Genomic DNA, 905,814 nt, shown 5'->3' with positions numbered 1-905,814 from the left:
ATCGCCCACTGCCGCACGCTCATCGCCGGCTACAAGAAGCCGAAGCGCGTGCTGTTCGTGGAGCAATTGCCGCGCAACGCGCTCGGCAAGGTGCTGAAGACCGAGCTGCGCCGGCAGGCTGTGGAGCGCTGCGGCGCCCCCGGCACCGGCAAGGCCGCGTCCTGAGGCCGCCATGCTGCGCCCCGAGACCGATGCCGAGCAGGCATTCCGCGCCGAGGTGAGGGCCTTCCTCGCCGCCGCCATCCCCGACCACCTGCGGGATCTCACCTTCCGCGCCCCGCCGGAAGCGTGCATGCCCTGGTACCGGGCGCTGTCGCGCCGCGGCTGGATCGCGCCGCACTGGCCGAAGGCATTCGGCGGCATGGCGGCGAGCCCGGTGGAGCAGGTGATCCTGCTGGAGGAGATGGCGCGCGCCGGCTCCCCGGACATCCCCACCCAGGGCATCAACCATATCGGCCCGCTGCTGATGCATTTCGGCAGCCCGGCGCAGCAGGCGCGGCACCTGCCACCCATCCTCACGGGCGCCGTCATCTGGTGCCAGGGTTATTCGGAGCCGGGCGCCGGCTCCGACCTTGCGGCGCTGCGAACCTCCGCGCGCCGGGACGGCGAGGAGCTGGTGGTGAACGGCCACAAGATATGGACCACCTGGGGCCACCATGCCCACTGGATGTTCGCGCTGGTGCGCACATCGAGCGCAGACAAGCCCCGCGATGGGATCAGCTTCGTCCTGATCGACCTGTCGAGCCCCGGCATCACCCGCCGGCCGATCCGCAACATCGCCAATGACGATGAGTTCTGCGAGGTGTTCCTCGATGAGGTTCGGGTGCCTCTGGAGAATGTCGTGGGCGCCCTCGACGACGGCTGGCGGGTCGCCACCGCTTTGCTTGACCGCGAGCGCATCCAGCTCGGCGCGCCAGCCCAGGCGCTGCGGGCCCTGGAGCGGGTGCGGCGCCTTGCACCTCTCGCGGACGCCGCGCTTGCCGGCCGCATCGCCGAAGCGGAGCTTGCGGTGGAGGTTCTCACCGCCGCCTTCCTCGACGCCGCCGAACGCTTCGCCTCGGGCGAGGATCCGGGCGCGGAAAGCTCCTATCTCAAGATCCTCTCCACGGAGACCACGCAGGCCGTGCTCGATATCGCCCAGGAGATCGCCGGGCCGCTGATGGCGGTGCGCGATCCGGTACGCCTCGGCAACCAGGTGGTGGATGTGAGCGAGATGTTCCTCCAGGCCCGCCGGCTCTCCATTTATGGCGGCTCGAACGAAATCCAGCGCTCGATCCTGGCGGACCGGGTGCTGGGTCTGAGGCGGGAGGCGCGCTGATGCCGTCAGAGACCGAAACGATGCTCGCCGCCGCGGCCGCCGACCTGCTCGACGGCGCGGGCGGCGTGGCCCGCGCCCGCGCCTGGCGCGATGGCGGCGGCGCGCTCGACCGCGACGTGTGGGGCCGCATGGCCGAGATGGGCTGGTTCTCGCTGCTGCTGCCGGAGGCCCATGGCGGGCTCGGCCTGCCGGCCGGCGAGGCGTTGGCCTTCCTGGAGGAGATCGGCGCGCGGATCGCGCCCGAGCCGGTGGTGGCGGGCATCGCCGCCCTGCCGCTGCTCGCCGCCTGCGGCACCGGGGCCGCAGGCGCGCTGCTGGAGCGGGCGGCAGGCGGCGCCGCGATCATCTGCGCCGATTCGGCAGAGGAGGCCGAGGGCGGGCCAGGATCGCAGTCCCAGGTCCTCGCCCTGGCGCCGGCGGACGTGGACGTCGCCATCGCCTTCGACGTCCGGGGCCGGCGGCTCCTCGCCCTCGATCCGGCGGAGGCCCGCGCTGTTGCAACCGTCGACGGCGGCGCTCTCGCCTTCCTCGCGGACGGTCCTGGGGCGGTCGTCATCGCCGAAGGCGCGACGGCGGCGACGGCCTTCTCGCAGGCGAGCGACACCCTGCGGCTCGGCCATGCCGCCGAGCTTTGCGGGCTCATGTCGCGCGCGCTCGACATGACGCTCGACTACATGCGGCTGCGCCGGCAGTTCGGCCAGCCCATCGGCGCGTTCCAGGCGCTCCAGCACCGTGCCGCCACGCATTTCGTGGACGTGACGGCGACCCGCGCCCTGGTGCGCGAGGCCGGGCGGGCCTTCGGCACGCCCAAGCAGGCGGGCGCGGCGGCCGCGGCCAAGGCGGCGGCGGGCACGGCGGCGCTCCGGGTGCTGAAGGACTGCATCCAGCTGCACGGCGCCATCGGCTTCGCCGACGAGCACGACATCGGCCTCTATCTGAGGCGCGCCATGGTGCTGGCAGCTTCCGCCGGCACGCCCGGCGCCTGCCGCGCCCTGTTCGGGACGGCGCGCGCCGCGGAGCTGTCGGCCCCCACACTGCGCCAGGCCGGCTGAGCCTCAAACGCAGGCGGCAACGCCGCCGCCAGGGTTCAACCTGCCACCGGAGCTCGGCATTCCGGCCGCTTCACGCGCGAGCTGATCCGCCCCCTCCCCCCTTCCCCCGATGGGAAGAAGGGGGCGGCCCGGCGCGGGCGAGCCGCGCCGGAGGCTCAGAACTGCAACGTCACCCGCGTGTTGAAGGAGCGGCCCATGCCGGCGACGGGATAGCCCCAGTCCACGGAGCTGCCCATCATGGACGGCGTGCGGTAGTTCACGAGGTTGGCGCCGCCGAGCGGCAGGTCGTAGTTCGTGTCGAAGATGTTCTCGACCGCGAAGTCCACCCGCAGCATGTCCTTCTGGTAGGACGTGCGGAAGTTGAGCAGCGCGTAGGCCTCGGTCTCCAGCTCGTTGCGCACCTGGCTGACCAGGGTCTTCGACGCCACCAGCTGAAGTTCGAGGCTGTTGGTCCAGGTGCCCCAGGTGCGGGCGATGGTCTGGTCCACGGCCATCACGCCGTTGAGCGGCATCATGTGGTAGAGGTTGATGCCGTCGGTGCGCTGGCCCTGGACGAAGTTGAGGCTGCCGCGGAACTGGCCCTGTCCCCAATTGTCGTCGTCCCAGAGCGCCATCTTGCCGTCGATGTTGACACCGTAGAGCCAGGCATCGTGGTTGGCGAACTGCAGGAACACGAAGTTGTCCTGCACGACGGCGTTGTTCGGCTGGCTCGCGAGGCACCCGGGCAGGGTGCAGCGGTTCACGTCGATATAGTCCACCACATAGCTGTAGTAGGGCGAGACCCTGAGCTCCCAGACCTTCTTGGCCGGATCGTTCCAGGTGGCTGTGAAGCTGATGGTGTGCGCCGCCTCGGGGTCGAGGTCGAGATTGCCCACATAGCCGTTGCCGTCGCCGAACCAGCCGATCATGTCCATGGCCATGGCGTTGGTGGACCAGGCGTAGCGCTCGTAGAAGTTCGGCGAGCGCGTCTTCCGGGCGAGGCCCAGCTCGTAGAGGCTGGACTGGTCCGGCTGGTAGCGCAGGATCGCGGTGCCATCCATGTTGAAGTCGGTGCGAGCGCGGTCGGCGGCGTTGAAGGCCGCGGCATCCGCTCCGTACATCATCATGTTGTAGCCCTGGACGTCGCCGGTATTCATCCACACCGTGTCGTTGCGGATGCCGATGAGGCCGGTCCAGGCGCCGTCGAACTTATGCTCCCACTCCGCCCAGGTGCCGAGCCGGGTGCGCTGCCCGTTGTTGATGCTGATAAAGGCGTCCGGGCTCATCATCATGGAGCCGGCCACCGGCGGCCACCAGTCGTCGAGATTGTTGTAATAGAGTTCGTTGCCCACCCGCACGACGTCCCGTGCCGAGAGGCCGACCGTGCCCTTGATGGCATAGCCCATGTCGGTGGCGCGCGTGTCCATGGGCATGTCGCCGGTCTTGTCCGGCTCGATGAAGCCCATGGTGTGGCGCACGCGATTGAAGAACACGTTGCCTTCGAGCTTGCCCCAGTCGAACAGGCCCTCATAGCGGCCGTTGGCGAAGAAGCTCTTGTTTTCCACCATGTCCATGTACTGGTTCACGTAGCCCTGATAAGGAATGAACTGCCCGCCGATCTGCGCCGTGAAGATCTGGTCATTGATCTTCTTCGACAGGCTCAAGGCGTGATTCTGGGTCTCGTACATGGTGGACTTGATGACGGTGCCGTCACCCGCCGTGTAGTCGCTCGCCTTGGCCCAGCCACCGGTATAGGTCAGGCTGGTGTCGGAATTCGACATGCGCACCGTGGTGTCGACGCCGTAGGCATTGCCGTTGGAGCGGTAGAAGCCGGCCACGAAGCCGGAGACGGTGATCCGGTCGCCCGGCGTGAAGACCGCCGGCGCCAGGGTCACGTCCACCTTGGCGCCGGTATAGTCGCCGCCGACGCTCACCGGCGCGGTGCCCATATAGACGGCGATCTTCGAGACCATGGCCGGGTTGAGGAACGACAGCGGCGGGTTCATCTCGTTCGGGCAGGCGACGCCGAACAGCATGCCGTTGATGCCCACTTGGACGCGGTCGGCGCCCATGCCGTTCACCGCCGGCAGGCTGGAGACGCCGCCCGCGCCCCAGGCCGCGCCGCCGGGAACGCCGGCGATCAGCGAACCGGTGTCGCTGGTCAGCAGCGCCGCCGCCGATGCCTCCGCCCCCGAGATGGTGGCGGTGTCGGCGGGCGTGAAATTGCTTGGGAGGCCGCCCACGGCGGTCTCCGCTCTGCCCGACATGGGCTGACGCACCACCAGGGTGGGGAGCGTGGTGTCGGAGACGGTCTGGGCCGAAGCCGGAGCGGGCAGAAGCGCGAGCGCGGCGAACGCGGGAGCCACCAAAGCGGTGGAGCGGCGCAGCGCCCCGCGCTGGCCGAGGAAGGACGACGGGGACATGGGCATTTCCTGATCTGCTGCAGACGTCGCGTGCCCGCGCGGCGGAAGCCGCGCGCGGGGCTGCGAGCCTGGCTTGGGTCGGGCTATGGGAACGGGCCTCGCGCCGCCGCGGGACGGCGACGGAGCACTGAGGCGCGATACGGCAAGCGGGGAAAAGCGGCGACGCGATGCGGCGCAGGCTTTACCGGCTCGTCAGCCGAGAAATGGCGGCGCGCGGGGCTGGGATGGCCGCCGCGGCGGCGGGCGCAGGACCAGCACTGGCGCCGGCGCTGCATGGATGGCGGCGGTGGACTGGCGCTCTGGCGCCGGAACGGGAATCGGCGGCGGCAGGTCGGCGACGTCGACGCGCGCGAGGCAGGCCGGGCAGTGGACATCCGTCCGACTCCCCTTGCCGTCCAGGTCCGCGCCCGCAGCGAGGCTCCCCGCCCCGGCACATATGGGCGCGCCGGTGGCGTCGCGCGGCATGCCGGCGACGAGGGCGCTGGCGAACACCAGCTGGAAGACGAGCGCATAGGCGGCGGCCAATGCGGCCACCCAGCCCGATCCCCCGCTCCGTCCCGCCCGTCTTAGCATTTCGCTACCACCCCTTTCCGGTTAGCATGTCAGCCGCCATATGAAAATACGGCTGATATGCGGCAGAAGGGGCCCGCCCTTTGACCGGGGTCAACGCCCCGTTGCTGCACCGCAGCTACCTGTGCGATCAAGTGGGGCAGTTCCGGCAACGGGAGCGCGCGCGATCAGATCGCGCCGCTGGCGTGGTTGCTTTTTCTGAGGTTCTGTCCATGAAGCGCACGCTGGTGATCCTCGGGCTTCTCCTCGTCCTGGTCGGAGTGGGAGGCGCCGGAGCGTGGTATCTGGCATCCCGCAGCCGCACCCTGCCGCCGGGATTCGCCTCCGGCAACGGCCGCATCGAGGCGACGCAGGTGGACGTCGCCACCAAGGCTGCCGGCCGGGTAGTGGACGTGCTCGCCGAGGAGGGCGACTTCGTCCAGGCCGGGCAGGTGGTGGCCCACATGGACGTCGAGGAGACCGCCGCGGCCCTGCGCACCGCCGAGGCCCAGGCGGCCCAGGCGACGCAGTCGCGCGATACCGCCACCCATGTGGTTGAGCAGCGGAAGGGTGAGCTCGACCTCGCCACCAAGGAGCTGGAGCGCCAGGAAACCCTTGTCGCCAAGGGCTTCGCCACCGAGCAGAAGGTGGACCAGTATCGCACCACCAAGCTCACCGCCGCCGCAGCTCTCGCCGCAGCCCAGTCGAGCCTCGCCGCGAGCGAGAGCGCGATCCGCGCCGCCGAGGCGGAGGTGGACCGCCTGAAGCGCATGGTGGCGGACGGCACCCTCGTCGCGCCCAAGTCCGGCCGCGTCATCTACCGCCTCGCCGAGCCGGGCGAGGTGCTGGGGGCGGGCGGCAAGGTGCTGACCCTGGTCGACCTTTCCGACGTCTACATGACCATCTTCCTGCCCGCCTCCCAGGCCGGCAACCTGGCGCTCGGGGCGCAGGCGCGCCTGATGCTGGAGCCGCTGCCCGACCGCGCGGTGCCCGCCAACGTCTCCTTCGTCTCCGCACGCGGCCAGTTCACGCCCAAGCAGGTGGAGACCCAGAGCGAGCGCGACCGCATGATGTTCCGCGTCAAGCTCAGGGTGCCGCGGGTGCTGGTGGAGAAGTATCTGGAGCACGTGAAGACTGGCGTCACCGGGGTCGGCTACGTGCGGCTCGACCCGAACGCCCAGTGGCCGGCCTGGCTCGATTCCGACCTCGTGCACGAGGCCGCGCGGTGAGCCAGGCGGCGGACGGCGCGGCGGGCCCGCAGGCAAGCCGGCCGCCCTGCGCCCTCCGCCTCGCCGGCATCCGCCACGTCTATGGCGCCACCATTGCGGTGGACGGCATCGATTTCCAGGTGGCCGAGGGCGCCTCGGTGGCACTCGTCGGGCCGGACGGGGTGGGCAAGTCCACGCTGCTCGGCCTGATCGCGGGCGCCAAGCGCATCCAACAAGGCACGGTCGAGGTGCTGGGCGCGGACTTCGCCCACCGCGTGGCGCGCGAGAAGGTCCAGCCGCGCATCGCCTACATGCCCCAGGGGCTCGGCCGGAACCTTTATCCCAACCTCACGGTGGCGGAGAACATCGCCTTCTTCGCCCGCCTGTTCGGCGAGGAAGCCGACGCCAAGGGCGCGCGCGTCGCGCCTTTGCTCGCCGCCACCGGCCTCGACCCGTTCGCGGACCGGCTCATGCGCAAGCTTTCCGGCGGCATGAAGCAGAAGCTCGGCTTGTGCTGCGCGCTGGTGCACGACCCGGACCTGCTGCTGCTCGACGAGCCGACCACCGGCGTCGACCCGCTCTCGCGCCGGCAGTTCTGGGACTTCGTGGGCGATATCCGCGCCGACCGGCCGCATCTGACATTGCTGGTCGCCACCGCCGACATGGAAGAGGCGGCGCGCTTCGAGCGGGTGGTGATGGTGGACGGTGGCCGCATCCTCGCGGACGGCTCGCCGGCCGATCTGCTCAACCGCACCGGCCAGCAGAACCTGGAGCGCGCCTTCATCTCGCTCCTGCCCGAGGGCCGGCGCGGCGACGGGGAGGTGGCCGCGCGCGCCGCGCCCATCGGCGACGACGCGCCCATCGCCATCGAATCGCGCGACCTGACGCGGCGGTTCGGCGACTTCGTCGCCGTGGACCATGTGAGCTTCAAGATCCGCCGCGGCGAGATCTTCGGCTTCCTCGGCTCCAACGGCTGCGGCAAGTCCACCACCATGAAGATGCTCACCGGCCTGCTTCCCGCCTCCTCCGGCGAGGCGCTGCTGTTCGGTGTCCCGGTGGACCCAGCCGACATCGAGACGCGCCGGCGCGTCGGCTATATGAGCCAGGCCTTCTCGCTCTACGGCGAGCTGACCGTGCGCCAGAACCTGGAGCTGCACGCCCGGCTCTTCACCCTGCCGGAGGACGAGGCGAAGGCACGCATCGACGATCTGGTTCGGGCCTTCGACCTTGCCGACCACCTCGACGCGCTCTCCGACGGCCTGCCGCTCGGCGTGCGCCAGCGCCTGTCGCTGACGGTGGCGGTGCTGCACCAGCCCGAGGTGCTGATCCTCGACGAGCCCACCTCCGGCGTCGACCCGGTGGCACGCGACAATTTCTGGGACCACCTCCAGCGCCTGTCGCGCGAGGAGGGCGTGACCATCTTCGTCTCCACCCACTTCATGGGCGAGGCCGAGCGCTGCGACCGCATCTCCTTCATGCATGCGGGCAAGGTGATCGCCACCGGCACGCCGGAGGCGCTGAAGGCGGAGAAGGACGCGCCCACCCTGGAGGAGGCGTTCATCGCCTATATGGAGATGGGCGGACGGGAGGCCCGCACCGAGGCCCGCCTCGCCCCGCCGGCCCCGCGCGCGGAAGGCCCGCCCGCCGCCTTCTCGCCGCGCCGGCTCGGCGCCTATGCCTGGCGCGAGGCGCTGGAGCTCAGGCGCGATCCGGTGCGGCTCGCCTTCGCGCTGCTAGGCACGGCGCTGCTGATGCTGATCTTCGGCTACGGCATCACCCTCGACGTGGACAAGCTGCGCTTTTCGGTGCTCGACCGCGACCAGACGCCGGAGAGCCGCGCCTATATCGACGGCTTCGCCCACTCGACCTACTTCGTCATGGAGCCGGCGCTCGCCAGCCCCGGGGACCTCGACCGGCGGCTGAAGGCCAACGACATCGCCTTCGCCATCGAGATCCCGCCCGAGTTCGGCGCCGACCTGCGCTCCGGCCGGCCAACCGAGATCCTCGTCACCATCGACGGCGCCATGCCGTTCCGGGCCGAGACCATCAAGGGCTATGTCCAGGCGGTCCACCTCCTGTTCCTCGCCGACGCGGCGCAGATGGCGGGGCAGGCCGTGATCAGCTTCGCGACCCTGGAGATGCGATACCGCTACAATCAGGCCTTCAAGAGCGTGGAGGCCATGGTGCCGGCGGTGATCGCGCTGATGCTGATCTTCATCCCCGCCATTCTCACCGCGCTCGGGGTGGTGACGGAGAAGGAGCTGGGCTCCATCACCAACCTCTACGTGACGCCGGTCACCAAGCTGGAGTTCCTGCTGGGCAAGCAGCTGCCTTATGTTGCGGTGGCGTTCTTCAACTTCTGCGTCATGGTGCTGATGGCGCTGTTCCTGTTTGGCGTGCCGCTGAAGGGCTCGGCCCTGGGCCTTGCCCTCGGCGCCTTCGCCTACGTTCTCGCCACCACCGCTATCGGCCTCGTCTCCTCCACCCTGACGAACACGCAGGTCGCGGCTTTGTTCGGCACCGCCATCGGCACCATGATGCCGGCGACCCAGTTCTCCGGCATGCTCCAGCCGGTGGCGACGCTGGAAGGCGGGGCGTGGCTGCTGGGCACCTTCTTCCCCACCACCTACTTCATGCGCATCTCGGTAGGCGCCTTCACCAAGGGCCTCGACTTCGCGGATCTCGCGCCCTTCGTCGGCGCGACGGTGCTGTTCTGGCCGGCGCTGCTCGCCCTCGCCTGGGCCATCCTGCGCAAGCAGGAGACGTGAGGATGGAACCGGACATGGCCGCCCCCGCCCCCTCCGTCCGCAAGGGCCCGCCGCGCTGGCGCGCCTTCGCCGGCAACGTGCGCGAGCTGGTGGTGAAGGAGCTCATCAGCCTGTGGCGCGACCGGGCGCTCCTGGTGCTGGTGCTCTATGCCTTCACCGCCGCCATCGTGCTGCAGGCCAACGGCATCAAGCACGATCTGAACCGCGCCACCGTGGGCGTGGTGGACGAGGACAATTCCGCCCTCTCCAACGCCATCCTCGACGGGCTGCTGCCGCCGCGCTTCCAGGCGCCGGTGCACCTTTCCCCACAGGACGTGGACCGCGCCATGGACGCGGCGCGCTACACGTTCGTCCTCAACGTCCCGCCCGACTTCCAATCGGACGTGCTGGCGGGGCGCGACCCGCAGGTCCAGCTGCTGATCGACGCCACCGCATTGATGCAGGCGGGCCTCGGCGCCAACGACATCTCCGCCATCTTCCAGGAGGAGGTGAACCGCTTCGTGCTGCGCCACTCGGAAGGGGTGGCGACTCCGGTGGAGCTGAAGATCCGCATCGCCTTCAACCAGGGGCTGGAATCCTCCTGGTTCACCGGCACCATGGGCCTCATCACCAACATCACCATGCTCTCTGTGCTGCTCGCCGGGGCGGCGCTGATCCGCGAGCGCGAGCACGGCACGCTGGAGCACCTGCTGGTGCTGCCGGTGCGGCCATCCGAGATCATGCTGGCGAAGATCCTCGCCAACGGCGCGGTGATCCTCGCCGGCTCCGCATTCAGCGTGGTGGTGATCCTCAAATGGGGGCTCTCCATGGGGATCGCCGGCTCGGTGCCGCTGTTCCTGGCGGGTGCCGCGCTCTACCTCTTCTTCACCGCCTCGCTCGGCATCTTCCTCGGCACGCTCGCCGGCTCCATGCCGCAGTTCGGGCTGCTGTTCTTCCTCATCGTCCTGCCCATGAACATGCTTTCCGGCGGCTTCACGCCGCTGGAGAGCATGCCGCAATGGCTGCAGGTGGCGATGCAGGCCTCCCCTTCCACCCAGTTCGTCGCCTTCGCCCAGGCGATCCTCTACCGGGGCGCCGGCCTCGACACCGTGTGGCCGCGTTTCGCCGCCACGTTCGGCATGGGCATGCTGTTCTTCACCTTCGCGCTGACGCGCTTCCGCACCTTCCTCGCCGCGCAGCAGTGAGCGGCCTCAGCCGGCCTCTGCCGGCTTGCCGGAGAGCACCGCCGCCACCGGCCTCGACCGAGGATGGCCGGCGCAGAAGGTCAGAGTCACGATCAGCACCGGCACGCCGATGAAGGCGCCGGGAAGGCCCCAGAGGAAGGCGAAGAAGAACACCGAGAACAGCACCAGGAACGGCGAGACCGCGAGCGTCTTGCCGGCGATGCGCGGCTCGATGTAGCTGCCGGACAGGAACTGGATCACGTTGAGGCAGACGAACACGAACACCGCCATCTGCCAGGATTCGAACTGGGCGAGCGCGAACGCGGTGGGGAGCAGCGTCGCCACGAACGGGCCGATGAAGGGGATGTAGTTGAGCGCGAAGGCGATGGCACCCCAGGCAAGCGCCAGTTCCAGCCCCGAGGCCAGCGTGAAGGCCCAGACGGCGAAGCCGGTGGCGAGGCTCATGAAGGTGCGCACGAGCATGTATTTCTGGAGCTTCTCCGCCGCCGCCGCGCCCGCCGCCACCAGATAGGCGCCGCGCCCGCCGGCCCGGAGCTTGAGCAGCTGCGACTTCAGCGCGTCCGCCTCCAGCATGCCGAGCAGGACATAGAGGAAGGTGAAGACCAGGAACGACGCCAGCGAGTGCAGCCGGCCGGACACGTCCTGGAACACGCGCAGCATCCAGCGCACGTCGAAATGGTCCGCCATCACGCTGGCGAGCACGAAGCCGTGGCCTTCCAGCCAGCCGCCCAGCTGGGCGTAGAGCGCCTGGAAGCGCGCGGCGTTGGCGAACACCCATTGCCCCACATGGCCGAAGCCCCAGACCACCAGCGAGGTCACCGCTCCCACCACGCCGAGCGCCACCACCAGCGTCGCCAGAACGGCGGCGATCTTGGGCAGCACCTTCTCCAGCCGGCGCTGCAGCGGCCAGGCGAGCGCCATCACGAACACGGCGAACACCACCGGCACGATCAGCGTCTGCGCCTCTTTCAGAGCGGCACAGATCACCACCAGGGCCGCAAGCCCGACCAGCACCCTCATGGCGTCTCCCCCATCCGTCCGCACCCGTCGCGGCACCCCTTTATGGGCGAAACGGCAGAGCCGGCGAAAGGGTGATCCGGCCGCACGGCGAAAGAAAAAGCCGCCGCGCGACGGCACCCGATACCGGCGCGGCCCCGCTTGCGCCGCCCGCAGCTTTCCCTTTACCTGCAACGCTCTATAAAGAGGCCAGGAATGATCAGGGGCAGCCGGAGCATGACGCAGCGGCGGACGGGATTGAATGAGGCGGGCGCCTTCGCGCGCACGCTCGCGCCCCTGCTCGGCGCGCTCGGCCTCCTGGCGCTGTCCGCCTGCGCCCGGCCGGAAGGCGTGCTCGTGCCCGTGGCCGTGGGCGACAGTCCCGGCACCCGGGTCGACATGCTCGTCGCCACCACGCGCGCCGCCACCGACGCCTCCGGCGTCGTCTTCACCGGCGAGCGTGGCGACGGCCTCGCCTTCACGGACGTGGCGGTCTCGGTGCCGCCGAACCGGCCGGTGGGCTCCATCCAGTGGCCGTCCGGCCCCAATGGCGACCCGGCGCGCGAGTTCGTCGTCACCCGCCTCGAGCCGCTCCCGCGCACGGACATCGTGTCCTGGTTCAAGGCGCGCCACGGGCAGAAGCGGCGGGCGCTGGTGTTCGTCCACGGCTTCAACACGCGCTTCGACGCCTCGGTGTTCGGCTATGCCCAGTTCATCGCCGACACCGACGCCTCGCTGGTGCCGGTACTGTTCTCCTGGCCCTCGCGCGGGCGGGTGACGGACTATGTCTACGACCGCGAGAGCGCCAATTTCTCGCGCTCGGACCTCGCCTACGTGCTCACCGCCGCGGCCGCGAGCCCGAAGGTGGACGAGGTGGTGGTGATGGCCCACTCCATGGGCGCCTGGCTCGCGGTGGAGGCGCTGCGGCAGATGGCGCTGAAGAACGGGCGCGTGCCGGCGAAGATCACCAACGTGGTGCTCGCCTCTCCCGACCTCGACATCGACGTGTTCGAGCGCCAGGTCCAGGAGCTTGGCCCCAACCGACCGAAAATCACCATCTTCGTCTCGCGCAACGACAAGGCGCTCGGCCTCTCGCGCTTCCTCGCCGGACAGGTGACGCGGGTCGGCGCGGTGGATCTCAACGATCCCCAGTATGCGGCGCGCCTGGAGCGGGCACGCGACATCACCGTGGTCGACCTCACCGCGCTCCAGGGCGGCGACGCGCTCAACCATTCGGTGTTCGCCACCCAGCAGGACATCGTCGGCCTCATCGGCACCCGGCTCGCCGGCGGGCAGGACATGGGCGAGGAGCAGGGCCTCGTCGCCCGGGTCGGCGGCGGCGTCGGCGCGGCGGTCGGCACGGTCGCCGCGGCGCCGATCCTGGTGTTCTCCGGCGGGCGGAACTGACCCGCCCTGCCGCTTCAGCGGATCATGAAGCCGATCGCCAGCGCGTTGGCTATATCGATGAAGAAGGCCGACACCAGAGGCAGGATGATGAAGGCGAGCGGCGCCGGCCCATGGGTGCGCGTCACCGCCGTCATGTTGGCGATGGCGGTGGGCGTCGCACCCAGGCTGATGCCGGTGAAGCCGGCTGCAAGCACCGCCGCCTGGTAGTCGCGCCCCATGGCCGGGAACACCACGAACAGGATGTAGGCCACCGCCACCAGCGTCTGCAGGCCGAGCACCACGGCGAGCGCCGGGCCGAGCCCGCCCAGCGTCCACAGCTGCATGCTCATCAGCGACATGGCGAGGAAGATCTTGAGCGACAGGTCCGAGATCAGCGCCAGGGCCGGGGTCCGCGCCGGCCAGGGCGCGCGCGGCATTAGCCGCGGCAGGGTGTTGGTGGCGACGATGGCCACCAGCAGGCAGACCACGAACAGCGGCAGCTTGATGCCGGTCTTCTCGACCAGGTCCTCCAGCGAATAGGCGATGAGGATCACGAGGTTCAGCACCAGCACCGAGCTCAGGATGTTGTCGTAGGTGACCTTGCCAGCGTCCGGGCCCACGTCGTTCTCGGGCAGGCCGACCATGGGCGGCAGCAATTCCTCGCTGGAGAGCTTGAAGCGGGCGATGAGGATGCCGGCCACCGGCCCGCCCACGAGGCTGGCGATGACGAGGCCGAGCGTGGCGCTGGCGATGCCCACCTCCAGCGCGTTCGGCAGGCCGAACCGCTCCGAGATCAGCGGCGCCCAGGCGATGGTCGTGCCGTGGCCGCCGATGAGCGACACCGAGCCAAGCAGCGGCGCGAGGCCCTTCGGCAGATCGAGCACCGCCGATCCGGCCACCGCGACCAGGTTCTGGATGCCGAGATAGGCCACGGTGAGCACCAGCAGGATGAACAGCGGCCGACCGCCGGTGGCGAGGTCCGAGAGGCGCGCATTGAGGCCGATACCGGTGAAGAAGTAGAGCAGCAGCACGTCGCGCGCCGACAGGTCGAACGAGATGGCGAGGCCGAGCACGCGGTAGGCCACCAATGTCGCGATCGCCGCCAGGAGGCCGCCGGTGACCGCCTCGGGGATGTTCCATTTGCGCAGCGGCGCGATGATCCCGTTGAGCCCCGCGCCAACGAAATAGACGATGATGGCGAGCGTGAAGGCGAGGAAGCCCGAGACCTCGTAGCTGACCGGCATGTGCCCCCCTTCTGGTCCGGGCGCCCTGCGCCTCAGAAGCTCCCCACCATCGAGCCCAGCACGATCACCGCCGCCAGCGCGATCAGCGCGCCGACGATGCCGGCCATGACGATGTCGAGATAGCCCTCCTTGTGCGTCACCCCGCACACCGAAAGCAAGGTCACCACCGCGCCGTTGTGCGGCAGGCTGTCGAGCGTGCCCGAGCCGATCACCGCCACGCGGTGCATCAGCGCCGGGTCCATGCCGATCTCGGCGGCGATCTTCATATAAGTGGGGCCGAGCGCGTCGAGGGCGATGGTGAGGCCGCCGGAGGCGGAGCCCGTGAGCGCGGCGAGGATGTTGGTGGCCACCGCCAGCGACACCAGCGGGCCGCCCTCGATGCCGAGCACGAAGTCCCGCACCACGCCGAACGCCGGCAGCGAGGCGACGATGGCGCCGAAGCCGACGAGGCTCGCCACCGAGAGGATCGGCAGCACCGAGGCGTTGGCGCCCGCCGTCACGGTGGCGCGCAGCACCGGCACGGAGCGGAAATTGATGGCGATGACCGTGAGGATGGCCGCGGTCAGCGCCACCATCACCGACCACACGCCGCCCACCGACGACAGGCTGGTGCCGCCCCATTGCGGCAGCGCGAGGAAGGACGTGTCCATGCGCGGCAGCACCGCGAAGGACATCAGGAGGTTCACCGCGATCACGACGATGATGGGCAGCGCCGCGAGCAGGATCGGCGGGCCCTTCTCCGTCTCGTCGCTGGAATGGATCTCGGACGGGTCGAACGCGCCGGCGGTGGTGGCGCGCTCGCGCACGATCGGGTCGTCCACCGCGCTTTCGGCCGAGGCGTCGGGATCGACGGCGAAGGCGCCGAAGCCCTCGCCGGCGGCCCGCGCCGCAGCCTCGCGGCGCTTCAGCCACCACATGCCGAAGCCGAGCATGATGAGCGAGGCGATGAGGCCAAGCCCCGGCGCCGCGAACGGCGTGGTGCCGAAGAACGGCATGGGGATGGCGTTCTGGATCGAGGGCGTGCCGGGCATGGCCGACATGGTGAAGGTGGAGGTGCCGAGCGCGATCGCCGCCGGCATCAGGCGCCGCGGCACGCCCGCCGCGCGGAACAGCGCGATGCCCATGGGCGCAAGCACGAAGAAGGCGACGAACAGCGAGACACCGCCATAGGTGACGATGGCGCCCGCCAGCACGACGGCGAGGATCGCCCGCTCGGTACCGAGCTTCTTCGTCATGTAGTCGGCGATGGAGCCGACCGAGCCGGAATCCTCCATCAGCTTGCCGAACACCGCCCCGAGCAGGAACAGCGGAAAGAATTGCGCGACGAAGTCCGCCGCGTTGCGCATGAAGGTCTGGGTCCAGCTCGCCAGCAGCGGCTCGCCCGAGAAGGCGGCCGCGATCAGGCCCGCGATGGGCGCGAGGATCAGGATCGAGGAGCCGCGGAAGGCGAGATAGATCAGGACCGAAAGGCCGACCAGGATGCCGATGAGACCCATGGCTCAGAGCTCCGACAGCAGCATGTTGAAGTCGACCGTCGACGCCTTGCCGATGTCGTGGCCGTGCTCGTCGAGGAACACCTGGGCAGCCTTGCGCCCCTCCGCCTTCAGCATGGTCAGGAACTCCCACTCCGCGTTGAGCTTCGAGGAGAAGCCGAGCCCCGCCATGATCGGGTTGCGCACGATGTGCACCCGCATGCGCGCCCAGTTGCAGGCCTCGGTGTCGCCGGAGAGCTCGGCCGCATGGCGCTGGAGCAGCGCCATCATGTAGAGCTCCTTCACCGCCACCGAGTTGAACGACACCTCGTTGAGGCGGTTGAGGATTTCCGCCGGGGTCTTGGGCGTGCCGGGCCGCTCCAGCGGGTTGATGGGGATGAGGATGGTGTCGTCGGACTTCAGCTCGCTCACCAGGGGGGCAAGCGTCGGGTTGCCGGAATAGCCGCCGTCCCAATAGGCCTCGCCGTCGATCTCCACCGCCTGGAACAGGGTCGGCAGGCAGGCCGAGGCCATCAGTGCCTCGGGGCTGATGTCGGCGTTGCGGAACACGCGCGGACGCCCGGTGCGCACGTTGGTGGCGGTGATGAACACCTTGACGGGGGAATTGCGCAGGCGCTCGAAGTCGATCTGCTTGGCGAGGATCGGCGCCAGCGCGTTCCCGCCCAGGGGATTGTACTGGTAGGGCGAGAACATGCGCGTCATGAAGTCCATGAACAGGTAGCCCGGCGCGGCGTCCAGACCCCAGCGGCCGAGCATCTTGTCGAGCGGCGAGCGCTTGAACGGGCTGAAGCGCGCCGCCTCGGAGACGTGGGCCCAATAGCTGTCGAGCGCCTTGCGCGCGCCCTCCCGGCCGCCGGCCGCGTAGCCGTCAGCGAGCACCGCCGCGTTCATGGCGCCGGCCGAGGTGCCCGAGACGCCCTCGATCTCGAGCCAGGTCTCCTCCAGGAGACGGTCGAGGACGCCCCAGGTGAACGCTCCGTGGGAGCCGCCGCCCTGAAGGGCGAAATCCACCAGCACCGGTTCTCTGTCCATCTTAACGCTCCCCTCTGCGCCCAGGCGCATGCCGGCCGCGCCGATGGCGGCGGCCTGCTCCTCCTCAGGGTCTCCCGGTCTTGCGTCTTGGTCTTGTGTTGTTGGCGGACGCGGGGCTGCCGCGTCCGCTGAGTTGGCGCGCCTCAGGCCGGCTGGACGGCATCGCCTGCGGGCGCCACGGCCCGCTCCGGCCCGGTCTCGGGACCGAACCAGGCCACATAGAGCGCCGGCAGGAAGATCAGGGTCAGCAGCGTGCCCACCAGCAGGCCGCCCATGATGGCGAACGCCATCGGCCCCCAGAACACGGTGGGCGCGATGGGGATCATGCCGAGCACGGTGGAGACCGCGGTCAGCATGATCGGCCGGAAGCGCATGGACGAGGCGGCGATCACCGCGTCCCACACCTTCCTGCCGGCGGCGCGGTCGGCCTCGATCTGGCCGATGAGGATGACCGCGTTCTTGGTGATCATGCCGATCAGCGCCAGCACGCCGAGGATGGCGACGAAGCCCAGCGGCCGGCCGGAGGCGAGCAGCGCGCCCACCACGCCGATCAGCCCCAGCGGCGCCACCGAGAGCACGATGATGATGCGCTGGAAGCTCTTCAGCTCGAACATGAGCACGGTGAACATCAAGAGCAGCATCACCGGCACCACCGCTACCACGGAGGCGAGCGAGGCCGTGCTCTCCTCCACCGTGCCGCCCACCGCGATCCGGTAGCCGGGCGGCAGGGTCTTGCGCAGCGCCTCGATCTTCGGCTCCAGCTTCTCCACCACGCTCTCTGGCAGCACGCCCTGGCGCACGTCCGCCTGGACGGTCAGGGTGGGCACCCGGTCGCGCCGCCAGATGGCGGGATAGTCCTGGTCGTAGGCGAAGGTGGCGATCTGCGAGAGCGGCACCGTGCGCCCGCTCGGCAGCGGCACCTGGAGGGTGGCGAGGCTCTCCAGCGAGACGCGCTCCTCGTCGGTGGCGCGGGCCACCACGTTGACGAGATAGATGTCGTCGCGCACCTGCGTCACCGCTTGGCCCGACAGCACGGTGTTGAGCACCCCCGCGAGCTGGGCGGTGGAGAGGCCGAGCAGGCGCGCCTCGTCCTGGTCCACCTCGATGCGCACCTGCCGCGCCGGCTCGATCCAGGCGTAGTTGACCTTCTCGGCCTCGGGGTTCGAGGCCATGACGGCGGCGAGATCGAAGGCGAGCGCGCGCACCTTCTCGATGTCCGGACCGGAGACCCGGTACTGCACCGGCCAGCCCACCGGCGGGCCGAGCTCCAGCGGCGCGATGCGCGCCACCAACTGCGGGAAGTCCTGCGCCAGCGCCTTCTCCAGCTTCGCCCTGAGCCGGTCGCGGGCGGCCACGTCCTGCGCCACGATCACGGTCTGGGCGAAGAAGTCGTTGGGCAGCTGCACGTCGAGCGGCAGGTAGAAGCGTATGGCGCCGCGTCCCACATAGGTGGACCAGCGCTTCACGTCCGGGTCCTTCGCCAGCAGCGCGTCGAATGCCTCGGCCACGCTCTCGGAGGCGTAGATGGAGGCATTCTGAGGCGAGGCGAGGTCCACCAGCAGTTCCGGCCGGTCGGACGAGGGGAAGAACTGGCGCGGGATCAGGGGCAGCGCCAGCACCGAGAGCACGAACAGGGCGATGGTGACGGCGATCGTCGCCCAGCGCAGCTTCAGGCACAGCACCAGGAAGCCGCGATAAATCCCCATCACGCCCTTGGGCGGGGCGTCGGGATCGGGGATGCTCTCCTTGGGCGGCGCCTTCAGGATCAGCACCTGGAGCAGCGGCGCGAACAGCACCGCCACGAACCAGGAGACGATGAGGGCGATCCCCACCACCGCGAACAGCGTGAAGGTGTACTCGCCCGCCGAGGAGGCGGCGAAGCCCACCGGCACGAAGCCGGCCACCGTCACCAGCGTGCCCGCCAGCATCGCCGCCGCATAGGCCTTGAAGGCGTAGGAGGCGGCCGTCACCTTGTCGTCGCCGGCGGCGAGGCGGGTCAGCGTCGCGTCGGTGGTGGTCATGGCGTCGTCCACCATGAGCGCCAGCGCGATGATGAGCGCGCCGAGCGAGATGCGCTGCATGTCGATGCCGGCGATCTGCATCAGCGCGAACACGATGGCGAGTGTCAGTGGGATGGCGAGGGCGACGATGGCGCCCGCGCGCACGCCGAGGGCGATGAACGACACCACGAGGATGATCGCCACCGCCTGCCACAGGCTCTCCATGAACTCGGCGATGGCGCTCGACACCGTCACCGCCTGGTCCGCCACCAGGTGCGCCTCGATGCCGATGGGCAGATCGGCGATCTGCCGGTTCATGGCGGCGTCGATGTTCTTGCCCATGGCGAGGATGTCGCCGCCGTCGCGCATGGCGATGGCAAGGCCGATGGAGGGCTTGCCGTTGGTGCGGAACATGGGCTGCGGCGGGTCCGCGAAGCCGCGACGGATGGTGGCGATGTCGGCGAGCCGGATCAGCCGCCCGTTGGCGACGAAGTTCACGTTGGCGACGTCCGCCTCCGACGTGAAGGCGCCGGAGACGCGGATGGAGATGTTCTCCTTGCCGGTCTGGATCTCGCCCGAGGGCCGCACGATGTTCTGCGCCTGGAGTGCGGCAAGCACGGCGGCGCGGTCGATGCCGAGGCTGGCGAGCTCCTGCATCGAGAACTCGATGAAGATGCGCTCCTCCTGCGCCCCCAGAATCTCGATCTTCGAGACGTCCGGCACATGCAGCAGCTCGGAGCGCACGCCCTCCACATAGTCGCGCAGCTCGCGGTGGGTGAAGCCGTCCGCGGTGAAGCCGTAGATGATGCCGAAGGTGTCGCCGAACTCGTCGTTGAAGAACGGCCCGACGATGCCCTGGGGCAGCGTGTGGCGGATGTCACCGACGCTTTTGCGCACATGGTACCAGATGTCCGGCACCTCGGCGGCGGTGGCCGAGCCCTGTAAATGCACGAAGATCGTGGTCTGGCCCGGCTTGGTGTAGCTCTCCAGATAGTCGAGCTTCGGCGCTTCCTGGAGCTTGCGCTCCAGGCGCTCGGTGACCTGCTTGAAGGTCTCCTCCAGGGTCGCGCCCGGCCAGTTGGCCTGCACCACCATGGTCTTGATGACGAAGGTCGGGTCCTCGGCGCGGCCGAGATTGCGGAACGCCATCACCCCGGCCACCACCGATATGGCCATGAGATAGATGATGATGGAGCGGTGCCGCAGCGCCCAGGCGGAGAGATTGAATCCCGAAGGGGCGCTCACGGCTGCGTCCCCAGCAGGCGCACCTGCTGCCCCGGATGCAGCGCTTGGACGCCCGCCGTCACCACGATCTCGGAGGGCTTCAACCCCTCGGCCACGGTCACCGAGGCAGGCGTGAAGCGCAGCACCTCCACATTGCGCAGAGCGACCGTCTTGGCGGCGGGATCCACCACCCACACCGCAGGCTTGTCATTGAGGCGCGTCAGCGCGCTCGCCGGGATCTCGATCACCGGCCCGCCGTCCACCGTCACGCGGCCGATCACCGTGGTGCCGAGGCGCAGCGCCTCGGGCGGATCGATCAGGCCGACGCGAACGCGGAAGGTGCGTGTGACGGGATCGGCCTGCGGCGCCACCTCGCGCACCCTTCCGGTGGCACGGGCATTGGCGTCGCCCGCCAGCGTCACCTCCACCAGCGGGTCGGCGGGCATGGAAGAGAGCAGTGCCGCCGGCACGTCGAACACCGCGTCGCGCCCGTCCTGGCGCGCCACTTCCACCACCGGCTGGCCGGCCTGGACCACCTCGCCCGGCTCGGCCCGGCGCTGGGTCACGACGCCGGCCGAATCCGCCTTCAGCTCGGTGAAGCCGAGGCGGTCGTGCGCCATCTGCAGGCGTGCCTCCGCGTCCTCCACCTGGGAGCGGGCGTTGAGATAGGCCTGCTCGGCCTGCTCGTACTGGGCGCGCGGGGTGAAGCCGCGGGCCAGCAGCTGGCGCTGGCGCTCATACTGGTTGCGGGTCTGCGAGAGATTGGCCTGCGCCGCCGACAGCGCCGCCTGCGCCGAGCGCAGCGCGTTCTGCTCGTCCTGCGGATCGAGGCGGGCGAGCACCTGGCCGGGCTTCACCCGGTCGCCTACGTTCACGAGCCGCTCGATGACGCGCCCGCCGATACGGAAGCCATAGGAGGCCTCGTTCTGCGCCTCCACCTGGCCGGTCAGCGTCACCGCATCGCTCGCCGTGCGGGTCGAGGCCAGCGCCGTGCGCACCGGGCGCGGCTCGGCCTTCTCCGCCTTGGGCGCCTCGCCGCAGCCGGCGACGAGGAGCACGGCGACCAGGAGGGACGGGCCTGCCGTGCGGCGGGCCGACCACGCGATGGCGTTCTGGATGCGAAACATCGCGTCGGGCAAGGGAATGTCCTTTCCGCAGGTCGGGCCGCTTCCGCTATAGCCGAGCCTGCGATGGGTCGCCAGTTAAGTTGAGGTGCAATGGACAGGCAGATTGTGCGCGTCAAGCCGTGAAAACGGCTAAAGCGTTGCATGAATATCATTCACGAATGATTTCGCCCGTCGCCCGACCGTATGTGTTGACGGAGGTAAATCCCCCGGTCTAGCTATATGGTGACGGTTCCCTTCGGGGATCAAAAGGGAACGCGGTGATCCGCCCGCCCGGAAACGGGGAGATGGAGATGCCGCGGCTGCCCCCGCAACTGTAAGCGGCGAGTCCTGCGTCACGCGCCACTGGGCCTTGAGCCTGGGAAGGCGACGACAGGGCGGCGACCCGCGAGCCAGGAGACCTGCCGTCAGCCGTGGTCACGCGCGAGCACGTCGGGCGGGGTGTCCTGATGGTGGCGAATCCGTTCGGCCGTGGTGCCGGCGGAGGCCTCGTTCGCGGTGACGGACCACTCGTGTCGAGGCCGTCATGCCCTCCCGCCATACCAAGCCCCCTCGCGGCGCCGCGCGCGCCGCCCGCTTCCTCGTTCCCGCCGCCTTGCTCGCCGTGCCGGCGCCCGCGCTGGCCCAGTCGCCGGCGGATGCCGCCGCGCCCGTCATCGATTTGCCCGACCTCATGGTGACGAGCCCGACCGGCATCGCGACGCCGCAGGAGGAGGTTGCCTCCTCGGTCAGCGTGGTGACGGCGCAGGAGATCGAGCGCAAGCAGCTGCGCACCCTGCCCGAGGTGCTGGAGAGCCTGCCCGGCCTCAACGTGGTGCAGACCGGCGGCCCGGGCGGGCAGACCTCGGTGTTCATCCGCGGCACCAATTCCAACCATGTGAAGGTGCTGATCGACGGCATCGACGCCGGCGACCCCTCCACCCCCAACGGCGCCTTCGACTTCGGGCAGATGCTCGCCACCGACCTCGCCCGCGTGGAAGTGCTGCGCGGCCCGCAGAGCGGCCTCTACGGCTCGGACGCCATCGGCGGCGTCATCTCCGTCACCACCAAGAAGGGGGAAGGGCCGGCCAAGGCCTTCGGCTTCGCCGAGCTGGGCTCGTTCGGCACCTTCAACCAGGCAGTGGCACTCAGCGGATCGACGGAGAAGCTGTCCTACTCCTTCAACGTCACCCACTTCTCGTCCACCGACACGCCGGTGACGCCGGCCGACATCGTGCCGCTCGGCTATCCGCGCAATCCCAGCGCCTACGACAACTGGACCTATTCGACCCGCCTCGACTACGAGGTGAGCGATACGTTCGCGGTCAATTTCGTCGCCCGCTACATCGACAGCCAGCTCTCCTTCACCCCGGACATCTACCCGCCGCCCACCTATGCCGGCATCCCGGCGCCGGAGCGCTCCACCAGCTACGCATCCATGTTCTTCACCAAGGGCGAGGGCGTGTGGAAGGCGCTCGACGGCGCGCTCGAGACCACGTTCGGCGTCAGCGCCATGACCTCGAGCCGGCCCACCGACGGCCCCAACGCCTCGGTGAACGGCGATTATAATGGCGACCGGCAGATCTATTACCTGCGCTCGCTCTACAGCTTCGCGCCGGGGCAGAACGTGCTGGCCGGCGTCGAGCGGCGCAACGAGAGCATGACGTCCGAGACCGCCTACACGCAGATGGACGCCGCCACCGGCAACACCGGCGTCTATGCGGAATATCAGGGCCAGTTCTTCGAGCGGCTCTTCCTCGCCGCCAATGTGCGCTACGACAGCGACGACACGTTCGGCGACCACACCACCTTGCGCATCGCGCCGGCGTTTCTCATCCCGGAGACCGGCACCAAGCTGAAGGCGAGCTACGGCACCGGCTTCAAGGCCCCCACCCTCTACCAGCTCTACGCGCCCTATTACGGCAACGCGGACCTCAAGCCCGAGGAGAGCACCGGCTACGACGCCGGCTTCGAGCAGGAATTCTTCAAGGGCCGCCTCGCCTTCGGCGCCACCTACTTCCACAACGACATCACCAATCTCATCAGTTACGACCCCGTGACCTACCAGAACGTCAACATCTCCAACGCCACCACGCAGGGCGCGGAAGTGTTCGTGGCGGTGAAGGTCACGGACACGCTGAAGGTCCGCGCCGACTACACCTATACCGACGTGGTGGGCTATTTCCCGCCCGGCCAGCCGTTCGGCGCCGCCTGCGCGCCGCTCACCGCCACCTCGTGCATTCCCCTGCGGCGGCCCAACGACAAGGTGAGCGTGAGCGTCAACTGGCAAGCGACCGACAAGCTCGACCTCACCGCCACCCTCATCTATGTCTCGTCCTGGTGGGACATCGAGCGCCTGACCTCGAACTATGTGGACCAGCCTGGCTACACGATCGTGAACATCGCGGCGAACTACGCCTTCAACGAGCACGCGACCCTGTTCGGCCGCATCGACAATCTGTTCGACGAGACCTACGAGAACCCCAACGGCTTCCTCGCCCCGGGCTTCGGCGCCTTCGCCGGCCTGAAGCTGACCTATTGAGGCGGCCCATGATGCGGGCGGCGCTCCTGGTCCTCGTCTTCCTCGCCGCCGCCCCCGCGACGGCGGCGGAGGGCAAGCCCGCCCGCATCGTCTCGCTCAACCTGTGCGCCGACGAACTGGTGCTGCGCCTCGCGGGTCCCGGGCGCGTCGCCTCCGTGACCTATCTTGCCCGCGACCCGCGCGGCTCCAACGTCGCCGACCTCGCGGCCAGGGTGCCGGTCAACAGGGGCCTTGCCGAGGAGGTGGTGCCGCTGGCGCCGGACCTCGTCATCGCCGGCGCCTTCACCACCCGAGCCACCACCGCCATGCTGCGGCGGCTCGGCTTCGAGGTGATGGAGCTCGGCGTTCCCGCAACCCTGGAGGAGGCCTACGCCCAGATCGGAGAGGTGGCGGCGCGGCTCGGCGAGGAAGATCGCGGCGCGGCCATGGTCGGCGAGATCAAGGCCGCCATGGCGGCCTTGCCCCCCGCCCCGGCGGATCACCCCACCGCCGTGGTGGTGCGGCCGAACGGCTTCACCGCCGGCCGCGGCTCGGTGCCGGACGAAGTGCTCGCCCGCGCCGGCCTCGACAATCTCGCTGCCCGCCTCTCCACCGACCGCATGGGCCAGCTCGCCCTGGAGGAGATCGTCACCGCCCGGCCCGACCTCCTGGTGGTGAATTCTTCGCCGGACGCGCCGCCCTCGCTCGCCGACGAGCTGCTGCACCATCCGGCACTGGCGCCGTACGCCAAAGGGGGCCGCGCGGTGCCGCTGCCGATCCGCCTTTGGGCCTGCGCCGGGCCAAGCCTCGCCGAGGCGGCGCAGCGCCTCGCCGCCGCCCGCGCCGCGATCGCGCCGGGCGCGGCGCGCCCGCCCGAAGGACACCGGCAATGATCGGATCGCGGGATCACTACCGCCTCCTCGTCGCGGCCCTGGCGCTGCTGGTGGCGGCGCTGGCGGTGGTGTCGACGCTCATCGGCTACGCGCCCCTCTATTTCGGCATCGCCGTCCTCGACCTCATCGCCGGGCGCGAGAGCCTGCCGGCGCTGGTGCTCGCCGAGCTGCGCATTCCCCGCGCCGTGCTGGGCGCGGCGGTCGGCTTCAGTCTCGGTCTCACCGGCGCGGCGCTCCAGGGGCTGATGCGCAACCCCATCGCCGATCCCGGCATCGTCGGCGTCTCGGGCGCGGCGGCGCTCGGGGCTGTGGTGGCGTTCTATTTCGGCTTCTCCGCGACCTTCGCGCTGGCGCTGCCCCTCGGCGGGCTGATCGGCGCCGGCATCGCCACGGCGTTCCTGCTGATGGTCGCCCGCTCGGGCGCCGACACCGCGACGCTGATCCTCGCCGGCGTCGCCATCAACGCGCTGGCCGGCGCGCTCACCGCGCTCGCGCTCAACCTCGCGCCCAGCCCCTATGCGGCGCTGGAGGTGGTGTTCTGGCTCATGGGCTCGCTCGCCGACCGCTCGCTGGTCCACGTGGCGCTGGCGCTGCCCTTCATGGCGCTGGGCTGGGCCCTGGTGCTCGCCTCGGCGCGCGCCATGGACGCGCTGACGCTCGGCGAGGACGCCGCCCAGAGCCTCGGCTTCTCCATCCGCCGCGTGCGCCTGCTGGTGGTGGGCGGCACGGCGGCGGCGGTGGGGGCGAGCGTCGCCGTGGCCGGAGCCATCGGCTTCGTCGGCCTCGTGGTGCCGCATCTTATGCGCCCGCTGGTGGGTCACCGGCCGGGGCGGCTGCTGCTGGTCAGCGGCCTCGCCGGGGCGGCGCTCACGCTCGGCGCCGACATCGCCGTTCGGCTGATCCCCACGCGGCCTGAGCTGAAGCTCGGCGTCGTCACCGCCATCATTGGCGCGCCCTTCTTCCTCGCCATGCTGCGGCGCCTCAGGGTGGAGGGGCCATGATCGTCGCAGCGCAAGCCGTCGAGGTGAGGCGGAACGGGGCCGCCGTGGTGCGCGACCTCTCGCTGGAGGTGCGCGGCGGCGAGCTCGTCGGCCTCATCGGCCCCAACGGCGCCGGCAAGACCAGCCTGCTGCGCGCCCTGTGCGCGCTCGATCCCCTGGCGGCGGGTCGCATCGCCTATGACGGGCGCACGCCGGCTGAGATCGGCCGCGCCGCCTTCGGCCGCACCCTCGCCTATCTGCCGCAGAACGGGCGCATCCACTGGCCGATGAAGGTGGAGGACGTGGTCGCCTTGGGCCGCCTGCCGCACGGGGCCGCCACCCTCGACGCCACGGCGCGCCGCGCCATGGCGGAAGGGGACGTGGCCCACCTTTCGGGTCGCTCCACCGGCACGCTGTCGGGCGGCGAGCGCGCCCGTGTGCTGCTGGCGCGCGCACTGGCGGTGGAGGCTCCGGTGCTGCTGGCGGACGAGCCGGTGGCCGCGCTCGATCCCTACCACCAGCTCCAGGTGATGGAGCTGCTGCGCGAGCGCGCCCGCGCCGGAGCGGCGGTGGTGGCGGTGCTGCACGATCTCACCCTCGCGGCGCGCTTCTGCGACCGCCTCGCCTTGATGGACCGAGGCATCCTCGCCGCCCTCGGCACGCCCGCCGAGGTGCTTGCGCCCGGCCCCGTGGCGGCGGCCTACCGCGTCAGCGTCGAGAGCGGGACGCGCGACGGCGTGCCCTTCGTCATCCCCTGGAGCCGCCTCGACGGCCCCGAGCGCACGGACCCCAGCCCATGAGCGAGACCGCGATCCTGAATGGCCCGGGCGCCTTCGCACTGCTCCGCCGCCATGCCGAGGATCCGCGCACCGGATGGAGCCTCGGCGTGTTCGGCGGCATCGCTGAGTTCATGCGCGATGCCGACGAGCCCGCGCGCCTCCTGGCCACGCCCGAGCAGATCGAGGTCGCCACCGCCCGCGGCGCTCTCCGGGTGACCGCCCATCCCGGCATGGTGGTCCTGCCCTATGAGATGCCCTCGCGCCACGAGGAACGCCGCGTGCCGGCCATCGCCGCCTGCCTCGCCGCGACCGAGGCCGCGCGCGCCGGGCGGCAGGCGATCGTCCAGATCGGCCCCGACGAGGAGGCGATCCGGGAGGAGGACCGCGGCGCCATCCTGTTCGACCTCGGCATCGGCCTTGGCAGCGTCGAAGCGTGCGTGCGGACCCGCGATCCCGCGCTGATCTCCGCCATGCGCCGAGCCGAGGGGCGGCAGATGTTCGACCCTGACGGCCCCATCGCCGCGATCCTCGCCGCCAGCCCACACCGGGTGTTCATCAGCGCGCTGGGACGCGTGGAGGTCTACCAGCCCATCCCGCCCGCCGACGGCCGCAGCCCCGATGGACCCCACACCCACGTGCTGCCGAAGCTGCTCGCCCATCGCCGTACCCACGCAGCCAGCATTCCGATTCCCGAGGGCCTTCTGCCGTGTCTGTCGCTGCATCCGCCCCGCGCGGGCGGGACAGGGCGCGCCTGACACTGACGCTGCGTCAAGCTGACGCTGGGCCGGCAGTCGCTCCTTCTACAAATTCCACCCGGATTTGATTGGGCCCCCTTGCGAACGCGGTTGAGGTCGCGCATTGCTTCGGCCGTTGAACGCGGGATGCTCGCATGGGTGGCGTGCCGGAGTGCGTGTCCAGATGCCGAGTCGCGGCTTTCCCCAGCGGCTGCGGGTTTGTCTGGAAGCACGGTCTTTGATCGGGCCAATGGTCCGCGGCGCCTACGGGTGAGATGACTGCTGCAAGTCTTCGCAGAAGGCGAGGTGGCCTTAAGGTGCAAATGGACAGTGTCCTGAGGCGCTCCGTCCGGGGTCCCGTGCTCCTGCTCACCACAGCGGTGATCCTCGTCATCATTATTGTGATTCAAGCCGGCATGCTGGCCAAGCTGCGCGAGGACCGGCGGGCCGAGGCCTACCGTTCGGCCGAGAACGTGCTACGCACGCTGGCACTCACCATCGACCGCAATCTGAGGCTGATCGAAGTGTCCATTCTCGGTGTGCGCGAAGCCCTCGCGCTGCCCGAGGTCCAGGCGATGCCGGCGTCGTCGCAGAACCTGCTGCTGTTCGATCGCGCGGCGGCGCCGCAGTATCTCGGCTCCATGCTTGTGCTGGACGCGGACGGCAATATTGTCATTGATTCCGGGCAGATGGCCCCGCGCAAAGCCAATTTCGGCGACCGCGACTACTTCGCGGCGCATCGTGAGCGCGACGCCGGCACCTTCCTCAGCCGCCCCTATGCCAGCCGCCTCCGGCAGAACGACCCCAGCATCGGCATGACGGTGCGCCTCTCGCGGCCCGACGGCGCGTTCGACGGCGTGGTGCTGGCGGCGATCCGGCTCGCATTCTTCAAATCGCTGTTCGAAAAGGTCGATCTCGGCCCGGACAGCATCGTCAGCCTGGTGAACACCAGCGGCACGATCATCTATCGCCACCCCTCCACCGACGACGGAGGCAATGTCGGCGAGAACGTCGCGAGCTCCCCCGTGTTCCAGCAGATGCGCGACGCCCCGGGTGCTAGCTTCTCCGGCACCTCCAAGATCGACGGGCTGACGCGCTATTATGTGACCGAGAAGATCGGCGACTTTCCGCTCATCCTCTCGATCGGCATCTCCACCTCCGCCATCTATGCCGAATGGACCCTGCAGGCGATCATGGTCGGGCTGCTCACGCTGGTGGTCTGCGGGCTGCTCGCCGTGATCGTGCTGGTCCTCCGCCGGGCGCTCATTCACAGCTACGAGATGGAGGAGCAGCTCGAGCACATGGCGGTCACCGACGCGCTCACGCAGATCCCCAACCGCCGGGCACTGGAGATGGTCCTCGACACCGAGATGCGGCGCACGGCGCGCGAGAAGAGCGAGCTCTCAGTGCTGGTGATCGACCTCGATTTCTTCAAGCAGATCAACGACACTTACGGCCATGCGGTGGGCGACGCCATGCTGCGCAACGTCGGGCGGCAGGTGACGCGCTCCATCCGCCGGCCGGGCGACTTCGCCGCGCGGCTCGGCGGCGAGGAGTTCGTGGTGATCCTGCCCTCCACCGGAGCCGCGGGCGCAACATTCATGGCGGAGCGCATCCGCAAGGCGATCGCCGCCACCCATGTCGCGACCGAGGACGGACACCGCGTGAACACCACCGCCAGCATCGGCGTCGCCTCCGGCATCGTCCAGCCCTCCGATCCGCCGGACCGGCTGCTGCGAGAGGCCGACGGGGCGCTCTACAAGGCCAAGGGCGGCGGCCGGAACCGCGTAGTCGGCAGCCACCCGGACGGCGGCATCGCGGCGGCGCAATAGGAGCCGACAGGACACCGGCGGCGCGGGACGGGTTCAAGAGCCTGTCATGGAGCTGCGCGAGAACAGGCCGGATGGATCAGACGCTCCGCTCCGCCACACCCTCACCGATCCGCTGCCGCGTCCGCCATCACCTGCCGGGCCGCACGCGCGTCCATCTGGCGAGCGCATGGCCGGCGGACTGGGAGGCGCTCAGGCGCGGCCTCGACGATGCCGGCGTCGTCCTCGTCAAGGCCGACCCCCTGACCGGCTCGGTGCTGCTGCGGCACCCGGCGGCGCTCGGCGCCGAGGTGGTCGCGGCGGCGCTGTCCTCCGTGCTCCGCGGCGGGCCCGTTCCTGCCATCGGGGCGCCCGCGGCGCCATCCGGGATCAGGAGCCGCGCGCAGGCCCATGCGGCGGCGGCCGCCACCGGCCCGAGCATTCGCGCACGAGGCGGCCCCGCAGCCTCCACCGCCATGCCGCCCGACCCGCGTCTCGACGCCATGTTCCTGATGGAGGCGACGCAGGTGCTGGCCCAGCTCGGCGCCGCGGCAACCGGCCTCTCCACGCCCGAGGCCGCGCGCATCCGCGCCGCCCACGGCGCCAACGCCATGCCGGAGCCGCAGGGCCGCTCGGCCGGCGCGATCCTGCGCGACCAGGTCTCGAACCTGCCGGTCGGCCTGCTGGTGGGCTCCGCCACCCTTTCCCTCGCCACCGGCGGCGTGTTCGATGCCGCCGTCACCCTGGCTGTGATCGCGGTGAATGCAGGCATCGGCTTCGCCACGGAGAATTCCACCGAACGGCTCATCCGCCGGCTGTCGCGGCCGGTGGAGCACCCCGCCGCGGTGCTGCGCGACGGCGCGCCGGCGCTGATCCCCGCACGCGAGATCGTGCCCGGCGACATCGTCCTCCTGGCGCCGGGCACGGTGGTGGCCGCCGATGCCCGGCTGATCGCGGCGAACGCCCTCTCGGTGGATGAGAGCGCGCTCACCGGCGAAAGCCTGCCGGTGGACAAGACTGCGGCTCCTTTGCCCGAGGCGCCCGGAGCGGTGGGCGAGCGGCACAATCTGGTCCATGCCGGCACCGTGGTCACGGGCGGCGACGGACGCGCGGTCGTGGTGCGCACGGGCGCGGCGAGCGAGGCGGCGCGCACCCGGGCGCTGATCGGCGATGCCCGGCCACCCCGGCCGGCCACGGAGGAGAAGCTCGCGGCTCTCTCCACCAAGCTCGCCATCGGCTGCCTCGGCGCCTCCGGCCTCCTGCTGGCGGTCAGCCTTGCCCGCGGCGAGCCCCTGGTCGCGGCGCTCCGGAGCGCCATCGCGCTCGCGGTGGCCGCCATCCCGGAAGGGCTGCCGGCAGTGGCCACCACCACCCTCGCCCTCGGCGCGCGCGCCATGGAGAAGGACCGCGCGCTCGTGCGCGCCCTGCCCGCCATCGAGGCCATCGGCGCCATCGACACCATCTGCCTCGACAAGACCGGCACCCTCACCCGGAACGAGATGGCGGTCACCCAAGCGGTGGCGGGCGGCGCGGACGTCGCCCTGGACCGGGACACGGCAGCAAGCCCGTCCAGCGACCTGCTCGCCCTGTGCGAGGCCATGGCCCTGTGCAGCGAGGCCGGGCTCGATCCGCGCCAGGGAACGGCCACCGAGCTCGCTTTGCTCGACTTCTCCGCCGCCATGGGCTGCGACGTGGCGGCGCTGCGCGCCGCGCTCCCCCTGAATGCGTTGCGCAACCGCGACCATCGGCGCCGCTACATGGTGAGCGAGCATTCGGGCGCCGCCGACGGTCCTCGCCTGTTCGTCAAGGGGTCGCCGGAGGAGGTGCTCGCCTTGTGCGACCGGGAGCGGATCGAGGGCAGCGAGCGCCCGCTTGATCCGGATCGCCGCGTCGCCCTCCTGGCGCAGAACGAGCATCTCGCCGGCGCAGGCCTGCGCGTCCTCGCGGCGGCCGCGGGGCACGGAGCCATCTCGGAGCAGGCGCCGTCGGGCCTCGCCTTCCTCGGTCTCGCCGGCCTCGCCGACCCGGTGAAGCGGGATGCCGGGGAAGCCATCGGGCTGTTCCACAAGGCCGGCATCCGCACCATCATGATGACCGGCGACCAGCAGGGCACGGCGCTCGCGGTGGCGCGGTCGCTCTCCTTGTCCCGCACCGGCATCCTGCGCATGGCGAGCGGTCCCGAGATCGCCGCGCTCGATCAGGCGGCGCTGGGCGAACTGGCGCTCGGCACCTCGGTGTTCGCCCGCGTGAGCCCCGCCGACAAGCTGCGCATCGTCGAGGCGCTCCAGGCCAAGGGGCGGCGCGTGGCCATGCTGGGCGACGGCGTGAACGACGGGCCGGCGCTGCGCGCCGCCTCGGTGGGCGTCGCGGTCGGCGAAAAGGCGACATCCGTGGCGCGGGAGGTGGCGGACCTCGTCCTCGCCCACGACGACCTGCGCGAGCTCGCCCGCGCCATCGCCCGCGGCCGCGCCACCCAGGACAACGTCCGCAACGCCATCCGCTTCTTCTTCTCCACCAATCTGTCCGAGATCCTGGTGATGCTGGTGGAGACGATGCACGGCCGCGGCGAGAGCGAGACCCCCATGGAGCTGTTCTGGCTCAACCTCGTCACCGACGTGCTGCCGGCGCTCGGCCTCGCGCTCGCCGAGCCGCGCGGCGACGTGATGGCGCGCCCGCCCAATGACCACACGGCACCTCTCTTCGACCGCGCGGAGCTCACAGGCATGCTGGCGGACGGCGGCGTGATCGCGGCGTCGGCGCTCGCGGGCCATTTCCTCACCCTGTCCCGCGCTGGGGCCGGACCGCGCACGCGCACGGTCACCTTCACCACGCTGGCGCTGGCGCAGATTGCCACGGCCTGGGTGTTGCGGGACCGCTCACCGGGCGCGGGCGAAGCGCTCATCGTGTCCGAGCGGCGGCTCGAGGCCACGCTCGCGGGCGCGCTCGGCCTGCTCGCGGTGCCGTTCCTCGCGCCGGGCCTGAGAAGGCTGCTTGGCGTCGCGCCCGCCACCCTCGGCGACCTCGCTTTGGCGGCGAGCCTCGCCGGCGGCGCCTTCACGGTGGCCGAGGGCCGGCGCATCATCCGGATCGGCGCGACCGACCCGTCGGCGTCAGCGGCAACGTAGGGCTGGCGCGCCTTCATCCTGGCGCCGCGCGGAGCCCGCGTTGACAGGCATCAATGGCAAGCGATCGCCTGCTGTCTATTGTTGGATCAACATTCTCGCGGAGGAGGTCACGGCCATGGCGAACACCATTCTCGAGCAGACAAAGCCCGTTTCCGACCGTCGTTCTCCCGGCAAGCGCATGATGAAGGCGGCGGTCTTTGTCGAGAAGGACCGCATCGTCCTCGACGAGAAGCCGATCCCGGAGGTCGGTCCCCTCGACGCGCTCATCCGCGTCACCACCACCACCATCTGCGGCACCGACATCCACATCCTCAAGGGCGAGTACCCGGTGGCGAAGGGCCTCACCATCGGCCACGAGCCGGTGGGCATCATCGAGAGGCTCGGCTCGGCGGTGGAGGGCTTCGAGGAGGGCCAGCGGGTGATCGCCGGCGCCATCACCCCGTCCGGCTATTCCAACGCCTGCCTGTGCGGCTGCGGCTCCCAGGACGGTCCGCGCGCCAAGCACGGCTTCAAGCCCATGGGCGGCTGGCGCTTCGGCAACACCATCGACGGCGCGCAGGCGGAATACCTGCTGGTGCCCGACGCCATGGCGAACCTTGCGCCGGTCCCCGAGGGCCTCGCCGACGAGCAGGTGCTCATGTGCCCGGACATCATGTCCACCGGCTTCTCCGGCGCCGAGAGCGGCAAGGTCAGGATCGGCGATGTGGTGGCGGTGTTCGCGCAGGGTCCCATCGGCCTGTGCGCCACCGCCGGCGCCCGCCTCATGGGCGCGACGCGCATCATCGTCGTCGACCAGGTGGAGGCGCGCCTCAAGGTCGCCCGCGCCATGGGCGCCGACGAGACGGTCGACTTCTCGAAGGCCGACCCGGTGGAGGAGATTCTGCGCCTGACCGACGGGCGCGGCGTCGACGTCGCCATCGAGGCGCTCGGGCGCCAGTCCACCTTCGAGGCGGCGCTCAGGGTGCTGCGGCCCGGCGGCACGCTGTCCTCGCTCGGCGTCTATTCCAGCGACCTGAAGATCCCGCTGGACGCGTTCCTCGCCGGCCTCGGCGACCAGACCATCGTCACCACGCTCTGCCCTGGCGGCAAGGAGCGCATGCGCCGGCTGATGGACGTGGTGGCCTCCGGCCGCGTGGACGCACGCGCCCTCGTCACCCACCGCTTCAAGCTGGACGACATCGAGAAGGCCTACGACCTGTTCGCCAACCAGCGCGACGGTGTTCTGAAAGTGGCCATCACACCGTAACATACCGTTGGCAGACTGGGCGTTCATGGCTTCAGAACGAAGGTTGCGAAGGGCATGGAACCGGAGAAGGTGGTGCGCGGAGGCTTCCTGCTGGGCCTTGCCGTCGGCATCGGCGCGGCGGTGATCGGTCCGGCCTTGTGGCGGCTGGCGCGTCCGGCGGCGAAGGACGCCATCAAGGCCGGCGTCGCCGGCTACGGCGCCGCGCGTGTCGCGCTGGCCCGCGCAGGCGAGGAGGTGGAGGACCTCGTCGCCGAGGCCGCCCACGAGATGAAGGAGGCCGCGGCAAGCGCGGCCGACGCCATGGACGAGACCGAGGACGCCGCTGGGGCCATCGTCCGTGGGTGAGGCGCACCGCCCCGTCCATGCGCGGCTCGCGCACCGGGCCGGCGGACGCACGCGCCTCGTCATCCTCGGCAAGGTTCCGCACGCGCGCCTCGTCGCGCTGGCCGACGCGCTGGCTGCGGCCGGCATCGCCAAGGTGGAGATCCGGCCGAAGACCGGCAGCATCGTCCTCGTCCACGACACCGCCTGGGAAGACCTTGCGGACACGCTGAAAGGCGCCGGCCTGAAGGTCGCCGACCCCGCCCCGCCGGAGCCGGACCCGGCGCCCATCGAGGATGCCGCCACGCGCCTCGCCAAGGCGGACCTGCTGATGGCGCTGCTCACCAAAGGCCGGCTCGATCTGCAGAACGCCGCCTTCCTCGGGCTGACGCTGGTGGGCCTCGTCCAATTGGCCCGCGGGCGCCTCGCCGGCCCGGCGTTGACGCTGTTCGGACAGGCGATCACCCTTGCCGTATTGAAGGACCGGCGCCCGTCCCTCTGAGGCGCCGCACGGGAGGAGCGATGCCGGACCCACATGCCCCCCGCCAGCCCTCCGGCGGTCCCGGCCAGCATGTGGTGGCCGACCAGAGCGCGGTGTTCGCCGCCCTCGCCGATCCGGAAACCCATGGCTTGCCGCCCGGCGAGAGGGTCACGCGCATCGACACCCACGGCGCGGCGGTGTTCCTCGCCGGCCCGTTCGCCTACAAGGTGAAGCGGGCGGTGCTGTTCCCTTTCATGGACTTCTCGACCCTGGAGAAGCGTCGCGCGGCCTGCGCGGCGGAGGTGGAGGTCAGCGGCGCGGGGGCGCCCGGCCTCTATCTCGGTGTGGTGCCCATCGTGCGACGGAACGGCGCCCTCGCGCTCGGCGGCGACGGCGAGGCGGTGGAGCACGCGGTGAAGATGCGCCGCTTCGACACCGCCCTCACCCTCGACAGGCTGTCCGAGCGCGGCGCGCTGACGCCGGAAATCGCCAGGGCGCTGGCGCAGACCGTCGCCGCCGCCCATGCCGCCGCCCCCGTCCGGCGTGGCTTCGACACTGCGGGGCGGCTCGCTTCCTACCTCGCCGACAACACGGCCGAGTTCGCGGCCCGGCCGGACCTGTTCCCGGCCGATGCGGCGGCGGAGCTGACGAAGCGCTCGAAGGAGGCGCTGGAGCACGTCGCCCCGCTGCTGAGGGCGCGCAGCGCCGTCGGCTTCGCGCGCCGCTGCCATGGCGACATGCACCTGCGCAACATCGTGCTGATCGACGGCGCGCCGACCCTGTTCGACGCCATCGAATTCAACGACGACATCGCCACCTGCGACGTGCTCTACGACCTCGCCTTCCTGCTCATGGACCTGTGGCAGCGCGGCGAGCGGGCGACGGCCAGCACGGTGTTCAACCGCTATCTCTGGACGGCGGACGACGCCATGATCGACGGCCTTTCGGCGCTGCCGCTGTTCCTCAGCCTGCGCGCCGCCATCCGCGCCAAGGTGGAGGCGGCGGGTCTCGGCCACCTGGAGGGCACGGCCCGCGCGGAGGGCGAGGCGCGCGTGCGCCATGCGTTCGCGGCCGCGCTCGGCTTCCTCGCCTCCCCACCGGAATCCATGCCCCGGCTGGTCGCGGTCGGCGGCCTCTCCGGCAGCGGCAAGAGCACCTGGGCCGCGCGCGAGGCTCCCGGCATCGGCCGCGCGCCCGGCGCGGTGATCGTGCGTTCCGACATCGAGCGCAAGCGCCTGTTCGGTGCCGCGGAGAGCGAGAAGCTGCCGCCCGACGCTTACGGTGCCGAAGCCGGAGAGAAGGTCTATGCCCGCCTGCGCGCCCTGGCGGCGCGCGTCATCTCCACAGGGCAGAGCGTGATCGTCGATGCGGTGCATGCGCGCGCCGAAGAGCGCGCGGGCATCGAGGCCGTCGCGCGCGCGGCGGGCGTGCCGTTCGCCGGCTGCTGGCTGGATGCGCCGGCAGCGGAGCTGGTGCGCCGGGTCGAGGCGCGCAAGGGCGATGCCTCGGATGCCGATGCAGCGGTGGTCCGGCACCAGCTCAGCTACGATCTCGGTGAGATCACCTGGACGCGGTGCCACCCGCCCGTCAGCAGCGGCGCTGCGGCTCAGGCTTCGGATCGACGCCCGTGACCACCTCGGGCTGGCGCTCCGGAGATGACGGCGCGCCCGCCTGCGGCGTCAGGCCGGTATAGGTGCCGCCGGTGCCGCCGGTCCAGCCGGTGGAGCCCTCGCTGCCCGGCTTGGTGCCGGAATCGGCGCCGCGCGCGGGCGGAGTCGCGGCAGTGTGGGGCGGCTCTTCGCACGCGCCGTCACGCGATGCCTGCGGGGCCGCCTGGGCGTGCGCGGGGGCCGGCGCGGCGGTGGCGAGCAGGAATATCACGCCGCCGACAAGGCCGGTGGCCATGAGCCGGGCAGCGCCCTCAAGGCGCGGCGTGAGGATCACAGGAGTTGCGCGCGCAGGCGCCGTCGGGTTCGGATACGAGGGCATGGCCGTTCTCCTTTCAGATCAGAGAACGCCCGCCCGGGAATCCTGGTTCCCGCTCTGCCTCGAGCGCCGGCCCTTCAGGCCGCGACCGTCACCCGCGGCTCGCCTTCCTCCACGCGTCCGATGCGGCGGGCGCTGGCAAAGCCCGCGGCCTGGATTTCCGCCAGCAGCCGGTCCGCCTCGGCCTCCGCGCACGAGACCAGCAGGCCGCCGGAGGTCTGCGGATCGGTGAGGAGGTGACGCCAGTAGTCCGGCGTCTCGGCCTCGAGGTCCACCTCGTGACCGTAGCTTGCCCAGTTGCGATGCGAGGCGCCGGTGACGAAACCCTGCCGCACCAGCGCCTCGGCATGGGCGAGCAGCGGCAGCGCCGCACGCGAGATGCGCAAGCGCGCCGAGGAGCCGCGCGCCATCTCCAGCCCGTGGCCGAGAATGCCAAAGCCGGTCACGTCGGTCACCGCATGGACCGCGCCGTCCTTGGCGAGCTCGGCCCCCACCTTGTTGAGGCGGGTGGTGGAGGAGATCATCTCGTCATAGGCGTCGGCCGGCAGCGCCTCCTTCTTGAAGGCGGCGGAATAGACCCCCACCCCCACCGCCTTGGTGAGGATCAGCGCATCGCCCGCCCTGGCGTCGGCATTGCGTCGGATGCGGGCGCGCGGCGCCGTGCCAATCACGGCGAGGCCGTAGACCGGCTCGGGGCAGTCGATGGAATGGCCGCCCGCCACCGGGATCCCGGCCTCGGCGCAGATCGCCTGCCCGCCCTGGAGGATGGCGCGCACCACATCGGTCTCGATCCTGCCCAGCGGCATGCCGAGGATGGCGAGCGCCATGATGGGCGTGCCACCCATGGCATAGACATCCGAGATGGCGTTGGTGGCGGCGATGCGGCCGAAATGGTCCGGGTCGTCCACCATGGGCATGAAGAAATCGGTGGTGGCGATGATGGTGGTCTCGCCGTCGAGATCGTAGACGGCGGCGTCGTCGCCGGTCTCGGTGCCCACCAGCAGGCGCTCGAAGGGGCCGCCCTTCGCCTGGCCGGAAAGCAGCTCCTGGAGCACGGAGGGCGCGAGCTTGCAGCCGCAGCCGCCGCCATGGGCAAGGCTGGTGAGGCGGAATGGGGTGTCGGTCATGAGGTCACCTCTCGGCGGAAACATAGGGCGCCCTCAGCGGGCGGGAAAGCGCTGCGCCTCCACGCCGCCGAACGCCCCGAGGGCGAGGCGGGCGCGGATGCGGCGGGAGACGAGGTCGATGGCGGCGGTGGCGGCGACGGTCACGGCGATCAGCACCAGGGCGCGGTCGAGCCGGATTTCGGCGATGGCGCTGTCGATGAAGAATCCCAGCGTCGCAACGCCGAGGATGCCGACGATGGCGCTCTCGCGCATGACGATCTCCCAGCGGTAGAAGGCATAGGCCAGGAACGGCCCGAACAGGCGCGGCACCAGTTCGTAGCCGTAGAGGTCGAGGCCGCGTGGCGCGTCGGGCCGCAGGTTCCGCGAGAGCCGCTCGCCCTCCCGCCCCAGGAGGTGGGCGATGATGGCGCCGTTGTGGAGGCCGAGCGCGATCACCGCCGGCAGCATGGAGGGGCCGAGCACCTGCAACGCCAGATAGGCCAGCATGTATTCCGGCGTCGAGCGCAGCACCACCAGCACCACGTGCCCGGCCTGCGCGCCGAGGCGGCCCACCACGTTGCGCACCAGCAGCGCGAAGCCGGAGAGCGCGGCGAGGCCCATGACCACGAGGGTCAGCTGGGTGACGACGAAGGTGGCGAACAGGCCCGGCGCCGCCTGGTCCACCAGGACGATCTTGAGCCAGGCGGCGAAGGCGGCCCAGGTGGCGGGCGCCAGCAGCTCCGCGTCCCGGAGCGGGGCCGGAACGATGTCCACCGTGAAGACGCGCGCCACGTTGGTCCAGTCGAGGCTCACCGTGCCGAGGGAGAGCAGCACCGCGAGGGCGCCGGCGAGGTAGAGCGGCAGCAGCTTGGCGCGCATCCACCAGCGGATGGTGCCGATCAGCAGGTAATAGGTGATGAGGATGGCCGCCACCGCGTCGTACTGGCCCTGGCGGAAGAAGCCGTCGAGCTCGAAGCCCAGCGTCGGCAGGCCGACGAAGCCGATCACCGCCGACGAGCGGATGCCGCACTCCACCCGGTACAGGCCGTAGATCTTCATGGGCGCCAGCGCCAGCGGCAGGCGGGCATAGAGGAAGGCGCTCACCGCGCCGGTGTCCTTGGGGAGCACGTCGGCCGGTCGGCGGTCGGCCTCCTCCAGCATCTCGCCATAGACCTTGGCGAAGATGCCGGCATAGGGCAGCGCGATGGCGAGCACGCCGGTGAGCGCGCTCGGGCCGAACGGCTGCATCAGCAGCAGCGCCCAGAACAGTTCATGGATGGAGCGCAGGACGGTCGCGAGGCCGCGCGCCGCGCGGCTGCGGCTCGCGAGCGCGAGGGCGAAGCCCGCCCCGCCGCCCAGCGCCACGCCGGCGACAGCGAAGGCCAGCGTCAGCAGCACCGCCCGGCCGAGATCGGAGACGGCGCCGAAATCGGGCGCGAGGAAGCCGGCCGCGAACTTGGTGAGCACCGCCCAGGGATTGGCGTTGGCGATCTCGAGGTCGGCGAAGGGGATGAGCACAAGGGCGAGCGCGACGAAGAGCAGGCAGACATTGCCGCGCGTGAGCGCGAGCCGGCGGAGTGGGGGCGCGGCGGCGTCAGCCGGCATAGAGGCCATCGAGCTCGCCCCGCGTCAGCGCCCCTGCCGGCGCGTCCACCACCACCCTGCCGGCCTTCAGCCCGATGATCCGGTCGGCCGTTTCCAGCGCCAGATCAACCGCATGGAGCGACAGGACCAGGGTGGGGAAGCGCTCTGCCATCCCCTGCAGGATGCGCCGCGCCTGGGTTTCGTCCACCGCCGAGACCGGCTCGTCGGCGAGCAGGATATCTCCGCCGCGGAAGAAGGCGCGGCCCACCGCCGTCCGCTGCCGCTGGCCGCCGGAGAGGCGCTCCACCGGTCGGAGGATCTCCGGCGCGAGGCCAAGCTCCTCGGCGAAGGGCGCCACCGCCTCCCGCTCGCGCCGGAAAGGCCGCAGCAGGTTCAAGGCGTTGTAGACCGTCCCATGGCGATCGAGCCGGCCCATATAGATGTTGTGGAACACCGAAAGCTGCGGCACCAGCGCGTGGTCCTGGGGCACCAGGGCCACGCGCCGCCCCGCCTCCGAGAGGCGCCGGTAGAGCGCCGAGATGAGGGTGGACTTGCCCGAGCCGCTGCGCCCGAGCAAGGCGATGCGCTCGCCCTGCCGCACGGCGAGCGTGAGGTGCTCGAACACCACGCGCTCTCCATAGCCGAGGCGTTCGCCCTCGAAGGCGGCGAGGACGGGCGCGCTCGCGGGAGCCGGAAACGACGCGTTCTCGTTCAATCCAGTAGCCCGAGCTGCTGGCCCACGGCGACGATGGGGTCGTAGTCGGCATTGCTCGCCGGGATGAACTTCTTGCGCGGGAAGGCCGCCAGAAGCTCCGGATCGGTCATGCCGAGCAGCGCCGCCCGAACCTTGTCGGTGAAGCCAGCGCCGAAAGTCTTGTCAGCGTCGCCACGGATCGACCAGTTGTAGTCCGGATAAGGCGGCGTCTTCCAGACGATGCGGACCACCGCCGGGTCGACCTGCTTCTTGGCCACCATGTCGTCGAACGAGGTGAAGTTCACCGCGCCCACGTCGTAGGCGCCGGAGGCCACCAGCTCCACGGTCTTGGTATGGTCGCCGGAGAAGCCGACGCGGGAAAACACCTCTTCGGGGCCCTTGCCCAGCTCCTTGCGGATGTAGAATTCCGGCATCAGCCGACCGGAGGTGGAGGTCTTGGCGCCGAAGGTGAAGGTCTTGCCGGCGACCGCCTTGGACAGGTCCTTCTGGTCCGCCGGCAGGCCGGTCGCGGCATTGGCGATGAAGTAGCTGACGAAGGCCTTGTCCTCCTCGCCCTGGGCCAGCGCCTGGGAGCCCGGCACGGCGCGCCGCGCCTGGACGCCGGAAAGGCCGCCGAACCAGCCGAGCTGGATCTGGTTGTTCTTGAAGGCAGTGACGGCCGCGCCGTAGCTCTTCACCGGCACGTACTTCACCGGCACGCCGAGGGTCTTGGACAGATAGTCCGCCACCTTGGTGAAGCGCTGGACCAGCTTGGTCTCGTCCTCGTCGGGGATGGCGGAGAAGGTGAGCGTCTGGGCGAAGGCGGCGGAGGCGCCGAGCAGGACGGCAGCCGTCGCGGCCGCGGCAAGAAGCGGGCGGATCATGGGCAGGTCTCCCCAAGCGGGCACGCGGGCGCGCCGCTCGCTACGGTTGAAAATCTAGACATCTTGGAGCAGGACGAGCAGGGAGCATGGCGGTCACGGGAAGTGGCCATGTCGTCGCGCGCAGGCGCGGCTGCTCTCGGGAGGTGCGCCCCGTCACGCGGGAGCCTGACTGCCGTCACCTTCCCAAACTGGAAGTTGGCGCATCTGGCGTCAATAGAGAAAAACACATACGACTTTCGGAGCATGATCCGAAACGCAGAATATTTTACCAGACATCGCCCTCGAACTTTCTGCAGCGTCGACCCGGATTTTTACAGACCCTCCCATTGTGCGCCGCAGCAAATACATGGGATGGCCGAGCCGCCCCCATTTTTTCCACCGGACCGGCCACGGAAACTTGGCATGATCCCGGCGTTTTGAACGATCCCAACCCAGTCTCAGTTTGACATGCTTCCAGTTCCAAAATACCGTCCGCACAAGCCGGAATCCCGGCGTCGGGTGGCGCGAAACCGCCCGCAATCGTCCCCGGTCAGGGGCACGTATCGGAGGCTGCCTTCGATGAATATGGAGCTCTCGCGGCGCCAGTTCTTGCGAACTGCGGGCGCGGGTGTGGCGGGGACAACCCTGGGAGCCATGGGCTTCGGGGGCGTGGAAGAGGCCTTCGCCTCCACCATCAAGCCATTCCGTCTCGTCAACACCACCGAAGCCCGCAACACCTGCACCTATTGCTCGGTGGCGTGCGGCATCATCATCTATTCCAAGGGCAGCATCGCCAAGGGCGAGAAGGCCGACATCACCCATATCGAGGGTGACACCGACCATCCGACCAACCGCGGCACCCTGTGCCCGAAGGGCGCGGCCCTGCTCGACATCGTCAAGTCCGAGACGCGCCTGAAGTATCCGATGATCCGGCGCGCGGGATCCGACACGTTCGAGCGCATCTCCTGGGACGAGGCGCTGAACAAGATCGCCCGGGCGATGAAGGACGACCGCGACAAGAACCTGATCCAAAAGAACAAGGACGGGGTCACGGTCAATCGATGGACCACGGCGGGGTTCCTCGCCGCTTCCGCAACAACCAATGAAACGGCCCTGTGCACCTACAAGGTGGTGCGCTCGACCGGAATGGTGGCTTTCGACAACCAGGCACGCGTCTGACACGGCCCGACGGTGGCGAGTCTCGCCCCAACTTTTGGCCGTGGAGCAATGACGAACTCCTGGACCGACATCAAGAACACGGACCTCGTGGTCATCATGGGCGGCAACGCCGCCGAGGCCCATCCGTGCGGATTCAAGTGGGTCACGGAGGCGAAAGCCAACCGGGGCGCCCGGCTCGTCGTCGTGGACCCGCGCTACACGCGCTCGGCCGCGGTAGCGGACTATTACGCGCCGATCCGCCAGGGCACCGACATCGCCTTCCTGATGGGCGTCATCAACTACTGCATCCAGAACGACAAGGTGCAGTGGGACTACGTGAAGGCGTTCACCAACGCCTCGTTCGTGGTCAAGGAAGGCTTTGCCTACAATGACGGCCTGTTCACGGGCTATGACGAGCAGAAGCGGGACTACAACCGCTCCACGTGGGACTACGACGTCGGTCCCGACGGCTATGCGGTCGTCGACGACACGCTCCAGAACCCGCGCTGCGTGTGGAACCTGCTGAAGCAGCACGTCTCCATCTACACGCCCGAGATGGTCGAGCGCATCACCGGCACGCCGAAGGACAAGTTCCTGAAGGTGGCGTCGATGATCGCCGAGTGCTCCGCGCCCAACAAGACCATGACGTCCATGTACGCGCTCGGCTGGACGCAGCACTCCAAGGGCTCGCAGAACATCCGCGGCATGGCGATGCTCCAGCTCATCCTGGGCAATATCGGCGTGCGCGGCGGCGGCATGAACGCCCTGCGTGGTCACTCCAACATCCAGGGGCTCACCGATCTCGGCCTGATGTCGAACCTGATCCCGGGGTATCTGGCGATCCCGACGGAGCGGGACGTCGACTTCAACGCCTACATGTCGACCCGCGGCTTCAAGCCGCTGCGGCCGAACCAGATGAGCTACTGGCAGAACTACAAGAAGTTCTTCGTCAGCTTCCTCAAGACCATGTGGGGTCCGGCCGCGACGGCGGAGAACAACTTCGCCTTCGACTGGCTGCCCAAGCTCGACGTGCCCTCGTACGACATCCTGCGCGCGTTCGAGCTCATGGACCAGGGGAAGATGAACCTGTACTTCTGCCAGGGCTTCAACCCCCTGCAGGCGTTCCCCAACAAGGCCAAGCTCGCCCGGGCGCTGGGCAAGCTGAAGCTGCTGGTGGTCATGGACCCGCTCCAGACCGAGACGGCGCGCTTCTGGGAGAACCACGGCATCTATAACGAGGCGAACCCCGCCTCGATCCAGACCGAGGTGATCCAGCTGCCCACCACCTGCTTCGCCGAGGACGAGGGCTCCCTCGTCAATTCGGGACGGTGGCTGCAATGGCACTGGCCGGGCGGCACGCCTCCGGGCGAGGCCAGGACCGACACCTTCATCATGGCGCAGATCCACCTGCGGCTGAAGGAGCTGTACAAGAAGGAAGGCGGCACGGTTCCCGAGCCGATCGTCAACCTCACCTGGAACTACAAGGACCCGAACGAGCCGACGGCGGAAGAGCTGGCCAGGGAGATGAACGGCTCGGCCCTGGTCGACGTGTTCGATCCGAACGATCCCACCAAGAAGGTGCTGGAGGCGGGCAAGCAGCTCGCGTCCTTCGGCCTGCTCAGGGACGACGGCACCACCGCGGCGGGCTGCTGGATCTATACCGGCTGCTTCACCGAAGCGGGCAACATGATGGCCCGGCGGGACAATTCCGATCCCGGCGACACCGGCGCCTTCTCCAAGTGGTCGTTCTCCTGGCCCGCCAACCGCCGGATCATCTACAACCGCGCCTCGTGCAATCTCGACGGCCAGCCGTGGGACGACACGCGCAAGCTGATCTGGTGGGACGGGTCCAAGTGGACCGGCTTCGACGTGCCCGACATCGCGCCCACGGCCAAGCCGCGGGACGTGGGGCCGTTCATCATGAATCCCGAGGGCGTCTCGCGCCTGTTCACGCGGGGCATGATGCGCGACGGGCCGTTCCCGGTGCACTACGAGCCGTTCGAGAGCCCGGTCGCCAACCTCATCGCTCCGAAGGTCCGGGGCAATCCGGTGGCGCGCGTGTTCAAGGACGACTTCGCCCAGTTCGCCGACACGGGGTCCAAGGAGTTCCCCTATGCGGCGACCTCCTACCGCCTGACCGAGCACTTCCACTACTGGACGAAGAACAACCACGTGAATTCGGTGCTCCAGCCTGAATTCTTCGTGGAGATATCGCCCGAGCTCGCAAAGGAGAAAGGCATCGCCAATGCCGGCTGGGTGCGCGTGTGGTCGAAGCGCGGCTCGGTGATCGCCAAGGCCTATGTGACCAAGCGCATCCGCCCGCTGATGGTGGACGGCAAGGCGCAGCACATCGTCGGCATCCCCATCCACTGGGGCTTCGTCGGCGCGGCGAAGAAGGGCTTCCCGGCCAACGTGCTTACCCCGTTCGTGGGTGACGCCAACATCGAGACGCCCGAGTACAAGGCGTTCCTGGTCAATATCGAGCCCACGACCGGGCCGGTGGCATAAGGGAGACGAGAACCATGTTTCCTCCGATCCCGAATCCCCCGGTCACAGCGACCCCTGCGAAGTTTGGCGACGCGGACCTCGTCCGCCGCTCGGCTTCCTCGGTGCCGGCGCCAGCGCAGAAGCTGACGCCGGTCGCCAAGCTCATCGACGTCTCGAAGTGCATCGGCTGCAAGGCCTGCCAGGCCGCGTGCCTCGAATGGAACGAGCTCCACGAGGAGATCGGCACCTTCAACGGCACCTACACCAACCCGCCGGATCTCACCCCGGCGTCGTTGACGCTGATGCGGTTCGAGGAATGGGTGAACCCCGAGACGGACAGCCTCGAATGGCTCATCCGCAAGGACGGCTGCATGCACTGCGCCGATCCGGGCTGCCTGAAGGCCTGCCCGGCGCCCGGCGCCATCGTGCAGTATTCCAACGGCATCGTGGACTTCGACCACGACAAGTGCATCGGCTGCGGCTATTGCGTGAAGGGCTGCCCCTTCAACATCCCGCGCATCTCCAAGGTCGACAACAAGGCCTACAAGTGCACGCTCTGCTCCGACCGAGTGGCGGTGGGCCAGGGACCGGCCTGCCAGAAGGCCTGCCCGACCCAGGCCATCGTCTTCGGCACCAAGGAGGAGATGAAGGGCTGGGCGGACGGCCGGATCAAGGACCTGAAGTCCCGCGGCTTCAAGAATGCCGGGCTGTACGACCCGCCAGGCGTCGGCGGCACCCACGTCATGTACGTGCTGCCGCACGCGGACAAGCCCTCGATCTATTCCGGCCTGCCGGACAATCCCCGCATCAGCCCCATCGTCGAGGCCTGGAAGGGCGTGACGAAGTATGTGGGCCTCGGCGTCATGGGCTTCGCGGCCGTCGCCGGCGCCTTCCACTACCTCGTCACCGGCGCCAACAAGGTCACCGCCGAGGATGAGGAGAATGCGGAGAAGCTGACGCAGGGAGGACGCTCATGAGCGCGGCACCCTATGACGTCGAGAGCGGCGACCAGGTCCACAAGGGCCATCCGGTGCAGGTGGACCGCTACACGGTCGCGGCGCGGATCAACCATTGGGTGACGGCCATCAGCCTGATCCTGCTGGCGATCTCCGGCCTCGCTCTGTTCCACCCCAGCCTCTACTTCCTGACCGCCCTGTTCGGGGGCGGTCAGCTGACCCGCGCCATCCACCCCTGGATCGGCGTGGTGCTGTTCTTCTCCTTCTTCGGCCTGTTCTTCCGCTTCTGGAAGGCCAATCTGTGGAAGAGCGAGGACGGCACGTGGCTCAGGCGCATCCGCGACGTGATCGCCGGCAACGAGGAGAAGCTGCCCGAGCTCGGCAAGTACAATGCCGGCCAGAAGTTCGTGTTCTGGGGCATGTCCGTCCTCATCGTCGCGCTGATCGGCTCGGGGCTGGTGATCTGGAACACCTATTTCTCCAGCTACACCTCCATCGAGCAGCAGCGGATCGCGCTCCTGGTGCACGCACTGGCGGCGGTCGCAATCATCTGCGTATGGATCATCCACGTCTACGCGGCCATCTGGGTCAAGGGCACCATCTCCGCCATGACCCGCGGCCAGGTGACCGGTGGATGGGCCTGGCGCCACCACAGGAAGTGGCTGCGCGAACTGGTGGCCGGCAAGCGCACGGGAACCCCGGCCGAATAAGGTCGTTTCCCCAAGATGGCCCCCTCTGGCGACAGAGGGGGCCCGAGGGGGGCCAGGCGTGCCGACGCTCCATTCAGGGCCGCGCGGTCGCCGGGCGTGCCGCTTCGGTCGCCGCATGCGGTCCGGGGCGGTGCGGAGCACGCAGCATCCGTTTCTCAACCACGTGACCCGTGAGGTTCGTGACGCATCATGTCCGCTTCCCCCAACAGCCCGGGCGCCGTCCTGCCCGATCCGTCGGTCATCACCGGCGTCAATGTCCCGCCCTTCGCGATGATGCCGGAGCCGGAACTCCTGTTCGCCCGGCGCGCCGAGCGTTTCGGCGTCCTGGCCCGGAGCCATGAGCTGGCGCCCTACCTCACCTTCCTGCAGGACCTTGCGGCTGCCCAGGCGGCGATCCTGCCCGACCTGCCGCTGCCCGACCTGCCGGAGGCGGAGGACCGCGAGCGCGCGCGCAGCTTCCAGATGCCCCCCCTCGACCGCTCCCGCTCCACCGCGGATCCGGTCCTGGACGATACCTTCACGCGGCTCCAGCGGCTTGCCGCCGACGTCTCCATGCCGCCCGCCGCAGCCGCGGGCCTTGCCCGTCTGTCGGCGTCCGGCGACGGGGTGCGCGAGGAGGTGATGCGCAACGTGCTGGCGGATTCCATCCCCATGGAGCATCTGGCCGAGCACGTCTTTGCCGCCGCCGCGCTCCAGGTGCATTTCGCCCGCCTCGCCGCGCGGCTGGACCCGAAGAGCCTGGTGGACGTGGGCGTCGGCATGTGTCCCACCTGCGGCGGTCCGCCGGTGTCGAGCGTGGTGGTGGACTGGCCGAACGCCCATGGCGCCCGCTATTGCGTCTGCGCCCTGTGCAGCACCTGGTGGAACTTCGTGCGCATCCGCTGCACCTCCTGCGGCACCACGAAGGGCATCGGCTACCAGGAGGTGGAGGGCAGCGACGGCGAGATCAAGGCCGAGACCTGCGACGCCTGCAACACCTACCTGAAGGTGCTCTACCGGCCGAAAAATCCGGACCTCGACCCGGTGGCGGACGACGTGGGCAGCCTCGGCCTCGATTTGCTCATGAGGGACGGCCCCTACCGGCGATCCGGATTCAATCCGCTGCTGCTCGGCTATTGAGGGCCAGGCCATGAGCGAGCCCTCTCCCGCGGGCGTTCGCGCCCACGACGCCGGGGATGCGCCGTCCGGCGCGCCTGAGCCCGCAAGCCGCCGGCTGCCCTCCGTGGACGCCGTGCTCAAGACCGAGGCGGCCCGCGCTGCCCGCGAGCGCCACGGCCGCGCCGCGACCACCGCCGCCGTGCGCACCGTGATCGACGGCGCCCGCGCCACCGCGCGCGGCGCGCCGCCGGCCGCCCCGCTCGCCCCCGAGGCACTCGGCGCTGAGGCGCTGGCGCTGCTCGACGCGGCGGCGGCGCCCTCGCTCAAGCCGGTCCTCAACCTTACCGGCACGGTGCTGCACACCAATCTCGGCCGTGCCATCCTCGCCGAGGAGGCGGTGGCGGCGGCCACCGTGGCCATGCGCCAGGCGGTGGCGTTGGAATTCGACCTGTCCGGCGGCAAGCGCGGCGAGCGCGACGATCATGTGCGCGCCTTGCTGCTGGAGCTGACCGGCGCCGAGGCGGCGACCGTCGTCAACAACAACGCCGCCGCCGTGCTCATCACCCTCAACACCCTGGCGGCGGACCGGGACTCCATCGTCTCGCGCGGCGAGCTGATCGAGATCGGCGGCGCCTTCCGCATGCCGGAGATCATGGCGCGCGCCGGCACCCGCCTGCGCGAGATCGGTACCACCAACCGCACCCATCTGCGGGACTACGAGGGCGCGCTCACCGCCGAGACCGGGCTGATCCTGAAGGTCCACACCTCCAACTACCGCATCGAGGGCTTCACCGCCGAGGTCAGCGCCCGCGACCTCGCCGACCTCGCCCGCGCCCACGGGGTGCCGCTTGTGAACGACCTCGGCTCTGGCACGCTCTGCGACCTCTCCGCCTACGGCCTGGTGCATGAGCCCACCGTGCGCGAGGCGGTGGCGGAAGGTGCGGACATCGTCACCTTCTCCGGCGACAAGCTCCTGGGCGGACCGCAGACCGGCTTCATCGTCGGGCGGGCGGAGCTGATCGCGAGGATCAACAAGAACCCCATGAAGCGCGCGCTCCGGGTCGACAAGATCCGCCTCGCGGCCCTTGAGGCGACCCTCAAGCTCTACCGCGACCCCGACCGCCTCGCCGCCCGCCTGCCGACGCTGCGCTTCCTCACCCGCAAGGCGGCGGACCTCGCCGCCGAGGCCGAGCGCCTCGCCCCCGAAGTCGCCGCGCGGCTGGGCGCGGGCTTTACCGTGTCGGTCGTCGCCTGCCGCAGCCAGATCGGCTCCGGCGCGCTGCCCCTGGAGACGCTGGAAAGCGCCGGCCTCGCCCTGCGCCCGGCCAGCGGCAGCGGGCGCGCGCTCGCCGCCCTGTCCGACGCCCTGCGGCGGCTGCCGGTTCCCGTCATCGGCCGCGTGGACGACCAGGCGCTGGTGCTGGACCTGCGGTGCCTCGACGACGGCGCGGCGCTCCTCGCCGCGCTCGACGCGCTGCCACGGGAGGCGCGCCATGGGCTGGCTTGACCGCCTGAGGAGCAAGTCCGGCCGGCAGGAAGCCACGGCAGCCGACGCCGAGGCCGCCATGTCCGCCGCCCTCGAAGCCGCCAGCCAAGGCGACTATCCCAAGGCCCTGTCGCTCTGGGAGCCGCTCGCGAGCGCGGGCCATCCCCGCGCCCAGAACAATGTGGGCGCGTGCTTCGTGGACGGCCTCGGCGTGGATCGCGACCTCGCCCTCGCCCATCGCTGGCTGGAGCTGTCCGCCGCCGGGGGCGACCCGGTGGGCATGCGCAACCTCGCCGCGCTCCATTTCAAGGGCGAGGGCACGGACCAGGACTACGCCCGCGCCGCCGAGCTCTACCGCGCCGCCGCCGAGAAGGGCGACGGGCCGGCCCAGGACATGCTGAGCTGGATGCTGCTGGAAGGCGAGGTGATCCCCGCCGATCCCGCCGAGGCGAGAAAATGGGCCCAGGCGGCGGCAGCCAAGGGCGTCGCCTCGGCCATGACCCGGCTCGGAATGATCGCGCACAACGCCCTCGGCACGGCGCGCGATCCGGCCGAGGCCGCCCGCTGGTGGCTCAAGGGCGCGGAGGCCGGCGATGCCGATGGCCAGGCGATGCTGGGCGCCGCCTGCCATCTCGGCTCCGGCGTCCCGCGCGACAACCTGGCGGCCTTCGTCTGGCTGCTGCGGGCGCGCGCCGGCGGCAGCCCGCTCGCCGAGCGCTTCTTCGATGTCGTCCGCGGCCAGCTCTTCCCCCAGGAGCAGGTGGAGGCGCGGCGCCGCGCGGCGCTGCCGCTGCCGAAGGCGAAGACGCCATGATCATCGGCACCGCCGGCCATATCGACCACGGCAAGTCGACACTCGTGCGCGCGCTCACCGGCGTCGACACCGACCGGCTGAAGGAGGAGAAGGCGCGCGGCATCTCCATCGACCTCGGCTTCGCCTACCTGCCGCTGGCGGGCGAAGGCGGGGACGGGGCCGACGGCGACATCCTCGGCTTCGTCGACGTGCCGGGCCACGAGAAGTTCGTCCACACCATGCTCGCCGGCGCGAGCGGCATCGATTTCGCGCTGCTGGTGGTGGCGGCCGACGACGGGGTGATGCCGCAGACCCGCGAGCACCTCGCCATCGTCGACCTCCTGGGCATCCGCCACGGCCTCGTCGCCCTGACCAAGGCCGATCTGGTGGACGCGGCGCGGCTGGAGGCCGTGACGGCGGAGATCGCCGCCGCGCTCAAGGGCACGGCACTGGAAGGCGCCGAGATCCTGCCGGTCTCGGCCGTGACCGGCGCCGGCGTGGATGGCCTGCGCGCACGCCTCGCCGAGGCCGCGCGGACCATGGGTCGCCGGGCGGCCGAGGGGCGCTTCCGCCTTGCGGTGGACCGCTCCTTCACCCTCTCCGGCGCCGGCACCGTGGTGACCGGGACCGTGCTGTCGGGCCGCGTGAACGTGGGCGACCGGGTCACGGTCAGCCCCTCCGGCCTCTCGGCGCGCGTGCGTTCCATCCGCGCCCAGGACCGGACGGCGCAGGAAGGGCATGCCGGCGACCGCTGCGGCATCAACCTCGCCGGCGACGGCATCGCCAAGGAGGCGATCGCGCGCGGCGACGTGGTGCTCGATCCCGCGCTGCATGCGCCCGCCGATCACGTGGACGCGGAGCTGAGGGTGCTCGCGAGCGAGCCGAAGCCCATCGGCCAGTGGTTCCCGGTGCGCCTGCACCACGGCGCGCGGGAGGTGGGCGCGCGCGTGGTCCTGCTCGGCGAGCCCATCGCGCCGGGCGGGCGCGGGCGGGTGCAGCTGGTGCTGGAGGCGCCCATCGCCGCGGCGGTGGGCGACCGGTTCGTGATCCGCGACACCTCGGCCCAGCGCACGGTGGGCGGCGGCACCTTCCTCGACCTGCGCGGGCCGGCCCGCAAGCGCCGCACGCCGGAGCGCCTCGCCCAGCTCGACGCCTTGGCCCTGCCCGACCCGCAGGCCGCCCTTGCCGCGCTGCTGGAGATCGCCCCCTTCCAGGTCGACCTCATCGCCTTCGCCCGCGACCACGCGTTGTCGGAGGCGCAGACGGAGGCCATGGCGGCGGCGCTCGATCTGGTCCGCATTCCGGCCGGCGAGAGCGTGACCGCGCTCTCGCCCCACCGCTTCGCCGCGTTCCGCGGCCAGCTGCTCGCCACGCTCGACGCCTTCCACGAAGAGAACCCGGACCTGCCCGGCATCGGCCGCGAGCGGCTGCGCCTCGCGCTGGTGCCGCGCCTGCCGGCGCCGGCCTTCCTCGCGGCGCTGCAATTGCTGCCGCGCGAGGACGTGCGCCTGGAAGGGGCATGGGTGCGCCGCACGGCTTTCGAGGTCCGCCTCTCGCCCCAGGACGAGGCGCTGTGGGCGCGCATCGCTCCCTTCGTCTCGGCCGAGGAGCGCTTCCGCCCGCCGCGGGTGCGCGACATCGCCGGACTGCTGCCGGCGCCGGAGCCGGAGGTGCGGCGGCTTCTCAAGCTGCTTGGCCGCATGGGACGCCTCGACGAGGTGGCCCACGACCATTTCTTCCTGCGCGCCACCGTGGCCGAGATGGTCGCCATCGTGCGCCACCTCTCGGCCACCCAGGCCAAAGGCGAATTCACCGCCGCCCAGTTCCGCGACCAGGTGTCCAACGGCCGCAAGGTGGCGATCCAGATTCTCGAATTCTTCGACCGCCACGGCGTCACCCTGCGCCGCGGCGATCTGCGCCGGGTGAATCCGCACCGTCTGGACCTCTTCGCCGCGCCGGTGGAAGATGCGCCGGCGACGGGCACGGCCGATACGCAATCCGCGACGCCCTGCTCCGCCCCGGCGGAGAGCGGCGCGCCGCGAGGAAGAGAAGCGTCCCTGGTGGGGCGTCCGGACTTCAAATCCGGGAGGGGCCGCGAGCCGGTCCTTGGTGGGTTCGACTCCCACTCTCTTCCGCCACCTCTCCGGAACAAGCGATGAGCCCCCTGGCCACTTTCCTCGCCGAACTCGACGCCGCCAAGTCCGCCGCCGATATCGCCGAGACGCGCTATCGCGCCGAGGCGGCTGCGCGGACGGAGGCGCTCGCCACCGCCCGCGCCCACGCCTATAGGCGCGCCGACCTGATGGCTTCTCTCGGGGAGGCGACGAAGGACCTGGAGAGCGCCGAGCTCGCGATCGCCGCCGGGCAGGCCTTGCTGGCGGCCCGGCTGGGCTGGGACGAGGACAGTCCCGCCCGCTCCGAGGTCCTCGCCCGCTTCGCCCAGGTGGCGCTGGCGCTGTATGCCGCCGGACGCGAGGCGCCGGAAACGGAGCCCGACGCCCCCGCCCCCGCCGCAGCCCTGGCGACGTTCGAGGACTGGTACCTCGCCACGCGGGAGACGCCGTTCTGGTACCTGTTCGACCACTATCTGCCGGAGACGCCCCTTGTCGACTTCTAGGCGCAAGCCCCGTGGCCGCGCCGGCGCGGCCACGGCCAGCGGCGCCCCCTCGCTCACCGACGCCACGCCGCCGGCGGACGACTTCTCGAACTGGCTCGCGCAGACCTATGCGCAGGAGGGCGACTTCACGGCGCTGGTGGTTCTGGTGGCCATCGGCGAGACCAGGGTCACACCGCTTGCCTCCACCTTCCTGACCTTCGTCGGCGACGAGATCGGCTGGGCGCAGATCGCCGGCCTGTTCGCGGGCGCCAAGAAGGCATGGGACGGGGCGAGCTTCTTCCCGGTGCGCGATGCCGGCGGCCCGATCGAGAATGCCGATGCGCGGGCGCGCCTGCGGCGCCTCGAATCGCGGCTGGCCGAGGACCGGCTGGTTCTCAACGAGGGCGCCTTCTTCGATTCCTGGGGCCGCAAGATGAAGGTGGAGGAGATCACGTCTCACTGAGACGGCGCGATGGGCGCCGCGCTCCCTCGCCGCCTCAGCGGATCGGAAAGTCGAAATAGGTGTTCGGGAACGGCTCGTCCTTGAGCGTGAAGTGCCACCACTCCTTGGCGAAAGGCGCGAAGCCGTGGCGCTTCATGAGGTCGGCGAGGCGGATGCGGTTCGCCTTCTGCGACGCTGTCACCGCGTCCGAGTCGGGCCACGAGAGCGGGCTGAACAGATCGAAGGGCGTGCCCATGTCCGCTTCCGCTCCGGTGGCGGCATGGACCAGCGTGAGGTCCAGGGTAGAGCCGCGCGAATGGCCGGAGCGGGAGGCGATGTAGCCCTCCTTGAACAGCTCGGACTTGTCGAGATCGGGATAATAGGTGGCCTTGGTGCGCTCGTCAGCGAGGTCCGCGGCCCAGCGCGCGAAATGCGCCACGGCTCGGGCCGGTCGGTAGCAGTCGAACAGCTTCAGCAGATAGCCCTGGCGGCGGGCGTCCTCAGCCACCTTGGCAAGCGCCTCGGCCGCCGGCCGCGTGAGGAAGCAGCGCGCCGCCTCGTAGCCATCGACGCGGGTGCCGACGAAATTGTCGGCGCCATGATAGCGCACGTCGAGGATAAGCCCCGGCACCAGCTGGGCGACGTCCACGAACGTGGCCGGCCGGTCGGTGCGCGCCTCCGCCGGCGGCACCAGCGTGGAGAGGCCCAGGACCAGGGCCGCAGGTTTCACCACTTGGTCCATGAGGCGGGCGACCACCGGCGGGAGGAAAGCCATGGGCGCAGCGTAGAGCGCGATCCGATCAGCTTGCAATGGGAAGCATCGCCCCCGGACCGCCGGCTCTCGCCCAGGGCCGGGACGCCGCCGAGGTGAACGGCGGTGGACGGCGAGCGCTCCTTCGGGGCGCCGCCGTCCACCGTGATGCGTCAGGAGAAGAAGCTGGTGATGCTCTGCCAGATGCTCTTCTTGGGCGCGTTGGCGGCGTCCGCCGTGACCGGCTTGCCGTCGGTGCCGATGGTCGCCGGGCCGGACTGGGCCTTGGCCACGGCCTCGGCGCTGAACACGCCCGCGAAGGCTGAAATCTTGGACAGGGTGACCGGGCCGGCCATGCCATCGGCCTCAAGGCCGTTCTTCTCCTGGAACGCCTTCACCGCCTTGGCGGTGCCCTGGCCGAACTGGCCGTCGGCGGCGATGCCGAGGGCGGTCTGCAGCTTCTTCACCGCCTCGCCCTTGGTGCCGACGGTGAGCAGGATCAGCTCCGGCAGGCCCATGGCGGAGAAAGTGTCGGGACCGGCGATGCCGTCTGCGGCAAGGCCATGCGCCTTCTGGTAGGCCTTCAGGGCCTCCTCGGTGGCGGGGCCGAACTGGCCGTCCGCAGTGACACCGAGCTTCGCCTGGAGAATCTTGACCGGCTCGCCGGCCAGTCCGCGCTTCAGAATCGCCATCTCTGTTCCCCTGATGAATGGGATGGGAGGTCCGGCCCTGCCCTGGCGGACGGGACCGGGGCACGAGCCCCGCGACGTCCCGCCGCCGCCCGTGACTGGCTGGGTAATACCGCAGCGCACGGGGAGGCGAAACACCCTCGACCTCCGATCACATACTACCAACGCATGACAAAAGCATGCGAATTGAGCCGCCGAAAAGAAAAATGCCGGGCCCGATGAAAGGCCCGGCAAGTATCGCCGCAGAGCGGCGAACCTTCCAGAGGGGAACAGCTGAGGCACCGCACAGGATGCGATCAGCGCGTGATTAAAATGCCTTCCGCATAGGCATTTTGCAACGCCATCTGACCGCATAACAGGCATGTGCTGGACGCTTGGCTGCCCTCGCAATGCGGCATTCCGCTACCTGGACTTGATGTTCCTCAATAATTCCAGCGCTGGGCCTTGGAAATGAGAAAGTCACGAAACACCTGGATTCGCGCCACGGAGCGCATTTCCTGGGCATAGGTGAAATAGGCTTCGAGCTTCGGCGTCTCGCGGTCGGTGAACAGCGGCACAAGCGAGGTCGAATCATCTGAAAGGTAATCAGGTAGAGTTCCGATCCCCACGCCGCGCTCCACGGCGCGCTTGAGGCCCAGCACGTTGTTCACCTCGAAGGCGGGAATGCGCGGCGTCGAGCCGTCCCGGCCGGCGTGCTCGAGCCAGTTCAGCCCCTGGAAATAGGACGGGATCGGGCCGCCGAGCAGCAGGATTCGGTGCTTGTCCAGCTCGTCCACCGTGCGCGGCTGGCCATGGCGCTTGAGATAATCCGCCGAGGCATAAGCGTGGAAATGGACGGTGAAGAGCTTCCGCTGCACCAGGTCCGGCTGCACCGGCTGGCGCATGCGGATGGCGACGTCCGCCTCACGCATGGCAAGGTCCAGCTCCTCGTCGGTGAGGATCAGCTGGATGCGGATGTCGGGGTAGAGCTCCACGAACTCGCCCACCCGCGCCGTGAGCCAGTGGGTGCCGAGGCCCATGGTGGTGGTGACGCGCAGGTCGCCGTTGGGCTTCTCCCGGCTGTCGGTCAGCTGGGCGCGGGCCGATTCGAGCTTCAGGAACACCTCGTGGGCGGTGCGATAGAGCAGCTCGCCCTGCTCGGTCAGGATCAGGCCCCGGGCGTGGCGGTGGAACAACGGCACCTTCAGCTCCGCCTCCAGCGCCGACACCTGCCGGCTCACCGCCGATTGCGAAAGGCCCAGTGTCTCACCCGCATGGGTGAAGGAGCCGGCCTCGGCGGCGACGTGAAAGACCTTGAGCTTGTCCCAATCCATGGGGTCCCGTTCCCTGGCAGCATTGCTCCCCGCTTCGCGGCGGGACACGCGCTCACAGTCTCACCGGCGAGCGATTGGGGCACGGCACGCGGCGCCGCGCCCGATGCGGGCGGTCATTCGGCCGCCCGCGGCACCTGGTGGTGGGCGAGGTAGCGTTCGGTCTCGAGCGCCGCCATGCAGCCGCGACCCGCCGCCGTCACGGCCTGGCGATAGACATCGTCCGCGACGTCGCCGGCCGCGAACACGCCGGCAACCGAGGTGGCGGTCGAATCGGGCGCTGTCCACACATAGCCGTTGGGCTTGAGCTTCAGCTGATCCTTCACCAGATCGGTGGAGGGCGCATGGCCGATGGCGATGAACACGCCATCGGCGGCAAGGCGGGTCAGCTCGCCGGTGCGGGTGTCCCGCAGCATCACGCCGGTCACGCGGGTGGGTTCCTCGGCGCCGACGATCTCGGCCACCTCCGCATGCCAGACCACGCTCACCTTCGGGTGGGCGAACAGGCGCTCCTGGAGGATCCTCTCGGCGCGGAAGCTGTCGCGGCGATGCACCACCGTTACCTTGGCGGCGAAGTTGGTGAGGAACAGCGCCTCCTCCACGGCAGTGTTGCCGCCGCCCACCACGACCACCTCCTTGCCGCGATAGAAGAAGCCGTCGCAGGTGGCGCAGGCGGACACGCCGAAGCCGCGATAGGCCTCCTCCGAGGCAATGCCGAGCCAGCGCGCCTGCGCCCCGGTGGCGAGGATCACCACATCGGCGAGATAGGTCTCGCCGCCCTCGGTGGTCATGCGGAACGGCCGACGCGAAAGGTCGAGGCTCGCCACATGGTCGGCGATGATGCGGGTGCCCATGTGCTCGGCCTGGGCACGCATCTGCTCCATCAGCCACGGACCCTGGATGACATCGGCGAAGCCGGGATAGTTCTCCACGTCGGTGGTGATGGTGAGCTGGCCGCCCGGCTGGATGCCCTCGAACAGCACCGGCTCCAGCATGGCGCGGGCCGCGTAGATGGCCGCGGTGTAGCCCGCCGGGCCAGAGCCGATGATGACGACCTTCTTGTGATGGGTGGTCATGGAAATCCTCGAAACCCAGGCGCACGGGACTGTCCGCGCCTGCGCTGTGAAGCGCCCTTGCCTCTAGGGAAGAGGCCGACGAGCCATGCAAGAATGTAGGGGCACGCGTGCGGCGCCACAAGACGCGGAGCCAAGCCTCTTGACCCGATGGTCACGCCGCCGCCCCGCGAAAGATTATTTCGTTGCGCTGCGGCAAACGCGCACTAAGGTGCCGCCCAGCCATTCACAAGGAGCCCGCCTTGACCGTTCGCCTCGATGCCGTGGACTGGAAGATTCTCGACGAGCTCCAGCGGGACGGGCGCATGACCAACGTCGAGCTCTCGCGCCGGGTCGGCATTTCGGCGCCGCCCTGCCTCAGGCGCGTGCGGGCGCTGGAGGAAGACGGCATCATCGAGGGCTACCGGGCGCTGCTCGACGAGAAGCGCCTCGGCTACGACCTCACCGCCTTCGCCATGGTCCACCTGACGAGCCAGGCGGAAGCGGACCTCGCCGCCTTCGAGGCGCGGATCGGCAGGTGGCCGCTGGTCCGCGCCGCCTGGATGCTCTCCGGCGAGGTGGACTTCCTGATGCTGTGCGTGGCACCGGACCTGCGCACCTTCCAGGCCTTCGTGCTCGAGATCACCGCCGCGCCCAACGTGCGCAACGTGAAGACCGCCCTCACGCTCAAGCGGGCCAAGGATGCGCCCGTGGTGCCGCTGGAGGCCGGGCTGCCCAAGACCTGAGACGGCCCCGGTCCGGGGCCTGCCGGCGGATCACCGGCACTGCTTGCGGACCTTGCGCACGAAGTCTCCCGCACCGCCCGGATTGAGCAGGTAGCAGCGGCGCACGTCGTCTTCCCTCAGACCGGAGAGACCGGCGCACACCTCGCGGAAGGCGGGCAGGTTCCGCGAGAAGCGCGCAGGCAGCGCGTCGTAGGTCGTCCCGACCTCGTGGTAGCGGCCGAGCACGCCCTGGCAGGCAGGCCGCCCATTCCCCGTGTCCCGCAGGACCGCCAGCGCGGTGTCGGCCCGCGCATCGCCACGCTCGGCAGCCCGGCGCAGCCAGTCGAGCCCGCGATCGAAATCGAGCGGCACGCCGCTGCCGGCGGCATAGCGGACGCCGAGCGTGACCATCGCCGCGGGATCGCCCGCCTCGGCGGCCTTGCGCAGCCAGTAGAGGCCTTCCTGCGGGTCCTTCGGCACGCCGGTGCCGTTGAAGTAGCTGAACGAGATGAGACGCATGCTCATCACGTCTCCCGCCTCGATCGCCCGCTTGTACCAGGAGATGGCGGCGCGCGAATCCTTTCCCAGGCCGTTGCCGGTCTCCAGGTTGATGGCGAGCAGCCGCATGCCGCGGCGGTTGCCCGCCGCCGCGGACTTGCGATACCAGTCGTTGGCCTCCTTGAGGTTGCGCGGGGCGCCGTCGCCCAGCTCCAGGAGCAGGCCGAGGCTCGCCATGGCAAAGCTGTCGCCCTTCTCCGCGGCGCGGCGATACCAGCGGGCCCCGGCGCCGGCATCCCGGGCAATGCCGTGTCCGGCCACCAGATTGTCGGCCAGCAGATTCATGGCGACCGGTTCGCCCACCTCGGCCGCCTTCAGGTACCAGGCATTGGCCGCGGCGATGTCGGCGCTGCCTCCGGCGCCGTCCTCCAGCATCACGCCGAGGTCCACCATGGCCGGCGCGAAGCCGGCCGCGGCCGCCCTCTCATAGAGCGTGCGGGCAGCGCCGAGATCCGGCGATCCGTCGTGGCCCGCCTCGTGGCTCTGGCCGAGCGCATGGGTCCCACCCGCATGGCCGAGGGCATCGGCGCGGGCGGCCATGTCGCGGAATTCGTCGAAGCGCCGCGCGGCAAGGTCGGCTCGCGCCATCTGGTACCACAGGCGCGGCACATCGGGCGCCGCCCGCACCGCCGCCATGCAGGCGGGAATGGCGACGGCGGGATCGATTTCGTGGGACGCGACCCCCGCCACGCCCGGCGGGCGCTCCTTGTCGAATGGGCTGGCTGCGGCCGAGTCGCAGCGCGCGAGCGTCTCCGCAAGGTCGGCATCGGCCGCGCCGACGGGCCGCGCCGCCACCGCCTGAAGGCAGGCCAGCGCCACCACCAGCGCCAACGCGTGTCTCATGCCGCTCCCCGACCAACGACCCACTCACATCCACGTTACCCGATCGGAGCGCCGTTGGCAGGTGGCTTCTCGGCGCGCACCGCGGCCGTCGCGGGGACCGAAACTCACGGACCGTCACACGCATGACGCCAGATGGCCCTAACTAGCGGCCTCCTGGCGTTCCGCCTGCAGCAGCGCGCCACCGTCGAAACCCGATCCCATGAGCAGCCGAGCACACAAAGCCGGCGCGAACACGCGCGCCGCCTCCGATCTTCCCAGCCGCGCGCTCGCGCGCTGCCGCGGCGCCTTCGCCGCGGTGGGCGCGTTCTCGGCGGTCGTGAACGTGCTGATGCTGACCGGCTCGCTGTACATGCTCCAGGTCTATGACCGGGTGCTGCCCTCACACAGCCTGCCGACCCTCGTTGCACTGTCGCTCATCGTCATGGCGCTCTACGCGGTGCAGGGCCTGTTCGATGCCCTGCGCCAGCGCATCCTGGGGCGCATCGCCGTGGCGCTGGACCAGGATCTCAGCGGCCCGGTGGTTGCTGCGATCCTGCGCGCGCCGTTGCGGCGCCGCGACGACGGGCGCGGGATGCAGCTCTCCCGCGACCTCGACACCGTGCGCTCCTTCCTTTCAGGGTTGGGCCCGACCGCGCTCTTCGACCTGCCGTGGATGCCGCTCTATCTCTTCGCCTGCTTCCTGCTGCATCCCTATCTCGGCTGGACGCTGGTGGCGGGCGCGCTGCTCCTGGTCGGCTTGACCCTCATCACCGAGTGGCGCACCCGGCGTCCGGTGCGCGAGGCGGCCCAATCCGGGGCCGAGCGGGCTGTGCTGCTCGAAGCGGCCCGGCGCAATGCCGAGGTGGTCGCCGCGCTCGGGATGGAAAAGCCCATGCTGGCCCGCCTGGAGGCGCGGGGCGCCGGGTATCTCGCCGTCCAGCAGCGCGCCGCCGACATCGCCGGTGGCCTCGGCGCGCTCTCGAAGGTGCTGCGCTTCATGCTCCAATCGGCGATGCTGGGCGTCGGCGCATGGCTGGTCATTTCGGGACTGGCCTCGCCCGGGGTGATGATCGCCTCCTCGGTGATCGCGAGCCGGGCACTGGCGCCCATCGAGCTGGCGATCCAGAGCTGGCGCCCGTTCCTCGCCGCGCGCCAATCCTGGAGCCGCCTGCGCCAGGCGCTGACGGACGAGGACCGCGCGCGCCCCGTGGCGCCGGAGCGGGCCCACCGGCGCCTCAGCCTGGAGCAGGTCGCGGTCGCGCCGCCAGGCGCGGCGGCAGTGGTGCAGAATGTCTCGTTCGCCGTGGATGCCGGCCATGCGCTCGGCATCATCGGCCCGTCCGCATCCGGAAAATCGACGCTGGCGCGGGCGCTGGTGGGGGTGTGGCCGGTCCTGCGCGGCGAGCTTCGACTCGACGGCGCGACGCTCGACCAATGGCCCGACGAGGTCCGCGGCGCCATGATCGGCTACCTGCCTCAGGACGTGGAGCTGTTCGACGGCACGGTGGCCGAGAACATCGCCCGCTTCGATCCTGGCGCCGCCGAAGCAGATGTCCTCGCCGCCGCCAAGGCGGCCGGAGCCTACGAGATGATCCTGCGCCTTGCCGATGGCTTCGCCACCCGCATCGGCGAGGGCGGCTCGACCTTGTCGGGTGGGCAGCGCCAGCGCGTGGCGCTCGCCCGCGCGCTCTACGGGGAGCCGTTCCTGGTGGTGCTCGACGAGCCCAATTCGAGCCTCGATGCCGAAGGCGAAGGGGCGCTCAACGCTGCCATCAAGGGCATCCGCGCGCGCGGCGGCATCGCCGTGGTGGTCGCCCACCGGCCGACCGCGCTCGCCGCCTGCGACCTCGTGCTCGCCATGGCCCAGGGCCAGGTCCAGGCCTTCGGCCCCAAGGAGGAGGTGTTGCGCAAGACGCTGGCCGCACGCGAGGCCCGGGCGGAGTCCACCCTGGCGCCGGCCGAGCCCGGCCAGGCGGGCCCCGCGAAGCCCCGTGTCGTCATCGAGCGCGTGGGATAGGAGACGCCGCCATGGCCACGGGCAAGGCCCTCGATCCCTTCCGCGACATCCGGGCGACGACGCTCGCCGGCGGCGCCTTGCTGCTCGTGCTCCTGGGCACGGTGGGCGTGTGGGCCGCCACCGCGCCGCTCGCCGGCGCGGTGATCGCGCAGGGCCAGGTGGTGGTCGAGAGCAACGTGCGGCGCATCCAGCATCCCACCGGAGGCGTGGTGGGCGAAATTTTCGTCAACGACGGCGACCGGGTGAGGACGGGTGACGTCCTGGTGCGGCTCGACGAGACCACCGCGCGCGCGAACCTCGGCATGATCGACAACCAGATCAACCAGCTCGCCACCCGCAAGGCCCGGCTCGAAGCCGAGCGCGACGGCCGGTCCGCCATCGCTGTCCCGGCCGCGCTGAAGGTCCATGCCGCCGAGGAGGCGGTCGCCGCCATCCTCGCGGGGGAGGAGACGCTGTTCGCCTCGCGCAAGGCGGCGCGCGAGGGGCAGATCTCCCAGCTGCGCGAGCGCATCGCCCAGACGCGGGAGGAAATGTCCGGCCTCGCGGCGCAGATCGCCTCCAAGCGCGAGCAGATCCGCCTGATCGAGCTGGAGCTCGAAGGGGTGCGCAAGCTCTATGCCTCCAACCTGGTCTCCATCTCCCGCATGACCAGCCTGGAGCGGGAGGCGGCCCGGCTCTCCGGCGAGGCGGGCCAGCTCGTGGCCGAGACCGCGCGCGCCAAGGGGCGCATCACCGAAACCGAGCTGCAGATCCTCCAGATCGACCAGGAGCAGCGGCGCGAGGTCTCGACCGAGCTGCGCGACGTCGAAACCCGCCTCGCCGATTTCGCCGAGCGCCGCGTGGCCGCCATGGACCAGCTTCAGCGCATCGACCTGCGGGCGCCGCAGGACGGCGTGGTGCATCAGAAGACGGTCCATACCGTGGGCGGCGTGGTGAGCGCGGGCGAGCAGATGATGCTCATCATTCCCGAGCATGACGGGCTCGTGGTCGAGGCGCGCATCGATCCGCAGCTGATCGACCGGCTGAGGGTGGGGCAGAACGTGATCCTGCGCTTCTCCGCCTTCGACAGCGCCGATACGCCGGATCTGGCGGGCGTGCTGACGCGCATCTCCGCCGACCTCACGCGCGACCCGCAGAGCGGGCTGTCGTTCTACGTCACGCGCATCGCGCTCAGGCCGGGCGAGGCGCAGCGTCTCGACGGCAAGGACCTCATGCCCGGAATGCCGGTCGAGGCTTTCATCCAGACCGGCGAGCGCACCGCCCTTGCCTATCTGGTGAAGCCGGTGAGGGACCAGCTGATGCGCGCCTTCCGGCACGACTGACGCCCGCCGCCCTCCCCCTCGATCTTCACCGATGCGCCGGCAAAAGCCCGCGCGCGCTGCGCATTTCATTGCGACCCAGAACGACGCAGTACGCTATATTGCTGCAATATTCGCCGACACATAAACCACTGATGTTAAATATTTTTGCCGGAGAACCAAAATTCTCTGAGCCTAAATATCTATATGGACCAGCCTCCGGACCGAATGTCATCGGATCTGCATCAGGCGTTCATTGTTTTGTTGTGAACGCTTTCTAGGTTTGCCCGTGATTACCGAAGGTTAGGTGGGGAACCGGTGTGCTGGGCGGCGACACCGGCGCCCCTCTTGTCACCCTATTCCTATTTGGCCGCCCCGATCAGCAGCGAGCGCATCCATGGCGACCACTCCTCATGTCCTGTCCACCGGCGATTTCTCCCAGAACTGGAGCAATGCCGATCTGATCACGGCCAATGACGACTGGTCGAACGTCCCGGCCATCGTCGGCTACCTGGGCGACATCGACGCCGGCACCGCCACCAATGTGGACCCGCGGACGCTGACCGGCGCCGCCCTCGGCAGCGTCGACGTGATCGCCAACCAGTCCGCCACCACCATCACCAATGGCGGCGTGGCCGAGTTCGACACGCTCGCCAACCCCACGGTCGCGCTGCAGGGCTCGGGCACCGCCGACGCGCCGAGCCTGGTGCTCTATCTCGACGCCACGGACCGCTCCGACGTGCGCCTCACCTTCGACGCCCGCGACATCGACGGCTCGGGCGACAACGCCGCGCAGCAGATCGCCGTGCAGTATCGCCTGGGCGACACGGGAAGCTGGACCAACGTCACCGGCGGCTATGCCGCCGACGTCACGACGGGCGGCACCGCCACCCAGTCGACCGCCTTCGATCTGACCCTGCCGGCTGCCGTGAACGGACGCGCCGACCTCCAGGTGCGCATTCTCACCACCAATGCCGCCAGCAACGACGAGTGGGTCGGCATCGACAACGTCGCGGTGACGAGCGCGCCCGAGGTCGAAACGCAGCAGTTGGGCTTCGCGGCCGGATCGCTCGCGCTCTCGCTCGTGGAAGGGGACGGCGGCACCAAGCTGTTCACCTTCACCGTGGAACGCACCGGCGGCACCACCGGCGAGGTGAGCTTCTCCGGGTCCTTCTCTGCGGGCGACACCGCAGCCGATGACTTCGCCGGGCTCATCACCGGCTTCGCCGGCATCATCGCCGACGGGCTCGCCTCCACCACGGTGACGATCGAGATCAACGGCGACACCGAGACCGAGCTTGACGAGGCGTTCTCGCTCACCCTCACGGACGTGGAGAATTCCGCCGGCGTGGAAACCTCCATCCTCGCCGAAGGCGCCACCGCCGCCGCCACCATCCTCAACGACGATGCCGCCCCGGCCAACGTGATCGGCGGCATCGAGATCCTCGACATGGCCCAGTCCCTCACCGGCTCGGTCGAGACCCCGGTCGCCACCGGAACGCTCTCGGTCACGCGCCGCGGCTCCTGGGACAGCGGCGACGGCGAAGGCGGCGCTGAGAGCATCACCTTCGACGACACCACCGCCCGCGCCTACGTCACCAACGCGGCCAGCGACCGCATCGACGTGCTCGACCTCTCCGACCCCTTCGCGCCGGTCAAGGTTGACGAGATCGACCTCTCCACCCTGCCCGGCTACGGCGAGGTGAACTCGGTGGCCGCTTCCGACGGCATCGTCGCCGTGGCGGTCCAGAACGCGGACGGCGGCGAAGCCGGCCTGGTCGCGCTCTATGACGGCGAAGGCACCCTCATCAAGACGCTCGCGGTCGGCGTGCTGCCCGACCAGCTCACCTTCTCGCCCGACGGCAAGCTGCTGCTGGTGGCCAATGAGGGCGAGCCCTATCTCGACGAGGGCACCGGCGAGACGGTCAACGCGCCGGGCTCGGTCACGATCATCGACATGAGCGGCGGCGCGGCCGGCGCCACGGTGCGCAACACCATCGGCTTCGGCGCGCTCGACGGTTTCGAGGACCAGCTCTCCGACCTCGGCATCAAGATCTTCGGCGGCAATTCGGACCTTGAGGCCCCCACCGCCTCGCAGGACATCGAGCCGGAATATGTGGCCGTCTCCCCGGACGGCACCAAGGCCTACGTCACGCTCCAGGAGGTGAACGCGATCGCGGTGATCGACCTCACCGACACCGGCGCCGACAAGCCGGTCTCGATCCTGCCCGCGGGCTATGTGGACTTCTCGCTCGCCGGCAACGAGGCCGATTTCTCCGACCGCGACGGCGGGGGCAACGCGAAATCCATCTCGGTGGGCAATGCGCCGGTGAAGGGACTGCTCCAGCCCGACGCCATCGCCTCCTTCGAGATCGATGGCGCCACCTACTTCATCACCGCCAATGAGGGCGATACCCGCATCGTCCAGAACGGCTCGGACGGCCTCAACGAGGCGCGCGCCTCCAGCTTCGGCATCACCGACGCGGACTATGCGCGCTACAATCTCGACACCGTGTGGACCACCTCCGCCGACGACCTCTACGGCTTCGGCGGCCGCGGCGTCTCGATCTTCAAGCAGAATCTCGACGGCACCATCGAGAAGGTCACGGAGACCGGCGGCGACTTCGAGCAGATCCTCGCCGCCCTCCCGAATGCCTCGACCGTTTTCAACGGCGAGAACGGCGGCAGCTTCGACACCCGCTCGGACAACAAGGGCGCCGAGCCCGAAGGCGTCGCCGTCGGCGAGGTGAACGGCAAGACATACGCCTTCGTGGCGCTGGAGCGCATCGGCGGCGTGATGGTGTGGGACGTCTCCACCCCCGAAGACGCCAAGTATGTCGACTACATCGCCGCCACCTCCCAGGACTACGGCCCCGAGGTCATCAAGTTCGTCGCCGCCGAGGACAGCCCGACCGGCCGCGCGCTCCTCATGACCGCGAACGAGGTTTCGGGGACGGTCACGGTCTATGATCTGGAGGACCCGGGCGTCACCAAGATCAGCGCCATCCAGGGCGAGGGCGCCGCGTCGGGCATGGTCGGCCAGACGGTGACGGTGGAGGCCATCGTCATCGGCGACTTCCAGAACGCCGACGCCGACGACAGCCGCAACCTCGGCGGCTTCTACATCCAGGAGGAAAAGTTCGACGAGGACGGCAACCCGCTCACCTCCGAGGGCATCTTCGTCTATGGCGGCACCGGTGACGTGAACATAGGCGACCGCGTGCGCGTCACCGCCACCGTCAGCGAATATTTCGGCATGACCCAGCTCAGCGCCACCACCATCGAGGTGGTGGAGGCCGGCGCCGTGACCGACATCAACTCCATGGCGCAGGTCATTTCGCTGCCTGCCGCCGGCGCGAGCGTAAGCCAGGACGGCGATTTCCAGCCCGATCTGGAAGCCTATGAGGGCATGCTCGTCACCATCGAGCAGGAACTCACCGTCACCGAGCAGTTCAACCTCGACCGCTTCAACGAGATCAAGCTGGTGGCGGGCGAGCGACCGGCGCAGTTCACCCAGGAGAACGCGCCGGACGCGGCCGCCTACGCGGCCTATCTGGAGGCGCTCGGCGCCCGCACCATCACCTATGACGACGGCCTGAACGTCCAGAACGCCGCGATCACCAACCTGGACGGCTTCGATCCCTACACCACGGCGAGCGCGCCGCGCATGGGCGACACCATCACCGGGCTCACCGGCGTGCTCGACTATCAGTGGGCGGGCAATTCCGCCTCGGGGGCCACCTGGCGCGTGCGCGCGGTCGAGGACGGCGCCAACACCTTCGAGGAAGGCGCGGCCCGCGAGGACGCGCCGGAGGACGTGGGCGGGCGCCTCACCGTTGCCTCGCTCAACGTGCTGAACTACTTCACCACCATCGACCTTTCCGGCGTCACCACCGAGGCCGGCTTCGACCCGCGCGGCGCCGACACCGCCGATGAGTTCGCGCGCCAGACCGAGAAGCTGGTGGGTACCATCCTCGCCATCGACCCCGACGTCCTGGCGCTGGTCGAGATCGAGAACGACTTCCTCGCCGGATCGGACGGCAACGCGCTGGAATACCTCGTCGACCAGCTCAATGCCGAGCTGGGCGCGGAGGTCTATGCCTGGGTCGATCCCGGCACCCAGTTCGTGGGCGGCGACGCCATCGCCGTGGGCTTCATCTACAAGCCCTCAGAGGTGAGCATGGCCTTCGGCACCACGATCGAGATCCTCGAGGACGGCGATCTCGCCGGCCTCGGCCTCGGCGGCCTCATCGGCGAGAGCACGGTCGGCGGTGTCTTCACCGGCGAGAACACGAGCCGCGCCGCGCTCGCCGTGACATTCGAGGAGGTCGCGACCGGCGAGACCTTCACCGCCGTCGCCAACCATCTGAAGTCCAAGAGCGGCACCGGAACGGGCGCCGACGCCGACCAGCTCGACGGCCAGGGCAACTGGCAGCAGCAGCGCGAGCTGGCGGCCACGGCGCTGAGCGCCTGGGCTCAGAGCGACCCCACGGGCTCGGACGACGCCGACGTGCTCCTGCTGGGCGACTTCAACGCCTACTTCAAGGAGGACGCCATCGGCATCCTCGAGGACGCGGGATACGAGAATCTCCAGGCGCGCCTGGAAGATCCCTATTCCTACGTGTTCGACGGCCAGACCGGCTCGCTCGACTACATCTTCGCCAATTCCAGCCTCGCCGGGCAGGTCGCAGGCGTGACCCACTGGCACATCAATTCCGATGAGGCGGACGCCCTCGACTACAACACCGACTTCGGCCGCGACCCGGACATCTTCGATGCCGATAGCCCGGTCCGCACCTCCGACCACGATCCCCTCATCATCGGCCTGAACCTCGAAGAGGAACCGCCCGTGTCGACCACCTACACGCTTCAGCTGCTGCATTTCTCGGATGGCGAGGCGGGCATGCTCGCTGCCGAGACCGCGCCGAACCTCGCCGCGCTGGTGGACGCCTATGACGACGACTACGCCAACACCCTGATCCTCGCCGGCGGCGACAACTGGATCCCCGGGCCCTTCCTCGCGGCCGGCACCGATCCCGCGGTGCGCGACGCCATCAACGAGGTGACCGGCTCCACCATGACCGGCACCATCCCGATCGCCGCCGCCGACATCGCCATCCACAACCTGATCGGCGTCGAGGCCTCGGCCCTCGGCAACCACGACTTCGATCTCGGCTCCAACGTGCTCGCGGCCTCGCTGACGCCCGGCTCCGGCTGGGTGGGCGCGCAGTTCGTGTCGGTCTCGGCCAATCTCGTGGTGGGGCCGAGCTCGCCCTACTACACCGACCCGACCGCCACCGATTCGGCGCTCAACGCCATCTATGTGGACACGCTGGACTACAATGTTCAGCCGGGCGTGAATCAGCCGGCCACCACCACCACCATCCCCGAAGCGTCCTCGCTCAAGGGCAAGATCGTTCCCGCCGCGGTGATCACCGAGGGCGGCGAGAAGATCGGCATCGTCGGCGTCACGACGCAGATCCTGGAGACCATCTCCTCGCCCTCGGGCACCGAGATCGCCGGCTTCCCGGGCGGCACCGGCGCCAATGGCGAAGTGGACGACATGGACCTGCTCGCCGCCCAGCTCCAGCCGATCATCGACGAGATGATCGCCGAGGGCGTGGACAAGATCATCCTGCAGTCGCACCTGCAGGTTATCGGCAACGAGATCGAGCTGGCCGGCAAGCTCAAGGGCGTGGACATCATCCTGTCCGCCGGCTCCAACACCCGCATGGGCGATGCCGATGACGTGGCGGTGGAGTTCCCCGGCCACGCCGCGGACTTCGCTCTCGACTACCCCTATCTCGGCACGGACGCCGAGGGGAATCCCATCCTCATCGTCAACACCGACAACGAGTACACCTATCTCGGCCGCCTGGTGGTGGACTTCGACGAGAACGGCCACATCATCACCGACAGCCTGATCGCCAACCAGTCCATCAACGGCGCCATTGCCGCCACCGAGGAGAACGTCGCGGAGGCCTGGGGCACCACGGTCGAGAATCTCGACGCCACCGCCTTCGCCGACGGCACCAAGGGCGGCGGCGTGAAGGCCATCACCGACGCGGTGCAGGGCGTGATCGACGTCAAGGACGGCAACGTCTACGGCTACTCCACCGTCTATCTGGAAGGCGAGCGCGGCCAGGTCCGCAACCAGGAGACCAACCTCGGCAACCTCTCCGCCGACGCCAATGCCGGCAGCTTCACCTCCGCCCTCAAGGATGCGCTCGGCAATGCGGCGGAAGGCGCCTACGTGGTCTCGATCAAGAATGGCGGCGGCATCCGCGCCCAGATCGGCACGCTCTCGGCGCCCGATCCGGTGGACGGCACGGTGGACAAGCTGCCTCCGGAGGGGGGTGTCTCCCAGCTCGACGTGGAGAACTCGCTGCGCTTCGACAACAAGCTCATCACCTTCGACACCACGCCGGAGGGCCTGAAGGCGATCCTGGAGCACGGCGTCGCCTCCTACGGAAATCAGGGCCGCTTCCCGCAGATCGGCGGCGTCGCCTTCTCCTTCGACCCCGACGCCCCGGCGGGCAGCCGCATCCTCGACATGGCGCTGGTGGACGCGGACGGCAACACGCTGGTCCAGCTCTATGACGATGGCGTGCTGCTCGATGACGTGCCGTCCGAGGTCTCGGTCATCACGCTCAACTTCATGGCCGACGGCGGCGACGGCTATCCCATGAAGGCCAACGGCGAGAACTTCCGCTACGTGCTCGCCGACGGCACGCTCGGACCGGTGCTCGACGAGAGCCAGCTCCTGGTGCCTCTCGCTCCCACCGACGCCATGGGCGAGCAGCTCGCCTTCGAGCGCTACATGCGCGAGAACCACGGCACGCAGGAGACCGCCTACGATCTCGCCGACACCGACATGACTGGCGACGAGCGCATCCAGAACCTCAATGCCCGCGCCGAGGACACCGTGCTCATCTCCGAGCAGGTCGTCTTCTCCGGCGATGCCGACGCCGACATCTCCGAGGGCGGCGCCCTCGCCGACGTGCTCTCGGGCAATGCCGGCAATGACATGCTCAAGGGCCATGGCGGCAACGATCTCCTGCGCGGCGGAGCGGGCGACGACCTGCTGTTCGGCGGCACCGGCGACGACATCCTGCTGGGCGGCGCCGGTGCCGACGAGATCTATGGCGGTGACCAGGACGACGAGATCGAGGGCGGCCGCGGCGACGACATGCTGATCGGCGGCAACGGCTCCGACACCTATTCCTACGAGACGGGGGACGGCTCCGACACCATCGCCGAGGGAGAAGGCCTCGAGGGCGACACCGACCGCCTCGTGTTCCAGGACATCGAGAGCGACAAGGTCGCCTTCGCCGCCTCCGGCAACGACGTGGTGATCCGCCTCGAGGACGGCTCCACGATCACGCTGAAGGACCAGGCGCTCGCCGGCGGCGTCGAGGAGATCGTGTTCGCCGACGGCGAGACGCTCGACCGGCTGGCCATCCTCGGCAGCCTGGAGAATGCCGCCCCGGTGGCGGCGGACGACACCCTCGCCCCGGTGGCCGAGGACGCGGCTGCGTTCACCATCGCCTTCGCCGACCTCCTGGCCAACGACATCGACGGGGAAGGCGACGCCCTCACCATCACCGGCGTGAAGAACGTGGTAGGCGGCGTCGCCCAACTCACCGCGGACGGCGTGCGCTTCACGCCGGCGGCCAACTTCAACGGCCAAGCCTCGTTCGAGTACACCGTCTCCGACGGCGAGGATACCGACGACGCGAAGGCGACCTTCACCGTGACCCCGGTGAACGATGCCCCGGCCGCCACCAACGACGCCGGCAGCGTGTCCGAGACCGAGAGCAAGCTCTTCGACCTCCTGGTCAACGACACCGACCCCGATGGCGACACGCTGAGCCTTGCGGGCTTCGAGGTGACCTCGGTGTCCGGCATCGACGTCGATATCGACGACGCCGCGGCCGCCTTCTCCATCGTCGACGGCAAGCTCGCCTTTGCCCCCGGCAGCACCTTCGCCGGCCTGGACACCGGCGAGACCGCGCGCGTGACGGTCGCCTACCAGCTCTCCGACGGACAGGGCGGCACCGACGTGGGCGAGTTCCTCCTCGATGTCGCCGGCGAGAGCAGCCTGAACCGCATCGTCGGCACCAGCCGGGCAAATCAGCTGCGCGGCACCTCGGGGGACGATTTGCTCCTCGGCCTCGGCGGCAACGACAATCTCCACGGCGGCCGCGGCGCGGACGTGATCGACGGCGGCGCCGGCAACGACCAGTTGCGCGGCGGCGCCGGCAGCGACGTGTTCGTCTTCCGCTCCGGCTACGGCCGCGACACCGTGTTCGACTTCCAGCGCGGCTCGGACGTGATCGAGATCGACGCCGACGACTACGCCGACTTCGACGCCATGGTCGATGCCGGCGCCATCAGCACCACCGGTTTCTTCTTCTTCCGCTCGACCACCATCTCGCTCGACGACGGCTCGCAGATGATGCTGTGGGGCGTCAACGGCGCCAGCCTCTCCGCCGACGACTTCCGCTTCGTGTGAGCGCGCCGGCGCCGGGCCCAGTCCCGGCGGAATCAAACGGAAAGGGGCGCCGCACGGCGCCCCTTTTTTCGTGCTCGGAAGACCGGACGAGGCCGGGCGGCCTTCCCCGCAGCCCGGCCTCGCCCGTCGGACCCGCGCCCCTGCCCGCAGCCGTCAGGCCGCGGCCTTGGTGCCGGCGCCGATCACGCCCTTGGCGGCAAGGTCCGCCCGCGCCCGCTCGTCGAGGCCGAGCAGGGTGCCGAACACCTCGCCATTGTGCTGGCCGAGATCGGGCCCGCAGGCGGCGACCTTCCCGGGTGTCTCCGACAGGCGCGGGAAGGTGTTCTGCATGCGCAGGCTGCCGAACATGGGGTGGGCGATCTTCACGATCGCCTCGCGCGCCTTGAAATGCGCGTCCTCCAGCATCTCGGGGGCGCGGTAGATATCGCCGCGCGGCACGCCGTGGGAATCCAGCAGCGCTCCCAGTTCGTCGGCCTCCATGGTGCGCGACCAGTCGGCGATCATTGCGTCCAGCTCCTGCTGGACCTTGCCGCGGGCGGAATGGGTGGCGTAGCGCGGGTCCTGCGCCAGCTCGGGCCGGCCCATTGCGGCGGCGAGGCGCTTGAACACCGTGTCCTGGTTGGCGGCGATCAGCACATAGTGGCCGCTCTTGGTGGGATAGACGTTGGAGGGAGCGACGTTGGGCAGGATCGCGCCGGTGCGCTCGCGCACATATCCGGCCTGGTCGTATTCGGTGACGAGCGATTCCATCATCGCCAGCACCGCCTCGTAGATGGCGCTGTCGACCATCTGGCCGCGTCCGGTGCGCTCGACCGCATGCAGCGCCATCAGCCCGCCGAGGCAGGCGAACACGGCCGCGAGCGTGTCGCCGATGGAGATGCCCATGCGGCTCGGCGGCGTCGAGGGATCGCCCACCACGTAGCGCAGGCCGCCCATGGCCTCGCCGATGGCGCCGTAGCCCGCCTTCTCCGCGTAGGGGCCGGTCTGGCCGTAGCCGGAGACGCGGATCATGACGAGGCGCGGGTTGATCTTGCGCAGATCCTCATAGCCGAGGCCCCATTTCTCCATGGTGCCGGGGCGGAAGTTCTCCAGCACGATGTCGGCGTCGGCCACCAGCTTGCGGATCAGCTCCTGGCCTTCCGGCACCCGGGCGTTGATCTCCACCGATTTCTTGTTGCGGGCGATCACCGGCCACCAGAGCGACTTGCCGTGCTGCTTCTCGCGGCCCCACTCGCGCATGGGATCGCCCACGCCCGGCTGCTCGATCTTGATGACCTCGGCGCCGAAATCGGCCAGCAATTGGCCACAGAAGGGTCCGGCGAGCAGCTGGCCCATCTCGATGACACGGATGTCGGCCAGGGGGCCGAAGCTGTCTTTCGTTCGCGGCGCGCGCATGGCTTTCACCTATTTGTCCGGACAAAATTGTTGAGATACAAACAGAAGGGAAACGGGCTGGCAAGGCTGCGCCGGCCCTCCAAAGGGAGCACGACGCCCATGACTTCCCCCACCGTCGAGATCGTCGAGGTCGCCCCCCGCGACGGACTGCAAAACGAACAGGTTCACGTCTCCACCGCGATCAAGGCGGAGCTGGTGAAGCGCGCCCTCGGGGCCGGCTTGAGGCGCGTCGAGGTGACGAGCTTCGTCAACCCGCAGCGCGTCCCCCAGATGGCCGATGCCGAGGCGCTGATGCAGGATGTCCGGACATATCCGGATCTCACCGCCATCGGCCTCGCCATGAACCGCCGCGGCTTCGACCGCGCGGTGGCGGCGGGCTGCAGCGAGGTGAACATGGTGGTGGTGGCGTCCGAGAGCCTCAGCCGCCGCAACCAGGGCATGTCCACCGCCGACAGCGTCGCCATCATCGGCGAGGTGGCCGCGGCGGCGCGGGAGGCGGGCAAGCCGATCTCCGTCACCATCGCCGCCAGCTTCGGCTGCCCGTTCGAGGGCGAGGTGCCGGAAGGCCGCGTCCTCGCCATCATGGAGCAGGTTCTGCCCTTGGAACCGCTGGAGATCGCCTTCGCCGACACCATCGGCTGCGGCGTGCCGTCCCAGGTCGGCTCGATCCTGCGCCAGGCCAGGGCGCTCGCCCCCGGCAAGCGCCTGCGCTGCCACTTCCACAACACCCGCAACACCGGCCTCGCGAACGTGGCGGCGGCGGTGGAGGCGGGAGCGAACACCATCGATGCCAGCCTCGGCGGCACCGGCGGCTGCCCGTTCGCGCCCGGCGCCACCGGCAACGTCGCCACCGAGGACGTGGCCTGGATGCTCCACCGCATGGGCGTCTCGACCGGCGTCGACCTGGACCAGGCGGTGGAGACGGCCAAATGGCTCTCCGCCGCGCTGGGCAAGCCGATGGCGGGCGGCGTCGCCAAGGCCGGCCTGTTCCCGAAGGAGGCCGCGCTCGGCGGCTGCGTGGCCGTGGCCTGAAATCCGGCCTGAGGCCACATGCCCCGGCCGGGCGCGCGCCGGCCGGCCGCGCTGTCGTGCGACGCTTTCCATCTTACGAGGCACGCCGCTCCAGCGCGCCCGGCCGCGCCGGCAGGGCGATGCCGAAATGGCGCTTCAGGACGTAGGCGATGTCCTCGTAGCAGGAGCCGAAGCGCACCACGTCCAGCGTCTCCACGTTCAAGAGCGTGGAGGACGAGCCGTAGGGGTGGAAGCGCTGCAGCCCGTGGTCCACCACCAGGTCGGCGATGGCGAGGATCTCGCTCTCGATATCCTCCACCTTGAACTTGGTGCCGCCCAGCGTGAGGTTCGCCGAGGAGCCGAACAGCGGGAACTGCGCGTCGAAGGACAGCTCGGTCAGCGCCGCGTGGAACGGGCCGGCATTGAGCAGCATGACGAGCGTGCCTTCCTTGGTGCTCGCCCCCATCACCTCGATATCGAGGCCGGCCATCATCGGGTGGTCGGCCCGGAACGGCGCGATGCAGCCGAGCGGAAGGTCATAGTCGCCGGTGATGGCGGCGACGATCTCCACGCCGCGCGTGCTCGTCACGTGCAGGGCGCGGTGCGCCGCCATGCTCGCCACCATGGCGTTGAGCTTCTGCGGCGCCCGCTTCTTGGTGCGGAAGATGGTGTCGAGCGCCGCCTTGGAACCGCCGAGGATGGAATAGCCGATGGTGTTGGGCACCACGGCGATGCCGCCCTTGCGCAGCACCTCGAAGGCGCGGGCGGCGTCGCCCGCGATGTCGAAGAGGGGAGCGCCCGACATGGCTCGCGCTCCGCTCAGGCCGCGACCGGTGCCGGACGGGCCGGCAGCTCGATCTGGAAGTGGCGGCGGAGGATGTCGGCGATCTGCTCGAAGCAGACGCCGTAGCGGTGCACCTGGAACGTCTTCAGGTCGATGATGGTGGAGGAGATGCCCTGCGGGTTGGCGTAGCGCGACAGGCCGTAATCCACCTCGATGGCGGCGATGTCGCGCACCTCGCGGTCCACGTCTTGGAGGCGGTACTTGGAGCCCGTCAGCGAGCGGTTGGCGGACGAGCCGAGCACCGGCTTCATGCGCTCGCGCGAAAGCTCGGTGATCGCCTTGTGGAGCGGGCCGGCGTTCAGCAGCAGGTCCAGCGTGCCGATCTTGGTGGAGCGCTCCATGGTGAACTCGTCCACCGAGGCGAAGATCGGATGGTCGGGGCGGAACGGCGCCACCACCGAGAGCGGCAGGCCGTAGTCCTCGGTCACCGCGCGCACCAAGGTGCGCTCGCGCTCGCCGACGATGTGCAGCTCGGAGAAGATCTCGTAGTCCGCCATCATGCCGTTGGGCTTGGAGAAGCTGCGGCCCTTGGCGGTGAAGATGTTCTTGATGGCATCGCCGCAGCCGCCGAACACGGCGTAGGCGACATCCAGGGGAACGATGGCGACCCCCCCCTTGTCGAGCACATCGAACACCGCTTCGGCGTCTTTCCTCGGGTCCAGCACGACCATCTTCGTCTCCTCGGGAATTCGGTTGAAAGATCAGCGGCTCCAGGGAGCGATCCAGGAGCGCAGGGTGATGAGCACGGCGCGGAACAGCACCGTGGCGGCGACGATGATGACCAGCAGCGCCACCACCCCTGTGGTGTCGAAGCCCATGGAAGCCGCCGAGATCAGGTGGCCGAGGCCGGATGTGGAGCTGATGAACTCGCAGATGATCACGCCGATCAGGCACAGGCCGATGGCGAGGTCCACGGCGGCCCACATCCAGGTGACGAGGCTCGGCCCGGTCACCATCGCGAAGGTCTGCCAGCGGCCAGCGCCCATGAGCAGGAAGTTCCGCCGCAGCATGGGATCGATCTGGCGCATGCCCTCCAGCACGTTGGTGGTGAACACGAACAGCGCGATCGAGACCGCGAGCGCCACCTTGGCGGTGATGCCGACGCCCAGGAACAGCACGATCAGCGGGCCGAAGGCGACGCGCGGGATGCCGTTGATGGCGACCAGGAGCGGGTTGAGCGTCGCCTCCAGCAGCGGCCAGCGATAGAGCGCCATGCCGAGCGCGAGGCCCATCGCCGCCGAAAGCACGAGCGCGATCAGCGCCGCCCCGAGCGTGTCGACGAGGTGCGGCCAGATCATGCCGCTGGCGAACATCTCGTAGAGCCGCCGCGCCACCAGGACCGGCGACGACATGGCGGCGGGCTCCATCCAGCCCGCCCACACCGCGAGCTGCCAGAGCGCGAGGATGACGGCGACCAGCAGCAGGCGCAAAGCCGACAGGCCGAGACCGAAGCGCATCTTCGCCATGGGAGCCTTCCGCTCGGTGGACACGGACATGACGCTCATCGCGAGGCCTCCCACGGCGAGAGCTTGCCCTGGCCCCAGCGCAGCAGGCCGTCGAGCGCGAGCGCGAGCACGCCGAGCACGATGATGCCGACATAGCACCAGGCCACGTTGAAGGTGCCGAAGCCGTACTGGATGATGAAGCCGACGCCGCCCCGCGCGGCCACGAACTCGCCCACCACCACGGCGGTGAGCGCAAGGCCGAGCGAGATGCGCAGCGCGCCGTAGTGCCAGCGGGCGAGCTGCGGCAGCATCAGCATCTTCAGCATCTGCCAGCGCGAGGCGCCCATGAGCCTGAGGTTCGAGCGCACCACCGGATCGATGCCCTTGAGGCCGGCCACCGTGTTGAACAGGAATACGAACACGACGATGGTCACGGCCAGCGCCGCCTTCGAGGCGATGCCGATGCCGAGCGCGGCCGCGAACGCCGGCGCGAGCGCGATCTTCGGCAGGGCGTTGAGCGCCGACCAGATGGGATCGAACAGCTTCTCCAGCCAGTCCGACAGGCTCATGAGGATGCCGAGCGCGGTGCCGATGGCGGCGCCGATGGCGAGCCCGATCAGCGTCGCGCTCACCGTGAGCCAGATGTGGTTGGCGAGCTGGCCGTTGAGCGCGAGCTTCCAGGCCAGCGTGCCGATGGCGGAGGGGGTCGAGAACCAGAAGGTCGGGCTCTCGATGAAGGCGTTCATCCAGCCGTTGCCGGTGCCGGTCTCCCAGGCGACCAGGAACGCCGCCACCGCGGCGAGCTGGATGTAGCGCGCGGTGCGCCGGGTGCTGGAGGCGGCGAGCGTCGTCATAGGGCGAGCGTCCGGCCGACCTCGGCGCGCAGCGAGGTGGAGAGGGTGCGCAGCGTCGGCTGGAAGCCGTCCGCGAACTTCGCCTCGTCCACGGTGCGCGGGCGCGGCAGCGGCACGTGGAGCACCTCCTTCACGGTGCCGGGATGGGCGGTGAGGATCACCACCCGGTCGCACATGCAGATCGCCTCCTCCAGATCGTGGGTGACGAACAGGACGGTCTTCCTGTTCTCTCCCCACAGCCGGAGGAAGTCGTCCTCGATGATGGTGCGCGTCTGCGCGTCGAGGGCGCCGAACGGCTCGTCCATAAGGATCACGGGCGGGTCGAAGGCGAGCAGCACCGCGAGCTGGACGCGCCGGCGCATGCCGCCGGAGAGCTGGCTCGGATAGCGGTCCGTGAAGCGGCCGAGGCCGACCTTGTGGAGCACCTCGTTCGCCCGCGCCGGCCATTCCGCCTTGGGCACGCCCTTCAGCTCGAGGGCGGCGCAGACGTTGCCGTAGGCGGTGCGCCAGGGCAGCAGGCTGTCCTTCTGGAACAGGTAGCCCACCTCCCCCGGCACCACGCCCTTGACGGCGTGGCCGTTGAAGAGGAGCTCGCCCGACGCCACCGGGATCAGCCCGGCGACGGCATCCAGGAAGGTGGTCTTTCCGCAGCCCGACGGGCCAACGATGCCGACGAACTCCCCCTCCTCGACCTGGAGGGAGAAATCCTCCAGGGCGACGAAGCCGTTGGCGTGGCGGATGGTGATCCGGGACGCGGAAATCAGCTGCCGTGACATGGTGCTCGGAACCCCTCATGCTCGGAACCGCCTGCGTTCAGAAGCCCTTGGCGGGCGGCGCCTTCCAGTTGCGCCACAGGTCCTCGAACCCTGCGGGCACCACCTCGGCCATGGTGAAGGACTTCGTCGTGACGCCGGCGAACTTGCCGTACTCCACCACGTTGGCGAGGCCCTGGGCGGTCATCACCGGAGAGAACGAGGCGAGGTGCTCGTTGAGGCTGCGCCGGAGCACCTCCTTGGCGACGCCGGGGAACATGGCCTGGTAGACGTCCAGCACCCGCGGGTCGCCCTGAAGGATCAGGTCGATGGCCTTGGTGTTGGCGCGGTTGATGTTCTTGGCGGTCTCGAGATTCTTGTCGACCCAGGCCGCCTTGGCGGCGAGGCATTCCATGGCGAAGTCCTGGAAGATGGCGGGCGGGTCGCCGCCGGGGCCGCTCCACACCGGATAGGCGACCTTCTTCTCGTACTTCAGGATCGACTGCGCGGGATCGAACGCCATCAGCACGTCGATCTGGCCTTCGGTGAAGGCCTTCACCTGGGTCGCCGGGCTGCCCACGGCGACGAAGGAGACGTCGGTGTCCGGGTCGAGGCCGGCGGCGCGCAGCACGTAGCGCGAGGACACGTGGCTGCCCGAGCCCATGCCCGAGACGCCGATGGTCATGCCCTTCAAGTCCTTGACCGACTTGACCTTGTCCTTGTGCTTGTTGTTGACGATCAGCTCGGTGATGTAGCGCTGCTCCTGAACCGCGATCACCTTCACGTCGAGTCCGGTCTCGCGCAGCTTCAGCATGTGCTCGACGCCGGCATTGGCGATGTCGGCCGCGCCGGTCAGCAGCAGCTGGGTGATCTCGGAGCCGCCGCGGGCGATCACGAACTCGACGTCGACGCCGAATTCCTTAAAGATGCCAAGGTCCCGCGCCACCCAGGTGGGGAACAGGATGATGCTCGGCAGGGTGGCGATCTTCACCTTCGCGCCCTGGGCGAAGGCGGGGCCGCCGAGGCTCGCCGCGGCGGCGATGCCCGCGGCGCCGGCGAGAAGGTGGCGCCTGTTCAGTCCGATAGCCATGTGGTCCTCCCTCTTGCCCCGGGCCTGCCGCCGGCGGGGACTTTATTGGGGGAGGATGCGCCCTGGACCGCCGCAGCGCGGCCCTGCCTGACGACCTCCCATTGCCACCGCCGGATGAGCGATCATCCGGCGTCCACGAGAAGATGTCCGGTCAAATACCGTGCGCCGGAGAATGCGCCCGCGCATCCGAGGCGCCCACGGCGATTCCGCACCGCAGCAGGCGGGGCGAGGCTTCAACTTTGGGGCAAGCGTCCTGCGTCATGGTCGTTCTCCCGGATTTTTATTTTTATTTGTCCGGACAACATAGACCATGCCCTGCCGGTGTCAACAGGCGTCGGAATCCCTACGAGTCCTGTCCCGGCCAATCGCCCCGGCGGATCGACATGACGTAGGAGAACCGGTCGGCGGGATGCCAGTTGAGAGAGGTCAACATGATGCCTCCGCTGGCATCTAAATACCGTCTCACGAAGCGCATGGCGGGCGCGCCGGGCCGCACGTTGAGCGGCTTGGCGATGGTGGCGGGCAGCGCGCAGGCGGTGATCTCCTGGATCGCCTCGGCGATGGTCTCGCCCGAGCGCGCCTCCACCAGCGCATAGATCGGGCCCTCGGCGCTGCTGACGTCGGCCAGGAGCGGCACGAAGCGCACATGGATATAGACCGTGGTGTAGCTGATGGTCTCGGTGCGGGCCGGGTTCCAGCGCACCCCCTGGATGCGCATCCAGCGGCTGCCCACCGGCGCCTTCAGCACCAGCGCCTCGTCGTCGTCCAGGGCGTAAATCCCTGAATCCATTATCTCCAGGTGGGTATCGCGGGCATATTGGAAGAATTCCGCCAGGGTCCGCATGGTGTGCGAATAGGAGGTGCGCGGCGCCGCCGCGACCACCCGCGAGCCCGCCCCCTGGCGGCGCTCCACCATGCCGAGGTCCACCAGCGTCCTGAGCGCCTCGCGGATGGTGTAGCGGCTCGCGCCGAAGCTGGTGCAGAGCGCGGCCTCGGTGGGCAGCAGCGCGCCCACGGGATAGCGCCCCACCGAAATGGCGGTCTCCAGCTGCTTGGCGATCTGGCGGTAGCGGGCCGGATCGTCCTCCGCCCGCGCCGGGCGCGCGGGCGCGGCGGCCGGCAGCTTCTCGGGCGGGACCGCCTGCGGCGTCCCGGTCAAATCCCGGCGTTTCCTCATCACTGGTCCCGCTTGCCTCGGGTTGATCCGGCACTCTAGCGCGGCCACGGACACAAATCGACACTTGTCCGGTCAATTTCGGATTTGTTCGCCGATAGTGGCACCTGTCCGGAATTGTCGCCGCCGTGGCGCGCGACCCGCCGTCAGGCGCGCGGCGGCGCCGCCGGCGCCTCGGCCTCCACCTCGCCGCGGCGCTGGAGCCACAGCATCACCAGCCAGGAGCCGGAGGCCCAGGCCGCCCCCACCGCCCATCCGCCGAGCACGTCGGTGGGCCAGTGGACGCCGAGATAGATCCGGCTCGCCCCCACCAGCACCGTGACGAGCACCGCGACGCCGAGCAGGAACACCTTCACCCGCACCCGCTCCTGGCTGCGGGCGAGCAGCGCGCCGAGGGTGAGGTAGATGGCGGCCGAGAGCATGGCGTGGCTGGAGGGAAAGCTCTGGCTGTAGACCGCGACGCCGTGGGGCACGAGATCGGGCCGCGGCCGGTCGAAGCCCCATTTGAGCAGGCTCGCCAGAACCGTGGCGCCGAGCACCGAGGCCGCCACCAGCAGCGCCGTGGCGCGCCGGCGCACCAGCAGCAGATAGGCGATCACGGCGAGCGTCACCAGCGTGAGGACCGTGGTGCCGCCGAGCGCCGTGAGGTCGCGCATCACCTCCTCGAGCCAGACCGGACCGAGGGGATCGGCGAGATCGCGCGGATTGCGCAGAGCCAGCAGGATGGTGCGGTCGAGGCGGCCGGTGTCGCCCTCCAGCACCTCGCCCGCCAGGACGGCGAAGGCATAGATGGCGAGCGCCGCGAAGGCGACCACGGCGAGGGTCACGCGCTCCATGCGCGCCACCGGGGCGAGCGCCCGCCCGAGCGGGCTCGCCGCCAGAAGACCGCAGGCGCGCGCCAGCGCGGGTCCGGCAAGGGGGATGGCGCGCAGGCGGGATAGCCGGCTGGGGTCGGAGCTCATGGCCTCATGCTTGGCGAGTTTCTCCCGCAGCGTCAATGCCATGGCCGCAAGCCGGCGCGCCGCCGAAGCGGTCGCCTCAGCCTCTCCTCAGGCCTCCTTCGCCATCTCGCGCAGGCGGAACTTCTGGATCTTGCCCGTGGAGGTCTTGGGGATCTCCTCGAACAGGATGGTGCGCGGGCACTTGTAGCCGGCGAGGTGCAGCTTGCAGTGCGCCATCAGCTCCTCCGCCGTGGCGCTCGCCCCCTCGCGCAGCTCGACGAAGGCGACCGGGGTCTCGCCCCACTTCTCGTCCGGCTTCGCCACCACCGCCGCCGCCGCCACCGCCGGGTGCTTGTAGAGCGCGTCCTCCACCTCGATGGAGGAGATGTTCTCGCCGCCGGAGATGATGATGTCCTTGGAGCGGTCCTTGAGCTGGACGTAGCCGTCGGGGTGCTTCACCCCGAGGTCGCCCGAATGGAACCAGCCGCCGGCGAACGCCTTGTCGGTGGCCGAGGGGTTCTTGAGGTAGCCCTTCATCACCACGTTGCCGCGGAACATCACCTCGCCCAGGGTCTCGCCGTCGGCCGGCACCGGAACCATGGTCTCGGGGTCCATCACGTCGAGCGCCTCGAGCGCGCCGTAGCGCACGCCCTGGCGCGCCTTCTTCACCGCCCGCTCCTTGGCCGGCAGGTCGTCCCACTCGGTGTGCCAGTCGTTCACCACCGCCGGGCCGTAGACCTCGGTCAGGCCGTAGACGTGCACCACGTTGAAGCCGGCGTCCTGCATGGCGGCGAGCACCGCCTCGGGCGGCGGCGCGGCGGCGGTGATGAACTCCACCCGTCCCGGCAGAGCGCGCTTCTCCGCCTCGGGCGCGTTGAGCAGCGTCGACATGACGATGGGGGCGCCGCACATGTGCGTCACGCCATGGTCGGCGATGGCGTCGTACATGGCCTTCGCGCGCACCTGCCTGAGGCACACATGGGTGCCGGCCACCAAGGTGATCGACCAGGGGAAGCACCAGCCGTTGCAGTGGAACATGGGCAGCGTCCACAGATAGACCGGATGCTTGCCGAGCGCGCAGGTCACCACGTTGCCCACCGCCAGCAGGTGCGCGCCGCGATGGTGGTAGACCACGCCCTTGGGGTCGCCCGTGGTGCCGGAGGTATAGTTGAGGGCGATGGCGTCCCACTCGTCGGCCGGGGTCTTCCAGGCGTAGTCCGGATCGCCGGTCTCGAGGAACGCCTCGTATTCCAGGCTGCCGACGCGGTCGCCCTTGCCGGTGAATTCGGGGTCGTCATAGTCGATGACGATGGGCTTCCTCACCGCCATGGCCAGCGCCGCCTTCATCACCGGCGAGAACTCGCGGTCGGTGATCAGCACCTTGGCCTCGCCGTGGTCGATGGTGAAGGCGAGGATGGCGGCGTCGAGGCGGGTGTTGAGCGAGTTCAGCACCGCCCCGGTCATCGGCACGCCGTAGTGCGCCTCCAGCATGGCCGGCACGTTGGGCAGCATCACCGCCACCGTGTCGCCGACGCCGACGCCGAGCTTCTCCAGCGCCGAGGCGAGGCGGCGGGCGCGGGCGTAGAAGTCCCTGTAGGTGCGGCGCAGGCCCCCATGGACGATGGCGGTGCGGTCCGGAAAGACGCTGGCGGCGCGCTCCAGGAAGCCGAGCGGGGTCAGCGGCTGGAAGTTGGCCGGGTTCCGGTCCAGATGGAAGTCGTAGATGCTACCCGACATGGGTTCCCCCTCAGAGGCTAGATTATCTTGGCCCAGCCGACCTCGACATCATCGAGGTCGGGCGTCGCGCTCAGATGGGCCGGCGTGACGACACGGTCGAACGGGCACTCTCTCAATTGACGCCGGGTGATGGCTGCGTGCGCGTCGTGGAACACCCGGCTGCAGATGTTGATGCGTGGGGAGGAGACGACCTTTTCGGCGGACCACAAGCCGCGCAGAAGATCGAGATAGAGCAGGCCGATTCCCAGGTGGCTGTAGCCTTGCCCGAACATGGACAGCGCCCTGAGCGCGATCCGGTAGCGATCCTCCATCGCAAGAGCAGGCGCCCGCCTTATGCGCATCCTGAAGCCTGGGACATATTCGAGGATGTTGCGCTGAATGACCCCGTGCCAGGGCAGCGCCTCGACCACGTACCAGTCGTACAGGTAGACGGCCACATGGCTCCATTGGCAATCCTGTTCGGCGAAGCCTCCGCGTCGTTGCGCATCGACGACGATCCGCCCGTTCCATGTCGGCTTGACCGCGCCGAACAGGACAAGATCGCCCGGCTGCATCGCCGTCACGTCCGGGACATGGCCGAAGTCGCGGCATTTCAGCGGCGCGACCGCGATCGTCAGCCTCTGCCCCGGCGTGCCCATCGTCCCGGGATCGAGCACCCGCTGCATGGACATCGGGCGCGCCAGATCAGTACCCGCCCGCCACCTTCAAGGCCGTGATGGCGGCGAAATCCCTGTCGTCCGCCTCGGCCTCTCCCACCACGTGCACGCCCTTCGCCAAAACGTCATAGGGAATGCGCGCCTCGACCCCGGAGAAGACACCGTGCGTATTGGCATGGGGACCCACCGGCCGGTCGAACATGACGATGCCGAAGCCGCCCTGCTCGATACGCACCACGGTTCCCTCGAATTTCACCGTGTCGGACATGGCCTGCTCCATACCACCTGCCGGTGAGTATCTAGCGTGTCGCAGCACGCTTGCAAGGGCGCAGCGCGCTTACAGCATGTATACTAAGGAAGACTGCGACCAATGTCTTACGCAGTTGTGCGCACTTGCGCGGCGAAAAGACGATGGGCTCTAACCCATCCAACCAAGCGGACCAGGGGAAACGCTCATGTCACAGACCGGCACCAGCCGCTATGCGGAAACCTATGCCCGCTGGCGCACCGACCCTTCGGCCTTCTGGGGCGAGGCGGCGCGCGACATCGACTGGATCAAGCCCGCCGACACCGTGTTCGATCCCGACGCCGGCATCTACGGCCGCTGGTTCTCCGGCGCCTCCGCCAACACCTGCCACAATGCGGTGGACCGCCACGTGGCCGCGGGCCGCGGCGCCCAGGCGGCGCTGATCTATGACAGCCCGGTCACCGGCGCCAAGCGCACCATCACCTATGCCGAGCTGCAGGACGAGACGCGCGTGCTCGGCGCGGTGCTCGCCGGCATGGGGGTGAAGAAGGGCGACCGGGTGGTCATCTACATGCCCATGGTGAGCGAGGCGGTGATCGCCATGCTCGCCTGCGCGCGCATCGGCGCCATCCATTCGGTGGTGTTCGGCGGCTTCGCCGCCAAGGAGCTCGCCACCCGCATCGAGGACGCCGAGCCGAAGGTGATCCTCGCCGCCTCCTGCGGCATCGAGCCCTCGCGCGTCGTCGCCTACAAGCCGCTGCTGGACCTCGCCATCACCATGTCGGCGTTCAAGCCGGACGGCTGCCTGGTGCTCCAGCGCCCCGAGGGCCCCTGCACCCTGGTGGCGGACCGCGACCTCGACTGGGCGCAAGCCTGCGCCGACGCGCGCGCCGCCGGCAGGGGCGCCGACTGCGTGGAGGTGGCCGCCACCGATCCGCTCTACGTGCTCTACACCTCCGGCACCACCGGCAAGCCCAAGGGCGTGGTGCGCGACACCGGCGGCCACATGGTGGCGCTGCGCTGGAGCATGGAGAACCTCTACGGCATCGCGCCCGGCGAGGTGTTCTGGGCGGCCTCCGACATCGGCTGGGTGGTGGGCCATTCCTACATCGTCTACGCGCCGCTGCTCATGGGCTGCACCTCCATCGTCTACGAGGGCAAGCCGGTGGGCACGCCCGATCCCGGCGCCTTCTGGCGCGTGATCGAGGAGCACGGGGTGGTGGCGCTGTTCACCGCCCCCACCGCTTTGCGCGCCATCAAGAAGGAGGACCCGGACTGCACCCTGAAGCAGGGCCGGGACATGTCCCGCTTCCGCACCCTGTTCCTCGCCGGCGAGCGCGCCGACCCGGACACGGTGAAATGGGCCGAGGAGAAGCTCGGCGTGCCGGTGGTGGACCATTGGTGGCAGACCGAGACCGGCTGGGCCATCGCCGCCAACCCGGTGGGCCTCGGCCTGCTGCCGGTGAAGCTCGGCTCGCCCACCGCGCCCATGCCCGGCTACGACGTGCAGATCGTCGACGAGGCGGCAAAGCCGGTGCCGGCCGGCACCATGGGCTCGATCGTCGTCAAGCTGCCTCTGCCGCCCGGCTGCCTGCCGACGCTGTGGCAGCAGGACGAGCGCTTCAGGGAGAGCTACCTCGCCGACTATCCCGGCTACTACAAGACCGCGGATGCCGGCTTCATGGACGACGACGGCTACGTGTTCGTCATGGGCCGCACCGACGACATCATCAACGTCGCCGGCCACCGCCTCTCCACCGGCGGCATGGAGGAGGTCATCGCCTCCCATCCCGACGTCGCGGAATGCGCGGTGATCGGCGTCAAGGACGAGCTGAAGGGCGAGGTGCCGTGCGGCTTCGTGGTGCTGAAGGCGGGCGAGCGCCGGGCGCCGGACGTGATCGAGAAGGAGCTGATCGGCCTGGTGCGCGACCGCATCGGCCCGGTGGCGGCCTTCAAGCTCGCCATCACCGTCAACCGCCTGCCCAAGACGCGCTCGGGCAAGATCCTGCGCGGCACCATGAAGAAGATCGCCGACCACGACGCCTGGTCCATGCCGGCCACCATCGACGACCCGGTGGTGCTGGAGGAGATCGAGGGCGTGCTCAAGGAGCGCGGCATCGCCTGAGCAGGCGCGCGGCAGGCCTGCGGCCACCCGCGCGCGCCCGGCGATGGGACGACGCGGTCTGTCGGCGGCACCGAAGGCTCGGCTCGACCGTTCCGGGGGGCCGCCTTGCGCGTCCGTCAGTCGCGGCCGCCGCCGCGGAACGGCTCGAAGCAGGTGAAGCCCACATAGCACTGCTTCACGTCGCGGGTGGGCACCCATTCGGGCCGCAGCTGCTGGTCGTAGAGGCAGAACCTCTGGTCGCGCACATAGCGGTCGTAGAGCGTGGGCGAGGTCGCCATCACCACCGCGCCCCGCGTCTGCACCAGCTGCGCCGCCTGGGCGCAGGTCAGGCTGGAGCTCTTCGTGATCGCTTCCTCCGCCCCGGCGCCCGCCGCCAGAAGCAATGTCGCGCCCGCGACCCACGCGCTCAATGCCCAAATCCGTCCCGTCATGGGCGCCCTCCTTCTTGGTGGCCGCATGGCCGACGACACCGTCCGCACGGGGCGCCGCGGCGCCCCGTGCGGACTTCATATACGCGGGGCACCGGGCCAGAGACCATCCCGGCGTCCACCTTCAGGTCCCGCGCGCGCATCCGCCCTTCACTGGCCGTCGCCGGAATCGCGGTACTGATCGGCGCAGGTGTAGCCCACGAAGCACCTGGACGTATCCCGGGTGGGCACCCACTCCGGCCTCAGGTCCTGGTCGTAGGCGCAGTAGGCATTGCTGCTGACATAGATGTCGCGGTCCAAGGCCGACGTCGCCAGCCGCACGGCGCCCATCTGCCGCACCGCCTGCGCCGCCTGGGCGCAGTCGAGGCTGCGGGTCATCAGTGCCGCGGGAACCGGACCTCCGGCATGGCTGCCGACGCCGGCGGCGTGAGCCGCCCCGGCGCCTGTCAGCATGAGGGCCGCGCCCAGCATCAGAATGGTCTTTGTCATGGGGTACCTTCCTCGCGCCTCCGGCGCACACTGGCCCCCGAGCCCGAAAGGAACGTGCGGACTCGCGGCTGAACGTTCCGCAAGACCGCGTCTTTCCCGACGCTTAAAGGCGAATCGCCGTCCGGATCGGCGTGATCCGGGTGCCTCGCCCTCGCCTTCGCCCTGATCGCCGGCCGCATCCTGTTCTAGAAGGAACGACCGAACACAACCCGAGCGCAGGCAGGCATGACATGGTGCGGCTCAGGGCCGGCGCAAGAGCGGTGGAGCGAGGAAGCCTGCAAAAGCGTTCCGGCCTATAAGGGACTACCTGCCCGGGATCGCCGACCGGCGAATTTTCGCCCCGAATGCCCCGGCGCGCCCGAGCCGCCCGCAAGTTGTTAACGTAAGGTCAAAGTATTCGCGGCGGCTTTATCAATGTTCCGCCAAAGCGGCGCCTGCGCGGCCCGGCGGGACTGCGCGGCCGGGCGGCAGGGGGCCGCGCCCCTTTCCGGCTCACGGCACCCAGTTGTCCCGCGACGGCACGAAGCAGGTGTAGCCGATGAAGCATTGCGGATTGTCGCGCGTCGGCACCCACTGGTTCTTGAGCACCTCGCCGACCGAGCAGTAGTTGGCCGCGCTCACGTAGCGATCGAAGGTCGTCGGGCTGGTGGACAGGAGCACCGCGCCCCTGGCCCGGACCAGCGCCGCCACCGCGCCGCAGCTCATGGACGGCGTGTACGGGCGGGACTGGGCCACGGCCGAAGCCGGACCCCATGCGCAAAGCACCAGGGCCAATGCCGCCGATGCGCCCATGCGCCTCGTGCCTGACGGCTGTCGTCGCATCTTCTTTCCTCCCGCCGGAACACGGCCACCTGTTCGCTCGACCATAGGCCGGGGCGTATGAACCGAAGCTGAAAACGGCTTGCGCCGCCGGGACCGACACGTCGCCGCCGCCCGTGGGCGGCAGGTCCTGCCGACGAAAGGCGCATGGCGGGACGGGGGCGGCGGACGGGCGCGGGAGCCCGCCGCCGAGCCGGGCCTGCTCGCGGGCCGATTCGAGCCGGCTCCCCACAACCCTTTGGCGAGCATGGGGTCGCCGCCCGCGCTCCCGCAGCCCCTCGACCAATTGCGGCGGTAGCGGCGGAAGCACCTGGAAAAACCTCGCTTAAGTGAGGTATTTTGGTGAGTTTTCAACGGCTGGAGCCGCCGCGTTTTGGTTGCAAGTGTGGCAGGAAAGATACGGCTTTTTCCCCCGCCCCCTGCTAGACAGAGAGCACTGGACGACGCGACTCGTTTGGCGTGCATGGCTGGCGAGTGCAGATCATAAGACAGTTACCCAAGCTTAAGGGGGTTTCTCATGAAGCGGTTCCTTCTCGCCACTGTCGCGCTGGCGGCGCTCTCGGCTCCGGCCGCGGCGGCTGATCTGGCGACGAAGTATCCGGTCAAGGCGGTTGCCGTGCCGGTGTTCTCCTGGACCGGTTTCTACATCGGTGCCAACGTCGGCTACGGCGGTGACTCGGTCACCTATGACGCCTCCTTCGCCGGCGTCATCCCGCCGCTCACCGCCTCTGCCAGCCTGAACACCTCCGGCTTCTTCGTCGGCGGTCAGATCGGCTACAACTACCAGTTCTCGAACAACGTCGTGCTCGGCATCGAGACCGACCTGCAGTGGTCGGACATCTCCGGCAATCTGTCGGCCTCCTTCATGGGTCTGCCGATCGTCAGCGCCGGCTCCTCGGTCGACTACTTCGGCACCATCCGCGCCCGCCTCGGCTACGCGATCGATCGGTTCCTGCCCTACATCACCGGTGGTATCGCCTACGGCAAGAGCGGCACCGACGTGACCTTCATCGGCGTGCCGGTGTTCTCCGACAGCTCCACCAGCTGGGGCTGGACCCTCGGTGCCGGCGGCGAGTTCGCCATCACCAACCACTGGACGTTCAAGGCCGAGTACCTGTACGTCGACCTCGGCGACAACACGCTCGACCTGACCGGCATCGTGCCTCCGGGCTTCCCGCTGGCCATCAGCAACGACACCAAGTTCCACACCTTCAAGGCCGGTGTGAACTACAAGTTCTGATCGAAGCCACGCTTCGTTCGAGACCCGCTGCCGCAAGGCAGCGGGTTTTTCTTTGTCGCGGCGCCCGTCTTGTCCCGGCGCGCGCTTCTTCCGCCTTTCCTTCCGCCCCGATCTGGCCCAGCCTAGGGACTTGAAAGCCGTGGCGACGGGCATGGCCGCCGGCGCCGGCTCTCCTGGCTGCGTGCCCCCTGCCTCAACGCTCTCGTCCGGGATCCCATGAGCGAGGACATCACCTTCGACCGCAGCTTCGACGCCCCCTCAGGCCGGGTCGTCGAGGTCTCGCCCCTGGTCCGCCGCATCGTCGCGCCGAACCCGTCGCCCTTCACCTTCACCGGCACCTGCACCTACATCGTCGGCCGCGGGACGGTGGCGATCCTCGATCCGGGCCCCGACGACCCGGCCCATGTCGCCGCCGTGCTCGATGCGGTGCGCGGCGAGACGGTCTCCCACGTCTTCATCACCCACACGCACCGCGACCACTCCCCCGCCTGCCCGGCGGTCATCGCCGCCACGGGGGCCATTACCGTTGCGGAAGGGCCACACCGGCCCTCGCGCGCCATCGAGGTCGGCGAGGGGGCGCGGCTCGACGCCAGCGCCGACATGGACTTCCGCCCCGACATCGCCATCGGCGACGGCGAGACCCTTTCCGGCGCAGGCTGGACGCTCACCGCCGTCGCCACGCCCGGCCACACCGCGAACCACACCGCCTTCGCGCTGAAGGAGGAGGACCTCGTCTTCTCCGGCGACCACGTGATGGCGTGGGCCACCTCCATCGTCGCGCCGCCGGACGGCTCCATGGGCGACTACATCGCCTCGCTGGAGCGCCTCGCCGCGCGCACCGAGAAGGTCTATCTGCCCGGCCACGGCGGCCCGGTGCGCGACGCGCCGGCCCATGTGCGGGACTTTCTCGATCACCGCCATGCGCGCGAGGCGGCGATCCTGCGGGCGCTCGACCGCGATGCCTCGACCATTCCGGAGCTGGTGCGCGGCATCTATATCGGCCTCGACCCGCGCCTCACGGGCGCCGCCTCGCTCACGGTTCTGGCCCACCTGGAGCATCTGGTGGCCCAGGGACGGGTGGCGACCGATGGCCTCCCTTCCATCAACGGGCGGTTCCGGATCGCGGCGTGAGCGCGTCCGAGCGTCCGGCCTGAGCCGATCCGCGCCATGTGCTCGCGCTTCGTCCAGAACCTCTCGCCGCGCGCCTATGCGGAGCGCTACGGCGTCGGCCTCGACGTGCCGCTGCCCAACGCGCCCGCCCGCTGGACCGTGGCGCCCACGGACGACGCGCTGGTGCTGCGCCGCCATCCCGAGGCCGGCGATCTCCGCCTGTCGCTGCTGCGCTGGGGCCTGGTCCCGGTCTGGTCGCGGGACACGCGCGGCGCCGCGCGGCTCATCAATGCCCGCGCCGAGACGATCGCCGAGAAGCCGTCCTTCCGTGGCGCCTGGCACCGGCGGCGGCGCTGCGTGGTGCCGGCGGAGGGCTTCTATGAATGGACGCCAGGCCCGGGCGGCAAGGTGCCCCACTTCATCTTTCTCCGCGGCGGCGCCGGCATGGCGCTGGCCGGCCTGTGGGAGGGCTGGAAGGACCCGGCCTCCGGCGAATGGCTGCGCACCTTCACGCTTGTCACCTGCGCCGCCAACCCGGTGATGGCCGAGCTGCACGCGCGCATGCCCGTCATCCTCCACAGCGCCGACATTCCCCGCTACCTCGGCGACCCCGACCCGCGCGACCTCCTCGCCCCCTACCCGGCGGACGCCATGGCGCACCGCGCGGTCGACCCGGCCGAGGCGAAGCCGGGCGCCGCAGTGCCTGCGCGCGCAAAGAATTAAAGCGTGATGCGCGCAGCCTAACCTTGGGGCAGGGCTGCGAAACCTTTCCAATGTTTCATGCGACGGCCATCGTGCGGACATGGTCTTGCCGGCAAGGCTTCGGCTCCCGAAGCCGCGACAAGACCCACCGGAGACGGCCCCGTGCGCAAGCTCCTTCACCTCCTCGGCGACGTGCGCCGTCTCGCCTTGCCCTACTTCCGCAGCGAGGAGCGCGCCGTCGCGCTGGGCCTGCTCGGCGCCGTGGTGGCGCTGGAGCTCGCCTGGGTCTACGCCACCGTGCTGCTCAACGAGTGGAACGTCGCCTTCTACAATGCGATCCAGGACAAGGACCTCGCCGCCTTCCGCACCCAGCTTCTGGTGTTCTGCGCCATCGCCGCCGGCGCCATCGTCGTCGCCGTCTACCAGATCTACCTGAAGCAATGGCTGGTGATCCGCTGGCGCCGCTGGCTGACCCAGCGCTATCTCGATGCCTGGCTCTCGGACGACGTGCACTACCGCCTGCGCCTCAAGGGCGACGTCGCCGACAATCCCGACCAGCGCATCGCCGAGGACGTGCAGCTGTTCGTCAGCCGCACCATCTCCGTCGGCGTCGGCCTGCTGGGCGCCACGGTTTCGCTGGTCTCGTTCTCGGTCATCCTGTGGAGCCTGTCCGGCTCGCTGGCGGTCAGCCTGTTCGGGCACGAGGTGAACATTCCCGGCTACCTGTTCTTCGCCGCGCTGCTCTACTCCGCCGCCGGCACCCTCCTCGCCCATGTGATCGGCCGGCCCCTGGTGCGCCTCAATTTCGAGCAGCAGCGCTACGAGGCCGACTTCCGCGTCGATCTGGTGCGGGTGCGCGAGAACGGCGAGCAGATCGCGCTGCTCGACGGCGGGCCGGCGGAGGAGCGGCGCCTGTCGAGCCGCTTCGCCCGGGTCTGGGGCAACTTCTTCGAGATCATGCGGGCGCAGAAGCGGCTCACCTGGTTCACCGCCGGCTACAACCAGATCTCCAACATCTTTCCCTACGTGGTGGTGGCGCCGCGCTACTTCTCCGGCGGCATCCAGCTCGGCCAGCTGATGCAGACCGGCTCCGCCTTCGGATCGGTGCAGGGCGCCTTCTCCTTCTTCGTGTCGAGCTATGTGGAGCTCGCCGAATGGGCCTCGGTGGTCCAGCGCCTCACCGGCTTCGAGCGCGCCATGGCAGTGGCGCGCGCCGCCGAGCCGGCGTTCGCGTCCGCGCCGGGCGCCGACGGCGCGCTCGCCTTGTCGGGGCTCGACGTGCGCCTGCCCTCCGGCGCCCCGCTCATGGAGGTCGACGGCATCAGCCTGGCGCCGGGCGAACGGGTTCTCGTCACCGGCCCTTCCGGCGCCGGCAAGACCACGCTGCTGCGCGCCATCGCCGGCATCTGGCCCCACGGCAGCGGCGAGATCGCGCGCCACGCGCATCACCGGCTGCTGGTGCTGCCGCAGAAGCCGTACATCCCCTCGGGCCGGCTCGACGCCGCCCTGACCTATCCGGCGCCGCCGCAGAGCATCGCCCGCGCCGACCTGGAGCAGGTCCTCGGCGCCGTGGGCCTTCAGGGGCTCGCCATCCGGCTCGGCGAGGAGGCGCAATGGCCGCACGAGCTCTCGCTCGGCGAGCAGCAGCGTCTCGCGGTCGCACGGGCGCTGCTCCAGCAGCCGGACGTGCTGCTTCTGGACGAGGCGACGTCGGGGCTCGACGAGGCCGCCGAAGAGGAGGTGTACGGCCTGCTCAAGGCGCGCCTGCCCGAGGCCACCGTGATCTCCATCGGCCACCGCTCCACGCTGGTGCCCCTGCACGACCGGGTGCTCCACCTGCACGGCCCGGAGGCGCCGCGGGTGCTGCGGCCGGCGGGTCCGCCGGTGCTCCGCTCGGCCTGAGGCCGGCGCCGCGCTTGCGGCGCCGCACCATCCTCCGGTAAGCACGCAGGAACGCGCCGCGCTCCGGCCGGCGCCATCCTGCCCGGAGCGACGGATCATTGGCGGAAGAGACGATCGGCGCGCCCCGCGCCCCGCGCGATTGGGCCTACTACACCCTCGCCGCGCTGGTGGGCGTGATCGCCGGGGTGGTCGGCGCCCTGTTCCACATCGCCGTCGAGGATGCCGCGCGCTGGCACACGCTGCTCGACGGCGTGCTTGCAGGGCCTGCGCGGCTCGCCGCCCTTTCCGCCGGCTCGGCCGTCATGGTGGTGCTCTCCGTCGCGCTGGTGCGCTTCCTCGCGCCGGAGGCCGCGGGGTCGGGCGTGCAGGAGATCGAGGGCGCGCTCGAAGGCCTGCGGCCGGTGCGCTGGAAGCGCATTCTCCCGGTCAAGTTCGTCGGCGGCATCCTCGCCCTCGGCTCGGGCCTGGTGGCGGGGCGCGAGGGCCCCACCATCCATATGGGCGCCTCCGTCGCCAAGGCGGTGTCCGACGCCGCCGGCCTCGGCACGCGCGACATGCGCGGCCTGCTCGCCGCCGGCGGCGCGGCGGGCCTCGCCGCCGCCTTCAACGCCCCGCTCGCCGCCATCCTGTTCGTGATCGAGGAGACGCGCCGGCAGTTCCCCTACGGCTTCCGCACCTACAGCGCCGTCATCCTGTGCGCGGCCGCGAGCGCGGTGGCGACCGAGCTGATCGGCGGCACCGGCCCCGACCTCCGGCTCGACGTGCCGGAGATGCCGCTGGCGCTGCTGCCCGCCTTCATCGCCCTCGGCGCGATTCTCGGCTTTGTCGGGGTGGCCTTCAACCGCTGCCTGATCCTCGCCCTCGACGGCGCGCGCGCGGTGGGCCTCAAGGTCTCGCCCTATCTGGTGCCGCTGGTGGTGGGCGCGGCGGTCGGCCCGCTGCTGCTGCTGCGGCCGGAGGCCACGGGCGGCGGCGAGCAGCTCGCCGTCGCCCTTGCCGGGCAGAACCTGCCCGCGCTCACGCTGGCCGGCATCGTCGCCATCCGCTTCGTCATGACCATGGCGAGCTATTCCACCGGCATTCCCGGCGGCATCTTCGCGCCCATCCTCGCGCTTGCCACCGCCGTCGGGGTCCTGTTCGGCACGCTGCTCGGCATGGCGTTCGCGCTGCCGCCCGAGGCCACCGCCGCCTTCGCGGTCGCGGCGATGGGGGGCCTGTTCTCGGCCACCGTGCGGGCGCCGCTGGTGGGCATGGTGCTGGTGGCGGAGCTCACCGGCGCCTACGCGCTGCTGCTGCCGGTGATCTTCACCTGCCTGTTCGCGAACCTGGTCGCCGAGGCGCTGGGCGGCAAGCCGATCTACGAGCAGCTGCTGGAGCGCACGCTGCGCCTCGCCGGCCAGATTCCGCCGCCGTCCGACGCGCCGGAGGACATCGGCGGCTGGGATCAGCGCGTGCGGCGGGAGTGAGGCCGGTCAGCTCCAGCGGCGCGGCCACGCACCCCGCTGTCCCAGATTGTGCCAGACGAAGGCGAACAGCGCGAGCAGCGCCGCGCCGAGGCCGATCGGCACCAGCAGGAAGGTCGCCGGCAGCTGCTCGATGACGATGATGATCGGGTTGATGGCGGCCGGCGGGTGCATGGTGCCGGTCAGGCGCATGGCCACCATGGCGACCCCCACCGCCGCCGCCGCCACCACCTGCGACGGGCCGAACAGCCACAGCAGGAGGAGCCCGCACGACGCCGACACGAGGTGGCCGCCCACCAGCGCCCGCGGCTGGGCCGGGCTCGCCTCCGGCATGCCCATGACGACGACGATGGAGGTGGCGAACGGCACCAGAGCGAGCGGCGTCTCGCCGAGATCGGCGGCGATCTCCATGCCGCCCACGGCCAGCGCCCCGCCCAGCCCGCGCCAGATCCAGGTGCCGATTTCGCGCCAGTCGAGCCTCACCGCCGCGCCTCCCGCCGACGGGGGCGCGGGCCGCCAGGGAGGCCCGCCGTTCGGCGGGACAGGGGCATCAGGTCAGGCCGCATTCCCTATTCTGGAGCCGAGCCGATGCCGGCTGCAACGGCGAAGTCGCAGCTGACGATGGGGCAGCGGGCGCCTGCGGTCAGAAAAGACGCACGCCGGCGGACGCGAGCAGGCCGGGAAACGCATCCGAGGCGAGCACGGCATATTCGCGCGCGCGCTGGTCGGTGACCGGATCGCGGGCGGCGAGCGTCGCATCCACATGGCCGGGATGGACCATGGCAAGCCCGCCTTCGGGCAGCCCGGCAAGGAAGCGGCGCAGCAATGCTGCGAAGTCGGAGCCGGCGGAGAAGTCATACGCGCCCGCGAAGCGTCCCGACGTGCGCAGGCGAGCGCGCGCGGCGGCGGCGGGGAATCCGGCGCCGAACGCGCCGATGAGGCGCGCCTTGAGCCCCGGCCCGTCGAGCCCGGGCGCGGCCGGCCGGACATCGCGCAGCCAGGCGCCGGGCGCATGCCGCGCCGCAGCCGCGATCACCACGTCGCGCACCCCCGGCAGAACGTGGACGTGCTGGTGTCCGTCCACATGGTCGGGCGGCCGGCCGAAGACGGCCTGGAAGGTGGCGAACTGGGCCTCGACCTCGGCGGCGAGCGCCGCGCGATCGAGCCGTCCGGTCAGGAATTCGATCAGCCGCCCGGATAGGGTCGGAAAGCGCGCCGCCGGTGCGGTGAGCGGCGCAAAGCCTCCGGTCAGGGTCACATGCAGGCCGATGCTGACCGCGCGGCCGGCACAGGCGGCATCGAGCGCAGGCGCCGCCTCCGGCAGGCCCTCGAACACGGTCATGACCGAGGTGGCGTTCAGGCGGCCGAGCGCCACCAGCTCGCGGATGCCGCGGCTGACGCCGGGGGCGATGGCGTAGTCGTCCGCGCACAGGACGACGCGCTTCACCGGTCCTCCCCCGCCGTGGGCGCGGCGGGCGCCGCCGCCGGATGCGGATGGGCGTGGGGATGGCCGCCGGCGCCGTCGTGCCCGGCCTCGCCCTCGCCGCCGTGGCCGTGCGCGCCGGTGCCGTGGCTCAGCATGTGGTCGGCGACGAAATAGACCGGCCGGCCTTTGATCTCGGACAGGATCCGCGCCATGTACTCGCCCATCACGCCCATCACCAGGAGCTGGGCGCCGCCGATCACCATCAGCCCCACCACCACCGACGGATAGCCCGGCACGGGGATGCCCCAGACGAAGCGCTCGACGACGATCGACAGGCCGAAGATCAAGGCGAGGCCGGCGATCGCGGCGCCGAACAGGCCGGCGAGGCGCAGCGGCGCCGGCGAGAACGAGGTCAGGCCCTCCATGGACAGGCCCAGCAGCCGCAGCAGGCTGAACGAGGTCTTGCCGTGGGAGCGCGCGGCCGGCCGGTACGGCACCGCCACCTGGCGGTAGCCGACCCAGCTCGACAGGCCCTTGAAGAAGCGGTTGCGCTCGGGCATCCGCCGCAGCGCGGCGGTGGCCCGGGGCGACAGCAGGCGGAAGTCGGCCGCATCCTCGGGAATGGCCGTGGAGGCGCCGAAATTCAGGAGCCAGTAGAAGCTCCTGACGAACAGCCGCCGGCTCAGGGGCTCGTCGAGGCGGTCCGCCTTCACCGCGTAGGGCACGTCGTAGCCCTCGTCCTTCCACAGGCGCAGGAAGGTCGAGATCATCTCGGGCGGATGCTGGCCGTCCCCGTCCATGAACATGACCGCGTCGGCGCGGGCGTGGTCGAGGCCGGCGGCGAGCGCCGCCTCCTTGCCGAAATTGCGCGACAGCGCGACGACCTGGACATCCAGCATGCCGGCGGGAAGGCCCGCCGCGAGGCGCGCGCTGCCGTCGCGGCTGCCGTCGTCCACGTAGACGATCTCCATCCTCAGCCCGCGGGCGTTCGCCTCGGCCTCCGCCGCGCGCAGCAGCCGGTCGTGGAACGTCTGGAGGCCCTTGGCCTCATTGTAGAGCGGCACAACAATGCTGAGGTCGGGCGTCATGGCACACTCGTTCTGCGGCCCGCCGCCCGGGCTGCACGAAAGACGGATTGCGGTAGCATGGAAGTTCCTCTGGGGCAGCGAGATTTTTTCTCCGGCCGCGGAACCGATGGGCGACCCGGCCGTTATCTGTCTGTCGCGGTCAATGCCCCCCAACTGATCGCACATCCGGCGCGGTCGCCTTCCCCCCAAGGCGACCGCGTCTTCATCTCCAGGCCCTGTTGAGCTACATCAAGCGCGCGGATTTTCGGCGCGAATAGGGTATGGTCGCGGCGCCGAAGCGGCGGAGGGGGATGAAACGCATGATCCGGGACATTCTGGTCAATCTGGCCCAGGGCGTGGAGAAGGACAGCGCGTGCGAGTTCGCGGCGAGCCTCGCCGCCTATTTCGGCGCCCACATGACGGGCCTGTCCATCGCCTACGAGATCGACGTGCCGCCCTTCTACATGGGCGCGCTGCCGACCGACTTCATCGACGCGCAGTTGACCGAGAACCAGGCGGCGGCCGACAAGGCGACGGCGCGGTTCAAGGCCATCGCCGCCGAGGCCGGCGTCACGTTCGAGGCGCGCTCGCTCTCCGCCTCGCTCGGCGTGGCGGCGGGCAGCTTCGCCCACATGGCGCGGCTCTACGACCTCACCGTGGTCGCCCAGCCCAATCCCGATCTTCCGGGGCCGGAGGAGGTGATCGCCGAGACCGTGCTCATGGAGTCCGGCCGCGCGGTGCTGATGGTGCCCTACGTGCAGAAGACTCCGTTCGCCGTGGAGCGCGTGGTGGTGGCGTGGGATGGCGGCCGCGCCTGCGCGCGGGCGCTCGCCGAGGCGCTGCCGCTGCTGCACCGGGCGACGAGCGTCGAGGTGCTGCGCGTGGTCCATGCCAACGGCGACGTCACCGACGAGGAAGGCCCGGAGGTGGTGCGCCACCTGGCCCGGCACAATCTCGCCGCCAAGGTGCGCACGCTGCCGGTCGGCGCGGGCGAATCGGTCTCGTCCGCCATCCTCAACGAGATCTCGGACCGCGGCGCCGACCTGGTGGTGATGGGCGGCTACGGCCATTCGCGCCTGCGCGAGCTGGTGCTCGGCGGCGTGACGCGGGATATCCTCGCCTCCATGACCGCCCCGGTGCTGATGGCCCACTGACCGGTCCGGCACGCCTGGAACTCGGGGAGCCGGCGCGGAATCCGCGCCGGCTCTTTTTTATGGAATGACGCAGGATGGGACGCCGCGGGACGCGCGGCCGGGCGCGGGCGATCCCGCTCCTCAGCCCTTCATCGCCGCGCGCTCTTCCGCCTGGCGCTGGCTCTCGGCCCGCTTGGTGACCACGGAGGCGACGATCACCACCACGGTGACGATGGCGATCAGGATGGTGCAGACCGCGTTGATCTCCGGCGTCACGCCCAGGCGCACCTGGGAATAGATGCGCATCGGCAAGGTGGTGGCGCCCGGGCCGGTGGTGAAGCTCGCGATCACGAGGTCGTCCAGCGACAGCGTGAAGGCCAGCATGAAGCCGGAGATCACCGCCGGCAGGATCAGCGGCAGGGTGATGGTGAAGAAGGTCTTGAGCGGCGGCGAGCCGAGGTCGAGGGCCGCCTCCTCCAGCGTCATGTCGAAGGTGACGAGCCGCGACTGCACCACCACCGCCACGAAGCACATGGTGAAGGTGATGTGGGCGAGCGTCACGGTCCAGAAGCCGCGGTCGAAGTCCACCGCCACGAACAGCAGCAGCAGCGACAGGCCGGTGATGACCTCGGGCATGACGAGGGGGGCGTAGATCATGCCCGAGAACAGGGTCCGCCCCCTAAACCGCCCGTAGCGGGTGAGCGCCAGGGCCGCCATGGTGCCGAGCACGGTGGCGACGAGGGCGGAGACGAAGGCGACGCGCAGCGTCACCCAGGCGGCGTCGAGCAGCTGCTCGTTCTCCAGCAGCGACCAGTACCAGCGCGTGGAGAAGCCGCCCCACACCGTGACCAGGCGCGAATCGTTGAAGGAGTAGATCACCAGCAGCAGGATCGGGATGTAGAGGAAGGCGAACCCCAGCGCGATCGAGCTGACGTTGAACCAGGTGAGCCCGCGCCTCATTTGCCCGCCTCCCGGATCAGTGCCCGCGCCGCCACTGGGCCGGGCGCGGCTTCCCCCCTCTCCCCGGCGGGGAGAGGGATCGGGTGAGAGGCCACCGTCGCCGGTTCGCGATAGACGGCCGGCCCGCTCATTTGCCCGCCTCCAGCTCGCGCTGCTGGATGTTCTGGTAGATGACGATGGGCACCACCAGCACCAGCAGCAGCAGCACCGCCACCGCCGACGACACGGTCCAGGAGCGGTTCACCGTGAACTCGGTCCACAGCGACTTGCCGATCATCAGCGTGTCGGAGCCGCCGAGCAGGTCCGGGATCACGAACTCGCCCACCGCCGGGATGAAGCACAAGAGCGAGCCGGCGGCGACGCCCGGCAGCGAGAGCGGGAAGGTGATGGTCCAGAACGCCTTCCAGGGCGGGCAGCCGAGGTCCTCGGCCGCCTCCAGCAGCGTCATGTCCATCTTCTCCAGCGCCGAATAGAGCGGCAGCACCATGAAGGGCAGGTAGGAGTAGACGATGCCGATATAGACCGCGAGGTCGGTGTTGAGGATCTCCAGCGGGTCCTCGATCAGACCGATGCCCATCAGCGCCTGGTTCAGGAGGCCCTCCGGAGAGAGGATGCCGATCCAGGCGTAGACGCGGATCAGGAACGAGGTCCAGAACGGCAGGATCACCAGCATCAGCAGCGTCGGCTGGAGCGCGCGCGGCGCGCGCGCCATGCCGTAGGCGATCGGGTAGCCGGCGGCGAGCAGCAGCAGCGTCGAGATCGCAGCGATGACGAGGCTGGACCCGTAGGCCTGCAGGAACTCGTTCGAGAAGTCGAGCACATAGAAGTAGTTGTCGAAGGAGAGCTGGGACAGGAAGCTGCGGATGCCCTCCCATCCCGCCGAGAGGTCGAGCAGCGGCGTGTAGGGCGGCTGCGCCACCACGTCCTGCGAGAGCGAGATCTTGAAGACGATGAGGAACGGCGCGAGGAACAGCGCCAGCAGCCACAGATAGGGCAGCGCGACCACGAACGTCCGCCCCCAGCCTTTCTCGCTCGCGAGCGCCATTCCCGCCTCCCCTCAGCGTGTCAGGACGACGCCGGCATGGGGCGCGAACGTCACCCACACCTTGTCTTCCCAGGAGATGGGGCGCTGCACCACGCGCGAGAGGTTGGGCTGGGACACCTTGATGCGCGTGCCGCAGGGCAGCTCCACATGGTAGATGGAGAGGTCGCCGAGATAGCCGATGTCCCAGATGCTGCCCTCGAAGCAGTTCTCGGTGATGTCCGGCGGCTGGTCGAGGGTGATGCGCAGCTTCTCGGGGCGGATCGCCACCCAGGCCTCGTCTCCCGAGGCCGCCTCCACCTGCTGGGTCACGTGGATGGGGGTCGAGGTGATGGGCGTCGTCAGGATCGCCTGGTCGCCCTGGCAGGAGGTGACCTTGCACGCGATCAGGTTCACGTCGCCGATGAAGTCCGCCACGTAGCGCGTGGCCGGCTGCTCGTAGATCTCCGCCGGGGTCGCCACCTGCACCAGCACGCCCTGGTTCATGACCGCGATGCGGTCGGCCACGGTCATGGCCTCCTCCTGGTCGTGGGTGACGATCAGGAAGGTCATGCCGAGCTCCATCTGCAGGTCCATGAGCTCGAACTGGGTCTCCTCGCGCAGCTTCTTGTCGAGCGCGCCGAGCGGCTCGTCGAGCAGCAGCACCTTCGGGCGCTTGGCGAGCGAGCGGGCGAGCGCCACGCGCTGGCGCTGGCCGCCGGAAAGCTGGTGCGGCTTCCTCTTGGCGAACGAGGTGAGCTTGACGAGCTTCAGCATCTCCTCGACGCGGGCGTCGATGTCGGCCTTCGGCATCTTGTCCTGCTTGAGGCCGAAGGCGATGTTGTCGGCGACGCTCATGTGCGGGAACAGGGCGTAGGACTGGAACATCATGTTCACCGGCCGCCGGTAGGGCGGCACGCCGGACAGGTCCTGCCCGGCGAGGGTGACGCGCCCGGTGGTCGGCTCGTCGAAGCCGGCGAGCATGCGCATCAGCGTGGTCTTGCCGCAGCCCGAGGGGCCGAGCAGCGCGAAGAACTCGCGCTCGTAGATGTCCAGGGTGACGTCGTTGACGGCGGTGAAGTCGCCGAAGCGCTTCACCACGTTCTCGAACCGGATCAGCGGCGTCTTGGTGGGATCGCTCCAGGGGGCGAACGAACGCCGCACGGCGCCGATGGTTTCCTTGCGCGTCTTCTCCGAAGCCATGCTGATCCCCGCCCGGCGCCACCGCCTGCGATCAGGCTACTAAGGCGCGCGCCGACGCTCAAGCGTTGTGCACGCGCAAAATTAAAGCGCATCGCGCCCGTTCGCCGGGCACCGCGGCGCGCAGGGCCGGCGCTGCGCGGTCGCGCGAACCGATGCGTCCCGGGGCGCCTGCGCGCGGGGCGCCGGGTTAGGCGGCCGGCCGCGCGCACGCTCCTGTTCATGGCGGGCACAAAGGGGCGCGCGGCCCCACCTGCCCCTTGCGCCCATCACCCGCATGTGGCAGGAGAGGCCGCCTGACGGGACGGCGCGCCGCCCCGCCTTTCGGGCAGGGATGGTTTTCCCTCCCGGACCCCCGGCCCGGCCGGACCGGTTCGCTGCGGTAGCTCAGTGGTAGAGCACTCCCTTGGTAAGGGAGAGGTCGAGAGTTCAATCCTCTCTCGCAGCACCAGCCTGCCGCATCGCGCCGCCCTTCCCATAACCGCCTATTTCCGTGGCGCTTCTCCCGGCTCAAGCGCATGATGCCGGCACGACGGCGGACCGGACCGCCGCGCGAGGCATTAGGGGAACGCTCATGAGATATCTTTTCGCCCTGGCGGTGCTCATCGCCGGGCTCAGCCCGGCTGCGGCGGAGAAGTGGGACCTGTCCACCATGACCTGCCAGCAGTTCGTCAGTAGCGACAAGGACACGATCGCGCTCATCCTCACCTGGCTCGACGCCTACTACCGGGACGAGGACGACCCGCCGGTGATCGACACCGACAAGTTCGTCAAGAATGCCGAGAAGCTCGGCGCCTTCTGCGCCGCCAACCCGCAGCTGGGGCTCATCACCGCGGCCGACAAGGTGTTCGACGACTGACGGGGCCGCGGACGCCGCGCCCCGGCGGGTCCGCCGATCGCCGCGCGGCGGACCCGCCCGGCTGGATCAATGGGAAACGGGCGGCTATCAAGAGACTTCCGGAACGCGCCCTCCGCGAGCGCGCCACCATGAACGCGATATCATGAACGCGACGCCATGAACGCCATCTCCTCGCTCAAGACCTTCTTCATCGACCGGGTGAGGGCCCAGGCAGCCCCGCCCTATGCCGGGGCCGATCGCATCGGCGTGCCGGCGGACGATCCCCACGACGAGCTGCCCGGCGGCCCGGTGGAGCAGAAGCGCGACGCGGCGGACGGCCAGTCCTTCGCCATAGACTATGTGGACCATGCCGGCCATCCGAGCCACCGGCGCATCTCGGTCTGGGCGGTGGAGCGCAATCCCGAGGGCGTGCCGATCCTGATCGCCAAGTGCCACGAGCGGCAGGCCACCCGCGCGTTCCGCGTGGACCGCATCACCGGCGTCACCGACCTCGACGGCGCGCGGCGCGAGCCGCTGGCGCGCTTCTTCTTCGAGACCTTCGGCTTCGTCTGGCCGAAGGAGGCGATCCACGTCACGCTCGGCGATCCCGAGGAGGCGCGGTTCGAGCGCATCCGCACCATCGTGCGCCAGGCCGGCCTGCCGCTGCTCGCGGCGCTCTCCCTCGCCGACAAGGAGATGAACGCCGCCGAGGTCGAGGAGATGAGCTATTTCTGCGACCGCGCCTGCGCCGAGAAGGGCGTCGACCTTTCGGGCGCCGAGCGGGAGCGCCTCAGCGGCTACATCGCCCGCATGCGTCCCACCGAGCAGACCGTCGAGGCCGCCATCGACACCCTCATGGAGAGCGGGCACGACGCCATCTCGGCGCTGCTGCGCGCCGGCCTCAAGGTGGTGAGCGCCGACGGCACGCTGAACGTGGAGGAGGCGGACATGCTTGACGCCTTCTGCTTCGCCCTCACTGGCCGCCACGTGCGCTAGAGCGCGATCCGATCAAACTGAAACGGCGTGATCGGGGAACCGCCCTCTCGCTCCATGAGAGCGCGCGGCGCCGATCACCGGAGCGTCAGGTCGGCGTAGATCGGCAGGTGGTCCGAGCCGAAGGCCGGCGCGGAGCGCTGGCCGTCGGTGCCGACGCCGCCCTTCACCGCCAGCCGGTCCACCGGCGCGCCGAGCCACTGCGGCAGCTCGCGGCCGCGAACGAAGAACACCCGCGTCGCCGCCGGCCAGGGCAGCGCCTCGGCGGCAGCGAGCTTTGCCGCGCCCATGAAGGTCGCGAACTGCGGCGACCAGGGCGGCGTGTTCCAGTCCCCCGCCACGACGATGGGCGTGCCCTCCGGCTCGGACCGGATGTGCCGCGCGATCTCCGCGAAGGTGGCCGCCCGCCGGTGCCAGTAGCGCAGTTGGCGCGGGCTGGGCGGGTGGATGGCGTAGACCACCAGCGGCGGATCGCCGGGCGCGACCTGGATCTCGGCGCGCACCGCCACCGGCCGCCGCCGCCGCGCCTTCATGCCGCCGGGACCGGCGCCGATCAGCGTGACCTTCATGGGCAGGCGGCTCAGCACGTCGATGGCGCCGAGGCGATCGTCGAGGTCCGAGGCCTTGTAGGGGAACCCCTCCAGGCGATCGAGCGCGATCGGCCAGGCGAAGACGTCCTCCTGGACCACCAGGATATCGGGGCGAACCTCCTGCACCGTCTTCCGGAACGCCTCCTTGTGGGGATTCCGGTTCAGCAGGTTGGCCGACATGATGCGCACCGTGGGCGCCCCGGGCGCGGACGGCGGCGCGGACGGCGCGGACGCGACCGCGAGCGGCCAGAGGTTGAACAGCGCCACCGCGACGGCGATGAGGATCGCGCGCCGATGGCGCGTGCAGAGCGCGAGGAGCAGCATCGCGAGGCTCGCCGCAAGCAGATGGGGGCGGAAGAAGGTGAGGAGGTCCGCCTGCCAGACCCAGGGCGCGAGCAGCGTCGCCGCGGATATGAGCGCGAGCAGCGCCTGCGCGGCGAGCAGCATGCCCAGCGCCAGGCGGGCGAGGCCGAGGCGCGCCCCGGCGACGATGGAAGTACTCACGCTCACGCCGCCATCCTCGCCATCCCGGCCCAAGCGGGCCGGATCGCACGCACCGCCGGCCGCCGCGCGGACGCTGCAACGCAACATGCGCCGCCAGTCTGCCGCTAATGCGGGCGAATGCAAGACGCATGGCGCGCGCGGCATGCCGGGACCGGCCGATGCGCCCCGGCCCTGCGGCCGGACGGCATGGACTGCCCTCTCGCGCGCCGAACCGCCGATTGATAAGAACCCGTCGTTCAACGCAATCGCGGCGGCGATTCGATGTGAGCGCACCCGGCTCTGGGGTAATGTGCGCCTTGCGGCAGGAACGGGGCGACGGAGCCGCCCCGGCGGATCGGCGCGATCCCGGCTTTCCGCGCGGAGGATCAGACCCAGACCATGCAGATCATGCTTCTCAACGACACCGGCCTCGTGAGCCACGTGGGATGCCAGGGCGTCTCGGATGCGCATGCGAGAATGCTGGGCCGCGCCGGACATCATGTGACCCAGAGATATTTCATCGGCCAGGTGGGCCGGTTCCGCGACGCCGATGCCAAAAGGGGCCTGCGGCGCGTCCTGGCGGACGACGACTTCATGCGGCGCCTGAACGCCGTCGACGCCGTGGTGGTTAACGGGGAAGGAACCATCCATCACGCGGCCGGTACCGAATACCTCAACGTGCTGGCGGCGGCGCACAAGCTGCGCAAGGCGACCCTTTTGGTCAATTGCGTGCTCGAAGGCACCGAGGGCTTCGACCACGTGTTCCGCGCCATCGACGACATCGTCGTCCGCGACAGCCGTTCCGCCCGCTGGCTCGAGGCCCGCGGCCGGCGGCCGCGCGTCATTCCCGATTCCTTCGTCGAGGCGCAGTTCGATCCGCAGCCGATCCTGGATCTCGCCGGCCAGGTGCCGGTGACCGACTGGCACCATGAGCGCGACGCGGACACCGGCGCGGCGAGCCTGCGCTTCCTGCGGCATCCGCAGCCGCTGCGGGCGTTCTTCCTGCCTTTGATGTGCGGCAACATCGCCCCCCACTGGCGCCATGTCCCGGCGACCATGAAGACCGCGCCGGCGGTGGTCACGGGCCGCCATCACGGCGTCTATTGCGCGGTCCTGGCGGGCGTCCCCTTCGTCGCGCTCTCCAGCAACACGCACAAGGTCGCGGGCCTCCTGGAGGATGTGCCGGAGCTGATGGCCTTTCTCGATCCGCCGTCCATCGCCGACGCCGTCGCCGCGGCGCGCGGGCGCCCGGACGCGTTCCGGCGGCTGGAGGACATGATCCTGGGGCAGCGGCCGCTGGCGACGTTCTCGCTTCTGGGAACGACGCCCGACGGTGCCGGCGAGACGCGCGAGATCGCCCGCCTGTCGCGCGATGTGGAGGCCGCCTCCGGCGGCCTGCCGGCCGATCTCGCCTACCGCATCCAACGGCGCTCGGCCGAAACCGGCCAAGCCTGACAGCGGCCGGGGCCGGTCGCCAGCCAGAAAAGTTAGGCATTCGCCAAACTTTTCTTGACGCCACTCGGCGCGCCTCTATACTTAGGCATATGCTTAACCAAGAGCCCGCCACCCTCGATCGCCTGTTCCACGCGCTGGCCGATGGCACCCGGCGCACCATGGTGGCGCGGCTCTGCCGCGGTCCGGCGACAGTCAGCGAACTGGCAGCGCCGCTCGCCATGTCCCTGCCCTCGGTTCTTCAGCACCTGCAGGTGCTCGAAGCCAGCGGTCTCGTCCGCTCCCGCAAGGCCGGGCGGGTGCGCACCTGCGAAGTGGAGCCGGCCATGCTGGCGCAGGCGGAGCGCTGGATCGGCGAGCGCCGGGCACTGTGGGAGCACCGCCTCGACCGCCTCGGCGGCATCATCGCGGAATTGCCCGAGCCGTCTCTCAAGGATGCCCCCGACCCAGGAGAAAACCCATGACCCAAACCGCGGCCCGCCCCGTCACCCACGCCTCCTTCACACTCCAGCGGACCTATCCGCGCGCGCCGGAGGTGGTGTTCGCCGCCATCGCCTCCCCCTCCGCCAAGCGCCGCTGGCTGGTGGAAGGCGAGGGCTTCGAGGTGGTCTCCTACGAGCCCGGCTTCGGCGCCGGCGCCTTCGAGCGGTCGAGCTTCCGCTTCAAGGGCGGCCCCCTGGTCCGCAACGACACCGTCTATCTCGACGTGAACGAGAACCGGCGCATCATCTTCGCCTATTCCATGAGTCTTGAGGGGACGCCCATGTCCTCGTCGCTGGTGACGATGCTGCTGGAGCCGGCGCCGGGCGGCACCCGCCTCACGCTCACCGAGCAGGGCGCCTATCTGGAAGGCTTCGACGACGTGGCCGGCCGCGAGCAGGGCACGCGCGAGCTGCTGGAACGGCTGCATCAGGACATCGAGCGCACGTCGTCAGCCGCACAGTGAGGCGCGGGCATCGGCAAGGCGGCGGGCGCAGCCGCCGCCTGCTTTGCCCGGCCGCAACCCTACTTCTTGTAGGCGTCGATCACCGCCTTGCCGCTGTCGCCGGCCTTGGCGAGCCAGGCCTCGGTGAGGGTGGCGCCCACCTTCTCGAAGCCGGCCTTCAGCTCCGGGCTCGGCGGGGCGAGCTTCATGCCCTTGGCCGAGAGCTGGTCCATGTACTGCCTGGTCTTGGTCTCGGCGAGCGTCCAGCCGCGCGCCTCGGCGGCGGCCGCCGCCTTCAGCACCGCCTCCTGGGTGGGCTTGTCGAGGGCGTCGAAGGCGGCCTGGTTCACGAACACCACGTTCTTCGGCAGCCAGGCCTGGATGTCGTAGAAATAGGGGATGCTCTCCCAGATCTTCACGTCCGTGCCGGTGGCCGAGGAGGTGATGAGCGCGGTCACGGTGCCGGTGGCGAGCGCCTGGGCGAGCTCGGCCTGCTGCACGGTGACGGCCTGGGCGCCCACCGCCTCGCCGATGCGGGAGGTGCCGGCATTGTAGGCGCGCCATTTCGCGCCCTTCAGGTCCTCCACCTTCTCCACCGCGGTCTTGGAGAACAGCCCCTGCGGCGGCCAGGGCATGGCGTAGAGCACCTTGATGCCCTGGGAGGCGAGCTTCTTCTCCACCGCCGCGCGCGAGGCGGCCCAGAGCTTCCTCGATGCGTCGAAGGAGGTGGCGAGGAACGGCACCACGTCGACGCCGAAGATCGGGTCCTCGTTCTCGTGCAGCGAGATCAGCACCTCGCCCGCCTGGGCCTGACCGGTCTGCACCGCGCGCTTGATCTCCGGCGCCTTGAACAGCGAGGCGTTGGGGTGGAGCGTGATGACCAGCTTGCCGCCGCTCGCCGCCTCCACGTCCTTGGCGAACAAAGCGAGGTTCTCCGAGTGCAGGTTGTCGGCCGGATAGGCGGACGGCAGGTTCCACTTGGTCTGCGCCATGGCGGGCGCGGACAATGCCAGGGCCCCCGCCGCGATGACCGGGCCGAGGGTGCGCATCAATAACGACATCGAACGTCTCCTTCGGGTTGATCCCAAGTTCGGCGGGGTGAGGCGCGCCGCGGCGTCCTCATCGTCCGTAGGCGAGCTCCGGCAGCACCATGACGATCTGCGGGAACACGGTGATGATGGCGACTGCCGCGACGAGAAGGAAGAAGAACGGCAGCGAGGCGATCGCCACCGTGTTGGAATCCCTGCCCGACATGGTCTGCAGCACGAACAGGTTGAAGCCCACGGGCGGGGAGACCTCCGCCATCTCCACCACCAGCACCAGGAAGATGCCGAACCAGACCGGATCGAAGCCGGCGGTCTTGATCATGGGGATCACCACCGAGGTGGTGAGCACGATCATGGAGAGGCCGTCGAGCGCCGCCCCGAGCAGGATGTACATGACGGTGAGCGCGGCGATCAGCGCGTAGGGCGACAGATGCAGGCTGTCCACCCACTGGGCCAGCGCCACCGGGATGCCGGTATAGGCCATGGAGGTGGACATGAAGGAAGCGCCGGCGAGGATCAGCATGATCATGCAGGTGAGCCGCGTCGCCCCCATCACCGAGGCCCAGAAGGCGGGCCAGGAGAGCGCGCCCTGCCACCAGGCGATGGCGAGCGAGCCGGCGACCCCCCAGGCGGCGCACTCGGTGGCGGTGGCCCAGCCCAGCAGCAGCGAGGCGAACACGAAGATGATGAGCAGGCTGACCGGGATGAGGTTCGCCGATTCCTTCAGCTTCTCGCGCCACGGCATCGGCGGGTCGGCGGGCGGCGTGCGCCTCGGGTTGAGCAGCGACCAGACGATGATGTAGCCGGAATAGAGCGCCATCACCAGGAAGCCGGGCAGGAAGCCGGCGAGGAACACCTGGATGATGGAGACGTTCGCCGCCACCGCATAGACCACCATGGTGATCGAGGGCGGGATGAGGATGCCGAGCGTGCCGGCGCCCGCCAGAGATCCGAGGCTCACCATGTCGTCGTAGCCGCGCTTCTTCAGTTCCGGCAGCGCGATCTTGGCCACCGTGGCGCAGGTGGCGGCGGAGGAGCCGGAGACCGAGCCGAACAGGCCGCAGGCGATGACGTTCACATGCATCAGCCGGCCCGGCAGCCAGTTGAGCCAGGGGGCGAGGCCCCGGAACATCTCCTCCGACAGGCGGGTGCGGAACAGGATCTCGCCCATCCACACGAACAGCGGCAAGGCGGCGAGCGTCCAGGAGGCGGAATTGCCCCAGATGGTGGTGGCGAGCACCGCGCCGGCGGGGATGCCGCCGCCGACGAACTGCATGCCCACAAAGCCCACCACCAGCAGCGCGACGGCGATCCACACGCCGCCCGCAAGCAGGACGAACAGGAGCAGCAGGAGCAGCCCGGAGATCTCGATCATCTCCATGGCGCTAGACCCCGCTCTGCATGGCGCGCTCGACCACTTCCTCGGCCGAGGCGGGCGGTGGCTTCTCGTAGCGCGGGGCGCCGCCGCGAAGCGCGTGGACCAGCTCGTCGGCGAAGGCGACGGCGAGGATCACGAGGCCAGCCGAATAGCCGAGCTGCGGCAGCCAGAGCGGCACGGCCACAACCCCTTGGGAGATGTCGTCGAAGCGGTAGCTGTCCCAGTTGAGGATGACCGCGTTCCAGGCGAAATAGCCGACGGTGACGGTGCCGATGACGAGGCAGCCCAGCTCCACCACCCGTTTCGCACGCCCCTTCAGGCGGTCGGTCACAAGGCCGACCCGGATCAGCTCGCCCGAGCGGAAGGTGTGGGCGAGGCCGAGGAAGGCGCTCGCCGCCATGCACCAGGCGACGAAGTCGTCGCCGGAGGGGATGTTGAAGCCGACGATGCGTCCGATGGAGAGCAGCATCATCAGCACGAAGATGGAGACGAGGAACAGGCCGGCGAGCCATCCGGCGACGAGATAGAGGCCATCCAGCAGCCGGCGGATCATGGGCGGCTCCGGCCCGGCTGCCGCGCGCCGGTGCACCGGCGGCAAGAAAATGGGCGGCAGGTAAATGGGCGGCAAGGAAACAGCCCGCATGAGAACAGCCGGCAAGGACCAGGCGGCGCGACGATCACTCCCATAGGTCCCCTCTCCCGCCCAGACCTGCTGCGCCCACCGCCCCGCCGAGCCGATCAGGCTCCGAAGCGCAGACGGCCTGCAATCGCAGACTGTAGCAAATCCCGAGCCAACGCCATTGCCGCCGCCGGGATGCCGGGCGAGGCAGCAACCCGCCCCGGCGCCGCTTCGACGCGGAACGGCCTGGGAGCTTCGGCGGCATATCCCCTATCTAGAGGAGATGCCCCAGGGCGCCTTCGTCCGTAGATTTGCCCGGCTCCGCAACGGTTCGGCGGGCGAATCAACGGCTTGCGCGATGCGAGGGGCAATGGGGCCGCGGAATGCGCCGGGGACCAAGGATCGTGCGGGCCGGGCGTGGCGGGCGCCGGCCGTGGTGCGGGCACCGCGTCGCCCGCGTCATGTGCGTCCGGCGCTCCTCGCTTCGGTCGCCGGCGCCGCATTGCTCCTGCCGGGAGCACCGGCCCGAGCGGCCGATGTGACCATCGACGGCGGCGACGTCGTCACCGTGCCGAGCCTGGCCGTCCCGTCTCCATGGATCATCGACGGCCAGCTCATCGTCGGCGGCACCGGAACCGGCACGCTGAACGTCCAGGACGGCGCGACGGTCCGGGCAGGCGACGCCTTCATCGGCAACGAGGCGGGCTCGATCGGCACGGTGACTGTCGCCGGAGCAGCCTCCCTTTTCGAGGTCCCGGACGGAGCCCTCGCGGTGGGCAACCTGGGAACCGGCACGCTGACGGTCGAGGGCGGCGCCACGGCGAAGAGCGACACAGCCGTCATCGGCGTGGCCGGGGCCTCGGTCGGAACCGTGACCGTCACCGGCGCGGGCTCGTCCTGGCAGATCGGCGACAGCAATTTCTTCCTCATCGGCTTCGACGACACCGCCAAGGGCACGCTGAACATCGAGGCGGGCGGCAAGGTCACGAGCAGCTACGCCATTCTCGGCGCCGGAGCCGGGACGGCAGGCACCGTGACGGTGACCGGCGCGGGATCGAGCTGGGAGGTCGATCAGAGCCTGATCGCCGTCGGCCTCGATGGCACCGGCACGCTCACCGTCGCCGACGGCGCCACGGTGACTGCCGCCGCGATCGGCCTCGGATCCGGAGCTTCCGGCTCCGGGACGCTCAATCTCTCCGGCACCGACGGCGCCCGCGGCGTCCTCGCCGTGCAGGGCGTCGGCGCCGGCACCGGCACGGCGCAGATCAACTTCAACGGCGGCGTGCTGCGCGCGACCGCGGACAATGCCGATCTCTTTCTGGGCTTCACCGCCAGCGAGATCGACATCAAATCCGGCGGCGCCTTCATCGACAGCAACGGCTACAGCGTCGGCATCACCCAGGCGCTGCAGGGGGCCGGCGGCCTCACCAAGCAGGGCGAGGGCACGCTGACGCTGTCGGCCGCCGCCACCTATACCGGCGCGACGGTGATCGAGGCGGGCACGCTCGCCTTGACCGGGGCCGGCGCCATCGCCGCCTCCAGCGCGCTGACGGCGGACGGCACGTTCGACATCTCGGCGAAAGCTGCCGGCGTTTCCCTCAACTCCCTGTCCGGCGCCGCGACCGGCGCCATCAAGCTCGGCGCCAACACCCTGACGGTCACGCAGAATGCCGATGGAGACTTCGCGGGCGTGATCTCGGGCACCGGCGGCCTGTACAAGATCGGCAGCGAAAAGCTCACGCTTTCCGGCATCAACAGCTATTCCGGCGCGACCACGATCTCCAACGGAACGCTTGCCCTGGTGGGCGACGGCTCCATCACCTCGTCGAGCAACGTCACGGTCTTCGCCACGCTGGACATCTCCGGCACCACCTCCGGCGCCACCATCCATACGCTCTCGGGGTCGATCTTCGGCTCCGTCGTGCTGGGCGGGAAGGACCTGACGGTGGTGCAGGACTCGTACGGCAATCTCGGCGGCATCATTTCCGGCACCGGCGGCCTCATCAAGCAGGGCGACGGCTGGCTCTCGCTCCAGGGCGTGAACACCTATACCGGCGACACCGCCATCGACGCCGGCAAGCTCTCCCTGATGGCCGACGGCTCCATCGCCGCCTCGCGCTCGGTGACGGTGGACGGCGCATTCGACATTGCGGCAACCACCTCCGGCACCACGATCCACACCTTGTCCGGCGCCTCCACCGGCTCCATCTTCCTGTGGGTGAAGACGCTCACCGTGGCGCAGGACGCGGACGGCACGTTCGCCGGCGTCATCTCCGACACCGGCGACCTCGGCCGCCTGGTGAAGGAGGGATCGGCGACGCTCACCCTCACCGGCGCGAGCACGTTCGGCGGCGGCACCACCATCTCCGGCGGCACGCTCCAGATCGGCAGCGGCGGCACCACCGGCGCGATCCTCGGCGACATCGAGAACAATGCCGCCCTGGTGTTCAACCGCGCGAACGCCGCGAGCTTCGGCGGCGTCATCTCCGGCACCGGCACGCTCGGCAAGAAGGGCGCGGGCACGCTATCCCTCACGGGGGTGAACACCTTCACCGGCGCGACCTCCATCGCGGCCGGGACGCTCGCTCTGTCGGGCGCCGGCGCCATCGCCGCCTCCAGCGCCGTGACGGTGGATGGGACGCTCGACATCTCCGCCACCGATGCCGGGGCATCGATCAAGACCCTCTCCGGCGCCGCCGCCGGCGCCGTCGCTCTCGGCGCCAAGACGCTCGCCGTGCAGCAGAACGCCGACGGCACCTTCGCCGGCACGATCTCCGGCGACGGCGGGCTGACCAAGCAGGGAACGGGCACGCTCGTGCTCACCGGCGCGAGCACCTTCGGCGGCCTCACCACCATCTCCGCCGGCACGCTCCAGATCGGCGACGGCGGCACCACCGGCGCGCTCGCCGGCGCGATCCAGAATGACGCCGCCCTCGTCTTCGACCGCTCGAACACCTATGCCGTCGCCAGCACCCTCTCCGGCGCCGGCACCACCGCCTTCCGCGGCGGAGGCACCGCGCTCCTGTCCTCGACCGGGTCCTACAGCGGCACGGTCACGGTGGAGGACGCCAGCGTCCTGCTCCAGAACGCGGCCCTGGCCTCCGCCGGCTTCGTCGTCGCAGACGGCGGCCTCGTCGCCGGCGGCGGCAATATCGGCGCGCTTACCGTCGGCAGCGGCGGCATCGTGGCGCCGGGCTTCTCGCCGGGCACGCTGGTCGTCAGCGGTCCGGTCACGTTCCAGGACGGCGCGACCTACCGCGTCGACGTCACGCCGGACGGGCAGCACGACATCATCTCCGCCAGCGGTGCCGTGACGCTTGCCAGCGGCGCGCGGGTGGAGGTGGAGGCCGTGCCCGGCGCCTTCAAGCCCGGCACCGCCTACGCGATCATCACCACCACCGACCAGGTGAGCGGGCAGTTCGGCGGCCTCGACGGCGGGGTGAGCGCCAACTACGCCTTCCTCGATCCCGGCCTCAGCTACGACGCGCAGAACGTCTATCTGACGCTGACCTACAACGGCACCGCCTTCACCACCTTCGCGCCGACCGCGAACACCTTCGCCACCGCGCGGGCCGCCCAGGCGCTCGGGCCGGGCAACCCGGTCCATGACGGCCTGCTCCAGTTGCCCGCGGGGCCGGACGTGGCGAACGCCTTCGCCGCGCTCTCGGGCGAGGCCTATGCCTCGGCAAACACGGTGATCCAGCAGCAGTCGGTCTATGTGCGCGACGCGGTGCTCGCCCGCCTCGCGCAGTCGGTGACCGGGCCGGCGCCGACGCCGCTTTCCTACGCCAAGGCCCCGGTCGAGGCGCGGCTCGCGCCGGACCTCGCGCCGACGCTCTGGATGCAGGGCTATGGCGGCTGGGGCAACACGTTCGCGAACGGCAACGCCGCCGCCGTTTCCAACACCGTCGGCGGCTTCCTCATGGGCGCCGACGTGGCGGTATCCGACCATGCCCGGGCGGGCGTGTTCGGCGGCTATGGCCGCTCGACCTTCGATGTGGACGATCGCGCCTCCTCCGGCACCATCGACAATTACGGCCTCGGCCTTTATGCCGGCACCCGCTTCGGCGCCCTCGCCGCGCGCGGCGCGCTTGCCTATTCCTGGCACGACGTGTCGGTCGACCGCGTCGTCGCCTTCCCCGGCTTCGCGCAGGCGCTGGATGGCGGCGCAACCACGGGCAGCCTCCAGGCCTTCGGCGAGCTCGCCTGGCGCCTGACGCTGGGCGCCACCGACGTGGAGCCGTTCGCGGGGCTTGCCTATCTCGGCCTGTCGGGCGCGCGCCTGCGGGAGAGCGGCGGATCGGCGGCGCTGCGGGCGGACATCGCCGCCATGGACACGCTCTACACCACGCTCGGAGTGCGGGCGGCGACCTCCTGGGAGGTGGCGGGCCGGATGCTGGTGCCGAGCGTCACGGTCGGCTGGCAGCACGCCTTCGGCGACACCACGCCCACCGCCGCCATGCTGTTCACGGGCGGAGCGCTGCCTTTCCAGGTGGCCGGCGCGCCGATCGCCGAGGACACGCTGATGCTGGGCGCCGGCCTCGGCTACGCGCTCTCCACGGCGGCGACCCTGTCGGTGGACTATAGCGGCCAGGTCGCCGCCGGCGCGGCACAGAACGCCGTCACCGGCCGCTTCGCCATGCGCTTCTGAGACCACCTCCGCGGCGGCGCCGCCCCGAGGGGCACGCCGGCGCGATGTCCCCCGACCCCTCATGCGGGAAGGCGGCGCCATTGAAGCGCGCCGACCGGCTGGCGATGCAAGCCGATCGGATAACGCGTTCTCTATCCTTAAATTAGAGGGCGATTCGCCGATCAAATTGATTCAATTTGATCGGATCGCGCTCTAATGGGCGGCGGGCCGGACCGGAATGCGCATGGCCGATGCGAAGGTCTCGAAGGCCTTCCAGGCGCGCCGCTTCAGCTCGGGCGCGTCCGCCGCCTCCATCACCTCGATCAGCATGCCGGCATGGCGCGCCATCGGCAGCGAGCGCAGGAAGTCCGCCGCCTCGCCCATGCTGCGCAGGACGATGACCGAGCCGTCGCGCGTGACCTGGAGCGGCAAGAGGTCGTTGGTGTGCATCCGTCTGTCCTCCATGCTGGTGGCTGCCCCGTTCATGGCGTGCCTACCAGCCGAAGGCGTCCCCATTTTGAGGGAGACGTGGCCATTTCGTGGGGCATGCCCGCCCCAACGGAAAGCGGGCATGCCGGCCGTGGCCCTTGCGCTGACGTGGAAGAGAGCCGGAAGCGCCGCCCGATCAGTGCATCACCGAGCCGCCGTCCACCACCACCGTCTGGCCGGTCATGAAGTCGCTGTCGGCCGAGCACAGGAACAGCAGCGTGCCGATCAGGTCCTCCGGCTCGGCCTCCCGCTTCAGGGCGCGCGAGGCGATGTTGGCGGCGACGATCTCGCCCGCCCAGTCGGCGTTGGCCTTCACGTTGGCGCTCATGGTGAGGCCGGGGGCGATGCAGTTCACGCGGATGCCGAAGCCACCCACCTCGCGGGCAAGCGCGCGGGTGAGCGCCACCACGGCGCCCTTCGACGTCACGTAGTGCAGCATCAGGGGCGAGCCCTTGAACACCGTGCCGGAAGCGACGTTGACAATCTTGCCGTAGCCGCTGGCGCGCATGTGCGGCAGCACCGCCTTGGCGCACTCGAACACGCCGCGCACGTTCACGGCCATCACCTTGTCCCACTCGGCGCCGGACATCTCCCAGAACGGCTTGAGGGTGAGATTGCCGAACAGGGCGGCGTTGTTGACCAGGATGTCGGCGCTGCCGAAGGCATCCACGGTCTCGCGCACCATGGCCTCCACCGAGGCGGGGTCGGTCACGTCGGCGGCCAGCGCCAGGGTGGTGCCGCCCTCGGCCTCGATGGCAGCGCGCGTCGCCTCGGGGGCGGCGATGTCGGAGATCGACACCTTGGCGCCTTCCCGCGCCAGCGCCAGCGCGTAGGTCGCGCCGATGCCCTGGGCCGCGCCGGTCACCAGCGCGACCTTGCCGCTCAAACGTCCCATCCTCGTCTCTCCCTTGCTGGCCCGCCGGCGCGCCTCACTCGAGGCCGAGGAACTTGGAGCCGAAATCGGCATCGCCGATCAGGCTCTCGCGCGTTCCCTCGAGCGCCGTGCGGCCGTTCTCGATCACATAGGCGCGGTCGACGAAGTCGAGCGCGCGGTGGATGTTCTGCTCGATCAGAAGGATCGTCACGCCGGTGGCGGCGACGCGCCGGAGGGCGTTCATCACGTCCTCGATCACCAGCGGCGCGACGCCGAGGAACGGCTCGTCGAGCAGCAGCAGGCGCGGCTCCGACATCAGCGCGCGGCCGATCGCCACCATCTGCTGCTGGCCGCCGGACAACTCGCCCGCGGGCTGCGCGGCCTTTTCCTTCAGGATCGGGAACAGGTCGAACACGAAGCCGAGCCGGGTGTCGAGCCCGCCGCGCAGGGGCCGCAGATAGGCCCCCATCTCCAGGTTCTCGCCCACGGTCATCTCGGGGAACAGCCGCCGGCCCTCGGGCACCAGCGCGATGCCGCGCGCCACGTTCTCGGCCGGCGCCCGCCCGGCGATGGACTGGCCCTCGAAGCGGATCTCGCCCGATTGCGGCGGGAACAGGCCCATGATGGCGCCCACCGTGGTGCTCTTGCCCGCGCCGTTGGCGCCGAGCAGCCCCACCTTCTCGCCGGCCTCGACCGAAAGGCTCACATCCCACAGCGCCCGCATCTTGCCGTGGTCGACCACGAGGTGAGAGACGGCAAGCATCAGTGGCCCTCCTTGGTGGCGGCCGAGCCGAGATAGGCGGCAAGCACGCGCTCGTCACGAACCGCCTCGGCGAGCGGCGCATCGGCGATCACCTGGCCCTGCTCCAGAACCACGAGGCGGTCGACGATCTGGGCCAGGGCGGAGAAGATGTGCTCCACCCAGATCACGGTGACGCCGTAGACCTCGCGGATCTCGCGGATGTGCGACACGAACCGCTTCACCTCGGCCGGCGTGAGGCCGGACGCCACCTCGTCCACCAGCAGGAGCTTGGGATGCAGCGCCAGCGCGCGCGCCAGCTCCAGGCTCTTCTTCTCCTGCAGCGACAAGGCGTCGGCGCGCTGGGTGAAGCGCTCCTCCAGCCCGACGAAGGCGGCGTAGCTCTCCGCCTCCTTCAGCGCCTCGGTCATGGACGGCTTGTCGGCGCGGAAGGTGGCCGCGACCGCGATGTTCTCGGCCACGGTCAGGTCGCCGAACGGGCGCGGGTTCTGGAAGGTGCGGCCGACGCCGATGCCCGCCACCTCGTCGCGCCGCAGACCCTTCATGTCGGCGCCGTCGAACAGCAAGGTGCCCTGCGGCTCGTAGACCTTGGAGATGCAGTTGAACAGCGTGGTCTTGCCGGAGCCGTTGGCGCCGACGAGACCGATGACCTCGCCCTCGCGCACGTCGAGAGTGACGTTGTTCACCGCCACGTTGCCGCCGAACGCCTTGGTGATGCCCTTGAGCGACAGAAGCACCTTGTCCGGATCGGGCGCGCGCACCGGCATGGGCAGGCGCCGCTCGTGCGTCGCCGCCGGCGGGGCGGCCTCGATCTCGTGATGCACCTCGCGCGACAGGGCGCGCAGGCCCGGCGTCGAGCGGGCGAAGGCGGAGCGCAGCAGGCCACCCGGCATGAACCGGCCGATCAGCAGGATGATGAGGCCATACACCGTGGCGTGCAGCATGGTCATGTTGACCAGCAGATACTGCTGGATGGAGAACAGGAGCACCACGCCGACCAGCGGCCCCCACAGCAGTCCCGAGCCGCCGAACAGCGCCATGGCCACCGGCACCAGCGCCACGTTGAGACCGAACACGGTGGGCGGATCGATATAGGACAGCTGCCAGGCGTGCACCGCGCCGGCCAGCGCCGCGAAGGCGCCGGAGAGCACCATCACCGCGCGCTTGGCGGGGAAGATGCGGATGCCCACCACCTCGGCCGCCTGCTCGTCGTTGCGGATGCTCTTGAGCGCATAGCCGAAGCGGCTGCGCGCCAGCAGCACCGAGAGCGCGAAGGTCACGACCGCAAGGCCCACCGCGGTGTAGAAGGCCGGCACCAGCACGTAGTGCGGCGGCAGCACGATGCCGTCGGCGCCGCCGGTGAGCGGCACGAGGTTGAAGGCGAGCAGCTCGGCCAGCGGCAGGATGGCGAGCGTCGCGAACGCGAAATAGTCGCCCTTGAGGCGGAACAGCGGGAACGAGAGCAGCGCCGCGATCCCCGCCACCGCCACCGCGGCGATGAGGAAGCACAGCGGCGTCGGCACGCCGGCCACCAGCGAAGCGGCAAAGGCGTAGGCGCCGATGCCGTAATAGGCGAAATGGCCGAGATTGACGTAGCCCGCGAGCCCGCCGATCCAGTCCCAGCTCTGCGCCAGGATGAAGAAGACCAGGAAGGTGAAGACGAGGTTCGTCACGTAGGGCACGCCGAACTGCGGCACGCCGAGCGCGAGCACGCCCGCCGCCGCGGCGCCGATGACGACGCCGAGGCCACCGAATGCGGGAGGCCGGGAAGAGGTCTGCGGCATGGTCAACTCGTTGTGGGCCATCAGGTCCTCCTCGCGCTGCCAAAGCCCTGCGGGAAGGCGACCAGGATCGCGAGCAGGAGGAAGATCGACAAAGCGGACGCCCATTCGGCGGCCCAGAAGAAGGCCGTGAAGGCCTCGGCCACGCCGAGGAACAGCCCCGCGGCGAGCGCGCCGACGAGGTTGCCCACCCCGCCCAGCACGATGATGGTGAAGGCCTTCACCGTGAGGTTGAAGCCGGCATAGGGATCGATCGGGAACACGGTGGCGTAGAGCACGCCGGCGACCGCGGCGAGGCTCGCCCCGAGCCCGAAGGTGATGCCGTGGATCACGCGCGCCCGCACGCCGCAGAGCGCCGCGCCCACGTGGTCCTGCGTCACCGCGCGCACCGCCCGCCCGTACCAGGAGCGGGTGAGGACGAGGTGCAGCACCACGGTGAGGACCGCGATCGCCGCCAGCATCCAGGCCTGCGAGATCGGGATCAGGACGTCGCCGAACTCCAGCACGTCGGAGCGGATCGGGATGTTGCGCGGCCGCGGCCCGGCGAGGGCGGCGGCGACGTCGCCGATGATGATGAGCGCGCCCACGGTGGTGAGCACGGTGCCCACCGAGGCCTCGAAGTGGCTGCGGCGCTTCAGCGGCGCGAGCAGCGTGTCGTGGAACGCCCAGCCGAAGCCGAAGAACACCACGGCGAGCAGGCCGATGATGGCGACCAGCGCCAGCGGGTTCGCGCCTAGCACGCCGTAGAGGATGCTGCCGAGGACGCCGGCGATCGCGAGCAGCGTGCCGTGCGCGAAATTGAGGATGCGGGCGACGCCGTAGATCAGCGACAGGCCGAAGGCGAAGAGCGCGTAGAGGCCGCCGATCAGGATGCCGCCGATCGCGATCTGGATGAGGATGTCCAGGGACATGGCGTGTTGCTTTCAGGCTCGTCGGAGACGCCCGTGCGGCCGGTGGCGCGCGGGCGGCCCGCTCGATGGATGCGCGGGCCTCCCGGCGGCAGGGCTTGCGCCCGCCCGCCGGGAGGCGGTGCGGCTCACTTCCAGGTGGGCGAGGGCCAGATCACCTTGGCGGCCGTCTGCGGCCAGACCACCGCGACCTTGCCGTTCTGGATCTGGATGGTGAAGGCGCCGTTGGTGGTGGGGAAGCCGTTCTCGTTGAACACCACCGGGCCGGGGGGCGCCTCGAACGTGCCCTTGGTGAGCACCTCGCGCACCTTCTCGCGGTCCACCGCGCCGGCGCGCTCGATCGCCTGCACCATCACCAGATAGGAGGCGATCCGGCCCATGGTGAAGATGCTCTCGAACATGTCCACCTTCGAGCGCTCCAGGACCTTCTTGACGAGCTCGCTGTGCGGGCCGCCCACGTCGGGATACCAGGCGAGCTCGCCGGTCATGCCCTCGATGTCCTGCCCCACCTGCCGGGCGAGCGCGCCGGTGAGCATGGTGTGGTGCACGTCCATCGCCTTGACGCGCTGCTGGCGCATCTGCTGCACCAGCGGCGCGGAGACGTTGTCGAACGAGGCGATGTAGACGATGTCGGGCTTGGCGGCGCGGATCTTCAGGATGATGGCGCTGAAGTCCTTGGCGTCGGCCGGGAACAGCTCGCGGCCGACGATCTTGATGCCCTGCTCCTCGGCCTTCGGCGCCCAGTAGTCGGTGATGCCCTTCATCACCGGGTTGTCGTGGGTGACGAAGAAGATGGTCTTGGGCTTCGGCTCCACCTTGGTGAGCATCTCGAAATAGCGCTGGGACCACAGCGGCACCACCGGGTAGGGCGTGCCCCACATGTACTTCAGGCCGCGCTGATAGGCCGAGGGCGTCGCCACGTTGGCGGTCACGATCGGGATCTGGTGCCGCTCGGCCACCGTCGGCACCGGCAGGCCGAGGGAGGTCCAGTCCGGGCCGACGAAGAAGTCGACATTGTCCACGGAGGCCATCTTCTCGAACAGCGAGGTGGCCGTCGAGGGGCTGCTCTGGTCGTCATAGATGAGGATCTTGACGGGTAGCTTCTTCTTGCATGCCTCGACATAGATGCCGCCGGCGTTGTTGACCTCCTCGAAGAAGATTTCGGTCATCTTCTTCCAGTTGTCGGTGAGGGTGGAGAACGGCCCGGTCTCCGAGATCGTCGTTCCGAGCAGGATCGGCGCGTCGCACGAGCCGATCTTCGCCACCGCCGGGCCAGCGCCCAGCAGGGCGGCAGCCATGGCCAGGGCCGCAGGGGCACCCCATCTCCGCGTCATGTATTCCTCCCTATCCGTCTTTCTTGGCCTGCTCGTCTGCGGAGCAGCAGCCCGTGAACAAATGAAACGCGACCCATCAAAGCGGATAACCTGCATCCGCCATCTGCACGACTTCGAACGATCGGCTTAAGCTTCTCCCACGTTCACGACGATCCGCCCCGCCGGCAGCTCAGACCACGCCGGCGTCCTGGTAGACGTGCTTGATCTCGACGAAGTCGATCAGCGCGTCGTAGCCGTGCAGGCGCCCAAGGCCGGAGCGGCGGTAGCCGCCGGTCTCGGCCTCGGCGAACAGCTTGTTGTGGTCGTTGATCCACACCGTGCCGTTGCGCAGCGCGCGGGCCACCCGGAGCGCGCGGGCGCCGTCCTGGGTCCACACGCTGGCGGACAGGCCGTATTGCGTGTGGTTGGCGCGGCGCACCGCGTCCTTCTCGTCGCAGAAGCGCTCGATCACCACCAGCGGGCCGAAGATCTCCTCCTGGACGAAGAAGGCGGCCGTGTCCTCGTGCGCCACCAGCGTGGGCGAAAGGAAGGTGCCTTTCTCCAGCGCCCCGCCGGGCCGCGCGCCGGCCAGCACCACCTCGTCCGCCGCCGCCATGGTCTCCTCGATGCGCCGGCCCACCCGCGCGAGCGCGTCGGCGTCGATCAGCGGGCCGATCTGCGCCCCGGGGGCGTCCCCGGGCGCGAGCTTGAGCCCGGCGAGCGCGGCCCCGAGCGCCGCCTTCATCGCCTCGAACCGGCTCTCGTGCACCAGCACGCGCCGGGCCGCCGTGCACTGCTGGCCGGAGATGATGGTCGCCGCCGCCGCGAGCTTCGGCGCCACCGCGTCCACGTCCGCATCCTGGAACACCAGGCAGCAGGACTTCCCGCCCAGCTCCAGCGACAGCTTCTTCATGGTAGGCGCGGCGTCCGCCATGATGCGCGTGCCGGTGGCGTTGGAGCCGGTGAAGGAGATCACGTCCACCTCGGGCGAGGTGACGAGCGCGCGCGCCACCTCGTGCCCGGTCTCGCAGACGAGGTTGAGCACGCCGGCGGGCAGGCCCTCCACCTCGTGCAGCGTGCGCAGGACCTCGGCGGTAAGGATGGCGGTCTGCGGCGCCGGCTTCACCACCACGGTGCAGCCCGCCGCGAGCGCCGGGGTGAGCGCGCGGATCAGCAGCACCACCGGTGCGTTCCACGGGATGATGAGCCCGGCGACCCCGGCCGGCTCCTTCATCATGGTCGAGTAGACGCCGGGCTCGACCTCGAAGGCGTGGCCGGGGATGTAGCGCGCGAGGCCCGCATAATAGCGGATTTCGGACACCGAGCCGGCGATCTCGCCGCGCGACTGGGCGAGCGGCTTGCCGTTCTCGGCGGTCAGAAGGCGCGCCAGCGCCTCGCCGTCGCGCTCCATGGCGTCGGCCCAGCGCAGCATGACGAGCTGGCGCAGGCGCGGGTTCTGCGCCCAGCCCGGCTGCTCGAAGGCCCGGCGCGCGGCGGCGATGGCGGCGTGGGCGTCGAGCGCCGTCGAGGCCGGGAAATGGCCGATGACAGCGCCGGTGGCGGGATCGAAGCTCGGGGCGGTGGCGCCCTCGGCCGCGTCCACCCACGCGCCGTCGACGAGGTTCCTGGCGGACAGATCGGTCAACATGCTCATGGACGATGCTCGTTGTTCTGGGACGTTGGCGGGGCGCCGGCGGAACGGCGCCTCAGGGCCTCTCGGCGATGATGCGGGCGAAGGCGTCGCCGGGGTCCTTCACCAGCGCGGTATCGAGATCGACCGCCTCCTCGCCCTTCACGTGGATGCGGCGGAACGCCATCGGGTCGTCGGTGAGCGGGGCGGTGGCGTCGAGGCCGAGCTTGGCGGACACCCCGTCCTCGGACGAGGGGTCGAGCTTGGAGCCCTGCGCGCCGGCCACCAGCACCAGGTCGCGGTCGGCCTGGAAGCGGGTGGCGACGGCCCATTCGATCTCCTCGGCGACGGCGATGTCCACGTCCTTGTCCACCACGATCACCTGCTTGATGTCGTAGTGGCCGCCGAAGGCGCACATGATGATGTTCTTCGGCTCGCCCGCGCTCTGCTTTTCGATCTTGACGGCGAGGTGGTAGCGGCAGGTACCGCCGAGGGTCAGGCGCACGTCGAGCACGTTCGGGAACGAGCGCTTCAGGTGCTGGAGCAGCGTCGCCTCGCGCGGCACCTCGCCCAGCACCAGGTGCTCGAAGCTGCCGCCGACGATGGTGTGGAAGATGGGCTGCCGGCGATGGGTGAGCGCGTCGACCTCGATCACGTCGCGCGGGGCGCGGGGGCCGTAATATTGCGGGAACTCGCCGAACGGCCCCTCGGGCTCCAGCACGCCGGGCAGGATGCGGCCCTCCAGCACGATCTCGGCGTCGGCCGGCACCCGCACCGCGTTGGTCCGGCACTTGACCACCTCGACCGGTCGCCCCAGCAGCGCCCCGGCGATGGCCATCTCGTCCTCGTCGAGCGCGGCGATGGCCTGGGAGGCGAGCAGCAGCGCCGGGTGCACGCCGATGACGATGGCCACCTCCAGCTCCGTGCCGACTTCGGCCGCCAGGCGGCAATAGGCGCGGGTGTGGCGCGGCAGGATCAGGATGCCGATCCGGTTCGGGCCGCTGATCTGGCAGCGGTGGATCGAGACGTTCTGGACCCCGGTCATAGGGTTGCGGGCGATCAACAGGCCGGCGGTGATGTAGGGCCCGCTGTCGAGCTCGTTGTGCTTGGGGATGGGCAGCTGCCTGAGCAGGTCCACCTCGGTGTGGATCACCTCCTGGACGGCGCCGGCCGGAAGCTCGACGCTCGGCACGGGACAGGCGGCGGCGGCGAGGAAGCGTGGCAGCAGGTCCGCCTCGTCGAGCCCGAGGCTGTCCGCGACCCAGGACCGGCGCGTGAACAGGTTGACCGCCACCGGGATGGCATGGCCGCTGGGCCGCGGGAACAGCACCGCCTTGTCGCGCTCGGTGCGCTTGGCGATGGCGGCCAGCTCGTCGATCAGGTCGACGCCCTCGCGCGCGACCGCGAGGTCGCCGCGCCCGGCGAGCGCCTCCAGCCAGGCGCGCAGGTCCGGCGCGGCGTTCCGGGCCCGCGGACGCACCACAGTTTCAATGCGCATCGTAATGGGTTCTCTTCCGTTTGCGGCGTGCGAACTTGTCGTGGATCGAACGGCAACACGCCGGCCAGGAGAGATGCGAGACCTCGCGCGCGGCTTGGCAAGCCGACGTCTGCGAAGCAGCCGACGCAATCATGCTAATCCGGCACTTGAGCCGCATGCTCCTGCCTTCGGGAGTCCTGGCCGCTCCGCGCCGGACAATCCCGCCTCCCTGTAGGGATCGAGGCCGCGCGGCTCGTTGCCTCGCCCGTGCCCCTGCTCCCGGCCTCTCCCTGCGCCGCGTGCGGTGATCCGCATTCTTGGCGCCAGCCGTCCATATCCAGACGGTCGCGGGACCATAAGGAGGCGATTCAATCAAAACAAATAGCGATTGATTATCTCATTGATCATTTTTATTGATGCCGCGCCGGCTGCGGCCGCGGATATGGAGGAGTCCCTATGGACCTCAGGCAGATGCAGTATTTTCTCTGCCTGGCGGAAACGCGCCACATGACGCGCGCCGCTCGCCAGCTCAACATCGTACAGCCAGCACTCTCCATGCAGATCGCCAGGCTGGAGACCGAGTTCGGCCAGAAGCTGTTCGACCGCGGCGCCCATGGCGTCACCCCCACAATGGCCGGGGAAACGCTGGCGCGGCTCGTATCGCCCATCCTGCGCGACTTGGAGCACGCTGTGCAGGAGATGGCGCGCCTCAACGGGCGCATTTCCGGGCGAGTGGTGGTTGGACTGCTGACCTCCGTTGCCCAGAGCACGTTGGCCAGCTCCACCGCCAAGGTCGCCGCGCGCTTCCCGGACGTGCAGCTCTCCGCTTGCGAGGCCTACACTGACACGCTGCTCGAATGGGTTGCTTCCGGACAGCTCGACCTCGCCTTCATCAACGTCCCCCGCAAGAAACCAAGTCTCAACGCTTCACACGTGCTCGACGAAGACATGGTGTTTGCCTGCCGCCGGGGGGCGACCCTGTCGGTGCCACGCGACCTCATGATCGAGCATCTCACGCGATACGACCTGGTCCTGCCCTCGCGTCGGCATGGGCTGCGCAATGTCTTGGAGGAGCATGCGGCCGAGGCGGGCATCACGCTGAATCCCCGGCTGGAGATCGACACGCTGCCCGCCATCTGCGACGTGATCGCGACCACCGAGCTCGTCACCGTGCTGCCCACCATCGCACTCCAGCAGGCGCTGGCGGCGGAGAAGGTGCAGGCGCATCGCTTCCGCGACCGGCCCATGACCCGCTCTATCGCAGTCGTTCATCACCCCCGTCGCGCGATGTCGGCCGCGGCGATGGCGATCGTGGAGATTATCCGCCAAGACGTGATCGCGGCGGCATCCTCCGCAAGCCAATACGTAAATACCCCGGAAGATGTCCCTGATGCGCCACGGTCAAGATCAATGCAAAGCGATATCACCGCTGTTGATGTAGGAGAGGCGCGACGCAGCCGTAAGCGCGCGAAGCCTACGCCCTAGACGTTCCATTGGTCACCATCGCCACCGCACGGCGGAAATCGCGGGGCACGAGGCCGGTGTGTTGCTGGAAGAAGCGGCAGAAATTGCTCGGCGCGCTGAACCCGAGGTCATCCGCCACGGTGGAGATGCTGGTCGAGCGCGTGCCGAGCGCCGCCACCGAAGCCTCGACGCGCAGGGCGTTGCCATAGACCGCCGGCGTCACGCCCGTGGACTCCCTGAACAGCGCGTTGAAGCGCGAGCGCGACAATCCCGCGGAGGCGGCGAGCGTGTCGTAGGCATAAGGCTGGCCGATGCGCTCGTGCATGGTGCGCATGGCGCGCCTGATGCGAAAATCCGGAGCGCGGGCTGGGCGTGGCTCACGGCTCGCAGCGCTCCGCCCGACCGCCCATGACAGCTGGACGATGGCCTCCTCGACGGCGCACGCATCCTCGGCGCCGGCCTCCACCATCTCCATCAGCCGGTCGCGCCAGAACTCCGCCTCCGGGCCGACATGGACGCCCGGCGCCCCGAAGAAGGCGGGGCGCCCGCACAGGCTGAAGAGCCGGTCGGCATCGGCCAGCCAGTCGGTTTCAAGGTAGAGCGCGAGGAACACCGTGCGCTCCCCGCCGGTGGCGTGGGCGTAGGAATGCTCCTGCCAGGAATTCACGGCGACCGCGGTGTCGGCGCGCAGAGGCAGCGCCGCGCCCTCGACCGTGAACAATTGGTCCGGCCCGGACACCTTGAACACGAGATGGCAATGGCCGTGCGCATGGACCGTCAGCGACGTGTCCATGTCGAGCAGCGCAACCCGCCCGAAGCGGCCGCTGAGAATCCCGAGCGCCTGTGTCATCGCGTTCCACGCATCCAGGCCCGGAAGGATAGGGACGGGGCCCGGAGGCGACAAGCGAGGCGGGCGCCGCCGCCCGGCCTCCAGGCTGGCACAGGTCCAAAAATAGTTCCCGATGATAAATTCCGCCCCTGCCTGAGCGGGAGATGCGCGCCTGCCGATGGTTTCCTGGCCTCGCCAACGACAAAGGGAGGCTCCCATGGAAGCCATCGTCCAGGACCCACGGCGCGATCAGCGCGAGAAGGAGCGGCAGGTCAAGTTCCGCAGGAAGTTCGTGGAGGAGACGCCGGCCTGGTATCATGGCGCGTATCATCTCGGCCTGATGCTGCTCATCACCGGCGGCGCCATCGCCTACTGCCTGTCAAAGCTCAACGCCCCCACCTTCTGGGAATGGATGCTGATTCCCGCCATCGCCCTGTTCGGGAACTGGGTGGAATGGGCGGCGCACCGCTACATCCTGCACCGGCCGGTGCCGGGCCTGGAGGCGGTCTACAAGCGCCACTGCACGGTGCACCACCAGTTCTTCACCCACCACGATCTCGACTTCCACGGCCACCGGGAGTGGCGCGCGCTGCTGTTCCCGCCGTTCGCGCCCATCGGCTTCATCCTCGCCTCGCTGCCGTTCGCGCTGCTGGCGGGATGGCTGATGTCGCCGAACGCAGGCTATCTCGTGGTCATCACCATGTCGGGCTATTATCTGCTGTACGAGGGCCTGCACACCCTTTCTCATATTGATGACGACAAGTACCCGATCTTAAAATACATCCCGCTCATCAATACAGTTCGGCGGATGCACTATATCCATCATGTGCTCGGCTTCATGCAGACTCGCAATTTCAACCTCACATTCCCAATCTGCGACTACCTATTTGGCACCTCCGATCTCGATCGAGGCTTTATCGGGACGCTGTTCAACGGCACCACGCATAAATACATGAAGCCAGAGCTGCGTCCTACGGATCCGGACATCCTGGTGCCGGGCCTCGACGACCCGCATCAGCCGGCCTCAGCCGGCAAATCCTGACTTCGGCCCCAGGGAATACGGCAATCGGCCCGGATCCCACCGGGGCCGATTGCCGGCGCCTCCATTATACTTTGAATTTCTGACCCGGTCGGAGCTGGTATTTTCCACTTACGCCCCTCGATGGGGCGGGGAGAGTTCCACGAAGACATCTCCGTTCCCGAAGGCGCAGATTGCCTTCGTTCTGAAGCTGGCGGAGAACCGTACCATCGGCTCTCAGGCCTGCGCGCAAACGAGCGTTGGCGGCCGAAGTGGCGAGTGGAAGGTCTTGGTGCGGCGCGCCCTTGCAACGCTTGGGATCGACCGTTCGCTCTTTGCCTGCACGTCGAAGCGCGGCACGCCGGACATAGAGGGCGACGTGCCGCAAGCCGATTCGTCAGGGCGGGAAAGTCGGCTACCCCCCCAGTTTATATGTCCCAGGGGCGCGCGGTGATCACCTGGCGGAGCCGGGGCCTCGAATGGCATTCCCCAGCAACAGTTGCGGCGGCGGGCCTTCTCGCGCCTCCGATGTGCTTCCGGAAACGGATAACGGAAGCCGATCCCGCGGCGCGGGCAACTTCTCGCCCATCAACTTATTGAATTTTCTGTGTAATTTTTGGTGGAGCCAGGCGGAATCGAACCGCCGACCTCTTGAATGCCATTCAAGCGCTCTCCCAACTGAGCTATGGCCCCACCGGGCCTCGGGCTGCGCGCCACGCCTTGCGGAAACAGGCGTTTCCTTCAGGCGAGATCGCGCCGGGATGTCCCGAGGCGGGGTTGCCGGGGAATCGCGTCCCCGAGCGAGAGCGGCCTTTAAGCACAGGCCGCATCCGGTATCAAGCCTCTTCGTCGTCCTCGAGGCCTTCGCCGATCAGATCGGAGACGTCGTCCCCATCATCTTCGTCTTCCTCGAGGAAGGTGTCGTCGTCACCGGCCTCGATGTCGTCGTCCACATCGTCGCTGGTGGCGGCCGCCGCGCCGCTGGAAGCCTCCTCATCGGCCTCCTCGAGGCTGATGACCTCGGCCTCGGTCTCCTCGCCTTCGGCCTCCTCGGCGACGGCGCGGGGCTCGGCCCGGCCGCGGACGGCGGGCTCGAAATAGGACCGCGGATAGGATTCCCCCGTGAACGGCGACACGATGGGGTCCTTGTTCAGGTCGTAAAACTTGCGCCCCGTGACCGGGCAGGTGCGCTTGGTGCCGAGTTCAGGCTTCGCCACGGCAAAGTTCCTCGGTAGGGCTGTAAAAACGAGGGTGCTCCATTGGCGCCTGCCACAGGCTCTGTCAAGGCCAATCGCAGGGCAAGGCCTCGCGGCCGTCGTGAACGGCGGCTCCGGCCGCCTGCGCGTGGCGGCGCCCGGCGCCCTGTGTTAGACGGGCGGCCGATCTTGCCATGACGCCAACAGGCCCGCTTGCGCGATGCGGCGGGCCCCACGGGAGGCCTTTCATGTCCACCGCTTCGCCCGCGTCCGCCGCCCACGGCGAGGGTGCGCCGGTTCCCGCCACGGCGCTTGCCTCCGGCCCGCTGAACGGCCGGGTGCGCGTGCCCGGCGACAAGTCGGTCTCGCACCGCGCGCTGATCTTCGGCCTGTTCGCGGACGGCGTGACCGAGATCACCGGCCTCCTGGAAGGCGAGGACGTGCTGAACACCGCCAAGGCCTGCGCCGCCCTCGGCGCCAGGGTGGAGCGTCTCGGCGAAGGCCATTGGCGCGTGGCCGGCGTCGGCCCGCGCGGCCTCAGCGCGCCCGACGCGGTGCTCGACTTCGGCAATTCCGGCACCGGCGTGCGCCTGATGATGGGCGCCGTGGCCGGCCAGCCGGTGCGGGCCACCTTCGACGGCGATGCGAGCCTCAGGCGCCGGCCCATGCGGCGGGTGCTCGATCCGCTCCGGCAGATGGGGGTCGAGGTGGTGGCGGAAGCCGAGGGCGGCCGCCTGCCGCTGACGCTGAAGGGCAGCGTCGCGCCCACCGCCCTCACCTACGAAACCCCGGTGCCGTCGGCGCAGGTGAAGTCCGCGGTGCTGCTCGCCGGCATCGGCGCCCCCGGCAGCACCGTGGTGATCGAGCGCGAGGCGACGCGAGACCACACCGAGCGCATGCTGGCCCATTTCGGCGCCCAAGTGAGCGTCGAGCCGCACGGCCCGCATGGGCGGCGCGTGACGCTGGAGGGCGGAGCGAGGCTGAAGGGCGCGCCGGTGGCGGTGCCGGCGGACCCCTCCTCCGCCGCCTTCCCGCTGGTGGCGGCGCTGCTGGTTCCAGGCTCCGATGTGATCCTGACCGACGTGATGATGAACCCGTTCCGGACCGGCCTCATCACCACGCTGAAGGAGATGGGCGCGGATATCGCGACCCTCGCCGAGCGCTCCGAAGGCGGCGAGAGCGTCGCCGACCTCAGGGTGCGGCATTCGCGGCTCAAGGGGGTCGAGGTGCCCGCCCACCGGGCGCCGTCCATGATCGACGAGTATCCCGTGCTCGCGGTCGCCGCCGCCTTCGCCGAGGGCGAGACCGTCATGCGCGGCCTCGCCGAGCTGCGCGTGAAGGAGAGCGACCGTCTCGCCGCGGTGGCGGACGGGCTTGGCGTCTGCGGCATTCCCCACCGGGTCAAGGGCGACGACCTGATCGTCACCGGGAGCGCAAGCGTGCGCGGCGGCGGTCCGGTGAAGACCCACATGGACCACCGCATCGCCATGGCCTTCCTGGTCCTGGGCCTTGCCGCGAAGGAGGGCGTGAGTGTCGACGACGTGTCGTTCATCGCCACCTCCTTTCCGAGCTTCCTGCCCATGATGCGGGCGCTGGGCGCGGAGATTCTCGCGTGATCATCGCCATCGACGGGCCGGCGGCCTCCGGCAAGGGCACGCTCGCCAGGCGCATCGCCGCGCATTACGGCCTGCCGCATCTCGATACCGGGCTGCTCTACCGGGCGGTGGCGGCGCGATGCCTCGCCCTCGGCGGGCTCGACGACGTCGGCGCCTCGGAAGCCGCGGCGCGCACCCTGGACCTGGCAACCATCGACCCCGAGGCGCTGCGCTCGGCCGCCATGGGCGAGGCGGCTTCCGTGGTGGCGGCGCGGCCGGGCGTGCGGGCGGCGCTGCTGGACCTCCAGCACCGCTTCGCCGCCCAGGACAAGGGCGCGGTGCTGGACGGGCGCGACATCGGCACCGTGATCTGCCCGGGCGCGGACGTGAAGCTGTTCGTCACCGCCTCGCCCGAGGTGCGCGCCCAGCGGCGCTTCCGGGAGCTCGCCGCGCGTGGCGCCGCCGTCACCTTCGACGACGTGCTGGTGGACATCCGCAAGCGCGACGAGCGCGATTCGCAGCGCTCCGCCGCCCCCCTGGTGATGGCGGACGATGCGGTTGCCCTCGACACCAGCAACCTGGGCATCGAGGAGGCCTTCGCCGCCGCCATGGCGATCGTGACCGAGCGCACCTCCCGGCTGGGCTGAAGCCGCGGCCGCCGATCACCCCGGCCCCGCCATTTGACAACCCGCCCCGGCCGGCCCTTAAGTGCCCCAGTCGATGGGTCCCGGAGGCGAGCGATCGCGCCGGGCGCAAAAGGGAATGCGGTAGGGCGCCACGCCGGAAGGCGGAAGGCCCGAAGCCGCGGCTGCCCCCGCAACTGTAAGCGGTGAGCTTCCGTCAACGGCCACTGGGCGCGCAAGCGGCCGGGAAGGCGGCGGGGGCGCTGAGATCCGCGAGCCAGGAGACCTGCCCTCGACAAGGTCCGCGCCGGGCGGGGTGCCTCGGTCCTGCGTCCCTTCACGCCCGCGCGCGGGCGGCCCGCACCCATGGAATGTGCCAGGTGGAGCGCGCCGCGCCGTCTTCCCCCGTGACCGACGAAACCACGCCGGACGTGTCCGCGCGCGGCCCGGGCGCCGCCGCGCCGGTGACGCTGCTGGTCTGCGTCACCTGCGGCGCCGAGGGCGACGGCAAGCCGCCCCGGGGCGAGGCGCTGCTGGCCGCAGCGCGCGCGGCAGATGCGGCCGGCGGATCCGGCCCGATCGAGATCGCCCCCGTGCGCTGCCTCGCCAACTGCAAGCGCGCGCTCTCCGCCGCGCTCGGCCGCGCCGACGGCTGGACCTATGTGTTCGGCGACCTCGACGGCGCGAGCGCCGGCGACCTCCTCGAAGGCGCGCGCCTGCTCGCCGCCGCCGAGGACGGCCTCATGCCCTGGCGCGGGCGGCCCGAGCGCCTCAAGCGCGGGCTGGTCGCGCGCATCCCGCCCCTGTTCCCCAGCAAGGACCGTCCATGACCGCCCCCTCCCTCGCCCGCGTGCCCTGCACCATCGTCACCGGCTTCCTCGGTTCGGGAAAGACGACGCTGATCCGCCACGTGCTGGAGAATGCCGGCGGCCGCCGGCTCGCGGTGATCGTCAACGAGTTCGGCGACGTGGGCATCGACGGCGAGATCCTGAAGGGCTGCGGCGCCCCGGCCTGCGCGGAAGAGGACATCGTCGAGCTCGCCAACGGCTGCCTGTGCTGCACCGTGGCGGACGACTTCGTGCCGGCGCTGGACAAGATCCTCGCCCGCGCGCCCGACCACATCCTGATCGAGACCTCCGGCCTCGCGCTGCCCAAGCCCCTGGTGCAGGCGTTCCAGTGGCCGGCGGTGAAGAGCCGGGTGACGGTGGACGGCGTCGTCGCCGTGGTCGACGGCCCCGCGCTCGCGGAAGGCCGCGTCGCCAGCGACCACGACGCGCTCGACGCCCAGCGCGCGGCGGACGAGAGCCTCGACCACGAGGACCCGGTGGAGGAGGTGTTCGACGACCAGATCGCCTGCGCCGACCTGGTCGTCATCTCCAAGGGCGACCTGATCGACGGCGCGGCGGCCGAGGCCGCCGGCGCCCGCGTCGCCGCCCACCTGCCGCGCGCCGTGAAGGTGATCACCGTCACCAACGGCAAGGTGGACCCGGCGGCCCTGCTCGGCCTCGGCCTCGCGGTGGAGGAGGAGATCGACGCCCGCCGCACCCATCACGACGACGAGGAGGACCACGATCACGACGATTTCGACAGCGTCGTCGTGCCGCTGCCCGAGATCGCCGACCCGGCCGACCTCGCCGCCCGCGTGGCGCGCGCCGCCGAGGCCGCAGACGTGCTGCGGGTGAAGGGCTTCGCGGCGGTGGCCGGAAAGCCCATGCGGCTGCTCGTGCAGGGCGTCGGGCCGCGGGTCTCGCACCATTTCGACCGCCCCTGGGGCGCGGGCGAGACGCGGCGCGGCGCGCTGGTGGTGATCGGCCTCAAGGGCTTCGACCGCGCCGCCGCCGAGCGGACGATCCTCGGCTGAAGCCCGGAGCGCGAGCGAAGCGCCATGCATCTCCTGTCCACCACGTCCGCGACCCTGGAGGACCTCGCCGAGCCGGTGGACCTCGCCCAGGCGCCCGCGGACATGGTGGCGCTGTCCTTCGCCGACAGCGACCTGCTCGCGCTCGCCGCCGCCTGGCGGACCGGGCGCGCGCGCCTGCCGGGCCTGCGCCTCGCGCGGCTGAAGGACCTCAGGCACCCCATGTCGGTGGACCTGTGGCTGGAGAAGGTCGCGGCCCATGCCAAGGTGATCGTGGTGCGCCAGCTGGGCGGGCTCGACTGGTGGCGCTACGGCGCCGAGCGGCTCGCGGCGCTGGCGCGTGAGAAGGGCATCGCCTTGGCGCTGCTGCCGGGCGAGGACCAGGACGACGCCCGCCTTGCCGCCCTCTCCACCCTGCCGCCCTTGGAGCTGGCGCGCTGGCTCGCTTATTTCCGCGCCGGCGGCCCGGACAATCTCGCGAGCCTCCTGCGCTGCATGGCCTACGCCGCCGGCGCCGAGGGCGATGCGCCGCCCGCGCCGCGCCCGGTGCCGGCCTTCGGCCTGCTCGCCCGCGGGCCGGACGGCGCCTTCTCGCTCGCAGGAACGCCGGCCGTGCCGGAAGGACCGGCGGCGCTCCTGATCCTCTATCGCTCCATGTGGCTCGCCGGGGACGCCGCGCCCATGGAGCGTCTCGCCGATGCGCTCGCCGCGCGCGGGCTTAAGCCACTGCCGCTGTTCGTGGCGAGCCTCAAGGCCGAGGACTGCCGCGCGGCGGTGCGCGACGCCGTCGCCCGCTTCGATCCAGCATTGGTCATCACGGCCACCGCCTTCGCCGCCGGGGAGGCGGACGGCCTGTTCGCGCCCGGCGGCCCGCCGGTGCTCCAGGCGGTGCCCGCCACCACGGCGCGCGCGGCGTGGGAGGGGAGCCCGCGCGGCCTCTCCGCCGCCGACCTCGCCATGCACGTGGTGCTGCCGGAGCTGGACGGACGGCTGCTGGCGGGCGCCCTCTCCTTCAAGGACTTCCTGGCGGAGGATACGGACCTCGGCTTCTCGGCGGCGGTGAACCGGCCGGAAGAGGCCCTCATCGCCCAGGTGGCGGACCGCGCCGCCGCTCTGGCGCGCCTCGCGGCGACGCCGCGCGCGGAGCGGCGCCTGTGCGTGGTCCTGCCCGATTATCCCGGCGCCGCCGGGCGCGCCGGCCATGCGGTGGGCCTCGACGTGCCGGAGAGCGCGCGCCGGCTGCTGCTCCTGCTGGCGGAGGCCGGATATCGCGTCGGCCCGGTGCCCGAAGATGCCCGCGCGCTGCTGGACGCCCTGAAGCCGGCGCCGGCCCTCCCGCGCGAGGCCTATGAGGCGGCCTTCGCCAGCCTGACGCAGGCCGCGCGCGATGCGGTCCTGGCCGCCTGGGGCGCGCCGGGCGACGATGCCGATCTTCAGGACGGCGCCTTCCAGGTGCGTCACGCCGCCTTCGGCAACGTCACCGTCGCGCTCGCCCCCGATCGCGGCACGAGCCTCGACCGGCGCGCGGACTATCACGACCCGGCGCTGCCGCCGCGCCACGCGCTCATCGCCTTCGGCGCGTGGGTTCGGGATGGGCTCGGCGCCCGTGCCCTGGTGCATCTCGGCGCCCACGGCACGCTCGAATGGCTGCCGGGCAAGGCGGTCGCGCTCACCCGGTCATGCTTTCCGCAGATCGTCACCGGGGGGCTGCCGGTGATCTATCCCTTCATCGTCTCCAATCCGGGAGAGGCGGCGCAGGCGAAGCGCCGGCTCTCGGCGACCACCATCGGCCACCTGCCGGCCCCGCTCGCCGGCGCCGGCCTCTCGGAGGCGGAGGCGCGGCTGGAGCGCCTCGTGGACGAATATGCCCAGGCGGACGGCCTCGACCGGCGCCGCCGCGAGCGGCTCGCCACCCTGATCGTCGCGACCGCGCGCGAGAGCGGCCTCGCCGCCACCGCCGGCATCGGCGGGGAGAGCGATCCGGACGCGGCGCTCCGCCGCATCGACGCCTGGCTGTGCGACCTGAAGGACCTGGCGGTGAAGGACGGCCTCCACGTCTTCGGATCGGTGCCGCAGGACGAGCCCGACCCGCTGCGCCGCGCCAGCGCCGCAGCCGAGCGCGCCGCGCTGCTGACCGCCCTCGACGGGCGCTTCGTCCCCGCCGGCCCCGCCGGCACGCCGGGGCGCGGGCGCGCGGACGTGCTGCCCACCGGGCGCAACCTCTTCACCGCCGACCCGCGCGCCGTGCCCACGCCGACCGCCTGCGACCTCGCGCGGCTCCAGGCCGAGGAGATCGTGCGCGCCTTCCTCCAGGAGCAGGGCGAGTTCCCGCGCACTTTGGTGCTCGATCTGTGGGGCAGCGCGGCGCTGCGCACCGGCGGCGAGGAGATGGCGCAGGGCCTGTGGCTCATGGGCTGCCGGCCGATCTGGGATGCCGCCACCGGCGGCGTCACCGGCATCGAGGTGCTGCCGCCCGCCCTGCTCGGCCGGCCGCGCATCGACGTGACGTTCCGCATCTCCGGCCTGTTCCGCGACGTGTTCCCGGCCCAGTTGGCGCTGCTCGACGCCGCCGTGCGGGCGGTGGCGGCGCGCGCGGAGGAGGACGCCGCCGACAACCCCCTCGCCGCCGACGTCACTGCGGGCGGCGACGGCGCGCGCATCTTCGGCTCGGCGCCCGGCGCCTACGGCTCCGGCGTCGAGGCACGGCTGGCGCGCGGCGCGTTCGAGGATCGCGCCGCGCTCGGCCGGGACTATCTCGCCGCCGCCTCCCACGCCTTTGGCGGCAGCGACGGCGCGGCGCGCCCCGCGCCCGGCGCCTTCGCGGCGCGCATGGCTGAGGCGGACGGCCTCGTGCACGGCTGGGACGATGCCGGCCGCGACCTGCTCGACGGCGGCGCCGACGCGGCCTTCGTCGGCGGCTTCGCCGCGGCGGCCCACGCGCTCGGCCGCAAGGCGCATCTGGTGATGCTCGACACCCGCGATCCTGCCCGCCCGCGCGGGCGCACGCTTTCCGAGGCGCTCGCCTTGCTGGTCCATGGCCGCGTCTCGCCGGTCTTCGTCGCCGGCCAGATGCGCCACGGCCCGCGCGGGGCGGCGGAGCTTCTGGAGACGGTGGATCGCCTCGTCGCCTTCGCCGAGACCACCGAGGCCGTGCCCTCCGCGCTGCTCGACCGGCTGCACGCGGCCTATCTCGGCGACGGCGCGGTGCGCGCCTTCCTCGTCGACCAGAACCCCGAGGCCGCCCGCGCCATGGCGGCGCGCTTTTCCGATGCACGCCGGCGCGGCCTGTGGCATCCGCGCCGCAACGACCTTGACGCCGACCTCGACGCGCTCCGGGCGGAGGCCGCGCGATGACCGCCGCCCGCCCCCTTGCGCCCGAGCGGCGCGGCGCCTGCCCGGCCTTGTCGCGCCCGATGGAGACCGGCGACGGCCTGCTGGTGCGCCTCGTGCCGGCCGAGGGCACGCTCGCGCCGGCCCAGCTGGAAGGGCTCTGCCGGGCGGCCCGCGCCTTCGGCAACGGCCTCTTGGAGGTGAGCGCGCGCGGCAGCCTGCAATTGCGCGGCCTCACGGCGGAAACCATCGGCGGCCTGCGCGCCGCCGTGAACGCGCTCGCCATCGCCCCGCGCGAGAGCCTGCCGCTCGATGTCTCTCCGCTCTCTGGCCTCGACCCGTCCGAGATCGCCGACGCACGCCCGCTCGCCCGGCGCATCGCCGCCGGCATCGCGGCGCGCGGGCTCTCGGCGCGGCTGGGCCCGAAGGTGTCGGTGGTGCTGGACGGCGCCGGCGCCGTCCGCCTCGATGCGCTCTCCGCCGATGTGCGGCTCGTCGCGCGGCCGGACGGCCCGCTCTGGGCCCTGGCTCTCGCAGGCGACGCCGCCATCGCCCGGACGTTCGCGGTGCTGCCGGAGGCGGAAGCTGCCGACGCCGCGCTCGATCTTCTCGGCCGCGTCGCCGATCTTGGCACCGGCGCGCGCATGGCGGATGTTTTGGCTGCGGATGCCGCCCCCTCCCCCGACGCAACGCACCCCCTCCCCCCCTGTGGGGGAGGGTTGGGGCGCGGGGTCGCAGGCGCTAGGGACGCAGAGAGCGAGGATGCCGCAGGCGGAGGGACACCCCCCACCCTGCCCTCCCCCGCAAGGGGGGAGGGAAAGCCCGGAAGGGCGAGGGTGGCGCCAGGCCGTGCTGCACCGCCCATCGGCCGCTTCGCCCTCGCAGACGACACCTGCGCCCAAGGCATCGCCCTCCCCTTCGGGCAGATGGAGGCCGAGGCGCTCGCCGCGCTCGCCGACGCCGCCCGCCGCCTCGGCGCGCGCGACCTTCGCCCGGCGCCGGGACGGGCGCTCCTCGCCGTCGGGCTCGCGCCGGAAGGCGCGGGCGCCTTCGCCGCCGAGGCCGCCCGGCTCGGCTTCCTCACCGCCCCCGACGACCCGCGCATGTCGGTCGCCGCCTGCCCCGGCACGCCGGCCTGCCGCTCGGCCCTGATGCCGGCGCGGTCGGTGGCGGCGGAGGTCGCGGCGACGCTGGCGCCCATTCTCGACGGCTCCGTCACGGTGCATCTTTCCGCCTGCGCCAAGGGCTGCGCCCGTCCGGCGCCGGCCGCGCTCACGCTCACGGGCATGGACGAAGGCATCGCCCTCGTGCGAGAGGGCACGGCGGGCGCGGCCGCGCGGGCGGACTTTCCGGTCGCGGAGCTGCTGCCGCGGCTCGAGGCGCTGGCGCTGGCCGTGGCCGAGGCGCGCCACGCGGGAGAGGACATGCGCGGCGCGCTGGCCAGGACGGGGACGAGGAATACGATGCCGAAGACGAGGACGCGGTGCACCCAGCCATGACGGACCATCCATGAGCACGCCCGCCGCGCCGGCTCCCGCCCTTCCCGCCTATGAGCGCGACAGCACCGCCATCTATGAGCGCTCCTTCGCCATCATCCGCGCCGAGGCCGACCTCTCCCGCTTTTCCGAGGAGGAGGCCGACCTCGCGGTGCGCATGATCCATGCCTGCGGGCTGGTGGAGGCGGCGCGGCACTTCCGCTTCGGCCCCGGTTTCGTCGTTGCCGCCCGCGACGCGCTGAAGGCCGGCGCGCCGATCCTGTGCGACGCGCAGATGGTGGCGCACGGCGTCACCCGCGCCCGCCTGCCGGCCGGCAACGAGGTGGTCTGCACCCTGCGCGATCCCGCCGTGCCCGCGCTGGCCGAGAAGCTCGGCACCACGCGCTCGGCGGCGGCGCTGGAACTGTGGCGCGACAAGCTCGCGGGCGCCGTGGTCGCCATCGGCAACGCGCCGACCGCGCTGTTCCACCTCCTGGAGATGCTGGACCTGGGGGCGCCCCAGCCCGCAGCCATCCTCGGCATGCCGGTGGGCTTCGTGGGCGCCGCCGAATCCAAGGACGAGCTGGCGCGGAACCCGCGCGGCGTGCCGTTCGCCATCGTCGAGGGCCGCCTCGGAGGCAGCGCCATCACCGCCGCCGCCCTCAACGCGCTGGCGAGGGCCGGCCTATGAGGGGCCATCTCTACGGCGTCGGCGTCGGCCCCGGCGATCCCGAGCTTCTCACCCTGAAGGCGGTGCGCGCGCTCGCCGAGGCGGACGTGGTGGCCTATTTCGCCAAGGCCGGGAACGTCAGCCACGCCCGCACCATCGCCGCCGCGCACATCGCCGAGGGCACGGCGGAGCTGCCGCTGCTCTATCCGGTCACCACCGAGATCCACCGCCACGACGCCGCCTACCGCATGGCCATCGGCGCGTTCTACGACGCGTCGGCGGCGGCGGTCGCCGAGCATCTGCTGGCGGGACGGCGGGTGGCGGTGCTGAGCGAGGGCGATCCCCTGTTCTACGGCTCCTACATGCATCTGCATGTGCGCCTCGCGCCGCGCTTTCCCTCGACCGTGATCGCCGGGGTCACCGGCATGTCCGGCTGCTGGTCGCAGGCCGGCGCGCCGATCGCGCAAGGGGACGACGTGCTGATGGTGGTGCCCGGCACCCTCGACGAGGAGGCGCTGACGCGCCGCTTCCGCGAGGCCGACGCCTGCGTGGTCATGAAGGTGGGCCGCAACCTGCCGAAGATCCGCCGCGCGCTCGCCGCCGCCGGGCGGCTGGAGAAGGCGCTCTATGTGGAGCGCGGCACCATGGAGGGCTGCGCCCTGGTGCCGCTCGCGACGCGCGCGGAGACGCGCGCGCCCTACTTCTCCATCGTCCTGGTGCCCGGATGGGAGCGCGCGGCGTGAGCGGCGGCCGCCTCACCGTCGTCGGCCTCGGCCCCGGCGCCGACGCGCAGATGACGCCCGAGGCGCGCGCGGCGGTGGAGGCCGCCGACGCGCTCTTCGGCTATCTGCCCTATCTCGCCCGCCTGCCGGAGCGCGCCGGCCAGAGCCGCCACGCCTCCGACAACCGCGAGGAGCTGCAGCGCGCCGGCACGGCGCTGGACGCGGCGGCGGCGGGGTCCAACGTGGCCATGGTCTCGGGTGGCGATCCCGGCGTGTTCGCCATGGCGGCGGCGGTGTGCGAGGCGATCGAGAAAGGGCCGCCCGCCTGGCGCGCGCTCGATGTCGCCGTGGTGCCGGGGGTGACCGCCATGCTGGCGGTGGCGGCGCGCGCCGGGGCGCCGCTCGGCCACGATTTCTGTGCCATTTCGCTCTCCGACAACCTGAAGCCCTGGGAGCTGGTGGAGAAGCGCCTGCGCCTCGCCGCAGAGGCCGGCTTCGTGATCGCGCTCTACAATCCCGTCAGCCGGGCGCGGCCCTGGCAGCTCGGACGCGCCTTCGACCTGCTGCGGGAGACGCTGCCGGCCGACGTGCCCGTGGTGTTCGGCCGCGCCGCCGGGCGGGCGGACGAACATATCACCGTGACGCCGCTCGCCGAGGCGCGCTCCAACCTCGCCGACATGGCCACCTGCATCATCATCGGCTCAGCCGCGAGCCGGGTGGTGGCACGAGAGGGCCTGCCGCCGCTGGTCTATGCCCCGCGTTCGGCGGAGGCGGCGCGATGAGCGAGCACCTGCGCCAGCCATGCCTCGGCGGCGCCCATATCGGCCACCGCCGCCACGTCCGTCGTCGGCGGGCGGGCGATCAGGATCACCTCGATGCCGAGCGCGCGGGCGGCGGCGATCTTGCCGTAGGTGGCCGCCCCGCCGCTGTTCTTGGCGATGATGGCGTCGATGCGATGGGCGGTGAGCAGCGCCCGGTCGCCCTCTTCGGTGAACGGGCCGCGGCCGAGCAGGTATTGCGCCTCCGGAACCGCCAGCGGCGGGTCGATGGGGTCGACGCTGCGCACGAGAAAGGCATGCTGCGGCGCCGCCTCGGCCGCGCGCACCTCGTTGCGCCCGAGCGCCAGGAACACCCGGCGCGGCGCCGTGCCCAGGGCAGCGACGGCGGCGCGAACGTCCGCCGCCTCGCGCCAGCGGTCGCCCTCCCGGCGCTGCCACGGCGGACGCCCGAGGACGAGCAGCGGCACGCCGGTCCTGGCGCACGCCGCCACCGCATTGGCCGAGATGCGGGTGGCATAGGGATGGGTGGCGTCGACCACCGCCGCGATCCCTTCGGCCTCCAGATAGGCCGCCAGCCCCTCGGCGCCGCCGAAGCCGCCGACGCGCGCCGGCACCGGCTGCGCGGCGGGCGCGAGGGTGCGGCCGGCGAGCGAGAGCGTCACCCGCAGGTCGTCGCGGTCCGCGAGGCGGCCGGCAAGCGCGCGCGCCTCCCCGGTGCCGCCCAGAAGGAGCACGTGCGCCATGGCTAGGTCGCCCGCGAAGGGCCGCAAGGAAGCATCCATCGGCGCGCACCGTGCCGCAGACGGGCGCTGGCTGTCCATCGTCGGCATCGGCGAGGACGGCGCGGACGGTCTCTCGCCCGCCGCGCGGGCGCTCATCGAGGGCGCGGAGATCGTGTTCGGCGGCGCGCGGCACCTCGGGCTGGCGAGCGGCCTGATTCAAGGCGAGGCGATGCCGTGGCCGAGCCCGTTCTCGGTGGAACCGGTGCTCACCGCGCGCGGGCGCGCCGTGTGCGTGCTCGCCTCGGGCGATCCCATGCTCCACGGCGTCGGCGCTGTGCTGGCGCGCCATGTGCCGGCGGACGAGATGCAGGTCGTCCCCGGCCCCAGCGCCTTCGCGCTCGCCGCCGCCCGGCTCGGCTGGCCGCTCCAGGACGTGGATCAGGTCTCGCTGCACGGGCGCGAGATCGGCCGCCTGCGGCCTTTTCTCCAGGCCGGCGCGCATATCCTCGCTCTGACCTCGGACGCGCACGGCCCCGCCGCTGTCGCGGACCTGCTCGCGAATCTCGGCTGCGGCGCCTCGCGCCTCACGGTGCTGGAGGCGCTCGGCGGCCCGCGCGAGCGCATCCGCACGTCCAAGGCGGACGGCTTCGACCTCGACGGCATCCAGCCGCTCAACCTCGTTGCCATCGAGGTGGAGGCGGCCGACGGCGCGCCGCTCCTCTCCCTGGCGAGCGGGCTTGCCGACGAGCTGTTCGAGCATGACGGGCAGATCACCAAGCGCGAGATCCGGGCGCTGACCCTCTCGGCGCTCGCCCCGCGCCGGGGGGAATTGCTGTGGGACATCGGCGGCGGCTCGGGCTCGGTGTCCATCGAGTGGCTGCTGTGCGACCCCTCGCTGTCGGCCATCGCCATCGAGAAGGACGCCACCCGCGCCTCCCGCATGGCGCGCAACGCGGCGCGGCTCGGGGTGCCGCACCTTCAGATCGTCGAGGGCGCGGCGCCTAAGGCCCTTGCCGGACTGCCCCCGCCCGATGTCATCTTCGTCGGCGGCGGCGCGAGCCGCACCCGTCTGCTGGACACGGCGCTGGAGGCGCTGAAGCCGGGCGGGCGGCTGGTGGCGAACGCGGTGACGCTGCAGACCGAGGCGCTGCTGCTCGCCGCCCACGCGCGGCTCGGCGGCGACCTGGTGCGCATCGCATTGTCGCGGGCGGCACCGGTGCAGGGGCTCACCGGCTGGCGGTCGGCCATGCCGGTCACCCAGTGGCGGCATGTGAAGGCCAGGGCCTGAGGGAAGAGCATGATCGTCGCCGGCATCGGCTCGAAACGGGGCGTATCGCAGGACGAGGTGCTGGCCGCCCTGGACGCGGCGCTGGCGCGCGCGGCGCTCGACCGCGCAGACGTGAACCTCATCGCCGCCCCCGCCGTGAAGGGCGGGGAGGCCGGCATCAGCGAGGCGGCGGCGGCGCTCGGCCTGCCGCTGGTCCTGGTGCCGCAGACCCAGCTGGAGGCCGCGTCGAACCGCGCCAGGACCCGTTCCGAGCGGGTGGTGGCGCTGCTGCGCGTGCCCTCGGCGGCCGAAACCGCGGCGCTGGCAGCCGCGGGGGCGCAGGCGCAGTTGCTCGGGCCGCGCCTGGCGCTCGGCCCGGTCACCTGTGCCCTGGCGCGGCGGGGGGCGTCATGACGGTCCATTTCATCGGCGCCGGCCCCGGCGCGGCGGACCTCATCACCGTGCGCGGGCGCGACCTCATCGCCCGCTGCCCGGTCTGCCTTCATGCCGGCTCCACCGTGGCGCCGGAGGTGCTCTCCTGGTGCCCGCCGGGGGTGCGCCTCGTCGACACCGCCCCGCTCGACCTCGACCGCATCGAAGCCGAGTTCGTGCGCGCCCACGCGGCGGGCGAGGACGTGGCCCGGCTCCATTCCGGCGATCTCTCGCTCTACAGCGCGGTGGCCGAGCAGATCCGGCGGCTGGAGCGGCGCGGCATTCCCTATACCCTCACGCCGGGCGTGCCCGCCTTCGCGGCGGCGGCGGCGCTGATCGGGCGCGAGCTGACGGTGCCCGGGATGGCGCAGAGCGTGGTGCTGACCCGCGTCTCGGGACGCGCCTCCGCCATGCCGGAGCGGGAGACGCTCGAAGCCTTCGCCGCCACCGGCGCGACGCTCGCCATCCACCTGGCGGCGCATGTGCTGGGCCAGGTGGTGGCGCAGCTTCTGCCCCATTACGGCGCCGACTGCCCGGTGGCGGTGGTGGAGCGCGCCACCTGGCCGGGCGAGCGGGTGGTCTCAGGCACGCTCGCCGACATCGAGGGCAAGCTCGCCGCCGCGCCCATGACGCGCACGGCGCTGATCCTGGTGGGCCGCGCGCTCGCCGCCGGCGACTTCCGCGAGAGCGCTCTTTATGACCGCGACTATGTGCGCCGCTTCCGCGGAGGCGGCGCGTGAGCCGGGGCGAAGGGCGCGCGGCCCCTCAGCGCGCCGTCGCGGTCGAACACCAAGATCTCCAGCAGCACGTCGCCGCGCCGCAGCGCGCCCGCCGCCGTCTCCCAGGCGCCGCGCGCCACCGCGTCGCCCAGCGCGATGCCGGCCTCCGCAGCGATGGCGAAGGCATGGGCCACCGTGTTGGCCTGCGCGATCGCGGCCGCCACCTCCTCGGTCGCACCCGCGCCGCGCGCCAGATCGGCCAGCGCCGGGAGGTCGGCGCTGCCGCGCTTGGAGTGGAGGTCGAGCCGGCCCTGCGCCAGCTTCGTCATCTTGGCGACGCCGCCCGCCACCGTGACCTTCGCCACCGGATGGGCGGCGATGTATTTCAGCATGCCGCCGGCGAAATCGCCCATGTCGATCAGCGCCACATCGGGCAAACCGTGGAACTCCTGCGCCGCCGCCTCGGAGGCCGATCCGGTGGCCCCGGCCACATGGCCGATCCCCATGGCGCGGGCGACGTCGATGCCGCGATGGATCGAGTGGATCCAGGCCGAGCAGGAGAACGGGATCACCACCCCCGTGGTGCCCAGCACCGAGAGCCCGCCGAGGATGCCGAGGCGCGGGTTGAGCGTCTTCAGCGCCAAGGCGGCGCCGTCGGCGATGGCGATCTCCACCTCGGCGTCGGCGGGAACGCCATGGGCCCGCGCCACCTCGGCGATGCCTTCAGCAATCATGCGGCGCGGCACCGGATTGATGGCCGACTCGCCCGGCGGCAGCGGCAAGCCGGGCCGGGTGACGGTGCCCACCCCTTCCCCGGCGCGGAAGGTGACGCCCGCGCCCGGCGCGCCGCGCCGCACGGTGGCGAGCACGAGCGCGCCGTGGGTCACGTCCGGGTCGTCGCCGGCATCCTTGACGATGCCGGCGGTGGCGCTCGCCCCGCCGAGCTCCTGCCGCGCCAGGGCGAAGGCGGGGCGCTGGCCGCCGGGAAGCGCCACCTCCACCGGGTCCGGGAAGGCGCCCGTCACCAGAGCCGCGAACGCCGCCTTGGCGGCGCCGGCGGCGCAGGTGCCGGTGGTCCAGCCGCGCCGCAGATGCGGGCCGCCGGGTTCCGGATCGCTCGGGCCTTCGGTTTCGGACGGAACGCTCATGGCGTGAGTGATAGGCCCGAAGGCCGCGCCTTTGAAGGGCCGTCCGCCAGCGGAACGCCCTCATGAGCGCGCGCGGCTTCCTCGTCGGCGCGCCGCGCTCGGGCTCGGGCAAGACCACGGTCACACTGGCGCTGCTCTCGGCCTACGCCCGGCGCGGGGTGAAGGTGCGGGCGGTGAAGACCGGTCCCGATTACATCGATCCCGCCTTCCACGCCGCCGCCACCGGCCGGGACGGACTCAACCTCGACAGCTGGGCCATGCCGCCCGCTCTGCTCGACGCGCTGGCGGCCGAGGCGGCGGAGGGAACCGAGCTGCTGGTGGCGGAAGGCGCCATGGGCTTGTTCGACGGCGTGCCGGCCGCGCCCCGCCGCACCGGAGCGGGGGCGGACGTGGCGGCGCGCCTCGGCCTGCCGGCGGTGCTGGTGCTGGACGTGTCCGGCCAGTCGCAGACCGCGGCGGCGGTGGCGCGCGGCTTCGCGCTGTTCGACCCCGAGGTGCCGCTCGCCGGCGTGGTGCTGAACAAGCTCGCCAGCGCCCGGCACGAGACGTTGATCCGCGATGCCATGGCCGCCGCCGGCATCGCGGTGCTCGGCGCCATCCCACGCGAGGCAGGACTGATCCTGCCGGAGCGGCATCTCGGCCTCGTCCAGGCGGAGGAGACGGGCGACCTTGAGGCGCGTCTCGCCGCGCTCGCCGACCTCGCCGAGCGGCATCTGGACCTTGCGGCCATAGAGGCCGCCGCCCGGCCGCTGAAGCCGCTGCCGGCCGCGGACACGCAGGCGCACGCGCTGCCGCCGCCAGGCCGGCGCATCGCGCTGGCGCGGGACGCGGCCTTCTCCTTCGTCTACGGCCACGTGCTGGCGCACTGGCGGCGCAGCGGCGCCGAGATCGTGCCGTTCTCGCCGCTCGCGGACGAGGCGCCGGACGAGTCCTGCGACGCCCTATGGCTGCCCGGCGGCTATCCGGAGCTGCATGCCGCCCGCCTTGCCGCCGCAGCGCGCTTCCGCGACGGCGTGCGCGGGTTCGCGCAGACGCGGCCCGTGCACGGGGAGTGCGGCGGCTACATGGCCCTCGGACGCATGCTCACCGATGCGGACGGCGTCGCCCACCAGATGCTCGGCCTGCTCGACCTTGAGACCAGCTTCGCGCAGCGGCGGATGAATCTCGGCTACCGGGAGGCGCGCCTGCTCGCGCCCGCGCCCCTCGGCCCCGAAGGCACGACGGTGCGCGGCCATGAATTCCACTACGCCACCACGCTCACCCGTGGCGACGACGCACCGCTTGCCCGCCTGAGCGATGCGCAGGGACGCGACCTCGGCCCGGCCGGCAGCCGGCGCGGTCACGTGACGGGAAGCTTCTTCCACGCCATCGCCCGCGCCTGAGCGGGCGAGCGCCTAGCGCGCGGTGGCGGCGAAGATCTGGCGTGCCACCAGCCAGGCGCAGGGAACGGCGACCAGTGCGCCGATGCCCGCGGCGAGCGGGATCAGGTTCATGTCCTGCCCCGACAGCGATGGCGTCGCCAGAACCACCATCACCCCGATCCCCGCGAACGTGGTGCCCATCACGAGCCAGACGAGAATTGCCAGCTTCCACATGTCCCTGCCCTCCTTCGAGAGGTTCCAGGAACGTAAACCCGACAGCGCGGGACAGGGTTGACCTCGATCAACACTCGGCCCATGTGGATTGCGGCGCTCCGCCGCTGCGGCGAAGCGCTGCTCGGGAGGAGAGACCGAAGATGAACAGCTGGGACAAGCGGTTCGCAGGCGAGGAATTCCTGTTCGGCGAAGCGCCGAACGCCTTCCTCTCCCGTCAGGCGCCGCGGCTCGAGAAGGGCCAGCGGGTGCTGGCGGTGGCGGACGGCGAGGCGCGCAACGGCGTATGGCTCGCCGAGCAGGGCCTGAGCGTGCATTCCATGGACTTCTCCTCGGTGGCGCAGGCCAAGGCGCGCCAGCTCGCGGCCCGGCGCGGGGTCGAGCTCGACTTCGAGCTCGCCGACCTCCTGACCTGGGAGTTTCCGTCGGAGGCCTACGATGTGGTCGCGACCATCTTCATCCAGTTCATGCCGCCGCAGGATCGCGCACGGGTGTTCGCCGGCATGAAGCGGACCCTGAAGCCCGGCGGGCTCCTCATCATGGAAGGCTACCGGCCGGAGCAGATCGCATACGGCACCGGCGGTCCGTCCGATCCCACGTGGCATTACACCGAGGAACTGCTGCGCGCCGAATTCTCCGATTTCGAGATCATCGAGCTTTCGAGCTACGACGCCGAGCTGAACGAGGGCGCGCGGCACAAGGGCCCCTCGGCGCTGATCGACATCGTCGCGCGCAAGCCCGGCTGAGGGGGCCGGGTCGCGCGGCATCCCGCCTGTGGCGCGGCGCGCCGCGCCGCTGCGTGACGATTGGGCTCGCCTTTTTGCGCCCCATCAGCGTTAAGATCGCACCGACGGTCGAAGATGCCGCCGCGCGGGCTTCCCGCCCGCCGATGCCGGGAGGACGAGACCCATGAGGTGCCAGCTCAAGGACGACGATTTCCGCCAGGCGGTGCTCGACGTGGTGAGCGCCAAGGACGGGCAGGCCATCATCATCCAGGTGGTGGGCGGCTCGACTATCACCGGCTTCGCGCCCATGAGCGTGGGCAAGGACTATCTGCGCTGCCAGATCGCCGCAGGCAGCGGGCAGAAGGAGCAGATCGTGCCCTTCCACTCCATCACCTGTGTGCGCTGAGCGGCGCTTCCTTCGCTGATCGCCCGAGCCCGTCGCCGCCGGACGCGCGCTGCGCGCATGGCACGCGGCGGCACGCCTGCGCGCGACACGCTCGCGCGTCTGCGCCTTTAGGCCTATATGCGGTAGCCGAACGCCCGCAAAATCGACCGCCAGATCGGCTCTCAGCCTCAGGAGAAAGACCATGGCCGCTCCCCAGCCCGTCGCCCGTACGGGCGCCCCGCGCTTCACCCTCCTGCGCGAGCAGATGCTCATCGGCGGCCAATGGGTCGACGCCGACAGCGGCGAGACCATCACCGTCACCAACCCGGCCACCGGCGAGGTGGTCGGCACCGTGCCCAAGGCCGGCGCCGCCGAGACCCGCCGCGCCATCGAGGCCGCCGGCAAGGCATTCACCACCTGGCGCGCCACCACCGCCGCCGAGCGTGCCGCCAAGCTTCACAAGCTCGCCGACCTGATCCTCGCCAACAATGAGGAGCTGGCGGTGATCCTCACCACCGAGCAGGGCAAGCCGCTGCCGGAGGCGCGCGGCGAGGTGGCTGGCTCGGCTGCCTATGTGCGCTGGTTCGCCGAGGAAGCGCGGCGCCTCTATGGCGACGTGGTCCCCTCCCCCTGGGCCGGCCGGCGCATCCTCGTGACCAAGGAGCCGGTGGGCGTGTGCGCGGCCATCACGCCGTGGAACTTCCCCTCCTCCATGCTGTCGCGCAAGATCGGCGCGGCGCTCGCCGCGGGCTGCACGGTGGTGTGCAAGCCGTCCGAGCTGACGCCCTTCTCCGGCTATGCCTGGGGCGTGCTGGCGGAGATGGCGGGCATCCCGGCCGGCGTGGTCAACATCGTCACCGGCGACGCGCCGGCCATCGGCCTGGAGATGACCACCAACCCGATCGTCAAGAAGGTGACCTTCACCGGCTCGACCCCGGTGGGCAAGCTGCTGGTGAAGCAGTCGGCCGACACCATGAAGAAGGTCTCCATGGAGCTCGGCGGCAACGCGCCGTTCCTGGTGTTCGACGACGCCGACCTCGACCTCGCGGTGGAGCAGGCCATCGCCTCCAAGTATCGCAATGTGGGCCAGACCTGCGTGTGCGCCAACCGCTTCTACGTGCAGGCGGGCGTCTATGACGCCTTTGCCGCCAAGTTCACCGAGGCCTCCAAGAAGCTGAAGGTGGGCAACGGCATGGAGGAAGGCGTCGCCGCCGGCCCGCTGATCGACGAGCGCGCCCTGGCCAAGGTGGAGCGGCTGCTCAAGGACGCGCTCGACAAGGGCGCGCAGGTGGCGACCGGCGGCAGGCAGCCGCCCCAGGGCGGCACCTTCTTCGAGCCCACCGTGCTCACCGGCGCGACCCAGGACATGGCGTTCGCGCGCGACGAGATCTTCGGCCCCATCGCCCCGCTCTTCAAGTTCGAGACCGAGGAGCAGGCCGTCGCCTACGCCAACGCCACCGAGTACGGCCTCGCCTGCTACTTCTTCACCAAGGACCTCGGCCGCGCGTTCCGCGTCTCCGAGGCGCTTCAGTACGGGCAGGTGGGCGTCAATGCCGGCGTCATCACCACCGAGGTGGCCCCGTTCGGCGGCGTGAAGGAGAGCGGCGTCGGCCGCGAGGGCTCCAAGTACGGCTGCGACGACTACCTGAACATCAAGTACGTCTGCCTCGGCGGCGTCTGATCGGGGCGCAAGCACAGGCCGAAGGCCGCGCGGACCGACCGGCGCCAGTCCGGCGCCCGGATCACCGCCCCGTCCGGTGGGCGGATTCGTCATCCCCCGGCTTGTCCGGGGGATCCACCTCTCGGGCAGCCGCGGACTCTCCGGTCTGAAGGACAGCGACGGCGGCCGGCGGATGCCCCCGGACAAGCCGGGGCATGACGTCGGGATTGGTGGCGATCCCCTCACCCCCGCCCTCTCCCTCCGGGAGAGGGAGCCCCCTCGCGCAGCCCCCCTCTCCGACAGGGAGAGAGGGCAGGTCTTGGGAGAGACCCCTCTCCCCGGCGGGGAGAGGGCAGGGTGAGGGGGTGCGGCGCCGGGAGCGCTTTGCCGTCCCCCTTAACCGCGGCGGGCACGAAGCCCGCCCCGAAAACGGGGCAGCGTGTCCCCCAAGGAAACGCCTCGAACGAAAGGGCCGCCACGCCAGTCCGGCGGGCGGCCCTTTCTTCGTTCGTGGCCCCCTGCCAGCCGCCTGTCGGCGGGCAGGGCTGCTCGCCTTTAGTGGCCCATGGCCTTGACGATCTCCTCGGTGACCTTCTTGGCGTCGCCGAAGAGCATCATGGTGTTGTCCTTGAAGAACAGCTCGTTCTCCACGCCGGCATAGCCCGAGCCCATGCCGCGCTTGATGAAGAGCACGGTCTTGGCCCGCTCCACGTCGAGGATCGGCATGCCGAAGATCGGCGACTGCGGATCGGTCTTGGCGGCCGGGTTGGTCACGTCGTTGGCGCCGATGACGAAGGCGACGTCGGCCTGGGCGAACTCGGAGTTGATGTCCTCCAGCTCGAACACCTCGTCGTACGGCACCTGCGCCTCGGCCAGCAGCACGTTCATGTGGCCCGGCATGCGGCCCGCCACCGGGTGGATGGCGTACTTCACCTCGACGCCTTCCTCCTTGAGCATGTCGGCCATCTCGCGCAGCGCGTGCTGCGCCTGCGCCACCGCCATGCCGTAGCCCGGCACGATGATGACCTTGCCGGCATTCTTCATGATGTAGGCCGCGTCGTCCGCCGAACCCTGCTTCACCGGCCGCGCCTCCACCGCCCCGCCGGCCGCGCCGGCGGTCTCGCCGCCGAAGCCGCCGAGGATGACGGAGATGAAGGACCGGTTCATGCCCTTGCACATGATGTAGCTGAGGATGGCGCCCGAGGAGCCCACCAGCGCGCCGGTGATGATCAGCGCGGTGTTGCCCAGCGTGAAGCCGATGCCGGCCGCGGCCCAGCCCGAATAGGAGTTCAGCATCGACACCACGACGGGCATGTCCGCGCCGCCGATGGGGATGATGAGCAGCCCGCCCAGAACCAGGGCCAGCACCGTGATGATCCAGAACAGCGCGATCGAGCCGGTGAGCACGAAGGCGACGACCAGGATGACCAGCAGCAGGGCGAGGCCGCCGTTGATGAAGTGCCGCATCGGCAGCATGATCGGCTTGCCGCTCATGTTGCCGTTGAGCTTGGCGAAGGCGATGATCGAGCCGGTGAAGGTGATGGCGCCGATGGCGACGCCGAGCGACATCTCGATCAGGCTGGCGCCGTGCAGATTGCCCGGAGAGCCGATGCCGAACGCCTCCGGCGCGTAGAGCGCGGCGGCGGCGACCAGCACGGCGGCGAGGCCCACCAGCGAGTGGAAGGCGGCCACCAGCTGCGGCATCGCCGTCATGGCGATGCGCTTGGCCACCACGGCGCCGATGGCGCCGCCGATGGCGATGCCGGCGATCACCAGCACCCAGCCGAACGCGTCGGACGGCGGCTGGAGGGCCAGCGTGGTCAGCACGGCGATGCCCATGCCCACCATGCCGAACAGGTTGCCCTGCCGGGAGGTGGTGGGATGCGAGAGGCCCCGCAGCGCCAGGATGAAGAGGATGCCCGCCACGAGGTAGAGGGCGGCGGCGATGTTCGCGTTCATGGCGCCGGCCTCACTTCTTCTTCGAGTACATGGCGAGCATGCGGCTGGTCACCATGAACCCGCCGAAGATGTTCACCGAGGCGAAGACGAGGGCGATGAAGCCGAAGATGCGCGCCCACCAGGCGTGGCCCGGATCGCCCACCGTCGACACGCCCACCGCGAGCAGCGCGCCCACCACGATCACCGAGGAGATGGCGTTGGTGACGCTCATGAGCGGGGTGTGCAGCGCCGGCGTCACCGACCACACCACGTAGTAGCCCACGAACACCGCGAGCACGAAGATGGAGAGGCGGAACACGAACGGATCGATGGCGCCGCCGGTGGCCGCATGGGCGAGCCCGCCGAGGGCGGCGGCGGCCTGGTCCGCATAGGCCTGGGCGGCTTCCGCCGCCTGGCGCGCCACCTCGGCGGCGATGCGCGCCTGTTCCGCGGCGTCCGCCGCGAGTTGTGGATTGGGGGTCATCAGGCCGCTCCCTCAGTCTTGGGTGCGAAATTCGGGTGCACGACGGCGCCGTCGCGGGTGAGCAACGTCGCCTTGACCAGCTCGTCGTCCCATTTGACGGCAAGGGCCTTGGCCTGCTTGTCCACCATGGTCTCGAGGAAGTTGAACAGGTTCTTGGCGTAGAGCGGCGAGGTGGAGGCCGCCGAACGGCCGGGGACGTTGAGGTGGCCGACGATCTTCACGCCGCCCACTTCCGCCACCTGGCCGGGGATCGCCCCTTCCACGTTGCCGCCGCGCTCGACCGCGAGGTCCACCAGCACCGAGCCCGGCTTCATGGAGGCGACCATGGCCGCGCTCACCAGCTTCGGCGCCGGCCGGCCCGGAATGAGGGCCGTGGTGATGACGATGTCCTGCTTCTTGATGTGGTCGGCGACGAGCGCGGCCTGCTTGGCCTGGTACTCCGCCGACATGGGCTTGGCGTAGCCGGCGGCGGTCTCCGCCTGCTTGAACTCCTCGTCCTCCACGGCGACGAACTTGGCGCCGAGCGAGGCCACCTGCTCCTTCGCCGCGGGGCGGACGTCGGTGGCGGTGACGATGGCGCCGAGGCGGCGCGCGGTGGCGATGGCCTGGAGGCCGGCGACGCCCGCGCCCATGACGAAGACCCGCGCGGCGGGCACGGTGCCGGCGGCGGTCATCATCTGCGGCAGCGCGCGGTTGAACTCGGCGGCGGCGTCGATCACGGCGCGGTAGCCGGCGATATTGGCCTGCGAGGACAGAACGTCCATCACCTGTGCGCGGGTGATGCGGGGCATCAGCTCCATGGCGAAGGCGGCGACCCCGGCATTGGCCATGGCGGTGAGCGCGGCGTCGTTGCCGTAGGGGTCCATGATGGCGAGCACGAGGGCGCCGCGCTTATAGGACGAAAGTTCGGCTTCCGTGGGACGGCGAACCTTCAGTACCACATCGGCACCGGCGACGGCGTCCGCGCCCGAGGGGGCGATGGTGGCGCCGACAGCCTCGTAATCGGCATCGAGGATGCCGGACTTGATGCCCGCGCCAGCCTCGACCGCCACCTGGGCGCCGAGCGCGACAAGGCGCTTGACCGTATCCGGGGTCGCAGCGACCCGCGGCTCGCCGAGATCCACCTCGGCGGGGACAGCGATTTTCATCGAAAATGTCTCCGGTGCTCCGGCCCGCTTGGGCTCAGAGGAGGAAGATCCACATCAGGACGAGAATGACGGCGAGGGTGATGGTGGCCCATTTGGTGAGCTCGGTGAACAGCGCATAGGTGCGCTCGTGCTCGACGTAGTCGTTGCCTTCGGCGGTGCCGTATTCGATCGTGCCGTGATCGGCCATCGTCTCCCCCTAGCTTATGGCTCGCATTGGCGTTTAGCGGAGAAGCGATTTTCTGGCAACTGGTCCGTGGCGTACAGTATACAGAATGTGCGTTGCAACATCAGGGTCCTGCGCCATTCTGGGACGCATGTTCTTGATTTGTTCGCATTCGTGCGCTAGCTTTTGAGCATGGATACGCCGCTCGACTCCCTCATTGCCGATCCGCCGCCGCAGGCCGCCGGGGCCGCGGAGGGAGCCGGTGTGCCCACAGGTCGCAGGCGCGCGCGCTCGGGCGGCGGCGCGAAGCCGGCGGCGCCGCGCAGGGCCCGGCCGGACGCGGTGATGACCGGCGCCGCGCCGCGGGGGGATCAGGCCAAGGCGCGGGGCAAGCGCATTCTCGGCCGGCTCGCCGAGGAGCACGCGGCACCGGCGCCCGGCGTGCCGCCGGCCCTGGATGGCGAGGCGGGAACGGCGGTGGAGGCGGAGCGCCGCCGCGGGCGCGGCGCCGTCTCCAACGCCGCCGGCCGCTTCGAACCCGCCGCCCGCATCCTGTTCGACGACGGCTGGGAGAGCCTGGAGGACCTGCCGCCTCTGCGCACCGAGGTGACGGAGGAGCGCGCGCGCACGGTCATCACCCGCAACCAGTCCCCCGACATCGCCTTCGACCGCTCCATCAATGCCTATCGCGGCTGCGAGCACGGCTGCGTCTACTGCTTCGCCCGGCCGACCCACGCGTTTCACGGCCTGTCGGCGGGGCTCGACTTCGAGACCCGGCTGTTCGTGAAGCCGGACGCGCCGGAGCTGCTGGCGCGCGAGCTGTCGCACCCGTCCTACCAGCCGCGCGTCATCGCCATGGGCACCAACACCGATCCCTACCAGCCGATCGAGCGGCGCTACCAGGTGACGCGCCGCATCCTGGAGGTCCTGGCCGACTTCGGCCACCCCGCCGGCATCGTCACCAAGTCGGCCCTGGTGGCGCGCGACATCGACATCCTCGCGCCCATGGCTGCGCGCGGGCTGGTGAAGGTGGCGGTCTCCATCACCACCCTCGATCCGCATCTCGCCCGGACCATGGAGCCGCGCGCGGCCAGCCCGCACGTGCGCCTCGCCACCATCCGCCGGCTTGCCGACGCGGGCATCCCCACCGCGGTGCTGACGGCCCCCCTCATTCCGGCGCTCAACGACATGGAGATCGAGCGCATCCTCGACGCCGCCAAGGCTGCCGGCGCAAGCGAGGCCGGCTACGTCACCCTGCGCCTGCCGCTGGAGATCGCCGACCTGTTCCGCGAATGGCTGGTGGCCCATTTTCCCGACAAGGCTCGGCACGTGCTGGCGCTGGTGCGGCAGATGAACGGCGGCAAGGATTACGATGCGACTTTCGGCAAGCGCCAGCGCGGCGCCGGCCCCTATGCCTGGACCATCGGCCGTCGCTTCGAGATCGCCGCGCGCCGGCTCGGACTGGACGGGCGGGGACTGAAGCTCACCACCGCCCACTTCCGCCGGCCCGCCGCCAAGGGCGAACAGCTCTCTTTGTTCGATTGAGGACGCACCGGCCGGCAGTCCAGGCCACGCGAGGCGCCTCGGGGTAGGCCTGCGCCAAAGGAAGGGAGGGGCCGGCAGTGCCTCCGCCGGAAGGCCGTCGCCGCAGCGGCCGCCCCTCCCTCCCTTTGACGCACGCGCGGCGGCAAGCCCGGCAAAGGGCGGGCGGCTCGCAGGAAGACGATGGAAGGTCATGGAAGGCTGCCGATGGGCGCCATGTCCGGCGATACCCTTCTGCGGAACCTTTCAGCGGCACCGCCGGGATGCTCCCGGTCGCGGTCCCGCACCGGATATCCCTGGGATCAGCGCGCCGGCGGCGCCGGCTCGGGCGAGGCGGGCGTTGCCAGATCGGGGGCCGCCTCGTTGCCGCCGCACGACGCCGCGGGCCCCTTCGCGCCATAGGCCGCCATGAAGACGCGCACCGCCCCGTTCACCACCTTCGCGGCATGGGCGGGGTCGGGCGGCTCGTTGGAGCCGATGAGGATGGGTGCGGTGACGCCATCCTTGCACAGACCGAGAAACTGGCTCGCGGCCTGCTCCACGTCCTCGATATCGAGCACGCCCTGCTCCACCTTGGCGGCCAGGAACTGGGACAGGCGCTGGATGCCGGCGCACGGGCCGGCCTCGAAGAAGCGCCGGCCGATCTCCGGGAACTTGCCGGCGATGGCGATCACCGTGCGCAGGGTGGCGATGTGCCCCGGCCGCACCATGGCGGCGATGAAGGAGTGGCCGAGCTCCGTCAGGGCGGTCTGCACGTCCGGCGCGGAGGCATCGAGCACGAAAAGGCGCTCTGCGGTCTCGGTGCATTCGCTGGCGACGAGCGCGGCGAAAAGATCTTCCTTGTTCTGGAAATAGACGTAGAGGGTGCCCTTCGAGACGCCGGCGGCGCGGGCGATGTCGCCCATGCTGGCTGCATCGAAGCCGCGCTCCAGAAACACCTCGCGGGCGCCGGCAAGGATCTGCATGCGCTTTTCCGGGTCCTGCCCGGCACCGTGAGTGCCCTCACGCGCTTCGGGGGGCCGCGTCAGAACCGCTCCGCTCTCGCTCGTCGTCACGCTCAAATGTCCTCGTACAGGTCTCAGCACGCTCTCGCGTCCATCCGCTGCCTCGCGCCATATTTCTGCGGGGTCCGGGAGATGAGAGGCAAGCACAGAACCGCTGCGCAATCCGCCCGGACACCATCTGACACCAAAGGGTGGCGCTCCCGCCACAGCTCGGAGCCAACATCGAACCGAACCGTACGGTTCCCTCTTGCTATGCCAGTTGCGATGCGCTAATTCAATCCCACCGACCGAACCGTTCGGTCAATGAGTGGATCCGCAACCCGCTCGCTGATCGGACCTGAGGGAGGAGAGCACCGCCCCCGCTCTCCTCCCTCTCTTCTTTCTTAGGCCGGTCCCCACCCATCGTCGCGACCGACCGGCCGAAAGGCGCCGCCGCCAGCCTCTTTCGGAAATGCTCCCGCAGCCGCATCGCCCGCTCTCACGCGCGGTCGGCCTCCGGCCAGAGAGTCCGGCACGATCGCCCAAGAAGCTTTTTCCATGCGTGGCAAGATCGCCCGCCCGGCGCGCGAAACGGCGCGCAATGGTCGGCGCAGTCAGCCCCGACGTGGAAAGCGGCGCCTGCAGAACGTGTCTGGAGCCTCAAGATACCTCTTGAATAGGCCCTGATGATACCTCCCACTAGCCAGCCGGCTCTGCCATCGAACACGTGCGGCATTCCGCCGCATGACAGATGCGCTTGCCCGGCCACTTCGCCTGCCTAACTGAGCGGGAGGAGATCCGGGCCCCTCTGGCGTCGGCCGAAAGGCCGCGCGATGTCGGATCGACGTCGTGTTCTCGATCGACAGCGAGGCCCTTTGTCAGTGTTCCGCAGGCCCTCTCGGGGCCACCCGAACCCATGAGCCGCTCTCCTCGGCATGCGCTCCTGCTGGTCAACCCTCGCGCCCGCATGGGCCGAGCGCCGCTCGCGCGCGAGCGTGCAGTGCTGGAGGCCGGCGGCATCCGGATCACCGCCGAGGCTTTGCCCGAGAAAGCCTCGCTGGCCGGCATCATCCGCCGCGAGGCGGCCGGTTTCGACCTCGTCGTGATCGGCGGCGGGGATGGAACGCTGAACGCCGTCGCCGGGGCGCTTGCGGAAACCGGCCTGCCGCTCGGCGTGCTGCCGCTCGGCACCGCCAACGACTTCGCCCGGACCCTCGGCATCCCGCAGGACACGGTCGCCGCCGCGCGGCTCATCGCCACCGGAGCCCCGCGCCCGGTCGACCTCGGCGACGTGAACGGCCACCCGTTCTTGAACGTCGCCAGCATCGGCCTCGGCGCCGATCTCGCGCGCGCCCTCACCCACGAGGCGAAGCAGCGCTACGGCGTGCTCGGCTATGCGGTCGTCGCGGCGCAGCTGCTCGCCCAGTCACGTCTCTTCACCGCCCGCATCACCCATGACGGCACCATCGAGAAGGTACGCACGCTCCAGGTCTCGGTGGGCAACGGGCGCTATTATGGTGGCGGCATGGCGGTCGCCGAGGATGCGAGCGCCGAGGACGGCCGGCTCGATTTCTACAGCCTGGAGGTGGGCCGTTGGTGGCACCTGCTGGGACTTCTGCCGGCACTCCGGCGCGGCACCCAGGGGCGCTGGCACGACGTGCGCGCCTTCCGCACCACCGCCGTTACCGTCGAGACGCGCCGGCCCCGCGTGGTGAACACCGACGGGGAGCTGGTGACGCACACGCCCGCCCGCTTCTCCATCCGCCCCGGCGCGCTACGCGTCTACGCCCCCGCGGCGCACGGAACGCCGACCAGGCCCATGCGCGACATCCTTTCCTCCAGCTTCTGAAGGCCCCCAATGGAATACCTCCTCGCACTCGCCCAGGACCCGGCCGCATGGGTGGCGCTCATCACCCTGGTCGTCATGGAGGTGGTGCTCGGCATCGACAACCTGATCTTCATCTCGATCCTGACCAACAAGCTGCCGCCCCAGCACCGCACCAAGGCGCGGCGCATCGGCATCGGCCTCGCGCTCATCATGCGCCTCGCCCTGCTCGGCACCATCGCCATCATCGTGCGCCTGACCGCGCCGGTCATCACCGTGCTCGGCCACAGCTTCTCCTGGCGCGACATGATCCTGATCGCCGGCGGCCTGTTCCTGGTGTGGAAGGCCACCAAGGAGATCCACCACAGCGTCGACCCGCACCCGAACGACGACCTGTTCGAGGCGCCGGCGCGGGGCTCCATCGGCTTCTCCGCGGCGATCGTGCAGATCCTGCTGCTCGACCTCGTGTTCTCGGTGGACAGCATCATCACCGCCGTGGGCATGACCGAGCACATCCCGATCATGGTGATCGCGGTGATCGCCGCGGTGACGGCGATGCTGCTCGCCGCCGACCCGCTGGCGAAGTTCATCGAGCGCAACCCGACCGTGGTCATGCTGGCCCTGGGCTTCCTGATCATGATCGGCATGACGCTGATCGCGGAGGGCTTCGGCGCCCACGTGCCCAAGGGCTACATCTACGCCGCCATGGCCTTCTCGGCCTTCGTGGAGGGCCTCAACATGATGGCGCGCCGGCGCGGGCGGCAGCCGCACTAGAGCACGCGCTGGCTCGGCGGTGACGGGCCGGGAACCACGGGACGGCGGGCGCGAGCACCCGCCTTTCCCTCTTGCGCGGCGGCCGGACGGCGCGATCTATAGGCGGTATCGCGCCGCCTCGGGCGCCGGCCTGTCTCCGGAGGAAACATGTCCCGTTCGTCCGCCTCTTTCGCCACCCGGACCGGTCTCGGCGCGGTCCTCGCTGGCATCGCCCTGCTCGCGGCGCCGGCGCCGGCTTTCGCGGCGAGCTGCCTGGAGCAGATCGTGACGGTGCAGCAGCAGCTGAAGGCCAAGGAGCCGCGCCCGAAGGCGCCGCCCAGCCAGGAGCAGTCGGTCGCCGCGCAGACCGATCGCCAGCCGACCCCGGGCTCGCTCGCCGCGGCCGGCGTCACCGAGCCCGATTCCGGCGCGCTCGGCGCGCTCAACGCGGCCATGAACCTGCAGGCGGCGGGCGACGATGCGGGCTGCCTGAAGGCGGTCGGCGAGGCGCGCAAGCTCGGCGGCCTCGACTGAGCCCGCGCCGGACCCGCGGGGCGGCCGGATCAGAGCCGGTCGCGCAGCGCGTAGTAGGTGAGGCCGGCCACCAGCAGCGGGTAGCGCATCATGGTCCCGCCCGGGAAGGGCGGCACCGGCAGCCGGGAGAGAATGTCGAAGCGCTCGGCCTGCCCGCGCACGGCCTCGGCCAGGATCTTGCCGAACAGCGGCGCGAGCATCACCCCCTGCCCGCTGTAGCCCGAGGCCACCAGCACCTTGTCCGAGAGCTTCCGCACGAACGGCAGCCGCGTCATGGTGATGCCCAGCACCCCGCCCCAGCCATAGTCGATGCCGATCTCCTTCAACTGCGGGAAGACCTTGAGCATATAAGGCCGCACGAAGCCGGGAATGTCCGCCCGGAGCGCCCGGCGATAGCTCTCGCCGCCGCCGAACAGCAGCCGCCCGTCGCGGCTCAGGCGGAAGTAGTTCACCACGAACCGGCTGTCGGCCACCGCCGCGTCATTGACGATGAGCTCGCGGCCCATCTCGTCGAGCGGCGCGGTGGCGACGATGTAGTTGCAGATCGGCATGACGTGGCCGTCCACCCGCCGGTCGAGCCCGTCCTGGAGGCCGTCGCCGCATTCGAGCAGGAAATCGGCCTCCACCACCTCGTTTTGGTCGGTCATGACCTTCACCCGCGGCCCGTCCTCGAACCCGGTGACGCGGGTGCATTCATGGATGCGCACGCCGGCCGACACCGCCGCATGGGCGAGGCCGAGGGCGAAGTTCAGCGGGTGCAGGTGGCCGCCCTTCTTGTCCAGGATGCCGCCATGATAGAGCGGCGAGCGGACCAGGTAGCTGATCTCGTCCCGGTCGAGCTCGCGCACCGCGTCATAGCCGTAGGCTTCCCGCAGATGGCGCGCATACGCATGGCTTTCGGCGACGTAATGGGGCTTGTGGTCGGCGAGGATCAGCCCGTCCTTCAGGTCGCAATTGATGGCGTGGCGCGCCACCAGCACCTTGAGCAGGCTTTTTGCCTCCTCGGCGAGGTCCCAGAGCTTGCGCGCATCGTCCTTGCCCACCTGCGCCTCGAGGAAGAGCTGGTCGCGCCGCTGGCCGGAATGGATCTGCCCGCCGTTGCGGCCCGAGGCGCCGGAACCGACGCGCGCCGCCTCCAGGAGCACCACGTCGAAGCCCGCCTCCGCCAGATGCAGCGCCGCCGAGAGCCCGGTATAGCCGCCGCCGACGACGCAGACATCGGCGCTGGTGGCGCCCTTCAGCGGCGGATGGGCGGGGTGGGAGATCGCCGTTGCCGCGTACCAGGACTTGGCGTGGCCGGACGGGCTCAGGGGGGCGGCGGTGCGGTGCATGGCGCTCCTTGTTCTTATGGCGCGGATGACAGCCGCGAACCGGCGCGCGGACGCCGGCCCTCCCTTCGGCCCTCCGCCCGCCGGCGGCACGCAATCTACACGTTAAGCAACAGATACTCGCGCTCCCACGGCGAGATCACGCGCATGAAGGTCTCGAACTCGGCCTGCTTGACCGCGGCGTAGTTGGCGACGAAGCGCCGGCCGAGCACGTCGGCCATCTCCTCGCATTCCTGGAACGCCGCCACCGCCTCCAGCAGGCCGCGCGGCAGCTCGAAGTCGAGGTCCTTGGCGTCCCGCTCCAGCGGATCGGTGGCGCGCAGGCCCTCCACCAAGCCGAGATAGCCGCAGGCGAGCGAGGCGGCGATCACGAGATAGGGGTTGGCGTCGGAGGACGGCACCCGGTTCTCGACCCGCCGCGCCTCCGGCGAGGAGGGCGGCACGCGCAGGCCGGCGGTGCGGTTGTCGTAGCCCCACTGCACGTTGATGGGCGCCATGGAGTCGCGGGTCAGGCGCCGGTAGGAGTTCACGTAGGGGGCGAGGATGCACATCACCGCCGGCAGGTATTTCTGGTGCCCGGCGATGAAGGAGAAGAATTCCGGCGTCGGGTCGCCGTCCTGGTCGGAGAAGATGTTCTGCCCGGTCGCCACGTCCACCACCGACTGGTGGATGTGCATGGCGCTGCCCGGCTCGTTGGCGATGGGCTTGGCCATGAAGGTGGCGTAGATCTTGTGCACCAGCGCGGCCTCGCGGATGGTGCGCTTGAACAGGAACACCTGGTCGGCGAGCGCCAGCGGCTCGCCGTGGCGCAGGTTGATCTCCATCTGCGCGGCGCCGTCCTCGTGGATCAGCGTGTCGATCTCCAGGCCCTGCGCCTCCGAATAGGCGTAGATGTCCTCGAACAGCGCGTCGAACTCGTTCACCGCCTGGATCGAATAGGACTGGCGACCGATCTCGGGCCGTCCCGAGCGGCCCACCGGGGGCTTCAGCGGATAGTCCGGGTCGGTGTTCGGCTCGACGAGATAGAACTCGATCTCCGGCGCCACCACCGGCTTCCAGCCGCGATTGGCGTAGAGCGAGAGCACGTGCTTCAGCACCTGGCGCGGCGCCACCTCCACCGGCCGGCCGTCGCGATGGAAGGCGTCATGGATCACCTGGGCGGTGGGATCCTGCGCCCAGGGCACCGCCGCGAGGGTGGAGAAGTCCGGCTCCAACACCAGGTCGCTGTCCGCGATCACCGAATCGACGAGGCCTTCATAGTCCGGATACTCGCCGGAAATGGTCTGGAAGAAGACCGACAGCGGCAGGTTCATCACCGGCGAGGAGAAGAACTTCGAGGCCGGCATGATCTTGCCGCGGGCGACCCCGGCGAGGTCCGGCACCTGGCACTCGATCTCCGTGATCCCGCGGGCGGCCATCCAGGCCTTGGCCTCGCTCAGCGACTTGACGCCCCGGTGGGACGAGACGGCTTCCTTCTCCGCAACCTTGGTCCTTTTGGCCATGATGTCCTCTGGCGTGAACCCTCACGCGGACTTCAGGGAACACCTGCGCCCCCACGGGTGTCAACGCAGCGCTTCGGTTCGGCGCGGGACAGCGGTCGGAAGAGCGGGCGAACAGGGACGGAACGAACAGGGACGGAACGAACAGGGGGCGAATCGGTCGCCCCGGATGTTCCGCCTTCACCCCCTACTAGAGCATATCGACATTCATCGCAGCCAGATCATGGCTGCGGCGATGTGGATGAAGCCGGTGAAGTGGATTGTCCTGCGGTCATATCTGGTCGCGAAGCGTCGGAAGTGCTTGAGGCGGTTGAAGCAGCGCTCGATCCGGTTGCGCCGCCTGTAAGCCATGACATCGTGGGCGATGAGCACCTTGCGGGTGCGGTTGGAAGGGATCACCGCCGTCGCGCCGATGCCGGTCACGATCTTGCGGAAGGCATTGCTGTCATAGGCCTTGTCGGCGAGCACGGCGCCACCGACCCGGCCCTCCACCAGGGCTGGAGCGGCGGTGACATCGCCTTTCTGGCCGGCCGTGACGATGAAGCGCAAGGGCCGCCCCAGCGCGTCGGCCAGCATGTGGATCTTGGTGGTCAATCCCCCTCGGGAACGCCCCAGCGCCTGATCCTTGGCCCCCCTTTTCCGCTCGCGGCCTGCTGGTGGGCGCGGACGATGGTTGAGTCGATCATCAGATAGCGGTTGTCGTGATCGGCTGTCAGAGCCTCGAACACGCGCTCCCAGACCCCGGCGTGGCACCAGCGGCTGAAGCGCTTGTGGATGCTCTTCCAGCGGCCATAGCGCTCGGGCAGGTCGCACCAGTGCGCGCCGGACCGTAGAACCCAAAGACACCCGTTGACGAACAAGCGGTTATCCGAGCCCGTCCGCCCGGGATCCGTCGCCTTGCCGGGCAACAGCGGCGCGATCTTCTCCCATTGAGCGTCGCTCAATTCATACCGTTTCGCGGCCATGCCGGGGCTCCGTGCGGAAAACACGGTTCCCTATGAATCAGCATTTCAGCGCGCTGGGAATCCTGAATGTCGATCCCGCCTAGGGCTTGTGGCCGAATCGGACCGCAGCCACAGGCGGGCCAACGGCATCCCGGCCCGGGCGGCCGATGGGAACGCATCCCCGGCCGGCATCGGAGGAAGCGCTCAGGATTTCCGTGATCAGGGCTTGGGCGCGCTCACGGACAAGGTGCCGTCCACGGCCTGCATCTCCATGGCCTCGGCCTCCAGCACCGCGGTGCCGATCATGGTGGCGACCGAGACCCGGAACGGCGCCATGAGGCGGGTGCCGGCGATGGGCACCAGCCAGGCATAGACGTCCTTGTTGTCCTGCATGTACTTGACCGTGTAGCGCGAGGGCCGGTGGCCAGCCACCGGCTTGTAGCGCGCGCCGCACACCACGGCGGGGCCGCTATAGCCCTCCACCTTCACCTGCTCGATGCGCTGGAAGGTGAGCGCGATGTCGTAGCGCTGGCGTCCGTCGAACACCGGGATGACCCGCTGGCAGGCGGCTGCCGAAAGCATGTCGGCGGTGCCGGCCATGTAGACGAACGCGCCGCTCACGGGATCGAGCACGCTCTTCAGCACCGCATCGGTGACGGGGACGCGGTCCGGGTAGAACTTCAGCTCCGGCTCCACGTCCATCTCCTTGACCGCGCCGGCGGCCATGACGATGCGCGCGCTCTCCTCCTTGCCGTCGGCCTCGGCATCCATGGCGTAGACGCGCGGCACCATGCGGCCGCCCGCCAGCGCCCCGCGGGCGGCGGCCCGGCCCTTGCCGTTGGCGACGGCGCGCATGAGCCCGGTGATGCGCGCCGTGCCGGAGATCTCGTAGGCCGAATCGCTTGCCTGCACGACGAAGGTGCCGCGGCCGAACTCGACCCCGGCGACGCTGAGCGAATATTTGGCCACCATGCGGCCGTCCGCCCGCGCGGCATCGACTCCCAGCGCCAGCGCCAGCGGCGCCAGCGCGAGCACGGTCGCCACGAGGCGCGCATGAGACAGAACAGAGGCAGCGTCGATCATTGGCGTTCCCGTAGGACCCTGCGCGCAAGCCGCCCGCTCCCGCCGCGCAATTCGCTCCGCGCGTCAGGAATTGCGCGGCGAAGGCGGCTGAACTGTGGCTGGCGTGACTATGCCGCGTGGGCGGCGCAAGCGTCCAGAGCGCCGCGCGCGCCCTCCCCAATCTGGTGCGCCGCACACCGGCGCCGACCCGCGCGATCCCCGAAGGTCATTGACTTTGGCCCGGTTTATCCCGATCTTGGGGACCTGCCCAAAGATCGGGTCCAAGAACCCCGCGGCCTGCGCCGCGCATCCTGGCCCAGTGCTTCGGGCAGAGTTCAATTGCCTGAGGAGCACACGCCATTCGCCGCCCCATGAGACCCGTCGCGCCGGAGAAGGATGGACCGCGCGTCAATGAGGAAATCCGCATCCGCGAAGTCCAGTTGATCGACCAGGACGGGCAGAACCGCGGAGTGTTGGCCATTCGCGACGCGCTGGCGCTCGCGCAGGAGGCCGGTCTCGACCTCGTGGAAATCTCGCCCAACTCCACCCCGCCGGTCTGCAAGATCCTCGATTTCGGCCGCTTCAAGTATCAGAATCAGAAGAAGGCCAGCGAGGCGCGTAAGAAGCAGAAGGTGGTCGAGGTCAAGGAGATCAAGCTGCGCCCCGGCATCGACACCCACGACTACGAGGTGAAGATGCGCTCGATGCAGCGGTTCTTCGAGGAGGGCGACAAGGTCAAGGTGACCCTGCGCTTCCGCGGCCGCGAGATGGCGCACCAGGACATCGGCTTCAAGCTGCTTCAGAAGCTGAAGGAAGACGTGGCCACCATCGCCAAGGTGGAAAGCGAGCCCATGCTCGAAGGCCGCCAGATGATCATGATCCTGGCGCCGCGCTGAGCGGCGTCACCTGCGGGCCCCGCCCGGGAGCGCCGTTCGGGTCCGCCTCTTGGGATCATCCCCGAGGAGCGTCCCTTGGGTCCGCAACCCGCGGATCGTCCGTCCGAGCCGTCACCGAACCGCAGATCGGCCCGCGCCTGCCCTGGGCCGCCGGCGAAGCCTCTCGCTTCGCCGGCCGAACGGCGCGGCGCGACACAGGCGGCTCAAAGCCGCGGACGCGAGCGATCCTGGCCTGAAGCACCGCGCGCTGCCGCCGGTGGCGCCACCGAAAGGCGCGCGGCGGGTCGCATTCTCGTCAGGACCTCAAGACCCTCCCCCGCCGCAAGTCCGACGCTCCACCTGGGAGCACCGGGCCCGCAGCGCGGCGTCAGGCGTCACGGGCAGGGATGCTGATATCCGTCATAGCCCGTGTAGGTGCCGGTGGCCGGGTTGTAGGAGCGGAAGCGCTGCATGCAGTAGGCCACCGCATCATCCGTCACGACCGCGCTGTTGGCGGCGGCTGCGGCGGCGCCCACTGCGACGGCGCTCGCCACGCCGAGCGCCACCCACGCGCCCGTATTGTTGTAGTAGCCCCAGCCCCAGCCGGGACGGTACCAGCCCCAGCCCGGACGCCAGGGACCCGGACCCCACGCGCCCGGAGGCGGGCGCCAGCCGGGACGGCCCCAGGCGACGCCGGCGGCACCCCACCCGGGACGGTAGCCGGGACGGACCACGCCCGGCCGATAGCCGGGACGGACCACGCCCGGCCGATAGCCCGGACGGACCGTGCCGGGGCGATAGCCGGGACGGAACGCCGCCGCCCGATAGGCGCCGCCGCGATAGGCCGGGCGCGCGCCCACGGCCCGCATGCCGCCGACACGGGCGCCACGATAGCCGCCGCGATAGGCCACCTCGGAAACCGGGGCGGCATGAGCTCCGAGCTTTCCTGCGCCGACGCCGAACGCCTGCGCTCCAGCGGGGACTGGACCCAATCCGCCGACGGCGATGCTCATCGCCACGGCCAGCATTTTTGCTTTGCGAAACATCCAAGCGTCTCCTGACCTTGATGGCCCAAGATCGCAGGCATTTGTGTCAAATTCCCTGCGCCCTTGTCGCCGATCCATGTCAAACAGGCGGCAACTTCTGTGCTGTCTCAATCCGATACTTTCGCGTCCCCGCTGCGAAAGACCGGAACCGCCTGTCACCATCACATGGCAGCAGGCCGCAGCCCGCGGAAGGGCGGGGGGCACCCGTTCACGGTGACGTGAGGTCAACGAACCTCTCGTCCCGTTGGCCGTTACCTCTTCTGGACAAGGCCCAGCAGGCCTTCGGCAAGGAGAGAGTTCATGAGAAAAAACAATGCGCTGGCACTCGTCCTGAGCGCCGCGATGGCGGCCACTCTCGCTGCCCCCGTCTCTGCCCAGCCGCTTCGTGCCGCGCCTGGCGGTCTATCCGCCGCTGCCGTCGGGCCGGATGAAGTCCAGTACAGGCCGAGGCCGCGGCCTGGGGTTCGGCCCGTGCCGCCGCGCCGCTGGGTGGGACCGCGGCCGGGCTATCACCCGCGCTGGGGGCGTCCCTACTGGCGAAATGGCGGCTGGTACTACAACAACAACGGCGCCTGGGTCGCGGCGGCGGCCGCAGGGCTGGCGCTCGGCGCCGCGGCGGCAGCGGCCGCCAACAGCAACAGCGGCTATGGCGACCCTGTCGCCTACTGCATGTCCCGCTTCAAATCCTACAACCCGCGAACCGGCACCTATACCGGCTATGACGGGCGGCAGCATCCCTGCCCCTGAGCGCGGGCGAAAGGGCGAAAGGCAAATGAGCTGAGAGCGAAGGGCGGGCGTCTCGCGCCCGCCCTTCGCCGTTCCGGCGCTCAGTCCGGGAAGTGGTGGCGGAACAGCAGGCCGGCGAGGAAGGCGCCCACCAGCGGCACGACGATGAACAGCCAAAGCTGCGCGATCGCCTGCCCGCCCGCGAACAACGCCGGGCCGATGGAGCGGGCCGGGTTCACCGACACGCCGGTCACGGGGATGAACACGATATGGATCATCACCAGCGACAGGCCGATGGCGAGGCCGGCGGCCTGGGTGATGCCCGCCTTCGAGGTGGAGCCGAGGATCACCACCAGGAACACGAAGGTCCCCACAAGTTCCGCGAGAATGGCGGCGCCGAGGCCATATCCGCCGAGATAGTTCGCGCCCCAGCCGTTCTGGCCGAGGCCGGCGGTGCCGACATCGAAGCCGGCGAGCTTGCCGGAGGCGATCACGTAGAGGATCGCCGCGCCGGCGATGCCGCCCAGCACCTGCGAAATCCAATAGAGCGGCACTTCCGACGTGGGCAGGCGGCCCGCCGCCCACACGCCGATGGTGACCGCAGGATTGATGTGGCAGCCGGACACATGGCCGATGCCGTAGGCCATGGAGGTGACGGCGAGACCGAAGGCGAAGGCGATGGCGAGCATGCCGATGGGCGCGCTGCCATATCCGGTCAGCACGGCCGACCCGCATCCGAACAGGACGAGCACGGCGGTTCCAATGAACTCAGCGACGTACTTCTTCATCTGACGTCCCCCTTTGCTACCCACCCTCGCGCTTAGGCTTGAGCGGCTGCAAGATCAAGGACGATCCGATCCTTTGCCGAAACCTTCGGTGGAGAAGAGGAGACGGAAGGCACGACAGCCGGCCCCCGGGGCCCATCCCGGGGGTACGGATGAACCGCTCATGAACACGGGCGGTCCCCGGCGTTCATGAAGGTGAAGGGCAGCTAAAGGCGCGGTTCAGATTGGGTTCCGTGAGCACCCGCTAGAACCCTCCGCATCCCGGCCGCATTGATCGGCCGCAAATTCCCAGGTGCTCCCATGTCGCAGGTGCTCTCATGTCGAAGTCGGTCGTGATCGGTGTCGCCGCGGCCATCGTGCTCGCGGCCTCTGCGGGCGGCGGCGGCATGGCCGTGGCGCTCCAGGCGGCTTCGGAGCCCGCGCCGCGCACGATGGCGGCGCAGAAGGCCAGCGCGCCCGGCACCAGTGCCGCCCCGGCCTGCGGCCTGCGGAAGATCTGGGTCGCCACCGCCTCCGGCCCGCGCCTGAAATGGCGCCGCCCGTGCACCGAACCCTGAGCAGCTTCCAGAATGGAACCAGACACATCGGGCGCATTTCCCCCCGCAACTTGCACTCCTGTGTCCGGCGCCATAGCCCGGCCCCGAAAGGGGCCGGGTTTTTCTTTGCGTCATCTTTCCGCCGCCGCGATCGCGATTGCGCGGCGGCGCCGCATGCTGACGCCCGATGCGGAACATGGTAGGTCTCCCGCCGGTCCGCCACGCGCGGATTTTGGAGGAACACCATGGTTCGGCTCACGGCTTTGAGCACGGCAACGGTGGTCGCCCTGGCGATGGCGCTGCAGGCGCCCGCGGCGATGGCCCAGCAGACACAGGGACAGGCGCAGGCCCAGCAGGGGCAGGACATCTTCGCAGGGCCGCCCGCCTGGCCGCGCTCCTTCGACCTCTCGGGCGACACCGTGCTCCAGCTCTACCAGCCGCAGGTGGACGACTGGCAGGGCGACGTGATGAGCGGGCGCGCCGCGGTCGCCATCGGCCCCAAGAACGGCGCCCCCACCTACGGCATGCTGCGCTTCACCAGCCGGGTGGCGGTGGACAAGCCGGCGGGGGTGGTTCACGTCGCCTCCTTCTCCATCACCGGCGTCGAGGTGCCGACCGCGCCGGACAAGGCCCCGGTGATTCGCAGCGCGCTCCAGTCGCGCCTGCCGGAGAGCGGCATCGTCGTGCCGCTGGACCAGCTCCAGGCGAGCTACGCGGTCAACAAGGAGCTGGCGTCGCTGAAGAGCCAGCCGGTGGACAACACGCCGCCGAAGATCGTCTTCGCCACCACCGCCACCGTGCTGGTGCCGGTGGCCGGCAATCCGGTCCTGAAGCCGATCCAAGGCGTGGTGGGCTTCCAGCGGGTGGTGAACACCCGGCCGCTACTGCTGCTCGACGAGGCCGGCACCTATCATCTCCAGGCCGCCGGCACCTGGTACGAGGCGACCGGCATCAACGGGCCGTGGGTGGTGACGCCGAAGGTTTCGGACGTGCTGACCGCCGCCGGCGAGATCGCCAACAAGCAGCAGGCCGCGGACCCGCTTCTCTCGCAGGAGGGCAAGCCGATCACGCCGCCTCCGGCGATCCTGGTCTCCACCGTTCCCACCGAGCTGATCCAGTCGGACGGCCAGGCGCAGATGCTGCCGGTGACCGGCGCGCCGAACCTGCTCGCCATGAACAATGCCGACCATGCGGTGTTCATGGAGACCAGCTCCAATTCCTATTACGTCCTGATCTCGGGCCGCTGGTTCAAGTCGACGAGCCTGAACGGCCCGTGGACGTTCGTCGCCGCGAACGCGCTGCCGGCGGACTTCGCCAAGATCAACCCCAACGATCCCAAGGCCAATGTGCTGGTCTCGGTGGCCGGCACCCCGCAGGCCAAGGAGGCGGCGATCGCCGCCACCATCCCGCAGACCGCGACCGTGAAGCGGGACGTCACCATCACGGTGAGCTATGACGGCGGCCCGCCGGTGTTCGAGGCGATCCCGGGCACCAGCCTGTCCTACGCGCAGAACGCCCCGACACCGGTGATCCAGCTGGATTCCCAGCGCTACTACGCGGTGCACAACGGCACCTGGTTCGTCTCCGCCTCGGCCATCGGCCCGTGGAAGGTGGCGACCGTGGTGCCGGACGCGATCTACACCATCCCGGTGTCCTCGCCGATGCACTACGTGACCTATGTGCGGGTCTATGCCGTCACCCCCGACGCCGTGGTGGTGGGCTACACGCCCGGCTACATGGGCGTCGTCGTCGCCCCGGGCGGCACGGTGGTCTACGGCACCGGCTACAATTGCCCGGGCTATGTGGGCACCTACTGGATCGCCTGCCCCGTCACCTACGGTCTCGGCGCCGGCTTCGCCCTCGGCGCGGTGGACGGCTTCGCCTTCGGCTTCGCCGCCGGCTGGGGCTGGGGCGCGGCGGTCGGCCCCTATTGGGGCCCCTACTGGCACTACGGCCCCTACGGACCTTATGGGCCCTACGGCCCGTGGGGCGGCCACTGGGGCTACACCAACGTCAACCAGGCGAACCTCTATGGCCGCTGGGGCGGCGCCGCCACGGTGAACCACGCCTGGGGCACCACCTGGAACGGCACCGAATGGTCGGGCCGCGACTGGGCCGGCCACACCGCCAACGGCACCGCCTTCACCGGCCGCTCGGCCGCCGCCTTCAACCCCTATTCGGGCAACTGGGCGGCCAACCGGGAGAATGCGCGCTACAACCCCGCCACCGGCGCGCGCGGCCAGTCGGCGGCGGCGGCGGACGGCAACGTCTATCGCGGCACCGCGGCGGCGGGCCGCGAATCCACCGGCGCCAATCCCGCCTCGGGCACGTTCCACGCCTCGCAGACCGGCGTCACCGACAACCACGGCAACGTCAATGTCGACAGCCGTGGCGTCGCCGGCAACGTGAAGACCGGCAACGCGGTGGCCTGGGACAACGGCAAGGTGGTCGCCGACCACAACGGCAACGTCTACCAGCATTCGGACAGCGGCTGGAGCCGCGCCACCTCCTCCGGCTGGCAGAACATGGGCCGCGACTTCGACAGCTCGGGCCTCGACAATGAGGACCGTGCCCGTTCCTGGGGCCAACAGCGGGTCGACAGCTATGGCGGTGGCTGGGGCGGCGGCGATCGCTTCGGCGGCGGCGGTGGCTGGGGCGGCGACGACCGCTTCGGCTCCGGCGGCTTCGACCGCGGCTTCGGCGGCTGGGGCGGTGGCGGCGGACGCTTCGGCGGCGGCGGCTTCGGCGGCCGGCGCTGAGGCAAGCCCGCACGCAGGTCATGCAAGGGCGCGCCGGAGCCATCCGGCGCGCCTTCTTTTCTCCAGGGCGCGATCCGATCAAAGTGAACCAACCTGATCGGTAAACCGCCCTCTAACCTGATGATAGAGAACGCGTTATCGACGCGTGCTCCAGCCCGCGCGGAGGCGTCCCATGCGCGACTACCAGAGCCTTGCCGCCTACAACGCCTGGGCCAATGCCCGCCTCTACGACGCGGCGGCAGCCCTTGGGCCGGAGGCGTGCGCGCGGCCCATGGGGGCGTTCTTCGGCTCGCTGATCGGCACCCTGAACCATCTCGTGGTGGCGGACCGCATCTGGCTCGCCCGCTTCGAGGGCATCGATGCGCCGCAGCCGGCGCTCGACGCGATGCTGGAGACCGACCTTGCCGCGCTGCGGACGCTGCGCGCGGCCGAGGACGCGCGCATCGTGCGGCTCGCCGCGGCGCTGACGCCGGAGCGTCTCGACGGCCCCCTCTCTTATGCCAACAGCTCGGGGCGGGTGTTCTCCCAGACGCTCGCGAGCGCCCTCGACCACGTCTTCAACCACCAGACCCACCACCGCGGACAGGCGCACGCGCTGCTCACCCAGCTGGGCGGGCGCGCGGCGGCCCCCTCGCTCGACCTGCTCCAGTTCCAGCGCGAGAGCTAGGGCGGTAGCCGATCAGCTTGCAACGCAGGCTGATCGGCGCGTGCTCTGACGGCGCTCAGGCCGCCGCGTCCAGGGGACCGGGCGCCGCGCCGCGCAGGCGCAGCAGAACCGCGGGCGGATCGCGCTCCTCTGGCGTCGCCGCGAGGCCGCGCGCGGCGAGCCAGGCGCCGAAGCGCGGGTCCGCGGTCGCGATCACGAAGGGAATGGCGAGCAGGTGGCCGGCGAGCACCGGCGCCAGCCAGATCAGCAGCCCGGGCGCGACCGCCGCCACCGCCCCGCTTATGCCGAGCCCGAACAGGGTCGCGCCCCAGAACCGCTGCACCGCGAGCCGCAGCGGCACCGCATGGCCGTCGCGTGCCTGCCCGCTCCAGCGCACCGCGACCCGCCCCAGCGCCAGCCGCACGAGCAGCATCGTCACCGCCAGGGAGGTGAGCGCGGCGAGCAGGAAGGAGAAGACGAGCTCCATCGCCGCCGAGAGGGCGAACCGCGCCGCCCCGCCATAGCGGGCCGCGCCGCCGGGGGTCAGCGCCACGTCGATCCAGCCCGCGAGCTTGGGCGCGATCGACATCACCAGCAGCACGCCGTAGACGGCCGCCGCCAGCGCTGCCGGAAAGTCCTCGCCCGCGGACGCCTCGGCCGCCGCGAACGGTGCCAGCACCAGCGCCAGCGGCAGGGCCGGCACGGTGGCGAACATCAGGATCGCCCACAGAAGCTGGAACCGGCTCATGGGGTGGAGGCCCGGCAGGCCGAGCAGCCTCGCATATTGGAGATTGCCGAGGCACCAGCGCAGGTCGCGGGTGATGAAGTCGGTGGCCGCCGGCGGGTTGTCCTCATAGCTCTCGCTCTCCACCGGCAGCACCCGCACCTCGAAGCCGGCGCGGCGCATCAGCACCGCCTCGACCTGGTCGTGGGAGAGGATCGGCCCGCCGAAGGGCGGCGCGCCGGGCAGCTCCGGCAGGTGGCAGGCGGCGCGGAACGGAGCGACGCGGATTAGCGCGTTGTGCCCCCAATAGGGGCCGCAGTCGCCCGCCCACCAGGTGGCGCCGAGCGTGTAGCAGCGCATGCCGGCGCGCATGCCGAACTGGAACAGGCGGGCGAAGCCGCTGGTCGCCGGCAGCCCCACCGCGAGGCTCTGGAGGATGCCCGTGCGCGGGTGCGCCTGCATGATCCCGAGCATCTTCAGGACGGTCCCGGCGCCCATGAGGCTGTCGGCGTCGAGCGGCAGCATGAACTCGTAGGCAGCGCCCTGGGTGTCGAGGAAATCGCGGATGTTGCCGGCCTTGAAGCCGGTGTTGGAGGCCCGGCGCCGGTAGAAGACGTGGGCGCCGCCCCCTTGCGCCCGCCAGGCGCCCACGAGCGCCTCCTCGGCGGCCGCCACGTCCGCCAGCGACGTGTCGGAGAGGAGGTGGTAGTCGAAGATCGGCGCCAGCGCGGCGGCGTCGAGGTCCGCCTTCACCGCCTTGAGCCGGGCGATGGCGCGGGCCGGGTCCTCGTTGCGCAGCGTCATGAGGATGGCGACGCGCGTGCCCGCATGGGCCGGCGCCGGCATATCGAGGAAGGGCGCGGCCGCGGCTAGGCCGTCGTCCCCGCGCAGCCGCAGCGCGAGGCCGACCGCCGCATTCCAGAACCCGAGCGCGTGCCACGGCGTTATGGCGAGGGCGCAGAGAAGGACAAGGCCGTCGATGAGCGTGAACCCGTCCCGCGTCAGCACATACGCCGTGGCCGCGACGACGGCGGCGAGCGTGGCCCCGTTGGCGGCGAGCATGAAGCGGCGGCGCCAGGCGAGGGTCACCGCCCGGGCCGCCGGAGCGGCCGGCGCCGCAGGAAACGAGATCGGCGATTGCAGATCGGGGCGAAACGACATGGGATGCTCCCGTGCGCCCGGGACCCGAACCGCCCGTGGCAACGTTGCAGCGCACTCCAGCAGTACGGGGACGGCGGCATGACGGCGGACGCTGCGGCAGAATGCCGCAATGAGGGACAGACGCGGGCCCTGTGGTACGTGGCGCCGGGCGCGGCGGAAATCCGCGCCGCGCCGCTTCCCCCGCTTGGGCCGGGCGACCTCGTCGTCGTCACGCGCTGGAGCGCCGTCAGCCGCGGCACCGAGCGCCTCGTCTTCGCCGGCCTGAACGATGACGCGCACCGCGCCGCCATGCGCGCGCCGTTCCAGGAGGGCGACTTCCCCTTCCCCGTGAAGTACGGCTATTGCGCCGTCGGCCGGGTGGAGCAGGGTCCGCCCGGCCTGGTCGGCCGCGACGTGTTCGTCCTCCATCCGCACCAGGACCGCTTCCGCGTTCCGGCGGCCCAGGCGACGCCGGTGCCGGAAGCCGTGCCCATCCGCCGGGCGACCCTCGCCGCCAACATGGAGACCGCCCTCAACGCGCTCTGGGACAGCGGCGCGAGCGCGGGCGACCGCATCGTCGTGGTGGGGGCGGGGCTGGTGGGGCTGCTGGTGGCGTTCCTCGCCGCGCGCCTGCCGGGGACGCAGGTGAGCGCCATCGACCCCGATCCGTCCCGCGCCGGCATCGCCGCCGCCCTCGGCGCGCGCTGGCAGGCGGAGCCGGACGGGCGCGCCGATGCGGACGTGGTGTTCCACACCTCCGCCACCGCCGCCGGGCTCGAGGCCGCCATCGGCTGCTGCGGCCAGGAGGCTCGCCTCGTCGAGATGAGCTGGTACGGCGACCGGAAGGTGAGCGCGGGCCTCGGCGGCGCCTTCCATTCCCGGCGCATCGCCCTCCTCTCCTCGCAGGTGGGATCGCTGCCCGCCGCGCGGCGCCCGCGCTGGGACTTCGCGCGCCGCCGCGCCATGGCGCTGGCGCTGCTGGCGGACGATCGCCTCGATGCGCTCATCACCGACGAGGTGGCGTTCGATGATCTTCCCGCCCGCCTCGGCCGTATTCTCGGCGCGGGCACTCCGGGCATCGCCACGGTGATCCGCTACTGACAGCCGAAGGAGACGTGCCGGATGTATTCGGTCGAGGTGCGGGACCACATCATGATCGCCCACAGCTTCAAGGGCGACCTTTTCGGCCCCGCGCAGAAGCTGCACGGCGCCACCTTCGTGGTGGACGTCGCCTTCTTCCGGCCGGACCTCACCCCCGAGGGCGTGGTGGTCGACATCGGCCGCGCCCACGAGGCGCTGAAGGCCATCCTCGGCCCGCTCAACTACCAGAACCTCGACGAGGTGCCCGACTTCGCCGGCCGCAACACCACCACCGAGGTGCTCTGCCGCCACGTCTTCGACCGCATGGCCGAGGCCGCGCGCTCCGGCGCGCTGGGCGCGGGCGGCGACGGCATCGCCCGCATCAAGGTGACGCTGCACGAATCCCACGTGGCGCGCGCCGCCTACGAGGCCGTGCTTTCGTGAGCCTGCGCGCCGTCCTCGCCTTTCCCGGCGACCTCGACACGCCCACCGGCGGCTATGCCTATGACCGGCGCATGCTGTCGGAGATGCGGGCGCTCGGCCTCGACATCTCGCCCCTGCCGCTGGGCGCGGGCTTCCCCTTTCCGACACCCGATGCGGTTGAGACGGCGCTCGCCCGCCTCCAGGCGACGACGCCCGGCACGGTACTGCTGGTGGACGGCCTCGCGCTCGGCGTGCTGCCGGCCGCGGGCCTCGCGGCGCTGGAACGGCCCATCGTCGGCCTCGTGCACCATCCGCTGGCGCTGGAGAGCGGGCTCGACGCGCCGGCCCGCGCGCGCCTCGAAGCAAGCGAGCGCGCGGCGCTGGCCCGGTGCCGCGCAGTGGTGGTGACGGCGCCCGCCACCGCGCGCACGCTCGCGGCCGATTTCGGCGTGCCCGCCGCCACCATCACCCTCGCCGTGCCGGGAACGCAGGACGCCCCCCGCGCGCCGGGGACCGGCGATCCGCCGCGCCTGCTCGCCATCGGCTCCCTGATCCCCCGCAAGGGCTACCGGGTGCTGCTGGACGCGCTGGAGCGGCTCGGCGATCTCGCCTTCTCCCTGACCGTCGCCGGCTCGCTCACCCTCGACCCCGCCGCAGCGGAAGACATCCGCGCGCGAGCCGAGCGCCTGCCCGCGGGGCGCGTGCGCCTCCTCGGCGCGCTGCCGGAGGCGCAGCTCGACCGGCTCTACCAGGAGGCCGACATCTTCGTTCATCCCTCGCTGTTCGAGGGCTACGGCATGGTGCTGGCGGAGGCGCTGAAGCGCGGCCTGCCGGTGGTCTGCACCACCGGCGGCGCGGCGGCGGAGACGGTGCCAGACGGCGCCGGCCTCAAGGTGCCGCCGGGCGATGCCGCAGCCCTGGCCGAGGCGCTGCGCGCGGTGATCGCGGACCGCGCCCTGCGGCGGCGCCTCGCGGACGCCGCCTTCGCGGCCGGCGCGGCGCTGCCCGGCTGGACCGACGGCGCGCGCGCCATCGCCGTGGCGCTGCGGCGGGTCGCGGGAGAGGAAGCATGAGCGGGTTCTCGCCGGACTGGCTTGCCTTGCGCGAGAGCGCCGACCGGCGCGCCCGCAGCCCGACCATAGACAGCGCCGTGGCGGCGGCGCTGGCGCATCTCGACGCGCCGCGCATCTGCGATCTCGGCGCCGGCACCGGCGCCAGCCTGCGCGCCCTCGCCCCGCGCCTCGGCCCCCGTCAGCACTGGGTGCTGATGGACCACGACCCCGCGCTCGCCGCCGCCGCGCGCCGCGAGCTCTGCGCCCAGGCGAACGCGGCGCAGGCGGACGGGCCGGACCTGCTGCTCGACTGGGGCGGGCGCGCGATCCGCGTTTCCTTCGCCGCCGCCGACCTTGCCGCCGACCCCGCGGCGGCGCTGGCGTTCGCGCCCGACCTCGTCACCGCCTCGGCCTTCTTCGACCTCGCCTCGGCCGGGTGGTGCCGCGCCTTCGCCGCCGCCATGGCGGGCGCGGGCGTCATGGTGCATGCGGCGCTGACCTGCGACGGGGCGGACGCGTGGCTCCCGCCTCACCCCGCCGACGCGGCGGTGCATGCCGCCTTCCAGGCCCACCAGGCGCGCGACAAGGGCTTTGGCCCCGCCGCCGGATCGCTGGCTGGCGCGGCGCTGGCCGGCGCGCTCACAGACGCCGGCCATGCGGTGATGATCGACGACAGCCCCTGGCGCCTCGGCCCGGACGACCGCGCGCTCATCGCCGCCTTGGCGGCAGGCACGGCGGGGGCGGCGCGCGAACAGGGCGGCGTGGCGCCGGACGATCTCGCCGCGTGGGAAGCGGCGCGCCGGCAGGCCGCCTCCTGCCGCATCGGGCATGTGGACCTGTTCGCCCGGCCCGCGCGCTGAGGTCAATCCAGCCCGGCGACGGCTCGGTCTCCTTCGGCCCCGTCGTGGCCGGGCGTGTCCCGGCCATCCACGCCGGGCCGATCCGCCGGCCGCCGCAAGTCCATCCCGGCCGCCACCGGCCCTCAATCCAGCCCGGCGATGGCGCGGGCGAAGTCACGGGCGGCGAAGGGCTGGAGGTCGTCGGCCCCCTCCCCCACCCCGATCAGGTGGACCGGCAACCCGTGCTTGGCCGCGATCGCCACCAGGATGCCGCCGCGCGCGGTGCCGTCGAGCTTGGTCATGACGAGGCCGGTGACGCCCGCCACGCGCGCGAACGCCTCCACCTGGGAGAGCGCGTTCTGGCCCACGGTGGCATCGAGCACCAGCAGCACCGCGTGCGGCGCCGAGGGCTCCAGCTTCTTGATGACGCGCACCACCTTCTCCAGCTCCGCCATCAGCTCGGCGCGGTTCTGGAGCCGGCCGGCGGTGTCGATCAGCAGCACGTCGGCGCCGCTCTCGCGGGCGGTGGTGATGGCGTCGTGGGCGACGCCGGCGGCGTCCGCCCCCGGCTCGCGGGCGATCACCTGCGCGCCGGTGCGCGCGCCCCAGACCTTCAGTTGCTCGATGGCGGCGGCACGGAAGGTGTCGCCGGCCGCCAGAAGCACGGACTTGCCCTCGGCGCGCCACTGGGAGGCGAGCTTGCCGATGGTGGTGGTCTTGCCCGAGCCGTTGACGCCCACCATCAGCACGATGAAGGGCTTGTGGGCGGCGTCCACCACCAGGGGCCTGGCCACCGGGGTGAGGATCGCCTCCACCTCGCGGGCGATCAGGCCCTTCACCTCCTCGGCCGAAATCTCCTTGTCGTGTCGCCCCGCGCCCACGGTCTCGACGATGCGCGCGGCGGTGGAGGTGCCGAGGTCGGCGCGGATCAGGATGTCCTCCAGGTCCTCCAGCGTCGCGGCGTCGAGCTTGCGCTTGGTGACGAGGTCGCCGATGCCCTGGCTCAGGGACGAGGCGGTGCGGGTCAGCCCCTTGGCGAGGCGGCTCCAGAAGCCGCCGGTCTTTTCCTCTCCGCTCATCGGTGTTCCTCGAATGGCTCAGGCGGCGATCAGGCGCGCGCCGTCGTGGCCGGCGACGCGCAGCGCGTGGAGGCTGCCGCGCGGCAGCTCCCGCGCCAGGCGCACCGGCGTGAAATGCTCCGTATGGCCGCGCCCGCCCGCCTCCACCAGCACCGTGCGGCGCGCGCCCACCTCGGCGGACAAATGACGGCGCAGCAGGTCGGCGCCCTTGGCGCGCAGCCGCCGGGCGCGCTCGCCGACCTCGGCCGGGTCCACCTGCGGCATGCGCGCGGCCGGCGTGCCGGGACGGGGCGAGAACGGGAAGGCGTGGAGAAATGCGAGCCCCGCCTCGTCCGCCAGCGAGAGGGTGGCGCGGAACTGGGCCTCGGTCTCGGTGGGAAAGCCGGCGATGAGGTCGGCGCCCAGCACCATGTCGGGGCGTAGGCGCCGCAGCTCGGCGACGAAGGCCAGCGCATCGGCGCGCGAGTGGCGGCGCTTCATGCGCTTCAGCACCAAATCGTCGCCCGCCTGGAGCGAGAGGTGGAGATGCGGCATGAGGCGCGCCTCCTCGGCCAGCGCCGCCTTCAGCTCGTCGTCCGCCTCCACCGCGTCGATGGAGGACAGGCGCAGGCGCCTGAGCTCCGGCACATGGCGCAGGATCGTCCGCACCAGCCGGCCGAGCGTCGGCGCGCCGGGCAGGTCGGCGCCGTAGGAGGTGAGGTCGACGCCGGTCAGCACCACCTCCGCATGGCCCGCTTCCACCAGCCGGCGCACCTGCGCCACCACCGCGCCCATGGGGACGCTGCGGGAATTCCCCCGGCCATAGGGGATGATGCAGAAGGTGCAGCGGTGGTCGCAGCCGTTCTGCACCTCGACGAAGGCGCGGGTGTGGGCCTCGAACCGGTCGGCGAGGTGGGGACTGGTCTCGCGCACCGCCATGATGTCGCCGACGCGCACCTCGGCCTCGCCGGCGAGGCCGAAATCGGGCGCCAGCGCCAGCGTCTCCCAGGCCTGGCGCCGCACCTTCTCGCCATTGCCGATCACGGCGGCGACCTCGGCCATGCGGGCGAACGCCTGCGGATCGGTCTGCGCGGCGCATCCGGTGACGATGACGCGGAGGTCCGGATCGGCGCGCTTGGCGCGGCGGATCGCCTGGCGCGCCTGGCGCACCGCCTCGGCGGTCACCGCGCAGGTGTTGACGACGAGGGTGCGCTTCAGGCCCGCCTCGCCGGCCATGGCGCGCACCGCGTCGCCTTCGAGCGCGTTGAGGCGGCAGCCGAAGCTCAGGACCTCGGGGGCGGCCATCTCAGGCCGCCTCGCCCAGCATGGCGGGGGTGAGGAGGCCCGAGAACTCGCGTTCCACCGGCCCGGTCATGAGCACGTGGCTGTCTTCGCCCGGCAGCCACGCGATGCCCAGAAGGCCGCCGGGAAGGCGCACGCTCACCGTCCGCCCGGTTCGGCCGGTGCGGGCGGCGGCGACCGCGGTGGCGCAGCCGGCGGTGCCGCAGGCGCGGGTGCGCCCGGCGCCGCGCTCCCACACATGGAGCAGGACCGCGTCCGGCCCGGTGAGGGAGGCGAACGAGATGTTGGCCCGCTCGGGAAACAAAGGATGGCGCTCCAGCGCCGCGCCGAGGCCCTCCACGTCCACCGCATCGGCGGCGGGGACGAAGAAGACGGCATGGGGATTGCCCATGCTGACGAGGCTGGCGGGGCCGAGCTGCTCGAAGCCTTCCACCAGCACGGCGGCGGTATCGCCCACGTCGCGCGCCAGCGGGATGTCGCGCCAGGAGAAGCGCGGCGCACCCATGTCCACCGTCACCGTGCCGTCCGCATGGACGCGGCAGTCGAGCAGGCCCGCCTCGCTCTCGAACCGCACATGGCTGGAGCCGGTGGCCGCGGCCTCCAGGACGGCGATGCAGCGCGTGCCGTTCCCGCAGGCGGAAGAGTACGAGCCGTCGGAATTGAGGATGCGCACGAAGGCGGCGGTGTCCGGCCGGCGCGGCGGATAGAGCACCATCGCCTGGTCGAACGGCAGCGCCTCGCGCCGCGCCAGCGCCCGCGCCGCCTCGGGCGCCACCGCGACCGGATCGGCGCGCAGATCCAGCACCAGGATCTCGTTGCCGAGACCGTTCATCTTCACGAAGGGGCGGTGAGCGAGGGAAACCATGAGCAGGCCGGCACGCGAGACGAGGAAAGGGCACGGGGTGCGCCCCGTTCCTTATATGGCGCGAGCCCACCGCGACGCCACCCCCGCCGCCGGCGGGCGGCCGCCCCCGGCCGGAGACCGGGCGCCGGCCGGGCTCCCTCTCCCCGCGGGGGAGAGGGATGGGGTGAGGCGCGGCACCGTGAGGCATGAAGGACCGGCGCCCGAGCCCGGCACCGCATCCCCTCACCCTGCCCTCTCCCCGCCGGGGAGAGGGTGTGCGGCGCGCCGTGCAGGGTGGCCCGGCCGGCGGTCGGGCGGCCTCGGCCGAAGACCGGGAGCCGGCGGGACTCCCTCTCCCCCGCGGGGGAGAGGGATGGGGTGAGGGGCCACACCGTGAGGCATGAAGGGATCGGCGCCCGAGCCCGGCACCGCGCGCCCCTGACCCTGCCCTCTCCCCGCCGGGGAGAGGGCATGCGGCCGCGCCGCGCAGGGCGGCCCGGCCGGCTTGCCGCAGGGCAGCGTGCCATTCGCCCGCGCCTCGTATAGCTTGGCCGCAAAATCGGGAGGATTTTCATGGCCGAGTGGATGGACGCGAGCACCAAGGCCCTGCTGCGACGCTACGGCGCCTTCATCTTCGTGGTGCTCGGCGCGCTTCTCAGCCTCATCCTGTCCTTCGTCACCCACCACGTCTTCCTGTTCGCCTTCTGCGTGTTCTTCACCCTCGCCATGGTGGGGGTGTTCGACATCACCCAGCCCAACCACTCGCTGCTGCGCAACTATCCCCTCATCGGCTCGGTGCGCTGGATCTTCGAGGCGGTGCGGCCCTATCTGCGCCAGTACCTGATGGAGGACGACCTCTCCGAGAAGCCCTACAACCGCGACGACCGCTCGCTGGTCTACGCGCGGGCCAAGAACGAGGAGGATCGCCAGCCCTTCGGCACCGAGCTCGACACCTACGCCGCCGAATACGAGTGGATGACCCACTCGCTGGCCCCCACCCCGGTGAGCGAGGAGCCGTTCCGCGTGAACGTGGGCGGGCCGGCCTGCGCCAAGCCCTATTCCGCCTCGGTGTTCAACATCTCCGCCATGAGCTTCGGCTCGCTCGGCAGCCATGCCATCGAGGCGCTGAACATGGGCGCGAAGGCCGGCGGCTTCTACCACGACACCGGCGAGGGCGGCCTCTCCCCCTACCACCGCAAGCACGGCGGCGACATCGTCTGGGAGCTGGGCTCGGGCTATTTCGGCTGCCGCAACCGCGACGGCTCGTTCTCGCCCGAGCGGTTCCAGGAGCGCGCGCTGCTCGACCAGGTGAAGATGGTGGAGATCAAGCTCTCCCAGGGCGCCAAGCCCGGCCACGGCGGCGTGCTGCCGGGCGCCAAGGTGACGCCGGAAATCTCCGAGACCCGCGGCGTGCCCATGGGCGAGGACTGCATCTCGCCTTCCCGCCATCCGGCCTTCTCCACCCCGGCCCAGATGATGGAGTTCGTGGCGCAGCTGCGCGAGCTGTCCGGCGGCAAGCCGGTGGGGCTGAAGCTGTGCGTCGGCCATCCGAGCGAGGTGTTCGCCCTCGCCAAGGCCATGCTGAAGACCGGCATCCGGCCGGACTTCATCGTCGTCGACGGCTCGGAGGGCGGCACCGGCGCCGCGCCGCACGAGCTCGCCGACCATGTGGGCATGCCGCTGCGCGAGGGGCTGATCCTGGTGCGCAACGCGCTGGTGGGCACGGGGCTTCGGCCCGAGGTGCGCCTCGCCGCCTCGGGCAAGGTGATCTCGGGCTTCTCCATGGCCGCCAACATGGCCATCGGCGCCGACTGGTGCAACGCGGCGCGCGCCTTCATGTTCTCGCTCGGCTGCGTGATGTCCATGCGCTGCCACACCGGCGCCTGCCCCACCGGCGTCACCACCAACGACCCGCACCTCCAGCGCGGCCTCGTGGTCGAGGACAAGGCGGAGCGGGTGACGAGCTTCCACCGCCACACGGTCGAGGCGCTGGCGGACCTGATCGCGGCGGCGGGGCTGGAGCATCCGCGCGATCTGCTGCCGCACCATGTCTGGCACCGGGTCAGCCCGATCGAGGTGAAGCCGCTCGACCGGCTCTATACCTTCCTTGCCGCCGACGCGCTCATCGATGCCCCGGACGAGACGCCCTACGCCGCCGACTGGGCCGCCGCCGACGCCGACAGCTTCGCCCCGCGGCGCGCGGTGGGGCCGCGACGGGCGGCCTGACGCCCGGCGCGCTCGGCGCTGGCAGAATCAGCGCTGGCAAGATCAGCGCTGGCAGGTGGCGCAGAAGAAGGTGGAGCGCGCCCCCTGCACCATGCGCTCGATGTGGCCCTTGCAGTGGAGCGTGGGGCACGGCGCGCCTTCCCGGTCGTAGACGCGGAAGGCGTGCTGGAAATAGCCCAGTTCCCCGTTCACCTGCCGATGGTCGCGCAGCGAGGAGCCGCCGGCCTGGATCGCCGCGCGCAGCACGTCGCGGATGGCGGTGACGAGACGCTCCGCCCGCACCGTCGGCAGGCCCTCCTTGGTGGCGATGGTGTGGGCGGCGCGGCGCGGCGAGAGCCCGGCCCGGTGCAGCGCCTCGCTCACATAGATGTTGCCGAGGCCGGCGACCACCTTCTGGTCCAGCAGCGCCGCCTTCAGCGGCGCGCGCTTCCTGGCGCAGGCGCGCGCCAGGTATTCGGCGTTGAAGCCGTTGCCCAGCGGCTCCGGCCCGAGCCCGCGCAGCAGCGGATGGGTGTCGAGCCGGTCGTAGGGCACCATCAGGATGGCGCCGAAGCGGCGCGGATCGTTGAAGGTGACGGTCGCGCCGCCGGCGAGGTGCAGCACCACATGGTCGTGCGGCCCGGCCGGCGCGCGCGGATAGTGGAAGGCCGGCATGCGGCCGCGCGGCGGCACGTTCTCGATGCGGATCGAGCCCGACATGCCGAGATGCAGGATCAGCACCTCGCCGCCGCACAGATCCGCCAGCAGGTACTTGGCGCGGCGGCCCACCGCCTCGATGCGGCGGCCGGCGAGGCGCTCGGTGAAACGGTCCGGCAGCGGCCAGCGCAGATCCGCCCGGCGCGCTTCGACGCTCTCCACAACGGCGCCCTGCAGGACGGGCAGCAGGCCGCGGCGGACGGTTTCCACCTCGGGCAGTTCGGGCATTTCGTCCTTCGGCTGCGAGGGTTCGCCCCCCGCGATTCGGTGCTTGACTGCCTGATTAGGTAGGGATGGTCCTGCGGCGTGCAAGTCAAGACTGCGCGGGACACCGCGGCTGCGGGCGCGCCGCCCGGCTGGAGCTTCGGATCGGACGCGGGAACGGGGCGCCGGTGTGGTGCGGCGCCCCCACGCCGCCCACAAAGGCACGCTTTCCTGGCCCTTCGGTCGCGAAGGGGCTTTGCTTTCTCGAATTCCGCGTTAATAGCGGCGCATGCCTCCGGGTGCGTGCTGTCCTGCAGCACGGGCCTTCACCATGGCCAGCACGTGGGCGGGATCGAGATCGTCGACCCGCGACGTGCGGCGCCGGACCGTTTCGAGATCTGATCCATGGGCTTCAAATGCGGTATCGTCGGCCTGCCGAACGTCGGCAAGTCGACCTTGTTCAACGCGCTCACCCAGACCGCCGCCGCCCAGGCGGCGAACTACCCCTTCTGCACCATCGAGCCGAACGTGGGCGACGTGGCGGTGCCCGACCCGCGCCTCGACACGCTGGCGCAGATCGCCGGCTCGGGACAGATCATCCCCACCCGCCTCACCTTCGTGGACATTGCCGGCCTCGTGCGCGGCGCCTCCAAGGGCGAGGGGCTCGGCAACCAGTTCCTCGCCAACATCCGCGAGTGCGATGCCATCGCCCATGTGGTGCGCTGCTTCGAGGACGGCGACGTGACCCACGTGGAGGGCAAGATCTCGCCCGTGGACGACATCGAGACCATCGAGACCGAGCTCATGCTCGCCGATCTCGAGAGCCTGGAGAAGCGCGCCGCCGCGCTGGAGAAGAAGGCCAAGGGCGCCGACAAGGAGGCCAAGGAGACCCTGGACCTCATGAACCGCGCCCTCGTCCTGCTGCGCGACGGCAAGCCGGCCCGCCTCGCCGAGGTGAAGCCCGAGGAGGAGAAGCTGTTCTCCCAGCTCGGCCTGATGACGGCCAAGCCAGTGCTCTACGTCTGCAATGTCGAGGAGGCCTCGGCCAAGGAGGGCAATTCGCTCTCCGCCCAGGTGTTCGCACGCGCCAAGGAAGAGGGTGCGAAGGCGGTGGTGGTGTCGGCCAAGATCGAGAGCGAGATCGCGGTGCTGCCCCCGGAGGACCAGAAGGACTATCTGGAGGCCATCGACCTCGAGGAGCCTGGCCTCAACCGCGTGATCCGCGCCGGCTACGACCTGCTCAGCCTCGTCACCTACTTCACCGTGGGGCCGAAGGAGGCGCGCGCCTGGACCATCACCCGCGGCACCAAGGCGCCTCAGGCGGCGGGCGTGATCCATTCCGACTTCGAGAAGGGCTTCATCCGCGCCGAGACGGTGGCCTACGACGACTATGTGAAGTTCAAGGGCGAGGCGGGCGCCCGCGAGGCCGGGCGGTTCCGCCTGGAAGGCAAGGACTACGTGGTTCAAGACGGCGATGTGCTGCACTTCCGCTTCGCCAATTGAGCCCGGCTCCGACCTGGAGCGCGAGCTGACCGGCCTGCCGCGCACGGGCGTGCGGCGGGAGACCGGCCGCTTCGTCTTCACCGAGGCCGAGCTGCTGCGCTTCTCGCGCCAGTACGATCCCCTGCCGTTCCACGTCGACCCGGAGGCGGGGCGCACGTCCCAGTACGGGCAGCTCATCGGCTCCGGCTGGCACACCATGGCGGTGTGGATGAAGCTGTTCGTCGGCGCGCACCATGCGGACGCCTTCCCGCCCGATTCCCCGGAGGCCATCTCGCCGGCCGGCATCGGCTTCGGCTTCAAGGACCTGCGCTGGATCGCGCCGGTGTTTCCGGGCGACGAGATCGTGTTCTCCACCATCCTCGACGAGATGCGCCCGAGCGCCAACCGGCCCGGCTGGGCGGTGTTCCGCCGGCAGGCGCTGGCGGCGCGGCCCGACGACGAGGAGGTGATGCACTTCGTGCTGACCTATCTCGGCCCCATCGCCACCGCCATCGAATGCCGCGCGCGCGAAGCCGCGGACGCGCTCGCCTGACGGCCCGCCCCCATCCTTGACGCAGCGGCGATCCTCCAGTTGGATCGCCGCTCAAGCCAACTGGAGGCCGCCTTGGCCGATCTCTTCTTCGAGGATTTCATCGTCGGCGAGGTGAAGACCTTCGGCTCCTACGAGTTCACGCGCGAGGAGATCCTCGCCTTCGCGCGCGAGTTCGACCCCCAGCCCATGCATCTCGACGACGCGGCCGGCGGCGCCTCGCTGCTGGGCGGCCTCGCCGCCTCCGGCTGGCACACCTGCGCGGTGATGATGCGCCTCGTCTGCGACGGCTTCCTGGAGCGCTCGGCGGGCATGGGCTCGCCGGGCGTCAAGGAGAACAAGTGGAAGGCGCCGGTCTTTCCCGGCGACGTGCTCACCCTGCGCCGCACGGTGCTGGAGAGCCGCACCTCCAAGACCCGGCCGGAGATGGGCCTCATCACCTTCCGCTTCGAGCTCATCAAGGCCGACAAGAGCGTTGCGCTGGAGGCGGTCCTTGTCATCATGATGGGCCGCCGCAATCCGGGAGCGCGCCTCGCATGAAGTTCTTCGAGGACATCGAGATCGGCGAGCGCCGGCTGCTCGGGCACCACACCTTCGCGCAGGACGAGATGATCGCCTTCGCGCGCCAGTTCGACTTCCAGTCCTTCCACGTGGACCCGGAGGCGGCCAAGCGCAGCCTCTACGGCGCGCTGGTGGCGTCCGGCTGGCTCACCTCGGCCACCTGGATGCGCTACTTCGCCGAGCTCAATGCCCGCGAAGCCGAGGCGCAGCGCGCCCGCGGCGAGCGGGTGCCCGCGCTCGGCCCCTCGCCCGGCTTCGAGAACATGCGCTGGCTGAAGCCGGTCTATGCCGGCGACACCGTGACCTACGCCTCGGAGGCGAAGGAGAAGACCGCGAGCCGCTCGCGCCCGCAATGGGGCATCCTGCGCACCTACAACAGCGGCACCAACCAGCACGGCGACCTGGTGCTGGACTTCGAGAGCATCGTCTTCGTCGAGCGCCGCGGCTGAGCGGCGGCTCACGCGGGGGCCGCGGCGCGCGTCGCGAGGCGCAGGAGGTCGAGGCACTCGCGGGTGGAGGCTAGATCGAGGGCGGAGAAGCCGTCGAGCGTCTCCGGCCGCGTGTCGGCGCCATGCCGCAGCAGACGCCCAACCACCTCGGCCTTGCCGGCCGAGGCGGCATACATGAGGCTGGTGGCGCCGTTGTCGTTGCGGCTGTCGATGGCGCAGCCCGCCGCCACCAGGGCGTCGATCACCGGCAGGTGGCCGCCGACGCAGGCGAGCCAGAGCGCCGTGTTGCCGTCGGCATTGCGCGCATCCACCCTCGCGCCGGCGGCGATCAGCGCCGCGACGATGGCCTCCAGCCCCTCCCGGCAGGCGCGCATGAGCGGCGTCATGCCGTTCTCGATGGTGGCGTTCACCCCGTTCTCGGGAAAGCCCTGGATGGCGAGCCAGCGGCCGACCGCCTCGCCGGGCGTCGGCGCGCCCGTGCGCGCCTGCGCCGCCGCCCAGGCCTCGTAGCCGCCATCCATGCTGTGGACCGCCGCGAAGCCGAAGTCGCACAGCACCTGCGCGAACTCCCGGCTGGCGAAGCCGTGATAGCAGTAGATCAGCACCGGTCTGGCGCGGCTGGTGCCGTTGATGACCTGCGAAAGGTCGGAGAAGGCGATGTGGCGCGCGCCCTCCACGTGGCCGGCAAGGAAGCTCGCGCGGTCGCGCACGTCGAGCGTGACCACGCCGCCGGCCTTCAGCAGCGCCTCGGCGGCGGCGACGGAGATGGAGCGGAAGGCGGGGCGCTCGGCCATTGGCTCGTCCTCAGAGGGGCCGGCCGGCATAGGCCGGCTCGGTCAGGATGCGCGGGTCGGCGACGGGCGCGCCGACGGTGAAGTGGTAGAGCGACTGGAGCGCGTCGCCGTCGATCCCCAGCAGCCGGTGCACCTCGTCGTCGAAGAAGCAGCCGATGCCGGTGCCGCGCACGCCCAAAGCCTCGGCCTCCAGGTAGAGCACCTGGCCGATGAGGCCCGCCTCCCAGTGGAGCTGGCGGTAGCGCCAGGGATCGGCGGCGACCAGCGGCGCGAGCTCGGCGAGCAGAGCGATGGTGAAGGCGCCGTCGCTGGCGATCGCCTGGTGGCAGGAGAGCGTCCGGGTGACGCCGCGCGCGTCCGCCTCGGCGAGGCGGTACAGCGGCAGGCCTTCGGGTGCGCCGGGCACCGGGCTCCAGGCGAAGTCGGGGCGCAGGGCCGCCTTCAGCACCTCGGCCATGCCGCGCCGGCGCGGCAGGGCATAGACGCCGCTGGCGAGGCCCTCCACCCGGTGGACGAACAGGACCGGGTGCAGGCGGGGCGTGAAATCCCATGCCTGGAAGGCCGGCGCGCCGGGGTCGAGCGCCGCCAGCATGCGCAGGAAGGCCGGCATCGGCAGCATGGCGCGGGCATCGAGCCGCTGGGCGCTGCGGCGGCCGAGGATGAGGGCGGCGGCGCGCGCCGTGTCCGGCGCCGCGGGCGGCGGCGCGGCGGGGGGCGCGGCGCCTTCGCCCGCCATGGGAGAAGCGCCCTCCGACGCGGTGGCGGCGCTGGCCTCGGCGATCACCGGCCAGCGGTAGAGGGGATGGCGGTCGAGCACGTTGGCGCGGCCGCGAAAATCGGGATCGGCGGCGAGCGCCGGCAGGCCGGGGGGCGGATCGTCGACGCCGATGATCTCGGCGACCAGCTCCGGGTCCTCGCGCTCGGCGCCGGAAAAGTCGGCCACCCGGTCGAGGCCGAGCAGCGCCGCGACGTCCCCGGCGCCCGCCGGCACCAGCTTCACCCGCCAGCCGAGCGTGGCCGCGGCGAAGACGAGCGCGCCCAGCGCGTGGCCGGTGTCGAGCTGGCAGTAGCGGAACGCCCGCTCGCCATATTTCCACGCCTCGCGCCACTGGATCGAGGAGAGCCCGACCAGCAGCCGGGCCGGCGTCCCCGGCTCGGGCGCGAGGCGCGCGCGCCGCTCCAGCGCATGGTCGCGGCTGACATAATGGTGCACGCCGTCGTCGAGCCCGGCGACGCCCCGGGCGATCACATAGGCCTCGGTGGGGTGGAGGTTGCCGCTGGAGGGGTTGGCGCGCACCGCCCAGCGGTCCGGGCCGAGCCGCTTCCAGGCGGCAAGGCCGAACGACAGCTCCAGCAGCGCCGCCACCGTTTCGCGGTCGAAGGGCGCGGGCGGCGGGGCAGCCGGCCCGAACAGGTCGCCGAAGCGCGCTTCGATGGTGTGAGCGACCAGCGGCAGCGCCTCCGCCGTCGCGCCGTCAAAGGTGCGGAAGGGGTCGGGCTGCGCATCCCAGTCCAGGGTCTCGGGGCCGGCGGCATAGGCCTTCAGGCCATGCTTGGTGCGCCGGTGGTAGGCGAGCGCCAGCGCCGCGCGCCGCGCCAGCGCCTCGGGCTCAGCGGACGGGGGCGCGGCGAGGGCGGCGTCGGCCGTGGTCATCGGGCCGGATCCGGACAGCGCGGCGCATCGCCCGGCCGCGAGCAGGCCTCGGGCAGCGCCGTTCCGACGGCGAGGAGGTCGGTGACCGGCGCGCGGTCGAAGCCGGCGCAGCGCACGCCCTCCGCCTCCACCAGCGGGCGGCGGATCAGCAGCGGGTCGGCGAGCATCAGCGCGATCGCCGCCTCCGCCCCCGTGGCCGCGGGGTCCACCGCGCCCGACTTCACCCGCGGCGAGGCCGGATTGAACCAGCTCGCCACCGGCGTGGCGCCGAAGAAGGCGCGCAGCCGCGCGGCCGTCCACGGCTCGGCCAGCAGGCTCCGCACATCGAGCTCATGGCCGGCGGCGGCGAGTATCTGCCTCTGCCGGGCGTTGGTGCCGCAGCCCGGCTTCTCGTAGAAGACGACCTTCGCCACGGCTCACAGGCTGCCGAGCTGGATCAGCGGCTGGGCGCCGCCGCGGCCGAGAATCGTGTCCACCTTCTTGCGCACGCTCTCGATGGTGAGCGGCTTGACGAGCGCGCCGTGGGCGCCGGCCTTCAGGCCCTCCACCGCCACCGCCTCGTCCTCCTTGCCGCACACCACCAGGATGCGCACGCCGGGAAAGCGGCCGTTGATCTCCTTCACCAGCTCCGCGCCCCGGCTCTTGAGGAAGCCGACGCCGAGCAGGACCACGTCCGGCTTCAGCCAGTCGACGCCCTTCTCGTACGCCTCCTCCGGGGTGTTGATCTCGTGGGTCTCGATCTCGTCGTGGAGCATGAACTGGAGCGCGGCGCGGGTGATCTCGTCCTCGTCCACCACGAACACCCGCCGCTGGTCCACCGCCTTGGACGTCTCAACGCCGATCTGCATCTTCTATCCTCGCTTCAGGTCTCGCGCGCCGGACGCGGCTTCCGCTGCCCGCACGCGGGCGGGTGTTTTTCCTCTCAAGCAAGTTCCGTTCCCGGCGCCCGCGGCGCCTGGAAGAGCGCATGGCGCCAACACCTTGGCGCCGAAGGCCGGGGCGACCTTGTTTCAATTGCGACAGGAGCGCGCCGACCTGTCGGGTTCGACACACCTTCGGACCCGGTGGCGGCACCGTGCCCGGCAGCCGAGCGGGAGCCGGCACATTGATATGAATCAAGACTTTGCGCGCGGTTGGAGGCGTCTGGCACGGCGATTGCTCAGTCTTCGCCGCTACAGCGAGTGAGGGCTGAGTGCACGCCTACGTGAAAGCGAGCGATGCGCTCCTTCCCAACAGCCCGCCGTGCGTTTCCGACGAGACAATTCTTCTGAGAACTCTCTCGCGCCACGCGCGCGGTGATCTTTTGTGTCCGGTTAGGAGGAGAGCAAGATGTCGCTGAGACAGATCGCGTTTTACGGGAAGGGGGGCATCGGCAAGTCGACGACGTCCCAGAACACTTTGGCCGCGCTTGCGCAGATGGGTCACAAGATCCTGATCGTGGGCTGCGACCCGAAGGCGGATTCGACCCGCCTGATCCTGCACGCCAAGGCGCAGGACACCATCCTCTCGCTGGCGGCGAACGCCGGCTCGGTGGAGGACCTGGAGATCGAGGATGTCATGAAGGTCGGCTTCATGGACATCAAGTGCGTTGAGTCGGGCGGTCCGGAGCCGGGGGTCGGCTGCGCCGGCCGGGGCGTGATCACCTCGATCAACTTCCTGGAGGAGAACGGCGCCTACGAGGACATCGACTACGTGTCCTACGACGTGCTGGGCGACGTGGTGTGCGGCGGGTTCGCGATGCCGATCCGCGAGAACAAGGCGCAGGAGATCTACATCGTCATGTCCGGCGAGATGATGGCCATGTACGCGGCCAACAACATCTCGAAGGGCATCCTGAAGTATGCGAACTCCGGCGGCGTGCGCCTGGGCGGGCTGGTGTGCAACGAGCGCCAGACCGACAAGGAGCTGGAGCTGGCGGAAGCGCTGGCGGCGAAGCTCGGCACCAAGCTGATCTACTTCGTGCCGCGCGACAACATCGTGCAGCACGCGGAGCTGCGGCGCATGACGGTGATCGAGTATGCGCCGGAGAGCCAGCAGGCGCAGCACTACCGCAACCTTGCGGAGCGGGTCCACAACAACGGCGGCAAGGGCATCATCCCGACGCCGATCACCATGGACGAGCTCGAGGACATGCTGATGGAGCACGGCATCATGAAGGCCGTGGACGAGAGCGAGGTCGGAAAGACCGCCGCTGAGCTCGCCGTCTGAGCCTGAGTCAGGCCATCGCCCGGCCGGTCCCGCAGGGGGCCGGCCGGTATTCGTTTTCGGGGGTCTTGCGGATCTTTCGGGCCTGTCCTGCCGTCCCGCCTTCGCGGACCGTTCCCCACCGCCGCCATTCCTCGCGCCGTCGTGCTCCGGCTTGACCGAAGCACCCATCGCCCCATCCCGGCCGCGCGCTTGGCCGCAAGATGGGCCCTCCGGTCAAGCCGGAGGGCGACGGCGGAGAAAGGAGCGATGGCGGGCAAGCGAGCCACCGCGGGAAGGAAGCGCGGGTGGGGAAGGAAGCGGCGGCGGCTGAAGGCAGCCGGAAAAGCCCACCCGCATCCGCCCAAACCGCCGTCGTGCTCCGGCTTGACCGGAGCACCCACGCCACCTTCCCGCGCCGCGCATGGATCCTCCGGTCAAGCCGGAGGATGACAGCGGTGAGAGGCGATGACGCCGGTGAGTGGCGATGACGCCGGTGAGGGGCGATGACGCCGGTGAGTGGCGATGGCGGCGGTGAGGGGCAATGACGGCGGTGAAGCTGAGGATGACGACGCTGAGGCCGCGAATGACGGCGGTGAAGCCGAAGGATGGCGGTGGCGAAGGGTGAGCATGACGGCCCCTCTCCCCTCCCCGGCCCCCTGTCACCTTCCCGACAAGCCGCTTTTCTTTGTCCGCTCCCGACAAACGCGCCGAACTCCGTAGAATTCCGGAGGCGGCATTCGTAATCGCTTGATCGCCCTTGGCTATTTACATCATCCGATGCTTGGCACGCGCCTTGCTCCACTGGTCCTCGAGCCCCACGAGAAGGCTCGGGGCCCAGGTCGGAGCCCAAGTCGGAGCCCAAGTCGGAGCCAAGGTCATGCATATCGTCGTCTGCATCAAGCAGGTCCCCGACAGCGCGCAGATCCGTGTCCATCCGGTCACGAACACCATCATGCGCCAGGGCGTGCCCACCATCATCAATCCCTATGACCTGTTCGCGCTCGAAGAGGCGCTGCGCCTGCGCGATACCTTCGGCGGCGAGGTGACGGTGCTCACCATGGGGCCGCCCTCGGCCGAGGATTCGCTGCGCAAGGCGCTGACCTTCGGCGCCGACCGCGCGGTGCTGCTCACCGACCGCTTCTTCGCCGGCTCCGACACGCTCGCCACCTCGTTCGCGCTGGCCACCGCCATCACCAAGGTCGGCGAGACCTGGGGCACGCCCGACATCGTCTTCACCGGCAAGCAGACCATCGACGGCGACACCGCCCAGGTCGGCCCCGGCATCGCGAAACGGCTCGGCCTCATCCAGGTGACCTATGTGGCGAAGGTCGCCGCGCTCGATCCCGAAGGCCGCACCATCACGCTGGAGCGCCGCGCCGAGGGCGGCACGCAGGTGCTGCAGTCGAGCCTGCCGTGCCTGATCGCCATGCTGGAGGGCACCAACGAGGTGCGCCGCGGCACCATGGCCGACGCCCTGCGCGCGGCGCGCGCCGAGATCGTCAAGTGGAACGCCAAGGACGCCGGGGTCGAGGACCTGGGCAAGTGCGGCCTGAAGGGCTCGCCCACCATCGTCAAGCGCGTGTTCGCCCCCTCGGCCCGCTCCGAGAAGGCCAAGCTCATCGAGGCCCCCGAGGGCGGCAGCCTCGCCGACGCGCTGATCGCGGAAGTGTTCACGCGCCAGCCCGCCCTCGAAGCCGACCTCGCCGCGCTGGCGCGCGGCTTCTGAACGCCCCGGGACGGATGCCGAGAAGAGAAAGCCGACCATCATGAGCGAGCCGAAGAAGCCCCAAGCCCCCGCCGCCGGCGGGCGCGCCTCCACCAAGAAGGAGCTGCCCGAGCACTTCAAGGCGTACAAGCACGTCTGGGTGTTCATCGAGCAGGAGCGCGGCCAGGTCCACCCCGTCTCGTGGGAGCTGATGGGCGAGGGCCGCAAGCTCGCCGACAAGCTCAAGGTGGAGCTCGCCGCCGTGGTCCTCGGCGCCGAGGGCGAGACGGTGCGGGGCGCGGTCGCCGAAGCGTTCTGCTACGGCGCCGACCTCGTCTATGTGGCGGCCGACCCGGTGCTCGCCGACTACCGCAACGAGGCCTACACGGCGGCGATGACGGAGCTCGTGAACACCTACAAGCCGGAGATCCTGCTGCTCGGCGCGACGACGCTGGGCCGCGACCTCGCCGGCGCGGTGGCGACCACCCTGCTCACCGGCCTCACCGCGGATTCCACCGAGCTGGACGTGGACGCGGACGGCTCGCTCGCCGCCACCCGCCCGACCTTCGGCGGCTCCCTGCTCTGCACCATCTACACGCTCAACTACCGCCCGCAGATGGCGACCGTGCGCCCGCGCGTGATGGCCATGCCCGAGCGGGTGGAGAAGCCCGTGGGCCGGGTGGTGGAGCACAAGCTCTCGCTCCAGGAAGCCGACATCGTCACCAAGATCCTGAGCTTCCTGCCCGACCGGGATTCCAGCAAGTCGAACCTCGCTTATGCCGACGTGGTGGTGGCGGGCGGCATGGGGCTCGGCTCGCCGGAAAATTTCCAGCTGGTGCGCCAGCTCGCGGCCGCCATGGGCGCCGAGTTCGGCTGCTCGCGCCCGCTGGTGCAGAAGGGCTGGGTGACGTCGGACCGCCAGATCGGCCAGACCGGCAAGACCATCCGCCCGCGCCTCTACATCGCCGCCGGCATCTCGGGCGCGATCCAGCACCGGGTGGGGGTCGAGGGCGCTGACCTGATCGTCGCCATCAACACCGACAAGAACGCGCCCATCATGGACTTCGCCCATGTGGGCATCGTCACCGACGCCATCCGCTTCCTGCCCATGCTGACGGAAGCCTTCAAGCGGCGCCTGTCCCCCCATTCCCGCGACAAGCTGGCGAGCTGAGGAGCACTTGAGATGATCGACGAGAAGTTCGACGCGATCGTCGTCGGCGCCGGCATGGCCGGCAACGGGGCCGCCTACACGCTGGCCAAGCGCGGCCTCAAGGTGCTGCAGCTGGAGCGCGGCGAGTATTCGGGCTCCAAGAACGTGCAGGGCGCGATCCTCTATTCCGACATGCTGGAGAAGATCGTCCCCGACTTCCGCGAGGACGCGCCGCTGGAGCGGCACCTGGTGGAGCAGCGCTTCTGGATGATGGACGACAAGTCCCATGTGGGCCTGCACTACCGCTCGGAAGACTTCAACGAGGAGGCTCCGAACCGCTACACCATCATCCGCGCCCAGTTCGACAAGTGGTTCTCCAAGAAGGTCCAGGAGGCCGGCGCCCTGGTGGTGTGCGAGACCACGGTGACCGAGCTGGTGCAGGACGCCTACGGCAAGGTGATCGGGGTCAAGACCGATCGCGGCGGCGGCCAGATCCACGCCGACGTGGTGGTGCTGGCCGAAGGCGTGAGCGGCCTGCTCGGCACCCGCGCCGGCCTGCGCAAGATCCCGAAGCCCACCGACGTCGCCCTGGCGGTGAAGGAGATGCACTTCCTGCCCCAGGAGACCATCGAGGACCGCTTCCTGCTGAAGGGCGACGAAGGCGTCGTCATCGAGGCCGCCGGCACCATCTCCCAGGGGATGACCGGCATGGGCTTCATCTACACCAACAAGGAATGCATCTCTCTCGGCATCGGCTGCCTCGTCTCCGATTTCCAGAAGACAGGGCAATCGCCCTACCAGCTGCTGGAGAAGTTCAAGCAGCACCCCTCCGTGGCGCCGCTCATCGCCGGCTCCGAGGTGAAGGAATACGCCGCCCACCTCATCCCCGAGGGCGGCTACAAGGCGATCCCGCAGCTGTTCGGCGACGGCTGGGTGGTGGTGGGCGACGCGGCCCAGCTCAACAACGCCATCCACCGCGAGGGCTCCAACCTCGCCATGACCTCGGGCCGCATCGCCGCCGAGGCGATCTTCCAGGTCAAGTCCCGCAAGGAGCCGATGACGGCGCAGAACCTCTCGCTCTACAAGAAGATGCTGGAGGAGAGCTTCGTCATCAAGGACCTGAAGAAGTACAAGGATATGCCGCAGCTGCTGCACATCCAGTCCCAGAACTTCTTCCTCACCTATCCCCAGCTCGTGTCGAAGGCGATGCAGAACTTCGTCCGCGTGGACGGCACGCCGAAGGTCGAGAAGGAGAAGATGACCATGAAGTCGTTCACCTCGGCGCGGTCGTGGGCGGGCCTGTTCGGCGACGCCTTCCGTCTCGCCCGGGCGTGGCGCTGAACCTAGAGCACGCGCCGATCAGCTTGCAACGCAAGCTGATCGGATACCGCGTTCTCTATCATTAAGTTAGAGGGCGATTCACCGATCAGATTGATTCAATTTGATCGGATCGCGCTCTAGTCAACCGGAGGACATGGACATGGCCACCGCCGATCTCGCGGTCCGCGTCGAGGACAAGCTGTTCCAGAACCGCTATCTGGTGGATGCGGGGCGCTGCCACATCAAGGTGCGGCCCCACACCACCCCCACCCCGGCGCTGAAGGCGCTGCTCACCGCCTGCCCGGCGCGCTGCTACGAGCTGAACGCCACCGGCCAGGTGGAGATCGCCGCCGACGGCTGCGTGGAATGCGGCACCTGCCGCATCATCGGCGAGCCCTCGGGCGACATCGAGTGGAACTATCCGCGCGGCGGCTACGGGGTGCTGTTCAAGTTCGGCTGAGGATCGCTGGGCTCCCTCGCCCTCCTTCCCCGCCGTCGCCCTCCGGCTCGACCGGAGGGCCCATCCTGCGGCCGGGCGCGATGCGGGAGGGGCATGGATGCTCCGGTCAAGCCGGAGCATGACGGCGGTGAAAGTTCGCCGCGTTCCGTTTCCCGCACCGCCGTCGCCCTCCGGCTCGACCGGAGGGCCCATCCTGCGGCCAGGCGCGATGCGGGAGGCGCATGGATGCTCCGGTCAAGCCGGAGCATGACGGCAGAAGAAGCGCACCTCGCGATGCCGGGAGCTGCCCTCAGCCCTCCGGCGCGAGCGTCGCGGCGATGGCGCGCTCGACCGTGGCCTCGGCGTCGAACGCCACCGGCACGCCCAGCACGCGCGGCCAGAACAGCGGCTCCTTGATGGCGCCCATGAACTGCGCCGCCGCCAGTTCCGGGTCGGCGCCCGGCGCGAGCCGCCCCTCGCGCGCCAGGGTCGAGAAATAGCCGTGCAGCGCCTTGACGATGGGCTCCTTGCCGGCGGCGAAATAGGCCTGCGACAGCTCCGGGAAGCGCGGCGCCTCGGCGATGACGAGCCGCAGCAGCGGGATCACGTCCGGCCGGTCCCAGTGGTCCTTCAGCCCCTCCACATAGGCGCGCAGCACCGCGCGCGGGCAGCCGGCGGTCTCCGCCGGCAAAGGCGGGGCGCGGGTGAGGTGGGACCAGGCCGCGTCGATCACCGCCGCGAACAGGTCCGCCTTGCTCTCGAAATGCTGGTAGAGCGTGCGCTTCGACACCGGCGCGGCGGCCGCCACCGCATCCATAGATGTGGCGCCATAGCCCTTCTCCAGGAACAGCGCCCGCGCCGCAGCGAGGATGCGCGCGGCGGTGCCGCGCGGGTCGCGGCGGCGGGCGGACGGCGGGCTGGCCGCAGCCGGAAGGGATGGAGGAGGGGCGTCGGTCATTGACTCATGTAAACTGTTCGGTGTACTTTATGATTGTCCCGGCCGAATTCCCCTGCCGGGCCTCTCTTCCATTCCATCCTCAGGAGGTCCCCCATGGACCACCGCCCCCTCGGTCGCTCGGGTCTTTCCGTGTCCGCCATCGGCCTCGGCTGCATGGGCATGTCCGAATTCTACGGCCCCAGCGATGACGAGCAGTCGCTGGCAACCCTAGCAGCGGCGCTCGATCTCGGCATAAATTTCTTCGACACCGCCGACATGTACGGCTCCGGCCACAACGAGCGCCTCATCGCCCGCTTCCTGAAGGGGCGGCGCGACAAGGTGGTGCTCGCCACCAAGTTCGGCAACAGGCGCGGGCCCAACGGCGAGCGGCTCGGGGTCTGCGGCACGCCGGACTATGTGCGCGCCGCCTGCGATGCCAGCCTGGAACGGCTCGGGGTCGACACCATCGACCTCTATTACCTGCACCGGGTGGACCCCAAGACCCCCATCGAGGACACGGTCGGCGCCATGAAGGCCCTGGTGGAGGCCGGCAAGGTGCGCTTCCTCGGCCTGTCCGAATGCGCGGCCGACACGCTGCGCCGCGCCAACGCGGTCCATCCCATCACCGCCGTTCAGAGCGAGTACTCGCTGTGGACGCGCGATCCCGAGGGCGGGATGCTGGACGCCTGCCGGGAGATCGGCGCCGCCTTCGTGGCCTACAGCCCGCTGGGCCGCTCGTTCCTCACCGGCGCGGTGTCGAGCGCCGACAGCCTCGCGGAAGGCGACTTCCGCCGCGCCAATCCCCGCTTCCAGGGCGAGGCGCTGACGCAGAACCGGCGCCTGGTGGAGGCGCTCGCGGACTTCGCCGCCGCCAAGGGGGCGACCAGCGCCCAGATCGCCCTCGCCTGGATCCTCAACAAGCAGGACCGCGTGATCCCGATCCCCGGCACGCGGCGCGAGAAGTACCTGAAGGAGAACGCGGCAGCGACCGCGATCCGCCTCTCGGCGCAGGAGATCGCGACGCTCGACGCCCTGTTCGACCCCGGGAAGGTCGCCGGCACGCGCTATCCCGCCGCGGGCATGGCGACGCTGGGGCTCTGAGCCGGGCAGCCGGCCGCTCCTTCCGAAGTTCGACGACCCTTGGCCGCCGGCCGGATCCGCAGCGCGATCCGGCCGGCTTGCGTTTGCGGGTGCGCGCGCCGCATCGCGTCTTGCATTTCAGATATATCTTGCGATATAAAATCAACAGTCATATCTTTCGACATATCTGAGGAGACGAAATCATGTTTGGATGCAGACCCGGCTGGAACCCGGAACGCTTCGCCGGCGGCCCCGGCCGCGGCGACTGGGGCCATCGCGGCGGCGGCGGACGGCATGGGCGTGGCGGCGGCGGCGACATGTTCCGCCTCGGCCGCATGCTGGCCCAGGGCGACCTGAAGCTGCTCGCGCTCTCGCTCATCGCCGAGCAGCCGCGCCACGGCTACGAGATCATCAAGCTGATCGAGGAGAAGACCGCGGGCTGGTATTCGCCGAGCCCCGGGGTGGTCTATCCCACCCTCACCTTCCTGGAGGAGGCGGGCTACGTGACCGCCGAGAGCGAGGGTGCCCGCAAGCGCTACGCCATCACCGAGGAGGGCCGCGCCTACCTCGCCGAGAACCGCGACTTCGCCGACGCCATCACCGGCCGGCTGTCGGAGATCGGCCTCAAGATGGGCCGGGTGCGCAAGTGGATGGGCTGGAGCGAGCAGGGACCGAGCCACGGCGCCGAGCTGCCGCGTCTCGTGGAGGCGGCGCTCGAGAACCTGCGCGACACCGCGCAGCAGCGCCTCGCCGCCAACCGCGGCACGGAAACCCGCATCATCGAGATTCTCGCCCGCGCGGCGAACGACATCCGCGAGGCGTGAGGCAGAAAACCAGGGCGGCGCGCGGGCCACTCCCGCGCGCCGCCGCCCGAAAGCCTGCCGGATCTCTCCCTCGCCGGAGGTGTCTCAGCTTGCACCAGGGCGTCGACGGCCAGGAGAGCCACGCGGAACGCCGGGGTTGCTCCGCCGCGCGCGCCCTCCCTCGCAAGCGGGGGAGGGTTCGTGGTGTTCCCGGACCAACGACGGGATTTCAAGCCGACCCACGCCCCGCCAACTGCCGTTCCCTTGCCCGTTGCTGCGGCGGCTGCTAAGAGCCGCCATCCCGCGCGCCTGCGCGGTTTCCTTCATACGCAACAGACAGGACGGTCCCCTATGGCGATCGAGCGCACCTTCTCGATCATCAAGCCCGACGCCACGCGTCGCAACCTCACCGGCGCCGTGAACGCGGTGATCGAAAAGGCCGGCCTGCGCATCGTTGCGCAGAAGCGCGTGCTGATGACCAAGGCCCAGGCCGAGACCTTCTATGCCGTGCACAAGGAGCGCCCGTTCTTCGGCGACCTCGTCGCCTTCATGACCTCCGGCCCGGTGGTGGTGCAGGTGCTGGAGGGCGAGGACGCGGTCGCCAAGTATCGCGACGTGATGGGCGCCACCAACCCGGCCAACGCCGCCGAGGGCACCATCCGCAAGCTGTTCGCGGAATCCATCGAGGCCAATTCCGCCCACGGCTCCGACAGCGTCGACAATGCCAAGGTGGAGATCGCCCAGTTCTTCGCCGGCAACGAGATCGTCGGCTGAAGCGCAGGCCGGGGACAGCTTCTGGACGCGTGAACGTCCGGTTCTTCTCCGGTATGGTCTGTGCTCCGGGCGCGCGGCCACCGCCTGCGGTCCCGGCTTGTGCGGTGCGCAACAGAATTTGCGCACCGCGAAGTCCAGTTTTGGTTGAGGCAGCTGGTCCCTTTGGGTAACGTCCCAGCGCCGAAATTCAGAATACGGCGCACCAGACGCCAAATACCAGGCTCTGCTTCCGAGCCTCCCAGGGGATGGAAACCATGTCGCTCGACTCGCCGGCCCTGTGGCTCGCGCTGCTGCAGATCATCTGGATCAATATCCTGCTCTCGGGCGACAATGCCGTGGTCATCGCCATGGCGTGCCGCTCGCTGCCCGACAAGGCCCGCAAATGGGGCATCATCCTCGGCGCGGGCGTCGCGGTGACCCTGCGCATCCTGTTCACCGGCATCGTGGCCACGCTGCTCGGCCTGCCCTGGTTGAAGCTCGTGGGCTCGCTCGCCCTGATGTGGATCGCGGTCGATCTGGCGGTGCCGAGCGAGGGCAACGAGGACTCGGTCGAGGCCAGCGAGAGCCTTTGGAAGGCCGTCGGCACGGTCGCCCTCGCCGACATCGTCATGAGCCTCGACAACGTGGTCGCGGTGGCCGCCATCGCCAAGGACAACTGGTACCTGCTGGCCTTCGGCCTCGCCATCTCGATCCCGCTCATCGTCGCCGGCTCGTCCATCGTCATGGCGCTGCTTGACCGCTTCCCGATCCTGGTCTGGGCCGGCGCGGGCCTGCTCGGCTGGGTCGCGGGCGAGATGCTCATCGGCGATAGCGCCATCACCTCCCGCATCAGCCACGAGCTGACGGAGAACCTCCACTTCGTCATGCCGGCGGTCGGCGCGGCTTTCGTGCTGATGACCGCCTTCCTCATGCGGCGATGGAAGGCACGTCACGCCGAGGAGGCCAGCCACTGATCCCGGCCGCCCCGGCGCGCAGGCACGGGGCAGGAAAAGGGGGCCAATCGCCCCCTTTTTTCTTGCCAAACACATTACCTTGCGTAAATTTTACCTTACGAAACTTGACCTTAGGACATCCTGACCTTCCTCGGGGCAAAAAGGTCCGGACCACGCTGCAGGGGTAACCGATGGACTTTGCTTCACCGACCTTCTGGGTCTCGCTGCTTCAGATCATCTGGATCGATCTGCTGCTGTCGGGCGACAACGCGGTCGTCATCGCGCTGGCGTGCCGCTCGCTTCCGCCCAACCAGCGCAAGTGGGGCATCCTGCTCGGCGCCGGCGCGGCGGTCGGCCTGCGCATCCTGTTCGCGCTGGCGGTGTCCTACCTGCTCGGCATCCCGTTCCTGAAGGTGGTGGGCGGCCTGCTGCTGCTGTGGATCGCGGTCAAGCTGATCACCGACAACGAGGGCGACGCCCACGAGGTCGCCGCCTCGGACAATCTGTGGAAGGCGGTGCGCACCATCGCCATCGCCGACGCCGTGATGAGCCTCGACAACGTGGTGGCGATCGCCGCGGCGGCGCGCGGGCACTGGGAGCTGTTCGTGTTCGGCCTGCTGCTCACCATCCCGCTCATCATCTTCGGCTCGCAGCTTGTGCTGGCGCTGCTGACCCGCTTCCCGGCCCTCATCTGGGCCGGCGCGGCGCTGCTCGGCTGGATCGCCGGCGAGATGCTGGTGGGCGACGTGATGTCGCTTCAGTACCTCCAGCATCTCAACCCCGCGCTGGTGGTGCCCGATGCGGACTCGCCGATCGGCATCAAGACCGCCGCGCTGCCTCACTACGTGGCCAGCGTGATCGGCGCGCTGGCGGTGTTGGGCATCGGCTATGTGCTGCGCGTCCGCCGCAGCGACGAGAAGGCGGAGCACCACGCCTGAGGACGCGCCGCCACGGGCCTTGCGAAAAAGGGGGCGACGGCATCCGTCGCCCCCTTTAAGTTCGGGCCCATGAATGTCCACGCCGATGCCCGCCCCGCGCCGTCCCGCGCCGCAGCGACGGTCCGCGCCTCCGCCTGCCCGCACGACTGCCCGTCCACCTGCGCGCTGGAGGTGGAGGTGGGCGCCGACGGCCGCATCGGCCGCGTGCGCGGCGCCAGGGACAACAGCTACACGGCGGGCGTCATCTGCGCGAAGGTGGCGCGCTATGCCGAGCGGGCGCACCATCCCGACCGGCTGACCCGCCCGCTCCTGCGCACCGGCCCCCGGGGCTCCGGCCAGTTCGCCCCCATCTCCTGGGACGAGGCGCTCGACCGGGTGGCGCAGGGCCTCGCCGAGGCCGAGCGGCGCCACGGCGCCGAGGCGGTCTGGCCCTATTACTACGCCGGCACCATGGGCCTCCTGATGCGCGACGGCATCAACCGGCTGACCCACGCCAAGAAGTATTCGCGCTTCTTCTCCTCCATCTGCGTCAACCCGGCCTGGAGCGGCTACCTCGCCGGCGCCGGCCGCCTGTCGGGCGCCGACCCGCGGGAGATGGCGAAGTCCGACCTCGTGACGCTCTGGGGCACCAACGCCGTCTCCACCCAGGTCAACGTCATGACCCACGCGGTCCAGGCGCGGAAGGCGCGGGGCGCGAAGATCGCCGTGGTGGACGTCTACCGCACCCCGACCATGGAGCAGGCGGACATCCCGCTGCTGATCCGCCCCGGCACCGACGGCGCGCTGGCCTGCGCGGTGATGCACGTGCTGTTCCGCGACGACCTCGCCGACCGCGCCTACCTCGCCCGCTTCGCCCGCGACGCCGAGGCGCTGGAGGCGCATCTTTCCACCCGAACGCCGGCATGGGCCGCCGCCATCACCGGGCTCGGCGCGGACGAGATCGAGGCCTATGCCCGGCTCGTCGGCACGGTGCCGCGCGCCTATTTCCGCATCGGCTACGGCTTCACGCGCTCGCGCAACGGGGCGGTCGCCATGCATTCGGTGGCCTCCATCCCCGTGGTCTCGGGCGCCTGGCAGCACGAGGGCGGCGGCGCGGCGCACACGCTCTCGGGCATCTATGGCTGGCACAAGCGGATGATCGAGGGCCTCGACCTGCGCGATCCCAGGACCCGGGCGCTCGACCAGTCGCGCATCGGCCCGATCCTGGTGGGCGAGGAAGACGCGCTCGCGGGCGGGCCGCCGGTGCACGCGCTGTTGATCCAGAACACCAATCCGGTGGCGGTGGCGCCGGAGCAGGACAAGGTGCGCGCGGGCTTCGCCCGCGAGGACCTGTTCGTGTGCGTGCACGAGCATTTCATGACCGACACCGCGCGCATGGCGGACGTGGTGCTGCCGGCCACCATGTTCACCGAGCACGACGACCTCTACCAGGCCGGCGGCCATCCCCACATCCAGCTCGGGCCGAAGCTGGTGGAGCCGCCGGGCGAATGCCGCTCCAACCACGACGTGGTGTGCGCGCTCGCCGCCCGGCTCGGCGCCGCGCATCCCGGCTTTGACATGAGCGCGCGCGAGATCATCGACTGGACGCTGCGCGAGAGCGGCCGCGGCACGCTCGACGCGCTGGAGGCGGCGCGCTTCATCGACATCGCCCCCGCGTTCGAGGAGGCGCACTTCCTCACTGGCTTCGGCCACCGCGACCGGCGCTTCCACTTCGCCCCCGACTGGAGCGCCACCGGCCTGCCGGCGCCCGGCCTGTTCGGCCCCTGGCGGGAGATGCCGGCGCTGCCGGACCACTGGGCGGTGATCGAGGAGGCGAATGCGGACTATCCGTTCCGCCTGGTGACGGCGCCGGCGCGCTCGTTCCTCAACACCACCTTCACCGAGACCGCCTCGTCCGCCGACCGGGAGGGGCCGCCGTCGCTGATGATCCATCCGGACGACGCCGCCGGCCTCGGCCTTGCGGCGGGCGACGACGCGCGGGTGGAAAGCGCGCGCGGCGCGGTGGTCTTGCGGGTGCGGCTGTTCGACGGGCTCAGGCGCGGCGTGGTGGTGTCGGAGCAGATCCAGCCCAACCGCGCCCATGCGGGCGGGCGCGGCATCAACACCCTGACCGGCGCCGACCCGGTCGCCCCGGTGGGCGGGGCGGCGTTCCACGACAACCGGGTGCGCATCGCGCGGGCATGATGGACGGACGACGCCGGCACGGCGCCTCGGAGCCTGTTTGAGGTCTTGGAAGGACATCGCCACAGGCACCGTCGTCATGCCCGGGCGTGACCCGGGCATCCACGTCCAGCCGTCTGCGCCAGCTCGCGAAAGCTAACCCCGGCCGATCCGCATGGATGGCCGGGCCAAGCCCGGCCATGACGGCGACACGGCAATGGAACGGCCGAAAGGCCGATCCGCCCGTTTTCAAGCAGGTTCTCAGACCGAAGGCGCCACCAGCGTCGGCAGGCCGCCGCGCGCGCCGGCGATCGCGACCCGCTCGTCCTCCACGGTGAGCCGGCCGGCGGCGAGCAGCTCCAGCCCCTTGGGATAGATCACGTGCTCCTGGACCAGCACCCGGGCGGCGAGCGTGTCCGGCGTGTCGTCCGCCTCCACCGGCACCGCCGCCTGGAGGATGATCGGCCCCTCGTCCATCTCGGCGCGCACGAAATGCACCGTGCAGCCGTGGAACCGCACCCCCAGCGCCAGCGCGCGGGCGTGGGTGTCGAGGCCCTTGAAGGCCGGCAGCAGCGAGGGGTGGACGTTGATCATCCGGTCGCGCCAGCGCTCCACCAGCCAGGGGGTGAGCAGGCGCATGAAGCCGGCGAGGCAGATGATGTCGATGCCGGTGACGCGCAGTTGCGCGTCGAGCGCGGCGTCGAAGGCGAGGCGGTCGGCATAGTCCCTGTGGCTCAGCACCACGGTCTCGATGCCGCGCTCGGCGGCGAAGGCAAGGCCCGCCGCATCCGCCCGGTTGGAGAGCACGAGGGCGATCTGCGCCGGGAAGTCCGCCCGCTCCGCCGCCTTCACCAGAGCCGCCATGTTGGAGCCGCGCCCGGAGATGAGCACGGCGACGCGCTTCTTCGTCATGCCGTGAACCCGAAGTCGGCGGTGCCGTCATAGGCGACGTGAGGCGCCCCCGCGCCCGGCTCGATGACGCCGAGGCGCACCACGCTCTCGCCTTGGCCGGCGAAGGCGTCGGCCACCTCCTCCGCGCGCGCGGCGTCCACCACCACGGCCATGCCGACGCCGCAGTTGAAGGCGCGCAGCATCTCCTCGCTCGCCACCGCCCCGGTGGCGGCGAGCCAGCGGAACACCGGCGGCACGATCAGGTTCGACAGGTCGATGCGGGCGATGGTGCCCCGCGGCAGCACGCGCGGCAGGTTCTCGGTGATGCCGCCGCCGGTGACGTGGGCGAGCGCCTTCACCGCGCCGGTGGCGCGGATCACGGCAAGGGTGCTCTTCACATAGAGCCGGGTCGGCGTCAGCAGCGCCGCGCCCAGGCGCTGGCCCGGCGCGAACGGCGCCGGGTCGCCCCAGACGAGGCCGGAGCGCTCGACGATGCGCCGCACCAGCGAATAGCCGTTGGAATGCACGCCCGCGGAGGCGAGGCCCAGGATCACGTCGCCCGGCCCCACGTCCGGGCGCGGCAGCAGCCCCGCGCGCTCCACCGCGCCGACCGAGAAGCCGGCGAGGTCGTAGTCGCCGTCCTGGTACATGCCCGGCATCTCGGCGGTCTCGCCGCCCACCAGCGCGCAGCCGGCCTCCCTGCAGGCCCGCGCGATGCCGGCGACGATGTGGGCGCCGACCTCCGGCGCCAGCCGTCCGGTGGCGAAATAGTCGAGGAAGAACAGCGGCTCGGCGCCCTGGACCACGAGGTCGTTCACGCACATGGCGACGAGGTCGATGCCGATGGTGTCGTGCACGCCGGTCTCGATGGCGATCTTCAGCTTGGTGCCCACCCCGTCGGTGGTGGCGACCAGCAGCGGGTCTTCGAACCCCGCCGCCTTGAGGTCGAACACGCCGCCGAAGCCGCCGATGTCCGCGCCGGCGCCGGGCCGGGCGGTGGCCTTCACCAGCGGCTTGATGAGATCGACGAGCCGGTTGCCGGCGTCGATGTCGACACCCGCGTCGCGATAGGAAAGTCCGTCCTCAGCCATGGATACCTCGCGCTCGCCCGGCGCCCGCGCCGGCCGGCCTGCGTCCGAAGACGGCGCTCTAGCCGCGAATGAAGGGCAAGGCAAGGCGGGAGGGGCGTGCGCCGGGCGAACACACTCCCCTGCCTGCTCACTCTCCGGCAACACGTCAACCGCGGAAATGGAGCGCGGCGCCCCTCCCCCTTGTGGGGAGGGGTGGCCCGTCACGAGCCGCCCGCGAGGGGGGCGCCCCCTACCCGCCCGCTTCCTCCAGCTCGGCGCTGGCGGCGAGCCAGTCTTCCTCGGCGCGGCCGAGCGCTGCCACCATCTCCTCGCGCGCCTTGGCGAAGCGGGCGGCGTCGAAGGGCTTCCTGGCATGCAGGCCCGGCTCGGAGAGCTTGAGGTCGATCTCGGCGATCTCCTTCTCCAGCTTCTCCACCTGGCCTTCCAGCTCGCGGATGCGCTTCTTGATCGGACCGGTGGCGACGCGCCGCTTCGGCCCGCCTTCCGCCTGGCGCGCCTCGGCGCGGTCCCTGCGGCCGTCGCCGGTCATGCGGTCGCCGTCGGATTTCGAGAGCACCTCGCGGCGATACTGGTCGAGATCGCCGTCATAGGGCTTCACGGTGCCGCCGGAGACGCGCCACAGCCGCTCGGCGCAGGCCTCCAGCAGATGCCGGTCGTGGGAGATCAGGATCACCGCGCCGGGAAAGTCGTTCAGCGCCTCGATGAGGGCCGAGCGGGCCTCGATGTCGAGATGGTTCGTCGGCTCGTCGAGGATCAGCAGATGCGGGCCGTTGAAGCAGGCGAGGCCGAGCAGCAGGCGCGCCTTCTCGCCGCCCGACAGCGCCGCGACCTTGGTGTCGGCGGCGCTGCCGGAAAAGCCCATCTCGGCGGCGCGCCCGCGCACCCGCGATTCGGGCGCATCCTTCATCAGCCGGCGCACGTGCTGGGCCGGGCTCTCGTCGGCGTGCAGCTCGTCGAGCTGGTGCTGGGCGAGATAGGCCACCTCCAGCTTGTCGGCGCGCACCACGTTGCCGCTGTCCGCCTTCAGGCGGTCGGCGATGAGCTTGGCGAAGGTGGACTTGCCGTTGCCGTTCGGCCCGAGCAGGGCGATGCGGTCGTCCTCGTCGATGCGCAAATCGAGGTCGCGCAGCACCGGCTTGCCGGGCACGTAGCCCACCGCCACGTGATCCAGCACCACGATCGGCGGGGACAGCAGGCGCTCGGGATGGCGGATGGAGATCGAAGCCGCCTCGTCGGACACCTCGGCCGAGAGCGGCTCCATCTTGGCCAGCGCCTTGAGGCGCGACTGGGCCTGCTTGGCCTTGGTCGCCTTGGCGCGGAAGCGGGCGACGAAGGATTCCATGTGCGCGCGCTTGGCTTCCTGCTTCTTGCGCGCCTTCTGGTCGAGCAGGAGGCGCTCGCGCCGCTGGCGGTCGAAGCCGGTGAAGCCGCCCTTGTAGAGGGTGAGCTTCTGGTTCGCGAGGTGGAGGATGTGGTCCACCGAGGTATCGAGCAGGTCGCGGTCGTGGCTGATGAGGATGACCGTGCGCGGATAGTGCGCGAGGTAGTCCTGGAGCCAGAGCGTGCCTTCGAGGTCGAGATAGTTGGTGGGCTCGTCGAGCAGCAGCAGGTCCGGCTCGGTGAACAGGAGCGCGGCGAGCGCGACGCGCATGCGCCAGCCGCCGGAGAATTCCGCGCAGGGCCGCGATTGCGCGCTCTCGTCGAAGCCGAGGCCGGCGAGGATGGTGGCGGCGCGCGCCGGGGCGGAATGGGCATCGATGTCGATGAGGCGGGTCTCGATCTCCGCCATGCGGGTGCCGTCGGTCGAGCTCTCGCGCTCGGCCATCAGCGCCGCGCGCTCGGTGTCGGCGGCGAGCACCCGCTCCAGCAGGCTGTCGGGACCGGCGGGCGCTTCCTGGGCGACGCGGCCGATGCGGGTGCGGCTCGGCAGGCGGATGGAGCCGCTCTCCAGCTCCAGCTCGCCCACCAGCGCCTTGAACAGCGTGGTCTTGCCCGAGCCGTTGCGGCCGACGACGCCCACGCGCGCGCCCTCGGGGATGGCCACCGAGGCGTGGTCGATGAGCAGGCGCCCGGCGAGGCGCAGCGAGATTTCGTCGAGAACGATCATGGGCGCGCCTTTTCGCAGGTGCGCCCGGCCTCCGCAAGGCGGGACGGTGACGCGGCTCAGGCGGCGTCGAGCACCTTGCCCACCTCGGCGACCAGGTCGCGCAGGTGGAACGGCTTGGAAAGCACCTTGGCCTCCGACGGCGCGTCCACGTCCGCGTTCAGCGCCACGGCGGCGAAACCGGTGATGAACATCACCTTGAGGTCGGGATCGAGCTCGGTGGCGCGGCGCGCCAGCTCGATGCCGTCCATCTCCGGCATGACGATGTCGGTGAGCAGAAGCTCGAACGGCTCCTCGCGCATGCGCTCGTAGGCAGACTTGCCGTTGTCGTAGGAGGCCACGGAATAGCCGGCGTTCTGCAGCGCCTTGACCAGAAAGCGGCGCATGTCGTTGTCGTCTTCCGCGAGCAGGATCTTGGCCACGCCCCGTCCCCTCAAATCATTGAACCCAGCCGCCCCGGCCCGGGCGGGGGCGCATGGGCCTTCATCGCGCCAACGGGTAAATTCGAGGTGAAAGCGGCGCCGCGCCAGCTGTCCCCGCCGCGCCGGCTGAACCGGCAACGCTCGCGATGCGCCGGGCCTGACCCTGCGGGAAGCAATATGGCATCTGACCTTTCCAGCCGCGCGGCGCACCGTTAAGGTCTTCTTTCCCAAACATCGAAGGAGCCGCCGGCGCTCGATGACTGCCTGCCTCGCCGACACCATCGATCCTGCCTTCGAGATCCTGGCTCCCGACGAGGCCGGAACGCCGCTCGTCTTCAACTCCCCCCACTCGGGGCGCATCTATCCGCGCGCCTTCGTCGAGCAGGCCAAGCTCGACTTCCAGACCCTGCGGCGCTCCGAGGACAGCTTCGTGGACGAGCTGTTCCTGCCCGCGGTGGTGGCGGGGGCGCCGCTGATGCGGGCGCTGTTCCCGCGCGCCTTCCTGGACCTCAACCGCGAGCCCTACGAGCTCGACCCGCGCATGTTCGAGGGCCGGCTGCCGCCGTTCGCCAACACGCGCTCGATCCGCGTCTCCGGCGGCCTCGGCACCATCGCCCGCGTGGTGGGCGACGCGCAGGAGATCTATCCGCGCCGGCTTTCGGTGGCCGAGGCGCTGGAGCGCATCGAGGCCTTCTACAAGCCCTATCACCAGGCGCTGCGCCGGCTGGTGGCGCGCACCCAGCGGCGGTTCGGCGTCGCGGTGCTGGTGGACTGCCACTCCATGCCCTCGGTCTCCACCCGCGACGACGCCGCGCGGGCCGACTTCGTCATCGGCGACCGCTACGGCACCAGTTGCGCCGAGGCGGTGACCGACGCGCTGGAGCGCGAGCTTTCGGCGCTCGGCTACCGGGTGGTGCGCAACAAGCCCTATGCGGGCGGCTACATCACCGAGCACTACGGCAACCCCTCAGCCGGCCTGCACGCGGTGCAGATCGAGATCAATCGCGGCCTCTACATGGAGGAGGCGGTCTACGAGCGGGGCTCCGGCTTCGCGGCGCTGCGCGGCGACATCGGGGCGCTGGTTCCGCGGCTGATGGCGGCCGTCGCCGATGCGCTGGAGCCGCCCCGCGCCGCCGCCGAATGAGGCTGTCGGAAATTCGTCAAAAAGGTGCCTTGCGTTTTTCGAATGGCAGATATACGAATTTGCCGTGGACCGACGAGGGTAGCTGCTTGCCCCGTGAATGCCGGCAAATGACCGGGTCTCCGCGCCAGGGGAGACGTCCAGAAGGACAGGGCCATCCGCTTCCGTGAAGGCCGTCGTGCGACAACCGCTCCTTGGAGCGGCGAACGGTGTCCTTTGCGTCGGGGGAGGTCCCGCAGGAGAGAGCAGCCTTCGCGCGCGCAGGCTGAACAACAGGCAGAAGCTGAAGAACGGCTCAAGTCTAGGGATTGAACGCAAGGCCGGCAACTCAAGGCCGGACAAACGCAAGGCCGGACGTCGCGACGGGCGGGCCTGTAGTGCGCAGGAGCGCAGGAGCGGATCGGCGAAACCCGCTCGATCAGAAGCGGAACGATCCAGGATCGCAGGGAGCTGGCCGGAGAGCCAGAGTTGCCGGCCCAAAAAGAAAGGGGCCGTCCGCGAGAGCGAACGGCCCAAGTCTAGGGAGGAAACGCCCAAGGAGGGCAGCGACACAGCGACGCCAATCGCCATGTCGCAGTGCAGCAATAGCCCATTGCGCCGCCAGAAAGCAAGTGCTTGGTTGTCGCACGGTAGCGATTTTTTCTAATCACCTGATTTAATGAGAAGAATTTCCGCGCCCTCGGGCAGCGGAAACGGTGCCGTACGGCTCTCGGCGACGGTTTGTGTCCAAATCTGGGCGTGCACCGCGGGATGCCAGCCCGCGCGGGCGACTCGCCCCGACCGGCGGCCCAGATCGTCTGCGCGACCCCCTCCCGACGAAGCCGCCCCGATAAAGGGCCGCCCCGATAAAGGGCCGCCCCGATAAAGGCCCCCTTACGACGCCCCCCCCCTCGACGCAGCCGCCCCGCTGCTCGGCCCCCTCCTCCGTGCCGAAGCTTGGCCAGCGCCCGGACGGGCTGCCGGCCCGTCCATGGCGGCGCGCGCGAGGCGAGGAAGGCGTGCCGCGATGCCAGGGGCCCTGAGCATGCAGGGTGTCGGCGTGGCGGGACGGGACGTAGCGGGATTGCGCGAGGTCCGGCGGGATTTGGGAAGGATTTCGGCGGGATTTCGCGGGGGTCCGGCAGCATCGTCCGGGCTTCCAGGAGCGCCGTCCGCCGCCCGTCCGGAACCGCCGCGCTGGCCCGGAAAAGACCCGGAAAAGAAAGGGGCCGCTCACGAAACCGGAGCGGCCCAAGTCTAGGGAGGAAACGCCCAAGGAGGGCAGCGGCACTGCAACAAGCAATGCCGCGCTGCACTAATATGCGGACTTCCCCCTTTCGTCGCAAGATCACCCGGCGGTGATTGTTTAGGCAGCCTTTCGCGGATATAAATCGTTTTTAGTCAACAGCTTGATGGATTGTGCCCGCGCCGCAGGCGGCGGCCGGCCCCTGCCCTGCCCGCGTTTGAGCCAGCCCGGGCGCCGGCGGCGCGGAAGCGCCACGCGGTCAGCGCCGCCCCTTGCAAACGCTGGACATTCGTCTTTAGTCGTAGCGGCCGCCCGCATCCCTCCCGCAGGTGCGAAGCCGGAACCGCCGGAGGCCGCAGCCGGCCGCTATTCCCCTTGGCTTCGGCCCCCTCTCGCGCTTACTTGCCCCGCCGGCACGCCCGGCGCATCGCGCAATCCGACGACGAGGTGGACCTTCATGACGGCCGTGGCATTCGACTCCTTCGTCCACCAGCTGGCCACCGCGTCGGGAGAGGCGATCCTGCCCTTCTTCCGCACCGCGCTCAGCATCGAGGACAAGAGCCGCGGCCGCGCCTTCGATCCGGTCACCGAGGCCGACCGCGCCGCCGAGCAGGTGATGCGCAGGCTCATCACCTCCACCTTCCCGGACCACGGCATCATCGGCGAGGAGTTCGACAACCTGAACCCCGACGCGCCCTATGTCTGGGCGCTCGATCCCATCGACGGCACCAAGTCGTTCATCGCCGGCCTGCCTGCCTGGGGCACGCTCATCGGCCTCCTGAAGGACGGGGCGGCGGTCTACGGCATGATGCACCAGCCCTTCATCGGCGAGCGCTTCTTCGGCGACGGCAAGGGCGCGCGCTATACCGGCCCGGCGGGCGCGCGCGCCCTGTTCACGCGCGATTGCGAGCGCCTCGAGGACGCGGTGCTTTACACCACCAGCCCGCGCCTCATGGACGACGACGACCGCGCCGCCTTCGAGACCGTTGAGGCAAAGGTGCGCCTCTCGCGCTACGGCGGCGACTGCTATGCCTATTGCATGGTGGCGGCGGGCCTGATCGACCTCGTGATCGAGACCAACCTCCAGGACCACGACGTCATCGCCCTGGTGCCCATCATCGAGGGCGCAGGCGGCGTCGTGACCAATTGGGAGGGCGGCTCGCCGGTGGCCGGCGGGCGCGTGGTCGCGGCCGGCAGCCCGAAGGCCCACGCGGCGGCATTGAAGGCGCTCGGCGCCTGACGCCGGCGGCCCGGCGCCCGCTCAGAGCGGCGTGCCGGGGATGAAGGCGTCGAAGGCGGCCCAGAACTGGGCGCGGAACAGGTCCCGCTCCATCAGGATCTCGTGCCGGCTGGCCGGCACCACCACGTGGGCGCCGGCGATCAGCCGCGCCGAGAGCTTCTCGATGGCATCGTTGGAGACCAGCCGGTCCGCCCCGGCCGCCACCATCAGCAGCGGCTGGCGGATGCCGAGCACGGTCTCGGGATGGGCGAGCCGGCCCATGCTCTCATAGGCCGCGGCGAGCCAGCCGATGGTGGGCGCTCCAAGGCCCAGCTCCGGGTGCGCGCGCACGATCTCGGCGGCGCGGGAGTAGCGCACGGGATCGGAGGTGAGGATGTTGCCCTGGAACGGCATCTCCGTGATCGCGGCGGAGCCGCCGCCCGGCACGTAGGCGCGCGAGAAGCCGACCAGCGACAGGCCGCGCACCAGAGGCCGGGTGAGGCCCTCCATGGGCACCACCTCCAGCCCCAGCATCGGCGCGCACAGCACCATGCGGTCGAACCAGCGCCGCCCGGCCACCACGGCTTCCAAAAGGATGGTGCCGGCCATGGAATGGCCGAGCGCGAAGTGCGGCGCCGGACAGTCCGGCAGCAGCACCTGCTTGGCGAACGCGTCGAGGTCGGCGAGATAGTCGGAGAAGCGCCGCACATGGCCCTTGCGCGGATTCGAGGCGAGGCGCTGCGAGCCGCCCTGCCCGCGCCAGTCGAGCACCGCCACCGCGAAGCCCCGCGCCTGGAGGTCGCGCACCACCTCGAAATACTTCTCGATGAACTCGGTGCGCCCGGTCAGCACCGCCACCGTGCCGCGCAGCGTGTCCCGGGGCGGGAACCGCGCGAACCTGAGGCGCACGCCGTCGGCGGTGGTGATCTCGCCCGTGACGGCGCCGTCCGGGACGGGGTTGCTCGGCGTGGGATAAAGGGTCATGAGGGCTCGACGGCGTGCAGGGCAGGAGCGGGCGCGCGCCCGGCCCCACCGTTACATAAGGAGGGCCGCGCCGACAACGCGGCCGTTCCGGGGCGCCGGGATCGCGGGCGAAGACCCGCGGAGCCGGCCAAGGCCTTGCCTTTCGGCCCCGGCTCCTGTAACGACTGCCGCCTTCGAGCGGGCCGGCCAATAGGGCTGCCGCGCCCGCTCATACCGCTCAACAGCAACAAGAGGCTGGGGGTCGGCGCCGCAAGGCGGCCAATGACCCGTGCCACGGAGAGCCAAATGCCCAAGATGAAGACCAAGTCGGGAGCGAAGAAACGCTTCCGCCTCACGGGTACGGGAAAAGTGATCGCCGGCCAGGCGGGCAAGCGCCACGGCATGATCAAGCGGACCAACAACCAGATCCGCAACCAGCGCGGCACGACCATCCTCGCCGAGTGCGACGGGCGGATCATTCGCAAGTCGTTCCTGCCGAACGGCTGACGCCGCACCGCGATCTGAAGGAGCTTTTCCATGGCCCGCGTGAAACGTGGCGTTACCTCCCACGCCAAGCACAAGAAGGTCTTCAAAGCCGCCAAGGGCTTTTACGGCCGCCGCAAGAACACCATCCGCGCCGCGAAGTCCGCCGTCGAGCGGTCGATGCAGTATGCCTACCGCGACCGCAAGGTGAAGAAGCGGAACTTCCGCGCCCTCTGGATCCAGCGCATCAACGCCGGCGTGCGCGCGCTCGATCTCGACCTGACCTATTCGCGATTTATCGACGGTCTCGGCAAGGCCGGGATCGAGGTCGACCGCAAGGTGCTCTCGGATATCGCCATCCACGAGCCCGACGCGTTCAAGGCCCTGGTGGAGAAGGCCAAGGCAGCGCTCGCCTGAGCGCTGCGCAGGTGCCGAATGCAGCTCTCGCCTGAGCGCTGCGACGGCGAAAGGCCGCGCTCGCCCGAGGGCGGCTCCTTCCCTCCCGTCTTTTCCGAGACCCCATCAGCCCCGACGGCTTGCCGTGCGGGGCTTTTGCCTTTCGGCGACCCGCGTCTATAAGCGGCGCCGAAACACCACCTGCCGTCATGGCCAGGCTTGACCCGGCCATCCACGCGATCCGGGCGCCGCGCGAGCGGTCCGGCGTGGATCCTCGGGTCAAGCCCGAGGATGACGGCTTCTCCCAGCCGGCTGGAATCCGAAGGCTTCGACCATGTCCGACCTCGTCCTGACCGACCACCCCGCCCTCGACGCCTTGGAGCGCGAGATCGCCACCGCCATCCTCGCGAGCGCCGACGAGGCCGCCCTGGAGCAGGTGCGCATCTCCGCGCTCGGCAAGAAGGGCTCCGTCTCCGAGCTACTGAAGTCGCTCGGCGCCATGAGCCCGGACGAGCGCAAGGTGATGGGCCCCGCCATCAACGGCCTGCGCGACCGCGTCCAGGGCCTCATGGCCGCGCGCCGCGAGACGCTGAAGGCCGCGGCGCTGGAGGCCCGCCTCGCCACAGAGAAGGTGGACGTGACGCTCCCCGTGCGCGAGAGCCCGGCGGAGATCGGCCGCGTGCATCCCATCTCCCAGGTGATGGAGGAATTGACCGCCATCTTCGCCGACATGGGATTCTCGGTGGCGGAAGGACCGGACATCGAGGACGACTTCCACAACTTCACGGCGCTGAACTTCCCGGCCGGCCATCCGGCGCGCGAGATGCACGACACCTTCTTCCTGCCGCCCGGTCCGGACGGCGAGCGCAAGGTGCTGCGCACCCACACCTCGCCGGTGCAGGTGCGCACCATGCAGACGAAGCAGCCGCCGATCCGCGTCATCTGCCCCGGCCGCACCTATCGCTGCGATTCGGACCAGACCCACACGCCCATGTTCCACCAGGTGGAAGGGCTGGTGATCGACAAGTCGGCGCACCTCGGCCACCTGAAGTGGATCCTCCAGGAGTTCTGCAAGGCCTTCTTCGAGGTGGAGGGGGTGAAGATGCGCTTCCGCCCGTCCTTCTTCCCCTTCACCGAGCCGTCGATGGAAGTGGACATCCAGTGCGACCGCTCGCGTCCCGGCGAGATCCGCTTCGGCGAGGGCAATGACTGGCTGGAGATCCTCGGTTGCGGGATGGTGCACCCCAACGTGCTGAGGAACTGCGGCATCGACCCGGACGAGTACCAGGGCTTCGCCTGGGGCATGGGGATCGACCGCATCGCCATGCTGAAATACGGCATGAGCGACCTGCGCGCCTTCTTCGAGGCCGACGTGCGCTGGCTCTCCCACTACGGCTTCCGCCCGCTGGATTTCCCGACGCTGGCCGGCGGACTGAGCGCGTAAGTGAAGATGCACCCGGCCGTGCCCCCTCCCCGGCCCTCCCCCGCAAGCGGGAGAGGGAGCCAGGATGGCGCGAGCGGGCAAAGCCCTCTCCCGCTTGCGGGGGAAGGTTGGGAGGGGGAATGGAGCCTTGGAGCAGGGCGCAGGACCATGACCGAAGAGCGCGACGATCCGGCTCCCTCATGGCGCGTTTCCCGTGGCCAACGCGTACGTGCGCGCGCTTTGCGTGGCAACCAGACGGATGCCGAGCAGGCTTTGTGGCGCGCCCTTCGCGGTCATCGCCTCGCGGGCCTGAGCTTTCGCCGCCAGCATCCAATCGGCCCCTTCGTGGTGGATTTTGCCTGTGCGGCCGCCCGTCTCGTCGTCGAAGTGGATGGCGGCCAGCATTTTGATGCCCGAGGGCAGGAAAGAGATGCCCGGCGCGACGCGTTTCTCGCTCACCGCGGCTTTGAGGTGCTGCGCTTCTCCAATCTCGACGTGCTGAACAATCCGAGTGGCGTGCTCGAAACCATAAGCGCCGCCGCGGTCTCCCGCCGGCCCCCTCCCCGGCCCTCCCCCGCAAGCGGGACAGGGAGCCAGGATGGCGCGAGCGGGCAAAGCCCTCTCCCGCTTGCGGGGGAGGGTTGGGAGGGGGAAAGCCCCAGGAAGATTGAGCCGGCGGATCAGGAAAAGGACCAAGACCGATGAAATTCACCTATTCCTGGCTCAAGGATCACCTTCAGCCCACCGCCAGCTTCGAGACAATCGTCGAGCGCCTGTCCCTCATCGGCCTGGAGGTCGAGGGGGTGGAGGACAAGGCGAAGCTGCTCGCCCCCTTCGTGGTGGGCGAGGTGCTCACGGCCGAGAAGCACCCCAACGCCGACAAGCTGAGGGTCTGCACCGTCTCCATCGGCAAGGGCGACCCCATCCAGGTGGTGTGCGGCGCCCCCAACGCGCGCGCCGGCCTCAAGACCGTGTTCGCCGCGCCCGGCACCGTCATCCCTGCCACCGGCACCGAGCTGAAGATCGGCAAGATCCGCGACGTGGAGAGCCGGGGCATGCTGTGCTCGGCGCGCGAGATGGGGCTGTCCGAGGAGCATGAGGGCATCATCGAGCTGCCCGCCGACGCGCCCGTGGGCGCGCCGTTCGCGGAGGTTCTCGGCCTCAACGACCCGGTGGTCGAGATCGCCGTCACCCCCAACCGCGCCGACTGCCTCGGCGTCTCCGGCGTCGCCCGCGACCTCGCCGCCGCCGGCCTCGGCGAGCTGATGGCGCCGCGCGTGAAGCCGGTGGAAGGCGCCTTCCCCGCCCCGCTGAAGGTGACGCTGGCGTTCGGCGACACGCCGTCGCTCTGCCCCGCCTTCGCGCTCCGGGTGGTGAGGGGCGTGAAGAACGGCCCCTCGCCGCAGTGGCTCCAGGACCGCCTGCGCGCCATCGGCCTGCGCCCCATCAACGCGCTGGTGGACGTGACGAACTTCATGACCTTCGACCGCAACCGCCCGCTGCACGTCTTCGACTTGAAGAAGGTCACGGGCGACCTCGTGGTGCGCCGAGCGACGGCGGGCGAGACGCTGCTGGCGCTCGACGGCAAGACCTACACGCTCGACGAGAGCATGTGCGTGATCGCCGACGGCAAGGGTGTCGAGAGCCTCGCCGGCATCATGGGCGGGGAGGAATCGGGCTGCGACGCGGCGACCGTCGACGTGGTGATCGAGAGCGCGCTCTGGGAGCCCATCAACATCGCCCAGACCGGGCGCAGGCTCGGCATCAATTCGGACGCGCGCTTCCACTTCGAGCGCGGCATCGACCCCGAATTCACCCTGCCGGGGCTGGACCTTGCCACGCACCTCATCCTTGAGATGTGCGGCGGCGAGGCGTCCGAGGTGGTGCTCGCCGGCGCGATCCCGGACACGACGCGCACCATCGCCTTCCCGCTCTCCGAGGTGAAGCGCCTGTCCGGGCTCGATGCCTCCGAGGCGGAGATCCGCGACGTGCTGGGCAAGCTCGGCTTCGCCGTCTCCGGCTCAGCGCCGGTGCTCGACGTGGTGCCGCCCTCCTGGCGCGGCGACATCGAAGGCAAGGCGGACCTGGTGGAGGAGGTGGTGCGCATCCTCGGCCTCGAGCGCGTGCCGTCGACCGAGTTCCCGCGCGACGCCGACGCACGCAAGCCCGTTCTCACGACGCTCCAGCTGCGCACCCGCAAGGCGCGGCGCGCGCTGGCCGCGCGCGGCCTCGTGGAGGCGGTGACCTGGTCGTTCGTCTCCAAGGCGGAAGCCGAGGCGTTCGGCGGCGGCAAGCCGGAGCTGGCGCTCTCCAACCCCATCGCCGCCGACCTCTCCGACATGCGCCCGAGCCTGCTGCCGGGCCTGATCCGCGCCGCCCAGGCGAACGCGGACCGGGGCTTCGCCGACGTGGCGCTGTTCGAGGTGGGCCAGGTGTTCCTCGGCGACGGCGCGGGCGACCAGCGCCAGTCCGCCTCCGGCATCCGCCGCGCCACCGCCAAGCCCGACGGCGCCGGCCGCTTCTGGGACGGAGCGGCGGGCCCGGTGGATGTGTTCGACGCCAAGGCCGACGCGGTCGCCGCCCTTGCCGCCTGCGGCGCGCCGGTGGCGAACCTCCAGGTCACGGCGGACGCGCCGGCCTGGTACCATCCCGGCCGCTCGGGCACGCTGCGCCTCGGCTCCAACGCTTTTGCCCATTTCGGCGAGGTGCACCCGGCGGTGCTGGAGGCGCTCGACGTCTCCGGGCCGCTGGTGGCGTTCGAGATCACGCTCGACAAGATCCCCGAGCCCAAGGCCAAGGCGACGCGGGTGAAGCCCCCGCTGGAGCTCTCCGCCTTCCAGCCGGTCAAGCGCGACTTCGCCTTCCTGGTGGGCCGCGAGGTGGCCGCCGCCGACATCCTCAAGGCCGCCCAGGGAGTGGACCGCAAGCTCGTGACCGGGGTGGGCGTGTTCGACCTCTACGAGGGCAAGGGCATCGACCCGGACAAGAAGTCGGTCGCCGTCGAGGTCACGCTCCAGCCGCGCGAGCGCACGCTCACCGACGAGGAGATCGAGGCCGTGGCGGGCAGGATCGTCGCCGAGGTGGCGAAGAAGACCGGGGCGGTGCTGCGCGCCTGAACCGGGCGGGGGCTTTCCGGCGCGGCGATCCCCTCACTCCCGCCTCTCCCACAGGGAGAGGGAGCCCCGCCGTGCCCCGGAGCCGGCTCCCGCCTTGCGGAACGCCGCGCCCTCGAAGGCGCCCGGGAGGCTTGCCTCCTGACTTCTGATGATTTATGAAAATCGTCAGAAATTGAATCAAGGGCACCCCAAGAGTGAACGCGCGCGGCAGGGAGACGGCGGACGAGACCCGCGAACGCATCGCCCAGGTGGCGGAGGAGCTGTTCCGCCGCATGGGCTTCGCCAAGACCGCCGTGGCGGACATCGCCAACGAGCTCGGCATGTCGACCGCCAATGTCTACCGCTTCTTCCCGTCCAAGAACGCCATCGTCGAGACCATCTGCCAGAAGTGCCTCATCGAGAGCGAGGTGGTGGTGGCGCAGGCCGCCGCCGGCCCCGGCACGCCGCAGGACCGGATTGTCGCCGCCTATGCCGCCATCCTCGCCTATCACAAGGCCAATTTCCTCGCCGAGCGGCGGGTGCACGACATGGTGCTGGTCGCCATCGAGCACAATTGGCAGAACATCGAGGCCCACAAGGCGCGCATCGGCGCCATGGTCGCCGGCATCCTGGCCGAGGGCATAGGGAGCGGCACCTTCGTGCCGCACGATCCGGCCCAGGTCTCGGCGATCCTGCTCGGCACCTGCATGCGCTTCTGCCACCCGGTGCTGATCGCCCAGAACATCGACGAGGATCTCGAGGGCCAGCTCGACGCCACCGTGCGCTTCATCCTGCGCAGCGTCGAGAAAGAGCGGGCGCCCCTGGCGCCACCGGCAGGCACGGGGCGCCGCGCAGGCGGCTGACCCGCCTTCGGCGTGTCGGCGGCGCAGACCGTCGCGCGTCCTCGCATCGACATCGGACGCGGCGGCCTGCGGGCCTTTCTCGCCCCGAAATTGACGATCAACGATTTTTGTCAGTTGTGAACCGTAACCCATCACTGGTCAGGACGCTCGCCATGAGAGACCCTCTCGACCTGGACACGCCCCTTGCGGGGCCGGCCGGCCTCGCCCTCGCGGGCCTGCGCCTCGCCGCCGGCACGGCCGTGCTGATCGGCCTCCTGTTCCTCGCCGGATGCGGCGAAAGCGCGCCGGCGCAGACCGAGGGGCCGCGCGCCCGGCCGGTTCAGGTGGTGAACGTCGTCCTCGCCCCGCGCGAGGCGGAGAAGCGCTTCGTCGGCGTGGTGCGGGCGCGGCGCGAGATCGACCTCGCCTTCCGCGTGCCCGGCAAGGTCACCCAGCGCCTGGTCGGCATCGGCGACCGCGTCGCGCCAGGAACGGTGGTGGCGCGGGTCGACCCCGAAGACCTGAAGCTGGAGCTGCAAAGCGCCGAAGCCGAGCTTTCCGCCGCCAAGGCCAATCTCTCCCAGAACGCGGCCGAGGACGAGCGGGCGCGCTCGCTCACCGCTAAGGGCTTCGCCTCCGCCGCCGAGCTCGACCGCAAGGCGCTCGCCAAGGAGGAGGCCGTCGGCCGCCTGGAGCGCGCCCGGCGCGCGCTGGAGCTGGCGCAGAACCGGCTGTCCTATGCCGACCTCGTCTCCGACCAGGCGGGCGTCGTCATCGCCACCGCGGCGGAGCCGGGCCAGGTGGTCGCCACCGGCCAGACCATCGTGCGCGTGGCACGGTTGGACGAGAAGGAGGCGCTCGTCGCCTTGCCCGAGATCGACCTCGCCGACGCGCGCACCGCGCCGGCCTCCATGGAATTGTGGGCCGCGCCCGGCAAGGCCTATCCGGTGAGGCTGCGCGAGCTCTCGCCGCAGGCGGACGCCACCTCGCGCACCTATCCGGCGCGCTTCACCATCCTCGATCCCGACGAGACGGTGGCGCTCGGCATGACCGCCTCCGTCACGCTCCACCCGAAGGACCAAGCGAAGGTGGCGCGGCTGCCGCTGTCCGCCGTCATCGACAAGGGCCACGGCCCGCTGGTGTTCGTGGTGGAGCCCAAGACCTCCATCCTCGCCGCGCGTCCGGTGGAGATCGTCGCCTACACCGACGCGGACGTGATCATCGCCTCCGGCCTGAAGGACGGCGACGAGGTGGTGACGCTGGGCGTCCAGACCCTGGAGCCGGGCCTCGCTGTGCGCACGGTGCCGGCCAAGGCGCAGGTGGCGAATGTCGCGCCGGCCGGCGGTGCGCGGCCATGACCGCGGCCATGAGTGCGCCCGAGCCCGCACCCGACGACGCCGACGGCTTCAACCTCTCGCGCTGGGCCATCACCCACCGCGCCCTGACCCTGTTCGCGATCCTGCTGCTCGCCGCCTCGGGCCTCTATTCCTACCTCAATCTGGGACGCGCCGAGGACCCCTCCTTCACCATCAAGGTGATGGTGATCTCCGCCGCCTGGCCCGGCGCCACCGCCTCGGAGATGCAGGCCCAGGTGGCCGACCCGATCGAGAAGAAGCTCCAGGCCCTGCCCCACCTCGACCGCGTGGAGAGCTATTCGCGACCCGGCGTCTCCTTCGTCCAGGTGTTCCTCGCCGACAGCACCCCGGCGCGCGAGGTGAAGGACCTCTGGTACCAGGTGCGCAAGAAGGTCGGCGACATCAGGGGCGACCTGCCCTCGGGCGTCATCGGCCCCGGCTTCGACGACGAGTATGGCGACGTCTATTCCAACCTCTACATGCTCTCCGGCAAGGGCGCATCGCCGGCCGAGCTGAAGCGGCAGGCGGAGGAGATCCGCCAGCGCCTCCTGCGCGTGCCGGGGGTCGAGAAGGTCGACCTCGTGGGCGAGCGCCCCGAGCGCATCTATATCGAGTTCTCCCACGCCCGCCTCGCCACCCTCGGCGTCACCCCGCAGCAGATCTTCGACAGCGTGGCGCGCCAGAACGCGGTGGTGGCCGGCGGCGCCATCGACACGCGGGCCGACCGCATCAACCTGCGCCTCACCGGCGCCTTCTCGGGCGAGAAGGCGGTGGCCGAGGTGCCGGTGAATGCCGGCGGCGCGCTGCTGCGCCTCGGCGACATCGCCACCGTGAAGCGCGGCTACGAGGACCCGCCCTCCTTCCTGGTGCGCCAGAACGGCAAGGGCGCGCTCGGCATCGGCGTCTCCATGGCGGCGGGGCAGAACATCATCACCTGGGGCAAGGCGGTGAAGGCCGCCATGGACGAGGCGATGAGCGAGCTGCCGGTCGGCATCGACGTGGTCCAGGTGGCGGACCAGCCGCACATCGTCGGCGAATCCGTGGGCGAGTTCCTGAAGACCTTCGGCGAGGCGCTGGTGATCGTGCTGGCGGTGAGCCTGCTCTCGCTCGGCCTGCGCACCGGCATCGTGGTGGCGCTCTCGGTGCCCCTCGTGCTCGCCATCGTGTTCCTGGTGATGTTCGCCTCCGGCATGGACCTGCACCGCATCACGCTGGGCGCGCTCATCATCGCCCTCGGCCTCTTGGTGGACGACGCCATCATCGCCATCGAGATGATGGTGGTGAAGATGGAGGAGGGCTGGGACCGCGCCCGCGCCGCCACCTTCGCCTGGACCTCCACCGCCTTCCCCATGCTCACCGGCACGCTGGTGACGGCGGCGGGCTTCCTGCCGGTGGGGTTCGCGAAGTCCTCCTCCGGCGAATATGCCGGCGGCATCTTCTGGGTGGTGGGCATCGCGCTGGTGGCGTCATGGTTCGTGGCGGTGATCTTCACCCCCTATCTCGGCTACATGCTGCTGCCGAACATGAAGAAGGCGGGCGTCCACGGCGCCCATGACCTCCATGACGGGCGGCTCTACCGCCTGCTGCGGCGGGTGCTGGAAGCCTGCCTGAGGCACCGCTTCCTGGTGATCGGGACCACGTTCGGGATGTTCGCGCTGTCGGTCGCCGGCTTCGGCTTCGTGCAGCAGCAGTTCTTCCCCACCTCGACCCGGCCCGAGCTGTTCCTGGAGATGCGGCTGCCCGAGGGCACCTCCATCACCGCCACCGAGGCCACCGCCCGCAAGGCGGAGGCGCTGATCCAGGGCGATCCCGACATCGCCACCGCCACCACCTATGTGGGCCGTGGCACGCCGCGCTTCTGGCTCGGCCTCAACCCGGTGCTGCCGAACCCGAACTTCGCGCAGATCGTCATCGTCGCCAAGGACGTCGCGGCACGCGAGCGGCTGAAGGCGCGGCTCGATCAGGCGGTGGCCGATGGCGCTTTGCCCGAGGCGCGGGTGCGCGTCGACCGCTTCGTGTTCGGCCCGCCGGTGGGCTTCCCGGTGCAGTTCCGCATCGCCGGACCCGACCCGCTGATGGTCCGCGACATCGCCGAGAAGGTGCGCCAGGTGATGGCGCATGACCCCGCCGTCATCGACCCGCACCTCAATTGGGGCGAGCAGGTCAAGTCCATCACCCTGGCGGTGGACCAGGACCGCGCGCGCGCCATCGGCACCACGCCCCGCGACCTGGCCGAGACCCTCCAGACGCTCCTCTCCGGCTATACCGTCACCCAGCACCGCGAGGGCAACCTGCTCATCGACGTGGTGGCGCGCGCGGTGCCGGAGGAGCGGGTGGACCTGGAACGCATCGCCGCGCTCACGGTGGCGGGCGGCAATGGCACGCCGGTGCCCCTCGCCCAGGTGGCGCGCATCGCCTACGCCCACGAGGAGCCGATCCTGTGGCGGCGCGACCGCGACATCGTGCTCACCGCCCGCGCCGACGTGAAGGACGGCGTGCAGCCGCCCGACGTGACCACCCGCATCCTGCCGCGCCTCGCCCCGCTCAAGGCCGGGCTGCCGGCGGGCTACCGCATCGAGACCGGCGGCTCCATCGAGGAGAGCGCCAAGGCCAATGCCTCGCTCGCCGCGGTGTTCCCGGTGATGATCATCGTCATGCTGACGCTGCTGATGATCCAGCTGCAGAGCTTCTCGCGGCTCGGCCTGGTGCTCGCCACCGCGCCGCTCGGCCTCATCGGCGCCACGGCGGCGCTGCTGATCGCGCACCGCCCGTTCGGCTTCGTGGCGCTGCTCGGCCTGATCGCGCTCGCCGGCATGATCATGCGCAACACGGTGATCCTGGTGGACCAGATCGACCACGACATCGCCGAGGGCCACGCGCCGCACCGCGCCGTCGTCGACGCCACGCTGCGCCGGGCGCGCCCGGTGGTGCTGACGGCGCTCGCGGCGGTGCTGGGCATGATCCCGCTGGCGGGAAGCGTGTTCTGGGGGCCGATGGCGGTCACCATCATGGGCGGCCTCCTGGTGGCGACCGTGCTCACTTTGCTGGTGGTGCCGGCGCTCTATGCCGCCTTCTTCCGCGTGGACGTGCGTGCCCCGGCCGAGGCCGGCGCCGTGCCGGCGCCGGCGGAGTGAGAAGCGAAGCCCTCCCCCGCCTGCGAGACCTCTGCGAAACATCGCGTCACGGCTGGGATTGAGCGTTTGGCGTGTTCCGAGGGTGTTGCGCACCGAAGCGATGGGAGTGCGCGGACGCTTCGGGCGAGCGCCTGTGGCGCTCAGGCGGCCTTGCCGGTCAGGGTCCTGAGGTTGAAGGCGATGAGCATCAGGTCCAGGTGGAAGGCGTTGGCGAGAAGGCCGGTGTAGCGCATCCGCCCCAGGCCGTAGCGCCCCTTGAGCTGGGAGAAGGTGCGCTCGACGCCGGAGCGCACCCGGCCGATCAGCGTGTTGCGCACCGCCTGCCAGCGGGGCAGCCCCTTCTGGTGCTTGTTCCGGCGGTGCTGGATGCGGTCCTTGATGCCCTGCGCCTTCAGGGCCTGCCGCCGCGCCTTCTTCTCGTAGGCCTTGTCGGCATAGACCGCCCGTTCGTCGCCCAGGATCAGGCGATCGGCGACCTCGCTCTCATACACCTTGGCCGGGGTCAGGACCCGGCTTCTCACCAGGCCAGAGGTCTGGTCCACACCGATATGGACCTTGTAGCCGAAGAACAGGGTGCGCGCCGCCCCCCGCCGGGTCCAGTTCGCGTCCGGGTCCTGCGGCGAGCGGCTTTCCTGCTCCCGCGGCGTGGAGCGGGAGGGCGGCGGGCGCACCGCGCTCTGCACCAGGGTGGCGTCGATCAGGGTGCCGGTCTTGAGCACGAAGCCCGCCGCTTCCAGCTGGCGCAGCACCTCGCAGAACAGCGCCTCGCCCAGGCCCGCCTGCTTCAACGCGTTGCGAAACCGGCACAGCGTCGTCTCGTCGGGGGTGGCGGCATCCAAGGCGAGGCCGCAGAAGCGACGGAACGACACCCGGTCCAGCAGGGCTTCCTCCAGACCCGGATCGGACAGGCCGTACCATTGCTGCAGCAGCAGCGCCTTGAACATCGACAGCGGGCTGTACGGCGGACGCCCGGTCTCGCCGGGCCGCACCGCCACCACCAGCGCCTCGATCCGCGTCCAGTCGAGCAGACCGCTGATCCGCTCGAGCCGCGCATTGCGCCCAAACCCCGCAGGCAACAATGCGTCAAGGAAGCTCTGTTGATCCATCACCGCATCCCCCTCACACGCAGTGAATCACAACCCAAAGCTCACGTCATTTCGCAGAGGTCTCGCCTGCGGGGGAGGGGCGCGCGGGGACGGCCTCCGACCTTCGCTCAGGCCTCTGCGTTCAAGCTTTCTTGCCGCGCAGCGCGAGGCCGAACATGGCGGTGGTGACGCCGTTCACGATCAGGTCGATGCCGAGGAACAGGCCGAGGATGTAGAGCGAGTTCACCGGCCAGCGGGCGATGATGATCAGGCCCAGGAGCAGCGTGATGGCGCCGGCGAACACGATCCAGCCCCAGCCGGCGGCCGGGCGGGTGCCGAAGCCGGCGGCGATGCGGAACACGCCCTCCACCGCCAGCGCGACGCCGACCATGAGGGTCAGAACGCCGGCGCCGAGCAGCGGGTTGTACATCATGAGGGCGCCGGCGACGACATAGAGCACGCCGGCCAGAAGCCAGAAGAAGAAGCGGCCCCAGCCCTTCACCCGGAAGGCGTGGATCACCTGCACCACGCCGCCCACCACGATCAGCGCGCCCACATAGAGCACCGTGACGAGGGTGGAGGCGAGCACGTGCCCGAGGGCCACGAAGCCGAGAATCGCGAAGGCGACGCCGAGGGCGACGAACCAGCCCCAGCTGGCGCGGATGGATTGCAGCCCGTCGATCGCGGCAGCGGACGGGGCAGAAGCAGGCATGGTCATGGGCCATCTCCAAGCGCGCCGGGAAAAGTTGCAGCGATTCGCGGCGCGCCCGGCAGACGGGTGGCATCATACAGAAGTCGGGCGCGGGACATAACGCTCCCGTGATCGGGAATCGCAGGACCGAGGAGGCCGTCATGCAGGAGACGAGGCGCCGACCACCCGCATGGGAAAAGGCATTGCGCGCACGGCTGCCGGGCTGGCTGTGGCTGCACCTGCGCCTGATCCTCGCCATCGCCGTCGCCGCGGCGGTGTTCGCGCTGGCGCCGATCCCGCGCGCCAGCATGCGCTACCTGGTCGCCTTCGACGCGGGGGCGGCGGTGTGGCTGGCGCTCGCGGCGGCGCTGGTCCTGAGGTGCGATGCCGCCGAGGTGCGGCGCCGGGCCGAGGGCGACGACGAGGGCGCCTGGATCGCCCTGGTGGTGGCGGTGCTCGCCACCGCGTCGAGCCTGGTGGCGGTGGTGCTGGGCGCTGCGGCGCCGCCCGACGCGACGCGCTCGGCGCACATCGCGCTCGGGGTGAGCACCCTGCTCGCCTCCTGGTTCTTCCTCCATACCCTGTTCGCGTTCCACTACGCGCGGGAATATTACGACCCCGACATTCCCGACGCCGCGCCGCCGCTCGGCTTTCCCGGCGGCAGCCGCCCCGACTACTGGGACTTCCTCTACTTCGCCTTCAATCTCGGCACCTCCGCCCAGACCTCGGACGTGACGGTGAACTCCCAGCGCCTCCGGCGCTTCGTGCTCGGCCACCAGGTGGCGTCCTACCTGTTCAACACCGCGGTGATCGCCCTCGGCGTGAACGTGGCCGCCTCGCTGATGTGAGCCCGCCGCGAGCTGAACGCGAAAAGGGCGCGCCTTGCGGGCGCGCCCTTTCCTCCCAATCGGGGTCTTGCGGCCGACGGCGCCGCGCGTCAGCGCTGAGCGGTCGGGGACGGCGTGGAGCCGGTGGTGATCGGGGCCGGCGCCGCACCCGCCGCATTGGCCTGGGCGCCGCCCGGCTTGGGCAGGATCACCACCTTGGTGCCCACCTTCACCCGGTCGTAGAGATCTTCCACGTCGTTGTTCAGCATGCGGAAGCAGCCGGACGACACGAACTTGCCGATGGTCTGCGGCTCGTTGGTGCCGTGGATGCGATAGATGGTGCCGCCGAGATACATGGTGCGCGCGCCCAGCGGGTTGCCGGGTCCGCCGGCCATGAAGCGCGGCAAATAGGGCTGGCGCTGGATCATCTCGGTCGGCGGGCGCCAGTCGGCCCATTCCGCCTTGCGGGTGACCTTCTCCGTGCCGGACCAGGTGAAGCCGTCGCGGCCGACGCCGATGCCGTAGCGGATCGCCTTGCCGCCGCCCAGCACGTAATAGAGATAGGTGTTGGGGGTATCGATAACGATGGTGCCGGCGGGCTGGGTGGTCACATAGTCCACGGTCTGGCGGCGGAAGCGATCCGGCACCGGCTCGGTCGGGTCGACGTCCTCGATGCGCGGGCCGGAAGGCGCCTCCTGGGTGCCCGGCACCATCGCGGCGTTGGGACCGTAGACGCCGGCCGGCGACGCAGCGACGTTGCCCTGCGGGGACGGCGCGCCATAGGCCTGCTGGGGATAGGCCTGCTGCCCATATCCGGGCTGAGGCGCCTGCGGATAGGCCTGCTGCGGATAACCCTGCTGAGGATAGGCCTGCTGGACGTTGCCCTGCGGCGGATACGGCTGCTGCTGATATCCCTGCTGGGGATAGGCCTGCTGCGGCGTGATCGACATGGGCTGGCCCTGCTCGGCCGGAGCCGGCGCGCCATAGGCCTGCTGCGGCGCCGGAACCGAGGGGGTGTAGACCTGCGGCTGCCCGGCGCCGGACGGCGGGGCAAGGTTGGTGCGCTCCACCGCATCGCTGCTGCGGCCGGGCATGGGGCGCGCATAAGGATCATTGTAGCCGGGCGGCGGGGCGCCGTAGCCGACGCTGCCGGGCGGCACATTGGGCGCGGCCGTCGCCTCTTCCGCCTCGCCCGGCACGGCATAGCCGCCGTAAGCGCCTTGGCCAAAGGCCGGCACGGACACGAGAGACGCCCCGAAGGCAGCGAGAAGGAAGGTCTGACGCAGCATCATGTGAAAGCTGTTAACCTTGAAACGTGACGAAATTGGAAACGGCCGGGGAATTTCTCCGGTTCCGCTCCGAAGGCATTTTCGGCGAACCCGCGACGCACGGACCCGCGACGGATCGCCCGAGACCGCTCGCCGCGCATGGAGCCCGCCCGCGTCCCCGTTCCGGAAGGCGCGGCGTCGCACGACATCGACGAAATCGGCTTTATCGCGCGCGTCATTGCGGTGCAACGCGACATCCCCCTCCGCCGCAAATCGTGATCCGCCATCTTCCCTGGGTCAGATGCGCCGCAGCATGCTTGCGCCGTCGCCGCGAGCGATATAAAGATATCTTTATGTCATTTTTGGATGTTCCGCTTCCCTTCCCGTTCGTGCTCGAGAGCCTGAAGGCCGCGGGCGAGAGCACCCGGCTGCGCCTTCTGGCGGTGCTCGCGGAAGCCGAGCTCACGGTCTCCGACCTCACCGACATCCTCGGCCAGTCCCAGCCTCGAATCTCGCGTCATCTCAAGCTTCTGGCCGATGCCGGCCTGGTCGAGCGGCACCGCGAGGCGAGCTGGATCTTCTATCGCTGCGCCAGCGAGGGGGCGGGCCGCGCTCTAGTGTCGCGCCTGCTGGCGCTGCTCGACCGGGAGGACGGCGTCCTCGCCCGCGACCGCGAGCGCCTCGCCGACGTGCGCGCCGCCCGCGCCACCGCGGCCCAGGCCTACTTCGCGACCCATGCGAAAAGCTGGGACGAGATCCGCAAATTGCACGTGCCCGAGGCGGCGGTGGAAAGCGCGGTGCGGGAGGCGCTCGGCGGCGAGCCGATCCAGAGCCTGCTCGACCTCGGCACCGGCACCGCCCGGATGCTGGAGCTGTTCGCCCCGGACATCGAGCGGGGCGTCGGCCTCGACCTCTCGCCCGACATGCTCGGCGTGGCGCGCGCGAACCTCGAACGCGCCGGCATCCGCCACTGCACGGTGCGCCAGAGCGACATCTATGCCATTCCTGCGCCGCGCGATTCGTTCGACGTGGTGATCCTCCACCAGGTGCTGCACTTCCTCGACGACGCGGCGCGCGCGCTGGCCGAGGCGGCGCGGGTGCTGCGCCCCGGCGGCCGGCTCCTGGTGGTGGACTTCGCGCCCCACGATCTCGAATTCCTGCGCGACGGCCACGCCCACCGCCGGCTCGGCTTCGCGCGCGAGCAGATGGAGGCGTGGCTCTCGCAGGCGGGCCTTCGCCCCATGTCGTTCCGCACCCTCGTGCCCGAGGGCGGCGCCAAGGACGGGCTCGTGGTTTCCATCTGGCTCGCCCGCGACCCGCGCATGCTCATGGCGGGCGCCCACAGGGAGGTTGCGTGATGACTGACGCCGTGCGGGCGAGCCGCCAGACCGACAAGGCGCCGATCTCGGTCTCGTTCGAGTTCTTCCCGCCGAAGAGCGAGGAGATGGAGAAGCAGCTCTGGGCCTCCATCGACCGGCTCGCGCCGCTCGCGCCGCGCTTCGTGTCGGTGACCTACGGCGCCGGCGGCTCGACCCGCGAGCGCACCCACGCCACCGTCTCCCGCATCGTCAAGGACACGGACCTGCACCCGGCCGCCCACCTGACCTGCGTCGCCGCGACCCGGGACGAGATCGACGAGGTGATCCGCGGCTACGGCGCCGCCGGGGTGAAGCACATCGTCGCCCTGCGCGGCGACCCGACCACCGGCGTCGGCACGAAGTACGTGCCGCACGAGAACGGCTACGCCCATGCCTGCGACCTGGTCGCCGGCATCAAGCGCCTGGGCGACTTCGAGGTCTCGGTCTCCGCCTATCCGGAGAAGCACCCCGAGAGCCCCAGCATCGACGCCGACATCGACTACCTGAAGGCCAAGGTGGACGCGGGCGCGACCCGCGCCATCACCCAGTTCTTCTTCGAGAACGACGTCTATTTCCGCTATCTCGACCGGGTGCGCGCCAAGGGCATCGACATCCCCATCGTGCCCGGCATCCTGCCGGTGACGAACTTCAAGCAGGCCTCCAGCTTCGCCACCCGCACCGGGGCGAGCGTTCCGACGTGGCTGCTGAAGCGCTTCGAGGGCCTCGACGACGACGCCGAGACGCGCAAGCTGATCGCCGCGGCGGTCGCGGCCGAGCAGGTGACGGACCTCGTTGATCGCGGTGTCACCGATATCCATTTCTATACCTTGAACCGCGCCGACCTCGTCTACGCCATCTGCCACCTCATCGGCCTGCGGCCGAAGGCGGCCGAGGCGCCGCAGGCCATCGCGGTGTGAGGTGACGCAAAGCCCTCTCCCGCTTGCGGGGGAGGGTTGGGAGGGGGAAGGGACCGGGCCGACTGCGCCGCGGCCAGAGGATTTCGGCGAAGGCGGCGGCCCCCTCCCCGGCCCTCCCCCGCATGCGGGAGAGGGAGCAGGTCGCTTCCGGACAGTCGCGGCGGCCCAGTTCAAGATTGTCTTTCCCAAGGCGGCGTTGCCGCCGGAGCCCGAGACCGAGCCATGAGCGCCCAGAACCTTCGCGCTTCCGACCTTCGCGCAGACGCCGCGCGCGCCGACGACATCCACGCCGCCCTCAAGGCGGCGGCGGCCGAGCGCATCCTGGTGCTCGACGGCGCCATGGGCACCATGATCCAGGGCCTGAAGCTCGACGAGGCGGGCTATCGCGGCGAAAGGTTCAAGGACTGGCCGCGCGACGTGAAGGGCAACAACGACCTGCTCAGCCTCACCCAGCCGGATGCGGTGCGCGCGATCCACCTCAAGTATTTCCTCGCCGGCGCCGACATCGTCGAGACCAACACCTTCTCCTCCACCACCATCGCCCAGGCCGACTACGGCATGGAGGCGCTGGCCTACGAGCTGAACCTCGAGAGCGCGCGCCTCGCCCGCGAGGCGGCGCTGCGGGCGCAGGAGCAGGACGGCCGCCGCCGCTTCGTCGCCGGCGCGCTCGGCCCCACCAACCGCACCGCCTCCATCTCGCCGGACGTGAACGACCCGGGCTTCCGAGCCGTGACCTTCGACGAGCTCGCCACCGCCTATCGCGAGCAGGCCGCCGGCCTGATCGACGGCGGCGCGGACATCCTCCTGATCGAGACCATCTTCGACACCCTCAACGCCAAGGCGGCGGTGTTCGCCATCGAGGGGCTGTTCGACGAGCTGGGCTTCCGCCTGCCGGTGATGATCTCCGGCACCATCACCGACCTGTCCGGCCGCACGCTCTCGGGCCAGACGCCGGCGGCGTTCTGGTATTCGCTCGCCCACGCGCAGCCGTTCTCCATCGGCCTCAATTGCGCGCTGGGGGCGAAGGAGATGCGCGCCCACGTGGCCGAGATCGGCCGGGTCGCCGACACGCTGGTGTGCGCCTATCCCAATGCCGGCCTGCCCAACGAGTTCGGCCTCTATGACGAGAGCCCGGAGGCGATGGCGGCGCTGGTGGGCGAGTTCGCCTCGTCCGGCCTCGTGAATATCGTCGGCGGATGCTGCGGCACCACGCCCGACCACATCCGCGCCATCGCCGAAGCGGTGGCCGGCAAGGCGCCGCGCGCGGTTCCCGAAATCCCCCCGCGCCTGCGGCTGTCGGGCCTGGAGCCGTTCGAGCTGACGCCGGAAATCCCGTTCGTGAACGTGGGCGAGCGCACCAACGTCACCGGCTCGGCGCGCTTCAGGAAGCTCATCACCGCCGGCGATTTCCCCGCCGCCCTCGCCGTCGCCCGCGACCAGGTGGAGAGCGGCGCCCAGGTGATCGACATCAACATGGACGAAGGCCTGCTCGACAGCGAGGCCGCCATGATCACCTTCCTGAACCTCGTCGCCTCCGAGCCCGACATCGCCAAGGTGCCGGTGATGGTGGACAGTTCCAAGTGGACCATCATCGAGCAGGGCCTCAAGCGCATCCAGGGCAAGGGCATCGTCAATTCCATCTCGCTCAAGGAGGGCGAGGAGAATTTCCGCGCCCAGGCGCGCCTCGTGCGCCGCTACGGCGCCGCCGTGGTGGTGATGGCGTTCGACGAGGAGGGCCAGGCCGACACCTTCGAGCGCAAGACCTCCATCTGCGCCCGCGCCTACAAGATCCTCACCGGCATGGGGTTCCCGCCCCAGGACATCATCTTCGACCCGAACATCTTCGCGGTGGCCACCGGCATCGAGGAGCACGCGCCCTACGGCGTCTACTTCATCGAGGCGACGCGCTGGATCCGCCAGAACCTGCCGCACGCCCACATCTCGGGCGGCGTCTCGAACCTGTCCTTCTCGTTCCGCGGCAACGAGCCGGTGCGCGAGGCCATGCACGCCGTGTTCCTCTACCACGCCATCACGGCGGGCATGGACATGGGCATCGTCAATGCCGGCCAGCTCGCGGTCTATGACGAGATCGAGCCGGCGCTGCGCGAGGCGTGCGAGGACGTGGTGCTGAACCGCCGCGCCGACGCCACCGAGCGCCTGCTGGAGCTCGCCGAGGGCTTCAAGGGCGCGGCCGGCAAGGAGAAGAAGGAGGCCGACCTCGCCTGGCGCACCTGGCCGGTGGAGAAGCGCCTGGAGCATGCCCTCGTCAACGGCATCACCGAATATGTCGAGGCCGACACCGAGGAGGCACGGGCACAGGCCGCCCGGCCCCTGCACGTGATCGAGGGGCCGCTGATGGCGGGCATGAACGTGGTCGGCGACCTGTTCGGCGCCGGCAAGATGTTCCTGCCCCAGGTGGTGAAGTCGGCGCGCGTGATGAAGCAGGCGGTGGCCTACCTCATGCCCTTCATGGAGAAGGAGAAGGAGGAGATGGGCCTCACCGAGGCCTCGGCCGCCGGCAAGGTGCTGATGGCGACCGTGAAGGGCGACGTGCACGACATCGGCAAGAACATCGTCGGCGTCGTGCTCCAATGCAACAATTACGAGGTCATCGACCTCGGCGTCATGGTGCCGGCGGCCAAGATCCTCCAGACCGCCAAGGACGAGAAGGTGGACGTGATCGGCCTTTCCGGCCTCATCACGCCTTCGCTGGACGAGATGGTGAACGTCGCCGCCGAGATGGAGCGCGAGGGCTTCCACGTGCCGCTCCTGATCGGCGGCGCGACCACCTCGCGCGTGCACACGGCGGTGAAGATCTCGCCGCAATATGCGCGCGGCCAGGCGGTCTACGTCACCGATGCCAGCCGCGCGGTGGGCGTGGTCTCGAACCTGCTCAATCCGGAGACCAGGCCGGCCTACGTCGCCGACATCCGCGCCGAATACGAGAAGCTCGCCGAGGCCCATGCCCGCGCCGACGCCGCCAAGCAGCGCGTGCCGCTCGCCAAGGCGCGCGAGAACGCGCTGAAGCTCGACTTCACCGCCGAAGCGCCGGCGAAGCCGAGCTTCCTCGGCACGCGGGTGTTCGAGGACCACGACCTTGCCGACCTCGTGCCCTTCATCGACTGGACGCCATTCTTCCAGTCCTGGGAGCTGACCGGACGCTATCCGGCGATCCTCCAGGACCCGGTGGTCGGTGGCCCGGCCCGCGCCTTGTTCGACGACGCGCAGGCGATGCTGAGGAAGATGGTGGACGAGAAGTGGGTGACGGCGCGCGCGGTGATCGGCTTCTGGCCGGCGAACGCGGTGGGCGACGACATCCTCCTGTTCCGCGACGACACCCGCAAGACCCCGCTCGCGACGCTGCACACCCTGCGCCAGCAATTGCCGCGCCGCGAGGGCAAGGCGGCGCTGGCGCTCGCCGACTTCGTCGCCCCCCTCGACGGCGGCGTGCCGGACTATGTGGGCGGCTTCGCCGTCACCACCGGCATCGGCGAGGAGGACCGCGCGGAGGCGTTCAAGGCCGCCAACGACGACTATTCCGCGATCCTGTTCAAGGCCCTGTGCGACCGCCTCGCCGAGGCGTTCGCCGAGCGCATGCACCATCTGGTGCGCACGCGGTTCTGGGGCTACGCGGCGGAGGAGACGCTGTCGAACGAGGATCTGATCGGCGAGAAGTATCGCGGCATCCGACCCGCGCCGGGCTATCCCGCCCAGCCCGACCACACCGAGAAGGCGACGCTGTTCAAGCTGCTCGATGCCACCGCGCTCGCCGGCATCCACCTCACCGAGAGCTTCGCCATGTGGCCGGGCTCCTCGGTGTCGGGGCTCTATTTCGCGCACCCCGAGAGCCTTTATTTCGGCGTCGGCCGGATCGAGCGCGACCAGGTGGAGGACTACGCCGCCCGCAAGGGCTGGACCGTGGAAGAAGCCGAGCGCTGGCTGGCGCCGATCCTCAACTACGACCCGGCGCGCCGGGCGGCGGCGGAATAGGCGCGCGGGGTCGGCCTAGCCAGCGCGGCACCCGCGCGCGGTAGGCCGAAAAATCGGCGCCGAAGCGCGCCGCCAAGTGCGCCTCCTCGCGTCGGGCGGCGAGGCGGTCGGTGGCGCGCGCCGCGCCGAGCGCCGCCGCCATCAGCCACGGATTGGCGAAGGCGGCGCCAAGCCCAAGCACCAGCAGCGTGTTGCCGAGATAGATCGGATTGCGCGTGAGCGCGTAGGGCCCGTGCGTCACCAGGCGCTCCGTCGCCCGGTGGGGCAGGACCGTGGTGCGGGCGCGGTGGAGCGTCGCCAGCGACCAGAGATCGAGCAACAGCCCGACCACTGCGAGCGCCGCCCCGTAGAGCAGCGGCGGCCAGGGGATGCGGTTCGGGCGCGCGGCGGCGTCGTCCATCCCCGCCCCGCCGCTCACGCCAGCCTCCGCCGGCCGGCGAGAAGACCGTAGGCGAAGATGATGCCGCCCCCGGTGCCGGCGGCGAAGATGGCGATCGGCGGCGCCCAGTCGATGGGCCCGCCGATATCGGCCCTGTCGGAATTGGTGACCATGAAGGCGAGCCGGACGCCGAGCGCACCGCCGGCGAGCCCGCGCCCGAGCTCCGCATGAAAGGCGTTATTTTCCATTGGCTCCCCCCTCGCCCCTTGCCGCCGCCCCTTGCCCCCGCCGGCGCCCTGCGGCAGCGGCGCGCGGCCCAAAGCTTGCCATTGCGATAACATTCAGATTATATAATTTAATATATCTGAATGTTTCAAGGGCGCAGGACGCACTTTCTTCCCTTGAGGGAAAGGCGCGGACGCCCGAACCAAGGGAGCAAAGCTCATGGCCGCCTGTTCGTCCGCCGGATGCGTCTTCCGGCACAAGGCCTGGTCGCCTTATGCCGCCGGCATCCTCATCGGCCTGCTTCAGGTCCCCGCCTTCCTGCTGATCGAGACCGCCCTCGGCGCCTCCTCGTCCTACGTGACGGTGGGCGGCCTCGTCGCCGCGACCGTCGACCCGGCGGTGGCGCACATCGACTATGTGGCGAAGCATATCAGCACCTCGGCCAAGAACTGGTGGCAGGTGGCCCTGGTGGTGGGCGTGGCGCTCGGCGCGTTCCTCTCCATGAGCCTCTCGGGCGCGAAGCGCCGGAAGATCTCGCCGATCTGGGCGCGGGCGCTCGGCACGTCGAGCCCGGCCGCGCGCTATGCGCTCGCCTTCGGCGCCGGCTTCCTGATGCTGTTCGGCGCCCGCCTCGCGGACGGCTGCACCTCCGGGCACGGCCTCTCCGGCATGGCGCAGATGGCGGTCTCCTCCACCATCGCCGTCACCTTCATGTTCGTCGGCGGCATCGCCACCGCCTTCCTCCTGCTGCGCCGCATCTGACGCGCTACCCGAAGGAGAGATTCCATGTCCCTCGTCCAAGCCATCGTCATCGGCCTCCTCATGGGCGTCGTGTTCGGCCTCGTGCTGGAGAAGGCCCGGGTCTTCGAGCCCGGCATGATCGTCGGCCAGATGCAGATGCGGAACTTCATCATGCTGAAGGTCTTCCTCACCGCCGTCGCCACCGGCGCGGTGGTGATCGCGGCCCTGCACGGCCTCGGCCTCGCCAAGCTCGCGCCCAAGCCCACCCTCTACGCGGCGGACGTGATCGGCGGCCTGGTCCTGGGCGCCGGCATCGCGCTCGCCGGCGCCTGCCCGGGCACCATCCTGGCGCAGATCGGCGCCGGCTACCGCGACGCCATCTTCACCCTCCTGGGCGGCATCGCCGGCGCCATGGTCTTCTCCTACATGGAGCCGACGCTGAAGCCCATGCTGCTCACCGGCGGACCGGGCAAGATCACCTTCATGGACCTCACCGGCATTCCCTACTGGATGCTGGCGGCGGGCGTTGCGGTGGCGATCGTGATCGGCCTCGTGGCGCTGGAGCGCTGGCGTCCCTGGCGGGCGGACCTCGGCGCCGACGTGGACGGCGATTTCGGCCCGCGCGCGGCCGCCGCCGAGGCCGCCGGCCGGCTCAAGCCCGCGGAGTGAGCGCCGTGGCCGCGAACGCCCGGCGCCCCGCGCGGCGCATCGCCATCCTCGGCTCGGGCTTCGCGGCCCTCACCGCCGTGCGCGAGCTCCGGCGGCGCAAGGTGGAGGCGGAGATCGTGCTGGTCGCGCCATCGGCCCGGCTGACCTATCTGCCGAGCCTGATCTGGGTGCTGGCGGGCCTCCGGCGCGGCAGCGACCTCGAAGTGCCGCTGAAGGGCTTCTTCGCGGCGAACGGCGTCACCCATCTCGAAGCCCGCGTCACCGGCGTCACCGACGCCGGCCGCACGGTCGAGACCACCGCCGGCCCGCTCGCCAACGACCTGCTCCTGATCGCCAGCGGCGGGCGCCACCTGCGCAAGCTGCCGGGTATCGAGCACGCCTTCATCCCGTGCGAGGGCATCGCCGCCGCCGAGGCGGTGCGCGAGCGCCTGGCGGGTCTTGAGACCGGCCGCGTGGCGATGGGCTTCGCCGCCAATCCGCAGGAGCCGGCGGCGGTGCGCGGCGGACCCATGTTCGAGTTCCTGTTCGGGATGGACACGCTGCTGCGCCGGCAGGGCCGCCGCGGCGCTGTCGACCTGGTGTTCTTCAACCCCGCGCGCGAGCCCGGCCAGCGGCTCGGCCCGCGCGCGGTGAAGGGCCTGCTGGCGCAGATGGAGAAGCGCGGCATCGCCACCCATCTCGGCCACAAGCTGGTGCGCTTCGAGCCGGACCGCGTGGTGACCGAGGGCGGCGCGGTGGAGGCCGACCTCATCCTCTTCATGCCGGGCCTCACCGGCCCCGGCTGGCTGGAGGACAGCTGCCTGCCGATCTCGCCCGGCGGCTTCATCGCCGCGGAGGCGACCTGCGCCGTGCACGGGCTGCAGGACGTCTATGTGGCGGGCGACGCCGGCTCCTTCCCCGGCCCCGACTGGATGCCGAAGCAGGCGCACCAGGCCGACCTCCAGGCGAAGGCGGCGGCCTGCAACATCGCGGCGGCGCTTGAGGGGCGCCCGGCGACGGCGACCTTCAGGCCGGAGCTGGCCTGCATCGTCGACACGCTGGACGCGGGCATGCTGGTGTTCCGCAGCCCCCGCTACAATGTCGCCCTGCCGCGACTGCCGGTGTTCCACCTGCTGAAGCGCGCGTTCGAGCGCCATTACCTGTCGGCCTACAGGGCCGCCTGAGCTCAGGGCGCCCCGTCGCCGCCGGCGCGCCGCGCGCGCAGGGCGAGCGCGGTGCCGCGCAGGAGGTCGGTGACCGAGCCTTCCATCAGCAAGGCGATGCCGAGCCGCGCGCCGGCCGCCATGCCGAGCACCGCCAGCGGCCAGGAGAGCGCCATCAGCGAGCCGGCGGTGACGCCCTGGCCGATGGTGCAGCCGCCGCAGAGGATGCCGCCCACCCCCATGAGCACGGCGCCCATGAGGTGGCGCTTCATCTCGCGCGGATCGTCGAACGCCTCCCAGCGGAATTCGTCGGCGCGCAGCGCCGCGAGCGCGGAGCCGAGCGCGACGCCGGCGGCCGAGCCGATGCCGAACTCGGCGAGGCTCTCGGTGACGAACACCAGCCCGAAGAAGCCCCGCGCCACCGGCGAGACGAAGGTCAGGCTCTGGAGCGGGACCGGATGGGCGAACTCGTCCACCAGATAGAGCGTGGCGAGCCAGCCGGCGACCACGGCGAGGCCGAGCAGCGCCCCGGCGGTGACCAGCCGTGGCGCGCGCCTGAGCCGGGCATCGGCGTAGACGAGGCCGATGAGCCCCACGCCCAGCGCCACCGCGAGGACCATCCTCAGATCGACGCCGGTCAGCCGGCCGAGCACCGACGGCAAATCGGACGGGGTGCCGGCCGGCATCGGCACCTGCATGTGCTCGATCACGTCCACCCGGAACGCGGCGAGCGCGCCGCGCAGGGTGGCATAGGCGACGGCGCCGTAGACCATCAGCACCACCAGGCTGCGCAGGTCCCCGGCGCCGAGCCGCACCAGCGAGCCGAACGCGCAGGTGCCCACCAGCGCCATGCCGAGGCCGAACAGCAGCCCGCCGAACAGGATGCCGAACCAGGGCAGCGCCGCGCCCACATAATTGGTGCGCTCGGGGGACAGGATGCCGAGGATGACCAGCAGCTGCGTGCCCATCAGGGCCACGCCGAGCGCGAGGCCGAACACCTTCAGGCGGCGGAAGTCGGCGCCGACCATGGCATCCTCCAGCGCGCCGAAGGTGCACAGGCGCGCCCGGAACACGGCGAAGCCGGCGACGCCGCCGACCAGAAGACCGGCGAGCGCGGTCCACCAGGGGCTCGAAATGTCCATGCGCCGGTCCTCCCGTGACGCCGCCGCCCGTGTCGGGTCGACGGTCGCAGGCGCATTGCTTGAAGGCTCGGACAGACGGGACGCCGCTCAAGGCCCGGGCGGCCGACGGGCATGGCCCGGCCCCCACCCCGTCGCCGACCAGGCGCCGTTGGGAAGCAGTTTCTCGGCCTTTTCCCAATCCCGCAATAGGCAATGTAGATCATGCGCCCCGCACGGGGCGCTGCCGCGGGCGAAGACCCCCTTGCCTCGGTTCATTTTTCGCCGGAGGCGGGCGGCTCGCAATAAATGGAGTAGATCACCGAGATGACGCGCCGCACATCGTCGTTGGCAAGGCTGTAGTAGATCGTCTTGCCGTCGCGGCGGGTGGTCACGAGGTCGTCGAGCCGCAGCCGCGCCAGCTGCTGGGAGACGGTGGGCTGGCGCAAGGAGAGGATGTTCTCCAGTTCGGTCACGGAGCGCTCGCGCTCGGCCAGAAGGCACAGCAGCAGCAGCCGGTTCTCGTGGGACAGGGCCTTCAGGAAGTCGCTCGCCTTGCGGGCGTTGCGCATGAGCTGGTCGAGCTCGGGCGAAATCTCCGGGCCTTCGCGCAGCTCGTCCTCGATCCGCGTGGACAGGATTGGCGGCATCGTCGTTTCCAGACCTCTCAGTCGGCGACCCGCCGGCGCGCGGCGGCGCCAGCGGCTGTGTGTGCGGTGCATCTTAGTGGCGGGAATCGCCGAGGTCGAACCATTGAGGTGAAAAATTCGCCGCAGCCCGCAAACTGTGCACGTCGCCGATGTCGGCCCACTCCCTTCTTGGTCCGCTTCAGTTGCTCGCCGTGGCGGGAAGCGCCCTGGCCGGCAGGTCGCGCGTCATCGCGCCGAGCAGCCCCCAGAACGCGTCCTGCGACATGTATCCGGTGATGCGCCCCACCTCGCGGCCGCCGTCCACCAGCACGAAGGTCGGCGCATAGCGCACCGGCGCCGCCAGCGCGACGCCGCCCGGCTGCCCGCCGAACAGCGCGCCGAGGCCCCCGGGCATGGTGGCGCGCCGCAGCGGCGCCCGCTGGCCTTCCTCGGTGCGGTCGTAGATCGGCGCGACCTCGGCGTCGAACAGCTGGCAATAGGCGCAGCCCGGCCGCTCGAACATCACCAGCTCCGCCGCCCGTCCGGGACCGGACACGGCGAGCGACGCCAGAAGGGCGCCGGCAAGGGCCGTGACGCGCAAGCGCAGGCTGGGCATGGTCGGGCCACTCCGTCGTGTGCCGCTCAGGGCCGGGTTCGGCTTTACATATTATCGCATTCGAATATCTTTTTCCACCGAACGCCGGACCCCGAATTGAGGCGGATCAAATCCGTCCGGGACGAAACGGCGCGGCCGGGTCGTCGCCCGACCGCGGGAGTGGAAAACGCGTGGGCCGACCGGTCCGGACCGTCATCCGGACGGCGCACGAGGGGGAGCGCGATGTCGCTTGATGTGAGCCTGCCCGGCGCGTTCGTCGCCGGGCTCCTGTCCTTCGCCTCGCCCTGCGTGCTGCCGCTGGTGCCGGCCTATCTCGGCTTCCTGGCCGGCGCCGCCGAGGCCGCGCCCGCCGGCGGGAAAGCGCGGCCGGCGAGCCGGCCCGTGGTCGCCGCCGCCTTCGCCTTCGTTCTGGGCTTCTCCACCGTCTTCATCCTGCTCGGCGCCACCGCCTCGACCCTCGGCCAGGCGCTGATGCGCTATGCCGGGCCGCTCACCATCGCCTCGGGGGCGCTGCTGATCGTTTTCGGCCTGCACATGCTGGGCCTCCTGCGCATCCCGTTCCTCTACCGGCAGGCGAAGCTGGAGGTGCGCGAGAAGCCGGCCGGGCTCGTCGGCGCCTATGTCATCGGCCTCGCCTTCGGCTTCGGCTGGTCGCCCTGCGTCGGGCCGGTGCTGGCCGCCATCCTCATCGTCGCCGGCGCCGAGGCCTCGCTCGGGCGCGGGGCGCTGCTGCTCGCGGTCTATGCGGCGGGCATCGGCATCCCGTTCCTGCTCGCCGCCATGTTCGCCGGCCCGTTCCTCGCTTGGGCGGCGGCGGTGAAGAAGCGCATGGGGCTGATCGAGAAGGTTTCGGGCGCCCTCTTGGTGATCACGGGGCTGATCTTCGTCACCGGGCTCATGCCCGACGTGGCGCAGTGGCTGCTCGACCGGGTGCCGGCCTTCGGCGCCATCGGCTGACGGGAACAAGGAGGAGGACGCCATGGGAGCGAAACGTCACGCGATATCCGGACCCTCGCGCCGCGCGCTCGTCGCCGGCGTGCTCGGCGCCGCCGGGCTGGCCGGGGCGGGCCTCGGCGCGCGGCCGGCGCAGGCGGCGACGCGGCTCGGCGACGACGGGCTCTATACCCAGGACTGGTATGTGGAAGGCTTCCTGGACCTCAAGGAGGACCTCGCCGCCGCCGCCGCCAAGGGGCACGGCTTCGCCCTCCAGTGGAGCCAGCGCGGCTGCCCGCTCTGCAAGCGCTTGCACACCGAGTATTTCGCCGACGCCGCCATCGAGGGGCCCATCAAGGCCGCCTTCGACATCGTCCATCTCGACCTGTTCGGCGCCCGCGAGGTGACCTTCTTCGACGGCGCCCGCCTCTCCGAGAAGGCGCTCGGCACCCGCGAGGGCATCCGCGCCACGCCCACCTTCCAGTTCTTCGCCGAGGTGGACGGCAAGGTGAAGGAGGTGGCGCGCATGCCGGGCCTGCTGGCGCCGCCGGAATTTTCCGCCATGTTCCGCTACGTGGCGCAGAAGGGCTATGCCGGCGCCTCCTTCCCCGAGTGGCTGGCGCGCCAAAGCGCGCCGCGCGGCTGACCGGCGAGGCCGCCGCCCGTCATCTACGCATCTACCGCTCCCCCACGAACGCATGGCGGAGCGCCGCCGGCATGCCTTGCGTCCGCCCCGGCGGCGTGTTTTGTGCGTTGCCAACAACACGGCAAGAGGAAAGGCCGACGCCATGAAGCTCTACGATTCGGGACGCGCCCCCAATCCGCGCCGGGTGCGCATCTTCCTGGCGGAGAAGGGCATCGAGGTGGAGCTGGTGCCGGTGGACCTCGGCAAGCTCGAGCAGAAGGGCGCCGACTTCACGCGCATCAATCCGCGCCAGCGGGTGCCGGCCCTGGTGCTCGACGACGGCACGGTGATCTGCGAGACCATGGCCATCTGCCGTTATTTCGAGGCGCTGAAGCCGGAGCCCAACCTGTTCGGCAAGACGCCGGTGGAGCAGGGCCTGGTGGAGATGTGGCAGCGCCGGGTGGAGCTGGAGCTGCTCTACCCGATCATGTTCGTGCTGCGCCACACCAACCCCGGCATGGCCCAGGTGGAGGTGCCGCAGGTGCCCGAATGGGGCGAGGCCAACCGGCCCAAGGTGATGGCCTATCTCGAATTCCTGAATGTCGAGCTGGCGGACCGCGCCTACATCGCCGGCGACCGCTTCACGGTGGCGGACATCACCGCCATGGTGGCGCTCGATTTCATGCGGGTGATCCGCGTCGAGGTGCCGGCCTCCTTCAGCCACCTCCTGCGCTGGAAGAGCGTCGTCTCCGAGCGCCCGAGCGCGAAGGCCTGACTTGCGATGCACCTGAAAGTGGTCGGCTGCGGGGATGCGTTCGGCTCCGGCGGACGCAGCAACTCCTGCTATCTCGTCGAGGCGGCGGGGCTCACGGTGACGCTGGACTTCGGCGCCAGCGCGCCGGTGGCGTTCAACCGGCTCGGGCTCGATCCGGCGGCGATCGACATCGTCTTCCTCAGCCACCTGCACGGCGACCATTTCGGCGGCCTGCCCTTCCTGCTGCTGGACGGGCAGTTCGTGCACCGGCGCACGAAGCCGCTCGCCATCGTCGGCCCGCCGGGCACCCGCGCGCGCCTCGAGACCACCATGGAGGCGCTGTTCCCGCGCATGGGCGCCAATGCCTGGCGCTTCGCCTGGGAGGTGGCGGAAGTTGAGCCGGGCTCGACCACCACGCACGGCCCGTTCACCCTCACCACGACCGAGGTGATCCACCCCTCCGGCGCGCCCTCGACCGCGCTCAGGCTGACCGACGGCACGCGCACGCTGGCCTTCTCCGGCGACACGGAATGGACCGAGGCGCTGCTGCCCATCGCCAGGGACGCCGACCTCTTCATCTGCGAGAGCTACATGTTCGAGGGCTCGCCGGTGGGCCATCTCGCCTACCGCACCATCGCCGGGCGGCGCGCCGATCTCGGCGCCCGGCGCATCCTGCTCACCCACATGGGCGACGCCATGTGGGCGCGGCGCGCGGAGGTGGACGGCGCGCATTTCAGCGTGGCGGAGGATGGCCTCGAACTCGACCTCTGACGCCACCCTCGACGCGCTGGTGGCGCGCATCCGCGCCTGCCGGCTGTGCGTCGAGGCGCCGCGCGGCGCGCCTTTGCCCCATGCGCCGCGGCCGGTGCTGCGGGTGTCGTCCACCGCCCGCATCCTGGTGGCGAGCCAGGCGCCGGGCACCAGGGTGCACCTGTCCGGCCTGCCCTTCACCGATGCCTCGGGCGACCGGCTGCGGGCCTGGATGGGCGTGAGCGGCGACACCTTCTACGACGTCGCCCGCATCGCCATCGCCCCCATGGGCTTCTGCTTTCCGGGACAGGACGCCAAGGGCGCGGACCTGCCGCCCCGGCGTGAATGCGTTGCCGCCTGGCACGATGCGCTGTTTTCCGCCCTGCCGGACTTCGCCCTGGTGCTGGCGGTGGGGCGGCCGGCGCAGGCCTATCACCTCAGGCGGCTCGGCCTCGACCACCTGATCGGCCGGGGCCTGACCGAGACGGTCGCCAACTGGCGCGTGGTGCGCGCGGCCGCGGCCGCCGGCGGGCACACCATGGTCTACCCCCTGCCGCACCCCTCCTGGCGCAACACCGGCTGGCTGAAGCGCAATCCCTTCTTCGAGGCCGAGCTGCTGCCGGCCCTCAAGGCCGACATCGCCCGCCAGCTGCTGAAGGGCTAGGGAACGCGGCCGGATCGACGCCCCGTGCCGGACGGCACGGTCCGGAAAGCGCCGTCATGGCCGGGTTTGACCCGGCCATCCACGCGTTGCGACTGGGACACGCTTTCGTACGTCGGCGCCAGCGGCTGGACGTGGATGCCCGGGTCAAGCCCGGGCATGACGGCAGCCCCGAGGGCGCTGTCCGCCTGACTCCGCAAACGGGTTCTCAGAGCCCGAAGCGGCCCCAGAGCATGCGCTCCTCCAGCGCCGCCAGCGCGCCGTGGGCCGCCGCGGCGCCGAAGCCGCCGGGGCGGCGCCGGAAGAACGGGCCGGGCGGCTGGATCAGCGGCAGGCGCACGTCCTCGCCGTAGCGCGCCTTCAGGATCGCGCGCACGTCGCCGAGCCCGTCCACGAGGCCGAGGCCCGCGGCCTGGGTGGCGAGCCAGAACTCGCCGGAGAACAGCGCCTCGTCGCCCGCGTGGAGCGCCTCGCCGCGGCGCGCGCGCACGAGGTCGGCGAACACCACGTGCAGCTCCTTCAGGAGCGCGTCGAGCCGCTCCACGTCCTCGGGGCGCTCGGGCCGGAAGGGATCGAGCATCACCTTCTTCTCGCCCGCCGTGTAGACGCGCCGCTCGATGCCCAGGCGCGCGATCGCCTCGTTGAAGCCGAAGCCCGCCGTGACCACGCCGATGGAGCCGACGATGGAGCAGGGATCGGCGAAGATCTCGTCCGCCGCGCAGGCGATCATGTAGCCGCCCGAGGCCGCCACGTCCTCGACGAAGGCGAAGACGTGCTTGTCCTTCTCCTCCGCCAGCGCGCGGATGCGCTTGAAGATCAGGTGCGACTGCACCGGCGCCCCGCCGGGCGAGTTGATGAGCAGCGCCACCGCCGGCGCCTTCTTGATCGCGAACGCCTTGTCCAGCGCCTTCGCCACCCCGGCGAGGGTGAGGCTCTGGCTGAACGGGGAGTTCATGCCGATGGCGCCCGAGAGGCGCACCACCGGCACCACCGGCAGGTCGCCCCGCCAGCTGTTCGGGAGCAGATCGCGCGCGCGGCGCAGCAGCGAGGAGGAGGAGTATGCGTCGGCCATGCCTCCCGATTAGCGGGCGAGTGCGTCCGCCTCAAGGCGCCCCGGAGGTTTCCCCCTCCGCCATGATCGCCTAAAGGGAAGGCGCCGACCCCAGCCGAGGCCAGCCATGTTCGTGATCGCCCACCTGTCCGATCCCCATCTCGGCCCGATCCCGGAGGCGCGGCTGTCCGAGCTGCTCGGCAAGCGCTTCTTCGGCATGATGAACTGGATCGGCGCGCGGCGGCGCAATTTCGGCGCGGCGACGCTGCGCCCGCTGATGGACGATCTCCTCGCGCAGGCGCCCGACCATATCTGCGTCACCGGCGACCTCGTGAACGTGAGCCTGCCGGCGGAGTTCGACACCGGCGCCGCCTTCCTCACCGCGCTCGGCCCGGCGGACCAGGTGAGCGTCGTGCCCGGCAACCACGACGCCTATGTGCGCTCGGCCATGCACTACCACCTGGAGCACTGGGCGCCGTTCCTGGCCGGCGACGACACCCACCCGCACACGCCCGTGGACGTGGAGGCCTTCCCCTATGTGCGCCGGCGCGGGCCGGTGGCGATCGTCGGCGTCTCCACGGCGGTTCCCACCGCGATGTTCCTCGCCAGCGGCGAAGTGGGCCGGCGCCAGCGCGCGCGCCTCGAAGCCCTGCTGCGGCGGCTCGGCGAGGAGGGGCTGTTCCGCGCCGTGATGATCCATCATCCGCCGGTGGGCGAGCGGGCGTTCCACCGCGACCTGCGCGACGCCGAGGCGGTGCGGCAGGCGATCGGGGCGGCGGGCGCCGAGCTGGTGATGCACGGCCACGACCACCGCGCCTCGCTCGGCGCCATCGCCTCGGCCGCCGGCCCGATCCCGGTGGTGGGCGTGCCCTCCGCCTCCGCCGGCCCGGACGACGACCGTGGCGCCGGGCGCTACAACCTCTACCGCATCTCCGGCGGCCCCGGCGCCTGGCGCTGCGAGATGGAGGCGCGCGGCTACGCGCCGGGCGAGGCAATCGTGGCCGAGCGGCAGCGCCGGGTGATCCTGGGCTGAGGCCCGGCGCGGCAAGAAGGTGAACGGACATTCAAAGATACGGCGAAGTCGTGACGCCTTTGCGGCCCGCGAATTCTATCGTCACGTTCAGTAACGAATTGTAACCGAGCCTCATTACGGAAGTTTAAGTTGAGGTGACGGCGAGGGCGCGCAATCCTCACCTCATCCCTTAAGGAGGTTGAGACCATGAAGAAAGCCCTCATCGCCGCCACGGCCGCCGCCCTGATCGCCGGCTCCGCCGCCACCTACGCCGCCAACACCGGCCCCGGACCCGGCCGGGGCGAGCGCTGGCAGCCGAGCGCGGCCGACTTCGCCGCCCTCACCGACGCCCGCATCGCCGGCCTGAAGGCGGGCCTCAAGCTCACCCCGGACCAGGAGAAGCTCTGGCCGCAGGTGGAGACCACGCTGCGCGACGTCGCCAAGGACCGCGCCGCCCGCATGGAGCAGGCGCGCGAGGCCCGCAAGGCCGACGACGGCGCGCGGCCGGACCCCATCACCCGCATGCGCAACGCCGCCACCCGCATGGACGCCGCCGCCGCCGACCTGCGCAAGGTCGCCGACGCCTCCCAGCCGCTCTACAACGCCCTGGACGAGGCCCAGAAGCAGCGCCTGAACGTTCTGCTGCGCCAGAACTTCAAGGGCATGGGCATGCACCACGGCGGCCCCTACGGCGGTCCCCGCCGCGGCTGAGCGGCGCCCGCTCCGGAAGGCCCGCGGCCCAGCGGGCCTTCCCTCCCTTTGGACGATCCATGAACATCGATCATGGATCGCTTGATTATTATTGATTTCTATCAAGTGCAGGCCCGCAGTATCGTGGCGGCGAAATGCCCTCCCGCGCCCGCGGCTTCGCGCCCGGAGCGGAGGGCCCCGTCCCGGTCGCGGCGAACCCAGGCTCCTGTCCCCCGTCCGCGGGGTCCGGCGCGGGCGCGGCGCGACGAACGCCCGCCAAGGGCGTCTGCGAGCCCCTCATGTCGTCCCTTCCCGCCTCCCCGGCCGCCCCCTCCCCGCCCCGCCGCAGCCTGGCGCTGCCGGCGTTCGTCATCATCGCCGCCGGCGGCCTGATCGGCATGATCACGTTCGGGCCGCGCTCCGTGTTCGGCCTGTTCCTGCTGCCCATGACGCAGGAGTTCGGCTGGGGCCGCGACGTGTTCGCGGTGTCGGTGGCGATCCAGAACCTCCTGTGGGGCGTCGGCTCGCCCTTCGCCGGCGCCGTGGCCGACCGCTTCGGCACCGTGCGGGTGCTGTGGGCGGGGGCGCTGCTCTACGGCGCCGGCCTCGTGCTCATGGCCTATGCGCAGACGCCGCTGGTGCTGCACCTGAGCGCCGGCGTGCTGGTGGGCTTCGGCCTGTCCGCCTGCTCGTTCAACCTGGTGCTGGCGGCGTTCGGCAAGCTGCTGCCGGACCATCTGAAGTCGCTCGGCTTCGGCCTCGCCACGGCGGCCGGCTCGTTCGGCCAGTTCCTGTTCCCGCCGCTGGCGCGCGGGCTGATGGACACGGTCGGCTGGCAGGAGACGCTGATCCTGTTCGGCTTCTCCATGCTGCTCACCCTGCCGGTGGCGGTGGCGCTCGCCACCCGCGGCAACGCCAAGCCCGCGCCGGCGGCGGTCAGCGCCGCGCCGGCGCCGCAATCCATCTCCGGCGCCCTCGCCGAGGCGTTCCGCCACCCGAGCTACGTGATGCTGGTGCTCGGCTTCTTCACCTGCGGCTTCCAGCTCGCCTTCGTCACGGTGCACATGCCGGCCTACCTGGTGGACCAGGGCATGACGCTCAGCGTCGGCGCCTACACGCTGGCGCTGATCGGCCTGTTCAACATCGTCGGCTCGCTCACGGCCGGCTACCTGTCGGGCCGCTTCTCGCGCAAGTGGCTGCTGGCGGCGATCTACGCCGGCCGGGGCCTGGCCATCATCGTGTTCATGCTGGTGCCCACCACGCCGCTGAGCTGCTACCTGTTCGGCGCCGTGTTCGGACTGCTCTGGCTCTCCACCGTGCCGCCCACCTCCGGGCTGGTGATGCTGATGTTCGGCACCCGCTACATGGCCATGCTCTACGGCTTCGCCTTCTTTTCGCACCAGGTCGGTGGCTTCATCGGCGTGATGCTGGGTGGCGAGCTTTACGAATCGAGCGGCTCGTACGCGGTGGTCTGGTGGCTCTCGGTGGCGCTTTCCTTCGCCTCCGCCGCCATCAACCTGCCGATCCGCGAGGCGCCGGTGCACCGGCCGGCACCGCAGCCGGCCTGAGTCCTTCGGGGCACACCCAGGCACAAATCGACCCCGCGCGGCCCGCGTTTCCGGCTGCGCGGGGCCGCGGCGCTTGACAAGGTGCGCCCTGGCGGGTGCATCGTGTTCCTCAAACGTTCAGGACTTTGCGATCGACATGCGCAGGATCATTCTCGCGATCGTCGCGCTCGCCTGTGCGGGGCCGCTGGCCGCCGTGCCGGCGGGAGCGCAGCAGCTGAGCGCCGACGAAGCGCGCACCTTCGTGGTCGGCCGTGCCTTCTCCTTCACCTGCTTCGAGGGCACGTCCGGCTCCGGGCGCATCTATGCCGACGGATCGGTGGCCGGCACCATCTCGCTCGGCCAGAAGCCGGCGCGCTTCGTGCGCCTGCCGCCCAACACCCTGCGCGTGCGTGGCGAGGCGGTCTGCGGCTTCGTCAAGGGCATGAGCTTCGAGCCCTGCTTCGACGTGGTGCGCACCGGGCCGAGCTCGTTCCGCGGCTCCCTTGCCGGCATCGGCACCATGTGGTGCGAGTTCGTGGGCGCGGGCGGCACGTCGCGCCCGCAGATCGCCTCCCGCCGCAAGTCGAAGGGCAGCGCGGAGGCGTCCGACGACTGAGCGCCCGCGCGCGGATCGCCCGGCCCTTCGGGACAAGCCGGACTTGGCCACAAGCCGGACTTGGCCACAAGCCGGACTTGGCCACAAGCCGGACTTCAGGCCGCCGGATCCGCCGCCTTCGCGCCGCCGCCCTCGCCGTGCCCCTCGATCAGCGGCTTCAGCTTGCCGAGCTCGCGCGCGGCGTGGTCCATGAAGGCGCGCACCCGCGCCGTGGCCTTGATGTCCGGATGGGTCAGCAGCCACAGCCCCGCCTCCAGCTCCGGCTGCGGCGGCAGCACGCGCACGAGGCCCCGCGCGCGCTCGGCGATCATGCACGGCAGCAAGCCGAGGCCGATGCCCGCCGCCACCGCCTCCGCCAGCCCGAGCACGGTGTTGACACGGTAGACGATCTTCTCCTCGCCCACCCGCTCGCGCAGCCACTTGACGGCCTTGATGCCGTTGAGCGGATCGCCGAAGCCGAGCCAGTCGTGGCGCCGGAAGTCCTGCGCCTCGAGTCCGCCCGTGCAGTCGCCCGGACGACCGTAGACCGCCCAGGCGATGGAGGCGATGCGCCGGCCCACCAGCGTGTCCCCCGGCCGGTCGCTGGCGCGGATCGCCACGTCGGCATCGCGCTTCGACAGGTTCAGCGAGGGGTTCGCCACCACGATGTCGAGGCGGATCTCCGGATAGGCCTTGCGGAACGAGGCCAGGATCGGCGTGAGCAGGTGCACCAGCAGGGTGTCGTTGGTGGTGACACGCAGCTCGCCCGAGGGCCGCAGGTCCTGCCCCGTGATGCGGCGCTCGACGGCGTTCACCTCCTCCGCCATGCGCTCGGCGAGCCGCACCATCTCCTCGCCGGTCGGGGTCGGCACGTAGCCCGCGCGCGAGCGCTCGAACAGGCGCGCGCCGAGCTGGCTCTCCAGCGCCCCGAGGCGGCGGAACACGGTGGAATGGTTCACCGAGAGCTGCTCCGCCGCACCGGCGAGCGAGCCGGTCTCGGCGATGGCCTGCACCAGCCGGAAGTCGTCCCAGGGAATCATCGCATTGCATCCATGCAAATCGATTCATTCATTTATACTGATCGAATTGCATGAGGGAAAGCGCTACATCTCCGTCACTTCAACCGGAGATGACCTCCATGATCGACACTCGCACTGCCCCCTACGGCCTCTTCCTCCTGCGCGCCGCGCTCGGCCTGATGTGGGTCTCCCACGCGCTGCTGAAGGTGTTCGTGTTCACCGTCGCCGGCTTCTCCGGCTTCCTCGCCAGCAAGGGCTTCCCGGCCGCGCTGGCGCTGCCGACCATCGGCGCCGAGCTGATCGGCGGGCTGCTGATCCTCGCCGGCATCTATGCCCGTCCGGTGGCGGTGCTGCTGATCCCGGTGATGCTCGGCGCCATGCTGGTCCACATCCCCAACGGCTGGATCTTCTCCGCCGCCGGCGGCGGCTGGGAGTATCCCGCCTTCCTCGTGGTGGCCTCGCTCACCATCGCCCTGTCCGGCGAGGGCGCCTTCGCCCTCAAGCCCTCGGCGCTGATCCCGGGCCTCGGCAAGCGCGCCTACGCCTGATCTCGGCATCGCATCGACCGGCGAACGCCGTCCGCTCCCTCATGGGGCGGGCGGAGGCGCCTTGCGCGCGCCGGCATCGCGGGCGAGCAGGCGCTGGTAGAGCCAGCCCATGGCCACCAGCACCAGGCCGAGGCCGATGAAGGAGAAGGCGCGCAGCGCCCCTTCCAGGTCCGACATGTCGGACAGGAACACCTTCAGCACCGTCACCACCATCACCGCCGCCGAGGCGAGGCGCAGCGTGCGCGACCTGCGCCACAGGCCGAGGGCGAGCAGCAGGATGCCGAAGCCGAGCCAGGCGGCGGAGTAGGCGTACCACTCGGCGGACGAGATGGCGGCCGGATCGAGCACCGGCCCCTGGAACAGCCGGCTCACCTCGAAGGTGACGTAGGCGAGCCCCAGCACCACCGCGAGGCCGCGCGCGATGAGCCGCGTCGGCCGCTCGCTTGCCGGCACCCGCGCCGCGAACAGCAGCGCCAGGATCGCCGGCAGCGCATAGGCGGTCAGCAGGTCGTTGAACACCGGGCCGCCGACGCTCGCCTTGGTCGCGAACGGATTGGGGCCGATCAGGGTGCCCACCGCGAACAGCGCCGCGAGGGCACCGACGAGGCGCGCGAACAGGCCGTAGAGCGGCCGCGCCCGCACCTCGGCGAGCCACAGCAGGCCCACCGCATAGGCGCCGTAGATGCTCGCGAGCAGCCCGGTCTCGAACAGGCCCGAGCGCTCGGCGAGGATCTGATCCGGATGGGCGAGGTGGAACACCTCCAGCGCCGCCAGCAGCACCGCGAACAGGAGCGCGAGCCCCTCGTGCACCCGGCGCGGCCAGTCGTCGGCGGTGCGCCCCAGCAGGTGCGCGCTCGCGGCGAAGGCGGCGGCAGGCACGCCGTAGCCCCACAGCAGCCAGTTGAAGATCGGCGTGGTGCCGAGCTGGTCTCCGGCGATGGTGGGGTCGGCGCCCACGTGCGCCGCCACCAGCAGGCCGAGCCCGGCCGAGAGCTGGCGCAGGCCCGGCAGCGTCCGCTTGGTCGCGACCCAGGCCACCGCGAGCGCGGCGAGGGCGAGGCCGACGGTGAGCCATCCCTTCTCCAGCGCGAAGGCGAGCGCCAGCGCGAGGCTGACCACGCTTCCGGCGGCGAAGGCGGCGGCGGGCGCCCCGCTCGGCCGGGCGCGCTGGGCGCTCTCGGCCCAGAAGGCGAGGACGAGCGCGAGCAGGAGGCCGAGCGCCGCGAACGGCACGCTCTTCTCGAAGTCGGTCAGCCGCTCGTAGGCCGCCACCAGCAGCAGCACCGCGCCGAGGCTCGACGCCCCGGCCCAGCCGATGCTGGCGAAGGCGCGCCCCGCGCGGCGCGCGCCGAGGAGGCCGAGCGCCAGCTGCACGCCCGCGAGCGCGAAGCCGAAGGCGATGAAGTGGCCGAGCGGCAGATGCGACGGGCCGGGCACGGAGCCCGCCACCGGCCCCGCCGGCGCCACCGCCGAGCCGGGGTCGGGCGGGAAATCCCAGACGCCGAGGATCACCGGCGCGGTGAGCGCCACCGCGAGCGCCGCCAGGGTCGCCGCCGGCGCGCGCCAGGCCAGCGCCAGCGCCCCGAGCGCGGCGGCGACGTACGCCGCCAGCGGGCCGAAGGCGACGCCGCCATGGACCGCCGCCGCCAGCGCCACCAGCACCGCGCCCGCCGCGCCGAGGCTCGACACCAGGTCCGGCCGGCGGCCGGGCGGCGGTCCCCACAGGTGGCCGGGCGTGAGCAGCGCGGCGGTCAGCGCCAGCAGCACGAGGCCGATGAGCCCGCTCGCGGGCGTCGCCTGCGGCACCTCGAAGGCGAGCAAGGCGAGGCCCCATCCCGCCATGCCGGCGACGGCGAGCAGCGCCAGCAGGCGCCAGCGCTTCAGGCGCGCCACCGCGAGCGCGCTCGCCCCCACGGCGATGATCAGGATGGCGACGCCATAGGCGTTGGGGTCGCTGGAGGTGACCAGCAGCGGCGTCGCCGCCGCGCCGGCAAAGCCGAGCACCGCCAGCGCCGGCCCGTGCAGCAGCGCCGCGAACACCGTGGCGATGCCGGTGAGCGCCAGCAGCACGAACGCCGCGCCGGGCGCGATCAGGTGGTAGAGCTCGTAGGCGGCATAGAGGCTGCCGAAGGCGGTCATGGTGCCGGCGGCGGTGAGCACGCTCGGCACATGGGCGGCCGGCAGGCCGGCGAAGCCGTCCTTGCGGTCGACCCGGCGCAGCCATTCGCCCGCGCCCAGCAGCAGAGCGGCGAGCAGCAGGCCGAGGACGACCCGCGCCAGCGGGCCGATGAGATCCTGCTCCACGGCGTAGCGCACCAGGAACACGCCGCCGAGCGCCAGCGCGATGCCGCCCACCCAGACCGCCCAGCGGGCGCCGAGGCGCTCCTCGAAGCCGGCGAACCGCTCCCTGAGCGGGACCGTGGGCGGGCGTGGCTGCATCCAGGCCGGCTCCGGGACCGTGGGCCGCGGCGCTTCGCCGGCCACCTGTGCGGGGACCAGCGGCGGCGCTCCGGTCGTCCCGGGACCGTCCGGCGGCGGCGGGACCGCCTCCCCGGGTGCGGAAACGGCCTCCGACGCGGCGTTCCGGGGGTCGAAGCGGGCCAGCGGCGACCCCGGCGGCGAAGGCGGGACCAAGGCTTCCGATGGCGGGATTTGCCCCAGTCCTGCGGCCTGGAGACGCTGGTCCAGCTGCGCGACCTTCTCCTCCAGGGAGCGGATGCGCCCGCGATGCTTGAGCGACAGCACCAGCGCGACGATCGCCATCACCGGGAAGGCGAGCACCAACAGCACCAGCCAGACCAACTCGTCCATAGGCTCCTCCCGGCCGACCGGACACAAGCTATAGCCGTGCTCAAGCCGGCGCCACCGGCGTCAAGCGCCGCCCTCGCCCGGTTCAGGCCGGGAGGTATTCCGAAAGGTCAGACGGTCGGAACAGGGTGGCGCGGGAGCACCGTCCTACCGCAGGAGCCGCATCGCCTTCGCCAAGCACCGCGCTTTCCCGGGCGCGAATCAAAATGGCCGCACCATGCTGGCGCGGCCATCCGTACCGGTCGGCTTGGGAACGGGCGGGCTCAGTAGCCCGGCAGGTCGAACGGACCGGGCAGCGGCCAGCGCATGCCGGTGATCGGGCCCGGCCCGACCGCGCTGCCCTGGTAGTTCGGGAAGTTGTAGTTCAGCGGCAGCGCATAGTCCGTGTAGGACTTGGTGCCCGGCTTCACCATGGTGCCGGCATCCAGGTAGGAGCGCTTGGCGATGGTGACCTGGGTGCGCTTCTTCGACGACGTCTGCGCCTCGGCCGTGCCGGCAAACGCGACCGCGAGCACGGCAGCGAGGGTGAGAGCGGGCGCGAAACGCATGGATAGCCTCCCAGAACGGCGCACGGCCGTCGGCTCTTGGTTACGGCATGCTTGGCCTTCAGGCAAGGAAACGGTCCGACTGGCAGGCCGGTTCCCGGCCGGAGGCGGGCCTGCCGTGGCCTGCCGGCAACAGTTCGGGGACCCATGGCCGCCGTTGGGGAAGCCGGGCGCGGCGCTTCGCCCCTCTCCGGCCGCGGGGCCCTTGCGGCGGGGCTTGCGAATCACTCCCACGCAAATGGCGCCCCAGCCTTGCGCCGCGCGGCGTTGCGCCGGGGCGCGCTTCGTCATAAAAGCGCATCCTCCGGCCCCGGATGAATGGGGCGTGGGCAGTTTTCCGAGGAACACCATGGGTTACAAGGTCGCGGTCGTCGGCGCCACGGGCAACGTGGGCCGGGAGATTCTGTCGATCCTCGCCGAGCGGGGCTTCCCCGCGGACGAGGTAGTCGCGCTCGCCTCGCGCCGGTCGCAGGGCGTCGAGGTCTCCTACGGCGACAAAACCCTGAAGGTGAAGAATCTCGAGACCTACGACTTCTCCGACACCGACATCTGCCTGATGTCGGCGGGCGGAGCCGTGTCGAAGGAGTGGTCGCCGAAGATCGGCGCCGCCGGCTGCGTCGTCATCGACAATTCCTCGCAGTGGCGCATGGACCCGGACGTTCCCCTCATCGTCCCCGAGGTGAACGCCGACGCCATCACCGGCTTTTCGAAGAAGAACATCATCGCCAACCCGAACTGCTCCACGGCGCAGCTGGTGGTGGCGCTGAAGCCGCTGCACGACGCGGCGACCATCAGGCGCGTGGTGGTCTCCACCTACCAGTCCGTCTCCGGCGCCGGCAAGGACGCCATGGACGAGCTGTTCACCCAGACCCGCGCGGTGTTCGTCTCCGACCCGGTGGAGCCGAAGAAGTTCCCGAAGCGCATCGCCTTCAACCTCATCCCGCAGATCGACGTCTTCATGGACGACGGTTTCACCAAGGAAGAGTGGAAGATGGTGGCCGAGACCAAGAAGATCCTGGACCCCAAGATCAAGCTCACGGCCACCTGCGTCCGCGTGCCGGTCTTCATCTCCCATTCCGAGGCGGTGAACGTGGAGTTCGAGAAGGAGCTGTCGGCCGAGGACGCGCGCAAGATCCTGCGCGAGGCCCCCGGCATCCTCGTCATCGACACCCGCGAGCCGGGCGGCTACGCCACCCCGCACGAGGCGGCCGGCGAGGACGCGACCTACATCTCGCGCCTGCGCGACGACCCGACCGTGGACAACGGCATCGCCTTCTGGTGCGTGTCGGACAACCTGCGCAAGGGCGCGGCGCTGAACGCCGTGCAGATCGCCGAGGTGCTGGTGAACAGGAAGCTCATCACCTCGCGCCGCAAGGCGGCCTGAGGCGCGCCGCTCCGCCCAAACCACGTCCCAGCCCTCCGGGGCACGCCGGGGACGGGATCTAGATTGGCGAGCTCCCCGTTCCCTCCACTGGAGAGAACGGGGAGCTTGAGGGCGTTCCAGCCCGAAGCGCGCCGGGGCGATAGCCGCCGGCGGCGTTCGCCCGCTCGGTCCGGCCGGCGGGGCGGTCAGCTGCCCTTGTGGGTGCTCTCGGCCTGGGCGCTCTTGTCCTGGGCGCCGGGGCAGCCCGAACCGCCGGCGAAGGCGGGCGCGGTGGCGGAGACGACGGCGAGGGTGCAAAGAGCGAAGGCAAGGCGCTTCATCGGCAGATCCTCCTGTAACGGAAATTCTAGCCTAACCCCGCCGGACCGGCCCTGCGAAGCGCGCGGGACGCCTCCGGCCGCCTCAATTGCGGGCAATTCCCGTCGTTCTCACGCGCACGTGTAGCGATGCCGGCGTGAGCTTGGCGGTCCGGCGCTCAGCTTCCGTATGTCACCGCCTCGATGCGCCAGCCATCCGGGTCCACCAGGAAGGCGGCGTAGTAGCCGGGCCCGTAATGGGGCCGCGGCCCCGGCGCGCCGTAATCCGTGCCGCCGGCGGCGAGCCCGGCCGCATGAAAGGCGTGCACCGCCGCCCGGTCCGGCGCGCAGAAGCAGACGTGGGTGCCCGGCGGGGGCGCGAAGGCCGCGTCGCGATGCTGCACCCAGAACGGCGCCGCGCCCGGCAGGCCCTCCGGTGCCGGAAGCGTGCCCGGGGGCCCCCAGCAGGCCGAGGCGCCCTCCTCCTCGTCGTAGTCCGCCACCCGCACCAGGCCCAGCGGCGCCAGCGCCGCATCGTAGAACCGCACCGCGCGGGCAAGGTCGGCGCAGGTGAGCGACATGTGATCGATGACGGGGCGGATGGCAGTCATGGCGGGATCCGGAAAGCGGGAGGCGCGGTGTATCGCCGGCACAGCGGGGTAGTGGGCGAAGAGAGCGGCGATGGCGCCTCTGCCCTCAGCCCACCTCGCGCAAGGACAGCTTCTCGCGGCGGCGCTGGACCGAGGAGGGGATGTTCATGCCTTCGCGATACTTCGCCACCGTGCGGCGGGCGATGTCGATGCCGTCGTCGCGCAGCTTCTGCACCAGCGTGTCGTCGGAAAGCACGTCGTCCGCGCCCTCGGTGTCGATCAGCGCCTTGATGCGGTGGCGCACCGCCTCGGCCGAGTGGGCCTCCCCGCCCCCAGCCGCCGAGATGGCGGAGGAGAAGAAGAACTTCATCTCCACCACGCCGCGCGGAGTCGCGATGTACTTGTTGGAGGTGACGCGCGAGACCGTCGATTCATGCATGCCGATGGCGTCGGCCACCGTGCGCAGGTTGAGCGGGCGCAGGTGGCGCACGCCGTGCAGCAGGAAGGCGTCCTGCTGGCGCACGATCTCGCTCGCCACCTTGAGGATGGTCTGCGCCCTCTGGTCGAGCGAGCGCGTGAGCCAGCTCGCGCTCTGCAGGCACTCGGCGAGGAAGGTCTTCTCGTGCGGCGCCTTCGCCGCCTTCGCCACCACCGCGTGGTAGGACTGGTTCACCAGAACCCGCGGCAGGGTCTCCGAGTTGAGCTCCACGATCCAGGCGCCGTCCGCGCCCGGCCGCACATAGACGTCCGGAATCAGCGGATGCACCACGCCACCGCCGAAGGCGAGGCCGGGCTTGGGATCGAGGCGGCGAATCTCGCCGATCATGTCGGCGAGGTCCTCGGCATCCACGCCGCAGATGCGCTTCAGCGCGTTGCGGTCATGGCGGGCGAGCAGTTCCAGGTTCGCCACCAGCGCCTGCATGGCGGGATCGAAGCGGTCGCGCTCCCTGAGCTGGATCGCGAGGCATTCAGCGAGGTTGCGCGCGCCGACGCCGGTGGGCTCGAAGGTCTGGATCAGCTTGAGCACATCCTCCACATCCGCGGGGCGGGCGCCCATCTGCCCGGCCACCTGGTCGAGGTCGCCGGTGAAGTAGCCCGCCTCGTCGATGAGGCCGATGAGGTGGATGCCGATCAGCTTGCGGGCGGGGTCCGCCTCCGCCACCGAGAGCTGCGCCTCCAGATGGTCGGCGAGCGTGGCCTCGGAGGTGAGGAAGGCTTCCGGGTTGTAGTCCTCGCCGCGGTCCCCGCCCCCGCCGCCGCCCCAGTCGATGCTGGAGGAGGCGCCGGGCGAGGCCGCGGCCTGGGCGCGTTCGGAGGGCGCGTCGTCCGGGAACACGTTGCCGAGGTCGGTATCGAGCCGGGTCTCCATCTCGGCGCGCGAGGGCTCCAGGCCCTGCTCCATCCAGTCGCCGGAGGCGGGCGCCTCGCGCTCGGCGGTGGCCAGCTCCTCGCGGGCCTCGCGCGCCTCGGCGCTCTCCTGGCCGTCGGCCGGCGCCGGGCTTTCGTTCTCGGTCAGGCGCTCCAGCAGCGGGTTGCGCTCCAGCTCCGCCTCCACATAGGCCACCAGCTCCATGTTGGAGAGCTGCAGCAGCTTGATGGCCTGCATCAGCTGCGGCGTCATCACCAGCGACTGGGTCTGGCGGAACTCCAGCTTCGGGCTCATCGCCATGCGGAGCCCTCCCGCGTCGGGGTGATGGCGGGCGGGCGCCTCACAGGCGGAACTCCTCGCCGAGATAGAGCCGGCGCACGTCGGGGCTGGAGACGATGGCTTCCGGATCGCCCTCCATCAGCACGGTGCCGGAATGGATGATGTAGGCGCGGTCGATCAGGCCCAGCGTCTCGCGCACATTGTGGTCGGTGATGAGCACGCCGATGCCGCGCGAGGTGAGGTGGCGCACCAGCGCCTGGATGTCGCCCACCGCGATCGGGTCGATGCCGGCGAAGGGCTCGTCCAGCAGCATGAAGGAGGGCCGGCTCGCCAGCGCGCGGGCGATCTCCACGCGCCGCCGCTCGCCGCCCGACAGGGCGATGGACGGCGACTTGCGCACGTGGGTGATCTTGAACTCCTCCAGCAGCGCCTCCATCTCGTCGGCGCGCTTGCGGCGGTCGGGCTCGGTCACTTCGAGCACACCCATGATGTTGCCTTCCACCGTGAGGCCCCGGAAGATCGAGGCCTCCTGCGGCAGGTAGCCGATGCCGAGCCGGGCGCGGCGGTACATGGGCATGGGGGTCACGTCGTGACCGTCGAGCTCGATCCGGCCGGCATCGGCCTTCACGAGGCCGGTGACCATGTAGAAGCAGGTGGTCTTGCCGGCGCCGTTGGGGCCGAGCAGGCCCACCGCCTCGCCGCGGCGCACGTTGAGCGACACGTCGCGCACCACCTGCCGGCCGCCGTAGGACTTGGCGAGGCCGTACGCGGCCAGCGCGTCCTGCATGTCGGCATCGGTGACGGGGCCGCGCCGGCCGGAAGCGTAGGTCAGCGCGCGCGGCGCCTCCCGCGGCTCCTGCCAGCGCGAGTCATAGGCGTCGTCGCCGCCCCGATCGTCATAGTCCTGATCGTCGTAGTCCTGGCCTTCATAGCCGCGATAGCCGTCGTCCTGCTCGCGGTAGCCCGGATCCTGATAGGCGCGGGGATCGTGAGCGCGGGAGCCGGGGGACCGGGGCTCCCGGGCGCGCGGGTCATAGCCGGCACCGCCATCCTCGGCGGCATCATCGTAGAGCGCCTGCTCCAGCGCCGCGAGGTCGGCATGGTCGTCCGCCGGAGTGCGCGACTTGATCGCGCTCGTCCGGCGCTTGCCGCCACCTCTGCCGAAGATCGATAGGACGTTCAACGCTGCCTCCGGGCCCCCGCCCCCGGAGATAAGGTTTAACCGCTCGCCATCGGGGATGCAATGCACTCCAGATGCAAAAAATGGGCCGACCGTTCTAACGAAAGCGCTCGCGACCCAAAAGGCGGTTTTCGCAGCGCCGCCGCGGGGCGCCGTGTCGCAAAGCCTTCGCAGTTTGGTCCAAATCCTGCCTCTGCGCCAGTGTGACGAAACTGCCGCCCGTCTCGCGCGCAGGATGCGGCCTTGCGTCCCGGCGGCCGCCGGATCAGCGGCGCGGCGCTTGGCCGCCTTGCTGGCCGGCCCCCTGGGGCGCGCCGGGCTTTGCCCCGCCCGGAGGGTTCTCCTTGACGGACCCGGGCACGATCAGGCTTTCGACGCGGCCACCCTCGAACTTGGAGACCCCGGTCACGAGGTCCACCACCAGCTTCTGGCCGCGGATCACGTTCGGCCCCTGGGTCAGCACCACGGGCTTGCCCACCAGCGTCACGGTGTTGTCGGCCATCACGAACACGCCGCTGTCGCCGGTGGCGGTCTGCTCCTTGGTCTTCACCACCACGCCGCCCTTGGCCTCGAGCTTGCGGATCTGCCCCTGCTTCATGGGCGCGCCCTCCTGGGGGGCGCCCACCGAGCCGTCGTAATAGACGAACAGATCCTTGGTGTTCATGGTGGTGTCGCCCTGCACCACCACCACGTTGCCGGAGAACACCGCGATCTTGTCCTTGTCCCGCACCTCCAGGGTGTTGGCATTGATGCGCACCGGCTGGTCGCGGTTCTTGGCGAAGCCCTGGAGCGCATTCGGCACGTTGCCCTGCTGGGCGGCGGCGGGAGCGGCGAGGAGCACGGCGAGAGCGAGCGCGCCCCATGTGGCGCGTCCCATGAGGAGGCCTGCCATCATCGCGCCTCGACGGGACGGCGCGGCGGCAGGGGCGCGGGGGGCGGCAGAGCGGGCATCGCGCCGGCCGCCGAGAGGTTGGGCGGGGCCGCGGCAACGGATGCCGGCAGCGACCAGAACGGGGCCGGCAGCGCGGTCTCGGTCGGGGCGAAGGCGGACGACACCGCCCCCGGCCCGAGCGCCCCGGCCGGCAACGCCGGCGTCGCGGCAGGCGGCGGCGGCGCCGTGGCCACCGCGGCCGGCTTGTGCGTCCCCGACGCCACCGCCGGAGCCGGCGGCGATCCCTTGGCCGGCTGCGGCTTCTCCTGGCCGGCGGCCGGCGGAGCGACGTTCTGCCCCGAGGACAGGGCCGAGGGCAGGAAATCCAGCTGCACGTTGCCGACGAACAGCGCCTTGGCGCCGCGGTCCGTGACCGTGAGGCTGTCCGCCACCAGCTTCGCCTCCTGATAGGTGAACTCAACCGGCTTCTGGGTGACGATGGTGCCGGCCTTCACGTCCACGTCGGCGTCCTTCAGCTTGCCGGCATAGCCACCCTTCATGGCGAGGTCGACGCCACCGCCCAGGGTGATGAACTGGGTCTTGACGTTCATGGTGCCGGTCTTGGCGATCACCGTGGTCCAGCCCTTGTCGGCCAGCTCCATGCGCGCCTCGATGTCGGTCAGGTCCACGATGTCCGGCTTGGTGAGGTCCTGCTCGGCGGTCCGGGCATTGACGCTGTAGCCGCGCCGGTCGTCGGTGAAGCCAGAGAGCTTGGGCTCCTCCATGGTCAGGCGGGTGCCGGACAAGGAGAGGTGGCCGATGTCGAACGGCAGCTCAAGCTTGAGGTCGAGGCTGGAGAGGAACGGAATCGCCGTCAGCACCGCAAGCGACACACCGAGGGAGATGGGTAGCAGGCGGCGGAACCAGCGCACACGGGTGCTGTGCCGGGCGGCGCGCTTGAAGTCGGGCGCAGCGCGCGGTGCGAAGCTGGCGGCGTCTCGCCGTTGGATTTCGTGTGGCGGCACGTGTCGGTTCATGACCCTGTTCCGGGACCCGGGCCGTCGCCCGCCCCCATTCCGCCGCGGCCCCACGCAGCTGAGCGACGCGTCGCCCCACGCGCCCAGCCGGCAACTTGTCCGAAATGGCAGCGGCGCGCAAGTCTCGGTCCGGCGCCGACGCACGCCATGGTGGAAAAATGACGCTCCGTCAGGAATGAGCGAAGATATCTTCCTCGCCCCAGCCCGACAGATCGAGCGCCGCCCGCGCCGGCAGGAAGGCGAAGCAGGCCGCCGCGAGGCCGGCGCGCCCCTCGCGGGCCAGCATCTCCTCGAGCCTCGCCTTCAGCTGGTGCAGATAGAGCACGTCCGAGGCGGCATAAGCGAGCTGGGCGTCCGAGAGGTCGTCCGAGCCCCAGTCCGAGCTCTGCTGTTGCTTGGAGATCTCCACGTTGAGCAATTCGCGCAGCAGGTCCTTGAGGCCGTGGCGGTCGGTATAGGTGCGCACCAGGCGCGAGGCGATCTTGGTGCACCACACCGGCTGGGGCATCACCCGGAAGGCCTGCTGCAGCGCGGCGATATCGAAGCGCGCAAAATGGAACAGCTTCGTCACCGCCGGATCGGCCAGCAGGCGGGCGAGGTTCGGCGCGCTGTCCGGCCCCGCGCCCTTGGGAATCTGCACCACGTCGGCGGTGCCGTCGCCATTGGACAGCTGCACCACGCACAGGCGGTCGCGGAACGGATTGAGACCCATGGTCTCGGTGTCGATGGCGACCACCGGAGCGGCAACGAAATCCGCGGGCAGGTCACCCCGGTGCAGGCGGATGGTCATAAGCGGGCGGGCCTCCAGAAACGCGGCGCTGGCGCGGTTCGGGCTTTTAGCCGAGGGCGCCCCCTGTGTCGATGGCGCTACACCCGCCGACGTCCGGGCATCCCTGTCCGACCCCCCGCAAACGATTCTGGCGGCCGTCCGCGCCCTGGGATACGAAGTCTGACGCGTCGCAGCCCGGCGCGTCAGAATTGGTCATTTTGGGGGGCTTCATGCGATTGCGCGCCATCTGGGCCGGCCTGCTCGGCCTGTTTCTCTTCGCCGTCGGGGCTGTGCCCGAGGCCAATGCGCAGGGCGTGCCGCCCGGCAGCTACCTGCGCTCCTGCCGCGACGTGCGCGTGGTGGCCGGAGGGCGCGATCTCTCCGCGGTGTGCGAGACGCGCCAGCCGGGCCGGTTCGAGTTCACCCGGCTGCCGGATTTCCGCTCCTGCTGGGGCGACATCGCCAACATCAACGGCAACCTGCGCTGCGACCGCCGGCCCGGCCCGCCGCCTGGCCCGGCGGTGCGGGTGCCGCCCGGCTCCTACCTGCGCTCGTGCCGCAATGCTGTGGTCGGCCCGGCCGGAACTCTCTGGGCGGAGTGCCGGATGATGAACGGCGCCTGGGTACGCGCCAACGTGAACCTCAACCAATGCCGGGGTTCGCGCGACATCGCCAACATCAACGGCCGCCTCGTCTGCAACTGGTGATTCCGGAAGGGGGGGCCTCGGCGCCCCCTTCTCACATCCGGATGCGCTTTGCGCGCCCCGGTGCCGGAACTAGCGCCGTGCGCGCCAAGAATGCATTGCGGTGACCGTTCCGCCGATGGTACCTGCTTGTGGACGACGCAAGGAGATGACCATGGGTGCTCGGATCGCGAGCTTCTTCGTCGCCGTGCTGGCGCTGGGCCTTTCGGCCGGCGCCGTGCGCGCCCAGGTCCCCCCCGGCAGCTATCTCTACAGCTGCCGCGACGCGCAGGTGCGCTTCGGTCGCGACCTCGCCGCCTTCTGTCCCGACGCCGCCGGCGCGTGGGTGGTGACGCGCCTGAACGATTTCCCCAGCTGCCTTGGCGAGATCGTCAACCGCGGCGGCCGGCTGTGGTGCGATCGCCCGACCCCGGAGCCGCCGCCGGCGCAGTCGCCCGCCGGTCCCTCGGCCGAGCAGGTGATGCGGGAGATCGTGGGTTCTCCGCCTCCGCCCCCGGGGTCCTACCGGCAGAACTGCGGGCAGATCCAGTTCGAGAACGGCATCCTTACCGCCGCCTGCCGCACGCCCTACGGCGACCGGCGGGTCTCCTCGCTGCGCGCCGCGTCCTGCGGGCCCGGCACCGACATCGCCAACCTGGACGGTGCCCTTGTCTGCCAGACGGGCAATGCCGGAACCTATGGCAGCTATGGCGGCTATGGCGAGCAGCCACCCGCGGGCTCCTACGTGGCCACCTGCCGCGACATCCGCGTGGAAGGCGGCTGGCTCAGGGCCACCTGCCAGGATCGCGTGGGCAGCTGGCGGCCCACCGCCACCACGCTGATGGGATGCCGGCCCGGCGCCGACATCGTCAACGACAACGGCACCATCGACTGCCGCGCCTCCTCCGCCGCCTTTCCGGAGGGCCGCCCGCCCTACGGCTCCTATTCCGCCACGTGCCGCAACGCGCGCGTCGGCGGCGGCTGGCTGCACGCCGAATGCCAGGACCGCTGGGGCGGCTGGCGCCCGACGGTCATCGCCCTGTCCTCGTGCGACCGGGGCACCGATATCGCCAACGACAACGGCGCGCTGACCTGCCGCAGGCCGTTCAGCGGCGGCGGCGACCCGGTTCCGCCCCGCGGCTCCTACATGATGAGCTGCAAGGACATCCGCGTCACGGCCGGCTGGCTCAAGGCGAGCTGCCGCGACCGCAACGGCCGCTGGGTGGACGCCACCACCGCCGTCGGCTGGTGCAGCGCCGGCCGCGACATCGCCAACGACGACGGCCGCCTCACCTGCCGGTGAGCGCGCGGCCGTTAACCCATCATCGACCATGCCGACGAAAAAGGCCCCCGCTTTGCCGGCGGGGGCCTGATCGAACGTCCGCGAGGCCGATTGGCCGGCAGGCTCAGCGGCGCAGCGCCTTCACGTCGCGCACCGCGCCGCGCGCGGCCGAGGTGGTGAGTGCCGCATAGGCCTGGAGCGCCTGGGAGACCACCCGCTTGCGGCTCTCCGGCTTCCAGGCGGCGTCGCCCTTGGCCTCCATGGCCGCGCGGCGCTCGGCCAGCACTTCGTCGGAAACCGCGACGCGGATGGTGCGGCTCGGGATGTCGATCTCGATGATGTCGCCCTCCTCCACCAGGCCGATGGCCCCGCCCTCGGCCGCCTCCGGAGAGACGTGGCCGATGGACAGGCCCGAGGAGCCGCCGGAGAAGCGCCCGTCGGTGACCAGGGCGCACTTCTTCCCGAGGCCCTTCGACTTCAGGTAGGAGGTGGGATAGAGCATCTCCTGCATGCCCGGGCCGCCGCGCGGCCCCTCGTAGCGGATCAGCACGATGTCGCCGGGCAGGATGCGCTGGGTGGAGAGGATCGCCTCCACCGCAGCGTCCTGGCTCTCGAAGATGCGCGCCGGCCCCTGGAAGACGAGGATGCTCTCGTCCACGCCCGCGGTCTTCACGATGCAGCCGTCGAGGGCGATGTTGCCGTAGAGCACCGCGAGGCCGCCATCCTTGGAATAGGCATGGGCGAGGTCGCGGATCACGCCCTTCTCGCGGTCGAGGTCGAGGTCGTCCCAGCGGCGCGACTGGCTGAAGGCGACCTGGGTCGGCACCCCGCCAGGGGCGGCGCGGTAGAAGGTGGCGACGCTCTCGCTCTTGGTGCGCTTCACGTCCCACCGGTCCAGCGCGTCGGCAAGCGTCGCCGAATGCACCGTCGGCAGGTCGGTGTGGATCAGGCCGGCGCGATCGAGCTCGCCGAGAATGGCCATGATGCCGCCCGCGCGGTGCACATCCTCCATGTGGATGTTGGCGACCGCGGGCGCGACCTTGCACAGCACCGGCACGCGGCGCGAGAGGCGGTCGATGTCGGCCATGGTGAACGGCACCTCGCCCTCGTTGGCGGCGGCGAGCAGGTGCAGCACGGTGTTGGTGGAGCCGCCCATGGAGATGTCGAGCGTCATGGCGTTCTCGAACGCCTTGAAGGTCGCCACCGCGCGCGGCAGCACGCTCTCGTCGTTCTGCTCGTAGTAGCGCCGCGCGATATCCACGACGAGGTGGCCGGCCTCCACGAACAGGCGCTCGCGGTCGGCATGGGTGGCGAGCACCGAGCCGTTGCCGGGCAGCGCGAGGCCGAGCGCCTCGGTGAGGCAGTTCATGGAATTGGCGGTGAACATGCCCGAGCACGAGCCGCAGGTGGGGCAGGCGGAGCGCTCCATCACCGTCACGTCGGCGTCGGAGACCTTCTCGTCCGCCGCCGCGATCATGGCGTCGATCAGGTCCACCTTCTTCTCGCCGGTGGACAGGATCACCTTGCCGGCCTCCATGGGCCCGCCGGAGACGAACACGGCCGGGATGTTGAGGCGCATGGCGGCCATCAGCATGCCGGGGGTGATCTTGTCGCAATTGGAGATGCAGACCATGGCGTCGGCGCAGTGCGCGTTGACCATGTATTCCACGCTGTCGGCGATGATCTCGCGCGACGGCAGCGAATAGAGCATGCCGTCGTGGCCCATGGCGATGCCGTCGTCCACCGCGATGGTGTTGAACTCCTTGGCGACGCCGCCCGCCTTCTCGATCTCGCGCGCCACCAATTGGCCGAGGTCCTTGAGGTGCACGTGGCCCGGCACGAACTGGGTGAAGGAATTCACCACGGCGATGATCGGCTTGCCGAAATCGCCGTCCTTCATGCCGGTCGCTCGCCACAGGCCGCGGGCGCCGGCCATGTTGCGGCCGTGGGTGGACGTGCGGGAACGGTACTGGGGCATATCCTCGTCGCCTTGATAGGGCGCGGCTTGAGCCTGCGCGATGTTCTTGAAGCCGCCGTTCTAATGGGGAATGGCAGCGAAGTTAAATCATTTCAAGGCGAGCCGGTGCCGTCAGCCGCGCGGCTCCTCTTCCGGCGAGCCGCTCTGCGGGGCGCGCCAGGCGCGCATGGCGGTGCGGGCGCGCCCGGCGACGCTCCTCTCGAGGCCATAGTGGCGCGCCAGACGGTCGAGGCCCAGGCCGAGCACCACCTTGGCGGTGCGCGCAGGCCACGCACGCTCGCGCTCCACCTGTTCCAGGCCCTTGAGGAAGCAGCACACGTCGAGCAGCACGCCGGAGAGTTCCGGCCCGACGGCGGCAAGGGCTTGCGCGACGCGTGCCTTGGCCGCGAGCACCAGATCGGGGAAGGCGTCGGGCGCGCTGCCGCGCACGCCGCTCGCATCCCAGCGGGTGGTCACCGACGGCGTGAGCCCCGCGCGGGTGAAGTCGGTGCGCAGGCGCTCGCCCGCCAGCCGCTGCACCGGGTCCACCAGGGGCCGCCCGGCCTTGTCGGTGCGGCGGGCGAGCCAGTCCAGCGGGCTTTCCGCGCGCGCGGCACCGGCCGCCGCGCCATCTTTTGGGGCGCCGCCGGCGGGGCGGGCGGACGCCGTGGGGGCAGAAGGTGCATCCACGGCTCAGCCCCCCGCAGCCCAACGCGCGCAGGCCTCAAGGCGCGCCACCTCCTGGTCGAACGGCCCGTCCCTGAGGTCCTCGATGCGCCGGCAGGCATAGGCGACCGTGGTGCGGTCGCGGCGGAAGGCGCGGGCGACGTCCGCGAGGGCCACGCCGAAGCCCACATGGGCGAGGTACATGGCCAGTTGACGCGCGCTCGCCGCCGCCGCCGGAGCGCGGCGGGGCGCCAGGATGTCGTCCACGGAGATGCCCGTCGCCGCGCACACCATGGCCGCGGCGAGCCGGCAGAGGACAAACGCTGGGCGCGGGGCGGCGGCGGGCCTGTGCCCGGCCGAAGCAAAATCCGGACATCCCTCGGGGCGGGCAGAGTCGGTCAGAAGCATCGCGACCTCTTGGTGTAGGTTTGAATTCCCAATTATATACGTGACAAAGCAATCGCTGATTCGGGCGAATCAACCTGATGTCAACGTTTGGGGCCGAAAATCCGGTTGTGGATTTCGGGAGTTGTGTGGATAGAGGTGATATTCCCCACTTTTTTGGCCGATGGGGCCAGAAACTCGCGAGAAGCCTATTGACACGCACATTTTGGTTGCGAGCGCGCGTGGTGTGTGGTTGTTATGTGGTTAACGAAAAGCGAGCGCGATCCGGCGCCGGCCCTTTAAAAATAAAGGGTTTGGGAGGAACTAAGGACGGCATTTCGAAATTGATGTTAGCGCTCGGACTGTATCCGTCGACGACACGGATACAGCCCTCAGGTGCGCCAGCCTCGGGCCGGGTGATGGCAATGGGGGACCGTGGTGGGTGGCCCATTTCGTCGCGAGGCATCGGGATCATGAGCGATTCGCGGGATCGCAGCCACCAGGACGTGCAGGAAATCGCATTCCAGCGCGCCGTCCACAGGCTGCTCAGTACTCCGCCGGAGCCCCACAAGGCGAAAGCGGAAAGCAAGGGGGCCGCCCCCGGTGGAACGAAGACGGCCCCAAAGCGCACCGTTAAGGAGCGTGCACACCGAGACGAGGGTTAGCCGCCGCGGCGGCGCCCTCGCTCACTGCCGAATCGGCAGCCCCCGATCATACATAGCCTAAGCGGGAAAATGGAGTCCCGCGGGCGTGGCCCTCCCGCGAGCCGCACCCGAACTAGGCCGAGGGGAAAAATGAAGCGGACAAATCAACCCGTGAGCCTTAGCCTCTCGCAAGTTGTTGCAACTTACGGGGGGTGGCAGATGTCTGAGGTCGAGGTTTTCCATTTCGAGGACGATCGCCCCAACTTCGAAAGCTACGGGCGCCAAAACGGCCGGAGGTATTGGCTTGCCTCTGAGCTAATGGCGTGCCTCAACTACACAGAAATGGCGCCAATACTGAAGGCTGTTAATAAAGCCATTAACGCCTGCGCTCAGATCGGTGTAGCGATCCTTGATAACTTCGAAGAATGTAAGACGGAAAAGGGTGGCCGGGACTGGAAACTATCTCGGTTTGCTTGCTATCTTACCGTAATGAACGGGGATTCGAGAAATCACCACGTTGCGTCTGCTCAGGCATATTTCATCACTATGGCTGAGGCATTTCGGCAATACATTCAAGAGGCTGATGGAGTTGAGCGCGTAATTATACGAGGAGAAATTGTTGATCGTGAAAAAGAGTTGAGCATGACTGCTTCTTCGCACGGCGTTGAGCAGTACCAATTCTTTCAGAATGCCGGGTATCGTGGCATGTATAATATGGACCTAAAGGGTATAAGGTCTAGTAAAAATATTCCAGATGGTCGATCTCCATTGGATTTTATGGGGTCCACGGAGCTTGCCGCGAATTTGTTCAGGCTTACTCAAACAAACGAAAAAATAAAGAACGAGGCGATCAGAGGACAAAAGCCGTTAGAGCGGGCCGCAGAGAATGTCGGCAAGGCCGTTCGCAAGACGATGATAAATATTAGCGGAACTGTACCGGAGAAGCTTCCTGCCGCTCAAGACATCAAGGAAGTCCGTAGCGCGATTAAGCGATCTGGAAAGGAGTACGCCAAGTTAGATAAGCCCAAGAAAGTCTAGCACGCGCCATCTTTCTTCCAGCGCATGCGCTGGAAGCGTTTGATTTTCTGCTTAGCAGATCGAGGCTTCACCAATCCGCCGATAGGTCAGGCGCTTGCCTTCGATGCCCTTGAGGGCGTCGTCGGTGCGCTCGCGGTCGCTCATGCCGAGCGCGGTACGGCGGTTGTAGCGGAAGTCGAATTCGGTCAGGTAGCGGTGCAGATGGGCCTCGCCGCAGTGCTGGTACACGCCGCGCATGCCGCGCTTGAAAACCGAGAACACGCCTTCAATCGTGTTGCTGTGGACATCGCCGCGAGCGTACTCCCCGGCCGAGTGGCGCACAGAGTGATGGGCGTCGAACTCCTTGCCGGTCTCGACGTACAGCTTGCTCTCGTCGGTGTGGAGCGTGCTCTTGCGCGAGGCGTTCTGAACGAGGATTTCGCGGACGCTCTCCTTTGTGGCCTTCTCAACGTGGAAGGTGCGGACCTTGCCGCCGCGCTCCACGAGGCCCACCACGGCACGCTTGCCAGTGGGGCCACGGCGCCCACCCTTTGAGAAAGGCTTGCCGCTGGTGCGCGTCTTGGGCTGGATGTCGGTCTTTCCGAAGTAGGTCTCGTCGGCTTCCACCACCTTGCCCTCTCCACCGAGCGGGCCGGCGGTCGCAACATCCTCGCGCATGGCTTCGCGGATGCGATGAGCCATGAACCAGGCCGTCTTGTACGTGATGCCGAGCATGCGGTGCAGTTGGTGGGCCGAGATGCCCTTCTTGCTGGAGCACATGAGGTGCGTCGCCAGCAGCCACTTATTGAGTGGGATCTTGGAGCGCTCGAATACGGTGCCAACGGTCACGGTGAACTGTTCGCGGCAAGCGTTGCACTGATAGACGCCAGGACGATGCGCCTTCCCCTTGAGCGCGCGGATCGCGTCGGGATCGGCATTGCCGCAGTGCGGGCAAGTCGGGCCGTTCGGCCAACGCTGCGCTTCCAGGTAGGCGCGGGCCTTGTCCACGTCCTGAAAGATCGGGTTGGAGAGATCGGCGCTCATGACTTTTGTCCTAGGGGCGATGGGCTTGGAGAACCGAGCCCGCTCAAATCGTTGAGCCAACATCGCAAACCGGGGGTGCTTTGTCAAGTATATAATGCGGTTTTAATTCCTACACCATCATGCCGTGTGACACGGGCCCGGGGATAAGCCCAACCATAAGAATGCGCGCCATTTCGGGAGAGAATATTTATTTTCAATTACTTGAAGGATGAGGCTTCACCTTCAGAGGACCAAGAAATAGGAACTTATCCCCCTGGATCGGCAATGGCCTAACCCTCTGAGGAGGAAAAGAGGGAGCCGCGCCATGCCGACCGCCACCGCCGCCGCACCATCTCCGGTCCTGAAAGGGGGTCTCCGCCAACGCCTGCGCGCCTTCCGGGCGGAGGACCTGGAAGCCCAGGTCGCGCGGCGGATGGAGGCCTTGCGGCTCGGGGCGCCGGGCGCGGCTGAAATCACGCGATCGCTCCGCCTCGCACGCAAGGCCGCCCGGTCGCGCCAGCCAGGCCTGGAAGCCTACGATCCGGCCCGCCATGCAGCCTTGCTGCGGCTCGCGCGGAGCGTGGCGCAAAAACAGGCCCAGGAGCCCGCGCGGGCAACCGGGGAGCGCTGACCGGCCGCGCCCGGCCGCCGGCTCATCAAGGGCGCGTCATCTTTCGGCACCGGTGGGAACCGGCCCCGGACCACGGCGGTGCGCAGCGCTCAGCGGCGGCGGCGCTGCTGGCCGAGGCCCATCTGCTTGGCGAGTTCGGAGCGCGCCGCGGCATAGCTGGGCGCCACCATGGGATAGTCGGCGGGCAGGCCCCACTTCTCGCGATACTGCTCGGGGGTCATGTCATACTGGGTGCGCAGGTGGCGCTTCAGCGACTTGAACTTCTTGCCGTCCTCCAGGCAGACGATGAAGTCCGGCATCACCGACCGCTTGACCGGAACCGCCGGCTTCAGCGGCTCCGGCGCCGGCTCCTGCTCGCCGAGGGAGAGACGCTGCAGCGCGCCGTACACCTCGTTGATGAGGGCGGGCAAATCCGCAGCCGCGACAGAATTGTTGCTCACATAGGCCGAGACGATGTCCGCCGCGAGTTCGATGTGGCTGGTCGTTTCCGTGATATCGTTCATGGCACTTTCTTCGAGCATGTTGACCGATCTGGAAATATGACACTCGAACGCGGTCTTGCCCCCGCGCTGAAGCCCGCATCAAGGTCCGCCGGGCACCCGCCCACGGCATTCGACCGAACAGGCACGCGGGCGTTTTATGGTCGAGATTTAGGGATTGCAAGTAGATTTCTTGGAAATTCCGCTCTCATCTTTCAAGGTCTTCGCGGATATGGGATCTGGCCCCGCCAGCACTCTCGCCGGGCAAGTCCTTGTTGTCCGCCACGGGCTCGGCTTCCGCGCCGTCCTGCATCTTGCGGGGGCCCGGAGGGATGTCTACTTGAGGGGAAACGCAAGCGAGGTCCCCATGGACGACGTCAAGCCTGCGACCTCGGCGACCGGCGCCGAGCCGTCCGACAAGGTGGTACGCTCCGAGACGGAGTGGCGCTCCTGCCTCACCCCCGCCCAGTTCCACGTCCTGCGCCAGCAGGGCACCGAGCGCGCCTTCACCGGCCCCTATTGGGACGAGAAGCGCAAGGGCGTCTATTCCTGCGCCGCCTGCGGGGCGCCTCTGTTTCGCTCTGATGCCAAGTACGATTCCGGCACCGGCTGGCCGAGCTTCTTCGCCCCGGTCTCGCCGGACGCGGTGGTGACGCACGAGGACGTCTCCCACGGCATGCGCCGCATCGAGGTGCGCTGCGCCCGCTGCGACGGCCATCTCGGCCATGTGTTCCCGGACGGCCCCGCGCCCACCGGCCTGCGTTTCTGCATGAACGGCACGGCGCTCGACCTCGCCCTCGACCACGGAGGCGCGGGTGACGGCGCCTGAGCCGCCCCGCGCCGCCCGCCGAAGCGCCCCCGTCACGCTCCACGGCCTCACCCTCGACGATCCCTATGCGTGGCTGCGCGCCGACAACTGGCGCGAGGTGATGCGCGACCCCTCCGCTCTCGACGCCGACATCCGCGCCTACCTGGAAGCGGAGAACGCGTGGCAGGCGGCCTACTTCGCCCCCATGGAGGGGCTGAAGGACGCGCTGGTGCGCGAGATGCGCGCGCGCATCAAGGAGGACGACAGCTCGGTGCCGCGGCCGGACGGGCCGTTCGCGTATTTCAGCCGCCACCGCGAAGGCGGCCAGCACCCCCTGGCCTGCCGCAAGCCCAGCCACGGCGAAGGCGCCGAAGCCATCCTCGTCGATGGCGATGCGGAGGCTAAGGGCAAGCCCTATTTCCGGCTCGGCCACTGGCGGCATGCGCCCAACCACGCGCGTCTCGCCTTCGCGGCGGACGAGACCGGCGCCGAGCTGTTCACGATCAGGGTCCGCGACGCGGCCAGCGGCACGGACCTTCCCGGCCGCATCGAGGGGACCACCGGCGACCTGATCTGGAGCGCCGACGGCGCGGCGCTCTATTACATCCGCCGCGACGCGGAGCACCGTCCCTCCAAGGTGTTCCGCCACCTGATCGGCACCGATCCGGACGCCGATGCGCTGGTCTATGACGAGCCGGACAAGGGCTTCTTCGTCTCTCTGGGCGAGACCCAGTCTGGCGCCTTTGGCCTGATCGCCTGCGGCGACCACGAGACCTCCGAGGTGCGCCTGCTGGACCTGTCGGACCCTGCCGCGGTGCCGCGCCTCGTCGCTCCGCGCGACACCGGGGTGCGCTACGAGGTGGAGCACCATCCGGACCTTTCCGGCACCGACAGCCTCGTCATCCTGACCAATGCGGACGGGGCCGAGGACTTCAAGATCGTCACCGCGCCAACACTGTCGCCGGGCCGCGCCAGCTGGCGCGATCTCGTGCCCCATGTCTCGGGACGGATGATCCTCAGCGTCACCATGTTCGCCCATCACATGGCGCGACTGGAGCGGGAGGCCGGCCTGCCGCGCATCGTCGTGCGCCGCCTCTCGGACGGCGCCGAGCATCCGGTCGCCTTCGCCGAGGAGGCCTATGCGCTGGGTCTCGACGGGGGCTTCGAATTCGCGACCGCCGAGATTCACTTCACCTATGCTTCCATGACCACGCCGGCCGAGGTCTGGCGCTATCACATGGACCGCCGGGACCGCACGCTGCTGAAGCGCCAGGAGGTGCCGAGCGGCCATGATCCGGAGGCCTACGTCACGCGCCGGGTGTTGGCCCTGGCCGCAGACGGGGAGAGCGTGCCGATCTCGCTGCTCTACCGGGCCGGCACGCCCGTCGATGGCACGGCGCCGCTGCTGCTCTACGGCTACGGCGCCTACGGCATGAGCATGCCGGCAGGCTTCTCCACCACGCGCCTGTCGCTGGTGGATCGCGGCTTCGTCTATGCCATCGCCCATGTCCGCGGCGGCACGGAGAAGGGCTGGCGCTGGTACACGGACGGCAAGCTCGACCGCAAGACCAACACCTTCACCGACTTCATCGCCTGCGCCGAGCACCTGCTGGCCACCGGCTTCGCGCGCAAGGGCGCCATCGTCGCCCATGGCGGCTCGGCGGGCGGCATGCTCGTGGGCGCGGTGGCCAACATGCGCCCCGATCTGTTCGCGGGGATCGTCGCGGAAGTGCCGTTCGTGGACGTGCTCGCCACCATGCTGGACGCGAGCCTGCCGCTGACGCCGCCGGAATGGCCCGAATGGGGCAATCCGATCGAGAACGAGGCGGCGTTCCGGCGCATCCTGTCCTATTCGCCGGTGAACAACGTGCGGCGGCAGGCCTATCCCGCCATCTTCGCCCTCGCCGGGCTCACCGATCCGCGCGTGACCTATTGGGAGCCTGCGAAATGGGTGGCCCACCTGCGTCATGAGAGTACCGGCCGCGCGCCGATCCTGCTGCGCACCAACATGGAGGCGGGCCATGGCGGTGCGGCCGGCCGCTTCGACCGCCTGGACGAGGTGGCCCTGGTCTATGCCTTCGCGCTTGCCACCGTGGGCGCCGCCGCGCCGAAGCCCGTGCCGGCCTGAGGCTTCGGGGGGGGGCGCGGCCCCGCTTCAACTGCCGTCATGCTCCGGCTTGACCGGAGCATCCATGCCGCGACGTGACTGCTTGCGGGAGGCGCCCATGGGCCCTCCGATCAAGTCGGAGGGCGACGGGGGACGGTTGGTGGTCGGTGGGGCACGGCCGTTGGGAGATGGCAAAGCCGGCGACGTTCCGCTGCCCCATTTAGAGGTATTCAAATGAGGCAATTGCGCCTCAGGGCGCTTCCGGCTATCCAGTGGCCCGATCAATTGCGAGCGGGGGGCGGCTCCGCGCTGCAAGGCGAAGCTTGATGGGCCGTCTCGACCGCTACATCTTCTCGACCGCGACTGTGGCGTTCCTGGGCGTCGTGGTGGTGCTCGCGGGCATGATCTGGGTGACCCAGGCCCTGCGCCAGCTCGACCTGGTGACGAGCCAGGGCCAGACCATCATCGCCTTTCTCGCCATCACCAGCCTCACCATGCCGACCCTGGTGCTGGTGATCGCGCCGGCGGCGCTGTTCATCGCCACCGCCTACACGCTCATGAAGCTCAACGGCGACAGCGAGATCGTGGTGATGGCCTCGGCCGGCATGAGCCACTGGCGCCTGCTGCGCCCGCTGGCGTTGCTGGCGGTCATCGTCTCGCTGTTCTGCGAGATCCTGGCCATCGACGTGGTGCCGGCGAGCCTGTCCGGCTTCCGCGAGCAGGTCTCGCGGGTGCGCGCCGACGTGGTGTCCTTCATCGCCCAGCCGGGACGGTTCGTGAACCTGTCCCAGGGCCTCGTCTTCCACGTGCGCGAGCGCACCCCGAGCGGGGTGATGCACGGGGTCTTCATCAACGACGGGCGCGACGTAAACGAGATCTCCACCTATCTCGCCGATCGTGGACAGATCGTCGAGAACGAGGCGGGCATCTTCCTGGTGCTGGAGAACGGGTCCATCCATCGCCGCGGCGCCGACAAGGCGGCCAGCACCTCCGTCGTGGAGTTCCAGCGCTACGCCTTCGACCTGTCGTCGCTGGCGCCGAGCGCGAAGGGCGACCTCATCCGCCCCATGGAGCGCTCGTTCGCCTATGTGCTCGACCCGCCGAAGAACGATGCGTTCCTGATCCACACGCCGGGGCGCTTCCGCGAGGAGGTGCACAAGCGCCTGTCGGCTGGGCTTTACCCGTTCGCCTTCTTCGCCATCGCCGCCGCCGCCCTCGCCCGGCCGCGCACCACGCGCCAGAGCCGCGGGCTCGCGCTCACCGCCATCATCCCCGCCATGGCGGCCGTGCAGGCGGGCAACTTCGCCATCGCCGGCCAGCTCAAGGCGCATTTCGTCGCCGTGCCGCTGATCTATGCGCTGCCGGTGGTCACCGTAATCCTGTGCGCCATGGTGCTCCAGGGCTGGATCTCCTTCTCGGCGCCGCAGTGGCTGCTGAATGGACTCGACGCCCTCAAGGAGCGCCTCGCACGCCGGCCGGCCGCCGCCAATCCATGATCGGGCGCACCCTCGGCCTCTATTTCGCGCGTCGCTTCGCTTCCTCGGTGGCGATGATCTTCCTGTCGTGCGTCGCCCTCATCATGCTGGTGGACTTCCTGGAGATGGCGCGCCGCACCGCGGACCGCGAGCAGGTGACCACCAGCCTGGTGGCCCTCGTCACCATCTACCGCGCGCCCGCCTTCACCGAGCAGCTGCTGCCGTTCGCGGTGCTGTTCGGCGCCATCGCCACCTTCGTGCTGCTCTCGCGCCGGCTCGAACTGGTTGTGGCGCGCGCGGTGGGGCTCTCGGTGTGGCAGTTCATCCTGCCGCCGGTGCTGGTGGCCTTCGCCATCGGCGTGTTCGCCACCACTGTGTTCAATCCCATCTCCGCCGACTTCAAGGAGCGGGCGAACCAGATCGAGGGGGAGATGTTCGGCTCCACCTCCTTCTCGCTGACCCAGGACAAGAAGGAGTTCTGGGTGCGTCAGCAGAGCGTGGACGGCCAGTCCATCATCCAGGCCGCCGCCTCGCAGCAGGGCGGGCGGGTACTCACGGGCGTGGTGATCTACGAGTTCGACTCGAACGACAAGCTGATCGAGCGCGTGGAGGCCCGCACCGCCACCCTCGGCGACGGCATCTGGACGCTGGCGGACGCGCGGGTGCTGGTGCCCGGATTCGATATCCAGACCTTCCCCACCTACCTGGTCGCGACCAACCTCAATCCGAACGAAATTCAGGATTCCCTGGTGGCGCCGGAGACCGTGTCCTTTTGGCAACTGCCGGGCGCCATTCGCAGCGCGGAACAGTCCGGGTTCGGCGCGGCGCGCTACCGCCTGCAGCTCCAGAGCCTTCTGGCCCGGCCGTTTCTACTCATCGCAATGGTGCTGATCGCCGCATCGGTGGGCCTGCGGGTGTTCCGGTTCGGGGGTGTGGGCCAGACGATTCTCGGTGGCGTCGCGGCGGGGTTTCTGCTTTATGTTGGGTCCAAGCTCGCCGAGGATCTCGGAGAGGCTGGCATCGTTCATCCCGTTGCCGCAGCGTGGTTTCCGGCGGTCGCGGGGATTTTCATGGGGGTCCTCATTCTTCTGCACAGGGAGGACGGATGACGGTCGGGTTCTTCCCCGACGCTGTGGAACGCCAGCCGGCGCGCCGTAAGGGGCTGCGCCGGACGGGTGTTCTTGCGCTCGCGGGAATCGCCGCATTCGCTGTCCTGGCGCCCGCCGGTGCCGCTCCCGCCTCTGCGCAGGCGCGGGGAGGCAGCGGCGCGACCGGCCTCATGGCCGCGCCGAAGATCGACCCGAATCAGAAGATGCTCGTCACCGCCGACGAGATGGAATACGACTACCAGAAGGATACGGTCGCGGCGGTCGGCAACGTCCAGATTTATTATGACGGCTCCACCCTGGAGGCGAACCGGGTGGTGTTCGACCGCAAGGCGAACGTGCTGGTTGCCGAGGGCAACGTCCGCATGAAGCAGAAGGACGGCAAGATCGTCACTGCCGACAACCTTCAGCTGACCCAGGACTTCAAGGAAGGCTTCGTCGCCTCGCTGCGGCTCGACACCCCCGAGAAGACCCACTTCTCGGCCGCGCGCGCCGACCGCCAGCAGGGCAACGTCACCGTCTTCCAGAACGGCACCTACACCGCCTGCGAGCCCTGCAAGGACGACCCGAGCAAGCCGCCGCTGTGGCAGATCCGCGCCAAGAAGATCATCCACAACGAAGACCAGCAGATGGTCTACTACCAGGATGCCACGGTCGAGTTCTTCGGCTTCCCGGTGGCCTATTTCCCGTACATGTCCTCGCCGGACCCGACGGTGAAGCGCAAGACCGGCTTCCTGATGCCGGAGTTCCTGAACTCGAGCCAGCTCGGCTATGGCGTCGGCACGCCGTTCTTCTGGAACATCGCGCCCGACCGCGACATGACCATCACGCCCACCTACCTGACGCAGCAAGGCCTGCTGATGCAGGGCGAGTGGCGCCAGCGCCTGATCAACGGCAGCTACACCATCCGCGCCGCCGGCATCATCCAGCAGGACAAGGACGCGTTCCTCAACGTCTACTCCAACGGCGTGGTGGAGCCCCTGCCCGGCTACCGCGACGAGCGCGGCGCGGTCCAGAGCACCGGCGCCTTCGCCATCAACCCGTTCTGGACCATCGGCTGGGACGCGACCCTGGTCTCCGACCGGACCTTCCTGCGCGACTACAATCTCGTGCCCATCAGCCAGACCGAGAAGGTCTCCACCGCCTACCTGACCGGCCAGGGCGACCGCTCCTATTTCGACCTGCGCGGGCTCTACTTCCTCGGCCTGTCGGTGACCGACGACCAGAACCGCCTGCCGGTGGTGGGCACGCTCAACTACAACAAGGTGTTCGACAAGGCGCTGTGGGGCGGCGAGGCGGGCGTAAAGGTGAACCTCACCACCCTCACCCGCGACCAGGCCGACTTCATCGGCACCTCGGATTTGACCTCCGCGGTGGGCGCCATCGGCATTCCCACCGGCGCCTGCACGCTCGCCAACCCCAATGCCAGGGAGTGCCTGCTGCGCGGCGCGCCGGGCGACTACACGCGCCTGTCGGCCGAGGTCTACTGGCGCAAGACGGTCACCGATTCCATCGGCCAGATGTGGACCCCCTTCGTCTCCGCGCGGGTGGACGTGGCGTCGGTCAACATCAGCCCGCTGCCGCTGAGCTATTCCTACGGCCCGACCTTCCCCGGCCAGAATCCGCTGCAGTCCGGCAGCGAGGACCTGATCCGCGCCATGCCGGCGGTGGGCCTCGACTATCGCTACCCCTTCATCTCCGCCGAGAGCTGGGGCACCCAGACCATCGAGCCGCGCGCTCAGATCATCATCCGTCCCAACGAGACCGCGATCGGCGAGTTCCCGAACGAGGACGCGCAGAGCCTGGTGTTCGACGACACCAACCTGTTCGAGATCAGCAAGTATTCCGGCTGGGACCGGGTCGAGGGCGGCGGCCGCGCCAATGTGGGCGTCACCTACACGGCCGCCATTCACGGGGCCGGCCTGTTCACCGCCGTGGTCGGCCAGTCCTACAGCCTGTTCGGCAAGAATTCCTACGCCTATGGCGACATGGCCAACACCGGCCTTGAATCCGGCCTTGAGACCGGCGCCTCGGACTATATCGCCCGCTTCAGCTACTCGCCGACCAAGAATCTCGAGCTCACCACCCGGTTCCGCTTCGACGACGCGAACTTCTCCATGCAGCGCTTCGAGCTGCAGGGCCGCGCCGAGATCGACCGCCTGAGCGTCTCGGCCATCTACGGCCGCTACGAGGCCCAGCCGCTGCTCGGCTATTACGAGCGTCGCGAAGGCATCCTCACCAACGGCAGCTACAAGCTGACCGACAACTGGTCGGTCAAGGGCGCGATCCGCTACAATATCGGCCAGGACGCGTTCGACTACACACTGGTGGGCCTGAGCTACATCGACGACTGCTTCACGCTCGCCTTCAACTACATCACCGACTACACCCTGAACGGGCCGAACGCGCCGCCCGACACCAAGGTCACGGTGCGGATCGGCCTGCGCACCCTCGGCGAGGGCGGCTTCTCCACCTCGTTCGGCGGCGAGTGATCGGCCGCCTCCGATCCGGGCGCGGCCTTCGCGGTCACAATGGGGCGAGAGCGGTTCGTTCCGCGCACGCCGGAGGGTGGCGCCCGGCTGCTTTTGATGGCAAAACGGCACTGGCGCTGTCGGCCTGCCCGCCGCACGCCGTCGCAGCCCCATTGCTGCCAGGAACGGATGCCATCCTCATTGAGGAGCTCCACGGTCAACCCGGATCGTCGCTCTGCGCGCGCCAACTCGCGGATGCACCATGCCTTTTCTGATACGCTTTTGCTTCGCCGCCCTCGTCGCAACCTTCGCGTTGGCAACGCCCGCCGCGGCGCAGAAGGTGGTGGTGGTGGTGAATGGCGACCCCATCACCTCCTATGACGTCAGCCAGCGCCAGCGCCTGCATCAGCTGATCGAGCGCAAGTCCATCACCGCCAAGGAGGCGCTGGACGAGCTGATCGACGACCGCATCAAGACCCAGCAGATCCGCCGGCTGCAGACCACCGTCGACCAGGCGGACATCGACCGCATGTATGCCGGCGTCGCCGAGCGCTCCGGCCGCACTGCCGCCGAGCTGACCGCCAGCTTCGCGCAGGGGGGCCTCGACGCCCGCATCTTCAAGGACAAGCTGGTGGCCGACTATGTGTGGGGCCAGTATGTGCGCGGGCGCGCTGGCACCACCATGATCCGCGATTCCGACGTGATCGCCGCGCTCCAGCGCCAAGGCACGACCCAGCTCATCGCCACCGAATACACCCTCTACCCCATCGTCTTCGTGGTGCCGCGCAACGGTGGCAACCATGGCGCCCGCCTCCAGGAGGCCAATGGCCTGCGCCAGCGCTTCACCAGCTGCGACGCCGGCCTGGCCATGGCCAAGGGCCTCAAGGAGGTGGTGGTGCGCCAGCCGATCCTGCGCCTGTCGTCGGACATGCCGGCGCAGCTGCGCCAGTTGCTCGACAAGACCGAGGTCGGCCGCCTCACCCCGCCGGAGGTGAGCCAGTTCGGCGTCGAGACATTCGCGGTCTGCAACAAGACCGAGGTGCGCGGCGAAAGCTCCCAGAAGCGCGAGATCAAGGACCAGCTCAGCACGTCCCAGTTCACCGCCGAATCCAAGAAGATGATCGCCGAGCTGAGAAAAGCCTCGCTCATCGAATATCGCTGATGACACCTCCCCCGGCCGCGCCGCCCCGGACGATGCGTCCCACGGCGCGCCGTCCCCTCGCGCTCGCCCTCGGCGAGCCCGCCGGCGTCGGGCCGGAAATCGTCCTCATGGCCTGGCGCGACCGCCGCGCGCGCGAGGTTCCCGACTTCATCGCCGTGGGCGACCCGGATCTGCTCGAAGACCGCGCCCGCCGGCTCGGCCTCGACATTCCCCTCGCGCGCACCGTGCCGGAAGAAGCGGCGGCGCTCTTCGCCGACGCCCTGCCTGTTCTCGCGGCCGGCCCCGCCGCCACGGCGGCGCCCGGGCGGCCGGACGCGGCGAGCGCGGCCTGCGTCCTGGAGGCGCTCGCCGCCGCGCTCGATCTCGTGATGGTCGGCCTGGCTGACGCGCTCGTGACCTGCCCGCTCGCGAAGTCCGTGGTTCAGGCGGCCGGCTTCCCCTTCCCCGGCCACACCGAATATCTCACCGACCGCGCGCGCCGGCCCGACGGCTCCGTGCCGCGCCCGGCGATGCTGATCTGGTCGCCTCAGCTCGCCGTCGTTCCCGCCACCATCCACGTGCCGCTGAAGGACGTACCCGGCCTCCTGACCACCGGCCTGCTGGTGGAGACCGGGCGCATCGTCGCCCGCGACATGGCGCGGCGCTTCGGCCTTGCGCGGCCCCGCCTCGCCTTCTGCGGCCTCAACCCCCATGCGGGCGAAGGCGGCCTCATGGGGATTGAGGACGAGGCCGTGGTGCGCCCGGCCGTGGCGGCGCTCGCCGCCGAGGGCATCGCCGCCATCGGCCCGCTTCCGGCCGACACCATGTTCCATCCGGAAGCGCGCGCGCGCTACGATGTGGCCATCGGCATGTATCACGACCAGGTGCTGATCCCGGCCAAGACGCTGGCCTTCCATGACGGCGTGAACGCGACGCTGGGCCTGCCCTTCATCCGCACCTCGCCGGATCACGGCACGGCGTTCGACATCGCCGGCACCGGGCGTGCCGATCCATCGAGCCTGATCGCGGCGCTGAAGCTCGCCCGCCGGCTCGCCGACACCGAGGCGGCGGGGGCGCAGGCCGCGTGAGCGCGCTCGACGACCTGCCACCGCTGCGCGAGGTGATCCGCGCCCACGGCCTCTCCGCCCAGAAGTCGCTGGGGCAGAACTTCCTGCTCGACCTCAACCTCACCGCCCGCGTCGCCCGCGCCTCCGGGCCGCTGGAGGGCGCGACCGTGATTGAGGTCGGCCCCGGCCCCGGCGGGCTCACGCGGGCGCTGCTGGCGCTGGGCGCGGCGCGCGTCATCGCCATCGAGCGCGACCGGCGCTGCATCGAGGCGCTGGGCGAGATCGCCACCCGCTATCCCGGCCGCCTTGAGGTGATCGAAGGCGACGCGCTGAAGGTGGACGTGCGCCCGCTCATCGGCGACGCCCCGGCGCGCGTGGTGGCGAACCTGCCCTACAACATCGCCACCCTGCTGCTGGTGGGCTGGCTTTCCGCCGAGCCGTGGCCGCCCTGGTTCGCCTCGCTCACGCTGATGTTCCAGAAGGAGGTGGCCGAGCGCATCGTCGCCGCGCCCGGCTCCAAGATCTATGGGCGCCTGGCGGTGCTGGCCGGCTGGCGCGCGCAGGCGAAGATCGCCTTCGACGTCGCCCCCTCGGCCTTCGTTCCGCCGCCCAAGGTGACCTCCTCGGTGGTGCATCTCGTGCCGCGCGCGGCGCCCGCGCCCTGCGCGCTCGCGGTGCTGGAGAAGGTGACGGAAGCCGCCTTCGGCCAGCGCCGCAAGATGCTGCGCCAGAGCCTGAAGAGCCTCGGCACCGATCCGCTCGCTTTGCTGGAGGCGGCCGGGGTCGAGCCCACCGCGCGCGCGGAGGAGATCGACGTCGCCGGCTTCGTCGCCCTCGCCAACGCGCTTTCCGTCGTGCGTGGCGCGCCGGTTCCAGCCCCGGCGGGCGCCTGAGGCGCCTCGCCCCTCCCGGGCCGCCGTCTCCGAAAAGCCAAGCCGGGCAAGCAGCCCGCCATCCCGCGCCGGGTCATTGCCAAGCTGGCGCGGCCGTGCCACCGATCAAGCCGCGCGCCCGATCGGCGCCCCGCGGGGCCGCCGCGCCGCAGAAGAACAAGGCACGGGAGACCGACCCATGCGTTACCTGTCCCTCGCAGCTGCCGCCTTCGGCATGGCGCTGACCGGCGCCGCGCCGGCGCTCGCCCAGGCGCCGCGCTCGGCGCTGCTGCCGCAGCCGATCACGGCCACCTGCTCGCAGGCGCGGCTATGCCCGCTCAAGAAGTTCTTCGAGGTGCCGAACTTCCGCATCGGCGGCACCTACGACCTCTCGGCCCCGGACAAATGGCAGAACGGCGGCGAGGGCGGCACCACGCTGGAATCGCTCGGCGGCGGATCGCTTCGGACAGCCTACATCGCGCTCGGCACGCCGAAGCGCAACGCCGCCGGCGAGATCACCAACGCGGTGATCATCAACGCCTTCTATTCCGGCGACGCCACCGACATGTACGCCCAGTGGGTCGAAGGCACGGGCCTCTCCGGCGGGCCCGTGGTGGGCCCCAACCTCGCCATCGACACCAACGAATATTATGTCGTCATCCTCGACGGCCTCGGCCTGTGGGGCACCTCCAAGCCGTCCGAGGGGCTGGGCCAGAAGTTCCCGCAATACAGCTACCAGGATCTCGTCCAGTCCAACTACCGCATGCTGCGCGACCACCTGAAGGTCGCGCGCGCCGCGCTGGTTACGGGCGTCTCCATGGGCGCCACCCAGACCTATGTCTGGGGCGTGATGCATCCGGACTTCATGAACGGCCTGATGCCCATCGGCGGCACCACCCAGTCGGACGGAGGCGACCCGGTGGGCAACTGGACCTTCCAGCTCATGTCCGCGGCCATCGAGAGCGACCCGCAATGGCGCGCCACCGGCGGCAACTACTACGCCCTGCCCAAGGACAAGCACCCGAACCAGGGCGTCGCCTTCGGCTGGTCGGTGCTTCTGCTCACCGGCTTCGACTTCGACTTCCGCTCCCAGCAGGACTGGGCGAAGGTGCAGCCGGACATCTTCTACTGGAAGCCGCCGACCCCGCAGGCCGGCGCCTCGGTGAACGCCAGGGCGCTGCTGTTCGACGCTGTCGACCTCCTGTGGCGCAACCGCGCCGGCGAGCAGTACAACATCAACGCCGACCTTAAGCGCATCAAGGCGCGCACCATGGTCATGCACATCGAGAACGACCAGTGGCTGACCTTCGACCGCGCCAAGCGCGCGGTGGAGAAGGTGCCCGGCGCCGATTTCGTGCACGAGACCTCGCCGGTGGCGCACTATGGCGTGTTCTCGATCCTCAAGAACAAGCAGTTCGACCCCATCGTCGCGACCTTCCTCGGTGACGTGGCGCGCCTCACCCGCAACCAGTTGCTGGTGGCGAAGACCTACAGGACGCCCTCGGTCGCGGCCGACATCACGCCCGACAAGTCGTTCTGGAACACCTTCGTCACCTATCCCTTCCCGGTGAAGAAGGCCAAGGTGAAGGACGGCCGCGGCGTCGAGTGGGACATCGGCTACATGGACGAATATGCCGGCACCGATCCGAACCCGGAAGTGCTGGTCATCGTCCACGGCAAGGGCGCGTTCGGCGGCCATTACGGCAACGTGATGCGCGTCGCGCTGGAGCGCGGGCTGCGCGTGATCGTGCCGGACCTGCCGCACTACGGCATGTCAGGGCCCGGCAATCTCGACAAGAGCCCCGCCCGCACCATGCAGGACATGCGCGAGGTGGTGCACGGACTCGTGGTGGACCAGCTCAAGGTGGGCAAGGCCGCCTATATGGGCCATTCCATGGGCGGGCAGCTGGTGCTCGGCTATGCCCTCACCTGGCCCGAGGCGGTGACGAAGCTGGTGCTGGAGGCGCCCGCGGGACTTGAGGAGTATCCCCGCGAGATCACGGTGGCGCCGGGCAAGAAGCTGGACTTCTTCAACCCGGAGTTCGCCCGCGACTTCGACAAGTGGAAGGCCACCTGGGACCAGACCGGCCTGCGCGAGCGGGAGAAGAACCAGACCGCCCAGCAGATCGACGACTTCTTTCATTTCCGCCGCCGCGACCCGGTGACGGGCGCCGTCACGCCCTCGAAGTCCGGCTATTTCATCCGCGACAGCGAATATGCCCGGCTCCACACCGCCCAGCGCATCGGCATGATCAAGGGCGACCCGCGTGAGCTGCAGCAGTGGGTCGACCTCTTCATCTTCGACATCTACACCATGGCGATCGAGCTGCAGGAGAAGGACCCGAACAGCCTCTACAAGCGGCTCACCGACATCAAGGTGCCGATCTTCCTCGCCTTCGGCGCCAAGGAGCCGTTCATTCCGGGCTATGCCTTCAACGGGCTGAACGACCTCTCGCGGCAGGCCATCATGCCCTTCATGCGGCGCATGACGGCGGCCGGGCGCGAGGTGTCGGTGAAGGTCTATCCGGACACGGCGCACTTCATCCACACCGACGATCCCATCGAGTTCGCCGAGGATGCGGTGGACTTCGTGAAGACCGGCCGGGTGGAGACCACCACGCCCGGCATGGTTGACCTCATCATCAACGGCACGGCCAGCGCCCCCAAGGCCGCCGCTCCGGCGGCCGCCGCGACGCCCCAGGGGCTGAACAAGTAGGGAGGCGCGCCGTGGCAGGCAGGATCAGGGTCGGCGACATCGAGCTCGCCTTCCGCGAATGGGGCGAGGGACCGGTGACGGTCCTGTTCGTCCACGGCAACCTTGCCAGCAAGGACTGGATCGAGCTCGCCGCGCCACATTTCCCGCGCGGCGTGCGCACCATCGCCATCGACTGGCGCGGGTGCGGGGACAGCGACAAGCCGGTCCCCGCGCCTGACTTCTCCAACTATTCCATCGCCCGGCACGCGGACGACATGCTGGCGGCGCTCGACGCGCTGAAGGTGGACTTCTGCCACCTCGCCACCCATTCCACCGGCGGCATCATCTCCACCCGCATGATCCTCTCGCAGCCGGACCGGTTCGGGCGGGTGCTCTCGCTCTCGCCGGTGGGGCCGCAGGGCATCGACTTCCCGCCGGAAAAGTCGGCCTTCTTCGGCAGGATGAAGGCCGACACGGCGCTCGCGCGCGAGATCATGGCGACCACTGCGCCGAGCCTGTTCGCGCCAGAGACCCTTCTCCCCAATCCCGGCCCGGCGCGCTTCCTGCCGCAGGTGACGGCGGGCGACGGCGCGCGGGCGCTGCTGTTCAACCGGATCGTCGACCAGGTGTCCGGGGTTTCGGACGGCATCTGGTTCGGCACGCCCGACACCCTCACCAAGGAGGCGCGCTCGGGCGAGCTGAAGGCGAGGATGGGCACCATCCGCCATCCCCACCTCGTCGTGTGGGGCGTGCGCGACGGGGTCATCGCCGAGGCCGACATGAAGGAGATGGCGCATCTCATGCCCGACTGCCGCTTCGTCGCCGTGCCGGGCATCGGCCATTCCATGAACCTCGAGGCGCCGGAGCTCTATGCGGGCTATTTCGGCGCCTGGTTCGGCGGGTTGGCGAAATAGGTGCACGCAGCGAGGAACGGCGCGCGGGGTAGCGCTTGCCACCCCTCCTCCTTACGGGGAGGGGTGGCGGCGAGCCATCGGCGCGAGGCGCAAGCCCCCTGCCCTCAGGCCTCCTTGAAGCCGTATTCGGGAATGCCCTGCTCAGCGCCGTAATACTTGTAAGGCAGGAACTTGCCGGACATGGTGATCTGCACCCGGTCGCCCTTGGGGTTCGGCTCGCGCACCATGTCCATGTTGAAGTCGATGGCGGACATGATGCCGTCGCCGAACTCCTCCTCGATCAGCGCCTTCCAGGCCGGCCCGTTCACCATCACCAGCTCGTAGAAGCGGTAGATCAAGGGATCGGTGGGCGGCATGGGCGTGCCGGCGCCGCGCATGGGCACCTCGTTCAGCATCCGCTCCTCCGCCTCGGAGAGGCCGAACAGCTCGGCGGCCTTCTTCGCCAGCGGCTTCACCAGCTTCATCTGGCCGAGCAGCGCGCCGACCACGAGCACCTCGGACATGCCGCCGATCTCGGAGCAGATGTACTTCCAGGTCCAGCCCTTCTCGCGCTTGATGTCGAGGATCTTCTCTGTGAGCTGTTCACGCTTCATTGCCGTTACTCCACGTTTCTCGTTGGACCGCCTTGGACGGGGGAAGGGCGCCGGCAGCTAGTCGCGGCCGCTGGCGACGGAGGGGAAGGGAATGGTGTTGGAGGACAAAGCCGACTTCGCGGTCGATGCCGGCGCCTCGGGCGGCAGGCTGCCGGCCGGGCGCACCAGCGGCGGCTTGCGCTGGTCGTAGTCCTTGGGCTTCTCGTCCCGGAAGGTCTTGGAGCGCGCCACCAGAAAATCCACCAGGTGGTTGCGCACCGCGTAATAGTCCTTCTCGCGATGGATGGTGTCGCGGGTGCGATCCTTCGGCAGCGGGTTCTCCACCACCTCGGCGACCATGGCCTCCGGGCCGTTGGTCATGAGCACGATCTTGTCGGCGAGGTAGATCGCCTCGTCCACGTCGTGGGTGATCATGAACACGGTCTGGCCGGTGGAGGTGCAAATGCGCCGCACCTCGTCCTGGAGCGTGCCGCGGGTCAGCGCGTCGAGCGCCGAGAACGGCTCGTCCATGAGCATGATCTTGGGCTCGATGGAGAGCGCCCGGGCGATGCCGACGCGCTGGCGCATGCCGCCGGAGAGCTCCGCCGGCTTCTTCAGCTCGTTGCCCTTGAGGCCCACGAGCTCGATGAAGCGCTTGGAGCGTTCCTCGATCTCCGCCCGCGAGGCCTTGCGCCAGCGCGAGGAGACGGCATAGCTCACATTGCCCATGACACTGCGCCAGGGCAGAAGCGCGTGGCCCTGGAAGATCACGGCCCGGTCGAGGCTCGGCCCCTCGATCGCCTGGCCGTCCACCACCACCACGCCCTCGGAGGGCGCCTCCAGCCCGGCAAGGATGTTGAGCACGCTCGTCTTGCCGCAGCCGGAATGGCCGATGACGCAGACGAATTCTCCCCGCGCCACCTGCAGCCACAGGTCCTCGAAGATGGTGGTGGCCCCGCCCCCCGGCGTCGGATAGCGCCGGGCGATGCCCTCGATGGAGATGAAGCGCTCGTTCTGACGTTCCTGCGTGGTTTCCATGGCGCTCACTCCGGAAAGGTCACGCGCCGCTGGAGGCGCGCCAGGATGAGGTCGAGAACCATGCCGACCACGCCGATGAGCAGGATGCCCACGATCACGTTCGAGATGGACAGGTTGTTCCACTCGTTCCAGACGAAGTAGCCGATGCCGGTGCCGCCCACGAGCATCTCCGCCGCCACGATGACGAGCCAGGCGATGCCGATGGAGATGCGCATGCCGGTGAGGATGGTGGGCGCCGCCGCCGGCAGGATCACCGTGAAGGCCTGCCGCCACGGCCCCACCTCGAGCGTGCGGGCGACGTTGAGCCATTCCTTGCGCACCGACCCCACCCCGAAGGCGGTGTTGATGAGCATCGGCCACACGGAGCAGATGAAGATGACGAAGATGGCCGAGAGCGAGGAATCCTTGATCGTGTAGAGGGCGAGCGGCATCCAGGCGAGCGGCGAGATGGGTTTGAGCACCTGGATGAACGGGTCGAGCGCACGGTAGGCGAGCGGCGACATGCCGATCAGGAAGCCGATCGGCACCGCGACCAGCACCGCGAGCGCGTAGCCGATCGCCACCCGGCCGATGGAATAGAGGAGCTGGAGGCCCAGCCCCTTGTCGTTGGGCCCGTTGTCGTAGAACGGGCGCTTCAGGTTGTCCCAGAGCTTCTGAGCCACGTCGAGCGGCCCCGGCATGGCGGACTGGGAGCCTGCGGTGGTGATGCCCATGAGCTTCGCATATTCGGGATCGAGCGCCGGCCCCGTGCTCGCGCTCGGGGTGACGGCGATCTGCCAGAGGCCGCAGAAGACGATGAACAGCGCCACCGAGAGGATGCCGGCCCTCAGGCCGAGGCTCTTCGTCATGGCTCAGGACCGCTTGATGGCGAAGGAGGCGACGTACTCCTCCGGCTTCGACGGGTCGAACATCTTGCCCATCACCGAGAAGCTCTTGGTGGTGGTGGCTGGCGGGGTGAGGCCCATCTCCTTCATCACCTTGGCCGCGTCGGTGGCGAGGAAGACCTGCGAGGCGATGGTCTTGTAGTCCACGTCGCCCTTCACCTGGCCCCAGCGCTTCATCTGGGTGAGCATCCAAACGGCGAAGCTCTCCCACGGGAAGGGATCGAAATCGACGCGCTTGGGGTCGTCCTTGATGTTGCCGAGGCCGTCGGCGTACTTGCCCACCAGCACCTGCTCCAGCACGACCTCCGGCTGGTTGAGATAGGCGGCCGGGGCGATGGCCTTGGCGATCTCCTTGCGGTTCTCGGCCTTGGAGGCGTAGCCGGTGGCGTCGACGATGGCGCGCAGCAGCGCGGCGTAGGTGTTGGGCATGGTGGTGATGAACTCACGGCTCGCCGCGAAGGCGCAGCACGGATGCCCGTCCCACATGGACTTCGACAAGGAGTGGATGAAGCCCACGCCGTCGAACACCGCGCGCTGGGCGACGTTGCCGGGCGCGAGGAAGCCGTCGATGTTCTCGGCGCGCAGGTTCGCCACCATCTCCGGCGGCGGGACGACGCGCAGCTGCACGTCGTTGTCCGGGTCGATGCCGTTCTCCGCCAGCAGGTAGCGCAAGAGGTAGTTGTGCATGGAGAAGTCGTAGGGAATGGCGAACTTCAGGCCCTTCCACGACTTCACGTCCATCTTGTCCTTGTGCTTGATGCCGAGCGTGAAGGACTGGCCGTTGATGTTCTCGATCGCCGCCGTGACGAACGGCACCGCGTTCGAGCCGATGCCCTGGGAGATGGCGAGCGGCATGGGCGCCAGCATGTGGGCGGCGTCGTATTCCTTGTTGATGGTCTTGTCGCGCACCACTGCCCAGCCGGCGGTCTTCACCACCTCCACGTCGAGGCCGTGCTTCTTATAGAAGCCCATGGGGTGGGCCATGATGATGGGCGTCGAGCAGGTGATCGGGATGAAGCCCACCTTGAGGTTGGTCTTCTCGGGCTTGCCGGTCTGGGCGAACACTTCGGTGGCGGTGCCGAGCGGGAAGAAGGAGCCGAGCGCCGCGGCGGCGGAGGTGGTCCCCACCGCCTTCAGGAAGGCCCGGCGCTTCAGGTCGTTCGGGAACAGCGCCCGCATCAGGCCGGAGGCGACCACCTCGGTGTAGCGCTGGTCGTCCGAGAGCGACGAAGCCCGTTCCGCCGCCGCGTGCTCCTCGGCGCTGGCATGGCGTCCGCACAGGCAGCGCGCGAGCCTCGACTTCAGCGAGAACGGGTTCGAGAACATCGACATCAGGGTCTCCTGCGCGGTTGCGGGTTCAGGGGTGGTGTTCGGAAGGCAACCCTCGTGCCATTGGGGAAGGCCTCATGCGGCACTCCCCTGGGCAAGGGGCGCGGCGAGCGCGCGGCGCGCCAGCATGTGGCTCTTGGGATCGTTCACCGAGCACACGGCGATCAGCCGTTCGCTAGCGAAATAGCGCACGCAGAACCGGCCAGCCGCCACGTCGCCCTCGCACTCGGTGCGGTCGAAGCCGTCCAGCAGGCCGGCGATCTGGAGCTTGGTATCGTACTGGTCGGACCAGAACCACGGCACCGGATCGTAGGTCACGGCGCCCTCCAGCATCGCCTTTGCCGCCGCCTTGGCCTGATCGATGGCGTTCTGCACGGATTCCAGGCGGATGCGCCGTCCGTAGAGCCCGCTCGGGAACGAGGCGACGTCGCCGACGGCGTAGATGGAAGGGTCAGAGGTGCGCGCCTGCGCGTCCACCCTGATGCCGTTCTCGATGGCGAGGCTGGCGTCCGCGGCCAGCTCCAGGTTGGGCACCGCGCCCACGGCCGCGAGCACGAGGTCCGCCGGCAGCACCTCGCCGGTCACGAGCTCCACGCCGGTCACGCGCTCCGTGCCGGTGATCGCGGAAACGCCCATGGAGGTGAGCACCCGCACGCCGTGGGCGAGCTGGAGATCGGTGGCGTAGCGCGAGATGGTCTCGCAGGCGACGCGGGCGAGCACCCGCGGCTGGCCCTCCACAACGGTCACGTCGAGGCCGATCCTGTTGGCCTTGGCCGCGACTTCGAGGCCGATATAGCCGCCGCCGACGATGACGAGCTTCGCCCCCGGCTGCGCCACCGCGCGGAAGCGCGCCACGTCGTCGATGGAGCGGATGGAGAACACGCCCTCGAGGTCCGCGCCGGGCACCGGAAGCGCGCGGGCGCGGGTGCCGGTGGCGATCAGCGCCCGCTCATAAGCGATGCGAATGCCGCCATCGATCTCCACTGCCTTTGCGGCAGGCAGCAGGCGCACGGCACGGGTGCCGAGGCGCACGTCGATGCCGCTGTCGGGGTAGAAATTCGGCGCCTTCAGCTCCAGGCGGTCGGCGCTCATCTCGCCGGCGAGGAAGGCCTTGGAGAGCGGCGGGCGCTGGTAGGGCAGATGGGTCTCGTCGCCGATCATGACGATCTCGCCGCCATAGCCCTCCGCGCGGAGCGAGACGGCGGCCTGGGCGGCGGCCTGGCCGGCGCCGATGATGACGAAGGGCGCGCTCATGCCGCGGTCTCCTTCATCGCGGCGAGGCGCGCGTCCACGAAGTGAAGGCGGTCTTGGCCGAAATACATGTCGTCGCCGATGACGTAGGTGGGCGAGCCGAACACGCCCTTCTCCACCGCTTCGGCGGTATAGGCTTCCACCAGCGCCGCCGCTTCCGGCCCGGCGGCGCGCTCGGCGAGGGCGAGGGCATCGAGCCCCGCCTCAGAGGCGAGCTCGTAAAGCACCTGCGGGTCGGCGATCTGCAGGTCGCGCGCCCACACGGCGGCAAGGCAGGCACCGATCAGGTCGGCCGGGTCCTCCCCGGCCGCGATGGCGGCGGCGATCAGCCGGCAGGCGGGCAGGGTGTCGGTGGGCCAGAACTTCGGCTCGGTGTTGATGGGGATGCCGGCGGCCTTGGCCCAGCGCACGATGTCCTGCTTGCGATAGGCATTGCGCTGGGGCGACTGCTTGGCCGGAGCGGTGGAGCCGCCCGCGGCAAACACCTTGAGGATGTCCACGGGCCGCCATTGGATGGCGGCGCCGTGGGCGCGGGCGATGGCCCGCGCTCGCGCGTGCCCCAGATAGGCATAGCCGGACTGGGGGCTGAAATAGCAGGTGATCTCGGGCACGGCGCGGCTCCTCCTGGCGGTTTCGCTCAAGTGGCCGACGGATGCCCTACCTCGATGGGCAGGCTGGGATCGCGCGACCACTCGTTCCAGGAGCCAAAGTACATCTTCACGTCCTTCACGCCCGCCTCCTTGAGCGCGAGGAAGGTGTTGGAGGCGCGCGCGCCCTTGAAGCAATAGAGGTAGACCGGCGTGTCGGCGGTGATGCCGACGCTCGCGCACTCCGCCATGATCTCGGCTGACGACTTGAAGCGCGGCCCTTCAGCAGTCGGCTTCATCATGCGGTACCACTCGATCCACTTGGCGCCGGGGATGCGGCCCTTCCTGGGGCAGAAATCCTTGCCGTAGGGCGAGGAACTCTCGCCGATCCACTCGTCCACGTCGCGCACGTCGAGCTTGGCGATGGCGGGGTCGGCGACCGCCTCAAGCATCGCTCCGACATCGATGATGACCTCGCCCGCCGCCTCGTCCACCGGGAAGGCGGCCGCACTCGGAGCCGGCGCCTCGGTGGAGACCGGCAGGCCGGCGGCGGTCCAGGCGGCGAAGCCGCCATGCAGCACCTTCACCTTCGGATAGCCGAGGAAGGTGAGCAGGAAATAGCCGCGGCACGACTGGCCGAAGCCGGAATTCATGGACTGCTCGTAGATCACCGCCGTCTCGCTGCCGGACAGGCCCGCTTTGCCGAAGGCGTCGGCGAACTTGGCCTTCAGTTCCGCGAAGCCCTCAGGCGTCGAGGTGGCGAGATAGGTGAAGATCTCGTGCAGATTCACCGCGCCGGGGATGTGGCCGGCGGCATAGGCGTCGGGCGAACGGGTGTCGATGACCACGGCGGGCTCGGCGGTCATCAGGGCGGAAAGCTCGATTGGCGAAATGAGAACGGTCATGGTGATCCCCTCTCAGGAACAGGACGGACACGGCTGGGAAGGCTTTGTTGTCCGGGGCTTTCCGCCCCGGTTCGATGTGCCGGCGGGTCAGGCCGGAAGCTGGTCGAGCATCAGACGCAGTTGCTTGGTGGCGGGCGTGACGATGGCGACGAAGTAGGATTCGCGCAGGCGCCGCTGGCAGCGGTGGGCAGCGACGTAGCCCCGCGCGCCGCAATGGAGCATCGCCGCGTGCGCCGCCGCGACGCTGGCGTCGCCGGCGGCGAGACGCGCCGCCACCACGCGGCGGAAATAGCCGGGAGACGGATCGTCCGGGCTCGCGCACAGGGCCGCAACCTCGGCCTCCAGGGCCTTGATCTCATTGGCGAGATCGTCCGCCTGCATGGGCAGAAAGCGGTTCACGTGGCCGAGCTGGCCCTCCACCTCGCCGATCATGGCAAGACAATCGCGCATCAGGCCGAAGGCCATGCCGGCCTGCAGCAGGATGAAGCCAGCCCGCATCTTCTTCACGAACGGCATGGCCTCGTGCGCCAGCACCAAGTCGTCCGGAATGAACAGGTCGCGCACCTGCACGCCGTAGGTGCCGGTGCCGTCCATGGCGAGGAAGGGCTCACAGGGCTTCAGCGTCACCGCCGGGTCGGCGCAGTCGATGAGCGCCATCACCGGTTGATCCTCGCGGCCCTCCAGCGCGAACACGGCGCCGAAGTAATGGTCGGGACCGAGGTTCGACACCCAGGGGAGAAGGCCCTTGACCCTGTAGCCGCCGTCGACCCTTTTGCCGCGCAGCTTCAGGGTCTCGATGCCGAAGAACGACTTCATGGGGTTGGACAGGCCGGTGCCGCCGAGCACCTCCCCGCTGACCACCTTCGGCAGCAGGCGCGCGCGCAGCGCCGCGTTGTCGGACATCATCAGGTACCAGGCGAGCGTGTTCTGGCACCAGGCCATGAAGCCGGTGGAGACGCAGGTCTGCGACATGGCCGTCATGGCGGCGACGGCGTCGTTCAGCGAGCCGCCGGCGCGGGCATGGAGGCCGAACGCGCCGGCGCGGGCGAAGCTGCGCAGGATGTCGCCGGGATAGGCGCCCTCGTCGATGGCGCGTGCCGCCGGCGCGAGGTCGGACGCGCAGATGCGGGCGACCTCGGCCAGCACCTCGGCGGGCGATGCCTCGGCCGGGATCGCGGGTTCGGTGGCGGCAAGGGTCGCGGCGAGCATTGAGGTCCCTCCAGGTTCGGGCGAGCGGCCGGCCGGGGCCGGCCGCGGTCTGTCGGCAGGCGGCGGGCCTCAGCCCAGCGCCACTTCGAGATTCACCGGGCGCACGAAGGTGTTGGCCACCGGCGACCACTTGGTGACGTGGGCGATGAGCGCGTCGATCTCCTCCTTCGGCACGCCGTCGCACTCCATGTCGACCTTGACGCGCACGTCGGTGAAGCCGACCGGCTTCTCGCTGACGTCTCCGGTGCCCCACACGGCGGTGATGTTGAGGTCGCCCTCCAGCTGGAGCTCCAGCTTGCGGACGGTCCAGCCGCGATGCACCGCATTGGCATGGAGGCCGACCGCGAGGCAGGAGCCGAGCGCGGCGAGGGACGCCTCCGAGGGGTTCGGCGCGGTGTCGTCGCCGAGCAGGCCCGGGGGCTCGTCGACGATATAGGGGGCGAGGTTGCGGATATAGTTGGCGTGCCGGAAGCGGCCCTCGGCCACGGTCTTGCACTTCAGGGTCTTGATGACCCTGGGATCCGCCTTGCCGGCCGCGATGAGCTTCTCGAGCCCGTCCTTGTCGATGGGGGCGAGGCAGCCGGTGGGCGCGGTCTGCTCCGGCATGAGGCAGCCCGTAAGGGCGGTCTGGGGTGCTGACATCTCGATCTCCTTGGGCGCGTCTAAAGACAGACCGGTCTGTCTAATGCAGGGAGCATGCCAATACGTCCGACGTGACGCCCGGAAATGTCGACCCGGCGAAATTCCATGGAGCGGTCAGGATTTGGTACTCGCGATGCCGGGGGAAATCCGGCATGATCTTCGCATGAATCAGTCAGACAGGTCTGTCTTATTGCCCGCAGATCGGGCACAAGATCAGCTCCTGGTCAAAAGTTGCCCCCATAACGGGCAGGACGACACCCAGGCAGCGGGCGCAGGCAGATGACGATCACCTTCAACCCCCACAAGGCCAGGAGCACCCCGCAGGAGGGCGCCGACGCCTCGGCGCGCGAACGCCTGATGGACGCCGCGACGCGCCTGTTCTGCCAGTACGGCATCACCGCCGTGGGGGTGGATGCGGTGGTGGCCGAGGCCGGCACCGCCAAGGCGACCCTCTACAAGGCGTTCGGCTCCAAGGAGAGGCTGGTGGAGGCGGTGCTGGAGCGCGAGGGCGCTGCCTGGCGAGACTGGTTCCTCGGCGAGCTCGCCCGGGGCGAGGCGGCGCCGGTGGCGCGGCTCAAGCGCATCTTCCCGGTGCTGCGCCAGTGGTTCTGCGACGACGCCTTCTTCGGCTGCCCCTTCATCAATGCCGTTGCGGAGACCGACAAGCGCGACGACCGCATGCGCCAGATCGCCCTCGCCCACAAGAAGGTGGTGCTGGAGACCCTCGGCAAGCTCGCCGAGGAGGCGGGCGCGCGCGATCCCGGCGGGCTTGCCCACCAGTTGGGCCTGCTCATCGACGGGGCAATCGTCGCCGCCATGATCACCAAGGATGCCAATGTCGCTTTGCTGGCCGGCGAGACCGCGGACGCGCTGCTGCGCCCGCTTGCCGCCGAGGCGGCCTGAGGCTTCGACCAACAGCGCGTTCCGCGCCCCGGGAGCCTGTGCTATCAACGGCTCACCGGGTCCGGACGGACCAGCGGGCCAACCCTTCAGGAGCTTCATGTCGAGCGCCAAGCGCGGCCAGGCCACGAAGACGGTCACGAAGACGGTGCAAACCGCGGGGTCGGAACCCACCGCCAGGGCGGGGCATGCGATCAAGGTCGAGCTCACCGCCGTGCTGGTGGCGGTGGCCGGTGGCGAGCCGCGGGTGATGACGCGCGACGAGGGCCACGCGCTGCCCTCAGGTCCGTTCGAGGTGGCGCACCGCTCGCTCCAGGCGGGCCTGCGCGACTGGGTGGAGCAGCAGACCCACCATCCACTCGGCTATGTGGAGCAGCTCTACACCTTCGCCGACAAGGATCGCACCGGCGAGGAGAGCGAGGCGCGCACCATCTCCATCTCCTATCTCGGCCTCACCCGCCAGCGCGAGCCGGCCGAGGGCGGGTGGCGCTCATGGTACGACTACTTCCCATGGGAGGACCATCGCGCCGGCGAGCCGGCGATGATCGGCAAAGCCATCGCCCCCCGCCTCATGGAATGGGCGCAGGCCGAGAGCGGGCCGAAGCGCGCCGACCGGCTCGAGCGGGCGCGCGTGACCTTCGCCCTCGAGGGCCATGCCTGGAACGACGAACTGGCACTCCAGCGCTATGAGCTGCTCTACGAGGCCGGCCTCGTGGCGGAGAGCTGCCGCAGCCGCGCCAAGCCGGGCGAGACGCTCGCCGGCCGGGCCATGTTCGCCGACCACCGGCGCATCCTCGCCACCGGCATCGCCCGCCTGAGGGCCAAGATCAAGTACCGCCCGGTGGTGTTCGAGCTGATGCCGCCCACCTTCACGTTGCTTCAGCTCCAGCGCTGCGTGGAGGCTCTGGCGGGGCGTGCGGTGCACAAGCAAAATTTCCGCCGCCTCGTCGAGCAGCAGGAGTTGGTGGAGGAAACCGGCGCCACCACCTCGGAAGCCGTTGGCCGGCCAGCCAAACTCTTCCGCTTCCGCCATGGCGTCGTGGTCGAGCGGGCGGTGGCGGGCACGAAAGTTCCTCTCGCGCGCACTTGACAGGGATTATGCTCAGGATAAGCATATAGCAGATATATGCTCAATGTGAGTATAGATATGATGCTCGCGCTTCCCGACAGCTTTTCCCGTACCACGGCGCTCTACGAGAAGGTCCGCCGCGTGGTGCCCCCCGCCGACTGGGCGCTGTTCGCCGACGACGTGGAGGCCATCTGGCGCCTGAAGCGCGAGCGGAACGCGGTGATCCTCGCCCACAACTACCAGACGCCGGAAATCTTCCACGGCGTCGCCGACATCGTCGGCGACAGCCTCGCTTTGGCGCGCGAGGCGATGACGGCGCAGGCCGACGTGATCGTGCTCGCCGGCGTCTATTTCATGGCCGAGACGGCGAAGCTCCTGAACCCGTCGAAGACCGTGCTCATTCCCGACACCGGCGCCGGCTGCTCGCTCGCCGATTCCATCACCCCCGCCGACGTGCGGCTGATGCGGCAGGCCCATCCCGGCGTCCCGGTGATCGCCTATGTGAACACGTCCGCCGCGGTGAAGGCCGAGGTGGACATCTGCTGCACCTCCGGCAACGCGAAGAAGATCGTCGAGGGCCTCGGCGTGCCCAAGGTCATCATGCTGCCGGACCAATACCTGGCGAAGAACGTGGCGGCCGAGACGCATGTCGAGATCGTCGCCTGGGCCGGCCAGTGCGAGGTGCATGAGCGCTTCACGGCCGCGGATGTGCGCGAGCTGCGTGCCGGCCATCCGGGCGTCACCGTGCTGGTGCATCCTGAATGCCCGCCGGATGTGGTGGCCGAAGCCGACTTCGCCGGCTCCACCGCCGCCATGGCCGACTATGTGGGCGACAAGCGCCCCGCCCGCGTGGTGCTGCTGACCGAATGCTCCATGAGCGACAACGTCGCCGTGAAGTATCCCGACATCGACTTCGTGCGCCCCTGCAACCTCTGCCCGCACATGAAGAAGATCACGCTGCCGAACATCCGCGCGGCGCTGGAGGACAACCTTCACGAGGTCACCATCGACCCCGCCATCGCCGAGCGCGCCCGCGCCTCGGTCACGCGGATGCTGGCGCTGTGACCACGCGTGCCCCCGACCTCGCCGGCCGGCCGGTGGTGGTCGGCAGCGGCATCGCCGGGCTCGCCACCGCCCTCTTCCTCGCGCCCGAGCCGGTGGTGCTCGTGACCAAGGCGCCGTTGGGCGACCTCGCCTCCAGCCCCTGGGCGCAGGGCGGCCTTGCCGCCGCGCTCGGCGAGGACGACGACGCGGAACTGCACCTTCAGGACACGCTCGCCGCCGGCGATGGGCTGGTGGACGAAACCGCCGCGCGGCTCATCCTCTCCCGTGCCAAGGACGCGGTGGCCGACCTCATGGACCTCGGCGCGCGCTTTGACCGCGACGTCCACGGACGCATCGCGCTCGGGCTGGAGGCCGCCCACAGCCGCCGCCGCATCGCCCATGCGGACGGCGACGGCACCGGGCGCGAGCTGGTGCGCGCGCTCGCCGCCGCGGTACGGCGCACGCCCTCCGTCACCGTGATCGAGCATGTCGAGGCGCGGCGCCTGCTGGTGGCGGACGGTCGCGTCGCCGGGCTGCTCGCGGCAGGCCCGAGGGGCGCCTTCATCCTCGAAACGGCGCGCGTGGCGCTCGCCACGGGCGGCCTCGGCGGGCTGTTCGCCCACACCACCAATCCCCCGTCCTCCTTCGGCCAGGGCCTCGCGCTCGCGGCCCGCGCCGGCGCGGTGCTGCGCGACATGGAGATGGTGCAGTTCCACCCCACCGCGCTGGCCGTGGGCCGCGCTGGCTCGGGCGGCATGCCGCTCGTCAGCGAGGCGGTGCGCGGGGAAGGCGCGCTGCTGGTGAATGATCGCGGCGAACGCTTCCTTGCCGACGTTTCCGGCGCGGAGCTTGCGCCCCGCGACGTGGTGGCCCGCGCGGTGTGGGCGGAACTGGCGGCGGGGCGGCAGGTGTTTCTCGACGCCCGCGCGAGCCTCGGGCCGCGCTTCGCCACGCGCTTTCCCGCCGTCGCCGCCTTGTGCCAAGCGGCCGGGCTCGACCCGGCGCGCGATCTGCTGCCGATCCGGCCGGCGGCGCACTACCATATGGGCGGCATCGAGGTGGATGGTGCCGGCCGCAGCTCGGTTTCCGGGCTGTGGGCGGTGGGCGAGGTCGCCTCCACCGGGCTCCACGGCGCCAACCGGCTCGCCAGCAACTCGCTGCTTGAGGCGGTGGCCTGCGCCCGCGAGGCGGCATCGAGCATGGCCCACCCGGGCCTCCACGCTTCTAGGCCGCGGACGGAACCGGCGCCGGCGCCCCGCCCGAGCGCCGAGGCGGTGCGCCCGCTTCTGTCGCGCCACCTGGGCGTGGAGCGTGACGGCGACGGCCTCGCCTGCGCCGCCGTGCGCCTGCTGCCGCTCGCCGAGAGCGCCGGCCCGGTGGGCGATGCCGCCCTCGTGGGCCTCGTCATGGCGGTGAGCGCGCTGGAGCGGCGCGAGAGCCGCGGCGCCCACATGCGCACCGATCACCCCCGCCGCGCCGCCGAGGCGCGCCACACCCGCCTCACCCTCGACGCCGCGTTGACCGCCGCCCACGCGCCCGCGCTCTCGCACTGAAGGCCCACCGCCATGAATGCGCACACGACCGCACCCGTCGCCGCCCGCGAACTTTCCCCCCTCCCCATCCTCATGGTCGAGCCCATCGTGCGCATGGCGCTGCTGGAGGATCTCGGCCGCGCCGGCGATCTCACCACCGACACGGTGGTTCCGGCCGCAGCCCGCGCCCGCACCGAGCTGCGCGCCCGGCAGGCGGGCGTGCTCGCCGGCCTCGACGCCGCCCGCCTGGCCTTCACGCTCATGGACGGCACGGTCGCCTTCACCCCCGCCGCCCGCGACGGCGACGCGCTCGCGGCCGGCGACCTGGTCGCGACCGTGGAAGGGCCGGCGCGCACCATCCTCACCGCCGAGCGCACGGCGCTGAACCTGTTGTGCCGCCTCTCCGGCATCGCCAGCGCCACAGCCGGCCTGGTGGCGGCGGTGAAGGGCCACAAGGCCACCATCGCCTGCACCCGCAAGACCACCCCCGGCCTCCGGGCCCTGGAAAAGTATGCGGTGCGCGCCGGCGGCGGGTCCAACCACCGCTTCGGCCTCGACGACGCGGTGCTGGTGAAGGACAACCACATCGCCATCGCCGGCGGCATCCGCCCCGCCTGCGAGCGCCTGCGCGCCCAGGTGGGCCACATGGTGAAGATCGAGATCGAGGTGGACACCCTCGCCCAGCTGGAGGAACTGCTGGCGCTGAAGGTCGACGCGGTGCTGCTCGACAACATGACGCCGGACATGCTCGCCGAGGCCGTGAGGATGGTGGACGGGCGCATGCTCACCGAGGCTTCCGGCCGCGTGACCCGCGAGAGCGCACCCGCCATCGCCGCCAGCGGCGTGGACCTGATCTCGGTGGGCTGGCTCACCCACAGCGCGCCGATCCTCGACCTCGGGCTCGATTTCGCCGGCTGAGGGCGGCGCAAACCGCCTTGCGTTGATCCATTCGGTTGCCTTCGCCGGGTGCTTCCCTAAAGTCCCCTCATCCAATGCGCCGAACCGGCGCCGCAACGCCCGGAGGGGGGGACTTCATGCTCAAGCGCGTCCTGGTTCTGCTCGGTGAATCGGTTTCGTCGGTCGCGGCGCGTGACTATGCCTTCCGTCTGGCGCGGACCAGAGGGGCAAGCCTGTCGGGTCTTGCGGGCATCGATCTCGCCGCGCTGCGTGTGCCGTCGCTCGGGCGGGCTGGCGCGGCGGCTTTCCAGATGAAGCTGGAGCAGGGCATGCGCGCGGACGCCGACGCCGCCCAAGTGCGGCTGCATGCCGCCTACGAGGCCGAATGCGCCCGCAACGGGCTGCCGCTGGACTGGCTCTCGTTCGAGGGCGACCCCATGGAGGCGCTGGTGGCTGCCTCCGAGGCCCGCGACCTGCTGGTGACCGGCTGCGACACCGCCTTCCAGGGCACGCTCTCCTCGCCGCTGCCCGATCTCCTGTCGTCGCTCCTCGCCAAGACGCCGCGTCCCGTGGTGGTGTGCGGCGACGAAGCACCGGAGGGAGAGATCAGCCTGATCGCCTACGACGGCAGCCTGCCCGCCATGCGCGCGCTGCAGATGTTCGTGCTGCTGGGCACCGGGCGCAACCAGCCCGCGCTCGTGGTGAGCATCGATCCCAGCCGGGACGAGGCGGCGCGAATGGCGGTTGCCGCCGGCTCCTATCTGCGCGCCCACGGCTACGAGGCGAGCGAACTGCCGCTGACCACCCGCGTCGATCCCTCCGAGGTCCTGCACCTGGAGGCGGAGGCGCGCAAGGCCAGCACCCTGGTGATGGGCTGCTACGGCCATCGCGGGCTGAAGGAAATGCTTTTCGGTTCCAGCACCGGCAAGCTGGTGGAGAACCCGCCCTGCCCGCTGTTCATCTATCACTGACGGCAGCCGGAACAGGACGTCGCGCGGCCCTCTCCCCTCGCGGGAGAAGGGGCGCGAACGTGAAGCTCTCTTCCCTGCCGCGGCGCACATGCCGGCCGAATCCACCGGGCGGCGCGCCGCGAGCGCGGACTGACGGCGCCTCCCGGCAGGGGCTTTGCATCCGGTCGATCCCGTGCGAAGCAGGGACACCAGTTCCGGGTGCCGCCCAGCCCGCCAGCGCGCCAGCACGGCGACAGCCCGAGGGAGACGACCATGGCCGACATGACCGAAGACCTCGTGCGTAGCGCCCTCGCCAAGGTGCGCACGCCCGAGGGCGTTCCGCTTTCCGCCTCCCCGGCGCTCGCCGGCATCGTCGTCACCAGCGGCAAGGTCTATCTGTCCATCAATATCGACGAGGCCCAGGCGCGGGCGTGGGAAAGCGTTCGCGGCGCTGCGGAGGCGGCGGTGCGTGCGCTGCCGGGCGTCGCTTCGGCGCTGGTCACGCTCACCGCCGAGCGCAAGGCTTCGGCCCGCCCCGGGCCGCCGCCCGCGCCCGGCGCACCGTCGCCGGGCCGCGCCATCGAAGTGCCGGGAGTGAAGTCCATCATCGCGGTGGCCTCGGGCAAGGGCGGTGTCGGGAAGTCGACGCTCTCCATCAATCTCGCGCTCGGGCTGCGCGACCTCGGCCTGAAGGTGGGCCTGCTCGATGCCGACATCTACGGCCCCTCGGTGCCACGCCTGTCGGGCGTTGCCCGGAAGCCCGAGCTGGTGGATGGCAAGACCATGCTGCCGCTGGAGAATTTCGGGCTCCAGCTGATGTCCATCGGCTTCCTCGTCGAGGAAGAGACGCCGATGATCTGGCGCGGACCCATGGTCATGTCCGCGATCTCGCAGATGCTGCGCGAGGTGAAGTGGGGCCCGCTCGACGTGCTGGTGGTGGACATGCCGCCCGGCACCGGCGACGCGCAGCTCACCATGGCGCAGCAGGTGAACCTCGCCGGAGCCGTCATCGTCTCGACGCCCCAGGACCTTGCCTTGATCGATGCCCGGCGCGGCGTCGCCATGTTCCAGCGCGTCAACGTGCCGATCCTCGGCGTGGTGGAGAACATGGCCTATTTCGTGTGCCCGCACTGCGGCACGCGCTCGGAGATCTTCGGCCATGGCGGCGCGCACGCGGAGGCGGACAAGCTCGGCGTGCCGTTCCTCGGCGAGATCCCGCTGCACATGCGCATCCGCGAGATGTCGGACGCCGGCCTGCCGGTGCTGGTGGCGGACCCTGAGGGCGCGGAGGCGGGCGCCTACCGCGCGGTGGCGCGCGAGGTGAAGGCGGCGCTGGAGCGCGCGAGCGGCGCGGCGCGCAAGGCTCCGCGCATCGTGATCGAATAGCCGGCGCGGGGCCCCTCTACGACTAAGGTCGTACCGGCAAGGATGCTTCCCTATCAGGGACGGGCACACTAGAAGTGGAGAATGTCGCCTCGCCCGCGCGTTCCGCGCCCGCGTGCGCGGCCAAAATCGTCTAGGGAGCCTCCCTTCATGAAACGCCGTGAATTCCTGACCGCCGCCACCGCGGGCGTCGCTGCCTCCTCGGTCGCCATGCCGGCCATCGCGCAGTCCGCGCCCGAGGTTAAGTGGCGCTGCACCTCGTCCTTCCCGAAGTCGCTCGACACCATCTACGGCGCCGCCGAGCTGATGGCGAAGACCGTCTCCGAGCTCACCGACGGCAAGTTCCAGATCCGCGTCTTCGCCGCGGGCGAAATCGTGCCCGGCCTCCAGGCGCTCGACGCGACCCAGAACAACACCGTCGAGATGTGCCACTCGGCGTCCTATTACTATGTCGGCAAGGACCCGACCTTCGGCATGGGCACCGCCATCCCGTTCGCCCTGAACACCCGGCAGATGAATGCCTGGTTCCTGTTCGGCAACGGCCTGACGCTGATGAACGAGTTCTACAAGGACTACAACGTCAACATGCTGCCGGGTGGCAACACCGGCGGCCAGATGGGCGGCTGGTTCCGCAAGGAGATCAAGACCGTCGCAGATCTCAACGGCCTCAAGATGCGCATCGCCGGCATGGGCGGGCAGGTGATGGCCAAGCTCGGCGTGGTGCCGCAGCAGCTCGCCGGCGGCGACATCTACCCGGCGCTGGAGAAGGGCACCATCGACGCCGCCGAGTGGGTCGGCCCGTATGATGACGAGAAGCTCGGCCTCTTCAAGGTCGCGAAGTATTACTACTATCCCGGCTGGTGGGAGGGCTGCGCGGCCCTCAACTTCTTCTTCAACACCACGCAGTGGAACAACCTGCCGCCGCTCTACCAGGCTGCCCTCACCGCCGCCTGCGCGCGCGCCAACGAGAGCATGCTCGCGAGCTACGACGCCAAGAACCCCATCGCCATCCAGAGCCTCGTGAAGAGCGGCACCCAGCTGCGCCGCTATCCCAACGACGTGATGGATGCGGCCTACAAGGCGTCCCACGAGATCTACGAGAAGCTGTCGACCGAGAACCCCAAGTTCGGCAAGGTGTGGAACGACCTCAAGGCATTCCGCAACAACGCCTACACCTGGTGGCAGATCGCCGAGTTCAACTACGACGACTACATGGTGCGCGCCCGCTCGCGCGGCTGACGTATCACACCATCCACGCGGCATGGCGGCCCCGGAGCAGCGCGCTCCGGGGCCGCCATCGTTTCGCACGGGCGCTTCGCGGCGGCGATCCGCGCGATAGCCGAAGGTTACGGGCGCGCCTGGTTCTTGCCGCCCTCGACGGCACCGCCGCTATGGCCGTCCGGCCGGTTCGGCGTGGAGGGCCGCGGATTGACCGAGCCGGTCGGGTTCATGTCGGCACCGCCGCCATAGCCAGGCGTCGCCTGGTTCTTGCCAGCCTCGACCGCACCGCCGGTGTGGCCGCTCGGGCGCTGCGGGGTGTTTGGAACGGGATTGGCCGGCGCCGCGCTCGGATCGACCGCGCTGGCGCCCGGCGTCGCCTGGGTGCGCCCGCCTTCCATGGCCGGACCAGTGGAGGTGTTGGCATTGGGCTTCGACTGCGCCATGGCCATGCCGGTGGTGGCGAGAAGAACGGTGCCCGCAACAAGAAGACGCTTCATTTCTTCGGCTCCCTCGTTTCTGGAGCCCCCTGCCTGACCCAACACCGCAGCCGCCGGATGGTTCGCGTGAGCGCGGCCGCAGGCACCGATACGCCCCGCGCTTGATCCGAGCGCGCCGCGAAACTAGGGTCGCGCCGCGCGAGACCTCGCGCCGGGGACGGGCGTCCCCGTCCCGCCGCCGGCCTATGGGCCGGCGGAGAACACCGCGAGCACCATGACCGACCCCGCTCTGCCGCCGCACATGCGGCCCGACCGTTCCTTCCAGGCCCTGTTGCTGACGCTTCAGCGCTTCTGGGCGGACCAGGGCTGCGTCATCCTCCAGCCTTACGACATGGAAGTGGGCGCGGGCACGTTCCATCCGGCGACCACCCTGCGGGCGCTCGGGCCGCGCCCCTGGAAGGCGGCCTATGTGCAGCCCTCGCGCCGCCCGAAGGACGGGCGCTACGGCGAGAACCCCAACCGGCTGCAGCACTACTACCAGTTCCAGGTGATCCTGAAGCCCTCGCCCGAGAACCTGCAGGAGCTCTACCTCAAGTCCCTGGAGGCCATCGGCATCGATTTGCGGCTCCACGACGTGCGCTTCGTCGAGGACGACTGGGAGAGCCCGACGCTGGGCGCCTGGGGCCTCGGCTGGGAATGCTGGTGCGACGGCATGGAGGTGTCGCAGTTCACCTATTTCCAGCAGGTGGCGGGCTTCGAGTGCGCCCCGGTCTCGGGCGAGCTGACCTACGGCCTGGAGCGCCTCGCCATGTACGTTCAGGGGGTGGAGAACGTCTACGACCTGAACTTCAACGGCCGCGAGGGGTCTGAGAAGACCACCTATGGCGACGTCTTCCTCCAGGCAGAGCAGGAATATTCCCGGCACAATTTCGAGGCGGCGGACACCGACATGCTGTTCGAGCAGTTCCGCATGGCCGAGGCCGCCTGCCAGAAGTACCTCGCCTTCGGCGACAAGGGCGAGCGGCACGACATGGTGCTGCCGGCCTACGACCAGTGCATCAAGGCCTCGCACGTCTTCAACCTGCTCGATGCGCGCGGCGTCATCTCCGTCACCGAGCGCCAGAGCTACATCCTCAAGGTGCGCGAGCTGGCGAAAGCCTGCGGCGCAGCCTGGCTGAAGACCGAGGCGGGCGGAAGGGCGGCGGCATGAGCGGCGCTCCCCGCAGCTCGGCCGCCACCACGCGCGGCGTCCTGAACATTCTCTCGGGAACAGAATAAATCCCCATGCCCGACCTCCTGCTTGAACTCTTCTCCGAGGAAATCCCCGCCCGCATGCAGGCGCAGGCGGCGGAGGCGCTCAAGAAGCTCGTCACCGACGCGCTGGTGGAGCGCGGCCTCATCTATGAGGGCGCCAAGGCGTTCGTGACGCCGCGCCGGCTCGCGCTCTCGGTGCACGGCCTGCCGGGCCGGCAGGCGGACCAGAAGGAAGAGAAGAAGGGCCCGCGCGTCGGCGCGCCGGAAGGCGCGCTCCAGGGCTTCCTGAAGAGCGCGGGGCTCGCCTCCATCGATCAGGCGACGATCCAGAGCGACCCGAAGAAGGGCGACTTCTATGTCGCCGTGATCGAGAAGAAGGGCCTGCCGACACCGGACGTGATCGCCGAGATCGTGCCGGACATCATCCGCCGCTTCCCCTGGCCGAAATCCATGCGCTGGGGCTCCGGCACCCTGCGCTGGGTGCGCCCGCTCCATTCCATCGTCGCCACCTTCGGCGCCGAGGGGGACGAGCCGGAGGTGGTGCGGTTCGAGGTGGACGGCATCGAGGCCTCCAACGTCACGCGCGGTCACCGCTTCATGGCGCCAACGCCCTTCACGGTGAAGCGGCTCGACGACTGGATGGCGAAGCTGGAGGCCGCCAAGGTGGTGGCCGACCGCGAGCGCCGCAAGCAGATCATCCTCAACGACGCCAAGGACCTGGCGCTCGCCGCCGGCCTGGAACTGGTGGAGGACGAGGGCCTGCTGGAAGAGGTGTGCGGCCTCGTGGAATGGCCGGTGGTGCTCATGGGCGCGTTCGAGGAGCGCTTCCTCGACATCCCCGACGAGGTGATCCGCGCCACCATCCGCGCCAACCAGAAGTGCTTCGTGCTGCGGAACCCCGAAACCGGCCGCCTCGCCAACCGCTTCCTCCTGATCTCGAACCTCGTGGCCTCGGACGGCGGCAGGGCCATCGTCGCCGGCAACGAGCGCGTGATCCGGGCGCGGCTGTCCGACGCGAAGTTCTTCTGGGACACCGACCGGGCGCACAAGCTCGACAGCCGGCTTGAGAAGTTCAAGTCAATAACGTTCCACGAGAAGCTTGGCTCACAGGCCGAGCGCATTGCGCGCATCGAGCGGCTGGCGGTTCAACTCGTCGAGTCCGGCGTGGTGAAAGCGAACATCTCGGACGTCTCTTCGGCCGCGCGCCTTGCCAAGGCGGACCTGCTTACGGAGGTGGTGGGCGAGTTCCCCGAGCTGCAGGGCCTCATGGGCCGCTATTACGCCGAAGGCGAGAAGCTGCCCCCCGAGGTCGCCGCCGCCTGCGAGGACCATTACAAGCCCCAAGGTCCGAACGACCGCGTGCCCACGGCGCCGGTCTCTGTGGCCGTGGCGTTGGCGGACAAGATCGACACGTTGGTGGGCTTCTGGGCGATCGACGAGAAGCCCACCGGGAGCAAGGACCCCTATGCGCTGCGCCGGGCGGCGCTGGGGGTTATTAGGATTGTGCTGGAGAATGGGCTGCGGGTCGACCTTCGTGAGGTCTGTCTCGTTAGCTTTGAACAACACTACCATCGTCACGGCGGATCGATGGACATGCGTGTCTATTTCGAGAGCGCATCCAATCAGAAAAATAAAACCTTCGAGACGTTGGCCGACCTCCTCTCCTTCTTCGCCGACCGCCTCAAAGTCTATCTCCGCGACCGCGGCGCGCGGCACGACCTCGTGGATGCCGTGTTCGCCCTCGAAGGGCAGGACGACCTGCTGCTGGTGGTCCGCCGGGTGGAGGCGCTCGGGCGCTTCCTCGACACCGAGGACGGGAAGACCCTGCTGGCCGGCTATCGCCGCGCGGTGAACATCCTGCGCATCGAGGAGAAGAAGGACGGCCGCGCCTTCACCGGCCCCACCAATGCCGCGCTGCTGAAGGAGCCGGCCGAGGAGCACCTCGCCGCCGCCATCGAGGACGTGAAGGCGCGCGTGAAGAAGGCCGTGGCGGCGGAGGACTTCGCGGCCGCCATGACCGCGCTTTCCGACCTGCGCGCCCCGGTGGATGCCTTCTTCGACGCCGTGACGGTGAACGACAAGGAGGCCGCCCTGCGCGAGAACCGCCTGAAGCTCCTGGACGAAATCCGCGCCGCCACCCGCGGCATCGCCGATTTCGACCTGATCCAGGGCTAGCCTGGATAACGCGTTCTCTATCCGTAAGTTAGAGCACGATCCGACGGCCCCGCTGGGGGCCGTTTCACCTGGCGTCCCGCTTTCGTCCCGCCCGCTGGGCGAAGGCGACCACCGCCACCACGGCGACGGCGAAGCCGACCGTTTCCAGGGTCGGCACCTCGCCGTTGATGGGCCAGGCGAGGCCCACGGTGACGAAGGTCTGGAGCAGCTGGACCTGGCCGACGCGGGCGATGCCGCCCATGGCGAGGCCGGCGTTCCAGAAGAAGAAGCCCACGAACTGGCTGATCACGCCGAGATAGGCGAGCGCCGCCCAGGAGGCCGGCGCCACCGCCTCCACACGCGCCGGGAAGGTCGCCAGCGCGCCGATGAGGTTCACCGGCAGCGCCAGGATCAGCATGAAGCAGATCACCTCCCATCCGGTCATGGTGCGCGCGAGCCGTCCGGCAACGGCGTAGCCGCAGCTGCAGGCGATCACCGCGAGCACCAGGAGACCGTCGCCATAGCCGAGGCCGGCGCCAGCGCCGTTGCGCAGCGCGAAGGTGGCGATCAGGGCGGCCCCGGTCGCGCTGGCGCCGATCAGGCCGAGGCTCGGGCGCTCGCCCGCGAACAGCATGGCGGCGATCGCGGTGGTGAGCGGCAGCAGCCCCAGCACCACGCCGCCGTGCGAGGCCGGCACGGTCTGCGTGGCCACGGCCATCAGCAGCGGGAATATGAACACCAGGGCCACGGTGGCGACCAGGAGATCGACGAGCGTGCGCCCGCGCAGCGGCACCGGCCGGCCCATGACGATGACGAGCGTCACCGCGAGCACGCCGCCGATGGTGGCCCGCCCGAAGGAGATGAACCAGGGGCCGAGATCGTCGAGGGCGAGGCGCGTCATGGGCAAGGTGACGCCGAACATGACGACGCCGCAGAAGCCCAGAAGAAGGCCGAGGAGGACGCGGCGCTGCATAAGCTGTTCCGGAACAGCAGGCCGCGGGACGCGGGACCTGCCCGCGCTGCTTAAATGGTAGGCAGAACGAAGGACAGCGATTTCCCCTGATGGAGCCATCACGCTTGCTGATGCGACGGGGCGAGCATCGCCTTCAGCGCCTCGAAGGCGGCCGAGCGGTAGCCTTTCCGGCGGATCAGCAGCGTCGGCAGGCGGGCGATGGGCGCGGTGACGAGGCCGGCCAGCCCCGGCCGCAGATCGAGCACCGAGGCCGGCACTGCCGCGACTGCCACGCCCGCGGCGACGCAGGCCAGCATGGCGTCGTAGGATGCAAGCTCCATGCGTCGCAGCGGCCTCCGGCCGGCCCGCCCACCCTGAAGCCAGGCCTCGGCCAGCGCCCGATAGGTGCAGCCCGCCGGCAAGACGGCGAGGGTGTCGGGCCCGACGTCGTCCGGACCGGTGATCGCGCCATGCCCCGGCGGCGCCACCAGCAGCAGGTCCTCCGCGAATACCGGCGCCGCTTCCAGCGCGGGGTCGAGACCTGTGGCGCCCTCCTCTCCCGGCAGCGCGGCAATCAGGGCGCAGTCGAGATCGTGCTCGCGCACCCGGGCCGCGAGATCGCGGCTGGTTCCGGTGACGAGCTCCAGCGCCACATCGGGATAGGCCGCATGGTAGCGCGCCAGCGGCGCCGGAAGCCGGCTCGCCGCCGTGCTCTCCATGGCGCCGAGCCGCAGCCGGCCGGCGGGAACGCCGGGCCGCACCGCGCTCCGCGCCTCCGCTTCGAGCGCCAGCAGGCGGAGCGCGAAGCCGAGGAAGGTCTCGCCCTCGGCGGTCAGCGTCATGCGCTTGCCGTCGCGCAGGAACAGCGCCGCGCCGAGGTCATCCTCCAGCGAACGGATGCGCGTCGTGACGTTGGACGGTGCGCGGTCGAGCGCCGCGGCGGCGCGGGTGACGCTGCCGGCCGCGGCCACGGCGCGGAACACGTCAAGGCTGGAGAGATCCACGGTCGAGTTCCAAATTGGAGAATGATATTTGATTTTTATTCTCTATTGAGAAATATTGCACGCCTGCCAGGCGCCCACAAGGTGCCACCGCCCCGCGATCCCGCGGCCTGGGCGAACGCGCCCGAGGAGACGCGCCATGTCCGCTTCCCCATCCTCCGCCGCCGCGTGGCCGGATCGCCGGCTGCTCGACCTGTTCGGCATCGGCCTGCCGATCCTGCTCGGGCCGCTGGCGGGACCCGGCACCCCGGAGCTGGCGATCGCGGTGACGCAGGCCGGCGGGCTCGGCGCCCTGCCCTGCACCATGTACGATCTCGCCCGGTTCGAGGCGGCCCTGCGCCAGGTGCGCGCGGGCGCCTCCGGGCCGGTCAACGCCAATTTCTTCGCCCACCGCCCGCCCGCGCCCGACCCCGTTGCCATGCTCGCCTGGCGAGCACGGCTCGCGCCTTATTATGTGGAGCTGGGGCTCGACCCGGAGCTTGCCCCGCCGCCCGGCGGACGCACGCCCTTCGATGCCGATTTCTGCGCGGTGGTGGAGCGCCTGCGGCCGGAGGTGGTGAGCTTCCATTTCGGCCTGCCCGAGCCATCCCTGCTCGACCGGGTGAAGACGACCGGCGCCAAGGTGATCTCGGCCGCCACCACCGTGGCCGAGGCCCGCTTTCTTGCCGATCAGGGCTGCGACGCGGTGATCGCCATGGGGCTGGAAGCCGGCGGCCACCGCGCCACCTTCCTCGATGCCGATGTGGAAGAAGCCATGGCGCGCCAGCCGGGCACCTTCGCGCTGGTGCCACAGGTGGCGGATGCGGTGCCGGTGCCCGTGATCGCGGCGGGCGGCATCGCCGACGGGCGTGGCATAGCCGCCGCTCTGGTGCTGGGCGCGAGCGCGGTGCAGATCGGCTCCGCCTTCCTGCTCACGCGCGAGGCCAGCACCCCGGAGGTTCACCGGGCGGCCCTGCGCGCGGCGCGCGACGACGCGACCGCGCTCACCAACCTGTTCACCGGCCGGCCGGCGCGCGGGCTCATGAACCGGGTGATGCGGGAGGTCGGCCCCATGAGCGCGGACGCGCCCGCCTTCCCGCTGGCCGGCGGCGCGCTGGCGCCGCTGAAGGCCAAGGCGGAGGCGGCGGGCGCCGCCGACTTCACCAACCTCTGGGCCGGCCAGGCCGCCGCCCTCTCCAGGCGATACGAGGGCATGGGCGCGGGCGATCTCGTCGCGCGCCTGGCCGAGGACGCGCTCGCCCGGCTCCCGGCGCACAGCAGGTAGGACAGGCGCCCGGCCGCCGTATCAGAAGCGATCGTTCACGCCGCCTCTGAGGACGCGACCGCCGAAGCCCACGCCGCGCGGGCCGAACACGGCCTGAAACGAAGCCGGACGACGGCGGCCCCATGACGTGGATACCTCCACTCCCAGCCACCGCGTCTAGTTGTCAACGACGACAGACGACGCCCGCCCCCTGGCTCTCGGCGCGGTCAATGCCTAACTTGCGCCCATGAACGGCCGCCGCCCAACAGACCCGCCCGAGATCGCCCTAGACCCGACCGTGATGGCCCAGGACGCCGCTGCTGCCGGCGCCCCCGCGCAAGAGGCCGCACCGGCGGAAGAAGAGGCTCCCGCGGCGGAGAGCCTCGCCACCGGCCGCGACGCCATCGTCAAGGCGGCGAAGCATGCGCCCGCCGGGCCCGGCGTCTACCGCATGATCGATCGCGCCGGGCAGGTGCTCTATGTGGGCAAGGCGAAAAGCATCAGGAAGCGGGTACTGAGCTACACCCGCCCGGTCGGCCACACCAACCGCATCGCCCGCATGATCGCGGCCACCGTCGCCATGGAGTTCGTCTCCACCCGCACGGAGCCCGAGGCGCTGCTGCTGGAGGCGAACCTCATCAAGCAGCTGAAGCCGCGCTTCAACGTGCTGCTGCGGGACGACAAGTCCTTCCCCTACATCCTCATCACCGCCGACCACCTGTCGCCGCAGATCCTCAAGCACCGCGGCGCGCGCTCACGGCCGGGGGATTATTACGGCCCGTTCGCCAGCGTCTGGGCGGTGGACCGGACCATCAACGCGCTCCAGCGCGCGTTCCTCCTGCGCTCGTGCTCGGACAGCTATTACGAGAACCGCACCCGGCCCTGCCTGCTCTACCAGATCAAGCGCTGCGCCGGCCCCTGCACGGGCGAGATCGGCCATGAGGACTACAAGGAGCTGGTGCGCGAGGCGCGCGCCTTCCTCTCTGGCCGCTCCAAGGCGGTGAAGGAGGAACTGGCGCGGGAGATGGATGCCGCCTCCCAGGAACTCGAGTTCGAGCGCGCGGCGCGGCTGCGCGACCGGCTCGCCGCGCTCTCGGCGGTCCAGGGCTCGCAGGGCATCAACCCGCGCGGGGTGGAGGAGGCGGACGTGTTCGCCGCCACCCAGCAGGGGGGCGCCACCTGCATCGAGGTGTTCTTCTTCCGCACCGGCCAGAACTGGGGCAACCGCGCCTACTATCCGCGCGCCGACCGCTCGCTGTCCGAGGCCGAGGTGCTGGGCGCCTTCCTGTCCCAGTTCTACGAGGACAAGCCGGCGCCGCGCCTGATCCTGCTCTCGCACGCGGTGGAGGAGCAGGACCTGATCGCCGAGGCGCTGTCCGAGAAGGCCGGCTTCAAGGTGGAGATCGCGGCGCCCAAGCGCGGCGAGAAGCGCGACCTCGTCGACCACGCGCTCCAGAACGCCCGCGAGGCGCTGGCCCGGACGCTGGCCGAGAGCGCGACCCAGACCAAGCTCATGGAGGGCGTGGGCAAGGCGTTCTGCCTTGCGGCGCCGCCGCGGCGGATCGAGGTCTACGACAATTCCCACATCATGGGCACCAACGCGGTGGGCGGCATGATCGTCGCCGGCCCGGAGGGCTTCGCCAAGGGGCAGTACCGCAAGTTCAACATCCGCTCGACCGACCTCACCCCTGGCGACGATTTCGGCATGATGCGCGAGGTGCTGCGCCGTCGCTTCTCGCGCCTGCTGAAGGAGGCGCCGCGGGGGGAGGCAGGGTCTGCGCCCTCCCCCCTTGTGGGAGAGGGATTAGGGGAGGGGTCGCCCCCCGCAAGAGATATGGCCGAGGCCGAAGAGGGAGTGACACACCCCGCCCTGCCCTCCCCCACAAGGGGAGAGGGTGGATTGCAAAAAGGCGGGACCTCCGCCGACATGCCGCCGCCCGACGAGGATATCGGCCCGGGGGCCGCCGAGGAGGAGGATACCGCCGCCATCGCCGACACCCCGCCCTGGCCGGATCTGGTGCTGATAGACGGCGGGCTCGGGCAGCTCAACGCCGCCCGGCAGGTGCTGGAGGAGCTGCGAATCACCAGCGTGCCCCTGGTGGGCATCGCCAAGGGGCTCGACCGCGAGGCGGGGCGCGAGCAGTTTTTCCTTCCCGGCAAGACACCCTTCCGCATGGAACCGCGCGACCCGGTGCTCTATTTCATCCAGCGGCTGCGCGACGAGGCGCACCGCTTCGCCATCGGCTCGCACCGGGCGCGGCGCAAGAAGGACATCACCGAGGCGGGGCTTCAGGCCATTCCCGGCGTCGGGCCAACCCGGAAGCGCGCGCTGCTGCGCCATTTCGGCACGCTGAAGGCGATCGAGCGCGCCTCCCTCGCCGACCTCGGGCAGGTGGACGGCATCAACGCCTCGACCGCGCAGGCGGTCTATGACTACTTCCACGGGCGGCCCTGAAGCCCCCGCTCCCAGCCTCGTTCCTTGACGGGGGCGCCGGAGCCGACCAAGGAAGAGGGGACAAGTCCGGGTGCCGCCGTCCTGCGGCCCCGAGGAAGAGTGATCCCATGGCCGACGCCGCCACCCGCCCCGCTCCCGCGAACGCCAGCCCAGCCGCGCGCGGCCATGCGTTCTCGCTGCCGAACCTCTTGACCTACGGGCGCTGCGTGGCGGTGCCGGTGGTCGCCGGGTGCCTGTTCTGGTCTGACATCCTCCAGGGCGGCCTGTGGCTGCGCTGGGTGGCGCTGGCGCTGTTCATCGCCGCCGCCATCACCGACTTCTTCGACGGCTACCTCGCCCGCGCCTGGTCGCAGCAATCCGCCATCGGCCGGATGCTGGACCCGATCGCCGACAAGCTCCTGGTCTCCACCTGCCTGCTGATGCTGGCCTCCGACGGCACCATCCGCGGCTGGTCGCTGTGGGCCGCCATCGTCATCCTGTGCCGCGAGATCCTGGTCTCCGGCCTGCGCGAGTTCCTGGCTGAGCTGCGCGTCTCGGTGCCGGTCTCCCGGCTCGCCAAGTGGAAGACAACGCTCCAGCTGGTCGCCGTAGGCGTCCTGATCGCCGGGCCGGCGGGCGAGAAGGTGCTGCCCGGCGTCTCGCTTTTGGGCCTGACGCTGCTGTGGGTCTCGGCGGTGCTGACGCTCTATACCGGCTATGACTATTTCCGGGCGGGGGCGCGCCATCTGGTGGGAGACAGGCCGTGAAGGTCCTCTATTTCGCCTGGCTGCGCGAGCGCGTCGGCCACGCCGAGGAGACGGTGGAGCCGCCGGCCGAGGTGGTCACGGTGGCCGACCTCGCCCGCTGGCTGGCGGCGAAGGACGAAGCCCATGCCCATGCGTTCCAGAACCCGGCGGTGGTGCGCGCCGCTCTCGACCGCCGCCACGTGAAGCCGGACGCGCCGATCGCCGGGGTGAGGGAGATCGCCTTCTTCCCGCCCATGACGGGAGGCTGAGCGCCATGTTCGAGGTGCGCGTGCAGGCCGAGGTCTTCGATGCGGGCGCGGAAGCCGCGCGCCTGTCGGACGGCCGCGCGGACGTGGGCGCGCTCGTCACCTTCACCGGCCTGTGCCGCGCCGATCCCGACGCGGCCGGCGCTCCGCTCACCGCTTTGGTATTGGAGCACTATCCCGGCATGGCTGAGGCGGAGATGGCGCGACATCTCGACGAGGCGCGGGCCCGCTGGCCGCTCGCCGGCGCCGTCATCGTCCACCGCCACGGGCGCATCCTGCCCGGCGAGCCGATCGTGCTGGTGGTAACGGCCTCCGCGCACCGCGAGGCGGCGTTCGCGGCGGCGTCCTTCCTCATGGACTGGCTCAAGACCAACGCTCCCTTCTGGAAGAAGGAGGAGCGCGGGAGTGCCGGCGACTGGGTCGCCGCCAAGGACAGCGACGACGCCGCGGCCGCCCGCTGGACGAAGGACTGAGGCCTGCCGCAAGGACGGTCGCGCTTGTGGATGCCCATGGCCGCGCCCGAGCCACAGCTTTTCCGCCACACCAAGTGCGCGTAAAATTAAACTAATGCCAGCCCCTCTCTGACGGCTGCCCGGACATCGGTAAAGGGCCTTGAAGGCCTGGGAGGCGAGCATGCGTCGCGAGTCGATCACCACGGGCGGGCGCGCCCGCATGCCGTTCCCTCGCGCTCTCCTGATGGCGCTTCTCCTGGCCTCGGCCAGCGCCATGCCGGCGGCCCGCGCGGCCGATCCGGCGCCGGCCGCCGCGCCCGCCATTCCCGTGAGCGTCGCCCAGGCGCAGCTGAAGCCGGTGAGCGAGGCGCTGGAATTCGTCGGCCGCGTGGAAGCCCCGGAGCGGGTAGAGATCCGCGCCCGCGTGAAGGGCATGCTGGAGGCGGTGCTGTTCAAGGAAGGCGAGACGGTGAAGGAGGGCGCCCCGCTCTACCGCATCGAGAAGCCGCTGTTCCAGGCCGACGTGGAGAACGCCCAGGGCGAGGTGGAGCGGGCGAAGGCCGCCCTGGAACTGGCCAAGATCCAGCGCGAGCGTGCCGACGAGCTGCTGGCGAAGAATGCCGGCACCGTGGTCGCCCGCGACCAGGCGATCGCCGCCGAGGCCTCCGCCAAGGGCCAGCTGCTCACCGCCGAGGCGCACCTGAAGACAGCGCAGATCAATCTCGGCTACACCGACATCGTCTCGCCCATCACCGGCAAGATCGGCCGCACCGCCTTCACCAAGGGCCATATCATCGGCCCCGAATCGGGCGTGCTCGCCACCGTGGTGAGCGAGAATCCCATGTACGTCACCTTCCCCGTCAGCCAGCGCGACTATCTGGAAGCGCAAAAGGAGGAGGGCAAGGTGGACCTCACAAACGTGGAGGTCCGCATCAAGTTCTCGGACGGCACGGTCTATCCCGAGGTCGGCCGCATCAACTTCGTCGACGTGAGCGTGAGCCGCTCCACCGACACCGTGATCATGCGCGCCGACGTCGCCAATCCGAAGGGCTCGCTCATCGACGGCCAGCTGGTGCGGGTGGAACTGAAGTCCGGAAAGCCGGACGAGAAGATCGTCATCCCCCAGGCGGCGCTGATCGCCGACCAGGGAGGCCTCTATGTATTCGTGGTCGAGGACGGCAAGGCGGTGACGCGGCGCATCAGGCCCGGCGGGGCGGTGGGCGCGAACGTGGTCGTCGAGGAGGGCCTGAAGGCCGGCGAGCAGGTGGTGGTGGACGGCTTCGAGCAGCTGAGGCCCGGCGCCGCGGTGCGCGCCACCCCCGCCGCCGGCCTCGCGAGCGGGGGCTGACCCCATGCTCTCGTCGGTCTTCGTCGATCGCCCACGCCTCGCGATCGTCATCGCCATCGTCACCGTGATCGCCGGCGCGCTGTCGCTGATGGCGATCCCGATCTCGCAGTATCCCGACATCATCCCGCCGCAGGTCTCGGTGACCACGGTCTTCCCCGGCGCCTCCGCCGAGGTGGTGGATTCCACCGTCGCTCAGCCCATCGAGGCGCAGGTGGTGGGCGTGGACAAGCTCATCTACATGAAGAGCGTCTCCGGCGACGACGGGTCCTACACGCTCACCGGCTCGTTCGAGCTCGGCACCGACCCGGACATCAACACCGTCAACATGAACAACCGCGTCCAGGTGGCGCTCTCCAAGCTGCCGGAGGATGTGAAGCGCCAGGGCGTGACGGTGAAGAAGAAGTCCTCCGCCCTGCTCGGCGTGCTCGCCGTCTACTCGCCCAAGGCGACGAAGGACCCGCTCTACCTCTCCAACTACGTCACCATCAACATCCTCGACGAGCTGAAGAGCATCCCGGGCGTTGGCGATGCCTCGCTCTGGGGTCCCCAGGACTACGCCATGCGCGCCTGGGTGAAGACCGACCGCCTGACCGGCCTCAACCTCACCACCGGCGACATCGTCGACGCCATCCGCGCCCAGAACGTGCAGGCGGCCGTGGGCCGCATCGGCGCCCGGCCGGTCTCCGACGACCAGCAATTGCAGCTCAACCTGCGCACCAAGGGCCGGCTCTCCACGGTGAAGGAGTTCGAGGACATCGTGCTGCGCACCAATCCGGACGGCTCGGTGCTCCGGCTCGGCGACGTGGCGCGGCTGGAGCTGGGCGCGGCCAACCTCGACCGCGAGACGCTGTTCAACGGCGGGCCGGCGGCGGTGCTGGCGCTCTACCAGTCGCCCGGCGCCAATGCCATCACCACCATCACCGCCATCCGCGCGCGCATGGCGGAGCTGGCGAAGGCCTTCCCCGAGGACATGGAGTGGAAGGTCACCTACGACCCCACCATGTTCGTCACCGAGACCATCCACGAGGTGCAGAAGACCCTCATCGAAGCCTTCATCCTGGTGGTGCTGGTGGTCTACCTCTTCCTCGGCTCGTTCCGCGCTACCCTGATCCCGACGCTGGCGGTGCCGGTGAGCCTGATCGGCACCTTCATCGTGCTGAACGCCATCGGCTATTCGGCCAACACCGTGTCGCTGCTCGCCATCGTGCTCGCCATCGGCATCGTCGTGGACGATGCCATCGTGGTGGTGGAGAACGTCGAGCGGGTGATGGAGGAGCATCCCGAGCTCTCGCCCGCCGACGCCACCAAGAAGGCGATGGCCGAGATCACCGCCCCCATCATCGCCATCACCCTGGTGCTGCTCTCGGTGTTCGTGCCGGTGGCCTTCATCCCCGGCATCTCGGGCGAGCTGTTCCGGCAGTTCGCGATCACGGTGGCGGTGGCCATGTTCCTGTCGGCGATCAACGCGCTGACGCTCTCGCCCGCGCTCTGCGCGATCCTGCTGAAGCCCACCCACGGGCCGCGCAAGGGGCCGATCGGCTACGTCATGCGGTTCATCGACCGGGTGCGCGACGGCTACGGCGCCATCGTCGGGCGCCTGGTGCGCTGGTCGCTGTTCGGGCTGATCGCGGTCGTTGTCGCCTCGGGCGGCATCCTCGCGCTCTCCAAGGCGACGCCCACGGGCTTCCTGCCGGAGGACGACCAGGGCGCCTTCTTCGTGGTGGTCCAGCTTCCCGGCGGCGCCTCGGTGGGCCGCACCGAGGAGGTGATCCGCAAGGCCGAGGCGGTGCTCAAGCAGGAGCATACGATCGAGGACTACACCTCGGTGATCGGCCTCAACTTCATCGACAACTACTCCCAGCCCAATGCCGGCTTCATCGTCGTCACGCTGAAGCCGTTCGAGGATCGCGAAGGGGTGGAGAACGGGGCCGCCGCCATCATCGACCGGCTCGGTGCGAAGATGCGCCAGATCCCGGGCGGCACGGTGGTGCCGCTGGCGCCGCCGCCCATCGTCGGGCTCGGCACCGGCGGCGGCTTCGCGTACGTGCTCCAGGACCTGCGCGCGGGCGATCCCAAGGTGCTGGCCCAGGTGCTGCGCGGCCTCATCATCGCCGCCAACCAGGACCCGCAGCTCTCGCGCGTCTTCTCCACCTACTCGGCCTCCAACCCCTCGCTCTTCCTCGACATCGACCGGGAGAAGGCGCAGGTGCTCGGCGTACCGCTGAGCGACGTGTTCCAGGCGCTCCAGACCTCGCTCGGCGGGCTCTACGTCAACGACATGAACCTGTTCGGCCGCACCTGGCAGGTGCAGGTGCAGTCGGAGGGCGAGGACAGGAAGAGCGTCGACGACGTCTACCGCATCCACGTGCGCAACAATAAGGGCGAGATGATCCCGCTGCGCTCGTTCGTGGAGGTGAAGGTGGAGGTCGGCCCGCCCGCGCTCATCCGCTACAACAACAAGCGCGCGGTGACGGTGCAGGGCGCGCCCGCGGAGGGCGTGTCCTCCGGCCAGGCGCTGAACGCCATGGAGCAGGTGGCGGCCAAGACCCTGCCCCAGGGCTTCTCCGGCGCCTGGACCGACACCTCGTTCCAGGAAAAGCGGGCCGAGGGCAAGACCGGCATCATCCTCGCCTTCGCGGTGCTGTTCGCCTTCCTGTTCCTGGTGGCGCTCTACGAGAGCTGGTCGATCCCGGTGCCGGTGCTGCTGTCGGTGACGGTGGGCATGGTCGGCGCGTTCGCCGCGATCCTGATGGCCGGGCTGACGCTCGACCTCTACGGGCAGATCGGCATGATCGTGCTGATCGGCCTCGCGGCGAAGAACGGCATCCTGATCGTCGAGTTCGCCAAGGAGCGGCGCGAGGCCGGCGAGCCGCTGCTCGACGCCGCCACCGAGGGCGCGCGCCTCAGGTTCCGCCCGGTGATGATGACTTCGCTCGCCTTCATCCTCGGCCTGCTGCCGCTGGTGGTGGCGACCGGGGCGGCGCAGATGGCGCGGCAGAACGTGGGCACGCCCGTCTTCGGCGGCATGATCGCCGCCTCGGTGCTGGGCATCTTCGTCATCCCGCCGCTCTACGTGATGTTCCAGGCGATCCGCGAGCGGCTGCGGCCCGGCGCGCGCCCCAAGGTACCGCCGCCGGGAGGGTTGGCAGCCGAGCCGTCGGCGCCGGGCCCACATTCTTGATCTGGCACAAGGAATCCTGCCGCGCGCTGCGGTGAGTGGAGGAGAACCGGATCGCGGCGGGTGACGCCGCCGCAGTCCGCACCGGGATCAGATCGACGCCAGACCGAAATCCTGCCCCGTGGGGGCGACCGACGCCCAAGGGAGTAGACCCATGACGGACGCTGCGAAGACCAAGGCCGCGGACACGCTGGCAGACGAGACCTTCATGTCCGCCGACGACCTGCGCTCCTACATGGACGAGCTGGAGCGGGCGAAGCTCAACACGGAGCTCGCCGCCATGGACCAGGCGGACAGGGCCCGCCAGGAGCTCATCAAGACCTTGTCCGAGCCCATCGACCTCACCCCGGAGCGCCTGCACGAGATCGCGCAGAACCTCGTGACCAAGATGCGTCTCGCCGCCCAGCGCGGGGAGACCGAGATCATGGTGATGCGCTTTCCCAACCTGCTCTGCACGGACAAGGGCCGCGCCATCAACAATGCCGAGGAAGGCTGGCCCGACACGCTGACCGGCCGTCCGCGCCAGGCGTTCGAGCTGTGGCGCGACCACCTGCGCCCGGCCCACTACAAGCTCAAGGCCATGATCGTCGACTGGCCGAACGGCATGCCGGGCGACGTGGGCTTCTTCCTCAGCTGGGCCTGAGCGCGCCAGCCGACCCGAACGGCGCGCGCCGCATGTTCACGGCACATAAGAACACGCCGGAGCAAAAAACCGAGAGGAGGACCGCCATGGCCGCCGAGCCGCTCAAGCGCAAGGACTACGAGCGCAAGCTGAAGAAGCTCCACGCAGAGCTGGTGCAGCTCCAGCTCTGGGCCAAGGAGACCGGCGCCAAGGTCTGCATCCTGTTCGAGGGCCGCGACGGCGCCGGCAAGGGCGGCGTCATCAAGGCCATCATGGAGCGTGTGAGCCCGCGCATCTTCCGCGTCGTGGCGCTGCCCCCGCCTACCGAGCGGGAAAAGTCGCAGATGTTCATCCAGCGCTACATCCCGCATCTGCCGGCGGCGGGCGAGATCATGATCTTCGACCGCTCCTGGTACAACCGGGCCGGGGTCGAGCGCGTCATGGGCTTCTGCACCGACGAGCAGGCGGAGAAATTCCTCCTGGCGACGCCGCTGGTGGAGCGCGCCATCGTCGAATCGGGCGTCATCCTCCTCAAATACTGGCTGGAGGTGTCGCAGGACGAGCAGACCAAACGCATGGAGAGCCGCATCGACGATCCGCGCAAGGTCTGGAAGCTCTCGCCCATGGACGTGGAATCCTATGCCCGCTGGAGCGACTATTCCCGCGCGCGGTCCGAGATGATCGCCGCCACGGACACCGAGTGGGCGCCCTGGCATGTCGTCTTCTCGGACGACAAGAAGCGTACCCGCCTCAACATCATCTCCCACCTGCTCTCACAGATTCCCTACACCGAGGTGAAGCGCGAGAAGGTGAAGCTGCCCAAGCGCGGCAAGGACCACGGCTACGAGGACCGATTCGCGCCCCGCCACGTTGTGCCGGAGCGGTTCTGAAGCGGGAGCGGGGCCACTGCGCGACGCGGTAGGCTGTGGCTTCGCCGCTGCGGCCATGCCACGGTGCCCTCAATGGGTGCAAGACGAGATATCGGCCTCCTGTTCCTGCACGCGCTGCCCCTCGACGGCACCATGTGGGACGGCCAGCGCGATTTGCTCCCGGGCGCGAGCCACACGCCGGCCCTCTATCGCCGCGGCGAGGGCGTGCAGGACTGGGCGGCGTCCGCCCTTGGCGAGGCGACGCAAGAACGCCTGGTCGTGGTCGGCTGCTCGGTCGGGGGATCGTGCGCGCTTGAGGTGGCTGCCGCCGCACCCGACAGGGTCGCCGCCCTGGTTCTCATCGGCACCAAGGCACAGCGTGCGCCGGACCCGGCCCTGCGCCAGCATGCGCTGGACACGCTGGCGCGGCACGGCATGGAGGCGGCGTGGGACCAATTCTGGTCGCCCCTGTTCTCGAACGGGGCGGCGCGCGAGACGGCAAGGCAAACCTTTCTGCGCCAGGCCCCGGACGATATCGCGCGCGGCATCCGGGCCTTCCACGCGCGGCCGAGCCGGCATCGCATCCTGGAACGCATCCCCGGCCCGGTGGTTGTGATCTCCGGCGCCGAGGATACGGCTCCCGGCCCGAGGACCAGCGCGATCCAGGCCGCCGCCGCGCCCCGGGGACATCTGGAGATCATTCCCGCGTGCGGGCATTACGTACCCCTGGAGCAGCCGGAAGCCCTGAACGCCATCCTGCGGCGCCTTCTGTCGATGCTGTGGGCGCAGGCCTGATCCTGTCCGGATCGATGGCCTGCCGCGCGCGACGGACCGCTTGCCCCATGCCGGCGGATGGGCACAATCCGCGCCATGCTCGCGCGCGCCGAATCGTCCCCCGTCACTGCCGGCCCCGCTTCGGAGGCGATCTGCGGCCGCGAGGCCCTGCTTGATCCCTCCGGCGCGCTGTTCCTGGTGGAGGAGCGGGCCCTGGTGGTGGCGGACATGCACCTGGAGAAGGGCTCCGCCTTCGCCCGGCGCGGGCAGATGCTGCCGCCCTACGACACCGCCGAGACCCTCGCCCGCCTCGCCGCCCTGGTGGCGCGCCTGAAGCCGCGCCTAGTGGTGGCGCTGGGCGACAGCCTGCACGACCGCTGGGGCGCCGAGCGCCTCGGCACGGAGGCCCGCGCGGCGCTCGCCGCGCTCCAGGCAGGCCGCGACTTCCTCTGGATCGCCGGCAATCACGACCCCGAGCCGCACGGGCTCGGCGGCGCCTGCGCGCCCTGCCTCGACCTCGGCGGCCTCGTGCTGCGCCACGAGCCGGGCGTAGGCTCGCGAGGCGGCCCGGGCGAGATCTGCGGCCACCTCCACCCCGTCGCCCGGGTGGTGCGGCGCGGGCGGGCGCTCCGGCGGCGCTGCTTCGTGACCGACGGCGCGCGCATGGTGCTGCCCGCCTTCGGCGCCTATGCCGGCGGCCTCGAGGTTTCCGCCCCCGCCATCGCCGGCCTGTTCGGCCCCGGCGGATTCACGGCCCACCTTCTGGGCGAGGGCCGCACCTATCGTCTTACCTCCGATGCCTGCTTCTGAGGGACATCCTCAGCGCAGCCGCCACAGCAAGGCGAGCAGGACCGCTGCCACCAAGGCGAGGCCCACAAGGGCCGCGAACACGGCATCCGCCCCGCCGGCCGACAGCAGATAGGCGGCTGCGGACGGCGCCAGCGCCTGCGACAGCAGCGCTGGCCGGGCCAGCCGGCCCGAGAGGACCGGATAGCGCTCGGGCCCCAGAAGCGCGAGCGGCACCGTGCCCTTGGCGATGGAGAAGATGCCGTTGCCGGCGCCATAAGCCGCCAGCGCCACCGCGACCACCGGAAAGCCCAGCGCCAGGAGGCCGACGCCCACCCCCATGAGGATCACCGCCCCGGTCATGGTCCACAGGGGGTGATGCCGTCCGCCGCTCGCCTGCTCGATCAGCCGGGCGAACACCTGGGCCGGGCCGATCAGCGTGCCCGCGGCCACCGCGGCGGCGAGCCCGAGGCCCTTCGCCTGGAGCAGCATCAGGATCTGCACCGAGACGATGGCGGTGATGGTGCCCGCGGCGGTGACGATGCCGGCCAGCAGCAGGAAGCGCGTGCGGTCCACGCCGTCGAGCCGGAACGTGCGTGCCGCAGCCCTGCGGGCATCCGGCTCCGGCTTCGGCAACGGCGCGGGCAGCGCGATCCAGAGCAGCGGCATGGAGACGCAAAGCTGAAGGGCGGCATAGGCGAGGCACGCGCCACGCCAACCGAGATGGGTCTCCAGAAACGCCGAGATCGGCCAGCAGACCGTGCTGGCGAAGCCGCCCCACAGGGTGAGCGCGGTGATGGCGCGGCGCGCCGAGGCGCCCAGGATATGTCCCAGCGCCGCGAACGCCGCGTCATAGAGGCTCGCCGCCATGCCGGCGCCCATCAGGCACCAGCCCAGGGCGAACACCGCGAGGTTCGGCGCCAGCCCGAGCGTGGCGAGGCCAAGCGCCAGCAGCGCGCAGCCCGCGGCAAGCGCCGGCCGGCCGCCCCGCGCACCGATGACCGTGCCGACCCGCGGCGCCACCAGGGCGGCCACCAGAAGGCCGAGCGACATGGCCCCCATGATCCATTGCAGCGGCCAGCCGGTATCGGCGGCGATGGGCGGGGCGAGAACGGAGAGCAGGTAGTAGGACGATCCCCAGGCGAGGATCTGCACCACGCCGAGCGCGGCGATGGCGCCGCGGCCCGCGCCCCGGACGTGCGCGGGCGGCGGAGAAGAGGGGACGCCGTCAGTCATGGGACGCCGGCGCCGGGCTGCGCGCGGCGGCGGACATCGATCCTCGGCATCGCACCCCGCCCCACGATCCGCTCCCCGCCAGCCACCCGCCCGCCGTCCAGCTCCGAGAGCACGATCCGATCAAACTGCATCAATTTGATCGGTGAATCGCCCTCGGACTTTAGGCTTGAGAACGCGCGTTCCGCTCGACGTGCGATGCAGCCGGGCAACGCATGCTCTAGCAGCGATTCGGCTGTTTCACGAGTGCGTTATCGGAAGGGCTCGGGAACGGGCACGTCGTCTCGCTCATGCCGGCCGGCGGCGGATGCGCACGTAGAGCGCGCCCTCGCCACCGTGGCGGCGCCCCGCCTCCTCGAAGCCCACCACCACGGCGCGCAGATCCGGTTCGGCGAGCCAGAGCGGCACCGCACGCTTGAGCACGCCGCGCGCGCCCTCCGCGAGCCCGAGATCGGCCATGGCGGCGCCGCGCTCGCCCTTGCCGGTGATGACGAGCACCACGCTCAGCCCGCTGGCCTGGGCGTCCTTGAGGAACTGGCGCAGGCGCCGGTGGGCGGCGGCCTGGGTGAGGCCGTGCAGGTCGAGCCGCGCATCCACGGCGGCGCCGCGGGCGAGGCGGCGCCGCGCCTTCGGCTCCAGCGCCGCGAGCGGCGGCACGGCCGGCGCGGGGACGGGAGCGGGCAGCGGACGGAGGGAGGCCGCCCGCGCCGGCGGTTCGGCCGGAGCCGGCGGCGCGGGCTCCGGCGGCGGGGCGTCCGCAACGGCCTGCGGCCGCAGGGGTGTGACCGAGCGCGTCACCTGATCCCAGAGCGCGCGCTCCTTCTCGTCGAGCGTCCGGCGCCGCCCGCGGCGGCTCATCGACGCGCGTCCGCGGCGGCAGGCGCGGCGAGCCGCGGCACCAGCAGCGTGAAGCCGCCGGGATGGCGGATGCGCCCGGCGCGCGAGCCGGCCTCCCGGCCGGCGCCGAAATAGATGTCCGCCCGCGCCGGTCCGACGATGGCCGAGCCGGTGTCCTGGGCGATCATGAGATGGCGGAACGGCTCGGCCGTGCCCGGCGCCGAGAGCGGCAGCTCGGCCTCCACGAACACCGGCGATCCGTAGCTGTGCAGGCGCCGGTCCACGGCGATGGAGCGCCCCGCCGTCAGCGGCACGCCCTGCGCGCCCATGGCCCCGGCATCCGGCGGCAGGTCCAGCGCCTTGAAGAACACATAGGACGGGTTCTCACGCCTGAGCGCCCGGCCGGCCTCGGGATCAGCCTCCATGACGGCGCGGATGCGGTCCATGGACATCTCGTCCCGCGGCACGATCCCGCGCTCGATCAGGAGCCGGCCCACGGGCAGATAGCGGTGGCCGTTATAGCCGTCATAGTTGAGCTTCAGCACCCGCCCGTCGGGCAGGCGCACCCGGCCCGACCCCTGAATTTGCATGAAGAACAGGTCCACCGGGTCCTTCAGGAAGACGATCTCCAGCCCCTGGCCGGCGAGCGCCCCGTCCTCGATGGCGGCGCGGTCGAAATAGGGCACGAGCTTGCCGTCCACGCGCCGGCCCACGGGCCCAGAATTGGCGGTGGGACTTTCCATGACGAGATCGTTCGGCCGGGCGTAGACGGGCACGGAGAAGGCGTCCGTGGGCGCGGGCGCGCCTTCGGCTTCCACCTCGTAATAGCCGGTGTAGAAGCCCTCGTCGCGCCCGTCCGGAATGACGCGGAAGGGGCGGAAATTGGCCTCGAAGAACAGCCGCGCCAGCGGGGACAAGGGGCGGCCCGGGCCGAGCCGGCGGGCGGCGGCGCACGCGTGGGCGAGGCCAGCCTTCAGCGTCGGCGCCGATCGCGGCCCGGCCTCCGGCATGGCGCGGCCGAGCGCGGCGCAGCTCTCCAGGAAGGTCGCGAAGGCGGCCGCCGCGTCGTCCTGCCCCCACCCCTGAAGCGCGCCATAGGCGACCGGCGCGAGCCGCGCCCCGGCGATGGCGGGCGCCGTCACCACCGCCGGCGGGGAAGCCGCCGCGGGCGAAGCCGAGCCCGTCCAGAGGCCGAGCGCCAGCGCGCCGAGAGCCGCAGCGCCGGCGCGCCGCACGCGGCAAGGCTCGGCCGAAGGAAGAGCAAGGCGGGGCATGCGGGCGCCGCCACAAGATGGCGATACGGCCGACGCGTGCGGCACGGCCGCCTCACCGTGCCGCCTCACTGGGCGGCTTCGGTGGCCACCAGCTTCCAGTTGGGATCGCGGGCGCCGAGTTCGCGGGCGAAGGTCCACACGTCGGTCACGTCCGCCACCGTGTCTGGGCTGCCGTCAACCACCGAGCCGTCGCGTCCCCGGGTCACCGAGATCAGCTTCGAGACGAAGCGCACCGTGAGCTGCGCGTTGCGCCCGCGCACGGTGGCGTCCTGCAGCTCGGCGCGCTCGATGGAGACGAAGTGCGATTCCATGGTCTCGCCCCGGCTCTCGCGGTCGGCGATGGCGGCGACGAAGCCGTCATAGACGTCCTTGGCGAGCAGGTCCTTCAGCTGGCGGCGGTCGCCGGCGGCGAAGGCGGTGACGATCATCTCGTAGGCCGCCTTGGCGCCGGTGAGGAAGTGCTTGGCGTCGAAGTCGCTTTCCTGGCGGGCGATCTCGTCGAGCGCCGCGGCGATGGCGGTGCCCTCCTCGGTCACGCCCTCCCAGCGGAAGCCGGCGGGCGCAGCCTCCTCCTCCACACCGCCCGGCGCGGGCGCGGCCGGCGCGCGCTCGGGCAGCGTCACCACGTTGCTCTCCGGCGCCGGCTGCGGCGGGCGCGCCGCGTCGCGGGAATAGGGATCGTACGGCGGCCGCTCGCGCCCGGTGCGCTGGCCGAGCACGCTGCGCAGCCGCACGAAGATGAACACGGCCAGAGCCAGAAAGATGATCGTGTAGATGTCGAGCACTGCGCTTCGCCATGCCTTGCGCCCCGGCGACCCCCGCCTCCGGGACTTCGTTGCCTCGTTCAGGACTGGCGCGCGCCTGCCATGAAGGCGCCGTGCCGGCCCGTCGAATGGGAGGATGGCCGGCGGTCGATGCCGCATCCCGCGCCGTGCGCCCTCCCGGACTCCTCCTCGCGATCGTCACGCCATGCGGACGTCGCGTCTTCCGTACCTCGTCTTGCGTACGTTGCCTTATGTACGTCGCCTGCGGCCGAGCGCCAGACCCGACCGGCGCGCCTCGCGCCTTTTCCGCCACCTTACGGCAGGGGACGGCTTGGCGCCACCTCCGCTCGCAGGCGCGAAGCGACCCGATTGACCGCCCCTACGCCCTACCATACAGTTTATCAAAACGATTAGAATTCGGCCGAAGAGCCGTGCTCAGGGAGAGAACGCCACATGCGCCGCCTTCTTGCCGCGGGGCTCGCCCTCGCTTTTTCCGCGCTCGCCGTCCCCGCGTCTGCCGCCGGATACCCCGACCGTCCCATCACCATGATCGTCCCGTGGGGCGCCGGCGGCGGCACCGACGCGGTGGCGCGCATCGTCGCATCCCTGCTGGAGCGGGACCTGGGCCAGCCCGTCGCGGTGGTGAACCGCACCGGCGGCCAGGGCGTTGTCGGCCACCAGGCGATCGCCGACGCGACGCCGGACGGCTACACGCTCGGCCTCATCACGGTGGAGATCGCCATGATGCACTGGGCCGGCCTGACCGCCTTGACCCCCGCCTCCTACACTCCCCTGTCGCTGATGAACGAGGACCCGGCGGGCCTCCAGGTGCGCACCGACGCGCCCTACAAGACGGCGCAGGAGGTGCTCGACGACATCAAGAAGAACCCCGGCAAGTTCAAGGCCTCCGGCACCGGCCAGGGGGGCATCTGGCACCTCGCGCTCGCCGGCATGCTCTCGTCGCTGAAGATGGACCCGGCGAGCGTGCCGTGGGTGCCCTCCAACGGCGCCGCGCCGGGCCTGCAGGACCTCGTCGCCGGCGGCGTCCAGGTGGTGACCTGCTCGCTGCCCGAGGCGCGCTCGCTGATCGAGGCCGGCCGCGTGAAGAGCCTCGCCATCATGAGCAAGGAGCGCTCCAAGCTCATGCCCAACATCCCGACCCTCAAGGAGGCCACGGGCTCGGACTGGACAATCGGCGCCTGGCGCGGCGTCGCCGCTCCCAAGGGCCTGCCGGCGGATGTCTCGGCGAAGCTCCAGGCGGCGCTCAAGAAGGCCTATGAGAGCAAGGAATACCAGGACTTCCTGGCGAGCCGAGGCTTCGGCGGCAAATATGCGGACGGTCCCGGCTTCGGCGCCTTCATGGCCGAGGCGGATGCCTCGCTCGGCAAGGTGATGAAGGAGGTGGGGCTCGCGAAATAGCGTGCCGCCGCCACCCCTGCCCCACCCGCAAGAGGCGGTGCCATGCGCGTCAGCGACCTCATCGTGGGCCTCCTGGTCCTTGTCGGCGCGGCGGCGCTCTATGCCGCCGCCTCCACCTTCCCGCCCATCCCGGGCCAGCAGTACGGGGCGGACGTGTTCCCGACGCTCACCGCGGCGGGGCTCGCCGCGTGCGGGCTCCTCCTCTGCCTCGGCTCGGTCCGGGCAGGACCGTTCCCGCTCGCCCAGGCCACCTGGATCCGCGAGCCGGGCGCCCTGCCGCGCGCGCTCGCAACCATCGCCCTCACCGCCGCCTATTTGGTGCTGGCGCCGCTGCTCGGCTTCTTGCTGGCGGCGAGCCTGGTGCTCACCGGCCTGTTCGTGATCGTCAACGTGCGCCTCAAGGTGGCGGTGCCGGTGGCGCTCGCCACCGCGCTCGTCACCTGGTGGTCGTTCGCTCACGGCCTGCGGGTGCCGCTGCCGCGCGGGCTCATCGAGGGGTATCTGTGATGGGCGCCATGGAAGCCGGGATCGAGATGGTGCTGCGGTGGGACGTGATCCTCACCATCCTCGCCGCCTCCGTCTTCGGCCTGATCGTCGGCGCGATCCCCGGCCTCACGGCCACCATGGCGATCGCGCTGCTGGTGCCCATCACCTTCTTCATGGAGCCGCTGCCGGCGGTGGGCGCCATGATCGCCTGCTCGGCCATGGCGATCTTCGCCGGCGACATCCCCTCCACCCTCATGCGCATGCCGGGAACGCCGGCCTCCGCCGCCTACACCGAGGAATGCTACGCCATGACCCGCAAGGGCCAGGCGGAGATCGCGCTGGGCGCCAACGTGCTGTTCTCCGCGCTCGGCGGCCTGTTCGGCACGGTCATCCTCATCCTCGCCGCCCCGCTGCTCGCCGAGGTGGCGCTGGGCTTCTCCTCGTTCGAGTATTTCTGGCTGGCGCTGCTGGGGCTCGCCTGCGCCATCTTCATCGGCTCGGGATCGCCGGTGAAGGGAATGATCTCGCTGCTGCTCGGCCTGTTCGTCGCCCAGGTGGGCATCGACAATCCGGGCGGGCTGCCGCGCTTCACCTTCGGCTCGACGGAGTTGCTCGGCGGCATCGACTTCATCCCCGCCATGATCGGCCTGTTCGCCATGTCGGAAGTGATCCGCACCATGGCCACCGGCGCCCGCGACTGGAACGTGAAGCAGGTCTCCATCGGCAATCCGCTGAAGGGCTGGGGCGCGATGTTCGTGACCTATTGGCGGCAGCAGATCCGCGGCAACCTCACGGGCACCGCCATCGGCATCCTGCCCGGCGCGGGGGCGGACATCGCCGCCTGGGTGTCCTACGCCACCAGCCGCAAGTTCTCGAAGCAGCCGGAGAAGTTCGGCACCGGCCACGTGGAAGGCATCATCGAGAGCACGTCCTCCAACAATGCGGCGCTGGCGGGCGCCTGGGTGCCGGCGCTGGTGTTCGGCATTCCTGGCGACAGCATCACCGCGGTGGTGATTGGCGTGCTCTATCTCAAGGGCCTCAATCCGGGGCCGATGCTGTTCGTGAACAACCCGCAGACCATCTATGCGGTGTTCACCATCTTCATCCTCGCCAACCTCTTGATGATCCCGCTTGGGCTGATGGCGCTGAAGGCGGGCACGGCGCTTCTGCGCTTTCCCAGGCGCATCCTGATTCCGATCATCCTCATGTTCTGCATCGTCGGCTCGTACGCGGTGAACAATTCCGGTTACGGGGTGGTGCTGATGCTGGTGTTCGGCGTGCTCGGCTTCCTGATGGAAGAGCACGAGATTCCCGTCGCCCCCTGCGTGCTCGGCATTGTGCTCGGCAAGCTCCTGGAGGAGAGCTTTGTCACCTCCATGATCAAGGCGGACGGCAACCTGCTCGCCTTCTTCGAGCGGCCGATCTCGGGCACGCTCGGCGTGCTCACCATCCTGGTGTTCGTGTGGCCGATCTGGTCCGCCCTCAAGGCCCGGCGCCGGGAGCGGGCGGTCGCATGAAGGCGCGGCCGTCCTCAAGGCACGTCATTGCTCCGGCATGACCCAAGCATCCACCCCCGCCGGCGTCGGGCGGCGCCCCTCGGCCCTCCGGTCGAGCCGGAGGGCGGTGCAGGCGTGGCAAAGCAAGGCCGGTGGGACGGCGAGACCGCCCGCGCTCACTCCGCCGGGCGCAGCTTCGCGGCGTCCGCTTCGGGCGGGAGGTAGAGCGCGCCGTCACGATAGACCGCGCCCTCCATGACGCCCCTTCCCTCCTTCACGGCAATGGAGCCGACGAAGGCGCCGAGCGTCGACTGGTGGTCGCCGGCGCGGAAGGCGATGGTGCCGAACGGCGTGTCCACCGAAATGCCCTTGGCCGCCGCGATCAGCTTGTCGGTGTCGGTGGAGCCGGCCTTGGCGATGATGGCGGCGGCCGCCTTCAGGGTGGAATAGCCGACGATGGAGCCGAGCCGGGGGTAATCGCCGAACTTGGCCTGGTAGGCCTTCAGGAACGCCTGGTGCGCGGGCGTGTCGATATACTGCCAGGGATAGCCGGTGACGATCCAGCCCACCGGCGCCTCGTCCTTCATGGGATCGAGATATTCCGGCTCGCCGGTGAGGAAGCTCACCACCGCGCGGTCCTTGAACAGGCCACGCGTGGTGCCCTCGCGCACCAGCTTCGCGAGGTCGGGGCCGAAGGTGACGTTGAGGATGGCATCGGGCTTCGCCGCCGCGATCGCCTGCACCACCGGACCGGCGTCGATCTTGCCCTGGGGCGGCCACTGCTCGGCCACCCACTCGATGTCCGGGCGCTTCTCGGAAAGCAGCTTCTTGAACACCGCCACCGCCGACTGCCCGTATTCGTAGTTCGGCGCGATGGAGGCCCACTTCTTGGCGGGGAGCTTGGCCGCCTCCTCCGCCAGCATCGCCGCCTGCATGTAGTTGGAGGGGCGCAGGCGGAAGGTGTAGGCGTTGCCCTTGTCCCAGACGATGGCGTCGGTGAGCGGCTCGGCGGCGAGGAAGAAAACCTTCTTCTGCTTGGCGAAGTCGGAGACCGCGAGGCCGACGTGGGAGAAGAAGGTGCCCATCAGCATGGCCACCTTGTCGGAGGAGACCAGCTCGTTGGCGGCGGTGATGGCGTCGGCCGGCTTGCCGGCGTCGTCCTTGGAGATCACCTCGACCTTGCGGCCGAGGAGGCCACCGTTGGCGTTGATCTCCTCCAGCGCCAGCTGCCAGCCCTTGCGGTAGGGCTCGGTGAAGGCGGGAATGGTGGAATAGGAATTGATCTCGCCGATGCGGATCGGCTCCTGCGCCCGCGCGGCGCCGCCTGCGAGGGCGGCGAGGAGGCCGAGCGCCCCGGCGGCGATGAGCGCGCGGCGGGAGCGGGCGGGGGCAAGCGGAGCGGGCATCGGCATCTCCTTCGCGCCACGGGCGCGGCTCGCCCCGTGCGCAGTCGAGACGCTAGAAAGGGGCGCGCGGCGGGGGTGTCAACGCATTTCCGCGCCGCCGGGCCGCAGGGGAGCGCCCTGCGGCATCGCGTGCTCACCGCCGCAGGGCGTCGAGCAGCTTGGTGTTGGGGTAGCCGTCGGCGCGCAGGCCGGCGCGGGCCTGGAACTCCTGGATCGCCACCCGGGTCTGCGTGCCGATGACGCCGTCGGGATTGCCGACGTTGTAGCCCTTCTGGGTGAGGCGCTGCTGGATCTCCACGCGCTCCCCGCGCGAGAGGCCGCGCGCCTCCTTCGGCCAGGCCTGGGCGAAGCCGCCGCCGCCGCGCAGCCGGTCAGCCAGATGGCCGATGGCGAGCGCATAGGCGTCGGCCGGGTTGTATTTGCGGATGACGTCGAAATTCTCGACCATCAGGAAGCCCGGCCCGTCGCCGCCCGCCGGCAGCAGCAGATAGGCGGCATCGCCGCCGCGCGGAAAGGCCCGGCCGCCCGGACGGGCGACGCCCAAAGCCGCCCATTTCGCGATCGGCTGCTTGAGCTCGCGCCGGGCCAGCCGGTAGTCGAAGCCGTTCGGCACCACCACCTCGTAGCCCCAGGTCTTGCCGAACTGCCAGCCGTCGAGCTTCAGGTTGTTGGCGGTGGAGGCGATGATGTCGGGGATGGACGTGACCACGTCGCGCTTGCCGTCGCCGTCGAAGTCCACCGCGAACTGCTGGAACGAGGTGGGCATGAACTGCGTCGGCCCGAAGGCGCCGGCCCAGGACCCCTTCAGATGCTCGTTGGGCACGTCGCCGCTCTGGAGGATCTGCAACGTGGCCAGGAACTCGCCGCGGAAATAGTCCTGCCGCCGGCCGATGCAGGCGAGCGTGGCGGTGGAGGCGAGCACCGAGCGCGAGCCGGTGCCCTTGGGGTCGCCATAGGTGGATTCGATGCCCCAGATGGCCGCCACCGCATAGCGGTCGACGCCATAGGCCTTCTCCACCTGGTCGAAGATCGGCTTGTAGCGCTCCAGCACCTCCCGGCCCTTCTTCACCCGGAACTCGGTGACCAGCATGTTCACGTAGTCGCCGATGGGCTTGGAGAATTCCGGCTGGCTGTCGAGGAAGGTCATGATGCGCATGTCCGGCTCGAGCCGGGCGGTGTAGCGCTCGAAGGTCTGGCGGCTGACGCCGCGCGCCTGCGCCTCCGGCCACATGCCGCGGATGCAGCTCGGGAAGTTCGCCTCGGCGCGCGCGAGCACATCCGGCGCCATGTCCGGATGCACGAAGCGGGTCTGGCCCGAAGGGTCGATGGAGCCCGTGGTCTGGGCCTGGGCGGCGGCAGGTGTGATGAGGCAGGCCGCCGCGAGCGCCAGCATCACGCCGGAGGCGTTCAGGGGTGTTCTCGAAGCCATTGCTCTCATCCTCTTCCGGCGCTCCGGCCGTCCCGAAGTCTCCCTGCGCGGACCGGCGGCGGCAATGCGAGCGCGGCCCAGCGGGACCTATGGGGGCGCAATATGGTTGCGCCACGGTTAACGTAAGGCAAGATTTTGGGACGTGGCCCGCAGCGTCGCGAAGAACTCCGGCGGGAACGCGGAAGACGGCCTTCAAATACCTCCAATTCAAGGCTCTTCTTCGACGTTGCGCCGAAGCTGCGAACGTGCTGCGCTGCACATGGGCGCGCTCCGCAGGGGGAACCCGCCCGGTCCTTCCGGCATTCCTTGCGGAACCCTCACGGTTTCGTGCTAGGCATCGCCGCGCTCCGGAAAGAACAGACGGACCCTCATTCATGGCCAAGCCCATCCGCAAAGCGATCCTGCCCGTCGCCGGCCTCGGCACGCGCTTCCTGCCCGCCACCAAGGCGGTGCCGAAGGAGATGCTGACCGTCGTCGACCGCCCCGTGGTGCAGCACGTGGTGGACGAGGCGCGGGCGGCTGGCATCGAGCACATCGTGTTCGTCACCGGCCGCAACAAGGCGGTGATCGAGGATCATTTCGACCGCCAGTTCGAGCTTGAGCGCACGCTGGAGGAGCGCGGCAAGACGAAGGAGCTGGAACAGCTCGACCGCGACACGCCGAAAGCCGGCACCACCTCCTTCACCCGCCAACAACTCCCCCTCGGCCTCGGCCATGCGGTGTGGTGCGCCCGCGACATCATCGGCGACGAGCCGTTCGCGCTGCTGCTGCCGGACATGCTCCACATGGCCAAGCCGGGAAACGGCAACGCCAAGGGCTGCCTCGGCTCCATGGTGGAGGCCTATGAGAAGACCGGCGGCAACGTGATCGCGGTCTACGAGGTGCCGGACGACCAGACCCACCAGTACGGCATCGTCGGCAAGGGCACGGAGGCGGCGCCGGGCGTGCACGCCATCGAGAAGATGGTGGAGAAGCCCGAGGCCGGCACCGCGCCCTCGAACCTCGCCATCTCCGGCCGCTACATCCTCCAGCCCGGCATCTTCGACCTGCTGGCAAGCCAGGAGACCGGCGCCGGCGGCGAGATCCAGCTCACCGATTCCATGCTTAAGCTGATGGAGCGCGAGCCGTTCTATGCCGTCACCTTCGACGGCGCGATCTACGACTGCGGCTCGAAGATCGGCTTCCTGATGGCGAACGTCGCCTACGCGCTCTCGCGCCCCGACATCGCCCCCGCCTTCGAGGCGGAGCTGCGCGGCATGCTCGCGGGCGGCTGAGGCCGGCCGGGACCGCAGCCACGGGGCATGCGACGGCGCGCCCCGCCACCATTCCGCCGAAGTCGCGGGCGAGGCATGTGCAGCCCATCGGAGCCAACATGCGCCTGCTGCGATTCGCGTCCTGCCTCGCCGTCCTCCTCGCGCTCTCGGCGCGCGCCGAGGCGCACCCCCACGTGTGGGTCACGACGAAGACCGAGCTGGTGTACGCCGACGGCAAGCTCACCGCGCTCAAGCAGGCCTGGACCTTCGACGACGCCTTCAGCGCCTTCGCGCTCCAGGGCATGGAGAAGCAGAAGGACGGGACCTATGGCGACGACGTGCTGAAGCCCCTGGCGGAGGTGAACGTCACCTCGCTGAAGGAGTACGACTACTTCGTGAAGGGCAAGACGGCCACCGCCAAGATCGCCTTCAATGACCCCGCGGACTACTATCTCACATACGAGAACGAGACGCTGACGCTGCACTTCACGCTGCCGCTGAAGACGCCCATCGCCGCCAAGACCCTGACCTTCGACATCTACGACCCCACCATCTTCGTCTCCTTCTCCTTCGCCGAGAAGGATGCCGTGTCGTCCCCCGGCGCCCCCGCCGGATGCACCGCCGAGGCGATCTCGCCGACGCCGGGATCGGGACCGAGCACCACGCTCTCCGAGAGCTTCTTCACCAACCTGACGGCCGGCTCCGACTATGGCGCCCAGTTCGCGGACAAGATCAAGGTGAGCTGCCGGTGAGGGCCGGCCTGGGACCGCTCGGCCGCGCGCTCCTCGTGGGCGCCGCGCTCGGCGGCGCCCTGCTGGTTCTCGCCGCCGCGGAACCAGCCCTCGCCCAGGCGCTGGGCACCGGGCCGAAGGCCTCGCCGTTCGGGCTCGGCACGCCGGCCGCGGCGCCCCCCTCGGGCATCACCGGCTTCATCCTCGCCAAGCAGGCGGAGTTCTACCGCGCCCTCGTGCAGGCGGTGCGCGCCGCCAAGGCGGACGGCCATGCCTTCTGGCTGCTCGCGGGCCTGTCCTTCGCCTATGGCGTGTTCCACGCCGCCGGGCCGGGACACGGCAAGGCGGTCATCTCCTCCTATCTGCTCGCCGACGGCGGCACGCTGCGGCGCGGCGCGCTGCTCTCGCTCGCCGCCGGCATGGTGCAGGCGCTCGCGGCCATCCTGTTCGTCGGCATCCTGGCGCTGATGCTGAACGCCACGGCGGTGAGCATGGCGCGCGCCATGAACGTGGTGGAGATCACCGCCTACGGCGCCATCGCCGCCTTCGGCCTCTATCTCGCGATCGTGAAGGGCCGCGCGTTCTTCGGCGCCGTCACCGGGCGGCCAGCCGGCCACGTGCATGGCGACGATTGCGGCTGCGATGGGCACATGCCCGATCCGGCTCTGGTTGCATCGGGTGCGGGCGGCCTCAGGCGGGCGGCGGTGGCGGTGCTCTCCGCCGGCGCGCGGCCGTGCTCGGGCGCGATCCTGGTGCTCACCTTCGCGCTCTCCCAGGGCGTGTTCATGAGCGGGGTGGGCGCCGCCTTCGCCATGGGCCTCGGCACCGCGCTCACCGTCACCGCCATCGCCGCGCTGGCGGTCTACGGCAAGCGCCTCGCGGTGCGCATCGCCGCCTCTGACACCCGCTGGGCGGCGGTGGCCAGGAGCGGCATCGAGCTGCTCGCGGCCCTGCTGGTGATGGCCTTCGGCCTCGGCCTGCTCACCGGCTACCTGGAGAGCGAGCGCCTGCTGCCGGGGTGAGATTGGGGGCGCCGATCGCCATGCTGCAGCGCCCCCTCGATGCCGCAATGCACCAAAATGCGTCACGCCCGGCTTTTGGGCAATTTCGTTTCGATTAGAGTTTGAACAACGAAATTGCCGGGTGCGACACTCCGTGCCAGCCTAGACAGGAAGACGGCGGCGACGGTCTGATCCGCGCCGACCGCGCCCCGGAGGCGCCCATGGCTCTCAAGCCCGTATCGCTTGACGACAAATACGACCTTTCCCAGGAGCGGGTGTTCGTCTCCGGCACCCAGGCGCTGGTGCGCCTCGCCTTGATGCAGAAGGAGCGCGACCGCCGCGCCGGCCTCAACACGGCCGGCTATGTCACCGGCTATCGCGGCTCGCCGCTCGGCGGGCTCGACCAGCAGTTCGGCCGCGCCGGAAAGCTGCTGACGGCCAACGACATCAAGTTCCAGCCCGGCCTCAACGAGGACCTGGCGGCAACCGCCCTGTGGGGCTCCCAGCAGGCGGAGCTGCGCGGCGAGGGCCGCTTCGACGGCGTGTTCGGCCTCTGGTACGGCAAGGGGCCGGGCGTCGACCGCTCCGGCGATGTGTTCCGCCATGCCAACAATGCCGGCACCTCGCAGCATGGCGGCGTGATCGCGCTGATGGGCGACGATCACACCTGCGAGAGCTCCACCACCGCGCACCAGAGCGAGTTCCATTTCGTCGACGTGATGATTCCGGTGCTGAATCCGGCGGGCGTGCAGGAGATCATCGACTACGGCCTGCATGCCTGGGCGCTGTCGCGCTTCTCGGGCACGTGGGTCGGCCTCAAGGCGGTGAAGGACACAATCGAGAGCACCGGCATCGTCGACGGCCGGCTCGACCGGGTCTCCATCGTCCATCCCACGGACTTCGCCATGCCGCCCGGCGGCCTCAACATCCGCCTCGGCGATACCCCCATCGCCCAGGAGGAGCGGCTCCAGGAATTCAAGCGCGACGCCATCCTCCACTATCTCAGGGCCAACAAGCTCAACCGCTTCATCACCTCCGGCGGGTCGCGCCCGCGCATCGGCATCGCCACGGTCGGCAAGTCCTATCTCGACGTGCGCCTCGCGCTCGACGAGCTGGGCATCGACGAGGTCAGGGCCAACGACCTCGGCATCCGCATCTGGAAGGTCGCCTGTCCCTGGCCGCTGGAGACGCAGGGGCTCTACGAGTTCGCGCGCGGCCTCGACCTCATCATGGTGGTGGAGGAAAAGCGCTCCCTCATCGAGGTCCAGGTGCGCGAGGAGCTCTACGGCACCGCCAACCAGCCGGTGTGCATCGGCAAGAAGGACGAGGAGGGGCGCTGGCTGTTCCCGGTGAAGGGCGCCCTCGACCCCAACGACATCGCCATCGCCCTCGGCAAGCGCCTGCTCGCCTATGGCGACGTCCCGGACATCGCCCAGCGCGTCGCCCAGCTGGAGGAGGCCCAGCGCGTGCTCGCCGCCACCGGCGACGTCGCCACGCGCATCCCCTATTTCTGCTCCGGCTGCCCCCACAACTCGTCCACCAAGGTGCCCGAGGGCATGCGCGCCTATGCCGGCATCGGCTGCCACTACATGGTGCAGTGGATGGACCGGCAGACCACCGGCTTCACCCAGATGGGCGGCGAGGGCGCCAACTGGATCGGCGAGGCGCCGTTCTCGCAGCGCCCCCACGTGTTCCAGAATCTCGGCGACGGCACCTACAACCACTCGGGCTACCTGGCGCTCCGGGCGGCCATCGCCTCGGGCGTGAACGTCACCTACAAGATCCTGTTCAACGACGCCGTCGCCATGACCGGCGGCCAGCACCACGAGGGCGACCTCACGGTTCCGGTGATCGCCCGGCAGGTGGCGGCCGAGGGCGCAAGGCGCGTGGTGGTGGTCACCGACGAGCCGGACAAGTATCCGCCGGCGACCCTGTGGCCCTCAGGGCTCACCGTCCATCACCGGGACGACCTCGACGAAATCCAGCGCGAGCTGGCGCAAATCCCGGGCGTGACGGTCCTGATCTACGACCAGACCTGCGCCTCCGAGAAGCGCCGGCGCAGGAAGCGCGGCGCCTTCCCGGACCCGGACAAGCGCGTCATCATCAACGAGCGCGTGTGCGAGGGCTGCGGGGACTGCGGCGTGAAGTCCAACTGCGTGTCGGTCCAGCCGCTCCAGACCGAGTGGGGGCGCAAGCGCGAGATCGACCAGTCGTCCTGCAACAAGGACTTCTCCTGCGTGAACGGCTTCTGCCCCTCCTTCGTCACCGTCCACGGGGCGAAGCCGAAGAAGGCGGCCGGCGCGGCGGCGGGCGGCGGCGAATGGGCGGCCCTGCCGGAGCCCGCGCTGCCGGAGATCTCCGGCACCTACGGCATCATCGCCACCGGCGTCGGCGGCACCGGCGTGGTGACCATCGGCGCCATCATCGGCATGGCGGCGCATCTCGAAGGCAAGGCCTGCGGCATGATCGACATGGCCGGCCTCGCCCAGAAGGGCGGCGCCGTCTACAGCCACATCCGCCTCGCCAACGACCCCGCCGACATCACCGCCATCCGCGTCCCCGCCCGGGGCGCCGACGTGGTGCTGGGCGGCGACATCGTGGTGGCCGGCACCAAGAAGGTGCTCGCCGCGGTGAAGCCGGGCAAGACCCTGGTGGTGGTGAACACCCACGAGGTGCTGCCCGGCGACTTCACCCGCAACGCCGATTTCTCGCTGCCCACCGAGCGCATCAAGCGCACCATCTCCCAGGCGGCGGGGGCGCAGAACACCCACTTCATCGAGGCCAACCGCCTCGCCACCGCGCTGTTCGGCAACTCGCTGGCGCAGAACATCTTCATGGTGGGCTATGCCTACCAGTTCGGCGCCCTGCCGGTGTCGGCCGAGGCGATCGAGCGCGCCATCGAGCTCAACGGCGAGGCGGTGGCCATGAACAAGGCCGCCTTCCTGTGGGGCCGCCGCGCCGCGCACGACCCGGCCCGGGTGGAGCAGCTCGCGGCGCCGAGGGGCGAGGGCACGCCGGCGCGGCGCCTGTCGCAGGACCTCGACGAGGTGATCGCGCGCAGGGTCGCCGACCTCACCCTCTACCAGAACGCCGCCTATGCCGCCCGCTACCGCGCCTTCGTCGACCGGGCGCGCGAGGCCGAGGCGGCGCGCGCCCCCGGCCGCGCCGGCCTTGCCGAGGCGGTGGCGCGGAACCTCTACAAGCTCATGGCCTACAAGGACGAGTACGAGGTCGCCCGGCTGTTCACGGACGGCGACTTCCTGCGCCAGGTGGACGGCGCCTTCGACGGCACGCTGCGCTTCGAGTTCCACATGGCGCCGCCGCTGCTCGCGCGCGCGAGCCCCGCCACCGGCGAGCCGAGGAAGATGACCTTCGGCCCATGGATGCTGCGGGCGCTCGGCGTTCTGGCCGGCCTCAAGGGGCTGCGCGGCACGGCGCTCGACGTGTTCGGCTACAGCGCCGAGCGGCGCATGGAGCGCCGGCTCATCGCCGACTACGAGCGCACCATCGGCGCCCTGCTGGCCCGGCTCGATCCCGCCAACCACGCGGTGGCGGTGGCGCTCGCCTCGATCCCGGAGAAGATCCGCGGCTACGGGCCGGTGAAGGCGCGCCATCTCGCCGCCGCCAAGGCCGAGGAGGCCGACCTCCTCGCCCGCTTCGACGCGCCCACGGCGCCCGCCGCGGTGGCGGCCGAATAGGGGCCGACCGGCGGCCGGCCTGCCCTGGGGCGCCGCCCGGCCCTGCGCGAGCGGAGGCCGCCGCCCGCCGGCATGAAGAAAAGTGCGGGCGCCATAAGCTTTTATGTGGCGTCCCGGCGCATCCGGACGGTTGCGCGCCGAACCCGGAAGGCGCAAGAAGGGGCTCCCTCCCCGCCCTGCCCGCGATGATACCCACCGTGATCCTCATCGGCTTTCTCGTCATGGTCCTCGCCGGCGCGGTGAAGGGCATGGTGGGCATGGGGATGCCCACGGTCGCCATCGGCCTGCTCACGCTGATCCTGCCGCCGGCGCAGGCGGTGGCGCTGCTCATCATCCCCGCCGCCTTCACCAATGTCTGGCAATACGCCACCGGGCCAGGGGCGCGCTCCACCGCGCGGCGCTTCGCCGTCATGATGGCGGGCCTGACGGTGGGCACGTTCATCGGCGGCTTCGGCATCGGCGGGCTCGATTCGCCCTACACGCTGCCGGCCATGGGCACCGTGATGTGCTGCTACGGCCTGCTCGGCCTCGCCTCGGTGCACGTGCACCTGCCGGAAGGATGGGAAGGACCGCTCGCGCCCGTCATCGGCCTCGCCACCGGCGTCATCAACGGCATGACCAGCATGGCGATGCTGCCGGCGGTGGTGTTCTTCAAGGCGCTCGGTCTCGGACGCGACGACATGGTCCAGGCGCTGGGCCTCAACTTCATGGTGGCCTCGTTCGCCATGATGCCGATCCTGATGTGGCCGGGAAGCTCGGGGGCGCCGCTGCTGGACCCGTGGATCATCGGCGCCTCGATCGCGGCGCTGCTGCCGGCGGGGCTCGGCCTGAACCTCGGCCGGCGCCTGCGCATCATGGCCTCGCCCGAGCTGTTCTCGCGGATCTTCTTCGGCTTCCTGACCCTGCTCGGCATCTACATGGCCACGCGCGGCATCCTCAAGCTCACGGCCTGAGCACCGGTTTGGAAATGCCAAGGACGCCGGCTTTCGCGGGGCCGGGCTTCCATGCAAGCCGTCATGGCCGGGCTTGTCCCGGAAGTCGGCTGCCGCCGGCTTCCGCCTCCGAGAGCGGAACCCGCAAGCACGCGGGTTCCGGCCATCCACGCCGAACCGATGCCGCTGACTTTCCGATGTCTTTCCCGGCCTTTGAGCATGGATGCCCGGGACAAGCCCGGGCATGACGGGAAACTGGGCCGGCACCCGATCTTGAGTTTCCGAGCAGGCTCTGAGCGCCGCCGCCGGTCACTCCGACAGGCGGTGGATGTCGTGGACGACGATGCCGATGGAATCGTCCGGCTTCTTGATCCATTCGCGCCGGCTGAGGGTCTTCAGCGTGTCCTCGTAGCCGGTCTGCCAGTGATCGTGCATGGAGGTGCCGGAGAATTCATAGTCCTTGAATTCCCGCTCGTAGGTCTTCTCCTGATAGATCAGGTGGCAGATGTTGACCGGGCCGGAGGCGCCATACTCATCGATGAGGCACTGGTCCTCCGGCGTGCGCAGCTGCTCGGGGATGCGCAGCAGCGCCTCGTAGAGGTGCGCGCGCAGTTCCTGCACCCGGCGGAACACGTCGGTGGTGTAGCGGGTGCGGCTCGAATAGGCGATGTCCTTCTGCCGCTCGGACACGTCGAACATGTCGCGCGGCAGCGGCCCGCGGGCGCTGAACAGGTCCACCTGGAACACCAGCGCGCTCGGATGGTCGGGCTGGTCCAGCAGGAACTGGAGCGGCGTGTTGGAGACGACGCCGCCGTCCCAGTAATATTCGCCCTCGATCTTGATCGCAGGAAACCCCGGCGGCAGCGCGCCGGAGGCCATGATGTGCTCCGGGCCGATGGTGTGGATCTTGTTGTCGAAATAGATGAAGTTGCCGGTGCGCACGTTCACCGCGCCGACCGAGAAGCGCTTCTGGCCGGAATTGATGATGTCGAAGTCCACGAGCTTCAGCAGCGTCTCGTGCAGCGGCGCGGTGTCGTAGAAGGAGGTGGCGCCCGCGGCGCCGGTGGGCAGCAGCCAGGGATTGGGAAAGCGCGGGCGGAAGAAGCCCGGCTGGCCCTGGAGGATGGTCATGGAGGCGCTGAGCTGGTTGCGCCAGGCCCGGAAGATGTCGCCGTCCGGCGTCCAGGGCAGCACCTTGCGGCGCGAGATGGTCTCCCAGAACTCCTTGAGGCGCGGCAGCCGGTTCTCCGGCGTGTTGCCGGCGATGATGGCGGAATTGATGGCGCCGATGGAGACGCCCGAGATCCAGTTCGGCTCGCAGCCGGCCTCCGAGAGCGCCTCGTAGACGCCGGCCTGGTAGGCACCGAGCGCGCCGCCGCCCTGGAACACCAGGGCCACGCGGTCGTATTCCTTGATGATGTCGCAGAGGTCGGCGGGCAGTGCCTTGGCGTGCGGGTTCATGTCATCTCACCTCGGAGCCTGGATCGTCGGAAGGGACAGGGACGCGGGCGTGGCAGCGCGCGCCGTCGATCACTTCTCCTCGGCCAGATAGTCGTAGACCACCTCGCCGAGGCCGAGCGTCAGGTCCGCCCGCAGATGGACCGCCGACAGCACCTCCAGCACCGGCAGCCTCGCCACGTCGCAGATGGCGTGCGGGAACAGGCCGAGCGCCGCGGGCCCGGTCCAGCACTCCTTGAGGGTGATGTCCTCGAGATAGTAGCGCACCAGCTCGCAGATGCGCGGCTTGGCGTCCACGTCGGGGATGATCTTGATGAGGAAGCTCGGCGCGAGCAGCGAGGCGAGCACCTTCTCCTTGTCCGCGGCGACGTGCTTGTAGCCCATGGTGGCGGAGGCGCAGAGCACGCTGCCATAATGCAGGGAGCCGACCAGCGTGTCGGTCTCCACCTCGAACTTCGGCCTGGCGAACTTCTTCGGGAAGCCCCAGATCTCGCGGCCGCCGGCGATCGGCGCCTCGTCGTCGAGATACATGGAATGCACATAGCCTCCGGCGACGCCGTCGAGGGTCACGGGGATCACCTGCCCGGTCTCGGTATAGTCGCCGAAGCCGGTGGAATCGGGCATGCGGATGAACTCGTACTTCACGATCGGCTCGCCGACCTTCAGCGGCTCCGGCACCACCTTCTCCAGCGCCGCGGGATCGGTGCGGTAGGTGATGATCATGAACTCGCGGTCGAAGAAGCGGTAGGGGCCCCGCGGATAGGACGGGCTGACGAGCGGCATGGAATAAGCGGTGCGGCGAACGTCAGCGATCTTCATCGGGCGTGGCTCCCTGCTGGCCGCTTCGCACATGCGAAGACGAACCACGTTAGCCCATAGCGGGGGGCGGTGACAGGCCCGCGACGCGGCGCCGGCAGCCCGCGCCGTTCAGGCGCCACCGCAAGCCGGACGGAGGACGCGCGCCTCCCCAAGATCGAAGCACGATCGGATCGGGGCGCGATCAGAAGGCGAGCACCCCCGCCGCCCCGCTCCGGGTGGCGTAGGCCACCGCCCCGCCGGCCGGATGCCAGCCGATGGCCGCGACCGGATCGGCATCGGGCGCCCGCAGCAGGATCTCGGCGCCGTCCGAGATGCGCGCCATCAGCACCATGCCGTCCTCGTAGCCGGCGGCGATCACCGGGTCCTTGGGGTGGCACGCCACCACCAGCACCCGCGAGGAGGCGGAGGGCGCCAGCATGGTCGGCGCCTTGCCCATGGGGCCGTCCTTGGACTGGAACGGCCACATCACCACCTCGCCCGACCCCGAGGTGGCGAGCCACTTGCCGTCCGCCGTGAAGGCGAACGACTTCACCCGCGAGGGATAGCCGGTCATGCGCATGTGGGCGCCGTCCACCACCCGCCAGCCGTGCAGCGCCGGCTCCTGCATGGTGGAGACCAGGAAGCGCCCGTCCGGCGAGAACACGACGCCGAGGTGCGAGCCCTTCCAGCCCAGAAGCTCGGGCTTGGCGGAGGGCGCGTTGGGGAACCACAGCGTCGCCCCGCCATAATGGGCGATGGCGAGCCGCAGGCCCTTGGGCGCGAAGGCGAGGCCGCCGACGGTGGACGGCGCCTCGAAGCGCTTCGTCTCGCCCCTGGCGATGACGAAGGCGGTCTTGCCGGCGGAATAAGCGAGCGCGCCGTCCGGACCCGAGGCGATGCGGTCGATCCAGCGGCCCTTGTGGGCGGCGAGCTCCGCCGTCGTGCCGTCCGCATGCGTCTCCACCACCCGCCCGTCGTCGCCGCCGGTGACGAGGCGGGCGCCGTCCGCGACCGCGCACAGCACCGCCCCCTCATGGGCGGTCACCGCCCTGGCGCCGCCGACGCCCAGGAACACCTGCCCTTCGGCCCCGGCGAAGGCGGGCGTCGCGTCGAGGAACGCCGCGGCGACGATCTCTGCGCCGAGGGAGAAGGTGGTGACCTTGTCGGTGAGGCTCGAAGGGGCAAGGGACATGAAATAAAGCCTGCGCGCGGCCCGAAGGCGGGAGAGGCTCTTAAGCCACCGCGCGCGGCCCGACGCAAGGCGCGCGGGGCGCGGGATCGCTCCCGCGCGCATCGCGGCCTCGCCCGCCGGGCCCTTTGTGGTCTAAGACAGCGCCCATGCCGCCCGCCTTCGCGCCGCTTCCCATCGACGCCGTCCTCGACGACCTGACGCGCACCCTCGCCGCGACCAGCGGCGCGGTGCTGGTGGCGCCGCCCGGCGCCGGCAAGACCACGCGGGTGCCGCTGGCGCTGCTCGACGCGCCGTGGGCGAAGGGGGGGAAGATCCTGGTGCTGGAGCCGCGCCGCCTCGCCGCCCGCGCCGCCGCCCACCGCATGGCGCAGACGCTGGGGGAGCGCGTGGGCGAGCGGGTCGGCTACCGGGTGCGGCTGAGGTCCGAGGTCTCCGCCCGCACCCGCATCGAGGTGGTGACCGAGGGCGTGTTCACCCGCATGGTGCTGGACGATCCGGAACTGTCGGGCGTCGCCGCCGTGCTGTTCGACGAGTTCCACGAGAGGAGCCTCGACGCCGATCTCGGCCTCGCGCTCGCCCTCGACAGCCAGCGCGGCCTTCGCGACGACCTGCGCCTCCTCGCCATGTCCGCCACCCTGGACGGCGCCCGCGTCGCCGCGCTCATGGGGGCGGACGGCGCGCCGGCGCCGGTGATCGAGAGCGAGGGCCGCGCCTTCCCGGTCGAGACGCGCCATCTCGGCCGCGACCCGCGCGCGCGCATCGAGGGGCAGATGGCCGACGCCGTGCTGCGCGCGCTCGCCGGGGAGCAGGGCTCGATCCTCGCCTTCCTGCCGGGCGCCGCCGAGATCCGCCGCACCCGCGATCTGCTGGCCGAACGGGTGCGCGACCCCGCCGTCGACCTCGTGCCGCTGTTCGGCGCCATGGACGCGGCGGAGCAGGACCGGGCGCTGCTACCCTCTCCCATCGGCCGGCGCAAGGTGGTGCTCGCCACCGCCATCGCCGAGACCTCGCTCACCATCGAGGGGGTGCGGGTGGTGGTGGACGGCGGCCTTGCCCGCGTGCCGCGCTTCGAGCCGGACGTGGGGCTGACGACCCTCGTGACCGAGCGCGTCTCGCGCGCCGGCGCCGACCAGCGGCGCGGCCGCGCCGGGCGCACCGGGCCGGGCGTGTGCTACCGGCTGTGGAGCGAAGGCGAGACCGCGAGCCTCAAGCCGTTCGCCACCCCGGAGATCCTCTCCGCCGACTTGACCGGCCTGGTGCTGGACCTCGCCCGCGCCGGGGTGCGCGACCCCGCCAGCCTGCCCTTCCTCGACCCGCCGCCCGAGCCGGCGGTGAAGGAGGCGAAGGCGCTGCTCGCCTTGCTCGGCGCCCTCGACGGCGACGGCCGCGTCACCGCGCTCGGCGCGCGCATGTCGCGCCTGCCGCTGCCGCCGCGCCTCGCCCACATGGTGGTGATGGGCGCCGACCGCGGCGCCGGCCGGCTTGCGGGCGAGATCGCCGCCGTGCTCACCGAGCGCGGGCTCGGCGGCGACGGGGTCGACCTCCGCCACCGGCTCGACGACTTCCGCCGCGACCGCTCGCGCCGGGCCGAGGACGCCCGCCGCCTCGCCGCCCGCTGGACCGAAGCGGCCGGCGGCCGGGAGGCCGGCGGCGCGGCGCCCTCCCCCGCCGCGCTGCTGGCGCTGGCCTTCCCCGACCGCGTCGCCAAGGCGCGGGGTGAGGGTTCGCGCGGCGACGGCACGCGCTTCCTGCTGCGCAACGGGCGCGGGGCGGCGATGGACCCGGCGGCGGCGCTCGCCAAGGCGCCTTTTCTCGCCGTCGCCGAGGTGTCCGGCCGGGCGGACGCCGCCCGCATCCTGCTCGCCGCCGCGCTCGCGGAGGAGGAGATAGAGGCGCTGTTCGCGGACGAGATCATCGACGGCACGGAGGTGTCGTTCGATCCGGCCGCCGCCGCCGTGCGGGCGCGCCAGACGCGCCGGCTCGGCGCGCTCACCCTGTCGTCGCGCCCGCGCCCGGCGCCGCAGGACGCCACCGCCGCCCGCCTGCTGGCGGAAGGCGTCGCCGGCCTCGGCCTCGCCCGCCTGCCCTTCCCGCCGGCGCTCATCCAGTGGCGCGACCGCGTCGCCTTCCTGCGCGCCGCCGAGGGCGAGCCCTGGCCCGACCTTTCCGACGCCGCCCTCGCCGCCACGGCCGCGGACTGGCTCGCCCCCTTCATCGCCGGCCGCACGGCGCTTGCCGAGATCACGCCCTCCGACCTCGACGCGGCGCTGAAGGCACTGCTGCCCTACGCGCTCTCCGCCCGCCTGGAGGCGGAGGCGCCGACCCATTTCACCGCGCCCACGGGCACCCGCCTGCCGGTGGACTATGGCGCCGAAGGCGGGCCGCAGGTGGAGGTGCGGGTGCAGGAGCTGTTCGGCCTGACGCGGCATCCCGCGCTTGCCGGCGGACGCATCCCGCTCACGCTGGCTCTGCTCTCGCCGGCGCGCCGGCCGATCCAGGTGACGAAGGACCTGCCGCAATTCTGGCGCGGCTCCTGGCGCGACGTGCGCGCGGAGATGCGCGGGCGCTATCCCAAGCACCCCTGGCCCGAGGACCCGTCCCAGGCCGACCCCACCACCCGCGCCAAGCCGCGCGGCACCTGAGGGCTCACCCGGCCGGGTCGAGCACGTCCGTGTCAGGGGCGATGCCCCTAGAGGTGGGCGCGCCGTCGTCGAGCGGGGCGAGATGGTCCACCACCATCTGCCGGTAGCGCGGCAGGCCCTTATAGGCGGCGATGTCGGGGTGGAGGTCGCGCAGCACCCGGTGCAGGCGGCGGCGCCACTTCGGCACCTTGGCGATGTCGGCCACCGAGGTCAGGTAGCAGCGGATGCCGAACAGGATGGCGTTGGAGCGCGGCAGGCGGAACAGCGTCTGCAATTCCACCCGCAGGTGCACCTTCTCGGCCACGTTCTCAGGCGTCACGGTGGCCTTATCCGGACCCCAGACGGGATAGTTCTCCGGCGAGGTGTCGAGCCGCGGATTGACGGTCATGGTCCAGTTGAGCCGCCGCACCGGCTGGCCGCATTGCAGGCGCATCAGATACTTCAGCGCCCGGTCGAACACCCCCTTCTCGTGCGCCAGCGGCACCGGCCCGTGCCATTCGTGGAACGTCATGCCGATGTCGAACTCCAGCGACCAGTCGGCCTGCGTCGTCACCATGCCGCCGTCCACGAACAGGTTGTCCTCGCGCTGGTCCTGGAGCGTGAAGTCGCCCTGCGCCTGGCGGGTGATGTACTCGAACGGCGGGCAGGGCAGCGTTTCCGCCTTGCCGAAGGTGAAGGACTGCTGGAGGCCGAGCGGCCGGTTGACCCAGGTCCACAGGTCGCCGGCCTTCGTCAGCGAGAAATGCTCGGGATAGTCGGCGGCGAGGCTCTCCATGATCAGCTCAAGCGTGTCCCACTGGGCCGCCATCATGTGGGGCAGCACCTGGCAGCGCTTGGGGTCCTCGGCCAGCACCTTGGCGCGCTCGCGGCACTCGGCCACATAGTGCTCGTCGATGTCGAACACCGCCTGGAACGCCGCCGTCGGGCCACCCCGCACATGCGGCTCGATGTTCACCGAGTACATGTATTCGTCCTCGGGGAACGGGAACGGAAAGCGCAGGATGTCGTCCGCGCTCTTCGCGTAGGTGAAGGTGTCGCGGAAGGTCTCGGACGGCTTGAACTGCACGGTCATGGTCTCGTCCTTTCAATTGGCGCGACGGCCTGCACCCGCGCTCTCCCTCTCCTCGTCGGGGAGAGGGAGGGGGTGAGGGGACGCGCCGGCTGCCGCACGCGGCCGAGAGCATCCCTGCCGTCCTTCCCCCTCACCCCGGCCCTCTCCCCATTGGGGAGAGGGAGAGGCCCCCGCTTACAGATCGATCACCAGGCGCGGCCCGCGGGCGCGGGAGATGCAGGTCATGATGGAGGTCCCCGCCGCCTTCTCCTCGGGCGAGAGGACGTCGTCGCGGTGCTCCACCTCGCCCTCGATGACGCTCGTGCGGCACTCGCCGCAGGCGCCGCCGCGGCACAGGCAGGGGGCGGAAACGCCGGCGGCCTCGACGGCTTCCAGCAGCGACTGCGCCTCGCCCACCTCCACCTCGATGCCGGAGCGTTTCAGCACCGCCTTGAACGGCAGGCCGCCGGAGGTGTCGCCGAAGCTCTCCTTGTGGATCTTGCCCCTGGGCCAGCCGAGCGCCAGCGCCGTACCCGTCACCGCATCCATCAGCGCGCGCGGGCCGCACACATAAAGGTGGGTGCCGAGAGGCTGCCGCGAGAGCAGGCCGGCGATGTCGAAGGCGGCGCGCCCGCCGCCATGGACGCGGATCTCCTCGCCCGACGCGAACGGGGCGAGCAGGCGCTCGAACACCGCCGCCTCGTCCGCCACGCTGAGCTGGTGCAGCTCGTAGCGGGCGCCGCGCGCCTTCAGCTCCGGCAGGTGGGAGAGCAGCGGCGTGATGCCGATGCCGCCGCCGATGAGGAGGTGCTTTTTCGCCGTCGCCGCCACCGGGAACAGGCTGAGCGGCGGCGCCATTTCCAGCACGTCGCCGCACGCCACCTTGTGGTGCAGGTAGGCCGAGCCGCCGCGCGACTGGGCCACCAGCCGGACGATGATGTCGTAGCGCCCACGCTCGGCGGGGGGCGAGACCAGGGAATAGGCGTTCTTCATCACCCGGCCGCCGTCGCGCAGGGTGAGCATCACGTGCCCGCCCGCCGGCGGGGTCGGGAACAGGCCGCCATGGGCCGGCTCGAACGAGAAGCGCTTGAGGCCGGGCGCCAAGGGCTCGATCTCGCGCACACGGACGTCGCAGGTCTCGGCGGCGGTCATGAATAAAGCTCCTCGGGATCGGGCACCTCGCCGGGCACCTCGGCGTCGATCTGCACGCCCATGAAGGCGGCGAGCCGGCGCGAGAAGTGGTCGCGCACGAACAAGGACGCGCCGCAGCCGGAGCAGGTGACGATGGAGGCGGTGACCTTCTCCGTCACCGTGCGGCAGTGGACGCAGAAGATGCGCCGCGCCTTCGGGCCCACATGGGCGAACGCCGTCTCCTGCCGGCCGAGGCCGGCCGTCTGGGCGATGCCGAACACGTCCCACAGGAACGGCTCGGTGCCGGCCCCGTAGAGCCTGAGGCCCATGCGCTCGCGGCCGAGCCGCTCCTCCAGCGCGGCGAGCAGATGCGGCACCGCGCGGAACACGCGCACCGCGCCGGCCGCCTCCTCCATCACCGGCGCGCCCGGTACGGCGCTGCGACGGGCCACGGTCCACACCTCGAAGGCGGAAGCGCCGACCCCTTGCGCCAGCGCGTCCGGCGGCACCTCGGCCCCCTCCACCACGAGCAGATGGTGCCGTCCCGCCGGATCCGGCGCGATGGGCTGGTATTTCGGCCGGCTCTTGATGCCCTGATCGCTCATGTCGGCTCGCTCATAGGAGACGGGTTCCGCCGCCTGCGACAGCGCGGCGCCGGGGCGCCCCCGTGGGAGGCGCACCCATCGGACATGGCATTATTTTCTTCACAAGAAAATTAGTTGTCAATCAGGAGATCGACGGAAAACACCCCGCGGGGCTGGTAAATGATAGTCATCGTCCGCCGAAATCTTGGGCAGGCGGCGCGTTCTGCGGCACGCCACGGCGATGACCGTCAGGCGCGCACCCGGGTCTTCTGCGGATCGAAATGCGGAAACGGCACGATGCGGGCGGGAATGCGCTTCCTCTGGCCGTCCAGCTTGCCGATCTCCACCTCGGCCCCGTCCACGGCGGCCGATACGTCGAGCCGCGCCAGCGCGATCTGCGCCTTCAGGATCGGCGATTTGGCGGCGGAGGTGACGACGCCCACCTGGCCGCGCCCCACATGCACCGGGTCGCCATGGCCCACGTCCTCGTTGGAGCCGACCAGCAGCCCCACCAGCCTGCGGGCGGGATTGGCCTTGCGCCGCGCGAGCGCCGCCTTGCCGACGAAGTCCTCCTCCTTCGCCGCCACGGCGAAGCCGATGCCGGCCTCGAACGGGTCGGTCTGGTCGCAGAAGTCGTAGCCGGCGAACACCAGGCCCGCCTCCACCCGAAGCATGTCGAGGGCGGCGAGGCCGAGCGGCTTCATGCCCTTGGGCGCGCCTTCCGCCCACACCGCGTCCCACAGCGCCACCGCGTCCTTCGGGTGGCACCAGACCTCGAAGCCGAGCTCGCCGGTATAGCCGGTGCGCGAGACCACCAGCGCCGGCCCCTGCGGCCCGCCGAGCCGGCCCACCGCGAAGCGGAACCATTTCAGCTCGGCGACGGCGGGCTGGGTCGGCCCGGTCCAGATCAGCGCCGAGAGGATCTCGCGGCTCAATGGCCCCTGCACGGCGATGTTGTGGAGCTGGTCGGTGGAGGATTTCACCCAGGCCTTGAGGCCCCATTCGGCCGCCTTGTCGCGCAGCCACCGGCCGGTGAACTCCTCGCCGCACACCACGCGGAAGTTCGCCGGGCCGAGGCGGAAGACGGTGGCGTCGTCCAGCATGCCGCCGCTCTCGTAGCAGAGCGCGGTATAGACCACCTGGCCGACGGTGAGCTTCCTGATGTCGCGCGTCGCCGTGCGCTGGAGCAGCACTTCCGCGTCCGGACCCGTCACCTCGAACTTGCGCAGCGCCGAGAGGTCCATCACCGCCGCCTTCTCGCGGCAGGCCCAGTATTCGGCGATCGGCCCCTCGCCGGTGAACGAGGTGGGCAGCCAGAAGCCGCGATACTCCGCGAAGCCGCGGGTGAGGAGCGACGTGCGCGGGTGGAAGGCGCTCTCGCGGGTCAGGCGCGGCTCGGCGTCGGGCGTCATGCGGAAGGCGATCCCCTTGGAGAAGTCCTCGCGCGCGTCGTAGACGCGCACATGGATGTCGGTGGGCTCCCAGGCATTGGCGGCGTCGATGTCGTCGGCGCAGGAGGAGGTGGCGCAGACGAGATCGGTGAGCGCCCGCAGCAGCACATAGTCGCCCGCCTGCGACCACGGCTCGTCCATGGCGAGCGCGTTCGAGCCCTCGATGCACGTGTTGTAGAAGAAGTTGATGGCCGGCCAGCCGCGCCGCTCCCTGATGCCGAAGGGCGTGAGCGCGGCGTTGAAGTTGTCCGAGCAGTTGGCGTGGCCCGGATAGCCCATGTCCTCGTAGTATTTGGCCGAGCAGGCGAGCGCGAAGGTGTCGTGCCGGCCCACCGTGTCGCGCACCACCTCCACGAGGGGCAGCTGGCGCTCGTCGAAATACTTCGAGTGCAGGCCGGGGCCGGGATAGGCCGAGCCCATCAGCGTGCGGGTGGTGGTGGCGTCGAGGCCGAACTCCTGGCCCTGCTCCAGCGCCGTCGCGTCGAAGGCGAGGAAGTCCGAGCACTGGCGGCCGGAGACGTCGATGATCTGGATGTAGTCGCCCGCCCTCACGGTGAAGGCGCGCGCCTGCGCGGCCGGCACCCGCAGATCGAGCTTCGGCGGCGCCAGCGGCTCGGGCAGGTCGTCGAAGCCGGCGGCGCGGGCGAGCGTCACCAGGAGGTCGGTGGGCGCGGCCTGCTCGTCCGGCGCCATGGGCGCGCCGGGGGCGGCCACCACCAGCACCAGGTCGGCGGCGGCGGTGAGCGTGACGCTGCCGCCCGGCGCCGCGCCGGCGTCGAGCACGCGCCGCCCCTTCTGCGCGCCGGGCACGATGCCGCGCGCGGCGAGCAGGCGCGCCGCCGCGCGGCCGCCCTCGCCGGCATCCGCGATCGCCCGGGCGAGGTCCGGCCCCTCCGGGGTCGCGGCAAGCCCGAGCCGCGCGCCGGCGTCCCCGGCGCCGTCGAGCGCGAAGACGCGGGCGCTCTGGAGCCCCTCCGGGTCGGTGATGGTGACGCCGTCGCCCGCCTTCAGCGCGAAGGCCGCGCACCCGCCGCCGCGCACCGTGTGGCGCCGCGTGGCGCCGAGGGCGGGGAAGGGCGCGGGCGTGACGACGGCATCCATGCGCTAGCCTTTCTCGTTGGCGGCGAGCAGCCGGTAGCTGCCGCGGAAATAGAGCAGCGGGCTGCCCTCGTCCTCCACGTGGAGATGCACCACGCGGCCGACGAAGATGACGTGGTCGCCGCCGTCATAGTGCGCGTAGGGCACGCACTCGAAGGTGGCGAGGGTGGGCCTGATCTTGGGGGCGCCGGTGATGCCCCTGACCCAGTCGATGCCGGCGAACTTGTCGGCGCCGGGGCGCGAGAAGCTGTTGGAGATCGCCTCCTGGCCCTCCAGCAGGATGTTCACCGCATAGGCCTCCACCTTCTCGAAGCGCGGCAGCGAATAGAGGCCGCGCGCCATGGAGAACAGGATCAGCGGCGGGTCGAGGGAGACGGAGGAGAACGAGTTCACCGTCACCCCGAGCGGGCCTTCGCCGTCGTGGGCCGCCACCACGGCGATGCCGGTGGCGAAGCGTCCGAGGGCGTTGCGCAGCTCGCGCGGGTCGAAACGGGCGTCGAGATCAATGGCGGTCATGGAAATGGCTTTCTCGAATATGGATCCACGCCGCTATTGTAAGACAATTTCGCTCCGCGTGCGCGCCTCCCCGGCCGTCGCCCGAGCGCCGCGCGATGGATGCTCCGGTCAAGCCGGAGCATGACGGCGCGAGGAGAGCCCCCTCACGCCACCTTGGCCGGCTCGATCTCGGCCAGCAGCTTCTCGGCGAAGGCGCGCTTCTCGGCGTCGTCCATCTTCTTGATCTCGTTGGCGAGCACCCGGTGGTTGATGGACTTGTTCCAGTAGTCCAGCACCTCGAAGCCCAGGAGCGAGGCCTTGCCGACGAACTGGCGCAGCACCTCGTTGGTGGGGCCCATGACCCAGCCCGCCTTGCCGTCGCGCAGATAGCGCTCGATCTGCAGCGCCGGGCGGAAGCCGGTGCCGCCGGTGGCGTGGAGCATCTTGTCCACCACGTGGGCGACGTTCTTCGCCGCCTCGAACTTCACCTGCCACAGCCAGTGCAGCAGCGCCGCGCGCGGCAGGGCGTCGATATCCTTGTGGATCGACCAGTCGCAATCGTTGGTGACCTTGTCCAGCGCCTGCGCCATCTGGAAGTCGAAGGCGCGGCAGGCGTTGGTGTCCATGATCGCCTCGCCCACATAGTCCTGGATCGTGGGGTAGTCGGCGACGCGCATGCCCACGTCGTTATGGGTCTTCTTCGTGGTGTGGCGCTTGGCGATGTCGATCACCGCCAGCGAGATGCCGTTCCAGCAGGCCGAGGAGCAGGTGAGGAAGAACGGGTCCACCACCTCGTCGTTGGACTTCGCGCCGTCGCCCACCGGGCCGACCAGCGCCTCCTTCGGCAGGATGGCGTTCTCCACCACGATGGGGCCGGACTGGTTGCCCCTGAGGCCGAGGCCGTCCCATTCGGAGGGATTCGCCTTCACCTCGTCCTTGGTGACGAGGAAGCAGGAGAGGTCGGAATAGTCGCCGGCGAAGCCGGGGCTGGTGGTCTGCACGATGTACCAGTCGGCGAAGCCGCCGGAGGTGGTCCAGGAGGCTTTCTTGGTCACCTTCCAGCCGTCGCCATGGGCCTCGGCCTTCGACGAGATGGGATACCAGAAGTGCGAGCCGGTCTCGGGATCGGAATAGGACAGCGTGCCGATCAGCACGTCCGCGTCGAGGCGCTTGAGGATGCCGGTCAGCAGCGGGTTGTCGTGGTGGCGCAGCAGAGCGGCGGCCACCGCGCCGAGGTGCATGGTGTAGCACATGGCGGTGGAGGGGCAGCCGTAGCGGGCGATGGTCTCCACCACCATGGCGGCGCAGACATGGTTCTCGCCCAGGCCGCCCAGTTCCTTCGGCACGTTCAGCGACAGCAGGCCCAGCGAGGCCAGCGCCTCGAAATTCTTGCGCGGATAGATGTAGTCCGCGTCGCTCTCGACGGCGTTGGCGCGCAGGGTGGATTCGCACAGGGCGATGAGCTTCGCCTGGAGCGCCTTCTGGGCCGGCGACAGCAGCCATTGCGGGTCCCACTCGAACCCGAGGCCCCAGAACGGCTCCGCGCCCCACATCTTGGTTTCGGACATGACCTGGCTCCAGCTGCCTCTGCCGCGGGTCCCCGACCCGGCCGTTGGAATAAGCGGACGCCTGTTCTCCTGAGTGAATTTTTTTGACGGCGCAGAAACAAGATGCCATCGGTGACGCGACGTTCAAGTCGAAGAATTGAGCACCCGCAGATGAAATGTTGGGCTCCGGTTGGGCGAGTCGATACGAGAAGCCATTCAGCCTGCGCGCACACGAGGCAGAAGTCGCAAAAAATTTCTTCTCCAGAAAAGTAATTGACACAGAAGAGTCGGCCGACAAGGATGCCCCGGCCGAGGCGGCAGGCTGCGGGCGCAACCGCGCGGCGCCGCCCGAAATCGCGCAGCGCAAGCAGGGGGAAGGCATGAGCGAGACCGTCTGGAGGCAATCCATCCTCAACGGCCGTCACCGGGAGCTGGGCTCGAAGCTCGAGGAATCCTGGAACAACATGGCGATCCCCCAGCACTACGCCACCGACCCCTATCTGGAGACCGAGGCGGTGCGCTATCGCGCCGGCCTCATCGACGTGTCGGCGCTGAAGATCATCACCGTCTCCGGCAGGGACGCGCTCGCCTTCCTCAACCAGCTGCTCACCGCCGACATCGCCAGGATCGCGCCCGGCCGCTCCATGATCTCCTCCATCGTCGACGATCAGGGCGGGCTGATCGACGACGTGCTGGTCTATGTGGACGGCGAGGGCCAATTCCGCCTCTCCCATGGCGGCGGCGCGCTGGAGGAGGCGCTGCCCGAGGTGGCGAAGGGCTTCGACGTCGCCGTCGCGCGCGACGACGACGTGCACATCCTCTCGCTCCAGGGACCGCTGGCGCTCGACATCCTCGCGCCCCACACGCCCATGGACCTGAAGTCGCTCCCTTATTTCGGGCATGGCAAGACGACGCTGTTCGGCACGCCGGTCTCGCTGGCGCGCGGCGGCTATTCGGCCGAGCGCGGCTACGAGGTGTTCTGCGCGGCCAAGGACGCGGTGGCGCTGTGGGACAAGATCCTGGAGGCGGGCAAGCCGTTCGGCGCCATGGCGGTGTCGTGGGACTGCCTCGACATCGTGCGGGTCGAGGGCGCGCTGCTGTTCTTCCCGTTCGACATGCCCCACAAGGACACCACGCCGTTCGAGGTGCTGATGGACTGGTCGGTGGACCTGTCGAAGCCGGACTTCCGCGGCAAGGCGGCGCTGGTGAGGCGCAAGGGCACCGAGCGCACCCATCAGGCCGGCATCGAGGTGCTGGCGGCGAAGGCGATCACGCCCGGCGCGAAGATCCTCAAGGACGGCGCCGAGGTGGGCGTGGTGAACTCCACCACCTACAGCCGGCACCTCATGAAGTCGCTGGCCCTGGTCTCGCTCATCCCCATCATGACCGCGCTCGGCACCGCCCTCACCGTCAGGGACGGGGACGAGACGTTCGAGGCCAACGTGGTGCGCACCCCGTTCTACGATCCCATGCGCCTGCGCACCCATCCGCTGGAGGAGCGCGGCTGAGCAGGCCTCAGGGGCCGGCGGGGCGCAAAGGCGGACGCAGCAGCGCCACCAGCTCCGACTGGCGGTGGACGCCGCACTTGCGGAACACCGCCTTGAGGTGCCCCCGCACCGTGCTGTCCGAGAGCCCCAGCGCCACCGAGACCTCATCGATGGTCGCGCCCTCTGCCAGCATCCGCGCCACCCGCGCCTCCGCCGGCGTCAGGTCGAACAGCGCCTGGATCAGCGCGGCGTCGAGGGTCTGCGTCGCCCCCAGCTCGCTCACCACCAGAAGCGCGCCGGCACCGGCAAAGACGTCGTGCGCGCTGCGGCGCATGGGCACAACGTGGACGACGAGCGGCCCGTGCCCCTCGCCCGCCCGCACCGGGATCGACCCCACCGCCTTCGACCACAAGTGGCGATGAAGGCGCGCCAGCGCCTCGCCGAGCAGGGTGTCGGCACCGCGCTCGATGAGGCCGAGGCGGACGCGGCGGTCCAGGAACACCGTGCCGACGAACCGGCCGAAGGCGGGATTGGCGTCGATCATCCGTCCGCCCGGCGCCAAGGTGGCCGCCGGAATGCCGAGCGCGGTGAAGGCGTTGAGCGTCGCCGCGAGCCGCTCCAGCGCCAGGCGGGTGGAGGCCACCGCCGCTCGCGCCACATGGGGCTTCATGCCGAGCAGCCATCGGACGGCATCGTCGCCGAACGGCTCCTCGGTGCCCGGCCGCTCCAGGCTGAGGATGGTGAAGGCATCGTCCGGCAGCGGCTGCTTCAGCGCCACCGACCAGCCGACGCCGTAGCTGCGCACGGTCTGGAAATAGGGAAGCGTCTCGATCTCCTCCATCGTGAACAGGTCCTGGTCGCGGACCACCGGCAGATCAGGCCGCGCCATGGCCCGCTCGATGCGGGGATTGTAGGCCATCGCCCCCGAGGCGACCCATTCGTCGAACCGGGACTTGAGGTTCGGCGAAGAGAAGCCGTGCGTCTGCCCGGCGCGCGCCATGAACATCACCGCGCCGATGCCGCCGACCTGCACGCCGCACCGGGCGATGGCCTCCGGCCACAGTTCAGGCAGGACCGCCGCCTCATAGAGGCCGTCGAGGACATCGAGATCGTCGAACGCCGCCATTTCCAGCCCGCCATCCCGTCCCGGCCGACATTCCCGCAGCGCAAAATACAACCGCGGCACACCGCGCTCAACCCAACTTCATCCCGATCGGTCTGGCGGGCAAGGCCGGACGCCGTGCTATGCCTGCGCCGGCAGACCCGGCCACAGAGGGACGCAGGCAGGATGACCACGACCGAGGAGACCGACGCCCCCCATTTTTCCTATGCGCGCTTTCAGGAGACCGCTCCGGCGGCGGTCGCCGCATTGCGGGCGCTCACCAAGGCGGTGGAGGATGCGGGGCTGGAGAAGGACCTGATCGAGCTGGTGAAGCTCCGGGTGTCGCAGATCAACGGCTGCGCCTTCTGCCTCGCCTTCCATCTCGACGCGGCGCGCCGGCTCGGGATCGCGCAAGGCAAGCTCGACCTGATTGCCGCCTGGCGCGACGCGCCGGTGTTCTCGGCCCGCGAGCGCGCGGCGCTCGCCTTCGCCGAGCGGGTGACGGGCATGGCCGCCGCGCCCGTGACGGCGGACGCCCACGCGGCGCTGCTGGGCGCGTTCTCGGAGGCCGAGGCGATGCACCTCACGGTCTCGATCGCCACCATCAATGCCTGGAACCGCATCGCCGGCGGCCTGCACTTTCCGCCCTTGGCGCCGCGCCGGGGCTGAGCCTCCAGACACGCGAAGGCCCGGCCGGGAGAACCGGCCGGGCCTTCGTCGTCACAGCCGCGTCAGAGCGGCTTCAGCCCGGCCTCGATCTGCGCCCGGCGGCCCTCCAGGAAGGGCGGCAGGGACAGGCTCTCGCCGAGCGTCGCCAACGGCTCGTCGGCGGTGAAGCCGGGCGCGTCCGTGGCAAGCTCGAACAGCACCCCGTTCGGCTCGCGGAAATAGAGCGAGCGGAAGTAGAAGCGGTCGACCTTGCCGGAGTTCGGGATGCGCAGCTCCTTCAGCCGCGCCGCCCAGTCGTCATACTGGTCGAAGGTGGGCACGCGGAACGCCACGTGGTGCACCGATCCGGCGCCCTGCACGGCCGGATCGAGGCCCGGCTCCACCTTCACGTGGAGCTCGGCGGCGGGGCCGCCCTCGCCCATCTCGAACACATGGACCGCGCGCCCATCCTCGCTGGCGTAGTCGCGGACCTCCTTGAGGCCCATGACCTCCTTCAGGATCACGCCGGTGGAGCGCAGGTCCGGCACCGACATGGTGATCGGCCCGAGGCCGCGGATCTGGTGCGCGGCCGGCACCGGGCTCTTCTCCCACGGCACCCCGGGCCCCTTGCCGCCGTCGACGACGAGGCCGAGGCGCTGGCCCTCGAAATCCTCGAACAGGATCTGGTTGCGCCCGTCGCGGGTCTCGATGCCGCCATGGGCGACGCCGGCGTCGGTGAGACGGCCGGCCCAGTGGTCGAGCGCCGCGTCGTCGGCGACCCGCAGATGGGTGCGGACGATGGAATGGGTGCCGCGCCGCTCGCGCGCCACCGGCCAGTCGAAGAAGGTGAGGTCGGTGCCGGGATTGGCGAGGCCGTCGGCATAGAACAGGTGATAGGCCGAGGTGTCGTCCTGGTTCACCGTCTTCTTCACCAGCCGCATACCGAGCGTGCCGGTATAGAAGCGATGGTTGGCGGCGGCCTGGGCCGTCACCGCGGTGAGATGATGGATGCCGGTGAGCTGCATGGTGTCCTCCGGGGCGGAGGTCCGCCTCCGCGTCACGTCTCCCCCGAGATAGGCCCCCGGCCGGGCGGTTGCGAGCCGGTGCCGCGCAAGCCAGATTTGCATCGACGCAATGATTTCATCGCTCGCCCGCTCGAAAAATGGCGAGACTGCAATCGAGGCGCCGCCTGCCAACGTTGCGTTAACCCCTTTTTCATTGCGCCGGGCGATCCGACCGGAAATCGTCGATTGCGCAATGGGCGTCAGGCTCTCTATAGGCGAGAGGCAGAGGGGGACGCCCAATTGGCGATGACGATGGGGAATGAGCGCGCGCTCGGGCGCGGCCAGGACGGTGCGGGGCGGCGCCTGCGCGGCCTGCTGGTCGCATGCGCGCTGGTGCTGCCGCTCGGCGCCTGCGCCGACCGGCCCGGACCCGACGCCCTGACCCCCACCTCCGCCACCACCCCGCGGGGCAAGCCGGTGACGCTGCTGGTGGCCTCCACCCGCGCCCGCGACCCGCGGCCGGGCACCTTCTTCAACGGCGAGCGCGCCCCGCTCTCCTTCGCCACGGTGGAGATGTCGGTGCCCCCCGCCCACAGGCCGGGCGAGATCGAGTGGCCGAAGACGGCGCCCGGCAATCCCGAGACCGACATGGTGGTGCGCGAGGCGGTCTATCGCGACACGCCGCAGCAGTTCCTTGCCGAGCTCAACGGCGAGCTCGCCAAGCGGCCGAAGGGGCAGAAGAAGGTCTTCGTCTTCATCCACGGCTACAACACGCAATATGCCGAGGCGCTGTACCGCCTGTCGCAGATGGCGGCGGATTCGGGGGCGCCCGGCGTGCCGGTGCTGTTCACCTGGGCCTCGCGCGCCACCACCGAGGCCTATGTCTACGACAACAACAGCGCCACCGCCGCCCGCGACGCGCTGGAGGAGACGCTGCGCCTCGCCTTCGCCAGCAATGCGGAGGAGGTGTCCGTCATGGCCCATTCCATGGGCAATTGGGTGACGGTGGAGGCGCTGCGCCAGATCCGCATCTCCGGCAAGGGCGTGCCGCCGGAGCGGGTGGGCCAGATCATCCTCGCCGCCCCCGACATCGACGTGGACGTGTTCAAGTCCCAGCTCAAGCGCTTCGGCAAGCCGGCCAAGCCCTTCGTCGTGATCGTCTCGCGCGACGACAAGGCGCTCGGCTTCTCGGACTTCATCGCCGGCGGCAAGACCCGCCTCGGCGCCTTCACCAACGACGCCGAGCTGGTGGACCTCGGCGCCGTGGTCATCGACATGACCGACGTGAAGGCGCTCGACAGCTTCAACCACGGCAAGTTCGCCCAGCTCGCCGAGATGGCGCCGCAGCTGCGCGGCATGATGGCGAAGCAGGCCGCCAGCGGCGCCATGCCGTCCACGGTGTCGGTCCAGGGGGTGCAGATCGTCGGCCTCGACCGGGCGATGGAGCGCGCGCCCGCCGCTGCGGCCGGGGAAGCGGGGGCCGCCGCGCCTGCCCCCGCCGCAGCCCAGTAGGGCGCGCCGCGGGCTTCTCTCGCGGCGGCAGCTGGTCTAAAGCCGTCGCCCATGGCCTATTCCGTGAAAGAGATGTTCAAGACGCTCCAGGGCGAGGGCGCCCAGGCCGGGCGCGCGGCCGTCTTCTGCCGGTTCGCGGGCTGCAACCTGTGGTCCGGGCGCGAGGAGCACCGCGCCGACGCCCAGTGCCGCTTCTGCGACACCGACTTCGTCGGCACCGACGGCGCCGGCGGCGGGCGCTTTGCCGCCGCGGCCGAGCTTGCGCGTGCCATCGCTGCCGCCTGGGCGGGCGACCGCGCCCGCCGGTTCGTGGTGTTCACCGGCGGCGAGCCGCTGCTGCAGCTCGACGCGGCGCTGATCGACGCCGTGCACGGGGAGGGCTTCGAGATCGCGGTGGAGACCAACGGCACGCTCGCGGCGCCCGACGGCATCGACTGGATCTGCGTCAGCCCCAAGGCCGGCACGGCGCTCAGCCAGCGGCGCGGGCAGGAGCTGAAGCTGGTGTTCCCGCAGCCGGACCTGATGCCGGAGGCGATGGACGGGCTCGACTTCGCCCACTTCTTCCTCCAGCCCATGGACGGGCCGGAACGCGCCGCCAACACCGAGGCGGCGGTCGCCTACTGCCTCAGCCATCCGCGCTGGCGGCTCTCGCTCCAGACCCACAAGATGATCGGCATCCCATGACGCGCATGAGGATCACCCAGGGCTTCACCTTCGAGGCCGCCCACTTCCTGCCCCGGGTGCCGCAGACGCACCGCTGCTTCCGCATGCACGGCCATTCCTACCGCGTCGACCTGACGCTGGAGGGCGAGGTGGATGTCGAGACCGGCTTCGTGGTCGACTTCTTCGACGTGGAGGCGGCCTTCGCCCCGCTGCTGGCGCAGCTCGACCACCACTGCCTCAACGACATCGAGGGGCTGGAGAACCCCACCGCCGAGCTGATCGCGGTGTGGATCTGGGAGCGCGTGCGCCCCAGGCTGCCGCAGCTCGCGCAGGTGCGGGTCTACGAGACGCCGATGTCGTTCGCGGACTATGCCGGCGCCTGACGGCAGGGCCTGACGGCAGGGCCGTGCTCCGCCTCAGGCGAGCTTCTCCACGAACGCCTTGAAGGCGGCGAGCTGCTTGCCGACGAAGGCGGACGTGCCCTCGTCGATGATCCTGCCGTCCTCGATCTTCTTGTGGGCCTGGGAGATCATCACCTCCGGCATGTTCATCACCGCGGCGTCGAGCGCCACCAGCACCTGCCGCAGGTGATACTGGGCGCGGGCGCCGCCGAGCGCGCCGGGCGAGGCGGAGAGGATCAGGGTCGGCTTGCCCTTCAGCGGCTGGCGCTCCTTGATGCGCGAGAGCCAGTCGAGGGCGTTCTTCAGCCCGCCGGGCACCGAGTAATTGTACTCCGGGGTGACGATGACGAGGCCGTCCGCGCCGGCGATCTCGGCGCCCATGGCGGTCACCGGCCCGGGCATGCCGGCGGCCTCGATGTCGCCGTCATAGATGGGAAGGCTCGCCACCGACGGCAGCAGCGTCACCGCGACAGCCTCCGGCGCGAGCGCGGGCAGGGCGCGGGCGACCGCCGCGTTGTAGGAGCCCCTGCGCACGCTGCCGACCAGGACCACCCATTTCATGATCTGCCTCCTCGCGTCGCGGCGATGATACGCCGCCTGCCGGCGGAGCCACAACGGCCGTGTCCGCCATCCCGGCGGACGGAGGCATGCGCGCCACGCGGCCGCGATGCCGCGCACCCCGACGGAAACGATGATCGAGGAGGTCCCGTTCCCACGAACGGCGGCCCCGCTTCCCTGAGGGATCAGCGCGGGCGCCTTCGCGACGGACGGCGGCAGCGGCCGGACGGCCGCGCGCCGCTCAATAGGACAGGAAGAGCGGGATCTTGCTTTCCTTCAGCATGGACTCGGTGACACCACCGAGCACCCATTCGCGCATCAGCGAGTGGTTGAAGGCGCCCATCACCAGCATGTCGGCGCCGAACAGGTCCGCCTGCTCGGCGATGGTGGCGGCGATGGAGCTCTGGGCGACCAAGTTCTTCACCGTCACGTTGACGCCGTGGCGCGCGAGGTGCGGGGCGAGCTCGGCGCCGGGGATCGACTTGGCGAGCTCCTTCTCGGAGCCGACCGCCAGCAGCTCCACCGCCTCAGCGCCCTTCAGGAAGGCCATGGCGTCGTTCACGGCGCGCGCGGCACGCGGGCTGGCGTCCCAGGCGACGATGATGCGCTTGCCCTTGAAGGTGTCGCAATGCTCCGGGATCACCATGACCGGACGGCCGCTCTCGAACAGCAGCGCCTCGATCAGGCCGCGGTCGGCGTTGACGGTGGCGGTCTCGCTGTCGACGATGGCGATGTCGTGCACCATGGCCTGGGCGACGAACACTTCCACCAGCTGGCCATAGGCAAGCTGCGGCGTCTCCACCGAGGTCGAGACGCCGGCCGCCGCCGCATCGCCGCGCGCCTTCTCGCCCACCGCCGCGGCCAGCTCGCGCAGGCGCCGGTTGTGCGCGGCGACGAGGTTCGCGCCCATGGAATTCACGAACGTGTTGCCGAGAACGACCTTCAGCGACGCCGCCTGGATGGTGGCATGCGCGCCCGCCTTCTCGGCCAGCGAGATGCCGTAGGAGAGCGCGGCCGACGGCTCGTCGATCCCCTCCTCCGTCATGCCGATGAGTACGCTCTTGATGTTCTGCAGCATGAGCCTTCCTCCCTTGAGAATGAATTCCGTTTAGCGGCAAGCCGTGGCGCGGCGCGTTGCGATGGGTCAACCCGGCCGCCAGGGCACTTGTATCGCCGAACCGTGACGGCGCGGCCAGGACCTCCCTGCCGCAGAAGCGGCTTTCAAACCGAATCCTGTGCAGCTTGGCCGCAAGATGCCATAGGTAGCCGCTTGATGCCCCCAACGCCAGAACCGTCCTCCGGGACGGTGCCTTGGCAGGGGCGAACGGGGGTCCACGCCATGCTGTTGGGACGGGACGCATGAGACGGGGCGCAGGCGTCGCGGTCGGCGTCGCCGTTGTGCTGCTCAGCCTCTATTTCGCGCTCGCCATCCACTACTGGCTGCCCTGGCCGGCCGCCGTGCGCACCTTCGGCGCGCCCGCCTTTGCGGCGGCGACGCTGGCGCTGTGGTTCCTGCCCGGCCGCCGCAGGACGGCGCGCCGGGTCCTCGCCGCCTGCGCCCTGCTCGCCATCGGCACCGCCTATGTGACCAAGCTGCCGCCGGAGCAGGACTGGGTGCCGCTCCAGGCCGAGCGGGCCCACGCCACCATCGCCGGCGACACCATCACGATCTTCAACCTGCGCGACGCGGTCCACCGTCCCGGCGCGCCCTCCGAGCCGCGCTGGATCACGCAGAGCTTCGATCTCGCCACGCTCGACGGCGTCGACCTCATCATCCAGCCGTTCGGCGGCGTGAAGGCGCTGGCCCATGTCATGCTGTCGTTCCGCTTCGCCGACGGGCGGCACGTGGTGGTCTCCATGGAGGCGCGCCAGGCGAGGGGCGCCGCCTTCGACCCCGTCGCCGGCTTCTTCCGCCGCGACCAGCTCTATCCCGAGCTCGGCACCGAGCGCGATCTGATCTTCGAGCGCCTCGCCCGGACGCCGCCGGACGAGGTGCAGATCTATCCGATGAAGGCGAGCCCGGAGGCGGTGCGCGTCTATTTCCGGCGCGTCATCGATTTCGTGAACGCCAGCCACCGCCAGCCGCGCTTCTACTCGACGCTGCGGGAAAGCTGCATGACGACGCTGATGAACCTCGCCCCGGAGAGCTTCGCCCACGTGCCGTGGCGCGACATCCGGCGCTGGATACCCGGCTATTCCCTGAGCCTGTTCCAGCAGCTCGGCCTCGTGGACGGCGATCTCGGCGCCGAGGAGCTGGCGCGGCAGGCGCGCCTGCCGGACAGGCTGCGCCCGCCGTCCGAATTTGATTCCGATGCCGCCTGGAGCCGCTATATCCGCGACCGGCGCCCCTGAGCCGCGGCGCCGCGACCTTCCCCGAGAGTGCGCGCCGATCAGCCTGCGTTGCGGCTGACCGGATAACGCCTTCTCACTCATCAAGTTGGACGGCGATTGCCCGGAGACCGAGATGATCGAGGACCTCAACCTGTTCGCGACCCAGATCATCACCTTGTGGGTGGTGCTGGAGCCGGTCAGCCACCTGTCTATGTTCCTGTCGGTGACGGGCCACCTCGACAAGGCCGAGCGCCGCAAGGCGGCGGCCATCGGCCTCTCCTTCGCCGGGCTGATCCTGGTGGTGTTCGCCGTCGTCGGACGGCTGCTGCTGGAGGCGATGGGCATCTCCATCATCGCCTTCCAGATCGCCGGCGGGCTGATCCTGCTGCTGTTCTCGCTCTCCATGATCTTCACCGACGGCAGCTCCCACGGCCCGGTGGAGGTGGACGGCGATCGCACCGCGGCGAGCGTCGCGGTCTACCCGCTCGCCATCCCGGTGGTGGCGGGGCCGGGGGCGATCCTGTCGGTGGTGCTGTTCTCCGACAACAATCGCGGCTCGCTGGAGGCGCAGCTGGTGACGCTGGCGGCGCTGGTCACCATGATGGTGGTGCTGCTGATCGTGTTCTGGCTCGGCGACTACATCGTGCGCGCCATCGGCAAGAGCGGGGCGAACCTGCTGCGGCGGGTGATGGGCATCCTGCTCGCCGCGCTGTCGGTGAACCTCGTCCTCAACGCGCTGCAGATCTGGCTGGGCCTGCCGCCCATCTGAGGGGGCTTCACGTGTTGGGGAATACGCCTATCCTATAGGTGAGGGTGCCGGACCGTCGGCGCCCGGACGTCAAGAACAGGACCAGCGCGGCGGCGATCTTGCCGGCGCCGTGAGGAGGACGTGCCCTTGCCCCTGCCCGCTTTGCTCGCCGACCGCCTGCCGCTGCCGGCCATCGCCGCCCCCATGTTCCTCGTGTCCGGCCCGGACCTCGTCACGGAGACCTGCCGCGGCGGCGTGCTCGGCACCTTCCCGGCGCTCAACGCGCGCACCACCGAGACCTATGCCGCCTGGCTCGACGACATCGCCGCCCGGCTTGCCGCGAGCCCGGGCGCGGCGCCGTTCGGCGTCAACCTGATCGTCCACAAGTCCAACGCCCGCCTGGAGGCGGACCTCAAGGTGACGGTGGAGAGGAAGGTGCCGCTCGTCATCACCTCGCTCGGCGCGGTGCGCGACGTGGTGGACGCGGTGCATTCCTATGGCGGGCTCGTGCTCCACGACGTGATCAATGCGCGCCACGCCCGCAAGGCGGCGGAGGCGGGGGTCGACGGCATCATCGCCGTGTGCGCGGGCGCCGGCGGGCATGCCGGCACGCTCTCCCCGTTCGCGCTGGTGGGGGAGATCCGGCGCTTCTACGACAAGGCGATCGTGCTCGCCGGCTGCCTCTCCAACGGCGCCCACATCGCGGCGGCGCAGATGATGGGCGCCGACCTCGCCTATTTCGGCACCCGCTTCATCGCCACCCGCGAGAGCCTGGCGCCCGAGGGCTACAAGCAGATGCTGCTGGCCTCGAGCGCCGACGACATCGTCTACACCGACGCGATCTCGGGCGTGAACGCCAACTTCCTCAAGCCCTCCATCGTCGCCGCCGGCCTCGACCCGGCCATGCTGACGAAGCACGGCGAGCTGGACATGACCAACGAGCACAAGGCGTGGCGGGATTTCTGGTCGGCCGGCCAGGGGGTGGGCGCGGTCGCCGACATTCCCCCGGCGCGCGAGCTGTGCGCCCGCCTCGCCCGCGAATACGAGGCCGCGCTCGGGGCGGCGGCGGCGCGGCTCGCCGCGCGGCAGGCCCGGCCGCTCCCGGCGGCCTCCTGAGCCGGCGCCTTCACCCGCCCTTGAAGCGGGCGCGGATGCGCTGCTCCAGCTCGTCGCGCACGCGGCGGTAGGCCTCCAGCCGCTGCTCGCGGTTGCCCGCCTCCAGCGTCGGGTCGGAGGTGGGCCAGTATTCCACGTCGAGGGCGTTGGTGCGCGTCAGCTCCAGCGCCTTGTGGTGGGCGTCCGGCGCCAGCGAGACCGCGAGGTCGAAGCCGAGGCCTTCATACTCCTCCAGCTCCTCCAGGCTCTTCGCCCGGTGCTTCCTCACGTCGAGGCCGATCTCCTCCATCACCGCGTCGACGAAGGGGTCGTGCTCGCCGGCGCTCACGCCCGCCGAGCCCACATAGAGCGACTTGCCGAACAGATGCCGGGCGAGCGCCGCCGCCATCACCGAGCGGACGACGTTCTGGCTGCACAGGAACAGGACCGATTGCGGCCGCGCTGAGCGCTGGGTCGCCGCCGGAGGCTCCATGCGGCTATCCCTTCCAGTGCAGCGCGCAGACGAGGGTGAACAGGCGCCGGGCGGTGTCGAAGTCCACCTCCACCTTGTCCTTCAGGCGCTCGCGCAGCAGCTCGGAGCCCTCGTTGTGGAGCCCGCGCCGGCCCATGTCGATGGCCTCGATCTGGCTCGGCGAGGCGGTGCGGATGGCGGCGTAATAGCTCTCGCAGACCAGGAAATAGTCCTTCACCACCTTGCGGAACGGGGTGAGGGAGAGATGGTGCTGCACCACCTGCTCGCCGCCCTCGCGCCGGATGTCGAACACGAGGCGGTTGTCCATCAGCGAGATGTGGAGCGCGTAGGGCCCGGTTCCCGGATCGCCGCAGGGCAAGAAGGAATTGTCCTCGACCAGGTCCCAGATGGCGGTGGCGCGCTCGTGCTCGATGTCGGCCGTGGAATGGCCGATGGAGGCCTCGTCGAGCGTGACGGCGCAGAGCCGGGCCGGCGGTTTCTGAGCCTTGTCGGTCATTGTCCACCCTCCGGCGGCAGGTTGGTGCGGATCGCCACCGAGCGGCCATGGGCGTCGAGCCGCTCGGCGGCGGCGAGCCGCATGGCCGCCGGCCCGAGCACCGCGAGCGCGTCCGGCGCGCACTTCAGGATCGACGTGCGCTTCATGAAGTCCAGCACCGAGAGGCCGGAGGAGAAGCGCGCCGAGCGGGCGGTGGGAAGAACATGGTTCGAGCCGCCCACATAGTCGCCGATGGCCTCCGGCGTGAAGGCGCCGATGAAGATCGCCCCGGCATGGCGCACCCTGGCGGCGAGGCCGTCGGCATCCAGCGCGTGGATCTCCAGGTGCTCCGGCGCCACCCGGTCCACCAGCGGCAGCGCCGCGTCGAGGCTTGCCACCTTGATGATGGCGCCGTGGTCGCGCCAGGAGGCGCGGGCGATCTCCTCGCGCGGCAGGCGGGCGAGCATGTCCTCCACCGCCGCCTCGACGTTCGCCGCCAGCTCGTCGCTGTCGGTGACGAGGATGGACTGGGCGGCGGCGTCGTGCTCGGCCTGGGCCAGCAGGTCGGCGGCGACGAAGTCGGCGCTGGCCGAGCCGTCGGCGAGGATCAGCACCTCCGAGGGGCCGGCGATCATGTCGATGCCCACCTTGCCGAACACCTGCCGCTTGGCCGCCGCCACGAAGGCGTTGCCGGGGCCGACGATCTTGTCCACCGGCGCGATGGTCCGGGTGCCGTAGGCGAGCGCCGCCACCGCCTGGGCGCCGCCCACCCGGTAGACCTCGTGGACGCCGGCGAGCTTCGCCGCCGCCAGCACCAGGGGCGCGATCACCCCGTCCGGGGCCGGCACCACCATGACGATCCGCGGCACGCCGGCGACCTTGGCCGGCACCGCGTTCATCAGCACCGAGGAAGGATAGGCGGCGGTGCCGCCGGGCACGTAGAGCCCCACCGCGTCGACGCTGGTCCAGCGGTGGCCGAGGGTGACGCCGAGCGCGTCGGTATAGGTGTCGTCGGCGGGACGCTGGCGGGCGTGGTGGCTTTCGATGCGCGCCTTGGCGAGCTCCAGCGCCGCGCGGGTCTCGGCATCCACCGCGGCGAGCGCCGCGTCGAGCTCGGCCTCGGCGACGCGGATGCCGAGGGCGTCGAGGTCCACCCGGTCGAAGGCGCGGGAATAGTCGATCAGCGCCGCGTCGCCCCGCGCCCGCACGTCGGCGATGATGGCGGCGGCCTTGTCGTTCACGTCCACCGAGACCTCCCGCTTGGAGGCGAGGAAGTCGGCGAAACGCGCGGGGAAGTCGGCGCTGGCGGTATCGAGGCGGATCGGCATGGCGCCTTGCTAGAGCAGGACGGCGCCGGTGGGAAGCCCTACCCTTGCGTGCGGCGGGGCAGGCGGCAGGGCGCGCTTTCGCTCAGGCGGCGCTGCCGGCGGCGTGCTTCGGCACATGGGCGCAACCCCAGGCCGGGCCGAGGTCCTTGAGGCTCGCCTCGATGCACTCCACCTCCAGGCGCACCTCGGCGCCGCCTGAAAAGGTCAGGAGCACGAAGCCCGAGGGCGCATCCGTGGTCTCGAAGGTCACCGCGAGCAGGTTGAGGACCCCCTCGCGCAGCGCCTCATCGATGCCGCGGCACTTGACCTGCCGCACGCGCTCGAAATGCATGCCCGCCCGGCGCCGCACGGTCTCGCCCGTGGCCGCCTTGTGGTCCCAGTCGAACCGGTTGAGCAGCAGCACGAAGCGCTGCACGCGCGGCAGGAAGCCCATGTCGGCGCGCTTGACCACCGCATCCTGGAGATGGGCCGAGAGGATGGCGAGGTCTTCCTCGTCGAGTGCGAGCAGCTTCAAGGAGTTCATGGCGCGACCGCCTGCTTTGCGTTGAGGCGCAGATAGCGACGATCAGCCTTCCATTCAAGGCAGGGAACGCACTTTGGGCCGGCATCGCCTCAGGGGAGCGTGGCCGCCGCACCGTTCTGGCCGGGCACACGCCCGCCTTCGATGGGGATCGGCCCGCCGGCGATCAGCCGTTCCGCCTCCAGCGGCGGCAGGGGCCGGGCGAAGGCGAAGCCCTGCGCCAGCTCGCAGCCGCGCGAGCGCAGCCATTCCGCCTGCTCGCGCGTCTCCACGCCCTCCGCCACCGTGACGAGGCGCAGCGCGTGGCCGAGGCCGATCATGGAGGCGATGATCTTGCGGATCTGGGAATCCTCGCTGATCCCCCGGGTGAAGCTGGCATCGATCTTCATCTTGTCGAACGGCAGCTGGTGCAGGTGCGTCAAGCTCGAATAGCCGGTGCCGAAGTCGTCCAGCGACACGCGCACGCCCTTGGCCTTGAGCGCCGCCACCGAGTGGCGCGCCGCGTCGAAGTCGATCAGCAGCGCCGTCTCGGTGATCTCCACCTCCAGCCGGGGGGGCGGAAAGTCATACTCGTCGAGCAGGTCGAGGATCGACTGGGCGAAGCCCTCCTCCACCAGCTGCGGCGGCGAGCTGTTGATGGCGATGGTGAGGTGCTCGGGCCAGTTCCGGGTATCCCGGCACACGCGGCTCACCATCTGCCGCAGCAGCGCGTCGTTGAGGCCGATGTCCTCGATGATCGGCACGAACTCCGCCGGCCCCAGCAGGCCGCGCCTGGGATGCTGCCACCGCGCGAGCGCCTCGAAGCCCACCGGATTGAGGCTGGAGAGGCTCACCAGCGGCTGGTAATGGGCGACGATCTCGTCATTGACCAAGGCGGCGCGGATCTCCGCCTCCAGCTCCAGCCGCTGGCGCCGACGGGCGTCGAGCGCCCCGTCGAACAGGACGTAGCGGTTGCGCCCCGCCGCCTTGGCCTGGAACATGGCGGCCTCGGCGTGCAGCAGCAGCTCGTTCTCGTCGGTGGCGTCGCGCGGGAACTTGGCGATGCCGATGCTCACCGTGATGCCGGTGGTGGCGCCGCTCTCGTCCGGGAACGGCTGGCGCGCCGCCGTGACGATGCGCTCGGCGATGCGGAAGATGTCCTCGATGCCGGCGCCGTCGGTGAGCGGGAAGAGGATGGCGAACTCGTCCGAGCCGAGCCGCGCCAGCACATCCTGAAGCCGCAGCACCGAGCGCACCCGATCCGAGAACGAGCGCAGGATGCGGTCGCCGCCGACGTGGCCGAGCAGGTCGTTCACCGAGATGAAGTGGTCGATGTCCACCACCAGCAAGGCGAGCCGGGTGCCATGCTGCCGGGCGAAATCCAGGTGGCGCGTCAGCTCCTCGCGGAACATCTGCCGGTTGGCCACGCCGGTCAGCGCGTCATAGCGCGAGAGGTCCGCGACCGCAGCCTCGGCCTGCCGGCGCAGCGCCACCTCGCGCCTGAGCTGGCGGCTGCGCAGGATCAGCACCGCGGTCAGCGCGCAGCTCCCCACCAGGCCGAGCCAGTAGACCTCATCGAGCTGAAAGGCTTCATGCGCCCGCGTGAAGGCGTAGAAATGCTCGAACGCATTGGTGGCGATCAAGGCCGCCATGGCCGCCAGGGAGGCGGCGGCGATGAGCGCATAAGCAAGGCCGCGCCACCCCCGCGGTTCCGGCGCCGCAGCGCCCGCAGGCGGCGTTGGGGGCGGCGGGTTCAACTCCCTCGCACGCCGGACGGGAGCCCCATGATCCGATGCCAAATGCGCTCACTCGATTGGACACTCGATGGTAGTTCAGGACGTCCGTGGAACGGAAGACCTCAATACCGTATGTCTTCTGGGTGCCGGCCCGCGCCGTCACGTTTGGGTTGGTCCGGATGCGGCACCCCGCATCCGGCCACCGGATCGCAGATCGGCGGCGCGGGCGCCTCAGGCGCTGATGCGCTCGATCACCGCGCCGCAGCGCGAAAGCTTCTCCTCCAGCCGCTCGAACCCGCGGTCGAGGTGGTAGACGCGCTGCACCATGGTCTCGCCTTCGGCGGCGAGGCCGGCGATCACCAGGGAGACCGAGGCGCGCAGGTCGGTGGCCATGACGGGAGCGCCGGTGAGGCGCTCGCGGCCCTCGATGGTGGCGGTGTCGCCGTCGAGATGGATCCGGGCGCCGAAGCGGGCCAGCTCCTGTACGTGCATGAAGCGGTTCTCGAAGATGGTCTCGGTGATGCGCGAGCGCCCGCGCGCCCGGGTCATCAGCGCCATGAGCTGGGCCTGGAGGTCGGTGGGGAAGCCGGGATAGGGCGCGGTCGACACCTCCACCGGCAGGACGCCGGCGCCGTTGCGGCGCACGCGGATGCCCTCGTTGGTAACGTCGATCTCGGCCCCGGCCTGGCGCAGGATGTCGAGCGCGTTGTCGAGCAGGTCGGCGCGGGCGCCGGAGAGCATCACGTCGCCGCCGACCATGGCGGTGGCCATGGCATAGGTGCCGGTCTCGATGCGGTCGGGCAGCACCGCGTGGCGCGCGCCCTTCAGGCGCGGCACGCCGAGGATGTGGATGGTGGACGAGCCGGCGCCGGAGATGCGCGCGCCCATCTTCACCAGGCAGTCGGCGACATCGACGATCTCGGGCTCGCGCGCGGCGTTCTCGATCACGGTCTCGCCGTCGGCGAGGCTCGCCGCCATGAGCGCGGTGTGGGTGGCGCCGACCGAGACCTTGGGGAACACGATGCGTCCGCCCTTCAAGCCCTTGGGCGCCCTGGCGTTGACGTAGCCGGCGTCGATCTCGATCTCGGCGCCGAGCGCCCGCAGCGCGTCGAGGTGGAAGTCCACCGGCCGCGTGCCGATGGCGCAGCCGCCCGGCAGCGAGACCTTGGCGACGCCCATGCGCGCGACCAGCGGCGCGATCACCCAGAACGAGGCGCGCATGCGCGAGACCAGGTCGTAGGGCGCGGTGGTGTCGACGATGACGCGGGCGTCGATCTCCAGCGTCTGGCCGGCATGGGGATCGTCCCCGTTGCGCTTGCCGTGGGTGGTGATGTCAACGCCGTGATTGCCGAGGATGCGCTGGAGCAGCGCCACATCGGCGAGGCGCGGCACGTTCTCCAGCACCAGCGTCTCTTCCGACAGGAGGCCGGCGATCATCAGCGGCAAAGCGGCGTTCTTGGCACCGGAGATGGGGATGCTGCCAACGAGCGCCTGTCCGCCGACGATGCGAATCTTGTCCATGCTGCTCCTGTCCTCCGCCACCCGCGCCGCGCGACGGCGGGCGGGGCGTCCCGTAGCACGCGAGCCTTCACGTTTAGCCCGGCTCGTCTGTCGAAACAATTATGCCTCCGGCTACCGATGCCGAGGCGGTATCATCCGGCGCCTGCCCGGTGGAACCGGAAGCCGGCTTCACGGGCGGGACCGCGGCCTTGCGGGCGCGCGCCTGATCCTTCCGGCGCGCGAGATTCGCGCGCAGCGCAGCGGCGAGCCGCTCGGATTTGTCGTCGCCGGACGTCATGGGCCCGAGTTAAGCCGCGCCTCCCGCCGGGCGCAAGCCGGGACTGGACGACGCGCCGCCGGGCGGTCCCGGCTCACAGGCCGAGGAAGCGGGAGCGGCGCCCGTCGGGATCGGACCCTTCCGGCTCCGGGCCGGGATCGTCGGGCAAGGGCGGCATGGCGACGATGGGCTCGGCGCGGGCGCTCCGCGCGCCGGGCGCGGCGGGCGCGGGGCCGCCGAACGAGGCGCCAAGCGAGGCGCCGGGGGGCGGCAGCCGCACCACGCGGTCGATCTCGTCCGGGCCGGTCTCGCCGGCGGACTTGGCATCTCCCTTTGCCTCGGCCCGCGCCGCGGTCCCGGCCACCGCCTCCGGCGCCGGGGCGGACTCCGGAGTGCCTTCGGCCTTGGGGGCGGGGGAAGGGAAGGAGGGCGGCGGGTCGGGCGCCCTCTCGGGCTCGGGCGTTGCCGGCCCGGGCGGCACGGCGGCCGGCGCAGCCGCGCCGGCGGGGGCAGCGGCCGGATCGGCGGCCGGCGCGGCCCGCGCCTCGGCCGCGAGGGCGGCGGCCTTGGCCTCCTCGCTCGCGCGCACGGCGGCGATGGCCGCCTTCACCCGCTCGGCCTCGTGCTCCAGGATCGGCGTCGCCGAGACGCCGGGCGGCACCGCCCAGACGAAGGCGTCGAGCTTGCCGGAGATCGGGGAGACCGGCGCCCAGTGGTCGGAGACCACGCCGTCGGCGATCCAGGCCGGATCGCGGGTGGCGCGCACCGCGCGGGCGGTCCACTCGCGCGCCTTGCCGATGTCGGCGTGCTCGGCCGCCTCCAGCTCCGCCATCAGCAGGCACACGCGCTGGCTCGGCTCGGCGAGAAGCGGCTCCAGCACCAGGCGCGCCTGCTGGAACTCCTGGGCGTCGATGGCGGCGCGGGCAAGGGCGATGGCGCTCTCGCGGGCGCTCGGCGCCTTGTTGGCCAGCACGCGGATGCGCTTCAGGCGGTCCTGCGCCGCGTCGCCCGGGCGCAGGTGCGCCTCCACCTCGGCAAGCTCCGGATGGGGATTGGCGGCGAAAGCGGTCTCGACGATCTTCGCCGCCTTCTTCAGCTCGCCCGCCGCCCCGAGCAGCCGCCCGGCACAGGCGGCGGCGGGCACCAAAGTCGGGGCGAGGCGCACCGCCTCCACCGCGCGCTCGCGCGCCACCGGCGGATCGACATGCTCCAGCGCCACCGCCTCGGCGGCGAGCAGCACCGCGCGGCGGCGGCGATACTGCGCCTTGTCGATGCCCTTCTGCGCCATCTGGCGCTCCAGAACCGCGCGGGCGCCGGCGAAGTCGCCGTCGGCGCAGCGTGCCTCGATCACCGCGTCCACGGCCCAGCCGAGCGCCGGCGCGGCGGCGGCGGCCTCGGCGGCGAGCACGGCGGCGGCGCGCGCGTCGCCGGCGCGGCGCGCCTCCATGTGCAGGCCGCGCAGGCCCAGCAGGCGCGTCTCGGCGCGCTCCGCCATGGCGCGGAACTCGGCCACGGCCACGTCCCGGTCGCCGTCGAACTGCGCGGTCTGCGCCGCCAGAAGACGCGTCAGCGGCTCGTTGGGCAGCAGCCGCACGGCATCGGCGCGCGCCTGCCGGGCGGCCGGGACGTCGCCGGTGCCGATGGCGAGCAGGCCGCGCGTCACCGCGTCCCAGCCCTTGTCGCGGCGGCGGCGGCGGGAATGGCGCGCCACCATCTGCGGCGAGCGCAGCAGCAGCGACAGCGCGCGCCACAGGCCCATCAGCGCCGCGGTGAGCACGGCGAGCACGGCGAGCGCCACCGGCACGGTGGTCTCGATCCGCCACCCCTCCCAGGAGAGGTGGATCTCGCCCGGACGGTCGGCGAGCCAGCCGATGCCGAAGGCGAGCGCGGCGAGGACAACCAGAAGGATGACGAGGCGGATCACGGCGTCTTCCCCGAAATGGCGGCGAGCGACTGCTGGGAGAGCGCGGCCACGGCGTCCGCCGCCGCCCGGCGCGCGGCGATCTTCGCGGTGACGTCGGCGAGCTTCGCCTGCACCTCCGGCGGCAGGCGCTTCAGCGAGGCCAGCGCGGCGCCGAGGGCGCCGGCGCGCGCCTCGGCCACCGCCTGGTCGAGCGGCGCGCGGGCATCGCCCGGCGCGGCCTCGCCCTCGCGGCGCACCTTCACGAGGCTGCCGGCGCTGGCGGCGAGGCGCGAGAGCAGGTCGTCGCCGGCGGCGGGCGCGGCGGCAGGGGCCACGGCGAACGCGGCCCCGCCCTGCTGCGCCAGCGCGCGCGCCAGCGCCTCGTTGGTGGGAAGACCCGCCTTCGCATCGGCGGCGATGGCATCGAGCGGCTGCGCGGCCGGGCCGAGCACCGCGCGGGCGGCGTCGAGCTCGGCGGCGAACGGCCGGCCGGCGGCGGCCGCCTGCTTCAGCTCCGCCAGCACCACGAGGGCGGTCGCGGCACGCGCCAGCTTCACGGCGGCGGCGGAAGTCTCCTTCAGCTGGGTGTCGAACGCGTCGAGCCGCGGCGCCAGCGCGCCGGCCTGCCGCGCGGCGGCGTCGACCGCGGTCTTCAAGGCGTCCTGGCCCCGCGCCATGGCCGCCTGCGCCTTGTCGAGCGCGTCCTGGCCCTGGCGGAGCTGGGCGATCTCGCCGCGCGCGCCGTCGAGCGCGGCACGGGCGGCGTCCAGCTGCGCCTTCAGCGCGTCGACCACGGGCTGGAGGTCCGCGGCCGCCGCGGCTGGCGCGGACGCGGAAGCCGCCTTGGCGGCATCCTCCAGGGCGGCAAGGCCGGACTTGATCGCCGCGAGGCTCGCCTCGGCGGCAGCGAGCCGCCCGGACAGGTCGGGCGCCGCTGCGGCAGGGCGCGCCTCCAGCGCCGCGAGGCGGCCGTTGAGGGTCTTGAGGTCGGCGGCGACAGCCGCCGGCACCTCGGCGACCGGCGCTAAGACGGGCTGCGGCGCGAGCAGGCGCGACACGGCGCCGCCGGCGACGCCGCCGCCCACCACGCCCGCCACCAGCGCGGCGGCGAGCGCCAGGGCGCCCGAGGCGCGGCGCGGCGCGGCCGGCGCGGGGGCCTCAGGCTCCTCGGAGGCCGGCGCCCCGGGCTCGGAAGCGGCGCCGGAAGGGATGGCTTCGGGCGCCGGATCGTCCGGCGCACCGGTCGCGCAATCGGACGGCGGGCCGTCATCGGCCGCGCCCGCAGCGTCCGCCGGAACGGCCTGCGCCGCGCCGGAACGGGTGTCGGCGCTGCCGGATTCGGGCGTCGCCCTGACCTCCTCGGCCGTCAGATCGAGCGTCGGCGGCGTCGGCCGGGATCGGGGGGGCTGGCCCGCCGGGTTCGGATCATCGCTCGCCATCATCGCTCGCTCTGGGCCTCCTCGCGGTCCGTGCCTCCCTCGGATAGACCGCCGGACGCGCCGCCGCAACCGCCGCCCCTCAGAGCAGGGCGAGCAGGGCATCCTCGTTGGGCGCCGCAGCGACCGCGACGCTGCGGCAGGCGCCGAGCGCCGCGGCCACCTGCGCCGACAGGCACAGGTGCCGAACCTCGCGCAGCGCCGCGTCGAGACCGGCATCGCCGGCGCAGGCAAGCAAAGTCTTCACCGTACGCGGAGAAAAATGCAGCGCCGCGCCGATGGTTCCCGCCGCGAGCGCCGCCCGCGTCGCCGGACCGAGGGCATCGGCCGGCACCGCCGCATAGACAATGGCGAGCGCGACGCGCAGGCCGTGGCCTTCCAGCAGCGCGCCGAGATCGGCCGCCCGGTCCTCTCCCGCCGGATGGAGCACGCGCGCCCCCGTCCCCAGCGCGGCGGCGAGGCGCCCGGCGAGCGCCGCCGCATCGCCGTCGCAGTCCGTCACCTCTGGAAATCCCGCCTGCCGCGCCTCCCGCGCCGTGCGCGGACCGACCGCGAAGGCCGGCAGCCCGCGGAAGCGCGCGAAATCCGCATGCGCCGCCAGCGCCTTCACGCCGTTCACCGAGGTGAAGGCGACCGCCTCGAACGGGCCGTCCGGCAGCGCCGCGCCGGTGGGGGCGATGCGCAGCATCGGGTCCACCAGCGCCTCGTGGCCCATGGCGGCGAGGCGCGCCGCCGTCTGCTGCGCCGCCGGCTCGGGGCGGGTGACGAGCACCAGCACGGCCGCCCCCTAGAGCCCCAGGGCGCGGGCCGGCGCGCTCGCCCGCAGCCGCGTGCCGAGCGCGTGGCCGACGGCGACGGCGTCGGCCACGGCGCCGGCCTCGACACCTTCGGCGGCATCCGATCCGTCCGGCGCTAGGACCAGGCCCGAGAGGCTGACGCGCCCGCTTTCCACCGTCGCCAGGCCGGCGATGGGGGTGCGGCACGAGCCGTCGAGCGCCGCCAGGAAGGCGCGCTCGGCGGTCACCGCGATGCCGGTCGAGGCGCAGGCGATGGCGGCGATGGCGGCGTTGGTGGCGCCGTCGTCGACCCGGCATTCGATCGCCACCGCCCCCTGCCCCACCGCCGGCAGGAAGGCGTCGGTGGAGAGCACCGCGTCCGCCTCCTGCGCGAGGCCGAGGCGGGTGAGGCCGGCGAGCGCCAGGAGGGTGGCGTCGAGGTCGCCCTCGCGCACCCGCTTCAGGCGGGTGTGGACGTTGCCGCGCAGCAGCTCCACATGAAGGTCCGGGCGCAGCCGGCGCAGCTGCGCCTCGCGCCGCAGCGAGGCGGTGCCCACGCGCGCTCCGGCCGGCAGGTCGTCGAGCCCGGCCCCGCGCTTCAGGATCAGCGCGTCGCGCACGTCGGCGCGCGGCAGGTAGCCGGCGAGGTGCAGCCCGTCCGGGAGCGCCGTCGCCACGTCCTTGGCGGAATGCACCGCGAGGTCGACCTCGGCGGACAGGAGCTGGTCCTCGATCTCCTTGGTGAAGAGGCCCTTGCCGCCGGCCTGGGACAAGGCGCGGTCCTGGATCGCGTCGCCCGAGGTGCGGATCACCTTGATGGCGATCTGCTCCTTCGGCCGGCCGAGCGCGGCGGCGAGCGCGTCGCGCACGGCATGAGCCTGCCAGAGCGCCAGCGGGCTGCCGCGCGTGCCGATGGTGAGGCGCGCGGAGGCGTCGATGCGGGGGCCGCCCGTTTGGCGGTTCGTGTTCTCGTTCATGGATGCGTAGAATGCGCATTGGAATCAAAATGGATAGAGCGGCGTTGCGGCGCAGCCGGAACATCGCGCGGGAAAGGGCGGCAAGGTGGGCGAACTCCCCAAGGCGGGCGAACTCCACGGGTCGGGCGAACTGTTGGTGCTCGGCATCGAGACCACGTGCGACGAGACCTCGGCGGCGGTGGTCAGCCGCTCGCTGACGGGGTCGGGAGAGATCCGCTCCAACGTCATCCGCTCCCAGGTGGAGATCCACGCCCCGTTCGGCGGCGTGGTGCCGGAGATGGCGGCGCGCGCCCATGTGGAGGTGCTCGACCACGTGGTCGCCGAGGCCATGAAGCAGGCCGGCATCGCCTATCGCGACCTGTCGGGCATCGCCGCGGCGGCCGGTCCCGGCCTCATCGGCGGCGTCATCGTCGGCCTGACCACCGCCAAGGCGCTGGCGCTGGTGACGGGCAAGCCGCTGATCGCCGTCAACCACCTGGAGGCGCACGCTCTGACCGCCCGCCTCACCGACGGCGTGCAGTTCCCGTTCCTCCTGCTGCTGGTCTCCGGCGGGCACACCCAGCTCGTCGCCGTGGAGGACGTGGGCCGCTACACCCGCCTCGGCACCACGCTGGACGACGCCATCGGCGAGGCCTTCGACAAGGTGGCGAAGATGCTGAGCCTGCCCTATCCCGGCGGGCCGCACGTGGAGGAGGAGGCGGCGCGCGGCGACGCCGAGCGCTTCGTGTTCCCGCGCCCGCTCATGGGCCGGCGCGAGCCGGACTTCTCGCTCTCCGGCCTCAAGACCGCGGTGCGGCTGGAGGCGGACCGCCTCGCCCCGCTCACCGACGACGACGTCGCCGACCTGTGCGCCTCCTTCCAGGCCGCGGTGGTGGAGGTGATCGCCGACCGGGTGCGGGCCGGCGCGCGCGTCTTCCGCGAGAAGATGGGGCGCGGCCCTTCCGCCTTGGTGGTGGCCGGCGGGGTCGCCGCCAACGGCGCGATCCGCGCCCGGCTCGGCCAGATCGCCACCGAGCTCAACACCCGCCTCGCCATCCCCGCGCCAGCGCTGTGCACCGACAACGGCGCCATGATCGCCTGGGCCGGCGCCGAGCGGCTCGCGCGCGCGCTGACCGACCCGCTGGACGTGAGCCCGCGCGCCCGCTGGCCGCTGGACCCGGTGGCCGCCGGCCCCATGGCGCGGGCCTGAGCATGGCGGCGATCGAGACCGTCGGCATCGTCGGCGCCGGCGCCTGGGGCACCGCGCTCGCCAACGCCGCCGCCCGCGCCGGATGCCGCGCCGTCCTGTGGGCGCGCGACGGGGCGCAGGTGGCGGACATGGCGTCGCGGCGCGAGAACATCCGCGCGCTGCCCGGCATCCGCTTCGACGACCGGGTGAGCGTGACGGCGCGCCTCGCCGACGCGGCGGCGGCGGACGCGGTGCTGCTGGTGGTGCCGGCCCAGGCCTGCCGGGAGGTGGCGCGCGAAATCGCGCCGCTGGCGGCGCCGGGCACGGCGATCGTCTCCTGCGCCAAGGGCATCGAGCGCGGCACACGGCACTTCATCACCGAGGTGATCGCCGCCGAGGCGCCGGACGCCGCCACGGCGGTGCTCTCGGGGCCGAGCTTCGCCAGCGACGTGGCGGCCGGCCTGCCCACCGCCGTCACCCTCGCCGCGCACGAGGCGGGCCTCGCCGAGCGCCTGTGCGACGCGCTCGGCGGCCCGGCGCTGCGGCTCTATTTCTCCACCGACGTGCGCGGGGTCGAGATCGGCGGGGCGGCGAAGAACGTGCTCGCCATCGCCGCCGGCATCGTCGAGGGACGAAGGCTCGGGGCAAGCGCCAAGGCGGCGCTGATCGCCCGCGGCTTCGCCGAGCTGGTGCGCTTCGGCCGCGCCTTCGGGGCCAAGGCGGAGACGCTCACCGGCCTGTCGGGCCTCGGCGACCTGATCCTCACCTCCTCGGGGCCGCAGTCGCGCAACTTCGCGCTCGGCCAGGCGCTGGGCGCCGGCGCGGCGCCGCAGGGCAAGCTCGCCGAGGGCGCCTTCACCGCGCGGGTGCTGGTGGAGATGGCCGCATCGTCGGGCATCGACATGCCCGTGAGCGCGGCGGTGGACGCGGTGCTCTCCGGCCGCCTGACCGTCGACGGCGCCATCGACGCGCTCATGGCGCGGCCCCAGAAGGCGGAGGCCTGAGGCGGAAGCCTGAGGTGGAGGCCTGAGGTGGAGGCCTGAGGCGGGCTTCAGCCCCCGGCCGCCGGCTTCAGGACAGCGTGCCCAGCCGGACGAAGGCGGCGCGCATCTCGGCGCGCTCGGCGCCGTCGGCCGCCGCCGGGGTCAGGAAATCCTCGCCGGCCCGGAACGCCGCCTCCCCGTCCTGCCGCGCCAGCGCGAGGCGCAGCGCGCCGACGAGGTCGTAGACGCCCCACGGCAGGCCGGCATCGTGCAGCGCCGATTGCAGCGCGCTCTGCACCAGGCCCCGCACCGCCCGGTGCGCGCCCGAGACCGGCACGTCCTCGGCGCCGCCGCACAGGGCCGAGACGCACGCCTCCTTGTCGAACGAGGCATGGCCCCGGCAGGCCATGGGCCGCACCGGATAGATCACGCACATGCCCTCGGCGAGGAACGGGCATTCGCGCCCGAGCGCCATGGGATGAGCCGGCTCCTCGGCCGGCCCGGCGCTGGCGAGGCGGCCCCAGAGGTCCACGCCCACCTTGCTGAAGCCGCCGGCCATGGCGCGCACATAGCGCGCCACCATCAGCACCTCGGGCATGGTGGCCACCACCTTCAGCTGGCAGCAGGTGCCGCATCCCTTGTGGCAGGCGAGCTGCGGCATGCCCTCGGTCTCGGCCTCCACATTGTGCTCGAACGAGCTGAAGGCCTGCATCCACAGGCGGTCGAGCAGATCGGGCCGGCCCTCGAAGCGGGCGAGCGTGTCCTGGAAGGCCGCGCGCTGGGCGTGGAAGAAATCCGCCGGCCCCTCGCCGTCGGGGCCGGCGCCGTCGAAGGAAGACATGGACGCTATCCGCCGCTCCCGCCGCGCGGCACCGCCGCGGCGCCGGTCGGAAGATGGCTAAGCCACGCCGGCCGGCGCCGCATTGAGCGAGCGCAACGGGCCGGCGGGCAAGCGGGTGGCCCGCTCAGAAGCAGGTGAGCGCCTCGGAGAAGTGCTCCACCTGGGGCGGGCTGGCGAAATGCGGGCTGGCGAGGCGGCGCCATTCCTGGAATTCGGGCGCGCCGCGGAAATGGACGGTGTGATCCTCGACCGTGTCCCACTTCACCTCCAGCACGTAGCGGGTGGGGTTCTCCACCGAGCGCTGGAGCGCGAGGCCCGAGCAGCCGCGCGACTTCTGGAAATAAGGAGCGGCCTCCTTCACGGCGGCCTCGAAGGCCGCCTCGCTGCCCGGCTTCACCTCGATCACGGCTCTCTCATAGACCATGCGTCTTCTCCCTGGCGCCCGTCCTCCGGCGCGCCGGCACCATAGCCCCGCCCGGTGGCGAGGCAAGGCGGGGAATGGCGCGCCCTCCCCCGCCCTTGCCAAGCCTCACCGAAGCCGGCAAGACGAAGGCCTTGCGATCCGGCCGCCCGGCCGCCTCCATTGCCCCTTCACCCTTTAATGACGCGAGCGCGCCATGGCCCACTGGCTCTACAAGTCCGAACCCTTCAAATGGTCCTGGGACATGCAGGTGAAGGCGGGCGCCAAGGGCACCCACTGGGACGGCGTGCGCAACCACCTCGCCAAGCAGCAGCTGATGGCCATGAAGAAGGGCGACAGGGGCTTCTTCTACCATTCCAACGAGGGCAAGGAGATCGTCGGCATCGTCGAGGTCATCAAGGAGGCCTATCCCGACCCGTCGGACGCGACGGCCAGGTTCGTGATGGTGGACCTGAAGGCGGTGAGGCCGCTGAAGACGCCGGTGACGCTCGCCGCCATCAAGGCCGAGCCGCGCCTCCACGACATGGCGCTGCTCAAATATTCCCGCCTCTCGGTGCAGCCGGTGACCGACGCGGAATGGGACATCGTCTGCGCGATGGGCGGCCTTTGAGCCGCGCCATCGCCGACCCTGCCGCCTTCATCCGCGCCGAGACGCGCCTGCGCCCGATCCCGCTGGTGCCGGAAATCTCGCTCCACGTCGCCGACGAGGCGGTGCCGATCTGGCACCGCACCGAGGAGGAGCTGGGCGAGATGGGCCTGCCGCCGCCCTTCTGGGCCTTCGCCTGGGCCGGCGGGCAGGCGCTCGCGCGCCACGTGCTGGACCATCCCGGCCTCGTGGCCGGCCGGCGGGTGCTGGATTTCGCCTCCGGCTCGGGCCTCGTGGGGATCGCCGCCATGAAGGCGGGGGCGCTGGGCGCGGACTGCGCCGACATCGACCCGTTCGCGCTGGCGGCGATCGCCCTCAACGGCGCGGCCAACGGCGTCGCCCCCGCGCCGCGGGGCGACGCCCTGATCGGCGCGGACGAGGGCTGGGACGTGGTCCTGGCCGGCGACATCGCCTATGAGCGCGACCTGGCGGAGGGCGTGTTCGCCTGGCTGCTCGCGCTCGCGGCGCGCGGCGCCGTGGTGCTGGTGGGCGATCCCGGGCGCACCTACCTGCCGAAGGATCGCCTGGAGAAGCTCGCCGAATACAGCGTTCCGGTAACGCGCGAGCTGGAGGACATGGAGATCAAGCGCACCAGCGTCTGGCGGCCGCTGGCCTGAGGGCCGGACGGCGGATCTTCGGGGCCGCGAAGGCCCCACCCCGCCGTCGCCCTCCGACTTGATCGGAGGGCCTATGGACGCCGCGCCCCGGGCGCAGGTCCAGGCGATGGATGCTCCGGTCAAGCCGGAGCATGACGGCGGTTCGGTTTTGCGCCCCGGCGCCCCGGCGCCCCTGTCGCCGCCGTTTCCCTTCCGCCGCCCCCCTGTCGCTGCCGTCGCCCTCCGACTCGATCGGAGGGCCCATCCTGCGGCCAGGCGCGAGGCTGGGAGGTGGAACAGCTGCGCCAAGCCGGCGCATGACGGCGGTGAGGCGCGCCGCCGTGGGCCATGATCCCACCGCCGCCCTCCGGCTCGACCGGAGGGCCCCTGCTCGCGCGGGCGCCGTCCTCACGCCTTCTTCGCGAACAGCGCGGCGACCGCCGCCACCAGCCAGCCGACGATCATCAGCGAGCCGCCGAACGGCGCGCTGCCGCCCAGCAGCTTGACCTCCATCAAGGCGCGGGCGGCAAGGTCGCCGGAGAATAGAAGCCCGCCGACCGTGATCAGGCCGGCGGCGATGGAGAGCGCTGCGCGCCCCCGCCCGAGTTGGAGCGCCACGGCGACAAGGCCCGCCACAGCGGCGGCATCGAACAGCAGGAAGTGCGACGCGGTGGCGAGGTTCTCCCCGCCGCCCACATGGGCCGCGGCCGCCGCTGCGGCGACGCCCGCCGCGCCCATCAGGCCGGCGACCAGGAGGAGAAGGCGGCTGAAGAGGTCCATGGCGAAGCCTCGCTGACGGGGGGGGGGAGCAGTCCGGCGGCGCGGGCGGCGGATGCGCCCGCGGAGACCGGCGATGACGACAGACCGGGACCTCTCCTCTACAGGCCGCAGGGCCGGCGAGGGAACCGGGCGCCCCTGCGGCATGGCGGAGCACCCGCGCACCGCCGGCGCGCGCGGGCCGACGAAGGGCTATAAACCCAAAGTCTGCCTTGCGGTGCCTTGTGGAGGGGCGGGGTCCTCACCATAATCCGCCGCAAGAATGCGCGGCTGAAGCTGTGCGAGTGAACGTACGGGCTCAAGCCCGTGTCAGGGAGGCAAAGGCCATGTCCGACAAGGTGTATGACGTTCCGGCTGCGTGGGCGCACAAGGCCTATGTGGACGATGCCAAGTACAAGGCCATGTACGCGGCCTCGGTCAAGGACCCGAACGCCTTCTGGGCCGAGCACGGCAAGAGGATCGACTGGTTCCATCCCTACACCAAGGTGAAAAACACCTCGTACGATCCCGGCCACGTCTCCATCAAGTGGTTCGAGGACGGCATCACCAACGTCGCCTACAATTGCGTCGACCGGCACCTCGACGCGCGCGGCGACCAGGTGGCGATCATCTGGGAAGGCGACGATCCCTCCGAATCCAAGAAGATCACCTATCGTGAGCTTTCTGCCGAGGTGAACAGGTTCGCCAACGTGCTGCGCAACCGCGGCGTGGAGAAGGGCGACCGCGTCACCATCTATCTGCCGATGATCCCCGAGGCGGCCTATGCCATGCTCGCCTGCGCGCGGCTCGGCGCGATCCATTCCGTGGTGTTCGGCGGCTTCTCGCCGGACAGCCTCTCGGGCCGCGTCTCCGACTGCGGCTCGAAGTGCATCGTCACCGCCGACGAGGGCCTGCGCGGCGGTCGCAAGGTGCCGCTGAAGGCCAATGTGGACGCCGCCATCGACCTCCTGCCGGCCGACAGCGTGGACCACGTGATCGTCGTGCGCCGCACCGGCGGCAAGGTGGACATGACCCCCGGCCGCGACGTCTATTACGACGAGGCGGCGGCGCTGGTGACCGACGAGTGCCCGGCCGAGCACATGAACGCGGAAGACCCGCTGTTCATCCTCTACACCTCCGGCTCCACCGGCAAGCCGAAGGGCGTGCTGCACACCACCGGCGGCTATCTCGTCTATGCGTCCATGACGCACCAGTACGTGTTCGACTATCACCCCGGCGAGATCTACTGGTGCACCGCGGACGTGGGCTGGGTGACCGGCCACTCGTACATTCTCTACGGCCCGCTCGCCAACGGCGCGACGACGCTGATGTTCGAGGGCGTGCCCAACTATCCCAGCGTCTCCCGCTTCTGGGAGGTGATCGACAAGCACCAGGTCAACATCTTCTACACCGCCCCCACCGCCATCCGCTCGCTGATGCAGGCGGGCGAGGAGCCGGTGAAGAAGACCTCGCGCGCCTCGCTGCGCCTGCTCGGCTCGGTGGGCGAGCCCATCAACCCGGAAGCCTGGGAGTGGTACCACCGCGTGGTGGGCGAGGACCGCTGCCCGATCGTCGACACCTGGTGGCAGACCGAGACCGGCGGCATCCTCATCACCCCCCTGCCCGGCGCCATCAAGCTGAAGCCCGGCTCGGCCACGCTGCCGTTCTTCGGCGTGATGCCCGAGGTGGTGGACGCGGAAGGCAAGGTGCTCGCCGGCGCCTGCGAGGGCAACCTCGTGATCGCCGACTCGTGGCCCGGCCAGATGCGCACCGTCTACGGCGACCATGAGCGCTTCGAGCAGACCTACTTCTCCACCTATCCCGGCAAGTACTTCACCGGCGACGGCTGCCGGCGCGACGCCGACGGCTTCTACTGGATCACCGGGCGCGTGGACGACGTGATCAACGTCTCCGGCCACCGCATGGGCACCGCCGAGGTGGAGAGCGCGCTGGTGGCGCATCCCAAGGTGTCGGAGGCGGCCGTGGTGGGCTTCCCGCACGACATCAAGGGCCAGGGCATCTACGCCTATGTGACCCTCATGGACGGCATGGAGCCCACCGAGGAGCTGCGCAAGGAGCTGGTCGCCTGGGTGCGCAAGGAGATCGGCCCCATCGCCTCGCCAGACCTGATCCAGTTCGCGCCCGGCCTGCCCAAGACGCGCTCGGGCAAGATCATGCGCCGCATCCTGCGCAAGATCGCCGAGGACCAGTTCGAGAGCCTGGGCGACACCTCGACGCTGGCCGATCCCGGCGTCGTCGACGACCTGATCAACAACCGCCAGAACAAGCGCACCGCCGCCTGAGGCGGAAGCGCCCGAGGACCAAGGCCGGCGCGCTCTGCGCGCCGGCCTTTTCTTTTCTGGGCACTCCGTCGGAAGCGGATGCACCGCCGGACATGAGGATCCTGGCGGCCTGCGGAACGGTCATGGCCGGGCTCGTCCCGGCCATCCACGCCGCGCCGATGCCCCGGCGCGCATTCCTGGTCGCGATGCGTGGATGCCCGGCACGAGGCCGGGCATGACGGTCGGGCGTGATGGCGGGGCGTGACGGCGGAGCGCGGGCGCGAGGGCCGCAGACGCCCGGGGCTCAGCTCATGTGCTGCGCCGCGCCGGCCGGCGCGGACGCCCCGGAGCGCGGAGGGAGGACCGCGAAGGGAATCTCCTCCATGGCGTCGAACAGGTGGTCGGGCCGCGCCGCCTCCAGCACGTCGCGGCGCATGTAGCCCCAGGACACCGCGCCGCAGGCGATGCCGGCGCGCCGGGCGGCGGTGATGTCGCGGGTCTCGTCGCCGATGCACAGCGCCTCGCGCGGCGCGACGCCCTGCTGCGCCAGCACGCGGGCGAACTTGCGCGCCTTGCCGAACAGCGCCGCGCCGCAGGCGAACTGGTCCACGCGCGCCGAGATTTCCGGCCCCAGGACGTGGCGCACGGTTTCCTCGCCGTTGGACGAGACCACCGCCACCTTCACCGCCGCGTCGGACAGCGCGGCGACGATCGCCTCGGCGCCGGGAAACAGGCGGAAGGTGTCCTTCTCGCGCTCGGCGCGCTTCCTCAGGTGGCGCGCGATCAGCGGCACCTTCCAGCGGGCGATGGCGAGATATTCGAGCAGCTCGCGCGCGTCGAGCCCGCGCATGAAGTGCGTCTCCTCCGGCACGGCGCGGCGGAAGCGGAATCGATCCGCAGTCGGATTCACCACCGAGGTGAACCAGGGGAAGGTGTCCGCGAGCGTCCCGTCGAAATCGAAGATGACGAGCCGGTAGACCGGTTTCGGCGGCAAGGCGGTGACGATCTCCATAGGTCGGCAAGATGGCGGCTTCGCATCGCGGGGACAAGCGCGCAACTGCATGCAATACTGAAATTTATGCGGCAAACTGCTCAATTTTTCATCGGCATGTTCATGACCCCGGCAGCGCTGCGACGTGTGGCCACATCAAACCATTGAAAAATATAAGGACTACAATTGGCATGGCCGTTGCACAAAGGTTCGTCGAGTTGGTGGCTAGGGTTCCGGCATCCCCATGATCGGGGGTGCGCTGGTCCGAGAGCTGCCACCGCGGCGGGAGACATCCGGCGCGGGTGCACGGCGGGACAAAAGCCCGGGAGACCTCAGTGGCCAAGGAATTGGCGGCACTAGGTCTCGCCAATTCCCAATCGTTCGACACGAACCGAAGGGGAATTTTATGCGCACTCCGTTCTCGTTCCCAGCCATCCGCCTCAGGCGCGCCGCCGCCGCCCTGCTCGGCGCCGCCGCGCTCACCGGCCTCGCGCTCTCCACCCAGCCGGCGCTCGCCGCGCCGAAGAAGGAGTTCAAGGTCGCCTGGTCGATCTATGTGGGCTGGATGCCGTGGGGCTACGCCGCCGACGCCGGCATCGTCAAGAAGTGGGCCGACAAGTACGGCATCAAGATCGACGTGGTGCAGTTCAACGACTACGTGGAGAGCATCAACCAGTACACCGCCGGCGCCTTCGACGCCCTCACCGTCACCAACATGGACGCGCTCTCGGTGCCCGCCGCCGGCGGCGTCGACACCACCGCCGTGATCGTCGGCGACTTCTCCAACGGCAACGACGCGGTGATCCTGAAGGGCAAGAAGGACCTCGCCGCCATCAAGGGCCAGAAGGTCAACCTGGTCGAGTTCTCTGTGTCCCACTATCTGCTCGCCCGCGCGCTCGATTCCGTGAAGCTGCGCGAGCGCGACGTGAAGGTCGTCAACACCTCCGACGCCGACATGGTGGCCGCCTTCACGACCAAGGACGTGACCGCGGTGGTGACCTGGAACCCGCTGGTCTCGGAGATCCTCGGCGACAAGGCCGCCCACAACGTCTTCGACAGCTCCAAGATCCCCGGCGAGATCATGGACCTCATGGTCGCCAACACGCAGACGCTCAAGGACAATCCCGACTTCGGCAAGGCGCTCGCCGGGATCTGGTACGAGACGACCGCCTTGTTCACCGCCGACACCCCCGAGGGCAAGGCGGCGCGCGAGGCCATGGGCAAGGCGTCCGGCACCGACCGCGCCGGCTTCGAGGCCCAGCTCGCCGCCACCAAGCTGTTCGCCAAGCCGGCCGAGGCGGTGGCGTTCGTGCGCTCGCCGGCGGTGGGCACCACCATGGACCTGGTCCGCAAGTTCCTGTTCGCCAAGGAGCTGCTGGGCGCGGGCGCCAAGTCGGCCGACGCGGTGGGCATCGAGCTTGTCGGCGGCAAGATTCTGGGCGACGCCAAGAACGTGAAGTTCCGCTTCACCGACGCCTACATGGGCATGGCCGCCGACGGCAAGCTCTGAAGGAGCACCTCGGCCGCCCTCTTTCCTTTCGCCCCCACCACCGTCGTCCTCCGGCTTGACCGGAGGACCCACGGGACGCCCCCTCCGGGCGATGGATGCCCCGGACAGGCCGGGGCATGGCGGCGGGAAGGCGGCGGAGCCGCCGATCAGGACGCAACCAACAGGAGCAGCGCGGATGCGCCTCATCAATGTCAGGCCGGACCGGGGAACGGCGCTGGTCCTCGCCATCCTGCCGTTCGCGCTGGTGATCCTGGCCTACGTGCTGGGCTCGGCCGAGCGCCTCGCGCTGAACCCCGACGACAAGCTGCTGCCGAGCCTCGGCACCATCGGCGACGCCATCGTCAAGATGGCCTTCACCGCCGACAACCGCACCGGCGACTATCTGCTGTGGTCGGACACCGCGGCGAGCCTCTGGCGGCTCTTCGCCGCGCTCGCCATATCCACCGCCGTCGCCCTCGTCATCGGCGTGCTCATCGGCATGCTGCCCACGGTGCGGGCCTTCCTCGCGCCGTTCGTCGGCATGGTCTCCATGGTGCCGCCGCTGGCGCTGCTGCCGATCCTGTTCATCGTCATGGGCCTCGGCGAGGAATCGAAGATCGCCCTCATCGCCATCGGCATCACGCCGTTCCTCATCCGCGACCTCGCCATGCGGGTGGAGGAGCTGCCGGGCGAGCAGATGATCAAGGCCCAGACCATGGGCGCCTCCTCCTGGCTGATCGCGCTCCGGGTGGTGCTGCCGCAGATCGCGCCCCGCCTCATGGACGCGCTGCGCCTCTCGCTCGGGCCGGCCTTCCTGTTCCTGATCGCCGCCGAGGCGATCGCCTCCGACAGCGGCCTCGGCTACCGCATCTTCCTGGTGCGGCGCTATCTCGCCATGGACGTGATCCTGCCCTACGTCGCCTGGATCACGCTGCTCGCCGTCCTCATGGACTTCGCCTTGGTCAGGGCGCGGCGCCTGCTCTTCCCCTGGTTCGGAGCCGCGAGATGACCGCCATCAGCGTCCGCCACCTGTGGAAGGAATATGGCGACCAGATCGTGCTCGAGGACATCTGCCTCGACTTCGCGCCCCGCTCCTTCGTCGCTTTGGTCGGCCCCTCCGGCTGCGGCAAGACCACCTTCCTGCGCATCCTGCTCTCGCAGGAGCACGCCACGCGCGGCGAGGTGCTGATCGACGGCAGGCCGATCGCGCCCGAGCCGGGCGCGGACCGAGGCGTCGTGTTCCAGCGCTATTCGGTGTTCCCGCACCTGACCGTGCTGGGCAACGTGGTGCTGGCCGCCGAGCTCGCCGAGGCCCCGCTCACCGGGCGCCTGTTCGGCGCCCGCCGCCGGCGGGCCGAGGAGGAGGCGCGCGCGCTGATCGCCGAGGTGGGCCTGGGCGGCGCCGAGGACAAGTATCCCGCGGCCCTGTCCGGCGGCATGCAGCAGCGCCTCGCGCTCGCCCAGGCGATCATGCGCCGCCCCAAGATCCTGCTGCTGGACGAGCCCTTCGGCGCCCTCGACCCCGGCATCCGCGCCGACATCCACGTGCTGATGCGCAAGCTGTGGAACGCCTGCGAGATGAGCGTGGTGATGGTGACCCACGATTTGCGCGAGGCCTTCACCCTCGCCACCCGCATCATCGCCTTCGAGCGCCGCCGCAACCGCCCGGAGGAGAAGGCGCGCTACGGCGCCACCGTCGCCAAGGACATCGAGGTCTGGCCGAAGCGGATCGCGGGAGCGGGCACCGCCGGCAGCCTCACCACCCCCTTGAGCCCCGGCCGGGACGACCCGGCCACTTCCTCGGGCACCGGCCGGGACGACCCGGCGCTGAAGACGGCTTGAGGAGACAGCCATGACCGTCAGCGTCGAAACCCAGAAGTTCATCGAAGAGAACAGGCGCCGCTACGAGGAGCTGAAGGCCGCCGGCCAGACGCACGCGCCCAGGGCCCTGCCCGGCCCGACGCCGCGCGACGGCGCCCCCATTCCCGAAGGCGCCGTGATCCACGCGGAGACCATTCCCGGCGGCTGGTACTGGTGGACGCCGATGAAGGCGGGCGAAGCCCTGCGCCTCCACCTCGCTCATGGCCCGTCGGCGGTCTCGACGGTCGCCTGGGCGGCGGCGGACAGGTCCGAGCGGCTGAACTACGCCGACACGGTGAAGGTGCAGTGGACCGCGGCGCTCGGGAAGGGCCGGGTGCTGTTCTCCGACATGGGCCGGGTGATGTTCTCGCTCATCGAGGACACGACCGGCATGCACGACGCCCTGGTGGGCGGCTCGACGGCCGGCTCGAACCGCGCCCGCTACGGCGGGAAGACGCTGCGCAACACCCGCGAGAACTTCGTGCTGACGGCGGGCAAGCTCGGCTACGACAAGCGCGACATCCCGCCCGCCGTGACCTTCTTCGCCCCCGTCCGCACCGATGCGGAGGGCCGCTTCCGCTGGATCGAGGGCGCCCGCCAGACGGGCGACTTCGTCGACCTGCGCGCCGAGATGGACCTCGTCGTCGCCTTCTCCAACTGCCCCCACCCGCTGGACCCGGCGCCGGACTATGCGCCGCATCCCGTCGAGGCGATCCGCTTTCGCCCGCCCGCGCCCGCGGCGGACGACCTCTGCCGCACCGCCACCGTCGAGGCCGTGCGCGGCTTCCAGAACAACGCGCTGTGAGGGAGGCAAGACCAATGACCCGGATTTCCGCCTCTCCCGCCCGCGATGCCGCGCTGGCGCTCCACGATTACTTCGTTCCCGCCAACGCTCCCTTCTCCTGCCTCGTGAGGAAGGGCCAGTCGGTGCGCATCGTCGATCTCGAGGGCCAGCAGGCGGTGGACACGCTGCTGTACCGCGCCGACGATGTCTCCGAGCGCTACTCCTCGCAGGACACGCTCAGGGTCCAGGGCTCGGCCTACGTCTCCACGGGAACGCGGCTGATCTCGTGCGAGGGCAACGTGATGGCGACGGTCATCGCCGACACCTGCGGGCGCCACGACACCTCGGCGGGCGCCTGCTCGTGCGAGGCCAACACCGTGCGCTTCGGCCACCAGGTGAAGTATCTGCACGCCTGCCGCGAGAATTTCGTGGTGGAGCTCTCCAAGCACGGCATGTCGAAGCGGGACATCGTCCCCAACATCAACTTCTTCATGAACGTGCCGGTGGAGCCCTCGGGCGACCTCGCCATCGTCGACGGCATCTCCGGCCCCGGCGACCATGTGGAGCTGCGCGCCGAGATGGACGTGCTCCTCGTCATCTCCAACTGCCCGCAGATCAACAATCCGTGCAACGGCTTCAACCCAACGCCGGTCCAGGTCCTCGTGTTCGCGGCGGAGGATTGAGCCGATGCGCCAGGATCATGATCGGCGCCCCCTGCGGCGCTCCTTGCGCGCGGCCTTGCGCGCGGCCTTGCGCGCGTCATGGCCGGGCCTGTCCCGGCCATCCACGCCCCGCGACCGGGCGTGGATGGCCGGCACGAGGCCGGGCATGACGAACCGCCCGGCCGCCCCGGGCGCCATCCTGTCCGGAGGATATTGAGGCCATGTTCTCAAAAATCCTCATCGCCAATCGCGGCGAGATCGCGCGGCGGGTGATCCGCACCGCGCGCGCCATGGGGCTGCGCTCGGTGGCGGTCTATTCGGACGCCGACCGCTTCACCCGCGGCGTGCTGGAGGCGGACGAGGCCGTGCGCCTCGGCCCGGCGCCGGCCGCCGAGAGCTACCTCGACGTCGACGCCGTCATCGCCGCCTGCAAGGCCACCGGGGCCGGGGCGGTGCATCCCGGCTACGGCTTCCTGTCGGAGAACGTGCGCTTCGCGCGGCGCCTCGCCGAGGAGGGCATCGCCTTCATCGGCCCGCGGCCGGAGCACCTGGAGGCCTTCGGCTTCAAGCACACCGCGCGCGAGCTGGCCAAGGCCTCGGGCGTGCCGCTGCTGCCGGGCACCGACCTCATCGACACGGCGGAAGAGGCGCTGACGGCGGCGCAGGCCATCACTTTTCCGGTGATGCTGAAGTCCACCGCCGGCGGCGGCGGCATCGGCATGCAGCTCTGCCACACGCCGGAGGAATTGCGCGACGTGTTCGAGCGCGTGCAGCGCACGGCCCGCGCCTCCTTCGGCGACGCCCGGGTCTATCTGGAGCGCTTCGTCGCGAAGGCGCGCCATGTGGAGGTGCAGATCTTCGGCGACGGCAAGGGCCGCGTGGTGGCGCTCGGCGAGCGCGACTGCTCGCTCCAGCGCCGGAACCAGAAGGTGGTGGAGGAGACCCCCGCGCCCCTCCTTTCCGACGCCGTCCGCGCCCGCCTCCATGCCGCCGCCGTCACGCTCGGCGAGAGCGTCAGGTATGAGAGCGCCGGCACGGTGGAGTTCATCTACGACCCGGCGCGGGAGGAGTTCTACTTCCTGGAGGTGAACACCCGCCTCCAGGTGGAGCATCCGGTCACCGAGGCGGTGTTCGGCATCGACCTCGTGGAGTGGATGATCCGGCAGGCGGCGGGCGAAGACCCCATCGCCGCCGCCGGCCCGCTCGCACCGAAGGGCGCGGCCATGGAGGTGCGCGTCTATGCGGAGATCCCCCACGCCAATTTCCAGCCCTCCGCCGGCCTGCTGACGGAAGTGAAGTTCCCCGCATGGGCGCGCGTCGACGGCTGGATCGAGACCGGCACCGAGGTGACGCCCTTCTACGATCCCATGCTCGCCAAGGTGATCGTGAAGGCGGACGACCGGGCGGGCGCCATCGCGGCGTTGCGCAAGGCGCTGGCGGAGACCTCCATCTGCGGCATCGAGACGAACCTTCAGTACCTTTCCGCCATCGCCGCCTCCGACCTCCTCGCCTCGGGCAAGGTGGCCACCACCGCGCTGAAGGACTTCGCGTTCCGGCCTATGAGCGTGGAAGTCCTCGCGCCCGGCGCCCAGTCGAGCCTCCAGGAACTGCCGGGGCGGCTGAACCTGTGGCACGTGGGGGTGCCGCCATCCGGCCCCATGGACGAACACTCCTTCCGCCGTGCCAACGCGCTGGTGGGCAATCCCGAGACCGCCTGCGCGCTGGAGATGACCGTCAACGGCCCGACCCTGCGGTTCCATGACGATGCGGTGGTCGCGATCTCCGGCGCCCACATGCCCTTGAGGCTCGACGGCGCGCCGGCGCCGCACGATGCCGCCTTCCCCGTGACCGCCGGCCAGATGCTCGCCCTCGGCGCCATCGAGGGGCCGGGCCAGCGCACGTATCTGGCGGTGTCCGGGGCCTTCCAGGCGCCGGTGGTGCTGGGCTCGCGGGCGACCTTCGCCCTCGGCCAGTTCGGCGGCCATGCCACCGGAACGCTGAAGGCGGGCGATTGCCTCCACCTCGCTCCCCAGGAGGCCCGTCCGACCGCGCCGGCAAGCGAGGTGCCCGCCCCCGCCGCGTTGACGCGGGACTGGCAGATCGGCGTCGTCTACGGCCCCCACGGCGCGCCGGACTTCTTCCAGGACGCGGACATCGCCGATCTGTTCTCGGCCACCTACGAGGTGCATTTCAACAGCGCCCGCACCGGCGTGCGCCTGATCGGCCCGACGCCCCGCTGGGCGCGCGCGGACGGCGGCGAGGCGGGGCTCCACCCCTCAAATCTGCACGACAATCCCTATGCCGTGGGCGCCATCGACTTCACCGGCGACATGCCCATCATCCTCGGCCCGGACGGCCCTTCGCTGGGCGGCTTCGTCTGCCCGGCGGTGATCACCCGGAACGAGCAGTGGAAGATGGGGCAATTGAAGCCCGGCGACCGCGTGCGCTTTCTCCCGCTGCCCCGGCCGGAGGACCCCATCGCCGGCCCGACGATCATCGGCGCGCCGGAGGAGACCTCCTCCCCCATCCTCGCCATCCACGAGGACGGGCCGGTGCGCGTGGTCTATCGCCGGCAGGGCGACGACAACCTCCTCGTCGAGTTCGGCGACATGCATCTCGACATCGCCCTGCGCCTGCGCGCGCACCTGATGGCGGAGGCGGTCCAGCAGGCGAGGCTCCCCGGCCTGATCGACCTCACCCCCGGCATCCGCTCGCTCCAGATCCACTATGACGGGACGAGCCTGCCCCGCCGAAAGCTGCTCGCTGCCCTGGCCGAGATCGAGAAGGGCCTGCCCGCAGCCGAGAAGGTGACGGTGCCGAGCCGCATCGTCCACCTGCCGCTTTCCTGGAACGACCCGCAGGCGGTGCTCGCCATGCGCAAGTATCAGGAATTGGTGCGGCCGAACGCGCCCTGGTGCCCGTCCAACATCGAGTTCATCCGCCGCATCAACGGGCTCGATGACGAGCAGGCGGTGAAGGACGTCATCTTCGGCGCCAGCTACCAGGTGCTCGGCCTCGGCGACGTCTATCTCGGCGCGCCGGTGGCGACCCCCATCGACCCGCGCCACCGCCTCGTCACCACCAAGTACAACCCGGCCCGCACCTGGACGCCGGAGAACGCGGTCGGCATCGGTGGCGCCTACATGTGCATCTACGGCATGGAGGGGCCGGGCGGCTACCAGCTGTTCGGCCGCACCATCCAGATGTGGAACACGTGGCGATCGACGCCCGCGTTCCGCGACACCCCCTGGCTGCTGCGCTTCTTCGACGAGATCCGCTTCTTCGAGGTCTCCCATCAGGAGCTGGCGGAGGCGCGCGCCGCCTTCCCGCACGGCGCCTATCCGGTGCGGATCGAGGAGAGCCGCTTCTCCTATGCGGACCACGCCGCGACCCTCGCCGCCAATGCCGGCGCCATCGCCGCCGGCAAGGCGCGCCAGCAGGCCGCCTTCGAGGCCGAGCGCGCGCGCTGGAAGGCGGAAGGGCTCGACAGCTTCGTCGCCGACGACGGCGGCGCGGCGTTCGGCGAGAGCCAGGTGCCGGACGGCTGCTTCGGGGTCTCGGCCAGCGTGCCGGGCAATGTCTGGAAGGTGCTGGTTGAAGAGGAAGCCGTGGTCGCCGCAGGCGACACCATCGCCATCATCGAGAGCATGAAGATGGAGATCTCCATCACCGCCCATGCCGCCGGCCGCGTCCGCGAGATCCGCGCCGCGCCCGGCCGCACCGTGCGTTCCGGCGACGTGGTCGCCGTGCTCGAAGATTTGTGAGGGAGGAGAGTCATGAAAGCCGGCATGCCGCTCAGCGGCCGTCAGCTCGCCCCCGAGGGCGCAAGCACCCTTCCCGCCGCCGAGGCGGTGCCCATCGCCGTGGTGGGGGCGCATCTTTCCGGCATGCCGCTCAATACCGAGCTCACCGAGGCCGGCGGCGTGCTCCTGAAGCGGTGCCGCACGGCGCCGGACTACCGTCTCTACGTGCTGCCCGGCACCAGCCCCATGAAGCCGGGCGTGGTGCGCGCGCCGGGCTTTGCCGGGCCGGGGCTGGAGGTGGAGGTGTGGGCGCTTGCGCCCGCCGCCTTCGGCCGCTTCGTGGCGCGCATCCCGGCGCCGCTCGGCATCGGCAAGCTGCGCCTGGAGGACGGCACGGAGGTGCCGGGCTTCCTGTGCGAGGCCCATGCGGTGGCGGAGGCGCAGGAGATCACCGCGCTTGGCGGCTGGCGCGCCTTCATGGCCTCGCGGGCGGGCTGAGGCGACGGCAGGTGCTCTTTTCCGTGGCCGGGCTTGTCCCGGCCATCCACGCCGCGCCGTCGCGCCTGGCGTATGGCGCGGCTCCTGGCCGCCGGGCGTGGATGCCCGGCACGAGGCCGGGCATGACGGCGTTGGGCGCAAGCCACCATCGGCGCCCTGATGCCGGCGGATCAAACAGGCTCTTGGAACGAGCGTGCGATTGACCGATCAAATTCACTCGACTTGATCGGATCGCGCTCTAATGGCCGTGGCCGTCCTTGCCGTAGACCGCCTCGGGATCGAAGCGCGGGGTGTCGCCGGTGAAGGCGAGCTTCGTCGCCGGCGAGGGCGCGGCGCCCAGCGGCACGGTGCGGTAGAAGCAGGAGCGGCGCCCGGTGTGGCACGAGGCGCCGGTGCCGCCCACCTCCACCTTGATGACGACCGCGTCCTGGTCGCAGTCGATGCGCATCTCCTTGACCGCCTGCACGTGGCCGGAGGTCTCGCCCTTCTTCCAGAGCCGGCCGCGCGAGCGGCTGAAATAGTGCGCCTCGCCGGTGGCGATGGTGAGGGCGAGCGCCTCGGCGTTCATGTGCGCGAGCATCAGCACCTCGCCGGTGGAGGCATCGACGCAGACGCAGGTGACAAGCCCCGCCGCGTCGAAGCGGGGGGAGAGGACGGTGCCCTCTTCAAGCTCGGCGCCCCGCGCGGGCGGAGCGAAGGGGGAGGTCTCGGCGCTCATGATGACGGCTTTCGGAACGGGGCGCTCCTTGTGCCCGAGGCGCGGCGCGCACGCCAGCCCCCGGGGCCTACTTCCCCCCGCGCACCAGGGTGATGAAGCGCACCTGCTCGGCCGGGTCGTCGCGGAACACGCCGGTGAACTGGGTGGTGACGGTGGAGACGCCCTGCTTGGCGATGCCGCGCATGGACATGCACATGTGCTCGGCCTCGATCATCACCGCCACGCCGCGCGGGCGCAGGCCCTCGTCGAGCGCGGTGATGACCTGCGAGGTCAGGTGCTCCTGGGTCTGCAGGCGGCGGGCGTAGATCTCCACCACGCGGGCGATCTTGGAGAGGCCCACCACCCGCTCCACCGGGAAATAGGCCACATGCGCCTTGCCCACGAACGGCACCATGTGGTGCTCGCAATGGGAGTGGAAGGGAATGTCGCGCACCAGCACGAAGTCGTCGAAGGTGCCGATCTCGCCGAAGGTGCGGTCGAGGAGGGCGTCCGCGTCCTCGCCATAGCCGGAGAACAGCTCGTCATAGGCGGCGACCACGCGGCGCGGCGTGTCGAGCAGGCCCTCGCGGCCGGGGTCCTCGCCGATATAGGCGAGCAGAGTGCGCACCGCCGCTTCGGCCTCGCCGCGCGAGGGGCGCGGCGTGCCGTCCGGCAGCAAAGGTGCGATGGTGTCATGCAGGACGGCGGTGGTGCCGGGCTCCTCGGCCTCGGTCCCGATCTTCGCCCGGCGCGCCGCCTCCTCGGCACGCGCCTTCTTCTCCTGCTCGGCCTGAGCCATGAAGAGCTTCACCACCGCGTCCATGACCAACTCCGTTCGACCCTCACGCTGACGCGAAAGGGAGTGTCACCGGGTGTCGGCTATGCGCGCGCGGCCCCTTTATGCCCGCGCCCCGCCGGTCGTTCGGCGGTGGCTTTGCCGTCCTCGTCTATCCAAAGGACCCGCCCAGGGCTCGGTCCCGGCTCAATCATGCGGCGGCGTGCCCGACCGCGCAAGCCCGCCCGCATCGCGCCGGCCTTCTAACCCGGCGCCGGCGCGCTATATATAGGCGAACATGCCGCCGCCGGAAGAGGCGCCGGCCAAAGGACGCAACCGGCCCGGCCGGCGGAAAAGCCCATGCTCGACGACGTCTACAACGCCCGCATCCTCGCGCTCGCCGCCGATATTCCCCGGCTCGGGCGGCTCGCCGCCCCGCAGGCGAGCGCGCGCGCCCATTCGCGCCTGTGCGGCTCCACCGTCACCATCGATCTCGTGCTCGACGGCGACACCGTGGCCGATTTCGCCCACGAGGTGCGTGCCTGCGCGCTCGGGCAGGCCTCGTCCTCGCTCATGGCGCGGCACGTGGTCGGCGCCACCACCGCCGAGCTCCGGGAGCTGCGCGAGACCGTGTCGCGGATGCTGCGCGAGAACGGGCCGCCGCCCGAGGGAAAATGGGCGGACTTCGCGGTGCTGGAGCCGGTGCGGGAGTATCGCGCGCGGCACGCCTCCACCATGCTGACCTTCGACGCGGTGGTGGACGCCATCGACCAGATCGAGGCCGCCCGCAAGAAGACCGCCGCCGAGTGAGGCTCAGGCGGAGGCCGAGCGGGTGGCGATGGCCTCCAGCGCCGCCTCGGCCGCCGCGTCGAACGCCGCCTCCAGCGCCGGCGACCCGCCCCTGAGGCCGGCCGCCACCTCCCGCGCCCAGGCCACATAGGCGACGGCGCGCGCCGCCTCCCAGTCGAGAGGCGGGTCCTCGGCGAGCGAGCGCAGGTTGGCCACCTTGTCGGCAAGCTTCAGCAGCTTGCCGCGCGCCGACAGATGCGGCGCGTGGACGATCTGGAGACGCTTGCGCTCCTCGGGCGCGAGCGCCTTGTCGTCAGTGACCTCCGCCACGAGATGGGCCACATCGGCGCCGAAGGTGGCGGCGATCTCGGCCAGGGGGACGCCCTGGTCCTCCACCACGTCGTGGAGCAGGGCGGCGGCCACCAGTTCGGCATCCGTGCCGCCGGTCGCCTCGCTGACGAGGAGCGCCACCTCGGCGAGGTGGTTCACATAGGGCTGGGCGCGGCGACCCTTGCGGCGCTGGTCGGTATGGCGCAGCGTCGCGAACGCGAGCGCCCGAACCGCCAGGGCGAGCGGCGCGGGCGCCGCCTCCGGCCCGCCGGCAGGATGGGTCATGGACTGTTCGATCATAAGATGGTCGGTCATCGGTCGCCTCGCACGGTCGGGTGCCGAGGCCGATGGGTCCGGCCGGACCCGCCGGCCCGGCTCGAAGGAATGGGAAAAGTGTCGGACGCCATGAAGGCCCCGGAACGGGACGATTTTGAGGCGGCGCTGGCCGCCGCCCGCCCGCCGGCGCCGCGGGCGCCCGAGGTGCCTGCGGGCGGGCTCCGGCGGCTGCTGGGCGCGCTGGAGCTCGTCCCGCGCACGGCGCTGCGCGCCCCCATCCTCATCTACCGCTACACGCTCTCCTCGTTCATGGGGCGGCAGTGCCGCTATCTGCCCACCTGCTCGCAATATGCCGACGAGGCGATCCGCCGGCACGGCGCCTATGCCGGCTTCTTCATGGCGACAGCGCGCATCTGCCGGTGCAATCCGTGGGGCGGGCACGGCTACGACCCGGTACCCGGGCGCCTGCCGGAAGGCGGCCATCCGCTGGCGCCATGGCGCTACGGGGTCTGGCGCTACCGGGGCGGCCCGTGCCCTTGCGAGGACGACGCGCGCGAGCCGGCCGAGCCGTGAGGCACGCCCTGGCGGCGGGCGACGGACGGGCACGCCGGGAGCAATGAAAAAATGATCGCCCCTGTCGACCCGCCCCACCCCCGTTCGTCGTTACGCCAGGACGGCCGCGGCTGGCCGCCCCTGCCAACGGGAGACGAGACGATGCGCGTGATGGTTCTGGTCAAGGCCACCAAGGACAGCGAAGCGGGCATGATGCCCTCCACCGAGCTGATGGAGGCCATGGGCAAGTTCAACGAGGCCCTGGTTGACGCCGGCATCATGCTGGCAGGAGACGGTCTGAAGCCCTCCGCCCAGGGCAAGCGCGTCGCCTTCGACGGGGCGTCCCGCCTGGTCATCGACGGCCCCTTCGCCGAGACCAAGGAGCTGGTCGCCGGCTACTGGCTGTGGGAGGTCAAGGACATGGCGGAGGCGCTGGAATGGGTGAAGCGCTGCCCCAACCCCATGCCCGGCCCGAGCGAGATCGAGATCCGCCCGCTCTACGAGATCACTGATTTCGGCGCGGCGGTGACATCGGAGGTGCTGGAGAACGACCGCCGCCTGCGCGAGAAGACGGGCAGGGCCTGAGCGCGCGCCCGCAGCGGGAACCGGATGGGCGGCGCCGGCCTTCGGTGACGCGGGCGATGCCGGCCACGCCGTTGCGCCGGGCCGCCCGCGGACCCATGTGAAGGGTCGAGACGCGAGGCGCCCATGTTTCCCTTTTCCCATCGATCGCCGGGTCCGACCGGCGAATGCGAGGCGGCTCCCGAGCCCGAGGACGTCGAGCGCGCCGAGCGGGCGGGTCCGGGTCATGGCCAGCCCGCGGTCGGCCTCGCCCTCGGCGGCGGGGCGGCGCGCGGCTTCGCCCATATCGGCGTGCTGCGGGTGCTGGAGCAGAACGGCATCCGTCCCTCGGTGGTGGCGGGCACCTCCATCGGCGCGGTGGTGGGCGGCATCTGGAGCGCCGGCAAGCTCGACCGGCTCGAGGACTGGGCGCGCGGCCTCACCAAGCGCAACGTGCTCGGCCTCATGGACTTCGCCCTGGGCGGCCCGGGCCTCATCGCCGGTCGGCGCCTCGTGGAGCTGATGCGCCGCGACGTGGGCAACCTCGCCATCGACGATTTGCCGCTGACCTTCGCCGCCATCGCCACCGAGCTCGGCACCGGCCACGAGATCTGGCTCACGCGCGGCGATTTCGTGGAGGCGCTGCGCGCCTCCTACGCGCTGCCTGGCATCTTCACGCCGGTGAAGGTGGGCGGGCGCTGGCTCATGGACGGCGCGCTCGTCAACCCGATCCCGGTCTCGCCCACGCGGGCGCTCGGCGCGCGCATGGTGATCGCGGTGAACCTCAATGCCGACGTGTTCGGCCGCGGCACCGTGATCCAGGACCATGGCGGCGTGGTGGAGGACGCCGCCGAGGCGGCCATCGCCGAGAAGAAGGAGGGCATCGCCGCCATGCTGAGCCCGGAGCGGCTGCGGCGGCAGTTCTTCGCCGGGCACGGCGTCGCGGACGGCCCGCGCGGCCTGTCCACCGTTATGATCGACGCCTTCAACATCATCCAGGACCGCATTGCCCGATCGCGGCTCGCGGGCGACCCGCCGGACATCGCGCTCAACCCGAAGCTCGGGCGCATCGGCCTGTTTGACTTCCACCGCGCGGACGAGGCCATCGCCGCCGGCGCCGAGGCGGCCGAGCGCGCGCTCGACGACATCCGCGCCGCCATGGTGGCGCTGGGCTGATTTTCGGAGTGGGACGACGGCGCCGAGAGCGCCGTCAGGCCTTCTCCACCAGGGCCGCGCCCTCGCCGCGCCAGTGGCCGACGCAGGTCACCACCGCCCGCGCCACCGCGCCGCCGCCGGTCTCCACCGGATCGCCGGCCAGCACCGGGAACAGCTCGCCCTTGGAGACCGCGAGCGCGGCCAGCGCGAGACCGGCAGGGAACTGGGCCTCGAAGCCGTGGCCGAGCCGGTTCGCCACCGCGCGCACCGGAAGGCCGCTCGCCTTCAGGGCCTCGGCCTCGGCCGGGGTGGCATCGCGGCCGCCGGCGGCGCAGGAGAGCACCACCGTGCCCGGCCCGGCTTCCGCTTTGGCGATGAGCTCGGCGACCTTGCGGGTGGTCGCGCCCGGCTCGGACCGGCGCGCCCGCTCGGACCACACGCCCGAGAGCCGGGCGATGGGCGCGGCGCCGCGGGCCTTGGCGTGGGCGGCCGATTCGAGCACCAGGAACGCGCCCATGGAGCCCGACGGAATGCCCGGCGCCTCGACCGAGAACACCGGCCGGAACGTGCCCTTCATGCAGAAGTCGTCGAGCACGTTGAGCAGCAGCGTGTCCTCGCGCTCGGCATTGTAGGCGCCGCCCACGAGGCCGATCTCGCTCTGGCCCGAGGCGATGCGCGAATAGGCAACCCGCACCGCGTCCACGCCCGAGCTCTCCTCGCCCATGAAGGTGCGCGAGGAGCCGGTGACGCCGTGGACGATGGAGATGTTGCCGGCGAGCAGGTTCGAGAGCTGCGCCAGCGACAAGGTGGGCCGCAGGTCCGACAGCAGGCGCTCGTTCAGGAGCCGGCCGGGATCGTTGGAGCTGGCGAGGTCGCTGAGGATGGAGGCGTCCACCGCCGCGTCGCGCTCGCCGCCGCCGGCCGCCACCACCATGTCGGTCTTCGACAGGATGTCGGCGTTCTTGGCGATGCCCGCCGCCTCCAGCGCGAGACCGGCCGCATAGGTGCCGATGCGCTGCCAGGGCTCCATCTGCCGCTGGTCGCCCTTCTTGGGGATCTGGCGGTCGTAGTCGAGCTTGACGATGGGGTGGACCACATAGGGCGCGAACGTCTCGGCGTCCGTCACCGGAGCGGTGCCGCCCATCAGGGCGGCCCAGTTGGCCTCGGGCCCCTCGCCAAGCGAGGATACGAGGCCGATGCCGGTGATCCAGACATCGCGCCGGGCGGAAGTCTCAGGCATCGGCATAGTCCGCGAGCGGGAAGCTCACATGCTCGGCCACCTTGAGCACCACCGCCTTCATCTTGCCCTCGGGCCACGGCAGCACGCGGAAGGAGAGGTCGGCCGAGCAGATCTGCTTGCCGTCGAGCTTGGCCTCGGTCTTGACCACCACGTAGCCGGAGCCCTCGTGCTCGATCTTCGAATAGAGGTCGAGGTTGGCGCCCGGCAGAACGAAGGTGCGCAGCTTGGCCTCCTTCACCGAGGCGAGGAACGGCATGCGCTCGAATCGGTTGCGCGCCAGGATCAGCCAGCCGGTGGTCTGGGCCATGGCCTCGATGAGCAGCACGCCGGGCATGATGGGGTGACCCGGGAAGTGCCCCTCGAAGATGGAGCTTTCCTGGGGCACGAGGCCCTGGCAGTGGATGGTATCGAGCGAGGGGTCGATGGAGACGACCCGATCGATCATCTTGAAGACTTCAGGGCGCATGGTCCCCGTCCGGCCTCAGGCCGACTTCGCAGCGACCAGCTCGTCGATGCGCGCGCAGAGGTTCTTGAGCACGAAATACTGCTCGGTGGTGGCCTTGCCGTCGTTGACCTCCTGGGTCCACTGCTCCAGCGGCAGCTTGATGCCGAAGGCCTTGTCGATGGCGAAGGCGATGTCGAGGAAGTCCAGGCTGTCGATGCCCAGATCGTCGATGGCGTGGCTCTCCGGCGTGATCGTGTCACGCGGGATGTCGCAGGTCTCCGCGATGATGTTGGCCACGGTTTCGAACGTCGAAGACATGGACTGACGCCTCTCGTGTGCTCGGCCGCTTCTGGGCGCGACCGGCTCGCGCGGATTTGCGAGGGCTGCGGCCATGGCCGAGGGTTCGGCCTGAAGGCCCCTTCGGATGAGTTGATGGCCCCTATAGCGAACGCCGCCGTAGGATTCAATGGCCGGTCTTCCGGCCGGCCCTCACACGTCGAGCGCGCGCTCGACAAGCAGGCCGGCGCAGCCGCCCACGTCGTTGGCGCCATAGGGCCCCCGCGGACGGCCGAGGCGCGACGCCACAAAGGCTTCCGCAACATCGGCGGGAACCGTCTCGGTCATCGCCGCCGCTGCCGCGAGGTCATGGAGCCGATGCGCCGCGCGCCGCGCCTGCTCCTCGCGGTCGGGCGCGGCGAGGGCTGCGGCGATGTCGCTCGCCGCCGCGCGCGCCTCGGGTATGCCGCTGGCGTCCCGCACCAGCCCCTCGAGCACCAGCGCCAGCGCCTCCGGCTCACGCTGGGCCGCTCGCAGCAGATCGAGCGCCATCACGTTGCCCGTGCCTTCCCAGATGGCGTTCACCGGCGCCTCCCGGTAGAGGCGCGGCATGGCGCAATCCTCCACATAGCCGTTGCCGCCCAGCACCTCCATGGCCTCGAAGATGAAGCCGGGCGCCGCCTGGCATACGGCAAACTTCACCGCCGGGGTGAGAATGCGCGCCCGCGCCGCCTCCTCGGGCCGCGCCTCCGCCTGATCGAAGCTGCGGGCGAGACGGAGCACCAGCGCGGTCGACGCCTCGGCCTCCAAGGCGAGATCCGCCAGCAGCACCGCCATGGCGGGCTGGTCGGCGAGGCGGCGCTGGAACACGGTGCGATGGCGCGCATGGTGGATCGCCAGCGTCAGCGCCATGCGCATGAGGCCGGCCGAGGCCACCGCGCAGTCGAGCCGCGTCAGCTGCACCATCTCGATGATGGTGCTCACCCCGCGCCCCTCCTCCCCCACCCGCCAGGCGAAGGCACGCTCGAACTCCACTTCCGAGGAGGCATTGGAGCGGTTGCCAAGCTTCTTCTTGAGCCGCACGAGCTTGAGGTCGTTGACCGAGCCATCCGGCCGGAAGCGCGGCAACAGGAAGCAGGTGAGTCCCCGATCGGCCTGGGCGAGCACCAGGAAGGCATCGCTCATGGGCGCGGAGAAGAACCACTTGTGGCCGCTGATCTCGTATTCGTCGCCGCCGATCTGCTTGGCGCTGGTCAGGTTGGCGCGCACGTCGGTGCCGCCCTGGCGCTCGGTCATGCCCATGCCGACGGTGACGCCGGCCTTTTCCCAGAACGGCAGGAAGCGCCCGTCATAGGTGCGCGAGCGGATGCGCGGCAGCCAGTCCCGCAGCAGGTTCGGCGCTGCGGACAGAGCCGCCGGCGCGGCATGGGTCATGGTGAGGGGGCACACGTGGCCCGCCTCCACCTGGGTGGTGATGTAGAGCCGCGCGGCCCGCCGGCCGTGGGAGCGGCGGCCGGCCACGTCCCAGCTGGAGCAGTGCAGGCCGGACGCGTAGCTCTGCGCCATCAGCGCGTGGTAGGCCGGATGAAACTCGACGATGTCGCAGCGCCGTCCCTGCGGATCATGGCTGTGCAGCTCCGGCAGGTGCTCGTTGGCGAGCCGGCCGAGCGCGAACTGGTCGGCCGCGCCCCATTCCGCGCCGAAGACGGACAGGTCCTCGACAGCGCCATCGGATGCGGCGCTGTCCATCAACGGCCGGTCGGCGACAGCCAGATTGATGTCGCAGATCGGCGGCGGCTGATTGAACCTCTCCTCCACGTTCCGAAGCGTGTGCATGGGACGTCCCCGTGGCCGCGCTTTTCCAGCGCGATCTTGGCGCGACACGACTTATCGCAGAACGCCCGCTTGGCGCCGGGCACCGATCCACGTCGATCGCCTCGTTAAGTCCTGCGGATATTTCCCGAAAAATGCAAGGACCAGCATTACCATCGCAGAGTTGCAGACCGCATGCCCATCCGCCTCCGAATCCAGGCGGCTCAACGCGCGCGGCGGCAACCATCCCGCCCCGCCCGCGATTGCGGCCATTTATTGGTCAGCACCCCGGATCAGATGGGCCCCTGGAAGGTATTGCATTGCTGCATGTTTCCGGTCTTGAGGCCGCGCGTGAACCAGTTCACCCGCTGCTGCGAGCTGCCGTGCGTGAAGCTGTCCGGCACCGCGAAGCCCTGGGCCTGCTTTTGAAGACGGTCGTCGCCGATGGCGCTGGCGGCCCCCAGCGCCTCCTCCACGTCGCCCGGCTCCAGGATGCGGAACCGCGCGTTGGCGTGATAGGCCCAGACGCCGGCGAGGCAGTCGGCCATCAGCTCGACCCGCACCGAGAGCGCGTTCGCCTCGGCGCGGGAGGAGGCCCGCGCCTGTGCCTGCTGCACCTTGGGCAGGATGCCGATGAGATTCTCCACGTGGTGCCCGACCTCGTGGGCGATCACGTAGGCGGCGGCGAAGTCGCCGGGCGCGTTGAACTTGCGCTTCATCTCGTTGAAGAAGCTGAGGTCCAGATAGACCTTCTGGTCGATGGGGCAATAGAACGGCCCCATGGCCGACTGGGCGCCGCCGCAGGCCGAGCGGGTGGCCCCGGAGAACAGCACCAGCTTCGGATCCTGGTAGGTCTTGCCTTCGGCGCGGAAAATCTCGGACCACACGTCCTCGGTCTGCGCGAGGACGGCGGCGGCGAAGCGGCCCATCTCGTCGGTGGGCTTGCTGGCCTGGCCCTGGCTCGACGGCGGCGGCGCGCTCTGCTGCTGGCCGCCGCCGAGGCCGTTCAGCGCCTCGAGGCCGCCCAGCAGCACGGCGGGATTGATGCCCAGCGCCCAGCCGACGAGACCGACGATGATGATGGTGCCGATGCCGAGGCCGCCCCGTCCGCCCGGCATCTGGAAGCCGCCGCCGCCTTGTCCGCGCCGGTCTTCCACATTGTCGCTGGAGCGGAAATCGTCCCACCGCATGCCACACCTCCCACGCGCGCATGCCGGGCCTGACCGGCGCGCCTTGGGGCAACAATGCACAGCTTCATGGCGAAATCCACGACGATCGCCGGATCGGCAGCTGCACCGGCGTGGCGCCCGCCCCATTCCGCCGGATGGCGGACCCTTGAGGCAGAGACGAAAAAGGCCCGCGCGATGGCGGGCCTTGTCCGGATCCCCGGAATGTCAGGCGGCGTTCGGCGCCGTCACGGCATGAGGCAAACCACCGATGCGCCAAGCCGACGCATGCGGCGGAAGAAACGCGATTCGCTGCAGTGGATCAGCGGGTCGGGCGCGGCTTGGAGGGGATGAGGCCTTCGCGCTGGGCGCGCTTGCGCGCAAGCTTGCGGGCGCGCCGGACGGCCTCGGCCGCCTCGCGGGCGCGCTTCTCGGACGGCTTCTCGTAGTGGCCACGCAGCTTCATCTCGCGGAAGATCCCCTCGCGCTGCATCTTCTTCTTGAGCGCCTTGAGGGCCTGATCGACATTGTTGTCGCGGACGAGAACTTGCACGTGTTTGCCTCTTCGAGCTGTTGCGCCGAGCCGTGAGCTGACCTGATATGAAACGGTCCGGAAGGGACAGGACGGCTGTGAGGCCACGCGCATCTCATCCGGAAGAGCCGCTCTCATATCAGACGGCGCGACGAATGTCCACACGCCGCTTCCACGCCGATGGCGCGAAAGCCGTTGTGCCGGCTCACTTCCCTCGGACCCCCGCTCAGCCGGGGTCCTTGACGGCGTATCGCGCAGCCCACGGCGCGGGCGCAGCGGCGAAGGACGGGGCCTGCTGTTGCGGCGGGCGGGGCGAGAAGACCGGCACCGCAACGGGTGCCGGGAACAGTGACGGCGGCGGCCCAGCGACGGCGGCGACCTGTGGCGACAACCCGATCGGCAGCGGCGCGCTCGCGGCGGGACTGATCCGCGGCAGGGGCCAGTGCCGCGCCCGCTTCTGGGCATCGCGGCAGAGCCCGTCGAGCTCGTTGCGGATGGGGGCGTCGGCGAAGCAGTCGGCCGCCGCACGGATGCCTTCCATGAAGCGAAGCTCGATGGCGATCAGGCGCCAGCTGCAGAATCGGCCGGATCGCGCCAGTTGCCGCGCCAGATCCCGGATTTGCTCGAATGCCAGTTCTTGACCCATCGGCGCTCCTCCAGTGCCGTATGGTAAAAACTTACATCTCGCTTATGACGATTCGGTCACTTCCGTCACGGGATGATTCGCGCGCAGATCGACTTGTGCACAACTCATGCTTGGCTTGCCGGCGGCCCATCGCATGCGGCGCAAGGCGCCGCGCCGGCCCCCGCGAGGAAATCGCTCAGCAGCCATCACCCTCGCGCAGGCGGTTCACGTGGCCCATCTTGCGGCCGGCCCGCGCCTCGTCCTTGCCGTAGAGGTGCAGCCGTGCGCCGGGCTCGGCGAGGATCCTGCGCCAGGCGTGCACGTCCTCGCCGATGAGGTTCGTCATCTGCGTCGGGCCGAGCCGGGCGGGATCGCCCAGCGGCCAGCCGGCGATGGCGCGCACGTGCTGCTCGAACTGGCAGGTGGCGGCACCGTCCTGGGTCCAGTGGCCGCTGTTGTGGACGCGCGGGGCGATCTCGTTCACCAGCACCCGCTCCGCCGCGCCGCGCCCCACCAGGAACAGCTCCACCGCGAACACGCCCACGTAATCGAGCGCGCCGGAGATGGCGCAGGCGATGAACCGCGCCGCCCGCTCGGTCTCCGCGCTCACCCCGGCCGGAACGGTGGAGGTGTGCAGGATGTGCTCGCGGTGGACGTTGCGCGTCACGTCGTAGGCGGCGAAGGCGTCGTCCGCGCGCCGGGCGGCGACGATGGACACCTCCGCCTCGAATGGCACGAAGCCTTCCAGGATCGCCGGCTGGCGGCCCAGCGCGTGCCAGGCGGCGGTGAGGTCCTCGCCGGGGCGGATGATCACCTGCCCCTTGCCGTCATAGCCGAAGCGGCGCGTCTTCAGCACCGCGGGAAGGCCGATCTCGCGGACCGCCGCCTCCAGCGAGGCGAGGTCGTCCACGGGCGCGAACGGCGCCGTCTCGATGCCGAGGGACCGAACGAAGCTCTTCTCGGCGAGCCGGTCTTGGGTGGTGGCGAGCGCCTTCGCGCCCGGCCTCAGCGGCTTGCGGGCGGCCAGGAACTCGGCGGTGGCGAGCGGAACGTTCTCGAACTCATAGGTGACCACGTCCACCTGCCGCGCGAACGCCTCCAGCGCCGCGAAGTCGTCATAGGCGGCGCAGATGTGGCCGGCGCTCACCTGGAAGGCCGGGCTGTCCTTGTCCGGGCACAGGATGAAGGTCTTCAGCCCGAGGCGCGCGGCGGCGAGCGCGATCATGCGCCCGAGCTGGCCGCCGCCGAGAATGCCGATGGTGTCACCCGGCGCCAGCATGGCTCAGACGGGCCGCTCCGCCACCTGCGCCGTGCGCGCGGCGCGGAAATCCTTGAGCCGCCGGGCGAGCCCCGCGTCGGTCAGCGCCAGCACCGCGGCGGCGAGCAGCGCCGCGTTGGTGGCGCCGGCCTTGCCGATGGCGAGCGTGCCCACGGGCACGCCGGCCGGCATCTGGACGATGGAATAGAGGCTGTCGAGGCCGCTCATGGCTTTCGATTCCACCGGCACGCCGAACACCGGCAGGGTGGTGAGGGAGGCGACCATGCCGGGCAGGTGGGCGGCGCCGCCGGCGCCGGCGATCACCACCTTGAAGCCCTCCGCCTCGGCCCCCTTGGCGAAGGCATACATGCGCTCCGGGGTGCGGTGGGCGGAGACGATGCGCACGTCGTGCGGCACCTCCAGCGCCGCCAGCGTCTCCGCCGCGTGGCGCATGGTGTCCCAATCGGACTGGCTGCCCATGATGACGGCCACAAGCGGCGCGCTCATCCCTTCCGACCCCTCGGGAAAAAAGGAAAGCGCGGCTTTATAGGAATGCGGAAGGCGCGGCAAGGGCGGCGGCGCAATTCAGGCGCGCCGTCCCGGCCTTTTGCACTGCACTATAGCCGAGGCGCACCGCCTCAATCCTGCTGCTGGTAATAGCCGGGATCGGTGGGAAACACCGGCGCACCGTGATGGCCGATGATGGATTTCATCGTCGCCTCGAAGAACTGCGAGCGCGCCATGTCCTTCGCGAGGCCGTTGATGCGCTTGCGCATGGCTTCCGCCTCGGCGGGGCGCTCGGCGGCGAGATCGCGCGTCTCGCCGGGGTCGGCCCCGAGGTCGTAGAGCTCGACGCGTGACGGCAGGGGCGCGTTCCAGACCAGCTTCAGGTCGCCCTCGCGCACGGCGCCGCGAAACAGCTCGACATTGTAGACCACCTCCGTGCGCGGCGAGGCGGCGCCGGTGCTGATCGCCGGCCACACGTCCATGCCGTCGAGCGGCTTTGTGCCGGCAAGCGGCGCGCCTGCGAGGCCGGCGAGCGTCGGCAGCATGTCCACCACGTGCATCATGCCGGCGACCTTGCCGGGTGGGACGTGGCCGGGCCAGTTCGCGAGCGCCACCGCGCGGGTGCCACCCTCATAGAGGGAGCCCTTGCCATCGCGGAACGGCGTGTTGCGCGCCGGCAGGTCGCCCTTGGTGTCGATCTGGCCGGCAAAGGTGGCCGTGCGCACGCCGCCATTGTCGGAATGGAACACCACCAGCGTGTTATCCCGCATGCCTTTGTCCGCCAGCGCCTTCAGCACCGCGCCGATCTGGTCGTCCATGGCCGTCACCATGGCCGCATAGGCGCGCCGGTTGGGATCGGCGATGTCCTTGTAGCGATCGAGATAGGCTTTGGGCGCCTGGAATGGCGTGTGCGGCGCCGTGAAGGCGAGATAGAGGAAGAGCGGCCGGCTCGTGTCATGGGCACGGATGAGGCGCACCGCATCGGCGCCGATCAGGTCGGTGACGTAGCCCGGCTCCTTCAGGAGCTTGCCGTTTCGGTACCAGTCGACGATGCCGTGGACCTTGTGGTCGAAATAGTCGATCTCGCCGATCAGCGGGCCGTACTGGTAGTCGAAGCCGCGGGCGCGGGGCCAGTATTTCCTGTCCGCGTGGCCGAGGTGCCATTTGCCGACGATGGCGGTCTCGTATCCCGCGTCCTTCAAGACCTGCGGCAGGAGGCGCTCGTCGGTGGGCAGGCCATAGGTCTGGTCGGGGAGGATGACGAAGCTCTGCAGCCCGTAGCGCAATGGATAGCGCCCGGTCATGAGCGCGGCGCGCGTCGGGGTGCACATGGGCTGGACGTAGAACTGCTCGAGCGTGGCGCCGGTCTGCGCCAGCTGATCAAGCGTCGGGGTCCAGATTTCGGAGCCGCGGAAGCCCACGTCCGCAAAGCCGAGGTCGTCGGCGACGATATAGACGATGTTCGGTGGCGGCGCGGCCACGGCGGGCGCCGATACCAGAACCAAGACCCCCAGCGCAAAAAGCGCACGCATGGACACCCCCCGATGGCCGGCGCTCTTTCAGGCAGTGAGCAGCCCCGCGCGCGGCAACAGAGCGAAAATCCTCAAATGAAGCAGAAGGATGGCGTCCGCTGCAGCCAATGCCGAGCTTCCCTGGAGACAGGGCGCGCGAGCGGACGCCGGTGGACCCTCAGCGCCAGCGGCGGTGCAGCCAGAGCCACTGGGCGGGGTGCTCGCGCACCCAGCCCTCGATCACGTCGTTGATGGCCTGCATGGCGCCCTCGACGTCGATCTTGCCCTCGGCGTCGCGCGGCATGACCACCTCCTCGGTGAACTCCACGCGGAACCGTCCCTTCGGCAGGCGCACCACGCGCCAGCCATAGACCGGGCAGTCGAAGTGGCGGGCGAGCTTGGCGAGCGTCGGGTTGGTGGCGGTGGGTCGGCCGAAGAACTTCACCTTCGGGCCGCCGGTCCAGTACTGGTCCACCAGCATGCCGATATGCTGGCCCTGGCCGAGCCGGCGGATCAAATCGCGCGCGGCATCGCGATCGGTGCGGATGAGGTCGGGCATGGTGCCCTTGCGCATCTCCTCGATCAGCTCGGCCGCCTTCTTGTTGTTGGGCTCGCGATAGATGACCGCGTCGAGGATGTCGAGCTCGGCGCCGCAGATGGCGCACATCTCCCAATTGCCGGTATGGGCGGAGAAGAACAGCGCCGTCTTGCCGTCGCGCAGCTGGTGGGAGAAGTCGGTCTTGCCGATCTCGATGCGGCCCTTGCCCGGGTTCTTCGGATCGTAGTCCCAGATGTGGTCGAGATGGGCGAACTCGGCGCACAGGCGGCCGAGATTGGCCCACACCTCGCGCACCAGCTTCTCGATCTCCTGCGGCGACTTCTCCGGGAAGGCGGCCTTGAGGTTGGCGCGCGCCACCTTGGTGAGCGGCCACAGCGGCCCGAACAGGCGCGCCCAGAAGGCCATGCCGGCGGAGGACACTTCCAGCGGCCACAGCCTGAGCCACCACAGCGAGCCGCGCACATAGCCGCCCAGCAGCGCGCCGACGATCGGCGCCATGCGCTGGCGCATCCGGTTTCGCAGGCGCGGCAGCGTGCCGTTGCGGAAGCGCCGCCACCTTTTCACGATCTCGCCCAACGGGAATCCGCCCTTCAGAACTTGACCAGGATCTTGCCGAACACGCGCCGGCTCTCCAGGCGCTCCAGGCCCTCGTTGAAGCGCTCCAGCGGCACCACCGTATCGATCACCGGCCGGATGCCGCGGCCCATCTTGGCGAGCCCGTCGGAGACGTTGCGGATGGTGGCGCCGAACGAGCCGAAGATCTTGTACTGGCGCTGGAACAGCTGCATCAGGTTCATCTGCACGCTCACCCCGGAGGTCGAGCCGCAGGTGACGAGCCGGGCGCCCGGCCGCATGGAGAGCAGCGAGCCGTTCCAGGTCTCCGCGCCCACATGCTCGAACACCACGTCGACCCCCACCTTCCTGGTGATCTTGCGTACCTCGTGCTCGAAGCGGTCGCGCCGATAGTTGATGACGTGGTCGGCGCCGAGCGCCAGCGCCTTGACGCCCTTCTCGTCGTCGCCGACGGTGGTGATGACGGTCGCGCCCACGTCCTTGGCGAGGCGGATCGCGGCCGAGCCGATGCCGGAGCCGCCGGCATGCACCAGCACCGTCTCGCCGGCCTCCAGCCTGGCATTGTCGAACAGCATGTGCTCGACGGTGGAGAAGGTGATGCCGGCGCAGGCCGCATCCTCGAACGGCACGCCCTGGGGCGCCGGGATCGCGAGGCGCTCCGGCAGGTTGATCAGGTCGCGGGCGAAGCCGTCGATGTGGAAGCCGAGCACGCCGCCGACGTTCTCACAGAGATTGTCGCGCCCGGCGAGGCAGCTGCGGCAGTGGCCGCAGGTCATGGCGCCGTACATGGACACGGTCTGGCCGACCTTGAGCCCGCGCACGTCGGCGCCGAGCGCGACGATCTCGCCGGCGGCCTCCGCGCCCACCACGAGGGGCATCTTGCGCTTGGCGAAGGCCATGCCGCGCCAGCCCCAGACATCGATATGGTTGAGCGCCAGCGCCTTCACCCGGATCTGCACCTCGCCGGCGTCCGGAGCGCCGGGATCGGGCATGTCGACGATTTCGAGCTTGCGGTCGGAGACGAGCTGAAGGGCGCGCATTCTTGTTCTCTGGGTCGGTTCTTTTTCGGCGAAGGGCGGCGCAGGGCGCGCCGTCCGGGCCCGCCGCAGGGACGGACCGGTCATATAGCCCGCGTCGGGGGAGAAGCGGAAGGCCACCACCTGCGGGAGAGCTGCCTCCCCCGACAGGCGCTCCCGCAGGAGCCTGTGTCCTCAGGCGGGCTCGGCGGCCAGCACCAGGCAGACATTCTGCCCGCCGAAGCCGAACGAATTGGAGATTACCCGCCGGACCTGCGCATCCCGCGCCACGTTCGGCACCACGTCGAGCGGGATCGCCGGGTCGGGGACGTTGTAATTGATGGTCGGCGGGATGCGGCCGTTGGCGATGGTCAGCAGCGACACCGCCGCCTCGATCGCCCCCGCCGCGGTCAGCGTGTGGCCGATCATCGACTTGTTGGAGGAGATCGGGATGCCGGCGAGCTTCTCCTCGCCGAACACGCCCTTGAGGCCGACATATTCCATGCGGTCGTTCTCGGGCGTCGAGGTGCCGTGGGCGTTGATATAGTCCACGTCGTCCGGGGTGATGCCCGCGTCGGCCAGGGCGTTCTTCATGCAGCCGATGATGGGGCGGCCGTCCGGCGAGGAGCGGGTGCGGTGGAAGTTGTCGGCCATCTCGCCGCAGCCCTCGAGCACGCCGAGAATGCGCGCCCCGCGGGCGACGGCGTGGGCGTAGCTTTCCAGCACCAAGGCGGCGGCGCCCTCGGCCATGACGAAGCCGTCGCGGTTCTTGGCGAACGGGCGCGCCGCCTCGTCGGGCTTGTCGTTGGCGGTGGTCAGCGCCGAGAGCAGCGAGAAGCGGATCAGCGCCTCGGGATGCACCGAGCCGTCGGTGCCGAGCGAGAGCGCGACCTCGGTCTCGCCGCGGCGGATCGCCTCGACGCCGAGCTGGATCGCGGTGGCGCCGGAGGCGCAGGCGGTGGAGAGCGAGATCGGCTGGCCCCGGGTGCCGAAGCGGTCGGCGAGCCGGTCGGCCACCGAGCCGAACATGAAGCGCTCGTGCCAGGGGCGGAACTTGCCGGAGGCGGCGGCGCCGAGCAGGTCACGGTAGGACAGTGGGTATTTCCCCACCGCCTCGCCCAGTTCCCGGCGCTCGGGCCATTCCAGCTCCACCGGCGGGACGGCGGCGAACAGCGGGCCGGGGAAATCGCCCTTGGCGCCGATGCCGGCCTCGGAGATCGCCTCCTCCACCGCCAGGGTGGCGAGCTTCTCGGACAGGTCCGGCGCCGGCACGCGGCCCTCGAACAGATAGTCGACGGTGCCGGCGATGGTGGTGCGCATGCCCTCGATGGGGAAGCGGGTGATGGTGTGGATGCCCGACTCGCCGGCGGTGAGGCGGCGCCAGTTGTCGTCCTTGCCCTGGCCGAGCGAGGTGACGATGCCGATGCCGGTGACGACCACCACCGGCCGCCCGTGCTTGTCCAGATGCGCCTGCGTCATGCCGCGGCTCCCATTGGTGAGGCGCGCTCGCCCGAAGCGCCGAATTCTCTTCCGTGACCACCGTCGCGCCCCGGCAGGGCGCCCGCAGCCGGCGTCAGTCCCGGCGGAAAATAAGCCGAAGCCGGCCCGCGGGTAAATGCGGCCCGGCTTTTGTTACTTAGATACCATCTTGAATGGTCGGCGAGCGGCTAGTCCATCTTCTCGTTGGGGTATACGCCGAAGAGCAGGCTCTGCGCCACATAGCCGTCGAAGCTCTCGCCGGAGATGCGGCAGAATTTGCCGTCGCAGGCCTTCACGACGCCGAGCACGCCGGGCTCCAGCTTCGCCACCACGCGGGCGTCGGCGCTCGCCCCGTCCCGCAGCGGCACCGTCTCCCCCTTCTGCCAGGGCGCGACCAGGGCGGTGCGCCGCAGCGACAGCATGGAGTGGTAGACCCATCCCTCCGCCCCGTCGGCGTCGCGGATCCGGCGCCAGGTCTCGAATTCGGCGGTGACCTCCACCGGCAGCCCCGCCCGATGGAACACCCAGGCCACGTCGTGGTCCTTGTTCGGGCCGTTGCGCACGTTGACGGTATCGGCCTTGAGCGAGGCGAAGCGCGGCACCGGCAGCCCCGAGGTCCCGTCCTGCGCGGCCTCGGCCGGCGCCAGGGCGAAAAGCCCCGTGACGAAGAGCGCGCCCACGAGGAAGCTCTTCATGCAGTGACGGATCGGTGAGGGCATGATGGCATCGTCCTTTCGCATCGCGGCAGCGGCGCACTGGAGGTGCGCCGCGCGGGCGCGCGCGTCAAGGGCTGCGGCTCCCGCGCGCCTTGTGTTTCGCCGCCTGTCTGATAGACGGGTCCACAAGGGTTAAGAAATGGGGAACGGGGAAGTGCCGATGGTGCGTCGCAAGCCGCTGGTGGTCGTCACGCGCAAGCTGCCGGAAACGGTCGAGACGCGCATGCGCGAGCTGTTCGACGTCCGCCTCAACGAGGACGACGCGCCCATGGAGCATGCGGCGCTGGTGGAGGCGGTGAAGACCGCCGACGTGCTCGTGCCGACCGTCACCGACCGCATCGATTCGTCGGTTCTGTCCCAGGCCGGCGAGAACCTGCGGCTGATCGCCTCCTTCTCCAACGGCGTCGATCATATCGACGTGGCGAGCGCGCTCAACCGCGGCATCACCGTCACCAACACCCCCGGCGTCCTCACCGAGGACACCGCCGACATGACCATGGCGCTGATCCTCGCCGTGCCGCGCCGGCTGGCCGAAGGCGCGCAGGTGATGATCTCCGAGAAGGAGGAGTGGCCGGGCTGGTCGCCCACCTGGATGCTCGGCCGCCGCATCTGGGGCAAGCGCCTCGGCATCATCGGCATGGGCCGCATCGGCCAGGCGGTGGCGCGGCGCGCCAAGTCCTTCGGGCTGCAGATCCACTACCACAACCGCCGCCGCCTGCCGGTGGCGATCGAGGAGATGCTGGACGCCACCTACTGGGAGAGCCTCGACCAGATGCTGGCGCGCATGGACATCATCTCGGTCAACTGCCCGCACACGCCCGCCACCTACCACCTGCTCTCGGCGCGGCGCCTGAAGCTGCTGAAGCCGCATGCCTACGTGGTGAACACCGCGCGCGGCGAGGTGATCGACGAGAACGCCCTCACCCGCCTGATCGAGGCCGGGGAGATCGCCGGCGCCGGCCTCGACGTGTTCGAGCACGAGCCGGCGGTGAACCCGAAGCTGGTCCGGCTCGCCAAGCAGGGCAAGGTGGTGCTGCTGCCGCATCTCGGCTCGGCCACCCTCGAAGGCCGCGTGGATATGGGCGAGAAGGTGATCGTCAACATCAAGACCTTCATGGACGGCCACCGCCCGCCGGACCGGGTGCTGCCGGCGATGCTGTGAGGGGCTGAAAGCCGGAGCGCCCCGGCGCTCCCCCTCGCATTGCCCCCAGCGGCGCCCCCGCCCGCTCCCCCATTCCCGCCGTCACCCTCCGGCCCGACCGGAGGGTCTATTCCACTCTCGTTGCCCCTCGCGAGACCCGGCCATGGATGCTCCGGTGGAGCCGGAGCATGACGGCGGTGGGCCCCCCTGCCGCACCCTTCCCCTCACGCCGCCTTCACGTGCGCCGACAGATCGGTGATGCGCGCGTTCTCCCCCGTCAGCGGGTTCTCCGGGTCCCAGCCATAGCTCAGCGTCTCGAAGCGCATGGAGCGGGCGTCGATCATCAGCAGACGGCCCACCAGGCCCTCGCCGAAGCCGACGATGGCGCGGATCGCCTCCAGCGCGGCGATGGAGCCGGCGATGCCGGCGAGCGCGCCCAGAACCCCCGCCTCGGCGCAGGGGGCGACCGTGCCGGGCGGCGGCGGCTCGGGGAACAGGCAGCGATAGGTGGGGTTCGGCGTGCCGTCCGGCCCCGCCTCGTGGGCGCGGACGGTGGTGACGGTGGCGTCGAACGTGCCGAGCGCCGCCGTGACCAGTGTCCTGCGTGCCAGCACGCAGGCGTCCGAGACCAGATAGCGGGTCGAGAAATTGTCCGAGCCGTCCACCACCACGTCGACGCCGCCGACGAGGTCGAGCGCGTTCTCGGCGGAAAGCCGGGTGCGGTGCGCCACCAGTTCCACGTGGGGATTGAGCGCGGCGACGGCGTCGCGGGCGCTGTCCGCCTTGGGCCGGCCGATGTCCGGCGTGCCGTGGATCACCTGGCGCTGGAGGTTGGAGAGCGAGACCACGTCGTCCTCCACCAGCACCAGGCGCCCCACCCCGGCGGCGGCAAGGTAGAGAAGCACCGGCGCGCCGAGCCCGCCCGCGCCGACCACGAGGACGCTGGATGCCTTGAGCTTCTGCTGGCCCGGCCCGCCCACGTCGTGCAGCACGATGTGGCGGGCGTAGCGTTCGATCTCTTCGGTGGAGAAGGCCATGACGGCTCATTAGCCCTTCGGCGCGATTTCGTCACCCCGGCGGGAACCGGCGCGGCGCCGGCGGCATTCTCCCTGTGACAGACACGCCGGAGAACCAGCGACATGCACCGCATCGCCATCGATTTCTCGCGCCGCGCCGACGTTCCTGCCACCGTCCTGCTGGACGATCCGGTCCAGTCCGGCCGCGCCGTCGACTTGCTGCTCGACTGCGCGCGCGCCTGCGCCGACGGCGCCGCCGACATGGAGACGGGACGCTCGGCGGTCGAGCCGGAGCGGCTGCGCCTGATGCTCGCCTGCGCCGAGACCTGCCGCGCCGCGGCCCACGTGATGATCCTCGGCGTGCCCCACCATCGCGAGCTGTGCGAGGCCGCGGCCGGCCTGTGCGAGGCGTGCGTCGCCGCGGGCGCGGATGACGATGCGGACGAATGCGTCGCCGCCTGCCGGGCCTGCGCCGAGGCCTGCCGGAACATCGTGGTGCACTGAGCGCGCGGGGCGAGCCTAGCCCGCCGGCAGCGCCTATTGCGCCGACAGCTTCCCGATCAGCGGCAGAAGCGTGTTCGCCACCGCGTCCGGGGTCAGCGGCCCGACGAACTTGTGGGCGATCGTGCCGTCCTTGGCGAGCACGAAGGTCTCGGGCACGCCGTAGACGCCCCACTCGATGGCCGCCCGGCCATTGGTGTCCACCCCAACCGCCTCGTAGGGCAGCCCGTACTGGCCGAGGAAGCGACGGGCGTTCTCCGGGGCATCCTTGTAATTGAGCCCGACAAGGCGCAGGCGCGGGTCCTGCGCCAGCTTCATCAAAAGCGGGTGCTCCTCGCGGCAGGGGCCGCACCAGGAAGCCCAGACGTTCACCAGCGTCGGCTTGCCGGTGAGGGTCGCGGTATCGATGCCCGGGACGCTCGCGCCCGCTTTGCCCAGGCCCACGAGCGGCGGCAGCGTCATGGCCGGCGCCTTGCGGCCCACCAGAACGGACGGCACGCGGGACGGATCTCCCCCGGTCTCCAGCCGCGACAGGAACAGGCCCGCCAGCGCCAGGAACAGCACCAGCGGCAGCGCGACGATCCACACGCGCCGGCGCGGCGCCTTCGCGATCGGGGGGACCGGCTCGCTCATGGGGCGTGCTCCTCGAGCTTGGCGGCGGCACTGGAGCGGCGGCGCACGCCGCGCGCCTCCAGTTCCGCGAGCGCGCGCTTCTGCGCGGCATTGTCGACCAGCAGCCAGGCGGCGAGCAGCCCGAGGCCGAGGGCGGAGACCGCATAGGAGGCGGCGATGAAGGTGAAGTGCTCCATCGCCTCAGCCCATGGCCTCGGCGGCGGCGCGGGCCTCCAGCACCTCGACGCGCCGACGCAGGATCTCGGTGCGCATGGCGATGAGATGCAGCGTCATGAACAGAAGCGTGAAGCCGAGCGCGCAGGTCATCAGCGGCCAGAGCAGGCTCGCGTCGATGGTGGAGCCGCCCATCCGGAACACCGAGGCGGGCTGGTGCAGGGTGTTCCACCAGTCCACCGAGAACTTGACGATCGGGATGTTGATGACGCCCACCAGCGTCAGCACCGCCGCCGCCCGGCCGGAACGGCCCGGGTCGTCGATGGCGGCGCGCAACGCCATCACGCCGAGATAGAGCAGCAGCAGCACCAGCATGGAGGTGAGGCGCGCATCCCACACCCAGTAGGTGCCCCACATGGGCCGGCCCCACAGCGCGCCGGTGACGAGGCACAGCGCCGCGAAGGTGGCGCCGATGGGCGCCGCCGCCTTGTGCGCCACGTCCGCCAGCGGGTGGCGCCAGACCAGGATGCCGAGCGAGGACGCCGCCATCAGCGTGTAGGCGGCCATGGCCAGCCACGCGAACGGCACGTGGATGTACATGATCTTGACCGTCTCGCCCTGCTGGTAGTCGGCCGGCGCGTTGAAGGCGAGCACGAAGCCGATGCCGAGCACGAGCGCGCCCGCCGCCGCGATCCACGGCAGGAGGCGGCCGGAATAGGAGAGGAAGCGCGTCGGGTTCGCGAGGTCGAGGATCGCCATGCGGTCTTTCTAGACCATCTCCATTCGCCGGGGGAGCGGTCCTCGCGCGCCATTTACCCGCAGGAAGACAGCCAGGGGAGGAAGGCGTTGCCCGAAGCCCGGCATGGCCTCATCTTCCCTTACGGAATAAGAGGAGGAAACCCATGTATGAGGAACCCGTCAAGGAGCACCGATGGCTCAGGGGCCTGGTCGGCGACTGGACCTTCGAAGGCGAGTGCATCATGGGGCCGGACCAGCCGCCGAACCGCATGAGCGGCACCGAGACGGTGCGCGCGCTGGGCGAGCGGTGGGTGATCTGCGAGAGCACCACGCCCATGGCGGACATGGGGACCGCGACCAATATGCTCTCGATCGGCTACGACCCCGCCAAGGGCAGGTTCATCGGCACCTTCATGTCGTCGGCCATGAACGCACTGTGGGTCTATGAGGGCACGCTCGACGCCGGCGGCACGGTCCTGACCCTCGACACCGAGGGGCCGTCCATGACCGGAGAGGGTCGCGCGCGCTACCAGGACATCATCGAGCTGACGGCCTCGGGGGAGCGGCGCTTCTCCTCGCGCATCGAGCTGCCGGACGGGCAGTGGGTCACCTTCATGACCTCCACCTACGCCAAGGCCTGAGCCGAAGCGCGCAACCGGGACGGCGCAAGCCCGCCGCGCCAGGGACGCGGCGGGCGCAGCCTCACTCCTTTTCCGGCACCGGTACGTTGAAGCCGTTGAGGATCATGGAGACGTGGCAATAGAGCGCGACGAGATAGATCAGCTCCGCCGCCCCCTCCTCCTCGAAGGTCTCCACCGCGCGGCGGTAGAGCAGCTCCGGCAGCGGGCCGCCGCCGAGCAGCGCGTGGGTGACGTCGTAGGTCACCGCCTCCGCGTGGGTGAGGTCCGCCGGCCGGCTGCCGCCGACGATGGCGGCGATCTTGTCGTCCGAGAGCCCCTTGGCCTCCGCCACCGCCACGTGGGCATAGAGCTCGTAGGCGCTGTCGAACTTCGCCCCGGTGACGAGGATCGCCACCTCGCGCACGGTGCGGGGCAGGCTCGGCGCCTCCGACATGGCCTTCACCAGCTCCCACACCGGACCGCCGAACTTGGGATAGCGGAGCCAGGGGTTCCACGGCCCCATCAGCGCGCCGGCCCCGTCGATCACCTTGAAGGCGTTGAAATTGGCGCGGATGCCCTTGGCCATGTCGTCATAGAGCGGCTTCTGGGCCTCGGAGAGCGCTGTGGGCGAGAGCAGCGGCAGGCGCATTGAGAGGGTTCCCCATGTCGCACCGGGACGACGATCCGCCCGGCGGTGCCGGCATATGAGACGATGTTCGTGACGCCTTTTCCAGCGGCTCGCGACGTCAGCCGCGCGCGGCGCGCAGCGCCGCCGCGGCTGCCACCGGGCCGAGCACGAGCGCGAACAGCGCCAGGCCCAGCAGCACCCGGAACGGGGTGCCGAACGGCACCGGCCCGGTCACGGCCGAGGTGGTTGCCGAGACCGCGAAGATCAGCACCGGGATGGCGAGCGGGATCACCAGCACCGCGATCAGCAGCCCGCCGCGCCGGAACGCGCCCGCGAACGCCGCGCCGATCAGGCCGAGGAAGGTCACCGCCGGCGTGCCCACGAGAAGCGTCGCCACCACGGCGGCGATGGCGGCCGGCTCCAGGTTCAGCATCAGGGCCAGCACCGGGGCGGCGATCACCAGCGGCAGGCCGGTGGCGAGCCAGTGGGCGAGGCCCTTGGCCGCGGCCACCAGCTCCAGCGGCAGCGCGGACAAGGTGAGGTTGTCGAGCGAGCCGTCCTCCACGTCGGCCGTGAACAGGCGTTCAAGGCCGATCAGGCTGGCGAGCAGCGCGCCGATCCACAGGATCGCCGGGCCGATGCGGGCGAGCAAAGCGAGATCCGGGCCGACCGCGAACGGCACCACCGTGATGACGCACAGGAAGAACACGACGCCGAGCCCGGCCCCGCCCCCGGCGCCGAGCGAGAGCGCGAGGTCGCGCCTGAGGATGGCGAGGAAGGCGCGGGTCATGGGCGCAGCTCCATGGGGAGCGGCAGGGGCACCCAGAGTGGGGCGCCCGGCTGGCTTCCGGGGTCCCTCCCCCCTTGCGGGGGAGGGCAGGGCGGGGGGTGGCGCAACGGTTCCCGGCTAGGACGGACCGGCCGCCGATCGCGAATATTCGTATCCGCAGACGCGGCGGGGGATGGCGCGGGTGCGCCGCAGCGGCCTGACACCCCCCCCCCCTGCCCTCCCCCGCAAGGGGGGAGGGAGTCCGAAACAGCGATTGCGGCGTCCGGTGTCCAGCCCCTCATGCCCGCCTCCCCAGCCGCAGCTCCTCGCCCGCGCCGAGGTCGAGCGGGGCGTGGGTGGCGGCCACCAGGATGCCGCCCGCGCCGAGATGGGCGCGGGCGAAGCCGGCGAACATCTGCTGCGCCGCAACATCGAGCGCCGTGGTGGGCTCGTCGAGAATCCACACCGGCCGGCGCGAGGCGAGCAGCCGCGCCATGGCGAGGCGCCGCTTCTGCCCGGCCGAGAGGACGCCGGCCCGCAGGCGCGCGAGACCGCCCAGCCCCACCTCCTCCAGCGCATCGACGACGCCGAGGCCGGTCTCCCCGAGCACGGCGCGCCAGAAGGCGAGGTTGGCGTGGACGGTGAGCGCACCCTTCACCGCGTCCTCGTGCCCGAGATAGTGCACCTGCTCCAAAAGGGCCGCTTCGCCGGCCCCTTCCAGGCGCACCGTGCCGGCGGTCGGGGGCAGCAGGCCGGCGAGGATGCGCAGCAGCGAGGACTTGCCGGTGCCGTTCGGACCCGTGACCACCAGGGGAATGCCTGCGCGCGCCTCAAGGCTCAGCTCCTCGAACAGGAGTTTCAGTCCGCGCCGGCAGGCGAGCCCATCGCCCTTGAGGCAGGTCAAGGATTTTTCTGCCACGAATCCTGCTTTCGCTGCATTGCACTTTGCCCGTTCTTATCGCATGACCACGATTTGAAATGGCTCTATAAAGCGGCTGAACCGCACCGTCCAAGGTGGTGGGGTGCCTCCCTCCCCAACCCTTAGGCGATCCGCGTCGGTCGATCATCGAACCGGAGTGAACGCGCCGTGACTTCCCTCGACAGCTTCCAGTGCCGCAAGACCCTTCAGGTGGACGACAAGGAGTACGTCTACTACGACCTGGAAGCGGCGGAGAAGAACGGCCTGCCCGGCGTCTCCCGCCTGCCCTTCTCCATGAAGGTGCTGCTCGAGAACCTGCTGCGCTTCGAGGACGGCCGCTCGGTCACCAAGGCGGACATCCTCTCGGTCGCCGACTGGCTGAACAACAAGGGCAAGGCGGAGAAGGAGATCGCCTACCGCCCCGCCCGCGTGCTGATGCAGGACTTCACCGGCGTGCCGGCGGTGGTGGACCTCGCCGCCATGCGCGACGCCATGGTGGCGCTCGGCGGCGACCCGGAGCGCATCAACCCGCTGGTGCCGGTGGACCTCGTCATCGACCACTCGGTGATCGTCAACTTCTTCGGCGACAATTCCGCCTTCAAGAAGAACGTGGATGAGGAATACAAGCAGAACCAGGAGCGCTACCGCTTCCTGAAATGGGGCCAGAACGCGTTCGACAATTTCCGCGTGGTGCCCCCCGGCACCGGCATCTGCCACCAGGTGAACCTCGAATACCTCGCCCAGACGGTCTGGACCCGCAAGGAGGAGATCGGCGGCAAGAAGGTGGAGGTCGCCTATCCCGACACGCTGGTCGGCACCGACTCGCACACCACTATGGTGAACGGCCTCGGCGTGCTCGGCTGGGGCGTGGGCGGCATCGAGGCGGAGGCGGCCATGCTCGGCCAGCCCATCTCCATGCTCATCCCCGAAGTGATCGGCTTCAAGCTCGACGGCAAGCTGAAGGAAGGCATTACCGCCACCGACCTCGTGCTCACCGTCACCCAGATGCTGCGCAAGAAGGGCGTCGTGGGCAAGTTCGTGGAGTTCTACGGCCCGGGCCTCGAGCACCTCTCGCTCGCCGACCGCGCCACCATCGCCAACATGGCCCCGGAATACGGCGCCACCTGCGGCTTCTTCCCGGTGGACAAGGAAACCATCGACTATCTGGACGAGACCGGCCGCAAGGACAGCCGCGTGAAGCTGGTGGAGAAGTACTCCAAGGCCCAGGGCATGTGGCGCAAGAAGGACACGCCGGACCCGGTGTTCACCGACACGCTGGAGCTCGACCTCGACACCGTTCTGCCCTCCCTCGCCGGCCCCAAGCGCCCGCAGGACCGCGTGCTGCTCTCCGACACCAAGACCGGCTTCCTCGCCGCCCTCGAGGGCGAGTTCAAGAAGCCCGGCGAGGCCGGCAAGCGCGTGCCCGTGGCCGGCACCGATTACACGCTCGGCCACGGCGACGTGACCATCGCCGCCATCACCTCCTGCACCAACACCTCCAACCCCTCGGTGCTGATCGCCGCCGGCCTGCTCGCCAAGGCGGCGGCGAAGAAGGGCCTGAAGTCGAAGCCGTGGGTGAAGACCTCGCTCGCGCCCGGCTCGCAGGTGGTGGAAGGCTATCTGAAGGACTCGGGCCTGCAGGAATATCTCGACGACCTGGGCTTCAACCTGGTGGGCTTCGGCTGCACCACCTGCATCGGCAATTCCGGCCCGCTGCCGGAGGCGATCTCCGAGGCCATCAACAAGAACGACCTCGTGGCCGGCGCCGTGATCTCCGGCAACCGCAACTTCGAGGGCCGCGTGAACCCGGACGTGAAGGCGAACTACCTCGCCTCCCCGCCGCTGGTGGTGGCCTACGCGCTCGCCGGCTCGCTGCAGGTGGACCTCACCACCGAGCCGCTCGGCATCGGCAAGGACGGCCAGCCGGTGTACCTCAAGGACATCTGGCCCTCCAACAAGGAGGTCTCCGACTACATCCGCGAGAACGTCACCAAGAAGATGTTCAAGGAAAAGTATTCCGACGTCTTCAAGGGCGATGAGAACTGGCAGAAGATCGCGGTGCCCACCGGCCAGACCTACGCTTGGCAGGATGCCTCCACCTATGTGCAGAACCCGCCCTACTTCGTCGGCATGACGAAGGAGCCGGAGCCGGTGACCGATATCATCGACGCCCGCATCATGGGCCTGTTCCTCGATTCCATCACCACCGACCACATCTCGCCGGCCGGCTCCATCAAGCAGGCCTCGCCGGCGGGCCAGTATTTGATCGAGCACCAGGTGCGCCCGATCGACTTCAACCAGTACGGCACCCGCCGCGGCAACCACGAGGTGATGATGCGCGGCACCTTCGCCAACATCCGCATCAAGAACCAGATGGTGCCGGGCGTGGAAGGCGGCGTGACCATTCATTATCCGGACGGCGAGCAGCTGCCGATCTACGACGCGGCCATGAAGTACAAGGCCGAAGGCGTGCCGCTGGTGGTGTTCGCCGGCAAGGAATACGGCACCGGCTCCTCGCGCGACTGGGCGGCCAAGGGCACGAAGCTGCTGGGCGTGCGTGCCGTGATCGCCCAGTCCTTCGAGCGCATCCACCGCTCGAACCTGGTGGGCATGGGCATCGTGCCGCTGGTGTTCAAGGAGGGCGAGAGCTGGCAGACGCTGGGCATCAAGGGCGACGAGATCGTCACCTTGAAGGGCATCGAGGGCGACCTCAAGCCGCGCCAGACGCTGACCGCCGAGATCAAGTTCGCCGACGGCACCGTGAAGAACGTCGACCTCATCTGCCGCATCGATACGCTGGACGAGCTCGATTACTTCCGCAACGGCGGCATCCTGCCCTACGTTCTGCGCTCGCTCGCGGCCTGAGCGGACGCATTCCCGGCGAAGAAGAAGGGCGGGGGCGCGAAGCCTCCGCCCATTTTCGTGTCGGCACCTGACCTTCAGGCATGCCGATGTGGCGGCGCGCCACTCACGGCGACGTCAGCGGCGCATTCTCCGCCGCGAAAGCCGGCCCCTGCGCCGAAGATCACGCCAGCTCACACGATGCCGCCATATTATACCGCTCGTCGCACCGGAATGTGACTGGTTCCGCTTGCGTGGCTCCGTTATCCCCTTTGCACCCGTCCCATCCTCAACCGGCGCGATCGTCTTCATGCTTCGCAAGCCCGCACTCCTCGCGTTCGTCGCCCTCCTCGCCCTCGATGGCGCGGCGATGGCGCAGAGCGCGGGGCAGGCAGCCACCGGCCAGGGCGAGCCTTCCAAGGCGACCGCCCAGCAGAAAGTGGTGGTCGAGCTGTTCACCAGCCAGGGCTGCGCCTCCTGCCCGCCTGCGGACGCGCTCCTCGCCGAGCTCGCCAAGGATCCGCAGGTGATCGCCTTATCGCTGGCGGTGGACTACTGGGACTATATCGGCTGGAAGGACACCCTCGCCCTCCACGGCCATTCCCTGCGCCAGAAGGCCTATGCGGAGATGCGGCCGGACCGGAAGGTCTATACGCCGCAGGTGGTGGTCGACGGGCAGTTCGCGGCCAAGGGCAGCGACCGGGCGGCCGTCCATCGCGCCGTTCTGGCCGCGCGCGGCGCCACGGCGCAGCCGAAGATCCCTCTCGACGTGTCGCACGCGGCGGATGCCATCAAGGTGCGGATCGGCGCCGTAGAGGAGCCCGTCTCGGCGATCGTGTGGGCCTGCCCGGTGAGCACGAGCCAGCAGGTCGCCATCCGCCGCGGCGAGAACGGAGGCCGCAACGCCACCTATTCCAATGTGGTGCGCGGCTGGGTGCGCCTCGGCACCTGGGACGGCCGGAGCCTCAATCTCCAGGTGCCGTTCGCCGACCTCAGGCGTGACGGCGTCGATGCGGTCGCGGTCCTGGTGCAGGCGGGCCCGGCCGACGCCCCCGGCCGCATCCTTGGCGCTGCCATGGTGCCGCTGAACTAGCTTTTCCGCCTGTCGCGCCATCCCCGAACGAGATTCTCGTGCGTTGCTGAAGGCATGCCGTTTCCCGGCCGCACGGCAAAAAAAGAGGCCGCCTTTCGGCGGCCTTCGGGGGTCTTGATGAAACAGTGCGTAGCAGTGGCCGGCTCACGCGCGCCCCGGGGGCTGGGGGGCTGGGATAGGTCGGAGCGCCTCGCGAACCGGCCCTGCTACGGGTGCCAAGATCGCCCCCCGCCTAGGCGTGCGATTGTTCGAATTCCGGCGAGACTGTGATTCCATTGACGTTGCCGTGATCCCGGCCGAGCCGCCCCCGGGCGCCGTGTCCGCAGCCGGCTACGGAAGGCCCTTGAAAGCAGAGGGCGGGGCGGCAATCATGGCTTTCCGGGCGCGGCTGCGTCGCGCGAGAGACCGCGCCGGGAAAGGAGGCCCGATGGGAGACGTCGAACCCATACGAAACCTGGAGCCCGTCAGCCAGATCCGCCGCCCGGCCACGGCGCCCTCCCCCGTACCGGCGCCGGCGCGCGTGACCTTCGACCGCCGCGAGCTGGACCGCATCCTCGATCTGTACGGCCGCATGGTGGCTCTGGGCGAATGGCGCGACTACGCCATCGACTTCACCCGCGACAAGGCGGTGTTCTCCATCTTTCGCCGCGCGCTCGACGTGCCGCTCTACCGCATCGAGAAGGACCCCCGCCTCGCCCGGCGCCAGGGCGCCTATGCGGTGGTATCGCAGACCGGCCTGATCCTGAAGCGCGGCAACGAGCTGCCGCGCATCCTCGCGGTGCTGGAGAAGCCGCTGCGCACCATCTGAGGGCGTATTGCTGAGGGGCATTCTGAGGGGGGCATTGACGCGAGCGCCCTCGGCGGAGGCCGTCAGGGCGTGCTCCGTCAGCTTGCGAAGGGCGCGCCGGCGGCTGGCTTCGAAATGCGCGTGAACTTGGGAATGCGCATGAACTTGGCCGGCGAATTCAGCTGAGCGATTTCAACGCCAACGGCGGTCCGCCTCGCGATATTATCCCGGATCGCCCCGTGCGGTGAACGTCTCCGCACCCGACCAGAGCGGGGCGGCCAAGACGTGATGGCCAGGACGTGATGGCCAAGGCAGGGCGCCAAGCGCCTCTCAAGCACCTCGGCGTCTCAGAACCCCATGCCTCTCAGGACTTGGACGTCTTGCGGCGCAGGCGCACCACCACATCCACCCGCGCCACCTCGTAGCCCTCGGGCGCCTCGGGCAACCGGTCCACGCCCACCTGCTGGGCCGGAATGTCGAGCAGCTCGTTATGGCCTTCGAGGTAGAAATGATGGTGGTCGGAGGCATTGGTGTCGAAATAGGTCTTGGAGCCGTCCACCGCCACCTCGCGCAGGAGGCTGGCCTCGGTGAACTGGTGCAGGGTGTTGTAGACCGTGGCGAGCGAAACCGGGAAGCGGGCCTTGATGGCCTCCTCGTGGAGGATTTCCGCGGTCACGTGCCGGTCGCCCTTGGCGAACAGCAGCCAGCCCAGCGCCAGCCGCTGCCGGGTGGGGCGAAGCCCGACCTCGCGCAGCATCTCGCGCACGTCGTGGAAAGGACAGCCCGTGCGGCGTGCGGTGGAGATGTCGCGCAATTGCGCCACCGGCAGCACATGGTCCTCGGCGGCTTCGTTCCCCGACGCAATGGGGGAGCCGAAAGCGGTTCGGAATCGGGGCATCTCGCTCATTTCGGTCTGCAATCTTCGTAGCTAACACCAAAATATGCCGCCGGGGGCGAAACGCAATGCGAATGCCTCCGAAGACCAGCTTCAACTTATAACGGATCGCACACTGCAATTCCATACCAGCGGGCTATTACGATAATAAGTCTAAAGTGCATCTGCAGACATCCTGCACAGTGCCTGCCGAGCCTCGCGGGACGGGCTTTCCGGCGCGTGTCCGCGTCCTGCCCGCGCCGGCTCACGCCACAGTGACCACCCGGAGCACCCCCGCGCCCGTGGACGCCGGGACGGCCGCGCGCTATGGCGGCGGAGGCGGGCAAGCGCCCGCTCAAGATGGCGAAGGCGGAATTGCCGATGGGCTCCAGCAACACCTCACAAGCCGCGCTCCTCGTGGCCGCGGGCTCGGCCCTCGCGCTCGCGGCTGCCTGGTATTTCCAGCTGGTGGTCGGGCTCGCCCCCTGCCCGCTGTGCCTCGACCAGCGCATTCCCTATTACGTGGGCGTGCCGCTGGCGCTCCTCGCCTTCGGCGCGGCGCAGTCCGGGCGTGCCGGCACCGCGCGGGCGCTGATGGGCGTGCTGTTCCTGCTGATGCTCGCCAATGTCGGGCTCGCGAGCTTCCATGCCGGCGTCGAGTGGCGCTTCTGGCCGGGACCGACCTCCTGCACCGGCGCCCCCGCCGCCACCTCCGGCAGCATCCTCTCCGCCATCAAGGGCGCCCACGTGCCGCGCTGCGACGAGGCGGCCTGGCGCCTGTTCGGCCTGTCCATGGCGGGGTGGAACGCGCTGATCGCCGCCGCCCTCGCCGCCTGCGCGCTGTTCGGCGCGACATCAGGCCGCAAGCGGATCTGACCGCAGGCAGCGGTGGTTCCCGCGCTCAGGGATCGAGCTCGGTGTCCCAGTAGAGATAATCGAGCCAACTCTCGTGCAGGTAGTTGGGCGGGAAGTGCCGGCCGTTCTGGTGCAGGTCCTGGACCGTGGGCTGGAACGGCATCTGCGCCGGCCACATTCCCACGTCGCCCGGCATGTGGCCGCCCTTGCGCAGATTGCAGGGAGAGCAGGCGGCGACCACGTTTTCCCAGGTGGTCTGCCCGCCGCGCGAGCGCGGGATGAGATGATCGAAGGTGAGGTCGTCGCGCGAGCCGCAATACTGGCAGGAGAAGCGGTCGCGCAGGAAGACGTTGAAGCGGGTGAAGGCGGGGTGCCGGGTCGGCTTCACGAAGGTGCGGAGCGAGACCACGCTCGGCAGGCGGATCTCGAAGCCCGGACTTCGCACCGCCTTGTCGTAGTATTCGACGATGTTCACCCGGTCGAGGAAGACCGCCTTGATGGCATCCTGCCAGCACCAGACGGACAGCGGGTAATAGCTCAAGGGGCGGTAATCCGCATTGAGCACGAGCGCTGGCCAAGCCCCTGGTGACAAAGCCGTGGTCAAGGACGGAACTCCTCGCCTCGCCGCACCGAATCACGACGCCCGGGTCCGGTGCGCCGCGATACTCTATATGGACAGTGTCATTCTTGTGAAGCACGCCGCGCGCCACGCCCGAGGGCATGCGCGAGAAACGCTCCGGCATGGAAAAGGCCGGCCTCGTCAATGCCGTGGCCGAGATCGGGACACATGTGCCACTCCACCGGTGCGCCGGCCTTGGCCAGCGCCTGCGCGCTCGCGAACATGGCCGAGACGGGGATCAGTTCGTCCTGCGCCCCGTGGACCAGAAGCAGCGGCGGCGGCCGGTCGACCTGCTCCGGCGGGTTCTGGATCCGCGCCCACAGGCCCGAGCAGCCCACCACCGCCGCCGGGCGCGCGCCGCCGTCCGCCGTCGCCGCCTGGAGCGCCATCATGGCTCCCTGGCTGAAGCCCAGCAGCGCGAGGCGGGAGGCCGGCAGGCCGAGCGCCGTCAGCTCGCGGTCGAGAAAGGCGCGCAGGCCCGGCCAGGCGGCTTCGGTGCCGCGCGCGAGTTCGTGCGGATCGCGGAAGGTGAGCGGGAACCACTGCCGTCCCACCGGCGCCTCGGCGCAGGGCTCCGGCGCGTGGGGCGCGACGAAGGCCGCGCCCGGGAGCAGGTCGGCGAACGCGGCGCCGATGTCGATCAGGTCGCGGCCGTCGGCGCCGTAGCCGTGCAGCAGCACCACCAGCGCATCGGTCTTGCCCGCGCGCGGCGGGAGGCGGGGACCGTCGAGCAGGGCCATGGAAACGTCCGGGGCTGGAGGATCAGGCTGGAGCGCCGAGGCGGGCCCGGCGGGCGCCATAATAGGCCCACAGCAGGTGCGCCGCCACGCCGCGCAGCGGCCGCCAGTCCTCGGCGATGGCGGCAAGGCCCGGCTCGGAGCAGCGGCCCGGAAGGCCGAGCGCCTCGCCCGCCGCCACCTTCAGCGCCAGGTCGCCCACCGGGAAGGCGTCGCCGCGGCCGAGGCAGAACAGCAGGTAGATGTCGGCGCTCCACAGGCCGATCCCCGGCAGGCGGGTGAGATAGGCCGCGGCGGCGTCCGCCTCCATCGCCTCCACGTGGGAAAGGTCCACCGCGCCGGACGCGAGCGCCCCGGCGATGCCGCGCAGCGTGCGGATCTTCGGCGCCGAGAGGCCGGCCGCGCGCAGGTCGTCGTCGCGGGCGGCGAGGAGCGCGCCGGGCGCGAGCGCGCCGCCGAGGCGTGCCTCCAGCCGCGCAGCGATGGACCGTGCCGCCGCCACCGAAAGCTGCTGCGCCACGACGATGGCGGCGAGCCCGGAAAATCCGGGCGCGCGGCGGCGCAGGGTCGGCCGCCCGGCCTCCGCGACCAGCGGCGCGAGGCGCGGATCGAGGGCTATCAGCGCGTCGAGCGCCCGCTCGAACGCCGGCTGGTCGGAGAGGATCGGCTCCTTCATGGAATCTGCCCGCCTGCTGCCGCCCCCGTGAGGGGCGCCGTGGGAAATGCTATGGCTCACCCCGCAAGCATCGCGCCGCCGGGCGCGTCGCGCAAAGGGAGCCGCGCATCGTGGAGACGCTGGAGGCCGACAGTGGCGCGCACCCCGCCCCGGGCCGCTTCATCTGCCGCTTCGCGCCCAGCCCCAACGGGCCGCTGCATCTGGGCCATGCCTTCTCCGCGCTGGTCAACCACGATGCCGCCCGCCGCTGCGGCGGCACCTATCTGGTGCGCATGGAGGACGTCGACGCCACCCGGTGTCGACCCGAATTCGCCGACGCCATCCTCGACGACCTCGCCTTCATCGGCGCGCCGCCGGACGCGCCGCCGCGCCGGCAGTCCGCGCACATGGCGGACTATGCCGCCGCGCTCGCCCGGCTGGAGGCCATGGGCCTCGTCTATCCCGCCTTCGAGAGCCGGGCCGAGATCGCCCGCGCCGTGGCCGCGCGCGCGGCCGCCGGGACGGCGCCGGCGCGCGATCCCGACGGCGTCGCGCTGACGCCGTTCGCGCGCGAGGGCCTGTCCGACGCGGAGCGGGCCCGGAGGCGCGCGGCGGGCGAGCCCCACGTGCTGCGGCTCCACATGGCCGCGGCGATCGCGGCGGCGGGCGGCCCGCTGGCCTGGCGAGAGGCGCAGGGACTGCCCGAGGGACCGGCCGCGCACGTGCCGGCGGACCCCGAGGCCTGGGGCGACGTGATCCTCGCCCGGCGCGACGTGCCCACCAGCTACCATCTCTCGGTGGTGGTGGACGACGCCGCGCAGGACATCACGCACGTCATCCGCGGCGAGGACCTGTTCCAGGCGACGGCGGTGCACGTGCTGCTGCAGCGCCTCCTCGGCCTGCCGCAGCCGGTCTATCACCACCACCGCCTGATCCGCGACGAGACCGGCGCCAAGCTGTCCAAGAGCAATGGGTCCGCCGGCCTCGCGGCGCTGCGCGCGGCCGGCGTGACGCCGGCGGAGCTGCGCCGGCGCCTCGGCCTTCAGCCTATGCCCACCACGTAGAGCCAGACCGCGATGGTGAAGACCGCCAGCCCGGTGGAGAGCGACACCGCGCTCGACGCCGTTCCCACCTCCACGCCGTAGCGCTGTGCAAGCAGGTAGCCGTTGATGCCGCACGGCATGGCAGCGAACAGCACGGCGACGCCAGCCCACACCGGCGGCATGGGCAAGAGGAAGGTGAGCAGCAGCACCGCGAGCGGGTGCACGATCAGCTTCAGCCCGCAGATGACCGAGGCCGGACCGATGCGCCCCTTGATGCCGTAGCGCTTCAGCGACAGGCCGAGGGAGATGAGCGCGCACGGCGTCGCCGCCGCCGACAGCATGTCCACCAGCTGCTTCGGCACCCCGGAGACCTGGAAGCCTGCCAGCCGCGACAGGCCGCCCACATAGATGCCGAGGAGGACCGGATTGAAGGCCAGCGCCTTGGCGAGGCGCAGCAGCGTCGCGCGGGTGAAGCCCGCCTGGCCTTCCATCATCACGGTGGCGGCCACCATCATCACCGGCAGGTGGATGGCGATGAGCAGGAACAGGGGGACCGCCCCCGCCTCGCCATAGGCCTTGAGGATCAGCGGCACGCCGACGAACACGGTGTTGGCCTGGCCGGCGGTGAAACCCTGGATCACCGCCTCCACATGGCCGCGCTTCAGCACCAGACGGGCATAGGCCATGGCGAGGCCGAACACGAGGAACGCCCCGGTGAAATAGGCGATCCAGTAGCCCCACGGCTGGGCATCCGGCAGCTTGGCCTCGCTCAGCGTCTTGAAGATCAGCACCGGCACCGCGAGGCCGAACACGAACTCGGCGAGCCCGTCGGACGCCTTGTCGGAGATCAGCCCGACCTTCGCCGAGAGGAACCCGACCCCCACCATGCCGAACACCGGCAGGACGATGACGGCGATGTCGGCAAGGGTGGCCAGCATGGGTCGCTCAGGCGGCCTTGGACGCCGGCGCGCGCGCCGGCGCAAGCTCGGCCGCTCGAACGCCCACCGTCACCATGAGGCGCATGCGCAGCCGCTCCGCCACCGACGGCTCGGCCGCGAAATCGAGGCAGGCCGTGAGGCCGCGCGCGTCGGCGGCGCAGGTGACGGCGCTCGGCATCACCGCATGGATCACGAACGGCTCCAGAAGGCGCAGCAGCAGGTTCGGGTCCGCCTCGGCCTCGACGCGCAGGCGGTGGGCGGGCGGGGGCGGCGCGGCGCCGGGCGCCGGAGCTTGGGAAGGCTGGGAAGTCATGTGGGACGACATGGGGCCGGTTCCGGACGGGGCCGCGGACGCCTCAAGAGCAGGGATGGTCCGGCAAGGACCGTCGGCGCGCGCGTCGCAGGAGAAGGGGTGCGATTCAGGAGACCCGGCCGAGCGTGTCGACCGGGCGAGAAATTCGCCGCTGCGCCGGAAGAAGGCCCGGCTTCCCTTGTCCGAACTGGCACATGAGCGATCCTTTAGTCCTGCCCTCCGCCAGCGTCAACCGGCGCCCGGCGCGGGGCCGGGGGCGGGCGGCCTCAGTAGAAGGAGACCGGGAACCAGCGCAGATAGAGATCGGTGTAGATGCCCTTCTCCCAGATGCGCTGGAGCGCATAGTCCATGGCGTGGCGCAGCCCGTCATTGCCGGCCCTGACCGCCACGGCGAAGCCGTCGCCGAAGAAGCGGCTCTCCGTGAAGGGGCCGCCCACGAAGGCGCAGCAGCCGCCCGAATCCGTGCCGTTCAGCCAGATGGCGAGGGTGATGCCGTCGCCGAAGACGAGGTCGATGTCGCCCTTGCGCAGGGCCTCCTGGGCTCCCTTGAGGTCGGCATAGGTGCGGATCGCCGCCTCGTTGAAGAAGGAGCGCAGATAGGCCTCGTGGGCGGTGCGCCCGACCACGCCGACGCGCTTGGAGGCCACGAGCTCGGGCGTCGCGTCGGCCGGCCCGGCGCCGGCGCGGCCGACAAAGCGGGCGGGCGTGCCGAGATAGCGCTCGGAGAATTCTAGGCTCGCCCGCGAGACCGGGGTCGCGGCGATGCCGGCGATCGCAGCGTCCGCCCGGCCCTGCTCCACCGCGCCGATGATCTGGTCGAAGGGCTCGGCCGCAATGGTGCAGGAGGCGCCGAGCTCGTCGCAGATGGCCCGCGCGAGGTCCACGTTGAAGCCGGCGAGCGCGCCGCCCGCGCCGGTGAAGTTGAAGGGAGGATAGTCGTCCGCCGTCACGAAGCGCAGGGTCTTGGGCAGCCGGGCCGCATCGGGGCGCTCCATCCGGCGCTCCACGTTCCAGAAGTTGGGCACCTTGACCGCCGGCGGCTTGGCGCCCGCGGCCTGCTGCGCCATCGCGCCGCCGAGCGGCGCCCATGCCAGCGCCAGCGCCAGCACCACGACGAACGCCGCAAAACGTGCAGCCGCCGGCTGCCGCACCCGATTTGGGGATGGATTGTCCATGGCGGCTCATGTACCTTCAGATTGCAATGCGCCGGAGGGGCGACGCATGGTGGGGGAGGCGCGCGGCGCCCGCAAGGGCTTGGGCGGGCAATGGACCGGCGCCGCCTCGGGCGGCCCGGCGGAGACGAGCGAGTCCCGCCGCGCGACGCGCGCCCCCGGCGCCAGCCTTGCCGACGCCGTTCCTATGCCGCCGGAGCTCCGGCCTTTCAAGGACATCATCGCTCCTCGGCTCCTCGCTGCGGCGGCATGGCGGGCGCGCCATGTCGGTGTCGGCGGCGACGAGGTGCTGGTGGCCGCCGGCACGGTGACGGCGCAGGAGGCCGCCGCGCGGATCGCAGCCAGCCTTGGCGTCGCCGCCGCCGACCTCGATGCCATGCCCATGCCCGACGGCCCGCTCGCCAAGGCGGCGCTGCGCACCGGCGTCATCATGGAGCCCGCGGGAGGCGGGCGCACCCGCTTCACCTGGGCGGTGGCAGGGCGTCAGGTGCGGCGCCTCGCCCGCGCGCTCGATGCCGACCCGAGCCTCGCCGGCCGGGTGCGGCTCGCCGCGCCGGACGCGCTGGCGCGGCGCATCCATGACGCCTGCGGCGAGAGCCTGTGCGACGACGCCGCATTCGACCTGCTGCGGACGCGGCCCGAGAGCTCGGCGGCGACGCTGCGGCCGGCGCGCATGCTCGCCATCGGCGGCATGGTGCTCGGCCCGCCCTTGGCGATGGCGATGGCGATGGCGCCGGACGCGGCGCTGCTGGTGCTGCAGGCGTCGCTCTCGCTGGTGTTCCTGGCCTGGATCGGGCTGCGCCTCGCCGGCTGCGCCTATGCCAGCCCCGCCGACCCGCCGGTCGCGGCGGACGAGCGCGGCCTGCCCCTCTACTCCGTCCTGGTTCCGCTCTATCGCGAGGCCGCGAGCGTGCCCCGCCTCGTGCGGGCGCTCGCGGCGCTCGACTATCCGCCCGAGAAGCTCGACATCAAGCTGGTGGTGGAGGAGGACGACGGCGCCACGCGCGCCGCCATCGCCGCGTGCCGGCTGCCGCCCTGGTTCGCCGAGGTGGCGGTGCCGGCCATCGGCCCGCGCACCAAGCCGAAGGCGCTCAACATGGCGCTGCCGTTCGCGCGCGGCCAGTTCGTGGCGATCTACGACGCCGAGGACGCTCCCGAGCCGGACCAGTTGCGGCGGGCCCTGGCCGCCTTCCGGGCCGGCGGCCCCGGCGTCGCCTGCGTGCAGGCGCGCCTGGCGGTGGACAATGACGCCGAAAGCTGGATCAGCGGCCACTTCGCCGCCGAGTACGCCGCCCAGTTCGACGTGCTGCTGCCCCTGCTCAGCGCCGTGGGGCTGCCGGTGCTGCTGGGCGGCACCTCGAACCATTTCCGCGGTATTATGTAGCAAGCTCACCTAGAAAAAGTAACGTCAACGCAATGCGTTGACCTAATATAGGCGCATGCCTGACGCCATCCGCCCCGCCCGAACCGACACATTCGAGCATACCATCTCCGGCCTTCTCACCAAGCGCGCCGACCTGTTCAACGAGGCAGAGCGCATCCGAGACAGGCTTGCTGAGATCCGGAACGACATTGGCGCCCTGGACCGCGTGCTAGGCACCTTGGGCTACAAGGGCGATCTAGACGCCGCCATGCCGCGCCAGAAACGCGAAGTGATCTTCGGACGCGGCGAACTGTCGCGGGCGATCTATGAGGAACTACGCAACGCGGAGGGGCCACTATCCAGCCGCGACGTCGCCCGGTCCATCGTGGCGCTCCGAGGCGATGATGCGCGAGATCGAGCTTACCTTTCGGGGCTGACCAAAAGGGTCAGCAAGGCGCTTCGGGAGATGCTGAAAGACGGCAACGTCTACGCAGCAACGGATACGCGCGGCAATCGCGTGTGGAGCGGGAAGGCGCAACTTAACCGTTAGGTCACTAAGTTTCTAAACGGTATTCAAAGACAGATCACTTAAAGTCAGACGACGCACCCATGGGGTTCCGGCGATGAATCGGCTGTTTTTCGGGGACAATCTGGACGTCTTGAGGGGGCTCCCGTCATCCTCGGTCGATCTAATTTATCTTGATCCGCCATTCAACTCGAATGCTGACTATAATTTATTGTATGGGACAAAACGAGGTGGCCCATCACAGGCTCAGTCCCACGCTTTTCAGGACACCTGGACTTGGGGGCGGGACGCAAAAAGGGCACTCGATGAAGTTGCAGAGCGGCATCTAGAGGCCGGCGCTCTTCTAGATGCATTTCAGAAGCTATTTGATGGCAGTGATATGATGGCTTATTTAGCCATGATGTCGGTTCGATTAATAGAAATGCAGCGCGTATTAAATGATAAGGGGTCGTTGTATTTACATTGTGATCCAACAGCCAGTCACTATCTTAAGATGGTATTAGATAGTATTTTTGGTCCATCTAAGTTCAGAAATGAAATAATTTGGCGGCGCTCGCACGCGCACAACAGCGGCAACAAATATGGACCTATACACGATGTAATTCTTTTCTATACAAAAAGTGATGATTATACATGGAACCGCGTACGAGTGCCGTTGGACGACGATTATAAGCAGTCTCATTATAAATACTTGGACGGCAGCCGCAGATATAAGCGACAAGACCTCACTGGCCCAGGCATAAGAAAGGGAGAAACCGGATTGGCTTGGCGGGGGATAGACCCCACCCCAAAGGGCCGTCATTGGATGCGACCTCCATCGGAATTAGATAAATTAGACGAAAGAGGTTTAATATATTGGCCACCTAAAGATGGTGCGTGGCCGTATCTGAAGCTTTTTCTTGATAAAAATGAAGGTCAATCAATTCAGGATATCTGGAGCGACATCAATCCAATTAATCCAGTCGCCCAAGAGCGTCTTGGATATCCAACGCAGAAACCAATAAGTCTTTTGAAGCGGATTATTTCAGTGTCCTCCAACCCCGGGGATGTTGTATTAGACCCATTTTGCGGGTGCGGAACCGCCGTCGAGGCCGCCGAAGAGCTAAAAAGAAAATGGATAGGGATCGATGTAACCTATTTAGCGATTCATGTAATAGAAGGTCGCCTGGAAAAAACGTTTGGACGAGATATTCGTCAAAATTACCATGTTCTTGGCAAGCCTAAGGATGCGGAAGACGCGCGGGCTCTTGCCGCTCGTGATTGGCTAGAGTTCCAAAAATGGTCAGTTATGATGCTTGGCGGTCTGCCGCGAGAGCGAGCGGGAGCAGACGGTGGCATTGATGGAATCATTCGATATCATCGTGTCGGCATAGAGCAGCCAAATCGTGCAGTCGTTTCCGTCAAAGGGGGACAGCATGTCGGTGTCGATGCGGTGCATAAACTCAAATCGGTTGTGGATCGAGAGAAGGCAGAAATCGGCATATTGATCTGTCTGAATCCGCCAACGGTAGCGATGAAACGTGAGGCGTTGTCAGTCGGAGAGGTGGGGCCGCCATCCCACCGGGTGGCGCGGATTCAGATCGTAACGGTGGCTCAATTGTTTTCGAGGGCGCCTGTCGACTTCCCTGGAGTGATTGACCCTCCAGAAGTCGGGCGTTCGCCCCTGCCGCCAGTAAAGAGCCGCCGGAAGCGAGTGGAAGGGCAAATTGAGATGCTTCTTCCAATATCTAACGAGGCGGAATCGTCAACGCTCGTTAAAAGGCCGAAACGAGCTACTCGTGAGGTCGCTGTAGAGGTCATTCGGCCAAGTCGGCGAGATCGCGCAGGCTAATCAGGCCCCGCGCTGCCAATAGCCCTTCCACACTCGGCTAACCGGATGCGCAAGTGCGGCGCCAACCGTCATCAGGTACTGCTCGCCGTTGCTAACCCGGCGGTGATCCTCGCGCCACGCCATCTCGGCCGAGTACGCGGCGAGGTAGGGGCCGCTGATGTGGTGGTGGATGCCGATCTCAGCGCGGCGGATGCGAGAGAAGAAGCTTTCCGCGCCGTTGGTGCACGCTTCACCGTCTGAATAGCTCTCCTGGTGGTTGATGCGCTTCGTCAGGTAGAGCGAGTGCAGCCGATCCCAATGGGCCGCTTCGTCGGCATGGACGACAGAGCCAGGCGCGACGCGCTGAGCGATGGTCTCGACGGACTGGCCTTCGGCCTTGAACACGAAGGGGAGCGTCCGGCCGCCACGCTCGCGCATGATGACGACGACGCGGCGCTTGCCGGTCTGGTGCTTCGCCAAGCGGCGGTCAACGCGGTTCTCGGCATTGTTGGCGGGGCGGATGTGACCGCCGAAATAGGCGCCGTCGACTTCGACCGTGCCCGAAACCGTCGCGTCCTTGGTCTCGGCCGCCATGGCTTCCCGCAGCTTGTGCGCGAGGACAAAGGCGGTCTTGTACTGCACGTCCAGATCGCGGGAGAGCTGGAGGGCGCTGTGGCCCTTGGCGCCGTTGACGAAGATCGCGATAGCAAGGAGGTAGTCGCGGATCGGCAGCTTGCGGCTGGCGAAGATGGTGCCGGACGTAACCGAAAACTGGTGCGAGCACGCCTTGCATTTGAAGAGCGCGCGGGTCTTGTACGTCAGGGTCTCAGCGCAGGAGCAGCGCGGGCAGACGGGCTTGCCGTCCGTGTCGGCCCACCGGATCAGACGGAAGGCGTTATGGGCTTCCTCGTCCGACATGCGGGCAACCTTCGCCAGGGAGAGCGAGCGGGCCGCAGAGGAGAGAAGGAAGTGTTGCATCGCCATTCCCGAGCCAACGATTTTCGTTGACCTCAGTGATAATGGCGTAGATCGTTGGCGTCAACAAAAATCGTTGGCCTTCGCGAAAAAGTTCGCTATATGGAAGGCATGAGCCCTGAGCAATGCCGTGCAGCGAGAGCGTGGCTGGACCTGTCGCAAGATGACCTTGCGCGCGCGGCCAGCGTTTCCCTATCGACCGTCCGCGACTTCGAGAAGGCCCGGCGGGTTCCGATAGCGAACAATCTGGCAGCAATTCGAGCTGCTCTGGAGGCGCGGGGAGCGCGGTTCGTGGGCGACGGGAGCGGGACATTGGGGGTGGAGTTCCGAATGGACGCCGCCTAGGCGCACTGGACGGAATCCCCTCATTCCGTTACATTGACGAAGGTCGGCGCACCAAGCTTTCGCTCAGTGCGCCGGTTGGTGGAGCTAGAGGGACTTGCACCCTCGGGGCGTTGGATGCAGAGCCGCACCCCGCACTATGCTAGCCCCATGTTCGGCCCAGCCACGAAAGTGACCGGGCCGGCATAGGTGCAACGCCTATGTCATGTACCACCTCCCGGACCGGCTTCACGGCCTTGGGCTGGGTTGGAACCAGGGCCCGTTGACGTGTCCTCGACAGACTGAACGTCAACGGGCTCGCTCCGCACCGTCTCCGAAGAGAGCGTTGCGATCTTGTCGCTAGCCTTGTAGAGGCCGCGCTGCACCCGGATGGCAAAGCCGTTCCGAGCTTGGATCTTCAAATTCTGCCGAACCTGATCGGGCTCCAAAGTGGCGCCCGTCATGTCACGGATGATGCGGATCACGTCCGCCGCGTCCGCGCCTTCCTCCCCAGCCGACGCGAGGGCCTTCCGGACCAAGTTGGAGATGGCCCCGTACTCCTGCGTCGGCTCCTTCGTCTCGTCGGCCTCACCGTCATCATCGTCAGCGCCCGCGACGGGCTCTGCGATGATCGGCGCGGGAGCGGCGGCCACGGGGGCCTCGCCACCAATAAGGCCGAGGACGCGGTTCCGCTCCTTGGCGATGCCATCGGCCAAGCCGCGGTCATACGCATCCTTGGCCGCCCGCTCGATGTGCGGGGCGATGGCCTCCAGAACGTCCTTTTCCCAGTTCAGGCCCATGGCAACGGAATCGCTTTTCAGGAACACCCCATTGTCATACGGGATTTCTCGCCCCGGTACAACGGGGGCTCCGGCGCAACGTACCCATGTTCCACAGGCGCGCGGCCACGCGTCGCCCAGAATATGGGGGTCTGGGCCAAAAGCAGAACAATTGCACCGTTTTAGGTTTGGGTGAGTTTGCTACATAATACCGCATTTCCGCCGCGACGTGCTGGAGCGTGTGGGTGCCTGGGACCCGTTCAACGTCACCGAGGACGCCGACCTCGGGGTACGGCTCGCCCGCGCGGGCTGGCGCACGCTGGTCATCGCCTCGGCAACGCAGGAGGAGGCGCCGGTGCGCCTTCGCGCCTGGCTCGGCCAGCGCACCCGGTGGCTGAAGGGGTGGGCGCAGACCCTTCTGGTGCACGGCCGCAGCCCTGCGGCCCTGGTCCGGGACCTGGGGCCCGGCGCCACGGCGGCGCTGTTCCTGCTCACCGCCGGTCCCTATGCGGCGGCGCTTCTGCATCCCGTCTTCGTGGCGGTGCTCGCGCGGGACGTCTGGCACGGCGCGCTGGGCGCTCCCTGCGTCTCGCCGGCCGAAGTGGCGGCCTCCGCGCTCGCCTACACGACCCTGATCGCCGGCTATGGGTGCGCCGCGCTCTCCGCCGCCGTGGGCTGCGCGCGGCGCGGCCTGCCGATGCGCGCGGCGACACTGGCGAGCATTCCGCTCTACTGGCTGCTGCTCTCGGCGGCCGCATGGCGGGCGCTCTTCGAGCTGCTCCGCCACCCCCATTTCTGGTGCAAGACCGAGCACGGCCTGTCCCGGCGCGGCGCGCGCGCGGCGCCGCAGGCCGGGCGAAAGGCACGGCTTCCTTCCTTGAGGGCGCGGGCCTTGAGGGCGCGGGCGATCCAGCGGACGAACTGAGCCCATCCCGCCCGATCGCGATTCAGAAGTAGCGCTTCAGGTCCGCCGCGGCCTCTGCCGCTGGCCGCTTGGCGTTGAACGGCGCGGCGAAGGTGCCGGTCTTGTCCATGAGATAGACCACCGCCGTATGGTCCATGGTGTAGTCGTCGCCGGTGAGCGGCACCTTGCGGGAATAGACCCGGTAGGCCTTCTTGATGGCGGCCACCTGCTCCGGCGTGCCGGAGAGCCCGCGAAGCTGCGGCGCGAAGCTGCCGAGATAGGACTTCAGCACCTCGGGGGTGTCGCGCTCGGGATCGACGCTGACGAAGAAGGCCTGAAGCTTGTCCGCGTCCGGGCCGAGCGCGGCGAAAATCTCCGACATCTCGAACAGGGCGGTCGGGCACACGTCCGGGCAGTGGGTGAAGCCGAAGAAGATGAGGGTCGGCTTGCCCTTGAGCGCCGCCTCGGTGGTGGTCGTCCCGTTCTGGTCCACCAGGGTGAAGGGTCCGCCCACCGCCGCGACGCCCTGGCCCGTGGGCGCCGGGCTGGGCAGGAGCAGGCCGACCGCCACCAGCAGCACCGCCGCGCCGGCCACGAAGGCGGCGAACAGCGCGAGGATGCGCATGCGGGCGGAACGGTCAGGCTTGCGGGACGGCACCGGCTGCGCCGGCTTGCCGGAAGGTTTCACGGGAGACGACATGGGACCTCGTGCGCCGCAGCCGCCCGCCTAGAGGCAGGAGCCGATGCCGGCGGTCAGTGTATCGAAGAAGACGGACACGCCGTTGCGCATCCACAGCAGGACCGCGGCCGCGAACAGGGCGCCGCCGAACAGGGCGATCCCCCAGACGGCCAAAGGCGAGGAGAACGCCGACGATGGTCCGCGCGCGCTCTGGCGCGACGCATCCGCGGGCGCTGCGACGCCAGCTTCGAGGGTCTCGGCCATGGCCCTGCCTCTGAATTCCCCCTGCATGCCCCTCGGAGCGAGGAACGCGAAAATCCTATCGCGTATCGCCGGCAATATCCAAGCGGCGTGGCGTCACGGCCGCGTGACGCCCGCGCGTTGACGCATCCGGCGCTCATTTCTAAGTTCGGGCCTTCTCCGGAGATTGAAATGTCCCAAGCCGCGTCCGCGTCCGCCATTCCCGCCGAGCTTGCCGGCACGCTGAAGAGCGTCGCCGAGACCGCGTCCGCCTGGCCGTTCGAGGAGGCGCGCAAGCTGGTGGAGCGGCTGAAGAAGCGGCCGAAGGACGAGGTGCTGTTCGAGACCGGCTACGGCCCTTCTGGCCTGCCGCACATCGGCACGTTCGGCGAGGTGGCGCGCACCACCATGGTGCGCCACGCCTTCCGCATCCTCACCGAGGACAAGGTGAAGACGCGCCTCCTGTGCTTCTCGGACGACATGGACGGCATGCGCAAGATCCCGGACAACGTGCCGGACCCGGCCGCGCTCGTGCCTTATCTCCAGATGCCGCTGACCCGGGTGCCGAACCCGTTCGGCGGCGACTACCCGAGCTTCGGCGCCCACAACAACGCCATGCTGCGGCGCTTCCTCGACACGTTCGGCTTCGACTACGAGTTCGCGAGCGCCACCGACTACTACCTCTCCGGCAAGCTCGACGCGGTGCTGCTCAAGGCGGCGGAGAAGTACGACGCGATCATGGAGGTGATGCTGCCGACGCTGGGCGAGGAGCGGCAGGCCACCTATTCGCCGTTCCTGCCCATCTCGCCCACCTCGGGGCGCGTGCTCTACGTGCCGCTGAAGCAGGTCGACGCCAAGGCCGGCACCATCACCTTCGCCGACGAGGACGGGGTGGACAAGACCGTGCCGGTCACCGGCGGCCACGTGAAGCTGCAGTGGAAGCCGGACTTCGGCGCCCGCTGGGCGGCGCTCGACGTGGACTTCGAGATGTTCGGCAAGGACCACCAGACCAACGCGCCGATCTACGACAGGATCTGCCGCATCCTGGGCGGCGTGGCGCCGGAGCATTTCGTCTACGAGCTGTTCCTGGACGAGAAGGGCCAGAAGATCTCCAAGTCCAAGGGCAACGGGCTCACCATCGACGAGTGGCTGACCTATGCCAGCCCCGAGAGCCTCGCGCTCTACATGTTCCAGTCGCCGCGCTCGGCCAAGAAGCTGCACTTCGACGTCATCCCGCGCGCGGTGGACGAATACTACGCCTTCCTCGCCCGCTATCCGCAGCAGGACTGGAAGCTGCGCTTCGGCAACCCGGTCTGGCACATCCACTCGGGCAACCCGCCGCAGGTGGACATGCCGGTGTCCTTCACCATGCTGCTGAACCTCGCCTCGGCCTCCAACACCGAGGACGAGCAGGTGCTGTGGGGCTTCCTGCGGCGCCACGTGCCGGGCGTGTCGGCCGAGACCCACCCCAAGCTCGCCGAGCTGGTGCGCTATGCGGTGAAGTACTTCCACGACTTCGTGAAGCCCTCCAAGGTGTTCCGCGCGCCCGACCCGGTCGAGCGCAAGGCACTGGAGGCGCTCGACACGGCGCTGGCCGCCCTGCCGGAGACTGCGGGCGCGGACGAGATCCAGAACGCGCTCTACGACGTCGCCCGCCCGATCCCGCGCTACCAGGACTTCAAGGCCAAGGGGGCGACCGAGGACCGGCCGGGCGTGTCCATCGAGTGGTTCAACACGCTCTACCAGGTGCTGCTCGGCCTGGAGCGTGGACCGCGCTTCGGCTCGTTCGTGGAGATCTACGGCATCGCGGAGACCCGCGGCCTGATCGCCAAGGCCCTCGGCGGCACGCTCTCGGGCGCGGCGTGAGACCCGGGCGCGTGGGCGCGCCCTCCTCGGGACAGGACAGGGCGCGGGTGGGATGGCACAGGTGGAGCTGATTTCCGTGCACGTGCCGAAATGCGCGGGCACGTCCTTGTACCGGGCCATCGAGACGGCCTACGGCGCCGGGTCCATCTGCCGGGACTACGACGACCGGCCGCTCGATCCGGCGGCGCCCATGAATCTCGACCCGGACGGCTGGCTCGCCCGCAGCGAGGCGAGGGCCGTGGAGGGCCTGAGCGGCTTCCGCGTGGTGCACGGGCATTTCCACATGCACAAGTATCGCGGCGTGAAGGCGCGCCTGCGGATCGCCTTCCTGCGCGACCCGCTGGAGCGGCTGGTTTCCCATTACGCCTTCTGGCGCAACCGGCCGGCCGCCGGCCACGCGCTCCACGAATACGTGCTGGCGCAGGACCTGACCCTCGACCAGTTCGCGCGCTTGCCCTTCATCCGGCGCTGCTTCACGGCGGTGTTCTTCCGCGGGGTCGACCTCGGCGAGCTGGACTTCATCGGCTTCCACGACCGGGCAGCCGCCGACATGGAGCGCCTGTCCGCGCTCGCGGGCGTGCGCCTCGCGCTGCCCATGACCAATCCCAATCCCGATCCGGGCTACCGGCAGATGGTCGAGACGCTCCGGGCGGACGGCGCCCGACTTGGCCGCCTGCGGGACCTACTGGCCGACGACATCGCCTTCTATGAGAAGGCGCGGGCCATGCACGCCCCCGCCTGACCGCCCGCCGGCATGCCCCCTTCCCCCGCCGCCCGCGGGGCGGAACGCCTCGCGCCGGGCGGCAGGGCCCGCCGTGCGGGTTTCATTTGATTTGCATGACGAACGCGGTATAATTTCTATACAACATTATTTTTGAGTTTAATGGAGAGACCAATGACGCTCCGCCTTGGAGATACGGTTCCCGACTTCGTGGCCCAGACCACCGAGGGCGAGGTGAAGTTCCACGACTGGCTCGGCAACAGCTGGGGCATCCTGTTCTCGCACCCGAAGAACTTCACGCCCGTCTGCACCACGGAGCTGGGCCAGGTGGCGCACCTGAAGGCCGAGTTCGACAAGCGCGGCGTGAAGGTGATCGGGCTGTCGGTGGATTCGGTCGAGAACCACCCCGCGTGGGTCGCCGACATCAAGGACGCCACCGGCGCGCAGCTCAACTTCCCGCTCATCGCCGACCACGACAAGAAGGTCTCCGACCTCTACGACCTCATCCACCCGAACGCGAGCGACACCGCCACCGTGCGCTCGGTGTTCGTGATCGGCCCCGACAAGAAGCTCAAGCTCTCCCTCACCTATCCGGCGAGCACCGGCCGCAACTTCCAGGAGATCCTGCGTGTGGTGGATTCGCTCCAGCTCACCGCGCAGCATTCCGTGGCCACCCCGGTGGACTGGAAGCAGGGCGACGACGTGATCATCGTCCCCTCGGTGTCGGACGAGGCCGCCAAGGAGAAGTTCCCGCAGGGCTGGAAGACGGTGAAGCCCTATCTGCGCGTGGTGCGCCAGCCCGGCGCCAACTGAGCGCGGTCGCCGGTCCGATGGGTCATGGCCGGGATCGTCCCGGCCATCCACGCCGAGCCGCTCGCTGTAAGACCCGCCCCCGCCCGCCGTCATGCCCGGCCTTGTGCCGGGCATCCACGCCGGGCCGCCGGCGACGCATTCGGAAAGTTTGCGCCCGAATGCGCTTGGCCCCGGACCTCAGGCGGTCATGATGTAGTCGCGCAGGGCCGCGCTCTCGCGCTCCATCTCCTCCAGGCGGTGCTTCACCACGTCGCCGATGGAGATGATGCCCACGAGGCGGTCCCCCGCCACCACCGGAACGTGGCGGAACCGGCCCCGCGTCATACGCTCCATGATGGCCGGAATGATCTCGTCCGGGGTGCAGGTGACCACCGCGCGGGTCATCACCTCGCCCACCGGCGTCGCCAGGACCGACATGCCGCGCTCGTTCAGGAGGCGCACCACGTCGCGCTCGGAGATGATGCCTTCCACCGCCATGTCCGGGTCCACGACCACGATGGCGCCGATGCGGTGCTCGGCGAGGCTCTTCACGGCGTCGCCGAGCGTCGAGGCGGGCGTGAGGGTGACGATGTCCTTGCTCTTGCCCTGGAGAATGCTGCTGACGGTCATTGGCGTGGTCTCCTTCCCGCGGCCCGCGCGGCGCCGGTTGTCTCCGGCTTTCTCGGCAAAGGCCGCCTCGTTCGGACGGGAATGATCCCTCGCAAAGGCATGCGACGCAAGAGCGCAGGCGCAGGACGTGACCGAACGGAAGGAGATGCTCAGGCGATCCTGCGGCGCGGCACCGGATCGAACAGGGCGAACAGCAGCAGGCCGGCAACGAAGCCGCCGATATGCGCCTGCCAGGCGACCTCCGCATCGTCGACGCCCGGCATCGAGACGCCGAGCCCGAACAGCAGGTTGAGCGCCACCCATGCGCCCACGAACACCAGCACCCGCCCGTCGCGGAAATTCTCCATCAGCGAGCCCGCCGGCTGGTGGTCGGCGTGACGGCCGCGATCGGGGGACAGCGCCGCGCCGGGGGCGAAGGCGAAGCGCACCGCCGCCGCCATGGCCCCGGATACCGCCGCCGAGGCGCCGACCAGCGGCATCAGCCCGTCCGGATGGGTGACGAGATGGGCGAGCGCGCCTGCCGCGGCGGTCACCGCGCAGAACACGGCGAAGCGCCAGTTGCCGAAGCGCCGTGCCACCGGCGTGCCGAAGGCCAGCAGCCAGACGAGGTTCACGCCGAGGTGCAGCCAGTTGGCGTGCAGCAGCGCGTAGGTGACGAAGGTCCACGCCTTGGGGCCGAAGCCGTCGGGCAGCGCGAACGTCTCGGGCAAGGAGTAGCGCACCGGGATGAAGGCGAAATAGGTGAGCACCTCGATGTCGGCCGCCTCGCTCAGCACCATGGTGCGCACCGCGTGCACGCCGATGAGCAGCAACGTCAGCGCCGCGATGATGCCGGGCACGTTCAGGATCGGCTGGCGGCCGGGCGCGTCGGCGAAGGGCGATCGGTGGAGCACGCCACCGACATAGGCACACCCCGGGAGGGCGGCAAGCGAAAAGGCGCGGGCTGGCGCCCCTCGTCTGTGGCGCGCCGGGCACGACCGCCCGCGGACGTTAAGGTTAACGGAAGGTTGACGAGGCAATTGCGGCCGAGATGCGGCATTATGATCTTGTTAACGATTGGCGGATGCCCGCGATGCCCGAGCGCCTGGTCCGATATCTCCTGACCGCCTTCCTGGTGATGGCAGGCGCCACGGGCGCCGCCGCCCAGGACCAGCGCCTGAGCCTGCGCGTGACCAGCCTTTCGCCCACCGCCATTCCGAACAGCCTCGCCGAAGGCCATGCCACCAGCGCGCCCATCGGCTACACCCGCTTCTGCGCCGAGCACGCCCACGAATGCGCGCCGTCCGGGGCGCTCGCCGCCGCGATGCGTCTCGATTCCCGCCGCCGCGCCGAGCTGGAGCGGGCCAACGCTTCGGTGAACACCAGCGTCGAGCCCGCCACCGACCTCGAGCATTTCGGCGAGACCGAGCGCTGGACCTATCCCGACGACGGCAAGGGCGACTGCGAGGACTATGTGCTGGAGAAGCGCCGGCTGCTGCTCAATCTGGGCTGGCCGGCCTCGGTCCTGCTCATCACCGTGGTGCGCGACCAGAACGGCGACGGCCATGCGGTGCTGACCGTCGTGACCGACCACGGCGACCTCGTGCTCGACAACCAGGAGGAGAAGATCCTGCCCTGGAGCGAGACCGGCTATCGCTACGTGAAGCGCCAGTCGCAGGCCAATCCCGCCCGCTGGGTGTCGCTGGGCGACACGGGCGTGCCCCCGGTGGTGGGCGGGGGCCGCTGACGGCTGGGGCCGGAGCGCGGCTTGCGGCGCGGGATCAGTCGATCCGCTTCAGCCCCTTCTTGTAGCGCTGGAAATTGTGCTGGTAGTGCTCCGCCGTCCGGGCGACGCGCGCCGCCATCTCGGCATCGATGCGCCGCACCGCCTTGGCCGGGGCGCCGACGATGAGGGAATTCTCCTCGAACACCTTGCCCTCGGTGACGAGCGCATTGGAGCCGACGAGGCTGCGCGGGCCGATCACGGCGCCGTTGAGCAGCGTCGCGCCCATGCCGATCAGGCTCCCCTCGCCCACCGTGCAGCCGTGCAGGATCGCCATGTGGCCCACGGTGACGCCGGCGGCCAGCGTCATCGGGAATCCCGGATCGGTGTGGAGGACGCAGTTCTCCTGGATGTTCGTGCCCTCGCCGATGACGATGGGCTCGTTGTCGCCGCGCAGCACCGAGCCGAACCACACGCTCGCGCCCTCCTTGACGATCACGCGTCCGATCAGCACCGCGTCGGGCGCGATCCAGTAATTGCCGGAGGCGGGAAGCTCGGGGGCGACGCCATCGAGGGAATAGAGCGGCATGGACGGTCCTCTTCGGGCCTCAGGTGAGCGCGACACGAGCGCCGTGGCGACGCTCTCCGACCGCTTGCTACCGCCATTGCCGCCGCGCGGCTAGAGCGCGATCCGATGGACCGCCGCGCATGCACTCTCAGATGCTGGCCCAATAGGGCTCGCAACCGGCCGGCGGATTGGCCGCCGCCGCGCCGTGGCGCTTCTTCAGCTCGGCGCACGCGAAGGCACGGGCATCGGCCGGCAGGCGGGAATTGATGGCGGTGCCGATCTCGTCATAGGGCTCGGACGACGCATAGACGTAGAACGCCCAGTAGCCGCCCACCACCGCCACCAGAAGAACGAGGATACGAAGGATACCCATCTGCTGCTCCTGTTCCGTTCGCGCGCCACGGCGGCGCCCGCCGACGCCTCATGGCCGCGCCCGCGCTCCCCGAATAACGCCCGCGACCGCGTTCGGTTCGATTGCCGGGGAGCATGCGGCCGGGGTGGGGGTCGGACCACCGGAAGGAAAGGCTTGCTTACCCTTCCCGACGCAGCACGCTCACATAGAACCCGTCCGTCCCCGTCCGGCGCGGGGTCATCAGCAGGCCCTCGCGGGCAGTGAGCGCCGCGGCTGCCAAAGCCGGGCCCTGCGCGCCCAGCGCCAGCGCCGCCTCCGAGGGGGCGATGGGATGGAAGTCGCCGCGCTTGGAAAGCAGCGCGCGCACCTGGGCGCCGTTCTCCTCGTCCAGCAGCGAGCAGGTGACGTAAGCGAGCCGCCCGCCGGAGCGCACATAATGGGACGCCTGCTCCAGGATCTTCGCCTGCTCGGCCACGCGCTGGGCGAGCGCGCCCGGCCGCACGCGCCACTTGGCGTCGGGATTGCGGCGCCAGGTGCCGGTGCCGGTGCAGGGGGCGTCCACGAGCACGAGGTCCATGCGCCCTTCGAGATCGCCGAGCACGTCCTCGGCGCCGCGCGGGCTGCGCACCTGCACGTTGCGCGCGCCGGCGCGGGCCATGCGCTCGTGCAGCGGCTTCAGCCGGCGGATGTCGGCGTCGTGGGCGTAGATCTGGCCCTTGTTGTCCATGAGGGCGGCGAATTCGAGCGTCTTGCCGCCGGCGCCCGCGCACAGGTCCAGCACCTGGTCGCCCGGAGCGGGACGGGCGAGGATGGCGGCGATCTGGGAGCCCTCGTCCTGCACCTCCACCTCGCCCTTCAGGAAGGCGGGCTCGGAGGAGACCGGCGGCGCCTTGCCCTCGGCGTCGAGCACGATGCGCAGCGCCAGGGGCGAGAAGCGCCCGGGACCGGGATGAAGATGGGCGAGCGCGGCGCGCGCGGCCTCGGGATCGGCCTTCAGCGTGTTGACGCGCAGATCGAGCGGCGCGCGGGCGGCGAGCGCGCGCCCCTCCTCCGCCGCCTCCGCCCCGAACACGTGGCGCAGCGAAGCGTGCAGCCACTGGGGATAGTCGCCCTGCACGAACGGCGGCGCGCCCGAGAGATCGGGCGCGGAAAGACGCGCGCGCTCCTCCTGCGAGAGCGGCTCCGGCGCGAACCGCGCGCCCGAGCACAGCGCGGCGACGGCGTCGGCATCGAGCCCCCGCATCACCGCGAGCATGCCGAGCACCAGCGCCCGCGGCGCGTCCGCGCCCATCACATGGGCCGCCGAGGCGCGCCGGCGCAGGGTATCGTAGACGAGGCCGGCGATGGCGGCGCGGTCGCCCGAGCCGGCGAAGCGGTGGGCGAGGCCCCAGTCCTTCAGCGCCTCGGCGGCGGGGCGCCGGCGCGCGGCGATGTCGGCGAGAACCTCGATGGCGGCGGAGATGCGGGCGGAAGGGATCACCGGCGCTCCTCCTGTGCCTGCGCGCCCGCGGCGAGGGCGTCGAGCCCGCCGGCCGCCAGCTGCGCCGCAAGCAGATCGAGCGCCTGCGCCAGCTTCTCGTCGACGATGTGCAGGTATTCGGTCCAGTCCTCGAAGCGCGCAAGGTCGCTGCGGCCGTCGGAGATGCCGCGCAGGCCGATCAGCGGCAGGCCGTGGCGCTGGGCCGCGCGCAGCACCGCGAAGCTCTCCATGTCCACCATCTCCTCGGCGATGGCGTCGTAGCCGGGGCCGGAGATGATGGCGCCGCCGGTGGAGAGCGAGGCCGACCGCACGCCGGCGATGCGGTGCGGCAGCTCGACCACCGCCGGCTCGTCGAGGAACGGCGTGCGCCCCTTCTCGAATCCGAGCAGGGAGGCGTCCATGTCGCGATAGGCGACGCGCGCCACCTGGTAGACCTCGGCATGGTCGAGCCGGCGCGAGCCCGCCGAGCCGAGCGTGACCACGAGGTGCGGCCCGGCGCCGCGATGGTCGAGCACGGCGAGGGCGCGCGCGGTCTCCACCGCCGCCTCCACCGGGCCGACGCCGCTGATGAGCGGATCGATGCGCGCCTGCAGATGCGGCCCGTATTCCTGGCGGGTGGCCATCACGAAGAGGACCTTGTGGCCGCCGACGGAAAGGATGTGGCAGGCGGGATCGTCCATGGAGTGTCACCTGAAGCGCGGCGGGCGAAGCGCGCAGTCCTCCTGCGCCCGGCGCCTCCTGTCAATCGCCGCCCCGTCAGGGTCCATTTGAAAAGTCGCCGGCGAGGCTGTGGGCCTCCCCGTTTCCTTCATCCCCGTCAAGCCCGGCCATGACGGCGGCGCTTCCGGGAATATCAGTCTGACTTTTCAAACGGGCTCTCAAATGTTCAGGAGGATGGCGAGCGCGAACAGGCCCCACATGAGCGCCAGCACAGCGAGGCTCGCCACGTCGAGGCTCACGCGTGCCCGCGCCGCCGGCGACAGCAGCTGCGGAAAGGCGGCGATGAGGCGCAGGCCCACGAACACGAACGCCAGCACCACGAACGCCACGTCGGCCTTGCGGGTGAGCAGGGCCAGCGCGGTGAGCGTGTAGAAGAGCAGCGCCGCGAAGACGGCGCGCCCCGCGTCGGCCGTGGCCTCGGCGGCCCGGATGCCCCTCAGCAGCACCGCGAGCACCAGCGCCACGTGGATGAACAGCGGCAGCAGCACGATCTGAACCGACATGACCCCTCCGCGGTTGCGCGCCGCCAAAGGCCGGCCATCGGCCGGGCGTCGCCGCAAGCGCAACCGCGGCGGCGGGCTTTCGTTCCCCGGAGCGATCCGGCAGGTAGCGGGAGGAGGCGCGCGGGATCGCTTTTCGCGCAGCCCTGCCCCGCTTTTGCATTTGGCGGCTTTGCCGCTAAAGGAGGGCGCACGCTCCCCGAGAACCCAGCGCGCAAGGCCAGGCCCCATGTCCTCCCCCGCCCCCTCCCAGGACACCGTCCTCATCGTCGACTTCGGCAGCCAGGTGACGCAGCTCATCGCCCGGCGCGTGCGCGAGGAGGGGGTCTATTCCGAGGTGGTGCCGTTCCAGAAGGCCGGGGAGGCCATCGCCCGGCTCAAGCCGAAGGCGATCATCCTCTCCGGCGGCCCGGCCTCGGTGATCGAGGGCGAGAGCCCCAAGGCGCCCGATGCGGCGTTCGCGGCCGGCGTTCCGGTGCTGGGCATCTGCTATGGCGAGCAGTGCATGGCGGCCCAGCTGGGCGGCGCGGTGGAGGCGGGCCACCACCGCGAGTTCGGCCGCGCCGAGGTGACGGTGAAGAAGGCCGTTCCCCTGTTCGACGGCGTCTGGCACGAGGGCGAGCGCCACACGGTGTGGATGAGCCACGGCGACCGCGTGACCCGCCTGCCGGACGGCTTCGAGGTGGTGGCGATCTCGGACAACGCCCCCTTCGCCGCCATCGCCGACGTCTCCCGCAACTATTATGGCGTGCAGTTCCACCCCGAGGTGGTGCACACGCCGGACGGCGCGCGCCTGCTGTCCAACTTCGTGCGCAAGGTGGCGGGGCTGGAAGGCAACTGGACCATGGGCGCCTTCCGCGAGCGCGCCATCGCCCGCATCCGCGCGCAGGTGGGCGCGGGTCGCGTGATCTGCGGCCTCTCCGGCGGCGTGGATTCCTCGGTGGCGGCGGTGCTGATCCACGAGGCCATCGGCGACCAGCTCACCTGCGTGTTCGTGGACCACGGGCTGATGCGCCGGGCCGAGGCGGACGAGGTGGTCTCGCTGTTCCGCGGCCACTACAACATCCCGCTGGTCCACGTGGACGCCGCGGACCTGTTCCTGAGGGAACTGGAGGGCGTCGAGGACCCGGAGGCGAAGCGCAAGACCATCGGCCGGCTGTTCATCGACGTGTTCGAGGCCGAGGCCCAGAAGGTCGGCGGCGCCGACTTCCTCGCCCAGGGCACGCTCTACCCGGACGTGATCGAGAGCGTCTCCTTCGCCGGCGGCCCCTCGGTGACCATCAAGAGCCACCACAATGTGGGCGGGCTGCCCGAGCGCATGAACATGAAGCTGGTGGAGCCGCTGCGCGACCTGTTCAAGGACGAGGTGCGCGCGCTTGGCCGCGAGCTCGGCCTGCCGGAGAGCTTCGTCGGCCGCCACCCCTTCCCCGGACCGGGCCTCGCCATCCGCTGCCCCGGCGCGATCACGCGGGAGAAGCTCGACATCCTTCGCCAGGCCGACGCGATCTATCTGGAGGAGATCCGCTATGCCGGCCTCTACGACGTGATCTGGCAGGCCTTCGCCGTGCTGCTGCCGGTGCGCACGGTGGGCGTGATGGGCGACGGGCGCACCTACGACCACGTCCTGGCGTTGCGGGCGGTGACCTCCGTGGACGGCATGACGGCCGACTTCTACCCCTTCGACATGGCCTTCCTCGGCCGGGTGGCCACCCGCATCATCAACGAGGTGAAGGGCGTCAACCGCGTGGTCTACGACGTGACGTCCAAGCCGCCGGGGACGATCGAGTGGGAATGATTTTTGCCCCGCCGAATACCGCCGTTTTTACGCTGTTGGCCCAACTAAGCGACTGAATAAAAACAACAAATCTCCAGACATCTTTCGCCGCCTATCGCAGGGGAAGCGTCCCGTTTGACGGTATGCCTGACGGTATGGCGACTCTTGTTACATCGGCAAATTGCATATACCGTCACGGCTTAGAGAGCTTGTGACGGTATTTTTTTCGGCATCATTCCTTTGAAAGTAAAAGGAAAATTGCCGTTCAGGAGGGCCGGTTTTGGCCTGACGGTATATTTGGTGGCTCTCTCGCGTTTTTGAACGATTTCGGAGGGCACAATGCTGACAGACGCCGCCATCAAGGCACTGAAACCAAAGGATAAATTATACAAGGTCGCGGACCGTGACGGTATGTACGTCGTGGTGCAGCGGTCGGGGTCCGTTGTGTTCCGATACGACTATCGAATGAACGGGCGTCGCGAGACCTTGACCCTCGGCCGATATGGAGCTGCCGGCCTCTCTCTGGCGCGTGCGCGGGAGAAGTTGATCGACGCGCAGCGCGCAATTCAGGAAGGGCGGTCGCCCGCCCAAGAGAAGCAGCGCGAGAAGCGGCGCATCAAGGAGGCAAAGAGCTTCGGCGAGTTCGCCGAACGCTGGCTGCAAGAGCATCGGATGGCCGAAAGCACTCGTGCGATGCGCCGCACGATCTACGAACGAGACATCCTCCCGACGTTTCGCAATCGGCTACTGACGGAGATCAGCCCAGAGGATCTCCGGGCGATGTGTGCGAGGGTGAAAGAGCGGGGGGCGCCAGCCACGGCGGTCCACGTCCGAGACATCGTGAAGCTGGTTTATTCCTTCGCAATCCTGCACGGCGAGAAAGTGCCGAACCCGGCCGATGAGGTCGGGCCTGCCTCGATCGCGACTTTCGTTCCCAAAGACCGCTCGCTTTCGCCCGCTGAAATCAGGGTCATGCTCGGCCAGCTTGAGCATGTCGCGACGCTACCGACCATCAGGCTGGGCATGAAGTTCTTTCTGCTCACGATGGTCCGCAAGAGCGAATTGCAGGACGCGACCTGGGATGAGGTTGATTTCGAGAATGCAGTTTGGTCGATTCCGAAGGAACGGATGAAACGCTCGAAGGCGCACAACGTCTATCTGGCGGACCAGGCGGTCGACATCCTCGTCGCGCTCAAGACCTGCGCCGGGAATTCGAGATATCTTCTGCCGTCGCGCTACGATGCGGACGCGCCGATGTCGCGGGCGACTTTCAACCGCGTGACCTATGCGGTCGTCGAGCAAGCCAAGAAGGCAGGACTGCCGCTGGAGCCGTTCACCGTGCATGACCTGCGCCGCACGGGCTCGACGCTGCTCAACGAGTTGGGCTTCAACAGCGATTGGATCGAGAAGTGCCTGGCGCACGAGGACGGGCGCTCATCACGCGGCATCTACAACAAGGCGGAGTATGAGCACCAGCGCCGCCATATGATGCAGGAATGGGCCAATCTCATCGACGCTTGGGTCGCCGGTCAGAAATACACCCCGACGCTTTATCCGGCGTCCATGGACCTTCTGGCGCCCGAGCCTAGCCTTTGACGGGGCGGGTTTTCCTGAGATTGACGTCAGGGGACGGCGCTCGCTTGACCACTTTCTGTCTGGAGGCATGGCGACGCTGCTCAAGCCAAGCCTCCACTTCGGCGAGATCCCAGACCACCGTTCGAGTGGTCAAATAGAACCGTTGCGGAAACTCGCCCCGCTGCTCCATGTCGTAGATGGTAGTGTCGGCCAAGGGGACGATTTCACGAAGCTGATGCCGGCGAATGGTGCGCTTGCCGAGTGGAAACGGAGAATGACTCATCGCTCGTTTCCACTGCGTGCGCTCTCGGCTATTGGTTGGGTCATCGTGAGCCTTTCTCCTTCAACACCAAGGTTGCCGGGCCAGCAACACGGTGACTCTCCCCGGCAGCTGGTGGGACTGTGGAGGGGAGTCGGCGGCGTGTAGCGTGCCGCATTTGCGCATATGCGCTGGCGGCACCCCGCGCGGATCGGGCTGCCGGTTGTTGATCAGCCTGCCGATCGCCGAGCCTTGGCGAAGCCGCGATCGGTGGCGATGAAGCGTTCCAGCATCGGCACGATCAGCTTCATGGGATCGGCGGCATGCTGGCCGCTCTCGCGGGCCAGCACGGCAGCATAGGCAGTCAGGTCACGATGAAGGGCTGCAGGCAGCTCCACCGTGACTTTGACGGGTTTGTCGTCGGCGATGGGGCCGAGTTTCAGCTTGGTCATGGTCAGCTCCTGTAGGGTTCGAGCACCAAGTCCTTGGTAACGATGACGCGGACCGGGAAACCGGGCCGGATGGTCAGCGTCGGCGCAACCTGCAACTGGCGCTGGACGATCTGCTGGCCGGCTTGGTTCACCGTGTCCTGCGCACCGTCGCGGATGGCGCGGATCAGGCGATCATTGTCGTCGGTGGCGAGTTCCGCGCCGACGCCGAGCAAGGTCGAGAGAGCTGCGGCCTTGGCGAGATCCCACCAATGATAGTCGACACCATCTTCAAGGCCGGCATAGCCCTGCGTGTCCGCGCCCGGCTGGCGCTCGAGAACGATCGAGCGTCCGTTCGGCATGATGAGCCGGTTCCAGACGAGCAGCACGCGGCGCTGCCCGAACTGCACGCTGCTGTCATACTGGCCGATGAGCCGGGTGCCCTGCGGCACGAGCAGGATGCGGCCGGTCGGGCTGTCATAGATGTTCTCCGTGACCTGCGCGGTGATCTGGCCAGGAAGATCGGAGCGAATGCCGGTGATGAGCGCGGCCGAGATGACAGCGCCTGCCTGAAGCACGAAGGGCGACGCCGGCGGCATCACGCGATCCGGCGTGACCGTGCGCCGGTCGGCCGCGGCGTTGAGGAAGGCAAGCTGCCGGTCCTGCGTGGTCGGTTGCCCTGTGGCGGCGCTGGCGGGATCTAAGCCCGCAAGGCCGGGCATGGTCCCCGGTGTAGCCGCGGTCGATCCCTGCCTCGACTGGAAGAAGACCGTGCTGAGGCGTGCGGCCTCTTCCTCGGCACGGCGGCGCTGCTCGGCCTCGTCGACGCCGGGTGTCGGCACGACGGAAGGAGGAGCAGGCTGGCCGGCATTCTGCGCGGACAGGATCGGGCCGCCGAGATCGCCGGGCAGCGCCGGCCCGAGGACGGGGCCGGTGTAGTCGCGGGGCAGGCTCGCAAGGCCATCGGCGGTCTGCCGGTTGGCGGTGGAGTAGAGTTCCTCCCCGCCATCGCCGCCCGTGCGCGTTTGGAGCGCGTAGATCAGCGCCCCGCCGATCCCGACCAGGGCGACGGCGGCGACGCCGGCGAGCATCTTGCGCGACAGGCGCGTGACGCGCGGTGTTTCGGCGCGCAGGCGCATCGGAGCGGCGTTGGATTCGGCTTCACTCATGGTTGCGGCCTCCCGTCGGTGCGGACGATCCTGACGGTCTGCTGGCGGTCGCCTGCGCCAAGACGCAGCTCGGCCGCCCCGAACAGACGGTCGACGATCAGGATGTGTTGATGGATGCGGGTGTTGGCGATCTGGGCCTCGCCTTCCGATCCGATGACGAAGATCGGCGGCATTTCGCCCTGCACGATGCCGCGCGGGAATTCGACATAGACACGGCGGCCGTCGTCATAGACGGCGAGGGGCTTCCATGGCGGATTGCTGCTGCCGGTCAGGCCATAGCGGTAATTGCGGGCGGCTTCGGCCGGAATGACCGGCGTTGCCGGAACCGCCCTCCGCCCTCCGCCTGCCGGCTGCGGATAGGACCAGGACACGGCCGGCATATAGGGCTTCTGGCCCGAGCGTAGCTCGACCATGTAGGTGCGCCTGTCGGTGGTGATGACCAGATTGGTGGTGATGTCTGCGCGCGTCGGCTTCACCAGCACATGCACGCGGCGGGCGACGCCGGAGCCGGATTCCGTGTCGCCGATGATCCAGCGGGCGGTATCGCCGGCGGCGATCGGTCCCGCGCCGGTCAGGCTTTCGCCGGGTTCGAGCGCGATATTGGTGATCTGGCCGGGCGCGGCATAGACCTGATAGAGCGCGCCTTCGCTCCACGGATAAACCTGTATGGCGTTGAAGTAGCCTTCGCGGCGCGGCTGCACGCGGGCGGCGGCATTGGCGTTTTCAACGCGGCCGGTCGCCGTGCTGGCGGTCTGGCCGCCGCGTGCGACCGTCCAGGCCGGAGGAACATGCAGCGGCTTCAGCCTCTCGTCCGTCACGGCGGCGGGAATGGCCGGAAGCGGCGGCACGCTATTGTCGTAGCTGATCTGTGGCGGCCTGTTGGTGGCGCAGCCGGCGAGCATGGTCGCGGAAAGCATCAGGGCGGCGACGGTGGATTTGCTGACGGCCGGCTTCATTGGCCCATCTCCCGCGACCAGTTGATGGCGTTGACATAGATGCCGAGCGGATTGGCTTTCAGCCGCTCGGCATCGCGCGGCGGCTGGACGGCAATGGTGAGGATCGCGGTCCATCGCTGCGTGCCGGAGAGCTGGCCGTTCTCGAAATGCCGCTCCGTCCAGGCGACACGGAACGAGTCGGGCGATGCGCGGATGACGCTGGAAACATCCACGGCGATCTGCTGCTTGCCGACTTTTGTGAAAGGGTCGTTGGTGCGGGCATAGTCGTTGAGCGCGCCGGCGCCGCGATCGGTCGTCCACTCATAGGCGCGAAGCCAGTTCTGGCGGACGATGATCGGATCGGCGGGGATGGACCTCACCTGCTCGATGAAGCGGCCGAGATGCCATGCAATCTGCGGATCGGTCGGGCGGAAGTCGGCGACGGCCGGCGCGAGCATCTGGGCCTGGCCGAGCTTGTCGACCTGAACGACCCACGGCACGACGGTCCCGCGCGCCGACTGGATGACGAGCGCCCCGGCGAAGCCCGCCGAGAGGATCAGCGAGCCGAAGGCCATGTAGCGCCAGTTCTTCGCCTGCACGCGGGCCGAACCGATCCGGTCGTCCCAGACCTGCGCGGCGCGCTGATAGGGCGTCTCGGGCTCAGGTGTTTTGCCGTAATGGGCGGCGGGTCTTTTGAAGAGGTTCATCAGCGGTCACTTTCAGAGAGGTTGATGGAAGAACCGGAGCCGTGGCTGTCGCCGGAACGGATGGCGTGGGCGGCGGCGGTGACGCCGTGGCTGACGGTCTGGTTGCGCTTCATGCGCTTGGCCCAATCGGGAGCGCCGCCGGTTGCCGTCGGGGTCGAAGCGGCCTCGGCGGCTTCACCGCCGATCGTTCCCATGGTCGAAGAGCCGCCGGTCGCACCGAAGCCGGCCTTCGCGCCATCGGAGAAGCTGGACTTCATGGAGTCGGCGGCGCGCGATGCGGCACGGCGCAAAGGCGAGACGGCCGCCGCACCAGCGGTGCGCGCAACCCCGCCCACGCCGGAGGCGACGCCCGACGCGCCGGACTTGGCGAGCGAGCCGAGCGAATAGGCCGAGGAGGCTGCGCCCGCCGCCGTCGCACCGCCGCGAGCGGCAGCGGCCCCGCCGGAGAGCATGGCGGAGCCGCCCTTGGCGGCCATCATCGCGCCGCCGCCGACAGCCATGGCCGCGCCGCCGACCGCAAGGCCGGTGCCGACCGCCGCGCCAGCGCCGAGCTGCGGGCCGCCGGAGACGAGGCCGTTGGCGATGCCGGGACCGAAGATGCCGAGTGCGACCAGCGAGAGGGCTGCGAGCACGACGGCCATGGCGTCGTCGATGCTCGGGGTCTGTCCGCCGAAGCCCTGCGTGAACTGCGAAAACAGCGTCGAGCCGATGCCGATGATGACGGCCAGCACGAGAACCTTGATGCCGGACGAGATGATGTTGCCGAGCACTTTTTCCGCCATAAAGGCGGTCTTGCCGAACAGGCCGAACGGAATGAGGACGAAGCCGGCCAGCGTCGAGAGCTTGAATTCGATCAGGGTGACGAAGAGCTGGATGGCGAGGATGAAGAAGGCGAGGATGACCAGCGCCCAGGCGAAGAGCAGGCACGCGATCTGGATGAAGTTCTCGAAGAAGGCGACCCAGCCCATCAGGTCGGAAATGGATTCGAGCAACGGCCGGGCGGCGTCGAGGCCGGTCTGTGCGACCTTGCCGGGGCGCATAAGGTCGGCGGTCGAGAAGCCGGTGCCCGATGCTTTGAGACCGAGGCCGGCGAAGCTCTCGAAGACGATCTTCGCGAGGTTGTTCCAATTGGAAATGAGATAGGCAAAGACGCCGACGAACAGCGTCTTCTTCACCAACCTCGCAATGATGTCGTCGTCGGCCGCCCACGACCAGAAGAGCGCGGCGAGCGTCACGTCGATGACGATCAGGGTGGTTGCGATGAAGCCGACCTCGCCGCCGAGGAGGCCGAATCCGCTGTCGATGTATCTGGTGAATACGCCGAGGAAATTGTCGATGACGCCTGCGCCGCCCATGGTTCACCGCCCTTCCGGGGCGGCCGGCGCGGGCGCGCGGCCAAGGAAGCGGTCGCGGGTCTCGGCCCATACGGCCATGCACGCGCTGTCGCTGGCGGCCTGTTGCCCGAGCCGCTGGCATCGGCGTTGGCCTTCGCGCAGCGGATCGCGGTCGGGAGAATGAAGGGCGGCCGGCGAAGATGCCGGCGCGTCCTCCTTGCGGTTCAGTTCGATGACCGTCGCGGTGATGGCGATGGCGACGAACACGATAGCGCCGAGGCGGGCCAGCATCTTGCCGTCCATGGGAATGCTCCTTCTGGCGGTTACTTGCCGCTGTTGAACATCTGGGCGTTGCCGGGCTGGTAGCCCGAACCCGGCGTCAGGAAGCGGCGGCGCTGTTCGCGGCCCTGTTCAGCGGCGGCGGCGCGTTCCGCATCGGTCAGCGCGCTCGCCCGGCCATTGGCCGAGATGACCGCGACGAGATCCGAAAGCTGCTGCGATTGCAGCGCGAGGAGCTGGTTGCCGGCCTGCGCCGCCTGCAATGCGCCGGTGGCCGACTGGCTCTGGCCGACCAGCGCCGACATCTGCGCGCGGTTGCTGTCGATGTTGCCGACGACGCCGGCCTGAACGCGCATCGCGTCCTGCAAGCCGCCGACGGTATTCTTCCAGCGGTCGCGGGCATTGGCGACGAGCTGCTGATCGGACGCCGAGAGCGAGACGTTCCCGTATTTCTGCTGGAACATCTGGTCGATCTGCTGGACGTTGAAGGCGATGCCCTGCGCCTGCTGCAACAGTTGCTGCGTCTTCTGAACGGACTGCTGAATCTGCTGGAGCGCCGAAAACGGCAGGCTGGCGAGGTTCTTCGCCTGATTGATGAGCATCTGCGCTTCGTTCTGAAGCGAGGTGATCTGATGGGTGATCTGCTCCAGCGTGCGCGCGGCGGTGAGCACATTTTGCGCATAGTTGGAGGGATCGAAGACGATGATGGCGTGGGCGGGCGTCGCCACCATCGGCGAGAGCGCGAGCGGCGCGGCCGCCAGCATGGTCGCGGCGAGCGCCAGGGCGCGCGAGCGGAAACGGCGAATGGTCATGGGTCAGGACTCCTTTGCTGCTTGGGGGATCGTGAAGTTCGGGATGAGGTCGGCCGCCCATCCGGCGTCGCGGGCGCGCAGCCACGCGGCGAGGAAGCCTTCGCGGCCGTGCTCGGCGACGAGGTTGGCGATCAAGGTCTGGTCGGATTTCGAGGACGCGGCGCAGAACGCGAGGCCGACTTCGCTGAGCCCCAGCTCGAACAGGCGGTTGCCGCGCCGCGACTGGCAGTAATAGTCGCGCTTGGGCGTGGCCCGCGCGAGGATTTCGATCTGCCGGTCGTTGAGGCCGAAGCGCCGATAGATGGCCGTGATCTGCGGCTCGATCGCGCGTTCGTTCGGCAGAAGCAGCCGCGTCGGGCAGCTTTCGATGATGGCTGGCGCGATGCTGGAATTGTCGATGTCGGACAGCGACTGCGTGGCGAAGATGACGGAGGCGTTCTTCTTGCGCAGCGTCTTCAGCCATTCGCGGAGCTGGCCGGCGAAACCTTCATCGTCCAGTGCAAGCCAGCCCTCGTCGATGATGAGCAAGGTCGGGCGGCCGTCGAGACGATCACCGATGCGATGGAAGAGATAGGCGAGCACGGCGGGCGCGGCCCCCGTGCCGATCAGGCCCTCGATCTCGAACGCCTGCACGGCGGCGGAACCGAGATGTTCGGCTTCGGCGTCGAGCAGCCGGCCATAGGCCCCGCCGACGCAATACGGCCGGAGCGCCTGCTTGATGTCGTTCGACTGGAGCAGGACCGCGAAGCCCGTGATGGTGCGTTCTTCGACCGGTGCCGACGCTAGCGAGGTCAGCGCCGTCCAGATATGCTCCTTCACCTCCGGCGTGATCGGGAGGCCTTCGCGAGTCAGGATGGCGACGATCCAGTCGGCGGCCCAGGCGCGTTCGTAGCTGTCGTTGATGCGCGCGAGCGGCTGAAGCAAGACGGAGAACTCGTCGCCCTCGGTCAGTCCGCCCCCGAGATCGTGCCAGTCGCCGCCCATGCGAGGGACGCGGCGCGGATCGAGCCGCCGAAGTCGAAGGCGAAGACCTGGCTGCGGTCGTAGCGCCGGAACTGCAAGGCCATGAGCGCGAGCAGCACGGACTTGCCGGCGCCGGTCGGGCCGACGACGAGCGTGTGGCCGACATCACCGACATGAAGGGATAACCGGAACGGGGTCGAGCCTTCGGTCTTGCCGTAAAGCAAGGGGGGCGCACCGAAATGCTCGTCCCGTTCCGGCCCCGCCCACACGGCAGAGAGGGGGATCATGTGGGCGAGATTGAGCGTCGAGATGGGCGGCTGGCGGACATTCGCGTAGGCATGTCCGGGGAGCGAGCCGAGCCAGGCATCGACGGCATTGACGGTTTCGACCATGGCCGTGAAATCGCGGCCCTGGATGACCTTCTCGACGAGGCGCAGCTTCTCGTCGGCAAGGCGCGGATCGGCGTCCGACACCACGATCGTCGCGGTGACATAGGCCATGCCGGCGACGTCCGCGCCCAGCTCCTGCAAGGCCATGTCGGCGTCGGCCGCCTTGTTCGACGCATCGGTGTCGACCAGCGCCGAGGCTTCGTTGGTCAGGACTTCCTTGAGGATGGCGGCGATCGACTTGCGCTTGGCGAACCATTGCCGCCTGATCTTGGTCAGCAGCTTGGTCGCGTCGGTCTTGTCGAGCAGGATCGCCCGCGTGCTCCACCGATACGGGAACGCGAGCCGGTTGAGATCGTCGAGCAGGCCGGGCGTCGTCGCGGTCGGGAAGCCGATGATGGTGAGGACGCGCAGATGCTCGTTGCCGAGGCGCGGTTCGAGCCCGCCGGTCAGCGGTTGATCGGCGAGCAGCGCATCGAGATAGACCGGCGTTTCCGGCACGCGGACGCGGTGGCGCTTCGTCGAGACGGTCGAATGCAGATAGGTCAGCGTCTCGCTGTCATCCAACCACGCGCATTCGGGCATGAAGCCGTCGAGCAGCGCCAGCACGCGGCCGGTGCGGTCGATGAAGGTGCGCAGGATTTCTTGCGGATCGACGCCGGTGCGCTCGCGGCCCTCATAGAGCCAGCTTTCGGCGCGGGCGGCTTCCTCGGCCGGGGGCAGATAGAGGAAGGTCAGGTAATAGCCGGAGACATAGTGCGTGCCGGCTTCCTCGAAATCGGCCTTGCGCTCTTCGTCGACCAGGCCGGAGGCCGCGTCGGGAAATATGCTCGCCGGATAGGTCGCGGCCTCGTGGCGCTGCGCCTCCACGAAAATGCTCCAGCCCGAGCCGAGCCGGCGGAAGGCATTGTTGATGCGGCCGGCGACGGCGACCAGCTCGGCGGCGACGGCGCTGTCGAAATCGGGACCGCGAAAGCGCGCGGTACGCTGAAAGCTGCCGTCCTTGTTGAGCACGACACCTTCGTCGGCGAGCGCGACCCAGGGCAGGAAATCGGCAAGGCGGGCGGCGGTGCGGCGATATTCTCTGAGGTTCATCATGGGCGTCGCCTCCCTCAGACCGCGAGGAAGGCCGGGACGCGCAGATGGCGCCGGCCGACTTCCACGAATTGCGGATCGCGCTTGGCGGCCCAGACCGCCGCGACATGGCCGATGGCCCAGATCGCGATGCCGACCAGCCAGAGGCGCAGGCCGAGGCCCACGGCCCCGGCCAGCGTCCCGTTGAGGATCGCGATGGAACGCGGCGCACCGCCGAGCAGGATGTGCTCGGTCAGTGCGCGGTGAACCGGGACGGTGAATCCCGGCACATCCAGTTGCTCGAAGGCGACCGCCATCAGACGAGCGCCCCGCCGCCGAACGAGAAGAACGACAGGAAGAAGGACGAAGCGGCGAAGGCGATCGACAGGCCAAACACGATCTGGATCAGCTTGCGGAAGCCGCCCGATGTGTCGCCGAAGGCCAGCGCGAGGCCGGTGGCGATGATGATGATGACGGCGACGATCTTGGCGACCGGCCCCTCGATGGATTCGAGGATTTTCTGGAGCGGCGCTTCCCACGGCATCGACGAGCCGGAAGCATGGGCGGCCGGAACGAGGACGAGGTTGATATAGGCGAAGGCTGCGGCCGACGCGGCATAGCGGCGGGCGCGCATGGTGATACGGATCATGAAGGGTCTCCTGTGGTGGTGGGGGTTGCTTGGATGACGCGGTAGTCCCCGTCCGGGCCGAGACCTTCGACACGGGCGAGTTCGGTGAGCCGGCGCGCGGCACCGCGACCGGAGAGGACGGCCACGAGGTCGATGGTCTCGGCGATAAGCGCGCGCGGGACCGTGACGACGGCTTCCTGGATGAGCTGTTCGAGGCGGCGCAGCGCGCCGATGCCGCTGCCGGCGTGGATCGTGCCGATGCCGCCGGGATGGCCGGTGCCCCAGGCTTTGAGGAGGTCGAGGGCTTCGCTCCCGCGCACCTCGCCGATCGGGATGCGGTCGGGGCGCAGGCGAAGCGAGGACCGCACGAGATCGGCAAGCGTGGCGACGCCTTCCTTGGTTCGCATCGACACCCGATTGGGCGCGGCGCATTGCAGCTCGCGCGTGTCCTCGATGATGACGACGCGATCCTGCGTCTTCGCCACTTCGGCGAGTAGCGCATTGGTCAGCGTCGTCTTGCCGGTCGAGGTGCCGCCCGCGACGAGGATGTTGGCGCGCGATGCGACGGCCGCGCGCAGGGTCGCGGCCTGGTCGGTGGTCATGATCCCGGCATTGACGTAATCGTCGAGCGTGAAGACGGCGACGGCGGGCTTGCGGATCGCGAAGGCGGGCGCTGCGACGACGGGAGGAAGAAGCCCTTCAAACCGCTCTCCCGTCTCGGGCAGCTCGGCCGAGACGCGCGGCGACCGGGCGTGGACCTCCGCGCCGACGTGGTGCGCGACCAGGCGGACGATGCGCTCACCGTCTGCGGGCGACAGGGTTTCGCCGGTGTCGGACAGTCCTTGAGAAAGCCGGTCGATCCAGATGCGCCCGTCGGGGTTCAGCATCACTTCGACGATGCCGTCGTCCTCAAGGAACCGGGCGATGGCCGGGCCGAGCGCGGTGCGCAACATGCGCGCGCCGCGCTGGATCGCCTCCGGTTTCTGGTGAGAAGAAGTCATGCCGTCCCCAAAGCCAAGGGGACGCAACAGAGAGTTCCCCGATCGGGGATGATTAAAAGAGCCCGAAATCGGGCCGGTTCAACAAGTATCGGAGGCCGTGCGGCGGTCGGCGGCTATCGGCGGCGAATAGGATGGGCGCAGTTATTCAGGCGGGATCGGCGCTCGTCTTGGGAGCCTCCGTCCCGCCGTCTTCGGCAGGCGAGTCGACATCGCGCGAAAGCTCCTTGAGGAATCTGTCGCCGGTCGCCAGACGCTTGCCGAGCGATTGCAGGAAGCCGTCGAAACGCTCCGCGCCCTTGGCCCGCGCCGATGCCTGTGCATTGTCGGAAAGCGGCGGGGTGAAGATCAGCCAGTAGCGGACGAACAGCGCCAGCGTCTCGCCGAGTACGGCGACATCTTCGTCGAGCGCGCCGATTTGGCGGCCGAGCCGGTCGAGGCGGCGCGACATGGCGGCTTCGAGCTTTTCGCTGGTATCGCCTGACAGGAAGGACGCCACGGCGGCTTCGACGATGGCGGATTTGGAGATGTTGCGGCGGAGCGCCAGAGCCTCGACCTGCTTGAGCAAGGCCGGGTCGAAATAGACGTTCATGCGGGTGCGTGACGTCATGGCCGGCTCCTCAAAGCTCGATGCCGTCGTTGGGGTGGAGCGAGGCTTGCCGTGCGACCATCCTCATCCGCGCCCGCATGGCGCTGGCCTTGGCGGCGTCGACATCGGTCTCCTCGTCCAGCAGCTCGAATTCCTGCGCGGGCGATGGAGGCGGCAGGATTTCTTCATGCTCGGGCAGCTCGGGTTCGCGGCGGATGCCGGCATTGGCGGGATCGCCGCCGTCATCACCCCCAGCGCCCGCGCCGGCATGGCCCGCCGCCGCCACGACGCGGCCGGACCAGTCATCTGTCGCCGGGGCGTTGGCAGGCGTAGCCGCCAGCTCGGGCGGCGCGATGATGCGCTCCTGCAAGCGCGCGTCTTCGAAATACTTCGCCTTCATCGCTTTGATCGGCGGGGTGCCCGCGACCATGACGATTTCCTCGTTGGGCGGGAGCTGCATGATCTCGCCGGGCGTCAGCAGCGGGCGGGCTGTCTCCTGCCGCGAGACCATGAGATGCCCCAGCCAGGGCGATAGCCGGTGGCCGGCATAGTTAGTGGAATCGCGCATTTCGGTCGCCGTGCCGAGCGCGTCCGACACGCGCTTGGCGGTCCTTTCGTCGTTGGTCGCGAAGCTGACGCGGACATGGCAGTTGTCGAGGATAGCGTTGTTCGGCCCATAGGCGCGCTCGATCTGGTTGAGCGATTGCGCGATCAGGAAACCCTTGATGCCGTAGCCCGCCATGAAGGCGAGCGCCGATTCAAAGAAGTCGAGACGGCCGAGCGCGGGAAACTCGTCGAGCATCAACAGCAGCCGGTGGCGCTTGCCCGATGCGGTCAGTTCCTCGGTCAGCCGGCGGCCGATCTGGTTGAGGATCAGGCGGATCAGCGGCTTGGTGCGGTTGATGTCGGACGGCGGCACGACGAGGTAGAGGCTGACGGGCCTGCGGCTCCCGACAAGATCGGCGATGCGCCAGTCGCAGCGCGCAGTGACGCGGGCGACGACCGGATCGCGATACAATCCCAGGAACGACATGGCGGTCGAGAGCACACCGGAGCGCTCGTTGTCGGATTTGTTCAGCAGCTCGCGCGCCGACGACGCAATGACCGGATGCACGCCGGCTTCGCCGAGATGCGGCGTGTCCATCATGGCGCGGAGCGTGGCTTCGACGGGGCGGCGCGGATCGGAGAGGAAGTTGGCGACGCCGGCCAGGGTCTTGACGGGCTCGGCGTAAAGGACGTGCAGGATCGCGCCGACCAGCAGCGAATGGGAGGTTTTTTCCCAGTGATTGCGCTTGTCCAGGCTTCCTTCGGGATCGACCAGAATGTCTGCGATGTTCTGAACGTCGCGGACTTCCCATTCGCCTTGCCGGACCTCCAGCAGCGGATTGTAGGCGGACGATCGGGCATTGGTCGGATCGAACAGCAGCACGCGGCCGTGCCGGGAGCGAAAGCCCGCCGTCAGGGCCCAGTTCTCGCCCTTGATGTCGTGGACGATGCAGCTTCCCGGCCAGGTCAGCAGGGTCGGCACGACAAGGCCGACGCCCTTGCCCGATCGGGTCGGAGCGAAGCAAAGCACATGCTCGGGGCCGTCATGGCGCAGATAGTCCCGCTCATATTTTCCAAGCAGGACACCATCGGGACCGAGCAGGCCGGCGCTGCGGATTTCCTTGTCCTCGGCCCAACGCGCCGAACCATAGGTCGCGACGTTGCGGGCCTCGCGCGACCGGATGATGGACATGAGGATGGCGGCTGCGATGGCGATGAAGCCGCCGGACGCGGAGATGATCGCGCCTTCGGTGAAGATCGCGGGCGCATAGGCGTCGTAGGAGAACCACCACCAGAAGAAAACGGGCGGATAGTAGATCGGCCATCCCGCCAGATCGAACCATGGGCTACCGAGCTGCGGCTGAAAGCCGAGCCGCCATGCGGTCCACTGGGTCGCCGCCCAGGTTGTGATGAGAACGATGGTCAGAACGACGACGATCTGACCCCAAAGAATCCGGCCTCCGCGCATACAGGCTCCAATCGGCAAAAATGTCGGAGCCGATCAGAGAATGGCGGTTTTCGGGAGAGGCAACAGGTCGCGCGCGGCCGGAGGGCCATCGGCGAGAAACGGCGGCGAATAGGACGGTTGCGATGGTGATTCGCGGCGAAGATCAGACGGGCTAGAGTGGCTGTTTCATCTCGTCTGCAAGATCGAGCAGGTTTCGGAGGGCAGCGCTTCGGTTGAAGGGCGACCACACGGCTGAGAACACAACAGGTTCGGGCTCGTCAACGATCGGCAGGAAGCGCACCCCTGCGACGGATGATAAGCTCGATGCCGCTCCTAGCAATGTGACGCCGAAACCTTGCCCGACCATGGACAGGAGCGAGGCACGTTCGACTCCGACGCGCAGGATCGACGGTGGCGGCCACTGGCCGGACAATCGCAGCAGGATATGGTCGTGAACCTGCGGTCCGGGACCGCCTGGGCGGACGAGGAAGGTTTCATCGGCCAGTTCGGCCCAGGTGACATGCTCCCGCGCGGCAAGTGGGTGCCTATCCGAGATAGCCGTGACAAGCGGCTCGGTCCAAATTCGCCGGGAGTGGCAGTCGGGCGGGTCAGGAGCACCCACCACGAACGCGATGTCGAGCTGGTCGGTGCGCAGTTGCATGAGCGCTTCCCTCGCCGTGCCTTCGGCGATTTCAAGCTCGATACCCGGATAGGTGCTTCGATATCGGCCGATCAGCTTGGCGAGGAAACTATGCGGAATCAGACCGTGGACGCCCATGCGCAGCCGGCCGCATTCCCCCAGGGCCGCCATGCCGGCAGACTTTACGGCATGGTCGAGGTGCTCGACACCGGCCGATATCCGTTCGACAAAGAGCCGTCCCGCATCGGTGAGCCGGACGCCGCGTGTGTTGCGTTCGAACAGGAGGATGCCAAGTTCTTCCTCAAGAGCTTTGATGCGAGCGCTGACGCTCGACTGGCTGACTCCGAGCGCATTGGCGGCTCGGTAAAAGCTGAGATATTCGGCGACGGCAATGGCCTGGATCAATGAAGCCATGGAGATCCGATGCCGAAGCATCGAACAAGAGGCCATTTTGTTCGATTGGCCTTCATATTTTCTGTTCGTATCCCCGATTTTGATAGCAACGGCCATGCAACGCACTCCCTTGTGCTTGCTTCAATTGCGGCCATCGCACCCGAAAATCGGAACTCCTTCTAGGTTGCATTTTGCAATGTTGAAAACGCCGAAGATCCGGACTCCGGTATTCGAGTGGAAGGGGCTAAACATTCACAAGGTTGAGCCTGGAGGCTCTAAACACCGCCGATGATAGCGTCAGTGCCCCTAGCTTGCGTCGCGCGCAATGCAAGTGCTCTCTGGTCATCGAGCTACTGATTTCCAAATGAGCCGCAATCTGCTTGGGCGCATAGCCACGCGCGTAAAGTTGCAAGCACTGGCGCTGTCGATGGCTTAGACGGACCTGCTTTTGGGCGTGATCATGGAGCAACAGTGCAAATTCGTGCAAGTAGGGAGCAAATGCGGAAACAAGAGCTTGGTAGCGCCATCTTTTTGTTTCCCACTCTCTATTCGACTGGAATGATGTCAGCGTTATTAGCGCTCGCTCACCGGAAGCGCCCCGAATAGGTACTGACACACCTTGACGTCCAACGCCGAAACTTTCTGCTTCCGCAAATAGCCAGCGTAGCGAGGCTGTTCTGGCAACGGCCTGCCAATCAAACGGTAGCCGCTTGTTAATGCCGTCAGCAACAGGGTCAATTCCCAGATAACCACGATCAAAGTAACGTTCTTCCCATTCTCTTGAATAGGTGACGTATCTGATCGGATTTTCCTCAGGCGTTGATACATCCTCTACCATGTAGGCAATATTCGCGGCGCGAATTTCCGTAGCGATTTCAGTGAGAAGAAACGGAACTTCGTTCACAGATTTGATATCCTCAAGTCTCCTCACGACCTCCTGCAGCGCAATCATGCCATGCCTCCCTTGAACCAAATAGGAAGACGATGCTGCGCGCATAGCGATGCCGCTGCAACGGTGGCTTATATTTCCAAGCCCCGTTGCCGCCCCAACTGCCACGACACCGATCCGCCCTGGACGATCCCCATGATCTCCTTGCCGAGCTGGCGTTCGATGACCGGCCGCCACGGGACAAGGGTGAACTCGTGGCTCTGCTCGACGACGGCGAACTTGCCGCTCGATAGCTGGACGGTGCCGGTGAACTTGCCGCTGACCTTCTCGCCATCGGTCGCGGCGCGGAACGGCAGGTTCTTGGTCGCAGCCATCTCGCCGCCGATGCGCTCGATCTCGCGGGCGCGCAGCGTGGCGAGAAGATTGCGCCGGTAGAGCGTCCCGCCGTTCGGGCCGGGCGTCGCGTCGCCATGGTCGATATGATGCTCGCGGCGTCGGTCGATCGCCTCGCGGACCTGTTGGCCGAAGCCGGTCGGTGCCAGGTCGGAGGTTTCCGCCGACATCAGCCGCCGATCGAGCCAGGTCGCGCCGTCCGCGCCGATCTGCTGTTCGAGCCGGGCGGCCGAGAGGATGCGGACATTGGCTTGGCTTTTGCGGCCTGCGTCATAGGCAGCGGCGCCGCTCTCGAAGTCGTCGGGAATGCGCCACTGGTCGGCGTCGATCCGCTCGGCGATGCCGGCGCGGCGCAACGCCTCCAATCGGCGCACATGCGCATCGACATAGCCGTCATAGTCGCCGCCCGGTACACGGCCCTCGAACTTCGCCTGTTCGAGATGGCGGCTCGGGCGATAGACGCCGGCCTCGGCGATGGCGGCGATGGTGCGATCCGATGGCCGGCTCGCGATCTCGGGCGGGCCGATCTCGACGACGCTGCCAATCCGCGCGTCCTCGATGCGCGCCGGGTCGATACCGGGGAGATGATGGGTGCGACCGTCGATCCCGTCGACCACGACGGTCAGGTTCTCGCCCAGCTCGTCGTTCAGATATTTGTCGACGACGCGGCCGACGATCGGGACTTCGGGCGCGGCGTCGTGAAGCTGGAACGTCGTCGGATCTCGCTCCATCCCATCGGCTTTCAGCGCCCTGTGCATGTTGCGGATGATGTCGCCGCGCTCGCCCAGCTCGCGCAGCGCCGGTTCCATCCGCTCGCTCAATTCCCAGACGCCCGGCGCGTGCTCGGTGGCGAGGCCCATCTTCTCCAGTTTCGAGAGACGGCGCAGGCGCAAGGTCCGGTCGCGCTGGCGGCCCGGATCGACGGGTTCGTTGCGAAGGTCGAGGAAGCGGTCCTCGGCTTCGGCGGTCATGGCGCGATCGATGCGGGTGAAGCGGTCCTGGCCGATCTCGGCCGAGAGCTTGCGGCTCTGCTCGATCTCGGTGACGGGACCAAGCTCCAGTGTCGCCAGATCGCTCGCCCGCTCGCGAATGCCGTTGGCGAGATAGTCACCGTTGATGACAAGGTTCTCGCCCAGCTCGTCCACGCCGCGGATGATGACGTGGACATGGGGATGGCCGGTGTTGTGGTGATTGACCGCGACCCAATCGAGTCGGGTGCCGAGATCGGTTTCGACCTGAGCCACGAGGTCGCGGGTGTAGGCCGTGAGGTCGGAAAGCTCCGCGCCGACCTCGGGCGAGACGATGAAGCGGAACTGGTGGCGATCGTCGGCCCCGCGCTCGACGAAGGCCGCGCCGTCGGCGCGATCCTCGCCGGCCGAATAGAGCTGGCCGCGCTCGCCCTCGCGCGAGGTGCCGTCGCGCTGGATGTAGCGCAGATGGGCGGCGGATTTTCCGTTCTTGCCCGCGCCCTGGACGTAGCGGGTTTTGACGACGACGCGGCGGACGCCGGGTGCGCTGTGCTTCCATCCGCCCGACAGGGTGCGCGCTCGCACGAAGGCCGCGCCGCGTCCCCGTTTCAGGCCCGGCCCGCCGCTTGCCCGCGACGCCTTCGCACCTTTGCCGACGCCCTGCGATCGGGACCGCTGCGACGATGGCGACGACGATGATGGTGATGATGAGAAGCCCCGTGACGGGCTGTTGCTCTGCTGACGGGCGATCTTCTTCGCCTGGGCCAAGAAGCTCTTGGCCTTGCCGAGCTTGGGCGCATCGGCGCGCACGCGGCCCGGCCTCGGGCAGAAGCGGAATTCCTCGTCGTCGCTCAAGCCAGCGCCTCCGGGGCAAAACCACGAAAAACCGCCGAACTCCGGCTATGGTGCCGCTCGAAACCCAGCAAAGCCAAGGCTTTGCGCCACGTCGCGGCACGCGGCGTCCAAAACCAAGGTGCCGCGAGCGCCGCTCCAAAACAGTGTGCAGACAAGGGCTTGCCCCGAAACCGCGCCAACGGAGTGCCGGTTTCCTTTATCTTGCCCTCCGCCCTTTCTTCCCTTCCTGCCCCTCCAAACGAGAACGCAGCCAGGCGACCCCCGACCTGACTGCACACCGGATGACGCTCGCCCGAACGCGGAAACGCGATGCTCATCGCCGTTCCCCGTCGTTCGCGCGGGCGACGAACATCGTGCCGCGCTGCGGCTCCGCATCGACGGGATCGCGCATCGGAACAGCAGCGCGGCCGTCGCTTTGTCGCTCACCAGATTGCCCTTCCGAGCGCGTGCCGGATGACGGTTCGGCTGCGGTTCGGATGTCGCTCGCGCGCTGGATGAACAGCGGAGCCTCGCGCCAATCCGGCGGCGGCTCGGCGCGTTTCGCCGGCGCTTCGGCGGGCGCGGCCCCGCCGATCAGCGGCAGGAGCGCAGCGACATAGGCGCGGGTCTCGGCAGGCAGCGGGCGGCCGGTCGCGCGATGATCGTCATAGCGGCCGGGACCGGCGTTGTAGGCAGCGAGCATTGCGGCGACATTGCCGTAGCGGTCCCACATCTCGCGCAGATAGGCGGTGCCTGCGAGGATGTTGTCGCGTGGATCATAGGGATCGCGGCCGAGCCGGTAGCGCACACGCAGGCCCGCCCAGGTGTCGGGCATGACCTGCATCAAGCCCTGCGCGCCGGCCGTCGAGATCGCGCGCACGTCGCCCGCGCTCTCGGCGCGCAGCACCGCGCGAATCCAGTGCGCGGGAATCCCGAAGCGCTGAGACGCCTCGGCGATATGCGCACCATGAGGATCGCTGGCGGACTGCGCGATGACGGCCGATTGCGCGACCGTGACGGCCGATCCCGACGTGATCGCAAGCGCGGCCAGCGCGAGCAGCACGGCATAGCGCCCGGCGGACCTGTCTCCACCACGACGCCAGCCTGCCAGCGTGCTCGCTGCGGTCAAGGGTGCGCGCGAAGCGCCGGCCGATGGCCGCCCTTGACCTTCGCTGCGCGCGCCGGCCGTCCTGCGGTCGAGCGGGACGGAGGAATGAGACGGCCTTTTCGCGAACAAAGGAATAAGGGCTTTGAGCGCGATGATGACAGAGGACCGCATGGCCTTAGTCCCGCTCTTCGCGCGGCTTCAGGCGCGTCCAGTGCAGCGACCACGACGATCCGGCATCGTCGTCGCGGAACAGGTTGGCGTGGATCGGCTGCGGCAAGGCGGGATCGTCGATGAGCACCGAGAGATATTCGCAGGCCTTCTCGCCGGTGCGTTTCCACGCCGCGCCGATCTCCGGGCCGTCGTCGGTTCCGTGATGGACGCGGTAGTCCGGCGCATTCTCGGCATCGGAATGCTCGGCCGGAACGATGGTGAGTTCGCGGTAGAGGGTCAGCGTATGAACGCGCCCGGTGAAGCCGGAAGCCTCGCGCGTGAATTGACCGATCTGGGGCACGTTGAGTCTCCGTGCGGTGGCGTTGGGGAATCCGTCGACGGGCACCGCTCCCGCCGATCGGGAAGCAGTCAGCGGGGCGTTGCGCCGGTCGGGGCTCGCCAGACGAAGCGGCCGTCGCCATCCTCATCGGCCCAGAGCGGCAGCGCTCGGCCGACAACGGCGCTCGCCGGAAGCGGGCCGAAATAGCGGCCGTCCAGGCTGTCGCGGACACCGCTGTTCATGAGGAAAAGTTCGCCGGGCGCGATGACGCGGCAGCCCTGCCAGACAGGGAGATCGCGGCCGATCCGGTCGCGGTCGAGCGCAGCGCCCATCGCCACGCCGTCGACCGTGACGCTGCGGCCACTGCGGCAAACCAGCTGGCCGGGGAGACCGGCGACGCGCTTCAGGAGCGGCACGCCGTCGCCGATATAGCCGCGCTGGACCATGAAGGCGGCGAGCGGTTCGGGCGGCATGACCGCGACCAGCTCGGGCGCGGTCAGGCGGTCGGCCGGTTCTATCGCATAGAAGCCGATCGGCGCGCTTGCCGTGGCGTTCCAGAGCAGTTTCATCGGCATGTCGACGGCGATGGGCGCGGCGACGGCGACGACGGCGAGCAGCGCCACGCCGAGGATGTGGCGGCGGCTCATGGCTCGATCCTCCGGCGGCCGATCCACGCGGCATGGCGCTCGGGCGTGTAGGCGTTCGGCTCCAGCCCGGCGCTGAGCCGGTTATGGACGTGTCGCCAATGATCGGGCGATGCGTCGGCCGGATCGACGCTGAGCGCTTCCACCGCGTCGATCGCGGCAAGCGCGCGCTGGACCTTGGGCCAGCCGTCGAGCCGAAGCAGGATGTCGCCGCCAGGTCGGACGAAGGGCAGCGTCTGGAACGGCTCGCCGCGCCGGATCGCCCGCACGATGTCGATGCGCGAGACGACGGTGCCGTGGTCGCCGGCCGCCCAGCGGACGAAGGCGAAAAGGCTGTCGGGCGCAAAGCCGACGACGCTGCGCCGCCGGTCGATGATTTGTTCGTAGCTCTTGCGGCCGAACCTGATCCAATGCTCGATCCGGCGCTTCTCGAAGGTCAGCTCGACCAGCGTTGTGAAGGGCGCTGGCCCATCCGGTTGCGGGCGGCCATGCGCCCGATGGGAGGCTTTGCCGCTCATGGCCGCCCTCCCTTGCCTTCGTCGTTGGCCAGCATGTCGCGCAGCACGTCGGCGATGGATCGGGCGGCACCGGCACCACGGCTCGCGCGCGGGTGCGTCAAAGAAGAAAAGTTAGATTCTCTGTTAGACTCTAAGCTAGCAGTCGGATTCCGCTTTTCGGGCCAAAGGCTTAACTGCGGTCCGTGCGCCTGATGTGCCGATAGGGCTGCGCCCGATGTGCCGATACCGCGTGCGCCTGATGTGCCGATAGTTTCCACAGGCGTATCCACAGGCACTGTGGACAGGGTTTCGGGGCGGATGCGCAGCAGCTCGCGGCCATGCTTCCGCTCGATCTGAAGGCGATAGCCGGGCAGCGGCTGGCGGGCCGCGATACGGCGCAGGTCGAGCGCGAAGTCGGAGACGCGCGCGAGGCTGCCGGACTTCACATGGAGATGCGCGACCTCGAACAGCCAGCCATGGGGCTGGCGGCCGGCGTGCTTGCGAGCGACGCGATAGAGCCAGCGTTCGATACCGCCAGTCAGCCGGAAATAGGCCGGGTCGATGGTGAGAACGAGCGAGCGATCGACGACGCTGTTGTAGAACCATTCGGGCAAGACGAATTCCATACCCTCAACGCGGCCGGTGCGCGTCGACATCTCCTCCCATTCGTTGATCCAGGAGAATTGCCGACGCCGCCAATGCGGGCCGTTGCGGATCGTGGTTGCGATGACGGTCGATTGCAGGCGCGCGAGCGCGGCCTTCAGCAGCACATATTGGCGGTTGCCGGTCGGTCGCCCGATGGAGCGCAACAGGTGATAGGGCGTGAAGCGGAAGAAGCGCGAGGTGCGCAGGCCATCGTTCTCGGCCGCCACGATCTGCGAGGCGGCCCATATCAGCACGTCGGCATCCCAGATGGTCGCCATGCCGTGTTCGGGCATGGCGAGCACCTGCACCTCGACATCGGCCGCCTTGTAGAGGATCGGCTTGGTGCGCGGCGTCTTCGCCAGCGAGAAGAAGGGCCGCTCCATGAGATCGCGCTGATCGCGTGGGCAGGCGTCGCCGGTCGCGACCACGAAGGGGGCCAGGTGATTGCGCTCGCTCGCGTCGGTCGGCTGCGCGGGTCTATGATCGTCGTCGCGCAGCATTCAGCACTCACCCCGCTCTTGCGGCGTCAGAGGGCGGGCCGGAAAGACCGTGCCGGCGTTCGGATCGCGGGTGGATTTGCGGGAGCCGATTTCGGTCCAGGCTTCGAGATCGCGCACGGTGTAGAGGACGCGGCCGCCGACCTTGCGATAGGTCGGGCCGGTGCCGTAGGTGCGATGCTTCTCAAGGGTGCGGATGGAAATGCCGAGGAAGCGGGCGGCTTCCTGAGTGCGCAAGAGTCGGGGCGGTAGGCCCGCCGATGGGTTGGCCATGGGATCACCTCAGGTTCGTCGTGGATGCGCGCTGCCGTCTTGGCGGCGGGCTGCGGCGAACCATGGCGAGGGATCGGCGGCAGGTAGCGTGCCGCATTTGCGCCTATGCGCAAACGGCACCCCGCGAATGGCGTGGTGAGACAAAGAAGCTGAAGTAGATCAGGGGGTAATGGCCAGCCGGGCGGATTCGGCCAAGACATCGCCGCACGGTTCAGCTATGACTGGAAGCGGAGCAGAGACGCGCTGCTCCGGGGCGTCGAAACCCCTGGTTAGCGGTTGGTGCCGGCCGTGACGACACCGAACTCCTTGACCTTATGGTCGGGGAGCCTGTGGCGTATACAACAGGCTCTCCGAGCTAAAGGCCATAGGGCCGTCTAACCACGGTTTCGAACTCCCCGATCACCAAGAGTCAGAGAGGATGTTTGCGGGGGCGCACCGCAGACGAAACCTTCTCTACGATGGGGAGTGTCGCTGATGCCCGATCCTGTCGAACTCGATCCCGACGTGGCCGACGAAGCGCCGTCCGGAAACGTCGTCACGTCCTATGACGAGCAGCACTATGTCACTTATCTGCGCCTGTTGGACGCCAGCCGGCAAGGCGCGAACTGGCAGGATGTCGCGCGCATCGTTCTACATCGCGATCCCGCCCGTGACGAAGCAGGGACGAGGCGATGCTGGGAAAGCCACCTGGCACGTGCCCGGTGGCTCTCAAGTAAAGGCTATCGAAAAATTCTGGAACAAGAGATTGCCAACAATCACCTATAAACTCGCCGGAGCATGAATCCACGCGGCAATGCCGATGTGGAAACAAGGATTGAGACGTTTCAGATAGGATCATTTGTGAGCGCTGGAGATGGGAAAGACGCCATTACAGTCTCGGGCGTCGAGAAAACATTCGGATGGAGAGGCCGTGCTTTCAAAGCACTTGACGGGCTTTCTCTTGGCGTTCCGCAAGGCTGCGTATATGGCCTGCTGGGTCCGAACGGCGCCGGCAAGAGCACGTTGCTGCGGATCATAGCTGGCCTCGTGCGCCCTGATCGCGGCTCGGTTTCCATATTTGGCGAGAATGCTTGCAGGGAATCGCGGCGTCGCCTTGGTATGTTGATCGAGGCCCCGGCCTTCTACCCGTTCCTGACCGCGCGCGAGCATTTGGAGATGTTCGCTCGGATGAGCGAGACCATCACAATGGTCGAGCCTATTCTGCGGCGCGTTGGCATTGGATACGCGGCCGACAAAAAGGTGTCGGCCTTCTCGCTAGGCATGAAGCAGCGGTTGGGAATCGGCTGTGCCCTCGTCGCGCGTCCAGATGCCTTAGTTCTCGATGAGCCGACCAATGGTCTCGATCCGGACGGTATCCTCGAAATTCGTTCGCTGATCGTAGAGCTAGCCCAGCGGGACGGCATCACCGTGCTGCTTTCCAGCCATCTCCTTGATGAAGTTGAACGCATTTGTGATCGTGTCGCGATCCTGCGGAATGGACGGATGTCGGCGCAGGGAAGAGTCGATGACTTGCTGGACAGCCAAGCTCGCTTTTGGCTCAACGTCGATTTCCCGCAAGTGGTTCTGGAACGCTTGGCTTCGCAAGCGGACGCCGGTGACGGTGGGGTCTATGTCCGCATCGGACGCGATGATGCCCCTGAACTCATCCGCATGTTGGCAAATGCCAATATCCGGATCTTCGAGGCCAAATGGATCAAACCCGATCTGGAGTCAGTGTTCCTGTCAGAAACGCGAAGGGAGATCCAGTGAACGCTCTCCTCTCGACAGAGCTTCTAAAGCTCCAGCGGCAACCGGGAGTTCTGTTCTGGGGTTTCTTGTCGGTTCCCGCGGCGGCGCTCGCCTTCAAGATTGCGCTGGAAAGCTTTTTCTTCCTCCGATCCGGAAATTTCCCCCAAGGTAACACCGACACACTTCGGTCTGCGGCGCAGTCATTGGGCATTGCCGGCAATCCGATTGCGCAGCTACTTTTTGTGATCGGTGTTTCCTCCGTATTCTATGTCGAGTACAGATTCTCGACTTGGCGTAACCTTGTGCCACGCGCAGGGCGTATTCCTCTTCTCGCCGCGAAGTTCGCTGTTTGCCTCCTGTTCATGCTCATCGGTCTCGTTCTGACGGTCGTCGGAGACATGATCCTCAACACGGCACTTAGCCTTCTCAGAGACGGCACTGGCAGTAGTGCCCCGGTTCAAGCGGACGGCATTCTCGTGCTCACTGCTGCGTTTGTGATCGCCTTTCTCGAACTGGCAAGCCTTGCTGCAATTGCTGCGACGCTGACGATCATATTTCGGAGCATGATCGCGGCAGTCGTTCCCGTGTTTCTCGTAGGGATCGCGTGCTCGATATTGCAAGCCTATTTTGGCGCGGCCATAGCCGCCGTTCCTATGCCGTCTTTTGCCGCCGATGCTGCGCGGGCATGGCTTTTTGCAGGTGCCGAAGGGCCATACGGCGTCACGAGTTTCGGCACTTTACTGGCATGGCTCTTGGCAGCGACGGTCGCCGGCTCTCTCGTATTTTGGCGTCAGCCTTTAAATACAGAGTAAGAGCGAAAAAATTCATCATAAATCACTCGCTAAAGTCTTGATGACTGAATTTGCGAGAGATAAATCTAAGGATAAACAGATCGAATGATGCGGATACTGAAATATGCGAGCATTGTATTTGCTCTCTTGCTTATCAGCGTTGTGGGGTATGGCGCTAAGGGATATTGGGATGCGCTGTCAGATGCCGAGGGCTTGCGTGCTCGTGCCGACGCGGTGATTGCTCAAGGCCGCGGCGGCGACTCCCTGGGGGCCGCCCACCGGGCTATTTTGCTCGCTGTCGAAGACCCGAATTTTTCAACGCATTCTGGTGTGGATTTCTCGACCCCAGGCGCTGGTTTGACCACCATCACCCAATCGGCAGCCAAGCGGCTCGCCTTCGAGGAGTTTCACCCCGGTATCGGTAAGATTCGCCAGACCGGCTATGCGCTTGGACTGGAGAGCCGTCTTTCCAAGGAACAGATTCTTGCCCTGTGGCTGGAGACTCTGGAAATGGGCAACGGCCCCAATGGTTGGATGGTGGGCTTCCATTCGGCAAGTTCCGCGATTTACGGGCGGCCTCCCGCCGAGCTGACGGAAGCCCAGTTCATACGGCTTGCGGCGGTCCTGATCGCGCCCGCCTCCTACGATCTCGTTCGAAGCGATACCAAGCTCGACGAACGCACCGCCCGCATCCGACGTCTGGCAGCAGGAGCGTGTGCGCCAGCGGGTTTTTCGGATGTTTGGCTCGAAGGGTGCCGGCAATGAATCCCATGAGAGCGAACGTGCTCATCTGCCTTCGCTCGGCTTGATCGGATAGTGCAGCAGCAGCCGATAGCCGCCGCGCATCATCTTGACGCCGTGCGCGATCAGACGGCGAGCCTTGTTCTTGCGCGGATCGACCTCAAAATCCTCCTTGCTGCCGCGAAAGCCAAGAAGGACTTCGGCGACGGCGCGGTAGCTTTCGCCGCGAAGGCGGGCGTCGAGCGCCCGCAGGGACAGGATGTGCCATTGCCGGAGCTGCGCGGGCAAGGTGCGAAAATCACGCCCCGGCCGCTGACCATGGAGCGCTTTCACCAATCGACGGGCCGCATGGGTGCGGAGATCGTAATAGGCGTCTGTCGGCAGGACGGTGCCGTAAAAGGCGGCTGCGTCGGGGACAGCGTGCGGCAACCAGAATTGGTGCGCAACGCCATCGACCTGCCAGATACCGTGCCAGCCATCCTCGGCCTGGCGAAGATCGAGTCCGTCGAGATGCGCGAGCGTGATGATGGGCTCGGTCTCGCCGTCATGGTGTTCCAGCGGGATCAGCCGTATGGCCTGCGGCTGAAGGCTCGGACTCCAGAACAGAGTCTGCTGATCCGATGGGGTTTCAGGATCGGTCGGAAAATCGCAACCCCCAGCGCCGCACGAAGGCTTCTAGGCGCTCCGGGTCCGGCTCGCGCGAAGTCGTTATGGCCTGAAACTCGCGATGATACTCATCATCGCGGCGGAGATATTCCCAAGCGAAACCGGCAGCGGGAATGCTCTTGGCAAATTGATATGCCGCCGGAGAACGCCAGTCGATGCTTAGCATGGCGTTACCTCTCTATTCGGGCTCATGCGAAGCAACGCCCGGATAGAAAGCTTTGAATCTCTCTGGAAATAACTGAAGCCGCGATGTTGCGATAACTGGAGCGGCTATCGCGATAAATATATTGGTTATTTTAGTCTTAACAGTGCTCTTGTGATTCTGCGAGCCGGGCGCAGCCCGGCGAGCGCGGCGATGTTCGATGGCATGGCCGCACCGCCGATCCGCGAAGCCGGATCGGCCCAAATTTTCCGCTCCTGTCGTCGCCGCGAAAAGGAAGGGGCGCCGGGGGGGCGGCCCCGTCGCGTTCGGGATCAAGCGCCCTTCAGTTTCTGCATCCCTTCGGCAAGCGTCCAGAGCGCGCGATTAAGCGTCACATTCTGGTCGATGCCGTTGATGGCGCGGGTCTGGGCGCGGCGGATGCGGCCTTCGGCATTCTGCTTGCGGCCTTGCAGCCCGCCCTTGGTCAAATGCTCCTGAATGACGTTGAATGTGCTCCAGAGGCTCCCGCCCATATCCTCGCGGCGGCGCGGTTCGATGATCTGTTCCGGGCCCAGCGGGCTTTCCTCCTCGCCGTAGCGGGCAACAAGGCTCGCCTCGGCCAAGACACGCTGTTCGTCGGCGGACACGCGGATTTCCTTCATGGTCTCGCTGGCGTCGACGAGGCGCGGGAAGTCTTCCGCAACGGTGAAGACGCCTTCAATGATCTGATCCTGAATGCCGCCTTTGTGGGGAACGCGGATTTCCTCGAACCGCTCGCCCGCAATCATGCTGTTGGTGCAGACGAAACGGAGCATCCCGGCGAACATCTGATAGGCGCTGGTCCCGTCATGGCTGTTGACGATGATGACTTCCGCCGCCTCCGGCTTGCCGATGCCGCCATCCCGGCGCAGGCGCAGCATGTGCTTGGCGTGGCCGTGGCGCGAACCGTCGCGCGGAACCGACTGCACGGCGAAGAACGGGAACCAGCCTTCGCGGCGCAGGCCCTCCACGATGTCGATGGTGGGGACATAGACGTAACGCTCGGAACGGCTGTCATGGGCTTCGTTGGCGAAGATCGATGGGACGTGCCGATAAAGCGCCTCGTTATCCAGCGGCTCGCGCCCGCTGATTTGATGCGAGTTGCGGCCGAACCGGGTGGCGAGCTGGTGATACATGGTCTTTCCTTTCGTGGGCTTGGGTTGGAGCGCAGCGCTGCGCTGCAACCCTGCCCGTCGGCGAGACCGGGGGGTGCAAGGTGCAAGGGCGACCGGGACGGAGGGGGATCACCCGGCCTGCACGGAACGGAGGAACGACGTGGAGGAAGGCCGGGGAAACCGTCCCGGTCGAGCGCCAGCGATCCCTTGCGCCGCGCCGGGGGGAGACCCCCAAGCAAGCCGCCCGGCCAGAGCGGAGCGGAGGCCGAGCACGAGATCCGATCGGGAGTCCCGTTCTCTCGATTCCTTGTTCCTTGGAGGCGGCGGACATGAGCATGAAGAAGCCCCGCCGCGGCGGGGCTTCTTGAGGGGCCTGTCTCAGTCGCCGTGGCGGCGGGACCAGATGAGGTTGTGGCCGCTGCCGTCCTCGGCTTCGACCAGGCTGGCGTAGATCGGGGCCGGGAAGCTTGGATCGTCCAGCTTGACCGAGAGGTATTCGCGACCGGTTTCGCGGGCGGTCTTCTTCCAGGCGGCGCCGAACTCGGTCGCGCCGGCGAAGATGCGGAAGTAGGGGCCGCGCTCGCTTTCGCCCTCGGAGGGGACGAACTTGGCTTTGACGTTGAGGGTCAGGGTCTTGACCGCGCCGGTGAAGCCCGCGCCGTTCTCGTTCTTGGTGAAGGTGCCGATGGTCGCCATTGTCGTATTCCTTTTCCTGTCGGGCCGCTCCATCGCGACCTCGATGGGGGTCGTGAGACCGGGGACGATCGGCCCGCACCCCGTAGGGCTGGAACGAAGTGGAAGGCGGCCGGCGACGGCTTTTTTGCTTCGCGATGCAAAGCCGAAGGCGGCGGAAAAAAGTTGGCGACGGACGTTGCGGGAGACGAGCGAGGCGAAGCCGGTCTTCGGTCAGACCCATGCCAATCGAGATCGCGGATGGAGCGCCCGTCTTGGGAAATCGGGGGAATACGGCAATGGCGGTCGTCCCTCGCGCCTTACGCTCGAGAACGGAAACGGCGTGGCCTCCACGGGCCGATGCCCCACCACCCTGATCCTCAACGCCACGGCCATGCCCGGCCTTGGGCGAGACGGATGCACAAGCGGCTCTGTTCCTGCACCATCGCGGCATGATCCGCGCACGACGCTACCCAACGTCCGCCGCGCACCGCCGCCCCGATGTCTTCCGCTCATGCGGACCCTCAGTGCCTCCCGGCCTATCTATGTCAGCTCGCCGCATTCGAGCGCAGCGGCCTGATCCTCACTGGCGTCGGTGTGATGGCGACTGGGACCGGCTTCTCGGAAGCCTCGCCGCTGAGGAGCGTTCGCGAAATGGCCGCCGCCCGTTGCGTCAGCGATTGAAGCCGAATGGCGGAAACGCGCCGTCGGCGTGGTTCCGGCGCAGCCAAAAGCGCGGCCCGAAGGGCGACGCCAAGCCCTCCCAGCTCTTATGAGCCGCCGCCGAGATTGCCAGTCTGAGGCGCAGCAAAAATCTGACGCAATACCGATTCACCGACTAGGATTGGCAGTCTTCGCAGTTCGCGCGCTATTGAATTGGTCGTCGGCGCAGTCGTCCACCGATGAAGTATGAGCCGCAGCACCTATGGGAGCGCTCACCCGATCCAAATCTCGGGAGTGTTGCGAAGCGCGAATTCATAAATGATTTACTAAAGCGAAGCCTCTAATACGAAGAAGCATTTTGACCAAGAGGCGTCATGACCACCCACATCGTCACCAAGGCACTTGGCCTTCCAGCACTGATCTGCTCGGCCTTGATCGCCATCGCAAGCGCTGCTTATGCACAGGAATGTACGCTGATTGTCGATGCTCGAACAGGAGCGACTATCGAGGAAAAGGGAGCGTGCGACGATCGATATACGGCGGCCTCGACGTTCAAGGTCGCACTCGCCCTCATGGGCTGTGACGCGGGAATCTTGACGGACGCTCACAACCCTCGGTGGGAGTGGCGGGAAGGTATGCGAGCGCCCGCGCGAGACAAGAAGCCGGTCGACCCGACGATTTGGCAAGCCGACTCCGTTCTCTGGTATTCCCGCGAAGTCGCCCGCAACCTGGGTGCTCAACGGTTCTCATCCTATATCAGCAGCTTCAACTACGGTAACAAGGATGTTTCCGGCGAGCCGGGTAAACGCAACGGGCTTTCGCACGCGTGGATCGCGTCCCTGACGATCTCACCTCGCGAGCAGACGACATTCATCCGTCGGATGCTGGCCCGCGAACTGCCTGTTTCTCCCGCCGCGATTGAACAGACGATGGCGATCGTACCGACGTTCAGCACAAAATCGGGCTGGCGCGTCCACGGAAAGACCGGGAGTGGCTGGACGCGTGATGCACGCGGTCAGATTCAGCGCACCAGACCAGAGGGGTGGTTCGTCGGCTGGGCTAAGCGGCAAGGTCGCGTGGTCGTGTTCGCGAGGCTTGGGATCGGCACGGTCGAAGGCCGACAGGGGTTGATCGAACAAGACAAGCTGTTCGCTGATCTCGATAACCTCTAGACGTGTCACATAAGTCCTGACTTTCGAGGCGTCGCAAAAGTCGGAGTTTTGCGGCCGACTTTTGCGGGGACATTGCATAGCGGGTTTTTGAGCGGTCAACGCCAGCCATCAGGCAGAGCGCGGTGCGGCTGGTATCGCCAATCGCAATAGCGCTGACACGCCGACGAACCCGCCACCAGCGATGCAGAAGATTTGCCGCCAGATTTCGGACGGCACGGCCTCCTTGGTGACGCCGTGGACCAGCGCATATCCGGCGACGGCGGCGGGCGCGGCGAAGACGAGCGCCACGATCAGGCGCAGGATCGGTGAGCGCAGCGTGTCGAACAACAGCGTGAGAACGCCGAAGGCGACGACGAAGCCGACAAGGCCCGCCCCGATGAAGCCCGCGCCGGTGTGATAGGCGAACTGCGCGGCGGTGACGCCGAGCATGAAGGGCAAGGCATAGATGGCGAGCGTATAGGCCAGGACGCAAAGCCCGGCGATCAACACGACGCCCATCAGCATAACGGCAACCATGGTTCTCCTCCTTAACGGTGGTTCCGACCGTGGCGATGGTCGAGGTGATCGGGCCGCGCGACTGCGCGGCCCGCGATTTTTCCGGGAAGAAAGCCGGGGTCGCTTGCGCGCGCCCGGGCCTGCCTTCCTCATTCCGCTGCGATGGCGAAATGTTCATCATGGTCTTCCTGCGAGGGGGGCGGGCTCGACGGTATCGAGGGCTAAGGTGTCGGCCTGCTGGTCGAGCCATGCGGGGCGCTCGGTGCGCAACGCGGGCGGAAGCCACCCGGTCCCGGCCAGAAGCTGCTCGGCAGCCTCTGCCATCTCCACCTTCTTCTTGTCCGCGATCTGCTCCGCTGCCTCGTCGCCAAGAGCATCGCGCACGGCGGCGAGGATATGGGCCTTGGTGACGCGCCCGAAATAGGTCCGCGCGGTCGGCGTCCAGTGCGCCGTCATGTCCAGCGACACCGCCGTTGCCAGCTTGTCCGCCGTCTCATGGGCGCGGCGCTTGCTGCTTTCCCATGGCAGCTTCACCGCGTTGACCGTCAGCGAGGCGCAATGCGCGAGCAAGGCCATCAGGCTCGCATGGTCCAGACCGGCAACGAACTCCCAGAGGTCCGCCACGTCGCGCGGCATGTCCGCCGCCCATCCGGCATGGCGATCCGCCAGCATCTTCGCCGCCGCCGTGTCCTCGATGCCGTCCGCGTGAGCGGCGAGGTAGTTGCTGGTCGGGCTGATTTCGAGGCAATGGGCCGTGCCGCCGCCGCGATAGTAGGTCTGCGCGGCGAGCGTATGGACCACGGCGATCAACGCCATATCCGGCTGCTCGCCAAGGGTGAGACGCAGACCAAGGGTGCGATGCGCGGTCAGGTCGCGAATGAGCGAGTCGGGCAGCGGCTTGCCCGCATCCCCGGCCTCTTCTTCCGGCTCCTGCTCGCTTTCGTCGTTGTCTTCGTCGTCCCCTCCGTCGCTGTCGAGGATTTCGCCGTCACCATTGACGCGCACGCCGTCGATGACGGTTTCGCCGCCCTCGGCTTCCTCCGGCTCCGGGGCCTCGTCCTCGGCGCGGATGAAACCGCGCTCGATCCGAACATCGCCATCATGGGCGATGACGACGAACACGCCGCCCCGCGCGATGTCGTCGGGATCGAAGGCGTGGCGCTTGGCGTCGATCCGCTCGATCTCGGCTTCAAGCTCCGCAAGGCGCGCATCCACCTCGGCCGGGAGGTCGGTATCGGCATCCTCCCATTCCGCGTTCAGGCGCTCAAGCTCGTCCTGCGCCGCGTCGTAAGCCGTGGCATCTTCCTCGGAAAGCTCCACCGAATGCCGATAGACACGGTGCATCCCGTGGGCGTGGGGGAAGTCGAGATAGGCGGCGGTCCACTTCCAGCCCTCGGCCTGCTGCACCTCGGCGGCGATCCCTTCCAGCTTCTCGACGGCGAGCCGGTCCAGCAAGGCGGGGTCTTCAAAGAAACCGCCACGATCCTCGGTGAACAGGTCGCGGATGATGTTGCCGCCCGCCTCGGTATAGGCTTGCGCGCCGACGAAGATAGCCCGCCGATCCGTCGCCGCCACGTTGGTCGTGGTCAGGTCGCGGCGGATGATCCATGGCTCGCGGTTATAGGACAGGTGTTCATAAACCTGCTCCTGCCGCGCATGATCCTCGGTGATGGCGAAGGCCATCAACTGATCCAAGGTCAGGTCGCCGTCGCGATAGACCTGCAACAGCTTGGGGCTGACAGCGCCGAGACGCATCCGCTGCTTGACGGCATGGGCGGTCACGCCGAAGCGGGAGGCGATTTCCTCCGCGCCCCATCCCCGATCCTTGGAAAGCTCGCGGAAGCGCTCGAACTGGTCGGCGGGGTGCAGGTCCTCGCGCGTCACGTTCTCGTCAAGGCTGATTTCGGCGGCGTCGTTCGCCGTGTCGATGACGCAGCGGATGGCCTCGGTCTTCTTGATCTCCTTGCGCTTCACGCGCAGCATCTGCGCCAGCCTGCGGCCTTCCCCGATGCTGACGAGATAGAAGCCGGTCGCTTCGCCCTCGGCGTTCGTTTCCGGCTCCACCACCAGATTTTGCAGGACGCCCTTGGCGGCGATACTCGCCGCCTTCGCCTCGATAGACGCCCCGCTGTGCGGGGTCTTGCGGGCATTCTTCGGATGCTTCTTGAGCTTGTTGAGCGGGATGAAAACGGTCGTGCCGTGTTCGGCGGTCGGGGCGATGTTCGCGGTCGTGGTCATGGTCTTGATCCTTTTGGCTTGGGTTGGAGCGCAGCGCTGCGCTGCAACCCTGGCCGTCGCCGAGACCGGGGGGTGCAAGGTGCAAGGGCGACCGGGACGGAGGGGGATCACCCGGCCTGCACAAGCGGATCGAAGCTATTGGCGAGAGTGAGAAACACGCGTCCGCGCGGAAGGCTGGGGATACCGTCCCGGTCGAGCGCCAGCGGTCCCTTGCGCCGCGCCAGGGGGCAGAGCCCCCAAGCTCCCCCGGCCAGAGCGGCGCGGAGGCCGGGGCGCAAAGACCGGATCAGGATGTGAGCAACCTTAGGTTTGACGACCGCGATCCTGATCGCAGCTTGAATGATCGATATTCCGGGGTCCTGCGCATGAGAATACGGCACGGCGATCATGGGGGTGATCTACAACCGAAGATCCCAGTATTTGTTCTTTATTTGTTCTTATCATTTTGTTATAGCTTGGACGCGCGATTGCGATGCGACGGGCATACGCCAGCCTGAGGCGGCGTACCCCGCAGTGGGTAAGAGTGGTTTGTGGTTGAAAAATTAGTGATTCGGCTTCAGAGTGGCAGCGCCGCGGAATGCCGCGGATTGCCGCGGAGGCCGGTTTGGGCAAAGACGGTCGGGATGCTGAGCGTGTAACTACAACGCTGACGCGGACGCAGAAGGCGGAGCTTGATCGCCTTGCGAAAGCGCAGGGCGTGAAAGTTGCCTGGCTGGTCCGACGCGCAGTCGAGAGATTTTTGGAAGAATCCGCAGGCGGGCCGATGCTGCCGCTGGATCTAAAAGGGGGCGAAGATGCAAAGCGCTGAACTCTTCGCCGGCTGTGGGGGGCTGGCGCTCGGAATGTCGCGAGCGGGCTTTCGCCACCAGCACATGGCGGAGTTCGATCGGGATGCCGTCGCGACGGTCCTGCATAACAAGACCAAGGGCGTCGAGCACGTTCGCGATTGGCCGATGGGTCTTCAAGACGTGCGGGAAATTGACTGGAAGAAGCTGACCTCGCTCGATTTGGTCTCAGGTGGCCCCCCATGCCAGCCGTTCGGAATTGGCGGTAAGAAGCAGGGTCAGGACGATCACCGTGACATGTGGCCCGAAGCCATCCGAGCGGTGCGTGAGGCGATGCCTCGGTCGTTTCTCTTCGAGAATGTCAGGAATCTCGCGGGTCCCCGTTTCCGCCCTTACCTTGAATGGATTATTTCGCATCTAGAGCGACCTGGGCTGATCCGGAGGCCGGGTGAGTCGCACGCGGCGCATCGCGCGCGGTTGGTGGCGTCGAAGGGCCGAAAGGAATTCCAGGTTGTTTGGCAACTTGTGAACGCCGCCGACTTTGGCGCGGCCCAGATTAGGCATCGCGTTTTGATTTTCGGCATCAGAAGCGATCTCGATGTTCTGCCGAGCCACATGACCCCGACCCACAGCCGCGACCGACTTCTATGGGAGCAATACGTCACGGGTGAATATTGGACGCGACATGGTCTGAAGAAGGGGCGGGCTCCCATCCTTCAGCAGGATCGCGCACGGGTCGAGCGCTTGAAGCAGGCTGGTGTCGCGCCGTCTGGCGCTCCGTGGGTCACCGTCCGAGACGCGTTGAAGGGTCTCGGCGAGCCGAACGGGAAACATAACCACGTCCTTCAAGTTGGCGCGCGAGTGTATCCGGGCCACACCGGTAGTCCGCTGGATCTCCCCGCGAAAGCCTTGAAGGCTGGCGATCACGGTGTTCCTGGCGGCGAGAATATGATGGTTCGCGACGACGGATCGGTTCGCTACTTCACCACACGGGAAGCCGCGCGTCTGGTCGGCTTGCCGGATGAGTACGAATTTCCTCGGTCGTGGACCGAGAGCATGCGCCAGCTAGGTAACGCCGTGCCGGCTCCTCTTGGAGCCGCGGCGGGTGGCTGGCTGGCGGCTAAGCTCGGCGGTGGAAATGCCATCGGCGGTTTGGCCCCGGCGCGTCGCGCGGCGTAGTGCGGCGTAGTTTTGTCTTTTATTTCAGCCGGAGGGCGAGTCGCGGCGGTTAGACCTCGTTTCGGCTACCGAGGGGGTTTAGTGGATGGCGTTGGCACCGGATCGAGCCGCGATTAAGGCACTTGAGGACGCGCTCGCGGCGGTGCTCGCGGCTGCTGGTAGTAATCCTCCTCAGGCGGTTGTCCGACGGATTCGGGAAGGCTTGGCCACGCATGCCGACGCGGTTGAAGCCGCGCGCTCTTCCACCGATCCAGTGCGGATGCCTCGCGCGACCTTCGATCCAGCCGATCCAAAGGCGATTGGTCGGATGGTGTCGATCGCGCTGATCGCGCAGCCCCTGATAGCATTGACCGATGTCCGACCAGCATACGGTTCTGGTGTCTACGCGATCTACTATCGTGGCGATCACCCGCTCTATAGCGGTATCTCCGGATCCGAGACACCGATCTATGTTGGTAAAGCCGACCCCGCCAAAGATGATGCCAGTACAACGCGGGAGCAGGGCGCGAAGCTTACGGCACGTTTGCTGGAGCATGCGGGAACTATAGGTACGGCGGAAGCCTATGGCGCCAAGCTCCCCTCCCATCTGTCACCCATAAGATTGGCGGACTTTGTTTGCCGCCGCCTTGTATGCGCGACAAACGCCCAACTCGTCGCCGAGAAGCATCTCATCCGGACGTTCTGGCCAATCTGGAACTCCGAGACAAAGGCCTGCTGGGGAATGAGCAAGCATGGTGACGCCGCGACGACGCGAGCAAATAAGCGCTCGCCGTGGGACGTTGTGCATCCGGGGCGCCTCTGGGCTTTGGACGAGCGGCTTGCGGATTCATTGACGCCTGACGAGATCGCACACCGCATCGGCGCGACGCTGGACAGAGTGCCAGCTCGACTGGACCACGCCGCGCTACTGGAGGAGATGTTGGCCGGCTTCCGGCAGGATGACCCGGTGGCAGCCGATCCCGTTGTTCCGCCTGTGGGTGAGAGTGTTGCGGGGCCCGAACCCGATGAGGCTGGCGGTGTCGACGACGAATGAGACGGACGCCGCTAGAAGCGCGCAAATGTCCCGCATCCGGGGACGTGACACTAAGCCGGAGATGCGCGTGCGTCATGCGCTTCACTCGGCCGGACTGCGATATCGTCTGCACGCGAAGGATTTGCCCGGAAAGCCCGACCTTGTTTTCCGGAGTCGGAAGGTAGCCTTGTTCGTGCATGGGTGTTTTTGGCACCAGCACCCGGATCCGAGCTGTAAGCTTGCGAGAATGCCGAAGTCGAAGCTCGATTTCTGGCGCCCGAAACTTGAGGGCAACAGGTTGCGAGACGAAAAGAACCGATCCGCGCTGGAAGCGGATGGTTGGACGGTTGTCGAGGTTTGGGAATGCGAGACCAAACCGGACCAACTACAGCGACTAATTACCGGCCTCCAGACGTCAAATCCGCTGCGCGACGCGGAGAATAGATCCCGGTCGAGAGTCGGGGCAAAGCCAAAGGTGGGGAAATGACTCAAGAACTCGACCTCACGCCGGCGCCGCGCGTGCTGCAGATGCTAGGCGAGATCAATCTCGAGCAATGGCGATGCTTGGCCGAGCTCATCGACAATTCTATAGATGGTTTCATTGACGCCGCTAGGGCCGGCGCGCCGATTGCCCAACCGGAGATCGCGGTCAGCATCCCAACCGCTGATACCGAGGCCGCGCGCGTGTCCGTTAAGGACAATGGCCCGGGAATGTCCCTGGAGACGTTGGAGAACGCCCTTAGAGCGGGCTGGTCGGGCAACGATCCACTGTCAAAGCTCGGCCTTTTTGGCATGGGCTTTAACATCGCTACCGCTCGTCTTGGTATCGTAACCGAGGTCTGGACAAGCCGGCGGGGCGACCCGGAGCAGGTTGGCGTTCGTATTGACTTGGAGGAGCTCCGGGCCTCGGGGAATTACAAGGTACCTCGTCAGACGAGACCCAAGTCGAACCACGAGGATCATGGCACGGAAATCGTCGTGACGCGGCTTAAGCCGGAGCAACGCGCCTATCTGGCGCGAGCGAACAACCGCACCACCATCAAGAAACACTTAGCCAAGACCTACTCGGCGCTTTTGTCCAATTCGGAAGCTGGAGCGATCCGCCTGACGTTGGGCGGCGCGAGGGTCACGCCGCTCCGACCCTGTGTCTGGGATGCGAGCCGGTCGATCGAGCTGCCCGATGGCACCATGGTTAGCGCGGTGGAGCAGTTCGATGTCGCTCTCGCCCCTCGGCGATACTGCGAGCACTGCATGCGCACGCTGACAAGCGATCAGGAGCACTGCCCTACCGGGAGCGCGCACTGCGCCATCGTAGAGACTCCGAGAAGAGTCAAAGGCTGGGTCGGCATCCAACGATATTTGGACAAGACCGATTTCGGTATCGACTTCATCCGAAACGGCCGAAAAATCGAGATTGGGAGCAAGGACCTTTTCATCTGGAGCGATGGAGAGACTCAGGAAGTCGAGTATCCGATCGATGATCCGCGAAGCCGAGGTCGCTTCGTGGGAGAAATCCACCTCGACCATTGCCAGGTTAGTTACACGAAAAACCGCTTCGAGCGTGACGATCCGGCCTGGAATGAGATGGTACGGGTCGTCCGCGGCGAGGGCCCGTTGCGGCCCAACACCGCGCGCCAGAAAGGTTTCGACGGCAACCAAAGCCCGCTGTACAAGTTATTCCAGGCTTTCCGCCGCACCAGCCCTCAAGGCAAAAATGGTCTGTGGTCCCGGATCATGGTCGTCCAGGACAACGATCGCGCGCAGCAGATGGCTGGCCTGTTCGCCAGTGCCGACGCCGACTATCTGACCGACGAACGTTGGTGGCAGCTCGTCGAGGAGCAGGATGCGAAGATTCTCGGCGACACGCCCGGCGCCGGCGACGGAGCGGGGATCCCCCCGGGCTTTATTGGGGGCGATGCCAATCCGGAAGATCCAGTCAGTGGCGACGGCGGCGTGCCGCCCAGCGGCGAGCAGCCTCCTACGGCATCACTTCCGGCGCCCGAGCCGCCCCCCGTGCGGCGGCCGATATTCGAGCTTACCCGGAAGTACATTCATCCGACCTATCGCGCCGAGTTCGATGTCGAGGCTTTCTCCGTCGATCCGACTGACCCGCAATTGCCGGCGGGTCAGCCGTGGGCCGTCCGCTTAGATAACGTCGCTACACGCACCTATTCTTATCTCGTCGATACGGCGCACGACGTTTTCCGATCCTCGACCATGACTCCCCTCGACGCTCTGCTGGTCGATCTGACTTATCGCACGATCGAGTTTCTTCGCGGGCATAGCCAGGATGCGACGCCGGCGAGTGTCCTCGCGGATTTTCGGGCTGAGTATTGTGGCGACACCCGCCTGGACGAACAGGAAATTATCGCCCTCGCGGGTAATATTCTGAGCGATATCTGCCGTTCTGTGGCTGGTCTTATAGACGGTCAATCCGCCGAGGCCATGTATGAGGAACTGACCGACCGCGAAAAGGAGGGCATTGCTCGCCGGATGGCCGGCCGCGGCGTCGCTGATCCACGAGCCCTCATCCTCGACGGCCGATTTTGGGACTATGCGGACGGCGGTACGGTACGCCGATTATTCATACGGCATCCCGAGCTCTTTCTCGATGGAAAATACTGGGAGGACGCATACGCCGTCCTTGACTTCGGGGCCCCTGAGGTGACGAACGATGCGAAGGCGGCGACCGTCGCGCGCTATGACGCGTACCTCGGTGACGCCATTTGGCTCGCTGATCAAACACCAGCGGACTTGGCGCGCGCCTCACGCGACACCGTGATTCGAGCGACATGTTCGCTCCGACTCCTCAGGCCGGATGTCGCGGTGTGACAGCAGAGCCCTTCCTCCATACCCAGCGACTGCTAAAGGGGCCATGGCAGGCCTTCGAGCGGGATGTTGCTCGGCTGTTGGTATGCAACGGTTTTGAGGATGTCAGGCTCATTGGTGGTTCTGGGGATGCCGGTGCCGACGTCCTTGGGGTCAAGAACTCCGAGTTGTGGGTGATCCAGTGCAAGTTCACAACCGGCGGCTATCCGTCCCCGGCGGCTGTGGATCAGGTCGGGGAAGCGGCGCGCTATTACCAGGCTGATCGACTCTATGTCGCCACAAGCCGTCGCGCTGGGCCGGCGATGCAGGCGTCGGTTCGCCGTTGGGCTGCGTTAGGCATCGAGATCGGTATTCTTGAGCCGGCAACCTTGCTGGAGATGGCGCGGCGCAGCCCAGAATATCCGCCCAGCAGACGCGACCTTCGCGATTATCAGCTCGAGGCCGTCGATCGGTTTGTCGGGTCTCTACGCGAAACGGGTCGCGGACAGGTCGTTCTCGCGACCGGACTTGGAAAGACGGTCGTCTTGGCGGAGAGCATTGCTCAGCTCTTTCGCGATGAGGCGATCCCCGGGGGGCGGGCATTGGTGCTCGCCGGCACGAGGGAACTGGTCGATCAACTGCAGAGGGCTTTTTGGGACCAGCTTCCAAAATGGGTTCCGACGCACCGCCTGATCGGTGGCGAGTTTCCGAGCGAGTGGAATGGGATTACGTTCGCGACCGTTCAAAGCGCTGTATCTCGGCTCGATGACTTACCCGACTTCGGGGTCGTGATGATCGACGAGGCGCACCATGTCGGCTCCGACACCTTCCGCCGTGTGACGGATAAGATGGCGGAGGCGATGATCGGCGGTGTTACAGCGACGCCCTGGCGGGGCGACGGCTATGATATCGACCACTTGCTGGGTCCACCCGTAGTTCGGATCGGTATCGCCGAGGGTCTAAGGCGGGGATTTCTCTGCGAGGCGGATTACCGGCTTCTCGCTGACAACATCGATTGGTCGTTTGTGCGATCACACTCGCGGAACAGCTATTCGATCACGCAGCTCAATAAGCTCTTGCTACTGCCAACGCGTGATGAGGAGGCGGCGCGCGCGATCCGGGACACTTTCGACAAGGAGGTCCGACGCTCCGCGATAATATTCTGTTCCTCTGTGACCCACGCCAAAAGCTTCGCGGCCATGCTGAGGCTGTTTGGTTTTCGCGCTGAGCCGATCACCGGCGACATGACTCCTCGGGAACGTGATCGGACAATGGCGGCCTTTCGAAAGGGCTCGCTCGACATTGTCACAACTCGCGACCTGTTCAACGAAGGCGTCGACGTACCGGACGTTGACATGATCGTCTTCATGCGCGTCACGCACAGCCGTCGGATCTTTGTGCAGCAGTTAGGTCGAGGTCTGCGCATCAGCCCAAGGAAGAAGAAAGTCGTCGTTCTCGATTTCGTTAGCGACCTGCGTCGCCTCGCGGAAGTTGTCGAGCTTGAGAAGGCAGTCCGAGGAGACGTCGAGCGGCTGCGTCTTCCAGGCGTCATACAGTTCCGTGACGAGGGCGCCGGTTCATTCATGCTCGATTGGATGAAGGACCAAGCCGATCTGTTCACTCGTGAAGGTGATCCGACACTCGAATTGCCTGCCTTCGATTTTCCGGCGCCTCATACCAGGGGCGGAATTCAATGACGTCCATTTCGACGGCTTTACGTGACAATCTGAGGGACAAGCTCTGGCAGCAGTGTGATGACCTTGGCTGGATGTCGCTCCAGGACGTCGAGCGGGCGCGCTACTACGAGCTTTGGACACGGGATGCCTCGATCGGCGGACAACTTGCGCATGTGATGGATGCCCGGAAGGTGCGCGTCTATATCAAGGACTCGCTGGTGAAGCCCTATGTGAGGGCGCGTCTATCCTTAAATGAAGGCGAAGTCTGGCGCTTACTTGGACTTACGGCCGCCGATCGCGTCGTTCACGTCTATATCAAGCCACATGGACGGAGGACCGAGGACGGTCGCGTCATCGGCTGGGGGCGAAGTCGCGATTGGAAGTCCGTCCTTATGGCGGTCTTTGAGCGCGGTCGCGCGCAAAGTTCGTTTTCGTCATTTGGCGTCGTCCTACTCGAGAGCGGGAAGACCGAGGCCGAACGATCCCGCAACCTTGTTAGAGAGGCCGCGCAGAGACTTGGCATCGAAAAACTGGCCTGGTTGGAGTGATCATGAGAGATAAGTATCCGGGCTGGTATCCAAAGTCGTCGGTCGAGGCCTCAGCGTTGTGGGACAACGCCATTTTTGTCCCTGACGCGAATGTTTTGCTGCACTGCCTCCGTCACCCCGCCGCGGTTCGCGAAGAACTTTTGCGGTTGTTTGACGCGTTAAAAGAATCTCTGTGGATTCCATATCAGGTTGGTTTGGAGTTTCATCGTAATCGCTTGGATGTTGAGCTTGGCGCGCAGGATGCTTACGACGTCTTGATCAAAGATCAGGAAGCAACGATCGAGAAGGCGCGCGAGCGGCTGAGGCAACTTCGCGCTCATCCCACGATAAGCGTACCTAAGGAATTGGCCGCCTTGGATATGTTCTCGGCGGATTTTCGCGCGCGAATGGCTGCCTCGCAAGCTTCACATCCGACCGAGGACATCGCGGCGGCCGTCACGCGCCTGACGCAACTCTTGGATGGCCGAATTGGTGATAAATGGAAGCCCGAACAGCTCGCCGCACTTAAGAAAGAGGGGGAGGATCGCTATGCGAAGAAGATCCCGCCTGGATACAAGGACGCGAAAAAGGATGCGGGCGAGTTCGATAAGTACGGTGATCTGATTATTTGGAAGGACATGATCGGCAAGGCGAAGGCTGACAAGCGGCCGATCATTTTCATTTCAGACGACGCCAAAGAAGACTGGTGGTGGATTCATAAGGGTCGAAAGCTGGGCCCTCGGCCTGAGCTGATCGAGGAATTTCAAGCCGGTTCGGATCAGGACTTCCACATCTACGAGTTCGGTCAATTTCTAAGGTTTGCGGCGGAGCGCTTCCCAGAGATCCAGGCGGGTGTCGGTCAGGTTGAGAAGAGTTTGCAGGAAGACGAACGTGCTCGCAGGAAGCAGAATGAGGTGGCGGAAGCGATCGAGACGCAGGCGAAAGTCCGAGAGCTTGAGGATGAACGAGATCAAATCGTCACTGTTTTGTCCGGCGCGCCAGGCGCGTCGATGCCAATCGCTCCTGTTGATCGGTCCGCCCTCAGAACGCGCCTGAACGAGCTGAGCGCAGAATTGGAGTCCCACCAACGGAGGCATGAAGAGGCCCCATCTTCCCCGATTGATCGAGCCGAAGTCTCGGCAAGCACGGAAGGCTCGCCATGAGCCGGGTCTTGCTCGTGCCGGCTGGTCCCAATAGTCGTCGATAGGAGGCGCTATGGAGAGGGTCGAGGAATTCGTCGATCAACGGCAGAAATCGTTATGCATCCATTGTGCGCGGCCCCTCATTGGCTGGGAGCCCAGTGAGGATCACGCTCCCTCCAAGGGCCTTATGGCTAATGGGCCTATAGGAGGTTGAGGATGGCGCACACCTTCACCACACTGCGTCATCCGCTTGAGAAGCTCCTCGAGGCCGAGCACTTTTTAGCGCGTCTGACGCGGGCTGACGGGATCGTCTTTCAGTTCGAACTCAATGCTTTCTTGTCGGCCTGCCGCAGCGTAACCTTCCTCCTGCAGTCCTCCTTTTCGGACGTTCGGGGCTTCTCCGAGTGGTATGAGCAGCGCCGCGCCGAAATGTCAGCCGACAAGGCGATGGGATTTTTCCTGAAACTACGAAACCTTTCCCAGAAGGCAGGTCCCGTCTCCTATGTGGGTGGGGCCCTTCTCGGTGGAGGCTGGACCTACCGATTTGTTCATGGCTCGGAGCACGTGCCGGAGGCGCTACAGGGTAGGGACATCGGTAGCTGCTGCGCCGAGCAACTTCGTAAGGTTGCGGGCGTGGTTGCCGATTGCGCGGACACTTTTCCGTTCGACTCCTGCCCCATGGCTGCTTTCACCATCGAGGGGATGGCGCACCTCGGATACACCATGGAGGACGCGGAGCGGGCGATCGGTATGCCTGCCGGATACAGCGATGTGCCCGGCTTCGGGCCGGATGTGAAGCTGCACTACCTGAAGCGCGAGCTTGAGCCGCTCGACCGGGCGACCCTAATTCGCATGGCCGCCGGCGAATTCAGGTGCGGGGATGAGCGGTTGGCGTTCCCGGACTCACGAGGAGGCGATCTGGTCGACGATATGGCCGCGCTCATCGATCCAAGGAATCCTGACGGCGGCGACATGCGCACGATTTTTCTTAGGGCCGTCGCGACGCGTATTGAACGCCAAACCTTGGACGACGCTTGATCCTTGGAGGCGTGATGACGGCATAGCGTGTAGGCGTAGAACGATCCTTGTTGCGCTCTGGCGGGGAAACGGTGGGACGGGTTACGGAAATTGATGCGGCTGCTTTGCCCGGTCTGGCGATAGATGACGAAAGGTGCTTTTCCGAGAACGGCCTCAAAAATCCAATGTTTTCAAAAGCGCCGTTTTCTGACGGTGTGCTTGACGGTATAGCGTACTGAGGAAAATATTTTTGGTAGCAAAATCAGTGGTTTACTGTGGCAGGAGATAATCGAGTGGGAGTGACCTCAACCCATTTCCGGGTGTGGCGTCGCGGCGGGATGGCCGCGGCCTGAAGCCTGGTTGCGCGCGAACTGGCCCGGTGGGCAGCCAAGGCGCTTGCGGAACGCGGTGCTGAAGGCGCTCGCGGACTCGTAGCCGATGTCATCGGCGATCCGATCGAGCGACCTGCCCCCGCGCGCAAGGGCGGCCTTCGCCAGCGCCATGCGCCAGCGCGCCAGATACTCCATCGGCGCGCACCCCAGCACCGCGCCAAAACGAGCTGCGAAACCCGAGCGGGACATGCCCGCGGCGCCGGCGAGGTCGGCGACGGTCCAGCTGGCCCGCACGTCGGCGTGCATGACCTGCAGCGCGCGGGCGAGCGCCGGGTCCCGCATGCCGCGGAGCAGGCCGGCCGCGGCGTCCTGCCCGCCGATCCCGCGCCAGCGCAACGCCTCGACCAGAAGCGCCTCCAGCAGGCGCTGGACGATCAGGTCCTTTCCCGGCTGGTCGGCCCCGCACTCCTCGGACAAGAGATCGACCAGCCGTCCCAGGCGCGTGGACCGGCCTTGGGACGCCGGAACGTGGATGAGCCCGGGCAGGAGTTCGAGCAGGAGCGGCGCGTTCACCCGGTCGAGCGAGAAACTGCCGCCCAGGGCCACGAAGTCGGCCTCCCCCTCCTGGTCGCCGTGGCGCACCGCCGCGTTCGCCGGTGCGGCCGGCTCGCAGTCGGTGCCCGGTTGGCTGGCGAGAGAGAAAGCGGGCGTGGTGGGCAGGAGGATGAAATCCCCTTCCCGAAGCGGGACCGGGGCTGTTCCGGCAAGGCCGAGCCAGGCCGTTCCGCTCAAGACGATGGCGAAGCCCGGCGCGTCATGGGCCTGGTACCGCACGCCCCACCGGCCACGACCGGAGATCGGCTTCGAGACCGCCGCGCTCGGGCGAAGCAGGCTGACAATGTCGCTCAACGGGTCCATAAACTAGACGATACATAATTAATTTTGGCGTTCAAATTATATATCATCCGAACGTGGCGATCTATCTCCTCCTCATCGATCTGAAGGAGACGGGCCATGACCAAGACCATCCTCATCACCGGAACGTCGTCGGGCTACGGCAAGGCGACCGCGGAGCATTTCCTGCAGGCCGGCTGGACTGTCGTCGCAACCATGCGACGGCCCGGCGCGGCCGTTTTCGACGGCCCGGCGGACCGCCTGCGGGTGCTGCCGCTTGACGTCACCAGCGAGGACAGCATAGCGGCGCTGGTCGAGGCGGCCGGACCGGTCGACGTGCTGGTCAACAATGCCGGCGTCGGCGGCGTCGGGGCTTTCGAGGCGATGCCGGCGGCCCTCATCCGCCAGCTGTTCGAGACCAACACCATCGGCGTCATGGCCATGTGCCGGGCGTTCATCCCGCAGATGCGCGCGCGCCGGTCGGGCACGATCGTCAATGTCACGTCGAGCGTGACGCTTGGCGCATTCCCGCTCGCCGCAGCCTACACCGCCTCCAAGCAGGCGATCGAAGGCTTCACCGGCTCGCTGGCCCACGAGCTCGGCTATTTCGGCGTGGCCGCGAAGCTGGTCGAGCCGGGCTATGCCCCGACCACGCGGTTCGGCGCCAACGCCATCGTGCCGGTCGCGGACCTGTTGCCGGACGACTATGCGCCGTTCGCCCGCCCGATCCTCGCGGCCTTCGCGGCGCCGGCGATGACGACGCGCGAAAGCGATGTCGCGCAGGCCGTCTGGGCCGCCGTCCACGACACCGCCGGTCAGCTGCGCTTCCCCGCCGGCGCCGATGCGGTCGCGCTCGCCCGCGCCCGATGAAGGGGGCGCCGGCACAGGCGGGCGCCTTGGCCGGCGGCCGCCGGCGGGCAGCCGCTCCGGCAGCCCGCCCCCGTCCTCACGCGCTCAGGCGCTCGCTTTGCGGACGGAACATGCGCTCCATCTCGCGCCTGAGCCGCACCGCCTCGCTGTCGGCGATGTCCACATCCGCCCACGACACCGGCTGCCCCGCCTTCACGGCGCTCTTCAGCCGCACATGGTGGGCGAGGCCGATGGGCAGCGCGCCGCGGGCAAGCGAATCCTCCGCCCGCATGATGCGGCCATAGACGGTGTAGCCGCCCTCCCCGTCCAGCATGGTGCCGGCGGGCAGGTCGCGCTTGGCGGTGGCGGCGACATCGGAGAAGAAGCCGATGGCGGAACCCGTCGCTTCCCCGCGCAAGGCAGCCGCGGCGACCGAGATTCCGAGCTCCAGTCCGATCATGTGATAGGGCCGGTACAGCGCGGTGTAATGGCCGGAACTGTCCGTCACCATGCCGTACTCCTTGAAGCAGCGCCGCGCATAGTCGCCGCGCGCCGACGGGTCGGCCTCCAGCACCACATAGACCCCCCACCTCAGGTCGCGGAACACCGGCCGGCCGTCCAGCTCCAGGGACGAGACGACCTCGACCATGCCTTTCTCCTCGAGGATCCCCCCGTCCGCGCGCGGGCGCAGGACCCGCGGCAGGTCGTCGACCCCGCAGGGCGGGAACAGGAGGCCGTCCCGCGGCGCCTTGAGGCCCGTCATGTTGGAGATCGCCGCCATCTCGATCGCCGACTTGGTGCCGTCCACGAACGAGTTGAACATCTGCGGATTCATGCCGCCCGCCTGCGCCATCTCCACCGGGATGGCGAGGTTGTCCCACACCGTCTCCGGGGTGGAGCCGTGGAACGCCGGCAGATGCCGCGTGCCCTTGCCCGCCGCCACCACCCGGAAGCCGCACGCCTCGGCCCAGTCCACCATGTCGCACACCAGCGCCGGCTGGTCGCCATAGGCGGCGGCATAGACCACGCCGGCCCGGCGCGCGCGCTCGGCCACCAGCGGGCCCGCGAGCACGTCCGCCTCCACCGTCACCATCACCACGTGGCGGCCGTGCTCGATGGCCGACAAGGCGTGGTGGAGCCCGGCGGCGGGGCTGCCGGTGGCGTCGACGATCACCTCCAGCCCGTCGGCGGCGATGAGGGCGTCGGCGTCCTCGGTGACGACGGTGCGCCCGGTGCGGCGGGCCTCGTCGAAGTCGCGGGCGACGGCCGCGTCCGCGTCCCAGCCGGTGGCGTCGAGCGCTGCGATCGCCCGCTCGCGGGAAAGATCAGCGATCCCATAAAGATGCATGCCCGGCGTGGTGCGCACCTGCGACAGGAACATGGAGCCGAACTTGCCGGCGCCGATCAGTCCGACCCGGACCGGGCGTCCTTCGGCGGCACGCGCCTTGAGCTTGCGGGCGAGATTCATGGGGCGTTCTCTCCTGTCTCGGACGGGCCGTGCAACGACCCTTCGGGTTCTGTTGACCGGCCTGCCGGCTGGCCGCCGGACACATCCCGGTGGATGCGCCGCGCGTCGCCGCTTCTCGGGGGGCGCGCCAAGCATAAGTTCATGTTGCTGCCCTTGTCTTGCGCTCTCGATGGTGCAACGCATCCTCGATGCGCCGCCCGCGCCGTCCACCCGCAGCTTCGCCCAGGTCCTTCGCCGTGCATTCCTCGCGCCTCTGCTTCGCCGCCCTCCCCCTGCTCGCCGCGCTCGCGACCGCTCCAGCCGCCGCGTCCCAGGTGAGCGTGCAGGGGCGCGACATCCTCGTGGACGGCCGCCCGTTTCTGCCCCGGGGCGCAAGCGGCACGGTCCGGCTCGCCGACCTCAAGGGCGTGGGCGCGAACGTGATCCGCACCTATGGCGAGGATCCCGGCGAGACGCTCGACGCCGCCCAGCGCATCGGCCTCAAGGTGATCGTCGGCTTCTGGATGGGGCATCCCCGGCTCGGATTCGACTACGCCAACCGCGCGGCGGTCGACGACCAGCTCGCCGCCCTGCGGCGCATGGTGGAGCGCTATCGCAGCCACCCGGCGCTCCTCATGTGGGGCATCGGCAACGAGGTGGAGGTGGAGGCGGACCCCGAAAGCACCCTCGCCGCCTTCGCGGCGGTGGGCGAAGCCGCACGGCTCGCGAAGACGCTCGACGGCCAGCATCCCACCCTGGCCGTGGTGGCGGAGCTGGGCGGCACCAAGATCGCCGACCTGAAGCGCCTCGCGCCCGCCATCGACGTGCTCGGCATCAACTCCTATGGCGACGGCGCCATGTCCGCGCCCGCGCGCGCCCGCGCGGAGGGTTGGAGCGGCCCGCTCCTGCTCACCGAGATGGGCGCGCTTGGCCATTGGCAAGCGCCGAGCACGCCGTGGGGGGCACGGTTTGAGCCCACCTCCACCCAGAAGGCGGACCGGCTGCGCCGCTACCTCGCCGCCACGGAGCACGCAGCCGCCGGAGCGCTGCCCTTCCTATGGGGCCAGAAGCAGGAGGTGACGCCGACCTGGTATTCCCTGCTGACGCCCTCCGGAGAGTGGACCGAATCGGTCGAAGCGATGGCCGGCGCCTGGGGCGGCAAGGTGCCGGGAGGAGCGGGCAACCGCGCCCCCCGGATTCTCTCCTTCCGCCTGGCCGGTGCCGACAGCGCACCTGCCGGCACGGATTTCCGCACCCTTCTGGCGGCCACCGATCCGGACGGGGATCCGCTGAAGGTGGAATGGCAGGTGATGGCCGAGACCACGGCACGGAGCGTCGGTGGCGATCCCGAGGCGGCGCCGCCCTCGTTTCCGGAAGCGCTCATGGACGGCACGCCCACCGGCGCGCGCATCCATGGCCTGCCGGCCGGGCGCTACCGGGTGTTCGCTTATGTGCGCGATGGACGCGGCGCGGCAGCCACGGCCAATCTGCCGTTCGAGATCAGGCAAGGGCCGTAGCCGTGGCCGCGACCTCGTAGGGGCAACGACCTCATGCGGGCGACACGGCGCTCCGCTCCTTTCGGGGCGATGGCGGGTGCCGCCGCGACCCGCGACGGCGGCCCTGACCGACCATCCATCGTCCCTATGATGTCGCGAGCGCGCGGGAGGCGTCCCGGGGAACCGGCTGGCGGCGATCGGCCTGGCCTTGGGCCCACCGGCCGGGACCGGCTGGCGCGGAGCACACACCGCCCGTCAGCCGCGCAGAGCCTCCATCAGGTCCCGCGCGAACCATACGGCGCCGCCGGCGAGCACGGCGCCAAAACCGAACGCCAGGAAGGGCCAGGGCGAGGCCGCAAGGCACAGGCCCATGAGCAATCCGGACATGCCACAGCCGAAGGCGACCACCACGGCGGCCGCGCTCCCCAGATCCTCGGCTCCCCCGCGGCGCACATCGACCGGCTGGGCCGCCGGCCGCGCCCGTGTCTTGAAATGGTGGGCCAATTGCTCCTCCCGAAGCGGCATCGCGTGCCGCTCCTTTTTTCTGGAGGCAAAGTCTAGCAGCACCACTCCAGCGCGCACGCGCCGGGAGAGATTTGTCGGCTGAATTTTCCGCTACCGCCACGCCCGGCGATGGGCGCGCAAAACCTAACGACCTGGATGGCAACGAGAAACCATTCAGCCCGATACCGCCGCGCGGCGCCGGCCCGGCCCGCGCTTTACCGTCACAAGATCGTGAACACAGGAGATGACGTTTCCGGCGGCACCCGGCGCCGGCCCTTGAACCGAAAAGGGCCGCCTCGCGGCGGCCCTTTCCATGTCCTGACGTTCAGGCTCAGCTCATTCCCCGGCGGGAGCCGGACCCTCCACCAAAGGCTGGCCCTCGGTCTGCTCGTCGCGGGTGGCGACGATGAGGTCGTCGCGGCTGTTGGCGATGGAGCGCAGCTTGTTCATCTGCGCGCCGGTGCCGGCCGGGATCAGGCGGCCGACGATGACGTTCTCCTTGAGGCCCTCCAGCGGGTCCACCTTGCCGTTGACGGCGGCCTCGGTGAGCACGCGGGTGGTCTCCTGGAAGGAGGCCGCGGAGAAGAAGGAGCGGGTCTGCAGCGAGGCCTTGGTGATGCCGAGCAGCACCGGATGGCCGGTCGCCGGCTTCTTGGCCTCTTCCGCCGCCTTCTCGTTCGCCTCGATGAACTCGAGGCGGTCCACCTGCTCGCCGTCGAGGAAGTCGGTCTCGCCGGCGTCGTCGATCTCGATCTTCTGCAGCATGTTCCGGACGATCACCTCAATGTGCTTGTCATTGATGTTCACGCCCTGGAGCCGGTAGACCTCCTGGATCTCGTTGACGAGGAAGGCCGCGAGCTCCTCCACGCCCTTGATGGCCAGGATGTCGTGCGGCGCCGGGTTGCCGTCGACGATGAAGTCGCCCTTCTCCACCACGTCACCGTCCTGGAGATGGATGTGCTTGCCCTTCGGGATCAGGTACTCCACCGGATCGCCGCCGTCCGTCGGCTCGATGGAGAGCCGGCGCTTGTTCTTGTAGTCGCGGCCGAAGCGGATGGTGCCCGAGATCTCGGCGATGATCGCCGCGTCCTTCGGGCGCCGGGCCTCGAACAGCTCCGCCACGCGCGGCAGGCCGCCCGTGATGTCGCGGGTCTTGGCGCTCTCCATGGGCACGCGGGCCACCGCGTCGCCGGCCTTGATGTGCTGGTTCGGGTCGGCGGAGATGATGGCCTCCACCGGCAGCGCATAGCGGGCGTCGCCGCCGCGCGGCAGCTTGATGACCTTGCCGTCCTTGCCCTTGATCAGGATGGCGGGGCGCAGCTCCGGACCGCGGCCGGAGCGCGAATCCGTCACCACGCGCTTGGCGATGCCGGTCGATTCGTCGACCTGCTCGTTCATCGAGGAGCCTTCCACCAGGTCCTCGAAGGCCACCGTTCCGTCCACCTCGGAGAGGATGGGACGGGTGTAGGGGTCCCACTCGGCGATGCGCTGGCCGCGCTTGATGGTGTCGCCCTCGTCCACCTTGAGGCGGGCGCCGTACTGGATGCGGTTCACCGCCCGCTCGGTGCCGTCATGGTCGACGATCACCACCGCGAGGTTGCGGGCCATCACCACGAGGTCGCCATCCGAGTTCCGCGCCACGTTGCGGTTGCGGATCTTGATGGTGCCCTCGAAGTTGCTCTCCACGAACGACGAGTCGGCGAGGGTCGCCGCGCCGCCGATGTGGAAGGTGCGCATGGTGAGCTGGGTGCCCGGCTCGCCGATGGACTGGGCGGCGATGACGCCCACCGCCTCGCCCATGTTCACGGGCGTGCCGCGGGCGAGGTCGCGCCCGTAGCAGGTGCCGCACACGCCGTTGCGGGTCTCGCAGGTCAGCACCGAGCGGATCCGGATCTCCTGGATTCCGCTCTTGGTGATGCGCTCGATGTGCGGCTCCTCGATCATGGTGCCCTTCGGCACGATGACGTTGCCGGTCGCCGGCTCCACCACGTCGTCGACCGCGGTGCGGCCGAGCACGCGCGAGGCGAGCGAGGCCACCACCTGGCCGGCGTCGACGATGGCGCGCATGGCGATGCCGTTCTGCGAGCCGCAATCACGCTCGGTGATGATCGAATCCTGCGCCACGTCCACGAGACGGCGGGTGAGGTAGCCCGAGTTCGCGGTCTTCAGAGCGGTGTCGGCGAGGCCCTTGCGGGCGCCGTGGGTGGAGTTGAAGTACTCCATCACGGTCAGGCCTTCCTTGAAGTTCGAGATGATCGGGCTCTCGATGATCTCGCCGGACGGCTTCGCCATCAGCCCGCGCATGCCCGCGAGCTGCTTCATCTGCGCCGGCGACCCACGGGCGCCGGAGTGGCTCATCATGTAGATCGAGTTGATCTGCTTCTCGCGGCCGGTCTTCGGATCCTTCTTCACCGCCGAGATTTCCTTCATCATCTCGTCGGCGATGCGGTCCGTGCACTTGCCCCAGGCGTCGACCACCTTGTTGTACTTCTCGCCCTGGGTGATCAAGCCGTCATTGTACTGCTGCTCGTATTCCTTGGTGAGCGCGCGGGTCTCCTCCACGAGGTCCCACTTCTTCTTCGGCACGACCATGTCGTCCTTGCCGAAGGAGATGCCCGCCTTGAAGGCGTTGTAGAAGCCGAGCGACATGATGCGGTCGCAGAAGATGACCGATTCCTTCTGCCCGCAATGGCGGTAGACGGTGTCGATCATGTTGGAGATTTCCTTCTTCGTCATCAGCTTGTTGACGACGTCGTAGGGAACCTTCGGATGCTTCGGCAGAAGCTCGCCGATCTTCATGCGGCCGGGCGTGGTCTCGTAGATCTTCGAGTAGGTCTTGCCGTCCGCGTCGACACCCACGTAGCGGCCGCGGATCTTGGTGGCGAGCGTGATCGACTTGGCGTTCAGCGCGTGGTCGATCTCGCTCATGGTGGCGAACATCATGCCCTCGCCGGGCTCGTGCTCCCGCATGATGGAGAGGTAATAGAGCCCGAGCACGATGTCCTGCGACGGCACGATGATCGGCTGGCCGTTCGCCGGGTGCAGGATGTTGTTGGTGGACATCATCAGCACGCGCGCCTCAAGCTGGGCCTCCAGCGAGAGCGGGACGTGCACGGCCATCTGGTCGCCGTCGAAGTCGGCGTTGAAGGCCGAGCACACCAGCGGGTGCAGCTGGATCGCCTTGCCCTCGATCAGAACCGGCTCGAACGCCTGGATGCCGAGGCGGTGGAGCGTCGGCGCGCGGTTCAGCATCACCGGGTGCTCGCGGATCACCTCGTCGAGGATGTCCCACACCTCGGGACGCTCCTTCTCCACCAGCTTCTTCGCCTGCTTGACGGTGGCCGAGTGGCCCTTGGCGTCGAGGCGCGAATAGATGAAGGGCTTGAACAGCTCCAGCGCCATCTTCTTGGGCAGGCCGCACTGGTGCAGCTTCAGCTCCGGGCCCACCACGATCACCGAGCGGCCGGAATAGTCCACGCGCTTGCCGAGCAGGTTCTGGCGGAACCGGCCCTGCTTGCCCTTCAGCATGTCGGCGAGCGACTTGAGGGGCCGCTTGTTGGCGCCGGTGATGACGCGGCCGCGGCGGCCGTTGTCGAACAGCGCGTCCACCGCCTCCTGAAGCATGCGCTTCTCGTTGCGGATGATGATGTCCGGCGCGCGCAGCTCGATCAGCCGCTTGAGGCGGTTGTTGCGGTTGATGACGCGGCGGTAGAGGTCGTTCAGGTCCGAGGTCGCGAACCGGCCGCCGTCCAGGGGAACGAGCGGGCGCAGGTCCGGCGGGATCACCGGGATGTGGGTGAGGATCATCCACTCCGGCTTGTTGCCGGACTGCTGGAACGCCTCGACGATCTTCAGGCGCTTGGCGAGCTTCTTGGGCTTCAGCTCGGTGGTGGCCTCGGCGATCTCCACGCGCAGGTCGGCGGCGATCTTGTCGAGGTCCATGGAGCGCAGCAGCTCGCGGATGGCCTCGGCGCCGATCATGGCGGTGAACGAGTCCTCGCCGTACTCGTCCTGGGCGCGCAGATAGTCGTCCTCGGACAGGAGCTGGCGATACTTGAGCGGGGTCAGGCCCGGCTCAAGAACCACGAAATACTCGAAGTAAAGGATGCGCTCGAGGTCCTTGAGCGTCATGTCGAGCAGCAGGCCGATGCGCGAGGGCAGCGACTTCAGGAACCAGATGTGCGCCACCGGGGCGGCGAGCTCGATATGGCCCATGCGCTCGCGGCGCACGCGCGAGAGGGTGACCTCGACGCCGCACTTCTCGCAGATGATGCCCTTGTACTTCATGCGCTTGTACTTGCCGCACAAGCACTCGTAGTCCTTGATGGGCCCGAAGATGCGCGCGCAGAACAGGCCGTCGCGCTCGGGCTTGAAGGTGCGGTAGTTGATGGTCTCGGGCTTCTTGATCTCGCCGTAGGACCAGGACTGGATCTTCTCCGGGCTGGCGATCGAGATGCGGATCTGGTTGAAGCTCGGCGCCGGAACGGTCGGGTTGAAGACGTTCAGGACTTCCTGATTCATAAGCTGGCTCCCAAACGAAGTGGGCCTTGTCTCGAAATGCCCGGCCGGCCGAAGCGCCGGTCGGGCTCACCGCTCGGGGAGCGGAAGGACGGGGCGAGGCCCGTCAGGTGTTTTCCAGGTCGACGTTGAGGCCGAGCGAGCGCATTTCCTTCACGAGCACGTTGAAGCTCTCCGGAATGCCGCTCTCGAACGTGTCCTCGCCGCGCACGATGGCCTCGTAGACCTTGGTGCGGCCGGCGACGTCGTCCGACTTCACGGTCAGCATCTCCTGCAGCGTGTAGGCGGCGCCATAGGCCTCCAGCGCCCACACCTCCATCTCGCCGAAGCGCTGGCCGCCGAACTGCGCCTTGCCGCCCAGCGGCTGCTGGGTGACGAGCGAGTAGGGGCCGATGGAGCGGGCATGGATCTTGTCGTCGACCAGGTGGTGCAACTTGAGCATGTAGATATAGCCCACAGTCACCTTTCGGTCGAACGGCTCGCCGGTGCGCCCGTCGAACAGGGTGGACTGGCCGGACCGGTCGAGGCCCGCCCGCTCCAGCTCGTGCTCGATGTCGGCCTCGTGCGCCCCGTCGAACACCGGGGTCGCCATGGGCACGCCCTTGCGCAGGTTCTCGCCCAGCTCGGGCAGCTCGGCGTCCTTGAGCTGGCTGATCTCCGGCTTGCCGTAGACGGTCTCCAGCGCCGAGCGCAGGGGCTTCAGGTCCTGCTTGGCGTAATAGGCGTCCACCGCCTGCGCCACCTGCCGGCCGAGGCCCGCGCAGGCCCAGCCCAGATGGGTCTCCAGGATCTGGCCCACATTCATGCGCGAGGGCACGCCGAGCGGGTTCAGCACGATGTCCACATTGGTGCCGTCCTCGAGGAACGGCATATCCTCCACCGGCACGATACGCGAGACCACGCCCTTGTTGCCGTGGCGGCCGGCCATCTTGTCGCCGGGCTGGATCTTGCGCTTCACCGCCACGAAGACCTTGACCATCTTCATGACGCCGGGTGGCAGCTCGTCGCCGCGCTGCAGCTTCTCGACCTTGTCGAGGAAGCGCTGCTCGAGGCGCTTCTTCGATTCGTCGTACTGGGCGCGGATGGCCTCGATCTCGGCCATCAGGGCATCGTCCGCCACCGCGAACAGCCACCACTGCGAGCGCGGATACTCGCCGAGGATGTCGCGCGTGACCTTGGTGTCCTTCTTGAAGCCCTTCGGGCCGGCGATGGCGGCCTTGCCGTCCAAAAGCTCGGTCAGGCGGCCGTAGACGTTGCGGTCCAGGATCGCCTGCTCGTCGTCGCGGTCCTTGGCGAGGCGCTCGATCTCCTCGCGTTCGATGGCGAGCGCGCGCTCGTCCTTGTCGACGCCGTGGCGATTGAATACGCGCACCTCGACCACCGTGCCCTGCACGCCCGGCGGCAGGCGCAGGGAGGTGTCGCGCACGTCGGCGGCCTTCTCGCCGAAGATGGCGCGCAGCAGCTTCTCTTCCGGCGTCATCGGGCTCTCGCCCTTGGGGGTGATCTTGCCCACCAGGATGTCGCCGGCGCGCACCTCGGCGCCGATATAGACGATGCCCGCCTCGTCGAGGTTCTTCAGCGCCTCTTCCGAGACGTTCGGAATGTCGCGCGTGATCTCCTCCGGCCCGAGCTTGGTGTCGCGGGCCATGGCCTCGAATTCCTCGATGTGGATCGAGGTGAACACGTCCTCCTTGACGATGTTCTCCGAGAGCAGGATCGAGTCCTCGAAGTTGTAGCCGTTCCACGGCATGAAGGCGACCAGCACGTTGCGGCCGAGCGCCAGCTCGCCGAGCTCGGTCGACGGGCCGTCGGCGATGATGTCGCCCTTCTTCACCTGGTCGCCCACGCGCACCAGCGGACGCTGGTTGATGCAGGTGGACTGGTTGGAGCGCTGGAACTTCATCAGCCGGTAGATGTCGACGCCGGACTTGGACGGGTCGGCCTCTTCCGTGGCGCGGATGACGATACGGGTGGCGTCCACCTGGTCGATCACGCCGGTGCGGCGGGCGGCGATGGCGGCGCCCGAGTCACGGGCGACCACGGCCTCCATGCCGGTGCCGACGAGCGGCGCCTGCGAGCGCACCAGCGGCACCGCCTGGCGCTGCATGTTGGAGCCCATGAGCGCGCGGTTGGCGTCGTCGTTCTCCAGGAACGGGATCAGCGCCGCGGCCACCGAGACCAACTGCTTCGGCGAGACGTCCATGAAGTCCACGCGGTCGGGCGTGACGAGGAGCACGTCGCCGGCATGGCGGCAGACGATCAGGTCCTCCTCGAAGCGGCCTTCCTTGTCGAGCGGGATGTTGGCCTGCGCGACGTAGTACTTGCCCTCCTCCATGGCGGAGAGATAGGCGACCTCGTCGGTCACCTTGCCGTCCACCACCTTGCGGTAGGGGGTCTCGATGAAGCCGTACTTGTTCACGCGGGCGAAGGTGGCCAGCGAGTTGATGAGGCCGATGTTCGGGCCTTCCGGCGTCTCGATCGGGCAGATGCGGCCGTAGTGCGTCGGGTGCACGTCGCGCACCTCGAAGCCGGCACGCTCGCGCGTCAGGCCGCCCGGGCCGAGCGCCGAGAGACGCCGCTTGTGCGTGATCTCGGAGAGCGGGTTGGTCTGGTCCATGAACTGCGAGAGCTGGGACGAGCCGAAGAACTCGCGCACCGCCGCCGCCACCGGCTTGGCGTTGATCAGGTCCTGCGGCATCACGGTGTCGATGTCCACCGAGGACATGCGCTCCTTGATGGCGCGCTCCATGCGCAGCAGGCCGACGCGGTACTGGTTCTCCATGAGCTCGCCCACCGAGCGGACGCGGCGGTTGCCCAGGTGGTCGATGTCGTCGATCTCGCCCTTGCCGTCGCGCAGCTCCACCAGCGTCTTGATGACGGCGAGGATGTCCTCGCGGCGCAGCACCCGCACGGTGTCGGGGCAGTCGAGGTCGAGGCGCATGTTCATCTTCACGCGGCCGACCGCGGAGAGGTCGTAGCGCTCGGGATCGAAGAACAGCGAGTGGAACATGGCCTGGGCGCTGTCGAGCGTCGGCGGCTCGCCCGGGCGCATCACGCGGTAGATGTCGAACAGCGCGTCCTCGCGCGTCACGTTCTTGTCGGCGGCGAGCGTGTTGCGGATGTAGGCGCCGGTGTTGACGTGGTCGATGTCGAGCACCGGGATCTCGTTGTACCCGGCCTCCTCCAGCGTCTTCAGCAGCTTCTCGGTGATCTCGTCGCCGGCCTCGGCGTGGATCTCGCCGGTGGCGGTGTCCACGAGGTCCTCGGCGATGTACTGGCCGACCATCTCCTCGTCGGAGATCTTGAGCGCCTTGAGGCCCTTCTCGGCCAGCTGGCGGGCGGCGCGCACGGTCAGCTTCTTGCCGGCCTCGACGACGATCTCGCCGGTGTCGGCGTCGACCATGTCGGAGACCGCCTTGTAGCCCTTCATGCGCTTGGGATCGAACGGCATGCGCCAGCCGTCCTTCGCGCGCGAGAAGGCGATCTTCTCGTAGAAGGTGTCGAGGATCTCCTCGCTGTCGAGGCCGAGCGCGTAGAGCAGGCTCGTCACCGGCACCTTGCGGCGGCGGTCGATGCGCGCATAGACGATGTCCTTGGCGTCGAACTCGATGTCGAGCCAGGAGCCGCGATAGGGGATGATGCGCGCCGCGAACAGGAGCTTGCCCGAGGAATGGGTCTTGCCCTTGTCGTGGTCGAAGAACACGCCCGGCGAGCGGTGCATCTGCGAGACGATGACGCGCTCGGTGCCGTTGACGATGAAGGTGCCGTTCATGGTCATGAGCGGGATGTCGCCGGTGTAGACGTCCTGCTCCTTGATGTCCTTGACGGACTTGGCGCCGGTGTCCGGGTCCACATCGAACACGATGAGGCGCAGCGTCACCTTCAGCGGGGCGGCGAAGGTCATGCCGCGCTGGCGGCACTCGTCCACGTCGTACTTCGGCGGCTCGAACTCGTAGCGCACGAATTCGAGCATGGCGGCGCCGGAGAAGTCCGAGATCGGGAAGACCGACTTGAACACGGCCTGGAGGCCGTCGTCGTCGCGTCCGCCCTTGGGCTCCTCGATCTGGAGGAACTGGTCGTAGGACGCCTTCTGAACCTCGATGAGGTTCGGCATCTCTGCCACTTCCTTGATCTTGCCGAAGAACTTGCGGATCCGCTTACGACCGGTGAACGTTTGCGCCATCTCGATCCTCGTCCGTCCTGGTCCTCTCGGGCCGGCTCCCTTGTGCCTCATGAGAGAGGCGGGCTCGCCGCGCCGGCTCCGGAACCTTCATCTGCCATCCGTGCCGCGAAGGGTTGAGGGCGAAGCGCCATCCCCTTCCAGCACCATGACGGCTCTCCCGGAAGCCGCTGAGGCCTTGGCCTCGTCCGGCTGCCGGGAGAACCGTCTCACCCGCGCCGCCGCGCCTTCCGGCCGGCGGAAAGGGCCCCGGCCGAAGCCGGGACCCAAAAGCTCACTTGAGCTCGACCTTGGCGCCAGCCTTCTCGAGCTGGGCCTTGAGCTTCTCGGCCTCGTCCTTGGCCACGCCTTCCTTGACGGGCTTCGGAGCGCCCTCGACCAGGTCCTTGGCCTCCTTGAGGCCGAGGCCGGTGATGGCGCGCACTTCCTTGATGACCTCGATCTTCTTGTCGCCGGCGGCGGCAAGCATCACGGTGAACTCGGTCTGCTCCTCGGCGGCCGGCGCGGCGGCGCCGGCGGCCGGAGCGGCGGCAACGGCCACGGCGGCGGCGGCGGAGACGCCCCACTTCTCCTCGAGGAGCTTCGCCAGCTCGGCGGCCTCAAGAACGGTCAGGGAGCTGAGCTCGTCGACGAGCTTGGTCAGGTCAGCCATTTTCGTTTGTCCTTAAGATAGGTTCGAATTTGAGATTTGCGAGATCGGGCCGCGCGATGCGCGGCCGCTGCCTCACGCCGCTTCGTCCTGCTTGGCATACGCCCCGAACACACGCGCGAGCTTGGCAGCCGGCGCGGTGGTGAGCTGAGCGATCTTGGTCGCCGGGGCCTGGATGAGGCCGACGAGCTTCGCGCGCAGTTCATCGAGGGACGGCATGGTGGCGAGCGCCTTCACACCGTCCGCGTTCAGGGGCGTGGTGCCCATCGCACCGCCGAGGATCACGAACTTGTCGTTGGTCTTGGCGAAGTCGACGGCCACCTTCGGCGCCGCCACCGGATCGCTGGAATAGGCGATCAGGGTGGGTCCCTTCAGAAGGGACGCCACATGGGCGACGTCGGAGCCTTCCAGAGCGATCTTGGCGAGGCGGTTCTTGGCCACCTTCACGGTCGCACCCTGGGCCTTCATCTGCCGGCGAAGCGCCTGCATCTGGGCCACGGTGAGGCCGGAATAGTGGGCCACCACGACGACGGACGTGTTCTTGAACACGTCCGAAAGCGTCGTGACGAGCTCTTGCTTTTCCGCTCGATCCACGTCTGGCTCTCTTTAAGCCTGTGGCGGCATCATCAGGGCGATGCCGCCGGTTGCGCCTTGCCGCTTCCGCGGCCGGGTTGCCTGTGGCGGGAGCTTCCTCCCGCTTGAAGCATGCCGGCCGCCTTCAGCGACGCTCACATGCCCTGTCCCCTCGGCCCCTGGCCGGACGAACGTCCGGAGCGGAACGCAAGGCGCTGGTTCGAACCGATCTTCCACACCTCCACCAAGGCGGAGGCGCACAAAAATTCCGGTCTTCCCCGTCTATGCGGGCTCCCCAGGGTCCGCCTCGGGCGAGGCGGGTGGCGAGAATTAAGCCTTGGCAAATCGCCGCGGCGCCTGCAGTCTCGGACAGGACTTTCGCCTGCTTCAGCGCCGCCCGCCGACCGGAAACGATCGACACCACAAGCGCTTGACAGACGATAAGGCCGGGCGGGCGAACCCTCCCAGCCCTTCCGCCCGGTCAAAGGCGGAAGCTCAAAATCCAAAATCCCACCCGGCCGGAGCCGCGCGGGAAACAGCCCATATAAAGGCTCGCGCGCCGCTTGTCACGACCCGCGGCGCATTTTTTGCTTGACCTTCGACCGTTTTCGCACATCCGCCGCGCGGCGCGGCTGCTTCGATCCAGGCGCAGCAACGAAAAAGGAGGCTGCCGGCTGGGCAGCCTCCTCCTTCAGCGGAACACGCCGCGCCGGTATCAGCCGGCGGTGAGCACGGTCGCGGGCTCGATCTTGAGGCCCGGGCCCATGGTGGACGACACCGCCACGCGCTGGACATAGGTGCCCTTGGCGCCGGCGGGCTTGGCCTTCACCACCGCGTCCACGAAGGCGCGGATGTTCTCGGCCAGCTTGTCGGCCGGGAACGAGGCCTTGCCGACGCCGCCATGGATGATGCCGGCCTTCTCGACGCGGAACTCCACCGCGCCGCCCTTGGCGGCGGCGACGGCGCCCTTCACGTCCATGGTCACGGTGCCGACCTTCGGGTTCGGCATCAGGCCGCGCGGGCCGAGCACCTTGCCGAGGCGGCCGACCAGCGGCATCAGGTCCGGGGTGGCGATGCAGCGATCGAACTCGATCTTGCCGCCCTGGATGGTCTCCAGCAGGTCCTCGGCGCCGACGATGTCGGCACCCGCCGCCTTGGCCTCGTCGGCCTTGGCGCCACGGGCGAACACCGCCACGCGCACGGTGCGGCCGGAGCCGTTCGGCAGGTTGCACACGCCGCGCACCATCTGGTCCGCGTGGCGCGGGTCGACGCCGAGATTGAGCGCCACCTCGATGGTCTCGTCGAACTTGGCGGTCGCCCGCTCCTTCAGGAGCGTCAGCGCCTCGTCGAGGCCGTAGAGCTTGGTGCGGTCGATGCCCTCGTGGGCGGCGCGGATGCGCTTGCCTTCCTTCGCCATGACGCTCACCCCTGAACCTGGAGGCCCATGGAGCGGGCCGAGCCTTCGATCATCTGGACGGCGGCCTCAACGGTCTCGCAGTTCAGATCCTTCATCTTCTTCTCGGCGATCTCCGCGAGCTGGGCGCGCGTGACCTTGCCGACGAAGGAGCCCTTGCCGGGCGTCTTCGAGCCGGAGCCGGGCTTCTTCTTCGTCTCGAGGCCGGCGGCCTTCTTGAGGAAGTAGGAGACCGGCGGGGTCTTCAGCTCGAAGGTGAAGGAACGGTCCTGGTAGGCCGTGATCACCACCGGGATCGGCATGCCCTTCTCGAGCTGCGCGGTCTGGGCGTTGAACGCCTTGCAGAATTCCATGATGTTCAGGCCGCGCTGGCCGAGCGCGGGGCCGATCGGCGGGGCCGGATTGGCGCTGCCGGCGGGCACCTGCAGCTTGACGTAGCCTGCGATTTTCTTCGCCATGGAAGAACTCCCCGGCGTCCCGGCTGCCGGCCGGAAACGCCAAAGCACGCCGCCGCGACGGCTGATCGCGGTTCGGCGCTGTCCGAGGATCGCGGTAGCGGCGCGTTCACTCCGGCTGGCGAACCGGACACGCCTCCCGCGTATGGTGCGCCGGCAAGCGGCGCGGGCGATCCGATACAGGAAATCCCCCGGCGAGGGAAGCCCCGCCCTGCGGCCGCTACCGGGCCGCGGCGGCGAGGCGGGCGTCGATCCAGGCCGCGACGATGTCCACCACCTCGCCCTCGATGCCGAGGTAGCCGTGCGGCGAGAGCGAGCCGCAGGCCTTGCCGGCGCGCCCGCCCGACACCTCCGTCACCGTCACGGACGGCGCGCCGGTGAGGGCGGCGGCGATCCTCGGCGCCTGGTCGGGCGGGGAGACCGGGCAGGCGTCGTCGCCGTTGGCGACGATCAGGACCGGCACCCGCACCGCGGCGAGATCCACGTCGAAGACGCTCTCGCGGCTGCCGCCGCGGATGGAGACCGCCTCGGTGAGCACCAGCCCCGCCACCGTCCCCGGCGGCGCCCCCGCCGCCCCATTGGCGGCGGCGATGGCGCCCTGGCTGGTGCCGGCGAGGAAGACCGGCGCGCCGGTCTCCTTCCCCGCATAGGCGGCGAGCGCCCGCACCAGATCGCCATAGGCCGGCGTGCCGCGCCGGCCGCGCAGGTCGCGGGTGCCGGCCGCGTCCGGGATCAGCACCGCGAAACCCGCCCTTGCAAAGCGCGCGCGCGTGCGCACGAGGAAGTTGGCGCCGTGCGCCAGGCGGCCGTCGGGAAGGATGCCCACATCGCCGGCGCCGCCGGGCAGCATCACCAGCACGGCGCGCGGTGCTCGGGGGGCGACCAGCAGCACCCTTTGGGCGTGGCCGGCGAGGGACAGATCGGCGACGCGGCTCTCGATCGCGGCGGGCGGCACGGCGCCGGGGTCGGCCCGCGCCGCCGACGCCGCCGCGAACGCCAGCACCAGTGCGGCGGCCAGCGCCCTGCGAGAGGCCCGGTCCGGACGGTGCCCCCCTGACCCGGCGCAAGGCACGCCGGCGCGGGCGGCGATAATGTGACACCGGTCGCGCTCCCCGGCCCCGTCGGGGCGCGTGCCGTTCCTGTAGGGTGCCATGGAGGGTGCCATGGAGGGTGCCATGAGGGGTGTCATGAGGGGTGTCATGAAGGAGGATGCCATGAAGGACCTGCCTCTTTCCGAAGTCTACCAATTGATCGAGCCCGGCCCGGTGGTGCTGCTCGCCACCGCGCAGGGCGGACGCGCCAACGTGATGACCATGTCCTGGCACATGATGGTGGAATTCACCCCGCCGCTGATCGCCTGCATCGTCTCCACCGGCGACTTCAGCCACAAGGCGCTGAAGGCGACGCGGGACTGCGTCATCGCCATCCCGCCGGCGGAGCTGGCCGAGACGGTGGTGGGGATCGGCAACGTCTCCGGCCGCGACCACGACAAGTTCGCGCAGTTCGGCCTCACCGCGAAGCCCGCCGCGCAGGTGGGCGCGCCGCTGATCGACGAATGCTTCGCCAATCTCGAATGCCGGGTCGCCGACACGCGGCTCGTCAACCGCTTCAATCTGTTCGTGCTGGAGGTGGTGAAGGCCTGGCACCGGCCCGCGCGCACCCCGCCGCGCACGCTGCACCATCGCGGCTACGGCACCTTCGCCGTCGACGGCGAGATCGTGCGCCTGCCTTCGCGCATGCCGTGAGCGTGGACAGGACGCCCGGATCGCCCGGCCGTGATCGGCCGACCCTACCGCGCCAGTTCCTTCAGGCCGAGGCGGATCAGCGTCTCGGTGGTGGCGCCCTCCCCGGCCGCGCGGGCAGCGGCGGCCACGGCGGCGCCGGCCTGGGCCGGGGCGTAGCCGAGATTGACCAGCGCGGAGACCGCATCCGAGGCCGGGCCGCCCTTGGCCGCGCGCGCCGGCGCGCCGCCGAGGTCGGACAGCTCCACCGCTCCGGCCGAGAGGCCGCCCATCTTGTCCTTCAGCTCGGTGACGATGCGGGTGGCGACCCGCGGCCCCACCCCCGGCGCGCGGGCGACCGCCGCCTTGTCGCCGAGGGCGATGGCCTCGGCGAGATCGGATGCCGAGAGGGTCGAGAGGATCGCGAGCGCGATCTTGGTGCCGATGCCCTGCACGCTCTGGAGCAGGCGGAACCAGTCGCGCTCCGCCTCGCGGGCGAAGCCGAACAGGCGGATCTGGTCCTCGCGCACATGGGTCTCGATGAGCAGGCTCGCCGCGCCCCCCGGCGACGGCAGGCCGTCGCGGGTCTTCTGCGAGCAGTGGACCAGGTAGCCGACCCCGTTCACGTCGAGGATCACATGGTCCTCGCCGTAGGAATCCACCACGCCTTTCAGCTTGCCGATCATGGAGGCCTCCGCCGCGCCGTCAGCCCAGCACGGCCAGAAAGAAGATGAAGGTGGCGAGCACGCCGAGGCCGGTGCGCACCATGTGGAGCTGGCCCCAGTTGGACAGCAGCCGGCGGCAGTCGGGATCGTCCGCCTGCGCCGCCATGAGCCGCTGCTCGGTGGGCGCGATGCCGATGAAGGTATAGGGCCAGTTGGCCAGCATCAGCACGCCGCCGGCGAGGAAATGCCAGTCGCCGGTCGCGAGGAAGGCGGCCATGCCGAAGGCGAAGGCCGCGACCACGATCACCGCCTGCATGGCGAAGCCGCGCCGGTCGGCCGGCCGGAACTGGGCGAGCGCGCTCGCCTCGGTCAGCGCCAGGCGCGCGGGCTGCTCGACCACGTTGACGTAGAGCGCCGCGCCCGTGAAGGCGGCCGCCGCCACCAGCGCCAGTAGCCCGAAGATCATGTCCGCTCCCCCGCCCGCGGCGGCGCGCCTATCGCACCAGCCGCGCCAGCGCCGCCGCGCCGCGATGGTGCGCGTGGGTGATGGCGACCGCAAGGGCGTCGGCGGCGTCCTCGGTCTCAGGCTGCGCCCTGGGCAGCAGCACCGAGATCATCATCCGCACCTGCCCCTTCTCGGCCCGGCCGGCGCCGACCACGCTCTTCTTCACCAGGGTCGGCGCATATTCCGCCACCGGCAGCCCGCCTTGGGCCGGGGCGAGCAGCACCACCCCGCGCGCCTGGCCGAGCTTCAGCGTGGAGGCGGGATTCATGTTGACGAAGGTCTCCTCCACCGCCGCCTCGTCGGGCGAGAAGCGGCCGAGCACCTCCGTCAGGCCCCGGTGAAGCGCGGCGAGGCGGGCGCCCATGGGCGCGTCCTCGGGCGGCAGGATGGTGCCGCAGCCGAGGAAGGAGAGCCTTGTGCCCTCGGCCTCGATCACGCCCCAGCCGGTGCGGCGCAGGCCGGGATCGAGGCCGATGATGCGAATCAGGTGCGAAGCCATGAGCGAAGGCTGCCCCGGCGGCGCGCGCGAGGAAAGCGGCGCGGACGGCGGGCGCGGGAAATCGGGACCGGGCCGGCGCCAAGGCCGCGCGCGGCCGCAGCGAGAATACCCTCTCCCCGGCGGGGAGAGGGAAGGGTGAGGGGAACGCCATCCGTCGGAAGACCGGCGCATCCCGGCGGCCGACCCCCTCACCCTGCCCTCTCCCTCGGGGAGAGGGTTCTGCGGCGGGGCAAAAGGAGGGGGATCGAATCGAAAGGTCCCCCGGCCGGGATCGGCCCGCTTGTCCTCAGAGCGCCCGCGACGGCGGGGTGGTGGATTGGCGGGCCACCGTGCTCGACCCGCTCTCCATGCCCCAGTCGGGCTTGAGGTCGACGAAGTTGGCGGACGGATCGAGCGGCATGGGCGTGAAGCTCTCCGCCGCCTGCCGGGCGCGGGCCAGGGCCTGGGGATCGGCGCGGGCGATCAGGCTGTCGCGCTTGGTGGCGCTGTCGGCGTCGCCCTGGCTCGCGGCGAGCGCGAACCACTTCCACGCCTCCGCGAGGTCGGCGGTGCCGGCGAGGCCGCGGGCATAGATCACGCCGAGATTGTACTGGCTGTCCGCCTGGCCCATCTCCGCGCTCTTGCGGAACCACTCGATGGCGCGCGTCCAGTCGGGCTTGCCGTCGATCCCTTGGGAGTAGACCACGCCCAGATTGTGCATGGCGCGCACATTGCCCTGGCCGGCGGCCCATTCGTAGAAGCGCCGCGCCTCGCCGAGGTTGCGCGAGACGTTGTCATAGAGGCTGCCCAGCCGGTAGGCGGCGGGCGCCGAGCCGGCCGAGACCGCGTAAGCGAGCCACTTCTCGGCCGCCTTGGGATCGGCGCCGGTGCCGATGCCGTCGGCGTAGCGCACGCCCACCGCATAGGCCGCCGCCACGTCGCCGGCGCGCGCGGCGGCCTGGAGCGCGGCCGGGCCGACCGGCGCCGGCAGGTCCCGCACCGGGCTGAACAGCAGGCCGGAGACCTGCGTCTTGACGCCGTCCACGGCCGCGCCGAGCCCCGGCACGAGGCTGGACACCGCCTGGAGCGCGAGCCCCGCCCCCGAGATCAGAATGAGTAGGGCCGCGGCCGCCACCAGGACCTTGAGGGTGGCGCGACGGCGCCGCTCCCGGCGCTGCGTGCTCGACAGGCGCTCCTTGCGCGCCCGATCCCGGCGCAGGCGGCGCTCGGCGCCGCCGATGCTCCAGTCCACCCGGCGCTCGGCCTGCGGGCCAGGCATATCGAGATCATCCTGCGGCATGGCACGGGCGCGCGGCTCCACCGCCGGATCGATGCGCACGCGGCGCGGCCGCTCTCCCTGGGGCTCGGCGGCCCCGTCCTGGGCCCGCGCCTCATGGGCTCTGGCCTCATGGGCTCTGGCCTCCTGCGCTCTCGTCTCCTGCGTTCTTGCCTCATCCTGCGCCCGCGCCTCCTCACGCGCGCGGGCCCTGGCCTCGGCGGCGGCCGGATCGGCGGCGCCCTTGCGGGCCTGGCGCGGGGCGTCGGAGGGCTTCGCGCGCGGCTGGCGCGGGGCCGGCTCCTCCTGGACCACCGCCTCCTCGACGCCACCCGCACCGGCGGTCCACAGGCCGTCGTCGTGCGCGGCGCGGCCGAGAGGCGCACGGTCCCCGGCATCGGCGTCGAAGGCGTCGGCGATGCGGCGCTCCATCTCCTCCTGGCGCGCCTCCAGCACCGCGAGGCCGCGCTTGATGCCGAGCACGGCCGGGCCGTCGGCATTCTCGGAAATCTTGAGCGCCACCGCCTCGGCGGCCTCGGCCGCGGCCTCGGTGGCGGCGGCGCGCACGCGCTCCATCTCGCCGGCGACGCGGGCGACCGCCTCCTCGATCTTGTCCAGCTGGCCGAGGCGCGCCTGGGCGTCGCGCACCCGCTCGGTGAGCGTGGAGAGGTGGTTCTCCATCGCCTCGGTCAGCGGCGCCACGGCGATCTTGTCCACGTTGCCGCCGGCACGCTCCATGCGCGTCAGCAGGGCGCCAAGCCGGGCCGACATGTCGGCGGTGGCCGCCGGGGACAGGGCGGACACCTGGGCGGCGACGCGGTCGAGGCGGGCATTGATGGCGCCGACCTCGGCGCTGACGCCGCGGCGCAGCTCCTCGGCATTGGCGTGGCCGCCGAGGATGTAGCTGGCCTCGAACTGGCCGACCTTGTTCATGAGCGCCTCGGCCGACAGCTCGAACTTGGCCGTCGCCTCGCCCATGCGGCGGGCGAGATCCTCGGAGCTGCGCATCATCTTGTCGGCGCAGGCGGCGATGCGCTCGGCCATGTCCTGGAGCCCGCCCGGCGCCAGAGCGCGCTGGGCCAGCGACTTCATCTCGTCGGTCTGGCGCTGGAGGCGGACGATCTCCACCGGGTCGAGCTGCTTGGAGGCGACCGCGTCGAGCTTGCGCGAGAGCGCGTCGACCCCGGCGGCGAGCGCCTGGAAGCGCTCGGGCGCGTGCAGGGCGTCGAGGGCGGCCCTGAGCTTGCCGAGCTCCTCGCCGATGGCGAGGCTCTCCTTGGTGCGCGCCGAGTCGCCGGCGACCCGCATCTCCTCGAAGCGGCGGTTCAGAAGCGAGATCGCCCGGTCCATCTCCAGGACCGCCCGGCGCGGCGCCGCCTGGGCGAGCCGCTCGCGCAGCGCATCCATGTCGGTGCGCATGGCGTCCACCGAGGAGGGCCGCTCCCGCTCCAGATCCCAGGCGGGCGTATCCGGGTCGAACTCGTCGCCCAGCTCCCGGCTCAGGTCCCGGTAAATGGCCGAGCGGATGGCCGTATCTGCCCGCGCCGCACGCGCAACGCGCTCCATACCCGCCTCCTCGTGGCGAAAGGAAACCGCTTACGCAGGACCCTTTTACCATCGCCGCATTGCGGTGATTCGTCCAACCGAGCATCCGGCCAACATGGTAAACGAGGTGTTAACTCCTCGAATTCCTGGACGTGTAACCGTTACTTTCCCTAAGAGGAGGTCGCATTTCTCCCGGCGGACGCGCGGCGCGGCTAAACCAATGTCTGATCGAGCATGGGTTGATCGCCCCATTCGACTGCGGGAAAGCCAACATGACCATCGAGACTTCGATCCACGACACGGCGGGCGCCCACGAGCTGCCGGCCGCCCAGGTTCTGCGCGCCCGTCCGCTGGACGCCGAGCGCCTCCACACCATCGGCGAGCTCTCGCGCGATTTCGGCACCACGCTGCGCGCGCTGCGCTTCTACGAGGACAAGGGCCTGCTGAACCCGAAGCGCGACGGCACCCGCCGCCTCTACAGCGACGCCGACCGCAACCGCCTCGCTCTGATCCTCAAGGGCAAGCGCCTCGGCTTCACGCTGAGCGAGCTCCTGACCCTGGTCGGCGCCAAGGACGGCAAGGACCGGGCGAGCCTCGCCCTGACCCGCGACCGCTGCGTGAACCAGATCACCATCCTGGAGCGCCAGCGCGGCGAGATCGAGGAGGCCATCGGCGAGCTCAAGGGCATGCTGCACGAACTCTCGATCTCCTGAGGAGACCGGTCTCGGGGCGCCGGATCGCGGCGCCCCCGGCCCTGAGCGTGCATCCGGTGCGCGCCTACTCCGCGCTCATCGCCTACTCCGCGCTCATCTTGGCGACCAGCGCCTCGGACAGCTCGAAATTGGCGACCACGTTCTGGACGTCGTCATTGTCCTCGAGGGTCTCGACCAGGCGCAGCAGCTTCTCGCCGGTCTCGTCGTCCACCGCGACGGTATTCTGCGGCCGCCACGCCAGAGCGGCCTTGCGCGGCTCGCCGAAGCGGGCTTCCAGCGCCTTCTGCACCTCGGCGAGGCTCTCGGCCGCGCACACCACCTCGTGGCCGTGCTCGGACGAGGTGACGTCGTCGGCGCCGGCCTCGATGGCGGCCTCCATCATGTCGTCGGCGGAGGCGGCCTTGGCGTCGAACTCCACCACGCCCACGCGGTCGAACATGAACGACACGGCGCCGGTCTCGGCGAGGTTGCCGCCGGACTTGGTGAAGTAGGAGCGCACCTCGGAGGCGGTGCGGTTGCGGTTGTCGGTGAGCGCCTCGACGATCACGGCGACGCCGCCGGGACCGTAGCCCTCGTAGCGGATCTCCTCGTAATTCTCCGTGTCGGCGCCCGCGGCCTTCTTGATCGCGCGCTCGATGTTGTCCTTGGGCATGTTCTCGGCGCGGGCGGCGAGGATGGCGGCGCGCAGGCGCGCGTTCATGCCGGGGTCGGGCAGGCCCATCTTGGCCGAGACCGTGATCTCGCGCGCCAGCTTCGAGAACAGCTTGGAGCGCACCGCGTCCTGCCGCCCCTTGCGGTGCATGATGTTCTTGAATTGCGAATGTCCGGCCATGGCCGCCACCGTCCCTTGGTCGGTCCCGCGCCCTAGGGAGGGACTGCCCGGACCGATCCCGTTGAGTTGATCGGGCCTTATAGGCGGGCGGCGCGGCCAAGGGCAAGGTCGCGCGCAGCGGCCCCCGCGCTGGGACCGCCGCCGGCCGCCGGTCACGTTCCATTTACCTCCTTACCGCCAAAATCGCCGCCGCCGCAAAAATGCCGGAGGCCGCATGCCGCTGGCCTCTTTTCCTTCGGCGCGCGCTCGGCTAAGTCGAAGCGGGGTCGCGCGTCAGGCAACGTCACCCTCGGCGGTCCGCGACGGGACCTCCAGCCGGCCGGCGCGCGAGGGATGGGCAACGGCAATCGTCCGGGCCGCGGCATGGCCTCATGCCGCGATGCTTCGGACGCAGGAAAGCCGCTTCCTCCGGGAGCGCACGCTAGAAGAGGCCGGAATGTCGCCGATCACGTTCAAGTCCTGCATCCTTGCCGTGCTGCTCCAGGCCGGCGTCCTCGCCTTCTCCCCCGCAGCTTTCGCCCAGGCGCCCGGCCGCGGCGCCGGTGCCGTGATGGACATCGGCGACCAGCCCGGCATGATCGCCACCGAGGACGACGAAGCCCAGCTCGAGCCGGCGTTCCGGCGCCAGCCGGTCTATTTCCGCACCACCGAGAAGCCCGGCACCATCGTCATCCACACCAACGAGCGGTTCCTCTACCTGGTGCAGGGCGACAACCGCGCCATGCGCTACGGGATCGGCGTCGGCCGCGACGGCTTCCAGTGGTCCGGCCTCAAGGAAATCGTCCGCAAGGCCGAATGGCCGGACTGGACGCCGCCGCCGGAGATGATCCAGCGCCAGCCCTATCTGCCGCGCTTCATGGCCGGCGGCCCGGGCAACCCCATGGGGGCCCGCGCGCTCTATATCGGCGGCACGGTCTACCGCATCCACGGCACCAACCAGCCCCAGACCATCGGCTACGCCGTGTCGTCGGGCTGCTTCCGCCTCGTCAACAGCGACATCATCGATCTCTACGGGCGCGTGCCCGTGGGCACGAAGGTTGTGGTGCGCCAGCAGGCCACCCTCTGAGGGCGGCCTCGCGGCACCTGTCACAAGCTCCAACACCAATCGCCACGGGGGCATCCATGAAGACCATCCTGGCCCTCCTGGCGGGCGCCGCAATCGCGCTCGTCGGGACCAATGCGAACGCGCAGCAGACCCTGAAGAGCGTCAAGGACCGCGGCGAGCTGGCCTGCGGCGTCTCCAAGGGCCTGCCGGGCTTCTCCGCGCCCGACGCCTCCGGCCGCTGGTCCGGCTTCGACGTGGACCTGTGCCGCGCGGTGGCCGCGGCGGTCCTGGGCGACGCGAACAAGGTGAAGTTCGTGCCGCTCAACGCCGAGGAGCGCTTCCCGGCGCTGCAGAAGGGCGAGGTCGACCTGCTGTCGCGCAACTCAACCTGGACGCTGGAGCGCGAGGCCAAGCTCGGCCTGCTGTTCGCCGGCATCTCCTACTATGACGGCCAGGGCTTCCTGGTGCCGAACGCGCGCAAGCTGACCTCCTCGCTGGAGCTCGACAATTCCAAGGTCTGCATCCAGGCCGGCACCACCGCCGCCGCCGCGACCGAGGACTATTTCAAGACCAACAACATGAAGCTCGAGCTGATCTCGGTGCCGAACTCGGCCGACATGGTGAAGGCCTATGACGAGGGCAAGTGCGACACCCTCACCACCGACGTGTCGCAGCTCTACGCCCTGCGCCTCAACATGAAGAAGCCGGGCGACCACATCGTGCTGCCGGACGTCATCTCCAAGGAGCCGCTCGGCCCGGTGGTGCGCCAGGGCGACGACCAGTGGTTCAACGTCGTCAAGTGGTCGCTCTACGCCATGCTGAACGCCGAGGAGCTGGGCGTGACCACCGCCAATCTCGATGCCGCGCTCCAGTCCCAGAAGCCGGACGTCAAGCGCCTGCTCGGCCTCGAGGGCAAGCTGGGCGAGGAGCTGGGCCTCTCCAACGACTTCGCCGCCCGCATCGTCAAGGCGGTGGGAAATTACGGCGAGAGCTTCGAGCGCAACGTGGGCGCCTCCTCCAAGCTCGGCATCCCGCGCGGGGTGAACCAGCTCTGGAGCATGGGCGGCATCCAGTACGCCCCGCCGATGCGCTGACCGCCGCCGGCCCGGCCGGCACCGCCGCTCCCTGAAAATGGCGCCGCTCGCAGGCATGTGAGCGGCGCTTTTCCGTTGCGGCATCTAGTTTCCCTCCAGTCAGATCAAGGTGCGCCAAGCGCCCGGAGGAACCATGCCCAGCTTCTCCCGCCGTACCCTTCTCGCCGGCTCCGCCGCCCTCGCCGGACTTGGAGCCGCAGGCCTCGGGGCCGCCGGCCTCCCGGCGCCCGCGCATGCCCAGACACCCACCCCGGCGCCCGCCGCCGGCAAGCAGGTGCCGAGCGCCTACCGCTACAAGGTGGGCGACGTGGAGATCACCGCCGTCGCCGACGGCATGCGCACCTTCCCCCTGCCCGCCGGCTTCGTGCGCAACCAGCCGCCGGAGACGGTGAAGGCGGCGCTGAAGGCGGCGTTCCTCGACGAGGCGCAGCTCTCCATTCCCTTCAACGTGCTGCTGCTGAACATCGGCGGCCGCCAGGTGCTGATCGATACCGGCAATGGCGGCGAGCCCGGCGCGGTGGGCCAGCTGCGCGGCACGCTCGGCACGCTCGGCGTGAAGCCCGAGGCGATCGACCAGATCGTCATCTCCCACTTCCACGGCGACCACATCAACGGCCTGGTGCTGCCGGACGGCACGCCCGCCTTCCCCAAGGCGCAGGTGATGGTGCCCGAGGCGGAATGGGCGTTCTGGATGGACGAGGGCCAGATGAGCCGCGCGCCGGACGCCATGAAGCCCTCGTTCCAGAACGTGCGGCGGGTGTTCAAGCCCTTCGAGGGCAAGGTGGAGCGCTACGCCTGGGACAAGGAGGTGGCGCCCGGCCTCAAGGCGATGGGCACGCCCGGCCACACGCCGGGCCACACCTCGTTCGCGCTCGAATCCAATTTCGAGGAGATGTTCATCCAGTCGGACCTCACCAACATCGCCGCGCTGTTCGTGGCGAACCCGTCCTGGCAGGTGCAGTTCGACATGGACGGGGCGAAGGCGGCCGAGGTGCGCAAGGCGACGCTGGACCGCATCGCCGCCGACCGCACGAAGATCGCCGGCTACCACTTTCCGTTCCCGGCGGTGGCGCACCTGGAGAAGGCCGGCGACGGCTTCCGCTACGTGCCGGTGCTGTGGAACCCGTCGGCGCTTTAGAGCACGCGCCGATCGGCTGGCAACGCAAGCTGATCGGATGACGCGTTCTCTATCATTGAATTGACGGGCGATCCGAGGTCGGGCCTTCTAGGCCGAACGCCGGGCCGAAGGCGCAAGGGCGCGCTCCCCTCGCCCCGTCATGGCCGGCCTTGCGCCGGGCATCCACGCCGTGCCGCCGGCACGGCTCCTACCGTCGCGCGAACAGCTTCTCCACGTCCTTCAGCGACAGCGTGACGAAGGTAGGGCGGCCGTGGTTGCACTCCCCGGCGTTCGGGGTCGCCTCCATCTCGCGCAGCAGCGCGTTCATCTCCTCCACCTTGAGCCGCCGCCCCGCCCGCACCGAGCCGTGGCACGCCATGGTGGCGGCGACGTTGAGCAGGCGCCGCTCCAGCGGCAGGGCGTCGTCCCACTCGCCCGCATGCTCGGCGAGGTCGCGCACCAGCCGCGCCGCGTCGCACTCGCCCAGCAAGGCCGGCACCGCCCGCACCAGCACCGCGCCCGGCCCGAACGGCTCGATGTCGAGCCCGAGGGCGGAAAGCTCGGATGCCCGCTCCAGCAGCAGGCCTGCCTCGGCGGCGTCCAGCTCCACCACGGCCGGGATCAGGAGCCCCTGCCGGGCGACGCCGTCGCGGTCGAGCGCGGCCTTCAGGCGCTCATAGACGAGACGCTCGTGGGCCGCGTGCTGGTCCACCAGCACCAGGCCCTCGCGGGTCTGGGCGAGGATGTAGGTCTCGTGCAGTTGCGCCCGCGCGGCTCCGAGCGGCCGGTCGAGATCGGCCGCCTCCGGCTCCGCCGCATGGGCCCGCGCGTCGGCCGAGGGCAGGACGAGCGGCGCGGCCGAACCTGCGTCGGCGAACGGAGCCTGCGCACGCTCCGCCGCGGCGTCACTTAAGGGCAGAGCCGGCGACGCGCGCCAGTCATAGCCGCCCGCGGGCCGCGCCTGCGGCGCCGCATAGGCGGCCTGCCGCGCCTCGCCGAAGCCCGCCCGCGCGGCGGGAGCGGCATGGGGCTCCGGCCGCGCCAGCGCCACCAGGCGCTCGGCGATGGTGGCGGCGGTGCGCGGCGCGCGCGCGGCGAGCGCATCCTTGAGGGTCCGCACGATCAGCGCCCGCACGTTGCCGCCGTCGCGGAAGCGCACCTCGGTCTTGGCGGGGTGCACGTTCACGTCCACCTCGCGCGGATCGAGGCTGAAGAACAGCGCCAGCACCGGATGCCGGTCCGAAGGCAGGAGATCGGCATAGGCCGCCCGCACCGCGCCCATGAGCAGCTTGTCGCGCACCGGGCGGCCATTCACGAACAGGAACTGGCTCAGCGAATTGGCCTTGGAGAAGGTGGGCAGGCCGGCGAGGCCCTCCAGGAGCACGCCTTCCCGCGTCCCCGCGACCGGGATCACGTTCGCCCCCGCCTCCGCCCCCAGCACGTCGGCGATGCGCGCGGCGCGCCCGTCCGCATCGGCGGCGCGGGCAGGGAAGGTGACGGGCGGACGGTCCTCCACCACCAAAGTGAAGGCGACGTCCGACCGCGCCAGAGCGAGCCGGCGCACCACGTCGGCGGCGGCCGCCGCCTCCGCCCGATCGGACTTCAGGAACTTGAGCCGCGCCGGCGTGGCGTAGAACAGGTCGCGCACCTCCACCCGCGTGCCCTCGGCCAGCGCCGCCGGGCGCGGCGGGCTCACCACGCCGCCCTCGACCCGGATCTCGAACGCGCTGTCGGCGCCCCTCGGGCGGCTGGTGATGGAGAGCCGGGCCACCGCGCCGATGGAGGGCAGCGCCTCGCCCCTGAAGCCCAGGGTGGAGATGGCGAGCAGGTCCTCGCCGTCGAGCTTCGAGGTGGCGTGGCGCTCCACCGCCAGAGCGAGGTCGTCCGGCCCCATGCCCATGCCGTCGTCGGCGACCCGCACCAGGCGGCGCCCGCCGCCGTCGATCACCACCTCGACGGCGCGCGCGCCGGCGTCGAGCGCGTTCTCGGTCAGCTCCTTCACCACGGCGGCCGGCCGCTCCACCACCTCGCCGGCGGCGATGCGGTCGATGAGCACGGGCGGCAGGCGGCGGATCGGCATCGGGCGGCGACTCAGCGGACGAGGATCGCCGATGATAGCGTCCCGGCCCCGCGCCGGCATCCCGGCGCGGCGGATCAGTCCCGCTCCACCGCCACCACGCGGCCCTTGTCCACGGCCAGGGCCAGGCGCCCGGCCTTGAGCGCCAGCGCCCGCTCGCCGAACAGCTCGCGGCGCCAGCCCTTCATGGCCGGCACGTCGGCCGCGTCGTCGACGGCGATCCGCTCCAGGTCGTCGGTGGTGGCGATCACCTTGGCGGCGACCGCGTTCTGCTCGGCGGTCATGCGCAGCAGCACCTTGAGCAGCTCCACCGTGGCGCTGGCGCCGCTGGGCAGCGGCTTGTCGCGCTCGATGCGCGGCAGGGTCTTGGGATCGCGGGCGACGCCCTTCCGCACCGCCTCGATCACCGCCTCGCCGAAGCGCGAGCGCTCGAAGCCCTTGGGCAGCGAGCGCAGCTCGGCCAGCCTCTCGGGCGTCTGCGGCGCCTGGACCGCGATCTCGGCGATCACCTCGTCCTTGACGATGCGCCCGCGCGGCATGTCGCGGGTCTGGGCCTCGCGCTCGCGCCAGGCCGCCACCTCCACCAGGACCGCCAGCTCGCGCGGCTTGCGCACGCGCGACTTCAGGCGCTCCCAGGCGGCGTCTGGGCTCTGCTCGTAGGTGGCCGGCGAGGTCAGGATGCGCATCTCCTCCCCCACCCACTCGCCGCGCCCGCGCGCGTCGAGGTCGGCGGTGAGCTTCAGGAAGATGTCGCGCAGGTGCGTCACGTCCGCCACCGCATAGGTCAGCTGGGCCTGGCTCAGCGGCCGGCGCGACCAGTCGGTGAAGCGCGACGACTTGTCGATGGCATGCCCGGTGACGCGCTGCACCAGCTGGTCGTAGGACACGCTGTCGCCATATCCCAGCACCATCGCCGCCACCTGGGTGTCGAACACCGGATGGGGAATGAGCCGCGCCTGGTGCCAGATGATCTCGATGTCCTGCCGGCCGGCATGGAACACCTTCATCACCGTATGGTCAGCCATGAGGCGATAGAAGGGGGCGAGGTCGAGCCCCTCGGCGAGGGCGTCGATGATGATGGCTTCCTCGGGCGAAGCCACCTGCACGACGCAGAGCTTCGGCCAGAAGGTGGTCTCCCGCAGGAATTCCGTATCGACGGTGACGAAGGGATGGCGGGCCAGACGCTCACAGGCCGATGCCAGCGCCTCGGTGGAGGTGATCGGATCCATTGGTCGACCATACCCACCGGCGCCGTCCGCGGAAAGGGAATGTGGCGCGATTTTGTCAGAAACGTACGGAATAGCTTAGGGGTAAGTCATGCGTTGGACGCATGGCACGCCAGACTGCGGCCTTTTTGGCAAACAGGTGCCCCTTTATCCTTCGACGATGGACCTGCGAGCTTGCCATGGCTGATTCTGAGCGCTTCGCCGCGATCAAGAGATACATTCGCGCCTATACGGCTGAGCACAGTTCAACCCGTGAAAGCGCGCGCCGAGCCCTGATCTCCGAAGGCATCTATACGAAGGAGGGGGCCTTGCGACCGGAGTTTGGCGGGCCCAAGCCCGCCCGGCCGGCCAGCGCATCAAAAGCTGCTGCCAAGCCGGCGGCGGCCTCGAAGGGCGGCAAGGCTGCGGCCAAGCCTGCTGTTGCCAAGCCTGCTGTTGCCAAGACTGCGGTTGCCAAGACCGCTGCAGCCAAACCGGCAGCCAAGTCTCCCGCGAAGGCCCCTCTCGCGAAAGCCAAGGGGAAGTCCGTCGCTTGAGCCGCCTCGCGACCTCGTTCGTCCTGGGCTGTCACGGCTGCGAAGCCAAAACCGCAACGCAGCTCGTTTCAGGGCAATCCGATATTCGCGTGAGCGACAAAAATTTCGACTGGCTCGGACCGGTGTCGTCGGCGCCGTGATCGACTTGCGCAACTGCCTCGATCTTGTTGCATCCGAAAGCCTCGATCTGCTGCTTGACGCTCACGAATCCTTTCTTGAGCTGCGCACCAAATCCGGCCTGGCCATACCCGAGAACAAAGGCGCGCCCGGGGATCTAAACGAAGATCGCGTCCTTCGTTTCCTCGGCTGCGCCGTCATCCAGCACCTGCATGCCATGATGGCGGATGCCAAAGACCTCGGAGACCCGTTCGACACCGTGCGGGAGATGTTCACCGAGGGCGGCAAGCTTTATCCCGGCGCCGGCGTCTACCGGCGATCCCACGTCCAGATCGCCGTGCTGAACACCAGCTGCATTCTCGGCTTCTTCCGCCCGCGCCCCTATCCGAGCCTCTGACCGGGCTGCGAACGGCTCTTCCGCCGCCCGCGCGCTTGACAAGCCCCAAGGCGCATGCACCTTCGCCCCGCCTCAGACGCGGTCGTCCGCGCCGCGGCGCGCCGGGCCTCCCAGGCGGCGCCCGGTGCGGAACGCGGCCTCTCGCGGCAGTCCGGCCACAGGCGGCCGGCCGGCGCCGAGGCCGGGTCGAAGGACCCCGCAGACCGACCATTCAGCCTTTGAAAGGGCACGCCATGCACCGCTACCGCTCCCACACCTGCGGCGCGCTCACCCTCGCCGAGGTCGACCAGAGCGTGCGCCTGTCCGGCTGGTGCCACCGCATCCGCGACCATGGCGGCGTGCTGTTCATCGACCTGCGCGACCATTACGGCCTCACCCAGGTGGTGGTGGACCCGGACAGCCCGGCCTTCGCCGCCGCCGAGAAGGCGCGCGCGGAATGGGTGATCCGCATCGACGGCAAGGTGCGCCAGCGCCCCGAGGGCACCGAGAACCCCGACCTCGCCACCGGCGCGGTGGAGGTCTACGCCGCCGAGCTCGAAGTGCTGGGCGCCGCCGCCGAGCTGCCGCTGCCCGTGTTCGGCGACGTGGAGTATCCCGAGGAGACGCGCCTGAAGTACCGCTTCCTCGATCTGCGCCGCGAGAAGCTGCACAAGAACATCATGACCCGCATGGCGATCATCGACGCCATGCGCGCCCGCATGAAGGGCCAGGGCTTCTTCGAGTTCCAGACGCCGATCCTCACCGCCTCCTCGCCGGAGGGCGCGCGCGACTTCCTGGTGCCCTCGCGCCTGCATCCCGGCAAGTTCTACGCCCTGCCGCAGGCGCCGCAGCAGTACAAGCAGCTGATCATGATGAGCGGCTTCGACCGCTACTTCCAGATCGCCCCCTGCTTCCGCGACGAGGACCCGCGCGCCGACCGCCTGCCGGGCGAGTTCTACCAGCTCGACCTGGAGATGAGCTTCGTCGAGCAGGAGGACGTGTTCCAGGCGGTGGAGCCGGTCATCACCGGCGTGTTCGAGGACTTCGCGGGCGGCAAGCCCGTCACCAGGAACTGGCCGCGCATCCCCTATGCCGAGGCGCTGCGCAAGTACGGCACCGACAAGCCGGACCTGCGCAACCCGCTCGTCATGCAGGCCGTGTCCGACCATTTCCGCGGCTCGGGCTTCAAGGTGTTCGCGCGCCTGCTGGAGGTTCCGAAGAACGAGGTGTGGGCCATCCCCGCCCCTGGCGGCGGCTCAAGAGCCTTCTGCGACCGCATGAACTCATGGGCCCAGGGCGAGGGCCAGCCGGGCCTCGGCTACATCATGTGGCGTGAGGGCGGCGATGGCGCAGGTCCCCTTGCCAACAATATCGGCCCCGAGCGCACCGAGGCCATCCGCGCGCAGCTCGGCCTCAAGGCCGGGGACGCCGCCTTCTTCGTCGCCGGCGACCCGGACAAGTTCGTGAAGTTCGCCGGCCTTGCCCGCACCAAAGTGGGCGAGGAGCTGAACCTCGTCGACCACGACCGCTTCGAGCTGGCCTGGATCGTCGACTTCCCCTTCTACGAATATTCGGAGGAGGAGAAGAAGGTGGACTTCTCCCACAATCCCTTCTCCATGCCGCAGGGCGGGCTTGAGGCGCTCACCACGCAGGACCCGCTCACCATCAAGGCGTTCCAGTACGACATCGCCTGCAACGGCTACGAGATCGCCTCGGGCGGCATCCGCAACCATCGCCCCGAGGCCATGGTGAAGGCGTTCGAGCTCGCAGGCTATGACGAGGCGACCGTGGTGGAGCGCTTCGGCGGCATGTACCGCGCGTTCCAGTACGGCGCGCCGCCCCATGGCGGCATGGCGGCGGGCGTGGACCGCATCGTCATGCTGCTCTGCGGGGTGACGAACCTGCGCGAGATCTCGCTCTTCCCCATGAACCAGCAGGCCCTCGATCTGCTCATGGGCGCCCCCAGCGAGGCGAGCCCGAAGCAATTGCGCGAGCTCAACATCCGCCCGGTGGCGCCGACCAAGTGAATTCGGGCAAATGATTGAATTCGGGCAAATGATGTAGAGTGCCGCAGGGAGGAAGCCGGCCGCGCCCGATGCGCCGGCCCCCCGGAGGAAGCCCCATGCGGTACGCCTGCCAGTTGCTCGTGGTCGCGGCCCTGCTCATTCCCGCCGCGGCCTCGGCCCAGAACGCGCCGGCCGCCCTGCCGCCGCCTGGGGCGGTGGCCCGCGCGGTGGTGGACCTCTCGCTCTCGCCCGGATTCGAGAGCCGCTTCAACCGGATGATCGGCGAGGCGGTGGCGAAGCTCCCGGCCGACAGGCAGGTTGCGGCACGCGCCGACCTCCAGAAGGCCGCCGCGAGCGCCCGCGAGGAGATTCTCGCCGCCATCGCCGCCCACTACGCCACCGCCTTCACCCCGGCCGAGCTGAACGACCTCCTCGCCTTCTTCAAGAGCCCGCTGGGCACGAAGCTGGTCGAGGTGCAGGAGATCAAGTCGCCGGAGGTCAATGCCGCCATCCAGCAGCAGATCGTGAAGCTGGTGGTGCAGATGAGCGCCCTGACGCGCTGAGAGCGCCGGAAGCGGGTGCCGCGCAGGGTTGCGCGCGCCCTGCCGTTGCGGCACTGTCCCGCCGCGATCCGATGCGCCGGGTGCGGGTCCCGTGCGGGGCGGGAGCCATCCGGCCGGCGCGGGAATCGCCGCCGTGCCGCCCCTTGTCCCAAGGCCCCTTGTCCCAAGGCGGCGCCGCGCCCTCCGGAAGAAGGAAATCCCCGTGATCCGAGCTTTCGCGCCGATCCTCGCCGCAGGACTGATCCTCATCGCCCAGCCTGCGCGGGCCGACGACATCTCAGACGCCATCGCCGAGGCGCAGAAGGCCTATGCCGCCGGCGATTTCTCCGGCGCCAAGCAGTCGCTGGACGTCGCCTCCCAGCTCCTGGCCCAGCGCAGCGCCGACGGGCTCGCCAAGTTCCTGCCGCCGACGCCTCCCGGCTGGACCGCGGGCGACACCGAGACCGACGCCGCGGCGGCGGCCATGTTCGGCGGCGGGCTGATCGCGCGGCGCGAATACTCCAAGGGCGCGTCGAGCGTGACGGTGCAGATCATCACCCAGTCGCCGATCATCGCCCAGATGGGCGCCATGTTCTCCAGCGCGCAGATGCTGGGGGCCATGGGCAAGGTGTTCCGCCACCAGGGCCGCACCGCGGTGCTCACCAGGGAAGGCACGATCCAGCTCATGTCCGGCGGCACGCTGGTGATGATCGAGGGCTCGGGCAGCGAGGCCGACAAGCGCGCCTTCCTCAATGCCATCGACCTCGCCGCCATCGAGAAGGCCGGCGGCTGACCGTCGCCCGGCTGATCGTCCGGCCGGAAACGGGACGGCGCCCGGAGCGGCTCGCCGCGGGCGCCGTCTTGGCTCTCGATGGCCGCGCGCTCTACTTCGCGCGCTCCAGGATCGACACGTAGTTGGCGACCGCCGCGCCGCCCATGTTGAACACGCCGGCGACCTTGGCGCCCTCGATCTGCATGTCGCCCGCCTCGCCCATGAGCTGCATGGCGCAGAGCACGTGCATGGAGACGCCGGTGGCGCCGATGGGGTGGCCCTTGGACTTCAGCCCGCCCGAGGGGTTCACCGGCAGCTTGCCGTCCTTCTGGGTCAGCCCCTCGCGCACCACCTTGTAGCCCTCGCCGGGCTTGGCGAGGCCCATGGCCTCGTACTCGATCAGCTCGGCGATGGTGAAGCAGTCGTGGGTTTCCACCAGGTCCAGGTCGTCGAGGCTGAGGCCGGCGTCCGCCAGCCCCTTCGCCCAGGCCATGCGCGCGCCCTCGAAGGCGATGGGGTCGCGGCGCGACAACGGCAGGATGTCGTTGGCCTGCGCGCGGGCGCGGAACGCCACCGCGCGGGCAAGGCCCTCGGCCACGTCCGCGGAGGCGATCACCAGCGCCGCCGCCCCGTCCGAGACCAGCGAGCAGTCGGTGCGGCGCAGCGGGCCGGCCACGTAGGGGTTCTTCTCGGAGATGGTGTTGCAGAACTCGAAGCCGAAGTCCTTGCGCATCTGCGCATAAGGGTTCGCCACGCCGTTCCTGTGGTTCTTGGCGGCGATGCGCGCCAGCTCCTCGGAGCGGTCGCCGTAGCGCTGGAAGTAGGCCTGGGCGATGCGGCCGAACAGGCCGGCGAAGCCCGCCTCGATGTCCGCCTCCTCCTTGCGGTAGGAGGCGTTCAGCAGGATGTCGCCGACCTCGGCGGTGGGCTTGGCGGTCATCTTCTCGGCGCCCACCACGAGGGCGACGCGCCCGCGCCCCGCCTCCACGTAGTTCAGCGCCGAATGGATGGCGGCCGAGCCGGTGGCGCAGGCGTTCTCCAGCCGCATGGCCGGAACGTGCGCCAGCTCGGGGATGGAGAGCGCCGGCATGGCGCCCTGGAAGTCCTGCTTCTGGAAGCCGGCGTTGAACACGCCCACATGGATGGAATCCACGTCCGCGGGGGCGAGCCCCGCATGCTCGATGGCGGCGCCGGCGACCCGGCTCATGAGCGCCTCGGTGTCGGCGTCCTCGAGCTTTCCGAACGGCGAGTGGGCCCAGCCCACGATGGCGGCCTTGGCGTCCATGACGCGTCTCCCTGAGGGTCTCGATGTCGCCCCAGCGCTAGCGCAGTTCCGCCGGCCTGTCCAACGCCGCGGCGGCCGGCCTCAGCTCAGGCCGGCGATGGTGCCGTCCGGGGTGACGAAGATGTCGTGGGCGGCCGGCTTCGAGGGCAGGCCCGGCATGGTCATGATGTCGCCGGCGAGCGCCACCACGAAGCCCGCCCCGGCCGACAGGCGCACCTCGCGCACCGGCAGCACGTGGTCCACCGGCGCGTTGCGCAACGAGGGGTCGGCGGAGAAGGAATACTGCGTCTTCGCCATGCACACCGGCAGCGCGCCGAAGCCCTGCGCCTCGAACTCGGCGAGCTTGGCCCGCGCGGCGGGCGCGAACTCCACCCGCGCCGCGCGGTAGATCTCCCGCGCCACGGTCTCGATCTTGACGGCGAGCGGCGCCTCATCGGGATAGAGGAAGCGGAACGGCGCCGGTGTCCCGGAAAGCGCCTCCACCTCCCGCGCCAGACCCTCGGCGCCGGCGCCGCCGTCGGCCCAGTGCGAGCAGTCGTGGACGTTGACGCCGAGCGGCGCCAGAGCCTCGCGCACCGCCGCGCGCTCGGCCTCGGTGTCGGAGGTGAAGCGGTTGAGCGCCACCACCACCGGCAGGCCGAACTTGCGCAGGTTCTCCACGTGGCGCTTGAGGTTGCCGGCGCCGAGCGCCACCGCCTCCGGGTTCGGCGCCGACAATTCCTTGAGCGGCACGCCGCCGTGCATCTTCAGCGCCCGCACGGTGGCCACCACCACGGCGGCGGCCGGAGCGAGCCCCGCCTGCCGGCACTTGATGTCGAGGAACTTCTCCGCTCCGAGGTCGGCGCCGAAGCCGGCCTCCGTCACCACGAAATCGGCGAGCGCCAGCGCGCTCCTGGTGGCGATCACCGAGTTGCAGCCGTGGGCGATGTTGGCGAACGGACCGCCATGCACCAAAGCCGGCGTGCCCTCCATGGTCTGGACGATGTTGGGCTGGAAGGCGTCGCGCAGCAGCGCCACCATGGAGCCGACCCCTTCCAGCTGCTCGGCGCGGATCAGCCGGCGCGCGCGGGTCTGCGCCACCACCATGCGCGAGAGGCGCGCCTCCAGGTCCGAAAGGCTCTCGGCGAGGCAGAAGATGGCCATCACCTCGCTCGCCACGGTGATGTCGAAGCCGTCCTCGCGCGGGAAGCCGTTGGCCGGGCCGCCGAGGCCGACCGTGATGTGCCGCAGCGCCCGGTCGTTGAGGTCCATGACGCGCCGCCAGGCGATGCGCCTCGTGTCGATCTCCAGCGCGTTGCCCCAGTAGACGTGATTGTCGATCAGCGCCGAGAGCAGGTTGTGCGCGGACGAGATGGCGTGCAGGTCGCCGGTGAAGTGCAGGTTGATGTCCTGCATGGGGATGATCTGGGCGTGACCGCCGCCGGTGGCGCCGCCCTTGGCGCCGAACACCGGCCCGAGCGAAGGCTCGCGCAGGCAGACGGCGGCCTTCCTGCCGAGCCGCGCCAGCGCGTCGCCGAGGCCGATGGTGGTGGTGGTCTTGCCCTCCCCCGCCGGCGTCGGGCTGATGGCGGTGACGAGGATCAGCCGGCCGCGCGGCCGGTTCGCAAGCGAGCCGACGAAGTCGAGCCCCAGCTTGCCCTTGTGCGGGCCGTAGCGGTAGAGCGCCTGCGGCGGGATCGCCAGCTTGCCCGCCACCTCCTCGATCGGCAGCGGGGTGACGCGGGCGGCGATGGCGGCGTCCGAGTTGGGATCGATCGGGCGGGCGGTTCTCTGATGCATGCGGCAGGACCTTCTGGCGCGGAATCCTAGACGTGCGCGGAACGGGACGGCGCCCCGTGTCCCGGGCTCTGACGTGTCCTCGGCTCTGGCGTATCCTGAATTCTGGGGTGTCTTGAATTCTTGGGTGTCTCGGGCTCCGGGAAGCGCAACGAGCTGTCGTCTTTTGAAACATCGTGATTGCCGGAACCGTCATGCCCCGGCTTGTCCGGGGCATCCACCCGGCGGCTTGCTCCACGCGCCGGCAAGCGGACGCAGACCCTGCCGTGAGGTGGATCCCCCGGACAAGCCGGGGGATGACGGTACGGTCGACGTGCCGGATCGCCATCGAAAGACTGCGGACTGAACACAGACCCTAGAGCGCGATCCGATCAGCCTGCAACGCAAGCTGATCGGCGCGTGCTCTAGGATGCACTCCGGGGCGCGACGAGCGCAATCGGCGCCGCGCCGTTATCCCGCGTGCCGAGGGCGGCCGGCGCCGCCGGCCTCACATGTTGGGATAGTTCGGCCCGCCGCCGCCTTCCGGGGCGGTCCAGGTGATGTTCTGGTTGGGGTCCTTGATGTCGCACGTCTTGCAGTGCACGCAGTTCTGCGCGTTGATCTGGAAGCGCGGACCGGTGTCCTCCTCCACCCACTCATAGACCCCCGCCGGGCAGTAGCGGTTGGAGGGGCCGGCGAACACGTCGTGCTCGGACGCCTTCTGCAGCGCCATGTCCTTCACCACGAGATGCACCTGCTGGTCCTCCTCGTGGTTGGTGTTGGAGATGAACACCGAGGACAGCTTGTCGAAGGTCAGGACGCCGTCCGGCTTGGGATAGGCGATCGGCTTGAAGCGCGAGGCGGGCTTCAGCGAGGCCGCGTCGGTCTTGCCGTGCCCCAGCGTGCCGAACAGCGAGGCGCCGAACAGCGTGTTGGTCCACATGTCGAGCGCGCCGAGCGGAATGCCGATGAAGGTGCCGAAGCGCGACCACAGCGGCTTCACGTTGCGCACCCGCTTCAGGTCCTTGCCCACCGCCGAGCCGCGCCAGGCCTCCTCGTAGCTTGAAAGCTCGTCCGCGCCGCGGCCCGCCTCCAGCGCCTCCACCAGGTGCTCCGCGGCGAGCATGCCGGAGAGCACCGCATTGTGGCTGCCCTTGATGCGCGGCACGTTCACGAAGCCGGCCGCGCAGCCCACCAGCATGCCGCCCGGGAAGGTGAGGCGCGGCACGCTCTGGAAGCCGCCCTCGGTGATGGCGCGCGCGCCGTAGGAGATGCGCTTGCCGCCCTCGAACGTGTCGCGGAAGAAGGGGTGGGTCTTGAAGCGCTGGAACTCGTCGAAGGGCGAGAGATACGGGTTCTCGTAGTTGAGGTGGATCACGTAGCCCACCGCCACCTGCTCGTCCTCCATGTGGTAGAGGAAGGCGCCGCCGCCGGTCTTGCCGTCGAGCGGCCAGCCGAAGGCATGCTGCACCAGGCCCGGCTTGTGCTTCTCCGGCTTGACCTTCCACAGCTCCTTGAGGCCGATGCCGAACTTGGGCGGCTGCGCATCGCGGTCGAGGTCGAACTTCGCGATCAGCTGCTTGGTGAGATGGCCGCGCGCGCCCTCGGCGAACACGGTGTAGCGCCCGCGCAGCTCCATGCCGCGGGTGAACTCCGCCTTCGGCTCGCCGGCCCTGTTCACGCCCATGTCGCCGGTGGCGATGCCCTTCACCACGCCGTTGTCGTCATAGAGGATCTCGTCGGCGGCAAATCCCGGATAGATCTCGACCCCCAGCGCCTCGGCCTTCTGCGCCAGGAAGCGGCAGACGTTGCCCAGCGAGCCGATATAGTTGCCGTGGTTGTCCATCAGCGGCGGCATGGCGAAGTTGGGCAGGCGGATGCCGCCGGCCGGGCCGAGGAAATAGAAGCGGTCGTCGGTCACCTGGACCGAGAGCGGGGCATCCGCCTCCTGGCGCCAGCCGGGCAGGAGCGCGTCGAGGCCCACGGGATCGATCACGGCGCCGGAGAGGATGTGGGCGCCCACCTCCGAGCCCTTCTCCACCACCACCACGGCGAGGTCGGAACCGCGCTCGGCCGCGAGCTGTTTGAGACGGATGGCGGTGGCAAGGCCCGCCGGCCCCGCGCCCACCACCACCACGTCGTAATCCATGCCCTCGCGTTCCGGCAGCTCCGCCTCGCTCATCCCTCAAGCCCCTATATGTCATCTCGCATTCCCTGGAGTTCTTCCACGGTTGCGGCGCGAAAACAATTCGGCAGTTCACGGGGATGGCGCATCGGGCGGTCCGGCGCCATCCATGCTAGAGAAGGCGCGGACCCCAACCGCCGCGGAACCCCATGGCCGAGCGATCGCACGAGGACTGGCACGACATCCTTGCTTTCCATCTGGAAGCAGGCGTCGACGTCGCCCTGGGCGAGGCGCCGGTGGACCGGTTCGCCGAGAGCGCCGCGGAGGCCGCGCGCCTCGCCGCGCGGCGGGCGGAGGCCGAGGCCGCAGCGCCGGATGCCGGCCGCCGCGCGGCTCCAGGCCCCGGCGGCGAGGGCGGCCGCGCCGCGCCCCGCCCGGCGGCCGCGCGCGCGGCCACCCCTCATCCGGCCGCGTCCCAGATGGCCCCCCAGATGGCCCCCCATGCGCCGGACGCCGCCGCCATGGCCGCGCGCGAGGCGGCGCGCGAGGCCGGCAGCCTGGAGGCGCTGCGCGCCATCATGGAGGCGTTCGACGGCTGCGCGCTGAAGAAGACCGCGAGCCGCCTCGTGTTCGCCGACGGCAACCCGCAAGCCAAGGTCATGTTCGTGGGCGAGGCGCCGGGCCGCGACGAGGACGAGCAGGGCCTGCCGTTCGTCGGCCGCTCGGGCCGGCTCCTGGACCTGATGCTCGGCGCCATCGGCCTCGACCGGACGCGCGCCTACATCGCCAACGTCATCCCCTGGCGGCCGCCCGGCAACCGCACGCCGACGCCGCAGGAGACCTCGATCTGCCTGCCCTTCATCACCCGGCAGATCGAGCTCGCGGACCCGGACGTCCTGGTGTGCCTCGGCGGCCCCTCGGCCCAGGCGCTGCTCGCCACCACCGAGGGCATCACCCGCCTGCGCGGCCGGGTGGTGGACTATGACACCGGGACGCGGACCATAAAGGCCATCGCCACCTTCCACCCCGCCTACCTGCTGCGCACCCCCGCCGGCAAGCGCCTCGCCTGGCGCGACATGCTGGCCGTCGAGGCCCTGCTGGCGGGCGGGAAGGGTTGACGGCCGGTCCGCGCGGGGGCGTGGGCGCGCCGGCGGGGGCTCGGGCCGCGCACCCTTTCGCTCAGGCGCGATGATCCATACAATCTTGGCGAATATCCGGCCTCGATTCCGCTTCTTCGCGGAGCCCGGCGGGCCGGCCCGTTGCGCCGGACGGCGGGACCGGGATCGCGGCAGTCCCGCCGGGACGAGCGGGGCCCGGACCGCGGGAGTCCCGCCGGGACGACGGGGTCGGGACGACGAAGTCCCGCCGGGACCAGCGGGGTCGGGACGGGGGCGGCGGACGACATGGGCGGGACGCTACGGTCCCGCGGGACGTGGCGGTCGCGGCGGCGTCGGGACAACGCGGGGAAACCTACGCTAAACCAATGGGTTGCAGGAAAGGACGGGTTGATGCGGGCGACTGGGGACGACGAGGCGGAAACGGGACGGACCGGGCGGTCCGTCCCGCCATGGCTGCCGGCCCTCGACGCCGCCGGCGGACCGCTCTATCTGCAGATCGTCGGCGCCATCGAGGCCGGGCTCGCCGCCGGCGCGCTGCGGCCGGGCGACCGCCTGCCGCCCCAGCGCAGCCTCGCCAAGGCGCTCGGGGTCGACCTCACCACCGTCACCCGCGCCTATGCGGAGGCGCGCCAGCGCCATCTGCTGGAGGGCGTGACCGGGCGCGGCTCCTTCGTCTCCGCCGCCGGCGACCGCTCGGGTCCGCCGGTGGACCTCAGCATGAACATCCCGCCGCCGCCGGCCGGCCTGCGCCTCGCCGACCTGCTCGCCGACGGCCTCGCCGAGGTGATCCGCCGCTCCAGCGCCGACCGGCTGATGTCCTACCATGCCGGCCCGGGCTCGCTGGCGGAGCGGGCCGCCGCCGCGGCCTGGCTCGCCCCGGCCTTCGGCGTGCTCGATCCCGATCGCATCGTCATCGCGCCCGGCGCCCAGGCGGGCCTCGCGGCGCTGCTCACCAGCCTCGCGCGGCCGGGCGACACGGTGCTCGCCGAGGCGCTCACCTATCCCGGCCTGCGCAACGCGGCGGCGCAGCTCGGCCTGGCGCTGGCGGGCGTGGCCGGCGACGGCGAGGGCATGGACCCGGACGCCCTCGACGCGGCCTGCCGGCGCCTGAGGCCGAAGGCGCTCTATCTGGTGCCGACCATCGCCAACCCCACCGCGCGCACCCTCTCGAAGGCCCGCCGGCGGGCGCTGGCGGACACCGCCGCCGCCCATGGCGTGCCGGTGATCGAGGACGACCCCTACTGGCCCCTCGCGGGCGACGCCCCGCCGCCGCTGGCGATGCTGCGGCCGGAGGGAAGCTGGCACCTCGCCACCCTGTCGAAGGCGCTGTCGCCGGGCCTGCGCACCGCCTTCGCGGTGGCGCCCTCGGCCGCGGCGGCGCGGCGCCTCGCGCGGGCGCTCCGGGCGCTCAACCAGATGCCGGCGCCGCTGATGAGCGCGCTCGTCACCGCCTGGATCCGGGACGGCTCCGCCGCGGCGCTCCTGGCCGGCGTGCGCAAGGAGGCGGCGGCGCGGCAGGCGGTGGCGCGGCGCCTGCTGCCCGCGGGCGCCGCGGCCCACCCGTTCGGCCTCCATGTCTGGCTGCCTTTGCCGGAAGGATGGGACCGGCTGCGGCTGGTGGAGACGGCGCGGCGTGCCGGCCTCGGGGTCGCGCCGGCGGACGCCTTCCACGTGAGCGGGCCGGTGCCGGACGCGGTGCGCCTCTCCCTCGGCAGCCTGCCGGACAAGGCCCGCCTCGCCCAGGCGCTGGAGCAGCTGACGCAGATCCTCGGCGGCGCGGCGCCGCCCTACGACCTCGTGTAGGCTCGCCACAACTTATTGATGAACAAGCGCTTTCGGCGACCCGCGCAGGGCTCTACTCCGCCGCGCCCGGCGCCGGGCCGGCCAGGCGGCCCTCCTCGGCCTTGTAGAAATACTGGCTCGCCACCAGCCATCCCTTCAGCGGCCGCAAGGGCGGGATGCAGGTCAGGAGCAGGAACGGCAGGGTGGTGACGAGGTGCACCCAATAGGGAGCGCCATAGGCCACCTCCAGCCAGATGGCGAAGATGGTGGAGGGCAGGCAGCCGAAGGTGATGACGAAGAAGGCCGGGCCGTCGGCCGGGTCGGCGAAGCCGTAGTCGAGCCCGCACACCTCGCAGCGCGGGGCGAGCTTCAGGAAGCCCTGGAAGAGGTGCCCCTCGCCGCAGCGCGGGCAGCGCCCGCGCACGCCGGTCTTCAGGGGTGACAGCGGTGGCCAAGGACCCGACTTCATCTCATCACCCTTCCCGCCCGACCCGCGCCCCGGATGCGGGACGACATCCCAAATCCCGCCCCGAATCCCGCGCGGTCCGCGCATGGTCAGGCGCAAATTCCCGGCCGAATCCCGCCCGACGTCCGGGACGGTCCTGCGATGGCCGCGGCCGCGCCTTCCGGCTTTCCATATCGCCCGCAGGACCAGGACCAGGACCAGGACCAGGACCAGGACCAGGACCAGGACCAGGACCAGGACCAGGACCAGGACCAGGACCAGGACCAGGACCAGGACCAGGACCAGGACCAGGACCAGGACCAGGACCAGGACCAGGACCAGGACCAGGACCAGGACCAGGACCCCAGCCGACCTTCAACACATACAATTTATATTATTGTATGCATTCACGCACTGCGACATATGGCCGGGGTGTCGGCGGGCGCCGCGCGGTGTGCTTCAATCCGCGCGGATCGCGCCTCCTGGCTGCGCCGCGTGCCCCGGGGCGGCGGCCCGGCTGCGCGGCAGGGAGCCTCGTGCATGCCGACCGGCCTTTCCCTCACGCTCGCCGCGCTCGCCGCTTTCGCCATTGCCGGCGCCATGGCGGCGCGGCGTTTCCGCGCCGCCATGGACGCGGCACGGGAAGCGGTCGCGCGCGGCAGCCGCGTCGCCCGCCTGCCCGGCGGGCCGGTGGAATATGCCGACGCCGGGGCCGGCCCGGCGCTGCTGTCCATCCACGGCGCCGGCGGCGGCTTCGACCAGGGGCTGGCGATCGCCGGCCAGCTGGTGGGCGGCGGCGTCCGCGTGGTCGCCCCGTCCCGCTTCGGCTACCTGCGCACCCCGGTGCCGCAGGTACATGACGCCGATGCGCAGGCGGATGCCCACGCCGCGCTGCTCGACCATCTCGGCATCGCCCGCGCGACCGTGCTCGGCCTCTCGGCGGGGGCGCGCTCCGCCGTCGCGCTCGCCCTGCGCCATCCGCACAGGGTGTCGGCGCTGATCCTCGCGGTTCCCGCGCTCCATGCGCCCGAAAGCCCGGTGGCGGTGGACCCGACAGGGGGCAGCCGCCTCGCCTTCGCGGTGGTGAAGGCGGGTGGCGATGCCGTCTGGTGGGCGCTGAACCGCCTCGCGCCCCGCCTGGTGGTGCGGTTCGTCGGCGTGCCGCCGGACTTGCTGGCGGCGGCGGACGCGGAGGAGCGGGCGCGCATCGCCGCCACCATCGCCGCGATCGCGCCGCTCTCGGCCCGCGCCGACGGCATCCGCATCGACAGCGCCCATATGCCGGAAGACCTGCCGCTGGCGCGCGTCGCCGCGCCGACGCTGGTCATCACGGCGCGCGACGACCATTTCAACACGCTTCCTGCCGCATCGCGGGCGGCGGCGGGCATCGGCGGGGCGCGGCTGCTGGTGTTCGAGACCGGCGGACACCTGCTGGTGGGGCGCACGGCGCAGGCGCGCGCGGCCACGCGCGGCTTCCTCGCGGAGCACGGTGTTCTGGATGCGGAGGGCTGAACAAGTGGTAGCAGCGGGCGGACTTGAACCGCCGACCTCCGGGTTATGAATCCGGCGCTCTCACCAACTGAGCTACGCTGCCACGGCGCCGACCCAGGGCCGGCGCGGGAAGGCCCGCATATAGGGGAGCGGGCGATTGGCTGTCAAGGAACGCCAAGGGATAGCGGCGCGCAACGTGCGCGGCCCTGCGTGGGCCCTGAACGCGGGCGCCTCCCCTCCTCCTTGCGGGGACGGGTGAGGGGCGGGGGTGACGCGACGCCGGCTTGGGCTCGACGGCACAGGGCGCCACATGTTCCGTGCACCCCCACCCTGTCCCGGACACCCCCACCCCTGCCCCTCCCCGCAAGGGAGGGGTGGCAAGTGGATGGGGTAGGGAAAGAAGACCGGCGGATCTGGCGCGGAAGGACATGCCGGCGGCGACCGGCGCGCCGCCGGCACGACGCCGCTTGTCCGTCGCCCTCCCGCTCGGCCGGAACGCCCAAGGAGCCCGCCGCGGCTCCAGCCGCCAAGTCGGATGCTCCGGTCAAGTAGAAGTCTGACGCGGGAATGGCGCGAAAATGGGAGGAAGACGGGAAGCGGAACGGCTCGGCCGGAGCCGCCGCCCAGCCTTCCCCCGCCCTCAGGCCGCAGCCTTGCGGCGGATGCGCACCAGCTTGAAGAAGCCCACCGGGAACACCGGGCTCATCTCCACCACCTCCATATCGGGGTAGCGGGCGGCCCAGGCCCTGAGGCGGCCGGCCTTGAAGGCGATGCTCCAGCCCACCCGCTTCACCAGCGGCGCCAGCGCCTGCTCGATGTGCATGGCAGGGCCTTCGTCGGCGCCGAGCTTGGAGGCGATGACGATCTCGCCGCCCGGCTTCAGAACCCGGCGCATCTCGTCGAGCGCGCCCTCGGGGTCCGGCACCAGGGTGATGACGAACGGCACCGTGACAGCATCGAAGGTGGCGTCGGCGAAGCCCAGGCGGCAGGCGTCCATGGCGGCCAGAAGACCGACCTGGTCGAGCCCGCGCATGACCTTCTTCTCCACCGCCTTCTGCAGCATCTCGAACGACAGGTCGATGCCGCTGACGCGGGTGCCCTTGGGATAATAGGGCAGCACCAGCCCGGTGCCGACGCCCACTTCCAGGATCTGCGGGCCGCAGGCGGCCGCGGCCCGGGCCGCCTTGCGCTGGGCGTCCGCCAGAAGCCTCACATAGACTTTGTCGTAGATCGGCGCCCATTTGGCATAGGCGCGCTTCTGGCCTTCGAGATCGTACTGGACCGCCATCCCCAACCCCTCTCAAGCCACCGCTCAGGCCGACACCCGGGCCGACACTCCGGCCAACACCCCGGCCCCTTGCGCGACCGCGCCCGCCCCGCGCTCTGCGCCGACGATGGTGCCCCCGCCCAGCAGGCGGGCGGCGCCGGAGCCCTGATCGTAAAGCACGCAAGCCTGCCCGGGGGCAACGCCTTCCTCGCCTACCACCAGCTCCACCACCGGCACGCCGCCGGCGAAAGCGAGGCGCCCGGGCACCGGCGGGCGGGTGGAGCGCACCTTCACGTGCACCTCCAGCCCCGCGGCGCAGGCCTCCTCGAACCGCCCGTCCCCGAGCCAGTTCACGTCGGCGATGCGGATGGTGCGCACGGCGAGCGCCGCGCGCGGCCCCACCTTCACCTGGCGCAGGGCGGCATCGATGCCGACCACGTAGAGCGGCTCCGGCATCGAGATGCCGAGGCCCTTGCGCTGGCCGATGGTGTAATGCATCACGCCGCGGTGGCGGCCGAGCACGCGCCCGTCGAGGTGCACGATGTCGCCCGCCTCCGCCGCCTCGGGCCGAAGCCGCTCCACCACCTGGGTGTAGTCGCCGCCGGGCACGAAGCAGATGTCCTGGCTGTCGGGCTTGTCGGCCACGTCGAGGCCGAACCCGGCCGCCAGCGCGCGCACCTGCGGCTTGGTGAGCCCGCCGAGCGGAAAGCGCAGCCGGGCGAGCTGCGCCTCGGTGGTGGCGTAGAGGAAATAGCTCTGGTCGCGGCCTTCCTCGGCGGCGCGGAACAGCGCGCGCCGGCCGTCCGGCAAAGCGCTGCTCCTCACATAGTGGCCGGTGGCGAGCACCGCCGCGCCGAGCTCGCCGGCGGTCGCAAGGAGATCGCGGAACTTCACCGTGCGGTTGCAGTCGACGCAGGGGATGGGCGTCGCCCCCGAGGCATAGCTCGCGGCGAAGCGGTCGATGACCTCTTCCTTGAAGCGGCTCTCATAGTCGAGCACGTAGTGGGGAATGCCGAGCTTCCGCGCCACCTCGCTGGCGTCGTAGATGTCCTGCCCGGCGCAGCAGGCGCCCCGCCGGTGGATCGCCGCGCCATGGTCGTAGAGCTGGAGCGTGACGCCCACCACGTCATAGCCGGCTTGGGCGAAGAGCGCCGCCACCACCGAGGAATCCACCCCGCCCGACATGGCCACCACCACGCGCGTGGACGCGGGATCGCCGTCGATATCGAGGAAGGGAAGCTCAGTCACGGGCATGGGCCGGATACGGACAGGGAAACGCCGGGGCGCCTGCCATCATATAGGGCGCGGCGGGGCCGGCGCAATTCGTCCGGCACCGGGACGGCGTCTCAGCATGATTCCCGATGTCGGGCCCAGCGCCGCGTGCAACCCTCCCCCGCAAGCGGATAGGGAGGTTGGTCCGGGCGAGATTCACGCTGAGACACCACCCACAGGCGGCGCGCGAGGGCGCCCGGCTCACGCCCGCGCCGCGCGGCGCGGGGCCTCCTCGTCGTCGCTGGCGCCCTCGAACACCGCCACCAAAGCGCGCCGGATGGCCGACTGGCGCGCCGCGCCGGTGATCTTCGCGCCCATGAGGTCGGTGACGTAGAACACGTCCACCGCCCGCTCGCCGAAGGTCGCCACATGCGCCGAGGCGATGTTGAGGTTCAGCCGCGACAGCGTGGTGGTGAGCTCGAACAGCAGGCCCGGCCGGTCGAGGCCGGAGACCTCCACCACGGTGTGCCGGTTGGACCAGGAATTGTTCACCGTCACCTCCGGCTCCACCGAGAAGGTGCGCCGGCCCCTGGGCAGCTTGCGGGCGATCACCTCCGGCAGGCGCACCTCGCCGGCGAGCGCCTTCTCGATCGCGTCCTTCACCTTGTCGGCGCGGCGCCGCTCGTCCTCGTCGTGCTCGAAGGCGCGGCGGATGGAGATGGTGTCGAGCGCGAGCCCGTCGGTGGTGGTGGAGATGTGGGCGTCGACGATGTTCGCCCCCGCCGAGGCGCAGGCGCCGGCGATCACCGAGAGCAGCTTGGGATGGTCGGGCGCCAGCACCATCAGCGTGGTGATGCCGCGCGTCGCGTCGAGCTCGGCATGCACCGCGAGGCTCTTGCCGGCGGCCTCCGCCTCATCGACGAAGCGGGCGTGGATCAGCTTGGTGTCGAGGTCCACGCGCAGCCAGTAGGGCGGATAGTGCCGCGCCGCATAGGCTGCCACCTTCTCGTCCGGCCAGTCGGCGAGCGCGTGGCGGAACTGGGCCTGCGCGGCGGTGACGCGCTTGCCGCGGTCGACCTCGGAGAAGCCGCCGGTGAGCACCGGCTCGGTCTCGTAATAGAGCGTGCGCAGCAGCTGCGCCTTCCAGCCGTTCCAGGTGCCCGGCCCCACCGCGCGGATGTCGGCGGTGGTGATGATGGTGAGCAGCTTCATGCGCTCGAGGTTCTGCACCACGGCGGCGAAGTTCTCGATCGTCTTGCGGTCCGAGAGGTCGCGCGACTGGGCGACCGTGGACATGACCAGGTGCTGCTCCACCAGCCAGGCCACGGTCTCGGTCTCCACCGCCGAGAGGCCGAAGCGCGGGCACAGGCGCCGGGCGATGCGGGCGCCGGCGACGGAGTGGTCCTCGGGGCGGCCCTTGGCGATGTCGTGCAGCAGCAGCGCCACGTAGAGCAGCGCCCGGTTCTTCACCGTGGCCATGAGCTCGTTGGCGAGGCCGTTCTCGGGATTGGTCTTGTGCTCGATCTCGGAGAGGATGCCGATGCAGCGCAGCAGGTGCTCGTCCACCGTGTAGTGGTGGTACATGTTGAACTGCATCATGGCGACGACCTTGCCGAACTCCGGCACGAAGCGCCCGAGCACGCCGGCCTCGTTCATGCGCCGCAGCACCGTCTCCGGCGCGTTGCGCGAGGAGAGCACCTCCACGAACAGGCGGTTCGCCTCCGCGTTCTCGCGCAGGTCGGCGTCGATCAGCGCCAGCGAGCGGGCGGCGAGGCGCATGGCGTCGGGATGCAGCGCCAGGTCCCGCTTGTCGGCGATGTGGAACAGGCGGATCAGGTTCACCGGGTCGCGCCTGAACGCCTCGTCGTCGGCGACGTTGAGGCGGTCGTGGTCGACGATGAAGTCGGCGCTCTCCTTGAGCGCCACCGCCTTGCGCGAGCGGCCGGACAGGCGCTGCACCATGCCCTTGAGGCCCGGCACCGGCTTGTCGTGGCGCTCCTCCAAGGCGGCGGAGAGGATGGCGGTGAGGTCGCCCACGTCCTTCGCCACCAGGAAATAGTGCTTCATGAAGCGCTCGACGTCGCGCTGGCCGGGATGCTCGGTGTAGCCGAGCCGCTCGGCCATATCGCGCTGGAGATCGAACGACAGGCGCTCCTCGGCGCGGCCGGTGAGGAAGTGCAGGTGGCAGCGCACCGACCACAGGAAGTCCTCGCAGCGGGTGAACAGCCGCGCCTCCTCGCGGGTGAACACACCCTTCGCCACCAATTGCCCGGTGGCGCGCACGCGGTAGACGTACTTGGCGATCCAGAACAGCGTGTGCAGGTCCCTGAGGCCGCCCTTGCCGTCCTTGACGTTGGGCTCGACCAGATAGCGCGACTGGCCGGCGCGGCGCAGGCGCTCCTCGCGCTCGGCCATCTTGGCGGCCACGAACTCGGCGGCGGTGCCCTCCACCACCTCCTTGTCGAAGCGCCGCTCCAGGTCCTCGAACAGCGCCTTGTCGCCCACCAGGAAGCGCGCCTCCAGGATCGAGGTGCGGATGGTGATGTCGGCGCGCGCCTGCCGGAGCGATTCATCGACGGAGCGCGTGGCGTGGCCGACCTTCAGGCCGAGGTCCCACAGCATGTAGAGCATGGCCTCGGCCACGCTCTCCCCCCAGGCGGTCTGCTTGTAGGGCAAGACGAACAGGATGTCGGTGTCGGACCCCGGCGCCAGCATGCCGCGCCCGTAGCCGCCCACCGCCGCCACCGCCATGCGCTCGGAGCGCGAGGGGTTGTCCATGGGGTAGAGCAGCGTGGTGGCGACCTCGAAGGCGGCCTGGATGATGGCGTCCTGGAGCGCGGACAGGCGCTGGGCGCAGCAGCGCCCGCAGCCTTCCTCCATGAGCAGCCGCTCGGCCTCGGCGCGCCCTTCGGCAAGCGCCCGCTTCATGCGCGTGACGACCGCCTGCCGCAATTCCAGGTCGCGGCCCTGATGGGCGCGGGCGATGTCGAGAATCTCGGCCTTGAGCGCCTTGCCCTCGAAACGCTCGCCGATGGTCCGCGGCGCCCGCGGCGCGCGGGGGGCGGTGGTGCGCTGGATATTCATGGCAAGAGTTATGCGCGAGTTGACGCAAGGCGTCGAGGGGCGCAGGCGCCCCTTATTACCACTCGCGCGCCGGCGCGATACATGCCGCAGGGGAAGAGCGGCAGGGCGGGGAGCAGCCCGAAACCCGCCGGGCCGGCGCTCAGCGCTTGTTGCCGCTGAGCCAGGCGAGAAGCGGATTGGCGGGCGGCGGCGGGTTGGCGAGCTCGGCCACCACGATCATCTGCTTGATCTCGCCGCGCTTGAAGGCGGCGAGGAACTTATCGTAGTCCTTGAACGAGACGCAGCCGTTGGAATCGCCGCGCGGCCCGAGCAGGTAGGTATGGCTGAGGATACCGTCGCGCCCGAACATCTTGTCCTTGTCGACCGGATGCATGCGGATCGCCTCGACGCCGTGGAACAGCGCCTCGCGCATCGCGAGATTGTAGGTGTTGGGCGGGGTCGGGCCGACCATGCGCTTGGAGACGTGGCGCGGGTCGTCGAACATCTTGCCGTAGCCGGAATGGGCCTCCAGGCGATCGCCGTTCGGCATGTACACGGTCTGGCCGACGATGTCGTAGAGCGCATAGCCGCTGCCGGCCGTGGGCAGCGCCACGTCCGCCTTCACCCAGGGCAGGTGGTCCTTGTCCGCGTCGCGCTGGGCGAGCTCGCCGTAGGTGTCGCGCTCGCGCGCCATGGGATAGGCGTCGCGCTCGCGGGACAGCGGGTTGGGCGTCGGCAGGGGGGCGGAGACGCCCGCCTGGCGTCCGGGATTGCTCGGCGGCAGCGGCGCCGGGCTGGTGTTGCTGGTGACGATGTTGGTGCTCGGCGCCTCGGCGGAGGAGGCGAAGCCGCGGGCGCCGGTGACGACGCCCGGCGCGAACATCCAGTCCTCGCCCTGGGAGAGGGTCCCGGCCGAGGGAATGCCGCCATCGGCGCCCGGACGCGGGCCGGAATGGGTGCGCAGCACCACCGGCGGCGCGGGAGGGGCGATCGCGACCGCCTGGCGATCCTGCTTGCCGCCCGGGGCCATGGCGAACCATACCCCACCACCAACCAGGCCGGCCAGCACCACGCCGGCCCCGACCAGCAGGGCCATGGGCGCGCGGCGCCGCGGCTCCCCGTACGCGTCCTCGCGGGACTCGTCGTAGAGGTCGTAGCCGGACTCGTCGTCCCAGTCGAAGTCGTAGGCCGTCATGGTCCTCGCTACTCGAAGCGGGAGGCCGGCCCCCGAGGGGGACGCGAACCGCCCTTGCCCGGAGCCGGCCTGCCGGCTCCAAACCCGCGAAGGATGGCCTTGACCGGATTGGCACCGATCACGGCGGACCCTCGCGCCAGCCCCGCGAATCCGTGCGGGATGTCTCTACGGCACCAGACACAATAAAGCAGCCGGCACCGATCTCAAGCCCGCATCCCGCCGCAGGGGCGCCGCGGAACCATCGCCCCGTCCACCGAGCATGCCCGACGACGATGAGCAAATCCTTAAGGATGCCTTGCACCAGAGCGACATGGCGAGAACATGGCCGGGCGGTCCTGGAGCGGGAATCGAGAAGGACGTTCATCTCCGGCATGACGGGATCTTCTGCGACGCGGCGCCCCCTCACCCCGGCCCTCTCCCTACCGGGGAGAGGGGGAGCCCTGTCACGCGGGGACGTCCCGCCAATTGACGGGTGAATACGGGATTGCCGGGGAGCCCCGCCACGCATGGGGCATCCCCTCTCCCCGCCGGGGAGAGGGCAGGGTGAGGGGGGAACGCCGGTGGGCGGCGCGGGCCGCCCTGCCCTCACCCGGCTTAACCCGCTCTTATGCCGCAGGGCCTAAGCATGCCGCAGGGGAGCCCGGATCGCGCTCTCGCGGCTCCTCACTTTGCGCCCATTTGGGTGGTGCAAGGGCGGAGGATTCGGCGACACGGCATGGCGCAGCAGAGGTCTCATTGATGGCCAAAGGCGGACGGGGCGGAGACGGCATGAGGCGCGAGCCGGTGATGGGGCGCGCCGGGGGTGCCGGCGCGGGCGGGCTCGACATCCGCCTCGACCCGCGCGACCGACCGAGCGCGCCGTCCCGGGCGGCAAAGGCGGAACGCCGCGCCGAGCGCCCGTCCGAGCGCATCCTGGAGGAGCCGCGCGCGCCCAAGCGCAAGCAGCGCGAGGAACGCGCCAGCGCCCCCGCGCGCAAGGCCGACCGGCGCCGGGGCCGGCGGCGCACGCCGCTGTTCTGGCGGCTGTTCAAATGGGGCGCGCTGCTCGGCCTGTGGGCGCTGATCGCGCTCGGCGGCCTCGTGGCCTACGAGGCCTCCAAGCTGCCGCCCATGCACACGCTGATGGTGCCGAAGCGCCCGCCCACCGTCACCATCCTCGCCGCCGACGGCAAGACGCTGGCGACGCGCGGCGACATGGGCGGCGTGGCGGTGCCGATCCGCGAGCTGCCGCCCTATCTGCCCAAGGCCTTCGTCGCCATCGAGGACCAGCGTTTCTACAGCCATTTCGGCCTCGATCCCGAGGGCCTCGCCCGGGCGCTGGTCACCAACATCACCTCGCGCCGGCTGCGCCAGGGCGGCTCGACCCTGACCCAACAGCTGGCCAAGAACCTGTTCCTGACCCAGGAGCGCACCGCCTCCCGCAAGGTCCAGGAACTGGTCCTGGCGCTCTGGCTGGAGGCGAAATACTCCAAGGACGAGATCCTCGACCTCTATCTGAACCGGGTCTATTTCGGCGCCGGCGCCTATGGGGTGGAGGCCGCCGCCCAGCGCTATTTCGGCAAGTCGGCGCGGCAGGTGACGCTGGCCGAGGCGGCCATGCTGGCCGGCCTCGTGAACTCGCCCTCGCGCCTCGCCCCCACCCGCAACCTCAAGGGCGCACAGGCGCGCGCCGCCTTGGTGCTCGCCGCCATGCGCGACCAGGGCGCGATCTCCAAGGACATGGCCCAGACGGCGCTGGCCCGCCCGGCGCAACTCGCCCGGCCGACGGCGCCCGGCTCCAGCGGCTACGTGGCCGATTATGTGATGGACCAGCTGGAATCGTTCACCGGCGACGTCGCCGGCGACGTGACCGTGCGCACCACCATCGATCCGGCGCTCCAGCAGGCGGGCGAACGCGCGCTGGAGGACACGCTGGCGAAGTCGGGGGCGAAGTTCGGCGTCGGCCAGGGGGCGCTGGTCAGCCTCGACACGGACGGGGCGGTGAAGGCGCTGGTGGGCGGGCGCTCCTACGAGGACAGCCAGTTCAACCGCGCGGTGACCGCCAAGCGCCAGCCCGGCTCGGCGTTCAAGCCCTTCATCTATCTCACGGCGCTGGAGCACGGCCTCAGCCCCGACACGGTGCGCGACGACGCGCCGCTCCAGCTCAAGGGCTGGCGGCCCGAGAACTCCACCCATGACTATCGCGGCCCGGTGACGCTGGAGACCGCGCTCGCGCTCTCGCTCAACACGGTCTCGGTGCGGCTCGCGCTGGAGGTGGGGCCGAAGGCGGTGGTGGCGACCGCTCACCGGCTGGGCATCACCTCCAACCTCGATCCCAATCCCTCGATCGCGCTCGGCACCTCCGAGGTGTCGGTGCTGGAGCTCGCCGGCGCCTATGTGCCGTTCGCGAACGGCGGCATCGGCGTGATCCCGCATGTGATCGACGAGGTGCGCGGCGCCGACGGCAAGGTGATCTACCGGCGCGCCACCTCCGGCCCGGGCCGGGTGCTCGACGGCGCCTATGCGGCGATGATGAACCGCATGCTGATCCAGACCCTGGTGATGGGCACGGCGCGCCGCGCCGATCTGCCGGGCTGGGAGGCGGCGGGCAAGACCGGCACCTCGCAGGACTACCGCGACGCCTGGTTCGTGGGCTACACGGCGCGCTTCGTCACCGCGGTGTGGCTCGGCAACGACGATTCCTCGCCCACCAAGAAGGCCTCGGGCGCCAACCTGCCGGTGGAGATCTGGAGCCGCTACATGAAGAGCGCGCACCAGAACGCGCCGGTGGCGGAGCTGCCGGGCGGGCTCAGGTCCGCCGGCTTCGGCAGCATCGGCTACGGCCAGCCCGGCGGCAGCTTCCTGCCGCCCGAGGGCCTGCCCGACGACCGACCGCCCGCCGTGGTGGGCCAGATGCCGGGACGCCAGGCGCCGCAGCAGGAGCCCATGACGCTCGATCGCTGGTTCGTCGAGACGTTCCTGGGTGGGGGACGGCGCTGACGTGCCTGTGGCCGGGGGACGCGCGCTTGCGCTGGCCGGCGCGCTCGGGAATAAGCGGGGCATGACCTCTCGACCCAAAAGCCCTCCCGCTCCTGCCGCCGGCGCGCCGGACGATGCGGACGCCGCCGCCACGGCCGCCTTCATCGAGCGGGGCCGGCTGCTGTTCGCCGCGCCGTGGGACTTCATCTCGGCCGCGCCCACCATCGAGACCCTGCCGCCCATGCAGGGCATGGAGATCGCGCTCGCCGGCCGCTCCAACGTGGGCAAGTCCTCGCTGGTCAATGCGCTCACCGGCCGCAAGGCGCTGGCGCGCACCTCGGTGACGCCGGGGCGCACCCAGGAGCTGATCTTCTTCCGCGCCTCCCCCGAGCTGACGCTGGTGGACATGCCGGGCTACGGCTTCGCCAAGGCGCCGAAGGAGAAGGTAGAGGCCTGGACCCACACCATCCGCGCCTATCTGCGCGGGCGGGTGAACTTGGCGCGGGTGTTCGTGCTGATCGATTCCCGCCACGGCATCAAGCCGGTGGACGAGGAGATACTGGACCTGCTCGACAAGGCGGCGGTGTCCTACGCCATCGTCCTCACCAAGGCCGACCAGGTGAAGCCCACGGCCCTGCCGCACGTGATCGCCGGAGTCGAGGAGAAGATCCGGAAGCGTCCGGCCGCCTTCCCGGTGGTCTATCCCACCTCCAGCAACACCGGCGCCGGCCTCGCCGAGCTGCGCGGCGCGGTGGCGCGCCTCATGTCCGAGCAGGGCTGACCGGCGGCCATCCCATAAGCCGCCGTCGTCCCACGGCTCGTCCGGGGGATCCACGCCCCGGCCGGGGCGGCCATCAGGCCTGAAACGCAGGGCAGGCGACCACGTGGATGCCCTGGGCAAGCCGGGGCGTGACGCGGAGATCGCTGCAGCGGCTGAGAAGCCATCCGGTCCGCCGGAAGGCGGCGGAGCCAAGCCAAGCCCGGTCGCACCGTTCGGCGCGCGCGCCAGCGGGCCGGACAGGGATGGCAAGGACCGGGATGGCACGGGCACACCTGGCGGCGCGCGGCCGCCAGCGCCCGAACGCTCAGCGGCGGGCGTGCTGCTCTTCCTGGATCAGCGCCTCGGTGGCGGCGATGGCGCCTTCCAGTTCCGAGATCTTGCGCAGCATGCCGTCGGACGGCAGCGTCGAGCCCCTGGCGGCGGTGAGGAGAAGATCGCGCTGTGCGGATTTCAGCCGATCGAGAAGGCCGGCCAGATCGGCCGCTGCCTGTTGCGGCATTTGCAGGTGAACTCCCATAAATGACAGAAGCGGACGCAGCCCGCGGCGCGCCCGCCCCGACGTCCCGCTGCTCCAACGTCTCGCTGGACGACATCTCGCTGCGACGATGCTTCGCCGCTCCAGAGCGCGATCCGATCGAATTGACTCGATCCGATCGGTGAACCGCCCTCCGACTTCGAGAGAACGCCGACTTCGAGAGAACGCGTTTCCCATTCCCTTGGGGCGCAAGCGGAACGGCGCGTGCTCCAAGCCGCACGTTCCAAGCCGCGGCGCGCGGGGCGTCGCGATGGAGAGCCGGCACGCGCGGAATCCGCCCCGTCCCGCGCGCCGGCCCAAAATGCGCACGTTAAAAAATCCAGCCGGCGCGCGGTGCGGGCCGGCTGGAGACGCCTGCGTCAGGCGATGCTCAGTCGGCGAGCTCGATGCCGCGCGCCTCGGGACCCTTCGGCCCCTGGCCCACCTGCACCACCACGCGCTGGCCCTCGGCGAGATCGCTCAGGCCCGAACGGGAGATGACGGTGACGTGCACGAACACGTCCTTGCCGCCGCCTTCCACCGCGATGAAGCCGAACCCCTTGTCGGGATTGTACCACTTTACCGTGCCGACGCGCTCCTCGGTGGGGCCGGTGGCCGCACGCGGGCCGCCGCCACCGCCCATGCGGGGGGCGCCGCCGCCGCCGGGACCGGCGCCGAAGCTGCGGCGCGGGGGGGCCGCCTCGGCGGTGGAGGTGTCCACCTCGAGGACCTCGGTGACCTGGCGGCCCTTCTGGCCCTGGCCCACGCGGACCGAGAGCTTGGAGCCGGGAGGCACGCTCTCCTGGCCCGCCGCCTCAAGGGCGCGGGCATGCAGGAACACGTCGCCCGAGCCGTCGGACAGCTCGACGAAGCCGAAGCCCTTCTCGGGGTTGAACCACTTCACCGTCGCATCGATCGGCGGACCCGACGGCATCGGTGCACTGAAGCTGCTGCTCGGCGAAGAGAACGCGCGGTCCCCGCCAAATCCGCGATCCCGCGGCGGCTGAAAATCGTCATCAAAGCCACGGCGGCGCGGCTCGCGGAAGTCTCGGTTACGGCTCATGTGTATTTCCGTTGAAGGTCAGTCGCCAATCCTGGCTAAGGGCCATCCACCACTGCGGGATTAAAATGCGTCTATTGTGCAGTTTAGATTGCACTTCTCCGGCGACTTTCAACGACGCCTTCGCGTAACGCTCAAACCCCACCACCCGCTTCTTGCCTCGCAGCCTAATGGACATGGCCGGCTTGCAGCGCCCAAACTCAGCGCCTGCGCACACTGCCGGCCGAAAAGGACACTAACACAGTTCCGCTTCCTTTTGGTACATGAATGTTCGGCGTGCTTCGCGCCGATCGTATTCCGGAAAGTTTGCCGGCTTATTCACATCTTCGCTCGGCCCCGATCTTCCGAGACCGCTGCGCAACGAGGCAGCCCATGACCTTTGCCGCCAACACGGCGCCCGCCCGCAAGCCCGTCCCCCAGCACCGGCGCGACGGCTTCGTGCCCAAGCTCGTCACCACCCTCATGCAGGGCTACGGCCTTGCCGATCTGCGCGCCGACGCGGTTGCCGGGCTTACCGTCGCCATCGTCGCCCTGCCGCTGGCCATGGCGCTCGCCATCGCCTCCGGCGCCTCCCCCGACAAGGGCCTCGTGACGGTGGTGGTGGCGGGCCTCCTCATCTCCGCCCTGGGCGGCAGCCGCTACCAGATCGGCGGCCCCACGGGCGCGTTCGTGGTGGTGGTGTTCAACGTCATCGCCCACCATGGCTATGACGGACTTTTGATCGCCACCCTCATGGCGGGCGCGATGCTGCTGGTGGCGGGCATCACCAAGCTCGGCAACTTCATGCGCTACATCCCCGAGCCGGTGGTCACGGGCTTCACCGCCGGCATCGCGGTCATCATCTTCTCCAGCCAGGTGAAGGATTTCCTCGGCCTGCCGATGGAGCAGGTCCCGGCCGAGTTCCTCGACAAGTGGATCGCCATGTTCAAGGCGGCGCCCGGCCTGTCGCTCGCCACCACCGCGCTCTCGGTGGGCGCGCTGGCGCTGATCCTGGTGCTGCGCAAGGTGGCGCCGAAGGTTCCGGGCTTCCTCATCGCCGTGGTGGCGGGGGCGCTCATCGTGCCGCTGCTGGGCCTGCCGGTGGAGACCATCGGCTCGCGCTTCGGCGGCATCTCCGGCTCGATCCCGGCGCCGCATCTGCCCGAGCTGTCGCTCGCCCGCATGTGGGAGCTGCTGCCGAGCGCGTTCACCATCGCCTTCCTCGCCGGGGTCGAGAGCCTGCTCTCGGCGGTGGTGGCGGACGGCATGACCGGCGGGCGCCACCGGCCGAACGCCGAGCTCGTCGCCCAGGGCGTCGCCAACGCCGCCTCCGCGCTGTTCGGCGGCCTGCCCGCCACCGGCGCCATCGCCCGCACCGCCACCAACATCCGCGCCGGCGCCCGCTCGCCCATGGCCGGGGTGCTGCACGCGGTGTTCGTGCTGGTGGTGATGCTGGCGCTGGCGCCGCTCGCCGCCTCGATCCCGCTGGCGAGCCTCGCCGCCATCCTCATGGTGGTGGCCTGGAACATGAGCGAGGTGGACCGCTTCCGCCATCTCATGTCGGCCCCGGTCGGCGACCGGGTGCTGCTGCTTTCCACCTTCATCCTCACGGTGGCGGTGGACCTCACGGTCGCCATCGCCACCGGCGTGGTGCTCGCCGCGGTGCTGTTCATGCACCGCATGGCGGAGACCGCCACCGTCGCCCAGGCCGAGTTCGGCACCGGCGAGGAGCACGACGCCCGCGGCAACCTGCCGGCCGGGGTGGAGATCTTCCAGGTCAGCGGCCCGCTGTTCTTCGGCGCCGCGGCCCGCTTCTCGGAGGTGCTGGAGAAGATCGGCCAGGCGCCGCGCGTGTTCGTGCTCGACATGACCGACGTGCCGATGATGGACGCCACCGGCGTCAACGCCCTGTCGAACTTCGCGCGCCAGTGCGCCGGCGGCGGCACCGCTTTGGTGGTGGCGGGCCTCAAGGGCCAGCCGCGCACGGTGCTGGAGAAGATGGCCCACGGCGTGCCGGGCGCCCATCTGGACCTTGTCGCCAACATCGACCAGGCGCTCGCCTTGGCGCGCATCAAGGCCGAGGCCTGAGGCGGCGCCCGGCATGGCCGCCCGCCCTCCGGACGCCGCGGCTTCGGCGCAGGCCGGCGCCCCCGACGCCGGGAGCGGGCGCCACCATGGCGCGCCCGCACGGGCGGCCGACGCGCCGCCCCCGCCGCCCATCCCGGCGCCCAGCAGCGCCGAGATGCTGGCCTTGCTGGAGCGCCGCCGCTCCCTGCCCCTGCGCGCCCTGGTGCCGCCCGGCCCGGACAACGCGGCGCTCGAGCGCATGCTCGCCATCGCCGCGCGGGTGCCGGACCATGGCCGCCTCGTGCCGTGGCGCTTCATCGTGCTCGAAGGCGAGGCGAGGCGCGCGGCCGGGGAGCGGCTCGACGCGCTCTATCTGGCGCAGAACCCGGACCTCGCCGCCGACAAGCGCCACATGTGGCGCGACTATCTCCTGCGGGCGCCGGTGACGGTGGTGGTGGTGAGCCGGCCGGACCCGGCGGCGAAGATCCCGGTGCTCAACCAGGTGCTGTCGGCGGGCGCGGCGGCCATGAACCTGATCTCCGCCGCCACGGCGCTGGGGTTCGGCGCCCAGTGGCTGCTGAAATGGCCGGGCCGCGACAAGGCGGCGGCGGCGCTCCTCGGAATCGGCGCGACCGAGCAGGCGGCGGGCTTCATCCACATCGGCAGCCCGGCCGAGGCGCCGCCGGACCGGCAGCGGCCGGCGCTTGAGGAGGTGGTGACGCGCTGGCGGCCCTGAGGCGTGCCGTCCGCGTCAGTGCGGCAGGGAGGCCTCGGCAGCGGTGGCCTTGCGCAGATAAATCCAGGAGGCATAGAGGGCCACGGCCGTGAACAGCGCCATGAGCGCGTACTCGCCGATGTCGCCCAGGTGGAACAGGCCCGCCAGTGCCCAGCCGGCGGCGACGGCGGTGGCGATCGCCTCGGTGGCGACGAGCGTGGCGGCGCTCGCCACCGTCAGAAACCTGCCGCCCGAACCGGCCATGAACCTCTCCTGAACCTGCGCTGAGGCCCGCGCGCCAGCGCGCACGCCCCGAAAGACCGGCCGGCAACCTGCCCGCCGCGGCGCGCCGGGTCAAGGCCGGTCGGGCTGCCGGCCGGCGGCGGCGGAAACGCGAACGCCGGGGAGGTTGCCCTCCCCGGCGCCGCGTGGGTCGACCCGACCTTCCCTTGTGTTGTTGTTTGGGGCCCCGCGCTGAGGCCGGCCGTGCCGCGTCTACGTCATCCCCAGCAGCACCGCGCCAATGAAGGCGAGGGCGGTGCCAACTTTCAGGAGCGTCAGGACCTGCGTCACCGTCACCGGTTGCTCCCCGCATGATCGACCTCGCGGGGAAACCTAGCAAAGCGCGCGACCCTGAAAAGACCTGAAATGTGCTGCGCCGCATTACTTCTCGTTGCATCGCAAAATCTGCCGGCTGCCAAGTAACGCCAGAATTTCACCTTATTCCGTGCGTGCGGCGCACGGGACGACTTTCTGGCATACGTTATTTCAACCGACGATGGCGCGTTCCACCAGGGCCGCGAGGGTCAAGGCGGCCCGATCGCGCCCGAAACGGCCCACGAGCTGCACGCCCATGGGCAGCCCGTCGGCGCCGGTGAGGCCAGCGATGTTGATCGTCGGGCAGCCCATCAGCGTCCACAGCCGGTTGAACATGGGCGATCCGGTGGAGGAAAAGCCCTCCGGCGCGGTGCCGGGGGCGGAGAAAGTGAGCAGCGCGTCCACCTCCCCGAACAGGGTGCCGAGCACATGCCGCCCGCGCTTACCGATGCGCCGCGCCTCGTCATAGGCCTCGGGCGTGATGGCGGACGCCTTCTCCAGGTGCGCCCGAAGCCCGTCGGAAAGCTGGCCCCGGTGGTGGGTGAACTCGTCCATCAGCGCCAGGGCGGCCTCGAAGTCCTGGATCGTGCCGTGCACGGCGTCCGCCGCTTCCAGCTCCTCCGGCAGGGTGATGGGGACGACGCGGGCGCCCGCCGCAGCCGCCGCCCGCGCGGCGGTGGCGAGCGCGGCATGGGCGTCGGCGCTCGCCGATGCGTCCCGCGCCGTCGCCAGCACGCCGAGGCGCGGCGCCGTGCCGAGGCGCTCGATCGAGAGGTCGCGCCCGGTGAGCGCGGAGGCCGCGAACGCCACGTCCTCCACCCCTGCCGCGAACAGGCCCATGGTGTCGAGGTGCCAGGAGAAGGTCTTCATGCCCAGCGCCGGCAGCAGCCGGTAGGTGGGCTTGTAGCCGGTGACGCCGCAATAGGAGGCCGGGCGCACCACCGATCCGCCGGTTTGGGTGCCGAGCGCGAACGGCACCATGCCCGCCGCCACCGCCGCCGCCGAACCCGAGGAGGAGCCACCGGGCGAATGGGTGAGCCGGCGCGGGTTGCGGGTCTCGGAAGGCTTCAGGAAGGCGAACTCCGTGGTCACGGTCTTGCCCAGCAGAAGGCCGCCGGCGCGCAGCGCCTGGCCGACCACCGGGGCGTCCGCGCGCGGCCGGTAGCCCGCGAAGATGGGGCTGCCATAGGCGGTGGGCAGGTCGCGGGTGTCGATGATGTCCTTCACCGCGAACGGCAGGCCGGCCAGCGCCGTGCCCGGGAACGCTGCGCCTTGCGCCCTGGCGCGCGCGGCCGCCACGTCGAGCGCGCAGAAGGCGCGCACGTCGGCATCCCGCTCGGCGATGGCGGCAAGGCAGGTCTCCAGCACGTCACCGGGGGTCGTGCGCTCCTCGCGCAAGGCGAGGGCGATCTCGCGGGCCTTCAGCATGGTCATGGGCGAAGCGTGGTCCTTTGGGCGCGCGGCGCGCCGGGGCTCGATCCGGGTCCGAAGACGGGGCCGGCCTTCGGACGTGCGGATGCAAAAGAGCGGAGATTTAGCTTTCCGTCAAAGGGGTCCTCCGGACCGTCCCGGCCGGCCTCACTGCACGGAGAGCACGCGCCGGCCCTGGCGCGCGGCGTCGTCATAGGCCTTGGTGTCGCCCGGTTGCATGGAATAGCAGGTAGGCACGATCACCGGCCGCCCCCTGGCGATCAGCTCGGAGACGGTGGCGAAGCCGTAGCCCTTCGCCTTCAGCGCCGGGACCAGCAGCCGGATCGCCTGCGCCGTGTGCCTGCCGCGCCCGTTGGCGTGCATCAGCACGATGGAGCCGGGGCGGATGGCGGCGAGCATCTGGTCCGCCATCGCCCTGGCGCCGATGAAGGCGGGGTCGCCGGAATCCACGTCCCACTGGATGGCGAGATGCCCGGTCTGGTTCACGTAAGCGAGCGCCTCGGCGCTGCACGAGCCATAGGGGAAGCGGAACAGCGTCGTGCGCTCGGAGCCGGGCGCGGCGCAGCCCTGCGCGGCGGCGTCCGCGCGGCGCACCGCATAGGCGATGTCGGCGTCGTCCACCTGCTGGCGCATCTCGGCGCCGCCGCGCACGGTGAGGTTGGCGTGGGACCAGGTGTGGTTGCCGGTCTCGAACAGCGGGTCGGCGATCAGCTGCGTCGCCCGCTCCCTGTGGGTCATCATCCACTTGCCGCCCGCGAACAGGGTGGCGGGCACCCCTTCCTGGCGCAGAAAATCGAAGATGGCGCCGTCATAGCCGGAGACCTCGCCGCCGGCCTCGCACAGATCGAAGGTGAGGGCGACGAGCTTCACGCCGGCCGGCAGGTCGACGCGCCGGATGGCGCCGGCGAGCGGTGTCGGCACGGGCCGGACGGCGGCCAGCACCCGGTCCGGCAGCGCGACGGCGCCCTTGCGCGGCTGGACGATCTCCTCCCCCGGCCGCGCGGCGAGCGCGCCGGGCGCAAAGCAGGCGGGCGGCGCGCTCGCGGCACGGGCGGCGTCCACCGCGGCGAGCAGGAAGAGAAGCGGCAGCAGGCGCAAGGCGGACGGCACGGCGATCGATCCCGAGAGCACGCGCCGATCAGCTTGCAACGCAAGCTGATCGGCGCGTGCTCTATCTAAGTTGGAGGGCGATTCACCGATCAAACTGATCCAATTTGATCGGATCGCGCTCCAGGTTTGCCGGCGCCGCGGCGCAAGCGCGGGCGGAGCCGTCGCGGCACTCAGCACGGTGCCGGGCCGCAGGCAAGGGCTGCTTTCGGCGGGAGGGATTGCGCGACGGCCCCGGCGCCGTTCCAATCGGATAACGGTGGGGCAGCCCGGTCGCGCCGGCCGCCCGCTCGGACCGAAATCACGCGCACGCGGAGACCGCAATGGCTTCTTCCCCCGCCGCCCCGCTCGCGGTCGTCACCGGCGGCAATGCCGGCATCGGCCTCGCCATCGCCGACCGGCTCGGCGCCCTGGGGCACCGCCTCCTGCTGGTGGCCCGCGACGGCGCCCGCCTGGAAGCGGCGGCGCGCGACCTCTCGGACCGGCACGGCGTCGTGGTGGACACCCGCGCCTGCGACCTCTCGGACGCCGCCGCCACCGAGGCTCTCGCGGCCGAGATCGCCGCCCTCGCTCCCGCCGTCCTGGTGAACAATGCCGGCTTCGGCGATTACGGCCCGTTCGCCGACCTGCCGCCGCCGAGCGGCGCCGGCATGATCGCCACCAATGTGGCGGCGCTCACCCGCCTCACCTCGGCCGTGCTGCCGTCCATGCGGACAAGGGCCTCGGGCCGGGTCCTCAACGTCGCCTCCACAGCCGCCTTCGCGCCGCTGCCGCTCGCCGCTGTCTACGGCGCCTCGAAGGCCTATGTGCTGTCCTTCTCGCTGGCGCTCGCCGAGGAACTCGCCGGCAGCGGCGTCACCGTCACCGCGCTCTGCCCCGGCCCGACGCCCACGGGCTTCGCCGCCCGCGCCGGCATGACGCGGACCGAGCTGTTCCGCGGCGCCCCCTCCACCAGCGCGGAAGAGGTGGCGGCGCGGGGCGTCGCCGCCATGCTGGCGGGCAAGGGGATGGTGGTGGTCGGCGGCGCCAACCGGCTGCTGGCGTTCGCCACCCGCTTCGCGCCGCGCGCCCTCGCCGCGCGCGCCACCCACCGCGCCATGCGCGAGCGGCTGCGCTGAGGCGCCTGCTACTTCGCCAGCAGCACGCCGGTGCAGGCCGGCGGCAGGTCGACGAGCATCATGGGCCGCTCGGGCTTGGGCGGCTCCTTCGGCGGCTTGGGATGGAGCACCGCATCGGTGAACCACATGTCGAGCGCGGCGCCGCAGCCCTCGTCATGGGGCACCGGCTCCTGGGGGCGGCAGTTGGGGCTGTCGTCCGGGCAGCCGAGGCGCACGTGCATGTGGAAGTCGTGGCCCCAATAGGGGCGCACCTTGGCGAGCCAGGCGCGGTTTCCGGTGGCCTCGCGGCACAGCGCCTTCTTGATGGCGGCGTTCACCAGCACCCGCTCCACCACCGGGTCCTGCGCGGCGAGGCGGATCACCTTCCAGTGGTCGGGCCGCCAGTTGGCGGGGTCGATGTCCAGCCGGTCGGCGCGCACCATGATGGTGGCGGACATGGTGTCGCGCTCCTCGCGGGACAGCTCGCGGCCCGGATGGGGGGTGAGCCAGATGTCGGCGTCGAGGCCGATCTGGTGCGAGGCATGGCCCGTGAGCATGGGCCCGCCGCGCGGCTGGGCCAGGTCGCCCACCAGGATGCCGTTCCAGGAGACCACCTTCGGCACCGTCCTCGCGAACCGCTCGATGAACGCCACCAGCTGCGGGTGACCCCAGTTGCGGTTGCGCGACGGGCGCATCGCCTGCCAGGTGGGCCCGGTGGCCGGCAGCGCCACGCCGCCCGCAAGGCAGCCCTTGGAATAGAAGCCGATGGCGCGCGAGGGGGGCGGCGCCGGCGCCTTCACGCTGCCGAACAGCTGCTTCGCCGGCTTGCCGGCGAGCACGGCAGGGGGAGCGCCGGCCGGCGCTCCCTGGGCATGGGCTGCCCCCGCCGCGGGTAGGAGCGAGAGCCCTGCCGCGAGCAGGCCGGGGGCCAGGCGGCCCGGGGCGCGCGCCAGCCGGGACATCAGCTGGCGGCCCTGTGGGTGAGGACCACGAAGTCCTGGTTGGAGCGGGTGTCCGGATGGGCCGGCAGGTCGGTGATGAACAGCGTCGCCCCCGGTGCCACCAGCGAAGCCACCTGCTGGTTGATGGTGGTGTCGAGGGTGATGCGCGACAGGGTGCGCTGGGCCGCGCCCGCCACCGCGTCGCCGCCCTCCAGCGACACCGCGTTCCAGCGCGCCGGCTGGCCGGGGGCCGCCGCCACCAGCACATAGACCACGTTGCCGAGCGGCGTGCCGGGATCGGCGATGGCCACCGGGCCCGTCACCGCCGGCTTGCCGCCCTTCAGGCCGATCAGCGTCCTGTCGGCGCCGCTGATGACGATGCTCACCGGCTCGGGCGGCGGCGCGGCGGCGCCCGCGGCCTGCGGCGTCTGGCCGTCCTGGGGGGCGCCCTGGCCGGTGGCGTCCACCGCCAGCTGCTGCTCCAGGTTCTCGCTCATGACGAGGCCGGGATGCAGCACGTCCTGCGGCGCCGAATGGCTGTCGGCGATGATCACCGTGGTGCCGAGATGGGTGATCGAGAACAGCAGCTTGGCGAAGGCCAGCGGCAGGTGCACGCAGCCGTGGGAGGAGGGATAGCCCGGCAGCCCGCCCGCATGCAGCGCCACCCCCGACCAGGTGAGGCGCTCGGTGTAGGGCATGGAGGCGTCGTTATAGAGCGAGGAATGGTGGTCCACGTCCTTCTGGAGGATGGTGAACACCCCCGTGGGCGTGCCGTAGCCCTCCTTGCCGGTGGACACGGTGGTGACGCCGATCCGCACGCCGTTGCGGTAGACGTAGGCCATCTGGTCCGAGAGGTTCACCACCACGGCGACGAAGCCGTCCGGCGCGCGCTCGGGATGCCACACGAACTGGCCCGGCTTCAGCGCCTTGATGGCCTCCAGGTCCGGATCGTCCGCCGCCATGGCCGGCAGCAGCGCGTCGAGCGCGGCACCGGCGGCGATCAGGCCCGCGAGCTTGAGGGTCCGGCGTCGGCCGGCGTCGATATCAAAGGCCATGGGGCTCCCCGCACCGGACCGCCGCCGGAGCCGGCGGCGAATCTGCGTGGGGAATCTAACCCGAGGCGCCCATTGCGCTCAATCGGCGTAGGGGTTCGCCTTCTCCCGCAAGGTAATGCGGATCGGCACGCCGGGCAGGTCGAAGGCCTCGCGCAGGCCGTTGGAGAGATAGCGCAGATAGCTCTCCGGCACCGCGTCGGCGCGCGAGCAGAACAGCACGAAAGAGGGCGGGCGTGCCTTGGGCTGGGTCATGTAGCGCAGCTTCACCCGGCGCCCGGAAACCGCCGGCGGCGGGTGCGCGTCCGTCGCCTCCTGGAGGAAGCGGTTGAGCGGATTGGTGGCGATGCGCCTGTTCCAGCGCCTGTGGGCGGTGACGATCGCCTCCACCAGCTTGTCGAGCCCGTGGCCGGTGAGGCCGGACAGGGCGACGATGGGCACGCCCTTGATCTGCGGCAGGAGGTGGTCCGCCTGCTCGCGCAGCTTCGCCGCGAGGCCGCCGCGCGGCACGAGATCGGTCTTGTTGTAGCCGATCACCAGCGCCCGGCCCTCGCGCTCGACCAGGTCGGCGATGCGCAGGTCCTGCTCCTCGAACGGGCGCGTGGCGTCGATCAGCACCACCACCACCTCGGCGAACTTCATGGCCCTGAGGCCGTCGGCGGCGGAGAGCTTCTCCAGCTTGTCGTCGATGCGCGCGCGCTTGCGCAGGCCGGCGGTGTCGAACACCTCCAGCTTCACGCCCTTGTGCTCCATCTCCACGGCGATGGAATCGCGGGTGATGCCGGCCTCCGGGCCGGTGAGCAGGCGGTCCTCCCCCAGCAGGCGGTTGATGAGCGTGGACTTGCCGGCGTTCGGCCGCCCCAGCACCGCCACCTTGATCGGACGCTTCGGCTTTTCGTCCTCGGCCTCCGGGGGCTCATCCTCCTCCGGCTCGTCCTCGGCAAGGGCGGTCTGCTCGGGAAGCGCGTCGAGCAGGGCGTCATAGAGCTCGGAGAGGCCCTCGCCGTGCTCGGCGGAGAGCGGGATCGGATCGCCGAGGCCGAGCGCGAACGCCTCCAGCGCGCCAGCCTCGCCGCCCCGGCCCTCGCTCTTGTTGGCGACCAGGATGGTGGGCTTGCCGGACTTGCGCACCAGCGACGCGAAGGCGCGGTCGGCGGGTGTCAGGCCGATGCGGGCGTCGATCATGAACAGGATGGCGTCGGCGTCGGCGATGGCGGTCTCGGTCTGGGCGCGCATGCGCCCTTCGAGGCTGCCGGGGTCCGCCTCCTCCAGGCCCGCCGTGTCGACGATGCGGAAGGTAAGGTCGCCGAGATGCGCCTCGCCCTCGCGCCGGTCTCGGGTCACGCCCGGCCGGTCGTCCACCAGCGCGAGCTTCTTGCCCACGAGGCGGTTGAACAGGGTGGACTTGCCCACATTGGGCCGGCCCACGATGGCGAGGGTGAAGGACATGGGTTCGGCTCGTCGCCCCTCGGGCGTGCGGGGGCTGGCAGGAGGAGGCGGCCGCCGATGCGGCCGCCGCGCGGTCAGTTGGCCTGCTGGCCCGGCTGGCCCGGCTTGGCCGAGGGGTCCGGCAGGCGGTCGAGCACCGCGTTGGAGTTGCTCGGCTGCGAGGGCGCGGCGGAATAGTCGACGCCCGGCACGCCCTCGGGGAACACCTTCTGCCGCGTGCCCGGCAGCGGGCGCTCCTTCTCGACGAAGGGGTTGAACTTCTCCATCGATTCGCAGCCGGACACCGACAGCGCGAGGCCGGCGGCCAAGGCGAGGCGCACGAGGCGCAGGTCGGCTTTCACCATGGGCACTCCGTCACTGGGTCGCCGGGCTCGCCGCTGGCGCGGCGGGAGCGGCGGGGGGCGGCACCGCCGAGGCGGTGAGGCGGCGGATCAATTCGGCGCGCGAGCGCGCGCCTCCGGCGGCCTCGGCATCCTCGGTGATCTCGGTGGCGAGCTTGTTGGCGGCGGCGGCGTTACCGGCCTTCAGCTCGGCGAGCGCGAGCGCCTCGCGGGCGGAATTGCGCAGCGCCCCGGTGCCGGCGGCGAGCGCGCCGACGCGCTGGCGCACCTCGTCAGGCGTGCCGGTGTCGACCAGGATCAGGCCGGCGCGCACCCGCGCCACGTCGCGCAGCGCCGCCGGCAGCCTGGCGTCGGCGGCCAGCGCATCGAAGGCGGCGATGCCCTTGGCCTTGTCCATCTGCGCCGCCACCGAGGCGGCGCGGAAGCCGGCGAGCGCCGCATAGCCCTCGGGACCATCCTTGGCCAGCGCCTGGAAGCCGGACTCGGCCTCCTGGAACTTGCCAGAGGCGGCGAGCTCCGAGGCCGCCTCGAACGCGGCGCTGGCCTTGAAGGCCTGCTGCTCGCGCCAGTATTTCCAGCCGCTCCAGCCGGCGGTGCCGGCGACGATGAGCAGCGCCAGCGCGATCAGGTAGTTGCCGAAGCGGTCCCACAGCTTGCGCAGGCGGTCGCGCCTGAGGTCTTCCTCGATCTCGTGAAATATGTCGGTCATCAGCGGTTCGCGGCTCTCTGGCGCCGGCGCGCCCGTCAGGGGCGCCGAAAGGGGCGGGTAACGTATCCGTGCGGCTCAATCGTGGCAAACCCGCGCCGGGTCAAGAGCGCAGGCGCGCGAAACCGGCCACCGCCAGGCCCGCGGCAAGGCCGAGCACCGGCGCGCCGAGACCGAACGCCGAGGCGCCGGATGCCGTGGTGGCGAAGGTCGCCACCGCCGCGAGCCGGTGCTTGTCGTCGACCATGGCGGCGGCGAGCGCGCCGGTCAGCGGCGACAGGAGCGCAAGACCCGCCACCGTGGCGATGAGCGCCGGCGGCAGGGCCGCGAACACCGCCACCATCGAGGCGCCGGCCAGCGCCAGCAGGAAATAGAAGAAGGCGTAGAACGGCCCGGTGCGCCAGCGCGTCGCCGGGTTCGGGTCCGCCTCCGGGCTGGTGCAGATGGCGGCGACGATGGCCGCGAGGTTGACGGTGAGCGAGCCGAACGGCGCCGTCACCAGGGAGGCGAGCCCGGTGGAGGCGAGGATCGCGCGCGCCGGCGGCGGATAGCCATAGGCCTTGAGCACCGCGAAGCCGGTGAGGTTCTGCGACGCCATGGTGATGACGAACAGCGGCAGGCCGAGGCTGGCGAGAACGCCGAGATCGAACTCCGGCGGAATGAGAACCAGGCGCGAGAACGAAAGATCGCCGAGCGCCGGCAGCGGCGCGCCGAGCGCCAGCGCGAAGGCGAGGCCGGCCGCCAGCGCCGCGATCACCGCCAGCTGCGGCGCGAACGGGCGCATGGCGAGGAACAGCACCACCAGCGGCAGCACCAGCAGCGGGCTCACCACCGCCTGCTCGGCGATGCCGGCGACGAAGCGCAGCAGCACCCCCGCGAGCATGCCGGCGGCGATGCCCGACGGCAGCCGCGCGACCAGGCCCGCCAGCGGGCGCAGGGCGGCGCACAGCAGCGTCAGGAGCGCGACGACGATGAAGGCCCCCACCGCCTGGGGCATGGTGACGCCCTGGGCGAAGCCGGCGATCACCGCCGCGCCCGGCGTCGACCAGGCGGTGACGATCGGCATGCGGTAGCGGATCGAGAGATAGGCGCTGGTGACGGCGACGCCGAGGAACACGCCGCAGACCCAGGACGAGGTCTCGGCCTCCGTGGCGCCGAGCGTCTTGGCCGCCGACAGCAGGACGGCGAGCGTTCCGCCCGCGCCCACCAGGGCGGCGACCAGCGCCGACAGCGGCACCGACACGGGCAGCCGGGCGGTGCCGGGGGGACCGGCGAATTTATGTTCTGCGACGGCTTCTTCGCTCATGGCCGCCTCCCTCGTTGTTCTTGTTTCGGGGCGTTTCCTCTTATTTCGGCGTGCGGGGCGATCGGGCGCCCGGATCTCCTCCCTTTATTGCTGGGCTGCGAGGACCGGCGCGAGCGCGCCCACGGCCTGCCGGCGCGCCATGGCGCCGAGGCCCTCCTCGCCCTTCTGGTCGAGCGAGATGAAGCGCGCGAACACCGCCGTGCGGCCGCCCTTCTGCGCGAAGCCGACAAACCAGCCCAGCGGCCGGTTGGGATCGGGCAGGCCGTCCGCCCCGGGCGAGGAGCCGGTGCCGGTCTTGCCGAACAGCTGCCAGCCGGCCGGCTGCTCCTCCTGGGCGAGCAGGGCCATGGTCTCGGTCACGGCCTTCTCCGAGACCTTGAGCTCGCCCTTCAGCATGCGGCGCAGGAAGTCCACCTGCTCGCGCGGCGAGATGCGCAGCGAGGAGGAGAGCCAGAAATGGGCGATCGGCTCCGCCCGGCCCGGGGTGCCGGAGATGTTCAAGGTGCCGTAGGCGAAGCCGTCCAGATACGCCTTGATGCGCTCCGGCCCGAGCTCGCGGGCCAGCACCTGCGAGTACCAGACCACCGAATTGCGCATCCAGCTCTGCGGCGTCTGCGGTCCGCGCGTCACCGCGCGGGAGGTGTCGGCGCCCGGGGGCGGATCGAGCACGGGCTGGCCGGCGCCCTTCAGGATGCCGGCGTCGAAGCCCATGAGGGACAGCGGGATCTTGAAGGTCGAGGCGGGCGAATGGCGGGTCGCGCACAGGCCCTGCTTCGCCAGCACCCGGCCGGTGTCGAGATCGGTGACGAGGAAGCACTCCTCCATCGCCCGCGCCGGCGCGGGGCCGAGCAGCAGCGCGGACAGGAGGACGGCGCACGCCCAGGCGGGGGCGCCGCGGCGCCCCCGTTTCCCCGCCGGCACCTCAGGAGGCCTTGGCGGACTTCTGGACCAGGCGCGGGCCGTAGACGTGCTCCGGCCCCGGAAAGGCGCGCTCGCGCACCTCCTGGGCGTAGGCCGCCACGGCCTTCTCGATGTCGGGGCCGAGATTGGCGTACTTCTTGACGAACTTCGGCACCCGCTCGCCGAGGCCGAGCATGTCCTCCAGCACCAGTATCTGGCCGTCGCAGGCCGGCGAGCCGCCGATGCCGATGGTCGGGCAGGCAACTTCCGCGGTGATGCGGCGCGCGACCGGTTCGGCGACCGCCTCCACGACGATGGAGAAGGCCCCCGCCTCGGCGATGGCGCGGGCGTCGTCGAGGATCAGCGAGGCCTCGGCGTCGTCGCGGCCGCGCGCCTTGAACGAGCCGAGCGTGTTGATGGCCTGGGGCGTCAGGCCCACATGGCCCATCACCGGCACGCCGCGGTCCACCAGGAAGCGCACGGTCTCGGCCATGCGGCGCCCGCCTTCGAGCTTCACCGCGCCGGCGCCGGTCTCCTTGAGGATGCGGGCGGCGGTGTGGAACGCCTCGGTGGGGCTCGCCTCGTAGCTGCCGAACGGCAGGTCGACGACCACCAGCGCGCGCTTGGTCCCGCGCATCACGGCGCGGCCGTGGACGATCATCATCTCCACCGTGACCGGCACGGTGGTCTCGAGCCCGTGCATGACCATGCCGAGGCTGTCGCCCACCAGGATCACGTCCACGTGATTGTCGAGCAGGCGCGCGGTATGGGCGTGGTAGGAGGTCAGGGAAACGATGGGATCGCCCCCCTTGCGGGCCTGGATCTGGGGCGCCGTGATGCGGCGGGCTTCGGCCTGGCTGGACATGGGTTTCCTCGTCTCGTGGGCGGTTGCAAGCCCCCTGGCTTCGTGGAGCGCCTTCTTGGCGGGCGTCGGCTGCTAGCCCATCACGGGCACGCCGATCACGTATGGATGGAATAGGTAGGCGAGAGCGGCGAAGAGCACCAGCCCCAAGCCCACCGCCAGCGCGTCCCCGCCCCACCCCTTCGGCGCCACCGGCAGCGGCGCGCCCCGCTTCTTCAGCGAGATGCGGTCATAGACCGCCCAGGCGAGAATGGCGCCGAACAGCACCATGGAGGCGGCGTCGCCGTTCACCAGGAGGTGGGCCAGCGCCCAGGTCTTCACTGCCACCAGCAGCGGGTGCTTGAGCACCGCCCGGATGTGGCTGGGCACGAACGACGCCACCGCGGCGATGGCGGCGAGAAGGAGCAGCAGCATGGCGAGGTGGCGCAGCGCCTGGGGCGGGTCCCAGATCAGCGCCGAGCCGGCGGCGCGCCACAGCTCGAACCCGTAGGCCGTCAGCAGCACGCCGGAGGCGGCAAGCAGCGAGAAGAACCCTTTGTAGGCCCCCTCCCCCAAACGGGCGATGAGATCCGACCGGAGCCCCCTCAGGCTCGCCACCACATGCGTGGCGACGAACAGGGCAAGACCGAGCAGCATCATCACCATGGATTGATCTCCGTTCCGCGTTTGCCCGAAAGCGCGCGTTTCGCCCGCGAAGTCAAGCGCGGCAAAGGCCGCGCTCGCCCGAGCAGGGCCGCGCGCGGTGCTCGCATCGCCGCGGCCGAAACGCAAAGGTTGCGCCCGGCAGGCATTGGCCAGTATTTCTGACCGAGGGGAAGGGGAAAACACATGAGACACGGAGCCGGTTTACTTCGTCTGCTCGGCCTGGCCGGCCTCGCCCTGGCGCTGTGCGGATTTGGGGCGGCCGCCCACGCATCGGTGGTGGCGCGCATCGACCTCTCGGCGCAGCGCATGACCGTGACGGTGAACGGGATTCCGTCTTATTCCTGGCCGGTCTCCACGGCACGGCGCGGCTATGTGACCCCCACCGGCTCCTACCGTCCGCAGCGCATGTACCGCAGCTATTTCTCCCGTAAATACTACAATTCCCCCATGCCCTACTCGATCTTCTTCCGGGGCGGATATGCGATCCACGGCAGCTATGCCGTCAACCAGCTCGGCTCGCCGGCCTCCCACGGCTGCATCCGCCTCCACCCGAGCAATGCGGCGACGCTCTATTCCCTGGTCCAGTCCCACGGCGCCGGCAACACGGTGATCCTGATCACCCATTGAAAGCGGACGGGCGCAGCCGGCGCGCCATGCGGCGGCCGCATGGCGGCCCAGCGGTGGTAATGGTGCCGGTGGGTCTTCTATTCGTCGTGCACTCATGGTATCGGCCACTGCCAACTCGAAGCGGGCTGCGTTGCGGCGATCCGTTCCGATCCCCCGACGTCCGGAGCGCCCGCGTTCCGCCACCAGGAGTTGGCAATGTCCGCCCCCACCTCATCCGGCAACGGCCTCGTCGTTCCCGCGCCCACGCTGTTCCGCGAGGCGCTCACCTTCGACGACGTGCTGCTGAAGCCCGGCGCCTCCGAAGTGATGCCGGGGCAGGTGAGCATCGCCACCCAGCTCACCCGGTCCATCAGCCTCAACTTGCCGATCCTCTCCGCCGCCATGGACACGGTGACCGAATCGCGGCTCGCCATCGCCATGGCCCAGGCCGGCGGCATCGGCGTGATCCACCGCAACCTCTCCCCCGAGGTGCAGGCCGAGCACGTCAGGCAGGTGAAGAAGTACGAATCCGGCATGGTGGTGAACCCGGTCACCATCCATCCCGACGAGACCCTGTCGGACGCCCTGGCGCTGATGAAGCACTATTCCATCTCCGGCATCCCGGTGGTGGAGCGCGGCCCCGCCGGGCGCGCGGGCCGGCTGGTGGGCATCCTCACCAACCGCGACGTGCGCTTCGCCAACGATCCGTCCCAGTTGGTGGCGGAGCTGATGACCAAGGACCGCCTGATCACCGTGCGCGAAGGCCAGGTGAACCAGGACGAGGCCAAGCGCCTGCTGCACCAGTTCCGCATCGAGAAGCTGCTGGTGGTGGACGCGGACGACCGGTGCGTCGGCCTCATCACGGTGAAGGACATCGAGAAGGCGGTCGCCTATCCCGACGCCGCCAAGGACGAGCAGGGCCGCCTGCGGGTCGCCGCCGCCACCACCGTGGGCGAGGACGGCTACGAGCGCACCGAGCGGCTGATCGACGCCGGCGTCGACCTCGTGGTGGTGGATACCGCCCACGGCCATTCGCGCAAGGTGCTGGACCAGGTGGAGCGCATCAAGCGCCTGTCCAACAAGACCCAGATCCTGGCCGGCAACATCGCCACGGTGGATGGCGCCAAGGCGCTGATCGACGCCGGGGCGGACGCGGTGAAGGTGGGCATCGGCCCCGGCTCCATCTGCACCACCCGTATCGTCGCCGGCGTCGGCGTGCCCCAGCTCACCGCCGTGCTCGACGCGGTGGAGGCGGCGGCCGCCACCGGAACGCCGGTGATCGCCGACGGCGGCATCAAGTATTCCGGCGACCTCGCCAAGGCGCTGGCGGCGGGCGCCTCCGCCGCCATGGTGGGCTCGCTGCTCGCCGGCACCGACGAGAGCCCGGGCGAGGTGTTCCTCTACCAGGGCCGGTCCTACAAGGCCTATCGCGGCATGGGCTCGGTGGGCGCCATGGCGCGCGGCTCGGCGGACCGCTACTTCCAGGCCGAGGTGCGCGACACGCTGAAGCTGGTGCCGGAGGGCATCGAGGGCAAGGTGGCCTACAAGGGCCCGGTGGGCGCGGTGCTGCACCAGCTCGCCGGCGGACTCAGGGCCGCCATGGGCTATGTGGGCGGCAGCACGCTCAAGGAGTTCCGCGAGAAGGCGCAGTTCGTGCGCATCTCCTCCGCCGGCCTGCGCGAGAGCCACGTCCACGACGTCATCATCACCCGCGAGAGCCCGAACTACCCGACCTCGGTGTGAGGCTGCGGCCGGCCCGGCTTTCGCGCATTGCCGCGCCCCGGACCCGACCCGGCAGCAAGATGGGCCCTCCGGTCAAGCCGGAGGGCGACGGCGGTGAGAAAGGGGACGGCGGAAAGAGCGGCGCTCAGATGGCTGGCGCGGCCGCGCGCCTCACCGGCCGATGTCCTTCTCCGGGCCGCGCATGCGGGTGACGAACTCCACCAGGAAGGCGGTGGACCAGGCCACCATCATCGGCCCGATGAGGGATTCGAAGCCCGCCAGGCTTCGGTAGTGCGGGTCGACGGAGACCCCGTCCGCACCCACTGTGGTGTAGGTGGAGATGGAGAAATAGAAGGCGTCGACGGGCGAGGCGATCGCGCCGAGCCACACGAACGCCGCGGCCCAGATGAGAATCTCCAGGAGATGGGCGCCGCAGAGGCTGAGCACCGTGGCGCTGATCACCAGCGCCTCGCGGAAGACGTGGTCGGCGTAGGACTTGCCGCGGATGCGCCGTAGCAGCCGCCGGCGCACGCCGGCGAGCAGCACCGCATGCACGCTGACGGTCACCATGGCGAGAAGGATGGCGGCCGTGAGCACCGCCAGATAGTCCCGCGCACTCATTCCGCCGCCGCTCCTGTTCCGATCTCGCGCGACGCGAAACTATCCGCTCGGAAACCGGAGAGGAACACGGACCCGGCGCCCAGCCGCACCGGTCAGCCCTTGCGGGGCTCCTTGGGCGGCGTGACGTCGATCATCTCGCCGGGACGCGGGCCATCCTCGAAACCGCCCCGGAAGCCGTCGCCCCGGAAGCCCTCCTGGGGCCGGCCGGTACGGAACCCGTAGACCCGCACGCCGCCGAAACCGCCGCGGCGCAGGCCCGGCGCGCGCCCGGTGATGAGCGCATAGATGCCGCCACCCACCATGAGGGCCGCGAGGATGACGCCGCCGGCGATCAGGAGGCCACCGAGCAGCACGAAGATCAAAGCCGCCGTCGCCGCTGCGACCGCGAGGCCGGCGATGCCGCCGAAGAAGGTCATGAACCTGTTCATGGCGCCAGCATGCCGGCCAATTCGGGCGGCCGTGCGACCGGCGCAAGGGAGGCCCGCAAATGGCGCAAGGCTCACAGCGCCTCGTGCAGGCCCTTCACGAACTCGGACAGGCCGGTGAGCCGCCCGATCTTCAGACGCTCCGCCTGAAGAATGGCGGTGAGCCGGGCGTGGCTCTCCTCCAGATTGTCGTTGACGATGATATAGTCGTATTCCGCGTAGTGCTCGATTTCCACGGCCGCCCCCGCCATCCGGCGGCGGACCACCTCGTCGCTGTCCTGGGCGCGCGAGCGCAGGCGCTTCTCCAGGTCCTGCGCGCTCGGCGGGAGGATGAAAACCTTGACCATGTCCTGGCCAGCGGTTTCCCGCAGCTGCCGCACGCCCTGCCAGTCGATGTCGAACAGAACGTCGCGCCCGGAGCTGAGCGCCGCCTCCACCGGCGGACGCGGCGTGCCGTAGAAATTGCCGAACACCGTGGCGTGCTCCAGCAGGTCGCCGGCCTCGCGCATGGCGTGGAAGCGCGGAGCGTCGACGAAGAAATAGTCCTTGCCGTCCACCTCGCCGGGCCGCGGCGCCCGCGTGGTGACCGAGACCGACATGGTGATGTTCGCATCGCTCGCCAGCAGGCGGCGCGAGAGCGTGGTCTTGCCGGCGCCCGAGGGGGAGGAGAGCACCAGCATCAGCCCGCGCCGGGCAAGGCCCGCCCGCCCGTTCGGCGCGGCGGAGGACGGGGGGGCGGACGAGGACATGGTCGGGCGGCTCACTCGACGTTCTGGATCTGCTCGCGGAACTGGTCCACCAGCAGCTTCAGGTCAAGCCCGATCTGGGTCAGCGCCACCGAATCGGACTTCGAGCACAGCGTGTTGGCCTCGCGGTTGAACTCCTGGGCCAGGAAGTCGAGCTTGCGGCCCACCGGCCCGCCTTCGGCGAGGAGGTGCCGCGCCTGCGCCAGATGGGCGGTGAGCCGGTCCAGCTCCTCGCGCACGTCGGCGCGGGTGGCGATGAGCACCGCCTCCTGGTGCAGGCGGTCGGGATCGAGCGCGGGCGTCGCCGCCAGCAGCGCGCGCACCTGCTCGGCAAGGCGCGCCTTCACCGCCTCCACCCCGCGCTCGGGCAGCGCCTCGGCCGCCGCGACCAGCGCCTCGATGGCGTCGAGCCGGCCCGCGAGCACCGCACGCAGCGCCTCGCCCTCCCGCGCGCGCATGGCGCACAGAGCGAAAAGCGCCTCCTCGAAGGCGGCGAGCGCGGCGGCGGCGAGCGCGCGCATCTCGGCTTCGCTCTCCTTCACCTCGCTGACCTCGACGATGCCCTTCACGGTCAGCAGCGCGTCGAGGCTGGGGGCGGGAACGGAGAATTTCCGCGCGGTCGCCTGCGCGGCCGTGAGCAGCGCCTCCAGCGCCGGCTGGTTGACGGCGACGCTGACGCCCTCCCCCTCGCGCACGGCGGTGAGGGTGGCGTTGAGCGAGCCGCGGGCGAGGTGGCGCCCGGCGCTCGCGCGCGCCTCGGCCTCCACCGCGTCGAAGCCCGGCGGCAGGCGCAGGCGCACGTCGAGGCCCTTGCCGTTCACCGAGCGCACCTCCCAGGCGAGGCGCCAGGCGCCGGCGCTCGCGGCGGCGCGGGCGAAGGCGGTCATGCTGGCGAGGGGCACGGGGCTGGCGGCCGGCGGCGAGGCTTGGGTCATGGGCAAGATCGCGCGCCGGGGCGGAACGCCCGGCGCGTCCTTCAGTTGGCGGCGGCGGGAGCGCCGGGAGAGGCAGGAGCGCCCGCCCGGCTGCCCGCCTCGATGGCGCGCCAGCGGGCGACGTTCTTGTTGTGGTCCGCCAGCGTCTCGGCGAAGGCGTGGCCGCCCGTGCCGTCGGCGACGAAGAACAGATCGCTGGTCTTCGGCGGGTTGGCGACCGCGAGGATCGCATCCTTGCCGGGATTGCTGATCGGCCCCGGCGGCAGGCCGTCGATGGCATAGGTGTTGTAGGCGGTCGCGGTCGAGATGTCGGTGCGGGTGATGGGCCGCCCGAGCGAGCCGCGGCCGCCGACGATGCCGTAGATGATGGTCGGGTCCGACTGCAGCTTCATCTTCTTGTTCAGCCGGTTGATGAACACCGCCGCGACCTTGGGCCGCTCGTCGGCCTGCCCGGTCTCCTTCTCGACGATGGAGGCGAGGGTCACCAGGTCCTGCGGCGTGCGCAGGGGCAGGCCGGGCGCGCGGCGCTCCCAGGCGAGGCGCACCACCTTCTGCTGCGCCTCCGCCATCTCCTTCAGCAGCGCCTCGCGCGACATGCCGCGCACCACCCTATAGGTCTCCGGCAGCAGCGTGCCCTCCAGCGGCACCGAAGGCGTGCCGGCGAGCATGTCGTTCTCCATCAGGCGGGCCACCACCTGCTGGCTGGTGAGGCCCTCCGGGATGGTGACCGAGTACTGGATCACCTTGCCCGACGAGATGGTGTCGATCACGCTGGCCATCGACTGGCCGGGCTTGAAGAGGTATTCGCCGGCCTGCATGTTGGCCGTGGGCTTGGTGAGCTTCAGCCCGGCGAGGAAGGTGAACCAGTTGTCGATGACGCCCGCCTTCTCCAGCGTGTCCGCCATGTCGCGGATGCCCGCGCCGCGCGGGATCACCACCGCCTTCTCCTGCGTCAGCGGCCCCGGCCCGTTGAACGCGCGCTCGCCGTAGCGGGCGGCGAACAGCCCGCCGACGCAGATCAGCACCAGGAAGGTGAAGATTCCGGAGCCGATGGTCGCGGCCGGATGCCGGGCGCTCTTCGACGGCAGGTGCGATCCCTTCTGGGGCTTGGCCATGCTCGGGTCTCCCTCGATCTGGTCGGCGGCCCGTTCCCGGGCATCGCTGCCGGCTCCGCCGGCATCGTGCGCTTGTTATCCGCGCCCATTCGGGCGCCGGTTGGGCGGGGGCCGGACCGGCCCCGCGCCGCTCAGGCGGCGTAGCGCCGGAACACGACCGAGGCGTTGGTGCCGCCGAAGCCGAAGGAGTTCGAGAGCACGGTATCGATCTGGCGCGGCTTGGGCTTCAGCGGCACCAGGTCGATGGGGGTCTCCACCGCCGGATTGTCGAGATTGAGGGTCGCCGGCGCGATCTGGTCGCGGATGGCGAGGATGGAGAAGATCGCCTCCACCGCGCCCGCCGCTCCGAGAAGGTGGCCGATGGACGACTTGGTGGACGACATGGCCACCTTGCCGGCGGCGTTGCCGAGCAGGCGCTCCACGGCGTGCAGCTCGATCTCGTCGGCCATGGTGGAGGTGCCGTGGGCGTTGATGTAGTCGACGTCGCCTGCCGTGATGCCGGCCCGCTTCAGTGCCGCGGACATGCAGCGGAAGGCGCCGTCGCCGTCCGGGCTCGGAGCGGTGATGTGGAAGGCGTCGCCGGAGAGGCCGTAGCCGATGAGCTCGGCATAGATCTTGGCGCCGCGCGCCTTGGCGTGCTCCAGTTCCTCCAGCACCACGACGCCCGAGCCCTCGCCCATGACGAAGCCGTCGCGGTCCCTGTCCCAGGGGCGCGAGGCGCGGGTGGGCTCGTCGTTATAGGCGGTGGCGAGCGCCTTGCACGCGGCGAAGCCGGAGATGGAGAGCCGGTCCACCGGCGATTCGGTGCCGCCTGCCACCATCACATCCGCATCGCCGAGGGCGATGAGGCGGCCGGCGTCGCCGATGGCGTGGGCGCCGGTGGAGCAGGCGGTGACGACGGCGTGGTTCGGCCCCTTCAGCCCGTGGGCGATGGAGACGTAGCCGCCGGCGAGATTGATGAGGCGCCCGGGAATGAAGAACGGCGAGATGCGGCGCGGGCCGCGGTCCTTCAGCGTCAGCGAGGCCTCGGCGATGCCGTTGATGCCGCCGATGCCGGAGCCGATCAGCACGCCGGAAGCGATCTGGTCTTCATAGGAGGTGGGATGCCAGCCGGCGTCGTCCAAGGCGAGGGTGGCCGCGCACATGGCGTAGACGATGAACTCGTCCACCTTGCGCTGCTCCTTGGGCTCCATCCACTGGTCGGGATTGTAGGTGCCGTCGGTGCCGTCGCCGCGCGGAATCGTCGCCGCGATCTTGGCCGCGATGTCCGAGACATCGAGATGCTCGATCTTCTTCACGCCGGTCTCACCGGCGAGAAGCCGCCGCCAGGTCGGCTCGACGCCGCAGCCGAGCGGCGTCACCATGCCGAGGCCGGTGACGACAACACGTCTCATCTTCAGGACTCCAGATGGCCGGCCGCCCTGGGCCACGCCGCGGCGCGGCCGCTCCGGCCCGGTGCGACAACGGCCGCGGGCGCCTCGCGCCGCGCGACCGTCGACTGTGCGGCGGACAGGATCAAGCCGCGTTCTTTTCCAGGAACTTGATGGCGTCGCCCACCGTCAGGATGGTCTCGGCCGCATCGTCCGGGATCTCGCAGTTGAAGGCCTCCTCGAAGGCCATCACGAGTTCCACGGTGTCGAGGCTGTCGGCGCCGAGATCGTCGATGAAGGACGCGTTCTCCGTGACCTTCTCGGGCTCAACGCCCAGGTGTTCAGCGACAATCTTCTTCACCCGCTCGGCGATGTCACTCATCGATGCAACCCTCGTTGTTCGGATATCCCGGTGCCGTTCGGCGGCTGGAGGAGGGCATAATGCCTTTTTTCCGCCATGCCCAGCCCCCTTCGCATCGCCGGCCTTCTGCGGACGGGCGGTCTCGGGAAACTGCGCCCGCTGAACGGGCGCGGCATGGCGAAAGACCCCGACGGCTCCCCAGCCTGAAACGGCCCGGGCCAGAAAAGGCCTGGACCAGAGCCTTGGCCCCTCCCGCCGGTCCGGACCGCTTCCCGCGGCCCGCTCCGGGGCGCGCGGCCCGGCTCGTTCTTGTGCTGCGGCCCCCTGCCCTCGCCCCTCGGCCGAGGGGATCGAGACAGGACGCCTCGGCGCTCGTTAACATACTCGCGCCGTCTTTGCCAGCAACGCGCCGCGGCGGCTCCGCCCCGCAGGCGCCGCCGGCTCAGATCATCGCCATGCCGCCGTTCACGTGCAGCGTCTGGCCGGTGACGTACTGGGCCTCGTTCGAGGCGAGATAGACGCAGGCCGCGGCGATGTCCTCCGGCGTGCCGAGCTTGGCCGCCGGCACCGCCTTGAGGATGGTCTCGCGCTGCTTGTCGTTGAGCGCGTCGGTCATGGGCGTGGCGATGAAGCCGGGGGCGACGCAGTTCACCGTCACCCCGCGCGAGGCGACCTCCTGGGCCAGCGACTTCGACATGCCGATCATGCCGGCCTTGGCGGCGGCATAGTTGCCCTGGCCCGCATTGCCGGTGACGCCGACGATGGAGGTGATGGAGATGATGCGGCCCGCGCGGCGGCGCATCATGGTGCGCACGGCCGCGCGCGTCAGGCGGAAGACGGCGGTGAGGTTCACCGCGATCACCTGGTCCCACGCCTCGTCGGACAGGCGCATGAAGATGTTGTCGCGGGTGATGCCGGCATTGTTGACGAGGATGTCGATATGGCCGCCCAGCGCCTCCTCGGCGGCGGGCACCAGCTTCTCCACCTCTTCCGCGTCGCCGAGATTGCAGGGCAGCACGTGGACGCGGCCGCCCAGCTCCGCCGCGAGCGCCTCCAGCGCCTCGCGGCGGGTGCCGGAGACGGCGACGATGGCGCCCTGGGCATGGAGCGCCTTGGCGATCGCGCCGCCGATGCCACCCGTGGCGCCGGTGACGAGCGCGGTCTTGCCGGTAAGGTCGAACATCACTTCCCCCAGTCCTCTTATGCGGTCGGCGTCGGGGCCGGTTGGTGCCAGTCGGCTTCGGAACAGGTTCTGCCCGTCCCGGCCCGGCCCCGCAAGCGGGGCCGGCGCCAAAACGTCAGGCCGCCGACGGGTTGCGGGCGGCGATGAAGGCGGCGACGTCCTCGGGCGTGCCCACCACGCTCGCCGCGATCGACTTGTCGATGCGCTTGACGAGGCCGCACAGCACCTTGCCCGCGCCCACCTCGACCACCGAGGTGATGCCGGCGCCGGCCATGTAGATCACGCTCTCGCGCCAGCGCACGGTCCCGGTCACCTGCTCCACCAGCAGGCGCAGGATCTCCGCCGGGTCGGACACCGGGGAGGCGCGCACGTTGGCGATCAGCGGCACGCGCGGCGTCATGATGGTGGAGCCGGAGAGCGCCACCTCCATCGCCTCGGCGGCCGGGCCCATGAGGCGGCAGTGGAAGGGGGCGGACACCGGCAGCAGCACCGCCTTCATGGCCCCCTTCTCCTTGGCGATGACCATGGCGCGCTCCACCGCCGCGCGGTCGCCGGACACCACCACCTGGCCGGGGGCGTTGTCGTTGGCGGCCTCGCAGACGCCGTCCTGCGCCGCCTCGGCGGCCACCGCCACCGCCTGCTCGTAGTCGAGGCCGAGCAGTGCCGCCATCGCGCCCTCGCCGGGCGCCACGGCGTCCTGCATGGCGCGGCCGCGGATGCGCAGCAGGCGCGCCGCCTCGGTGATGGTGAGCGCGCCCGCCGCCGCCAGCGCGGAATACTCGCCCAGCGAGTGGCCGGCCACGAAGGCGGCGTCGCGGCCGATGTCGAGCCCGGCCTCGGCCTCCAGGGTCCGCAGGGCGGCGAGGGAGACCGCGAGCAGCGCCGGCTGGGCGTTGGCGGTCAGGGTCAGCGTCTCGGCCGGCCCCTCCCACATGACGCGGGTGAGATGCTCGCCGAGCGCGGCGTCCACCTCCTCGAATACCGCCTTGGCGGCCGGGAAGGCGTCGGCGAGGGCCTTGCCCATGCCGACGGCCTGGCTGCCCTGGCCAGGGAAGATGAAGGCGGTGTGCGAGGATGTGCGTGACCCGCTCGACATGGGTCGTCCCTCCGGAGTGAAAATTGGGGAGGGCAGAGACACCGGGATTGTGGGCGAGTCAAGGCAACCGCGCCGACCCGCCCGGCGCCGGTCCGTGCCGCCGCTGCGTTCACGTTCTCCTCATCTCCTTGTACTAGCTTGACGGCACGACACTTGTTCAGCAGAACCGAGCCGGATCAGCGAACCGACTCGATCCTCCGCTCCCCAGGATTTGGCGACGATGACCCGTTGGACCCACGGCCTGGTGAATCGTCTGGTCATCCTGTGCGATGTCCTGATGGCGGCGCTCGCGGCCACGATCGCCCATCTGCGCTGGGAATTCCTGTCCTGGAGCCAGATGCTCATCCTCTGGGTGCTGGGCGCGTTCGTCTTCATCCAGATCCTGCAGATCGGCCGCGCCTACCGGGTCGAGCACTATGTGCGGCCGCTGCGCCAGATCGGCCACCTGGTGGTGGCGGGAGTCCCCGCCGGCGCGCTCGTCGCGGTCGCCTACTACGCGATCATCCCCAATGCCGACACCAACCTCTGGGCGCTGCTGGGCTGGGGCGGACTGACCGCGGTCTGCCTGATCTTCGGGCGCCTGGTCCTGGTCCGGGTCGGCATCATGCTGGTGAAGCGCCACGAGGTGCTGCAGCGCGACGTGGTGCTGGTCGGCGATCGCGAGCGCGCGCGCGCCCTGGTGCGCAGGTATCAGGAGGAACACGCCACCGGCGGCCTCCTGGCCTTCGTCGGCATCTTCGACGACCAGCCCGGCCGTCCGGACGAGCCGGCGCCGGCGCCGGCGCCCGGCCTGCCGCCGGTGATGGGCGACCTCCAGGCGCTGCTCGAATACGCCAAGGATTCGCCCATCGACATGGTGGTGATCTGCAAGTCCTGGCGCGACCCCACCGCGATCAACGCCATCGCCGAGCAGATGTATCGCATCGCCGCCGACGTGGTCATCGAACTCGATCCCGACGAGTTCATGCTGAACTATGCCAACCTCACCGTGCTCGCCGGCGAGCCGGCGCTCATGGTGCAGCAGCAGCCGCTGAAAGGCTCGCTCGGCCTGCTGAAGTGGGTCGAGGACTATGTGGTCGCCACCATCGGCCTGATCCTCACCGCGCCGATCCTGCTGGCCGCCGCCGCCGCCATCAAGCTCGACAGCCCCGGGCCGGTCCTGTTTCGCCAGCCCCGGCTCGGCCTGAACAACAAGGTGTTCCAGTGCTACAAGCTCAGGACCATGCAGGTGGACCTGGCCGATGACGGCTCCAAGGGCACGACGCGCAACGATCCGCGCATCACCAAGGTGGGCGCCTTCCTGCGCGCTACCTCGATCGACGAGCTGCCGCAGTTGCTCAACGTGCTGAAGGGCGACATGTCGGTGGTCGGGCCACGCCCGCACGTGCCCAACATGGAAGTGACCTCCAACGTGCGCTACGAGGCGATCCGCCAGTACGTGGCGCGCTACCGCATGAAGCCCGGCATCACCGGCTGGGCGCAGATCAACGGCATGCGCGGCGGCATCCACACCGTCGAGAAGGCCGAGCGCGGGGTCGAGCTCGACCTCTTCTACATCGAGAACTGGTCCATATGGTTCGACATCCGGATCATGATCCTGACCATCACCAAGGGCATGGCAGGCTCCAACGTGTTCTGAGGACGGCCTGCGCCGTCGCCGCCATGGCGCTCGCGCTCGCCGCCGGCGTCGCGGCCGCCCGCGCCGAAGGCCGGCCCTTCCTCGCCTATCACGCCAGCTGGTACGAGGTGCGCACGGACGATCCGGCCTTGACCTCGATCGCCCGCCTGCCGCCCTACATCACCTACCTCGCGCTTTCCTTCGCCCGGCCGGACCTGACCTACAAAGGCGGCCTCGACCTCGACGGCACCGGCCTGCAATATCCCTATTCCGGAGCGGTGCTGAAGGCGGCCATCGCGCTGCTCAAGGCGCGCGTGCCGCAGATGAAGGTGCTGGTCTCCGTCGGCGGCTGGAACTATCCGGCCTGGGAGAAGTTCGACGCCGACGCCCTCGCCCGCCTCGTGAAGGACCTCGGCGCCGATGGCGTCGACATGGACTACGAGACCCATCATCCCGACTGCCTGCGCACCCGCGAGGGCCGCATCGCCTGCCCCGGCGACGCGCTCTCCGTCCGGGTGGTGGAGGAGATCCGCCGGGCGCTGCCGCGGCCCTACGTGGTGAGCGTCGCCGGCTGGAGCGTCGGCGCCTACGGCGAAGGCGCGTTCGCCAATGCCCGGCCCCAGGGCGGCTATGCCGGCGTGACGCTGGCGCTGCTGCGCGCGCCGGTGGCGAAGGAGATCGACCTCGTCTCCATCATGTCCTACGACGCCGGCCCCGCCTTCAGGCCGGACGAGGCGTTCCGCGCCTATCGCGTCCACTGGAAGGGGCCGCTGGCGCTGGGCATCCAGGTCATGCCGGGCACCAGCGGCGGCCCGCGCTTCACGCTGGACTACACCGCCCGCACCCTCTCCGGCGTCATGGGCGACCCGCTCGCCGGCGCCATGCTCTACGCGCTGCGGCTCGAGCCCGAGGGTCCCACCGGCCCGGACAATCCCGACTACCGCGCGCTTGCGGTGGCGATCTGCGTGACGCTGGAGCTCAAGGACTGCGCCGCGCGGATGCCGTGAAACACGGCAACGGATGATTGTGTCCCCGGGGGTTCGGCCTCATGATGGCGCCACTCTTGGGCTCGCCGGATTCATACCGCGTCGAAGCCGGGCTCCCGGAGCTCCGCCCCACTGCCAGTTGGGTGGATTCGGCGCCCATCCCTTCCCGGCACTCAAAGCGAGGCCCCCCGTGCTTCAGACCGTCCGTGCGGCCGCCGAGGCCCGACTGCCCGGAGCCTTCGCCCGGCTCTGCCCCATCTTCGATCGCCTGGCGGCCCGCAATCCCAATCATGAGGTGCATCTGCTGCCGCTTCTGGCGCCCGCTGGCGCGCTCGCCTGCGATGTCGGCGCGAACCGCGGCCTGTTCACCTACTGGCTGCTGCGCCATGGGGCGCGGGTGGTGGCGTTCGAGCCCAACCCGCACATGGTGCGGGTGCTGGAGCGGCGCTTTCCCGGCCATGCCTGCGGCGACCGGCTCAGGATTGTCCATGCCGCGCTGAGCGACGCGGAGGGAAGCGGCACGCTCCACATCCCGCTCGGCTTCTCGCCCTTGGCGGCGCTCGACGGCGGGCTCGCCGAACAGCAGGGGGTGCCCATGGAGCGGGTCCAGGTGGCGCTGCGCCGCCTCGACGACTGCGTCGACGGCGAGGTCGCCTTCCTGAAGCTCGACGCGGAGGGCTACGAGCTGAAGATCCTCGCCGGCGCCCCCGCTCTGCTGGCCCGCGCGCAGCCGACGATCCTGGTGGAAGCCGAGGAACGCCACCGCGCCGGAGCGGTCGCCTCGCTGCGCAGCCTGCTGGAACCCATGGGCTATCGCGGCTTCTTCCGCGACGGCGCGGCGATGGCGCAGATCACCGTCTTCGACCCCGCGCGCCACCAGGCGCGCGCTGCGCTCAATGCCGAGGGCTCGCGAGTTCTGCCGGACCGCACGTATGTGAACAACTTCATCTTCGCCGCGCGGCCGCAGGTGGTCGAGCGGCTCGAAGCCATGGCTGCCTGACACCCACACCCCCCGGCTCCGGTCGGAGGGGGTGGGCCTATCTTCCGTCACTCAGGCGCGCGAGGGGTGGCGGGCGACGATGTTGCAGAACTCGGTCGGGCGCGTGGCGAGCGCGGTGAGCGTGCCGTCGTGGCTCACCTGGTAGAAGGAATAGCCGAGCGCCTTCAGCGCGCTCCAGGCCGCCGCCGGATCCCCGCCCGCCTTGAACAGGGTCGGGCAGTTCATCTCGAAGATCACGGTCGGATGGTAGGTCGAGAGCGTGTGCTGGCCGCCGGCGATCACCATGCCCTCGGCTCCCTCCACGTCGATCTTGATGCAGTCCACCCGGTCCACCCCGGCGTCGCGCACCACCGCGTCGAGCGTGGTCATGGCCACCTGCTCGCTGCCGGCGTCGGAGCCGTCGGAGATGAGCGAGAAGGACTGCGGGTCGTCGCCCACCGGATTGTGGTGGAGCGCGGCCGTTCCTTCCTTGTCCGCCAGCGCCTTGGGCACCACGGTCACGTTGGTGAAGCCGTTGAGGGCGATGTTGCCGAGAAGCTGCGCGCGGGCCGCCTCGCCGGGCTCCACCGCGATCACCTTGGCGGCCTTCGGCGCCACCTTCACGGTGAACAGGCCGATATTGGCGCCCACGTCCACGAACACGTCGCCGGCACCGACGAACTTCTGGATCGTGTGGAGCTCCGGCTCCATGGCGTCGCGCAGCAGGAAGGTCGACAGCGTGGTGTAGCGGAAGTCCGCCGGCACCTTCACTTTCGGGCCGCCGGGGATCAGCTCGAACGGCGCCAGCGTGCCGGTCGGCACCGCGACGGCGAGCTTGGCGGCGCGGGCGAGCACCGTGAGCGGGGCCTCCCGGAAGCCCGGCTCGTTGAACAGCTTCTGCACCCGTCTCAGCATGTGAGCCCCCGTATCCGCTCGCGGCGTCAAGAATTCGATGGTCGGAGCACATTGCCCCGCGGGACCGGCACGCGCCGGTCCCTTGCATGATCGAGATAGACGGCGATCGCCATGATCACCCCAAGCTCCCCCGGCGTGAAGACGAGGGAATACACCGAGGACGAGACGATCATGAAGAGCACGTAGTCCGAAAGCGCCTCCGAGAACGGCGTGCGCACGCGCGCGGCCGCCTTCACGGTGACGAAATACCCCCAGGCATAGACAGCGGCGATCAGGACCGCGCCGACCAGGCCATATTCAAACACCACGCCGACCCAGCCGAGGTCGGCGACATAGAACTGGTCGTTGCCGAAGATGTCCGCAAGGGTGACGGCGCCGAAGCGCGTCGTCGCGCCCACCCCGAGAATCCAGCGCCAGGCGTCGTCGCCGAGGAAGCCGGTGGCGAGGGCGAACGAGGTGTTGCGCACCGAGAGGGAGGAGCCGAACGCATCGCCGCCGCCGGCATTGAGCTTCCAGAACAGCAGCGCCACCGCCCCCGGCAGCACCAGGAGCCCAAGCCCCAGAACGAGGCGCCGCGGCACCCGCGGCATGCTCGCCAGCGCGCCGTAGCCGCACACCAGGACGGCGCCGGCGATGAAGGTCCGCTGCTTGTAGATCGACAGCAGCAGCACGAACGCCACCAGCAGTCCCAGCGCCGGCCACAGGCTCGGGCTGCGCATGAAGCGGCGCACCAGGTAGAACATCAGCAGGAAGCCGAAGAACAGCGGCATGTAGATGCGGTATCCGCGCTCCACCTCGTAGAGCAGCAGCTTTCCCTCGGACGGGTCGCTCGTGTACCAGCGCGTGGGGATGGTGAACCACAGCACCACCATCAGCACGAAGGTGCCGATCCCGAGCGCGAGGCACGCCCGGCGCAGCCGCTCGTCCGGCGGCGCCAGCCAGTAGAGCAGCGCCGAGAGGCCGAAATAGAAGCTGAACGGCCAGATCTTGACCGTGGTGGTGAGCGCGTCGACGAAGCCGTTGCCGAGCTGCACCATGGAGATCAGCGGCGTGAAGCCGATGGTGTAGGCGAACAGCACCAGATAGATGTGCTTGGCCGGCAGGTGCATGCGCGTCACGGCGTAGAGCGTGAGCGGCGCCGTGATGATGGGCCACGCCTTGGAGAGCAGATAGGGCGGCGGAAGCTCGTTGAGATAATAGAAGGTCTGCGCGAACAGCGGCAGCGTCGAGACCAGCACCGTCCAGCCGAACAGGCGCGGCAGCAGATCCCCGCCCGGCCGCGCCAGCGGCGCGCCGACGCTGCGGCGCAGCGGCATCACCACCCGCCGGCCGGGACGGTGGGTGACGACCCCGCTCACGGTGCCCCGCCGCCGGCATGCGGCCGCTTCGATCCCATGCCGTAGGCGGCGGGACCGAACCGCGCCTTGGCCACCATCCACAGCACCGGCAGGGAATCCACGAATACCCGCCGGGCGTGCCCCTTCGGATTGAGCAGCAGACGGTGCAGCCATTCGAGGCCGTGCCGTCGGTAAAAGTCCGGCGCCCGCTCGACGATGCCGGTGACGAAGTTGAGCGAGGAGCCGACGCACAGGCCGGTGCCGGTCGCGCCGCCGCGCGCCGCCACCATGCGGGCGAGATACTCCGACGGCGGGGCGCCCACGACGAAGAACACGTAGCGCGCCGGATGGGCGACCACGTAGTCGACGCAGGCCTCCACCTCCTCCGGCCGGTCGATGAAGCCCATGGAGGGGATGTGCATGTTCACGGCGCCGAGGCCGTACTGCTCCAGCAGGCGCCGGCGCATCTCCTCGCTGCCGCCGATCACCGTCAGCGTGTCGCCCGGCTTGATCGCGTGGGCGAACAGATAGGTGGTGAGGTCGCTGCCGGCGGCCTGCGGGATGTCGAGCCCGAACACCAATTTGGCGAGGCGGCGCGGCGTCGCCCCGTCGAGCAGGCGCAGCCAGGCATGGGCATAGGCGTCGGCGAAGCGCGCGTCCTTCAGCTCGCCGAGCCGGGTGAAATGGGCGGCGTTGGGCGTGACCACATAAGCGAAGGGCGCGCCGGGCGGCCGCGCCGCGATCAGCTCGGACGCCTCCTTCACGCCGAGGGCGGTGATCTCCACGCCCAGGAAGGGAACCCGCCGGATCGCCGGGGCTGTCGCGCCCCCGGCCGTGGCCTCAGTGTCCATGGCCCGACCTCGCTGCCTGCCCGGCGCGCCGCGCCGGCGAAGGTCCGCTGCGCCGGCGGCTCATCACGGGATGATGCTGCCGGTGTTGGTGGAGTAGCTGCCAAGGGTGTAGCTGAATGTGCGCTGGAACGGCACCACCTTGTTGATGAACTGGTCGATCCAAAGATTGACCTCGGCGATGGAGCTGCGCGGCACATAGATGATGTCGCCCGACATCAGCGGCACGTCGTCCGGGAAGCCGGTCTGGATCAGGTCGCGCACGTTGATGAGGCGCAGCATCGGCTCGTTGTTGGGGCCGCGGCGGATAAGCGCCACCTGGCCGGCGCGGGCCTCCTCGGTGAAGCCGCCGGCCAAGAGGATGCCCTGGAGCACGCCGGTTCCGGTGTCCGGCAGCTTGAAGGCGCCCTGGTTGGCGACCATGCCGCCCACATAGACGCGGGCCGCTGCCGCCTCCTCCAGAGAGATCACCACCTTCTGCTGGGCGAGCTCCTTGCGCGAGGCCTTGCTGACCGCTTCCTGCGCGCCCGCAAGGGTCATGCCCTCGACCCGCATCTGGCCCACGGCGCGCGGCGCCATGGTGCCGTCGGGGGAGACGGTCAGCTCCTCGTCCATCTCGCGGGTGATGAAATACTTGATCTTCACCTTGTCCCCCGGACCCAGCCGATAGACCGGCATGGCATTGGTCCAGGGCTTGAAGCGGTCGGCATTGATCTCGGTGAAACGCAGCTCGTGGCCGGTGGTGAAGGGCGCGGTGCCGGTGTCGCTGCTCGACGTGGTGGTGCAGCCGGTGAGGATGGCGCCGAGGACGACCAGAAGCGCTGGCGCCAGAGCCGTCGCCCGTGCATCCCGCCGCCGGTCCGCGCGCGTTCCCGACCGGCCGGCACGGGGCCGGCGCGCGTCGCGGATCGCATCGCGGGGTGAAACGGGCATCGGCAAACTCCGGCTCGAAACGCGCCAGACCCGCTCCCGAAGCAGCGTTTGCGGCGGCCCCGGAGGCGCGCGCGCAGGCCGCGGGAATCGGCAAACCTGGTAAACCGACGCTAAAAGCTCGTGGTTAATGGAGGGTTAGGCGCGGCCGGAAATGGTAAATGCCGGTCCCGTGGCCGAGCGGCCGCGGGCGCAGCCCGGCGGCCGGGCGCGCTGCGATGGACGGCGAATCGGGAAGGGGCCTGCGGGCGCCGCCGCGCGTCAGGTGCGCCGGTAGATCCACTCGGGCAGGTAATAGCGGCGGCCGAAGAACACGAAGCCCAGCAGCGTGCCGCCATTCTCCAGCACGCTGTCGCGCATGTGGACCGCCGACGGCTTGCGGGTGCTCTCGGCGCCGATCATCAGGATGTTGCCGTCCGCGAGCTGGTTCAGCCGGTCGGTGACGACGAAGGTGCCCTGGACCGGCGAGCAGACGATCACACACTCGAACGCCTGCTTCAGTTCGTCGCGCATGCGTATGCCGTCAACCAGCGGCAGGCGGACATTGAGCAGCGGCGACTTCTCCACGTCCACCGCCGTCCAGAGCTGCGGCAGCGGCGTGCGGGTGACGGCGAGGCCGCCCTTCATCTCGAAGCCCGAGCCGATCAGCGGCGAGGGCACCGGCGCGCACAGGTCGACGATCAGCGTGCGCAGACCGCGCTGGGTGGCGAACTCCTCGGCGAGGCGGCGGCAGAAGGCAGGCGTCTCCTCGCCCCGCTGCGGCGCGAGGAAATGGATGAGCTGCAGCGGCTTGTCGTCCACCCGCGTGTCGAGGAGCAGGGTCGCGAGGCCGCCGAGCGCGGTGTCGAGGGCGCGGGAGCCGGCATCCATCGCCCCGAACTCGGCGAGCACCGGCAATTGCAGCGCCCGCTCCGCTTCGCTCGGCATGATGAAGGTGGTGCGCAGCGCCGAGGCGATGGCGCCGGCGGCAGCGCCGAACAGGAGCCCGCCGAACAGGCCGGCGGCGAGGAAGGGAATGGCGAGGTTGCGGCTCGTCACCGAGGCGCCCGCCTCCTGCACCACGCGCACGTTGGATTCGCGCGTCTTGGCGGCGGTCTCCTCGATGTTCGCCGCCACCGCCCGGCGCAGATATTCACGATAGCCGTCGCTGAGCGTGTCGCGCCGGCGGTTCAGCTCGGTCAGCTGGGTCTCGGCGCCGCGCAGGGTGGCGAGGCGCTGCTCGGCCACCTTCTGCTGCTGCTCCAGCTCCACCAATTGCCGCCCGAGCGCGTCCTGCTCCACCCGGAGGCTGAGGATCATGTTCTGGACGTAGCTGATGGCCGGGTTGCGCACGTCGCGGTCGGTGGAATAGGGCCGCTCGCTGCGGTTCTCCATCTTGTTGCGCACGGTGGCGATCTGCCGGTCGATGTCGCGCAGCAGCTGGCTGCCCGGCGCGTACTGGGCCTTGATGCGGTCGCGCTCCACCAGGAGGCGGGTCAGGACGTTGGCGTCCTCGTCATTGCCCAAGGCGTCGGTCTTCTGGGTGAAGTCGAACACCTGCTCGGGCAGGCCCTTCATCTGCTTTTCCGCCTCGGCCAGCTGGGCGGTCACGGCCACCTGGCGCTCGGCCACCTGGCGCCGGCGCTGGAGCAGCGTGTCCACCTGGTTGGCGGCGAGGATGGCGTCCTGCGAGAACTCGATGATGCCCACCTTGTTCTTCAGCGCCTCGATGTCCCGGTCGGTGGCGGCAAGGTCGGCCTTGAAGCGCTCCACCTCGATCTGGAGGATGCGCGCGGTCGGGTTCTCGAACACCTTGCGGCGATAGGTGAGATAGTTGCGCACCAGCGCGTCGGTCGCCTCCACCGCCAGCGCACGGTTGGGCAGGGTGACGGAGACCTCGATCACGTTCGAGCCCGAGACCACCGATGTGCGCAGGACCTTGCGGAACTTCTCGATCGCCTGGTCCATCCGGTCGGCATCGGACTTCAGGAACGAGGCGACGTAGCTGAGCAGGCCGGAGGGAAACAGCCGGTCGATGCCGATCTGCTCGATGGTCGAGCGGATCACGTCGGCGCTCTCGAGGATCTGCACCTCGGATTCCACCTGCTTCAGGCCCTCGATGGAGAGCACGGCGGGGCCGCTGTCGGTGACGTTGCCGGCGTTGGTCACCTCGCGGCTCACGATCACCATGAGCAGGCTTTTCGCGGTGTACTCGGTCTTGGCCGTGAAGGCGGCGGCGAGCGCCAGCAGCAGCGGCACCATGGCCGCGATCAGCACGATGCGGATGTGGAAGAAGGTGGCGATCAGGAAGTCGCGGGTGGTGAAGGCGGGCGGCCGGTTCTCGGGCATGAGGCCGCCGGCGTTGACGTCCTGGTCGCGGACCGTCCCCGTCGTCTCCGCGCCGCCGTCCAAGGTCAAGCTCATCCGTACCCTTCTGGTCCAACGCGGCGGCGCAGCGGCCGCGATCCGCCGTGCGCGCCCCTCGCCCGGCCATGGCCCGCCGGCACAGAATGCGAAATCGGCCCTAAAGGCCGGTTAAGGCACCGGTCGTAGGCGGCCGACCTTCCGTTACAGGCGAACTTCGGCAGATTAAGGCCCATCAAAGCCCCGCGCCGGCTCACAGCGCGCGCGGCATCAGCCGGCGCACCGCGAGCGTGGTGCCGATGCCGCCCTGGGCGATGAAGATCGCGGTCGCCACCGCCGCGCCGAGCATGCCGAAGGGCGGGATCAGCACCGCGCACAGGACGCAGCACGAGACGAACTGGGCCGCGTTGAGCCAGCGCAGCACGCCGCCGTGGCCGGTCATGGCCAGCATGATGTCCTGGCAGGACAGGAGACAGTTCACCAATTGGCCGACGCTCATGATGACGAGCGCGGTGGCGGCGATCTCGAAGCCGGGGCCGATCAGCGCCAGCAGCGAGGCGGGAAAGATCATCATCGCCAGCACCACCGGCACGCCGAAGGCGGCCACGGTGAGGCGCACCTTGCGGTTCAGGCTCCTGAGTTCGTCCCATTCGCCCTGGCGGTGGTGCGCGGCGAACTTGGGCGCGGCGATGGTGCCGATGGAGATGATGACCACCCACACCAGCATCGAGATCCGGTTGGCGACGCTGAACGCGCCCACTTCCGAGGGCATGCCGAAGGCCGCCAGCAGCAGCACCGGCAGCGAGTTGAGGGTGATCTGCACCACCTCCACCACGCCCAGCGGCAGCGCGGTGCGCCAGAGCGCCGGCAGATGCTCCACCGCCGCCCCGTCGGCATTGGGATCGTCGGTCCTGAGGCGCCCGCGGTCGCGCCAGATCAGGACCACGCCCAGGAGCGCGGCGGCGAGATTGGCGGCGGCGAGGGCGTAGAGGATGCCGTCGAGCGAATGCACGCCCGCCGCCAGCGCCGCCAGCGTGAGGCCGGGCCACAGGCCGTTCTGCACCAGCTGGCCCAGCACGCCGCGGGTGAAGCCGGTGAGCGCGTGGCCGGTGAAGATGGCGAGCGTCTGCGGCACGATGGCGGCCGCCGAGATGGCGAGCGGACGCACGAGGTCCGGCTCCTTGAAGACGTAGACCGAGAGCGGCTGCGCCAAGAGGACGGTCGCCGCCGTGCCCAGCGCGCCGCCGAGCGTCACCCAGAAGGCGCCGACGAGCAGCGCGCGGCGCGCCTCCCGGCCCTTGTGGATCGCGAGCTCGGCCGCGACGTGGCGCATGACCGCCTTCTCGAAGCCGGCGCGGGTCAGCGTCGAGATCAGCAGCACCCAGGTCAGGCACAGGAAGAACAGGCCGGATTCATGGACGCCCAGAACCCGCGCCGCGATCATGTAGAGGCCGAGCTTGCCCACCATCTCCAGGGCGCGCACCACCAGCGCGGCCATATAGGCGCCGTAGGTGCGGACCATGTGATAAAGCGTGTCGAGCCGGTTGAGCGTCATCTGGCTGGGACTGGCGCCGCAGGCAAGGGCCGAGGCGGAGGGAGTTGAGGCGATGCGAGACCAGATGGGCGCGCGCACGCACCCGCCTGCCCTTGCCGGGCGATGTGGACGTTCCGGCAACAAGCATGCCGGTCGGCGCGGCGCAAGCGCCGCCATCAAGGCCGCCGGGCCGAAGCATGGCCGTGGGCGCCTCGCCGCGGGCCTCGCGCTGCTGCTCGCCGTCGCCGCGCCGCCGAAGCCCGTGCTTGCCCAGCTGGACGCGCAGGGCAAGAGCGACCTGCCCGGCCAGCAGTCGGTGGACCCGGAGCTCGACCCCTTCCCGTTCGACGGACGCCTGGCGCTGCGCGCCTATTTCAAGGAGCGGCTGCCTTCCATGTGGTGGGCCAACGAGCCGGAGTACAATCTGGGACGGTATTCAATAACCATTCACGCCCCGGATTCCTGGCGCGGCAACCCCACCGCCGCCCTGCTGGCGCTCTGCCCGCAGCCCTACAGCAACCTGTGGACCGGCATCAAATCGTTCGAGCTGAAGGTGATGTACAAGAGCGCGCCCTGGCCCGGCGTCACCTGCCGCCCCTGAGCCACCTGCCGCCCCTGAGCGCGGCCGGCCGGATCAGCGCGGCGGGGTGGGCACCGCCGGCGGAACCTGCTCCTCGCGCAGCGGGCCATGGGTCATCTGGTTGACCTGCATGCGCTGCGCGCGCCGGCGCTCGTTCACGCCCAGGAACAGGGCGCGCAGCACGAAGCCGAAGAACACCATCGTGCTCGCGGTCGACAGGATGATGACGAGGCCCGCCACCACCTGGAAGGCCACCGTGGGATAGAGCGCCGCGAGCGGGATGATGCTCAGCACGGCAAGGGTCAGAACGATGGTGCGAAACTGCGGCATGGCCTTCATCCGGCGGGACGCCCCAGGAACAGGCCGGGTTCGTCGATCGGGCAAAATATCATCGCGGACCCCTGAAATAAAGCTGAAGGCCCGGAAGGCGGCGTCTCTGCTTGAATTCCGTCCAGAACGGCCTCCCTCTCCCGCTTGCAGGGGAAGGGGTGGAGAGAGAGCGGCCCTTTCCTTAAGCGCGGGCGATGGAAGCAAGCGCGACGGCAGGGGACACCGGCGCCGGCCCGGCGCCCCCCGGGGCACGGCCGGCCTCAGATGTCGCAGCCGTTGCCGAGCGGCGCGTTCACCAGCGCCGAATTGCGATAGCGCGGATCGGAGGTCACCTCCTCTCCCGCCCAGCTCGGCAGGTCGACGGCCTCGTCGGGATGCTTGAGCTCGATCTCGGCCACAACGAGACCCCGATTCTCGCCCTCGAACACGTCGATGGTCCAGGTCTTGCCGGCATGGTCCACGAAATGGCGCGTCTTCTCGATGATCGGCCGGGTGCACAGCGTCTCCAGCATGGCGGCGCCGTCGGCGAAGGGAATCTTGTACTCGTACTCCGCCCGCGAGATGCCTTCGGTCCGGCTCTTCACGGTGATGAAGGCGTCCTGGTCGGCGAGGCGAACGCGCACGGTCGCATCCTCGCCGAGGCACAGATAGCCCTGGCGGATTCGGCAGGCGCGCGCGTCCGCGCGCCACGCGTCGGACGTCACGAGGAACTTGCGCTCGACTTCGACGGACATGAAAGGCGGACACCCAGACGCGTATGCCGGGCACCATAGCCCGACCGCCCCCGGCGCCGTCCAGCCCGGTCATGGGCGGCAGTTGTTGCGTCGCAGCACGAAAACGTTTTCCCTGCCATGCAACCGTAAAAGCCTTTGCCCCAAAAGTAACGGCCGCCCAAGGCGGCGGCCGCTTCACCTGCGCTCTGTCGCCGCAGCCGACGCCTCGATCGGCAGGCGGCGATCTTCGCGGCGGTCAGGCGTGCACCTTGCGCTTGGGCATGGAGGAGGCCTCCGCGTCCACGTCATGGCGCGAGGGCGGGTTGGTGGCGCCGATGGTGGTGATGCGCATGATGTTGGTGGTGCCCGCCTTGGCGAACGGCACGCCGGCGGTGATGGCGAGGCGGTCGCCCGGCTTGCCGAGCCCGTGCTCCACCGCCACCCGAACCGCCGTGTCCACCATCTCGCCGAAGGAGTGGATGTCCTCCTTCATGTGCACCGCATGCACGCCGTAGGACAAAGCGAGCCGGCGCGCCGTCTCCACCTTGGGCGTGAGGCCGAGGATCGGGATCATGGGCCGCTCGCGCGCGGCCCTGAGGCCCGTGGTGCCCGAGGAGGTGAAGGCCACGAAGGCGGTGGCGTCCACGGCGATGGCGGCCTGATAGGTGGCCTTGGTGACGGCATCGCCGATGGTCTTGCCCCATTCCGCCTGGGTGGCGTCCAGCACCTGGCGGTAGCCGGGATCGCGCTCCACATGGCGGATGATGTCGTCCATGAACGTCACGGCCTCCACCGGGAACTGGCCGGCGGCGGTCTCGGCCGAGAGCATCACGCAGTCCGCGCCCTCGTAAACTGCGGTGGCGACGTCGGAGACCTCGGCGCGGGTCGGCGCCGGGGCGGTGATCATGGATTCCAGCATCTGCGTCGCCACGATCACCGGCCGGCCGAACTTGCGCGATTCCGCGATCATGCGCTTCTGCAGCGCCGGCACCTCCGCGAGGGAGAGCTCCACGCCCAGGTCGCCGCGCGCCACCATGATGGCGTCGGAGAGCTCCACCAGCTCGGTGAGGTGCTCCACCGCCGCCGGCTTCTCCATCTTCAGCATCACCGCCGCGCGCCCCTTGATGAGGTCGCGGGCCTCATAGATGTCCTCCGGGCGCTGGACGAAGGAGAGCGCGATCCACTCGACGCCCTGCTCGCAGGCGAATTCGAGGTCGGCCCGGTCCTTCCCGGTGAGCGGGGACAGAGGCAGGACCACGTCGGGAATGTTGAAGCCCTTGTTGTTGGAGAGCTTGGTGCCCGCCACCACCTGGGCCTCCAGGAAGCCCTTGCCCTTCTTGATCACCTTGAGGCGCACCTTGCCATCGTCGCACAGCACGGTGGAGCCGACGGTCAGCGCCTCCAGGATATCGGGATGGGGGATCGGCACGCGTGTCTCGTCGCCGAGCCTGTCCACGTCGGCGTCGAAATGGAGCACGTCGCCGGCCTTGAGCGCGATCGACCCGTCCCTGAAGCGGCCGATGCGCAGCTTCGGCCCCTGCATGTCGGCGATGACGCCGATCGGCCGGCCCATCTCCTTCTCCAGGCGGCGGATGCGGGCCAGCACCTCGCCGTGGTCGGCCTGCGTGCCGTGGCTGAAGTTGAGGCGGAACACGTCGACGCCGGCGAGGAACAGGGCCTTCAGCTTCTCCTCGCTGTTGGAGGCGGGTCCCACCGTGGCGACGATCTTGGTGGAGCGGTCGCGCTTTTGATGGTGTCGCTTCGTGGGCATCGTTTTCCTCCTACTCCCGGCTTCGTCAGGCACGGGCTGGCGTGTTTAGGTCATGATGGCCCGCAAACGTGTAAGCATAAAGTCGCAGAAAAGGCAGCAGAGCTGCCGCATTTGGGCGCTTCGCCCCTGCTCCTCTCGGGTCCTGCCCCCTCAGCCTTATCCTCTCCCCACCGGAAAGTGGGGAGGCGCCCAACTTGCGGCGGGCGCACGGCGCCGCCTTTCGCAGGAAACGCGCACCCGCGCGGCCGGCACGACGGGGATATCCTCTCCCGGAGGGAGAGGGTGGGGGTGAGGGGTTCGCCGCTCGGTCGCAAGAGGAGACCGCGACCGTCTTCAACCCCTAACAGCCTGGCCGCGCCACGCGTCAGGCCACGTCGTGGCCGGCCATCAGCTCCAGCGCCTTCACCAGCGCGGAGTGGTCCCACTTCGCGCCGCCATGGGCGACGCAGGCGTTGAACAGCTCCTGCGCATTGGCGGTGTTGGGCAGGCTCACGCCCAGCGCGCGCGCGCTCTGGAGCGCGAGGTTCAGGTCCTTCTGGTGCAGCTCGATGCGGAAGCCGGGATCGAAGGTGCGCTTGATCATGCGCTCGCCGTGCACCTCCAGGATGCGCGAGGTGGCGAGCCCGCCCATGAGCGCCTGGCGCACCTTGGCCGGGTCCGCGCCCGCCTTGGAGGCGAAGACCAGGCCTTCCGCCACCGCCTCGATGGTGAGCGCGACGATGATCTGGTTCGCCACCTTCGCCGTCTGGCCGGCGCCGACGCCGCCCACCAGGGTGATGTTCTTGCCCATCTTCTCGAACAGCGGCTTCACGGTCTCGAAGGTGGCATCCGCGCCGCCCACCATGATGGTGAGGGAGGCGGCCTTGGCGCCCACCTCGCCGCCGGAGACCGGGGCGTCGAGATAGTCCGCGCCATTCTCCTTGAGCCGCGCGGCGAACTCCTTGGTGGCGACCGGCGAGATGGAGCTCATGTCCACCACGATCTTGCCGGCGGAGATGCCCTCGGCGACGCCGTCCTTACCGAACAGCACCTTCTCCACGTCGGGCGTATCGGGGACCATGGTGATGACGATGTCGGCCCGGCGCGCCACCTCGGCCGGCGAGCCGGCATCCACCGCGCCCTTGTCGAGCAGTTCCTGCGCGGGCTTGGAGCGGTTGTGGACGTAGAGCGTGTGGCCCGCGTCGATGAGGTGGCCCGCCATGGGGCGGCCCATGATGCCGAGACCGATGAAACCGACCTTCATGTGCGTTTCTCCTGAAGAGGACTGGTGTTCGCAGGGCTACGTGTCGTCTCCCGCAGCCGTCATGGCCGGGCTTGTCCCGGGCATGACGGAGCCAAGATTGCTCACCCCTTGTAGGGCGCGAACCAGCCGAGGCCTTCGTCGGTGATGGTCCTGGGCTTGTACTCGGCGCCGATCCAGCCGTCATAGCCCATGGCGTCGATGGCCTCGAACAGGAACGGATAGCTGATCTCGCCCGTGCCCGGCTCGTTGCGGCCGGGATTGTCGGCGAGCTGGATGTGCCTGATGCGGGCGATGTTGGCGCGCAGGGTCGGCGTGAGGTCCCCCTCCATCACCTGCATGTGGTAGATGTCGTACTGGAAGAACGCGTCGTCCGCGCCCACCTCGTCCAGCACCGCCAGCGTCTGGCGGGTATTGGTGAGGTGGAAGCCGGGGATGTCGCGGGTGTTGATCGCCTCCACCACGAAGGGAAAGCCCGCCTTCTTCAGCTCGGCGGCGGCGAACTTCAGGTTCTTCACCAGCGTCTCGTGGACGGTCTCGGCCGGAACATCCTTCGGCGTGATGCCGGCGAGGCAGTTGATGGCCTTGGTGCCGAGCGCCTTGGCATAGGCGATGGCCTGCCCCACCCCGTCCTGGAACTCGCCCTCGCGGCCGGGCAGGCAGGCGATGCCGCGCTCGCCCTTGGCCCAGTCGCCGGCCGGCAGGTTGTGCAGCACCTGGGTCAGGCCGTGCTTCCGGAGCCGCTCCGCCAGCGCCTCCTTCTCGTAAGGATAGGGGAAGAGATACTCGACCCCGGTGAAGCCCGCATCCGCCGCCTTGGCGAAGCGGTCGAGGAAGTCGACCTCATTCCACAGCATGGTGAGGTTGGCGCAGAACTTGGGCATGTCGTCTCCGCTGGCTGAGCCTTGGTTCTTGTGGAGATTGGGTCTTGCGGGCGATCCGCCGTGCCAATCCCCGGTCATACCGTCATGCCCCGGCTTGTCGGGGGCATCCACGGTTATCCGAAGCGCGCGGCGTTGGGGAGGGGCGGATTCCCCGGACAAGCCGGGGGATGGCGCGAAGCGCGGGAGCCGGGCCTTGGAACGGCCGCGCGATCGGGCCTATTCCGCCGGCTCGAGGGCCTTCGCCGCGCCGAGGGGTAGATCGAGCACCTCCTCGAACTCGGTGATCTTGTCGATCTCGATCCCCATGGCGATGTTGGTCACCCGCTCGAGGATGAATTCCAGCACCACCGGCACCTGATGCTCGGCCATGAGCTTCTCGGCCTGCGCGAACGCATCCTTGAACTCGTTGGGCGTGCGCACGCGGATCGCCTTGCAGCCGAGGCCCTCGGCCACCGCCACGTGGTCGACGCCGTAGCCGCCGGCCTCCTCGGAGTTGATGTTCTCGAATGCGAGCGAGACCTCGAAGTCCATGTCGAAGCCGCGCTGGGCCTGGCGGATCAGGCCGAGATAGGAATTGTTCACCACCACGTGGAGGTAGGGCAGCTTGTGCTGCGCGCCCACCGCCAGTTCCTCGATCAGGAACTGGAAGTCATAATCGCCCGAGAGCGCGACGATCCTGGCGTCGGGCCGCGCCGCGCGCACGCCGAGCGCCGCCGGCAGGGTCCAGCCGAGCGGGCCGGCCTGACCGCAATTGATCCAGTTGCGCGGGGAATAGACGTTGAGGAACTGCGCGCCGGCGATCTGCGAGAGACCGATGGTGGTGACGTAGGTCACGTCACGGCCGAGCGCCTCGTTCATCTCCTCATAGACCCGCTGGGGCTTGAGCGGCACGTTGTCGAAGTGCGACTTGCGCAGCATGGTCTGCTTGCGGGCAAGACATTCGGCCGCCCAGGCGGACCAGTCGGGCAGGCTGCCCGCGGCCTTCAGTTCCTTCGCCGCCGCGACGAACAGCTCCAGCGCCGCCTTGGCGTCGGAGACGATGCCGAAATCCGGGCCGAACACGCGGCCGATCTGGGTCGGCTCGATGTCCACATGGATGAACTTGCGGCCCTTGGTGTAGACCTCCACAGAGCCGGTGTGCCGGTTGGCCCAGCGGTTGCCGATGCCGGTGACGAAGTCGGAGGCCAGCAGGTTGGCGTTGCCGTAGCGGTGCGAGGTCTGCAGGCCGCACATGCCGGCCATCAGCGGATGGTCGTCGGGGATGGTGCCCCAGCCCATGAGGGTGGGGATCACCGGCATGCCGGTGAGCTCGGCGAATTCCACCAGCAGATCGGAGGCATCGGCATTGATGATGCCGCCGCCGGCGACGATCAGCGGGCGCTCGGCCTGAACGATCATCCCCATCGCCTTGTCGATCTGCGCCCGCGTCGCCTTCGGCTTGTAGACCGGCAGCGGCGCGTAGGTGTCCTCGTCGAACTCGATCTCGGCCAGCTGCACGTCGAGCGGCAGGTCGATCAGCACCGGGCCGGGGCGGCCGGAGCGCATCACGTGAAAGGCCTGCTGGAACACCATGGGCACCAGCGCCGGCTCGCGCACCGTGACCGCCCACTTGGTGACCGGCTTGGCGATGGATTCGATGTCCACCGCCTGGAAGTCCTCCTTGTAGAGGCGAGCCCGCGGCGCCTGGCCGGTGATGCACAGGATCGGGATGGAGTCGGCGGAAGCCGAGTAGAGGCCGGTGATCATGTCGGTGCCGGCCGGGCCGGAGGTGCCGATGCACACGCCGATGTTTCCGGCCACCGCGCGGGTGTAGCCCTCCGCCATGTGGGAGGCGCCCTCCACGTGGCGCGCCAGCACGTGGCGGACCGAACCCCGCGCCTTCAGCGCGGAGTAAAGCGGGTTGATGGCCGCGCCGGGAACCCCGAACGCGGTGCTGATGCCTTCCTTCTCCAAAACGCGAACGGCGGCGTCGACGGCTCTCATCCGGGCCATGGCGTCCTCCTCGGGCTAGCGTGTTGTTCTTGGTCTTTTGTATATGCCTCCGTGTTTTTCGCTTCTATGGAAGAGATGGAACGACATTGATGCATTATAGGCAATAAATGTGCGCGCCCTATCTCCGATCGCAACGGCGGTGGTAGGCTGCCGCAATCGACCTGGGGAGGCGGGCTGGGGAGGCGGGAATGAGGGGGCATCGAGCCATTCGGCATATGCTGTGGGCTGGCGTGGCGGCGGGCGCCTGCGCCTTCGCTCCGGGCGCGAGCGCGCAGGCGCTGAGCGAGCTGTCCTGCCGGGCGCTCTGGTATCAGCGCAACGCGGTCTATGCGGAGCAGGGCTACTGCTTCAAGACCAAGGATGCCATCGCCACCTTCGGCGAAAGGTGCTTCCCGCCCTACGGCCAGCTCACCCCGGCGCAGCAGCGCTACGTGAACGAGGTCAAGGCCTGGGAGGCCCGCCGCGGCTGCCGCTGAAGCCGCCCGGCCTGCGAACGGCTCGCATCCCGCGCCGACATGCTATAGATGCCCGCCCGCCCAGCCGTGGACGCCCCTGACGGGACGCCCAACCGGGATGCGCCTTCCGGATGCGCCCCCAGCCAGCGCCGAACCAACGCCAAGGACGGCACCAAGCAGCCATGACCGACATCGCCACGCGGGTCTACAACCACGACTGGAAGATCGACCCCATCGTGCGGTCGGTGCTCGACACCGATTTCTACAAGCTGCTGATGGGACAGACCATCTTCCGCCGCCATCCGGGCACGCGGGTGACGTTCGGCATCCATAACCGCACGTCCGCGATCCGCCTCGCCGACATCATCGACATCGGCGCCCTGCGCGAGCAGCTCGACCATGTGCGCTCGCTCTCGCTCACGCGCGGCGAGAGCACCTGGCTGCGCGGCAACATGTTCTACGGCAAGCGGCAGATGTTCTCGCCCGACTATGTGGCCTGGCTCGAGCGCTTCCGCTTCCCCGCCTATCACCTGGAGAAGTGGGACGGGCAGTACGAGCTGGTGTTCGAGGGCCCGTGGGTCGAGACCACCATGTGGGAGATCCCGGCGCTCGCCATCATCAACGAATTGCGCTCGCGCGCGGTGCTCAAGGGCATGGGCAAGTTCGAGCTCCAGGTGCTCTATGCCCGCGCCATGACGCGGGTGTGGGAGAAGGTGGAGTTCCTGAAGACCCTCGCCCCCATCAACATCGCCGACTTCGGCACCCGCCGGCGCCACGGCTTCCTGTGGCAGGACTGGTGCGTGCAGGCGCTGATCGAGGGGCTGGGCGAGGGCTTCCTCGGCACCTCCAACTGCCTCATCGCCATGCGGCGTGAGGTGGAGGCCACCGGCACCAACGCCCACGAGCTGCCCATGGTCTATGCCGCGCTGGCGCGCAGCGACGCCGAGCTGGCCTGGGCCCCCTACCAGGTGCTCGCCGACTGGCAGGAGGACTACGAGGGCAATCTGCGCGTGATCCTGCCCGACACCTTCGGCACCGCCGGCTTCCTCGCCCACGCGCCGGACTGGGTGGCGCAATGGACCGGCATCCGCATCGACAGCAAGGAGCCGGTCGAGGGCGGCGAGGAGGCCATCGCCTGGTGGCGCGCGCGCGGCCAGGATCCGCGGGACAAGCTCGCCATCTTCTCCGACGCCCTCGACGTGGAGGAGGTGGCGCGCATCCACCACGCCTTCAACGGCCGCATCCGCATGGGCTTCGGCTGGGGCACGCTGCTCACCAACGACTTCCGGGGACTGGTGCCCAACGGCGCGCTCGACCCGATCTCCATCGTCTGCAAGGTGATCTCGGCCAACGGGCACGCGGCGGTGAAGCTCTCCGACAATCCCACCAAGGCCATGGGGCCGCCGGCCGAGATCGCGCGCTACAAGCGCATCTTCGAGGTCGGCGCCCAGGAGGCGCGGCCGGCGCTGGTGTGATCCGCGCCGACCTTGCGCAACCCTATTGCGGCTTCCAGGCCCTGAGCAGCAGCGCGTTGGCGATCACGCTCACGGACGACAGCGCCATCGCCGCCGCCGCCACCATGGGCGACAGCAGGAGCCCGATCGCCGGATAGAGCACGCCGGCCGCGATCGGCACGCCCGCCGCATTGTAGAGGAAGGCGAAGACGAGGTTGCGGCGGATGTTCGCCATGGTTGCCCGCGACAGCGAGCGGGCATGGGCGATGCCGTTGAGGTCGCCCTTCAGGAGCGTGATGCCGGCGCTCTCCATGGCGATGTCGGTGCCGGTGCCCATGGCGATGCCCACGTCCGCCACCGCCAGCGCGGGGGCGTCATTGATGCCGTCGCCGGCCATGGCCACCACGTGGCCCTCGCCGCGCAGGCGCGTCACCACGTCGGCCTTGTGGTCGGGCAGGACCTCGGCCTCCACCTCGGTGATGCCGAGGCGCTTGGCGACCGCGAGCGCGGTGGTGCGGTTGTCGCCGGTGAGCATGACCACGCGCACGCCGTCCTTGGCGAGGCGCTTCAGCGCCGCCTCGGTGGTCTCCTTCACCGGGTCGGCGACCGCGATCACGCCGCCGGCGCGGCCGTCCACCGCCACGAACACCGTGGTGGCGCCGTCGCGCCGGTGGCTTTCCGCCACCGCCGTCAGGTGGTCGACCGGAACGCCGTGGTCGCCCAGATAGATGGCATGGCCCACCACCACGCAGTGCCCGTCGACTGTGCCGGCGATGCCCTTGCCGGCGACCGCGGCGACGTCGGCGGGCGCGGCGAGAGGCAGGTCGCGCGCCTTGGCCTCCGCCACCATGGCGGCGGCGAGCGGGTGCTCGCTCGCCCGCTCGAGGCTGGCGGCGAGGCGCAGCAGCTCGTTCTCGTCCTCGCCGTGGCCGGCGTGCACCGCCACCACCTTGGGCTTGCCGACGGTGAGGGTGCCGGTCTTGTCGACCACCACCACGTCCACCTTCTCCATGCGCTCCAGCGCCTCGGCATTCTTGACCAGCACGCCGAGCTGCGCGCCGCGCCCCACCCCCACCATCACCGACATGGGGGTGGCGAGCCCGAGGGCGCAGGGGCAGGCGATGATGAGCACGCTCACCGCGGCCAGCAGCGCGAAGGTGAGGCGCGGCTCGGGGCCGACCGCCATCCACACCACGAAGGCGACGCAGGCGACGGCGAACACCGCCGGCACGAACCATGAGGACACCTGGTCGGCGAGGCGCTGGATCGGCGCGCGCGAGCGCTGGGCCTGGGCCACCATCTGCACGATCTGCGACAGCAGGGTCTCGCGGCCGACCTTCTCGGCCCTCATGAGGAAGGCGCCGGAGGCATTGACGGTGCCGCCGATCACCTTCTCGCCGGTCTCGCGGGTGACGGGCATGGATTCGCCGGTGACGAGGCTCTCGTCCACCACCGCCCGGCCCTCGGTGACGACGCCGTCCACCGGCACTTTCTCGCCGGGACGCACGCGCAGCACGTTGCCGGGAGCGACGAGATCGAGGGCGACCTCCTCGTCGGCGCCGTCCGCCCTCACCCGCAGCGCGGTCTTGGGCGCCAGCGAGAGCAGCGCCTTGATGGCGCCGGAGGTCTGCTCGCGGGCGCGGAGCTCCAGCACCTGCCCGAGCGCCACCAGCACGGTGATGACGGCCGCCGCCTCGAAATAGACCGGCACGCCGCCCTCATGGCTCTGGAAGCCGTGCGGGAACAGGCCGGGCGCGAAGGTGCCGACCAGCGAGTAGAGGTAGGCCACCCCGGTGCCCATGGCGATGAGCGTGAACATGTTGTAGTTGCGCGACTTCAGCGACAGCCAGCCGCGCGCGATGAAGGGCCAGCCGACCCACAGCACCACCGGCGTCGCAAGCGCGAACTGCACGTAGTTGGAGAGCTGCTGCGGCAGCAGGTGCAGGCCGAGGAGATGCTGCCCCATCTCCAGCACGAAGACCGGCAGGGTCAGCGCGAGGCCGATCCAGAAGCGCCGCGTCATGTCGGCGAGCTCCTGGTTCGGCCCTTCGTCCAGGGTGACGACCTCGGGCTCCAGCGCCATGCCGCAGATCGGGCAGATGCCGGGGCCGATCTGCCGAATCTCGGGGTCCATGGGGCAGGTATAGATGGTGCCTTCCGGCACCTCGGCGGGCGGCGGCGGCGCCTTCTCGCCGGTATAGACGCCGGGATCGGCCTTGAACTTGGTCTCGCACGAGGACGAGCAGAAGAAATAGGTCTTGCCCGCATGGCGCGCGGCATATTTCGCGGTGGCCGGCGCGACGCTCATGCCGCAGACCGGATCGGTCACCGGGGCGAGATACTGCTGCGGATCGGCCTCGAACTTGGCCTTGCAGCCGTTGCAGCAGAAATAGAACGTGCGCCCCTCATGGGTGGCGCTCGGCTTGCCGGCCTCTGGCGAGGGGTCCACGTCCATGCCGCAGACCACGTCCTTCACCTTGGCCGACGCCGCGGGAGGCGGCGCGCCATGGTCATGGTCGTGATCATGCCCGCCGCAGCAGGCGGCCTTGGGCGCGTCGCTCGCGGCCCCGGCCGGCTTCGGCGCGGCGGACAGGTCGAGCGGGGCCGGCGCCTTGCCGCCGCAGCAATCGTGCGCCTCGGCGCCGGCGGGCGTTCCATTCGGGGAAGGGTCGTGTGCCATGGCGGCTCCAGGGAATCTCTCGCCAGATGGGGCCAATCCCGCGGCGGCGGCCTTGCGCTGGCTCACAATGGGCAAAACTTTCGCACCCAAGGGGTTCTCGGCTTGTCGTATATACCCATAGGGGGTATATGGCAAGGCATGCACAGCGCCGACAAAGACCGTGTCCTGAAGCGCCTCGCCCGGATCGAGGGCCAGACGCGCGGCCTCTCCCGCATGGTGGAGGAGGACCGCTACTGCATCGACGTGATCACCCAGATCGCCGCCGTGCGCGCCGCGCTGAAGAAGGTGGAGGAGGAGGTGCTGCGCCAGCATGTGGCGCACTGCGTCGAGCACGCCATCCGCTCCGGCGACGCCGAGGACCAGCGCCGCAAGGTGGCCGAGCTGATGGACGTGATCGTCCGCGCCGAACGGTAGGGCGTGGCGCGGCTGGGGAGAGGCCGCCCGAGCCAAGTCGCGCCGCTGCGCGAGAGAGCCTAATTCGCCGACCAAGAGCGCAAGGACGGCGGCTGGCGCCGGCGGGAACCGGAAGCGCGCCTGCGCGCTCTTGCAGCGCCTTCAGCGCACCTCGTCGAGGAACGCGCGCACCTCGGCGCCGTCCACGTCCTTCGCCACGAAGGCGTCGCCGATGCCGCGGACTAGGATGAAGGTGAGCGCGCCGCGGCTGACCTTCTTGTCCTGGGCGATGAGGCGCATCAGCCCGTCCGTGTCCGGCAGTTCGCCCGGAACGTCGGCGATGCGGGTGGGCAGGCCCACCGCCTCAAGGTGGCGCTCAACCCGGCCCACGTCCTGGCCCGGGCACAGGCCGAGCCGGCGCGAGAAGGCGAAGGCGAGCGCCATGCCGATCGACACCGCCTCGCCGTGCAGCAGCCGGTCGGAGAAGCCGGCCCCCGCCTCCAGCGCGTGGCCGAAGGTGTGGCCGAGGTTGAGCAGCGCCCGGTCGCCGGTCTCCTTCTCGTCGCGGGCGACGATGGCGGCCTTGGCCTCGCAGCTCTTCGCCACCGCGAAGATGCGCTCCGGCCCGCCGCCGATGACGCCCGGCCAATCCTTTTCCAGGGTGTCGAAGAAGGCGGCGTCGCCCAAAAGGCCGTATTTCACCACCTCGGCATAGCCGGCCTTCACCTCGCGCGCCGGCAGGGTGTCGAGGGCCGCGGTGTCGGCCAGCACCAGCACCGGCTGATGGAAGGCGCCGACCAGGTTCTTGCCCTGGGGCGAGTTGATGCCTGTCTTGCCGCCGACCGAGGAATCCACCTGGGAGAGCAAGGTGGTCGGCGCCTGCACCACGTCGACGCCGCGCCGCAGCACCGCGGCGGCGAAGCCCGAAAGGTCGCCCACCACGCCGCCGCCCAGCGCCAGGACCAGGTCGCGACGCTCGATGCGGGCGCCGATCAGCGCCTCCACCACCTGCTCCAGGCCCTTGTAGCTCTTGGTCTTCTCCCCCGGCGCCACCACCACGGCGACGTTCTCGATGCCGGCGGCGGAGAGCGAGGCCTCCACGGTGGCGAGATGCACCGCGGCGACGTTGGCGTCGGTGACAATGGCGACCCGCGCGCCCGGCCGCAGCGCCGCAACGCGCGCGCCCGCCTCCCGGAGCAGGCCGGGGCCGATCTCGATGTCGTAGGGCCGTCCCGCCACGTCCACATGCACCGTGCGGCGCGGAGCCTCGGTGGAGGCGGCGGGGGAAGCGGCGGTCGCGGGCATGGGGGCAGCCTTCAGGAATCTAGCGCAGCGGGCGGGGCGAGGCGATCGAGATGCCGCGCCACGGCCTCCACCACCTCCTCCACCACCGTGTCGTGCATCACGTCGCGGCTGTCCACGACGAGGTCGGCCAGCGCATAGGTGTCGCCGCGCTGGGCAAGCAGCGCCTGCAGGCGCTCGGCGGGGTCGCCCTGGGCGAGCAGCGGGCGATCGGTGCGCTTCTTCACGCGCTTCAGCAGCGTCGAGAGGTCGGCGCGCAGCCACACGGAGACGCCCCGCGCGGCGACCGCGGCGCGCGTCTCCGCATTCATGAAGGCGCCGCCGCCGGTGGCGAGCACCAACGGCCCGGACTGGAGCAGCCGCGCCACCACGCGCTTCTCGCCCTCGCGGAACTCGGCCTCGCCGCGCTGGGCGAAGATGTCGGGAATGCTCATGCCGGCGGCCTTCTCGATCTCTTCGTCCGCGTCCACGAACGGCAGGCCGAGGCGCTTGGAGAGTCGCCGTCCCACCGACGACTTGCCGGCGCCGGGCATGCCCACGAGCACGATCGAGCGCCCGGCGAGCCTTTGGGCGAGATCTTCCAGCGGCCGGAAGCCGCGCGCGCTTTCTTCGTCCTGGTTCAAAGACGCCTCCGGCCCGGTTCTCTTTACGCGCCGTTTGGGTTGGCCCTATCACCGCTTCGGCGAACCGGCAATGAGGTTGAACACTGCGCCGCCCCGTGGCACGCCTTGCCTGTGTGCGGCGGCGCTTGGTGATTCGGCGCGCGAGGGAGACGGCGGATGCCCACTTTGATCCGCATCATCGTGGTCCTGGCCCTGCTGTTCGGCGCGGGCTACGCGGCCTTGTGGGCGCTCGCCAACTGGGTCGAGCCGCAGGAACGCGAGATCACGCTCACCGTGCAGCCGGAGCGCATGGAGCGATGAGCGCCTCCGGCCCGCTCGCGCTGTTCCTGGACATGCAGGCGGTGGAGCGCGGCGCGAGCGGCAACACGCTTGAGGCCTACCGGCGCGATCTTGAGGATTTCGCCGCCTTCCTGAAGGCGAAGGGCGGCGGCCTCGCCGGCGCCGCCACGACGGACATCCGCGCCTATCTCGCCGATCTCTCGGACCGCGGCTTCGCCACCACCACGGTGGCGCGGCGGCTGTCGGCGGTGCGCCAGTTCTACCGCTTCCTGTTCGCCGAGGGCCATCGCGGCGACGACCCCGCCGCGGTGCTGGAAGGCCCCAAGCGCGGCCGCGCCTTGCCGAAGGTGCTGACGCTGGAGGAGGTGACGCGTCTCATCGAGACCGCCCACCGCCGCGCCGGCGAGCTTCCGCCCGCGCCCGGCGAGAAGCCGCCCCCCGAGGTCCGCCGCCGCCTGCGCGTCGCCGCCATGGTGGAGCTGCTCTATGCCAGCGGGCTGCGCGTGTCGGAGCTGGTGGCGCTGCCGGTCACGGCGGCGCGGGCCAAGGCGGACGCGATCATCGTCACCGGCAAGGGCGGCAAGGAGCGGCTCGTGCCCCTGAGCGGCCCCGCCAAGGCGGCCATGGCGGCCTATCTGGAGGCGCGGCGGGCGGCCGGGCTGGAGGCGGCGCGCTGGCTGTTCCCTTCCAGCTCCGAGAGCGGCCATGTGACGCGCCAGCAGGCCGGACGCGACCTGAAGGACCTTGCCGCCGCGGCGGGCGTTGCTCCCGCGAAGCTCTCGCCCCACGTGCTGCGCCACGCCTTCGCCAGCCATCTGCTCGCCCATGGGGCGGACCTGCGGGTGGTGCAGACCCTGCTCGGCCATGCCGACGTGGCGACGACCCAGATCTACACCCACGTCCTGGACGAGCGCCTCAAGGACATGGTGCGCGACCTGCATCCGCTCTCGGAGGGTTGAGCGCCGAGGATTGGGGACTTTTGCCGCGCTCCCCTTTCATCGGCGGGAGCGGCGGCCTATATTCCCAGGGCCGGCGCAAGCCGGCTATGGCGATAAACGGTTGTCGGAATAGGCCTTTCGGACCCGGGGGCGGTACCCGGCGCCTCCACCAGAACCCATAGCGCGCGTGGCGCGGGGTGGGTTCCGGCGGGGGCGAAATAGGATCGACGAGGGTGTAAAGGGCATTCTTTCGCTCGGCATGGTTCCGCCGTCATCGGGCCGACCTATAGTTGCGAATGACAACTATGCTCCGGTTGCTCAGGCCGCGTGAGCGGTTTGAAAGACCAAATCAAAGTCCTCCCGGGTAGCACCGGATAGGCGGGGTTCGGAGGCACCTGGCAACAGAAGCCTCCACTTCCCTTCCGTTCGGCCGGGCGGCGGGCGAGGCAAAAACGGCCCTGCCCGGGTCCGAGCGCAGAGCCCGCGGGCCGCGCGCCGTGATGCGGGAGGCCAGCGCCGGCCGGGATCATTCGGTTTCAGCGGGCCCATGACGGTCGATCACATCCGTTACGATCTTCTCGCCCAGGAGGCCCTGCGCTCCGTGGTGCGGCGCGTGCTCTCCGACGCCGCGCGCGACGGCCTGCCGGGCGACCATCATTTCTACATCTCCTTCGATACCCGCGCCCCCGGCGTGCGTCTCTCCCAGCGCATGCGGGAGAAGTATCCGGAGGAGATGACCATCGTGCTCCAGCATCAGTTCTGGGACCTGATCGTCACCGAGGCCGGCTTCGAGGTCGGGCTCTCGTTCGGCGGCGTGCCGGAGAAGCTGGTGATCCCGTTGTCGGCGCTGAAGGGCTTCTTCGACCCCTCCGTGAAGTTCGGCCTCCAGTTCGAGCTTGCCACGCCCGAGGGCGCCGAGGCGCAGGAGGCGCCGGCCAGCGTCGACCTTCCGGCCGGCGCGGGCCGCCCGTCGCGCGGCGCGGCTTCCGAGCCGGCCCTCGCCAGCGCCCGGCGTGCGCCGGGCCAGGATGCGCCCGGCTCCGCCACGACCGCCGAGGCCGCGCAGGATGGGGCGGAGGAGACGCCCGCACGCACCGGCGGCGCCGAGGTGGTGCAGCTCGACGTGTTCCGCAAGAAGTAGCGGCTTCCCCTCCTCCTTCGGCCCTGCGGCCAGCGTGACCCGATCGTGACCAGCGAGACAGACGTCGCCGTCATCGGCGCCGGGGCGGCCGGCCTCGCCGCCGGCCTGCGCCTTGCCGCAGCGGACGTCGCCTTCGAGGTGATCGAGGCGGCGGACCATGCCGGCGGGCGCGCGGAGACCGACACCGCGACCCTCGGCGTGCCGGTGGACCTCGGCTGCCACTGGCTCCACGACGCCCGCGCCAATCCCTTCGCCGCCATCGCCCGGTCGCTGGGGTTCGCGCTCGGCCGGGGTGGGCGCGACCGCACCCGCCTGCTCCATCTGGGCGAGCGCTTCGCCACCGGGGACGAGGCGGGCGAAGCCTGGCGCGAGGTGGATGCCGCCTTCGATGCGGTGCGGACCGCCGGCGAGGAGGGCCGCGACGTCGCCGCCGAGCACGTGCTGCCGAAGGGTGGACGGTTCGAGACCCTGGCGCGCCACTGGCTCGCCTTCATGTCGGCCGCCGATCCGGCGGACATTTCCACCCGCGACTATGCGCTCTACCACGACAGCCCGGACAATTGGGCGGTGCTCGGCGGCTTCGGCGCGCTGGTGCTCGCCAACGCCGCGCGGGTGCCGGTGACGCTCTCCTGCCCGGTCACGCGCATCGACCGCTCGGGTGCGCGCCTCGCTTTGGAGACCGCGCGCGGGCGGCTCTCCTGCCGGGCGGCCGTGGTGGCGGTGCCGACCGCGGTGGTCGCCTCCGGGCGGCTCGGCTTTTTCCCCGCCCTGCCCCATGATCTCCAGGAGGCGTTCGCGGCCTTGCCCCTGGGCGTGGTGGAGAAGGTGGTTCTGGGCTTCGACCGCGACGTGTTCGGCCTGCCCGAGCGCAGCTTCCTCGATGCGTTCCGCGAGGCGGAGCCGGAGCAGGGTGCGATTTCCGCCGTGATCCGTCCCGGCGGGGCGGAGGGGGCGGTGGTTCACGTGGCCGGCGGCATCGCCGCGAAGCTGATGGAGGAGGGGGAAGGGGCCATGGTCGAGCACGCCCTCGATGCGCTGGCGCAAGTGTTCGGCACGGCGCTGAAATCCCACGTGCGCGTCACCCGCGCCTCGCGCTGGGCAGGGATGCCGTTCATCGGCGGCGCCTATTCCGGGGCGCTGCCGGGCAAGGCGCACCTGCGGGCGCGCCTCGCGGCGCCGCTCGACGGGCGCCTGTTCTTCGCCGGCGAGGCGCTGGGCGGGCCGGCCTTCTCCACCGCCCACGGCGCCCACCTGTCGGGGATCAAGGCGGCGGATGCGGCGCTCGCCAGCCTCGGAGCGGTCGCATGAGCCGGCCGCTCGCGCTCGTCGTCGCGGTGGCGGAGAACGGCGTCATCGGCCGCGACGGCGACCTGCCGTGGCGGCTGCCGTCCGACCTCAAGCATTTCCGCGCGCTCACCTGGGGCAAGCCCATCGTCATGGGCCGCCGCACCTTCCAGTCCATCGGCAAGCCGCTGCCGGGGCGCACCTCCGTGGTGGTGAGCGCGGCCCCCTCCCTCGCGCTGCCCGAAGGCGTCCTGAGGGGCCGCGACCTCAAGGAGGCGCTGGCGCTGGCGGACGAGGCCGCGGCGGCCATGGGCGCGGACGAGATTTCCGTCATCGGCGGCCACCGCCTGTTCGCGGAGACGCTGCCGCTGGCGAAGACGATCCACCTCACCGAGGTGCACGGCCGGCCCGAAGGCGACGTCTTCTTCCCTCCGGTAGAGACCGCCGACTGGCGCGAGGTGGCCCGCGAAGGCCCCATGCAGGGTCCGAAGGACGACATGGCCTTCAGCTACGTGACGCTGGAGCGACGCCGCCAGGGGTGAGGGCGCCAGGGGTGAGGACGGCGACGCCGGTGCGCCTCAGATGATCTTCTCCGGCCACCGGCACAGGTCGGCGATCAGGCAGCGGCGGCATTCGGGCTGGCGCGCCTTGCAGATGTAGCGCCCGTGCAGGATCAGCCAGTGGTGCGCGTGGAGCTTGAAGCGGTCGGGGATGCGTGCCTCCAGGCCCTCCTCCACCGCCAGCGGCGTCGCCCCCGGCGCGAGGCCGGTGCGGTTCGCCACCCGGAAGAGATGGGTGTCCACGGCGATGGTCGGCTCGCCGAAGGCGATGTTCAGCACCACGTTGGCGGTCTTGCGGCCGACCCCCGGCAGCGCCTCCAGCGCCTCGCGGTCATGCGGCACCTGCCCGCCATGGCGCGCCAGCAGCAGGCGCGAGAGCTCCGCCACGTTCTTCGCCTTGCCCTTGAAGAGGCCGAGGGTGCGGATGTGCCGGGCGATCCCCTCCTCGCCGAGCGCGGCCATGGCGGCCGGGGTCGAGGCGGCGGCGAACAGGCCGCGCGTCGCCTTGTTCACCCCGGCGTCGGTGGCCTGGGCCGAGAGCACCACCGCCACCAGCAGCGTGAAGGGATCGGAATGCTCCAGTTCGCCCTTGGGCTCGGGATCGGCGGCCTCGAAGCGGGTGAAGGCCTCGACGATCTCCGCGTGGCTCCAGGCGGCCAGGGTGCGACCGTACGCCGCAGCTTCCGCATTGGCCACCGCGCGGCGGCGCGGCGCGGGCTTGGGCGGCGCGGCCAGCGCCGCCGCTTTGGCGCGCCCCGTGGCGGGAAGCGGCGCGGCGGCCTTGCGCGAGACGCCTTTGGACGGCTTCGCTTGCGCCGGGGAGGCGGGCGCCTTCCCGGCCTTGGCCTGGGCGGCATCGACGCCCGCAGCCGCGGCGCGGGCCGGCTTGCGGGCGGAGGCAGGGACGGGCGCTTTGGTCTTCTGCGGCATTTTTCCCGTATACTGAGCACCTATGAGTGATGCCAGCCGCAGCGAAGCCGTAGACGGAGCCGCAGACAGCGCCACGGACCTGCGCGCCGAGCAGGCGTCTGCCGTCGTGCTCGACGAGCCGGAGGTCTACGCCGTCACGCTGGCGCCGCACCGCTCGCTGACCCAGCGCGGCTTCCTGATCGTCATGGTGTCGATCGGGCTCGTGAGCTTCGTCTCCGGCCTCGCCTTCCTCGCCGTGGGGGCGTGGCCGATCTTCGGCTTCTTCGGCCTCGACGTCCTGATCATCTATTTCGCCTTCCGCGCCAATTTCCGCTCCGCCGGGGCGCGCGAGTACATCCGCGTGACGCCGAGCGTGGTGGAGGTGCGGCGCGTGCCGGTGAAGGGCCGGGCGCGCACCATCCGCCTCAACCCGTTCTGGACCCGCATCTGGCGCGAGGACGACGAGGACCACGGAACGCTGGACGTGGCGCTGGTGAGCGGACGGGAGACCGTTCCGGTCGGCCGCTTCCTGGGACCGGAACAGAAGGGCGCGCTGGCGGATGATCTTTCCGCCGCCCTCCGGGCGGTGAAGCGCGGCGTCACCCGCTCCACCTTCTGACGCTCACACGAACGGCCGCAGCAGCACGCCGAGGAGCCCACGGAAGCGCAGCGCCCCCTCCATGGCCACGAGGCAGATGCAGTCGCCGTCCGCGTCCACCACCGGCGCGTGATCGACCTCGCCGTCCACCTCCACCAGGTCGCCGGCCACGTAGCGTCCGCGATGGTCGTGATAGGCGCCGCGGAGCACCTGGGTGAATTCGAGGCCCGCATGGGTGTGGTCGGGGATGCCGCGCCCGGCGCCGATGTGCAGCAGCATCACGTTCGCCTTGCGATCGCCGGGCACGCCGACCCGCCCCATGCGCACGCCCGGAGCGATGGGCCGCAGCGGGCCGATGGCGCAGCCCGCGAGCGCGGCCGGCAGCGCCATGCCGCCAGGCAAGGCCGGGAAAGTCGGCCGCATCTTCGCCGCGTCCGTCCGCTGGACGGCGCCGGTGCCTTCGCGCTCGATGCGGGCCATCACGCGGCTGAAGGCGTCGGGAGCAAGCGGCAGGCCGTCCTGCGCCGCCATCAGCGCGCCGCCCACGGCCTCGAACGCGCGAACGGCCCGCCGGCAGCAGGCGCAGCCTTCCAGATGCGTGGCGACAACGAGGCGCGGGCCAGCCGGCAAAGTGCCGGCAGCGAAGCGCACAAGCGTCTCTTCGCTTGGATGGGCGCGCGGGCTCATTTCAGGTCTTCCAGCAGCACCCGCAGGCGGGCGAGGGCGAGGCGCACCCGCGACTTGGCGGTGCCGAGCGGGATGCCCAGCTCCCGGGCGATGGCGGAATGCGGCTTCTCCTGGAAGAAGGAGAGCCGCACGATCGCCGCCTGCTCCTCCGACAAAGCGGAGAGCGCCGCGCGCACGCGCGCCGCGCGCTCGGCGGTCATGAGCATGGTCTCGCCCGAGGTCTCGTCCACCGGCTCCCCGTCCGTCCCGGCATCGAGGGTCGAGCGGTGGCGCTCGCGGCGCAGCAGGTCGATGCGCAGGTTGCGGGCGATGGTGAAGATCCAGGTGGCGGCGCCGGCCCGGGCGGGATCGAAATAGGACGCCTTGCGCCAGACCGCGAGCATGGTCTCCTGGGCGAGCTCCTCGGCGGCGTTGGCGGGCAGGCCGGTGCGGACCAGATAGGCCTTCAGCCGCGGCGCGAAGTGGCGGAACAGGTCAGCGAAGGCACTCCGGTCCGCATCCCGCGCGATGGCGAGAATGAGGCCGTCGAAATCGGCGCCGCCGCCCGCTGGAGACGGAACGGTCATGGCGCGGGCAAGGCCCGCGTCGTCCGGCGGCAATCCCATGACAGCAGGAGCGGCGACATGCATGCCCTCGATACGAAACGCCGGGCCGGTCGGATGACCGGCATGCGCATCGATGCCGGGCCGAGGGCCTCCGCCCCAAGCTCCATCGTGGCGCTGGCGCTGCCAAATAACGATCTCATGATATAGCCGGGCGGCGCGCGCAATCCGCACTCCGTTACGGCATGCCGCCGCCGGCGGCGGCACGCCGGCACGCGCGCCGGAAGGCGCTGCCTCGAGGGCGGGATCGGGGGGCGACGTGTCAGCGCATTTGATCTTGCGGTTCCAAATCCGTTAGAACCCGCCCGGAGACCGCCGGGTGGTCCGCGCGCGCAAGCCCAAGGCGGGGCCTGCGACCGGCGGCGGGGCAGGCGGCGACGGTTCCAGCGGAGGCGCCATGAAGACGGACATCTCGGGCGAGCGCGCCGTGGCCCCGGGAGAGCTGGAGGCCCATCCCCAGCTCGCCGGCCGGCTCGTTCCCGGCGGGCACGCGCTGACGCTCCGGGTCTATTACGAGGACACCGATTTCTCGGGCATCGTCTACCACGCCAACTACCTGAAGTTCATGGAGCGCGGGCGCTCCGACTACATGCGGCTGCTGGGCGTGGTCCAGGGCGAGCTGTTCGCGCAGGCGGCGGCAGAGGCGCCGGGCTTCCATTTCGTCGTGCGCGCCATGCAGATCGACTTCCTGAAGCCCGCGCGCATCGACGACGTGCTGGAGGTGGTGACACTCTCCAAGGAGGTGATGGGCGCCTCCATCACCTTGCTGCAGCAGGTCAAGCGCGCCGGCGAGGTGCTGGTGTCCGCCCATGTCCGCGTCGCCTTCGTCTCGGAGGGGCGCGCGAAGCGCATCCCCGACGCGCTGCGCCAGGCGACGCTGAATGACGCTAAGGCAGCTGAGGCGCTCGCCGGTTCCCGGCCCTGACGCGCGCGAGCGCCATCGATCCTAACCGTCCGTTAAGCCTATTCATGGCTAGTGTCGTCGCTGGCGGCGGCCAGTGTGCCGCGTGGTGGGCAAATCGAGCGCCGGTGCCAAAGTTTGGACAGGATCGCCCGATCAAAGACCCCGCAGCACGGTAAACGGGACCGGCATGCGCGGCGCTTCGGCCGCGCCGACGGAGCGAGGGAATGACTGATCGATCGCGCCAGTGCGGCGCAGGCTCCACGTTCTCGCCCATGCGGTTCAAGCGCATGCTCGGCCCCGCGCCCGGGGTGGCGGCGGCGCTGATCGTGGCGCTGCCGGCGGCGGTCGCGCCCGCCTTGGCGCAGGACGTCGCGGCGAGCGGCCTTGCGGCGCCCGAAGTGAACATGTCCTTCGTCAGCCTGTTCCTGCAGGCCCACATCGTCGTCAAGCTGGTGATGATCGGGCTGATCGTCGCCTCGATCTGGGTGTGGGCGATCATCATCGACAAGACGCTGCTGTTCGGCCGCAACCGGCGCGAGATGGACCGCTTCGAGCAGGTGTTCTGGTCCGGCCAGAGCCTGGAGGACCTCTACCGCTCGCTCGCCGGGCGCTCGAACCACGGCATGGCCGCCATCTTCGTCGCCGCCATGCGCGAGTGGAAGCGCACCTACGAGGGCGGCGCGCGCTCCTTCGCCGGCCTCAACCAGCGGCTCGACAAGGTGATGAACGTCACCATCGCTCGCGAGATGGACCGGCTCGAATCGAAGCTGCTGGTGCTCGCGACGGTGGGCTCGGCCGGCCCGTTCATCGGCCTGTTCGGCACGGTCTGGGGCATCATGACCTCGTTCCAGTCCATCGCCGCCTCGAAGAACACCTCTCTCGCCGTGGTGGCGCCGGGCATCGCCGAAGCCCTGTTCGCGACCGCGATGGGCCTCATTGCCGCCATTCCCGCGACCATATTCTACAACAAGTTCATTTCGCAGGCGGGGCGGCAGGCCCAGCGCCTGGAAGGCTTTGCCGACGAGTTCTCCGCGATCTTGTCGCGGCAGATCGACGAGCAGGAGTAGGCCAATGGGGATGTCCGCGGGGGGAGGCGCCGCCGGCTGGCAGAGCCGCCGTTCGCGCCGGCGCACCCGGGCGGTGATGGCGGAGATCAACGTGACGCCCATGGTGGACGTCATGCTGGTGCTGCTCATCATCTTCATGGTGGCGGCGCCGCTGCTGACGGTCGGCGTGCCCATCGACCTGCCGCAGACCCAGGCGACCGCCGTCAACCAGGACAACAAGGAGCCGATCACGCTGTCGGTGAACGACAAGGGCCAGATCTTCATCGGCGACAGCGAGATCAAGCGCGACGAGCTGGTCCCGAAGTTGCAAGCCATCACCCAGGCCCGCGGCGGCATGGATGAGCGCATCTTCGTGCGCGGCGACAAGAAGGTGGACTACGGCACCGTCATGGGAGTCATGGGCCGCCTGTCAGCCGCCGGCTTCAAGCGGGTGGCGCTGGTCACCGAAGTGGAACAGGGAGGCTGAGGCGCAAGATGCGTGTCGGGCTTGCCGCATCGACGGTGCTGCATTCGAGCGTGCTGGTGTTCATGCTGGTGTCCTTCACCGGCGCGAAGCCGTTCGACGCGCCGCCCGAATCCATGCCCGTGGACATCGTCTCCGCCTCCGAGTTCACCAAGCTGACCAAGGGCGAGAAGAGCGGCAAGAAGGAAGAGGCGCCGAAGACCATCGCCGAGAAGGTGGATGCGCCGAAGCCGGTGGAGGATTCCAAGCCCAAGGTCTCCGACCAGGCGCCGGTGGATGCCACGACGCCGCCGCCCGCCGCCGCCGCGCCGCCACCCCAGCCGCCTCAGCAGCAGCCGACCCCGCCCAAGGCGGCCGAGGCGCCGCCCACCCCGCCCACCGCGGACGAGGCGCTCAAGAACGCGGCCAAGCCCGATCCAAAGCCGGTGCAGCAGGCATCGCTCGCCCCGGTGCCGCTGCCGCCGAGAAAGCCCGCGCCGCCCAAGGACGACCCGAAGCCCGCGGATGCCACCTCGCAGCGCGACTTCAACGCCGACGAAATCAAGCAGCTGCTCGACAAGCGCACGCCCACGCGCCAGGCGGCGAGCGCCAGCCAGGTCTCTACCACCGCCTCGCTCGGCGCCGCCCGCGGCGACCAGCAGAGCCTGAGCCAGAGCGAGATCGACGCCTTCCGCGCCCGCCTGCGCCAGTGCTGGAACCCGCAGGGCCTGCCGGACGAGGAGCGCCTGTTCGTGCTCATCAACGTGTCGCTGCGCGAGGACGGCACCATCGCCAACCAGCCCGACATCGTCGGCGGCGCGGCCTCGCCTTCGCCCTACTGGCGCCCGCTCGCCGACAGCGCCATCCGGGCGCTGCTGCGGTGCCAGCCCTACACCATGCTCCGGAAGGAGAACTACCGTCTCTGGAAGGACATGGAGCTGCGGTTCACGCCGCACCTGTTCGACGGCTAGCCGAGCGGCTGGCCGCGGGGGCCGCGCGCTCCCGGAGTACCGCGTCTCCCCATCCTGGCGTCCATCCGCGACGGCCCCTCCGCCGGACGGCGCCGCCGAACTCCCAGAGGTCCCACCACCGTGATCCTGCCCGCCCCGCGCCACAGACCAGCGCTGACCCGCCGCACCTTCGTGGCCGGCGCCGGTGGCCTTCTGGCCGCCGGTGCGATGCTGAGGACGTCTCCCGCCGACGCGGCGCTCAAGCTCGACATCTCGGGCGGCACCTTCCAGCCGATCCCGATCGCCATCACCGACTTCGTCGGCGAGGCCGAGCAGGGCCGCGCCATCTCCGGCGTCATCGCCGCAGACCTCAAGCGCTCCGGCTTGTTCGCGCCGATCGATCCGAAGGCGTTCGTGGAGCAGATATCCAATCCCGACACGCCGCGCTTCCAGGACTGGCGGGTCATCAACGCCCAGGGCCTCGTCACCGGCCGCGTCGCGCGCCAGCAGGACGGGCGCTTCCAGGTGATCTTCCGCCTGTGGGACGTGTTCGCCGGCCAGCAGCTCGCGGCCCAGCAGTTCGTGGCCCAGCCGGAGAACTGGCGCCGCATCGCCCACATCATCGCCGACGCCATCTATGAGCGTCTGACCGGCGAGAAGGGCTATTTCGACACCCGCATCGTGTTCGTGGACGAGAGCGGGGCGAAGGAGCGGCGCATCAAGCGCCTCGCCATCATGGACCAGGACGGCGCCAACGTGAGCTACCTCACGCGCGGCGACCAGCTCGTTCTCACCCCGCGCTTCTCGCCCACCAGCCAGGAGATCACCTACATGTCCTATGGGCAGGGTGATCCGCGCGTGTTCCTGCTCAACATCGAGACCGGCCAGCGCGAGGTGGTGGGCAACTTCCCCGGCATGAGCTTCTCCCCGCGCTTCGCGCCCGATGGTCAGAAGGTCATCATGAGCCTGCAGCAGGGCAGCAACTCGAACATCTTCGTCATGGATCTGCGCTCGAAGGCCACCACCCGCCTCACCGACACGCCGGCCATCGATACCGCGCCCTGCTATTCGCCGGACGGCCGCCAGATCTGCTTCGAGAGCGACCGCGGCGGCTCCTCGCAGATCTACGTCATGAACGCGGACGGCTCGGGGGCGCGGCGCATCTCGTTCGGCAATGCCCGCTACTCGACGCCGGTCTGGTCGCCCAAGGGCGACTGGATCGCCTTCACCCGCCAGGCGGAGGGCCGCTTCGCCATCGGCGTCATGCGCACCGACGGCTCGGGCGAGCGCGTGCTCACCGAGGGCTACCACAACGAGGGGCCGACGTTCGCGCCCAACGGCCGGGTGATCATGTTCTTCCGCGACCCCGGCGGCGCGGCGGGACCGAACCTCTATACGGTGGACGTAACCGGCTACAACGAGCAGCGCGTGCCCACCCCGAGCTACGCCTCCGACCCCGCCTGGTCGCCGCTGCGCTCCTGACGGGCGCTGCGTCCGCCGGCTGCCGTTCGCGCGCCACCTAAGGAAAAGGGCCGCCCGCGGGTTCGGGCGGCCCTCTTTGCTTGGGGACGAACGCCGCGGGCCTCAGCCGCCCGCAGCCGCCCCGCTCACTTGCCGCGCTTGAAGGTGTTCCAGGTCTTGGTGATGACCCGCTGCACCGCCGGCTCGTTGGTGGTCACGATGAACAGGCGGTCCATCACCTCCTTGTTGGGGTAGATCGCCGGGTTGTCCAGGATCGCCTTGTCGATGTACTTCTGCGATTCCAGGTTGCCGTTGGCGTAGGAGATGTAGTTCGAATTCTTGGCCGCCACCTCGGGGCGCATCATGTAGTTGATGAAGAGAAGCGCGCCGTCGACGTTCTTGGCGTCTTTCGGGATGGCGAAGTTGTCGAACCACATGAGCGCACCTTCCTGCGGAATCACGTACTCGATGGCGACCAGCTTCTTCTTGGTTTTCTTGGCGGCTTCCTCGGCGCGGGTCTTGGCCTGGAACACGTCGCCCGACCAGCCCACCGCCAGACAGATGTCGCCGCGCGCCAGGGCGTTGATGTAGCCCGAAGAATCGAACTTCTTGATGAACGGGCGGATCTTCATCAGCAGCTCGCCGGCCTTGGCGATGTCGTCCGGATTCTTGGAATCGGGCTCGAGGCCGAGATACTTCATGGCCGAGGGGATCACCTCCTCCGGGCCGTCCAGCATGTAGACGCCGCAGTCCTTCAGCTTGGAGAGGATTTCCGGCTTGAAGACGATGTCCCACGTGTTCATGGGAATGTCGCCGAGCCGCTCCTTCACCTTGTCGACATTGTAGCCGATGCCGGTGGTGCCCCACATGTAGTTCACGGCGTGGGCGTTGCCGGGGTCGTAGACCGCCAGGCGCTTGGTCACCTCCGGCCAAGCATATTGCAGGTTCGGGATCTTCGCCTTGTCGAGCGGCAGGAAGATGCCGGCCTTGATCTGGCGCTGGAGGAATGAGCCCGAGGGCACCACCACGTCATAGCCGGTCTTGCCCGCGAGCAGCTTCGTCTCCAGCACCTCGTTGCTGTCGAACACGTCGTAGCGGACCTTGATGCCGGTCTCCTTCGTGAAGTCCTCCAGCACGCTCTCGTCGATATAGTCCGACCAGTTGAAGACGTTCAGCGTCTTCTGCTGGGCCAGCGCGGGCCCGGCGAAGGCGAGCGGGGCACCGATGAGTGCCGCGGCGATTAGGCGACGCATCAAGCTTCTCCTCTTGAAAGGTGCGGCCGTCTCTTTGTGGGGCGGCCTTGTGCGGGCAAGGTTATTGCCGCGCAGAAGGAGGCTCAACAGAAAAGGCGGCCCTCACAGGTAGGTGTCGTACTCCAGCGGAAGGATGACGCGGGAGAAGGCGGCAAGTTCCTCGGCCTTCATCACCCCGTAGACGCGGCGGTATTCTTCCCCGAATGCCTTGGCGATGAACGGTGAGGAGGAAAAGCGCGCCACCGCCTCGGCCATGGAGGGCGAGAGCGAGGGGGCTTCATTCTCGTAGCCGTTGCCCACCAGCGGCGCCGGCGGCTCGATGCCGGCCTCCAGCCCCTCCAGCATGCCGGCGAGAATGGCCGCGAGCACCAGATGGGGGTGCGCCTCCGCTCCGGCGATGCGGTGCTCCAGGCGCCGCGCCTTGGGCGGGCCGTTGGGCACCCGCACCGCCACCGAGCGGTTGTCGTAGCCCCAGGTGATGGAGGTGGGCGCATAGCTGCCCGGCACCAGCCGGCGGTAGCCGTTGAAGCTCGGCACGAAGAAAAGCGTCGCGTCGGCCATGGTGGAGAGCAGGCCGGCCGCCGCATGGCGCAGCGCCCGATCGCCCTCCCCGTCCGGCCGGGCGAAGAGGTTCTCGCCCGCCGGGTCCATCAGGCTCACATGGACATGCATGCCGTTGCCGGCGAAGTCGACCAGGGGCTTCGCCATGAAGGTGGCGCGCAGGCCATGCCGGCGCGCCACGCCGTCGATCAGGCGGCGCAGCAGGATGGCGTCGTCCGCCGCCGCCAGCGCGTCCACCCGGTGGTAGAGATTGACCTCGAACTGGCCCGGCGCCGCCTCCGAGATCACCGTGTCGGCGGGCAGCCCCTGGAGGGAGCAGGCCGAGCGCATGTCGTGCAGCACCCCGGCGAAGGCGTCGAGGTCGGACATGGAATACATGTTCTGCCGCGCCTGCCCGGCGATGGGGAACACCGGCTCGGGCATGGTGCCGGGAGGAGCGTCGCCCTTCAGCAGGTAGAATTCGAGCTCGAACGCCACGCAGGGGAAGAGCCCGCGCGCGGCGAAGCGGTCGACGATGGCGGCGAGCTGCTGGCGCGGGTCGAGCAGCCACGGCCGGCCGCGCGCCGTGCCGTCCGGCTCGTGCATGGTGATGAGCACCTGGGCCGTGGGGCGCGGCGACCACGGAACCGGCTTCAGCGTGCCGGAAACCGGCCAGCACAGGCCATCCTTGTCGCCGGTCTCCAGATGGATCTCGGTCGCCTCCACCTCGCAGCCCCAGACGTCGAGACCGAAGATGGAGAGCGGGATGGCGACGCCGTCGCTCCAGATCTTGCCCATGGCGGGGCCGGGAATCCACTTGCCCCGAAGGACGCCCGACGTGTCGGGAAGCAGAACCTCGACCACCTCCGGCGCGCCGAAGGCACTCACATAGGCCGCGACTTCGTCCTCGACCGCAGGGGCGGCGTCATTGGCGAGGCGGCCGGAAACGGAAACCGGCATGATGCTCCATTCTCGGTGCGCCGCCTTGCGGCCCGCAGGCCGGACGCTATCGCGCACGCTTTATCCAAGCGCGCCCGCATGAAACCTTCAAGCGGGACGCATCAAGGAAAAGCGGATTTTTATCGCCGCGTCCGCGCCGGCGGCGCCGTCAGGCGGACGACCCGGGAATGAAGGTGCGCGCTCAACCCTGATCGATCTTGAAGCCAGCCTGGCGCCAGCCGATGATACCGCCGCGCATATGCTCCTCATAGGGCAGGCCGACGCTCTGGGCGATGGCTGCCGCGCGCTGGGAGCGCTGCCCCGAGCGGCAGGAGAAGACGAGGCGCCGTCCCGCGGGATCGGGCAAGGCGCCGGGATCGAACGCGCTGAGCGGCATGACGGCCGCGCCGGGGATGCGCTCCGCCTGGATCTCGTGAGGCTCGCGGACGTCCACGAGCAACATCGTGCCGTCCTCCAGGCCCGCGCGGACCTCCTCGGGCGACAGATGGGTGATGCGCCCGCCGAAGGGATTGGGCTCGCTCATGTCAAGAATGTCCTGCTGGATCCCGCTAGGATGCACGCTCGGGTGCGCCGCGGCAAGCCGGCTCACAGGGCGAGGAGGCCAGCCAGCGCCGCGCCGGCCACCACCGCGAACGCCGGCACGCGCCAGACCACCAGGGCCAGGAAGGCCATCAGCGCCACCACCGCGGTGGCCGGCGAGGTCACGCCCTCGGGAAGGACTGGGTTCCAGAGCGCCGCGCCGAGCAGCCCGACCACGGCGGCATTGATGCCGCCAAGGATGCGCCGGGCGGGCGCGAGGCTGCGCAGCCGTGCCCAGAACGGCAGCGCGCCCACCACCAGAAGCGCCGAAGGCAGGAAGATGGCGCCCAGCGCCAGCACGCCGCCGGCGATCCCCGAGGGCGGACGCTGCGTCACCGCCCCGAGGAAGCCGGCGAACGTGAACAGCGGCCCCGGCACCGCCTGCGCCGCGCCATAGCCGGCGAGGAACGCCTCGCGGGAGACGAGGCCGGTGGCCACCGTCTCCGCGTCGAGCAGCGGCAGCACCACGTGGCCGCCGCCGAATACCAGCGCGCCGGCGCGGTAGAAGGAATCGAAGAGGCGCGCCGCGCCGCCGCCGCCGGCCGCCAGCACCGGCAGCAGCACCAGGAGCAGGACGAACAGCGCCAAAGCTCCGAGCGCAATGCCGCGCGGCACCGCCAGGGCGGAGAGCTCCGTCGCCTCGCGCGGCGGGGCGGCCTCGATGAGCAGGGCTCCGGCCAGCGCGCCGAAGGCGATGGCGCCGAGCTGGCCGGCGATCCCGCCGAGGCCGAGGGCGATGGCGGCGCCGGCGAGCGCGATGGTCTGCGTGCGCCGCTCCGGGCAGAGGCTGCCGGCCATGCCCAGCACCGCCTGGGCCACCACCGCGGCCGCCGCCGCCTTCAGACCCGCGAGCCAGCCGCCCGCCACCTCCGCCCCCAGCATGGTGAAGCCGAGCCCGAACGCCACCATGGCCACCGCCGAGGGCAGCGTGAAGCCGACAAAGGCGGCGAGCAGGCCCGGCAGGCCGGCGCGCATGAGGCCGACCCCCATGCCCACCTGGCTCGAGGCCGGCCCGGGCAGGAACTGGCACAGCGCCACGAGGTCGGCATAAGCGTGATCGGAGAGCCACCGGCGCCGGTCGACCAGCTCCTCGCGGAAATAGCCGAGATGGGCGATCGGTCCGCCGAACGAGGTGAGCCCCAGCTTCAGGAAGACGGCGAACACCTCGCCCCACTGGCCCGCCGCGCCCCGCGCTTCCCGACGCTCCATCGCCCCGCTCCCCGCCGCCTGCGGCGGAGCTATGGCACATCGCGGCGGCGCGCGCAGCCGACATCCGGCACGGACCGAGTAGCCGCCCACGGCGCCCCATTCATGGGGGCAAGGTCATGTGGCGCTTAAAGGAAAGCCGAACGGCCCGCTCATCTGCCGTTCATGTTCGGCTTGCTAGATACTCGGTCATCGAGCGGAACCGGTTCCGGCTGTGTCCGCGGGAGAGAACAAGATGACCTTCCGAATTGCCATCGTCGCCGTCTCGGCCCTGCTCCTCGCGAGCGCCACGGCTCAGGCCCAGAACAACACCGCTGCCGGCGCGATCTTCGGCGGCACGGCGGGCGCGCTCATCGGCGGCGCGGTCACGGGCACCGGCGGCGGTGCGGTGGCGGGCGCGCTGATCGGCGGCACCACCGGCGCGATCCTCGGCGCCCAGGCCGACCAGCAGAACCAGAGCTACTATTTCTGGGCCAATGACGGGCGCTGCTACCTGCACCGCGCCGACGGGGCGATCCTCAAGGCCTCGCGCAGTCGTTGCCAATGACGGGCTATTGATCTGTTCCGTTCCCCCGCACGGATCCGATCAATGGAAGGGCGTCGGCGCAAGCCGACGCCTTTTTCCGTTGCGGAGCAGGCGGTGAGGCGGCGTGCCGCCTTTTTCCCAGAGCCGCGCGAAGATTTGGCTCGCAGGCGGATTCAATTTGCCCGCGTCGCGCTCTAGATTGGCGCCGATGCCCGCACCGATGCCCCCCGTGCCCGACCTCGACCAGATCCGCGCCGCCGGGAAGCGCGGCGTCGCCCGCGCCCTCGCCGCGGTGGAGACCCAGCGCGGCACCGCCGCCCTGGCGCACCTGCTCGACGCAGCGGCGCGGGCCGCCAAGGCCCACGTGCTGGGCCTCACCGGGCCGCCGGGCGTCGGCAAGTCCACCCTGACCAATGCCCTGGTCCATCGCGCCCGCGCCGCCGGGCTGTCGGTGGCGGTGCTGGCGGTCGATCCGTCCTCGCGCCGCACCAAGGGGGCCCTGCTCGGCGACCGCGCGCGCATCCAGACCGATCCCGAGGACCGCCAGGTCTTCGTCCGCTCCATGGCGGCGCGCGACCGGCTCGGCGGCCTCTCGGACGACGCGGTGGCGGCGGTGGTGCTGCTGCGGGCGATCTACGATCTCGTGATCGTCGAGACCGTGGGCGTCGGCCAGTCGGAGGCGGACATCTCGCTGGTGGCGGACACGGTGGTGCTGTGCATCCAGCCCGGCTCCGGCGACAGCCTTCAATTCATGAAGGCGGGCGTGATGGAGCTGCCCGACATCATCGTCGTCACCAAGGCCGACATGGCTGAGGTGGCGCGCCGCGCAGCGGCCGAAGTGACCGGCGCGCTCTCGCTCTCCGGCGGCGCCGGCGAATGGGCGGTGCCGGTGCTGCGCCTGTCGGCCTCCACCGGCGAGGGTCTCGCGGCGTTCGACGAGGCGATCGCCCGCCACCGCGCCCACATGGCCGGCGGGCGGCGCGATGCGCTGCGGGCGGCGCAGGAGGAGAAGTGGGTGGAGGAGGCGATCAAGATGCGCTTCGGCACCCATGGGCTGGCACGCGCCCGCCGCCTGGGGGCTTCGGGCGACGGCCCGTTCACGCGCGAAGCCGAACTCGCCGCGCGGCTTGCCGCCGGTCAGGGATGACGGCGACGCCGCGCGTTCAGTGGGCGCGGCCCACGAGCGTGTATTCGCCCGCGCGCACCTTGCCGGCCAGCCGCTCCACGAACGCGGCGCACGGCTCCTCGCCATAGGTCGCCACCAGGCTGCGCAGCGCCGCGAACAGGGCCGCCTGCACCAGGCAGTCCTCGTCCAGCCCGTCGCGCACGGCCTCGACCCAGGCGTCGTTGAGGTAGCTGAGCGCCGCGTGGCGGTCGTCGGCCTCCGTCTCTCCGGCTTCGGGAATGGCAATCTGGGAATGAGGCAAGGTGGACAAGGGCCGAATCTCCGCGCCGCGAGCGGCGACAGGGATACCTTTAGCACGTTCCGCCGCCCGGGCAGCCCAGTTCTAACCGAAAGGTTAATGCCGGCGGGAGGATGGCACCTCAGTTCGGGGCGACGTCCCTCCCCGCATGAGGCAAGGGGCCCGTGCCGGCGTGCGCGGCGTTCAGTTGCCGCCGTAGCGCACCACGATGTCGTGGGCGAGCTTGCCCGCCTCGTCCAGCTGCCGGGACACCGCCAGGCGGGCCGACGGCGTGCAGGCGCGGTAGACCTGGGCGTAGCTGGAATAGCCGCGGTTGAAGCTGACGATCATCTGCCCGCGCCGCGCTTCGGAGGGCTGCTCGGCGTCGATCAGCGCCTGCATCTCGGCGCGCCAGCGCTGAGCCTCATCCTCGACGCCGCACAGAGGGCGCAGATAGTGCAGCGCCCCCAGGATCTCGGCGAGACGCATGAAATCCTCGTCATAGGGCGGCGCGGCGCCCTCCGTCGGCCCGGCGGCGAAAGCGGGCGCTCCGCCGAGCCCTGCTACGGCAAGCACGGCGGCGAGGACGAGGTTGCGGAGGGAGAGCGGGCGCATGGCCCTCAGGTGCGCCGCCGCCGCGCCCGGGTCAAGGGGTCAGGCCGCCGCGAACGGGAGGCCGGCGCGCCGGGCGAGCACCCGCTCCGCCTCCGCGACCACCGGCGCGAGGCCGCTGGTGGTGGCGAGCGATGCCACCTCGCCGGGCAGGAACCAGCCCACCTCGGCCGCCTCGGGCCCGGTCTGCGGCTCGCCGGCGCGCCACACGGCAGCGTGGGCGGCGACCACGAAATGGGCCTTCAGCACGCCGGCGCCGTCGCGGATGATCACGTCGAGGGCGGTGGCGAGGGCGACGATGTCCGCTTCCACGCCCACTTCTTCCATCAGCTCGCGCCGCGCCGCCTCGACCAGCGTCTCGCCCGGCTCCACGCGCCCGCCCGGCAGGCTCCACAGGCCGGTGCCGGGATGGGCGCCGCGCCGCGCCAGCAGCACGCGCCCGTCGCGGAAGACCGCCGCGCTCGCGGCGAGGGTGGGACGGACGGCGTCGCTCATGGAGGCTCCGGAAGGATCGGCTGCGGCGCCGCCCTGAGGGCGCGCGAGGGCGCCAGCAGAGTAATCGCCCCGCAGCCATTCCGGCAACGGCCCACGCCGCCCCAAAAGCGAGGCTTCGGGCCTAGGACTTCGCCTCCTCGGTGCGGAAGACGATGCCGCACTTCTTGTGGATCGAGACCTGCTCGATGGCCTCCATCTCGCCCTTCAGGCGCGCCAGCTCGGCGGTCTGGGCGTTGTCGCCGCCGACCATGAAGGCCGCGGGCCAGAAGATCACCACCGCCACGGCGGTCACCACCGCGTCGGAGGCCGCCTGGCGATTCTGGGTTCCGGTGAGCGCCACGGCGCGGGCGGAGATGCGCTCGGCCTCCTGCGCCAGCTGCTGGCAGGTGTAGCCCTGGAACTGCATGGGCGAGACATAGGCCGCCGAGACCTGGTCCGCCGATTTTGCGCAACCCGCGAGGGCGAGTGCCACCAGCCCCGCCGCCATCCCTCTTTCAGCCCCGCGCACGCTGTCCCCCCCCCCGCCGCTGCAATCCGTGGGCGCCCGCACCCTTTTTATCAATCTAAAAGTGTATTTCGGATTTGCGCAACCCGGCCCATGCGCCGGCCGGCATTGGCGACCCCCGCGCACCGGCCTAACGTCCGCTTCGAGACGGAAGGCCCGATTCGTGAGCGAGACGAAGCCAGACCACCCCCCGGCGCGCCGCGCCGCCCCATCGCGCGCATGGCAGCGCATGCTCTCCGGGCGGCGGCTCGATCTGCTCGATCCCTCCCCGCTCGACGTGGAGATCGAGGACATCGCCCACGGCCTCGCCCGCGTCGCCCGCTGGAACGGCCAGACCCACGGCGCGCACATCTTCTCGGTGGCCCAGCACGCGCTGCTGGTAGAGCGCATTGCCCGCTCCATGTATCCCGACATCGACGCCCGCTGGCGGCTGTGCGTGCTGCTGCACGACGCCCCGGAATATGTGATCGGCGACATGATCTCGCCCTTCAAGGCGGTGATCGGCGGCGACTACAAGGCGGTGGAGGCGCGCCTGCTCGCCGCCATCTCGCGGCGCTTCTCGCTGCCGGTGCACTGGCCGGCGGCGCTCACGAAGATCGTCAAGAGCGCCGACCGCGCCGCCGCCTATTACGAGGCCACCGCGCTCGCCGGCTTCCAGGAGGAGGAGGCGCGGCGCTTCTTCGGCACCCCGCCGCGGCTCGACCCGGCCACACTTCAGGCGTATCTGTCAGAATGGACGGCGGACCGGGCGAAGGCCCGGTTCCTCGAACGGTTCGAGGAGCTCAAGCCATGATCCATGTCTGCTCCCTTTCCCGGCTCCAGGAGACGGTGGAGCTCTCCGGCGCGCGGCACGTCATCACGCTCATGAACGGCGGCACCGTGCTGGCGCGGCCCTGCAACGTCGACCCCACCAACCATCTGTTCCTCGGGCTCAACGACATCGCCGAGGAGATCGAGGGGCTGGTGGCGCCGGCGGAGGACCACATGCGCGAGCTGTTCGACTTCGTCGCCGCCTGGCCGCGGGAGGCGCCGCTGGTGATCCACTGCTATGCCGGCATCTCGCGCTCGACGGCCGCCGCCTACGCCACCTTGTGCGCGCTGCTGCCGGACCGCGACGAGATGGACCTCGCCTTGCGCCTGCGCGAGGCCTCGCCGACCGCGACGCCCAACCCGCGCATCGTCACGCTCGCCGACGCCGCCCTGCGGCGCGACGGGCGCATGGTGGCGGCCATCGCCGCCATCGGCCGCGGCAAGGACGCCTTCGAGGGCGAGCCCTTCAGCCTCGCCGTGGCGTGAGGGTGCCCGCCGCCGCTACCCGCCCAGCACCGCCACGAGGCCCGGCACCGGAGCGCCTTTCTCGGTGCGGGTGGAGGCCTCCTCCAGCGACGTGATCCGAAGCCCCGCCGCCTGAGCCTCCGCCTCGAGGTGAGCCCGGCCATGGGCATAGCGCAGCGTCTCGCGCAGGACGACGCCGTCCCCCGCATGGGTCTCCAGGGTCATGGCGAGGAGCCCGTCCGGCGCCAGCGCCCGCCGCGCAGCGGCGAGCAGCGGGCCGAGCTCGGCCACGTAGCACACGGCATCCGCCGCCACGATCAGGTCGTAAGCCCCGGCCTCGGCCGCCTCGAGGTCGGCGACCATCTCGGCCTCGCGCAGCTCGGCATAGAGGCCGAGCCGGCCCGCCTGCGCCAGCATGGCGGGGGAGAGGTCGACGCCCTCCAGCCGCCCCGCCCAGGGCGCGACGCGCGGCGCGGCGAGCCCGGTGCCGCAGCCGAGGTCGAGGACGCGGGCGAAGGCGAGCGGCTGCCCGGCCGCGGCGCAGGCGGCCTCGACGGCACCGGCCAGCAGCTCCGGCCCGCGATAGGCGAGGCGGGTGCGCAGCGCCGTGTCGAAGCGGCCGGCATACTGGTCGAACAGGGTGCGCACATAGGCCGCCGACATGGCGCCTTCGGCCGGCGCGGCGCCGAGCCGGGCGAGGCGCAGGCCCGCCCCCATCACATCCTGCGGCGCGCGCGCCAGCGCCTCGCGGAACGCGCCCGCCGCGCCCTCAGGGTCGCCCGCCGCCTCCAGCGTCTCGCCGAGGAGGAACCAGGCGGCGACGAAATGCGGCGCCTCGATCACGAGGTCGGCCAGCATGCCGGCGGCGGCTTCCGCCTCTCCCGCCTCGGCATAGGAACGCGCCCAGTCGAGCCGCCGGTCGAGCGCCGCGTCGCCCGAGGTCGCGCCGGGAAGCGAGGGGGATGGCAAGGACACCTCCGGAACCTGCGCGGGCTCGAAACGCCCGTCCGCGACCCCATATAGCGGGGATTGCCCCGCGATCCAGCCATGCGACCCGAAGACCTGCTCTGCCCCTCGCCCCAGGGCCTCTACTGCCCGGCGGGCGACTTCCATATCGATCCCGTGCGCGCGGTGCCGCGGGCGGTCATCACCCACGCCCATTCCGACCATGCCCGCGCCGGCCATGGCCAGGTGCTGGCGACGCGCGAGACCCTCGACATCATGGCCCTGCGCCTCGGCGCGGGCTTCGCCGGCTCCCGGCAGGAGGCAAGCTATGGCGCGCGCATCGAGATCGGCGGCGTGGGCGTGAGCCTGCACCCCGCCGGCCACGTGCTCGGCTCGGCGCAGGTGCGGCTCGACTGGCGCGGACTGACCATCGTCGTCTCGGGCGACTACAAGGACGTCGCCGATCCCACCTGCGCGCCCCTAGAGGTGCAGCGCTGCCACGTCTTCGTGACCGAGGCGACATTCGGCCTGCCGGTGTTCCGCCATCCCGACCCGGACGCGGAGGCGGCCAAGCTCGTCGCCTCCGCGCGGCTGTTCCCGGAGCGCACCCACATCGTCGGCGCCTATTCGCTCGGCAAGGCGCAGCGGATGATGGCGCTGATCCGCCGCGCCGGCCACGGGGGGCCGCTCTATCTCCACGGCGCGCTGGAGCCCATCACCGCCTATTACCGCTCCCGCGGCGCCGATTTCGGCGAGCTCAGGCCGGTGAAGGGCGCCGATAGGAAGGACTTCGTCGGCGCCATCGTCATCGCCCCGCCCCACGCCATGACCGACCTGTGGGCGCGGCGCTTCGCCGATCCGGTGGCGTGCCTCGCCTCGGGCTGGATGCGGGTGCGCGCGCGGGCGCGCCAGCGCGGCGTCGAGCTGCCGCTGGTGGTCTCCGACCACGCCGACTGGGACGGGCTCTGCGCCACCATCCGCGCCACCGGCTGCGAGGAGGTTTGGGTCACCCACGGCGCCGAGGATGCCCTCGTCCACTGGGCGCAGACCCGCCAATTGCGCGCCCGCCCGCTCCACATGGTGGGCTACGGCGCGGAGGAGGAAGAGGCGCAGGACGCGGAGGCGGAGGGATGAGCACGTGTCCCATCCCCTCGCCCCGGACCAGCCGGGGCATGACGGGGCGTCGGGGGGGCGAGGCGCCATGAACCGCTTCGCCGCGCTGCTCGATCGCATGGCCTACGAGGCCGGGCGCAACGCCAAGGTGCGCCTGATGGCGGACTATTTCGCCTCGACCCCCGATCCCGAGCGGGGGTGGGCGCTGGCCGCCCTCACCGGCGCGCTGTCCTTCGCCAACGCCAAGCCGGGTCTGGTGCGGGCGCTCATCATGGAGCGCGCCGACCCGGTCCTGTTCGAGATGTCCTACGACTATGTGGGCGACCTGTCAGAGACCGTCGCCCTCATGTGGCCGCGGCCGGAGGGGGCGGCCGCCCATGCCCCGCCGCTGTCGGAGATCGTCGCCGGGCTCTCGGCCCTGCCCAAGTCCGCGCTGGCCCGCACGCTCGCCGGCTGGCTCGACGGCCTCGACGAGACCGGCCGCTGGGCGCTCCTCAAGCTGATCACCGGCGCGCTGCGCGTCGGCGCCTCGGCCCGCCTCGCCAAGACCGCGGTGGCGAGCCTCGGCGGCCTTGCGGCCGACGAGGTGGAGCTGGTCTGGCCCGGCCTCAAGCCGCCCTATCTCGACCTGTTCGCCTGGGCGGAAGGCCGGGGCGAGCGGCCCAGGACCACGGACCCGGTGCCGTTCCGCCCGGTAATGCTCGCCCATGCCATCGAGGAGGCCGACTTCTCCCAGCTCGCGCCCGCCGACTTCATGGCCGAATGGAAGTGGGACGGCATCCGCGTCCAGGCGGTGGCGGCGCGCGACGCCGCGGGCGCGCGGGCGCTGCGGCTCTATTCCCGCACCGGGGAGGACATCTCCCCCGCCTTCCCGGACCTCCTGGAGGCGCTCGACTTCGAGGGCGCCATCGACGGCGAGCTGCTGGTGGTGCGCGATGGCCGGGTGGAGCCGTTCAACGTGCTCCAGCAACGGCTGAACCGCAAAGCCGTCACCCACAAGATGCTGGCGGAGTTCCCGGCCCACATCCGCGCCTACGACCTGCTGGCCGAGGGCGGGGCGGACCTGCGCGGGCTGCCGTTCCAGGCGCGGCGGGAGCGCCTTGCCGCCTTCGTCGCCGCGCATCCGTGCGGCGGACGGCTCGACCTCTCCCCGCTCGTGCCCTTCTCCTCCTGGGCGGCGCTGACGGCGGCGCGCGCCGACCCCGGCGCCTTCGGGGCCGGCATCGATGCGGCGGCGGTGGAAGGCGTGATGATGAAGCGCGCCGACAGCCTTTATCTGCCCGGCCGCCCCAAGGGCCCGTGGTGGAAGTGGAAGCGCGACCCGCACACGGTGGACGCGGTGCTCATGTACGCCCAGCGCGGCCACGGCAAGCGCTCCTCCTTCTATTCGGACTACACCTTCGGAGTGTGGACGCAGGGCGAGGAGGGCGATGTCCTGGTGCCCGTGGGCAAGGCCTATTTCGGCTTCACCGACGAGGAGCTGAAGCGGATCGACGCCTTCGTGCGGCGCTTCACCGTCAACCGCTTCGGCCCGGTGCGCGAGGTGGTGCACGAGCCCGACGCGGGCCTGGTGCTGGAGATCGCCTTCGAGGGCCTCGCCCGCTCGTCGCGCCACCGCTCGGGCGTCGCCATGCGCTTTCCCCGGGTCGCGCGCCTCAGATGGGACAAGCCGCCGCGCGAGGCCGACAGGCTGGAGACGCTGGAGGCGCTGATCCGCTGAGCGCTACTGGCTCGCCCAGACGATGCGGGCGATGAACGCCACCTCCTTGAGCGGCAATTGCAGCGTCTCGTGCGGCGCGCCGAGCGCGCGCAGCTCCAGCTGGCGGGCGGTCCTGCGGGTGAGTTCGCGAACCAGGAGGGCGCCGTCGCGCGCCTTCACCACCACCCGGTCGCCACGGCGCACGGACGCGGCGGGCGAGACCACGACCACATCCCCGTCGCGATAGACCGGCGCGAGCGCGGCCCCGGAAATCTCCAGGGCATAGGCATGGACATCCTCCACCTCCGGGAAGACCACGTCGTCCCAGGCGGCCCCCGCGGGAAGCCCACTGCCGTCGAAGGCATCCGCCGCGCCTGCCTGCGACAGTTCGAGGAGCGGGATGGCGCGGCGGACGTCCGCTTCCTCCAGCGCGCCAACCATCGGCGTCGCACGCTCGGAAAAGCCGTCCGCGCTGCCGGGACCATCGAGCAGGGCGACGAAGTCTTCCACGCCCGCCCCGGTCGCCGAGAGCGCCTTGGCGATGCTTTCGGTGGAGGGCCAGCGCGGGCGCCCGTCACCCGTCACCCGCTTCGAGCGGTTGAAGGTGGTGGGATCGAGGCCGGCTCGCTTGGCGAGGCCGGACGTCGACAGGCCGTGCCGTTCCGCGAGACGATCCACTGCCCGCCAGATTTGCCCGTGGGTGAGCATGCGACGCGCGCTCCCTCGCTGACTTCCTACCCACGATAAGAATTTGTTCCTGGTTTGTCCAGGACTTCAATCCGCTATGCACAACCGAAACGGGAGGGACTGGTGTCTCCGGCGCTGGTGGGCTAGAGCGCGGTCCGATCACATGGAATCAATTTGATCGGTGAACCGCCCTCTACCTTAATGATGGGGCACGCGTGCGACGAACGGAGCTGCGCCGTGACCGTTTCTGCCGACGCCGTCGTGTACAAGATCTGCCCCGCCGCCCTGTGGCGCAGGGCGGAGGCGGCGGGTACGTTCCTCGGCGCGCCGGTCGATGTCACGGACGGCTTCATACACTTCTCGACCGCGGCCCAGGTGCGCGAGACGGCGCGCCGGCATTTCGCCGGCCTCGGGGAGCTGAAGCTGGTCACGGTGGCGGTCGAGCCGCTCGGGGCGGCGCTCAAGTGGGAGCCCTCGCGCGGCGGCCACCTGTTTCCCCACCTCTACGGCCCGCTGCCGCTCTCGGCGGTGCGCAAGGTGGAGGACCTGCCGATCCGGCCGGACGGCATCCACGTCTTCCCGCCCGGGTTTCCCTAGGGCGCGCGCTGGTGCGCGCGCCGCCTGATCCATAGGAGCCGGCTCAGCGGCCGGAGCGGGAGATGCGCAGGATCAGCCAGAGCGGGACGACGATCACCGCGCCGAGCAGGAAATAGCGCCACAGGCGCTCCACCGCCTCGAACCCGAAATTGAACAGGTTCGACACCATGTTCACGAGGCTCTGCAGGATGTTGGCGGGGTCGAGGCCGAGCGCGGCCATGATCACGCCCACCACCACGGACAACAGGATCAGCCGGGCGATGACCCAGGCCGGCGAGCCGCCGAAGAAACGGTTCAGGTCGCTGCCTGCGCCCGTGCCCGGGCGGCTGCTGACCTCGCGATTGTCGGACATGACGGGCTCCTCGCTCGGCGCACCACTGGAACGCGATCCGACCGGGCTGGATCGAACCGATGGGTGACTCACCCTCTGAATTTAGGCCAGAGAACGCAACATCCAATCCGATCACGGCGCAACCGGGGCGCCGCCTGCTCTAGCACGGCCGCTGCCGCAGCGGGAGATGGCTCACATTGGCCGCAAAAGTCAAAAGTGGAATCAACACCTTCCGAGCATTCGCCGCGATCCTGCCTTAGACGTGGCCGCTGATGCCGCCGCGCGGGCCATCCGCGCCGGTGATCCGGGCCGCGCTCGCGGGACCCGCACCAAGAGCTTGGGGAGAGGGCGCATGAAGATTACGCGGCGGAACGCCACTTTCGGGGGCCTCGGCCTCCTTGCCGGCGCGCTCGGGGCCTCGGCCGGCAGCACGCCGGCAGCGGCCGCGTTCGACGGCCTCCGCGGCGTCGGGGCCGGCCTGGAGGAATTCTGGACCGCGACCGATGCCTATGTTTACGGCTATCCGCTCGTCACCATGGAGATGACGCGCCGCGTCATGACCAACGTGGCCGCGGTCAAGGGCACGCGCGCGCCCATGGGACAGCTCCTGCGCATGCGCGAGTATCCCAACGCGACGTTCCGCGACGTGACCGCGCCCAATGCGGACACGCTCTACACCACCGCGTTCGTGGATGTGGGCAAGGAGCCCTACGTGCTCTCCATCCCCGACATGAAGGACCGCTACTTCCTGTTCCCCATGCTGGACGGCTGGACCAACGTGTTCCAGGTGCCGGGCAAGCGCACCACCGGCACCGGCGCGCAGACCCATGCCGTCACCGGCCCCGGCTGGTCGGGCACGCTGCCCGCGGGCGTCACGCAGTACAAGTCGCCCACCGCGATGGTCTGGATTCTCGGCCGCATCTATTGCACCGGGACGCCGGAGGACTACGCGGCCGTCCACGCGCTCCAGGACCAGGTGAGCCTCGTGCCGCTGAGCGCCTACGGCAAGCCCTACACGCCGCCGCCCGGCAGGGTGAACCCGAAGATCGACATGAAGACGGCGGTGCGTGACCAGGTGAACGCCATGAGCGCGGTGGAGTTCTTCACCCTGCTCGCCGAGCTGATGATGGCCAACCCGCCGGCGGCGGCGGATGCGCCCGCGCTGGCGAAGTTCGCGGGCATCGGCCTCGTGCCCGGCAAGCCGTTCGACAAGTCCAAGCTGAAGGCGGACTTCGCCAAGCGCATCCCGCAGATCGCGCAGGACCGCATCATGATCCAGTTCAAGATCAACGATGCGGTGAAGAACACCAACGGCTGGACCTTCACCACCAAGACAGGCGAATACGGCACCGACTACCTGATGCGCGCGCTGATCACCGCCATCGGTCTCGGCGCCAACCGGCCGCAGGACGCGGTCTACCCCACCTCGGAGAAGGCTGCGAGCGGCGGCGCCTATGACGGATCGAAGAAATACGTCATGCACTTCCCGAAGGGCCAGCTGCCGCCGGTGAAGGGCTTCTGGTCGCTGACCATGTACGATGGCTCGTTCTTCTTCGTGCCCAACGCGCTGAACCGCTATTCCATCAGCCCGCGCCAGAACCTGAAGGTCAATTCCGACGGGTCCGTCGACCTCTATCTCCAGAAGGACAGTCCCGGCGCCGACAAGGAATCCAACTGGCTGCCGGCGCCGGCCGGCAAGTTCATCCTGATGCTGCGCATGTACTGGCCCAACCCGGAGAACCCGTCGCTCCTCGACGGCAGCTGGACCATACCCGCGGTCACTCAGGCGAGCTGAGCGCGCCGGGGGAATGCCAAAAGGAAAGGGCCTTCTTCCGTGGGCAAGGGTGCTCAGTAGAGGCCGGTGCCGGTCCCGCTGGTGCTGCGCACCGGAGTGGCCGGCGGGCGCTGGGTCGAGCCGGTGGTGGAGACCGGCTTGGGCTTGGGCTTGGGAGCCGGGGCGGCGGCCGTCGCCGGCTTGGGCTTCGGCTTCTTCGGCGGCGCGGGGTTGAGCGCCGCCACCTTGGGCGGCTCCGGCTTGTTCATGGCCACCAGCTCCGACACGGTGACGAACTTGAAGCCGCGCGCCAGAAGGGCGTCGAGCACCTTCGGCATCGCCTGGACCGTAGTGGGGTGGATGTCGTGCGCAAGGATGATCCCGCCTGGCCCGATCTGCTTCATGGTCAGCTCGTAGATCTTGTCGGGATTCTTGTTCTTCCAGTCGAGGGTATCCACCGACCAGTAGATGAAGGTCAGGTCGTACTTGTCCTCGATGTGCTTGCGCAGCGACGCCGACATGGCCCCGTAGGGCGGGCGCAGGTAGATCGGCTTCTTGCCGGTGATCTTCTCGATCGCGTCGCTGGTCTGGGTGATCTGGCGGTCGGCCTCGGCGACGCCGACCTTGGGCAGGATCGGGTGGCTCCACGAATGGTTGCCGATCTCGTGGCCCTGGGCCACCATCTGCTTGAGGATCTCGGGGCTCTGCACGGCGCGGCTGCCGAGCACGAAGAAGGTCGCCTTGATGCCGCGCTGCTCCAGCATCTTCAGGAGCTTGTTGGTGGTCTCGGGGTTCGGCCCGTCGTCGAAGGTGATGGCGATGTAGGACCCGTCCACGTGCATCGACGAATAGGACGTGATCTTGGCCGGCTTCGCGGGCGCGCCGGAGGGAACGCTCGCGGTCGGGGCGGGGGCCGGCGTGGCGGCCGGGGGCGGCGCCATCATCTGGGCGGAGGCGGAGGCGAGCCCCATCGCGCCAGCCGCCAGGACGGCGCACAGCCTGATAATGGTCTTCACGGTGAGGTATCCCCCGAAACGGTGCCGGCCGCGATCATATCGCGGTCTCTGCACGCGACTGTTCACATGATGTGTCGATAAATTGTGAAGCCATGAAGGCACGCGCCGATTTGCCTCCCCCCTCCAAAGGTGCTATCCACCGCGCCTTCACGAGGACGGCCCTGCCGATCCGCCGACCGGGCCGAGAGCCCGGAGGTCACCGCCCGACAGCGCGTTGCGCCCTCGGGCGTGCTTTGCGTTGGCTTTCATGCTGATGCGCGGACGGGCGGCCCGGCGCCGCCGCGCGTGAAACCCGAACCAACGGACGCGCATGTTCGATACCCTTTCCGACCGCCTCGGCGGCATACTCGACAAGCTGAAGCGGCGCGGCGCCCTGACCGAGGCCGACGTCGGCGAGGCCATGCGCGAGGTGCGCCGGGCGCTGATCGAGGCGGACGTGGCGCTCGACGTAGTGCGCTCCTTCACCGACCGGGTGAAGAACCGCGCCGTGGGCGTCGAGGTCATCAAGTCCGTCACCCCCGGCCAGATGGTGGTGAAGATCGTCCACGACGAGCTCGTGGCGACGCTCGGCTCCGACGCCGACCCCATCGACCTCAACGCCCCCGCCCCGGTGCCGATCCTGATGGTCGGCCTGCAGGGCTCGGGCAAGACCACCTCCACCGCCAAGATCGCCAGGCGCCTCACCGAACGGGCCAAGCGCAAGGTGCTGATGGCCTCGCTCGACACCCGCCGGCCGGCGGCCATGGAGCAGCTGGCGACGCTGGGCAAGCAGGTGGAGGTGGCGACCCTTCCCATCGTCGCCGGCCAGTCCGCCGTGCAGATCGCGCGCCGCGCCATCGAGGCGGCCAAGCTCGGCGGCTTCGACGTGGTGATGCTCGACACCGCCGGCCGCGTGACGCTGGACGAGGCGCTGATGGCCGAGGTGGCCGAGGTGAAGGCCGCCACCGGCCCCCACGAGGTGCTCCTCGTCGCCGACAGCCTCACCGGCCAGGACGCGGTGAACACCGCCAAGGCGTTCGACGGCCGCGTCGGCCTCACCGGCATCGTGCTCACCCGCGCCGACGGCGACGGGCGCGGCGGCGCCGCGCTCTCCATGCGCGCCGTCACCGGCAAGCCCATCAAGCTGCTCGGCACCGGCGAGAAGATGGACGCGCTGGAGGATTTCGACCCCCACCGCGTCGCCGGCCGCATCCTCGGCATGGGCGACGTGGTGGCACTGGTCGAGAAGGCCGCCGAGAACATCGACATCGAGAAGGCCAAGGCCGTCGCCGAGAAGATGCGCAAGGGCGCCTTCGACCTCGACGACCTGCGCGAGCAGCTCAACCAGATGCAGAAGCTCGGCGGCATGAGCGGGCTCATGGGCATGCTGCCCGGCGTCGCCAAGGTGAAGAACCAGATCGCCAGCGCCAATCTCGACGACACGCTGTTCAAGCGCCAGGTGGCGATCATCAACTCCATGACGCCGAAGGAGCGCCGGGCGCCGAAGCTGCTCGACGCCTCGCGCAAGCGCCGCATCGCGTCGGGCTCCGGCACCAGGGTGGAGGAGATCAACCGCCTGCTGAAGATGCACCGCCAGATGGCCGACATGATGAAGGCCATGGGCGGCGCCGCCGGCAAGCGCGGCCCGCTCGCCGGCCTCGCCGGCATGATGGGCATGGGCGGCGGCGGCCCCTCCCCCGAGATGCTCAAGCAGCTGGCCGAGAAGATGCCGGGCGGCGCGCCCGGCGGCGGCCTGCCGCCGAACTTCCCCGGCTTGCCGGGGGGCGGCCTGCCCCCGACCTTCCCCGGCGGCCTTCCCGGCTTGCCGAAGGGCTTTCCTGGATTGGGAGGGCCCGGCAAGAAGAAGTGACCCTTCCCCAATTGTTGCCGTCACCCCCCGGCTTGTCCGGGGGGTCCACCGCGGGCCGGGCCCGACCTTCAACAGGTCAGCCCGGCGGAAGGGTGGATGCCCCGGACAAGCCGGGGCATGACGGCCGACAGACCAGTTCAGACCGAAACACCATCCAAAGACCTAAAAGGAAGACCCCCATGTCCCTGAAGATCCGTCTCGCCCGCGGCGGCGCCAAGAAGCGTCCCTACTACCGCATCGTCGTCTCCGACTCGCGCTCGCCGCGCGATGGCCGCTTCATCGAGAAGATCGGCTCCTTCAACCCGCTGCTCGCCAAGGACGCGGCCGAGCGCGTGGTGCTCGACACCGAGAAGGCGAAGGCCTGGCTCGACAAGGGCGCCCAGCCCACCGACCGCGTGGCCCGCTTCCTCGACGCCGCCGGCCTGCTGAAGCGCGAGGCGAAGAACAACCCGAAGAAGGCCGAGCCCGGCGAGAAGGCCAAGGAGCGCGCCAAGGAGAAGGCCGAGAAGGCCGCCGCCCCGGCCGCGGAGGAAGCCGGCGCCTGATCTTCCGGGCGCGGCCGCGCACCGGCGCGGCGCACCCGCAGCCTTTCCACCTTCCGGGCGGACGCCGTCGCGCGTCCGCCCGGAAGGGTCGCAGCCGAACGATTTTTGACGCCTTCTTTCCGCGCGCCGCCCGCGCCTGACGTCCGGACGCGCGCCCGCCCTTCCGCCGCTGGAGCCCTCCATGTCCGAACCCGTCACCGTCTCGTTTGCCAAGCACACTGCCGCCCCGAAGGGCGTCGTCGTGATCCTCACCGACGAGAGCCTCGCCTTCGGCGCGGCGACGCAGAAGCTGGTGAAGGGCGCGGACGCGGCGCTCACGCGCGCGTTCGACGCCGAGCGCTACAAGGGCAAGGCCTGGACCGGGCTCGACCTGCTCGCCCCCGCCGGCCTCGACGCGCCGCGCCTGATCGTGCTCTCGGTGGGCAAGGCCAAGGAGCTGAAGAGCGCCGACTTCCTCAAGCTCGGCGGCCTCGTCGCCGGCAAGCTCCCCGCCTCCGCGCGCGAGGCGACGCTGGTGCTGGACCTGCCCGGCGCGAAGATCTCCGCCGACGACGCCGCCGAAGTGGCGCTGGGCATCGCCCTGCGCAGCTACGGCTTCGACCGCTACAAGACCAGGAAGAAGGACGAGGCCGAGCGCGGCGCGCTCGCCGTGACGCTGCTGGTCGCCGACGAGCCGGCGGCGAAGCGCGCCTATGGCGCCAAGGCGGCGGTGGCGGACGGCGTCATCCTCGCCCGCGACCTCGTCAACGAGCCGCCGAACGTGCTCGACCCGCCGGAATTCGCCCGCCGCGCCGAGGCGCTGAAGAAGGTGGGCGTCGAGGTGGAGGTGCTGGACGACGCCGACCTCGCCCGGCTCGGCATGCGCGCCCTGCTCGGCGTAGGCCAGGGCTCCATCAAGGAGAGCCGCGTGGTCGTCATGCAGTGGCGCGGCGGCGCCAAGAGCGAGGCCCCGGTCGCCTTCATCGGCAAGGGCGTGACCTTCGACACCGGCGGCATCTCCATCAAGCCCGCCGCCGGCATGGAGGACATGAAGGGCGACATGGGCGGTGCCGCCTGCGTCACCGGCCTCATGCACGCGCTCGCCGCCCGCAAGGCGAAGGTGAACGCGGTGGGCGTCATCGGCGTGGTGGAGAACATGCCCGACGGCGCCGCCCAGCGCCCCGGCGACATCGTCACCTCGCTATCGGGCCAGACCATCGAGATCATCAACACCGACGCCGAGGGCCGGCTGGTGCTGGCGGACGTGCTCTGGTACGCCAAGGAGCGCTTCAAGCCGAAGTTCATGATCGACCTCGCCACCCTCACCGGCGCCATCCTGGTGGCGCTGGGCAGCGACCATGCGGGCCTGTTCTCCAACGACGACCAGCTCGCCGAGCGCATCGCCAAGGCGGGCCAGGAGACCGGCGAGAAGGTGTGGCGCCTGCCGCTCGGCCCGGAATACGACAAGCTGATCGATTCGAAGTTCGCCGACATGAAGAATTCCGGCGGCCGCAATGCCGGCTCGATCACGGCGGCGCAGTTCCTCAAGCGCTTCGTGGACACCACCCCCTGGGCGCACCTGGACGTGGCCGGCACCGCCATGTCCTCGCCGGCGAGCGACATCAACAAGAGCTGGGGCTCGGGCTGGGGCGTGCGCCTGCTCAACCAGCTGGTGAAGGATAATTACGAGGGGTGAGCATCGGGCGGCGGTCGCCGCCGCTCCCACGCTCTGTCATGCTCCGGCTCGACCGGAGCATCCACGGCCCCGCCGACGGGGATGGGTCCTCAGGTCAAGCCGGAGGACGACGGCGGTTCAAAGGGCATCGGAACGACCAGAGGGGCTGCCGCCATGACCGACATCCTCTTCTACCACCTCGAGCGCCGCCCCCTGGAAGCGGTGCTGCCGGCGCTGCTGGAGAAGTCGCTGGAGCGCGGCTGGCGCTGCGTGGTGGAGTGCGGCTCGGCCGAGCGGCGCGACGCGCTCGACACCCATCTGTGGACCTACAGCGAAGCGTCCTTCCTGCCCCACGGCACCGACGCCCAGCCCCAGCCCGAGCGGCAGCCGGTGCTGATCGCCACCTCGCAGGCGAACCCCAACGGCGCCACTGTGCGCTTCCTGGTGGATGGCGTGGCGCTGCCCGATCCCGGCCCCTATGAGCGCCTCGTCTACCTCTTCGACGGACGCGACGACGAGCAGGTGGCCGCCGCGCGCGAGCGGTGGAAGGAGGCGAAGGCGCTGGGCGCCGCCCTCACCTACTGGCAGCAGGACGAGAACGGGCGCTGGGTGAGGAAAGCCTGAGCGGAGCGCGGCTCAGCCGGAGGCGGCGCCGCCCCCGCGGCCGCGCAGCAGCTTCATGACATAGCCGAAGATGGCGAGGGCGATGCTCGGCACCGCGGTGTCGAAGGGCGAGCGCACGAAGGCGGCGAGGCGCTGGGCCTGGCCGCCGACCACCTTCAGCTCCGCGCTCACCGCCTGGAGCGCCGCCTCGTGCACCTGGGTCGCCACCTCGTCCTCGCGGCCGGGCTTGATGCCAGACGCCACCAGGATCAGCACCAGCGCCACCGCCAGCCCCACGCCGCCGCTGATGGCGGCCGCCGCCTTGGTGCCGTAGGCCTCCTCCAGCAGCAGGAAGCCGGCGAAGCCGAACATGCCGAGGGCGAAGGCGGCGATGATGCCGGCGAAGATGAACAGCGCCGAGCGCGTCGCCAGCCGCCGCATGGCGAGCTCGGCGATGATCAGGTCCGCCTTCAGCAGGATGCGCAGGTTGCGCACCAGCGTGTCCATGTCGTTCATCGCCCTCTCCAGATCCTGCCCAGAACGAACCCCGCAAGGAGGCATCCTGCCACCAGCGCCAGCGGATGCGCCAGCGCGGTCGCGCGCGCCTTGGCCTCGGCCTCTTCCGCGAACGCGGCGAACTCGGCGGCGGCGCGCCGCGCATCCCTGAACGCCTCCTCGGCCGTGGGCCGCATCGCCTCGTAGGCGTCCTCCGCGGCCTGCCGGGCGCCGGTGCGGGCGCGCGCCTCCATGTCCGCCGCCCGGCGCGCCAGCTCCGCGCCCACCGCCTCAAGCTCGCCCTTCAGCGCCGCCAGACGCTCCACGACCGGATCCCGTGCGCCCATATACGCCTCCTCGACATCTTTGGGCCGCGCCGGGGCCGCGCGCGACCGCGCCTCGATGGAGCCCCCTCCCCCCTTCCGCTGTCAAGCGGCCGGACCGCCATTGACCCGGCCGGAGGTTCGGGGGCACATGCGCCCTCGTCAGGAAACGCCCGGAGAGCGAAGATGGCGCGCCACATCGATTATTATTTTTCCACCCCCTCGCCCTGGACGTTCTTCGGCCACGCGCCGTTCATGGAGCTGGTGCGCGCCCATGGGGTGGACGTGGCGTTCCGGCCGGTGGCGCTCGGCCCGGTGTTCGCAGAGACCGGCGGGCTGCCGCTGCCCAAGCGCGCGCCGGCGCGCCAGGACTACCGCCTCGTGGAGCTGCAGCGCTGGCGCGTGAAGCGCAACGTGGAGCTCAACATCCATCCGCGCTTCTGGCCGTTCGACCAGACCCGCGCCGACCAGATGATCATCGCCGCGCTCCAGGCCGGCCTGCCGGTGGACGCGCTGATGCGGCGCATCTTCTCGGGCGTCTGGCAGCGCGAGGAGAACCTCGCCGATCCCGCGACCCTGGCGGCGATCGCCGACGAGGTGGGGCTGCCCGGCAGCACGCTGGCGCTCGCCGCCGAGAGCGAGGCCGCCGCCAGCGCCTATGACGAGAACCGCGCGCTCGCGGTTGCCGCCGGCGTGTTCGGCGCCCCCTCCTACGTGCTCGACGGCGAGGTGTTCTGGGGCCAGGACCGCCTCGATCTTCTGGCCGACGCGCTCGCCAGCGGGCGGGCGCCCTACCGGCCCATCCGGGCGTAGTGAGGCGCCGGCCCCGCTTCGGCCGCGATCGGCGGCGAGCATGGCCGCGATGAGCCGCCGGGCGCCCGGTCCCTGCCGGAGCGCGCGGCCCCTTTTCCCGCCGGCCCGCTTGGGTCCCGAGACGAGGCTGCCATGACCCGCCACCTGTACCTGATCGCGGGCGCCGTGCTCGCCGCGCCGCTCCTCCTCGCCGCCGCGCCGGCTTCGGCGCAGCCCGACCCCGGACGCCAGGGCCTGCCCTCCATGGGCGCGCCGGCGGAAAGCGGGCCGCGCTTCACCTTCGCGCCGGTGGAGGGCGGGACGCTGAAGCTCGACACCCAGACCGGCAAGGTCTCGCTCTGCGCCAAGGGGCCGGCCGGGTTCGCCTGCGAGGCGGTGCCCGACAGCCGCGATGCCTACGAGGCCGAGATCACCCGGCTGCAGCAGGAGATCGCGGCGCTGAAGGCCGGCAGGCCCGGCGCGGCGCCGCCTCCGGGCGACCCGTCCGAGCTCGACGCGGCGCTCGACTATGCCGAGCGCTTCTATTCGCGCCTGAAGGCCTTCATCGACCGCATGCGCGCCGCCGAGGGGCAGGAGCGGCTGTAGCGCCGCCCCCGCTTCAGAAGTGCAGGAGGAAGTCGTCCATCTTGCGCAGCGCCTCGTCGGTGATGGAGCCGGGGAAGCCGATGAAGACGTGGCAGCCGCCCGCATAGACATCGAGCGCGCTCCCGTTGCCCGCGGCCATCCAGCGCGCCGCCATGAACAGGCTGTCGTCCAGGAGCGGGTCCTTGGCGCCCACCGTGAACAGCGCCTTCGGCAGGCCGCGCAGGTCCGCCAGCAGCGGCGAGACATCGGGATCGTCCGCGTTGCCCGCGAGGCGCAGATAGTTGCGCACGAAGCGGCCGATGTCGGCGGTGTTCAGCACCAGCGGCTGGTCGCCCCAGTTGCGGGCCGAGGGGGTGAGGCGCAGGTCGTAGCAGCCGGCGGTGAGGTTGGCCGCAGTGAACGGCTTGATCAGGTGCTTGTCGCGCAGCCGCAGCAGGGTCGCCACCGCCAGGGTCGCGCCGCCGGATTCCCCGCCGATGGCGAAGCGATGGGTGCCGAAGCGCGCCGCCCCCTCCTTCGCCAGCCAGAGCGCCACCGCCTCGCAGTCGTCGGGACCGGCGGGATAGGGCACCTCCGGGGCGAGCGCATAGTCCACCGACACCACCGCGAGGCCGCAATTGGCGGCGATGCGGTCGGTGAGGCCGTCATTCTCGCGCGCCGAGCCCAGGGTCCAGCCGCCGCCGTGGATGTGCAGGTAGACGCCCTTGGGCGCGCCGTCCGGCATCACGATCCGCACCGGCACCGGCCCGCGCGGACCGGGAACCGTCTCGTCGTGGGCGCGCTTGCTCTCGGGCGGCAGCGGGAAGGTGCCCTTGCCGGAGGCGCGCGCCGCGCGGATCGCCGGCAGCGGCACCGACCAGCGGTTCGGTATCCCCTGCAGGGTCTTGACGATGGCGTCGTTCACCATCCGCGTGCCGGGTGCGACGGCGTCGTCGGCGAACACCGCGGGATCGAGGGTCAGCTTCGGCATGGGCGATCCTGACTTAGAGCGCGATCCGATCAAATTGACTCAATTTGATCGGTGAATCGCCCTCTCGCTTAAGGATAGAGAACGCGTTATCCGATCAGCTTGCAGCGCAAGCCGATCGGCGCGTGCTCTGGGGACGGAACGTCTGCCGCGTTATAAGTCGAAGCGGACCCCCTTGGGCAAGCGGCATGAAGGGACGGCGCGAGAGATGACGCAGATCCGGCGCACCGCGGCGCGGCGCGCGCCCGTCACCACCCAGGCCCATGCGCGCCTGGAGGTGGAGACGGGCGGCCAGGGCTTCACCGACATCACCCGCGAGGCGGCGGCCTTCCTCACGGAGATCGGCGCGGCAAGCGGCCTGCTGGTGCTGTTCTGCCGCCACACCTCGGCCTCGCTCACGATCCAGGAGAACGCCGACCCGGACGTGCGGCGCGACCTGCTCACCGCCCTCGACCGCCTGGCGCCGCGCGGCCTCGGCTGGGTGCACGACCTGGAAGGACCGGACGACATGCCCGCCCACGTGCGCACGCTGCTCACCGACAGCGGTCTTTCGATACCGGTCGTCGACGGGCGCATGGCGCTCGGCACCTGGCAGGGCGTCTACCTGATGGAGCACCGCGACGCGCCGCACCGCCGCGAGGTGGTGCTGCTATTCACCGGGCAGGTCCGGGAATTGACCTGAGCGGCTTGTCATCGCTTCGCCACGGATCGATGATTGCCACAACCGATTCTGGGCCGCGTCAACCTTGGCGCCGTCATTGCCGGGAAAATGATCGGGCGGGGAGGGTCGTACGTGTCAGAGGACGTCGCATCGGGCTTGCGCCTCGTCATCGCCGACGACCATCCGCTGTTCCGCGGCGCGCTGCGCGAGGCCATCTCCGGCCATGCGGCCGGCGCCCAGATCGAGGAAGTGGGCACGTTCGACGACCTCACCGCGCTGCTCGAGCGCGAGAGCGACTTCGACCTGATCCTGCTCGATCTCACCATGCCGGGAGCGCGCGGCTTCTCCGGCCTCATCTATCTGCGCGCGCAGTATGCGGCGCTGCCGGTGGTGGTGGTCTCCGGCAACGAGGAGCCGTCCGTCATCCGCCGCTGCCTCGATCTCGGCGCCTCCGGCTTCATCCCCAAGACCATGGCGGTGGCCGACATGCGCCAGGCGGTGACGGCGGTGCTGAAGGGCGAGACCTTCGTGCCGCCCGACATCAACCTGTCCGCCAAGTCCGACGCCGAGACCGACGCCATCATCGCCCGCCTCTCGACGCTCACGCCGCAGCAGGTGCGGGTGCTGATGATGCTGGCGGAAGGCCGGCTCAACAAGCAGATCGCCTACGAGCTCTCGGTGTCCGAGGCGACGGTGAAAGCGCATGTCTCCGCCATCCTCCAGAAGCTCGGCGTGGAAAGCCGCACCCAGGCGGTGATCGCGGTCTCCAAGGTGGAGACCGGGCTCTGGAGCCAGCAGCAGGCCTGAGCGCCCGCACACCCGCCGCTTGCAACGCTTTATTTGCCTTCCAGGGGTTTCCTGGCGCGACGGCGCGCCCATCGCCGGGCGAGGCTTCAAGGACGGAAGGCGACGCGAGCCATGAGCGACGACACCATGCGCACCCCGGCTCCGGGGGAGACCGGGGCCAGCGGCTGGTGGGCCCGCATGCTCGCCGGCCTCAAGGTCTACGGCCAGCCGGGCGTGCTGTCGGTGATGTTCCTCGGCTTCTCGTCGGGGCTGCCGCTCGCCCTCACCGGCACCACGCTCTCGGTGTGGATGACCGAGGCCGGGGTCAGCCTCGGCAGCATCGGCCTGTTCTCGCTCGTCGGCGTGCCCTACACGCTGAAGTTCCTCTGGGCGCCGCTGGTGGACGCGCTCGACGTGCCGGTGCTCTCGCGCCTCCTCGGCCGGCGGCGGGGCTGGCTGCTCGCGACCCAGCTGGCGCTGATGGCCGCCATCCTGTTCCTCGGCATGCAGGACCCGCTCTCGGCGCCGTTCCTGGTGGCGCTCGGGGCGTTCGTGGTCGCCACCGTCTCGGCGACCCAGGACATCGTCGTGGATGCCTACCGCGTGGAGCGCCTCGCCGGCAACGAGCAGGCGGCCGGCATGGCGGGCTACGTGGCCGCCTACCGGGTGGGCATGCTGGTCTCGGGCGCCGGCATCATCGCCCTGGTCGCCTATTTCGAGCTGGCCGGCGTGCCGCGCGGCTCGGTCTGGCTCTGGGGCTATGTGGCGGCGGGCGCGCTGATGCTGGTGGGCATCCTCACCACCTTGCTCTCGCGCGAGCCGGAGGCCCCGGCGCGCGAGAAGGACACCGGCGCCCTCGCCCGCGTCGCCTCCACCGCCGTGGGGGCGTTCTCGGAGTTCCTGGCGCGCGAGCAGGCGGTGACGATCCTGCTGTTCGTGCTGCTGTTCAAGTTCTGCGACGCCTTCGCCGGCGTGCTGACGGCGCCGTTCGTCATCGCCATCGGCTTCGACAAGGCCACCTATGCGGGGATCGTGAAGGGCGTCGGCTTCTTCGCCGCCCTCGCCGGCGGGTTCGCCGGCGGCTACATCGCCCGCGAGCTGTCGCTGGTCAAAAGCCTGTGGATCGCCGGCATCCTGCAGATCCTCTCAAACCTCGCCTTCACGCTCCAGGCGGTGGTGGGCGTGAACGTGCCGCTGCTCACCGGCACCATCATCGTCGAGAACTTCACCGGCGCCATCGGCACGGTGATCTTCGTCGCCTATCTCTCGGCCCTGTGCGGCGCCCGCAGCCACACCGCGACCCAGTATGCGCTGCTGACCGCGCTGACCGCCGTGGGGCGCACCTTCCTCGCCTCCGGCGGCGGGTTCGTGGCGCAGGCGACGGGCTGGCCGGTGTTCTTCGTCATCACCGCGCTTGCCGGCCTGCCGGGCCTGGCGCTGCTCGCCTTCCTCCAGGCGAAGGGCCATTTCCGCGCGCTGCGGAACGGGGCTGCCACGGACTGACGCCCGCCCCAAATGCGGACGGCGGCAGACCCTTGGCCTGCCGCCGTCGCGCTCGTTCTGTCCGCGTCCGCCGCGTCCTGCCGCCGGCCTATTCCGCCGGGGCGGGGTGGCCGGTGTCGCCGGGCTTCTCCGCCTCGCCGCCGTCCTTCGGCTTGCGCGCGCCGAGGGCGGCGAGCCAGCGGGCGAAGACGTAGAAGGCGGGCGTGAAGATCAGGCCGAAGATGGTCACGCCGATCATGCCGGAGAACACCGCCGTGCCCAGCGCCTGGCGGAGCTCGGCGCCGGCGCCGATCGCCCACACCAGCGGCACCACGCCGAGGATGAAGGCGAGCGAGGTCATGATGATGGGGCGCAGGCGCAGCCGCGCCGCCTCCACCGCCGCCTCGCGCCGGCCGTGGCCCTGGTCCTCCAGCTGCTTGGCGAACTCGACGATCAGGATCGCGTTCTTGGCTGCGAGGCCGATCAGCACGATGAAGCCCACCTGGGTCAGGATGTTGTTGTCCTGCCCCCTGAGGATCACGCCGCCGAGCGCCGCGACGAGGCACATGGGCACGATCAGGATCACCGCCAGCGGCAGCGTCAGGCTCTCATACTGGGCCGCCAGCACCAGGAACACGAACACCACGCCCAGCGCGAAGGCGAAGACGGCGGTGTTGCCCGCCCGCTCCTGCTGGAAGGCGAGCGTGGTCCACTCATAGGCGAAGCCCTGCGGCAGCACCTTGGCGGCGAGGCCCTGCATGATCTGCATCGCCTGGCCCTGGGAGTAGCCGGGCGCGGGCGAGCCGTCGAGCTCGGCGGCGGGGTAGAGGTTGTAGCGCGGCACCCGGTAGGGGCCGGAGATGTCGCGCACGGTGGCGAACGAGCCGAGCGGCACCGTCTCGCCGCTGGCCGAGCGCACGCGGATGGAGAGCACGTCCTTCGGATCGAGGCGGAACGGGGCGTCCGCCTGCGCCTGCACCCGGAAGGTGCGGCCGAACAGGTTGAAGTCGTTGACGTAGGTCGAGCCGATATAGGTCTGGAGCGCCGCGAACACGTCCGCCACGTTGATGCGCAGCAGCTGCGCCTTCTGGCGGTCGATGTCGAGGAACAGCTGCGGCGTCGAGGTCTCGAACAGCGAATAGACCTGCTGCAGGCCCGGCGTCTGCGCCGCCGCGCCCATCATGGCGTAGACCGCGCCGCGCAGCTCCTGGAGGCCGACGCCGCCGCGGTCCTCGATCATCATGCGGAAGCCGCCGGCGTTGCCGATGCCCTGCACCGGCGGCGGCTGCACCACGATCATCTGCGCTTCCTGGATCGCCGCCATCTTTGCGAACAGCGCCTTCTGCACCGCCGTGGCGGTGCGGGCCGGATCGCTGCCGCGCTCGGAGAACGGCTCCAGGATCACGAACATGGCGCCGGCATTGGGGGCGTTGGTGAAGGTCGCGCCCGAGAAGCCGGCGATGTTGACGATGTGCCCCACGCCGGGCGTGCCGAGCGCGAGGTCGCCGGCGCGCTTCATCACCTCCTCGGTGCGCTGCATGGCGGCGCCGGGCGGCAGTTGGGCGGCGATGATGAGATAGCCGCGGTCCTGCTGCGGGATGAAGCCCTGCGGCGTGGTCACGAACAGGTAGCCGCCGAAGGCGACGATGCCGGCATAGAGCACCAGCATCACCGCCACGATCCGCACCAGCCGGGAGGTGAGGAAGGCATAGCCGTTGCCCATCGCCTCGAAGCCGCGGTTGAAGATGCGGAAGAAGGCGACGAACGGCCGCGCGTACCAGGCCGGCGCCTCGTGGGCGGCCCGGTGCGGGCGCAGCAGCACCGCGCACATGGCCGGCGACAGGGTCAGCGAGACGAACAGCGAGATCAGCGTCGAGCCGGCGATGGTGAGCGCGAACTGGCGGTAGAACTCGCCCGACAGGCCGGTGATGAAGGCGGTGGGGATGAACACCGAGGACAGCACCAGCGAGATGGCGATCAGCGCCCCGCCCACCTCGTCCATGGTCTTGTAGGCGGCATCGCGCGGCGAGAGGCCCGCCTCGATGTTGCGCTCCACGTTCTCCACCACGACGATGGCGTCGTCGACGACGATGCCAACCGCCAGCACCAGGCCGAACAGCGACAGGTTGTTCAGCGAGAAGCCGAACAGGCTCATGATGAAGAAGGTGCCCACCAGCGAGATCGGGATCGCCAGGATCGGGATGATCGCCGCCCGCCAGGTCTGGAGAAACAGCACCACCACCAGCACCACCAGCAGGATCGCCTCGCCGATGGTGTGGATCACCGCCGTCACCGACTGCTGGATGAACTCGGTCGGATTGTAGTAGATCGCGTACTGGAGGCCGACCGGGAACGTCTTCTCGATCTCCTTCATCGCCGCCACCACCGCGTTGCCGGTGGCGAGGGCGTTGGAGCCGGGGCGCTGGAACACGCCGAGCTGGATCGAGATGTCCTTGTCGAGGAACGAGGTCGAGGCGTAGTCCTGGGCCGAGATCTCCACCCGGCCCACGTCCTTCAGCCGCACCAGCGCCTGGTCGGTCTGCTTGATGACGATGTTGGCGAAGTCGGCCGGATCGGCGAGGCGCCCCAGCGTGCGCACGGCGATCTGGAACGGCCTCTGCTGCGGCACCGGCGGCGCGTTGAGCACGCCCGAGGCCACCTGCACATTCTGTGCCCGCAGGCCCGTGATCACGTCGGTGGACGTGAGGTTGAGCTGGCTCATGCGGTCCGGATCGAGCCAGATCGTCATGGCATATTCGCGCGAGCCGAACACGGTGATGGAGCCCACGCCGTCGATGCGCGAGAGCACGTCCTTCACCTGGGCGTTGGCGAAGTTGGAGATGAACAGGGGGTCGCGCGAGCCGTCCGGAGAATAGAGGCTGACCACCAGCAAAAGGTCCGGCGAGGACTTGGCGGTGACGACGCCCACCTGCTGCACCTCGGTCGGCAGGCGCGGCTGGGCGATGGCGACGCGGTTCTGCACCTGCACCTGGGCGATGTCGAGATCGGTGCCGATGTCGAACGTGACCGAGATCGAGAAGCGCCCGTCCGCCGTGGAGTTGGACGAGATGTAGAGCATGCGCTCCACGCCGTTGATCTGCTGCTCGATGGGCGCGACCACGGTGTCGGCCACCGTCTCGGCCGAGGCGCCGGGATACTGGCCCGTGACCGTGATCACGGGCGGGGCGATGTCGGGATACTGCGCCACCGGCAGGCGCGAATAGGACACCGCGCCGAGGATCACCAGCATGGTGGAGAGCACGCAGGCGAAGATCGGCCGGTCGATGAAGAAGTGGGAGAGCCTCATGTCCGCCCCCTCACTGCGCCTTGGCGGGCGCGGCGGCGCCGGGGGCGCTCGCGTCGGCGGCCTTGACCTCCTGGGGCGCGACCGTGACGCCGGGGCGCACGCGCATGAGCCCGTTCACCACCACCTTGTCGGCGGGGGCGAGGCCCTGGCTGATCACCCGCTCCTCGCCCACCAGCGGGCCGAGGGTGACGAAGCGCTGCTCCACCTTGTTCTCGGGGCCGACCACGAACACGAACTTCTTCACCTGCTCCGAGCCGATGGCGGTCTCCGGCACCACCAGCGCCTGGTAGGGCGCGCCGGCGTCGAGCTGCAGGCGGGCGAACATGCCGGGGCGGAACAGGCCGTCCTTGTTGGCGAACACGGCGCGGCCGCGGATGGTGCCGGTCTCCCGGTCCACCACGTTGTTGAGGAAGTCGAGCTCGCCCTTATGGACGAAGCCCTTGTCGTCGATGAGCTTGAGCGCTACCGGCGCGCCCTTGATGTCGGCGCCCATGCGGCGCGTGTAGCGCAGGAGCGAAGCCTCATCGATGGAGAACTCGAACCGGATCGGATCGGTGGAGACGATCACCGCGAGCAGGGTCGGCGAGGCGCCGGTGCCGCCGGTGACGTAGTTGCCCACCGACACCCGCCGGTCGCCGATCCGGCCGGAGACCGGCGCGCGGATCTCCGTGAAGCCGAGGTCGAGCTCGGCGGAGCGCACCGCCGCCTCCTGCGACTGGACGTTGGCCGCGGCGGTCCGCTCGGCCTGGGTGCGCTGCTCGAACGCCTGCTTGGAGATGGCGTTCGAGTTCTTGTCCTCGAGCAGGGTGCGGGCGCGCTCCAGGTCGGACTTGGTGAAGTCGAGCACCGCCTTGGTCTGGGCGAGGTTCGCCTTGGCCTGGTCGAGGGCGATCTTGAACGGGCGCTGGTCGATGGTGAAGAGCAGGTCGCCCTCCTTCACCATCTGGCCGTCGGTGAAATGGATCTTGTCGAGGTAGCCGGAGACCCGGGCGCGCAGGTTCACCTCGTCGATGGCGACGAAGCGGCCCACATATTCGTCCTGGTCGCTCACCGTGCGGGTGGCGGGGCTCGCCACGCTCACCTGCGGCGCGGGCGGCGGCCCGGACTGCTGCGGGGCCTGCTGGCCGCACGCCGAAAGCGCGAGTGCACAGGCAAGAATGGCGGGTACACTGCGGGCAACATACATCATCGGTCCGGCTCCGGGTGGACGCGGCGCGTCCTCCAAATGTCGTGAGCAAGGGTCCGGCACGTCCCGCAACCGAAGGGCCAAGACCGAAAGGCGGCTGATCGCATAGCACAGTGCGCTGCATTGCAAAACGCTCCGGACGATTTTTTTATGACCGAAGCCGCGCTACAGCGCCCGCCGGCCAATCACGCCGGCGATGAAGCCACGACCCAAAAGTGACGCTACGGCAACGGCATAGAAAAGGCCGCCCGCGACCACGACGAGGCCGAGGATCACTTCTTCGCGTGCCCAGGCCCCCGCCGGCACCAGGCGGCCGGCGGCATGCTGCGCGCCGAGCAGCGCGGCGGCGACGACGACCAGCACGACCGCGAGCCGGCCGAGGTGGCCGCCGAGCTTCTCGTCGCCCACCGGCAGGCCCTGACGGAGCGCGAACAGGATCAGGAGGCCGAGATTGATCCATCCGCCGATGGCGGTGGCGAGCGCGAGGCCCACCTGGGCGAGCGCGCCCATGAGCGCGAACTTGAGGGCGACATTGATGGCCACCGCGGTCAGCGAGGCGATCATGGGGGTGCGGGTGTCGCCGCGGGCATGGAACGGGGCGATGAAGGCGCGCACCACCACGAAGGAGAGCAGGCCGGTTCCATAGGCCTGGAGCGTCGCCGCGGCCTCCGCCGCGTCGGCCGCGGTGAAGGCGCCGCGGGCGAACAGGGCGCGCATGGTCAAATCGGGCACCGCGAGCGCCGCGGCGACGAAGGGGATGGCGAGCAGCGCCGCGAGCTCCACCGAGCGCGCCTGGGCGCGGGCGGCGCCGATGTCGTCCTTCGCCGCGAGCCGGCGCGCCATCTCCGGCAGCAGCACGGTGCCCACCGCGATGCCGACCACGCCGATGGGCAGCTGGTTGATGCGGTCGGCGTAATAGAGCGCCGAGAGCGCGCCGGCGGGCAGGAAGGTGGCGATGATGGTATCGGCGAACAGCGCGATCTGGATCCCCGCCGAGCCGATGATGGCCGGCCCGAGCGCCTTGAGGAACTGGCGCGTGCCGGGATCGAGCGTCGGCCGCGAGAACCTCAGGCCGATGCCGGAGCGCTGGGCGTCCGTGCCCACGGCGAGCAATTGGGCGACGCCGGAGATCAGCACGCCCCACGCCGCCGCATGGCCGGCGGTGGGGAACAGAGCCGCCGCCGAGAGCGTGCCCACCATGCACACGTTGAGCAGGATCGGCGCCGCCGCCGGCACGGCGAAGCGGCCGGAGGCGTTGAGCGCGCCGGAGGCGAGCGTCGCCACCGAGATCAAGGCGAGATACGGGAAGGTGATGCGCGTCAGCGCGACCGCGAGGCCGTAGCGCTCGGGATCGTCCGACAGGCCGGGCGCCAGGAGCGCGACGAACTGCGGCGTGAAGGCGAGCACCAGCGCCAGCAGCACGGCATGCACGATCATCATCGCCGTGAGGATCTCGTCGGCGAAGTGGCGCGCGCGCTGGATGCCATCCTGCTCCCTCAGGCGCGCATAGGTGGGCACGAAGGCGGCGTTGAACGCGCCCTCGGCGAAGATGGCGCGGAAATGGTTCGGCAGGCGGAAGGCGACGAAGAAGGCGTCCGCCACCGGCCCGGCGCCGAGCACGGCGGCCATCACCACGTCGCGGATGAAGCCGGCGAGGCGCGAGAGCAGGGTGAAGCCGCCCACGGAGAGGATGTTGCGGAACATGAATCGCTTCGGCGCCCTAAAGGTGGCCCGGTTCTAGCCTGTCCGCACGCGCGCGGCCAGACGGGGCGTGCCGCAAGGAGGGGCTGGCGCTTTCGGCGCTTCGCTCCTACATTGGAGGAGCGGGGCTGTGGGGTACGTCAGGAGACAATATCCCCGGGGCCTTATCGATCCTGAAGGGAGCTGTCCCTGACCTCGCCTCTGGGCGTGGACATACGGCGCCCACCTACTTTGTAGGTTTCCCGGGATCGCACTCCGACGGCTTTCGCGGCTCCGCACTCTATTCCTTTCCCTTCGACATGGCCCCTTCCCTCTCCGCCCCCGCCGATTTCGCCGCCGAGAAGCGGCGCCTGCGCGCGGACGCGCTGGCGCGCCGCGCGGCCATGGGGGAGGAGGGGCGGCGCCTCGCCTCCGCCGCCGCTGCCGTCCATGCGCGCGCCGCCATCGGCGCCGGCCCGCGCGCCGGGCGCACCATCGCTTTGTTCGCGCCGTTCCGGGACGAGATCGACACCTTCCCCCTCGCCGCCGCGCTGCGCGCCGATGGGGCGCGCCTGGCCTTGCCGGTGATCCTGGGCAGAGACCAGCCGCTGCTGTTCCGCCTCTGGCAGGTGGAGGACCCGCTCCTTCCCCAGGGCGCCTACGGCATCCCGACACCGGTCGGGACCGCCCCCGAGGTGACGCCGGACCTCGTGGTGGTGCCGCTCGCCGCCTTCGACCGGCTCGGCGGCCGCATCGGCTACGGCGCCGGCTTCTACGACCGCACGCTGGCGCGCCTGCGCGCGGCGGGTGCCGTCACCGCCCTCGGCTACGCCTTCGCCTGCCAGGAAGTGCCGCAGGTGCCCGCCGAGGCCCATGACGAACCCCTCGACATGATGATAACGGAACGCGGCGCCCTTCCCCGCCCCCGCCCCTTCTCCCGCCCTTGCCCCGGACCCTGACGCGATGCGCATGCTCTTCCTTGGCGACGTGGTCGGCCGTCCCGGCCGCGACGTGGTCACCAGCCTCCTGCCCGGCCTCGTCGCCGACTGGGCCCTCGATTTCGTCGCCGTGAACGGGGAGAACGCGGCCGGCGGCTTCGGCATCACCGAGGCCATCTACGACGACCTGCGGGCGGCGGGGGCGGACGCGGTCACGCTCGGCAACCACTCCTTCGACCAGCGCGAGGCCCTCGTCTTCATCGAGCGCGCGCCGCACCTGCTGCGCCCGGCCAATTATCCCGCCGGCACGCCGGGCCGCGGCGCCGCGCTGGTGGAGGCGAAGAACGGCGCCAACGTGCTGGTGCTGAACCTCATGGGCCGCACCTTCATGGACCCGCTGGACGACCCCTTCGCGGCGGTCGACCGGGCGCTGGAGGGCGCGGAGCTCGGGCGCGTCGCCGACGCGGTGCTGATCGACTTCCACGCCGAGACCACCAGCGAGAAGCAGGCCTTCGGCCATTATTGCGACGGCCGCGCCTCGCTGGTGGTGGGCACCCACACCCATGTGCCCACCGCCGACCACCGCATCCTTGCCGGCGGCACCGCCTTCATGACCGACGTGGGCATGTGCGGCAGCTATGAGGGGGTGATCGGCATGGACAAGGAGGAGCCGATCCGCCGCTTCATCCGCAAGCTGCCCTCGGCGCGCTTCGAGCCGGCGGGCGGCGCCGGCACGCTCTCGGGCGTCGCGGTGGAGACCGACGACGCCACCGGCCTCGCCGTGAGGATCGCCCCGGTCCGCATCGGCGGCGCGCTGGCGCCAGCATTGCCGGACTTCTGGGGCTAGAGCACGCGCCGGTCGGCTTGCACCGCAAGGTGGCCGGATGCACCCCGTCGTCCTCCGGCTCGACCGGAGGGCCCATGGCGCCCTGCTCTTGACGAGGCCGGAGCATGACGGTGGAGCAAGGCCCCTCACTGGACGCCCGCGCGCGGGCTCCCTAAAAGAACCCCGCCAAGTTGAGTGATGCCTACCTGCGTGGTGCGCAGGAGTGGGCCAAAGGAGCGCACATGATCTCGCTGACCTTCCCCGACGGCGCCAAGCGCGAATATCCGGTCGGGACCTCCGGCGCCGACGTCGCCGCCCAGATCTCCAAGTCGCTCGCCAAGAAGGCCGTCGCCGTCACCCTCGACGGCGCGATGGCGGACCTTGCCGAGCCGATCACCCGTGACGCCCATATCGAGATCGTCACCCGCGACGACCCGCGCGCGCTTGAGCTGATCCGCCACGACTGCTCGCACGTGATGGCCGAGGCGGTGCAGGAGCTGTGGCCGGGCACCCAGGTCACCATCGGCCCGGTGATCGAGAACGGCTTCTATTACGACTTCGCCCGCAACGCCCCCTTCACCTCGGAGGACCTGCCGGCGATCGAGGCGAAGATGCGCGAGATCATCGCCCGCGACCGGCCCTTCACCAAGGAGGTGTGGAGCCGGGACGAGGCCAAGCGCGTGTTCGCCGCCAAGGGCGAGGCCTACAAGGTGGAGCTGGTGGACGCCATCCCGGCGGACCAGGACGTGAAGATCTACAAGCAGGGCGAGTGGTTCGACCTCTGCCGCGGCCCGCACATGCCCTCCACCGGCAAGATCGGCACCGCCTTCAAGCTCATGAAGGTGGCCGGCGCCTATTGGCGCGGCGACAGCAACAACCCGATGCTGACCCGCATCTACGGCACCGCCTGGCACGACGAGAAGGAGCTCGGCGACTACCTCCACCGCCTGGAGGAGGCGGAGAAGCGCGACCATCGCCGGCTCGGCCGGGAGATGGACCTGTTCCACTTCCAGGAGGAGGGGCCGGGCACCGTCTTCTGGCACCCCAAGGGCTGGACCCTGTTCCAGGAGCTGGTGGCCTACATGCGCCGGCGCCTGAAGGCCGACTATGACGAGGTCAACGCCCCCCAGGTGCTCGACGCCTCGCTGTGGGAGACCTCCGGCCATTGGGGCTGGTACAAGGAGAACATGTTCAAGGTCCAGTCGGCGGGCGACGAGACCAAGGACGAGCGCGTCTTCGCGCTCAAGCCCATGAACTGCCCGGGCCACGTGCAGATCTTCAAGCACGGGCTGAAGAGCTACCGCGACTTGCCCATGCGCCTCGCCGAGTTCGGCCTGGTGCACCGCTACGAGCCCTCGGGCGCGCTGCACGGGCTGATGCGCGTGCGCGGCTTCACCCAGGACGACGCCCACGTCTTCTGCACCGAGGAGCAGATGGCGGCGGAATGCCTGAAGATCAACGATTTGATCCTCTCCACCTATGCCGATTTCGGCTTCGACGAGATCGTGGTCAAGCTCTCCACCCGGCCGGAGAAACGCGTCGGCACCGATGCGGTGTGGGATCATGCCGAGACCGTCATGAGCGGCGTGCTCGACCAGATCGCCGCCTCCTCCAGCCGCATCAAGACCGGCATCCTGCCGGGCGAGGGCGCGTTCTACGGGCCGAAGTTCGAATACACGCTGAGGGACGCCATCGGCCGCGAATGGCAGTGCGGCACCACCCAGGTGGACTTCAACCTGCCGGAGCGGTTCGGCGCCTTCTACGTGGATGCGGACGGCTCGAAGAAGACGCCGGTGATGATCCACCGCGCCATCTGCGGCTCCATGGAGCGCTTCACCGGCATCCTCATCGAGCACTTCGCCGGCCACTTCCCGCTCTGGCTGGCGCCGACGCAGGTGGTGGTGGCGACCATCACCTCGGACGCCGACGACTATGCCGCCGAGGTGGTGCGCGCGCTGAAGGCGGCGGGGCTCCGGGCCGAGCTCGACCTGCGCAACGAGAAGATCAACCTCAAGGTGCGCGAGCACTCGCTGGCCAAGGTGCCGGTGCTGCTGGTGGCGGGCAAGAAGGAGGCGGCCGAGCGCAGCCTCTCCATGCGCCGCCTCGGCTCCAGCGCCCAGACCTCCGGGTCTCTGGACGAGGTCATCGCGGCCCTCACCGAGGAGGCGGTGCCGCCGGACCTGAAGCGCAAGGCGCTGGCCGCGAAGGCGGCGTGAGGCTCGAAGGCAGGCGGGACCTCGGTCCTGCCTGCCTTCTCCAGAAGCAAAACAAACACTGTTTACAAACAGTGTTTGTTTTCATAACCTCCCGTCATCCGAAAAGGGAGGTTCCGATGACGTCTGCAACTGCCCTCAAGGCCCCGACCGACTCCCGCTATGCGCCGCTCACCGCGCACCTTCGCAAGATCGGCCAAGCCAGCATCCCCATGACGTTCGAGGAAATCGAGGCGCTCGTCGGCCACAAGCTCCCGACCAGCGCCCGCCGTCACCGCGCGTGGTGGAGCAACAACCCGAGCAACAGTGTTATTACCTGGGCCTGGTTGGCGGCCGGGTACAAATCCGAGCAGGTGGACATGGAGGCCGGCCGGCTGGTCTTCAGCCGCGCCGCGGCGGAGCAAGGCATGAACGTCGCGCCCGCGGCCGACCGCGCCAGCCTGCTGAAGGCGCTCTACGGGGCGCTCAAGGGCACCGTCACCGTCCCGGACGGCACCGACCTCACCGCCCCCACCGCCGCCGACTGGCGGCCCGAGCGCTGAGATGGCCGCCCCCATCCTGCTCGACACCTGCGCCGCCATCTGGATCGCCAACGGCGACCGCATCGCCCCCGAGGCGCTGGAGCGGCTCGCGGACGCCCGCGAAGCCGGGCAGCCGATCCACGTCTGCCCCATGACGGCCTGGGAGATCGGACAGCTGGTGGCCTCCCGAAGGATCGCGCTGGCGCAGTCGCCGGCCGGCTGGTTCCGCGCCCTCACCGGGCTGCCGGGCATCGCTCTCGCGCCGATGCCGCCGGACCTCCTGATCGACGCGTCCTTCCTGCCGGACGAGCCACCGCGCGACCCGGTGGACCGGATCATGATCGCCGCCGCGCGTCACCACGGCTACCAGCTGATGACGCGCGATCGGCAGATCCTCGCCTTCGCCGCGCGCGGACACCTCCAGGCGATCGCCTGCTGACCTACTTCCTCAGGCTCGCGAAATAGGCCGCGAGGTCGGCCGCCTCGTCGCGGCTCAGGGCCAGTTGCGGCATCTGCGGGTGCGGCTTCAGGAGCCGGAAGGCGAGCCAGGCGGCGGCGATGTCGCCGTCGCGTGCGGCAAGGGCGGCGAAGGTGGGGGCATCGCTCGCGGCGCGTTGCTGGCCGGGCCCCACCACGTGGCAGCCCACGCACCAGCGCTCCGCCAGGGCGCGCCCGGCCGTGGCGTCGGGCCGGTGCACCGGCGCGGCGAGGGCCGCCGATGCGGCGAGCGCGGCGGCGGCGAGGCAGATGGCGGACGAGAACTTGCCGAGGTGCGGCACGGGCGGCTCCCACGCAGAAACGAATCAAGTAGAGCACGGCGTGGCCGGCGTCTCATTGATCCCGAGCCTGGCGCCGGAAAGCCGCTCTCACTTCACCAGGACCTCGACCTCCTGGTCGTGGCCGGCGTCGACCTTGAACTCGCGGCTGAAGTTCTTGCCGCCGTTGCGGGCGATGGCGACATAGTCGCCCTCGGTAAGCACGAACACCGGGAAGGCGCCGATGGATTCCTTGATGGTGTCGCCGCCGGGCGTGATGACGGTCCACTGCGTGTCGGCCTGGGCCTCGCCGCCCTGCGCCTTCACCAGCTTCAGCATCACCTGCGCGGCGCGATGGTGCATGGTCGCGTCGGTGAGCTTGCCGGGCTGGACCGAGACGTCGGCGCGCACCACCGCGTTGGCGTCGCCATAGGTGGACACCACGTGGTAGGTGCCTTCCGGCAGCAGCACCACCTCGCCGGCGCCGGCGCTGCGATAATAAGGCTGGGTCGAGGTGCGCCCCTGCAGGAACGAGCCCTCGAAGATGTCGAAGGTGACCTTCTGCGGCGCGATCGCCTTGTTCTCCACGTCCGCCTCCAGGCGCAGGCCGCCGGCCGGCAGCAGGAAGCCCTCGCGCCGCGACACCGGCCCGACCACCACGCGCTGCGCCGTGTTCGCCAGCCCGTAGCTGGCGTGGACGATGTAGCCGCCGGGGGTCAGGAAGAAGACCGGCGCCGCGTCCGTGCTCTCCGCCACCAGCGGGAAGGCGCCGGAGGCTTCCGGCCGGTCCGCGAACACGCGCCAGATGACGCTGCGGGGAACGGTCGGCCCTTCGGGCGAGAAGCGGGCGAACACGCCCAGCGCCGCCTTGCCGGGAGGCGAGGGTGGCAGCACCGCATGGGGCTCGCGCGCGCCGGCGCCGCCCTGGCCGGGAACGATGGCGCGCGGCGGCCCGGACGGAGGCGGCGCGAACGGCCCGGCCTGGGGAACGGCGGAAGGCGGGGTGCCGAGGAACTGCAGGCTCTGCCCGGCCGCGGGCGCGACCGCGGCGGCAAGCATCAGTCCGGCCGCCATCGCTCCCGCCAAGGCGCGGCGCCCGACCCGGCGCGCGCTGCGGCGCAGGCCGGGTGCGAAAGCGAAAGCGGGGCAAGAAGCATCCATGGCATTGAGGTGCACAAAATTCCGGGCGGATTCAAGTCCGGCCCGTGGGACCGGCTCCGGCGCCCGGCATCGCGCAGCGCTTTACACCCTGCGCCATGGCGCTTGGCATCCTGCGCCGCCGCGCCTATATGGCGGCGCCCGCCGCCGCGGGCTTTCTTCCATTGCGTTGCCACAGAAGGCTTTGCCGATGCCCGATGCCCTTGAATTGCTGCGCACCCGCCGCTCCTCCCGCGTCATCGACCTGAAGGCCCCGGGCCCGTCGGCGCCGGACCTCGACACCATCCTCACCATCGCCGCGCGGGTGCCGGACCACGGCAAGCTCGCGCCGTGGCGCTTCATCGTCCTGGAGGGCGAGGGCCGCGCGCGGGCCGGCGCGGCGATCGCGGCCGTGTTCGCCGCCCGCAACCCGGAGGCGGAGCCGAAGCGGATCGAGGAGGAGCGCGGCCGCTTCCTGCGCGCCCCCCTGGTGGTGGCGGTGGTCTCGCGCGCCGCCCCGCACGTGAAGATTCCGGAATGGGAGCAGGTGATGTCGTCCGCCGCCTGCTGCCAGAACATGCTGCTCGCCGCCGCCGCGCTCGGCTACGGCGCCACCTGGATCAGCGAATGGCCGGCCACCGACGCCGACGCCCGCGCCGCCCTCGGCCTCGAGGGGCACGAGCGCATCACCGGCTTCGTCTATCTGGGCAGCGTCGATGCGGCGCTGGAGGACCGCCCGCGTCCGGCGCTCTCGGACATCGTCACGCGTTTTTGACCGGGCGCCTCGCCCCGGCGCGGCAGCAGCCCTCCACGTGGTCGTCCACGAGGCCGCAGGCCTGCATGGCGGCGTAGACGATGGTGGGGCCGCAGAACTTGAAGCCCGCCGCCTTCAGCCGCTTGGAGAGGGCGCGGGACTGCTCGGTCTCGGCCGGAATGTCGGCCATGCGGCGCGGGCGGTTGAAGCGGGTCTCGCCGCCCACCGCCTCCCACATGAAGTCCGAGAAGGCGACGCCCTTCTCGCGCAGGTCCAGATACGCCCGCGCCGAAAGCACCGTGCCCTCCACCTTGGCGCGGTTGCGCACGATGCCCGCGTCTGCCATCAGCGCCGCGATCTTCGCGGGGCCATAGCGGGCGATGATCTCCGGCTCGAAGCCGTCGAAGGCGCGGCGGAAGTTCTCCCGCTTGCGCAGGATGGTGATCCAGGCGAGCCCGGCCTGGAAGCCGTCCAGCACCAGCTTCTCGAACAGGGCCCGGCTGTCGCGCTCCGGCACGCCCCATTCGGTGTCATGGTAGGCGACATAGAGCGGGTCGGTGCCGCACCAGCGGCAGCGCATCCGGCCGTCCGCATGGAGCGGGGCGTCCTCGGTGGGCTTGGTCACGGGGTCTGCGATCCTTCTGCCGCGCTCACTCGGCCTCCATGGCGAAGGTGGCCCATTGTGGCCGCCGCAGCTTCACCTCGTGGCCGCCGGCCACCAGCGGGATGCCGGCGGCCTTGGCGTCGGCGGCGCGGTCGAGCCGCACCAAGGCGATGGCGGTGCCGTCCGCCGCCGAGCCGACGCGGCCGACGCTCTTCTCGCCGGCCATGATCTCGCTGCCCGGCTCCAGCGCGGCATCGAGCAGCGCCTGCACCGCGCGGGTGCGGGCGGTGCCCCGGTGCTGCATGCGCGCCACCACCTCCTGGCCCACATAGCAGCCCTTCTTGAAGTCGACGCCGCCGAGCTGGTCCATGTCGGCCTCGTGCGGAAAGGCGTCGCCATAGGCGAAGTCCGGGCCGCCCTTCGGGATGCCCAGCGCGATGCGGTGCGCCTCATAGGCGGTGGCGTCGCCGGAGAGCGCGGCGGCATCCGCCGCCGGCAGCACCAGCCGGCTGCCGAGCGCGTCGAGCCGGGGGTCGGCAAAGAGCCGGCCCGCCGGCGCGCCGCCGTCGCCGAACACCGCCGCGACGGCGAGGTCCGCCGCCTCCTCGCACGTCACCTGGGCGCGCAGCTTGTAGAAGCCGAGCCGCTTCAGGAGATCGGCGAGCTGGCTCCTCGGGGCGTCGAGCAGGAAGCTGTCGCCGCCTTCGTCATAGAGCAGGAAGTCGGCGATGATCTTGCCCTGCGGGAACAGGAGCGCGCCGTAGCGCGAGCCGCCGGCCGGCAGATCGGCGACGTTGCAGGTGAGGATATTGTGCAGGAAATGGCGCGCATCGGGGCCATGGACACGAATGAGCGCACGATCAGTCAAATGAACGACGGGCATGGGACCGTCCTTGTCAGAAATAAAAACTCATCATAAAGCCCGCTGCGCCCTGCCCTCAAGAGCGAGACCCGCGCCATGGCCCAGACCTTCGACCTCCTCATCAAGGGCGGCACCGCGGCGACGCCGGCCGGCATCGGGCCGGCCGACATCGGCGTCTCCGGCGGGCGCATCCGCGCCATCGGCGACCTCTCGCGCGCCGACGCCGGCCGGGTGGTGGACGCGCGCGGGCTCCACGTGCTGCCGGGCGTGATCGACACCCAGGTGCATTTCCGCGAGCCGGGGCTCGACCACAAGGAGGACCTGGAGACGGGCTCGCGCGCCGCCGTCATGGGCGGGGTGACGGGCGTGTTCGAGATGCCCAACACCATCCCCCAGACCACCTCGGCCGAGGCGCTCGCGGACAAGGTGGAGCGCGCCACGGCGCGCATGCACTGCGACTTCGCCTTCTACGTGGGCGGCACCCACGACAACGTGACCGACCTGCCGGAGCTGGAGCGCCTGCCGGGCGCCGCCGGCATCAAGGTGTTCATCGGCTCCTCCACCGGCTCGCTGCTGGTGGCGGACGATCCGGGCGTGAAGGCGATCCTGAAGGTGATCCGCCGCCGCGCCGCCTTCCACTGCGAGGACGAGCCGCGCCTCCTGGAGCGCAAGGCCCTGCGCGTGCCCGGGGACGCCTCCTCGCATCCGGTGTGGCGCGACGAGGTGGCGGCGCTCACCGCCACCAGGCGCCTCGTGAACCTCGCCCGCGAGACCGGGGCGCGGGTGCACGTGCTGCACGTGACCTCGGCGGAGGAGATGGAATTCCTGGCCGACGCCAAGGACGTGGCCTCGGTGGAGGTGACGCCGCACCACCTCACCATGGCGGCGCCCGACTGCTACGCGCGCCTCGGCACGCTGGCGCAGATGAACCCGCCGGTGCGGGGGGCGCGCCACCGCGAGGGCCTGTGGGCCGGCATCGCCAATGGTGTCGTCGACGTGCTCGGCTCCGACCATGCGCCCCACACGCTGGAGGAGAAGGCCAAGCCCTATCCCGACAGCCCCTCGGGCATGACCGGCGTGCAGACCCTGGTGCCGCTGATGCTCGACCACGTGGCGGCGGGCCGCCTGACGCTGGAGCGGTTCGTGGATCTGTCCAGCGCCGGGCCGGCGCGGCTGTTCAACATCGCCTGCAAGGGCCGGATCGCGGTCGGCTACGACGCCGATTTCACGGTGGTGGACCTGAAGAAGCGCGCCACCATCACCAATGGCTGGATCGCCTCGCGCGCCCAGTGGACGCCCTATGACGGCGTCGAGGTCACGGGCTGGCCGGTGGGCACCTTCGTGCGCGGCGCGCGGGTGATGTGGGAGGGGGAGCTCGCCGCCCCCTCCACCGGCGCGCCGATCCGCTTCCTGGAGACGCTGGCGGGCCGCTGAGCGCGCTAGCCATCCAGTCGCGCGCAGCGGCGCAGCTCCGCGCTCCGTTCCCGCTCCGCCGTCATGCTCCGGCTTGGCCGGGGGGCGCCGGTGCGCGATGGCCCCAGGATAGCGCGCAACCCCCCGGCGTTTCTGCCCCCTCACCCTGCCCTCTCCCCGCCGGGGAGAGGGTTCGCCCCATGCGCGAGGGAGCTCCCTCTCCCGGAGGGAGAGGGTGGGGATGAGGGGTTTGCCGGCCAGAAGGCCATCTCCTCCGTGATGCGGAAGATGGTCATCATCTCCCGCAACGCCGCTGCCGGCAACATGAACACAGTTGCTCGACCGGAGCATCCGCTCCACCGCCGACCAAAGGAAGAGCGGCGTGGGCCCTCCGGTCAAGCCGGAGGGCGACGGCGGGGAAGGCGCTCTCAGTCGCCGCGCCGGCGGGCCGGCATCGCACCCCCTGCCTGCTGATCCCTCACTGCCGTCATGCTCCGGCTTGACCGGAGCATCCATGCCGCCTCCCCAGCTTGCGCCCGGCCGCAGGATGGGCCCTCCGGTCAAGCCGGAGGGCGACGGCGGGGGAGGCGCTCTCAGCCGCCCCGCGCCGGCGGGCCGGCATCGCACCCCCTGCCTGCGGCCCCCTCACTGCCGTCATGCTCCGGCTTGACCGGAGCATCCACGCCCCCTCCCCAGCTTGCGCCCGGTCGCAGGATGGGCCCTCCGGTCGAGCCGGAGGGCGACGGCGGGGGAGGCGTTCTCAGCCGCCGCGCCGGCGGGCCGGCATCGCACCCCCTGCCTGCTGATCCCTCCCTGCCGTCATGCTCCGGCTTGACCGGAGCATCCATGCCGCCTCCCCAGCTTGCGCCCGGCCGCAGGATGGGCCCTCCGGTCAAGCCGGAGGGCGACGGCGGGGGAGGCGTTCTCAGTCGCCGCGCCGGCGGAACGGCGGGCCGGCATCGCACCCCCTGCCTGCGGATCCCTCACTGCCGTCATGCTCCGGCTTGACCGGAGCATCCACGCCCCCTCCCCGCATTCCGCCCGGCCGCAGGATGGGCCCTCCGGTCAAGCCGGAGGGCGACGGCGGGGAAGGCGTTCTCAGTCGCCGCGCCAGCGGAGAGGAAGCGCAAGCGCGGCCGGCCGTCAAGCACCGCAGGGGAAAGGGGATAAGGCGGTCGCCAGGGCCCGCGGGCGCTTTTCCTTTGGCGGCGCCCGGCGCACTGTCGCGCCATGCACGAGCCCGCGCCGCCGCCGCAGCCCATGGTCCCCGCCCGCGCCGTGGTGGGCTGGATCCTGTTCGATCCCGCCTGCCAGCCCTATTTCACCCTCATCACCACCTTCATCTTCGCCCCTTATTTCGCCTCCACCGTGGCGGCGACGCCGGCTGAGGGACAGGCGCTGTGGGGCTTCGCCACCGGCGCGGCGGGGCTGGTGATCGCGCTCTGCTCGCCCTTCCTCGGCGCGGTGGCGGACGCGGCGGGTCGGCGCAAGCCGTGGATCGCGGCGTTCGGCGCCATGCTGGTGCTGGGGTCGTCGCTCTTGTGGTTCGCGGAGCCGGGCAACGGGGCTCGCATCCCCCTGATCCTGATCGCTTTCGCCATCGGCACCATCGGCGCCGAGTTCGCCACCGTGTTCAACAACTCCATCATGCCGACGCTGGTGCCGCCAGAGCGGCTCGGCCGACTCTCGGGCACCGGATGGGCCGCGGGCTATTTCGGCGGCCTGGTCTCGCTCGCCATCATGCTGGCCTTCTTCTCCACCCAGCCGGCCACCGGCCTCACCCTGCTCGGCCTGCCGCCGGCGCTCGGGCTCGACGCGGCGGCGCGCGAGGGCGACCGCTTCTCGGGGCCGTTCACGGCGCTCTGGTTCCTGGTGCTGGTGGCGCCCATGTTCCTATTCGTGCCGGACGCGCCGAAGGCCATGCCGCTCAAGGCGGCCATGCGGACGGCGGTGGCGGAGATGCGCGCCATGCTGCCGAAGCTGAAGGCGCGCCCCGCGCTGGCGCGCTTCCTCCTCGCCAACATGGTCTATGCCGACGGCCTCGTGGCGCTGTTCGCCTTCGGCGGCATCTATGCGGCCGGCACCTTCGGCTGGGGCTCGATCGAGATCGGCATCTTCGGCATCCTGCTCACCATAACCGGCACGCTCGGCGCGTTCGCCGGCGGGCGGCTCGACGACCGGTTCGGCGCGCGCGCCGTGATCCTCGGCGCGCTCTGCGTGCTGATCCTCGCCGCCATCGGCATTCTGTCGCTGGAGAAGGACGCGCTGGTCTTCGGCCTCGTGCCCACGGCGCCGGCCGAGGGCCTGTTCGCCACCTGGCCGGAGAAGGCCTATGTGGGCATCGGCCTGTTCATCGGCCTGGTGGCGGGGCCGCTGCAGGCGGCCTCGCGCACCCTGCTGGTCCGGCTCGCGCCGGCGGAGAACCTCTCCGAGTGCTTCGGGCTGTTCGCCCTCTCGGGAAAGATCACCTCGTTCGCCGCCCCCACCTCGGTGGCGGTGGTCACCGCCCTCACCGCCAGCCAGCGGGCCGGCGTGGCGGTGCTGGTGGTCTTCTTCACCCTCGGCGCGGTGCTGATCGCCGGGGTGCGCGGCGCGCCTCAGCCGGGCAGGCGCGCGTCGTAGGCCTTGGCCAGGGGATCGAGCACGTTCCAGAAGGCGGAGCGCGGGACCCCCTCCAGCACCTCGGCGAGCAGATGCAGGTGGGCGTGCCAGCCGCCGGAGACGCTGAGCATGGCGGCCCGGTCGGCGAGGCGGCGGTGGGTGAGCACCAGGCGCACATGGTCGCCGTCGGGCATCAGCTCGATCAGCACCTCGGAGGCCGGCCGGCCCTCCTTGTCGAGCCCGAAGGTGAAGCCGAGCCGGCGCTCCGGCTCCCAGGCGGTGATGCGTCCCTCCAGATGCTGCGTGCCGCCATGGCAGGCGTGCGGTCCGGTGGCCGGCACCGGCGGGTCGCCCAAGGTGTCGTTCTCGAAGGTGAGCGCGACCGCCCCGCCCACGAACGGCTCCATGGTGCCGGCGGCGAGCCACTTGGCGCGCAGCTCCGACTGGGTGAGGTGGCTCCAGACCCGCGCCGACGGGCCCTTCAGGCGCCGCTCGAAGCGGACGGCGCCCGCCTCGGTGACGACGCCCATGGCGGCTTCGGCCGCTTGGGCGGGGGTGGCCGCGGGGGCGCGGGCGAAGGCGGTCTCGGTCATCGGCTCGTCTCCGTGTCGTCGTCGGGGGTGTCCAAGGCGGCCGCGAGGTCATCGAGGCGCGTGCTCCAGAAGCGCCGCGTGCTGGCGATCCACGCCTCCATCCCGTCGAGGCCGTCGGGATCGAGGCTGTAGATGCGCCGCTGCCCCTCGCCCCGAACCCGCACCAGCCCGGCCTGACGCAGGGTCTTGAGGTGCTGGGAGATGGCCGGCGCGCTGAGCGAGAACGCGGCGACGATGTCTCCCGCCGCCATCTCGCCCCGGGCGAGGCGTTCGACGATGGCGCGGCGGGTGGGATCGGAAAGGGCTGCGAAGCTGTCCATGGCCTAATATTTTCGTATTCACTTAATTAAGTCAATACAAAAATATATCCCCCGCCTTGCCCTCGTCCGAGCCGTGGAGGAAGGATGGCCGCCGCCCCGCGCGCCGCACCCCGTTCAGGAGGGACCTGCCATGACGCTCCGTTCCATCCGCTTCGACCCCAGGCCCAAGGTGGACCCCGCCGCCGCCACCACGGTCCATGAATGGTACCAGGACCGGACCGGCGCCTTCTCGGGCGGGTTCTGGGCCTCGCAGGCCACAGAGATCGCGGTGAGCTACGAGGAGGACGAGTTCTGCGTGCTCCTGGAGGGCACGGTGGAGCTGACCGACGCCTCCGGTCATACCGAGACCTACGAGGCTGGCGCCTCCTTCATGATCCCGGCGGGCTTCACCGGCACCTGGAGGAGCGTGACGCCGGTGCGCAAGTTCTACGTGGTGCACCTCCCGAAGCAGGCCTCGCCCGCCTGACGCGCGCGCCGGAACCTTCCGCCTGCGCGGCGTGTTGCCCTTCCCAGGACCCTGCCTTGGAAGGGAAAGAGCCATGTCGATCCGTCTCCAGATCGCCGCCATGCTGTTCATGATGATTCAGGCGGTGCTGTTCTTCGCCGGCACGCTGCTCCTGCTCCTGTCGCCCCTGTCGGACGACGCCATGGCGCTGATGCCCTGGGTGGTGGCGGTGACGGCGCTCGCGTCGCTGCCGCTGTCGTGGTGGCTCGCGCCGCGGCTGCGCGCCCGCACCTGGCGCCGGGAGGGCGCCATGGAGGCGCTGAAGTAGCGAGCCTTATCCGCCGCCGCCTGGCGGCGGCCAGCGAAATCCGTCGCCGCGCTCGCAATTGAGCCGTCTCGATGCCATTTTGTTCTGCAACAGAATCACGTGGCCCGAGACCTGACCCCTTGACATCGCCCCCCCATCCGCGCCGCCCCGAGGCCGCGCCCGAGCTTCCCGGACTGCGCCCCGGCGGCATCGCCGCCCGCGCGCGCGCGGGTATCGCCCCGGCGGCGGAGGCCGCCTATCTCGCCGGCCTCAACCCCGAGCAGCGCGAGGCGGTGGAGACGCTCGACGGCCCGCTTCTCGTGCTCGCCGGCGCCGGCACCGGCAAGACGCGCGTGCTCACCGCCCGCGTCGCCCACATCCTCGCCACCGGGCGCGCCTTCCCCTCCCAGATCCTCGTCGTCACCTTCACCAACAAGGCGGCGCGGGAGATGAAGGAGCGCATCCACGCCATGGTGGGCGACCAGGTCGAGGGCATGCCCTGGCTCGGCACCTTCCACTCCATCGGCGTGCGCATCCTGAGGCGCCACCACGAGCTGGTGGGGCTGAAGAGCGGCTTCACCATCCTCGACACCGACGACCAGATCCGCCTGCTGAAACAGCTCCTCGCCGCCGAGAACATCGACGAGAAGCGCTGGCCGGCGCGCCTGCTCGCCTCGACCATCGACGGCTGGAAGAACCGCGGCCTCTCGCCCAAGGACGTGCCGCCCGGCGAGGGCGCGGTGTTCGCCAACGGCAAGGGCGGCATGCTCTATGCCGCCTACCAGGCGCGGCTGAAGGCGCTGAACGCGGTCGACTTCGGCGACCTGCTGCTGGAGGGCATCCGGCTGTTCCGCGAGAACCCGGACGTGCTCGCCGAATACCACCGGCGCTTCAAGTACCTGCTGGTGGACGAATACCAGGACACCAACGTCGCCCAGTATCTGTGGCTGCGCCTGCTGGCGCAGGGCTCGAAGAACGTGTGCTGCGTCGGCGACGACGACCAGTCCATCTATGGCTGGCGCGGCGCCGAGGTGGACAACATCCTCAGGTTCGAGAGCGACTTCCCCGGCGCCAAGGTGATCCGGCTGGAGCGCAACTACCGCTCCACCGGGCATATCCTCGCCTCCGCCTCCCACCTCATCGCCCACAATGAGGGCCGGCTGGGCAAGACCCTGTTCTCGGAGGGCGAGGAGGGCGAGCGCGTCACCGTCACCGGCGCGTGGGATTCGGGCGAGGAGGCGCGGGCGGTCGGCGAGGAGATCGAGGCGCTCCAGCGCGCCGGCCACAGGCTGTCCGAGATCGCCATCCTGGTGCGCGCCTCGTTCCAGATGCGCGAGTTCGAGGACCGCTTCGTCACCCTCGGCCTCAACTACCGCGTCATCGGCGGCCCGCGCTTCTACGAGCGGGCGGAGATCCGCGACGCGCTGGCCTATCTGCGCTGCGTGAACTCGGCCGCCGACGACCTCGCCTTCGAGCGCATCGTCAACGTGCCGAAGCGCGGCATCGGCGACGCCACGGTGAAGCAGATCCACGACGTCGCCCGCGCCGCCGGCGTGCCGTTGCAGGAGGCGGCGCGCGCCCTCGCCCAGAGCGAGGAGCTCAAGCCCAAGGTGCGCGCCACCATGCGCGGCCTGATCGAGGCGTTCGACCGCTGGCGCGAGCAGGCGCGCACCCTCTCCCACACCGAGCTCGCCGAGATCGTGCTGGACGAGAGCGGCTATACCGAGATGTGGCAGAAGGACCGCTCGGCCGAGGCCGCGGGCCGGCTGGAAAACCTCAAGGAGCTGGTGCGCTCCATGGAGCCGTTCGAGAACCTCGCCGGCTTCCTGGAGCACATCGCCCTGGTCATGGACACCGACAACGGCGCCGGCGAGGATGCGGTGCAGGTCATGACCCTGCATTCCGCCAAGGGGCTGGAGTTCGACACCGTGTTCCTGCCCGGCTGGGAGGAGGGCCTGTTCCCGCACCAGCGCGCGCTCGACGAGCAGGGCAAGGCGGGCCTGGAGGAGGAGCGGCGCCTCGCTTACGTGGGCATCACCCGCGCCCGCGCCTCGGCGCGCATCTGGTTCGCCTCCAACCGGCGCATCCACGGCTTGTGGAATTCCACCGTGCCGTCGCGCTTCCTCGACGAGCTGCCCGACGCCCACGTGCGAGTGGAGGAGAGCCGCGGCGGCATGGGCTGGGGCGGCTCCTCCTATGGCGGCGGCAGCTACGGCCAGAGCCGGTTCGACCGGGCGGAGCCGTTCGCCGCCTCCTCCTATTCCACGCCCGGCTGGCAGCGGGCGCAGAACAATCGCGGGCGCTCGGATGGCGGCGGGCCGTCCCGCTCCGGCTTCTCCGAGCGGTCCGGCGGCCGCTACGACGCGGGGGCGGCGGGCCGGCGCGGGCCGATGGTGATCGAGGGCACGCTGGTGGCCTCCTCCACCGGCGCGCCGTCGAGCTTCCGCACCGGCGAGCGCGTGTTCCACATCAAGTTCGGCTATGGCGAGATCACCGGCATCGACGGCAACAAGCTCACCGTCCAGTTCGACAAGGCCGGCGAGAAGCGGGTGCTCGAAGCCTTCGTCGACCGGGTGTGATCAGATCGGCGACGCAGGTTTGTCGTTGCGGGAATTCTGCGGTACCACTCGCTGAGCGCGGACAAGCGCTGCGCGTGCCGGCCCAGCCGACGAAGGGCGACGTCAGCGCGGACTGGCGGCCGAGAACGATGCCTCTCACGCATGCGGCTCGTGCGCCGCATGGGGTTGGATTCGGATTGACTGCCCTCCTCGCCTCGAACGTCGCGCTGCTGCTGGTGGAGATGGTGGCCTATTTCGCCGCCATGCTGGCGCTGTTCCGCGCCCGCGCGACGCTCGGGATCGGCGCCTTCTTCTGCGCCCTCGGCAGCCTCCATTTCATGGAGACCTACCTCGCCGCCAGCTATTATGTGGCGCTGCCGCTCGGCGTGTCGCTGTCGCCCGGCTCGGTGGTGATGTTCGCCGGCAAGCTCGCGCTGCTGCTCCTGGTCTATATCCGCGAGGACGCGGTGGTGGCGCGCCAGCCGATCTACGGGCTGATGCTGGGCAACGCCATCCTGCTGGTGCTCGTCGCCCTGCTGCGCACCCACTACGCGACCCCGGCCCCCGGCGCCCCGGCCGACCTCGCCTTCATGGACCAGATGGGCGTGCTCATGGCGTGGGGCACCCTGCTCCTGTTCATCGACTGCGTGGCGCTGATCCTGCTCTACGAGCGCCTCTCCCGCCTGTTCCAGGGTCGGCTGGTGCTGACCATCTGGGCGGCGCTCGCTTTGGTCCTGACCTTCGACCAGATCGCCTTCTTCACGGTGCTGAACCTCTCGCTGGGCGTGCCGCTCTCGGCCGGCATCGGCGGCTGGGCGGGAAAGCTGGCCGCCGCCGCGGTCTATGCGGGCCTGCTGGCGCTCTACCTCACGCGCTTCGAGCACCGCCGGGAGGGAGCGAGCCCGAAGATCACCGATATCTTCGACACCCTTACCTACCGGCAGAAATACGAGAAGCTGGAGATCGCCTCGCGCCACGATGCGCTGACCCAGGTGCTCCACCGGGGCCAGTTCGACCAGCTCGGCCGCGACCTCATCGCCGTCGCCGGCACCAGCGGACAGCCGCTGAGCCTGCTTCTGGTGGACCTGGACGGCTTCAAGGAGGTGAACGACAGGCACGGCCATCCGGTCGGCGACGAGGTGCTGCGCCGTCTCGCCGGAGCGCTCAAGGACGGGCTTCGGCGCGGCGACTACGTGGTGCGCTACGGCGGCGACGAGTTCGCCATCTTCACCCCCGGCGTGAACCATCGCGCGGCCATGCAGATCGCCGCCATGGTCCGCCAGCGCGTGGAGGCGGCGCCGCTGCCGGACGGCATCCAGGCGCAATCGGTCTCCATCGGCATCGCCACCACCCCGGACGACGGAGCGAGCTTGACGGACCTGCTCGCCACGGCCGACAAGCGGCTCTACGCGGCCAAGGGGGCCGGGCGCGACCGTACCGTGGGCGCGTTCGACGCCTGAGCGGCCGGAAACTTCGCCACAGCACCGGACCCCACATGCTCGAAGGCCTGCCCCCCAACGACGCCACCCACGTCATGCGCGTGAGCGCGCCGCGCGACCAGGCCCGGCGCATCGCCGACCTGATCTCGGAGACCTACGACCCGGCCGAGGTGGCGGTGGCCAATTTCGAGGCGCCGGACGGGGAATGGGTGGTGGAGGTGTTCGCCGGCGCCGCGTTCGACCCGGACGACCTGAAGGCGCTGGTCGCCTGCGCCGCCGGGCAGGAGATGGCGGACGTGGTCGCGTTCTCGCAGATCGCCGAGAAGGACTGGGTGGCGGCGAGCCTCGAGGGCCTCGCGCCGGTGGTGGTGGGGCCGTTCATGGTGCACGGCGCCCACGACCGGGCGCGGGTGAAGGGCGCCACCATCGGCATCGAGATCGAGGCGGCGCTCGCCTTCGGCACCGGCCACCACGGCACCACCCAGGGCTGCCTCGCCGCCGTGGCGGACGCCGCCCGGCGCGGCCGGCCGCGGCGCATCCTCGACATCGGCACCGGAACGGGAGTGCTGGCCATCGCCGCGGCGCGGCTGATGCGCACCCGGGTGACGGCGAGCGACATCGACATCGTCGCGGTGAGGACGGCGCGGGAGAATGCGCGCGCCAACAAGGCGGCGCCCCATGTGCGGTTCGTGCATGCGGCGGGCGCGGACGCGCGGGCCATCGGCCAGGACGGCCCCTACGACCTGATCCTCGCCAACATCCTGCTGCCGCCGCTGAAGCGGCTGGCGCGCCCGCTCTGCGGGCTTCTGGCGCCCGGCGGCACGGTGGTGCTCTCAGGCCTGCTCGACGCCCAGGCGCCGGCGGCGCTCGCCGCCTACCGCGCCCAGGGGCTCCATCTGGTGCGCCGCCGCTCCATCGAGGGCTGGACGACGCTCACGCTCGCGCGCGGGGCCGGCCGGCCCCGACCGGGGCGGTAAGGCCGAGGAGTCAGCGCGGGTCGCGCTCGAACCCGTTCAGGTAGCGGGCGATCTCGCGCTCGGCCTGGGCGCTGCGGGCGGCGATGATGGCGTCCAGCACGCGGGCGAAGAAACCCTTGGCGGGGGTGCCCGCCGCCTTGACGGATACGCCCTTGGGGTCGGCGAGGGTCTTCGGGAAGGTCACGGCGCTCATGGAGGCCTCCTGCTGCGACGGTCGGAGTGGGACTGCGACCTTGATGCAATGCAACATATGCCGCACTGCAGCAGAAGAGAATGAATAGGTCAGCATGACTGCCCTGCATTGCGCGCAAGGCGGGCAGACGTGAAATTGATGAAATTCTGAACAATCAGGGACGGCCGGAGCTTCGGAGCCGACCCTCCCGCGCCAACGAAAACGGGCGCCGAAGCGCCCGATTCCACAGCTCGCCGCCAGGGCCGGACGGCGGCCTCAGACCCGCGCCAGCATGGCGACGGAACGGCCGAGGCCTTCGGGCTTCGGCAGAGCGGCATGCGCCGCGCGCATGGTGGCCACCAGTTCCAGGACGTCGTCGGGGAACGGCACCGCGCGGCGCGATTTCAGATCCACGTGGATCGCCAGCTGCTCGCAGGTGGCGGATTCCCAGCCTTCGATGGCATGATGCAGCGTCTGGAACAGGTGCAGGCGCTTCTCGTCATAGTCGACGAGCCGCAGGGTGACGCGAACCGGGCTCTCCGGCTTGAGCTCGCGCAGGTAGCGCACATGCGCTTCCGCCGTGAAGAAGGAGGCGCCGCAGCTTTCCGCATAGTCCGGGCCGAGACCGAGCAGCTGGGACGCCTCGTCCACCGCCCGGTCGAACAGCAGGTTGTAATAGGCCATGTTGAGATGGCCGTTATAGTCGATCCACTCGCGCTCCACCTTCATGGCGGAGGAGACGAAAGGGGCGAAAAACACGGGTTCGAAGTCGATCCGGTGTAGCATGGCGAGCCGCCTGTGACGGTAGGGTTGCTCGATCGTTATTCAGTGTGCCGATGGAACAGGCATTCGTCACGCCCGAAATGATGCAGACGGGGCGTCGGACCGCGAATCAGAAAAGACACTGTCAAGAGGAAACGGCGTCCAAACTGTTGATTCTACCGCCTTCCACATCCGCATTCCCCGCCCGGGCACCATCCCTCACGGATACAAGTTAAGGAATCGTAAATGCTTGTTGCATCCGCGAAATCCGAATCCGAATTGGCCGGGCGTGTCGCGCGCGCCACGCAGGAACTGAAATCGGCGCTCGATCACAAAATCGTGACAAACCCGGTCATCCGGTCCCAGCACGCCAATGTCACCACCTACCTACCGAACGAGCCGCCGGACCTCGTCGTGTTCGCCGAGAGCGCGGAGGACGTGCAGCGGGCGGTGCGCATCTGCGCGGCCCACAGGGTGCCGGTGATCCCCTGGGGCGCGGGCACCTCGCTGGAGGGCCAGGTGAACGCCCCCCTGGGCGGCGTGTGCATCGACCTCTCGCGCATGAACCGCATCCTCGCGATCAATGCCGGGGACCTGGACTGCGTCATCGAGCCCGGCGTCACCCGCAAGCGGCTGAATGAGGAGTTGCGCGACCGGGGCCTGTTCTTCCCCATCGATCCCGGCGCCGACGCCTCGCTCGGCGGCATGGCCTCCACCCGCGCCTCCGGCACCAATGCGGTGCGCTACGGCACCATGAAGGACAACGTGCTCTCGCTCGACGTGGTCACCGCCTCGGGCGAGCTGATCACCACCGCGACGCGGGCCCGCAAGTCCTCGGCGGGCTACGACCTCACCCGCCTCTATGTGGGCGCCGAGGGCACGCTCGGCATCATCACCTCCATCACGCTGAAGCTGTACGGCATCCCGGAGGCGATATCCGCGGCGGTGTGCCCGTTCCCCTCCATCGAGGCGGCGTGCAACGCGGTGATCATGACCATCCAGTCCGGCATTCCGGTGGCCCGCATCGAGCTCCTGGACGAGGTGCAGGTGCGCGCCTCCAACGCCTATGCCAAGCTCACGCTCGCCGAGACCCCGACCCTGTTCCTGGAGTTCCACGGCACCGAGGCGAGCGTCCACGAGCAGGCGGACCGCTTCGGCGCCATCGCCGCCGAGTTCGGCGGCGGCCCCGCCGCCTTCGCGGTCAAGCCCGAGGAGCGCTCGAGGCTCTGGCAGGCGCGCCACGACGCCTACTGGTCGGCGCTGCCGCTGCGCCCCGGCGCCAAGGCGGTGGCCACCGACGTGTGCGTGCCGATCTCGCGCCTCGCCGAATGCGTCATGGAGACCAAGCGTGACATCGAGGAGATGGGCCTCGTCGCCCCCATCGTCGGCCATGTGGGCGACGGCAACTTCCACACCACGCTGATGGTGGACCACGCCGATCCGGCGGACGTGGAGAAGGCCCACCTCTACATGAAGCGCCTCGTCGCCCGCGCGCTCGCCATGGGCGGCACCTGCACCGGCGAGCACGGGGTGGGCCAGGGCAAGATGGGCTACATGGCGGCCGAGCACGGCGAGGCGGCGCTCGAGGTGATGCGCGCCATCAAGCGCACGCTCGATCCCGACAACATCATGAATCCGGGCAAGATCGTCGCGATCTGATCGCAATCGCGCGCCATAGGGTCTCGTTGGCGCCGCGCTGCGGCGCACAACCTTTCGGGAGTACGGGTGTGCAGGGCATCCTGATAAGCCTCGCCTCGGCGGTGATCCTCGCCATCGGCGGCGCGTTCGCGGCGCCCTACGTGGTGGACTGGAACGCCTGGCGCGGCACGTTCGAGAGCGAGATCGGCCACGCCATCGGCCTGCCGGTGGTGATCCGCGGGCCCATCGACGCCCAGATCCTGCCGGCGCCCCGCATCGTCCTGCGCGACGTGACGCTGGGAGACGTGGTCTCCACCGGCGGCACCGTGAAGGAGCTGCGCGCAGAGCTCTCGCTCGGCGCGCTGATGCGCGGCGAGGTGGAGGCGACCGGGGTCGCGCTGGTGCGACCGCAGATGCGCCTGGTGCTCGATTCCGCCGGCCGCTTCGCCCTGCCCACCGGCGCCGGGCGCCCCACCGAGCTGTCGGTCGCCAAGTTCGAGATCGAGAACGGCAGCCTCGACCTGCTCGACCGGGCGTCCGACCGCACCGTCACCCTCACCGACCTCGACCTCAGGGGCGAGGCGCGCTCGCTGTCCGGCCCGCTCCGGCTCGACGGCGAGGTGGAGGCGGCTGGCGCCCGCTTCGGCCTGCGCTCCACCCTCGGCACGGCCGGCGCGGACGGCACGGGCCGCCTGCGCATGGTGCTCGACGGGCGCACCAGCCCGTTCGGCGCGGACCTTGACGGCGCCCTCGGCTTCGATGCCGGCAAGCCGCGCTTCGAGGGCCGCGCCGCCCTGACCCGCCGCGGCCGGAGCGGCCTCGAGGCCTGGCAGCTGTCGGCCCAGGTCCGCGCCACGCCCGAGGCTGTGGTGGCGACGGGCCTCGACCTCGCGCTCGGCGGCGCGGCGACCCCGCCGCAGCTCTCCGGCTCGGCGCGCCTGTCCCTGGGCCGTGCCGCGGGCCTCGATGCGGTGCTGAACGGCCGCAGTCTCGATCTCGACGCGCTGGGCCGCGGACCGGACGACGCCCAGGACGCGGCGGCGAGCCCGCTCTCCGCCTTCGCGCGCTTCCTCGGGGTGTTCGCCCAGCTGCCGACGCCGCAGGCGGCCTCGCGCATCGGCGTGGCGGTGGACCAGCTCATGCTCGGCGGCACGCTGGTGCGCGACGCCCGCGCCGACGTCTCGGGCGGCCCGGCCGGCTGGCGCATCGACACCGCCGAGGCGCTGCTGCCCGGCGCGGCGTCGCTGCGCCTGTCGAACGTGCCCATGCGCGCCGCGCCGGCGGGCACCGCCAAGGCGGGGCCCCTGGGCGATGCCGAGCTGAGCGGGGAGGCGCAGTTCACCGCCGACGATCCCGCCGCTTTCCTGCGCTGGGCCGCCGCGGGGGTGCCGCGCGAATACGCGGCGGCGCTGAGGGGGCCGGCGCGCCTCGCCGCCCGGTTCGAGCTGGCGCCCGGCCGCATCGCGCTCCAGCGCATCGACGGCGCCTTCGGCCAAAGCCGCGTCACCGGCAGCGCCGCCGCGGCGCTCGACGGGCCGGCGCCGCGCCTCGACCTCGACCTCGCCATGGACGGGTTCGACCTCGACCCGATCATCGCCGCCCTGCGCGCGGCCGCCATGAGCACCGGCGGCGGCGCCGACGCCAAGCTGACGCTGAAGGGCCAGAACCTGTCCCTGTCCGGCCTGCCGGCGCGCGGGCTCCTGGTCGACGCCGCCGCCACCGGCGGCAGCTGGCGCGTCTCCCGCCTCAAGGTGGACGACCTGGGCGGCATCAGGCTGGAAGGCGCCGGCTGGATGGAGAACTTCTCCACCGTGCCGCGCGGCGAGCTGAACCTCTCCGTCACCGGCCCCAAGGCCGATGGCCTGGTGCCGGTGGTGCGCCTGGTGGCGGGCGATGCGCCCGCGGACGTGCTGGCGCGCCTGCTGCCGGTGGCCGGGCCGGTGAAGCTCACCAGCGCCGCGGTCTGGTCGCAGGGCGGCGGGCGCTCGGTCTCGGCCGAGGGCACGCTCGGCCTGCTCGCGGGCACGGTCGGCTTCCAGCGCCCCTCGCAGGGCGTGCCGCTGAGCGTTGCCGTCAAGGCGGACGCCACCGATGCCGGCCGGGTGCTGGCGGCGCTCGGCGCCGAGGGGCTCGGACCCCGGCTCGGCCCGGCCTCCGGGCAGTTCTCCGCCGACCCGCTCACCGACGGGCAGTACCGCGTGCGCGGACGCCTCTCCGTCGCGGGCCTCAATTTCAGCGGCGACGGCACCGCCTCGCTCGGCGCCGACGGCACGGTGACGCCTCGCCTCGCCATGCGGGTGGACGGCGGCGACCTCGGCCGCCTCCTGCCCCAGGTGGCCGCCGCCGCGGACGGTCCGGCGCCCGTGGCCCTCGCCTTCGGGTTCTCCCGCGAGGGCGGGACGGCGCAGCTGCAGAACCTTTCCGGGTCGCTCGCCGGCGCGCCGATCTCGGGCACGGTGGCGATCGAGCCCGGCGCCGCGCCCCGGCTGTCCGGGCGGCTCGCCTTCGACGTGCTCTCTTTGCCGCGCCTGCTCGCCCTCACCGGCGCCCGCGCCCCCGAGCCGGACGCGGGCGCGCCATGGGCCACCGGGCGCTTCCAGGGCGCCGCCGTCGCCCATGCGGCCGTCGACCTGGAGCTTGCCGCCGACCGCCTCGCCGTGCTCGGCCCCTATGCCGCCACCGGCGCCCGCCTGCGGCTGGTCAGCGACGGGAACGGCGTCGAGGTGCGCGACCTGTCGGCCACCTTCGGCGGCGGGCAGGTGGGGGGGCGGCTCAAGCTGGGCCACGACGGCGACGCCATCGCCGCCGAGGGCCGCCTGGTGCTCGACCGGGTGGACGCCGCCGCCCTCGCCGCCCCGACCGGCGCGCGCACCCCGCCCGCCGGCAAGGTGTCGCTCGCCCTCGACCTGGGCGGCAGCGGGCGCTCCATGGCGGCGCTGGTCCAGTCGCTGTCCGGGCAGGGCACGCTGAAGGTCGCCCCGCTCCGCATCGACGCCGCCGATCCCGGCGCGCTCGCCGCGGTGCTGGCCGAGACCGACGCGCTCCAGCCGCCGCCGGACGAGCGCCGCGTCGCCCAGCTGCTGGAACGGGCGCTCGGCCGCGCGCCGCTGGCCCTGCCGGCGGCCGAGACCACGCTCGCGGTGCTGAACGGCACCGCGCGCACCTCGCCGGTGCGGGCCTCCGCCCAGGGGGTCAACGTCACCCTCGACGGCAGCCTGGACCTGGCGCGGCTCGCCATGGAGGCGCAGATCGGCCTCGAAGGCGCCGAGGTGGCGGGCGGCATTCCCGGCGCGCAGATCTCCTGGCGCGGCCCGGTGGCCAATCCGCAGCGCCGGGTGACGGCATCGGGCCTCACCAGCGTCATCGCCCTGCGCGCCATCGAGCGCGAGACCCGCCGGCTGGAGCAGGAGCGCGCCGGCGCGGCCACGCCCCCCGCCGTCCCGCCCACGCCCGCTCCGGCCCCATCCGGTCCGGTCCCGTCCAGCGCGCCCCAGGCACCGCCGCCGGTGCCCGCGACGCTGCCGGCCCGGCCGGCGGCGGTGCCCGCCGCACCCACCCCGGCCGCCTTGGCGCCACGCCCCGCGCCGGCCGCTCCGCCACCCGCCAGCGCCGCTCCGGCAGCGGTCCCGCCCGCGCCGACGCCGACCGCGCTCCCCGCCGGCCCGGCGGCACCGGCGCCGGCGGTTCAGGCGCCGCCGGCCGCGCGTCCGGCTCCCGCGGCTGCGCCCCAGGCGGTCGCGCCACCGCTCCCGGCGTCACCCGCCCCGGCGCCAAGCCAGATCGTCCGGCCGGCTCCGTCACAGGCGACGGTCCCGGCCCCGCCGCCGGCCGCTGCCCCGACGCCCGTGACCGCGCCGCCCGTGGCGCCACCGGTGCAGCAGGCACCGGCGCCCGACGCGGTCGAGCGCCGGCCCGCCCCGCCCCCGGCCTCCCAGAGCTTCGGGGTGGGAACCACGCCGCCGCCGGAGGCGCCCGCCCGCCGGCCGGCCGCTCCGGCGAGCGCGGACGCCCCGCGACCGTCCCACCCGGCGGACACGCCGGCGCCGCGCCGCGCCGCCGAGACACGGCACCAGCAGAGCCTGCCGGCTCCGGCCGCGCCGCCGCCGGCCGCCCAGGCCGAGCCGTCGCTGCCGCCCGCCCAAGGCTTCGGCGACGTCCCGCGCCCGCCGGCCCTGGTGGGCGGGCGCTGAGCGCCGAGCGCGGGCCGCCCGGCGGTCCGGGGGAGACGCGCCGGTCCCGCCGTGGCAGACTTGCGCCATGAACCGCCTCAGCCAAAGCGCCGCGCCCGCTTCGCAGCCCGGCCTCGCCGAGGCCCCGCCATCTCCCGCGGCGGCCTCGGGCGAGCCGAAGGTGCTCGCCGCCCTGGAGACCGTCCTCGCCAAGGTGGAGAAGGCGGCGCGGCTGCCCGATCCGGTGGCGATGGTGCATAGCGCCCGCAAGGCCATGAAGGAGTATCGCGGCCTGCTGCGCCTGGTGCCGGGCGAACGGGCCAAGGCCGCCCGCCGGGCCACCGCCGCCGCCGCGCGCATCCTGTCGGCGGCGCGCGACCGGGCGGCGGCGCAGGACGCGCTGCGGCACCTGGCGGACGAGGGCCTTGCCGGCGAGGAGGACATCGCCGCGGCCCGCGCCGCCATCGGCGAGGACCCGGCGCCCGGCGGCGAGAGCGACGACCACCGCGCCGAGCTCGCCGACTTCCTGGCCGCCGCCCGCGCGCAGCTGGCGGACGGGCTCGCGGCGGAAGCCGCCGGCGCCGACGTGGTGGCGGGGCTCGCGCGCGCCTACCGGCAGGCGCGCAAGGCCCGGTTCGACAGCCCGCACCACATGCACGAGGCCCGCAAGCGCGTGGTGGCGCACCGCTACCAGATGAGCTTCTTCGCCGCCGCCGTCGCCGGCCGGGGCCGCAAGCGCGCCACCCGCGCCCAGGAGCTGCGCGACCTGCTCGGCGCCTACCAGGATATCGAGACCCTGCGCCCGATGCTGGAGGCTTCGGCTACGCCGCTCGGGCCCGAGCGGCTCGCGCGGCTCGAGCAGGCCATGGCGCGCCTCCAGCGGCAGCTGAAGCGGGCGGCGACCAAGCTTCACCGCCGGCTGTTCCGGCGCCGCGCCGACGCCTTCGCCGGCAGGCTTCGCCGGGCGCTCTGAGGCGCGGCGCGGTCAGGCCCCCGGACCGGCGATGGCCCGGGAGATGATGATCTTCTGGATGTCGCTGGTGCCCTCGTAGATCTGGCACACGCGCACGTCGCGATAGATGCGCTCCACCGGGAAGTCCTGGAGATAGCCGTAGCCGCCGAAGGTCTGCAGCGCGCGCGAGACGATGCGCTCGGCCGCCTCGGAGGCGAACAGCTTGGCGATCGCCGCCTCGGTGAGGCAGGGCAGGCCCTGGTCCTTCATGCGCGCCGCGCTCAGCACCAGCTGGGTCGCGGCCTCGAGGTCGGTGCGCATCTCGGCGAGGCGGAAGGCGAGCGCCTGGTGCTCGATGATGGCCTTGCCGAACGAGCGCCGCTCCTTGGCATAGGCCACCGCCGCCTCGTAGGCGGCGCGCGCCATGCCCACCGACTGGGCGGCGATGCCGATGCGCCCGGTCTCCAGCGAGGACAGGGCGATGCGGTAGCCCTCGCCCTCCTCGCCGATGCGGTACTCGGCCGGCACCTCCAGGTCCTCGAAGCGCAGCGAGCAGGTGTCGGAGGCGCGCTGGCCGAGCTTGTCCTCCACCTTCGCCACCACGTAGCCCGTGGCGGAGGTGGGCACCAGGAAGGCCGTCATGGGATTCTTCATGGGATTCTTGGCGGCCGAGCCCTCCACCTTGGCGAACAGCACGATCCAGCCGCCGATCTTGCCGGAGGTGATGAACTCCTTGCCGCCATTGACGATGTAGCGGTCGTTGCGGCGCACGGCGCGGGTCTTGAGCGCGCCGGCGTCCGAGCCGGCGTCGCTCTCCGTCAGGCCGAACGCGCCGATGAACTCGCCGCGCGCGGCGGGGCGCAGCACCGCCTCCTTCTGGGCGTCGGTGCCGTAGCGCTCCAGGATGGCGTTGAAGGGCGCGTTGTGGACGCTCATCATGGTGGAGACCGCGCCGTCGCCGGCGGCCACCTCCATCAGGGCATGGGCGTAGCTCACGTAATCGGCGCCGGCGCCGTCATAGGCCTCCGGCACCGTCATGCCGAGGAAGCCGAGCTCGGCGAGCCCCTTCAGCACCTGCGGCTCGATCGTCTTCTCCCGGTCGCGGCGCGCGGCGCCGGGCGCCAGCACGTCGCGGGCGAAGGCGGCGGCGGTCTCCTTGATGAGGCGCTGTTCCTCGGTCATCTCGTTCTCCCCGCTCCGCCGCCCTGGCCCGGCGCCGGTGGTTGCGCGGCATCGGCCGCCCGGCCGGATTTCCCGGCTCCGCCCGGCATTGTCAAGCGGCGCCGGCCATGGCTCCGATCGAGGCTGGCCCGGTCCGCTCCCTTCTCGCCCGGCATCCGGCTCCCGGCTTCGCGCGGCGATGCCGCCAGGCCGAGCAGCAGGCCATAATTTCGACCCGGCGGGATGGACAGTTGACCCCCATCAAGGTTCCATGGCCCGGAACGGCCCACCTCTGCCGCCATGTGGCTCGCGCCGGCCCGGCACCGCACGACGCCACGCCCGAATGCCAAGCCCGAAGCCCGTTGGAAGCTGCGCCATGTCCGTGACACTGCCCGCGACCCTGCCCGCGCCGATGTCGGCGACGCCTGCACCCCCGGCCGCCGCGCTGCCCGTGCCGATGGGCGCTCCGGCCGCCGTGCCCCTGCCGGCGCCGGGCCGCCCGCCGATGGCCGGCTTTCCCGGGCTGCCCGCCTTCCTGTGCCCGGACGACGCGGACTTCGAGAGCAGCACCGCCCCCGCCGCCTTCCGCGCGGTGGATCGCGCCGCCGCGGCGCTCGGCGCCCGCGCGAGCCAGGGCCTCTCGCCCATCGGCCTCTCCCTCGCCTTCCTGGACTGGTGGATGCATCTCGCCGCCGCGCCCGGAAAGCAGGCGGAGCTCGCCACCAAGGCCTGGCGCAAGGCGTCGCGGTTCGGCGCCTATGCCGCCGCCTCCACCCTCGACCGGGGCCTGCCCGCCTGCATCCAGCCGCTGGAGGGCGACGAGCGCTTCTCCGCGCCGTCCTGGCAGGACTGGCCGTTCCGCTTCTGGTACCAGGGCTTCCTGCTGAACCAGCAGTGGTGGCACAACGCCACCCAGGGCGTGCCGGGCGTCGCCCCCCACAACGAGGCGGTGGTGGCGTTCGCGGCGCGCCAGATGCTCGACATGTTCTCGCCCTCCAACTCCCCCTTCACCAATCCGGAGGTGCTGAAGCGCGCGCGCCAGACGCTGGGCGGCAACTTCGTCGCGGGCGCGCGCAACTTCCTGGAGGACCAGGCGCGCAAGGTCGCCGGCCAGCCGCCGGTGGGCGCCGAGGCCTTCACCCCCGGCAAGGAGGTGGCGGTCACGCCGGGCGAGGTGATCTACCGCAACCACCTGATGGAGCTGATCCAGTACCGCGCCACCACGCGCGACGTCGAGGCCGAGCCGATCCTGATCGTGCCGGCCTGGATCATGAAGTACTACATCCTCGACCTGTCGCCCCAGAACTCGCTGATCCGCTACCTGGTGGGCAAGGGCCACACCGTGTTCTGCATCTCCTGGCGCAACGTGACCCGGGAGGACCGCGACCTCGGCTTCGAGGACTACCGCAAGCTCGGCGTCATGGCCGCGCTCGACGTGGTGAACCAGGTGGTGCCGGACCAGAAGGTGCATGCGGTGGGCTACTGCCTCGGCGGCACGCTGCTCTCCATCGCCGCCGCCGCCATGGCCCGGGCCGGCGACGAGCGCCTGAAGTCCATGACGCTGTTCGCCGCCCAGACCGACTTCTCCGAGCCGGGCGAGCTGCAGCTGTTCGTCGATCCCAGCGCGCTCTATGCGCTGGAGAGCGTCATGTGGGACCAGGGCTACCTCTCCGCCGGCCAGATGGCGGGGGCGTTCCAGATGCTGCGCTCGAACGACCTCGTCTGGTCGCGCATGGTGCGCGAGTACCTGATGGGCGAGCGCGCCCCCATGAACGACCTCATGGCCTGGAACGCCGACGCCACGCGCCTGCCCTACCGCATGCATTCGGAATATCTGCGCCGGATGTTCCTGGACAACGACCTCGCCGCCGGCCGCTACCAGGTGGACGGCCGTCCGGTCGCGCTCCAGAACGTCCGCGTGCCGCTGTTCGTGGTGGGCACGGAGCGCGACCACGTGGCGCCCTGGAAGTCGGTCTACAAGATCCACCAGCTCACCGACACCGACGTGACCTTCGTGCTGGCCTCGGGCGGGCACAATGCCGGCATCGTCTCCGAGCCCGGCCACAAGCGCCGGCACTACCGCATCCACGACACAGCCCACGGCGCGCTGCATGTGAGCCCGGAGGAGTGGATGGAGCAGAACCCGCCGCAGGAGGGCTCCTGGTGGCCGGCCTGGGAGGCGTGGCTGACGGCCCATTCGTCCGGGCGCATCCACCTGCCCTATATCGGCGCCCCCGGCCACGCGGTGCTCGGGCCGGCGCCCGGCACCTATGTGATGCAGCGCTAGGGCGGCCTACGGCACCAGGACGGCGGCGCCCTTCAGCCGGCCGGCGCGCAGGTCGGCAAGGGCGGCGTTCGCCTCGGCGAGCGGATAGGGCGTGACGTGGGTCGCGACGCCGGCCTCGGGCGCCAGCGCCAGGAATTCGTGCGCGTCCTGGCGGGTGAGGTTCGCCACCGAGAGGATCTTCCGCTCCTCCCACAGCCAGCTGTAGGGAAAGGAGGGAATGTCGCTCATGTGGATGCCGCCGCACACCACGCGCCCGCCCTTGCGCACCGCCCTGAGCGCCTGCGGCACCAGCTCGCCGGCCGGCGCGAAGATCAGCGCGGCGTCCAGCGGCTCGGGCGAGGGCGCATCGGAGGGGCCGGCATGGACGGCCCCGAGCGCGCGGGCGAAGTCCTGCGCCGCCGTGTCGCCGGGCCGGGTGAAGGCGTAGATCTCCCGCCCCTGCCAGCGCGCCACCTGGGCGATGATGTGGGCGGCGGCGCCGAAGCCGTAGAGGCCGATGCGGCGCCCCTCGCCCGCCATCTTCAGCGTGCGCCAGCCGATCAGCCCGGCGCACAGCAGCGGCGCGAGGGCGGCGTCCTCCCCCGCCTCGCCGAGCGGGTAGGCGAAGGCCGCGTCCGCCACCATGTGGGAGGCGAAGCCGCCGTCGCGGGTGCAGCCGGTGAACACGGGCGCGTCGCACAGATTCTCCTCCTGCGCCGCGCAATAGGGGCAGACGCCGCAGGCATGGCCGAGCCAGCCCACGCCCACGCGCTCGCCGCGCCGCAGATGCGAGACGCCGGGCCCGAGCGCCGCCACCCGGCCGACCACCTCGTGGCCGGGCACGATCGGATAACGCGCCTGGGTCAGCTCCCCGTCCAGCACGTGGAGATCGGTGCGGCAGACGCCGCAGGCGAGGACCTCGATGAGCACCTCGCCGGGACCGGGCACCGGGCCGGGGCGCTCCTGCGGCACCAGGCGCTCACCGGGGGCGTTCAGGACCATTGCGCGCATGCGGGGCCTCCTTGGCGGACCGGCGAAGAGTGGCACCGCCGCGGCGCCCGCGCCATGCGCCGACGCAAGGACACCCTTGCTTTTCGGGTGACAGCTGTCCCGCACCGCGCGACCTGCCCCCTCTCCCAGAGGGAGAGGCCCGGGGCGAGGGGTTCAGCCGTCGCCGATGCGGAGCGCCCGCTGCAGAGCGTCCCGTCCCCTCACCCTGCCCTCTAGGGAGAGGGTTTCCCCCGCGAGAGCGCAAGGGCGACGCCGTCAGCTGCCGCCGATGAAGATGCCCGCCGCCAGCACCAGGGCGCCGCCCAGCACCACCTGGAACACCGAGCGCCAGAACGGCGTCTCCATGTAGCGGTTCTGGATGAAGGCGATGGCCCACAACTCCACGAACACGACCGCGATCGCGATCGCCGTCGCGGTCCAGAATTCGGGGATGAGGTAAGGCAGCGCGTGGCCGAGCCCGCCCACCGCGGTCATCACGCCCGAGGCGATGCCGCGCTTCAGCGGCGAGCCGCGCCCGGAGATCACCCCGTCGTCGTGCACCGCCTCGGTGAAGCCCATGGAGATGCCCGCGCCCACGGCGGCGGCGAGGCCCACCAGCAGGGTGGTGTGGGAGTTCTGGGTGGCGAAGGCGGTGGCGAAGATCGGCGCCAGCGTCGACACCGAGCCGTCCATGAGGCCGGCGAGGCCCGGCTGCACCCAGGTGAGCACGAACTGGCGGCGCGCCTTCTCGTCCTCCTCCTGCTTCTTGTCGACGGGCAGGTACTTCTCGGCCAGCGAGCCCGCGATCTCCTCGTGCTGCATCTCCACCTTGTAGAGATTCTCCAAGAGCTTGCGGGTGCCGGGATCGGTCGCCTTCTTCTGCGCCTGGAGATAGAAGTTGGCGCTCTCGTCCTCCATCCGCCCCACCTCCTGGCGGATGCGGTCGATGCCGAGGCTGCAGATCACCCACACCGGCCGGCGGCCGTAATAGCCGGCGATGTCGCCGCGCCGGATCAGCGGCACGTGGGGGCCGAAGCGGCGCTCGAACTCGCGCTTGAGGTTGGCGGCGTGCCCGCGCTCCTGCGCCGCCATGCCCTCGAACACATGGGCGGTGTCCGGATATTCGGCACGAAGGTTGGCCGCATAGTCGTCGTAGATCCGGGCGTCGTCCTCCTCCGACGAGATGGCGAGGGCGAGCACCTCCTGCTCGTTGAGGTCGGAGAAGCGCCTGCGACCGACAAGCGCGGGGAGGGCGGACAACATGCCGTGACTCCAGTTTAAATTGATTCTAAACAAGCATATGCAGTGTCGCGGGCGACGCCGCAATGACGCTCGCGCGCCCCCGCGAACGGCGAAGTGCCGCAGGCGCTGCACCGGCGGGCGCGCATTCGGGAGCCAAGCAATGCACGCCGCGGAAGACAATGCCAGCGCGGGCCCCGCGCCCGCAGCGCCGTCCGGCGGGCGCGTGCTGTTCGCGCTGGCGGCCGTGCCGCTCGCCGCGGGAACGGCGCTTCTGCTGGCCCTCGGCCGGCGGGAGGAAGCGCAGATCGCCTTCACGGTCGGCACCGCGCCGGTGCTGGCGGCGCTGGCGCTGGAGATCGTCCGCTCGCTCAAGGCCGGCCAGTTCGGGCTCGACATCCTCGCCGCCTTGTCCATGAGCGCCGCGCTCGCCTTCGGCGAGCCGCTGGCCGGCAACGTGGTGGCGCTCATGTATTCCGGCGGCCAGCTCCTGGAGGCGCTGGCGCAGGGGCGGGCGCGGCGCGAGATGACCGCCCTGGTCGCCCGCGCGCCGCGCACCGCGATGCGGCACGAGGGGTCCGTCCTCGTCAGCCGCCCGATCGAGGAGATCGCGCCCGGCGACCTCCTGCTGGTGCGCCATGGCGACGCCGTGCCGGTGGACGGGCGCATCGCCGCCGGCTCCGGCCTCCTCGACCAGTCCGCCATCACCGGCGAGGCACGCCCGGCGCGGCTCGGCGACGGTGAGACCGCCTTGTCGGGCTCGGTGAACGTCGGGCCGGCCTTCGACCTCGAAGCCCTGAGGAGCGCGCGCGAGAGCACCTACGCGGCGATCGTGCGGCTGGTGGCGGCGGCGGCCGAAAGCCGCGCCCCCATGGTCCGGCTCGCCGACCGCTACGCGCTCGGCTTCCTCGCCATCTCGCTCGCGCTCGCGGCCGGCGCGGCGATTTTGTCAGGCGATCCGCGCCGGGCGCTCGCGGTGCTGGTGGTGGCCACCCCCTGCCCGCTCATCCTCGCGGTTCCGGTGGCGCTCATGGCGGGCCTGTCGCGCGCCGCCAAGCTCGGCGTCCTGGTGAAGAGCGGCGGCGCGCTGGAGGTCATGGCGCGGGTGCGCTCGCTGGTGGTGGACAAGACCGGCACGCTCACCCAGGGCCGCGCCGCCATCGCCACCATCGACACCGCCGCGGGGTTCGGCGCGAACGAGGTGCTGCGCCTCGCCGCCAGCCTCGACCAGGCCTCGAACCATGTGATGGCCGAGGCGCTGGTGGCGGCGGCCCGCGCGCGCGGGCTGGCGCTGTCGGCGCCGCTGGAGGTGGAGGAGGACGGCGGCGTCGGGCTCGCCGGCCGGGTCGAGGGCCGCAGCGTCGCCATCGGCCGAAGGTCCTACGTGGCGGCGCGGGCGTCCGGCACCCTTCCCGACGCCGCCCGGTCCGACGAGGACGCCACCGCCGTGGTCCTGGTGGCGGTGGACGGCCGCCTTGCCGGCCGCATCGTCCTCGCCGACCACATGCGCAAGGACGCGCCCGGCATGATCGCGGCCTTGCGCGCGGCCGGCGTGGAGCACATCCGCCTCGCCTCCGGGGACCGCCGCGAAGCGGTGTCCGCCCTGTGCCGCCGCATCGGCGCCGACGATTGCGCCGGCAACCTCTCGCCCGGGGAGAAGGTGGAGAGCGTGAAGGCGGCGCGGGCCTTCGGCCCGGTGATGATGGTGGGAGACGGCGTCAACGACGCCCCGGCGCTGGCCGCCGCCGACGTGGGCGTCGCCATGGGGGCGCGCGGCGCCGCGGCCTCCGCCGAGGTGGCGGACGTGGTGCTGCTGGTGGACCGGCTCGACCGGCTCGCCGAGGGCGTGGCGGCGGCGCGGCGCGCGCTCGCCATCGCCCGCCAGAGCGTGTTCGCGGGCATCGGCCTGTCGCTGCTGGGCATGCTGGCGGCGGCGTTCGGCTATCTGCCGCCGGTGCAGGGGGCGCTGCTGCAGGAGGCCATCGACGTGGCGGTGATCCTCAACGCCCTGCGCGCGCTGCTGCCGCCGCGCCCCGAAGGGCCGCCGGCGCCACCGGCCGGCGCGCTCCGGCGCGCGGCCGGCGGCGGCTGCTCGGCCTGCCGCACCGCCTGCCCCTGACCGCCCGCCGGCTCAGAGCATTTCGCCGCGCAGCAGCTTCGGCACCTCGCCGGTGAGGCCGGCGGCGTCGCGGATGAACAGGCCCTTGAGGCGCGGCATCCGGTCGACCAGGCCGAGCCCCACGTCGCGCACCGCGCGCAGCACGTCGGAGCGGTTGGAGAACAGGCGGTTGAGCCCGTCGGTGGCGACCCCCATGGCCAGGGTGTCGAAGCGGCGCCAGCGCTGGTAGCGCTCCAGCACCGAGGGGGCGGCGAAATCGAGGCCCACGCGGGCGGCGTCGGTCACCACCTCGGCCAGCGCCGCCACGTCGCGCAGGCCCATGTTGAGGCCCTGGCCGGCGATGGGGTGGATCAGGTGGGCGGCGTCGCCCACCAGCGCGAGCCGGTCGCCGATGAAGCTGCGGGCCATGGCGAAGCCGAGCGGATAGGCGCGCGGCTTCGAGACCACCTTCACCCAGCCGAGCTTGTGGCCGAAGCGCTGCTCCAGCTCCTCCTGGAACGCGGCGGCGGGCAAAGCGAGGAGGCGCTCGGCGTCGGCGGTGCGCTCGGTCCAGACGATGGAGCAGCGGTTGCCCGGCAGCGGCAGGGTGGCGAACGGGCCGGCGGGCAGGAAATGCTCCTCCGCCCGGCCCTCGTGCGGGCGCTCGTGCTCGACGGTGAAGGTGATGCCGCTCTGGCCGTAGCCCCACGACACGTTGGCGATGCCCGCCATGGTGCGCAGGCGCGAGCGCGCCCCGTCGCAGGCCACCAGCAGGCGGGTGGAGAGCCGCCCGCCGGCGCCGAAGGACAGCCCCACGCCGCCGCGGGCGGCATCGAACGCCTCTACCGCCGCGCCGCGCAAATCGATGCCGGCGGCGCGGGCGGCGTCGAGCAGCGCCGCCTGGAGCGCGGCGTTGGGCACCATGTGCGCGAACGCCTCGCCCGGCTCCACGTCGCCGTCGAAGGTGAGGAAGACCGGGCGGGCGACGTCGCGGGTGCGGCTGTCGGTGACGATCATGGAGCAGATCGGCTGCGCGGCCGCCGCCACGGTGTCCCACACGCCGAGCACGCAGAGCATGCGCCGCGCGCCGGCGGCGATGGCCGAGCAGCGCCCGTCGTCGGCGCCGAGCCGGTCGAGGCCGGGGTCGAACAGCACGATGTCGGCGTCCGGCCCGAGGCCCTGGCGCAGCGCCAGCGCGAGGCTGAGCCCGGCGAGGCCGCCGCCGACGATGGCCACGTCCGCGCCCGGCGCGGCCGAAAGGACCCCCTCGATGCCGCCGGAGGCGGCGGCGCCCGTGGTGCCGGTGCCGATCATCTTATCCCTCTCCCTGTGCCAGCTCCCCGCGGCAGAGCCTGCCGAATGGGGAAGCGACTTGACGCAGCCTGCCGCGCCGTGGCGTTTTCGTCGCAGGCCCGCCGCTCACGGCACGGCCCCATCGAGCGCCCCATGACCGAGCAAACGCCCACCGAGCCTACGTCCACCGAGCCCCCCGCCGAAACGCCAGCCGGCGACCGGCAGTCCGACGTCGACGCCCTTCTGGGCATCCTCGACCTCGAGCAGTTGGAGATCAACCTGTTCCGGGGTCGCAGCGGCTCGCCGGGCGGCGGGCGGGTGTTCGGCGGCCAGGTGATCGCCCAGGCGCTGGTGGCGGCGCGCCGCACCGTGGAGCCGGCGCGGGTGGTGCACTCGCTGCACGGCTACTTCCTGCTGGGCGGCGATCCCACCATCCCCATCGTCTACGACGTGGACCGCATCCGCGACGGCAAGTCCTTCACCACCCGGCGGGTGGTGGCGATCCAGCACGGGCGGGCGATCTTCTTCATGTCGGCCTCGTTCCAGGTCGTCGAGGAGGGGCTGACCCACCAGGCGAAGATGCCGCGCGTGCCGATGCCGGAGGAGCTGCCGGCCGACGAGGTGTGGCGCGAGCGGCTGCTGAAGCGCTTTCCCGCCGCCGCCTTGCGCGACTGGATGGCGCTGCGCCCGCTGGAGGTGAAGCCGATCTTCCTCGACGGCTCCTATGCCACCAGCTCGCCCGACGCCAAGGCCAGCCTGTGGCTGCGGGCGCGCGGGCGCCTGCCGGACGACCTGCCCACCCATCAGGCGGTGCTGGCCTATGCCTCGGACCTGTCGCTGCTCCAGGCGGCGCTGGTGCCGCACGGGCGCAGCGTGTTCGACGTCGACCTGCAGTGCGCCAGCCTCGACCACGCCTTGTGGCTGCACCAGCCGTTCCGCGCCGACGAATGGCTGCTCTACAGCCAGGAAAGCCCCATGGCGACCGGCGCGCGCGGCTTCTGCCGCGGCCAGCTGTTCACCCGCGACGGCACGCTGGTGGCCTCCTCCGCCCAGGAAGGGCTGATGCGGCCGGTGACCCCGCGCCCAACGTAGCCGGACGCGCTGCCGCCGCCGGCGCGCCGCCGGCCTCCCTACTCCGATGCTTTCTTACGAGGCACTGCCTCCGCCGGGCCGGGCAAGTCGTTCCGGAGCGGGCACCGGCGTGCAAAGGCGAATCGGGCCCCTCCCTGGCATGGACCCATGACACCACATGGGAAATGAGCACCCCATGAGCTTTGCGCCTAAGAAACAGGCACAAAAAGCGGCAAGGATGGGGCGTCGATGACTCAGCAATGGGCCATGGCGAGAAAATAAGCACCCATCCCCGCCCTTCCGGCCCGATTGGCACGGTCCTTGATTCCCATTCGCGCAGGCTTGGGCCGCGGCGTGGATCGCCCCGACCCGCACGGCCAAGCCGCGAGAAAACACACCGCCCCGGTCAACGGCCGCGGCGGTCATCAGGGGACAGGGACCGATCCATGAAGATCGTCATGGCCATCATCAAGCCATTCAAGCTGGAGGAGGTGCGCGATGCCCTCACCGGTATCGGTGTTCACGGCCTGACCGTGACCGAGGTGAAGGGTTACGGGCGTCAGAAGGGCCACACCGAGATCTATCGCGGCGCCGAGTACGCCGTGAGCTTCCTGCCGAAGCTCAAGGTCGAGGTGGCGGTTGCGGCCGACCAGGTCGCCAAGGTGGTCGAGGCGATCACCGCCTCCGCCAAGACCGGACAGATCGGCGACGGCAAGATCTTCGTCTTCCCGATCGATCACGCCGTGCGCATCCGCACCGGCGAGACCGACGCCGACGCCCTTTGAGCCATCCTCATTTCACGGAGCTTCCTTCCATGACGTTCAAGACGTGGACCCGCGTGGGGATTCCCGCGCTAATGGTAGCAGCGGCCGTCGCGCTGCCGGCGCTCGGCCAGCCCGTCGAGGCGCCGGCCGCCGCTTCTCCGGCGGCGGCCGAGGCTGTCTCGACCGTGAACAAGGGCGACGTGGCGTGGATGATGACGTCCACGGTGCTCGTCCTGCTCATGACCGTGCCCGGCCTCGCTCTGTTCTACGGCGGCCTCGTGCGCGCCAAGAACATGCTCTCGGTGCTCATGCAGGTGCTCACCATCACCGCGGTGATGATGCTTGTGTGGGTGCTCTACGGCTACTCGCTCGCCTTCACCTCGGGCAACGCCTTCATCGGCGGCTTCGAGAAGGCCTTCCTCGCCGGCGTCACGGTCGAAAGCCTCGCCGACACCTTCACCAAGGGCGTTCAGATTCCTGAGTTCGCCTTCATCGCCTTCCAGATGACCTTCGCGGCGATCACCCCGGCCCTCGCGGTCGGCGCGTTCCCCGAGCGCATCAAGTTCCCGGCGGTGATCCTGTTCGCGATCCTGTGGGGCACGTTCGTGTACTTCCCGATCGCCCACATGGTGTGGTTCTCCGAGGGCTACCTGTTCACCCTCGGCGCGCTGGACTTCGCGGGCGGCACGGTGGTGCACATCAATGCCGGCATCGCCGGCCTGGTGGGCTGCCTCATCGTCGGCAAGCGCATCGGCTACGGCAAGGAGCAGCTCCCGCCCCACTCGCTGCCCTTCACCATGATCGGCGCCTCCCTCCTGTGGGTCGGCTGGTTCGGCTTCAACGTGGGCTCGAACCTGGAGGCCAACGGCCTCGCGACCCTGGTGATGGTCAACACCTTCCTCGCCACCGCCGCAGCCATCGTCGGCTGGCTGGTGATCGAGTGGCTGGTGAAGGGCGCGCCCTCCATGCTCGGCGGCGCGTCGGGCGCGGTGGCCGGCCTCGTGGCCATCACCCCGGCCTGCGGCGCCTCCGGCCCCATGGGCGCGATCGTGCTCGGCATCGTCGCCGCGGTGGTGTGCTTCTTCTTCTGCACCACCGTGAAGAACGCGCTCGGCTATGACGACAGCCTGGACGTGTTCGGCGTTCACGGCGTGGGCGGCATCATCGGCGCCATCGGCACCGGCATCCTGGTGTCCCCGGCGCTCGGCGGCGCCGGCGTGGCCGACTACGAGATGGTGAAGCAGGTCCTGATCCAGGGCCAGGCGACCATCATCACCATCGTCTGGTCGGGCGTGGTCTCCGCGATCATCTTCTTCGTGCTCAACATCGTGGTGGGCCTGCGCCCGTCCGCGGACGTGGAGCGCGAGGGCCTCGACATCAACGAGCACGGCGAGCGCGCCTACCACTCGTGAGTTCACGCGGGGCGGCCCAGGCCGCCCCGCTCTCGTTCAAAAAGAGGGGAACGAGAAAGGCCCCGGCGCGCGAGCGCCGGGGCCTCATCTTTTCCGCGGGACCGCGACCGGTTGCCGGAGCCGCTTCGCCGGCCCGTTGCGCCGCCCCGTGCCGCCAGAACCAGGGGGAGCGGGCGCCATGCCGGGCCTTTTCCAGCGTTCAGTGCTGAGCGGACGGGATGTTCCGGAAACCGCCGTCATGGCCGGGCCTGCCCCGGCCATTCACGCCTTGCGGCATGGCGCGGACATGCGGAAGCGCGGCGCCATCGGCACGGCGTGGATGCCCGGCACGGGGCCGGGCATGACGACGCAGCGTGGAGACGCGCATTTTAGCCATCCAGGGCGAATGCCGTGTCGCCGCGCCAGCCGGCGATGTCGATCCGTCCCGGCGCCGCCGGCGCCTACTCGGAGATCTTACGCGCGCGCGAGCCCAGCGTGCGCAGGCGCAGGGCGTTGAGCTTGATGAAGCCGGCCGCGTCGCGGTGGTCGTAGGCGACCGCGCCCTCCTCGAAGGTCACAAGCTCCTGGTTGTAGAGCGAATAGGGGCTCTTGCGGCCGATCACGGTGGCGTTGCCCTTGTAGAGCTTCACCGTCACCTCGCCGGTCACGAACGCCTGCGAGTGGTCGATGGCGGCCTGCAGCATCTCGCGCTCGGGCGAGAACCAGAAGCCGTTGTAGATCAGCTCCGCATAGCGCGGCATCAGCTCGTCCTTGAGGTGCGCCGCGCCGCGGTCGAGGGTGATGCTCTCGATGCCGCGATGGGCGGCGATCAGGATCGTGCCGCCGGGGGTCTCGTAGATGCCGCGGCTCTTCATGCCGACGAAGCGGTTCTCGACCAGGTCGAGCCGGCCGATGCCGTTCTCCTTGCCGAGCGCGTTCAGCTTCGTGAGCAGGCTCGCGGGCGACAGCGCCTCGCCGTCGATGGCCACCGCGTCGCCCTTGTCGAAGGCGATGGTGATGATGGTCGCCTCGTCCGGGGCGTCCTCCGGCGAGATGGTGCGCTGGTAGACATAGTCCGGCGCGTCCTCGGCCGGGTCCTCCAGCACCTTGCCCTCGGAGGAGGAGTGCAGGAGGTTCGCGTCCACCGAGAACGGCGCCTCGCCGCGCTTGTCCTTGGCGATCGGGATCTGGTGCGCCTCGGCGAACTCCAAAAGCCGGGTGCGCGAGGTCAGGTCCCATTCGCGCCAGGGGGCGATCACCGTGATGTCCGGCTCCAGCGCGTAGTAAGCGAGCTCGAAGCGCACCTGGTCGTTGCCCTTGCCGGTGGCGCCGTGGGCGACCGCGTCGGCGCCCATCTTCCGCGCGATCTCGATCTGCTTCTTGGCGATCAGCGGCCGGGCGATGGAGGTGCCGAGCAGGTACAGCCCCTCATAGAGCGCGTTGGCGCGGAACATGGGGAACACGTAGTCCCGCACGAACTCCTCGCGCACGTCCTCGATGAAGATGTTCTCGTCCCTGATGCCGAGCAGCTGCGCCTTCTTGCGCGCCGGCTCCAGCTCCTCGCCCTGGCCGAGGTCGGCGGTGAAGGTGATGACCTCGCAGCCATAGGTGGTCTGGAGCCATTTCAGGATCACCGAGGTGTCGAGCCCGCCGGAATAGGCCAGCACCACCTTCTTCACGTCACGCGCCATCAGGTCTCTCGGGGGTTGGGAGCGAAATCGGCGCGGACTATAGGCCCGCGCGGCGCCCTGGCAAGTGGCGCGCCGCAAGGGCGCGCAAGGAGATCCAGGCGCGCCGGGCCAGCGCGGCGAGGGCGCGCGCCGTGCCGCCGACCAAAGCGTGGAGCCCGTAGCCCAGCCGGCCGATGGCGTGCTCCATGCGGAAGTCGGTGGGCGCGCCCTTGCGGTCGTAGATCAGGTAGCGCATGGCGACCACGATCAGCACCACCACCACGCCCGAGAACACCACGTCGGTGAAGAAGTGGCCGCCGAAGGCGATGCGCAGGCCCCCGGCGGTGGCGGCGAAGGCGACCGCCGCGGTCATGGCCACCGCTCCGAGCGGCCCGGGCACAAGGCTCGCCGGCGCGGTCAGCCAGAAGCCGAGCGCCCCCTCGCCCGAGACGAAGGAGCAATTTCCGGGGCAGGCGCCGTCGGTCGCGAACCAGGGCTTGTAGGCGTCCTTGCCGCCGAACTCCTCCACGTGCACCGGGCGCGGGCGGCCCCATTCCTCCTTGAGGATGCCGTTCACCACCAGCCCGGGCCCGAGCGCCATGGTGGCGGCCAGGAGCACGGCGGCGCGCGCGCTCATGAACATGCGGCCCCAGGGAAACAGGAGCTTCAGAATGATGGCGGCGAACGCCGGGCCGGCGATCAGCCAGGGAATCCAGTTGGCGAGCGAGCGGACGGTCTTGGCCCAGGGGGCGCCGGCGAGCGTGAAGGCACGGCGCCCGACGTCCCAGAAATAGCCGCTGATGGCGAGGTCCCACTGCGGGAAGACGGTGAACAGGATCGCCACCGCGGCGCCGATCACGAGGACAAGGAACAGGACAGACCGCACGTTTCCTCCTCTGCCGCCGGCGCTTGCCGCCGCGATGCCTGTTCCCTTTAGTGGATTTTCCCGCCGCGTCGAATCGCGAAAATGTCAGCGCCCCGGCCCGAAGGGCGCACTGCGCGCTTGCCATTCGCCGGGGAAGGCCCGATCTGACGGGGGCCGGGAAGCCGGAGCCGGAAAGTTGGAGCACGGATGCTGCGGCGCGCCTATCGGATGGTGATCGACACGGTCAGGATCGTCATCGACGCGATCTGGACCTTCTCGGCCGATGACGGCTGGGCGATCGCCAGCCACATCGCGCTCTCCGCGCTCATGTCGCTGTTCCCGTTCCTGATCTTCGTCACCGCGCTGGCCGGCTTCCTGGATCTGCGGCCGCTCGCCGCCGAGACCATCCAGCTGATCCTGGAGACCTGGCCGCAGAAGGTGGCCGAGCCGATCTCGCGCGAGATCCACAACGTGGTGAACCAGGTGCGCACCGACGTGCTCACCTACGGCGTGGTGCTCGCCATCTACTTCTCCTCCAACGGCATCGAGAGCCTGAGGATCGGCCTCAACCGCGCCTACGGGGTGCGCGAGGAGCGGGCGTGGTACTGGCTGCGGCTCGAATCCATCGGCTACGTGCTGCTGGCGGCGGTGTCCATGCTGGCGCTGTCCTTCCTGGTGGTGCTCGGGCCGCTGCTCTGGCAGACGGCGGTGAGCGAGCTGCCGCAGCTCGCGCCGCTCTCGCGCATGGTGACGCTGGCGCGCTTCGGCCTGACCAGCCTGATCCTGGTGGTGGCGCTGCTGGTGGCGCACCTGTGGCTGCCGGCGGGACGGCGCTCGCTCATGGAGGTGGCGCCCGGCATCCTGGTGACGCTGGTGCTGTGGCTGGTGGGCGCGGCGGCGTTCGGCTTCTACCTCTCCGAATTCCCCGCCAACTACGTCACCACCTATGCCGGCCTCGCATCGGTGATGATCGCCCTGGTGTTTCTTTACCTTACGGCTTCGATCTTCGTGTTCGGCGGCGAGCTGAACGCGGCCATCAAGCGCGCCCGCGGCCAGGTCATCCTCGCCCTGCCGGCGCCGGCGGCCGCGGCGGAGACGCGCCCGTGAGGCCGGACACCCTGCCCGAGCCGCCCGAGGACGGGCGCCAGTCGCCGACCGCGCGCGCGGTCCAGCGCGGGGTGCTGCGCCATTTGTCGGCGCGCGGGCTGGTGGGCATTCCCGAGTTCTGCCTCGTGTCGGGCCGGCGCGCCGACATCCTGGCGGTGGACGGGCGCGGCGAGGTGTCGATCGTCGAGATCAAGTCGTCGGTGCAGGACTTCCGCACCGACCTGAAATGGCCGGAATACCGCGCCTATTGCGACCGGCTGCTGTTCGCGGTGCCGCTCGACTTTCCGGCCGAGATCCTGCCGCTGGAGACCGGGCTGCTGGTGGCCGACGCGTTCGGCGCCGAGCTGCTGCGCCCGGCCCCCGCCCATCCCTTGCCCGCGGCGACGCGCAAGGCGCTGATGCTGCGCTTCGCCCACACGGCGGCCTCCCGGCTCGCCGCGCTCCACGATCCCGAGCTGACGCGCTACAGCCTGTGAGCGTCGCCCCGGCTCAGCGCGGGGCGCGCTTGGCGAGGATGCGCTGCAGCGTGCGGCGGTGCATGGAGAGCCGGCGCGCGGTCTCCGACACGTTGCGCCCGCACAGCTCGTAGACCCGCTGGATGTGCTCCCACCGCACCCGGTCGGCGGACATGGGGTTCTCCGGCGGGATCGGCTTGTGGTCGCCGGTGGCGAACAGCGCCGCCACCACGTCGTCGGCGTCCGCGGGCTTGGCGAGATAGTCCACCGCGCCGAGCTTCACCGCGGTCACGGCGGTGGCGATGTTGCCGTAGCCGGTGAGCACGATGGCGCGCGCGCCGGGCCGGTGCTTCTTGAGCGCCGAGATCACGTCGAGGCCGGTGCCGTCGCCGAGCCGCATGTCCACCACCGCGTAAGCGGGGGCGCCGGCCTCGACCCGGGCGAGGCCCTCGGCCACGGTCTCGGCGGTGGCGACGGCGAAGCCCCGCGCCTCCATGGCCCGCGCGAGGCGCTGGAGGAACGGACGGTCGTCATCGACGATCAGCACCGACCGTTCTTCTCCCACCTCGGGGGGCGTCAAATCGTTCATCTCTCACATCCTCGAATCTGCGAGCCGCGCGCCGATGGCTCTGCGCATACCCTCGATTTCCACGGACTTTTACGCTTCTTTGGACGAAGAATAGCTCAAGCCGCGTCGATCTGTCGCGCCCCTTTCCACTTCTATGGCCAGCGCCGCGCGCGGCCAGGACACGGTGATCAGCGCGCCGGTCTGCGGCAGCGCCCGGTTGGCGAAGGTCAGCGCCGCGCCGGTGCGCTCCAGCAGCGTCTTGGCGATGAAGAAGCCGAGGCCGAGGCCGCTCTCGCCGTCCGGGTCCTGCCGGTCGCGGGCGCGGGAGGTGACGTAGGGCTGGCCGATCCGGGCGATGACCTCGGGCGCGAAGCCCGGCCCGTCGTCCATGAGGATGATCTCCAGGCTCGTCGGGCTCCACTGGGCGTGGATCTCGACCCGCCCGGCGGCGAAGTCCACCGCGTTCTCCACCAGGTTGCCGAGCCCGTAGATGAGGCCGGGATTGCGGGCGATCACCGGCGCGTCCGGATCGTCCGGCACGTCGATGGCGATGGCGATGCCGAAATTGCGGTGCGGCTCCACCACCTCCTCCAGCAGCAGGCGCAGCGGCATGCGGTCGAACGGGGCGTCGCCCGCCTGGAGCGAGGTGAGGGTCTGGAGGATGTCGCGGCACCTCTTGGCCTGGTCGCGCAGGAGCGCCACGTCCTCGGCGTAGGGGTCGTCGGCCTTCATGGAGCGCTCCATCTCCTTCACCACCAGGGCGATGGTGGAGAGCGGGGTGCCGAGCTCGTGGGCGGCGGCGGCGGCGAGGCCGTCGATGGCCGAGAGATGCTGCTCGCGGGCCAGCACCAGCTCGGTGGCGGCGAGCGCGTCGCCGAGCTCGCGCGCCTCCTCGGCCACGCGCCAGGAATGCAGGCCGATGAAGCCCACCGCCACCGTGAGCGAGACCCAGACGCCGGCGAGATAGAGGTCCGGCAGCACCGGCGCGTCCGGCCCGCCCCAGGGCAGCGGCCAGGCATAAAGGCCGACCGCGCCGGCGCAGGCCACCGCCAGCGCCCCCAGCGCCACCGTCGTGCCCCAGGACAGGCCGGTGGCCGAGATCATGACCGGCGCCAGATAGAGCAGCACGAACGGATTCTTAAGCCCGCCCGTGAGATAGAGCAGAGCGGTGAGCTGAAGGACGTCATAGGCGAGCAGCGGCCCCGCCGCCCCGTCGCCGAGCCGCCGGGCGAGCGGATACTTGACCCGCAGGAAGACGTTCAGGAGCACCGACAGGGACACGGCCGCGAGGCAGGGCGCGATGGGCAGCTCGAAGCCCAGGACCAGGTTCACCACCACGAGCGCGGCCGTCTGGCCCGCCACCGCGAGCCAGCGCAGTCGAATCAGGGTGTCGAGCCGAAGCCCGAACGACCGGCCATGGTGCGACGCAGCAAATGCAGGCATCATCCCCTTCTACCTCCGCCCCCATATCGGGGTGCCTTGCACTGTGACATCCGGGACATATCTGGACATTGATATGACCCCCCACCCTTTCGTCGGCATTGACCCTACCCGGGACAAGCGGGAGGGTCCTCGACCCCACATCGCGAGGTTGGTCCATGGCCATCGGTGAATTCACCGGCGCGACGAAGCTCCCGACCCAAATCGATTTGGGCCTGTCGACGCCGCTCTACTGGCTCTACGAGATGGGCCACGCCGCTCTCAATCCCTCGCGCGCCATGGCGGACGCGAGCCGGATGTTCCTGAAGAACCCCATCAATCCGGTGTCGCACACCACCATCGGCAAGTCGATGGCGGCCGCCTGCGAGCTGTTCGAGCGCACCACCCGCCGCTACGGCAAGCCGGACTGGGGCATCACCCACACCACGGTGGGCGGAATGAAGGTGCCGGTCCACATCAACACCGTGTGGAAGCGGCCGTTCTGCAACCTGTTGCATTTCGAGCGCGCCTTCGACCATCCGCCGCGCCGGCCGCAGCCGCGCCTCCTGGTGGTGGCGCCGGTCTCGGGGCACTACGCGACGCTGCTGCGCGGGACGGTGGAGGCCATGCTGCCCACCCACGACGTCTACGTGACCGACTGGGTGGACGCCAAGATGGTGCCGCTCGCCGAAGGGCGCTTCGGCCTCTCCGACTATGTGGACTACCTGATCTCCATCTTCCACCGCATGGGCGGGGACTGCCACGTGATGGCGGTGTGCCAGCCGGCGGTGCCGGTGCTGATGGCGGTCGCCCGCATGGAGCAGGAGGAGGACCCCTACGTCCCCAAATCCATGATCCTCATGGGCGGCCCCATCGACACGCGCGAGACGCCGACCGCGGTGAACGCGCTCGCCAAGGACCGCGGCATCGACTGGTTCCGCCGCAACGTCGTCACCCAGGTGCCGTGGCCCCATCCGGGCGCGCTGCGCGAGGTCTATCCCGGCTTCCTGCAGCTCAACGGCTTCATGAGCATGAATCTCGACCGCCACCTCCAGGCCCACTGGGACCTGTTCCGTCACCTGGTGAGGGGCGACGGCGATTCGGCCGAGAAGCACCGCGAGTTCTACGACGAGTATCTCGCGGTCATGGACCTGACGGCCGAATTCTACCTGGAGACGGTGGAGAACGTGTTCATCACCCACGCTTTGCCGAAGGGCGAGATCATGCACCATTCCCAGCGGGTGGACCCGTCGGCGGTGCGCCGGGTGGCGCTGATGACGGTGGAGGGCGAGAAGGACGACATCTCCGGCATCGGCCAGACCAAGGCCGCCCATGCCCTGTGCCCGCGCATCCCCGAGGACAAGCGCGCCCACTGGGAGCAGCCGGGGGTGGGCCATTACGGCGTGTTCAACGGCTCGCGCTTCCGCTCCGAGATCGCGCCGCGCATCTCCGACTTCATCCTGTCCCAGGAGCTGCCGGCCGGAGCCGCCCGCGCGTCCGTGCCGCCCCGGCCGCTGCCGGAGCCGCAGGCCGACGTGCCGGCGGAGACCGACGTGTTCGGCTTCCCGGCCAACGTGATGCCGCTTTATCCCCGGAGCGCATCCACGTAGGGGTAGCGGGGAACGTGGTTTTTGGTGAAGATGCCGTTGCGAACATCTCCAGAACCATCGCCATGCTGTTCCGCCGCCAGGATCGAAAAGCCCCGCCACGGGGCGGATTCGAATCCATCGAGCTGGTGCTCGATGGAGAGCCTCTGGCTGTAACGGTACGCAGACACCCCAAGGCCCAGCGACTCACCCTGCGCGTGCGCGCCGTGGCGCGGGACGTGACCCTCACCGCGCCGCCCCACGTGCCCCTGTCCGCCGCCCGGGATTTCGTTCATCGCCATCGCGAATGGGTGCGGGTGCGGCTGGTGCGGCTGCCGGAGATGGTGCCTTTCGAGGCCGGAGCGGTGGTGCCGGTGCGGGGCGAGCCGCATCTGATCGTCCATCGGCCGGACGAGCGCGGCACAGTCTGGCTCGACGGGGCGCTCAATGGCGCGCACGGCGGGATGCCGGCGCTCTGCGTCGCCGGCGAGGCGCCGCACATCGCCCGCCGAGTGCGCGACCATCTCAAGCGCGAGGCGCGCGCGGAACTGATGCGGGCGGTGCGCCGCCACGCGGCGGCGCTGAAGGTGGAGGTGGGCCGCATCACACTGCGCGACACGGCGAGCCGCTGGGGCTCCTGCTCGGCCAAGGGCGACCTGTCCTTCTCCTGGCGCCTGATCATGGCGCCGCCCTTCGTGCTCGATTATCTCGCCGCGCACGAGGTGGCCCATCGGCTGGAGATGAACCACGGCCCGCGCTACTGGCGGCTCGTGGAAGCCATCTTCCCCCGCCGCGCCGAGGCGGAAGCCTGGCTGCGCCACAACGGCGCGGGCCTCCACCGCTACGGCTGACGCCCGCGTTCCGCGCGGGCCGGCGGAACCGGCCTCAGCTCCTGTGGACGGCGTTGCGCTCCAGCGAGATGGCGCCCGGGCCGCTGGCGAAATAGAACAGCAGGCCGCCGATGATGGCGAGGTTCTTGAAGAACTGGATACTCTGCGTCGCCTGGGCGGCCGCGTCCGGCACCAGCCAGTAGGCATGCGCGGTGAGGGTCGCCACCGCCACGAAACCGATCAGCAGGATCGCGGTGAGGCGCGAGGCGACTCCCAGGATCAGGGCGATCGGCCCGGCGATCTCGGCGATCACGGCCAGGATCGCGAGCGTGCTCGGATAGGGCAGGCCCTGGCGTTCGAGCATGCCGGTCAGGCCCGAGAGGTTGGTGGCCTTCTGGAGACCCGAGGGCAGAAACAGCGCGGCCATGAACAGCCGGCCGAGGAGAAGGGCGACGTCGTCCAACAGGTGCATGACGGTCTCCTGCGCGCACTGCATCCTTATGGCGCGAAAAGATAATCTTGACCATGGGGAAATGCCCGGCACAGCGGGCCGCGCTATTTCCCCTCCCCGACGGCGAACAGGAGCCGCGCCACCACCGGCAGCGCCACCGAGAGGCCGGCGAAGCGGAACAGGTGGTGCGCGCTCATGAAGGCCGGGTCGTAGCCGAGCGCGAAGCCGAGCGCCGTCATGGCCTCGAGCGCCCCCGGCGCGAAGGCGGTGAGGAGCTTGCCCGGATCGTCGCTGGTGACGAGCGCGGCGATCACCGCGAACACCGCCGAGATGGAGGCGGCGACCACGAAGGCGATCACCGACACCAGCGTCATCTCCCGCACCGTGTGGAGGCTGGTGCCGCGGAACCGGACGCCCACGTTGCAGCCCAGCACCACGAAGGCGGGAATGAGCAAGGCCGGCGGCAAGGTGGCGGTGGACAGGCCGGCGAGGTGCAGCAGGCCGCTCGCCAGCAGCGCGCCGACGATGACGCCCCCCGGCATGCGCACCCGCCCGGCGAGAAGGCCGGCCGCAGTTCCCGCCAGGAGCAGCAGCGCCACCTCCAGAAGGTCGCCCCGCTGCGGCGGCGCCGCCACCTGCGCGCTGCTGAGGCCGGTGGCGCCGAGGATGTTGGGCAGCGCCGCCACCAGCAGGAACAGCCGCACCGTCTGGGCGAAGGCGACCCGCCTGAGGTCCGCCCCGCTCTCCGCCGCCATGCCCACCACCGCCGAGAAGGCGCCCGGCGCGGAGGCGTAGAAGGCGGTCTCCAGCGACCAGCCGGCGAAATGGCGGAAATAGAGCATCGACCCCGCCATGGTGCAGAACACGCTCAGCGACAGGAACGCCATGCTGATGGGCCAGCTCGCGGCCTGGGCCACGAGGTCCGGGGTGAGGGCCGTGCCCATGGAGGTGCCGAGCACCACGTAGGAGGCGATCTCGATCGGCTTCGGCACCTGCACCTCGACCTGCGCCAGGGCCAGGGCCAGGGTCAGCAGCAGCGCGCCGGAGATCCAGGCCGCCGGCAGGCCGACGAGATGGAAGGCGAAGCCGCCAAGCCCGCCCGCAGCCAGCGTGAGCAGGCTGGCGCGCAGCGCCTTTTTCCTGCCCCCCGAAGGTTTCACGGGGCCTCCCGGCGTTCGCCCGCGAGCCAGCCGGACAGGCGCCGCGCCACCTCGGAAAGCTGGGCCTCCCCGCGCGCGAAGCACAGGCGCAGGAAGCCGTCGCCGCCGGGACCGAAGGCAGTGCCGGGGGCGAGCCCCACCTGCGCCTCGTCCACAAGCCGCAGCGCGAGCCGGCGCACGTCCGTTTCCCCCGTCACGCCGAAGAACAGGTAGAACGCGCCGGCCGGCGGCACGAGGTCGACCCGCCCGGTGGCGGCGAGCGCGGCGCAGACGAGGTCGCGGCCGGCGCGCGCCCGCGCCACCTGCTCGGCGACGAACGGCTCGCCTTCCTCCAGCGCCGCGATGGCGCCGCGCTGCATGAAGGCGGCGACGCCGGAGGTGGAATACTGGATCAGGTTCTCGATCACCTGGCCGAGCGCCGGCGGCGCCTCCAGCCAGCCGATGCGCCAGCCGGTCATGGCCCAGTTCTTCGAGAAGGTCTGGACGAACAGGATGTGGTCGTCCTCCGCCATCACGTCCCGGAACGAGGGCGCGCGCCCGCCCTCGCCGTAGAAGAAGCGGCCATAGATCTCGTCGGCGATGATCCAGAGCCCGTGGCGCCGCGCGAGGGCGAGGATGGCGCGCAGATCGTCGTGGGAGGCGACGAAGCCGGTGGGGTTGGCCGGGGTGTTGACGAAGATGGCGCGGGTGCGCGCCGTCACCGCCCGTTCCAGCCGGTCATGGTCGAAGGTGAAGCCGGACGGGCCGTAGTCGAACGGCACCGGCACCGGCACGGCGCCGATCTTCAGCGCCGCCGCGGCGGCATTGGGCCAGGTGGGCGAGGGCAGGAGCAGTTCCTCCCCCGGGCCCAGCGCCATGGTGAACGCGACCTGGATCGCCTGCATGCCCGAGCCGGTGACGAAGAAGCGCTCCGGGTCCTCGGCGACGCCGTAGAGCCGGGCGATGTAGCGCGCGAGCGCGGCGCGCAGCTCCGGCAGGCCGCGCTGCCAGGTGTAGAAGGTCTCGCCCGCCTCCAGCGCGCGCGCCGCCGCATGGCGGATGAAGGCGGGGGTCGGCAGGTCGCCCTCCCCGGCCCACATGGGGATCACCCCGCCGCGGGCGAGGCCGTAGTTCATCACCTCGACGATGCCGCTCTCCGGCAAGGCGAGCACGTGCTCGCGCACGCGGGAAAGACAGGGATCGACCGCAGGCGCTCCCGCGCGCTGCGGCCCGGTCGGAAGAGTGGCGGGCATGGGCGAACTCAGGCATGGGCGAACTCGGGGATGGGCGAACTCGGGGGTGGAACGGGCGGCGCGTGACCGATGCGCTTCGGCCGCACCATAGCGGCCGCCGGCGCGGTTTTCTCATCAATTGCTGGAGGGGTTCGATCAGCAGACGTGATCGGTGGAGGCTGTGATTACCTTTCGTCAGTGCGAAACCGCAATGCCGTCTTGCAGCACTGCGCGTTGCGCTTGCGTCGGCGAGAACCTAGCTCAGTCCCACCAACTGCCGGACCGCATCCGCGGGCCGAACGGGCGCGCCGCCCGGCCGCTCCAGAAACGGGGACCATCCCATGACCGCCACCCTCCCGTCCAACGCCGCCCGGCCGGCCCTCGACCAGGCCGCGCTCGACACCCTGTTCCTCGCCGCCCGTTCGCACAACGGCTGGACCGACGCGCCGGTGACCGACGCCGAGATCAAGGCGCTCTACGACCTCGTGAAATACGGCCCCACCTCGGCCAACACGCAGCCGGCGCGGTTCGTGTTCGTGCGCTCCGACGAAGCCAAGGCACGGCTCGCCCCGGCGCTCTCGGAAGGCAACCGCAAGGCGCTGGCCGCGCCGGTGATCGCCCTGATCGGCTACGACACCAAGTTCTACGACAAGATTCCGCAGGTGTTTCCGCACAATCCGGGCTTCCGCGACCTGTTCGTGAACAATCCGGGCATGGTGGAGTCGCACGCGTTCCGGAACTCCGCGCTCCAGGGCGCCTACCTCATCATCGCCGCCCGCGCGCTCGGGCTCGATGTCGGCCCCATGTCCGGCTTCGACCAGGCGAAGGTGGATGCGGAATTCTTCCCCGGCGGCACCGTGAAGGCCAATTTCATCGCCGCCATCGGCCACGGCGACCATTCCAAGGTGCTGGAGCGCCTGCCGCGCCTCGCCTTCGAGGAGGCGGCGAAGATCGTCTGACCGGCCGGCAGGACCAAGGTCCGGGACCAGCGCGGGACCAGAGCGGGATTTGCGCAGGTTTCGCGCGGGATTCGGGCCCGACTTGCCCCTGTCGGTCCACCGGCCGCGGGGAGCGGATCCCCCCGGCCGGGGCGCCGGGGGCGCCGTCCGTCTCAGCCCTCGCCGGGATCGGCGGCGAGGCCGGCGGCGACGATCCCGGCCACCGCGCAGGCCTCGTCATTGTCCGAGGTGTCTCCGGAAATTCCAACCGCGCCAATGACTTCACCTTCGTCATCGCGGATCAGCACGCCGCCCGGCACCGGCACCAGCGAGCCGCCGATGGTGCTGGTGGCCGCGGCGATGAAGAAGGGCTGGTCCTGCGCCCGCTTGAACAGCGCCCGCGACCCCATCCCCAGCGCCAGCGCCCCATTCGCCTTCCCCCGCGCGATATCTCCCCGGCTGAGGCTGGTGGCGTCGTCGGCGAGGAAGCTCTTGAGCGCGCCGCGCGCATCCAGCACGCAGATGGCGAGCGGCTTCATGTCGTGCGTCCTGGCATGGGCGTGGGCCGCGTCGAGGATCGTCTGCGCAGCGGCGAGTGTGAGGCTTTTCAATGGCTTCCTCCTGGTCATGCGGCGCGCTGGCGCGCGCGGACGGGTTCGCCCAGGCGCGGAATCGGCCGTGGGGCGCCGACCATCCCTCTACCGCATCCGGCCGCGTTTCTGAACCTGCCCCGACACCGGCCGGCACGGATCGAGCGGCATTTTTGTCTCTGCCTTCCCGCTCCGGCGTGGCACCATCGCCCCGCTCCCCGCCGGCCGACGGGGAGATCGGGGAGAGACCGCCATGACCGCCGCAGCGAACCCGAACCCCAAGCGCCTCAGCTTCGAGCCGGGACATCGCCGCAAGTTCCTGGTGGTGGTGGACGACACGCCCGAATGCGACCGCGCGGTCTATTATGCCAGCCGCCGCGCCGCCGGCACCGGCGGCGGGCTGGTGCTGCTCGGCGTGCTCGAGCTCGAGGGCGTCAACCAGCAATGGCTCGGCGTCGCCGACCTGATGCGCGCCGAGGCGCAGGAGCAGATGGAGGCGCGGCTGAAGAAATTCTCGGCCCGGGCGCGCCAGGTGACCGGCATCGCCGCCGAGGAGGTGATCCGCGAGGGCTCGAAGGCGGACGCCATCTTCTCGCTCATCGCCGAGGACCGCGACCTCGCCATCCTGGTGCTCGCCGCCGGCACCGGCAGCGAGGGGCCGGGTCCGCTGGTGACGAGCCTCGTCCACGCCCATGCGGCGCGCTTTCCCGTGCCCATCACCATCGTGCCCGGCGCGCTCTCCGACGAGGAGCTGGACGCCCTCGCCTGAGGCGCGCCGGTGCGAAGGGAAGCGGGCCGCCCCGGCGGCGGACGTGGCCGCCGGCCTGAACCCGCGGCCGCATGCGGCCGCGGTCTGGCCCCCGCCCGCGCCGGGGGGAGCGGCGCATGGGCAGAGGGCGGCCCGCTCATCGCGGACGTGGTACGCCGGTCACTTGTTCCACGTCACGCGATAGGGTCCGGCATCCATGTGGATGTGGCCGGAACGGTAGATGCCGAGGCCTTTCACGCGCGGATCGTCGCGCAGGAAGGCGATGATGGCGCGGCGGTTGCCGGAGGGACGGAAGTCGACGGCGCCGCAGTCGCGGTGCTGGCTCGGCCGGCCGGTACCGGCCACCACCGCGCCGGGGCGGTGGGTGGAAAGAACGGCCACGGGGCCGAACTTCCGCTCGACGTCGGCGAGCGCGCTGCGAAGCTCGGGCGGCAGGCAGGCAAGACTCGCGCTCGCGGTGCCCGAGCTCTGGGACTTGGTCGATTTGGCGGACTTTGCCTTGGGTCCGGCGACAGCGGAGCCGGAGGCGGCGGCGAGAAGACAGGCGGCAAGAAGGCAACGCACGGCAACAGGCGGTCTCGATAAACGCATGCTTGACGGAGGTCCTTGGGATCGGGGAATGGCGGGCCGCGGCGGCGAAGGACGCCTGCAGGCGATGGCCCGGCGATCGGGACGCGCAGCGCGGCGTCCGGAGGGCGCGCTTTAGAGCGGCGATGTTTGGCACAAATAGGGCGTGCCTGCTCGCCTTCTCTCCACCAGTCCGAGCAGCGCCCACGGAAGCGCCCGGTGCGGCAGCCCGTGCGGTCGTGCTTGCGCGATCGCAGTTTGACGCTATATTAGCGCCGTCCCTGATGAGGGATACCTCAGAGCCATCGCAGTCGAAGGTGATGAGAGTGGGCCCCGGCCGGGACCCGCTCCTTTCGGCATATCCGCACCTGCCGGAGCCGAAGCCTCCCTTGAGACGGCCTGAGGGAGCAAATGACGAAATCCGCGCAACGATGCCTGCGCACGAACCGTCCCGGAGGGACATGAGCGACCCGATCACCCTGACCGCCGATGCCGACGAGCCGCGCCTCATCACCGAGACCGGCGTCTCGGCGCGAGTGGCGTCCATCGCCTCGGGCGTGCTCGGCGCCATGGGCTACCGGCTGGTGCGCGTGAAGGTCACGAACCGGGACGGCGGCACGGTGCAGATCATGGCCGAGCGGCCGGACGGCACCATGACCATCGACGATTGCGAGGCCGCCTCGCGCGCCCTTTCGCCGGTGCTCGACGTCGAGGATCCGATCCACGGCGCCTATCGCCTGGAGATGTCCTCGCCCGGCATCGACCGGCCGCTGGTGCGCCTGTCCGATTTCATCCGCTGGGCCGGCCACGAGGTGAAGATCGAGATGGCCATCCCGGTGGACGGCCGCAAGCGCTTCCGCGGCCTGCTGATCGGCGCCGAGGGCGCGGATGCGGTGGTGCGCCGGCTCGACGCCAAGGCCGACGAGGAGCCGACCGTGCGCCTGCCGGTGGGCGACATCCACGAGGCCAAGCTGGTGCTCACCGATGCCTTGATCCGCGAGGCGCTGCGCGCCGCCAAGGCCGCGGGCGAGGATCTCGACGACGAGGCGGAAGCCTTCCTCGACAGCGAGGACGGCGCAGCCGACGAAGACGTTCCGGCGGACGCGGACATGCCCGCGCCGCCGCGCCACAACCCGAGCGCCAACAAGGGCCTGACCGGCAAGGTCGCCGGCAAGAAGGCCAAGGCCAGCAAGACCGGCAAGAAGGCGCACGCGAAGAAATCCAAGGTCAAGAAATCGCCCTTCGCCGAAGAGGACGATGTCCGGGCCCCGAAGACCACTGCGAAGGAGACGCACTGATGGTCGCCGTCAGCGCAAACCGGCTGGAGCTGCTGCAGATCGCCGACGCGGTCGCGCGGGAGAAGTCCATCGACCGCGGCATCGTCATCGCCGCCATGGAGGACGCCATCGCCAAGGCCGCGCGCTCGCGCTACGGCCAGGAGACGGACATCCACGCGGACATCAATCCGAAGACCGGCGAACTGCGCCTCGCGCGCCACCTCCTCGTGGTGGACGAGGTGGAGAACACCGCCACCGAGATCACGCTCGACGGCGCGCGCCGGCATAATCCCGCCGCCCAGGTGGGCGACACCATCGCCGACACCCTGCCGCCCTTCGACTTCGGCCGCATCGCCGCGCAGTCGGCCAAGCAGGTGATCGTGCAGAAGGTGCGCGAGGCCGAGCGCGACCGGCAGTATGACGAGTACAAGGACCGCATCGGCGACATCGTCAACGGCCTCGTCAAGCGCGTCGAGTACGGCAACGTTGTGGTGGACCTCGGCCGCGGCGAGGGCATCCTGCGCCGCGACGAGCTCCTGCCGCGGGAGATCGTCAAGACCGGCGACCGCATCCGCGCCTACATCTACGACGTGCGCCGCGAGCCGCGCGGCCCGCAGATCTTCCTCTCCCGCACCCATCCCCAGTTCATGGCGAAGCTGTTCGCCCAGGAGGTGCCGGAGATCTATGACGGCATCGTCGAGATCAAGGCGGTGGCCCGCGATCCCGGCTCGCGCGCCAAGATCGCCGTCATCTCCCGCGACAGCTCCGTGGACCCGGTCGGCGCCTGCGTCGGCATGCGCGGCTCGCGCGTGCAGGCGGTGGTGAACGAGCTGCAGGGCGAGAAGATCGACATCATCCCCTGGAACCCGGACATCGCCACCTTCATCGTCAATGCCCTCGCCCCCGCCGAGGTGGTGAAGGTGGTGCTCGACGAGGACCGCGAGCGCATCGAGGTGGTGGTGCCCGACGCGCAGCTCTCGCTCGCCATCGGCCGCCGCGGCCAGAACGTGCGCCTCGCCTCCCAGCTCACCGGCTGGGACATCGACATCCTCACCGAGCAGGAGGAGAGCGAGCGGCGCCAGAAGGAGTTCGCCGAGCGCACCAAGATGTTCGCCGAGGCGCTCGATCTCGACGAGATGATGGGCCAGCTGCTCACCTCCGAGGGCTTCACCTCGGTGGAGGAGATCGCCTACGTGCCGGTCAACGAGCTCGCCTCCATCGAGGGCTTCGACGAGGACACCGCCGCCGAGCTGCAGGCCCGCGCCCTCAAGCACCTCGCCGAGGTGGAGGAGGCGCTCGACGCCCGCCGCAAGGAATTGGGCGTCGAGGACGACCTGAAGACCGTTCCCGGCGTCACCTCCAAGATGCTGGTGGCGTTCGGCGAGAACGACATCAAGAACGTCGAGGATCTCGCCGGTTGCGCCACCGACGACCTGATCGGCTGGAGCGAGCGCAAGGACGGCGAGACCACGCGCCATCCCGGCGCGCTCGACGGCTTCGAGTTCACCCGCGAGGACGCGGAGAACCTGATCATGCAGGCGCGCGTCGCCGCCGGCTGGATCAGCGCGGAAGACCTCGCCACCGAGGGCGCGGAGGAGGCCGAGGAGGCCGCCCCCGACGCCACGGCCTGAGTAGAAGGAGATGACCCACGGTGCTCGCGAGCGCGTTGGACGAGGAGACGGACGAGGGGCCGCGCAGCGTTGTCGCTGCGCGCGCGCCGCTCGCGCGCCTGTGCCTCGCCTCCCGCGCCGTGACGCCGGTGGGGGAGATGCTGCGCTTCGTGGTGGGGCCGGACGGCAAGATCGTCCCTGACCTCGCGCGACGGCTTCCCGGCCGCGGCGCCTGGGTGAGCGCCACCCGCGCGGCACTGGAGACCGCCCTGAAGCGCAAGGCCTTCGGCCGCGCCTTCAAGGGCAAGGGCACGGCCGACCAGGGCCTGGCCGATCTCGTCGATGAACTTCTTTCGCGCGACGCCCGCGCGTCCTTGAGCCTCGCCAACAAAGCGGGGCGCGTGGTCACGGGCAACGCGAAGGTGGAGGAGGCGCTCGCCGGTGGTGGCGTGCTCGTGCTTCTCCACGCCGCCGACGCGCGCCCGGACGGGGTGCGCAAGCTGAACGCGCGCGCGCGGCAGGCGGAAGCCGAAGGCGCCCCGCGGGTCCAAGTGGTCGATTGCTTTCCCGGCATCGAATTGGACTTGGCGTTGGGGCGGTCAAATGTGGTACATGCGGCGCTGCTCGCGCATCCGACGACCGCGGGATTTCTCGCGCGCTGCCGAAGGCTCGAGCGCTGGCGGACCGGAACGTCCGACAGCGCGCCGGAGGGGCATGGCCTGATCGCAGGCGCATCCCCCGACCGGATGCAAGGAACGGATACGGAATGAACGACACCAAGACTCCCGGCGACAAGACGCTCCATCCCGCTCCCGGAAAGACGCTGACCCTGAAGCGCCCGGTGGAGCAGGGCACGGTGCGCCAGAGCTTCAGCCACGGCCGCTCCAAGGCGGTGGTGGTGGAGAAGGTGAAGCGCCGCGTCATTGCGCCCGGCGAGCCCGCTGCACCCGCGGTGGCGCCGCCGCGTCCCGCCGCGCCGGCCGCTCCGGCGGCTGCCCCGGCGGCGCCTGCGCCGGCCGCGCCCAAGGCAGCGCCGGCGGCACCCGCTCCGGCTGCGCCGACCCCTGCTCCCGCCTCCGTCGAGGCGAAGGCACCTGCGGCTCCCAAGCCCGCTCCGGCCGCGCCCGTGGCGCCGCCCGCGGAGCCCGCCGCGCCGGCCGCGGCCGCCCCGACCCCGGCTCCCGCCGCTCCGGCCGCGCCCGCGGCTCCTGCCGCCCCATCTGCCGCCCCGTCGCGCGCCGCCGAAGCGCCTGCCGCGCCCAAGGCGCCGGCGGCTCCGAGCCGGTCCGAAGCGCCGACGACCACCCGCACCGCCTCGGGCGCCGGGTCCTCGCGCCCCGGCGCTTCCGCACCCCAGCGTTCGGCCGGCGCCGCGGCCCGTCCCGGGCAGGGTCCGGCCGGCCGGCCCGGCGCGGGCGGCGATGCCCGCCGTTCCGGCGGCCCGCCCGGCCGGTCCGCCCAGCAGCGTCCCGGCGGCTCCGGCGTGGTTCTGCGCACCCTCACCGACGAGGAGCGCAACGCCCGCGCCAGCGCGCTCGCCGACGCCCGCGCGCGGGCGGTGGAAGAGCAGCGCATGGCCGAGGAGCGCCGCGCCGCCGAGGCCGAGGCCCGCCGCCGCGCCGAGCGCGAGCGTACCGAGCGCGCCGAGCGCGAGGCCGCCGAGGCGCGCAAGCGCGAGGAGGAGAGCCGCCGCGCCCACGACGACGAGAGCAAGCGCCGCGCCGAGCAGGAGGCGCGCAAGCGCTTCGGAGAGGAGCAGGGCGCCCGTCCCGCCGCCGGCGCCGCGACGACGACCGCCACCACCGCCCGCCCCCTCACCCCGCGCCCCGCCGGCACGACCGAGAGCGAGGAGGAGGAGCGCCGAGGCGCGGTCCGCCGCGGACCCGGCGCGCGTCCCGCGCCGCCCGTCAAGGTTCCCCGCGCGCCCGCCGGCCAGGAGAAGCAGCGCGGCCGCCTCACGCTCGTCACCGCCCAGTCGGGCGAGGAGGAGCGCCAGCGCTCGGTGGCCTCGTTCCGCCGCCGCACCCAGCGCATGACCGGCCACCGGCAGCAGGAGAGCAAGGAGAAGATCTCGCGCGAGGTGATCCTGCCCGAGACCATCACCATCCAGGAGCTCGCCAACCGCATGTCGGAGCGGGCCGTGGACGTGATCCGCATGCTCATGAAGCAGGGCCAGATGGTGAAGATCACCGACGTGATCGACGCCGACACGGCCGAGCTGATCGCTTCCGATCTCGGCCACACGGTGCGCCGCGTCTCGGAGAGCGACGTGGAGGAAGGCCTGTTCGACACGCCGGACGCGCCCGAGACCCTGCTGCCGCGCCCGGCCGTCGTGACCATCATGGGCCACGTCGACCACGGCAAGACCTCGCTGCTGGACGCCATCCGCAAGGCCAACGTGGTGTCCGGCGAGGCCGGCGGCATCACCCAGCACATCGGCGCCTACCAGGTGACGTCGCCCTCGGGCTCGAAGATCACCTTCATCGACACCCCCGGCCACGCCGCCTTCACCGCCATGCGCGCCCGCGGCGCCAAGGTGACGGACATCGTGGTGCTGGTGGTGGCGGCGGACGACGGCGTGATGCCCCAGACGGTGGAGGCCATCAACCACGCCCGCGCCGCCAAGGTGCCGCTGATCGTGGCGATCAACAAGATCGACAAGCCCGACGCCAAGCCCGAGCGCGTGCGCACCGAGCTGCTCCAGCACGAGGTGCAGGTGGAGACCATGGGCGGCGAGACGCTCGAGGTGGAGGTCTCCGCCAAGGCGCAGACCAACCTCGACAAGCTGCTTGAGGCGATCGCCCTCCAGTCGGAGCTGCTCGACCTCCGGGCCAACCCCGACCGCGCCGCCGAAGGCACGGTGGTGGAGGCCAAGCTCGACCGCGGCCGCGGCCCGGTGGCGACCGTGCTGGTCCAGCGCGGCACGCTGCACGTGGGCGACATCGTCGTCGCCGGCGCGGAATGGGGCCGCGTGCGCGCCCTCATCGCCGACACCGGCGCCAACGTGGACGCGGCCGGCCCCTCCTTCCCGGCCGAGGTGCTCGGCTTCAACGGCACGCCGGAGGCGGGCGACCGCCTCGCGGTGGTGGAGAACGAGGCCCGCGCCCGCGAGATCACCGACTACCGCCAGCGCCAGAAGCGCGAGAAGGCGGCGGCCCGCTCCGCCACCATCCGCGGCTCGCTGGAGCAGATGATGAGCCAGGTGAAGGCTTCGGGGCGGAAGGAATTCCCCCTCATCATCAAGGGCGACGTGTCGGGATCGGTGGAAGCCATCATCGGCGCGCTGGAGAAGATCGGCAACGACGAGGTGCAGGCCCGCATCATCCATTCGGGGGCGGGCGGCATCAACGAGAGCGACGTGACGCTGGCGGAGACCTCCGGCGCCGCGATCATCGCCTTCAACGTGCGCGCCAACAAGGAAGCGCGCGACGCGGCCGAGCGGGCGGGCATCGAGATCCGCTACTACAACATCATCTACGACCTCGTGGACGACGTGAAGAAGGCCATGAGCGGCCTGCTCGCGCCCATCAACCGCGAGACCATGCTGGGCAACGCGCTCATCAAGGAGATCTTCCTGGTCTCCAAGGTGGGCAAGGTGGCCGGCTGCACCGTCACCGACGGCATCGTGGAGAAGGGCCAGCACGTGCGCCTCATCCGCGACAACGTGGTGATCCACGAAGGCAAGCTCGCCACGCTCAACCGCTTCAAGGATGCGGTGAACACGGTGCATGCGGGCCAGGACTGCGGCATGTCGTTCGAGAACTACCAGGACATGCGCGCCGGCGACGTGATCGAGTGCTATCGCGTGGAGGTGGTGCAGCGCTCGCTGTGAGGCGGGGCGGGAGAGGCAGCCTCTCATCGTGGTGAACCCTCTCCCCGCTGGGGAGAGGGCAAGATGAGGGGAAGGATGCCGCGCCGCGGGCGCGGCGCTCAAGGCCCGTCGGTGTGCCCCCGCACCCCGCCCTCTCCCCAACGGGAAGAGGGAGCTGCGTCCCTGAAACGGCTTCGCCCGTGCAAGAAGGCAACCGGAGCGGCACGGTCCAATCCCGACCGCTCCCCATTGAAGGAGACGGCGCCCGGCCCGGCGCCCTTAAGAGAAAAGACCCATGAGACCTGATACCCGCACGGGGGGCGGCCCCTCCCAGCGCATGCTGCGCGTGGGCGAGCTGGTGCGCCATGCCCTCGCCCAGGTGCTCCAGCGCGGCGACCATATCGACCCGATTCTGGCTGGCCACATCATCACGGTGCCGGAAGTGCGCATGTCGCCGGACCTGAAGATCGCCACCTGCTACGTGATGCCGCTCGGCGGCAAGGACGTGCGCCCGGTGATCAAGGCGCTCGCCGCCAACCGCAAGGCGCTGCGCATGGAGATCGCCCGCCTGGTGGAGCTCAAGTCGGTGCCGGACCTGCGCTTCCTGGAGGACACCTCGTTCGACGAGGGCGCCCGCATGGACGCGCTGCTGCGCTCGCCGGCCGTGGCGCGCGACCTCGATCATGATGCGACCGACGACATTGAATCCAACGACGACGAGACCGACAAAGAATGACTGCCGCCGCCACCGCCCCGCGCCCTGAAGCCCCCGAGCCGCGCGAAGGCGCTTCCGGCGGGGCCGCCCTCCCCCGTGGTCCGCAGCGCGGCCGCGACGAGCGCCCGCGCGCACCCAAGCGCGACCTCGACGGCTGGGTGCTGCTGGACAAGCCCACCGGCCTCACCTCCACCCAGGCGGTGAGCATCGTCAAGCGCCTGTTCGGGGCTAAGAAAGCGGGGCATGCGGGCACGCTCGACCCGCTCGCCTCCGGCTGCCTGCCGATCGCCTTCGGCGAGGCGACCAAGACCGTTCCGTACGTGATGGACGGCCGCAAGTCCTACCGCTTCACGGTGCGTTTCGGCATCGAGACCGACACCGACGACGCCGAGGGCAAGCCGGTCGCCACCAGCGATCGCCGCCCGGACGACCTCGACATCCGCGCCATGCTGGAGTCCTTCAAGGGCGAGATCCTCCAGGTGCCTCCAGCCTATTCGGCGCTCAAGATCGGCGGCGAGCGCGCCTACGATCTCGCCCGCGAGGGCGAGGAGGTGGTGCTCGAGGCGCGCCCCGTGACCATCCATTCCATCGCCCTCGTGGACCGCCTGGATGCCGACCACGCGGTGATCGAGGCCGAATGCGGCAAGGGCACCTATGTGCGCGCCATCGCCCGCGACCTCGGCCGCATGCTCGACTGCCGCGGCCATGTGAGCGCGCTCCGGCGCACCCGCGTCGGCGCCTTCCTGGAAGACGACCTGGTGCCGCTCGACGAGCTCAAGGCCCGCGCCGAGGACGGCGAGGAGGCGCTGATCGAGGCCCTCGACCCGGTGGAGATCGCGCTGGAGGAGCTGCCGCGCCTCAACGTCGCCCCGCCCGACGCCCACCGCCTGCGCTGCGGCCAGAGCGTGATCCTGCGCGGTCGCGACGCGCCGGTGATGCACGGCCATGCGGGCGTGTTCTGCCAGGGTGCTCTGGTCGCCATCGGCGACGTGGAGGGCGGCGAGGTGTTTCCTCACCGCGTCTTCAACTGGGCGCGCCAGGGGGGCCGGCGCGACGGCAGGGGCGGCGCGAGGCGCGAAGGCCAGAGCCAGGACTGAAGGCGGCGTCCCGATCTGCTATGCTTGACGCTCAGGAACCGCGCCGCGGGGGCAACCCGCGGCAGCGCAGCAGGTGCGCCCGAGCGAGGTATCCCATGCCGAAAGCGATCGCTTCCCGCCTGCGCCGGCCCGCCGGCCCGATCGCCGCCGGACTGCTTGCGGCCGGCATCATGGCGACGGCGAGCCTCCCGGCGGCGGCGCAGAGCCGATGCCGGATCGCCGACCCCACCGGGACACCGCTCAACGTGCGCTCCGGTCCCTACGGGGAGATTCTCGGCCAGGTGAAGAACGGAACGCCGGTGCGCATCGAGGCGGACGCCACCGACGGCAAGGGCAAGCCCTGGGCCTATGTGGTGACGATGGAAAGCGGCCAGCCGCTCGGCTGGGTGTTCCGGGATTACGTCAGCTGCTCCTGAGCCTTCCATCCCGCGAGGCCGCAACATTCCCCTGGCAAGCGGCGGGCAAATCTGTATAGTCCGCCGCGCGAGCGGTGCCTTCGGCGCCGCATTTCGTGCTGTCTCGACCGCGCTGGACGACATCCCGGCCCGGCCGAACGTGCACCGAACGCCTACCCGGCTCGGCCTCCCCGGCTCGATCGCGCGGGTTGTCGGTGCACCCTTCTTCCTCCATCTGAAAGGATCATCCGATGTCGATCACGGCCGAGCGCAAGCAGGCGCTCATCAACGAATATGCGACCAAGGGCGGCGACACGGGCTCGCCGGAGGTGCAGGTGGCGATCCTCACCGTGCGGATCTCGAACCTCACCGAGCACTTCAAGACCCACGCCAAGGACAACCACTCGCGCCGCGGCCTGCTGAAGCTGGTCTCCCAGCGCCGCAGCCTCCTCGACTATCTGAAGAAGAAGGACGAGGGGCGCTACAAGTCCCTGATCGAGCGTCTCGGCATCCGCCGCTGACGCCACCTCCCGCCGCCGGCCGGAAGCGCCGGCGCGGCGGAACATCGCGCGCTGCGATCCATCGCGGCGCGCCGGCGCGGCGGGCATGGGGCCTGCCGCGGGCACGCGAAGGCAGAAATCGAGCCATGGCAGGATCGCCGGACGCAACCGTCGGAGGGGCTCCTTGACGCGCCCCGCCGCGCGGCGCGTCCGGCCGTCTTGCTCATGGCTCTTTTTCTTCGCCCGCTGAAGAGAAAGACACCACAAGATGTTCGACATCCATCGCGAAGAGCTGGACTGGGGCGGTCGCACGCTCACCCTGGAGACCGGCAAGATGGCCCGCCAGGCCGACGGCTCCGTGCTCGCCACCTATGGCGACACCAAGGTGCTCGCCACCGTGGTCTCCGCCAAGGAGCCCAAGCCGGGCCAGGACTTCTTCCCCCTGACCGTGAACTACCAGGAGAAGACCTACGCGGCCGGCCGCATCCCCGGCGGCTACTTCAAGCGCGAGGGCCGTCCCTCCGAGAAGGAGACGCTGGTCTCCCGCCTCATCGACCGCCCGATCCGTCCTCTGTTCCCGGACGGCTACAAGTGCGACACCCAGGTGATCGTCACCGTGCTCGCCCATGACCTGGAGAACGATCCCGACATCGTCGCGCTGGTCGCCTCCTCGGCCGCCCTCACCCTCTCCGGCATCCCGTTCATGGGCCCCGTGGGCGCGGCGCGCGTCGGCTTCATCGAGAACGAGTACGTGCTCAACCCGGCCCTCGACGAGGTGAAGGAGAGCGCGCTCGACCTCGTGGTCGCCGGCACGGGCGACGCGGTGCTGATGGTGGAGTCCGAGGCCAAGGAGCTGCCCGAGGAGATCATGCTCGGCGCGGTGATGTTCGGCCACCGCCACTTCCAGCCGGTGATCGAGGCCATCATCAAGCTCGCCGAGAAGGCCGCCAAGGAGCCGCGCAACTTCCAGCCGGCCGACGTCTCCGCCATCGAGGCCAAGGTCAAGGAGATCGCCGAGTCCGATCTGCGCGACGCCTACAAGATCAAGCAGAAGCAGGAGCGCTACGCCGCCGTCGGCGCCGCCAAGTCCAAGGTGAAGAAGTATTACGAGGAGCTGGCGCAGGACGGCACCTCGGTGCCGAACCCGCAGGTGGTCTCCGAGGTCTTCAAGGCGCTCGAGGCCAAGATCGTGCGCTGGAACATCCTCGACGACGGCATCCGCATCGACGGCCGTGACGTGCGCACCGTGCGCCCGATCGTCTCCGAGGTCGGCATCCTGCCGCGCGCCCACGGCTCGGCGCTGTTCACCCGCGGCGAGACCCAGGCGCTGGTCGTCGCCACCCTGGGCACCGGCGAGGACGAGCAGTTCATCGACAGCCTGGAAGGGACCTACAAGGAGCACTTCCTGCTGCACTACAACTTCCCGCCCTTCTCCGTGGGCGAGACCGGCCGCATGGGCTCGCCCGGCCGCCGCGAGATCGGCCACGGCAAGCTCGCCTGGCGCGCCATCCACCCCATGCTGCCGCTGAAGCACGAGTTCCCCTACACCCTGCGCGTGGTGTCGGAGATTCTCGAGTCCAACGGCTCGTCGTCCATGGCCACCGTCTGCGGCACCTCGCTGGCGCTGATGGATGCCGGCGTGCCGCTGCGCCGCCCGGTGGCGGGCATCGCCATGGGCCTGATCCTGGAAGGCGAGAAGTTCGCCGTGCTCTCCGACATCCTCGGCGACGAGGACCACCTCGGCGACATGGACTTCAAGGTGGCCGGCACCGAGCAGGGCGTGACCTCTCTGCAGATGGACATCAAGATCGCCGGCATCACCGAGGAGATCATGAAGGTCGCCCTCACCCAGGCGAAGGACGGCCGCGTCCACATCCTCGGCGAGATGGCGAAGGCCCTCACCACGGCCCGCGCCGAGCTCGGCGAGCACGCCCCGCGCATCGAGGTGATGAAGATCGCCGTGGACAAGATCCGCGAAGTGATCGGCTCCGGCGGCAAGGTGATCCGCGAGATCGTCGAGAAGACCGGCGCCAAGATCAACATCGAGGACGACGGCACCATCAAGATCGCCTCCGCCAACGGCGAGGCCATCAAGGCCGCCATCAACTGGATCAAGTCCATCGCTTCCGAGCCGGAAGTGGGCCAGATCTACGAGGGCACGGTCGTGAAGGTGGTGGACTTCGGCGCGTTCGTGAACTTCTTCGGCTCCAAGGACGGCCTCGTCCACGTGTCGCAGATGGCCAACGAGCGCGTGGCCAAGCCCTCCGACGTCGTGAAGGAAGGCGACAAGGTCAAGGTCAAGCTCATGGGCTTCGACGAGCGCGGCAAGACCCGCCTGTCCATGAAGGTGGTCGACCAGACCACCGGCGAGGACCTGGAAGCCAAGGCCAAGGCCGAGCGCGAGGCCGGCGCCGCGGAGTGATAAAAGCGAAGGGCGGCCTCTCGGCCGCCCTTCGTACTTCTAGGTACCTTCAAGCGTACTGGATCAAAACCCAGGTAACTGCCTTGCCGCCGTAGGGAGGGAAGATATTCCCCACCGCGATTGGCGCAGTCGTCGAGGGAGAGCCCTCAACCTTCCACACGCCGCTTTCCGGGCAGCGTTCCCCGGTCTTGCCTTTTCTGCCAAGCGGCATTGCCGCCTCCATCTTTGAAAGAGCGGCAGGGCTTGACACGTGAGTCACGTAGGATTCTATTAAAATCCGTTGCTAACACCAACACGCGCCCGGCACCCTGCTACGGGATACGCCTGGCACAATGAGCCATTCGGGGCGGCAACCCCGGATGGCTTTTGTGCTAATGGACAGCTAAAGCGAGTCGTGACGCCTCGTCAAGGCACAGCTGCGGATCGCGATTTAGAGTCAATGCGACGGTGTGGCACTAGATGTAGTTGTCCACTTTCTCGGCCGTGATTCGGAGGTTCATTTCGGCGATATCCAGCTGCCTTCGTCGGAGAGGATGGCCTGGGATCGCAGTTTGATTTCCTAAAAAATATTTTCGTGCTATCCTTTCCTTTGAAAGGATGCCGTCGTTATGCACGTCACGCCATTAGGTCAACCGCTATCCAGCCAGGGCGCCGTGCTGACCAAGGCGGTGCTGCGGGCCGCCGACCGGCTCGGCGTGAACGCGCAGACGCTTGCCGCCGTCATCGGCCTCAGCCCGGCCACGCTCACGCGCATGAAGAAGGGGGAGTTCGCCCTGGAGGCGGGCACCAAGCCGTTCGAGCTGGCGCTGCTGTTCGTGCGCCTGTTCCGCTCGCTCGACGCCATCGCCGGCGGCGACGAGGCCATCGCCCGCGCGTGGCTCGCCAATCCCAACACCGCGCTCGACGGCACGCCCATCGAGAAGGTCAGAACCATCAGCGGGCTGGTCGATGTCATCGCCTATCTGGACGCCCGACGCGCTGTCCTTTGAGGCGCGGCCCTACCGGGGACGCTGCTGGCGCCTCGTGGAGGCGCAGCACCTCACATCCACCCTCAAGCTGGTGGATACGCTCGACGAGCAGCGCATCCTCGAGGAGCTGATCGAGGCCACGAAGCCGCCGGTGCCGCCGGAGTGCCGCCACCTCGACTACCTGCTCTCCACCCCGTTCCGCTACGCGCCGCCCTATCCCCAAGGCTCGCGTTTCCGCCGCGCCGGACGCACCGCCGGGGTATATTATGCCGCCGAGCGTCCGCGGACGGCGGTGGCGGAGCTTGCCTTCTACCGGCTGCTGTTCTTCGCGGAATCGCCGGATACGCCGTGGCCGGCGAGCGCGGGCCAATACACGGCGTTTGCCGCGGATCTCGCGACGGCGCGGCATCTCGACCTGACCGCCCCGCCCCTCGACCGCGACCGCGCTGCGTGGACCGATCCGGTCGGCTACGAGCCCTGCCAGTCGCTCGCCGAGGCGGCGCGCGCGGCCGGCGCGGACGTCCTGCGATACGAATCCGTCCGCGACCCCGGCGCGGGCGCGAACCTCGCCGTATTGTCATGCCGCGCCTTCGCGGCGCCGGCCCCGGCGGAGCGGCGCACCTGGCACCTCAGGCTCGGGCCGTCCGGCGTCGCCGCGCTGTGCGAGTTCCCGCGCGAGGCGATCGACTTCGACCGCGACGCCTTCGCTGCCGATCCGCGCCTGTCGGGGATGCGCTGGGAGCGCCCCTGAGGCGATCCGCGCCGGCGCGTCCTGGGCGCTGGCCGCCCGCGCGCCCTCAGAACAGCTTCAGGCCCGGCGGCAGAGCGAGGCCGCCGGTCAGCGCCTGCATCTTCTCCTGCATCACCCGCTCGGCCTTGCCGCGCGCATCGGCGAGGGCGGCGACGATGAGGTCCTCCAGGATCTCGGTCTCCTCCGGCTTCACCAGCGAGGGATCGATGCGCACCGCCTTGCACTCGCCCTTGGCGGTGACGGTGACGCTGACGAGCCCGCCGCCCGAGGAGCCGCCCACCTCGATGGTCTCCATCTCCGCCTGCATCTGCTGCATGCGCTCCTGGAGTTCCTTGGCCTGCTTCATCATGCCCATCAGGTCGCGCATCGGCGTTCGTCTCCGTTCGTCAATATTCGATCTCGTCGTCCGGCCCCGGCCCCATCTGGAGGTCCTCCTCCATGGGGGGAAGGGCCTCCTCCCCGGCGATGTCGGCCGGATCGGCGCGCGAGCGCACGTCCACCACCTCGGCGCCCGGGAAGCGGGCGAGCACGGCGGCCACCAGCGGGTGCGCCCTGATGCCCTCCTCGCGCTCGGCCTTCCGGGCGAGCTCTTCCTCGGCCAGCGTCGGCCCGCCCTCTCGGTTCGCGAGCGACACCAGCCAGCGCCGGCCGGTCCACTCGGAGAGCTTGCGCGACAGATCCTGGATGACGGTCGCCGGGGCGCCGGGCACCAGCGAGACCTCGATGCGGCCGTCCTCGAAATGCACCGGGCGCAGCTGGTGCTCCACCGCGTGCTTCAGCAGCAAATCGCGCTTCTCGGCGCAGAGGCGCGCCACGTCCGCGAGGTCGGCAAGCCGGGGGCCGGCGACGGCGGGGACCGGGCGGGAAGGCTCGGGCCGCGCCATGGCGGGCGCCCGCGCGGGCACGGAGGTCGGCGCCGGGGCGAGCGCGAGCCTTGCGCCGGACGATGCCGCGGCCATGGCGCCACCCTGCCCGCCGGCGCCGCCGCCCGCGGGTCCGCGCCCGTCGCCTCCGCTTTGGTCGCGCAGCTGGCGCAGCGCCTCGTCGGGGGTGGGAAGGTCGGCGGCGTAGCCGAGGCGCACCAGCACCATCTCCGCCGCCTGGGCGGGCTTGGCCGCCTGCTGCACCTCGCCGACGCCCTTGGTGAGCATCTGCCAGGCACGCGCCAGCACGCGCATGGACAGGGCCTGCGCCATCTCGGCGCCGCGCAGGCGCTCGGCCTCCACCAAGGCCGCGTCCTCGGCGCTTTGGGGCACGATCTTGAGGCGGGTGACGAGGTGGGTGAACTCGGCAAGGTCGGTGAGGATGACCGCCGGGTCGGCGCCGGCGTCGTACTGGTCGCGGAACTCGCCGAGCGCCCGTGCCATCTCGCCCTTCATGAGCGCCTCGAACAGGTCGATGACGCGCCCCTTGTCGGCGAGGCCCAGCAGGCGCCGCACCTCTTCCGCGCTCACCCTGCCGCCGCCATGGGCGATGGCCTGGTCGAGCAGCGAGAGCGAATCGCGCACCGAGCCCTCCGCCGCCCGCGCGACGATGGCGAGCGCCTCCGGCTCGATCGTCACGCCTTCCTTGGCGCAGATGCCGGAGAGGTGCGCGGCGAGCTCGCCCGCCTCCACGCGCCTCAGGTCGAAGCGCTGGCAGCGCGAGAGCACGGTGACCGGCACCTTCCTGATCTCGGTGGTGGCGAAGATGAATTTCACATGCTCGGGCGGCTCCTCCAGCGTCTTCAGCAGCCCGTTGAAGGCCGCCGTGGAGAGCATGTGCACCTCGTCGATGATGTAGACCTTGTAGCGCGCCATCACCGGCCGGTATCGCGCGCTCTCGATGATCTCGCGGATGTCGTTGATGGAGGTGTTGGAGGCGGCGTCCATCTCCATCACGTCGACATGGCGCGATTCGACGATGTCGCGGCAGTGGCGGCCGAAGGCGGAGAGGTCCAGCGTCGGCCCGCCGGGGGCGCCGTCCGCCGGCTCGTAGTTGAGCGCGCGGGCGAGGATGCGGGCGGTGGTGGTCTTGCCCACCCCGCGCACGCCGGTGAGGATGTAGGCCTGGGCGATGCGGCCCGAGGCGAAGGCGTTGCGCAGCGTGCGCACCATCGCCTCCTGGCCGATCAGGTCCTCGAAATTCTGCGGCCGGTACTTGCGGGCAAGCACCCGGTAGGGCGCGGGCGCGCGACCGGCATCTGGTGCCGCCGGCTGCGCTCCCAGATCGAGAGCCGGCATGTCCTCGGTGTCGTCGGAGCTCATGGCGCCTTCATAGCATCGCACGGGCGGCAGGCCCAATGCCACATGGCCGGTGCGCCAGCGCGCGGCCTACTTGGCCTCCCTATTCGGCCTCGAAGAACAGCTCCGCATGCACGATCCGCACGCAGGCATAGCGGATGTAGCCGTCATTGAAGCCGCGCAGGTCATCGGGCTTGAGCGTCGCGGGCACCGCCTTGGCGAGCGCGGCCTTGCAGCCGTCCTCGGTCTTGAAGATTCCGAGGTCCTAGGCCGTGTGCCCCTCGATCCCCGTGAATGCGTCCAAGGTCAGAACGAGGCTCGCCCACATGCGCCAACTCCCCCGAGCTGAGCAGCGCCTGCGCCTCGCGGCGGCGGCCACCGGCTGCGAGAGGAGCACCGACGCCAGCGCGTCGGACCCTCGGCGCGAAGACTGTGAAGGGTGGGAGGCTGGACGAAGACCCGAGACCGGGCTCGTTGGGGCTGCTTCCTTCCGGACCTGACCCGGTTGGCGAGTGGCTCGTCCACCGCCAACCTCCCGGCCCCTATATGGGCCGGCCAAGCGGAGATGGCAAGCGGCGGGGCTCCCCTCCCCCTTGTTGGGAGGGACAGGGGTGGGGGCGCCGCGCCTCAAGCGGCTGAGGCGCGCTGTTGGAAAGGCTGGTACTCCCCGCCCTGCCCTCCCCCGCAAGGGCGGAAGGTGACAAGCGGCGATCGCGCGCCAAACAAGCAGCGTCGGCACATGGGGACAGAAAGCCCGAACGCCCCGGCCTCACACCAGCGCGCGGTGCTTGTCGGCCTTCACCGGCACCCCCTGCGGCCCGGTCACGCCGTCCACCACCAGGCCGGTATAGATGTCCACCAGCTGGTCCTGGCTGAGCCGGCCGCCGGGCCGGTACCACATGCAGATGCCGGTGAGCATGGAGATGATGGCGTAGGTGGCGACCTTCGGCTCGGTGATCTTGAACACGCCGGCCTGCGCCCCCTCGCGCAGCGTGTCCTCGAGCAGGTTCTCGTAGCGCCGGCGCAGGCCCACCACCATGGCGCGGTGGTCGTCGTCGAGGCTCCGGATCTCCATGTTGGCGATGAAGACATGGGCCATGCGCTGCATGTGGTAGCGCAGATGGAAGGCCGAAAACGCCTTCAACCGCGCCATGGGATCGTCGATCCCGGCGAGGTCGGCTTCTGCCTTGGCCAGCAGGTCCGCCATGTGCTCGCGCACGATGTCGAACAGCAGGGACTGCTTGTTGTCGAAATATTTGTAGAGCGAGCCCGACTGAAGCCCCACCTCGGCCGCCAGCTGCCGCAGGCTCATGGCCTCGTAGCCGTGCCGGTAGATGAGCTTCACGCCCGCCTGGCGGATGGCCTCGGCGGTGCGGGCGCCGTTTGATCCGATGGTGCGCGCCATGGCCTCTTCAGCGTCTGCCTCTTCAACGTCGATCCCCGGCCTTGCTGCGGCCCCTGGGTGGTGATTGGATTGCGCCCGGAGCGCAACCGCGCGTGGGATCGGAATGCCTTAGACTGAAGTCTGAGGCGCCGGCACGCAAGGGCATCCTGCGACAAGAAATGCCGCTTGACCAGAATAAAAAAGAACGCTTGATTGTTTCCTGAAGCCCGACGTGATGATCGGGCAGGCGCCGAGCCAACGCGACATGCGGGGCGCCACATGGAGGGCGGCACGGCCGAACCTCCGGGACACATAGGGAGGACGGCTTGAGCACCACGAACGTGGTTCCGCAGGCGCGTGCCGATGCGCACGCCATCCTGGACGTGGACAACATCTCCCTGCGGTTCGGAGGCCTCAAGGCGCTCTCCGAGGTGAGCTTCCACGTCAAGTCGGGCGAGCTGTTCTCCATCATCGGCCCCAACGGCGCCGGCAAGACCTCCATGCTGAACTGCATCTCGGGCCGCTATTCGCCCACGGAGGGGCGGGTGCGGTTCGAAGGCCGCGACATCACAAGATTGAAGCCGAACAAGCGCGCCGCCATTGGCATCGGCCGCACATTCCAGAATCTCGCGCTGTTCAGCCACATGAGCGTGCTCGACAACATCATGGTCGGGCGCCACCACTTGCTGAAGAACAACTTCTTCTCCGGCGCCGTCTACTGGATCGGCGGTGCCCAGAAGGAAGAGCTGGAGCACCGCAAGGCGGTCGAGAACGTCATCGACTTCCTGGAGATCCAGCACGTGCGCAAGGCCACCGCCGGCACGCTCTCCTACGGCCTCAGGAAGCGCGTGGAGCTCGCCCGCGCGGTGGCGCTGGAGCCGAAGATCATCCTCCTCGACGAGCCCATGGCGGGCATGAACCTCGAGGAGAAGGAGGACATGGCCCGCTACATCATTGACCTCAACGAGGAGTGGGGCATGACCATCGTCATGATCGAGCACGACATGGGGGTGGTGATGGACATCTCGCACCGGGTGATGGTGCTCGATTTCGGCCGAAAGATCGCGGAAGGCCTGCCGGCCGACGTGCTCGCCAACGAGAACGTGCGCAAGGCCTATCTCGGCGAGGACGACCTGGAGCTCGACGGCGCGGCCGTCGGCGAAGACGAGCTGGCGTGAGGGCCGCGCGATGACCCTGCCCGACATCACCCGCTACGACACCCTGCCGAAACTGCTGGAGCTGCACGCCGCCGAGCACGGCGGCGACATCTGGCTGCGCGAGAAGGACCTCGGCATCTGGAACGCCTACACCTGGGGCGAGGTGGCGACGCGGGTGAGGCACATCGCCCTCGGCCTCACCGTCCTCGGCGTCGCCCGCGGCGACGTGGTGGCGCTGCTCGGCGACAACCGCCCGGAATGGCTGATGGGCGAGATCGCCGGCCACGCGCTCGGCGGCATGAGCCTCGGCATCTACCGCGACGCGCTCGCCGACGAGGTGGCCTATCTCATCACCTATGCGGACGTCGCCGTGGTGTTCGCCGAGGACGAGGAGCAGGTGGACAAGCTGCTCCAGCTCGAGGAGAAGATTCCCACCGTCCGGCACATCGTCTATTCCGACCCGCGCGGCATCCGCAAGTATGACGATCCCCGCCTCGTCTCGCTGGAGAGCCTGGAGGAGCAGGGCCGCGCCCGCGCCGCGGCGGCGCCCTCGGCCTATGCGGAGATGGTGGCGGCAGGCAGCGGCGACGACGTCGCCATCCTGTGCACCACCTCCGGCACCACCTCCCATCCCAAACTCGCCATGCTCACCGGCGGGTCGCTGCTGCGCCACTGCAAGGCCTACCTCGCCATGGACCCGCGCGGTCCCGACGACGAGTATGTGAGCGTGCTCCAGATGCCCTGGATCATGGAGCAGATCTATGCCTTCGGCCAGGCGCTCCTCTCCCGCATGAAGGTGAACTTCGTCGAGGAGCCGGAGACCATGATGGCCGACATGCGCGAGATCGGCCCCACCTTCGTGCTGTTCGCCCCGCGCGTGTGGGAGCAGATCGCCGCCGACGTGCGCGCCCGCATGATGGACGCCTCGCGCCTCAAGCGCGCCATGTTCCACTTCGGCATGGCGCTCGGCCTCAAGGCGCTGGAGCGGGGCCAGCGCTCGGCGCTCGCGGATTTCATCCTGTTCCGCGCCTTGCGCGACCGGCTCGGCTTCACGCGCCTGAAATCGGCCGCCACCGGCGGCGCGGCGCTCGGGCCCGACACCTTCCGCTTCTTCCTCGCGCTCGGCGTTCCCATGCGCCAGCTCTACGGCCAGACCGAGCTGCTCGGCGCCTACACCCTGCACGAGGCGGCCGACGTGGACTTCGACACCGTGGGCGTGCCCATGGAGGGAGTGGAGATCCGCATCGACGATCCCGACAAGAACGGGCTCGGCGAGGTGGTCACCCGCCACCCCAACATGTTCACCGGCTATTTCCGCAACGAGGAGGAGACCGCCAAGTCGTTCGCGGAAGAAGGCTGGATGCGCACCGGCGACGCCGGCTACTTCAACGACAAGGGCCACCTGGTCGTGATCGACCGCGTGCGCGACATGGCCAAGACCGCCCAGGGCGACCGCTTCTCGCCGCAATACATCGAGAACAAGCTGAAGTTCTCGCCCTATGTGGCCGAGGCGGTGATCCTCGGCGATGCCCGCGAGAGCCTTGCCGCCATCATCTGCATCCGCTTCTCCATCGTCTCGAAATGGGCGGAGAAGAACCGCATCGCCTTCACCACCTACACCGACCTGTCCTCGAAGCCCGAGGTCATCGCCTTGCTGCGCAAGGAGGTGGAGGAGGTGAACACGACCCTGGCCGAGAAGCAGCGCATCTCCCGCTTCCTGCTGCTCTACAAGGAGCTGGACGCGGACGACGGCGAGCTGACGCGCACGCGGAAGGTGCGCCGCGGCGTCATCAACGAGCGCTACGGCACCATCATCGACGCCATGTATGCCGGCGAGAAGGTGATCGACGTGGACACCACCATCACCTTCCAGGACGGCACCAAGCAGCGCATCAAGACCAAGCTCGACGTGATCGAGCTCGACACCCGCGCCGGCACCGCCGCCTCCGAAGCCAAGCGGAGGGCGGCGTGATGAGACGATCCCTTTCGCCGCCGCGAACTCCCTCTCCCGCTTGCGGGGGAGGGGTGGGGAGGGGGCCGGCCACCCCCCGACGCGCCGCCGCTCTCGAACCCTTTCGCCCCTTCCCCCTCCCACCTCTCCCCCGCAAGCGGGAGAGGGCTTTCATCGGGAGCGTCTGATGCAGTCCCAGCTCCTCGTCCAGCTCATCATCAACGGGCTCATCATCGGCACGCTCTACGGCGTGGTCGGCATGTGCTTCGTGCTCATCTACAAGGCCAGCCAGGTGGTGAACTTCGCCCAGGGCGAGTTCCTGCTGATCGGCGCCTGGGTGTGCTGGTGGCTCCTCACCGCATGGGACATCCCCTTCTTCTGGGGCTTCCTGATCGCCATCGCCTTCATGATGGTGTTCGGCATCCTGGTGCAGATGGTGGTGCTGCGCCCGCTCATCGGCGAGCCCATCATCTCCGTCATCATGGTGACGATCGGCCTCTCGATCTTCTTCCAGGCGCTGATGAAGTGGATGTTCGGCACCTTCGCCCAGCCGTTCCCGCCCATCTTCCCGGTGGCGCAGGTGAACATTCTCGGCCTCCAGGTGCAGACCGCCTACCTGATGTCCACCGGGGTGAGCCTCGCCATCATGGCCGGCTTCGCCTGGTTCTTTAAGTATTCGAAGATGGGCCTCGCCATGCGGGCCACCGCCTTCTCCCAGCAGGTGGCGCAGTCGCTCGGCATCTCGGTGCGGCAGGTGTTCGCGCTCTCCTGGGGCATCTCGGCGGCGGTCTCGGCGGTCGCCGGCGTGGTGGTGGGCATCGTCAACGGCGTCTCCTCCGCGCTATCCTTCTTCGGCATCAAGGTGTTCCCGGCGGTGATCCTCGGCGGCCTCGACAGCGTCTTCGGCGCGGTGGTGGGCGGCCTCATCGTCGGCCTGCTGGAGAACCTCGCCCAGTTCGTGGACAGCCAGTATCTCAAGTGGGGCAACCTCTACGAGATCGCGCCCTTCTACGCCCTGATCCTGATCCTGATGATCAAGCCCTACGGGCTGTTCGGCACCCGCGACATCGAGAGGGTCTGAGACCATGGCCATGACCTCCATGCGCCCGTGCGGCGACTACCGCACCTCGTATCGGGCCGACCAGACCATCTTCTCCACCCGCCTCACCCTGATCTTCGTGGTGCTGGCGATCGTCGCCCTGTGCTTCGCGCCGCTGTTCCTGTCGCGCTACGTGCTGAGCCTGATGATCCAGATCGGCTATCTCGGCATCGCCGCGCTGGGGCTGAACATCCTGGTGGGCTTCTCGGGGCAGATCTCCATCGGCCACGCGGTGTTCTTCGGCTTCGGCGGCTTCGCCTCAGCGTACCTTGCCAACAAGGGCGTGCCGGTGCCGATCGCCATCGTGCTGGCGGGGCTGTGGACCACCATCGTGGGCCTCATCTTCGGCCTGCCGGCGGCGCGGGTGAAGGGGCTCTACCTCGCCATCGCCACGCTCGCGGCGCAGTTCATCCTGCAGGACTTCTTCGTGCGCGCCGAGTGGTTCACCGGCGGCACGCACGGCGCTATGGCGCCGCCGTTCGAGCTGTTCGGCTACGACCTCTCCGGCGACCAGCGCTACTTCTACGTGGTGCTGTTCTTCGTGGTGGTGATGTATCTCGGCGCCACCAACCTGATGCGCACCCGCGACGGGCGGGCGCTGATCGCGGTGCGCGACCACTATCTCTCGGCCGAGATGATGGGCGTGAACCTGACCAAGTACCGCACCATGGCATTCGGCATCTCGTCCTTCTACGCCGGCATCGGCGGCGCGCTCTATGCCCACTATATCGGCTTCATGTCGGTGGAGGGGCTCGACATCCTGTTCTCGATCCAGTTCCTCGGCATGATCATCATCGGCGGGCTCGGCTCCATCATGGGCTCGCTGATGGGCACCATCTTCATGGTGCTGCTGCCGGAACTGACGGGCATGCTGGCGAGCGCGCTGCAGGGCAGCACCATCGACCAGGTGCTGCACCTGAAGGACGGCATCACCTACATGCGCGAGATGCTGATCGGCGCCACCATCATCCTGTTCCTGATCTTCGAGCCGGACGGCCTCGCCCACCGCTGGCGGCTCATCAAGGCCTACTGGAAGCTCTACCCGTTCTCGTACTGACCGAAGGACCAACCCGGGCGACGGGGGCGGAAAGACCCTCGCGCCCACAAGAGGACCAACCAAGGAGACCCACATGAAGAAGATCGCGTTGTCGCTCGTGTCCGCGCTGGCGCTCGCCGCCGCCGGACCGGCCGTCGCCCAGAGCATCAATATCGGCCACCTCGCCGACTATTCGGGCGGCACCTCGGACGTGGGCCAGCCCTACGGCCAGGGCATTCAGGACACCATCGCCTGGATCAACGCCAATGGCGGCGTGAACGGCAAGAAGATCAATTCCGACTTCAACGAATACGGCTACCAGGTGCCGCGCGCGCTGGCCGCCTTCAAGAAGTGGGTGGGCTCCGACAAGGTGGTCGCCATCCAGGGCTGGGGCACCGCCGACACCGAGGCGCTGGTCGCCATGGTGACCAAGGAGGAGGTGCCCTACTTCTCCGCCTCCTACTCCGCCTCGCTCACCGACCCCAAGGGCAAGGTGAACGAGAAGAGCGAGCGCGCCGCGCCGTTCAACTTCTTCTACGGCCCGTCCTATTCTGACGCCGCCCGCGCCATGGTGCAGTGGGCCGCCGACGACTGGAAGAAGAAGGGCAAGCCCGGCAAGCCCAAGTGGGTGCACATGGGCGCCAACCACCCGTTCCCGAACTCGCCCAAGGCGGCCGCCGAGGCTTACGCCAAGGAGCTGGGCTTCGAGGTGCTCGACCCCATCACCTTCGCGCTCACCCCCGGCGACTACACGCCCCAGTGCCTGACGCTGAAGCAATCCGGCGCCAACTACGCCTATCTCGGCAACACCGCCGGCTCCAACATCTCGGTGCTGAAGGCCTGCAAGACCGCGGGCGTGGACGTGCAGTTCTTCGGCAACGTGTGGGGCATGGACGAGAACGCCGCCAAGGCGGCGGGCGACGCCGCCAACGGCGTGGTGTTCCCGGTGCGCACCGCCGTGACCTGGTCCGGCAGCGCGCCAGGCCTTGCCACCATGAAGGACATCTCCAAGAACTCCGACTCGTCGGGCACCGCCTATCGGCCGGTGCACTATCTCGCCGCCATCTGCACCGCCCTCTACATGAAGGAGGCCATGGAGTGGGCGGACAAGAACGGCGGCGTCAGCGGCGTGAAGATCCGCGACGGCATGTACCAGAAGAAGGACTGGGTGCCGAAGGGCACCGAGGGCGTCTGCAAGCCGTCCACCTGGACCGCCACCGACCACCGCCCCACCACCAGCGTCGACCTCTACCGCGCCGTGGTCAACGGCCCGACCGACGCCTCGGTGGCCGAGCTGGTGAAGAGCGGCGTCATCAAGCTGGACAAGGTCGCCACCATCGACCTGCCGCGCAAGACCGAGCTCCAGGGCTGGTGAGGAACGGGGGCGGGCCCCAGCCCGCCTCCCTGAGCAACGTCATGCCCCGGCTTGGCCGGGGCATCCACGCCTCCACCTCCGCGGTGCCCCTTCCAAGGCAGGGCGCGCCGTGGGGTGGCCCCCCGGACAGGCCGGGGGATGACGGCAGGACAAGGATGGATGCCATGGCCGATGCCGCACTGAAGATCGATCCCGCCGCCGAGGCGGCGCCGCAGACCCTGCTCTCGGTGGACAATATCGAGGTGGTCTACAACGACGTCATCCTGGTGCTGCGCGGCCTGTCGCTGAAGGTGCCGCAGGGCCAGGTGGTGGCGCTGCTCGGCTCCAACGGCGCCGGCAAGTCGACCACGCTGAAGGCCATCTCGGGCCTCCTGAAGTCCGAGGACGGCGAGATCACCCGCGGCGACATCACGTTCCTCGGCGAGAAGATCAACGGCATCGAGCCGGACAAGATCGTGCGCCGCGGCATCTTCCAGGTGATGGAGGGCCGGCGCATCATCGCCGACATGACCTGCCTCGAGAATCTGCGTCTCGGCGCCTTCACCCGGCGCGACAACGAGGTGAAGAGCGACATCGAGCGCGTCTATGAATACTTCCCGCGCCTCAAGGAGCGCACGGGCCTTGCCGGCTACCTCTCCGGCGGCGAGCAGCAGATGCTGGCCATCGGCCGCGCCATGATGGCGCGCCCCAAGCTGATCCTCATGGACGAGCCCTCCATGGGCCTGTCGCCGCTGCTGGTGAAGGAGGTGTTCTCCATCATCCGCAAGCTCAACCGGGACCTCGGCGTCACAATCCTGCTGGTGGAGCAGAACGCGCGCGTCGCGCTCTCGGTGGCGGACTACGGCTACATCATGGAGCAGGGCAAGATCGTGCTGGACGGGACGGCGGCGGCGCTGCAGTCCAACGAGGACGTGAAGGAGTTCTACCTCGGCCAGGGCGGCGGCGAGGAGCGCAAGTCCTTCAAGAACCTCAAGAGCTTCAAGCGCCGGAAAAGGTGGCTGTAGAGCTGACCGGACGACGGCTGAGGGTTCGTGCCGTCATGTCGTCGCGCCGGTTTCATCTGCCACCGTCATCGCCCGGCGCGTCCGGGCGATCCACTTTGCGGCGAGGCCGGCGCGTGGTGTCGAAGCGTTCCGGCACGGATAAGTGGATGCCCCGGACGAGCCGGGGCATGACGGCAGCGAGAATCCCTGTTTTGCCCTCCGGCCAGCTTGTGATGCGAGCCCGACCATGACCGATCCGAACCGCCACTACGACGCCAGCGAGACCCGCTCCCTCGAGGCACGCGAGGCTGCCCTCATGGAGGCGCTGCCGGCCCAGATCGCCCATGCCAAGGCGAAGTCGGCCTATTTCGGCGCGCTCCTCAAGGACGTGGACCCGGCCGCCGTCACCTCCCGCGCGGCGCTGGCGCAGCTCCCGGTCACCCGCAAGTCGGACCTCCTGGAGATCCAGCCGAGGAGCCTGCCCTTCGGCGGCCTCAACGCGGTCGCCCCCGGCAGGCTCGCCCGCATCTTCATGTCGCCCGGGCCGATCTACGATCCCGAGGGTCACGGGCCGGATTTCTGGAGGTTCGCCAGGGGGTTGTTCGCGGCCGGATTCCGCACCGGCGACATCGTCCACAATTCCTTCTCCTACCACCTGACCCCGGCCGGCTCGATGATCGAGAGCGGCGCCCACGCGCTCGGCTGCGCGGTGGTGCCGGCGGGGGTCGGCCAGACCGACCTGCAATTGCGTGCCATCGCCGACATCCGCCCCCAGGGCTATGGCGGCACCCCCTCCTTCCTCAAGATCCTGGTGGACAAGGCGCGCGAGACCGGCGCCGACATCTCCTCGCTGAAGAAGGCTCTGGTGACGGGCGAGGCGTTCCTGCCCGCCCACCGGGCCGAGCTGAAGGCCGCCGGCATCACCGCGCGCCAGTGCTACGGCACCGCCGATCTCGGCCTCGTCGCCTATGAGAGCGAGGCCGAGGAGGGGATGATCGTCGAGGAGGGCTGCCTGGTGGAGATCCTGCGCCCCGGCACCGGCGATCCGGTGGAGGCGGAGGGCGAGGTGGGCGAGGTGGCGGTCACCCTGTTCGACGCCGACTATCCGCTGATCCGCTTCGCCACCGGCGACCTCTCGGCCGCGCTTCCGGGCCTAAGCCCTTGCGGCCGAACGAATATGCGCCTGAAGGGCTGGATGGGCCGCGCCGACCAGGTGACGAAGATCCGCGGCATGTTCGTCCACCCGGTCCAGGTGACGGCGGCGGTGAGGAAGCATCCGGCGGTGGCCAGGGCGCGCCTCGTGGTGGACCGCGTCGGCGACCAGGACGACATGCTTCTGGAGGTCGAAATCCCGGATGGTATGGTCCTGTCGCAGGAGGCGCTGCTGGAGGACCTGCGCGCCGCCACCAAGCTGCGCGGGCGCCTCGCCTTGCTCGCCCCGGGAACCCTGCCGGCGGACGCCAAGACCATCGACGACCGCCGCCCGGTCTGATCGGCGGTCCGTCCCGCCTCGCGTCGACGGGCGAAACCTGCCGTTCGGCCCGTCATCCCCCGGCTCGTCCGGGGGATCCGCCGTGGCGCGCGCGGTGCTCTGCTTCGGAGCGCGGCATGGGCGATCAGGTGGATGCCCCGGACAAGCCGGGGCATGACCCATGACGGGCCGGCCGCCGCCGCTCCTGCCTGCCTACTTCGCCGGCGCCATCGCGCCGGGCGCCTGGGCCTGCGCCGGGAAGCGGTCGGAGATATCCAGGTTGAAGATGCGCTTGGCGTTCAGGCCGAGGATGTTGCGCTTCGACTGCTCGGAGAGGAACTTCAGGTCCCAGATGGTGCTCGGCAGGTCCATGTCCCAGTGCGGATAGTCGGATGAATAGAGCAGTTGCGTATCCGCATTGATCATCTTGAAGGTGAGCTCCAGCGCCTCCATGTTGTTCACCATCTCCATGGGCTGGGTGGTGTAGTACATCTCGCGCATGTAGTCGCTCGGCAGCCGCTTCAGCGACGGCGCCTCCGAGGTGCGCATGCGGAAGTCGTTGTCGAGCCGCTGCATCAGCCACGGCACCCAGGCGAGCCCGGATTCGATCCAGATCACCTTCAGCTTCGGGAAGCGCTCGGGCAGGCCGTTGATGACCCAGTTGGCGCAGTGCACCGCGTTGAAGAAGGTGAAGCCCACCGCATGGGCGGTGATGAAGCGGTTGGTGAGCGAGACCAGCTGGTCGTTCCAGTGGTAGGAGGCATGGAAGGAGAGCGGCAGGCCCATCTCCTCCAGCAGCGCGTAGGTCTTCATGTAGGCGTTGTCGTAGACCGGCTTGTAGCGGGTCGAGACCACCATGAAGCCGATCACCCCTTCCCGGCCGCCGAACTCCTTCACCATCCGGTAGGTGGCCTCGGGGTCGTTGAACGGCAGATAGAGCATGGTCTTCAGCCGCTTGCAGGTGGGCGTGACGTTCTCGGTCAGCCAGCGATTGTAGGCGCGCGCCATGCCCACCTCGACCTCGTGCTGCGGGTGCAGGCCGAGGAACAGCATGGGGGTCGGGAACAGGCAGGCATAGTCGACGCTCAGCGCATCCATCCAGCGCAGGGTCTGCTCCACCTCGCGCGGCCGGCCGGTGAGATCGATCTTCTCGTGCTTGCGCTCCATGTAGCGCGTCACCCGCCCGCCGCCGTCCTGGTAGCCCGGCTGGTCCACCAGCACCGAGGTCGCGCCCTTGTAGGCATAGGTGTTGATGGCGAGCTGCTTCAGCGCCGGGTCCTCGATGTATTCGAGGATCTCGGCCAGGTTGTCGGTCTCGTAATGGTGCGAATCCACGTCCACCACGAGGACGTCGTCGAGCCCGCGGGCATCGGCCTGGGCGCGGGCGTTGGCGAGGTGCTCCCCGGTGTGGAAGCCCTCGATGTTCATGTCATAGGCGGGGGTGCTGGAGCGGAAATACATGGTTCTGCGTTCCTTGGCGCGTGCGCTCAGCGGGTGCCCGACCAGGACTGCCACATGCCGAGCTCGAAGATTTCGAGGTTGGAGGCCTTCATCATCGCCGAGACCGTGACGAGCACGGCCGTGGCGCTCACCGCGCCGCCGTCGCCCAGCACCTGGACCCGCGACCCGGCATCGAACTTGGCGCCGCAGATCTGGACCAGAAGGGTGGCGATCTCGTTCAGCGCCCTTTCGGGAAAATCGACCCCGCCGTCGCCGGTCGCCGCCGCCCTGAGCTGCGCGATCAGGCGGGCGATGTCGTCCTCGCCGGGGGCGGGCGGAGCAGGCGGCATGGCGGCGCGGGCCACCTCAGACGATGACATAGACATTGGCGTCCCTCTCCACGGCGGTGAAGCGGCGCAGGCCCACGGCGCCGTCGCCCGCGCACTTGCCGGTCTCGATGTCGAATTCCCAGCCGTGCCAGGGGCAGACGATGTGCAGCACATCCTCGTTGAAGCGCATACCCTGGTAGGTGTGGTCCTCGGCGATGATCTCCTCCACCTTGTGGATCATCAGCCCGGCGCAGACCGGGCCGCCCTGGTGCGGGCAGAGGTTCAGGAAGGCGTGCAGCTTGCCCTTGGCGCGGATCACGCCGATCTCGTGCTTTCCGGCGCGCACCGTGGCGCGGCCGCCCTCCGGCAGTTGGTCGGACGTGGTGACGAACACCTCGGGCATCTTTCGCTCCGCTCGCATCTTCTTGACGAGCTATGGGTGCGCGATCGCCGGATTTCGCGCCAACGATGAATTCTGAAACGGGCGCTGAGCAAAATTCAGCGAGAGATCAACGCCTTGAAATCACTTTGAAATCCATCAAAAGAAGGCGGCTGCGGCCGCGCCTCGGCGTTTCCGGGCGCGGGCGGCGGTCCGGACCGAGGAGCGGGAACGGGAGGCCGGGGAGGGCTCAGGCGCTCAAGGTGCGCGGTGCCGGCGCCTCGTTGAGGCGGTCGAGCAGCCAGCTGCGGAAGGTCGCGACCTTGTTCACCCCGGCATTGGCGTGCGGCGTGACCAGATAGTAGCTGAAGGCCGAGCGCGCCCTGAGGCCGAACGGCTCCACCAGGCGCCCGCTTTCCAGGTCGGGCCCGACGACGCCCGAGCGGCCCAGGATGACCCCGAGCCCGTCGATGGCGGCATGGAGCGAGGTGATCATGTAGTCGCAGGCGATCTCGGACTGGAATTCGAGCCCCGGCACGTCCGCCGCCTCCAGCCAGAACGGCCACTCGTCGCGCAGGATCAGCGAGGAGGTGCGGATCACCGTGTGCTCGGCGAGATCGGCGGGCTCGCGCAGGCGCGGCCCGCGGGCGAACAGGCGCGGGCTGCACACCGGGAACACCTCCTCGGTGCCGAGCTTGTCCACGCTGACCCCGGCCCAGTCGCCCGCGCCGTGCCAGATGGCGACGTCGAAGTCGTAGTTCGCCGCGTTCTCGAACCACTGCGTGGTGCGCAGGCGCAGGGAGATGGAGGGGTAGAGCGTGCGGAAGTCGTGCAGGTGCGGCAGCAGGCGCTTGATGGCGAAGGTGCCGAGGCATTGCACGGTGAGCACGCGCTCGTCGGAATTGTCCGCCGCGCGGTTGGTGGCGGAGGAGATCTCGACGATCGCGGAGCGCACCGAGCTGAGATAGGCCTCGGCCGTTCGCGTCAGGGTCAGGGCATTGTTGTTGCGGATGAAGAGCCGGGCGCCGAGGGTTTCCTCGAGGTTGCGGATCTGGTGGCTGATGGCGGTCGGCGTCAGGTTCAGCTCCACGCCGGCGCGCGTGAAGCTGAGATGCCGGGCCGCCGCCTCGAACGCCCTGAGGCTCATCATGGAAGGAAAGCGTGTCCGCATCCTTGGCGTCTTCCCCCTCGGCCCCGTTCTTAGGAATTTGATTAATATCAAGAATGAGTGGGTCAGGAGGTCGCAGTCAAGAAACCCCGGACGTCCCGGCGGGCAGCGCTTGCGGTCGCATCCGCGTGCCGCGCGCGATCATAAACATCTGAAATTCATGATCTTCCGTCGCTTCCGTCGCGCGCGCGCCGCCATCGTGGCCGGATGGAATGGTGGCTAGAATAATCGTCCTGGTATCGATGAATTTTTTTCAGTTGACGCCGGCCGGCGACTGTAAATCACAGCGGCGAAATCTTGCGTCCGACCGCCATGCCCCGGGCACATCTGATGCCCGAGCCCGCGGCTCCCGCAACGCGGCGCAGGCGCAGGCTATCGAGGCGCCGCCGTGCCGGCAAGGGATGCAGGCGCGGCCCCGGAGCGTTGGCCGCGGCGGCTTTTGGCGCTGCCCGGCGCGACGGCCCCGCCGCGCCCGGAACGGCGATCGCCACCCCGGCCGGCGGCGCGCGCCGTGCCTCCGCGCGTGCACTGCACCGGTATTGAATAACCGCCGGCGCGCCGCCTCCAGCCGGCCCCTTCTGCGGACCCCGGGGAACCCTCCGGATACCCGCCGGACGAAAATCCTTCAACGAAGGCTGGAATCGTTTCAATTGCCCCCACCTGCCCTCCCCGCGCACGGTCCGTCCAAACCAGGGAGGAGCATTGATGAGGTTCATGCGGCTACTTTCCGCCTCGCTCGGCGTCGCTCTGGCGCTGGCAGCGGCGCCCATTGGCGCGGCGCAGGCGAACTATCCGGACCGCCCGGTCAAGATCGTCGTCCCCTTCGGCCCGGGCAGCGCCACCGATGGCTTCGCGCGGTCGCTCGCCGCCTATCTCCAGGCCCAGTTCGGCCAGCCGTTCGTGGTCGAGAACAAGCCCGGCGCGCAGGGCGTCGTGGCGGCCTCCTTCGTCGCCAAGGCGGAGCCCGACGGCTACACGCTGTTCATGACCACCAACACCACCCAGTCGGCGGCCCAGGGCATCATCAAGAACGTGCCCTACGATCCGCTGAAGGACTTCACCTCCATCGCCCGCCTCGGCGGCATCTATTCCTTCGTGGTGGTCAATCCGAACGTGCCGGCGAAGACGCTGCCCGAGCTCATCGCCTACGCCAAGGCGAACCCCGGCAAGCTCAGCTACGCCACCGGCAACAGCACCGGCGTGATCGTCGGCGCCACCCTCACCCGCATGGCGGCGATCGACATGCTGCCGGTGCGCTACAACACCACGGTGCAGGGGCTCAACGACGTCATGGGCGGCCACATCCCGGTGATGATCACCGACGCCGTGACGGGGCTGCCCCAGGTGGCCGCGGGCAAGGTGCGCCCGCTCGCCGCCACCGGCGCGACGCGGCTGAAGCAGCTGCCGGACATGCCCACCATCTCGGAGGTCGCCGTGCCCGGCTTCGACCTCGACGCCTGGCTCGGCCTGTTCGGCCCCGCCGGCATGCCGAAGCCCGTGGTGGCGGCGCTGGAGGCGAAGGTGAAGTCGTTCCTCGCCGACCAGGAGACCGCGACGCGGCTGGAGCAGATGGGCTTCGCGGTGGTGTTCAGCCCCTCGGACGAGTTCGACCGCTTCGTGAAGGCCGAATATCCGAAATGGATGCAGGCGGTTAAGGAAGCCGGCCTCACCCCGCAGTGAGGGCGCGCGGCGGCGCCGGCAGCGGCCGCCGCTGACGACGGGATGGCGCGGGCGGCGGCGGCCTCGATGAGGGCCGCCGCCGCTCGCCGTTCCCCTTGATGGTGCCCGCCCCCTTGATGCGGCGCCGTAAAGCGGACAAGAGGAGGGGCCGCCCCCTCGCCGCGGCGCGACGAGCGGGCTTCGCCTTGGACCTCATCCTCGCCCAGTTCCTGACCGGCCTCGCGGCGGCCTGCTCGCTCTTCCTGGTGGCGAGCGGGCTGTCGCTGATCTTCGGCGTCACGCGGATCGTCAATTTCGCCCACGGCGCGTTCTACATGCTGGGCGCCTACATGGCCTACTGGCTGCAGCAGCGGCTGGCCGGGCCGGTCGGCTTCTGGGGCGCCATCGTCCTGGCGGCGCTGCTGGTGGGCGCGCTCGGCGCGCTGATGGAGATGACGCTGCTGCGGCGCATCTACCGCGCGCCCGAGCTGTTCCAGCTGCTCGCCACCTTCGGCGTGACGCTGATGATGGAGGACGTCGTCGTCCTCCTGTTCGGGCCGCAGGACCTCCTGGGTGCGCGCGCCCCCGGCCTCAAGGGGGCGGTGGAGGTGATGGGCCACGCGGTGCCGGCCTACGATCTCTTCCTGGTGGCGCTCGGCCCCCTGGTGCTGCTCGCCCTCACGCTGGCGCTGAAGCGCACCCGCTGGGGCATCCTGGTGCGCGCGGCGACGCAGGACCGCGACATGGTGGCGGCGCTGGGCGTGAACCAGAAATGGCTCTTCACCTCGGTGTTCGCGCTCGGCATCGTCCTCGCCGCCTTGGGCGGGGCGCTGCAATTGCCGCGCGGAGAGACCGCGCACCACACCATGGACATCAAGATCATCGTCGAGGCGTTCGTGGTGGTGGTGATCGGCGGGCTCGGCTCGGTGCCCGGCGCGTTCCTCGCCGCGCTCCTGGTGTCGGAGCTGAACGCCTTCGGCATCCTGGTGCTGCCGGAGGTCTCGCTGGTGCTGGTGTTCCTGGTGATGGCGGCGGTGCTGGTGGCGCGGCCCTACGGGCTGCTGGGCCGGCCGCAGGCGGAGCAGCGCGGCGCCCTCGTGGTCGCGGCGCGGCCGTGGCGGCCGTTCACGGCGCCCGAGCGGGCGATCGCGCTCGCCCTCGCCGCGCTGGCGGCCATGCTGCCGCTCGCCGGCGGCGCCTACGCGCTCTCGGTGGGGGCGGAGGTGGCGCTGTTCGTCCTGTTCGCGGCGAGCCTGCATCTCGTCATGGGCGCGGGCGGCATGGCCTCGTTCGGGCACGCCGCCTATTTCGGCCTCGGCGCCTACGGCGCGGCGCTGGCGGTGAAGGCGGGCGCGCCGATGCTCGGCGCCCTCCTCGCCGGTCCCGCCCTCGCCTTGCTCGGCGCGGTGGCGTTCGGCTGGTTCTGCGTGCGGCTCTCGGGCGTCTATTCGGCCATGCTGACGCTCGCCTTCGCGCAGATCGCCTGGGCGGTGGCGTTCCAGTGGGTCGGCGTGACCGGCGGCGACAACGGCCTGATCGGCATCTGGCCCGCCGCCTGGGCGGCCTCGCCCGCGGCCTTCTACTGGCTCGCCCTGGCGGCGGCGCTCCTGGGGGTCGCGCTGCTGCGGGCGGTGATCTTCTCGCCCTTCGGGCTGGCGCTCCGGGCGGTGCGCGACAACCCGGCCCGCGCCGAGGCGCTCGGCCTCTCGCGCCAGCGGGTGCAATGGACGGCCTTCGCCGTCGCCGGCGCCCTCGCCGGGGTGGCGGGCGCGCTGTTCGCGTTCCTGAAGGGCAGCGTGTTCCCGGACGTGCTGGGCATCCCGCTCTCGGTGGACGCGCTCGCCATGGTGCTGCTGGGCGGCGTCGGCACGGTGATCGGGCCGGTGCCCGGCGCCATCCTCTACAAGCTGCTGTCCATCGTCCTGGTCAGCGCCACGGACTATTCCAAGCTGCTGCTGGGCGCCCTCGTGGTGGCGCTGGTGGTGGCGGCGCCGCGCGGCATCGCCGGCGCCGCGCTCGACCTGCTGGCGCGGCGGAGGACGGCGCCATGAGCGCGCCCCCGACCGGCGCCCCGCTTCTGGAGGCGCGCGGCCTCGCCAAGGCCTATGGCGGCGTCGAGGCGGTGCGCGGCCTGTCGTTCTGCCTCGGTCCGGGCGAGATGCTGGCGCTGATCGGCCCCAACGGTGCCGGCAAGAGCACGCTGTTCGCCATGCTCGGCGGCCAGGTGCGGCCCGATGCCGGGCAGGTGCTGCTGGACGGGCGCGACGTGACGCGCGTTCCGGCGCGCGGCCGCTTCGCGCTCGGGGTCGGGCGCACCTTCCAGGTGGCGGCGACGTTCCCGTCCCTGAGCGTGCGCGAGAACGTGCAGACGGCGCTGCTCTCGCGCGCCGGCGCGGCGTTCCGGCTGCTCGGCCGCGCCGACCGCCGCCACCGCGCCGAGGCCGACGCGCTGCTCGGCCAGGTGGGGCTCGCCGGCGCCGCCGACCGGCCGGCGGGCGAGCTCGCCTATGGCGACGTGAAGCGGCTGGAGCTGGCGCTGGCGCTCGGCAACGCGCCGCGCCTCCTGCTCATGGACGAGCCCACCGCCGGCATGGCGCGGGCCGAGCGCGCCGATCTCATGCGGCTCGCCCGCGACGTCGCCCGCGCCCGCGCCATCGGCGTGCTGTTCACCGAGCACGACATGGAGGCGGTGTTCGGCCACGCCGACCGCATCCTGGTGCTCGACCGCGGCGCCCTGATCGCCGCCGGCACGCCCGACGCGATCCGGCGCGACCCGAAGGTGCGCGCGGTCTATCTCGGCGAGGAGGCGGTGCCATGACGGCCGGGATGACGCTCGAGGCCGACGGCCTCGCCGCCGCCTACGGCAAGGCGCAGGTACTGTTCGGGGTCTCGCTGGCGCTGGCGCCGGGCGAGGTGCTGGCCCTGGTGGGCCGCAACGGGGCGGGCAAGTCCACCACGCTCAAGGCCATCATGGGCCTCGTCCCGGCGAGCGGGACGGTGCGCCTCGGCGGCCGCGACGTCTCCCGCCTTCCCGCCTTCGAGCGCGCCCGGCTCGGCCTCGGCTACGTGCCCGAGGACCGCCGCGTCTTCACCGACCTCACGGTGCTGGAGAACCTGGAGACCGGCCGCCGGCCGCCGCGCCCGGGCCTGGCGCCCTTCACCGAGGCGCGGCTGTTCGCCATGTTCCCCAACCTCGCCGAGATGCGCCACCGGCGCGGCGGCGCCATGAGCGGCGGCGAGCAGCAGATGCTCACCCTCGCCCGCACGCTCATGGGCAATCCGGCGGTGCTGCTGCTGGACGAGCCGTCCGAAGGCCTCGCCCCGCGCATCGTCGCCGAGATGGCGAAGGCGGTGGCGGCGCTGAAGGCCGAGGGCCTGTCGATCCTGGTCAGCGAGCAGAACCTCGCCTTCACCCGCGCCATCGCCGACCGGGCGCTCTGGATCGAGCGCGGCGCGGTGCGCGCCGCGGGGACGGTGGCCGCGATCGAGGCGCTTCTGGCCGCCGAGGCCCTCGGCACCGGCGCTCAGTAGCCGCGCCCCGCCTCCACCTGGAACAAGGGGGCCTCGCCGCGCCTCAGGCGGCGGATGTTCTCGGCGATCTGCGCCGCGGCGCTGGCGGGGATCGCCACCGAGGCGAGGTGCGGGGTGATGAGCACGTTCTCCATCTCCCAGAGCGGGCTCTCCCGCGGCAGCGGCTCCGCCTCGAACACGTCGAGCGTGGCGCTCTCCAGGTGCCCCGAGCGCAGCGCCGCGATCAGGGCCTCCTCGTCCACCACCGGCCCACGCGCCACGTTCACCAGCTTCGCGCCCTTCGGCAGCAGCGCCAGACGCCGGGCGTCGAGCACGTGCCGCGTCTCCGGCGTGAGCGGCAGCATGACCACCAGGATCTCCACGTCGGCCAGGAAGCCGTCCAGCGCCCCGAGCCCGTGCAGCGCCTCGATGCCGGTGAGGGCCTTGGGCGAGCGCGACCAGCCCTTCACCCGGAAGCCCTGTCCGGCCACCTCGCGCGCCGCCCGCGCGCCCAATTCGCCGAGGCCGAGGATGCCGACCGTGATCTCGCCCGCCGTGCGCGGATTGACCCAGTGCCAGCGCCGCTCCCGGCGCGCTTGCTCCAGCTGCGGCAGGTCGCGGGCGTGGCGCAGCACCGCCATCAGCACGAAGGACGCCATCATGCGCGCCATCTCGGGATCGCAGATGCGGGTCACGGGCACGCCCGGCAGGTCGGCCCGCCCCACCAGCGCGTCGACGCCGGCGCCGAGATTGGTGACCAGAGCGAGGTTCGCGAGCGGCGCGAAGAAGCCTGTCGGCGGCTGCCACACCAGCGCGTAGCGCACCGCCGCCGGATCGAAGGCCTGCGTCGAGACGGCGATGTCGAGGTCGGGCAGCTCGCGCTTCAGCGCGCCGGCCCAGGCGGCGGCATCGTCGTAGTCGCTGTGGAAGAGCAGGGTCTCGGGCATCTTGGCATCCGGAACGCGGCAGCGCGCCCGGCGAGGGTTAGCCGACCGCGCGGCCATGCGAAAGCCTCAGGCCGCGCCCGCCGCGGGTACCGCCTTCAGGCGCACGACCAGACGCGCCCCGCCGCCTTGCCGATCCTAGATCGCGACGGTGCCGCCATGGCCTTCGACAATTTGCCGCACGATGGTGAGGCCGAGGCCCGCGCCGCCGCTCTCGCGGTTGCGCGAGGGCTCGACCCGATAGAACGGCTCGAACACCGCCGACCGCTCGGCCGCCGGGATGCCCGGCCCGCGGTCCTCCACCACCAGCAGCGCCTCGCCGTCCTCGGCGGCGAGGCGCACCTCGGCGGCGCCGGCATAGGCGATGGCATTGCCCACGAGGTTGGCGACGACGCGGGCGAGCGCCGCCGGGGAGCCGCGCACCTCCAGCGGCGCATCGGCGCCCGCGAGCGTCACCGCCGCCCCCTGGGCGCGGCGGGCCTCGCATTCCGCGCGGGCGACGCGGGCGAGGTCCACCCGCTCGTCGGAGGCCGAGGAGAAGGAGGCGCGGGCGAAGGCAAGCGCGTCCTCGACCAAAGCGCGCATGCCGTCCAGGTCGTCCCGCGCCTTCTCCACCTGCGGCCCTTCCGGCAGCAGCTCCAGCCGCAGGCGCAGGCGGGTGAGATAGGTGCGCAGATCGTGGCTGATGGCGCCGAGGACCAGCGTGCGCGTGCGCACCAGATCGGCGATGCGGGCCTGCATCGCGTTCACGGCGCCGATCACCGCCCGCACGTCCGGCGCGCCGCGCTCGCGCACGGTCTGGGGCTCCAGCGCGGCGCCGAAGCGGCCCACCGCGTCGGCGAGGTCCGAGAGAGGCCGCGTCTCGCGCCGCACCGCGATCAAGGCGGCGATGGCGACCAGGAAGCCCAGGATGCCGGCCAGCAGCCCCACCGGAAGCCCCATGAGGCGCACCGTGAGGTCACCGCCCGCCGTCACCTCCAGGTAGCGGCCGTCGGCAAGCTGTATCACGGCGAGAAGCCGCGCGCCCACCAGATCCCGCAGCCGGTGCACCGGCTGGCTCCCGCGCCGCTCGCCGGCGATGAGGGTGAGCGCGACGGCCCGGTCCGGCCCCAGCCCGGCCAGCGCCCGCACCCTGCGCACCGCGGGACGCAGCATCGCCGGCGTCCTGAAGCCGGGCGGGGCGTCGACGAGCCGGGGCAGGAACCCCGGATTGGCGCTCGCCGCCAGGGCCAAGGCGCGCTCCTGCGGCCCGACGCGCTCCATCAGCTTGGCCAGCGCCGCGATCTGGCCGAGCAGCGGCGTGAACGGGGGGTTGGACGCCGCCTGCCGGCGCTCGGCCACGTAGGCGGCCACCATCAGCAGCTGCACGGCGACCAGCGCCGCCATGACGATCAGCGCGATGCGCGCGGCGATGCCGAACCGGGGCATGGGCGGTCAAAGGGTGCGGACATCGGCGGCGAGCAGATAGCCGCCGTTGCGCACGGTCTTGATCAGCTGGGCCGCCTGCGGATCCACCGAGGCGAGCTTGCGCCGGAGGCGGCTGACCGAGACGTCGATGGTGCGGTCGAAAGGGTCGGCGGTGCGGCCGCGCGTCCAGTCGAGCAGCTGGTCGCGGCTGAGCACACGCTTCGGCCGCTCGACGAAGCAGGCGAGCAGTTCGAACTCGGCCGACGTGAGCTCCAGCGGCGCGCCCGCCGGCGTCGAGAGGCTGCGGGCGTCGAGGTCGGCGACGAAGTCGGCGAAGGCGAGCCGGCGCGCCGGCGCCGCCGCCGCGGCGCCGTCCGCGCGCCGCAGGACGGCGCGGATGCGCGCCAGCAGCTCGCGCGGATTGAACGGCTTAGGAAGATAGTCGTCGGCGCCCATCTCCAGGCCCAGGATGCGGTCGATCTCCTCGCCGCGGGCGGTGAGCATGAGGATCGGCACCGCGCTCCTGGAGCGCAGGCGCCGGCAGATGGACAGGCCGTCCTCGCCGGGCAGCATCAGGTCGAGCACCACGAGATCCGGGCGCGCGGCGGCGATGATCCGGTCCATGGCCGCCCCGTCTTCGGCCGCGAGCACCTCATAGCCCTCGCGGGCCAGGAAGTCGGACAGAAGCGCGCGGATCTCGCGGTCGTCCTCGACGATGAGAAGGGTGCGTTGCGCCATGGCCGGACGTTACGGCGCGGCGCGCGCGATCGGCAACGGCGCGGCGGCGCGCCGTTACAAAACGTTACCCCAGGGGGCCCGGCTGCAATGCCTGTGCAAAGCCCCGGGCCGAGGATCGCCCATCGGATACGCGCAGGGCGGCCACTGCCGGCCCCGCGTCATCCTGGAGGCCCAACCCATGAAGTTCCCGATCGCCTCTCTCGCCCTCGCCGGGCTGGTCAGCGTCGCCGCCGCGACGGAAGCCGCCGCCTGGACGCGCTCCACCACCGTGACCACCGCGCGCGGCACCTATTCCGGGAGCGCGTCCGCCGGCTGCGCGGGCGGCGTGTGCAGCCGTTCGGCAACGGTCACGGGACCTTACGGAAATTCCGTTTCCCGCTCGGGCAGCGTGGCGCGGACCGGCTATCCCTCCTATATGTACTCGCGCACGACCACGGGGCCCTACGGCCGGTCCGTGACGCGATCCGGCTCGGTGGTGGTTTACCGGTAACGGGCCGCCACCCTGCGGGCGTCGGGTCGTGGCGACGCCGCCCCATTGCCATGGCCCGGCGTCCGCGCCTCACGAAAAGACGGAGATCCCATGACCCTGAAGCAGATTCTTCCCCTCGCCGCGGCGCTCGCGCTCCTCGCCTCTCCGGCCATGGCGCAGAACGAGGCGCTCCGGACCGCGTGCGGCAACGATGTGAAGACCCTGTGCGCCGGCGTTCAGCCCGGCGGCGGCCGGATCGCCAAGTGCCTGACCGACCAGATGAGCAAGGTCTCGGCCCAGTGCAAGGCCGCGATGGCCGCCGCCACGCCGGCCGCCGCGCCCAAGAACTGATGGCCGCAACCGACGGCTGCAATTGACGGCCGCGCGGCGGCCTGCCGCTGCCGCTACCGGCGCGCCCGCCCCTTGCCGGCCGCCCGGGCCTTGCCCCGGGCGGCCGGCGGCGCAGCTGTCCCGCGCGCCTCTCCCGCCGGGGATCGGGCCCGAGGCGGCCCGCTGCGCAAATTGTTTCAATTGCCCGGATCGCAATCTAGACTCCCCGGCAGGCAGGCCTCCGCGGGGCGTTCGGTCATGTGGCTCGACGAACACCGACCCTTGAGCCTCGGCCCGGCTCCGGCGGGCGGGGGGGTGAGCGACGACGCCTTTCGCGACTTCGGCATCGCCACCGCCCGCGTCGGCGAAGAGCGCGCGCCGGTGCGCACGCAGGTGCGCGCGCGCCTGCCGTTCGGCGTGCTGCGCAGCTTCTCCCGGGCGCCGAGCCCGCGCCGGAGGGCGCTCGTGGTGGCGCCGCTGGCGGGCGGCTTCCCCTTCCTCATGCGCGACCTCGTGGTGGGGCTGCTGTCGCGATTCGAGGAGGTGGCCATCACCGACTGGCCCAATGCCCGCCACGTCCCGCTGGCCGCAGGCCGCTTCGGCTTCGCCGAGAACTGCATGGAAACCGCGCAGATGGCCCGCGCCCTGGGCGACGGGCTGGCGGACGGCGCGGGCGCGGTCCACCTCGTCGGCGTGTGCCAGGGGGTGGTGCCGGCCCTGGTGGCCGCGCTGCTGCTCTCGGACGACGGCGCCGGGCCGGCCAGCCTGACGCTCATGGGCGGGCCGGTGGACCCCGCGCGCAATCCCACCCGCCTCTGGCGCGTGCTCCAGGAGCGCTCGCTCGATGCCCTGGAGAGCCAGGTGATCGAGACCGTGCGGACCGGCTTTCCCGGCGCCGGCCGGCGTGTCTTCCCCGCCTGGCGGCAGATGGACACGTTCGGCATCTATCTCTGGCGGCAGGCGATCTCGGGCGGGGAGATGCCGTTCAAGCTCACCTTCGACGAGGGCGACGACCCGCTGCGCTTCCCGCTGTCGCGCCTGTGCTGGAGCATGATGGACGTCACCGCCGAATTCTTCATGGAGAACGTCGCCACCGTGTTCCGCGAGAACGCGCTCGCCCGCGGCACGCTCGCGATCGCCGGCCGGCCGGCGCGGCCGCAGGCGCTCACGCGCACGGCGCTGCTCACGGTGGAGGCCGAGGACGACGACATCTCCGCCCCCTGCCAGACCGCGGCGGCGCACGATCTGTGCAGCGGCGTCCCGGCGGGCCTGCGCCGCCGGCTCACCGTGCCGAAGGCCGGCCATTTCTCGCTGTTCTACGGCCACGCCATGCGCCGCGAGGTGATCCCCGCCATCGCCGCTCTCGCGGACCTCGCCGAAGGGCAAGGCGCGGACGGCGCCCCGGGCGATGCCGTGGGCTCCGGCTGAGGCCCTCGGCTCAGGCGCCCCGTGGCGCGGGCAGGATCTCGGCCACCCTTTCGGCCGGCCGGCCGAGCCGGACGCCCCTGGCGGTGAAGACGAACGGGCGCTCGATCAGCGCCGGATGCGCGGCCAGGGCGTCGAGCAGCGCCGCGTCCGGCAGGGCCGGATCGTCGAGGCCGAGTTCCTTGTAGAGATCGCCTTTTGCGCGCACCGCCGCGCGCACCGGAAGACCGGCTGCGGCGATGGCGGCGGCGATCTCGGCGCGGGTCGGCGGGGTCTTGAGATAGGCGACGATCCTGGGCTCGACCCCGGCCGCGCGGATCATCGCCAGCACGGCGCGCGAGGTGCCGCAGGCGGGGTTGTGCCAGATGGTCGCGGCGGTCGTCTTCGGCATGGCATCGCGCCTCCGCTGGGGGGAAGGCGGCGCGCCGTCAGCCGCGCCGTGCCGCAAGCCTGGCGGGGATCGGCAGGCCGATCAAGCGGGCGCGGCGCCGTCCGCGCCGCGACGCTCCCGGATGCGACGCTCCGAGATGCGACATTCCGGGGTGCGACACTGGCGCCGGGCGCGGCGGCGCCCAAGTGCTTGATCAATGCAGCCGCATCGGCGAACGTGCATCCAAGGGTGTTTTCGGCTTCCGGACGCCTCATCGTTTTCCGCTCCATTGAAGAGAGAGCGGATCACCGCATCGTTGGATTTCCCCATGCAGGCTGCCGCTCGCGCCGTACTTCGTGTTCCCGTCATCGGCTGGTTCCTCAAGGACGCCATCTACGGATTGCCGGACGCGAAATACTATTTCATCGCCAACCTCGGCTTTCTCTTCGCCGCGCTCACCTACAAGTTCGGCTATGCGTTCCTGATCGTCTATGCGCTGACCGCGACCGCGCTCGCCATGACCGCGCTCATCGTCCTCACCGCCTCGGACCTGATCGCCAATATGTCGAAGAAGAGGTGACGGCGGACCGCCGCCTCACCCGAACCGGGCGCGGACCCGGGCCGAGATCCACTCGCTCGCCACCACGGTGGCGAGGATCACCAGGAGGATCAGCGTCACCTGCGGCCAGGCGAGCGTGTTGAGCGAGCTCTGCAGGTTGAGGCCGATGCCGCCGGCGCCCACCAGGCCGAGCACGGTGGATTCGCGGATGTTGAAGTCCCAGCGGAACGTCACCATGCCGGCGAAGGCGGGCAGGACCTGCGGCACGATGCCGTAAGCGAGGATCTGCGGGCCGGACGCCCCGGTGGCGCGGATCGCCTCCACCTGGGCCGCGTCGATCTCCTCGATCGCCTCGTAGAGCAGCTTGCCGATGAAGCCGATGGACCGGAGCGCGATGGCGCAGATGCCCGCCAGCACGCCCGGCCCCAGGATCGCCACCAGCAGCAGCGCCCAGATCAGCGAGTTGATGGAGCGCGAGGCGACGATCACGAACAGCGCCGCCGGGCGCACCAGCGCCGCGCTCGGCGTGGTGTTGCGCGCCGCGAGGAACGCCACCGGCACCGCCAGCGCCACCGACGCCAGCGTGCCGAGCGTGGCGATGTTGAGCGTGTCCCACATGGGCTTGAGAAGCTTCGGGAAATAGCTCCAGCGCGGCGGGAACATGCGGCCGCCGATATCCGCCGCCTGCGCCGGGGCGTCGAGCACGAAGCTCCAGATGGTGTCGCGGGTCATCACCTGCCAGCAGAACACCGTCAGCGCCACCAGCGCGAGCCAGCCGAACCAGGCGAGGAGCGTGCCCGCCCTTGTCCGGCGCGCCCAGGCCCTGCGGCCGTCGGAGAGCGCGGCGACCGGCATCACTGCACCCGCGCCCGGACGAGGCCGGAGACGTATTCGCTCGCCATGACGATGGCGATGACGAGGATCAGCACCGCGGCGGCGCTGTCGAACTCGTAGCGGTCGATGGCGGTGTTCAGCGTCGCGCCGATGCCGCCGGCGCCGACGATGCCCACCACGGCGGATTCGCGGAAGTTGATGTCGAGCCTATAGAGCGAGAGCCCCAGCAGCCGCGGCGCCACCTGCGGCAGCACGCCGAAGGCGACCAGCGAGACCCACGGCGCCCCGGTGGCGCGCACCGCCTCGATGGGGGCCGGGTCGGCGTCCTCGATGTCCTCGGCGAGCAGCTTGGCGAGGAAGCCGATGGTGGCGAAGGTGAGCGTCAGGAAGCCCGCGAACGGGCCGAAGCCCACCAGCGCCACCAGCAGGATCGCCACCACGATCTCGTGCAGCGCCCGCGACAGGGCGCAGACGGCGCGGCAGACCAGGTAGACCGGCAGCGGCACCAGGTTGCGCGCCGCGCCGATGCCGATGGGCACCGAGACGGCGATGCCGGCCACCGTCGCCGTCACCGTCATGGTGAGGCTCTCCACCATGCCGGCGGCGATGTCGTCCCAGCGGCGGGAGAAGTCGGGCGCGGCGAAGCCCGACAGGAAGCGCAGGCCGCGCGCCCAGCCTTCCGACAGGCGCGCCCAGTTCACCTCGATGGAGCCCAGCGCCAGCGCCAGATAGGCCGCGGCGGCGATCATGAGGCCGTAGCGCAGGGCCGGGTTGGCGATGAGATGGGGCGGCCGCCAGCGGCGCGGTGCGGCGGTGGTCACAGCGCCCGCGCCTCCCGCGCGGCGGCGCGCGGCGGCGCCTCGGCAGCCGGCGTGGCCGCCTCGTCGGCGCCGTCCGCCTCGCGGATGGTGCGCGACCAGTCCTCCTCGCCATAGATGGCGGTCAGCGCCGCGGCGTCGAGCGCGTCCGGCGCGCCGTCGAAGACGATGCGCCCGGCCTTCAGCCCGATGATGCGCTCCACGAACATCTGCGCCAGCGCCACGTCGTGGATGTTGACGATCGCCGCCAGCCGGCGCTCGGCGCACACCTCGACGATGAGGCGCATGATCTGGCGCGAGGTCTTGGGATCGAGGCTGGCGGTGGGCTCGTCCACCAGCAGGAGGTCCGGCTCCTGCACCAGGGCGCGGGCGATGCCGACGCGCTGGCGCTGGCCGCCGGAGAGCTCGTCGGCGCGCTTGTCCACGTGGTCGATCAGGCCGACGCGCTCCAGCACCGAAAACGCGCGGTCCACGTCGGCCTGGGGGAAGCGGCGCAGGAAGGCGCGCCAGAAGCCCACATAGCCGAGCCGCCCGGAGAGCACGTTCTCCATCACGGTCAGCCGCTCCACCAAGGCGTATTCCTGGAAGATCATGCCCATGCGCCGGCGCGCCCTGCGCAGGCCCGCGCGGGACAGGGCGGTGACGTCCATCTCGCCCAGCCGCACCGTGCCGGAGGTCGGCTCCACCAGGCGGTTGACGCAGCGGATCAGGGTCGACTTGCCGGCGCCCGAGGGGCCGATGAGGCCCACCACCTGCCCGGCGGGCACCTCCAGCGAGACGTCGGTGAGCGCCGCGTCGCCCTTGGCATAGCGCTTGGTGAGGCGGGAGAGGGTCAGCATAAGCGGGCCGCCCTTCCAAGTCCCGCGCCCGCCGCACGCGCGGCGAAGATCCCTCCCCGCTTGCGGGGGAGGGCAGCGAGGGGAGTGCAGGGGCGATCGGGACCAGGCGGCGGACACCGGCCCGCAGAGGAAGCGGCGCGGACACCCCCCACCCCGGCCCTCCCCCGCAAGGGGGGAGGGGGCGCGCCGTTCCGGACATCATCGCGCGAATGATCGGCGGCGGCGCACCTCGCGCGCCGCGAACAAGCCGCCACGCCCCGGCTTGTCCGGGGCATCCATCGCGCGGCGTCAAACGCGAGCCGCCGCATCGCCCCGTCGCGCGGCACCGTGGATCCCCCGGTCAAGCCGGGGGATGACGGCGGAGCAAAGCCGGGCGGGCGACGCGAATGAACCACTCGTGTCACTTGCGCGTGCGTCACTTGCACTCGTACTTCACGCCCATGGCGTCGTCGATCTGCCGCACCACCGCCCAGGTGTCCTTGAAGGTGATGGGGATGAACTTCTCCTGCGGCGGCTCGGCGGACTTGAATTCCTTCTGCAGCGCGGTGCCCTCCCAGTCGAAGGAGAAGAACGCCTGCTTCACCTTCTCGGCGAGCTCGGGCTTCAGGTTGTAGACATAGCCGTAGCCGGTGGTGGGGAAGGTCTGCGACTTGTAGATCGTCACCACCTGCTCGGGCTTGATGACGCCGCGGGCGATCATGCGCTTCATCACCGAGTTGGCGATGGCGGCGGCGGGATAGTCCTTGTTGGCGACGCCGATGATGGAATTGTCGTGCTTGCCGGAGAACACCGGCTCGAAATCCTTGCCGGCCTCCATGCCGAACTGCGACTTCAGCAGCGCGGACGGCGCCTTGAAGCCGGAATTGGAGGTCTCGGAGGTGAAGGCAAGCTTCTTGCCCTTGATGTCCTCGACCTTGGCGATGCCGGAGCCCGGATAGGTGATGATCTCCATCTCGTAGCCGTAGGCGCCGTCATTGGCGGCCATCATGGCGAACGGCACGAAGCCGGCGCACGCCACGGCGATCGGGTTCGAGCCGGTGTTGAAGCCGGCCACGTGCAGGCGGCCGGCGCGCATGGCCTCGAGCTGGGCGGCGTTGGACTGCACGGGGAAGAACTGCACCTTCTTGCCGGTGGCCTTGGCCAGATGGTCAGTGAACTCGGCCCACACCTTGGCGTAGACCGCGGGGTCCTCCACCGGCGTGTAGGAGAAGATCAGCACCTCGGGATCGATCTGCTTGGCGGCGTCCGCCGGCGCGTCCGCCACCATGTCGCCGTTGGCGTCGGTGAAGCGGGGATCGAGCTTGAAGTCGGCGAGCGCGGCGCCGGGCAGCAGCAGCGCGGCAGCGGCAAGGGCAGCGGCGGCGGTGGCGCGCGCAAAGGCGGCGAAGGACATGGAACCCTCCAGCGATGGGATCGGTGGAGGGGATGTACGAACTTACTGTGACGCTACGAATACACCCGCCCGGGCGCGATTTCCCGGCTCACGGGGCGCCCAGCCCGCGCGCCGCGAAGGCGGCGAGGCTCTGCGCGAAGCGCTCCGGCGTGATGCCGCGCCGGCGGTACTTGGAGCGCTTCACGTACCAGTCCTGGACCATGGGCTTGATCAAGGCGGCGGCCATGGCGACGTCGTCCACGCGGAACAGGCCCGCCGCGCGGCCCTCCTCGATCACGGCGGAGAACAGCGCCTCGGTGCGCGCCTCGCTCGCCACGGCGCGGGCGCGCGCCGCGGCCGGGAAGGCCTTGGCCTCCATGTAGACGAAGGTGAACCAGTCCAGCATCGCCTCGGTGAGCGCCACATGGGCGCCGATCAGCCAGGCGAGGCGCGCGCGGGCGTCGGGAAGGCCTTCGGGCGGATGGCCGAGCACCTCCTCCACCACCTCCGCCACGGTGTCGAGGATCATCGAGAGCAGCGTCTCCTTGGAGGAGAAATAGGCGTAGAGCGCGCCCATGCTCAGGCCCGTGCCCTCCGAGAGGTCGCGCAGGCTCATGGAATGGAAGCCGCGCGCGGTGGCGAGCGTCAGCGTCACCTGGGCGATGTGGGCGAGGCGCGGCACCGCCACCGCCGGCTTCTTGATGCGGATGGCGGCGCGGTGGCGCGCCAGCATGCGACCCGCCAGCGCCTCGGGCGAGAGGTCGATGCCGGGCGGCAGGCCGAAATGCTGCGGCGGGGGGGCGCCCGTCGCCGTGCCGCCCGCGCCGGGCCCGCCGGCCCCGGTGTGCCGCGCCGCGTGAACGCCGGTCCGCTTCGCCACGTCCTTCTCCCCTCCCCGCTGCACCCGCCCGAAGACCGGCCGAAGACCGGCCGAAGACTTGCCTTGGCAAATCGCCTGCGTCTATAAAGCGAGCGCTCGCTCGATAAATCAAGACCGGACGGCGGCGGGCACGGCGGCGCGGCTTCGGGAGGGACGGTCATGGGCGGTCAGGCTTCGGATTTCACCGTGTCGCTCGGCGGCCGGGTGGCGCTCGTCACCGGCGGCTCGCAGGGGCTCGGCGCCCATTTCGCCCGCGTCCTCGCGGCCAGCGGCGCCAAGGTCGCGGTGTGCGCCCGCAGCCTCGACGGGTGCGAAAGGGTGGCAAGCGAGATCGCCGCCGCCGGCGGCACCGCCCGCGCCTTCGCCCTGGACGTGACCGATCCCCGCTCGGTGGAGGCGGCGGTCGCCGGCGCCGTGGACGCCTTCGGCGGGCTCCACATCCTGGTCAACAATGCCGGCATCGCCACCACCAAGGCCTTGCTCGACGTGTCCGAGCACGACTGGGACCGGGTGGTGGACACCAACCTCAAGGGCGCCTTCCTCGCCGCCCAGGCGGCGGCGAAGGCGATGATCGCCGCCGGCACCGGCGGCACCATCGTCAACATCGCCTCCATCGTCGGCCTGCGCGTCGCCGGTCAGGTGGCGGCCTATGCCGCCTCGAAGGCGGGGCTGATCCAGCTCACCCGCGCCATGGCGCTCGAATGGGCGCGCCATTCCATCCGCGTGAACGCGCTGTGCCCCGGCTACGTGGAGACCGACTTCAACCGCGACTTCTTCGCCACCGAGGCCGGCAAGGCGCTGGTGCGCCGCATCCCCACCCGCCGCCTCGGCACGCTCGACGACCTCACCGGGCCGCTGCTGTTCCTCGCCTCCGGCGCATCCCGCTACATGACGGGCGCCGAGCTGGCGGTGGACGGCGGCCACCTCGTCTCCTCCCTCTGAAGGCCCGCCGCCATGGACTTCACCATCTCCCCCGCCCTCGACGACCTGCGCGCGCGCATCGCCGCCTTCGTCGCCGCCGAGATCATGCCGCTGGAGGCGGACCCCGCGTCCTACGACGCCCACGAGAACATCCGCGCCGACCTGCTGGCGGGCCTGCGCGCCAAGGCGAAGGCCGCCGGCCTGTGGTGCCTCCAGCTCAAGCCGGAGAATGGCGGCCTCGGCGTCGGCCGCATGGGCATGGCGGTGTGCTACGGCGAGATGAACCGCTCCATCTTCGGGCCCGTCGTGTTCAATTCCGCCGCTCCCGACGACGGCAACATGATGGTGCTGGAGGCCTGCGGCACGGCCGACCAGAAGGCGCGCTGGCTGGCGCCCATCGTCGAGGGCAAGGTGCGCTCCGCCTTCGCCATGACCGAGCCGCATCCCGGCGGCGGCTCCGACCCCGGCATGATCCGCACCCGCGCCGAGAGGCAGGCGGACGGCTCCTACCGCATCCATGGCCGCAAGTGGTTCATCACCGGGGCGGAGGAGGCGGCGCACTTCATCGTCGTCGCCCGCACCTCGGACGACGAGCGCACCGGGCTCACTGCCTTCCTGTTCCACCGCGACCAGCCCGGCTGGCGCATCGTCCGGCGCATCCCGATCATGGGGCCGGAGGAGCATGGCGGGCATTGCGAGCTGGAGTTCGAGGGCCTGCACATCCCTGCCGAGGACGTGCTTCTCGGCGAGGGCAAGGGCCTCAGGATGACCCAGGTCCGTCTCGGCCCGGCGCGCCTCACCCACTGCATGCGCTGGCTCGGCCTCGCCGAGCGCTGCGTCGACATCGCCCGCGACTACGCGGCGGTGCGCGAGGGCTTCGGCGTGAAGCTCGCCGAGCGCGAGAGCGTGCAATTGATGCTGGGCCGGACCGCCATGGCGATCGAGATCGGCCGCCTGCTCACCATGAAGGCGGCGTTCGAGCTGGACCAGGGCCGGCTCGCCCGCAAGGAAATCTCCATGGCCAAGATCCAGGCCGCCAACACGCTGCACCAGGCCGCCGACATGGCGATCCAGATCAACGGCGCGCGCGGCTATTCCAAGGACACCGTGCTGGAATGGATCTACCGCTACGCCCGCCAGGCCCGCCTCGTGGACGGGGCGGACGAGGTGCACCAGATGGTGCTCTCGCGCTTCCTCGACAAGGAAGGCGACGGCTTCTGGCGCTGGCCGGTGGCCGCGTCATGAGCGGCGCGGACGCGGGCGGCGGCGCCCCCGAGTTCGACCCCGCCGCGCTCGATGCCTTCCTCAAGGACCGCCTCGACGGCACCTCAGGCCCCATGGCGCTGAGCCGGATCGCCGGCGGCCAGTCGAACCCCACCTTCTTCGTCACCTATCCCGGCCGCCGGCTGGTGCTGCGCAAGCAGCCTCCGGGCGAGCTCCTGCCCTCCGCCCATGCGGTGGACCGGGAGTACCGCGTCATCAGCGCGCTTTCGGGCGTCGGCGTGCCGGTGCCCCCGGCGGCCCTGTTCTGCGCCGACCGCGCCGTGGTGGGCACGCCCTTCTACGTGATGGAGCGGGTGGACGGCCGGGTGTTCCACGACTGCACCCTGCCGGGGGTCACGCCCGATCAGCGCGGCGCCATGTACCGCGAGATGGCGAAGGTGCTGGCCGCGCTCCACAATGTCGACTTCGCCGCCATCGGCCTCGCCGACTACGGCCGGCCCGGCAACTATTTCGCCCGCCAGATCGCGCGCTGGACGCGCCAGTGGGCGCTGTCGCGCACCCGCGACGACGCGGAGCTCGACCGCGTCGCCGCCTGGCTCGCGGCCAACGTGCCGCCGGACGAGACCACCCGCATCGTCCACGGCGACTTCCGCATCGGCAACCTCATGTTCCACCCCACCGAGCCGCGGGTGGTGGCGCTGCTCGACTGGGAATTGTCCACCCTCGGCCATCCGCTGGCGGACGTCGCCCACTCCGCCATGGCCTGGGTGTCGGCGCCGCAGGAGTATGGCGGCATCAGGGGGCTCGACCTTCCCGCCCTCGGCATCCCGGACCTCGAAACCTATGTCGCGGCCTATTCCGCTTCGGCCCGACATGGGGCAATGATGACGAACTTTCATATGGCCTTCGCATTGTTCCGCTGGTCTGTCATTTTCGAGGGGATCGCGGCCCGGGCGAAGGCGGGGAACGCGGCGTCGGCCGACGCCGCGAAGACGGGGCTGCTGTCGGCCGCTTTCGCCCGCAGGGCGGCCGAGCTCATTTGGCCTTGAGGGCATCAGGGAGGGGATCTTGCGAAAGAAGGTCTATGCGGACGCGGCGAGCGCGCTCGACGGCGTGCTGGCGGACGGCATGACGATCATGGCCGGCGGCTTCGGCCTTTGCGGCATTCCGGAAAATCTCATCGCGGGCATCCGCGACAAGGGCGTCAAGAACCTCACCGTCGTTTCCAACAATTGCGGCGTGGACGACTTCGGCCTCGGCATCCTGCTCGCCAACGGGCAGATCCGGAAGATGATCTCGTCCTACGTGGGCGAGAACAAGCTGTTCGAGAAGCTCTACCTCGCGGGGGACCTGGAGCTGGAGTTCAATCCCCAGGGCACGCTGGCCGAGCGCATCCGCGCGGGCGGGGCGGGCATCGCCGGCTTCTACACCAAGACCGGCTACGGCACCGTGATCGCCGAGGGCAAGCCCACCCGCGAGTTCAACGGCCACCACTACGTGATGGAGACCGGGCTCACCGCCGACCTCTCCATCATCAAGGCGTGGAAGGCGGACAAGGAAGGCAACCTCATCTATCGCAAGACCGCGCGGAACTTCAATCCGATGATGGCGACCGCCGGCAAGATCACCATCGTCGAGGTGGAGGAGCTGGTGGAGATCGGCGAGCTCGATCCGGAGAACATCCACACCCCCGGCATCTATATCGACCGCATCATCGTCGAGAAGGGCGCCGAGAAGCGCATCGAGAAGGTGACCACCCGCAAGCGCGAAGAGGTGAAGTGATGGCCTGGACCCGTGAGGAGATGGCGGCGCGCGCCGCCCAGCAGATCCGCGACGGCTTCTACGTCAATCTCGGCATCGGCATCCCGACCCTGGTCGCCAACGCGCTGCCGCCGGGCATGACGGTCTCGTTCCAGAGCGAGAACGGCATGCTGGGCATCGGCCCCTTCCCCTATGAGGGCGAGGAGGACCCGGACCTCATCAATGCCGGCAAGCAGACCGTGACCGAGGTGCCGGACACCTCCTATTTCTCCTCGTCCGATTCGTTCGCGATGATCCGCGGCGGCCACATGGACCTGTCCATCCTCGGCTCCATGCAGGTGTCCGAGCACGGCGACATCGCCAACTGGATGGTGCCGGGCAAGATGGTGAAGGGGATGGGCGGCGCCATGGACCTGGTCGCCGGCGCCAAGGAGGTCATCGTGCTCATGGAGCACGTGGAGAAGTCCGGCGCCCCCAAGCTGGTGACGCGCTGCACCCTGCCGCTCACCGGCACCCACGTCACCGACTTCGTCATCACCGACCTCGCGGTGTTCGAGTTCACCAAGCGCGGCGGCACGCTGGTGCTGAAGGAGCTGGCGCCGGGCGTGAGCCTCGACGAGGTCAAGGCCAAGACCGAGGCGCACTTCGACGTCGGCCTCGCCAACTGAGGCAGGACGCGGGGCACCTGGGGTGCTTCGCGCATCGAACGGGCGACGCGCCGCCGGCCCGCGGCGCGTCGTTCTCGTTTCGCCGACCGCCCGGACCAACACGGGCGGCGGCACCCGGGAGACGACGCAAGGGAGACGATCATGGCCGACCCCGCCACGGGGCCGCTCGCCGGCTTGAAGGTGCTCGAGTTCTCCGCCATCGGCCCGGTGCCGCTGGCGGCCATGCTGCTGGCGGACATGGGCGCCGACGTGGTGTGCGTGACGCGGCCCGGCACCACGCCGAAGGACCCGCGCGACATCGTCTCCCGCGGCCGCCGCTGGGTGGAGCTCGATCTCAAGGACGCGGCCGGGAAAGCGGCGGCGAAGCGCCTCGCGCTCTCCGCCGAGGTGCTGCTTGAGGGGTTCCGGCCCGGCGTCATGGAGCGGCTCGGCCTCGGGCCGCAGGACCTCGCCGCGAACGCCGCGCTGGTCTATGGCCGCATGACCGGGTGGGGCCAGGACGGCCCGCTTGCCTCTACCGCGGGGCACGACATCAACTACATCGCCATCACCGGCGCGCTCGACGCCATCCGCGGCCGCGACGGCGCGCCGACGCCGCCCTTGAACCTCGTCGGCGACTATGCGGGCGGGACCATGTTCCTGGTCTCGGGCGTGCTCGCGGCCGTGCTCGCCGCGCGCGCAAGCGGCCAAGGGCAGGTGGTGGACACCGCCATGTGCGACGGCGTCGTCGCGCTGCTGTCGCTGTTCCATGCCCGCGCGGCGCTGGGCGAGATCGGCCCGCCGCGCACCAACATGCTCGACGGCGGCGCCCATTACTACAACACCTACCGCTGCGCGGACGGGCGCTATCTGAGCGTCGGGCCGATCGAGCCGCAATTCTACGCCGAGCTGCGGCGCATCGCCGGGCTCGACGATCCGGCCTTCGACCGCCAGAACGACCGCGCGCTCTGGCCGGACCTCGCGGCCCGCATGGCGGAGGTGTTCGCCCGCCGCACCCAGGCCGAATGGGTGGCGGCCTTCGAGGGCTCGGACGCCTGCGTCGCGCCGGTGGTGGGGCTGATGGAGGCGCCCGAGCATCCGCACCTTGCCGCGCGCGGCGCCTTCCTCACCCGCGACGGCGTGGTGCAGGCCGCCCCCGCGCCGCGCTTCTCGCGCACGCCCTCGCAGGTCTCCGACCGCCCCATGGGCCTCGCCGCCACCGCCGACGCGGTGCTGGCCGGCTGGGGCGCCGCAGCCGGGGCGCCGCGCGCCTGAGGGTACCGCCGCACGGACATTCCGCCATCCCCGAGACGCCCACGCGCCGGCGCGCCGCCCGGCGCGGCGCGGTCGCGCCTGCGCGCGCCCTGGCCTCCCGCCGTTGCGCGCCCTGCTTCGGCCGCGCCGCCGGCAGCTCTGACGACGCCCGCATTGAGATATCTCAAATTGGCTTGGGGCCTATTGACACGCCCTCGGATCGGCCTCTTAATCTGCGAATTAACTGATCAATAAGTGAGTGGGCGATGCAGAGCGTCGACCTCGGCCAGCTCGACCTCGGCCAGGTGATCTATCCGGTGCGCGAGATGGAGCCCTGCGTCGCCTTCTACCGCGACGTGGTGGGCCTGCAGCTCAAGTTCCGCGACGGCGACCGCTGGGCCGCCTTCCGCGCCGGCGCGGCCACCTTCGCGCTGGCGCCCGGCGCCGGAGCCGCGGGCGCGGGCGCCACCGCCGCGTTCCGCGTCGCCGACCTCGCCGCCTTCGCCGCGGCGCTGGCCGCGCGCAGCCCGTCGCCGGTGCCCGCCATCGCCCGCGGCGCCCACGAGCTCACGCTGACGCTCGCCGACCCGAGCGGCAACGCCGTCATTCTCTACCAGCCGCTGGCGAAGCCGGCCGGCTGACCACGACCCCCGACCTTCCGGCGCCGCGGCCCCCGGAACCGCGCCGCCGGAAGCCTCAAAGCCCGCGCCGCCTCGCAGGCGGCCAGAAAAAGGGAAAAGACAATGAAGTTCGGCTTTCTTTCGGAAGGCGATCCGCGTCCGGGCCAGACCTATTCCCAGCGCTACTGGGACCTCGTGGAGGAGGTGATCCACGCCGACAAGATGGGCTTCGACGTGTTCGGCTCCTCCGAGCAGCACTTCGCCATCGGCGTCGCCTCCATCTCGGCCCCGGAGTGCTTCTATCCCTACCTGTTCGCCAAGACCGAGCGCATCCGCTTCCGCCACGCGGTGACGCTGCTGCCGTTCATGATCAACCATCCGCTCCGGGTGGCCGAGCGGATCGCCACCCAGGACATCCTCTCGCGCGGACGCATCGAGCTCGGCACCGGGCGCGGCAACACCATGCTCACCTTGCGCGGCTTCGGGGTCGACATCGAGACCACCCGCGACCAGTGGGAGGAGGGCATCGACCTCATCAAGGCCGCCTTCACCTCCGACCCCTTCACCTTCGAGGGCAAGTTTTTCAACGTGCCGCCGCGCAGCCTGGTCCCGAAGCCGATCCAGGACCCCTACCCGCCCATCTTCGTCGCCTCCACCGGCCCGGATTCGCTGCGCCGCGCGGGGCAGAAGGGCCTCGGCGTCATCACCAGCGCGGTGGAGCGCGGCTGGTCCTATGTCGAGGACGCGATCAAGGTCTACCGTGCGGAGGCCGACGCCGCCGAGGCTTCCGGCATGCACGTGACCAACGCCATCGCGGTCAACACCACGGCCCACTGCGCCCACACCACGCAGAAGGCCATCGACGAGGCGGGCGCGGTCATCATCAAGGAGCGCAAGCTCGCGGGCGACGCCTATGCCCGCCTGTCCACCATCTCGCCCGACTACGCCTACATGCGCGACATCGCCGCGCTCGGCGACGCGATGGAGAATCTCGACTATCTGCGGCTCGAATCCGGCTCGATCATCATCGGCGACCCGGACCACTTCATCGAGCAGATCCAGAAGTTCGAGGCCATGGGCGCCGACGAGGTCTGGTTCCGCCTCGACAGCCTGCCGCACCATATGGTGATGCAGTCCATCGAGCTGATCGGGCGCTACGTGATCCCGCAGTTCAAGGACCCGCGCCAGGTGGTGCAGCACCCGGAGATCATGCGCAACAGGCTCAAGGCCAAGCGGGCGGAGCTGGCGCGGCTCAAGGAAGAGGCCGCCGGCGCGCCGGCGCCGGTCTAGGCGGAAGGGCGGGGCCGGGCGATGGAAATCCTCAAGATCGGCACCATCAACGTGGCCGTGAGCGATGCCATGGCCGCCGGCCGCCTGTTCTCCCGCCTCGGCCTGCCCGCCCGGCAGGCGGATCTCGTGCGCCTGCCGGAGCGGCCGGCGCAGATCAACTACCTCCAGTCGCCCGTGGGAGAGAGCTCGCTCTCCTTCGTGGAGCCCTCCGATCCCGGCAGCCCCGTCGCCCGGTTCCTCGAGCGGCGGGGCGAGGGGCTGTTCTCGCTCAGCATCGAAGTCCGCGGGCTCAAGGAGCTGATGGCCGCCTGGCGCGCCGCGGGCGTCGCGTGGGTGCTCGACGAGCCCATGCGATTCACGGCCGGCCCCGGCCGGCCCGAGGGCGGGGCGGCCAACTGGACGCGCCCGCGCACGACGCTCGGCATGATCATCGAAGTGATCGAGCGCGACACCCCGGACCACGGAGGAACGAACTGAGGCGTCGCCTGCGACCGGGCATCAGAAATCCGGCGGGCGCCAACCGAAAACTCCCTGCGCCTTGAAAGGAAAAAATAATGACCTTCCAGAAGCTTGTGACTGGTACCGTGATCGCCGCCGCCCTTTGCGCAAGCCCGGTGCTTGCCGATTCCTTTCCCACCAAGCCGGTCACGCTGGTGGTGAATTATCCCGCCGGCGGCGGCTCCGACGCCATCGGCCGCGCGCTGGCGCGCGCCATGGAGAAAACCCTCAGCCAGCCGGTCCCGGTGGAGAACGTGGCGGGCGGCGGCGGCACGCGCGGCGTGACCGCCGTGGTCACCGCCCCGCCGGACGGCTACCGCATCGGCGTCGCCACCAACAGCCCCATGACCATCGCCGTGCACAACGTCGCCGGCCTGCCGTGGAGCGCGCCCGCGACCTACGACATCCTCGGCGGCATCGGCTCCATGTACAACGCCGTGTGCGCGCAGCCCGACGCGCCCTTCGGCACGCTGAAGGAGATGGTGGAGTACGCCAAGAAGAATCCCGGCCAGCTCAAGGTCTCCAGCATCAAGGGCGGGCTCAACCAGTACACGTGGGACGCCTTCGCCAAGGCCGCCGGCATCGACGTGCGCTTCGTGCCCTACAGCGGCGACGCGGACGGCGTCGCCTCGTTCCTCGGCAAGAACACCGAGCTCGTGAACCTCACCTGGCCGACGCTGCGCGCCCAGATGGACGCCGGCAAGGCCAAGTGCCTCGCCATCTTCGCTCCCGCGCGCGTCGCCACCCATCCGGACGTGCCCACGTTCAAGGAGCTGGGCTATGATGTGACCACCACGTCCGACTACGTGGTCTATGCGCCGAAGGACCTGCCCGCCGACGTGCGCAAGGCGCTGGTCGCGGCGACGGAGGCGGCGGTGAAGGACCCCGACTTCGTCAAGGTGCTCTCCGCCCAGAGCATCGTCGTGGCGTTCCAGGACGGCGGCGACATGAAGAAGCGCTTCTCCGATGTCTACGACGCCTTCGCCAAGGCAAAGGGCGCCAACTGATCGGCCTCCGGCGATCCGTTGACTGGAGGAGCACGAGCACGATGGAGCGTTCGCGTCAGATCACGCGCGGTGAGGTCAGGATCGCGTCCGCGATCCTGACCCTGTTCGGCGCCCTCTATACCTGGCAGGCCACCAGGCTGCCCATCGGCGATCCGATCGGCAGCGAGGAGGGCGGCACGCCCATGGTCATCGGCGTGCTGTGGGTCCTGTTCGGCCTCTATGTGACGCTCAAGGCGCCCGCGCCGGGCGCCCAGGACGACGAGGTGGGAACCTGGCCCAGCCGCGCCATGGCGGGGCGCCTGCTGGCGGTGGCGGCGCTGTGCGGCGCCTATATCGTGCTGCTGCCGTGGCTCGGCACCATCGCCACCTCCTTCCTGTTCATGACCGCCATGGCGCGCATGTGCGGCGCGTCGTGGCTGCGCTCCATGGCGGCGAGCCTCATCCTCGCCGTCGCCTTCTGGCTGCTGTTCGTGGACGTGCTCGATCTCTCCCTGCCCGCGGGAGCCTTCTTCGACGCGCTGAGGTGGGGGTAGGACCATGGACCTGTTAAGCGCGATGGCCAGCGGGTTCCTGGTCGCCCTCCAGCCCGAGAACATCCTCGCCGCCCTCATCGGCGCGCTCGTAGGCACCGCCACCGGCGTGCTGCCGGGCCTCGGCGTGCTCGGCGCCATGGCGATCCTGATGCCCATCACCCTGCACCTTGCGCCGGTGACGGGCATCATCATGCTCGCCGGCATCTATTACGGCGCCATGTACGGCGGCTCCACCACGGCGATCCTGCTCAAGATCCCGGGCGAGAGCGGCTCCATCGTCACCACGCTCGACGGCTACGAGTTCGCCCGCAAGGGCCGCGCCGGCTCGGCGCTGATGATCTGCGCGGTCGGCTCGTTCATCGCCGGCACGGTGAGCATCCTCGGCCTCAGCCTGTTCCTGCCCTTCCTCTCGGACGCGGCGCTCAGCTTCTCCTCGCCGGAATTCTGCGCCCTCGCGGTGCTCGGCGCGCTGACGCTGATCCGCATCACCGGCGGCGACCCGGCCATGGGCATGATGATGCTGCTGGTGGGCATGGGCCTCGCCACCATCGGCGTCGACGCGGTGGGCGGCAGCACCCGCTTCACCTTCGGCACCGAGAGCCTCGCGCTCGGCTTCGACCTGGTGCCGGTGGCGCTCGGCCTCTACGGCATGAGCGAGCTCCTGCAGGTGCTGCAGACCCGCAAGGGCTTCCCGAAGGCGGAATCGGTGCGCCTGCGCGACATGGTGCCGACGCGCGCGGAATGGCGCCGCGCCTGGCCCGCCATCGTGCGCGGCTCGGGCATCGGCTTCTTCATCGGCCTCCTGCCGGGGCCGGGCTCGCTCACCTCCACCTTCGCCTCCTACGGCGTGGAGAAGGGCCTCGCCCGCGAGCACAAGCGCGAGTTCGGCAAGGGCGCGGTCGAGGGCTTCGCCGGGCCGGAGGCGGCCAACAACGCGGTGGCGACCTCGGCCCTGGTGCCGGTCATCAGCCTCGGCATCCCCTTCACCCCCAACGTGGCGCTGCTGCTCGGGGCGCTGATCGTGCAGGGCATCCAGCCCGGCCCGCTGCTGCTGTCGCAGCGGCCCGACATCGTCTGGGGCCTGCTCGCCTCCATGTATATCGGCAACATCGCGCTGCTGATCCTCAACTTGCCGCTGGTGGGCCTGTGGGTGCGCCTGCTGAGGGTGCCGCAATACATCCTGGTGGGGGCGATCTTCGTGGTGTCGATCATCGGCGTCTACACCATGCGCTCCAGCATGTGGGACCTGGTGGTGCTGTTCTCCTGCGGCTTCGCCGGCTTCTTCCTGCGCCGCATGGGCTTCGACATGGCGCCGCTGGTGCTCGGCCTGGTGCTCGGGCCGATCTTCGAGAAGTCGCTGCGCGAGACGCTGTTCCTCAGCGGCGGCGACCTCTCCATCTTCGTCACGCGGCCGATCTCGGCGGTGCTGGTCGCGCTCTGCGTGGTGGCGCTCGCGGCGCCCGCCGTGTTCACCTGGGTGAAGCGGCGCGGCGGCTGGACGAAGACCGTGCCGGCGCCCTAGCGCACGCGCCGATCGGCTTGCAGCGCAAGCCGATCGGATCGCGCTCTCTATCGTTAAGGTAGAGGGCGATCCACCGATCAAATTGGTTCAATTTGATCGGATCGCGCTCTGAGGCGGCGGCATCCCCATCCTCGCGATTGATCCTCTCGGTCCGGAACTGCGTCATGGCCAAGCACATCTTCTGGGAATCGGAACCGCGGGTGGAAGAGGCCCAGACGGCGGCCTGGACCATCCCCGCCATCGTGCGCGAGCGCATGGCCCGCGACGCCGGGGAGCCGGTTTATTTCGTGCCCGAGGGCGAGGGCTTCCGCCCGGTGAGCTGGCGCGCCTTCGGCACCGCCGTCGCCGAGATCGGCGCCGGGCTCAAGGCGCTCGGCTTCGGCCGCGGCGAGCGCGCCGCGATCATGGGCGAGCCGACCCTCGAATGGGTGGAATGCGATTTCGGCGCGCTGGTGCCGGGCGGCACCACGGTGGGCATCTACCAGATCAGCTCCTGGCAGGAGGTGGCGCACGTGCTCGCGGACGCGCGGCCCATGGTGTTCTTCGGCCAGAAGCGCAGCCACCTGGAATGCGGCCTGCGCGCGGCGAACCCGCGCGGCCCGGTGCGCCTGTTCGTGCAGATGGAGGGCGAGACCGAGGGCCTCGCGCCACCGGACGCCGACGCCCGGATCCTCACCCTTTCCGAGCTGCGGCGCATCGGCGCCGCCGCGCTCGCCGCCGACCCCGCGCTGTTCGACGCCATGGTGGACCAGGGCCAGGGCACAGACGTCGCGCGCATCATCTTCACCTCCGGCACCACCGGCCGGCCGAAGGGCGTCATGTACACGCACAAGGCCTGGCTGCTGGTGGGCGAGCAGTGGGTGATGCGCTTCCCGCCCATCCGCCGGCGCCCGCACGTGCATGTGGCGTTCCTCTCCACCGCCCACGTGTCCTCGGCCATGGTGACGGAGATCGTGCCGCTGGTGTCGAAGCTCCAGCCCCATTTCGCGCCGGAGAAGGCGGACCTCCTGGACGTCTTCCGCAGCGCCCGGCCGGAGGTGCTCGGCATGACGCCGCGCTTCTACCAGAAGATCGCGGTCCAGCTCGCCCTGAAGCAGCAGGAGGGCTCGACCCTCGACCGCCTCGCCCACCGGCTCGCCATGGGCATCGGCCGGCGCGTGGTGGACGAATACTGGCGCGGCGAGCGCTCGGCGCGCTGGCGCGTGCTGGCGCTCGACCTCGCCCGGCGCACCCTGTTCCGGCGCCTGCGCGCCACGGTCGGGCTCGACCGTGTGGCGCGGGCGCAGACCGGCTCGGCCATGATGCCCATGGACGTCGCCTCCCTGTGGGCGATCTGGGGCATGGACATCCGCGAGGCCTACGGCCTCAGCGAGGCGGCGTGCGCCGTGTGCTACCAGCAGCGGCCCTTCCCCCGGCCCGGCACCATCGGCCGGCTGATGGACAACCAGCCCGACAGCGACCTCAAGCTCGCCGACGACGGGGAGATCCTGTTCAAGTCGCCCATGGTGTTCTCGGGCTATTGGGAGCAGCCCGAGGCGACCGAGAAGGCGCTGAAGGACGGCTGGTTCCACACCGGCGACATCGCCGAGCGCACGCCCGAGGGCGACCTGCGCCTCGTCGGCCGCAAGAACGACGCCATCTCCACCGCCGGCGGCAAGACCATCAATCCCGCCGAGATCGAGAGCGAGATGAAGCTCAGCCCGTTCATCTCCGAGGCGGTGGTGTTCGGCCAGGGCGAGAAGTACCTCGTCATGCTGATCGAGATCGAGCGCGACAGCACCGCGCGCTGGGCGCACCAGCAGGGCCTCACCGCCTCCACCTATGCCGAGCTCGCCGCGGCGCCGCAGGTGGAGCAGCTGATCGCCGCCGAGGTCGCCAACGCCAACGAGCGCTTCGGCCGCGTCCTCCAGGTGAAGAAGTTCCGCATCATCCCCCAGCCGCTCGACAGCGTGGCGGACGCCCTCACCTCGGCCAAGAAGGTGAAGCGGCGGGTGGTGCGCGAGGCGTTCCACGACCTCGTGGAGAGCATGTACGACCGCCAGGAGGAGGCGATCCTCGCGGCGCCGGCCGGACGCCGGTGAGCGCCATGCTCGCCGCCTACGCCGACCATTTCGACGCCGCCCATCCGCTGGCCGGGCTGAAGGTGGGCGAGCGCCCCGTGCCCGAGCCTCCGGACGGCTGGGCGCGGGTCAGGGTGGTCGCCGCCTCGCTGAACCATCACGACTTGTGGTCGCTGAAGGGCGGCGAGGCCATGCGGCAGCGCGGCGGCGCCGGCCTGAGCGAGGCCGACCTGCCGCGCATCCTCGGCATGGACGCGGCGGGGATCACGGAGGACGGCGCCGAGGTCATCCTCCATCCGCTGATCGCCACGCCCGCCTTCGGCGTGCTCTCCGGCCGCTATGACGGCACCTTCGCCGAGCAGGTGTGCGTGCCGCGCGCGAACCTCGTGCCGAAGCCCGCCGCGCTCGGCTGGGAGGAGGCCGCGTGCCTGCCGACCGCCTGGCTCACGGCCTGGCGGATGCTGTTCGAGAAGGCGAAGGTGCCCGCGGGCGGCGCCATCCTGGTCCAGGGCGCGAGCGGCGGGCTCTCCACCGCCCTCGTCATGCTCGCCAAGGCGGCGGGGCTGAGGGTCTACGTCACCGGCCGCAGCGCCGCCTCGCGCGCCTTCGGCCTTTCCATCGGCGCCGACGCGGCGGTGGAGACCGGCGGCCGCCTGCCGGAGCGGGTGGACGCGGCGATGGATTCGGTCGGCCCCGCCACCTGGGAGCACTCGCTGAAATGCCTGAAGCGTGGCGGCGTCATGGTGGTGCCGGGCGGCACCACCGGCTACAGCGCCACGGTGGACATCGCCCGGCTGTTCACCATGGACCTCACCATCGTCGGCAGCGCCATGGGCTCGCGCGCGCAGCTGGAGGCGCTGGTCGGCTTCTGCGCCGAGCGCGGCCTGCGCCCGCCGGTGGCGCGGGTGCTGCCGCTGGCGCAGGCGAAGGCGGCATTCACGGCGCTGGAGGAGGGAGAGGCGGCCGGCAAGATCATCCTTCGCCCATGATGCGGAGCGGAACCGTTCACGCTCACCCCGTATTTGTCCGGAGCGCCCCCGTGTTTGCTTTCAGGGTGTGATCTGGCGTAATAGCCTCGCGACGAGCCCCGCCCGCGGCGAGACCTTCAACCGTGCGGAATTCAGGAATGACTGTCGAAGAGCAATCAAACCGCGGACGCAGGGAAGAGGTTCTCATGGCCGCCGCCGCGGTGTTCTCCGACAAGGGGTATCGCGCCAGCACGATCCAGGATATCGGCCGCGAGCTCGGCACCACGTCCGCCGCGCTCTACTATTATTTCGGCAGCAAGCAGGAGATTCTGGGCGAGCTGATCGTGCGCCCGGTGCGCCAGCTGCGGGAAATGGCCGCCGAGGTGGCGCAGAGCCCGCTCTCCAACCGCGAGAAGCTGGGCGAGATCGTGCGTCGGCACATCGACATGATGCTGAAGCAGCGCGAGCTCTTCACCATCTTCCTGCGCGAGCGCGTGGAGCTGGAGGCCCAGCACGCCGGCCGCCTCGCCGAGATGGAGGAGGAGTATTACCGGCAGATCCGCTCCATCATCGACGACGCCGCCCGCGCCGGCGAGATGCGGGACGTGAACCGGCAGATGCTCGCCCTCGGCATCATCGGCATGACCAACTGGGTGCTGCGCTGGCACAAGCCGGACGGGGCCCTCGGCGCCGACGAGATCGCCAGCGCCTACATGGACATCCTGGGCGGCGGCGCGTTCAAGGAACCGCCGGGAACCGCCGGCGCCACGCCGGTGCCGGCGGAGGCCGCCCGCCGCCGCGTCAAGCGCGCGTCGTAGGGCCGATCGATACCCAGGGCCGGGAAGGCTTGCTCAAGCTGGCTCAGGCGGCCGGGCATGGAGACCCGCGCCAGGCCCGGCCATGACGGCGGTGCGCGCGGGCGCAACGTTCCGTAGTTCCATCCGGGCTCTGCAAGGAGCTGGAGCGGGCGATGGGAATCGAACCCACGACATACAGCTTGGGAAGCTGTCGTTCTACCACTGAACTACGCCCGCCTGGACGCGCACCATAGCCAAGGCACCCCGCCGCCAGCAAGGGGGCAGGCGGCCGGCGCGGGACCGGGGCCGGGCGCGTCCACACCCTTTCGCGGGCGATTGCGGACTGAAAGGGGCGCTCCTATGGTCGCCTCATGTCCGAGCCCCATCGTCCCCCCGCGTCCGGCACGCATCCGCATCCGCGCTTCAAGGCCCTGTTCCAGAGCTTCGACGACATCGCCGATGGGGCGGAAGGCCCCGCCCGCCTCGCCGGGCTGCGCGCCGAGCTGGCCCGTCGCGGACTGGACGGCTACGTCATCCCCCGCGCCGACGCGCACCAGAACGAATACGTTCCGGACTGCGAGGAGCGCCTCGCCTTCCTCTCCGGCTTCACCGGCTCGGCGGGCCTCGCGGTGGTGCTCGCCGAGACCGCGGCGCTGTTCGTCGACGGCCGCTACACGCTCCAGGCGCCGGCCCAGGTGGACGCCACCGCCTTCACGGTGGTGCCGCTCGCCGAGATGAGCCCGGAGAAATGGATCGAGGACCACCTCCCGAAGGGCGCGAGCCTCGGCTTCGATGCCTGGCGCACCACCCTCGACGGGCGCGACAAGCTCGCCCGCGCCGTGGCCGCCGCCGGCGGCATCCTGGCGGCGGTGGAGGATGACCCCCTGGCCGCGGTCTGGACCGACCGGCCGCCGCCGCCCCGCGGCGCCGTGCGCCTGCTGGACCTCGCCGTCGCCGGCGAGGAGACCGGCGCCAAGCTGCGCCGCGTGCGCGAGGCGCTCGCCGCCGCCAAGGTGGACGGGCTGCTGGTGTCCGATCCCCACGCCAGCGCGTGGCTGTTCAACATCCGCGGCGCCGACGTGGCGCACACGCCGCTGCCGCTCGCCTGGGCGATCGTGCCCGCCGACGGGCCGCCGCTGCTGTTCCTCGAACCGGCCAAGCTGTCCGCCGAGGTCCGGGACGCGCTGGAGGCGGCGGCCTACGTCCATCCCGTGAGCCACCTCGACGACGCGCTCGGCGCCTTCGCGCGCGGCAGGCGGGTGCGCGTCGACCAGGCCACCTGCCCGGTGCGGCTCGCCGGCCTGATCGAGAAGGCGGGCGGCACCGTCGACAAGGGCGCCGACCCCATCGTTCTGCTGAAGGCCTCGAAGAACCCGGCCGAGATCGCCGGCATGCGCGCCGCCCACCTGCGCGACGGCGTGGCGCTCGCCCGCTTCCTCGCCTGGTTCGAGGCGGCGGCGCCGGCCGGCGGCCTCACCGAGATCGACGCCGTGGAGGCGCTGGAGACCTTCCGGCGCGAGGCCGGCGAATTGACCGACGTCTCCTTCCCCACCATCGCTGGCGCCGGTCCGAACGGCGCCATCGTCCACTACCGGGTGACGCGCTCCACCAACCGCGAAATCCGGACCGGCGAGCTGTTCCTGCTGGATTCCGGCGCCCAGTACCCGGATGGCACCACCGACATCACGCGCACCCTGGCGGTGGGCGCGCCCACGGCCGGGATGCGCGCCCATTACACGCTGGTGCTGAAGGGCCACCTCGCCATCGCCCGCGCGGTGTTCCCGAAGGGCATCGCAGGCGCCCAGCTCGATCCGTTCGCGCGGCAGTATCTGTGGGCGGCGGGGCTGGATTTCGACCACGGCACCGGCCACGGCGTGGGCGCGGGCCTGTCGGTGCACGAAGGCCCCGCCCGCATCTCCAAGCTCGGCCATGTGCCGCTGGCCGAGGGCATGATCCTCTCCAACGAGCCCGGCTACTATCGCGAGGGCGCCTACGGCATCCGCATCGAGAACCTGATCCTGGTCGAGCCGCGGGAGGTGGAGGGGGCGGAAAAGCCCTGCCTCGGCTTCGCGACGCTGACGCTCGCGCCCTATGAGCGCGCTTTGATCGACCTCGCGCTGGTCGACGCGCGCGAGCGTGCGGAGATCGACGCCTATCACCTGCGGGTGCGCGAGGCGCTGGCCCCCTATCTGGACGGCGCCGCGCGGGATTATCTCGTTTCCGCGACCCAGCCGCTCTGATCCGGGGAACAATATCGCCGCGCTGGCGTTCGTCGCGCCGGAACGGTCCAGGTCGTGATCAGGCATAAACTCCCGACGATCGCTGCGTGACAGGAACCGCGAAGCTCACAGCGACGTTTCCCTTCCGACTTACACGGCAGGGAGTGCGATATATGTCGACAATCCTTATTGTCATCCTGGTTCTTCTTCTTGTCGGCGCGCTGCCGACCTGGGGATACAGTTCCGGCTGGGGGTACGGACCGGGCGGAATCGTCGGCGTGCTGCTGATCGTCGTGATCGTCCTGGCGCTGACGGGACGATTGTGACGGCGCCGCAACGGCATGGATAACGGGAAGGGGCGGAAGCTGCGCGCTTCCGCCCCTTGTCCTTTCCTAGGTGCGTCCTTCTTGGCCGCACCTTTCCCTGCTGCGTCCGCCGGGGGCGGCCCGGCCGGTCACATGACCTTTTCGATCACCCGTCCGACCTTGCCGATCAGCTCGTCCACCTGCTCGTTCGAGATGATGAGGGGCGGGGTCATCACCATCGTGTCGCCGGCGGTGCGGATCATCACGCCCTCCTCGTGGAAGGCGCGCTCGATGGCCTCGTAGCCGCGCTGGCCGGGCAGGCCCTCGCGCGCCGGCAGGTCGATGGCGCCGGTGATGCCGACGGTGCGGATGTCGAGCACGCCCGGCTTGTCCTTCAGGCTCATCACCGCGTCCGCCCAATAGGGCTCGAGCGCCTTGGCGCGCGCGAACAGGTCCTCGTCCCGGTAGAGGTCCAGGGTGGCGAGACCGGCCGCGCAGGCGAGCGGGTGGGCCGAGTAGGTGTAGCCGTGGAACAGCTCCACCATGTGCTCCGGCCCCTTCATGAAGGCATCGTGCACATGCTTGCGGGCGATCACGCCGCCCATCGGCACGGCGCCGGCCGTGATGCCCTTGGCGAAGGTGATCAGGTCCGGCTGAACGCCGTAGCGCTCGGCGGCGAAGGCGTAGCCGAGGCGGCCATAGCCGGTGATGACCTCGTCGAAGATCAGCAAAATGCCGTATTTGTCGCAGATTTCCCTGAGGCGCTTCAGGTAGCCCTGGGGCGCCGGGATGACGCCGGTGGAGCCGGCCATGGGTTCGACGATCACCGCGGCGATGGTCGAGGCGTCGTGCAGCCCGACCAGGCGCTCCAGCTCGTCCGCGAAGTGCGCGCCATATTCGGGCTCGCCCTTGGTGAAGGCCTGGTTCTTGCGGTCGTAGGTGGTGGGCAGATGGTCGACGCCGGTCAGCATGGTCCCGAAGGTGCGCCGGTTCGCCACCATGCCGCCGACGGAGATGCCGCCGAAGCCCACGCCGTGATAGCCGCGCTCGCGGCCGATCAGGCGGGTTCGCGAGCTGTTGCCGGTGGCATTGTGGTACGCGAGCGCGATCTTCAGGGCGGTGTCCACCGCCTCCGAGCCGGAGTTGCAGAAGAAGACGTGGTCGAGGTCGCCCGGCGCGAGCGCCGCGATGCGGCTCGCCAGCCGGAAGGCCCCGGGATGGCCGAACTGGAAGGTGGGTCCGAAATCGAGCTCGCCCGCCGCCTTCTGGATCGCGGCGACGATCGGCTCGCGATTGTGGCCGGGATTGGTGCACCACAGGCCCGAGCAGCCGTCCAGAACGGCGCGGCCGTCGGGGGTATAATAATGCATGTCCTTGGCGCTGGCGACGATCCGCGGCCGCTTCTTGAAGGCCCGGTTCGACGTGAAGGGCATCCAGAACGCTTCGAGATCGTTCGGCGCCAACTCTCCCGCGGGGCGCTCGCCGCCGCCCAACGCCATTTCGTCCAATGCCATGACACCTCTCCTTACCCGCCGGGGCCCGTGGTGAACGCCCTCCGGCGCGCGGTGGCGCAAGCTAGCAGCGCCTTGGCTGCGAGGAAACCGCGCCGCGCGCGGACCCTTCCCCCTTGCCAGCATGACTGATCTGGCGGAAAACAGCATGACCATGGGGAAGATCGACCATAAGGCGGCCGGGAGCGACGCCGAATGCCGCGGCGGCGAGACCGCTGGGGCGGCGCGCGCGCCGGACGCGGATGAGGTGCGCGGCGCGCTGGAGCGTGTGCTCGCCTCGGCCGAGCTGTCCGCCTCGCCGCGCCTGTCCGCCTTCCTGCGCTATGTGGTCGAGACCGCGCTCGGCGGCCGCGCGGAGGAGATCAAGGGCTATACCATCGCCGTGGAGGCGCTCGGCCGCGCCAGCTCGTTCGATCCCCAGACCGATCCCATCGTGCGCGTGGAGGCGACCCGCCTGCGGCGCGCGCTCGACCACTTCTATGCCGCGGCCGGCGCCAAGGAGCCGCTGCGGATCCTGATCCCGCGCGGCAGCTACGTTCCGGCCTTCACCTGGCGCGAGACCGAGCCGGCGGCCGCAGCGCCCGAGCCCGCATTGGCCGCAGAGCCCCAGCGCGGACCGGACGCCGCCGACGCGCCGGCGTCCGAGGCCCCCGCCGTGCCCGTGCCGCCGGCGCCCCGGCGGCGCATGGCGCTCGGCCTCGCGGCCGCGGCGCTCGCCATGGTGCTCGCGGTGGCGGGGATCGAATGGACGGCCGGCTCCGGCTCGTCGTCGCGCGCCGATGGCGAGCGCGTCAAGCTGCCGGTGATGGAGATCGCGGCGTTCGAGGCCGCCGGCGTCGAGCCGCCGGCGCGCGGCGTCCTGCGCGCCTTCGAGGAGCGTCTCGGCGATGCCTTGGCGCAGTTCGACTTCATCACCGTCCGCGAGGCCGCGGCGGGCGATACCTCGGCCCCCATCGCCTGCGGCAGCCAGGGGCGCTCGCGCTTTGCGCTCGGCACCGTGGCCGAAGGTCACGCGGACGGCACCTTCTCCCTGCTGCTGCGGGTCACGGACCGCTGCGCGGGCGTCATCCTGTGGTCGCGCGCGGTCGAGGGCCTGAAGGCCGACGACGACATCGCCGCGAGCGCCCGGCGGATGGTGCGCGCGGTCTCCGGCGCGCTCCTGGAGGCGCATGGCGTGGTGAGCGCCCGCGCGCTCGCCACGGTGCGCACGGAAGCGCCGCAATCGGCCTATGGCTGCACCGCCCGCGCCCTCAGCCTGCTCGCCCGTTCCGGCAGCGAGAAGCCCGCCGCGGTGCGCGCCTGCCTCGACGGCATGACCCGCCAGCTGCCCGGCTTCGCCATGGGCCACGCGCTCAAGGCCATGGCACTGCTGGACGAGGCCACGCGGGAGCAGGGATATGACCCCGCCCCGGGACGGGCGGCGCAGATGCTCGCCTCGGCCGAGCGCGCGGTGGAGATCGCGCCCGCCAGCGCCTATGCCGCGCGCACGCTCGCTCTGGTCCAGGCCTTCCTCGGCCAGTACCGCGCCGCGGTGGATACCGGCACCCGTGCGCTGCACCTCAACCCCTACGACGCCACCGTCGCCGCCGGCGTGGGCATGGTCTACATCGCCGCCGGGCGCGTGGAGGAGGGCGAGGCGCTGCTCGCGAACGCCGAGGCGGACGGGGCGCAGGCCGGCCCGCTCAAGGACACCTATCTCGCCCTCGCCGCCTTCCTGCGCGCCGACGAGGCGACCGCCCTGGCGCTCCTGCCGCAATTGGAGCTGCATCCGAGCCGCGAGAACGCGCTCGCTCTGGCGCTCGCGCTCAACGCGCTGCACCGTCCGGGCGAAGAGCGGCGCGCGGTCGCCGCCCTCGCCAGCGACGCCGGCGGCGGGGCGGACGCCATCCGCCGCATGGTCCACCGCCTGCTGCCGGCGCCCGGCCTCGCCGACCGCGCCATCGCCGCGCTGGAGGCCGCCGGCCTCGGCCAGCATGCCGCCATGGTGCAGTCCCGCCACGGCGGCTGAGGCGCCGCCGCCACAGGCCGGCTCGACAATCGGGGCCGGTGCAGCGACACGGCCCTTCGTCCCGGCAAGCGAAAGGCGCGGCCCCCCGCGCGCCCGAAGGCGACGAAAACCGACCGGATTATGGTTTTTCCGAGGGCGGGATAATCTTTCTTTACCTCGCTCCCGCACGATCCTCGCCGAGACCTTCCTACCGTCGATCGAGGTCATGCAGAACTCCACAGATGCCGCCAGCGCGCCCGTTCTCGTCTGCGACCCCGATCCCGCCATCCGCCGCCTCATGCGCGCAGCGCTCGGACGACGGGACCGGCTGAACATGATGGAGGCCGAGGCGCTCGAATCCGCCTATGCGCTCGCGCCCCACTGCATTTCCGCCGTGGTCGCGGTCGGCCCCGGAGGCGAGGCCGCCGTCACCCGCCTCAGGGCCGCCGGCCTGAAGGGCGCGCTCATCGCCACGCTCGGCCATGGCTCGGTCTCGAGCGCGGTCGCCTGCATGCGCGCCGGCGCCGACGACGTGGTGCTGAAGCCGCTCAAGGCAGAGGACGTGGTGGAGCGCCTGCTCCGGGGCGAGCCGGTGCGGGTGGAGCGCCGCCGGTCCTGCCGCGAGGAGGACCGCCCCGCCGCCACCGGAACCTCCGACTTCTGCGGCTTCCTCGGCCGCTCCGCGCCCATGCGCGCGCTCTATGACCGGGTGCAGCGCGTTGCCGCCTCCAACGCCCCGGTGTTCGTCACCGGCGAGAGCGGCACCGGCAAGGACCTGTGCGCCCAGGCGGTGCACGCGCGCTCGCCGCGCCACGGCGGGCGGTTCGTCGCCCTCAACTGCGGCGCGATCCCGCGCGAGCTGATGGAAAGCGAGGTCTTCGGCCATGCGCGCGGCGCCTTCACCGGCGCCGTCGCCGACCGCGCCGGCGCGGCCGAGATCGCCGACGGCGGCACGCTGTTCCTGGACGAGATCGGCGAGATGGACCTCGCCCTGCAGACCAAGCTGCTGCGCTTCCTCCAGGACGGCAAGGTGCGCCGCATCGGCGAGGGGCACGAGCGACAGGTGGACGTGCGCATCGTTTGCGCCACCAACCGCGATCCCGCCGAGGAGGTGCGCGCCGGCCGGCTGCGGGAAGACCTGTTCTACCGCCTCCATGTGCTGGAACTGCACATGCCGCCGCTGCGGGAGCGCGGCGACGACGTGATGCTGCTGGCCGAAACCTTCCTTGCCCGCTTCGCCGGGGAGGAGCGCCGGCCCATGCCGCGCATCAGCCCCGACGCGGCGCGGGTGCTCCAGGTCCGCAGCTGGCGCGGCAATGTGCGCGAGCTGCAGAACCTGATGCGGCGCATCGTCGTGCTCGCCGACGGGCCCCATATCCCGGTCCATCTCGCCCTCGAGGGCGCCGGCGCCGACGAGATCGCGCGCTTCGGCTCCAACGCCGGGAACGTGATGCCGCTTCCCATGGAAGCGGCCGCCGTGGAACCGCTGGCGATCACCGAGCGCCGCGCCATCGAGCGCGCCATCGCCACCTTCGGCGGCAACATCTCCGCCGCCGCGGCAGCGCTGGAGCTCAGCCCCTCGACGCTCTACCGCAAGCGCCTCGCCTGGCAGTGCGCGTGAGGGAGCCGCGGTTGCGTTCCTGACCGCCTCACCCCACCCTGGACGGGGACGGCGCAGCCGTTCCCTCAGCGGGGGGCAAGAACACCATGGGCTGCCTTCGTGTTTCGCGCGCCATGGCCTGCAGCCTCGCCCTGGCGGCGCTGGCTGGCGGCATCGCGTTGCCGGCCGCGGCCCTGGCCGGCCACTGGGCGACGGAGGGCGACCCGCCCTTCCTCATCCACGCATTGGACCCCGGCGCCGAGGAACTGGACTTCATGGCGCGCTGCGATGGGCCAACCATCACCGTGATCTATGTCGCCTCGGACCGACCGCAGATCGCCGCCGGCGCACCCGCGGACTGCGAGGTGGAGCGGCCCTGCCGCGAGAATGTCGCTCTCTTCCTGGTGGTGGACGGCAAGGCGACCCCGGCGACCGCCCGCGCCCGTCCCGAGGAGCTCTATGGCGGGCACGAGCTCGACATCCCGGTGCCGCTCGCCTCGCCGTTCTGGCGGCGCATGGCCAAGGGGCGCGCGCTCTCGGTGCGCCTCGACGGGGTCGAGGGCGAGCGGCTCGCGCTCAAGGGGGTCGCGAAGCCTCTTGCGCGCTTCCTCGCCGCCTGCCGCAAGCGGCCGGCGGAATAGGCGGGCCACGGCGCCGGTTGCGCTACAGGATGAAGCGGCTGAGGTCCGCGTTGCGGGCGAGGTCGGCGACCCGCGCGCGCACGAACTCGGCGTCCATCACCACCGTCTCCCCGGACCGGTCGGGCGCGGAGAAGGACAGGTCGTCCAATACCCGCTCGATCACGGTCTGGAGCCGGCGGGCGCCGATGTTCTCGACGCTCGAATTGACCTCCACCGCGGCGTCGGCGATCGCCTCCACCGCGTCCGGCGTCACCACCAGTTCCACCCCCTCGGTCGCCATCAGCGCCACCGACTGCTTGACGAGGCTGGCCTCGGTCTCGGTCAGGATGCGCACGAAGTCGGCGCGGGTCAGCGCCTCCAGCTCGACGCGGATGGGCAGGCGGCCCTGCAGCTCCGGCAAGAGGTCCGAGGGCTTCGACACGTGGAAGGCGCCGGAGGCGATGAACAGGATGTGGTCGGTCTTCACCGGCCCGTGCTTGGTGGACACGGTCGTGCCCTCGATCAGCGGCAGCAGGTCGCGCTGCACGCCCTCGCGCGAGACGTCGGCGCCGGAGCGGCCTTCGCGGCCGGCGATCTTGTCGATCTCGTCCAGGAACACGATGCCGTTGTTCTCCACCGCATGGATGGCGTCCTGGACGATGGCGTCCTGGTCGATGAGCTTGTCCGCCTCCTCGGTGAGAAGCAAAGGATGGGCGTCCTTCACGGTGACGCGGCGGGTCTTGGTGCGCCCGCCGAACGCCTTGCCGAGCATGTCGGAGAGCGAGATCGCGCCCATCTGCGCGCCGGGCATGCCCGGAATCTCGAACATGGGCATGCCGCCGGCGCCGCCCTGAAGCTCGACCTCCACCTCCTTGTCGTCCAGCTCGCCGGCGCGCAGGCGCTTGCGAAAAGCGTCGCGGGTGGCCGGAGAGGCGGTGGCGCCCACGAGCGCGTCGAGCACGCGGCCCTCGGCGGCGAGATGGGCCTTGGCCTGGACGTCCTTGCGCTTGACCTCGCGCACCAGGCCGATGCCCACCTCCACGAGGTCGCGCACGATCTGCTCCACGTCGCGGCCCACATAGCCGACCTCGGTGAACTTGGTGGCCTCCACCTTCAGGAACGGCGCGCCGGCCAGCCGCGCGAGGCGGCGGGAGATCTCGGTCTTGCCGACGCCGGTGGGGCCGATCATGAGGATGTTCTTCGGCATCACCTCCTCGCGCAGCTTCTCGTCCAGCTGCTGGCGGCGCCAGCGGTTGCGCAGGGCGATGGCGACCGCGCGCTTGGCGGCCGCCTGGCCGACAATGTGCCGGTCGAGCTCGGAAACGATCTCGCGGGGGGAGAAATCGGTCATGGGTTGCGTACCATCAGGAGTGCCGAGCCATGGAAGGGGCCGCGCGATCCCGGACGGCAGCGCCGGCCGCCTGGCTCGCCGAATGCTGAGGCTGTGTCACCTCTCACATCCCCCCGATGGTCTCGATGACGATGTTGCGGTTGGTGTAGACGCAGATGTCGGCGGCGATCTCCAGCGCGCGCCGGACGATGGCCTCCGGGTCCTCCTCCCGGTCGAGGAGCGCGCGGGCGGCGGCGAGCGCGAAGCCGCCGCCGGAGCCGATGCCGGCGACGCCCTGCTCCGGCTCCAGCACGTCGCCGGTGCCGGTGAGGACCAGGGAGATGGAGGCGTCGGCCACGATCATCATGGCTTCCAGCCGCCGCAGATAGCGGTCGGTGCGCCAGTCCTTGGCGAGCTCCACGGCGGCGCGCTGGAGCTGGCCGGGATACTGCTCAAGCTTGGCCTCCAGGCGCTCGAACAGCGTGAAGGCGTCCGCTGTGGCCCCGGCGAAGCCGCCGATCACGTCGCCGCGCCCCAGGCGGCGCACCTTGCGGGCATTGGACTTCAGAACCGTCTGGCCGAGCGTGACCTGCCCGTCGCCGGCGATGGCGACGCGGTTGCCCTTGCGGACCGAAACGATGGTCGTGCCGTAGATGGTATCCGGGGAATGCTGCATGTAAGGCTCCGCTCAGAGCCTTACTTATGCCCTTCCGCCGGGGACGCAACGGCCTCGATCAAACGCCCGCAGGGATCGGGACCACTTTTGGCGCGCTCACCCCGCGCTCAGGAAGGCGCGCGCGATGGTGGCGAAATTCTGGGGCGCCTCCACCATCGGGCAATGGCCGCTGTCGAGGATCTCGTCGATCTGCGCGCCAGGAATGGCGTTCGCCACCTCCCGCACCATGGCCGGGGAGAAGAGGCGGTCGTCGTCGGCATAGATGACGAGGGTGGGCGCCTTGATGGCGCCGATGCGGTTCAGCCCGTCATAGGCGACGCAGGCGTCGAGCTGGCGCAGGAAGGCGTCCTTCTCCTGGTAGAGCCCGGCGTCGAGGGACTGCTGGACCGCGGCGAACAGCGGGACGGCCTTGAGCGTGTGCATGCCGATGACGAAGGAGGTGAGCACCGCGCCGAAGGTCAGCTCGTTGTCGAGCTGGAGCCGCAGCTCCTTGAGCAGGCGCATGATCTCCGTGGTGTAGAGGTCGTTGCGGGCGATGGTGTTGGCAAGCACCAGCCGGTCCACCTTCTCCGGCGCCGCGAGTGCCATCTCCTGGGCGATCATGCCCCCCAGCGAGTGGCCCATGACGTGCGCCTTCTGGAAGCCGGAGGCCGCGAGCACGGCCAGCGCGTCGCCCGCCATGTCGGCGACCGCATAGGAGGCCTTGGCCCGCGCGCTCTTGCCGATGTCGCGGTTGTCGAACTCGATCAGGGTGAACCCCGACAGCAGCGGCCGGGTCAGCCCCCAGAAGGAGCGCTCCGCCGACAGGCCGGAGATGATGAGCAAAGGCGGACCTTCGCCGGTGACGGAATAGTCGATCGTCAGGCCGTCATGGGTGATGGTCGGCATTCGCTCCTCCAGCTCGGGGCATCCGCCCCCAAGCCTATGGCACAGGGCGCGCGGCGGAGCGAGGGCCGCGCCCGACCGGCGCATAAACCGTCATCTCATCGCCATATGGCGTTGCAGCACCGTTGCTGCTAGAACCCGCGGCCTTGGAGGAGTTCCATGCGCACGGCTCAGATCGCCCGCGAGACCAAGGAGACGAAGATCGCCCTCACCGTCGCCCTCGACGGCAAGGGACGCTCGGACATTGCCACCGGCATCGGCTTCCTGGACCACATGCTCGACCTTCTGGCGCGGCACGCCCGCTTCGACCTGACGGTGAAGGCGGACGGCGATCTCCACGTGGACTTCCACCACACCACGGAAGACGTGGGCATCGCGCTGGGCCAGGCGTTCCGCAAGGCGCTCGGCGACATGCGCGGCATCACCCGCTACGCCGACGTGCTGATGCCCATGGACGAGACGCTGACCCGCGTCGCCATCGACATTTCCGGCCGGGCGTTCCTGGTGTTCCGCACCGAGTTCCCGGCGCAGAAGATCGGCGCGTTCGACACCGAGCTGGTGCGCGAGTTCTTCCAGGCCTTCGCTTCGAACGCCGGCGTGACGCTGCACGTGGAGACGCTCTACGGGGTGAACGCCCACCACATCGCCGAAAGCTGCTTCAAGGGCCTCGCCCGGGTGCTGCGCCAGGCGGTGGCCATCGATCCCACGGCGGCGGGCGAGGTGCCCTCCACCAAGGGCTCGCTCGGAAACTAGGAGCCGGCCATGGCCACCTGGAGCGTGCTGTCCCGCGTCGAGCCCGGCGAGAGCGCCGAGGTGGCGGCCGAGCGCGTCGCCTTCGTGCGGGAGAAGTTCTCGGTCGCGGCGCTGTTCCTCGCCCCGTTCGTGCTGCTGCGCTACCGCCTGTGGCTGCCCTTCCTCGCTTATGTGGCGGTGGCGGCCCTGCTCGGCTTCGTCACCGCCAAGGCCGGCATCTCGGGCACGGTCGCGTTCGTGGTGATGGCCGGCTTCCACGTGCTGCTCGGCTTCGAGCTGCCGTCGCTTCGGGTGCGCAAGCTCGCCCGTCGCGGCTTCGCCGAGGAAGGCGTCGTGGTGGCGCGCGACCGGGCGGAGGCGGAGCGGCGCTTCTTCGACGCCTGGACCGCGCGCCTGCCCGAGCGCCCGCGCCCGGCCGCCTTCGCGCCGTCCGAGCCGCCGCGCCATGCCGGCCCGGGCATCATAGGCAGCTTCCCGGGGGCCTACCCCCAATGACCGTCGCCGTCGTCGACTACAATTCCGGCAACCTGCACTCCGCCGCCAAGGCCATCGAGCGCGCCGCGCGCGAGGCCGGGCGCGAGCAGCCGGTCCTGGTCACCTCCGACCCGGACGTGGTGCGCCGCGCCGACCATATCGTCCTGCCGGGGGTCGGCGCCTTCGCCGACTGCCGCGCCGGGCTCGACGCCGTGCCGGGCATGGTGGAGGCGATGACGGAGGCGGTGAAGGAGAAGGGCCGGCCCTTCCTCGGCATCTGCGTCGGGCTCCAGCTCCTGGCCGAGCGCGGCCTGGAGCACGGCGTCACGGACGGCCTCGGCTGGATCCGCGGCGAGGTGGACCGCATCGCTCCTGCCGACCCAGCGCTGAAGATCCCGCACATGGGCTGGAACACGCTCCAGGTGGCGCGCGAGCACCCGCTGCTGGCGCACGTGCCCTCCGGCGAGGGCGGGCTGCACGCCTATTTCGTCCATTCCTACCACCTGAAGCCGGCCGACGGCCTCGACCTCGTCGCCACCACCGACTATGGCGGCACCATCACCGCCGTGGTGGCGAAGGACAACGTGGCCGGAACCCAGTTCCATCCCGAGAAGAGCCAGACCCTGGGCCTCGCGCTCCTCGCCAATTTCCTGAAGTGGCACCCGTGATCCTGTTTCCCGCCATCGACCTGAAGGACGGCCTCGCCGTGCGCCTGGAGCAGGGCGACATGGCGCGCGCGACCGTGTTCAACCGCGACCCCGCCGCCCAGGCCGCCGAGTTCGAGACCCTCGGCTTCCGCTATCTGCACCTCGTTGACCTCGACGGCGCCTTCGCCGGCAAGCCGGTGAACGCGGCCGCGGTGGAGCGCATCCTGGAGACGGTCTCGATCCCGGTGCAGCTCGGCGGCGGCATCCGCGACCTCGCGACCGTCGAGGCCTGGCTGGAGAAGGGCGTCACCCGCGTCATCCTCGGCACCGCCGCGGTGCGCGACCCCGACTTCGTGAAGGCGGCGGCGAAGGCCCATCCCGGCCGGGTGGCGGTGGGCCTCGACGCCCGCGACGGCTTCGTGGCGGTGGAAGGCTGGGCGGAGACCTCCAAGCTCTCGGCGGTGGAGATCGCCAGGCGCTTCGAGGATGCCGGCGTTTCCGCCATCATCTACACCGACATCGCCCGCGACGGCCTCTTGAAGGGCCTCAACATCGACGCCACCGTGGCGCTCGCCGAGGCGGTGGCGCTGCCGGTGATCGCCTCGGGGGGCCTCGCCTCGCTCAAGGACATCGAGGCGCTGCTGGAGCCCGCCGCCGCCAAGGTCTCAGGCGCCATCACCGGCCGCGCGCTCTATGACGGCCGGCTCGACGCCCGCGAGGCGCTGGCGCTGGTGGCGGGACGGTAGGCGCCATGCTGAAAGTCCGTGTCATCCCCTGCCTCGACGTCAAGGACGGCCGCGTGGTCAAGGGCGTCCAGTTCGTGGACCTGCGCGACGCCGGCGACCCGGTGGAGGCGGCGCGCGCCTACGACGCCGCCGGCGCCGACGAGCTCACCTTCCTCGACATCACCGCCAGCCACGAGAACCGCGGCACCATCCTCGACGTGGTGCGCCGCACCGCCGAGCAGTGCTTCATGCCGCTGACCGTGGGCGGCGGCGTGCGCACCGTGGACGACGTGCGCATCCTGCTGCATGCGGGCGCCGACAAGGTTTCCATCAACACCGCCGCCGTCAGCCGCCGCGCCTTCGTGGGCGAGGCGGCGGAGAAGTTCGGCGAGCAGTGCATCGTCGTCGCCATCGACGCCAAGAAGGTGTCGGCCGAGGGCGAGGAGGACCGCTGGGAGATCTTCACCCACGGCGGGCGCACCCCCACCGGCATCGACGCGATCCAGTACGCCCGCGAGGTGGTGGACCTCGGCGCCGGCGAGATCCTGCTCACCTCCATGGACCGGGACGGCACCGGCAAGGGCTTCGATTGCGCGCTCACCCGCGCGGTGTCGGATGCGGTGCACGTGCCGGTGATCGCCTCCGGCGGCGTGGGCACGCTCGACCACCTGGTGGACGGCATCCGCGAGGGCGGCGCCTCGGCGGTGCTGGCCGCCTCGATCTTCCATTTCGGCACCTTCACGGTGCGCGAGGCCAAGGAACACCTCAAGGAGGCCGGCCTGCCGGTGCGCCTCGATGTGTGAGTGCAGCCCCGTCTTTTCCCGCCCAGCGAGGATCGCATGAGCGCGCCCTTCACCCTCGCCGACCTGGAGCGGATCATCGCCGCGCGCGCCGCGGCCGACGCCGGCAGCTCCTACACCCGCTCGCTGCTGGACAAGGGCGTCGCCAAATGCGCCCAGAAGCTCGGCGAGGAGGCGGTGGAGACGGTGATCGCCGCCTTGTCCGCCCCCGACGAGGCGCTGATCGCCGAGAGCGCCGATCTGCTCTACCATCTGCTCGTGGTCCTGGCCGCGCGCGGCGTGACGCTTTCTGAGGTCGAGGCCGAGCTTGCCCGCCGCACCGGGCAGTCCGGCCTCGCCGAGAAGGCCGCCCGCAAGCCGGACTGAGACGGGAGCACGCCTTTCCCCATGGACCAGCGCATGGATCCCGCCCTTTCGCCCTACCGCACCTTCTCGCGCGAGGAATGGGCGGCGCTGCGCCGCGACACGCCGCTCACGCTGCGGCCGGAGGAGATCGAGCGCCTGCAGGGCCTCGGCGTCCACCTCTCCATCAAGGAGGTGGAGGAGATCTACCTGCCGCTCTCGCGCCTGCTCTCGCTCTATGTGGGGGCGACGCAGAAGCTGTTCCGCGCCATGAGCCACTTCCTCGACCAGCGCGAGCACGAGGCGAACGGCGAGGGCAAGGTGCCCTACATCATCGGCGTCGCCGGCTCGGTGGCGGTGGGCAAGTCCACCACCGCCCGCGTGCTCCAGGCGCTGCTCGCCCGCTGGCCCAACACGCCGAAGGTGGGCCTCGTCACCACCGACGGCTTCCTCCTGCCCAACGCCGTGCTCGACCGCGAGGGGCTGATGGAGAAGAAGGGCTTTCCGGAAAGCTACGACCTGCCGCTGCTGCTGCGCTTCCTCACCGACATCAAGGCCGGCCGCCGGCCGGTGCGCGCGCCGCTCTACTCGCATTTCTTCTACGACGTCATGCCAGACCAGACGGTGGAGGTGGAGCGGCCGGACATCCTCATCGTCGAGGGGCTGAACGTGCTCCAGACCACCCGCCCGCCGAAGGACGGCAAGGCGATCCCGTTCGTCTCCGACTTCTTCGACTTCTCGGTCTATATCGACGCCGACGAGGACGTGATCGAGCGCTGGTACGTGGAGCGCTTCATGCGGCTGCGGGAGACCGCGTTCAAGGACCCGCTCTCCTACTTCCACCGCTACTCGCAGCTGACCCAGGAGGAGGCGAACGCCACCGCGCTCGCCATCTGGCGGCGCACCAACCTGCCGAACCTGGTCGAGAACATCCTGCCCACCCGCCAGCGTGCCGACCTGATCCTGCGCAAGGCCGGCGATCACGAGGTGGCGGAGGTGAGCCTGCGGCGCCTGTGAGGGCCGAGGGCCTGTCCCGTGATGGGACGGGCGCACAGGAACGGTCCGAACGAGGTGGGAACGAACCGGGCGCGAATCGCCGGCCCGGCGTCTTTCTCCCTTTGTGCCGCGCTCCGCCGGCCGGATCGGACGGCCCGGCGCGCTCAGGGCGCCAGCGCGCCGCGCAGCGTCTCAAGGCGCGCGGCCATCGCCTCCGGCGCCATGGGCTCGCGCGCGCCGAAGCCGAAGACGGGCCCCGGCCAGGCGGCATCGCCGGGATTGCGCCCGATGACGTGCACGTGCAGCTGGCTGACCATGTTCCCCAGCGCCGCCACATTGAGCTTGGCGCAGCCCGAGGCCGCCTTCACCGCCGCCCCCACCGCCGCGATCTCCTCCATCAGCACCGCGCGGTCGGCGGCCGGAAGATCGAGGATCTCCACCAGGCCGTCCCGGCGGGGGATCAGCACCAGCCAGACGAAGCGCGCGTCGTCCACGAGGCGGACCTGACACAGGGGAAGCTCGGCGACCACCGGGCCGTCGCCCTCAAGACGCGGGTCGAGCGAAAAGGAAGCCATGGGCCGGGCCTCGGCAAGGTGGAGCGATCGGCGGCTTGATCGGCGATCATCCGCGTCCGATCAAGCCCCCCTGGGCCTTGGCCCGCCGGTGCGACACCCGATTCCGCCGGCCGGGTTGCCCCAGGCCCCCGTTGCGGCTAGGAAGCGCGAAACGCCGCGCGAAACGTCGAACCCGCGCGGCAGGGCCAAAGGGATGCACCGCTCCGCCAGCATGAGGATCGAGGACACCGGCGCCGCTCGCGGCGCCCTGTCCATGCGCCGGCGAAAATGACGCCCGCGCGGCAGGCGCCCCGCGCGCCCTTTCCAGAGCAAGCCCTCGATTCCCAATTTCAGTGAGAGAAAGGCACGAGCCATGGCTCGGCTGGTGATGAAGTTCGGCGGCACCTCGGTCGCCAACCTGGAGCGCATCCGCAACGTGGCGCGCCACGTGAAGCGCGAGGTGGAGGCCGGATACCAGGTGGCGGTGGTGGTCTCGGCCATGGCCGGCAAGACCAACGAGCTGGTGGCCTGGTGCAAGGAGGCCGCCCCGCTCTACGACGCGCGCGAATACGACGCCGTGGTCGCCTCCGGCGAGCAGGTGACGAGCGGCCTGCTCGCCATCGCGCTCCAGGAGATGGGCGTTCCGGCCCGCTCCTGGCAGGGCTGGCAGATCCCGATCCTCACCGACGACGCCCACGGCTCCGCCCGCATCCTGGAGATCGACGGCGCCGCGCTCGGGGCCTCGGTGGACGGCGGCGAGGTGGCGGTGATCGCCGGCTTCCAGGGCATGCACGCGGCCTCCGGCCGGCTCACCACGCTCGGCCGTGGCGGCTCGGACACCAGCGCGGTGGCGGTGGCGGCGGCGCTCGGCGCCGAGCGCTGCGACATCTATACCGACGTGGACGGCGTCTACACCACCGATCCGCGCGTGGTGCCGAAGGCGCGGCGGCTCGACCGCATCGCCTTCGAGGAGATGCTGGAGATGGCCTCGCTGGGGGCCAAGGTGCTCCAGGTGCGCTCGGTCGAGCTCGCCATGGTGCACAATGTGCGCACGTTCGTGCGCTCCAGCCTCGTCGACCCCGACGCGCCGGAGATGGCGCACGTCGAGACCGCGGGCACGCTCATCTGCGACGAGGAGGAGATCGTGGCAAACCAGATGGAATCGCAGGTGGTCACCGGCATCGCCTTCGCCAAGGACGAGGCCCAGGTCTCCATCCGCCGGGTGGCGGACAAGCCCGGCATCGCCGCCGCCGTGTTCGGCCCGCTCGCCGAGGCCCATATCAACGTGGACATGATCGTCCAGAACGTCTCGGCGGACGGCTTCACCGACATCACCTTCACCGTCCCTTCCGCCGATTTCGAGCGCGCCAAGGCGGTGCTGGAAGGCGCGCGGGCGCAGGTCGGCTACCAGGCGCTCGAAGGCGCGATGGAGGTCACCAAGGTCTCGGTGATCGGCATCGGCATGCGCTCGCACGCCGGCGTCGCCGCCAAGGCGTTCGAGGCGCTCGCGGCCAAGGGCATCAACATCCGCGCCATCACCACGTCCGAGATCAAGATCTCGATCCTGATCGATGCGGCCTATACCGAGCTTGCGGTGCGGACTCTCCATTCGCTATACGGGCTCGACAGCTGAGAGCGGACAGGCGGGGGCGCGCCGTTCACTGAAATCCCCGCGGGTTTCCCGCCAACCTTGAGGATGCGGCCGATGCGTGGCGCGCTCGGCGGCCCCCGCGTGCTGCTCCGCCGCCTCCGCGAGGTGATGGCGGAGCCGGTCAGCGCGCAGGACCGCCTCGACAAGATCGTTGTGCTCATCGCCGCCAACATGGTCGCGGAGGTGTGCTCGGTCTACGTGCTGCGCGTCGATCAGACCCTTGAGCTGTACGCCACCGAAGGCCTGAACCGGGACGCGGTTCACTTGACCGTCATGCGGGTGGACGAGGGCCTCGTCGGCCACGTGGCGCGCGAGGCCGAATCCCTGGCGCTCTCCGACGCTCAGGCCCATCCCGAGTTCGCCTACCGCCCGGAGACGGGCGAGGAGATCTACAACTCCTTCCTCGGCGTGCCGATCCTGCGCGGCGGCAACACGCTGGGCGTGCTGGTGGTGCAGAACCGGGCGCGGCGCACCTACACGGAAGAGGAGATCGAGGCGCTCCAGACCACCGCCATGGTGCTGGCGGAGATGATCGCCTCGGGCGAGCTGACCGCGCTCGCCAAGCCCGGCGCCGAGCCCGCCATCCGCCGCCCCGTGCACCTGAAGGGCGTGCCGCTCGCCGACGGGCTCGGGCTCGGCTACGTGGTGCTGCACGAGCCGCGCATCAAGGTGACGAACGTCATCGCCGACGACGTGATGAAGGAGACCGAGCGGCTCGACGCCGCCATCGGCAAGCTGCGCCACGCCATCGACGCCATGCTGGAGGACGACGGGCTGTCCAAGGCCGGCGAGCATCGCGACATCCTCGAAGCCTACCGCATGTTCGCCCACGACCGGGGCTGGATGCACAAGATGCGCGAGGCGGTGCTCTCGGGCCTCACCGCCGAGGGCGCGGTGGAGCGCGTGCAGTCGGACACCCGCGCCCGCATGATGCGCGCCTCCGACCCCTATCTGCGCGAGCGCCTGCACGACCTCGACGACCTCGCCAACCGCCTGCTGCGCGAATTGACCGGCCGCGGCCGCGGCATGGAGCGCGAGGCGCTGCCCGAGAACGCCATCCTGGTCGCCCGCAACATGAGCCCGGCGGCACTCCTGGACTACGACCGCGCACGCATCCGCGGCCTGGTGCTGGAGGAGGGCGGCACCACCAGCCACGTCACCATCGTCGCCCGCGCGCTCGGCATCGCCGCGGTGGGCCAGGTGGAGAACGCCGCCGGCCTCGCCGACCAGGGCGACCCGGTCATCGTCGACGGCCAGGCCGGCGAGGTGCACCTGCGCCCGCCCGGCGACGTGGAGGAGGCCTATGCCGAGAAGGTGCGCTACCGCGCCCGCCGGCAGGCCCAGTACGCGGCGCTGCGCACCCGTCCGTCCGTGACCAAGGACGGCTTGCATATCGATCTGCACCTCAATGCCGGCCTGCTGGTGGACCTGCCCCATATCGCCGAGACCGGCGCCTCGGGCATCGGCCTGTTCCGGACCGAGCTCCAGTTCATGATCGCCTCCACCTTCCCGCGCATCTCGGAGCAGCTGAAGCTCTACCGGGCGGTGCTGGACGCGGCGGGCGAGCGGCCGGTGACCTTCCGCACCCTCGACATCGGCGGCGACAAGGTGCTGCCCTACATGCGGGCGGTGGAGGAGGAGAACCCGGCGCTGGGCTGGCGCGCCATCCGCCTCGGCCTCGACCGGCCGGGCCTCCTGCGCTCCCAGGTGCGCGCGCTGCTGCGCGCCGGCGCCGGGCGCGAGCTGCGGGTGATGTTTCCGATGGTGGCGGCGGTGGAGGAGTTCGACCACGCCCGCGCCATCGTCGAGCGCGAGCTGACCCATCTGCGCAAGCACGGCCACGGGCTGCCGGACCGGGTGTTCGTCGGCGCCATGGTGGAGGTGCCCTCGCTGCTGTTCCAGCTGGACGAGATCCTGGCGCGGGCCGACTTCCTCTCCGTGGGCTCGAACGACCTGGTGCAGTTCCTCTATGCCGCCGACCGCTCCAACATGCGGGTCGCCGACCGGTTCGACCCGCTGTCGGCGCCGGCGCTGCGCGCCTTCCGCATGGTGGCGGAGGCGGGATCGCGCCACGGCAAGCCGATCACGCTGTGCGGGGAATTGGCCTCGCGGCCGCTGGAGGCGGTGGCGCTCGCCGCGCTCGGCTATCGCTCGCTCTCGGTCTCGCCCGCCTCCATCGGCCCGGTGAAGGCGACGCTGCTGGAGCTGGACGTGGCGGCGGCGCGCAAGGTCCTGCTGCCGCTGCTCGACGATCGCACCGGCACGGTCGACATCCGCGCCACGCTCAGGGCGTTCGCCCTGGCGAGCGGGCTCGCGCTATAAGCGGCCGATGAGCACCCTGCCGCTTGCCAAGCTCGACCAGTTGGTCGCGCGCCATGCCGAGATCGAGGCCGCCCTCGCCCAGGGCGCGACTGGCGAGGACATCGCCCGGCTCGGCCGCGAGTTTTCCGATCTGTCACCGGTCGTGGCGCAGGTCAGGGCGCTGAGGGCGGCCGAGCGCGGCCTCGCCGACGCGCGCGAGCTGACCGCCGAGGGCGATCCGGAGATGCGCGCCCTCGCCGAGGGCGAGGTGGAGCGCCTTCACGCCCGCATCGAGGAGCTGACCCGAGAGGTGCGCCTCGCGCTCCTGCCCAAGGACGCCATGGACGAGCGCGGCGTGATCCTCGAGGTGCGCGCCGGAACCGGCGGCGACGAGGCGGCCCTGTTCGCCGGCGACCTCTACCGCATGTATGCCCGCTACGCCGCCGAGAAGGGCTGGAGCGTCGAGGTGCTGTCGGAAAGCGAGGGCACCATGGGCGGCTTCAAGGAGATCGTCGCCGCCGTCCACGGGCGCGGCGCCTATGCCCGCCTCAAGTTCGAGAGCGGCGTCCACCGGGTGCAGCGCGTTCCCGCCACCGAGGCCGGCGGGCGCATCCACACCTCCGCCGCCACCGTCGCGGTGCTGCCGGAGGCGGAGGAGGTGGACCTGGAGGTGGACGAGGCCGACCTGCGCATCGACGTGTTCCGCGCCCAGGGCGCCGGCGGCCAGCACGTCAACAAGACCGAGAGCGCGGTGCGCATCACCCATCTGCCCACCAACACCGTGGTGGTGGTGCAGGACGAGCGCTCCCAGCACCGCAACAAGGCGCGCGCCATGGCGCTGCTGCGCGCACGCCTTTTGGACGAGGAGCGCCAGCGCCAGGAGGCGGGCCGCGCCGCCGAGCGCAGGGGCCAGGTGGGCTCCGGCGACCGCTCCGAGCGCATCCGCACCTACAACTTCCCGCAGGGGCGGGTGACCGACCACCGCATCAACCTCACGCTCTACAAGCTCGAGGAGGTGATCGCCGGCACCGCGCTCGACGAGATCGTCGACGCGCTGGTCACCGAGCACCAGGCGGCGCTGATGGCGGCCGCAGACGAAGCGTGAGCCGACGTCGAGGGAGCCGAGCACCATGGGCGACGACGCCCCCACGACCTTCGGCGCGCTGCGGCGCGCCATGGCCGGCCGCCTGAAGGCCGCCGGCATCGCCGCCGCCGATACCGAGGCGCGCCTGCTCCTGTGCGCGGCGGCGCAGCTCGAGCCGGCGCAGGTCCTCGCCCGCGCCGCCGACCGCCCGGAGCCGGCCGCGCGGAGCCGCGCCGAAACCTTCCTGGCCCGGCGGCTCGCCGGCGAGCCAGTCTCCCGCATCCTCGGGCGGCGGGAGTTCTGGAGCCTGGACTTCGCGCTTTCCCCCGAGACCCTGGTGCCGCGCCCGGACACCGAGACCGTGGTGGAGGCGGCGCTCGCCGCCATCGCCGATCGTGCCGCCGGGCTGCGCATCCTGGATCTCGGCACCGGCTCCGGCGCCATCCTCGCGGCGCTGCTCAAGGAGCTGCCGAACGCCTTCGGCATCGGCGTGGACCTGTCGGAGGGCGCGGCCCGCACCGCTTGCGACAATCTGGCGCGCCTCGGCCTCGCCGGCCGCGCGCGGCTGGCGGTCGGGCGCTGGGGCGAGGCGCTGTCGGGCGCCTTCGACCTGATGGTCTCCAATCCGCCCTACATTGCCACCGCGGACCTCCCCGGCCTCGAGCCCGAGGTGCGCCTGCACGACCCGGGGCTCGCCCTCGACGGCGGCCCGGACGGCCTGGACGCCTACCGCGCCATCGCCCGGGAGGCGCGCCGCCTGCTCATTCCGGGCGGTATTTTGGTGCTTGAGCTGGGAATCGGCCAGGAACCGCCCGTGGCACGGCTGCTGCGCGAGGCAAAGCTTGAAATCACCGGCCCCGCGCGGGCCGACCTCGCTGGCATTCCCCGTGCCCTCGCCGCGCGCAAATCGTGAGCCAGCACAGATTTAGGCGAAAGCGGGGCAGCGGCGGCCGGGAAAAAAACGCTTGGATCGGGCGAGGGAACTGGCTAGTGTCCTTTTCAGGAATCGAGCCGAGGTACCTGCCCAGAGGGGCGGTGCGGGCTTCCGAAATCTCGTAGGGACGTTTCGGACGCCATGGAGGATCGTGGTCGATGGCGCGCGAACGCTGCGCCCGTGCAATCCTCTCGCGGAACGATCGTTTCACCGGGTAAGACGCGCTCCGGCATGAGGCCGTGACGCGGTGTGTCAGATTGGGCGGCCGCGCCGGAGGCGCGGATCGGGGCTCGATGATCGGACTGATCCTGAACTCTTAAGGGCACTTCCGCATGCTCACCGGCGCGGGCGCCAACGGGCGCAGGACCGCGCGCGCAACATCCATGTTTCCGGTTCGGCGCCGCTCGGCCGCGACGCGAACCGGCAGGTCCCGTAACCCAGGCCGCATCGCCCCGAGATTCGAAAAAGATCCGGCGCGGACGGCGGAGTGAACGCCGAGCGAGTAGAGAACGATCACGATGAGAAATGGTCAGCAGAAGCGCATGCGCGGCCGGAACAACAACAACCGGCGCGGATCCAATCCGCTTACGCGTGTCTATGAATCGAACGGGCCCGACGTGAAGGTCCGCGGCACCGCCCACCACATCGCCGAAAAGTACCAGCAGCTCGCGCGCGACGCCCAGTCCTCCGGCGACCCGGTGGCGGCCGAGAACTACCTGCAGCACGCCGAGCACTATCTGCGCCTCATCGCCTCGCTCCAGGGCCAGTTCGGTCCCCAGCCCGGCTTCGGCCGCGAAGAGGATGGCGACGACGAGGAGATGGACGACGTTTCCGCGCTCGATGCGCCGCAGCCCTTCACGCAGCGCGGCGGCGATCAGCAGCCCTATCCGCAGCGCGAGGGCCGCGAAGGCCGGGACAATCGCGAGGGGCGCGACAACCGCGAGGGCCGGCAGCCGCGCGAGGGCCGCAATGGCTTCCGCCGCAACCGCGACGACAACGGCGGCGAGGGCTACCAGCCGCGCGAGGCACGCGACAACCGCGAACCGCGGGAACCGCGGGAACCGCGCGAGCCTCGGGAAGGCCGCGAGCCGCAGGAGAGCCGCGAGTTCCGCAGCCCGCGGCCGCCGCGCGGCGAGGAGGACGCGCCCCGCCCGGCGCGTGCCGCTCGCGAGCCCGCGCGCGAGGACGAGGAGCAGATCATCGGCCTGCCTTCCTTCATCACCGGTGCCGGCATGGCCAAGGAAGCTCCGAAGGATGCGGCCAAGGACCAGCCCGAGCGCGAGGTTGCGCCCGAGGAGGCCGCCGATGCCGGTGACGGCGAGGCCCGCCTCGGTCGGCGGCGGCGGCGCTATCGCTCCCGCACCGATCGTGCCGAGGGAGCTGACGAGGGCGGTGAGGCGGTGTCCGGCGAGGGCGCTGGCGCGCAGCAGCCGCTGTTCAACGACTGAGACCGAGCGCCCGAGGGCGCTGCCTCTTCCGATGCGAGAAGGCCCCGGCGACGGGGCCTTTTCTTTTGTCCGCGCCCGCCGTGCGCGCGGCGCGGCGCGGCCGTTCCCGGCGCGCCGGCCGTGCTCTGCCCGCCTTGCCTCGCGCCATGAGCCGTGCGACCGTCGCCTTCCCCGCTTCTGGAACGCCGGCATCCGTCTCCATGTCCTTTGCTCGGTCCTCCGCCCGTCCCGAACTCGGGCCCTGGCCCGCCCTCGGCTATGTGGGAAGCCCGCTCGACCGCGCCGCGCAGCTGAGGCCCCAGGGCGACGATCTGGCGCGCGCGCCGGATGCCCGGGCCTATCTGCTGGGCGGGGAACTGGTGGCGATGAGAGGCGACGACGCCGAGGCCGATCCGCTGTTCGGTGCGGCCGACGCCGAGGCCTGGGCGCGCGGGAGCCCGGTGTTCCTCGGTCTCGCCGAGGGCGCGCCACGCGCCGCCTTCGCGTTCGACCCCGCCCGGCGCGAGGAGATGGAGGCGGCGGGCCTGCTGGTCACGGACCTGCGCTCCATGGCCGTGCGGGGGCTCGTCGGCCCGGAGCATCTCGGGCCCATCGCCTGCGGCAAGGCGCTCCTCGGCTGGCACCGCCGGCACGGCTACTGCGCCAATTGCGGCGGCACCACCACCATCATCGAAGGCGGCTGGCGGCGCGACTGCCCCTCCTGCGGCGCCCAGCACTTCCCCCGCACCGACCCGGTGGTGATCATGCTCACCGCCCACGGCGAGGAATGCCTGCTCGGCCGCCAGTCCCAGTTCGCGCCGGGCATGTGGTCCTGCCTCGCGGGCTTCGTCGAGCCCGGGGAAAGCATCGAGGAGGCGGTGCGGCGCGAGACGCTGGAAGAGGCCGGCATCACCACCGGCCGCGTCACCTACCGCGCCTGCCAGCCCTGGCCGTTCCCCATGTCGCTGATGATCGGCTGCCTCGCCGAGGCCACCTCGCGCGACATCAGCATCGATCCGGGCGAGCTGGAGGCCGCGCGCTGGTTCGGCAGGGACGAGGTGGCCCAGATGCTTGCGCGCGCCCATCCGGACGGCCTGTTCGCCCCGCCCCCGGTCGCCATCGCGCACCACCTCATCCGCGCCTTCCTTGAGGGTGCGCGTGCCTGAGGCTCAGCACGCCGCGGGCGGCGGCCGCCACCATCCGCACGGCGCCCCGCCGCGCCGGTCGCTGGCGCAGCGTCTCGCGGCCCTGGTGTTCGACGATCCCGGCCACGGGCCGCGCATCCACCGCCGCCCGGCGAGCCTCGTCTACGGGCTGAACGACAAGGTGCCGGTTCCCTCGCTGGTGCCGCTTGCGCTCCAGCATGCCATGCTGGCGCTCACCTTCCTGATCTATCCGGTGCTCGCCGCCACCGAGGCGGGGCTCTCGGCGCGCGAGACCTCGGCCATGCTCTCCGCCTGCGCCATGTCCATGGGCCTCGCCACCGTGCTGCAGTGCGCGCGCACGCGCTTCGGCTCCGGCTACCTGGCGGTCCACATCCCGGCCCCGGGCGCCATTCCGCTGGCGGTGCAGGCGCTGTCCCTGGGCGGCATGGGGCTTCTGGCGGCCACCACCTTCCTGGTCGGCGTGTGCCAGCTCGGCATGGCCCGCCTGGTGCGTCCATTGCGGGTGGTGCTGCCGCCGGAGGTGTGCGGCGTCGCCGTCACCATGCTCGGCATCTCGCTCGCCGGGCCGGCGCTCCGGCGGGCGCTCGGCATGGAAGGGGCGGCGCTCGCACCGTCGGAGAACGCGCTGCTGGTAAGTCTCACCACCCTGTGCCTCATCGTCGGCGTGGCGGTGTTCACGCCGAAGCGGCTGAAGCTGTTCGCGGTGTTCGTCGGCGCCTGCGCCGGCTGGGCGCTCGCCGGCGCGCTCGGAGCGACCCCGGCGGGCTCGGCCAACCGCATCGCCGCCGCCGCCTGGATGGCGCTGCCGGAGGTCCACCTGCCGGCCCTGCGCCTCGATCCGTCGCTGTTTCCGCTGGTGGCGCTGCTGGTGGTGATGAACCTCGTGGACGTGCTCTCGGTGACGGTGTCGCTGGAGAAGATGAACGACGCCGACTGGCGCCGCGCCGACATGCGCGCGGCGCAGCGCGCGGTGACCGCCTGCGGCATCGGCAACATGCTGAACGGCCTCGCCTCCGGCTTCCAGGCCGGGCTGTCCTCCTCCTCCGTGGGCCTCGCCTTCGCCACCCAGGCCACGGCGCGGGTGATCGGCATCGTCGCCGGCGGCCTCATCTTCGCCACCGCCTTCTTCCCCAAGGCGATCGTCGCGCTCACGCTGATCCCCTCGCCGGTGATCGGCGGCATCCTGCTCTACACCTCCGCCTATCTGGTGGTGGCGGGCATGGATCTCATCACCTCGCGCCGGCTGTCGGAGCGACGGGTGTTCGTGGTCGGGCTCTCGGTGCTGGCGGGCCTGTCCATCGTCTTCCTGCCGCTGCGCGACCAGCTGCCGGATGCCTTGCGCCCGCTGTTCTCCACCCCGCTCACCGTGGGCGCGTGCTGCGCCATCGCTCTGAACCTGCTGTTCCGGATCGGCATCGCCAAGGACGCGGCCTTGAGGCTCGACCCGTCCGCCGGCGCGTTCGAGGCGATGCGGAACTTCCTGGAACGGCAGGGCGACCTGTGGGGCGCGCGGCGCGACGTGGTGGCCGCCGCCATCCCGGTCGCCGCCCAGGCGCTGGAGATCCTCGCCGACAGCGGCATCGCCGAGGGCGAGGTGGAGGTGCGCGCCCGCTTCGACGAGACCCATCTCGATGTCGAGGTGCTCTATGAGGGCGAGGTGATGGAGGCGCCGAAGGAGCGCCCGTCGCCGGAAGCCCTGTTCGGCGACGCCAGGGAGGTGGCGGCGTTCGGCGCCTACATGCTCAAGCAGCTGGGCGAGCACGTGAAGTTCGGCCGCGCCGGTGACCGCGCCCGCATCACCCTGCGCTTCGACCACTGAGCGGCGGCCGGAGGCCTCAGAACGCCTCGTCGCCCGCCTTCAGCCCGGCGCGGAACGGGCTCGCCGCATAGACGCCGAGGATGCGCATCTCGCGCGAGAAGAAGGCCAGCTCCTCCAGCGCCAGCTTCACCGAACGATCATCCGGGTGGCCGTCCACGTCGGCATAGAACTGGGTGGCGGTGAAGTGGCCGTCCATCTGGTAGGATTCGAGCTTGGTCATGTTCACGCCGTTGGTGGCGAAGCCGCCCAGCGCCTTGTAGAGCGCGGCCGGCACGTTGCGCACCCGGAACACGAAGGTGGTCACCACCGGGCCGTTGCCGGCGGGCGCCCATTCCCCTTCCCGCGACAGGATGACGAAGCGCGTGGTGTTGTGCGCCTCGTCCTCGATGTTCTCGGCCAGGATGTCGAGGCCGTAGATCTCCGCCGCGAGGCGCGAGGCGATGGCGGCGCGTGTCAGATCGGCGGCCTCCGCGATCTCGCGCGCCGATCCGGCGGTGTCGGCGCCGATGACCGGGACGAGGGCGAGCTCGCGGATCGCCCGGCGGCACTGGCCGAGCGCCATCACGTGGCTCTGCACGGTCTTGATGATGGAGAGGCTCGCGCCCTTCACCGCCATCAGCTGATGCGAGAGCGGCAGGAAGAACTCACCGACGATGTTGAGCGTCGAGCGCGGCATCAGGTGGTGGATGTCGGCAACGCGCCCCGCCACCGAATTCTCGATCGGGATCATGCCGAGGTCCGCCGTCCCGTTCTCCACCAGGGCGAACGCGTCCTCGAAGGTGGCGCAGGGCACCGCCTCGAAATCGGGGAACGCCTCGCGGCAGGCGATGTGGGAATTGGCTCCCGGCTCGCCCTGGAAGGTGATGCGGCGGCTCATGACTTCAGGTCCTCGTGACACGCTGTCGATCGGCGCGCCGGGGCGCGACCGCGCCTTATCCTCCCGCCGCCGCCTCCTGCGCAAGCAGCAGACGCGCGCGCTCCAGGTGCTCGGGGGTGTCGACGCCCAGCGGCACCGCGTCCACCACCGCCACGTCAATCCGCATGTCGGCCTCGAGCGCGCGCAGCTGCTCCAGCTTCTCGCGCTGCTCCAGCGGCGAGGGCGGCAGGGCGACGAAGCGCGCGAGCGCGGCCCGGCGATAGGCGTAGAGGCCGATGTGATGGTAGAGCGGCCCTTCGCCATAAGGCGCGGTGGCGCGGGTGAAATAGAGCGCCCGCAGCAGTCCGTCCTTGCCGGGCGAGCCCACCACCTTCACCACGTTCGGATCGGTGCGCTCCTCCTCCCGCGCGATCTCGACGGCGAGGGTGGCGATGTCCACCGCCGGCTCGGCCAGCGGGACGAGCGCGCTGCGGATGGTGTCCGGGGCGATGGTGGGCAGGTCGCCCTGCACGTTGACGACGATCTCCACCTCGCCTGCGGGATCGAGCCGGCCGAGCGCTTCGAAGATGCGGTCCGAGCCCGAGGGGTGGTCGGCGCGGGTCATCACCGCCTCGAAGCCGGCGGCGCGCACCGCGTCGGCGATCTCCGCCGCGTCGGTCGCCACCGCCACCCGGCCGATGCCGGCTGCGACCGCACGCCGCGCCACCTCGACGATCATGGGCCGTCCGCCCACGTCCGCCAGCGGCTTGCCCGGCAGGCGGCTCGCCGCCATGCGCGCGGGAATGAGCACCAGGACTCGGGGCGACGGCATGGCGGAAGACCCTCACGGCAGCGCGCGAAAAAGCCGCGCGGAAAGCGGCATTGGGGCGCGCCTTATACGGGTTGCGCCCTCCCGATCAAAGTGCTTAGTGTCCCAGCCGGTGCGTGGAAAGGGCTGCGCGCCGTCTAACGATATGCCATGCGGCATGCCGCGCCACCGGGCGGCGGCGGTCCGCGCGATCAACCGGCCTCGACGCGGCCGGCACCGAAGGGCGAAGCGCCGATGGACAGTTTTGAATTGAACAAGATCGCAGGTGCTGTTCTGGGCACGCTGACGCTGACCCTCGGCCTCGGCATCGTCTCCGAGATCCTGTTCGCGCCGCAGGCCCCGGCGAAGCCCGGCTTCGACATCGTGGTGAACGAGGGCGCCTCCGGCGCCGCCGAGGCCCCCAAGGCGGCGGCGGTCCCGATCGAGCAGCTGTTCGCCACCGCTTCCGTGGAGAAGGGTGCGAACGTCGCCAAGAAGTGCGCCGCCTGCCACAACTTCGCCGAGGGCGCCGGCGCCAAGGTCGGTCCGGACCTCTACGCCGTGGTGGGCCGCGCCGTGGCGAGCGCGCCGGGCTTCGCCTATTCGGCCGCCATGAAGGCCAAGGGCGGCGAGTGGACGCCGCAGGCGCTCAACCACTTCCTCATCAACCCCAAGGCCGACATCCCCGGCACCGCCATGGCGTTCGCGGGCATCGCGAAGGAGACCGAGCGGGCGGACCTGATCGCCTATCTCAACTCGCTTTCGCACGATCCCAAGCCGCTGCCGACCGCCGCCGCCGCGCCGGCCACGCCGCCGGAGACCAAGGCCAACTGACGGACCGGCGCCGCTTTCACGCAGTTGTCACCTTCGGGAACATCAAGGGCCGGCCCATCGGGGACCGGCCCTTTTCTTGTCTTGGTGCCATCTCGCGGTGATCCGGCGGGCGCGCCGTGGCCCGGTTTTCACGCCGCAGCCGGCCAACGTTGCCAACACGTCATGTTTCAGCCGTCGCCGCAGGCGCCATAATCGGTTATCCCGGTCCTTCCAAGAGGACTTTCCGGAGTTGCCGATGTCCGTTATGCCCCACCGTCTTCCCCGCCCGGCACTGACATCCCTTCTGGCGGCGGCCGCCCTTTCGGTCGCGCTTGTTCTGGGGGCAGGCGGAGACGCAAGGGCGCAACAGGATCCGCCGGCGGCGGCGCCGACCGCGCAGCCGGAGCCCACCACGCCGGCGCAGGAGGCTCCAAAGGCGGAGGTCCCTCAGGCGGAGCCCACGCCTCCCGCGGCCGCGCCTGCCGCCGCGCCAACGCCGGCGCCGACGTTCCGCCACGCGGTCTCGCTCATGGGCACGCCGAAATACCCGGCGGGTTTCGCCCATTTCGACTACGTCAACCCCCAGGCGCCAAAAGGCGGCCAGGTGCGCCTCGCCGAGGACGGCACCTTCGACAGCTTCAACATCATCATCACCCGCAGCACGCCGGCCGCGGGCATGGGGCTCATCTACGACACGCTCATGGCCTCCTCGTCCGACGAGGTGGGGAGCGAATACGGGCTGATCGCCGACGGCGTCGCCTATCCCGACGACTTCTCCTCCGTGACCTACCGCATCAACCCGGGCGCGCGCTGGCACGACGGCACGCCGATCACGCCGGAGGACGTGCTGTTCTCGTTCGAGGCGCTCACCAAGAACAACCCCAGCCAGCGCTTCTACTACAGCCACGTGGTCAAGGCCGAGAAGAGCGGCGAGCGGGAGGTGACGTTCACCTTCGATCAGGCAGGCAACCGTGAGCTGCCGCAGATCGTCGGCCAGCTCATGATCCTGCCGAAGCACTGGTGGACCGGCACGGACGCGAACGGCAAGGCGCGGGACATCGCCCAAGGCACCCTCGAGCCGCCGCTCGGCTCAGGCGCCTACAAGATCAAGGCCTTCACGCCTGGCCGCAACATCACCTATGAGCGCGTGAAGGACTATTGGGCCGAAAAGCTCAACGTGAACGTGGGCAAGAACAATCTCGACGAGATCCGCTACGAGTATTTCCGCGACGACACGGTGATGCTGGAAGCCTTCAAGGCCGATCAGTACGACTTCCGCCAGGAAAGCTCGGCCAAGAACTGGGCCACCGCCTACGACTTCCCCGCCGTGCGCGACGGGCGCGTGGTCCTGGAGAAGTTCGAGGAGCGCGCGCGGGGCGTGATGCAGGCGTTCATCCCGAACCTCAGGCGCGAGAAGTTCAAGGACCAGCGGGTGCGCCGGGCGCTGAACTTCGCGCTCGATTTCGAGGGCATGAACCGTACCCTGTTCTTCGGCCAGTACATCCGCGTGAGCTCCTTCTTCTCCGGCACCGAGCTCGCCTCCTCCGGCCTGCCGCAGGGCCGCGAGCTGGAGATCCTCGACACGGTGAAGGACAAGCTGCCGCCGCAGGTGTTCACCACCCCCTACACCAACCCGGTGAACGACAGCGACGAGGCCCGCCGCAACAACCTGCGCGAGGCGGTGCGGCTCTTGAAGGAGGCCGGCTGGACCGTGCGCGACGAGGTCGACCCGGCGAACCCGCCCGGCTTCTTCGAGAAGATCTTGATCTCGCTCGGCCTGTCGCGCCCGGTGACCCACAAGGTGCTGCGCAATGCGGCAGGCGAGCCCTTCACGATCGAGATCCTGCTCCAGAGCCCGGCCATGGAGCGGGTGGCGGTGTTCTACCAGCCGGCGCTGGAGCGCCTCGGCATCAAGGCGACCGTCCGCCTCGTGGATTCCTCGCAATACATCAACCGCGTCCGCGCCCGCGACTTCGACATGATCGTCGCCGGCTGGGGTCAGTCGCTGTCGCCGGGCAACGAGCAGCGCTCCTTCTTCGGCTCGCAGAGCGCCGACCAGGAAGGCTCGCTGAACTATGCCGGCATCAGGAATCCCGCCATCGACGCGCTGATCGACAAGGTGATCTACGCCACCGACCGCGAGGATCTCGTCGCCGCCACCCACGCTTTGGACCGGGCGCTCCTGTGGAACGAGTACGTCATCCCGGCCTGGACGCTGAACTACAGCCGCACCGCGCGCTGGAACCGCTTCGCCCATCCGCCCCAGCTGCCGGCCTATTCGTTCGCCTTCCCCGAGATCTGGTGGTTCGACTCGGCGCTCGCCGTCAAGGCCGCCGCGAAGCCGGGAGCCGGCCGATGAACCTCAGCCGCCGCGCGCTGCTGCGCCTGTCCGCCCTCGGTGCCGCGCCCCTGCTTCTTCCGGGAGCGGCGCGCGGCCAGTCCCCGGCGGGCGAGAGCGCGGCCGCGGAGGGCGGCGCCAGCGCCAAGGCGGTGGAGCGACACGGCCTCTCCTTCTTCGGCGACCTGAGATATCCCGCCGACTTCAAGCATTTCGACTATGTGAACGTGGATGCGCCGAAGGGCGGGCCGTTCTCCCAGATCGGCTCCACCTTCATGTACAATCAGGCGCCCAACACCTTCGACACGCTCAATCCCTACAACCAGCGCGGCAACGGCGCCCAGGGCATCGAGCTGATCTATGACAGCCTGCTCACCGGCGCCGGCGACGAGAAGAGCGCCATGTATGCGCGCCTCGCCTCGATGGTGGTGATCGAGGACGACGGGCTCACCTACCGCTTCCGCCTGAACCCCAAGGCGCGCTTTCACGACGGCTCGCCGCTCACCTCGGACGACGTGGTCGCCACCTTCGCCGCCCTGAAGGCGGATGGCTACGCCACCATCCGCATGGCGCTGCGCGACGTGATCGCGGTCGAGGCGGACGGCCCGCACACGGTGGTGATGCGGTTCAAGGCCGGCCGGGCGCGGGACGTGCCGCTGACGGCGGCGGGCCTGCCCATCTTCTCCAAGGCCTTCCTCGCCACCCGGCCGTTCAGCCAGTCGTCGCTCGAGGTGCCGCTCGGCTCCGGCCCCTATCGCCTGACGCGCTTCGAGCAGGGCCGGTTCGTGGAATATGAGCGGGTCGCCGACTATTGGGGCCGCGACCTGCCCACCATGCGCGGGCGCTACAATTTCGGCACCGTGCGCTACGAATATTTCCGCGATCGCAATGCCGGCATGGAGGGCTTCAAGGGCCGCGCCTACCTGTTCCGCGAGGAGTTCACGGCCCGCGAATGGGCCACCGCCTACGACTTTCCCGCCGTGCGCGAGGGCAAGGTGAAGGTGGAGACCATGCCCGACGACACCTTCTCGGGCGTGCAGGGCTGGTTCCTCAACACCCGTCGCGCCAAGTTCCACGATCGCCGGGTGCGGGAGGCGGTGAACCTCCTGTTCGACTTCGAGTGGACCGGCAAGAACGTGATGTACGACGCCTACAGGCGCACGGTCTCCTACTTCCAGAACTCGCCGATGATGGCGCAGGGCCTGCCGTCTCCCGCCGAGCTGAAGGTGCTGGAGCCGTTCCGCGACAAGGTGCCGGAGGAGGTGTTCGGCGAGCCGTGGGTGCCGCCGGTCTCGGACGGCTCGGGCGAGGACCGCAACCTGCGCCGCCAGGCCGCCCAGCTGCTGAAGGAGGCCGGCTACACCATCCAGCAGGGCCGGCTCGTGGACCAGAGGGGCGAGGTGCTCGCCATCGAGTTCCTCGACAATGAGGGCGCCATGGAGCGCCACCATGCGCGCTTCATCGCCCACCTGAAGAAGGCGGGCATCGAGGCCACCTACCGGGTGGTGGACGCGGCGCAATACCAGCTGCGGCTCCAGGATTTCGACTTCGACGTGGTGGTGAAGCGCTATTCCATGGCGCCCTATCCCGGCGACGAGCTGCGCGCCTACTTCTCCACCGAGGCGGCGCGCGCGCGCGGCTCCTACAACCTCGCCGGCATCGCCGACCCGGTGGTGGACGCGCTCATCTCCCGGGCGCTGGCGGCGCAGGACGCCGACGACCTCGTCGTCACCTGCCGCTGCCTCGACCGGGTGCTGCGCTCAGGCCGCTACTGGATCCCGCAATGGTATTCCGCGGTGCACCGCATCGCCTTCTGGGACGTGTTCGAGCGCCCGCCGGTGAAGCCCAAGTTCGAGCGCGGCGTCATCGACACCTGGTGGAGCCGCACGCCGGACGGCAAGGCCGGCTGAGCGAGGCCGCGCGGGCACGGCGCGGAAACGGTTGACGCGGGCTTGCGCCGACGCCACCGTCGCGCAACGGATCGGGAGAGGGAATGCTCGCTTACATCATCCGCCGCATCGCGCTCATGGTGCCGACCATCCTCGGCATCATGCTGGTCTCCTTCGTGGTGGTGCAGTTCGCGCCGGGCGGTCCGGTGGAGCGGGTGATCGCCCAGCTCACCGGCGACGACGTCTCCGCCACCCAGCGCGTGTCCGGTGGCGGCGGCGACTTCGCCGGCCGCACCGCCGCCCCGGGCGCGGGCGCGGCGGACGCGCTCTCCTCCAAGTATCGCGGCGCCCAGGGGCTCGACCCGGAGTTCATCAAGGAGCTGGAGAAGCAGTTCGGCTTCGACAAGCCGGCGCACGAGCGCTTCCTGAAGATGATCACCAGCTACGCCACGTTCGACTTCGGACGCTCCTATTTCCGCGACATCTCGGTCATCGACCTGATCATCGAGAAGCTGCCGGTCTCGATCTCGCTCGGCCTGTGGATGACGCTCATCACCTATGCGGTCTCGATCCCGCTCGGCATCGCCAAGGCCATGCGCGACGGCTCGCGCTTCGACATGTGGACCTCGGCGGTGGTGATCGTCGGCTATGCCATCCCCTCGTTCCTGTTCGCCATCCTGCTGATCGTGCTGTTCGCCGGCGGCTCCTTCTTCGACCTGTTCCCGCTGCGCGGGCTCACCTCGGAGAACTTCTGGCAGATGAGCTGGCCCGAACGCATCGCCGACTATCTCTGGCACCTGGCCCTGCCGCTCATCTCCATGGCCACCGGTGCGTTCGCCACCATGACGCTGCTCACCAAGAACTCGTTCATGGAGGAGATCCGCAAGCAATACGTTGTGACCGCGCGCATGAAGGGGCTGTCGGAGCGCCGCGTGCTCTACGGCCATGTGTTCCGCAACGCCATGCTGATCGTCATCGCCGGCTTCCCGGCCGCCTTCGTCTCCGCCTTCTTCGCCGGCGCGCTCCTGATCGAGACCATCTTCTCGCTCGACGGGCTCGGCCTGCTCGGCTTCGAGAGCGTGCTCAACCGCGATTATCCGGTGGTGTTCGCCACCCTCTACATCTTCTCGCTCGCCGGCCTGGTGGTGGGGCTGATCTCCGACCTCACCTACATGCTGGTGGACCCGCGCATCGACTTCGAGACGCGGGAGGTCTGACATGGATGCCGTGCCCGTCCTCCAGCCCGGCGCGCCCACCGACGTCCCGGCCGCGCGCGACCAGCCGCACGGGGCGCTCCAGCCGCCCGGCGCGGAAAAGCCGCGCGGGCGCTTCTCGCTTTCCCCGCTCAACCGGCGCCGGCTCGCCATCTTCCGCCATTCCGGGCGGGGCTACTGGTCGTTCGTCATCTTCATGGTGCTGTTCGTCCTGAGCCTGTTCGCCGAGTTCATCGCCAACGACAAGCCGATCGTGGTCTCCTACGAGGGCGGGTACTACTTCCCGGTGGTCAAGTCCTATCCGGAGACCGCCTTCGGCGGCGACTTCGAGACCGAGGCGGACTATCGCGACCCCTATCTCAAGAAGCTGATCGCGGAGAAGGGCGGCTGGATGGTGTGGCCGCCCATCCGCTATTCCTACTCCACCCACAATCTGGACCTTCCCACGCCGGCCCCCTCCCCGCCCACCTGGATGCTCACGGAAGAGCAGTGCAGGGCGGTGGCGCAGAAGAAGGGGGTGAAGGGCTGCGCCGGACTCGAATGGAACTGGCTCGGCACCGACGACCAGGGCCGCGACGTGGTGGCGCGCCTGATCTACGGCTTCCGCATCTCGGTGCTGTTCGGGCTCGCGCTCACCATCGTCTCGTCGGTGGTGGGAGTGGCGGCGGGCGCGGTGCAGGGCTATTTCGGCGGCTGGGTGGACCTGATCTTCCAGCGCGTGATCGAGATCTGGACCGCCATTCCCTCGCTCTATCTGCTGCTCATCATCTCCTCGGTGCTGGTGCCGGGCTTCTGGGTGCTGCTCGGCATCCTGCTGCTGTTTTCCTGGGTGTCGCTGGTGGGGCTGGTGCGCGCCGAGTTCCTGCGCGTGCGGAACTTCGAATACGTCCAGGCGGCGCGGGCGCTCGGCGTCGGCAACCTCACCATCATGACGCGGCACCTTCTGCCCAACGCCATGGTGGCGACGCTGACCATGCTGCCCTTCATCCTCTCCTCCTCGGTGATGACGCTGACGGCGCTCGACTTCCTCGGCTTCGGCCTGCCGCCGGGCTCGCCCTCGCTGGGCGAGCTCCTGTCCCAGGGCAAGAACAACATCCAGGCCCCGTGGCTCGGCCTCGCCGGCTTCTTCACCGTGGCGATCATGCTGAGCCTCCTGATCTTCATCGGCGAGGCGGTCCGCGACGCCTTCGACCCGCGCAAGACCTTCGGGTGAGGTGTGGCAATGACTGACCCCCTCCTCTCCGTCCGCGATCTCTCCGTCGCCTTCCGCCGGGCCGACGCTCCAGGGGGCGCGCTCGCGGTTCGGGGCGTGTCCTTCGATGTCGCCAAGGGCGAGACGCTGGCGCTGGTGGGCGAGAGCGGCTCCGGCAAGTCCGTCACCGCGCTGTCGATCCTGAAGCTGCTGCCCTATCCGGCCGCGAGCCACCCCTCGGGCGAGATCCTGTTCAAGGGGCGCGACCTGCTCACCGTCTCCGAGCGCGAGCTGCGCGGGGTGCGGGGCAACGACATCACCATGGTGTTCCAGGAGCCCATGAGCTCGCTCAACCCGCTGCACACCATCGAGCAGCAGGTGGGCGAGATGCTGATCCTCCACCGCGGCATGAGCACCAGGGCGGCGCGCGCGCGCACGCTGGAGCTGCTCGCCGAGGTGGGCATTCCCGACCCCGAGAGCCGGCTCTCGGCCTATCCGCACCAGCTCTCCGGCGGCCAGCGCCAGCGCGTGATGATCGCCATGGCGCTCGCCAACGAGCCGGACCTCCTGATCGCCGACGAGCCCACCACCGCCCTCGACGTCACGGTCCAGGCGCAGATCCTCAAGCTGCTCAAGGATCTGCAGGCGCGCCTCGGCATGGCCATGCTGTTCATCACCCACGACCTCTCCATCGTGCGCAAGATCGCCGACCGGGTGTGCGTGATGCAGCACGGCGAGATCGTCGAGCAGGGCGGCGCCGAGGAGACCTTCCTCCATCCGCGGCATGCCTACACGCAGGCGCTGCTGAAGGCCGAGCCGAAGCCCGATCCCGCCCCGTCCTCGCCGGACGCGCCCATCGTCGTGGAGACGCAGGACCTCAAGGTCCATTTCCCCATCAAGCGCGGCGTGCTGCGCCGCACGGTGGGACACGTGAAGGCGGTGGACGGCGTCTCGGTCGCCATCCGCAGGGGCGAGACGCTGGGGGTGGTGGGCGAATCGGGCTCGGGCAAGACCACGCTCGGCCTCGCCCTGCTGCGCCTCATCTCCTCGAAGGGGCCGGTGGCGTTCCTCGGCCGGCGCATCGACGGGCTCTCCTTCAAGGCCCTGCGCCCGCTGCGCGCCGAGATGCAGATCGTGTTCCAGGACCCCTACGGCGCGCTCTCGCCACGCATGTCGGTGGCCGACATCGTCGGCGAGGGGCTGCTCGTGCACCAGAAGACGCTGTCTGAGGCCGAGCGCGAGGCGCGCGTCGTCGCCGCGCTCGCGGACGTGGGGCTCGATCCCGAGAGCCGCCACCGCTACCCGCACGAATTCTCCGGCGGCCAGCGCCAGCGCATCTCCATCGCCCGCGCCATGGCGCTCGAGCCTGCCTTCGTGGTGCTGGACGAGCCCACCAGCGCCCTCGACATGATCGTCCAGGCGCAGATCGTCGAGCTGCTGCGCGCGCTCCAGCGCAAGCGCGAGCTCACCTACATGTTCATCTCCCATGACCTGCGCGTGGTCTCGGCGCTGGCGAGCAACATCCTCGTGATGCGCGGCGGGCAGGTGGTGGAGCAGGGGCCTGCCCACGACGTGTTCGCCAATCCGAAGGAGGCCTACACCAGGGCGCTGTTCGCCGCCGCCTTCTCGCTGGAGACCACGCAGGCCGGTGTGGTGAACCAGTGAGCGGGCCGGCGGCGCCCGCAGACGCTCTCGCCGATGCGCCGGCGGACGTGGAGGTGGGCGTGCCCGCCGCCCTCGGCGACGGCTTCCGGCCTTACGAGCGCTATCATGCGGTGCTGCGCGCCGGCGACGGCAGCGCGGTCCGCCAGACGGTGGACGTGCTGCGCGGTGGCGCGGTGGTGGGCGTCCTCGGCTTTGATCCGAAACGCGGGCTTGTGGTGCTGATCCGCCAGTTCCGCCTGCCGGCGCACCTCGCCACCGGGCGTGGCGAGATGGTGGAGATCGTCGCCGGACGGGTCGAGGCGGGCGAAGACGCCCATGGCGCGGCGATCCGCGAATGCCTGGAGGAGATCGGCATCGCTCCCCGGGCCTTGATCCCCATGCTCGCCTTCCTGCCGACGCCGGGCATCACCGACGAGGCGGCGCAGTTGTTCCTCGGCCTCCTGGACAGCGCGCACCTGCCTCCGCGCGCCGGCGCGGAAGCGGAGGTGGAGGTCACGCACCCCTTCACGGCCACCATCGACGACGCCTTGGCCGCGCTCCACGGCGACCGGTGTGCCAATGGCTATCTCATCATCGCCCTGCAATGGCTGGCGCTGAACCGCGCCCGCCTGCCGCAGCTGGTGGCCACGGCGGCGCCGACCTGAGAGCGCGCTTCAGCCCTCCGAACGCGCGAAGTGGCCGAGGTCGAAGGCCGCCACGTCCTCCAGCAGCGCGGCGAAGGCCGCTGCGCCGAAATCGGCCGCAGCCTCGCCCTTGGCCGCCGTGGCGCCGCGGGCGTCGCCCATGGCGCCGCTGGGATGGAGGTCCTCGCTCATCCAGCCGAAGCCGATGGGATGGTTCGCGCGCAGGTGCGCGAACCGGGCCTCCATGTCGCGGCTGAAGGGGGAGAAGTCGGCCGCCTGCCCCATGTCCACCAGGTCGGGACGGAAGGCGAGCATCAGCGAGGTCTCGATCTCGCCGCCGTGGATGCCGTGGGCGCGCTCATCGTCCGCGAACAGGCCGGGCGGATAGCCGAAGCGATGCATGGAGGCCATCACCGCCAGCATCCCGTACCGCGCGCGCAGCTTGCGGGCGAGGAGGTCCATCACCGGCACGTTGCCGCCGTGGGTGTTGAGGATGACGAGGCGCCGGATGCCGGCGGCAGCCACGCACGCGCCGATCTCCAGCCATGCGGCGAGCGCCGCCTCGGGGGTGAGCGAGAGCGTGCCGGGAAAGGACAGGTGCTCGTCCGACTTGCCCACCGCCTGGATCGGCAACGTCAGCACGGCGAGCGCATCGGGGACCAGAGGCGCGAGGCGCGCGAGATACCCCTCGCAGATGAGAAGGTCGGTGCCGAGCGGCAAATGCGGGCCGTGCTGCTCCACCGCGGCCACCGGCAGCACCGCGATCGCATCGGCGCCGGCGACCTGGCCGAGCCGCGGTGAGGTCAGATCCTGCCAGCGGGCGAACACGCAGCCATCCTCCAAAGGCCGGCGGTCTGGAAGGAGCCGGCCCATCCCGCCACGATATGCTATAAGTTCGCGGATACCGATAGACGCCGCGCGGGACGAAGGCGCCGCGGACCTTCGCAAAATTGTAAGCCGGCGCGTGGATAAGTACCCCCGCGGGCAGCGGGCGGCGGGTGGCGCCGCCCGGGGGCTTGCGCGGGGGCGAGATGCCCCGGGGTCTCGGGCCCCGGCGATCCGCCATGGGGGCAGGCATGAAAGACCCGTTCGCGAAGACCATCGGCTACCGGCTGAACCACACCGCGCGGCTGCAGAAGGCCCTGTCGGCGCGCCTGCTGGCGGATCTCGGGCTGTTCCCGGGCCAGGAGGCGGTGCTGAAGCTGCTCTCCGAGGAGGACGGGCGCACCATGGGCGACCTCGCCGCGGCGCTGCGCGTGCGCCCGCCGACGGCCTCCAAGACCATCGCCCGCCTCACCACCCAGGGGCTGGTGGAACGCCGCGCCACCGACGGCGACGGGCGGCTGGTGCGCGTGTTCCTCACCGATGCGGGCCGGGACCGGAGCGGCGCCATCGACGGCGTGTGGGAGGCGCTGGAAGGGGAGATGGTGGCCGGCCTCGACCACAAGGAGAAGAAGCGCCTGCGCAAGCTTCTGCGCAAGGTGGAGAAGAACCTCGCCCTTCGCCTCGGCGCCGACGGCGGCGTGGACGACGAGACCGAGCCGGGCGACGAGGACGACGACGCCTGACCGTCCCGGCGGACGATGCCTGCGACGGCGGCTCCGCGCCGCGCGCATATGCGCGCCCTACCCGCATGCGCCGATTGCGCTTTTTTCTGGCGCACCGCCACGCTATGGCTAATTCAATCGATTAAAGCGCGGCGGGAAAGCTGCGGCTGACAAACACAAGCAGGGAGGGAAACCATGTCCAACGCCATCGACCTTCAGGGCCGCACCGCCATCGTCACCGGCGGCGCGCAGGGTATCGGCCGCGCCGTGGTGGAGCGCTTCGTCGCCTCCGGCGCGAAGGTGGTGATCTTCGACCGCGACGCCCCGCTTGCCGCCGCCGCGGCGGACGCCATCGGCCGCGTCATGGTGACGCCGGTCACCGTCGACGTCACCAGCCTTGGCGACGTGGAGCGCGCGGTGGCGGAGGCGCTCGCCGTGCTGGGGCGCATCGATATCCTGGTCAACAATGCCGGCATCGCCGGCCCGAACCACACCGTTTGGGACTATCCCGAGGCGGCGTGGCGGCAGGTGATGGCGATCAATCTCGACGGGCCATTCTTCTGCTGCCGCACGGTGGCGCCGCACATGATCGCGCAGAACTACGGGCGCATCGTCAATGTCGCCTCCATCGCCGGCAAGGAGGGCAACCCGAACGCCTCGGCCTATTCGGCCTCGAAGGCAGGGGTGATCGCACTCACGAAGTCGCTGGGCAAGGAGCTCGCCGGCTACGACATCGCGGTCAATTGCGTGACTCCGGCGGCGGCGAAGACCGCCATCTTCGACCAGATGAGCCAGCAGCACATCGACTATATGCTCTCCAAGATCCCCCGCGGGCGATTCGTGCAGGTGGACGAGGTGGCGGCGACCATCGCGTTCGCGGCCTCGCAGGATTGCTCGTTCACCACCGGCGCGGTGTTCGACCTCTCGGGCGGCCGCGCCACCTATTGAGGCTTTCCGCCTCCCGAGGTCTGCCATGGCGCCCGAAGGGTCAGCCGCGTCCGTGAGCCGCTCGACGCTCGCGGGCATCGGTCTCATGTGCCTTGCCGTGTGGAGCTTCGCGCTCACGGACGCGACCGCCAAATGGCTTTCCGCCCACGTCAACGTGCTGATGGTGGTTTGGGCGCGCTACGCGATCCAGTTCGTGGTGTCGCTGCTGGTGTTCAACCCCTGGTCCGTGCCGGGGCTGCTGCGCACCACCCGTCCCTGGCTCCAGCTGGGGCGCTCGGCGCTGCTGTACACCACCACCGCGCTCAACTTCGCCGCGCTCCAGTACCTGCAGCTGGACCAGACCGTCTCCATCATGTTCTCGACCCCCTTCTTCGTGGCGCTCATGGCGGGACCGCTGCTGGGCGAATGGGTGGGCGCGCGGCGCTGGATCGCCATCCTGGTGGGGTTCGCCGGCATCCTGCTGGTGGTGCGGCCGGGAGCGGGCGGCATGCATCCGGCGGCGTTCCTCTCCTTGGGGGCGGCGGCGACCTACGCGCTCTATTCCATCACCACCCGCATGCTGGCGCCCCACGACCCGAGCCCGACCACGCTGTTCTACTCCGCGCTGGTGGGCACCATCGCCGCAACGCTGCCGCTGCCTTTCGTATGGGAGACGCCGCACGAGCCGCTGGTCTATGGCGGCATGCTGTTCCTGGGCGTGATCGCGGGCGCGGGGCACTTCGTGCTCATCCTCGCCCATGCGCGGGCGCCGGCGGCGACGCTCGCGCCCTTCATCTACACCCAGATCATCGCCATGGTGGCGCTGGGCTGGTTCCTGTTCGGACAGGTCCCGAGCCTGTGGACGCTGGCCGGGGCGGCGGTGGTCATCTCGTCGGGCATCTACCTGATCCTGCGCGAGCGCAAGCTGCACCGGCGCGCGTCCTGAGCGACGAACGCGGCGAGATGCAGGTGCTTCTCGTTTTCGTCAAAAAGCGGCCTATGCTGCGCGGCTGAAGCTCCCCAAGGCCCCGTGAGGATCATGCCCGCCCCCCGCCTGCTGGTCGTCGAAGGCAACACCGCCGAAGCCCGTGCGCGCCAGGTCCAGTTCGGCGGCGAAGCCGCCAGCGAGGGCTATGCCCGCCTGCTGCGCGAGCTGTGCCCCGGCGCCATCGCCGACATCTGCTATCCCGCCGACCCCGGCGCCAACCTGCCCGACAGCGGCGGGCTGGAGGGCTATGACGGCATCGCCATCACCGGCTCCTCGCTCAACATCTACCACGGCGGCGCGCCGATCGCGGCGCAGGTCGCCCTGATGCGGGCGGCGTTCGAGACCGGCGTGCCGATCTTCGGCAGCTGCTGGGGCCTCCAGCTCATCACCGTCGCCGCGGGCGGCGTGGTGCGGCTCAATCCCAAGGGCCGCGAGGTGGGCTTCGGCCGGCGCATCCGCATGACCCGGGCCGGCGCCGACCACCCCATGTTCGCCGACAAGCCGCCCGTGTTCGAGGCCATGACCGTGCATCTCGACGAGGTGGAGACGCTGCCGCCCGGCTCGGAGCTTCTCGCCACCAACGACCATTCGGTGGTGCAGGCGGCGGAGATCCGCGCCGGGCGCAGCACCTGCTGGGCGGTGCAGTACCACCCGGAATATCCGTTCCGCGAGATGGCGGCGATCTTCCGCCGGCTGAGCCCCTCGCTGGTGGCGGAGGGCTTCTTCCTCGACGAGGAGGAGGAGGCCGCCTTCATCGGCGACCTGGAGCATTTCGAGCGCGAGCCCGCCAACAAGGCGCTGGCCTGGCGCTACGGCATCGACGGCGCGGTCATCTCCAAGGCGACGCGCACCATCGAGATCCGGAACTTCATCGAGCGCCACGTGCTGCCGACGCGCGCCGCCCGCGGGCGTGGCTAAGGCAGCCGAACTGATGCGCTGGGGCCGGGCGGCCGCCCGGCAGCGGCTGTCAGGCAGCGGCTGTCAGGCAGCGACGCGCGCCCGCCACTCCTTCACCCGCCGTCACCCTCCGGCTTGACCGGAGGGTCCATGGGCGCTCGCCGCAAGCCCGCCGGCAGGGAATGCGGACGCTCCGGTCAAGCCGGAGCGCGACGGAGGAATGCCGGTAGGCCCAGAGACGAAGCGGCCCCGGACAATGCCGGGGCCGTCAATATCGATCTTCTGGTGTCCTGGCCGCCCGTCTCAGCCGCCGGCCACCGGCACCGGGATCGGCGCCGGGCCGAGCGCGGTGCGGCGCTGATTGTCGGCCCGCTCGGCGACGCGGTCCGCATAGGGCAGCTCCAGGCGCTCCCACACGTCCGACAGCGCCCGGGCCAGATGGGCGATCAGCGCGTCGTCGTGGAACGGGGTCGGCGTGATGCGCAGGCGCTCGGTGCCGCGCGGCACGGTCGGGTAGTTGATGGGCTGGATGTAGATGCCGTACTCCGCCAGCAGCAGGTCGGAGGCCATCTTGCAGGCCTTGGCGTCGCCCACCATCACCGGGACGATATGGGTCGGGGTCTCCATCTGCGGCAGGCCGGCGGCGGCGAGCGCCGCCTTCACCTTGGCCACCTGGGCGCGCTGGCCCTCGCGCTCGGCCTGGGACTCCTTGAGATGCCGCACCGAGGCGGCGGCGGCCGCGGCGATGGCCGGCGGCAGGGCGGTGGTGAAGATGAAGCCCGGCGCGTAGGAGCGCACGGCGTCGATCACGGTGCGCTTGCCGGTGATGTAGCCCCCCACCACGCCGAACGCCTTGCCGAGGGTGCCCTCGATCACGTCGATGCGGTGCATGACGCCGTCGCGCTCGGCGACGCCGGCGCCGCGCGGGCCGTACATGCCCACCGCGTGCACCTCGTCGAGATAGGTCATGGCGCCGTACGTCTCGGCGAGGTCGCAGATGCCGGCCATGGGGGCGATGTCGCCGTCCATGGAATAGACGCTCTCGAACGCGACGAGCTTCGGCCGGTCGCCGGCGGCCTTCAGCAGCTCCTCCAGGTGGTCGAGGTCGTTGTGCCGGAAGATGGCCTTCTGCCGGCCGCCCTGGCGCACGCCCTCGATCATGGAATTGTGATTGAGCTCGTCGGAGATCACCACGCAGTCGGGGATCAGCTTGACGATGGTGGAGATGCCGGTGGCGTTGGAGATGTAGCCGGAGGTGAAGACGAGGCCCTGCTCCTTGCCGTGAAGGTCGGCGAGCTCGCGCTCCAGCTCAACGATCTCGTGGCTGTTGCCGGAGATGTTGCGGGTGCCGCCGGCACCCGCCCCGCGGGCCTGCGCCGCCGCGCACATGGCCTCGACCACCTTCGGGTGGGAGCCCATGCCGAGATAGTCGTTGGAGCACCACACCACGATGTCGCGGGGGCCGCCGGGCGAATGCCAGACCGCGCGCGGAAAGCGCGAGGCGTCGCGCTCGATCTCCGCGAAGGTGCGGTAGCGGCGCTCCTTGCGGAGCGCGTCGATGGCATCGGCGAAGAAATGATCGTAGTTCATTTCGGACCCTGCGGCAGGAAGGGGGACCGGATGGCGCCGGATACCCCCGAATTGTTCTCGTTGTAGAATCTCACCTTGCTCTTTGTATTGATGCCAATCAAGGGGCCGGCCGGTCGCGCGGCGATCGGGCGCGGCGGGGCGTCCTGGGCCGTGTGAATCCCGCGTGCCGCTGGAGAACGGGGGCCGCCGCGCCCGGTCACAGCCCTGGCACGGCCTGCGGCTCGGCGCCCGAACGGGCGGCATCGACAATGGCGTGCTCCAAGAGGGCGAGCGCATCGTCGGGCATGCCCCGTTCGCGCCGGTAGATGCACAAAGGCGGCAGCTGGCAGTCGAGGTCGCAATCCAGGATCGCCACGATCCCGAAGCGCGCCTGCGCACGCGCGACCCCCTCGGGCAGGATGGCGAGCATGTCGGTGACGTGAAGAAGATTGATGAGCACGGAGGAGGAATATGTCTCGAGCCGCGCGGCCGGCGGCGGCAGGCCGGACTACACGAAGGCATGCTCCATCGCCAGCCGCGTCGGCGAGTTCAGGGGCGGCATGATCCACGCCTCACCCAGCAGATCGGCGACCGCAAGGCCGCGCCGGCGTGCCAATCCATGGCCGCTGCCCGCCACCACGACGCCGGTTTCCTAATGCACCGCGCGCTGGCTCAGCTGGCTCCCCGGCGGAAGCGAGCAGTGCCGCGCCAGCACCAGGTCGCGCGCACCATTGCGGACCTGAGCTCGATTGCCGCGCCTACCGGATCGACGCGGCAAGCCGCAGCATCGTGTACTCGGGAGACAGCGGGCCGTCCGAAGCGGTCTGCGCGCTGGCCCAGGATGCCGACGTGCTGATCCGCATGTGCCACTATATGAGCGGCAGTCAGCCGAGCGAGGAATTCGCAGCCTCGAACAGCGGGCATCTTGAGGTCGCGCGCCTCGCGCGGAAGGCGCGCGTGCGGACCCTGGTGCTCACCCACATCACCGAGCAGCTCGATCGGCCAGGCGTGCGCGAGGGCGTCGTACGGGAGGTCGGCGAATGCTTCGGCGGGACTGTCGTTTTCGGCGAGGACCTCCTCGAAGTGCCGTTCGAGGCGCCGCAGTTCCCCGCCCCCATCTGACCGGGTCCGCCCTGCCCTCGGATCGCCGCGAAAATCATCAAATCGCCACTTGCATCGGGGGGCTGAATCCACTACATCCGCCCTGCCCAAATTCGCACGTGCCTGTGGTCGCGTGTCGGTCGGTAGGATCTCCGGACAAGAGGCCGGAAAGCTGCCAGGACGACCGATAGCCGGAGGGAACCGGCCCACCCCGCTCCTCATGCGGGGGACGTGACTTGAAGCAACGACGTAAGGGCTTTTTTGGTCTCGGCCGCCCCTCCAAAGGACGGCTGTACTGAAGAGGCACTACATCTTGCCGGCCGTGCGGAGCGGGATTTCCCTCTCCAATCGTGCGCAGTCGTCTCCCCCTTGCCTCGGCCTGTCCGATGCGGGGCGGTTCGGCTGCCGTTCGGTCCGATGATGCGGCCGGGTTAGACCGCCCGGCGAAGCGGGTACGGCCCGCAGGCGGACGGCGTGTCCACATCGCCGTGCGGCTGCTGGCGCGTGCCCCGGGCTCTCCCGGAAGGAGCGCCCGTCCTGTCGTCGCGCAGAGCCCTGCGCTTCACGAGGCTTCAGGTCACGGGGAGGTTTCCATGACCGATCGCATCCGCGAATTCCTTCGCACCCGACGTGAGGACGGCCCCTGCGTGGTCGTGGACCTCGACGTGGTGCGCGCCAACTATGCCGCCTTCGCCCGCGCGCTGCCGGACACCCGCGTGTTCTACGCCGTGAAGGCCAATCCCGACGCCGCGATCCTCAAGGCGCTTGAGGAGATGGGCTCCTCGTTCGACTGCGCCTCCACCGGCGAGATCGACATGGTGCTCGCCACCGGCGCCGGCGCGGACCGCATCTCGTTCGGCAACACCATCAAGAAGGAGCGCGACATCGAGCGCGCCTTCAAGGCCGGCGTGCGCCTGTTCGCCGTGGACAGCTACGAGGAGGTCGAGAAGATCGCCCGCGTGGCCCCGCGCGCCAAGGTGTTCTGCCGCATCCTGTGCGACGGCGCCGGCGCCGAGTGGCCGCTGTCGCGCAAGTTCGGCTGCGAGCCGGAGATGGCGGCGGACGTGCTTGAGCACGCTTTTCGCCTCGGCCTCGTGCCCTACGGCGTGTCCTTCCATGTGGGATCGCAGCAGAAGAACGTGAACGCCTGGGACGGCGCTCTCGCTTCCGCCGCCGCGATCTTCCGCGACTGCGCCGAGCGCGGCATCGCGCTCGCCATGGTGAATCTCGGCGGCGGCTTCCCGGCGAAGTACCTCCAGGACGTGCCGGCGGCGCAGGCCTATGGCGAGGCGATCTTCTCGGCGCTGCGCAAGCATTTCGGCAACGCGCTGCCCGAGACCATCATGGAGCCCGGCCGCGGGCTGGTCGGCAATGCCGGCCTGATCGAGGCCGAGGTGGTGCTCATCGCCAAGAAGTCCGAGCAGGACGCCATGCGGTGGGTCTATCTCGACATCGGCAAGTTCGGCGGCCTCGCCGAGACCATGGACGAGGCGATCCGCTATCCGCTGCGCACCCCGCGCGACGGCGACGATGTCGCCCCCTGCGTGCTCGCGGGCCCGACCTGCGATTCGGCCGACGTGCTCTACGAGAAGACCCCCGTGGAGCTGCCTTTGTCGCTCTCCATCGGCGACAAGGTCATCATCGAGGCCTGCGGCGCCTACACCACCACCTATTCGGCGGTGGCGTTCAACGGCTTCCCGCCGCTGAAGGCCTACGTGATCTGAAGAGGGGGATTTCCCCCTCGTCTTCCGCTCCGTCCCTCCGGGTTCATGGTGAACCGCCGCGCGCGCCCGCGCCGGCGGGACGGCTCTTCTCACCGTTTTGGTTGTGGCGCAGGAGCGGCCGATGACTGAAATCGTGCTTGAAACCGTGGAAGATGTGGCCGGCCGCGAGGGCCTGCTGGACCTGTGCTTCGGCGCCGCGCGCTTCGAGAAATCCTCCGAGCGGCTGCGCGAGGGCCGTCTTCCCGCCGATGGCCTCGCCTTCTCCGCCCATGGCCCCGACGGGCGCATGGCCGGCACGGTGCGGCTGTGGAACGTCTGCGCCGGCCCCGGCAAGCCGGCGCTGCTGCTCGGCCCGCTGGCGGTGCATCCCTGGTTCCGTGCCCGCGGGCTCGGCGGCGCCCTCATGCGCCACGCGCTCGGCGCGGCCAAGGCCAGGGGCCACGGCGCGGTGCTGCTGGTGGGCGACGCCCCCTATTACGGGCGCTTCGGCTTCTCGGCCGCGCACACGGGCGAGCTCTGGATGCCCGGCACCTATGACCGCGACCGGCTGCTCGGCGTCGAGCTGAAGGACGGCGCGCTTTCCGGCGCCCGCGGCCTCATCAGCCCCACCGGCGCGCGGATCGCCATGCCCTCCTTCGCGGAGCTGATGGCGAAGGACGGGGGCCTGCGCAGGACCGCGTGAGCCCGGCGTCTTCGCGCCGCGAGGCGACGCCTCCTCCCCGCCCCCGGGAGGAGGCGTTCGCGTCTGGACGGCCTTGCGCCGATGCGCGGCCCGCGCGATGACAGGCGGAACCGGGCGCGCCGCGCCCTCCCCTTTCCAGTCCCGGGCCGCGCCGCATGTCCAAGCACGAGCAGAAGCACGACGACCTTCCCTACCGGCCCTGCGTCGGGCTGTGCGTGTTCAACCCGGCAGGCCGCGTCTTCATCGGCCAGCGCCTCCAGGGACCGGAGCACGTGGACGCGACCTATTCCTGGCAGTTGCCCCAGGGCGGCATCGACAAGGGCGAGGAGCCGTTCGAGGCGGCGCTGCGGGAGCTCTACGAGGAGACCTCCATGCGCTCGGTGACGCGCCTCGGGGAGGTGGAGGACTGGCTGACCTACGACCTGCCCGGCCGCGTCGCCAAGGACGCCTGGAAGGGGCGCTATCGCGGCCAGACCCAGAAATGGTTCGCCCTGCGCTTCACCGGCAGCGAGGCCGAGATCGACATCGCCCAGCCCGGCGGCGGCCACAAGCCGGAATTCTGCGCCTGGCGCTGGGAGGAGATCGACCGGGTGGCCGACCTCGTCATCCCCTTCAAGCGCGACGTCTATGTGCGCGTGGTGAAGGAGTTCCGGCGCTTCGCCGCGCCCTGAGCCGGCACTATTTGTGCCACTTGAACAGGTCCTTGCGCTGCTCGAACAGCGCCACCGATTCCGCCGCGAGCACCCCGCCGGTCAGCTCCACCTTCAGGAACAGGGTTTGGGACGCGGTCTCCTGCGCGGAGATGGTGCCGCGGCCCATATAGGGCGAGAGGTCGTCCAGCGAGGCGCCGTAGACCACGCGGCCGAAGCCGCACCACAGGATCGCGCCCATGCACATCATGCACGGCTCCACCGTGGCGTAGATGGTGGCGCCGCGCATGCCGTCCGGTCCCCGCTCGGCGAGGAAGCTGCGGATGGCGGTCATCTCGGCATGGGCGGTGGGGTCGGACGCTTCCGCCACCTGGTTGCGGCCGCGCGCCAGCACCTCGGCGCCACGGGTGATGACGGCGCCGTAGGGGTGGTTGGACTGCTCGGCCAGCACCAGCGCCTCGCGCATGAAGGCCGCGTCCTCGGGCCGCGCCGGCGCGGGGATCGCCTCGGCGGGCGCCTCGGCCGGGAACAAAGCGAGCACGCTTCCCGCCATCCCTGCGGCGGCGAGCGGGAGGCCCGCCATCACCGTGCGCCGCGACGGCCCGATGTCCGCAATGCCCTGTCCCGCCATCGCCGGCTCCCCGCCTTGTCGGGGCCGTCATGGCGCCGCCGTTCCGGAGGAAACCGCGCGGCGGAGCGTCTGGCAACCTCCGGCCGCTGGAACGCCCTTGCGGAATCTGGCGTACGGGCTCCGCGCCGTCCGGGAGGGTCGTCTCGCCAACGAAAAAGGCCGGGCAACGGCCCGGCCTCGAATTCTGTCCCGGCAGGGCAGAAGGGAAGTCTCCCGGTCTGCCCGCCCGCGTCAGTGCGCCGTCGCGGCCGCCGCTCCGGGATGCAACGCCGCGGCCACCTGCCGGAGATCGTCCAGCTGGCGCTGGGCGCGCTGGCGGGCCTCGTCATTGGTGGCGTCGCGCACGTCCTCCTCGGCGTCCTTGATGTGCTGGGCCAGCGCGCCGGCGTCGATATCCTCCACCGGCTTCGCCTGTTCGGCGAGGATGGTGAGGCCGGACGCGTTCACCTCGGCGAAGCCGCCGCGCACGAAATAGCGCTTCGGCGCGCCGTCGCCCTTGATGGTGAGGATGCCGGGCTTGAGCATGGCGATGAACGGGGCATGGCCCGCCAGCACGCCGAACTCGCCCTCGGCGCCGGGGACGATCACCTCGGCCACCGCGCCGGAAAACACCAGCCGCTCGGGCGAGACCAGCTCGAAGGGAAGGGATGCCATGTCTCTCGTCTCCGGATCGTCCTTGCGCCCGCGCGTCGCCGCGTCAGCGCTGGGCCACGAAGCCGACGCCGAGCCCGATGATCCCGCCGGCCACGGCGGCAAGGCCGATGGGCGGGTCTGCTCCGACGTCAGGCCCGCTCCAGGACGCTCGCCCTGGAGCTTGATGTCGATGCCCGGCAGGCGGATTTCCGCCAGCCGGGGCCGGGTGAGCCGTCCCGAGACCTCGGGGTTCGTCGGCTCACCACGTCACGGATTGGAGCTCAGGCCGCCTCGGCGGCGAGCTTCTTGCCCTTCTCGATCGCCTCTTCCATGGTGCCCACCATGTAGAAGGCCTGCTCGGGCAGGTAGTCGTACTTGCCTTCCACCAGGCCCTTGAAGCCGGCGATGGTGTCCTTCAGGTCGACGAGCTTGCCCGGCGAGCCGGTGAACACCTCGGCCACGTGGAACGGCTGGCTGAGGAAGCGCTCGATCTTGCGGGCGCGCGCCACCGTGAGCTTGTCCTCTTCGGACAGCTCGTCCATGCCCAGGATGGCGATGATGTCCTGGAGCGACTTGTAGCGCTGCAGGGTCTGCTGCACCTGACGGGCGACGCCGTAGTGCTCCTCGCCGAGGATGGCGGGGGAGAGCATGCGCGAGGTGCTGTCGAGCGGATCCACCGCCGGGTAGATGCCCTTCTCGGCGATCGAGCGCGACAGCACGGTGGTGGCGTCCAGATGGGCGAAGGAGGCGGCCGGGGCCGGGTCGGTCAGATCGTCCGCCGGCACGTAGATGGCCTGCACCGAGGTGATCGAGCCCTTGGTGGTGGTGGTGATGCGCTCCTGCAGCGCGCCCATGTCGGTGGCGAGCGTCGGCTGGTAGCCCACCGCCGAAGGGATGCGGCCGAGCAGCGCCGACACCTCGGAGCCCGCCTGGGTGAAGCGGAAGATGTTGTCGACGAAGAACAGCACGTCCTGGCCCTGGTCGCGGAAGTGCTCGGCGACGGTGAGGCCGGTGAGCGCCACGCGGGCGCGGGCGCCCGGAGGCTCGTTCATCTGGCCGTACACCAAGGCGCACTTGGAACCGGCGGCGGAGCCGTTGTTCTCGTGCGGGTCCTTGTTCACGTTGGACTCGATCATCTCGTGATAGAGATCGTTGCCCTCGCGGGTGCGCTCGCCGACGCCGGCGAACACGGAATAGCCGCCGTGCGCCTTCGCCACGTTGTTGATCAGCTCCATGATGAGCACGGTCTTGCCCACGCCGGCGCCGCCGAACAGGCCGATCTTGCCGCCCTTGGCGTAGGGGGCCAGCAGGTCCACCACCTTGATGCCGGTGACCAGGATCTCGGCCTCGGTGGCCTGCTCCGCATAGGAGGGGGCCGGCTGGTGGATGGCGCGCAGGCCCTCGCCGTCGATCGGGCCGGCCTCGTCCACGGGCTCGCCGATCACGTTCATGATGCGGCCGAGCGTGCCGGCGCCCACGGGCACGCGGATCGGCGCGCCGGTGTCGGTCACCTCCTGGCCGCGCACCAGACCCTCGGTCGCGTCCATGGCGATGGTGCGCACGGTGTTCTCGCCCAGGTGCTGGGCCACCTCGAGCACCAGGCGGTTGCCCTGGTTGGTGGATTCCAGCGCGTTGAGGATCTCCGGCAGGTGATCGTCGAACTGGACGTCGACGACGGCGCCGATGATCTGGGTGATGCGTCCGACCTTGTTCGCCATTTGCGTCAGTCCTCTTGAATCCTTGTCGGGCCTCAGATGGCCTCGGCGCCGGAGATGATCTCGATGAGTTCCTTCGTGATCATGGCCTGGCGTGTGCGGTTGTACTTGAGCGTCTGCTTCTTGATCATGTCGCCCGCATTGCGGGTGGCGTTGTCCATGGCGCTCATCTGGGCGCCGTAGAAGGAGGCCTGGTTCTCGAGCAGGGCCTTGAAGATCTGCACCGCCACGTTGCGCGGCAGCAGGTCGGCGAGGATCTCCTCCTCGTCGGGCTCGTACTCGTAGACCGGCGCCTCGGCATCGGCCGCGCGCGCCTCGAAGGTCGCCGGGATCAGCTGCTGGGCGGTGGGCACCTGCGCGATCACGCTCTTGAAGTGCGAGTAGAACAGCGTGCAGACGTCGAACGCGCCCTGGTCCAGCAGGTGCAGGATCTTGGCGGCGATGTCGTTCGCCTCCTTGAAGCCGATGGTGCGCACGGAACGCAGGTCCACCAGCTCGATGATGTCGTTCGGGAACGTGCGGCGCAGCTGCTCGTAGCCCTTGCGGCCGACGCAGAAGAACTTCACCTGCTTGCCGTCGGCGATCAGCGAGAGCGCCTTCTCGCGGGCGAAGCGCACGATCGCCGAGTTGAAGGCGCCGCACAGGCCGCGCTCGCCGGTGGCGACCAGCAGCAAATGCCGCTCGCTCTTGCCGGTGCCGGTGAGCAGGAGCGGGGCCTGCCCGCCCTGGACCATGCCGGCCGCGAGGTTACCCAGCACCGTCTCCATGCGCTCGGCATAGGGGCGCGCCGCCTCGGCCGCCGACTGGGCGCGCCGCAGCTTCGCCGCGGCGACCATCTGCATCGCCTTGGTGATCTTCTGCGTCGCCTTCACAGAGGCGATGCGGTTCCTAAGGTCCTTCAAGCTCGGCATCGCGCCCGTCCGTCAGTTCGAGGCAATCCCAGGCCGATCAGGCGAAGCTCTTGGCGAAGGCGTCGATGGCCTTCGTCAGCTTCTCGGTCGTGTCCTTGGACAGCTCCTTGGAGGTGCGGATGGCGTCGAGGATCTCCGGGTGCTGGGCGCGCAGCGCCAGCAGCAGGCCGGACTCGAACTCGCGCACCTTGGAGACCGGCAGCGGGTCGAGATAGCCGTTGATGCCGGCGAAGATCACCGCCACCTGCTCTTCCACCTTCAGGGGCGAGAACTGGCTCTGCTTCAAGAGCTCGGTCAGGCGCGCGCCGCGGTTGAGCAGCTTCTGAGTCGAGGCGTCGAGGTCCGAGCCGAACTGGGCGAAGGCCGCCAGCTCGCGATACTGGGCGAGCTCGCCCTTGATCTTGCCCGCCACCTGCTTCATCGCCTTGATCTGCGCCGCCGAGCCGACGCGCGACACCGAGAGGCCGACGTTCACCGCCGGGCGGATGCCCTGGTAGAACAGGTCGGACTCCAGGAAGATCTGGCCGTCGGTGATGGAGATCACGTTGGTGGGGATGTAGGCGGACACGTCGTTCGCCTGGGTCTCGATCACCGGCAAGGCGGTGAGGGAGCCGGCGCCGTTCTCGTCATTGAGCTTGGCGGCGCGCTCCAGCAGGCGGGAGTGCAGGTAGAACACGTCGCCCGGATAGGCCTCGCGGCCCGGCGGGCGGCGCAGCAGCAGCGACATCTGGCGATAGGCGACCGCCTGCTTGGACAGGTCGTCATGGATGATGAGCGCGTGCATGCCGTTGTCGCGGAAGTACTCGCCCATGGCGGTGCCGGCGAACGGCGCCAGGAACTGCATCGGGGCGGCGTCCGAGGCGGTGGCCGCGACGACGATGGAATAGTCCAGCGCGCCCTGCTCCTCCAGCACCTTCACGAACTGGGCGACGGTGGAGCGCTTCTGGCCCACCGCGACATACACGCAGTAGAGCTTCTGGCTCTCCGGGGCGTCGCCGGCGTTCAGCGGCTTCTGGTTCAGGATCGCGTCGAGGGCGACGGCGGTCTTGCCGGTCTGGCGGTCGCCGATGATCAGCTCGCGCTGGCCGCGGCCGATCGGGATCATGGCGTCGATCGCCTTGAGGCCGGTCTGCATCGGCTCGTGCACGGACTTGCGCGGGATGATGCCCGGCGCCTTCACGTCCACGCGGCGGCGCTCGGTGTACTCGATCGGGCCCTTGCCGTCGATCGGGTTGCCGAGGGCGTCGACGACGCGGCCGAGCAGGCCCTTGCCCACCGGCACGTCGACGATGGCGCCGGTGCGCTTGACGGTCTGGCCTTCCTTGATCTCGCGGTCGGAGCCGAAGATCACGACGCCGACATTGTCGATCTCGAGGTTCAGCGCCATGCCGCGGGTGCCGTTCTCGAACTCGACCATCTCGCCCGCCTGGACGTTGTCGAGACCGTAGACGCGCGCGATGCCGTCGCCGACGGAGAGAACCTGGCCGACCTCGGAGACTTCCGCCTCCTGGCCGAAGTTCTGGATCTGCTCCTTGAGGATCGCGGAGATTTCAGCGGCTCGAATGTCCATCAGCGGACCTCTTTCATCGCATGCCGGATAGAATTGAGTTTGGTCTTCAGGGAAGCGTCGACCATGCGCGAGCCGAGCTTCACGATGAGACCACCGAGGATGGACGGATCGACGGTCACGTCGAGATGCACGTCCTTGCCGGTCTGCTGCGCCAGCGCTTCCTTGAGCGCGGCAAGGTGGGCCTCGCCGAGCGGCGCCGCCACCGTGACTTCAGCCGAGGTCTCGCCGCGCTTCCTGGCGACGAGGGCGGCATAATCGGAGATCATGGCCGGCAGCGCGAACAGGCGCCGGTTCTTGGCCACCAGCCGCACGAAATTGCCCGCGAGGCCGGCAATGCCCGCCTTGTCGAGCACCGCGGCCATGGCCGCCAGTTGCTGCTCGGCGGTGAAGACCGGGCTCTTCACCAGCCGCGCCAGGTCCGGACTCTCGGCCATCAGGCCGGAAAGCCGGCCAAGATCCGCCTGTACGGCATCAATGGCGCCGGCCTCGTCGGCCAGCTCGAACAGCGCGGTTGCATAGCGCCCCGCCATGCCTGACACGATCGTCTCCGCCACCCGCACCTCTCTCGGACTTGCGGCCTGATGCGGCGCACCATGCGCGCTTCTTGCCCAAGCCCTTGATCTGTTGGGAATATTCTTGTGCGATCCGCCCCGAGGGATAATCCCGCGCCGCGAAATCCCGGTGTGCCTAACACAGGCCGATGAAGGCGGCAACATGACGGAAGATAGGCCGATATGCCGCATTGCCGCACCGTGAGCGGGCCGCGCCGGCGACCATGCCCCCGCGAAGCCGCTCCAGCCCGTGCTTTTACCCAGGGGAAGCCCGCGCCGGCGGCGGCGGCAAAAGGCCTGCGGACCGCAGCGAGGGACCCGCAAAAACGAAGAGGCCCCGTCTTTTCAGGCGGGGCCTCGGTGCCGGAGTCCGGTCCGGTTCGCGGAAGCCGGGCTCAGTTGGCCCGGCTGGTCTTCTCGGCAGCGGCGGGGAAGGCGGCGTTCTTCACCGTGCCCTTCATCAGGTCGACGGCGAGCTTGAGCTGCGTGTCGTCCTTGGCCTCGGGCGGAACGTACGCGGGGGAGCCGGTCTGCTCCTCCTCGCCGTTCTTCAGATGGCCCTTCAGCGAGGACTCGCTGCGGCCGTCGCCGGGCGCGCCGAGCTTGGCCTTCTCCTCGTCGGGCAGGTCCTGCACCAGGATGATGTCGGGATCGATGCCCTTCGCCTGGATGGAGCGGCCGGAGGGGGTGTAGAAGCGGGCGGTGGTCAGGCGCAGCGCGCCGTTCTCGCCGTCGCGGCCGAGCGGGATGATGGTCTGCACCGACCCCTTGCCGAAGGTCCGCGAGCCCAGCACCGTCGCCCTCTTGTGGTCCTGCAGCGCGCCGGCGACGATCTCCGAGGCCGAGGCGGAGCCGCCGTTCACCAGCACGATCACCGGCTTGCCCTTGGTGCGGTCGCCGCCGCGGGCGTTGTAGCGCAGCGACTCCTCGGGATTACGCCCGCGGGTGGACACCACCTCCCCGCGGTCGAGGAAGGCGCTCGACACCTCCACCGCCTGGGTCAGCAGGCCGCCGGGATTGTTCCTCAGGTCGATGATGTAGCCGCGGATCTTGTCCGCGCCGATCTCGCCGGTGAGGTTGTCGATGGCCTTCTCCAGGCCGGCATTGGTCTGCTGCGTGAACTGGTTGATGCGGATATAGGCGATGTCGTCCTGCTCCACCTTCGAGCGCACCGCCTGGATCTTGATGACGGCGCGCGTCACCTTCACCTCGAACGGCTTCTCGATGCCCTTGCGGGAGATGGTGAGGCGGATGGGGGTGCCCACCTCGCCGCGCATCTTGTCCACCGCCTCGGTCAGGGTCATGCCCTGGACCTGCTCGTCATTGAGCTTGGTGATGAGGTCGCCGGCCATCACGCCCGCCTTGGCGGCCGGGGTGTCCTCCATGGGCGCGATGACCTTGACCAGGCCATCCTCCATCTTCACCTCGATGCCGAGGCCGCCGAACTCGCCGGAGGTCTGCACCTGCATGTCGTGGTAGGTCTTGGCGTCCATGTAGGACGAATGCGGGTCGAGGTCCTGGAGCATGCCCTTGATGGCGGACTCCACGAGCTTGGAGTCCTCCGGCTTCTCCACATAGTCCGACCGCACCCGGGCGAACACGTCGCCGAACAGGTCGAGCTGCCGGTAGGTATCGGAGGACGCGGCCTCGGCCGCCATCCCGAGGAACAGGCGCGGCTGCACCACGGTGAAGGCCACCAGGGCACCGGCGGCTGCGCCGAAAAGAAACAAAGACGTCCGACGCATCATCCGCGCACCTTCCGACTATCCGTTGCTGCCGCCCACCAGGGAGCGGGATCGATCGACACCCCGTCCTTGCGGAACTCTACATACAATTGGGGCTGTCCCGAGGCTGAAGACCCGCCGGAAGGGGCCGAAGGCCCCGCCGAGGGACCCACCCTGCCCGCGCGGCCCATCACCGCCACCGGCTCGCCCGCCAGGACGAACTGGCCGAGGTCGACCGTGATCCGGTCCATGCCCGCCATGAGAATATGGTATCCGCCGCCCGCGTTGAGGATCAAGAGTTGTCCATAGCTGCGGAACGGGCCGGCATAGACCACCCAGCCGTCCGCCGGGGCGCTCACGGGGGCGCCCGAGCGGGTGGCGATGGTGAGCCCCTTCTCGGCCCCGCCGGCGGCGTCCGGGGCACCGAACTCGCGCAGCCTCACCCCGGCGACAGGAAGCGGCAGCAAGCCTTTGGCGTCGGCGAAGACCACAGCGGGGCGCAGACGCGCTGGGTCGTCCGGGCCGCCAAGGTCGCGCTTTCCGTTGGGTGAGGGCGCGGGAGCCGCATTCTGGGCCGCTTCGGCGGCACGGGCGGCGGGCGGCACCTCGGCCTCCAGCCGGGTCACGAGATCGTGCACGTCGCCGCTCGCCTTGGCGACGCCCTCGGCCTGGGCGCGCTCCGCCGCAGGGACCGGATCGCTCTCCTGCTGGCGCCGCTGGCGCTCGCCGATGAGGGCGGCCAATCGGGCGCGGTCCTCCTCCAATACCGTCCCGAGGCGCGCGAGCGTGCCGCGGGCCTCGGCGAGCTCGCCGCGCACCCGCGACAGCTCGGTGAGATCGGAGGCCAGCGTCTCCGCCTCCACCCTCAGTTCCGGCACCAGGGCGCCGAGGAGGATGGCCGAGCGCACCGCGTCGAGGGCGTCGTCCGGGCGCATCACCAGGGCCGGAGGCGGCTCGCGCCCCATGCGCAGCAGCGCCGCCAGCACCTGGGCCAGCACGCCGCGCCGCTGGGCGAGCGAGATGTCGAGCGCCTTGGCGGCCTGGTCGAGCCGCGCCATGCGCCCCTCGAGATCGATGATGCGCTGCTCGATGTCGCGCGCCCGCCCGGAGGCGTCCACCAGCAGGCGGGAGAGCTTGCCCCGGTCGCCCTTGGCGGCCTCGATCTCGGCCTTCAGGCGCTCCTGGAACTCCCGGTTGCCGGCCACCTCGGCCTTCAGCGCCGCGCCGTCCAGGCCCTTGGCGGGCGGCGATGGCGGCAGCGGCGCCGCCTTCTGGGCGAGGCGCGCCGCGCCGGGCGGCGGCGCGCTTTCGGCGCGGGCCTGCGGCCCCGCGGCGGCCATGGCGGCGAGGAGAGCGCAGGCGAGAAGGCCGGTCCGCGGCATCATGGCCCGGATTCTCGCCCCGTTACGGTTGAGCAGTGGTAAAGGCCGGCCGTCCCGGCGAAGCTTTTTTCGCCAGGACGCCCGCCCCTCAGGCCTCCACGCCCTCCAGCTCGGTGATCATGCTCTCGATGAGCGTGAGGCCGGTCTGCCAGAAGGCCGGGTCGCGGGCATCGAGGCCGAACGGGGCGAGCAGCTCGGAATGGTGCTTGGTGCCGCCCGCCGCCAGCATCTCCAGATACCGCTCGGCGAAACCGTCGGAGGCGTTCTCGTAGACCGCGTAGAGCGAGTTCACGAGGCAGTCGCCGAAGGCATAGGCATAGACGTAGAAGGGCGAGTGGATGAAGTGGGGGATGTAGGTCCAGAAGCTCTCATAGCCGGCGCCGAGATGGATCGCCGGGCCGAGGCTCTCGCTCTGCACCTTCATCCAGATCTCGCCGATGCGGTCGGAGGTCAGCTCGCCCGCGCGCCGCTCGGTGTGGACGTGGCGCTCGAAGGTGTAGAAGGCGGTCTGGCGCACCACCGTGTTGATCATGTCCTCCACCTTCTGGGCCAGCATGATCTTGCGCGCCTGCGGCGTCTCGGCGGCGGCGAGCAGGCGGCGGAAGGTGAGCATCTCGCCGAACACCGAGGCGGTCTCCGCCAGCGTCAGCGGGGTCGGCGCCATGAGCGCGCCCTGGCGGCCGGCCAGCACCTGGTGCACGCCGTGGCCCAGCTCGTGGGCGAGCGTCATCACGTCGCGCGGCTTGCCCTGGTAGTTGAGCAGCACATAAGGGTGCGCGGACGGCACGGTCGGATGCGCGAACGCGCCCGGCGACTTGCCGGGGCGCACCGGCGCGTCGATCCAGGACTTGTCGAAGAAGGTGCGGGCGATGTCCGCCATCTTCGGCGAGAAGGTGCCGTAGGCCGACAGCACGGTGTCCTTCGCCTCGCCCCAGCCGATGTCGCGGGTCGCCACCTTGGGCAAGGGCGCGTTGCGGTCCCAGAACTCCAGCCGCTCCTTGCCGAACCAGCGCGCCTTCAGGGCGTAATAGCGGTGCGACAGGCGCGGGTAGGCGGTGGTGATCGCCGAGACCATGGCGTCCACCACCTCCTGTTCCACCCGGTTGGACAGGTGGCGGGCGGAGGCGACGTCCGGGAAGCCGCGCCAGCGGTCGGAAATCTCCTTGTCCTTCGCCAGCGTGTTGGTGACGAGGGTGAACAGGCGCACGTTCTTGCCCAGCGTGTCGGCGATGGCGAGGCCGGCGGCGCGGCGCACCTCCTCCTTGGGGTCCTGCATCAGGTTCAGCGTCGGCTCGATGGCGAGCTCCTGGCCGTTCACCTGGAAGCGCAGAGAGGAGATGGTCTCGTCGAACAGGCGGCTCCAGGCGCTGCGCGAGGGGCTCGCCTTCTCGTGGAACAGCTGCTCGATCTTGTCGTCGAGCTGGTAGGGCTTGTCCTTCCTCAGGTCCTCGATCCAGGGCCGGTAGTGGCCGAGCGCCGGGTCCGCCATGGCCTGTTCGAGCTTGGCGTCGTCCAGCCGGTTCAGCTCCAGCGTGAAGAACAGGAGGTGGGTCGAGGCGTCCGTCAGGCGCTCCTGGATGTCGCCGTAGAACTTGGCGCGCGCCGGGTCGGAGGTGTCGCCGGCATAGACCAGGCTGCCATAGGAGGCGATGCGGCCCATGAGGTCGTCGATCTCCTCGTAGCGGCGCACGGCGGCGGCGAGCTTGCCCCCGGCGTCGAGGCCGTCGAGCATCGCGGCGAGCTTGCCCTTGTGGTCGGCCTCGAAGGCGAGGCAGGCGGCATCGGACGTCTTCATGTCCTCGGCCAGCGCGGGCGCGTCCATGCCGGCATAGAGGTCGGCGAGGTTCCATTCCGGCAGGTCCTGCGCCGCGGCGGCGGCGGGGACGGCGGCGGGCGCGGCATGGACCGCCCCTCTGATCGCCCCTTGGGGCATGGCACGGAACGGGAAACCGACAAAAGGAACCGACATGGGACCTCCGAAACGGGGCGCTGGGCTGACCTGAAATTGGGTTGCGCGGCGGCGGATGCCAAGGGGCGGTGGTGGGGCGGCGGTGGGACGGGGGGCAGGGCGGCGGATAGAGATGACGCCCCGGGGCGCCTGCGGCACCCCTCGGGAAGCCCTCCAGGAAGCCGCCCAAGGGGCAATGGGGACGGCGGCGATTCGGCCTTCGCCCGTTCCCAGAGGCCCGGGCGCGGCGGAGGCCGCCCCCAGATTCCCCCCAAACAGTACCGCGCCGCAAGGGGTCTCGGCGCAAACGGCGGCGCCTTAGATATCCCTTAACCATCGCCGGCCAAGCTCGCGCGGTATCATCTGCCTCGTTCCAGCCCGGACACCCATGACCGCATCCCTCCTCCTCGTCGAGGACGATCCCGACGAGGCCCGCCGCCTCGCCTCGGCGCTCGCCCATCTCGGTCACCGCACCCTCTGGGTGGAGGACGGCGACGCCGCGCTGGAGCGCATGGCGCGCGAGACGTTCGACGCGGTGCTGCTGGACCTCGTGGTGCCCGGCCTCGACGGCATGGGCGTGCTGCGCGCGCTCGCGGCGCGCGGCGACGACACCCCGGTGATCGTCGCGGTGACGCCCGGCGGCCTCGACGGCGCGGGCTCGGCGATCCGCGCCGGGGCCTGCGACTTCGTGGTGAAGCCGGCCGGCGCGCTGCGCCTCGAGGTGGCGATCGCCAACGCCATGGCCCGCCGACGGCCCGGCGCGGCCCGCGCACCTGCGGCGCCAGGCGGCGCCGAGGTGATCCGCTTCGCGGACCGCATGGCGCCCACCCTCGCGCCGGTCCGGACCGAGGGTCTGGACCTGCTGGACGACGCCGGCCACGTGCGCCCGCTCGACGCGGTGGAAGCCGAGCTGATCCGCTTCGCCTGCACGCTCTACGGCGGCCGCCTGACCGAGGTGGCGCGGCGCCTCGGCATCGGCCGCTCGACGCTCTACCGCAAGCTGGCGGAGATCGATGCCGGCGCTGCCGCCGCGGAAGAGCCGCCGCGGCCCGCGTTCCAGGCCCTCGCCGCCGAGTGAGCGCGAGAGGAGAGCGCGCGCGGCTAACCGTTCTTGCCGGGACCGGGGAACCTCCATCCGCCGCATTTGTTGCCGGTGAGTTACAGACCGATGAAATCCCTGTGCAACGCAAGCTTGTGAGTTGATCGGCCGGCGGCGAAGCGGCACCAACGCTCCTCGCGGGCCATTCGTAAGGAGATCGGACCCATGCGGGTTGAGCTGCTGGGGAATCTGGGGCGTGCGGTGGCGCGCGGCACGCACGTCAAGCGCCTGACGTCCGCCGGCGTGCTCGCGGCGATGCTGGCGGCGGTCCCGGCCGCCGGGCATGCCGAGCAGCCGGACCTTCCCGGCACCGCGGACCTGCCGGCCGGAGCGGCGCAGGCGTCTCCACCCACCACCGTGTTCCGCCCCGGCAGCGTCGGGCCCATGTCCCGGCCTCCGGCCCAGGCCGCATCCCCGGTCCAGGCCGCCCCTTCGGCAGCGGCGCCGGTCACGCATTCCGCCGGCTTCGGCACCTCGACCGCGGTTTCGGGCGTCGACGGCGCCGGCAACGGCGAGGCGCATCGCAGCCCGCCGGCGCCGAGCCTCGCCACACCCGTCCCGTCCGCTCCTGCCGCGCCGGTCCAGCACGTCGCGCCGATCCAGGCCGCCCCCGCCCAAGGCGCCGCGCCGGCGATGGCGGCTCCCGCGCCGGTGGCGCCCGCCCCGTCCCAGAGCGCCGCGCAGCCGGTGCCGGCGACGCCCGTCGCCCAGGCCGACCCGCTCGATTTGGTGGCGGGCGAGATCCGGGCCCTGCTGGTGCACCCGGACGCACTCACCGCCAACAAGTCGTTCCAGGAGGGCCTCGCGACCTTCTACGGCGTGCGGGACGGCCGGCCGGTCTTCGTCGACGCCTCGGGCTTCGATCCGCGCGGCAACGCGGTGATCGCCCGCCTCCGGGCGGCGGAGGAGGACGGGCTCGATCCCGACGATTATGCGGTGCCCCCGCTGCCGCGCCGGTCCGACGCTTTGACCCTGGCGCGCGCCGAGCTGCATCTCGCCGTGGCGGCCCTGACCTATGCGCGCCACGCCCAGGCCGGGCGCTTCGAGCCCTCGCGCATCTCCTCGCTGGTGACGCCCAAGCGCGACATCCCCGACCCGGCGGCGGTGCTCGATGCGCTGGCCGCGGCGCCGGACGCCGATGCGGCGCTCGCCGCCTTCAACCCGCCCCATGCCGGCTACAGGGCGCTGAAGGCGAAGCTGAAGGAGGTGGCGGGCCAGACCACGCCCAAGATCGCCGCCGTGCCCACCGGTCCGCTGCTGCGGCCGGGCGCGAGCGATCCGCGGGTGCCGGCCCTGCGCGTGCGCCTCGGCACCTCGGGCGCCGCGAACGACCTGATCTACGACCAGGCCCTGGTGGACGCGGTGAAGGCGTTCCAGGAATCGAGCGGGGTCTCGCCCACCGGCAATGTGGGCACCTCCACCATCGCCGCGCTCAACAAGGACGCGGGCGGGGGCGGCGGCAGCCTCGCCGCCGACGTGATCGCCAACATGGAGCGCTGGCGCTGGCTGCCGCGCGATTTGGGCGACGCCTATGTGATGGTGAACATCCCGGAGTACCTGGTGCGCATCTACCAGGGCGACAGGAAGGTCCACGAGACCCGGGTGGTGGTCGGCAAGCCGCAGACGCCGACGCCGCTGCTCAGCCGCGACATGCAGTACGTGGTGGTGAACCCGGCCTGGAACATTCCGCCTTCCATCGCCCGCAACGAGATGATGCCGCTGCTGCGCTCCGACCCGAGCGCGCTCGGGCGGCGCGGCATCCAGGTGGTGCGGAACAGCTCGGGCGGCGTCTCCTTCCGCCAGCCGCCGGGCGAGCGCAACGCGCTGGGCCGCATCAAGTTCATGTTCCCCAACGACCATTCGGTCTACCTGCACGACACGCCGTCGCGGTCGCTGTTCCAGAACGACCGCCGCGCCTACAGCCACGGCTGCGTGCGGGTGTTCGAGCCGCTGAAGTTCGGCGAGATGATCTTCACCCTCGGCATGCCGGGCGACACCTGGACCGAGGGCCGCATCGCCAAGATGTTCGGCAGCCAGGAGCGCTACGTGAACCTGAAGCAGCGCTTCCCGGTGCACATCGTCTACTTCAACGCCGTGGTGGACGAGACCGGCCGGCTGCGGGTGCGCGAGGATCTCTACGGCCTCAACGCGCAGGTGAAGTCGATCCTCGGCCTCGAAGGCCGCCGCCGGATGGCCGACAGCCAGACCACCCGAACCCGCTGACGGCTCCGGCCTCGGCTGCGGCCGAGGCCTCCACGCACCCTCCGGCCGAGCCGGAGGGGACGGCGGGGATGCGCGACCGCCGGCCGGCGCCGCCCCGGCGATTCGCCCGTCATCCTGTGGCGTCAATGCCACGGTCAAGCCAAAACCCGATCTGGCACGTTTTCGCCACAGTCCGCCGCTACTCACGACGGCGTGACATGGGGGCGAGGGGCGTAAAGGCGCCCTTAACCGAACCCGACAAGACTCCGATTGCATCGCGCCGCGGCAACAGTCGCGGCATCGACCAGACCTGAGCCTCGGGTTCGAGCCATTGCAGATCCTTCAAGCGCCGCAGCTTTTCCCTCCCCGCCTCGCCGGCGCCATGCGGCGGCTGAAGGTGGCCGGCCTTGGCGCGATGCTGGCAGTGTGCGGCACCACCTCGCTGCAGAATGCGGTGGCCAACGGCGACACCCGGACGCTCCTGATCCACCACACCCACACCGGCGAGAGCGGCACCTTCACCTTCAAGAAGGACGGCCGCTACGACACCGCAATCCTTGAGAAGCTCAACTGGTTCCTGCGCGACTGGCGCACCAACGAGCCCACCAAGATGGACCCCCAGCTGTTCGACATCGTCTGGGAGGTCTACCGCGAGACCGACGCCGCGTCGCCGATCCAGGTGGTGAGCTCCTACCGATCGCCCGCCACCAACGCCATGCTGCGCTCGCGCAGCCGGGGCGTGGCGAAGTCGTCCCAGCACATGCTGGGCAAGGCCATGGACTTCTTCATTCCCGGCGTCGAGCTCGCGCGCCTGCGCGAGGCGGGGCTGAGGCTCCAGCGCGGCGGCGTCGGCTTCTATCCCACCTCCGGCTCGCCGTTCGTGCACCTCGACACCGGCTCGGTGCGCCACTGGCCGCGCATGAGCCACGACCAGCTCGTCCGCGTGTTCCCGGACGGCAAGACCGTCCACGTTCCTTCCGACGGACGTCCGCTGGCCAAGTACGACGTCGCCCTCGCGGAGCTCCAGGCGCGCGGCTCCAGGCCCGGCGTGGCCGTGGCCTCGGCCGACGCCGGCAAGGGGGTGAAGAGCTTCTTCAGCAAGCTGATGGGCCGCAAGGACGACGACGACGACGAGGGTGGCGCGCCCGAGCCGCAGGGTCAGGCCGTGGCCGCCGCGGCACCCGCGCCGGCCGCTTCTCCCGCCGCTCCCGCAGCCGCGGATGCTGCCGGGACGCGTCTTGCGGCGGCGCCGCTGCCGCGCCCGCGGCCGGCGGAGATCGCCAGCGCCGCCATCGTCACCGCCGCTCTCGCCAGCGCCCCGATGCCGCCCGCCCGGCCGGCCGCCCTGGCCCAGGCCAGCGCCGCCACGATCGCTCCCGCGCCAAGGCCTGCGCCTGGCGTGCAGGTGGCGAGCCTTCCGGGAGCGCCGCTGCCCGAGCTGATCACGGGCGAGCCGGCGCGCGGCTCGCTCTACGACGCCCGCGCGGCGCTGGGCTATGCCGCGGCCGGAAATATCGGCCCCGAGGCCTCGCCCCTGCACGGCGGCCTGATCGCGGCCCCGCGCGAGCATGCAGAGCCCGCGGTGCCACCCTCCGCCGTCGCCCGGCTGCGCGAGCGCGGCAAGCCCGCGCCGGCGGCGCCTGCCCGGCGCCCGGCCGCGCCGGTCGAGGTGACGTCCGCCGTCACCTTCGATCGCCTGTTCCTGGCGTCGAGCCTGTCGTCCGACCTGACCTTGCGCCAGCCTGAGCTCCGGGTGTTCACGGCCTTCGTGTCGGCGCCGCAGACCGTGGTGGCGCAGGGCTTCTCGCGTGACGGCAGCTTCGGGCTCAAATCCGGCTTCGTCGGGCCGGCCGTGGTGCCGCTGCCGACCTATGCCTTCCGCGCCGGCGCCATGGCGGTCAGCCAGCGCATGTGAGGCGCCGGCCGGGCCGCAGCCCGGCCTCGCCGGGTCAGGCGAAGATGCCGAGCGCCTGGCAATAGAGGTCGACGATCGCCTCGTGCTCCTTGCGGTCGTCGGCGTCCTCCTTGCGGATCTTCAGGATGGTGCGCAGCGCCTTCACGTCGAAGCCGTTGGCCTTGGCCTCCGCGAACACGTCCTTGATATCGTCGGCGATGGCCTTCTTCTCCTCCTCGAGGCGCTCGATGCGCTCGATCAGGGACTTCAGCTGTTCCTTGGCAAACCCCGCGGGGGCATCTGACACGTCTTCCGCCACCTGGCAGACTCCTCAAACTGTGAGCCGTCGATAGAGGCCCCCCATAGGCGCGCCGTCAAGGATGCGTCCCCGCTTTCCACGCGTGCCCGCCGCAGGGCCGCGCCCCGCTACCCGCTTTCGCCGCGGACGGCGGCGTGCGAGCCTTCCGCCGCCCCACCTACGCGCCTGCCGCAGACGCCCGCCGACCCGACGCCATGAGTGCCCAGCCGCCGCCCCGCCTCGCCTTCGGCATCGCCGCCCTCGTCCTCGGCGCCTTCGCCATGGGCGCCTCCGTCCTGTTCGTGCGGTTCGCCGACGTGGGGCCGTTCGCCAGCGCCTTCTGGCGCGCCGCGCTCGCGCTTCCGGCGCTCGCCGCCTGGGCCGCTCTGTCACACAAGGCGCCGCCGCGCCAGGATCGGGCGCCGAGCCGAACGTCCGGAGCGGTTCCGCGCGCAAGCGTCGCGGCGGGGCTGTTCTTCGCCGGGGACCTCGTCTTCTGGCACCTCGCCATACTCGGCACCAGCGTCGCCAACGCCACCGTCCTCGCCACCACCTCGCCGCTCTGGGTGACGCTCTATGCCGCCCTGGTGCTGCGCGCCCGCGTCTCGGCCCGGAGCCTGGCGGGGCTGGCACTGTGCGCCGCCGGCGCGCTGGCCCTGGTGGGGGAGAGCTGGCAGCTCGACCCGGACCGGCTCGCGGGCGATGCCGCCGGTCTCGTGACCGCCCTGTTCTTCGCCGGCTATTTCCTCGCCATCCGCGCCGCCCGCCGCGATGCCGGCCCCGCCGCCGTGACCCTGGTCTCCACCGCCGTCACCAGCCTCGCGCTGCTGGTGGTGGCGCTGGCGCTGGAGCCCACGCTCTGGCCGGCCTCGGCGACCGGAGCCGCGGCCCTGCTGGCGCTGGCGCTGGTGAGCCAGGTGGGCGGCCTCGGCCTGGTCTCGGTCGGCCTCGCCGCGGTGCCGCCGGTGTTCGGCTCGCTGGTGTTCTTCCTGGAGGTGGTCGCGGCGGCCGCGCTCGGGGCGCTGTTCCTCGGCGAGGGCCTCAGCTTGGTCCAGGCGCTGGGGGCGGCCCTGGTGGTGGCGGGCCTCCTCGTCGCCCGGCCGCGCCCGCCGCCATCCTCGCGCCCCGATGCCGGTCCAGACCGGAGCGCGCACACCGAGCATTGACGCGGCTGCCCAAGGCGGGCACACAAATCCACCCCACACGGCATCGGCAAGGCCGGTGCCGCAGGCGATCTTGAACGGTCATGTGAGCGACCATGGGTCCATCGAACGCGGAATGATGTCGCCCGGCTTCCTCGGCAAAACCCTCTCTGCGCTGCGTGCCGGCCTGCCCCTGGGCCGCCTTGCGATGCGACGCGCTGCGACGCGCCTCATCGCGACGCGCCGCCTTGCCGCGCTGGCGGCCCTGGCGCTCGCGCTGTGGCCGGCGGCGGCGCAGGCGGACTTCCGCCTGTGCAACCGGACCCAGAGCCGCATCGGCATCGCCATCGGCTACAAGGAGGGCGACAGCTGGCTCACCGAGGGCTGGTGGAACGTGAGCGCCAACAGCTGCGAGACGCTGCTGCGCGGCGACCTGCCGGCGCGCTTCTATTACCTTTATGCCGTGGACTACGACCAGGGCGGCGAGTGGGCAGGCAAGGTCCACATGTGCACGCGGGAAAAGGAGTTCACCATCCGCGGCGCCGAGGACTGCCTGGCGCGCGGCTTCGAGCGCACCGGCTTCTTCGAGGTGGACACCCAGCAGCAGAAGTCCTGGACCGTGCAGTTGACGGAGGCGAACCAGTCGAAGCCGCCGCCCCAGGCCGCCGCGCCGCTGCCGCTGCCGCCGCCGAAGAAGCCCTGACGCCGAAGAAGCCCTGACCTGCGCGTCCCGAGGTCGCCGGATGCCGGCGGCGGGTCAGATCTGCCGGCCTTCCACCTTCACGGTGAGCTGATCTTCCAGGTCCTCCGAGCCGTCGATGCGCGGATTGACCGCCCGCGCCCGGCGCACCGCGTCGAGCGCGCGCGTGTCGTCGCCGAGATCGCGGAAGATCAGGGCGAGCCCGTACATGGAGGCGTAGTGGCGCGGCTCGCGGGCGATCACCTCGCGCAGGTCGGCGAGCGCGCCGGCATAGTCGTCCTTCATGTAGCGCAGCGTCGCCCGCTTGCTGATGGCGCCGATATAATCGGGCTCGATCAGGATCACCTGGTCGAGCAGCTCGAGCGCGAGATCGTACTGCTTGGCGTCCGCCGCCGCCAAGGCGCGGGCCATGAGGATGTCGCAGCTGGGCGAGCCGGAATCGGCGAAGATGGCCTCCAGCCGGTCGGCGATCTGCTTGGAGGAGCGCTCGTCCGGCGCCACCTTGAGCGCGGCGAACAGGCCTTCGAGCTGGGTGCGCTTGTCCTTCGGCAGGCGGGGGCGGGGCGCCTCGGCGGCCTTGTCGGACTTATCGGACTTGCCGCCGGCGTTTGGTGCCGGCCCCCCGGTATCGGGCCGCGATTGCGATGGCCCCGGCGACTGGGCGTAGGCCGGTCCGGCCAAGGGTCCGGCCAAAAGGGCCAGCGCCAGCAGGACGCCGGCGCGCCGGGCACCTGTGCGGGCGGGCGCGGTAACGCGAATAGGCGGCACGGTCTCGACACTCATGGAAAAAGTGTCGAGCGTCGGCCGCCTTTCGTCAACGGGCAGAAAGAAGGGGGCGATCCCCGACCGGTCACGATCCGGCGATGCCGGCGTGCGCGGATCAGCCCTGGCGCGCCTTGAAGCGCTTCTGGGTCTTGTTGATGATGTAGACGCGGCCCTTGCGGCGCACCAGGCGATTGTCCCGGTGACGGCCGAGCAGCGACTTCAGCGAGTTGCGGATCTTCATGGTAACCAGCCTTCGGCCGACCGCGGCGCGCATGCCGCGCGGCTCGTCGACACCTTTCTTGATGGATCGAGCGGGCGTGATACGGGGGCGCGCGCGTCCTGTCAATGGCGCGAACCCTCCCCGGGCCGCCTGCGCCGGCGCTCAGGCGCGGTGATAGGGGTGCCCGGACAGGATGGTGACGGCGCGATAGAGCTGCTCGGCCGCCATCACCCGCACCAGCTGGTGGGGGAAGGTCGCGGCGCCGTAGGCCAGAAGCAGCCCGGCGCGGCTGCGCACCTGGCCGCTCAGCCCGTCGGCGCCGCCGATGACCAGGCACAGACAGGACGCACCGTCGTCGCGCCGCTCGCGCACCCAGCCGGTGAAGGCCTCGCTCGACAGGTTCTGGCCGCGCGGATCGAGGATCGCCAGGGCGGCATCGGGCGGGAAAGAAGCCACCAAGGCGGCGCCCTCCTCGGCCATGCGGTCCTCGGGACGGCGGGCGATGGATTCGCCGATCTCCACCATGTCGACCTGGGTGAAGCCCACCTGCCGGCCGCCGGCGCGGGCGCGGTCCAGATAGCGCGTCACGAGCTCGCGCTCGGCCCCGGCCTTCAGCCGGCCGACACAGGCGAGGACGAGACGCACCCCTCTTCCCTGCTCAGGCGCGGGCGGGGCCCGACCACATCTTCTCGATATTGTAGAAGCTGCGGACCTCGGGCTGGAAGATGTGCACGATCACGTCATTCGCGTCGATCAGCACCCAGTCGCAGGCCGGCTGGCCCTCGATCCTGACGCCTTTGACGCCCGCCTGCTTCAGCGCCTCGATGAGGTGCTCGGCGATGGCGCCCACGTGCCGCTGGGAGCGGCCGGAGGCGATCACCATGAAGTCGGCGATGGACGTCTTGCCGCGCAGGTCGATGGAGACGATGTCCTCGGACTTGTCGTCTTCGAGCCGGGCTTTGACGAGGGCGAGCATCTCCTCCGCGTCAAGCGCTTCGGAGAGCGGGGCGGGCGCCATGATCGGGGCGGCCGCCGAAAGAGCCGTCGTGGACAGGGGTCCGGTTCCTCTCGCGTTCGCATGGCCGCGGGTGGCCGCACCCGCGCGCGCATCCATAGAATGCAGGCAAATCAACGAATTTTCAAGGGTTGCTCGATCTCAGGCCGCGGCGGCGGGCGCGCCGCGCTGCCGCAAGGCCCGGATCTGCGTTGAAGACACAGGGGATTTCAGCCCGTGGAGAAATACCCAGGCGGGCGGGGAAAGGTTCGCCAATAGCGGGGCGTCGCTCTCCTCGATGCGGTAGCGCCCGAGCGCCTGGGCGGCGCGCGAGGCGGTGGCGGCGAGGCTGTCGCCCATGCGGTCCACCACCGCGATGGGCACGAGGTCGGCGATCTCGCGCCAGCGCTGCCAGCGGTCGAAGCGCGCCAGGTTGTCGGCGCCCATGATCCAGACGAAGCGCACCTCGCGCATCCGCGCCGTCAGCAGGCGCACGGTCTGGTAGGAATAGCCGAGGCCGTAATCCGCCTCGAACGCGGTGACGTCGATGCGCGGGTGGCGGGCCACGGCGCGGGCGCAGGCCACCCGCGCCTCGACGCTTGGCAGATCGGCGTTGTTCTTCAGCGGGTTGCCCGGCGTCACCAGCCACCACACCCGGTCCAGCCGCAGGCGATGGAGCGCCAGCAGGCTCGCCGCCCGGTGCGCCCCGTGGGCGGGGTTGAAGGAGCCGCCGAACAGCCCCACCCGGAGGCCCGGCGTCGCCAGCGGCAGGCGGCGGGCGGCGCGCCGGCTCAAGGGCTCGATCGGCCGCGCGCGCACCGGAGCGGCGGTCACGGCCGGGTCTGGCCCTGGCCGTGGACGCGGTACTTGAAGGAGGTGAGCTGCTCGGCGCCCACCGGCCCGCGGGCGTGCATGCGGCCGGTGGCGATGCCGATCTCGGCGCCGAAGCCGAACTCGCCGCCGTCGGCGAACTGGGTCGACGCATTGTGCAGGACGATGGCCGAATCCACCTCGCTCAGGAACCGGTCCGCCGACGTCTGGTCCCGGGTGACGATGCTGTCGGTGTGGTGCGAGCCATGGGCGTCGATATGGGCGATGGCCTCGTCCAGGCTGCCCACCACCTTCGCGGCGATGATGGCATCCAGGTACTCCGTATCCCAGTCCTCCGCCGTGGCGGGGCTGACGCGGGGATCGACCGCCTGCACCGCCGCGTCGCCGCGCACCGCGCAGCCGGCGTCGATCAGCATCTCGACCAGCGGCCCCAGGTGGGTCGGCGCCGCGTCCTCGTGCACCAGCAGCGTCTCGGCGGCGCCGCACACGCCGGTGCGGCGCATCTTGGCGTTCAGCACCACGGACTTCGCCATGTCGAGATCGGCGGCCTTGTCGATGAAGACGTGGTTGATGCCGTCGAGATGGGCGAACACCGGCACCCGCGCGTCGGACTGCACCCGGGCGACGAGGCTCTTGCCGCCGCGCGGCACGATCACGTCCACCGTGCCGTCGAGGCCGGCGAGCATGTGGCCCACCGCGTCGCGGTCGGCCACCGGCACCAGCTGGACCGCGTCCGCCGGCAGGCCCTCGGCCGCAAGGCCGGCGACCAAGGCGCGGTGGATGGCGGCGGAACTCCTCAGGCTGTCGGAGCCGCCGCGCAGGATCACCGCGTTGCCGGCGCGCAGGCAGAGCGCGGCGGCGTCCGCCGTCACGTTGGGCCGGCTCTCATAGATCACGCCGACCACGCCGATGGGGGTGCGCACGCGCTCGATGACGAGGCCGTTGGGGCGGGTCCAGCGGTCCACCACCTCGCCCACGGGGTCGGGAAGGGCGGCCACGGTGTCGATGCCCTCGGCCATGGCCTCGATGCGGGCCGGGGTCAGCGTCAGCCGGTCGAGGAACGAGCCGGTCATGCCGGCAGCCTTCGCCGCGGCCACATCCTCGGCGTTGGCGGCGAGGATGTCGGCCGCGCCGGCGCGGATGGCGGCGGCGGCGGCCTTCAGCGCCGCGGTCTTGGCGGCGGGATCGGCGAGCGCCAGCGCGCGCGCGGCGGCGCGGGCCCTGCGGCCCATTTCCAGCATGAACGCGCCGAGGTCGGCCGGCGGCACGGACCGGCCCGCATCGGCGGGGTGGTCGGCTCGGGCGGCGGCGGCGGAAGGCATGGCGGTGTCTCGCAGGGAATGAAGGGGAGGACCCGCTATTGCGGGCCTTACGTCCAAGAACTGCAGATAGGCGATGGGACAGGCGGGCGCAACGGCGGGTGGACGCTTTAGAACTTCGCGTGAAGACGTAACCAAGCTTGATTCAGTACCCCCATTCGTCCCGCTCCGGAGCCAAATTGTCCTCCAGGTGCCCATAGGCGATCGAGAAGAAGATGCAAAGGATGATGGTCTGCAACGTACCGCCGAGGGCCCAGATCAATGACACGAACATCGCCGGGGCGAACGCGACATCCGGCTCGGACCAAGACGGAGGCACCGGCATCTGGAAAGCCGCCGGTTCAGTCCGCAATGCCTCGTTTGGCCGAAAGGACACCAATTGTACCGGGCCGCGAGCGGGCGGCGCGGGCGGAGACAGCGCTTCCACCGGGGCCACAACGGCAACCACCACCATTACGATCGAAATCACTGGAACGAGCATTCCTGCCAGCAGGCGAACCGTATTCCCCCGCCCCATTCGCCAGACATCCGGCCATGGGAGCGCACGTCCGATGGCTCGCGAAGGCAAGCGCAGCGTGAGGCGAGCCGTCATGGCGACCGCGACGAGAATGGCTCCCGCAATGCCAAAGGCTTCAGAAATTGCACCTCCAACAAACTTGGGATCCAAGATCCAATTCAGGAGAGCGGCAATGGAAAGGCCTGCTACGGCTGAGAACAGCGTGACGAAAGTGAGTATCAGAAGGCCGTCGAAGAGGTAGCCGAAAGCGCGCGACCCAAGCCGCCCCATGGTCGCCCGGTCGAAGCCGGCGGGACCCCGCAAAACTTCATTGTGGATGATCAGAAACAGGAACACGGCAAGCCCCGCGTACAGCGCATCTGACCCTATAAAAATGCGCATTTGAGACTTGTTGAATTGTATATTGAAATGAATGAAGAAAGGTAGCGACACTGCCGCTAGTGACTGCATGCCCCATAGAATAAAAAAATAAACCAGAGCCAGCTTCGAATGCTGTCGTAATATGAAACGGAACCAACGCAATGTAAGATTCAATGTCTCCACGACTGGAAGCCTGACATGATATTGCATAGCGATCCCGCCCCAAAAGGCAGTTGGCCAGTTTCTCTGGTTACCGCCTTACGACCAGCAGGTTCGAGAGGTATCTTAAGATGTTACGTCGTGTCTAGAAAACCTATTGGGAATAGATTCAAGCACTGCGGAATGGGTGAATACCCCCTCACCCCGCCCCGAGGGCCAGGTCGTCCCGGTGCACCATCTCGGCGCGGCCCTTGATGCCGAGCAGGGCCTCGATGTCGGCGGTGGAGCGGCCGCGGATGCGCTCGGCGTGGTCGGCGTCGTAGGCGACGAGGCCGCGGCCGATCTCGGCGCCGTCGGGGCCGCGCAGCACCACCGCGTCGCCGCGCTCGAACACCCCTTCCACCCGCACCACGCCGGCCGGCAGCAGGCTCGACCCGCGCCGCAGCGCCGCCACCGCGCCGGCGTCGAGATGCAGCACGCCGCGCGGCTCCAGGGCGCCGCCGATCCAGTTCTTGCGCGCCCGCGCCGGATTGGCGGAGGTGAGGAACCAGGTGCAGCGCCCGCCGTCCAGGATGCGCTTCAGCGGGTTCTTCCCGTGGCCGGAGGCGATCACCATGTGGGTGCCGGCGGCGGTGGCGATCTTGCCGGCCTCGATCTTGGTGCGCATGCCGCCGCGCGACAGCTCCGAGCCGGCGCCCCCCGCCATCGCCTCGATCTCCGCCGTGATGCGCGGCACTACGGGAATGTGCGCCGCGCCGGCATCCTGGGCCGGCGGGGCGGTATAGAGCCCGTCGATGTCGGACAGCAGCACCAGCAGGTCCGCGCTCGCCATGGTGGCGACGCGGGCGGCGAGGCGGTCGTTGTCGCCGTAGCGGATCTCGGTGGTGGCCACCGTGTCGTTCTCGTTGATGATCGGCACGGCGCGGAAATCGAGCAGCCGCGCCAGCGTCGAGCGGGCGTTGAGGTAGCGGCGCCGCTCCTCGGTGTCGCCCAGCGTCAGCAGCACCTGCCCGGCGGTGACGCCCTCGTGGGAGAGGGTCTCGGCCCAGGTGCGGGCGAGCGCGATCTGGCCCACGGCGGCGGCGGCCTGGCTGTCCTCCAGCTTCAGCGGCCCCTTGGGCAGGCCGAGCACGGTGCGCCCGAGCGCGATGGCGCCGGAGGAGACCACCAGCACGTCGCAGCCCTTGGCATGGAGCGCGCCGATGTCCTCCACCAGCGCCGTAAGCCACGGCAGCCGCACCTTGCCACGCGCCGAATCGACGATGAGGGCGGAGCCGACCTTGATGACGATGCGGCGGAAATCGGCGAGGGAGGGGGCGGTCATGGCAGTGGGCACGGGGCTGATGGAATCGGTGCGGCGGGCGGCGCGCCCGTGGCGGGAGCACGGCATAGGCCATCGGAGCGGCGAAGTCCAAGCCCGCCTTGGCCGCGATGACGGCACCCCGCCGGCCGGGAGGCCGCAGCCACGGCCGATGCGGACAGAAAGAGCCGTTGATTCGCCCGCGCACATGCGGTCTTGCCGGACAGGCTCATGCGAAGCGGGCCAGGATGCGCCGGGAAGGCCTCCGAAGGGGGGCCGGCGCACGGAGAACGGGAGGAGGCGACCTTGACCATTCGCACGGTGATCCGGACCGGCGTCCGCGCTTCGGCGCTGGCGGCGACGCTTCTCGTGGCCGGCGGCGCAGCGGCGCAGTCGCCGACCAGCGCCCAGCAGCAGGCGCTCAGGGCCTCGTGCCAGTCGGACTTCCGCGCCAACTGCTCCGGCGTCTCGCCGGGCGGGCAGGCGGCGCTCGCCTGCCTGCAGAAGAACGTGGCGAAGCTTTCGGCGGCCTGCCAGAGCGCGGTGAACGCCATCGGCGGCGCGCCCGCGGCAGCCGCGCCGAAGCCGGCGGCACCCGCCCCTGCGGCGACCGCACCGGCCGCCGCGCCGACGACGGCGACGCCCGCCACCGCCCCGGCGACCACGGCCCCGAAGACCCCGTCGAAGCCGGCGACGGCGGCCGCGCCGAAGCCGGCGAAGCCGCCCGTGGGGACACCCCCGCCGGTCGCGGCGCCGGCCGCTTCGCCGCCGACCGTGATCGTGCTGTCGCCGCGCCAGGAGATCGTGCTGGTGCGCCGCTTCTGCGGCGCCGACGTCCGCGCCTTCTGCCAGGGCGTGCCGCTCGGCCGGGGCAACATCGCCACCTGCCTCGCCGCCAACATGCCGCGGCTCTCGCCCGGCTGCCGCGGCGCGCTCACGCGCTGAGGAGCGCCCGGACGCAGCGCGCGGGCGCTCGAAAGCCGGTCAGGGCCGCCAGGGAACGGCGGCCTTGGCCGCCTCGGTCTCGGCGCCGCGCGCCTCCTCGATCACCGCCAGCAGCGCCCGCAGCGCCTCCTGCACACCCTGCCCCGACTGGGCGGAGAGCAGGAGCGGCGTCTTCTTGGCGGCGCGCTTCAGGCGCTCCCTCTGCTGCTTCAGCAGCTCCGGGGCGAGCGCGTCCACCTTGGACAAGGCGACGATCTCCGGTTTCTCGGCGAGGCCGCCGCCATAGGCCTCCAGCTCCGCGCGCACCACCTTGTAGGCCTTGCCCGCGTGCTCGCTGGTGCCGTCCACCAGATGCAGCAGCACCCGGCAGCGCTCCACATGGCCGAGGAAGCGGTCGCCGATGCCCACCCCCTCGTGCGCGCCCTCGATCAGGCCGGGAATGTCGGCGAGCACGAACTCGCGCCCGTCCACCCGCACCACGCCGAGGCCGGGATGCAGCGTGGTGAAGGGATAGTCGGCAATCTTGGGCTTGGCCGCCGTGGTGGCGGCGAGGAAGGTGGACTTGCCGGCATTGGGCAGGCCGACGAGGCCGGCGTCGGCGATCAGCTTCAGGCGCAGCCAGATCCACTTCTCCTGGCCTTCGAGGCCGGGATTGGCGCGGCGCGGCGCCTGGTTGGTGGAGGTCTTGAACTGGGCGTTGCCGAAGCCGCCATTGCCGCCTTCCAGCAGCTTGATGCGCTGGCCCACCTCGGTGAGGTCGGCGAGCACCGTCTCCTCGTCCTCGTCCAGGATCTCGGTGCCGGCGGGCACCTTCAGCACCACGTCGGCGCCCTTGGCGCCGGTGCGGTTGGCGCCCTTGCCGTGGTCGCCCTTCTTGGCCTTGAAATGCTGCTGGTAGCGGTAGTCGATGAGCGTGTTGAGGCCGTCGACGCACTCGATCCACACGTCGCCGCCGCGCCCGCCGTCGCCGCCGTCGGGCCCGCCGAACTCGATGAACTTCTCGCGCCGGAACGAGACGCACCCCGCCCCGCCATCGCCGGAGCGCACATAGACCTTGGCCTGATCGAGGAATTTCATGGGCTCGAGGTAGACGCGCGCCCGCCCGAACGCAAGGGGCGGCGGCCGCAGGCGCTCCCCTTTGACGTTTCCGGCGCGGCGGATCACAAGAGGCCATGAGCCCGCGCACCGTCGACGTCCTGCTCCCCCTCGGCCTCGACGCCCCCTATTCCTACCTCCTGCCCGAGGGCATGGAGGTCGCCCCCGGCGACCTCGTCCACGTGCCGCTGGCCACCAAGGGCATGGTCGGGGTGGTGTGGCCGCGCACGGGCGCGCCGCAGACCGTGGATACCGGCAAGCTCAAGGCGGTGAAGGCGAAGCTCGACTACGTGCCGCTGCCGCCCGACCTGATGAAGCTCATCGACTGGATGGCGGACTACACCCTCGCCCCGCGCGGCATGGTGCTGCGCATGGCGTTGCGCCACGGCGAGGCGCCCGGCGCCGGCCGCGAGCGCGTCGGCGTGCGCGCCACCGGAGCCAAGCCCGAGCGCATGACGGCGGCGCGCGCGCGCCTGCTGGCGCTGCTCTCGGACGGCTTCGTGCGCGGCAAGAGCGAGGCCGCGCGCGAGGGCGGCGTCTCGCCCTCGGTGGTGGACGGGCTGGTGGACGACGGCGCGCTGGAGACGGTGGTGCTGCCGCCCGAGCCCGCCGCCTACCCGCCCGACCCGGACCATGCGGCCGTCGCGCTGTCCGAGGCCCAGGACGCGGCGGCCCAGGTGCTTCGGCAGGCGGTCGACGCCCGTGCCTTCGCGGTGCACCTGCTGGACGGCGTCACCGGCTCCGGCAAGACCGAGGTCTATTTCGAGGCGGTGGCCGAGGCGATCCGGCGGGGCCGGCAGGCGCTGATCCTGCTGCCGGAGATCGCCCTCACCCAGGCGTTCCTGGAGCGGTTTCACGCCCGCTTCGGCGTGAAGCCGGCGGAATGGCATTCCGGCGTCTCCACGCGCCGGCGCGCGCGCATCCTGAACGAGGTGGCGTCCGGCGCCGTGAAGGTGGTGGCGGGGGCGCGCTCGGCGCTGTTCCTGCCGTTCCGCGACCTCGGCCTCGCCATCGTCGACGAGGAGCACGACCCGGCGTACAAGCAGGAGGACGGCGTCTGCTACCACGCCCGCGACATGGCGGTGGTGCGGGCCCGGCTCTGCGCCTGCCCGATCGTGCTGGCCTCGGCGACGCCCTCCATCGAGACCGAGGTGAACGCCCGGCGCGGGCGCTACAACCGCCTCGCGCTGCCGGTGCGCTTCGGCGGCGCCAAGGTGCCGGCGCTGACCCCCATCGACCTGCGCAAGGAAGGCCCGCCGCGCGGGCGCTGGATCGCCCCGCGCCTCGAAGCGGAGATCAACCACACGCTGGAGGCGGGCGGGCAGGCGCTCCTGTTCCTCAACCGGCGCGGCTATGCGCCGCTCACCCTCTGCCGCTCGTGCGGGCACCGCATGCGCTGCCCTTCCTGCACCTCGTGGCTGGTGGAGCACCGCTATCGCCGCCGCCTCACCTGCCACCATTGCGGCTACCAGGCGCCGGTTCCGGACGCCTGTCCGGCCTGCGGCGAGAAGGACAGCCTGGTCCCGGTCGGCCCCGGCGTCGAGCGGCTCCAGGAGGAGGTGAACGCGCTGTTCCCCGCCGCGCGCACGCTGGTGCTCTCCTCCGACCTCCTGGGCGGCGTCGAGCGCATGCGGGCGGAGCTCGACGCGGTGGCGAAGGGCGAGGTGGACGTGGTGGTCGGCACCCAGCTCGTCGCCAAGGGCCACAACTTCCCCGGCCTCGCCCTCGTGGGCGTGGTGGACGCGGATGTCGGCCTCGGCCACGGCGACCCGCGCGCCGCCGAGCGCACCTTCCAGCTGGTGCACCAGGTGGCCGGGCGCGCCGGGCGCGGGGCGGCGGAGGGGCGCGGCTTCGTGCAGACCCACATGCCGGAGCACCCGGTGATGCGGGCGCTGGTGAAGGGCGACCGGGCCGCCTTCTACGAGAGCGAGATCGCCGCCCGGCAGGAGGCCATGCTGCCGCCCTTCGGGCGCATGGCGAGCCTCGTCGTCTCGGCGAGCGAGGCGATCGCGGCGGAGGCGCATGCCCGGAAGCTCGCCGCCTCGGCGCCGATCTCGCCCGAAGTGCGCGTCCTCGGCCCGGCCGAGGCGCCGCTCGCGGTGCTGCGCGGCCGCCACCGCTGGCGGCTGCTCGCCCGCGCGCCGCGCGCCTTCGACCTCTCGGCCTACCTCAGGGCCTGGCGCGCGGTGGCGCCACGCCCCAAGGGCAATGTGCGGGTGGCGATCGACGTGGATCCGCAGAGCTTCCTGTGAAGAGTAAATGGTTGTATTTTTTTATAACACAACTTTAAACTGGACCCAGTTGCGCACCTCTGCACTTGGAGGCTCGAATGCGGCTGGCGCGGTTCATTCCCATGCGTGCGCGCAGGCTTCTCGAAGCCGGGCTCGCCTGCTCGATCACCCTCCTGCCCGGTGGCCTCGATGCCGCCCGGGCCGACTGCCCCGACGCCGCGCTGGCGCGCGCCGGCAGCGGGCCTTCCGTCCTGCTGGCGAAGTGGACCGACGGCGAATGGCGCCGCGTCAACGGCGCGCCGCTCGATCCCGACCAGGTGGTGCAGCTCGCTTATGTGGGCCGCAGCACCGCGCCGCGCGAACGGTCGCAGGGCGCGCTCGCGGTGCGCATCTCGCGCCCGGTGGCGCGCGAAGCGCAGGAGCCCCCGGCGCGCACCGTGACCATGCGACGGCCGCTGGCCCGCAATTCATGCGGCTTCGTGATCACCCTGCTGCCGCGCGACTACACCATCGCCCAGTCGGCGAGCGTGGACGAGTTCATCGACTACCACCTGCGCACCACGTCCAACTCCAACATGATCTACGCCTACCATATCCGCTATGCGAGCCCGACCGACGGCTGCGTGCGGACCGACGCGCAGCGCCGCAACCGGCGCACCGCCTTCCTCGCCGACACCGACGGCCCGCCGGTGCCCACCGGCGCGGTGGTCGCGGAGGAGGCGCTGTCGATCTTCGACCTGCGCGGCTATTTCGTCGGCAAGGCGGTTGCCGCGCCGGCGCAGGACGCCGCGCCTGCCAAGGAGAGCCGGCAGGCCACCCTCAGGAAGGCCTATGACCGGGAGAAGAAGACGTTCGCGGCCTTCGCCGCGGTGGAAAGCCAGATCCATACCTACCCGCTCGGCACCCGCGCCTGCGCCGCCTTCGCGCCGCCCGACACGCTCGGCGCCCGCGCCGGCACCACCTGGGTGATCGAGGTGGTCGATCTCGACGGCGAAGCGACGGGCAGGGGCCGGCGCCAGACCTTCCCCGTGAGCTGGAGATGAGGCGGCCATGAAGGAGTTCCTGGCGGAGGCCCTGCCCTCCACCCGTTCGGTCGTCACCTCGGCGCGGCTGCCGGTCTGCGTCATCTGCCTGCCGGACAAGCCGGGCGCCACCCTGCGCGGCTCGCTCTCGGTGCTGTTCATCTCCTGCGCCGTGATCAGCGCCTTCCCGCACTTCCTCGCCTTCGACCTCAGCGGCGCGCTGCTCGGCATCGTCGGCGCGAGCCTCGTCGGCATTCCGGCGCTGGTCGCCAGCGGGCTCGGCGCCGTCGCCGACTATCTGGACAAGGGCACGCAGGACAGCAAGGCATGGTGGGCGCGCTGGGCGGCCGGCATGCTGCCCACGCCCGAAAGCCGCGCGCTGATGCTGAAATGGCTGTTCCTGTTCGCGGCGGTGAGCCTCCTGTCCGCGGCCCTGTTCTTCCTGGAGGCGGCGCTCACCTATCTCCTGGGCGGAGAGGACGAGCCGACCTACGCCTTCTTCGCCGACCTGATCCACAGGACCGTGGGGCCCGTGGATGTCGGCCGGGTGCTCCAGTTCTCGCTCTATGCCGGCCTGGTGCTCGCCGCGCTGGCCGTGTTCGGCCGCTGGACGCGGACCGAGCCCCCGCGCAAGGGCGCCTGCTCCAGCCTGCTGTGCGCTCTGGTGGTGATGGCGTTCGTCGGCGTGCTCGGCGGCATGCTCACCAGCATGGGCGCCCTGATCTTCCAGGCGGGCGGGACGTCGCCTTAGGACGGATCGACCCCGGCGGGCGCGCGGCGCGGGCTTTTCTTCCGCGCGCGGGGCACTATGGTGATGCCGTTGTCACGGGACCGGCGGAGCGGAAGGCCCATGCGCGCGATGGTGAGGATTGCCGTGGTCGCCGCGCTCGCGCTCGGCCTTTCCGGCTGCGACAAGTGCGGCAACTGGTTCGGCCAGTCCACCCCCAAGAGCTGCAGCTCCGACATGCCCCGCTAGGGCACGCGCCGGCCGGCCTGCGTCGCAAGACGATCGGATCACGCGTTCCCTGCCGTCAAGTGAGAGCGCGGTCCGCCCGGCGCCCCCGGCTCACCTGTCGTTGGGATTGGGCACGCTGCCCTTCTCGGCCTTCAGCCGCGCGATCGCGGCGCGGATGGGGGCGAACGGGCCGTATTTGTGCTGGGCGGCGGAAAACGCGTCCGCATAGGGGCCATAGGCCGTGTCCACCGGCTTCAGCAGCAGGTCCGGGAAGTCCCTGTCGACACCCGCGCGCGCCGGCCGCGGCTTCGACAGCACGAAGGCGGCCACGTCCCAGGCGTCCGCCGGCGCCAGGATCGGCATCAGCCAGTAGGTGCCGTTCGGCATGTTGTCGTGCATGAAGTTCGCCGCCGTGATGAGGCGGTTCATGCCGGCGCCGTCATTGAAGCTGTCCGACCCCCACAAGGGCGGCACGCCGTAGCCGAAGGAGGCGTCGGCCACGTTGCGGCGCACCCCCTGCCCCTCGGAGCCATGGCAGACGACGCAGGTCCGGGCGAAGACCTGCGCGCCGCGGGCCGGATCAGCGGCCCGGTCGAGCTCGGGGATGGCTCCGGCGCCCGCGCCGACGATCCGCGCATCGGCGGGCAGGCCGCTGGCGAGCACCTTCAGATAGGCCACCAGGGCCCGCGTGGGCTTGGCGTCGGACGGCATGGGCCGCCCGTTCATGGAGCGCGTCATGCAGCCGTTGATCCGGTCCTCGATGGTGGCCGGCGCGCCCGAGCGGGAGGAATAGGCGGGATAGTCGGCCGAGGCGGCGACCAGCGGCAGGCCGAACTTCTTGGTGCCGGCGTTCAGGTGGCAGTTGCCGCAGGCAAGATTGTTGCCGGCAAAGCGCATGGCCGGGTCGGCGGCATCCGGACCGATGTGGCGGGGCGTGGCCAGGACGATGGAGCGGCCGAAGCGCGCCAGCCGACCGAATGCGTCGTCCGGCAGCATGTCGAGCTGGGGCAGGTCCCACACCGCGATGCGGGCGTTGGCCTTGGCGAGCGCCTCGGCCTGGCCGGCCGCCGCGGGATCGGACTGGGCGAAGGCCGGCCCGCAGGCCAGAAAGAGGACGGCGGCCGGACCAAAACACCCGCGCCAGCCCATGACCTCCCTCCAAAGTGCCGCCATCATTGCCTTCGCGCCCTCATGCGGCTATAAGCGCGCCTTCCCGCGCACGGGCATGCGCCCCCCTGGAGGCGTGCCGGCGCTCGGGATGTCTGCGGCCGCGCGAGCGGCCGTGCGCCTTTCTAGAACCATTTCAGCAATAGGACGAGTGCCATGACCGCCATCAAGGAACTGAAGGCTGTGGCGCGCCCGCGGGCCGGCAAGGGGGCCGCCCGTGCCGAGCGCCGCGCCGGGCGCGTGCCCGCCGTGATCTACGGCGAGAAGCAGGAGCCGATCACGATCTCGCTGAACCACATCGAGATCAACAAGATCATCTATGCCGGCCACTTCCTCACCACGCTGTTCGAGGTCGAGGTGGATGGGACCAAGCACCGGGTGATCCCGCGCGACTACCAGCTCGACCCGGTGAAGGACTTCCCCCTGCACGTGGACTTCCTGCGCGTCTCCAAGGGCGCGACGGTCACCGTCGAGGTGCCGGTCCACTTCATCAAGCAGGAGGCGTCCCCGGCCCTCAAGGGCGGCGGCACCCTCAACGTGGTGGCCCACACGGTGGAGCTCGAGTGCCCCGCGGAGTCCATCCCGGACGCCGTCGAGGTCGACCTCACCGGCGCCGGCTTCGGCGACAGCTTCCACCTGTCCGGCATCAAGCTGCCGGCGGGCGTGACCTGGGCCGGCCATGGCGACGACACGCTCGCCACCATCGTCGCGCCGTCGGGCCTCAAGGAGGCCGACGCCGAGGAGGCGGCGAAGGAAGAGCCCAAGGCCTGAGCGGCCGAGGCTTGACGCAGTTCCGGCCGGGTCCTGGCCCGGCCGGCCCTCACCGCGTGTTGACGCACTGAGATCGACACACCGAGATCGACGCGCTGAGCCGGACGCCGTCCGGCGCGCCCCCTGCCACCGGAGGCCCGCCCCCCGTGTTCCTGCTCGCAGGGCTCGGCAATCCCGGGCCGAAATATGCCGGCAACCGGCACAATGTGGGCTTCATGGCGCTCGACGCCATCTGCCGCCGCCACCGTCTTGCGCCGCTGCGCCGCCGCTTCCAGTCCCTGGCCGCGGAGGGCGAGATCGCCGGCGAGAAGGTGATCGCCCTGTTCCCCGAGACCTACATGAACGAGAGCGGGCGCGCGGTCTCGGAAGCCATGCGCTTCTACAAGATCCCGCTCGACCGGGTGTTCGTGTTCCACGACGAGTTGGACCTGCCGCCCGCCAAGGTGCGGCTCAAGAAGGGCGGCGGCAACGCCGGCCACAACGGGCTCAGGTCCATCACCGCCCAGTGCGGCAACGACTACTGGCGGGTGCGGCTCGGCATCGGCCATCCCGGCGACAAGCAGATGGTGATGCCCTACGTGCTCGGCGACTTCGCCAAGTCCGAGAAGGGCTGGGTGGACGCGGTGTGCGACGCCTGCGCCGATTTTGCCGACCTGCTCGCCGCCGGGCGCACGGACGAATTCCAGAACCGCGCGCACCTGTTCCTGGAGGCCCAGGGCTTCGCCGACACGAAGCGGGTCGGCGAGAAGGGCTGAGCGCGCTCATCGTGGCGGCGCATCACCCGCGCCGGGCGCCCCTCTAATCATCGGAAGAAAAAAGCGTTTTCCGCTCTGCGCGCTACGGAGCCGCGGGCCGCGCGCCCTCCGCGTCCTCGGCCGGCGCGTTGTCGCGGACCGCCGCAACCCCGAAACGCTGGCGATACGCGCGGGGGCCGAGCCCGGTGACCTTCAGGAAGACCTTCCGGAACGCGCCCGGGTCCTCGTAGCCCACGTCCCACGCGATCTGATCGACCGGGCGCGTGGTGGTCTCCAGCAGCTCGCGCGCCTTGCCGACCCGGAGGTGCTGGCAGTATTCGGTGGGCTTCAGCCCGGTCGCCTTCTGGAAGCGGCGCAGGAAGGTCCGCGGCTCGAGCCCGGCCTTGTGCGCCATCGCCTCGAGCGTCGCCGCCCGGGCGCCGGTCGCCTGCAGCCAGTGCTGGACCTTCAGGATCGCCGCGTCGCCGTGGCGCAGCCGGGGCGAGAACACGCTGTAGTGCCGCTGCTCGCGGCCGGGCGGATCGACCAGCAGGAAGCGCGCGGTCTCCAGCATCGCGGTCGGCCCCAGCAGCCGGTCCACCAGCTTGAGGCCGAGGTCCGTCCAGGCCATCAGGCCGCCCGCCGTGATGAGGTCGCCGTCGTCGATGACGAGCTTGTCGGCGTCCATGCGGACATCGGGAAACCGCTCGGCGAAATCGTTGGCGTAGAACCAGTGGGTGGTGGCGGCGCGCCCCTCCAGCAGGCCGGTCTCGCCCAGCAGGAACGCGCCGGCGCAGACCGAGGCGAGCGTCGCGCCGCGCTCGTGGCGCGCGCGCAGCCAGTGCGCCAGCGGCGCCGCCTCCTCCTTGCTGATCGGCGCGATGACGGCCGGCGGCATGACGATGAAATCCGGCTCGCCGGGCGCGCCGGGGTCGCTGTCGAAGACCCGTTCGGCGCCCGTGCCGTCCTCCCGTCCGCGCCAATGGCTGACACGGATGCGCGGCGCCGCGGCGCCGTGACGGCGCGCCACCATGAGGTTGGCGACCGAGAACAGGTCGCTCAGGCCATGGACGGCGCCGAGCTGCGCGCCGGGATAGAGCAGCAGCGCGATTTCCGCCAGCGGGGCGGGCAACGGGGCAGGCATGGGCGCTGCCGGGGGAGCTGCTTTCGTCATCTGTCAATTATGGCCCGAAGTCTGTCCATCGCGCCAATCCGAGCGCCGGCCGCGGACGACTAGTGTCTACCCATCGCATCACGCCGGGACGACAGGCCCGGCCACTTCCAGGGAATACCGATCATGAGCACGGTCACCACTGCCGACGGCGTCGAGATCTTCTTCAAGGACTGGGGCCCGAAGGAGGCCCAGCCCATCATGTTCCATCACGGCTGGCCGCTGTCGTCCGACGACTGGGACGCGCAGCTGCTGTTCTTCCTGTCCAAGGGCTATCGCGTGGTCGCCCACGACCGCCGCGGCCATGGCCGCTCGAGCCAGGTCTGGGACGGCCACGACATGGACCACTACGCGGCCGACGCCGCGGCGGTGGCGCGCCATCTGGACCTGAGGAACGCGGTCCATATCGGCCACTCGACCGGCGGCGGCGAGGTCGCCCGCTACGTCGCCCGGCATGGCGAGCCCGAAGGCCGGGTGGCCAAGGCGGTGCTGGTCAGCGCGGTGCCGCCGCTGATGGTGAAGACGCCGGCCAATCCCGGCGGCCTGCCGATCGAGGTCTTCGACGGCTTCCGCAAGGCGCTGGCCGCCAACCGGGCGCAGTTCTTCCTCGACGTGCCCGCCGGGCCCTTCTACGGCTTCAACCGCGAGGGCGCGAAGATCGACCAGGGCGTGATCAACAACTGGTGGCGGCAGGGCATGATGGGCTCCGCCAAGGCCCACTATGACGGGATCAAGGCGTTCTCGGAGACCGACCAGACCGAGGACCTGAAGGCGATCAGCGTGCCGACGCTCGTGCTGCACGGCGAGGACGACCAGATCGTGCCGATCGACGACAGCGCCCGGCTCTCGGCGCCGCTTCTGAAGAACGGCACGCTGAAGACCTATCCCGGCTATGGCCACGGCCTGCTGACCCTCAACGCCGACGTGCTCAACGCCGACCTGCTCGCCTTCGTCCGGGGCTGAGCCACGACACGGCGGGCGCGCCGGAGACGGCGCGCCCGGAATGGCGACGCCTTGCGATCGAAGTCAGCCGGGAGAAGCTGATGGCCGCCATCGACGAGGTGGAGAGGTTGGCCGATTGGGTGCATCGGAACGCCGAGGCCGTGTGGGAATGGCGCGCCCGTACACGGGCGGCCAAGGCCAGCGATTAAGCCCGACAGGCGATGCGGTGATCCGGTCGGCGGCAAATCTCTCGCCCCGACCGAGCCCATCACGCAGCGGTCCAGGCTCCCGTTCGGCGGTTTCGAGCAGGGCGCCTTCGCCGGGGCACGCCGGAATCGGGATTGGCGTGCTTACTCAGCGCTTCCCGAAATGCTCCCGTTGCGCCTGGTAAGCAGAAAGCGCCCCGCAGGGCGCCTGCCAACCACCTGATTTTCCTGAGAGAAACTGGAGCGGGCGAAGGGATTCGAACCCTCGACCCCAACCTTGGCAAGGTTGTGCTCTACCCCTGAGCTACACCCGCATCCATCCGCCAGCGCGGTCAGCCGCGCGGCAGGTGCGTGTCTATGCCAAAAGCGAACGGGGAATGCAACAGCCTTTCTGCGCCCCCTGTGCACGGCGCGGCCCGGCCGCCATCCCGGCGGGGAGCGCCTCCTCTTCCCGGCGACGGGGCGCGGGGCCGGCCGCCCGGTCCGGGCGATGGCGCCCGCGGGCGGGCGCCGCCTTGCCGGTGCCATGCGCGGAGGCTAGAAAGCGGCAACTTTCCCGCACCCCCCTTTCAGGAGACGGCGGCCCATGGCCCCCTATCAGTACGCCTACCACATGCACGGCATGACCAAGACCTATCCGGGCGGCAAGAAGGTGCTCGACAACGTGCACCTCTCCTTCTACCCGGACGCCAAGATCGGCGTGCTCGGCAACAACGGCGCCGGCAAGTCCACGTTGCTGCGCATCATGGCCGGCATCGACAAGGACTTCTCCGGCGAGGCCCGGCCCGCGGAGGGCGTGCGCGTCGGCTACCTGCCCCAGGAGCCGCAGCTCGATCCGGAAAAGACCGTGCGCCAGAACGTGGAGGACGGGGTCGCCAAGCAGAAGGCGATCCTCGATCGCTACAACGAGCTCGCCATGAACTACTCGGACGAGACCGCGGACGAGATGACGCGGCTCCAGGACGAGATCGAGGCGCAGGGCCTGTGGGACCTCGACAGCAAGGTCGAGCAGGCCATGAACGCGCTCGGCTGCCCGCCCGACGACTGGGAGGTGACGCGCCTCTCCGGCGGCGAGCGCCGCCGCGTGGCGCTCTGCCGCCTGCTGCTGGAGCAGCCGGAACTCCTCCTGCTCGACGAGCCCACCAACCATCTCGACGCCGAGACCGTGAACTGGCTGGAAGGCCACCTGCGCACCTATCCCGGCGCGATCCTGATCGTCACCCACGACCGCTACTTCCTCGACAACGTGACGGGCTGGATCCTGGAGCTCGATCGCGGCCGCGGCATCCCCTACGAGGGCAACTATTCGTCCTGGCTGTCGCAGAAGCAGAAGCGCCTGCAGCAGGAGGGCCGCGAGGACGAGGCGCGCCAGCGCGCCTTGGCACGCGAGCAGGAGTGGATCGGCGCCAGCCCCAAGGCGCGCCAGGCCAAGAACAAGGCCCGCATCCAGCGCTACGAGGAACTGCTGGAGCGCGCCTCCGAGCGCCAGCCCTCCGCCACCCAGATCGTCATCCCCGTGGCCGAGCGGCTCGGGCAGAACGTCATCGCCTTCGACCATCTGAGCAAGGCGTTCGGCGACAAGATGCTGATCGACGATCTGTCGTTCAAGCTGCCGCCGGGCGGCATCGTCGGCGTCATCGGCCCGAACGGCGCCGGCAAGACCACGCTGTTCCGCATGATCACGGGCCAAGAGAAGCCGGACGGCGGCACCATCTCCATCGGCGATTCGGTCAAGCTCGGCTATGTGGACCAGAGCCGCGACGCGCTCGACGACAAGAAGACCGTGTGGGAGGAGATCTCCGACGGCAACGAGGTGATCTACGTCGGCAAGAAGGAGATCCCCTCGCGCGCCTATTGCGCGGCCTTCAACTTCAAGGGCGGCGACCAGCAGAAGAAGGTGGGCATGCTCTCCGGCGGCGAGCGCAACCGCGTCCACCTCGCCAAGGTGCTCCAGCGCGGCGGCAACGTGCTGCTGCTCGACGAGCCCACCAACGACCTCGACGTGGACACCCTGCGCGCCTTGGAAGAGGCGCTGGAGGACTATGCCGGCTGCGCCGTCATCATCTCGCACGACCGCTTCTTCCTGGACCGCATCGCCACCCACATGCTCGCCTTCGAGGGCGACAGCCACGTGGAGTGGTTCGAGGGCAACTTCGCGGACTACGAGGAAGACAAGAAGCGCCGGCTGGGAACGGATTCGGTGATCCCGAAGCGGATTCAGTACAAGAAGTTCTCGCGCTGAGCATCGTGTTCCGCCGTCGCGGTCCCCGGTCGCGTTCCGGCCGACCGCCGGGGCGGGGCGGGGGGATGCCGTTGCGGTCCCCGCGCCGCGCAAGGCCGTGAGAAGGCCTTGCGCGTAGCCTTGGCGGCGGCGGACAGCCGCCAAGGCGCCGCATCCAGCCATATCCGACCACGTCCGGCCAAGTCCCCGACCCCGTCCGGTTCAGCCTCGCCCCGAAGGGCGATCGATCACCTCCCGCGCAGGTGTCCGCCCCGTGGCGCCGGCGGGAGGCCTGGCTTTTCTGCCTTGAACCGCGAAGAAACTCGGCCGCGGGCAGATTTCTCCCCCGCTCATCTTGCAGCGCAGCAAATTTGATATCCCTCAAATGAGGGAATAGTCAGGATCAGCGCGCGTCTGCTACCCGAGTTGCTGTGCCCCACCCGATCGGCGCATCCGTCGGGAACGGTATCCCCGTGCCGTATTTTCTTCGATCCCCTATTCTTTGAAATCGAAGATTTTGGTCGGAACTATTGTCATATAATTTCCGCGTGAAGTTTTTTTATTTAAACTAAAATACAGCCGATGCCGCGCATGCGTGGCGCCGGATGAGCTGGCTTCTGCACCTTCGATGTCCACGCTGGGGAGTTCTGAAGTCATGGAGCCATCACGGCGCGACGTGCTGACATGGACCGCTGCCGGAGGCATCGCGCTCAGCATGTCCCGGCTCCCGGTCGCCATGGCGGCCGCGTTCGACGACACGCAGACCCTGCCCGGCCGCGCGCGGCTCAACCCGGCGGTCGCCGGCCACGGGCGGATCGATGCCGTGGCCAAGGTCACGGGCGCCAAGCTCTATGTCTCCGATTTCCGCGCCGCCGACATGGAGGGATGGCCCGCCACCACGGCGCATGCGCTGCTGGTGCGGGCGGCGGACGCGACCCACGTGCTCGCCGGCATCGACCTCGGCGCCCTCGATGCGGATCTGAAGCCCACGGTGGTGGTGACGGCGCAGGGCCTGGCGCGCGCCGGCCTCGGGGTGCCGCCCTTCTATGCCGGCGACCTGCTGTGCCCGGTGGGCACGACCCCGCTCTATCTCGGGCAGCCGGCGGCGCTGCTGCTGTTCGAGCGCTTCGACGCCTTCGACCGCGCCCGCGTGATCGTGCGCGAGAAGAGCCCGCTCGTCTTCGGCGCCGAGACCGGGCCTCTGGCGCGGCCCAATTACGCCGCCATGCGCTTCACCCGCGTCGCCGGCCCGGCGCCGGGCGCGCCCGACATCTATTCGCCGCTGATGGAGGGCTGGATCAGCCCCGGCTTCTTCGAGGCCGGCGGGCGGCCGATCTGGAAGCCGCTGCCCACCGCCGAAGGCGGCCAGTACAGGAAGGGCGCCACCTACGGCGAGGAGATCCGCGCCGGCATCGACGCCGCCGATCCGGCCGCGCTGGTGCTCGACCGCAGCTTCCGCACCCAGTCCATCGATCCCATGTTCCTGGAGCCGGAATGCGGCCTCGCCTGGTACGATCCCAAGGCGAAGGCGCTCAGGCTGGCGCTCGGCGTGCAGTCGCCGTTCGAGGCGGCGGAGGCGCTGGGCCAGATGCTCGGCGAGGCCAAGGCGGACTTCCGGCCGCAGAGCGTCGACACGCGCTTCGCCCATCTCGGCGGCGGCTTCGGCGGGCGCGACCACACCCCCTTCCCGCTCTATGTGGCGCTCGCCGCCTTGTTCCTGCCGGGGCGGCCGATCCGGCTCGCCCATGACCGGTTCCAGCAGTTCCAGGGCGGCATCAAGCGCCACGCCTTCGACATCCGCTCCAAGGTGGCGTTCGAGCGCGCCACCGGGCGCATCCGCGCCTTCGCCGCCGACCACGTGCTCGACGGCGGCGGGCTCGCCAACTATTCGGCCAGCGTCGCCGTGGTGTCCGCCACCTCCGCCATCGGCGCCTACGAGGTGCCGAAGGTGGACGTGACCACGGTGGCCGCGCACACGCGCGGCGTCACCGCCGGCTCCATGCGCGGCTACGGCGTCGTGCAGACCACCGCCGCGCTCGAGACGCTGATAGACGAGGCGGCGGGCGCGCTCGGCATCGATCCCGTGACGCTCCGGCGCCGCAACCTGCTGAAGGCCGGCGGGCGCACCATGACCGGCAATCCCTGGACCGTCTCCGTGCGCACGCCGGAGCTGCTCGACAAGATGGAGGCCCACGCTTTGTGGCGCGGCCGCGCCGCGGCGAAGGCGGCGGCGCCCAAAGGCACCCTCGTCGGCACCGGCCTCGCTCTGTGCGTGAAGGACTACGGCACCGGCGCCGACTGCGCGCTCGGCCGGGTGGAACTGGAGCCGGACGGGCGCGTGCGCATCGTCTGCGACGCCGTGGAGATGGGCAACGGCATCGGCACCGCGGTGGCGAACCGGGTGGCGCAGTATCTCGGCCGCGTCGCCGACGAGGTCTCGGTGGCGCGCATCGACGCCTTCGGCGCGCTCGGCCTCGTCACCTCCGGCGATCCCTACACCATCACCCAGGCGGCGCAGGACAAGGCGGCGAAGAACCCGCGCTGGGTGCCGGCCATCTCCTCGGCCACCAGCGCCTCCATCGGCGCCCATGTGGGCACCCAGGCGGCCGGCCAGGCGGCGCGCATCCTGCTGCGCTTCGGCCTGTGGCCGGCGGCGCTGGCGCTGTGGGGCATTCCCCAGAACGACCCGCGCCGCTTCCTGTGGGAGGAGGCCTACTGGCAGGATGGCATGCTCATCATGTCCGGCCTGCCGCCGCTGGCGCAGCCGGACCTCGCCGCCAGGGCCCACGCCATGGGCGCGCTCACCGGTGCCATGGCGCACGCCTTCTCGCGCTGGGCCTGGGCGCAGGCGGCCTTCCCCCTGGACGGCTTCAACTGGGCGGCCGACCTCGACGCGCTCGCCGTGCGCCGCGGCAAGGGACCGTTCAAGGTGCTCGACCGCAGCTTCGTCGCCTTCCCGCCGGCGAGCTACAACCGCATCGGCACCTCCTTCACCTCGGGCTGCGGGACGCTGGTGCGGGTCGGGGTCGACACCGCCTCCGGCGCGGTGCGCGTGGCGCGCGCCTACAGCGTGCTCGAATGCGGGCAGGCGCTGGCGCCGGAGGTGGTGCGCGGCCAGGCCCAGGGCGGCTTCGCCATGGGGGTCGGGCAGGCCCTGCTCGAGAACCTGCCGCCGTTCGAGGACGGCCCCGGCAACGGCCGCTGGAACCTCGGCGACTATGTCATCGCCCGCGCCTCCGACCTGCCGGTCCACGATCTGGAGGTGGAGATCCTGCCGCCGGTCGCCCCCAACGAGCCGCCCAAGGGGGTCGCCGAGGTGGTGATGATCCCGGTGATCCCGGCGATCCTGAACGCCATCCACGACGCCACCGGAAAGCGCTTTTCCGCATTGCCCGTGACGCCGGACGACGTCCGGCGCGTCCTGTGAGGGAGCCAGCCGTGCCCGCGATCTCGCTGACCATCAACGGCCGCGCCCACGGCCCCATCGAGGTGCGCGAGGACCTCTCCATGAACGACTTCCTGCGGGAGGTTCTGGGCATGACGGGCACCAAGTTCGGCTGCGGCGCCGCCCAGTGCCTGAGCTGCACGGTGATCGTCGACGCCCCGGACAGCACCAGCGCCACCATGCCCACCTGCATCGTCGCCGCCGCCGACTTCGACGGCAAGGCGATCCGCACCGTGGAAGGCCACGCCAAGGACGGCGCGCTGACGCCGCTCCAGAAGAGCTTCATCGCCCATTTCGCGTTCCAGTGCGGCTATTGCACGCCCGGCTTCCTCAATGAGGGGCAGGTGCTGCTGGAGCGGCTGGAGAAGGCGCCGATCGCGCGCGCCGAGCTGGAGCGTACCGTCACCGAGGCGCTCGACGGGCACCTGTGCCGATGTTCGGGCTACGTGAAGTACCACGAGGCGGTGCGCGACGTGATCCTGGCCGATCCCGGCCGGTTCCTGACCTGAGGGCCGGCGCATGGCGACCCTCCTGCGCATGGCGCTTCTCGCGATCGCCGCCGGGCTGCTGCTCCCGGCGCAAGGCCGCGCCGCCTCCCCGCCCGGCGGCACGCTCGCCGCGCCCGAGGCGTTCGCCGGCATCGCCGATCCGGACGCGCGCTCCGCCGCCTTGTTCACCGAGCTGGGCAAGGTGCTCACCCATCCGCGCTGCACCAACTGCCATCCCGCCACCGACCGGCCGCGCCAGGGCGATGCCGCCCGCCCGCACCAGCCGCCGGTATTCCGCGGCCCGGACGGGCAAGGCCTCGCCAGCCTCCGGTGCTCCATGTGCCACCGCGAGAGCGGCTTTGCGCCCGCCGGCATGCCCGGCCACCCGCACTGGCAGCTCGCCCCCGCCTCCATGGCCTGGGAGGGCAGGACGGCGCGCGAGATCTGCCTCCAGATCAAGGACCCGGCGCGCAATGGCGGGCGCACGGTCGAGGACCTGATCGCCCATATCGGCGACGACACTTTGGTGGGCTGGGCGTGGAAGCCCGGCGGCGACCGCACCCCCGCCCCCGGCACCCAGGAAGAGGCCAAGGCCCTGGTCAAGGCGTGGGTCGAGACCGGCGCCGCCTGCCCGAACTGATCGAGACGAGGAGGAAACCATGACACGCCTACCTGTCGCGCTGGCCCTTGCGGCCGCGCTCGCCGCGGCGCCCTGCGCCGGAGCTTCGGCCGCCGAGCTGCCGGCCTACATGAAGCCGATCTCCGGGCAGCTCACGCCGCCCACGGCGCAGGAGCTCGCCAACCGCAACGTGCTGCAGCTGAACACCTCGATGTTCGCGCTCTACGACAATGCGGGCAGGATCTTCCGCGCCAACATCCTCGACCAGCACCCGGTGATCCTGGCCCTGTTCTCGGGCGCGGGCGGGCGGATGATCCTCTACCGGCCCGGCAAGCCGCCGCTGGAGGCGCCCTCGGTGCCGAAGGTCTACCAGGTGATGAAGTCGCTCGGCCACAGCACCATGGCGGTGTCCGAGGTGGTGCTGCCGTTCATCGACAATCCGCAGGACAAGAGCTGGGTCGCGCCCATGCGCGCCTACCTGACGGAGATGAAGAGCGCGCGCGACGGCATCGGCGCGGCCGAGATGCCGGACGACTGGCGCGCCAACTCGCGCGCCATCCTGGAGAACAACATCGCCTTCATGGAGGACAGCCTCGCCAAGGGCGTCATCACGCTCGACGCGGTGCAGGCGTTCGCCAAGAAGCAGGCGCCGGTGCTGGGCCACGCCATCGCCTGGGCGGCGCAGACGCAGGTGAAGCACTGGATGGGCGTGCTCGACGGCTGGAAGCAGGAATTGGGCGGCAGCTTCGACAACGTCTATGCCGCCAGCAACACCATCTATGTGGCGCGCCAGAACAACGTGCTGTTCAGCGTGCTGGCGCAGTATTTCGGGCCTGAGGCGATCAACGACCGGCTGATGCTGATCGAGACCATCTCCTTCACCACCACGCCCGACGACATGCTCACCGCCCTGGTGCGCATCATCTCCGACCGCTCGGTGGGCGGCCTGTTCTTCAACAGCGACCGGCTGATGGACTACGAGCTGATGGGAGGCGACGCCCGCAAGACCATCATCTCGGAGATGAAGGCGCGCGGCAAGGAGCCGTTCCTGCCGCCGGCGGTGCCGTTCGGCTCCAAGCAGTGGCCGACGCTGATCTCCGGCGGCTCTGGCGCCGCCTCGCTCGACGACCTGCGCTGATGTTCGGCCCGGGCGGCGCGCCCGGGCTTTCCCCCGCCGCATCGAGGCCGACCCATGCGCCTGCGCGCCCTCGCTCTCCTCCTCGCCGCCTTGCTGGCGCCCGCCTCCGCCCTCGCCCAGACCGGGCCGGACTGGATCACCGGCCTGCCGCGCCAGGACATCGCCGTCGCCTCCTGGCCCGGCGGCAAGAAGGTCGCCGTGGTGTTCGTGCTCTATGTGGAGGTGTGGGGCCAGGGGCAGGGTCCGAACTTCCGGCCCGACATGACCTCGCGCAAGCCCGACCTCGTGGACGAGGGCTTCCGGCAGTACGCCATCAATTACGGCCTGCCGCGCGCCGGCCGCCTGTTCCAGGAGATGGGCGTCCCGCTCAGCCTGGCGCTGAACGCCGAGTTCCCCGCCGCCCAGCCGCAGACCTGGAAGACGCTGCGCGCCCTGGCGCCGCAGGCGCCGATCATCGCCCACGGGCTCAACAATTCCACCGACCTGCTGCCGCTCGCCGAAGGCCCGGCCGCCCAGCGCGCCTACATCCGCAAGACCCTGGACATGATCGAGGCGGCGACCGGCGTGCGCAGCAGGGGCTGGTCGAGCCCGAGCGTCTATCCCGACGCGCAGACCTTCGCCGCGACCGCGGCCGAGGGCATCCGCTACACCCTCGACGGCATGGATTCCGACCTGCTGTCGCGGCTCGACACCAGGCCGGCGCCGCTGGTGCTGATCCCCTACCCGCCGAGCGTGGTGGACATGGGCCAGTACCTGTCGCGCTTCAAGGAGGCGAGCGACCTGGAGCGGCTGTGGATCGACTATGTAAGCGAGATGGCGCGCGAGGCGAAGGCCGATCCGGCCCGGCCGGCGACCATCGTCGCCATCGGCATCCATCCGTTCGTGGTCGGCACCCCGGCCGGCGCCGCCGCCATGCGCCGGGTGCTGGAGGCGCTCAAGGGGATGGAGCAGGTCTGGCTCGCCGACACCGAGGCGGTGATGCGCGCCGCCGGGCAGGCGCTCCCATAGGGCCGCCGAACGGGGATGGGGGCGATCCCGGCCGGAGCCGGGATCGCGGGATCACACCGCCAGCGCTTCCATGAGGCGCTCGCGGTCCTTGGCGTCCTCGGCCTCGCCCGAGAGGACGACGCGGCCGCGCTCGATCACCACGAACCGGTCGGTCACCGCCAGCGCCTCGTGGACGTTCTGCTCCACCAGCAGCACCATGGCGCCGCGCTCCTTGAGCTCGCGCACGATGGCGAACACCTCGGCGACGATCATGGGGGCGAGTCCCTCGGAGGGCTCGTCCACCAGCACCAGCTGCGGCGCGCCCACCAGCACCCGGGCCATGGCCAGCATCTGCTGCTCGCCGCCCGAGAGCGTGGTGCCGAGCTGGTGCCGGCGCTCGCGCAGGCGCGGGAAGCGGTCGTAGATCTCGGCGATCACCGCCCGGCCGGCGCTCGCCGGCCGCCCGCGGACCTGCATCAGGCCCAGCGTCAGGTTCTCCTCCACGGTGAGGCCGGGGAAGATGCGCCGGTCCTCGGGCACGAGGCCGACGCCCGAGCGCGTGATGCGGTCCGGCTCCATCCCCGCCAGCGACACGTCGCCGAGCCGGATGGTGCCGGAGCTGGGCTTCACCCAGCCGGCGATGGTCTTGAGCAAAGTGGTCTTGCCGACCCCGTTGCGGCCGAAGATGCCGATCACCTCGCCGGGGGCGGCGCTAAGGTCGATGCCCTGGATGATGTGGCTGCGGCCGTAATGGCTGTTGAGGCCTTCGATCTTCAGCATGTCAGGCGTGTCCGAAATAGGCGGCCTGCACCTGCGGGTCGGCGCGCACCACCGCGGGCGGACCCTCGGCGAGCTTGCGTCCCTGGTGCATCACCACCACGTGGTCGGAAAGTTCCATCACGAGGCCGATGTCGTGCTCGATCAGCAGCACGCTCACGTCCTGCGTCAGGGAGCGCACCAGCTTCGCGGTGTCGGCCGTGTCCTGGTGGCTCATGCCCTGGGTGGGCTCGTCCAGCAGCAGGATCTTCGGCTCCGAGGCGAGGCACACGGCGATCTCCAGGCGGCGCTGGTCGCCGTGGGAGAGGTTGCCGGCCAGCTCGTCGCGCTTGTGGACGAGGTCGAAGCGCGCCAGCATCTCCTGCGTCTTCGCCTGCGCCCGCGTGGAGCAGCGGATCGGCAGCAGCGCCCGCTTGGCGGGCTCCAGCACCTGCGCCGCGAGGCGCAGGTTCTCGGCCACCGTCAGCTCGAAGAACAGGTTGGTGATCTGGAACGAGCGCGAGAGCCCGGCCCCCTTCAGGCGCTCGGGGGCGGCGCCGGTCATGTCGGCGCCGTCGATCAGCACCTTGCCGGAGAGCGGCTTCAGCGCCCCGGAGATCATGTTGAAGAGGGTGGACTTGCCGGCCCCGTTCGGCCCGATCACGGTGGTGATGCGGTGGCGCTCGGCGGCGAAGGTCACCTGGTCCACGGCCCTCAGGCCGCCGAAGGCGATCGACAGGTCGCTGACCTCGAGAACCGGACGGCTCATGGCTTCACCTCCTCGGCGTCCAGGGGAGCGCCCTTGTCGCCGGCCCGTGTCTCGCGCAGGTGGCGCGGGGCGATGAGCCGCTCCACGTAGGGACGCACGAAGCCGATGATGCCCTTGGGCATGAACAGCACGCCGGCCATGAACAGCAGGCCGATGATGATCAGGTGGTGGTCGGTCCAGCTGCCGATCACCGACTTGATGATCACCAGGAACATGCTGCCGTAGAGCGCGCCCACGAGCGTGCCGACGCCGCCGAGGATGACCGAGATGACCGCGTTGCCGGAGGTCATGAAGAACATCAGCTCCGGCGAGACGAAGCCCCGCAGCATGGGGTAGAGCGCGCCCGACAGGCCGGCGATCAGCGCCGCGGCGAGGTAGCACACCATGCGCGCCCGCCACACCGAGTAGCCGAGGAACGGCACCCGCTTCTCGTTGGCCTTGAGCGCGGTGAGCACGCGGCCGAACGGCGTGTCGAGCAGGTAGGCGGTCGCCGCGTAGAGGCTCATGATGATGGCGAGCACCACCAGGAAGAAGCCCAGCGGGTTGCCCGCCGACACCGAGAACGGCCCGATGCCGATGTCGATCACCGGGATGCCGATCATGCCGTCGGAGGCGCCGAGGTCGCGGATGTTGTAGACCACCTTGGCCACCACCTGGGCGAGGCCGAAGGTGATGAGCGCGAAATAGACCCCGCGCACCCGGTTGGCGATCAGCCCGCCGATCACGGCGCTGACGAACGTCACCGCCGCCGCCGCGCCCATGGCCAGCCAGAAGGACGGCACCTTCATCAGCACCAGCGCCGAGGTGTAGGCGCCGATGCCGAAATAGAGCGCCTGCCCCAGCGACAGCGCGCCGGAATAGCCGAGCAGCAGGTCCACCGAGAGCGCGAGCCCGGCGAAGATCAGCGCCTCGGTGGCGAGGCGCAGGTAGAAGGTGTCGCCGCTGGCGGAGCCGGCGACGGCGAGGCCCAGCGAGGCGACCACGAGCAGCGCCGCCAGGACGTGGCTCGCCCGCATGGAAAGCGTGAGGCGGTCAAGCATGGCCGAGCCTCCCGAACAGGCCCTGGGGGCGGAACACGAGGAAGGCGACCATGGTCCCGAACACGATCGGGTCGGTCCAGACCGGCGAGATGACGAGGCTCGCCAGCGCCTGGACCTGGGTCAGCAGCAGGCCGGCGACCACGGCGCCCCAGATGGAGCCCATGCCGCCGACGATCACCACCGTGAAGGCGAGCAGGATGAAGTCCCGCCCCATGGTGGGGAACACGGAGTAGATCGGCGCGAGCAGCACGCCGGCGAGGCCGGCGAGCGCCACCCCGAAGGCGAAGGTGCCGGAATAGACCAGCGACACCGGCACGCCGAGCGAAGCGGCCATGTCGCGGTCGTAGGCGGCGGCGCGCACCATGGCGCCGAGCCGGGTGCGGTAGACCACGAACGCGACGCCGGCCACGATCACCGCGCCGATGCCGATCAGGAACAGGCGGTAGTTGGGCAGGATGATGCCGAAGATCTCGCTGGCGCCGGGGATCGGCGTCGACGGGCGCTGGGTGTTGGGGCCGAAGATCAGCTTCAGCACGTCCTCGGCGATCAGCGCCAGGCCGAAGGTGACGAGCAATGTCGTCACGTGGCGGTCCTTGGAATGGAACACCGGCCTGATCAGCAGGCGCTCGGTGAGCATGCCGAGCGGCAGCATCAGCACTGGCACCAGGACGATGAGCAGCCAGAAGTCGATATGGGCGGCGCCGAGCGCCAGCGCCAGATAGGCGCCCACCGCGTAGAACTCGCCGTGGCTCATGTTGATGACGTCGAGCAGGCCGAAGATGATGGTCAGCCCGAGCGCCACCAGCACCACGGCGACGCCCAGGGCCAGGCCGTTCACCACCTGCGGCGCCAGCACGAACTGTATGTAGTCGAGGGCGTTCATCGCCTTTGTCTCTCCCCTGGAAGCAGTCGTCCCGCGGCGGCGCCGTTATGCGCCGCCGCGGGACATCGATCGCTCAGAAGCGTGTGCAGTTGTCGGGGCCGATGGCGTCCTCGGCCGAGACCTTGTCGATGATGTCGAACTTGCCGTTGTTGATGCGCACCACATACATGGGCTGCATCGCCTGGTGGTCGCCGGCGCGGATCGTCTTCGGGCCCTGCGGCGTGTTCCAGGTCAGCCCCTCCAGCGCCGCGCGCACCTTGTCGGTGTCGGTCGAGCCGGCCTTCTCCACCGCCGCCTTGTAGGCGTAGAGCGTGCCGTAGCTGTCGGCGCCGTAGAGGTCCGGGTCCGCCTTGTAGGCGTCGCGGAACGCCGCCACGAACTTCTTGTTCTCCGGCGTGTCGATCTGCGGCGAGTAGCCCGCCCCGGTCGCGAACCCGTTCGCCGCCGCCCCGAGCGCGCCCATGTTCGCCGAGGTGATGGTGCCCGAGGCGCCCACCACCTGCAGCGAGCCCAGCAGCCCGAAGTCCTGCATCTGCGTCAGCAGGCGCGCGGTGTCGTTGCCGGCCACCGAGATGTACATCACCTCCGGGCGGGCGGCGCGGATCTGGCCGAAGAACTGCGTGTAGTCCTTGGAATCGTTCGGCGCGAACACCTCGCCCACCGACTGCGCGCCCAGCTTCTCCGCGTTGGCCTTGAACGCCGCCACCGTCGAGCGGCCCATCTCGTAGTCCGGGCCGAGATAGTAGATCTTCGCCTTCGGCTTCTGCTTCAGCAGCCACGCCGCGAGCGCCGCCGACTGCTGGCCGGCGCGCGCGTTCACCCGGAACACGTTCGGCGAGCACTTGTCGCCGGTGATCGAGTCGGCGAACGACACCGAGGTGGTGGCGAGCTTCTTGTTGCGCTCGGCCAGCTGGCCCACCGCCAGCGTGGCGCCCGAGTTCACCGTGCCGGTGAGGAAGTCCACGTTGTCCACCTGGAACAGCTTCTCCGCCTTCTGCACGGCGGTGGCCGGGGTGGTCTCCTCGTCCTCGACGATCAGCGTCACCGGGCGGCCCATGATGCCGCCCGCCGCGTTGATCTCCTTCGCCGCCAGCTCCAGCGCCCAGCGCACCTGCTGGCCGATCGGCGCGAACGTGCCGGTGCTCGGCGTCACAACGCCGACCTTGATCGGGTCGGCGGCAAAAGCCGCTCCCGAAAGCGCCGTCGCGGCCAATGCCGCCGCAAGAACGACCTTGTAACCTCTGATCTGCATGACGTTTCCCCTTCCGTTGGCGGTTTGGTGTCTTCGCTCCCCGACGCCGGGCCGACCCGCCCGGCGCCCGTTCCGTTCGCCGCTCAGCTGCCCTTGAAGTTCGGCGCGCGCTTCTCGTGGAAGGCGAGCACGCCCTCCTTGAAGTCGTCCGACTGGCGCAGGCGGCTGTAGCAGTGGCCCTCCAGCTCGATGGCGATGGAGAGGGTGGAATCCTCGGTGTCGTTGAGCAGCTTCTTCGCCGTGCGCTGGGCCATGGGCGAGAAGGAGCGCAGCTCGTCCACCAGCCGGTCGGTGGCGGCCTCGAGCTCGGCGTCCGGCACGCACTCGGTGGCGATGCCCCAGTCCAGCGCCTGGCGGCCGGCGATGCGCTTCGAGCGCATGACGATGTCCTTGGTGCGGGTGATGCCGACGATCTTCTGCAGCCGCGCCGAGCCGCCCGAGCCGGGGATCTGGCCGAGCTTCTGCTCCGGCAGCGCGTACTGGCAGGTCTCGGAGACGATGCGGAAGTCGCAGGCGAGCGAGATCTCGAAGCCGACGCCGAAGGTGTAGCCGCGGTTCGCGACGATCACGGGCTTCGCGCAGCGCGCCGGGGCGGCGATGTTCCAGGCGAGCTTGGAGACGTGCTCCGGCGAGGCCTCCAGGAAGCCCTTGATGAAGCCGCCGGAGGAGAAGTGCTCGCCCTCGGCGCGCAGCACGATGACGCGCACGCGGTCGTCCTCGTCGAGCGCCTCGAAGGTCTGGCGCAGCTGCTCGCGCTGGCGCATGGAGATGGTGTTCATGGGCGGCCGGGCGAGCACGATGTCGGCGCGCTCGCGGGCGGCGTCGATGTCGATGCGGTAGCCGTCGAGGTCGGTCGGCAGCGGCGGAGCGGAAACGTAGGCGTTCATTCTTGCGGGTCCTGTTTCTCGATGGGGGTTCAGGCGGCGCTCTCGCCGCCCTGCTCGGGCTCGTACTCGCCGGCGACCAGCTGGCGGCGCAGCAGTTTGCCGACCGGGGATTTCGGGATCGCGGCGACGAACTCGTAGCGCCGCGGGCGCTTGAAGTTGGCGAGGCCGGAGGCGCGGCAGTGGGCGTCCAGCTCCTCCGGCGTGACCGCCCCGCGCCGCTGCACGAAGGCGACCACGATCTTGCCCCAGCGCGGCTCCGGCAGGCCCACCACCGCCACCTCGGCGACCGCCGGGTGCATGGACAGGCAGCTCTCGATCTCCACCGGGGAGACGTTCTCGCCGCCGGTGATGATCATGTCGTCCACGCGGCCGGTGACGTAGAGGTCGCCGTCGGCGTCGAAATAGCCGGTGTCGCCGGTGAAGTACCAGCCGTCCCGCAGGGACTTGGCGTTGGAATCCGGGCGCCGCCAGTAGCCTTCGAACGCCTCGTCCGAGGCGGCCAGCGCGATGATCTCGCCCTCCTCGCCGGGCGCGGCGCGCTCCGTGGGCGAGGCGGCGCCGAGCTTCGCCACCCGGATCATCTGGTTGAGCCCGGCCTTGCCGGCCGAGCCGGGCTTCTCCGCCGCCTTCTGGTTGATGGTGAAGGTGTAGATCTCCGACGAGCCGTAATGGTTCACGAACAGCTCGGGGTGGAACGCCTCGGTCAGGGTCTTCAGCAGCCCGTCGGTCATGGGCGCGCCGGCGAAGCCGAGCTTGCGCACGCTCGCCGTGTCGGTGGCGGCGAAGCGCGCGTGGTGGACGAGGTCGTGATAGAGGGTCGGCACCAGATAGAGGTTGGTGATCCGCTCCTTCTCGATCAGCTCCAGCGCCCGCGCCACGTCGAAGCGCGGCAGGCAGACGAAGGTGCCGCCGATCAGCGACATGGCGATCAGCGAGCGCACGCCCATGGTGTGGTAGAGCGGCATGACGCCGAGCGTCACCTCGCCCCGGGCGTAGAGGTTCTGCGCCACGTGCGCCACCGCGCCCATGCGCTCGGCGCGCTGGCGGCGCGGCACGCCCTTCGGCTTGGCGGTGGTGCCGGAGGTGTAGAGCATCAGCGACCAGTCGTCGGCGCCGGCGCGCGGCGCGGGGACGGCGGCGCCGGCGGCGAGCGCCTCGAAGGCGGCGTCCGCCGGCGCGCCGACGCCGATGCGCGGCAGACGCTGCGCCAGGGCCGAGGCCGAGACCGAGGCCTGCGCCACCGGCTCGAACGCGAGCGCCCTGGCGCCGGCATTCTCCAGCACGAAGTCGAGCTCGTCCGGCGTGGCGCGCCAGTTGACGGGGGTCATGACGATGCCGGCGAACTGGCAGGCCCAGTGCAGCGTCGCCGCCTCCCAGCGGTTCTGCAGCACGGTGACGAGGTGGTCGCCGTGCCTGAGGCCGAGCGCGCCGAGCCCGTCGGCGACGGCGGCGATCTTCTCGAGCCACTGGGCATAGGTGAGGCGCACGTCGCCGTCCACCACCGCCAGCGCGCCGGGGTCGCGCTCGACGCTCGCCAGGAAGCTCGTGCCGAGGTCAAACATTGCTCAAGTCCCCTCTCAGGGTGGCCGCCGCGTCGAGGACCGCGGCGACGATGGCGGAATAGCCGGTGCACCGGCACAGGTGGCCGCCCACGATCTCGCGCACCTCGTGCGCGTCCGGGTCCGGCGTGGTCTTCAGGAAGGCGTCCACCGACATCAGGATGCCGGCGGTGCAGAAGCCGCAGTGCAAGGCGTGGTGGCGGCGGAACGCCTCCTGGAGCACGGAGAGGCGGTCGGGCGCCGGCGCGAGGCCCTCCACCGTGCGCACGTCGCGGCCTTCGAGCTGCACGGCGAGGGTGAGGCAGGCGCGGGCGGGCACGCCGTCGATGAGGATGGTGCAGGCGCCGCACACGCCGTGCTCGCAGCCCACGTGCGTCCCCGTGATGCCGGCGCGGTGGCGCAGGGCGTCGGTGGCGAGCAGGCGCGGCTCGGCCGACAGGCGCGCCGGCTGGCCGTTGAGGGTGAAGCGCACCTCGTGGAGGGCCTTCGCGCTCAGGCGAGGCATCGCTCGGCCTCCTCGATCACGGCGCGGCCCATGGCGCGCACCAGGTCGCGCCGCAGGCGCGCGCTGGCATGGAGGTCGTCGCGGGCGTCGAGCTCCCAGGCGAAGGCGTTGAGCGCATCGTCGAGCGCGGCGCCCGACAGGCGCGGATACGAGCGCCGCTCGGGCTTGTCGGCGACGCCGCAAACCGCAAGGTCGATGGCGTCGGCGCAGACGCGCGCGGCGCAGCCGACGATGGCGAAGTCGCCGTGGCGGCGGGAATATTCCCTGAAGGCGTAGGCGCTGCCCGGCGGCGCCACCGGGAACGACACCGCCTCGATCATCTCGTCGTCGGCCTTGGCGGTGGTCATCATGCCGGTGAAGAAGTCCGCCGCCTTCACGCGCCGCGCCTTGCGGCGGGTCCTGAGGCGCACCTCGCCGCCGAGCGCCACCAGGCACAAAGGGATCTCCGCGCTCGGGTCGGCATGGGCGGTGGAGCCGCACACGGTGCCGCGGCTGCGGGTCTGGTAGTGGCCGAGGAAGGGCAGCGCCGCCGCCAGCAGCGGCTGGGCGGCGAGCTCCGCCGAGGCGAGCAGCTCCGCCTGCCGCACCCCGGCCGGGACGACGATGGCGTCGCCCTCGCGGCGGATGGCGCGCAGGGCGGGAAGGCCCATGATGTCCACCAGCACGGCGGGCTTGGCGAGGCGCATGTTGAGCATGGGCAGCAGCGACTGGCCGCCGGCGATCACGCGGGCGTCGCCGCCGTGGGCGGCGAGCGTCTCCAGCGCCTCCTCCAGGCTCTCGGCGCGCACGAAGTCGAAGGCGGCGGGCTTCATCCGCGCCCCCCGGTCAGCATCCCGAGCAGCCGGGCGAGGAGGCCCGCCCGGCGCGGCGCGGCGCGGCGCGCCAGCGCGGCGAAGAACTGGCCGATGATGGCCTTGGCCGCGCCGTCCAGCAGGCGCCCGCCGATGGCCGCCACCTTGCCGCCGACGGCGGCCTCGTAGACGTAGGCGACCCGCGTGCCGCCCTTCGCCTGCGTGAGCGTGACGCGGCCTGAGCCGCCGCCGGTGCCGAGCGCGCCGGAGACGTTGCCGGAGAGGGTGGCGGCGTTGGGCGCGTCGAGATCGGAGAGCTTCACGTCGGCCTTGTAGCGCCCCTTCACCGGGCCGATGCCGAGCGTGACGTCGGCGGTGAAATGGGTCGGCGAGAGCTTCCTCACCCCGTGGCAGCCGGGGATGATGGAGGCGAGCGCGTCGGCGTCGAGCAGCGTCGCCCACACTTGATCGCGCGGCGCCGGCACGAAGGCCGCGCCTTCCCCGCGCAGGGTGCGGTCGCCGGGCCGGCCGGCGGGCTTCGCCCCGGCGCGGGCGGCGCCTGCCGGCGGCGCCGGCTCGGGCCCCTCGACCAAGGCGGCGACCCGCGCGGGCGTCAGCGGCAGCGCGATGTCCGCAACGCCGAGCGCGTCCGCCACCGCATTGGCGACGCACACCGGGGTCGACATGCAATTGCCCTCGCCCACCCCCTTGGCGCCCAGCGGCGTGAAGGGCGAGGGGGATTCCATGTGCAAGACCTCGATCTCCGGCACCTCGGTGGCGGTGGGCAGGAGATAGTCCGCGAAGGTGCCGGTGAGGAACGCGCCGTCCTCGGCGTAGGCCAGCTCCTCGAAGAAGGTCGCCCCCAGCGCCTGGGCGAAGGCGCCGCGGATCTGCCCCTCCACCATGCCGGGGTGCAGCACCCGCCCGCAATCGTGCATGGTGACGTAGCGGTCGATCCGCACCGCGCCGGAGACCGCGTCCACCTCGACCCCGCACATGTCGAAGATGAAGCCGTGGCAGAGCGAGGAGTTCACGTGGTCGGCGGCGTCGGGGGCGGTCAGCTCCGGCGGGGTCCAGAACGCGGTCTCGCGGATGGTCTGGTCGACGCCCTCGGGCAGCACGCCGGGCGACCAGTGGCTCAGCGCCGAGATGCGCGCGAACGGCGCCGAGGCGCCGCCCTTGGCGACGATCCTGCCGCCCGCGAAGGAGATGTCCTCCGGCTGCGCCTGGAACTGGGCGGCGGCCACCTGCGCCAGCCGGTCCTTGAGGCGGCTCGCCGCCATGTGCGCGGCGCCGGCCACGGCGGCGGCGAAGCGGCTGGAATAATTGCCCGAGGCGATGGACCAGGCGTCCTTGCCGGTGTCGAGCTCGCAGATCACCCGCACGTCGGCGGGGGCGAGGCCGAACACGTCGGCCACCACCTGCGCCAGCACGGTGCGGTGCCCCTGCCCCTGCGGGGTGGAGGAGGAGGTGACGCTCACCGTGCCGGTGGGATCGATGGCGACCGTGGCGGACGCCTGGGCGCCGTTCTTCGGCCCGGCCTTGGCGCGCTCCTGCGAGGTCAGGACGGCGGTGATGTAGCCCATGTTGGAGACCGAGGGCTCCACCACGGCCGCGAAGCCGATGCCGTAGCGCCGGCCCTCGCCCCGCGCCGTCTCGCGCCGGGCGAGCAGGTCCGCGAGCCGGCCGTCGGCCGCCGCCATCTCGACGGCGCCGGGGAAATCGCCGGAATCGTAGAGCGCGCCGGTGGCGGTGCGGTAGGGGAAGGCGCCGCCGGGAATGAGGTTGCGCCGGATCACGTCGAGCGGATCGAGGCCGAGCCCCTCGGCGATGCGCTGCACCAGCCGCTCCAGGGCGAAATAGACCTGCGGCCCGCCGAAGCCGCGCACAAGGCCCGTGGGCGCCTTGTTGGTGAGCGCCACGCGGTTGCGGATGGCGACGTTGGCGATGTCGTAGGCGCCCGTCATGTTGCCGTGCATGCGATAGAGCGTCGCCGGCTCGGGCGCGCGCGGATAGGCGCCGCAATCCTCCACCTGGTCGAAGTCGAGCGCGGTGATGCGGCCCGCGGCGGTCACGGCGGCCTTCAGCGTGGTGACGCGGTTGGTCGCCGCCACCGCGCCGACCAGATGCTCCAGCCGGTCCTCGATCCACTTCACCGGCCGCCCGGCGATGCGCGCCGCCACCGCGATCAGCGCCGCATAGGGCGCGACGCCCTGCTTGACGCCGAAGCTGCCGCCGGAATCGGGCGGCATGCGCATGCGCAGCCGGTTGCCCGGCACCTTCAAGGTACGCGCCAGCACCGTGTGGATGGAGAACGGCCCCTGGAAGTTGGCGAGGATGTCGTAGGCGCCCTCGTGCGGGTCATACTCGGCGACGACGCCGAACGTCTCCATGGGCGCGCCGGTGTTGCGCGGATAGCGCACGGCGATCTCGAACACCTTGTCCGCTAGCGCGAAGGCGCCCTCGGGGTCGCCGTAGGAGAAGCGGCGGTCGCTGACCAGGTTGCCGCCGGAAGCGTCGTGCAGCAGCACCGCGCCCGGCGCGATGCTCGTCATGGGATCGAGCAGCGCCGGCTTCGGCGCATATTCCACCGCCACCGCGTCCAGCGCGTCTTCGGCGAGATAGCGCGTCTGCGCCACCACGATCGCCACGGGCTCGCCCACATAGCGCACCCGCTCCACCGCCATGGGCCAGTTCTCGACGTTCACCTTGAGCCCCGCCACCATGGGCAGGGTCAGGGCCGCGAGGTCGCGCCCGGTGACGACCGCCACGACGCCGGGCAGCGCCAAGGCGGCGGCGGTGTCGATGGCGACGATGTCGGCATGGGCGTGGGGGGAGCGCAGGATCGCCGCTTCCAGGGTGCCGGGCCGCACCCCGAGGTCGTCGATGAAGCGCCCGCGCCCCGACAGGAGCGCAGCGTCCTCGACCCTCGGCAATGATTGGCCCGTCCAGGCGACGCTCTCAGCGCGCAATCTCAAACCCTCCCGCAGCGCTCGATCGGCACCTTGGGGGGCAAACAATCAGGAGCGGCGCCGAGGGACTAGAGCCGGCGGTCCCATCTCTGACCAAAAAGTCCCATAAATCGCGGCGATCACCGTCCGAGGCGCGCGACGGTCCTGAACTCGCGCGGCGACACCGAGCAGTGATCCCGGAAGAAGCGCGTGAAATGGCTCGCCGCGCTGAAGCCGAGGCGGTCGCCGATGGTGGTGAAGGATTCCTCGGAATCGATCACCGCCCCCACCGCCATCTCCACCTTCAGCACGTTGAGGAAGACGTGGGGGGTGACGCCGGTGGAATCCTCGAACACGCGGAAGAAGTGCGAGCGCGACATGCCGGCCTCGCGGCACAGGCGCTCGATGGAGAGCGGCGCGGTCGGGTCCTGCCGCATCAGCGAGATGGTCTTGCGCACCCGCCAGTCGACGGCGCTGGAGCGCGCCATCTCGCGCAGCGACGAGCCCACCGTGCGCCAGGGCGTGAAGCGCTCGATCACCGCGATCATGAGGTCGGAGAGCAGGCGCTCCTGCCGGCTGCCGGAGGCGGGCTCCAGCACCATCTCGCTCGCAAGGTCGAGCGCGGTGCCGCGGATGCGCGAGGTGATGGCGCCGGCCGACTGGTCGAAGAAGCCGGCCGAGCCGCTCGCGCCCCAGTTGGGGCGGAACGAGACCAGCCAGTCGGGCTCGATGTAGAGCGCCAGGATCAGCGCGTTCTCGCGCCGCGGGTCGTGCACGTAGGCGTGCGGCTCCCAGGCGTTCACCAGCACCGCGCACTCGTCCGTGAGCGGCGCCACCCGCTCGCCCACCAGGAACTGCGTGTCGTCGCCGCCCACCTTGATGAGGACGTGGCAATGGGGATGGGCATGGCGCACCAGCGAGCGATCCATGTCGAGCAGGGCCACCCGGCCGAACGCCCCATGGGCTATGCGCAACGCGTCGGACATCCTGAAAAGCCGCCTCTCTCGCCCTCACCCCCGCAAAGGCCGGGCATGTTAGGTGGCGGCCGGCGCGCTTGACAAGTCAAGCGGGCGTGGGGTGGCGGGCAGCGTCTGAAATCCTGGCGCCGGAACGGGAGCCGCCGGGAACCCTCTCCGGCTTGCGGGGGAGGGACATTGGTCGGCTCCCAATTTCAAACCGGCCCATGACCGTGCGGAAGCCATCTCTCGCTCCCGTCCCCGTCCCCAAGCGGGGATGGGAGCGCGCGCAAATCCAGCGCCGGCGCCATTTGCGCGAAAACTTCTCCCCGCCGCGCCGGACGGCCCCACACTAAGGCCACCCCGCACCTGGGAGGGGCGCGTCCGGAGTGGCCTGACGGGTGGTGCGGGGGGCGGTTGTCCGGCGGGCGGGACCTAACGCATCCCGACCCGCGTCAGGGGAGGCCCAAGGCGCGCGTTCCGGGCCGGGGAGTCGTTCCTCCCGGCCGTGCTGGGTGGATCGCAAGACCCACGCATCCGCGCGCAGCAAGCCATAAATCACCGCGCGGGAGCGGACGGAGCACGGCTTCGACGTCACCCTTGTTCCCGGCGCGCCTGCCGGCGCGCCGCCCGCTCCCGCATCCCTCCCCCCGCCGCGGCGCGCGCGGGGCCGCCGGCGCTGGGCGCGGTGGACAGGGCGATGTTCCGGCTGCGCGGGACCGGCAACCTTCTGTAGAGTGGCGCTTCCCGCCCGGAGAGCGACCATGGCCGACTGGAATGCCCGCCAGTACCTGAAGTTCGAGGATGCCCGCACCCGTCCCGCGCGCGACCTGCTCGCCCAGGTTCCCGACATCGCGGCGCCGGATGGCGCGGCGCCGCCGCTGGTGGTGGACCTCGGCTGCGGGCCCGGCAACTCCACCGAGCTCCTCGCCGCGCGCTTCGCCGGTGCCGAGATCCTCGGCCTCGACACCTCGCCGGACATGATCGCCGCCGCCCAGGCCCGCCTGCCCGGCGCGCGGTTCGCGCTGGCGGATGCCGCGACCTTCACGCTCGACCGCCCGGCCGCCCTCATCTACGCCAATGCGGTGCTGCAATGGGTGCCGGACCACGCGACGGTGCTGCCGCGCCTCTTGTCGCTGCTGGCGCCGGGCGGCGCGCTGGCGGTGCAGATGCCGGACAATCTCGACGGCCCGGCGCACGTCGCCATGCGGGAGACGGCGCTGGTCGGGCCGTGGGCCGACAAGCTGCGGCACGCCGCGAGCGCCCGCACGCCCCTGCCGGCGCCGGACGCCTATTACGACCTGCTGGTGCCCCATGCGGCGCACGTCGACATCTGGCACACCGTCTACAACCATCCGCTCGACGGGGTGGGCGCCATCGTCGACTGGATGAAGGGCGCCGGGCTGCGGCCGTTCATCGATCCGCTGGAGGGCGACGAGCGCGCCCAGTTCCTGGAGGAGTACGAGGCGCGGCTCGCCGCGTCCTACCACCGGCGGGCGGACGGCAAGGTGCTGCTGCCGTTCACGCGGCTGTTCATCGTCGCGCTGGCGCGCGCCTGAGGCGGCGCCGGTCGCGCCGCGGCGCGGCGGCGGCTATAGAGGAGCGATCAAGGATGCAGCCGAGGTGATCCGATGACCGAGCCCGAAGCGCCCGCCGCCGACGCGGTGACGCTGGCCCTGCCCCGCGACGCTGCCCTGGTGGCGTTCGACTTCATCGCCCGCCTCGTCGACGAGCCCGACACCGAGGCGCAGGGCGCGCTGTTCGACCATCCGGCCGAGCCGGCCGCCCTGTGGACCCTGGTGGCCGCCTTCGAGCAGGTGCTGAGCGAGCCGTTCGCCGAGGACTACCGCGCGGTGCTGGAGGCGGCGCGGGCGCGCCTCGTCCGGGACATCACCGAAGGCGCCTGAGCCGGCGGCGGCTCACTCCGCCGCGCGCGGCAGGCCGGGGTGGGACGGCTGGTGCGGCGCGTCGCCTTGGCCGCCCGATCCGCCGCCGTCCTTCTCGTCGCGGGCGCCGACGAAGCGCCCGAACAGGCGGCCGAGGACGCGGCTGACATCGTCCATCACCGAGAACACCGCCGGCACGAACACCAGCGACAGCACGGTGGAGGTGATGAGGCCGCCGATCACGGCGATGGCCATGGGGGCGCGGAACGCGCCGCCCTCGCCGAAGGCCAGCGCCGACGGCACCATGCCCGCCACCATGGCGATGGTGGTCATGACGATCGGCTGCGCCCGCTTGTGGCCCGCCTCCATCAGCGCCGTGGTGCGGTCCATGCCGTGGCCCATCGCCTCGATGGCGAAGTCGACGAGCAGGATCGCGTTCTTGGTGACGATGCCCATCAGCATCAGGAAGCCGATCACCACCGGCAGCGAGATCGAGTTGCCCGTGATCAGCAGGGCGATGAACGCGCCGCCCACCGAGAGCGGCAGCGAGATCAGGATGGTGATCGGCTGCAGCACGTCGTGGAACAGCAGCACCAGCACCGCGAGCACCATCATCAGGCCGGCGGCCATGGCCATGGCGAAGCCGGAGAACACCTCCTCCATGATCTCGGCATCGCCCGCCTCCTTCAGGGTGACGCCGGCGGGCAGGCTCAAGGCGGCGGGCAGCGCCTTCACCTTCTCCAGCGCCGCCCCGAGCGGCGTCGCGCCCACGAGGTCGGCCTCCACGGCGATGCGCCGGGCGCGGTCGTAGCGGTCGAGCGCGGTCGGCCCCTTGCCGAACTGGATGGTGGCCACCGCCGAGAGCGGCACCGAGGCGCCGGAGGCGGTCGGCACCTTCAGGGCGTCGAAGGTGGCGAGGCGGGTGCGGGCGCGCTCATCGAGCTGCACCCGGATGTCGATCTGCCGGTCCTTGGCGGAGAACTTGGCGAGGTTGGCGGAGATGTCGCCGATGGTGGCGATGCGCACCGTCTCGGCGATGGTGTCCACCGAGACGCCGAGGTCGGCGGCCTCGTCGAGCTTCGGCACGATGCGGATCTCGGGCCGGTCGAGGGCGGCGGAGGACACCACGTTGGCGAGCTCGGGCACGCCGTCGCGGATCTCCTTCTCGAGCGCGAGGGCCGCCTTCTCCACCGCCGCGCCGTCGTTTCCGGACAGGATCACCTGGAAGCCGCGCTGGGCGTTCTGGCCGTCGCGGCTCCAGGTGAAGCGCACGTCGGGGATGGCGGCGAGCGGCCCGTGGAGATCGCTCTCGAAGGTCTTCTGGTCGATGGCGCGCTCGCCGCGCGGCTTCAGGTTGACGACGATCTGCGCCTTGCGCACCTCCCCGGCCACCATGGCGAGGCCGCCCTGGCCGCCGGAGCCGGCGGTGGCGTAGACGCTGCGCACCTCGGGCCGCTCCAGCATCATCTTGGTGATGCGGTCGGCCACCCGCTGCGTCTCGGCGAGCGTGGTGCCCGGCGGCAGCTCGATGGAGAGCATGGAGCGGGAGATGTCGTTGTTGGGCAGGAAGCCGGACGGCAGCAGCGTCGACAGGAAGATGGTGCCGACGAAGATGCCGAGCCCCATGACGATGGTCGCGAGGCGGTGCCGCACCGACCAGCCGAGCAGGCGCATGTAGCCGCGCATGGCGAGGCCGTCCTTCTGGACGTGCCCGGTGTCGCGCAGGAAATAGGCGGCGAGCAGCGGCGTGATGAGCCGCGCCACCGCCAGCGAGAACAGCACCGCGATCGCCACCGTGATGCCGAACTGCTTGAAGTACTGGCCGGCGATGCCGCCCATGAAAGACACCGGCGCGAACACCGCGACGATGGTGAGCGTGGTGGCCACCACCGCGAGTCCGATCTCGTCCGCCGCCTCGACGGCGGCGCGGTAGGGCGACTTGCCGGTCCGCATGTGCCGGACGATGTTCTCGATCTCGACGATGGCGTCGTCCACCAGGATGCCGGTGACGAGCGTGACCGCGAGCAGGCTCACCGCGTTGAGCGAGAAGCCCAGCATGTCCATGAGCCAGAAGGTCGGCAGGATCGACAGCGGGATGGCGAGCGCGGTGATGAGCGTCGCCCGGAAATCGCGCAGGAACAGGAACACCACGATCACCGCCAGGATCGCGCCCTCGATCAGCGTGTTCATGGCCGACTGGTAGTCGGACTTGGTGTAGCGCACCGTGGTGTCGATCTCGGTGACGGTGATGTCCGGATGGGCCGCGCGCAGGTTCCCGAGTTCCTTCTGCACCCGGTCGTAGACGGTGACGTCGGAGAAGCCCTTGGCGCGGTAGACGCCGAACGCCACCACGCTCTTGCCGTCGAGGCGGGCGAACACGCGCGGCTCGGCCGCGCCGTCGCTCACCGTGCCGAGTTCCTTCAGGCGCACCGAGCGCCCGTTGGAGAGCGCGATGCGGGTGTCGGCCAGCTCCTCGACGCTGGCGGCGCCCGCCAGCGTGCGGATCGACTGCTCCTGGGTGCCCACCTCGCCGCGGCCGCCCGAGACATCGACATTGGTGGCGCGCAGCTGGCGCGAGACCTCGGCGGCGGTGACGCCGAGCGCCATCAGCCGGTCGGGATCGAGCGCCACCCTGATCTCCCGGTCGACGCCGCCCTCGCGCTTCACCTGGGCGACGCCGCGGATGCCCTGGAGCGCGCGGGCGATGGTGTCGTCGACGAACCAGGACAGCTCCTCGGGCGTCATGTCGGGCGAGGACACGGCGAAGGTGACGATGGGCAGGCCCTCGATGTCCACGCGCTGGATCAGCGGCTCGTCGATGGTGCGCGGCAGCTCGGTGCGGATCTTGGTGACGGCGTCGCGGGTGTCGTTCACCGCCCGGTCCACCAGCGTCTCCAGGTGGAACTCCACCGTGGTCACGCTGGTGCCCTCGGAGATGGAGGAGGTGATGTGCTTCACCCCGGCGACGCCGGCGATGGCGTTCTCCACCTTCTTGGTCACCTGGGTCTCGAGCTCGCTCGGCGCGGCGCCCGCCTGGGTGACCGTGACCATGACGATGGGCACGTCGATGTTGGGCATCTGCGTCACCGGCAGCGCGCGGAAATGCACGATGCCGAGCGCCGTGAGGATGACGAACAGGACCAGCGCCGGGACCGGCTTGCGGATCGACCAGGCGGAGACGTTGAGGGCCATCAGCGCACCTCGCTCGCGGCGACCTCGACCGGGTTCACCCGGTCGCCGTCGCGCAGGAACCCGCCCGCCCGCGCCACCACCTGCTCGCCGGCCGAAAGCCCGCCGGTGACCAGGACCCGGCCGCCGCTCTTGAGCGCCACCGTCACCGGCCGGCGCGAGACGGTGCCGTCCTCCACCCGCAGCACGTAGGCGCCCGCGGCGTCGAACATGACCGCCGACTGGGGCAGCGACAGGCCGCTCCTGCCGCCGAGCCCGATCACGCCGCGCCCATAGGCGCCGGGCTTCAGGCGCGGGTCGGCGGGCAGGGCGATCTTCACCTTGCCGAGGCGGGTGGACTTGTCCACCTCGGCCGACACCAGCCGTACGGTGCCGGCCAGCGGCGCCTCGAAGCCGGCCGGCGTGACCTCGGCCCTGAGGCCCGCCCGCATGCGCGGCATGGCGTCCTCCGGCACCTCGGCATCGAGGTCGATGGCGCCGTCCTGGGCGATGCGGAACAGCGGCTCGGCGCGCGCCGACAAAGCGATGGCGCCGAGGCGCGCGGTGCGGGCGAGGACGACGCCGGCCGCCGGGGCGCGCACGTCGGTGCGCTTGAGCCGCACCTCGATCTCGTCGCGCTGGGCCTTGACGAACACCTCCTCCGCCTCGGCGGCGGTGAGCGCCTCGCGGGCGGCGGCCACCTGGGCGCTCGCCACCTTCACGGCGCGCTCGCGCTCGTCGAGGGTCTCCTGGGAGACGGTGCCGCTCTTGCGCAGCTGGCGGGCGCGCTCCACCGCGGCGGCGGCCTCGGTCTCCTGCGCCAGCGTCTGGTCGAGCGCGGCGCGCTGCTGGGCGATGGCGGCGCGGGCCTTGGCGGCGCTGGCGGTGTTCTGGGCGAGCTGCGTCTCCAGCACCTCGCGCGACAGGCGAGCGAGCACCTGGCCCTTCTCGACGGTGTCGCCCACCTCCACCAGGATCTCCACCAGGCGGTAGCCCTCGATCTCGGGCCCCACCTCGATCTCCTCGCGCGGCAGCAGCGACCCGGTGACGAGCAGCGTCTCGGTGATCTTATCCTCCACCGGCCGCACCACGGTTACACTCAGGGCGGACGGCGCCGGGGCGGTGGAGGCCTCGGCGCGCGCAGCGGACGGCGCGGCGAGGAGGCCGGCCGCGGCCAGGACGAGGACGGCGGATGCGGAGGCGCGGGCCATGACGGGACGGACCTTCTGAGATGCGGGCGGCGCAAGATGGTGGCGAACGGCGGCAATCGCGTGGCCGCGCACGGGAGCGCCGCAGCCGCGGCGACGCGGGGAGGTGTTCGGCGGGACGGGCATGGTCAGCCGGCCTTTTCCGCCGGCGCGAGCATGCGCACCACCAGCCGGTGCAGGGCCGGCAGGCGCTCCGTGATGCTCCATTCGGGATGGAGCTGATGGTTGAGGATGATGCCGTCGCCCATGATCTGGAGCAGGATCAGCACGTCGTCGAGCGGCAGGTGCGGGTCGATCTCGCCGCGCGCGACCGCCTCCTCCAGCGCCGCCTTCAGATGACCGCGGGTCTCCTCCTCGCAGGGTTCCACCGCCGCCCGCAGCGTCCCGTTGCGGATCGCCTCGGCCATGATCTCGGGGCCGAGCGTGGCGGTGGGCAGCGTCTGCTCCTCCAGCAGCAGGCGCAGGCAGTCCAGCAGCCCGCCGAGGATGGTGGGCGCCTTGCGCACCTCGTCGAAGACGTGGAGCCGCTCGGCCCGCTCGTCCTCGACGATGGCGGCGATGATCGCCTCCTTGGAGGGGAAATGGCGATAGAGCGCGCCCGGGCTCATGCCCGCCTCGGCGCAGATCTTCTGCATGGAGGCGCCATGGAAGCCGTCGCGGGCGAAGCAGGCCATGGCGGCGGCGAGGATGCGCTGCTGCTGCGGGCTGCGCTTGGACGCGGCCGGCGCTTCCGCCCGTGTGGCCATGAGCGACATGGCAAGCCTCCGGCATGCGAATGAACGTTCACTCTCATATCGCAGGGCGCGCAGGCGCGCAAGAATGAACGTTCATTCGCGCCGGCGATCCCGCGCCGCCCCGACGCCGGACGCCACGCCGGGCGCGCGCCGGGGCCGCGCGCTCTTGAGAGACCGGGCGCGAGCGCTTACCTGTCGGCCGACCGCAACTGGGACGCGCCATGCTCGCCGCCGCCTTCGAAGCCCTGAGCCAGACCTTCTCGCCTTTGCTGCGGGGGCTGCTGCTCAAGTCCGTCGCCCTTGCCATCCTGGTGCTGGCGGCGCTCGGCGTCGGCCTCGAGGCGGCGCTGACCCATTTCGTCGACATCCCGACCTATCCCTGGATCGAGACCACGCTCGCCGTGGTGGCGGGCCTGGGCCTGGTGTTCGGCGTGTTCTACCTGGTGCCCGCGGCCTCCTCGCTGGTGGCGGGCTTCTTCGCCGACGACGTGGCCGAGCGGGTGGAAGCGGCGAGCTATCCGGACCAGCCGCGCGGCACGCCGCAGCCGGTGCTGCGGTCGGTGGCCTATTCCATCCGCTTCTTCGGCGTGGTGCTGGCGGTGAACCTCGCCGCCGTGCTCCTGCTGCTGGTGCCGGGCGTGAACGTGATCGTGTTCTACGTCGCCAACGCCTACCTGCTCTCGCGCGAGTATTTCGAGATGGCGGCCATGCGCTACCGCACGCCGGAGGAGGCGCGGGCGCTCCGGCGGGCCAACGCCACCACCATCTTCATCGCCGGTCTCGTCATCTCGCCCATCCTGCTGGTGCCGATCCTCAACCTCATCACCCCGGTGTTCGGCATGGCCTACATGGTGCACCTGCACCGCCGGCTGGCGCCGCTGCCCGACGCCGGGACGCGGCGCATCGAGGCGGAGGCTGCGGCGATCCGCTGAGGCGCGCCGGCGCGCGGTCGTGTTGCACTGCGGCCGAAAGCGGGCTACAGCGCCGAAGCGTGCCGCGGCGCGGCCGAGCCGCGCCCGAGGACGGCCCTTCCTCCATCATGAGCGCCGGGAGGCGAAGATGAAGCGCACCACGCTCTGGGTGGCGGTGGCGAGCGTCGGCGTCGGCATCATCGTGCTCGGCCTCAAGACCCTCGCTTATCTCGTCACCGGCTCGGTGGCGCTGCTGTCCGACGCGCTGGAGAGCATCATCAACGTCGCCGCCTCGGCGACCGCGCTCGTGGCGCTGCACGTCTCCGCCCGGCCGGCCGACGCCAACCACCCCTACGGCCACCACAAGGCGGAATACATCTCCGCCGTGATCGAGGGCGTCCTCGTGGTGCTCGCCGCCTTCACCATCCTGCGCGAGGCGTATCACGGCTTCCTCGACCCGCGCCTGCCCGAGCAGCCGCTCAAGGGCATGCTGCTGAACGGCGCCGCGACCGCCCTCAACGCGGTCTGGTGCGTGGTGCTGCTGCGGGTCGGCCGCGCCAACCGCTCGCCGGCGCTGGTCGCCGACGGCAAGCACATCCTCACCGACGTCGTCACCTCGGTCGGCGTGCTGGCGGGCTTCGTGCTGGTGCCGATCACCGGCTGGCCGCAGCTCGACCCGCTGCTGGCGGCGCTGGTGGCGCTCAACGTGCTGTGGACCGGCTGGGGGCTGATGCGCGAATCCGTGGGCGGCCTCATGGACGCCGCGCCGCCGCCGGACGTGGTGGCGCGCATCCGCGAGCTGGTCTCCACCCACGCGGAGGGCGCCATCGAGGCGCATGACCTGCGCACCCGCCATGCCGGGCGCATCACCTTCGTGGAGTTCCACCTGGTGGTGCCGGGCAGCATGAGCGTGGCCGCGGCCCACGACATCTGCGACCGCATCGAGCGCGCGCTCGAAAGCGACATGGACGACACCGAAATCACCATCCACGTGGAACCGGAAGGCGAGGCCAAGCATAGAGGCGTGGTGGTGCTGTGAGCGCCGCCGGGCGCCGGGACGTTTGCTTCGGCGCGCCACCCGATTAAAGTCCGCCTCCCGCTTCCACCGGATTGACCATGGCCTCCATGCTTCTCCTCGCGGACATCGGCGGAACCACGACGCGCCTCGCCCGCGCCGGCGCCGACGGCGTGCCGTTCGACGTGCGCATCGAGACCAACGATTCCTATGCCAGCCTGGATGAGCTGGTGGGCGCCTATCTCGCCGGGCTCGGCGGCGTGCGGCCGACGCTCGGCGCCTTCGCCGTCGCGGCGCCGGTGGACGGGGAGGAGGTGCGCCTCACCAACCGGGACTGGCGCTTCAGCCGCGCCGGCTTCGCGCGCGATCTCGGCCTCGCCGAGCTGGCGGTGGTCAACGACTTCGTGGCGCTCGCGCATGCGGTGCCGCTGCTGAAGCGCGAGGACCTGATCGAGGTGGGCGCCGGGCGCGCCGCGCCGGGCGAGCCGGTTCTGGTCTGCGGCCCCGGCACCGGTCTCGGCACCGCGGTGCTGCTGCCGCGTCCCGAGGGCAACATCGTGCTCGCGAGCGAGGCCGGCCACATGCGCCTCGGCGCGGTGACCACCGACGAGGCGCGGGTGATCGCCCATCTGGTGCGCGACCTCGGGCCGGTGGCGGTGGAGCACGTGCTCTCCGGCCAGGGGCTGGCGCGGCTGCACCGCATCCTCACCGGCGAGAGCCTCGCCTCGCAGGGCATCATCAAGGCCGCGCTTCACGGCCAGCGCAGCGAGCGCGAGACCTGCGACGTGTTCCTGCGCCTGCTGGGGCGGGTGCTGGGCGACCTCGCGCTCGCCTTCGACGCGCGCGGCGGCGTGTTCGTGGCCGGCGGCATCGGCCGCGCCATGGCGCACATGTTCGCCGACAGCCCGTTCCGCGCCGCGTTCGACGACCACCCGCCCTATACCGACCGGCTCACTCTGATGCCGGTCCACGTGGTGATGCACGCCACCCCCGGATTGCTGGGGGCGGGCCAGGTGGGCCGGGCCCTGCTGGCGAAGCACGAGGCCGGGCGCTGAACGCTCAGGCCGCCAGCGGGCGCGCCTCCTCGGCGTCGCAGAAGGCGGCCAGGAGATCGAGAAGGTCCCGCCCCGCCGCGCAGGGATCGCCGGTGGCGCACAAGGCGAGCTCGGTGGGCGCGATGTCGGGCCAGCCCTCCCGCGCGCCGAGGACGCAATGGTCGGCGGTGATCGCCCGCCGCGGCAGCACGGCGACGCCGAGCCCGCCCTTCAGCGCCGCCTGGATGCCCAGAAGGTCCGAGCTTTCATAGGCGATCCGCCACGGCCGGCCGGCGCGCTCCAGCGCATGCACCGCGCGGCCGCGATAGAGGCAGCCCTGGCGGAAGGCGACCAGCGGCACCACGCCGTCCGCCGGCGCGCGGCCGGCGCCTGCCACCCAGGCGAGGCGCTCAGGCCAGACCCGGCGCGCCGGCCCGGTCCCCGGCTCGCGCTTGGCAAGGGCGATGTCGAGCTCGCCCCTGGCCAGGGCCGAGAGCAGGTCGGTGCTGAGGCCGCATTGCACCGCAAGGCGCACCTGGGGACGGGCGGCGGCGAAAGCCGACACCACCGTGGTGAGCGCGGCCACGGGAATGTCGTCGGGAATGCCGAGCCGCATGGCGGGCGCCGGCGCTGCCCCCGTGAGGGCCGCCTCGGCCTCGGCATTCAGGGCGAGGATGCGCCGGGCATAGCCCAGCAGGATCTCCCCGTCCGGCGTCGGGCTCACGCCGCGGCCGTCGCGCACCAGCAGGCGCCGGCCGAGCTGCTCCTCCAGGCGCCGGATCTGCTGGCTCACCGTGGACTGGGTGCGGTGGACGCGCTCGCCGGCGCGGGTGAAGCCGCCCGCCTCCAGCACGCTCACGAAGGCCTTCAGAAGGTCCGGGTCCAGCATCGGCACACACATTCGATTTACGAATGCCGATGATGGGCACATTGAATTTCCAAATGCAAACCAGCCGTGCTCTTTGCCGGCCGGGAGACTTGCTATGCACGCCGCCGCCCTCCGCAGCCGGGACCACACGCCGGTCCTCATCCTCGCCTTCTGCCTGCTGTGGAGCTCGGCCTTCGCGGCGGCGAAGGTGGCGCTTGCTTATTGCCCGCCGCTGCTGCTGCTCGCCGGCCGCTTCCTGCTGGCCGGCACGCTGATCCTCGGCGCCTGCGCGCTGCTCGGGCAGCTGAGGCGCATCCCGGCGCGGGAGGTGGCGGCGCTGGCGCTCATGGGGGTGCTGAACAACGCCTGCTATCTCGGCCTCAGCTATGTGGGGATGACCACGGTCTCCTCCGGCTTCACCGCCGTCGTCATCAGCGCCAACCCGCTCGTCACCGCGCTCGCCGCCGACCCGCTCCTGGGCGAGCGCCTGACGCCGCTGAAGCTCGTGGGCCTTGGCCTCGGCATGGCGGGGGTGGCGCTGGTGGTGCGCTCGCGCATCGGCAGCGGGACGGAGGATCTGACCGGAACCCTGTTCGTGCTCGCCGCGCTGGTGACGCTGGCGGCGGCGACGCTGCTGTTCAAGCTGGTGCGCACCGGCGCCCCCCTATGGATGGGCAGCGGCATCCAGTCGCTGGCGGGCGGGCTTACCCTGCTGCCGGTGGCGCTGCTGACCGAGGACGTGGGCGCGATCCAGCCCTCGCTGCCGCTCGTCGCCGCCTTCCTCTACCTCACGCTCGGCGCCTCGGTGGCGGCGTTCAGCCTGTGGTTCTTCATCCTGTCGCGGGCCAGCGCCACCAAGGCGAGCGCGCTGCATTTCCTGATGCCGCCGCTCGGCCTGATGTTCGGCTGGCTGCTGCTGGGCGAGAGCGTGCCGCCGCTCGACCTCCTCGGCATCATCCCGATCGCCCTCGGCATCCGCCTCGTGACCACCGGCGGCGCGGTCAGAAGCGGTACTGGGCACTGAGGACGAGGCCATTCTCCTGCGGCGCGTTGCGGGCGAAGTAGGTGCCCACGACCGAGAGCTGGAGCGTCAGGGTCTTCGACCAGTCATAGGCCGCGCCGAGCTGGAGCTTGTAGTATTCGTAGGAGGCGCCGAAATAGGGGCCTTCGCCCGCCCCCTCCGAGACCACGTTGAAGGACTGCACCAGCACCTGCCAGCGCTCGGCCACGCGGATGCCGAGGGTGGCATCCAGGTGGAACTCGTCCGGCGGCGGCCCGGAGCGCTGGCGCTGGGCGGCCTGGAGATCGAAATAGGCCGACTTGCCGAGCAGCATGAAGGACCAGCCGGCGAGCAGGCGCAGGTCGAGCTCGCCGTCCTCGTAGCCCACCGCCGCCGCGCTCTGGGAGCTGCCGGTGCCGGAGATGCGCGCCACCGCCTGCGCGGAGACGACGAAGCTCCCGCTCTCATAGAGGCGCACCCGGGCGCCGAGGCTGGTATAGCCCGGCCCCGCATAGGACGCGGACCCCGGCGCGCCGAGATGCACGGCGAGAAACTGCGGCGCGGCGATCAGGGTCAGCCAGTCGGCGGCCCCGTATTCGAAGACGAGGTCCACCTCCGCCTTCTCGTAGGGCCGGCTGGAGAGCAGGTCCGAGGCGGGGCCGAACTCCTGGCTGGAGGTCGCCGCCGTGGTCTGGACGATGACCTGCCCCTCGCCCGCCGGAAGCGTCCAGGCGCCGGCCTGGGCCGGCTTGGACGCCGATAGGGACCCGATCGCCACCAGCATGCCGAGCACGAGAACAGCCGCGACCTGCCGCGCGCCCCTGGCACGCGGCCACGCCTCCCGTCCCGATCCGTCGCCACGCCCCCCCATGGCCCGCGCCCCCGACCGGCCGTCACTATAAGCCGCAGGGACGGCGGAATGCACGCCTCGCGCGCGATCTCACCTTGCGTAAATTTCATCCACCTCGTCTTGCCGCCCCATTTCGAACCCACCATATTAGCGGCGGATTGCCTGGGCCCCTGCGGCGCGGGCGGTCAGAGAACTCTTTAAGGGGAACGACGATGTCCGATTATGATCGCAACGTCGCCGGGCGTTGGAACACGACGGTGGCGCGCTCGGAGGCCGCGATCGACCAGGGCCTCCGCTCTTATATGCTGAGCGTCTACAACTACATGGCGCTCGGCCTCGCCATCACCGGCGCGGCCGCGCTCGGCGTCTACCTGCTCTCGGTCACGACCGATCCGAGCCAGGCGGTGGGCCGGGTGGCCGGCGGCATCATGCTGACCCAGTTCGGCTACACGCTGTTCATCAGCCCGCTGAAGTGGGTGGTGATGCTCGCGCCTCTCGCCGCGGTGTTCTTCCTGAGCTTCCGGGTGGAGCGCATGAGCGTGTCCGCGGCCCAGATCACCTTCTGGGTCTACGCGGCGCTGGTGGGCGTCTCGCTGTCGACGATCTTCCTCGTGTACACCCACGAGAGCATCGTCCGGGTGTTCTTCATCACCGCCGCCTCGTTCGGCGCGCTGAGCCTCTACGGCTACACCACGCAGCGTGACCTCTCCGGCATGGGCTCGTTCCTGATGATGGGCCTGTTCGGCATCATCATCGCCTCGATCGTGAACATCTTCCTCGGCTCCTCGATGCTCCAGTTCATCGTGTCCGTGGTGGGTGTCCTGGTGTTCGCGGGCCTCACCGCCTACGACACCCAGCGCATCAAGGAGATGTACTTCGCCGGCGACGACACCGCCGTCATGGGCAAGAAGGCCATCATGGGCGCGCTCGCGCTCTATCTGGACTTCATCAACCTGTTCATGATGCTGCTGCAGCTGTTCGGCGGCCGCAGCCAGGACTGAGCCCGGGCCGCAAGGCCGGCTCTCGCGAGACGAGGAGAAGCCCCGGCCCCCGGCCGGGGCTTTTCTGCTTGAGCGGGCGGCGATATGCTCGGCCCGCCCTTTCCTGCCGCCCTTTCCTGCCGCCCTTTCCTGCCGCCCTTTCCTGCCGCCCTTCTCTGCCGCCCGCTCCCGCATCCCCTCCGCCATGCACATCCGCGCCGCCACCGCCGCCGACCTCGACGCCATCACCGCCATCTATGCCGAGGCCGTGCGCGAGGGCACGGCGAGCTTCGAGCTGGTGCCGCCCGGCCGGGAGGAGATGGCGCGCCGCATGGCGGCGATCGACGAGCAGGGCTATCCCTATCTCGCCGCCGAGATCGACGGCGCCTTCGCCGGCTATGCCTATGCCAGCGCCTTCCGCCCGCGCGCGGCCTACCGGCACACGGTGGAGGATTCCATCTATGTGGCGCCGGGCTTCCACGGGCGCGGCATCGGCCGGGCGCTGCTGGATGAGCTGATCGCCGCCTGCGAGCGGCGCGGCTACCGCCAGATGGTGGCGGTGATCGGCGACAGCGCCAACGAAGGCTCCATTGCCCTGCACCGCGCCTGCGGCTTCGCCCACACGGGCACGCTGGCCGCCACCGGGCTGAAGTTCGGGCGCTGGGTGGACACCGTGCTCATGCAGCGCCCGCTGGGGCCCGGCGACAGCGACATTCCGGGGATGTGAGCGGCGGCCCATTGCCCGCGAGCACCGGATTCCACGCGCCGTCGCCCTCCGGTTCGACCGGCAGCCCCCTGCCGCACCACCCGGCGATGGATGCTCCGGCCAAGCCGGAGCATGACGGCGCTGGAGCGCGATCCCAAATGACGCGAAGCGCCACCCGCCGGTCAGCGGGTGATGAGCGTGCCGGCGCCGTGGTCGGTGAGCAGCTCCAGCAGCACCGCGTGGGGCACCTTGCCGTCGAGGATCACCACCCCCTCGACCCCCTGCTCCAGCGCGTAGATGCAGGTCTCCACCTTCGGGATCATGCCGCCGGAGATGGTGCCATCGGCGATCAGGGCGTGGGCTTCGGCGATGGTGAGCTTCGGGATCAGCGTCTTCGACTTGTCGAGCACGCCCGGCACGTCGGTGAGCAGCAGCAGGCGCTTGGCGCCCAGCGCGCCGGCGATGGCGCCGGCGAAGGTGTCGGCGTTCACGTTGTAGGTGCCGCCGTCCACCGCCGCCGCCACCGGCGCCAGCACCGGAATCAGCTCGCGGCCGAGGATCTGGTCGAGCACCATGGTGTCCACGGTGTCCGGCTCGCCGACGAAGCCGAGGTCCACCACCTGCTCGATCTTGCTGTCCGGATCGACCAGGGTGCGCGTCGCCTTCCGGGCGCGCACCATGTTGCCGTCCTTGCCGCACAGGCCGATGGCCTTGCCGCCCGCCTCGTTGATGAAGCCGACGATCTGCTTGTTGATGGAGCCGGCGAGCACCATCTCGACGATCTCCACCGTCGCCTTGTCGGTGATGCGCAGCCCGGCCGCGAACTGCGACTTGATGCCGAGCTTCTCCAGCATGGCGCCGATCTGCGGCCCGCCGCCGTGCACCACCACCGGGTTCACGCCGGCCTGCTCCAGCAGCACGATGTCCTGCGCGAAATGACGGGCCACCTGCTCGTCGCCCATGGCGTGGCCGCCATACTTCACCACCACGACGGCATCGTCGTAGCGCTGCATGTGCGGCAGCGCGCGGGCGAGGACCTCGGCCTGAAGGTGCGCCTCGTTGGCGGGGAACGGCTCGCTCATGAAAGGCTCGCTCTCGGGGATGTCGGCCTGGAGCCCGGCCGAAAAGGCTCACCCTGATCGGTGGGTGCTCCAGCGTCCGGCGCGCGCCGGACGCCGCCCTTCTAGCCGGTTCGCCTGCGCCGGGAAAGACCGCCGCGGCGGCGCGGGCGACGTAGTGGAAGGGCGCAAAATATCGCCCGGCCGTCACCGGCGGGCCTTGGCTCCACCACAATCTCCATGTCATCAGCGCGCTTGAGGCGGCATCCGTTCCGGCGCATCGGCGCGCGGCGCGGATCAGGCTGCCGTTGTCCCCCGCGGAACCCCTTCCATGGACGCTCGAGCCGCCTCCTCCGCGCCGCCCGCCGGCAGCACGCCGCCGCGGGCGGCCCACCCCGCTCTGCCGGCGAGGCCGCCGCACGATCTGCCGGGCCGCGTCATCGCCGCCGCCTTCCTCATCGGCCTCGCGCTGGTGGCGATCCCGATCGTCACCCATCCGATCCCGCCGCTGTCGGACTACGTGAACCACCTTGCCCGCATGCACGTGATCGCCGTCCTGCCGCAGGATGCCGACCTCGCGCGCTTCTACCACCTGGAATGGGCGGTGATCCCGAACCTGATGATGGATCTCCTGGTGCCGCTGATCGACCGCGTCACCAACATCTATGCGGCAGGCGAGGTCTACACGCTGATGTGCTTCGCGCTCATCGCCGGCGGCACCATGGCGCTGCACCGGGCGCTGTTCGGGCGCTGGTCGTCGGTGCAGCTGCTTGCCTTCCCGCTGCTCTACAACGGCGTCTTCCTCATCGGCGTGATGAACTACTATTTCGGCATCGGCCTCGCCTTGTGCGCCCTTGCCGCCTGGGTGGCCCTCCGCGACAAGGCCTGGCCCTGGCGCTACCTGGTCTCGACCGCCTTCGTCGTGGCGCTGTTCTTCTGTCACCTGGTGGCGGCCGGCATCTACGGCATCGGCCTGCTCGCCTACGAGGTGCTGCGCCTGTGGCAGGGCCGCGGGCGGCCGCTGGCACCGCGGCTCGCCGCGTTCGTGGCCGCCGGGCTGCCGTTCGCGCTGGTGGGCCCGCTGATGCTGGCGAGCCCCACCTGGGGCCTCTCGGGCGAGAACTACTGGGAGCCGAAGGGCAAGATCGAGGGCGTCGAGCTCATCTTCAACGTGTACTTCGACTATGTGGCGTTCGCGCTCACGGCGGTGGTCGTGGCCGCCGGCATCTGGGCGGCGCGGCACCGGCTGCTGCGCTTCCACCCGCTGCTGGCGCCGCTGCTCCTGGTCGCCGGGGCGGTCTATCTCGCCATGCCGCGCGTCGCCTTCGCCACCTACATGGCCGACCAGCGCATTCCGGTGGCCATCGCCTTCATGGTGCTCGCCACCATCAGCGTCGACCTCAGGCACAGGCTGGCCCGGCGCGGCTTCCTGGTGGTGCTGCTGGTGATGGTCGGCGTCCGCGTCGCCGAGGTCCAGGTGGTGTGGGACCAGCTCACCCGCTGGACCGTCAACTTCCGCCGCTCGGTCGACGACATCAAGCCCGGCTCGCGGGTGCTGGTGGCCTACGCCGACGTCAATGGCGGCGAGGACGTGCGCGACCTCGGCCTCATGCATGCGGCCTGCCTCGCCATGATCGAGAAGTCGTCGCTGGTCACCACCGCCTTCACGGTGAAGGGCAAGCAGATCCTGCGCGCCAACCGGCCCTATTTCTACACCGTGGACACCGAGGACGGCACGCCGCCGCAGCTGGAGCAGCTGCTGATCGCCGAGGACGAGCCGACGATGGACGGCCCGCGCTACTGGGACCTGTGGCCCCAGCATTTCGACTATGTCTACCTGCTGTTCACCGAGCGCGGGGCGCCGAACCCCGACCCGGACCGGCTGAAGCTCGTGTTCGAGGGCGAGCGGTTCCAGCTCTTCAAGGTGATTCCACCCGGCAGCTGACCGGCGCGCCTCAGAACAGCGGCGGCACGAAGCCCACCTGCAGCGGGCCGAACCGCAGCGCGCCCTTGTTGAACGACAGGGCGTAGCTCACCCCCTTGCGGCCCTCCACGGTGGTCGGCTTGCCCACCATGGCCAGCGCGCCGACGATGGGGGCGAGATCGGACGGGATGGCGCCGGCGCGGCCGAGGCCCGCCACCAGGTCCTGGAAGCCGGCGAAGCCGAGATCGAGCTTGCCGTTGACCAGCCCGGCCGGATCCACCGACACAACGCCGGACGCGGTCGCCGCCACGGTGGGGGTGGTCAGCGCCAGGCGCTCCAGGCGGGCGACCCCGCCCGCGGCGGCCCACGCCTTCAGGCGCTGCTCCACCGGCATGGGACGCAGGTCCGCCGCCGCGGTGACGGTGCCCTGGACGGTCATGTCGAGCGGGCCGGGACTGCCGGCGCGATCCAGCACCGCCGCGCGGGCGTTCTTGGCGCCGAAGGCGAAGTCGACATTGTCGAGGGTGCCATTCGCCGCCGGCGTGCGGCGCACGTGGAACTCGACCAGATGCGCGCCGAGAAGCGTTCCCGCCGCCGCCTGGACGGCTGCCGGTGCCCCTGGCGTCTGGCCAGCGTCCTGCGCCTCGTCCAGGCGCGGCTCCGTGACCTGAACCGAGAAGCGCTGCGGCTGTCCGGACAGGTCGCCGACGCCGCTCATCTGCAGCAGCGACCAGGTGGCGGCGTAGCTCTTGCCGCTGCCGCGGTCCACCACCCGCGCCGGCGGCTGGAACTCGGCGACGATGTGGTTCGGGGCCCAGATCTGGGCCACGGCCTGGGCCGACGCGGCGGTGATGATGATGGGATCGCCCCCGCGCGTCTCCAGGCTCGGCCCCCGGCACTTCAGCTCGAAGCGGAACGGGTAGCCGGCGAGATGGCGCTCGCCGCAGTTCCAGATCCGGCCGAGGCGTGCCTCGCGCGCGACCCAGGCGTCGATCTCGCGCTCGGCGCGGCCGGAGGCATAGAACCACACCCCGCTCCAGATCACGGCGATCAGCAGAAGCAGCCCCAGTGGAACGAAGACGATCCAGGACTTCCTGCGGGCGGGCGGTGCGGCTTCATCGGACATGGGCGACCTGGCTCGTGCTTGCGGCGGGGCTCCGGCGCTGTTAGGCGACGCTCTTCGCCATCTGTCAACGTTCCCTGCGGACCTTGCCCCCATGCCGCCCGATCCGGTGCCGCCGATCGATCGCCCCACCGAGCCGCGCACCGGACCGTCCCACGACACCTGGGTGTTCGCGTACGGCTCCCTGATGTGGAACCCCGGCTTCGCCTTCGCGGAGCGGTGCGAGGCGCGGCTGATCGGCGCCCACCGGGCGCTGTGCGTCTATTCGTTCCACCACCGCGGCACGCCGGAGCATCCGGGGCTGGTGCTGGGGCTGGATTTGGGCGGGTCATGCCGGGGCATCGCCTACCGCGTCGCGGCGGCGGACTGGCCGTCCGTGCATGCCTATCTGACCGAGCGCGAGCAGATTTCGGGCGTCTATCGCGAATGCACGCGGCGGGTCCAGCTGCTCGACGGCTCGCGCCGCACCGAGCCGGCGCTGGCCTATGTGGTGAACCGCGCCCACCCCCAGTACGCCAAGGGCCTCGGCCTCGAGGAGCAACTGGCGCTGGTGCGGCGCTCGCACGGCAAGTCGGGCCCGAACGTGGACTACGTGGTGGCGACGGTGTCGGCGCTGGAGGCGCTGGGCCTTGCCGATCCCGACCTCGCCTGGATCGCCCACCATCTGCGTCCGGGCCACACCGGCGCCTGACCGAACCCGCGACGCCCGCTCAGGCGGCCGCGCGCCGGGCGATGCGCAAGCCGAGCGTCGCGGCGCCGTCGAGCGGGCGCGGGGTCGCGCGCTCCATGGTGGCTCGCTCCTTGGTGGCTCGCTCCAAGGGCGCACGCTCCAAAGGCGCACGCTCGCGGATCAGGCCGCGCAAGGCCGGGGCCGGCTCGTCCCCGAACACGTGGATGTGAATCTCATCGGCATCGAGGCGCTCGGCCATGCGCCGGGCATCCGCGCCGGGCCGTCCGGCCCACATGGCGATGGGGCCCGCCGGCGTGCGCCTGGCGACGAGGGCGATGGCGTCCGGATAATCGGGCGCCTGGTCGGCCGGATAGACCGAGAACACATGGCGGACGCCGTCCGCGTCCCGCCAGAAGCGGTAGCGCGCGCCGAGGGCGCCGTTCTTCAAGCCGTTGAGCCGGCCCGCATCGGCCAGGGGAAGGAGGAGCGAATCAGTCGCGTTCATGAGAACGAAACTAGAACGACGACTGCGGGGCTTCAAGAGTTTTCCACAGAGTGTGGATAACGGGATCTTTCCGTCCCCCGCTTCACCCGCCGCCGCCGGACGCGCGGACCTCGCCCAGCGCGGCGCGGCCCTGCGCCAGAAGCCGGTCGCTGGCGGTCTCGATGTCGTGCTCGATGCGGGTCATGAACTCCTCCCGCCGCAGACCCGGCGGCACCGGCGGCAGGAACTCCACCTGGATCGTGCCGGGCCGGAAGTTCAGCGCCCGCCGCGGCCAGTAGAGCCCGGAATTGAGCGCCACCGGCAGGCACGGCACCTTGAGGCTGGAATAGAGGTGCGCGACGCCGAACTTGTAGGCCGGCGGCGCCCCCGGCGGACGGCGCGTGCCTTCGGGGAAGATCAGGATCTGCCGGCCGTCGGCGATCTCGGCGCGCGCGGTGCGCGTCATGGCCTTCAGCGCGCTCGACCCGGCGGAGCGGTCCACGGGGATCATGCGCGCCTTGGCGGCGAACCAGCCGAAGATCGGGATCATCATCAGCTCGCGCTTGAGGATGAAGGCGGGGTCCGAGAAATACGGCAGCAGCGCCAGCGTCTCCCATGCCGACTGGTGCTTGGCCGCGATCAGCAGCGGCCCGGGGGGGATGTTCTCGGTCCCGCGCACCTCGGCGCGGATGCCCACCAGCACCCGCAGCAGGAACGCGACCGCGCGGACCCAGGCCATGACCCCCGTCCGCCATAGGGTCCGGCGCGAGATGAATGGCAGCGCCGGCAGGAAGACCAGCATGCAGAGCAGCGTGACGCCGTAGAAGGCCGCCTGGAACAGGGCCGAGCGCAGCATCCTCACGGGCGCGCTCCCGGGCACCCAGGCGCGCGCCGCGCCATGCGGAAGGTCACGGCCCCACGCGCGCCTGCGCGCCGGGCGCAGCCACCGCCTGGGCGGGCCGGATCTTCGCCGCCGCCATGACGTACTTGAGGAATTCCTTGAGGACCAGCTTCAAGGTCGGGGGATCGCGCCACCATTGCTCCGCCTGCATCCGCGTGGAGACCACGGGATAGGGCACAAACTCCACCTCGGGCAAGGCGCGCTCCAGCTCCAGCATCGCCCGCGGCATGTGCCAGGAGCTCGTCACCACCAGGATCGAGCGGAAGCGCTGGCTGCGGGTCCATTCCGCCGCCTCGATGGCATTGCCCAGCGTGTTCAGGGCCTTGTGACCGAGATCGACGCAGCAGGCGATGAGCCGGTCGGCATCGCCCTCCGGCAGGCTCTCGCGCAGCATGTCGGGCGAGGTCGCGGGATTGACGCCGGTGATGAGCAGGCGCCGGCCATGGCCGTCCGCCAGCAGCGTCAAGGCGTCGGGAATGCGCGTGGCGCCGCCGGTGAGCACCACGATGGCATCGGCCTTCTTGACGCTGGAGGGCTCGCGGGTCGCGATCTGGGCGGTGAAGACGAGGAAGCAGGCGAGGCCCGCCACCCCGGCAAGGCCCGCCGCCAGGACCACGAGCGTCACGGCGCGGCGCAGCAGCGTGCGCGGCCTGCGGATTCGCTCCGCTTCGGTATCCTTTTCCGCCCGGCGCGGGGCCAGGGCTCCGTTGGACAGGCTCATGGCACTGACCATGGCGCGCGAATGCGGCGCTCGCGAGGACATCGCCGCGGCCGGCCGCATGGCACCGCGCGGATCATTGAATCGTCCTCAGCGTTCGGTAAACGGTCACCCGGGAGGTGAGCGCGGTGGCGAGCGCAACCGTCACCACCGCGAGGCCGATGCCGGCGAAGCCGAGCGGCCCCGGATCGAGCCAGCCGAGGAAGGCCGACTGGTCCTCCCCTACGGGCAGGAGGCCCGAGCGCGGCAGGAACGCGACGGCGAGGAAGATGGCGCAGGCCGACAGCCCGCCGATCAGCCCGCCCTCGGCGCCGATGCGCAGGAAATGGCGCTGAAACTGGGCGGCGATGAAGCCATCCCGCGCGCCGACGAAGTGCAGGACCTCGACCACGGAACGGTTGGTCGCCACCGCCGCGCGGGTGGCGAACACCACCGTCAGGATGGTGGCGAGCGCCACCAGCGCCAGAAGGCCGATGCCGGTGACGGTGACGCCCTGCGCCATCAGGCCGAGCCGCTCGGACCAGGCGCGATGGTCGTCCAGCGTGGCGGTGGGAATGCGGTCGGACAGGGTGCGCTTCAGGCGCGCAAGGTCGACCCGGCCGCTGCCGTCGAGGCTGAGGACGACGACGCGCGGAACCGGCAGGTCGGCGAGGTCCAGTCCCGCGCCAAGCCACGGCTCAAGCAGGCGGGAGGTCTCCTCCGGCGTCAGCACGTGGACGGCGGCGATGCCGGGGGTGGACCTGGCGAGGTCGACCGCCGCCTGCACCTGGCCGTCGGTCGCCGCCTTCTCGCCGGCGCGGATCTGGATCGTCACCTCGCGCTTGACGTCGGCGCGCCACGTGGTGGCGGTGGCGCGCACCGCGAGCGCGGTGCCGATGGTGAGCGAGGCGAGGAAGGTCATGATCGCCACCACCGCCACCAGCGCCCGCCCGGCGACGGTGGCGCGCGGCACGATGGCGGCGGCGCGCGAGGGACGCGCCGGCTTGCCCGCCATCCCGGGAGGGGCGCCGGAGATGGCCATCTCGACGCGCTCGGTCTCAGTCGTAGACATAGAGCCGTCCATCCGCGATCACGAGACGCCGCGCGTCGAACTGGTCCATCAGCGCGATGTCGTGGGTGGCGATCAAGACCGAGGTGCCCGACTTGTTGAGCTCGATGAACAGGCGCAGCAGGCGCCGCGCCAGCGTCGGGTCCACATTGCCGGTGGGCTCGTCGGCGAGCAGGAATTCCGGCCGGCCGATGAGCGCGCGGGCGATGGCGGCGCGCTGCTTCTCGCCGCCGGAGAGCACGGGGGGCAGCACGTCCATGCGGTCGCCCAGCCCCACCCACTGAAGCAATTCCGTCACCTCGGCGCGGTAACTGGTCTCCTCCTTGCCGAGCACGCGCAGCGGCAGGGCCACGTTCTCGTAGGTGGTGAGATGGTCGAGCAGGCGGAAATCCTGGAACACGATGCCGATGCGCCGGCGCAGCACCGCCACCTCGTCCGGGTCGAGCGAGGACACGTCGCGCCCGAACAGGGTGATGAGCCCGCGGGTCGGCTTCAGCGACAGGAACATCAGCCGCATCAGCGTGGTCTTGCCCGCGCCCGACGGCCCGGTGAGGAACTGGAACGAATTGGGCTCGATGCCGAAGGACACGTCCTTCAGCACTTCCGGGCCCATCCCGTAGCGCAATCCCACATTTTCGAACCGGACCACCGCCGCCAACCCCCGCGAATCGTCCAAGGCGCACGAGGACAACCATAAACCAAGCGCGGCGCGGCGAAACCGCCCGCCCCTGGACGAGGCGGGACCGCCGGTCCATGCTCGGCCTTCCCCTGACGAGGAACCATGCCGCTGCCCAACATCACAGTCCTTTACGACGAGAACCGCATCGCTGCCCGCAACCACGCCCTTGCCGCCGAGATCGCGCAGGCACGGCCCGAGCGCCTCCTGGCGGTCGCGGTGCTGAAGGGCTCGTTCATGTTCGCCGCCGACCTGCTGCGCGCGCTCCACGCCTCCGGCCTCACGCCCGAGGTGGAGTTCGTGCACCTGTCCTCCTACCGGGACGCCACGATTTCATCGGGCCAGGTGGAGATCCTGAAGGACATCGAGAGCGACGTGCGCGACCGCGACGTGCTGCTGATCGACGACATCCTCGAATCGGGCCGCACCCTCGCCTTCGCCAAGGACCTGCTGATGGCGCGCGGCGCGCGGCGGGTGCTGGTGTGCGTGCTGCTGGAGAAGCCCGGCAAGCGGGCGGTGCAGATCGACGCCGACTTCGTGGGCTTCGCCTGCCCGGACGTGTTCGTGGTGGGCTACGGCATGGATGTCGCCCACGCCTGCCGCCAGCTTCCTTTCATCGGCCATATCCAGGGCGTGGAATAGCGGCGGCGCGAGGTTAGATGGACGGCGCAGCGACTAAGAATGCACAGACAAACGCTTCACCCCCCGAGATCTAAGAGCCTGTTTGGAAATGCCAAGAATGTCGCCGTTCACGGCGCCACACGTCCACACAAGCAGTCATGGCCGGGCTTGTCCCGGCCATCCACGCCGGGCCGATGTTCCGGACTTTCCAATGTCTTCCTCAGCCTCTGGGCGTGGATGCCCGGGACAAGCCCGGGCATGACGGGGAAACGGGGCCAGCGCCCAATCTCGAATTTCCAAACAGGCTCTAAGTCCTAATGACCTCTTTAGCGAAACGCGAGCCTTTCAAGCGGCTCCTTGTATTTTCGGATCAGGGTCAATGGGTCATCAAGACCATTAAAAAATGACTGCGAATCATATCCATGGCGCGCATCCAACCGCGCAGACTCTCTAACAATTCCTATATCCTTTGCGCTAACTTCTTTAGACCAGCCGTGAAATCCAATATGAGCAATCCTTTTAGGTCGATCAAGCATCGTTTCTCCATCAGTATCAACATATCGTACTAAATCAATTCTATTTCCATTCGGCTTTTCGAGCCCCAATCCCCGCTTAGATAGAAGTAATTTTAGTTCATTATATGTAATAAACTTATTTTTAAGGCTTATTTCTCTCGTTCCCCGCTTCAGAAAATGGGATATTATCATTATTTCACGATCAGGAGAGGGGGCATCTATTCTTTTACTAAAATCATATATGTCGAGATTATTTTCTGCGATATTAACGGTAAAATCTTCGTATTCAAGATCTTTTATTGTTGGCGTTCTTCCAATTTTCTGAAGATGAAGAATAGATGTTAGGAATGCCGTTCTTTTATTGGCATCGTGAAACGGATGATTTTTAATTAACCCAAACATCAGGGTCGCACATATATCGATGCCATTTTTCCATTTTGGTTTACCGCCGTACTGAACAAATTGCCGCGACAGCGCCGAATGAAGTAAGTCAATATTCTTTGGACCTAAACCACCTATTCCCTCGCCCTTTGTTGCAAAATATTCAGCTAACAAAAAATGTGCTTGTAAAACTTCGTGAATACCAATGGTCACGCGATCCAGATATGGATCTGCCATTCCAATGGTCTTAATCCACCGGTCATGTTCAGATTTAATATGTTGTATAACGTCATTTTCTTTCATTTTTCCCTCCCCTACGCAATACAAAGCGCGTCAGTTTATTTTCTGAAACGAGCTAGGAACTATGAGCCAATTTGCTGGTCGTGGAAAGTCAAAACGGATGGCCTGAGCTCAGCCATCCTTGCAACATCCAAGCTTGCCGCCCGCTCAGCCTGAATTGCGCAGGCCCGCCGAGATGCCGTTGATGGTGAGCTGGATGCCGTGCAGCACCTTTTCGTCGCCGCCCTCGCTCCGGTTGAGCTTCAGGAGCTCGATCTGCAGATGGTTCAGCGGGTCGAGATAGGGAAAGCGGTTGCGGATGGAGCGGTCGAGCAGCGGATTGCCCTCCAGCAGCCGCGACTGCCCCATGATGGCGAGCAGGTGGGCGATGGTCAGCTCGTACTCGGCCTTGATGCGGCCGAAGATCTCAGCGCGCAGCCGCGCGTCCGGCACCAGCTCGGCATAGCGCGAGGCCACCGCCAGCGAGCTCTTGGAGAGCACCATGTCCATGTTGGAGAGCAGCGCGCGGAAGAACGGCCACTCGCGGTGCATGGCCTGGAGGAACGACAGGCCATAGTCCGGCCGGCGCGCCGCGAACGCCTCCACCGCGGTGCCGAAGCCGTACCAGGCCGGCAGCATCAGCCGGCACTGGGCCCAGGAGAACACCCAGGGAATGGCGCGCAGCGCCGTGATCGCGCGGGTCTTCGTCCGCGAGGCGGGGCGCGAGCCGATGTTGAGGGTCGCGATCTCGGAGATGACGGTGGAGGACCAGAAATAATCCTCGAACCCCTCGGTCTCGTAGACGAGATGGCGATAGGCGCGGAACGCCTCGTCCGAGATCTCCTCCATGGCGCTCAGGAATTCCGGGCGCGGCGCGGCATGCTGCGGCTGGAGCAGCGAGGCCTCCAGGGTCGCCGAGACCAGGATTTCGAGGTTGCGCCGGCCCACGTCCGGGTTGGCGTATTTGGAGGAGATGATCTCGCCCTGCTCGGTGATGCGGATCTGCCCGTTCACCGCCCCGCCGGGCTGGGCGAGGATGGCGTCGTAGCTCGGCCCGCCGCCGCGCCCCACCGAGCCGCCGCGGCCGTGGAACAGGCGCAGCCGCACCCCGTGCCTGCGGAACACCTCGATGAGGCCGATCTCGGCCTTGTAGAGTTCCCAGCCCGAGGTGACGAAGCCGCCGTCCTTGTTCGAGTCGGAATAGCCGAGCATCACCTCCTGCTCGTCGCCGCGGCTCTTCACCAGGGCGCGGTAGGCGGGGATGGCGAGCGCGCGGTCCATCACCGCGGCGCAGGCCTGGAGGTCGGCGATGGTCTCGAACAGCGGGATGATGTTGAGCGCGCTGGTGCCGTCGGCGGAGACGAGGCCCACCTCCTTCAGCAGCAGCGCCACCTCCAGGAGGTCCGACACCCCCTCGGCCTTGGAGATGATGGCATTCGGGATCACCTCCCGCCCGAGCGCCCCATGCGCCGCGGCGGCGGTGCGCAGGATGGCGAGTTCGGAGACCGTTTCCGCGCCATAGTCCACGAACGGCGAGGCCAGCGGGCGGGCGGTGGCGATCTCCTTCAGCAGCAGGTCGATGCGCGCGCCCTCGGCGAGGCCGAGATAGTTGGTGCCGGGCGCGACCTTCTCGAACAGCTCCGCCACGACGCGCTCGTGCACGTCGGAGTTCTGCCTGAGGTCCACGCAGGCGAGGTGGAAGCCGAAGCCGTCCACCGCGCGCCGCAGGTGCCGCAGCCGCCCACGAGCCAGGATCGCCGAGCCGTTGGCAGCGAGCGAGCGGTGGATGACGTCGAGGTCCGCCTTCATCTCCGCGGGACCGGCATAGGGGCGGTCGGCCGGCGCATCGGACGCCGGCTGCGTGCCGCCCGCGCCGGCGAGGTGGCGCGCGGTGGCCTGAAGGCGGGCCCGCACATAAGCGAGCACCAGCCGGTACGGCTCCTCGCGATGCTCCAGCGAGCGGTCGGGCGAGGCGGCGGCGAGCGCGGCCAGCTCCTGCGACACCGGGACGAGGCGTCCGGCGAGCGACAGCTCCGCCCCCAGCGCCAGCAGCTCCGCGTCGTAATAGGCGAGCACCCGCTCGCGCTGCATCCGCACCGTCTGCGCGAGCACGTCGGCGGTGACGAACGGGTTGCCGTCGCGATCGCCGCCGATCCAGCTGCCGATGCGCAGGAACGAAGGCAGCTCCACCGCCCGCCCGTCGCCGGCCATGCCCGCGAGCTGATCCTCGATCTGGCAATAGAGGCGCGGCAGCTGCGAGAGGAAGGTGTAGTCGTAATAGCTGAGGCCGTTCGCCACCTCGTCGAGCACGGTGAGCTTGATGCGGCGCAGCAGCGCCGTCTGCCACAGCGTCAGCACCGCGCGCCGCAGCTGTTCCTCCTGCTCCTCCTGCTCCTGGGGCGTCTGCTCCATGCGCTCGGCGCGCTCCAGCAGGCCGGCGATCTCCATCTCGCGGTTGAGCGTGCTCTTGCGGCGCACCTCGGTGGGATGCGCCGTGAGCACCGGGCTCATATGGGCGCCGGCGAAGAAGTCGATCAGCGCATCGGCCGAGATGCCCTTCTCGCGGGCGTGGGCGAAGGCGTGCGCGAGGCTGCCCGGGCGCGGCGCCGAGCCGGCGATGGCGTGGGCGCGGTTGCGGCGGATGTGGTGCTCGTCCTCGGCGATGTTGGCGAGGTGCGAGAAGTAGCTGAAGGCGCGGATGATCTCCACCGCGCGCTCGGGATCGAGGCCCGCGAGCAGGCCTTCGAGCTCGTCGCGCGCGGCCTCGTCGCTGTCGCGGTGGAAGCGGATGGAGATCTGGCGGATGCGCTCCACCAGGTCAAACACCTCCTCGCCCTGCTGCTCGCGCACCGTGTCGCCGAGGATGCGGCCGAGCCGGCGAATGTCCTCGCGCAGCGGCGCGTCCTTGGCCTCGCCCCCCGCCTCGATCTCCGCCGCGTTCGCCAACGCGGGCTTCGTCATTCGCGCGCTCGTCATGGAGATGTCCCGTCCGGCCGCTCCCGGCCCGCCATCCGACCCGAGAGCCCGTGACGGGCCCATCCCAGCAAGCCGGCGACGCCCGCGCCGCCCCCGGCGGCGATGTGAGCCCGGCCTCCGAGCGCGCCGTGCCGGCGCGCCTCATGCTCGGGACAGTCTAGGCGAATTGTGCGGAAGCGAAAGATGTTGTGCGCCGCATCCTCATCCGGGAACGGCCTGATCGGCCAGCGCCCAGGCGGCGCAGCACTCGAACAGGGCGAAAGCGGCGACGAAGAAGGCCTCCACCGCCCGCCACCCCTCGGGCGACAAGGCGAAGCCCGGGCCGCCGGTGAGCGGCACGCCGCCGTCGACGATGCCGGCCCGCACCACCAGGCCGGCGATCTCCGCATCGCGCAGGATCTGCAGCGTATGGGTGCGCGACAGCGTGAAGCGGCGGGCGAGCTCGGTTGCCGTGGGCGCCCGTCCGCCGAGCGCCGCGGACGACAGGAGGGCGAACAGCACGATCATGCCGCCATCGCGCTCGCAATAGGGCGCGACCATGGGCGCATGGTCCAGCACCCGGTATCCGGCCCGATAGGCGGCGCCGAAGCGCACCGCGAGCTGAGCGGTGAAGCCGGGCTCGTCGAGGCGGGCAAGGATCGTGTCCGCCGTGCCGCCGAGCGCGCGCAGGGCCGTGAACTGCACCCGCCAGCGCGTCAGGAACAGCTCGCGCATGCGCTCCGTCGGCGCGAGCGGCCGCTCGCGCCGGTCGCCGCGCCCCGCCGCCGGCTCCAGATATCCGCCCCATCGCATGAGCGCGAGCAGGGCCTTGGCACGGCCGCGGCTGCACAGGCCGGTCTCCTGGCACAGGGCCGCCATGCGGGCCGCCGTGAGCCCCGCCCCCGTGGCATCGGACGTGGCGTCCAGATAGAGCACGAAGAAGCCGAACACCGTCCGCCCCCGGTCGTTGAGGATGCGGTTGAGCAGCGGATTGCGGTCATGCAGCGCGACGATGCCTTCGGCGGAGGAGTGCATGGCCTCCCGCAGGCGCGGATGGGCCCTGATCCGCGCTCGGGCCTCCGCACCGGTCCAGGCGGCGAGCCATGACGCCGCTTCGTCGTGGGGCTCGGTCGGCGGCGGGGCAAAGAAGGCCACGCCCGTCAAATGGGACATGCAGCTCGATCCAGGCGCACGGGGGAAATCACGGCGGCCTCCGCCAGCGATCGACTGGAGATTAACCCCATCATACCTCGATCGAAAAGCAAAATGCGCCCGCGGTTGCAGCTACTGCTGAAGAGATACTTTGACGATGGCCTTGCGGAGCGGGCAAACCTGCGGCTATTGCGGTCCGTCAAACGCCTTGCAGGTCCATGCCCCACGATCCCGATTCGCTCCTCGCCCTGCTCGCGCGCCACCAGATCGTGGCCGAGACCTTCGATCACCCGCCCCTGCACACGGTGGCGGAATCCAAGGCGCTGCGCGGCGCCCTGCCCGGCCTCCAGACCAAGAACCTGTTCCTGCGCGACGGCAAGAAGACGTACTTCCTCGTGAGCGTCGCCGAGGATGCGCCGGTCAACCTCAAGGCGCTGCGCGATCCCTTGGGCGCGCGCGGCTCGCTCTCCTTCGCCTCGCCCGAGGCGCTCTACGAGATGCTCGGCGTCCTGCCCGGATCGGTGAGCCTGCTGGCTCTTGTCAATGACGAGGCGCGGCTGGTGAACGTGGCGGTCGACCGCGCGCTGATGCGCGCCGCCGCCATCGGCTGCCATCCGCTCACCAACACCCGCACCACCGTGCTCACGCCCGAGGCGCTGAAGACATTCCTCAAGGTGACGGGCCACCGGGCGCTGGAGATCGACCTGCCGCCGCCGGCGCCGACCTGACCGCCCGGCCTGACCGCCGTCAGCCGGCGCCGGCCCGCGCGTCGTACGCGGCCTGGGCCTTGAGGACCGCGTCCATGTTGCGCTCGGCCCAATGGGCGATGGCGGCCACCGTGTCGGTGAGGGTGTGGCCGAGCGGGGTGAGCGTGTATTCGACCGTCACCGGAACCGTGGGAAACACGGCGCGCGAGACCAGGCCGTCGCGCTCCAGCCTCTTCAATGTCTGCGACAGCACCTTCTGCGAGATGCCGTTGATGTCGCGCCGCAGATGGTTGAAGCGCACCGGACCCGCGCGCAGCCGGTCGAGGATCAGTACCGCCCATTTGTCGGCGATGCGGTCCAGCACCATCCGCGTCGGGCAGCGCGCCTCGTAGACGTCGTAGGGCCGGGCCAAGACGCATTCCGCCGCGCCCGCCGCGCCGCCGCTCCCGGGCGGTTTCCATGAAGTGACCATGTGAGATTCAGGTGCTCTCTTTTGGGATCGCTCTGCCGCGCGTATGTATCCCATCAATAGATAGTTTCCAATGGATACCTATGCGAGACCCCCGCGCGGCCTCGTCCCATCAAGGAGCATGAGCATGTCTGGTCAGGTTCTGGTGCTGGCCGCGAACGGAAATGTCGGCCGTCCCCTGGTGCGTGCGCTTCTCGCCAAAGGCGAGCAGGTGAAGGCCGCCTCGCGATCGGGAGCGGCCGTGGAGGGCGCGCCAGGCGTCGCCTTCGATCTCGACGACCCCTCGACCTTCGATGCCGCCTTCGCCGGGGTGGACCGCGTCTTCGTGCTGGCGCCCACCGGCTCGGTCGACGTCGCCGCCCGCCTCCTGCCGGTGATCCGGGCCGCGGCGGCCCGCAAGGCAAAGGTGGTGCTGATGACCGCCCTCGGCGTCGACGCCGACGATGCCATCCCATACCGCCAGGCGGAGCTGGCGCTGGAGCGCTCGGGCACGCCTTATGTGATCCTGCGGCCGAACTGGTTCGCCGACAATTTCCACACCTTCTGGAAGCCCGGCATCGACCACGGCCGCATCGCCGTGCCCGCGGCCGAGGGCAAGACCAGCTTCATCGACGCCCGCGACATCGCCGAAAGCGCCGCGGCGGCGCTGACCTCGGGCCGCTTCGACGGCCGCGCCTTCAACCTCACGGGTCCGCAGGCGCTGGACTATGGCGAGGCCGCCGCCGTCCTGGCGCAGGTGACGGGCAGGCCCGTCGCCTATGCGCCGGTGAGCGACGACGCCTTCGTGGACATCCTGGTCGGCGCCGGACTGACGGTGGACTATGCGCGCTTCCTCGCGTCCATCTTCCATCCCGTGCGCGAGGGCTGGACCGCCCGGGTCACCGGCGACGTCGAGGCCCTGACCGGCCATGCCCCGCGCCCGCTGGGGGCCTATGCGGAGGACAATGCGGCGCGGCTGAAATAAGTCCTGCCGCGCGCCGGCCCTCAGTTCCCGCCGTCGAGCAGGCGGCGGGCGATCACCTGGGCCTGGATCTCGGCCGCGCCCTCGAAGATGTTGAGGATGCGCGCGTCACACAGGATGCGGGAGACCGGATATTCGAGCGCGAAGCCGTTGCCGCCGTGGATCTGCAGCGCATTGTCCGCCGCCGCCCAGGCGACGCGCGCGCCGAGCAGCTTGGCCATGCCGGCCTCCAGGTCGGTGCGCCGGCCCTCATCCTTGGCGCGGGCGGCAAAGTAGGTGATCTGGCGGGCGATCATGGTCTCCACCGCCATCATCACGATCTTGTCGGCGACGCGGGGGAAGGAGATCAGCGGCTTGCCGAACTGGATGCGCTCCTCGGCATATTTGAGGCCCACCTCCATGGCCGCCTGCGCCACGCCCACGGCGCGGGCCGCGGTCTGGATGCGGGCGCTCTCGAAGGTGGTCATCAGCTGCTTGAAGCCCTGGCCCTCCTCGCCGCCGAGCAGATTGGCCGCCGGCACGGTGAAGCCGTCGAAGCCGATCTCGTACTCCTTCATGCCGCGATAGCCGAGCACCTCGATCTCGCCCCCGGTCATGCCCTCGGCGGGGAAGGGGTTCTCGTCCGTGCCGCGCGGCTTCTCCGCCAGCAGGATGGACAGGCCCTTGTAGCCGGGCTCGGCCGGATTGGTGCGCACCAGCAGCGTCATCACGTCGGCGCGCACCGGATGCGTGATCCAGGTCTTGTTGCCGCTGACCTTGTAGACATCGCCGTCCCTCACCGCGCGGGTGCGGAGCGAGGCGAGGTCGGAGCCGGTGTTGGGCTCGGTGAAGACGGCGGTGGGCAGGATCTCGCCGGCGGCGATCTTCGGCAGATAGTGCGCCTTCTGGTCGTCGGTGCCGCCGGCGAGGATCAGCTCGGCGGCGATCTCCGAGCGGGTGCCCAGCGAGCCGACGCCGATATAGCCGCGCGAGAGCTCCTCGGTGACCACGCACATGGCCTCCTTGGGCAGGCCGAGGCCGCCGAAATCCTCGGGAATGGTGAGGCCGAACACGCCCATCTCGGACAGCTGGGCGATGATCTCCAGCGGGATGTACTCGTTCTTCAGATGCCATTCGTGGGCGTGGGGGGCGACCTCCGCCTCCACGAAGCGGTGCATCTCGGTCCGCATGGCCTCCATGGTCTCGTCGAGGCCGGCCTCGCCGATGGTGCCGGCGGGATGGGCGCCGCGGATGATGTCGGCGAGCGCGGCGCGGCTCGCCGCCGTATTGCCCTGGGCGACCAGCGCCGAGACGGCCGGGTCGGCGCGCAGCGCCTCCAGCGTCTCGTCGGAGACGTAGAGGTCGGCGAGGCGCACGGTCTCGCCTTGGCTCATGGGGATGCCACCGAGGATCTGGGCCACGTACTCGCCGAGTCCGATCTGGACGATCAGCTTCTCGGTGTCGCCGAACTTGCCCATCTCGGTGAGGCGGTCGGCGTAATGGACCAGCTCGCGCACGGAGAAGACATAGGTCGCGAGCCAGGCGAGGCCGTGGGTGGCGCGCTGCTCGGCCTCCAGCAGCGCCGGCGAGAGGCGCCCGTTCTCGCTCACCCGCGCGCGGACGGCGGAGGTGGCTTCCGCCAGCAGCTTCTCCAGACGGTCCGTGGCCGCGCGGCCGAGGGCCACCGCATCGAGGGGGGCGGCGGCCGGCGAACGGAGGGCAGCGCTGGCGGACATGGACGGGTCTCTCCCAAATTGTGCAACGCAGAATAATCTATCCTTGCGCCCGGGACCGTTCCAAATCAACGCCTGTTTCTCGGCCTCAGCCCTCGGCGCCGGTCACCTCGTCGAGGCGGGCGGCGAGGTCCTCCAGGTTCTCCTCCACATGGCTCGAGGCCGAAACCGCCGCGAACAGCGCCGCCAGCGTCTCGCCGCTCGCCGCGTCGAGGGCGCCCTCGGCATTGAGGCGTTCCGCCTCCGCCTCAAGCGCCGCCACCGCGGAACGGGCGGCGGCCACCGTCTGGCCGAAGTCAGCGGCCTCCCCGCCGTCGAGCCGGGCGGCGAGCGCCTCCATGTGGGCGCGCAGCGTGGTCACGGCGGCATCGAGATGGGGCCCGATCCGCGCGGCCAGCGGCTCGGCCAGCGGCCGGTCGGCGCCGCGCAGGAGGATGATGACGGAGTGCCACAGGCGCCGGCAGGTGCGCACCACGGGCGCCGGGTCGGCGTGGCTGGAGAGCCGGCCCACCCGCTCGGCGCGGGCATCGGCGACCCGCGCGTCCGCCGCCCTGAGCGCCTTGCGGGCGCCGGCGTTCAGCCGGTCGATCACCGCCGGGTCGAGCCCGCGCCCGAGCAGGCCATCGCGCCCAAGCTCCAGCAGCCGGCCGGACAGGCGTAGCGCCGTGGCGCAATGGGGGAAGAGGTTCACCAGGGCCCGCTCGGGCAGGATCAGGATGGCGCAGGCGACGCCCACCACCCCGCCGATGGCGATCTCCATCACCCGGTGGAGGCCGGACAGCAGCGGCTCGGCATGGGTCGGGTCGGAGAGCAGGACGATGCCCACCGTGACCGGCGCCAGCTTGAAGCTCGCATAGCGGGCGGCGAGCGTGCTGGTGAGCAGCACGCCCACCGCCAGGGCGACGAAGGTCAGGGGAACCGAGGGGCCGGCGAGATCGGCCGCCGCGACGCCGATGACGCCGCCCACCACGGTGCCGAACGCCCGGTCCATGGCCACGGAGAGGCTGGCGCCGATGGTCGACTGCACCACCAGGATCGCGGTCAGTACCGCCCAGTAGCCGTTGGGCAGAGCGAGCCCATAGGCGAGCCCGTAGGCCGCGACCGCGGCGACGGTGGCTCGCAGGCCGAGCTTGGCGTGCTTCCAGCCGAGAAAACCGCGGAGCCGGTCGATGAGCCCGGGCGGCGAGCGCGGCGGCGCCGTCTTGGCGCCGGGCGCGGCGCCAGCGGGCAGGTCCGAGTCTGGAGGCGGTGCGGACATGGAGGCTCCCGAGCCGGCCGCGGCGCGCGGGATCGCGGCGGACCCGAATTGCGATAGACCAACCGCGCGCCCGCGCAAAGCCGCCCTGCGTCGGACGCGCTTGAACCCGGCCGGCCGGCGCGGGACACTTCATCGAAACGAAACAGGTGGAGGCCCGCATGTCCGGGGCATCGCTCGATTTCTTCTACGAGTTCGCCTCGCCTTATTCCTATCTCGCCGCCATGCGCATCGCGGCGGTGGCGGAGGGCGCGGGGGTCGCGGTGCGCTGGCGGCCGTTCCTGCTCGGCCCCATCTTCCAGGCGCAGGGCTATGTGGATTCGCCCTTCAACACGCTGCCTCTGAAGCGCGCCCACATGTGGCGCGACATGGAGCGGCTGACGCGGATCGCCCACCTGCCGCCCCTCACGCGGCCCGAGCCGTTCCCCGCCCATGCGCTCCTGGCCGCCCGGGTGGCCGCATGGCTCGACGACGCCTCGCGCCCGGCCTTCTCCCGCGCGGTGTTCTTCGCCGAGTTCGCCCAGGGACGCGACATCTCGGACCGCGAGACCGTGCGCCAGGTGCTGGCCGGGCTCGGCCACTTCTGCGACGACATCATCGCCGATGCGGAGGCTCCGGCCAACAAGGAGCGCCTGCGCGCCGAGACCGAGGCGGCCAAGAGCCTCGGCGTGTTCGGGGCGCCGAGCTTCGTGACCGCGGACGGCGAGCTGTTCTGGGGCAACGACCGCCTGGAGATGGCACTCGACCATGCCCGCGCGCTCAGGGACGGCGCCGCCCCGCGCGCCAGCGCCTAGAGAAGTCAGGGTTTCATGGAAACACCGAACCCCACCTGGCCTTGATGTAACGCACGTTCTTCACGCGAGGCGGTATCCACTTCGCGCGAGAAGCCTCCGGCCCCTTCGGCCCGCCGCACGGGCGGTGACCGATCAGCGCGGCGGCGGAGCGAAGCCGCCGGACGACGTGGAGGAGGAGGACGACGGCGGCGGGGCGAAGCCGCCGGAGGACGGCGTGCCGCTCGACGTCGGTCCCGAGGGCGGCGGGCCGAACACGTCGTCCTTCGGCGCGCCGGGATCGCTCGCGGGCGCGGCAGCGGGCTTGGGCTTCGCCGGCGCGCTGGAGGTCGACGCCGCCGGCCGCGACGACGACGAGGCGGACGGGCGCGGCTGGGCGGACCGGGCCGGGCGGATCTTCGGCTCGCCCTGCGGATCGTAGCCCACATAGATCACATAGCGCTCGACCTCGGCCGGCGTCACCAGCGGGAAGGTCAGCTGGTCCTCCACCACGGCGAAGGTCGAGCTGGGCTGGCCCTGCGGGATCTCCAGGGGCAGCACGAAGAACTTGGTGGCGATGGTCTTGGGCGTCGGGCCTTCCTGGACCACGGCGATGCGGATCGGCACCTCGAGGGCGCCGGCGGTGCCCTTCTCGCCCACCAGCACGCGGCCCTCGATGCCCACCTTCACCGCCATGGAGGCGCCGGAGATGGAGCATTCCCGCGCCAGCTGGCCGATGGTCCCCTGGTAGCGCAGGCCGCCTTCGCGGGCCTGGACCTGCCAGGTGGAGGCACCCGTGCGCACCGTCACCTTCGGGCATTCATACTCGACCGCGTTGGGGCCGGAGCCGACGGTCAGTACGCCGGGCGTGCTGGAGACGCCGGCGCTGGTGCCGGAGCTGGCGACGCCCACGTCCTGGGCACCGAAGGCGCCGTCCAGCCCCTCGCCGGAGGCGCACCCGGCAAGCGCGAGGGCCAGCGCCGCGAACGCCGCCGGCACGGCCTGAGCCGCGCTGAACGAATTCCGCTCGCGCCTGTCCTCGGTCCCGCGCGTCAGCACGGCGTCCGTTCCAAGGGCCATTCCCGCTCCACTCCCAAGGCTCTGCCCTGCCCGGCGGGCGTTATAGCAAGAAGCGCGCGCGAGCCGAAACACCTTTAGCCGGTGACGCAGCTTCCGGCGGGCGAACCTGCCATCATGGTTAGCCGCGGCCGGCGCCCACGCCGCGGCCCCGGACCACGCTCGAACGCCAAGAAAGAGCCAGAAAGAGAACGCGATTTCCGCCCGGTTTGCGATGCCGGCCGAGCGGCGCCGGTCCTAGCCGCCGGACAGGCCGGCCGGGCGTCCGACCACCACCACCAGCGCCTTGCGGGCGTCGGTGAGGCGCGTGGCGACGCGCTTGAGGTCCTCCACCGAGACCTGCTCGATGAGCGCGTTGCGCTTGTCGATATAGTCGATGCCGAGATCGTCGAGCTGGATCTGCAAGAGCTGGCCCGCCACCTTCGAGGAGGTGTCGAAGCGCAGGGCGTAGCTGCCCACGAGGAAGCTCTTCGCCTCCTGGAGCTCGGCCTCGGTCGGCCCCTCGTCGAGGATGCGCCGGAACTCGCTCTGGATCAAAGCGATGGACTCGGCCGCACGGTCGTTCTTGGTGGCGGTGCCGGCGAACCAGAGCCCCACATGGTTGAGGGCCACCTGGTAGGAATAAACCGAGTAAGCGAGCCCGCGCGCCTCGCGCACTTCCTTGAACAGGCGCGAGGAGAAGGCGCTGCCGCCGAGGATGTGGTTGAGCACGTAGGCGGCCATGAAGTCCGGGTCGGGCCGCTCCAGGCCCACGGTGCCCATGACGATCACCGACTGCGGCGTGTCCAGGGGGATGACGTCGGTGGTGCCGAGGTCCTTCGGCGTCACGTCGGCGACGGGGGCGAGGTCGGCCTTGGCCGGGAGGGCCCCGAACACGGCGTCGAGCCGGCGGCCGAGCTCCTCGGCGGTGATGTCGCCCACCACCGCGACCCGGAGGTTCGAGCGGGCGAGCGTGCGCGCCGCGAACGCCTTCAGGTCGGCGCGGGTGAGCGCCGGCAGGCTGGTGAGCGTGCCGTCCACGGGGCGGCCATAGGCGTGGTCAGGGAAGGCGAGCGCGAACCAGCGCTCGTTGGCGATGGAGTTGGGATCGGTGGACCGGCGCCGCAGCACCGCCATCTGCGCCTCGCGCACCCGGTTGATGGCCTCCTCGTCGAAGCGCGGCGCCGTCACGGCGAGGCGCAGCAGGTCGAAGGCCTTGTCCTTGTTCTCGGAGAGCGTGCGCAGCGAGCCGCGGGTCTCGTCGCGGCCGGTGTCGAAGCGCAGCTCCACCGCGGCATCGGCGAGCGCGCTCTGGAATGCCTGGGCGTCGAGGTCGCCCGCGCCCTCGTCGAGCAGCGCGGCCGTGAGGTTGGCAAGGCCCGGCGTCTTCGCCCCGTCCTGCGCCGCGCCGCCGAGGAAGGCGAACTCCATGGCGATCAGCGGCAGCGTGGTATCGTGCACCAGCCAGGCCTTGATGCCGCCGGGGCTCGTCACCTCGGTGATGCGGCTCGACTGGGACTGGGCCGCGGTGGCGGACAGGAGGGAAAGGGCCATCGTCACCATCATGATCGGCAGGAAAGGAACGCCGAGGCGCGTCGCCGCGAGGCGGGCGAAGGCTCTCACGAGCGGTCGTCCTTCTTGGCCGCCGCGGGCTTAAGGTAGCCCGTGACCGCGCGGTCGAGAACCAGATAGCGCTGCGCCGCCTGTTTCACGTCATCCGCGGTGACCGACTTCACGCGCGCCGGCCATTCGCGCACGTCGTCCGCGCTCTGACCGGTGGCCCAGGCGGCGCCGTAGATGCGCGCCAGCGTCGCCTGATTGTCCTGGGAATAGATGGCGTCGGCGGTGAGCTGGGTCTTGGCGCGGGCCAGCTCCAGCTCGTCCACGCCCTTGTCGGCGATCTCGGCGATCACCGCGTCGAGGGCGGCCTCCAGGTCCTCCAGGCTCACGCCCGGCCGGGGGGTGGCCGAGACCGCGAAGCGGGTGGGGTCGTAGGACGTGCCCTGATACCAGCCCCCGGCGCCGGCGGCGAGACCCTTCTCCACCACCAGCTTGCGGTAGAGGCGGCCGGTCTGGTCGCCGCCGAGAATCTGGGACAGCACCTCCAGGGCCTCGGCCTCGCGCGGCGCCGCCGTGCGGTAGGACGGCACCAAATAGGACCGGGACAGGCTCGGCTGGGCGACGCGCGCGTCGGCGAGCTGGACCCGGCGCTGGACCTGCGGCTCCGGCTCCTGCGGGCGCTCGCGCGGCGGGGTGTCGGCGCGCGCGACCTTGCCGTAGGTCTTCTCGGCCAGGGCGCGCACCTCATCGGGCGTCACGTCGCCGGCCACCACCAGGAGCGCGTTGTTGGGGGCGTAGAAGCGCCGGTAGAAGGCCAGCGCGTCCTCGCGGTTGAGCTTCTTGATCTCGTGCTCCCAGCCGATGATCGGGTGCTGGTAGGGATGGTTGACGTAGCTCGCCGCCTGCATCGCCTCCGACAGGCGGGCGCCGGGCTGGCTGTCGGTGCGCATGCGGCGCTCCTCCAGCACCACGTCGCGCTCGGGCAGCACCACCTCGTCGGAGAGCTTGAGGCCGGTCATGCGGTCGGCCTCGAACCCCATCACCTTCTCCAGGTGCTGCTTGGCGACGCGCTGGAAATAGGCGGTGTAGTCGGTGGAGGTGAAGGCGTTCTCCTGGCCGCCGAGGCGTGCCACGGTGTCGGAGAACTCGCCTTGCGGATGGGCCTCGGTGCCCTTGAACATCAGATGCTCAAGAAAGTGGGCGATGCCCGACTTTCCCGCCTGCTCGTCCGCCGAGCCCACCTTGTACCAGACCATGTGGGTGACCACCGGGGTGCGGTGATCCGGGATCACCATCACCTCGAGCCCGTTGTCCAGGCGGAACTGGGTGATCTTTGGTCCTGCGGCGTCGGCAAGACGGGGCGCGGCGACGGCGGCGCCCGCGGCAAGAATGGCGACCATGGCAATCCGGCTCATCAACACGTTGCGAATCTCTCAGGCATACCGGCGCTGGCGGCCACGGGGACACGGGGCCAAGGCGCGCGCGCAGGTCCAGCGGCGGCTCCGGCAGCGATATAGCGCCCCGCGCCGCCTGCCGGCGGTCAATTGTTCTGGAGGTCGAAGAAGTTGGGAATCTTGAAGGCTTCCTTCTTCTTCTCCACCACGCCGTAGGGCGCGTTCGGGGCCGGGGTCTGGTAGCCGGGCGGCGGCTGCACGAGGCTCTCACGATCGGGCTCGCCGTTGAAGGTGATCGGCTTGTCCTTCCAGGGATCGGAGCTGCCGATGCCGCCCCACCCCTTGAAGCCGAGCTCGTTCGGCATGACCTCGTCCCGCTTCGAGCCGGTGGCGACCGGATCGTTGTTCGCATAGGTGGGCGCGGTCTTGCGACGGCCCTTGTTGAGCTCGGACGGCATCAGCGGCTGACCGGGATCGTCGCGCACGATCGGCGCCCTGGACGCGGCGGCCCGCGCCTTCTGCCGCGCGAGGTCGGGGTCCTTGGGCCAGTTGGGGTTGGCGGCCGCGGTGCTGGTGGTCGGCGGCGGCAGGCTCTCCGGGGTCGTCGGCGGAACCACCAGCGGCGCGCGCTCGCGATAGTCGATGTCGGGCTTTTCCTCTTCCTCGGTCAGGCCCAGCATCTGCATGGTGTTCTTGAGGAAATCGGATTCGAAGCTCTGCGCCGCGGCGGGTGCCTGCGGCACCGCGCTGAGGCTCGCGGCCAAGGCGAGCGTCGCGAAGCCCGATCCGCCGAATGTCGACGGCAGCAGGCTGCGGCGCGCCGCCTGCCGGGCGGCCTCCAGAATTGTCGCCGTGCTCATGCGCATGGGCTCGTTCCTCTGCGGCTCGCGCTCTCGGTTGGCGTCCCGGCCATGCCAGACGGGGCCGATCGCGCTCATCGGACCTTTTCGCGCCGGCTATGGTGCGTCCGAGGGCGGCGATTTTGAGGCGCGACTGAAGACGGTATCGTACAGGAGCAGGCCGACGCCCACAACGACAGCCACATCGGCAAGGTTAAACACGTACCAGCGGTAGCCGAAGGCGTGCAGCGACACGAAATCGAACACCGCCCCGTACACCACCCGGTCCACCGCATTGCCGATGGCGCCGCCGATCAACAGGCCGAGAGCCACCGCGTCGAGCCGCCGGTGCGTGCGCGAGAGCCACACCGCGAACAGCAGCGCCGCCACCACCTTCACCGCCACCAGCACCCACCGCCCCTGCTCCCCCTGCGGAAACAGGCCGTAGCTGATGCCGTAGTTCCACAGCGCCACGAAATCCAGGAACGGCGTGACGGGATAAAGCTGCGCGCTCCAGCCGAACGACCAGTGAAGCACCGCGGTCTTGCTCGCCTGGTCGAGCACCAGAGCCAGGAAGGCGACCATCAGGCCGAGCCGCAGATGGCGGCCCGCCCCCCCGGCCTCGGGCGCGGCGGCGGCCATGCTACTGCGCCGCCGCGCGGGCGGCGTTGAATTCCCGCAGCGCCGCCGCATCGCGCGGCGTCACGTCGGGAAACTCGGGATCGCTGCCCACCTGGGGCGAGATCTTCCAGGAGCGGGCGCACTTCCTGCCCTGCGCCAGCGCCGGCTCCACGGCGACGCCCGGCACCTCGGCGAGGCGGAAGGCGTCCTGCGGCCCCTCGTCCTTCAGCAGCACGGCGTCGGAGGTGATGCAGATCTCCGCGAGATCGAGCCGCTCCAGCGCCTCGGCCAGCGCCGGATCGGCCACATGGACGCGCGGCGCCGCCTCCAGGGAGGAGCCGATGCGCTTGGCCGCGCGCTCCACCTCCAGCGCCCCGAGCACCACCCGGCGCACGAGGCGCACCCGGCGCCACTGGTCCGCCAGCGCGTCGTCGCGCCAGTCCGCCGGGGTGGCGGGGAAGGTCTGGAGATGGATCGAGGCCGCCTCGTCGCCGGTGCGGGCGAGATAGGCCTCCTCGCAGGTGAAGCACAGGATCGGCGCCAGCCAGGCGACCACGCGGTTGAACACCTCGTCCAGCACCGTGAGGCAGGCGCGCCGCGTCACCGAGGAGAGCGGGTCGCAATAGAGCGCGTCCTTGCGCACGTCGAAATAGAAGGCGGAAAGCTCGATGTTCATGAACTGGGTGAGCAGCGCGTGCACCTTCTTGTAGTCGAAGGCGGCATAGGCGGCGCGCACCTCGCCGTCCAGCTCGGCGAGCCGGTGCAGGATGAAGCGCTCCAGTGACGGCATGCCGGCGAACGCCACCCGCTCGGAGGGGCGGTAGTGGTGCAGCGAGCCGAGCAGCCAGCGGATGGTGTTGCGCAGCTTGCGATAGGTGTCGGCCGTGGTCTTGAGGATCTCCGGGCCGATCCTGAGGTCGTCGGAATAGTCGGAGGCGCACACCCACAGGCGCAGGATGTCGGCGCCGGACTGCTTGATGACCTCCTGCGGCGCCACCACGTTGCCCAGCGACTTGGACATCTTGCGCCCGTCCTCGTCGAGCACGAAGCCGTGGGTCAGCACCACGTCATAAGGCGGGCGGCCGCGGGTGCCGCAGCTCTCGAGCAGCGAGGAGTGGAACCAGCCGCGATGCTGGTCCGAGCCTTCCAGATACATCACCCGGTCGCGGCCCTCGGGCGGGCGCGCGGCCTTGAGGTCGGGGCGCACCTCCAGCGTAAAGGCGTGGGTGGAGCCTGAGTCGAACCACACGTCGAGCACGTCGTCGACCTTCCGCCAGCCCTCGCCGGCGCGCGCGCCGAGGAAGCGCTCGCGCGCGCCCTCGCGGAACCAGGCGTCCGCCCCCTCGGCCGCGAAGGCGTCGGCGATGCGGGCGTTGACCTCCGGGTCCTTGAGGATGGTGACGGTGCCGTCGCCATTGTCGGTGATGAACACGGCGATGGGCACGCCCCAGGCGCGCTGGCGCGAGACCACCCAGTCGGGGCGGCTCTCGATCATACCGGTGATGCGGTTCTCGCCCGCCGCCGGCACCCATTCCACCGCCTTGATGCCGGCAAGGGCCCGCTCGCGCAGGGTATCAGGAGCATTGGTAGCGGGCGCCTCCGCGCTCCCTCTCCCGCTTGCGGGGGAGGGGTGGGGAGGGGGAACGGGGGAGAGGTGGGGAGGAGGAACGGCGCCGTGCGCCGCGCCGGATGGCGACGGCAGCGCGAAATCCTGGTCCATGGCGATGAACCATTGCGGCGTGTTGCGGAAGATCACCGGCTTCTTGGAGCGCCAGGAATGGGGATACTGGTGCTTCACTCGCCCCCGCGCGAGCAAATTGCCGGCCTTGACCAGCGCCTCGATGACGGCGCCGTTGGCATCGCCCTTCTCGCCTTTCTCGGTGATGACGCGCCGGCCTTCGAAGCCGGGCGCCTGCGACGTGTAGAGGCTATCCTCGTCCACCGTATAGGGGATCGCCGGACTGATGCCGCGCTCCTCCAGGAAGCGGCGATGGCTCACCCAGGCCTCGAAATCCTCGCGGCCGTGACCCGGCGCCGTGTGGACGAAGCCGGTGCCGGCATCGTCGGTGACGTGATCGGAGTCGATGAGCGGGACCTTGAACTGATAGCCGCCGAGGTCGAGGGCGGCGAGCGGATGGAAGCATTGGAGCTCGCAGAGCTCCGCCGTCGCCACGTCGCGCAGCTTCTTGAAGCCGGTGACGCGCGCCTGCCGGAACACCTCCTCGGCCAGCTTGTCGGCGAGGATCAGCCTGTCGCCCGGCTTCGCCCAATTGTCGTCCGGCGCCTCGGTGACCTCGAACAGGCCATAGGCGATCTTCTGCGAGAAAGAGATGGCGCGGTTGCCCGGCATGGTCCAGGGCGTGGTGGTCCAGATGACCACGGCCGCGCCCTCAAGGTCGCCGCCGGCGCGCACCGGAAACTTCACCCACACCGTATCCGAGGTGAAGTCCTGGTACTCCACCTCGGCCTCGGCCAAGGCGGTCTTCTCCACCACCGACCACATCACCGGCTTCGAGCCGCGATAGAGCAGGCCGTTCTGCGCGAACTTCATGATCTCGCGGGCGATCTGGGCTTCCGCCATGTAGGCCATGGTGGAATAGGGGTGGTCCCAGTCGCCTTCCACGCCCAGGCGCTTGAACTCCTCGCGCTGCACGTCGAGCCAGTGCTCGGCATAGGCGCGACATTCCTGGCGGAAGGCGACCATGGCGGCGGCGTCCGAGAAGTCGGGCTTGGCCTTGCCCTTCTTGCGGTAGTTCTCCTCCTCGATCTTCCACTCGATGGGCAGGCCGTGGCAGTCCCAGCCGGGCACGTAGTTGCTGTCGAAGCCCAGCATCTGCTGGGAGCGCGTCACCACGTCCTTCAGGATCTTGTTGAGCGCGTGGCCGATATGGATGTTGCCGTTGGCGTAAGGCGGGCCGTCGTGCAGCACGAAGCGGTCGCGGCCGCGGCCCTTCTCGCGCAGACGGGAATAGAGGTCGAGCCGCTTCCAGCGCGCCAGCAGCTCCGGCTCCTTCTGCGGCAGGCCGCCGCGCATGGGGAAGTCGGTCTGCGGCAGCAGCAGGGTCTTGGAATAATCGGTGGCGTCGGTGGTCTTGTCGGTCATGGGGCGGGGCCGCTCGGCGAAAAGGGGGCTTGGGAATGATGCGCGCTTGCCCGGCAGCCCCCGCGCGCGCTCAGGCGCGCCGGCGGGGTGCCGGGCCGATAATTCGCTGCGTGGGACCTATGCGCCGCCGGTTCATCCTGAAAGCCATGGCGGCTTCTAGCAGGCGCATGGTGCGCGGGAAAGAGTGGCCCTTCGGCGCGGCGCCTGTCGCTTGCGAAACACGCAGGACGGAAAAAGCGCTACTCCCGCAACGTTGACGCTTGTGCGCGGCGCATGAGGGCGCTCATCTCATCCATCCGACCCGCCGGCCCGACCCCCCATGAACCTGCTACGCATCTACGCACGTACCATCGCCCTCCTCGGCCCGCAGGCCAAGATGGGCGCCATCCTCCTGGTCTCGAACCTGCTGCTCGCCATCGCGCAGTTCGCCGAGCCGATCCTGTTCGGACGCATCGTCGAGGCGCTGTCCGGCGCCCAGGCGGCCGGCCGCATCCCCAGCTTCGGGGACCTCACGCCGCTGCTCGCCGCCTGGGTGGGGTTCGGCCTGTTCAATATCGGCGCCGGCGTCATGATCTCGCTCCATGCCGACCGGCTCTCGCACCGGCGGCGGCTCGGCGTGCTGGCGCAGTATTTCGAGCACGTGCTCCAGCTGCCCATGAGCTATCACGGCGAGACCCATTCGGGCCGCCTGCTCAAGGTGATGCTGGAGGGCGTGGACGCGCTCTGGGGCCTGTGGCTCTCCTTCTTCCGCGACGACTGCGCCGCCATCATCTCGCTATTGGTGCTGGTGCCGGTGGGCATCTACATCAACTGGCGCCTCGGCCTGGTTCTGATCGTGCTGATGGTGGTGTTCGGCATCGTCACCGCCTTCGTCATCCGCCGCACCGAGACCATGCAGCGCGAGGTGGAAGCCTACAATTCCGACCTCGCCGAGCGCACCTCGGACGCGCTGGGCAACGTGGCGGTGATCCAGAGCTACACCCGCATCGAGGCCGAGGTCTCCGGCATGCGGGACACGGTGAACCGCGTGCTGGCGGTGCAGATCCCGGTGCTGTCCTG

The 905,814-nt window shown here is 70.2% G+C and carries 823 protein-coding genes, 7 tRNA genes, 3 other RNA genes, 4 pseudogenes and 3 riboswitches (2 of these 840 cut by a window edge); of the genes and pseudogenes, 419 read left to right on the top strand and 418 right to left on the bottom strand.

Annotated features, from left to right (window positions below; all coding sequences use genetic code 11):
- The 3 genes in view from V5F67_RS06830 to V5F67_RS06820 are tightly spaced (at most 7 nt apart) and all read left to right on the top strand, a layout consistent with a single transcriptional unit that may run on beyond the window.
- On the top strand, positions 1-165 hold the 3' end of the coding sequence (locus V5F67_RS06830) for a class I adenylate-forming enzyme family protein (RefSeq protein ID WP_394019846.1). Its footprint begins 1,392 nt before the window's first position; the window shows 165 of its 1,557 coding nt (coding positions 1,393-1,557); its start codon lies beyond the left edge, outside the window; it ends in the stop codon at positions 163-165.
- Positions 166-172: 7 nt separating this feature from the next.
- The gene (locus V5F67_RS06825) at positions 173-1,318 is read left to right on the top strand and encodes an acyl-CoA dehydrogenase family protein (protein WP_394019848.1); all 1,146 of its coding nucleotides are present in this window, start codon (positions 173-175) and stop codon (positions 1,316-1,318) included.
- Positions 1,318-2,370 carry an acyl-CoA dehydrogenase family protein gene (locus V5F67_RS06820; protein WP_394019850.1) on the top strand — a complete coding sequence of 351 codons (1,053 nt, stop codon included), beginning with the start codon at positions 1,318-1,320 and terminating at the stop codon, positions 2,368-2,370. The genes V5F67_RS06825 and V5F67_RS06820 overlap by 1 nt, the downstream gene beginning before the upstream one ends.
- A 155-nt stretch (positions 2,371-2,525) precedes the next feature.
- Here V5F67_RS06820 and V5F67_RS06815 read toward each other — a convergent pair whose 3' ends face one another.
- Together V5F67_RS06815 and V5F67_RS06810 are read right to left on the bottom strand one after the other, a co-directional pair.
- Positions 2,526-4,772 carry a TonB-dependent receptor gene (locus V5F67_RS06815; RefSeq protein WP_394019852.1) on the bottom strand — a complete coding sequence of 749 codons (2,247 nt, stop codon included), beginning with the start codon at positions 4,770-4,772 and terminating at the stop codon, positions 2,526-2,528.
- Between the two features lie 192 nt (positions 4,773-4,964).
- Positions 4,965-5,306: a DUF2946 family protein gene (locus V5F67_RS06810; RefSeq protein WP_394019854.1), complete on the bottom strand. Its 342-nt coding sequence runs from the start codon at positions 5,304-5,306 to the stop codon at positions 4,965-4,967.
- 248 nt (positions 5,307-5,554) lie between these two features.
- Here V5F67_RS06810 and V5F67_RS06805 point away from each other — a divergent pair, with 248 nt between their 5' ends.
- The 3 genes from V5F67_RS06805 to V5F67_RS06795 are packed head-to-tail and all read left to right on the top strand — an operon-like array spanning position 5,555 to position 10,481.
- Entirely contained in the window at positions 5,555-6,550 is a 996-nt protein-coding gene (locus V5F67_RS06805; RefSeq protein WP_394019856.1) for an HlyD family secretion protein, read from the top strand.
- Entirely contained in the window at positions 6,547-9,297 is a 2,751-nt protein-coding gene (gene rbbA, locus V5F67_RS06800; RefSeq protein WP_394019858.1) for a ribosome-associated ATPase/putative transporter RbbA, read from the top strand. The genes V5F67_RS06805 and rbbA overlap by 4 nt, the downstream gene beginning before the upstream one ends.
- A gap of 2 nt (positions 9,298-9,299) precedes the next feature.
- Complete coding sequence (locus V5F67_RS06795) at positions 9,300-10,481, top strand: ABC transporter permease (protein ID WP_394019860.1); 1,182 nt, start codon at positions 9,300-9,302, stop codon at positions 10,479-10,481.
- A gap of 6 nt (positions 10,482-10,487) precedes the next feature.
- On the opposite strand, the gene V5F67_RS06790 is transcribed toward V5F67_RS06795, so the two are convergent.
- Entirely contained in the window at positions 10,488-11,501 is a 1,014-nt protein-coding gene (locus V5F67_RS06790; RefSeq protein WP_394019862.1) for an AI-2E family transporter, read from the bottom strand.
- Positions 11,502-11,735: 234 nt separating this feature from the next.
- On the opposite strand from V5F67_RS06790, the gene V5F67_RS06785 reads away from it, so the two are divergent.
- Positions 11,736-12,884, top strand: coding sequence for an alpha/beta hydrolase (locus tag V5F67_RS06785; RefSeq protein WP_394019864.1), 1,149 nt, complete (start codon positions 11,736-11,738; stop codon positions 12,882-12,884).
- A gap of 14 nt (positions 12,885-12,898) precedes the next feature.
- Here V5F67_RS06785 and gltS read toward each other — a convergent pair whose 3' ends face one another.
- The 5 genes from gltS to V5F67_RS06760 form a co-directional block, all read right to left on the bottom strand.
- Positions 12,899-14,107, bottom strand: coding sequence for a sodium/glutamate symporter (gltS, locus tag V5F67_RS06780; protein WP_394019866.1), 1,209 nt, complete (start codon positions 14,105-14,107; stop codon positions 12,899-12,901).
- Positions 14,108-14,139: 32 nt separating this feature from the next.
- Complete coding sequence (locus tag V5F67_RS06775; protein ID WP_394019868.1) at positions 14,140-15,603, bottom strand: GntP family permease; 1,464 nt, start codon at positions 15,601-15,603, stop codon at positions 14,140-14,142.
- A 3-nt stretch (positions 15,604-15,606) separates the two neighbouring features.
- A complete protein-coding gene (locus tag V5F67_RS06770; RefSeq protein ID WP_394019870.1) occupies positions 15,607-16,632 on the bottom strand; it encodes a patatin-like phospholipase family protein in 1,026 nt (341 codons plus the stop codon).
- A 143-nt stretch (positions 16,633-16,775) separates the two neighbouring features.
- A complete protein-coding gene (locus V5F67_RS06765; RefSeq protein ID WP_394019872.1) occupies positions 16,776-19,877 on the bottom strand; it encodes an efflux RND transporter permease subunit in 3,102 nt (1,033 codons plus the stop codon).
- Positions 19,874-20,995, bottom strand: coding sequence for an efflux RND transporter periplasmic adaptor subunit (locus V5F67_RS06760; RefSeq protein ID WP_394019874.1), 1,122 nt, complete (start codon positions 20,993-20,995; stop codon positions 19,874-19,876). Before V5F67_RS06760 ends, V5F67_RS06765 begins: the two co-directional genes overlap by 4 nt.
- A 198-nt stretch (positions 20,996-21,193) precedes the next feature.
- A riboswitch (cobalamin riboswitch) is annotated at positions 21,194-21,403 on the top strand.
- Between the two features lie 103 nt (positions 21,404-21,506).
- Here V5F67_RS06760 and V5F67_RS06755 point away from each other — a divergent pair.
- The 11 genes from V5F67_RS06755 to V5F67_RS06705 all read left to right on the top strand — a co-directional run bounded on the left by V5F67_RS06755 (position 21,507) and on the right by V5F67_RS06705 (position 35,478).
- On the top strand, positions 21,507-23,501 hold the full coding sequence (locus V5F67_RS06755; RefSeq protein ID WP_394019876.1) for a TonB-dependent receptor plug domain-containing protein: 1,995 nt from the start codon (positions 21,507-21,509) through the stop codon (positions 23,499-23,501).
- 8 nt (positions 23,502-23,509) lie between these two features.
- Positions 23,510-24,373: an ABC transporter substrate-binding protein gene (locus V5F67_RS06750; protein WP_394019878.1), complete on the top strand. Its 864-nt coding sequence runs from the start codon at positions 23,510-23,512 to the stop codon at positions 24,371-24,373.
- Complete coding sequence (locus V5F67_RS06745) at positions 24,370-25,374, top strand: FecCD family ABC transporter permease (protein WP_394019880.1); 1,005 nt, start codon at positions 24,370-24,372, stop codon at positions 25,372-25,374. The genes V5F67_RS06750 and V5F67_RS06745 overlap by 4 nt, the downstream gene beginning before the upstream one ends.
- Complete coding sequence (locus V5F67_RS06740; RefSeq protein WP_394019882.1) at positions 25,371-26,153, top strand: ABC transporter ATP-binding protein; 783 nt, start codon at positions 25,371-25,373, stop codon at positions 26,151-26,153. Before V5F67_RS06745 ends, V5F67_RS06740 begins: the two co-directional genes overlap by 4 nt.
- Entirely contained in the window at positions 26,150-26,887 is a 738-nt protein-coding gene (locus tag V5F67_RS06735) for a DUF6925 family protein (RefSeq protein ID WP_394019884.1), read from the top strand. The genes V5F67_RS06740 and V5F67_RS06735 overlap by 4 nt, the downstream gene beginning before the upstream one ends.
- A gap of 338 nt (positions 26,888-27,225) precedes the next feature.
- A complete protein-coding gene (locus tag V5F67_RS06730; RefSeq protein ID WP_394019886.1) occupies positions 27,226-28,698 on the top strand; it encodes a sensor domain-containing diguanylate cyclase in 1,473 nt (490 codons plus the stop codon).
- Between the two features lie 71 nt (positions 28,699-28,769).
- Positions 28,770-31,799, top strand: a complete 3,030-nt coding sequence (locus V5F67_RS06725; protein ID WP_394019888.1) for a cation-translocating P-type ATPase — start codon at positions 28,770-28,772, stop codon at positions 31,797-31,799.
- A gap of 181 nt (positions 31,800-31,980) precedes the next feature.
- Positions 31,981-33,045 (top strand): NAD(P)-dependent alcohol dehydrogenase, encoded by a 1,065-nt coding sequence (locus tag V5F67_RS06720; protein ID WP_394020106.1) that lies wholly within the window; start codon positions 31,981-31,983, stop codon positions 33,043-33,045.
- A gap of 54 nt (positions 33,046-33,099) precedes the next feature.
- Entirely contained in the window at positions 33,100-33,390 is a 291-nt protein-coding gene (locus V5F67_RS06715) for a DUF5132 domain-containing protein (protein WP_394019890.1), read from the top strand.
- Positions 33,383-33,868: a hypothetical protein gene (locus V5F67_RS06710; RefSeq protein ID WP_394019892.1), complete on the top strand. Its 486-nt coding sequence runs from the start codon at positions 33,383-33,385 to the stop codon at positions 33,866-33,868. The genes V5F67_RS06715 and V5F67_RS06710 overlap by 8 nt, the downstream gene beginning before the upstream one ends.
- 20 nt (positions 33,869-33,888) lie before the next feature.
- Positions 33,889-35,478, top strand: coding sequence for a bifunctional aminoglycoside phosphotransferase/ATP-binding protein (locus V5F67_RS06705; RefSeq protein ID WP_394019894.1), 1,590 nt, complete (start codon positions 33,889-33,891; stop codon positions 35,476-35,478).
- Here V5F67_RS06705 and V5F67_RS06700 read toward each other — a convergent pair.
- The 5 genes from V5F67_RS06700 to V5F67_RS06680 form a co-directional block, all read right to left on the bottom strand.
- On the bottom strand, positions 35,435-35,836 hold the full coding sequence (locus V5F67_RS06700; protein WP_394019896.1) for a hypothetical protein: 402 nt from the start codon (positions 35,834-35,836) through the stop codon (positions 35,435-35,437). The genes V5F67_RS06705 and V5F67_RS06700 overlap by 44 nt on opposite strands.
- A 74-nt stretch (positions 35,837-35,910) precedes the next feature.
- The gene (gene selD / locus V5F67_RS06695) at positions 35,911-36,960 is read right to left on the bottom strand and encodes a selenide, water dikinase SelD (protein WP_394019898.1); all 1,050 of its coding nucleotides are present in this window, start codon (positions 36,958-36,960) and stop codon (positions 35,911-35,913) included.
- 33 nt (positions 36,961-36,993) lie between these two features.
- Positions 36,994-38,544, bottom strand: a complete 1,551-nt coding sequence (locus tag V5F67_RS06690) for a PhnE/PtxC family ABC transporter permease (RefSeq protein ID WP_394019900.1) — start codon at positions 38,542-38,544, stop codon at positions 36,994-36,996.
- The gene (locus tag V5F67_RS06685; protein WP_394019902.1) at positions 38,534-39,238 is read right to left on the bottom strand and encodes an ATP-binding cassette domain-containing protein; all 705 of its coding nucleotides are present in this window, start codon (positions 39,236-39,238) and stop codon (positions 38,534-38,536) included. Before V5F67_RS06685 ends, V5F67_RS06690 begins: the two co-directional genes overlap by 11 nt.
- Positions 39,235-40,101, bottom strand: coding sequence for a putative selenate ABC transporter substrate-binding protein (locus V5F67_RS06680; protein WP_394019904.1), 867 nt, complete (start codon positions 40,099-40,101; stop codon positions 39,235-39,237). The genes V5F67_RS06685 and V5F67_RS06680 overlap by 4 nt, the downstream gene beginning before the upstream one ends.
- A gap of 558 nt (positions 40,102-40,659) precedes the next feature.
- On the opposite strand from V5F67_RS06680, the gene fdnG reads away from it, so the two are divergent.
- The 10 genes and pseudogenes from fdnG to V5F67_RS06630 all read left to right on the top strand — a co-directional run bounded on the left by fdnG (position 40,660) and on the right by V5F67_RS06630 (position 51,827).
- On the top strand, positions 40,660-43,746 hold the full coding sequence (fdnG, locus tag V5F67_RS06675; protein WP_394019906.1) for a formate dehydrogenase-N subunit alpha: 3,087 nt from the start codon (positions 40,660-40,662) through the stop codon (positions 43,744-43,746).
- 14 nt (positions 43,747-43,760) lie between these two features.
- Positions 43,761-44,702, top strand: a complete 942-nt coding sequence (fdxH, locus tag V5F67_RS06670) for a formate dehydrogenase subunit beta (RefSeq protein WP_394019908.1) — start codon at positions 43,761-43,763, stop codon at positions 44,700-44,702.
- On the top strand, positions 44,699-45,391 hold the full coding sequence (locus V5F67_RS06665) for a formate dehydrogenase subunit gamma (RefSeq protein ID WP_394019910.1): 693 nt from the start codon (positions 44,699-44,701) through the stop codon (positions 45,389-45,391). Before fdxH ends, V5F67_RS06665 begins: the two co-directional genes overlap by 4 nt.
- Positions 45,392-45,580: 189 nt before the next feature.
- Entirely contained in the window at positions 45,581-46,510 is a 930-nt protein-coding gene (gene fdhE / locus V5F67_RS06660; RefSeq protein ID WP_394019912.1) for a formate dehydrogenase accessory protein FdhE, read from the top strand.
- Between the two features lie 10 nt (positions 46,511-46,520).
- A complete protein-coding gene (selA, locus tag V5F67_RS06655) occupies positions 46,521-47,996 on the top strand; it encodes an L-seryl-tRNA(Sec) selenium transferase (protein WP_394019914.1) in 1,476 nt (491 codons plus the stop codon).
- Positions 47,983-48,789 (top strand): tetratricopeptide repeat protein, encoded by an 807-nt coding sequence (locus V5F67_RS06650; protein WP_394019916.1) that lies wholly within the window; start codon positions 47,983-47,985, stop codon positions 48,787-48,789. Before selA ends, V5F67_RS06650 begins: the two co-directional genes overlap by 14 nt.
- Positions 48,786-50,630 (top strand): annotated as a pseudogene (gene selB / locus V5F67_RS06645) (selenocysteine-specific translation elongation factor); the annotation flags it as partial. The gene V5F67_RS06650 and the pseudogene selB, both read left to right, overlap by 4 nt.
- Before the next feature lie 180 nt (positions 50,631-50,810).
- Positions 50,811-50,906 (top strand) — tRNA-Sec (locus V5F67_RS06640).
- A 17-nt stretch (positions 50,907-50,923) separates the two neighbouring features.
- Positions 50,924-51,385 carry a hypothetical protein gene (locus V5F67_RS06635; protein ID WP_394019918.1) on the top strand — a complete coding sequence of 154 codons (462 nt, stop codon included), beginning with the start codon at positions 50,924-50,926 and terminating at the stop codon, positions 51,383-51,385.
- Complete coding sequence (locus tag V5F67_RS06630) at positions 51,372-51,827, top strand: hypothetical protein (protein WP_394019920.1); 456 nt, start codon at positions 51,372-51,374, stop codon at positions 51,825-51,827. Before V5F67_RS06635 ends, V5F67_RS06630 begins: the two co-directional genes overlap by 14 nt.
- 34 nt (positions 51,828-51,861) lie before the next feature.
- Here the strand turns inward: V5F67_RS06630 and V5F67_RS06625 are convergent, their stop codons facing one another.
- The 4 genes from V5F67_RS06625 to trxB all read right to left on the bottom strand — a co-directional run bounded on the left by V5F67_RS06625 (position 51,862) and on the right by trxB (position 55,632).
- Positions 51,862-52,581 carry a M15 family metallopeptidase gene (locus V5F67_RS06625; RefSeq protein WP_394019922.1) on the bottom strand — a complete coding sequence of 240 codons (720 nt, stop codon included), beginning with the start codon at positions 52,579-52,581 and terminating at the stop codon, positions 51,862-51,864.
- Positions 52,582-52,730: 149 nt separating this feature from the next.
- Positions 52,731-53,249, bottom strand: coding sequence for a peptidoglycan-binding domain-containing protein (locus V5F67_RS06620; protein WP_394019924.1), 519 nt, complete (start codon positions 53,247-53,249; stop codon positions 52,731-52,733).
- Between the two features lie 419 nt (positions 53,250-53,668).
- Positions 53,669-54,559 (bottom strand): LysR family transcriptional regulator, encoded by an 891-nt coding sequence (locus V5F67_RS06615; protein ID WP_121625560.1) that lies wholly within the window; start codon positions 54,557-54,559, stop codon positions 53,669-53,671.
- A 113-nt stretch (positions 54,560-54,672) separates the two neighbouring features.
- Positions 54,673-55,632 (bottom strand): thioredoxin-disulfide reductase, encoded by a 960-nt coding sequence (gene trxB / locus V5F67_RS06610; RefSeq protein WP_394019926.1) that lies wholly within the window; start codon positions 55,630-55,632, stop codon positions 54,673-54,675.
- Between the two features lie 239 nt (positions 55,633-55,871).
- On the opposite strand from trxB, the gene V5F67_RS06605 reads away from it, so the two are divergent.
- Entirely contained in the window at positions 55,872-56,354 is a 483-nt protein-coding gene (locus V5F67_RS06605) for an Lrp/AsnC family transcriptional regulator (protein ID WP_394019928.1), read from the top strand.
- Positions 56,355-56,384: 30 nt separating this feature from the next.
- On the opposite strand, the gene V5F67_RS06600 is transcribed toward V5F67_RS06605, so the two are convergent.
- Positions 56,385-57,734, bottom strand: coding sequence for a tetratricopeptide repeat protein (locus V5F67_RS06600; protein WP_394019930.1), 1,350 nt, complete (start codon positions 57,732-57,734; stop codon positions 56,385-56,387).
- 199 nt (positions 57,735-57,933) lie between these two features.
- On the opposite strand from V5F67_RS06600, the gene V5F67_RS06595 reads away from it, so the two are divergent.
- The 3 genes from V5F67_RS06595 (at position 57,934) to V5F67_RS06585 (ending at position 69,543) form a co-directional block, all read left to right on the top strand.
- Positions 57,934-59,730 (top strand): type I secretion system permease/ATPase, encoded by a 1,797-nt coding sequence (locus V5F67_RS06595; protein WP_394019932.1) that lies wholly within the window; start codon positions 57,934-57,936, stop codon positions 59,728-59,730.
- Between the two features lie 11 nt (positions 59,731-59,741).
- Positions 59,742-61,052, top strand: coding sequence for an HlyD family type I secretion periplasmic adaptor subunit (locus V5F67_RS06590; RefSeq protein ID WP_394019934.1), 1,311 nt, complete (start codon positions 59,742-59,744; stop codon positions 61,050-61,052).
- Between the two features lie 373 nt (positions 61,053-61,425).
- Complete coding sequence (locus V5F67_RS06585) at positions 61,426-69,543, top strand: ExeM/NucH family extracellular endonuclease (RefSeq protein WP_394019936.1); 8,118 nt, start codon at positions 61,426-61,428, stop codon at positions 69,541-69,543.
- A 153-nt stretch (positions 69,544-69,696) separates the two neighbouring features.
- On the opposite strand, the gene V5F67_RS06580 is transcribed toward V5F67_RS06585, so the two are convergent.
- Entirely contained in the window at positions 69,697-70,938 is a 1,242-nt protein-coding gene (locus V5F67_RS06580) for a CaiB/BaiF CoA transferase family protein (RefSeq protein ID WP_394019938.1), read from the bottom strand.
- Positions 70,939-71,037: 99 nt separating this feature from the next.
- On the opposite strand from V5F67_RS06580, the gene V5F67_RS06575 reads away from it, so the two are divergent.
- Positions 71,038-71,970, top strand: coding sequence for a hydroxymethylglutaryl-CoA lyase (locus tag V5F67_RS06575; protein ID WP_394019940.1), 933 nt, complete (start codon positions 71,038-71,040; stop codon positions 71,968-71,970).
- Positions 71,971-72,043: 73 nt separating this feature from the next.
- Here the strand turns inward: V5F67_RS06575 and V5F67_RS06570 are convergent, their stop codons facing one another.
- From V5F67_RS06570 to V5F67_RS06520, 11 genes are all read right to left on the bottom strand, one after another.
- Positions 72,044-72,754 carry a Sua5/YciO/YrdC/YwlC family protein gene (locus tag V5F67_RS06570; RefSeq protein ID WP_394019942.1) on the bottom strand — a complete coding sequence of 237 codons (711 nt, stop codon included), beginning with the start codon at positions 72,752-72,754 and terminating at the stop codon, positions 72,044-72,046.
- Positions 72,755-72,768: 14 nt separating this feature from the next.
- A complete protein-coding gene (locus V5F67_RS06565; protein WP_394019944.1) occupies positions 72,769-73,464 on the bottom strand; it encodes a Sua5/YciO/YrdC/YwlC family protein in 696 nt (231 codons plus the stop codon).
- 30 nt (positions 73,465-73,494) lie between these two features.
- Positions 73,495-74,298 carry an ABC transporter permease gene (locus tag V5F67_RS06560; RefSeq protein ID WP_394019946.1) on the bottom strand — a complete coding sequence of 268 codons (804 nt, stop codon included), beginning with the start codon at positions 74,296-74,298 and terminating at the stop codon, positions 73,495-73,497.
- Complete coding sequence (locus tag V5F67_RS06555; RefSeq protein WP_394019948.1) at positions 74,295-75,092, bottom strand: ABC transporter permease; 798 nt, start codon at positions 75,090-75,092, stop codon at positions 74,295-74,297. Before V5F67_RS06555 ends, V5F67_RS06560 begins: the two co-directional genes overlap by 4 nt.
- Positions 75,089-75,868 (bottom strand): ABC transporter ATP-binding protein, encoded by a 780-nt coding sequence (locus V5F67_RS06550; RefSeq protein WP_394019950.1) that lies wholly within the window; start codon positions 75,866-75,868, stop codon positions 75,089-75,091. The genes V5F67_RS06555 and V5F67_RS06550 overlap by 4 nt, the downstream gene beginning before the upstream one ends.
- Before the next feature lie 37 nt (positions 75,869-75,905).
- Entirely contained in the window at positions 75,906-76,934 is a 1,029-nt protein-coding gene (locus V5F67_RS06545; RefSeq protein WP_394019952.1) for an ABC transporter substrate-binding protein, read from the bottom strand.
- A 343-nt stretch (positions 76,935-77,277) separates the two neighbouring features.
- Positions 77,278-78,093, bottom strand: coding sequence for a GntR family transcriptional regulator (locus V5F67_RS06540; RefSeq protein ID WP_394019954.1), 816 nt, complete (start codon positions 78,091-78,093; stop codon positions 77,278-77,280).
- A gap of 161 nt (positions 78,094-78,254) precedes the next feature.
- A complete protein-coding gene (locus V5F67_RS06535) occupies positions 78,255-79,070 on the bottom strand; it encodes a phosphatase PAP2 family protein (RefSeq protein WP_394019956.1) in 816 nt (271 codons plus the stop codon).
- Between the two features lie 87 nt (positions 79,071-79,157).
- Positions 79,158-80,786, bottom strand: a complete 1,629-nt coding sequence (locus tag V5F67_RS06530; protein WP_394019958.1) for an acyl-CoA synthetase — start codon at positions 80,784-80,786, stop codon at positions 79,158-79,160.
- A gap of 17 nt (positions 80,787-80,803) precedes the next feature.
- On the bottom strand, positions 80,804-81,457 hold the full coding sequence (locus V5F67_RS06525; protein ID WP_394019960.1) for a hypothetical protein: 654 nt from the start codon (positions 81,455-81,457) through the stop codon (positions 80,804-80,806).
- 13 nt (positions 81,458-81,470) lie between these two features.
- The gene (locus V5F67_RS06520; protein WP_394019962.1) at positions 81,471-81,710 is read right to left on the bottom strand and encodes a hypothetical protein; all 240 of its coding nucleotides are present in this window, start codon (positions 81,708-81,710) and stop codon (positions 81,471-81,473) included.
- A 187-nt stretch (positions 81,711-81,897) separates the two neighbouring features.
- On the opposite strand from V5F67_RS06520, the gene V5F67_RS06515 reads away from it, so the two are divergent.
- Positions 81,898-83,814, top strand: a complete 1,917-nt coding sequence (locus tag V5F67_RS06515; protein ID WP_394019964.1) for a propionyl-CoA synthetase — start codon at positions 81,898-81,900, stop codon at positions 83,812-83,814.
- 116 nt (positions 83,815-83,930) lie between these two features.
- Here V5F67_RS06515 and V5F67_RS06510 read toward each other — a convergent pair whose 3' ends face one another.
- From V5F67_RS06510 to V5F67_RS06500, 3 genes are all read right to left on the bottom strand, one after another.
- Entirely contained in the window at positions 83,931-84,245 is a 315-nt protein-coding gene (locus V5F67_RS06510; RefSeq protein ID WP_394019966.1) for a hypothetical protein, read from the bottom strand.
- 147 nt (positions 84,246-84,392) lie between these two features.
- Entirely contained in the window at positions 84,393-84,731 is a 339-nt protein-coding gene (locus V5F67_RS06505) for a hypothetical protein (protein WP_394019968.1), read from the bottom strand.
- Between the two features lie 492 nt (positions 84,732-85,223).
- Positions 85,224-85,466 carry a hypothetical protein gene (locus V5F67_RS06500; RefSeq protein ID WP_394019970.1) on the bottom strand — a complete coding sequence of 81 codons (243 nt, stop codon included), beginning with the start codon at positions 85,464-85,466 and terminating at the stop codon, positions 85,224-85,226.
- Between the two features lie 601 nt (positions 85,467-86,067).
- Here V5F67_RS06500 and V5F67_RS06495 point away from each other — a divergent pair.
- The 5 genes from V5F67_RS06495 (at position 86,068) to clcA (ending at position 91,970) form a co-directional block, all read left to right on the top strand.
- Positions 86,068-86,790 (top strand): outer membrane protein, encoded by a 723-nt coding sequence (locus V5F67_RS06495; RefSeq protein WP_394019972.1) that lies wholly within the window; start codon positions 86,068-86,070, stop codon positions 86,788-86,790.
- A gap of 216 nt (positions 86,791-87,006) precedes the next feature.
- Positions 87,007-87,921 carry an MBL fold metallo-hydrolase gene (locus V5F67_RS06490; protein WP_394019974.1) on the top strand — a complete coding sequence of 305 codons (915 nt, stop codon included), beginning with the start codon at positions 87,007-87,009 and terminating at the stop codon, positions 87,919-87,921.
- 36 nt (positions 87,922-87,957) lie between these two features.
- Complete coding sequence (locus V5F67_RS06485; protein ID WP_394019976.1) at positions 87,958-88,623, top strand: SOS response-associated peptidase; 666 nt, start codon at positions 87,958-87,960, stop codon at positions 88,621-88,623.
- Positions 88,624-88,764: 141 nt separating this feature from the next.
- Positions 88,765-90,504 carry an ABC transporter ATP-binding protein/permease gene (locus V5F67_RS06480; RefSeq protein ID WP_394019978.1) on the top strand — a complete coding sequence of 580 codons (1,740 nt, stop codon included), beginning with the start codon at positions 88,765-88,767 and terminating at the stop codon, positions 90,502-90,504.
- Between the two features lie 98 nt (positions 90,505-90,602).
- Entirely contained in the window at positions 90,603-91,970 is a 1,368-nt protein-coding gene (gene clcA / locus V5F67_RS06475) for a H(+)/Cl(-) exchange transporter ClcA (protein WP_394019980.1), read from the top strand.
- A 6-nt stretch (positions 91,971-91,976) separates the two neighbouring features.
- Here clcA and V5F67_RS06470 read toward each other — a convergent pair whose 3' ends face one another.
- The 3 genes from V5F67_RS06470 to V5F67_RS06460 all read right to left on the bottom strand — a co-directional run bounded on the left by V5F67_RS06470 (position 91,977) and on the right by V5F67_RS06460 (position 94,481).
- Positions 91,977-92,450, bottom strand: a complete 474-nt coding sequence (locus V5F67_RS06470) for an HPP family protein (RefSeq protein ID WP_394019982.1) — start codon at positions 92,448-92,450, stop codon at positions 91,977-91,979.
- Between the two features lie 160 nt (positions 92,451-92,610).
- A complete protein-coding gene (locus V5F67_RS06465) occupies positions 92,611-93,414 on the bottom strand; it encodes a ChbG/HpnK family deacetylase (RefSeq protein ID WP_394019984.1) in 804 nt (267 codons plus the stop codon).
- Positions 93,411-94,481 carry a glycosyltransferase family 2 protein gene (locus V5F67_RS06460; protein ID WP_394019986.1) on the bottom strand — a complete coding sequence of 357 codons (1,071 nt, stop codon included), beginning with the start codon at positions 94,479-94,481 and terminating at the stop codon, positions 93,411-93,413. Before V5F67_RS06460 ends, V5F67_RS06465 begins: the two co-directional genes overlap by 4 nt.
- Before the next feature lie 299 nt (positions 94,482-94,780).
- Between V5F67_RS06460 and V5F67_RS06455 the strand changes: the two genes are divergently transcribed.
- The gene (locus V5F67_RS06455; RefSeq protein ID WP_394019988.1) at positions 94,781-95,614 is read left to right on the top strand and encodes a universal stress protein; all 834 of its coding nucleotides are present in this window, start codon (positions 94,781-94,783) and stop codon (positions 95,612-95,614) included.
- A gap of 120 nt (positions 95,615-95,734) precedes the next feature.
- Here the strand turns inward: V5F67_RS06455 and V5F67_RS06450 are convergent, their stop codons facing one another.
- The 3 genes from V5F67_RS06450 to V5F67_RS06440 form a co-directional block, all read right to left on the bottom strand.
- Positions 95,735-96,553: an ABC transporter permease gene (locus V5F67_RS06450; RefSeq protein ID WP_394019990.1), complete on the bottom strand. Its 819-nt coding sequence runs from the start codon at positions 96,551-96,553 to the stop codon at positions 95,735-95,737.
- Between the two features lie 127 nt (positions 96,554-96,680).
- A complete protein-coding gene (locus V5F67_RS06445; protein WP_394019992.1) occupies positions 96,681-97,598 on the bottom strand; it encodes an ABC transporter permease in 918 nt (305 codons plus the stop codon).
- Between the two features lie 12 nt (positions 97,599-97,610).
- Positions 97,611-98,777, bottom strand: coding sequence for an ABC transporter ATP-binding protein (locus tag V5F67_RS06440; protein ID WP_394019994.1), 1,167 nt, complete (start codon positions 98,775-98,777; stop codon positions 97,611-97,613).
- 373 nt (positions 98,778-99,150) lie between these two features.
- Between V5F67_RS06440 and V5F67_RS06435 the strand changes: the two genes are divergently transcribed.
- The 3 genes from V5F67_RS06435 to V5F67_RS06425 all read left to right on the top strand — a co-directional run bounded on the left by V5F67_RS06435 (position 99,151) and on the right by V5F67_RS06425 (position 100,608).
- Positions 99,151-99,225, top strand: a tRNA-Thr gene (locus tag V5F67_RS06435).
- A 123-nt stretch (positions 99,226-99,348) separates the two neighbouring features.
- Entirely contained in the window at positions 99,349-99,633 is a 285-nt protein-coding gene (locus V5F67_RS06430) for an HdeA/HdeB family chaperone (RefSeq protein ID WP_394019996.1), read from the top strand.
- 156 nt (positions 99,634-99,789) lie between these two features.
- On the top strand, positions 99,790-100,608 hold the full coding sequence (locus tag V5F67_RS06425; RefSeq protein WP_394019998.1) for a WYL domain-containing protein: 819 nt from the start codon (positions 99,790-99,792) through the stop codon (positions 100,606-100,608).
- 74 nt (positions 100,609-100,682) lie between these two features.
- Here V5F67_RS06425 and V5F67_RS06420 read toward each other — a convergent pair whose 3' ends face one another.
- Positions 100,683-101,705 carry an endonuclease/exonuclease/phosphatase family protein gene (locus V5F67_RS06420; protein WP_394020000.1) on the bottom strand — a complete coding sequence of 341 codons (1,023 nt, stop codon included), beginning with the start codon at positions 101,703-101,705 and terminating at the stop codon, positions 100,683-100,685.
- Positions 101,706-102,077: 372 nt separating this feature from the next.
- Here V5F67_RS06420 and V5F67_RS06415 point away from each other — a divergent pair, with 372 nt between their 5' ends.
- From V5F67_RS06415 to V5F67_RS06405, 3 genes are all read left to right on the top strand, one after another.
- Positions 102,078-103,133 (top strand): polysaccharide pyruvyl transferase family protein, encoded by a 1,056-nt coding sequence (locus tag V5F67_RS06415; protein WP_394020002.1) that lies wholly within the window; start codon positions 102,078-102,080, stop codon positions 103,131-103,133.
- A gap of 89 nt (positions 103,134-103,222) precedes the next feature.
- Positions 103,223-103,594 carry an ArsR/SmtB family transcription factor gene (locus tag V5F67_RS06410; RefSeq protein WP_394020004.1) on the top strand — a complete coding sequence of 124 codons (372 nt, stop codon included), beginning with the start codon at positions 103,223-103,225 and terminating at the stop codon, positions 103,592-103,594.
- Positions 103,591-104,076, top strand: coding sequence for an SRPBCC family protein (locus V5F67_RS06405; RefSeq protein WP_394020006.1), 486 nt, complete (start codon positions 103,591-103,593; stop codon positions 104,074-104,076). Before V5F67_RS06410 ends, V5F67_RS06405 begins: the two co-directional genes overlap by 4 nt.
- A gap of 59 nt (positions 104,077-104,135) precedes the next feature.
- Here V5F67_RS06405 and V5F67_RS06400 read toward each other — a convergent pair whose 3' ends face one another.
- Genes V5F67_RS06400 through V5F67_RS06390 form a run of 3 tightly spaced genes read right to left on the bottom strand, consistent with a single transcriptional unit; the run spans position 104,136 to position 107,032 of the window.
- On the bottom strand, positions 104,136-105,116 hold the full coding sequence (locus tag V5F67_RS06400) for a TRAP transporter substrate-binding protein (protein WP_394020008.1): 981 nt from the start codon (positions 105,114-105,116) through the stop codon (positions 104,136-104,138).
- Between the two features lie 58 nt (positions 105,117-105,174).
- Positions 105,175-106,482 carry a TRAP transporter large permease gene (locus tag V5F67_RS06395; protein WP_394020010.1) on the bottom strand — a complete coding sequence of 436 codons (1,308 nt, stop codon included), beginning with the start codon at positions 106,480-106,482 and terminating at the stop codon, positions 105,175-105,177.
- Positions 106,483-106,486: 4 nt separating this feature from the next.
- Positions 106,487-107,032 (bottom strand): TRAP transporter small permease, encoded by a 546-nt coding sequence (locus V5F67_RS06390; RefSeq protein WP_394020012.1) that lies wholly within the window; start codon positions 107,030-107,032, stop codon positions 106,487-106,489.
- Positions 107,033-107,636: 604 nt separating this feature from the next.
- Between V5F67_RS06390 and V5F67_RS06385 the strand changes: the two genes are divergently transcribed.
- Positions 107,637-111,749, top strand: coding sequence for an autotransporter domain-containing protein (locus tag V5F67_RS06385; protein WP_394020014.1), 4,113 nt, complete (start codon positions 107,637-107,639; stop codon positions 111,747-111,749).
- Between the two features lie 192 nt (positions 111,750-111,941).
- On the opposite strand, the gene V5F67_RS06380 is transcribed toward V5F67_RS06385, so the two are convergent.
- From V5F67_RS06380 to V5F67_RS06345, 8 genes are all read right to left on the bottom strand, one after another.
- Positions 111,942-112,178: a hypothetical protein gene (locus V5F67_RS06380; RefSeq protein ID WP_394020016.1), complete on the bottom strand. Its 237-nt coding sequence runs from the start codon at positions 112,176-112,178 to the stop codon at positions 111,942-111,944.
- Between the two features lie 175 nt (positions 112,179-112,353).
- Positions 112,354-113,112: an SDR family NAD(P)-dependent oxidoreductase gene (locus tag V5F67_RS06375; RefSeq protein WP_394020018.1), complete on the bottom strand. Its 759-nt coding sequence runs from the start codon at positions 113,110-113,112 to the stop codon at positions 112,354-112,356.
- A gap of 34 nt (positions 113,113-113,146) precedes the next feature.
- The gene (locus V5F67_RS06370; RefSeq protein ID WP_394020020.1) at positions 113,147-113,854 is read right to left on the bottom strand and encodes an ABC transporter ATP-binding protein; all 708 of its coding nucleotides are present in this window, start codon (positions 113,852-113,854) and stop codon (positions 113,147-113,149) included.
- The gene (locus tag V5F67_RS06365; RefSeq protein ID WP_394020022.1) at positions 113,854-115,656 is read right to left on the bottom strand and encodes a branched-chain amino acid ABC transporter ATP-binding protein/permease; all 1,803 of its coding nucleotides are present in this window, start codon (positions 115,654-115,656) and stop codon (positions 113,854-113,856) included. Before V5F67_RS06365 ends, V5F67_RS06370 begins: the two co-directional genes overlap by 1 nt.
- Entirely contained in the window at positions 115,656-116,543 is an 888-nt protein-coding gene (locus tag V5F67_RS06360; protein ID WP_394020024.1) for a branched-chain amino acid ABC transporter permease, read from the bottom strand. Before V5F67_RS06360 ends, V5F67_RS06365 begins: the two co-directional genes overlap by 1 nt.
- A gap of 125 nt (positions 116,544-116,668) precedes the next feature.
- Positions 116,669-117,874, bottom strand: coding sequence for an amino acid ABC transporter substrate-binding protein (locus tag V5F67_RS06355; protein ID WP_394020026.1), 1,206 nt, complete (start codon positions 117,872-117,874; stop codon positions 116,669-116,671).
- A gap of 169 nt (positions 117,875-118,043) precedes the next feature.
- Entirely contained in the window at positions 118,044-119,507 is a 1,464-nt protein-coding gene (locus tag V5F67_RS06350) for an aldehyde dehydrogenase family protein (RefSeq protein ID WP_394020028.1), read from the bottom strand.
- Between the two features lie 52 nt (positions 119,508-119,559).
- A complete protein-coding gene (locus V5F67_RS06345; RefSeq protein WP_394020030.1) occupies positions 119,560-120,981 on the bottom strand; it encodes a UbiD family decarboxylase in 1,422 nt (473 codons plus the stop codon).
- Positions 120,982-121,416: 435 nt separating this feature from the next.
- Here V5F67_RS06345 and V5F67_RS06340 point away from each other — a divergent pair, with 435 nt between their 5' ends.
- A complete protein-coding gene (locus V5F67_RS06340) occupies positions 121,417-122,445 on the top strand; it encodes a LysR family transcriptional regulator (RefSeq protein ID WP_394020032.1) in 1,029 nt (342 codons plus the stop codon).
- Here the strand turns inward: V5F67_RS06340 and V5F67_RS06335 are convergent.
- The gene (locus tag V5F67_RS06335; protein WP_394020034.1) at positions 122,435-123,274 is read right to left on the bottom strand and encodes an AraC family transcriptional regulator; all 840 of its coding nucleotides are present in this window, start codon (positions 123,272-123,274) and stop codon (positions 122,435-122,437) included. The two genes, V5F67_RS06340 and V5F67_RS06335, sit on opposite strands and share 11 nt — an antisense overlap.
- A 196-nt stretch (positions 123,275-123,470) precedes the next feature.
- Here V5F67_RS06335 and V5F67_RS06330 point away from each other — a divergent pair, with 196 nt between their 5' ends.
- Positions 123,471-124,295 (top strand): sterol desaturase family protein, encoded by an 825-nt coding sequence (locus V5F67_RS06330; RefSeq protein ID WP_394020036.1) that lies wholly within the window; start codon positions 123,471-123,473, stop codon positions 124,293-124,295.
- A gap of 593 nt (positions 124,296-124,888) precedes the next feature.
- On the opposite strand, the gene V5F67_RS06325 is transcribed toward V5F67_RS06330, so the two are convergent.
- Positions 124,889-124,964 (bottom strand) — tRNA-Ala (locus V5F67_RS06325).
- A 143-nt stretch (positions 124,965-125,107) separates the two neighbouring features.
- Positions 125,108-125,488, bottom strand: coding sequence for a TIGR02300 family protein (locus V5F67_RS06320; RefSeq protein WP_394020038.1), 381 nt, complete (start codon positions 125,486-125,488; stop codon positions 125,108-125,110).
- 227 nt (positions 125,489-125,715) lie between these two features.
- Here V5F67_RS06320 and aroA point away from each other — a divergent pair, with 227 nt between their 5' ends.
- The 9 genes from aroA (at position 125,716) to V5F67_RS06275 (ending at position 136,522) form a co-directional block, all read left to right on the top strand.
- A complete protein-coding gene (aroA, locus tag V5F67_RS06315; RefSeq protein WP_394020040.1) occupies positions 125,716-127,083 on the top strand; it encodes a 3-phosphoshikimate 1-carboxyvinyltransferase in 1,368 nt (455 codons plus the stop codon).
- Positions 127,080-127,709 carry a (d)CMP kinase gene (locus V5F67_RS06310; protein ID WP_394020042.1) on the top strand — a complete coding sequence of 210 codons (630 nt, stop codon included), beginning with the start codon at positions 127,080-127,082 and terminating at the stop codon, positions 127,707-127,709. Before aroA ends, V5F67_RS06310 begins: the two co-directional genes overlap by 4 nt.
- A gap of 57 nt (positions 127,710-127,766) precedes the next feature.
- Positions 127,767-127,993, top strand: a riboswitch (cobalamin riboswitch).
- A gap of 99 nt (positions 127,994-128,092) precedes the next feature.
- Positions 128,093-128,515: a DUF1636 family protein gene (locus tag V5F67_RS06305; protein WP_394020044.1), complete on the top strand. Its 423-nt coding sequence runs from the start codon at positions 128,093-128,095 to the stop codon at positions 128,513-128,515.
- The gene (gene cobW, locus V5F67_RS06300) at positions 128,512-129,546 is read left to right on the top strand and encodes a cobalamin biosynthesis protein CobW (protein WP_394020046.1); all 1,035 of its coding nucleotides are present in this window, start codon (positions 128,512-128,514) and stop codon (positions 129,544-129,546) included. Before V5F67_RS06305 ends, cobW begins: the two co-directional genes overlap by 4 nt.
- Positions 129,547-129,570: 24 nt before the next feature.
- Positions 129,571-132,897 carry a cobaltochelatase subunit CobN gene (gene cobN / locus V5F67_RS06295; RefSeq protein ID WP_394020048.1) on the top strand — a complete coding sequence of 1,109 codons (3,327 nt, stop codon included), beginning with the start codon at positions 129,571-129,573 and terminating at the stop codon, positions 132,895-132,897.
- A complete protein-coding gene (gene cobG / locus V5F67_RS06290) occupies positions 132,894-134,372 on the top strand; it encodes a precorrin-3B synthase (RefSeq protein WP_394020050.1) in 1,479 nt (492 codons plus the stop codon). Before cobN ends, cobG begins: the two co-directional genes overlap by 4 nt.
- A gap of 10 nt (positions 134,373-134,382) precedes the next feature.
- On the top strand, positions 134,383-135,039 hold the full coding sequence (locus tag V5F67_RS06285; protein ID WP_394020052.1) for a precorrin-8X methylmutase: 657 nt from the start codon (positions 134,383-134,385) through the stop codon (positions 135,037-135,039).
- Positions 135,036-135,761, top strand: coding sequence for a precorrin-2 C(20)-methyltransferase (locus tag V5F67_RS06280; RefSeq protein WP_394020054.1), 726 nt, complete (start codon positions 135,036-135,038; stop codon positions 135,759-135,761). Before V5F67_RS06285 ends, V5F67_RS06280 begins: the two co-directional genes overlap by 4 nt.
- Positions 135,743-136,522 carry a precorrin-3B C(17)-methyltransferase gene (locus V5F67_RS06275; RefSeq protein ID WP_394020056.1) on the top strand — a complete coding sequence of 260 codons (780 nt, stop codon included), beginning with the start codon at positions 135,743-135,745 and terminating at the stop codon, positions 136,520-136,522. Before V5F67_RS06280 ends, V5F67_RS06275 begins: the two co-directional genes overlap by 19 nt.
- Here the strand turns inward: V5F67_RS06275 and V5F67_RS06270 are convergent.
- Positions 136,489-137,262, bottom strand: a complete 774-nt coding sequence (locus V5F67_RS06270) for a cobalt-precorrin-6A reductase (protein ID WP_394020058.1) — start codon at positions 137,260-137,262, stop codon at positions 136,489-136,491. The genes V5F67_RS06275 and V5F67_RS06270 overlap by 34 nt on opposite strands.
- Between V5F67_RS06270 and cbiE the strand changes: the two genes are divergently transcribed.
- The 3 genes from cbiE to cobM are packed head-to-tail and all read left to right on the top strand — an operon-like array spanning position 137,261 to position 139,680.
- Positions 137,261-138,529, top strand: a complete 1,269-nt coding sequence (gene cbiE / locus V5F67_RS06265; RefSeq protein ID WP_394020060.1) for a precorrin-6y C5,15-methyltransferase (decarboxylating) subunit CbiE — start codon at positions 137,261-137,263, stop codon at positions 138,527-138,529. The genes V5F67_RS06270 and cbiE overlap by 2 nt on opposite strands.
- Positions 138,530-138,538: 9 nt before the next feature.
- Positions 138,539-138,922, top strand: a complete 384-nt coding sequence (locus tag V5F67_RS06260) for a cobalamin biosynthesis protein (RefSeq protein ID WP_394020062.1) — start codon at positions 138,539-138,541, stop codon at positions 138,920-138,922.
- The gene (gene cobM, locus V5F67_RS06255) at positions 138,919-139,680 is read left to right on the top strand and encodes a precorrin-4 C(11)-methyltransferase (RefSeq protein ID WP_394020064.1); all 762 of its coding nucleotides are present in this window, start codon (positions 138,919-138,921) and stop codon (positions 139,678-139,680) included. Before V5F67_RS06260 ends, cobM begins: the two co-directional genes overlap by 4 nt.
- Here the strand turns inward: cobM and V5F67_RS06250 are convergent.
- Entirely contained in the window at positions 139,647-140,807 is a 1,161-nt protein-coding gene (locus tag V5F67_RS06250) for a cobalt-precorrin-5B (C(1))-methyltransferase (protein ID WP_394020066.1), read from the bottom strand. The genes cobM and V5F67_RS06250 overlap by 34 nt on opposite strands.
- A gap of 62 nt (positions 140,808-140,869) precedes the next feature.
- On the opposite strand from V5F67_RS06250, the gene V5F67_RS06245 reads away from it, so the two are divergent.
- Positions 140,870-142,189, top strand: a complete 1,320-nt coding sequence (locus V5F67_RS06245) for a cobyrinic acid a,c-diamide synthase CobB (protein WP_394020068.1) — start codon at positions 140,870-140,872, stop codon at positions 142,187-142,189.
- Positions 142,190-142,201: 12 nt separating this feature from the next.
- Here V5F67_RS06245 and V5F67_RS06240 read toward each other — a convergent pair whose 3' ends face one another.
- On the bottom strand, positions 142,202-142,402 hold the full coding sequence (locus V5F67_RS06240) for a hypothetical protein (protein ID WP_394020070.1): 201 nt from the start codon (positions 142,400-142,402) through the stop codon (positions 142,202-142,204).
- A gap of 140 nt (positions 142,403-142,542) precedes the next feature.
- Between V5F67_RS06240 and V5F67_RS06235 the strand changes: the two genes are divergently transcribed.
- From V5F67_RS06235 to V5F67_RS06225, 3 genes are all read left to right on the top strand, one after another.
- Entirely contained in the window at positions 142,543-143,145 is a 603-nt protein-coding gene (locus V5F67_RS06235; protein WP_394020072.1) for an SAM-dependent methyltransferase, read from the top strand.
- A gap of 163 nt (positions 143,146-143,308) precedes the next feature.
- Positions 143,309-143,530: a hypothetical protein gene (locus V5F67_RS06230; protein WP_394020074.1), complete on the top strand. Its 222-nt coding sequence runs from the start codon at positions 143,309-143,311 to the stop codon at positions 143,528-143,530.
- A gap of 181 nt (positions 143,531-143,711) precedes the next feature.
- Positions 143,712-145,190: an NAD-dependent succinate-semialdehyde dehydrogenase gene (locus V5F67_RS06225; RefSeq protein ID WP_394020076.1), complete on the top strand. Its 1,479-nt coding sequence runs from the start codon at positions 143,712-143,714 to the stop codon at positions 145,188-145,190.
- 534 nt (positions 145,191-145,724) lie between these two features.
- Here V5F67_RS06225 and V5F67_RS06220 read toward each other — a convergent pair.
- From V5F67_RS06220 to V5F67_RS06205, 4 genes are read right to left on the bottom strand one after another with little or no spacing between them, the layout of a single operon-like run.
- Entirely contained in the window at positions 145,725-147,128 is a 1,404-nt protein-coding gene (locus V5F67_RS06220; RefSeq protein ID WP_394020078.1) for an NAD(P)(+) transhydrogenase (Re/Si-specific) subunit beta, read from the bottom strand.
- Between the two features lie 10 nt (positions 147,129-147,138).
- On the bottom strand, positions 147,139-147,591 hold the full coding sequence (locus tag V5F67_RS06215) for a proton-translocating transhydrogenase family protein (protein ID WP_394020080.1): 453 nt from the start codon (positions 147,589-147,591) through the stop codon (positions 147,139-147,141).
- On the bottom strand, positions 147,591-148,739 hold the full coding sequence (locus V5F67_RS06210) for a Re/Si-specific NAD(P)(+) transhydrogenase subunit alpha (RefSeq protein WP_394020082.1): 1,149 nt from the start codon (positions 148,737-148,739) through the stop codon (positions 147,591-147,593). Before V5F67_RS06210 ends, V5F67_RS06215 begins: the two co-directional genes overlap by 1 nt.
- Before the next feature lie 34 nt (positions 148,740-148,773).
- Entirely contained in the window at positions 148,774-148,926 is a 153-nt protein-coding gene (locus tag V5F67_RS06205; RefSeq protein WP_394020084.1) for an aa3-type cytochrome c oxidase subunit IV, read from the bottom strand.
- A 321-nt stretch (positions 148,927-149,247) separates the two neighbouring features.
- Here V5F67_RS06205 and V5F67_RS06200 point away from each other — a divergent pair, with 321 nt between their 5' ends.
- Positions 149,248-150,447, top strand: coding sequence for a PA0069 family radical SAM protein (locus V5F67_RS06200; RefSeq protein WP_394020086.1), 1,200 nt, complete (start codon positions 149,248-149,250; stop codon positions 150,445-150,447).
- 299 nt (positions 150,448-150,746) lie between these two features.
- Here the strand turns inward: V5F67_RS06200 and V5F67_RS06195 are convergent, their stop codons facing one another.
- Positions 150,747-151,409, bottom strand: coding sequence for a TetR/AcrR family transcriptional regulator (locus V5F67_RS06195; RefSeq protein WP_394020088.1), 663 nt, complete (start codon positions 151,407-151,409; stop codon positions 150,747-150,749).
- A gap of 934 nt (positions 151,410-152,343) precedes the next feature.
- On the opposite strand from V5F67_RS06195, the gene V5F67_RS06190 reads away from it, so the two are divergent.
- The 3 genes from V5F67_RS06190 (at position 152,344) to V5F67_RS06180 (ending at position 154,539) form a co-directional block, all read left to right on the top strand.
- Positions 152,344-153,276, top strand: coding sequence for a lipid kinase (locus tag V5F67_RS06190; RefSeq protein WP_394020090.1), 933 nt, complete (start codon positions 152,344-152,346; stop codon positions 153,274-153,276).
- Positions 153,277-153,285: 9 nt separating this feature from the next.
- Positions 153,286-154,026 carry a TerC family protein gene (locus tag V5F67_RS06185; protein WP_394020092.1) on the top strand — a complete coding sequence of 247 codons (741 nt, stop codon included), beginning with the start codon at positions 153,286-153,288 and terminating at the stop codon, positions 154,024-154,026.
- A 147-nt stretch (positions 154,027-154,173) separates the two neighbouring features.
- Entirely contained in the window at positions 154,174-154,539 is a 366-nt protein-coding gene (locus V5F67_RS06180; RefSeq protein ID WP_394020094.1) for a hypothetical protein, read from the top strand.
- 29 nt (positions 154,540-154,568) lie between these two features.
- On the opposite strand, the gene V5F67_RS06175 is transcribed toward V5F67_RS06180, so the two are convergent.
- From V5F67_RS06175 to V5F67_RS06160, 4 genes and pseudogenes are all read right to left on the bottom strand, one after another.
- The gene (locus V5F67_RS06175) at positions 154,569-155,870 is read right to left on the bottom strand and encodes an NAD(P)/FAD-dependent oxidoreductase (RefSeq protein ID WP_394020096.1); all 1,302 of its coding nucleotides are present in this window, start codon (positions 155,868-155,870) and stop codon (positions 154,569-154,571) included.
- A gap of 95 nt (positions 155,871-155,965) precedes the next feature.
- Positions 155,966-157,369: a glutamine synthetase family protein gene (locus V5F67_RS06170; protein WP_394020098.1), complete on the bottom strand. Its 1,404-nt coding sequence runs from the start codon at positions 157,367-157,369 to the stop codon at positions 155,966-155,968.
- A gap of 204 nt (positions 157,370-157,573) precedes the next feature.
- Positions 157,574-158,331, bottom strand: a pseudogene (locus V5F67_RS06165) (IS5 family transposase).
- A 198-nt stretch (positions 158,332-158,529) separates the two neighbouring features.
- Positions 158,530-159,393, bottom strand: coding sequence for a DUF3108 domain-containing protein (locus tag V5F67_RS06160; protein ID WP_394021947.1), 864 nt, complete (start codon positions 159,391-159,393; stop codon positions 158,530-158,532).
- A 350-nt stretch (positions 159,394-159,743) separates the two neighbouring features.
- Here V5F67_RS06160 and infC point away from each other — a divergent pair, with 350 nt between their 5' ends.
- Positions 159,744-160,268, top strand: a complete 525-nt coding sequence (infC, locus tag V5F67_RS06155; protein ID WP_394021948.1) for a translation initiation factor IF-3 — start codon at positions 159,744-159,746, stop codon at positions 160,266-160,268.
- A gap of 374 nt (positions 160,269-160,642) precedes the next feature.
- Here infC and V5F67_RS06150 read toward each other — a convergent pair whose 3' ends face one another.
- The gene (locus V5F67_RS06150; protein WP_394021949.1) at positions 160,643-161,293 is read right to left on the bottom strand and encodes a BA14K family protein; all 651 of its coding nucleotides are present in this window, start codon (positions 161,291-161,293) and stop codon (positions 160,643-160,645) included.
- A 489-nt stretch (positions 161,294-161,782) separates the two neighbouring features.
- Between V5F67_RS06150 and V5F67_RS06145 the strand changes: the two genes are divergently transcribed.
- Positions 161,783-162,040 carry a BA14K family protein gene (locus tag V5F67_RS06145; protein WP_394021950.1) on the top strand — a complete coding sequence of 86 codons (258 nt, stop codon included), beginning with the start codon at positions 161,783-161,785 and terminating at the stop codon, positions 162,038-162,040.
- Positions 162,041-162,120: 80 nt separating this feature from the next.
- On the opposite strand, the gene aqpZ is transcribed toward V5F67_RS06145, so the two are convergent.
- Positions 162,121-162,807: an aquaporin Z gene (aqpZ, locus tag V5F67_RS06140; RefSeq protein WP_394021951.1), complete on the bottom strand. Its 687-nt coding sequence runs from the start codon at positions 162,805-162,807 to the stop codon at positions 162,121-162,123.
- Positions 162,808-163,121: 314 nt separating this feature from the next.
- Between aqpZ and V5F67_RS06135 the strand changes: the two genes are divergently transcribed.
- From V5F67_RS06135 to V5F67_RS06125, 3 genes are all read left to right on the top strand, one after another.
- A complete protein-coding gene (locus V5F67_RS06135) occupies positions 163,122-163,361 on the top strand; it encodes a hypothetical protein (protein WP_394021952.1) in 240 nt (79 codons plus the stop codon).
- A 224-nt stretch (positions 163,362-163,585) separates the two neighbouring features.
- Entirely contained in the window at positions 163,586-166,099 is a 2,514-nt protein-coding gene (locus V5F67_RS06130; protein WP_394021953.1) for a carbohydrate-binding family V/XII, read from the top strand.
- A gap of 172 nt (positions 166,100-166,271) precedes the next feature.
- Positions 166,272-166,766: a DinB family protein gene (locus V5F67_RS06125; RefSeq protein WP_394021954.1), complete on the top strand. Its 495-nt coding sequence runs from the start codon at positions 166,272-166,274 to the stop codon at positions 166,764-166,766.
- Between the two features lie 55 nt (positions 166,767-166,821).
- Here V5F67_RS06125 and mdoH read toward each other — a convergent pair whose 3' ends face one another.
- Positions 166,822-168,630: a glucans biosynthesis glucosyltransferase MdoH gene (gene mdoH, locus V5F67_RS06120; protein WP_394021955.1), complete on the bottom strand. Its 1,809-nt coding sequence runs from the start codon at positions 168,628-168,630 to the stop codon at positions 166,822-166,824.
- Between the two features lie 78 nt (positions 168,631-168,708).
- Between mdoH and V5F67_RS06115 the strand changes: the two genes are divergently transcribed.
- Genes V5F67_RS06115 through V5F67_RS06100 form a run of 4 tightly spaced genes read left to right on the top strand, consistent with a single transcriptional unit; the run spans position 168,709 to position 172,024 of the window.
- Positions 168,709-169,710 (top strand): zinc-dependent alcohol dehydrogenase, encoded by a 1,002-nt coding sequence (locus V5F67_RS06115; protein ID WP_394021956.1) that lies wholly within the window; start codon positions 168,709-168,711, stop codon positions 169,708-169,710.
- Positions 169,711-169,731: 21 nt separating this feature from the next.
- Positions 169,732-170,133 (top strand): 6-pyruvoyl trahydropterin synthase family protein, encoded by a 402-nt coding sequence (locus V5F67_RS06110; RefSeq protein ID WP_394021957.1) that lies wholly within the window; start codon positions 169,732-169,734, stop codon positions 170,131-170,133.
- Positions 170,130-171,185, top strand: coding sequence for a glycosyltransferase family 4 protein (locus V5F67_RS06105; protein WP_394021958.1), 1,056 nt, complete (start codon positions 170,130-170,132; stop codon positions 171,183-171,185). The genes V5F67_RS06110 and V5F67_RS06105 overlap by 4 nt, the downstream gene beginning before the upstream one ends.
- A complete protein-coding gene (locus V5F67_RS06100; RefSeq protein ID WP_394021959.1) occupies positions 171,182-172,024 on the top strand; it encodes an SAM-dependent methyltransferase in 843 nt (280 codons plus the stop codon). Before V5F67_RS06105 ends, V5F67_RS06100 begins: the two co-directional genes overlap by 4 nt.
- A 122-nt stretch (positions 172,025-172,146) precedes the next feature.
- On the opposite strand, the gene ftsY is transcribed toward V5F67_RS06100, so the two are convergent.
- From ftsY to dapF, 3 genes are read right to left on the bottom strand one after another with little or no spacing between them, the layout of a single operon-like run.
- Positions 172,147-173,082, bottom strand: a complete 936-nt coding sequence (ftsY, locus tag V5F67_RS06095; protein WP_394021960.1) for a signal recognition particle-docking protein FtsY — start codon at positions 173,080-173,082, stop codon at positions 172,147-172,149.
- Positions 173,083-173,100: 18 nt separating this feature from the next.
- Positions 173,101-174,366, bottom strand: coding sequence for a tRNA (N(6)-L-threonylcarbamoyladenosine(37)-C(2))-methylthiotransferase MtaB (gene mtaB / locus V5F67_RS06090; protein ID WP_394021961.1), 1,266 nt, complete (start codon positions 174,364-174,366; stop codon positions 173,101-173,103).
- 1 nt (position 174,367) lies between these two features.
- Entirely contained in the window at positions 174,368-175,228 is an 861-nt protein-coding gene (dapF, locus tag V5F67_RS06085) for a diaminopimelate epimerase (protein WP_394021962.1), read from the bottom strand.
- A 552-nt stretch (positions 175,229-175,780) separates the two neighbouring features.
- Between dapF and V5F67_RS06080 the strand changes: the two genes are divergently transcribed.
- A complete protein-coding gene (locus V5F67_RS06080) occupies positions 175,781-177,433 on the top strand; it encodes an FMN-binding glutamate synthase family protein (RefSeq protein WP_394021963.1) in 1,653 nt (550 codons plus the stop codon).
- 42 nt (positions 177,434-177,475) lie between these two features.
- Here V5F67_RS06080 and mutM read toward each other — a convergent pair whose 3' ends face one another.
- Complete coding sequence (gene mutM, locus V5F67_RS06075) at positions 177,476-178,357, bottom strand: bifunctional DNA-formamidopyrimidine glycosylase/DNA-(apurinic or apyrimidinic site) lyase (protein WP_394021964.1); 882 nt, start codon at positions 178,355-178,357, stop codon at positions 177,476-177,478.
- A 381-nt stretch (positions 178,358-178,738) separates the two neighbouring features.
- On the opposite strand from mutM, the gene ychF reads away from it, so the two are divergent.
- From ychF to V5F67_RS06055, 4 genes are all read left to right on the top strand, one after another.
- A complete protein-coding gene (gene ychF / locus V5F67_RS06070) occupies positions 178,739-179,836 on the top strand; it encodes a redox-regulated ATPase YchF (protein ID WP_394021965.1) in 1,098 nt (365 codons plus the stop codon).
- The gene (locus tag V5F67_RS06065) at positions 179,808-180,368 is read left to right on the top strand and encodes a MaoC/PaaZ C-terminal domain-containing protein (RefSeq protein WP_394021966.1); all 561 of its coding nucleotides are present in this window, start codon (positions 179,808-179,810) and stop codon (positions 180,366-180,368) included. The genes ychF and V5F67_RS06065 overlap by 29 nt, the downstream gene beginning before the upstream one ends.
- 72 nt (positions 180,369-180,440) lie before the next feature.
- Positions 180,441-180,905 (top strand): MaoC family dehydratase, encoded by a 465-nt coding sequence (locus tag V5F67_RS06060; protein ID WP_394021967.1) that lies wholly within the window; start codon positions 180,441-180,443, stop codon positions 180,903-180,905.
- Positions 180,902-181,375: a MaoC family dehydratase gene (locus V5F67_RS06055; protein WP_394021968.1), complete on the top strand. Its 474-nt coding sequence runs from the start codon at positions 180,902-180,904 to the stop codon at positions 181,373-181,375. The genes V5F67_RS06060 and V5F67_RS06055 overlap by 4 nt, the downstream gene beginning before the upstream one ends.
- An 8-nt stretch (positions 181,376-181,383) precedes the next feature.
- Here the strand turns inward: V5F67_RS06055 and V5F67_RS06050 are convergent, their stop codons facing one another.
- The 4 genes from V5F67_RS06050 to V5F67_RS06035 are packed head-to-tail and all read right to left on the bottom strand — an operon-like array spanning position 181,384 to position 184,671.
- On the bottom strand, positions 181,384-182,169 hold the full coding sequence (locus tag V5F67_RS06050; RefSeq protein ID WP_394021969.1) for an ankyrin repeat domain-containing protein: 786 nt from the start codon (positions 182,167-182,169) through the stop codon (positions 181,384-181,386).
- A 10-nt stretch (positions 182,170-182,179) separates the two neighbouring features.
- Entirely contained in the window at positions 182,180-183,823 is a 1,644-nt protein-coding gene (locus V5F67_RS06045; RefSeq protein WP_394021970.1) for a nitroreductase family protein, read from the bottom strand.
- Positions 183,820-184,236 carry an ArsC/Spx/MgsR family protein gene (locus V5F67_RS06040; protein ID WP_394021971.1) on the bottom strand — a complete coding sequence of 139 codons (417 nt, stop codon included), beginning with the start codon at positions 184,234-184,236 and terminating at the stop codon, positions 183,820-183,822. The genes V5F67_RS06045 and V5F67_RS06040 overlap by 4 nt, the downstream gene beginning before the upstream one ends.
- Positions 184,237-184,239: 3 nt before the next feature.
- Positions 184,240-184,671, bottom strand: a complete 432-nt coding sequence (locus V5F67_RS06035) for a response regulator (RefSeq protein ID WP_394021972.1) — start codon at positions 184,669-184,671, stop codon at positions 184,240-184,242.
- Between the two features lie 481 nt (positions 184,672-185,152).
- On the opposite strand from V5F67_RS06035, the gene nifH reads away from it, so the two are divergent.
- The 5 genes from nifH to V5F67_RS06010 all read left to right on the top strand — a co-directional run bounded on the left by nifH (position 185,153) and on the right by V5F67_RS06010 (position 190,645).
- Positions 185,153-186,031 carry a nitrogenase iron protein gene (gene nifH / locus V5F67_RS06030; RefSeq protein ID WP_394018019.1) on the top strand — a complete coding sequence of 293 codons (879 nt, stop codon included), beginning with the start codon at positions 185,153-185,155 and terminating at the stop codon, positions 186,029-186,031.
- Positions 186,032-186,887: 856 nt separating this feature from the next.
- Entirely contained in the window at positions 186,888-187,736 is an 849-nt protein-coding gene (locus V5F67_RS06025; protein WP_394021973.1) for an electron transfer flavoprotein subunit beta/FixA family protein, read from the top strand.
- 40 nt (positions 187,737-187,776) lie between these two features.
- Complete coding sequence (locus tag V5F67_RS06020; RefSeq protein ID WP_394021974.1) at positions 187,777-188,886, top strand: electron transfer flavoprotein subunit alpha/FixB family protein; 1,110 nt, start codon at positions 187,777-187,779, stop codon at positions 188,884-188,886.
- Positions 188,887-188,898: 12 nt separating this feature from the next.
- Positions 188,899-190,206 carry an FAD-dependent oxidoreductase gene (locus V5F67_RS06015; protein ID WP_394021975.1) on the top strand — a complete coding sequence of 436 codons (1,308 nt, stop codon included), beginning with the start codon at positions 188,899-188,901 and terminating at the stop codon, positions 190,204-190,206.
- Between the two features lie 139 nt (positions 190,207-190,345).
- On the top strand, positions 190,346-190,645 hold the full coding sequence (locus V5F67_RS06010) for a ferredoxin family protein (protein ID WP_394021976.1): 300 nt from the start codon (positions 190,346-190,348) through the stop codon (positions 190,643-190,645).
- A gap of 289 nt (positions 190,646-190,934) precedes the next feature.
- Here V5F67_RS06010 and V5F67_RS06005 read toward each other — a convergent pair whose 3' ends face one another.
- The gene (locus tag V5F67_RS06005) at positions 190,935-191,582 is read right to left on the bottom strand and encodes a TetR/AcrR family transcriptional regulator (protein WP_394021977.1); all 648 of its coding nucleotides are present in this window, start codon (positions 191,580-191,582) and stop codon (positions 190,935-190,937) included.
- A gap of 93 nt (positions 191,583-191,675) precedes the next feature.
- On the opposite strand from V5F67_RS06005, the gene V5F67_RS06000 reads away from it, so the two are divergent.
- The 6 genes from V5F67_RS06000 to V5F67_RS05975 all read left to right on the top strand — a co-directional run bounded on the left by V5F67_RS06000 (position 191,676) and on the right by V5F67_RS05975 (position 198,272).
- A complete protein-coding gene (locus V5F67_RS06000) occupies positions 191,676-192,662 on the top strand; it encodes an aldo/keto reductase (protein ID WP_394021978.1) in 987 nt (328 codons plus the stop codon).
- A gap of 182 nt (positions 192,663-192,844) precedes the next feature.
- Entirely contained in the window at positions 192,845-193,465 is a 621-nt protein-coding gene (locus V5F67_RS05995) for a PadR family transcriptional regulator (RefSeq protein ID WP_394021979.1), read from the top strand.
- A 330-nt stretch (positions 193,466-193,795) separates the two neighbouring features.
- On the top strand, positions 193,796-194,218 hold the full coding sequence (ndk, locus tag V5F67_RS05990) for a nucleoside-diphosphate kinase (protein WP_121622520.1): 423 nt from the start codon (positions 193,796-193,798) through the stop codon (positions 194,216-194,218).
- Between the two features lie 254 nt (positions 194,219-194,472).
- Positions 194,473-195,171, top strand: coding sequence for a TerC family protein (locus tag V5F67_RS05985; protein WP_394021980.1), 699 nt, complete (start codon positions 194,473-194,475; stop codon positions 195,169-195,171).
- A 170-nt stretch (positions 195,172-195,341) separates the two neighbouring features.
- Positions 195,342-196,088: a TerC family protein gene (locus tag V5F67_RS05980; protein ID WP_394021981.1), complete on the top strand. Its 747-nt coding sequence runs from the start codon at positions 195,342-195,344 to the stop codon at positions 196,086-196,088.
- Positions 196,089-196,157: 69 nt separating this feature from the next.
- Entirely contained in the window at positions 196,158-198,272 is a 2,115-nt protein-coding gene (locus V5F67_RS05975) for a molybdopterin-containing oxidoreductase family protein (RefSeq protein ID WP_394021982.1), read from the top strand.
- A 237-nt stretch (positions 198,273-198,509) separates the two neighbouring features.
- Here the strand turns inward: V5F67_RS05975 and purN are convergent, their stop codons facing one another.
- From purN to cpdR, 4 genes are all read right to left on the bottom strand, one after another.
- Positions 198,510-199,160: a phosphoribosylglycinamide formyltransferase gene (gene purN / locus V5F67_RS05970; RefSeq protein ID WP_394021983.1), complete on the bottom strand. Its 651-nt coding sequence runs from the start codon at positions 199,158-199,160 to the stop codon at positions 198,510-198,512.
- Positions 199,157-200,230 (bottom strand): phosphoribosylformylglycinamidine cyclo-ligase, encoded by a 1,074-nt coding sequence (gene purM / locus V5F67_RS05965; protein ID WP_394021984.1) that lies wholly within the window; start codon positions 200,228-200,230, stop codon positions 199,157-199,159. Before purM ends, purN begins: the two co-directional genes overlap by 4 nt.
- 229 nt (positions 200,231-200,459) lie before the next feature.
- Positions 200,460-202,337, bottom strand: coding sequence for an ABC-F family ATP-binding cassette domain-containing protein (locus V5F67_RS05960; protein ID WP_394021985.1), 1,878 nt, complete (start codon positions 202,335-202,337; stop codon positions 200,460-200,462).
- Positions 202,338-202,393: 56 nt separating this feature from the next.
- Complete coding sequence (gene cpdR, locus V5F67_RS05955) at positions 202,394-202,756, bottom strand: cell cycle two-component system response regulator CpdR (RefSeq protein ID WP_394021986.1); 363 nt, start codon at positions 202,754-202,756, stop codon at positions 202,394-202,396.
- Positions 202,757-203,012: 256 nt separating this feature from the next.
- Here cpdR and V5F67_RS05950 point away from each other — a divergent pair, with 256 nt between their 5' ends.
- Together V5F67_RS05950 and hisN are read left to right on the top strand one after the other, a co-directional pair.
- Positions 203,013-203,900, top strand: a complete 888-nt coding sequence (locus V5F67_RS05950; RefSeq protein WP_394021987.1) for an N-formylglutamate amidohydrolase — start codon at positions 203,013-203,015, stop codon at positions 203,898-203,900.
- 1,679 nt (positions 203,901-205,579) lie between these two features.
- The gene (gene hisN / locus V5F67_RS05945; RefSeq protein ID WP_394021988.1) at positions 205,580-206,362 is read left to right on the top strand and encodes a histidinol-phosphatase; all 783 of its coding nucleotides are present in this window, start codon (positions 205,580-205,582) and stop codon (positions 206,360-206,362) included.
- A 21-nt stretch (positions 206,363-206,383) separates the two neighbouring features.
- On the opposite strand, the gene V5F67_RS05940 is transcribed toward hisN, so the two are convergent.
- Positions 206,384-207,325 (bottom strand): alpha/beta fold hydrolase, encoded by a 942-nt coding sequence (locus tag V5F67_RS05940; RefSeq protein WP_394021989.1) that lies wholly within the window; start codon positions 207,323-207,325, stop codon positions 206,384-206,386.
- Between the two features lie 285 nt (positions 207,326-207,610).
- On the opposite strand from V5F67_RS05940, the gene rpmI reads away from it, so the two are divergent.
- The 8 genes from rpmI to V5F67_RS05900 all read left to right on the top strand — a co-directional run bounded on the left by rpmI (position 207,611) and on the right by V5F67_RS05900 (position 218,032).
- Positions 207,611-207,811 carry a 50S ribosomal protein L35 gene (gene rpmI / locus V5F67_RS05935; RefSeq protein WP_169123990.1) on the top strand — a complete coding sequence of 67 codons (201 nt, stop codon included), beginning with the start codon at positions 207,611-207,613 and terminating at the stop codon, positions 207,809-207,811.
- A 30-nt stretch (positions 207,812-207,841) separates the two neighbouring features.
- A complete protein-coding gene (rplT, locus tag V5F67_RS05930; RefSeq protein ID WP_121622522.1) occupies positions 207,842-208,204 on the top strand; it encodes a 50S ribosomal protein L20 in 363 nt (120 codons plus the stop codon).
- A gap of 313 nt (positions 208,205-208,517) precedes the next feature.
- On the top strand, positions 208,518-209,627 hold the full coding sequence (pheS, locus tag V5F67_RS05925) for a phenylalanine--tRNA ligase subunit alpha (protein ID WP_394021990.1): 1,110 nt from the start codon (positions 208,518-208,520) through the stop codon (positions 209,625-209,627).
- 6 nt (positions 209,628-209,633) lie between these two features.
- Complete coding sequence (locus tag V5F67_RS05920; protein WP_509210656.1) at positions 209,634-210,311, top strand: DUF559 domain-containing protein; 678 nt, start codon at positions 209,634-209,636, stop codon at positions 210,309-210,311.
- On the top strand, positions 210,308-212,722 hold the full coding sequence (gene pheT, locus V5F67_RS05915) for a phenylalanine--tRNA ligase subunit beta (RefSeq protein WP_394021992.1): 2,415 nt from the start codon (positions 210,308-210,310) through the stop codon (positions 212,720-212,722). Before V5F67_RS05920 ends, pheT begins: the two co-directional genes overlap by 4 nt.
- A 194-nt stretch (positions 212,723-212,916) precedes the next feature.
- Positions 212,917-213,564, top strand: a complete 648-nt coding sequence (locus V5F67_RS05910) for a TetR/AcrR family transcriptional regulator (protein ID WP_394021993.1) — start codon at positions 212,917-212,919, stop codon at positions 213,562-213,564.
- A gap of 152 nt (positions 213,565-213,716) precedes the next feature.
- Positions 213,717-214,901 carry an efflux RND transporter periplasmic adaptor subunit gene (locus V5F67_RS05905; protein WP_394021994.1) on the top strand — a complete coding sequence of 395 codons (1,185 nt, stop codon included), beginning with the start codon at positions 213,717-213,719 and terminating at the stop codon, positions 214,899-214,901.
- 8 nt (positions 214,902-214,909) lie between these two features.
- Complete coding sequence (locus V5F67_RS05900; RefSeq protein ID WP_394021995.1) at positions 214,910-218,032, top strand: efflux RND transporter permease subunit; 3,123 nt, start codon at positions 214,910-214,912, stop codon at positions 218,030-218,032.
- A 140-nt stretch (positions 218,033-218,172) separates the two neighbouring features.
- On the opposite strand, the gene V5F67_RS05895 is transcribed toward V5F67_RS05900, so the two are convergent.
- Positions 218,173-219,138: an IS5 family transposase gene (locus V5F67_RS05895; RefSeq protein ID WP_509210583.1), complete on the bottom strand. Its 966-nt coding sequence runs from the start codon at positions 219,136-219,138 to the stop codon at positions 218,173-218,175.
- Between the two features lie 121 nt (positions 219,139-219,259).
- Positions 219,260-219,835 (bottom strand): DUF308 domain-containing protein, encoded by a 576-nt coding sequence (locus tag V5F67_RS05890; RefSeq protein WP_509210620.1) that lies wholly within the window; start codon positions 219,833-219,835, stop codon positions 219,260-219,262.
- 176 nt (positions 219,836-220,011) lie between these two features.
- Between V5F67_RS05890 and V5F67_RS05885 the strand changes: the two genes are divergently transcribed.
- Positions 220,012-220,656 (top strand): DUF1345 domain-containing protein, encoded by a 645-nt coding sequence (locus V5F67_RS05885; protein WP_509210619.1) that lies wholly within the window; start codon positions 220,012-220,014, stop codon positions 220,654-220,656.
- An 89-nt stretch (positions 220,657-220,745) separates the two neighbouring features.
- On the opposite strand, the gene V5F67_RS05880 is transcribed toward V5F67_RS05885, so the two are convergent.
- On the bottom strand, positions 220,746-221,927 hold the full coding sequence (locus tag V5F67_RS05880) for a L,D-transpeptidase family protein (RefSeq protein WP_509210618.1): 1,182 nt from the start codon (positions 221,925-221,927) through the stop codon (positions 220,746-220,748).
- Between the two features lie 329 nt (positions 221,928-222,256).
- Here V5F67_RS05880 and V5F67_RS05875 point away from each other — a divergent pair, with 329 nt between their 5' ends.
- From V5F67_RS05875 to metH, 3 genes are all read left to right on the top strand, one after another.
- A complete protein-coding gene (locus V5F67_RS05875; protein ID WP_509210617.1) occupies positions 222,257-223,261 on the top strand; it encodes a metalloregulator ArsR/SmtB family transcription factor in 1,005 nt (334 codons plus the stop codon).
- Entirely contained in the window at positions 223,261-224,178 is a 918-nt protein-coding gene (metF, locus tag V5F67_RS05870) for a methylenetetrahydrofolate reductase [NAD(P)H] (RefSeq protein WP_509210616.1), read from the top strand. Before V5F67_RS05875 ends, metF begins: the two co-directional genes overlap by 1 nt.
- A gap of 222 nt (positions 224,179-224,400) precedes the next feature.
- Positions 224,401-228,168, top strand: coding sequence for a methionine synthase (metH, locus tag V5F67_RS05865; RefSeq protein WP_394018269.1), 3,768 nt, complete (start codon positions 224,401-224,403; stop codon positions 228,166-228,168).
- Here the strand turns inward: metH and V5F67_RS05860 are convergent.
- Together V5F67_RS05860 and V5F67_RS05855 are read right to left on the bottom strand one after the other, a co-directional pair.
- Positions 228,131-228,586: a methyltransferase family protein gene (locus V5F67_RS05860; RefSeq protein ID WP_394018271.1), complete on the bottom strand. Its 456-nt coding sequence runs from the start codon at positions 228,584-228,586 to the stop codon at positions 228,131-228,133. The genes metH and V5F67_RS05860 overlap by 38 nt on opposite strands.
- Complete coding sequence (locus V5F67_RS05855) at positions 228,583-228,795, bottom strand: DUF5368 family protein (RefSeq protein ID WP_394018273.1); 213 nt, start codon at positions 228,793-228,795, stop codon at positions 228,583-228,585. Before V5F67_RS05855 ends, V5F67_RS05860 begins: the two co-directional genes overlap by 4 nt.
- Positions 228,796-228,991: 196 nt before the next feature.
- On the opposite strand from V5F67_RS05855, the gene V5F67_RS05850 reads away from it, so the two are divergent.
- The 3 genes from V5F67_RS05850 to V5F67_RS05840 are packed head-to-tail and all read left to right on the top strand — an operon-like array spanning position 228,992 to position 231,345.
- Positions 228,992-229,534: a YeeE/YedE thiosulfate transporter family protein gene (locus tag V5F67_RS05850; protein ID WP_394018275.1), complete on the top strand. Its 543-nt coding sequence runs from the start codon at positions 228,992-228,994 to the stop codon at positions 229,532-229,534.
- Positions 229,535-229,558: 24 nt separating this feature from the next.
- Positions 229,559-230,182, top strand: a complete 624-nt coding sequence (locus tag V5F67_RS05845; protein WP_394018277.1) for a YeeE/YedE thiosulfate transporter family protein — start codon at positions 229,559-229,561, stop codon at positions 230,180-230,182.
- A gap of 5 nt (positions 230,183-230,187) precedes the next feature.
- Entirely contained in the window at positions 230,188-231,345 is a 1,158-nt protein-coding gene (locus tag V5F67_RS05840) for an NAD(P)/FAD-dependent oxidoreductase (protein ID WP_394018279.1), read from the top strand.
- Between the two features lie 2 nt (positions 231,346-231,347).
- Here V5F67_RS05840 and V5F67_RS05835 read toward each other — a convergent pair whose 3' ends face one another.
- The 3 genes from V5F67_RS05835 to V5F67_RS05825 form a co-directional block, all read right to left on the bottom strand.
- Positions 231,348-232,466 carry a YeeE/YedE family protein gene (locus V5F67_RS05835; protein WP_394018281.1) on the bottom strand — a complete coding sequence of 373 codons (1,119 nt, stop codon included), beginning with the start codon at positions 232,464-232,466 and terminating at the stop codon, positions 231,348-231,350.
- Between the two features lie 251 nt (positions 232,467-232,717).
- Complete coding sequence (locus V5F67_RS05830) at positions 232,718-233,092, bottom strand: ArsR/SmtB family transcription factor (RefSeq protein ID WP_394018283.1); 375 nt, start codon at positions 233,090-233,092, stop codon at positions 232,718-232,720.
- A gap of 178 nt (positions 233,093-233,270) precedes the next feature.
- Positions 233,271-233,687 carry a thioredoxin family protein gene (locus tag V5F67_RS05825; RefSeq protein WP_394018285.1) on the bottom strand — a complete coding sequence of 139 codons (417 nt, stop codon included), beginning with the start codon at positions 233,685-233,687 and terminating at the stop codon, positions 233,271-233,273.
- A gap of 222 nt (positions 233,688-233,909) precedes the next feature.
- Between V5F67_RS05825 and V5F67_RS05820 the strand changes: the two genes are divergently transcribed.
- From V5F67_RS05820 to V5F67_RS05800, 5 genes are all read left to right on the top strand, one after another.
- Positions 233,910-234,644: a cytochrome c biogenesis CcdA family protein gene (locus V5F67_RS05820; protein ID WP_394018287.1), complete on the top strand. Its 735-nt coding sequence runs from the start codon at positions 233,910-233,912 to the stop codon at positions 234,642-234,644.
- 22 nt (positions 234,645-234,666) lie between these two features.
- Positions 234,667-235,266, top strand: a complete 600-nt coding sequence (locus V5F67_RS05815; protein ID WP_394018289.1) for a SoxW family protein — start codon at positions 234,667-234,669, stop codon at positions 235,264-235,266.
- Between the two features lie 142 nt (positions 235,267-235,408).
- Entirely contained in the window at positions 235,409-236,020 is a 612-nt protein-coding gene (locus V5F67_RS05810; protein WP_394018291.1) for a glutathione S-transferase family protein, read from the top strand.
- 6 nt (positions 236,021-236,026) lie between these two features.
- Positions 236,027-236,770, top strand: a complete 744-nt coding sequence (locus V5F67_RS05805) for an MBL fold metallo-hydrolase (protein ID WP_394018293.1) — start codon at positions 236,027-236,029, stop codon at positions 236,768-236,770.
- Complete coding sequence (locus V5F67_RS05800) at positions 236,748-237,413, top strand: uracil-DNA glycosylase family protein (protein ID WP_394018295.1); 666 nt, start codon at positions 236,748-236,750, stop codon at positions 237,411-237,413. The genes V5F67_RS05805 and V5F67_RS05800 overlap by 23 nt, the downstream gene beginning before the upstream one ends.
- Positions 237,414-237,618: 205 nt before the next feature.
- Here the strand turns inward: V5F67_RS05800 and V5F67_RS05795 are convergent, their stop codons facing one another.
- On the bottom strand, positions 237,619-238,482 hold the full coding sequence (locus tag V5F67_RS05795) for a S49 family peptidase (RefSeq protein WP_394018297.1): 864 nt from the start codon (positions 238,480-238,482) through the stop codon (positions 237,619-237,621).
- Positions 238,483-238,588: 106 nt separating this feature from the next.
- On the opposite strand from V5F67_RS05795, the gene V5F67_RS05790 reads away from it, so the two are divergent.
- The 4 genes from V5F67_RS05790 to V5F67_RS05775 all read left to right on the top strand — a co-directional run bounded on the left by V5F67_RS05790 (position 238,589) and on the right by V5F67_RS05775 (position 242,326).
- The gene (locus tag V5F67_RS05790) at positions 238,589-239,494 is read left to right on the top strand and encodes a metallophosphoesterase family protein (protein WP_394018299.1); all 906 of its coding nucleotides are present in this window, start codon (positions 238,589-238,591) and stop codon (positions 239,492-239,494) included.
- A 186-nt stretch (positions 239,495-239,680) separates the two neighbouring features.
- The gene (locus V5F67_RS05785) at positions 239,681-240,184 is read left to right on the top strand and encodes a Spy/CpxP family protein refolding chaperone (RefSeq protein ID WP_394018301.1); all 504 of its coding nucleotides are present in this window, start codon (positions 239,681-239,683) and stop codon (positions 240,182-240,184) included.
- A 278-nt stretch (positions 240,185-240,462) separates the two neighbouring features.
- Positions 240,463-241,731: an MFS transporter gene (locus V5F67_RS05780; RefSeq protein ID WP_394018303.1), complete on the top strand. Its 1,269-nt coding sequence runs from the start codon at positions 240,463-240,465 to the stop codon at positions 241,729-241,731.
- A 136-nt stretch (positions 241,732-241,867) separates the two neighbouring features.
- A complete protein-coding gene (locus V5F67_RS05775) occupies positions 241,868-242,326 on the top strand; it encodes a hypothetical protein (protein ID WP_394018305.1) in 459 nt (152 codons plus the stop codon).
- 95 nt (positions 242,327-242,421) lie between these two features.
- Here the strand turns inward: V5F67_RS05775 and V5F67_RS05770 are convergent, their stop codons facing one another.
- A complete protein-coding gene (locus tag V5F67_RS05770; RefSeq protein ID WP_394018307.1) occupies positions 242,422-243,345 on the bottom strand; it encodes a LysR family transcriptional regulator in 924 nt (307 codons plus the stop codon).
- Between the two features lie 98 nt (positions 243,346-243,443).
- On the opposite strand from V5F67_RS05770, the gene V5F67_RS05765 reads away from it, so the two are divergent.
- The gene (locus tag V5F67_RS05765) at positions 243,444-243,872 is read left to right on the top strand and encodes a DoxX family protein (RefSeq protein ID WP_394018309.1); all 429 of its coding nucleotides are present in this window, start codon (positions 243,444-243,446) and stop codon (positions 243,870-243,872) included.
- 39 nt (positions 243,873-243,911) lie between these two features.
- Here V5F67_RS05765 and V5F67_RS05760 read toward each other — a convergent pair whose 3' ends face one another.
- On the bottom strand, positions 243,912-246,683 hold the full coding sequence (locus V5F67_RS05760) for a DUF2339 domain-containing protein (RefSeq protein WP_394018311.1): 2,772 nt from the start codon (positions 246,681-246,683) through the stop codon (positions 243,912-243,914).
- A 260-nt stretch (positions 246,684-246,943) separates the two neighbouring features.
- A complete protein-coding gene (locus tag V5F67_RS05755) occupies positions 246,944-247,228 on the bottom strand; it encodes a hypothetical protein (protein ID WP_394018313.1) in 285 nt (94 codons plus the stop codon).
- 346 nt (positions 247,229-247,574) lie between these two features.
- Between V5F67_RS05755 and V5F67_RS05750 the strand changes: the two genes are divergently transcribed.
- On the top strand, positions 247,575-248,609 hold the full coding sequence (locus V5F67_RS05750) for an aspartate-semialdehyde dehydrogenase (RefSeq protein WP_394018315.1): 1,035 nt from the start codon (positions 247,575-247,577) through the stop codon (positions 248,607-248,609).
- 185 nt (positions 248,610-248,794) lie between these two features.
- Here the strand turns inward: V5F67_RS05750 and V5F67_RS05745 are convergent, their stop codons facing one another.
- From V5F67_RS05745 to V5F67_RS05715, 7 genes are all read right to left on the bottom strand, one after another.
- Complete coding sequence (locus tag V5F67_RS05745; protein ID WP_394018317.1) at positions 248,795-248,929, bottom strand: hypothetical protein; 135 nt, start codon at positions 248,927-248,929, stop codon at positions 248,795-248,797.
- Between the two features lie 155 nt (positions 248,930-249,084).
- Positions 249,085-249,516 (bottom strand): VOC family protein, encoded by a 432-nt coding sequence (locus V5F67_RS05740; protein WP_394018319.1) that lies wholly within the window; start codon positions 249,514-249,516, stop codon positions 249,085-249,087.
- A gap of 85 nt (positions 249,517-249,601) precedes the next feature.
- Positions 249,602-251,164, bottom strand: a complete 1,563-nt coding sequence (gene rpoN, locus V5F67_RS05735; RefSeq protein WP_394018321.1) for an RNA polymerase factor sigma-54 — start codon at positions 251,162-251,164, stop codon at positions 249,602-249,604.
- Positions 251,165-251,204: 40 nt separating this feature from the next.
- Positions 251,205-252,326, bottom strand: coding sequence for an LPS export ABC transporter ATP-binding protein (lptB, locus tag V5F67_RS05730; protein ID WP_394018323.1), 1,122 nt, complete (start codon positions 252,324-252,326; stop codon positions 251,205-251,207).
- Positions 252,327-252,588: 262 nt separating this feature from the next.
- Positions 252,589-253,200 (bottom strand): LptA/OstA family protein, encoded by a 612-nt coding sequence (locus tag V5F67_RS05725; protein ID WP_394018325.1) that lies wholly within the window; start codon positions 253,198-253,200, stop codon positions 252,589-252,591.
- Between the two features lie 14 nt (positions 253,201-253,214).
- Complete coding sequence (locus V5F67_RS05720) at positions 253,215-254,231, bottom strand: hypothetical protein (protein ID WP_394018327.1); 1,017 nt, start codon at positions 254,229-254,231, stop codon at positions 253,215-253,217.
- 169 nt (positions 254,232-254,400) lie between these two features.
- Positions 254,401-255,021, bottom strand: coding sequence for a ribonuclease D (locus V5F67_RS05715; protein WP_394018329.1), 621 nt, complete (start codon positions 255,019-255,021; stop codon positions 254,401-254,403).
- Positions 255,022-255,230: 209 nt separating this feature from the next.
- On the opposite strand from V5F67_RS05715, the gene V5F67_RS05710 reads away from it, so the two are divergent.
- Positions 255,231-255,707, top strand: coding sequence for a CVNH domain-containing protein (locus V5F67_RS05710; RefSeq protein ID WP_394018331.1), 477 nt, complete (start codon positions 255,231-255,233; stop codon positions 255,705-255,707).
- Positions 255,708-255,858: 151 nt separating this feature from the next.
- A complete protein-coding gene (locus V5F67_RS05705) occupies positions 255,859-256,986 on the top strand; it encodes a CVNH domain-containing protein (RefSeq protein ID WP_394018333.1) in 1,128 nt (375 codons plus the stop codon).
- A gap of 103 nt (positions 256,987-257,089) precedes the next feature.
- Here the strand turns inward: V5F67_RS05705 and ilvD are convergent, their stop codons facing one another.
- The 3 genes from ilvD to V5F67_RS05690 form a co-directional block, all read right to left on the bottom strand.
- Positions 257,090-258,943, bottom strand: a complete 1,854-nt coding sequence (ilvD, locus tag V5F67_RS05700; protein ID WP_394018335.1) for a dihydroxy-acid dehydratase — start codon at positions 258,941-258,943, stop codon at positions 257,090-257,092.
- Positions 258,944-259,054: 111 nt separating this feature from the next.
- Positions 259,055-259,612, bottom strand: a complete 558-nt coding sequence (locus V5F67_RS05695) for a DUF6456 domain-containing protein (RefSeq protein WP_394018337.1) — start codon at positions 259,610-259,612, stop codon at positions 259,055-259,057.
- Positions 259,613-259,615: 3 nt separating this feature from the next.
- Positions 259,616-259,882: a helix-turn-helix domain-containing protein gene (locus V5F67_RS05690; RefSeq protein ID WP_509210615.1), complete on the bottom strand. Its 267-nt coding sequence runs from the start codon at positions 259,880-259,882 to the stop codon at positions 259,616-259,618.
- A 953-nt stretch (positions 259,883-260,835) separates the two neighbouring features.
- Here V5F67_RS05690 and V5F67_RS05685 point away from each other — a divergent pair.
- Complete coding sequence (locus tag V5F67_RS05685) at positions 260,836-261,654, top strand: hypothetical protein (protein ID WP_394018341.1); 819 nt, start codon at positions 260,836-260,838, stop codon at positions 261,652-261,654.
- Between the two features lie 51 nt (positions 261,655-261,705).
- Here the strand turns inward: V5F67_RS05685 and V5F67_RS05680 are convergent, their stop codons facing one another.
- Positions 261,706-262,677, bottom strand: coding sequence for an IS1595 family transposase (locus tag V5F67_RS05680; protein WP_394018343.1), 972 nt, complete (start codon positions 262,675-262,677; stop codon positions 261,706-261,708).
- 304 nt (positions 262,678-262,981) lie between these two features.
- On the opposite strand from V5F67_RS05680, the gene V5F67_RS05675 reads away from it, so the two are divergent.
- Positions 262,982-263,287, top strand: coding sequence for a hypothetical protein (locus V5F67_RS05675; RefSeq protein ID WP_394018345.1), 306 nt, complete (start codon positions 262,982-262,984; stop codon positions 263,285-263,287).
- 89 nt (positions 263,288-263,376) lie between these two features.
- Here the strand turns inward: V5F67_RS05675 and V5F67_RS05670 are convergent, their stop codons facing one another.
- Entirely contained in the window at positions 263,377-263,790 is a 414-nt protein-coding gene (locus tag V5F67_RS05670) for a Ros/MucR family transcriptional regulator (RefSeq protein ID WP_394018347.1), read from the bottom strand.
- Positions 263,791-264,133: 343 nt separating this feature from the next.
- On the opposite strand from V5F67_RS05670, the gene msrB reads away from it, so the two are divergent.
- From msrB to V5F67_RS05620, 10 genes are all read left to right on the top strand, one after another.
- Positions 264,134-264,595, top strand: a complete 462-nt coding sequence (gene msrB / locus V5F67_RS05665; RefSeq protein WP_394018349.1) for a peptide-methionine (R)-S-oxide reductase MsrB — start codon at positions 264,134-264,136, stop codon at positions 264,593-264,595.
- On the top strand, positions 264,582-266,702 hold the full coding sequence (locus tag V5F67_RS05660; protein ID WP_394018351.1) for a S9 family peptidase: 2,121 nt from the start codon (positions 264,582-264,584) through the stop codon (positions 266,700-266,702). Before msrB ends, V5F67_RS05660 begins: the two co-directional genes overlap by 14 nt.
- 305 nt (positions 266,703-267,007) lie before the next feature.
- Entirely contained in the window at positions 267,008-268,177 is a 1,170-nt protein-coding gene (lptF, locus tag V5F67_RS05655) for an LPS export ABC transporter permease LptF (RefSeq protein WP_394018353.1), read from the top strand.
- On the top strand, positions 268,174-269,265 hold the full coding sequence (gene lptG, locus V5F67_RS05650; RefSeq protein ID WP_394018355.1) for an LPS export ABC transporter permease LptG: 1,092 nt from the start codon (positions 268,174-268,176) through the stop codon (positions 269,263-269,265). The genes lptF and lptG overlap by 4 nt, the downstream gene beginning before the upstream one ends.
- Positions 269,266-269,435: 170 nt before the next feature.
- Positions 269,436-271,754, top strand: coding sequence for an LPS-assembly protein LptD (locus tag V5F67_RS05645; RefSeq protein ID WP_394018357.1), 2,319 nt, complete (start codon positions 269,436-269,438; stop codon positions 271,752-271,754).
- Between the two features lie 241 nt (positions 271,755-271,995).
- Positions 271,996-272,895: a peptidylprolyl isomerase gene (locus V5F67_RS05640; protein WP_394018359.1), complete on the top strand. Its 900-nt coding sequence runs from the start codon at positions 271,996-271,998 to the stop codon at positions 272,893-272,895.
- Positions 272,895-273,962, top strand: coding sequence for a 4-hydroxythreonine-4-phosphate dehydrogenase PdxA (gene pdxA / locus V5F67_RS05635; protein WP_394018361.1), 1,068 nt, complete (start codon positions 272,895-272,897; stop codon positions 273,960-273,962). The genes V5F67_RS05640 and pdxA overlap by 1 nt, the downstream gene beginning before the upstream one ends.
- Positions 273,959-274,834 (top strand): 16S rRNA (adenine(1518)-N(6)/adenine(1519)-N(6))-dimethyltransferase RsmA, encoded by an 876-nt coding sequence (rsmA, locus tag V5F67_RS05630; protein WP_394018363.1) that lies wholly within the window; start codon positions 273,959-273,961, stop codon positions 274,832-274,834. The genes pdxA and rsmA overlap by 4 nt, the downstream gene beginning before the upstream one ends.
- Positions 274,835-275,012: 178 nt before the next feature.
- Positions 275,013-277,529, top strand: a complete 2,517-nt coding sequence (locus V5F67_RS05625) for an alpha/beta hydrolase (protein ID WP_394018365.1) — start codon at positions 275,013-275,015, stop codon at positions 277,527-277,529.
- Between the two features lie 11 nt (positions 277,530-277,540).
- The gene (locus tag V5F67_RS05620) at positions 277,541-278,422 is read left to right on the top strand and encodes an alpha/beta fold hydrolase (protein WP_394018367.1); all 882 of its coding nucleotides are present in this window, start codon (positions 277,541-277,543) and stop codon (positions 278,420-278,422) included.
- 104 nt (positions 278,423-278,526) lie between these two features.
- On the opposite strand, the gene cynS is transcribed toward V5F67_RS05620, so the two are convergent.
- The 9 genes from cynS to V5F67_RS05575 all read right to left on the bottom strand — a co-directional run bounded on the left by cynS (position 278,527) and on the right by V5F67_RS05575 (position 286,803).
- On the bottom strand, positions 278,527-279,015 hold the full coding sequence (gene cynS / locus V5F67_RS05615) for a cyanase (RefSeq protein WP_394018369.1): 489 nt from the start codon (positions 279,013-279,015) through the stop codon (positions 278,527-278,529).
- 57 nt (positions 279,016-279,072) lie between these two features.
- The gene (locus V5F67_RS05610; RefSeq protein ID WP_394018371.1) at positions 279,073-280,032 is read right to left on the bottom strand and encodes an ABC transporter ATP-binding protein; all 960 of its coding nucleotides are present in this window, start codon (positions 280,030-280,032) and stop codon (positions 279,073-279,075) included.
- 5 nt (positions 280,033-280,037) lie between these two features.
- Entirely contained in the window at positions 280,038-280,880 is an 843-nt protein-coding gene (gene ntrB / locus V5F67_RS05605; protein ID WP_394018373.1) for a nitrate ABC transporter permease, read from the bottom strand.
- Between the two features lie 3 nt (positions 280,881-280,883).
- Positions 280,884-282,248 carry a CmpA/NrtA family ABC transporter substrate-binding protein gene (locus V5F67_RS05600; RefSeq protein ID WP_394018375.1) on the bottom strand — a complete coding sequence of 455 codons (1,365 nt, stop codon included), beginning with the start codon at positions 282,246-282,248 and terminating at the stop codon, positions 280,884-280,886.
- A gap of 72 nt (positions 282,249-282,320) precedes the next feature.
- Complete coding sequence (locus V5F67_RS05595) at positions 282,321-283,499, bottom strand: NAD(P)/FAD-dependent oxidoreductase (protein WP_394018377.1); 1,179 nt, start codon at positions 283,497-283,499, stop codon at positions 282,321-282,323.
- Entirely contained in the window at positions 283,496-284,107 is a 612-nt protein-coding gene (locus tag V5F67_RS05590) for a 2-hydroxychromene-2-carboxylate isomerase (RefSeq protein WP_394018379.1), read from the bottom strand. The genes V5F67_RS05595 and V5F67_RS05590 overlap by 4 nt, the downstream gene beginning before the upstream one ends.
- A 26-nt stretch (positions 284,108-284,133) precedes the next feature.
- Positions 284,134-284,988: a sulfurtransferase gene (locus V5F67_RS05585; RefSeq protein WP_394018381.1), complete on the bottom strand. Its 855-nt coding sequence runs from the start codon at positions 284,986-284,988 to the stop codon at positions 284,134-284,136.
- Between the two features lie 87 nt (positions 284,989-285,075).
- Positions 285,076-286,197, bottom strand: coding sequence for an acyl-CoA dehydrogenase family protein (locus V5F67_RS05580; RefSeq protein ID WP_394018383.1), 1,122 nt, complete (start codon positions 286,195-286,197; stop codon positions 285,076-285,078).
- Positions 286,198-286,266: 69 nt separating this feature from the next.
- Positions 286,267-286,803, bottom strand: a complete 537-nt coding sequence (locus V5F67_RS05575) for an OsmC family protein (protein WP_509210655.1) — start codon at positions 286,801-286,803, stop codon at positions 286,267-286,269.
- A gap of 315 nt (positions 286,804-287,118) precedes the next feature.
- Here V5F67_RS05575 and V5F67_RS05570 point away from each other — a divergent pair, with 315 nt between their 5' ends.
- The 8 genes from V5F67_RS05570 (at position 287,119) to V5F67_RS05535 (ending at position 295,853) form a co-directional block, all read left to right on the top strand.
- Positions 287,119-287,742, top strand: coding sequence for a TetR/AcrR family transcriptional regulator (locus V5F67_RS05570; RefSeq protein WP_394018387.1), 624 nt, complete (start codon positions 287,119-287,121; stop codon positions 287,740-287,742).
- 97 nt (positions 287,743-287,839) lie between these two features.
- A complete protein-coding gene (locus V5F67_RS05565; RefSeq protein WP_394018389.1) occupies positions 287,840-288,829 on the top strand; it encodes an NUDIX hydrolase in 990 nt (329 codons plus the stop codon).
- A gap of 60 nt (positions 288,830-288,889) precedes the next feature.
- Positions 288,890-289,873 (top strand): quinolinate synthase NadA, encoded by a 984-nt coding sequence (nadA, locus tag V5F67_RS05560; RefSeq protein ID WP_394018810.1) that lies wholly within the window; start codon positions 288,890-288,892, stop codon positions 289,871-289,873.
- On the top strand, positions 289,870-291,405 hold the full coding sequence (locus V5F67_RS05555) for an L-aspartate oxidase (protein WP_394018391.1): 1,536 nt from the start codon (positions 289,870-289,872) through the stop codon (positions 291,403-291,405). Before nadA ends, V5F67_RS05555 begins: the two co-directional genes overlap by 4 nt.
- Before the next feature lie 12 nt (positions 291,406-291,417).
- Positions 291,418-292,302, top strand: a complete 885-nt coding sequence (gene nadC / locus V5F67_RS05550) for a carboxylating nicotinate-nucleotide diphosphorylase (protein ID WP_394018393.1) — start codon at positions 291,418-291,420, stop codon at positions 292,300-292,302.
- 116 nt (positions 292,303-292,418) lie between these two features.
- Positions 292,419-293,252 carry a universal stress protein gene (locus V5F67_RS05545; RefSeq protein ID WP_394018395.1) on the top strand — a complete coding sequence of 278 codons (834 nt, stop codon included), beginning with the start codon at positions 292,419-292,421 and terminating at the stop codon, positions 293,250-293,252.
- 252 nt (positions 293,253-293,504) lie between these two features.
- Entirely contained in the window at positions 293,505-294,617 is a 1,113-nt protein-coding gene (locus tag V5F67_RS05540) for an Mrp/NBP35 family ATP-binding protein (RefSeq protein WP_394018397.1), read from the top strand.
- Positions 294,618-294,764: 147 nt separating this feature from the next.
- On the top strand, positions 294,765-295,853 hold the full coding sequence (locus tag V5F67_RS05535; RefSeq protein ID WP_394018399.1) for a TRAP transporter substrate-binding protein: 1,089 nt from the start codon (positions 294,765-294,767) through the stop codon (positions 295,851-295,853).
- A gap of 107 nt (positions 295,854-295,960) precedes the next feature.
- Here V5F67_RS05535 and V5F67_RS05530 read toward each other — a convergent pair whose 3' ends face one another.
- A complete protein-coding gene (locus tag V5F67_RS05530; protein WP_394018401.1) occupies positions 295,961-296,332 on the bottom strand; it encodes a hypothetical protein in 372 nt (123 codons plus the stop codon).
- Positions 296,333-296,546: 214 nt separating this feature from the next.
- Here V5F67_RS05530 and V5F67_RS05525 point away from each other — a divergent pair, with 214 nt between their 5' ends.
- Both V5F67_RS05525 and glyS read left to right on the top strand, forming a co-directional pair.
- The gene (locus V5F67_RS05525) at positions 296,547-297,482 is read left to right on the top strand and encodes a glycine--tRNA ligase subunit alpha (protein ID WP_394018403.1); all 936 of its coding nucleotides are present in this window, start codon (positions 296,547-296,549) and stop codon (positions 297,480-297,482) included.
- Positions 297,483-297,556: 74 nt separating this feature from the next.
- Entirely contained in the window at positions 297,557-299,701 is a 2,145-nt protein-coding gene (glyS, locus tag V5F67_RS05520; protein ID WP_394018405.1) for a glycine--tRNA ligase subunit beta, read from the top strand.
- Positions 299,702-299,765: 64 nt separating this feature from the next.
- Here glyS and V5F67_RS05515 read toward each other — a convergent pair whose 3' ends face one another.
- Both V5F67_RS05515 and V5F67_RS05510 read right to left on the bottom strand, forming a co-directional pair.
- Positions 299,766-300,653, bottom strand: coding sequence for a DMT family transporter (locus V5F67_RS05515; RefSeq protein ID WP_394018407.1), 888 nt, complete (start codon positions 300,651-300,653; stop codon positions 299,766-299,768).
- Positions 300,654-300,751: 98 nt separating this feature from the next.
- On the bottom strand, positions 300,752-301,636 hold the full coding sequence (locus V5F67_RS05510; RefSeq protein ID WP_394018409.1) for a LysR substrate-binding domain-containing protein: 885 nt from the start codon (positions 301,634-301,636) through the stop codon (positions 300,752-300,754).
- Between the two features lie 136 nt (positions 301,637-301,772).
- Here V5F67_RS05510 and V5F67_RS05505 point away from each other — a divergent pair, with 136 nt between their 5' ends.
- From V5F67_RS05505 to pdeM, 11 genes are all read left to right on the top strand, one after another.
- The gene (locus V5F67_RS05505; RefSeq protein WP_394018411.1) at positions 301,773-302,897 is read left to right on the top strand and encodes an NAD(P)H-dependent flavin oxidoreductase; all 1,125 of its coding nucleotides are present in this window, start codon (positions 301,773-301,775) and stop codon (positions 302,895-302,897) included.
- 226 nt (positions 302,898-303,123) lie between these two features.
- Positions 303,124-305,331, top strand: coding sequence for an excinuclease ABC subunit UvrC (uvrC, locus tag V5F67_RS05500; protein WP_394018413.1), 2,208 nt, complete (start codon positions 303,124-303,126; stop codon positions 305,329-305,331).
- Between the two features lie 107 nt (positions 305,332-305,438).
- Positions 305,439-306,077: a CDP-diacylglycerol--glycerol-3-phosphate 3-phosphatidyltransferase gene (pgsA, locus tag V5F67_RS05495; RefSeq protein WP_394018415.1), complete on the top strand. Its 639-nt coding sequence runs from the start codon at positions 305,439-305,441 to the stop codon at positions 306,075-306,077.
- Complete coding sequence (moaD, locus tag V5F67_RS05490; protein ID WP_394018417.1) at positions 306,074-306,325, top strand: molybdopterin converting factor subunit 1; 252 nt, start codon at positions 306,074-306,076, stop codon at positions 306,323-306,325. The genes pgsA and moaD overlap by 4 nt, the downstream gene beginning before the upstream one ends.
- Before the next feature lie 5 nt (positions 306,326-306,330).
- Entirely contained in the window at positions 306,331-306,795 is a 465-nt protein-coding gene (locus V5F67_RS05485) for a molybdenum cofactor biosynthesis protein MoaE (RefSeq protein ID WP_394018418.1), read from the top strand.
- Between the two features lie 160 nt (positions 306,796-306,955).
- The gene (locus tag V5F67_RS05480) at positions 306,956-308,122 is read left to right on the top strand and encodes an efflux RND transporter periplasmic adaptor subunit (RefSeq protein WP_394018420.1); all 1,167 of its coding nucleotides are present in this window, start codon (positions 306,956-306,958) and stop codon (positions 308,120-308,122) included.
- Between the two features lie 4 nt (positions 308,123-308,126).
- Complete coding sequence (locus V5F67_RS05475; protein WP_394018422.1) at positions 308,127-311,303, top strand: efflux RND transporter permease subunit; 3,177 nt, start codon at positions 308,127-308,129, stop codon at positions 311,301-311,303.
- A gap of 151 nt (positions 311,304-311,454) precedes the next feature.
- On the top strand, positions 311,455-311,943 hold the full coding sequence (locus tag V5F67_RS05470) for a hypothetical protein (RefSeq protein WP_394018424.1): 489 nt from the start codon (positions 311,455-311,457) through the stop codon (positions 311,941-311,943).
- An 86-nt stretch (positions 311,944-312,029) separates the two neighbouring features.
- Positions 312,030-312,812: a polyphosphate kinase 2 gene (gene ppk2, locus V5F67_RS05465; protein ID WP_394018426.1), complete on the top strand. Its 783-nt coding sequence runs from the start codon at positions 312,030-312,032 to the stop codon at positions 312,810-312,812.
- A 72-nt stretch (positions 312,813-312,884) separates the two neighbouring features.
- Entirely contained in the window at positions 312,885-313,586 is a 702-nt protein-coding gene (locus V5F67_RS05460; RefSeq protein WP_394018428.1) for an alpha/beta fold hydrolase, read from the top strand.
- A 75-nt stretch (positions 313,587-313,661) separates the two neighbouring features.
- Complete coding sequence (pdeM, locus tag V5F67_RS05455; RefSeq protein WP_394018430.1) at positions 313,662-314,375, top strand: ligase-associated DNA damage response endonuclease PdeM; 714 nt, start codon at positions 313,662-313,664, stop codon at positions 314,373-314,375.
- A 9-nt stretch (positions 314,376-314,384) separates the two neighbouring features.
- Here the strand turns inward: pdeM and V5F67_RS05450 are convergent, their stop codons facing one another.
- The 4 genes from V5F67_RS05450 to V5F67_RS05435 form a co-directional block, all read right to left on the bottom strand.
- The gene (locus V5F67_RS05450; protein ID WP_394018432.1) at positions 314,385-315,587 is read right to left on the bottom strand and encodes an MFS transporter; all 1,203 of its coding nucleotides are present in this window, start codon (positions 315,585-315,587) and stop codon (positions 314,385-314,387) included.
- Between the two features lie 285 nt (positions 315,588-315,872).
- Positions 315,873-316,442 carry a Smr/MutS family protein gene (locus V5F67_RS05445; RefSeq protein ID WP_394018434.1) on the bottom strand — a complete coding sequence of 190 codons (570 nt, stop codon included), beginning with the start codon at positions 316,440-316,442 and terminating at the stop codon, positions 315,873-315,875.
- The gene (gene mltA / locus V5F67_RS05440; protein WP_509210614.1) at positions 316,439-317,656 is read right to left on the bottom strand and encodes an MltA domain-containing protein; all 1,218 of its coding nucleotides are present in this window, start codon (positions 317,654-317,656) and stop codon (positions 316,439-316,441) included. Before mltA ends, V5F67_RS05445 begins: the two co-directional genes overlap by 4 nt.
- 104 nt (positions 317,657-317,760) lie before the next feature.
- Complete coding sequence (locus V5F67_RS05435) at positions 317,761-318,480, bottom strand: Tim44/TimA family putative adaptor protein (RefSeq protein WP_394018438.1); 720 nt, start codon at positions 318,478-318,480, stop codon at positions 317,761-317,763.
- Between the two features lie 432 nt (positions 318,481-318,912).
- Between V5F67_RS05435 and V5F67_RS05430 the strand changes: the two genes are divergently transcribed.
- The 3 genes from V5F67_RS05430 to V5F67_RS05420 are packed head-to-tail and all read left to right on the top strand — an operon-like array spanning position 318,913 to position 321,881.
- Positions 318,913-319,878, top strand: coding sequence for a tripartite tricarboxylate transporter substrate binding protein (locus V5F67_RS05430; protein ID WP_394018440.1), 966 nt, complete (start codon positions 318,913-318,915; stop codon positions 319,876-319,878).
- A 42-nt stretch (positions 319,879-319,920) separates the two neighbouring features.
- Entirely contained in the window at positions 319,921-320,385 is a 465-nt protein-coding gene (locus V5F67_RS05425) for a tripartite tricarboxylate transporter TctB family protein (RefSeq protein ID WP_394018442.1), read from the top strand.
- The gene (locus V5F67_RS05420) at positions 320,385-321,881 is read left to right on the top strand and encodes a tripartite tricarboxylate transporter permease (RefSeq protein ID WP_394018444.1); all 1,497 of its coding nucleotides are present in this window, start codon (positions 320,385-320,387) and stop codon (positions 321,879-321,881) included. Before V5F67_RS05425 ends, V5F67_RS05420 begins: the two co-directional genes overlap by 1 nt.
- 155 nt (positions 321,882-322,036) lie before the next feature.
- Here the strand turns inward: V5F67_RS05420 and V5F67_RS05415 are convergent, their stop codons facing one another.
- Both V5F67_RS05415 and V5F67_RS05410 read right to left on the bottom strand, forming a co-directional pair.
- Entirely contained in the window at positions 322,037-323,266 is a 1,230-nt protein-coding gene (locus tag V5F67_RS05415) for an ABC transporter substrate-binding protein (RefSeq protein ID WP_394018446.1), read from the bottom strand.
- 133 nt (positions 323,267-323,399) lie between these two features.
- Positions 323,400-324,695 carry a lytic murein transglycosylase gene (locus tag V5F67_RS05410; protein WP_394018448.1) on the bottom strand — a complete coding sequence of 432 codons (1,296 nt, stop codon included), beginning with the start codon at positions 324,693-324,695 and terminating at the stop codon, positions 323,400-323,402.
- A 374-nt stretch (positions 324,696-325,069) separates the two neighbouring features.
- Between V5F67_RS05410 and galU the strand changes: the two genes are divergently transcribed.
- The 5 genes from galU (at position 325,070) to V5F67_RS05385 (ending at position 332,331) form a co-directional block, all read left to right on the top strand.
- On the top strand, positions 325,070-325,969 hold the full coding sequence (gene galU, locus V5F67_RS05405; RefSeq protein WP_394018450.1) for a UTP--glucose-1-phosphate uridylyltransferase GalU: 900 nt from the start codon (positions 325,070-325,072) through the stop codon (positions 325,967-325,969).
- A gap of 98 nt (positions 325,970-326,067) precedes the next feature.
- Entirely contained in the window at positions 326,068-326,700 is a 633-nt protein-coding gene (locus V5F67_RS05400) for a DUF1007 family protein (RefSeq protein WP_394018452.1), read from the top strand.
- Positions 326,697-327,701 (top strand): nickel/cobalt transporter, encoded by a 1,005-nt coding sequence (locus V5F67_RS05395; protein WP_394018454.1) that lies wholly within the window; start codon positions 326,697-326,699, stop codon positions 327,699-327,701. Before V5F67_RS05400 ends, V5F67_RS05395 begins: the two co-directional genes overlap by 4 nt.
- A gap of 200 nt (positions 327,702-327,901) precedes the next feature.
- Positions 327,902-331,378 (top strand): indolepyruvate ferredoxin oxidoreductase family protein, encoded by a 3,477-nt coding sequence (locus tag V5F67_RS05390; protein ID WP_394018456.1) that lies wholly within the window; start codon positions 327,902-327,904, stop codon positions 331,376-331,378.
- A gap of 197 nt (positions 331,379-331,575) precedes the next feature.
- A complete protein-coding gene (locus tag V5F67_RS05385) occupies positions 331,576-332,331 on the top strand; it encodes a sulfite exporter TauE/SafE family protein (RefSeq protein ID WP_394018458.1) in 756 nt (251 codons plus the stop codon).
- 288 nt (positions 332,332-332,619) lie between these two features.
- Here the strand turns inward: V5F67_RS05385 and V5F67_RS05380 are convergent, their stop codons facing one another.
- The 3 genes from V5F67_RS05380 to V5F67_RS05370 all read right to left on the bottom strand — a co-directional run bounded on the left by V5F67_RS05380 (position 332,620) and on the right by V5F67_RS05370 (position 335,758).
- On the bottom strand, positions 332,620-333,771 hold the full coding sequence (locus tag V5F67_RS05380) for a patatin-like phospholipase family protein (protein WP_394018460.1): 1,152 nt from the start codon (positions 333,769-333,771) through the stop codon (positions 332,620-332,622).
- Positions 333,772-333,840: 69 nt separating this feature from the next.
- Positions 333,841-334,587: an acetoacetate decarboxylase gene (locus V5F67_RS05375; protein WP_394018462.1), complete on the bottom strand. Its 747-nt coding sequence runs from the start codon at positions 334,585-334,587 to the stop codon at positions 333,841-333,843.
- A gap of 181 nt (positions 334,588-334,768) precedes the next feature.
- Positions 334,769-335,758, bottom strand: coding sequence for a WD40 repeat domain-containing protein (locus V5F67_RS05370; protein ID WP_394018464.1), 990 nt, complete (start codon positions 335,756-335,758; stop codon positions 334,769-334,771).
- A gap of 146 nt (positions 335,759-335,904) precedes the next feature.
- Here V5F67_RS05370 and hrpB point away from each other — a divergent pair, with 146 nt between their 5' ends.
- The gene (gene hrpB, locus V5F67_RS05365; protein WP_394018466.1) at positions 335,905-338,400 is read left to right on the top strand and encodes an ATP-dependent helicase HrpB; all 2,496 of its coding nucleotides are present in this window, start codon (positions 335,905-335,907) and stop codon (positions 338,398-338,400) included.
- Between the two features lie 4 nt (positions 338,401-338,404).
- Here the strand turns inward: hrpB and V5F67_RS05360 are convergent, their stop codons facing one another.
- The 6 genes from V5F67_RS05360 to V5F67_RS05335 form a co-directional block, all read right to left on the bottom strand.
- On the bottom strand, positions 338,405-339,472 hold the full coding sequence (locus tag V5F67_RS05360; RefSeq protein WP_394018468.1) for a heme-dependent oxidative N-demethylase family protein: 1,068 nt from the start codon (positions 339,470-339,472) through the stop codon (positions 338,405-338,407).
- 174 nt (positions 339,473-339,646) lie between these two features.
- Complete coding sequence (locus tag V5F67_RS05355) at positions 339,647-340,603, bottom strand: PDR/VanB family oxidoreductase (RefSeq protein ID WP_394018470.1); 957 nt, start codon at positions 340,601-340,603, stop codon at positions 339,647-339,649.
- Positions 340,600-341,187, bottom strand: coding sequence for a dimethylamine monooxygenase subunit DmmA family protein (locus V5F67_RS05350; RefSeq protein ID WP_394018472.1), 588 nt, complete (start codon positions 341,185-341,187; stop codon positions 340,600-340,602). Before V5F67_RS05350 ends, V5F67_RS05355 begins: the two co-directional genes overlap by 4 nt.
- 227 nt (positions 341,188-341,414) lie before the next feature.
- Positions 341,415-343,718, bottom strand: coding sequence for a trimethylamine N-oxide demethylase (locus tag V5F67_RS05345; RefSeq protein ID WP_394018474.1), 2,304 nt, complete (start codon positions 343,716-343,718; stop codon positions 341,415-341,417).
- 3 nt (positions 343,719-343,721) lie between these two features.
- Entirely contained in the window at positions 343,722-344,231 is a 510-nt protein-coding gene (locus tag V5F67_RS05340; protein WP_394018476.1) for a flavin reductase family protein, read from the bottom strand.
- Between the two features lie 143 nt (positions 344,232-344,374).
- The gene (locus V5F67_RS05335; protein ID WP_394018478.1) at positions 344,375-345,778 is read right to left on the bottom strand and encodes an acyl-CoA dehydrogenase family protein; all 1,404 of its coding nucleotides are present in this window, start codon (positions 345,776-345,778) and stop codon (positions 344,375-344,377) included.
- A gap of 359 nt (positions 345,779-346,137) precedes the next feature.
- Between V5F67_RS05335 and V5F67_RS05330 the strand changes: the two genes are divergently transcribed.
- On the top strand, positions 346,138-347,265 hold the full coding sequence (locus V5F67_RS05330) for an aminomethyl transferase family protein (RefSeq protein ID WP_394018480.1): 1,128 nt from the start codon (positions 346,138-346,140) through the stop codon (positions 347,263-347,265).
- Between the two features lie 7 nt (positions 347,266-347,272).
- Here the strand turns inward: V5F67_RS05330 and V5F67_RS05325 are convergent, their stop codons facing one another.
- Positions 347,273-348,370 (bottom strand): helix-turn-helix transcriptional regulator, encoded by a 1,098-nt coding sequence (locus tag V5F67_RS05325; protein WP_394018482.1) that lies wholly within the window; start codon positions 348,368-348,370, stop codon positions 347,273-347,275.
- Positions 348,371-348,532: 162 nt separating this feature from the next.
- On the opposite strand from V5F67_RS05325, the gene V5F67_RS05320 reads away from it, so the two are divergent.
- A complete protein-coding gene (locus V5F67_RS05320) occupies positions 348,533-349,015 on the top strand; it encodes a carboxymuconolactone decarboxylase family protein (RefSeq protein ID WP_394018484.1) in 483 nt (160 codons plus the stop codon).
- A 62-nt stretch (positions 349,016-349,077) separates the two neighbouring features.
- Here V5F67_RS05320 and V5F67_RS05315 read toward each other — a convergent pair whose 3' ends face one another.
- Entirely contained in the window at positions 349,078-350,019 is a 942-nt protein-coding gene (locus V5F67_RS05315) for a ring-cleaving dioxygenase (RefSeq protein WP_394018486.1), read from the bottom strand.
- A 285-nt stretch (positions 350,020-350,304) separates the two neighbouring features.
- On the opposite strand from V5F67_RS05315, the gene V5F67_RS05310 reads away from it, so the two are divergent.
- From V5F67_RS05310 to queD, 3 genes are read left to right on the top strand one after another with little or no spacing between them, the layout of a single operon-like run.
- Positions 350,305-351,510: an alpha/beta hydrolase gene (locus tag V5F67_RS05310; RefSeq protein ID WP_394018488.1), complete on the top strand. Its 1,206-nt coding sequence runs from the start codon at positions 350,305-350,307 to the stop codon at positions 351,508-351,510.
- A 51-nt stretch (positions 351,511-351,561) separates the two neighbouring features.
- Positions 351,562-352,194, top strand: a complete 633-nt coding sequence (gene queE / locus V5F67_RS05305; RefSeq protein ID WP_394018490.1) for a 7-carboxy-7-deazaguanine synthase — start codon at positions 351,562-351,564, stop codon at positions 352,192-352,194.
- A gap of 5 nt (positions 352,195-352,199) precedes the next feature.
- A complete protein-coding gene (gene queD, locus V5F67_RS05300) occupies positions 352,200-352,556 on the top strand; it encodes a 6-carboxytetrahydropterin synthase QueD (RefSeq protein WP_394018812.1) in 357 nt (118 codons plus the stop codon).
- 33 nt (positions 352,557-352,589) lie between these two features.
- Here queD and V5F67_RS05295 read toward each other — a convergent pair whose 3' ends face one another.
- A complete protein-coding gene (locus V5F67_RS05295; protein WP_394018492.1) occupies positions 352,590-353,135 on the bottom strand; it encodes an NADPH-dependent FMN reductase in 546 nt (181 codons plus the stop codon).
- A gap of 238 nt (positions 353,136-353,373) precedes the next feature.
- On the bottom strand, positions 353,374-354,210 hold the full coding sequence (locus V5F67_RS05290; RefSeq protein ID WP_394018494.1) for a universal stress protein: 837 nt from the start codon (positions 354,208-354,210) through the stop codon (positions 353,374-353,376).
- Positions 354,211-354,491: 281 nt separating this feature from the next.
- Between V5F67_RS05290 and V5F67_RS05285 the strand changes: the two genes are divergently transcribed.
- The 3 genes from V5F67_RS05285 to V5F67_RS05275 all read left to right on the top strand — a co-directional run bounded on the left by V5F67_RS05285 (position 354,492) and on the right by V5F67_RS05275 (position 357,327).
- Positions 354,492-355,484 carry a lipoprotein N-acyltransferase Lnb domain-containing protein gene (locus tag V5F67_RS05285; RefSeq protein WP_394018496.1) on the top strand — a complete coding sequence of 331 codons (993 nt, stop codon included), beginning with the start codon at positions 354,492-354,494 and terminating at the stop codon, positions 355,482-355,484.
- A gap of 112 nt (positions 355,485-355,596) precedes the next feature.
- Positions 355,597-356,232: a MarC family protein gene (locus V5F67_RS05280; protein ID WP_394018498.1), complete on the top strand. Its 636-nt coding sequence runs from the start codon at positions 355,597-355,599 to the stop codon at positions 356,230-356,232.
- Between the two features lie 126 nt (positions 356,233-356,358).
- Complete coding sequence (locus tag V5F67_RS05275) at positions 356,359-357,327, top strand: NAD(P)H-dependent flavin oxidoreductase (protein WP_394018814.1); 969 nt, start codon at positions 356,359-356,361, stop codon at positions 357,325-357,327.
- Positions 357,328-357,337: 10 nt separating this feature from the next.
- Here the strand turns inward: V5F67_RS05275 and V5F67_RS05270 are convergent, their stop codons facing one another.
- The 10 genes from V5F67_RS05270 to hemC form a co-directional block, all read right to left on the bottom strand.
- Positions 357,338-357,799, bottom strand: a complete 462-nt coding sequence (locus V5F67_RS05270) for an arsenate-mycothiol transferase ArsC (RefSeq protein WP_394018500.1) — start codon at positions 357,797-357,799, stop codon at positions 357,338-357,340.
- A 4-nt stretch (positions 357,800-357,803) separates the two neighbouring features.
- On the bottom strand, positions 357,804-358,295 hold the full coding sequence (locus tag V5F67_RS05265) for a UPF0262 family protein (protein WP_394018502.1): 492 nt from the start codon (positions 358,293-358,295) through the stop codon (positions 357,804-357,806).
- A complete protein-coding gene (hisD, locus tag V5F67_RS05260; protein WP_394018504.1) occupies positions 358,292-359,602 on the bottom strand; it encodes a histidinol dehydrogenase in 1,311 nt (436 codons plus the stop codon). Before hisD ends, V5F67_RS05265 begins: the two co-directional genes overlap by 4 nt.
- A gap of 82 nt (positions 359,603-359,684) precedes the next feature.
- The gene (locus tag V5F67_RS05255) at positions 359,685-360,125 is read right to left on the bottom strand and encodes a DUF2948 family protein (protein ID WP_394018506.1); all 441 of its coding nucleotides are present in this window, start codon (positions 360,123-360,125) and stop codon (positions 359,685-359,687) included.
- Between the two features lie 89 nt (positions 360,126-360,214).
- A complete protein-coding gene (locus tag V5F67_RS05250; protein ID WP_394018508.1) occupies positions 360,215-361,753 on the bottom strand; it encodes a putative bifunctional diguanylate cyclase/phosphodiesterase in 1,539 nt (512 codons plus the stop codon).
- Positions 361,754-362,068: 315 nt separating this feature from the next.
- Positions 362,069-363,358: a UDP-N-acetylglucosamine 1-carboxyvinyltransferase gene (gene murA / locus V5F67_RS05245; RefSeq protein ID WP_394018510.1), complete on the bottom strand. Its 1,290-nt coding sequence runs from the start codon at positions 363,356-363,358 to the stop codon at positions 362,069-362,071.
- Between the two features lie 350 nt (positions 363,359-363,708).
- Positions 363,709-365,538: a heme biosynthesis HemY N-terminal domain-containing protein gene (locus tag V5F67_RS05240; protein ID WP_509210613.1), complete on the bottom strand. Its 1,830-nt coding sequence runs from the start codon at positions 365,536-365,538 to the stop codon at positions 363,709-363,711.
- Positions 365,535-366,959: a hypothetical protein gene (locus V5F67_RS05235; protein WP_394018513.1), complete on the bottom strand. Its 1,425-nt coding sequence runs from the start codon at positions 366,957-366,959 to the stop codon at positions 365,535-365,537. Before V5F67_RS05235 ends, V5F67_RS05240 begins: the two co-directional genes overlap by 4 nt.
- A 76-nt stretch (positions 366,960-367,035) precedes the next feature.
- Positions 367,036-367,731, bottom strand: coding sequence for a uroporphyrinogen-III synthase (locus V5F67_RS05230; RefSeq protein WP_394018515.1), 696 nt, complete (start codon positions 367,729-367,731; stop codon positions 367,036-367,038).
- 9 nt (positions 367,732-367,740) lie between these two features.
- Complete coding sequence (hemC, locus tag V5F67_RS05225) at positions 367,741-368,706, bottom strand: hydroxymethylbilane synthase (RefSeq protein WP_394018517.1); 966 nt, start codon at positions 368,704-368,706, stop codon at positions 367,741-367,743.
- 130 nt (positions 368,707-368,836) lie between these two features.
- On the opposite strand from hemC, the gene tsaD reads away from it, so the two are divergent.
- Both tsaD and V5F67_RS05215 read left to right on the top strand, forming a co-directional pair.
- On the top strand, positions 368,837-369,895 hold the full coding sequence (tsaD, locus tag V5F67_RS05220; RefSeq protein WP_394018816.1) for a tRNA (adenosine(37)-N6)-threonylcarbamoyltransferase complex transferase subunit TsaD: 1,059 nt from the start codon (positions 368,837-368,839) through the stop codon (positions 369,893-369,895).
- Between the two features lie 2 nt (positions 369,896-369,897).
- Entirely contained in the window at positions 369,898-370,878 is a 981-nt protein-coding gene (locus tag V5F67_RS05215) for an NAD(P)H-dependent glycerol-3-phosphate dehydrogenase (RefSeq protein ID WP_394018519.1), read from the top strand.
- 67 nt (positions 370,879-370,945) lie between these two features.
- Here the strand turns inward: V5F67_RS05215 and V5F67_RS05210 are convergent, their stop codons facing one another.
- Positions 370,946-371,698 (bottom strand): YkgJ family cysteine cluster protein, encoded by a 753-nt coding sequence (locus V5F67_RS05210; RefSeq protein WP_394018521.1) that lies wholly within the window; start codon positions 371,696-371,698, stop codon positions 370,946-370,948.
- 124 nt (positions 371,699-371,822) lie between these two features.
- Positions 371,823-372,122: an antibiotic biosynthesis monooxygenase family protein gene (locus tag V5F67_RS05205; protein ID WP_394018523.1), complete on the bottom strand. Its 300-nt coding sequence runs from the start codon at positions 372,120-372,122 to the stop codon at positions 371,823-371,825.
- Between the two features lie 193 nt (positions 372,123-372,315).
- On the opposite strand from V5F67_RS05205, the gene V5F67_RS05200 reads away from it, so the two are divergent.
- Together V5F67_RS05200 and V5F67_RS05195 are read left to right on the top strand one after the other, a co-directional pair.
- Entirely contained in the window at positions 372,316-372,729 is a 414-nt protein-coding gene (locus V5F67_RS05200) for an EVE domain-containing protein (protein ID WP_394018525.1), read from the top strand.
- On the top strand, positions 372,696-373,382 hold the full coding sequence (locus tag V5F67_RS05195) for a class I SAM-dependent methyltransferase (RefSeq protein WP_394018527.1): 687 nt from the start codon (positions 372,696-372,698) through the stop codon (positions 373,380-373,382). The genes V5F67_RS05200 and V5F67_RS05195 overlap by 34 nt, the downstream gene beginning before the upstream one ends.
- A gap of 387 nt (positions 373,383-373,769) precedes the next feature.
- Here the strand turns inward: V5F67_RS05195 and V5F67_RS05190 are convergent, their stop codons facing one another.
- Positions 373,770-374,141 (bottom strand): DUF423 domain-containing protein, encoded by a 372-nt coding sequence (locus tag V5F67_RS05190; RefSeq protein WP_394018529.1) that lies wholly within the window; start codon positions 374,139-374,141, stop codon positions 373,770-373,772.
- A gap of 323 nt (positions 374,142-374,464) precedes the next feature.
- Here V5F67_RS05190 and acs point away from each other — a divergent pair, with 323 nt between their 5' ends.
- Positions 374,465-376,420 carry an acetate--CoA ligase gene (acs, locus tag V5F67_RS05185; protein ID WP_394018531.1) on the top strand — a complete coding sequence of 652 codons (1,956 nt, stop codon included), beginning with the start codon at positions 374,465-374,467 and terminating at the stop codon, positions 376,418-376,420.
- A 283-nt stretch (positions 376,421-376,703) separates the two neighbouring features.
- Here acs and V5F67_RS05180 read toward each other — a convergent pair whose 3' ends face one another.
- The gene (locus V5F67_RS05180; protein WP_394018533.1) at positions 376,704-377,393 is read right to left on the bottom strand and encodes an HAD hydrolase-like protein; all 690 of its coding nucleotides are present in this window, start codon (positions 377,391-377,393) and stop codon (positions 376,704-376,706) included.
- Between the two features lie 211 nt (positions 377,394-377,604).
- Positions 377,605-377,721: riboswitch (guanidine-I (ykkC/yxkD leader) on the top strand.
- Between the two features lie 75 nt (positions 377,722-377,796).
- Between V5F67_RS05180 and V5F67_RS05175 the strand changes: the two genes are divergently transcribed.
- The 7 genes and pseudogenes from V5F67_RS05175 to V5F67_RS05145 form a co-directional block, all read left to right on the top strand.
- The gene (locus V5F67_RS05175) at positions 377,797-378,900 is read left to right on the top strand and encodes a putative urea ABC transporter substrate-binding protein (RefSeq protein WP_394018535.1); all 1,104 of its coding nucleotides are present in this window, start codon (positions 377,797-377,799) and stop codon (positions 378,898-378,900) included.
- A 175-nt stretch (positions 378,901-379,075) separates the two neighbouring features.
- Complete coding sequence (locus tag V5F67_RS05170; protein ID WP_394018537.1) at positions 379,076-379,888, top strand: ABC transporter permease; 813 nt, start codon at positions 379,076-379,078, stop codon at positions 379,886-379,888.
- The gene (locus tag V5F67_RS05165) at positions 379,885-380,721 is read left to right on the top strand and encodes an ABC transporter ATP-binding protein (protein ID WP_394018539.1); all 837 of its coding nucleotides are present in this window, start codon (positions 379,885-379,887) and stop codon (positions 380,719-380,721) included. The genes V5F67_RS05170 and V5F67_RS05165 overlap by 4 nt, the downstream gene beginning before the upstream one ends.
- Before the next feature lie 10 nt (positions 380,722-380,731).
- Entirely contained in the window at positions 380,732-381,544 is an 813-nt protein-coding gene (locus V5F67_RS05160) for an urea amidolyase associated protein UAAP1 (RefSeq protein WP_394018541.1), read from the top strand.
- A 14-nt stretch (positions 381,545-381,558) separates the two neighbouring features.
- The gene (locus V5F67_RS05155) at positions 381,559-382,206 is read left to right on the top strand and encodes an urea amidolyase associated protein UAAP2 (RefSeq protein WP_394018543.1); all 648 of its coding nucleotides are present in this window, start codon (positions 381,559-381,561) and stop codon (positions 382,204-382,206) included.
- Positions 382,207-382,406: 200 nt separating this feature from the next.
- Positions 382,407-385,949 (top strand): urea carboxylase, encoded by a 3,543-nt coding sequence (uca, locus tag V5F67_RS05150; RefSeq protein WP_394018545.1) that lies wholly within the window; start codon positions 382,407-382,409, stop codon positions 385,947-385,949.
- Positions 385,950-386,033: 84 nt separating this feature from the next.
- A pseudogene (locus V5F67_RS05145) lies at positions 386,034-386,426 on the top strand (allophanate hydrolase-related protein); the annotation flags it as partial.
- Positions 386,427-386,664: 238 nt separating this feature from the next.
- Here the strand turns inward: V5F67_RS05145 and hisI are convergent.
- Entirely contained in the window at positions 386,665-387,144 is a 480-nt protein-coding gene (gene hisI / locus V5F67_RS05140) for a phosphoribosyl-AMP cyclohydrolase (protein ID WP_394018547.1), read from the bottom strand.
- A 67-nt stretch (positions 387,145-387,211) separates the two neighbouring features.
- Entirely contained in the window at positions 387,212-387,946 is a 735-nt protein-coding gene (folE, locus tag V5F67_RS05135) for a GTP cyclohydrolase I FolE (protein ID WP_394018549.1), read from the bottom strand.
- A 312-nt stretch (positions 387,947-388,258) separates the two neighbouring features.
- On the opposite strand from folE, the gene V5F67_RS05130 reads away from it, so the two are divergent.
- A complete protein-coding gene (locus V5F67_RS05130; RefSeq protein WP_394018551.1) occupies positions 388,259-388,708 on the top strand; it encodes an iron-sulfur cluster assembly scaffold protein in 450 nt (149 codons plus the stop codon).
- Between the two features lie 3 nt (positions 388,709-388,711).
- Here V5F67_RS05130 and V5F67_RS05125 read toward each other — a convergent pair whose 3' ends face one another.
- Positions 388,712-389,302 (bottom strand): HD domain-containing protein, encoded by a 591-nt coding sequence (locus tag V5F67_RS05125; RefSeq protein WP_394018818.1) that lies wholly within the window; start codon positions 389,300-389,302, stop codon positions 388,712-388,714.
- A 108-nt stretch (positions 389,303-389,410) separates the two neighbouring features.
- Here V5F67_RS05125 and yidD point away from each other — a divergent pair, with 108 nt between their 5' ends.
- The 3 genes from yidD (at position 389,411) to V5F67_RS05110 (ending at position 391,582) form a co-directional block, all read left to right on the top strand.
- A complete protein-coding gene (yidD, locus tag V5F67_RS05120) occupies positions 389,411-389,866 on the top strand; it encodes a membrane protein insertion efficiency factor YidD (protein ID WP_394018553.1) in 456 nt (151 codons plus the stop codon).
- A gap of 141 nt (positions 389,867-390,007) precedes the next feature.
- Entirely contained in the window at positions 390,008-390,430 is a 423-nt protein-coding gene (locus tag V5F67_RS05115; protein ID WP_394018555.1) for a YciI family protein, read from the top strand.
- Positions 390,431-390,553: 123 nt separating this feature from the next.
- Positions 390,554-391,582 (top strand): patatin-like phospholipase family protein, encoded by a 1,029-nt coding sequence (locus tag V5F67_RS05110; protein ID WP_394018557.1) that lies wholly within the window; start codon positions 390,554-390,556, stop codon positions 391,580-391,582.
- Between the two features lie 34 nt (positions 391,583-391,616).
- Here V5F67_RS05110 and V5F67_RS05105 read toward each other — a convergent pair whose 3' ends face one another.
- The 14 genes from V5F67_RS05105 to V5F67_RS05040 form a co-directional block, all read right to left on the bottom strand.
- Positions 391,617-392,801 carry a beta-ketoacyl-ACP synthase gene (locus V5F67_RS05105; protein WP_394018559.1) on the bottom strand — a complete coding sequence of 395 codons (1,185 nt, stop codon included), beginning with the start codon at positions 392,799-392,801 and terminating at the stop codon, positions 391,617-391,619.
- Complete coding sequence (locus V5F67_RS05100; protein WP_394018561.1) at positions 392,794-393,267, bottom strand: 3-hydroxyacyl-ACP dehydratase FabZ family protein; 474 nt, start codon at positions 393,265-393,267, stop codon at positions 392,794-392,796. Before V5F67_RS05100 ends, V5F67_RS05105 begins: the two co-directional genes overlap by 8 nt.
- Positions 393,268-393,282: 15 nt before the next feature.
- Positions 393,283-393,564 (bottom strand): acyl carrier protein, encoded by a 282-nt coding sequence (locus V5F67_RS05095; RefSeq protein ID WP_394018563.1) that lies wholly within the window; start codon positions 393,562-393,564, stop codon positions 393,283-393,285.
- Positions 393,565-393,735: 171 nt separating this feature from the next.
- On the bottom strand, positions 393,736-395,358 hold the full coding sequence (locus tag V5F67_RS05090) for an acyl-CoA dehydrogenase family protein (RefSeq protein WP_394018565.1): 1,623 nt from the start codon (positions 395,356-395,358) through the stop codon (positions 393,736-393,738).
- Between the two features lie 269 nt (positions 395,359-395,627).
- Positions 395,628-396,524 (bottom strand): KPN_02809 family neutral zinc metallopeptidase, encoded by an 897-nt coding sequence (gene ypfJ, locus V5F67_RS05085; RefSeq protein ID WP_394018567.1) that lies wholly within the window; start codon positions 396,522-396,524, stop codon positions 395,628-395,630.
- A gap of 298 nt (positions 396,525-396,822) precedes the next feature.
- Positions 396,823-397,053: a 30S ribosomal protein S21 gene (rpsU, locus tag V5F67_RS05080; RefSeq protein WP_394018569.1), complete on the bottom strand. Its 231-nt coding sequence runs from the start codon at positions 397,051-397,053 to the stop codon at positions 396,823-396,825.
- A gap of 205 nt (positions 397,054-397,258) precedes the next feature.
- Positions 397,259-397,678 (bottom strand): hypothetical protein, encoded by a 420-nt coding sequence (locus V5F67_RS05075; RefSeq protein ID WP_394018571.1) that lies wholly within the window; start codon positions 397,676-397,678, stop codon positions 397,259-397,261.
- A 175-nt stretch (positions 397,679-397,853) separates the two neighbouring features.
- Positions 397,854-398,936: a 5-(carboxyamino)imidazole ribonucleotide synthase gene (locus V5F67_RS05070; protein WP_394018573.1), complete on the bottom strand. Its 1,083-nt coding sequence runs from the start codon at positions 398,934-398,936 to the stop codon at positions 397,854-397,856.
- A 3-nt stretch (positions 398,937-398,939) separates the two neighbouring features.
- The gene (purE, locus tag V5F67_RS05065) at positions 398,940-399,422 is read right to left on the bottom strand and encodes a 5-(carboxyamino)imidazole ribonucleotide mutase (RefSeq protein ID WP_394018575.1); all 483 of its coding nucleotides are present in this window, start codon (positions 399,420-399,422) and stop codon (positions 398,940-398,942) included.
- Positions 399,423-399,553: 131 nt separating this feature from the next.
- Positions 399,554-400,954, bottom strand: coding sequence for an arylsulfatase B (locus tag V5F67_RS05060; protein WP_394018577.1), 1,401 nt, complete (start codon positions 400,952-400,954; stop codon positions 399,554-399,556).
- 157 nt (positions 400,955-401,111) lie between these two features.
- On the bottom strand, positions 401,112-402,068 hold the full coding sequence (locus tag V5F67_RS05055) for a lipid A biosynthesis lauroyl acyltransferase (protein ID WP_394018579.1): 957 nt from the start codon (positions 402,066-402,068) through the stop codon (positions 401,112-401,114).
- A 14-nt stretch (positions 402,069-402,082) separates the two neighbouring features.
- Entirely contained in the window at positions 402,083-403,105 is a 1,023-nt protein-coding gene (locus tag V5F67_RS05050; protein ID WP_394018581.1) for a zinc-binding dehydrogenase, read from the bottom strand.
- Between the two features lie 171 nt (positions 403,106-403,276).
- The gene (locus V5F67_RS05045; protein ID WP_394018583.1) at positions 403,277-404,560 is read right to left on the bottom strand and encodes a beta-ketoacyl-ACP synthase; all 1,284 of its coding nucleotides are present in this window, start codon (positions 404,558-404,560) and stop codon (positions 403,277-403,279) included.
- Between the two features lie 188 nt (positions 404,561-404,748).
- Complete coding sequence (locus tag V5F67_RS05040; RefSeq protein ID WP_394018585.1) at positions 404,749-405,279, bottom strand: SH3 domain-containing protein; 531 nt, start codon at positions 405,277-405,279, stop codon at positions 404,749-404,751.
- Positions 405,280-405,436: 157 nt separating this feature from the next.
- On the opposite strand from V5F67_RS05040, the gene V5F67_RS05035 reads away from it, so the two are divergent.
- Positions 405,437-406,438: a 2-hydroxyacid dehydrogenase gene (locus V5F67_RS05035; protein WP_394018587.1), complete on the top strand. Its 1,002-nt coding sequence runs from the start codon at positions 405,437-405,439 to the stop codon at positions 406,436-406,438.
- Positions 406,439-406,641: 203 nt separating this feature from the next.
- On the opposite strand, the gene V5F67_RS05030 is transcribed toward V5F67_RS05035, so the two are convergent.
- Entirely contained in the window at positions 406,642-407,454 is an 813-nt protein-coding gene (locus tag V5F67_RS05030; protein ID WP_394018589.1) for a HesA/MoeB/ThiF family protein, read from the bottom strand.
- Positions 407,455-407,556: 102 nt separating this feature from the next.
- Between V5F67_RS05030 and V5F67_RS05025 the strand changes: the two genes are divergently transcribed.
- Positions 407,557-407,937, top strand: coding sequence for a four-helix bundle copper-binding protein (locus tag V5F67_RS05025; protein WP_394018591.1), 381 nt, complete (start codon positions 407,557-407,559; stop codon positions 407,935-407,937).
- Between the two features lie 33 nt (positions 407,938-407,970).
- Here the strand turns inward: V5F67_RS05025 and V5F67_RS05020 are convergent, their stop codons facing one another.
- Genes V5F67_RS05020 through V5F67_RS05010 form a run of 3 tightly spaced genes read right to left on the bottom strand, consistent with a single transcriptional unit; the run spans position 407,971 to position 409,479 of the window.
- Entirely contained in the window at positions 407,971-408,567 is a 597-nt protein-coding gene (locus V5F67_RS05020) for a DsbE family thiol:disulfide interchange protein (RefSeq protein WP_394018593.1), read from the bottom strand.
- The gene (ccmD, locus tag V5F67_RS05015) at positions 408,564-408,743 is read right to left on the bottom strand and encodes a heme exporter protein CcmD (RefSeq protein WP_394018595.1); all 180 of its coding nucleotides are present in this window, start codon (positions 408,741-408,743) and stop codon (positions 408,564-408,566) included. Before ccmD ends, V5F67_RS05020 begins: the two co-directional genes overlap by 4 nt.
- Positions 408,744-408,747: 4 nt before the next feature.
- Complete coding sequence (locus V5F67_RS05010) at positions 408,748-409,479, bottom strand: heme ABC transporter permease (protein WP_394018597.1); 732 nt, start codon at positions 409,477-409,479, stop codon at positions 408,748-408,750.
- A 143-nt stretch (positions 409,480-409,622) separates the two neighbouring features.
- On the opposite strand from V5F67_RS05010, the gene V5F67_RS05005 reads away from it, so the two are divergent.
- Positions 409,623-410,099 (top strand): DUF1579 domain-containing protein, encoded by a 477-nt coding sequence (locus V5F67_RS05005; RefSeq protein ID WP_394018599.1) that lies wholly within the window; start codon positions 409,623-409,625, stop codon positions 410,097-410,099.
- 61 nt (positions 410,100-410,160) lie between these two features.
- Here the strand turns inward: V5F67_RS05005 and V5F67_RS05000 are convergent, their stop codons facing one another.
- The 3 genes from V5F67_RS05000 to ccmA all read right to left on the bottom strand — a co-directional run bounded on the left by V5F67_RS05000 (position 410,161) and on the right by ccmA (position 412,394).
- Entirely contained in the window at positions 410,161-410,727 is a 567-nt protein-coding gene (locus V5F67_RS05000) for a carboxymuconolactone decarboxylase family protein (protein WP_394018601.1), read from the bottom strand.
- 97 nt (positions 410,728-410,824) lie between these two features.
- Positions 410,825-411,496 carry a heme exporter protein CcmB gene (gene ccmB / locus V5F67_RS04995; protein ID WP_394018602.1) on the bottom strand — a complete coding sequence of 224 codons (672 nt, stop codon included), beginning with the start codon at positions 411,494-411,496 and terminating at the stop codon, positions 410,825-410,827.
- 277 nt (positions 411,497-411,773) lie between these two features.
- Positions 411,774-412,394 carry a heme ABC exporter ATP-binding protein CcmA gene (ccmA, locus tag V5F67_RS04990; protein WP_445328508.1) on the bottom strand — a complete coding sequence of 207 codons (621 nt, stop codon included), beginning with the start codon at positions 412,392-412,394 and terminating at the stop codon, positions 411,774-411,776.
- Positions 412,395-412,562: 168 nt separating this feature from the next.
- Between ccmA and acnA the strand changes: the two genes are divergently transcribed.
- From acnA to V5F67_RS04975, 3 genes are all read left to right on the top strand, one after another.
- Entirely contained in the window at positions 412,563-415,259 is a 2,697-nt protein-coding gene (gene acnA, locus V5F67_RS04985; protein ID WP_394018606.1) for an aconitate hydratase AcnA, read from the top strand.
- A gap of 286 nt (positions 415,260-415,545) precedes the next feature.
- Positions 415,546-416,328 carry a DUF1223 domain-containing protein gene (locus V5F67_RS04980; RefSeq protein ID WP_394018608.1) on the top strand — a complete coding sequence of 261 codons (783 nt, stop codon included), beginning with the start codon at positions 415,546-415,548 and terminating at the stop codon, positions 416,326-416,328.
- Positions 416,329-416,755: 427 nt separating this feature from the next.
- Positions 416,756-417,136, top strand: coding sequence for a DUF2794 domain-containing protein (locus V5F67_RS04975; protein ID WP_394018610.1), 381 nt, complete (start codon positions 416,756-416,758; stop codon positions 417,134-417,136).
- A gap of 343 nt (positions 417,137-417,479) precedes the next feature.
- Here the strand turns inward: V5F67_RS04975 and irrA are convergent, their stop codons facing one another.
- Complete coding sequence (irrA, locus tag V5F67_RS04970; RefSeq protein ID WP_394018612.1) at positions 417,480-418,013, bottom strand: iron response transcriptional regulator IrrA; 534 nt, start codon at positions 418,011-418,013, stop codon at positions 417,480-417,482.
- Positions 418,014-418,316: 303 nt separating this feature from the next.
- On the opposite strand from irrA, the gene V5F67_RS04965 reads away from it, so the two are divergent.
- Positions 418,317-418,865 (top strand): disulfide bond formation protein B, encoded by a 549-nt coding sequence (locus V5F67_RS04965; RefSeq protein ID WP_394018614.1) that lies wholly within the window; start codon positions 418,317-418,319, stop codon positions 418,863-418,865.
- A 25-nt stretch (positions 418,866-418,890) separates the two neighbouring features.
- Here the strand turns inward: V5F67_RS04965 and V5F67_RS04960 are convergent, their stop codons facing one another.
- The 3 genes from V5F67_RS04960 to V5F67_RS04950 all read right to left on the bottom strand — a co-directional run bounded on the left by V5F67_RS04960 (position 418,891) and on the right by V5F67_RS04950 (position 420,876).
- The gene (locus V5F67_RS04960; protein ID WP_394018616.1) at positions 418,891-419,448 is read right to left on the bottom strand and encodes an HNH endonuclease; all 558 of its coding nucleotides are present in this window, start codon (positions 419,446-419,448) and stop codon (positions 418,891-418,893) included.
- Between the two features lie 77 nt (positions 419,449-419,525).
- On the bottom strand, positions 419,526-420,203 hold the full coding sequence (locus V5F67_RS04955) for an alpha/beta hydrolase (protein WP_394018618.1): 678 nt from the start codon (positions 420,201-420,203) through the stop codon (positions 419,526-419,528).
- Positions 420,204-420,225: 22 nt separating this feature from the next.
- On the bottom strand, positions 420,226-420,876 hold the full coding sequence (locus V5F67_RS04950) for a DNA-3-methyladenine glycosylase family protein (RefSeq protein ID WP_394018620.1): 651 nt from the start codon (positions 420,874-420,876) through the stop codon (positions 420,226-420,228).
- Between the two features lie 110 nt (positions 420,877-420,986).
- On the opposite strand from V5F67_RS04950, the gene gluQRS reads away from it, so the two are divergent.
- A complete protein-coding gene (gene gluQRS, locus V5F67_RS04945; RefSeq protein WP_394018622.1) occupies positions 420,987-421,919 on the top strand; it encodes a tRNA glutamyl-Q(34) synthetase GluQRS in 933 nt (310 codons plus the stop codon).
- On the opposite strand, the gene V5F67_RS04940 is transcribed toward gluQRS, so the two are convergent.
- The 3 genes from V5F67_RS04940 to V5F67_RS04930 form a co-directional block, all read right to left on the bottom strand.
- Complete coding sequence (locus V5F67_RS04940) at positions 421,898-422,836, bottom strand: AEC family transporter (protein ID WP_394018624.1); 939 nt, start codon at positions 422,834-422,836, stop codon at positions 421,898-421,900. The two genes, gluQRS and V5F67_RS04940, sit on opposite strands and share 22 nt — an antisense overlap.
- A gap of 7 nt (positions 422,837-422,843) precedes the next feature.
- Positions 422,844-423,161, bottom strand: a complete 318-nt coding sequence (locus tag V5F67_RS04935) for a hypothetical protein (protein WP_394018626.1) — start codon at positions 423,159-423,161, stop codon at positions 422,844-422,846.
- 254 nt (positions 423,162-423,415) lie between these two features.
- Positions 423,416-424,324 carry a transporter substrate-binding domain-containing protein gene (locus V5F67_RS04930; RefSeq protein ID WP_394018628.1) on the bottom strand — a complete coding sequence of 303 codons (909 nt, stop codon included), beginning with the start codon at positions 424,322-424,324 and terminating at the stop codon, positions 423,416-423,418.
- Positions 424,325-424,370: 46 nt separating this feature from the next.
- Here V5F67_RS04930 and V5F67_RS04925 point away from each other — a divergent pair, with 46 nt between their 5' ends.
- The 3 genes from V5F67_RS04925 (at position 424,371) to V5F67_RS04915 (ending at position 428,041) form a co-directional block, all read left to right on the top strand.
- Positions 424,371-425,705: a glycosyltransferase gene (locus V5F67_RS04925; RefSeq protein WP_394018630.1), complete on the top strand. Its 1,335-nt coding sequence runs from the start codon at positions 424,371-424,373 to the stop codon at positions 425,703-425,705.
- 55 nt (positions 425,706-425,760) lie between these two features.
- Positions 425,761-426,234 carry a hypothetical protein gene (locus tag V5F67_RS04920; RefSeq protein ID WP_394018632.1) on the top strand — a complete coding sequence of 158 codons (474 nt, stop codon included), beginning with the start codon at positions 425,761-425,763 and terminating at the stop codon, positions 426,232-426,234.
- A 73-nt stretch (positions 426,235-426,307) separates the two neighbouring features.
- A complete protein-coding gene (locus tag V5F67_RS04915) occupies positions 426,308-428,041 on the top strand; it encodes a DNA methyltransferase (protein ID WP_394018634.1) in 1,734 nt (577 codons plus the stop codon).
- On the opposite strand, the gene V5F67_RS04910 is transcribed toward V5F67_RS04915, so the two are convergent.
- The gene (locus V5F67_RS04910) at positions 428,042-429,034 is read right to left on the bottom strand and encodes an IS1595 family transposase (RefSeq protein WP_394018820.1); all 993 of its coding nucleotides are present in this window, start codon (positions 429,032-429,034) and stop codon (positions 428,042-428,044) included.
- Between the two features lie 63 nt (positions 429,035-429,097).
- On the opposite strand from V5F67_RS04910, the gene V5F67_RS04905 reads away from it, so the two are divergent.
- Complete coding sequence (locus V5F67_RS04905) at positions 429,098-429,340, top strand: helix-turn-helix domain-containing protein (protein ID WP_509210612.1); 243 nt, start codon at positions 429,098-429,100, stop codon at positions 429,338-429,340.
- Positions 429,341-429,416: 76 nt separating this feature from the next.
- Here V5F67_RS04905 and V5F67_RS04900 read toward each other — a convergent pair.
- Together V5F67_RS04900 and V5F67_RS04895 are read right to left on the bottom strand one after the other, a co-directional pair.
- Positions 429,417-429,487, bottom strand: a tRNA-Gly gene (locus tag V5F67_RS04900).
- A gap of 53 nt (positions 429,488-429,540) precedes the next feature.
- The gene (locus V5F67_RS04895; RefSeq protein WP_394018636.1) at positions 429,541-430,143 is read right to left on the bottom strand and encodes a hypothetical protein; all 603 of its coding nucleotides are present in this window, start codon (positions 430,141-430,143) and stop codon (positions 429,541-429,543) included.
- 193 nt (positions 430,144-430,336) lie between these two features.
- On the opposite strand from V5F67_RS04895, the gene V5F67_RS04890 reads away from it, so the two are divergent.
- Entirely contained in the window at positions 430,337-431,020 is a 684-nt protein-coding gene (locus V5F67_RS04890; protein ID WP_394018638.1) for a glycosyltransferase family 2 protein, read from the top strand.
- Between the two features lie 22 nt (positions 431,021-431,042).
- On the opposite strand, the gene V5F67_RS04885 is transcribed toward V5F67_RS04890, so the two are convergent.
- Both V5F67_RS04885 and V5F67_RS04880 read right to left on the bottom strand, forming a co-directional pair.
- Positions 431,043-431,624: an SCO family protein gene (locus V5F67_RS04885; RefSeq protein WP_394018824.1), complete on the bottom strand. Its 582-nt coding sequence runs from the start codon at positions 431,622-431,624 to the stop codon at positions 431,043-431,045.
- Positions 431,625-431,726: 102 nt separating this feature from the next.
- Positions 431,727-431,942, bottom strand: a complete 216-nt coding sequence (locus V5F67_RS04880; RefSeq protein WP_394018640.1) for a hypothetical protein — start codon at positions 431,940-431,942, stop codon at positions 431,727-431,729.
- Between the two features lie 168 nt (positions 431,943-432,110).
- Here V5F67_RS04880 and V5F67_RS04875 point away from each other — a divergent pair, with 168 nt between their 5' ends.
- From V5F67_RS04875 to V5F67_RS04865, 3 genes are all read left to right on the top strand, one after another.
- The gene (locus tag V5F67_RS04875; RefSeq protein WP_394018642.1) at positions 432,111-433,784 is read left to right on the top strand and encodes a lysine--tRNA ligase; all 1,674 of its coding nucleotides are present in this window, start codon (positions 432,111-432,113) and stop codon (positions 433,782-433,784) included.
- Positions 433,785-433,845: 61 nt separating this feature from the next.
- Positions 433,846-434,526 carry a sulfotransferase family 2 domain-containing protein gene (locus V5F67_RS04870; protein ID WP_394018644.1) on the top strand — a complete coding sequence of 227 codons (681 nt, stop codon included), beginning with the start codon at positions 433,846-433,848 and terminating at the stop codon, positions 434,524-434,526.
- 153 nt (positions 434,527-434,679) lie between these two features.
- Positions 434,680-435,318, top strand: coding sequence for a peroxiredoxin (locus V5F67_RS04865; protein WP_394018646.1), 639 nt, complete (start codon positions 434,680-434,682; stop codon positions 435,316-435,318).
- A gap of 177 nt (positions 435,319-435,495) precedes the next feature.
- Here the strand turns inward: V5F67_RS04865 and V5F67_RS04860 are convergent, their stop codons facing one another.
- Both V5F67_RS04860 and V5F67_RS04855 read right to left on the bottom strand, forming a co-directional pair.
- Complete coding sequence (locus V5F67_RS04860) at positions 435,496-435,927, bottom strand: CBS domain-containing protein (RefSeq protein WP_394018648.1); 432 nt, start codon at positions 435,925-435,927, stop codon at positions 435,496-435,498.
- A 149-nt stretch (positions 435,928-436,076) separates the two neighbouring features.
- The gene (locus V5F67_RS04855) at positions 436,077-436,820 is read right to left on the bottom strand and encodes a rhomboid family intramembrane serine protease (RefSeq protein ID WP_394018650.1); all 744 of its coding nucleotides are present in this window, start codon (positions 436,818-436,820) and stop codon (positions 436,077-436,079) included.
- Positions 436,821-436,999: 179 nt separating this feature from the next.
- Here V5F67_RS04855 and V5F67_RS04850 point away from each other — a divergent pair, with 179 nt between their 5' ends.
- Positions 437,000-437,653 (top strand): transglutaminase-like cysteine peptidase, encoded by a 654-nt coding sequence (locus tag V5F67_RS04850; protein WP_394018652.1) that lies wholly within the window; start codon positions 437,000-437,002, stop codon positions 437,651-437,653.
- Between the two features lie 34 nt (positions 437,654-437,687).
- Here V5F67_RS04850 and V5F67_RS04845 read toward each other — a convergent pair whose 3' ends face one another.
- The 5 genes from V5F67_RS04845 to V5F67_RS04825 all read right to left on the bottom strand — a co-directional run bounded on the left by V5F67_RS04845 (position 437,688) and on the right by V5F67_RS04825 (position 441,252).
- Positions 437,688-438,218, bottom strand: a complete 531-nt coding sequence (locus V5F67_RS04845) for a gamma carbonic anhydrase family protein (RefSeq protein ID WP_394018654.1) — start codon at positions 438,216-438,218, stop codon at positions 437,688-437,690.
- Positions 438,219-438,345: 127 nt separating this feature from the next.
- Positions 438,346-438,570: a hypothetical protein gene (locus tag V5F67_RS04840; protein WP_394018656.1), complete on the bottom strand. Its 225-nt coding sequence runs from the start codon at positions 438,568-438,570 to the stop codon at positions 438,346-438,348.
- 157 nt (positions 438,571-438,727) lie between these two features.
- A complete protein-coding gene (locus V5F67_RS04835; RefSeq protein ID WP_394018658.1) occupies positions 438,728-440,029 on the bottom strand; it encodes an RsmB/NOP family class I SAM-dependent RNA methyltransferase in 1,302 nt (433 codons plus the stop codon).
- Positions 440,026-440,709 (bottom strand): 5'-methylthioadenosine/S-adenosylhomocysteine nucleosidase, encoded by a 684-nt coding sequence (locus V5F67_RS04830; RefSeq protein ID WP_394018660.1) that lies wholly within the window; start codon positions 440,707-440,709, stop codon positions 440,026-440,028. The genes V5F67_RS04835 and V5F67_RS04830 overlap by 4 nt, the downstream gene beginning before the upstream one ends.
- 198 nt (positions 440,710-440,907) lie before the next feature.
- On the bottom strand, positions 440,908-441,252 hold the full coding sequence (locus tag V5F67_RS04825; RefSeq protein WP_394018662.1) for a hypothetical protein: 345 nt from the start codon (positions 441,250-441,252) through the stop codon (positions 440,908-440,910).
- A 226-nt stretch (positions 441,253-441,478) separates the two neighbouring features.
- Between V5F67_RS04825 and guaA the strand changes: the two genes are divergently transcribed.
- Together guaA and V5F67_RS04815 are read left to right on the top strand one after the other, a co-directional pair.
- Positions 441,479-443,044 (top strand): glutamine-hydrolyzing GMP synthase, encoded by a 1,566-nt coding sequence (gene guaA / locus V5F67_RS04820; RefSeq protein ID WP_394018664.1) that lies wholly within the window; start codon positions 441,479-441,481, stop codon positions 443,042-443,044.
- Between the two features lie 318 nt (positions 443,045-443,362).
- Positions 443,363-444,619 (top strand): tyrosine-type recombinase/integrase, encoded by a 1,257-nt coding sequence (locus V5F67_RS04815; protein ID WP_394018666.1) that lies wholly within the window; start codon positions 443,363-443,365, stop codon positions 444,617-444,619.
- Here the strand turns inward: V5F67_RS04815 and V5F67_RS04810 are convergent.
- The 23 genes and pseudogenes from V5F67_RS04810 to V5F67_RS04700 form a co-directional block, all read right to left on the bottom strand.
- Positions 444,609-444,881 carry a helix-turn-helix transcriptional regulator gene (locus V5F67_RS04810; protein ID WP_394018668.1) on the bottom strand — a complete coding sequence of 91 codons (273 nt, stop codon included), beginning with the start codon at positions 444,879-444,881 and terminating at the stop codon, positions 444,609-444,611. The two genes, V5F67_RS04815 and V5F67_RS04810, sit on opposite strands and share 11 nt — an antisense overlap.
- A 206-nt stretch (positions 444,882-445,087) precedes the next feature.
- A complete protein-coding gene (locus V5F67_RS04805; protein ID WP_394018670.1) occupies positions 445,088-445,309 on the bottom strand; it encodes a DUF2274 domain-containing protein in 222 nt (73 codons plus the stop codon).
- 2 nt (positions 445,310-445,311) lie between these two features.
- On the bottom strand, positions 445,312-446,454 hold the full coding sequence (locus tag V5F67_RS04800; protein WP_394018672.1) for a TraB/TrbI/VirB10 family type IV secretion system protein: 1,143 nt from the start codon (positions 446,452-446,454) through the stop codon (positions 445,312-445,314).
- Positions 446,451-447,410, bottom strand: coding sequence for a P-type conjugative transfer protein TrbG (gene trbG, locus V5F67_RS04795; RefSeq protein WP_394018674.1), 960 nt, complete (start codon positions 447,408-447,410; stop codon positions 446,451-446,453). The genes V5F67_RS04800 and trbG overlap by 4 nt, the downstream gene beginning before the upstream one ends.
- A complete protein-coding gene (gene trbF, locus V5F67_RS04790) occupies positions 447,407-448,096 on the bottom strand; it encodes a conjugal transfer protein TrbF (protein WP_394018676.1) in 690 nt (229 codons plus the stop codon). The genes trbG and trbF overlap by 4 nt, the downstream gene beginning before the upstream one ends.
- On the bottom strand, positions 448,096-449,451 hold the full coding sequence (trbL, locus tag V5F67_RS04785; RefSeq protein ID WP_394018678.1) for a P-type conjugative transfer protein TrbL: 1,356 nt from the start codon (positions 449,449-449,451) through the stop codon (positions 448,096-448,098). The genes trbF and trbL overlap by 1 nt, the downstream gene beginning before the upstream one ends.
- 3 nt (positions 449,452-449,454) lie before the next feature.
- Positions 449,455-449,733, bottom strand: coding sequence for a putative entry exclusion protein TrbK-alt (gene trbK-alt, locus V5F67_RS04780; RefSeq protein ID WP_394018680.1), 279 nt, complete (start codon positions 449,731-449,733; stop codon positions 449,455-449,457).
- A 20-nt stretch (positions 449,734-449,753) separates the two neighbouring features.
- Positions 449,754-450,521 (bottom strand): P-type conjugative transfer protein TrbJ, encoded by a 768-nt coding sequence (gene trbJ, locus V5F67_RS04775; RefSeq protein ID WP_394018682.1) that lies wholly within the window; start codon positions 450,519-450,521, stop codon positions 449,754-449,756.
- A gap of 3 nt (positions 450,522-450,524) precedes the next feature.
- A pseudogene (gene trbE / locus V5F67_RS04770) lies at positions 450,525-452,968 on the bottom strand (conjugal transfer protein TrbE).
- A 14-nt stretch (positions 452,969-452,982) separates the two neighbouring features.
- On the bottom strand, positions 452,983-453,261 hold the full coding sequence (locus tag V5F67_RS04765) for a VirB3 family type IV secretion system protein (protein WP_374629407.1): 279 nt from the start codon (positions 453,259-453,261) through the stop codon (positions 452,983-452,985).
- Positions 453,261-453,593: a TrbC/VirB2 family type IV secretion system protein gene (locus tag V5F67_RS04760; protein WP_394018684.1), complete on the bottom strand. Its 333-nt coding sequence runs from the start codon at positions 453,591-453,593 to the stop codon at positions 453,261-453,263. The genes V5F67_RS04765 and V5F67_RS04760 overlap by 1 nt, the downstream gene beginning before the upstream one ends.
- The gene (gene trbB / locus V5F67_RS04755) at positions 453,590-454,573 is read right to left on the bottom strand and encodes a P-type conjugative transfer ATPase TrbB (protein WP_394018686.1); all 984 of its coding nucleotides are present in this window, start codon (positions 454,571-454,573) and stop codon (positions 453,590-453,592) included. The genes V5F67_RS04760 and trbB overlap by 4 nt, the downstream gene beginning before the upstream one ends.
- Before the next feature lie 145 nt (positions 454,574-454,718).
- Positions 454,719-455,180, bottom strand: coding sequence for a ribbon-helix-helix domain-containing protein (locus tag V5F67_RS04750; RefSeq protein ID WP_394018688.1), 462 nt, complete (start codon positions 455,178-455,180; stop codon positions 454,719-454,721).
- 10 nt (positions 455,181-455,190) lie between these two features.
- Entirely contained in the window at positions 455,191-457,173 is a 1,983-nt protein-coding gene (locus tag V5F67_RS04745; protein WP_394018690.1) for a conjugal transfer protein TraG, read from the bottom strand.
- 151 nt (positions 457,174-457,324) lie between these two features.
- A complete protein-coding gene (locus tag V5F67_RS04740) occupies positions 457,325-458,302 on the bottom strand; it encodes a LysR family transcriptional regulator (protein ID WP_394018692.1) in 978 nt (325 codons plus the stop codon).
- A 127-nt stretch (positions 458,303-458,429) separates the two neighbouring features.
- Positions 458,430-459,137: a helix-turn-helix transcriptional regulator gene (locus V5F67_RS04735; RefSeq protein WP_394018694.1), complete on the bottom strand. Its 708-nt coding sequence runs from the start codon at positions 459,135-459,137 to the stop codon at positions 458,430-458,432.
- A gap of 68 nt (positions 459,138-459,205) precedes the next feature.
- A complete protein-coding gene (locus tag V5F67_RS04730; RefSeq protein WP_509210654.1) occupies positions 459,206-460,612 on the bottom strand; it encodes a DUF3363 domain-containing protein in 1,407 nt (468 codons plus the stop codon).
- A 991-nt stretch (positions 460,613-461,603) separates the two neighbouring features.
- Positions 461,604-462,548 (bottom strand): lytic transglycosylase domain-containing protein, encoded by a 945-nt coding sequence (locus V5F67_RS04725; RefSeq protein ID WP_445328509.1) that lies wholly within the window; start codon positions 462,546-462,548, stop codon positions 461,604-461,606.
- Positions 462,549-462,552: 4 nt separating this feature from the next.
- Positions 462,553-462,888, bottom strand: coding sequence for a DUF736 domain-containing protein (locus tag V5F67_RS04720; RefSeq protein ID WP_394018698.1), 336 nt, complete (start codon positions 462,886-462,888; stop codon positions 462,553-462,555).
- A 68-nt stretch (positions 462,889-462,956) separates the two neighbouring features.
- Positions 462,957-463,514 carry a S26 family signal peptidase gene (locus V5F67_RS04715; protein ID WP_394018700.1) on the bottom strand — a complete coding sequence of 186 codons (558 nt, stop codon included), beginning with the start codon at positions 463,512-463,514 and terminating at the stop codon, positions 462,957-462,959.
- Entirely contained in the window at positions 463,511-464,029 is a 519-nt protein-coding gene (locus V5F67_RS04710) for a DUF2840 domain-containing protein (RefSeq protein WP_394018702.1), read from the bottom strand. The genes V5F67_RS04715 and V5F67_RS04710 overlap by 4 nt, the downstream gene beginning before the upstream one ends.
- Positions 464,026-465,153 carry a replication initiator protein A gene (locus V5F67_RS04705; protein WP_394018704.1) on the bottom strand — a complete coding sequence of 376 codons (1,128 nt, stop codon included), beginning with the start codon at positions 465,151-465,153 and terminating at the stop codon, positions 464,026-464,028. Before V5F67_RS04705 ends, V5F67_RS04710 begins: the two co-directional genes overlap by 4 nt.
- Positions 465,154-465,423, bottom strand: coding sequence for a helix-turn-helix transcriptional regulator (locus V5F67_RS04700; RefSeq protein WP_265975388.1), 270 nt, complete (start codon positions 465,421-465,423; stop codon positions 465,154-465,156).
- A 474-nt stretch (positions 465,424-465,897) separates the two neighbouring features.
- Here V5F67_RS04700 and V5F67_RS04695 point away from each other — a divergent pair, with 474 nt between their 5' ends.
- The 4 genes from V5F67_RS04695 to V5F67_RS04680 all read left to right on the top strand — a co-directional run bounded on the left by V5F67_RS04695 (position 465,898) and on the right by V5F67_RS04680 (position 468,707).
- Positions 465,898-466,188, top strand: a complete 291-nt coding sequence (locus tag V5F67_RS04695; protein WP_394018706.1) for a DNA -binding domain-containing protein — start codon at positions 465,898-465,900, stop codon at positions 466,186-466,188.
- Positions 466,189-466,200: 12 nt separating this feature from the next.
- Complete coding sequence (locus V5F67_RS04690; RefSeq protein ID WP_394018708.1) at positions 466,201-467,172, top strand: ABC transporter ATP-binding protein; 972 nt, start codon at positions 466,201-466,203, stop codon at positions 467,170-467,172.
- Entirely contained in the window at positions 467,169-467,963 is a 795-nt protein-coding gene (locus tag V5F67_RS04685) for an ABC transporter permease (protein WP_394018710.1), read from the top strand. Before V5F67_RS04690 ends, V5F67_RS04685 begins: the two co-directional genes overlap by 4 nt.
- Before the next feature lie 84 nt (positions 467,964-468,047).
- Entirely contained in the window at positions 468,048-468,707 is a 660-nt protein-coding gene (locus V5F67_RS04680) for a transglycosylase domain-containing protein (RefSeq protein WP_394018712.1), read from the top strand.
- A gap of 21 nt (positions 468,708-468,728) precedes the next feature.
- On the opposite strand, the gene V5F67_RS04675 is transcribed toward V5F67_RS04680, so the two are convergent.
- From V5F67_RS04675 to V5F67_RS04660, 4 genes are all read right to left on the bottom strand, one after another.
- Positions 468,729-469,112, bottom strand: a complete 384-nt coding sequence (locus tag V5F67_RS04675; protein WP_445328510.1) for a DUF2285 domain-containing protein — start codon at positions 469,110-469,112, stop codon at positions 468,729-468,731.
- A 199-nt stretch (positions 469,113-469,311) separates the two neighbouring features.
- A complete protein-coding gene (locus V5F67_RS04670; protein WP_394018714.1) occupies positions 469,312-469,515 on the bottom strand; it encodes a transcriptional regulator domain-containing protein in 204 nt (67 codons plus the stop codon).
- 308 nt (positions 469,516-469,823) lie between these two features.
- Positions 469,824-470,666, bottom strand: coding sequence for a DUF932 domain-containing protein (locus V5F67_RS04665; protein WP_394018716.1), 843 nt, complete (start codon positions 470,664-470,666; stop codon positions 469,824-469,826).
- Between the two features lie 357 nt (positions 470,667-471,023).
- A complete protein-coding gene (locus V5F67_RS04660; protein WP_394018718.1) occupies positions 471,024-471,341 on the bottom strand; it encodes a DUF736 domain-containing protein in 318 nt (105 codons plus the stop codon).
- Between the two features lie 1,013 nt (positions 471,342-472,354).
- Between V5F67_RS04660 and blaOXA the strand changes: the two genes are divergently transcribed.
- Positions 472,355-473,152, top strand: coding sequence for a class D beta-lactamase (blaOXA, locus tag V5F67_RS04655; protein ID WP_394018720.1), 798 nt, complete (start codon positions 472,355-472,357; stop codon positions 473,150-473,152).
- A 108-nt stretch (positions 473,153-473,260) separates the two neighbouring features.
- On the opposite strand, the gene V5F67_RS04650 is transcribed toward blaOXA, so the two are convergent.
- The 3 genes from V5F67_RS04650 to V5F67_RS04640 form a co-directional block, all read right to left on the bottom strand.
- Entirely contained in the window at positions 473,261-473,668 is a 408-nt protein-coding gene (locus V5F67_RS04650; protein WP_394018722.1) for a hypothetical protein, read from the bottom strand.
- A 156-nt stretch (positions 473,669-473,824) separates the two neighbouring features.
- Complete coding sequence (locus V5F67_RS04645) at positions 473,825-475,885, bottom strand: ParB/RepB/Spo0J family partition protein (RefSeq protein ID WP_394018724.1); 2,061 nt, start codon at positions 475,883-475,885, stop codon at positions 473,825-473,827.
- A gap of 107 nt (positions 475,886-475,992) precedes the next feature.
- Positions 475,993-476,274, bottom strand: a complete 282-nt coding sequence (locus tag V5F67_RS04640; protein WP_394018726.1) for a hypothetical protein — start codon at positions 476,272-476,274, stop codon at positions 475,993-475,995.
- A gap of 188 nt (positions 476,275-476,462) precedes the next feature.
- On the opposite strand from V5F67_RS04640, the gene V5F67_RS04635 reads away from it, so the two are divergent.
- The 9 genes from V5F67_RS04635 (at position 476,463) to V5F67_RS04595 (ending at position 486,052) form a co-directional block, all read left to right on the top strand.
- Positions 476,463-476,693 carry a ribbon-helix-helix domain-containing protein gene (locus V5F67_RS04635; protein ID WP_394018728.1) on the top strand — a complete coding sequence of 77 codons (231 nt, stop codon included), beginning with the start codon at positions 476,463-476,465 and terminating at the stop codon, positions 476,691-476,693.
- Positions 476,680-477,849 carry a DNA cytosine methyltransferase gene (locus V5F67_RS04630; protein ID WP_394018730.1) on the top strand — a complete coding sequence of 390 codons (1,170 nt, stop codon included), beginning with the start codon at positions 476,680-476,682 and terminating at the stop codon, positions 477,847-477,849. The genes V5F67_RS04635 and V5F67_RS04630 overlap by 14 nt, the downstream gene beginning before the upstream one ends.
- Positions 477,850-477,934: 85 nt before the next feature.
- The gene (locus V5F67_RS04625; RefSeq protein ID WP_394018732.1) at positions 477,935-478,882 is read left to right on the top strand and encodes an Eco29kI family restriction endonuclease; all 948 of its coding nucleotides are present in this window, start codon (positions 477,935-477,937) and stop codon (positions 478,880-478,882) included.
- Positions 478,788-479,348 (top strand): DNA mismatch endonuclease Vsr, encoded by a 561-nt coding sequence (locus tag V5F67_RS04620; RefSeq protein ID WP_509210611.1) that lies wholly within the window; start codon positions 478,788-478,790, stop codon positions 479,346-479,348. The genes V5F67_RS04625 and V5F67_RS04620 overlap by 95 nt, the downstream gene beginning before the upstream one ends.
- Positions 479,345-481,693, top strand: coding sequence for an ATP-binding protein (locus tag V5F67_RS04615; RefSeq protein WP_394018736.1), 2,349 nt, complete (start codon positions 479,345-479,347; stop codon positions 481,691-481,693). The genes V5F67_RS04620 and V5F67_RS04615 overlap by 4 nt, the downstream gene beginning before the upstream one ends.
- The gene (locus tag V5F67_RS04610) at positions 481,690-483,366 is read left to right on the top strand and encodes a DEAD/DEAH box helicase family protein (RefSeq protein ID WP_394018738.1); all 1,677 of its coding nucleotides are present in this window, start codon (positions 481,690-481,692) and stop codon (positions 483,364-483,366) included. Before V5F67_RS04615 ends, V5F67_RS04610 begins: the two co-directional genes overlap by 4 nt.
- Positions 483,363-483,893 (top strand): hypothetical protein, encoded by a 531-nt coding sequence (locus tag V5F67_RS04605; RefSeq protein ID WP_394018740.1) that lies wholly within the window; start codon positions 483,363-483,365, stop codon positions 483,891-483,893. The genes V5F67_RS04610 and V5F67_RS04605 overlap by 4 nt, the downstream gene beginning before the upstream one ends.
- 2 nt (positions 483,894-483,895) lie before the next feature.
- Positions 483,896-485,035 carry a PIN-like domain-containing protein gene (locus tag V5F67_RS04600; RefSeq protein WP_394018742.1) on the top strand — a complete coding sequence of 380 codons (1,140 nt, stop codon included), beginning with the start codon at positions 483,896-483,898 and terminating at the stop codon, positions 485,033-485,035.
- A gap of 195 nt (positions 485,036-485,230) precedes the next feature.
- Positions 485,231-486,052, top strand: a complete 822-nt coding sequence (locus V5F67_RS04595) for an Ea47 family protein (protein WP_394018744.1) — start codon at positions 485,231-485,233, stop codon at positions 486,050-486,052.
- A 284-nt stretch (positions 486,053-486,336) separates the two neighbouring features.
- Here the strand turns inward: V5F67_RS04595 and V5F67_RS04590 are convergent, their stop codons facing one another.
- The gene (locus V5F67_RS04590) at positions 486,337-487,281 is read right to left on the bottom strand and encodes an AraC family transcriptional regulator (protein WP_394018746.1); all 945 of its coding nucleotides are present in this window, start codon (positions 487,279-487,281) and stop codon (positions 486,337-486,339) included.
- Positions 487,282-487,377: 96 nt separating this feature from the next.
- On the opposite strand from V5F67_RS04590, the gene V5F67_RS04585 reads away from it, so the two are divergent.
- A complete protein-coding gene (locus V5F67_RS04585; RefSeq protein ID WP_394018748.1) occupies positions 487,378-488,127 on the top strand; it encodes an SDR family oxidoreductase in 750 nt (249 codons plus the stop codon).
- Between the two features lie 76 nt (positions 488,128-488,203).
- Here the strand turns inward: V5F67_RS04585 and V5F67_RS04580 are convergent, their stop codons facing one another.
- A complete protein-coding gene (locus tag V5F67_RS04580; protein WP_394018750.1) occupies positions 488,204-489,574 on the bottom strand; it encodes an NAD(P)H-dependent oxidoreductase in 1,371 nt (456 codons plus the stop codon).
- Positions 489,575-489,810: 236 nt separating this feature from the next.
- Here V5F67_RS04580 and V5F67_RS04575 point away from each other — a divergent pair, with 236 nt between their 5' ends.
- Positions 489,811-491,070, top strand: a complete 1,260-nt coding sequence (locus V5F67_RS04575; RefSeq protein WP_394018752.1) for a glycoside hydrolase 5 family protein — start codon at positions 489,811-489,813, stop codon at positions 491,068-491,070.
- Positions 491,071-491,304: 234 nt separating this feature from the next.
- Here the strand turns inward: V5F67_RS04575 and V5F67_RS04570 are convergent, their stop codons facing one another.
- The 8 genes from V5F67_RS04570 to V5F67_RS04535 form a co-directional block, all read right to left on the bottom strand.
- A complete protein-coding gene (locus V5F67_RS04570; RefSeq protein WP_394018754.1) occupies positions 491,305-491,574 on the bottom strand; it encodes a hypothetical protein in 270 nt (89 codons plus the stop codon).
- A gap of 315 nt (positions 491,575-491,889) precedes the next feature.
- On the bottom strand, positions 491,890-496,074 hold the full coding sequence (rpoC, locus tag V5F67_RS04565) for a DNA-directed RNA polymerase subunit beta' (RefSeq protein ID WP_394018756.1): 4,185 nt from the start codon (positions 496,072-496,074) through the stop codon (positions 491,890-491,892).
- A gap of 103 nt (positions 496,075-496,177) precedes the next feature.
- Positions 496,178-500,254, bottom strand: a complete 4,077-nt coding sequence (rpoB, locus tag V5F67_RS04560) for a DNA-directed RNA polymerase subunit beta (RefSeq protein WP_394018758.1) — start codon at positions 500,252-500,254, stop codon at positions 496,178-496,180.
- A gap of 271 nt (positions 500,255-500,525) precedes the next feature.
- Positions 500,526-500,903 carry a 50S ribosomal protein L7/L12 gene (gene rplL, locus V5F67_RS04555; protein WP_394018760.1) on the bottom strand — a complete coding sequence of 126 codons (378 nt, stop codon included), beginning with the start codon at positions 500,901-500,903 and terminating at the stop codon, positions 500,526-500,528.
- 72 nt (positions 500,904-500,975) lie between these two features.
- Positions 500,976-501,494: a 50S ribosomal protein L10 gene (gene rplJ, locus V5F67_RS04550; protein WP_121623025.1), complete on the bottom strand. Its 519-nt coding sequence runs from the start codon at positions 501,492-501,494 to the stop codon at positions 500,976-500,978.
- A 694-nt stretch (positions 501,495-502,188) separates the two neighbouring features.
- Positions 502,189-502,890 carry a 50S ribosomal protein L1 gene (rplA, locus tag V5F67_RS04545; RefSeq protein WP_394018762.1) on the bottom strand — a complete coding sequence of 234 codons (702 nt, stop codon included), beginning with the start codon at positions 502,888-502,890 and terminating at the stop codon, positions 502,189-502,191.
- Between the two features lie 5 nt (positions 502,891-502,895).
- On the bottom strand, positions 502,896-503,345 hold the full coding sequence (rplK, locus tag V5F67_RS04540) for a 50S ribosomal protein L11 (protein WP_394018764.1): 450 nt from the start codon (positions 503,343-503,345) through the stop codon (positions 502,896-502,898).
- Between the two features lie 217 nt (positions 503,346-503,562).
- Positions 503,563-504,345 carry an alpha/beta fold hydrolase gene (locus V5F67_RS04535; protein WP_394018766.1) on the bottom strand — a complete coding sequence of 261 codons (783 nt, stop codon included), beginning with the start codon at positions 504,343-504,345 and terminating at the stop codon, positions 503,563-503,565.
- Between the two features lie 211 nt (positions 504,346-504,556).
- Here V5F67_RS04535 and V5F67_RS04530 point away from each other — a divergent pair, with 211 nt between their 5' ends.
- Positions 504,557-505,087 carry a flavin reductase family protein gene (locus tag V5F67_RS04530; RefSeq protein WP_394018768.1) on the top strand — a complete coding sequence of 177 codons (531 nt, stop codon included), beginning with the start codon at positions 504,557-504,559 and terminating at the stop codon, positions 505,085-505,087.
- Positions 505,088-505,131: 44 nt separating this feature from the next.
- Here V5F67_RS04530 and ruvA read toward each other — a convergent pair whose 3' ends face one another.
- From ruvA to V5F67_RS04510, 4 genes are all read right to left on the bottom strand, one after another.
- Positions 505,132-505,749 (bottom strand): Holliday junction branch migration protein RuvA, encoded by a 618-nt coding sequence (gene ruvA / locus V5F67_RS04525; RefSeq protein WP_394018770.1) that lies wholly within the window; start codon positions 505,747-505,749, stop codon positions 505,132-505,134.
- A gap of 19 nt (positions 505,750-505,768) precedes the next feature.
- Positions 505,769-506,194, bottom strand: a complete 426-nt coding sequence (locus V5F67_RS04520; protein ID WP_394018772.1) for an anthrone oxygenase family protein — start codon at positions 506,192-506,194, stop codon at positions 505,769-505,771.
- A gap of 28 nt (positions 506,195-506,222) precedes the next feature.
- Positions 506,223-506,732 carry a crossover junction endodeoxyribonuclease RuvC gene (gene ruvC, locus V5F67_RS04515; protein WP_394018774.1) on the bottom strand — a complete coding sequence of 170 codons (510 nt, stop codon included), beginning with the start codon at positions 506,730-506,732 and terminating at the stop codon, positions 506,223-506,225.
- A gap of 286 nt (positions 506,733-507,018) precedes the next feature.
- Positions 507,019-509,553 carry a hypothetical protein gene (locus tag V5F67_RS04510; RefSeq protein WP_394018776.1) on the bottom strand — a complete coding sequence of 845 codons (2,535 nt, stop codon included), beginning with the start codon at positions 509,551-509,553 and terminating at the stop codon, positions 507,019-507,021.
- Positions 509,554-509,804: 251 nt separating this feature from the next.
- On the opposite strand from V5F67_RS04510, the gene V5F67_RS04505 reads away from it, so the two are divergent.
- The gene (locus V5F67_RS04505; protein ID WP_394018778.1) at positions 509,805-510,245 is read left to right on the top strand and encodes a MerR family transcriptional regulator; all 441 of its coding nucleotides are present in this window, start codon (positions 509,805-509,807) and stop codon (positions 510,243-510,245) included.
- An 82-nt stretch (positions 510,246-510,327) separates the two neighbouring features.
- Here V5F67_RS04505 and V5F67_RS04500 read toward each other — a convergent pair whose 3' ends face one another.
- Positions 510,328-511,077, bottom strand: coding sequence for a YebC/PmpR family DNA-binding transcriptional regulator (locus tag V5F67_RS04500; RefSeq protein WP_394018780.1), 750 nt, complete (start codon positions 511,075-511,077; stop codon positions 510,328-510,330).
- A gap of 436 nt (positions 511,078-511,513) precedes the next feature.
- Between V5F67_RS04500 and V5F67_RS04495 the strand changes: the two genes are divergently transcribed.
- From V5F67_RS04495 to V5F67_RS04485, 3 genes are all read left to right on the top strand, one after another.
- Positions 511,514-512,143 (top strand): L,D-transpeptidase, encoded by a 630-nt coding sequence (locus tag V5F67_RS04495; RefSeq protein ID WP_394018782.1) that lies wholly within the window; start codon positions 511,514-511,516, stop codon positions 512,141-512,143.
- 56 nt (positions 512,144-512,199) lie between these two features.
- Positions 512,200-513,216, top strand: coding sequence for an amino acid ABC transporter substrate-binding protein (locus tag V5F67_RS04490; protein WP_394018784.1), 1,017 nt, complete (start codon positions 512,200-512,202; stop codon positions 513,214-513,216).
- A 133-nt stretch (positions 513,217-513,349) separates the two neighbouring features.
- Positions 513,350-514,354 (top strand): MBL fold metallo-hydrolase, encoded by a 1,005-nt coding sequence (locus V5F67_RS04485; RefSeq protein ID WP_394018786.1) that lies wholly within the window; start codon positions 513,350-513,352, stop codon positions 514,352-514,354.
- A gap of 187 nt (positions 514,355-514,541) precedes the next feature.
- On the opposite strand, the gene mutL is transcribed toward V5F67_RS04485, so the two are convergent.
- Together mutL and rnd are read right to left on the bottom strand one after the other, a co-directional pair.
- Complete coding sequence (gene mutL, locus V5F67_RS04480) at positions 514,542-516,413, bottom strand: DNA mismatch repair endonuclease MutL (protein WP_394018788.1); 1,872 nt, start codon at positions 516,411-516,413, stop codon at positions 514,542-514,544.
- Between the two features lie 74 nt (positions 516,414-516,487).
- Positions 516,488-517,639 carry a ribonuclease D gene (gene rnd / locus V5F67_RS04475; RefSeq protein ID WP_394018790.1) on the bottom strand — a complete coding sequence of 384 codons (1,152 nt, stop codon included), beginning with the start codon at positions 517,637-517,639 and terminating at the stop codon, positions 516,488-516,490.
- A 176-nt stretch (positions 517,640-517,815) separates the two neighbouring features.
- Between rnd and V5F67_RS04470 the strand changes: the two genes are divergently transcribed.
- From V5F67_RS04470 to V5F67_RS04445, 6 genes are all read left to right on the top strand, one after another.
- Positions 517,816-518,172, top strand: a complete 357-nt coding sequence (locus tag V5F67_RS04470; protein ID WP_394018792.1) for a hypothetical protein — start codon at positions 517,816-517,818, stop codon at positions 518,170-518,172.
- On the top strand, positions 518,169-518,312 hold the full coding sequence (locus V5F67_RS04465) for a hypothetical protein (protein WP_394018794.1): 144 nt from the start codon (positions 518,169-518,171) through the stop codon (positions 518,310-518,312). Before V5F67_RS04470 ends, V5F67_RS04465 begins: the two co-directional genes overlap by 4 nt.
- Entirely contained in the window at positions 518,309-518,686 is a 378-nt protein-coding gene (locus V5F67_RS04460) for a hypothetical protein (RefSeq protein ID WP_394018796.1), read from the top strand. Before V5F67_RS04465 ends, V5F67_RS04460 begins: the two co-directional genes overlap by 4 nt.
- Positions 518,687-518,919: 233 nt before the next feature.
- Complete coding sequence (aspS, locus tag V5F67_RS04455) at positions 518,920-520,692, top strand: aspartate--tRNA ligase (protein ID WP_394018798.1); 1,773 nt, start codon at positions 518,920-518,922, stop codon at positions 520,690-520,692.
- A 95-nt stretch (positions 520,693-520,787) separates the two neighbouring features.
- The gene (locus tag V5F67_RS04450) at positions 520,788-521,234 is read left to right on the top strand and encodes a DUF2059 domain-containing protein (RefSeq protein ID WP_394018800.1); all 447 of its coding nucleotides are present in this window, start codon (positions 520,788-520,790) and stop codon (positions 521,232-521,234) included.
- Between the two features lie 202 nt (positions 521,235-521,436).
- Positions 521,437-522,006, top strand: coding sequence for a hypothetical protein (locus V5F67_RS04445; protein ID WP_394018802.1), 570 nt, complete (start codon positions 521,437-521,439; stop codon positions 522,004-522,006).
- A gap of 91 nt (positions 522,007-522,097) precedes the next feature.
- On the opposite strand, the gene V5F67_RS04440 is transcribed toward V5F67_RS04445, so the two are convergent.
- The 3 genes from V5F67_RS04440 to V5F67_RS04430 all read right to left on the bottom strand — a co-directional run bounded on the left by V5F67_RS04440 (position 522,098) and on the right by V5F67_RS04430 (position 527,207).
- Positions 522,098-523,270 carry an acetyl-CoA acetyltransferase gene (locus V5F67_RS04440; protein WP_394018804.1) on the bottom strand — a complete coding sequence of 391 codons (1,173 nt, stop codon included), beginning with the start codon at positions 523,268-523,270 and terminating at the stop codon, positions 522,098-522,100.
- 81 nt (positions 523,271-523,351) lie between these two features.
- Complete coding sequence (locus V5F67_RS04435; protein ID WP_394018806.1) at positions 523,352-525,049, bottom strand: formate--tetrahydrofolate ligase; 1,698 nt, start codon at positions 525,047-525,049, stop codon at positions 523,352-523,354.
- A 484-nt stretch (positions 525,050-525,533) separates the two neighbouring features.
- Entirely contained in the window at positions 525,534-527,207 is a 1,674-nt protein-coding gene (locus tag V5F67_RS04430) for an electron transfer flavoprotein-ubiquinone oxidoreductase (RefSeq protein ID WP_394018808.1), read from the bottom strand.
- Between the two features lie 152 nt (positions 527,208-527,359).
- Between V5F67_RS04430 and V5F67_RS04425 the strand changes: the two genes are divergently transcribed.
- Together V5F67_RS04425 and V5F67_RS04420 are read left to right on the top strand one after the other, a co-directional pair.
- The gene (locus V5F67_RS04425; RefSeq protein WP_509210610.1) at positions 527,360-528,268 is read left to right on the top strand and encodes a uracil-DNA glycosylase family protein; all 909 of its coding nucleotides are present in this window, start codon (positions 527,360-527,362) and stop codon (positions 528,266-528,268) included.
- Positions 528,269-528,658: 390 nt separating this feature from the next.
- Entirely contained in the window at positions 528,659-530,071 is a 1,413-nt protein-coding gene (locus tag V5F67_RS04420) for an aminotransferase class I/II-fold pyridoxal phosphate-dependent enzyme (protein WP_509210609.1), read from the top strand.
- Between the two features lie 52 nt (positions 530,072-530,123).
- Here V5F67_RS04420 and V5F67_RS04415 read toward each other — a convergent pair whose 3' ends face one another.
- Positions 530,124-530,519, bottom strand: a complete 396-nt coding sequence (locus V5F67_RS04415; RefSeq protein WP_509210608.1) for a DUF983 domain-containing protein — start codon at positions 530,517-530,519, stop codon at positions 530,124-530,126.
- A gap of 138 nt (positions 530,520-530,657) precedes the next feature.
- Between V5F67_RS04415 and V5F67_RS04410 the strand changes: the two genes are divergently transcribed.
- Complete coding sequence (locus V5F67_RS04410; RefSeq protein ID WP_509210607.1) at positions 530,658-532,007, top strand: alpha/beta fold hydrolase; 1,350 nt, start codon at positions 530,658-530,660, stop codon at positions 532,005-532,007.
- Positions 532,008-532,012: 5 nt separating this feature from the next.
- On the opposite strand, the gene V5F67_RS04405 is transcribed toward V5F67_RS04410, so the two are convergent.
- From V5F67_RS04405 to V5F67_RS04385, 5 genes are all read right to left on the bottom strand, one after another.
- Positions 532,013-532,089 (bottom strand) — tRNA-Met (locus V5F67_RS04405).
- Between the two features lie 537 nt (positions 532,090-532,626).
- On the bottom strand, positions 532,627-533,274 hold the full coding sequence (locus tag V5F67_RS04400; RefSeq protein WP_394021462.1) for a class I SAM-dependent methyltransferase: 648 nt from the start codon (positions 533,272-533,274) through the stop codon (positions 532,627-532,629).
- 24 nt (positions 533,275-533,298) lie between these two features.
- A complete protein-coding gene (gene mnmA / locus V5F67_RS04395; RefSeq protein ID WP_394021463.1) occupies positions 533,299-534,507 on the bottom strand; it encodes a tRNA 2-thiouridine(34) synthase MnmA in 1,209 nt (402 codons plus the stop codon).
- Positions 534,508-534,726: 219 nt separating this feature from the next.
- Entirely contained in the window at positions 534,727-537,549 is a 2,823-nt protein-coding gene (locus V5F67_RS04390; protein ID WP_394021464.1) for a [protein-PII] uridylyltransferase, read from the bottom strand.
- 139 nt (positions 537,550-537,688) lie between these two features.
- On the bottom strand, positions 537,689-538,723 hold the full coding sequence (locus V5F67_RS04385; protein ID WP_394021465.1) for a DUF2778 domain-containing protein: 1,035 nt from the start codon (positions 538,721-538,723) through the stop codon (positions 537,689-537,691).
- 768 nt (positions 538,724-539,491) lie between these two features.
- Between V5F67_RS04385 and V5F67_RS04380 the strand changes: the two genes are divergently transcribed.
- Together V5F67_RS04380 and yihA are read left to right on the top strand one after the other, a co-directional pair.
- Positions 539,492-541,702, top strand: coding sequence for a transglycosylase domain-containing protein (locus tag V5F67_RS04380; RefSeq protein ID WP_394021466.1), 2,211 nt, complete (start codon positions 539,492-539,494; stop codon positions 541,700-541,702).
- 61 nt (positions 541,703-541,763) lie between these two features.
- Positions 541,764-542,462, top strand: a complete 699-nt coding sequence (gene yihA, locus V5F67_RS04375) for a ribosome biogenesis GTP-binding protein YihA/YsxC (protein ID WP_394021467.1) — start codon at positions 541,764-541,766, stop codon at positions 542,460-542,462.
- A gap of 304 nt (positions 542,463-542,766) precedes the next feature.
- On the opposite strand, the gene V5F67_RS04370 is transcribed toward yihA, so the two are convergent.
- Positions 542,767-542,961 carry a hypothetical protein gene (locus V5F67_RS04370; protein WP_394021468.1) on the bottom strand — a complete coding sequence of 65 codons (195 nt, stop codon included), beginning with the start codon at positions 542,959-542,961 and terminating at the stop codon, positions 542,767-542,769.
- 406 nt (positions 542,962-543,367) lie between these two features.
- Entirely contained in the window at positions 543,368-543,880 is a 513-nt protein-coding gene (locus V5F67_RS04365; RefSeq protein WP_394021469.1) for a cold-shock protein, read from the bottom strand.
- Between the two features lie 528 nt (positions 543,881-544,408).
- Here V5F67_RS04365 and V5F67_RS04360 point away from each other — a divergent pair.
- Both V5F67_RS04360 and V5F67_RS04355 read left to right on the top strand, forming a co-directional pair.
- Positions 544,409-546,103 carry a SulP family inorganic anion transporter gene (locus tag V5F67_RS04360; protein WP_394021470.1) on the top strand — a complete coding sequence of 565 codons (1,695 nt, stop codon included), beginning with the start codon at positions 544,409-544,411 and terminating at the stop codon, positions 546,101-546,103.
- A 13-nt stretch (positions 546,104-546,116) separates the two neighbouring features.
- A complete protein-coding gene (locus V5F67_RS04355; protein WP_394021471.1) occupies positions 546,117-546,818 on the top strand; it encodes a nitroreductase family protein in 702 nt (233 codons plus the stop codon).
- 15 nt (positions 546,819-546,833) lie between these two features.
- Here the strand turns inward: V5F67_RS04355 and V5F67_RS04350 are convergent, their stop codons facing one another.
- The 3 genes from V5F67_RS04350 to V5F67_RS04340 form a co-directional block, all read right to left on the bottom strand.
- The gene (locus V5F67_RS04350; RefSeq protein ID WP_394021472.1) at positions 546,834-547,061 is read right to left on the bottom strand and encodes a hypothetical protein; all 228 of its coding nucleotides are present in this window, start codon (positions 547,059-547,061) and stop codon (positions 546,834-546,836) included.
- Positions 547,062-547,565: 504 nt separating this feature from the next.
- The gene (locus V5F67_RS04345) at positions 547,566-548,828 is read right to left on the bottom strand and encodes an amidase (RefSeq protein WP_394021473.1); all 1,263 of its coding nucleotides are present in this window, start codon (positions 548,826-548,828) and stop codon (positions 547,566-547,568) included.
- A 144-nt stretch (positions 548,829-548,972) separates the two neighbouring features.
- Positions 548,973-549,956 carry a polysaccharide deacetylase family protein gene (locus tag V5F67_RS04340; protein WP_394021474.1) on the bottom strand — a complete coding sequence of 328 codons (984 nt, stop codon included), beginning with the start codon at positions 549,954-549,956 and terminating at the stop codon, positions 548,973-548,975.
- 299 nt (positions 549,957-550,255) lie between these two features.
- On the opposite strand from V5F67_RS04340, the gene V5F67_RS04335 reads away from it, so the two are divergent.
- A complete protein-coding gene (locus tag V5F67_RS04335) occupies positions 550,256-551,050 on the top strand; it encodes an SDR family NAD(P)-dependent oxidoreductase (protein ID WP_394021475.1) in 795 nt (264 codons plus the stop codon).
- Positions 551,051-551,058: 8 nt separating this feature from the next.
- Here the strand turns inward: V5F67_RS04335 and mepA are convergent, their stop codons facing one another.
- The 9 genes from mepA to V5F67_RS04290 all read right to left on the bottom strand — a co-directional run bounded on the left by mepA (position 551,059) and on the right by V5F67_RS04290 (position 559,231).
- A complete protein-coding gene (mepA, locus tag V5F67_RS04330) occupies positions 551,059-551,991 on the bottom strand; it encodes a penicillin-insensitive murein endopeptidase (RefSeq protein ID WP_394021476.1) in 933 nt (310 codons plus the stop codon).
- On the bottom strand, positions 551,991-553,025 hold the full coding sequence (locus V5F67_RS04325; RefSeq protein WP_394021477.1) for a L,D-transpeptidase: 1,035 nt from the start codon (positions 553,023-553,025) through the stop codon (positions 551,991-551,993). Before V5F67_RS04325 ends, mepA begins: the two co-directional genes overlap by 1 nt.
- A 78-nt stretch (positions 553,026-553,103) precedes the next feature.
- Positions 553,104-554,471, bottom strand: a complete 1,368-nt coding sequence (der, locus tag V5F67_RS04320; RefSeq protein WP_394021478.1) for a ribosome biogenesis GTPase Der — start codon at positions 554,469-554,471, stop codon at positions 553,104-553,106.
- 74 nt (positions 554,472-554,545) lie between these two features.
- Complete coding sequence (locus V5F67_RS04315) at positions 554,546-554,815, bottom strand: hypothetical protein (protein WP_394021479.1); 270 nt, start codon at positions 554,813-554,815, stop codon at positions 554,546-554,548.
- A gap of 10 nt (positions 554,816-554,825) precedes the next feature.
- Complete coding sequence (locus tag V5F67_RS04310; RefSeq protein WP_394021480.1) at positions 554,826-555,521, bottom strand: tetratricopeptide repeat protein; 696 nt, start codon at positions 555,519-555,521, stop codon at positions 554,826-554,828.
- Positions 555,522-555,621: 100 nt separating this feature from the next.
- Positions 555,622-556,767, bottom strand: coding sequence for a benzoate/H(+) symporter BenE family transporter (locus tag V5F67_RS04305; protein ID WP_394021583.1), 1,146 nt, complete (start codon positions 556,765-556,767; stop codon positions 555,622-555,624).
- Positions 556,768-556,908: 141 nt separating this feature from the next.
- A complete protein-coding gene (locus tag V5F67_RS04300) occupies positions 556,909-557,745 on the bottom strand; it encodes a penicillin-binding transpeptidase domain-containing protein (protein ID WP_394021481.1) in 837 nt (278 codons plus the stop codon).
- A 1-nt stretch (position 557,746) separates the two neighbouring features.
- Positions 557,747-558,589: a 3-methyl-2-oxobutanoate hydroxymethyltransferase gene (panB, locus tag V5F67_RS04295; RefSeq protein WP_394021482.1), complete on the bottom strand. Its 843-nt coding sequence runs from the start codon at positions 558,587-558,589 to the stop codon at positions 557,747-557,749.
- Between the two features lie 72 nt (positions 558,590-558,661).
- A complete protein-coding gene (locus V5F67_RS04290) occupies positions 558,662-559,231 on the bottom strand; it encodes an NnrU family protein (RefSeq protein ID WP_394021483.1) in 570 nt (189 codons plus the stop codon).
- Between the two features lie 183 nt (positions 559,232-559,414).
- Between V5F67_RS04290 and V5F67_RS04285 the strand changes: the two genes are divergently transcribed.
- Together V5F67_RS04285 and guaB are read left to right on the top strand one after the other, a co-directional pair.
- The gene (locus V5F67_RS04285) at positions 559,415-559,858 is read left to right on the top strand and encodes a L,D-transpeptidase (RefSeq protein ID WP_394021484.1); all 444 of its coding nucleotides are present in this window, start codon (positions 559,415-559,417) and stop codon (positions 559,856-559,858) included.
- A 195-nt stretch (positions 559,859-560,053) separates the two neighbouring features.
- On the top strand, positions 560,054-561,580 hold the full coding sequence (gene guaB, locus V5F67_RS04280; RefSeq protein WP_394021485.1) for an IMP dehydrogenase: 1,527 nt from the start codon (positions 560,054-560,056) through the stop codon (positions 561,578-561,580).
- 150 nt (positions 561,581-561,730) lie between these two features.
- Here the strand turns inward: guaB and V5F67_RS04275 are convergent, their stop codons facing one another.
- The 9 genes from V5F67_RS04275 to fabD form a co-directional block, all read right to left on the bottom strand.
- Positions 561,731-562,180 (bottom strand): ion channel, encoded by a 450-nt coding sequence (locus V5F67_RS04275; protein WP_394021486.1) that lies wholly within the window; start codon positions 562,178-562,180, stop codon positions 561,731-561,733.
- Positions 562,181-562,272: 92 nt separating this feature from the next.
- Positions 562,273-562,608: a hypothetical protein gene (locus tag V5F67_RS04270; protein ID WP_394021487.1), complete on the bottom strand. Its 336-nt coding sequence runs from the start codon at positions 562,606-562,608 to the stop codon at positions 562,273-562,275.
- A 71-nt stretch (positions 562,609-562,679) separates the two neighbouring features.
- Entirely contained in the window at positions 562,680-563,354 is a 675-nt protein-coding gene (gmk, locus tag V5F67_RS04265) for a guanylate kinase (RefSeq protein ID WP_394021488.1), read from the bottom strand.
- Between the two features lie 11 nt (positions 563,355-563,365).
- The gene (locus V5F67_RS04260; RefSeq protein WP_394021584.1) at positions 563,366-564,253 is read right to left on the bottom strand and encodes a YicC/YloC family endoribonuclease; all 888 of its coding nucleotides are present in this window, start codon (positions 564,251-564,253) and stop codon (positions 563,366-563,368) included.
- A gap of 74 nt (positions 564,254-564,327) precedes the next feature.
- A complete protein-coding gene (mltG, locus tag V5F67_RS04255) occupies positions 564,328-565,401 on the bottom strand; it encodes an endolytic transglycosylase MltG (RefSeq protein ID WP_394021489.1) in 1,074 nt (357 codons plus the stop codon).
- A gap of 131 nt (positions 565,402-565,532) precedes the next feature.
- The gene (gene fabF, locus V5F67_RS04250; protein WP_394021490.1) at positions 565,533-566,795 is read right to left on the bottom strand and encodes a beta-ketoacyl-ACP synthase II; all 1,263 of its coding nucleotides are present in this window, start codon (positions 566,793-566,795) and stop codon (positions 565,533-565,535) included.
- Positions 566,796-566,916: 121 nt separating this feature from the next.
- A complete protein-coding gene (locus V5F67_RS04245) occupies positions 566,917-567,153 on the bottom strand; it encodes an acyl carrier protein (protein ID WP_013165911.1) in 237 nt (78 codons plus the stop codon).
- 421 nt (positions 567,154-567,574) lie between these two features.
- Positions 567,575-568,315, bottom strand: a complete 741-nt coding sequence (fabG, locus tag V5F67_RS04240) for a 3-oxoacyl-[acyl-carrier-protein] reductase (protein WP_394021491.1) — start codon at positions 568,313-568,315, stop codon at positions 567,575-567,577.
- A 115-nt stretch (positions 568,316-568,430) separates the two neighbouring features.
- Complete coding sequence (fabD, locus tag V5F67_RS04235; protein WP_394021492.1) at positions 568,431-569,411, bottom strand: ACP S-malonyltransferase; 981 nt, start codon at positions 569,409-569,411, stop codon at positions 568,431-568,433.
- 220 nt (positions 569,412-569,631) lie between these two features.
- On the opposite strand from fabD, the gene V5F67_RS04230 reads away from it, so the two are divergent.
- The 3 genes from V5F67_RS04230 (at position 569,632) to V5F67_RS04220 (ending at position 573,015) form a co-directional block, all read left to right on the top strand.
- The gene (locus tag V5F67_RS04230; RefSeq protein WP_394021494.1) at positions 569,632-571,050 is read left to right on the top strand and encodes an exopolysaccharide biosynthesis polyprenyl glycosylphosphotransferase; all 1,419 of its coding nucleotides are present in this window, start codon (positions 569,632-569,634) and stop codon (positions 571,048-571,050) included.
- A gap of 23 nt (positions 571,051-571,073) precedes the next feature.
- Positions 571,074-572,036 carry a glycosyl hydrolase family 18 protein gene (locus V5F67_RS04225; RefSeq protein WP_394021495.1) on the top strand — a complete coding sequence of 321 codons (963 nt, stop codon included), beginning with the start codon at positions 571,074-571,076 and terminating at the stop codon, positions 572,034-572,036.
- A 169-nt stretch (positions 572,037-572,205) separates the two neighbouring features.
- Positions 572,206-573,015 (top strand): FkbM family methyltransferase, encoded by an 810-nt coding sequence (locus V5F67_RS04220; RefSeq protein ID WP_394021496.1) that lies wholly within the window; start codon positions 572,206-572,208, stop codon positions 573,013-573,015.
- Positions 573,016-573,066: 51 nt separating this feature from the next.
- Here the strand turns inward: V5F67_RS04220 and V5F67_RS04215 are convergent, their stop codons facing one another.
- From V5F67_RS04215 to V5F67_RS04190, 6 genes are all read right to left on the bottom strand, one after another.
- Positions 573,067-573,909, bottom strand: coding sequence for an FkbM family methyltransferase (locus V5F67_RS04215; RefSeq protein WP_394021497.1), 843 nt, complete (start codon positions 573,907-573,909; stop codon positions 573,067-573,069).
- A gap of 26 nt (positions 573,910-573,935) precedes the next feature.
- A complete protein-coding gene (locus V5F67_RS04210; protein ID WP_394021498.1) occupies positions 573,936-575,267 on the bottom strand; it encodes a hypothetical protein in 1,332 nt (443 codons plus the stop codon).
- The gene (locus V5F67_RS04205) at positions 575,264-576,097 is read right to left on the bottom strand and encodes a WecB/TagA/CpsF family glycosyltransferase (protein WP_394021499.1); all 834 of its coding nucleotides are present in this window, start codon (positions 576,095-576,097) and stop codon (positions 575,264-575,266) included. The genes V5F67_RS04210 and V5F67_RS04205 overlap by 4 nt, the downstream gene beginning before the upstream one ends.
- Before the next feature lie 63 nt (positions 576,098-576,160).
- The gene (locus V5F67_RS04200; RefSeq protein ID WP_394021500.1) at positions 576,161-577,027 is read right to left on the bottom strand and encodes a polysaccharide biosynthesis/export family protein; all 867 of its coding nucleotides are present in this window, start codon (positions 577,025-577,027) and stop codon (positions 576,161-576,163) included.
- 258 nt (positions 577,028-577,285) lie between these two features.
- Entirely contained in the window at positions 577,286-579,427 is a 2,142-nt protein-coding gene (locus V5F67_RS04195) for an exopolysaccharide transport family protein (protein WP_394021501.1), read from the bottom strand.
- 193 nt (positions 579,428-579,620) lie between these two features.
- Complete coding sequence (locus tag V5F67_RS04190) at positions 579,621-580,922, bottom strand: lipopolysaccharide biosynthesis protein (protein ID WP_394021502.1); 1,302 nt, start codon at positions 580,920-580,922, stop codon at positions 579,621-579,623.
- A gap of 52 nt (positions 580,923-580,974) precedes the next feature.
- Here V5F67_RS04190 and V5F67_RS04185 point away from each other — a divergent pair, with 52 nt between their 5' ends.
- Positions 580,975-581,502 (top strand): hypothetical protein, encoded by a 528-nt coding sequence (locus tag V5F67_RS04185; RefSeq protein ID WP_394021503.1) that lies wholly within the window; start codon positions 580,975-580,977, stop codon positions 581,500-581,502.
- Positions 581,503-581,535: 33 nt separating this feature from the next.
- Here V5F67_RS04185 and V5F67_RS04180 read toward each other — a convergent pair whose 3' ends face one another.
- From V5F67_RS04180 to gcl, 6 genes are all read right to left on the bottom strand, one after another.
- Positions 581,536-581,811, bottom strand: coding sequence for a hypothetical protein (locus V5F67_RS04180; protein WP_394021504.1), 276 nt, complete (start codon positions 581,809-581,811; stop codon positions 581,536-581,538).
- Between the two features lie 260 nt (positions 581,812-582,071).
- Entirely contained in the window at positions 582,072-582,545 is a 474-nt protein-coding gene (locus tag V5F67_RS04175; protein ID WP_394021505.1) for a CYTH domain-containing protein, read from the bottom strand.
- 235 nt (positions 582,546-582,780) lie between these two features.
- Entirely contained in the window at positions 582,781-584,295 is a 1,515-nt protein-coding gene (pyk, locus tag V5F67_RS04170) for a pyruvate kinase (RefSeq protein ID WP_394021506.1), read from the bottom strand.
- Between the two features lie 364 nt (positions 584,296-584,659).
- Entirely contained in the window at positions 584,660-585,538 is an 879-nt protein-coding gene (locus tag V5F67_RS04165) for a 2-hydroxy-3-oxopropionate reductase (RefSeq protein ID WP_394021507.1), read from the bottom strand.
- A gap of 101 nt (positions 585,539-585,639) precedes the next feature.
- Positions 585,640-586,419, bottom strand: coding sequence for a hydroxypyruvate isomerase (gene hyi, locus V5F67_RS04160; protein WP_394021508.1), 780 nt, complete (start codon positions 586,417-586,419; stop codon positions 585,640-585,642).
- A 216-nt stretch (positions 586,420-586,635) separates the two neighbouring features.
- On the bottom strand, positions 586,636-588,411 hold the full coding sequence (gene gcl / locus V5F67_RS04155; protein ID WP_394021509.1) for a glyoxylate carboligase: 1,776 nt from the start codon (positions 588,409-588,411) through the stop codon (positions 586,636-586,638).
- Between the two features lie 215 nt (positions 588,412-588,626).
- Between gcl and V5F67_RS04150 the strand changes: the two genes are divergently transcribed.
- Positions 588,627-588,887 (top strand): YARHG domain-containing protein, encoded by a 261-nt coding sequence (locus V5F67_RS04150; protein WP_394021510.1) that lies wholly within the window; start codon positions 588,627-588,629, stop codon positions 588,885-588,887.
- 161 nt (positions 588,888-589,048) lie between these two features.
- Positions 589,049-590,341, top strand: a complete 1,293-nt coding sequence (gene pncB, locus V5F67_RS04145) for a nicotinate phosphoribosyltransferase (protein ID WP_394021511.1) — start codon at positions 589,049-589,051, stop codon at positions 590,339-590,341.
- 22 nt (positions 590,342-590,363) lie between these two features.
- On the opposite strand, the gene V5F67_RS04140 is transcribed toward pncB, so the two are convergent.
- The gene (locus V5F67_RS04140) at positions 590,364-593,000 is read right to left on the bottom strand and encodes a heavy metal translocating P-type ATPase (RefSeq protein WP_394021512.1); all 2,637 of its coding nucleotides are present in this window, start codon (positions 592,998-593,000) and stop codon (positions 590,364-590,366) included.
- A gap of 138 nt (positions 593,001-593,138) precedes the next feature.
- Here V5F67_RS04140 and V5F67_RS04135 point away from each other — a divergent pair, with 138 nt between their 5' ends.
- Positions 593,139-593,414 (top strand): metal-sensitive transcriptional regulator, encoded by a 276-nt coding sequence (locus V5F67_RS04135; protein ID WP_394021513.1) that lies wholly within the window; start codon positions 593,139-593,141, stop codon positions 593,412-593,414.
- Between the two features lie 141 nt (positions 593,415-593,555).
- On the opposite strand, the gene aroB is transcribed toward V5F67_RS04135, so the two are convergent.
- Both aroB and V5F67_RS04125 read right to left on the bottom strand, forming a co-directional pair.
- A complete protein-coding gene (gene aroB, locus V5F67_RS04130) occupies positions 593,556-594,698 on the bottom strand; it encodes a 3-dehydroquinate synthase (RefSeq protein WP_394021514.1) in 1,143 nt (380 codons plus the stop codon).
- Positions 594,699-594,709: 11 nt separating this feature from the next.
- Complete coding sequence (locus V5F67_RS04125; RefSeq protein ID WP_394021515.1) at positions 594,710-595,318, bottom strand: shikimate kinase; 609 nt, start codon at positions 595,316-595,318, stop codon at positions 594,710-594,712.
- Between the two features lie 156 nt (positions 595,319-595,474).
- Here V5F67_RS04125 and V5F67_RS04120 point away from each other — a divergent pair, with 156 nt between their 5' ends.
- From V5F67_RS04120 to V5F67_RS04095, 6 genes are all read left to right on the top strand, one after another.
- Positions 595,475-595,618: a hypothetical protein gene (locus V5F67_RS04120; protein WP_394021516.1), complete on the top strand. Its 144-nt coding sequence runs from the start codon at positions 595,475-595,477 to the stop codon at positions 595,616-595,618.
- On the top strand, positions 595,615-596,556 hold the full coding sequence (locus V5F67_RS04115; RefSeq protein ID WP_394021517.1) for a site-specific tyrosine recombinase XerD: 942 nt from the start codon (positions 595,615-595,617) through the stop codon (positions 596,554-596,556). The genes V5F67_RS04120 and V5F67_RS04115 overlap by 4 nt, the downstream gene beginning before the upstream one ends.
- Positions 596,557-596,586: 30 nt before the next feature.
- Positions 596,587-596,951: a transfer-messenger RNA gene (ssrA, locus tag V5F67_RS04110) on the top strand.
- Positions 596,952-597,082: 131 nt separating this feature from the next.
- On the top strand, positions 597,083-597,676 hold the full coding sequence (locus V5F67_RS04105) for an SspB family protein (RefSeq protein ID WP_394021518.1): 594 nt from the start codon (positions 597,083-597,085) through the stop codon (positions 597,674-597,676).
- Between the two features lie 45 nt (positions 597,677-597,721).
- On the top strand, positions 597,722-598,984 hold the full coding sequence (locus V5F67_RS04100) for a flavin monoamine oxidase family protein (protein WP_394021519.1): 1,263 nt from the start codon (positions 597,722-597,724) through the stop codon (positions 598,982-598,984).
- Positions 598,981-599,502, top strand: a complete 522-nt coding sequence (locus tag V5F67_RS04095; RefSeq protein ID WP_394021520.1) for a dihydrofolate reductase — start codon at positions 598,981-598,983, stop codon at positions 599,500-599,502. Before V5F67_RS04100 ends, V5F67_RS04095 begins: the two co-directional genes overlap by 4 nt.
- 36 nt (positions 599,503-599,538) lie before the next feature.
- Here the strand turns inward: V5F67_RS04095 and nth are convergent, their stop codons facing one another.
- Complete coding sequence (gene nth, locus V5F67_RS04090; RefSeq protein ID WP_394021521.1) at positions 599,539-600,450, bottom strand: endonuclease III; 912 nt, start codon at positions 600,448-600,450, stop codon at positions 599,539-599,541.
- Between the two features lie 22 nt (positions 600,451-600,472).
- On the opposite strand from nth, the gene V5F67_RS04085 reads away from it, so the two are divergent.
- A complete protein-coding gene (locus V5F67_RS04085) occupies positions 600,473-601,048 on the top strand; it encodes a DUF2244 domain-containing protein (RefSeq protein ID WP_394021522.1) in 576 nt (191 codons plus the stop codon).
- Positions 601,049-601,051: 3 nt separating this feature from the next.
- Here V5F67_RS04085 and V5F67_RS04080 read toward each other — a convergent pair whose 3' ends face one another.
- Positions 601,052-601,714: a ChrR family anti-sigma-E factor gene (locus V5F67_RS04080; RefSeq protein ID WP_394021523.1), complete on the bottom strand. Its 663-nt coding sequence runs from the start codon at positions 601,712-601,714 to the stop codon at positions 601,052-601,054.
- On the bottom strand, positions 601,711-602,280 hold the full coding sequence (locus V5F67_RS04075) for a sigma-70 family RNA polymerase sigma factor (RefSeq protein WP_394021585.1): 570 nt from the start codon (positions 602,278-602,280) through the stop codon (positions 601,711-601,713). The genes V5F67_RS04080 and V5F67_RS04075 overlap by 4 nt, the downstream gene beginning before the upstream one ends.
- Positions 602,281-602,713: 433 nt before the next feature.
- Here V5F67_RS04075 and ybgC point away from each other — a divergent pair, with 433 nt between their 5' ends.
- From ybgC to tolB, 5 genes are all read left to right on the top strand, one after another.
- Complete coding sequence (gene ybgC / locus V5F67_RS04070) at positions 602,714-603,241, top strand: tol-pal system-associated acyl-CoA thioesterase (RefSeq protein ID WP_394021524.1); 528 nt, start codon at positions 602,714-602,716, stop codon at positions 603,239-603,241.
- A gap of 383 nt (positions 603,242-603,624) precedes the next feature.
- Entirely contained in the window at positions 603,625-604,287 is a 663-nt protein-coding gene (tolQ, locus tag V5F67_RS04065) for a protein TolQ (protein WP_394021586.1), read from the top strand.
- A 4-nt stretch (positions 604,288-604,291) separates the two neighbouring features.
- Positions 604,292-604,753, top strand: a complete 462-nt coding sequence (gene tolR / locus V5F67_RS04060) for a protein TolR (RefSeq protein ID WP_394021525.1) — start codon at positions 604,292-604,294, stop codon at positions 604,751-604,753.
- 8 nt (positions 604,754-604,761) lie between these two features.
- Positions 604,762-605,700, top strand: coding sequence for a cell envelope integrity protein TolA (tolA, locus tag V5F67_RS04055; protein ID WP_394021526.1), 939 nt, complete (start codon positions 604,762-604,764; stop codon positions 605,698-605,700).
- A gap of 207 nt (positions 605,701-605,907) precedes the next feature.
- On the top strand, positions 605,908-607,161 hold the full coding sequence (gene tolB, locus V5F67_RS04050; protein WP_394021587.1) for a Tol-Pal system beta propeller repeat protein TolB: 1,254 nt from the start codon (positions 605,908-605,910) through the stop codon (positions 607,159-607,161).
- Positions 607,162-607,286: 125 nt separating this feature from the next.
- Here the strand turns inward: tolB and V5F67_RS04045 are convergent, their stop codons facing one another.
- From V5F67_RS04045 to chrA, 4 genes are all read right to left on the bottom strand, one after another.
- Positions 607,287-608,393: a polyamine ABC transporter substrate-binding protein gene (locus tag V5F67_RS04045; protein WP_394021527.1), complete on the bottom strand. Its 1,107-nt coding sequence runs from the start codon at positions 608,391-608,393 to the stop codon at positions 607,287-607,289.
- Positions 608,394-608,495: 102 nt separating this feature from the next.
- Positions 608,496-609,893 (bottom strand): glutamine synthetase family protein, encoded by a 1,398-nt coding sequence (locus V5F67_RS04040; protein ID WP_394021528.1) that lies wholly within the window; start codon positions 609,891-609,893, stop codon positions 608,496-608,498.
- 181 nt (positions 609,894-610,074) lie between these two features.
- Entirely contained in the window at positions 610,075-610,416 is a 342-nt protein-coding gene (locus V5F67_RS04035) for a rhodanese-like domain-containing protein (RefSeq protein WP_394021529.1), read from the bottom strand.
- Between the two features lie 62 nt (positions 610,417-610,478).
- The gene (gene chrA, locus V5F67_RS04030; RefSeq protein WP_394021530.1) at positions 610,479-611,681 is read right to left on the bottom strand and encodes a chromate efflux transporter; all 1,203 of its coding nucleotides are present in this window, start codon (positions 611,679-611,681) and stop codon (positions 610,479-610,481) included.
- A gap of 232 nt (positions 611,682-611,913) precedes the next feature.
- Between chrA and V5F67_RS04025 the strand changes: the two genes are divergently transcribed.
- Together V5F67_RS04025 and V5F67_RS04020 are read left to right on the top strand one after the other, a co-directional pair.
- Positions 611,914-612,225, top strand: a complete 312-nt coding sequence (locus tag V5F67_RS04025) for a YMGG-like glycine zipper-containing protein (protein WP_394021531.1) — start codon at positions 611,914-611,916, stop codon at positions 612,223-612,225.
- Between the two features lie 199 nt (positions 612,226-612,424).
- A complete protein-coding gene (locus V5F67_RS04020) occupies positions 612,425-613,351 on the top strand; it encodes an ArgK/MeaB family GTPase (protein ID WP_394021532.1) in 927 nt (308 codons plus the stop codon).
- Between the two features lie 16 nt (positions 613,352-613,367).
- Here V5F67_RS04020 and V5F67_RS04015 read toward each other — a convergent pair whose 3' ends face one another.
- The 4 genes from V5F67_RS04015 to V5F67_RS04000 all read right to left on the bottom strand — a co-directional run bounded on the left by V5F67_RS04015 (position 613,368) and on the right by V5F67_RS04000 (position 615,186).
- Positions 613,368-613,640: a hypothetical protein gene (locus V5F67_RS04015; RefSeq protein ID WP_394021533.1), complete on the bottom strand. Its 273-nt coding sequence runs from the start codon at positions 613,638-613,640 to the stop codon at positions 613,368-613,370.
- Between the two features lie 171 nt (positions 613,641-613,811).
- On the bottom strand, positions 613,812-614,222 hold the full coding sequence (locus tag V5F67_RS04010; protein ID WP_394021534.1) for a TIGR02301 family protein: 411 nt from the start codon (positions 614,220-614,222) through the stop codon (positions 613,812-613,814).
- Positions 614,223-614,261: 39 nt separating this feature from the next.
- Positions 614,262-614,714, bottom strand: coding sequence for an NUDIX hydrolase (locus tag V5F67_RS04005; protein ID WP_394021535.1), 453 nt, complete (start codon positions 614,712-614,714; stop codon positions 614,262-614,264).
- Between the two features lie 121 nt (positions 614,715-614,835).
- Positions 614,836-615,186, bottom strand: coding sequence for a hypothetical protein (locus tag V5F67_RS04000; RefSeq protein WP_394021536.1), 351 nt, complete (start codon positions 615,184-615,186; stop codon positions 614,836-614,838).
- A 262-nt stretch (positions 615,187-615,448) separates the two neighbouring features.
- Between V5F67_RS04000 and V5F67_RS03995 the strand changes: the two genes are divergently transcribed.
- Both V5F67_RS03995 and V5F67_RS03990 read left to right on the top strand, forming a co-directional pair.
- Positions 615,449-616,012, top strand: coding sequence for a YfbR-like 5'-deoxynucleotidase (locus tag V5F67_RS03995; RefSeq protein ID WP_394021588.1), 564 nt, complete (start codon positions 615,449-615,451; stop codon positions 616,010-616,012).
- Entirely contained in the window at positions 616,009-616,515 is a 507-nt protein-coding gene (locus V5F67_RS03990) for a tyrosine phosphatase family protein (RefSeq protein ID WP_394021537.1), read from the top strand. The genes V5F67_RS03995 and V5F67_RS03990 overlap by 4 nt, the downstream gene beginning before the upstream one ends.
- Before the next feature lie 15 nt (positions 616,516-616,530).
- Here V5F67_RS03990 and V5F67_RS03985 read toward each other — a convergent pair whose 3' ends face one another.
- On the bottom strand, positions 616,531-617,463 hold the full coding sequence (locus V5F67_RS03985; protein ID WP_394021538.1) for a class I SAM-dependent DNA methyltransferase: 933 nt from the start codon (positions 617,461-617,463) through the stop codon (positions 616,531-616,533).
- Positions 617,464-617,541: 78 nt separating this feature from the next.
- On the opposite strand from V5F67_RS03985, the gene V5F67_RS03980 reads away from it, so the two are divergent.
- Both V5F67_RS03980 and V5F67_RS03975 read left to right on the top strand, forming a co-directional pair.
- The gene (locus V5F67_RS03980) at positions 617,542-618,573 is read left to right on the top strand and encodes a ligase-associated DNA damage response exonuclease (protein WP_394021539.1); all 1,032 of its coding nucleotides are present in this window, start codon (positions 617,542-617,544) and stop codon (positions 618,571-618,573) included.
- Positions 618,574-618,640: 67 nt separating this feature from the next.
- Positions 618,641-620,272 carry a cisplatin damage response ATP-dependent DNA ligase gene (locus V5F67_RS03975; RefSeq protein WP_394021540.1) on the top strand — a complete coding sequence of 544 codons (1,632 nt, stop codon included), beginning with the start codon at positions 618,641-618,643 and terminating at the stop codon, positions 620,270-620,272.
- Positions 620,273-620,275: 3 nt separating this feature from the next.
- Here V5F67_RS03975 and V5F67_RS03970 read toward each other — a convergent pair whose 3' ends face one another.
- Positions 620,276-620,959, bottom strand: coding sequence for a S24 family peptidase (locus V5F67_RS03970; RefSeq protein ID WP_394021541.1), 684 nt, complete (start codon positions 620,957-620,959; stop codon positions 620,276-620,278).
- A 216-nt stretch (positions 620,960-621,175) separates the two neighbouring features.
- Between V5F67_RS03970 and V5F67_RS03965 the strand changes: the two genes are divergently transcribed.
- Positions 621,176-621,535, top strand: a complete 360-nt coding sequence (locus V5F67_RS03965) for a DUF952 domain-containing protein (protein WP_394021542.1) — start codon at positions 621,176-621,178, stop codon at positions 621,533-621,535.
- A gap of 43 nt (positions 621,536-621,578) precedes the next feature.
- On the opposite strand, the gene V5F67_RS03960 is transcribed toward V5F67_RS03965, so the two are convergent.
- A complete protein-coding gene (locus tag V5F67_RS03960; RefSeq protein WP_394021543.1) occupies positions 621,579-621,887 on the bottom strand; it encodes a DUF6460 domain-containing protein in 309 nt (102 codons plus the stop codon).
- Between the two features lie 331 nt (positions 621,888-622,218).
- Between V5F67_RS03960 and V5F67_RS03955 the strand changes: the two genes are divergently transcribed.
- Positions 622,219-623,661, top strand: a complete 1,443-nt coding sequence (locus V5F67_RS03955; protein WP_394021544.1) for a DUF1254 domain-containing protein — start codon at positions 622,219-622,221, stop codon at positions 623,659-623,661.
- 53 nt (positions 623,662-623,714) lie between these two features.
- Here the strand turns inward: V5F67_RS03955 and V5F67_RS03950 are convergent, their stop codons facing one another.
- Positions 623,715-624,656, bottom strand: a complete 942-nt coding sequence (locus V5F67_RS03950) for a polysaccharide deacetylase family protein (protein WP_394021545.1) — start codon at positions 624,654-624,656, stop codon at positions 623,715-623,717.
- A 310-nt stretch (positions 624,657-624,966) separates the two neighbouring features.
- Between V5F67_RS03950 and ffh the strand changes: the two genes are divergently transcribed.
- The 4 genes from ffh (at position 624,967) to V5F67_RS03930 (ending at position 629,328) form a co-directional block, all read left to right on the top strand.
- A complete protein-coding gene (gene ffh, locus V5F67_RS03945) occupies positions 624,967-626,505 on the top strand; it encodes a signal recognition particle protein (protein ID WP_394021546.1) in 1,539 nt (512 codons plus the stop codon).
- Positions 626,506-626,684: 179 nt separating this feature from the next.
- Positions 626,685-627,050 carry a 30S ribosomal protein S16 gene (gene rpsP, locus V5F67_RS03940; protein WP_394021547.1) on the top strand — a complete coding sequence of 122 codons (366 nt, stop codon included), beginning with the start codon at positions 626,685-626,687 and terminating at the stop codon, positions 627,048-627,050.
- Positions 627,051-627,231: 181 nt separating this feature from the next.
- Positions 627,232-628,725: a leucyl aminopeptidase gene (locus V5F67_RS03935; RefSeq protein ID WP_394021548.1), complete on the top strand. Its 1,494-nt coding sequence runs from the start codon at positions 627,232-627,234 to the stop codon at positions 628,723-628,725.
- 153 nt (positions 628,726-628,878) lie between these two features.
- Entirely contained in the window at positions 628,879-629,328 is a 450-nt protein-coding gene (locus tag V5F67_RS03930) for a DNA polymerase III subunit chi (protein WP_394021549.1), read from the top strand.
- Between the two features lie 12 nt (positions 629,329-629,340).
- On the opposite strand, the gene V5F67_RS03925 is transcribed toward V5F67_RS03930, so the two are convergent.
- Positions 629,341-629,823: a hypothetical protein gene (locus V5F67_RS03925; protein WP_394021550.1), complete on the bottom strand. Its 483-nt coding sequence runs from the start codon at positions 629,821-629,823 to the stop codon at positions 629,341-629,343.
- Positions 629,820-630,149 carry a hypothetical protein gene (locus tag V5F67_RS03920; protein WP_394021551.1) on the bottom strand — a complete coding sequence of 110 codons (330 nt, stop codon included), beginning with the start codon at positions 630,147-630,149 and terminating at the stop codon, positions 629,820-629,822. The genes V5F67_RS03925 and V5F67_RS03920 overlap by 4 nt, the downstream gene beginning before the upstream one ends.
- Positions 630,150-630,311: 162 nt before the next feature.
- Between V5F67_RS03920 and V5F67_RS03915 the strand changes: the two genes are divergently transcribed.
- Together V5F67_RS03915 and V5F67_RS03910 are read left to right on the top strand one after the other, a co-directional pair.
- Positions 630,312-630,938 (top strand): 2-hydroxychromene-2-carboxylate isomerase, encoded by a 627-nt coding sequence (locus V5F67_RS03915; protein WP_394021552.1) that lies wholly within the window; start codon positions 630,312-630,314, stop codon positions 630,936-630,938.
- Between the two features lie 132 nt (positions 630,939-631,070).
- The gene (locus V5F67_RS03910) at positions 631,071-631,523 is read left to right on the top strand and encodes a hypothetical protein (protein ID WP_394021553.1); all 453 of its coding nucleotides are present in this window, start codon (positions 631,071-631,073) and stop codon (positions 631,521-631,523) included.
- Positions 631,524-631,536: 13 nt separating this feature from the next.
- Here V5F67_RS03910 and V5F67_RS03905 read toward each other — a convergent pair whose 3' ends face one another.
- Positions 631,537-632,493, bottom strand: a complete 957-nt coding sequence (locus V5F67_RS03905; protein ID WP_394021554.1) for an alpha/beta hydrolase — start codon at positions 632,491-632,493, stop codon at positions 631,537-631,539.
- Between the two features lie 205 nt (positions 632,494-632,698).
- On the opposite strand from V5F67_RS03905, the gene V5F67_RS03900 reads away from it, so the two are divergent.
- The 3 genes from V5F67_RS03900 to V5F67_RS03890 all read left to right on the top strand — a co-directional run bounded on the left by V5F67_RS03900 (position 632,699) and on the right by V5F67_RS03890 (position 635,440).
- Complete coding sequence (locus V5F67_RS03900) at positions 632,699-633,172, top strand: secondary thiamine-phosphate synthase enzyme YjbQ (protein WP_394021555.1); 474 nt, start codon at positions 632,699-632,701, stop codon at positions 633,170-633,172.
- A 111-nt stretch (positions 633,173-633,283) separates the two neighbouring features.
- Positions 633,284-633,958 carry a response regulator gene (locus tag V5F67_RS03895; protein ID WP_394021556.1) on the top strand — a complete coding sequence of 225 codons (675 nt, stop codon included), beginning with the start codon at positions 633,284-633,286 and terminating at the stop codon, positions 633,956-633,958.
- A 111-nt stretch (positions 633,959-634,069) separates the two neighbouring features.
- The gene (locus tag V5F67_RS03890; RefSeq protein WP_394021557.1) at positions 634,070-635,440 is read left to right on the top strand and encodes an AmpG family muropeptide MFS transporter; all 1,371 of its coding nucleotides are present in this window, start codon (positions 634,070-634,072) and stop codon (positions 635,438-635,440) included.
- 88 nt (positions 635,441-635,528) lie between these two features.
- Here the strand turns inward: V5F67_RS03890 and V5F67_RS03885 are convergent, their stop codons facing one another.
- The 3 genes from V5F67_RS03885 to murJ form a co-directional block, all read right to left on the bottom strand.
- Complete coding sequence (locus V5F67_RS03885) at positions 635,529-638,726, bottom strand: efflux RND transporter permease subunit (RefSeq protein ID WP_394021558.1); 3,198 nt, start codon at positions 638,724-638,726, stop codon at positions 635,529-635,531.
- Positions 638,727-638,736: 10 nt separating this feature from the next.
- Positions 638,737-639,915 (bottom strand): efflux RND transporter periplasmic adaptor subunit, encoded by a 1,179-nt coding sequence (locus tag V5F67_RS03880; RefSeq protein WP_394021559.1) that lies wholly within the window; start codon positions 639,913-639,915, stop codon positions 638,737-638,739.
- A gap of 162 nt (positions 639,916-640,077) precedes the next feature.
- Positions 640,078-641,616 carry a murein biosynthesis integral membrane protein MurJ gene (gene murJ / locus V5F67_RS03875; RefSeq protein ID WP_394021560.1) on the bottom strand — a complete coding sequence of 513 codons (1,539 nt, stop codon included), beginning with the start codon at positions 641,614-641,616 and terminating at the stop codon, positions 640,078-640,080.
- A gap of 119 nt (positions 641,617-641,735) precedes the next feature.
- Here murJ and ssrS point away from each other — a divergent pair.
- The 6 genes from ssrS to V5F67_RS03845 all read left to right on the top strand — a co-directional run bounded on the left by ssrS (position 641,736) and on the right by V5F67_RS03845 (position 646,529).
- Positions 641,736-641,891: non-coding RNA, 6S RNA (ssrS, locus tag V5F67_RS03870), on the top strand.
- A gap of 21 nt (positions 641,892-641,912) precedes the next feature.
- Entirely contained in the window at positions 641,913-642,551 is a 639-nt protein-coding gene (locus tag V5F67_RS03865; protein WP_394021561.1) for a 5-formyltetrahydrofolate cyclo-ligase, read from the top strand.
- A 4-nt stretch (positions 642,552-642,555) separates the two neighbouring features.
- Entirely contained in the window at positions 642,556-643,377 is an 822-nt protein-coding gene (locus V5F67_RS03860; protein ID WP_394021562.1) for a TIGR00282 family metallophosphoesterase, read from the top strand.
- 221 nt (positions 643,378-643,598) lie between these two features.
- Positions 643,599-645,572, top strand: coding sequence for a threonine--tRNA ligase (thrS, locus tag V5F67_RS03855; protein ID WP_394021563.1), 1,974 nt, complete (start codon positions 643,599-643,601; stop codon positions 645,570-645,572).
- 116 nt (positions 645,573-645,688) lie between these two features.
- Positions 645,689-646,111 carry a DUF7662 domain-containing protein gene (locus V5F67_RS03850; protein ID WP_394021564.1) on the top strand — a complete coding sequence of 141 codons (423 nt, stop codon included), beginning with the start codon at positions 645,689-645,691 and terminating at the stop codon, positions 646,109-646,111.
- A 1-nt stretch (position 646,112) separates the two neighbouring features.
- Complete coding sequence (locus V5F67_RS03845) at positions 646,113-646,529, top strand: type II toxin-antitoxin system VapC family toxin (RefSeq protein WP_394021565.1); 417 nt, start codon at positions 646,113-646,115, stop codon at positions 646,527-646,529.
- Between the two features lies 1 nt (position 646,530).
- Here the strand turns inward: V5F67_RS03845 and V5F67_RS03840 are convergent, their stop codons facing one another.
- Entirely contained in the window at positions 646,531-646,869 is a 339-nt protein-coding gene (locus V5F67_RS03840; RefSeq protein WP_394021566.1) for a c-type cytochrome, read from the bottom strand.
- An 87-nt stretch (positions 646,870-646,956) separates the two neighbouring features.
- Positions 646,957-647,919 carry an RgsD C-terminal domain-containing protein gene (locus V5F67_RS03835; protein WP_394021567.1) on the bottom strand — a complete coding sequence of 321 codons (963 nt, stop codon included), beginning with the start codon at positions 647,917-647,919 and terminating at the stop codon, positions 646,957-646,959.
- Between the two features lie 274 nt (positions 647,920-648,193).
- Here V5F67_RS03835 and V5F67_RS03830 point away from each other — a divergent pair, with 274 nt between their 5' ends.
- The gene (locus V5F67_RS03830) at positions 648,194-648,757 is read left to right on the top strand and encodes a nitroreductase family protein (protein ID WP_394021568.1); all 564 of its coding nucleotides are present in this window, start codon (positions 648,194-648,196) and stop codon (positions 648,755-648,757) included.
- Here V5F67_RS03830 and V5F67_RS03825 read toward each other — a convergent pair.
- Positions 648,744-649,316: a DNA-3-methyladenine glycosylase I gene (locus V5F67_RS03825; protein WP_394021589.1), complete on the bottom strand. Its 573-nt coding sequence runs from the start codon at positions 649,314-649,316 to the stop codon at positions 648,744-648,746. The genes V5F67_RS03830 and V5F67_RS03825 overlap by 14 nt on opposite strands.
- Positions 649,317-649,386: 70 nt before the next feature.
- A complete protein-coding gene (gene ygfZ / locus V5F67_RS03820; protein WP_394021569.1) occupies positions 649,387-650,223 on the bottom strand; it encodes a CAF17-like 4Fe-4S cluster assembly/insertion protein YgfZ in 837 nt (278 codons plus the stop codon).
- 75 nt (positions 650,224-650,298) lie between these two features.
- Between ygfZ and V5F67_RS03815 the strand changes: the two genes are divergently transcribed.
- Complete coding sequence (locus V5F67_RS03815; protein ID WP_394021570.1) at positions 650,299-651,636, top strand: dihydroorotase; 1,338 nt, start codon at positions 650,299-650,301, stop codon at positions 651,634-651,636.
- Positions 651,637-652,845: 1,209 nt separating this feature from the next.
- Positions 652,846-654,237 (top strand): MFS transporter, encoded by a 1,392-nt coding sequence (locus V5F67_RS03810; protein ID WP_394021571.1) that lies wholly within the window; start codon positions 652,846-652,848, stop codon positions 654,235-654,237.
- Here the strand turns inward: V5F67_RS03810 and V5F67_RS03805 are convergent.
- Both V5F67_RS03805 and V5F67_RS03800 read right to left on the bottom strand, forming a co-directional pair.
- Positions 654,213-654,809 (bottom strand): SRPBCC family protein, encoded by a 597-nt coding sequence (locus tag V5F67_RS03805; protein ID WP_394021572.1) that lies wholly within the window; start codon positions 654,807-654,809, stop codon positions 654,213-654,215. The genes V5F67_RS03810 and V5F67_RS03805 overlap by 25 nt on opposite strands.
- Positions 654,806-655,129, bottom strand: coding sequence for an ArsR/SmtB family transcription factor (locus V5F67_RS03800; protein WP_394021573.1), 324 nt, complete (start codon positions 655,127-655,129; stop codon positions 654,806-654,808). The genes V5F67_RS03805 and V5F67_RS03800 overlap by 4 nt, the downstream gene beginning before the upstream one ends.
- 130 nt (positions 655,130-655,259) lie before the next feature.
- Between V5F67_RS03800 and V5F67_RS03795 the strand changes: the two genes are divergently transcribed.
- The 5 genes from V5F67_RS03795 (at position 655,260) to V5F67_RS03775 (ending at position 660,855) form a co-directional block, all read left to right on the top strand.
- A complete protein-coding gene (locus tag V5F67_RS03795; protein ID WP_394021574.1) occupies positions 655,260-655,595 on the top strand; it encodes a cupin domain-containing protein in 336 nt (111 codons plus the stop codon).
- Positions 655,596-655,668: 73 nt separating this feature from the next.
- On the top strand, positions 655,669-655,902 hold the full coding sequence (locus tag V5F67_RS03790) for a hypothetical protein (RefSeq protein WP_394021575.1): 234 nt from the start codon (positions 655,669-655,671) through the stop codon (positions 655,900-655,902).
- Between the two features lie 71 nt (positions 655,903-655,973).
- Positions 655,974-658,460, top strand: coding sequence for an ATP-dependent helicase (locus V5F67_RS03785; RefSeq protein ID WP_394021576.1), 2,487 nt, complete (start codon positions 655,974-655,976; stop codon positions 658,458-658,460).
- 176 nt (positions 658,461-658,636) lie between these two features.
- On the top strand, positions 658,637-659,899 hold the full coding sequence (locus V5F67_RS03780; RefSeq protein ID WP_394021577.1) for a GGDEF domain-containing protein: 1,263 nt from the start codon (positions 658,637-658,639) through the stop codon (positions 659,897-659,899).
- 35 nt (positions 659,900-659,934) lie between these two features.
- A complete protein-coding gene (locus tag V5F67_RS03775) occupies positions 659,935-660,855 on the top strand; it encodes a 50S ribosomal protein L11 methyltransferase (protein ID WP_394021578.1) in 921 nt (306 codons plus the stop codon).
- A 10-nt stretch (positions 660,856-660,865) separates the two neighbouring features.
- Here the strand turns inward: V5F67_RS03775 and V5F67_RS03770 are convergent, their stop codons facing one another.
- On the bottom strand, positions 660,866-661,048 hold the full coding sequence (locus tag V5F67_RS03770; RefSeq protein ID WP_394021579.1) for a hypothetical protein: 183 nt from the start codon (positions 661,046-661,048) through the stop codon (positions 660,866-660,868).
- Between the two features lie 255 nt (positions 661,049-661,303).
- Positions 661,304-661,813: a thioesterase family protein gene (locus V5F67_RS03765; RefSeq protein ID WP_394021580.1), complete on the bottom strand. Its 510-nt coding sequence runs from the start codon at positions 661,811-661,813 to the stop codon at positions 661,304-661,306.
- Between the two features lie 222 nt (positions 661,814-662,035).
- Between V5F67_RS03765 and V5F67_RS03760 the strand changes: the two genes are divergently transcribed.
- The 3 genes from V5F67_RS03760 to V5F67_RS03750 all read left to right on the top strand — a co-directional run bounded on the left by V5F67_RS03760 (position 662,036) and on the right by V5F67_RS03750 (position 668,569).
- Positions 662,036-663,448, top strand: coding sequence for an FAD-binding oxidoreductase (locus V5F67_RS03760; protein WP_394021581.1), 1,413 nt, complete (start codon positions 662,036-662,038; stop codon positions 663,446-663,448).
- Positions 663,449-663,516: 68 nt separating this feature from the next.
- A complete protein-coding gene (locus tag V5F67_RS03755) occupies positions 663,517-667,617 on the top strand; it encodes an AsmA family protein (protein WP_509210606.1) in 4,101 nt (1,366 codons plus the stop codon).
- Between the two features lie 67 nt (positions 667,618-667,684).
- Complete coding sequence (locus tag V5F67_RS03750) at positions 667,685-668,569, top strand: CHAD domain-containing protein (protein WP_394022175.1); 885 nt, start codon at positions 667,685-667,687, stop codon at positions 668,567-668,569.
- Positions 668,570-668,581: 12 nt separating this feature from the next.
- Here V5F67_RS03750 and V5F67_RS03745 read toward each other — a convergent pair whose 3' ends face one another.
- A complete protein-coding gene (locus tag V5F67_RS03745; RefSeq protein ID WP_394022176.1) occupies positions 668,582-669,730 on the bottom strand; it encodes an acyl-CoA dehydrogenase family protein in 1,149 nt (382 codons plus the stop codon).
- A gap of 355 nt (positions 669,731-670,085) precedes the next feature.
- Between V5F67_RS03745 and V5F67_RS03740 the strand changes: the two genes are divergently transcribed.
- Positions 670,086-671,996 carry a PHA/PHB synthase family protein gene (locus tag V5F67_RS03740; RefSeq protein ID WP_394022177.1) on the top strand — a complete coding sequence of 637 codons (1,911 nt, stop codon included), beginning with the start codon at positions 670,086-670,088 and terminating at the stop codon, positions 671,994-671,996.
- A gap of 6 nt (positions 671,997-672,002) precedes the next feature.
- On the opposite strand, the gene V5F67_RS03735 is transcribed toward V5F67_RS03740, so the two are convergent.
- Together V5F67_RS03735 and mbfA are read right to left on the bottom strand one after the other, a co-directional pair.
- Positions 672,003-672,986, bottom strand: a complete 984-nt coding sequence (locus V5F67_RS03735; protein WP_394022178.1) for a zinc-dependent alcohol dehydrogenase family protein — start codon at positions 672,984-672,986, stop codon at positions 672,003-672,005.
- 255 nt (positions 672,987-673,241) lie between these two features.
- The gene (gene mbfA, locus V5F67_RS03730) at positions 673,242-674,228 is read right to left on the bottom strand and encodes an iron exporter MbfA (RefSeq protein WP_394022179.1); all 987 of its coding nucleotides are present in this window, start codon (positions 674,226-674,228) and stop codon (positions 673,242-673,244) included.
- A 139-nt stretch (positions 674,229-674,367) separates the two neighbouring features.
- Here mbfA and V5F67_RS03725 point away from each other — a divergent pair, with 139 nt between their 5' ends.
- On the top strand, positions 674,368-676,323 hold the full coding sequence (locus V5F67_RS03725; protein ID WP_394022180.1) for a heavy metal translocating P-type ATPase: 1,956 nt from the start codon (positions 674,368-674,370) through the stop codon (positions 676,321-676,323).
- Positions 676,324-676,335: 12 nt separating this feature from the next.
- Here V5F67_RS03725 and V5F67_RS03720 read toward each other — a convergent pair whose 3' ends face one another.
- Complete coding sequence (locus V5F67_RS03720; protein WP_394022181.1) at positions 676,336-677,616, bottom strand: ubiquinone biosynthesis hydroxylase; 1,281 nt, start codon at positions 677,614-677,616, stop codon at positions 676,336-676,338.
- Between the two features lie 132 nt (positions 677,617-677,748).
- On the opposite strand from V5F67_RS03720, the gene tesB reads away from it, so the two are divergent.
- The 3 genes from tesB (at position 677,749) to V5F67_RS03705 (ending at position 680,842) form a co-directional block, all read left to right on the top strand.
- A complete protein-coding gene (gene tesB, locus V5F67_RS03715; RefSeq protein ID WP_394022182.1) occupies positions 677,749-678,687 on the top strand; it encodes an acyl-CoA thioesterase II in 939 nt (312 codons plus the stop codon).
- Between the two features lie 425 nt (positions 678,688-679,112).
- Positions 679,113-679,451 (top strand): P-II family nitrogen regulator, encoded by a 339-nt coding sequence (locus V5F67_RS03710; RefSeq protein ID WP_121624088.1) that lies wholly within the window; start codon positions 679,113-679,115, stop codon positions 679,449-679,451.
- A gap of 29 nt (positions 679,452-679,480) precedes the next feature.
- Complete coding sequence (locus tag V5F67_RS03705; RefSeq protein WP_394022183.1) at positions 679,481-680,842, top strand: ammonium transporter; 1,362 nt, start codon at positions 679,481-679,483, stop codon at positions 680,840-680,842.
- Between the two features lie 440 nt (positions 680,843-681,282).
- On the opposite strand, the gene V5F67_RS03700 is transcribed toward V5F67_RS03705, so the two are convergent.
- On the bottom strand, positions 681,283-682,512 hold the full coding sequence (locus V5F67_RS03700; protein WP_394022184.1) for an argininosuccinate synthase: 1,230 nt from the start codon (positions 682,510-682,512) through the stop codon (positions 681,283-681,285).
- 37 nt (positions 682,513-682,549) lie between these two features.
- Positions 682,550-683,377, bottom strand: coding sequence for a phosphatase PAP2 family protein (locus V5F67_RS03695; RefSeq protein WP_394022185.1), 828 nt, complete (start codon positions 683,375-683,377; stop codon positions 682,550-682,552).
- A 186-nt stretch (positions 683,378-683,563) separates the two neighbouring features.
- Between V5F67_RS03695 and V5F67_RS03690 the strand changes: the two genes are divergently transcribed.
- Together V5F67_RS03690 and V5F67_RS03685 are read left to right on the top strand one after the other, a co-directional pair.
- Complete coding sequence (locus V5F67_RS03690) at positions 683,564-684,463, top strand: YihY/virulence factor BrkB family protein (protein ID WP_394022186.1); 900 nt, start codon at positions 683,564-683,566, stop codon at positions 684,461-684,463.
- Positions 684,460-684,939, top strand: a complete 480-nt coding sequence (locus tag V5F67_RS03685; RefSeq protein ID WP_394022187.1) for an MmcB family DNA repair protein — start codon at positions 684,460-684,462, stop codon at positions 684,937-684,939. Before V5F67_RS03690 ends, V5F67_RS03685 begins: the two co-directional genes overlap by 4 nt.
- Positions 684,940-684,952: 13 nt before the next feature.
- Here the strand turns inward: V5F67_RS03685 and V5F67_RS03680 are convergent, their stop codons facing one another.
- Positions 684,953-685,507, bottom strand: a complete 555-nt coding sequence (locus tag V5F67_RS03680; protein ID WP_394022188.1) for an ActR/PrrA/RegA family redox response regulator transcription factor — start codon at positions 685,505-685,507, stop codon at positions 684,953-684,955.
- Positions 685,508-685,576: 69 nt separating this feature from the next.
- Positions 685,577-686,932, bottom strand: coding sequence for an ActS/PrrB/RegB family redox-sensitive histidine kinase (locus V5F67_RS03675; RefSeq protein ID WP_394022189.1), 1,356 nt, complete (start codon positions 686,930-686,932; stop codon positions 685,577-685,579).
- A gap of 152 nt (positions 686,933-687,084) precedes the next feature.
- Here V5F67_RS03675 and V5F67_RS03670 point away from each other — a divergent pair, with 152 nt between their 5' ends.
- Positions 687,085-688,515, top strand: coding sequence for a polyhydroxyalkanoate depolymerase (locus tag V5F67_RS03670; RefSeq protein WP_394022190.1), 1,431 nt, complete (start codon positions 687,085-687,087; stop codon positions 688,513-688,515).
- A 62-nt stretch (positions 688,516-688,577) separates the two neighbouring features.
- Positions 688,578-689,342 (top strand): M48 family metallopeptidase, encoded by a 765-nt coding sequence (locus V5F67_RS03665; protein WP_394022191.1) that lies wholly within the window; start codon positions 688,578-688,580, stop codon positions 689,340-689,342.
- A 34-nt stretch (positions 689,343-689,376) separates the two neighbouring features.
- Here V5F67_RS03665 and V5F67_RS03660 read toward each other — a convergent pair whose 3' ends face one another.
- The 3 genes from V5F67_RS03660 to V5F67_RS03650 all read right to left on the bottom strand — a co-directional run bounded on the left by V5F67_RS03660 (position 689,377) and on the right by V5F67_RS03650 (position 692,164).
- Positions 689,377-689,793 (bottom strand): DoxX family protein, encoded by a 417-nt coding sequence (locus tag V5F67_RS03660; RefSeq protein ID WP_394022192.1) that lies wholly within the window; start codon positions 689,791-689,793, stop codon positions 689,377-689,379.
- A gap of 83 nt (positions 689,794-689,876) precedes the next feature.
- Entirely contained in the window at positions 689,877-690,932 is a 1,056-nt protein-coding gene (locus V5F67_RS03655) for an AbrB family protein (RefSeq protein WP_394022193.1), read from the bottom strand.
- Positions 690,929-692,164 carry a pyridoxal phosphate-dependent aminotransferase gene (locus V5F67_RS03650; protein WP_394022194.1) on the bottom strand — a complete coding sequence of 412 codons (1,236 nt, stop codon included), beginning with the start codon at positions 692,162-692,164 and terminating at the stop codon, positions 690,929-690,931. Before V5F67_RS03650 ends, V5F67_RS03655 begins: the two co-directional genes overlap by 4 nt.
- A 320-nt stretch (positions 692,165-692,484) precedes the next feature.
- On the opposite strand from V5F67_RS03650, the gene V5F67_RS03645 reads away from it, so the two are divergent.
- Complete coding sequence (locus V5F67_RS03645) at positions 692,485-693,102, top strand: malonic semialdehyde reductase (protein WP_394022195.1); 618 nt, start codon at positions 692,485-692,487, stop codon at positions 693,100-693,102.
- A 152-nt stretch (positions 693,103-693,254) separates the two neighbouring features.
- Here the strand turns inward: V5F67_RS03645 and V5F67_RS03640 are convergent, their stop codons facing one another.
- Positions 693,255-693,692, bottom strand: a complete 438-nt coding sequence (locus V5F67_RS03640; protein WP_394022196.1) for a GlcG/HbpS family heme-binding protein — start codon at positions 693,690-693,692, stop codon at positions 693,255-693,257.
- A 232-nt stretch (positions 693,693-693,924) separates the two neighbouring features.
- Between V5F67_RS03640 and V5F67_RS03635 the strand changes: the two genes are divergently transcribed.
- Positions 693,925-694,440, top strand: a complete 516-nt coding sequence (locus tag V5F67_RS03635; protein WP_394022197.1) for a universal stress protein — start codon at positions 693,925-693,927, stop codon at positions 694,438-694,440.
- Between the two features lie 159 nt (positions 694,441-694,599).
- Here V5F67_RS03635 and V5F67_RS03630 read toward each other — a convergent pair whose 3' ends face one another.
- A complete protein-coding gene (locus V5F67_RS03630; RefSeq protein ID WP_394022198.1) occupies positions 694,600-695,004 on the bottom strand; it encodes a D-Ala-D-Ala carboxypeptidase family metallohydrolase in 405 nt (134 codons plus the stop codon).
- 464 nt (positions 695,005-695,468) lie between these two features.
- On the opposite strand from V5F67_RS03630, the gene rimP reads away from it, so the two are divergent.
- From rimP to V5F67_RS03575, 11 genes are all read left to right on the top strand, one after another.
- Positions 695,469-696,305, top strand: coding sequence for a ribosome maturation factor RimP (gene rimP / locus V5F67_RS03625; RefSeq protein ID WP_394022199.1), 837 nt, complete (start codon positions 695,469-695,471; stop codon positions 696,303-696,305).
- Positions 696,305-697,915: a transcription termination factor NusA gene (gene nusA, locus V5F67_RS03620; protein ID WP_394022200.1), complete on the top strand. Its 1,611-nt coding sequence runs from the start codon at positions 696,305-696,307 to the stop codon at positions 697,913-697,915. The genes rimP and nusA overlap by 1 nt, the downstream gene beginning before the upstream one ends.
- 20 nt (positions 697,916-697,935) lie before the next feature.
- Entirely contained in the window at positions 697,936-698,664 is a 729-nt protein-coding gene (locus V5F67_RS03615) for an RNA-binding protein (protein WP_394022201.1), read from the top strand.
- On the top strand, positions 698,661-701,726 hold the full coding sequence (gene infB, locus V5F67_RS03610) for a translation initiation factor IF-2 (protein ID WP_509210605.1): 3,066 nt from the start codon (positions 698,661-698,663) through the stop codon (positions 701,724-701,726). The genes V5F67_RS03615 and infB overlap by 4 nt, the downstream gene beginning before the upstream one ends.
- Before the next feature lie 274 nt (positions 701,727-702,000).
- A complete protein-coding gene (rbfA, locus tag V5F67_RS03605) occupies positions 702,001-702,441 on the top strand; it encodes a 30S ribosome-binding factor RbfA (protein ID WP_394021201.1) in 441 nt (146 codons plus the stop codon).
- The gene (gene truB, locus V5F67_RS03600) at positions 702,438-703,517 is read left to right on the top strand and encodes a tRNA pseudouridine(55) synthase TruB (RefSeq protein WP_394021200.1); all 1,080 of its coding nucleotides are present in this window, start codon (positions 702,438-702,440) and stop codon (positions 703,515-703,517) included. Before rbfA ends, truB begins: the two co-directional genes overlap by 4 nt.
- A 95-nt stretch (positions 703,518-703,612) precedes the next feature.
- Positions 703,613-703,933: an SH3 domain-containing protein gene (locus V5F67_RS03595; RefSeq protein WP_394021199.1), complete on the top strand. Its 321-nt coding sequence runs from the start codon at positions 703,613-703,615 to the stop codon at positions 703,931-703,933.
- A gap of 230 nt (positions 703,934-704,163) precedes the next feature.
- Complete coding sequence (gene rpsO, locus V5F67_RS03590) at positions 704,164-704,433, top strand: 30S ribosomal protein S15 (RefSeq protein WP_394021198.1); 270 nt, start codon at positions 704,164-704,166, stop codon at positions 704,431-704,433.
- Between the two features lie 247 nt (positions 704,434-704,680).
- Positions 704,681-706,834, top strand: coding sequence for a polyribonucleotide nucleotidyltransferase (gene pnp / locus V5F67_RS03585; protein ID WP_394021197.1), 2,154 nt, complete (start codon positions 704,681-704,683; stop codon positions 706,832-706,834).
- A 608-nt stretch (positions 706,835-707,442) separates the two neighbouring features.
- Positions 707,443-707,823 carry an antitoxin Xre/MbcA/ParS toxin-binding domain-containing protein gene (locus V5F67_RS03580; RefSeq protein ID WP_394021196.1) on the top strand — a complete coding sequence of 127 codons (381 nt, stop codon included), beginning with the start codon at positions 707,443-707,445 and terminating at the stop codon, positions 707,821-707,823.
- Entirely contained in the window at positions 707,783-708,553 is a 771-nt protein-coding gene (locus tag V5F67_RS03575) for an RES family NAD+ phosphorylase (protein WP_394021195.1), read from the top strand. The genes V5F67_RS03580 and V5F67_RS03575 overlap by 41 nt, the downstream gene beginning before the upstream one ends.
- A 46-nt stretch (positions 708,554-708,599) precedes the next feature.
- On the opposite strand, the gene V5F67_RS03570 is transcribed toward V5F67_RS03575, so the two are convergent.
- The 4 genes from V5F67_RS03570 to V5F67_RS03555 form a co-directional block, all read right to left on the bottom strand.
- The gene (locus V5F67_RS03570) at positions 708,600-708,920 is read right to left on the bottom strand and encodes a YbaB/EbfC family nucleoid-associated protein (protein ID WP_394021194.1); all 321 of its coding nucleotides are present in this window, start codon (positions 708,918-708,920) and stop codon (positions 708,600-708,602) included.
- Positions 708,921-708,939: 19 nt separating this feature from the next.
- The gene (locus V5F67_RS03565) at positions 708,940-710,799 is read right to left on the bottom strand and encodes a DNA polymerase III subunit gamma/tau (protein ID WP_394021193.1); all 1,860 of its coding nucleotides are present in this window, start codon (positions 710,797-710,799) and stop codon (positions 708,940-708,942) included.
- A gap of 414 nt (positions 710,800-711,213) precedes the next feature.
- Positions 711,214-711,312: signal recognition particle sRNA small type (gene ffs, locus V5F67_RS03560), an RNA gene on the bottom strand.
- A gap of 232 nt (positions 711,313-711,544) precedes the next feature.
- Positions 711,545-712,180, bottom strand: a complete 636-nt coding sequence (locus tag V5F67_RS03555) for a TetR/AcrR family transcriptional regulator (RefSeq protein WP_394021192.1) — start codon at positions 712,178-712,180, stop codon at positions 711,545-711,547.
- A 305-nt stretch (positions 712,181-712,485) separates the two neighbouring features.
- Between V5F67_RS03555 and V5F67_RS03550 the strand changes: the two genes are divergently transcribed.
- The 7 genes from V5F67_RS03550 to V5F67_RS03520 all read left to right on the top strand — a co-directional run bounded on the left by V5F67_RS03550 (position 712,486) and on the right by V5F67_RS03520 (position 721,252).
- Positions 712,486-713,337, top strand: coding sequence for an ABC transporter ATP-binding protein (locus V5F67_RS03550; protein ID WP_394021191.1), 852 nt, complete (start codon positions 712,486-712,488; stop codon positions 713,335-713,337).
- Between the two features lie 10 nt (positions 713,338-713,347).
- The gene (locus V5F67_RS03545) at positions 713,348-715,288 is read left to right on the top strand and encodes a long-chain fatty acid--CoA ligase (RefSeq protein ID WP_394021190.1); all 1,941 of its coding nucleotides are present in this window, start codon (positions 713,348-713,350) and stop codon (positions 715,286-715,288) included.
- A 166-nt stretch (positions 715,289-715,454) separates the two neighbouring features.
- Entirely contained in the window at positions 715,455-716,348 is an 894-nt protein-coding gene (locus tag V5F67_RS03540; RefSeq protein WP_121625019.1) for a branched-chain amino acid ABC transporter permease, read from the top strand.
- Between the two features lie 4 nt (positions 716,349-716,352).
- On the top strand, positions 716,353-717,423 hold the full coding sequence (locus V5F67_RS03535; protein WP_394021189.1) for a branched-chain amino acid ABC transporter permease: 1,071 nt from the start codon (positions 716,353-716,355) through the stop codon (positions 717,421-717,423).
- A 73-nt stretch (positions 717,424-717,496) separates the two neighbouring features.
- Positions 717,497-718,777, top strand: coding sequence for an ABC transporter substrate-binding protein (locus V5F67_RS03530; protein ID WP_394021188.1), 1,281 nt, complete (start codon positions 717,497-717,499; stop codon positions 718,775-718,777).
- 164 nt (positions 718,778-718,941) lie between these two features.
- Positions 718,942-719,781, top strand: a complete 840-nt coding sequence (locus tag V5F67_RS03525; protein ID WP_394021187.1) for an ABC transporter ATP-binding protein — start codon at positions 718,942-718,944, stop codon at positions 719,779-719,781.
- A 226-nt stretch (positions 719,782-720,007) separates the two neighbouring features.
- Positions 720,008-721,252, top strand: a complete 1,245-nt coding sequence (locus V5F67_RS03520; RefSeq protein WP_394021186.1) for a phenylacetate--CoA ligase family protein — start codon at positions 720,008-720,010, stop codon at positions 721,250-721,252.
- Positions 721,253-721,444: 192 nt separating this feature from the next.
- Here V5F67_RS03520 and V5F67_RS03515 read toward each other — a convergent pair whose 3' ends face one another.
- From V5F67_RS03515 to gcvA, 4 genes are all read right to left on the bottom strand, one after another.
- Positions 721,445-722,692 (bottom strand): amidohydrolase family protein, encoded by a 1,248-nt coding sequence (locus V5F67_RS03515; protein WP_394021185.1) that lies wholly within the window; start codon positions 722,690-722,692, stop codon positions 721,445-721,447.
- A gap of 26 nt (positions 722,693-722,718) precedes the next feature.
- A complete protein-coding gene (locus tag V5F67_RS03510; RefSeq protein ID WP_394021184.1) occupies positions 722,719-723,051 on the bottom strand; it encodes a hypothetical protein in 333 nt (110 codons plus the stop codon).
- Entirely contained in the window at positions 723,038-723,403 is a 366-nt protein-coding gene (locus V5F67_RS03505; protein WP_121625012.1) for a Rieske (2Fe-2S) protein, read from the bottom strand. The genes V5F67_RS03510 and V5F67_RS03505 overlap by 14 nt, the downstream gene beginning before the upstream one ends.
- 226 nt (positions 723,404-723,629) lie before the next feature.
- A complete protein-coding gene (gcvA, locus tag V5F67_RS03500; protein WP_394021183.1) occupies positions 723,630-724,550 on the bottom strand; it encodes a transcriptional regulator GcvA in 921 nt (306 codons plus the stop codon).
- Between the two features lie 702 nt (positions 724,551-725,252).
- On the opposite strand from gcvA, the gene V5F67_RS03495 reads away from it, so the two are divergent.
- The 4 genes from V5F67_RS03495 to V5F67_RS03480 all read left to right on the top strand — a co-directional run bounded on the left by V5F67_RS03495 (position 725,253) and on the right by V5F67_RS03480 (position 729,737).
- Complete coding sequence (locus V5F67_RS03495; protein WP_394021182.1) at positions 725,253-726,227, top strand: Bug family tripartite tricarboxylate transporter substrate binding protein; 975 nt, start codon at positions 725,253-725,255, stop codon at positions 726,225-726,227.
- Between the two features lie 185 nt (positions 726,228-726,412).
- Complete coding sequence (locus V5F67_RS03490; RefSeq protein WP_394021181.1) at positions 726,413-728,257, top strand: ABC transporter permease; 1,845 nt, start codon at positions 726,413-726,415, stop codon at positions 728,255-728,257.
- Positions 728,254-729,024, top strand: coding sequence for an ABC transporter ATP-binding protein (locus V5F67_RS03485; RefSeq protein WP_394021180.1), 771 nt, complete (start codon positions 728,254-728,256; stop codon positions 729,022-729,024). The genes V5F67_RS03490 and V5F67_RS03485 overlap by 4 nt, the downstream gene beginning before the upstream one ends.
- An 8-nt stretch (positions 729,025-729,032) precedes the next feature.
- A complete protein-coding gene (locus V5F67_RS03480) occupies positions 729,033-729,737 on the top strand; it encodes an ABC transporter ATP-binding protein (protein WP_394021207.1) in 705 nt (234 codons plus the stop codon).
- Here the strand turns inward: V5F67_RS03480 and V5F67_RS03475 are convergent.
- The 3 genes from V5F67_RS03475 to V5F67_RS03465 form a co-directional block, all read right to left on the bottom strand.
- Entirely contained in the window at positions 729,731-730,663 is a 933-nt protein-coding gene (locus V5F67_RS03475; RefSeq protein WP_394021179.1) for a 2-hydroxyacid dehydrogenase, read from the bottom strand. The genes V5F67_RS03480 and V5F67_RS03475 overlap by 7 nt on opposite strands.
- Before the next feature lie 135 nt (positions 730,664-730,798).
- Positions 730,799-732,088 carry a sensor histidine kinase gene (locus V5F67_RS03470; protein WP_394021178.1) on the bottom strand — a complete coding sequence of 430 codons (1,290 nt, stop codon included), beginning with the start codon at positions 732,086-732,088 and terminating at the stop codon, positions 730,799-730,801.
- A gap of 6 nt (positions 732,089-732,094) precedes the next feature.
- Positions 732,095-732,805: a response regulator gene (locus V5F67_RS03465; protein WP_394021177.1), complete on the bottom strand. Its 711-nt coding sequence runs from the start codon at positions 732,803-732,805 to the stop codon at positions 732,095-732,097.
- A 178-nt stretch (positions 732,806-732,983) separates the two neighbouring features.
- On the opposite strand from V5F67_RS03465, the gene V5F67_RS03460 reads away from it, so the two are divergent.
- The 3 genes from V5F67_RS03460 (at position 732,984) to V5F67_RS03450 (ending at position 735,032) form a co-directional block, all read left to right on the top strand.
- Positions 732,984-733,295 (top strand): hypothetical protein, encoded by a 312-nt coding sequence (locus V5F67_RS03460; protein WP_394021176.1) that lies wholly within the window; start codon positions 732,984-732,986, stop codon positions 733,293-733,295.
- A 90-nt stretch (positions 733,296-733,385) separates the two neighbouring features.
- Positions 733,386-733,625: a cysteine rich repeat-containing protein gene (locus tag V5F67_RS03455; protein ID WP_394021175.1), complete on the top strand. Its 240-nt coding sequence runs from the start codon at positions 733,386-733,388 to the stop codon at positions 733,623-733,625.
- A gap of 237 nt (positions 733,626-733,862) precedes the next feature.
- Entirely contained in the window at positions 733,863-735,032 is a 1,170-nt protein-coding gene (locus V5F67_RS03450; protein ID WP_394021174.1) for a hypothetical protein, read from the top strand.
- 10 nt (positions 735,033-735,042) lie between these two features.
- On the opposite strand, the gene arsC is transcribed toward V5F67_RS03450, so the two are convergent.
- On the bottom strand, positions 735,043-735,420 hold the full coding sequence (arsC, locus tag V5F67_RS03445; RefSeq protein WP_394021173.1) for an arsenate reductase (glutaredoxin): 378 nt from the start codon (positions 735,418-735,420) through the stop codon (positions 735,043-735,045).
- Positions 735,421-735,727: 307 nt separating this feature from the next.
- On the opposite strand from arsC, the gene V5F67_RS03440 reads away from it, so the two are divergent.
- Positions 735,728-735,979: a hypothetical protein gene (locus tag V5F67_RS03440; RefSeq protein WP_394021172.1), complete on the top strand. Its 252-nt coding sequence runs from the start codon at positions 735,728-735,730 to the stop codon at positions 735,977-735,979.
- A 15-nt stretch (positions 735,980-735,994) separates the two neighbouring features.
- On the opposite strand, the gene phnE (V5F67_RS03435) is transcribed toward V5F67_RS03440, so the two are convergent.
- From phnE (V5F67_RS03435) to V5F67_RS03415, 5 genes are all read right to left on the bottom strand, one after another.
- Entirely contained in the window at positions 735,995-736,813 is an 819-nt protein-coding gene (gene phnE, locus V5F67_RS03435) for a phosphonate ABC transporter, permease protein PhnE (RefSeq protein ID WP_394021171.1), read from the bottom strand.
- Entirely contained in the window at positions 736,813-737,613 is an 801-nt protein-coding gene (gene phnE, locus V5F67_RS03430; protein WP_394021170.1) for a phosphonate ABC transporter, permease protein PhnE, read from the bottom strand. Before phnE (V5F67_RS03430) ends, phnE (V5F67_RS03435) begins: the two co-directional genes overlap by 1 nt.
- Positions 737,610-738,449: a phosphonate ABC transporter ATP-binding protein gene (gene phnC / locus V5F67_RS03425; protein WP_394021169.1), complete on the bottom strand. Its 840-nt coding sequence runs from the start codon at positions 738,447-738,449 to the stop codon at positions 737,610-737,612. Before phnC ends, phnE (V5F67_RS03430) begins: the two co-directional genes overlap by 4 nt.
- A gap of 415 nt (positions 738,450-738,864) precedes the next feature.
- The gene (phnD, locus tag V5F67_RS03420) at positions 738,865-739,842 is read right to left on the bottom strand and encodes a phosphate/phosphite/phosphonate ABC transporter substrate-binding protein (RefSeq protein ID WP_394021168.1); all 978 of its coding nucleotides are present in this window, start codon (positions 739,840-739,842) and stop codon (positions 738,865-738,867) included.
- A gap of 88 nt (positions 739,843-739,930) precedes the next feature.
- Positions 739,931-740,701, bottom strand: a complete 771-nt coding sequence (locus V5F67_RS03415) for a TetR/AcrR family transcriptional regulator (protein WP_394021167.1) — start codon at positions 740,699-740,701, stop codon at positions 739,931-739,933.
- 159 nt (positions 740,702-740,860) lie between these two features.
- Here V5F67_RS03415 and V5F67_RS03410 point away from each other — a divergent pair, with 159 nt between their 5' ends.
- The 15 genes from V5F67_RS03410 (at position 740,861) to V5F67_RS03340 (ending at position 755,824) form a co-directional block, all read left to right on the top strand.
- Positions 740,861-741,643: an SDR family NAD(P)-dependent oxidoreductase gene (locus tag V5F67_RS03410; RefSeq protein ID WP_394021166.1), complete on the top strand. Its 783-nt coding sequence runs from the start codon at positions 740,861-740,863 to the stop codon at positions 741,641-741,643.
- A 12-nt stretch (positions 741,644-741,655) separates the two neighbouring features.
- Positions 741,656-742,867 carry an acyl-CoA dehydrogenase family protein gene (locus tag V5F67_RS03405; RefSeq protein WP_394021165.1) on the top strand — a complete coding sequence of 404 codons (1,212 nt, stop codon included), beginning with the start codon at positions 741,656-741,658 and terminating at the stop codon, positions 742,865-742,867.
- A complete protein-coding gene (locus V5F67_RS03400) occupies positions 742,864-743,895 on the top strand; it encodes a phosphotransferase family protein (protein ID WP_394021164.1) in 1,032 nt (343 codons plus the stop codon). The genes V5F67_RS03405 and V5F67_RS03400 overlap by 4 nt, the downstream gene beginning before the upstream one ends.
- Positions 743,896-743,974: 79 nt before the next feature.
- Positions 743,975-744,628 carry a CoA transferase subunit A gene (locus V5F67_RS03395; protein WP_394021206.1) on the top strand — a complete coding sequence of 218 codons (654 nt, stop codon included), beginning with the start codon at positions 743,975-743,977 and terminating at the stop codon, positions 744,626-744,628.
- Complete coding sequence (locus V5F67_RS03390; RefSeq protein WP_394021163.1) at positions 744,628-745,275, top strand: CoA transferase subunit B; 648 nt, start codon at positions 744,628-744,630, stop codon at positions 745,273-745,275. The genes V5F67_RS03395 and V5F67_RS03390 overlap by 1 nt, the downstream gene beginning before the upstream one ends.
- 141 nt (positions 745,276-745,416) lie before the next feature.
- The gene (locus tag V5F67_RS03385) at positions 745,417-746,529 is read left to right on the top strand and encodes a CaiB/BaiF CoA transferase family protein (protein WP_394021162.1); all 1,113 of its coding nucleotides are present in this window, start codon (positions 745,417-745,419) and stop codon (positions 746,527-746,529) included.
- 245 nt (positions 746,530-746,774) lie between these two features.
- Positions 746,775-747,149 carry a VOC family protein gene (locus V5F67_RS03380; RefSeq protein ID WP_394021161.1) on the top strand — a complete coding sequence of 125 codons (375 nt, stop codon included), beginning with the start codon at positions 746,775-746,777 and terminating at the stop codon, positions 747,147-747,149.
- Between the two features lie 102 nt (positions 747,150-747,251).
- Entirely contained in the window at positions 747,252-748,418 is a 1,167-nt protein-coding gene (locus V5F67_RS03375; protein ID WP_394021160.1) for an LLM class flavin-dependent oxidoreductase, read from the top strand.
- Positions 748,419-748,439: 21 nt separating this feature from the next.
- Entirely contained in the window at positions 748,440-748,895 is a 456-nt protein-coding gene (locus tag V5F67_RS03370) for a VOC family protein (RefSeq protein WP_394021159.1), read from the top strand.
- 77 nt (positions 748,896-748,972) lie between these two features.
- Positions 748,973-749,923 carry a Bug family tripartite tricarboxylate transporter substrate binding protein gene (locus V5F67_RS03365; protein WP_394021158.1) on the top strand — a complete coding sequence of 317 codons (951 nt, stop codon included), beginning with the start codon at positions 748,973-748,975 and terminating at the stop codon, positions 749,921-749,923.
- A 41-nt stretch (positions 749,924-749,964) separates the two neighbouring features.
- Positions 749,965-750,456, top strand: coding sequence for a tripartite tricarboxylate transporter TctB family protein (locus V5F67_RS03360; protein WP_394021157.1), 492 nt, complete (start codon positions 749,965-749,967; stop codon positions 750,454-750,456).
- Between the two features lie 4 nt (positions 750,457-750,460).
- The gene (locus V5F67_RS03355; protein WP_394021156.1) at positions 750,461-751,978 is read left to right on the top strand and encodes a tripartite tricarboxylate transporter permease; all 1,518 of its coding nucleotides are present in this window, start codon (positions 750,461-750,463) and stop codon (positions 751,976-751,978) included.
- A gap of 164 nt (positions 751,979-752,142) precedes the next feature.
- Positions 752,143-754,059, top strand: coding sequence for an AMP-dependent synthetase/ligase (locus V5F67_RS03350; RefSeq protein ID WP_394021155.1), 1,917 nt, complete (start codon positions 752,143-752,145; stop codon positions 754,057-754,059).
- Between the two features lie 5 nt (positions 754,060-754,064).
- Complete coding sequence (locus V5F67_RS03345) at positions 754,065-755,027, top strand: zinc-binding dehydrogenase (protein ID WP_394021154.1); 963 nt, start codon at positions 754,065-754,067, stop codon at positions 755,025-755,027.
- A gap of 185 nt (positions 755,028-755,212) precedes the next feature.
- Positions 755,213-755,824, top strand: coding sequence for a TetR/AcrR family transcriptional regulator (locus V5F67_RS03340; RefSeq protein WP_394021153.1), 612 nt, complete (start codon positions 755,213-755,215; stop codon positions 755,822-755,824).
- A gap of 141 nt (positions 755,825-755,965) precedes the next feature.
- Here the strand turns inward: V5F67_RS03340 and V5F67_RS03335 are convergent.
- A tRNA-Gly gene (locus tag V5F67_RS03335) sits at positions 755,966-756,040 on the bottom strand.
- A gap of 134 nt (positions 756,041-756,174) precedes the next feature.
- On the opposite strand from V5F67_RS03335, the gene V5F67_RS03330 reads away from it, so the two are divergent.
- Positions 756,175-758,043: an aminopeptidase P family protein gene (locus V5F67_RS03330; protein ID WP_394021152.1), complete on the top strand. Its 1,869-nt coding sequence runs from the start codon at positions 756,175-756,177 to the stop codon at positions 758,041-758,043.
- 152 nt (positions 758,044-758,195) lie between these two features.
- On the top strand, positions 758,196-758,348 hold the full coding sequence (locus V5F67_RS03325; RefSeq protein WP_348833140.1) for a DUF3309 family protein: 153 nt from the start codon (positions 758,196-758,198) through the stop codon (positions 758,346-758,348).
- A 128-nt stretch (positions 758,349-758,476) separates the two neighbouring features.
- On the opposite strand, the gene aptA is transcribed toward V5F67_RS03325, so the two are convergent.
- A complete protein-coding gene (gene aptA / locus V5F67_RS03320) occupies positions 758,477-759,841 on the bottom strand; it encodes an omega-aminotransferase AptA (protein ID WP_394021151.1) in 1,365 nt (454 codons plus the stop codon).
- Between the two features lie 145 nt (positions 759,842-759,986).
- Here aptA and V5F67_RS03315 point away from each other — a divergent pair, with 145 nt between their 5' ends.
- From V5F67_RS03315 to V5F67_RS03305, 3 genes are all read left to right on the top strand, one after another.
- The gene (locus V5F67_RS03315; RefSeq protein ID WP_394021150.1) at positions 759,987-761,846 is read left to right on the top strand and encodes a tetratricopeptide repeat protein; all 1,860 of its coding nucleotides are present in this window, start codon (positions 759,987-759,989) and stop codon (positions 761,844-761,846) included.
- A 205-nt stretch (positions 761,847-762,051) separates the two neighbouring features.
- Positions 762,052-763,446 (top strand): sigma-54 dependent transcriptional regulator, encoded by a 1,395-nt coding sequence (locus tag V5F67_RS03310; protein ID WP_394021149.1) that lies wholly within the window; start codon positions 762,052-762,054, stop codon positions 763,444-763,446.
- A gap of 86 nt (positions 763,447-763,532) precedes the next feature.
- Complete coding sequence (locus tag V5F67_RS03305) at positions 763,533-764,066, top strand: hypothetical protein (protein WP_394021148.1); 534 nt, start codon at positions 763,533-763,535, stop codon at positions 764,064-764,066.
- 22 nt (positions 764,067-764,088) lie between these two features.
- Here V5F67_RS03305 and hslU read toward each other — a convergent pair whose 3' ends face one another.
- From hslU to V5F67_RS03290, 3 genes are all read right to left on the bottom strand, one after another.
- Positions 764,089-765,396 carry an ATP-dependent protease ATPase subunit HslU gene (hslU, locus tag V5F67_RS03300; protein WP_394021147.1) on the bottom strand — a complete coding sequence of 436 codons (1,308 nt, stop codon included), beginning with the start codon at positions 765,394-765,396 and terminating at the stop codon, positions 764,089-764,091.
- Between the two features lie 103 nt (positions 765,397-765,499).
- Complete coding sequence (hslV, locus tag V5F67_RS03295) at positions 765,500-766,051, bottom strand: ATP-dependent protease subunit HslV (RefSeq protein WP_394021146.1); 552 nt, start codon at positions 766,049-766,051, stop codon at positions 765,500-765,502.
- Between the two features lie 96 nt (positions 766,052-766,147).
- On the bottom strand, positions 766,148-766,939 hold the full coding sequence (locus tag V5F67_RS03290; RefSeq protein WP_394021145.1) for an alpha/beta fold hydrolase: 792 nt from the start codon (positions 766,937-766,939) through the stop codon (positions 766,148-766,150).
- 156 nt (positions 766,940-767,095) lie between these two features.
- Between V5F67_RS03290 and hisB the strand changes: the two genes are divergently transcribed.
- Genes hisB through coaA form a run of 7 tightly spaced genes read left to right on the top strand, consistent with a single transcriptional unit; the run spans position 767,096 to position 771,694 of the window.
- Complete coding sequence (hisB, locus tag V5F67_RS03285) at positions 767,096-767,689, top strand: imidazoleglycerol-phosphate dehydratase HisB (RefSeq protein WP_394021144.1); 594 nt, start codon at positions 767,096-767,098, stop codon at positions 767,687-767,689.
- A 9-nt stretch (positions 767,690-767,698) separates the two neighbouring features.
- A complete protein-coding gene (locus V5F67_RS03280; protein WP_394021143.1) occupies positions 767,699-768,184 on the top strand; it encodes a DUF2628 domain-containing protein in 486 nt (161 codons plus the stop codon).
- A complete protein-coding gene (gene hisH, locus V5F67_RS03275) occupies positions 768,181-768,831 on the top strand; it encodes an imidazole glycerol phosphate synthase subunit HisH (RefSeq protein ID WP_394021142.1) in 651 nt (216 codons plus the stop codon). The genes V5F67_RS03280 and hisH overlap by 4 nt, the downstream gene beginning before the upstream one ends.
- Positions 768,819-769,556 (top strand): 1-(5-phosphoribosyl)-5-[(5-phosphoribosylamino)methylideneamino]imidazole-4-carboxamide isomerase, encoded by a 738-nt coding sequence (gene hisA / locus V5F67_RS03270; protein WP_394021141.1) that lies wholly within the window; start codon positions 768,819-768,821, stop codon positions 769,554-769,556. Before hisH ends, hisA begins: the two co-directional genes overlap by 13 nt.
- A 5-nt stretch (positions 769,557-769,561) precedes the next feature.
- Entirely contained in the window at positions 769,562-770,338 is a 777-nt protein-coding gene (gene hisF, locus V5F67_RS03265) for an imidazole glycerol phosphate synthase subunit HisF (protein ID WP_394021140.1), read from the top strand.
- 36 nt (positions 770,339-770,374) lie between these two features.
- Positions 770,375-770,701: a phosphoribosyl-ATP diphosphatase gene (locus V5F67_RS03260; protein WP_394021139.1), complete on the top strand. Its 327-nt coding sequence runs from the start codon at positions 770,375-770,377 to the stop codon at positions 770,699-770,701.
- 21 nt (positions 770,702-770,722) lie between these two features.
- Positions 770,723-771,694: a type I pantothenate kinase gene (gene coaA / locus V5F67_RS03255; protein WP_394021138.1), complete on the top strand. Its 972-nt coding sequence runs from the start codon at positions 770,723-770,725 to the stop codon at positions 771,692-771,694.
- A 143-nt stretch (positions 771,695-771,837) separates the two neighbouring features.
- Here coaA and V5F67_RS03250 read toward each other — a convergent pair whose 3' ends face one another.
- Positions 771,838-772,248 carry an HIT domain-containing protein gene (locus V5F67_RS03250; protein ID WP_394021137.1) on the bottom strand — a complete coding sequence of 137 codons (411 nt, stop codon included), beginning with the start codon at positions 772,246-772,248 and terminating at the stop codon, positions 771,838-771,840.
- A 352-nt stretch (positions 772,249-772,600) separates the two neighbouring features.
- Here V5F67_RS03250 and V5F67_RS03245 point away from each other — a divergent pair, with 352 nt between their 5' ends.
- From V5F67_RS03245 to V5F67_RS03215, 7 genes are all read left to right on the top strand, one after another.
- Positions 772,601-773,860, top strand: a complete 1,260-nt coding sequence (locus V5F67_RS03245; protein ID WP_394021136.1) for an aspartate kinase — start codon at positions 772,601-772,603, stop codon at positions 773,858-773,860.
- Between the two features lie 72 nt (positions 773,861-773,932).
- Entirely contained in the window at positions 773,933-776,200 is a 2,268-nt protein-coding gene (gene ptsP / locus V5F67_RS03240; RefSeq protein ID WP_394021135.1) for a phosphoenolpyruvate--protein phosphotransferase, read from the top strand.
- A 7-nt stretch (positions 776,201-776,207) separates the two neighbouring features.
- Entirely contained in the window at positions 776,208-777,284 is a 1,077-nt protein-coding gene (prfA, locus tag V5F67_RS03235; protein ID WP_394021134.1) for a peptide chain release factor 1, read from the top strand.
- Between the two features lie 25 nt (positions 777,285-777,309).
- Positions 777,310-778,176 carry a peptide chain release factor N(5)-glutamine methyltransferase gene (gene prmC, locus V5F67_RS03230; RefSeq protein ID WP_394021133.1) on the top strand — a complete coding sequence of 289 codons (867 nt, stop codon included), beginning with the start codon at positions 777,310-777,312 and terminating at the stop codon, positions 778,174-778,176.
- 563 nt (positions 778,177-778,739) lie between these two features.
- Positions 778,740-779,645 (top strand): DUF4167 domain-containing protein, encoded by a 906-nt coding sequence (locus V5F67_RS03225; RefSeq protein ID WP_394021132.1) that lies wholly within the window; start codon positions 778,740-778,742, stop codon positions 779,643-779,645.
- A 200-nt stretch (positions 779,646-779,845) separates the two neighbouring features.
- On the top strand, positions 779,846-780,790 hold the full coding sequence (gene nudC / locus V5F67_RS03220; protein WP_394021131.1) for an NAD(+) diphosphatase: 945 nt from the start codon (positions 779,846-779,848) through the stop codon (positions 780,788-780,790).
- Positions 780,783-782,609: a uracil-xanthine permease family protein gene (locus V5F67_RS03215; protein WP_394021130.1), complete on the top strand. Its 1,827-nt coding sequence runs from the start codon at positions 780,783-780,785 to the stop codon at positions 782,607-782,609. The genes nudC and V5F67_RS03215 overlap by 8 nt, the downstream gene beginning before the upstream one ends.
- 16 nt (positions 782,610-782,625) lie before the next feature.
- Here the strand turns inward: V5F67_RS03215 and V5F67_RS03210 are convergent, their stop codons facing one another.
- Together V5F67_RS03210 and V5F67_RS03205 are read right to left on the bottom strand one after the other, a co-directional pair.
- Positions 782,626-783,486, bottom strand: coding sequence for a prephenate dehydratase (locus V5F67_RS03210; RefSeq protein WP_394021129.1), 861 nt, complete (start codon positions 783,484-783,486; stop codon positions 782,626-782,628).
- Between the two features lie 55 nt (positions 783,487-783,541).
- Positions 783,542-784,297, bottom strand: a complete 756-nt coding sequence (locus V5F67_RS03205) for a 3-deoxy-manno-octulosonate cytidylyltransferase (protein ID WP_394021128.1) — start codon at positions 784,295-784,297, stop codon at positions 783,542-783,544.
- A gap of 231 nt (positions 784,298-784,528) precedes the next feature.
- Here V5F67_RS03205 and V5F67_RS03200 point away from each other — a divergent pair, with 231 nt between their 5' ends.
- From V5F67_RS03200 to V5F67_RS03170, 7 genes are all read left to right on the top strand, one after another.
- Positions 784,529-785,107, top strand: a complete 579-nt coding sequence (locus V5F67_RS03200) for a c-type cytochrome (protein ID WP_394021127.1) — start codon at positions 784,529-784,531, stop codon at positions 785,105-785,107.
- Between the two features lie 508 nt (positions 785,108-785,615).
- Positions 785,616-787,445, top strand: a complete 1,830-nt coding sequence (locus V5F67_RS03195; RefSeq protein WP_394021126.1) for an extracellular solute-binding protein — start codon at positions 785,616-785,618, stop codon at positions 787,443-787,445.
- A complete protein-coding gene (locus V5F67_RS03190; protein WP_394021125.1) occupies positions 787,442-789,334 on the top strand; it encodes an extracellular solute-binding protein in 1,893 nt (630 codons plus the stop codon). Before V5F67_RS03195 ends, V5F67_RS03190 begins: the two co-directional genes overlap by 4 nt.
- 83 nt (positions 789,335-789,417) lie before the next feature.
- A complete protein-coding gene (locus tag V5F67_RS03185; protein ID WP_394021124.1) occupies positions 789,418-790,530 on the top strand; it encodes a microcin C ABC transporter permease YejB in 1,113 nt (370 codons plus the stop codon).
- 1 nt (position 790,531) lies between these two features.
- Positions 790,532-791,740, top strand: a complete 1,209-nt coding sequence (locus tag V5F67_RS03180; protein WP_394021123.1) for an ABC transporter permease — start codon at positions 790,532-790,534, stop codon at positions 791,738-791,740.
- 9 nt (positions 791,741-791,749) lie between these two features.
- Positions 791,750-793,384, top strand: coding sequence for an ABC transporter ATP-binding protein (locus V5F67_RS03175; protein ID WP_394021122.1), 1,635 nt, complete (start codon positions 791,750-791,752; stop codon positions 793,382-793,384).
- A complete protein-coding gene (locus tag V5F67_RS03170; protein WP_394021121.1) occupies positions 793,381-794,028 on the top strand; it encodes an NUDIX domain-containing protein in 648 nt (215 codons plus the stop codon). Before V5F67_RS03175 ends, V5F67_RS03170 begins: the two co-directional genes overlap by 4 nt.
- A 9-nt stretch (positions 794,029-794,037) precedes the next feature.
- Here the strand turns inward: V5F67_RS03170 and V5F67_RS03165 are convergent, their stop codons facing one another.
- The gene (locus V5F67_RS03165) at positions 794,038-794,880 is read right to left on the bottom strand and encodes a creatininase family protein (protein WP_394021120.1); all 843 of its coding nucleotides are present in this window, start codon (positions 794,878-794,880) and stop codon (positions 794,038-794,040) included.
- Between the two features lie 203 nt (positions 794,881-795,083).
- Between V5F67_RS03165 and V5F67_RS03160 the strand changes: the two genes are divergently transcribed.
- The 4 genes from V5F67_RS03160 to V5F67_RS03145 all read left to right on the top strand — a co-directional run bounded on the left by V5F67_RS03160 (position 795,084) and on the right by V5F67_RS03145 (position 798,387).
- On the top strand, positions 795,084-795,575 hold the full coding sequence (locus V5F67_RS03160) for a MarR family winged helix-turn-helix transcriptional regulator (protein ID WP_394021119.1): 492 nt from the start codon (positions 795,084-795,086) through the stop codon (positions 795,573-795,575).
- A gap of 174 nt (positions 795,576-795,749) precedes the next feature.
- Positions 795,750-796,502 (top strand): SDR family NAD(P)-dependent oxidoreductase, encoded by a 753-nt coding sequence (locus V5F67_RS03155; RefSeq protein ID WP_394021118.1) that lies wholly within the window; start codon positions 795,750-795,752, stop codon positions 796,500-796,502.
- A 25-nt stretch (positions 796,503-796,527) separates the two neighbouring features.
- A complete protein-coding gene (locus tag V5F67_RS03150) occupies positions 796,528-797,427 on the top strand; it encodes a DMT family transporter (RefSeq protein ID WP_394021117.1) in 900 nt (299 codons plus the stop codon).
- Between the two features lie 93 nt (positions 797,428-797,520).
- Positions 797,521-798,387, top strand: coding sequence for a type 1 glutamine amidotransferase (locus tag V5F67_RS03145; RefSeq protein WP_394021116.1), 867 nt, complete (start codon positions 797,521-797,523; stop codon positions 798,385-798,387).
- A 282-nt stretch (positions 798,388-798,669) separates the two neighbouring features.
- Here the strand turns inward: V5F67_RS03145 and hemA are convergent, their stop codons facing one another.
- From hemA to V5F67_RS03130, 3 genes are all read right to left on the bottom strand, one after another.
- Positions 798,670-799,956 (bottom strand): 5-aminolevulinate synthase, encoded by a 1,287-nt coding sequence (gene hemA / locus V5F67_RS03140; RefSeq protein WP_394021115.1) that lies wholly within the window; start codon positions 799,954-799,956, stop codon positions 798,670-798,672.
- 196 nt (positions 799,957-800,152) lie between these two features.
- Positions 800,153-800,395, bottom strand: coding sequence for a type 2 periplasmic-binding domain-containing protein (locus V5F67_RS03135; protein ID WP_394021114.1), 243 nt, complete (start codon positions 800,393-800,395; stop codon positions 800,153-800,155).
- Positions 800,396-800,443: 48 nt separating this feature from the next.
- Positions 800,444-800,575 (bottom strand): type 2 periplasmic-binding domain-containing protein, encoded by a 132-nt coding sequence (locus V5F67_RS03130; RefSeq protein WP_394021113.1) that lies wholly within the window; start codon positions 800,573-800,575, stop codon positions 800,444-800,446.
- Positions 800,576-800,724: 149 nt separating this feature from the next.
- On the opposite strand from V5F67_RS03130, the gene V5F67_RS03125 reads away from it, so the two are divergent.
- The 4 genes from V5F67_RS03125 to V5F67_RS03110 all read left to right on the top strand — a co-directional run bounded on the left by V5F67_RS03125 (position 800,725) and on the right by V5F67_RS03110 (position 804,113).
- Positions 800,725-801,057, top strand: a complete 333-nt coding sequence (locus tag V5F67_RS03125) for an MBL fold metallo-hydrolase (RefSeq protein WP_394021112.1) — start codon at positions 800,725-800,727, stop codon at positions 801,055-801,057.
- Positions 801,058-801,629: 572 nt separating this feature from the next.
- Positions 801,630-802,760: a type III PLP-dependent enzyme gene (locus V5F67_RS03120; protein ID WP_394021111.1), complete on the top strand. Its 1,131-nt coding sequence runs from the start codon at positions 801,630-801,632 to the stop codon at positions 802,758-802,760.
- Between the two features lie 121 nt (positions 802,761-802,881).
- Positions 802,882-803,442 (top strand): GNAT family N-acetyltransferase, encoded by a 561-nt coding sequence (locus V5F67_RS03115; RefSeq protein WP_394021110.1) that lies wholly within the window; start codon positions 802,882-802,884, stop codon positions 803,440-803,442.
- A gap of 155 nt (positions 803,443-803,597) precedes the next feature.
- A complete protein-coding gene (locus V5F67_RS03110; RefSeq protein WP_394021109.1) occupies positions 803,598-804,113 on the top strand; it encodes an RNA pyrophosphohydrolase in 516 nt (171 codons plus the stop codon).
- Positions 804,114-804,120: 7 nt separating this feature from the next.
- Here the strand turns inward: V5F67_RS03110 and V5F67_RS03105 are convergent, their stop codons facing one another.
- The 9 genes from V5F67_RS03105 to V5F67_RS03065 all read right to left on the bottom strand — a co-directional run bounded on the left by V5F67_RS03105 (position 804,121) and on the right by V5F67_RS03065 (position 815,142).
- A complete protein-coding gene (locus tag V5F67_RS03105; protein ID WP_394021108.1) occupies positions 804,121-804,723 on the bottom strand; it encodes a nucleoside deaminase in 603 nt (200 codons plus the stop codon).
- A gap of 231 nt (positions 804,724-804,954) precedes the next feature.
- Entirely contained in the window at positions 804,955-805,377 is a 423-nt protein-coding gene (locus V5F67_RS03100) for a F0F1 ATP synthase subunit epsilon (protein WP_394021107.1), read from the bottom strand.
- Between the two features lie 260 nt (positions 805,378-805,637).
- A complete protein-coding gene (gene atpD, locus V5F67_RS03095; RefSeq protein WP_394021106.1) occupies positions 805,638-807,074 on the bottom strand; it encodes a F0F1 ATP synthase subunit beta in 1,437 nt (478 codons plus the stop codon).
- 32 nt (positions 807,075-807,106) lie between these two features.
- A complete protein-coding gene (locus V5F67_RS03090; RefSeq protein ID WP_394021105.1) occupies positions 807,107-807,982 on the bottom strand; it encodes a F0F1 ATP synthase subunit gamma in 876 nt (291 codons plus the stop codon).
- Positions 807,983-808,019: 37 nt separating this feature from the next.
- Complete coding sequence (gene atpA, locus V5F67_RS03085; RefSeq protein ID WP_394021104.1) at positions 808,020-809,552, bottom strand: F0F1 ATP synthase subunit alpha; 1,533 nt, start codon at positions 809,550-809,552, stop codon at positions 808,020-808,022.
- Positions 809,552-810,082, bottom strand: a complete 531-nt coding sequence (locus V5F67_RS03080) for a F0F1 ATP synthase subunit delta (protein WP_394021205.1) — start codon at positions 810,080-810,082, stop codon at positions 809,552-809,554. Before V5F67_RS03080 ends, atpA begins: the two co-directional genes overlap by 1 nt.
- A gap of 416 nt (positions 810,083-810,498) precedes the next feature.
- Positions 810,499-811,851 carry a S41 family peptidase gene (locus V5F67_RS03075; RefSeq protein WP_394021103.1) on the bottom strand — a complete coding sequence of 451 codons (1,353 nt, stop codon included), beginning with the start codon at positions 811,849-811,851 and terminating at the stop codon, positions 810,499-810,501.
- A complete protein-coding gene (locus V5F67_RS03070) occupies positions 811,848-813,212 on the bottom strand; it encodes a murein hydrolase activator EnvC family protein (RefSeq protein ID WP_394021102.1) in 1,365 nt (454 codons plus the stop codon). The genes V5F67_RS03075 and V5F67_RS03070 overlap by 4 nt, the downstream gene beginning before the upstream one ends.
- 85 nt (positions 813,213-813,297) lie before the next feature.
- Positions 813,298-815,142, bottom strand: a complete 1,845-nt coding sequence (locus tag V5F67_RS03065; protein WP_394021204.1) for a M3 family oligoendopeptidase — start codon at positions 815,140-815,142, stop codon at positions 813,298-813,300.
- Positions 815,143-815,545: 403 nt separating this feature from the next.
- Between V5F67_RS03065 and V5F67_RS03060 the strand changes: the two genes are divergently transcribed.
- From V5F67_RS03060 to mepK, 3 genes are all read left to right on the top strand, one after another.
- The gene (locus V5F67_RS03060) at positions 815,546-816,235 is read left to right on the top strand and encodes a response regulator (protein ID WP_394021101.1); all 690 of its coding nucleotides are present in this window, start codon (positions 815,546-815,548) and stop codon (positions 816,233-816,235) included.
- Positions 816,236-816,421: 186 nt separating this feature from the next.
- Positions 816,422-818,479 (top strand): L,D-transpeptidase scaffold domain-containing protein, encoded by a 2,058-nt coding sequence (locus V5F67_RS03055; RefSeq protein ID WP_394021100.1) that lies wholly within the window; start codon positions 816,422-816,424, stop codon positions 818,477-818,479.
- A 310-nt stretch (positions 818,480-818,789) separates the two neighbouring features.
- Positions 818,790-820,373, top strand: coding sequence for a peptidoglycan L,D-endopeptidase MepK (gene mepK / locus V5F67_RS03050; RefSeq protein WP_394021099.1), 1,584 nt, complete (start codon positions 818,790-818,792; stop codon positions 820,371-820,373).
- A gap of 34 nt (positions 820,374-820,407) precedes the next feature.
- On the opposite strand, the gene V5F67_RS03045 is transcribed toward mepK, so the two are convergent.
- Positions 820,408-820,671 carry a DUF2312 domain-containing protein gene (locus V5F67_RS03045; RefSeq protein WP_394021098.1) on the bottom strand — a complete coding sequence of 88 codons (264 nt, stop codon included), beginning with the start codon at positions 820,669-820,671 and terminating at the stop codon, positions 820,408-820,410.
- Positions 820,672-820,865: 194 nt separating this feature from the next.
- Here V5F67_RS03045 and V5F67_RS03040 point away from each other — a divergent pair, with 194 nt between their 5' ends.
- The gene (locus V5F67_RS03040; RefSeq protein WP_394021097.1) at positions 820,866-821,816 is read left to right on the top strand and encodes a DMT family transporter; all 951 of its coding nucleotides are present in this window, start codon (positions 820,866-820,868) and stop codon (positions 821,814-821,816) included.
- A 184-nt stretch (positions 821,817-822,000) separates the two neighbouring features.
- Positions 822,001-822,495 carry a DUF1036 domain-containing protein gene (locus tag V5F67_RS03035; RefSeq protein WP_394021096.1) on the top strand — a complete coding sequence of 165 codons (495 nt, stop codon included), beginning with the start codon at positions 822,001-822,003 and terminating at the stop codon, positions 822,493-822,495.
- A 54-nt stretch (positions 822,496-822,549) separates the two neighbouring features.
- Here V5F67_RS03035 and V5F67_RS03030 read toward each other — a convergent pair whose 3' ends face one another.
- The 8 genes from V5F67_RS03030 to proB form a co-directional block, all read right to left on the bottom strand.
- Positions 822,550-823,275 carry a tetratricopeptide repeat protein gene (locus V5F67_RS03030; protein WP_394021095.1) on the bottom strand — a complete coding sequence of 242 codons (726 nt, stop codon included), beginning with the start codon at positions 823,273-823,275 and terminating at the stop codon, positions 822,550-822,552.
- 97 nt (positions 823,276-823,372) lie between these two features.
- Complete coding sequence (gene ykgO / locus V5F67_RS03025) at positions 823,373-823,498, bottom strand: type B 50S ribosomal protein L36 (RefSeq protein WP_013167868.1); 126 nt, start codon at positions 823,496-823,498, stop codon at positions 823,373-823,375.
- Between the two features lie 141 nt (positions 823,499-823,639).
- Positions 823,640-824,122 (bottom strand): 23S rRNA (pseudouridine(1915)-N(3))-methyltransferase RlmH, encoded by a 483-nt coding sequence (gene rlmH / locus V5F67_RS03020; protein ID WP_394021094.1) that lies wholly within the window; start codon positions 824,120-824,122, stop codon positions 823,640-823,642.
- 13 nt (positions 824,123-824,135) lie between these two features.
- Positions 824,136-824,495: a ribosome silencing factor gene (gene rsfS, locus V5F67_RS03015; protein WP_394021093.1), complete on the bottom strand. Its 360-nt coding sequence runs from the start codon at positions 824,493-824,495 to the stop codon at positions 824,136-824,138.
- A 138-nt stretch (positions 824,496-824,633) separates the two neighbouring features.
- On the bottom strand, positions 824,634-825,305 hold the full coding sequence (locus tag V5F67_RS03010) for a nicotinate-nucleotide adenylyltransferase (RefSeq protein ID WP_394021092.1): 672 nt from the start codon (positions 825,303-825,305) through the stop codon (positions 824,634-824,636).
- Positions 825,302-826,543, bottom strand: a complete 1,242-nt coding sequence (locus tag V5F67_RS03005) for a glutamate-5-semialdehyde dehydrogenase (RefSeq protein WP_394021203.1) — start codon at positions 826,541-826,543, stop codon at positions 825,302-825,304. Before V5F67_RS03005 ends, V5F67_RS03010 begins: the two co-directional genes overlap by 4 nt.
- Before the next feature lie 223 nt (positions 826,544-826,766).
- On the bottom strand, positions 826,767-827,681 hold the full coding sequence (locus V5F67_RS03000; protein WP_394021091.1) for a hypothetical protein: 915 nt from the start codon (positions 827,679-827,681) through the stop codon (positions 826,767-826,769).
- 175 nt (positions 827,682-827,856) lie between these two features.
- A complete protein-coding gene (gene proB / locus V5F67_RS02995; protein ID WP_394021090.1) occupies positions 827,857-828,981 on the bottom strand; it encodes a glutamate 5-kinase in 1,125 nt (374 codons plus the stop codon).
- 282 nt (positions 828,982-829,263) lie between these two features.
- Between proB and V5F67_RS02990 the strand changes: the two genes are divergently transcribed.
- Positions 829,264-829,902: a hypothetical protein gene (locus tag V5F67_RS02990; protein WP_394021089.1), complete on the top strand. Its 639-nt coding sequence runs from the start codon at positions 829,264-829,266 to the stop codon at positions 829,900-829,902.
- 39 nt (positions 829,903-829,941) lie between these two features.
- Here V5F67_RS02990 and obgE read toward each other — a convergent pair whose 3' ends face one another.
- Positions 829,942-830,979 carry a GTPase ObgE gene (gene obgE, locus V5F67_RS02985; RefSeq protein ID WP_394021088.1) on the bottom strand — a complete coding sequence of 346 codons (1,038 nt, stop codon included), beginning with the start codon at positions 830,977-830,979 and terminating at the stop codon, positions 829,942-829,944.
- A gap of 95 nt (positions 830,980-831,074) precedes the next feature.
- Between obgE and V5F67_RS02980 the strand changes: the two genes are divergently transcribed.
- From V5F67_RS02980 to V5F67_RS02965, 4 genes are all read left to right on the top strand, one after another.
- Complete coding sequence (locus tag V5F67_RS02980) at positions 831,075-833,249, top strand: primosomal protein N' (protein WP_394021087.1); 2,175 nt, start codon at positions 831,075-831,077, stop codon at positions 833,247-833,249.
- A 77-nt stretch (positions 833,250-833,326) separates the two neighbouring features.
- A complete protein-coding gene (locus V5F67_RS02975) occupies positions 833,327-834,271 on the top strand; it encodes a hypothetical protein (RefSeq protein WP_394021086.1) in 945 nt (314 codons plus the stop codon).
- Between the two features lie 7 nt (positions 834,272-834,278).
- The gene (locus V5F67_RS02970) at positions 834,279-835,001 is read left to right on the top strand and encodes a hypothetical protein (protein ID WP_394021085.1); all 723 of its coding nucleotides are present in this window, start codon (positions 834,279-834,281) and stop codon (positions 834,999-835,001) included.
- A 99-nt stretch (positions 835,002-835,100) separates the two neighbouring features.
- Positions 835,101-835,226, top strand: a complete 126-nt coding sequence (locus V5F67_RS02965) for a hypothetical protein (RefSeq protein WP_394021084.1) — start codon at positions 835,101-835,103, stop codon at positions 835,224-835,226.
- A gap of 90 nt (positions 835,227-835,316) precedes the next feature.
- Here V5F67_RS02965 and V5F67_RS02960 read toward each other — a convergent pair whose 3' ends face one another.
- Entirely contained in the window at positions 835,317-836,354 is a 1,038-nt protein-coding gene (locus tag V5F67_RS02960) for a c-type cytochrome (RefSeq protein WP_394021083.1), read from the bottom strand.
- 174 nt (positions 836,355-836,528) lie between these two features.
- Here V5F67_RS02960 and V5F67_RS02955 point away from each other — a divergent pair, with 174 nt between their 5' ends.
- Together V5F67_RS02955 and pth are read left to right on the top strand one after the other, a co-directional pair.
- Entirely contained in the window at positions 836,529-837,143 is a 615-nt protein-coding gene (locus V5F67_RS02955) for a 50S ribosomal protein L25/general stress protein Ctc (RefSeq protein ID WP_394021082.1), read from the top strand.
- A 146-nt stretch (positions 837,144-837,289) separates the two neighbouring features.
- Positions 837,290-837,898, top strand: a complete 609-nt coding sequence (pth, locus tag V5F67_RS02950; RefSeq protein ID WP_394021081.1) for an aminoacyl-tRNA hydrolase — start codon at positions 837,290-837,292, stop codon at positions 837,896-837,898.
- Positions 837,899-837,980: 82 nt separating this feature from the next.
- On the opposite strand, the gene V5F67_RS02945 is transcribed toward pth, so the two are convergent.
- The gene (locus tag V5F67_RS02945) at positions 837,981-839,021 is read right to left on the bottom strand and encodes a GlxA family transcriptional regulator (RefSeq protein WP_394021080.1); all 1,041 of its coding nucleotides are present in this window, start codon (positions 839,019-839,021) and stop codon (positions 837,981-837,983) included.
- A gap of 153 nt (positions 839,022-839,174) precedes the next feature.
- Between V5F67_RS02945 and V5F67_RS02940 the strand changes: the two genes are divergently transcribed.
- On the top strand, positions 839,175-840,011 hold the full coding sequence (locus V5F67_RS02940) for an alpha/beta fold hydrolase (protein WP_394021079.1): 837 nt from the start codon (positions 839,175-839,177) through the stop codon (positions 840,009-840,011).
- Between the two features lie 424 nt (positions 840,012-840,435).
- On the opposite strand, the gene V5F67_RS02935 is transcribed toward V5F67_RS02940, so the two are convergent.
- Positions 840,436-840,510 (bottom strand) — tRNA-Gly (locus V5F67_RS02935).
- A 272-nt stretch (positions 840,511-840,782) separates the two neighbouring features.
- Between V5F67_RS02935 and ettA the strand changes: the two genes are divergently transcribed.
- Positions 840,783-842,438, top strand: a complete 1,656-nt coding sequence (gene ettA / locus V5F67_RS02930) for an energy-dependent translational throttle protein EttA (protein ID WP_394021078.1) — start codon at positions 840,783-840,785, stop codon at positions 842,436-842,438.
- 474 nt (positions 842,439-842,912) lie between these two features.
- Here ettA and V5F67_RS02925 read toward each other — a convergent pair whose 3' ends face one another.
- Positions 842,913-843,134 (bottom strand): hypothetical protein, encoded by a 222-nt coding sequence (locus V5F67_RS02925; RefSeq protein ID WP_394021208.1) that lies wholly within the window; start codon positions 843,132-843,134, stop codon positions 842,913-842,915.
- Between V5F67_RS02925 and V5F67_RS02920 the strand changes: the two genes are divergently transcribed.
- The 5 genes from V5F67_RS02920 to V5F67_RS02900 are packed head-to-tail and all read left to right on the top strand — an operon-like array spanning position 843,073 to position 849,115.
- Positions 843,073-845,844, top strand: a complete 2,772-nt coding sequence (locus V5F67_RS02920) for a xanthine dehydrogenase family protein molybdopterin-binding subunit (RefSeq protein ID WP_394021077.1) — start codon at positions 843,073-843,075, stop codon at positions 845,842-845,844. The two genes, V5F67_RS02925 and V5F67_RS02920, sit on opposite strands and share 62 nt — an antisense overlap.
- Before the next feature lie 11 nt (positions 845,845-845,855).
- Positions 845,856-846,371, top strand: coding sequence for a (2Fe-2S)-binding protein (locus V5F67_RS02915; RefSeq protein ID WP_394021076.1), 516 nt, complete (start codon positions 845,856-845,858; stop codon positions 846,369-846,371).
- Positions 846,372-846,381: 10 nt separating this feature from the next.
- Positions 846,382-846,990: an Isoquinoline 1-oxidoreductase subunit gene (locus tag V5F67_RS02910; protein WP_394021075.1), complete on the top strand. Its 609-nt coding sequence runs from the start codon at positions 846,382-846,384 to the stop codon at positions 846,988-846,990.
- 19 nt (positions 846,991-847,009) lie between these two features.
- Positions 847,010-848,107, top strand: coding sequence for a hypothetical protein (locus V5F67_RS02905; RefSeq protein WP_394021074.1), 1,098 nt, complete (start codon positions 847,010-847,012; stop codon positions 848,105-848,107).
- A gap of 54 nt (positions 848,108-848,161) precedes the next feature.
- Complete coding sequence (locus tag V5F67_RS02900) at positions 848,162-849,115, top strand: polysaccharide deacetylase family protein (protein WP_394021073.1); 954 nt, start codon at positions 848,162-848,164, stop codon at positions 849,113-849,115.
- 51 nt (positions 849,116-849,166) lie between these two features.
- Here V5F67_RS02900 and V5F67_RS02895 read toward each other — a convergent pair whose 3' ends face one another.
- The 11 genes from V5F67_RS02895 to V5F67_RS02845 form a co-directional block, all read right to left on the bottom strand.
- Positions 849,167-849,874, bottom strand: a complete 708-nt coding sequence (locus tag V5F67_RS02895) for an ABC transporter ATP-binding protein (protein WP_394021072.1) — start codon at positions 849,872-849,874, stop codon at positions 849,167-849,169.
- 1 nt (position 849,875) lies between these two features.
- Positions 849,876-850,619 (bottom strand): ABC transporter ATP-binding protein, encoded by a 744-nt coding sequence (locus V5F67_RS02890; protein ID WP_394021071.1) that lies wholly within the window; start codon positions 850,617-850,619, stop codon positions 849,876-849,878.
- Positions 850,616-851,659 carry a branched-chain amino acid ABC transporter permease gene (locus V5F67_RS02885; RefSeq protein ID WP_394021070.1) on the bottom strand — a complete coding sequence of 348 codons (1,044 nt, stop codon included), beginning with the start codon at positions 851,657-851,659 and terminating at the stop codon, positions 850,616-850,618. The genes V5F67_RS02890 and V5F67_RS02885 overlap by 4 nt, the downstream gene beginning before the upstream one ends.
- The gene (locus tag V5F67_RS02880) at positions 851,652-852,542 is read right to left on the bottom strand and encodes a branched-chain amino acid ABC transporter permease (RefSeq protein ID WP_394021069.1); all 891 of its coding nucleotides are present in this window, start codon (positions 852,540-852,542) and stop codon (positions 851,652-851,654) included. Before V5F67_RS02880 ends, V5F67_RS02885 begins: the two co-directional genes overlap by 8 nt.
- 73 nt (positions 852,543-852,615) lie before the next feature.
- The gene (locus V5F67_RS02875; protein ID WP_509210582.1) at positions 852,616-853,794 is read right to left on the bottom strand and encodes an ABC transporter substrate-binding protein; all 1,179 of its coding nucleotides are present in this window, start codon (positions 853,792-853,794) and stop codon (positions 852,616-852,618) included.
- An 83-nt stretch (positions 853,795-853,877) separates the two neighbouring features.
- Complete coding sequence (locus V5F67_RS02870) at positions 853,878-854,681, bottom strand: enoyl-CoA hydratase/isomerase family protein (protein WP_394021340.1); 804 nt, start codon at positions 854,679-854,681, stop codon at positions 853,878-853,880.
- Between the two features lie 29 nt (positions 854,682-854,710).
- Complete coding sequence (locus V5F67_RS02865; protein ID WP_394021341.1) at positions 854,711-856,243, bottom strand: AMP-binding protein; 1,533 nt, start codon at positions 856,241-856,243, stop codon at positions 854,711-854,713.
- A complete protein-coding gene (locus tag V5F67_RS02860; RefSeq protein ID WP_394021342.1) occupies positions 856,236-856,745 on the bottom strand; it encodes a (2Fe-2S)-binding protein in 510 nt (169 codons plus the stop codon). The genes V5F67_RS02865 and V5F67_RS02860 overlap by 8 nt, the downstream gene beginning before the upstream one ends.
- Complete coding sequence (locus V5F67_RS02855) at positions 856,733-857,557, bottom strand: FAD binding domain-containing protein (RefSeq protein WP_394021343.1); 825 nt, start codon at positions 857,555-857,557, stop codon at positions 856,733-856,735. Before V5F67_RS02855 ends, V5F67_RS02860 begins: the two co-directional genes overlap by 13 nt.
- On the bottom strand, positions 857,554-860,508 hold the full coding sequence (locus tag V5F67_RS02850) for a xanthine dehydrogenase family protein molybdopterin-binding subunit (protein ID WP_394021344.1): 2,955 nt from the start codon (positions 860,506-860,508) through the stop codon (positions 857,554-857,556). The genes V5F67_RS02855 and V5F67_RS02850 overlap by 4 nt, the downstream gene beginning before the upstream one ends.
- Positions 860,509-860,627: 119 nt before the next feature.
- Entirely contained in the window at positions 860,628-861,473 is an 846-nt protein-coding gene (locus V5F67_RS02845; RefSeq protein WP_394021345.1) for a helix-turn-helix domain-containing protein, read from the bottom strand.
- Positions 861,474-862,207: 734 nt separating this feature from the next.
- On the opposite strand from V5F67_RS02845, the gene tam reads away from it, so the two are divergent.
- Both tam and V5F67_RS02835 read left to right on the top strand, forming a co-directional pair.
- Positions 862,208-863,002 (top strand): trans-aconitate 2-methyltransferase, encoded by a 795-nt coding sequence (gene tam, locus V5F67_RS02840; RefSeq protein WP_394021346.1) that lies wholly within the window; start codon positions 862,208-862,210, stop codon positions 863,000-863,002.
- A gap of 72 nt (positions 863,003-863,074) precedes the next feature.
- Positions 863,075-863,350 carry a hypothetical protein gene (locus V5F67_RS02835; protein WP_394021347.1) on the top strand — a complete coding sequence of 92 codons (276 nt, stop codon included), beginning with the start codon at positions 863,075-863,077 and terminating at the stop codon, positions 863,348-863,350.
- 12 nt (positions 863,351-863,362) lie between these two features.
- Here the strand turns inward: V5F67_RS02835 and V5F67_RS02830 are convergent, their stop codons facing one another.
- The 3 genes from V5F67_RS02830 to V5F67_RS02820 form a co-directional block, all read right to left on the bottom strand.
- The gene (locus V5F67_RS02830) at positions 863,363-866,521 is read right to left on the bottom strand and encodes an efflux RND transporter permease subunit (RefSeq protein ID WP_394021348.1); all 3,159 of its coding nucleotides are present in this window, start codon (positions 866,519-866,521) and stop codon (positions 863,363-863,365) included.
- Complete coding sequence (locus V5F67_RS02825; protein WP_394021349.1) at positions 866,521-867,708, bottom strand: efflux RND transporter periplasmic adaptor subunit; 1,188 nt, start codon at positions 867,706-867,708, stop codon at positions 866,521-866,523. The genes V5F67_RS02830 and V5F67_RS02825 overlap by 1 nt, the downstream gene beginning before the upstream one ends.
- Before the next feature lie 125 nt (positions 867,709-867,833).
- Positions 867,834-868,460: a TetR/AcrR family transcriptional regulator gene (locus tag V5F67_RS02820; protein ID WP_394021350.1), complete on the bottom strand. Its 627-nt coding sequence runs from the start codon at positions 868,458-868,460 to the stop codon at positions 867,834-867,836.
- 200 nt (positions 868,461-868,660) lie between these two features.
- On the opposite strand from V5F67_RS02820, the gene V5F67_RS02815 reads away from it, so the two are divergent.
- The 3 genes from V5F67_RS02815 (at position 868,661) to V5F67_RS02805 (ending at position 871,420) form a co-directional block, all read left to right on the top strand.
- Positions 868,661-869,371 (top strand): sulfate transporter family protein, encoded by a 711-nt coding sequence (locus V5F67_RS02815; protein ID WP_394021351.1) that lies wholly within the window; start codon positions 868,661-868,663, stop codon positions 869,369-869,371.
- Between the two features lie 127 nt (positions 869,372-869,498).
- Positions 869,499-870,389 (top strand): cation diffusion facilitator family transporter, encoded by an 891-nt coding sequence (locus tag V5F67_RS02810; protein ID WP_394021352.1) that lies wholly within the window; start codon positions 869,499-869,501, stop codon positions 870,387-870,389.
- Positions 870,390-870,466: 77 nt separating this feature from the next.
- Complete coding sequence (locus V5F67_RS02805; RefSeq protein WP_394021353.1) at positions 870,467-871,420, top strand: glucokinase; 954 nt, start codon at positions 870,467-870,469, stop codon at positions 871,418-871,420.
- Positions 871,421-871,424: 4 nt separating this feature from the next.
- On the opposite strand, the gene V5F67_RS02800 is transcribed toward V5F67_RS02805, so the two are convergent.
- A complete protein-coding gene (locus tag V5F67_RS02800; protein ID WP_394021354.1) occupies positions 871,425-872,288 on the bottom strand; it encodes a LysR substrate-binding domain-containing protein in 864 nt (287 codons plus the stop codon).
- 94 nt (positions 872,289-872,382) lie between these two features.
- Between V5F67_RS02800 and V5F67_RS02795 the strand changes: the two genes are divergently transcribed.
- Positions 872,383-873,291, top strand: a complete 909-nt coding sequence (locus V5F67_RS02795) for a DMT family transporter (RefSeq protein ID WP_394021355.1) — start codon at positions 872,383-872,385, stop codon at positions 873,289-873,291.
- On the opposite strand, the gene V5F67_RS02790 is transcribed toward V5F67_RS02795, so the two are convergent.
- On the bottom strand, positions 873,269-874,138 hold the full coding sequence (locus tag V5F67_RS02790) for a hypothetical protein (RefSeq protein ID WP_394021356.1): 870 nt from the start codon (positions 874,136-874,138) through the stop codon (positions 873,269-873,271). The genes V5F67_RS02795 and V5F67_RS02790 overlap by 23 nt on opposite strands.
- A 191-nt stretch (positions 874,139-874,329) precedes the next feature.
- Here V5F67_RS02790 and V5F67_RS02785 point away from each other — a divergent pair, with 191 nt between their 5' ends.
- Both V5F67_RS02785 and V5F67_RS02780 read left to right on the top strand, forming a co-directional pair.
- Positions 874,330-875,118: a Bax inhibitor-1/YccA family protein gene (locus V5F67_RS02785; protein ID WP_394021357.1), complete on the top strand. Its 789-nt coding sequence runs from the start codon at positions 874,330-874,332 to the stop codon at positions 875,116-875,118.
- Between the two features lie 184 nt (positions 875,119-875,302).
- Positions 875,303-875,824 carry a GNAT family N-acetyltransferase gene (locus V5F67_RS02780; protein WP_394021358.1) on the top strand — a complete coding sequence of 174 codons (522 nt, stop codon included), beginning with the start codon at positions 875,303-875,305 and terminating at the stop codon, positions 875,822-875,824.
- 161 nt (positions 875,825-875,985) lie between these two features.
- On the opposite strand, the gene argB is transcribed toward V5F67_RS02780, so the two are convergent.
- Positions 875,986-876,885 (bottom strand): acetylglutamate kinase, encoded by a 900-nt coding sequence (argB, locus tag V5F67_RS02775; protein ID WP_394021359.1) that lies wholly within the window; start codon positions 876,883-876,885, stop codon positions 875,986-875,988.
- Between the two features lie 307 nt (positions 876,886-877,192).
- On the opposite strand from argB, the gene V5F67_RS02770 reads away from it, so the two are divergent.
- Entirely contained in the window at positions 877,193-878,806 is a 1,614-nt protein-coding gene (locus V5F67_RS02770) for a hypothetical protein (protein WP_394021360.1), read from the top strand.
- Between the two features lie 10 nt (positions 878,807-878,816).
- Here the strand turns inward: V5F67_RS02770 and V5F67_RS02765 are convergent, their stop codons facing one another.
- Positions 878,817-879,911, bottom strand: a complete 1,095-nt coding sequence (locus V5F67_RS02765; protein WP_394021361.1) for a DUF2125 domain-containing protein — start codon at positions 879,909-879,911, stop codon at positions 878,817-878,819.
- 91 nt (positions 879,912-880,002) lie between these two features.
- Between V5F67_RS02765 and V5F67_RS02760 the strand changes: the two genes are divergently transcribed.
- On the top strand, positions 880,003-880,599 hold the full coding sequence (locus V5F67_RS02760; RefSeq protein ID WP_394021362.1) for a gamma-glutamylcyclotransferase: 597 nt from the start codon (positions 880,003-880,005) through the stop codon (positions 880,597-880,599).
- Positions 880,600-880,618: 19 nt separating this feature from the next.
- On the opposite strand, the gene V5F67_RS02755 is transcribed toward V5F67_RS02760, so the two are convergent.
- The 5 genes from V5F67_RS02755 to ftsE all read right to left on the bottom strand — a co-directional run bounded on the left by V5F67_RS02755 (position 880,619) and on the right by ftsE (position 884,378).
- On the bottom strand, positions 880,619-881,083 hold the full coding sequence (locus tag V5F67_RS02755; RefSeq protein ID WP_394021363.1) for a hypothetical protein: 465 nt from the start codon (positions 881,081-881,083) through the stop codon (positions 880,619-880,621).
- Positions 881,084-881,165: 82 nt separating this feature from the next.
- Positions 881,166-881,918: a lysophospholipid acyltransferase family protein gene (locus tag V5F67_RS02750; RefSeq protein WP_394021453.1), complete on the bottom strand. Its 753-nt coding sequence runs from the start codon at positions 881,916-881,918 to the stop codon at positions 881,166-881,168.
- A gap of 52 nt (positions 881,919-881,970) precedes the next feature.
- Positions 881,971-882,684 (bottom strand): YdcF family protein, encoded by a 714-nt coding sequence (locus V5F67_RS02745; RefSeq protein WP_394021364.1) that lies wholly within the window; start codon positions 882,682-882,684, stop codon positions 881,971-881,973.
- A gap of 73 nt (positions 882,685-882,757) precedes the next feature.
- Complete coding sequence (locus V5F67_RS02740) at positions 882,758-883,732, bottom strand: cell division protein FtsX (protein WP_394021365.1); 975 nt, start codon at positions 883,730-883,732, stop codon at positions 882,758-882,760.
- A complete protein-coding gene (ftsE, locus tag V5F67_RS02735) occupies positions 883,719-884,378 on the bottom strand; it encodes a cell division ATP-binding protein FtsE (protein ID WP_121625033.1) in 660 nt (219 codons plus the stop codon). Before ftsE ends, V5F67_RS02740 begins: the two co-directional genes overlap by 14 nt.
- Positions 884,379-884,510: 132 nt before the next feature.
- On the opposite strand from ftsE, the gene hpt reads away from it, so the two are divergent.
- Entirely contained in the window at positions 884,511-885,047 is a 537-nt protein-coding gene (hpt, locus tag V5F67_RS02730; RefSeq protein WP_394021366.1) for a hypoxanthine phosphoribosyltransferase, read from the top strand.
- Positions 885,048-885,352: 305 nt separating this feature from the next.
- Here hpt and V5F67_RS02725 read toward each other — a convergent pair whose 3' ends face one another.
- The 3 genes from V5F67_RS02725 to V5F67_RS02715 all read right to left on the bottom strand — a co-directional run bounded on the left by V5F67_RS02725 (position 885,353) and on the right by V5F67_RS02715 (position 890,329).
- Entirely contained in the window at positions 885,353-886,225 is an 873-nt protein-coding gene (locus tag V5F67_RS02725; RefSeq protein WP_394021367.1) for a type II toxin-antitoxin system death-on-curing family toxin, read from the bottom strand.
- Positions 886,226-886,369: 144 nt separating this feature from the next.
- Complete coding sequence (ppc, locus tag V5F67_RS02720) at positions 886,370-889,162, bottom strand: phosphoenolpyruvate carboxylase (RefSeq protein ID WP_394021368.1); 2,793 nt, start codon at positions 889,160-889,162, stop codon at positions 886,370-886,372.
- 216 nt (positions 889,163-889,378) lie between these two features.
- Positions 889,379-890,329, bottom strand: coding sequence for a hypothetical protein (locus V5F67_RS02715; protein WP_394021369.1), 951 nt, complete (start codon positions 890,327-890,329; stop codon positions 889,379-889,381).
- Positions 890,330-890,526: 197 nt separating this feature from the next.
- Here V5F67_RS02715 and V5F67_RS02710 point away from each other — a divergent pair, with 197 nt between their 5' ends.
- Positions 890,527-891,036 (top strand): prolyl-tRNA synthetase associated domain-containing protein, encoded by a 510-nt coding sequence (locus V5F67_RS02710; RefSeq protein ID WP_394021370.1) that lies wholly within the window; start codon positions 890,527-890,529, stop codon positions 891,034-891,036.
- Between the two features lie 19 nt (positions 891,037-891,055).
- Here the strand turns inward: V5F67_RS02710 and V5F67_RS02705 are convergent, their stop codons facing one another.
- Complete coding sequence (locus tag V5F67_RS02705) at positions 891,056-891,427, bottom strand: winged helix-turn-helix transcriptional regulator (RefSeq protein ID WP_394021371.1); 372 nt, start codon at positions 891,425-891,427, stop codon at positions 891,056-891,058.
- 184 nt (positions 891,428-891,611) lie between these two features.
- Between V5F67_RS02705 and V5F67_RS02700 the strand changes: the two genes are divergently transcribed.
- Positions 891,612-892,448 (top strand): SDR family oxidoreductase, encoded by an 837-nt coding sequence (locus V5F67_RS02700; protein WP_394021372.1) that lies wholly within the window; start codon positions 891,612-891,614, stop codon positions 892,446-892,448.
- 20 nt (positions 892,449-892,468) lie between these two features.
- Here the strand turns inward: V5F67_RS02700 and V5F67_RS02695 are convergent, their stop codons facing one another.
- Together V5F67_RS02695 and V5F67_RS02690 are read right to left on the bottom strand one after the other, a co-directional pair.
- On the bottom strand, positions 892,469-894,160 hold the full coding sequence (locus V5F67_RS02695) for an acyl-CoA dehydrogenase family protein (protein ID WP_394021374.1): 1,692 nt from the start codon (positions 894,158-894,160) through the stop codon (positions 892,469-892,471).
- Positions 894,161-894,245: 85 nt separating this feature from the next.
- Positions 894,246-895,415 (bottom strand): FUSC family protein, encoded by a 1,170-nt coding sequence (locus V5F67_RS02690; protein ID WP_394021375.1) that lies wholly within the window; start codon positions 895,413-895,415, stop codon positions 894,246-894,248.
- A gap of 158 nt (positions 895,416-895,573) precedes the next feature.
- Here V5F67_RS02690 and V5F67_RS02685 point away from each other — a divergent pair, with 158 nt between their 5' ends.
- Entirely contained in the window at positions 895,574-896,206 is a 633-nt protein-coding gene (locus V5F67_RS02685; protein WP_394021376.1) for a 2-hydroxychromene-2-carboxylate isomerase, read from the top strand.
- Positions 896,207-896,338: 132 nt separating this feature from the next.
- On the opposite strand, the gene V5F67_RS02680 is transcribed toward V5F67_RS02685, so the two are convergent.
- The 6 genes from V5F67_RS02680 to ileS all read right to left on the bottom strand — a co-directional run bounded on the left by V5F67_RS02680 (position 896,339) and on the right by ileS (position 904,755).
- Entirely contained in the window at positions 896,339-897,262 is a 924-nt protein-coding gene (locus V5F67_RS02680; protein WP_394021377.1) for a hypothetical protein, read from the bottom strand.
- Positions 897,263-897,496: 234 nt separating this feature from the next.
- Positions 897,497-898,861 carry a M16 family metallopeptidase gene (locus V5F67_RS02675; RefSeq protein WP_394021378.1) on the bottom strand — a complete coding sequence of 455 codons (1,365 nt, stop codon included), beginning with the start codon at positions 898,859-898,861 and terminating at the stop codon, positions 897,497-897,499.
- Complete coding sequence (locus tag V5F67_RS02670; protein ID WP_394021379.1) at positions 898,858-900,198, bottom strand: M16 family metallopeptidase; 1,341 nt, start codon at positions 900,196-900,198, stop codon at positions 898,858-898,860. Before V5F67_RS02670 ends, V5F67_RS02675 begins: the two co-directional genes overlap by 4 nt.
- Positions 900,199-900,338: 140 nt before the next feature.
- The gene (locus V5F67_RS02665) at positions 900,339-901,058 is read right to left on the bottom strand and encodes a hypothetical protein (protein ID WP_509210604.1); all 720 of its coding nucleotides are present in this window, start codon (positions 901,056-901,058) and stop codon (positions 900,339-900,341) included.
- Between the two features lie 90 nt (positions 901,059-901,148).
- Positions 901,149-901,673, bottom strand: coding sequence for a signal peptidase II (gene lspA / locus V5F67_RS02660; RefSeq protein ID WP_509210603.1), 525 nt, complete (start codon positions 901,671-901,673; stop codon positions 901,149-901,151).
- A 1-nt stretch (position 901,674) separates the two neighbouring features.
- Complete coding sequence (gene ileS, locus V5F67_RS02655) at positions 901,675-904,755, bottom strand: isoleucine--tRNA ligase (protein WP_394021383.1); 3,081 nt, start codon at positions 904,753-904,755, stop codon at positions 901,675-901,677.
- Between the two features lie 319 nt (positions 904,756-905,074).
- On the opposite strand from ileS, the gene V5F67_RS02650 reads away from it, so the two are divergent.
- A protein-coding gene (locus V5F67_RS02650; RefSeq protein ID WP_394021384.1) for a glucan ABC transporter ATP-binding protein/ permease crosses the window boundary here: on the top strand, positions 905,075-905,814 show its beginning. The gene runs 1,042 nt beyond the window's last position; 740 of the gene's 1,782 nt are visible here — the first part of the coding sequence; it begins with the start codon at positions 905,075-905,077; its stop codon lies beyond the right edge, outside the window.

Source organism: Xanthobacter pseudotagetidis, assembly GCF_043194795.2.
In the GTDB taxonomy this organism is placed as follows: Bacteria; Pseudomonadota; Alphaproteobacteria; order Rhizobiales; family Xanthobacteraceae; genus Xanthobacter; species Xanthobacter tagetidis_A.
The sequence above is the reverse complement of the archived record's forward strand: the minus strand, read 5'-3'. Positions and strand labels throughout refer to the sequence as shown.

Bases quoted from the DNA above. Each gene is read 5' to 3' on its own strand.
- V5F67_RS06825 (WP_394019848.1), top strand. From the start codon at position 173: ATGCTGCGCCCCGAGACCGATGCCGAGCAGGCATTCCGCGCCGAGGTG.
- V5F67_RS06820 (WP_394019850.1), top strand. From the start codon at position 1,318: ATGCCGTCAGAGACCGAAACGATGCTCGCCGCCGCGGCCGCCGACCTG.
- V5F67_RS06815 (WP_394019852.1), bottom strand. From the start codon at position 4,772: ATGTCCCCGTCGTCCTTCCTCGGCCAGCGCGGGGCGCTGCGCCGCTCC.
- V5F67_RS06805 (WP_394019856.1), top strand. From the start codon at position 5,555: ATGAAGCGCACGCTGGTGATCCTCGGGCTTCTCCTCGTCCTGGTCGGA.
- V5F67_RS06795 (WP_394019860.1), top strand. From the start codon at position 9,300: ATGGAACCGGACATGGCCGCCCCCGCCCCCTCCGTCCGCAAGGGCCCG.
- V5F67_RS06790 (WP_394019862.1), bottom strand. From the start codon at position 11,501: ATGAGGGTGCTGGTCGGGCTTGCGGCCCTGGTGGTGATCTGTGCCGCT.
- gltS (WP_394019866.1), bottom strand. From the start codon at position 14,107: ATGCCGGTCAGCTACGAGGTCTCGGGCTTCCTCGCCTTCACGCTCGCC.
- V5F67_RS06775 (WP_394019868.1), bottom strand. From the start codon at position 15,603: ATGGGTCTCATCGGCATCCTGGTCGGCCTTTCGGTCCTGATCTATCTC.
- V5F67_RS06770 (WP_394019870.1), bottom strand. From the start codon at position 16,632: ATGGACAGAGAACCGGTGCTGGTGGATTTCGCCCTTCAGGGCGGCGGC.
- V5F67_RS06755 (WP_394019876.1), top strand. From the start codon at position 21,507: ATGCCCTCCCGCCATACCAAGCCCCCTCGCGGCGCCGCGCGCGCCGCC.
- V5F67_RS06750 (WP_394019878.1), top strand. From the start codon at position 23,510: ATGATGCGGGCGGCGCTCCTGGTCCTCGTCTTCCTCGCCGCCGCCCCC.
- V5F67_RS06745 (WP_394019880.1), top strand. From the start codon at position 24,370: ATGATCGGATCGCGGGATCACTACCGCCTCCTCGTCGCGGCCCTGGCG.
- V5F67_RS06740 (WP_394019882.1), top strand. From the start codon at position 25,371: ATGATCGTCGCAGCGCAAGCCGTCGAGGTGAGGCGGAACGGGGCCGCC.
- V5F67_RS06735 (WP_394019884.1), top strand. From the start codon at position 26,150: ATGAGCGAGACCGCGATCCTGAATGGCCCGGGCGCCTTCGCACTGCTC.
- V5F67_RS06725 (WP_394019888.1), top strand. From the start codon at position 28,770: ATGGATCAGACGCTCCGCTCCGCCACACCCTCACCGATCCGCTGCCGC.
- V5F67_RS06720 (WP_394020106.1), top strand. From the start codon at position 31,981: ATGAAGGCGGCGGTCTTTGTCGAGAAGGACCGCATCGTCCTCGACGAG.
- V5F67_RS06715 (WP_394019890.1), top strand. From the start codon at position 33,100: ATGGAACCGGAGAAGGTGGTGCGCGGAGGCTTCCTGCTGGGCCTTGCC.
- V5F67_RS06705 (WP_394019894.1), top strand. From the start codon at position 33,889: ATGCCGGACCCACATGCCCCCCGCCAGCCCTCCGGCGGTCCCGGCCAG.
- V5F67_RS06700 (WP_394019896.1), bottom strand. From the start codon at position 35,836: ATGCCCTCGTATCCGAACCCGACGGCGCCTGCGCGCGCAACTCCTGTG.
- selD (WP_394019898.1), bottom strand. From the start codon at position 36,960: ATGACCGACACCCCATTCCGCCTCACCAGCCTTGCCCATGGCGGCGGC.
- V5F67_RS06690 (WP_394019900.1), bottom strand. From the start codon at position 38,544: ATGCCGGCTGACGCCGCCGCGCCCCCACTCCGCCGGCTCGCGCTCACG.
- V5F67_RS06680 (WP_394019904.1), bottom strand. From the start codon at position 40,101: ATGATCCGCCCGCTTCTTGCCGCGGCCGCGACGGCTGCCGTCCTGCTC.
- fdxH (WP_394019908.1), top strand. From the start codon at position 43,761: ATGTTTCCTCCGATCCCGAATCCCCCGGTCACAGCGACCCCTGCGAAG.
- V5F67_RS06665 (WP_394019910.1), top strand. From the start codon at position 44,699: ATGAGCGCGGCACCCTATGACGTCGAGAGCGGCGACCAGGTCCACAAG.
- fdhE (WP_394019912.1), top strand. From the start codon at position 45,581: ATGTCCGCTTCCCCCAACAGCCCGGGCGCCGTCCTGCCCGATCCGTCG.
- selA (WP_394019914.1), top strand. From the start codon at position 46,521: ATGAGCGAGCCCTCTCCCGCGGGCGTTCGCGCCCACGACGCCGGGGAT.
- V5F67_RS06650 (WP_394019916.1), top strand. From the start codon at position 47,983: ATGGGCTGGCTTGACCGCCTGAGGAGCAAGTCCGGCCGGCAGGAAGCC.
- V5F67_RS06635 (WP_394019918.1), top strand. From the start codon at position 50,924: ATGAGCCCCCTGGCCACTTTCCTCGCCGAACTCGACGCCGCCAAGTCC.
- V5F67_RS06625 (WP_394019922.1), bottom strand. From the start codon at position 52,581: ATGGCTTTCCTCCCGCCGGTGGTCGCCCGCCTCATGGACCAAGTGGTG.
- V5F67_RS06620 (WP_394019924.1), bottom strand. From the start codon at position 53,249: ATGGCGATTCTGAAGCGCGGACTGGCCGGCGAGCCGGTCAAGATTCTC.
- V5F67_RS06615 (WP_121625560.1), bottom strand. From the start codon at position 54,559: ATGGATTGGGACAAGCTCAAGGTCTTTCACGTCGCCGCCGAGGCCGGC.
- trxB (WP_394019926.1), bottom strand. From the start codon at position 55,632: ATGACCACCCATCACAAGAAGGTCGTCATCATCGGCTCTGGCCCGGCG.
- V5F67_RS06600 (WP_394019930.1), bottom strand. From the start codon at position 57,734: ATGAGACACGCGTTGGCGCTGGTGGTGGCGCTGGCCTGCCTTCAGGCG.
- V5F67_RS06595 (WP_394019932.1), top strand. From the start codon at position 57,934: ATGAGCAGCCGAGCACACAAAGCCGGCGCGAACACGCGCGCCGCCTCC.
- V5F67_RS06590 (WP_394019934.1), top strand. From the start codon at position 59,742: ATGGCCACGGGCAAGGCCCTCGATCCCTTCCGCGACATCCGGGCGACG.
- V5F67_RS06585 (WP_394019936.1), top strand. From the start codon at position 61,426: ATGGCGACCACTCCTCATGTCCTGTCCACCGGCGATTTCTCCCAGAAC.
- V5F67_RS06580 (WP_394019938.1), bottom strand. From the start codon at position 70,938: ATGCGCGCGCCGCGAACGAAAGACAGCTTCGGCCCCCTGGCCGACATC.
- V5F67_RS06575 (WP_394019940.1), top strand. From the start codon at position 71,038: ATGACTTCCCCCACCGTCGAGATCGTCGAGGTCGCCCCCCGCGACGGA.
- V5F67_RS06570 (WP_394019942.1), bottom strand. From the start codon at position 72,754: ATGTCGGGCGCTCCCCTCTTCGACATCGCGGGCGACGCCGCCCGCGCC.
- V5F67_RS06565 (WP_394019944.1), bottom strand. From the start codon at position 73,464: ATGGTCGTGCTGGACCCGAGGAAAGACGCCGAAGCGGTGTTCGATGTG.
- V5F67_RS06560 (WP_394019946.1), bottom strand. From the start codon at position 74,298: ATGAGCGTCATGTCCGTGTCCACCGAGCGGAAGGCTCCCATGGCGAAG.
- V5F67_RS06555 (WP_394019948.1), bottom strand. From the start codon at position 75,092: ATGACGACGCTCGCCGCCTCCAGCACCCGGCGCACCGCGCGCTACATC.
- V5F67_RS06550 (WP_394019950.1), bottom strand. From the start codon at position 75,868: ATGTCACGGCAGCTGATTTCCGCGTCCCGGATCACCATCCGCCACGCC.
- V5F67_RS06545 (WP_394019952.1), bottom strand. From the start codon at position 76,934: ATGGCTATCGGACTGAACAGGCGCCACCTTCTCGCCGGCGCCGCGGGC.
- V5F67_RS06535 (WP_394019956.1), bottom strand. From the start codon at position 79,070: ATGAGCTCCGACCCCAGCCGGCTATCCCGCCTGCGCGCCATCCCCCTT.
- V5F67_RS06530 (WP_394019958.1), bottom strand. From the start codon at position 80,786: ATGTCGGGTAGCATCTACGACTTCCATCTGGACCGGAACCCGGCCAAC.
- V5F67_RS06525 (WP_394019960.1), bottom strand. From the start codon at position 81,457: ATGTCCATGCAGCGGGTGCTCGATCCCGGGACGATGGGCACGCCGGGG.
- V5F67_RS06520 (WP_394019962.1), bottom strand. From the start codon at position 81,710: ATGTCCGACACGGTGAAATTCGAGGGAACCGTGGTGCGTATCGAGCAG.
- V5F67_RS06515 (WP_394019964.1), top strand. From the start codon at position 81,898: ATGTCACAGACCGGCACCAGCCGCTATGCGGAAACCTATGCCCGCTGG.
- V5F67_RS06510 (WP_394019966.1), bottom strand. From the start codon at position 84,245: ATGACGGGACGGATTTGGGCATTGAGCGCGTGGGTCGCGGGCGCGACA.
- V5F67_RS06505 (WP_394019968.1), bottom strand. From the start codon at position 84,731: ATGACAAAGACCATTCTGATGCTGGGCGCGGCCCTCATGCTGACAGGC.
- V5F67_RS06495 (WP_394019972.1), top strand. From the start codon at position 86,068: ATGAAGCGGTTCCTTCTCGCCACTGTCGCGCTGGCGGCGCTCTCGGCT.
- V5F67_RS06490 (WP_394019974.1), top strand. From the start codon at position 87,007: ATGAGCGAGGACATCACCTTCGACCGCAGCTTCGACGCCCCCTCAGGC.
- V5F67_RS06485 (WP_394019976.1), top strand. From the start codon at position 87,958: ATGTGCTCGCGCTTCGTCCAGAACCTCTCGCCGCGCGCCTATGCGGAG.
- V5F67_RS06460 (WP_394019986.1), bottom strand. From the start codon at position 94,481: ATGACGCCCGACCTCAGCATTGTTGTGCCGCTCTACAATGAGGCCAAG.
- V5F67_RS06455 (WP_394019988.1), top strand. From the start codon at position 94,781: ATGATCCGGGACATTCTGGTCAATCTGGCCCAGGGCGTGGAGAAGGAC.
- V5F67_RS06450 (WP_394019990.1), bottom strand. From the start codon at position 96,553: ATGAGGCGCGGGCTCACCTGGTTCAACGTCAGCTCGATCGCGCTGGGG.
- V5F67_RS06445 (WP_394019992.1), bottom strand. From the start codon at position 97,598: ATGGCGCTCGCGAGCGAGAAAGGCTGGGGGCGGACGTTCGTGGTCGCG.
- V5F67_RS06440 (WP_394019994.1), bottom strand. From the start codon at position 98,777: ATGGCTTCGGAGAAGACGCGCAAGGAAACCATCGGCGCCGTGCGGCGT.
- V5F67_RS06430 (WP_394019996.1), top strand. From the start codon at position 99,349: ATGAGATATCTTTTCGCCCTGGCGGTGCTCATCGCCGGGCTCAGCCCG.
- V5F67_RS06425 (WP_394019998.1), top strand. From the start codon at position 99,790: ATGAACGCCATCTCCTCGCTCAAGACCTTCTTCATCGACCGGGTGAGG.
- V5F67_RS06415 (WP_394020002.1), top strand. From the start codon at position 102,078: ATGCAGATCATGCTTCTCAACGACACCGGCCTCGTGAGCCACGTGGGA.
- V5F67_RS06410 (WP_394020004.1), top strand. From the start codon at position 103,223: ATGCTTAACCAAGAGCCCGCCACCCTCGATCGCCTGTTCCACGCGCTG.
- V5F67_RS06405 (WP_394020006.1), top strand. From the start codon at position 103,591: ATGACCCAAACCGCGGCCCGCCCCGTCACCCACGCCTCCTTCACACTC.
- V5F67_RS06400 (WP_394020008.1), bottom strand. From the start codon at position 105,116: ATGTCGTTATTGATGCGCACCCTCGGCCCGGTCATCGCGGCGGGGGCC.
- V5F67_RS06395 (WP_394020010.1), bottom strand. From the start codon at position 106,482: ATGGAGATGATCGAGATCTCCGGGCTGCTCCTGCTGCTCCTGTTCGTC.
- V5F67_RS06390 (WP_394020012.1), bottom strand. From the start codon at position 107,032: ATGATCCGCCGGCTGCTGGATGGCCTCTATCTCGTCGCCGGATGGCTC.
- V5F67_RS06380 (WP_394020016.1), bottom strand. From the start codon at position 112,178: ATGCACACCAACGACCTCTTGCCGCTCCAGGTCACGCGCGACGGCTCG.
- V5F67_RS06375 (WP_394020018.1), bottom strand. From the start codon at position 113,112: ATGGGACGTTTGAGCGGCAAGGTCGCGCTGGTGACCGGCGCGGCCCAG.
- V5F67_RS06370 (WP_394020020.1), bottom strand. From the start codon at position 113,854: ATGCTTGCCGTCTCTCACCTCGTGGTCGACCACGGCAAGATGCGGGCG.
- V5F67_RS06365 (WP_394020022.1), bottom strand. From the start codon at position 115,656: ATGGCCCACAACGAGTTGACCATGCCGCAGACCTCTTCCCGGCCTCCC.
- V5F67_RS06360 (WP_394020024.1), bottom strand. From the start codon at position 116,543: ATGTCCCTGGACATCCTCATCCAGATCGCGATCGGCGGCATCCTGATC.
- V5F67_RS06355 (WP_394020026.1), bottom strand. From the start codon at position 117,874: ATGACGCGGAGATGGGGTGCCCCTGCGGCCCTGGCCATGGCTGCCGCC.
- V5F67_RS06350 (WP_394020028.1), bottom strand. From the start codon at position 119,507: ATGAGCATGTTGACCGATCTGTCCGCCAGGAACCTCGTCGACGGCGCG.
- V5F67_RS06345 (WP_394020030.1), bottom strand. From the start codon at position 120,981: ATGCGCATTGAAACTGTGGTGCGTCCGCGGGCCCGGAACGCCGCGCCG.
- V5F67_RS06340 (WP_394020032.1), top strand. From the start codon at position 121,417: ATGGACCTCAGGCAGATGCAGTATTTTCTCTGCCTGGCGGAAACGCGC.
- V5F67_RS06335 (WP_394020034.1), bottom strand. From the start codon at position 123,274: ATGACACAGGCGCTCGGGATTCTCAGCGGCCGCTTCGGGCGGGTTGCG.
- V5F67_RS06330 (WP_394020036.1), top strand. From the start codon at position 123,471: ATGGAAGCCATCGTCCAGGACCCACGGCGCGATCAGCGCGAGAAGGAG.
- aroA (WP_394020040.1), top strand. From the start codon at position 125,716: ATGTCCACCGCTTCGCCCGCGTCCGCCGCCCACGGCGAGGGTGCGCCG.
- cobW (WP_394020046.1), top strand. From the start codon at position 128,512: ATGACCGCCCCCTCCCTCGCCCGCGTGCCCTGCACCATCGTCACCGGC.
- cobN (WP_394020048.1), top strand. From the start codon at position 129,571: ATGCATCTCCTGTCCACCACGTCCGCGACCCTGGAGGACCTCGCCGAG.
- cobG (WP_394020050.1), top strand. From the start codon at position 132,894: ATGACCGCCGCCCGCCCCCTTGCGCCCGAGCGGCGCGGCGCCTGCCCG.
- V5F67_RS06285 (WP_394020052.1), top strand. From the start codon at position 134,383: ATGAGCACGCCCGCCGCGCCGGCTCCCGCCCTTCCCGCCTATGAGCGC.
- V5F67_RS06280 (WP_394020054.1), top strand. From the start codon at position 135,036: ATGAGGGGCCATCTCTACGGCGTCGGCGTCGGCCCCGGCGATCCCGAG.
- V5F67_RS06275 (WP_394020056.1), top strand. From the start codon at position 135,743: ATGGGAGCGCGCGGCGTGAGCGGCGGCCGCCTCACCGTCGTCGGCCTC.
- cbiE (WP_394020060.1), top strand. From the start codon at position 137,261: ATGGCTAGGTCGCCCGCGAAGGGCCGCAAGGAAGCATCCATCGGCGCG.
- V5F67_RS06270 (WP_394020058.1), bottom strand. From the start codon at position 137,262: ATGGCGCACGTGCTCCTTCTGGGCGGCACCGGGGAGGCGCGCGCGCTT.
- V5F67_RS06260 (WP_394020062.1), top strand. From the start codon at position 138,539: ATGATCGTCGCCGGCATCGGCTCGAAACGGGGCGTATCGCAGGACGAG.
- cobM (WP_394020064.1), top strand. From the start codon at position 138,919: ATGACGGTCCATTTCATCGGCGCCGGCCCCGGCGCGGCGGACCTCATC.
- V5F67_RS06250 (WP_394020066.1), bottom strand. From the start codon at position 140,807: ATGAGCGTTCCGTCCGAAACCGAAGGCCCGAGCGATCCGGAACCCGGC.
- V5F67_RS06245 (WP_394020068.1), top strand. From the start codon at position 140,870: ATGAGCGCGCGCGGCTTCCTCGTCGGCGCGCCGCGCTCGGGCTCGGGC.
- V5F67_RS06240 (WP_394020070.1), bottom strand. From the start codon at position 142,402: ATGTGGAAGCTGGCAATTCTCGTCTGGCTCGTGATGGGCACCACGTTC.
- V5F67_RS06235 (WP_394020072.1), top strand. From the start codon at position 142,543: ATGAACAGCTGGGACAAGCGGTTCGCAGGCGAGGAATTCCTGTTCGGC.
- V5F67_RS06230 (WP_394020074.1), top strand. From the start codon at position 143,309: ATGAGGTGCCAGCTCAAGGACGACGATTTCCGCCAGGCGGTGCTCGAC.
- V5F67_RS06225 (WP_394020076.1), top strand. From the start codon at position 143,712: ATGGCCGCTCCCCAGCCCGTCGCCCGTACGGGCGCCCCGCGCTTCACC.
- V5F67_RS06220 (WP_394020078.1), bottom strand. From the start codon at position 147,128: ATGAACGCGAACATCGCCGCCGCCCTCTACCTCGTGGCGGGCATCCTC.
- V5F67_RS06215 (WP_394020080.1), bottom strand. From the start codon at position 147,591: ATGACCCCCAATCCACAACTCGCGGCGGACGCCGCGGAACAGGCGCGC.
- V5F67_RS06210 (WP_394020082.1), bottom strand. From the start codon at position 148,739: ATGAAAATCGCTGTCCCCGCCGAGGTGGATCTCGGCGAGCCGCGGGTC.
- V5F67_RS06205 (WP_394020084.1), bottom strand. From the start codon at position 148,926: ATGGCCGATCACGGCACGATCGAATACGGCACCGCCGAAGGCAACGAC.
- V5F67_RS06200 (WP_394020086.1), top strand. From the start codon at position 149,248: ATGACCGGCGCCGCGCCGCGGGGGGATCAGGCCAAGGCGCGGGGCAAG.
- V5F67_RS06195 (WP_394020088.1), bottom strand. From the start codon at position 151,409: ATGCAGATCCTTGCCGGCGCCCGCGAGGTGTTTCTGGAGCGCGGCTTC.
- V5F67_RS06190 (WP_394020090.1), top strand. From the start codon at position 152,344: ATGAGCCGCTCTCCTCGGCATGCGCTCCTGCTGGTCAACCCTCGCGCC.
- V5F67_RS06185 (WP_394020092.1), top strand. From the start codon at position 153,286: ATGGAATACCTCCTCGCACTCGCCCAGGACCCGGCCGCATGGGTGGCG.
- V5F67_RS06180 (WP_394020094.1), top strand. From the start codon at position 154,174: ATGTCCCGTTCGTCCGCCTCTTTCGCCACCCGGACCGGTCTCGGCGCG.
- V5F67_RS06175 (WP_394020096.1), bottom strand. From the start codon at position 155,870: ATGCACCGCACCGCCGCCCCCCTGAGCCCGTCCGGCCACGCCAAGTCC.
- V5F67_RS06170 (WP_394020098.1), bottom strand. From the start codon at position 157,369: ATGGCCAAAAGGACCAAGGTTGCGGAGAAGGAAGCCGTCTCGTCCCAC.
- V5F67_RS06160 (WP_394021947.1), bottom strand. From the start codon at position 159,393: ATGATCGACGCTGCCTCTGTTCTGTCTCATGCGCGCCTCGTGGCGACC.
- infC (WP_394021948.1), top strand. From the start codon at position 159,744: ATGAGACCCGTCGCGCCGGAGAAGGATGGACCGCGCGTCAATGAGGAA.
- V5F67_RS06150 (WP_394021949.1), bottom strand. From the start codon at position 161,293: ATGTTTCGCAAAGCAAAAATGCTGGCCGTGGCGATGAGCATCGCCGTC.
- aqpZ (WP_394021951.1), bottom strand. From the start codon at position 162,807: ATGAAGAAGTACGTCGCTGAGTTCATTGGAACCGCCGTGCTCGTCCTG.
- V5F67_RS06135 (WP_394021952.1), top strand. From the start codon at position 163,122: ATGTCGAAGTCGGTCGTGATCGGTGTCGCCGCGGCCATCGTGCTCGCG.
- V5F67_RS06130 (WP_394021953.1), top strand. From the start codon at position 163,586: ATGGTTCGGCTCACGGCTTTGAGCACGGCAACGGTGGTCGCCCTGGCG.
- V5F67_RS06125 (WP_394021954.1), top strand. From the start codon at position 166,272: ATGCGCGACTACCAGAGCCTTGCCGCCTACAACGCCTGGGCCAATGCC.
- mdoH (WP_394021955.1), bottom strand. From the start codon at position 168,630: ATGTCGTTTCGCCCCGATCTGCAATCGCCGATCTCGTTTCCTGCGGCG.
- V5F67_RS06115 (WP_394021956.1), top strand. From the start codon at position 168,709: ATGACGGCGGACGCTGCGGCAGAATGCCGCAATGAGGGACAGACGCGG.
- V5F67_RS06110 (WP_394021957.1), top strand. From the start codon at position 169,732: ATGTATTCGGTCGAGGTGCGGGACCACATCATGATCGCCCACAGCTTC.
- V5F67_RS06100 (WP_394021959.1), top strand. From the start codon at position 171,182: ATGAGCGGGTTCTCGCCGGACTGGCTTGCCTTGCGCGAGAGCGCCGAC.
- ftsY (WP_394021960.1), bottom strand. From the start codon at position 173,082: ATGAGCGGAGAGGAAAAGACCGGCGGCTTCTGGAGCCGCCTCGCCAAG.
- mtaB (WP_394021961.1), bottom strand. From the start codon at position 174,366: ATGGCCGCCCCCGAGGTCCTGAGCTTCGGCTGCCGCCTCAACGCGCTC.
- dapF (WP_394021962.1), bottom strand. From the start codon at position 175,228: ATGGTTTCCCTCGCTCACCGCCCCTTCGTGAAGATGAACGGTCTCGGC.
- V5F67_RS06080 (WP_394021963.1), top strand. From the start codon at position 175,781: ATGGCCGAGTGGATGGACGCGAGCACCAAGGCCCTGCTGCGACGCTAC.
- mutM (WP_394021964.1), bottom strand. From the start codon at position 178,357: ATGCCCGAACTGCCCGAGGTGGAAACCGTCCGCCGCGGCCTGCTGCCC.
- ychF (WP_394021965.1), top strand. From the start codon at position 178,739: ATGGGCTTCAAATGCGGTATCGTCGGCCTGCCGAACGTCGGCAAGTCG.
- V5F67_RS06065 (WP_394021966.1), top strand. From the start codon at position 179,808: ATGTGCTGCACTTCCGCTTCGCCAATTGAGCCCGGCTCCGACCTGGAG.
- V5F67_RS06055 (WP_394021968.1), top strand. From the start codon at position 180,902: ATGAAGTTCTTCGAGGACATCGAGATCGGCGAGCGCCGGCTGCTCGGG.
- V5F67_RS06050 (WP_394021969.1), bottom strand. From the start codon at position 182,169: ATGGCCGAGCGCCCCGCCTTCCGCTCCATCTCCGTCGCCGCCGCCGAG.
- V5F67_RS06045 (WP_394021970.1), bottom strand. From the start codon at position 183,823: ATGACCACGGCCGACGCCGCCCTCGCCGCGCCCCCGTCCGCTGAGCCC.
- V5F67_RS06035 (WP_394021972.1), bottom strand. From the start codon at position 184,671: ATGCAGATCGGCGTTGAGACGTCCAAGGCGGTGGACCAGCGGCGGGTG.
- nifH (WP_394018019.1), top strand. From the start codon at position 185,153: ATGTCGCTGAGACAGATCGCGTTTTACGGGAAGGGGGGCATCGGCAAG.
- V5F67_RS06025 (WP_394021973.1), top strand. From the start codon at position 186,888: ATGCATATCGTCGTCTGCATCAAGCAGGTCCCCGACAGCGCGCAGATC.
- V5F67_RS06020 (WP_394021974.1), top strand. From the start codon at position 187,777: ATGAGCGAGCCGAAGAAGCCCCAAGCCCCCGCCGCCGGCGGGCGCGCC.
- V5F67_RS06015 (WP_394021975.1), top strand. From the start codon at position 188,899: ATGATCGACGAGAAGTTCGACGCGATCGTCGTCGGCGCCGGCATGGCC.
- V5F67_RS06010 (WP_394021976.1), top strand. From the start codon at position 190,346: ATGGCCACCGCCGATCTCGCGGTCCGCGTCGAGGACAAGCTGTTCCAG.
- V5F67_RS06005 (WP_394021977.1), bottom strand. From the start codon at position 191,582: ATGACCGACGCCCCTCCTCCATCCCTTCCGGCTGCGGCCAGCCCGCCG.
- V5F67_RS06000 (WP_394021978.1), top strand. From the start codon at position 191,676: ATGGACCACCGCCCCCTCGGTCGCTCGGGTCTTTCCGTGTCCGCCATC.
- V5F67_RS05995 (WP_394021979.1), top strand. From the start codon at position 192,845: ATGTTTGGATGCAGACCCGGCTGGAACCCGGAACGCTTCGCCGGCGGC.
- ndk (WP_121622520.1), top strand. From the start codon at position 193,796: ATGGCGATCGAGCGCACCTTCTCGATCATCAAGCCCGACGCCACGCGT.
- V5F67_RS05985 (WP_394021980.1), top strand. From the start codon at position 194,473: ATGTCGCTCGACTCGCCGGCCCTGTGGCTCGCGCTGCTGCAGATCATC.
- V5F67_RS05980 (WP_394021981.1), top strand. From the start codon at position 195,342: ATGGACTTTGCTTCACCGACCTTCTGGGTCTCGCTGCTTCAGATCATC.
- V5F67_RS05975 (WP_394021982.1), top strand. From the start codon at position 196,158: ATGAATGTCCACGCCGATGCCCGCCCCGCGCCGTCCCGCGCCGCAGCG.
- purN (WP_394021983.1), bottom strand. From the start codon at position 199,160: ATGACGAAGAAGCGCGTCGCCGTGCTCATCTCCGGGCGCGGCTCCAAC.
- purM (WP_394021984.1), bottom strand. From the start codon at position 200,230: ATGGCTGAGGACGGACTTTCCTATCGCGACGCGGGTGTCGACATCGAC.
- V5F67_RS05960 (WP_394021985.1), bottom strand. From the start codon at position 202,337: ATGATCGTTCTCGACGAAATCTCGCTGCGCCTCGCCGGGCGCCTGCTC.
- V5F67_RS05950 (WP_394021987.1), top strand. From the start codon at position 203,013: ATGACTGCCTGCCTCGCCGACACCATCGATCCTGCCTTCGAGATCCTG.
- hisN (WP_394021988.1), top strand. From the start codon at position 205,580: ATGACGGCCGTGGCATTCGACTCCTTCGTCCACCAGCTGGCCACCGCG.
- V5F67_RS05940 (WP_394021989.1), bottom strand. From the start codon at position 207,325: ATGACCCTTTATCCCACGCCGAGCAACCCCGTCCCGGACGGCGCCGTC.
- rpmI (WP_169123990.1), top strand. From the start codon at position 207,611: ATGCCCAAGATGAAGACCAAGTCGGGAGCGAAGAAACGCTTCCGCCTC.
- rplT (WP_121622522.1), top strand. From the start codon at position 207,842: ATGGCCCGCGTGAAACGTGGCGTTACCTCCCACGCCAAGCACAAGAAG.
- pheS (WP_394021990.1), top strand. From the start codon at position 208,518: ATGTCCGACCTCGTCCTGACCGACCACCCCGCCCTCGACGCCTTGGAG.
- V5F67_RS05920 (WP_509210656.1), top strand. From the start codon at position 209,634: ATGCACCCGGCCGTGCCCCCTCCCCGGCCCTCCCCCGCAAGCGGGAGA.
- pheT (WP_394021992.1), top strand. From the start codon at position 210,308: ATGAAATTCACCTATTCCTGGCTCAAGGATCACCTTCAGCCCACCGCC.
- V5F67_RS05905 (WP_394021994.1), top strand. From the start codon at position 213,717: ATGAGAGACCCTCTCGACCTGGACACGCCCCTTGCGGGGCCGGCCGGC.
- V5F67_RS05900 (WP_394021995.1), top strand. From the start codon at position 214,910: ATGAGTGCGCCCGAGCCCGCACCCGACGACGCCGACGGCTTCAACCTC.
- V5F67_RS05895 (WP_509210583.1), bottom strand. From the start codon at position 219,138: ATGGATCAACAGAGCTTCCTTGACGCATTGTTGCCTGCGGGGTTTGGG.
- V5F67_RS05890 (WP_509210620.1), bottom strand. From the start codon at position 219,835: ATGACCATGCCTGCTTCTGCCCCGTCCGCTGCCGCGATCGACGGGCTG.
- V5F67_RS05880 (WP_509210618.1), bottom strand. From the start codon at position 221,927: ATGATGCTGCGTCAGACCTTCCTTCTCGCTGCCTTCGGGGCGTCTCTC.
- V5F67_RS05875 (WP_509210617.1), top strand. From the start codon at position 222,257: ATGTCATTTTTGGATGTTCCGCTTCCCTTCCCGTTCGTGCTCGAGAGC.
- metF (WP_509210616.1), top strand. From the start codon at position 223,261: ATGACTGACGCCGTGCGGGCGAGCCGCCAGACCGACAAGGCGCCGATC.
- metH (WP_394018269.1), top strand. From the start codon at position 224,401: ATGAGCGCCCAGAACCTTCGCGCTTCCGACCTTCGCGCAGACGCCGCG.
- V5F67_RS05855 (WP_394018273.1), bottom strand. From the start codon at position 228,795: ATGGAAAATAACGCCTTTCATGCGGAGCTCGGGCGCGGGCTCGCCGGC.
- V5F67_RS05850 (WP_394018275.1), top strand. From the start codon at position 228,992: ATGGCCGCCTGTTCGTCCGCCGGATGCGTCTTCCGGCACAAGGCCTGG.
- V5F67_RS05845 (WP_394018277.1), top strand. From the start codon at position 229,559: ATGTCCCTCGTCCAAGCCATCGTCATCGGCCTCCTCATGGGCGTCGTG.
- V5F67_RS05835 (WP_394018281.1), bottom strand. From the start codon at position 232,466: ATGGACATTTCGAGCCCCTGGTGGACCGCGCTCGCCGGTCTTCTGGTC.
- V5F67_RS05830 (WP_394018283.1), bottom strand. From the start codon at position 233,092: ATGCCGCCAATCCTGTCCACGCGGATCGAGGACGAGCTGCGCGAAGGC.
- V5F67_RS05825 (WP_394018285.1), bottom strand. From the start codon at position 233,687: ATGCCCAGCCTGCGCTTGCGCGTCACGGCCCTTGCCGGCGCCCTTCTG.
- V5F67_RS05820 (WP_394018287.1), top strand. From the start codon at position 233,910: ATGTCGCTTGATGTGAGCCTGCCCGGCGCGTTCGTCGCCGGGCTCCTG.
- V5F67_RS05815 (WP_394018289.1), top strand. From the start codon at position 234,667: ATGGGAGCGAAACGTCACGCGATATCCGGACCCTCGCGCCGCGCGCTC.
- V5F67_RS05810 (WP_394018291.1), top strand. From the start codon at position 235,409: ATGAAGCTCTACGATTCGGGACGCGCCCCCAATCCGCGCCGGGTGCGC.
- V5F67_RS05805 (WP_394018293.1), top strand. From the start codon at position 236,027: ATGCACCTGAAAGTGGTCGGCTGCGGGGATGCGTTCGGCTCCGGCGGA.
- V5F67_RS05800 (WP_394018295.1), top strand. From the start codon at position 236,748: ATGGCCTCGAACTCGACCTCTGACGCCACCCTCGACGCGCTGGTGGCG.
- V5F67_RS05795 (WP_394018297.1), bottom strand. From the start codon at position 238,482: ATGGCCGACGCATACTCCTCCTCCTCGCTGCTGCGCCGCGCGCGCGAT.
- V5F67_RS05790 (WP_394018299.1), top strand. From the start codon at position 238,589: ATGTTCGTGATCGCCCACCTGTCCGATCCCCATCTCGGCCCGATCCCG.
- V5F67_RS05785 (WP_394018301.1), top strand. From the start codon at position 239,681: ATGAAGAAAGCCCTCATCGCCGCCACGGCCGCCGCCCTGATCGCCGGC.
- V5F67_RS05780 (WP_394018303.1), top strand. From the start codon at position 240,463: ATGTCGTCCCTTCCCGCCTCCCCGGCCGCCCCCTCCCCGCCCCGCCGC.
- V5F67_RS05775 (WP_394018305.1), top strand. From the start codon at position 241,868: ATGCGCAGGATCATTCTCGCGATCGTCGCGCTCGCCTGTGCGGGGCCG.
- V5F67_RS05770 (WP_394018307.1), bottom strand. From the start codon at position 243,345: ATGATTCCCTGGGACGACTTCCGGCTGGTGCAGGCCATCGCCGAGACC.
- V5F67_RS05765 (WP_394018309.1), top strand. From the start codon at position 243,444: ATGATCGACACTCGCACTGCCCCCTACGGCCTCTTCCTCCTGCGCGCC.
- V5F67_RS05760 (WP_394018311.1), bottom strand. From the start codon at position 246,683: ATGGACGAGTTGGTCTGGCTGGTGCTGTTGGTGCTCGCCTTCCCGGTG.
- V5F67_RS05755 (WP_394018313.1), bottom strand. From the start codon at position 247,228: ATGCGTTTCGCGCCCGCTCTCACCCTCGCTGCCGTGCTCGCGGTCGCG.
- V5F67_RS05750 (WP_394018315.1), top strand. From the start codon at position 247,575: ATGGGTTACAAGGTCGCGGTCGTCGGCGCCACGGGCAACGTGGGCCGG.
- V5F67_RS05745 (WP_394018317.1), bottom strand. From the start codon at position 248,929: ATGAAGCGCCTTGCCTTCGCTCTTTGCACCCTCGCCGTCGTCTCCGCC.
- V5F67_RS05740 (WP_394018319.1), bottom strand. From the start codon at position 249,516: ATGACTGCCATCCGCCCCGTCATCGATCACATGTCGCTCACCTGCGCC.
- rpoN (WP_394018321.1), bottom strand. From the start codon at position 251,164: ATGGCGATGAGCCCGAAGCTGGAGTTCCGCCAGACCCAGTCGCTGGTG.
- V5F67_RS05725 (WP_394018325.1), bottom strand. From the start codon at position 253,200: ATGGGACGCGCCACATGGGGCGCGCTCGCTCTCGCCGTGCTCCTCGCC.
- V5F67_RS05720 (WP_394018327.1), bottom strand. From the start codon at position 254,231: ATGAACCGACACGTGCCGCCACACGAAATCCAACGGCGAGACGCCGCC.
- V5F67_RS05715 (WP_394018329.1), bottom strand. From the start codon at position 255,021: ATGACCATCCGCCTGCACCGGGGTGACCTGCCCGCGGATTTCGTTGCC.
- V5F67_RS05710 (WP_394018331.1), top strand. From the start codon at position 255,231: ATGCGATTGCGCGCCATCTGGGCCGGCCTGCTCGGCCTGTTTCTCTTC.
- V5F67_RS05705 (WP_394018333.1), top strand. From the start codon at position 255,859: ATGGGTGCTCGGATCGCGAGCTTCTTCGTCGCCGTGCTGGCGCTGGGC.
- ilvD (WP_394018335.1), bottom strand. From the start codon at position 258,943: ATGCCCCAGTACCGTTCCCGCACGTCCACCCACGGCCGCAACATGGCC.
- V5F67_RS05690 (WP_509210615.1), bottom strand. From the start codon at position 259,882: ATGGTGTGCGCGGCGACGGGCATCTCCGTGGACGACATCCTGGCGCCC.
- V5F67_RS05685 (WP_394018341.1), top strand. From the start codon at position 260,836: ATGTCTGAGGTCGAGGTTTTCCATTTCGAGGACGATCGCCCCAACTTC.
- V5F67_RS05680 (WP_394018343.1), bottom strand. From the start codon at position 262,677: ATGAGCGCCGATCTCTCCAACCCGATCTTTCAGGACGTGGACAAGGCC.
- V5F67_RS05675 (WP_394018345.1), top strand. From the start codon at position 262,982: ATGCCGACCGCCACCGCCGCCGCACCATCTCCGGTCCTGAAAGGGGGT.
- V5F67_RS05670 (WP_394018347.1), bottom strand. From the start codon at position 263,790: ATGAACGATATCACGGAAACGACCAGCCACATCGAACTCGCGGCGGAC.
- msrB (WP_394018349.1), top strand. From the start codon at position 264,134: ATGGACGACGTCAAGCCTGCGACCTCGGCGACCGGCGCCGAGCCGTCC.
- lptF (WP_394018353.1), top strand. From the start codon at position 267,008: ATGGGCCGTCTCGACCGCTACATCTTCTCGACCGCGACTGTGGCGTTC.
- lptG (WP_394018355.1), top strand. From the start codon at position 268,174: ATGATCGGGCGCACCCTCGGCCTCTATTTCGCGCGTCGCTTCGCTTCC.
- V5F67_RS05645 (WP_394018357.1), top strand. From the start codon at position 269,436: ATGGCCGCGCCGAAGATCGACCCGAATCAGAAGATGCTCGTCACCGCC.
- V5F67_RS05640 (WP_394018359.1), top strand. From the start codon at position 271,996: ATGCCTTTTCTGATACGCTTTTGCTTCGCCGCCCTCGTCGCAACCTTC.
- pdxA (WP_394018361.1), top strand. From the start codon at position 272,895: ATGACACCTCCCCCGGCCGCGCCGCCCCGGACGATGCGTCCCACGGCG.
- V5F67_RS05625 (WP_394018365.1), top strand. From the start codon at position 275,013: ATGCGTTACCTGTCCCTCGCAGCTGCCGCCTTCGGCATGGCGCTGACC.
- cynS (WP_394018369.1), bottom strand. From the start codon at position 279,015: ATGAAGCGTGAACAGCTCACAGAGAAGATCCTCGACATCAAGCGCGAG.
- V5F67_RS05610 (WP_394018371.1), bottom strand. From the start codon at position 280,032: ATGGAAACCACGCAGGAACGTCAGAACGAGCGCTTCATCTCCATCGAG.
- ntrB (WP_394018373.1), bottom strand. From the start codon at position 280,880: ATGACGAAGAGCCTCGGCCTGAGGGCCGGCATCCTCTCGGTGGCGCTG.
- V5F67_RS05600 (WP_394018375.1), bottom strand. From the start codon at position 282,248: ATGTCGATGTTCTCGAACCCGTTCTCGCTGAAGTCGAGGCTCGCGCGC.
- V5F67_RS05595 (WP_394018377.1), bottom strand. From the start codon at position 283,499: ATGAGCGCGCCCTTCGTCATCATCGGCGCCGGCCAGGCCGCCGCCCAG.
- V5F67_RS05585 (WP_394018381.1), bottom strand. From the start codon at position 284,988: ATGACCGTTCTCATTTCGCCAATCGAGCTTTCCGCCCTGATGACCGCC.
- V5F67_RS05580 (WP_394018383.1), bottom strand. From the start codon at position 286,197: ATGCTCGCCGCGACCCTTGCCGCCACCGAACCCGCGATCCCGGCCGAG.
- V5F67_RS05575 (WP_509210655.1), bottom strand. From the start codon at position 286,803: ATGCCGGAGCAGACCGCGCCCACCGGCTGCCTCGCCCCCATCGACAAG.
- V5F67_RS05570 (WP_394018387.1), top strand. From the start codon at position 287,119: ATGACGATCACCTTCAACCCCCACAAGGCCAGGAGCACCCCGCAGGAG.
- V5F67_RS05565 (WP_394018389.1), top strand. From the start codon at position 287,840: ATGTCGAGCGCCAAGCGCGGCCAGGCCACGAAGACGGTCACGAAGACG.
- nadA (WP_394018810.1), top strand. From the start codon at position 288,890: ATGCTCGCGCTTCCCGACAGCTTTTCCCGTACCACGGCGCTCTACGAG.
- nadC (WP_394018393.1), top strand. From the start codon at position 291,418: ATGAATGCGCACACGACCGCACCCGTCGCCGCCCGCGAACTTTCCCCC.
- V5F67_RS05545 (WP_394018395.1), top strand. From the start codon at position 292,419: ATGCTCAAGCGCGTCCTGGTTCTGCTCGGTGAATCGGTTTCGTCGGTC.
- V5F67_RS05540 (WP_394018397.1), top strand. From the start codon at position 293,505: ATGGCCGACATGACCGAAGACCTCGTGCGTAGCGCCCTCGCCAAGGTG.
- V5F67_RS05535 (WP_394018399.1), top strand. From the start codon at position 294,765: ATGAAACGCCGTGAATTCCTGACCGCCGCCACCGCGGGCGTCGCTGCC.
- V5F67_RS05530 (WP_394018401.1), bottom strand. From the start codon at position 296,332: ATGAAGCGTCTTCTTGTTGCGGGCACCGTTCTTCTCGCCACCACCGGC.
- V5F67_RS05525 (WP_394018403.1), top strand. From the start codon at position 296,547: ATGACCGACCCCGCTCTGCCGCCGCACATGCGGCCCGACCGTTCCTTC.
- glyS (WP_394018405.1), top strand. From the start codon at position 297,557: ATGCCCGACCTCCTGCTTGAACTCTTCTCCGAGGAAATCCCCGCCCGC.
- V5F67_RS05515 (WP_394018407.1), bottom strand. From the start codon at position 300,653: ATGCAGCGCCGCGTCCTCCTCGGCCTTCTTCTGGGCTTCTGCGGCGTC.
- V5F67_RS05505 (WP_394018411.1), top strand. From the start codon at position 301,773: ATGTCCGCTTCCCCATCCTCCGCCGCCGCGTGGCCGGATCGCCGGCTG.
- uvrC (WP_394018413.1), top strand. From the start codon at position 303,124: ATGAACGGCCGCCGCCCAACAGACCCGCCCGAGATCGCCCTAGACCCG.
- pgsA (WP_394018415.1), top strand. From the start codon at position 305,439: ATGGCCGACGCCGCCACCCGCCCCGCTCCCGCGAACGCCAGCCCAGCC.
- V5F67_RS05485 (WP_394018418.1), top strand. From the start codon at position 306,331: ATGTTCGAGGTGCGCGTGCAGGCCGAGGTCTTCGATGCGGGCGCGGAA.
- V5F67_RS05480 (WP_394018420.1), top strand. From the start codon at position 306,956: ATGCGTCGCGAGTCGATCACCACGGGCGGGCGCGCCCGCATGCCGTTC.
- V5F67_RS05475 (WP_394018422.1), top strand. From the start codon at position 308,127: ATGCTCTCGTCGGTCTTCGTCGATCGCCCACGCCTCGCGATCGTCATC.
- V5F67_RS05470 (WP_394018424.1), top strand. From the start codon at position 311,455: ATGACGGACGCTGCGAAGACCAAGGCCGCGGACACGCTGGCAGACGAG.
- ppk2 (WP_394018426.1), top strand. From the start codon at position 312,030: ATGGCCGCCGAGCCGCTCAAGCGCAAGGACTACGAGCGCAAGCTGAAG.
- V5F67_RS05460 (WP_394018428.1), top strand. From the start codon at position 312,885: ATGGGTGCAAGACGAGATATCGGCCTCCTGTTCCTGCACGCGCTGCCC.
- pdeM (WP_394018430.1), top strand. From the start codon at position 313,662: ATGCTCGCGCGCGCCGAATCGTCCCCCGTCACTGCCGGCCCCGCTTCG.
- V5F67_RS05450 (WP_394018432.1), bottom strand. From the start codon at position 315,587: ATGACTGACGGCGTCCCCTCTTCTCCGCCGCCCGCGCACGTCCGGGGC.
- V5F67_RS05445 (WP_394018434.1), bottom strand. From the start codon at position 316,442: ATGAGCCGCCGCGGGCGGCGCCGGACGCTCGACGAGAAGGAGCGCGCG.
- V5F67_RS05430 (WP_394018440.1), top strand. From the start codon at position 318,913: ATGCGCCGCCTTCTTGCCGCGGGGCTCGCCCTCGCTTTTTCCGCGCTC.
- V5F67_RS05425 (WP_394018442.1), top strand. From the start codon at position 319,921: ATGCGCGTCAGCGACCTCATCGTGGGCCTCCTGGTCCTTGTCGGCGCG.
- V5F67_RS05420 (WP_394018444.1), top strand. From the start codon at position 320,385: ATGGGCGCCATGGAAGCCGGGATCGAGATGGTGCTGCGGTGGGACGTG.
- V5F67_RS05415 (WP_394018446.1), bottom strand. From the start codon at position 323,266: ATGCCCGCTCCGCTTGCCCCCGCCCGCTCCCGCCGCGCGCTCATCGCC.
- V5F67_RS05410 (WP_394018448.1), bottom strand. From the start codon at position 324,695: ATGGCTTCGAGAACACCCCTGAACGCCTCCGGCGTGATGCTGGCGCTC.
- galU (WP_394018450.1), top strand. From the start codon at position 325,070: ATGGCCAAGCCCATCCGCAAAGCGATCCTGCCCGTCGCCGGCCTCGGC.
- V5F67_RS05400 (WP_394018452.1), top strand. From the start codon at position 326,068: ATGCGCCTGCTGCGATTCGCGTCCTGCCTCGCCGTCCTCCTCGCGCTC.
- V5F67_RS05390 (WP_394018456.1), top strand. From the start codon at position 327,902: ATGGCTCTCAAGCCCGTATCGCTTGACGACAAATACGACCTTTCCCAG.
- V5F67_RS05380 (WP_394018460.1), bottom strand. From the start codon at position 333,771: ATGAACCCGCACGCCAAGGCACTGCCCGCCGACCTCTGCGACATCATC.
- V5F67_RS05375 (WP_394018462.1), bottom strand. From the start codon at position 334,587: ATGAAGATCGCTGACGTTCGCCGCACCGCTTATTCCATGCCGCTCGTC.
- V5F67_RS05370 (WP_394018464.1), bottom strand. From the start codon at position 335,758: ATGTCCCTTGCCCCTTCGAGCCTCACCGACAAGGTCACCACCTTCTCC.
- hrpB (WP_394018466.1), top strand. From the start codon at position 335,905: ATGCCGCCCGCCTTCGCGCCGCTTCCCATCGACGCCGTCCTCGACGAC.
- V5F67_RS05360 (WP_394018468.1), bottom strand. From the start codon at position 339,472: ATGACCGTGCAGTTCAAGCCGTCCGAGACCTTCCGCGACACCTTCACC.
- V5F67_RS05355 (WP_394018470.1), bottom strand. From the start codon at position 340,603: ATGACCGCCGCCGAGACCTGCGACGTCCGTGTGCGCGAGATCGAGCCC.
- V5F67_RS05350 (WP_394018472.1), bottom strand. From the start codon at position 341,187: ATGAGCGATCAGGGCATCAAGAGCCGGCCGAAATACCAGCCCATCGCG.
- V5F67_RS05345 (WP_394018474.1), bottom strand. From the start codon at position 343,718: ATGGATGCCGTCGTCACGCCCGCGCCCTTCCCCGCCCTCGGCGCCACG.
- V5F67_RS05340 (WP_394018476.1), bottom strand. From the start codon at position 344,231: ATGACCGCCATTGATCTCGACGCCCGTTTCGACCCGCGCGAGCTGCGC.
- V5F67_RS05335 (WP_394018478.1), bottom strand. From the start codon at position 345,778: ATGTCCGAAACCAAGATGTGGGGCGCGGAGCCGTTCTGGGGCCTCGGG.
- V5F67_RS05330 (WP_394018480.1), top strand. From the start codon at position 346,138: ATGAGCGAGACCGTCTGGAGGCAATCCATCCTCAACGGCCGTCACCGG.
- V5F67_RS05325 (WP_394018482.1), bottom strand. From the start codon at position 348,370: ATGGCGGCGTTCGACGATCTCGATGTCCTCGACGGCCTCTATGAGGCG.
- V5F67_RS05320 (WP_394018484.1), top strand. From the start codon at position 348,533: ATGACCACGACCGAGGAGACCGACGCCCCCCATTTTTCCTATGCGCGC.
- V5F67_RS05315 (WP_394018486.1), bottom strand. From the start codon at position 350,019: ATGCAGCTCACCGGCATCCATCATCTCACCGCGGTGACGGCCCAGGCC.
- V5F67_RS05310 (WP_394018488.1), top strand. From the start codon at position 350,305: ATGACGATGGGGAATGAGCGCGCGCTCGGGCGCGGCCAGGACGGTGCG.
- queE (WP_394018490.1), top strand. From the start codon at position 351,562: ATGGCCTATTCCGTGAAAGAGATGTTCAAGACGCTCCAGGGCGAGGGC.
- queD (WP_394018812.1), top strand. From the start codon at position 352,200: ATGAGGATCACCCAGGGCTTCACCTTCGAGGCCGCCCACTTCCTGCCC.
- V5F67_RS05295 (WP_394018492.1), bottom strand. From the start codon at position 353,135: ATGAAATGGGTGGTCCTGGTCGGCAGCGTGCGCAGGGGCTCCTACAAC.
- V5F67_RS05290 (WP_394018494.1), bottom strand. From the start codon at position 354,210: ATGCTGCAGAACATCAAGAGCGTACTCATCGGCATGACGGAGGAGGGG.
- V5F67_RS05285 (WP_394018496.1), top strand. From the start codon at position 354,492: ATGAGACGGGGCGCAGGCGTCGCGGTCGGCGTCGCCGTTGTGCTGCTC.
- V5F67_RS05280 (WP_394018498.1), top strand. From the start codon at position 355,597: ATGATCGAGGACCTCAACCTGTTCGCGACCCAGATCATCACCTTGTGG.
- V5F67_RS05270 (WP_394018500.1), bottom strand. From the start codon at position 357,799: ATGGAGCCTCCGGCGGCGACCCAGCGCTCAGCGCGGCCGCAATCGGTC.
- V5F67_RS05265 (WP_394018502.1), bottom strand. From the start codon at position 358,295: ATGACCGACAAGGCTCAGAAACCGCCGGCCCGGCTCTGCGCCGTCACG.
- hisD (WP_394018504.1), bottom strand. From the start codon at position 359,602: ATGCCGATCCGCCTCGATACCGCCAGCGCCGACTTCCCCGCGCGTTTC.
- V5F67_RS05255 (WP_394018506.1), bottom strand. From the start codon at position 360,125: ATGAACTCCTTGAAGCTGCTCGCACTCGACGAGGAAGACCTCGCCATC.
- V5F67_RS05250 (WP_394018508.1), bottom strand. From the start codon at position 361,753: ATGGCGGCCTTGATCGCCACCAATGCGTTCGAGCATTTCTACGCCTTC.
- murA (WP_394018510.1), bottom strand. From the start codon at position 363,358: ATGGACAAGATTCGCATCGTCGGCGGACAGGCGCTCGTTGGCAGCATC.
- V5F67_RS05235 (WP_394018513.1), bottom strand. From the start codon at position 366,959: ATGATGGCGAGCGATGATCCGAACCCGGCGGGCCAGCCCCCCCGATCC.
- hemC (WP_394018517.1), bottom strand. From the start codon at position 368,706: ATGAACGAGAACACGAACCGCCAAACGGGCGGCCCCCGCATCGACGCC.
- V5F67_RS05215 (WP_394018519.1), top strand. From the start codon at position 369,898: ATGGCGGCGATCGAGACCGTCGGCATCGTCGGCGCCGGCGCCTGGGGC.
- V5F67_RS05210 (WP_394018521.1), bottom strand. From the start codon at position 371,698: ATGTCTTCCTTCGACGGCGCCGGCCCCGACGGCGAGGGGCCGGCGGAT.
- V5F67_RS05205 (WP_394018523.1), bottom strand. From the start codon at position 372,122: ATGGTCTATGAGAGAGCCGTGATCGAGGTGAAGCCGGGCAGCGAGGCG.
- V5F67_RS05200 (WP_394018525.1), top strand. From the start codon at position 372,316: ATGGCCCACTGGCTCTACAAGTCCGAACCCTTCAAATGGTCCTGGGAC.
- V5F67_RS05195 (WP_394018527.1), top strand. From the start codon at position 372,696: ATGGGACATCGTCTGCGCGATGGGCGGCCTTTGAGCCGCGCCATCGCC.
- V5F67_RS05190 (WP_394018529.1), bottom strand. From the start codon at position 374,141: ATGGACCTCTTCAGCCGCCTTCTCCTCCTGGTCGCCGGCCTGATGGGC.
- acs (WP_394018531.1), top strand. From the start codon at position 374,465: ATGTCCGACAAGGTGTATGACGTTCCGGCTGCGTGGGCGCACAAGGCC.
- V5F67_RS05175 (WP_394018535.1), top strand. From the start codon at position 377,797: ATGCGCACTCCGTTCTCGTTCCCAGCCATCCGCCTCAGGCGCGCCGCC.
- V5F67_RS05170 (WP_394018537.1), top strand. From the start codon at position 379,076: ATGCGCCTCATCAATGTCAGGCCGGACCGGGGAACGGCGCTGGTCCTC.
- V5F67_RS05165 (WP_394018539.1), top strand. From the start codon at position 379,885: ATGACCGCCATCAGCGTCCGCCACCTGTGGAAGGAATATGGCGACCAG.
- V5F67_RS05160 (WP_394018541.1), top strand. From the start codon at position 380,732: ATGACCGTCAGCGTCGAAACCCAGAAGTTCATCGAAGAGAACAGGCGC.
- V5F67_RS05155 (WP_394018543.1), top strand. From the start codon at position 381,559: ATGACCCGGATTTCCGCCTCTCCCGCCCGCGATGCCGCGCTGGCGCTC.
- uca (WP_394018545.1), top strand. From the start codon at position 382,407: ATGTTCTCAAAAATCCTCATCGCCAATCGCGGCGAGATCGCGCGGCGG.
- hisI (WP_394018547.1), bottom strand. From the start codon at position 387,144: ATGAGCGCCGAGACCTCCCCCTTCGCTCCGCCCGCGCGGGGCGCCGAG.
- folE (WP_394018549.1), bottom strand. From the start codon at position 387,946: ATGGACGCGGTGGTGAAGCTCTTCATGGCTCAGGCCGAGCAGGAGAAG.
- V5F67_RS05130 (WP_394018551.1), top strand. From the start codon at position 388,259: ATGCTCGACGACGTCTACAACGCCCGCATCCTCGCGCTCGCCGCCGAT.
- V5F67_RS05125 (WP_394018818.1), bottom strand. From the start codon at position 389,302: ATGACCCATCCTGCCGGCGGGCCGGAGGCGGCGCCCGCGCCGCTCGCC.
- V5F67_RS05115 (WP_394018555.1), top strand. From the start codon at position 390,008: ATGCGCGTGATGGTTCTGGTCAAGGCCACCAAGGACAGCGAAGCGGGC.
- V5F67_RS05110 (WP_394018557.1), top strand. From the start codon at position 390,554: ATGTTTCCCTTTTCCCATCGATCGCCGGGTCCGACCGGCGAATGCGAG.
- V5F67_RS05105 (WP_394018559.1), bottom strand. From the start codon at position 392,801: ATGCCTGAGACTTCCGCCCGGCGCGATGTCTGGATCACCGGCATCGGC.
- V5F67_RS05100 (WP_394018561.1), bottom strand. From the start codon at position 393,267: ATGCGCCCTGAAGTCTTCAAGATGATCGATCGGGTCGTCTCCATCGAC.
- V5F67_RS05095 (WP_394018563.1), bottom strand. From the start codon at position 393,564: ATGTCTTCGACGTTCGAAACCGTGGCCAACATCATCGCGGAGACCTGC.
- V5F67_RS05090 (WP_394018565.1), bottom strand. From the start codon at position 395,358: ATGCACACGCTTCGGAACGTGGAGGAGAGGTTCAATCAGCCGCCGCCG.
- ypfJ (WP_394018567.1), bottom strand. From the start codon at position 396,524: ATGCGGTGGGACGATTTCCGCTCCAGCGACAATGTGGAAGACCGGCGC.
- V5F67_RS05075 (WP_394018571.1), bottom strand. From the start codon at position 397,678: ATGGGTCAAGAACTGGCATTCGAGCAAATCCGGGATCTGGCGCGGCAA.
- V5F67_RS05070 (WP_394018573.1), bottom strand. From the start codon at position 398,936: ATGCTGGCGCCGGGTGACACCATCGGCATTCTCGGCGGCGGCCAGCTC.
- purE (WP_394018575.1), bottom strand. From the start codon at position 399,422: ATGAGCGCGCCGCTTGTGGCCGTCATCATGGGCAGCCAGTCCGATTGG.
- V5F67_RS05060 (WP_394018577.1), bottom strand. From the start codon at position 400,954: ATGCGTGCGCTTTTTGCGCTGGGGGTCTTGGTTCTGGTATCGGCGCCC.
- V5F67_RS05050 (WP_394018581.1), bottom strand. From the start codon at position 403,105: ATGCGCGCCCTTCAGCTCGTCTCCGACCGCAAGCTCGAAATCGTCGAC.
- V5F67_RS05045 (WP_394018583.1), bottom strand. From the start codon at position 404,560: ATGACGCAGGCGCATCTGGACAAGCACGGGCGGCCGGTGGTGGTCGTC.
- V5F67_RS05040 (WP_394018585.1), bottom strand. From the start codon at position 405,279: ATGCCCTCACCGATCCGTCACTGCATGAAGAGCTTCCTCGTGGGCGCG.
- V5F67_RS05035 (WP_394018587.1), top strand. From the start codon at position 405,437: ATGGTGCGTCGCAAGCCGCTGGTGGTCGTCACGCGCAAGCTGCCGGAA.
- V5F67_RS05030 (WP_394018589.1), bottom strand. From the start codon at position 407,454: ATGGCCTTCTCCACCGAAGAGATCGAACGCTACGCCCGCCACATCGTG.
- V5F67_RS05025 (WP_394018591.1), top strand. From the start codon at position 407,557: ATGCACCGCATCGCCATCGATTTCTCGCGCCGCGCCGACGTTCCTGCC.
- V5F67_RS05020 (WP_394018593.1), bottom strand. From the start codon at position 408,567: ATGAGCGAGCCGGTCCCCCCGATCGCGAAGGCGCCGCGCCGGCGCGTG.
- ccmD (WP_394018595.1), bottom strand. From the start codon at position 408,743: ATGGAGCACTTCACCTTCATCGCCGCCTCCTATGCGGTCTCCGCCCTC.
- V5F67_RS05010 (WP_394018597.1), bottom strand. From the start codon at position 409,479: ATGGCGATCCTCGACCTCGCGAACCCGACGCGCTTCCTCTCCTATTCC.
- V5F67_RS05005 (WP_394018599.1), top strand. From the start codon at position 409,623: ATGTATGAGGAACCCGTCAAGGAGCACCGATGGCTCAGGGGCCTGGTC.
- V5F67_RS05000 (WP_394018601.1), bottom strand. From the start codon at position 410,727: ATGCGCCTGCCGCTGCTCTCGCCCACAGCGCTCTCCGAGGCCCAGAAG.
- ccmB (WP_394018602.1), bottom strand. From the start codon at position 411,496: ATGACCCGCGCCTTCCTCGCCATCCTCAGGCGCGACCTCGCGCTCTCG.
- V5F67_RS04980 (WP_394018608.1), top strand. From the start codon at position 415,546: ATGCTTCGCAAGCCCGCACTCCTCGCGTTCGTCGCCCTCCTCGCCCTC.
- V5F67_RS04975 (WP_394018610.1), top strand. From the start codon at position 416,756: ATGGGAGACGTCGAACCCATACGAAACCTGGAGCCCGTCAGCCAGATC.
- irrA (WP_394018612.1), bottom strand. From the start codon at position 418,013: ATGCCCCGATTCCGAACCGCTTTCGGCTCCCCCATTGCGTCGGGGAAC.
- V5F67_RS04965 (WP_394018614.1), top strand. From the start codon at position 418,317: ATGGCGGCGGAGGCGGGCAAGCGCCCGCTCAAGATGGCGAAGGCGGAA.
- V5F67_RS04955 (WP_394018618.1), bottom strand. From the start codon at position 420,203: ATGGCCCTGCTCGACGGTCCCCGCCTCCCGCCGCGCGCGGGCAAGACC.
- V5F67_RS04950 (WP_394018620.1), bottom strand. From the start codon at position 420,876: ATGAAGGAGCCGATCCTCTCCGACCAGCCGGCGTTCGAGCGGGCGCTC.
- V5F67_RS04940 (WP_394018624.1), bottom strand. From the start codon at position 422,836: ATGCTGGCCACCCTTGCCGACATCGCCGTCATCGTCCTGCCGGTGTTC.
- V5F67_RS04935 (WP_394018626.1), bottom strand. From the start codon at position 423,161: ATGTCGTCCCACATGACTTCCCAGCCTTCCCAAGCTCCGGCGCCCGGC.
- V5F67_RS04930 (WP_394018628.1), bottom strand. From the start codon at position 424,324: ATGGACAATCCATCCCCAAATCGGGTGCGGCAGCCGGCGGCTGCACGT.
- V5F67_RS04925 (WP_394018630.1), top strand. From the start codon at position 424,371: ATGGTGGGGGAGGCGCGCGGCGCCCGCAAGGGCTTGGGCGGGCAATGG.
- V5F67_RS04920 (WP_394018632.1), top strand. From the start codon at position 425,761: ATGCCTGACGCCATCCGCCCCGCCCGAACCGACACATTCGAGCATACC.
- V5F67_RS04915 (WP_394018634.1), top strand. From the start codon at position 426,308: ATGAATCGGCTGTTTTTCGGGGACAATCTGGACGTCTTGAGGGGGCTC.
- V5F67_RS04905 (WP_509210612.1), top strand. From the start codon at position 429,098: ATGGAAGGCATGAGCCCTGAGCAATGCCGTGCAGCGAGAGCGTGGCTG.
- V5F67_RS04885 (WP_394018824.1), bottom strand. From the start codon at position 431,624: ATGCGCATCCTCGCGCTGTTCGCCGCCTTCGTGGCCGGCGCGGCGGTG.
- V5F67_RS04880 (WP_394018640.1), bottom strand. From the start codon at position 431,942: ATGGCCGAGACCCTCGAAGCTGGCGTCGCAGCGCCCGCGGATGCGTCG.
- V5F67_RS04875 (WP_394018642.1), top strand. From the start codon at position 432,111: ATGTCCCAAGCCGCGTCCGCGTCCGCCATTCCCGCCGAGCTTGCCGGC.
- V5F67_RS04865 (WP_394018646.1), top strand. From the start codon at position 434,680: ATGACGCTCCGCCTTGGAGATACGGTTCCCGACTTCGTGGCCCAGACC.
- V5F67_RS04860 (WP_394018648.1), bottom strand. From the start codon at position 435,927: ATGACCGTCAGCAGCATTCTCCAGGGCAAGAGCAAGGACATCGTCACC.
- V5F67_RS04850 (WP_394018652.1), top strand. From the start codon at position 437,000: ATGCCCGAGCGCCTGGTCCGATATCTCCTGACCGCCTTCCTGGTGATG.
- V5F67_RS04845 (WP_394018654.1), bottom strand. From the start codon at position 438,218: ATGCCGCTCTATTCCCTCGATGGCGTCGCCCCCGAGCTTCCCGCCTCC.
- V5F67_RS04840 (WP_394018656.1), bottom strand. From the start codon at position 438,570: ATGGGTATCCTTCGTATCCTCGTTCTTCTGGTGGCGGTGGTGGGCGGC.
- V5F67_RS04830 (WP_394018660.1), bottom strand. From the start codon at position 440,709: ATGGACGATCCCGCCTGCCACATCCTTTCCGTCGGCGGCCACAAGGTC.
- V5F67_RS04825 (WP_394018662.1), bottom strand. From the start codon at position 441,252: ATGTCGGTTCAGATCGTGCTGCTGCCGCTGTTCATCCACGTGGCGCTG.
- guaA (WP_394018664.1), top strand. From the start codon at position 441,479: ATGTCCTCCCCCGCCCCCTCCCAGGACACCGTCCTCATCGTCGACTTC.
- V5F67_RS04815 (WP_394018666.1), top strand. From the start codon at position 443,363: ATGCTGACAGACGCCGCCATCAAGGCACTGAAACCAAAGGATAAATTA.
- V5F67_RS04810 (WP_394018668.1), bottom strand. From the start codon at position 444,881: ATGAGTCATTCTCCGTTTCCACTCGGCAAGCGCACCATTCGCCGGCAT.
- V5F67_RS04805 (WP_394018670.1), bottom strand. From the start codon at position 445,309: ATGACCAAGCTGAAACTCGGCCCCATCGCCGACGACAAACCCGTCAAA.
- V5F67_RS04800 (WP_394018672.1), bottom strand. From the start codon at position 446,454: ATGAGTGAAGCCGAATCCAACGCCGCTCCGATGCGCCTGCGCGCCGAA.
- trbG (WP_394018674.1), bottom strand. From the start codon at position 447,410: ATGAAGCCGGCCGTCAGCAAATCCACCGTCGCCGCCCTGATGCTTTCC.
- trbF (WP_394018676.1), bottom strand. From the start codon at position 448,096: ATGAACCTCTTCAAAAGACCCGCCGCCCATTACGGCAAAACACCTGAG.
- trbL (WP_394018678.1), bottom strand. From the start codon at position 449,451: ATGGGCGGCGCAGGCGTCATCGACAATTTCCTCGGCGTATTCACCAGA.
- trbK-alt (WP_394018680.1), bottom strand. From the start codon at position 449,733: ATGGACGGCAAGATGCTGGCCCGCCTCGGCGCTATCGTGTTCGTCGCC.
- trbJ (WP_394018682.1), bottom strand. From the start codon at position 450,521: ATGACCATTCGCCGTTTCCGCTCGCGCGCCCTGGCGCTCGCCGCGACC.
- V5F67_RS04765 (WP_374629407.1), bottom strand. From the start codon at position 453,261: ATGGCGGTCGCCTTCGAGCAACTGGATGTGCCGGGATTCACCGTCCCG.
- V5F67_RS04760 (WP_394018684.1), bottom strand. From the start codon at position 453,593: ATGATCCGTATCACCATGCGCGCCCGCCGCTATGCCGCGTCGGCCGCA.
- trbB (WP_394018686.1), bottom strand. From the start codon at position 454,573: ATGACTTCTTCTCACCAGAAACCGGAGGCGATCCAGCGCGGCGCGCGC.
- V5F67_RS04750 (WP_394018688.1), bottom strand. From the start codon at position 455,180: ATGACGTCACGCACCCGCATGAACGTCTATTTCGACCCGGCCTTGCTC.
- V5F67_RS04745 (WP_394018690.1), bottom strand. From the start codon at position 457,173: ATGCGCGGAGGCCGGATTCTTTGGGGTCAGATCGTCGTCGTTCTGACC.
- V5F67_RS04740 (WP_394018692.1), bottom strand. From the start codon at position 458,302: ATGGCCGTTGCTATCAAAATCGGGGATACGAACAGAAAATATGAAGGC.
- V5F67_RS04735 (WP_394018694.1), bottom strand. From the start codon at position 459,137: ATGATTGCGCTGCAGGAGGTCGTGAGGAGACTTGAGGATATCAAATCT.
- V5F67_RS04725 (WP_445328509.1), bottom strand. From the start codon at position 462,548: ATGCGGTCCTCTGTCATCATCGCGCTCAAAGCCCTTATTCCTTTGTTC.
- V5F67_RS04715 (WP_394018700.1), bottom strand. From the start codon at position 463,514: ATGAGCCGCCGCCACATCCTCGGCGTGGCGCTGCTCGCCGTCGTCGCC.
- V5F67_RS04710 (WP_394018702.1), bottom strand. From the start codon at position 464,029: ATGAGCGGCAAAGCCTCCCATCGGGCGCATGGCCGCCCGCAACCGGAT.
- V5F67_RS04705 (WP_394018704.1), bottom strand. From the start codon at position 465,153: ATGCTGCGCGACGACGATCATAGACCCGCGCAGCCGACCGACGCGAGC.
- V5F67_RS04700 (WP_265975388.1), bottom strand. From the start codon at position 465,423: ATGGCCAACCCATCGGCGGGCCTACCGCCCCGACTCTTGCGCACTCAG.
- V5F67_RS04695 (WP_394018706.1), top strand. From the start codon at position 465,898: ATGCCCGATCCTGTCGAACTCGATCCCGACGTGGCCGACGAAGCGCCG.
- V5F67_RS04690 (WP_394018708.1), top strand. From the start codon at position 466,201: ATGAATCCACGCGGCAATGCCGATGTGGAAACAAGGATTGAGACGTTT.
- V5F67_RS04680 (WP_394018712.1), top strand. From the start codon at position 468,048: ATGATGCGGATACTGAAATATGCGAGCATTGTATTTGCTCTCTTGCTT.
- V5F67_RS04670 (WP_394018714.1), bottom strand. From the start codon at position 469,515: ATGCTAAGCATCGACTGGCGTTCTCCGGCGGCATATCAATTTGCCAAG.
- V5F67_RS04665 (WP_394018716.1), bottom strand. From the start codon at position 470,666: ATGTATCACCAGCTCGCCACCCGGTTCGGCCGCAACTCGCATCAAATC.
- V5F67_RS04660 (WP_394018718.1), bottom strand. From the start codon at position 471,341: ATGGCGACCATCGGCACCTTCACCAAGAACGAGAACGGCGCGGGCTTC.
- blaOXA (WP_394018720.1), top strand. From the start codon at position 472,355: ATGACCACCCACATCGTCACCAAGGCACTTGGCCTTCCAGCACTGATC.
- V5F67_RS04650 (WP_394018722.1), bottom strand. From the start codon at position 473,668: ATGGTTGCCGTTATGCTGATGGGCGTCGTGTTGATCGCCGGGCTTTGC.
- V5F67_RS04645 (WP_394018724.1), bottom strand. From the start codon at position 475,885: ATGACCACGACCGCGAACATCGCCCCGACCGCCGAACACGGCACGACC.
- V5F67_RS04640 (WP_394018726.1), bottom strand. From the start codon at position 476,274: ATGATCGCCGTGCCGTATTCTCATGCGCAGGACCCCGGAATATCGATC.
- V5F67_RS04635 (WP_394018728.1), top strand. From the start codon at position 476,463: ATGCCGCGGATTGCCGCGGAGGCCGGTTTGGGCAAAGACGGTCGGGAT.
- V5F67_RS04630 (WP_394018730.1), top strand. From the start codon at position 476,680: ATGCAAAGCGCTGAACTCTTCGCCGGCTGTGGGGGGCTGGCGCTCGGA.
- V5F67_RS04625 (WP_394018732.1), top strand. From the start codon at position 477,935: ATGGCGTTGGCACCGGATCGAGCCGCGATTAAGGCACTTGAGGACGCG.
- V5F67_RS04620 (WP_509210611.1), top strand. From the start codon at position 478,788: ATGACCCGGTGGCAGCCGATCCCGTTGTTCCGCCTGTGGGTGAGAGTG.
- V5F67_RS04615 (WP_394018736.1), top strand. From the start codon at position 479,345: ATGACTCAAGAACTCGACCTCACGCCGGCGCCGCGCGTGCTGCAGATG.
- V5F67_RS04605 (WP_394018740.1), top strand. From the start codon at position 483,363: ATGACGTCCATTTCGACGGCTTTACGTGACAATCTGAGGGACAAGCTC.
- V5F67_RS04600 (WP_394018742.1), top strand. From the start codon at position 483,896: ATGAGAGATAAGTATCCGGGCTGGTATCCAAAGTCGTCGGTCGAGGCC.
- V5F67_RS04595 (WP_394018744.1), top strand. From the start codon at position 485,231: ATGGCGCACACCTTCACCACACTGCGTCATCCGCTTGAGAAGCTCCTC.
- V5F67_RS04590 (WP_394018746.1), bottom strand. From the start codon at position 487,281: ATGGACCCGTTGAGCGACATTGTCAGCCTGCTTCGCCCGAGCGCGGCG.
- V5F67_RS04585 (WP_394018748.1), top strand. From the start codon at position 487,378: ATGACCAAGACCATCCTCATCACCGGAACGTCGTCGGGCTACGGCAAG.
- V5F67_RS04580 (WP_394018750.1), bottom strand. From the start codon at position 489,574: ATGAATCTCGCCCGCAAGCTCAAGGCGCGTGCCGCCGAAGGACGCCCG.
- V5F67_RS04570 (WP_394018754.1), bottom strand. From the start codon at position 491,574: ATGCCGCTTCGGGAGGAGCAATTGGCCCACCATTTCAAGACACGGGCG.
- rpoC (WP_394018756.1), bottom strand. From the start codon at position 496,074: ATGAATCAGGAAGTCCTGAACGTCTTCAACCCGACCGTTCCGGCGCCG.
- rpoB (WP_394018758.1), bottom strand. From the start codon at position 500,254: ATGGCGCAAACGTTCACCGGTCGTAAGCGGATCCGCAAGTTCTTCGGC.
- rplL (WP_394018760.1), bottom strand. From the start codon at position 500,903: ATGGCTGACCTGACCAAGCTCGTCGACGAGCTCAGCTCCCTGACCGTT.
- rplA (WP_394018762.1), bottom strand. From the start codon at position 502,890: ATGGCGAAGGAAGGCAAGCGCATCCGCGCCGCCCACGAGGGCATCGAC.
- rplK (WP_394018764.1), bottom strand. From the start codon at position 503,345: ATGGCGAAGAAAATCGCAGGCTACGTCAAGCTGCAGGTGCCCGCCGGC.
- V5F67_RS04530 (WP_394018768.1), top strand. From the start codon at position 504,557: ATGAAGGACCTGCCTCTTTCCGAAGTCTACCAATTGATCGAGCCCGGC.
- ruvA (WP_394018770.1), bottom strand. From the start codon at position 505,749: ATGATCGGCAAGCTGAAAGGCGTGGTGGATTCCTACGGCGAGGACCAT.
- V5F67_RS04520 (WP_394018772.1), bottom strand. From the start codon at position 506,194: ATGATCTTCGGGCTACTGGCGCTGGTGGCGGCGGCCGCCTTCACGGGC.
- ruvC (WP_394018774.1), bottom strand. From the start codon at position 506,732: ATGGCTTCGCACCTGATTCGCATCATCGGCCTCGATCCCGGCCTGCGC.
- V5F67_RS04510 (WP_394018776.1), bottom strand. From the start codon at position 509,553: ATGGAGCGCGTTGCGCGTGCGGCGCGGGCAGATACGGCCATCCGCTCG.
- V5F67_RS04505 (WP_394018778.1), top strand. From the start codon at position 509,805: ATGACCATCGAGACTTCGATCCACGACACGGCGGGCGCCCACGAGCTG.
- V5F67_RS04500 (WP_394018780.1), bottom strand. From the start codon at position 511,077: ATGGCCGGACATTCGCAATTCAAGAACATCATGCACCGCAAGGGGCGG.
- V5F67_RS04495 (WP_394018782.1), top strand. From the start codon at position 511,514: ATGTCGCCGATCACGTTCAAGTCCTGCATCCTTGCCGTGCTGCTCCAG.
- V5F67_RS04490 (WP_394018784.1), top strand. From the start codon at position 512,200: ATGAAGACCATCCTGGCCCTCCTGGCGGGCGCCGCAATCGCGCTCGTC.
- V5F67_RS04485 (WP_394018786.1), top strand. From the start codon at position 513,350: ATGCCCAGCTTCTCCCGCCGTACCCTTCTCGCCGGCTCCGCCGCCCTC.
- mutL (WP_394018788.1), bottom strand. From the start codon at position 516,413: ATGCCGATCCGCCGCCTGCCGCCCGTGCTCATCGACCGCATCGCCGCC.
- rnd (WP_394018790.1), bottom strand. From the start codon at position 517,639: ATGGATCCGATCACCTCCACCGAGGCGCTGGCATCGGCCTGTGAGCGT.
- V5F67_RS04470 (WP_394018792.1), top strand. From the start codon at position 517,816: ATGGCTGATTCTGAGCGCTTCGCCGCGATCAAGAGATACATTCGCGCC.
- aspS (WP_394018798.1), top strand. From the start codon at position 518,920: ATGCACCGCTACCGCTCCCACACCTGCGGCGCGCTCACCCTCGCCGAG.
- V5F67_RS04450 (WP_394018800.1), top strand. From the start codon at position 520,788: ATGCGGTACGCCTGCCAGTTGCTCGTGGTCGCGGCCCTGCTCATTCCC.
- V5F67_RS04440 (WP_394018804.1), bottom strand. From the start codon at position 523,270: ATGGACGCCAAGGCCGCCATCGTGGGCTGGGCCCACTCGCCGTTCGGA.
- V5F67_RS04435 (WP_394018806.1), bottom strand. From the start codon at position 525,049: ATGCATCAGAGAACCGCCCGCCCGATCGATCCCAACTCGGACGCCGCC.
- V5F67_RS04430 (WP_394018808.1), bottom strand. From the start codon at position 527,207: ATGAGCGAGGCGGAGCTGCCGGAACGCGAGGGCATGGATTACGACGTG.
- V5F67_RS04425 (WP_509210610.1), top strand. From the start codon at position 527,360: ATGGCCGAGCGATCGCACGAGGACTGGCACGACATCCTTGCTTTCCAT.
- V5F67_RS04420 (WP_509210609.1), top strand. From the start codon at position 528,659: ATGCGGGCGACTGGGGACGACGAGGCGGAAACGGGACGGACCGGGCGG.
- V5F67_RS04415 (WP_509210608.1), bottom strand. From the start codon at position 530,519: ATGAAGTCGGGTCCTTGGCCACCGCTGTCACCCCTGAAGACCGGCGTG.
- V5F67_RS04410 (WP_509210607.1), top strand. From the start codon at position 530,658: ATGGCCGCGGCCGCGCCTTCCGGCTTTCCATATCGCCCGCAGGACCAG.
- V5F67_RS04400 (WP_394021462.1), bottom strand. From the start codon at position 533,274: ATGGCGGTCCAGTACGATCTCGAAGGCCAGAAGCGCGCCTATGCCAAA.
- mnmA (WP_394021463.1), bottom strand. From the start codon at position 534,507: ATGCCCGTGACTGAGCTTCCCTTCCTCGATATCGACGGCGATCCCGCG.
- V5F67_RS04390 (WP_394021464.1), bottom strand. From the start codon at position 537,549: ATGAATATCCAGCGCACCACCGCCCCCCGCGCGCCGCGGGCGCCGCGG.
- V5F67_RS04385 (WP_394021465.1), bottom strand. From the start codon at position 538,723: ATGACGGCCTACGACTTCGACTGGGACGACGAGTCCGGCTACGACCTC.
- V5F67_RS04380 (WP_394021466.1), top strand. From the start codon at position 539,492: ATGAGGCGCGAGCCGGTGATGGGGCGCGCCGGGGGTGCCGGCGCGGGC.
- yihA (WP_394021467.1), top strand. From the start codon at position 541,764: ATGACCTCTCGACCCAAAAGCCCTCCCGCTCCTGCCGCCGGCGCGCCG.
- V5F67_RS04370 (WP_394021468.1), bottom strand. From the start codon at position 542,961: ATGCCGCAACAGGCAGCGGCCGATCTGGCCGGCCTTCTCGATCGGCTG.
- V5F67_RS04360 (WP_394021470.1), top strand. From the start codon at position 544,409: ATGACCTTTGCCGCCAACACGGCGCCCGCCCGCAAGCCCGTCCCCCAG.
- V5F67_RS04355 (WP_394021471.1), top strand. From the start codon at position 546,117: ATGGCCGCCCGCCCTCCGGACGCCGCGGCTTCGGCGCAGGCCGGCGCC.
- V5F67_RS04350 (WP_394021472.1), bottom strand. From the start codon at position 547,061: ATGGCCGGTTCGGGCGGCAGGTTTCTGACGGTGGCGAGCGCCGCCACG.
- V5F67_RS04345 (WP_394021473.1), bottom strand. From the start codon at position 548,828: ATGACCATGCTGAAGGCCCGCGAGATCGCCCTCGCCTTGCGCGAGGAG.
- V5F67_RS04335 (WP_394021475.1), top strand. From the start codon at position 550,256: ATGGCTTCTTCCCCCGCCGCCCCGCTCGCGGTCGTCACCGGCGGCAAT.
- mepA (WP_394021476.1), bottom strand. From the start codon at position 551,991: ATGTCCCGGCTGGCGCGCGCCCCGGGCCGCCTGGCCCCCGGCCTGCTC.
- V5F67_RS04325 (WP_394021477.1), bottom strand. From the start codon at position 553,025: ATGGCCTTTGATATCGACGCCGGCCGACGCCGGACCCTCAAGCTCGCG.
- der (WP_394021478.1), bottom strand. From the start codon at position 554,471: ATGTCCTTCACCCTCGCCATCGTGGGCCGGCCCAATGTGGGCAAGTCC.
- V5F67_RS04315 (WP_394021479.1), bottom strand. From the start codon at position 554,815: ATGGTGAAAGCCGACCTGCGCCTCGTGCGCCTCGCCTTGGCCGCCGGC.
- V5F67_RS04310 (WP_394021480.1), bottom strand. From the start codon at position 555,521: ATGACCGACATATTTCACGAGATCGAGGAAGACCTCAGGCGCGACCGC.
- panB (WP_394021482.1), bottom strand. From the start codon at position 558,589: ATGTCCAGCCAGGCCGAAGCCCGCCGCATCACGGCGCCCCAGATCCAG.
- V5F67_RS04290 (WP_394021483.1), bottom strand. From the start codon at position 559,231: ATGGTGATGATGCTGCTCGGTCTTGCCCTGTTCGTCGCCACGCATGTG.
- V5F67_RS04285 (WP_394021484.1), top strand. From the start codon at position 559,415: ATGAGACACGGAGCCGGTTTACTTCGTCTGCTCGGCCTGGCCGGCCTC.
- guaB (WP_394021485.1), top strand. From the start codon at position 560,054: ATGTCCGCCCCCACCTCATCCGGCAACGGCCTCGTCGTTCCCGCGCCC.
- V5F67_RS04275 (WP_394021486.1), bottom strand. From the start codon at position 562,180: ATGAGTGCGCGGGACTATCTGGCGGTGCTCACGGCCGCCATCCTTCTC.
- V5F67_RS04270 (WP_394021487.1), bottom strand. From the start codon at position 562,608: ATGAACAGGTTCATGACCTTCTTCGGCGGCATCGCCGGCCTCGCGGTC.
- gmk (WP_394021488.1), bottom strand. From the start codon at position 563,354: ATGTCCTCGTCCGCCCCCCCGTCCTCCGCCGCGCCGAACGGGCGGGCG.
- mltG (WP_394021489.1), bottom strand. From the start codon at position 565,401: ATGGCCAAGCCCCAGAAGGGATCGCACCTGCCGTCGAAGAGCGCCCGG.
- fabF (WP_394021490.1), bottom strand. From the start codon at position 566,795: ATGAGACGTGTTGTCGTCACCGGCCTCGGCATGGTGACGCCGCTCGGC.
- V5F67_RS04245 (WP_013165911.1), bottom strand. From the start codon at position 567,153: ATGAGTGACATCGCCGAGCGGGTGAAGAAGATTGTCGCTGAACACCTG.
- fabG (WP_394021491.1), bottom strand. From the start codon at position 568,315: ATGTTCGACCTTACCGGCAAGACCGCGCTCGTCACCGGCGCCACGGGT.
- fabD (WP_394021492.1), bottom strand. From the start codon at position 569,411: ATGTCGAGCGGGTCACGCACATCCTCGCACACCGCCTTCATCTTCCCT.
- V5F67_RS04230 (WP_394021494.1), top strand. From the start codon at position 569,632: ATGACCCGTTGGACCCACGGCCTGGTGAATCGTCTGGTCATCCTGTGC.
- V5F67_RS04225 (WP_394021495.1), top strand. From the start codon at position 571,074: ATGGCGCTCGCGCTCGCCGCCGGCGTCGCGGCCGCCCGCGCCGAAGGC.
- V5F67_RS04215 (WP_394021497.1), bottom strand. From the start codon at position 573,909: ATGCTGAGACGGGTGCAGAAGCTGTTCAACGAGCCGGGCTTCCGGGAG.
- V5F67_RS04205 (WP_394021499.1), bottom strand. From the start codon at position 576,097: ATGGACACTGAGGCCACGGCCGGGGGCGCGACAGCCCCGGCGATCCGG.
- V5F67_RS04200 (WP_394021500.1), bottom strand. From the start codon at position 577,027: ATGCCCGTTTCACCCCGCGATGCGATCCGCGACGCGCGCCGGCCCCGT.
- V5F67_RS04195 (WP_394021501.1), bottom strand. From the start codon at position 579,427: ATGAGCTTGACCTTGGACGGCGGCGCGGAGACGACGGGGACGGTCCGC.
- V5F67_RS04190 (WP_394021502.1), bottom strand. From the start codon at position 580,922: ATGACGCTCAACCGGCTCGACACGCTTTATCACATGGTCCGCACCTAC.
- V5F67_RS04185 (WP_394021503.1), top strand. From the start codon at position 580,975: ATGCGAGACCAGATGGGCGCGCGCACGCACCCGCCTGCCCTTGCCGGG.
- V5F67_RS04180 (WP_394021504.1), bottom strand. From the start codon at position 581,811: ATGCCGCAGTTTCGCACCATCGTTCTGACCCTTGCCGTGCTGAGCATC.
- V5F67_RS04175 (WP_394021505.1), bottom strand. From the start codon at position 582,545: ATGTCCGTCGAAGTCGAGCGCAAGTTCCTCGTGACGTCCGACGCGTGG.
- pyk (WP_394021506.1), bottom strand. From the start codon at position 584,295: ATGCCCACGAAGCGACACCATCAAAAGCGCGACCGCTCCACCAAGATC.
- V5F67_RS04165 (WP_394021507.1), bottom strand. From the start codon at position 585,538: ATGAAGGTCGGTTTCATCGGTCTCGGCATCATGGGCCGCCCCATGGCG.
- hyi (WP_394021508.1), bottom strand. From the start codon at position 586,419: ATGCCCAAGTTCTGCGCCAACCTCACCATGCTGTGGAATGAGGTCGAC.
- gcl (WP_394021509.1), bottom strand. From the start codon at position 588,411: ATGGCCCGGATGAGAGCCGTCGACGCCGCCGTTCGCGTTTTGGAGAAG.
- V5F67_RS04150 (WP_394021510.1), top strand. From the start codon at position 588,627: ATGCTGTGGGCTGGCGTGGCGGCGGGCGCCTGCGCCTTCGCTCCGGGC.
- pncB (WP_394021511.1), top strand. From the start codon at position 589,049: ATGACCGACATCGCCACGCGGGTCTACAACCACGACTGGAAGATCGAC.
- V5F67_RS04140 (WP_394021512.1), bottom strand. From the start codon at position 593,000: ATGGCACACGACCCTTCCCCGAATGGAACGCCCGCCGGCGCCGAGGCG.
- V5F67_RS04135 (WP_394021513.1), top strand. From the start codon at position 593,139: ATGCACAGCGCCGACAAAGACCGTGTCCTGAAGCGCCTCGCCCGGATC.
- aroB (WP_394021514.1), bottom strand. From the start codon at position 594,698: ATGCCCGCGACCGCCGCTTCCCCCGCCGCCTCCACCGAGGCTCCGCGC.
- V5F67_RS04120 (WP_394021516.1), top strand. From the start codon at position 595,475: ATGCCCACTTTGATCCGCATCATCGTGGTCCTGGCCCTGCTGTTCGGC.
- V5F67_RS04115 (WP_394021517.1), top strand. From the start codon at position 595,615: ATGAGCGCCTCCGGCCCGCTCGCGCTGTTCCTGGACATGCAGGCGGTG.
- V5F67_RS04105 (WP_394021518.1), top strand. From the start codon at position 597,083: ATGACGGTCGATCACATCCGTTACGATCTTCTCGCCCAGGAGGCCCTG.
- V5F67_RS04095 (WP_394021520.1), top strand. From the start codon at position 598,981: ATGAGCCGGCCGCTCGCGCTCGTCGTCGCGGTGGCGGAGAACGGCGTC.
- nth (WP_394021521.1), bottom strand. From the start codon at position 600,450: ATGCCGCAGAAGACCAAAGCGCCCGTCCCTGCCTCCGCCCGCAAGCCG.
- V5F67_RS04085 (WP_394021522.1), top strand. From the start codon at position 600,473: ATGAGTGATGCCAGCCGCAGCGAAGCCGTAGACGGAGCCGCAGACAGC.
- V5F67_RS04080 (WP_394021523.1), bottom strand. From the start codon at position 601,714: ATGAGCCCGCGCGCCCATCCAAGCGAAGAGACGCTTGTGCGCTTCGCT.
- V5F67_RS04075 (WP_394021585.1), bottom strand. From the start codon at position 602,280: ATGACCGTTCCGTCTCCAGCGGGCGGCGGCGCCGATTTCGACGGCCTC.
- ybgC (WP_394021524.1), top strand. From the start codon at position 602,714: ATGAAGACGGACATCTCGGGCGAGCGCGCCGTGGCCCCGGGAGAGCTG.
- tolQ (WP_394021586.1), top strand. From the start codon at position 603,625: ATGTCCTTCGTCAGCCTGTTCCTGCAGGCCCACATCGTCGTCAAGCTG.
- tolR (WP_394021525.1), top strand. From the start codon at position 604,292: ATGGGGATGTCCGCGGGGGGAGGCGCCGCCGGCTGGCAGAGCCGCCGT.
- tolA (WP_394021526.1), top strand. From the start codon at position 604,762: ATGCGTGTCGGGCTTGCCGCATCGACGGTGCTGCATTCGAGCGTGCTG.
- tolB (WP_394021587.1), top strand. From the start codon at position 605,908: ATGCTGAGGACGTCTCCCGCCGACGCGGCGCTCAAGCTCGACATCTCG.
- V5F67_RS04045 (WP_394021527.1), bottom strand. From the start codon at position 608,393: ATGCGTCGCCTAATCGCCGCGGCACTCATCGGTGCCCCGCTCGCCTTC.
- V5F67_RS04040 (WP_394021528.1), bottom strand. From the start codon at position 609,893: ATGCCGGTTTCCGTTTCCGGCCGCCTCGCCAATGACGCCGCCCCTGCG.
- V5F67_RS04035 (WP_394021529.1), bottom strand. From the start codon at position 610,416: ATGAGCGAGCCCAATCCCTTCGGCGGGCGCATCACCCATCTGTCGCCC.
- chrA (WP_394021530.1), bottom strand. From the start codon at position 611,681: ATGGAGCGTCGGGAAGCGCGGGGCGCGGCGGGCCAGTGGGGCGAGGTG.
- V5F67_RS04025 (WP_394021531.1), top strand. From the start codon at position 611,914: ATGACCTTCCGAATTGCCATCGTCGCCGTCTCGGCCCTGCTCCTCGCG.
- V5F67_RS04020 (WP_394021532.1), top strand. From the start codon at position 612,425: ATGCCCCCCGTGCCCGACCTCGACCAGATCCGCGCCGCCGGGAAGCGC.
- V5F67_RS04010 (WP_394021534.1), bottom strand. From the start codon at position 614,222: ATGCGCCCGCTCTCCCTCCGCAACCTCGTCCTCGCCGCCGTGCTTGCC.
- V5F67_RS04005 (WP_394021535.1), bottom strand. From the start codon at position 614,714: ATGAGCGACGCCGTCCGTCCCACCCTCGCCGCGAGCGCGGCGGTCTTC.
- V5F67_RS03995 (WP_394021588.1), top strand. From the start codon at position 615,449: ATGCTCTCCGGGCGGCGGCTCGATCTGCTCGATCCCTCCCCGCTCGAC.
- V5F67_RS03990 (WP_394021537.1), top strand. From the start codon at position 616,009: ATGATCCATGTCTGCTCCCTTTCCCGGCTCCAGGAGACGGTGGAGCTC.
- V5F67_RS03980 (WP_394021539.1), top strand. From the start codon at position 617,542: ATGCGACCCGAAGACCTGCTCTGCCCCTCGCCCCAGGGCCTCTACTGC.
- V5F67_RS03975 (WP_394021540.1), top strand. From the start codon at position 618,641: ATGAACCGCTTCGCCGCGCTGCTCGATCGCATGGCCTACGAGGCCGGG.
- V5F67_RS03970 (WP_394021541.1), bottom strand. From the start codon at position 620,959: ATGCTCACCCACGGGCAAATCTGGCGGGCAGTGGATCGTCTCGCGGAA.
- V5F67_RS03960 (WP_394021543.1), bottom strand. From the start codon at position 621,887: ATGTCCGACAATCGCGAGGTCAGCAGCCGCCCGGGCACGGGCGCAGGC.
- V5F67_RS03955 (WP_394021544.1), top strand. From the start codon at position 622,219: ATGAAGATTACGCGGCGGAACGCCACTTTCGGGGGCCTCGGCCTCCTT.
- ffh (WP_394021546.1), top strand. From the start codon at position 624,967: ATGTTCGATACCCTTTCCGACCGCCTCGGCGGCATACTCGACAAGCTG.
- rpsP (WP_394021547.1), top strand. From the start codon at position 626,685: ATGTCCCTGAAGATCCGTCTCGCCCGCGGCGGCGCCAAGAAGCGTCCC.
- V5F67_RS03935 (WP_394021548.1), top strand. From the start codon at position 627,232: ATGTCCGAACCCGTCACCGTCTCGTTTGCCAAGCACACTGCCGCCCCG.
- V5F67_RS03930 (WP_394021549.1), top strand. From the start codon at position 628,879: ATGACCGACATCCTCTTCTACCACCTCGAGCGCCGCCCCCTGGAAGCG.
- V5F67_RS03925 (WP_394021550.1), bottom strand. From the start codon at position 629,823: ATGAACGACATGGACACGCTGGTGCGCAACCTGCGCATCCTGCTGAAG.
- V5F67_RS03920 (WP_394021551.1), bottom strand. From the start codon at position 630,149: ATGGGCGCACGGGATCCGGTCGTGGAGCGTCTGGCGGCGCTGAAGGGC.
- V5F67_RS03915 (WP_394021552.1), top strand. From the start codon at position 630,312: ATGGCGCGCCACATCGATTATTATTTTTCCACCCCCTCGCCCTGGACG.
- V5F67_RS03910 (WP_394021553.1), top strand. From the start codon at position 631,071: ATGACCCGCCACCTGTACCTGATCGCGGGCGCCGTGCTCGCCGCGCCG.
- V5F67_RS03905 (WP_394021554.1), bottom strand. From the start codon at position 632,493: ATGCCGAAGCTGACCCTCGATCCCGCGGTGTTCGCCGACGACGCCGTC.
- V5F67_RS03900 (WP_394021555.1), top strand. From the start codon at position 632,699: ATGACGCAGATCCGGCGCACCGCGGCGCGGCGCGCGCCCGTCACCACC.
- V5F67_RS03890 (WP_394021557.1), top strand. From the start codon at position 634,070: ATGAGCGACGACACCATGCGCACCCCGGCTCCGGGGGAGACCGGGGCC.
- V5F67_RS03885 (WP_394021558.1), bottom strand. From the start codon at position 638,726: ATGAGGCTCTCCCACTTCTTCATCGACCGGCCGATCTTCGCCTGCGTG.
- V5F67_RS03880 (WP_394021559.1), bottom strand. From the start codon at position 639,915: ATGATGTATGTTGCCCGCAGTGTACCCGCCATTCTTGCCTGTGCACTC.
- murJ (WP_394021560.1), bottom strand. From the start codon at position 641,616: ATGTTCCGCAACATCCTCTCCGTGGGCGGCTTCACCCTGCTCTCGCGC.
- V5F67_RS03865 (WP_394021561.1), top strand. From the start codon at position 641,913: ATGGCCCCTTCCCTCTCCGCCCCCGCCGATTTCGCCGCCGAGAAGCGG.
- V5F67_RS03860 (WP_394021562.1), top strand. From the start codon at position 642,556: ATGCGCATGCTCTTCCTTGGCGACGTGGTCGGCCGTCCCGGCCGCGAC.
- thrS (WP_394021563.1), top strand. From the start codon at position 643,599: ATGATCTCGCTGACCTTCCCCGACGGCGCCAAGCGCGAATATCCGGTC.
- V5F67_RS03850 (WP_394021564.1), top strand. From the start codon at position 645,689: ATGACGTCTGCAACTGCCCTCAAGGCCCCGACCGACTCCCGCTATGCG.
- V5F67_RS03845 (WP_394021565.1), top strand. From the start codon at position 646,113: ATGGCCGCCCCCATCCTGCTCGACACCTGCGCCGCCATCTGGATCGCC.
- V5F67_RS03835 (WP_394021567.1), bottom strand. From the start codon at position 647,919: ATGGCGGCCGGACTGATGCTTGCCGCCGCGGTCGCGCCCGCGGCCGGG.
- V5F67_RS03830 (WP_394021568.1), top strand. From the start codon at position 648,194: ATGCCCGATGCCCTTGAATTGCTGCGCACCCGCCGCTCCTCCCGCGTC.
- V5F67_RS03825 (WP_394021589.1), bottom strand. From the start codon at position 649,316: ATGCGCTGCCGCTGGTGCGGCACCGACCCGCTCTATGTCGCCTACCAT.
- ygfZ (WP_394021569.1), bottom strand. From the start codon at position 650,223: ATGCCCGTCGTTCATTTGACTGATCGTGCGCTCATTCGTGTCCATGGC.
- V5F67_RS03815 (WP_394021570.1), top strand. From the start codon at position 650,299: ATGGCCCAGACCTTCGACCTCCTCATCAAGGGCGGCACCGCGGCGACG.
- V5F67_RS03810 (WP_394021571.1), top strand. From the start codon at position 652,846: ATGCACGAGCCCGCGCCGCCGCCGCAGCCCATGGTCCCCGCCCGCGCC.
- V5F67_RS03805 (WP_394021572.1), bottom strand. From the start codon at position 654,809: ATGACCGAGACCGCCTTCGCCCGCGCCCCCGCGGCCACCCCCGCCCAA.
- V5F67_RS03800 (WP_394021573.1), bottom strand. From the start codon at position 655,129: ATGGACAGCTTCGCAGCCCTTTCCGATCCCACCCGCCGCGCCATCGTC.
- V5F67_RS03795 (WP_394021574.1), top strand. From the start codon at position 655,260: ATGACGCTCCGTTCCATCCGCTTCGACCCCAGGCCCAAGGTGGACCCC.
- V5F67_RS03790 (WP_394021575.1), top strand. From the start codon at position 655,669: ATGTCGATCCGTCTCCAGATCGCCGCCATGCTGTTCATGATGATTCAG.
- V5F67_RS03785 (WP_394021576.1), top strand. From the start codon at position 655,974: ATGCCATTTTGTTCTGCAACAGAATCACGTGGCCCGAGACCTGACCCC.
- V5F67_RS03775 (WP_394021578.1), top strand. From the start codon at position 659,935: ATGCTCGAAGGCCTGCCCCCCAACGACGCCACCCACGTCATGCGCGTG.
- V5F67_RS03770 (WP_394021579.1), bottom strand. From the start codon at position 661,048: ATGAGCGCCGTGACCTTCCCGAAGACCCTCGCCGACCCCAAGGGCGTA.
- V5F67_RS03765 (WP_394021580.1), bottom strand. From the start codon at position 661,813: ATGCTACACCGGATCGACTTCGAACCCGTGTTTTTCGCCCCTTTCGTC.
- V5F67_RS03760 (WP_394021581.1), top strand. From the start codon at position 662,036: ATGCTTGTTGCATCCGCGAAATCCGAATCCGAATTGGCCGGGCGTGTC.
- V5F67_RS03750 (WP_394022175.1), top strand. From the start codon at position 667,685: ATGAACCGCCTCAGCCAAAGCGCCGCGCCCGCTTCGCAGCCCGGCCTC.
- V5F67_RS03745 (WP_394022176.1), bottom strand. From the start codon at position 669,730: ATGACCGAGGAACAGCGCCTCATCAAGGAGACCGCCGCCGCCTTCGCC.
- V5F67_RS03740 (WP_394022177.1), top strand. From the start codon at position 670,086: ATGTCCGTGACACTGCCCGCGACCCTGCCCGCGCCGATGTCGGCGACG.
- V5F67_RS03735 (WP_394022178.1), bottom strand. From the start codon at position 672,986: ATGCGCGCAATGGTCCTGAACGCCCCCGGTGAGCGCCTGGTGCCGCAG.
- mbfA (WP_394022179.1), bottom strand. From the start codon at position 674,228: ATGTTGTCCGCCCTCCCCGCGCTTGTCGGTCGCAGGCGCTTCTCCGAC.
- V5F67_RS03725 (WP_394022180.1), top strand. From the start codon at position 674,368: ATGCACGCCGCGGAAGACAATGCCAGCGCGGGCCCCGCGCCCGCAGCG.
- V5F67_RS03720 (WP_394022181.1), bottom strand. From the start codon at position 677,616: ATGATCGGCACCGGCACCACGGGCGCCGCCGCCTCCGGCGGCATCGAG.
- tesB (WP_394022182.1), top strand. From the start codon at position 677,749: ATGACCGAGCAAACGCCCACCGAGCCTACGTCCACCGAGCCCCCCGCC.
- V5F67_RS03710 (WP_121624088.1), top strand. From the start codon at position 679,113: ATGAAGATCGTCATGGCCATCATCAAGCCATTCAAGCTGGAGGAGGTG.
- V5F67_RS03705 (WP_394022183.1), top strand. From the start codon at position 679,481: ATGACGTTCAAGACGTGGACCCGCGTGGGGATTCCCGCGCTAATGGTA.
- V5F67_RS03700 (WP_394022184.1), bottom strand. From the start codon at position 682,512: ATGGCGCGTGACGTGAAGAAGGTGGTGCTGGCCTATTCCGGCGGGCTC.
- V5F67_RS03690 (WP_394022186.1), top strand. From the start codon at position 683,564: ATGCTGCGGCGCGCCTATCGGATGGTGATCGACACGGTCAGGATCGTC.
- V5F67_RS03680 (WP_394022188.1), bottom strand. From the start codon at position 685,507: ATGAACGATTTGACGCCCCCCGAGGTGGGAGAAGAACGGTCGGTGCTG.
- V5F67_RS03675 (WP_394022189.1), bottom strand. From the start codon at position 686,932: ATGATGCCTGCATTTGCTGCGTCGCACCATGGCCGGTCGTTCGGGCTT.
- V5F67_RS03670 (WP_394022190.1), top strand. From the start codon at position 687,085: ATGGCCATCGGTGAATTCACCGGCGCGACGAAGCTCCCGACCCAAATC.
- V5F67_RS03665 (WP_394022191.1), top strand. From the start codon at position 688,578: ATGCTGTTCCGCCGCCAGGATCGAAAAGCCCCGCCACGGGGCGGATTC.
- V5F67_RS03660 (WP_394022192.1), bottom strand. From the start codon at position 689,793: ATGCACCTGTTGGACGACGTCGCCCTTCTCCTCGGCCGGCTGTTCATG.
- V5F67_RS03650 (WP_394022194.1), bottom strand. From the start codon at position 692,164: ATGCCCGCCACTCTTCCGACCGGGCCGCAGCGCGCGGGAGCGCCTGCG.
- V5F67_RS03645 (WP_394022195.1), top strand. From the start codon at position 692,485: ATGACCGCCACCCTCCCGTCCAACGCCGCCCGGCCGGCCCTCGACCAG.
- V5F67_RS03635 (WP_394022197.1), top strand. From the start codon at position 693,925: ATGACCGCCGCAGCGAACCCGAACCCCAAGCGCCTCAGCTTCGAGCCG.
- rimP (WP_394022199.1), top strand. From the start codon at position 695,469: ATGAGCGACCCGATCACCCTGACCGCCGATGCCGACGAGCCGCGCCTC.
- nusA (WP_394022200.1), top strand. From the start codon at position 696,305: ATGGTCGCCGTCAGCGCAAACCGGCTGGAGCTGCTGCAGATCGCCGAC.
- infB (WP_509210605.1), top strand. From the start codon at position 698,661: ATGAACGACACCAAGACTCCCGGCGACAAGACGCTCCATCCCGCTCCC.
- rbfA (WP_394021201.1), top strand. From the start codon at position 702,001: ATGAGACCTGATACCCGCACGGGGGGCGGCCCCTCCCAGCGCATGCTG.
- truB (WP_394021200.1), top strand. From the start codon at position 702,438: ATGACTGCCGCCGCCACCGCCCCGCGCCCTGAAGCCCCCGAGCCGCGC.
- V5F67_RS03595 (WP_394021199.1), top strand. From the start codon at position 703,613: ATGCCGAAAGCGATCGCTTCCCGCCTGCGCCGGCCCGCCGGCCCGATC.
- rpsO (WP_394021198.1), top strand. From the start codon at position 704,164: ATGTCGATCACGGCCGAGCGCAAGCAGGCGCTCATCAACGAATATGCG.
- pnp (WP_394021197.1), top strand. From the start codon at position 704,681: ATGTTCGACATCCATCGCGAAGAGCTGGACTGGGGCGGTCGCACGCTC.
- V5F67_RS03580 (WP_394021196.1), top strand. From the start codon at position 707,443: ATGCACGTCACGCCATTAGGTCAACCGCTATCCAGCCAGGGCGCCGTG.
- V5F67_RS03575 (WP_394021195.1), top strand. From the start codon at position 707,783: ATGTCATCGCCTATCTGGACGCCCGACGCGCTGTCCTTTGAGGCGCGG.
- V5F67_RS03570 (WP_394021194.1), bottom strand. From the start codon at position 708,920: ATGCGCGACCTGATGGGCATGATGAAGCAGGCCAAGGAACTCCAGGAG.
- V5F67_RS03565 (WP_394021193.1), bottom strand. From the start codon at position 710,799: ATGAGCTCCGACGACACCGAGGACATGCCGGCTCTCGATCTGGGAGCG.
- V5F67_RS03555 (WP_394021192.1), bottom strand. From the start codon at position 712,180: ATGGCGCGCACCATCGGATCAAACGGCGCCCGCACCGCCGAGGCCATC.
- V5F67_RS03545 (WP_394021190.1), top strand. From the start codon at position 713,348: ATGACCCTGCCCGACATCACCCGCTACGACACCCTGCCGAAACTGCTG.
- V5F67_RS03540 (WP_121625019.1), top strand. From the start codon at position 715,455: ATGCAGTCCCAGCTCCTCGTCCAGCTCATCATCAACGGGCTCATCATC.
- V5F67_RS03535 (WP_394021189.1), top strand. From the start codon at position 716,353: ATGGCCATGACCTCCATGCGCCCGTGCGGCGACTACCGCACCTCGTAT.
- V5F67_RS03530 (WP_394021188.1), top strand. From the start codon at position 717,497: ATGAAGAAGATCGCGTTGTCGCTCGTGTCCGCGCTGGCGCTCGCCGCC.
- V5F67_RS03525 (WP_394021187.1), top strand. From the start codon at position 718,942: ATGGCCGATGCCGCACTGAAGATCGATCCCGCCGCCGAGGCGGCGCCG.
- V5F67_RS03520 (WP_394021186.1), top strand. From the start codon at position 720,008: ATGACCGATCCGAACCGCCACTACGACGCCAGCGAGACCCGCTCCCTC.
- V5F67_RS03515 (WP_394021185.1), bottom strand. From the start codon at position 722,692: ATGTATTTCCGCTCCAGCACCCCCGCCTATGACATGAACATCGAGGGC.
- V5F67_RS03510 (WP_394021184.1), bottom strand. From the start codon at position 723,051: ATGTCATCGTCTGAGGTGGCCCGCGCCGCCATGCCGCCTGCTCCGCCC.
- V5F67_RS03505 (WP_121625012.1), bottom strand. From the start codon at position 723,403: ATGCCCGAGGTGTTCGTCACCACGTCCGACCAACTGCCGGAGGGCGGC.
- gcvA (WP_394021183.1), bottom strand. From the start codon at position 724,550: ATGCGGACACGCTTTCCTTCCATGATGAGCCTCAGGGCGTTCGAGGCG.
- V5F67_RS03495 (WP_394021182.1), top strand. From the start codon at position 725,253: ATGAGGTTCATGCGGCTACTTTCCGCCTCGCTCGGCGTCGCTCTGGCG.
- V5F67_RS03485 (WP_394021180.1), top strand. From the start codon at position 728,254: ATGAGCGCGCCCCCGACCGGCGCCCCGCTTCTGGAGGCGCGCGGCCTC.
- V5F67_RS03480 (WP_394021207.1), top strand. From the start codon at position 729,033: ATGACGCTCGAGGCCGACGGCCTCGCCGCCGCCTACGGCAAGGCGCAG.
- V5F67_RS03475 (WP_394021179.1), bottom strand. From the start codon at position 730,663: ATGCCCGAGACCCTGCTCTTCCACAGCGACTACGACGATGCCGCCGCC.
- V5F67_RS03470 (WP_394021178.1), bottom strand. From the start codon at position 732,088: ATGCCCCGGTTCGGCATCGCCGCGCGCATCGCGCTGATCGTCATGGCG.
- V5F67_RS03465 (WP_394021177.1), bottom strand. From the start codon at position 732,805: ATGGCGCAACGCACCCTTCTCATCGTCGAGGACGACCGCGAGATCCGC.
- V5F67_RS03460 (WP_394021176.1), top strand. From the start codon at position 732,984: ATGAAGTTCCCGATCGCCTCTCTCGCCCTCGCCGGGCTGGTCAGCGTC.
- V5F67_RS03455 (WP_394021175.1), top strand. From the start codon at position 733,386: ATGACCCTGAAGCAGATTCTTCCCCTCGCCGCGGCGCTCGCGCTCCTC.
- V5F67_RS03450 (WP_394021174.1), top strand. From the start codon at position 733,863: ATGTGGCTCGACGAACACCGACCCTTGAGCCTCGGCCCGGCTCCGGCG.
- arsC (WP_394021173.1), bottom strand. From the start codon at position 735,420: ATGCCGAAGACGACCGCCGCGACCATCTGGCACAACCCCGCCTGCGGC.
- V5F67_RS03440 (WP_394021172.1), top strand. From the start codon at position 735,728: ATGCAGGCTGCCGCTCGCGCCGTACTTCGTGTTCCCGTCATCGGCTGG.
- phnE (WP_394021171.1), bottom strand. From the start codon at position 736,813: ATGCCGGTCGCCGCGCTCTCCGACGGCCGCAGGGCCTGGGCGCGCCGG.
- phnC (WP_394021169.1), bottom strand. From the start codon at position 738,449: ATGCTGACCCTCTCCCGCCTCACCAAGCGCTATGCCAAGGGCGACGCG.
- phnD (WP_394021168.1), bottom strand. From the start codon at position 739,842: ATGTCCTTCGCCGCCTTTGCGCGCGCCACCGCCGCCGCTGCCCTTGCC.
- V5F67_RS03410 (WP_394021166.1), top strand. From the start codon at position 740,861: ATGGGCGGTCAGGCTTCGGATTTCACCGTGTCGCTCGGCGGCCGGGTG.
- V5F67_RS03405 (WP_394021165.1), top strand. From the start codon at position 741,656: ATGGACTTCACCATCTCCCCCGCCCTCGACGACCTGCGCGCGCGCATC.
- V5F67_RS03400 (WP_394021164.1), top strand. From the start codon at position 742,864: ATGAGCGGCGCGGACGCGGGCGGCGGCGCCCCCGAGTTCGACCCCGCC.
- V5F67_RS03395 (WP_394021206.1), top strand. From the start codon at position 743,975: ATGACGATCATGGCCGGCGGCTTCGGCCTTTGCGGCATTCCGGAAAAT.
- V5F67_RS03390 (WP_394021163.1), top strand. From the start codon at position 744,628: ATGGCCTGGACCCGTGAGGAGATGGCGGCGCGCGCCGCCCAGCAGATC.
- V5F67_RS03385 (WP_394021162.1), top strand. From the start codon at position 745,417: ATGGCCGACCCCGCCACGGGGCCGCTCGCCGGCTTGAAGGTGCTCGAG.
- V5F67_RS03380 (WP_394021161.1), top strand. From the start codon at position 746,775: ATGCAGAGCGTCGACCTCGGCCAGCTCGACCTCGGCCAGGTGATCTAT.
- V5F67_RS03375 (WP_394021160.1), top strand. From the start codon at position 747,252: ATGAAGTTCGGCTTTCTTTCGGAAGGCGATCCGCGTCCGGGCCAGACC.
- V5F67_RS03370 (WP_394021159.1), top strand. From the start codon at position 748,440: ATGGAAATCCTCAAGATCGGCACCATCAACGTGGCCGTGAGCGATGCC.
- V5F67_RS03365 (WP_394021158.1), top strand. From the start codon at position 748,973: ATGACCTTCCAGAAGCTTGTGACTGGTACCGTGATCGCCGCCGCCCTT.
- V5F67_RS03360 (WP_394021157.1), top strand. From the start codon at position 749,965: ATGGAGCGTTCGCGTCAGATCACGCGCGGTGAGGTCAGGATCGCGTCC.
- V5F67_RS03355 (WP_394021156.1), top strand. From the start codon at position 750,461: ATGGACCTGTTAAGCGCGATGGCCAGCGGGTTCCTGGTCGCCCTCCAG.
- V5F67_RS03350 (WP_394021155.1), top strand. From the start codon at position 752,143: ATGGCCAAGCACATCTTCTGGGAATCGGAACCGCGGGTGGAAGAGGCC.
- V5F67_RS03345 (WP_394021154.1), top strand. From the start codon at position 754,065: ATGCTCGCCGCCTACGCCGACCATTTCGACGCCGCCCATCCGCTGGCC.
- V5F67_RS03340 (WP_394021153.1), top strand. From the start codon at position 755,213: ATGGCCGCCGCCGCGGTGTTCTCCGACAAGGGGTATCGCGCCAGCACG.
- V5F67_RS03330 (WP_394021152.1), top strand. From the start codon at position 756,175: ATGTCCGAGCCCCATCGTCCCCCCGCGTCCGGCACGCATCCGCATCCG.
- V5F67_RS03325 (WP_348833140.1), top strand. From the start codon at position 758,196: ATGTCGACAATCCTTATTGTCATCCTGGTTCTTCTTCTTGTCGGCGCG.
- aptA (WP_394021151.1), bottom strand. From the start codon at position 759,841: ATGGCATTGGACGAAATGGCGTTGGGCGGCGGCGAGCGCCCCGCGGGA.
- V5F67_RS03315 (WP_394021150.1), top strand. From the start codon at position 759,987: ATGACCATGGGGAAGATCGACCATAAGGCGGCCGGGAGCGACGCCGAA.
- V5F67_RS03310 (WP_394021149.1), top strand. From the start codon at position 762,052: ATGCAGAACTCCACAGATGCCGCCAGCGCGCCCGTTCTCGTCTGCGAC.
- V5F67_RS03305 (WP_394021148.1), top strand. From the start codon at position 763,533: ATGGGCTGCCTTCGTGTTTCGCGCGCCATGGCCTGCAGCCTCGCCCTG.
- hslU (WP_394021147.1), bottom strand. From the start codon at position 765,396: ATGACCGATTTCTCCCCCCGCGAGATCGTTTCCGAGCTCGACCGGCAC.
- hslV (WP_394021146.1), bottom strand. From the start codon at position 766,051: ATGCAGCATTCCCCGGATACCATCTACGGCACGACCATCGTTTCGGTC.
- V5F67_RS03290 (WP_394021145.1), bottom strand. From the start codon at position 766,939: ATGCCGACCATCACCCATGACGGCCTGACGATCGACTATTCCGTCACC.
- hisB (WP_394021144.1), top strand. From the start codon at position 767,096: ATGCGCACGGCTCAGATCGCCCGCGAGACCAAGGAGACGAAGATCGCC.
- V5F67_RS03280 (WP_394021143.1), top strand. From the start codon at position 767,699: ATGGCCACCTGGAGCGTGCTGTCCCGCGTCGAGCCCGGCGAGAGCGCC.
- hisH (WP_394021142.1), top strand. From the start codon at position 768,181: ATGACCGTCGCCGTCGTCGACTACAATTCCGGCAACCTGCACTCCGCC.
- hisF (WP_394021140.1), top strand. From the start codon at position 769,562: ATGCTGAAAGTCCGTGTCATCCCCTGCCTCGACGTCAAGGACGGCCGC.
- V5F67_RS03260 (WP_394021139.1), top strand. From the start codon at position 770,375: ATGAGCGCGCCCTTCACCCTCGCCGACCTGGAGCGGATCATCGCCGCG.
- coaA (WP_394021138.1), top strand. From the start codon at position 770,723: ATGGACCAGCGCATGGATCCCGCCCTTTCGCCCTACCGCACCTTCTCG.
- V5F67_RS03250 (WP_394021137.1), bottom strand. From the start codon at position 772,248: ATGGCTTCCTTTTCGCTCGACCCGCGTCTTGAGGGCGACGGCCCGGTG.
- V5F67_RS03245 (WP_394021136.1), top strand. From the start codon at position 772,601: ATGGCTCGGCTGGTGATGAAGTTCGGCGGCACCTCGGTCGCCAACCTG.
- ptsP (WP_394021135.1), top strand. From the start codon at position 773,933: ATGCGTGGCGCGCTCGGCGGCCCCCGCGTGCTGCTCCGCCGCCTCCGC.
- prfA (WP_394021134.1), top strand. From the start codon at position 776,208: ATGAGCACCCTGCCGCTTGCCAAGCTCGACCAGTTGGTCGCGCGCCAT.
- prmC (WP_394021133.1), top strand. From the start codon at position 777,310: ATGGGCGACGACGCCCCCACGACCTTCGGCGCGCTGCGGCGCGCCATG.
- V5F67_RS03225 (WP_394021132.1), top strand. From the start codon at position 778,740: ATGCGCGGCCGGAACAACAACAACCGGCGCGGATCCAATCCGCTTACG.
- nudC (WP_394021131.1), top strand. From the start codon at position 779,846: ATGTCCTTTGCTCGGTCCTCCGCCCGTCCCGAACTCGGGCCCTGGCCC.
- V5F67_RS03210 (WP_394021129.1), bottom strand. From the start codon at position 783,486: ATGAGCCGCCGCATCACCTTCCAGGGCGAGCCGGGAGCCAATTCCCAC.
- V5F67_RS03205 (WP_394021128.1), bottom strand. From the start codon at position 784,297: ATGCCGTCGCCCCGAGTCCTGGTGCTCATTCCCGCGCGCATGGCGGCG.
- V5F67_RS03200 (WP_394021127.1), top strand. From the start codon at position 784,529: ATGGACAGTTTTGAATTGAACAAGATCGCAGGTGCTGTTCTGGGCACG.
- V5F67_RS03195 (WP_394021126.1), top strand. From the start codon at position 785,616: ATGGGCACGCCGAAATACCCGGCGGGTTTCGCCCATTTCGACTACGTC.
- V5F67_RS03190 (WP_394021125.1), top strand. From the start codon at position 787,442: ATGAACCTCAGCCGCCGCGCGCTGCTGCGCCTGTCCGCCCTCGGTGCC.
- V5F67_RS03185 (WP_394021124.1), top strand. From the start codon at position 789,418: ATGCTCGCTTACATCATCCGCCGCATCGCGCTCATGGTGCCGACCATC.
- V5F67_RS03180 (WP_394021123.1), top strand. From the start codon at position 790,532: ATGGATGCCGTGCCCGTCCTCCAGCCCGGCGCGCCCACCGACGTCCCG.
- V5F67_RS03175 (WP_394021122.1), top strand. From the start codon at position 791,750: ATGACTGACCCCCTCCTCTCCGTCCGCGATCTCTCCGTCGCCTTCCGC.
- V5F67_RS03165 (WP_394021120.1), bottom strand. From the start codon at position 794,880: ATGGGCCGGCTCCTTCCAGACCGCCGGCCTTTGGAGGATGGCTGCGTG.
- V5F67_RS03160 (WP_394021119.1), top strand. From the start codon at position 795,084: ATGAAAGACCCGTTCGCGAAGACCATCGGCTACCGGCTGAACCACACC.
- V5F67_RS03155 (WP_394021118.1), top strand. From the start codon at position 795,750: ATGTCCAACGCCATCGACCTTCAGGGCCGCACCGCCATCGTCACCGGC.
- V5F67_RS03150 (WP_394021117.1), top strand. From the start codon at position 796,528: ATGGCGCCCGAAGGGTCAGCCGCGTCCGTGAGCCGCTCGACGCTCGCG.
- V5F67_RS03145 (WP_394021116.1), top strand. From the start codon at position 797,521: ATGCCCGCCCCCCGCCTGCTGGTCGTCGAAGGCAACACCGCCGAAGCC.
- hemA (WP_394021115.1), bottom strand. From the start codon at position 799,956: ATGAACTACGATCATTTCTTCGCCGATGCCATCGACGCGCTCCGCAAG.
- V5F67_RS03120 (WP_394021111.1), top strand. From the start codon at position 801,630: ATGACCGATCGCATCCGCGAATTCCTTCGCACCCGACGTGAGGACGGC.
- V5F67_RS03115 (WP_394021110.1), top strand. From the start codon at position 802,882: ATGACTGAAATCGTGCTTGAAACCGTGGAAGATGTGGCCGGCCGCGAG.
- V5F67_RS03110 (WP_394021109.1), top strand. From the start codon at position 803,598: ATGTCCAAGCACGAGCAGAAGCACGACGACCTTCCCTACCGGCCCTGC.
- V5F67_RS03105 (WP_394021108.1), bottom strand. From the start codon at position 804,723: ATGGCGGGACAGGGCATTGCGGACATCGGGCCGTCGCGGCGCACGGTG.
- V5F67_RS03100 (WP_394021107.1), bottom strand. From the start codon at position 805,377: ATGGCATCCCTTCCCTTCGAGCTGGTCTCGCCCGAGCGGCTGGTGTTT.
- atpD (WP_394021106.1), bottom strand. From the start codon at position 807,074: ATGGCGAACAAGGTCGGACGCATCACCCAGATCATCGGCGCCGTCGTC.
- V5F67_RS03090 (WP_394021105.1), bottom strand. From the start codon at position 807,982: ATGCCGAGCTTGAAGGACCTTAGGAACCGCATCGCCTCTGTGAAGGCG.
- atpA (WP_394021104.1), bottom strand. From the start codon at position 809,552: ATGGACATTCGAGCCGCTGAAATCTCCGCGATCCTCAAGGAGCAGATC.
- V5F67_RS03080 (WP_394021205.1), bottom strand. From the start codon at position 810,082: ATGGCGGGGCGCTATGCAACCGCGCTGTTCGAGCTGGCCGACGAGGCC.
- V5F67_RS03075 (WP_394021103.1), bottom strand. From the start codon at position 811,851: ATGATGCGTCGGACGTCTTTGTTTCTTTTCGGCGCAGCCGCCGGTGCC.
- V5F67_RS03070 (WP_394021102.1), bottom strand. From the start codon at position 813,212: ATGATGCCGCGGACCGGCCTTCTCGCCTGCGCTCTCCTCGCCGCCATG.
- V5F67_RS03065 (WP_394021204.1), bottom strand. From the start codon at position 815,142: ATGCCCCAAGGGGCGATCAGAGGGGCGGTCCATGCCGCGCCCGCCGCC.
- V5F67_RS03060 (WP_394021101.1), top strand. From the start codon at position 815,546: ATGACCGCATCCCTCCTCCTCGTCGAGGACGATCCCGACGAGGCCCGC.
- V5F67_RS03055 (WP_394021100.1), top strand. From the start codon at position 816,422: ATGCGGGTTGAGCTGCTGGGGAATCTGGGGCGTGCGGTGGCGCGCGGC.
- V5F67_RS03040 (WP_394021097.1), top strand. From the start codon at position 820,866: ATGAGTGCCCAGCCGCCGCCCCGCCTCGCCTTCGGCATCGCCGCCCTC.
- V5F67_RS03035 (WP_394021096.1), top strand. From the start codon at position 822,001: ATGCGACGCGCTGCGACGCGCCTCATCGCGACGCGCCGCCTTGCCGCG.
- V5F67_RS03030 (WP_394021095.1), bottom strand. From the start codon at position 823,275: ATGAGTGTCGAGACCGTGCCGCCTATTCGCGTTACCGCGCCCGCCCGC.
- ykgO (WP_013167868.1), bottom strand. From the start codon at position 823,498: ATGAAGATCCGCAACTCGCTGAAGTCGCTGCTCGGCCGTCACCGGGAC.
- rsfS (WP_394021093.1), bottom strand. From the start codon at position 824,495: ATGGCGCCCGCCCCGCTCTCCGAAGCGCTTGACGCGGAGGAGATGCTC.
- V5F67_RS03005 (WP_394021203.1), bottom strand. From the start codon at position 826,543: ATGCTGGAAATGGGCCGCAGGGCCCGCGCCGCCGCGCGCGCGCTGGCG.
- proB (WP_394021090.1), bottom strand. From the start codon at position 828,981: ATGACCGCCCCCTCCCTCGCCGATTTCCGCCGCATCGTCATCAAGGTC.
- obgE (WP_394021088.1), bottom strand. From the start codon at position 830,979: ATGAAATTCCTCGATCAGGCCAAGGTCTATGTGCGCTCCGGCGATGGC.
- V5F67_RS02980 (WP_394021087.1), top strand. From the start codon at position 831,075: ATGAGCCCGCGCACCGTCGACGTCCTGCTCCCCCTCGGCCTCGACGCC.
- V5F67_RS02975 (WP_394021086.1), top strand. From the start codon at position 833,327: ATGCGGCTGGCGCGGTTCATTCCCATGCGTGCGCGCAGGCTTCTCGAA.
- V5F67_RS02970 (WP_394021085.1), top strand. From the start codon at position 834,279: ATGAAGGAGTTCCTGGCGGAGGCCCTGCCCTCCACCCGTTCGGTCGTC.
- V5F67_RS02965 (WP_394021084.1), top strand. From the start codon at position 835,101: ATGCGCGCGATGGTGAGGATTGCCGTGGTCGCCGCGCTCGCGCTCGGC.
- V5F67_RS02960 (WP_394021083.1), bottom strand. From the start codon at position 836,354: ATGGGCTGGCGCGGGTGTTTTGGTCCGGCCGCCGTCCTCTTTCTGGCC.
- V5F67_RS02955 (WP_394021082.1), top strand. From the start codon at position 836,529: ATGACCGCCATCAAGGAACTGAAGGCTGTGGCGCGCCCGCGGGCCGGC.
- V5F67_RS02945 (WP_394021080.1), bottom strand. From the start codon at position 839,021: ATGCCTGCCCCGTTGCCCGCCCCGCTGGCGGAAATCGCGCTGCTGCTC.
- V5F67_RS02940 (WP_394021079.1), top strand. From the start codon at position 839,175: ATGAGCACGGTCACCACTGCCGACGGCGTCGAGATCTTCTTCAAGGAC.
- ettA (WP_394021078.1), top strand. From the start codon at position 840,783: ATGGCCCCCTATCAGTACGCCTACCACATGCACGGCATGACCAAGACC.
- V5F67_RS02920 (WP_394021077.1), top strand. From the start codon at position 843,073: ATGGAGCCATCACGGCGCGACGTGCTGACATGGACCGCTGCCGGAGGC.
- V5F67_RS02925 (WP_394021208.1), bottom strand. From the start codon at position 843,134: ATGCTGAGCGCGATGCCTCCGGCAGCGGTCCATGTCAGCACGTCGCGC.
- V5F67_RS02910 (WP_394021075.1), top strand. From the start codon at position 846,382: ATGGCGACCCTCCTGCGCATGGCGCTTCTCGCGATCGCCGCCGGGCTG.
- V5F67_RS02905 (WP_394021074.1), top strand. From the start codon at position 847,010: ATGACACGCCTACCTGTCGCGCTGGCCCTTGCGGCCGCGCTCGCCGCG.
- V5F67_RS02900 (WP_394021073.1), top strand. From the start codon at position 848,162: ATGCGCCTGCGCGCCCTCGCTCTCCTCCTCGCCGCCTTGCTGGCGCCC.
- V5F67_RS02895 (WP_394021072.1), bottom strand. From the start codon at position 849,874: ATGCTGAAGATCGAAGGCCTCAACAGCCATTACGGCCGCAGCCACATC.
- V5F67_RS02890 (WP_394021071.1), bottom strand. From the start codon at position 850,619: ATGAGCCGTCCGGTTCTCGAGGTCAGCGACCTGTCGATCGCCTTCGGC.
- V5F67_RS02885 (WP_394021070.1), bottom strand. From the start codon at position 851,659: ATGCTTGACCGCCTCACGCTTTCCATGCGGGCGAGCCACGTCCTGGCG.
- V5F67_RS02880 (WP_394021069.1), bottom strand. From the start codon at position 852,542: ATGAACGCCCTCGACTACATACAGTTCGTGCTGGCGCCGCAGGTGGTG.
- V5F67_RS02875 (WP_509210582.1), bottom strand. From the start codon at position 853,794: ATGCAGATCAGAGGTTACAAGGTCGTTCTTGCGGCGGCATTGGCCGCG.
- V5F67_RS02870 (WP_394021340.1), bottom strand. From the start codon at position 854,681: ATGAACGCCTACGTTTCCGCTCCGCCGCTGCCGACCGACCTCGACGGC.
- V5F67_RS02865 (WP_394021341.1), bottom strand. From the start codon at position 856,243: ATGTTTGACCTCGGCACGAGCTTCCTGGCGAGCGTCGAGCGCGACCCC.
- V5F67_RS02860 (WP_394021342.1), bottom strand. From the start codon at position 856,745: ATGCCTCGCCTGAGCGCGAAGGCCCTCCACGAGGTGCGCTTCACCCTC.
- V5F67_RS02855 (WP_394021343.1), bottom strand. From the start codon at position 857,557: ATGAAGCCCGCCGCCTTCGACTTCGTGCGCGCCGAGAGCCTGGAGGAG.
- V5F67_RS02845 (WP_394021345.1), bottom strand. From the start codon at position 861,473: ATGTCCGACGCGTTGCGCATAGCCCATGGGGCGTTCGGCCGGGTGGCC.
- tam (WP_394021346.1), top strand. From the start codon at position 862,208: ATGGCCGACTGGAATGCCCGCCAGTACCTGAAGTTCGAGGATGCCCGC.
- V5F67_RS02835 (WP_394021347.1), top strand. From the start codon at position 863,075: ATGACCGAGCCCGAAGCGCCCGCCGCCGACGCGGTGACGCTGGCCCTG.
- V5F67_RS02830 (WP_394021348.1), bottom strand. From the start codon at position 866,521: ATGGCCCTCAACGTCTCCGCCTGGTCGATCCGCAAGCCGGTCCCGGCG.
- V5F67_RS02825 (WP_394021349.1), bottom strand. From the start codon at position 867,708: ATGGCCCGCGCCTCCGCATCCGCCGTCCTCGTCCTGGCCGCGGCCGGC.
- V5F67_RS02820 (WP_394021350.1), bottom strand. From the start codon at position 868,460: ATGTCGCTCATGGCCACACGGGCGGAAGCGCCGGCCGCGTCCAAGCGC.
- V5F67_RS02815 (WP_394021351.1), top strand. From the start codon at position 868,661: ATGCTCGCCGCCGCCTTCGAAGCCCTGAGCCAGACCTTCTCGCCTTTG.
- V5F67_RS02810 (WP_394021352.1), top strand. From the start codon at position 869,499: ATGAAGCGCACCACGCTCTGGGTGGCGGTGGCGAGCGTCGGCGTCGGC.
- V5F67_RS02805 (WP_394021353.1), top strand. From the start codon at position 870,467: ATGGCCTCCATGCTTCTCCTCGCGGACATCGGCGGAACCACGACGCGC.
- V5F67_RS02800 (WP_394021354.1), bottom strand. From the start codon at position 872,288: ATGCTGGACCCGGACCTTCTGAAGGCCTTCGTGAGCGTGCTGGAGGCG.
- V5F67_RS02795 (WP_394021355.1), top strand. From the start codon at position 872,383: ATGCACGCCGCCGCCCTCCGCAGCCGGGACCACACGCCGGTCCTCATC.
- V5F67_RS02790 (WP_394021356.1), bottom strand. From the start codon at position 874,138: ATGGGGGGGCGTGGCGACGGATCGGGACGGGAGGCGTGGCCGCGTGCC.
- V5F67_RS02785 (WP_394021357.1), top strand. From the start codon at position 874,330: ATGTCCGATTATGATCGCAACGTCGCCGGGCGTTGGAACACGACGGTG.
- V5F67_RS02780 (WP_394021358.1), top strand. From the start codon at position 875,303: ATGCACATCCGCGCCGCCACCGCCGCCGACCTCGACGCCATCACCGCC.
- argB (WP_394021359.1), bottom strand. From the start codon at position 876,885: ATGAGCGAGCCGTTCCCCGCCAACGAGGCGCACCTTCAGGCCGAGGTC.
- V5F67_RS02770 (WP_394021360.1), top strand. From the start codon at position 877,193: ATGGACGCTCGAGCCGCCTCCTCCGCGCCGCCCGCCGGCAGCACGCCG.
- V5F67_RS02765 (WP_394021361.1), bottom strand. From the start codon at position 879,911: ATGTCCGATGAAGCCGCACCGCCCGCCCGCAGGAAGTCCTGGATCGTC.
- V5F67_RS02760 (WP_394021362.1), top strand. From the start codon at position 880,003: ATGCCGCCCGATCCGGTGCCGCCGATCGATCGCCCCACCGAGCCGCGC.
- V5F67_RS02755 (WP_394021363.1), bottom strand. From the start codon at position 881,083: ATGAACGCGACTGATTCGCTCCTCCTTCCCCTGGCCGATGCGGGCCGG.
- V5F67_RS02750 (WP_394021453.1), bottom strand. From the start codon at position 881,918: ATGCTGCGCTCGGCCCTGTTCCAGGCGGCCTTCTACGGCGTCACGCTG.
- V5F67_RS02745 (WP_394021364.1), bottom strand. From the start codon at position 882,684: ATGAGCCTGTCCAACGGAGCCCTGGCCCCGCGCCGGGCGGAAAAGGAT.
- V5F67_RS02740 (WP_394021365.1), bottom strand. From the start codon at position 883,732: ATGTCTACGACTGAGACCGAGCGCGTCGAGATGGCCATCTCCGGCGCC.
- hpt (WP_394021366.1), top strand. From the start codon at position 884,511: ATGCCGCTGCCCAACATCACAGTCCTTTACGACGAGAACCGCATCGCT.
- V5F67_RS02725 (WP_394021367.1), bottom strand. From the start codon at position 886,225: ATGAAAGAAAATGACGTTATACAACATATTAAATCTGAACATGACCGG.
- ppc (WP_394021368.1), bottom strand. From the start codon at position 889,162: ATGACGAAGCCCGCGTTGGCGAACGCGGCGGAGATCGAGGCGGGGGGC.
- V5F67_RS02715 (WP_394021369.1), bottom strand. From the start codon at position 890,329: ATGTCCCATTTGACGGGCGTGGCCTTCTTTGCCCCGCCGCCGACCGAG.
- V5F67_RS02710 (WP_394021370.1), top strand. From the start codon at position 890,527: ATGCCCCACGATCCCGATTCGCTCCTCGCCCTGCTCGCGCGCCACCAG.
- V5F67_RS02700 (WP_394021372.1), top strand. From the start codon at position 891,612: ATGTCTGGTCAGGTTCTGGTGCTGGCCGCGAACGGAAATGTCGGCCGT.
- V5F67_RS02695 (WP_394021374.1), bottom strand. From the start codon at position 894,160: ATGTCCGCCAGCGCTGCCCTCCGTTCGCCGGCCGCCGCCCCCCTCGAT.
- V5F67_RS02690 (WP_394021375.1), bottom strand. From the start codon at position 895,415: ATGTCCGCACCGCCTCCAGACTCGGACCTGCCCGCTGGCGCCGCGCCC.
- V5F67_RS02685 (WP_394021376.1), top strand. From the start codon at position 895,574: ATGTCCGGGGCATCGCTCGATTTCTTCTACGAGTTCGCCTCGCCTTAT.
- V5F67_RS02680 (WP_394021377.1), bottom strand. From the start codon at position 897,262: ATGGCCCTTGGAACGGACGCCGTGCTGACGCGCGGGACCGAGGACAGG.
- V5F67_RS02670 (WP_394021379.1), bottom strand. From the start codon at position 900,198: ATGGTCGCCATTCTTGCCGCGGGCGCCGCCGTCGCCGCGCCCCGTCTT.
- V5F67_RS02665 (WP_509210604.1), bottom strand. From the start codon at position 901,058: ATGCGCATGAGCACGGCGACAATTCTGGAGGCCGCCCGGCAGGCGGCG.
- lspA (WP_509210603.1), bottom strand. From the start codon at position 901,673: ATGGCCGCCGCCGCGCCCGAGGCCGGGGGGGCGGGCCGCCATCTGCGG.
- ileS (WP_394021383.1), bottom strand. From the start codon at position 904,755: ATGACCGACAAGACCACCGACGCCACCGATTATTCCAAGACCCTGCTG.